The sequence below is a fragment of the Allobosea sp. GW822-FHT05A11 genome, from assembly GCF_058800455.1.
In genome coordinates, this window is record NZ_JBXAMI010000001.1 from 334,203 (window position 1) to 1,083,968 (window position 749,766).

The 749,766-nt window shown below is 66.7% G+C and carries 748 protein-coding genes, 5 tRNA genes, 3 other RNA genes, 2 pseudogenes and 1 riboswitch (1 of these 759 cut by a window edge); of the genes and pseudogenes, 405 read left to right on the forward strand and 353 right to left on the reverse strand.

All coding sequences use genetic code 11. The annotated features are described in order from the left end of the window. The 8 genes and pseudogenes from AC1RLU_RS01620 to denD (AC1RLU_RS01655) all read left to right on the forward strand — a co-directional run. A protein-coding gene (locus AC1RLU_RS01620) for an IlvD/Edd family dehydratase (protein ID WP_492793597.1) crosses the window boundary here: on the forward strand, positions 1–1,196 show its 3' portion. The gene continues 625 nt to the left of window position 1, outside the view; the window shows 1,196 of its 1,821 coding nt (coding positions 626–1,821); the start codon falls outside the window, past its left edge; it ends in the stop codon at positions 1,194–1,196. A 316-nt stretch (positions 1,197–1,512) separates the two neighbouring features. Beyond that, entirely contained in the window at positions 1,513–2,352 is an 840-nt protein-coding gene (locus AC1RLU_RS01625) for an isocitrate lyase/PEP mutase family protein (protein WP_492793598.1), read from the forward strand. Further along, a complete protein-coding gene (locus AC1RLU_RS01630) occupies positions 2,349–2,675 on the forward strand; it encodes an immunity protein CdiI family protein (RefSeq protein ID WP_492793599.1) in 327 nt (108 codons plus the stop codon). The genes AC1RLU_RS01625 and AC1RLU_RS01630 overlap by 4 nt, the downstream gene beginning before the upstream one ends. Beyond that, positions 2,672–3,334: pseudogene (locus AC1RLU_RS01635) on the forward strand (GNAT family N-acetyltransferase); the annotation flags it as partial. The gene AC1RLU_RS01630 and the pseudogene AC1RLU_RS01635, both read left to right, overlap by 4 nt. Before the next feature lie 105 nt (positions 3,335–3,439). Then, positions 3,440–3,805 carry a GNAT family N-acetyltransferase gene (locus AC1RLU_RS01640; protein WP_492794305.1) on the forward strand — a complete coding sequence of 122 codons (366 nt, stop codon included), beginning with the start codon at positions 3,440–3,442 and terminating at the stop codon, positions 3,803–3,805. Positions 3,806–3,819: 14 nt separating this feature from the next. Continuing rightward, positions 3,820–4,566 carry an SDR family oxidoreductase gene (locus tag AC1RLU_RS01645; RefSeq protein WP_061970123.1) on the forward strand — a complete coding sequence of 249 codons (747 nt, stop codon included), beginning with the start codon at positions 3,820–3,822 and terminating at the stop codon, positions 4,564–4,566. Between the two features lie 94 nt (positions 4,567–4,660). Continuing rightward, positions 4,661–5,647 carry a D-erythronate dehydrogenase gene (gene denD / locus AC1RLU_RS01650; RefSeq protein WP_492793600.1) on the forward strand — a complete coding sequence of 329 codons (987 nt, stop codon included), beginning with the start codon at positions 4,661–4,663 and terminating at the stop codon, positions 5,645–5,647. A gap of 34 nt (positions 5,648–5,681) precedes the next feature. Next, positions 5,682–6,662, forward strand: coding sequence for a D-erythronate dehydrogenase (gene denD / locus AC1RLU_RS01655; RefSeq protein WP_061970120.1), 981 nt, complete (start codon positions 5,682–5,684; stop codon positions 6,660–6,662). A gap of 120 nt (positions 6,663–6,782) precedes the next feature. Here the strand turns inward: denD (AC1RLU_RS01655) and AC1RLU_RS01660 are convergent, their stop codons facing one another. The 3 genes from AC1RLU_RS01660 to AC1RLU_RS01670 all read right to left on the reverse strand — a co-directional run bounded on the left by AC1RLU_RS01660 (position 6,783) and on the right by AC1RLU_RS01670 (position 8,688). Further along, positions 6,783–7,478 carry a GNAT family N-acetyltransferase gene (locus tag AC1RLU_RS01660; protein WP_142113313.1) on the reverse strand — a complete coding sequence of 232 codons (696 nt, stop codon included), beginning with the start codon at positions 7,476–7,478 and terminating at the stop codon, positions 6,783–6,785. A 154-nt stretch (positions 7,479–7,632) separates the two neighbouring features. Next, complete coding sequence (rpmA, locus tag AC1RLU_RS01665) at positions 7,633–7,899, reverse strand: 50S ribosomal protein L27 (protein ID WP_061970119.1); 267 nt, start codon at positions 7,897–7,899, stop codon at positions 7,633–7,635. A gap of 99 nt (positions 7,900–7,998) precedes the next feature. Then, positions 7,999–8,688, reverse strand: coding sequence for a 50S ribosomal protein L21 (locus AC1RLU_RS01670; RefSeq protein WP_113586677.1), 690 nt, complete (start codon positions 8,686–8,688; stop codon positions 7,999–8,001). A gap of 292 nt (positions 8,689–8,980) precedes the next feature. On the opposite strand from AC1RLU_RS01670, the gene AC1RLU_RS01675 reads away from it, so the two are divergent. From AC1RLU_RS01675 to AC1RLU_RS01685, 3 genes are all read left to right on the forward strand, one after another. Beyond that, positions 8,981–9,070: transfer RNA gene (locus AC1RLU_RS01675), tRNA-Ser, on the forward strand. 204 nt (positions 9,071–9,274) lie between these two features. After that, positions 9,275–9,484 (forward strand): hypothetical protein, encoded by a 210-nt coding sequence (locus tag AC1RLU_RS01680; RefSeq protein ID WP_061970118.1) that lies wholly within the window; start codon positions 9,275–9,277, stop codon positions 9,482–9,484. A gap of 182 nt (positions 9,485–9,666) precedes the next feature. After that, positions 9,667–9,948, forward strand: coding sequence for a hypothetical protein (locus tag AC1RLU_RS01685; RefSeq protein WP_061970117.1), 282 nt, complete (start codon positions 9,667–9,669; stop codon positions 9,946–9,948). A 78-nt stretch (positions 9,949–10,026) separates the two neighbouring features. Here AC1RLU_RS01685 and AC1RLU_RS01690 read toward each other — a convergent pair whose 3' ends face one another. Both AC1RLU_RS01690 and AC1RLU_RS01695 read right to left on the reverse strand, forming a co-directional pair. Beyond that, entirely contained in the window at positions 10,027–10,239 is a 213-nt protein-coding gene (locus tag AC1RLU_RS01690; protein WP_061970116.1) for a DUF2934 domain-containing protein, read from the reverse strand. 148 nt (positions 10,240–10,387) lie between these two features. Then, a complete protein-coding gene (locus AC1RLU_RS01695) occupies positions 10,388–11,410 on the reverse strand; it encodes a bile acid:sodium symporter family protein (RefSeq protein ID WP_492793601.1) in 1,023 nt (340 codons plus the stop codon). An 88-nt stretch (positions 11,411–11,498) separates the two neighbouring features. On the opposite strand from AC1RLU_RS01695, the gene AC1RLU_RS01700 reads away from it, so the two are divergent. Next, the gene (locus AC1RLU_RS01700; protein WP_492793602.1) at positions 11,499–12,404 is read left to right on the forward strand and encodes a LysR family transcriptional regulator; all 906 of its coding nucleotides are present in this window, start codon (positions 11,499–11,501) and stop codon (positions 12,402–12,404) included. A 120-nt stretch (positions 12,405–12,524) separates the two neighbouring features. Here the strand turns inward: AC1RLU_RS01700 and AC1RLU_RS01705 are convergent, their stop codons facing one another. Next, positions 12,525–13,343: an aspartate dehydrogenase gene (locus AC1RLU_RS01705; RefSeq protein WP_492793603.1), complete on the reverse strand. Its 819-nt coding sequence runs from the start codon at positions 13,341–13,343 to the stop codon at positions 12,525–12,527. 124 nt (positions 13,344–13,467) lie between these two features. Here AC1RLU_RS01705 and AC1RLU_RS01710 point away from each other — a divergent pair, with 124 nt between their 5' ends. The 7 genes from AC1RLU_RS01710 to mnhG all read left to right on the forward strand — a co-directional run bounded on the left by AC1RLU_RS01710 (position 13,468) and on the right by mnhG (position 19,886). After that, complete coding sequence (locus tag AC1RLU_RS01710; RefSeq protein WP_492793604.1) at positions 13,468–13,716, forward strand: LysR substrate-binding domain-containing protein; 249 nt, start codon at positions 13,468–13,470, stop codon at positions 13,714–13,716. Positions 13,717–13,849: 133 nt separating this feature from the next. Further along, positions 13,850–16,756: a monovalent cation/H+ antiporter subunit A gene (locus AC1RLU_RS01715; protein WP_492793605.1), complete on the forward strand. Its 2,907-nt coding sequence runs from the start codon at positions 13,850–13,852 to the stop codon at positions 16,754–16,756. Continuing rightward, complete coding sequence (locus AC1RLU_RS01720; protein WP_091856924.1) at positions 16,747–17,088, forward strand: Na+/H+ antiporter subunit C; 342 nt, start codon at positions 16,747–16,749, stop codon at positions 17,086–17,088. The genes AC1RLU_RS01715 and AC1RLU_RS01720 overlap by 10 nt, the downstream gene beginning before the upstream one ends. Beyond that, entirely contained in the window at positions 17,088–18,722 is a 1,635-nt protein-coding gene (locus AC1RLU_RS01725; protein ID WP_492793606.1) for a monovalent cation/H+ antiporter subunit D, read from the forward strand. The genes AC1RLU_RS01720 and AC1RLU_RS01725 overlap by 1 nt, the downstream gene beginning before the upstream one ends. Further along, positions 18,719–19,204 carry a Na+/H+ antiporter subunit E gene (locus AC1RLU_RS01730; protein ID WP_492793607.1) on the forward strand — a complete coding sequence of 162 codons (486 nt, stop codon included), beginning with the start codon at positions 18,719–18,721 and terminating at the stop codon, positions 19,202–19,204. Before AC1RLU_RS01725 ends, AC1RLU_RS01730 begins: the two co-directional genes overlap by 4 nt. Then, positions 19,201–19,482: a K+/H+ antiporter subunit F gene (locus AC1RLU_RS01735; RefSeq protein WP_492793608.1), complete on the forward strand. Its 282-nt coding sequence runs from the start codon at positions 19,201–19,203 to the stop codon at positions 19,480–19,482. The genes AC1RLU_RS01730 and AC1RLU_RS01735 overlap by 4 nt, the downstream gene beginning before the upstream one ends. After that, positions 19,479–19,886 (forward strand): monovalent cation/H(+) antiporter subunit G, encoded by a 408-nt coding sequence (gene mnhG, locus AC1RLU_RS01740; RefSeq protein ID WP_492793609.1) that lies wholly within the window; start codon positions 19,479–19,481, stop codon positions 19,884–19,886. The genes AC1RLU_RS01735 and mnhG overlap by 4 nt, the downstream gene beginning before the upstream one ends. A 162-nt stretch (positions 19,887–20,048) precedes the next feature. Here the strand turns inward: mnhG and AC1RLU_RS01745 are convergent. Together AC1RLU_RS01745 and cpdR are read right to left on the reverse strand one after the other, a co-directional pair. Further along, positions 20,049–20,123 (reverse strand) — tRNA-Val (locus AC1RLU_RS01745). 167 nt (positions 20,124–20,290) lie between these two features. Next, entirely contained in the window at positions 20,291–20,650 is a 360-nt protein-coding gene (gene cpdR / locus AC1RLU_RS01750; RefSeq protein ID WP_038363805.1) for a cell cycle two-component system response regulator CpdR, read from the reverse strand. Between the two features lie 221 nt (positions 20,651–20,871). Between cpdR and AC1RLU_RS01755 the strand changes: the two genes are divergently transcribed. After that, on the forward strand, positions 20,872–21,792 hold the full coding sequence (locus AC1RLU_RS01755; RefSeq protein WP_492793610.1) for an N-formylglutamate amidohydrolase: 921 nt from the start codon (positions 20,872–20,874) through the stop codon (positions 21,790–21,792). Positions 21,793–22,101: 309 nt separating this feature from the next. After that, positions 22,102–22,884 carry a histidinol-phosphatase gene (hisN, locus tag AC1RLU_RS01760; protein ID WP_492793611.1) on the forward strand — a complete coding sequence of 261 codons (783 nt, stop codon included), beginning with the start codon at positions 22,102–22,104 and terminating at the stop codon, positions 22,882–22,884. Here the strand turns inward: hisN and AC1RLU_RS01765 are convergent. Then, positions 22,789–23,844: an alpha/beta hydrolase gene (locus AC1RLU_RS01765; protein ID WP_492793612.1), complete on the reverse strand. Its 1,056-nt coding sequence runs from the start codon at positions 23,842–23,844 to the stop codon at positions 22,789–22,791. The genes hisN and AC1RLU_RS01765 overlap by 96 nt on opposite strands. Before the next feature lie 265 nt (positions 23,845–24,109). On the opposite strand from AC1RLU_RS01765, the gene AC1RLU_RS01770 reads away from it, so the two are divergent. Next, the gene (locus AC1RLU_RS01770; protein ID WP_061970098.1) at positions 24,110–24,580 is read left to right on the forward strand and encodes an Hsp20 family protein; all 471 of its coding nucleotides are present in this window, start codon (positions 24,110–24,112) and stop codon (positions 24,578–24,580) included. Between the two features lie 64 nt (positions 24,581–24,644). Here AC1RLU_RS01770 and AC1RLU_RS01775 read toward each other — a convergent pair whose 3' ends face one another. Further along, a complete protein-coding gene (locus AC1RLU_RS01775) occupies positions 24,645–25,604 on the reverse strand; it encodes a hypothetical protein (RefSeq protein ID WP_492793613.1) in 960 nt (319 codons plus the stop codon). Between the two features lie 93 nt (positions 25,605–25,697). Next, positions 25,698–26,753, reverse strand: coding sequence for a threonine aldolase family protein (locus tag AC1RLU_RS01780; protein WP_492793614.1), 1,056 nt, complete (start codon positions 26,751–26,753; stop codon positions 25,698–25,700). 615 nt (positions 26,754–27,368) lie between these two features. Here AC1RLU_RS01780 and gltB point away from each other — a divergent pair. The 3 genes from gltB to AC1RLU_RS01795 all read left to right on the forward strand — a co-directional run bounded on the left by gltB (position 27,369) and on the right by AC1RLU_RS01795 (position 35,647). After that, entirely contained in the window at positions 27,369–32,057 is a 4,689-nt protein-coding gene (gene gltB / locus AC1RLU_RS01785; RefSeq protein ID WP_492793615.1) for a glutamate synthase large subunit, read from the forward strand. A gap of 99 nt (positions 32,058–32,156) precedes the next feature. Further along, positions 32,157–33,581 (forward strand): glutamate synthase subunit beta, encoded by a 1,425-nt coding sequence (locus AC1RLU_RS01790; RefSeq protein WP_492793616.1) that lies wholly within the window; start codon positions 32,157–32,159, stop codon positions 33,579–33,581. Between the two features lie 551 nt (positions 33,582–34,132). Next, positions 34,133–35,647, forward strand: coding sequence for an ABC-F family ATP-binding cassette domain-containing protein (locus tag AC1RLU_RS01795; protein ID WP_492793617.1), 1,515 nt, complete (start codon positions 34,133–34,135; stop codon positions 35,645–35,647). A gap of 4 nt (positions 35,648–35,651) precedes the next feature. Here the strand turns inward: AC1RLU_RS01795 and AC1RLU_RS01800 are convergent, their stop codons facing one another. From AC1RLU_RS01800 to AC1RLU_RS01810, 3 genes are read right to left on the reverse strand one after another with little or no spacing between them, the layout of a single operon-like run. Continuing rightward, on the reverse strand, positions 35,652–36,185 hold the full coding sequence (locus tag AC1RLU_RS01800) for a DUF3859 domain-containing protein (protein ID WP_492793618.1): 534 nt from the start codon (positions 36,183–36,185) through the stop codon (positions 35,652–35,654). Between the two features lie 10 nt (positions 36,186–36,195). Beyond that, positions 36,196–37,398 (reverse strand): SGNH/GDSL hydrolase family protein, encoded by a 1,203-nt coding sequence (locus AC1RLU_RS01805; RefSeq protein ID WP_492793619.1) that lies wholly within the window; start codon positions 37,396–37,398, stop codon positions 36,196–36,198. Positions 37,399–37,451: 53 nt separating this feature from the next. Next, positions 37,452–38,684 (reverse strand): lytic murein transglycosylase, encoded by a 1,233-nt coding sequence (locus AC1RLU_RS01810; RefSeq protein ID WP_061970085.1) that lies wholly within the window; start codon positions 38,682–38,684, stop codon positions 37,452–37,454. 340 nt (positions 38,685–39,024) lie between these two features. Between AC1RLU_RS01810 and rnk the strand changes: the two genes are divergently transcribed. Next, complete coding sequence (gene rnk / locus AC1RLU_RS01815) at positions 39,025–39,435, forward strand: nucleoside diphosphate kinase regulator (RefSeq protein WP_061970083.1); 411 nt, start codon at positions 39,025–39,027, stop codon at positions 39,433–39,435. Between the two features lie 166 nt (positions 39,436–39,601). On the opposite strand, the gene galE is transcribed toward rnk, so the two are convergent. After that, on the reverse strand, positions 39,602–40,594 hold the full coding sequence (gene galE / locus AC1RLU_RS01820) for a UDP-glucose 4-epimerase GalE (RefSeq protein ID WP_061970081.1): 993 nt from the start codon (positions 40,592–40,594) through the stop codon (positions 39,602–39,604). Between the two features lie 169 nt (positions 40,595–40,763). Between galE and galU the strand changes: the two genes are divergently transcribed. The 6 genes from galU to grxD all read left to right on the forward strand — a co-directional run bounded on the left by galU (position 40,764) and on the right by grxD (position 46,004). After that, entirely contained in the window at positions 40,764–41,642 is an 879-nt protein-coding gene (gene galU / locus AC1RLU_RS01825) for a UTP--glucose-1-phosphate uridylyltransferase GalU (RefSeq protein WP_492793620.1), read from the forward strand. A gap of 101 nt (positions 41,643–41,743) precedes the next feature. Beyond that, positions 41,744–42,631 (forward strand): class I SAM-dependent methyltransferase, encoded by an 888-nt coding sequence (locus tag AC1RLU_RS01830; protein WP_492793621.1) that lies wholly within the window; start codon positions 41,744–41,746, stop codon positions 42,629–42,631. Continuing rightward, positions 42,628–43,065, forward strand: a complete 438-nt coding sequence (locus AC1RLU_RS01835; protein WP_492793622.1) for an acyl-CoA thioesterase — start codon at positions 42,628–42,630, stop codon at positions 43,063–43,065. Before AC1RLU_RS01830 ends, AC1RLU_RS01835 begins: the two co-directional genes overlap by 4 nt. Before the next feature lie 96 nt (positions 43,066–43,161). Beyond that, the gene (gene purL / locus AC1RLU_RS01840; protein ID WP_492793623.1) at positions 43,162–45,372 is read left to right on the forward strand and encodes a phosphoribosylformylglycinamidine synthase subunit PurL; all 2,211 of its coding nucleotides are present in this window, start codon (positions 43,162–43,164) and stop codon (positions 45,370–45,372) included. Between the two features lie 12 nt (positions 45,373–45,384). After that, positions 45,385–45,621: a BolA family protein gene (locus tag AC1RLU_RS01845; RefSeq protein ID WP_061970071.1), complete on the forward strand. Its 237-nt coding sequence runs from the start codon at positions 45,385–45,387 to the stop codon at positions 45,619–45,621. 47 nt (positions 45,622–45,668) lie between these two features. After that, the gene (gene grxD, locus AC1RLU_RS01850; protein WP_091856942.1) at positions 45,669–46,004 is read left to right on the forward strand and encodes a Grx4 family monothiol glutaredoxin; all 336 of its coding nucleotides are present in this window, start codon (positions 45,669–45,671) and stop codon (positions 46,002–46,004) included. A 78-nt stretch (positions 46,005–46,082) separates the two neighbouring features. Here grxD and AC1RLU_RS01855 read toward each other — a convergent pair whose 3' ends face one another. The 4 genes from AC1RLU_RS01855 to tlpA form a co-directional block, all read right to left on the reverse strand. Continuing rightward, positions 46,083–46,724 (reverse strand): glutathione S-transferase family protein, encoded by a 642-nt coding sequence (locus tag AC1RLU_RS01855; RefSeq protein WP_492793624.1) that lies wholly within the window; start codon positions 46,722–46,724, stop codon positions 46,083–46,085. Positions 46,725–46,775: 51 nt separating this feature from the next. After that, positions 46,776–47,024 (reverse strand): DUF1272 domain-containing protein, encoded by a 249-nt coding sequence (locus AC1RLU_RS01860; RefSeq protein ID WP_492793625.1) that lies wholly within the window; start codon positions 47,022–47,024, stop codon positions 46,776–46,778. Between the two features lie 105 nt (positions 47,025–47,129). Then, positions 47,130–48,860, reverse strand: a complete 1,731-nt coding sequence (locus tag AC1RLU_RS01865; protein ID WP_492793626.1) for a carbamoyltransferase family protein — start codon at positions 48,858–48,860, stop codon at positions 47,130–47,132. A 43-nt stretch (positions 48,861–48,903) separates the two neighbouring features. Beyond that, positions 48,904–49,533 carry a thiol:disulfide interchange protein TlpA gene (gene tlpA, locus AC1RLU_RS01870; RefSeq protein ID WP_492793627.1) on the reverse strand — a complete coding sequence of 210 codons (630 nt, stop codon included), beginning with the start codon at positions 49,531–49,533 and terminating at the stop codon, positions 48,904–48,906. Positions 49,534–49,563: 30 nt separating this feature from the next. On the opposite strand from tlpA, the gene argH (AC1RLU_RS01875) reads away from it, so the two are divergent. The 4 genes from argH (AC1RLU_RS01875) to AC1RLU_RS01890 all read left to right on the forward strand — a co-directional run bounded on the left by argH (AC1RLU_RS01875) (position 49,564) and on the right by AC1RLU_RS01890 (position 55,755). Next, the gene (gene argH / locus AC1RLU_RS01875) at positions 49,564–50,949 is read left to right on the forward strand and encodes an argininosuccinate lyase (protein WP_492793628.1); all 1,386 of its coding nucleotides are present in this window, start codon (positions 49,564–49,566) and stop codon (positions 50,947–50,949) included. A gap of 252 nt (positions 50,950–51,201) precedes the next feature. Continuing rightward, positions 51,202–51,465, forward strand: a complete 264-nt coding sequence (gene lptM / locus AC1RLU_RS01880) for an LPS translocon maturation chaperone LptM (RefSeq protein ID WP_492793629.1) — start codon at positions 51,202–51,204, stop codon at positions 51,463–51,465. A 147-nt stretch (positions 51,466–51,612) separates the two neighbouring features. Beyond that, positions 51,613–52,902: a diaminopimelate decarboxylase gene (gene lysA, locus AC1RLU_RS01885; RefSeq protein ID WP_492793630.1), complete on the forward strand. Its 1,290-nt coding sequence runs from the start codon at positions 51,613–51,615 to the stop codon at positions 52,900–52,902. A gap of 135 nt (positions 52,903–53,037) precedes the next feature. Beyond that, positions 53,038–55,755: a TIGR02302 family protein gene (locus AC1RLU_RS01890; protein ID WP_492793631.1), complete on the forward strand. Its 2,718-nt coding sequence runs from the start codon at positions 53,038–53,040 to the stop codon at positions 55,753–55,755. Between the two features lie 105 nt (positions 55,756–55,860). Here AC1RLU_RS01890 and yddG read toward each other — a convergent pair whose 3' ends face one another. Beyond that, the gene (yddG, locus tag AC1RLU_RS01895; protein ID WP_492793632.1) at positions 55,861–56,718 is read right to left on the reverse strand and encodes an aromatic amino acid exporter YddG; all 858 of its coding nucleotides are present in this window, start codon (positions 56,716–56,718) and stop codon (positions 55,861–55,863) included. Between the two features lie 264 nt (positions 56,719–56,982). Between yddG and AC1RLU_RS01900 the strand changes: the two genes are divergently transcribed. After that, positions 56,983–58,185 (forward strand): MFS transporter, encoded by a 1,203-nt coding sequence (locus tag AC1RLU_RS01900; protein ID WP_061970055.1) that lies wholly within the window; start codon positions 56,983–56,985, stop codon positions 58,183–58,185. Between the two features lie 134 nt (positions 58,186–58,319). Continuing rightward, positions 58,320–59,558: an MFS transporter gene (locus AC1RLU_RS01905; RefSeq protein ID WP_142113247.1), complete on the forward strand. Its 1,239-nt coding sequence runs from the start codon at positions 58,320–58,322 to the stop codon at positions 59,556–59,558. A 70-nt stretch (positions 59,559–59,628) separates the two neighbouring features. On the opposite strand, the gene phbB is transcribed toward AC1RLU_RS01905, so the two are convergent. The 3 genes from phbB to AC1RLU_RS01920 are packed head-to-tail and all read right to left on the reverse strand — an operon-like array spanning position 59,629 to position 61,810. Then, entirely contained in the window at positions 59,629–60,354 is a 726-nt protein-coding gene (gene phbB / locus AC1RLU_RS01910; protein WP_061970051.1) for an acetoacetyl-CoA reductase, read from the reverse strand. Between the two features lie 42 nt (positions 60,355–60,396). After that, the gene (locus AC1RLU_RS01915) at positions 60,397–60,612 is read right to left on the reverse strand and encodes a DUF1737 domain-containing protein (RefSeq protein WP_492793633.1); all 216 of its coding nucleotides are present in this window, start codon (positions 60,610–60,612) and stop codon (positions 60,397–60,399) included. Between the two features lie 19 nt (positions 60,613–60,631). Next, a complete protein-coding gene (locus AC1RLU_RS01920) occupies positions 60,632–61,810 on the reverse strand; it encodes an acetyl-CoA C-acetyltransferase (RefSeq protein WP_061970048.1) in 1,179 nt (392 codons plus the stop codon). Between the two features lie 307 nt (positions 61,811–62,117). Between AC1RLU_RS01920 and phaR the strand changes: the two genes are divergently transcribed. Together phaR and AC1RLU_RS01930 are read left to right on the forward strand one after the other, a co-directional pair. Further along, the gene (gene phaR, locus AC1RLU_RS01925; protein ID WP_061970046.1) at positions 62,118–62,720 is read left to right on the forward strand and encodes a polyhydroxyalkanoate synthesis repressor PhaR; all 603 of its coding nucleotides are present in this window, start codon (positions 62,118–62,120) and stop codon (positions 62,718–62,720) included. 130 nt (positions 62,721–62,850) lie between these two features. Continuing rightward, on the forward strand, positions 62,851–63,231 hold the full coding sequence (locus AC1RLU_RS01930) for a hypothetical protein (RefSeq protein WP_492793634.1): 381 nt from the start codon (positions 62,851–62,853) through the stop codon (positions 63,229–63,231). Between the two features lie 91 nt (positions 63,232–63,322). Here AC1RLU_RS01930 and AC1RLU_RS01935 read toward each other — a convergent pair whose 3' ends face one another. Continuing rightward, positions 63,323–65,014 (reverse strand): EAL domain-containing protein, encoded by a 1,692-nt coding sequence (locus AC1RLU_RS01935; protein WP_492793635.1) that lies wholly within the window; start codon positions 65,012–65,014, stop codon positions 63,323–63,325. 172 nt (positions 65,015–65,186) lie between these two features. Here AC1RLU_RS01935 and AC1RLU_RS01940 point away from each other — a divergent pair, with 172 nt between their 5' ends. Next, positions 65,187–65,399 carry a hypothetical protein gene (locus AC1RLU_RS01940; RefSeq protein WP_113585819.1) on the forward strand — a complete coding sequence of 71 codons (213 nt, stop codon included), beginning with the start codon at positions 65,187–65,189 and terminating at the stop codon, positions 65,397–65,399. 85 nt (positions 65,400–65,484) lie between these two features. Here the strand turns inward: AC1RLU_RS01940 and rpmF are convergent, their stop codons facing one another. Both rpmF and mtgA read right to left on the reverse strand, forming a co-directional pair. Continuing rightward, positions 65,485–65,670, reverse strand: a complete 186-nt coding sequence (gene rpmF, locus AC1RLU_RS01945) for a 50S ribosomal protein L32 (protein ID WP_047582212.1) — start codon at positions 65,668–65,670, stop codon at positions 65,485–65,487. 151 nt (positions 65,671–65,821) lie between these two features. Continuing rightward, complete coding sequence (gene mtgA, locus AC1RLU_RS01950) at positions 65,822–66,490, reverse strand: monofunctional biosynthetic peptidoglycan transglycosylase (protein ID WP_492793636.1); 669 nt, start codon at positions 66,488–66,490, stop codon at positions 65,822–65,824. Positions 66,491–66,617: 127 nt separating this feature from the next. Here mtgA and AC1RLU_RS01955 point away from each other — a divergent pair, with 127 nt between their 5' ends. After that, positions 66,618–67,565, forward strand: a complete 948-nt coding sequence (locus AC1RLU_RS01955) for a polyprenyl synthetase family protein (protein ID WP_492793637.1) — start codon at positions 66,618–66,620, stop codon at positions 67,563–67,565. Between the two features lie 137 nt (positions 67,566–67,702). Here the strand turns inward: AC1RLU_RS01955 and AC1RLU_RS01960 are convergent, their stop codons facing one another. Together AC1RLU_RS01960 and AC1RLU_RS01965 are read right to left on the reverse strand one after the other, a co-directional pair. Further along, on the reverse strand, positions 67,703–68,947 hold the full coding sequence (locus AC1RLU_RS01960) for a histidine kinase (RefSeq protein ID WP_492793638.1): 1,245 nt from the start codon (positions 68,945–68,947) through the stop codon (positions 67,703–67,705). A gap of 31 nt (positions 68,948–68,978) precedes the next feature. Then, positions 68,979–70,271: an adenylosuccinate synthase gene (locus AC1RLU_RS01965; RefSeq protein WP_492793639.1), complete on the reverse strand. Its 1,293-nt coding sequence runs from the start codon at positions 70,269–70,271 to the stop codon at positions 68,979–68,981. Positions 70,272–70,575: 304 nt separating this feature from the next. Here AC1RLU_RS01965 and AC1RLU_RS01970 point away from each other — a divergent pair, with 304 nt between their 5' ends. Then, entirely contained in the window at positions 70,576–71,772 is a 1,197-nt protein-coding gene (locus AC1RLU_RS01970; protein WP_492793640.1) for a M20 aminoacylase family protein, read from the forward strand. Between the two features lie 123 nt (positions 71,773–71,895). Next, the gene (locus tag AC1RLU_RS01975; protein ID WP_061970033.1) at positions 71,896–72,480 is read left to right on the forward strand and encodes a tyrosine phosphatase family protein; all 585 of its coding nucleotides are present in this window, start codon (positions 71,896–71,898) and stop codon (positions 72,478–72,480) included. A gap of 15 nt (positions 72,481–72,495) precedes the next feature. Here AC1RLU_RS01975 and AC1RLU_RS01980 read toward each other — a convergent pair whose 3' ends face one another. The 4 genes from AC1RLU_RS01980 to AC1RLU_RS01995 form a co-directional block, all read right to left on the reverse strand. Continuing rightward, positions 72,496–74,202, reverse strand: coding sequence for a mucoidy inhibitor MuiA family protein (locus AC1RLU_RS01980; protein ID WP_492793641.1), 1,707 nt, complete (start codon positions 74,200–74,202; stop codon positions 72,496–72,498). 144 nt (positions 74,203–74,346) lie between these two features. Beyond that, positions 74,347–75,093: a F0F1 ATP synthase subunit A gene (locus AC1RLU_RS01985; RefSeq protein ID WP_492793642.1), complete on the reverse strand. Its 747-nt coding sequence runs from the start codon at positions 75,091–75,093 to the stop codon at positions 74,347–74,349. A 146-nt stretch (positions 75,094–75,239) separates the two neighbouring features. Further along, positions 75,240–75,557, reverse strand: coding sequence for a DMT family transporter (locus AC1RLU_RS01990; protein ID WP_061970028.1), 318 nt, complete (start codon positions 75,555–75,557; stop codon positions 75,240–75,242). A gap of 114 nt (positions 75,558–75,671) precedes the next feature. Further along, positions 75,672–76,553 carry a type 1 glutamine amidotransferase gene (locus tag AC1RLU_RS01995; protein WP_492793643.1) on the reverse strand — a complete coding sequence of 294 codons (882 nt, stop codon included), beginning with the start codon at positions 76,551–76,553 and terminating at the stop codon, positions 75,672–75,674. 113 nt (positions 76,554–76,666) lie between these two features. On the opposite strand from AC1RLU_RS01995, the gene AC1RLU_RS02000 reads away from it, so the two are divergent. Then, positions 76,667–77,575, forward strand: a complete 909-nt coding sequence (locus tag AC1RLU_RS02000) for a DMT family transporter (protein WP_492793644.1) — start codon at positions 76,667–76,669, stop codon at positions 77,573–77,575. A 129-nt stretch (positions 77,576–77,704) separates the two neighbouring features. Here the strand turns inward: AC1RLU_RS02000 and bla are convergent, their stop codons facing one another. The 3 genes from bla to AC1RLU_RS02015 all read right to left on the reverse strand — a co-directional run bounded on the left by bla (position 77,705) and on the right by AC1RLU_RS02015 (position 81,762). Then, on the reverse strand, positions 77,705–78,706 hold the full coding sequence (gene bla / locus AC1RLU_RS02005) for a class A beta-lactamase (RefSeq protein WP_492793645.1): 1,002 nt from the start codon (positions 78,704–78,706) through the stop codon (positions 77,705–77,707). A 69-nt stretch (positions 78,707–78,775) separates the two neighbouring features. After that, positions 78,776–80,365: a phosphoglycerate dehydrogenase gene (gene serA, locus AC1RLU_RS02010; RefSeq protein WP_492793646.1), complete on the reverse strand. Its 1,590-nt coding sequence runs from the start codon at positions 80,363–80,365 to the stop codon at positions 78,776–78,778. Positions 80,366–80,583: 218 nt separating this feature from the next. After that, complete coding sequence (locus tag AC1RLU_RS02015; protein ID WP_492793647.1) at positions 80,584–81,762, reverse strand: phosphoserine transaminase; 1,179 nt, start codon at positions 81,760–81,762, stop codon at positions 80,584–80,586. A gap of 188 nt (positions 81,763–81,950) precedes the next feature. On the opposite strand from AC1RLU_RS02015, the gene AC1RLU_RS02020 reads away from it, so the two are divergent. Together AC1RLU_RS02020 and AC1RLU_RS02025 are read left to right on the forward strand one after the other, a co-directional pair. Further along, positions 81,951–82,988: a DUF262 domain-containing protein gene (locus AC1RLU_RS02020; protein WP_492793648.1), complete on the forward strand. Its 1,038-nt coding sequence runs from the start codon at positions 81,951–81,953 to the stop codon at positions 82,986–82,988. After that, positions 82,981–83,580 (forward strand): HEPN domain-containing protein, encoded by a 600-nt coding sequence (locus AC1RLU_RS02025; RefSeq protein ID WP_492793649.1) that lies wholly within the window; start codon positions 82,981–82,983, stop codon positions 83,578–83,580. Before AC1RLU_RS02020 ends, AC1RLU_RS02025 begins: the two co-directional genes overlap by 8 nt. Before the next feature lie 790 nt (positions 83,581–84,370). Here AC1RLU_RS02025 and AC1RLU_RS02030 read toward each other — a convergent pair. Beyond that, positions 84,371–84,622 carry a hypothetical protein gene (locus AC1RLU_RS02030; RefSeq protein ID WP_492793650.1) on the reverse strand — a complete coding sequence of 84 codons (252 nt, stop codon included), beginning with the start codon at positions 84,620–84,622 and terminating at the stop codon, positions 84,371–84,373. Positions 84,623–84,786: 164 nt separating this feature from the next. On the opposite strand from AC1RLU_RS02030, the gene AC1RLU_RS02035 reads away from it, so the two are divergent. Continuing rightward, positions 84,787–85,047 (forward strand): hypothetical protein, encoded by a 261-nt coding sequence (locus AC1RLU_RS02035; RefSeq protein ID WP_492793651.1) that lies wholly within the window; start codon positions 84,787–84,789, stop codon positions 85,045–85,047. A gap of 1 nt (position 85,048) precedes the next feature. Here the strand turns inward: AC1RLU_RS02035 and AC1RLU_RS02040 are convergent, their stop codons facing one another. Together AC1RLU_RS02040 and AC1RLU_RS02045 are read right to left on the reverse strand one after the other, a co-directional pair. After that, complete coding sequence (locus tag AC1RLU_RS02040) at positions 85,049–85,504, reverse strand: RbsD/FucU family protein (RefSeq protein WP_492793652.1); 456 nt, start codon at positions 85,502–85,504, stop codon at positions 85,049–85,051. Then, positions 85,498–86,358, reverse strand: coding sequence for an amidohydrolase family protein (locus AC1RLU_RS02045; protein WP_492793653.1), 861 nt, complete (start codon positions 86,356–86,358; stop codon positions 85,498–85,500). The genes AC1RLU_RS02040 and AC1RLU_RS02045 overlap by 7 nt, the downstream gene beginning before the upstream one ends. A gap of 201 nt (positions 86,359–86,559) precedes the next feature. Between AC1RLU_RS02045 and AC1RLU_RS02050 the strand changes: the two genes are divergently transcribed. The 9 genes from AC1RLU_RS02050 to AC1RLU_RS02090 all read left to right on the forward strand — a co-directional run bounded on the left by AC1RLU_RS02050 (position 86,560) and on the right by AC1RLU_RS02090 (position 95,871). Beyond that, positions 86,560–87,897, forward strand: a complete 1,338-nt coding sequence (locus AC1RLU_RS02050) for an ABC transporter substrate-binding protein (protein ID WP_091856971.1) — start codon at positions 86,560–86,562, stop codon at positions 87,895–87,897. 134 nt (positions 87,898–88,031) lie between these two features. Next, positions 88,032–88,961 carry a carbohydrate ABC transporter permease gene (locus AC1RLU_RS02055; RefSeq protein WP_061970010.1) on the forward strand — a complete coding sequence of 310 codons (930 nt, stop codon included), beginning with the start codon at positions 88,032–88,034 and terminating at the stop codon, positions 88,959–88,961. Then, positions 88,961–89,779: a carbohydrate ABC transporter permease gene (locus AC1RLU_RS02060; protein WP_082617579.1), complete on the forward strand. Its 819-nt coding sequence runs from the start codon at positions 88,961–88,963 to the stop codon at positions 89,777–89,779. Before AC1RLU_RS02055 ends, AC1RLU_RS02060 begins: the two co-directional genes overlap by 1 nt. An 84-nt stretch (positions 89,780–89,863) precedes the next feature. Further along, a complete protein-coding gene (locus AC1RLU_RS02065) occupies positions 89,864–90,760 on the forward strand; it encodes a dihydrodipicolinate synthase family protein (protein ID WP_492793654.1) in 897 nt (298 codons plus the stop codon). A gap of 5 nt (positions 90,761–90,765) precedes the next feature. Then, the gene (locus tag AC1RLU_RS02070; protein WP_492793655.1) at positions 90,766–91,461 is read left to right on the forward strand and encodes a GntR family transcriptional regulator; all 696 of its coding nucleotides are present in this window, start codon (positions 90,766–90,768) and stop codon (positions 91,459–91,461) included. A 72-nt stretch (positions 91,462–91,533) separates the two neighbouring features. Then, complete coding sequence (locus AC1RLU_RS02075) at positions 91,534–92,526, forward strand: sialic acid TRAP transporter substrate-binding protein SiaP (RefSeq protein ID WP_492793656.1); 993 nt, start codon at positions 91,534–91,536, stop codon at positions 92,524–92,526. A 180-nt stretch (positions 92,527–92,706) separates the two neighbouring features. Beyond that, positions 92,707–93,204, forward strand: coding sequence for a TRAP transporter small permease (locus AC1RLU_RS02080; RefSeq protein WP_492793657.1), 498 nt, complete (start codon positions 92,707–92,709; stop codon positions 93,202–93,204). Beyond that, positions 93,201–94,487, forward strand: a complete 1,287-nt coding sequence (locus AC1RLU_RS02085; RefSeq protein ID WP_061970000.1) for a TRAP transporter large permease — start codon at positions 93,201–93,203, stop codon at positions 94,485–94,487. Before AC1RLU_RS02080 ends, AC1RLU_RS02085 begins: the two co-directional genes overlap by 4 nt. 85 nt (positions 94,488–94,572) lie before the next feature. Then, positions 94,573–95,871, forward strand: a complete 1,299-nt coding sequence (locus tag AC1RLU_RS02090) for a hypothetical protein (protein ID WP_492793658.1) — start codon at positions 94,573–94,575, stop codon at positions 95,869–95,871. On the opposite strand, the gene AC1RLU_RS02095 is transcribed toward AC1RLU_RS02090, so the two are convergent. From AC1RLU_RS02095 to ppk2, 4 genes are all read right to left on the reverse strand, one after another. Beyond that, complete coding sequence (locus tag AC1RLU_RS02095) at positions 95,819–96,394, reverse strand: hypothetical protein (protein ID WP_492793659.1); 576 nt, start codon at positions 96,392–96,394, stop codon at positions 95,819–95,821. The two genes, AC1RLU_RS02090 and AC1RLU_RS02095, sit on opposite strands and share 53 nt — an antisense overlap. Beyond that, complete coding sequence (locus tag AC1RLU_RS02100) at positions 96,391–96,945, reverse strand: hypothetical protein (RefSeq protein ID WP_492793660.1); 555 nt, start codon at positions 96,943–96,945, stop codon at positions 96,391–96,393. Before AC1RLU_RS02100 ends, AC1RLU_RS02095 begins: the two co-directional genes overlap by 4 nt. Continuing rightward, positions 96,942–97,538 carry a hypothetical protein gene (locus AC1RLU_RS02105; protein ID WP_492793661.1) on the reverse strand — a complete coding sequence of 199 codons (597 nt, stop codon included), beginning with the start codon at positions 97,536–97,538 and terminating at the stop codon, positions 96,942–96,944. Before AC1RLU_RS02105 ends, AC1RLU_RS02100 begins: the two co-directional genes overlap by 4 nt. A gap of 91 nt (positions 97,539–97,629) precedes the next feature. Next, the gene (gene ppk2, locus AC1RLU_RS02110; protein WP_492793662.1) at positions 97,630–98,583 is read right to left on the reverse strand and encodes a polyphosphate kinase 2; all 954 of its coding nucleotides are present in this window, start codon (positions 98,581–98,583) and stop codon (positions 97,630–97,632) included. 121 nt (positions 98,584–98,704) lie between these two features. On the opposite strand from ppk2, the gene AC1RLU_RS02115 reads away from it, so the two are divergent. The 7 genes from AC1RLU_RS02115 (at position 98,705) to phoB (ending at position 105,239) form a co-directional block, all read left to right on the forward strand. Then, the gene (locus AC1RLU_RS02115) at positions 98,705–99,763 is read left to right on the forward strand and encodes an ATP-binding protein (protein ID WP_492793663.1); all 1,059 of its coding nucleotides are present in this window, start codon (positions 98,705–98,707) and stop codon (positions 99,761–99,763) included. 114 nt (positions 99,764–99,877) lie between these two features. After that, positions 99,878–100,903 (forward strand): phosphate ABC transporter substrate-binding protein PstS, encoded by a 1,026-nt coding sequence (pstS, locus tag AC1RLU_RS02120; RefSeq protein WP_061969988.1) that lies wholly within the window; start codon positions 99,878–99,880, stop codon positions 100,901–100,903. A gap of 156 nt (positions 100,904–101,059) precedes the next feature. Next, positions 101,060–102,034, forward strand: a complete 975-nt coding sequence (pstC, locus tag AC1RLU_RS02125; RefSeq protein ID WP_061969987.1) for a phosphate ABC transporter permease subunit PstC — start codon at positions 101,060–101,062, stop codon at positions 102,032–102,034. An 8-nt stretch (positions 102,035–102,042) separates the two neighbouring features. Continuing rightward, positions 102,043–102,927: a phosphate ABC transporter permease PstA gene (pstA, locus tag AC1RLU_RS02130; protein WP_492793664.1), complete on the forward strand. Its 885-nt coding sequence runs from the start codon at positions 102,043–102,045 to the stop codon at positions 102,925–102,927. Between the two features lie 41 nt (positions 102,928–102,968). Beyond that, positions 102,969–103,775: a phosphate ABC transporter ATP-binding protein PstB gene (gene pstB, locus AC1RLU_RS02135; protein WP_113584893.1), complete on the forward strand. Its 807-nt coding sequence runs from the start codon at positions 102,969–102,971 to the stop codon at positions 103,773–103,775. Between the two features lie 23 nt (positions 103,776–103,798). Further along, positions 103,799–104,518 (forward strand): phosphate signaling complex protein PhoU, encoded by a 720-nt coding sequence (phoU, locus tag AC1RLU_RS02140; protein WP_091856981.1) that lies wholly within the window; start codon positions 103,799–103,801, stop codon positions 104,516–104,518. 13 nt (positions 104,519–104,531) lie between these two features. After that, positions 104,532–105,239: a phosphate regulon transcriptional regulator PhoB gene (phoB, locus tag AC1RLU_RS02145; RefSeq protein WP_061969982.1), complete on the forward strand. Its 708-nt coding sequence runs from the start codon at positions 104,532–104,534 to the stop codon at positions 105,237–105,239. 3 nt (positions 105,240–105,242) lie between these two features. On the opposite strand, the gene AC1RLU_RS02150 is transcribed toward phoB, so the two are convergent. Together AC1RLU_RS02150 and AC1RLU_RS02155 are read right to left on the reverse strand one after the other, a co-directional pair. Further along, positions 105,243–105,629 (reverse strand): SpoIIAA family protein, encoded by a 387-nt coding sequence (locus AC1RLU_RS02150; RefSeq protein ID WP_061969980.1) that lies wholly within the window; start codon positions 105,627–105,629, stop codon positions 105,243–105,245. Between the two features lie 57 nt (positions 105,630–105,686). After that, positions 105,687–106,613: a LysR family transcriptional regulator gene (locus AC1RLU_RS02155; RefSeq protein ID WP_113584894.1), complete on the reverse strand. Its 927-nt coding sequence runs from the start codon at positions 106,611–106,613 to the stop codon at positions 105,687–105,689. Positions 106,614–106,708: 95 nt separating this feature from the next. On the opposite strand from AC1RLU_RS02155, the gene argH (AC1RLU_RS02160) reads away from it, so the two are divergent. The 13 genes from argH (AC1RLU_RS02160) (at position 106,709) to lpdA (ending at position 122,768) form a co-directional block, all read left to right on the forward strand. Continuing rightward, complete coding sequence (gene argH, locus AC1RLU_RS02160; RefSeq protein ID WP_492793665.1) at positions 106,709–108,124, forward strand: argininosuccinate lyase; 1,416 nt, start codon at positions 106,709–106,711, stop codon at positions 108,122–108,124. Beyond that, complete coding sequence (locus AC1RLU_RS02165; RefSeq protein ID WP_492793666.1) at positions 108,121–109,014, forward strand: amino acid ABC transporter permease; 894 nt, start codon at positions 108,121–108,123, stop codon at positions 109,012–109,014. The genes argH (AC1RLU_RS02160) and AC1RLU_RS02165 overlap by 4 nt, the downstream gene beginning before the upstream one ends. Then, on the forward strand, positions 109,011–109,805 hold the full coding sequence (locus AC1RLU_RS02170) for an amino acid ABC transporter ATP-binding protein (RefSeq protein WP_091856986.1): 795 nt from the start codon (positions 109,011–109,013) through the stop codon (positions 109,803–109,805). Before AC1RLU_RS02165 ends, AC1RLU_RS02170 begins: the two co-directional genes overlap by 4 nt. A 36-nt stretch (positions 109,806–109,841) precedes the next feature. Continuing rightward, positions 109,842–110,672 (forward strand): ABC transporter substrate-binding protein, encoded by an 831-nt coding sequence (locus AC1RLU_RS02175; protein ID WP_492793667.1) that lies wholly within the window; start codon positions 109,842–109,844, stop codon positions 110,670–110,672. 205 nt (positions 110,673–110,877) lie between these two features. Further along, positions 110,878–112,056, forward strand: a complete 1,179-nt coding sequence (zapE, locus tag AC1RLU_RS02180) for a cell division protein ZapE (protein ID WP_492793668.1) — start codon at positions 110,878–110,880, stop codon at positions 112,054–112,056. A 3-nt stretch (positions 112,057–112,059) separates the two neighbouring features. Next, a complete protein-coding gene (locus AC1RLU_RS02185) occupies positions 112,060–112,659 on the forward strand; it encodes a TetR/AcrR family transcriptional regulator (protein ID WP_061969969.1) in 600 nt (199 codons plus the stop codon). Positions 112,660–112,980: 321 nt separating this feature from the next. Next, positions 112,981–113,943, forward strand: a complete 963-nt coding sequence (mdh, locus tag AC1RLU_RS02190) for a malate dehydrogenase (protein WP_061969967.1) — start codon at positions 112,981–112,983, stop codon at positions 113,941–113,943. A 78-nt stretch (positions 113,944–114,021) separates the two neighbouring features. Continuing rightward, complete coding sequence (gene sucC / locus AC1RLU_RS02195) at positions 114,022–115,218, forward strand: ADP-forming succinate--CoA ligase subunit beta (RefSeq protein WP_091856989.1); 1,197 nt, start codon at positions 114,022–114,024, stop codon at positions 115,216–115,218. Positions 115,219–115,227: 9 nt separating this feature from the next. Further along, positions 115,228–116,112, forward strand: a complete 885-nt coding sequence (gene sucD / locus AC1RLU_RS02200) for a succinate--CoA ligase subunit alpha (RefSeq protein ID WP_091856990.1) — start codon at positions 115,228–115,230, stop codon at positions 116,110–116,112. A 157-nt stretch (positions 116,113–116,269) separates the two neighbouring features. Continuing rightward, positions 116,270–119,227: a 2-oxoglutarate dehydrogenase E1 component gene (locus AC1RLU_RS02205; RefSeq protein WP_113584899.1), complete on the forward strand. Its 2,958-nt coding sequence runs from the start codon at positions 116,270–116,272 to the stop codon at positions 119,225–119,227. Positions 119,228–119,334: 107 nt separating this feature from the next. Then, on the forward strand, positions 119,335–120,567 hold the full coding sequence (gene odhB, locus AC1RLU_RS02210) for a 2-oxoglutarate dehydrogenase complex dihydrolipoyllysine-residue succinyltransferase (protein WP_492793669.1): 1,233 nt from the start codon (positions 119,335–119,337) through the stop codon (positions 120,565–120,567). A gap of 16 nt (positions 120,568–120,583) precedes the next feature. Next, positions 120,584–121,327: an SDR family oxidoreductase gene (locus AC1RLU_RS02215; RefSeq protein ID WP_492793670.1), complete on the forward strand. Its 744-nt coding sequence runs from the start codon at positions 120,584–120,586 to the stop codon at positions 121,325–121,327. Positions 121,328–121,364: 37 nt separating this feature from the next. Next, positions 121,365–122,768 carry a dihydrolipoyl dehydrogenase gene (gene lpdA, locus AC1RLU_RS02220; protein ID WP_454034305.1) on the forward strand — a complete coding sequence of 468 codons (1,404 nt, stop codon included), beginning with the start codon at positions 121,365–121,367 and terminating at the stop codon, positions 122,766–122,768. 115 nt (positions 122,769–122,883) lie between these two features. Here the strand turns inward: lpdA and folD are convergent, their stop codons facing one another. Beyond that, positions 122,884–123,744, reverse strand: coding sequence for a bifunctional methylenetetrahydrofolate dehydrogenase/methenyltetrahydrofolate cyclohydrolase FolD (folD, locus tag AC1RLU_RS02225; protein ID WP_492793671.1), 861 nt, complete (start codon positions 123,742–123,744; stop codon positions 122,884–122,886). A 192-nt stretch (positions 123,745–123,936) separates the two neighbouring features. Between folD and AC1RLU_RS02230 the strand changes: the two genes are divergently transcribed. The 5 genes from AC1RLU_RS02230 (at position 123,937) to AC1RLU_RS02250 (ending at position 128,870) form a co-directional block, all read left to right on the forward strand. Further along, positions 123,937–125,259 carry a cytosine deaminase gene (locus tag AC1RLU_RS02230; protein ID WP_492793672.1) on the forward strand — a complete coding sequence of 441 codons (1,323 nt, stop codon included), beginning with the start codon at positions 123,937–123,939 and terminating at the stop codon, positions 125,257–125,259. Then, on the forward strand, positions 125,256–126,680 hold the full coding sequence (locus AC1RLU_RS02235) for an FAD-binding oxidoreductase (protein WP_492793673.1): 1,425 nt from the start codon (positions 125,256–125,258) through the stop codon (positions 126,678–126,680). Before AC1RLU_RS02230 ends, AC1RLU_RS02235 begins: the two co-directional genes overlap by 4 nt. A 5-nt stretch (positions 126,681–126,685) precedes the next feature. Further along, the gene (locus tag AC1RLU_RS02240) at positions 126,686–127,273 is read left to right on the forward strand and encodes an NAD(P)H-dependent oxidoreductase (RefSeq protein WP_492793674.1); all 588 of its coding nucleotides are present in this window, start codon (positions 126,686–126,688) and stop codon (positions 127,271–127,273) included. Positions 127,274–127,371: 98 nt separating this feature from the next. Beyond that, positions 127,372–127,854 carry a MarR family winged helix-turn-helix transcriptional regulator gene (locus AC1RLU_RS02245; RefSeq protein WP_061969949.1) on the forward strand — a complete coding sequence of 161 codons (483 nt, stop codon included), beginning with the start codon at positions 127,372–127,374 and terminating at the stop codon, positions 127,852–127,854. Positions 127,855–127,946: 92 nt separating this feature from the next. After that, a complete protein-coding gene (locus tag AC1RLU_RS02250; RefSeq protein ID WP_492793675.1) occupies positions 127,947–128,870 on the forward strand; it encodes a DMT family transporter in 924 nt (307 codons plus the stop codon). Between the two features lie 130 nt (positions 128,871–129,000). Here the strand turns inward: AC1RLU_RS02250 and AC1RLU_RS02255 are convergent, their stop codons facing one another. The 3 genes from AC1RLU_RS02255 to AC1RLU_RS02265 form a co-directional block, all read right to left on the reverse strand. Continuing rightward, positions 129,001–130,965, reverse strand: a complete 1,965-nt coding sequence (locus AC1RLU_RS02255; protein WP_082617576.1) for a potassium transporter Kup — start codon at positions 130,963–130,965, stop codon at positions 129,001–129,003. 78 nt (positions 130,966–131,043) lie between these two features. Beyond that, positions 131,044–132,318, reverse strand: a complete 1,275-nt coding sequence (ispG, locus tag AC1RLU_RS02260; RefSeq protein ID WP_061969945.1) for a flavodoxin-dependent (E)-4-hydroxy-3-methylbut-2-enyl-diphosphate synthase — start codon at positions 132,316–132,318, stop codon at positions 131,044–131,046. A 13-nt stretch (positions 132,319–132,331) separates the two neighbouring features. After that, complete coding sequence (locus AC1RLU_RS02265; protein ID WP_492793676.1) at positions 132,332–132,880, reverse strand: Fur family transcriptional regulator; 549 nt, start codon at positions 132,878–132,880, stop codon at positions 132,332–132,334. A 112-nt stretch (positions 132,881–132,992) separates the two neighbouring features. On the opposite strand from AC1RLU_RS02265, the gene AC1RLU_RS02270 reads away from it, so the two are divergent. The 3 genes from AC1RLU_RS02270 to AC1RLU_RS02280 all read left to right on the forward strand — a co-directional run bounded on the left by AC1RLU_RS02270 (position 132,993) and on the right by AC1RLU_RS02280 (position 135,388). Further along, on the forward strand, positions 132,993–133,778 hold the full coding sequence (locus tag AC1RLU_RS02270) for a 3-hydroxybutyrate dehydrogenase (RefSeq protein WP_492793677.1): 786 nt from the start codon (positions 132,993–132,995) through the stop codon (positions 133,776–133,778). After that, the gene (locus AC1RLU_RS02275) at positions 133,775–134,848 is read left to right on the forward strand and encodes a patatin-like phospholipase family protein (protein WP_492793678.1); all 1,074 of its coding nucleotides are present in this window, start codon (positions 133,775–133,777) and stop codon (positions 134,846–134,848) included. The genes AC1RLU_RS02270 and AC1RLU_RS02275 overlap by 4 nt, the downstream gene beginning before the upstream one ends. Positions 134,849–134,971: 123 nt before the next feature. After that, positions 134,972–135,388 (forward strand): DUF3830 family protein, encoded by a 417-nt coding sequence (locus tag AC1RLU_RS02280; protein ID WP_061969942.1) that lies wholly within the window; start codon positions 134,972–134,974, stop codon positions 135,386–135,388. A gap of 55 nt (positions 135,389–135,443) precedes the next feature. On the opposite strand, the gene ybaL is transcribed toward AC1RLU_RS02280, so the two are convergent. Both ybaL and AC1RLU_RS02290 read right to left on the reverse strand, forming a co-directional pair. Then, entirely contained in the window at positions 135,444–137,315 is a 1,872-nt protein-coding gene (ybaL, locus tag AC1RLU_RS02285; RefSeq protein ID WP_492793679.1) for a YbaL family putative K(+) efflux transporter, read from the reverse strand. Between the two features lie 173 nt (positions 137,316–137,488). Beyond that, the gene (locus tag AC1RLU_RS02290) at positions 137,489–137,809 is read right to left on the reverse strand and encodes a polyhydroxyalkanoic acid system family protein (protein WP_492793680.1); all 321 of its coding nucleotides are present in this window, start codon (positions 137,807–137,809) and stop codon (positions 137,489–137,491) included. A 134-nt stretch (positions 137,810–137,943) separates the two neighbouring features. Between AC1RLU_RS02290 and AC1RLU_RS02295 the strand changes: the two genes are divergently transcribed. Next, positions 137,944–138,321, forward strand: a complete 378-nt coding sequence (locus AC1RLU_RS02295; RefSeq protein ID WP_492793681.1) for a YkvA family protein — start codon at positions 137,944–137,946, stop codon at positions 138,319–138,321. A gap of 88 nt (positions 138,322–138,409) precedes the next feature. Here the strand turns inward: AC1RLU_RS02295 and AC1RLU_RS02300 are convergent, their stop codons facing one another. Beyond that, the gene (locus AC1RLU_RS02300) at positions 138,410–138,619 is read right to left on the reverse strand and encodes a hypothetical protein (RefSeq protein ID WP_061969936.1); all 210 of its coding nucleotides are present in this window, start codon (positions 138,617–138,619) and stop codon (positions 138,410–138,412) included. 175 nt (positions 138,620–138,794) lie between these two features. Between AC1RLU_RS02300 and AC1RLU_RS02305 the strand changes: the two genes are divergently transcribed. Then, positions 138,795–139,457, forward strand: a complete 663-nt coding sequence (locus AC1RLU_RS02305) for a hypothetical protein (RefSeq protein ID WP_113584913.1) — start codon at positions 138,795–138,797, stop codon at positions 139,455–139,457. 86 nt (positions 139,458–139,543) lie between these two features. Here AC1RLU_RS02305 and AC1RLU_RS02310 read toward each other — a convergent pair whose 3' ends face one another. Continuing rightward, on the reverse strand, positions 139,544–139,774 hold the full coding sequence (locus AC1RLU_RS02310) for a hypothetical protein (RefSeq protein WP_244492923.1): 231 nt from the start codon (positions 139,772–139,774) through the stop codon (positions 139,544–139,546). A gap of 326 nt (positions 139,775–140,100) precedes the next feature. Here AC1RLU_RS02310 and AC1RLU_RS02315 point away from each other — a divergent pair, with 326 nt between their 5' ends. Next, on the forward strand, positions 140,101–140,409 hold the full coding sequence (locus AC1RLU_RS02315; RefSeq protein ID WP_061969931.1) for a DUF4156 domain-containing protein: 309 nt from the start codon (positions 140,101–140,103) through the stop codon (positions 140,407–140,409). Positions 140,410–140,455: 46 nt separating this feature from the next. Here AC1RLU_RS02315 and iolB read toward each other — a convergent pair whose 3' ends face one another. The 8 genes from iolB to AC1RLU_RS02355 form a co-directional block, all read right to left on the reverse strand. Beyond that, positions 140,456–141,253, reverse strand: a complete 798-nt coding sequence (gene iolB / locus AC1RLU_RS02320; RefSeq protein WP_492793682.1) for a 5-deoxy-glucuronate isomerase — start codon at positions 141,251–141,253, stop codon at positions 140,456–140,458. Positions 141,254–141,361: 108 nt separating this feature from the next. After that, positions 141,362–142,246, reverse strand: coding sequence for a myo-inosose-2 dehydratase (gene iolE / locus AC1RLU_RS02325; protein ID WP_492793683.1), 885 nt, complete (start codon positions 142,244–142,246; stop codon positions 141,362–141,364). 31 nt (positions 142,247–142,277) lie between these two features. After that, complete coding sequence (gene iolD, locus AC1RLU_RS02330; RefSeq protein WP_492793684.1) at positions 142,278–144,128, reverse strand: 3D-(3,5/4)-trihydroxycyclohexane-1,2-dione acylhydrolase (decyclizing); 1,851 nt, start codon at positions 144,126–144,128, stop codon at positions 142,278–142,280. Between the two features lie 172 nt (positions 144,129–144,300). Further along, on the reverse strand, positions 144,301–146,235 hold the full coding sequence (locus tag AC1RLU_RS02335) for a bifunctional 5-dehydro-2-deoxygluconokinase/5-dehydro-2-deoxyphosphogluconate aldolase (RefSeq protein WP_492793685.1): 1,935 nt from the start codon (positions 146,233–146,235) through the stop codon (positions 144,301–144,303). Between the two features lie 106 nt (positions 146,236–146,341). Then, the gene (locus tag AC1RLU_RS02340) at positions 146,342–147,211 is read right to left on the reverse strand and encodes a MurR/RpiR family transcriptional regulator (protein WP_113584918.1); all 870 of its coding nucleotides are present in this window, start codon (positions 147,209–147,211) and stop codon (positions 146,342–146,344) included. Positions 147,212–147,308: 97 nt separating this feature from the next. Next, positions 147,309–148,112 (reverse strand): SDR family NAD(P)-dependent oxidoreductase, encoded by an 804-nt coding sequence (locus AC1RLU_RS02345; RefSeq protein ID WP_492793686.1) that lies wholly within the window; start codon positions 148,110–148,112, stop codon positions 147,309–147,311. 96 nt (positions 148,113–148,208) lie between these two features. Further along, positions 148,209–149,228, reverse strand: a complete 1,020-nt coding sequence (locus tag AC1RLU_RS02350; protein WP_061969920.1) for a TRAP transporter substrate-binding protein — start codon at positions 149,226–149,228, stop codon at positions 148,209–148,211. 53 nt (positions 149,229–149,281) lie between these two features. Continuing rightward, positions 149,282–151,150: a TRAP transporter large permease gene (locus AC1RLU_RS02355; RefSeq protein ID WP_113584920.1), complete on the reverse strand. Its 1,869-nt coding sequence runs from the start codon at positions 151,148–151,150 to the stop codon at positions 149,282–149,284. 234 nt (positions 151,151–151,384) lie between these two features. Here AC1RLU_RS02355 and AC1RLU_RS02360 point away from each other — a divergent pair, with 234 nt between their 5' ends. From AC1RLU_RS02360 to AC1RLU_RS02370, 3 genes are read left to right on the forward strand one after another with little or no spacing between them, the layout of a single operon-like run. Further along, positions 151,385–152,272 carry an IclR family transcriptional regulator gene (locus tag AC1RLU_RS02360; protein ID WP_492793687.1) on the forward strand — a complete coding sequence of 296 codons (888 nt, stop codon included), beginning with the start codon at positions 151,385–151,387 and terminating at the stop codon, positions 152,270–152,272. Next, positions 152,269–153,903: an acyl-CoA synthetase gene (locus AC1RLU_RS02365; protein ID WP_492793688.1), complete on the forward strand. Its 1,635-nt coding sequence runs from the start codon at positions 152,269–152,271 to the stop codon at positions 153,901–153,903. Before AC1RLU_RS02360 ends, AC1RLU_RS02365 begins: the two co-directional genes overlap by 4 nt. Continuing rightward, the gene (locus tag AC1RLU_RS02370; RefSeq protein WP_061969915.1) at positions 153,900–154,751 is read left to right on the forward strand and encodes a PCC domain-containing protein; all 852 of its coding nucleotides are present in this window, start codon (positions 153,900–153,902) and stop codon (positions 154,749–154,751) included. Before AC1RLU_RS02365 ends, AC1RLU_RS02370 begins: the two co-directional genes overlap by 4 nt. A 12-nt stretch (positions 154,752–154,763) precedes the next feature. On the opposite strand, the gene AC1RLU_RS02375 is transcribed toward AC1RLU_RS02370, so the two are convergent. Beyond that, the gene (locus AC1RLU_RS02375; protein WP_492793689.1) at positions 154,764–156,389 is read right to left on the reverse strand and encodes an acyl-CoA synthetase; all 1,626 of its coding nucleotides are present in this window, start codon (positions 156,387–156,389) and stop codon (positions 154,764–154,766) included. Between the two features lie 120 nt (positions 156,390–156,509). Here AC1RLU_RS02375 and AC1RLU_RS02380 point away from each other — a divergent pair, with 120 nt between their 5' ends. The 8 genes from AC1RLU_RS02380 (at position 156,510) to AC1RLU_RS02415 (ending at position 164,652) form a co-directional block, all read left to right on the forward strand. Continuing rightward, a complete protein-coding gene (locus AC1RLU_RS02380; RefSeq protein ID WP_492793690.1) occupies positions 156,510–157,406 on the forward strand; it encodes a beta-keto acid cleavage family enzyme in 897 nt (298 codons plus the stop codon). Continuing rightward, positions 157,403–158,632, forward strand: a complete 1,230-nt coding sequence (pepT, locus tag AC1RLU_RS02385) for a peptidase T (RefSeq protein WP_492793691.1) — start codon at positions 157,403–157,405, stop codon at positions 158,630–158,632. The genes AC1RLU_RS02380 and pepT overlap by 4 nt, the downstream gene beginning before the upstream one ends. 75 nt (positions 158,633–158,707) lie before the next feature. Further along, the gene (locus tag AC1RLU_RS02390; RefSeq protein ID WP_492793692.1) at positions 158,708–160,075 is read left to right on the forward strand and encodes an ABC1 kinase family protein; all 1,368 of its coding nucleotides are present in this window, start codon (positions 158,708–158,710) and stop codon (positions 160,073–160,075) included. A gap of 299 nt (positions 160,076–160,374) precedes the next feature. Beyond that, positions 160,375–160,659 carry an aa3-type cytochrome c oxidase subunit IV gene (locus AC1RLU_RS02395; RefSeq protein ID WP_061969907.1) on the forward strand — a complete coding sequence of 95 codons (285 nt, stop codon included), beginning with the start codon at positions 160,375–160,377 and terminating at the stop codon, positions 160,657–160,659. A gap of 37 nt (positions 160,660–160,696) precedes the next feature. Further along, positions 160,697–161,836, forward strand: coding sequence for a Re/Si-specific NAD(P)(+) transhydrogenase subunit alpha (locus tag AC1RLU_RS02400; protein ID WP_492793693.1), 1,140 nt, complete (start codon positions 160,697–160,699; stop codon positions 161,834–161,836). A gap of 17 nt (positions 161,837–161,853) precedes the next feature. Next, positions 161,854–162,288: an NAD(P) transhydrogenase subunit alpha part 2 gene (locus AC1RLU_RS02405; protein WP_061969903.1), complete on the forward strand. Its 435-nt coding sequence runs from the start codon at positions 161,854–161,856 to the stop codon at positions 162,286–162,288. Positions 162,289–162,293: 5 nt separating this feature from the next. Continuing rightward, complete coding sequence (locus AC1RLU_RS02410) at positions 162,294–163,700, forward strand: NAD(P)(+) transhydrogenase (Re/Si-specific) subunit beta (RefSeq protein ID WP_061969901.1); 1,407 nt, start codon at positions 162,294–162,296, stop codon at positions 163,698–163,700. Between the two features lie 79 nt (positions 163,701–163,779). After that, complete coding sequence (locus AC1RLU_RS02415; protein ID WP_492793694.1) at positions 163,780–164,652, forward strand: alpha/beta hydrolase; 873 nt, start codon at positions 163,780–163,782, stop codon at positions 164,650–164,652. Between the two features lie 20 nt (positions 164,653–164,672). Here AC1RLU_RS02415 and AC1RLU_RS02420 read toward each other — a convergent pair whose 3' ends face one another. The 5 genes from AC1RLU_RS02420 to AC1RLU_RS02440 form a co-directional block, all read right to left on the reverse strand. Beyond that, entirely contained in the window at positions 164,673–165,524 is an 852-nt protein-coding gene (locus AC1RLU_RS02420) for a tetratricopeptide repeat protein (protein WP_185745081.1), read from the reverse strand. A gap of 343 nt (positions 165,525–165,867) precedes the next feature. After that, positions 165,868–166,101: a 30S ribosomal protein S21 gene (gene rpsU / locus AC1RLU_RS02425; protein ID WP_061969899.1), complete on the reverse strand. Its 234-nt coding sequence runs from the start codon at positions 166,099–166,101 to the stop codon at positions 165,868–165,870. Positions 166,102–166,272: 171 nt separating this feature from the next. Then, entirely contained in the window at positions 166,273–167,379 is a 1,107-nt protein-coding gene (locus AC1RLU_RS02430) for a 5-(carboxyamino)imidazole ribonucleotide synthase (protein WP_492793695.1), read from the reverse strand. Next, complete coding sequence (gene purE / locus AC1RLU_RS02435) at positions 167,376–167,876, reverse strand: 5-(carboxyamino)imidazole ribonucleotide mutase (RefSeq protein WP_061969895.1); 501 nt, start codon at positions 167,874–167,876, stop codon at positions 167,376–167,378. Before purE ends, AC1RLU_RS02430 begins: the two co-directional genes overlap by 4 nt. A 99-nt stretch (positions 167,877–167,975) precedes the next feature. Continuing rightward, complete coding sequence (locus AC1RLU_RS02440) at positions 167,976–168,194, reverse strand: YdcH family protein (protein WP_047580734.1); 219 nt, start codon at positions 168,192–168,194, stop codon at positions 167,976–167,978. Positions 168,195–168,424: 230 nt separating this feature from the next. On the opposite strand from AC1RLU_RS02440, the gene AC1RLU_RS02445 reads away from it, so the two are divergent. The 3 genes from AC1RLU_RS02445 to AC1RLU_RS02455 all read left to right on the forward strand — a co-directional run bounded on the left by AC1RLU_RS02445 (position 168,425) and on the right by AC1RLU_RS02455 (position 169,694). Then, positions 168,425–168,613 (forward strand): YdcH family protein, encoded by a 189-nt coding sequence (locus tag AC1RLU_RS02445; protein WP_061970298.1) that lies wholly within the window; start codon positions 168,425–168,427, stop codon positions 168,611–168,613. 236 nt (positions 168,614–168,849) lie between these two features. Continuing rightward, complete coding sequence (locus AC1RLU_RS02450) at positions 168,850–169,110, forward strand: GlsB/YeaQ/YmgE family stress response membrane protein (RefSeq protein WP_061969893.1); 261 nt, start codon at positions 168,850–168,852, stop codon at positions 169,108–169,110. Positions 169,111–169,190: 80 nt separating this feature from the next. Beyond that, positions 169,191–169,694: a YidB family protein gene (locus AC1RLU_RS02455; protein WP_061970296.1), complete on the forward strand. Its 504-nt coding sequence runs from the start codon at positions 169,191–169,193 to the stop codon at positions 169,692–169,694. 151 nt (positions 169,695–169,845) lie between these two features. On the opposite strand, the gene AC1RLU_RS02460 is transcribed toward AC1RLU_RS02455, so the two are convergent. Together AC1RLU_RS02460 and AC1RLU_RS02465 are read right to left on the reverse strand one after the other, a co-directional pair. After that, on the reverse strand, positions 169,846–171,474 hold the full coding sequence (locus tag AC1RLU_RS02460) for an acyl-CoA synthetase (protein WP_492793696.1): 1,629 nt from the start codon (positions 171,472–171,474) through the stop codon (positions 169,846–169,848). 98 nt (positions 171,475–171,572) lie between these two features. Next, positions 171,573–172,337, reverse strand: a complete 765-nt coding sequence (locus AC1RLU_RS02465) for a sulfite exporter TauE/SafE family protein (RefSeq protein WP_091857023.1) — start codon at positions 172,335–172,337, stop codon at positions 171,573–171,575. 172 nt (positions 172,338–172,509) lie between these two features. On the opposite strand from AC1RLU_RS02465, the gene AC1RLU_RS02470 reads away from it, so the two are divergent. Further along, positions 172,510–174,444, forward strand: coding sequence for a propionyl-CoA synthetase (locus AC1RLU_RS02470; RefSeq protein WP_492793697.1), 1,935 nt, complete (start codon positions 172,510–172,512; stop codon positions 174,442–174,444). An 18-nt stretch (positions 174,445–174,462) separates the two neighbouring features. Here AC1RLU_RS02470 and AC1RLU_RS02475 read toward each other — a convergent pair whose 3' ends face one another. From AC1RLU_RS02475 to AC1RLU_RS02485, 3 genes are all read right to left on the reverse strand, one after another. Continuing rightward, a complete protein-coding gene (locus AC1RLU_RS02475; protein WP_492793698.1) occupies positions 174,463–175,353 on the reverse strand; it encodes an MBL fold metallo-hydrolase in 891 nt (296 codons plus the stop codon). Positions 175,354–175,378: 25 nt separating this feature from the next. Beyond that, complete coding sequence (locus AC1RLU_RS02480) at positions 175,379–176,107, reverse strand: DUF1013 domain-containing protein (RefSeq protein ID WP_091857026.1); 729 nt, start codon at positions 176,105–176,107, stop codon at positions 175,379–175,381. A gap of 178 nt (positions 176,108–176,285) precedes the next feature. Continuing rightward, positions 176,286–177,284 (reverse strand): NAD(P)H-quinone oxidoreductase, encoded by a 999-nt coding sequence (locus AC1RLU_RS02485; RefSeq protein ID WP_492793699.1) that lies wholly within the window; start codon positions 177,282–177,284, stop codon positions 176,286–176,288. A gap of 92 nt (positions 177,285–177,376) precedes the next feature. On the opposite strand from AC1RLU_RS02485, the gene AC1RLU_RS02490 reads away from it, so the two are divergent. Together AC1RLU_RS02490 and rcdA are read left to right on the forward strand one after the other, a co-directional pair. Further along, on the forward strand, positions 177,377–177,577 hold the full coding sequence (locus AC1RLU_RS02490) for a DUF1192 domain-containing protein (protein WP_061969879.1): 201 nt from the start codon (positions 177,377–177,379) through the stop codon (positions 177,575–177,577). A gap of 360 nt (positions 177,578–177,937) precedes the next feature. Further along, positions 177,938–178,468: a protease adaptor protein RcdA gene (gene rcdA / locus AC1RLU_RS02495; RefSeq protein ID WP_091857028.1), complete on the forward strand. Its 531-nt coding sequence runs from the start codon at positions 177,938–177,940 to the stop codon at positions 178,466–178,468. Between the two features lie 124 nt (positions 178,469–178,592). Here the strand turns inward: rcdA and rpmE are convergent, their stop codons facing one another. Further along, positions 178,593–178,829, reverse strand: coding sequence for a 50S ribosomal protein L31 (gene rpmE / locus AC1RLU_RS02500; RefSeq protein WP_061969875.1), 237 nt, complete (start codon positions 178,827–178,829; stop codon positions 178,593–178,595). Between the two features lie 253 nt (positions 178,830–179,082). Between rpmE and AC1RLU_RS02505 the strand changes: the two genes are divergently transcribed. Next, positions 179,083–180,879, forward strand: a complete 1,797-nt coding sequence (locus tag AC1RLU_RS02505) for an ABC transporter transmembrane domain-containing protein (RefSeq protein ID WP_492794307.1) — start codon at positions 179,083–179,085, stop codon at positions 180,877–180,879. Between the two features lie 12 nt (positions 180,880–180,891). Here AC1RLU_RS02505 and AC1RLU_RS02510 read toward each other — a convergent pair whose 3' ends face one another. The 7 genes from AC1RLU_RS02510 to AC1RLU_RS02540 form a co-directional block, all read right to left on the reverse strand. After that, a complete protein-coding gene (locus AC1RLU_RS02510; RefSeq protein WP_492793700.1) occupies positions 180,892–181,305 on the reverse strand; it encodes an Ivy family c-type lysozyme inhibitor in 414 nt (137 codons plus the stop codon). Positions 181,306–181,307: 2 nt separating this feature from the next. Beyond that, complete coding sequence (locus AC1RLU_RS02515) at positions 181,308–182,327, reverse strand: peptidoglycan -binding protein (RefSeq protein ID WP_492793701.1); 1,020 nt, start codon at positions 182,325–182,327, stop codon at positions 181,308–181,310. Positions 182,328–182,356: 29 nt separating this feature from the next. After that, entirely contained in the window at positions 182,357–183,367 is a 1,011-nt protein-coding gene (locus tag AC1RLU_RS02520) for a flagellar motor protein MotA (RefSeq protein ID WP_492793702.1), read from the reverse strand. 98 nt (positions 183,368–183,465) lie between these two features. Then, positions 183,466–184,257 (reverse strand): inositol monophosphatase family protein, encoded by a 792-nt coding sequence (locus AC1RLU_RS02525; RefSeq protein WP_061969866.1) that lies wholly within the window; start codon positions 184,255–184,257, stop codon positions 183,466–183,468. Between the two features lie 93 nt (positions 184,258–184,350). After that, positions 184,351–185,283 (reverse strand): tetratricopeptide repeat protein, encoded by a 933-nt coding sequence (locus AC1RLU_RS02530; protein WP_091857032.1) that lies wholly within the window; start codon positions 185,281–185,283, stop codon positions 184,351–184,353. After that, positions 185,280–185,933 carry a thiamine phosphate synthase gene (locus tag AC1RLU_RS02535; protein ID WP_082617572.1) on the reverse strand — a complete coding sequence of 218 codons (654 nt, stop codon included), beginning with the start codon at positions 185,931–185,933 and terminating at the stop codon, positions 185,280–185,282. Before AC1RLU_RS02535 ends, AC1RLU_RS02530 begins: the two co-directional genes overlap by 4 nt. Next, the gene (locus AC1RLU_RS02540; protein ID WP_492793703.1) at positions 185,930–187,084 is read right to left on the reverse strand and encodes a benzoate/H(+) symporter BenE family transporter; all 1,155 of its coding nucleotides are present in this window, start codon (positions 187,082–187,084) and stop codon (positions 185,930–185,932) included. The genes AC1RLU_RS02535 and AC1RLU_RS02540 overlap by 4 nt, the downstream gene beginning before the upstream one ends. Positions 187,085–187,290: 206 nt before the next feature. Here AC1RLU_RS02540 and AC1RLU_RS02545 point away from each other — a divergent pair, with 206 nt between their 5' ends. Next, complete coding sequence (locus AC1RLU_RS02545) at positions 187,291–189,291, forward strand: PhoX family protein (protein ID WP_492793704.1); 2,001 nt, start codon at positions 187,291–187,293, stop codon at positions 189,289–189,291. 112 nt (positions 189,292–189,403) lie between these two features. Here AC1RLU_RS02545 and fba read toward each other — a convergent pair whose 3' ends face one another. Further along, positions 189,404–190,486 (reverse strand): class II fructose-bisphosphate aldolase, encoded by a 1,083-nt coding sequence (gene fba / locus AC1RLU_RS02550; protein ID WP_492793705.1) that lies wholly within the window; start codon positions 190,484–190,486, stop codon positions 189,404–189,406. 101 nt (positions 190,487–190,587) lie between these two features. Between fba and AC1RLU_RS02555 the strand changes: the two genes are divergently transcribed. Continuing rightward, positions 190,588–190,974 (forward strand): hypothetical protein, encoded by a 387-nt coding sequence (locus tag AC1RLU_RS02555; protein WP_492793706.1) that lies wholly within the window; start codon positions 190,588–190,590, stop codon positions 190,972–190,974. A gap of 99 nt (positions 190,975–191,073) precedes the next feature. Here AC1RLU_RS02555 and AC1RLU_RS02560 read toward each other — a convergent pair whose 3' ends face one another. The 4 genes from AC1RLU_RS02560 to tkt all read right to left on the reverse strand — a co-directional run bounded on the left by AC1RLU_RS02560 (position 191,074) and on the right by tkt (position 195,966). Next, positions 191,074–192,267: a phosphoglycerate kinase gene (locus AC1RLU_RS02560; RefSeq protein ID WP_492793707.1), complete on the reverse strand. Its 1,194-nt coding sequence runs from the start codon at positions 192,265–192,267 to the stop codon at positions 191,074–191,076. Further along, complete coding sequence (locus AC1RLU_RS02565) at positions 192,264–192,761, reverse strand: hypothetical protein (RefSeq protein WP_142113118.1); 498 nt, start codon at positions 192,759–192,761, stop codon at positions 192,264–192,266. The genes AC1RLU_RS02560 and AC1RLU_RS02565 overlap by 4 nt, the downstream gene beginning before the upstream one ends. A gap of 74 nt (positions 192,762–192,835) precedes the next feature. Further along, complete coding sequence (gene gap / locus AC1RLU_RS02570; protein ID WP_061970293.1) at positions 192,836–193,846, reverse strand: type I glyceraldehyde-3-phosphate dehydrogenase; 1,011 nt, start codon at positions 193,844–193,846, stop codon at positions 192,836–192,838. Between the two features lie 122 nt (positions 193,847–193,968). Next, positions 193,969–195,966 (reverse strand): transketolase, encoded by a 1,998-nt coding sequence (gene tkt / locus AC1RLU_RS02575; protein WP_492793708.1) that lies wholly within the window; start codon positions 195,964–195,966, stop codon positions 193,969–193,971. Between the two features lie 321 nt (positions 195,967–196,287). Here tkt and AC1RLU_RS02580 point away from each other — a divergent pair, with 321 nt between their 5' ends. Continuing rightward, positions 196,288–196,593 carry a DUF4164 family protein gene (locus tag AC1RLU_RS02580; protein ID WP_320409881.1) on the forward strand — a complete coding sequence of 102 codons (306 nt, stop codon included), beginning with the start codon at positions 196,288–196,290 and terminating at the stop codon, positions 196,591–196,593. 285 nt (positions 196,594–196,878) lie between these two features. After that, complete coding sequence (locus AC1RLU_RS02585) at positions 196,879–197,247, forward strand: cell division protein ZapA (protein WP_061969853.1); 369 nt, start codon at positions 196,879–196,881, stop codon at positions 197,245–197,247. Positions 197,248–197,321: 74 nt separating this feature from the next. Here the strand turns inward: AC1RLU_RS02585 and pal are convergent, their stop codons facing one another. Continuing rightward, positions 197,322–197,837 carry a peptidoglycan-associated lipoprotein Pal gene (gene pal / locus AC1RLU_RS02590; protein WP_061969851.1) on the reverse strand — a complete coding sequence of 172 codons (516 nt, stop codon included), beginning with the start codon at positions 197,835–197,837 and terminating at the stop codon, positions 197,322–197,324. A 323-nt stretch (positions 197,838–198,160) separates the two neighbouring features. Between pal and AC1RLU_RS02595 the strand changes: the two genes are divergently transcribed. From AC1RLU_RS02595 to AC1RLU_RS02610, 4 genes are all read left to right on the forward strand, one after another. Beyond that, positions 198,161–198,484, forward strand: a complete 324-nt coding sequence (locus AC1RLU_RS02595; RefSeq protein WP_091857040.1) for an ArsR/SmtB family transcription factor — start codon at positions 198,161–198,163, stop codon at positions 198,482–198,484. Next, positions 198,481–198,900, forward strand: coding sequence for an SRPBCC family protein (locus AC1RLU_RS02600; protein ID WP_492793709.1), 420 nt, complete (start codon positions 198,481–198,483; stop codon positions 198,898–198,900). The genes AC1RLU_RS02595 and AC1RLU_RS02600 overlap by 4 nt, the downstream gene beginning before the upstream one ends. Before the next feature lie 42 nt (positions 198,901–198,942). After that, the gene (locus AC1RLU_RS02605) at positions 198,943–199,158 is read left to right on the forward strand and encodes a hypothetical protein (protein WP_492794332.1); all 216 of its coding nucleotides are present in this window, start codon (positions 198,943–198,945) and stop codon (positions 199,156–199,158) included. 149 nt (positions 199,159–199,307) lie between these two features. Beyond that, a complete protein-coding gene (locus tag AC1RLU_RS02610; RefSeq protein ID WP_492793710.1) occupies positions 199,308–200,108 on the forward strand; it encodes an aldolase in 801 nt (266 codons plus the stop codon). Between the two features lie 87 nt (positions 200,109–200,195). On the opposite strand, the gene tolB is transcribed toward AC1RLU_RS02610, so the two are convergent. The 9 genes from tolB to ybgC form a co-directional block, all read right to left on the reverse strand. Continuing rightward, positions 200,196–201,533 (reverse strand): Tol-Pal system beta propeller repeat protein TolB, encoded by a 1,338-nt coding sequence (gene tolB / locus AC1RLU_RS02615; protein ID WP_492793711.1) that lies wholly within the window; start codon positions 201,531–201,533, stop codon positions 200,196–200,198. Positions 201,534–201,538: 5 nt separating this feature from the next. Beyond that, on the reverse strand, positions 201,539–202,747 hold the full coding sequence (gene tolA / locus AC1RLU_RS02620; protein ID WP_492793712.1) for a cell envelope integrity protein TolA: 1,209 nt from the start codon (positions 202,745–202,747) through the stop codon (positions 201,539–201,541). A 28-nt stretch (positions 202,748–202,775) separates the two neighbouring features. Next, positions 202,776–203,225 (reverse strand): ExbD/TolR family protein, encoded by a 450-nt coding sequence (locus AC1RLU_RS02625; RefSeq protein ID WP_061969840.1) that lies wholly within the window; start codon positions 203,223–203,225, stop codon positions 202,776–202,778. 11 nt (positions 203,226–203,236) lie between these two features. After that, a complete protein-coding gene (tolQ, locus tag AC1RLU_RS02630) occupies positions 203,237–203,947 on the reverse strand; it encodes a protein TolQ (RefSeq protein ID WP_061969839.1) in 711 nt (236 codons plus the stop codon). Between the two features lie 303 nt (positions 203,948–204,250). Beyond that, positions 204,251–204,682 carry a fluoride efflux transporter CrcB gene (crcB, locus tag AC1RLU_RS02635; RefSeq protein WP_492793713.1) on the reverse strand — a complete coding sequence of 144 codons (432 nt, stop codon included), beginning with the start codon at positions 204,680–204,682 and terminating at the stop codon, positions 204,251–204,253. A gap of 54 nt (positions 204,683–204,736) precedes the next feature. Beyond that, positions 204,737–204,800: riboswitch (Fluoride riboswitch) on the reverse strand. A gap of 101 nt (positions 204,801–204,901) precedes the next feature. Further along, positions 204,902–205,765 carry a dienelactone hydrolase family protein gene (locus AC1RLU_RS02640; RefSeq protein ID WP_492793714.1) on the reverse strand — a complete coding sequence of 288 codons (864 nt, stop codon included), beginning with the start codon at positions 205,763–205,765 and terminating at the stop codon, positions 204,902–204,904. A 199-nt stretch (positions 205,766–205,964) separates the two neighbouring features. Further along, positions 205,965–206,426 carry a DUF2852 domain-containing protein gene (locus AC1RLU_RS02645; protein WP_061969832.1) on the reverse strand — a complete coding sequence of 154 codons (462 nt, stop codon included), beginning with the start codon at positions 206,424–206,426 and terminating at the stop codon, positions 205,965–205,967. Between the two features lie 95 nt (positions 206,427–206,521). Next, on the reverse strand, positions 206,522–207,178 hold the full coding sequence (locus tag AC1RLU_RS02650; protein WP_492793715.1) for a TetR/AcrR family transcriptional regulator: 657 nt from the start codon (positions 207,176–207,178) through the stop codon (positions 206,522–206,524). 188 nt (positions 207,179–207,366) lie between these two features. Further along, the gene (gene ybgC, locus AC1RLU_RS02655; protein WP_061969828.1) at positions 207,367–207,771 is read right to left on the reverse strand and encodes a tol-pal system-associated acyl-CoA thioesterase; all 405 of its coding nucleotides are present in this window, start codon (positions 207,769–207,771) and stop codon (positions 207,367–207,369) included. Between the two features lie 125 nt (positions 207,772–207,896). Here ybgC and AC1RLU_RS02660 point away from each other — a divergent pair, with 125 nt between their 5' ends. Beyond that, on the forward strand, positions 207,897–208,409 hold the full coding sequence (locus tag AC1RLU_RS02660; RefSeq protein WP_091857048.1) for a hypothetical protein: 513 nt from the start codon (positions 207,897–207,899) through the stop codon (positions 208,407–208,409). Positions 208,410–208,433: 24 nt separating this feature from the next. Here AC1RLU_RS02660 and AC1RLU_RS02665 read toward each other — a convergent pair whose 3' ends face one another. The 5 genes from AC1RLU_RS02665 to ruvC form a co-directional block, all read right to left on the reverse strand. After that, positions 208,434–208,964: a DUF3828 domain-containing protein gene (locus AC1RLU_RS02665; RefSeq protein WP_492793716.1), complete on the reverse strand. Its 531-nt coding sequence runs from the start codon at positions 208,962–208,964 to the stop codon at positions 208,434–208,436. A gap of 89 nt (positions 208,965–209,053) precedes the next feature. Further along, entirely contained in the window at positions 209,054–210,079 is a 1,026-nt protein-coding gene (ruvB, locus tag AC1RLU_RS02670; protein WP_113587912.1) for a Holliday junction branch migration DNA helicase RuvB, read from the reverse strand. 23 nt (positions 210,080–210,102) lie between these two features. Further along, complete coding sequence (locus AC1RLU_RS02675) at positions 210,103–210,594, reverse strand: N-acetyltransferase (protein ID WP_091857050.1); 492 nt, start codon at positions 210,592–210,594, stop codon at positions 210,103–210,105. Beyond that, complete coding sequence (gene ruvA / locus AC1RLU_RS02680) at positions 210,591–211,208, reverse strand: Holliday junction branch migration protein RuvA (RefSeq protein WP_091857051.1); 618 nt, start codon at positions 211,206–211,208, stop codon at positions 210,591–210,593. Before ruvA ends, AC1RLU_RS02675 begins: the two co-directional genes overlap by 4 nt. A gap of 169 nt (positions 211,209–211,377) precedes the next feature. After that, a complete protein-coding gene (ruvC, locus tag AC1RLU_RS02685; RefSeq protein WP_061969820.1) occupies positions 211,378–211,890 on the reverse strand; it encodes a crossover junction endodeoxyribonuclease RuvC in 513 nt (170 codons plus the stop codon). Between the two features lie 163 nt (positions 211,891–212,053). On the opposite strand from ruvC, the gene AC1RLU_RS02690 reads away from it, so the two are divergent. After that, positions 212,054–212,833: a sulfite exporter TauE/SafE family protein gene (locus AC1RLU_RS02690; protein ID WP_061969819.1), complete on the forward strand. Its 780-nt coding sequence runs from the start codon at positions 212,054–212,056 to the stop codon at positions 212,831–212,833. Between the two features lie 103 nt (positions 212,834–212,936). On the opposite strand, the gene AC1RLU_RS02695 is transcribed toward AC1RLU_RS02690, so the two are convergent. The 4 genes from AC1RLU_RS02695 to ssrS form a co-directional block, all read right to left on the reverse strand. Continuing rightward, positions 212,937–213,683, reverse strand: coding sequence for a YebC/PmpR family DNA-binding transcriptional regulator (locus AC1RLU_RS02695; RefSeq protein ID WP_061969818.1), 747 nt, complete (start codon positions 213,681–213,683; stop codon positions 212,937–212,939). 101 nt (positions 213,684–213,784) lie between these two features. After that, the gene (locus AC1RLU_RS02700) at positions 213,785–214,609 is read right to left on the reverse strand and encodes a TIGR00282 family metallophosphoesterase (protein ID WP_492793717.1); all 825 of its coding nucleotides are present in this window, start codon (positions 214,607–214,609) and stop codon (positions 213,785–213,787) included. A gap of 97 nt (positions 214,610–214,706) precedes the next feature. After that, entirely contained in the window at positions 214,707–215,294 is a 588-nt protein-coding gene (locus AC1RLU_RS02705; protein WP_492793718.1) for a 5-formyltetrahydrofolate cyclo-ligase, read from the reverse strand. Between the two features lie 6 nt (positions 215,295–215,300). Beyond that, positions 215,301–215,457, reverse strand: a non-coding RNA gene (ssrS, locus tag AC1RLU_RS02710) — 6S RNA. A 165-nt stretch (positions 215,458–215,622) separates the two neighbouring features. Here ssrS and ybgF point away from each other — a divergent pair. The 4 genes from ybgF to glmM all read left to right on the forward strand — a co-directional run bounded on the left by ybgF (position 215,623) and on the right by glmM (position 221,159). Then, complete coding sequence (gene ybgF / locus AC1RLU_RS02715; protein WP_492793719.1) at positions 215,623–216,567, forward strand: tol-pal system protein YbgF; 945 nt, start codon at positions 215,623–215,625, stop codon at positions 216,565–216,567. Beyond that, positions 216,564–217,619 carry a tRNA lysidine(34) synthetase TilS gene (gene tilS, locus AC1RLU_RS02720; protein WP_492793720.1) on the forward strand — a complete coding sequence of 352 codons (1,056 nt, stop codon included), beginning with the start codon at positions 216,564–216,566 and terminating at the stop codon, positions 217,617–217,619. Before ybgF ends, tilS begins: the two co-directional genes overlap by 4 nt. Before the next feature lie 111 nt (positions 217,620–217,730). After that, positions 217,731–219,656, forward strand: a complete 1,926-nt coding sequence (gene ftsH, locus AC1RLU_RS02725) for an ATP-dependent zinc metalloprotease FtsH (protein ID WP_142113102.1) — start codon at positions 217,731–217,733, stop codon at positions 219,654–219,656. A gap of 159 nt (positions 219,657–219,815) precedes the next feature. Beyond that, positions 219,816–221,159: a phosphoglucosamine mutase gene (glmM, locus tag AC1RLU_RS02730; protein ID WP_492793721.1), complete on the forward strand. Its 1,344-nt coding sequence runs from the start codon at positions 219,816–219,818 to the stop codon at positions 221,157–221,159. A 123-nt stretch (positions 221,160–221,282) separates the two neighbouring features. Here glmM and AC1RLU_RS02735 read toward each other — a convergent pair whose 3' ends face one another. Next, positions 221,283–222,050, reverse strand: a complete 768-nt coding sequence (locus AC1RLU_RS02735) for an SDR family oxidoreductase (RefSeq protein ID WP_142113099.1) — start codon at positions 222,048–222,050, stop codon at positions 221,283–221,285. A gap of 130 nt (positions 222,051–222,180) precedes the next feature. Here AC1RLU_RS02735 and AC1RLU_RS02740 point away from each other — a divergent pair, with 130 nt between their 5' ends. Then, positions 222,181–223,218: an L-idonate 5-dehydrogenase gene (locus AC1RLU_RS02740; protein ID WP_265055946.1), complete on the forward strand. Its 1,038-nt coding sequence runs from the start codon at positions 222,181–222,183 to the stop codon at positions 223,216–223,218. Between the two features lie 9 nt (positions 223,219–223,227). Here AC1RLU_RS02740 and AC1RLU_RS02745 read toward each other — a convergent pair whose 3' ends face one another. The 4 genes from AC1RLU_RS02745 to AC1RLU_RS02760 all read right to left on the reverse strand — a co-directional run bounded on the left by AC1RLU_RS02745 (position 223,228) and on the right by AC1RLU_RS02760 (position 228,324). Next, the gene (locus tag AC1RLU_RS02745; RefSeq protein WP_492793722.1) at positions 223,228–224,988 is read right to left on the reverse strand and encodes a sensor domain-containing diguanylate cyclase; all 1,761 of its coding nucleotides are present in this window, start codon (positions 224,986–224,988) and stop codon (positions 223,228–223,230) included. Positions 224,989–225,059: 71 nt separating this feature from the next. After that, a complete protein-coding gene (locus AC1RLU_RS02750; RefSeq protein WP_492793723.1) occupies positions 225,060–226,733 on the reverse strand; it encodes a formate--tetrahydrofolate ligase in 1,674 nt (557 codons plus the stop codon). Positions 226,734–226,865: 132 nt separating this feature from the next. Next, positions 226,866–227,552, reverse strand: a complete 687-nt coding sequence (locus tag AC1RLU_RS02755; RefSeq protein ID WP_492793724.1) for a glutathione S-transferase family protein — start codon at positions 227,550–227,552, stop codon at positions 226,866–226,868. Positions 227,553–227,574: 22 nt separating this feature from the next. Then, the gene (locus AC1RLU_RS02760; protein WP_492793725.1) at positions 227,575–228,324 is read right to left on the reverse strand and encodes a haloacid dehalogenase type II; all 750 of its coding nucleotides are present in this window, start codon (positions 228,322–228,324) and stop codon (positions 227,575–227,577) included. A gap of 114 nt (positions 228,325–228,438) precedes the next feature. Here AC1RLU_RS02760 and gpmI point away from each other — a divergent pair, with 114 nt between their 5' ends. Next, positions 228,439–229,953 carry a 2,3-bisphosphoglycerate-independent phosphoglycerate mutase gene (gene gpmI, locus AC1RLU_RS02765; RefSeq protein ID WP_492793726.1) on the forward strand — a complete coding sequence of 505 codons (1,515 nt, stop codon included), beginning with the start codon at positions 228,439–228,441 and terminating at the stop codon, positions 229,951–229,953. 59 nt (positions 229,954–230,012) lie between these two features. Here the strand turns inward: gpmI and AC1RLU_RS02770 are convergent, their stop codons facing one another. The 8 genes from AC1RLU_RS02770 to AC1RLU_RS02805 all read right to left on the reverse strand — a co-directional run bounded on the left by AC1RLU_RS02770 (position 230,013) and on the right by AC1RLU_RS02805 (position 236,871). Further along, positions 230,013–230,882 carry an outer membrane protein gene (locus tag AC1RLU_RS02770; RefSeq protein ID WP_061969797.1) on the reverse strand — a complete coding sequence of 290 codons (870 nt, stop codon included), beginning with the start codon at positions 230,880–230,882 and terminating at the stop codon, positions 230,013–230,015. Positions 230,883–231,050: 168 nt separating this feature from the next. Then, the gene (locus AC1RLU_RS02775; RefSeq protein ID WP_091857062.1) at positions 231,051–231,515 is read right to left on the reverse strand and encodes a low affinity iron permease family protein; all 465 of its coding nucleotides are present in this window, start codon (positions 231,513–231,515) and stop codon (positions 231,051–231,053) included. Positions 231,516–231,594: 79 nt separating this feature from the next. Continuing rightward, a complete protein-coding gene (gene fghA / locus AC1RLU_RS02780) occupies positions 231,595–232,431 on the reverse strand; it encodes an S-formylglutathione hydrolase (protein WP_061969795.1) in 837 nt (278 codons plus the stop codon). 211 nt (positions 232,432–232,642) lie between these two features. Continuing rightward, entirely contained in the window at positions 232,643–233,755 is a 1,113-nt protein-coding gene (locus AC1RLU_RS02785; protein WP_492793727.1) for an S-(hydroxymethyl)glutathione dehydrogenase/class III alcohol dehydrogenase, read from the reverse strand. Between the two features lie 25 nt (positions 233,756–233,780). Beyond that, positions 233,781–234,065, reverse strand: coding sequence for a metal-sensing transcriptional repressor (locus tag AC1RLU_RS02790; protein WP_091857064.1), 285 nt, complete (start codon positions 234,063–234,065; stop codon positions 233,781–233,783). Between the two features lie 132 nt (positions 234,066–234,197). Then, positions 234,198–235,109 carry a DUF6662 family protein gene (locus AC1RLU_RS02795; RefSeq protein ID WP_492793728.1) on the reverse strand — a complete coding sequence of 304 codons (912 nt, stop codon included), beginning with the start codon at positions 235,107–235,109 and terminating at the stop codon, positions 234,198–234,200. Between the two features lie 152 nt (positions 235,110–235,261). Continuing rightward, the gene (locus tag AC1RLU_RS02800; protein WP_492794309.1) at positions 235,262–235,822 is read right to left on the reverse strand and encodes an NUDIX hydrolase; all 561 of its coding nucleotides are present in this window, start codon (positions 235,820–235,822) and stop codon (positions 235,262–235,264) included. Positions 235,823–235,827: 5 nt separating this feature from the next. Further along, complete coding sequence (locus AC1RLU_RS02805) at positions 235,828–236,871, reverse strand: DUF3616 domain-containing protein (RefSeq protein ID WP_492793729.1); 1,044 nt, start codon at positions 236,869–236,871, stop codon at positions 235,828–235,830. Between the two features lie 178 nt (positions 236,872–237,049). Here AC1RLU_RS02805 and AC1RLU_RS02810 point away from each other — a divergent pair, with 178 nt between their 5' ends. The 3 genes from AC1RLU_RS02810 to AC1RLU_RS02820 are packed head-to-tail and all read left to right on the forward strand — an operon-like array spanning position 237,050 to position 238,422. Further along, positions 237,050–237,259 (forward strand): hypothetical protein, encoded by a 210-nt coding sequence (locus AC1RLU_RS02810; RefSeq protein ID WP_492793730.1) that lies wholly within the window; start codon positions 237,050–237,052, stop codon positions 237,257–237,259. Positions 237,260–237,267: 8 nt separating this feature from the next. Next, on the forward strand, positions 237,268–238,212 hold the full coding sequence (locus tag AC1RLU_RS02815) for a dihydrodipicolinate synthase family protein (protein ID WP_492793731.1): 945 nt from the start codon (positions 237,268–237,270) through the stop codon (positions 238,210–238,212). A 48-nt stretch (positions 238,213–238,260) separates the two neighbouring features. Beyond that, positions 238,261–238,422 (forward strand): hypothetical protein, encoded by a 162-nt coding sequence (locus AC1RLU_RS02820; protein ID WP_156407168.1) that lies wholly within the window; start codon positions 238,261–238,263, stop codon positions 238,420–238,422. Positions 238,423–238,488: 66 nt separating this feature from the next. On the opposite strand, the gene aceB is transcribed toward AC1RLU_RS02820, so the two are convergent. Beyond that, positions 238,489–240,096, reverse strand: coding sequence for a malate synthase A (gene aceB / locus AC1RLU_RS02825; protein ID WP_492793732.1), 1,608 nt, complete (start codon positions 240,094–240,096; stop codon positions 238,489–238,491). 302 nt (positions 240,097–240,398) lie between these two features. On the opposite strand from aceB, the gene AC1RLU_RS02830 reads away from it, so the two are divergent. Beyond that, entirely contained in the window at positions 240,399–241,754 is a 1,356-nt protein-coding gene (locus AC1RLU_RS02830) for a TadE/TadG family type IV pilus assembly protein (RefSeq protein ID WP_492793733.1), read from the forward strand. Here AC1RLU_RS02830 and AC1RLU_RS02835 read toward each other — a convergent pair. Genes AC1RLU_RS02835 through ygfZ form a run of 3 tightly spaced genes read right to left on the reverse strand, consistent with a single transcriptional unit; the run spans position 241,738 to position 243,889 of the window. After that, positions 241,738–242,388: a YfbR-like 5'-deoxynucleotidase gene (locus AC1RLU_RS02835; protein WP_492793734.1), complete on the reverse strand. Its 651-nt coding sequence runs from the start codon at positions 242,386–242,388 to the stop codon at positions 241,738–241,740. The two genes, AC1RLU_RS02830 and AC1RLU_RS02835, sit on opposite strands and share 17 nt — an antisense overlap. Next, the gene (locus AC1RLU_RS02840; protein WP_210184283.1) at positions 242,349–242,978 is read right to left on the reverse strand and encodes a DNA-3-methyladenine glycosylase I; all 630 of its coding nucleotides are present in this window, start codon (positions 242,976–242,978) and stop codon (positions 242,349–242,351) included. Before AC1RLU_RS02840 ends, AC1RLU_RS02835 begins: the two co-directional genes overlap by 40 nt. 11 nt (positions 242,979–242,989) lie before the next feature. Next, entirely contained in the window at positions 242,990–243,889 is a 900-nt protein-coding gene (ygfZ, locus tag AC1RLU_RS02845) for a CAF17-like 4Fe-4S cluster assembly/insertion protein YgfZ (protein ID WP_492793735.1), read from the reverse strand. 150 nt (positions 243,890–244,039) lie between these two features. Here ygfZ and AC1RLU_RS02850 point away from each other — a divergent pair, with 150 nt between their 5' ends. The 5 genes from AC1RLU_RS02850 to pgm all read left to right on the forward strand — a co-directional run bounded on the left by AC1RLU_RS02850 (position 244,040) and on the right by pgm (position 249,560). Beyond that, positions 244,040–245,380, forward strand: coding sequence for a dihydroorotase (locus AC1RLU_RS02850; protein WP_492793736.1), 1,341 nt, complete (start codon positions 244,040–244,042; stop codon positions 245,378–245,380). 134 nt (positions 245,381–245,514) lie between these two features. Next, positions 245,515–245,937: a YciI family protein gene (locus AC1RLU_RS02855; protein ID WP_061969770.1), complete on the forward strand. Its 423-nt coding sequence runs from the start codon at positions 245,515–245,517 to the stop codon at positions 245,935–245,937. 75 nt (positions 245,938–246,012) lie between these two features. Next, a complete protein-coding gene (locus tag AC1RLU_RS02860) occupies positions 246,013–246,438 on the forward strand; it encodes a YciI family protein (RefSeq protein WP_061969768.1) in 426 nt (141 codons plus the stop codon). A gap of 62 nt (positions 246,439–246,500) precedes the next feature. After that, positions 246,501–247,772 carry an RNA polymerase sigma factor gene (locus tag AC1RLU_RS02865; RefSeq protein ID WP_492793737.1) on the forward strand — a complete coding sequence of 424 codons (1,272 nt, stop codon included), beginning with the start codon at positions 246,501–246,503 and terminating at the stop codon, positions 247,770–247,772. A gap of 129 nt (positions 247,773–247,901) precedes the next feature. Continuing rightward, positions 247,902–249,560, forward strand: a complete 1,659-nt coding sequence (gene pgm, locus AC1RLU_RS02870; protein WP_492793738.1) for a phosphoglucomutase (alpha-D-glucose-1,6-bisphosphate-dependent) — start codon at positions 247,902–247,904, stop codon at positions 249,558–249,560. Positions 249,561–249,604: 44 nt separating this feature from the next. On the opposite strand, the gene AC1RLU_RS02875 is transcribed toward pgm, so the two are convergent. The 4 genes from AC1RLU_RS02875 to AC1RLU_RS02890 form a co-directional block, all read right to left on the reverse strand. Further along, entirely contained in the window at positions 249,605–250,993 is a 1,389-nt protein-coding gene (locus tag AC1RLU_RS02875) for an amidase (RefSeq protein ID WP_492793739.1), read from the reverse strand. A 56-nt stretch (positions 250,994–251,049) separates the two neighbouring features. Further along, positions 251,050–252,489, reverse strand: a complete 1,440-nt coding sequence (locus AC1RLU_RS02880) for an aldehyde dehydrogenase family protein (RefSeq protein WP_492793740.1) — start codon at positions 252,487–252,489, stop codon at positions 251,050–251,052. A 1-nt stretch (position 252,490) separates the two neighbouring features. Beyond that, on the reverse strand, positions 252,491–253,174 hold the full coding sequence (locus AC1RLU_RS02885; protein ID WP_061969759.1) for a GntR family transcriptional regulator: 684 nt from the start codon (positions 253,172–253,174) through the stop codon (positions 252,491–252,493). Positions 253,175–253,274: 100 nt separating this feature from the next. Then, a complete protein-coding gene (locus AC1RLU_RS02890; RefSeq protein ID WP_492793741.1) occupies positions 253,275–254,744 on the reverse strand; it encodes an aromatic amino acid lyase in 1,470 nt (489 codons plus the stop codon). Positions 254,745–254,912: 168 nt separating this feature from the next. Between AC1RLU_RS02890 and AC1RLU_RS02895 the strand changes: the two genes are divergently transcribed. Further along, a complete protein-coding gene (locus tag AC1RLU_RS02895; protein WP_082617565.1) occupies positions 254,913–255,662 on the forward strand; it encodes a GntR family transcriptional regulator in 750 nt (249 codons plus the stop codon). 3 nt (positions 255,663–255,665) lie between these two features. Here AC1RLU_RS02895 and AC1RLU_RS02900 read toward each other — a convergent pair whose 3' ends face one another. Genes AC1RLU_RS02900 through AC1RLU_RS02925 form a run of 6 tightly spaced genes read right to left on the reverse strand, consistent with a single transcriptional unit; the run spans position 255,666 to position 260,580 of the window. Further along, positions 255,666–256,445 (reverse strand): enoyl-CoA hydratase-related protein, encoded by a 780-nt coding sequence (locus AC1RLU_RS02900; RefSeq protein ID WP_492793743.1) that lies wholly within the window; start codon positions 256,443–256,445, stop codon positions 255,666–255,668. Next, positions 256,446–257,225, reverse strand: a complete 780-nt coding sequence (locus AC1RLU_RS02905; RefSeq protein WP_492793745.1) for an enoyl-CoA hydratase/isomerase family protein — start codon at positions 257,223–257,225, stop codon at positions 256,446–256,448. 36 nt (positions 257,226–257,261) lie between these two features. Continuing rightward, the gene (locus AC1RLU_RS02910) at positions 257,262–258,137 is read right to left on the reverse strand and encodes an amidohydrolase family protein (protein ID WP_492793746.1); all 876 of its coding nucleotides are present in this window, start codon (positions 258,135–258,137) and stop codon (positions 257,262–257,264) included. Then, entirely contained in the window at positions 258,130–258,744 is a 615-nt protein-coding gene (locus AC1RLU_RS02915) for a carboxymuconolactone decarboxylase family protein (protein ID WP_492793748.1), read from the reverse strand. The genes AC1RLU_RS02910 and AC1RLU_RS02915 overlap by 8 nt, the downstream gene beginning before the upstream one ends. A gap of 11 nt (positions 258,745–258,755) precedes the next feature. Beyond that, positions 258,756–259,961, reverse strand: coding sequence for a CaiB/BaiF CoA transferase family protein (locus AC1RLU_RS02920; RefSeq protein ID WP_492793749.1), 1,206 nt, complete (start codon positions 259,959–259,961; stop codon positions 258,756–258,758). Continuing rightward, positions 259,954–260,580, reverse strand: a complete 627-nt coding sequence (locus AC1RLU_RS02925) for a glutathione S-transferase family protein (RefSeq protein WP_492793751.1) — start codon at positions 260,578–260,580, stop codon at positions 259,954–259,956. The genes AC1RLU_RS02920 and AC1RLU_RS02925 overlap by 8 nt, the downstream gene beginning before the upstream one ends. Positions 260,581–260,850: 270 nt before the next feature. Here AC1RLU_RS02925 and AC1RLU_RS02930 point away from each other — a divergent pair, with 270 nt between their 5' ends. Next, the gene (locus tag AC1RLU_RS02930) at positions 260,851–261,864 is read left to right on the forward strand and encodes an amino acid ABC transporter substrate-binding protein (protein ID WP_492793753.1); all 1,014 of its coding nucleotides are present in this window, start codon (positions 260,851–260,853) and stop codon (positions 261,862–261,864) included. A gap of 259 nt (positions 261,865–262,123) precedes the next feature. Next, positions 262,124–264,472: a xanthine dehydrogenase family protein molybdopterin-binding subunit gene (locus AC1RLU_RS02935; RefSeq protein ID WP_492793754.1), complete on the forward strand. Its 2,349-nt coding sequence runs from the start codon at positions 262,124–262,126 to the stop codon at positions 264,470–264,472. Between the two features lie 24 nt (positions 264,473–264,496). Here AC1RLU_RS02935 and AC1RLU_RS02940 read toward each other — a convergent pair whose 3' ends face one another. The 4 genes from AC1RLU_RS02940 to AC1RLU_RS02955 are packed head-to-tail and all read right to left on the reverse strand — an operon-like array spanning position 264,497 to position 273,735. Beyond that, positions 264,497–267,643 (reverse strand): efflux RND transporter permease subunit, encoded by a 3,147-nt coding sequence (locus tag AC1RLU_RS02940; protein ID WP_492793756.1) that lies wholly within the window; start codon positions 267,641–267,643, stop codon positions 264,497–264,499. Further along, positions 267,640–270,804 carry an efflux RND transporter permease subunit gene (locus AC1RLU_RS02945; RefSeq protein ID WP_492793758.1) on the reverse strand — a complete coding sequence of 1,055 codons (3,165 nt, stop codon included), beginning with the start codon at positions 270,802–270,804 and terminating at the stop codon, positions 267,640–267,642. Before AC1RLU_RS02945 ends, AC1RLU_RS02940 begins: the two co-directional genes overlap by 4 nt. A 13-nt stretch (positions 270,805–270,817) precedes the next feature. Further along, on the reverse strand, positions 270,818–272,254 hold the full coding sequence (locus AC1RLU_RS02950; RefSeq protein ID WP_492793759.1) for an efflux RND transporter periplasmic adaptor subunit: 1,437 nt from the start codon (positions 272,252–272,254) through the stop codon (positions 270,818–270,820). Continuing rightward, positions 272,251–273,735: an efflux transporter outer membrane subunit gene (locus AC1RLU_RS02955; RefSeq protein WP_492793761.1), complete on the reverse strand. Its 1,485-nt coding sequence runs from the start codon at positions 273,733–273,735 to the stop codon at positions 272,251–272,253. Before AC1RLU_RS02955 ends, AC1RLU_RS02950 begins: the two co-directional genes overlap by 4 nt. Positions 273,736–273,952: 217 nt before the next feature. Between AC1RLU_RS02955 and AC1RLU_RS02960 the strand changes: the two genes are divergently transcribed. Beyond that, a complete protein-coding gene (locus AC1RLU_RS02960) occupies positions 273,953–274,549 on the forward strand; it encodes an IMPACT family protein (protein ID WP_492794311.1) in 597 nt (198 codons plus the stop codon). A gap of 21 nt (positions 274,550–274,570) precedes the next feature. Here the strand turns inward: AC1RLU_RS02960 and AC1RLU_RS02965 are convergent, their stop codons facing one another. Next, positions 274,571–275,233 carry a GNAT family N-acetyltransferase gene (locus tag AC1RLU_RS02965; protein WP_492793762.1) on the reverse strand — a complete coding sequence of 221 codons (663 nt, stop codon included), beginning with the start codon at positions 275,231–275,233 and terminating at the stop codon, positions 274,571–274,573. 130 nt (positions 275,234–275,363) lie between these two features. Between AC1RLU_RS02965 and pdxR (AC1RLU_RS02970) the strand changes: the two genes are divergently transcribed. From pdxR (AC1RLU_RS02970) to ku (AC1RLU_RS02980), 3 genes are all read left to right on the forward strand, one after another. Then, positions 275,364–276,794 (forward strand): MocR-like pyridoxine biosynthesis transcription factor PdxR, encoded by a 1,431-nt coding sequence (gene pdxR / locus AC1RLU_RS02970; protein WP_492793764.1) that lies wholly within the window; start codon positions 275,364–275,366, stop codon positions 276,792–276,794. 130 nt (positions 276,795–276,924) lie between these two features. Further along, positions 276,925–278,067, forward strand: a complete 1,143-nt coding sequence (locus AC1RLU_RS02975) for an MFS transporter (protein ID WP_492793766.1) — start codon at positions 276,925–276,927, stop codon at positions 278,065–278,067. Between the two features lie 49 nt (positions 278,068–278,116). Next, complete coding sequence (gene ku, locus AC1RLU_RS02980) at positions 278,117–278,953, forward strand: non-homologous end joining protein Ku (protein WP_492793768.1); 837 nt, start codon at positions 278,117–278,119, stop codon at positions 278,951–278,953. On the opposite strand, the gene ku (AC1RLU_RS02985) is transcribed toward ku (AC1RLU_RS02980), so the two are convergent. The 5 genes from ku (AC1RLU_RS02985) to AC1RLU_RS03005 all read right to left on the reverse strand — a co-directional run bounded on the left by ku (AC1RLU_RS02985) (position 278,954) and on the right by AC1RLU_RS03005 (position 284,075). Further along, a complete protein-coding gene (ku, locus tag AC1RLU_RS02985) occupies positions 278,954–279,739 on the reverse strand; it encodes a non-homologous end joining protein Ku (protein WP_492793770.1) in 786 nt (261 codons plus the stop codon). A 68-nt stretch (positions 279,740–279,807) separates the two neighbouring features. Beyond that, entirely contained in the window at positions 279,808–282,429 is a 2,622-nt protein-coding gene (gene ligD / locus AC1RLU_RS02990; RefSeq protein WP_492793772.1) for a DNA ligase D, read from the reverse strand. Between the two features lie 45 nt (positions 282,430–282,474). After that, positions 282,475–282,750 carry a hypothetical protein gene (locus AC1RLU_RS02995; RefSeq protein ID WP_061969722.1) on the reverse strand — a complete coding sequence of 92 codons (276 nt, stop codon included), beginning with the start codon at positions 282,748–282,750 and terminating at the stop codon, positions 282,475–282,477. Positions 282,751–282,863: 113 nt separating this feature from the next. After that, entirely contained in the window at positions 282,864–283,733 is an 870-nt protein-coding gene (locus AC1RLU_RS03000) for a hypothetical protein (RefSeq protein ID WP_492793774.1), read from the reverse strand. Between the two features lie 216 nt (positions 283,734–283,949). Next, positions 283,950–284,075 carry a hypothetical protein gene (locus AC1RLU_RS03005; RefSeq protein WP_274532885.1) on the reverse strand — a complete coding sequence of 42 codons (126 nt, stop codon included), beginning with the start codon at positions 284,073–284,075 and terminating at the stop codon, positions 283,950–283,952. On the opposite strand from AC1RLU_RS03005, the gene AC1RLU_RS03010 reads away from it, so the two are divergent. Together AC1RLU_RS03010 and AC1RLU_RS03015 are read left to right on the forward strand one after the other, a co-directional pair. Continuing rightward, complete coding sequence (locus AC1RLU_RS03010; protein ID WP_492793775.1) at positions 284,074–284,313, forward strand: hypothetical protein; 240 nt, start codon at positions 284,074–284,076, stop codon at positions 284,311–284,313. The two genes, AC1RLU_RS03005 and AC1RLU_RS03010, sit on opposite strands and share 2 nt — an antisense overlap. Positions 284,314–284,936: 623 nt before the next feature. Then, positions 284,937–285,659, forward strand: a complete 723-nt coding sequence (locus AC1RLU_RS03015; protein WP_492793776.1) for a site-specific integrase — start codon at positions 284,937–284,939, stop codon at positions 285,657–285,659. 430 nt (positions 285,660–286,089) lie between these two features. On the opposite strand, the gene AC1RLU_RS03020 is transcribed toward AC1RLU_RS03015, so the two are convergent. From AC1RLU_RS03020 to AC1RLU_RS03045, 6 genes are read right to left on the reverse strand one after another with little or no spacing between them, the layout of a single operon-like run. Further along, complete coding sequence (locus tag AC1RLU_RS03020) at positions 286,090–287,097, reverse strand: ABC transporter ATP-binding protein (RefSeq protein ID WP_492793778.1); 1,008 nt, start codon at positions 287,095–287,097, stop codon at positions 286,090–286,092. Beyond that, a complete protein-coding gene (locus AC1RLU_RS03025; protein ID WP_492793780.1) occupies positions 287,094–288,080 on the reverse strand; it encodes an ABC transporter ATP-binding protein in 987 nt (328 codons plus the stop codon). The genes AC1RLU_RS03020 and AC1RLU_RS03025 overlap by 4 nt, the downstream gene beginning before the upstream one ends. Beyond that, positions 288,077–288,913, reverse strand: a complete 837-nt coding sequence (locus tag AC1RLU_RS03030) for an ABC transporter permease (protein ID WP_492793781.1) — start codon at positions 288,911–288,913, stop codon at positions 288,077–288,079. The genes AC1RLU_RS03025 and AC1RLU_RS03030 overlap by 4 nt, the downstream gene beginning before the upstream one ends. Continuing rightward, a complete protein-coding gene (locus AC1RLU_RS03035; protein WP_492793782.1) occupies positions 288,910–289,881 on the reverse strand; it encodes an ABC transporter permease in 972 nt (323 codons plus the stop codon). The genes AC1RLU_RS03030 and AC1RLU_RS03035 overlap by 4 nt, the downstream gene beginning before the upstream one ends. Before the next feature lie 25 nt (positions 289,882–289,906). Then, positions 289,907–291,523, reverse strand: a complete 1,617-nt coding sequence (locus AC1RLU_RS03040; RefSeq protein WP_492793784.1) for an ABC transporter substrate-binding protein — start codon at positions 291,521–291,523, stop codon at positions 289,907–289,909. Positions 291,524–291,566: 43 nt separating this feature from the next. After that, a complete protein-coding gene (locus tag AC1RLU_RS03045; RefSeq protein WP_492793785.1) occupies positions 291,567–292,943 on the reverse strand; it encodes a M20/M25/M40 family metallo-hydrolase in 1,377 nt (458 codons plus the stop codon). A gap of 86 nt (positions 292,944–293,029) precedes the next feature. On the opposite strand from AC1RLU_RS03045, the gene AC1RLU_RS03050 reads away from it, so the two are divergent. Further along, complete coding sequence (locus AC1RLU_RS03050; protein ID WP_492793787.1) at positions 293,030–293,929, forward strand: LysR substrate-binding domain-containing protein; 900 nt, start codon at positions 293,030–293,032, stop codon at positions 293,927–293,929. A gap of 656 nt (positions 293,930–294,585) precedes the next feature. On the opposite strand, the gene AC1RLU_RS03055 is transcribed toward AC1RLU_RS03050, so the two are convergent. Then, the gene (locus AC1RLU_RS03055) at positions 294,586–295,926 is read right to left on the reverse strand and encodes an ATP-binding protein (protein ID WP_492793789.1); all 1,341 of its coding nucleotides are present in this window, start codon (positions 295,924–295,926) and stop codon (positions 294,586–294,588) included. After that, positions 295,923–296,585: a response regulator gene (locus tag AC1RLU_RS03060; protein ID WP_061969064.1), complete on the reverse strand. Its 663-nt coding sequence runs from the start codon at positions 296,583–296,585 to the stop codon at positions 295,923–295,925. Before AC1RLU_RS03060 ends, AC1RLU_RS03055 begins: the two co-directional genes overlap by 4 nt. A gap of 110 nt (positions 296,586–296,695) precedes the next feature. On the opposite strand from AC1RLU_RS03060, the gene dsbD reads away from it, so the two are divergent. From dsbD to AC1RLU_RS03085, 5 genes and pseudogenes are all read left to right on the forward strand, one after another. After that, entirely contained in the window at positions 296,696–298,486 is a 1,791-nt protein-coding gene (gene dsbD / locus AC1RLU_RS03065) for a protein-disulfide reductase DsbD (protein ID WP_492793790.1), read from the forward strand. 48 nt (positions 298,487–298,534) lie between these two features. Further along, positions 298,535–299,185 carry a DsbA family protein gene (locus AC1RLU_RS03070; protein WP_142111797.1) on the forward strand — a complete coding sequence of 217 codons (651 nt, stop codon included), beginning with the start codon at positions 298,535–298,537 and terminating at the stop codon, positions 299,183–299,185. Between the two features lie 49 nt (positions 299,186–299,234). Next, positions 299,235–299,894, forward strand: a pseudogene (locus AC1RLU_RS03075) (L,D-transpeptidase); the annotation flags it as partial. Between the two features lie 50 nt (positions 299,895–299,944). Next, the gene (blh, locus tag AC1RLU_RS03080) at positions 299,945–301,255 is read left to right on the forward strand and encodes a bifunctional sulfur transferase/dioxygenase Blh (protein WP_492793792.1); all 1,311 of its coding nucleotides are present in this window, start codon (positions 299,945–299,947) and stop codon (positions 301,253–301,255) included. Continuing rightward, complete coding sequence (locus AC1RLU_RS03085) at positions 301,252–301,446, forward strand: ArsR family transcriptional regulator (protein WP_413813542.1); 195 nt, start codon at positions 301,252–301,254, stop codon at positions 301,444–301,446. Before blh ends, AC1RLU_RS03085 begins: the two co-directional genes overlap by 4 nt. Before the next feature lie 226 nt (positions 301,447–301,672). Here AC1RLU_RS03085 and AC1RLU_RS03090 read toward each other — a convergent pair whose 3' ends face one another. The 7 genes from AC1RLU_RS03090 to mnmA form a co-directional block, all read right to left on the reverse strand. Next, complete coding sequence (locus AC1RLU_RS03090; protein WP_492794313.1) at positions 301,673–301,891, reverse strand: phosphatase PAP2 family protein; 219 nt, start codon at positions 301,889–301,891, stop codon at positions 301,673–301,675. 233 nt (positions 301,892–302,124) lie between these two features. Further along, on the reverse strand, positions 302,125–303,906 hold the full coding sequence (locus tag AC1RLU_RS03095; protein ID WP_492793794.1) for an ABC transporter ATP-binding protein/permease: 1,782 nt from the start codon (positions 303,904–303,906) through the stop codon (positions 302,125–302,127). Positions 303,907–303,940: 34 nt separating this feature from the next. Next, entirely contained in the window at positions 303,941–306,109 is a 2,169-nt protein-coding gene (locus AC1RLU_RS03100) for a glycoside hydrolase family 3 N-terminal domain-containing protein (protein ID WP_492793795.1), read from the reverse strand. A gap of 97 nt (positions 306,110–306,206) precedes the next feature. Then, positions 306,207–307,199, reverse strand: a complete 993-nt coding sequence (locus AC1RLU_RS03105; RefSeq protein ID WP_492793797.1) for a site-specific integrase — start codon at positions 307,197–307,199, stop codon at positions 306,207–306,209. Positions 307,200–308,057: 858 nt separating this feature from the next. Further along, positions 308,058–308,134: transfer RNA gene (locus tag AC1RLU_RS03110), tRNA-Met, on the reverse strand. A gap of 67 nt (positions 308,135–308,201) precedes the next feature. Continuing rightward, positions 308,202–308,858, reverse strand: a complete 657-nt coding sequence (locus AC1RLU_RS03115; RefSeq protein ID WP_113585729.1) for an SAM-dependent methyltransferase — start codon at positions 308,856–308,858, stop codon at positions 308,202–308,204. Positions 308,859–308,895: 37 nt separating this feature from the next. Then, positions 308,896–310,080 (reverse strand): tRNA 2-thiouridine(34) synthase MnmA, encoded by a 1,185-nt coding sequence (mnmA, locus tag AC1RLU_RS03120; RefSeq protein ID WP_492793799.1) that lies wholly within the window; start codon positions 310,078–310,080, stop codon positions 308,896–308,898. Positions 310,081–310,332: 252 nt separating this feature from the next. Between mnmA and fliK (AC1RLU_RS03125) the strand changes: the two genes are divergently transcribed. The 8 genes from fliK (AC1RLU_RS03125) to flbD all read left to right on the forward strand — a co-directional run bounded on the left by fliK (AC1RLU_RS03125) (position 310,333) and on the right by flbD (position 318,243). Further along, positions 310,333–311,826 (forward strand): flagellar hook-length control protein FliK, encoded by a 1,494-nt coding sequence (gene fliK / locus AC1RLU_RS03125; protein WP_492793800.1) that lies wholly within the window; start codon positions 310,333–310,335, stop codon positions 311,824–311,826. Positions 311,827–311,841: 15 nt separating this feature from the next. Continuing rightward, positions 311,842–312,504, forward strand: coding sequence for a flagellar hook assembly protein FlgD (locus tag AC1RLU_RS03130; RefSeq protein ID WP_091856198.1), 663 nt, complete (start codon positions 311,842–311,844; stop codon positions 312,502–312,504). A gap of 107 nt (positions 312,505–312,611) precedes the next feature. Next, a complete protein-coding gene (gene sciP / locus AC1RLU_RS03135; RefSeq protein WP_038359348.1) occupies positions 312,612–312,887 on the forward strand; it encodes a CtrA inhibitor SciP in 276 nt (91 codons plus the stop codon). A 201-nt stretch (positions 312,888–313,088) separates the two neighbouring features. Then, complete coding sequence (gene fliF, locus AC1RLU_RS03140) at positions 313,089–314,786, forward strand: flagellar basal-body MS-ring/collar protein FliF (RefSeq protein WP_492793803.1); 1,698 nt, start codon at positions 313,089–313,091, stop codon at positions 314,784–314,786. A 14-nt stretch (positions 314,787–314,800) separates the two neighbouring features. Then, positions 314,801–315,880, forward strand: coding sequence for a flagellar motor switch protein FliG (fliG, locus tag AC1RLU_RS03145; protein WP_061969603.1), 1,080 nt, complete (start codon positions 314,801–314,803; stop codon positions 315,878–315,880). 1 nt (position 315,881) lies between these two features. Next, on the forward strand, positions 315,882–316,472 hold the full coding sequence (locus tag AC1RLU_RS03150) for a FliH/SctL family protein (RefSeq protein ID WP_492793805.1): 591 nt from the start codon (positions 315,882–315,884) through the stop codon (positions 316,470–316,472). A gap of 11 nt (positions 316,473–316,483) precedes the next feature. Continuing rightward, positions 316,484–316,834 (forward strand): flagellar motor switch protein FliN, encoded by a 351-nt coding sequence (gene fliN / locus AC1RLU_RS03155; protein ID WP_061969600.1) that lies wholly within the window; start codon positions 316,484–316,486, stop codon positions 316,832–316,834. A gap of 44 nt (positions 316,835–316,878) precedes the next feature. Then, positions 316,879–318,243, forward strand: a complete 1,365-nt coding sequence (gene flbD, locus AC1RLU_RS03160) for a sigma-54-dependent transcriptional regulator FlbD (protein ID WP_091856201.1) — start codon at positions 316,879–316,881, stop codon at positions 318,241–318,243. 12 nt (positions 318,244–318,255) lie between these two features. Here the strand turns inward: flbD and AC1RLU_RS03165 are convergent, their stop codons facing one another. From AC1RLU_RS03165 to AC1RLU_RS03175, 3 genes are all read right to left on the reverse strand, one after another. Then, positions 318,256–318,579 (reverse strand): hypothetical protein, encoded by a 324-nt coding sequence (locus tag AC1RLU_RS03165; protein ID WP_492793807.1) that lies wholly within the window; start codon positions 318,577–318,579, stop codon positions 318,256–318,258. 137 nt (positions 318,580–318,716) lie between these two features. After that, on the reverse strand, positions 318,717–320,159 hold the full coding sequence (locus tag AC1RLU_RS03170; RefSeq protein WP_492793808.1) for an MFS transporter: 1,443 nt from the start codon (positions 320,157–320,159) through the stop codon (positions 318,717–318,719). Between the two features lie 71 nt (positions 320,160–320,230). After that, complete coding sequence (locus AC1RLU_RS03175) at positions 320,231–320,515, reverse strand: hypothetical protein (protein WP_492793809.1); 285 nt, start codon at positions 320,513–320,515, stop codon at positions 320,231–320,233. Positions 320,516–320,739: 224 nt separating this feature from the next. On the opposite strand from AC1RLU_RS03175, the gene flhA reads away from it, so the two are divergent. Then, a complete protein-coding gene (flhA, locus tag AC1RLU_RS03180; RefSeq protein ID WP_492793811.1) occupies positions 320,740–322,869 on the forward strand; it encodes a flagellar biosynthesis protein FlhA in 2,130 nt (709 codons plus the stop codon). A gap of 83 nt (positions 322,870–322,952) precedes the next feature. Then, positions 322,953–323,840: a DMT family transporter gene (locus tag AC1RLU_RS03185; RefSeq protein WP_492793812.1), complete on the forward strand. Its 888-nt coding sequence runs from the start codon at positions 322,953–322,955 to the stop codon at positions 323,838–323,840. 98 nt (positions 323,841–323,938) lie between these two features. On the opposite strand, the gene AC1RLU_RS03190 is transcribed toward AC1RLU_RS03185, so the two are convergent. Next, positions 323,939–324,976 carry a lysylphosphatidylglycerol synthase transmembrane domain-containing protein gene (locus tag AC1RLU_RS03190; RefSeq protein WP_061969590.1) on the reverse strand — a complete coding sequence of 346 codons (1,038 nt, stop codon included), beginning with the start codon at positions 324,974–324,976 and terminating at the stop codon, positions 323,939–323,941. A gap of 159 nt (positions 324,977–325,135) precedes the next feature. Next, the gene (copM, locus tag AC1RLU_RS03195) at positions 325,136–325,519 is read right to left on the reverse strand and encodes a CopM family metallochaperone (protein WP_113585721.1); all 384 of its coding nucleotides are present in this window, start codon (positions 325,517–325,519) and stop codon (positions 325,136–325,138) included. Between copM and AC1RLU_RS03200 the strand changes: the two genes are divergently transcribed. Further along, positions 325,503–326,327 (forward strand): GNAT family N-acetyltransferase, encoded by an 825-nt coding sequence (locus AC1RLU_RS03200; RefSeq protein WP_492793814.1) that lies wholly within the window; start codon positions 325,503–325,505, stop codon positions 326,325–326,327. The two genes, copM and AC1RLU_RS03200, sit on opposite strands and share 17 nt — an antisense overlap. A 55-nt stretch (positions 326,328–326,382) precedes the next feature. Here AC1RLU_RS03200 and fliJ read toward each other — a convergent pair whose 3' ends face one another. Next, on the reverse strand, positions 326,383–326,787 hold the full coding sequence (gene fliJ, locus AC1RLU_RS03205; RefSeq protein WP_492793815.1) for a flagellar export protein FliJ: 405 nt from the start codon (positions 326,785–326,787) through the stop codon (positions 326,383–326,385). A gap of 338 nt (positions 326,788–327,125) precedes the next feature. On the opposite strand from fliJ, the gene AC1RLU_RS03210 reads away from it, so the two are divergent. After that, positions 327,126–328,343 carry an MFS transporter gene (locus tag AC1RLU_RS03210; protein WP_492793817.1) on the forward strand — a complete coding sequence of 406 codons (1,218 nt, stop codon included), beginning with the start codon at positions 327,126–327,128 and terminating at the stop codon, positions 328,341–328,343. A 7-nt stretch (positions 328,344–328,350) separates the two neighbouring features. Here the strand turns inward: AC1RLU_RS03210 and AC1RLU_RS03215 are convergent, their stop codons facing one another. Both AC1RLU_RS03215 and fliI read right to left on the reverse strand, forming a co-directional pair. Next, on the reverse strand, positions 328,351–328,704 hold the full coding sequence (locus tag AC1RLU_RS03215) for a DUF1304 domain-containing protein (protein WP_492793819.1): 354 nt from the start codon (positions 328,702–328,704) through the stop codon (positions 328,351–328,353). Positions 328,705–328,741: 37 nt separating this feature from the next. Then, entirely contained in the window at positions 328,742–330,088 is a 1,347-nt protein-coding gene (fliI, locus tag AC1RLU_RS03220; RefSeq protein WP_492793821.1) for a flagellar protein export ATPase FliI, read from the reverse strand. Between the two features lie 436 nt (positions 330,089–330,524). Here fliI and ctrA point away from each other — a divergent pair, with 436 nt between their 5' ends. Beyond that, the gene (gene ctrA / locus AC1RLU_RS03225; protein ID WP_047580924.1) at positions 330,525–331,226 is read left to right on the forward strand and encodes a response regulator transcription factor CtrA; all 702 of its coding nucleotides are present in this window, start codon (positions 330,525–330,527) and stop codon (positions 331,224–331,226) included. A gap of 321 nt (positions 331,227–331,547) precedes the next feature. On the opposite strand, the gene AC1RLU_RS03230 is transcribed toward ctrA, so the two are convergent. The 6 genes from AC1RLU_RS03230 to chpT form a co-directional block, all read right to left on the reverse strand. Next, complete coding sequence (locus AC1RLU_RS03230) at positions 331,548–332,438, reverse strand: CheR family methyltransferase (RefSeq protein WP_492793823.1); 891 nt, start codon at positions 332,436–332,438, stop codon at positions 331,548–331,550. Further along, positions 332,435–333,550: a chemotaxis-specific protein-glutamate methyltransferase CheB gene (gene cheB, locus AC1RLU_RS03235; protein WP_492793824.1), complete on the reverse strand. Its 1,116-nt coding sequence runs from the start codon at positions 333,548–333,550 to the stop codon at positions 332,435–332,437. Before cheB (AC1RLU_RS03235) ends, AC1RLU_RS03230 begins: the two co-directional genes overlap by 4 nt. 88 nt (positions 333,551–333,638) lie before the next feature. Beyond that, complete coding sequence (locus AC1RLU_RS03240; RefSeq protein WP_038359309.1) at positions 333,639–334,004, reverse strand: response regulator; 366 nt, start codon at positions 334,002–334,004, stop codon at positions 333,639–333,641. Between the two features lie 30 nt (positions 334,005–334,034). Beyond that, positions 334,035–334,538 carry a chemotaxis protein CheW gene (locus AC1RLU_RS03245; RefSeq protein WP_061969575.1) on the reverse strand — a complete coding sequence of 168 codons (504 nt, stop codon included), beginning with the start codon at positions 334,536–334,538 and terminating at the stop codon, positions 334,035–334,037. Then, on the reverse strand, positions 334,535–337,165 hold the full coding sequence (locus AC1RLU_RS03250) for a hybrid sensor histidine kinase/response regulator (protein ID WP_492793825.1): 2,631 nt from the start codon (positions 337,163–337,165) through the stop codon (positions 334,535–334,537). Before AC1RLU_RS03250 ends, AC1RLU_RS03245 begins: the two co-directional genes overlap by 4 nt. A 109-nt stretch (positions 337,166–337,274) precedes the next feature. Next, positions 337,275–337,916 carry a histidine phosphotransferase ChpT gene (chpT, locus tag AC1RLU_RS03255; RefSeq protein WP_492793826.1) on the reverse strand — a complete coding sequence of 214 codons (642 nt, stop codon included), beginning with the start codon at positions 337,914–337,916 and terminating at the stop codon, positions 337,275–337,277. Between the two features lie 125 nt (positions 337,917–338,041). Here chpT and AC1RLU_RS03260 point away from each other — a divergent pair, with 125 nt between their 5' ends. Further along, positions 338,042–338,875, forward strand: coding sequence for a 3'(2'),5'-bisphosphate nucleotidase CysQ family protein (locus AC1RLU_RS03260; RefSeq protein WP_061969570.1), 834 nt, complete (start codon positions 338,042–338,044; stop codon positions 338,873–338,875). 5 nt (positions 338,876–338,880) lie between these two features. Here AC1RLU_RS03260 and AC1RLU_RS03265 read toward each other — a convergent pair whose 3' ends face one another. Then, positions 338,881–339,438, reverse strand: a complete 558-nt coding sequence (locus AC1RLU_RS03265) for a YHS domain-containing (seleno)protein (RefSeq protein ID WP_142112981.1) — start codon at positions 339,436–339,438, stop codon at positions 338,881–338,883. Positions 339,439–339,732: 294 nt separating this feature from the next. Between AC1RLU_RS03265 and AC1RLU_RS03270 the strand changes: the two genes are divergently transcribed. From AC1RLU_RS03270 to AC1RLU_RS03285, 4 genes are all read left to right on the forward strand, one after another. After that, on the forward strand, positions 339,733–340,320 hold the full coding sequence (locus tag AC1RLU_RS03270) for a DUF1134 domain-containing protein (protein ID WP_082617556.1): 588 nt from the start codon (positions 339,733–339,735) through the stop codon (positions 340,318–340,320). Positions 340,321–340,443: 123 nt separating this feature from the next. Beyond that, the gene (locus AC1RLU_RS03275; protein ID WP_492793828.1) at positions 340,444–341,688 is read left to right on the forward strand and encodes a hypothetical protein; all 1,245 of its coding nucleotides are present in this window, start codon (positions 340,444–340,446) and stop codon (positions 341,686–341,688) included. Positions 341,689–341,811: 123 nt separating this feature from the next. Beyond that, the gene (locus AC1RLU_RS03280; protein WP_142112977.1) at positions 341,812–342,750 is read left to right on the forward strand and encodes a sugar kinase; all 939 of its coding nucleotides are present in this window, start codon (positions 341,812–341,814) and stop codon (positions 342,748–342,750) included. Next, complete coding sequence (locus AC1RLU_RS03285; protein ID WP_492793830.1) at positions 342,750–343,610, forward strand: TIGR01459 family HAD-type hydrolase; 861 nt, start codon at positions 342,750–342,752, stop codon at positions 343,608–343,610. The genes AC1RLU_RS03280 and AC1RLU_RS03285 overlap by 1 nt, the downstream gene beginning before the upstream one ends. A gap of 9 nt (positions 343,611–343,619) precedes the next feature. Here AC1RLU_RS03285 and AC1RLU_RS03290 read toward each other — a convergent pair whose 3' ends face one another. The 3 genes from AC1RLU_RS03290 to ribA form a co-directional block, all read right to left on the reverse strand. Beyond that, complete coding sequence (locus AC1RLU_RS03290; RefSeq protein WP_492793832.1) at positions 343,620–345,152, reverse strand: MFS transporter; 1,533 nt, start codon at positions 345,150–345,152, stop codon at positions 343,620–343,622. A 100-nt stretch (positions 345,153–345,252) separates the two neighbouring features. Continuing rightward, positions 345,253–347,616: a glycosyltransferase family protein gene (locus AC1RLU_RS03295; protein WP_492793834.1), complete on the reverse strand. Its 2,364-nt coding sequence runs from the start codon at positions 347,614–347,616 to the stop codon at positions 345,253–345,255. Positions 347,617–347,647: 31 nt separating this feature from the next. Continuing rightward, positions 347,648–348,775, reverse strand: a complete 1,128-nt coding sequence (gene ribA / locus AC1RLU_RS03300) for a GTP cyclohydrolase II RibA (protein ID WP_492793836.1) — start codon at positions 348,773–348,775, stop codon at positions 347,648–347,650. Positions 348,776–349,028: 253 nt separating this feature from the next. On the opposite strand from ribA, the gene AC1RLU_RS03305 reads away from it, so the two are divergent. Then, the gene (locus AC1RLU_RS03305; protein ID WP_492793838.1) at positions 349,029–349,592 is read left to right on the forward strand and encodes a cytochrome b; all 564 of its coding nucleotides are present in this window, start codon (positions 349,029–349,031) and stop codon (positions 349,590–349,592) included. A gap of 7 nt (positions 349,593–349,599) precedes the next feature. Here the strand turns inward: AC1RLU_RS03305 and AC1RLU_RS03310 are convergent, their stop codons facing one another. From AC1RLU_RS03310 to AC1RLU_RS03325, 4 genes are read right to left on the reverse strand one after another with little or no spacing between them, the layout of a single operon-like run. Beyond that, positions 349,600–350,439 (reverse strand): class I SAM-dependent methyltransferase, encoded by an 840-nt coding sequence (locus AC1RLU_RS03310; protein WP_091856222.1) that lies wholly within the window; start codon positions 350,437–350,439, stop codon positions 349,600–349,602. Beyond that, on the reverse strand, positions 350,439–351,503 hold the full coding sequence (locus tag AC1RLU_RS03315; protein WP_492793840.1) for a glycosyltransferase family 4 protein: 1,065 nt from the start codon (positions 351,501–351,503) through the stop codon (positions 350,439–350,441). The genes AC1RLU_RS03310 and AC1RLU_RS03315 overlap by 1 nt, the downstream gene beginning before the upstream one ends. Continuing rightward, positions 351,500–351,901, reverse strand: a complete 402-nt coding sequence (locus AC1RLU_RS03320) for a 6-pyruvoyl trahydropterin synthase family protein (protein WP_492793842.1) — start codon at positions 351,899–351,901, stop codon at positions 351,500–351,502. The genes AC1RLU_RS03315 and AC1RLU_RS03320 overlap by 4 nt, the downstream gene beginning before the upstream one ends. Positions 351,902–351,936: 35 nt before the next feature. Further along, on the reverse strand, positions 351,937–352,956 hold the full coding sequence (locus tag AC1RLU_RS03325; RefSeq protein ID WP_492793844.1) for a zinc-dependent alcohol dehydrogenase: 1,020 nt from the start codon (positions 352,954–352,956) through the stop codon (positions 351,937–351,939). A gap of 54 nt (positions 352,957–353,010) precedes the next feature. On the opposite strand from AC1RLU_RS03325, the gene mdoH reads away from it, so the two are divergent. The 6 genes from mdoH to AC1RLU_RS03355 all read left to right on the forward strand — a co-directional run bounded on the left by mdoH (position 353,011) and on the right by AC1RLU_RS03355 (position 359,837). Then, complete coding sequence (gene mdoH, locus AC1RLU_RS03330; RefSeq protein ID WP_492793846.1) at positions 353,011–354,825, forward strand: glucans biosynthesis glucosyltransferase MdoH; 1,815 nt, start codon at positions 353,011–353,013, stop codon at positions 354,823–354,825. Beyond that, complete coding sequence (locus AC1RLU_RS03335; RefSeq protein WP_492793848.1) at positions 354,822–355,598, forward strand: FkbM family methyltransferase; 777 nt, start codon at positions 354,822–354,824, stop codon at positions 355,596–355,598. The genes mdoH and AC1RLU_RS03335 overlap by 4 nt, the downstream gene beginning before the upstream one ends. A gap of 207 nt (positions 355,599–355,805) precedes the next feature. After that, on the forward strand, positions 355,806–356,774 hold the full coding sequence (locus tag AC1RLU_RS03340; RefSeq protein WP_492793850.1) for a hypothetical protein: 969 nt from the start codon (positions 355,806–355,808) through the stop codon (positions 356,772–356,774). A gap of 201 nt (positions 356,775–356,975) precedes the next feature. Next, entirely contained in the window at positions 356,976–357,755 is a 780-nt protein-coding gene (gene otnI / locus AC1RLU_RS03345; protein ID WP_492793852.1) for a 2-oxo-tetronate isomerase, read from the forward strand. Then, positions 357,755–358,759, forward strand: a complete 1,005-nt coding sequence (locus tag AC1RLU_RS03350) for a glucokinase (protein ID WP_492793854.1) — start codon at positions 357,755–357,757, stop codon at positions 358,757–358,759. Before otnI ends, AC1RLU_RS03350 begins: the two co-directional genes overlap by 1 nt. 31 nt (positions 358,760–358,790) lie before the next feature. After that, complete coding sequence (locus AC1RLU_RS03355) at positions 358,791–359,837, forward strand: acyltransferase family protein (RefSeq protein ID WP_492793856.1); 1,047 nt, start codon at positions 358,791–358,793, stop codon at positions 359,835–359,837. Positions 359,838–359,849: 12 nt separating this feature from the next. Here the strand turns inward: AC1RLU_RS03355 and AC1RLU_RS03360 are convergent, their stop codons facing one another. Continuing rightward, a complete protein-coding gene (locus tag AC1RLU_RS03360) occupies positions 359,850–360,188 on the reverse strand; it encodes a hypothetical protein (RefSeq protein ID WP_492793858.1) in 339 nt (112 codons plus the stop codon). Positions 360,189–360,493: 305 nt separating this feature from the next. On the opposite strand from AC1RLU_RS03360, the gene AC1RLU_RS03365 reads away from it, so the two are divergent. Together AC1RLU_RS03365 and AC1RLU_RS03370 are read left to right on the forward strand one after the other, a co-directional pair. Then, entirely contained in the window at positions 360,494–362,305 is a 1,812-nt protein-coding gene (locus tag AC1RLU_RS03365; RefSeq protein WP_492794315.1) for an ABC-F family ATP-binding cassette domain-containing protein, read from the forward strand. Positions 362,306–362,408: 103 nt separating this feature from the next. Further along, positions 362,409–363,155, forward strand: a complete 747-nt coding sequence (locus AC1RLU_RS03370; RefSeq protein WP_061970261.1) for an SDR family oxidoreductase — start codon at positions 362,409–362,411, stop codon at positions 363,153–363,155. A gap of 172 nt (positions 363,156–363,327) precedes the next feature. Here AC1RLU_RS03370 and AC1RLU_RS03375 read toward each other — a convergent pair whose 3' ends face one another. Further along, complete coding sequence (locus tag AC1RLU_RS03375) at positions 363,328–364,218, reverse strand: metallophosphoesterase family protein (protein ID WP_492794317.1); 891 nt, start codon at positions 364,216–364,218, stop codon at positions 363,328–363,330. A gap of 332 nt (positions 364,219–364,550) precedes the next feature. Here AC1RLU_RS03375 and AC1RLU_RS03380 point away from each other — a divergent pair, with 332 nt between their 5' ends. Next, complete coding sequence (locus AC1RLU_RS03380; RefSeq protein ID WP_492793860.1) at positions 364,551–365,060, forward strand: NUDIX domain-containing protein; 510 nt, start codon at positions 364,551–364,553, stop codon at positions 365,058–365,060. 18 nt (positions 365,061–365,078) lie between these two features. Here the strand turns inward: AC1RLU_RS03380 and AC1RLU_RS03385 are convergent, their stop codons facing one another. Next, the gene (locus AC1RLU_RS03385; RefSeq protein WP_492793862.1) at positions 365,079–366,617 is read right to left on the reverse strand and encodes an argininosuccinate lyase; all 1,539 of its coding nucleotides are present in this window, start codon (positions 366,615–366,617) and stop codon (positions 365,079–365,081) included. Between the two features lie 328 nt (positions 366,618–366,945). Here AC1RLU_RS03385 and AC1RLU_RS03390 point away from each other — a divergent pair, with 328 nt between their 5' ends. After that, positions 366,946–367,461 (forward strand): GNAT family N-acetyltransferase, encoded by a 516-nt coding sequence (locus AC1RLU_RS03390; RefSeq protein WP_061969535.1) that lies wholly within the window; start codon positions 366,946–366,948, stop codon positions 367,459–367,461. Here the strand turns inward: AC1RLU_RS03390 and AC1RLU_RS03395 are convergent. From AC1RLU_RS03395 to AC1RLU_RS03410, 4 genes are read right to left on the reverse strand one after another with little or no spacing between them, the layout of a single operon-like run. Then, positions 367,445–369,535: a hypothetical protein gene (locus tag AC1RLU_RS03395; RefSeq protein ID WP_492793864.1), complete on the reverse strand. Its 2,091-nt coding sequence runs from the start codon at positions 369,533–369,535 to the stop codon at positions 367,445–367,447. The two genes, AC1RLU_RS03390 and AC1RLU_RS03395, sit on opposite strands and share 17 nt — an antisense overlap. A gap of 2 nt (positions 369,536–369,537) precedes the next feature. After that, the gene (locus tag AC1RLU_RS03400) at positions 369,538–372,363 is read right to left on the reverse strand and encodes a DUF4159 domain-containing protein (RefSeq protein WP_492793866.1); all 2,826 of its coding nucleotides are present in this window, start codon (positions 372,361–372,363) and stop codon (positions 369,538–369,540) included. An 11-nt stretch (positions 372,364–372,374) separates the two neighbouring features. Continuing rightward, positions 372,375–373,292, reverse strand: coding sequence for a DUF58 domain-containing protein (locus AC1RLU_RS03405; protein WP_492793868.1), 918 nt, complete (start codon positions 373,290–373,292; stop codon positions 372,375–372,377). A gap of 4 nt (positions 373,293–373,296) precedes the next feature. Continuing rightward, the gene (locus AC1RLU_RS03410; protein ID WP_244511926.1) at positions 373,297–374,319 is read right to left on the reverse strand and encodes an AAA family ATPase; all 1,023 of its coding nucleotides are present in this window, start codon (positions 374,317–374,319) and stop codon (positions 373,297–373,299) included. Positions 374,320–374,511: 192 nt separating this feature from the next. Between AC1RLU_RS03410 and AC1RLU_RS03415 the strand changes: the two genes are divergently transcribed. From AC1RLU_RS03415 to AC1RLU_RS03430, 4 genes are read left to right on the forward strand one after another with little or no spacing between them, the layout of a single operon-like run. Next, complete coding sequence (locus tag AC1RLU_RS03415; protein WP_492793870.1) at positions 374,512–375,099, forward strand: DUF1285 domain-containing protein; 588 nt, start codon at positions 374,512–374,514, stop codon at positions 375,097–375,099. Then, a complete protein-coding gene (locus AC1RLU_RS03420) occupies positions 375,093–375,752 on the forward strand; it encodes a CoA pyrophosphatase (RefSeq protein WP_492793872.1) in 660 nt (219 codons plus the stop codon). Before AC1RLU_RS03415 ends, AC1RLU_RS03420 begins: the two co-directional genes overlap by 7 nt. 43 nt (positions 375,753–375,795) lie before the next feature. Then, the gene (locus AC1RLU_RS03425) at positions 375,796–376,053 is read left to right on the forward strand and encodes a DUF6111 family protein (RefSeq protein WP_091856648.1); all 258 of its coding nucleotides are present in this window, start codon (positions 375,796–375,798) and stop codon (positions 376,051–376,053) included. Then, positions 376,050–377,285 carry a CCA tRNA nucleotidyltransferase gene (locus tag AC1RLU_RS03430; RefSeq protein ID WP_492793874.1) on the forward strand — a complete coding sequence of 412 codons (1,236 nt, stop codon included), beginning with the start codon at positions 376,050–376,052 and terminating at the stop codon, positions 377,283–377,285. Before AC1RLU_RS03425 ends, AC1RLU_RS03430 begins: the two co-directional genes overlap by 4 nt. Before the next feature lie 27 nt (positions 377,286–377,312). Here the strand turns inward: AC1RLU_RS03430 and hemF are convergent, their stop codons facing one another. Next, the gene (gene hemF / locus AC1RLU_RS03435) at positions 377,313–378,239 is read right to left on the reverse strand and encodes an oxygen-dependent coproporphyrinogen oxidase (protein ID WP_492793876.1); all 927 of its coding nucleotides are present in this window, start codon (positions 378,237–378,239) and stop codon (positions 377,313–377,315) included. After that, positions 378,217–378,714 carry a tRNA (cytidine(34)-2'-O)-methyltransferase gene (locus AC1RLU_RS03440; RefSeq protein WP_492793878.1) on the reverse strand — a complete coding sequence of 166 codons (498 nt, stop codon included), beginning with the start codon at positions 378,712–378,714 and terminating at the stop codon, positions 378,217–378,219. Before AC1RLU_RS03440 ends, hemF begins: the two co-directional genes overlap by 23 nt. A gap of 111 nt (positions 378,715–378,825) precedes the next feature. Between AC1RLU_RS03440 and AC1RLU_RS03445 the strand changes: the two genes are divergently transcribed. The 9 genes from AC1RLU_RS03445 to AC1RLU_RS03485 all read left to right on the forward strand — a co-directional run bounded on the left by AC1RLU_RS03445 (position 378,826) and on the right by AC1RLU_RS03485 (position 388,525). Then, complete coding sequence (locus AC1RLU_RS03445) at positions 378,826–380,691, forward strand: ABC transporter ATP-binding protein (RefSeq protein ID WP_061969519.1); 1,866 nt, start codon at positions 378,826–378,828, stop codon at positions 380,689–380,691. 192 nt (positions 380,692–380,883) lie between these two features. Continuing rightward, on the forward strand, positions 380,884–381,432 hold the full coding sequence (gene petA / locus AC1RLU_RS03450; protein ID WP_280140790.1) for a ubiquinol-cytochrome c reductase iron-sulfur subunit: 549 nt from the start codon (positions 380,884–380,886) through the stop codon (positions 381,430–381,432). 53 nt (positions 381,433–381,485) lie between these two features. Then, positions 381,486–382,766: a cytochrome b gene (locus tag AC1RLU_RS03455; protein ID WP_061969516.1), complete on the forward strand. Its 1,281-nt coding sequence runs from the start codon at positions 381,486–381,488 to the stop codon at positions 382,764–382,766. 7 nt (positions 382,767–382,773) lie between these two features. Continuing rightward, entirely contained in the window at positions 382,774–383,655 is an 882-nt protein-coding gene (locus AC1RLU_RS03460; RefSeq protein ID WP_492793879.1) for a cytochrome c1, read from the forward strand. 291 nt (positions 383,656–383,946) lie between these two features. Then, complete coding sequence (locus AC1RLU_RS03465) at positions 383,947–384,825, forward strand: S-methyl-5'-thioadenosine phosphorylase (protein WP_492793880.1); 879 nt, start codon at positions 383,947–383,949, stop codon at positions 384,823–384,825. A 71-nt stretch (positions 384,826–384,896) separates the two neighbouring features. Next, positions 384,897–385,424, forward strand: coding sequence for an adenine phosphoribosyltransferase (locus AC1RLU_RS03470; protein WP_061970256.1), 528 nt, complete (start codon positions 384,897–384,899; stop codon positions 385,422–385,424). A gap of 6 nt (positions 385,425–385,430) precedes the next feature. Next, entirely contained in the window at positions 385,431–386,540 is a 1,110-nt protein-coding gene (gene mtnA / locus AC1RLU_RS03475; protein WP_492793881.1) for an S-methyl-5-thioribose-1-phosphate isomerase, read from the forward strand. Then, positions 386,537–387,181, forward strand: coding sequence for a class II aldolase/adducin family protein (locus AC1RLU_RS03480; protein ID WP_492793883.1), 645 nt, complete (start codon positions 386,537–386,539; stop codon positions 387,179–387,181). The genes mtnA and AC1RLU_RS03480 overlap by 4 nt, the downstream gene beginning before the upstream one ends. 129 nt (positions 387,182–387,310) lie before the next feature. Beyond that, on the forward strand, positions 387,311–388,525 hold the full coding sequence (locus AC1RLU_RS03485; RefSeq protein WP_142112916.1) for a GGDEF domain-containing protein: 1,215 nt from the start codon (positions 387,311–387,313) through the stop codon (positions 388,523–388,525). A 15-nt stretch (positions 388,526–388,540) separates the two neighbouring features. On the opposite strand, the gene AC1RLU_RS03490 is transcribed toward AC1RLU_RS03485, so the two are convergent. Next, positions 388,541–389,554 (reverse strand): MaoC family dehydratase, encoded by a 1,014-nt coding sequence (locus AC1RLU_RS03490; protein ID WP_492793885.1) that lies wholly within the window; start codon positions 389,552–389,554, stop codon positions 388,541–388,543. Positions 389,555–389,568: 14 nt separating this feature from the next. Beyond that, complete coding sequence (ychF, locus tag AC1RLU_RS03495; RefSeq protein ID WP_091856275.1) at positions 389,569–390,666, reverse strand: redox-regulated ATPase YchF; 1,098 nt, start codon at positions 390,664–390,666, stop codon at positions 389,569–389,571. A gap of 206 nt (positions 390,667–390,872) precedes the next feature. Between ychF and AC1RLU_RS03500 the strand changes: the two genes are divergently transcribed. Further along, positions 390,873–391,478 (forward strand): hypothetical protein, encoded by a 606-nt coding sequence (locus AC1RLU_RS03500; RefSeq protein WP_492793887.1) that lies wholly within the window; start codon positions 390,873–390,875, stop codon positions 391,476–391,478. Positions 391,479–391,481: 3 nt separating this feature from the next. Here the strand turns inward: AC1RLU_RS03500 and pth are convergent, their stop codons facing one another. The 7 genes from pth to AC1RLU_RS03535 all read right to left on the reverse strand — a co-directional run bounded on the left by pth (position 391,482) and on the right by AC1RLU_RS03535 (position 397,959). Beyond that, positions 391,482–392,096, reverse strand: a complete 615-nt coding sequence (gene pth, locus AC1RLU_RS03505; RefSeq protein WP_061969501.1) for an aminoacyl-tRNA hydrolase — start codon at positions 392,094–392,096, stop codon at positions 391,482–391,484. 150 nt (positions 392,097–392,246) lie between these two features. Further along, positions 392,247–392,867, reverse strand: coding sequence for a 50S ribosomal protein L25/general stress protein Ctc (locus AC1RLU_RS03510; RefSeq protein ID WP_061969500.1), 621 nt, complete (start codon positions 392,865–392,867; stop codon positions 392,247–392,249). 135 nt (positions 392,868–393,002) lie between these two features. Further along, positions 393,003–394,856, reverse strand: a complete 1,854-nt coding sequence (locus AC1RLU_RS03515; protein WP_492793889.1) for a putative bifunctional diguanylate cyclase/phosphodiesterase — start codon at positions 394,854–394,856, stop codon at positions 393,003–393,005. Positions 394,857–394,964: 108 nt separating this feature from the next. Further along, positions 394,965–395,528, reverse strand: coding sequence for a VUT family protein (locus AC1RLU_RS03520; protein ID WP_061969498.1), 564 nt, complete (start codon positions 395,526–395,528; stop codon positions 394,965–394,967). Beyond that, complete coding sequence (gene queC / locus AC1RLU_RS03525; protein ID WP_492793890.1) at positions 395,525–396,247, reverse strand: 7-cyano-7-deazaguanine synthase QueC; 723 nt, start codon at positions 396,245–396,247, stop codon at positions 395,525–395,527. The genes AC1RLU_RS03520 and queC overlap by 4 nt, the downstream gene beginning before the upstream one ends. Before the next feature lie 10 nt (positions 396,248–396,257). After that, on the reverse strand, positions 396,258–397,202 hold the full coding sequence (locus AC1RLU_RS03530) for a ribose-phosphate pyrophosphokinase (protein ID WP_061969495.1): 945 nt from the start codon (positions 397,200–397,202) through the stop codon (positions 396,258–396,260). Between the two features lie 196 nt (positions 397,203–397,398). Then, positions 397,399–397,959: a hypothetical protein gene (locus tag AC1RLU_RS03535; RefSeq protein WP_091856280.1), complete on the reverse strand. Its 561-nt coding sequence runs from the start codon at positions 397,957–397,959 to the stop codon at positions 397,399–397,401. 242 nt (positions 397,960–398,201) lie between these two features. Here AC1RLU_RS03535 and AC1RLU_RS03540 point away from each other — a divergent pair, with 242 nt between their 5' ends. The 6 genes from AC1RLU_RS03540 to AC1RLU_RS03565 all read left to right on the forward strand — a co-directional run bounded on the left by AC1RLU_RS03540 (position 398,202) and on the right by AC1RLU_RS03565 (position 403,477). Beyond that, entirely contained in the window at positions 398,202–398,456 is a 255-nt protein-coding gene (locus AC1RLU_RS03540; protein WP_047577935.1) for an accessory factor UbiK family protein, read from the forward strand. A gap of 325 nt (positions 398,457–398,781) precedes the next feature. Next, entirely contained in the window at positions 398,782–399,288 is a 507-nt protein-coding gene (locus tag AC1RLU_RS03545) for a type III secretion system chaperone family protein (protein WP_061969490.1), read from the forward strand. 115 nt (positions 399,289–399,403) lie between these two features. Beyond that, positions 399,404–400,225: a pyrroline-5-carboxylate reductase gene (proC, locus tag AC1RLU_RS03550; RefSeq protein WP_091856281.1), complete on the forward strand. Its 822-nt coding sequence runs from the start codon at positions 399,404–399,406 to the stop codon at positions 400,223–400,225. Positions 400,226–400,291: 66 nt separating this feature from the next. After that, entirely contained in the window at positions 400,292–401,029 is a 738-nt protein-coding gene (locus AC1RLU_RS03555; RefSeq protein ID WP_492793892.1) for a TetR/AcrR family transcriptional regulator, read from the forward strand. Between the two features lie 121 nt (positions 401,030–401,150). Continuing rightward, a complete protein-coding gene (locus AC1RLU_RS03560) occupies positions 401,151–403,121 on the forward strand; it encodes a methyl-accepting chemotaxis protein (protein ID WP_492793893.1) in 1,971 nt (656 codons plus the stop codon). Next, complete coding sequence (locus AC1RLU_RS03565; protein ID WP_091856284.1) at positions 403,118–403,477, forward strand: tRNA-binding protein; 360 nt, start codon at positions 403,118–403,120, stop codon at positions 403,475–403,477. Before AC1RLU_RS03560 ends, AC1RLU_RS03565 begins: the two co-directional genes overlap by 4 nt. Position 403,478: 1 nt before the next feature. On the opposite strand, the gene AC1RLU_RS03570 is transcribed toward AC1RLU_RS03565, so the two are convergent. Then, entirely contained in the window at positions 403,479–404,405 is a 927-nt protein-coding gene (locus AC1RLU_RS03570; RefSeq protein ID WP_492793895.1) for a pyridoxamine 5'-phosphate oxidase family protein, read from the reverse strand. Continuing rightward, complete coding sequence (locus AC1RLU_RS03575; protein ID WP_492793896.1) at positions 404,395–405,033, reverse strand: glutathione S-transferase; 639 nt, start codon at positions 405,031–405,033, stop codon at positions 404,395–404,397. Before AC1RLU_RS03575 ends, AC1RLU_RS03570 begins: the two co-directional genes overlap by 11 nt. 99 nt (positions 405,034–405,132) lie before the next feature. Between AC1RLU_RS03575 and AC1RLU_RS03580 the strand changes: the two genes are divergently transcribed. Further along, positions 405,133–406,032, forward strand: a complete 900-nt coding sequence (locus AC1RLU_RS03580; protein ID WP_492793897.1) for a LysR family transcriptional regulator — start codon at positions 405,133–405,135, stop codon at positions 406,030–406,032. An 8-nt stretch (positions 406,033–406,040) separates the two neighbouring features. On the opposite strand, the gene AC1RLU_RS03585 is transcribed toward AC1RLU_RS03580, so the two are convergent. The 3 genes from AC1RLU_RS03585 to AC1RLU_RS03595 all read right to left on the reverse strand — a co-directional run bounded on the left by AC1RLU_RS03585 (position 406,041) and on the right by AC1RLU_RS03595 (position 408,836). Continuing rightward, on the reverse strand, positions 406,041–407,330 hold the full coding sequence (locus AC1RLU_RS03585) for an ATP-binding protein (RefSeq protein ID WP_082617599.1): 1,290 nt from the start codon (positions 407,328–407,330) through the stop codon (positions 406,041–406,043). A gap of 164 nt (positions 407,331–407,494) precedes the next feature. Next, the gene (locus AC1RLU_RS03590) at positions 407,495–408,238 is read right to left on the reverse strand and encodes a response regulator (protein ID WP_492793898.1); all 744 of its coding nucleotides are present in this window, start codon (positions 408,236–408,238) and stop codon (positions 407,495–407,497) included. A 94-nt stretch (positions 408,239–408,332) separates the two neighbouring features. Further along, a complete protein-coding gene (locus tag AC1RLU_RS03595) occupies positions 408,333–408,836 on the reverse strand; it encodes a MarR family winged helix-turn-helix transcriptional regulator (RefSeq protein ID WP_492793900.1) in 504 nt (167 codons plus the stop codon). Positions 408,837–409,019: 183 nt separating this feature from the next. Between AC1RLU_RS03595 and AC1RLU_RS03600 the strand changes: the two genes are divergently transcribed. Then, entirely contained in the window at positions 409,020–409,907 is an 888-nt protein-coding gene (locus AC1RLU_RS03600) for a branched-chain amino acid aminotransferase (protein ID WP_061969474.1), read from the forward strand. 109 nt (positions 409,908–410,016) lie between these two features. On the opposite strand, the gene AC1RLU_RS03605 is transcribed toward AC1RLU_RS03600, so the two are convergent. From AC1RLU_RS03605 to uvrC, 4 genes are all read right to left on the reverse strand, one after another. After that, positions 410,017–410,475 carry a molybdenum cofactor biosynthesis protein MoaE gene (locus AC1RLU_RS03605; RefSeq protein WP_492793901.1) on the reverse strand — a complete coding sequence of 153 codons (459 nt, stop codon included), beginning with the start codon at positions 410,473–410,475 and terminating at the stop codon, positions 410,017–410,019. Positions 410,476–410,478: 3 nt separating this feature from the next. Further along, positions 410,479–410,772, reverse strand: coding sequence for a molybdopterin converting factor subunit 1 (moaD, locus tag AC1RLU_RS03610; protein WP_492793903.1), 294 nt, complete (start codon positions 410,770–410,772; stop codon positions 410,479–410,481). After that, the gene (gene pgsA, locus AC1RLU_RS03615; RefSeq protein WP_061970249.1) at positions 410,769–411,380 is read right to left on the reverse strand and encodes a CDP-diacylglycerol--glycerol-3-phosphate 3-phosphatidyltransferase; all 612 of its coding nucleotides are present in this window, start codon (positions 411,378–411,380) and stop codon (positions 410,769–410,771) included. Before pgsA ends, moaD begins: the two co-directional genes overlap by 4 nt. A gap of 180 nt (positions 411,381–411,560) precedes the next feature. After that, positions 411,561–413,681, reverse strand: coding sequence for an excinuclease ABC subunit UvrC (gene uvrC, locus AC1RLU_RS03620; protein WP_492793905.1), 2,121 nt, complete (start codon positions 413,679–413,681; stop codon positions 411,561–411,563). A gap of 380 nt (positions 413,682–414,061) precedes the next feature. Between uvrC and AC1RLU_RS03625 the strand changes: the two genes are divergently transcribed. The 3 genes from AC1RLU_RS03625 to AC1RLU_RS03635 all read left to right on the forward strand — a co-directional run bounded on the left by AC1RLU_RS03625 (position 414,062) and on the right by AC1RLU_RS03635 (position 415,005). Beyond that, the gene (locus AC1RLU_RS03625; RefSeq protein WP_061969466.1) at positions 414,062–414,271 is read left to right on the forward strand and encodes a cold-shock protein; all 210 of its coding nucleotides are present in this window, start codon (positions 414,062–414,064) and stop codon (positions 414,269–414,271) included. Between the two features lie 140 nt (positions 414,272–414,411). After that, entirely contained in the window at positions 414,412–414,702 is a 291-nt protein-coding gene (gene rpsU, locus AC1RLU_RS03630) for a 30S ribosomal protein S21 (RefSeq protein ID WP_091856290.1), read from the forward strand. Between the two features lie 42 nt (positions 414,703–414,744). Continuing rightward, positions 414,745–415,005 carry a hypothetical protein gene (locus AC1RLU_RS03635; RefSeq protein WP_061969462.1) on the forward strand — a complete coding sequence of 87 codons (261 nt, stop codon included), beginning with the start codon at positions 414,745–414,747 and terminating at the stop codon, positions 415,003–415,005. 148 nt (positions 415,006–415,153) lie between these two features. Here AC1RLU_RS03635 and AC1RLU_RS03640 read toward each other — a convergent pair whose 3' ends face one another. Beyond that, positions 415,154–415,507, reverse strand: a complete 354-nt coding sequence (locus AC1RLU_RS03640) for a cupin domain-containing protein (protein ID WP_061969460.1) — start codon at positions 415,505–415,507, stop codon at positions 415,154–415,156. 119 nt (positions 415,508–415,626) lie between these two features. Between AC1RLU_RS03640 and AC1RLU_RS03645 the strand changes: the two genes are divergently transcribed. From AC1RLU_RS03645 to AC1RLU_RS03680, 8 genes are all read left to right on the forward strand, one after another. Further along, the gene (locus AC1RLU_RS03645; RefSeq protein ID WP_492793907.1) at positions 415,627–416,145 is read left to right on the forward strand and encodes a MarR family winged helix-turn-helix transcriptional regulator; all 519 of its coding nucleotides are present in this window, start codon (positions 415,627–415,629) and stop codon (positions 416,143–416,145) included. Beyond that, on the forward strand, positions 416,142–416,714 hold the full coding sequence (locus tag AC1RLU_RS03650; RefSeq protein WP_492793908.1) for a chloramphenicol phosphotransferase CPT family protein: 573 nt from the start codon (positions 416,142–416,144) through the stop codon (positions 416,712–416,714). The genes AC1RLU_RS03645 and AC1RLU_RS03650 overlap by 4 nt, the downstream gene beginning before the upstream one ends. A gap of 142 nt (positions 416,715–416,856) precedes the next feature. Beyond that, the gene (gene curA, locus AC1RLU_RS03655) at positions 416,857–417,876 is read left to right on the forward strand and encodes an NADPH-dependent curcumin/dihydrocurcumin reductase (RefSeq protein WP_492793910.1); all 1,020 of its coding nucleotides are present in this window, start codon (positions 416,857–416,859) and stop codon (positions 417,874–417,876) included. An 84-nt stretch (positions 417,877–417,960) separates the two neighbouring features. Next, positions 417,961–418,815 carry a prolipoprotein diacylglyceryl transferase gene (gene lgt / locus AC1RLU_RS03660; RefSeq protein ID WP_142112881.1) on the forward strand — a complete coding sequence of 285 codons (855 nt, stop codon included), beginning with the start codon at positions 417,961–417,963 and terminating at the stop codon, positions 418,813–418,815. Then, on the forward strand, positions 418,812–419,903 hold the full coding sequence (locus tag AC1RLU_RS03665) for a class I SAM-dependent methyltransferase (RefSeq protein ID WP_492793912.1): 1,092 nt from the start codon (positions 418,812–418,814) through the stop codon (positions 419,901–419,903). The genes lgt and AC1RLU_RS03665 overlap by 4 nt, the downstream gene beginning before the upstream one ends. A gap of 42 nt (positions 419,904–419,945) precedes the next feature. Next, positions 419,946–420,710, forward strand: a complete 765-nt coding sequence (gene pgeF, locus AC1RLU_RS03670) for a peptidoglycan editing factor PgeF (protein ID WP_492793913.1) — start codon at positions 419,946–419,948, stop codon at positions 420,708–420,710. Between the two features lie 155 nt (positions 420,711–420,865). Further along, on the forward strand, positions 420,866–421,135 hold the full coding sequence (locus AC1RLU_RS03675; protein WP_492793914.1) for a hypothetical protein: 270 nt from the start codon (positions 420,866–420,868) through the stop codon (positions 421,133–421,135). A 126-nt stretch (positions 421,136–421,261) separates the two neighbouring features. After that, positions 421,262–421,891 carry a 2-hydroxychromene-2-carboxylate isomerase gene (locus tag AC1RLU_RS03680; protein WP_492793915.1) on the forward strand — a complete coding sequence of 210 codons (630 nt, stop codon included), beginning with the start codon at positions 421,262–421,264 and terminating at the stop codon, positions 421,889–421,891. A gap of 3 nt (positions 421,892–421,894) precedes the next feature. Here AC1RLU_RS03680 and AC1RLU_RS03685 read toward each other — a convergent pair whose 3' ends face one another. Together AC1RLU_RS03685 and AC1RLU_RS03690 are read right to left on the reverse strand one after the other, a co-directional pair. Then, positions 421,895–422,641 carry an SDR family oxidoreductase gene (locus tag AC1RLU_RS03685; RefSeq protein ID WP_492793916.1) on the reverse strand — a complete coding sequence of 249 codons (747 nt, stop codon included), beginning with the start codon at positions 422,639–422,641 and terminating at the stop codon, positions 421,895–421,897. Then, entirely contained in the window at positions 422,634–423,449 is an 816-nt protein-coding gene (locus AC1RLU_RS03690) for a glycosyltransferase family 2 protein (protein WP_492793918.1), read from the reverse strand. Before AC1RLU_RS03690 ends, AC1RLU_RS03685 begins: the two co-directional genes overlap by 8 nt. A 373-nt stretch (positions 423,450–423,822) precedes the next feature. Here AC1RLU_RS03690 and AC1RLU_RS03695 point away from each other — a divergent pair, with 373 nt between their 5' ends. Next, positions 423,823–424,473 carry an outer membrane protein gene (locus AC1RLU_RS03695; RefSeq protein ID WP_061969443.1) on the forward strand — a complete coding sequence of 217 codons (651 nt, stop codon included), beginning with the start codon at positions 423,823–423,825 and terminating at the stop codon, positions 424,471–424,473. Between the two features lie 160 nt (positions 424,474–424,633). Here AC1RLU_RS03695 and AC1RLU_RS03700 read toward each other — a convergent pair whose 3' ends face one another. The 4 genes from AC1RLU_RS03700 to AC1RLU_RS03715 all read right to left on the reverse strand — a co-directional run bounded on the left by AC1RLU_RS03700 (position 424,634) and on the right by AC1RLU_RS03715 (position 427,323). After that, a complete protein-coding gene (locus AC1RLU_RS03700) occupies positions 424,634–425,236 on the reverse strand; it encodes a glutathione S-transferase (RefSeq protein WP_061969441.1) in 603 nt (200 codons plus the stop codon). Positions 425,237–425,270: 34 nt separating this feature from the next. Further along, entirely contained in the window at positions 425,271–426,122 is an 852-nt protein-coding gene (locus AC1RLU_RS03705; RefSeq protein ID WP_492793920.1) for a 23S rRNA (adenine(2030)-N(6))-methyltransferase RlmJ, read from the reverse strand. Between the two features lie 63 nt (positions 426,123–426,185). Beyond that, a complete protein-coding gene (locus AC1RLU_RS03710) occupies positions 426,186–426,848 on the reverse strand; it encodes a ribonuclease T2 family protein (RefSeq protein WP_492793921.1) in 663 nt (220 codons plus the stop codon). Between the two features lie 16 nt (positions 426,849–426,864). Further along, positions 426,865–427,323 (reverse strand): hypothetical protein, encoded by a 459-nt coding sequence (locus tag AC1RLU_RS03715; RefSeq protein WP_113584603.1) that lies wholly within the window; start codon positions 427,321–427,323, stop codon positions 426,865–426,867. 173 nt (positions 427,324–427,496) lie between these two features. Here AC1RLU_RS03715 and AC1RLU_RS03720 point away from each other — a divergent pair, with 173 nt between their 5' ends. Further along, positions 427,497–428,132: a pyridoxamine 5'-phosphate oxidase family protein gene (locus AC1RLU_RS03720; protein ID WP_061969434.1), complete on the forward strand. Its 636-nt coding sequence runs from the start codon at positions 427,497–427,499 to the stop codon at positions 428,130–428,132. A 10-nt stretch (positions 428,133–428,142) separates the two neighbouring features. Here AC1RLU_RS03720 and AC1RLU_RS03725 read toward each other — a convergent pair whose 3' ends face one another. Together AC1RLU_RS03725 and AC1RLU_RS03730 are read right to left on the reverse strand one after the other, a co-directional pair. Then, positions 428,143–428,556, reverse strand: a complete 414-nt coding sequence (locus AC1RLU_RS03725; protein WP_492793923.1) for a hypothetical protein — start codon at positions 428,554–428,556, stop codon at positions 428,143–428,145. Positions 428,557–428,689: 133 nt separating this feature from the next. Continuing rightward, positions 428,690–429,601 (reverse strand): DMT family transporter, encoded by a 912-nt coding sequence (locus AC1RLU_RS03730; protein ID WP_492793924.1) that lies wholly within the window; start codon positions 429,599–429,601, stop codon positions 428,690–428,692. A gap of 135 nt (positions 429,602–429,736) precedes the next feature. Between AC1RLU_RS03730 and AC1RLU_RS03735 the strand changes: the two genes are divergently transcribed. Further along, the gene (locus AC1RLU_RS03735; RefSeq protein ID WP_061969428.1) at positions 429,737–430,060 is read left to right on the forward strand and encodes an ArsR/SmtB family transcription factor; all 324 of its coding nucleotides are present in this window, start codon (positions 429,737–429,739) and stop codon (positions 430,058–430,060) included. After that, positions 430,057–430,611: an SRPBCC family protein gene (locus AC1RLU_RS03740; RefSeq protein ID WP_492793926.1), complete on the forward strand. Its 555-nt coding sequence runs from the start codon at positions 430,057–430,059 to the stop codon at positions 430,609–430,611. Before AC1RLU_RS03735 ends, AC1RLU_RS03740 begins: the two co-directional genes overlap by 4 nt. Here the strand turns inward: AC1RLU_RS03740 and AC1RLU_RS03745 are convergent, their stop codons facing one another. The 4 genes from AC1RLU_RS03745 to AC1RLU_RS03760 form a co-directional block, all read right to left on the reverse strand. Further along, positions 430,612–431,136, reverse strand: a complete 525-nt coding sequence (locus AC1RLU_RS03745) for a winged helix DNA-binding protein (RefSeq protein ID WP_061969424.1) — start codon at positions 431,134–431,136, stop codon at positions 430,612–430,614. A gap of 167 nt (positions 431,137–431,303) precedes the next feature. After that, the gene (locus tag AC1RLU_RS03750) at positions 431,304–432,299 is read right to left on the reverse strand and encodes a TRAP transporter substrate-binding protein (RefSeq protein WP_492793928.1); all 996 of its coding nucleotides are present in this window, start codon (positions 432,297–432,299) and stop codon (positions 431,304–431,306) included. A gap of 35 nt (positions 432,300–432,334) precedes the next feature. Beyond that, a complete protein-coding gene (locus tag AC1RLU_RS03755) occupies positions 432,335–433,645 on the reverse strand; it encodes a TRAP transporter large permease (RefSeq protein ID WP_091856303.1) in 1,311 nt (436 codons plus the stop codon). A gap of 4 nt (positions 433,646–433,649) precedes the next feature. Then, positions 433,650–434,198, reverse strand: coding sequence for a TRAP transporter small permease (locus tag AC1RLU_RS03760; protein WP_091856304.1), 549 nt, complete (start codon positions 434,196–434,198; stop codon positions 433,650–433,652). A gap of 223 nt (positions 434,199–434,421) precedes the next feature. On the opposite strand from AC1RLU_RS03760, the gene AC1RLU_RS03765 reads away from it, so the two are divergent. Next, entirely contained in the window at positions 434,422–438,021 is a 3,600-nt protein-coding gene (locus AC1RLU_RS03765; protein ID WP_492793930.1) for a hydantoinase B/oxoprolinase family protein, read from the forward strand. 24 nt (positions 438,022–438,045) lie between these two features. Here AC1RLU_RS03765 and AC1RLU_RS03770 read toward each other — a convergent pair whose 3' ends face one another. After that, on the reverse strand, positions 438,046–438,843 hold the full coding sequence (locus tag AC1RLU_RS03770; RefSeq protein ID WP_492793932.1) for a class I SAM-dependent methyltransferase: 798 nt from the start codon (positions 438,841–438,843) through the stop codon (positions 438,046–438,048). Positions 438,844–438,940: 97 nt separating this feature from the next. On the opposite strand from AC1RLU_RS03770, the gene AC1RLU_RS03775 reads away from it, so the two are divergent. Then, positions 438,941–439,636, forward strand: a complete 696-nt coding sequence (locus AC1RLU_RS03775) for an SDR family oxidoreductase (RefSeq protein ID WP_492793933.1) — start codon at positions 438,941–438,943, stop codon at positions 439,634–439,636. 12 nt (positions 439,637–439,648) lie between these two features. On the opposite strand, the gene AC1RLU_RS03780 is transcribed toward AC1RLU_RS03775, so the two are convergent. Next, entirely contained in the window at positions 439,649–440,266 is a 618-nt protein-coding gene (locus AC1RLU_RS03780) for a LysE family translocator (RefSeq protein WP_061969411.1), read from the reverse strand. 89 nt (positions 440,267–440,355) lie between these two features. Here AC1RLU_RS03780 and AC1RLU_RS03785 point away from each other — a divergent pair, with 89 nt between their 5' ends. After that, complete coding sequence (locus AC1RLU_RS03785; RefSeq protein WP_492793935.1) at positions 440,356–440,940, forward strand: GNAT family N-acetyltransferase; 585 nt, start codon at positions 440,356–440,358, stop codon at positions 440,938–440,940. Positions 440,941–440,956: 16 nt separating this feature from the next. On the opposite strand, the gene AC1RLU_RS03790 is transcribed toward AC1RLU_RS03785, so the two are convergent. Further along, complete coding sequence (locus AC1RLU_RS03790; RefSeq protein ID WP_492793937.1) at positions 440,957–441,949, reverse strand: alpha/beta hydrolase; 993 nt, start codon at positions 441,947–441,949, stop codon at positions 440,957–440,959. A gap of 213 nt (positions 441,950–442,162) precedes the next feature. Here AC1RLU_RS03790 and AC1RLU_RS03795 point away from each other — a divergent pair, with 213 nt between their 5' ends. The 5 genes from AC1RLU_RS03795 (at position 442,163) to AC1RLU_RS03815 (ending at position 448,267) form a co-directional block, all read left to right on the forward strand. After that, positions 442,163–443,809, forward strand: a complete 1,647-nt coding sequence (locus AC1RLU_RS03795) for a methyl-accepting chemotaxis protein (protein ID WP_492793939.1) — start codon at positions 442,163–442,165, stop codon at positions 443,807–443,809. Positions 443,810–443,890: 81 nt separating this feature from the next. Continuing rightward, on the forward strand, positions 443,891–444,982 hold the full coding sequence (locus tag AC1RLU_RS03800; RefSeq protein ID WP_091856309.1) for an ATP-dependent DNA helicase: 1,092 nt from the start codon (positions 443,891–443,893) through the stop codon (positions 444,980–444,982). Between the two features lie 23 nt (positions 444,983–445,005). Beyond that, the gene (locus tag AC1RLU_RS03805) at positions 445,006–445,404 is read left to right on the forward strand and encodes a DUF1801 domain-containing protein (RefSeq protein ID WP_492793940.1); all 399 of its coding nucleotides are present in this window, start codon (positions 445,006–445,008) and stop codon (positions 445,402–445,404) included. 143 nt (positions 445,405–445,547) lie between these two features. After that, a complete protein-coding gene (locus AC1RLU_RS03810; protein ID WP_492793942.1) occupies positions 445,548–447,011 on the forward strand; it encodes a DUF1800 domain-containing protein in 1,464 nt (487 codons plus the stop codon). Positions 447,012–447,016: 5 nt separating this feature from the next. Further along, positions 447,017–448,267, forward strand: coding sequence for a DUF1501 domain-containing protein (locus AC1RLU_RS03815; RefSeq protein WP_492793943.1), 1,251 nt, complete (start codon positions 447,017–447,019; stop codon positions 448,265–448,267). A 55-nt stretch (positions 448,268–448,322) separates the two neighbouring features. On the opposite strand, the gene leuD is transcribed toward AC1RLU_RS03815, so the two are convergent. From leuD to rplS, 10 genes are all read right to left on the reverse strand, one after another. Continuing rightward, positions 448,323–448,925 (reverse strand): 3-isopropylmalate dehydratase small subunit, encoded by a 603-nt coding sequence (gene leuD / locus AC1RLU_RS03820; protein ID WP_091856312.1) that lies wholly within the window; start codon positions 448,923–448,925, stop codon positions 448,323–448,325. Positions 448,926–448,975: 50 nt separating this feature from the next. Next, positions 448,976–449,608 carry a LysE family translocator gene (locus AC1RLU_RS03825; protein WP_492793945.1) on the reverse strand — a complete coding sequence of 211 codons (633 nt, stop codon included), beginning with the start codon at positions 449,606–449,608 and terminating at the stop codon, positions 448,976–448,978. 3 nt (positions 449,609–449,611) lie between these two features. Beyond that, positions 449,612–450,049: a metallopeptidase family protein gene (locus tag AC1RLU_RS03830; RefSeq protein ID WP_492793947.1), complete on the reverse strand. Its 438-nt coding sequence runs from the start codon at positions 450,047–450,049 to the stop codon at positions 449,612–449,614. A gap of 11 nt (positions 450,050–450,060) precedes the next feature. Next, positions 450,061–450,306 carry a hypothetical protein gene (locus tag AC1RLU_RS03835; protein ID WP_492793948.1) on the reverse strand — a complete coding sequence of 82 codons (246 nt, stop codon included), beginning with the start codon at positions 450,304–450,306 and terminating at the stop codon, positions 450,061–450,063. A gap of 23 nt (positions 450,307–450,329) precedes the next feature. Continuing rightward, positions 450,330–451,748, reverse strand: a complete 1,419-nt coding sequence (gene leuC / locus AC1RLU_RS03840; protein ID WP_492793950.1) for a 3-isopropylmalate dehydratase large subunit — start codon at positions 451,746–451,748, stop codon at positions 450,330–450,332. 111 nt (positions 451,749–451,859) lie between these two features. Then, positions 451,860–452,012 carry a hypothetical protein gene (locus AC1RLU_RS03845; RefSeq protein ID WP_156407152.1) on the reverse strand — a complete coding sequence of 51 codons (153 nt, stop codon included), beginning with the start codon at positions 452,010–452,012 and terminating at the stop codon, positions 451,860–451,862. A 79-nt stretch (positions 452,013–452,091) separates the two neighbouring features. Further along, positions 452,092–453,135, reverse strand: a complete 1,044-nt coding sequence (locus AC1RLU_RS03850; protein WP_091856315.1) for an HlyD family secretion protein — start codon at positions 453,133–453,135, stop codon at positions 452,092–452,094. A 14-nt stretch (positions 453,136–453,149) separates the two neighbouring features. Further along, complete coding sequence (locus AC1RLU_RS03855) at positions 453,150–454,781, reverse strand: efflux MFS transporter permease (RefSeq protein ID WP_492793952.1); 1,632 nt, start codon at positions 454,779–454,781, stop codon at positions 453,150–453,152. Then, positions 454,778–455,227: a MarR family winged helix-turn-helix transcriptional regulator gene (locus tag AC1RLU_RS03860; RefSeq protein WP_061969384.1), complete on the reverse strand. Its 450-nt coding sequence runs from the start codon at positions 455,225–455,227 to the stop codon at positions 454,778–454,780. Before AC1RLU_RS03860 ends, AC1RLU_RS03855 begins: the two co-directional genes overlap by 4 nt. A 177-nt stretch (positions 455,228–455,404) precedes the next feature. Then, complete coding sequence (rplS, locus tag AC1RLU_RS03865; RefSeq protein ID WP_091856317.1) at positions 455,405–455,800, reverse strand: 50S ribosomal protein L19; 396 nt, start codon at positions 455,798–455,800, stop codon at positions 455,405–455,407. 179 nt (positions 455,801–455,979) lie between these two features. On the opposite strand from rplS, the gene AC1RLU_RS03870 reads away from it, so the two are divergent. Next, entirely contained in the window at positions 455,980–456,768 is a 789-nt protein-coding gene (locus AC1RLU_RS03870) for an SDR family NAD(P)-dependent oxidoreductase (protein WP_492793953.1), read from the forward strand. Between the two features lie 20 nt (positions 456,769–456,788). On the opposite strand, the gene AC1RLU_RS03875 is transcribed toward AC1RLU_RS03870, so the two are convergent. Continuing rightward, a complete protein-coding gene (locus AC1RLU_RS03875; protein ID WP_061969378.1) occupies positions 456,789–456,977 on the reverse strand; it encodes a hypothetical protein in 189 nt (62 codons plus the stop codon). Between the two features lie 428 nt (positions 456,978–457,405). On the opposite strand from AC1RLU_RS03875, the gene AC1RLU_RS03880 reads away from it, so the two are divergent. The 3 genes from AC1RLU_RS03880 to AC1RLU_RS03890 all read left to right on the forward strand — a co-directional run bounded on the left by AC1RLU_RS03880 (position 457,406) and on the right by AC1RLU_RS03890 (position 462,622). Then, on the forward strand, positions 457,406–459,490 hold the full coding sequence (locus tag AC1RLU_RS03880) for an elongation factor G (RefSeq protein ID WP_492793955.1): 2,085 nt from the start codon (positions 457,406–457,408) through the stop codon (positions 459,488–459,490). Positions 459,491–459,700: 210 nt separating this feature from the next. After that, positions 459,701–461,416, forward strand: coding sequence for an AMP-binding protein (locus AC1RLU_RS03885; RefSeq protein WP_492793957.1), 1,716 nt, complete (start codon positions 459,701–459,703; stop codon positions 461,414–461,416). A 99-nt stretch (positions 461,417–461,515) separates the two neighbouring features. Next, on the forward strand, positions 461,516–462,622 hold the full coding sequence (locus tag AC1RLU_RS03890; protein ID WP_492793958.1) for a sulfite oxidase: 1,107 nt from the start codon (positions 461,516–461,518) through the stop codon (positions 462,620–462,622). 126 nt (positions 462,623–462,748) lie between these two features. Here AC1RLU_RS03890 and mtaB read toward each other — a convergent pair whose 3' ends face one another. Further along, positions 462,749–464,020: a tRNA (N(6)-L-threonylcarbamoyladenosine(37)-C(2))-methylthiotransferase MtaB gene (gene mtaB, locus AC1RLU_RS03895; RefSeq protein WP_492793960.1), complete on the reverse strand. Its 1,272-nt coding sequence runs from the start codon at positions 464,018–464,020 to the stop codon at positions 462,749–462,751. Positions 464,021–464,031: 11 nt separating this feature from the next. After that, complete coding sequence (dapF, locus tag AC1RLU_RS03900) at positions 464,032–464,916, reverse strand: diaminopimelate epimerase (protein WP_492793961.1); 885 nt, start codon at positions 464,914–464,916, stop codon at positions 464,032–464,034. Between the two features lie 138 nt (positions 464,917–465,054). Here dapF and AC1RLU_RS03905 point away from each other — a divergent pair, with 138 nt between their 5' ends. Continuing rightward, positions 465,055–465,942 (forward strand): GyrI-like domain-containing protein, encoded by an 888-nt coding sequence (locus tag AC1RLU_RS03905; RefSeq protein ID WP_492793963.1) that lies wholly within the window; start codon positions 465,055–465,057, stop codon positions 465,940–465,942. A gap of 113 nt (positions 465,943–466,055) precedes the next feature. On the opposite strand, the gene AC1RLU_RS03910 is transcribed toward AC1RLU_RS03905, so the two are convergent. The 4 genes from AC1RLU_RS03910 to AC1RLU_RS03925 all read right to left on the reverse strand — a co-directional run bounded on the left by AC1RLU_RS03910 (position 466,056) and on the right by AC1RLU_RS03925 (position 468,943). Further along, the gene (locus tag AC1RLU_RS03910) at positions 466,056–467,114 is read right to left on the reverse strand and encodes an MBL fold metallo-hydrolase (protein ID WP_492793965.1); all 1,059 of its coding nucleotides are present in this window, start codon (positions 467,112–467,114) and stop codon (positions 466,056–466,058) included. 59 nt (positions 467,115–467,173) lie between these two features. Further along, positions 467,174–467,800 carry a LysE family translocator gene (locus AC1RLU_RS03915; RefSeq protein WP_492793966.1) on the reverse strand — a complete coding sequence of 209 codons (627 nt, stop codon included), beginning with the start codon at positions 467,798–467,800 and terminating at the stop codon, positions 467,174–467,176. A gap of 81 nt (positions 467,801–467,881) precedes the next feature. After that, a complete protein-coding gene (locus AC1RLU_RS03920; protein WP_061969360.1) occupies positions 467,882–468,223 on the reverse strand; it encodes a hypothetical protein in 342 nt (113 codons plus the stop codon). A 162-nt stretch (positions 468,224–468,385) separates the two neighbouring features. Next, positions 468,386–468,943, reverse strand: coding sequence for a CAP domain-containing protein (locus tag AC1RLU_RS03925; RefSeq protein WP_492793968.1), 558 nt, complete (start codon positions 468,941–468,943; stop codon positions 468,386–468,388). Positions 468,944–469,345: 402 nt separating this feature from the next. Between AC1RLU_RS03925 and ffh the strand changes: the two genes are divergently transcribed. The 5 genes from ffh (at position 469,346) to trmD (ending at position 473,319) form a co-directional block, all read left to right on the forward strand. Next, positions 469,346–470,920: a signal recognition particle protein gene (gene ffh / locus AC1RLU_RS03930; protein ID WP_061969355.1), complete on the forward strand. Its 1,575-nt coding sequence runs from the start codon at positions 469,346–469,348 to the stop codon at positions 470,918–470,920. A 51-nt stretch (positions 470,921–470,971) separates the two neighbouring features. Continuing rightward, entirely contained in the window at positions 470,972–471,340 is a 369-nt protein-coding gene (gene rpsP / locus AC1RLU_RS03935; RefSeq protein ID WP_061969352.1) for a 30S ribosomal protein S16, read from the forward strand. A 99-nt stretch (positions 471,341–471,439) separates the two neighbouring features. Further along, positions 471,440–471,958, forward strand: a complete 519-nt coding sequence (rimM, locus tag AC1RLU_RS03940) for a ribosome maturation factor RimM (RefSeq protein WP_492793969.1) — start codon at positions 471,440–471,442, stop codon at positions 471,956–471,958. Beyond that, positions 471,948–472,619, forward strand: a complete 672-nt coding sequence (locus AC1RLU_RS03945) for an HAD family hydrolase (RefSeq protein WP_492793970.1) — start codon at positions 471,948–471,950, stop codon at positions 472,617–472,619. The genes rimM and AC1RLU_RS03945 overlap by 11 nt, the downstream gene beginning before the upstream one ends. Before the next feature lie 4 nt (positions 472,620–472,623). After that, complete coding sequence (trmD, locus tag AC1RLU_RS03950; protein ID WP_492793972.1) at positions 472,624–473,319, forward strand: tRNA (guanosine(37)-N1)-methyltransferase TrmD; 696 nt, start codon at positions 472,624–472,626, stop codon at positions 473,317–473,319. Here trmD and AC1RLU_RS03955 read toward each other — a convergent pair. Both AC1RLU_RS03955 and AC1RLU_RS03960 read right to left on the reverse strand, forming a co-directional pair. Beyond that, entirely contained in the window at positions 473,310–473,732 is a 423-nt protein-coding gene (locus tag AC1RLU_RS03955; RefSeq protein ID WP_492793973.1) for a rhodanese-like domain-containing protein, read from the reverse strand. The two genes, trmD and AC1RLU_RS03955, sit on opposite strands and share 10 nt — an antisense overlap. Positions 473,733–473,737: 5 nt before the next feature. Continuing rightward, positions 473,738–474,940 (reverse strand): pyridoxal phosphate-dependent aminotransferase, encoded by a 1,203-nt coding sequence (locus AC1RLU_RS03960; RefSeq protein WP_091856331.1) that lies wholly within the window; start codon positions 474,938–474,940, stop codon positions 473,738–473,740. 163 nt (positions 474,941–475,103) lie between these two features. Between AC1RLU_RS03960 and AC1RLU_RS03965 the strand changes: the two genes are divergently transcribed. Continuing rightward, positions 475,104–475,583 carry a YaiI/YqxD family protein gene (locus AC1RLU_RS03965; protein ID WP_492793975.1) on the forward strand — a complete coding sequence of 160 codons (480 nt, stop codon included), beginning with the start codon at positions 475,104–475,106 and terminating at the stop codon, positions 475,581–475,583. A gap of 3 nt (positions 475,584–475,586) precedes the next feature. Here AC1RLU_RS03965 and AC1RLU_RS03970 read toward each other — a convergent pair whose 3' ends face one another. Then, positions 475,587–476,399, reverse strand: a complete 813-nt coding sequence (locus AC1RLU_RS03970; protein WP_492793977.1) for a crotonase/enoyl-CoA hydratase family protein — start codon at positions 476,397–476,399, stop codon at positions 475,587–475,589. Positions 476,400–476,540: 141 nt separating this feature from the next. Here AC1RLU_RS03970 and AC1RLU_RS03975 point away from each other — a divergent pair, with 141 nt between their 5' ends. Beyond that, the gene (locus AC1RLU_RS03975) at positions 476,541–477,515 is read left to right on the forward strand and encodes a Bug family tripartite tricarboxylate transporter substrate binding protein (protein ID WP_185745070.1); all 975 of its coding nucleotides are present in this window, start codon (positions 476,541–476,543) and stop codon (positions 477,513–477,515) included. Positions 477,516–477,673: 158 nt separating this feature from the next. Continuing rightward, positions 477,674–478,807 (forward strand): PQQ-dependent sugar dehydrogenase, encoded by a 1,134-nt coding sequence (locus tag AC1RLU_RS03980; protein ID WP_492793978.1) that lies wholly within the window; start codon positions 477,674–477,676, stop codon positions 478,805–478,807. Between the two features lie 7 nt (positions 478,808–478,814). On the opposite strand, the gene AC1RLU_RS03985 is transcribed toward AC1RLU_RS03980, so the two are convergent. Genes AC1RLU_RS03985 through AC1RLU_RS03995 form a run of 3 tightly spaced genes read right to left on the reverse strand, consistent with a single transcriptional unit; the run spans position 478,815 to position 479,824 of the window. Further along, on the reverse strand, positions 478,815–479,117 hold the full coding sequence (locus tag AC1RLU_RS03985) for a hypothetical protein (RefSeq protein WP_091856336.1): 303 nt from the start codon (positions 479,115–479,117) through the stop codon (positions 478,815–478,817). 38 nt (positions 479,118–479,155) lie between these two features. Continuing rightward, on the reverse strand, positions 479,156–479,512 hold the full coding sequence (locus tag AC1RLU_RS03990; RefSeq protein WP_061969331.1) for a DMT family protein: 357 nt from the start codon (positions 479,510–479,512) through the stop codon (positions 479,156–479,158). A gap of 51 nt (positions 479,513–479,563) precedes the next feature. Then, entirely contained in the window at positions 479,564–479,824 is a 261-nt protein-coding gene (locus AC1RLU_RS03995) for a SemiSWEET family sugar transporter (protein WP_061969329.1), read from the reverse strand. A 135-nt stretch (positions 479,825–479,959) separates the two neighbouring features. Between AC1RLU_RS03995 and AC1RLU_RS04000 the strand changes: the two genes are divergently transcribed. The 6 genes from AC1RLU_RS04000 to AC1RLU_RS04025 all read left to right on the forward strand — a co-directional run bounded on the left by AC1RLU_RS04000 (position 479,960) and on the right by AC1RLU_RS04025 (position 485,235). After that, on the forward strand, positions 479,960–481,144 hold the full coding sequence (locus AC1RLU_RS04000; RefSeq protein ID WP_142112792.1) for a lytic murein transglycosylase: 1,185 nt from the start codon (positions 479,960–479,962) through the stop codon (positions 481,142–481,144). A 77-nt stretch (positions 481,145–481,221) separates the two neighbouring features. Next, positions 481,222–481,611: a RidA family protein gene (locus AC1RLU_RS04005; RefSeq protein WP_492793979.1), complete on the forward strand. Its 390-nt coding sequence runs from the start codon at positions 481,222–481,224 to the stop codon at positions 481,609–481,611. Between the two features lie 107 nt (positions 481,612–481,718). Beyond that, positions 481,719–482,828, forward strand: a complete 1,110-nt coding sequence (gene leuB / locus AC1RLU_RS04010) for a 3-isopropylmalate dehydrogenase (protein WP_492793980.1) — start codon at positions 481,719–481,721, stop codon at positions 482,826–482,828. A gap of 104 nt (positions 482,829–482,932) precedes the next feature. Further along, complete coding sequence (gene msrP, locus AC1RLU_RS04015) at positions 482,933–483,889, forward strand: protein-methionine-sulfoxide reductase catalytic subunit MsrP (RefSeq protein WP_492793982.1); 957 nt, start codon at positions 482,933–482,935, stop codon at positions 483,887–483,889. Positions 483,890–483,981: 92 nt separating this feature from the next. Then, positions 483,982–484,557 carry a methylated-DNA--[protein]-cysteine S-methyltransferase gene (locus tag AC1RLU_RS04020; RefSeq protein WP_061969321.1) on the forward strand — a complete coding sequence of 192 codons (576 nt, stop codon included), beginning with the start codon at positions 483,982–483,984 and terminating at the stop codon, positions 484,555–484,557. A gap of 126 nt (positions 484,558–484,683) precedes the next feature. Continuing rightward, positions 484,684–485,235, forward strand: coding sequence for an NADPH-dependent FMN reductase (locus AC1RLU_RS04025; protein WP_061969319.1), 552 nt, complete (start codon positions 484,684–484,686; stop codon positions 485,233–485,235). Between the two features lie 565 nt (positions 485,236–485,800). On the opposite strand, the gene AC1RLU_RS04030 is transcribed toward AC1RLU_RS04025, so the two are convergent. The 3 genes from AC1RLU_RS04030 to AC1RLU_RS04040 all read right to left on the reverse strand — a co-directional run bounded on the left by AC1RLU_RS04030 (position 485,801) and on the right by AC1RLU_RS04040 (position 488,898). Continuing rightward, positions 485,801–486,691, reverse strand: coding sequence for a LysR family transcriptional regulator (locus AC1RLU_RS04030; protein ID WP_061969317.1), 891 nt, complete (start codon positions 486,689–486,691; stop codon positions 485,801–485,803). 143 nt (positions 486,692–486,834) lie between these two features. Continuing rightward, positions 486,835–487,800, reverse strand: a complete 966-nt coding sequence (trxB, locus tag AC1RLU_RS04035) for a thioredoxin-disulfide reductase (protein ID WP_113584635.1) — start codon at positions 487,798–487,800, stop codon at positions 486,835–486,837. Positions 487,801–487,887: 87 nt separating this feature from the next. Beyond that, positions 487,888–488,898, reverse strand: coding sequence for a mitochondrial fission ELM1 family protein (locus AC1RLU_RS04040; protein ID WP_492793985.1), 1,011 nt, complete (start codon positions 488,896–488,898; stop codon positions 487,888–487,890). A gap of 61 nt (positions 488,899–488,959) precedes the next feature. Between AC1RLU_RS04040 and AC1RLU_RS04045 the strand changes: the two genes are divergently transcribed. Next, positions 488,960–489,424, forward strand: a complete 465-nt coding sequence (locus AC1RLU_RS04045; protein ID WP_492794319.1) for an Lrp/AsnC family transcriptional regulator — start codon at positions 488,960–488,962, stop codon at positions 489,422–489,424. Positions 489,425–489,435: 11 nt separating this feature from the next. Here the strand turns inward: AC1RLU_RS04045 and AC1RLU_RS04050 are convergent, their stop codons facing one another. Then, the gene (locus AC1RLU_RS04050; protein WP_113584637.1) at positions 489,436–489,927 is read right to left on the reverse strand and encodes a hypothetical protein; all 492 of its coding nucleotides are present in this window, start codon (positions 489,925–489,927) and stop codon (positions 489,436–489,438) included. A 178-nt stretch (positions 489,928–490,105) separates the two neighbouring features. Here AC1RLU_RS04050 and AC1RLU_RS04055 point away from each other — a divergent pair, with 178 nt between their 5' ends. Next, on the forward strand, positions 490,106–490,717 hold the full coding sequence (locus tag AC1RLU_RS04055; protein ID WP_492793987.1) for a MarC family protein: 612 nt from the start codon (positions 490,106–490,108) through the stop codon (positions 490,715–490,717). A gap of 117 nt (positions 490,718–490,834) precedes the next feature. Here the strand turns inward: AC1RLU_RS04055 and greA are convergent, their stop codons facing one another. Both greA and carB read right to left on the reverse strand, forming a co-directional pair. Further along, positions 490,835–491,308, reverse strand: a complete 474-nt coding sequence (gene greA, locus AC1RLU_RS04060; RefSeq protein WP_061969309.1) for a transcription elongation factor GreA — start codon at positions 491,306–491,308, stop codon at positions 490,835–490,837. A gap of 102 nt (positions 491,309–491,410) precedes the next feature. After that, positions 491,411–494,728, reverse strand: coding sequence for a carbamoyl-phosphate synthase large subunit (gene carB, locus AC1RLU_RS04065; protein ID WP_492793989.1), 3,318 nt, complete (start codon positions 494,726–494,728; stop codon positions 491,411–491,413). Positions 494,729–494,955: 227 nt separating this feature from the next. Here carB and zigA point away from each other — a divergent pair, with 227 nt between their 5' ends. Then, positions 494,956–496,167 carry a zinc metallochaperone GTPase ZigA gene (gene zigA / locus AC1RLU_RS04070; protein WP_492793991.1) on the forward strand — a complete coding sequence of 404 codons (1,212 nt, stop codon included), beginning with the start codon at positions 494,956–494,958 and terminating at the stop codon, positions 496,165–496,167. A 17-nt stretch (positions 496,168–496,184) separates the two neighbouring features. On the opposite strand, the gene AC1RLU_RS04075 is transcribed toward zigA, so the two are convergent. Continuing rightward, entirely contained in the window at positions 496,185–497,393 is a 1,209-nt protein-coding gene (locus AC1RLU_RS04075; RefSeq protein WP_492793992.1) for an MFS transporter, read from the reverse strand. 151 nt (positions 497,394–497,544) lie between these two features. Between AC1RLU_RS04075 and AC1RLU_RS04080 the strand changes: the two genes are divergently transcribed. From AC1RLU_RS04080 to AC1RLU_RS04095, 4 genes are all read left to right on the forward strand, one after another. Beyond that, positions 497,545–497,913 carry an ArsR/SmtB family transcription factor gene (locus AC1RLU_RS04080; RefSeq protein WP_082617545.1) on the forward strand — a complete coding sequence of 123 codons (369 nt, stop codon included), beginning with the start codon at positions 497,545–497,547 and terminating at the stop codon, positions 497,911–497,913. 118 nt (positions 497,914–498,031) lie between these two features. Further along, positions 498,032–499,093, forward strand: a complete 1,062-nt coding sequence (locus AC1RLU_RS04085; protein WP_492793995.1) for a class I SAM-dependent methyltransferase — start codon at positions 498,032–498,034, stop codon at positions 499,091–499,093. Positions 499,094–499,236: 143 nt separating this feature from the next. Then, positions 499,237–500,544, forward strand: a complete 1,308-nt coding sequence (locus AC1RLU_RS04090; RefSeq protein ID WP_492793996.1) for a hypothetical protein — start codon at positions 499,237–499,239, stop codon at positions 500,542–500,544. Between the two features lie 40 nt (positions 500,545–500,584). Next, on the forward strand, positions 500,585–500,989 hold the full coding sequence (locus tag AC1RLU_RS04095) for a GtrA family protein (RefSeq protein WP_142112771.1): 405 nt from the start codon (positions 500,585–500,587) through the stop codon (positions 500,987–500,989). A gap of 30 nt (positions 500,990–501,019) precedes the next feature. On the opposite strand, the gene AC1RLU_RS04100 is transcribed toward AC1RLU_RS04095, so the two are convergent. From AC1RLU_RS04100 to AC1RLU_RS04110, 3 genes are all read right to left on the reverse strand, one after another. After that, positions 501,020–501,490, reverse strand: coding sequence for a hypothetical protein (locus tag AC1RLU_RS04100; protein WP_091856346.1), 471 nt, complete (start codon positions 501,488–501,490; stop codon positions 501,020–501,022). Between the two features lie 4 nt (positions 501,491–501,494). Further along, positions 501,495–502,334, reverse strand: a complete 840-nt coding sequence (locus tag AC1RLU_RS04105) for a hypothetical protein (RefSeq protein ID WP_492793997.1) — start codon at positions 502,332–502,334, stop codon at positions 501,495–501,497. A 91-nt stretch (positions 502,335–502,425) separates the two neighbouring features. After that, on the reverse strand, positions 502,426–503,121 hold the full coding sequence (locus AC1RLU_RS04110) for a class I SAM-dependent methyltransferase (protein ID WP_492793998.1): 696 nt from the start codon (positions 503,119–503,121) through the stop codon (positions 502,426–502,428). Positions 503,122–503,268: 147 nt separating this feature from the next. On the opposite strand from AC1RLU_RS04110, the gene AC1RLU_RS04115 reads away from it, so the two are divergent. Further along, positions 503,269–504,522 (forward strand): class I SAM-dependent methyltransferase, encoded by a 1,254-nt coding sequence (locus tag AC1RLU_RS04115; protein WP_492793999.1) that lies wholly within the window; start codon positions 503,269–503,271, stop codon positions 504,520–504,522. On the opposite strand, the gene AC1RLU_RS04120 is transcribed toward AC1RLU_RS04115, so the two are convergent. After that, positions 504,523–505,431, reverse strand: coding sequence for a DMT family transporter (locus AC1RLU_RS04120; RefSeq protein ID WP_492794001.1), 909 nt, complete (start codon positions 505,429–505,431; stop codon positions 504,523–504,525). A gap of 91 nt (positions 505,432–505,522) precedes the next feature. Between AC1RLU_RS04120 and AC1RLU_RS04125 the strand changes: the two genes are divergently transcribed. Continuing rightward, entirely contained in the window at positions 505,523–506,455 is a 933-nt protein-coding gene (locus tag AC1RLU_RS04125; protein WP_492794002.1) for a LysR family transcriptional regulator, read from the forward strand. A gap of 3 nt (positions 506,456–506,458) precedes the next feature. Here AC1RLU_RS04125 and AC1RLU_RS04130 read toward each other — a convergent pair whose 3' ends face one another. The 4 genes from AC1RLU_RS04130 to carA all read right to left on the reverse strand — a co-directional run bounded on the left by AC1RLU_RS04130 (position 506,459) and on the right by carA (position 509,493). Further along, a complete protein-coding gene (locus AC1RLU_RS04130) occupies positions 506,459–506,890 on the reverse strand; it encodes a group III truncated hemoglobin (RefSeq protein ID WP_492794003.1) in 432 nt (143 codons plus the stop codon). 50 nt (positions 506,891–506,940) lie between these two features. Next, on the reverse strand, positions 506,941–507,756 hold the full coding sequence (locus AC1RLU_RS04135) for a prephenate dehydrogenase/arogenate dehydrogenase family protein (RefSeq protein ID WP_492794004.1): 816 nt from the start codon (positions 507,754–507,756) through the stop codon (positions 506,941–506,943). A 169-nt stretch (positions 507,757–507,925) separates the two neighbouring features. Continuing rightward, positions 507,926–508,255, reverse strand: a complete 330-nt coding sequence (locus AC1RLU_RS04140) for an NIPSNAP family protein (protein WP_091856660.1) — start codon at positions 508,253–508,255, stop codon at positions 507,926–507,928. 29 nt (positions 508,256–508,284) lie between these two features. Next, positions 508,285–509,493 carry a glutamine-hydrolyzing carbamoyl-phosphate synthase small subunit gene (gene carA, locus AC1RLU_RS04145; protein ID WP_492794006.1) on the reverse strand — a complete coding sequence of 403 codons (1,209 nt, stop codon included), beginning with the start codon at positions 509,491–509,493 and terminating at the stop codon, positions 508,285–508,287. A 155-nt stretch (positions 509,494–509,648) separates the two neighbouring features. Here carA and AC1RLU_RS04150 point away from each other — a divergent pair, with 155 nt between their 5' ends. The 3 genes from AC1RLU_RS04150 to rpoD all read left to right on the forward strand — a co-directional run bounded on the left by AC1RLU_RS04150 (position 509,649) and on the right by rpoD (position 514,333). Further along, entirely contained in the window at positions 509,649–510,110 is a 462-nt protein-coding gene (locus AC1RLU_RS04150; protein ID WP_492794007.1) for a GatB/YqeY domain-containing protein, read from the forward strand. A gap of 118 nt (positions 510,111–510,228) precedes the next feature. After that, positions 510,229–512,127 carry a DNA primase gene (gene dnaG, locus AC1RLU_RS04155; RefSeq protein WP_492794009.1) on the forward strand — a complete coding sequence of 633 codons (1,899 nt, stop codon included), beginning with the start codon at positions 510,229–510,231 and terminating at the stop codon, positions 512,125–512,127. A 196-nt stretch (positions 512,128–512,323) separates the two neighbouring features. Then, positions 512,324–514,333: an RNA polymerase sigma factor RpoD gene (gene rpoD, locus AC1RLU_RS04160; RefSeq protein ID WP_061969278.1), complete on the forward strand. Its 2,010-nt coding sequence runs from the start codon at positions 512,324–512,326 to the stop codon at positions 514,331–514,333. Between the two features lie 58 nt (positions 514,334–514,391). On the opposite strand, the gene AC1RLU_RS04165 is transcribed toward rpoD, so the two are convergent. Next, positions 514,392–514,874, reverse strand: a complete 483-nt coding sequence (locus tag AC1RLU_RS04165) for an SRPBCC family protein (RefSeq protein ID WP_061969276.1) — start codon at positions 514,872–514,874, stop codon at positions 514,392–514,394. Further along, the gene (locus AC1RLU_RS04170) at positions 514,871–515,215 is read right to left on the reverse strand and encodes an ArsR/SmtB family transcription factor (RefSeq protein ID WP_492794010.1); all 345 of its coding nucleotides are present in this window, start codon (positions 515,213–515,215) and stop codon (positions 514,871–514,873) included. The genes AC1RLU_RS04165 and AC1RLU_RS04170 overlap by 4 nt, the downstream gene beginning before the upstream one ends. Positions 515,216–515,334: 119 nt before the next feature. On the opposite strand from AC1RLU_RS04170, the gene AC1RLU_RS04175 reads away from it, so the two are divergent. Then, positions 515,335–515,946 (forward strand): LysE family translocator, encoded by a 612-nt coding sequence (locus AC1RLU_RS04175; protein WP_492794012.1) that lies wholly within the window; start codon positions 515,335–515,337, stop codon positions 515,944–515,946. After that, positions 515,946–516,371: a secondary thiamine-phosphate synthase enzyme YjbQ gene (locus tag AC1RLU_RS04180; RefSeq protein ID WP_492794013.1), complete on the forward strand. Its 426-nt coding sequence runs from the start codon at positions 515,946–515,948 to the stop codon at positions 516,369–516,371. Before AC1RLU_RS04175 ends, AC1RLU_RS04180 begins: the two co-directional genes overlap by 1 nt. 3 nt (positions 516,372–516,374) lie before the next feature. Here AC1RLU_RS04180 and AC1RLU_RS04185 read toward each other — a convergent pair whose 3' ends face one another. Both AC1RLU_RS04185 and AC1RLU_RS04190 read right to left on the reverse strand, forming a co-directional pair. After that, positions 516,375–516,626, reverse strand: coding sequence for a DUF2798 domain-containing protein (locus AC1RLU_RS04185; protein WP_492794014.1), 252 nt, complete (start codon positions 516,624–516,626; stop codon positions 516,375–516,377). A 155-nt stretch (positions 516,627–516,781) separates the two neighbouring features. Further along, a complete protein-coding gene (locus AC1RLU_RS04190) occupies positions 516,782–517,099 on the reverse strand; it encodes a hypothetical protein (protein ID WP_492794015.1) in 318 nt (105 codons plus the stop codon). A gap of 205 nt (positions 517,100–517,304) precedes the next feature. Here AC1RLU_RS04190 and AC1RLU_RS04195 point away from each other — a divergent pair, with 205 nt between their 5' ends. Further along, positions 517,305–517,592: an HlyU family transcriptional regulator gene (locus AC1RLU_RS04195; RefSeq protein ID WP_061969263.1), complete on the forward strand. Its 288-nt coding sequence runs from the start codon at positions 517,305–517,307 to the stop codon at positions 517,590–517,592. A gap of 128 nt (positions 517,593–517,720) precedes the next feature. Next, the gene (locus tag AC1RLU_RS04200; protein WP_492794017.1) at positions 517,721–518,956 is read left to right on the forward strand and encodes an MFS transporter; all 1,236 of its coding nucleotides are present in this window, start codon (positions 517,721–517,723) and stop codon (positions 518,954–518,956) included. Here AC1RLU_RS04200 and AC1RLU_RS04205 read toward each other — a convergent pair. Beyond that, entirely contained in the window at positions 518,941–519,378 is a 438-nt protein-coding gene (locus AC1RLU_RS04205) for a VOC family protein (protein WP_492794019.1), read from the reverse strand. The genes AC1RLU_RS04200 and AC1RLU_RS04205 overlap by 16 nt on opposite strands. Positions 519,379–519,513: 135 nt before the next feature. Between AC1RLU_RS04205 and AC1RLU_RS04210 the strand changes: the two genes are divergently transcribed. The 3 genes from AC1RLU_RS04210 to AC1RLU_RS04220 all read left to right on the forward strand — a co-directional run bounded on the left by AC1RLU_RS04210 (position 519,514) and on the right by AC1RLU_RS04220 (position 522,938). Further along, positions 519,514–519,921 (forward strand): acyl-CoA thioesterase, encoded by a 408-nt coding sequence (locus AC1RLU_RS04210; RefSeq protein WP_061969257.1) that lies wholly within the window; start codon positions 519,514–519,516, stop codon positions 519,919–519,921. Positions 519,922–520,331: 410 nt separating this feature from the next. Next, positions 520,332–522,737, forward strand: coding sequence for a methyl-accepting chemotaxis protein (locus tag AC1RLU_RS04215; protein WP_492794021.1), 2,406 nt, complete (start codon positions 520,332–520,334; stop codon positions 522,735–522,737). Positions 522,738–522,862: 125 nt separating this feature from the next. Continuing rightward, positions 522,863–522,938, forward strand: a tRNA-Ile gene (locus AC1RLU_RS04220). Between the two features lie 90 nt (positions 522,939–523,028). Here AC1RLU_RS04220 and nhaA read toward each other — a convergent pair. Beyond that, positions 523,029–524,867: a Na+/H+ antiporter NhaA gene (gene nhaA / locus AC1RLU_RS04225; RefSeq protein ID WP_492794022.1), complete on the reverse strand. Its 1,839-nt coding sequence runs from the start codon at positions 524,865–524,867 to the stop codon at positions 523,029–523,031. 160 nt (positions 524,868–525,027) lie between these two features. Between nhaA and AC1RLU_RS04230 the strand changes: the two genes are divergently transcribed. Then, a complete protein-coding gene (locus AC1RLU_RS04230) occupies positions 525,028–525,582 on the forward strand; it encodes an NADPH-dependent FMN reductase (protein ID WP_061970229.1) in 555 nt (184 codons plus the stop codon). Positions 525,583–525,773: 191 nt separating this feature from the next. Here the strand turns inward: AC1RLU_RS04230 and AC1RLU_RS04235 are convergent, their stop codons facing one another. After that, a complete protein-coding gene (locus AC1RLU_RS04235) occupies positions 525,774–526,727 on the reverse strand; it encodes a ring-cleaving dioxygenase (RefSeq protein WP_061969250.1) in 954 nt (317 codons plus the stop codon). 258 nt (positions 526,728–526,985) lie between these two features. Here AC1RLU_RS04235 and AC1RLU_RS04240 point away from each other — a divergent pair, with 258 nt between their 5' ends. After that, entirely contained in the window at positions 526,986–527,345 is a 360-nt protein-coding gene (locus tag AC1RLU_RS04240; protein ID WP_061969248.1) for a hypothetical protein, read from the forward strand. A gap of 10 nt (positions 527,346–527,355) precedes the next feature. On the opposite strand, the gene AC1RLU_RS04245 is transcribed toward AC1RLU_RS04240, so the two are convergent. Together AC1RLU_RS04245 and AC1RLU_RS04250 are read right to left on the reverse strand one after the other, a co-directional pair. Further along, positions 527,356–528,039 (reverse strand): metallophosphoesterase family protein, encoded by a 684-nt coding sequence (locus AC1RLU_RS04245; protein ID WP_492794024.1) that lies wholly within the window; start codon positions 528,037–528,039, stop codon positions 527,356–527,358. A 101-nt stretch (positions 528,040–528,140) separates the two neighbouring features. Beyond that, a complete protein-coding gene (locus AC1RLU_RS04250) occupies positions 528,141–528,764 on the reverse strand; it encodes an FMN-binding negative transcriptional regulator (RefSeq protein WP_492794026.1) in 624 nt (207 codons plus the stop codon). A gap of 75 nt (positions 528,765–528,839) precedes the next feature. Here AC1RLU_RS04250 and pdxR (AC1RLU_RS04255) point away from each other — a divergent pair, with 75 nt between their 5' ends. Next, positions 528,840–530,267, forward strand: coding sequence for a MocR-like pyridoxine biosynthesis transcription factor PdxR (pdxR, locus tag AC1RLU_RS04255; protein WP_492794028.1), 1,428 nt, complete (start codon positions 528,840–528,842; stop codon positions 530,265–530,267). A gap of 2 nt (positions 530,268–530,269) precedes the next feature. Here pdxR (AC1RLU_RS04255) and AC1RLU_RS04260 read toward each other — a convergent pair whose 3' ends face one another. After that, positions 530,270–530,896 carry a TetR/AcrR family transcriptional regulator gene (locus AC1RLU_RS04260; protein WP_492794029.1) on the reverse strand — a complete coding sequence of 209 codons (627 nt, stop codon included), beginning with the start codon at positions 530,894–530,896 and terminating at the stop codon, positions 530,270–530,272. A gap of 9 nt (positions 530,897–530,905) precedes the next feature. Next, on the reverse strand, positions 530,906–532,099 hold the full coding sequence (locus AC1RLU_RS04265; protein ID WP_492794030.1) for a CaiB/BaiF CoA transferase family protein: 1,194 nt from the start codon (positions 532,097–532,099) through the stop codon (positions 530,906–530,908). 111 nt (positions 532,100–532,210) lie between these two features. Here AC1RLU_RS04265 and AC1RLU_RS04270 point away from each other — a divergent pair, with 111 nt between their 5' ends. Next, positions 532,211–533,362 (forward strand): acyl-CoA dehydrogenase family protein, encoded by a 1,152-nt coding sequence (locus AC1RLU_RS04270; RefSeq protein ID WP_492794032.1) that lies wholly within the window; start codon positions 532,211–532,213, stop codon positions 533,360–533,362. Between the two features lie 6 nt (positions 533,363–533,368). On the opposite strand, the gene AC1RLU_RS04275 is transcribed toward AC1RLU_RS04270, so the two are convergent. The 4 genes from AC1RLU_RS04275 to AC1RLU_RS04290 all read right to left on the reverse strand — a co-directional run bounded on the left by AC1RLU_RS04275 (position 533,369) and on the right by AC1RLU_RS04290 (position 537,518). Further along, complete coding sequence (locus AC1RLU_RS04275; protein WP_492794033.1) at positions 533,369–534,241, reverse strand: ABC transporter permease; 873 nt, start codon at positions 534,239–534,241, stop codon at positions 533,369–533,371. Then, complete coding sequence (locus AC1RLU_RS04280) at positions 534,241–535,158, reverse strand: ABC transporter permease (RefSeq protein ID WP_091856375.1); 918 nt, start codon at positions 535,156–535,158, stop codon at positions 534,241–534,243. The genes AC1RLU_RS04275 and AC1RLU_RS04280 overlap by 1 nt, the downstream gene beginning before the upstream one ends. A gap of 94 nt (positions 535,159–535,252) precedes the next feature. Continuing rightward, complete coding sequence (locus tag AC1RLU_RS04285; RefSeq protein WP_492794035.1) at positions 535,253–536,776, reverse strand: ABC transporter substrate-binding protein; 1,524 nt, start codon at positions 536,774–536,776, stop codon at positions 535,253–535,255. 79 nt (positions 536,777–536,855) lie between these two features. Next, positions 536,856–537,518, reverse strand: coding sequence for an RraA family protein (locus AC1RLU_RS04290; protein WP_492794037.1), 663 nt, complete (start codon positions 537,516–537,518; stop codon positions 536,856–536,858). A gap of 153 nt (positions 537,519–537,671) precedes the next feature. Here AC1RLU_RS04290 and AC1RLU_RS04295 point away from each other — a divergent pair, with 153 nt between their 5' ends. Further along, positions 537,672–538,664, forward strand: a complete 993-nt coding sequence (locus tag AC1RLU_RS04295) for a LysR family transcriptional regulator (RefSeq protein WP_492794038.1) — start codon at positions 537,672–537,674, stop codon at positions 538,662–538,664. A gap of 128 nt (positions 538,665–538,792) precedes the next feature. Here AC1RLU_RS04295 and AC1RLU_RS04300 read toward each other — a convergent pair whose 3' ends face one another. The 3 genes from AC1RLU_RS04300 to AC1RLU_RS04310 form a co-directional block, all read right to left on the reverse strand. Then, positions 538,793–540,037, reverse strand: a complete 1,245-nt coding sequence (locus tag AC1RLU_RS04300; protein WP_492794039.1) for a Zn-dependent hydrolase — start codon at positions 540,035–540,037, stop codon at positions 538,793–538,795. A gap of 151 nt (positions 540,038–540,188) precedes the next feature. After that, a complete protein-coding gene (locus tag AC1RLU_RS04305; RefSeq protein WP_492794040.1) occupies positions 540,189–541,442 on the reverse strand; it encodes an MATE family efflux transporter in 1,254 nt (417 codons plus the stop codon). Further along, positions 541,439–542,578 (reverse strand): glycosyltransferase family 4 protein, encoded by a 1,140-nt coding sequence (locus AC1RLU_RS04310; protein WP_492794042.1) that lies wholly within the window; start codon positions 542,576–542,578, stop codon positions 541,439–541,441. The genes AC1RLU_RS04305 and AC1RLU_RS04310 overlap by 4 nt, the downstream gene beginning before the upstream one ends. Positions 542,579–542,751: 173 nt before the next feature. On the opposite strand from AC1RLU_RS04310, the gene AC1RLU_RS04315 reads away from it, so the two are divergent. Then, positions 542,752–543,921 carry a DUF1972 domain-containing protein gene (locus AC1RLU_RS04315; RefSeq protein WP_492794043.1) on the forward strand — a complete coding sequence of 390 codons (1,170 nt, stop codon included), beginning with the start codon at positions 542,752–542,754 and terminating at the stop codon, positions 543,919–543,921. Beyond that, positions 543,918–545,162 carry a glycoside hydrolase family 5 protein gene (locus tag AC1RLU_RS04320; protein ID WP_492794045.1) on the forward strand — a complete coding sequence of 415 codons (1,245 nt, stop codon included), beginning with the start codon at positions 543,918–543,920 and terminating at the stop codon, positions 545,160–545,162. Before AC1RLU_RS04315 ends, AC1RLU_RS04320 begins: the two co-directional genes overlap by 4 nt. Here the strand turns inward: AC1RLU_RS04320 and AC1RLU_RS04325 are convergent. Both AC1RLU_RS04325 and AC1RLU_RS04330 read right to left on the reverse strand, forming a co-directional pair. After that, the gene (locus AC1RLU_RS04325) at positions 545,104–546,456 is read right to left on the reverse strand and encodes a VpsF family polysaccharide biosynthesis protein (protein ID WP_492794046.1); all 1,353 of its coding nucleotides are present in this window, start codon (positions 546,454–546,456) and stop codon (positions 545,104–545,106) included. The genes AC1RLU_RS04320 and AC1RLU_RS04325 overlap by 59 nt on opposite strands. Beyond that, entirely contained in the window at positions 546,456–548,597 is a 2,142-nt protein-coding gene (locus AC1RLU_RS04330; RefSeq protein ID WP_492794047.1) for a GumC family protein, read from the reverse strand. Before AC1RLU_RS04330 ends, AC1RLU_RS04325 begins: the two co-directional genes overlap by 1 nt. Before the next feature lie 206 nt (positions 548,598–548,803). On the opposite strand from AC1RLU_RS04330, the gene AC1RLU_RS04335 reads away from it, so the two are divergent. After that, positions 548,804–550,324: a glucosamine inositolphosphorylceramide transferase family protein gene (locus AC1RLU_RS04335; RefSeq protein ID WP_492794048.1), complete on the forward strand. Its 1,521-nt coding sequence runs from the start codon at positions 548,804–548,806 to the stop codon at positions 550,322–550,324. On the opposite strand, the gene AC1RLU_RS04340 is transcribed toward AC1RLU_RS04335, so the two are convergent. From AC1RLU_RS04340 to AC1RLU_RS04385, 10 genes are all read right to left on the reverse strand, one after another. After that, positions 550,248–551,411, reverse strand: a complete 1,164-nt coding sequence (locus AC1RLU_RS04340; protein WP_492794049.1) for a GNAT family N-acetyltransferase — start codon at positions 551,409–551,411, stop codon at positions 550,248–550,250. The genes AC1RLU_RS04335 and AC1RLU_RS04340 overlap by 77 nt on opposite strands. Continuing rightward, on the reverse strand, positions 551,408–552,406 hold the full coding sequence (locus AC1RLU_RS04345) for a sterol desaturase family protein (protein ID WP_113584697.1): 999 nt from the start codon (positions 552,404–552,406) through the stop codon (positions 551,408–551,410). Before AC1RLU_RS04345 ends, AC1RLU_RS04340 begins: the two co-directional genes overlap by 4 nt. 161 nt (positions 552,407–552,567) lie before the next feature. Beyond that, the gene (locus tag AC1RLU_RS04350) at positions 552,568–553,590 is read right to left on the reverse strand and encodes a GGDEF domain-containing response regulator (RefSeq protein ID WP_492794050.1); all 1,023 of its coding nucleotides are present in this window, start codon (positions 553,588–553,590) and stop codon (positions 552,568–552,570) included. Between the two features lie 13 nt (positions 553,591–553,603). Further along, the gene (locus tag AC1RLU_RS04355; RefSeq protein ID WP_492794052.1) at positions 553,604–554,623 is read right to left on the reverse strand and encodes a chemotaxis response regulator protein-glutamate methylesterase; all 1,020 of its coding nucleotides are present in this window, start codon (positions 554,621–554,623) and stop codon (positions 553,604–553,606) included. A gap of 28 nt (positions 554,624–554,651) precedes the next feature. Further along, positions 554,652–556,916, reverse strand: coding sequence for a hybrid sensor histidine kinase/response regulator (locus AC1RLU_RS04360; RefSeq protein WP_492794054.1), 2,265 nt, complete (start codon positions 556,914–556,916; stop codon positions 554,652–554,654). Further along, on the reverse strand, positions 556,913–557,608 hold the full coding sequence (locus tag AC1RLU_RS04365; protein ID WP_492794055.1) for a chemotaxis protein CheW: 696 nt from the start codon (positions 557,606–557,608) through the stop codon (positions 556,913–556,915). The genes AC1RLU_RS04360 and AC1RLU_RS04365 overlap by 4 nt, the downstream gene beginning before the upstream one ends. Then, entirely contained in the window at positions 557,608–558,885 is a 1,278-nt protein-coding gene (locus tag AC1RLU_RS04370) for a CheR family methyltransferase (RefSeq protein WP_492794057.1), read from the reverse strand. The genes AC1RLU_RS04365 and AC1RLU_RS04370 overlap by 1 nt, the downstream gene beginning before the upstream one ends. Next, positions 558,885–559,349 carry a chemotaxis protein CheW gene (locus AC1RLU_RS04375; protein WP_091856389.1) on the reverse strand — a complete coding sequence of 155 codons (465 nt, stop codon included), beginning with the start codon at positions 559,347–559,349 and terminating at the stop codon, positions 558,885–558,887. Before AC1RLU_RS04375 ends, AC1RLU_RS04370 begins: the two co-directional genes overlap by 1 nt. A gap of 26 nt (positions 559,350–559,375) precedes the next feature. After that, positions 559,376–561,013: a methyl-accepting chemotaxis protein gene (locus tag AC1RLU_RS04380; RefSeq protein WP_492794059.1), complete on the reverse strand. Its 1,638-nt coding sequence runs from the start codon at positions 561,011–561,013 to the stop codon at positions 559,376–559,378. A gap of 146 nt (positions 561,014–561,159) precedes the next feature. Continuing rightward, entirely contained in the window at positions 561,160–562,437 is a 1,278-nt protein-coding gene (locus tag AC1RLU_RS04385) for an NAD(P)/FAD-dependent oxidoreductase (RefSeq protein WP_492794060.1), read from the reverse strand. A 140-nt stretch (positions 562,438–562,577) separates the two neighbouring features. Between AC1RLU_RS04385 and AC1RLU_RS04390 the strand changes: the two genes are divergently transcribed. The 12 genes from AC1RLU_RS04390 to AC1RLU_RS04445 all read left to right on the forward strand — a co-directional run bounded on the left by AC1RLU_RS04390 (position 562,578) and on the right by AC1RLU_RS04445 (position 576,395). Then, positions 562,578–563,456: a MurR/RpiR family transcriptional regulator gene (locus tag AC1RLU_RS04390; RefSeq protein ID WP_492794062.1), complete on the forward strand. Its 879-nt coding sequence runs from the start codon at positions 562,578–562,580 to the stop codon at positions 563,454–563,456. Positions 563,457–563,507: 51 nt separating this feature from the next. Then, complete coding sequence (locus tag AC1RLU_RS04395; protein ID WP_492794064.1) at positions 563,508–565,076, forward strand: ABC transporter substrate-binding protein; 1,569 nt, start codon at positions 563,508–563,510, stop codon at positions 565,074–565,076. Between the two features lie 33 nt (positions 565,077–565,109). Then, entirely contained in the window at positions 565,110–566,042 is a 933-nt protein-coding gene (locus AC1RLU_RS04400; protein ID WP_492794065.1) for an ABC transporter permease, read from the forward strand. Further along, complete coding sequence (locus AC1RLU_RS04405; RefSeq protein ID WP_492794066.1) at positions 566,039–566,884, forward strand: ABC transporter permease; 846 nt, start codon at positions 566,039–566,041, stop codon at positions 566,882–566,884. The genes AC1RLU_RS04400 and AC1RLU_RS04405 overlap by 4 nt, the downstream gene beginning before the upstream one ends. A gap of 39 nt (positions 566,885–566,923) precedes the next feature. Continuing rightward, on the forward strand, positions 566,924–568,411 hold the full coding sequence (locus AC1RLU_RS04410) for a M81 family metallopeptidase (protein WP_492794068.1): 1,488 nt from the start codon (positions 566,924–566,926) through the stop codon (positions 568,409–568,411). A gap of 122 nt (positions 568,412–568,533) precedes the next feature. Beyond that, a complete protein-coding gene (locus AC1RLU_RS04415; protein ID WP_061969187.1) occupies positions 568,534–569,430 on the forward strand; it encodes a helix-turn-helix domain-containing protein in 897 nt (298 codons plus the stop codon). A 533-nt stretch (positions 569,431–569,963) separates the two neighbouring features. Beyond that, the gene (locus AC1RLU_RS04420) at positions 569,964–571,211 is read left to right on the forward strand and encodes an MFS transporter (RefSeq protein WP_492794069.1); all 1,248 of its coding nucleotides are present in this window, start codon (positions 569,964–569,966) and stop codon (positions 571,209–571,211) included. Positions 571,212–571,218: 7 nt separating this feature from the next. Next, on the forward strand, positions 571,219–572,064 hold the full coding sequence (locus AC1RLU_RS04425; protein ID WP_492794070.1) for a dihydroorotate dehydrogenase electron transfer subunit: 846 nt from the start codon (positions 571,219–571,221) through the stop codon (positions 572,062–572,064). Next, positions 572,061–573,032: a dihydroorotate dehydrogenase gene (locus AC1RLU_RS04430; protein WP_492794072.1), complete on the forward strand. Its 972-nt coding sequence runs from the start codon at positions 572,061–572,063 to the stop codon at positions 573,030–573,032. The genes AC1RLU_RS04425 and AC1RLU_RS04430 overlap by 4 nt, the downstream gene beginning before the upstream one ends. After that, a complete protein-coding gene (locus AC1RLU_RS04435) occupies positions 573,029–574,324 on the forward strand; it encodes a Zn-dependent hydrolase (protein WP_492794074.1) in 1,296 nt (431 codons plus the stop codon). Before AC1RLU_RS04430 ends, AC1RLU_RS04435 begins: the two co-directional genes overlap by 4 nt. Beyond that, positions 574,321–575,022, forward strand: a complete 702-nt coding sequence (locus tag AC1RLU_RS04440) for an orotate phosphoribosyltransferase (protein WP_492794076.1) — start codon at positions 574,321–574,323, stop codon at positions 575,020–575,022. Before AC1RLU_RS04435 ends, AC1RLU_RS04440 begins: the two co-directional genes overlap by 4 nt. Positions 575,023–575,174: 152 nt before the next feature. Next, the gene (locus AC1RLU_RS04445) at positions 575,175–576,395 is read left to right on the forward strand and encodes an MFS transporter (protein ID WP_492794077.1); all 1,221 of its coding nucleotides are present in this window, start codon (positions 575,175–575,177) and stop codon (positions 576,393–576,395) included. Between the two features lie 58 nt (positions 576,396–576,453). Here the strand turns inward: AC1RLU_RS04445 and AC1RLU_RS04450 are convergent, their stop codons facing one another. Continuing rightward, positions 576,454–577,200, reverse strand: coding sequence for a superoxide dismutase (locus AC1RLU_RS04450; protein WP_492794079.1), 747 nt, complete (start codon positions 577,198–577,200; stop codon positions 576,454–576,456). A 248-nt stretch (positions 577,201–577,448) separates the two neighbouring features. On the opposite strand from AC1RLU_RS04450, the gene AC1RLU_RS04455 reads away from it, so the two are divergent. The 12 genes from AC1RLU_RS04455 to AC1RLU_RS04510 all read left to right on the forward strand — a co-directional run bounded on the left by AC1RLU_RS04455 (position 577,449) and on the right by AC1RLU_RS04510 (position 588,565). After that, on the forward strand, positions 577,449–578,921 hold the full coding sequence (locus AC1RLU_RS04455; protein WP_091856404.1) for a methyl-accepting chemotaxis protein: 1,473 nt from the start codon (positions 577,449–577,451) through the stop codon (positions 578,919–578,921). Positions 578,922–578,977: 56 nt separating this feature from the next. Continuing rightward, positions 578,978–579,445 carry a response regulator gene (locus AC1RLU_RS04460; protein WP_061966736.1) on the forward strand — a complete coding sequence of 156 codons (468 nt, stop codon included), beginning with the start codon at positions 578,978–578,980 and terminating at the stop codon, positions 579,443–579,445. A gap of 123 nt (positions 579,446–579,568) precedes the next feature. After that, positions 579,569–579,850 (forward strand): STAS domain-containing protein, encoded by a 282-nt coding sequence (locus AC1RLU_RS04465; protein ID WP_061966737.1) that lies wholly within the window; start codon positions 579,569–579,571, stop codon positions 579,848–579,850. Between the two features lie 5 nt (positions 579,851–579,855). Beyond that, positions 579,856–580,215 (forward strand): response regulator, encoded by a 360-nt coding sequence (locus AC1RLU_RS04470; protein WP_091856406.1) that lies wholly within the window; start codon positions 579,856–579,858, stop codon positions 580,213–580,215. Positions 580,216–580,225: 10 nt separating this feature from the next. Beyond that, complete coding sequence (locus AC1RLU_RS04475) at positions 580,226–582,529, forward strand: chemotaxis protein CheA (RefSeq protein ID WP_492794081.1); 2,304 nt, start codon at positions 580,226–580,228, stop codon at positions 582,527–582,529. Then, positions 582,526–583,038, forward strand: a complete 513-nt coding sequence (locus AC1RLU_RS04480; RefSeq protein ID WP_082617344.1) for a chemotaxis protein CheW — start codon at positions 582,526–582,528, stop codon at positions 583,036–583,038. The genes AC1RLU_RS04475 and AC1RLU_RS04480 overlap by 4 nt, the downstream gene beginning before the upstream one ends. Before the next feature lie 66 nt (positions 583,039–583,104). Next, positions 583,105–584,913, forward strand: a complete 1,809-nt coding sequence (locus tag AC1RLU_RS04485; RefSeq protein ID WP_492794083.1) for a methyl-accepting chemotaxis protein — start codon at positions 583,105–583,107, stop codon at positions 584,911–584,913. Positions 584,914–584,916: 3 nt separating this feature from the next. After that, positions 584,917–585,795 (forward strand): CheR family methyltransferase, encoded by an 879-nt coding sequence (locus tag AC1RLU_RS04490; protein ID WP_492794085.1) that lies wholly within the window; start codon positions 584,917–584,919, stop codon positions 585,793–585,795. Then, positions 585,792–586,385 carry a hypothetical protein gene (locus tag AC1RLU_RS04495; RefSeq protein ID WP_061966743.1) on the forward strand — a complete coding sequence of 198 codons (594 nt, stop codon included), beginning with the start codon at positions 585,792–585,794 and terminating at the stop codon, positions 586,383–586,385. Before AC1RLU_RS04490 ends, AC1RLU_RS04495 begins: the two co-directional genes overlap by 4 nt. Next, positions 586,385–587,488 (forward strand): chemotaxis-specific protein-glutamate methyltransferase CheB, encoded by a 1,104-nt coding sequence (gene cheB / locus AC1RLU_RS04500; RefSeq protein ID WP_142112663.1) that lies wholly within the window; start codon positions 586,385–586,387, stop codon positions 587,486–587,488. Before AC1RLU_RS04495 ends, cheB (AC1RLU_RS04500) begins: the two co-directional genes overlap by 1 nt. 10 nt (positions 587,489–587,498) lie before the next feature. Next, positions 587,499–587,885, forward strand: coding sequence for a response regulator (locus tag AC1RLU_RS04505; RefSeq protein ID WP_047578914.1), 387 nt, complete (start codon positions 587,499–587,501; stop codon positions 587,883–587,885). 110 nt (positions 587,886–587,995) lie between these two features. Further along, entirely contained in the window at positions 587,996–588,565 is a 570-nt protein-coding gene (locus AC1RLU_RS04510) for a glutathione peroxidase (protein WP_492794086.1), read from the forward strand. A 4-nt stretch (positions 588,566–588,569) separates the two neighbouring features. Here the strand turns inward: AC1RLU_RS04510 and mog are convergent, their stop codons facing one another. Next, complete coding sequence (mog, locus tag AC1RLU_RS04515; RefSeq protein WP_492794088.1) at positions 588,570–589,115, reverse strand: molybdopterin adenylyltransferase; 546 nt, start codon at positions 589,113–589,115, stop codon at positions 588,570–588,572. A 97-nt stretch (positions 589,116–589,212) separates the two neighbouring features. Here mog and AC1RLU_RS04520 point away from each other — a divergent pair, with 97 nt between their 5' ends. Beyond that, positions 589,213–590,208 carry a hypothetical protein gene (locus tag AC1RLU_RS04520; RefSeq protein WP_492794090.1) on the forward strand — a complete coding sequence of 332 codons (996 nt, stop codon included), beginning with the start codon at positions 589,213–589,215 and terminating at the stop codon, positions 590,206–590,208. Here the strand turns inward: AC1RLU_RS04520 and AC1RLU_RS04525 are convergent. Genes AC1RLU_RS04525 through AC1RLU_RS04540 form a run of 4 tightly spaced genes read right to left on the reverse strand, consistent with a single transcriptional unit; the run spans position 590,141 to position 593,411 of the window. Beyond that, positions 590,141–591,307 carry a GNAT family N-acetyltransferase gene (locus AC1RLU_RS04525; protein ID WP_492794092.1) on the reverse strand — a complete coding sequence of 389 codons (1,167 nt, stop codon included), beginning with the start codon at positions 591,305–591,307 and terminating at the stop codon, positions 590,141–590,143. The two genes, AC1RLU_RS04520 and AC1RLU_RS04525, sit on opposite strands and share 68 nt — an antisense overlap. Further along, positions 591,304–591,597 (reverse strand): EscU/YscU/HrcU family type III secretion system export apparatus switch protein, encoded by a 294-nt coding sequence (locus AC1RLU_RS04530; protein WP_113587609.1) that lies wholly within the window; start codon positions 591,595–591,597, stop codon positions 591,304–591,306. Before AC1RLU_RS04530 ends, AC1RLU_RS04525 begins: the two co-directional genes overlap by 4 nt. Then, positions 591,594–593,255, reverse strand: a complete 1,662-nt coding sequence (gene fliK / locus AC1RLU_RS04535) for a flagellar hook-length control protein FliK (RefSeq protein WP_492794094.1) — start codon at positions 593,253–593,255, stop codon at positions 591,594–591,596. The genes AC1RLU_RS04530 and fliK (AC1RLU_RS04535) overlap by 4 nt, the downstream gene beginning before the upstream one ends. A gap of 30 nt (positions 593,256–593,285) precedes the next feature. Further along, complete coding sequence (locus AC1RLU_RS04540) at positions 593,286–593,411, reverse strand: hypothetical protein (protein ID WP_280140793.1); 126 nt, start codon at positions 593,409–593,411, stop codon at positions 593,286–593,288. Between AC1RLU_RS04540 and AC1RLU_RS04545 the strand changes: the two genes are divergently transcribed. Beyond that, positions 593,410–594,417, forward strand: a complete 1,008-nt coding sequence (locus AC1RLU_RS04545; protein WP_142112653.1) for an aldo/keto reductase — start codon at positions 593,410–593,412, stop codon at positions 594,415–594,417. The genes AC1RLU_RS04540 and AC1RLU_RS04545 overlap by 2 nt on opposite strands. Positions 594,418–594,427: 10 nt before the next feature. Here AC1RLU_RS04545 and AC1RLU_RS04550 read toward each other — a convergent pair whose 3' ends face one another. Together AC1RLU_RS04550 and AC1RLU_RS04555 are read right to left on the reverse strand one after the other, a co-directional pair. Then, positions 594,428–594,751, reverse strand: coding sequence for a hypothetical protein (locus AC1RLU_RS04550; RefSeq protein WP_492794096.1), 324 nt, complete (start codon positions 594,749–594,751; stop codon positions 594,428–594,430). A gap of 95 nt (positions 594,752–594,846) precedes the next feature. Further along, complete coding sequence (locus tag AC1RLU_RS04555; protein ID WP_492794098.1) at positions 594,847–595,464, reverse strand: TetR/AcrR family transcriptional regulator; 618 nt, start codon at positions 595,462–595,464, stop codon at positions 594,847–594,849. 111 nt (positions 595,465–595,575) lie between these two features. Between AC1RLU_RS04555 and AC1RLU_RS04560 the strand changes: the two genes are divergently transcribed. Beyond that, positions 595,576–596,316: an SDR family NAD(P)-dependent oxidoreductase gene (locus AC1RLU_RS04560; RefSeq protein WP_492794099.1), complete on the forward strand. Its 741-nt coding sequence runs from the start codon at positions 595,576–595,578 to the stop codon at positions 596,314–596,316. A gap of 171 nt (positions 596,317–596,487) precedes the next feature. On the opposite strand, the gene AC1RLU_RS04565 is transcribed toward AC1RLU_RS04560, so the two are convergent. After that, complete coding sequence (locus tag AC1RLU_RS04565; protein ID WP_492794100.1) at positions 596,488–597,294, reverse strand: MBL fold metallo-hydrolase; 807 nt, start codon at positions 597,292–597,294, stop codon at positions 596,488–596,490. A gap of 205 nt (positions 597,295–597,499) precedes the next feature. Between AC1RLU_RS04565 and ettA the strand changes: the two genes are divergently transcribed. Together ettA and AC1RLU_RS04575 are read left to right on the forward strand one after the other, a co-directional pair. Next, a complete protein-coding gene (ettA, locus tag AC1RLU_RS04570) occupies positions 597,500–599,152 on the forward strand; it encodes an energy-dependent translational throttle protein EttA (RefSeq protein WP_091856419.1) in 1,653 nt (550 codons plus the stop codon). A gap of 136 nt (positions 599,153–599,288) precedes the next feature. After that, positions 599,289–599,927 carry a VOC family protein gene (locus AC1RLU_RS04575; RefSeq protein ID WP_492794102.1) on the forward strand — a complete coding sequence of 213 codons (639 nt, stop codon included), beginning with the start codon at positions 599,289–599,291 and terminating at the stop codon, positions 599,925–599,927. Between the two features lie 27 nt (positions 599,928–599,954). On the opposite strand, the gene AC1RLU_RS04580 is transcribed toward AC1RLU_RS04575, so the two are convergent. After that, positions 599,955–600,371 carry a DUF1801 domain-containing protein gene (locus AC1RLU_RS04580; RefSeq protein ID WP_492794103.1) on the reverse strand — a complete coding sequence of 139 codons (417 nt, stop codon included), beginning with the start codon at positions 600,369–600,371 and terminating at the stop codon, positions 599,955–599,957. Between the two features lie 364 nt (positions 600,372–600,735). Between AC1RLU_RS04580 and AC1RLU_RS04585 the strand changes: the two genes are divergently transcribed. Continuing rightward, positions 600,736–602,523, forward strand: a complete 1,788-nt coding sequence (locus AC1RLU_RS04585) for a peptide ABC transporter substrate-binding protein (RefSeq protein ID WP_492794104.1) — start codon at positions 600,736–600,738, stop codon at positions 602,521–602,523. A gap of 122 nt (positions 602,524–602,645) precedes the next feature. Here AC1RLU_RS04585 and AC1RLU_RS04590 read toward each other — a convergent pair whose 3' ends face one another. After that, positions 602,646–603,815, reverse strand: coding sequence for an alpha-hydroxy acid oxidase (locus AC1RLU_RS04590; protein WP_061966760.1), 1,170 nt, complete (start codon positions 603,813–603,815; stop codon positions 602,646–602,648). Positions 603,816–604,090: 275 nt separating this feature from the next. On the opposite strand from AC1RLU_RS04590, the gene AC1RLU_RS04595 reads away from it, so the two are divergent. The 5 genes from AC1RLU_RS04595 (at position 604,091) to AC1RLU_RS04615 (ending at position 610,893) form a co-directional block, all read left to right on the forward strand. Further along, entirely contained in the window at positions 604,091–604,294 is a 204-nt protein-coding gene (locus AC1RLU_RS04595) for a cold-shock protein (RefSeq protein WP_061966761.1), read from the forward strand. Positions 604,295–604,721: 427 nt separating this feature from the next. Continuing rightward, positions 604,722–605,735 carry an ArsR/SmtB family transcription factor gene (locus AC1RLU_RS04600; protein WP_492794107.1) on the forward strand — a complete coding sequence of 338 codons (1,014 nt, stop codon included), beginning with the start codon at positions 604,722–604,724 and terminating at the stop codon, positions 605,733–605,735. Beyond that, positions 605,735–606,646, forward strand: a complete 912-nt coding sequence (gene metF / locus AC1RLU_RS04605; protein WP_156407040.1) for a methylenetetrahydrofolate reductase [NAD(P)H] — start codon at positions 605,735–605,737, stop codon at positions 606,644–606,646. Before AC1RLU_RS04600 ends, metF begins: the two co-directional genes overlap by 1 nt. 4 nt (positions 606,647–606,650) lie before the next feature. Next, the gene (gene metH / locus AC1RLU_RS04610) at positions 606,651–610,403 is read left to right on the forward strand and encodes a methionine synthase (protein WP_492794109.1); all 3,753 of its coding nucleotides are present in this window, start codon (positions 606,651–606,653) and stop codon (positions 610,401–610,403) included. A 55-nt stretch (positions 610,404–610,458) separates the two neighbouring features. Next, the gene (locus AC1RLU_RS04615; RefSeq protein ID WP_492794110.1) at positions 610,459–610,893 is read left to right on the forward strand and encodes a GNAT family N-acetyltransferase; all 435 of its coding nucleotides are present in this window, start codon (positions 610,459–610,461) and stop codon (positions 610,891–610,893) included. A gap of 65 nt (positions 610,894–610,958) precedes the next feature. Here the strand turns inward: AC1RLU_RS04615 and AC1RLU_RS04620 are convergent, their stop codons facing one another. The 3 genes from AC1RLU_RS04620 to AC1RLU_RS04630 all read right to left on the reverse strand — a co-directional run bounded on the left by AC1RLU_RS04620 (position 610,959) and on the right by AC1RLU_RS04630 (position 613,579). Beyond that, positions 610,959–611,900 (reverse strand): diguanylate cyclase domain-containing protein, encoded by a 942-nt coding sequence (locus AC1RLU_RS04620; RefSeq protein WP_492794112.1) that lies wholly within the window; start codon positions 611,898–611,900, stop codon positions 610,959–610,961. 115 nt (positions 611,901–612,015) lie between these two features. Beyond that, positions 612,016–612,819: a peptidoglycan recognition protein family protein gene (locus AC1RLU_RS04625; RefSeq protein WP_492794114.1), complete on the reverse strand. Its 804-nt coding sequence runs from the start codon at positions 612,817–612,819 to the stop codon at positions 612,016–612,018. A gap of 10 nt (positions 612,820–612,829) precedes the next feature. After that, entirely contained in the window at positions 612,830–613,579 is a 750-nt protein-coding gene (locus AC1RLU_RS04630; protein ID WP_091856429.1) for a TerB family tellurite resistance protein, read from the reverse strand. Positions 613,580–613,933: 354 nt separating this feature from the next. On the opposite strand from AC1RLU_RS04630, the gene AC1RLU_RS04635 reads away from it, so the two are divergent. Next, the gene (locus tag AC1RLU_RS04635; RefSeq protein ID WP_492794115.1) at positions 613,934–614,572 is read left to right on the forward strand and encodes a lytic transglycosylase domain-containing protein; all 639 of its coding nucleotides are present in this window, start codon (positions 613,934–613,936) and stop codon (positions 614,570–614,572) included. 158 nt (positions 614,573–614,730) lie between these two features. Further along, positions 614,731–615,137, forward strand: an RNA gene (rnpB, locus tag AC1RLU_RS04640) — RNase P RNA component class A. Between the two features lie 173 nt (positions 615,138–615,310). On the opposite strand, the gene AC1RLU_RS04645 is transcribed toward rnpB, so the two are convergent. Further along, entirely contained in the window at positions 615,311–615,733 is a 423-nt protein-coding gene (locus AC1RLU_RS04645; RefSeq protein WP_113586727.1) for an organic hydroperoxide resistance protein, read from the reverse strand. A 149-nt stretch (positions 615,734–615,882) separates the two neighbouring features. On the opposite strand from AC1RLU_RS04645, the gene AC1RLU_RS04650 reads away from it, so the two are divergent. The 9 genes from AC1RLU_RS04650 to murD all read left to right on the forward strand — a co-directional run bounded on the left by AC1RLU_RS04650 (position 615,883) and on the right by murD (position 625,948). After that, complete coding sequence (locus AC1RLU_RS04650; RefSeq protein ID WP_492794117.1) at positions 615,883–616,347, forward strand: MarR family winged helix-turn-helix transcriptional regulator; 465 nt, start codon at positions 615,883–615,885, stop codon at positions 616,345–616,347. Positions 616,348–616,825: 478 nt separating this feature from the next. Next, a complete protein-coding gene (locus tag AC1RLU_RS04655; protein ID WP_091856431.1) occupies positions 616,826–617,302 on the forward strand; it encodes a division/cell wall cluster transcriptional repressor MraZ in 477 nt (158 codons plus the stop codon). Beyond that, on the forward strand, positions 617,299–618,339 hold the full coding sequence (gene rsmH, locus AC1RLU_RS04660) for a 16S rRNA (cytosine(1402)-N(4))-methyltransferase RsmH (RefSeq protein WP_492794119.1): 1,041 nt from the start codon (positions 617,299–617,301) through the stop codon (positions 618,337–618,339). The genes AC1RLU_RS04655 and rsmH overlap by 4 nt, the downstream gene beginning before the upstream one ends. A gap of 2 nt (positions 618,340–618,341) precedes the next feature. Beyond that, positions 618,342–618,728 (forward strand): cell division protein FtsL, encoded by a 387-nt coding sequence (gene ftsL / locus AC1RLU_RS04665; protein WP_061966771.1) that lies wholly within the window; start codon positions 618,342–618,344, stop codon positions 618,726–618,728. Beyond that, positions 618,725–620,500 (forward strand): peptidoglycan D,D-transpeptidase FtsI family protein, encoded by a 1,776-nt coding sequence (locus tag AC1RLU_RS04670; RefSeq protein ID WP_492794120.1) that lies wholly within the window; start codon positions 618,725–618,727, stop codon positions 620,498–620,500. The genes ftsL and AC1RLU_RS04670 overlap by 4 nt, the downstream gene beginning before the upstream one ends. A gap of 27 nt (positions 620,501–620,527) precedes the next feature. Continuing rightward, a complete protein-coding gene (locus AC1RLU_RS04675; RefSeq protein ID WP_492794321.1) occupies positions 620,528–621,982 on the forward strand; it encodes a UDP-N-acetylmuramoyl-L-alanyl-D-glutamate--2,6-diaminopimelate ligase in 1,455 nt (484 codons plus the stop codon). Further along, positions 621,979–623,403, forward strand: a complete 1,425-nt coding sequence (locus AC1RLU_RS04680; RefSeq protein WP_492794122.1) for a UDP-N-acetylmuramoylalanyl-D-glutamyl-2,6-diaminopimelate--D-alanyl-D-alanine ligase — start codon at positions 621,979–621,981, stop codon at positions 623,401–623,403. Before AC1RLU_RS04675 ends, AC1RLU_RS04680 begins: the two co-directional genes overlap by 4 nt. Before the next feature lie 21 nt (positions 623,404–623,424). Further along, complete coding sequence (gene mraY / locus AC1RLU_RS04685; RefSeq protein ID WP_113586731.1) at positions 623,425–624,507, forward strand: phospho-N-acetylmuramoyl-pentapeptide-transferase; 1,083 nt, start codon at positions 623,425–623,427, stop codon at positions 624,505–624,507. Between the two features lies 1 nt (position 624,508). Further along, a complete protein-coding gene (gene murD, locus AC1RLU_RS04690) occupies positions 624,509–625,948 on the forward strand; it encodes a UDP-N-acetylmuramoyl-L-alanine--D-glutamate ligase (protein WP_492794124.1) in 1,440 nt (479 codons plus the stop codon). Positions 625,949–625,963: 15 nt separating this feature from the next. Here murD and AC1RLU_RS04695 read toward each other — a convergent pair whose 3' ends face one another. Together AC1RLU_RS04695 and AC1RLU_RS04700 are read right to left on the reverse strand one after the other, a co-directional pair. Beyond that, the gene (locus AC1RLU_RS04695; protein ID WP_492794126.1) at positions 625,964–626,779 is read right to left on the reverse strand and encodes a methyltransferase domain-containing protein; all 816 of its coding nucleotides are present in this window, start codon (positions 626,777–626,779) and stop codon (positions 625,964–625,966) included. Between the two features lie 126 nt (positions 626,780–626,905). Then, on the reverse strand, positions 626,906–627,385 hold the full coding sequence (locus AC1RLU_RS04700; protein WP_492794128.1) for a VOC family protein: 480 nt from the start codon (positions 627,383–627,385) through the stop codon (positions 626,906–626,908). Between the two features lie 304 nt (positions 627,386–627,689). Between AC1RLU_RS04700 and AC1RLU_RS04705 the strand changes: the two genes are divergently transcribed. The 11 genes from AC1RLU_RS04705 (at position 627,690) to recN (ending at position 641,811) form a co-directional block, all read left to right on the forward strand. After that, on the forward strand, positions 627,690–628,814 hold the full coding sequence (locus tag AC1RLU_RS04705) for an FtsW/RodA/SpoVE family cell cycle protein (RefSeq protein WP_061966778.1): 1,125 nt from the start codon (positions 627,690–627,692) through the stop codon (positions 628,812–628,814). A gap of 4 nt (positions 628,815–628,818) precedes the next feature. Further along, positions 628,819–629,922, forward strand: coding sequence for an undecaprenyldiphospho-muramoylpentapeptide beta-N-acetylglucosaminyltransferase (gene murG / locus AC1RLU_RS04710; protein WP_492794130.1), 1,104 nt, complete (start codon positions 628,819–628,821; stop codon positions 629,920–629,922). 15 nt (positions 629,923–629,937) lie between these two features. Further along, positions 629,938–631,344, forward strand: a complete 1,407-nt coding sequence (gene murC, locus AC1RLU_RS04715; RefSeq protein WP_492794132.1) for a UDP-N-acetylmuramate--L-alanine ligase — start codon at positions 629,938–629,940, stop codon at positions 631,342–631,344. 165 nt (positions 631,345–631,509) lie between these two features. After that, positions 631,510–632,436, forward strand: a complete 927-nt coding sequence (murB, locus tag AC1RLU_RS04720; RefSeq protein WP_492794133.1) for a UDP-N-acetylmuramate dehydrogenase — start codon at positions 631,510–631,512, stop codon at positions 632,434–632,436. A 97-nt stretch (positions 632,437–632,533) separates the two neighbouring features. Then, a complete protein-coding gene (locus tag AC1RLU_RS04725) occupies positions 632,534–633,448 on the forward strand; it encodes a D-alanine--D-alanine ligase (protein ID WP_091856440.1) in 915 nt (304 codons plus the stop codon). 26 nt (positions 633,449–633,474) lie between these two features. Then, entirely contained in the window at positions 633,475–634,416 is a 942-nt protein-coding gene (locus AC1RLU_RS04730; protein ID WP_492794134.1) for a cell division protein FtsQ/DivIB, read from the forward strand. 32 nt (positions 634,417–634,448) lie between these two features. Beyond that, positions 634,449–635,744, forward strand: coding sequence for a cell division protein FtsA (gene ftsA / locus AC1RLU_RS04735; RefSeq protein ID WP_061966784.1), 1,296 nt, complete (start codon positions 634,449–634,451; stop codon positions 635,742–635,744). Positions 635,745–635,897: 153 nt separating this feature from the next. Next, positions 635,898–637,604: a cell division protein FtsZ gene (gene ftsZ, locus AC1RLU_RS04740; RefSeq protein ID WP_091856442.1), complete on the forward strand. Its 1,707-nt coding sequence runs from the start codon at positions 635,898–635,900 to the stop codon at positions 637,602–637,604. Between the two features lie 313 nt (positions 637,605–637,917). Beyond that, positions 637,918–638,865 carry a UDP-3-O-acyl-N-acetylglucosamine deacetylase gene (gene lpxC / locus AC1RLU_RS04745; RefSeq protein ID WP_061966786.1) on the forward strand — a complete coding sequence of 316 codons (948 nt, stop codon included), beginning with the start codon at positions 637,918–637,920 and terminating at the stop codon, positions 638,863–638,865. Between the two features lie 298 nt (positions 638,866–639,163). After that, complete coding sequence (locus AC1RLU_RS04750) at positions 639,164–640,057, forward strand: outer membrane protein assembly factor BamD (protein ID WP_425284565.1); 894 nt, start codon at positions 639,164–639,166, stop codon at positions 640,055–640,057. A 71-nt stretch (positions 640,058–640,128) separates the two neighbouring features. Further along, on the forward strand, positions 640,129–641,811 hold the full coding sequence (gene recN / locus AC1RLU_RS04755; RefSeq protein WP_492794136.1) for a DNA repair protein RecN: 1,683 nt from the start codon (positions 640,129–640,131) through the stop codon (positions 641,809–641,811). A 5-nt stretch (positions 641,812–641,816) separates the two neighbouring features. Here the strand turns inward: recN and aidB are convergent, their stop codons facing one another. Continuing rightward, a complete protein-coding gene (aidB, locus tag AC1RLU_RS04760; protein WP_492794138.1) occupies positions 641,817–642,638 on the reverse strand; it encodes an AidB family quorum-quenching N-acyl homoserine lactonase in 822 nt (273 codons plus the stop codon). Between the two features lie 362 nt (positions 642,639–643,000). On the opposite strand from aidB, the gene AC1RLU_RS04765 reads away from it, so the two are divergent. Beyond that, entirely contained in the window at positions 643,001–645,025 is a 2,025-nt protein-coding gene (locus tag AC1RLU_RS04765) for a DEAD/DEAH box helicase (protein WP_492794140.1), read from the forward strand. A 348-nt stretch (positions 645,026–645,373) separates the two neighbouring features. On the opposite strand, the gene AC1RLU_RS04770 is transcribed toward AC1RLU_RS04765, so the two are convergent. Then, positions 645,374–646,165: a DUF2189 domain-containing protein gene (locus AC1RLU_RS04770; protein ID WP_492794141.1), complete on the reverse strand. Its 792-nt coding sequence runs from the start codon at positions 646,163–646,165 to the stop codon at positions 645,374–645,376. Positions 646,166–646,380: 215 nt separating this feature from the next. Between AC1RLU_RS04770 and ligA the strand changes: the two genes are divergently transcribed. Beyond that, a complete protein-coding gene (gene ligA, locus AC1RLU_RS04775; RefSeq protein ID WP_492794143.1) occupies positions 646,381–648,549 on the forward strand; it encodes an NAD-dependent DNA ligase LigA in 2,169 nt (722 codons plus the stop codon). Positions 648,550–648,696: 147 nt separating this feature from the next. Here ligA and AC1RLU_RS04780 read toward each other — a convergent pair whose 3' ends face one another. Then, positions 648,697–649,671 carry an AraC family transcriptional regulator gene (locus AC1RLU_RS04780; protein WP_492794145.1) on the reverse strand — a complete coding sequence of 325 codons (975 nt, stop codon included), beginning with the start codon at positions 649,669–649,671 and terminating at the stop codon, positions 648,697–648,699. A gap of 95 nt (positions 649,672–649,766) precedes the next feature. Between AC1RLU_RS04780 and AC1RLU_RS04785 the strand changes: the two genes are divergently transcribed. The 4 genes from AC1RLU_RS04785 (at position 649,767) to AC1RLU_RS04800 (ending at position 653,006) form a co-directional block, all read left to right on the forward strand. Further along, positions 649,767–651,011 carry an MFS transporter gene (locus tag AC1RLU_RS04785; RefSeq protein ID WP_492794147.1) on the forward strand — a complete coding sequence of 415 codons (1,245 nt, stop codon included), beginning with the start codon at positions 649,767–649,769 and terminating at the stop codon, positions 651,009–651,011. 97 nt (positions 651,012–651,108) lie between these two features. Continuing rightward, complete coding sequence (locus AC1RLU_RS04790) at positions 651,109–651,972, forward strand: helix-turn-helix domain-containing protein (protein ID WP_492794148.1); 864 nt, start codon at positions 651,109–651,111, stop codon at positions 651,970–651,972. A gap of 24 nt (positions 651,973–651,996) precedes the next feature. After that, entirely contained in the window at positions 651,997–652,710 is a 714-nt protein-coding gene (locus tag AC1RLU_RS04795) for an AzlC family ABC transporter permease (protein ID WP_113586747.1), read from the forward strand. Beyond that, positions 652,707–653,006 carry an AzlD family protein gene (locus AC1RLU_RS04800; protein WP_454033854.1) on the forward strand — a complete coding sequence of 100 codons (300 nt, stop codon included), beginning with the start codon at positions 652,707–652,709 and terminating at the stop codon, positions 653,004–653,006. Before AC1RLU_RS04795 ends, AC1RLU_RS04800 begins: the two co-directional genes overlap by 4 nt. Before the next feature lie 106 nt (positions 653,007–653,112). Here the strand turns inward: AC1RLU_RS04800 and AC1RLU_RS04805 are convergent, their stop codons facing one another. Continuing rightward, positions 653,113–654,948, reverse strand: coding sequence for an aminopeptidase P family protein (locus AC1RLU_RS04805; protein WP_492794151.1), 1,836 nt, complete (start codon positions 654,946–654,948; stop codon positions 653,113–653,115). 298 nt (positions 654,949–655,246) lie between these two features. On the opposite strand from AC1RLU_RS04805, the gene AC1RLU_RS04810 reads away from it, so the two are divergent. Together AC1RLU_RS04810 and AC1RLU_RS04815 are read left to right on the forward strand one after the other, a co-directional pair. After that, a complete protein-coding gene (locus AC1RLU_RS04810) occupies positions 655,247–655,489 on the forward strand; it encodes a hypothetical protein (protein WP_492794153.1) in 243 nt (80 codons plus the stop codon). A 56-nt stretch (positions 655,490–655,545) separates the two neighbouring features. Further along, positions 655,546–655,674: a hypothetical protein gene (locus tag AC1RLU_RS04815; RefSeq protein WP_274532863.1), complete on the forward strand. Its 129-nt coding sequence runs from the start codon at positions 655,546–655,548 to the stop codon at positions 655,672–655,674. Positions 655,675–655,718: 44 nt separating this feature from the next. On the opposite strand, the gene AC1RLU_RS04820 is transcribed toward AC1RLU_RS04815, so the two are convergent. After that, positions 655,719–656,666 carry a 50S ribosomal protein L11 methyltransferase gene (locus AC1RLU_RS04820; protein ID WP_142112575.1) on the reverse strand — a complete coding sequence of 316 codons (948 nt, stop codon included), beginning with the start codon at positions 656,664–656,666 and terminating at the stop codon, positions 655,719–655,721. Positions 656,667–656,764: 98 nt separating this feature from the next. On the opposite strand from AC1RLU_RS04820, the gene AC1RLU_RS04825 reads away from it, so the two are divergent. Further along, positions 656,765–657,538: a GGDEF domain-containing protein gene (locus tag AC1RLU_RS04825; protein WP_492794155.1), complete on the forward strand. Its 774-nt coding sequence runs from the start codon at positions 656,765–656,767 to the stop codon at positions 657,536–657,538. 12 nt (positions 657,539–657,550) lie between these two features. Here the strand turns inward: AC1RLU_RS04825 and AC1RLU_RS04830 are convergent, their stop codons facing one another. Beyond that, positions 657,551–658,306 carry an SDR family oxidoreductase gene (locus AC1RLU_RS04830; RefSeq protein WP_492794156.1) on the reverse strand — a complete coding sequence of 252 codons (756 nt, stop codon included), beginning with the start codon at positions 658,304–658,306 and terminating at the stop codon, positions 657,551–657,553. A gap of 123 nt (positions 658,307–658,429) precedes the next feature. Here AC1RLU_RS04830 and AC1RLU_RS04835 point away from each other — a divergent pair, with 123 nt between their 5' ends. Further along, positions 658,430–658,825, forward strand: a complete 396-nt coding sequence (locus AC1RLU_RS04835) for a winged helix-turn-helix transcriptional regulator (protein WP_492794323.1) — start codon at positions 658,430–658,432, stop codon at positions 658,823–658,825. Positions 658,826–658,862: 37 nt separating this feature from the next. Here AC1RLU_RS04835 and AC1RLU_RS04840 read toward each other — a convergent pair whose 3' ends face one another. From AC1RLU_RS04840 to AC1RLU_RS04855, 4 genes are all read right to left on the reverse strand, one after another. Further along, positions 658,863–659,351, reverse strand: coding sequence for a hypothetical protein (locus AC1RLU_RS04840; protein ID WP_492794158.1), 489 nt, complete (start codon positions 659,349–659,351; stop codon positions 658,863–658,865). Between the two features lie 123 nt (positions 659,352–659,474). Further along, positions 659,475–660,053: a TetR/AcrR family transcriptional regulator gene (locus AC1RLU_RS04845; protein ID WP_492794159.1), complete on the reverse strand. Its 579-nt coding sequence runs from the start codon at positions 660,051–660,053 to the stop codon at positions 659,475–659,477. A gap of 62 nt (positions 660,054–660,115) precedes the next feature. Further along, the gene (locus tag AC1RLU_RS04850) at positions 660,116–662,494 is read right to left on the reverse strand and encodes an ATP-dependent helicase (protein ID WP_492794160.1); all 2,379 of its coding nucleotides are present in this window, start codon (positions 662,492–662,494) and stop codon (positions 660,116–660,118) included. Positions 662,495–662,625: 131 nt separating this feature from the next. Further along, the gene (locus tag AC1RLU_RS04855; RefSeq protein ID WP_492794162.1) at positions 662,626–663,552 is read right to left on the reverse strand and encodes an alpha/beta hydrolase; all 927 of its coding nucleotides are present in this window, start codon (positions 663,550–663,552) and stop codon (positions 662,626–662,628) included. 139 nt (positions 663,553–663,691) lie between these two features. Here AC1RLU_RS04855 and AC1RLU_RS04860 point away from each other — a divergent pair, with 139 nt between their 5' ends. Further along, the gene (locus AC1RLU_RS04860) at positions 663,692–665,332 is read left to right on the forward strand and encodes an acyl-CoA dehydrogenase family protein (RefSeq protein ID WP_492794164.1); all 1,641 of its coding nucleotides are present in this window, start codon (positions 663,692–663,694) and stop codon (positions 665,330–665,332) included. Between the two features lie 39 nt (positions 665,333–665,371). Here the strand turns inward: AC1RLU_RS04860 and msrB are convergent, their stop codons facing one another. Next, positions 665,372–665,803 (reverse strand): peptide-methionine (R)-S-oxide reductase MsrB, encoded by a 432-nt coding sequence (gene msrB / locus AC1RLU_RS04865; RefSeq protein WP_492794325.1) that lies wholly within the window; start codon positions 665,801–665,803, stop codon positions 665,372–665,374. 240 nt (positions 665,804–666,043) lie between these two features. Between msrB and AC1RLU_RS04870 the strand changes: the two genes are divergently transcribed. The 3 genes from AC1RLU_RS04870 to AC1RLU_RS04880 are packed head-to-tail and all read left to right on the forward strand — an operon-like array spanning position 666,044 to position 668,766. Continuing rightward, positions 666,044–667,267 carry a BtaA family protein gene (locus tag AC1RLU_RS04870; protein ID WP_492794165.1) on the forward strand — a complete coding sequence of 408 codons (1,224 nt, stop codon included), beginning with the start codon at positions 666,044–666,046 and terminating at the stop codon, positions 667,265–667,267. Beyond that, entirely contained in the window at positions 667,264–667,938 is a 675-nt protein-coding gene (locus AC1RLU_RS04875; protein WP_492794166.1) for a class I SAM-dependent methyltransferase, read from the forward strand. Before AC1RLU_RS04870 ends, AC1RLU_RS04875 begins: the two co-directional genes overlap by 4 nt. A 21-nt stretch (positions 667,939–667,959) precedes the next feature. Continuing rightward, a complete protein-coding gene (locus tag AC1RLU_RS04880; RefSeq protein ID WP_113586756.1) occupies positions 667,960–668,766 on the forward strand; it encodes a potassium channel family protein in 807 nt (268 codons plus the stop codon). Between the two features lie 12 nt (positions 668,767–668,778). Here AC1RLU_RS04880 and AC1RLU_RS04885 read toward each other — a convergent pair whose 3' ends face one another. Next, positions 668,779–669,345, reverse strand: coding sequence for a thioesterase family protein (locus AC1RLU_RS04885; protein WP_492794168.1), 567 nt, complete (start codon positions 669,343–669,345; stop codon positions 668,779–668,781). Positions 669,346–669,547: 202 nt separating this feature from the next. On the opposite strand from AC1RLU_RS04885, the gene AC1RLU_RS04890 reads away from it, so the two are divergent. Continuing rightward, positions 669,548–670,987, forward strand: a complete 1,440-nt coding sequence (locus AC1RLU_RS04890; RefSeq protein WP_492794169.1) for an FAD-binding oxidoreductase — start codon at positions 669,548–669,550, stop codon at positions 670,985–670,987. A 218-nt stretch (positions 670,988–671,205) separates the two neighbouring features. Continuing rightward, a complete protein-coding gene (locus tag AC1RLU_RS04895) occupies positions 671,206–674,814 on the forward strand; it encodes an AsmA family protein (protein WP_492794171.1) in 3,609 nt (1,202 codons plus the stop codon). Between the two features lie 118 nt (positions 674,815–674,932). On the opposite strand, the gene AC1RLU_RS04900 is transcribed toward AC1RLU_RS04895, so the two are convergent. The 6 genes from AC1RLU_RS04900 to AC1RLU_RS04925 all read right to left on the reverse strand — a co-directional run bounded on the left by AC1RLU_RS04900 (position 674,933) and on the right by AC1RLU_RS04925 (position 678,116). Beyond that, on the reverse strand, positions 674,933–675,157 hold the full coding sequence (locus AC1RLU_RS04900; RefSeq protein ID WP_492794172.1) for a ribbon-helix-helix domain-containing protein: 225 nt from the start codon (positions 675,155–675,157) through the stop codon (positions 674,933–674,935). Further along, positions 675,154–675,354: a DUF4169 family protein gene (locus tag AC1RLU_RS04905; protein WP_492794173.1), complete on the reverse strand. Its 201-nt coding sequence runs from the start codon at positions 675,352–675,354 to the stop codon at positions 675,154–675,156. Before AC1RLU_RS04905 ends, AC1RLU_RS04900 begins: the two co-directional genes overlap by 4 nt. Before the next feature lie 15 nt (positions 675,355–675,369). After that, positions 675,370–676,764, reverse strand: a complete 1,395-nt coding sequence (gene fumC / locus AC1RLU_RS04910) for a class II fumarate hydratase (protein WP_492794174.1) — start codon at positions 676,762–676,764, stop codon at positions 675,370–675,372. A gap of 26 nt (positions 676,765–676,790) precedes the next feature. After that, positions 676,791–677,366: an SspB family protein gene (locus AC1RLU_RS04915; protein WP_061966809.1), complete on the reverse strand. Its 576-nt coding sequence runs from the start codon at positions 677,364–677,366 to the stop codon at positions 676,791–676,793. A 62-nt stretch (positions 677,367–677,428) separates the two neighbouring features. Further along, positions 677,429–677,814, reverse strand: a transfer-messenger RNA (tmRNA) gene (ssrA, locus tag AC1RLU_RS04920). Between the two features lie 38 nt (positions 677,815–677,852). Next, a complete protein-coding gene (locus tag AC1RLU_RS04925; RefSeq protein ID WP_091856467.1) occupies positions 677,853–678,116 on the reverse strand; it encodes a PepSY domain-containing protein in 264 nt (87 codons plus the stop codon). A gap of 215 nt (positions 678,117–678,331) precedes the next feature. Between AC1RLU_RS04925 and AC1RLU_RS04930 the strand changes: the two genes are divergently transcribed. From AC1RLU_RS04930 to AC1RLU_RS04965, 8 genes are all read left to right on the forward strand, one after another. After that, complete coding sequence (locus AC1RLU_RS04930) at positions 678,332–679,126, forward strand: thymidylate synthase (protein WP_492794176.1); 795 nt, start codon at positions 678,332–678,334, stop codon at positions 679,124–679,126. Then, positions 679,123–679,605: a GNAT family N-acetyltransferase gene (locus tag AC1RLU_RS04935; RefSeq protein ID WP_061966812.1), complete on the forward strand. Its 483-nt coding sequence runs from the start codon at positions 679,123–679,125 to the stop codon at positions 679,603–679,605. The genes AC1RLU_RS04930 and AC1RLU_RS04935 overlap by 4 nt, the downstream gene beginning before the upstream one ends. A gap of 3 nt (positions 679,606–679,608) precedes the next feature. Further along, complete coding sequence (locus tag AC1RLU_RS04940) at positions 679,609–680,124, forward strand: dihydrofolate reductase (protein WP_492794178.1); 516 nt, start codon at positions 679,609–679,611, stop codon at positions 680,122–680,124. A 154-nt stretch (positions 680,125–680,278) separates the two neighbouring features. After that, positions 680,279–681,442: an FtsH protease activity modulator HflK gene (hflK, locus tag AC1RLU_RS04945; protein ID WP_061966814.1), complete on the forward strand. Its 1,164-nt coding sequence runs from the start codon at positions 680,279–680,281 to the stop codon at positions 681,440–681,442. Next, a complete protein-coding gene (gene hflC, locus AC1RLU_RS04950; RefSeq protein WP_091856472.1) occupies positions 681,439–682,374 on the forward strand; it encodes a protease modulator HflC in 936 nt (311 codons plus the stop codon). Before hflK ends, hflC begins: the two co-directional genes overlap by 4 nt. Positions 682,375–682,392: 18 nt before the next feature. Next, positions 682,393–682,584: a DUF2065 domain-containing protein gene (locus tag AC1RLU_RS04955; RefSeq protein WP_492794181.1), complete on the forward strand. Its 192-nt coding sequence runs from the start codon at positions 682,393–682,395 to the stop codon at positions 682,582–682,584. Between the two features lie 160 nt (positions 682,585–682,744). Next, positions 682,745–684,262: a DegQ family serine endoprotease gene (locus AC1RLU_RS04960; protein ID WP_492794183.1), complete on the forward strand. Its 1,518-nt coding sequence runs from the start codon at positions 682,745–682,747 to the stop codon at positions 684,260–684,262. 147 nt (positions 684,263–684,409) lie between these two features. Beyond that, positions 684,410–684,751: a DHCW motif cupin fold protein gene (locus AC1RLU_RS04965; RefSeq protein WP_492794185.1), complete on the forward strand. Its 342-nt coding sequence runs from the start codon at positions 684,410–684,412 to the stop codon at positions 684,749–684,751. Here the strand turns inward: AC1RLU_RS04965 and serB are convergent, their stop codons facing one another. Beyond that, positions 684,752–685,639, reverse strand: coding sequence for a phosphoserine phosphatase SerB (serB, locus tag AC1RLU_RS04970; protein WP_492794186.1), 888 nt, complete (start codon positions 685,637–685,639; stop codon positions 684,752–684,754). It abuts the gene before it with no gap. 12 nt (positions 685,640–685,651) lie between these two features. Between serB and miaA the strand changes: the two genes are divergently transcribed. Further along, positions 685,652–686,578, forward strand: coding sequence for a tRNA (adenosine(37)-N6)-dimethylallyltransferase MiaA (gene miaA, locus AC1RLU_RS04975; protein WP_492794188.1), 927 nt, complete (start codon positions 685,652–685,654; stop codon positions 686,576–686,578). Positions 686,579–686,581: 3 nt separating this feature from the next. On the opposite strand, the gene AC1RLU_RS04980 is transcribed toward miaA, so the two are convergent. Next, on the reverse strand, positions 686,582–688,045 hold the full coding sequence (locus AC1RLU_RS04980) for a GGDEF domain-containing protein (protein WP_492794190.1): 1,464 nt from the start codon (positions 688,043–688,045) through the stop codon (positions 686,582–686,584). A 327-nt stretch (positions 688,046–688,372) separates the two neighbouring features. Between AC1RLU_RS04980 and AC1RLU_RS04985 the strand changes: the two genes are divergently transcribed. From AC1RLU_RS04985 to AC1RLU_RS05010, 6 genes are all read left to right on the forward strand, one after another. After that, positions 688,373–690,136: an acetolactate synthase 3 large subunit gene (locus AC1RLU_RS04985; RefSeq protein WP_113586765.1), complete on the forward strand. Its 1,764-nt coding sequence runs from the start codon at positions 688,373–688,375 to the stop codon at positions 690,134–690,136. 124 nt (positions 690,137–690,260) lie between these two features. After that, a complete protein-coding gene (locus tag AC1RLU_RS04990) occupies positions 690,261–690,971 on the forward strand; it encodes an aspartate/glutamate racemase family protein (protein ID WP_492794191.1) in 711 nt (236 codons plus the stop codon). Next, positions 690,968–691,645 carry a glutathione S-transferase family protein gene (locus AC1RLU_RS04995; protein WP_492794192.1) on the forward strand — a complete coding sequence of 226 codons (678 nt, stop codon included), beginning with the start codon at positions 690,968–690,970 and terminating at the stop codon, positions 691,643–691,645. The genes AC1RLU_RS04990 and AC1RLU_RS04995 overlap by 4 nt, the downstream gene beginning before the upstream one ends. Positions 691,646–691,702: 57 nt before the next feature. After that, positions 691,703–692,245: an acetolactate synthase small subunit gene (gene ilvN, locus AC1RLU_RS05000; RefSeq protein WP_492794194.1), complete on the forward strand. Its 543-nt coding sequence runs from the start codon at positions 691,703–691,705 to the stop codon at positions 692,243–692,245. 16 nt (positions 692,246–692,261) lie between these two features. Next, positions 692,262–693,515, forward strand: coding sequence for an FAD-dependent oxidoreductase (locus AC1RLU_RS05005; protein ID WP_492794195.1), 1,254 nt, complete (start codon positions 692,262–692,264; stop codon positions 693,513–693,515). After that, positions 693,512–693,727 (forward strand): hypothetical protein, encoded by a 216-nt coding sequence (locus tag AC1RLU_RS05010; protein WP_061966825.1) that lies wholly within the window; start codon positions 693,512–693,514, stop codon positions 693,725–693,727. The genes AC1RLU_RS05005 and AC1RLU_RS05010 overlap by 4 nt, the downstream gene beginning before the upstream one ends. 3 nt (positions 693,728–693,730) lie before the next feature. On the opposite strand, the gene AC1RLU_RS05015 is transcribed toward AC1RLU_RS05010, so the two are convergent. Beyond that, positions 693,731–694,276, reverse strand: a complete 546-nt coding sequence (locus AC1RLU_RS05015) for a DUF924 family protein (protein ID WP_492794196.1) — start codon at positions 694,274–694,276, stop codon at positions 693,731–693,733. Positions 694,277–694,419: 143 nt separating this feature from the next. On the opposite strand from AC1RLU_RS05015, the gene AC1RLU_RS05020 reads away from it, so the two are divergent. The 3 genes from AC1RLU_RS05020 (at position 694,420) to AC1RLU_RS05030 (ending at position 696,592) form a co-directional block, all read left to right on the forward strand. After that, positions 694,420–695,085 (forward strand): TetR/AcrR family transcriptional regulator C-terminal domain-containing protein, encoded by a 666-nt coding sequence (locus tag AC1RLU_RS05020; RefSeq protein WP_492794197.1) that lies wholly within the window; start codon positions 694,420–694,422, stop codon positions 695,083–695,085. Between the two features lie 14 nt (positions 695,086–695,099). After that, positions 695,100–696,119 carry a ketol-acid reductoisomerase gene (gene ilvC / locus AC1RLU_RS05025; protein ID WP_061966828.1) on the forward strand — a complete coding sequence of 340 codons (1,020 nt, stop codon included), beginning with the start codon at positions 695,100–695,102 and terminating at the stop codon, positions 696,117–696,119. Between the two features lie 242 nt (positions 696,120–696,361). Beyond that, complete coding sequence (locus AC1RLU_RS05030) at positions 696,362–696,592, forward strand: hypothetical protein (RefSeq protein ID WP_061966829.1); 231 nt, start codon at positions 696,362–696,364, stop codon at positions 696,590–696,592. Between the two features lie 221 nt (positions 696,593–696,813). Here the strand turns inward: AC1RLU_RS05030 and AC1RLU_RS05035 are convergent, their stop codons facing one another. Together AC1RLU_RS05035 and AC1RLU_RS05040 are read right to left on the reverse strand one after the other, a co-directional pair. Continuing rightward, entirely contained in the window at positions 696,814–697,182 is a 369-nt protein-coding gene (locus AC1RLU_RS05035; protein ID WP_061966830.1) for a ComEA family DNA-binding protein, read from the reverse strand. A 209-nt stretch (positions 697,183–697,391) separates the two neighbouring features. Beyond that, on the reverse strand, positions 697,392–697,916 hold the full coding sequence (locus AC1RLU_RS05040) for a DedA family protein (protein WP_210244326.1): 525 nt from the start codon (positions 697,914–697,916) through the stop codon (positions 697,392–697,394). A 186-nt stretch (positions 697,917–698,102) separates the two neighbouring features. Here AC1RLU_RS05040 and AC1RLU_RS05045 point away from each other — a divergent pair, with 186 nt between their 5' ends. The 10 genes from AC1RLU_RS05045 to AC1RLU_RS05090 all read left to right on the forward strand — a co-directional run bounded on the left by AC1RLU_RS05045 (position 698,103) and on the right by AC1RLU_RS05090 (position 708,385). Beyond that, entirely contained in the window at positions 698,103–698,981 is an 879-nt protein-coding gene (locus AC1RLU_RS05045) for an ABC transporter ATP-binding protein (RefSeq protein ID WP_492794200.1), read from the forward strand. Continuing rightward, on the forward strand, positions 698,978–699,769 hold the full coding sequence (locus AC1RLU_RS05050) for an ABC transporter permease (protein ID WP_091856486.1): 792 nt from the start codon (positions 698,978–698,980) through the stop codon (positions 699,767–699,769). Before AC1RLU_RS05045 ends, AC1RLU_RS05050 begins: the two co-directional genes overlap by 4 nt. An 11-nt stretch (positions 699,770–699,780) precedes the next feature. Then, positions 699,781–700,272: a hypothetical protein gene (locus AC1RLU_RS05055; RefSeq protein ID WP_492794201.1), complete on the forward strand. Its 492-nt coding sequence runs from the start codon at positions 699,781–699,783 to the stop codon at positions 700,270–700,272. 95 nt (positions 700,273–700,367) lie between these two features. Beyond that, a complete protein-coding gene (locus AC1RLU_RS05060; RefSeq protein WP_492794203.1) occupies positions 700,368–701,399 on the forward strand; it encodes an ABC transporter substrate-binding protein in 1,032 nt (343 codons plus the stop codon). Between the two features lie 89 nt (positions 701,400–701,488). Next, complete coding sequence (locus AC1RLU_RS05065) at positions 701,489–702,568, forward strand: sensor histidine kinase (RefSeq protein ID WP_492794205.1); 1,080 nt, start codon at positions 701,489–701,491, stop codon at positions 702,566–702,568. 104 nt (positions 702,569–702,672) lie between these two features. Further along, the gene (gene pdxY / locus AC1RLU_RS05070) at positions 702,673–703,521 is read left to right on the forward strand and encodes a pyridoxal kinase PdxY (protein WP_492794207.1); all 849 of its coding nucleotides are present in this window, start codon (positions 702,673–702,675) and stop codon (positions 703,519–703,521) included. Between the two features lie 10 nt (positions 703,522–703,531). After that, complete coding sequence (locus tag AC1RLU_RS05075) at positions 703,532–704,647, forward strand: endonuclease/exonuclease/phosphatase family protein (protein ID WP_492794208.1); 1,116 nt, start codon at positions 703,532–703,534, stop codon at positions 704,645–704,647. Position 704,648: 1 nt separating this feature from the next. Continuing rightward, positions 704,649–705,551, forward strand: a complete 903-nt coding sequence (locus AC1RLU_RS05080; RefSeq protein WP_492794327.1) for a PhzF family phenazine biosynthesis protein — start codon at positions 704,649–704,651, stop codon at positions 705,549–705,551. Next, positions 705,548–706,270, forward strand: a complete 723-nt coding sequence (locus AC1RLU_RS05085) for an NUDIX hydrolase (protein WP_492794210.1) — start codon at positions 705,548–705,550, stop codon at positions 706,268–706,270. Before AC1RLU_RS05080 ends, AC1RLU_RS05085 begins: the two co-directional genes overlap by 4 nt. A 27-nt stretch (positions 706,271–706,297) precedes the next feature. After that, complete coding sequence (locus AC1RLU_RS05090) at positions 706,298–708,385, forward strand: M3 family metallopeptidase (protein ID WP_492794212.1); 2,088 nt, start codon at positions 706,298–706,300, stop codon at positions 708,383–708,385. A 117-nt stretch (positions 708,386–708,502) separates the two neighbouring features. On the opposite strand, the gene AC1RLU_RS05095 is transcribed toward AC1RLU_RS05090, so the two are convergent. Together AC1RLU_RS05095 and AC1RLU_RS05100 are read right to left on the reverse strand one after the other, a co-directional pair. Further along, positions 708,503–708,847 (reverse strand): hypothetical protein, encoded by a 345-nt coding sequence (locus AC1RLU_RS05095; protein ID WP_492794214.1) that lies wholly within the window; start codon positions 708,845–708,847, stop codon positions 708,503–708,505. A gap of 64 nt (positions 708,848–708,911) precedes the next feature. Next, complete coding sequence (locus tag AC1RLU_RS05100) at positions 708,912–709,553, reverse strand: YoaK family protein (RefSeq protein WP_061966840.1); 642 nt, start codon at positions 709,551–709,553, stop codon at positions 708,912–708,914. Between the two features lie 413 nt (positions 709,554–709,966). Between AC1RLU_RS05100 and AC1RLU_RS05105 the strand changes: the two genes are divergently transcribed. From AC1RLU_RS05105 to AC1RLU_RS05115, 3 genes are all read left to right on the forward strand, one after another. Next, a complete protein-coding gene (locus AC1RLU_RS05105; RefSeq protein ID WP_492794216.1) occupies positions 709,967–711,544 on the forward strand; it encodes a 2-isopropylmalate synthase in 1,578 nt (525 codons plus the stop codon). 311 nt (positions 711,545–711,855) lie between these two features. Next, positions 711,856–713,133 carry a solute carrier family 23 protein gene (locus AC1RLU_RS05110; RefSeq protein ID WP_210184254.1) on the forward strand — a complete coding sequence of 426 codons (1,278 nt, stop codon included), beginning with the start codon at positions 711,856–711,858 and terminating at the stop codon, positions 713,131–713,133. 139 nt (positions 713,134–713,272) lie between these two features. Next, positions 713,273–713,348, forward strand: a tRNA-Lys gene (locus tag AC1RLU_RS05115). Here the strand turns inward: AC1RLU_RS05115 and AC1RLU_RS05120 are convergent. Beyond that, positions 713,311–713,925: a tyrosine-type recombinase/integrase gene (locus AC1RLU_RS05120; RefSeq protein ID WP_492794329.1), complete on the reverse strand. Its 615-nt coding sequence runs from the start codon at positions 713,923–713,925 to the stop codon at positions 713,311–713,313. The two genes, AC1RLU_RS05115 and AC1RLU_RS05120, sit on opposite strands and share 38 nt — an antisense overlap. Before the next feature lie 12 nt (positions 713,926–713,937). On the opposite strand from AC1RLU_RS05120, the gene AC1RLU_RS05125 reads away from it, so the two are divergent. After that, positions 713,938–714,528 (forward strand): hypothetical protein, encoded by a 591-nt coding sequence (locus AC1RLU_RS05125; RefSeq protein ID WP_492794333.1) that lies wholly within the window; start codon positions 713,938–713,940, stop codon positions 714,526–714,528. Here the strand turns inward: AC1RLU_RS05125 and AC1RLU_RS05130 are convergent. The 15 genes from AC1RLU_RS05130 to AC1RLU_RS05200 all read right to left on the reverse strand — a co-directional run bounded on the left by AC1RLU_RS05130 (position 714,458) and on the right by AC1RLU_RS05200 (position 720,847). Next, positions 714,458–714,709: a helix-turn-helix transcriptional regulator gene (locus AC1RLU_RS05130; protein WP_492794218.1), complete on the reverse strand. Its 252-nt coding sequence runs from the start codon at positions 714,707–714,709 to the stop codon at positions 714,458–714,460. The two genes, AC1RLU_RS05125 and AC1RLU_RS05130, sit on opposite strands and share 71 nt — an antisense overlap. Further along, entirely contained in the window at positions 714,706–715,641 is a 936-nt protein-coding gene (locus tag AC1RLU_RS05135) for an HD domain-containing protein (RefSeq protein WP_492794220.1), read from the reverse strand. Before AC1RLU_RS05135 ends, AC1RLU_RS05130 begins: the two co-directional genes overlap by 4 nt. Continuing rightward, entirely contained in the window at positions 715,638–716,171 is a 534-nt protein-coding gene (locus AC1RLU_RS05140) for a 3'-5' exoribonuclease domain-containing protein (RefSeq protein ID WP_492794221.1), read from the reverse strand. Before AC1RLU_RS05140 ends, AC1RLU_RS05135 begins: the two co-directional genes overlap by 4 nt. Beyond that, on the reverse strand, positions 716,168–716,314 hold the full coding sequence (locus AC1RLU_RS05145) for a hypothetical protein (protein ID WP_492794223.1): 147 nt from the start codon (positions 716,312–716,314) through the stop codon (positions 716,168–716,170). The genes AC1RLU_RS05140 and AC1RLU_RS05145 overlap by 4 nt, the downstream gene beginning before the upstream one ends. Then, positions 716,311–716,598 (reverse strand): hypothetical protein, encoded by a 288-nt coding sequence (locus AC1RLU_RS05150; RefSeq protein WP_492794224.1) that lies wholly within the window; start codon positions 716,596–716,598, stop codon positions 716,311–716,313. The genes AC1RLU_RS05145 and AC1RLU_RS05150 overlap by 4 nt, the downstream gene beginning before the upstream one ends. A gap of 94 nt (positions 716,599–716,692) precedes the next feature. Further along, entirely contained in the window at positions 716,693–716,953 is a 261-nt protein-coding gene (locus tag AC1RLU_RS05155) for a hypothetical protein (protein WP_492794226.1), read from the reverse strand. Continuing rightward, complete coding sequence (locus tag AC1RLU_RS05160; RefSeq protein ID WP_492794228.1) at positions 716,950–717,336, reverse strand: HNH endonuclease; 387 nt, start codon at positions 717,334–717,336, stop codon at positions 716,950–716,952. Before AC1RLU_RS05160 ends, AC1RLU_RS05155 begins: the two co-directional genes overlap by 4 nt. Continuing rightward, complete coding sequence (locus AC1RLU_RS05165) at positions 717,333–717,530, reverse strand: hypothetical protein (protein WP_492794230.1); 198 nt, start codon at positions 717,528–717,530, stop codon at positions 717,333–717,335. Before AC1RLU_RS05165 ends, AC1RLU_RS05160 begins: the two co-directional genes overlap by 4 nt. Next, positions 717,527–718,015 carry a hypothetical protein gene (locus AC1RLU_RS05170; protein ID WP_492794231.1) on the reverse strand — a complete coding sequence of 163 codons (489 nt, stop codon included), beginning with the start codon at positions 718,013–718,015 and terminating at the stop codon, positions 717,527–717,529. The genes AC1RLU_RS05165 and AC1RLU_RS05170 overlap by 4 nt, the downstream gene beginning before the upstream one ends. A gap of 8 nt (positions 718,016–718,023) precedes the next feature. Beyond that, positions 718,024–718,659, reverse strand: a complete 636-nt coding sequence (locus tag AC1RLU_RS05175) for a phage replication initiation protein, NGO0469 family (protein ID WP_492794232.1) — start codon at positions 718,657–718,659, stop codon at positions 718,024–718,026. A 9-nt stretch (positions 718,660–718,668) separates the two neighbouring features. Then, positions 718,669–719,166, reverse strand: coding sequence for a siphovirus Gp157 family protein (locus AC1RLU_RS05180; RefSeq protein ID WP_492794234.1), 498 nt, complete (start codon positions 719,164–719,166; stop codon positions 718,669–718,671). Then, the gene (locus AC1RLU_RS05185) at positions 719,163–719,417 is read right to left on the reverse strand and encodes a hypothetical protein (RefSeq protein WP_492794236.1); all 255 of its coding nucleotides are present in this window, start codon (positions 719,415–719,417) and stop codon (positions 719,163–719,165) included. Before AC1RLU_RS05185 ends, AC1RLU_RS05180 begins: the two co-directional genes overlap by 4 nt. A 178-nt stretch (positions 719,418–719,595) precedes the next feature. Continuing rightward, positions 719,596–719,940, reverse strand: a complete 345-nt coding sequence (locus AC1RLU_RS05190; protein WP_492794237.1) for a hypothetical protein — start codon at positions 719,938–719,940, stop codon at positions 719,596–719,598. Between the two features lie 3 nt (positions 719,941–719,943). Further along, on the reverse strand, positions 719,944–720,159 hold the full coding sequence (locus tag AC1RLU_RS05195) for an RNA-binding protein (RefSeq protein WP_492794239.1): 216 nt from the start codon (positions 720,157–720,159) through the stop codon (positions 719,944–719,946). A 301-nt stretch (positions 720,160–720,460) separates the two neighbouring features. Beyond that, positions 720,461–720,847, reverse strand: coding sequence for a helix-turn-helix domain-containing protein (locus tag AC1RLU_RS05200; protein WP_492794241.1), 387 nt, complete (start codon positions 720,845–720,847; stop codon positions 720,461–720,463). Between the two features lie 93 nt (positions 720,848–720,940). On the opposite strand from AC1RLU_RS05200, the gene AC1RLU_RS05205 reads away from it, so the two are divergent. The 31 genes from AC1RLU_RS05205 to AC1RLU_RS05355 all read left to right on the forward strand — a co-directional run bounded on the left by AC1RLU_RS05205 (position 720,941) and on the right by AC1RLU_RS05355 (position 745,116). Then, the gene (locus tag AC1RLU_RS05205) at positions 720,941–721,144 is read left to right on the forward strand and encodes a helix-turn-helix domain-containing protein (protein ID WP_492794331.1); all 204 of its coding nucleotides are present in this window, start codon (positions 720,941–720,943) and stop codon (positions 721,142–721,144) included. Further along, the gene (locus AC1RLU_RS05210; protein ID WP_492794243.1) at positions 721,141–721,401 is read left to right on the forward strand and encodes a GapR family DNA-binding domain-containing protein; all 261 of its coding nucleotides are present in this window, start codon (positions 721,141–721,143) and stop codon (positions 721,399–721,401) included. Before AC1RLU_RS05205 ends, AC1RLU_RS05210 begins: the two co-directional genes overlap by 4 nt. Next, positions 721,402–721,677 carry a hypothetical protein gene (locus AC1RLU_RS05215; protein ID WP_492794245.1) on the forward strand — a complete coding sequence of 92 codons (276 nt, stop codon included), beginning with the start codon at positions 721,402–721,404 and terminating at the stop codon, positions 721,675–721,677. 182 nt (positions 721,678–721,859) lie between these two features. Next, positions 721,860–722,336 (forward strand): HNH endonuclease, encoded by a 477-nt coding sequence (locus tag AC1RLU_RS05220; protein WP_492794247.1) that lies wholly within the window; start codon positions 721,860–721,862, stop codon positions 722,334–722,336. A 150-nt stretch (positions 722,337–722,486) separates the two neighbouring features. Next, positions 722,487–722,900 (forward strand): hypothetical protein, encoded by a 414-nt coding sequence (locus AC1RLU_RS05225; protein WP_492794249.1) that lies wholly within the window; start codon positions 722,487–722,489, stop codon positions 722,898–722,900. Continuing rightward, the gene (locus tag AC1RLU_RS05230) at positions 722,897–723,391 is read left to right on the forward strand and encodes a helix-turn-helix domain-containing protein (protein ID WP_492794251.1); all 495 of its coding nucleotides are present in this window, start codon (positions 722,897–722,899) and stop codon (positions 723,389–723,391) included. Before AC1RLU_RS05225 ends, AC1RLU_RS05230 begins: the two co-directional genes overlap by 4 nt. Next, positions 723,388–723,546 (forward strand): hypothetical protein, encoded by a 159-nt coding sequence (locus AC1RLU_RS05235; RefSeq protein ID WP_492794253.1) that lies wholly within the window; start codon positions 723,388–723,390, stop codon positions 723,544–723,546. Before AC1RLU_RS05230 ends, AC1RLU_RS05235 begins: the two co-directional genes overlap by 4 nt. Continuing rightward, positions 723,543–723,917 carry a hypothetical protein gene (locus AC1RLU_RS05240; protein WP_492794254.1) on the forward strand — a complete coding sequence of 125 codons (375 nt, stop codon included), beginning with the start codon at positions 723,543–723,545 and terminating at the stop codon, positions 723,915–723,917. The genes AC1RLU_RS05235 and AC1RLU_RS05240 overlap by 4 nt, the downstream gene beginning before the upstream one ends. Continuing rightward, positions 723,914–724,699 carry a hypothetical protein gene (locus AC1RLU_RS05245; RefSeq protein ID WP_492794256.1) on the forward strand — a complete coding sequence of 262 codons (786 nt, stop codon included), beginning with the start codon at positions 723,914–723,916 and terminating at the stop codon, positions 724,697–724,699. The genes AC1RLU_RS05240 and AC1RLU_RS05245 overlap by 4 nt, the downstream gene beginning before the upstream one ends. Then, positions 724,668–725,258: a hypothetical protein gene (locus AC1RLU_RS05250; protein ID WP_492794257.1), complete on the forward strand. Its 591-nt coding sequence runs from the start codon at positions 724,668–724,670 to the stop codon at positions 725,256–725,258. The genes AC1RLU_RS05245 and AC1RLU_RS05250 overlap by 32 nt, the downstream gene beginning before the upstream one ends. Beyond that, positions 725,255–725,527 (forward strand): hypothetical protein, encoded by a 273-nt coding sequence (locus tag AC1RLU_RS05255; protein WP_492794258.1) that lies wholly within the window; start codon positions 725,255–725,257, stop codon positions 725,525–725,527. Before AC1RLU_RS05250 ends, AC1RLU_RS05255 begins: the two co-directional genes overlap by 4 nt. After that, positions 725,524–725,823: a hypothetical protein gene (locus tag AC1RLU_RS05260; RefSeq protein WP_492794259.1), complete on the forward strand. Its 300-nt coding sequence runs from the start codon at positions 725,524–725,526 to the stop codon at positions 725,821–725,823. The genes AC1RLU_RS05255 and AC1RLU_RS05260 overlap by 4 nt, the downstream gene beginning before the upstream one ends. Positions 725,824–726,021: 198 nt before the next feature. Further along, positions 726,022–726,354 (forward strand): hypothetical protein, encoded by a 333-nt coding sequence (locus tag AC1RLU_RS05265; RefSeq protein ID WP_492794260.1) that lies wholly within the window; start codon positions 726,022–726,024, stop codon positions 726,352–726,354. A gap of 26 nt (positions 726,355–726,380) precedes the next feature. Further along, the gene (gene nusG / locus AC1RLU_RS05270; protein ID WP_492794262.1) at positions 726,381–727,091 is read left to right on the forward strand and encodes a transcription termination/antitermination protein NusG; all 711 of its coding nucleotides are present in this window, start codon (positions 726,381–726,383) and stop codon (positions 727,089–727,091) included. Positions 727,092–727,196: 105 nt separating this feature from the next. Beyond that, the gene (locus AC1RLU_RS05275; protein ID WP_492794263.1) at positions 727,197–727,394 is read left to right on the forward strand and encodes a hypothetical protein; all 198 of its coding nucleotides are present in this window, start codon (positions 727,197–727,199) and stop codon (positions 727,392–727,394) included. Between the two features lie 3 nt (positions 727,395–727,397). Next, a complete protein-coding gene (locus AC1RLU_RS05280; protein ID WP_492794264.1) occupies positions 727,398–727,661 on the forward strand; it encodes a hypothetical protein in 264 nt (87 codons plus the stop codon). Beyond that, a complete protein-coding gene (gene terL / locus AC1RLU_RS05285) occupies positions 727,624–729,087 on the forward strand; it encodes a phage terminase large subunit (RefSeq protein WP_492794265.1) in 1,464 nt (487 codons plus the stop codon). Before AC1RLU_RS05280 ends, terL begins: the two co-directional genes overlap by 38 nt. Beyond that, positions 729,088–731,055 (forward strand): portal protein, encoded by a 1,968-nt coding sequence (locus AC1RLU_RS05290; protein WP_492794266.1) that lies wholly within the window; start codon positions 729,088–729,090, stop codon positions 731,053–731,055. A gap of 95 nt (positions 731,056–731,150) precedes the next feature. Beyond that, entirely contained in the window at positions 731,151–732,017 is an 867-nt protein-coding gene (locus tag AC1RLU_RS05295; RefSeq protein WP_492794267.1) for a hypothetical protein, read from the forward strand. 10 nt (positions 732,018–732,027) lie between these two features. Next, positions 732,028–732,522: a hypothetical protein gene (locus AC1RLU_RS05300; protein ID WP_492794269.1), complete on the forward strand. Its 495-nt coding sequence runs from the start codon at positions 732,028–732,030 to the stop codon at positions 732,520–732,522. 175 nt (positions 732,523–732,697) lie between these two features. Then, positions 732,698–733,843: a phage capsid family protein gene (locus tag AC1RLU_RS05305; protein ID WP_492794270.1), complete on the forward strand. Its 1,146-nt coding sequence runs from the start codon at positions 732,698–732,700 to the stop codon at positions 733,841–733,843. A 69-nt stretch (positions 733,844–733,912) separates the two neighbouring features. Beyond that, positions 733,913–734,251, forward strand: coding sequence for a hypothetical protein (locus AC1RLU_RS05310; RefSeq protein ID WP_492794272.1), 339 nt, complete (start codon positions 733,913–733,915; stop codon positions 734,249–734,251). Beyond that, positions 734,251–735,663 carry a packaged DNA stabilization protein gene (locus AC1RLU_RS05315; RefSeq protein ID WP_492794273.1) on the forward strand — a complete coding sequence of 471 codons (1,413 nt, stop codon included), beginning with the start codon at positions 734,251–734,253 and terminating at the stop codon, positions 735,661–735,663. Before AC1RLU_RS05310 ends, AC1RLU_RS05315 begins: the two co-directional genes overlap by 1 nt. Beyond that, complete coding sequence (locus AC1RLU_RS05320) at positions 735,660–735,920, forward strand: hypothetical protein (RefSeq protein WP_492794274.1); 261 nt, start codon at positions 735,660–735,662, stop codon at positions 735,918–735,920. Before AC1RLU_RS05315 ends, AC1RLU_RS05320 begins: the two co-directional genes overlap by 4 nt. An 11-nt stretch (positions 735,921–735,931) precedes the next feature. Beyond that, positions 735,932–736,456, forward strand: a complete 525-nt coding sequence (locus tag AC1RLU_RS05325; RefSeq protein WP_492794275.1) for an HNH endonuclease — start codon at positions 735,932–735,934, stop codon at positions 736,454–736,456. A 12-nt stretch (positions 736,457–736,468) separates the two neighbouring features. Then, the gene (locus tag AC1RLU_RS05330; protein WP_492794277.1) at positions 736,469–737,164 is read left to right on the forward strand and encodes a hypothetical protein; all 696 of its coding nucleotides are present in this window, start codon (positions 736,469–736,471) and stop codon (positions 737,162–737,164) included. Positions 737,165–737,170: 6 nt separating this feature from the next. After that, the gene (locus AC1RLU_RS05335; protein WP_492794278.1) at positions 737,171–739,168 is read left to right on the forward strand and encodes a hypothetical protein; all 1,998 of its coding nucleotides are present in this window, start codon (positions 737,171–737,173) and stop codon (positions 739,166–739,168) included. Between the two features lie 665 nt (positions 739,169–739,833). Next, positions 739,834–741,351, forward strand: a complete 1,518-nt coding sequence (locus AC1RLU_RS05340) for a hypothetical protein (RefSeq protein WP_492794279.1) — start codon at positions 739,834–739,836, stop codon at positions 741,349–741,351. Positions 741,352–741,623: 272 nt separating this feature from the next. Next, positions 741,624–742,586, forward strand: coding sequence for a hypothetical protein (locus AC1RLU_RS05345; RefSeq protein ID WP_492794281.1), 963 nt, complete (start codon positions 741,624–741,626; stop codon positions 742,584–742,586). Next, a complete protein-coding gene (locus tag AC1RLU_RS05350) occupies positions 742,583–742,927 on the forward strand; it encodes a hypothetical protein (protein WP_492794283.1) in 345 nt (114 codons plus the stop codon). The genes AC1RLU_RS05345 and AC1RLU_RS05350 overlap by 4 nt, the downstream gene beginning before the upstream one ends. Beyond that, positions 742,927–745,116, forward strand: coding sequence for a hypothetical protein (locus AC1RLU_RS05355; protein WP_492794285.1), 2,190 nt, complete (start codon positions 742,927–742,929; stop codon positions 745,114–745,116). Before AC1RLU_RS05350 ends, AC1RLU_RS05355 begins: the two co-directional genes overlap by 1 nt. Here AC1RLU_RS05355 and AC1RLU_RS05360 read toward each other — a convergent pair. From AC1RLU_RS05360 to AC1RLU_RS05370, 3 genes are all read right to left on the reverse strand, one after another. Continuing rightward, positions 745,042–745,455: a CatB-related O-acetyltransferase gene (locus AC1RLU_RS05360; RefSeq protein ID WP_492794287.1), complete on the reverse strand. Its 414-nt coding sequence runs from the start codon at positions 745,453–745,455 to the stop codon at positions 745,042–745,044. The two genes, AC1RLU_RS05355 and AC1RLU_RS05360, sit on opposite strands and share 75 nt — an antisense overlap. 341 nt (positions 745,456–745,796) lie before the next feature. Further along, complete coding sequence (locus AC1RLU_RS05365; RefSeq protein WP_492794288.1) at positions 745,797–746,021, reverse strand: hypothetical protein; 225 nt, start codon at positions 746,019–746,021, stop codon at positions 745,797–745,799. An 11-nt stretch (positions 746,022–746,032) separates the two neighbouring features. After that, positions 746,033–746,707, reverse strand: coding sequence for a GDSL-type esterase/lipase family protein (locus AC1RLU_RS05370; protein WP_492794289.1), 675 nt, complete (start codon positions 746,705–746,707; stop codon positions 746,033–746,035). Between the two features lie 98 nt (positions 746,708–746,805). On the opposite strand from AC1RLU_RS05370, the gene AC1RLU_RS05375 reads away from it, so the two are divergent. From AC1RLU_RS05375 to AC1RLU_RS05385, 3 genes are all read left to right on the forward strand, one after another. After that, positions 746,806–747,546: a glycoside hydrolase family 19 protein gene (locus tag AC1RLU_RS05375; protein ID WP_492794290.1), complete on the forward strand. Its 741-nt coding sequence runs from the start codon at positions 746,806–746,808 to the stop codon at positions 747,544–747,546. Continuing rightward, positions 747,543–747,761, forward strand: a complete 219-nt coding sequence (locus AC1RLU_RS05380) for a hypothetical protein (protein WP_492794291.1) — start codon at positions 747,543–747,545, stop codon at positions 747,759–747,761. The genes AC1RLU_RS05375 and AC1RLU_RS05380 overlap by 4 nt, the downstream gene beginning before the upstream one ends. A 108-nt stretch (positions 747,762–747,869) precedes the next feature. Beyond that, positions 747,870–748,199 (forward strand): hypothetical protein, encoded by a 330-nt coding sequence (locus AC1RLU_RS05385; protein WP_492794293.1) that lies wholly within the window; start codon positions 747,870–747,872, stop codon positions 748,197–748,199. 72 nt (positions 748,200–748,271) lie between these two features. Here the strand turns inward: AC1RLU_RS05385 and AC1RLU_RS05390 are convergent, their stop codons facing one another. The 4 genes from AC1RLU_RS05390 to AC1RLU_RS05405 form a co-directional block, all read right to left on the reverse strand. Continuing rightward, positions 748,272–748,505: a hypothetical protein gene (locus AC1RLU_RS05390; RefSeq protein WP_492794294.1), complete on the reverse strand. Its 234-nt coding sequence runs from the start codon at positions 748,503–748,505 to the stop codon at positions 748,272–748,274. A 171-nt stretch (positions 748,506–748,676) separates the two neighbouring features. Beyond that, positions 748,677–749,276, reverse strand: a complete 600-nt coding sequence (locus AC1RLU_RS05395) for a hypothetical protein (RefSeq protein ID WP_492794295.1) — start codon at positions 749,274–749,276, stop codon at positions 748,677–748,679. Beyond that, positions 749,273–749,524 (reverse strand): hypothetical protein, encoded by a 252-nt coding sequence (locus AC1RLU_RS05400; protein WP_492794296.1) that lies wholly within the window; start codon positions 749,522–749,524, stop codon positions 749,273–749,275. Before AC1RLU_RS05400 ends, AC1RLU_RS05395 begins: the two co-directional genes overlap by 4 nt. Further along, positions 749,517–749,766, reverse strand: a 250-nt coding sequence (locus tag AC1RLU_RS05405; protein WP_492794297.1) for a hypothetical protein, incomplete at its 5' end; no start/stop codon positions are given. The genes AC1RLU_RS05400 and AC1RLU_RS05405, both read right to left, overlap by 8 nt.

A 749,766-nucleotide genomic window follows, 5' to 3' on the forward strand; every position in this document is an offset into this window, starting at 1 on the left:
ACTGCAACACGATGGGTACGGCCTCGACGATGAACTCGCTGGCCGAGGCCATGGGCATGACGCTGCCCGGCGCCGCCGCGATCCCCGCGCCTTATCGCGACCGCTACGAGATGGCCTATCTCACCGGCAAGCGCATCGTCGAAATGGTCTGGGAGAACCTGATCCCCTCGAAGATCCTGACGCGCGAGGCGTTCGAGAACACCATCGTCATCAACTCGGCGATCGGCGGCTCGACCAATGCGCCCGTCCATGTCAACGCCATCGCCAAGCATATCGGCGTCAAGCTCGACAACGAGGACTGGACCAAGGTCGGCTACGACATCCCGCTGCTGGTGAACCTGCAGCCGGCCGGCGAGTATCTCGGCGAGGACTACTATCGCGCCGGCGGCCTGCCTGCCGTGATCGCGGAGCTGATCGAGAAGGGCAAGCTCAAGCCCGCCATCACCGCCAACGGGCGGACGCTCGAAGAGAACTGCAAGGGCGCCTTCTCGATCGCCCGCGAGGTGATCAAGAGCTACGACCAGCCGATGAAGGCCCAGTCGGGCTTCCTCAACCTCTCCGGCAACCTGTTCGATTCCGCGATCATGAAGACCAGCGTGATCACGCCGGAATTCCGCAAGCGCTATCTGGAGAACCCGAAGGACCCGATGGCCTTCGAGGGCCGCGCCATCGTCTTCGACGGGCCGGAGGACTATCACCACCGCATCGACGATCCGGCGCTCGCCATCGACGAGCACTGCATCCTGTTCATCCGCGGCGTCGGTCCGATCGGGTATCCCGGTGCAGCCGAGGTCGTGAACATGCGGCCGCCGGATTACCTGATCAAGAAGGGCATCACGGCGCTTGCCTGCGTCGGCGACGGCCGTCAGTCCGGAACTTCGGGTTCGCCCTCGATCCTCAACGCCTCGCCGGAAGCGGCGACCGGCGGCGGGCTCGCGCTGCTCAAGATGGGCGACAAGGTCCGTATCGACCTGAAGAAGCGCACCGCCAACATCCTGATCTCGGATGCGGAGCTGGCCGAGCGCAAGGCGGCGTTCAAGGCGTCGGGCGGCTACAAGTATCCGAAGAGCCAGACGCCCTGGCAGGAGATCCAGCGCAAGATCGTCGACGAGCTCTCCGAGGGCATGGTTCTCAAGCCGGCGGTCAAGTACCAGAAGATCCACAAGAAGTTCGGCATTCCGCGCGACAACCACTGAGCGGGTGCCGCGTTTGAAAGAGTGTCTTCCCGTGCGCGCTGCGGCATGTAATGCCGCGGCGCAGACACGGGACCGTCGCCCGATAAATGCGCCTTTGCTTCGGACGATCCCGCATCTGCGCAGCGGCACTTCGCGCCGCGGCGCGTGCGGGATGACACGCGGCACTGGCGCTTTCCCGTTGCCGTCGCCACCCACGCCATTCCGCCCGCGCATCGGCGTTCGCTGCGCGACGCGCAGCCTTCGGGGCTGACAAACGATACGACCCTCGACACTATGGCAGTCGTTCGTTCCGCTTCCATTTGAAACGATTTAAACCATGGCACAGAGCCCGCAGGTCGAAGCCTTCCGCAAGCTCCACGAGGCCGGCTGCTTCGTGATGCCCAATCCCTGGGATCTCGGCTCGGCCCGCTGGCTGCGCGGGCAGGGCTTCAAGGCGCTGGCGACGACGAGCGCCGGCTATGCCTTCACGCAGGGGCGAGCCGACCAGGACGTGCCGCGCGACATGATGCTGGCCCACATCGCCGAGATCGTGAAGGCGGTGCCCGACCTGCCGGTCAATGCCGATTTCGAGAACGGCTATGCCGATACGCCCGATGGCGTCGCCGCCAACGTCAAGCTCTGCGTCGCGACCGGCGTCGCGGGCTTGTCGATCGAGGATGCGACCGGGCGCCAGGACGAGCCGCTCTACCCGTTCGAACTCGCGGTCGAGCGGATCAAGGCGGCGCGCAAGGCGATCGACGAGACCGGCTCGGGGGTCGTTCTGACGGCGCGGGCCGAGTGCTTCCTGACCGGCCATGCCGAGCCGCTGAAGGAATCGGTGCGGCGGATCGAAGCCTATGCCGCGGCGGGTGCCGATGTGCTCTATGCGCCCGGCCCGAAGACCACGGCCGATATCGGAGCCATCGTCGCTGCGGCCGGCGGCAAGCCCGTGAACACGCTGATCTACGGCGATTTCGGGCTTTCCGTGTCTGAAATCGCGGCGACCGGTACGCGGCGCATCTCGATCGGCGGGGCGCTGGCGCGAGCGGCCTGGGCCGCCTTCATCGAGGCGACGCGGCTGATCGCGGAGGAGGGCAGCTTCAAGGGCTTCGCCGGCAACGGCGCCTCGGCGCCCCTGAATCCGTTCTTCACCAAAGACCTCGCGGAGCGCTCATGAGCGGCACGCTGCTGATCGCGCCGGAATGGCTCGGCCTCAGCGGCCTCTGGCAGATCGACGCCAAGGGCAAGCGTCGAGCGGTCGACGCCGAGGATGTCGGGCTCTCCGAGGCGGTTGCGGACCGGCTCGAAGCCTGGATGGATGCCTTCGACGCGATCTATGACGAGGATGAACCGGCGGCTTCCGATTTCAGCGACGCGGTCGAGCGGCTGGCCTGGGAAGCGGAAGGCGCAGCGCTCGTCCATGCCATTGCGGGAGAACTCGGAGCGGGCTGGGAGATCCGGCTCGACCTCGCCGGCTGGAAGGGGAAGGAAGCATCATGACGACGCTTCATTGGACGGCCCCCCCGTTCCCGCCGGCCAAGGTTCTGGAAGGCCAGTATTGCCGGCTCGAACCGCTCGATGTCGCCAAGCATATCGACGACATCTGGGCCGCCGATGTCGGGCGCGACAGCGTCTGGGACTGGCTCTCGGTCCCGCCGCCGAAGGATAAGGACGCCTACCGCGCGCTGCTCGACTCGATGGTGACGAAAGCCGGCATCGTGCCGCTCGCCGTGATCGACAAGGCCGACGGCAAGGCCAAGGGTCATCTCTGGATCATGGAGATCCGGCCCGAGCATGGCGTGTTCGAGGTCGGCTCGATCACCTATTCCCCGGCCTTGCAGCGGACGCGGGCGGCGACCGAGGCGATCTATCTCGTCGGCGATTACGGCTTCTCGCTCGGCTATCGCCGCTACGAGTGGAAGTGCAACAACCTGAACGAACCCTCCAAGCGAGCCGCCCTGCGCTTCGGCTTCCAGTATGAGGGGCTGTTCCGCCAGCATATGGTGGTGAAGGGCGCCAATCGCGACACCGCCTGGTTCTCGATCCTGGACGGCGAATGGCCGGTGCGCGCCCAGGCCTTTCGCCGCTGGCTGGCGCCGTCGAATTTCGATGCGCAGGGCCAGCAGAAGCTCTCGCTCGGTGCCTTCAACCAGATCGGAGGCCATGCGGGAACTGTCGCGCTGCGCCGGGCCGGGCTCGCGGATATCCCGGCGATCCTTGCGCTCAAGAACGCTGCCTATACGCCGAACGAGAGCATCATCGGCGTGCCCTCGCTGCCCCGCATCGCCGATTATGCGCAGGTCGTCGCCGAGCACGAGGTCTGGCTCGCGGAGGATGCCGGCAAGCTCGAAGCCGCGCTGGTGCTCGACATCGAGCCGGAGGATTTCACGATCTGGAGCGTGGCCGTCGCGCCGGAAGCGGCGGGCCGCAAGCTGGGCGCCGCGCTGATGAGCTTCGCCGACGAGCGGGCGCAGGCGCTCGGCTATGCTTCGGTCCATCTCTACACCCATGCCAAGCTGACCCAGCGCATCGGCTGGTACGAGCGGCTGGGCTTTTCCATCACGCATCATGAGGACATGGCCGACCGGCGGCTGACCCATATGCGCAAGACCTTTGCAAAAGCCGGTTGAAAGAGGACACGGGTATGGCAGGACGTTTGAAGGGCAAGGTCGCGGTCGTCACCGCCGCGGGGCAGGGGATTGGCCGGGCCATCGCCGAGGCTTTCGTCGCGGAAGGCGCCACCGTCTGGGCGACCGACAAGGACGTCGCCCTGCTGGAGGGCATTCCGAAGGCGAAGAAGCGCAAGCTCGACGTGCTTTCGTCCAAGGCGGTCAATGCCTTCGCCGAGAAGGTTGGCCCCGTCGACATCCTCGTCAACGCCGCCGGCTTCGTCCATCACGGCACGGTTCTCGACACCGACGACAAGGCCTGGGACTTCTCCTTCGACCTCAACGTCAAGTCGATGCACCGCACGATCCAGGCTTTCCTGCCGGGCATGCTGGCCAAGGGCTCCGGCTCCATCGTCAATATCGCGTCCGGCGCCGGCTCGGTGCGCGGCATCCCGAACCGCTATGCCTATGGCGCGACCAAGGCGGCGGTGATCGGCCTGACCAAGGCGGTCGCGGCCGACTACATCAAGAAGGGCGTGCGCGCGAACGCGATCTGCCCCGGCACGATCCAGTCGCCCTCGCTCGACCAGCGCATCAAGGATCTCGCCCAGGCGACGAAGACGACCGAGGCCGCCGCCCGGCAGGCCTTCATCGATCGCCAGCCGATGGGCCGGCTCGGCACGGCCGAGGAGATTGCTGCGCTCGCCGTCTACCTCGCGGCGGACGAGTCGAGCTACACCACCGGCCAGATCCATCTGGCGGATGGCGGCTTCGCCCTCTGAAGCGCTTTCGGACGGAGGGCGGCCGTCGCCCTCCGTTCCCCTGACGGGTTGCCGCTAAGAGCAGCCCGAGATGCGAACCGGATAGGGAGACGTCATGCATGTCCTGATCACGGGTGCGGCCGGCATGGTCGGCCGCAGGCTGGCGGAGCGTCTGGCGCGCGAGGGCCAGTGCGCCGGCCAGGCGATCGACAGGCTGACGCTGACCGATGTGGTGGCGCCCGCGCTGCCGGCCGAGCTTGCCGATCGCGCGACGATCCGCGTCGAGGATGCCGGCGATGCCGCTGTCGCCAGGGAATTGGCGGCGCTGCGGCCGGACCTGATCTTCCACCTGGCCGCGATCATCTCCGGCGAGGCCGAGCGCGATTTCGACAAGGGCTACCGCGTCAATCTCGACGGCATGCACAACCTGCTGGAGGCGATCCGGCATGAGGGCGGCGCTGCCTATGCGCCCAAGCTCGTCTTCACCAGCTCGAGCGGCATTTTCGGGGCGCCGTTCCCGGCGTCGATCTCCGACGAATTCCACGTCACGCCGCTGACCAGCTACGGCACGCAGAAGGCGATCGGCGAGTTGCTGCTGGCCGACTATTCCCGGCGCGGCTTCGTCGAGGGCGTCGGCATCCGCTTCCCCTCGATCGTGGTCAGGCCGGGCAAGCCCAATGCCTCGGCCGGCGGCTTCTTCTCCGGCATCATCCGCGAGCCGCTGCAGGGGCAGGAGGCGTTGCTGCCGGTCAGCGACGAGGTGCTGTTCACCCATGCGAGTCCGCGTTCCGCCGTCGGTTTCCTGATCCATGCCGCCGGCCTCTCGCGCAATGAGCTCGGCCCGCGGGTCAACCTGACCATGCCCGGCGTCTGTGTCACGGTCGGCGAGCAGATCGAGGCGCTCCGCCGCATTGCCGGCGACAAGGCGGTGAAGCTGATCAAGCGCGCGCCCGATCCGGCCTCGGCGGCGATTGTCGCGGGCTGGCCGACACGCTTCGACGCGAAGCGCGCGCTGGCTTTGGGCTTCACCGCCGAGCGCGATTTCGACGAGATCATCCGCGTCCATATCGCCGACGATCTCGGCGGCCATCTCCCGAACTGACGAAACCTCAGAGCAAACCTTCAGGACAGATCCGATGCATATTCTCGTTCTCGGCGGCGCCGGCATGGTCGGGCGCAAGTTCATCGAGCGGCTGGCGCGCGACGGCCAGCTCGGCGGCAAGCCGGTGACCCGCGTGACGGCGCAGGACGTCGTCGTCGCCTCGCCGCCGCCGGCCGCGCCCTTCGATTTCGAGGCGGTGGTCTCCGATCTCTCGATTCACGGCGAATCCGAGAAGCTGATCGCGACGCGGCCGGAGGTCATCATCCATCTCGCAGCAGTGGTCTCGGGCGAGGCGGAGGCCGATTTCGACAAGGGCTACCGGATCAATCTCGATGGCACGCGCTATCTCTTCGAGGCGATCCGCCATGCCGAGGGCTATACCCCGCGCCTGGTCTTCACCTCCTCGGTCGCCGTGTTCGGTGCCCCCTTCCACGACAAGATCGAGGACGAGTTCTTCACCACGCCATTGACCAGCTACGGCACGCAGAAGGCGATCGGCGAGCTCCTGCTCTGCGACTATTCGCGGCGCGGCTTCTTCGACGGCGTGGGCATCCGCCTGCCGACGATCTGCGTGCGGCCGGGCAAGCCGAACAAGGCGGCTTCGGGCTTCTTCTCCAACATCATCCGCGAGCCGCTGAACGGCGAGGAGGCGGTGCTGCCGGTCTCCGATCAGGTCCGCCATTGGCATGCCTCGCCGCGCTCGGCGGTCGGCTTCCTGATCCATGCGGCGACGATGGACACGGCCGCGATCGGCCCGCGCCGCGCCCTGACGATGCCGGGTTATTCCTGCACGGTCGCCGAGCAGATCGAGACGCTGCGCAAGGTCGCCGGCGAGAACGTGGTCAAGCGCATCAAGCGCGTGACGGACCCGGTGATCGACGGGATCGTCGCCGGCTGGCCGCGCAATTTCGATCCGCAGCGCGCTCTGGCGCTCGGCTTCAGGTCGGAGGCGAATTTCGAGGAGATCATCCGCGTGCATATCGACGACGAGCTGCACGGGACCTTCGTGAAGTAAGACGAAACTGCACTTCCGTCATGGTCGGGCTTGTCCCGACCATCCACGCCTTCTTTGGTCAAGGTCCGTGTTCAAGACGTGGATGCTCGCCACAAGGGCGAGCATGACGGTTGCAGGTCTTCAGGCCGGGCAGGGCTCGGCCTGTTCCTGCTGGCGCCGCGGCGGTATGCCGAGCGCGGGCGCACCGCGCGCCGGCTCCTGCTCCGGTTCCAGTTCAGGCGCATGAGCCCAGCCGCTGGCGCTCCAGCTCTTGAGCGCCGCCCAGGTCGAGCGGTCGAGCCGGAACTGCTCGCAGGGGAACAGCCCGCCGCGCGCCGGCAGCGACTTCAGGAACGAGCCCTCCGACCGGAAGCCGGACTTCTCCAGCACCCGCCGCGAGGCCGGGTTGATGACGCGGGTATCGGCCTCGATCGCGGGCAGGTCGATCAGCGAGAACAGGCTGTCGATCAGGCCCTGCACGGCCTCGGTCGCGCAGCCCTTGCCCCAGTGCGGGGTGCCGAGCCAGTAGCCGATGAAGGGCACGCCCGTCGCCTGCCTGTGCGCGCTAATCATGCCGATCAACTCGTTGGGCTTCGACCGCGGGGTGATGGCCAGCGCGAGATGCTCGCCCAGCGCGTTGCCCTTGCGCATCGCGAAGATGAAGGGCTCCACCGCCTGGGGCGGGTAGGGATGGGGGATCGATGCCGTCATCTCGGCCACCGCCTTTTCACCGGCAAGGCGCAGGATGGCATTGGCATCGGCCATGCGGGGCCAACGCAGCCAGAGACGCCGGGTCTCGAGCCGGAAGACATCGTCGCGGGTCAGTTCGGGGAACATATCGTCTCTCCGTCGGCGCAAACGAAAAAGGGAGCTGGGACTTTGGTCCCATCTCCCCTTCGCTGACCTTCGGGAGACCCGTATTGGGTCTTTTAACCCTTGATCCGTTCGGTTCGATGGAACCGGCGGATCGAGAGAATTCCCTATCCGCCTTTTACTCTGCGGCCTCTTGGGCCGGAACTACGTTCACGAAAGCTCGGCCGAGTTTCGTCGTGAATCGGACTCGGCCATTCGCCGTCGCAAAGAGGGTATGGTCTTTGCCCATGCCGACATTGGCGCCGGCATGCCACTTGGTGCCGCGCTGACGGATAATGATGTTGCCCGGAATCACGGCCTGGTCGCCGAACTTCTTGACGCCGAGGCGCCTGCCTTCGGAGTCGCGACCGTTGCGGGACGAACCGCCTGCCTTTTTATGAGCCATAACGCCCTACCTCAAAACTTGTGCTGTCTCTGTAACCCGAATCGGCGGCGAAAGCCAGCCGGTCCGGGTCCGACGATCAATCTGCGCTGACGGATGCCGTCAGTAGTCCTCGCCCGAAGCCAGTTCGGCCTGGTCGGCCTTGGCGCGCGGCGGCTTGCCGGCGAGCAGCTCCTTGGCCTGCTCGACCCACTCCTCGCGGGTGGCGCGGCCACGCAGCTTGAGCTCCTCGTCCCACTTGGCGATGTCGGCCTCGGTCCAGGCGGCGATGTCGTTCCAGGAGGTGATGCCGGCGGCGCGCAGCTTCTTCTCGATGGTCGGGCCGACGCCCGAGATCAGCGAGAGGTTCGAGGCGTCGAGGGCCTCAGTGGCCGCAGCAGCCTTGGCGGCCTTCGGAGCGGCCTTGCCCTTGGTCGCGGTCGAAGCGGCCTTCAGCGCCACAGCGGAGGCATCGCCCTTCTTCATCTCCGGCTTCTTGCCGCCGGTGAGGATGTCGGTGATGCGGATGACGGTCAGCTCGGCGCGGAAGCCGCGCTTGCGCTTCGAATTCTGGCGGCGGCGCTTCTTGAAGGCGATGACCTTCTCGCCACGAGCCTGCTCGACGATTTCACCGACGACGGTGATGTCGGAGAGGGCCTTGGCGTCGAGCGTGGTCTTCTCACCCTCGGTGAGCATCAGCACGGAGCCGAAAGCGACGGTGTCGCCCGGGTTGCCTTCGATCTTGGCGGCGGTGATCTTGTCGTTGGCGGCGACGCGGAACTGCTTCCCGCCGGTCTTGATGACTGCGAACATTTTGTCCTCCATGTTCGGCCCCGTCCTGTCGCGGCTTCCGGATGGAGGCCCGTGGGACGGCTTTTTGGCAGTCGATTGCGTGGTCTGGCTTGCTCTTGCGACATGCGACGCAGCGCACATGCCAAAAGAGATCGGGCGCGAGTTTCCCCGCGCCGGACGGTGCTCGATAGTCGCAAGGCCAGAGCAGGTCAAGCGAAAGCGGCGGGGAAGAGTGGATTTCTCCTGCGCAGGAGGCTTGCTCCCCGGACGCGGCTTGTGTAGTAACCGCCTCGCTTCGACCGAAGGCGACCGCGGACAGGTGGCAGAGTGGTTGAATGCACCGCACTCGAAATGCGGCATACCTGCAAGGGTATCGGGGGTTCAAATCCCTCCCTGTCCGCCATCCTCTCAATTCACTGCGCCGATCTGGAACGAGAAGCGCCACGCGGCGGCGTAAAGCTCCCGTTCTCCGTCCCTACGCGATCCGCAGTGTCGGTGTGCGAGGCGGGCTTGCGGCTCGCTGGAAACGGCTACCGGCAGGGAACGGGGTTGAACTGACCGGCCAGGTTGCGCCTTAATCGCGGCTCACACAGCAAGGAGGCCCCCGATGCGATTGGCGCTTGCCATTATCACCCTGGCTCTCACCGGCTGCAACAGCACGCCTCAATCCCAGCATCCGACGCGGGATTACACCGTGGGCACGGCGGAGTGCTCGAAATTCGGCTGGGGTACCGCCCAGATGGCGGAATGCCTCGATCGTACCGCCGAACGGCAGTCGGCAACGGTTTCGCAAGAGCGCACAGGCGAAGCCGGCTAGATCGACGGGCGGCCTTTCGGATGTGAAGTGTCGATCCGTTGCTGTAGCCGGCAACGAATCGGCAGACGTCTTCGGCCTCCCTTAGAACCGCTGCCGATCCCGCGTGCAGCCTGAACTGTTGGTTCGCCGCAAATTCGCAAGCAGGGTTGCACGCTGCCCTCAGGCGCGGCAAAGATGGACACATGATCAGGATCTCGATTGCCGCCAGCCTGGTTGCCGTTCTGGCCGCCGGTTGTGTCTCCTCTCGGCCCCAGCCTGTCCAGCAGACTGCGGCTCCTTCCGCCAAGCGCATCGTCCGCGACGGCGGGCAGCTGGTTCTGCCGGACGGCACACGCGTCTCGCCGGATCATACCGGCGGCTTCACTCTGCCGAACGGCGATTACGTGAAGCGCGAGCGAGGGGCGCTGGTGTTGCCGACGGGCGCACGCTGCCAGCCCGACGCAAGCGGGTATATCTGCCCCTGAGGCCGAGGCGCCGGATGACGGCGCCTGCCTCGCTGCTCATTCTCTTTTCAGCCCGTTCATGACGAGCGGGCCTGCTACTCAGGCTGCGTCGGATGTCTGCCGACGTTTCTTCGCCGTGCCCGCGCCGGAATCGTCGGTGTCGTCGAGAACGTGGTTATGGCTGCGGAAGGCCCAAATCTCCTTGGCGGCTTCCCAATGCTCGCGGTCGCGGCCCTCGGGCTGTCCGTCCTTAATCCAGAGCCCGTAGGCGATCTTCCGGATCTCGTGCTGGGTCTTGTCGTCCTGCTTCATGTCTCGCCTCCATGATCGTTCCCCGATGCGCATCGGGGAACTCTGGTTTCGGAGAGGATGACGGCCTTGCCGTGCAGGGGAACAACCGCGGATCGGCCGGGTTGTTCCCGCGCGCGATGAAAGATCCAGCCCGGCGCGGGCGGGATGTTCAGGTCTTTGCGGTCGCCAGATCCGCTTCGCCGGGCGTTTCGGTTTTTGCTTGAACGGGACGGCGGGCATAACGCTGGGCCAGGACCGCGCAGGCGAAGAGCTGTGCCTGGTGGAACAGCATCAGCGGCAGCACGATCAGGCCGAGCGCCTGGCCGGGGAACAGGATGTTCGCCATCGGGATGCCGCTCGCCATGCTCTTCTTCGAGCCGCAGAAGACAATGGCGATCTCGTCTTCCTTGGAGAAGCCGAGGCGGCGGCTGGCGAAGGTCGTGATCGCCAGCACTGCGGCGAGCAGGACGACGTCGATGACGATGACGAGTCCGAGATCGGCGAGCGTGACCTGCGACCAGATGCCGGCGACCATGCCCTCGCTGAAGGCGGCGTAGACGACGAGCAGGATCGAGCCGCGATCGACCAGCGAGATCGGCGCCTTGTGGCGCTGCAGGAAGGGGCCGATCCAGCGGCGTAGCAACTGCCCGATGAGGAAGGGCAGCAGCAATTGCAGGGCGATGCTCTCGACGGCACGCGTGCTGAAGCCGCCGCCTTTCGAATCGAGCAGCAGGACGACGAGCAGCGGCGTCAGCACCATCCCGAAGAGGTTGGAGACCGAGGCACTGCACAGCGCCGCCGCGACATTGCCGCGCGCGATCGAGGTGAAGGCGATCGAGGACTGCACGGTCGAGGGCAGGATGCAGACGAAGATCAGGCCGGCGATCAGTTCGGACGGCAGGAAGCCGCCGAAGATGCGCGTGAGCAGCAGGCCGAGCAGCGGGAAGAGCAGATAGGTGCTGGCGAAGACCAGCGATTGCAGGCGCCAGTGCAGCAGGCCTTCCCAGACCGCCAGCGGCGACAGCCTTGCGCCATAGAGGAAGAAGAGGAGGGCGACCGCAACGGACACGGCGTCATTGGCGATCTCGGCCCCAGTGCCATGGGCGGGGAACACGGCCGCGACCGCGACAGTGGCCATCAAGGCGATCAGATAAGGATCGATGCCGAAGCGGGCGAGGGTGCGGCGGAGCATCTGCGGTCCTTGTGATGAGATGGCGCCTTCTAAACTCTTTCACGTTCATTTTGATCTGGACTGGCGGCGATATCGGCTATCATGAATCATGATGAACATCAGTCCCGACCCGAAGCCGCTCGATCCCGTCCTGCTGCAGAGCTTCCTGAAGGTCTGCGAGACGTTGAGCTTCACCGAAGCGGCGCGCCAGCTCGGCCTGCGCCAGTCCTCCGTCAGCCAGCATGTCGCGCGGCTGGAAAAGCGGCTCGGGCGGCGCCTGCTCGCGCGCGACACCCACGAGGTGCGGCCGACGCCGGACGGGGATGCGATCCTGCCCTTCGCGCGGCAGGCGCTCGAGGCGGGACAGCGGATCGAGCGTCATCTCGCCGGCTCCACCCTGCGCGGGCGTCTCAGGCTCGGGGTCTCCGAGGATTTCGCCTATACGGCATTGCCGGAGATCCTCGCCGCCTTCGCCATGCAGCATCACGCGGTCGACCTGGAGCTGACGGTGGGCTTGAGCGGATTGCTCTACGAGCAATATGACGCGGGCGATCTCGACCTGATCTTCGCCAAGCGCCGCAAGGGCGACGCGCGCGGCGAAGTCGCCTGGCAGGAACGGCTGGTCTGGGCCGGCCGGCCGGGCACGGGATTGGCCGAGCAGCCGGTGGTGCCGCTCGTGCTCTATCCGCCGCCGAGCATCACGCGCGTTCATGCTATCGAGACGCTGGAACGAGCGGGCCGCGCCTGGCGCGTCGCCTGTACCAGCGGCAGCCTCGCGGGCCTGCGCGCGGCGACGGTGGCGGGGCTCGGCATCACCGCCCATTCGGCCCGCCTGATTCCGCAGGGGCTCGCCGAGGTCGAGCCGCGTGACGCGCTGCCGCCGCTGGGGACGATCGAATTCGTCGTGATCGGCGGGCAGTCGCATCAGGCGGCGGCGCGGGCGCTTGCCGACAGCATCCTGGCGAGCGCGGAGCGCCTCCTGCCGGAAGCGTCGCGGCGCGTCAGGCGCGGATAGGAGTCAGATGGCCATTTTGTGCGAGAGGGTCTTGGCGGTCATGTAGTGCGCCAGCCCTTCGGCGGCACCCTAGCGGCCATAGCCGTTGTCCTTGACGCCGCGCGGAATGACGGTGGAGGTTCAGCGCACCAAGGTGTGCATGCGGTTCTCGATCAGCCGGACCAGCCCCAGCGCCGTCATCTCCGAGGATTTCGGGTTCGTGGCGAGCGGGCGGTTCTCGATGGCGATGTCGAGCTTGCCGAAGGCGCCGCGCGCGCTGAGCTGGTGGCCGTTGCCGCCTGCTGCAGGGTCGGCGACAAGCTCGACGCGGGTGCGGTCGAGCCCGATGCCGGCGAGCGCCGAGATCACAGCGACATTGGCGTTCTGCGGAAAGCGCGAGGCGGCCTCGCGGGCGGTCCCGGAGAAGAAGGCGGTCGCCTCGGTGATCCCGTCGAGCCCGAGCAGGCTTTCGGCCGAGGTCCCGCGCCAGGCGGCCGGCGGCTTGACGATGCGGTGGATGACCTCGTCGAGCGGCAGCAGGGAGGCAGCGGCGATGCCGTCGATGCCGGCGAGGGCGCCCGGCGGGATCAGGAGCTGGCTGCCGCGGCTTTCGGCGGCGGCGATCAAGCGAGCGAGCAGGGCGTCGTCGCAGAAGGCGCTGGTCGAGGCGACGGCGAAAGCCGGAGCGTGCACGAGCGCCGCCTGGCCCCAGATGCCGACAGCCTCACGCCCGGCGGCTTCGACGACGAGATCGAGATCCAGGCCGGCGAGTTCATCCGGCTCCGTGATAAGCTTCGCTCCGGCCGGGATGTCGCCGGCTGCGGCGGGGTTGCGGACGGCGACAGCGGCGATGGTGATGTCGCCGCTGCTTCGCTCCGCCAGCAACTCCGCGACACGGCGGTTGATGGCGCCCCAGCCGATCAGGGCGAGACGGAGCGGTTTGCGAGGTTGCATCGTCATGAGCCTTCCGCCGTTTGCAAGGCGAGATCGAGCAGGGGGCCGCCGTTCAGGCCTTCCAGCATGCTGAAATGGCGGCCCGCACAGATCAAGGGCGCTGGCGTCTGCGGGCGCGGCGGAGCCGCCGGTGACAGTGACACTGACCCGCGACAGCGGCATCCGCCTTTTGACCGGGCTCGGCATCGCTGTGCTGCCGACCTATGCGCGGGCGGTGGCGCCGGCTTCGGTACTGGTGCGACCGCTGACGGAGCCGTCGATCTCACGGGACATCGTGATGATTCGGCTGGGCGGGCGAGCGGCTTCGCCGGCACTGTCGGCTTTCGAGAGGCTGCTGCGCCGCTTTGTACGCCAGCTTGCGCCGAGCGAGACCGGGTGAGGGGCGCATGCCGGCCTCGTCCGCCGTCGTCAGGGCGAGAGAAAGCGCGCGACGGTATGACCGGCCGCTCGCCGTTGGCGGATCACGATCGATGGCCTAAGAACGGACGACGCCTCGCAGCCAAAGGAGAACGATGCCTTCCCCGCTACTGCTGATCCTCGTTCTACCCTTCGTCGGCAGCCTGGCCGTGGTCGTATTCCCGGGCGTTTCCCGCGAGCCGGCGACCTGGATTACCGGGGTTACCATGCTGGCCTGCCTCGTCGTGACCGGGGCGCTTTATCCTGATGTCAGCGGCGGAGATGCCGTCCGGGCTCAGATCGACTGGATACCGTCCCTCGGGCTTGACTTCACCCTGAGGATGGACGGTTTCGCCTGGATTTTCGCGATGCTCGTCAGCGGCATCGGGCTTCTGGTCGTTATCTATGCCCGATATTACATGTCGGCCGAGGATCCGGTCCGTCGCTTCTATATGTTCTTCCTGGCCTTCACGGGATCGATGCTGGGGGTCATCCTCTCGGGAAACCTGATCCTTCTGGTCGTGTTCTGGGAACTGACCAGCATCTTCTCATTCCTGCTGATCGGCTACTGGCACCATACCCAGCCAGCGCGCGACGGCGCCCGCATGGCCATGACCATAACCGGCATGGGCGGCCTCGCTTTGCTGGGCGGCGTGCTGATCGTCGGCCATATCGTCGGCAGCTACGACCTCGACGACGTCCTGCGATCGGGCGACCTGATCCGTTCGCATCAGCTCTACGTCCCGGCGCTTGTGCTGATCCTCCTCGGCGCGCTCACGAAAAGCGCGCAGTTTCCCTTCCATTTCTGGCTACCCAACGCCATGGCGGCGCCGACGCCCGTCTCGGCGTTCCTGCATTCGGCCACCATGGTGAAGGCTGGCGTGTTCCTGATGGCGCGGCTGTGGCCGGTGCTCTCCGGCACGCCCGAATGGTTCATGATCCTGGGCATCGCTGGAATGGCGTCGTTCGTGCTCGGCGCCTACCTCGCCATGTTCCAGCATGACCTGAAGGGACTCCTGGCCTATTCGACGATCAGCCATCTGGGCCTGATCACGCTGCTGCTCAGCCTCGGGAGCCCGCTCGCGGCCGTGGCGGCGATTTTCCACATGCTCAACCATGCGACCTTCAAGGCATCGCTGTTCATGGCGGCCGGGATCATCGACCACGAGACGGGCACGCGCGACCTGCGGCGGCTCTCGGGCCTGTTCCGCTACATGCCGATCACGGGCACGCTCGCCATGGTGGCGAGTGCCGCGATGGCGGGCGTTCCGCTGCTGAACGGCTTCATCTCGAAGGAGATGTTCTTCGCGGAAGCCGTAGAGACCCACGCCGATTCCTGGCTGGACACCGCCGCTCCCTACGCGGCCGTGCTCGGCAGCGCGCTCGCCGTCGCCTATTCCCTGCGGCTGATCCATTCGATCTTCCTGGGAGCGCCCCCCGAAAGCTTTCCCCGCGAACCCCACGAGCCGCCGTTCTGGATGCGGTTCCCGGTGATGTTCCTGGTCATCGCCTGCCTCGTCGTCGGCATGATTCCGACCCTGACCATCGGCTCGTTCCTCCACGTCGCCGTTTCGTCCGTGCTGGGTGCCGCCACGCCGCAATACAGCCTGGCGGTCTGGCACGGCTTCAACCTTCCGATGGCGATGAGCGTGCTCGCGCTGGCGGCCGGCGCGCTTCTGTATCTCGGCGTCGGCAATTACCTCGAGCGTTCCGAGCGCCCGCCGCTTCTCGGCCGGATCCAGGGGCAACGCATCTTCGAGCGGGTGATGGTCGCGATTTCGTGGCGCGCAGCGCCGCTGGTCGAGGACATCTTCGGCACCAGGCGCCTTCAGCCGCAGATGCGCCTGCTGGTGGCGGCCGCAGTGGCCGCCGGCACCGTCCCGCTGCTCGCTTCGGGCCTCTCCTTCGGGTCCTTCGGCAACGGCACGACGGATCTCGCCTTCACGGGCCTTTGGTGCGTCGGCATGATCTGCGCCGTCGCCGCCGCCTATCAGGCCAAGTTCCACCGCCTCGCTGCACTCGCCCTGCTTGGCGGCACGGGGCTCGTGACCTGCGTGACCTTCGTCTGGCTCTCCGCGCCGGACCTTGCCGCGACCCAGCTCGTCGTCGAGATCGTGACGACCGTGCTCATCCTGCTCGGCCTGCGGTGGCTGCCCAAGCGGCTGCAGGACGTGCCGGAACCGAGCGGCTGGCTGCCGCGGCTGCGCCGCTTCCGGGACCTCACGATCGCCGTCGTTGCGGGCATGGGAATGACGGCGGTCTCCTATGCGGTGATGACGCGCATGCCGCCCGACACGATCTCGAAATTCTTCGTCGAGAAGGCCTATAGCGAAGGCGGCGGCCGCAACGTCGTCAACGTCATTCTCGTCGATTTCCGCGGTTTCGACACGCTGGGCGAGATCACGGTCCTCGGCATCGTCGCGCTGACCGTCTTCGCGCTGCTGCGGCGTTTCCGCCCCGCGCCGGACAATATCGAGCGGCCCGAACAGCAGCGCATCCAGTGGTCCTTTGACGAGGCCGAGCCGGAGGTGGAGGCCGGAGCGACCAAGGCAGAATACCTCTACCTGCCATCCGTGATCATGCAGTGGATGTTCCCGGTCGTCATCGTCCTGGCCGCCTATCTCTTCCTGCGGGGACATGACGCCCCGGGAGGGGGCTTCGTGGCCGGCGTCGCCATGGCGGCAGGCTTCATCCTGCAATACATGGCTGCGGGCACGGTCTGGGTCGAGGACAGGCTGCGCATCCTTCCGGTTGTCTGGATCGGCGGCGGCCTGCTTCTGGCCGCGTTCACCGGGGCGGCCTCGATGCTGCTGGGAGATGCCTTCCTCACCTCGTATTTCCGGTATGTCGAGCTGCCGCTCGTCGGGAAGGTTCCCATGGCGAGCGCGACCCTGTTCGATCTCGGCGTCTTCAGCCTCGTGGTCGGGGCTACGGTGCTGATGCTGATCGCCATCGCCCACCAATCCGTCCGCCGCCTGCGCGCGGCCGCCCGTCTCGAAGAGGAGCGCCGGCGATGGAACTGACGCTTGCAATCGCCATCGGCGTTCTCACCGGATCGGGTGTCTGGCTGGTCCTGCGTCCGCGCACCTATCAGCTCGTCATCGGCCTGTCGTTGCTCTCCTATGCGGTGAACCTCTTCATCTTCAGCATGGGCCGGCTGCGCGTCGGAGCCGCTCCCGTGCTGGAATCCGGCGGCGCGGGGAATCCGGCGGATTATGCCGACCCGATTCCGCAGGCACTCGTGCTCACGGCGATCGTGATCGGCTTCGCCACGACCGCTCTCCTTCTGGTCGTGCTGCTCGTCGCCCGCGGGCTGACGCGCAACGACCATGTCGACGGGAGGGAACCGAACTGATGGAGTGGACGAGGCACCTTCTCATCGTCCCGATCCTGCTTCCGCTGATCACGGGGGCCGCCCTGCTGTTGATCGACGAGCTGCGCCACACGCTGAAGGCGCTGCTCAGCCTGGCATCGACCTTGCTGCTCCTGGTGACGGCGATCGCTCTGATGCGCCTGGCAGACGGGGTTCCCGGCGGAAGCGCTGCCCTGTCCTCGTCCTATGCCGTCGCCAACTGGCCCGCGCCCTTCGCCATCGTGCTGGTGCTCGACCGGCTGTCGGCGCTGATGCTCACCCTCACGGCCGTGCTGGCGGTCGCCTCGCTCGTGTTCTCGACGGCGCGCTGGGATCGGGCAGGGCCGCATTTCCACACGCTCCTGCAGTTCCTGCTCATGGGGCTCGGCGGCGCGTTCCTGACCGGGGACCTTTTCAACCTCTTCGTCTTCTTCGAGGTCACGCTGGCAGCCTCCTACGGGCTGCTGCTGCATGGTTCCGGCGCCTTCCGGGTTCGCGCCGGGCTCCACTACATCGCGATCAACCTGGCCGCATCGCTGCTCTTCCTGATCGGCGTCAGCCTGATCTACGGGACCGCCGGAACGCTGAACATGGCCGATCTCGCCGTCCGCCTGCCGAACGTGCCGGCCGAGGACCAGGCGCTGCTGCGCGCCGGCGTCGCCATCCTCGGCACCGCCTTCCTGGTCAAGGCCGGGCTGTGGCCGCTCTGCTTCTGGCTTCCTTCCGCCTATATGGCGGCAGCGGCTCCCGTTGCCGCGATCTTCGTCGTGCTGACCAAGGTCGGCACCTATGTGCTGCTGCGCCTCACGCTCCTGCTCTTCGGCCCCGAGACCGGTGATATTGCGGGCTTCGGCGGCATGGTCCTGCTGTGGGGCGGCATGGGCACGATCGCCTTTGCGACATTCGGCCTGCTCGCGTCCCAGGCGATGGGCAGGCTCGCCGGCTACAGCGTGCTGATCTCCTCGGGGACCTTGCTCGCGGCCGTCGGCATCGGCGATGCCAGGGTCGTGTCCGGAGCGCTGTTCTACCTGGTCAGCTCGACCCTCAGCGTTGCCGCCCTCTTCATGCTGATCGAACTGGTGGAGCGGGCACGCGAGCCGGCGGCGGACCTGCTGGCCGTCACCATGGAGGCGTATGGCGACGAGACCGACAAGGGCGAGGAACATGAGGACGAGGAGGTCGGCGTGGCCATGCCGGGGGCGCTCGCCATCCTGGGCATCTCGTTCGGATGCGCCGCGCTCCTGCTCGCGGGCCTGCCGCCGCTGTCGGGGTTCATCGCCAAGTTCGCGATGCTGACGGGGATGCTGAACCCGGACGGGCTGGGAGCTCCGGCCGCGATTCCAGGGCGCATCTGGCTCTTGGTCGCGCTGGTCATCCTGTCCGGCCTGGCGGCGCTGGTTGCCATGATGCGCAGCGGCATCCGGATATTCTGGGCGCCGCTCGAGGTCATCATTCCGCGCGTGCTCGTGGTCGAGGTCGCGCCGATCGTCGCGCTGCTGGCGCTCTGCATGGTTCTTGCGGTCCAGGGCGGCGCGGTGCTCAGCTATACCGACGCCGCGGCGCAGGCGCTGCATGCCCCGTCGAGCTATATTCAGAGCGTATTGGGGGCGGGGCACCCGCCGGGCGTGTCCCGATGAGCCGCGCGCTGCCCTATCCGCTCCTGACCGTGGCGCTGCTGCTGATGTGGCTGCTGCTCACCTCCTTCTCGACCGGGCAGCTCCTCGTCGGTGTCGCGGTCGCGATCGGAGCCTCCCACGCGATGGCGGCGCTGCAGCCGTCCAAGCCCAGACTGAGGCGCTGGCAGCTTCTTCCCAAGCTTCTGGGCATCGTGGTGCTGGACATCCTCCAGTCGAACATCGACGTTGCCAGGATCATCATCGGTGGGGACCGTCGCGACCGGGTCGCAGGCTTTGTCGCCATACCGCTCGACCTGCGCGACAAGACCGGCCTGGCTCTGCTGTCATGCATCGTCACCAGCACGCCCGGGACGGCCTGGGTCGAGTACGCCCCGGATACCGGCGTGCTTCTGATCCATGTGCTCGATCTCGTCGAGGGGGCCGACTGGGTCTCCCTGATCAAGAATCGCTATGAGGCGCTGCTCATGGAGATATTCGAATGATCGCCGCAATTCTCCTGTGGTCGGTCATGGCCGCGCAGGCGATGCTCGTCGCTGCCATGGCGTGCTACGCCTACAGGGTCATCCGGGGGCCGCGCGCGCAGGACCGGGTGCTTTGCCTCGACGCCATGTATGTCTGCGCCATGCTGCTGATCCTGACGATCGGCATCCGCACCGGCAGCGCAATCTATTTCGAGGCGGCCCTGATCATCAGCGTGCTCGGCTTCGTCTCAAGCATCGCGCTTGCCAAGTTCCTGATGCGCGGCGAGGTGATCGAATGACCCCGGCCGAGAACTTGCCCGCCTGGGCGGCCCTGTCGACGGCCGTCCTGGTCCTCCTGGGCGCCGCACTGACCCTGGTCGGCGCGATCGGAACCTTGCGCTTCGGCAGCTTCTTCGAGCGGGTTCATGCGCCGACGCTCGGCACAAGCTGGGGGACCGGGGCGATCCTGCTTGCGTCGGTCGTCTGCTTCTCGGCACTGGGATCGCGGCCGATCGTGCACGAGATCATGATCGGCGTCTTTGTCACCATCACGACGCCGGTCACGCTCATGCTGCTCGCTCGCGCGGCGCTTTACCGGGATCGGGTCGAGGACGATGCAAATGTCCCCCCGCGAACCATGTTGCGTCGCCGCAGCGTGAACGCCGCTGCGCCGGAATCGGGAGACGATCCGCCGCGCGGATGAACGCGCTCTACGCGGGCAACAGGTGACAAACTCTCATATGACTTACCTGCCCGGGAGCCCGCGTGCCGGGCCTTGTGCGCTGTCATGGCCCCATTCGCGGCCCCAAACGAAAACGGCCTCCCGGGAGGGAGGCCGTAATCCCCAGCAGACACTGAGGGAAAATGGTGGGCGCGACAGGGATCGAACCTGTGACCCCTACGATGTCAACGTAGTGCTCTCCCGCTGAGCTACGCGCCCGTCGCCGCTGAAAGCAGCTTCCGGAAGCGTGTCCGGGCCGTGTTGGCCGCGATCACGCTGCGAGTGAGGGGGGCTATAGCGGCTCGCTTCGCGGGTGGCAAGGCGTTTGCCGCATAAATTCTACAGGGGCTGTCGGCATCCACATTCGTGCGATGCCGAACGGCCTTTCAGGCGGCCAGCAGCTTCTCGACCTCGTTGACGAGCTCGCGCAGGTGGAAGGGCTTGGAGAGCACCTTCGCATCCTTCGGCGTCTGCGAATCGGGGTTGAGCGCCACGGCGGCGAAGCCGGTGATGAACATCACCTTGATGTCGGGATCGAGCTCGGTGGCGCGGCGCGCCAGCTCGATTCCATCCATCTCCGGCATGACGATATCCGTCAGCAGGAGCTCGAACGGCTCCTCGCGCAGGCGGTTATAAGCCGACAGGCCGTTATCGAAGGAGGCGACGTCGTAGCCTGCGTTCTGCAGGGCCTTGACCAGGAAGCGACGCATATCGTTGTCGTCTTCCGCGAGCAGTATCTTCGTCATGGGCCTGATCTGTTCGTCCCTGAGGCCTGAGTTCGTCTAGCGTCTGGCGCCCGGCCGAGGCCGGGCCTGGAACGGTTGGGTAATCACCCGGCCGCACAGTTGGAACCATGTCCTTTCATAAGGCAACATCATGGTAAACAACGCGTGAATCCAGCACGGATTTTCCAGGGTTTCGCGACATCGCTTCAACCGTTCAGGTTTGTGTGCTTCAGTCATTTGCGATGAGCCTGTCCTCAGCCCCTTTTCCGCCCGCGCCGGACGATGTCGTCGCCGAGATCGAGCGGCCGTTCAGCCTGTACCAGCCGGCTCTCCAGGTTGTGCCGGTGGTGGTCGACGTGCCGCATGCCGGGCGCTGCTATCCCCGCCGCTTCGTCGAGGCGGCGCGCCTGCCCTTGCGCAGCCTGCGTCGCTCCGAGGACGCCTATGTCGACCGGCTGTTCGCGCAGAGCGTCTCGCTCGGCGCGCCGTTGCTGGTGGCCGAGTTCCCGCGCGCCTATCTCGACGTCAATCGCGAGCCCTACGAGCTCGATCCGCGCATGTTCGAGGGACGGGTGCCGCCCTTCGCCAATACGCGTTCGATGCGCGTGGCGGGAGGCCTTGGCACCGTCCCCCGCATCGTCGGCGACGGGCAGGAGATCTATTTCGGACGGATTCCGGTCCAGGAGGGGCTCGCCCGGATCGAAGAGCTCTACCGGCCCTATCATGCGGGCCTGCGCAGCCTCGTCCAGCGTACCCAAGGCGTGTTCGGCACCTGCATCCTGGTCGATGCGCATTCGATGCCCTCGGCCGGGCTCGACCGCGACGGGCTGGCGAAGTCGGACATCATCCTCGGCGACCGCTTCGGCACCAGCGCGGCCGGCTACATCATCGACATCGCCGAGCAGGCCTTCACGCGGCTGGGCTTCAGCGTCACCCGCAACCGGCCCTATGCCGGCGGCTTCATCACCGAGCATTACGGCGCGCCGGCCGCTGGGGTGCATGCCTTGCAGATCGAGGTGAACCGCGCGCTCTACATGAACGAGGCGACGCTGGAGCCGCATGACGGCTTCGGCGCGGTCGAGCAGGCGATGGCGGCGGTGATGGCCGATTGCTTCGCGCGCTGGAGCGGCTGGCTCGACGAATGGCGCGAAGCGGCCGAATAGCGGCAGCTGGTGAAGCGGGGGGGCTTTCCAAGAAAAAAGGGCCGCACACTTGCGTGGCGGCCCAAGTCTAGGGAGGAAACGCCCAAGGAGGGCAATGAAGGTTTGAGGTCATCTCCCCTTCGCAGTGCACAATATGAGCGTGCGCTGCAAAACACAAGCGAAATCAGCGGAATCACAGGCGTCATGCGATGGGCGCATGATGCCGAGACGAAAAGGCGGGGTTTTTCGGATATTTCCGCATCCGACCTCGCCTGAGATGGTCAATCTGCGGAGTCGATGCTGCAAAGCAGCAAACTGGAGTGCCTGTTCATGAGCGCAGTCGATTTCGGCGCTTTCGTCGCGGATCTGGCGACGCAGTCCGGCCGGGCGATCCTGCCCTTCTTCCGGGCGCTGCATGCGACGGAGGACAAGTCGCGGGGCGGGGTGTTCGATCCCGTGACCGAGGGAGACCGCGCCGGCGAATCGGTGATGCGCCACATGATCAAGCGGCAGTTCCCGGCCCATGGCGTGCTCGGCGAGGAATTCGGCAGCGAGAACACCGATGCCGAATATGTCTGGGTGCTCGATCCGATCGACGGCACGCGCGCCTTCATCTCCGGCATTCCGGTCTGGGGCACGCTGATCGGGCTGACGCGCAACGGCGTGCCGGTCTACGGCATGATGCACCAGCCCTTCTCGGGCGAGCGTTATTCCGGCGACGGGCGCGAGGCGCGCTATGAGGGGCCGGGCGGGCCGAAGAAGCTCAGGACCCGCCAGACCACCGATTTCGCCACGGCGACGCTGATGACGACCTCGCCCGCCCTGTTCAAGGGCGCGGAGGCGAAGGCCTTCACCCGCGTGGAGAAGGAGGTCAGGCTCTCGCGCTATGGCTGCGATTGCTACGCCTATTGCATGCTCGCTGCCGGCCATGTCGATCTCGTGATCGAGAGCGGCCTCAAGCCCTATGACATCGTGGCGCTGATCCCGATCATCGAGGGCGCTGGCGGCATCGTCACCTCATGGGACGGCGGCAGCGCTGCCGGGGGCGGGCGCATCCTCGCGGCCGGCAGCAAGGCGCTGCATGAGGCCGCCATGGCCCTGCTCGCCGGCTGAGCCCGGCAGGGCCTGGTCCTCGCCGGGGATGAAGGCGTCGAAGGCGGCCCAGAACTGGGCGCGGATCGCGTCGCTTTCCATCAGGATCTCGTGGCGCGCGATCGGCAGGACCAGCGCCGAGCCGGTCTTGAGCCGCGCCGCGAAGCGCTCGATCGCCGGCGTCGAGACGACCGGGTCGCGGCCGGCGGCGATGATCAGGGTCGGTATCTTTACCTCCAGCGCTGCAGAAGGCGCGGCGAGGCGAGCGATCAGGCGGAAGGCGGTCCTGATCCAGGCAATGGTTGGGTCGCCGATGCTGAGATCGCGCGCCGCGGCCGAGAGCGCGGCGTTGCGGGCATAGCGCACGGGATCGCTGGTCAGGCGGTTGCCCTCGAAGGGCTTGGTCGCGATCGCGGTGTCGCCGCCGCCCGGCACGAAAGCCCGGCCGAAGCCGAGCCAGTAAAGAAGGCTTGCCAGAATCTTCGCCCGGCCGGGATGCGCGATCATCGCGATGCCGAGCATCGGCGCGAGCGCGACCATGCGCGAAACCGGCAAGGCATTCGAGCGTGCGGCGTCGAGGCAGAGCGCAGCACCCATCGAATGGGAGAGGACGAAATAGGGCGGGGGCAGCTTCGCCTGCATCTCGGCCATCGCCAGCGCCAGATCGGCCTCGTAATGCCTGAGGCGCCCGACATGGCCCTTGCGCGTGCGGCGGACGAAGCGCTGCGAGCCGCCCTGGCCGCGCCAGTCGAAAGAGAGGACGTGGAAGCCGCGGCGACGCAGCTCCGCGACGGTCTCGCTGTAGCGCTCGATGAACTCGGCCCGGCCCTGCACGACGACGATGGTGCCGCGCACCGGCCTCACCGTCGGGCGCCAGCTGGCGAAACGCAAGGAGGCGCCGTCGCGCGTCGTGGCGAGCCAGGTCTTGCCATGCCCGGGAACGGGATAATCCGGATCGGCGAAAAAAGCGGCTTCGGCCATCAAGTGCTCCGCATCGCGGCTGCAGTGTCGAACGCGGCCGCCGCATGCTCGATATTCTGCGCCGGATATCCTGCGAAAACATGTCGGTGCGCTTAAAAAGAAATGCGAGGGCTGATTTCGCGGCCCGAAAGAACGGCTCTTGAAAAGCCCGGGCGCCTCCCCAGATCAGGTCTGCGCAGGCCGGAACCGGCTGCGCGAAAGCAACCTAGGTCCGCGCTCAGGCGAGGCGGACCGACCCCATTGTCGCTTCTTCGGAGGACATATCATGCGTCATTTCGACCTTTCCCCGCTCTATCGCTCGACCGTCGGCTTCGACCGTCTGTTCAATCTCCTCGACCAGGCGACGAGCAACGAAGCCGCCCCGAGCTACCCGCCCTACAATATCGAGCGGACCGCCGAGAACGCCTATCGCATCACCATCGCGGTCGCGGGTTTCGGCGAGGGTGACCTCTCCATCGAGTCCAAGGAAAACGCGCTGACCGTCAAGGGCGAGAAGCAGCTCGTCGAGGGCGCCGAGAAGCGCGAGGTCCTGCATCAGGGCATCGCCGCGCGCGCCTTCGAGCGTCGCTTCCAGCTTGCCGATTATGTGCAGGTGACCGGCGCCAGCCTGGAGAACGGCCTGCTGCATATCGACCTCGTGCGCGAGATCCCCGAGGCCAAGAAGCCGCGCCAGATCGCGATCGGCACCGGCGGTTCGGCCAAGGTCCTCGAGGCCAAGGTCGCCAAGGCTGCGTAACCAGCGTCCAGCTTTCGATGAAAGCGAAAGGCTCCCGGAAACGGGAGCCTTTTTTGTTGGCCGGTCAGTTCATCGGCGCGACGGGGGCGATCGGCGTCTCAGGCTTGGGCGTCGATGGCGTCGGGTCGTTCTGCTGCACCGGCGGGATAGCCGGAGCCTCGGGCGCGGGCGCAGCTGTCGAGAGCGGCGGCTTGCGGTCGGTGCCTTCGGTATTCCGCACATCGCTGGGATTGACGAGCTTCGGCTTGTCGGCGCCGGTCTCCGGATCGGTCGTGCCGGGGGATGGCTCCGCCGGCTTGGCGGGCTGCGGTGGCACGGCGGTTGCCGGAGCGCTGGCCTCGGCCGGTGCGGTTTCCGCAGGCTTCGCCGGTTCGGGTGCCGGCGGTGCGGCGGGGGAGGGCGGTGAGGTGGTCGCGGGCGCGCTCGCTTCTGCCGGCGGCGTTTCCGCTGGCTGGACAGGTTCGGGTGCTGGCGGCGCGGCCGGCGAGGGCATCACGGTTGTCGCCGGGGCGCTGGCTTCCGCCGGGCCCTTCAGTTCGGCCGGGCGTTCGGGCGGCTGGGGCACGAGGCGCTGGCGCGGCGGAGCGTGCTCCTCGCGCGGATCGGCGCGGGCGACGCTGGGAGCAGCCGGCTGCCCGCGCAGGGGAATGCGGCGGATCAAGTCGCCGGCATAGGCGTCGAGGATCAGGCGTTGGCGCTGGCCGCCGGCGGTGACGCCGTCGACGATATAAGTGTCGTTGCGCCGGATCGAACGCTCGATCCGGACGAGCCCGTAACGGCGGGCGGCGATGCCATTGACCGAATAGGCGGAGACGGCAGCCGGAGCACGCGGCACTGCAACCGGTGGGCGCGGGGCGTATCCGTAATCATAACGATAGCCGTAGCCATAGGCCGGGTAGGGATCGTACCCGTCGTCATAATAGTAGTACTGCGCGCTGGCGGCGCCCGCCATGCCGGCCATTGCGCCGGCCACGACCAGGCCCATCAGCGCGATGCGCCCCGGTGCGGTCGAACGATCTGCCATGCCAAATTCCCTTAACGAATGACTATTCGACACTTAGTCTTGTTAGGGATTGCGGCGGGCGTGGGGCTGGAAACGCGGCGCAAATGGGCCCGCTCAGCCGGCGATCGCGGCGATCAGGGCCTCGACATGCTCCGCTTCCGTCGCGAAGGACATGACGAAGCGGCCGACGACCTCGCCCTCCTTGAGCGGGGCTTCCGGCGGCAGCGAGCGCGCGGACCAGTCGTAATAGCCGATGCTGGCGGCCTTCAGGCGCTCCTGCACGGCGGGCGGCAGGACGAGGAAGACCTCGTTCGCCTGGCAGGGCCAGGCGAGGCGCGCCTCGCCCCCTTGCGCGACTGAATCCGCCAGGCGTTTGGCCCGGGCATTGGCGTGGCGGGCGAGGTCGAGCCAGTGATCGTCGGCGAGCAGGCCTTCGAACTGGGCGCCGAGCACGCGGCCCTTCGAGAGCGTCTGGCCGGCGCGCTTGCGTCGCCATTTCATCTCCTCGGCCTGCGCCGGGTCGAAGAAGATCACGGCTTCGGCCGCCAGCGCGCCGTTCTTGGTGCCGCCGAAGGAGAGCACGTCGACGCCGGCCTTCCAGGTGATCTCTGCCGGCGTGCAGCCGAGCGTGACCAGCGCATTGGCGAAGCGGGCGCCGTCCATGTGGAGCTTCAGGCCGCGCGGCGTCACGGCCTCCTTCAGGGCGCGCACCTCGGCCGGCGTGTAGATGGTGCCGCATTCGGTCGCCTGCGTGATCGTCAACGCCTGGGCCTGGACCTGGTGGAAATCGCCGGCGCGCAGATGCGAGAGCGCCTTCGTCACCGCTTCCGGCGTCAGCTTGGCGCCGGTGCCGGGCAGGTCGACCAGCTTGGCGCCGTTGGTGAAGAACTCCGGCGCGCCGCATTCGTCCTCGACGACATGCGCCTCCTCATGGGTGAGGACCGCGCCCCAGGGCTTGACGATGCTGGCGAGCGCGAGCGCATTCGCCGCCGTGCCGGTCAGGACGAGGAAGACCGCGACCTCGCGCTCGAAGATCGCGGCGAAGCGCTCCTCGACGCGCTGCGTCCAGTCATCCTTGCCATAGGGGGAGGCGGCGCCGGCATTGGCAGCGGCGAGAGCGGCCATGACGCGGGGGCTGGCGGCGGCGGTGTTGTCGCTGAAGAAATCCATGATTTGAGGGTTAGGCGGATGGCGCTTTCCTGCCAAGCGGCACCGGTGGAGAGGGGGCTTGCGCGCTGCGCCGGACGGATTCGCGCGAACGCTTCAAAAACAAGAACCGGGCTGCCTGAGTCAGGCTTTCGTTCCGGAAATGTCTGGTACGGATTCGATTTTGCAATAAAATTTCGCTGCAGCGCGAAATCGGCGCTTGTGCGTAGATTGGAATTCTGGCAAGTTCATCGCAATAGGACAGTGTTGCTGTCCCATTTTTCACCGCGCCGACCAAAAGCTGTTCTAGCTCAAGGTCGCGCCGTCGCAGCGGAGCGGAGCATGACGAAGGGCCGGGCTACCAACGCCAAAGCCAATCGCACGCGCGCCGTCCGTAAAACGACGGCCTGAAGACAGGCGCGAACGGGCGAGGCACGCCCGAGGCGCCTGCGGAGGACGCGGGCGCGGTGGAAACAAAGCGCAAGCAAAGCCTCCAACGAGACGACGGCCGGACCGCCTTGGCCCCATCCTTGCTGCCGACTTCAAGTCGGCACTGAGGGCCGCAGCGATCGGGATCATGGACTGACGGGTCTCCCTGCCGGCGCAAGCTCGCGGGGTTCTGGGAAGCGGGGTTTGACGATGAGCGTGACCAGCAAGTCGAGCGGCGCAGCGGCTTTCGAGCGATTTCCGGCTGTGCGCGATCCGGCGATGCCGGTGCGTCAGGGCCTGTACGATCCCAATAACGAGAAAGACTCCTGTGGCGTCGGCTTCATCGCCGACATGAAGAACCGCAAGAGCCACGCGATCGTGCAGCAGGGCCTGCAGATCCTGCACAATATCGACCATCGCGGCGCCGTCGGTGCCGATCCGAAGCTCGGCGACGGCTGCGGCATCCTCGTCCAGATCCCCGACCAGTTCTTCCGCGAGGAAACCGCGCGGCTCGGTATCGCCCTGCCGGAGCAAGGCTATTACGCGATCGGTCAGTTCTTCATGCCGCGCGATCCGACCGCTCGGGCGATGTGCGAGGATGTCATCTCGCAGACCGTGGCGGAGGAGGGACTCGTCTTCCTCGGCTGGCGCGACGTGCCGGTCGACAACGGCGATCTCGGCCAGGCCGTGCTCGCGACCGAGCCGGTGCATCGCCAGCTCTTCGTCGGCCGCCCCGACGACATCACCGACGAGGACGAGTTCGAGCGGCAGGTCTATGTCCTCCGCAAGTCGGTCTCGAACAAGGTCTACAAGCATCAGGAGCGCAAGACGGCGGAGTATTACCCCGTCTCGATGTCCTGCCGCACCATCGTCTACAAGGGCATGGTGCTGGTGAACCAGCTCGGCTCCTACTTCAAGGACCTGCAGGACGAGCGCTTCGTCAGCGCGCTGGCCCTCGTCCACCAGCGCTTCGCCACCAACACCTTCCCGTCCTGGCGCCTCGCCCATCCCTACCGGATGGTCGCCCATAACGGCGAGATCAACACGCTGCGCGGCAACGTCAACTGGATGGCGGCGCGGCAGGCGAGCGTCGATTCCGACCTGTTCGGCTCGGATATCTCCAAGCTCTGGCCGATCTCCTATGAGGGCCAGTCCGACACCGCCTGCTTCGACAACGCGCTCGAATTCCTGGTGCAGGGCGGCTATTCGCTGGCCCATGCCATGATGATGCTCGTGCCGGAGGCGTGGAACGGCAACCCGCTGATGAACGAGGAGCGGCGCGCCTTCTACGAGTACCATGCCGCGCTGATGGAGCCCTGGGACGGGCCGGCCGCGATCGCCTTCACCGACGGGCGTCAGATCGGCGCGACGCTGGACCGCAACGGCCTGCGCCCCGCGCGCTATCTCGTCACCGACGACGGCCTCGTCGTGCTCGCTTCGGAATTCGGCGTGCTGCCGATCCCGGAGGAGAAGATCGTCGAGAAGTGGCGCCTCCAGCCCGGCAAGATGCTGCTGATCGATCTCGAACAGGGCCGCATCATCGGCGACGACGAGATCAAGACCTCGCTCTGTCTCGCCAACCCCTACAAGGACTGGCTGAAGCGCACCCAGATCGTGCTGGAGGACCTGCCGCCGGTCGAGGCGCGGGCCTCGCGCACCGACGTCCCGCTGCTCGATCGCCAGCAGGCCTTCGGCTACACCACCGAGGACGTTCGCCTGCTGATGGCGCCGATGGCGGTGACCGGGCAGGAAGCCGTGGGCTCGATGGGCACGGACACGCCGATCTCGGCGCTCTCGCTCAAGTCGAAGCTGCTCTACACCTATTTCAAGCAGAACTTCGCGCAGGTGACGAACCCGCCGATCGATCCGATCCGCGAGGAGCTGGTGATGAGCCTGCTCTCCTTCATCGGCCCGCGTCCGAACATCCTCGATCTCGAAGGCACCTCGCGCCGCAAGCGCCTGGAGGTCCGCACCCCGATCCTGACCAATGACGATCTCGAGAAGATCCGCTGCATCGGCCATTACGAGGATCGCTTCGATACCAAGACGATCGACTTCACCTATCCGGCGCGCGAGGGCGCGAGCGGCATGGACGGCGCGGTGGCGCGGCTTTGCGAGCGCGCGGAAGCGGCGGTCCATGGCGGCTACAACATCATCATCCTGTCCGACCGGCAGGTGGGCTCCGACCGCATCCCGATCCCGGCGCTGCTCGCGACGGCGGCGGTGCATCACCACCTGATCCGCAAGGGCCTGCGCACCTCGGTCGGCCTCGTCGTCGAATCCGGCGAGCCGCGCGAGATCCATCATTTCTGCTGCCTCGCGGGCTACGGCGCCGAGGCGATCAACCCCTATCTCGCCTTCGACACCCTGCTCGACCAACATGAGCAGGGCGCCTTCCCCGAGGAGGTCGATGCCGACGAGGTGGTGAAGCGCTATATCAAGTCGGTCGGCAAGGGCGTGCTCAAGGTCATGTCCAAGATGGGCATCTCGACCTACCAGTCCTATTGCGGCGCGCAGATCTTCGATGCGGTCGGCCTGAAGAGCGCTTTCGTCGACAAGTTCTTCTTCGGGACGGGTACGGCGATCGAGGGCGTCGGCCTCGAAGAGATCGCCGAGGAGAGCCTGCGCCGTCACCGCGACGCCTTCGGCGACTCGCCGCTCTACCGCAACAGCCTCGATATCGGCGGCGAGTACATGTATCGCGTCCGCGGTGAGGACCATGTCTGGAAGCCGGATGTCGTCGCTTCGCTGCAGCACGCTGTGCGCCTCAACGCGCAGGATCGCTACGAGGAGTTCGCGCAGCAGGTCAACGATGACGCGCAGCGGCTCAGCACCATCCGCGGCCTGTTCAAGGTCAAGATGGCCACCGATAACGGCCGCGCGCCGGTGCCGCTGGAGAGCGTCGAGCCGGCGGCCGAGATCGTGAAGCGCTTCGCCACCGGCGCGATGTCCTTCGGCTCGATCTCGCGCGAGGCGCATGAGACGATCGCGCTCGCGATGAACCAGATCGGCGGCAAGTCGAATACTGGCGAGGGCGGCGAGGAGCCGATCCGTTTCCGGCCGATGCCGGATGGCCGCTCCAAGCGCTCGGCGATCAAGCAGATCGCGTCCGGCCGCTTCGGCGTGACCACCGAATATCTCGTCAATGCCGATGTGATGCAGATCAAGGTGGCGCAGGGCGCCAAGCCCGGCGAAGGCGGCCAGCTCCCCGGCCACAAGGTCGATGCCAAGATCGCCCGGACCCGGCATTCGACGCCGGGCGTCGGCCTGATCTCGCCGCCGCCGCATCACGACATCTATTCGATCGAGGATCTCGCCCAGCTGATCTTCGACTTGAAGAACGTCAACCCGTCGGCCGATGTCTCGGTGAAGCTGGTCTCGGAGATCGGCGTCGGCACGGTTGCGGCGGGTGTCGCCAAGTCGCGCGCCGACCACATCACCATCTCCGGCTTCGAGGGCGGCACGGGCGCGAGCCCGCTGACCTCGCTGAAGCATGCCGGCTCGCCCTGGGAGATCGGGCTTGCCGAGACGCAGCAGACGCTGGTGCTGAACCATCTGCGCGGCCGGGTCGCCCTGCAGGTCGACGGTGGCCTGCGGACCGGGCGCGACGTCGTCATCGGCGCGCTGCTCGGGGCCGACGAATTCGGCTTCTCGACCGCGCCGCTGATCGCGGCCGGCTGCATCATGATGCGCAAGTGCCATCTCAACACCTGCCCCGTCGGCGTCGCGACGCAGGACCCGGTGCTGCGCAAGCGCTTCAAGGGCCTGCCCGAGCATGTCGTGAACTACTTCTTCTTCGTGGCCGAGGATGTCCGCCGGATCATGGCGGAGATGGGCTTCACCAGGATCGAGGAGATCGTCGGCCGTTCGGATCTGCTCGACAAGCGCGACGCGATCGAACACTGGAAGGCGAACGGGCTCGACTTCACCAAGCTCTTCCACAAGGTCGATCTGCCGGGCGTGGCGATCCGCCATGTCGAGTTGCAGAAGCACCCGATCGACACCGTGCTCGACCGCCAGCTCCTGGCTGAGGCCGCGAACGCGATCGAGACCGGCACGCCGGTCGTGATCGAGAAGCCGGTCGGCAATGTCGATCGCAGCACGGGCGCGATGCTGTCCGGCGCCGTCGCCAAGAAATACGGCCATGCCGGCCTGCCGGAAGACACGATCACGGTCAAGCTCACCGGCACCTCCGGCCAGAGCTTCGCGGCCTTCCTGGCTGCGGGTGTCACCGTCGAGCTCACCGGCCAGGCCAACGACTATGTCGCCAAGGGCCTGTCCGGCGGCAAGGTGATCGTGAAGCCCGATCCGGCGACCAGGGCCGTGGCCGAGCGCTCGATCATCGTCGGCAACACGGTGCTCTACGGTGCGATCGCGGGCGAGGCCTATTTCAGGGGCGTCGCGGGCGAGCGTTTCGCGGTGCGCAATTCCGGCGCCATCGCGGTGGTGGAAGGCACGGGCGACCATGGCTGCGAGTACATGACCGGCGGCGTCGTCGCGGTGATCGGCCAGACCGGGCGCAATTTCGCGGCCGGCATGTCGGGCGGCATCGCATATGTCCTGGACGAGGACGGCACCTTCAAGTCGCGCTGCAACCTCTCGATGGTCGATCTCGAACCGGTCGAGGAGGAAGAGGACCTGATGGAGCGTCTGCACCATCACGGCGGCGATCTCGAACACAAGGGCCGGATCGACATGACCAACATGTCGGGCCACGATGAAGAGCGCCTGATGCAGATGCTGACGAACCATGTCGACTACACCGGCTCGGAGCGCGCCCGCACCATCCTCGACAACTGGGCGGATTACCGCACCAAATTCGTCAAGGTGATGCCGGTCGAGTACCGCCGCGCGCTGCGCGAGATGGAACAGGCCCGCACCTTGCAGGCTGCGGAATAAGCGAACGCCACCCCGCCGGGGCCGTCACGGTCCCGGCATCTCGATCAGGTTAAGGCACGCGCACGGGGACGTACCCGCGCACACGGCGAGAGAAACGGCATGGGCAAGGTCACGGGCTTTCTCGAATTCGACCGGCAGGAGCAGAAGTATCAGCTCGCCGGCGACCGCATCCGGCATTTCCGCGAGTTCACGCTCCCGCTGGAGGAGCGCGACGTCAAGAAGCAGGCGGCGCGCTGCATGGATTGCGGCATTCCGTTCTGCCACGGGCCGACCGGCTGCCCGGTCCATAACCAGATCCCGGACTGGAACGAGCTGGTCTATTCCGGCGGCTGGGAGGATGCGCTGCGCAACCTCCATTCCACCAACAACTTCCCGGAATTCACCGGCCGCATCTGCCCGGCGCCTTGCGAGGAAGCCTGCACGCTCAACCTCGAAAACATGCCGGTGACGATCAAGACGATCGAGCAGGCGATCGCCGACAAGGGCTGGGAAGAGGGCTGGATCGCGCCGGAAATTCCGGCCAAGCGCACCGGCAAGCGCATCGCCATCGTCGGCTCTGGCCCTGCCGGGATGGCCGCGGCGCAGCAGCTCGCCCGTGTCGGGCACGATGTCCATCTCTATGAGCGCGAGGCCAAGGCCGGCGGCCTGCTGCGCTACGGCATCCCCGACTTCAAGATGGAGAAGAAGCATATCGACCGCCGGGTGAAGCAGATGGAGGCGGAAGGCGTGACCTTCCACTACAACGCCAATATCGGCGTGACCCTGCCTTTCGCCACGCTGATGGCCGAGCATGACGCGGTGCTGATGACCGGCGGGGCGGAAGCGCCGCGCGATCCCGGCCTGCCCGACACCAATCTCGCCGGCGTCCATTACGCGATGCCGTACCTGACCCAGCAGAACAAGCGCGTCGGTGGCGAGGATGTCTCGAACGAGGCGCCGATCAGCGCGGCCGGCAAGCATGTCGTCGTGGTCGGCGGCGGCGATACGGCCTCGGACTGTGTCGGCACCGCCTTCCGCCAGGGCGCGCTTTCGGTGACGCAGCTCGACATCCGGCCAATGGCGCCCGAGATCGAGGACAAGCTCACGGTCTGGCCGTACTGGCCGACCAAGTTCCGCACCTCGTCCTCGCAGGCCGAGGGCGCCGAGCGCGAATTCCAGGCGGCGACGCTCGGGCTCGAAGGCCGCAACGGCCGGCTGACCGGCGTGAAATGCGCCCGGGTCGACGAGAAGCGCAAGCCCATCGCTGGCAGCGAATTCGTGCTCCAGGCCGATCTCTGCTTCCTTGCCATCGGCTTCGCCGGCTCGGTGATCGAGGGCATGATCGCGCAGTCGGGTGCCGCGGTGGACAAGCGCGCCAACGTCGTCGCCAATGACCGCGACTACAAGACCAGCGTCGGCAAGGTCTTCGTCGCCGGCGACATGCGGCGCGGCCAGTCGCTGGTGGTCTGGGCGATCCGCGAGGGCCGCCAGGCGGCCCATGCGATCGACAAGGAATTGATGGGCGCGACGATCCTGCCGGTTTGATAAAGTGGGCTTGTGATGAGCTCTTCTGCTGAACTGGGTGTCGCTGCCTTTGTGGCAGCAGTGTCGGTGTGGGGAATTTTTGTATCGTCGCGGATACTCTGGACGGCGCTGAAAACTGGCTTCATCGTTGGGCCAAAGGTAGTCTACTCCTTAGAGACGCAAGGAGGAATGTTCAAAGCTGCCTTTACCATGCATATCTGCTTGGTATTGCTATGGTTTCTATGTATCTATGCGTTTCTGACGCGGTTTCCTGGTTTTTGAGGGCTGCAGCCGTTGGGTTGTGTCCGTCAGAGATGCCGATGTCGATATCCGATTGACCGGCCCTGTGGCCGCGCATCCTTTTCATTGAGCGCCGCCGTCGCTATGATTCTCCCCATGGAATCGAACCTGGAGGGGAAGCAGGCGCCGCGCCGCCGCTTCCATTGCCGCACCCGCGGACCTGTCTGCGCCCCGCGCTTCACCTCGCGGGGCTGACCGGGAACGCATCGTCGTCTCATCGTCAGCCTTTCTCGGCGCGCTCCTGTGCGCATGCCTGACTTCATGAGATTCCGATGTCCCTGATCACCCTGAAAGACCTCTCGCTCGCTCGCAGCGCGCCGCTGTTCGCCGGCCTCGACCTCGCCATCGCCAAGGGCGACCGCCTCGGCCTCGTCGCCGCCAATGGGCGCGGCAAATCCTCGCTCCTGCGCATCCTGGCCGGCACGGAGGAAGCGAGCGGCGGGACGCTGACCCGCTCGCGCGGCCTCGTCACCGCCTTCGCGCCGCAGGACCCGCCCGAGCGCCTGCTGCCGATGAGCCTCTATGATGCGGTGCTGGATGCTCTCGATGCCGAAACGGCAGAGACCGAAAGCTGGCGCGTCGATGTGCTGCTCGACGATCTGATGGTCGAGGAGAGCCTGCGCGGCCGCGCTGTGGGCAGCCTCTCCGGCGGCTGGCAGCGCACGATGCTGCTGGCGCGGGCGGCGGTGATCGAGCCGGACCTGCTCTTGCTGGACGAACCGACGAACCATCTCGATCTCGAACGGATCGGCCTGCTGGAGCGCTTCCTCGCAGCTCTGCCGCGCGACTGCGCCGTGGTTGCGGCGAGCCATGACCGGGCCTTCCTCGACGATGTCAGCACGCGCACCCTGTTCCTGCGCCCGGCCGAGAGCGCCGATTTCACCTTGCCCTATTCGCGCGCCTTGCAGGCGCTGGAAGAGCGCGACGCGGCGCGCGGCCGGCAGTTCGAAAACGAAATGCGCAAGGTTCGGGCGCTCCGCCAGCAGGCGGCGAAGCTGAAGAATATCGGCATCAATTCCGGATCGGACCTGCTGGTGGTCAAGACCAAGCAATTGTCCGAGCGGGCCGACAAGCTGGAGGAGCAGGCCAAGCCCGGGCACAAGGAGCGCTCGGCCGGCGCGATCCGGCTCGCCAGCAGCGGCACCCATGCCAAGGCGCTGGTCTCGATCAAGGAAACCGCGATCGCCACACCGGACGGGCGCCTGCTGTTCCGCACCGGACCGCTCTGGATCGAGAAGGGCGACCGGATCGCGCTGCTCGGCGCCAATGGCAGCGGCAAGACCCGCTTCGTTGCGCGGCTGCAAGCGGCGCTCGACGGTTCCGACCCGGAGATCCGCGGTGCGGCGACCCTGAAGGCCGGCTATTCCGACCAGGGCCTGTCGCAGCTCGATGCCTGGCGCACGCCCTGGGATGCGGTGAAGCATTCCAGCGATCTCGGCGACCAGACGGCCCGCACGGTGCTCGCCGGAGCGGGCATTTCGAGCGAAGCGCAGACCGCGCCGACGGCCCGGTTGTCAGGCGGGCAGCGGGCACGGCTCGCGATGCTACTGCTCCGTCTGATCGAGCCGAATTTCTACCTGCTGGACGAGCCGACCAACCATCTCGATATCGAGGGGCAGGACATGCTGGAGAGCGAATTGATCAAGCAGGAAACGGCCTGCCTGCTGGTCAGCCATGACCGCGCCTTCGTGCGGGCCGTGGCGACGCGGATCTGGGTGATCACCGGGAGGAAGCTGGTCGAGGTCGATGATCCCGATCCGGTCTTCGACAGGCTGATGGCGGGGTGAGGCGCTACCCTACACCGCAATCGGAATTGGACGCGCCGGGGGGCGGCAGAGTGATCGCGAAAGCCTTCCGTGCGATCTCCCGGCCGCGGATCGAGACGATGATGGTCCAGGCGCCGGCCGCCATTTCCCATTCGTGCTCGAAGGTGAAGCCGACATGGCTCACGCCGTCGATCACGGCGCTGGGAAAACGGTCCTCGGTGCTGGTCTTGCCATCGGGCCGGGCGAGGGGCGGATGCTCGACCCTGACCGAGACCTGGCGCGGCAGGAGCCTGGGGATGTCGTCGCTCAGGCGCAGCGACAGCCCGAAATTGCGGCAGAGCCGTGCCTCGATCCGGTCCGTGCGATCGAGATAGCGGATGTTCTTCATCTCGCTGGCCGGTGCGAGCCCGGCCTCGCCCGGCCCCGGCGTGCCCGGGATGCGTCGCCCGGCCGTGATGCCATAATCGATGATCTCGCTGCGCGGTTCGGCTGCGGCATGGGTGGCGGCAAGTGCCAGGAGGATCGCGGCCGTCATGGCCATCGGGCGCCGGTTCGTCATCGGGTCGCTTTCAGCGCGGCCAGCGGTAGTCGTCGAGCCGACCCGGGAGCGGATCCGGCGCGATGCCCTGGCCGAAGGCGCGTTCGAGCTGCAGGGCGGCGTCGCCGCGCCCGCGTGCCTCGGTGATCGAAGCGAGCAGCGGCTGCTCAGTAATCGGGCCCTGCCCGGTGAGGGGCTGGATCGGCCCGGCGAGCGGTTTGGCCTGCAGTGCGGCGGGCAGGCCGATCATGGGCACGCCCGCGACCATCTGATCGATCAGGCGCTCGACGCCGCCGGGCTGGAGTTCCAGTGCCGTCGGTGCGCCGGTCTCGGGCGAGACGGGCAGGGCGATGACGCTGCCCTGCGGGGCCGCCTCGATCATGCGGCGGATGACGAGGTCGACGAAATGCGCGGCCTTGCGCGCGCCGGCAGCGGTGAAGTGGATGCCATCGCCGAGGCGCAGGCGCACCGGCTGGCCGGAGACGTCGGGGCCGGTTGCGGCATAGCGGTTCTCGGCATCGACGAAGCCGCCCCAGAGATCGACATATTGTCCGCCCGCCTTCTCGACGCGCTGGCGGTAGAGATCGTTGAGGGTGACGAGGTCGGCCGAGAGCCGCCCGTTCTGCATCGGCGGTGCGCCGACCCAGATCAGCGGCACGCGCTTGCCGGCGAAGGCGTTGGCGATGGCGTCGATCCGGTCGCGATAAAGTTCGAGCCAGCGCGGGCTCAGGGGCTCGTGGACGGTCTCGCCTTCGCGGATCGGCTGGCGGTCGTTGAGGCCGAGCAGGATGACGCCGATGCTGATCTTCTGTTCGCTGGCGAGGAGATCGGAGACGGCTTTCGGCCAGTCGTAGAAATCGCTGCGAACCAGCCCGGAATCGGGCTTGGCCTTGTGGATCACCTCGACATCCGGGCGGTTGTTGAGGGCGTCGTCCAGACCGTTCGCCAGGAGATTGGCGAGGGAATCGCCCATCACCACGATATGACTGCTGACATCGACCTTGGGGATGACCGGATCGTCGCGGACGATGACGGGGGCCTCGCGGCGGCGGACCACGGGCGCGACGCGCTGACGCGGCTGCGGCGCCACGGTCCGTGGCTGGGCGGGCAATTGCCAGAACATCTGGAACAGGCTGCGCTGTTGCGTCTGCTGCTGGGCGAGGGAGACCGGCCCGCCCGTCAGCAGGAGCAGGCAGGCGGCAGTCAGAACCATGGCGAACGAGCGCAGGCGCATAGGCCGATCCGGTGGTTCCCCCCGCGCGATTATAGGCCGGGAGCGGCCGAAAGTCAGCGCTTGCCGCGCAGCTTCGACAGCAGGGCTGGCGTCGGATAGCCGTCGGCGATCTCGCCGGCGCTGATCTGATAGCGCCTGACAGCCTCGCGTGTGCCGGTGCCGATGCGGCCGTCGGCGTCGTGGTTGTAGAGACCGAGCGCCTTCAGGCGGTGCTGGAGATCGCGGGTCGCGGCCATGTCTAGGCGCGGCGCCTTGGTCGGCCAGCTCGCCCGGATGGCGGAGCGCCCGGCGATCCGGTCGCCGAGATGGCCGACGGCCATCGCATAGGCGTCGGAGGAGTTGTATTTCTTGATGACGTCGAAATTGGCGGTGAGCAGCATCACCGGTCCGGTATGGCCGGCCGGGTAGAACAGGCGGCCTTCGCCGGAGGAGGGCAGGCGATTGCCATCGGCGCGACGCACGCCGGCGGAGGCGAAGGCGGAGAAGCTCGCCTTGTCCAGGCGGTGGTCGAAGCCATCAGGCAGTGTCACCTCCATGCCCCAGGGCAGGCCCGGCACCCAGCCATAGCCCTTGAGGTAGTTGGCTGTGGAGGCGATGGCGTCGCTCGACGAGGTCCAGATGTCGGCATGGCCGTCGCCGGTCCAGTCGACCGCGTATTTCATGTAGCTCGACGGCATGAACTGGGTGTGGCCCATGGCGCCGGCCCAGGAGCCCTTCAATTCGCTGCGCTCGACATGGCCCTTCTGGATCAGCTCCAGTGCGGTCAGCAATTCATCGCGGAAGAAGTCGCCGCGATAGCGGATCGAGGCGAGCGTCGCGAGCGAGCGGATGACGTCCTTGCCGCCCTTGAACGAGCCGTAATTGGTCTCCATGCCCCAGACGCCAAGGACGATTTCCTTGGGCACGCCATAGCGCGCCTCGACCTGGGAGAGGACGCTCGCGTTCTCGGCCGCGGCCTCGCGCCCGCGCCCGATGCGGGAGCCGCCGACGGCATTCTCCAGATAGCTCCAGATCGGGGCGCTGAATTCCGACTGCTTCCTGGTCAGCGCGACGATGGAAGCATCCGGCGTCACGCCGCGGAAGGCGAGGTCGAAGGTCGCACGCGAGATACCGCGCGCCTGAGCCTGCGGCCAGAGTCGCTGCACGAAGACGTCGAAGGGGGCGCTGGCCGGGGTCGCCTGCGCATTGCGGGCATGGGCGCCGGAGACGTTGATCGAGCCGGTGGTCTGGGCCAGCGCCGGTGCCAGGCTGATCAGGACTGAGGCTGCGATGACGGACAGGCGCATGGACACTCCCGGCGAATGCTGGATGGAAACATCTTCACAGCGCCCGAACAAGATTAACCAAGGGTTAATTCATGCGGCGATCGCTGCGGCATTCGTGATTTGACAAGCTCCGGCGATTGTCAGATTCTGCGGGGATGAATAGCGCGTCCCCCTTCCGCCGCGGTCTCCACCGCTCGGGCAACCTTATCGCGGGCTTCTAGCCCCGGGCCTGTCGCGCTTGGCGCCTCCGGTTCGGGGTGCGCCTGCTCTGCCGCTTTTTCCTGCGAGTTCGACCTTTTTGATGCCGCGCGGATTTCAACCGCCGGCGGGCGCTCGCCTTTTCGATGAAAGACCTGTCCTGATGTCTACCAAGCGTCCCGCCATCACCGTTACGACCGCGGACCATGCCATGCTGAGCCGCATCGCGGCCGGCGCGGCCAACACCATGCCCGATCTCGCCGCCGAGCTGACCCATGAGCTAGACCGCGCCCGAATCCTGCCGGAGGGGCGGGTCTCGCACGACCATGCCCGGATCGGCAGCCAGATCGTCTATCGCGACGAAACCACCAAGCGGGAAAGCACCATCACGCTGGTCTGGCCTGAGCATGCCGATATCGAGAAGAACCGCGTCTCGGTGATGACGCCGATCGGCGTCGCGCTGATCGGCATGGCGGCCGAGCGCTCGATCGACTGGACGACGCGCTCCGGTGACGTCAAGCGCCTGACCGTGCTCGAAGTGCGCGAGCCGGTGGAGGAAGAGGCTGCGTCCTGAGACGTAGCCGGGTGGGGATCGGTCCCCCGCAGCCCTCATCCTGAGGAGCCGCACAAGCGGCGTCTCGAAGGATGGTCCAGATGTCACCCGAGCCTTCTGAAGCATCCTTCGAGACGCCATTCCCAAGGGAATGGCTCCTCAGGAAGAGGGCTCGGGGATTAGTCGCTCACGCCGTGGCGTTCTTCGTCCTGAGCTTCTCCTCCCAAGCAAGCGCCTGGCCGACGATCTCCTCGAGGTCGTCATGCGCGGGCTGCCAGCCGAGCTCGGCGCGGATGCGGTCGGCGCGGGCGATCAGCGAAGCCGGATCGCCCGGCCGACGCTCCGCCAGCGTCACGGGAAAATCGACCCCGGAGACCTTCTTCACGACCTCAACGACCTCCTTCACCGAATAGCCGCGGCCATAGCCGCAGTTCAATGTCAGGCTCGCCCCGCCGCCGCGCAGATGGTCGAGCGCGGCGAGATGGGCGCGGGCAAGATCGGTGACGTGGATATAGTCGCGCACGCAGGTGCCGTCCGGCGTCGCGTAGTCGGTGCCGAAGACGGTCAGGCCGTCGCGCTGGCCGAGCGCCGCCTGGCTCGCGACCTTGATGAGATGGGTGGCGTTCGGCGAGGACTGGCCGGAGCGGCCCTTCGGGTCGGCGCCGGCGACATTGAAATAGCGCAGCGCGACATAGCTGAAACCATGTGCCTTGGCGGCGTCCTGCAGCATCCACTCGCTCATCAGCTTGGAGCGGCCATAGGGGTTGATCGGGTTGAGCGCGATCTCTTCCGGCACTGGCGAGACCGGCGGCTCGCCATAGACGGCGGCGGTGGAGGAGAAGATGACGTGTTTCACGCCCTTGCGCGCGGCGCTTTCGATCAGTCCGCGGGTCTTCACCGTATTGTTGAAATAATAGCCCAGTGGATCGGTGACGGATTCGGGGACGACGATCCTGGCGGCGAAATGCGCAATCTCCGTGATCTCATATTCGCCGATCAGGCCCTCGACCAGCTCCTGGTTGCCGATATCGCCCTGGACGAAGATCGCCTCGGGCGGCACCGCCCACCAGAAGCCGGTGGAGAGATTGTCGAGCACCACGACCTTCTCGCCGCGATCCAGCAATTCCAGGACCATATGGCTGCCGATGTAGCCGGCGCCGCCGGAAACCAATACCGCCATCGTGTTTCTCGCCTCATCTTCGTCAGGAACCGCCTTTATCGAAAAACCGTTGACGGCTTCTCAAGGCCTGTTGGCTAATACCGCCTGATGGCCCGCAACCATGACAGTTGTACGGCCGTTCCCATCATTGCCTGGCTTCGGCAAGGCTATCGCGCCCAATGGATTTTGCATGACGAAACGCATCCGCAAGGCCGTTCTTCCTGTCGCTGGTCTCGGCACCCGCTTCCTGCCCGCCACCAAGGCGATCCCGAAGGAGATGCTGACCATCGTCGACCGCCCGGTCGTGCAACATGTCGTGGACGAGGCGCGCGCCGCCGGCATCGAGCATTTCATCTTCGTCACCGGCCGCAACAAGGCAGTGATCGAGGATCATTTCGACCTGGCCTACGAGCTCGACGACACGCTGGCCAAGCGCAACAAGACGAAGGAGCTGGAGGCGCTGAAGCACGATCTGCCGGCCGCGGGCGCGACCAGCTTCACCCGCCAGCAGGCTCCGCTCGGCCTCGGCCACGCCGTCTGGTGCGCGCGCGAGATCGTCGGCGACGAGCCTTTCGCGCTGCTGCTGCCGGACATGCTGCATTACAGCCAGGGCAAGGGCTGCCTCGCCGAGATGATCGAGGCCTATGACCAGCATGGCGGCAACCACATCGCCGTCGCGCCCGTCCCGGACGACCAGACGCATCAATACGGCATCGTTGCCGTCCAGGACGCCAAGGCCAAGGTCTCGAAGATCACCGGCATGGTCGAGAAGCCGCCGAAGGGCACGGCGCCGTCCAACCTGCATGTCTCCGGGCGCTACATCCTGCAGCCGACGATCTTCAACCTGCTCGCCAATCAGGAGAAGGGCGCCGGCGGCGAGATCCAGCTGACCGATTCGATGGTCGCGCTGTCGCGCCAGGAGCCGTTCTACGCGGTGCGCTTCGACGGGGAGATCTACGATGCCGGCTCGAAGATCGGCTTCCTCGCGGCGAATGTCGCCTATGCGCTCGACCGCGGCGATCTTGGCCCGCAGCTGCGCGCCGAGATCGAGAAGCTGCTCGACCGCTGAGCGACAAGACTCGTTCAACTCAGCCCTCGTCCTGAGGCGTCAATCCGAATAGGAATGGCGTCTCCAAGGACGAGGGCTTGTGTCTTGCTGACGGTGCAAAGTTGAGTGACCAGAGTCTCGTCTTCGACCGGGCACTTGGCCGCAAGCGGCTGAGGCGCGCGCTTGCCGGCGACTATCCGGATTTCCTGCTGCAACGTGCGGCTGATGATCTGGGGGATCGGCTCGGCGCGGTGCTGCGCGAGTTCGCGGTCGCGGCCGATCTCGGTACGGCCCTGCCGGTGATTGCGCCGGTGCTTGCCGGCCGGGCCGGGCGGCTGCTGCGCATGGCGGAGGCGGAGGGCGCGCCGGCCGATCTCGTCGGCGATCTCGAACGCCTGCCCTTCGCCGCCGGCTCTCTCGACCTCGCCGTCTCGCTGCTCGCGCTGCACGGGGTCAACGACCTGCCGGGCGCGCTGATCCAGATCAAGCGGGCGCTCAGGCCCGATGGCTTGTTCATGGGCTGCCTGCTCGGCGGGCGGAGCTTGCAGGAACTCAGGCAGGCGCTGCTCGAAGCCGAGAGCGAGACGATGGGCGGGGTCAGCCCGCGCGTCGCCCCCTTCGCCGATCTGCGTGACCTCGGAAGCCTGTTGCAGCGGGCCGGTTTCGCGCTGCCCGTCGTCGACAGCGAGATCGTGACGGTGCGCTATCGCGACGCCTTCGGGCTGTTCCGCGATCTGCGCGCCATGGGCTGGGCGAACAGCCTCGTCGCCCGGCGCAAGACGCCGTTCAGGCGGGAAACTTTGCTGCGCGCGGCTGCGCTCTATGCCGAGCGCTTCGCCGATCCGGACGGGCGTTTGCCCGCGACCTTCGAATTCGTCTGGGTCTCCGGCTGGGCGCCGCATGAGAGCCAGCAGAAGCCATTGAAGCCCGGCTCGGCCAAGGCGCGGCTGGCCGATGCGCTCGGCGTGCCGGAGATCAAGGCGGGCGAGAAGCCGGGAGGCGAGGGATGAGCGAGCGCCAGCCCCGCCTGGCCCGCGCCGATTTTCGCGTCTTCCGCGCCATTCCGACGCGCTGGCACGACAATGACGCCTTCGGCCATGTCAACAACGTCGTCTATTACGGCTGGTTCGACACGGCGGTGAATGCCTGGCTGATCGAGAACGGCTTCCTCGACCTTGCTGGCAGCGAGGTCGTCGGGCTCGTGGTCGAGACCGGCTGCACCTATTTCGAGAGCGTCGCCTTCCCGGAGACCGTGGAGGCCGGGATCGCGGTCGAGCGCCTTGGCAACAGCTCTGTCACCTATCGGATCGGCATCTTCCGGCAAGGCGGCGAGCAAGCGGCGGCGCAGGGGCGCTTCACCCATGTCTATGTTGAGCGCGCGAGCCAGAAGCCCGTGCCGATCCCGACGCCGCTCAAGGCTGCCTTGGCGGTCATCCAGAGCTGAAAAGGGCCGGCTGCGCCGGGGAATGTTGTCTCGCGCGCTGAGGCAGGCTATGCCCCTGCCAACCCCTATCGCCGGACCGCCAGGAACCCTGAGCCCGTGATTCCGAACGACATCAAGATCACCCCGCAGCTCGTCGCCGAGCACGGCCTGAAGCCGGACGAGTATCAGCGCTTCCTGCATCTGATCGGCCGCGAGCCGACGATCACGGAGCTCGGCATCGTCTCGGCGATGTGGAACGAGCACTGCTCCTACAAATCTTCGAAAATCCATCTGAAGACGCTGCCGACCAAGGCGCCCTGGGTGATCCAGGGCCCGGGCGAGAATGCCGGCGTCATCGATATCGGCGAGGGCACCGCCATCGTCTTCAAGATGGAGAGCCACAACCACCCGTCCTTCATCGAGCCCTATCAGGGCGCGACGACCGGCGTCGGCGGCATCCTGCGCGACGTCTTCACGATGGGCGCGCGCCCGATCGCCGTGCTCGACGCTTTGCGCTTCGGCTCGCCGGATCATCCGAAGACCCGGCATCTCGTCTCCGGCGTCGTCGCCGGCATCGGCGGTTACGGCAATTCCTTCGGCGTGCCGAATGTCGGCGGCGCGACCGGCTTCCACTCGCGCTATGACGGCAACATCCTCGTCAACGCCATGGCGGTCGGCATCGCCCAGGCCGACGAGATCTTCTACGCCAAGGCCTCCGGCGTCGGGAAGGCGATCGTCTATCTCGGTTCGAAGACCGGCCGCGACGGCATCCACGGCGCGACCATGGCCTCGGCCGAATTCGACGACAAGTCGGAGGAGAAGCGCCCGACCGTGCAGGTCGGCGACCCCTTCGCCGAGAAGCTCCTGCTCGAAGCCTGCCTCGAGATCATGGCCGCCGGCCATGTCGACGCGATTCAGGACATGGGCGCCGCCGGCCTGACCTGCTCGGCCGTCGAGATGGGTGCCAAGGGCGATCTCGGCGTCGAGCTCGATCTCGACAAGGTGCCCTGCCGCGAGGAGGGCATGAGTGCCTATGAGATGATGCTGTCGGAGAGCCAGGAGCGCATGCTCATGGTGATCAAGCCCGGCCATGAGGACGCCGCCGAGGCGATCTTCAGGAAATGGGGCCTCGACTTCGCTGTCATCGGCCACACCACCGACACGCTCCGCTTCGTGGTGAAGCACCAGGGCGAGGTCATGGCCGACCTGCCGATCAAGGAGCTCGGCGACGAGGCTCCGGAATACGACCGGCCCTGGATCGAGACCGTGCCGCAGCAGCGCATCGCGGCTGAGAGCGTCGCCGCGCCTTGCGGCAATGCCGAGGCGTTGAAGACGCTGATCGGCTCGCCGGACCTCTCGTCCAAGCGCTGGATCTGGGAGCAGTACGACACGCTGATCCTCGGCAACTCGGCGGTGACGCCGGGCGGCGATGCCGGCGTGATCCGCATCGAGGACGGGCCGCGGGGCCTTGCCATGACCGCCGACGTCACCCCGCGCTATTGCGAGGCGGATCCGTTCGAGGGCGGCAAGCAGGCGGTGGCGGAAGCCTGGCGCAACCTGACCGCGACGGGTGCTACGCCGCTCGCCGTCACCGACAACCTGAACTTCGGCAACCCCGAGAAGCCGGAAGTCATGGGCCAGCTCGTCGGCTGCGTGCGTGGCATCGGCGAGGCCTGCAAGGCGCTCGATTTCCCGGTCGTCTCCGGCAACGTCTCGCTTTACAACGAGACCAACGGCGTCTCGATCCTGCCGACCCCGACCATTGGCGCCGTCGGCGTCATGGCCGATGTGACCAAGCATGCGACGGTCGCTTTCAAGGCCGCGGGCGAGGCGATCATCCTGATCGGCGAGACCGCCGGCTGGCTCGGCCAGAGCGCCTATTTGGCGACCGTCTGCGGCCGCGAGGAGGGCGCTCCGCCGCCGGTCGATCTCGCGATTGAGCGTCGTAACGGCGATTTCGTGCGCGGGCTGATCGCGTCGGGCAAGGTTTCGACCTGCCACGACCTGTCGGATGGCGGGCTTGCGGTTGCGCTCGCCGAGATGGCGATGGCCAAGGGCATCGGCGCGGTGATCGAGACGCTGCCGGCCGGCCCCGCCCATGCCGCGCTCTTCGGCGAGGATCAGGCGCGCTATGTCCTGGCCGTCCCGGCGGCCGAGGCCGATGCGGTGATCGCGGCGGCGAAGGCTGCCGGCGTGCCGGCGCTCGCCATCGGCAAGACGGGCGGCGCGGCGCTTGCCCTTCCGGGCGAGCCGGCCCTGGCGATCGCCGATCTCCGCAAGATCCATGAAGACTGGCTGCCGTCCTATATGGCCGGCAAGGCCGCCTGAGGAGTTCGACCCATGGCGATGGACGCGCACGAGATCGAGCGCATGATCAAGGCGGCGCTGCCGGATGCGGCGATCGAGATCAAGGACCTGGCGGGCGACGGCGACCATTATGCCGCGACCGTCGTCTCGGCCGCCTTCAAGGGCAAGACCCGGGTGCAGCAGCACCAGATGGTCTATGCCGCGCTCCAGGGGAATATGGGCGGCGTGCTGCACGCCCTTGCGCTGACGACCAGCGTTCCCCAAGATTAGAACAAGACCATCCGGCGGGCCTTGAACCCGCTTCAGGAGACGAGACGATGTCCGACGTCAATGCCCGCATCGAAGCGGAAGTTAAGAACAACGACGTGGTGCTCTTCATGAAGGGCACGCCGCAATTCCCGATGTGCGGCTTCTCCGGCCAGGTCGCGCAGATCCTCGGCTATATCGGCGTGCCCTATAAGGGCGTGAACGTGCTCGAGGACCAGGAAATCCGCGAGGGCATCAAGGCCTTCTCGAACTGGCCGACGATCCCGCAGCTCTACGTCAAGGGCGAGTTCGTCGGCGGCTGCGACATCACCCGCGAGATGTTCCAGGCCGGCGAATTGCAGGCGCTCTTCGAAGAGAAGGGCATCGCGGTGAAGCAGGCGAGCTGAAGGCTCGTCGCCACGACCCATCTGCCCGCGTCGCAAGCGGGCAACAGGTGGCTTTGGCGATCTCTGTGATGAAACCGCCTAGGCGGGAAAGGCGGTGGCCTGCATAGCGGGCCGCCGCACCATGCTCGCCCACCAGGCTTTGATGGCGGGCTGCTCGGCAAGCAGCGCCTCGGCCTCAGACGCCAGCGTGAAATAGGCGAAGATCGGCGCGGCATGAAGATCGGCCAGCGTCAGCGCCTCGCCGGCGAGATAAGGGCTGCCATCCATCAGGTCGCTGATCGCACGCAGACATAGCTGCGCCTTGGGCAGGGCGGCCTGAATTCGCGCCTCGTCCGGCGCGCGTCCCTGCTTGGGGGCGGAGACGCGCTCCACATAGATGTCCCAGACCAGCGTGCGATAGGCGTAAGAGTCGAGGATGCTCGTCAGCTGATTGACGCGGGCGCGCTCGCGCGGCGCGGAAGGCTGCAAGGCAGGCCCGGGGAACGCCTCATCGACATAGCGTTCGATGGCGCCGGCCTCGTAAAGCCGGAAACCATCGTGCTCGAAGGCGGGGATGCGGCCGAACGGCTGTCGCTCCAGCAGGGAAGCCGGCGGCCCGCTCTCGGCGAAGACGTCGACCGGATCGAGCCGGTAGGCTACGCCCTTTTCCTCCAGTGCCAGCCGGACCGCGCGGACATAGACGCTGTAGGGCGCACCATAGACGACAGGCATGAGCGTCATCGCGTGACCCTGGCTGCTCGATTGATCCCGCTGGATGCGTTCGGGGCAGATTCAAGCCGCCGCGCATTGCGGGTGCGGCTTGCGGACGCGTTCGGTCGAAGCGGGGTATTTGTCCAGCATCCGCTCCGGCCTGATCGGCCGGCGCACGAGGTCGCCGCCGCAATTCGGGCAGGTGCCCGCAAAGCGGGTCTCTACGCAATCGGCGCAGAAGGTGCATTCGAAGGTGCAGATCAGGGCGTCGCGCGATTGCGGCGGCAGGTCGCGGTCGCAGCATTCGCAGTTCGGGCGCAATTGCAGCATGGCGTCGTCTCCTTCCGATGGGCGGAAGAATGACTGCAAACCGGACTGAGGCCAGCGATTTCGCGTGATCCGACCGATCAACGGGGCGGATCGATCGGCCGCCCGTTACTTCACCAGCAGCCAGTCGTCGATCACCAGCGCGTCGAGCCCGCTCGTATAGAACATCAGGATCGCGTCCTCCGCCGTGTGCAGGATCGGCTTGCCCATGATGTTGAAGGAGGTGTTGAGGATGACCGGCACACCTGTCAGCTCATGGAAGGCCGAGATCAGCGCGTGATAGCGCGGGTTACGTTCCGCCGTGACGCTCTGGAGTCGGCCGGTCGCGTCCTCATGGACCACGGCCGGGACGCGGTCGCGCACCGCTTCCTTCCAGACCAGGGTGCGCTCCATATAGGGCGCGTCCTGATAGTTCTCGAACCAGTCGGCGGCGTGCTCGGCCAGGATCGAGGGCGCGAAGGGGCGGAAGGCCTCGCGATACTTCACCTTGGCGTTGAGGATGTCCTTGGCGTCGGCAGGGCGCGGATCGGCGATGATCGAGCGATTGCCGAGCGCGCGCGGCCCGAACTCGGCGCGGCCCTGCACCCAGCCGATCAGCTTGCCTTCGGTCAGGAGCTTGGCGGTGACCGGAGCGATCTCGTCGGGGCCAAGCTTGCGCAGGCGCTTCTCCCAGAGCTGCATGCGCTCGAAGGGCTCGGTCGAGACGGTCGAGCCGAGATAGGGCGTCAGCGGTCCCTTCGGCGCGCGCCAGTCCGGATTGGCCTCGGCGTGGGCAAGCCAGGCCGCGCCGATCGCGTTGCCGTCATCAGCAGGGGCCGAGGGCACGAAGACCGTCTTGAAGCCATGGCGGCCGGCGATCTTGCCGTTGAAGGAGGAATTCAGCGCGCAGCCGCCGGCCATGACGAGGTTTTCGCTCGGGACCAGCGCCGCGGCCTCAGCCAGCAGGGCCTCCATCATCTCGGCGAAGACGTCCTGCCCGCAGCGGGCGAGGTCGGCCCAGCCCTGGTCGAGCGCGTCCGCCGGACGCTTGGCCAGAATCTCGGCGGCGACAGCCTGCACCACGTCGGCCTTGGCGAAGGAGAGCTTATGGCCCTCGATGCTGTACAGCTTGCGCAATAGCGCCATCAGCTCCGGGTCGGTCTTGCCATAGGGGGCCAGTCCCATGATCTTCCATTCCTCGCCCTTGGCCTGGTCGAAGCCGGCGAGATCGGTGACGAGCCCGAAATAGAAGCCGATCGATTCCCGGCCACGATGGCGCTTCACTTCGCGGAGCCTGCCGTTCTCCAGCGCAAAGATGGCGGAGGCGCCGGTCTCGCCCATGCCGTCGACGACGAGGCAGGCGGCATTGTCGAAGGGCGAGGACCAGCAGGCATAGGCCGCGTGGCTGAGATGGTGGCCGTAGCGCGTGAGGCCGGTGACATTGGCCTTGCCATAGGCGCGGTCGAGCCCGAGCAGGACGCCCATGCCGGCGCGTTGCTGCGCCGCATGAAGCGAGGCGATCAGGGCACGCTCGGTGCGTTCCGGCACCAGAGAGCGGTTGAGTTCGGGCGAGAGCTTGAGCAGGGCGTCGAGCGTGAAGGAGCCGGCGCGGGCCATCTGGTCGAGGAAGCCGGTGAAATCCTCGCCCCAGCTCGTGGCGATGCGGACCTCGGCATCTTCAGGGATGTAGCGCTTCAGCAGGCCTTCCATGCGCGGCGCCGAATCGGGCTCGCAGTTCGGCGCGCGCTTGTATTGCAGGTAGCGCTCGGTCGCCTCGGCGAAGAGCACCTCGCCATCGGGGCCGATGATCGCGATGGCGGGATCGTGGAAGGTGGTGGCCAGGCCGATCGTATAGCTCATGGCCGAAAGCCAATAAACTCCCGGACCCGGGAAGCCAAATCGCTCAGGGCTTGCCGATGGCGGCTTTCATCAGCGCCTTCGAATCGGCGCTCGCCCAATCGGCCGGGCCCTGGATGATGCCGAGCTCGCAGCCCGCCTTGTCGACGATGATGCTGACAGGCATGCCCTCGACCTTGTGCGCGGCGCGCAGCGCCTGGAAGGTCGCGGCCTGCGGATCGCCGTAGAAGGGCAGGGCCGTGACCTTGTTGTCGGCGAGCCAGGCCTTCGGTTTGTCGAGATTGCGCGTGTCGATATTGATCGCGACCACCGCGAAATCCGGCCCGCCCATCTCCTTCTGGAGCGCGTCGAGCGCCGGCATTTCCTTGAGGCAGGGCGCGCACCAGGTTGCCCAGAGATTGACCAGCAGCGTCTTGCCTTTGAACGCGGCCAGCGTCATCGGCTGGCCGTCCGGGCCGGTGAAGGCGAGTGCAGGCGCCGGCTGCGGGCGCGCACGCAGCTCGACCGCCGCGACCTCGCCCTTGACCAGCGGCTTCATGCGCTCGGCCGCCGCGCTTGCGGCGCTGCATGATCCGTTGCCGGCATCGCCCCGGACGGAGTAGAAGGCGGCTACGCCAGCGAGGCCGAGCGCCGCGACGACCCCGAGGGCCAGTCCGATCTTTTTTCCAGACGTCATTATGCGTCCTCAAAAGCAGGAAAGACCGTCGTGAGCAATCGCATGTGGGGTGGGCGTTTCGCCACAGGTCCAGGCGTCATCATGGAGGAGATCAATGCCTCCATCGATTTCGACAAGAAACTCTGGCGCCAGGATATCCGCGGCTCGCTGGCGCATGCGGCAATGCTGGCCGAGACCGGCATCCTGACCAAGGAGGATGTCGCGACGATCACCGCCGGCCTGAAAAAGGTCGAGGGCGAGATCGAGAGCGGCGCCTTCACGTTCTCGCGGGCGCTCGAAGACGTCCACATGAACATCGAGTCGAACCTCAAGGACAAGATCGGCCTTGCCGCCGGCCGCCTGCACACGGCTCGCTCGCGCAACGACCAGGTCGCGACCGACATGCGGCTCTGGGTGCGCGACACGCTCGATGAGATCGATGGCCAGATGGCCGACCTCCAGCTTGCGCTGGCCGAGAAGGCCGACACCTATGCCGGCGCGGTGATGCCCGGCTTCACCCATCTGCAATCGGCGCAGCCGGTCACCTTCGGCCATCATCTGCTCGCCTATGTCGAGATGCTCGGCCGCGACCGCAGCCGCATCCGCGATGCCCGCGCCCGCCTCAACGAATGCCCGCTCGGTGCGGCCGCGCTCGCCGGCACCTCCTTCCCGATCGACCGTCACATGACGGCGAAGGCGCTCGGCTTCGACCGGCCGACGGCGAACTCGCTCGATTCGGTCTCGGATCGCGATTTCGTGCTGGAGACGCTCTCGGCGGCCTCGATCTGCGCGATGCATCTCTCGCGCTTCGCCGAGGAGATCGTGCTGTGGTCGACACCGCAATTCGGCTTCGTCCGGCTCTCCGACGCCTTCTCGACCGGCTCCTCGATCATGCCGCAGAAGCGCAATCCCGACGCGGCCGAGCTGGTGCGCGGCAAGGCGGGACGCGTCTTCGGCGCGCTTCAGGCGCTGCTGACCATGATGAAGGGCCTGCCGCTGACCTATTCGAAGGACATGCAGGAGGACAAGGAAGGCACGTTCGACGCGCTGCAGACGCTGTCGCTGTGCCTCGCCGCGACCGCCGGCATGGTCCGCGACATGCAGCCGGATCTCAAGGTGATGAAGAAGGCGGCCGGCCTCGGCTATGCGACGGCGACCGATCTTGCCGACTGGCTGGTGCGGGTTCTGAAGATGCCGTTCCGCGACGCGCATCACGTCACCGGCCGCCTCGTCGGTATCGCCTCGGAGAAGAAGGTCGGGCTGGAGAAGCTCTCGCTCGCCGAGATGCAAGGCGTGGAGCCTGCCATCACCGAGGCCGTCTTCGCCGTGCTCGGCGTCGACCAGTCGGTGAAGAGCCGCGTCAGCTACGGCGGCACGGCCCCGGCCAATGTCCGCAAGCAGGCCCGTCGGTGGCTGAAGCAGTTGGCGAAGGGCTAGGGCCGTCGACATTTGATCGCAGCGGCTTGGACCACCCCTTGTCATTCCGGGGCGCGCCGTAGGCGCGAACCCGGAACCCACGACTGGGTAGGACATCCAATGCCCTGTTGCAGGCGGCTCACCCGGTCGTGGATTCCGGGTTCTTCGCTCCGCGAAGCCCCGGAATGACAGATGGGGAGCCGTCACAAGCGCTCGCGCTCCGCCGCATCCTCCGCTAAGGTCCCGCCACGTTTTGCCCGAGGGTTCGTTTTCGTGCTTGATTCCCGCCTGAAACTCGGCCGCACCTTGCTGGTCGTCGGTCTCCTGGCCGTTGCTCTCGGCGCCTGCGGCCGCAGGGGGCCGCTGGAGGCGCCGCCCAATGCGACCGGCGCCATCGACCTGCCGGACGACCAGATCGGCGCGAAGGAGAACGATCCGTCCTCCCTGGGCTCGGCCTCGGTCCTGGCGAAACCGGCCAAGACCAACAAGGCGATCGTCATCCCGAACAAGCCTTTCGTTCTCGATCCGCTGATGTGACGGCCGGCCGACTGCCGGCCTGATACAAGGGCCGTCATGCTCGGGCTTGACCCGAGCATCTCCTGGACGAGATTCTCGGGTCTCCGCTTCGCTTCGCCCGAGAATGACGCCTGCGGACCCGCCTTTCCCTTACTGCGAGCTCATCCCATGCATCATTTCGCCTATTGCGACGGCTCGCTCCATGCCGAGGGGGTCGATCTCCAGCGGATCGCGACTGAGGTCGGCACGCCGGTCTATGTCTATTCGAGCGCGACGATCGAGCGGCATTACAAGCTGTTCGAGGCGGCGATGAAGACGACCGCGCCGGCCGGCAAGACCCATGTCTTCTACGCCATGAAGGCGAACGGCAATCTCGGCGTGCTGAAGACGCTGGGCGCGCTCGGCGCCGGCATCGACACCGTCTCGGAAGGCGAGGTGCGCAAGGCACTGGCCGCGGGCATCCCGCCCGAGAAAATCGTGTTCTCCGGCGTCGGCAAGAGCGAGCAGGAACTGCGCTTCGCGGTCGAGGCCGGGCTCTACCAGGTCAATATCGAGAGCGAGAGCGAGCTCGACCTGCTCTCCAAGGTCGCGGCGTCGCTCGGCAAGCGGCAGGAGGCGGTGTTCCGGGTCAATCCCGATATCGGCGCCGGCGGCCATGCCAAGATCACGACCGGCTCGTCCGAGAACAAGTTCGGCGTCTCCTTCGAGGAGGTCGGCCGGCTCTATGCGCGCGCGGCCAACATGGAAGGCGTCCGGATCATGGGCCTTGCCGTCCATATCGGCAGCCAGATCGGCGAGATCGACGCCTTCGAGGCGGCCTATTCCAAGATGGTTGCGCTGGTCGGCGACCTGAAGGGCGAGGGCCACCGGGTCGATCGGCTCGATCTCGGCGGCGGGCTCGGCATTCCCTACGACATCCCGAGGACGTTCGATTACGGACCGGGACTGATCGAGGCCTATGCCGCGATGGTCGCCAAGGTGACCAAGGGGCTCGATGTCGAGCTCGGCTTCGAGCCCGGCCGCCTGATCGTCGGCAATGCCGGCATCCTGCTGACGCGGGTGCTGCATCTCAATCCGCGCCCGACCAAGCAGTTCCTGGTCGTCGATGCGGCGATGAACGATCTCGTCCGGCCGGCGATGTACGAGGCCTATCACGAGATCTGGCCGGTGACGGAGCCGGCGATCGGCGGGCCGGAAGCGGCGTATGACGTGGTCGGGCCGATCTGCGAATCGGGCGACACCTTCACGACCGGGCGCAACCTGCCGCAACTCCGGCAGAACGACCTCATCGCCTTCATGACGGCCGGCGCTTACGGCGCTTCGATGTCCTCGACCTATAACCAGCGCCTGCTGGTCGCCGAGGTCATGGTCAAGGGCGACCAGTACGCCGTGACGCGGCCGCGCCAGAGCTATGAGGAGCTCATCGGCACGGACAAGCTGCCCGGCTGGTTTGCCTGATCGGTTCCGCTCCGTTCACGAAAGGCGGAGCGCTGTGCGTTGGCGGGTCTTCGCACTGGCAATGCCACATTCCCATGCTAGCCTGATTTGGTCAGGCGAGTTCAGACAGGAATGGGGGCTGCCCGGAGCGATGGCATGAGCGAGGCAGAGCGCCGCAAGGCGCCCGACACGATCGACGGCATCCGCCGGCGGCTCTCCCGTCTCGCGCTGGCCTCGCGCGTCTCGCTCGGCTGGGAGCGGCTATGGCCGCGACTTTGGCTGCCGCTCGGCGTCGTGCTCGCTTTCCTCGCGGCCTCCTGGTTCGGCCTGTGGACGCATCTGCCCTGGTATGGCCGGATCGTCGGCGTTCTCGCCTTCGCAGGGACTTTCGCCGCCAGCCTCTGGCATGTCGCCCGCCTTGTCCTGCCGACGCATCGCGATGCATTGACTCGGCTCGACCGTTCCTTCGTCGATGGCCACCGCCCGGCCTCGTCGCTGGAGGACAGTCTTGCGATCGGCTCGGCCGATCCGGTCTCGCAGGCGCTGTGGAAGCTGCATGTCGAGCGCCAGAGCCGGCAGGTCGCCGCTTTGCGCGTCCAGCCGCCGCAGCCGCGCATGGCCGGCCACGACAGGCGGGCGCTGCGCGCCGTGCCGCTGCTCGCCGCCATCACCGGCTTCTTCGTTGCCGGGCCCGAACTCACGCAGCGCCTTTCCGCCGCTTTCGACTGGAAGGGACCCTCCGCGATCGCCGCCTCGACCCGGATCGACGCCTGGATCGATCCGCCCGCCTATACGCGCCTGCCGCCGATCCTGATCGATTTCGCCAAGCTGGCGAGCCCGCATCTGAGCGCGCCCGAGAAATCGGTCATCGTCGTGCGCATCGCCGGCAAAACCAACATGGACGTCGCCACCACCGGCCGGCTCGACCTGATCAAGCCGGAGGCGAAGGACGGCGAGGCCAAGGATGGCCAAGCGAAGCCCGCTCAACCGGTTGGACCGCAGCAGGCGGTCCTGGAGAAGCGCTTCACGCTCGCCGGCAACGGCACGCTGAAGCTCACCGGCAGCGGCGCGCCCGGTACCACGCTCACCATTACCTCGGTTCCCGACCAGCCGCCGACCATTGCCTTCACCGACCCGCCGAAGCCCATCACTGGCGCGCAGTCAGGGGGATTGGGCATCACCTACAAGGCCAGGGACGATTACGGCATCGCCTCGATCGAGGTGAATGTCTCGCGTCCGGACGTGGCCAAGGGCGGGCGCTCGCTGGTCGAGCCGCCGAAGCAGAGCCTCGCCGTGCCGTCCTCCGCCTCGGGCGAGGAGGAGAACAAGAGCACGGTCGATTTCTCGGCCCATCCCTGGGCCGGCGCCAAGGTCAGGATGGTGCTGATCGCCAAGGATGAGGCCGGGCAGGAAGGCCGCAGCGAGCCGCTCGAGGTCGTGCTGCCGCAGCGCACCTTCACCAAGCCGCTCGCCAAGGCGCTGGTCGAGCAGCGCCGCAAGCTCGTCATGGATATCGAGGACCGCTCCAAGGTGCAGCTCGCCATGGATGCGCTGATGATCGAGCCCGGCCTCTTCATGAAGGAGCCCGGAATCTATCTGGGCATGCGGATGCTGACCGAGCGCCTGCGCCGGTCCGGCAGCGACGATGAATTGCGCGAGGTTTCCGAGCTGATGTGGGCGATGGCGCTTCAGCTCGAGGATGGCGACATGTCCGATGCCGAGCGCGCGCTCCGGCAGGCGCAGGAGAACCTGCAGCAGGCGCTGGAGCGCGGCGCCTCCGAGGAGGAGATCAAGAAGCTCACCGACGAGATGCGCCGGGCCATGGACAATTTCATGCGCCAGCTCGCCGAGCAGATGATGCGCCAGCAACAGCAGAACGGCGATCGCGACCAGGCGCGCCTGCCCGAGAATTTCCGCACGGTGACGCCGCGCGACCTGCAGAACATGCTCGACCGCATCGAGGAACTCTCGAAGCGCGGCGACATGGCCGAGGCGCAGCGCCTGATGGAAGAGCTCAATCGGATGCTCAACAATCTCCAGATGGCGCGCCCGGGCCAGCAGGACCCGCGCCAGCGCGAGATGAACCAGGCGCTCGGCGATCTCGACCGGATGACGCGCGACCAGCAGAACCTGCGCGACGAGACCTATCAGAACGAGCAGCGCCGCCAGCAGGGACAGGGCCAGACCCAGCGCGGCCAGCGCCCCGGCCAGCAGCAGGCGCGTCCGGGCCAGCGCCAGCAGGGCCAGCAGGGGCAGCGCGGTCAACAGGGCCAGCGCGGCCAGCAGCCGGGGCAGCAGCCCGGCGAGCAGGGTGAGGACGGCGAAGGCGGCGAGGGCATGCAGGGCCAGAACGGCCAGGGGCAGGGCCTGTCGCAGCGCCAGCAAGCCCTACGCGAGCGCCTGCAGGACCTCCAGCGCCGGATGCGCGGCATGGGCGCGCCGCAGAATGGCGAGCTCGACGAGGCCGAGGACGCGATGCGCGAGGCGGAAGGGCAGCTCGGCCAGGGCCAGGGCGAAGGTGCCCTCGATGCGCAGGGCCGTGCGCTCGAAGCCCTGCGCAAGGGTGGCCAGAATCTCGCCCAGCAGATGCAGGGCCAGCCCGGCGAGGGCGAAGGCGAGGGGCAGGCCTATGGCGAGCCGGACGGACGTCAGCAGGGTCGGCCTTCGGCGCAGCAGCGCGGCAGCGAGGACCCGCTCGGCCGGCCGCAGCGCCAGCGCGACTGGGCCGATGGCCGGGTCAAGGTGCCCGGCGCCGACGAGAGCGCGACCCAGCGGGCGCGGCGCATCCTGGAAGAGCTGCGCAAGCGGCTCGGTGATCCCTTGAGGCCGACGGAAGAGCTGGATTATCTGGAGCGGTTGCTCAGGCGGAACTGAGCGAGCGCAAGGCCGTCATGCTCGCCCTCGTGGCGAAGCATCTCGGAAACGCGAGCCTTCTCGTTGCGAGATTCTCGGGTCAGGCCCGAGAATGACGCTCTGGTCCTAGGTCTTCCGCCCACCGCCGCTCGCCACCAGTGCCCCCACGACGATCAGCGCGCAGGATGCCGCGAGCAGCCAGCTCGCCGGGGCATAGCCGAACAGCACGAGGATCAGCGTCGAGAGCACCGGCGCGGCATAGGAGGCGACGCCGAGCAGGGCGACGTCGCCCTGCTTCATGCCGATGTCCCAGACCACGAAGGCGAGCCCGATCGAGCCGAGGCCGAGACCGAGCACGCCGCCCCATTCCACCGCCGTCAGCGACCACAGCGTGGTCTCGAAGGCGAGATGGCAGGCGAATGCCGGCACGGCGCAGCCAAGCACGGTGATGCAGAGGCTCTCGGAGGGGACGGTGGCGAAGCGGCGCGAGGCGACCGAATAGCTCGCCCAGACGAAGGCGCCCAGCGCCGCCAGCACATGACCGAGTGCGAGTCCGCTGCCGCTTCCGAGGCCGCCCGAGACCAGCAGGCCGGTGGCGACCAGACCGATCAGCGCGCCGACAAGATGACGGGGCTTGAGGCCGCCGCCCGGCAGCAGCGCCGCGAAGAGGACGATCAGTAGCGGCCAGAGGTAGTGGATCAGGTTCGCCTCGGCCGGCGGGGCGGTTTTCACCGCGGCATAATAGAGCGCGGTGTCGCCGAACGGGCCGTAGAGCCCGAGCGCGAAGGAGGCTGGCGTTGGGCGGATGCGCGAGAGCTGCCCGCGCAAAGCCGTGATCGCGAGGATCAGCAGGCCGCCGATGATGAAAGTCATGGCGACGAGCTGGAACGGCGGGACGCGCCCCGACATCGCCGTGAACAGCGCCAGCGTCGACCAGAGCAGGATGGCGCAGAAGCCGATGAGGGTCGCGGTGCGGGCGGTCATGACGGGGCCGGATGTGAAGATCGCGCGGCGATAGCAGGTTTCACGGGGCTTGCCGATGGGGCCTTCGTTTCCGTTGGCGTCATTCTCGGGCTTGACCCGAGAACCTCCGGTTCATGAGGCGCCGCAGCCCCCTCCGGCATGAGATGCTCGGGTCAAGCCCGAGCATGACGGGTGCATGTTGCACCGCAACTCAGCCTCGCAGCCATGGGCGTCATGCTCCCGGCCCCGTTGACCGCAAGCAAAAGCAGGCTCATTGCCTGCTTTATGACCACGATCCCGCTGCAATCCGTCGCTCGCCGTCCGCTGATGCCGGTTCTGGCGGCGCTCAGCGTCGCGCATCTGCTGAACGATCTCGTCCAGTCGATGATCCCCGCGCTCTATCCGCTGTTCAAGGAGAACTATCAGCTCGATTTCGTGCAGATCGGCCTGATCACGCTCGCCTTCCAGGTCACGTCTTCGCTGCTGCAGCCGATCCTCGGCTTCGTTACCGACCGCAAGCCCTGGCCCTATGCGATGGTCGCCGGCATGTGCTCGACGCTGGCGGGCCTCCTGATGCTCTCCTTCGCCCATAGCTACGCCATGGTTCTGCTCGCGGCGGGCCTGATCGGCCTTGGCTCGGCCGTGTTCCATCCGGAGGCGACGCGGATGGCGCGCCATGCCGCGGCCGGCCGTCAGGGCCTGGCGCAGGGTGTGTTCCAAGTCGGCGGCCATATCGGCTATTCCGTCGGTCCGCTGCTGGCGGCGGCGGTGGTGATGCCGCGCGGGCAGGAGAGCCTGTCCTGGTTCTCCGGCGTGGTGCTGGTGGCGATGCTGGTGATGGGCTGGCTCGGCGCGCGCTATTCCGCGATGCGGCGCGAGCAGAAATCGTCCTCGGCCCATGTCGAGGAAAGCGCCAGCCACGGCCTGCCGCACGGGCGCGTGCTGCTGGCGATGGCGGTGCTGGTCATGCTGCTGATCTCGAAGAACGGCTACACGGCGGCCTTCACCTCCTATTACACCTTCTACCTGATCGAGCGCTTCGGCATCGAGATCCAGCTCTCGCAGATCATGCTGTTCCTCTATCTCGTCGTCGGCGCCATCGGCGTGATCGTCGGCGGCATGATCGGCGACCGGATCGGCCGCGACCGGGTGATCTGGCTGTCGATCCTGGGTTCGCTGCCGTTCGCGCTGATGCTGCCCCATGCCGACCTGTTCTGGACCGGCGTGCTCAGCATCGTCGTGTCCTTCATCATGTCGAGCGCCTTCTCCGCGATCCTGATCTACGCGATCGACCTCGTGCCGCACCGGGTCGGCCTCGTCGGCGGGCTGTTCTACGGCCTGTCCTTCGGGCTCGGTGGCGTCGCGGCGGCCGGCATCGGCCTGCTCGCCGACAAGATCGGCATCATCGAGGTGTTCAAGATCTGCGCCTGGCTGCCGGCCTTCGGCCTGCTGACCTTCCTGCTGCCGAAGGGCGGCCGGCAGAGCTGAACGGGGCGGTTTTTCGTCGCTTATATCAGGGCCGCCGACGACAGCCGGCGGCCCTGACGCATTGAACCCACATTCACGCGCTAGCGCTGGCCACCCCCGGCCGGGTGCTGACCGGCCGCTGCAGAGGTTGGCTGATGCTGGTTCAGATCGGAACGCTGATCGCCGCGACGAGTCTGGTGCAGCTCGCGAACGGCTTCTTCAATACGTTCCTGTCCTTGCGCCTGACGCTCGAGGATTTTGGCCCGGCTGCGACCGGCATCGTGCTCAGCGCCTATTTCGTTGGCTTCACCATCGGCGCGGTGTCGAGCGGCGGGGTGATCCAGCGCGTCGGCCATATTCGCGCCTATACGGCCTTCGCCGGGCTGGTCGTGGTCGCGACCGCGCTGATGCCGCTCTGGACCTCGGCGCTGGTCTGGGCCACCTGCCGGATGGTGATCGGCATCGGCTGCGTCGGGCTCTTCGTGACGACGGAGAGCTGGCTCAACGCCAAGGCGATGCCGGACCAACGCGGCCGCATCTTCTCGACCTATATGGTCGGGACCTTCGTGGCGCTGGCGATCGGCCAGCTTGCGGTGGCCGGGCTCACGATCCAGGCGGCGGGGGCGTTCCAGGTCGTCATCGCGCTCTTCGCGCTGGCTCTGGTCATGGTCAGCACGACGCGGGCGGAAGCGCCTGGCCTCAAGCCTGAGGCGAAGCTGCGCTACGGCGAGCTCTCCCGGCAGGCCCCGATCTCGGTTGTCGGCTGCGTGGTCAGCGGCATCGTGACCAGCGCCTTCTACGCGCTGGTGCCGGCCTGGATGCTCAGCAACGGCGCGCCGCAGCAGACGATTGCACTGTTCATGCTGGTCGCGGTGCTGGGCGGGCTCGCCTTCCAGGTGCCGGTCGGGCGCCTGTCTGATCGTAATGACCGCCGCCTCGTGCTGGCAGGGCTGGCGGTCGGCTATGCGGTGGCCGTGATCCTGCTGGTGGCGATGCCGCGCTCGCTCCTCGCGGTGCTGCCGGTGGCGGCGCTGCTCGGCGGCTTCATGTCGACGCTCTATCCGGTCTGCGTCGCCCATGCGCTCGACCGGATGCCGGCCGACCGGGTGGTTGCGGTCAGCGGACGATTGATCCTGGTCAGCGGCTTCGGCTCGGCGCTCGGGCCTCTGGTCGGTGCCGGCATCATGGCGCGCTTCGACATCGACGGGCTGCTCTATTTCATGGCGGCGATCGCGCTCGTGCTCGCGGGTTTCGCCGGTCTGCGGATGCGGATGCGCGAGGCTCCGGACAAGGTCGAGCGGCCCTTCGAGGTCATCGACCCGCTCAATCCGGGGATCACGCAGACGCCCGAGGCGACGGAGCTCGACGGCACACCCCGTCCCGCCATGGCCTGACCGAAAAGCAGGACCGCCGCCCGTTGCCGGGCGGCGGTCCCAAATGCTCGATAGGGTATGACTGGCGCGCTCAGGCCATGTACTGGCCGCCGTTGGCGGAGAGGGTCGAGCCGGTGATGAAGCCGGCATCGTCACCCGCCAGGAACACCACGGCCCGTGCGATCTCCTCGGGCTCGCCAAGGCGGCCGACCGGGATATGCGGCAGGATCGACTTCTCGATCACGGCCGGGTCGATCGCCTTGACCATCTCGGTCGCGATATAGCCGGGGCAGATCGCATTCACCGTGATGCCGGCCCGCGCGCCTTCCTGGGCCAGAGCCTTGACGAAGCCGATATCGCCGGCCTTGGCGGCGGAATAGTTGACCTGGCCCATCTGGCCCTTCTGGCCGTTGATCGAGGAGATGCAGATGACGCGGCCGAACTTGCGGGCGCGCATGCCTTCCCAGACCGGGCGGGTCATGTTGAACAGCGAGTTCAGGTTGGTGTTGATCACCGCGTCCCACTGCTCCTTGGTCATCTTGTGGAACATGCCGTCGCGGGTGATGCCGGCATTGTTGACCAGGATATCGACCGGCCCGAGATCGGCCTCGACCTTGGCGATGCCGGCGACGCAGGAATCATAGTCCGAGACGTCCCATTTATAGGTCTTGATACCGGTCTCGGCGGTGAATTTAGCCGCGGCCTCGTCATTGCCGGCATAGCTCGCCGCAACGCTGTAACCGGCCGCCTTCAGACCCTTCGAGATCGCCGCGCCGATGCCGCGCGAGCCACCCGTAACCAATGCCACCTTCGCCATAGGCCAGTCTCCCTTTCAGATGATCCCTGCGGCGTTTCGCCGTTATTGTTCAGATAGGCTCAGGGTGGGCGCGTAGGCCGCGTCCACGTCCTTGATGATGGCCTGGCCACAGACGACCCGGCCCTGGACCGTGTCGAAGGTCAGGGTGGGCTGGCCGTAGAGCGACCAGCCAAGGCTCAGCGCTTCGGAGACCCGATGACAGAAGGAGGCGTCATCGGGGCCGGTGAGATAGCGGTAGAGCGTCGTGCGCTTCGCCATGGGCTGTGAGGCGCTTGTCTCAGCGCTCCACGGCCATGGCGACGCCCATGCCGCCGCCGATGCAGAGCGTGGCGAGGCCCTTCTTGGCGTCGCGCTTGGCCATCTCGTGCAGCAGCGTCACCAGCACGCGGGCGCCCGACGCACCGATCGGATGGCCGATCGCGATCGCACCGCCATTGACGTTGACGATGTCCGGGTTCCAGCCGAGGTCCTTGTTGACCGCCAGCGCCTGCGCCGCAAAGGCCTCGTTGGCCTCGACGAGATCGAGATCACCGACCTTCCAGCCGGCCTTCTCGAGCGCCTTGCGGGTCGAGGGGATCGGGCCGGTGCCCATGATCTGCGGGTCGACGCCGGCGGTCGCCCAGGAGGCGATGCGGGCGAGCGGGGTCAGGCCGCGGCGGGCCGCTTCCTTGGCGGTCATGATCACGAGCGCGGCGGCGCCGTCATTGAGGCCGGACGCGTTGCCGGCGGTCACTGTGCCGTCCTTCGAGAAGGCGGGCCGGAGCTTGGCCATGGCCTCGACCGTGGCGCCGTGGCGCGGATACTCGTCGCTGTCGACGACGATGTCGCCCTTGCGGGTCGAGATGGTGACCGGCGCGATCTCGTCCTTGAACCGGCCGGCCTTCTGGGCGGCCTCGGCCTTGTTCTGCGAGGCTACGGCGAAGCGGTCCTGCTCCTCGCGGCTGATCTGGTACTTGGTCGCGACGTTCTCGGCCGTCGTGCCCATATGGTAGCCGTGGAAGGCGTCCCAGAGGCCGTCCTTGATCATCGTGTCGGTGAACTTGACGTCGCCCATCTTGGTGCCGGCGCGCATATAGGCGGCGTGCGGGGCGAGCGACATCGACTCCATGCCGCCGGCGACGATGATGTCGGCATCGCCATTGGCAATCTGCTGCAGGCCGATGGCGACGGTGCGCAGGCCCGAGCCGCAGAGCTGGTTGAGGCCCCAGGCGGTCTTCTCCTGCGGGATGCCCGCGGCCATCGCGGCCTGGCGAGCCGGGTTCTGGCCCTGGCCGGCGGCGAGCACCTGGCCGAGCACGACCTCGTCGACCTCGGCCGCTTCGACCTTGGCGCGGCGCAGGGCTTCCTTGATCGCGACGGCGCCGAGATCATGGGCGGGAGTGTTGGCAAAAGCGCCGCTGAAGGCGCCGACCGCAGTGCGGGCCGCACCGACGATCACGATATCCGAATCTGCCATGAGAGGTATCCTCGCTTTGTTGTTGCGGCTGCACCGCTCCCGCCGGCCCAACCGTTCCCCGCCACCTTCGAAGCCTGCCGCGACGCCGTCAAGACAGGCGAGAGGCTAAATCGACCGAGGCATCTTCACCGAGGTGACGCAAGGGAGGGGCTATCGCTGTGGTTGCAGGGCCTTCGGTGGTTTTTTGCAGCGCCCGCTCAAAGAGCTTGCGGTGCAGCACCGACAGGCTATCGTCGCGTCATGGGAGACCGTTTCGCCGAGCACGCCGGAACCACTGGCGGCCGCGGATCAACGTCAAGTAGGACCGATGGCCAGCGACAAAGAACCGACCGTCATCAAGAAATACGCCAACCGGCGTCTCTATCATACGGGCACCAGCTCCTATGTGACCCTGGAGGATCTCGCCGGGCTCGTGCGCTCGGGCGAGGATTTCGTCGTCTATGACGCCAAGTCAGGCGAGGACATCACCCGCTCGGTGCTGGCGCAGATCATCTTCGACGAGGAAGCCAAGGACGGGCAGAACCTGCTGCCGATCGCGTTCCTGCGTCAGCTCATCCGCCTGTACGGCGACAGTATGCAGGCGCTGGTGCCGCGCTACCTGGAATTCTCGATGGAGAACTTCACGCAGGAGCAGAGCAAGTTCCGCGAGCAGATGACCAAGGCCTTCGGCGGAACGGCCTTCAGCGGCAACGCGCTCGACGCCATCCAGGCGCAGACGCGGGCGAACATGCAGATCTTCCAGGAAGCCTTCCGGCTGTTCAACCCGTTCACCGCGGTGGCGCAGGCCAAGCAGGAAGCAGCCGCCGGCGCGAAGCCCGCGGCTGAAGCCGGCAGCGGCGATCTCGGCGATCTCAAGCGCGAGCTCAACGAGATGCGCGAGCGCCTGGACAAGCTGTCGCGCTCGCGCTGAGGCTGGCCCGACGATTTTGAGCCGCGCTCTCGGGAGACGAGGGCGCGGTTTTTTGTTGGGCTGAGAATCGTTACCGCGAGTGTCTTGATTGGTTCGCTAGTGGACATTCGGTTTAGCGCTAGGATGGGGCATGCGCTTCCCCTCAATGGCGATCGACGGCTGGCAACTACTTGATGGCAAAGAACACCATCGATGGGGCCCGGCAACCTTCTCAATCCCCACGCGGCTAGAGCGGGAAGGATTGCGGGCCGGCGATTTCGCAAAGCTGATGTTTGAAATCGCGGTTGGGGACCGCGTCGTTGTAGAGCGGATGTGGGTACTCGTAACCGCTCGAAATGAGAGCGGCTATGTCGGCATTCTCGACAATGACCCGACCGAGATCGCTGAAAATGATGAGCTTTGGTCGGGGACCGAACTTCCCTTTGGAGCGGCGAACGTCATCGCAGTCACGGAACGGAATGAGAACAGTTTAGCTATGGCGGAGCTGCCGCCTAGAAGGAGCTGGCTCTAACTGCATTCGCGCATCACTTGCTCAAGTCCGCTATGGGTCGGAAGCGGTCATCTAGCTCAGCGCCGGAATCGCGCTCAAAACGCCGCCTGCCTCAGCCGGCGGCGAGCCGGCGGGGCGCAGTCTGCGGCGGCTCAGCCACTTCGGCACGGCCGACGAGATGGCCCTGCAGATAGGTGACGCCCCAGTCGCGCAGCATGCTCGCCTGCATCTCGTCATCGACCCATTCGGCCACCGTCTCGACGCCGAGATGGCCGGCGAGCTCGACCAGCGTGCGGACGTAGAAGCGGTCGTCGGTCGAGCGGCGCAGGTTCTGGGTGAAGGCGCCGTCGATCTTGAGGATGTCGATCGGGAAGGCGCGCAGATGCCGCAGCGAGGTGTGGCCGGCGCCGAAATCGTCGATGGCGATGCGCGCGCCCTGCTCCTTGATCCGTCGCAGCAATTTGGAGATGCGGGCGGGATTGTCGATCGTCGAGGTTTCCGTGACCTCGACGATCAGGCGCGAAGCCTTGTCCCGGGCGGCGCCGGTGCAGGCGATGAAGGCGTCGAACCATTCGGGGTCGTTGAGGGAACGCGGCGAGACGTTCACCGACAGGGTGAGCTTCGGATCGGCGCCGAGCATCTCGATCGCGAGTTCCAGCACGCGCTGGTCGAACAGCCGCACGAGCCCGCGCCGCTCCAGCATCGGGATGAGCTCGGCCGAGGCGAAGTAGAGGCCGGTATCGCCCTGGCCGACGCGCAGCAGCGCTTCGTGGAAGGCGATTTCGCGCGAGGCCGTCCTGACGATCGGCTGCAGCGCCAGGCGCACGCGGCGTTCGTTCAGGGCGGCGATGGCCTGCACGTCGAAGCCGGTCTGCTCGGTGCCGGGGCTGCGCCGCTGCTGCGGCCTGGCCATCACGGCGGTGTCGACGGCCCCGGCGCGGGCGCTGGCCAGCGCCCCTTCCGCTGCGGCCAGCAGCGCGCCGCCATGGCTGCCGAGCTCGGGCGCGCTGGCGGCGCCGACGCGCAGCCGCACCAGGGCGATGCCGCGGCTCGTCTCGATTGCCGATTGCGCGACGACCTTGATGAAGCGGCGGGCGGCGGGCTCGACCTGCTCGGGCGGGCAGCCGACCAGCAGAATCGCGAAGCTGTTGCCGGCATAGCGGACGAGATGGTCGCGCCGGCGCGTCACCGAGCGCAGGCGCTCATGCACGGTGACGATGATCTCGTCGGTGGCCTCATGGCCGAAATCGTCGTTGAGGCGGGCGAGCTCGTCGATGGCGGCGACGAGGACGACGACCGGCCGCTCCGCCGGCAGATGCTCCTGCAGGGCCAGGCCGATGCGCTCGACCAGGGCGGGCCGGTCGCAGAGCTCGCTGCCGAACTGCTCGAGTTCGTCGGTCCGGGCAGCGCGCTCGAGTCGGAGCACGCCGCGCGCGCTCGCCGGATAGCCGTCGCTGCCGGCGAACCAGCGGCCGGTATCCTCGGCCCACATCTTGCGGCCGGCGAGATCGATCGCATAGCGGGTGCGATAGATGACGCCGTCGCCGCCGTCGTGCTCGCTGGAGCAGAAGATCGCGTCGTAGCGGCTGGGCCCGCTGCCGGGCTCGACGAGGCCGGCGAAGGCAAGGCCGCGCTGCATCGCCTGTTCGGGAAGCGCGCCGAGGACTTCGGCTGCATTCGGTCCCCAGCTCAGGGCGTCGCTCTGGATATCCCAGCCATAGACCACTTCGCCGATCGAGGAGAGGATGCTGCGGGGATCAACCGGGCCGCCGTTCTGGAAGCTGAAGATCGGCGGGGAGGGCATCGTTCGGCCTCGATCGGACGGCTGCGCGGCTCCGTTCCGGTGCTTCGGCGCGCTGTCCATGTGATGGGAAGTGCTTCGAAACGATGCGGTATTTTTGCTTAACGCAGCGTTAAGATTGGCCGCCCCCTTGCAACGAGGCTTCCGTCACAACTTGTCTGTGCCGGAGTGATACATGACTGAGGCCGGAAGCCGGACCGATCGGAATGCCACCGATGCCAACGCATCCGCGCTGGTGCTCCTGCAGGCGGCTGCGGCGCGGGCCGAGATCGGCCCCTTCGCCCGGCGCGGGCGGGCGAGCCCGCAATCGGCGGCGGTCTGCTACCGGGCGGCGGCGCGGCTTGTCGCGCCCATCGGAAGCGCCCGCCTGCAGGCTGCCCGAGGCTAAGGCAAAGAAAAACCGGCCTCGCGGCCGGTTCTGAAATTTTCAGCAGCAAGCCGGCATCGCTGTCGGTGCCGGAAAACCGGACGCCTCAGGCGTCGGTCTTGACCTTCAGCACCTGACGGCCGCGATACATGCCGCTCTTCAGGTCGACATGGTGCGGACGGCGCAGTTCACCCGAGTTCTTGTCCTCGATATAGGTGGGCTGCTTCAGGGCGTCGGCCGAGCGGCGCATGCCACGCTTCGACGGCGACGTCTTTCTCTTCGGAACGGCCATTGTACTTCTCCATCATGCCACCGCCCGGACGCTGGCCCAAGGCCACGCATCCGCCACAGCGACGGATCAATCTCGTGAGGCGTTGGCCTTACACCGTCGGGGCCATGATGGCTAGTGCCGAATCCGGATTTATTCGCCGGCCGAGCCTGGATCAACCGGGGAGGGCGCAATCGCCCAGCGATCCGAGCTGGCGGAGCTGGCGCAGGCTGCGGCCGGCGGCCGATTGCAGCGCCCGATTCGGCTTGGCGGGATTGCGCAGGAGCGGATTGGGCAGGGCGCCGGCGAGCCGGGCGGCTTCGGCCGGCGTCAGGCGCGCGGCGGATTTGCGGAAATAGCGCTGCGCCGCGGCCTCGGCCCCGAACAGGCCGTCGCCCCATTCGGCGATGTTGAGATAGACCTCGATGACACGCGGCTTCGACCAGGCGAGGTCGATGGCGATCGCGAGCGGGATCTCCATGCCCTTGCGGATATAGGAGCGGCCCGGCCAGAGGAAGACGTTCTTGGCGGTCTGCATGGTCAGGGTCGAGGCGCCGCGGCTCGGCCCGTCCTCGTTCTCCAGCACCTTGTTGAGCTCGACCCAGTCGACGCCGCCATGGCTGCAGAAGCGCTGGTCCTCCGAGGCGATGACGGCTTTGACGAGATGCGGCGAGATCTGGTCGAGCGGCACCCAGTCGCGCTCGACCGGCTTCAGCACCAACCAGCGGCCGAGCATCAGGGTCGAGGGCACCGGCACGAACCGGTAGAGCAGGATCAACGCCGCAAGGGCGAGGAGCAGCCAGAGGGCGAGCCGGAAGCACTGGCCGAGAATCCTACCCAGCACCTTGCTTCACCCTCCCACGCCACGCGATCGCCCCGGGCATGACGGCCCGAGCCGAGGCGGCGCAGCTTGACGATGTGGCGAACGTCCGGCAAGGCCCCCCTTCCGGCAGCGAACGCGAGATCCGCGCATGAGTTCCGTCCCCCCTTCGGTCCATCCCGGCGATCTCGATGCCCGGCTGGCGCAGAATGCAGCCGCCATCGAGGCGCTGCTGGAGGCGCTTCTGTCCGATGCTCCGGCTGTGGGCGAGATCGCGCGCCCGCCGCGCCTCCTCGCCGCGATGCGGCATGGCGTGCTTGGCGGCGGCAAGCGGCTGCGGCCTTTCCTGACAGCCGAGACGGCAAGGTTCCTGGGCGTTCCGGTGGAGCAGGCCCGGCGGTCGGGGGCCGCGGTCGAATTGCTGCATTGCTATTCGCTGGTCCATGACGACCTGCCGGCGATGGATGACGACGATCTCCGCCGCGGCCGGCCGACCGTGCACAAGGCCTTCGACGAGGCGACGGCGATCCTTGCCGGCGACGCGCTGCTGACGCTCGCCTTCGAGGTGCTGGCCGACGAGGCCACGCATGAATCCGGCGCGGTGCGGGCGGCGCTGGTGACAAGCCTCGCGCGGGCTTCCGGCTGCGGGGGCATGGTCGGTGGCCAGATGTTCGATCTGGCTGCCGAAGGACGCTTCGAGGCCGTGCGCGGCGCGCTTCCGGAGGCGGAGATTCGCCGGCTCCAGGCGATGAAGACCGGGGCGCTGCTGGCGGCGAGCGTCGAGATCGGCGCGCGGCTCGGCGGCGCGGACGCGGCGGCGCTGGCCGCGCTCGGCCGCTATGGCCGGGCGCTGGGCGCGACTTTCCAGATCGCCGACGACATCCTCGACGTCGAATCGGACGCCGCGCAGATGGGCAAGGCGACGGCCAAGGATGCGGACAAGGGCAAGGGGACGCTGGTCGGCGCGCTCGGCCTCACCGGGGCCAAGCGCGAGCGCGACCGGTTGAGCGCAGAGGCCGTGGAAGCGCTTGCCGGCTTCGGCCCGGATGCGGATGTGCTCCGGGCTGCGGCGCGGTTTGCGGCCGAGCGGAAGAGCTGAGCCTGAATCGGCAATTCTAAGGAAGCATGCCGTCATGCTCGCCCTTGTGGCGAGCATCCACGTCTTGAACACTGCATGGCATCGATGAAGACATGGATGGTCGGGACAAGCCCGACCATGAAGGCCGAGTGCTGCTTCTACCGCCAGCGGCCGAAGGCGTCGGCGAGCGTCTGACTGCCGGAGACGCCCTTCTCGAAGGTGATGATGCCGCGGCGGCCGGAGGCGAAGCGCACGGGCACGTCGATCCAGCTGCGGCTCAGGATCAGGTCGGTATTGCGCTCGACCTCGACCGGCACGTTCGACAGCGCCGCCACGAAGAGGTTGTCACCCAGCGCCGAGTTGATCGCCGAGAGCGGCGCGCCGCGCTCGCCTTCCTCGCTCTTGAACTGGGGAACGCCGACTTCCTTGACGGTCTGGGTCGCCGGGTCGCCGGTGCTGGTGAAGCGCAGGCCGATGATATGCGAGGCCGGGAAAGCCGAATCGGTGTTGCGGCGGATGGTGAAATCGAGGCTCAGGCCGACATCGGGAATTTCGACGGTCGCACGGACGATGGTCTCGATCGGCCGGCCCTGGCCGGCGCTCTCGCTGTCGAGGCGCCAGAACACGCGGCCGCTCGTGGTCTGCGGCTGCTGCGGGGTCTCGGGCACCTCGACGAAGAGGACGGCGCGCTGTGCGACCGCGACCTCGCCGCCGGGCTGCGGCACGGGGATGCCGGGCGCGTTGTTCGGCTGGCTGCCGGCCGGGCGGTTCTGCGGCGGGGCGCCGGGCTCGCCGACGCGCTCGGCGATCTTGCCGCCATTGTCGGACTGGGGGACTTGCGCCGGCTGCGATGCCGTTTCGCTGTTCGGGCGCGGCGTGTCCTGGGGCCGGAGCTTGTGGACATAGATGGCCGTGGCGGCGATGGCGGCGACCGCAACCGCCACGACGCCGCCGACGACGGCGGAGCGGATATGGCCGGGCTTCACCCGTCGTTCGCGCGGCGGCAGCACCCGCGGCCGGGCGGCCTGCGGCTCGGCCGGCTCGGGCAGGGGCTCGCCGTCGTCCTCACCCGCGGCGGCGGGGAGCGGCGCGAATTCCGGCGCCTTCTTCGGCGTCGGCGGGCGGATCGGCAGCGTTGGATTCTCGACGGTACGGATCACCGGGCCGCCCGCTGCCGGCGGCGGCGCGGGAGCCTCGTCGTAATCCGCCTCGATCCGGGCGACGGCCTCGTCGAGCGACAGGCGCTCGCGCATGATCTCGGCTTCGCTCAAGGGCGGGTCGAGGCCACGCAGCTGCGAGACCAGGGCGGCCCGCGCCCGGTCGTAGATGGCGCGCCGGGCCTCCGGGGAGGTTTCGGACAGCCCGGCAACCGCACGTGCCAGGATCGGATAGAAGTCGGCCATTGGCCTCACTTGTCGCTGTTGTTGCGCCGCGTCAACCCTCGAAGGGATTATGGACGAGGATCGTATCGTCGCGCTCGGGGCTGGTGGAGAGCACCGCGACGGTGGCACCGATCAGCTCCTCGATGCGGCGAACGTACTTGATCGCCTGTGCCGGCAGGTCGGCCCAGGAGCGGGCATTGGCGGTGGAGCCTTCCCAGCCCTCGATGGTCTCGTAGATCGGTTCGACGCGGGCCTGGTCGTTCTGGCCGGCGGGGAGGTGTTCGAGGATCTGGCCGTCGAGCTTGTAGCCGACGCAGACCTTGATCTCCTTGAAGCCGTCGAGGATGTCGAGCTTGGTCAGCGCGATGCCGTCGATGCCGGAGGTCTTGACCGTCTGGCGCACGAGGCAGGCGTCGAACCAGCCGCAGCGGCGCTTACGGCCGGTGACGACGCCGAATTCCTTGCCCTTGGTGCCGATCAATTCGCCGATCTCGTCGAAGAGCTCGGTCGGGAAGGGGCCTTCGCCGACGCGCGTGGTGTAGGCCTTGGCGATGCCCAGCACATAGCCGACCGCGGAGGGGCCCATGCCGGAGCCGGTCGCGGCCTGGCCGGCGACGATGTTCGAGGAGGTGACGAAGGGATAGGTGCCGTGGTCGACGTCGAGGAGAGCGCCCTGTGCACCCTCGAACAGGATGCGCTTGCCGGCGCGGCGCTCGGCATCGAGCAGCGCCCAGACCGAGGTCGCATAAGGCAGCACGTCCGGGGCGATCGCCTTGAGCTGGCCGAGCAGTTCCGTCGCATCGACCTCGCCGATGCCGAGACCCCGGCGCAGGGCGTTGTGATGGGCGAGCAGGCGTTCGATCTTGGCTTCGAGCAGCGCCTCGTCCTTGAGGTCGATGACGCGGATGGCGCGGCGGCCGACCTTGTCCTCATAGGCCGGGCCGATGCCGCGCTTGGTCGTGCCGATCTTCATGCCGGCATTCGAGGTCTCGCGGAAATGGTCGAGCTCGCGATGCAGCGGCAGGATCAGCGTCGCATTGTCGGCGATGCGCAGGTTGTCGGGGGTGATCGCGACGCCTTGCGCGCGCAGCTTGGCGATCTCCTCGACGAGATGCCAGGGATCGACGACGACGCCGTTGCCGATGACCGAGAGTTTGCCGGGGCGGACGATGCCGGAGGGCAGCAGCGAGAGCTTGTAGACGACACCGTCGATGACCAGCGTATGGCCGGCATTATGGCCGCCCTGGAACCTGACGACGACATCGGCCTGGCTGGAAAGCCAGTCGACGATCTTGCCCTTGCCCTCGTCGCCCCACTGGGCGCCGACCACCACAACATTCGCCATGAGCGAGGTGTCCCTGCTGTTACCGCGTTGCCTTCTGCAAGCGGCCCGCGCAAATGCAAAACCCCGGCGCAAGGCCGGGGTTTCGGGGCAGGTCCTTGCAAGCCCTCATGGGCCAACACGGTCCGCAGGTCAAGTTTTTCGGCGGGCCGGGCCGTGATCCGAGGGGATAAACTGCCTGAGCATGGCGGGTCTGCAGCATCTGCGCAGTGATGCTGCCACAATCGGGCGTAAGGGCTATGGGCCAGCGGGCGGCGATGGAGGGGCCATGCCGCCGCGGGCCACTGGAGAGGGGATTTCACCGACCATGACGAAGCTCGATGCCTGGCTCGGCCAGCACCATGCCGCCTTCACCGCGATCCGCCGCGACATCCATGCTCATCCCGAACTCGGCCTCGAAGAGGTCCGCACGGCCAAGCTCGTCGCCGACAAGCTGCGTGAATGGGGCGTCGAGGTCACCGAGAATGTCGGCAAGACCGGCGTCGTCGGCGTGATCCGCGGCAACAAGCCGGGCCGTGCGGTCGGCCTGCGCGCCGACATGGATTGCCTGGCGCTCGATGAGACGACGAACCTGCCCTATTCCTCGAAGAACCCGGGCCGGATGCATGCCTGCGGCCATGACGGGCACACCACGATGCTGCTCGCGGCCGGGCGCTACCTCGCCGAGAACCGGGATTTCGAGGGCACCGTCAACCTGATCTTCCAGCCGGCCGAGGAAGGCCGCGGCGGCGCCAATGCCATGCTCGCCGACAAGCTGTTCGAGCGCTTCCCCTGCGACGCGATCTACGGCCTGCACAACACGCCCGGCATGGCGCCCGGGACCTTCGGCACCACGGTCGGCCCGTTCCTCGCGGCGGCGGATAGCTGGAAGGTCACCTTCCACGGCGTCGGCGGCCATGGCGGCTCGCAGCCGCATCGCTCGACCGACATCACCTACGCCCAAGCGCATTTCGTGCTCGGCCTGCAGGGCATCATCGGCCGCAACGTCGCCCCGCTCGACACGGCGGTGATCAGCGTCGGCTATATCCATGGCGGCGACGTCAACGCCTCGAACGTCATCCCGTCCGAGCTCGTCATCGGCGGCACGGCGCGGACCTATTCCATGGAAGTACGCGATCTCGTCGAGCGTCGCATCGGCGAGCTTGCAGCGGCGACGGCGCAGGCCTGGGGTTGCAAGGCCGAAGCCTATTACCATCGCGGCACCAGCCCGCTGGTGAACGAGGCCGAGCAGGTCCGCGTCGGCGTTGCCGCGGCGTCGGCGGCTGTCGGTGCCGAGAAGGTCAACGGCGAGCTGCGGCCGGGCACGGGCGGCGAGGATTTCGCCGAGATGATGCTGGTTCGTCCGGGCGCGTTCATGCGCATCGGCAACGGCGTCAACCCGGACGGCTCCTTCGTCGGCCTGCATACGCCGCTCTACGACTTCAACGACGAGATCATCCCGGATGGCGTGCGCTACTGGGTCGGCGTCGTCGATCAGGAACTCGGGCAGGCCAAGGCCGCCTGATCACGATCATCGTGGCCGGCCCTCAGGGGCCGGCTGCAATCATGCAGGGCAGCCCGTCATCCCCGGTGGTTGTATAGCCGGCGCAAGAGCGCTACGCGGCGGGCTCCGCAGCAGAGGCGCGCCATGAAGACCCTGTCCATCTCGACCCTGACGATCTGCGGCATCGAGGAACTGCCCGGCAACAGCGCCCGCGAGGTGACGCATGTGCTCTCGGTGATCGATCCCGACCGGGCTGAGATCGATGCCTTCGGGACCTATGGCGAGCATCATCGCGTCACGCTGCGCTTCCACGACATCATCGATCCGCTCCCCGGCCAGATCATGCCGACGCCGGAGCATGTCGGCGAGATCCTGAATTTCGGCGAGGGCCTGCGCGGGACCGCGTCCGGCCGCGTCAAGGGCCATCTGCTGGTGCATTGCCATATGGGTATCTCGCGCTCGACCGCGGCGATGATGACGCTGATGGCCCAGGCCGATGCGGCCGAGGACGAGGATGCGTTGTTCGCGCGCCTGCGCGAGATCCGGCCGCAGGCCTGGCCGAACTCGGTGATGATCGGCTTCGCCGACGAGCAGCTCGGCCGCGGCGGCCGGCTGACGCAGGCGCTGCGGCGGCATTACGCCCACCAGCTCGAGATGCAGCCGAAATACCGGACCTGGATGAACGATCTCGGCCGCAAGCGCGAGATCGAGATGGGGCTCACGCTCTGAGCGAAGGCTGCCGGCTCACTTCCCCGGCAGCGGCTGCTCTTCGTAGGAGAGTTCGCGGTCGCCGGGCCATTTGATGCGGTAGGCGAGCTTGATCTCCTTCTCGGCGCCGGGGGCGAGATCGAAGGTCCAGGCGGCGACGCCGCGGCGGTCGCCGACCTGCTTCTCGGTCGGCGGGGTGGTCTGGGCGGCGATGGTCTCGACCGTGATCCCGCTGCTCTCCGAGAAGGGGATGCGCTCCAGCACGGTGACCTTGACCGGCTTCGCATGCAGGCTCTTCACCACCGTGCGGAACTCGCGCAGGTCGGTGCGGGTCTGGCCGAGCCAGCTCGGATCGTTCTCGCGGCGCTTCACCGGCGCGAACGAGACCTTGATGCGATCGTCGGCGCCGAAGCCGAGCTCGACCTTGTCGCCGGGCGCGACCAGATTGAACTGGCCCATGCCGACATAGGTGCCGTCGCGATGCAGCGCGACGCGGCCGGCGAGAAGCGGCGCCTCCTCGTCATGGACGAAGCCGGCTTCAAGATAGGCCTTCTGCTCAAGCTCGGGGACTGTGCGGGCGGCGAGCGTCGCCTCGGTCTTGCGCTGGGTCAGCGTCACCGTCTTGGAGCTGCCGTCCTGTGGGATCGAGGCGCGGCCGGGCACCTGGAAATTTGCCTGATAGGCGCCGGCCTCGATCGTGGCGACCTGGATTTCGGCAGGCTTGGCCGTGACGGCGCGCTGTGATTGCTTGGCCAACGCGTCCGCCATGGCCTCGGCTTCCGCCTTGGCACGGCCGGCCATCGGAGCAGGCGCGGCGCTGACGCGCGGGCGGCTTTCATAGACCACCGGCGGCTCGAAGAAGGCCACCTGCATCGGCGTCAGTTCCGGCGCGCGCGTGCCCCCAGCCGAGCGCGTCGTCGAGAGAGTCAGCGCGACATCGTCCCAGGCCTCGCCGCTGCGCTGGCGAATCTCGGCGCGGCGCGTCAGGGCGATTTCCGGCTTCTCGCCGGTCGTCGTCAGTCGCGCCTCGTAGGTCGGCGTCCAGTTCGCGCCGGTAACGCGATAAGTGACGGTGAACTCGGCCGCGACCGGCTGCGGCGCCTCGACGGCGATGGCGATGTCGCGCTTCGGCGCACCGGGGCGGCCGGCCTGCGGGCGGGCGCGCTCCAGTGCGGCGATCTCGGCCTCGACATCGGAGAGGCGGTTGCGGGCGCCGCGCAATTCGTCCTGGACCTTGACCAGTGCGGTGCCGATCGCCTCGAACACCGCCGGCCAGTCGCCGACGGGCAGGGCCTTGCCGTCGGGGCCGAGCTTGTCGGGGCCGACCTGCGCGAAGCGCTCGATCGTGGCGCGCTTCGCTTCGATCGCGCCGATCTGGCCGGAGAGCTTCTCCTTCTCGTCGCGCAGCGTCTTGAGCTTCTCTTGCATCACTGTGTCGAGCACGGGCTTGGCATCGCCCGGCGTAATGCGGACATCGACCGCGCCGACCGAGAAGGCCCCGTCACCCAGTCCTTGCGCCAAGCCCTTGCCCTCGACGCGAATGGAGGCGGGGTCGATCGTCGCCGGCAGGCCGCGCAGTACGATCTGCGAGACGCCCTGCAGCAGGTCGGCCTTGCCGAGCCGCGTCACCACCGCCCCGTCCGGAAAGACCGTGACGCGGTCGATCCGGCTCGACAATTCGGTCTCGGCTGCGACGGCGAGGCCGGGTGCGAGAAACAGGGCTGCGGCAATATGGCTTCGCATCGAGATCATCCCCTCCAGGTCGCAATCACGTCGCCGTGATTGGCGCTGCCGAATTCGGCGTGCCCAAGGCGGAATTGGGCCAGAATGCGGATAGGCGGGGGATGCGCCGGAAGCGTCCTGCATTTGCAGGAGCGATCCGGCAACTCAATGGCCCGGATGCAGCGCGTCGTTCAGATAGATGCAGGCGAGCACGGTGAAGACATAGGCCTGCAGCACCGCGACCATGAATTCGAACGCCGTGAGCGCGACCGTCATCAGCAGCGGCAGCGGCGCGAGCAACGAGGTGCTGACGCCAGCCGCGAGCAGCGCCGCGACGAAGCTGCCGAAGACCTTGAGTGCGATATGGCCGCCGAGCAGGTTGGCGAAGAGGCGCAGGCTCAGCGAGATCGGCCGCGACAGGAAGGAGACGATCTCGATCAGCGTGATGAAGGGCAGGAGCCATTTCGGCACGTCGGGCGGCACGAAGAGCCTGAGGAAGCCGAAGCCATGGCGCAGCACGCCGTAACCGACGACGGTCGCCATTACCAGCATGGCGAGCGCGAAGGTCACGGCGATATGGCTGGTGACGGTGAAGGCGCCTGGGATCATGCCGAACAGGTTGAGCACCAGCACGAACATGAAGAGCGAGAAGATCAGCGGCAGGAAGCGCATGCCCTCGCGCCCGGTCGCGTCGGTCAGGGTCTTCGCGACGAATTCGTAGAGCATCTCCGCCAGCGCCTGGGCGCGGCCGGGGACGATGGCGCGCGAGCGCGTCGCCAGAATCAGCCCGCCGGCGATCGCGGCGGTGGCGAGCGCCATCATCAGGGCCGCGTTGGTGAAGCCGAGATCGAGCCCGCCGACTCGCAACGGTACGAGGGTCTTGACGATGAACTGGTCACTGGGATTGGCCACGGCGAGGGGCCTCCGCTCACGGGGTTGCGCGACGCCGCGGAGCATTCCGCGTCGTGGGGCCGTCCCCTGTGAGTTCACGAAGGCCGCGGGTCGTCCCGAGGCGCGGCCTGCCTAGAAGGCGCCGGCCGCTTTGGCAAGAGCGGCTGTCAGCTCGCCGAGAGCTTCATCATGACGAGGCCCGAGACGATCAGCAGGGCGGCGGCGATGCGCATCGGCGTCAGCGCCTCGCCGAGCACGGTCACGCCGACGACGAAGGCACCGACCGCGCCGATGCCGGTCCAGATCGTATAGGCCGTCCCGAGCGGCAGCGAACGCATCGCCAGCGAGAGCAGGGCGAAGCTGCCGATCATCGTGACGATGGTGATCACGGTGGGCATCGGGCGCGTGAAGCCGTCCGACTGCTTCATGGTGAAAGCCCAGACGATCTCGAGTACGCCTGCAGAAAGAAGATAGAGCCACGCCATAGCGGGTCCCCCATGGTTTGCCGGGTCGTCCCGGCACATGTCCCAGGTTGGGGGAGGTCGTGGCCTCGCGGGTGCTGATCTAGCGATCGCCCAGCGTCATGGCAAGGTCACGGCTCAGGCGCGCCCGCGCGCGCTGGCGTGCGGCTTGACCCGATGCTCCATGAAGTTGCGGAGCTCGGTGACGCGGCGCCCGGCATCGAGCACCTCGCGGTCGAGGCCATGCGCCCAGGCGACATCCTGCCGGTCCGGATCGGCGTCGAGCGTGCGCAGATCGTCGAGCCAGGCCTTTGCCGAAGCTTCGTCCTTGCGGAAGCCTTCCTCGATCAGCAGCGGCACCATGCGGCCGAGGATCGCGGCCATCTGCTTGAGCGAGAATTCGGGATGGTACTGCACGCCCCAGAAGGTGCCGCCATTGTGCCGGATCTCGGCGGCCTGGACCTGGCTGTAGGCGTTGGAGGCGAGGATCGTCGTGCCATGCGCGGGCAGCGCGACGGTGTCGAGATGGATGGCCGGGGCATCGAAGGCGGCGGGGCGGCTGGCGAGCAGCCTGTGGCCGCGGCCTGCTTCGGTCGGCGTGATCCGGCGGGCGAAGCCGGTCTCCCGGCCCTTGGGATTGGCGGTGACGGTGCCACCGGCTGCGACGGAGCCGACCTGGACGCCCCAGCAGGAGCCGAAACAGGGTGTGCCGCTGGCATAGATCGCCCGCATCAGTTCGACCTGCCGGGTCACGGGCGGGGTGATGTCGTAGATGTGCAGGGCGGAACCGGTCAGGAAGATGCCGTCATAGGATTCGAGCCCGGCACTGTCCGGCAGGTTGGCCCCCTCGTCGGCCGGCAGGCAGATATCGGAGACGATGTCCGGCGCGATCGCCGCGATCTCGGCCGCATAGGCCTCGCCATAGGCCATGCCGTAAGCCTTGCGCAGCCCTTCGCGTGTCTCGTGCATGTTGCCGTCGACGAAGAGTAGGCGGAGCGGGCGGGCGCTGGTTTCGATCATCGGGATATTCCGCAGGGATGCGCAGGGCGACGGGCAGGTGTGCGCCCGATCTCATATGAGCGGGGTACACGCAAGGGTATTGCATGAGCCCTTTCTCGCAACAGGGTCGAAACGTGCACCCCACCCAGACCTGGCTGCAACGCGCCTGGGGCAATGCCTACCTGCTGATGGTGCTGACCACATTGATGTGGGCCGGCAATGCCGTGGCGAGCCGGCTCGCCGTCGGCAACATCTCGCCGATGATGTTGACCTCACTGCGCTGGGTGGCGGTCTGCGCGATCATGCCCTGGCTGCTGCGCGACCAGTTGCGGACGCATTGGCCGGTGCTGCGGGCGCATTGGCGGCTGATCGCCTTGCTCGGTGCGCTCGGTTTCACCACCTTCAACACGCTGATGTATCTCGCGGCCTATTCGACCAGCGCGATCAATATCGGCATCCTGCAAGGCTCGATCCCGGTCTTCGTGCTGATGGGCGCCTTCCTGGTGTTCCGCACGCGGATCACCCTGATGCAGGGGATCGGCGTCGCGGTCACGCTGCTCGGCGTCGTGGTCACCGCGAGCCGCGGCGACATCCATACCCTGACGGCCTTTCGCTTCGTGCCCGGCGACGTGCTGATGATCATCGCCTGCGTGCTCTATGCCGGCTTCACCGTCGGCGTCCGCAAGCGGCCGCCGGTGCCGGGCCTCGTCTTCTTCATAGCGATGGCGAGCTTCGCCTGCATCGCGTCGCTGCCGCTGCTCGCGACCGAGATCGCGCTGGGACGTTCCTATATCCCGACGACGCAGGGCTGGCTGATCCTCGCCTTCACGGTGATCTTCCCCTCGATGGTCTCGCAGCTTTCCTTCATGCGGGCGATCGAACTGATCGGGCCCGGCCGGGCCGGCGTCTTCGTCAATCTCGTGCCGGTCTTCGCGCCGATCCTGGCCGTGCTCATCATCGGCGAGCCCTTCGGGCTCTATCATGCGCTGGCGCTGGTGCTGGTGCTCGGCGGCATCTTCATCGCCGAGCGATTGGGGCGGTAGTAAAGTCTCGCCGTCATTCTCGGGCGAAGCGAAGCGCAGACTCGAGAATCTCTTGCAAGGAAGAGGAGCTTTCGTGCCCAGAGATGCTCGGGTCAGGCCCGAGCATGACGCCGGCTCAGGCGACCGCTCTCAGCGCAGCGCCGAAACCGCGAGCCGCGCGACATCCGCCAGAGCCGCCTCCCGCTCCTTGGCATCGGCGCGGGAACCCGCGAGATAGGTCACGATGACGAAGCGCCGGCCGTCCGGCAGCGTCGCGATGCCGATATCGTTGGTGGCGTGGTTGATTCCATCCGTCGTCAGCCCGGCGCCGGTGCGGTGGGCGAGCCGGGAGCCCGCTGGCAGTCCCGCCTTGATGCGATCGGCGCCGACCTTGGTCTCGGTGATGATCTGCGTCAGCAAGGCGGCATACGCGGGGTCGCGCAGCCAATTGCCCTTGGCGAAGGCCTCCAGGAACTGCGCGCTGGCCTCCGGCGTCGAGGCGTCGCGCTTGTCCTTGAGCGCGTTCGACAGGGCGGCGATGCGCAGGCGCGGCCGCATCGCCTTGAGCTCGGCGCGGAACGCCTTCTCGTCGACGACCTGATCCCAGCCGAAGCCCTTGAGCCCGTAGATCTCCGGCTGGAACTGGCGCTCGTAGCGATCGACCGACATGCCCTGGATGCCGCCGTCGCGCAGCATCTTCGTCACCACCTGCGGGCCGCCGATCTCGCGCATCAGCAAGTCGGCGGCGGTGTTGTCGCTCTCGCCGGCCGCGAGCCGGATCAGTTCGCGCAGCGGATAGTCGTTGCGCTCGCCCTTGAAGGCCTTGGCCAGCGGGCTGTGGAACAGCGAGAAATCCTTGCGGGTGACGGTGATCGGCTGGTCGAGCCTGAACTTCCCCGCCTCCACCTGCTGCAGCACCGCGACTGCCAGCGGCAGCTTGAACACGCTCTGCATCGGGAAGGTCTCGGAGCCGCGATGCGACCAGAGCTTGCGGTCGCGCAAGTCCATCAGCGTGACGCCGAGGCGGCCCTCGGCCTGCTGCTCGATGCCCTCGATCGCCTTGTCGAGCTTGTCGCGGTCCCAGTCGGCGAGGGCCGGGACGGCCGTCAGGCAGGCGAGGGCTGTGGCGGCGAGACGAAGGCGGGCAGACATGAAAATCCCCTGTGGCGCGCACCACAGGGGACGAGAATTGCGGCGGCGCTGGGGCGCCGGACCGGCGGATCAGAACTTGAGGCGCCGGGCGCGCTTGACCATCGGGATCGCGTGGATCTTGTCGAGCAACTCATCCGAGATCGGCTCGTCGACCGCGACATAGCAGATCGCGTCGCCGCCGGGCTTGTCGCGGCCGAGCGCGAAGGTCGCGACATTGACGCCGGCGCCGCCGAGCAGCGAGCCGAACTGGCCGATGAAGCCCGGCTTGTCGGCATTGCGGACATAGAGCATGTGCGGCGCGAACTCGGCATCGATGGCGATGTCGCGGACCTCGACGATGCGCGGCTTGCCGTCATGGAAGACCGTGCCGGAGGCATGGCGCGGCATGTCCTCGGCCTCGACGACAATGCGGATGACGCTTTCGAGATTGCCGGCGACCTCGCGGGTCAATTCCTCGACGACGATGCCCTTCTCCTTCGCCACCATGGCCGAGTTGACCATGTTGATCTCGGGCAGGAAGGGCCTGAGCACCCCGGTGATCGCGGCGGCTGAGATTGCCTTGAGGTTCAGGCTCGCGACCGCGCCCTCGTACTCGATGCGGATGCCCTTGACCGGCGCTTCCGTCAGCTGGCCGAGGAAGGAGCCGAGCTTTTCGGCGAGATCGACGAAAGGCTTCACGCGCGGCGCTTCTTCCGCCGTGATCGAGGGGAAGTTGACCGCGTTGGTGATCGCGCCCTTCAGCAGGTAGTCGCTCATCTGCTCGGCGACCTGCAGGGCGACATTCTCCTGCGCCTCGTTGGTGGAGGCGCCGAGATGCGGCGTGCAGACGACGTTCTCCAGGCCGAAGAGCGGGTTCGTCTCGGCCGGCTCCTGCGAGAACACGTCGAAGGCGGCGCCCGCGACATGGCCGGACTTGATCAGGTCGGCCAGCGCCTGCTCGTCAACGAGGCCGCCGCGGGCGCAGTTGATGATCCGCACGCCCTTCTTCGTCTTCGCCAGGTTCTCGGCCGAGAGGATGTTCTTGGTCTTCTCGGTCATCGGGACGTGCAGCGTGATGAAGTCGGCGCGCTTCAGCAACTCGTCCAGCTCGACCTTCTCGACGCCGAGCGCGACCGCGCGTTCGGCTGAGAGATAGGGGTCATAGGCGATGACGCGCATCTTCAGGCCGATGGCGCGCTCGGCGACGATCGAGCCGATATTGCCGGCGCCGATCAGGCCCAGCGTCTTGGCCGTGATCTCGACGCCCATGAAGCGGTTCTTCTCCCACTTCCCGGCCTGGGTCGAGGTATCGGCCGAGGGGATCTGGCGGGCGAGCGCGAACATCATGGCGATGGCGTGCTCGGCGGTGGTGATCGAGTTGCCGAACGGCGTGTTCATCACGATCACGCCGCGCGCGGTCGCGGCCGGGATCTCGACATTGTCGACGCCGATGCCGGCGCGGCCGATGACCTTGAGGTTCGTCGCCTGCTCCAGCAGCTTGGCGGTCGCCTTGGTAGCCGAGCGGATGGCGAGGCCGTCATAATCGCCGATGATCGCGGCGAGCTTGTCCTTGTCCTTGCCGAGGTTCGGATCGAAGGTCACGTCGATGCCACGGTCCTTGAAGATCTGGACGGCGGCGGGGGAGAGGGCGTCGGAAATCAGGACCTTTGGGGCGGGCATGGAAGGCTCCGGCTGGCGCCGCGCTGCACAAGGAGCGGTCTGGCGCTGAGAAGGGGGAGGGCGCCCCGCCTGTCATTCCGGGGCGGCGAAGCCGAACCCGGAACCCACGACGAGGTGCAACGCTATGGTTCTGGAAGAGGCGGTGGAAAGGGCTCGCCCGGTCGTGGGTTCCGGGTTCGCGGGCAAAGCCCGCGCCCCGGAATGACAGGGCGAAGCGCTTACGCCGCCTTCTTGCCGAGCCCGGCCTTGGCCTCGGCGAAGGCATAGGCGATCCAGGGCGTGAGCGCCTTGAGGTCGCGCGACTGGACGGTCGCGCCGCACCAGATGCGCAGGCCGGGAGGGGCGTCGCGGTAATGGCCGAGATCGTAGCCGGCGCCGGCCTTCTCGATGATCGAGACGACCTGCTTGGCGAAGGCCGCCTGCGCGTCCGCCGGCAGGGCCGTGACGGCCGGGTCGGTGAACTTCAGGCACACGCTGGTGTTCGAGCGCGTCTTCGGCTTCACGGCGAGGAAGTCGATCCAGTCGTTCTCCCGCACGAACTTGGCGATGACGCGGGCATTGCCGTCGGCGCGCTTCACCAGGCCGTCGAGGCCGCCGACCTTCTGGGCCCATTCCAGCGCGTCGATATAGTCCTCGACCGCGAGCATGGAGGGGGTGTTGATGGTCTCGCCGGTGAAGATGCCCTCGATCAGCTTGCCGCCCGAGGTCATGCGGAAGATCTTCGGCAGCGGCCAGGCCGGCTTGTAGCTTTCGAGCCGGGCGATGGCGCGGGGCGAGAGCACGATCATGCCATGAGCGGCCTCGCCCCCGAGCACCTTCTGCCAGGAGAAGGTGACGACATCGAGCTTCTGCCAATCGAGGCGCTGGGCGAAGGCGGCGGAGGTGGCGTCGCAGATGGTCAGCCCCTCGCGATCCTCAGCGATCCAGCTCGCGTCGACGACGCGCACGCCCGAGGTGGTGCCGTTCCAGGTGAAGACGACGTCGCGGTTCTTCGTGTCGACCTTCTTGAGGTTCGGCAATTCGCCATAGGGCGCGTCGAAGGTGCGGACATCGGCGAGCTTGAGCTGCTTGACGACATCGGTGACCCAGCCGGCGCCGAAGCTCTCCCAGCTGACCATGTCGACGCCGCGGGCGCCGAGCAGCGACCAGAGCGCCATCTCGACGGCGCCGGTATCGGAGGCCGGCACGATGCCGATGCGGTAATCGGCGGGAACGGCAAGCACCTCGCGCGTCAGGTCGATCGCAGCTTTCAGCTTGTCCTTGCCGATCTTGGCGCGGTGCGAGCGGCCGAGCGGGGCGTCGGAGAGGTTCTTGAGGGCCCAGCCGGGGCGCTTGGCGCAGGGGCCGGACGAGAAATTAGGCACGCGCGGACGCGTGCTAGGTGCGGTATTCGCCATCGATGTCTCCATCCTTACAGATGGGCGCGCCCCGTTGGGGGGGCGTGTCCCGTCGATGGGGGTAGGATGGGAGGGGGCGGGGAGTCAAGGTTGCTTTGAAGACCACGCGAAAAGACAGGCGACATGTTGCCGATGCCCCCATCTTCGTGGCACCGTTAGAATATTGCAGAATGCGGGAATCGATTTTGATGTCGGCCGAAACGACGCTCAGCTTGAATACGGTAGATTATCCGTTCGAGACATTGGTTCAACGCGCAAAATCTAACCCTCCAAAGCTCATACTCGATCCCGAGTTTCAAAGAAAATACAAATGGGATCGAGAGGGTTGGGCGCGGGCTTCGAAATTTATCGAGTCGTGCTTAATGAGAATTCCCTTGCCTTCGTGCTATTTCGCTGAAACGAAGGACGGAAATCATCTTGTAATTGACGGTGTTCAAAGAATAACGACAGTACTTAGATTTTTCAATGACGAGTTTCCTTTGGAGGATTTGACCTCATTTTCTAAATTGAATGGAAAAAAATTCTCTGAGATTGGTAAATATAAGTCTGAGTTGGAGACAACTACGATTAGGTGTATTATATTGCGTCGGGAGAATCCTGACGAGCTTATCACTGAAATCTTTGCAAGACTAAACAAGGGCGCTGTTTCACTGTCTGATCAAGAGATCAGGCATGCGCTCTACCCTGGCTCTTTTGATAAGTTGCTACAAGAGTTGTCAGGAAACGAGATAGTAAAGAATTTCGGCCTTGGGAAAGACGGCAGGTCGAAGCGAGATGCGCGTGAGTCGGAGGAGCTTGTGCTTCGATATTTTGCGTTCCGCGAGTCAGCGGATAGCTACGAGGGAAATTTAGCAAAATTCTTGGATAAATATATGAAGGCTGCTTCTCAGTACGACGATAAGAAGCTTAAGAATCTACGAGACGATTTTGATAAGAGCCTATCTTCTTGTCTTGTCGTTTTCGATGATGACGAGGTTTTTTCTGACATCGGAAAGGATCGACGGAGGCAGGGGGTTGTATACTATGATTTGCTAATGAACTCCCTAGGGAGTTTTACCAAAAAGACACTTAATGCAAAAAGAGAGGAAATCAGAGCGGCTTTCATAGACCTTTGCAACTCTCCTTCTTTCAGGAAATCAACCGCTGGAGGGCTTCAGAGGAAATCATCAATTAATAAAAGAAATTTGGAGTGGAATAAAAAGCTTCAGGAAGCTATCGGTGCTTGATAATAGCATTTTGCAGAGATTTCTGGAGCAGTTTGATAACTTGATTTCGATTGTTTCGGAATCAAACAATAGAATTATATCTGAGGCGCCTGATGAATTGTTTGTGAATTTTGCTAATGTTTTTACGAAATCGTATATTGTTAGCACTTGCTCGATATTAGAAGCTTTTATACAGGAGGTTTCATATTCTTATTTTAGAATAATAGATGATAGAATTAGTGCATCAAATATACCGAGAAACGTTCTGGTTTGGTCTCTTTATAGTGACGTTAAAAAGGATCATTTGCGCTTTGAGCGTTTTTCAACTGGCTTGGACCGTGGAAAATTTAATGAAATCATATCGGCAAATATAGATAAGACTATACGGGCGTTTAAGTATATAGGGATCGACATCGATTCTAATGATGAATTTAAAGCTCATAAGGATTTTATTTCTTCATTTGTTACTAAAAGAAATAACATAGTTCATCACAATGATGATGCCGTTGATGTTAGTTTTATAGACGTAATTGATTCTATTTCGAAAATAAAACAATATTGCAATTGTGTATTCTCTATTGTTAATGAAAGCCCGCATTTAATTCTAGAGTGAAAATTCATGAAAGACTTTCCGCAGTTCCGCAATATTGCTGAACGGCTCGCTGGTAAGATTTATGGCTGCAAGGCCAAAATACCACACTGAAGCCAGAGCGGACTGGTAGTGATTGCCGTTGAGAAAACTTATCCCCGCCCTCTCACCCCACCCCTATCCTCAGCCCACCTCGTCCCCGAGGGGCAGCCATCCGGAGGTATGCCGTTGGCGGGGCGGGGGCGGCGCCTGCGGGTGGGGTTACGACCCACTCCCGGGAGGCTTCGGGGCACCGCCCTGGGGGTACTACGGCCCCTGTGCGAGGAGCTCGCTGGAAGGCATGGCGGCACCGCCTCTGCGGGGCCAGGACGCGACAAGGCCGGCAGCGGACCGAAAACGGCTTGGCCCGTTTCGGGATCATCCGCTGCACGAGACAAAGGAGATCGCGCAAGCGTCTCTGCCGAACTGGCGTCGAGGTCCGCAGGTCAGCGAAACGCCATGCCGTATAAGCGCGGCCCGGAGACTTAAGAACGCCGGCAAGCGGAGCGCCACGGGGCGTGCGGATGGTGGCTCAATCCATCCGCGCCGCATCCTGGCTCAATGGAAGCGGCCCGATACCCCGCGCCTCGCGGCGCTCCGCTGCCCCTCATCGATCAACGAACGCGGCAACGCGGGCGGCGAAGATGCATGCACGGAAACCGGCCGTCATGCTCGGGCTTGTCCCGAGCATCCACGTCTTGAACACGACCTGCATCGGCGAAGACGTGGATGGTCGCCACAAGGGCGACCATGACGGGGAGCGTAACGTTTCCGCTCAATCCCCCGTCATCGTCATTTCGGCGTCGATCGCCTTCATCTTCGGATTGGCGGCGCAGAAGGCCCTGATCTTGTTCGCGACGGGGGCTGAGTATTCGCTCTTGCGGTGGGCGCCGGATTTCAGCCAGTCGGCGCAGCTCTGCTCCCGGTCGGTGATCCGGGCGGCGGCGGGCGCGGCGAGGAAAAGGCCGGCGAGAGCGGCGAGCAAGGCGAGGCGGGGCATGGTCTGGTCCTGAACGGGCGGCGGCATCACAGGCTTCGCCTCGGGCGCCGCTCCTGCCTTGCGTCGCGCCTGCTTGCAAATGCGATTGTCGCAGGCCCGATGCGCGGGCAGGGCAGTGCGGTCGAAGAGGGCAGGCAGGGCTGCGCATTTCGTGATAGGCAGCGGCTCGATCCGAAACAGGTGAAGAGACCATGGCCAAGAAGACCCCCGAACAGCTCGCCCAGGAATTCGAGGGCCGCAAGGCCAAGGGGCTGGCCAAGGGCGGGGCGGCGTACTGGCCCAACATCATCGCCAATGCCGTGCTGAAGCTGACCCAGCAGCGGGCCGAGATCACGCCGGAGACGCTGATCGAGATGATCGAGCGCGAGGCGCCGACGCTGGAGATCACGGTTCGGTCCGGTGCGGCGGAGGCCGTCGCGCGCCTGAAGCAGGCCGTCGCCAAGGGTTCGTGAGCTAGCCCGGCTCGCCGGCGATGACGCCCTTGCGCAGCAGGAAGCAGCCATAGGGACGGGGATCGCCGACCTGCACCACCGCGAAAGCCCGTCGCGCCTGATCGTAGAAGGCGAAACGCTCGATGCCGGCGAGCGGCGCGGGGCGGCCGAGCGCCTTGTCGATTTCGGACTGGACCGCGCGCTGGACATCGGGGATCGCGGTGGCATCGCCGACCACTTCCATGCGCCGGAGCGGTGCGGGCTCGAAATCGTCGATCGGCAGCACCGAGAGGATGGCGCGGGCGGCGCGCTGCATCGTCAGGCCGGGCAGGCGGATCAGGCGGCCGCTGGTGGTCGAACTGGCGATGGTCTCGGCCGGGTGGTTGGCATCGACCAGCGCGAGGTCGTCGCCATGGCCCATCGCGGCGAGCACCCAGAGCAGGTCGGCGGAGAGGACGGGGTCGAGATTTTTCAGCATGACGGGCGGCGGCCCCTCTTCGTCAGGTAGATGCGGGCGGCGTTGCCGCCAAAGATTGCGGCGCGCTCGGCTTGCGTGAGTGTCGCGGTGAGGCGCTCGGCGGCAGCGAGCCACTGGTCGTAGCTGGCGGCAAGTGTCGCGACCGGCCAGTCGCTGCCCCACAGCAGGCGCTCCGGCCCGAAACAGGCCAGCAGCTGCGCGACGGCCGGCGCCAGTGTCGCCTCGCGCCAGCCGGGCGCAGCCTCGGTGACGAGCCCGGAGAGTTTGCAGGTGGTGTTCGGCCTCGCCGCCAGCGCCGCGATGCCGCCGCGCCAGGCGGAGAGGTCGGCGCCGGTGAGGTCCGGCTTGGCGCCGTGGTCGATGACGACGGGCAGGTCCGTCTCGCGCTCCAGCAGCGTGAGAAGCGCGGGGATTTGCGGCGGCTTCACCAGCGCGTCGAAGACGAGGCCGTGCTCCTTCAGCGCCGCGAAGGCCGGCGCGAGGGCGGGCTTCGCGAGCCAGCCGGGATCAGGGATGTCCTGTACCATGGGGCGCAATCCCACGAGCAGCGGATCGGCGGCGAGGGCTGCGATGCGGGCGGGGGCGTCGGGTGCGTCGAAATCGGTCCAGCCGACGACGCCTGCGACGAAGGGCGCGGCGGCGGCGATGGCGAGCAGGTGATGCGTCTCGGCTTCGGTCGGCGCGGCCTGAACGAGGATGGTCGATGCGATGTCGTGCTGCGCCAGCAGCGGGGCGAGGTCGGCAGGTTCGAAATCGCGATGGATGGGGCCGAGCGCCGGCGTCAGCCAGCCATAGTCGCCGCGGGCGAGGCGCCAGAAATGCTGGTGGGAATCGATGCGGGGCGGGCTCGTCACGGGCGGCTCTCGCGGCGGTTCGGCGGCGGCAGGGGAGATGTGACACTACTATGTGCACGCCAACATGTTAGCTTGCAACCGGCCCGAAAGGAGATTAGCGTTCAGCCCGATCGCGGAAGCGGGAGGTGGCGTTCCGCCTCGTGATCCGCGCGCCATCAAAGGCCCGAAACGGGCCGTGTTCAAGTCCTGGGGAGGACGCCGATGACCGACCATCTTCTCAAGCCGACCCGCCGTGTCCTGCTGGCCGGCGGCGCCGCCGCGATCGCCTCGCCCTTCGTGCTGCGCAAGGCGCAGGCGCAAGGGGCGTTCGACTGGAAGAAGTTCTCCGGCCAGACGATCGACGTGCTGCTGGTCAAGAACCCGCGCTCCGACCTGATGCAGGCGGCGGAGAAGGAGTTCACCGAACTCACCGGCATCAAGGTCTCGGCCGAGCAGGTGCCGGAGCAGCAGCAGCGCCAGAAGGCGGTGATCGAGTTCGCCTCGGGCAAGCCGAGCTTCGACGTCAGCGGCATCTCGCTGCATGTGCAGAAGCGCATGGCGGCCAAGGGCAAGTGGTTCGAGAACCTCGATCCCTACATCAAGAACGCGTCGCTGACCGCGCCGGATTTCGATTTCGCCGATTTCGGTGCCGGCCCGGTCGCCTATGCGCGCCAGGCCGACGGGGCGCTCGATACGATTCCGTTCTTCGTCGACTACTGGATGATCTACTACAACAAGGAGCTCTTCGACGCGAAGAAGGTCGCCTATCCGAAGACGATGGACGAGATGTTCACCGCCGCGCAGAAGCTGCATGACCCCGCGAAGGGCGTCGCCGGCTTCGTCTCGCGCGGCCTCAAGAACGCCAACGTCCCCGTATGGACCTCGCTGATGCTCGGCCAGGGCATGGAGACGGTTTCGCCCGAGGGCAAGCTGCTCACCGATACGCCGGAAGCGATCTGGGCGGCGGAGCTCTATCGCAAGCTCAACAAGGAGACCGGCCCGGTCGGCCAGGTCGGCTTCAACTGGAACGAGTGCCAGACCAGCTTCATGCAGGGCCGCGCCGCGATGTGGCTCGACGGCATCGGCTTCGCCACACCGCTGGAGGACCCGTCCAAGTCACGCATCGTCGGCAAGGTCGGCTACGGCGTGACGCCGCCGGGGCCGAAGGCGCATCACGCCGGCATGTTCGCCGACGGCATGGGCATTTCGCGCGGCTCCTCGAAGAAGGAGGCGGCCTGGCTCTATCTCCAGTTCATGACCAACAAGAAGAACCAGATCGCCATGCTCAAGGCCGGCGCCGGCGCGCCTGGCCGTTCCTCGGCCTATCTGGACACCGAGACGATCGCGAGTTCCAAGTTCGGCAAGCAGTATTTCGAGTGCCTGCTGGCCTCGGCCAAGATCGCGCGGGCCGGCCTGCCGCAGATCGTGCCGGTGACCGAGTTCCGCGACGTGTTCGGCGTGGGGCTCACCAACATGATCGGCGGGGCGGATGTCGCGGCCGAGCTCAAGAAAGCGACAGAAACCTTCGCGCCGGTGCTCGCCAAGAGCGAGCAGGGCTGAGGGCGCGAAGCGGGAGCGTCATGGTCGGGCTTGTCCCGACCAGCCACGTCTTCCCGCATCGCAGGCTGTGTTCAAGACGTGGATGCTCGCCACAAGGGCGAGCATGACGATTGGTTTCCAGTGAAGCAGACCGCATGACCAGCACGTCCCTGCCAGCCAGCATGCCGAGTACGACACAAGCGAGCGTGGCCGCGGCCTCGGCGGATTTCACGCCGCGCTACTGGCTGTTCTCGCTGCCGGCGGTGCTGGTGATCGCGGCGGTGATCGTCTTCCCCTGGCTGTTCACGCTCTACATGTCCGGGCAGGACTGGAAGATCGGCGGCGGGGTGGAGTTCGTCGGCCTCGGCAACTTCGCCGAGCTGATGAAGGACCAGCGCTTCATCGAGTCGATGGGGCATACGCTCTACTTCACGGTGCTGGCGGTGGTCCTGCCGATCGTCTTCGGCACGGCGGCGGCGCTGGTCTTCCATCGCGAGTTTCCGATGCGGGGCGTGCTACGCACGATCTTCGTCATGCCGATGATGGCGACACCGGTCGCGGTCGCGCTGGTCTGGACGATGATGTTCCACCCGCAGCTCGGCGTGCTCAACTACCTGCTCTCGCTCGTCGGCATCGGGCCTTCCGGCTGGGTCTACGAGTCGTCGACGGTGATTCCGACGCTGGTCCTGGTCGAGGTCTGGCACTGGACGCCGCTGGTCATGCTGATCGTGCTCGGCGGATTGGCCGGGCTGCCGCGAGAACCTTACGAGTCCGCGCTGATCGACGGCGCCAATGACTGGCATATGTTCCGGCACATCACGCTGCCGCTGGTCTGGCCCTTCATCATGGTCGCGATCGTGATCCGCACCATCGATGCGCTGAAGGCCTTCGATACGATCTTCGTGATCACGCAGGGCGGGCCGGGCACGGCGTCGGAGACGCTGAACATCTTCCTCTATCTGCAGGCCTTCCAGTTCTACAAGATCGGCTACGCCTCGGCCGTCGTGGTGATCTTCTTCGTCATCATCATCATGCTCTCGCTACTGCTGCTCTATGCCCGGCAGAAGTCGAAGTGGAACGCGTGATGAACCGCGCGCTCAAGAAATTCGGCTTCTGGGCCTCGGTCTTCGTGCTGGTCTCGCCGGCGGTGCTGGTCTTCCTCTGGATGATCTCGCTGTCGCTGAAGAACGAGCTCGACAACACCGCCTTCCCGCCGGTCTTCATTCCCGATCCGCCGACGCTGAAGAACTATGTCGACGTCTTCGCGCAAAACAATTTCGGACTCTATCTCTGGAATTCGATCCTGGTCACCGGCGGGGCGGTGCTGCTCGGCTTGCTGGTCGGCGTGCCCGCCGGCTACGGCATCGCGCGCGGCAAGGCGCATAAATTCGCGGTGCTGATCCTGGTGGCGCGGATGACGCCGGCCCTGTCCTACCTGATCCCGCTCTTCCTGCTCTTCCAGATCACGGGATTGGTGGGCTCCATTACGGCGCTGGTCATCACCCATCTCGTCATCACCATCCCGATCATCGTCTGGATCATGATCGGGTATTTCGAGAACGTTCCCATGGAACTCGAAGACGCCTCGCGCATCGACGGCGCCACGACCTGGCAGGCCTTCCGCCATGTCGCTCTGCCGCTGGCGAAACCGGGCATCGTCGTCGGCGGCATCCTCGCCTTCATCTTCTCCTGGAACAACTTCATCTTCTCGGTGGTGCTCGGCGGCAAGGCGAGCCGGACGCTGCCCTCGGCCGTCTACAATTCCCTGACCTTCGAACAGATCTCCTGGGGGCCGCTTGCTGCCGCGGCGCTGCTGGTGACGCTGCCCGTGCTGCTCGTCACCGTCATCGCCCAGCGCCAGATCGTTGCCGGGCTCTCTGCCGGAGGCCTCAAGGACGGCTAGAGACAAGTCCGCCGGACCGCTTGCGGGCGGCTCTGTCTTCATTCTAACATGTCAGTCAACATTCAGCCCTGAAAGCCCTCTCAAATGGCCACCCAAAAGACCCGCTTCGGCCTCTCCTGTGCGATCACCACTCCGATGCGGGATGGCGGCAGCGTCGACCTCCCGCGTCTCGTCCATCACGCCCGCCATGTGCTGGCCGAGGGCTGCGATTCCGTCACGCTGTTCGGCACGACGGGCGAGGGCGCGGCGCTGGGCCTGCCGGCGCGCACCGCGATGATGGGCGCGCTGATCGGGGCGGGGATCGACCCGGCCAGGCAGATCTATGCGGGCATCGCGGCGGCCTCAATGAACGAGGCGGTGGAGCAGGCCCGCATCGCGCTCGATGCCGGGGCGAAGGGGTTGCTGGTCGCGCCGCCCTTCTACTTCAAGGGCGTCAGCGACGAGGGGCTCTATGTCTGGTTCTCGCAGTTCTTCGAGAAGCTCGGCGCCTCCGCCCGCAATGTCGTGGTCTATCACATCCCCTCGGTGACGGCGGTCGATATCAGCGTCGGGCTGGTGCAACGGCTCAAGACCGCGTTCCCTGGCCTCGTCGTCGGCGTCAAGGATTCCTCGGGCAGCTACGCCAATACCGAGGCGCTGCTGAAGGCGCATGGCGAACTCGCGATCCTCGTCGGCGACGAGCGCCAGCTCGCCAAGGCGGTGCGCAACGGGGCCGAGGGCACGATCTGCGGCCTCGCCAATCTGGTTCCCGGCCTGCTGCGCCCGATGGTCTATGAGGGCAAGGACAGCCCGGTGGTGAATGCGCTGGTCGACGAGATCTGCTCGCATCCGGTGCTGGCGGCGGTGAAGGCGCTGGTCGGCCATATCCATGGCGATGAGGGCTATGGCGCGATGCGCCCGCCGCTGGAAGCGCTGGACGCAGGCACCCGCAAGCGGCTCTTTGCCGCCTTCGATTCGATCAAGCAGGCCAAGGCCGCCTGACAGTAATGCCGGAAGGAGGGGTCGTGAGCGAGCCGGAGCAGGAACCGCGCGAGGGCGAGCCGCTGAAGCTGAGGGAGCGCGCCTATGCCTCCTTCACCGAGCGATTGCTGGCGCGCGAGATCAAGCCCGGCCAGTTCGTGACCCAGCGCGAGCTCGTGGCGATGACGGGGTTTCCGCTCGGCGCCATCCGCGAGCTGGTGCCGCGACTGGAGGCTGAGGGGCTGATCAAGACCGTGCCGCAGCGCGGCATGCAGGTCGCCCATGTCGATCTCAACCTGATCCGCAACGCCTTCCAGTTCCGGCTCTTCCTGGAAAGGGAGGCGACGGCGCTCTACACGCAGAACGCGACGGATGAGGAGATCGCCGAGCAGCGCGCCCGTCACGAGGCGATCATCGCGCGGGCGGAAGCCGGCGGCGACGAGCGGCTGATCGAGGATGCCGAGGATGTCGACCGGCTGATGCACGAGGCGATCATCGACCATCTCGACAACGACATCGTCAGCCAGGCCTTCCGCGTGACCTGGCTCAAGATCAGGCTGATCCGCCAATACGAGACGCGCATCCAGAACCACATCCTGGTGCCGGTGATGCAGGACCATCTCAAGATCATCGCCGCGATCGAGAGCCGCGACCCAGAACGGGCATCGGACGAAATGAGCATCCATATCGGCAACGCTCGCGCCAGGGCGATGCAGTACTGACGACTTAAGGACAACCACGCAGCACAGCATGACGACGAGCCGGAAAACCGGCCGCTCGGGAGGGAAGCGACGATGACCAGACTGACGAAACGCAGCTTGCTCCAGGGTTCCGCCGCTGTCGGCGCGACGGTGTTCATGCCGGCGGTCGCAAGGGCGCAGGCGACGGTGCTGCGCTGGGGCGAGATGCTGCCGGCGACGCATCCGCAGGTGCAGATGGTCGAGCGCATCGCCAAGCAGGTGAAGGAGAAGACCTCGGGCCGCGTCGATATCCAGTCCTTCCCGGCCGGCCAGCTCGGCTCCGGTAAGGACATGATGGAATCGGTTTCCTCGGGCGCGCTGACCATGACGACCGATGGCGCGGCGGCGCTGGGCTCCTTCCTGCCGCAGCTCTCGGTGGTGGAAGCGCCCTATCTCTGGCGCGACGCGGCTCATATGTCGAAGGTCGCCAAGGCGCCGGTGTTCACGCAGATGAATGCCGAGCTCGAGAAGAAGCGCGGCATGCGCATGATGGCGGTGACCTATTACGGCAAGCGCCACCTGACGACCGGATCGAAGGCGGTGAAGAGCGCGGCTGATGTCGCGGGACTGAAGCTGCGCGTGCCGCCGGTCGACACCTTCCGCGCCATGGTCGAAGCCTGGGGCGCCAAGGCGACGCCGGTCAATTTCAACGAGCTCTATCTCGCGCTCAGCCAGGGCGCCGTCGACGGGCAGGAGAACCCGCTGCCGACGATCCACAGTGCCAAGCTGCAGGAGGTTCAGAAGCACCTGATCCTGACCGGGCACATCATCACGCCACGGCTCGTCATCGTGAACAGCGATTTCTGGAAGGGGCTGAAGGACGCCGACCGGACCGTGGTGGAAGCCGCGATCGCCGATGGCGTCGCCTGGCAGGACGCGGAGCTGACCAGCCAGGAAAACAGCCTCGTCGCGACGCTGAAGGCGGGCGGCATGACCGTGACCGAGCCCGATCTGGAAAGCTTCTCCAAGCCTGTGCTGGCGAGCCTGCCCAAGCAGTTCGAGAGCAAATGGGGCAAGGGCACCTGGGACGCGCTGGCGGCGCTGTAAGGCACTGCCAGTGGCGGAACCGCTTCGTCATGGTCGGGCTCGTCCCGACCATCCACGTCTTCATCCCCGACGGGTTGCGCTCGAGACGTGGATGCTCGCCACAAGGGCGAGCATGACGGCGCGAGCCGCACATATGTGCCCTCCCGTTCATCCGAGCATCAGGACATGGCTGGTCATCCGATGAAATCCCTCGCCGCCCTGGCGGACCGGCTGGTCTACTGGTCCGCGGTCGTGCTCCTGCTGACGCTGCTCGCCGTCGTGGTGCTCGGCGTGTTCTTCCGCCAGATCAACCAGCCGCTGGCCTGGTCGGACGAGCTGGCGCAGTACCTGCTGGTCTGGACCGGCTTCGTCGGCTGGATCATCGCGGCGCGGCGGCGTTCGCATATCCGCATCATGGTCTTCGCCACGCGGTTGCCGCGCGCCGCACAGGCGGTGCTGGAGATCGCGACGCAAGCCTCGGTGATCGTCTTCGCGGCGGTGCTGCTGCGTTACTCCTGGGGCCTGATCGAGCGGACCTGGGACGTGGAATCGATCGCGCTGCCGGTCAGCTCGGCGGCGCTCTACATCGTCATGCCCTTCGCCGCGCTGGCGCTGATCCTGCAGGCGCTGGCCGAGATCGGCGACGTGCTGGCCGGGCGCAAGGTCGAGGTCGCGGAACCCGGAGTGCAGGCGCTATGACCACGCTGATGCTGCAGATCCTGCCGGTCTGGTTCCTGGCCTTGATGATCGGCGTGCCGCTCTTCGTCTCGATGGGGCTCGCGGCCGTCGCCTTCGTCTTCCTCGGCGGCTTCCCGCTCGGCATCGTGCCGCAGAAGATCGCGCAATCCGCCAATTCCTTCCCGCTGCTGGCGGCGCCGCTGTTCATCCTGATGGGCAACATCATGAACTCGGCGGGGATCACCGACCGGATCTTCGGCTTCGCCACCGCCTGCGTCGGCTTCATGCGCGGCGGGCTCTGCCATGCCAATATCCTCGCCAGCGTGATCTTCGCGGGCATGTCGGGCTCGGCCGTGGCGGATGCCGGCGGCGTCGGCACGCTCGAGATCAAGGCGATGCGAGACGAGGGCTACGATGCCGAGACGGCGGCCGCGATCACGGCGGCTTCCGCGACGATCGGGCCGATCATCCCGCCCTCGCTGCCGATGGTGATCTATGGCGTCACAGCCGATGTCTCGATCGGCGGGCTGTTCATCGCCGGCATCATTCCCGGCCTGCTGATGGCCGGCGCGCTGATGGCGATGGTCGTCTACATCGCCAGGAAGCGTGACCTGCCGCGCCATCCGTTCCCCGGGTTCCGCCAGCTCTGGGTCGCCTACAGGGAGGCGCACTGGGCGCTGATGACGCCGGTCATCCTGTTCGGCGGCATGATGGGCGGCATCTTCACGCCGACCGAGGCGGCAGCGGTGGCGACCGCCTATGCGCTGGTGCTCGGCCTCTTCGTCTATCGCAGCTTCTCGCTGAAGACCCTGCCGGAGCTCGTGGTCCAGACCGTCGAAACCACCGGTGTCGTGCTGGCGCTGGTGATGGCGGCGGCGGCGCTCGGCTGGTGCCTGTCGATCTCGCGGATTCCGCAGGTGGTCGGGCCGGCGCTGGTCGAGCTTGCCGGCAGCCCGATCGTCTACCTCTTGATCGTCAACCTGCTGCTGCTCTTCGTCGGCTGCTTCATGGAAGCGCTGGCGGCGATGCTGATCCTGATCCCGATCCTGACGCCGGCGGCGGCACAGTTCGGCATCGATCCGATCCAGTTCGGGCTGATCTTCGTGCTCAACCTGATGATCGGCACGATCACGCCGCCCGTAGGCGTGGTGCTGTTCGTGACCTCGAAGGTGGCGAACATCTCCTTCGAGGCGATGTCGCGGGCGATCGTGCCCTGGCTGGCGCCGCTGATCGCGGTCCTGATCGCGATTACGCTCTGGCCGCCGCTGACGACCTGGCTGCCGCAACTGATCATGGGGCGCTGACGGGGGGCTTGTTCCTGGCAGGGCGTGTCAGCAATGCGCCCGGGCCGGGTTCGCCATGCGGGAGCGATCGCCTAGACTGGCGCCGATGCGCGAGATCGGCGACCTCACTCGGCAATTCATCCATCTGTGGCGCTTCGGCTGGCCGATGCTCCTCTGCGTCGCTGCCGGCGGGGCGCTCGTCACGGACCTCCTGATGCCGCTGGCGGTGAAGGCGGGCTTTGCTAACGCGCTCGCCGGCTTCGTCGTGCTCTCGGCGATCGTGCTGGCGAGGCTCATCACGGTCGTCGCGATGTTCCTGTCGCTGCGCCCGGCGATGCCGGCGGTGGCCGCGCTGTTTCCGGTGAAGCCGCGCGCAGGAGCTGCCGACATCGCGGCGAAGGACCCGGACTGGCTCGGCGTGGTCGCGATCGCGATCATTCCCTTCTTTGCCTATTACGCGGCCTGGGGCTTTCTCGGCGACACCGTACGGGACTATTCACTGCTGGCGCTGGAGATGGCCGATCTCGGCCAGAAAGTGTCGCTGTTCGACGTCCCGGCGACGCTCTGGCTCGGCATCGCGGTCGCGCTCGCCTTCGGGATGCGCAGGCTGGCGAAATTGATGCAGACGCGCAGCTCGCGCCCGGCCTGGCAATTCGTCATCGTGCTTTGCGACGCCAACTGGATCTTCGTCGGTCTCTATGCGCTCGCGGGGTGGAAGAATGCGGCTTGGGCCTGGATCGGCACAGGTGGGCCGCTGCCCTATCTGATCCGGGCGCGCGACCTTCTTCTCGGGCTGATCGGCAAGGCGCAGGCGGCGACGCCCGTCGCGGTCGATCTCGCGCCGCCTTCCTTGCAGAGCAGCGCGCAGGGGCTTTTCCTCTATGCCCTGCTGCCGCTGGTCTGGCTCCTGATGGCGGCGGTGATCTACGGCTTCGACATGAAGGACGCGGCGGCCCTGAGTGGCCACCGGCGCACCGCGGCGGCCTTGTCGCGCTATGGGCGACTGCCGAAATTCCTGCGCGAGTTCCTCGACCATTTCGTCGCCGGCTACCGCTCCCGCTACCTGCCGATCGCCAACAGCGTGCGGCTCGCCTTCGGGGCCGGGCTCGCGGTGCTGATCGGCTTCGTCCTGCTCTACCGCCTTATCGGCTGGGCAGCGGCCTGGGGCTGGATCGGCCTCGCGCATCTGATCGGGCCGCAGGAGCTGCCGGCCTGGCAGGCGCTGGCCAGCATCATCGCCTTCTTCCTGGGCGGGCCCAGCGATATCCGCGGTGGCATCCTGGTCGAGGCGCTGCGCATCTGCCTCATCGCGGCCGTGGTGGAGCAGGCATCGGCAAAGCGGGTCGAGGCGCTCAGTTCGTCCGCGCAAAGCGAAGGTAGCGCGGCCGCGACGCCGGCAGGCTGATCGTGACATCGGCCGTCGCGAAGGCCGATGTCGGCAGGATGAAGCTCTCGGTGATCGCGGCGGTCGAGCCGGCAACCGGCTTGCCGAGGAAGGCGGGACCGCAGGTCTTGCCTTGGTCCTTGTCGCGGCTGAGAACGCGCCTCGCCTCGCTCGGCGCCAGGAAGGCGGGCTGCCAGCGCCGGCCGTCCGGGGCGAGCAAGGCGATGCGACAGGGCGGCTGCGCAACGCTCTCCGCATCCAGCACCTTCGCCTCGAGGCGCAGCAGCGCGACGGCAGAGCCATTCGGCCGTTCGGCGATGCGCTGGAGACTGACGATGCGCCATTCGGCGCCGGCGAGGGGAGCGGGCCGGTCGAACGGCGAGGTCTGCGCGACGAGATCGCTGGCTCCGGCCCAGGCCGAGACGGTCTTGCGCGCCTGCACGAACAAGGCCAGCGGCAGGACGATCGGCAGTGCCCAGAGACAGCGCCTGCGCCAGTTCGGCGGCGGCTTCGCCGCGGGTTCGGCTACGGTCGCGTCCGTCATGTCAGCGTTTCCAGGTCGAGGGTTTCGGCCTGCTCGATACGCTCGTCGGGGATCGTGATGCGCAATTGCGTGTCGAGGCGCGGCCAGCGCGACATCGAGACGAGCAGGGCGCCATTGCGCGCCGCGTCGCGGCCGATCTCGAAAATCAGCAGGCCCCGCTGTGGCAGGCCGGGTTCGAGGCGCCTGCCGCGCAGGAAGCCACGGACCGACTCGGCCCGCTCGCTTGCCTCGAAGCGCAGGCCGGACGCTGCCAGCCAGGTTGCGCCGCTGAGTGCCGTGGTGGCGGGGGTGCCCTCGACCTCCACGACGGCCACGGCCCAGAGCCCGCCGGTGTCACGGTCGTAGCTGCGGCCGAAGGCTTGCCAGCGCAGGCGCTCCGCCAGGACGACCTTTTCGACACGCAGGGTGAAGCCGCGGGCATTTGCGGTCGCGCCGGCGACGCCGTGCTGCGTGATCGGGCCGGTGATCTCGCTATAGCCCGGCGTGGTCTGCTGCAGGGCGAAGAGGAGCAGCGCCGCGACGGCGAGCGCGGTGACGCGGGCGAGGATCATGAGCCGCCGCCTTCCGTTCGCAGCGGCAAGGTGATCGCGGCGACGGGCTTCCGATTGAACCAGCCTGGCGCGGCGAGGAGATTGTCGCGCGGCTTGAAGGTCTCGCCGGTGACGACGACGCGGATGGCTTCAGGCGCCGGCGCAGCTTCCGGCAAGTCCCAGACCATGCGGATACGCTCCGGCAAGCCCGGTTGCAGGGCGCCGAGGATGGCGCCGTCGCGCAGCAGATAAGCGGTGGGCAAAGGCGAAAGGCCGGCGATTGGCGGATCGAAGCTCAGGATGCGGGCAATTGCGTTGCTGCTCTCCGAGCTCCGGTTCATCAGGTCGAGATCAACGCTGAGCGCCGTCGTGCCGGGCCGTCCGCGATAGCCGTCGGGGCGCGGGGCGCTGCTCAATCCGGCCTCGCGAATGACGAGTTGCCAGCGCCCGGCCTCGATGGGCTGCCCGGCCTGCGCAGCCGGAAGGTTGGCGGGTGGCATCGCCTCGCGCAGGGTCTGAGCGGTGGTCAGCCCAAGCGCCAGCAAGCCGCCGATGCCGATCGTCAGCTTCGACGCGAAGGATCGCCGCAGGCTTGCGAAAGCCGTGGTCGCCATGGGCCGGTTGCTCGTCTCCGCTCCGGTCGAAGCCGGAAGATCACCCGATTCTGTGACCGGAATCCGGCAGGAGCGATTTCACAGGCCGGGATCAATGGCTTTCGGGTTCGCCACCGTTGTCGAGATAGCGGCTCACGGGGATGACGATCTCCTCGTCGAGCGTGCCGATCGCGGCCTCGTCCTTGTCCTTGTAGGGGATTGCGCGCAGGACGTGCCGGATGGCGTTCAGTCGGGCGCGGAGCTTGTCGTTGCTGCGCACGACATGCCAGGGCGCGGCTTTGGTCGAGGTCCGGGAGAGCATCTCGTCGAAGGCGCGGGAATAGTCGTCGAAGCGCGGGACCGACTCGAAATCGATCGGCGAGAGCTTCCAGCGCTTGAGCGGATCATGCCAACGGGCGTGCAGGCGGGTCATCTGCATCTCGCGGCCGATGGTCAGGAACAGCTTGATCAGGCGGATGCCGTCGCGCGCCAGCATGCCCTCGAAGGCGGGGGCCTCATCGAGGAAATGCTCGGTCTCCTCCGGCTTGCAGAAACCCATGACGCGCTCGACGCCGGCGCGGTTGTACCAGGAGCGGTCGAAGAACACGATCTCGCCGGCTGTCGGCATCTGCGCGGCATAGCGCTGGAAATACCACTGGCCCTTCTCCGTATCGGAGGGCTTGGACAGGGCGACGATGCGGGCCTGGCGCGGATTGAGATGCTGGGTGAAGCGGGCGATGGTGCCGCCCTTGCCGGCGCCGTCGCGGCCCTCGAAGACGATGACGATGCGCTCGCCATGCTTGCTCGCCCAGCGCGTCAGCTTCTGCAATTCGATCTGCAGCGGCTCCATCTCGCGGTTGTAGCGCTTGCGCTTCATCCGCTTGCCATAGGGGTAATTGCCGCTGTGATAGGCCGCGTCGATGATGGCTTCCGGCAGGCTGTCGGCCTCGATGTCGAAGCCCTTCGGCTTTTTGGATCTGGTGCGGGTTTTGGCTGGCTTGCCGTGCTCCTCCGACGGAACGACGACAGATTCCTTCGCGCCCGGATCCGAGAATTTCTTGGCCATCGTCCTGTTCTCCGCTTTGGATCAGCCTAGCCGGCTAGCTCGCGGAAGGGAATTGACGCCTGCCGCTGTTCCGCTCAGGAAGAGGCCCCGTCGGCATCCGCCGTCTGTCTCCGGGCTTTGCATGGTCAACCTTTCCGCTTCCAATGCCGCGCTGGTGCGGGACGTGGTCGAGGCGCTCGGCGCGCCGGCCGTGCTGCTCGACGGGCAGGGTGTGGCGCAGGCGCTGAGCCCGGCCATGCAGGCGCTGATCCCGGGGCTGGCGGCCGGCAAGCTCCTGGCGCTGGTGCTGCGCGATCCCGACCTCAACGACGCGATCGAGCAGGTCGCGATCGAGGGGGGCGCCAAGACCATCGAGCTCATCGAGCGCGTGCCGGTGGAGCGGACCTTCCGCATCCATATCGCCGCGCTGCGCGACAGCGGCCTGCGCCATGCGACGCTGCTCACCTTCCAGGATTTGAGCGAGCAGCGCGTGATCGAGCGCATGCGCGTCGATTTCGTCGCCAATGCCAGCCATGAACTGCGCACGCCGCTGGCTTCGCTGCTCGGCTTCGTCGAGACCTTGCAAGGCCCGGCGCGCAACGACGAGCGGGCGCGCGAGCGCTTTCTCGGGATCATGCGCGAGCAGGGTCTGCGCATGGCCAGGCTGGTCGACGACCTGCTCTCGCTGTCGCGGATCGAGCAGCGCGCCCATGTCGCGCCGGATACCCCGGTCGATCTGGCGGGTATCGCCCGCGAGATCGTGGATTCGCTGACGCTGATGGCCCGCGAGCGACAGGTCGCCTTGGTGCTGAAGACGCCGCGCGAGGCGTTGCAGGTGCCGGGCGATCGCGACGAATTGCTGCGCCTGATGGAAAACCTCGTCGAGAACGCCATCAAATACGGCAAGCCGGGCGGGGAGGTCGCGGTCACCGTCGACGCCGGCGAGAACGAGGCGAGCTTCAGCGTGCGCGACGACGGGCCAGGTATCGCGCCGGAGCACCTGCCGCGCCTGACCGAGCGCTTCTATCGGGTCGACACCGCAGCCAGCCGCGAAGCGGGCGGCACCGGGCTGGGGCTTGCGATCGTCAAGCACATCGTGCTGCGCCATCGCGGCCGGCTGACGATCGAGAGCAAGTCGGGTGAGGGGGCGACCTTCCGGGCGATCCTGCCGCGCTTCGAGGCGGGGCGCGCCAACGGCTGATCCGTGCATGACAGCCATTCATGACAGCTTTCATGACGAACTGTCATTTGGCTGTCATACAGAGGGTGTTCTGACAGGGTCGCTGCAAACAGCGATCAGATGAGGACTTCTCACATGCGCAAGATTCTTGTTCTCGCGGCCGTTGCCGTCGGGATCGCCGGTTCCGCCCAGGCCGCCGACATCACCGGTGCCGGCGCGACCTTCCCCTTCCCGATCTATGCGAAGTGGGCCGAGGCCTACAAGAAGGAGACGGGCATCGGCCTGAACTACCAGTCGATCGGCTCGGGTGGCGGTATCCGCCAGATCAAGGCCAAGACCGTCGCCTTCGGTGCCACCGATGCCCCGCTCAAGGGCGCAGACCTGACCAAGGACGGCCTGATCCAGTTCCCGACCGTGATGGGCGGCGTCGTGCCGGCCGTGAACATCGCCGGCGTCGAGCCCGGCAAGCTCAAGCTCTCGGGCGAGATCATCGCCCAGATCTATCTGGGCGACATCAAGAAGTGGAACGACCCGAAGATCGTCGCGCTCAATGCCGGCGTCACCCTGCCGGACGCGAACATCAACCCGGTCTACCGCTCGGACGGCTCGGGCACGACCTTCGTGTTCACCGACTACCTCTCCAAGGCCTCGGCCGAGTGGAAGTCCAAGATCGGCGCCAACCAGTCGGTCCAGTGGCCGGTCGGCATCGGCGGCAAGGGCAACGAGGGCGTCTCGGCCTCGGTCAAGCAGGTCGCCAACTCGATCGGCTATGTCGAATATGCCTATGCCAAGCAGAACAAGCTCTCCCACGCCCTGGTGAAGAATGCCGACGGCAACTTCCCGGCGCCGGAAGAGAAGGCCTTCCAGGCCGCCGCCGCCAATGCCAACTGGAACGAGCAGCCGGGCTTCGGCATCTCGCTCAACAACCAGAAGGGCGCGGATGCCTGGCCGATCACCTCGGCGACCTTCATCCTGGTCTATGCCAAGCCGGAGAAGCCGGAAGAGACGCAGGCCGCTCTGAAATTCTTCGACTGGGTCTACAAGAACGGCGACAAGCTCGCGAGCGAGCTCGACTACGTCGCCCTGCCGACGAACGTGAAGGACCAGGTCCGCAACGCCTGGAAGGGCGTGACCGACACGGCCGGCAAGCCGATCTTCTGATCGCTGCGATCGACAAGGCGAGGCGGGGTTCGACCCGCCTTGCCGCACTCTTCGAGCCCTCATCCTGAGGAGCCCTGTTCGGGCGCTCCTCAGGATGAGGGCTGGGATCGGGCGGACCCTCCGACGATCCCGGCCATGCCACCGGAGCCTTCGCGGATGACCGCAGCAACCGACATGACGAGCATTCCCGGCGCGACGCCGATCGTGCGGAAGACGCCGAAGGCGACCTTCGATGCCATCTTCCGCAATGCCAGCTTCGGTGCGGCGCTGCTGGTGCTGGTGCTGCTCGCCGGCATCATGGTCTCGATGGTCATCGGCGGCTGGCCGGCCTTCCGCGAATTCGGTCTCGGTTTCATCACCTCCAGCGTCTGGGATACCCAGAACGAACAATACGGCGCCTGGCCGGCGATCGTCGGCACGCTCTCGACGGCGCTGATCGCGCTGGTGATCGGCGTGCCGCTCTCGCTGGGCATCGCGGTCTACCTGACCCAGCTCGCCCCGGCCTGGTTCAAGAAGCCGGTCGCGACCGCGATCGAGCTGCTCGCGGCCGTGCCCTCGATCATCTACGGCATGTGGGGCCTGTTCGTCTTCGTGCCGCTCTTCGCGGCTTATGTGCAGATCCCGCTCTCGAACATCGTCGAGGGCCTTCCGATCGTCGGCACCGTGCTCTACTCGCGCTCGCCTTCGGGATTGGGCATCTTCACGGCGGGTATCATCCTCGCCTTCATGATCATCCCCTTCATCGCCTCGATCACTCGCGACATGCTGGAGCAGATCCCCTCCGTGCTGCGCGAGAGCGCCTATGGCATCGGGGCGACGACCTGGGAGGTCGTGCGCCATGTGCTGGTGCCGCAGGCCGGCGTCTCGATCATCGGCGCGGTCATGCTGGGCCTCGGCCGCGCGCTCGGCGAGACCATGGCGGTGACCTTCGTCGTCGGTAACGCCAACCGGCTTTCGGCCTCGATGTTCGACCCGGGTTCCACCATCGCCTCGCGCATCGCCAACGAGTTCAACGAGGCGCTGGGGCTGCAGCTCAACGCGCTGATCGCGCTGGGCTGCATCCTGTTCTTCGTCACCTTCGTCGTCCTCGTCATCGCGCGGCTGCTGGTCGCCCGCGTCAAGCGCTACTGAGGCCCCCCATGACCATGACGACCACGCCTCGCGAACTGCCGCATCAGCCCTGGGGCCGCGTGCGCCAGTCCCGTCGCACCGCCGACCGGCTGATGAAGATCATCGCCACCGGCTTCACCTTCATCGCCATCTTCGTGCTGTTCTGGATCCTCGGCATGCTCGTGGTGAAGGGCATCGGCGGGCTTTCGCTCGCCACCTTCACCGCGGTCACGCCCGGCCCTGGCACGGAAGGCGGCGGCCTCGCCAATGCCATCGTCGGCTCCTTCGTGCTGACCTTCCTCGGCATCGCCATCGCCACGCCGATCGGCGTGCTCGCCGGAACCTGGCTCGCGGAATACGGCCGCGGCTCGCAGCTCGCCAACCTGATCCGCTTCATCAACGACATCCTGCTCTCGGCGCCGTCGATCCTGATCGGCCTGTTCGTCTACGTCATCCTGGTCGAGCCGTTCCGCGGCTATTCCGGCTGGGCCGGCGGTGTCGCGCTCGGCATCATCGCGATCCCGGTGATCGTGCGCACCACCGAGGACATGCTGAACCTCGTGCCCGGCCCCTTGCGCGAGGCTGGCGCCGCGCTCGGCGCGCCGCCTTCCGTCGTGATCACCTCGGTGACCTGGCGCGCGGCCAAGGCCGGCATGGTCACCGGCATCCTGCTGGCGCTCGCCCGCATCGCCGGCGAGACGGCGCCGCTGCTCTTCACCGCGCTCAACAACAATTTCTGGTTCTCGCCCTCGCTCGTGGGCGGCGTCTCCAACCTGCCTGTGACGATCTACCAGTTCGCCTCCGCCCCTTACGAGAACTGGCAGCAGCTCGCCTGGGCCGGTTCGCTCATCATCACCGTCTCGATCCTCGTGCTCTCGCTCGTTGCCCGGCGCATCGTCGCCGGCAGCAAGTAGAGCTTGAAACCAACCCGGTCGCGACCGACCTTGAGGACTTAATGTCGATGCTTTCGACCCTTGAACTCTCCCCCCAGTCGCTCGATGCCGAGGCGCCCGTCCGGATCGCGGTGAAGAACCTCGATTTCTACTACGGCGAGCACAAGGCGCTGAAGAACATCAATCTCGACTTCCGTGATCGTCACGTCACGGCGCTGATCGGCCCGTCCGGCTGCGGCAAGTCGACCCTGCTGCGCATCTTCAACCGCATCTACTCGCTCTATCCGGAGCAGCGCGCGGAAGGGCAGATCATGCTCGACGGCCGCAACATCATCTCGAACGACGTCGACGTGAACGAATTGCGTTCGCGGGTCGGCATGGTGTTCCAGAAGCCGACGCCGTTCCCGATGTCGATCTACGACAACGTCGCCTTCGGCATCCGCCTCTACGAGAAGCCGCCGAAATCCGAGCTCGACGACCGTGTCGAGGGCGCGCTGCGCCGCGCCGCGCTCTGGGACGAGGTCAAGGACAAGCTGAAGAGCTCCGGCATGGGCCTCTCCGGCGGCCAGCAGCAGCGCCTCTGCATCGCGCGCACCATCGCGCAGAAGCCGGAAGTGATCCTGTTCGACGAGCCGACCTCGGCGCTCGACCCGATCTCGACCGGCAAGATCGAGGACCTGCTGGAGCAGCTCAAGAGCGACTTCACCATCGCGATCGTGACGCACAACATGCAGCAGGCGGCGCGCATCTCGCAGTACACCGCGTTCATGTATCTCGGCGAGGTCATCGAGTTCGCGCCGACCAACACGATCTTCATGAACCCGGCCAAGAAGCAGACCCAGGACTACGTCACCGGCCGTTTCGGCTAAGCGGCGACGAGGAGGACACCCCTATGACCGACCACATCGTCCGCTCCTACGACACCGATCTCGAAGGCATCCGCCGCAGCCTCGCTGAAATGGGCGGCATGGCCGAGCGCATGCTGGGCGATTCCACGGTCGCGCTGGTTCGCCGCGACACCGCGCTCGCCCAGAAGATCATCTCGGCCGACCAGCGCCTCGACAACCTCCAGCGCGAGGTCGAGGAAAAGGCCGTGCTCACCATCGCCCGGCGCCAGCCGCTGGCGCAGGACCTGCGCGAGCTGATCTCGGCGATCCGCCTCGCTTCCGACATCGAGCGCGTTGGCGATCTCGCCAAGAACATCGCCAAGCGCGCCGTCGCCATCGCCGGGCAGTTCCAGCCGCCGCATCGTGCGGTCGTCGGTCTCGAGCATATCAGCCGCCTCGTGCAGGCCCAGCTCAAGGACGTGCTCGACGCCTATGCCGCGACCAACGAGCAGAAGGCGCTCGAGGTCTGGAAGCGCGACGACGAGATCGACGCGCTCTACACCTCGCTGTTCCGCGAACTCCTGACCTATATGATGGAGGACCCGCGCAACATCACCTTCTGCACGCATCTGCTGTTCTGCGCCAAGAATATCGAGCGCATCGGCGACCACACCACCAATATCGCCGAGACGATCCATTACCTCGTCACCGGCGATTCCCTCGACGTGAACCGGCCGAAGCTCGACACGACCAATATCGAGGTCGAAGCGGTGACGGGAAACTGAGGTCGAAGCCATCATGGCCGCACGTATCCTGATCGTCGAGGACGAGGAGCCGCTCACCCTGCTGCTGCGCTACAATCTCGAAGCTGAGGGCTTCGAGGTCGACAGCGTCGCGCGCGGGGATGACGCCGAGCTGCATCTGCGCGATTCCACGCCCGATCTGGTCCTGCTCGACTGGATGCTGCCGGGCCTCTCCGGCATCGAGCTCTGCCGCCGGCTGCGCTCGCGGCGCGATACCGAGCGCGTGCCGATCATCATGCTGACGGCGCGCGGCGAGGAGACCGAGCGCGTGCGTGGGCTTGCGACCGGCGCCGACGACTATGTCGTGAAGCCGTTCTCGCTGCCGGAGCTGATCGCCCGCATCCAGGCGCTTCTTCGCAGAGCGAAGCCTGGCCATGTCGCAGGGTTGCTCGCGGCCGGCGATCTCGAACTCGACCGCACGACGCGCCGCGTCCGGCGCGCCGGGAGCGAACTGCATCTCGGCCCGACCGAGTTCCGCCTGCTGGAATTCCTGATGCAGGCGCCGGGCCGGGTCTATTCGCGCGCCCAGCTCCTCGACGCCGTCTGGGGCCGCGACGTCTATATCGACGAGCGCACGGTCGACGTCCATGTCGGGCGGCTGCGCAAGGCGATCACGCCGGGCGACGCCAAGGACCCGCTGCGCACCGTGCGCGGCGCGGGTTACGCCTTCGACGAGACCTTCGCGCGCAGCGGCGCCGCGTAAGCCTCAGGCGTTCGGGCCGCCCTCGATATCGCCGGCCCAGGTCAGGGCCTTGTCATAGTCCTCGGGCTTGAAGGCGCGGACCTTGACGAAGGGGATCGCCGGGTCGAGCAGATCGACGAAGCCGGCGAGCCAGCCCTTGTCGGTGATCACGGCCTCCTTGGGGAAGCGCCTGAGCTCCCAGAGCTTGCCGAGACTGTAGCGCGCGTCCTTCCAGGCCGCGGCCAGCGTCATGTCGGTGAAATCGGTCATGTCGGCGAGGATGCCGAGCTTCTCGTGACGTTCGAGCCGGGCGTCGATATCGGCCATGATGGCGTCGAGATCCTCAGCCGTGAGCGTTTGCGACAGCCGATAGGCGGCGACATGGTCGGGGGCGGGCAGAATGGTGAGCATGGCTCCTCCTCCTCGGGTGACAACGCGCAGGCGAGGGGGAGGTTTCGCCGGGTCGGGTCAGACGTAAGGGGGCGGCGCGCGCGTCGCTGCGTCGAAGCTCTCGGCCTCGGCCCGCAGCCAGGCGATGAAGGCATCCAGCCCGGGCCGCGGCGGCTGGTCGAGCGGCCGCGTCAGCCAGCAGCCGATGGCGCTGGTGAAGCCGAGCCCCAGCGGATTGACGAGCGCGCCGGAGGCAAGCTCGTCGGCGACGTAGCAGCGTGGCGCCAGCGCGAGGCCGAGGCCGGCGACGGCGGCGCTGGTGATCACGGAATAATAGCCGTAGCGCACGGTATGCTCTGGCACTGCGCCGCGCAGATCATGCGCTTCGGTGAACTCGGCCCAGAAGGTCGGCATCTGATAGTGCTGCAGCAGGGTCATCTTCTGGATATCGGCAGCGCGGCGGAAACCGCCCATCCGCTCGATCAGGCTGGGCGCCGCGACGAGCGCGACATCGCGGCCGAAGAGGAAATGCGCCTCCTTTCCGGGCCAGGGCGGGACGCCATGGGCGATCTCGATATCCGGTTCCTCCGTCTCGCTCTCGCTGACGTAATTGGTGAACTGCACGTCGACGCCGGGATGGGCCTCGGCGAAGGCCGGAAAGCGCGCCATCAGCCAGCGCTCGCCGGCGATCGCGACCATGTGCAGGCGGATCGGCCGGGCGATGGCGTTGCGCTCGGCGAGACGCCGCGCGCCGCGTTCCATCTGCTCCAGCGCGGCTTCCGCATAGGGCAGGTAGATCGCGCCGGCTTCGGTGAGCTTGAGGCCGAGCGGGCTGCGGTCGAACAGCACCGTGCCGAGGTGATGCTCCAGCGAGAGGATCTGCTTGGACACCGCGCTCTGGGTCAGGTTGACCGCGAGGGCGGCGCGGGCCGTCGAGCCCAGCCTTGCGACGGTCGCGAACGCCCTCAGCGCCGCGGCTGACGGGGGTGGCCGGCTGGCCGCCATGGGGTATTCCTTTTTGGACTATCTCGGCGGAGATCGTTTCGTTTGCCGGCCTCTCGGTCAAGAGGCCATTCTTCCCTGACGGGAGGAACGAGATCATGAACCAGACGACCCGACTCTGGGGCGGCCGCTTCCGCAAGCCGCCGGACCCGCGGCTGATGAAGCTGTCGAGCGCCGCCGGCGAGCACGCAAGGCTGGTGCCGCAGGATGTCGCGGGCGGCAAGGCGCATGCGGCCGAACTCGGTCGCGCCGGCCTGCTGACGGCCGAGGAACTCCAGACCATCCTGACCGCGCTCGACGGGATCGCCCGCGATACGGTCGCGGGGCGGATCGCGCCCGGTCCCGATGACGAGGACGTCCATACCTTCATCGAACGTATCCTGACCGAGCGCGTCGGCTCGACCGGCGCCAAGCTCCGCGCCGGACGCTCGCGCAACGACCAGGCGGCGAACAATCTCAAGCTCTATCTGCGGAGCAAGTCGCGCTCGCTCGCCGGCATGCTGGCGGAGTTGCTGGCTGCGATCGCCGATCAGGCGGAGGAGCATGCGGCCTCGGTCTGCCCCGGCTTCACCCATCTCCAGAGCGCGCAGCCCGTCACCTTCGGCCATTGGCTGATGGCGCATGGCCAGGTGCTGATGCGCGATGCCTCGCGCCTGACCGACTGGGAGAAGCGCTCCGGCCAGTCCCCGCTCGGGGCGGCGGCGCTCGCCGGTTCGGCGATCACGCTGAACCCGGAACTCAGCGCCAAGGCACTCGATTATGACGGACCATTCGAGAATTCGGTCGATGCCGTCGGTGCACGCGACCATGTCGCGGAGTTCCTGTTCGTCGCGGCGATGCTGGCGACGAACCTGTCGCGTCTCGCCGAAGAGGTGACGCTGTGGACCTCCCGGCAATTCGCCTGGGTGACGCTGGACGATGCCTTCGCGACCGGCTCGTCGATCATGCCGCAGAAGAAGAACCCGGATATCGCCGAGATCTCGCGCGGTCGGGCGTCACGGCTGACCGGCGACCTCGTCACCATGCTCGGCGCGCTGAAGGGTTTGCCGCTGTCCTATAATCGCGACCTCGCGGAGGACAAGCGCACGGGCTTCGACGCCGTCGACGTGCTCGAAGACGTGCTGCCGGCCTTCGCCGGGCTGATCGCCAGCATGAGCGCCGATGTCGCGACGATGCGGGCCCAGGCCGGCTCCGGCTTCGCGCTGGCGACAGAGGTGGCCGATCATCTCGCCCGCAACGGCGTGCCCTTCGCCGAGGCGCATGAGATCACCGGCGCGCTGGTGCGCTATTGCGAGGAGATGGGCCGCGAGCTTGAATCGCTCGACGCCGTCGATCTTCGCGCCGTCGATCCGCGGCTCGATGCCGGCGTTCTCGACCATTTGACGCTCGATGCCGCGGTTGCGGCGCGCAGCGGCCATGGCGGCACGGCTCCCGAGCGGGTGCGCGAGCAGATCGCGCGCTTCCGTGGCAAGCTTGCCAGTCTTGAAGCCTGGAGCCGGGAGACGGGTCGATGAGCGACGCAACCTCGCCGATCAGCAGCCGCGACCTCGCTGCGATCGCCCGTCTCAGGATCGTGCCGCGGCGCTTCTACGGCCGCTGGGTCGCTTCCGCGCTGATCCTGGCTGTCCTCGCCTGGGTGGTGATGGCCTTCGTCGAGGGCGACATCGCCTGGCCTGTGGTGCGGCAGTTCTTCACCGCACCGGCGATCATCGCCGGTCTCGGCAACACGCTGATCATGACGGTCTGCGCGATGACGCTGGGCATCGTGCTCGGCGTGATCTTCGCGATCATGTACATGTCGCCGAACCCGGTGCTGCGCAGCGCGGCGCTGTTCTATATCTGGTTCTTCCGCGGCACGCCGCTGCTGCTGCAGCTCCTGATCTGGTTCAACCTGGCGCTGGTCTTCCCGACCATCGGCATCCCCGGCCTGTTCTCCTGGCGCACGATCGACATCATCGGGCCATTCATGGCGACGCTGCTCGGGCTCGGCATGAACCAGGGCGCCTATACCGCCGAAGTCGTGCGCGGCGGCATCCTCTCCGTCGATACCGGGCAGACCGAGGCCGCCAAGGCGATCGGCATGACCCGGCTGACGACCTTGCGCCGGATCGTGTTGCCGCAGGCGATGCGCGTCATCATCCCGCCGGTCGGCAACGAGGTGATCAGCATGGTCAAGCTGACCTCGGTCGCGAGCGTGATCCAGTATGCCGAGATCCTGCGCAACGCGCAGACGATCTACTACGCCAATGCGCGGGTCATCGAGTTGCTGATCGTTGCGGCCGGCTGGTACCTGCTCGTGGTGACGATCCTGCAGATCGGACAGTATTTCCTCGAACGCCACTTTTCGAAGGGGCGGGGAGGGCGGCGCACCAAGCGCGCCGCGGTGCAGGAGGAAACGGCATGAGCACGGCGGAGAACCCGGCGAAGGCTGATAGCGCGATCGTCACGATCGCCAATGTCAGCAAGATCTTCGGCGAGCTGAAGGCGCTGAACAACGTCTCGCTCTCGATCGAGCCCGGCACGGTGCAATGCATCATCGGGCCGTCCGGCTCGGGCAAGTCGACGCTGCTGCGCTGCATCAACCAGCTCGAGAAGATCGACAAGGGCGCCATCCGCGTCGATGGCGAGCTGATCGGCTATCGCCGCGTCGGTGACGAACTGCACGAGCTGACCGATGTCGAGATCGCGCGTCAGCGCCTCGTCACCGGCATGGTGTTCCAGCGCTTCAACCTGTTCAACCACATGACGGCGCTGCAGAACATCATCGAGGGGCCGCTCACCGTGCTGAAGCAGCCGCGCAAGCAGATCGTCGCCGAGGCGACGGCGCTGCTGGAGCGCGTCGGCCTCGCCGACAAGCGCGACGCCTATCCGAGCGAGCTCTCGGGCGGGCAGCAGCAGCGCGTCGCCATTGCTCGGGCGCTGGCGATGAAGCCGAAGCTGATGCTGTTCGACGAGCCGACCTCGGCGCTCGATCCCGAGCTCGTCGGCGAGGTGCTGAACGTGATGCGCGATCTCGCGGCGTCCGGCATGACCATGATCGTCGTCACGCATGAACTCGGCTTCGCCCGCGAAGTGGCTGGCGACGTCGTCTTCATGGACAAGGGCGAGATCGTCGAGCAGGGGCCACCGCAGACCGTGCTCGTCGCGCCGAGCCAGGCGCGCACGCGCGACTTCATCGCCGCCGTCCTGAAGTGACGGCGGCTGAACCAGTTCACTAGAGGGAGAGACCACATGTTTCGTTTGACCATCGCTGCCGCGCTGCTCGCCGGCACCGCGCTTGCCGCGCAGGCCCAGGCCCTGCCGGACCGCATCAAGACCGCCGGCAAAATCGTGATCGCGACCCAGCCGAACTATCCGCCGATCGCCTTCAAGGATGTCGCGACCAACCAGCTCTCGGGCTTCGACATCGAGCTGGGCGAAGCCATCGCCAAGGAACTCGGCGTCAAGGTCGAGTGGCAGGAAACCGCCTTCGCCCAGATGCTGCCTTCGCTGCAGACCGGCCGCGTCGACGCCGTGATGGCGGGGATGAGCGACCTGCCGGCGCGGCGCGAGACCGCCGATTTCATCGACTACATGGATTCCGGCGCGCAGTTCTACACGGTCACCGCCTTCAAGGACACGATCAAGACCCCCGAGGACCTGTGCGGCAAGAGCGTCGGCGCCAGCCGCGCGACCAACTGGCCGCGCCAGATCGGTGAGTGGAGCGAGGCGAACTGCGTTGCCAAGGGCAAGCCGGCGATCAATGTGGTCGGCACCGAAGGCTCGGTCGACGCCCGCACGCAGCTCAAGACGCAGCGCCTGCAGGGCGGCGTCCAGGGCAGCGAGACGATGAGCCATTTCCAGAAGCTGGAGCCGAACACCTATATCGCGCTCGGCAAGCCCTTCACCCATTCGCTGGCCGGCATCCCCTTCGCCAAGACGGCGGAAGGCACGCAGCTGCGCGATGCGGTCAAGGGTGCGCTCGACCGGCTGCAGGCGAACGGCACCTATGACAAGCTGATCGAGAAGTACGGCCTCGCCAACAATGCGGTGAAGCCGGTCTCGATCAACCAGGGCAAGTGAGCCCTGCGGGGGCGGTCTCGCGTCATGCTCGGGCTTGACCCGAGCATCTCCGAAACCAGCGCAGTCTGGTCATGAGCTTCTCGGGTCGGCGCGATGCGCCGCCCGAGAATGACGCTCTCTCCCGAAAGGGGCCATCGGGCTTGCGATGACGGCAGGGCTGCCGTAACCCGGTCTGGTCTTTTCCGGATCGCCAGCGCCCGCCGTCATGTCAGCCTCGATCACCGACCGTTATGCCGCCCTGGTCGAGGCGGGTGCCATCGAGCGCGATCCCGCGCAGGTCGCGGTGGTCAAGAAGCTCGAGACCTTGTCCGCGACGCTCGCCGCCCGCCGCCTCGCCCGCAAGGGCAGCGCGCTCGGCTGGCTCTTCGGCAAGAAGCCGGATACGGCGGCGGCGCCGAAGGGGCTCTATGTCTGGGGCTCGGTCGGCCGCGGCAAGACCATGCTGATGGACATGTTCTTCGAGGCCGCGCCGGTGAAGCGCAAGCGCCGCGTGCATTTCCACGAGTTCCTCGCCGACGTCCACGGCCGCATCAACGCCTATCGTCAGAAGATCAAGAGCGGCGAGGTCAAGGAAGGCGATCCGATCGCGCCGGTCGCGGCGGATCTCGCCGATGAGGCCTATCTGCTCTGCTTCGACGAGTTCACCGTCACCGACATCGCCGATGCGATGATCCTCGGGCGGCTGTTCACGGCGCTGTTCGCCGCCGGCGTCGTGGTGGTCGCGACCTCGAATGTCGAGCCGTCGCGGCTCTATGAGGGCGGGCTCAACCGGGCGCTGTTCCTGCCCTTCATCGAATTGCTGCAGACCAGGGTCGAGGTGCTCAAGCTCGATGCGCGCACCGATTTCCGGCTGGAGAAGCTCGGCGGGGCGCCGGTCTATCATGTGCCCGCCGACGGGAAGGCGAAGGCTGCGCTCGATGCTGCCTTCAAGGCCTTGTCCGGTACGGCGCAGGGGCAGCGCACTGTTTTGAACGTGCAGGGGCACGATCTCGTCCTGCCGCAGGCCGCCGCCAGCGTGGCGCGGGCGGGCTTCGCCGATCTCTGCGCCCAGGCCTACGGCGCCTCGGATTACATCGCCCTGGCGCAGCGCTTCCATACGCTGGTGCTCGACGACATCCCGATCCTTGATTTCGACCGGCGCAACGAGGCCAAGCGCTTCATCATCCTAATCGACACGCTCTACGAGCATCATGTGAAGCTCGTCGCTTCGGCGGCAGCCGAGCCGCATGAGCTTTATCGCGCAAGCAAGGGGCGCGAGGCCTTCGAGTTCGACCGCACCGTCTCCCGCCTGATCGAGATGCGCTCCGAGGAATATCTCGCGATGCCGCATGGCCGGCCGGATTCGGCCGCGAGCGGCGATACGACAGGGCTGGTGGAGACCTGAGCCATGCCGCAGCGCGAACCGAGCGAGACCCGCATCCTCACGGTCGCCGGCGAGCATCTGCGCAAGTTCGGGCTGAAGCGCTTCACGGTCGTTGCCGTGGCGGAAGAGGCCGGCATGACCCATGCCAATGTCTACCGCTACTTCCCCTCCAAGGGCGCGCTGATCGACGCCGTCGTCGATGTCTGGCTGAAGGCGACCGAGCGCCGGCTCGCGGATGTCGCCGATGGTCCCGACCCGGCCGACGACAAGCTCGAACGCCTGATCCTGGCGCTGGCCAAGGCCAACCGCGACCTCCTGACCGAGGAGCCGCATCTCTTCGCAGCCCTGTCGCTGGCGGTCGCCAAACGGCATGCGATCAGCCGGCGCAACCGCACCCGCGTGCGCGCCCTGTTCGAGCGCGTGGTCGACGAGGGGATGGCGACCGGCGTGTTCGAGCCGCGCGACCGCGACCGGGCGATCGCCTTCGTCATCGACGCTACCAACCGCTTCATCCATCCGGCCTCGCTGGCGCTGGAAGCGGACGTGCCGCAGGCTTCCGTCGATACCCGGCTCTCGACCCTGATCCGTGTGATCCTGCGGGTGCTCGGCAGCGGGATCGTGTGAATAATCCGGTTACCAATTACAATATATGTAAATTGTAATTATCGATTTTCGTTCCTGATGGAACCGAGTGAAGCGGAGAGCCGCCGCTAAGTCATTGAAAAATCGGGGCCGGCCTTGCGCGACGACGCGCGAGGCGTTTCGTGCCCGAGAAAAGCCGCTTTTGCGGCGAGGGTTGCGGCAAAAGCCCGGTTTGGGCCAAAGGAACGCACGGTTTGGCCGGCTCCCACCGGGAGCTGACCTGTCGCAGCGCCAAGGCATTTTGAATGTCGAAGCCGGTAGCAGCCGGATCGATGGTCGCGCCAGAAACAAAAGGACTAGGCAATGGCCCGTAAGAAGATCGCCCTCATCGGCTCCGGCCAGATCGGTGGCACGCTCGCTCACCTCGCCGGCCTCAAGGAGCTGGGCGACGTCGTCCTGTTCGACATCGCCGAGGGCATTCCGCAGGGCAAGGGCCTGGACATCGCCGAGTCCGCTCCGGTCGACGGCTTCGACGCCGGCTACAAGGGCACGAACTCCTACGAGGACATCAAGGGCGCCGACGTGATCATCGTCACCGCCGGTGTGCCGCGCAAGCCCGGCATGAGCCGCGACGACCTGATCGGCATCAACCTCAAGGTGATGAAGTCGGTCGGCGAGGGCATCAAGCAGTACGCTCCGAAGGCCTTCGTGATCTGCATCACCAACCCGCTCGACGCGATGGTCTGGGCGCTGCAGAAGTTCTCGGGCCTCAAGCCCAACATGATCTGCGGCATGGCCGGCGTGCTGGATAGCGCCCGCTTCCGCCACTTCCTCGCCGAGGAATTCCAGGTTTCGGTCAAGGACGTCTCGGCCTTCGTTCTCGGCGGCCATGGCGACGACATGGTGCCGCTGGTCCGCTACTCGGGCGTCGCCGGCATCCCGCTGCCGGACCTCGTCAAGATGAAGTGGACCACGCAGGAGAAGCTGGACGCCATCGTCGAGCGCACCCGCAAGGGCGGTGGCGAGATCGTCAACCTGCTCAAGACCGGCTCGGCCTTCTATGCGCCGGCTGCCTCGGCGATCGCGATGGCCGAGAGCTATCTCAAGGACCAGAAGCGCGTCCTGCCGGCGGCTGCTGCGCTGCGCGGCCAGTACGGCGTCAAGGACATGTTCGTCGGCGTTCCCGTCGTGATCGGCGCCAAGGGTGTCGAGCGCGTCGTCAAGATCCGCCTCAACGGCGCCGAGAAGGAGATGCTCGCGAAGTCGGTGGCTTCGGTCCAGAACCTGATCGACGCCTGCAAGACCGTCGATCCGTCACTCGCGTAAGTTAAGCGAGGGCGGCGGCGCGACAACGCGCGGCCGCCCTCTCGTCAATTTTCGGTCGCTGTCAGGGAAACCGAGCACATGAACATCCACGAATACCAGGGCAAAGCCATCCTCAAGGAATTCGGCGCGCCCGTTTCGGCCGGTTTCCCGGCTCTCACGGTGGCGGAGGCGGTCGAGGCCGCCAAGAAGCTGCCGGGGCCGCTTTACGTCGTGAAGTCGCAGATCCACGCCGGCGGGCGCGGCAAGGGCAAGTTCAAGGAACTCGGCCCCGACGCCAAGGGCGGCGTTCGCCTTGCCAAGTCGGTCGCGGAAGTCGAGGCCCACGCCAAGGAGATGCTCGGCAACACGCTGGTCACGATCCAGACCGGCGAGACCGGCAAGCAGGTCAACCGCCTCTATATCGAGGACGGCTCGGACATCGAGAAGGAGTTCTACCTCTCGGCGCTGGTCGACCGCGAGACCTCGCGCATCGCCTTCGTCATCTCGACCGAGGGCGGCATGGACATCGAGGCTGTCGCCCATGACACGCCCGAGAAGATCGAGACCTTCTCGGTCGACCCGGCGACCGGCATCATGCCGCATCACGGCCGCTCCATGGCGCGCATTCTCGGCTTGCAGGGCGACCTCGCCAAGCAGGCCGGCACCGTGCTCGGCCAGATCTACGCAGCGTTCGTGGCCAAGGACATGGACATGCTGGAGATCAACCCGCTGATCGTGACCACCCAGGGCCAGCTCAAGTGCCTGGACGCCAAGGTCTCGTTCGACTCGAACGCGCTCTACCGTCACCCCGAGGTCGTTGCGCTGCGCGACACCACGGAGGAGGACGCCAAGGAGATCGAGGCCTCCAAGTACGACCTCGCCTATATCGCGCTCGACGGCACGATCGGCTGCATGGTCAACGGCGCCGGCCTCGCCATGGCGACGCTCGACATCATCCAGCTCTACGGCGAAAGCCCGGCGAACTTCCTCGACGTCGGCGGCGGCGCTAGCGAAGAGAAGGTGACGGCGGCGTTCAAGATCATCACCGCCGACCCGAAGGTGAAGGGCATTCTCGTCAACATCTTCGGCGGCATCATGAAGTGCGACGTCATCGCCCGCGGCGTGATCGCGGCGGTGAAGGCCGTCGGCCTCAAGGTTCCGCTGGTCGTTCGCCTCGAAGGCACGAATGTCGAGGAAGGCAAGCAGATCATCCGCGATTCCGGCCTGAACGTCATTCCCGCCGATGACCTCGACGACGCCGCGCAGAAGATCGTCGCTGCGGTCAAGAAGGCCTGAGGAGCAGACATGTCCATCCTGATCGACAAGAACACCAAGGTCATCACCCAGGGCTTCACCGGCAAGAACGGGACCTTCCACTCCGAGCAGGCGATCGCCTATGGCACGCAGATGGTCGGCGGCACCTCGCCGGGTAAGGGCGGCTCGCTCCATCTCGGCCTGCCCGTCTTCGACAGCGTGCACGAGGCCAAGGCCAAGACCGGCGCCACCGCGTCCGTCGTCTACGTGCCGCCCCCGGGCGCCGCGGACGCGATCTGCGAGGCGATCGATGCCGAGATCCCGCTGGTGATCTGCATCACCGAGGGCATCCCGGTGCTCGACATGGTTCGCGTCAAGCGCTCGCTGGTCGGCTCCAAGACCCGCCTGATCGGCCCGAACTGCCCTGGCGTCGTCACGGCGGGTGAGTCGAAGATCGGCATCATGCCGGCCAACATCTTCAAGCCGGGCTCGGTCGGCATCGTCTCGCGCTCGGGCACGCTGACCTATGAGGCGGTGTTCCAGACCACCCGCGAGGGCCTCGGCCAGACCACGGCCGTCGGCATCGGCGGCGACCCGGTCAAGGGCACCGAGTTCATCGACATGCTCGAGATGTTCCTGGCCGACGACAAGACCACCTCGATCGTCATGATCGGCGAGATCGGCGGCTCGGCCGAAGAGGACGCGGCGCAGTTCATCAAGGACGAGGCCAAGCGCGGCCGCAAGAAGCCGATGGTCGGCTTCATCGCCGGCCGCACGGCTCCTCCCGGCCGTCGCATGGGCCATGCCGGCGCGATCATCTCGGGCGGCAAGGGCGGCGCCGAGGACAAGATCGCTGCCATGGAAGCGGCCGGCATCCGGGTCTCGCCCTCGCCGGCGCGCCTTGGAAAGACCTTGGTGGAAGTGTTGAAGGGCTGAGGCGTTTTAGCGCGTCATGGCCGGCCTTGAGCTGGCCATGACGCGCCGCCAAATCCCGAGGGGTTGCACGGGTCAGGCCCGGGCATGACGACAGATTGAATGATGTCCGGGCAAGGGTTCGGACATGACTTAAGCGGCGAAGGAAGGCAGGAGCATCATGGCTCGCCAGGACATCAACGAGGCTCTCGCGCAGACCGGCTTCCTCTATGGCGGCAACGCTGCCTATATCGAGGACCTCTATGCCCGCTATGAGGCCGACCCCAAGTCGGTCGACGAGCAGTGGCAGGGCTTCTTCGGCGCGCTGAAGGACGACAAGGAAGCCGTCCTGCAGAACGCCAAGGGCGCCTCCTGGAAGAAGCCGAACTGGCCGGTCGTCGCCTCTGGCGAGCTGGTCTCGGCGCTGGACGGCAACTGGGCCGTCGTCGAGAAGGTGATCTCCGACAAGCTCGGCGCCAAGGCGAAGGCCGCCGGCACCGTGCTCTCCGCCGCCGACGTGCAGCAGGCGACGCGCGACTCGGTGCGCGCGATCATGCTGATCCGCGCCTACCGGATGCGCGGCCATTTCCATGCCAAGCTCGATCCGCTGGGCATCGAGAGCCGCACCGACCATGAGGAATTGTCGCCGGCCGCCTTCGGCTTCGGCGAGGCCGATCTCGACCGCAAGGTCTTCATCGACAACGTGCTCGGCATGGAGTTCGCCACCGTCCGCGAGATGGTCGCGGTGCTGCAGCGGACCTATTGCGGCACGGTCGGCATCGAGTTCATGCATATCTCCGACCCCGAGCAGAAGGCTTGGCTGCAGGAGCGCATCGAGGGGCCGGACAAGGAGATCGCCTTCACCCGCGAGGGCAAGCGCGCGATCGTCAACAAGCTGGTCGAGGCCGAGGGCTTCGAGAAGTTCCTCGATCTCAAGTTCACCGGCACCAAGCGCTTCGGCCTGGATGGCGGCGAGGCGCTGGTTCCGGCGCTGGAGCAGATCATCAAGCGCGGCGGCGCGCTCGGCGTGCGCGACATCGTCTTCGGCATGGCCCATCGCGGCCGCCTCAACGTGCTCACCCAGGTGCTCGGCAAGCCGCATCGCGCGCTCTTCCACGAGTTCAAGGGCGGTTCCTTCGCGCCCGACGACGTCGAGGGCTCGGGCGACGTGAAGTACCATCTCGGTGCGTCCGCCGATCGCGAGTTCGACGGCAACAACGTCCACGTCTCGCTGACCGCCAACCCGTCGCATCTGGAGATCGTCGATCCCGTCGTGCTCGGGAAGGTGCGCGCCAAGCAGGACCAGTTCGGCGATATCGTCGAGCGCTCGAAGGTGCTGCCGCTGCTGATCCATGGCGATGCGGCCTTCGCCGGCCAGGGTGTCGTGGCGGAATGCCTCGGCCTCTCCGGGCTGAAGGGCCACCGCACCGGCGGCTCGCTGCATTTCATCATCAACAACCAGATCGGCTTCACCACCTATCCGCGCTATTCGCGCTCCTCGCCCTATCCGTCCGACGTGGCGAAGATGGTCGAGGCCCCGGTCTTCCATGTGAACGGCGACGATCCGGAGGCGGTGGTCTTCGCCGCCAAGGTCGCGATCGAGTTCCGGCAGAAGTTCCACAAGCCGGTCGTGATCGACATGTTCTGCTATCGCCGCTTCGGCCATAACGAAGGCGACGAGCCGGGCTTCACCCAGCCGCTGATGTACCGCAAGATCCGCGGCCACAAGTCGACGCTGGAGCTCTATGGCGAGAAGCTCGCGGCCGAGGGTGTGATCGAAGCCGGCGAGCTCGACGCGATGCGCGCCGCCTGGAAGGCGAAGCTGGAGGTCGAGTTCGACGCCGGCCAGGCCTTCAAGCCGAACAAGGCCGACTGGCTCGACGGCCGCTGGGCCGGCATGAAGGCGATCCGCGCCGACGAGGACGATCCGCGCCGCGGCGCCACCGGCGTGCCGGCGGCGGTACTGAAGGAGATCACCGAGAAGATCACGGCCGTCCCGGCCGGCTTCAACGTCCACAAGACGATCCAGCGCTTCCTCGACAACCGCAAGAAAGCGGTCGAGGCCGGCGAGGGCATCGACTGGGCGACGGCCGAATCGCTGGCCTTCGGCTCGCTGCTGCTCGACGGCAATCCGGTCCGCCTCTCCGGCCAGGATTGCGAGCGCGGCACCTTCTCGCAGCGCCATTCGGTGCTGATCGACCAGGAGACCGAGGCCCGCCACACCTCGCTGAACGACATCCGCGAGGGGCAGGCGCGCTACGAGGTCATCAACTCGATGCTCTCGGAAGAGGCCGTGCTCGGCTTCGAATACGGCTACACCCTGTCGGAGCCGAACGCCCTGACCTGCTGGGAAGCGCAGTTCGGCGATTTCGCCAACGGCGCGCAGGTCGTGTTCGACCAGTTCATCTCGTCGGGTGAGCGCAAGTGGCTGCGCATGTCGGGCCTCGTCTGCCTGCTGCCGCACGGCTATGAAGGCCAGGGGCCGGAGCACTCCTCCGCCCGCCTGGAGCGCTTCCTGCAGATGTGCGCGGAAGACAACATGCAGGTGGCGAATTGCTCGACCCCGGCGAGCTATTTCCACATCCTGCGCCGGCAGCTGAAGCGCGACTTCCGCAAGCCGCTGATCCTGATGACGCCGAAGTCGCTGCTGCGCCACAAGCGCTGCGTCTCCGACCTCAGCGAGCTGGCCGAGGGCTCGACCTTCCACCGCGTGCTGGCCGACGATGCCGAGCGCGGCAAGTCGACCACCAAGCTGGTGAAGGACTCGAAAATCCGCCGCGTCGTGCTCTGCTCGGGCAAGGTCTATTTCGACCTGCTGGAGGAGCGTGAGAAGCGCGGCGTCGACGATGTCTACCTGATGCGCGTCGAGCAGCTCTATCCGTTCCCGCTGAAGACGCTGGCGCAGGAGCTGGCGCGCTTCAAGGGCGCCGACGTGGTCTGGTGCCAGGAGGAGCCGAAGAACATGGGCTCCTGGACCTTCGTCGAGCCCTATCTCGAATGGGTGCTGGGCCATGCCGGCTCGAAGTCGAAGCGTCCGCGCTATGTCGGCCGCCCGGCCTCTGCCGCGACCGCGACCGGCCTGATGTCCAAGCATCTCGCCCAGCTCAACGCCTTCCTCGACGAGGCCTTCGCGGCCTGACATCCTTCCCGGCGGCGCCTTGAGCGCGCTGCCGGATTCCATTGCTGCATTGGCGCCCTAGCCGGTGCCGAACCTGCCGCCAGAGAACGAGACAACAGAGGCCTGACATGGCGACCGAAATCCGCGTACCCACCCTCGGCGAATCCGTTTCCGAGGCCACCATCGGCAAGTGGTTCAAGAAGCCGGGCGAGGCGGTGAAGGCCGACGAGCCCCTGGTCGAGCTCGAGACCGACAAGGTGACGCTGGAAGTCAACGCGCCGGCCGCCGGCGTGCTCGGCGAGATCGTCGCCAAGGAAGGCGATACGGTCGGTGTCAGCGCGCTGCTCGGCACGATCGCCGAAGGCGGTGCTGCTGCCGCTGCCCCTGCGCCGAAGGCTGAGGCCAAGCCCGCTGCTGCCGCTCCGGCTCCCGCTGCCGAGGCTCCGAAGGCTGCCGCGACCAAGGCCGCCGATTCCGGCCCGGCCGTGTCGCGCCTAGCCGCCGAGAGCGGCGTCGACCCGTCCAAGGTCGCTGCCTCGGGCAAGGACGGTCGCGTGACCAAGGGCGACATGCTCGCCGCGATCGCGACCGGTGGCGCTGCTGCCCCGGCCGCGGCGCCCGCGCCGGTTGCCGTCCGCGCCCCGTCGGCGCCGGATGACGGCGCCCGCGAAGAGCGCGTCAAGATGACCAAGCTGCGCCAGACCATCGCGCGCCGCCTCAAGGAAGCCCAGTCCAACGCGGCGATGCTCACGACCTTCAACGAGGTCGACATGTCGGGCGTGATGGCGCTGCGCAACCAGTACAAGGACGTGTTCGAGAAGAAGCACGGCGTGAAGCTCGGCTTCATGGGCTTCTTCGTGAAGGCCTGCGTCCAGGCGCTGAAGGAGATTCCGGCGGTCAATGCCGAGATCGACGGCACCGACATCATCTACAAGAACTACTACCATATCGGCGTCGCCGTCGGCACCGAGAAGGGCCTGGTGGTTCCGGTCGTGCGCGATGCCGACGAGCTTTCGATCGCCGGCGTCGAGAAGAAGATCGGCGAGTTCGGCAAGAAGGCCCGCGACGGCAAGCTCTCGATCGAGGAGATGCAGGGCGGCACCTTCACCATCTCGAACGGCGGCGTCTACGGCTCGCTGATGTCGACCCCGATCCTGAACGCGCCGCAATCGGCCATCCTGGGCATGCACAAGATCCAGGAGCGTCCGGTCGTCGTGAACGGCAAGATCGAGATCCGCCCGATGATGTATCTCGCGGTCAGCTACGACCACCGCATCATCGACGGCAAGGAAGCCGTGACCTTCCTCGTCCGCATCAAGGAAGGCCTGGAGGACCCGGCGCGCCTCGTCCTCGATCTCTGATCGCGCGGGACGGGATATGTCGGGCGTTGCGATCGTCACCGGCGGCAGCCGGGGAATCGGCCGGGCGACCGCGATCCTGCTCGCGGAGCGAGGCTACGATCTCGTCGTCAACTATCAGTCCAATGCTGAAGCCGCGGCCGAGACGGTCGCGGCCGTCAACGGCCAAGGTAGGCAAGCGGTCGCGGTCAAGGGCGATGTCGGCGACGAGGCCGATGTCGCTGCGATCTTCGCGGCGGCCGACCAGCTCGGGCGGTTGACCGCGCTGGTCAACAATGCCGGCGTCATCGATGCCCCGCAGCGCCTCGACGAAATGGACTTGAGCCGCCTGGACCGGATGTTCCGGATCAACCTGACGGGCAGCTTCCTCTGCGCCCGCGAGGCTGTGAAGCGAATGTCGACCCGCCATGGCGGGCAGGGCGGCGGCATCGTCAACCTGTCCTCCGCCGCGGCGGTGCTGGCTGGCGCCGGGCAATATCTCGACTATGCCGCCGCGAAGGCCGGCATCGACATCTTCACGCTCGGCCTCGCCCGCGAGGTCGCGGCCGAGGGCATCCGGGTCAATGCCGTCAGGCCCGGCATCATCGATACGGAGATCCATGCCAGCGGCGGCATGCCCGATCGCGTCGCGCTGCTGCGCGACCAGCTTCCGATGAAGCGCGAGGGCACGGCGCGCGAGGTGGCGCAGGCGATCGCCTGGCTGCTCTCCGACGAGGCCTCCTACACCAACGGAACCGTCTTGAACGTGACCGGCGGGCGCTGAAGCGCCGCCGCATTCGAACACAGGAAAGGAAGTCACCATGGCTGCGGCCTACGATCTCGTCGTCATCGGAACCGGCCCCGGCGGCTATGTCTGCGCCATCCGCGCCGCCCAGCTCGGCCTCAAGGTCGCGGTGGTCGAGAAGCGCAAGACCCATGGCGGCACCTGCCTCAATGTCGGCTGCATCCCCTCCAAGGCGCTGCTGCACGCCTCCGAGATGTTCGAGGAAGCCGGCCACACCTTCGAGAAGCTCGGCATCGTCGTCGGCAAGCCGAAGCTCGATCTCAAGGCGATGATGGCCCACAAGCAGGAGACGATCGACGCCAACGTCACCGGCGTCGGCTTCCTGCTGAAGAAAAACAAGATCGACGCCTTCCACGGCACGGCCTCGATCCCCGCCGCCGGCAAGGTCGTCGTGACCGCCGAGGATGGCAAGGCGCAGGAGATCGAGACCAAAAACATCGTCATCGCGACGGGTTCGGAATCGGCGCCGCTGCCGGGCGTGACCGTCGACGAGAAGACCGTCGTGACCTCGACGGGCGCGCTCGAGATCGGCGCTGTGCCGAAGGAGCTCGTCGTGGTCGGCGCCGGCGTGATCGGCCTCGAGATCGGTTCGGTCTGGGCGCGTCTCGGGGCGAAGGTCACCGTCGTCGAATATCTCGACCGCATCCTGCCGGGCATGGATGGCGAGGTCGCCAAGCAGTTCCAGCGCATCCTGCAGAAGCAGGGCTTCACCTTCCAGCTCGGTTCCAAGGTCACCAAGGTCGAGACGGGCAAGAAGGGCGCGACCGTCACTGTCGAGCCTGCGGCTGGCGGCACGGCGACCACGCTCAATGCCGATATCGTGCTGGTCGCGATCGGCCGCCGTCCGAACACGGATGGCCTCGGCCTCGACAAGGCCGGCGTCGCCACCGAGAAGGGCCGCGTCGTCATCGACGATCATTTCAAGACCAATGTCGCCGGCATCTACGCCATCGGCGACGTCGTGCGCGGGCCGATGCTGGCGCACAAGGCCGAGGATGAAGGCGTCGCGGTGGCCGAGATCATCGCCGGCAAGCACGGCCATGTGAACTACGACGCCATTCCCGGCATCGTCTATACCGCGCCGGAAGTCGCCGCGATCGGCAAGACCGAGGAAGAGCTGCAGGCGGCCGGTGTCGCCTACAAGGTCGGCAAGTTCCCGTTCACGGCCAATGGCCGCGCCCGCGCCATGCGCCACACCGACGGCTTCGTGAAGGTGCTGGCCGATGCGGCGACCGACCGCGTGCTCGGCTGCCACATCATTGGCCCGCATGCCGGCGACCTGATCGCGGAAGTGACCGTGCTGATGGAGTTCGGCGGCTCGTCGGAAGACCTCGCCCGCACCTGCCACGCTCATCCGACGCTGGCCGAGGCGGTGAAGGAAGCCGCGATGGCCGTGGAGAAGCGCCAGATCCATATGTGATCGGGCTGGCGGGCCGTGCCTCTGGTGCGGCCCTGCTGCAAGAATGAAAAAGGAGCTGCAGGACTGCAGCTCCTTTTTTGTTCGAGGACTACTGGGAAAAGTTTGGCCGCTGAGCTCAGCCGCGCCGCGCGTGAAACGCCGTCAGCGTGTTCTTGAGCAGGCAGGCGATGGTCATCGGGCCGACGCCGCCGGGCACCGGGGTGATCGCGCCCGCGACCTTCACGGCTTCCGCGAAATCGACGTCGCCGGTCAGCTTGCCGTCGGGCAGGCGGTTGATGCCGACATCGATCACGGTCGCGCCGGGCTTGATCCAGTCGCCCTTGACCATGCGCGGACGGCCGACCGCGGCGATGACGATATCGGCGCGCTTGACCACGGAGGCCAGGTCGCGGGTGCGCGAATGAGCGATGGTGACGGTGCAATCGGCCTGGAGCAGAAGCTGGGCGACCGGGCGACCGACCAGCTCGGAGCGGCCGATCACCACGGCGTCGAGCCCGGACAGCGAGGGCAGCGCCTGTTTCAGAAGGAGCATGGAGCCGAGCGGCGTGCAGGGCACGAGGCCGTTCTTGCCGCCGGCGAGCAGGCCGGCATTGATCGGATGCAGGCCGTCGACATCCTTGGCCGGGTCGATGGCGTCAATGATGCGGCCGGTGTCGATATGCTTCGGCAATGGGAGTTGGACGAGGATGCCGTCGACGCTGTCGTCCGCGTTGAGCTCGGCGAGCTTGGCGAGAAGCTGCGCTTCGGTCGTCTCGGCCGGCAATCGATGGGCAACCGAGTTCATGCCGATCTCGACCGCAAGCCTTTCCTTCGAGGCGACATAGACCTTGCTCGCCGGGTCCTCACCGACCAGGACAACATGCAGCCCTGGCGTCAGTCCACGCGTAGCCTTGATGGCCGCGACCTCGCGGCCGATCTCGGCCCTGAGCGCGGCCGCGGTGGCCTTGCCGTCGATAATGCGGGCTTCGCCGGTCATGGGTCCGACCTCGTGTTGGCTGATGACGCCGCCCTCATGCGCGATCCAGCCGGCCCGGACAAGCCCGAATGCGACGGCGGCATGGCTGTCGGCGCCATCGGCGGGGGAGGAGGGGCCGGCGCGGCTTGCGGGTGCTCCATCGGCCCGGTATCGACGAACCGGAGCTTGAGAGGCAGGAGAGGCGAGGACAACGTGACGACCGGTTTCGCCCGCCTGCCCGATGCCCCCGCCTTCCGGCTGACCGACCTGCGCGTGCCTGCCTGCCTGATCGAGGGCGCTGTTATCCCGGCTGACCGTAACGGGCTGGCGCGTGTCGATCTTGCCGTCGCGGATGGTCGCATCGCGGCGATCGAGTTAGCCGGAACGGCCGCAGCGGCTGGACCGGCTTTGAACCTCGACGGCGGCATCGCACTGCCGCGCCTCGTCGATGTGCATGTCCATCTCGACAAGGGGCATATCTGGCCGCGCAGCCCCAATCCGGACGGCACTTTTCCGGGCGCGCTGAACACTGTCGGGGCCGATCGCGAGGCCAACTGGTCGGCGCAGGACGTGCGGACGCGGATGGATTTCTCGCTGCGGACCGCCTTCGCGCACGGCACGGCGGCGATGCGGACGCATCTCGATTCGCTGGGCAAGCAGATCGGCATCTCCTGGCCGGTCCATGCGGAATTGCGGGCGGAGTGGGCCGGGCGCATCGCACTTCAGGCCTCGCCGCTCTTCGGCGCTGATGCGGCGCTCGATCCTGCGCATATGCAGGCGATCGTCGGCGCCGTGAGGGCGTATGGCGATCGCTTGCTCGGCTGCGTCACCTACATGATCCCGGAACTCGACCGGGCGCTCGACATCCTGTTCCGGGCGGCGATCGAGAACGGCTTCGATCTCGATTTCCATGTCGACGAGACCAACGACCCGGCGGCGCGCTCGCTGGAGCACATTGCGGATGCGGCTTTGCGTCATCGCTTCGCGGGCAAAATCCTGTGCGGGCATTGCTGCTCGCTCGCCCTTCAGGCACCGGAGGACGAGGCGCGCATCATCGCCAAGGTCCGCGAAGCGGGCATCGCCGTGGTCTCGCTGCCGCTGTGCAACATGTATCTGCAGGACCGCCAGCCCGGCCGCACGCCGCGCTGGCGTGGCGTCACGGCGCTGCATGAATTGAAGGCTGCCGGCGTGCCGGTGATGATCGCCTCCGACAACACCCGCGACCCGTTCTACGCCTATGGCGATCTCGATCTCGTCGAGGTGCTGCGCGAGGGCACGCGCATCCTTCAGCTCGATCATTCCGGGCCAGACTGGGCGAATGCGGTGGCACGCACACCGGCGCAGACGATGGGCATCGAAGGCGGCGTCATCGCCGTCGGTTCACCGGCCGATCTCATCCTGACGCGGGCGCGCGACTGGACCGAACTCTTCTCCCGGCCGCAGGCCGATCGCACCGTGCTGATTGCCAGCAGGGCGATCGACCGGACCTTGCCGGACTACCGCGAACTCGACCATCTGATGGGCAGAGCATCATGACCGCACGCTACGACATCGCCACGCTGAAGACGCGCCTTGGCGGCATCCGCACCGAGGAGAACCCGGCGCTGGTGAAGCAGAAGAGCCGCGACTTCTTCTGGTACTCGCCGATCCTGAAGCGCCAGCTCGACCATGTCGTGGCCGATATCGTGGTCTCGCCGACGAGCGAGGCCGAGGTCGTGCAGGTTCTCGCCGCCTGCCACGAACTCGGCATTCCCGTGACGCCGCGCGGCACCGGCACTGGCAATTACGGGCAGGCGATGCCCCTCTCGGGTGGCGTGCTGCTCGATCTCTCGGGCTTCAACAAGGTCAAGGAGATCGCGGCCGGCCGCTATGTCGCCGAGCCCGGCGCGATCATGGCGCGGATCGACGACGAGACGCGGGCACATTCGCGGCAGGAGCTGCGGCTGCATCCGTCGACCTACCAGACGGCTTCGATCGGCGGCTTCATCGCCGGGGGCTCGGGCGGCGTCGGCTCGATCAAATGGGGCGGCTTGCGCGACTGGGGCAACATCATCCGGCTTAAGGTCGCGACGATGGAGGCAAGCCCGCGCATCCTCGAATTTTCCGGCGAGGACCTGCACAAGGTCGCCCACGCCTATGGCACCAACGGCATCATCACCGAGGTCGAGATGCCGCTCGGGCCGGCCTATAGCTGGGTCGATGTCATCGTCGGCTTCGAGGACCTGCGGGCTGCGACCGAATTCGCCAATGCGGTCGGCGAGCAGGACGGGCTGGCGCTGAAGAACCTCTGCGTCGTCGCCGCGCCGGCGCCGCACGACTATTTCCTGCGCCATCGCAAGTTCCTGCCGCGCGACAGCCATCTCGTCATCGTCATGGCTGCCGATTTCGCGGTCGATGCGCTCTGCGCCTATGCGCGGCGCTTCAAGGGCGCGGAACTGCTGCTGCGCACCGACAAGCTCGCGCCTGAGGATGCCAAGGGCCTGCCGCCGGCCTATGAGCTGGGCTGGAACCACACGACACTCAGGGCGCTACGCGTCGATCCGGCGATCACCTATCTTCAGGTGCTTTATCCCTATCCCAACCAGGTCGATCTGGTGGACAAGATCCATGCCCGCTTCGGCGACGAGGTGACCTGCCATCTCGAATTCGTGCGCTTCGACGGCAAGATTACCTGCTTCGGCCTGCCGCTGGTGCGCTTCACCAGTGAGGAGCGGCTGGAGGAGATCATGGCTGTTCATGAGGAGATGGGCGCGCCGATCTTCAACCCGCATCGCTACACGCTGGAGGAGGGCGGCATGAAGCAGACAGACGAGACGCAGCTCGCCTTCAAGCGCGAGGCCGATCCGCAGGGCCTGCTTAATCCCGGCAAGATGATCGCCTGGGAGGACCCGGCCTACGATTATCGCTCGGGCAAGACTTTTCTGTTCCGCAGCCTGTCTGAGGCCGGAGTCGGCTAAGCACCATGCGCGTCCTCGTCCTCTACGCCCATCCCGTTCCGGAAAGCTTCGGCGCCGCCATCCACGAGACGGTGGTCGCCAGCCTGAAGGCGGCGGGGCACGAGGTCGATGATTGCGACCTCTATGCCGAGGGTTTCGACCCGGTGTTGAGCCGGGAGGAGCGGCGCGGCTATCACGACACCGCCAGCAACACGCTGCCGGTTGCTGCCTATGTCGAGCGGGTGAAGCGGGCCGAGGCGCTGGTGCTGTGCTTCCCGGTCTGGAATTTCGGCTATCCCGCGATCCTCAAGGGCTTCCTTGATCGCGTCTTCCTGCCCGGCGTCTCCTTTAAGATGGTCGACGGCAAGGCACAGCCGGCTCTGCACAATATTCGCCGGCTCGTCGCGGTCACCAGCTATGGCGGCTCGCGCTGGCGCGCCTTCCTGATGGGCGACCCGCCGCGCAAGGCGGTCTGTCGGGCCCTGCGGGCCGTCTGTCATCCGCTGGCGCGCACGACTTATCTCGCTCATTATGAGATGAACCTCTCGACATCGGCCAGCCGGGCGGCCTTCCTGAAAAAAGTCGCCGCGAAACTCGCGTCCTCTTCGCTCTGACATCCGGTTGTCATCCGTCTGTCATGTTCGCGCGCGAATACGCAGCCGGCGAAGCGTCTCGCTTATCCGTCCAAGGATCGGCCCGAAGGATCGACCCCATGACCAAGGCAATCGAGAAGAGCGTCGGCCGTGCCCTGCTCGTCACCGCGCGGCTGCATCGCTCGCGGATGGGCGAGAGGCTGAATGGCCTGGGGTTGTTCCCGGGGCAGGAGCAGGCGCTGAAGGCACTGCAGCCGGCCCCGATGACGATGGGCGAGCTTGCCGCATTGCTGCGCGTCAAGCCACCGACCGTGTCGAAGACGATCGGGCGGCTTTCGCTGCAAGGCCTGGTGACGCGCGAGGGCGGCAACCGCGATGGCCGCCTCGTGCAGGTCGCACTGACCGAGGCCGGCCAGAAGACTGCGGCCGAGCTCGACGCGGTCTGGAACGACGTCGAGGACGAGCTTCTCGACAAACTCGACGGCAGGGAGCGCAAGCAGCTGCGCAAGCTCCTACGCAAGGCGGCCAAGGGCCTCTCCAAGGCCGGCGCCGAGCAGGACGATGTCGAGGCTGATCTCGACGAAGCCGATAGCGACGCCTGATTTCTGCATGGAGTGCATGCTCCAGCGTACTGGCGACGCCGCCTAAATCGGTTCAATCTATTTCGTCATTCCTCCAGAGCATGGCGAGACCCGTGTCCCCTCCTTCAGCGGCGCCTTCCGAGACGGGTCGCGCGCGCATGGCCGCGATCGGCCTGATGTGCGCGGCTGTGCTGCTGTTCTCGCTGCTCGATACCAGCGCGAAATGGTTGGGCCAGTCGATGAACCCGCTGCAGGTGGTGTTCGCGCGCTATGCCGGCAGCATGATCCTGGTCCTGGCGATCATCAATCCATGGACGCGCCCCGGCGTGCTGCGGACCAGCCGCCCCTGGCTGCAATGGGGCCGCTCGCTGCTGCTGCTCGGCTCGACGGCGCTCAACTTCATCGCGCTGCGCTATCTCCAGCTCGCCGAGACGATCTCGATCATGTTCGCGACGCCGCTCCTGGTGGCGCTGGCGTCCGGGCCGCTGCTAGGGGAATGGCCGGGACCGCGCCGGCTTGCGGCGATCGGCGTCGGCTTCCTCGGCGTGCTGGTGGTGACGCGGCCGGGCGTCGGCGGCATGCATCCGGCGGCATTGCTGAGCGTGCTGGGCTGCCTGTGCTACGCCTTCTATTCGCTGGCGACGCGGGTGCTGTCCGGCCACGATTCATCGGAAACGACGATGATCTATTCGGGCGCGGCGGGGACGCTGGCGACTATTCCGCTCCTGCCCTGGATCTGGGAGACGCCGCAGACGCTGTTGCCCTGGCTGCTGATGTTCGCTGTCGGTGCGCTCGGCGGCTTCGGCCACTGGCTGCTGATCCTGGCGCATCGGCTGGCGCCGGCCACGGTGCTGGCGCCCTTCATCTACTCGCAGATCGTCTGGATGCTGCTGCTCGGCTGGCTGGTCTTCGACCAGTTGCCGGATCGCTGGACCTTTGTCGGCGCCGGCATCGTGATCTCGTCGGGGCTCTACCTGCTCTATCGCGAGCGGGTGCGGCATGTGCCGGAGGAAGCGGCTTCGGCCAGGCTGGATTAAGGCCGAAGAACGCGCGTCATGCTCGGGCTTGGCCCGAGCATCTCATGACACGGAGGCTCCTGGCCCCATCCTGGCAGCGATTCTCGGGTCTGCGCTTCGCTCCGCCCGAGAATGACGATGCGAGGCGTTCTTAGACCGTGACCTGCGTGCCGACCTCGACGACGCGGCCGGTCGGGATCTGGAAGAAGTCCGTGGCGTCGGTGGCGCTCTTGGTCAGGCCGATGAAGAGATTGTCCTGCCACATCGGCATGCCCGATTGCGGGGAAGCCTTGATCGAGCGGCGCGACAGGAAGAACGAGGTCGACATGATGTCGAACTTGAAGCCCTGCTTGCGCAGCATGGCCAGGCCCTTCGGCACGTTCGGGCTCTCCATGTAGCCGTAGACCATGTCGACGCGCCAGAAATCGTCGGTGATGCGGGCAAGGCGCACCCGCTCCTCCTCGACGACGCGAGGCGTATCGGCCGAGCGCACGGTCAGCACGACGTTGCGCTCGTGCAGCACCTTGTTGTGCTTGAGGTTGTGCAGCAGCGAGGCCGGCGCGGTCTCGGGGTCGCTGGTCAGGAAGACGGCCATGCCCTTGACGCGAGCGGGCGGGCTCTTCGAGAGCATGGTGACGAGCTCGAGCAGCGGCACGTCGGTCTTGCGGGTCTTGTCGAACAGGATCTTGGTGCCGCGCATCCAGGTCCACATCACCAGCGTCAGGCCCATGGCGAGCAGCACCGGCACATAGCCGCCGTGGAACAGCTTCAGCATATTGGCCGAGAAGAAGGAGACGTCGACCAGGAAGAAAGGCAGGATGAGGGCGGCGGTCGCCAGCGGGCTCCAGCCCCAGTGGCGGCGGATGACGATCGAGGCCAGCATCGACGAGACCACCATCGTCCCGAAGACCGAGATGCCATAGGCATGCGACAGGCTCGACGACGTCCGGAACGACCAGACCAGGATCAGCACCACGACCAGCAGCAGCAGGTTGACGCGGGGCACGTAGATCTGGCCCGAAGTCTGCTCGGAGGTGTGACGGATCTCCATGCGCGGCAGGAGGCCGAGCTGGATCGCCTGCCGGGTCAGGGAGAAGGCGCCAGTGATCACCGATTGGCTGGCGATGATGGTCGCGACCGTCGCCATGATCACGAAGGGCAGCAGCAGGCCCTGCGGCGCGAGCCGGTAGAACGGATTGTCGATGGCGCTGGGATCAGAGAGGATCAGCGCGCCCTGGCCGAGATAGTTGAGCCAGAGAGCCGGGAAGACGACATAGAGCCAGGCGCTCCGGATCGGGCCGCGGCCGAAATGGCCCATATCGGCATAGAGCGCCTCGGCACCCGTCACCGCCAGACAGACCGAGCCGAGCACGGCCAGCGCCACGCCGGCATGGTCGTGGAAGAACAGCAGCGCGTAATACGGATTGATCGAGCGGAAGACGCTGAGATCATCGGCAATGTGATAGATGCCGAGCCCGGCCAGCGTCAGGAACCAGACCAGCATGATCGGACCAAAAAAGGTCGCGACACGATGGGTCCCGTGGCTCTGCATGACGAACAGGCCGATCAGGATCGCCGATGCGATCCAGAGGATATAATCGTTCAGTGCGGGCGTGATCAGCTTGACGCCTTCGATCGCGGAGAGAACCGAGATCGCCGGAGTGATGACGGTATCGCCGTAGAACAGGCCGGCGCCGATCATGCCGAGCAGCAGCGCGACATGGCTGCGCGCCCGCCCGAGGCTGCGCTGGGCCAGCGCGACGAGGGTGAGGATGCCGCCTTCGCCGTTATTGTCGGCGCGCATCAACAGCACGACATATTTCAGCGTCACCACGATGACGAGCGACCAGAGAATCAGCGAGAGCACGCCGATGACGACGGTCGGAGGAATGACCGCGCCCTCTTCGCCGCCGGTCGCGGCCAGCAGCGTCTCGCGCAGCGCGTAGAGCGGGCTGGTGCCGATATCGCCGTAGACGACGCCGAGCGCGCCCAGAGCCAGCGCCCCGACGCCCATCTTGCCGTGACCGTGGCCGCCATTCTGGCCATGGGCGGCGTCGAGCCCGAAGCGTGAATCCTCCGGCCGAACGGTCGCAGGATTCGGGTTCTCATGCCCCATCAGGGATCTCCGCTCATGCTGCGGTGCAGCGAAAGGCCGGGGCCTCTAGCACGTTGCGGGCGGCGCGCAAAGGCGGGATCAGCCAGTGGCGCCGAGGCCGACGCCGAAGCGCCGCTCGATATAGCTGGCGACCATGGCCTTGAATTCGGCGGCGATGCCGGCGCCGCGGAGCGTTGCGACCTTTTTGCCATCGACGAAAACGGGCGCCGTCGGCGCCTCGCCGGTGCCGGGCAGCGAGATGCCGATATCGGCATGCTTGGATTCGCCGGGGCCGTTGACGATGCAGCCCATCACCGCGACGTTGAGGTTCTCGACGCCGGGATACTGCGTCTTCCATTCCGGCATGGAATTCGAAATCCAGCTCTGGATATCCTGCGCCAGCTCCTGGAACACGGTCGAGGTGGTGCGGCCGCAGCCAGGGCAGGCGGCAACCAGCGGCACGAAGGCGCGGAAGCCCATGGTCTGGAGCAATTCCTGCGCCGTCCTGACCTCGAGCGTGCGGTCGCCGCCAGGCTCCGGGGTCAGCGAATAGCGGATGGTGTCGCCGATGCCTTCCTGCAGCAGGATGCCGAGCGCGGCCGAGGAGGCGACGATGCCCTTCGAGCCCATGCCGGCCTCGGTCAGGCCGAGATGGATGGCGTAGTTCGCCCGGCTCGCCAGCATGCGGTAGACCGTGATCAGGTCCTGCACGCCGGAGACCTTGGCGGAGAGGATGATGTATTCGCGTGCGAGCCCGATCTCCTCGGCGCGCTCGGCCGAAAGCAGGGCCGATTGCACCATCGCCTCGCGCATGATGGCGCGGGCATCGAGCGGGCGCACGGCACGCGCGTTCTCGTCCATCAGCGCGGTCAGCAGTTCCTGATCGAGCGAGCCCCAGTTGGCGCCGATCCGCACCGGCTTGCGATGCTTGATCGCGAGCTCGATGATCTGGCTGAACTGCTTGTCCTTCTTGTCCTTGAAGCCGACATTGCCGGGGTTGATCCGGTATTTCGCCAGCGCCTCGGCGCAGGCTGGATGATCGGCGAGCAGCTTGTGGCCGATATAATGGAAGTCCCCGACGAGGGGCACATCGACGCCGATGCGGTCGAGCCGCTCGCGGATCTTCGGCACGGCAGCCGCCGCCTCGTCGCGATCGACGGTGATGCGGACGAGTTCCGAGCCCTGGCGGGCGAGTGCGGCGACCTGCGCGACCGTGCCGGCGATATCGGCGGTGTCGGTATTGGTCATCGACTGCACGACGATGGGTGCGCCGCCGCCGACCGTGACATGGCCGACCTTGACCGGGACGGTGAGCTGCCGGCCCAGCGGGCCTGCGCGTTCCGGCGTCAGATAGGAAAAGGCGCGCTCGTTCATGCGGGCTGCTCTATCACGATCCGGAATTGCGGCAATGCTCGCATCGCCCGACGATCTCGACCATCTGGTGCGAGGGTGAGAATTGCCGGTTTTCGGCGATCGCCGCCACCGCTTTCTTCATGGCGGGCGAGGAATCCTCGTCGACCCCGCCGCAGGATTCGCAGATCAGGAAGGCGACGACCTCGTTCGCGCCATGGCCGTGAAGGCAGGCGACATAGGCATTCTTCGAGGAGAGCCGGTGGACGAAGCCCTGCTCGACCAGAAAATCGAGCGCGCGGTAGATCGAGATCGGCGCGAGGCGGCGCCCGCCGGCCGGCGAGATGCGGTCGGCGAGATCATAGGCCCCGACCGGGCGGTGGTCGGCATGGAGCGCCTCCAGCGCCTGCCGCCGGATCGGAGTCAGGCGCAGGCCCCGCTCGCGGCAGATGCGTTCGGCCCGGGCGAGGGCCTCCGCGGCGTGGCGGCGATGGTCCTCGGCATGGCGGCAAGGCCCCTCGGCATGGGTATGCGATGCATGGTCATGATCGCCGTGATGATGCGCGTCAGGCTGCATTTTCGTCATGTTGCGTTGCGAAGACTCATCGGGCACCCTGCGACGATATCCTGTCGGCGCATCGTCCGTTCGACCCCGAACCTAAGCATTTTCTCCCCGATTGTCAGGAGCCTTGACGCTCATGTTCCTCAAAGACCGTACCGCCGCCATTACCGGCTCGACCTCCGGCATCGGGTTGGCCTATGCCCGCGCGCTCGCAGCCGAGGGTGCCAACCTCGTCATCAACGGCATCATGGCCCCGGCCGATGCCGAGAAGCTGCGCACCGATCTGGAACAGGAATTCGGCATCAAGGTGGTGTTTTCGGGCGCCGACATGACCAAGCCCGCCGAAATCGCCGGCTTCATCGCCGAGGGCGAGAAGGTCTTCGGCGCGATCGACATCCTGATCAACAATGCCGGCATCCAGTATGTCGCGCCGATCGACGAGTTCCCGATCGAGAAATGGGACCAGATCATCGCGATCAACCTGTCCTCGGCCTTCCACACGATCCGCGCCGCCCTGCCGAAGATGAAGGAGAAGGGCTGGGGCCGCATCATCAACACCGCCTCGGCGCATGCGCTGGTCGCCTCACCCTTCAAGTCGGCCTATGTCGCGGCCAAGCACGGCATTGCCGGCCTGACCAAGACGGTGGCGCTCGAAGTCGCGACCAAGGGCATCACCGTCAACGCTATCGCACCGGGCTATGTCTGGACGCCGCTGGTCGAGAAGCAGATCCCGGACACGATGAAGGTCCGCGGCCTCACCAAGGAACAGGTCATCAACGACGTGATGCTGTCCGGGCAGCCGACCAAGGAATTCGTTACGGTCGAGCAGGTCGCGGCGCTCGCCGTGTTCCTGTGCACGGATTCGGCCAAGTCGATCACCGGAACGACCCTGCCGATCGATGGCGGCTGGACTGCCGCGTGAGCGGGCGCCCCTCCCGCAAGGCCGAACCGGTCAAGGGGCTGGTCGGCCCCAAGGCCGAGAAGACGGTTTCGCTGGCGCTGCAGGGCGGAGGCGCGCATGGCGCCTTCACCTGGGGCGTGCTCGACGCCATCCTGGAGGACGGGCGCCTCGGCATCGAGGCGCTGACCGGCACCAGCGCGGGTGCGATGAACGCGGTCGTGCTGGCCGAGGGCTGGATCGATGGCGGGGCCGATGGCGCGCGCACCAAGCTCGAGGCCTTCTGGCGGGCGATCAGCGTCGACGGCAAATATGGCGGCTCGGAACGCTCGCTGCTCGACACGATGCTCGGCGCCTGGGGCAATAATAACGGCACGCCGCCGGGCATGCTGTTCTTCGAGATGTTCGCGAAGGTGGCGAGCCCCTATGATGTCAATCCGCTGAACATCAACCCGCTGCGCGGCGTCGTCGCCGACCTCATCGATTTCGACAAGGTCAGGGCCTGCGATGCGGTGAAGCTGTTCATCGCGGCGACCAATGTCCGCACCGGCAAGATCGCCGTGTTCGACGGCAAGGACCTGACCCCCGACCATGTGATGGCCTCGGCCTGCCTGCCGATGGTGTTCCAGGCGGTGGAGATCGACGGCGAGGCCTATTGGGACGGCGGCTATATGGGCAACCCCGCCCTGTTCCCGCTGTTCTACAAGGCGCATTGCGACGACATCCTGCTCGTGCAGATCAACCCGATCCAGCGGCGGGAATTGCCGACCAAGGCGCGCGAGATCCAGGACCGGCTGAACGAGATCACCTTCAACGCCTCGATGCTGCGCGAGCTCCGCGCGATCGACTTCGTCAACCGCCTGATCGACGACGGCAAGCTGCCGCGCGAGGAATACAAGCGCGTGCTGATGCATCGGATCGACGGCGGCCCGCCGCTGGCGGAATTGACCTCGTCCTCGCGGATGAACGCGGAATGGTCCTTCCTCCTCAAATTGCGCGACATGGGGCGCACCGCCGGCCGGCGCTGGCTGAAGCGCAATTACGAGGCGATCGGCAAGAGCGGGACGCTCGACCTCAGGGAAGCGATCGGCTGAGCAACGCGGCGTCGGCATCCTTCACGTTCCGGCGTCGCAGTTGTTCCGGCGGCGCTCTTGCGCCGGCCCTGGACGCGGTGTCATTCAGCGGGGCCGAAGCTTTTCCAGGAAGACGGGGATTTCATGAGCAAGCTGATCGTCACCGCCGGGCCGTTCAAGTTCGACGCCAGGTTCGAGCTGGAAGCCGCCCCCAAGACCTGCGCCGCCTTCAGGAAGCAGATGCCGTTCATCAGCAAGATGGTGCATGTGCGCTGGAGCGGCGAGGGCGTCTGGATGCCGCTCGGCGATCTCGATTTCGGCGTCGGCTACGAGAACAACACGGCCTATCCCGCGCCCGGCCACATCATCCTGTATCCGGGTGGCGTCAGCGAGACCGAGATCCTGCTCGCCTATGGCGGCGTGCAGTTCGCCAGCAAGGCCGGCGTGCTCTCCGGCAACCACTTCATCACCCTGACCTCGGGGCTGGAGAACCTCTACACGCTCGGCCGCAAGACGCTCTACGAAGGCGTGCAGGACGTGCGCTTCGATCTCGTCGACTGAGCACGATCGGCGACTGAATGCGAAAAGGGTGGGGCGCGGCGCGTCCCGCCCTTTTTCACGCCGCCGCCGGGGGATCGGCCGGCGGGTCTTCCGCCGACCCGGTGGCGGATGGTCTCGGAGTCGGCAACAAGGCGATCACCCCGGGCGTTGCTGCGTTGGGGGAAGCATCCGGCTCGGCCGGCGCGGGCTTGGCGCCGTCGGCAAGATTCTGGCAGAGCGAGAGCATGGCGCGGGCGATCTCGGCCTCGCCCATGATCGTCAGCGTCGCCCCGCATTTGGTGAGGTGCGCGACCTCGGCATCGGAATGGGCGCGGGCGACGATCGGCAAGGCCGGGTTCTCGGCACGGGCCTGCTCGCAGACCTGCCCGGCCTCGAAGCTGCCGGGGATGGCAACGAAGAGGCGCACGGCCCGGCCGACCGCGGCGGCGGCCAGCACCTCGGGGTCGGCGGCGTTGCCGACGAGAAGCTCCGCACCGTCGCGCTTGGCGGTCGCGACCGCATCGGGATTGTCCTCGATGACCAGGAGCTTCGCGCCTTGCGAGAGCAGGCCGGCGCCGAGCAGGCTGCCGACGCGGCCATAGCCGACGACGACAATGTGGCTGTCCAGGCTGGTCGGGGCGATGTCGCGCTCCGGCGGGGCCTCGACTTCAGACTCTGGCGCGGCGGCCTTCTCGGGCTCGCCCGCCTCGGCGGGAGCTGCCGGCTTCGGCTTCGCGGCGGGGGTCTCCGGCGCCAGGCGCTCCGCCAGGGCGAACATCACCGGGTTGAGCAGGATCGATAGGATCGCGCCGGCGAGGATCAGGTCGCGTCCCTGCGCCGGCAGGATGCCGAGCGCCGTGCCGAGGCCGGCGAGGATGAAGGAGAACTCGCCGATCTGGGCGAGCGAGGCCGAGATGGTCAGGGCGGAGGTCTGGGGGCGGCCGAAGGCGCGCATGATCATCCAGGCCGCGACGGACTTGCCGATCAGGATGATGGCGAGGGTGCCGATCAGGGGGCCTGGTGCGCGCAGGAGGATGCCGGGGTCGAAGAGCATGCCGACCGAGACGAAGAACAGCACCGCGAAGGCGTCGCGCAGCGGCAGCGTCTCCTCGGCCGCGCGCTGCGAGAGCGGCGATTCCGACAGGATCATGCCGGCGAAGAAGGCGCCGAGCGCGAAGGAGACCCCGAACAGGGTCGCAGCCGCATAGGCGACGCCGAGCGCGACAGCGAGAACCGCAAGCCGGAACAGCTCGCGCGAGCCGGTATGCGCGACCCAGTGCAGCACCCAGGGAATGACGCGCCGGCCGATGACGAGCATGAAGGCGAGGAAGCCGACCAGCTTGGCGAAGGTCAGGCCGAGCACGCCCCAGACGCCGAGATCGAAGCGGGTCGCGAGCGGGGCGCTGCCGCCGGACGACGAGCCGTTGATGATCTCCGCCACCACCGGCAGCAGCACCAGCGCCAGAACCATGGCGATGTCCTCGACGATCAGCCAGCCGACGGCGATGCGGCCACGCTCGGTCTGGACCAGTCGCCGCTCCTGCAACGAGCGCAGCAGGACGACCGTCGAGGCGGTGGACAGTGCGAGGCCGAAGACAATGCCCGAAAACCAGTTCCAGCCGAGCAGCGTGCCGAGCCCGAGTCCGAGCAGCGTCGCGATGCCGATCTGGACGACGGCGCCGGGCACGGCGATCGCCTTCACCGAGAGCAGGTCCTTCAGGGAGAAATGCAGGCCGACGCCGAACATCAGCAGGATGACGCCGATCTCGGCCAGCTCGTTGGCGAGGTTCTGATCACCGACGAAGCCCGGCGTGAACGGGCCGGCGGCGACACCGGCCAGGAGATAGCCGACGAGAGGGGAGATCCGCAGCCTCTGGGCGATTGATCCGAAGACGAAAGCAAGGCCGAGGCCCGCGACAACGATGGCGATCAGCGGGCCGTGATGCATGGCTCTCCCGAATCCGAAAGGTCAAGAAATCAAGATTGTTTGAACATTCGGAGCATGGGGTTTCGGGGCAGGGATTTCAACCGAAAGGCGTACGACTTTTCGGGCTTCGCTGCCGAAATTCCGGGCTGTTCGGATGGGGTGCGGCAGCGGGAGGGCTCGAAGGCGCAGATGCCTCAGGCCTTCGGCTTCTCCAGCAAGATCCGGCCTTGCTTCTCGACGCCGATCTTGAGCTTCTCGGCGAACATCGCGAGCATCCAGGGCAGGCTCACCTCGACGCGGATGAGGCGGTCCTCGACTTCGACGCGGCCATGGACGGTCTGGCCGAGCGCGCCGACACCGAAATGCAGGGCATCGCCCTCCCAGCGTTCCTCGACCAGCTGCATCCTGACCATGCCGAGCCGGTCGCGGATCTTGTCGACGCCGCCGCGCAGGCGCGCCAGCGCGGCGTCCCGGCCGAGATCATGCGAGATGGTGATGGAAACGGGTTTGCCCATGACTGCTCATCGGAAAGGAAGGAGGGCTCTACATGGCAATGATATGGGCGCATTTCCAGCGCAGCGAACAATGAGACCCGGCAGCGGACATCTGCTAACGGGACGGCGCGGAATCGAAACCGGTAAGGCCTGTCATGCTCGAACGAGCGAAGCAATGGGCGCGCCTGCTCAAGCGGGATGTGCTCGCCCTGTGGATCGCGGCCCGTGACAGCCGGACGCCGTGGTATGCGAAGCTCGTGGCGGGGGCAGTCGCCGCCTATGCCCTCAGCCCCATCGACCTCATCCCGGATTTCATCCCGATCCTGGGCTATCTCGACGACCTGATCATCGTGCCGCTCGGCATCCTGCTGGTCGTGAAGCTCATTCCCCCCGGTTTGATGGCCGAATACCGGGAGATGGCGGCCGGGCAGGCGGAGCAGGCGAGCTATGGCGGCATGGCCGCGATCCTGGCGATCTGGATTGGAGCCGGGGCTGCGCTGCTCTGGTGGCTCTGGCCGGCAGGATCATTCTGAGTATCGGCGGCCACGCATGGAAAAGCCCGCCGAAGGGGCGGGCCTGGTTGTCCATCGCTTGTGCCGGATCATCCGGCCGTCATCCGCCTCAATCGCGTTCGCTCAGGCGCTTCTGGCCGGTCTGAGTGACCCGCCAGATGGCTCCGTCGGCTTCGACGAGGCCACGATCCTGCAGGGAATGCAGCATCGTCTCGTCGAAGATGAAGTGGCGGGTCTCCTCCTCGATGCTCTCCAGTGCGATCCATTCGGGATCGGAGAGAACGAACGGGTGAGCGATCTGGAGGTGCTGAACATGCATGCGCGTCTCCTTCTCGTTGAATGCCCCTGTGCTCGGGTCAATCGCATTCAATCATGACGCGGTCGTGGCCGAAGCGGCGGCGAATCGTGGTTCGGTTGTTTTGTCGCGGTCTGGAACCCGGCCGCTCCCGCTTCGTTCTCTGGCCATGACCCCTTCCAAGAACGGAGAGACCGCCATGGCGATCAGCAACAGTTTCCCGCCCGATGTTCCGAAAGCCGTCGACGAGGCCGGCGAGGCCGTGGGAGCCAGCGTGAGCAGCCTGCGCGGCAAGGCGGCCGATCTCGCGGGCAAGGCCGGGGAGACCGTCAAGGATCATTACGAGCGAGCCAAGGATGCGTGGGACGAGGCCGAGCCGCTCGAGGCGGTCCGCGGCGGCGGGCAGGCCGTGGTGCAGAGCGTCGAGCGTCACCCGCTCGCGGCGCTTGGTCTGGGTGTGGCCGGCATCGGCCTCGTCGCCTGGGCGATGTTGCGCAGTCAGCCTTCCTCGGGTTGGGAGCGCTATCAGCCTGACTATGGGCGCTGGCGCGGCTGGCTCCAGGATTACGGCTCCGATGCGGCCGATGCCGGCAATAGGGCCTTGAAATCGGGCGGCAGCTGGCTGCGCTCGCATCGCGATGTCGCGGATGATTATGCCGGCCGCGCCGGCGACTATGCGGCGATGGCCCGCGACTATGCAGACAGGGGTGGGCGCATGCTGGCGAAGCGGGCCGAACGCGAGCCGATGGCGGTCGTCGTCGGGCTCGGGCTCGCGGCCTATGTGATCGGCTCGCTCCTGAGTTCGGGTTCGTCCAGCGAGCCGGCAGCCGCACCTGCCCGCAAGCGGGCCGCCCGGCGCTGACGGGCAATAAAAAAAGCCCTGCGGCGCGAAACGCCGCAGGGCTCGAAGAGCTGACGGGGTGCCTTCCGAAGAGGGCGCCCGCTATCTTACCACCAGTAGCCGCGGCGGCCGTAGTAGCCACGGCCGTAATAGGAGCGGTTGTCGGCGGCGATCAGCGCACCACCGACGACGCCGGCGGCGACGCCAGCCGCGACAGCCGAGCCGGCTTCGTTCGAGGCGCGGCGGTTCTCGACATAATTCGCCGAGCGGCACTTCTGGTAGGCGCGGGTGCCGGGGCGGAAGCCCTGGGCCTCACAGGTCACTTCGGCGTCGGCCATTGACTCCTGCGCGGTCTGACAACCAGCGAGAAGAGCGGCCATGGCGCCAACGATCAGAATGCTACGCATATTTTATCCCTTTTCAGCCTCCCATTGGCCTGAGGTGGACTTAAGAGCAGCTCGGTCTGCAGGTCAAGAATGACGCGGGCTTTGCGTTAAAGTTCGCGGCGTCAAATCGCGACAATTCCGCTGGAATTGCGACAGTTCGGCGGAGTCGCCGGCGATGCAGGGCGCGCCGGAGCGGTTTCACGCGGGCTCAGGCTTGCATTTGTGCCGAAGCGGGCGAACATGGGCGCAGACCCGATCAGCCCAGTCCGGACGTGACGATGCCCCGCTTTTTCATCCTTCTGCCGGCCCTGCTGCTTGGCGCCTGCGCCTATCACACCTCGCGCAGCAGCATCGTGGTCGTGACCGATGCGAAGAGTGTTGTGGAGAATTGCGCGAAGCTTGGTGAAGTCGACGGGCAGGACAGCTCCCAGGTCATCATGCCGCTCGACAAGACGCGCGATTCGGTGATCACGCGCTTGAAGATCGCCGCGGCGGAGCTGGGGGGGACGCATGTCCTCGCCAACGCTGCCGATATCAAATGGAAGGGCCCGGACACCAAGGGCGCCGTCTACAAGTGCAATCCCTGAGACGCGAGCGAACCGCGCCGCCGTCAGCTGATCCGGCCGGCATCGGTCAGCCCTTCAGCAGCCATTCGTGCTCGGCGGCGTTGTGGAATTTCCAGGTCCGCTGCGGGCCGGCCATGACGTTGAGATAATAGAGATCGTAGCCGTGGCAGGTGGCGCAGGGATGATAGCCCTTCGGCACCAGCACGACGTCGCCATCCTCGATCGCCATCGCCTCGTCCAGGCTGCGATCATCTGTATAGACGCGCTGGAAGCCGAAGCCCTGCGGCGGGTTGAGGCGATGGTAATAGGTCTCCTCCAGATGGGATTCGCGCGGCAGGTCGTCCCGGTCGTGCTTGTGCGGGGGATAGCTGGAGGTGTTGCCGGCCGGCGTGATGACCTCGACCACCAGCAGCGAATCCGCCGGCTCGTTCTCGGGCAGGATGTTGGTGACGTGGCGGGTGTTGGAGCCCTTGCCGCGGATCTCCTGTCCGAGATCGTCCGGCCCGATGACGCGGACGGGCAGGCCGCCCTTGAGGCCAGGCGCCGTGCAGACGGCGAGTTCGAGATCGGTCGTCGCGGTGACCGACCAGTCGGAGCCCTCAGGGAGATAGACCGACCAGGGCTTGCCCTCGAAGGGGCTCATCCGCTGGCCGAGTTCGCCGAGCGCGGCGCCGCCGGCCGCGACCTTGCCCTTGCCGGTGACGAAGACGAGGCAGGTCTCGCGATCGCCGGTCGCGGCCGAGACGGTCTCGCCCGGCTTCAGGCGATGCAGATCGAAGCCGACATAGGTCCAGCCGGCGCTTTCCGGCGTGACATGGGTAACGCGGCCGCTCTTGCCCTGCGGCTTGACCTTGAGATGGGACATCGGCTGTTTCCTATCTGTTACGCTCGTCATGCTCGGGCTCGACCCGAGCATCTCCTGCCAGAGATTCTTGGGTCTGCGCTACGCTACGCCCGAGAATGACGGCCTTATTCAAGCCAGCCCGGCTTCCCTGATGAAGCGGGTGAGATTGGCGTGGCCGAGCTTCGCATAGGTCGCGGGCTCCGCCTTCTTCGGATCCTGCTCGGCCTCGACCACGATCCAGCCGGAATAGCCCTGAAGCTCCCGGAGCACGCGGACATAGTCGATCAGGCCGTCGCCCGGTACGGTGTAGACGCCGGCGAGCACGGATTCGAGGAAGGACCAGTCCTCGCGATTGGAGCGCCACATCACAGCCTCGCGGATGTCCTTGCAGTGGACATGGTGGATGCGCGCCTTCCAGTGTCTGATGATGCGGGCAGGATCGCCGCCGCCCCAGGTGGCGTGGCCGGTGTCGAGCAGCAGGCCCACGGTCGGGCTGGTGACGCCCATGAACCGGTCGATCTCGGCCTCGGTCTGCACCACCGTGCCCATATGGTGGTGATAGACGAGCTGCAAACCGTATTCGGCCTTCAGGGCTTCAGCGAAATTAGTGTAGCGCGCGCCGAAATCGTCCCAGCGGTTCTTCGGCAGGACGGGCCGGGCCGAGAGCGGCTTGGTGATGTCCGAATGGATCGCGTTCGAGGTCTCTGCGGCGATCAGGACCGAGCAGCCCATGTCGCGCAGCAGCGTCGCATGAGCCTTCACCGCCACCATCTCGGCGGCGACGTCGCGGACGAGCAGCTCGGTCGAGTACCAGCCGGAAACCAGAGCGTGGCCATGGGCGTCGAGGATCGGCTTCAACTTCGCCGCCTCGCGCGGGAATTTGTTGCCGAGCTCCATGCCGGTGAAGCCGGCTTCTCGGGCTTCCGTCAGGCAGGTCTCAAGCGGGATGTCGCCGCCGATCTCCAGCATGTCGTCATTCGACCAGCCGATGGGGTTCGCGCCGATGCGGATCATGTGTCGGGTCTTTCTCGCCTATGGGAACGGCTTAGTTGCCGATGGTCTGACGCTTGCGTCGTTCGTCGTAATTCGCCCGTGCCGTGCGGACCTCGGCGCGCTCGCTGACCTCGGGCACCGCGACGTCCCACCAGGCGCCGCCGGAGCCGGTCGAGATCAGCGGGTCGGTGTCGATCACGACGACGGTCGTGCGGGTGTTGGTCTTGGCCTGCGCCAGCGCGGCTTCCAGCTCGGCGATCGAGGCGGCCTTCACCGCGATCGCGCCCATGCTGGTGGCGTGCTGGACGAAATCGATCTCCGGCAGCGTCTCGTGCCTGCTGTCCTTGAGCAGGTTGTTGAAGCTCTGGCCGCCGGTGGCCATCTGCAGGCGATTGATGCAGCCGAAGCCGCGATTGTCGAGCAGGACGATGGTGAGCTTGAGGCCCAGCATCACCGAGGTCGCGATCTCGGAATTGAGCATCAGGTAGGAGCCGTCGCCGACCATGACGACGACCTCCTTGTCGGGCCTCGCCATCTTGGCGCCGAGCCCACCGGCGATCTCGTAGCCCATGCAGGAGAAGCCGTATTCGGCATGGTAGGAGCCGGGCGTTCCCGCCTGCCAGAGCTTGTGCAATTCGCCCGGCAACCCGCCCGCGGCATGAAGCAGGATGACGTCCGAACCCAGCGTGCGCTGGACCGCGCCGATGACCTGGGCGTCCGAGGGCAGGGCGGCATTGCTGGCGGCGGTGGCCTTGCCGGCCTCCTTCTGCCAATCGGCTTTGCCGGCCTTGGCGTTGTTGGTCCAGCTCTCCGGCGCCTTCCAGCCACCGATGGCCTCCGCCAGCTCGGCGAGACCCTCGCGGGCGTCGGCGACGACGGGCAAGGCGCGATGCTTGCCGGCGTCGAAGGGTTGGACGTTAAGGCCGATGATCGTTTTCCCGGCAGCGCCAAACAGTGCCCAGGAGCCGGTGGTGAAGTCCTGCAGGCGGGTGCCCACCGCGAGCACGAGATCGGCCTCGGCGGCGAGCCGGTTTGCAGCGCCCGTTCCGGTGACGCCGACGGCGGCCATGTTGAGCGCGTCGTCGTCGGGCAGGGCGGATTTTCCGCCTTGCGTCTCACAGACGGGAATGCCGGTCGCGGCCGAGAAGCGGGCGAGCTCGTCGCTGGCGCCGGAATAGAGCACGCCGCCGCCGGAGACGATCAGCGGCTTCTGCGCTGCCTTCAGCGCCTCCGCTGCGGCTTTCAGTTCGACCCGGTCGGCGCGGGGGCGGCGCGGCGTCCAGAGGCGCTCGGTGAAGAAGCTCTCGGGATAGTCATAGGCCTCTGCCTGCACATCCTGGCAGAGCGCGAGCGTGACCGGGCCGCATTCGGCAGGGTCAGTCAGGACCTGCATGGCGCGGGCGAGCGCCGGGATGATCTGCTCGGGCCGGGTGATGCGGTCGAAATAGCGCGAGACCGGCCGGAAGCAGTCGTTCGCCGAGACGGTGCCGTCACTGAGCCCCTCGACCTGCTGAAGCACCGGATCGGGAATGCGGTTGGCGAAGACGTCGCCCGGCAGCAGCAGAACCGGCAGGCGGTTGACATGGGCGAGCGCGGCGGCGGTGACGAGATTGGTGGCGCCGGGGCCGATCGAGGTCGTTGCGGCCATGAAGCGGCGGCGCATGTTGGCCTTGGCATAGGCGATGGCGGCATGGGCCATGGCCTGCTCGTTATGGGCGCGGAAGGTCGGCAGGCGTTCGCGTTCGTGCCAGAGAGCCTCGCCGAGGCCCGCGACATTGCCATGGCCGAAGATCGCCCAGACGCCACCGAAGATCGGCAGGCGCTGCCCATCGATCTCGGTCATCTGGCGGCTAAGGAAGCGCGTCAGCGCCTGCGCCATGGTGAGGCGGACGGTGCGGGTCATGTCGGCTTCCGACTCTCTACAACAAGTAACGACGTCATCCCGGGCGAGCGAAGCGAGACCCGGGATCCATTCTGGAGCCTAGCCAATGAAGGCTCCGGAGTGGATCCCGGATCGGCGCCGCTGTCGCGGCTTGTCCGGGATGACCCGCGAGGATGAAAAGGCAGCTCCAAGCTTACGCCGCCTTCCGGCCGCGCGTGGCAAGCCAGAGGCCGGTCAGCGCCTCGAAGCGGCCAGCCATGTCGGCGATGGCTGCCTCGTCGTCGAGCTTGCCGGAAAGCCAGCCCTCGGCCGCGCTCATGAAGATGGTGCGGCCGACGGCAAAGCCCTTGACGATGGAGGCGGATGCGGTGGCCGCGAAGCCGGCTTCCAGCTCCTCGGCCGGCGCATCGAGCCCGAGCAGCAGGACGCCGCGGCACCAGGGATCATGCTTCGTGATCGTCTTCTCGATCGCGGCCCAGGCGGCAGGGGAGGATTGTGGCTCCAGCTTCCACCAGTCCGGCTTGATGCCGAGCGCATAGAGCTCGCCGAGCGCGCGGGCGATCGTGTCGGGGCCGAGCGGGCCGTTCTTGCTGGCAATGATCTCGATCAGCAATTCGCGGCCGACCTTGCGCGCCGCCTCGAACAGGCCGCGCAGCTTCTCCTGCTGCTCGCGCTTCAAATCTTCCGGGTCGTCAGGATGATAGAAGCAGAGCGCCTTGATGCAATGATCGACCGGCCATTCCGGCAGGAGCGAACCGATATCCTGGCTCGTCTCGAAGCGCAGCGGGCGCGAGCCTGGCAGTTCGACCGGGCGGCCGAGCCAGGCGAAGGGATGGCGGGCGAATTCGAACATCGCCTCGCGGCCATGCTTCTCATCGAGCAACATGCCGTAGCCGGGGCGGCCATCGGCGACGCGGGCGGCGGCCTTGACCGCGAGCACCTTGAAATCGCGGATGCGGGCGGGATCGGCACCGGCCTTTGCCGCGAGCTCTTCAAGCTGCGAGCGATGGTCGCAGGCGAGCGCCATCAGCGAGGGCACGTCGCGGCGGCGCGTCGTCGCCCAGTGGATGTGGTTGATGTCTTCGTCCTTGCGCAGCGCCCGGTGCGGGCTGCCCTCTTTGAGGAAATATTGCAGTTCCTCGAAGGTCGGGCTTTCCGGCGAGCAAAGCAGACGCGAGACGGCGAAAGCGCCGCAGGCATTGGCCCAGGTCGCGGCGGTCTGGAGACTCTCACCACCGAGCCAGCCGCGCAGGAAGCCGGACATGAAGGCGTCGCCGGCGCCTAAGACGTTGTAGACCTCGATCGGGAAGCCCTTGCCGACGATGCCCTCTTCGAGATCGTCGGGGATCGCACCCTCATAGACGATGCAGCCCATCGGGCCGCGCTTGAGCACGATGGTCGCAGGCGTCAGCGAGCGGATCGTCTTCAGCGCCGGCAGCAATTCGCTCTCGCCCGAGGCGATCAGCACCTCTTCCTCGGTGCCGATGATCAAGTCGCAGCCGGGCAGAACGGTCTTCATCCGCTCGGAGACGGCCTGCGAGGCGATGTAGCGGTTGTCGCCGGCATCATGGCCGGCGAGGCCCCAGAGGTTCGGGCGGTAGTCGATATCGAGCACGACCTTGCCGCCGTTTGCGCGCATCAGCTTCATTGCCTTGCGCTGGGCGGCCTCCGGGCCGGGCCGGGCGAAATGCGTGCCGGTGACGACGACGGCGCGGGCCCTGGCGATGAAGGCGGGATCGATATCGCCTTCCTCCAGCGCCATGTCGGCGCAGTTCTCGCGGTAGAACAGCAGCGGAAAGGCCTTGTCGCTTTCGACCGAGAGGATGGCGAGCGCGGTCAGGCGCTCGGGATCGGTCTTGAGGCCGTCGAGATTCACGCCCTCGCGCGCGAGCTGCTCGCGCAGGAAGCGGCCGAACTGCTCGTTCCCGACGCGGGTCAGCAGGGCCGAGCGCAGGCCGAGCCGGGCCGTGCCGATCGCGATATTGGCCGGGCAGCCGCCGACCGATTTGGCGAAGGAGGTGACATCCTCCAGCCGCGAGCCGATCTGCTGGCCGTAGAGATCGACCGAGGCGCGGCCGATGGTGATGACGTCGAGCGCCTGCGCCGATCCGCCGAGCGGTCCCGCCATGTCTTCCTCCCGGCAGCGATGATCATCGAAGCCGAGCGGCTCCGGTTGCGGGAATGAAATAATAATTCCATCAATTCGTCAATGCGGAATGTATGTTCCTAAAGCTTTAGGCGTGTCCGCCACGGCGGCCCCTGCCGCGTCCGGCCCGGCGCGCCTCGCCGACGCCGACGGCGAGCGCCATCGAGAGTGCCATGGTCGAGGCCAGCGTGCGAAACCCGCCGAAATCCGCCTCGGCGACCTCGAACCAGAGCTTGGCGATGCTGGCGAGCGGAGAAAAGGCGCTGTCGGTGATGGCGACGAGCGGCACGCCACGTTCCGCGAGGCCGCGTGCGTCCTCGATCGTCGCGGGCGCATAGGGCGAGAAGCTGATGACGAGGACGGCATCCTTCGGCGTCGCGAAGGCGATCATCTCGGGATCGAGGCCGGCGGCCGACTCGACGAGCTGGTTGCGGACCTGGAGCTTGCCGAGCGCATAGGCGAGATAGCTCGCCACCGGATAGGAGCGGCGCCGGGCGAGGATATAGATCGTCTCGGCGCGGGCGAGCACATCGATCGCGCGGTCGAGCGTGGCTTCGTCGATGGTGCGGCTCATCACGTCCAGCGACTTGCGCGAGGCGGTCAGGAAGCCGTCGAGGATGCGGTGGTTGCCGGCCGCGGTGCCATCGCCGACCCGCAGCGTGTTGAGGCGTTCCTCATAGCTGGAATTGCGCTCGCGCAGGCGGGCGCGGAAGACGCCCTGCAGGCTGGTGAAGCCGTCGAAGCCGAGATGCTGGGCGAAGCGGATCAGCGTGGAGGGCTGGACGCCGGCCGAGACCGCGATGCTGGCGGCGGTGCCGAAGGCGATCTCGTCGGGATTGTCGAGAGCATAGGCTGCGATCTGGGCGATGCGCTTGGGCAGGCTTTCGCGCTGACTGAGGATCGATGCGCGCAATTCGTCGAAGTCGCGCGGCAGCTCCGCAACGGCGGTTTCGCTCATCCTGGATTCCCGTTGCCGTCCCTGTTGTCGACAGTTCTGGCAGCGAAGCGGAAATGGAGCAAGCGTTCCAATGGAGGAATGAACGCTCGACTATAGGTTAGCTCAGCGGTGCGGTTGTGCAGCTCTGGCCGCCATCGACCGGCAGGCAGACGCCGGTGATGAATTTCGCCTCGTCGGAGGCGAGGAAGATTGCGGCGTTGGCGATGTCCCAGGCGGTGCCCATCTTGCCCATCGGCACCTGCGCGTCGCGGGCGGCGACCATCTCCTCGACCGAGGCGTATTGCGCGGAGATCTGCTTGTAGATCAGCGGCGTGTCGATCAGTCCGGGCATGATGCAGTTCGCGCGGATGCCCTGCCTGGCATATTGCATCGCGAGCGCGACCGTCGCCTGGTTCACCGCTGCCTTGGTGGCGTAGTAGGCGAAGTACGGGTAGCCGGTCCAGCGGATCGCTGCGAGCGAGGAAATGTTGACGATGGCGCCGCCACCGCCCTTCAGCATCTCCGGAATGACTGCCTTGGCGCAGCGATAGACCGAGCCGAGATTGAGCTGGAGCGAGGCGTTGAACTGCTCTTCCGAGAGCTCGACAGGGCCGCCCATATGGGTGACGCCGACATTGTTGTGGAGGATGTCGAGCTGGCCGAAATGCCGGGCTGTTTCAGCAACACAGGCCTCGACCGAGGCGAGATTCGTCACATCGGCTGCAAGCGCGAGAGCCTTTCCGCCCTCTCCGGCGATGATCGCGGCGGTCTCTTCGGCGGCCGCATGGTTCAGGTCGATGCAGGCGACACCGGCGCCTTCGCGGGCATAGGCGACTGCGGCGGCCTTGCCGTTGCCCCAGCCGGGTCCGGAGGAGCCGGCGCCGAAGACGATGGCGATCTTGCCCTTCAGCCGGTCGGCCATGGTGTTTGGTCTCTCGATATCAAAAACAAGTGCAGGTCATTTCGGGCGCCGCGATGCGCAGACCCGAAATGACCTGCATGAGGGTGCTAGCGTCGATCAGCTCAGCGAGCTGCCGACGGCCTTTTCCAGGATGCCCCAGGCTTCGTCGCCGTATTTCTTCTTCCACTCGGCGTAGAAGCCGGCCTTGCGCAGGGCCTCGCGGAAGGCATCGGCCTTGGTCTCGTTGGCGACCATGCCCTTTGCGACGAGCTCCCCCTGCACGTTGGCATTGAGCTTGGCGACGTCGTCACGCTCGAGCAGCGCGGCGGCGTTGATGTTCTTGGCGACGATGGCGCGCAGGTCCTCCGGCAGCTTCTCCCAGGCGCGGCGGTTGGCCAGGAACCAGAAGCCATCCCACATGTGGTTGGTCAGGGAGAGGTATTTCTGGACTTCGAAGAGCTTGGCGGTCGAGATGATCGCGAGCGGGTTCTCCTGGCCGTCGACGATCTTGGTCTGCAGCGCGGTGTAGACCTCGGCGAAGTTGATCGAGGCCGGGGCCGACTGGAAGGCGGTGAACATCGAGGTCCAGAGCGGCGAGACCGGCACGCGGATCTTGAAGCCCTTGAGGTCGTCGGGCGTGTTGATCGGGCCCTTGGACGAGGTGATCTGGCGGAAGCCGTTATCCCAGATCTTGTCCATGACGACGAGATTGGCCTTGTTGATCTGGCCGCGGACGTAAGCCCCGAGTTCGCCGTCCATCGCCTTCCAGACCGCATCGTAGTTCGGGAAGGCGAAGCCGATGCCGGAGAGCGAGGCGTTGGCGACCAGCGTCGAGAGGATCAGCGGCGAGAGCGTGAAGAACTCGACGCCTCCCGAGCGGACCTGGCTCAGCATGTCGGTGTCGGAGCCGAGCTGGTTGTTCGGGAAGATCTGGATGTCGACGCGGCCCTTGGTCTCTTCCTTGATCTTGGCCACGGCCTCGTTGGCGCGCGTGTTCATCGGGTGCGCGACGGGCAGGTTGTTGGCGTATTTATAGGTGAACTCGGCGGCCTGCGCGTTGGCGCGGCCTATATGGAACGTGCCGATGGCAGAGGCGGCGGCTGTCGCCTGAAGCAGGGTGCGGCGCGAGATGGTCATGGGCGTTTCTCCTTGAGAGTGTCTGGCTTCTTGCTGGTTTCTTGTTGTGAGCTTCACAGCACCCAGGTCGAGAGGCCGGGGACGAGGGCGATGACGACGAGGCCGATGATCAGGGCGAAGATATAGGGCCAGACCGCGCCCATCGCCTCGTCCGGCGAGACGTTGCCGATCTTGCAGGCGATGTAGAAGCCGATGCCGATCGGCGGTGCCATCAGGCCGATATTCATCGCGGTGACCACGACCATCGAATAATGCACGTCGTTGATGCCGAGATTCTTGGCGATCGGGAACATCAACGGCGCCATCAGCACGATCGCCGGCAGGCCCTCCAGCACGCAGCCCAGGATCATGAAGACGACGATGGTGACCGCCATGAAGGTGAGCCAGCCGCCGGGCAGGTTCGCCATGAAGACGGCGAGGTCGCGGGCGAAGCCGGTCTGGGTCAGCGCCCAGGCCATGGCGAGCGCCGTGCCAAGGATCACCAGGATCGCGCCGGAGAGCGCCGCCGTCTCGACCAGCATCTGGTAGAACTTGCGCAGGCTGATGCCGCCATAGAGCACGATGCCGATGACGAGCGCATAGAGCACCGCGATGGTCGAGACCTCGGTCGCGGTCGCGACGCCGCCGCCGACCGCGGCGCGGATGATGAAGGGCAGGACGAGGGCCGGCGCGGCGACGAGCGCGACCTTGCCGATCACTGCGAGGGGCGCGCGGCGTACGCCCTTCATGTCCTCCGCCGCCGCCTTCCAGCGGGCGAGACCGGCGAGCGCGACCAGCAGAACGCCGGCGATGACGAAGCCCGCGTTGAACAGCCCGGCAATCGAGACGCCGGCGACCGAGCCCAGCACGATCAGCACGATCGAGGGCGGCACGGTGTCGGCCATGGCGGCGCCGGTCGAAAGCAGCGCGATCAGGTCCTTGGGCTTGTAGCCGCGCCGCTTCATCTCCGGGAAGAGCGCGGGCGCGACCGTCGCCATGTCCGAGACCTTCGAGCCCGAAATACCCGAGACGAGATAGAGCGAGCCGAGCAGCACATAGGACATGCCGGCGCGGACATGGCCGAGCAGGGACGCGAGGAAATCGACGATCGCCTTGCCCATGCCGGTCGCGTCGAGGATGCAGCCAAGCAGCACGAAGATCGGCACGGAGAGCAGGATGAGGCTCGACATGCCCTCGTCCATGCGCCCGATCATGACGATGGTCGGGACGCTGGTCGAGAAGGCGAGGAAGGCGAGCGTGCCCAGCCCGAAGCAGAAGGCGATCGGGACGCCCGCAACGAGGCAGGCGGCGACGACGCCGAGCAGGAAGATCAGGATGTTGTAGTAGCCGAGCCCCTTCAGCGTCGGCCCGAGCAGCCAGAAGGCCAGGCCGAACCCGCCGACGACCAGCACGGCTGCGGCGATGTCGACGAGGCGCGCGGTCTTGAAGATATAGCGCAGGGTGAGCAGCAGCATCAGGACGATGCCGACGGCCAGCGCCGAGACACGCCAGCTGACGGGGATGTTGAGCGCGGCCGAGGTAACGTAGCTCTCTTCCACGGCGTATTCGATGGCCGGGTCGACCATCGCGGCCAGAAAGGCGGCAACCGCGACGAGCGCCAGCGTCTCGACGAATTCGCGCAGCCGCGGCGGCATCATGCCGACGAACAGCGACAGCCGCAGGTGCTCGTTGCGGTCGACGGCGATGGCGGCGCCGAGCATGGCGAGCCAGATGAAGGCGATCGAGGCGACCTCGTCGACCCAGACGAAGGGCAGCGAGAAGACATAGCGCGAGACGACGCCGAGCAGCAGCACTCCGATGATGAAGGCGACCAGCACGGCAGCGACGGCCTCGACCGGGCGCATGATGGCCGAGCCGGGACGTGCGTCCTCGTTCTCGCTGAGGTTCTCAGGGATTTTCAGGGTATCGATGACATCGACCATGCGGCGGCCTCAGGTGCCGGTCGCCGGACGCGAAGCGCCCGCTATGCAGGATGCCCTGGGGGCCATCGTTCCGTTCCTCCCTCCGCGCCGATCTTGTTGGGTCGTCGGCGTCGCTTGTGGTCCACACTGTGAATAGCCGGACAGCGGGACGGCAGGCAGATTACACAAGGGAAGCGGCATTGCAATCCGCAAAGCGCCCATCTACGGTTGGAGAACAAGAACAAGGTCCATATCATGGACTGTGTGGAGGAGCGCTTGCCGCCAAATTTCGCGCCCGAAGCCGGGCTGTCCGGCTCGCAGAGCGTCGACCGCGCGCTCGGGCTGCTCTCGCTGATCGGGCGGGAGCCGGCCGAGGGGCTGCCGCTTGGCGAGATCGTCTCCGGCAGCGGCCTCAACAAGCCGACGACGCGGCGCCTCCTGCTGGCGCTGATGCGGGCGGGATTGGTCGAGCAGGAGCCGCAGACGCGGCGTTATTGCCTGGGCGAGGAGGCCTTCGTGCTCGGCGTGCTGGCCGCGCGGCGCCATAGCCTGCTCGAGATCGCGATGGAGGGCCTGCGCCGGCTTTCGGCCGAGACGCAGGATACGAGCTTCCTCACCGTCCGGCGCGAGAACTACGCGATCTGCCTGCATCGGGAGGAGGGGACCTATCCGGTCCGCACGCACGCGCTGCAGGCCGGCGACCAGCATCCGCTCGGCGTCGGTGCGGGCTCGCTCGCCATGCTGGCCGCCCTGCCGGACGACGATGTGGACCGGGTCATCGCCGCCAACGATGCCGTCTTGCTGGCCCGCTATCCCGGCTTTGCGCCGGAGGCTTTGCGGGCCGATGTCGCCGGGACGCGCGCGCGCGGCTTCTCGCTCAATCCTGGCCGGCTCGTCGCCAGCTCATGGGGCATCGGCCGGGCCTTCCGCTACCCGGACGGGCGGGTCGCAGGGGCGCTGTCGATCGCCGCGATCGACAGCCGGATGGTGCCGGCCCGGCAGGCGGAGCTTTCGCTATTGCTGGCGCGCGAAGCCGAGCGGCTGGAAGCGCTGCTCAAGCAGATGTTCGTATCCAAGCGGGCTGCGCGGCCGATCGTGGCCGCCGCACCGCGTTCCATCGAGACAGGGAGAGCCGCAAGATGAGCTCTGCAAAAGCAGCCCCGACCGGGGGCGTCGTGCCGATGACGCGGCGCGTGATGAACCTCGCCCATATCGCGACGCAGAATGCCCGGCGCCTGCCCGCACACCCCGCCTTCATCTGGGGCGAGAAGACGCTCGACTGGGCCGAGATCGATGCGCAGGTCTCCGCGCTGGCGGCGGGCCTGCGGGCGCGGGGCATCGGCAAGGGCGACCGCCTGCTGGTCCATTCCAAGAACTGTGACGCGATGTTTATCTCGATGTTCGCGACCTTCCGGCTCGGTGCCGTCTGGGTGCCCACGAATTTCCGCCTGCTGCCGGACGAGGTCGCCTATCTCGCCACGGCTTCCGGCGCGAAGGGCTTCCTCTGCCATGGCGATTTCCCGGAGCATGCGGCGGCCGTCGCGGCTGCGAAGCCTGCGCCGGAGTTCACCTGGCGGATCGGCGAGGGCGCTTTCGGCGAGGACGAGGTCGGCGCCGTGACCGCGCGCCATCGCGGCGAGACGGTCGAGAACGCCGCGGTCGAGCACGACGATCCCTGCTGGTTCTTCTTCACCTCCGGCACGACCGGGCGCTCCAAGGCGGCGGTGCTGACCCATGGCCAGATGGGCTTCGTCATCACCAACCATCTCTGCGACCTCGTGCCCGGCTCGACCGAAAAGGACGCCTCTCTGGTGGTGGCGCCGCTTTCGCATGGCGCGGGCGTGCACCAATTGATGATCTCGGCGCGCGGCGCGACCTCGATCCTGCTGCCGACCGAGCGTTTCGACATCGACGAAGCCTATCGCCTGATCGCGAAGCATCGCATCAGCAACATCTTCACAGTGCCGACGATCCTGAAGATGCTGGTCGAGCATCCCGCCGCCGACCAGCACGATCATTCCAGCCTGCGCTACATCATCTATGCGGGCGCGCCGATGTATCGCGAGGACCAGAAGGCGGCGCTCAAGAAACTCGGCAAGGTGATCGTGCAGTATTTCGGGCTGGGCGAGGTCACCGGCAACATCACCGTGCTGCCGCCGGCCCTGCACGAGGCCGAGGACGGCCCGAACGCCCGCATCGGCACCTGCGGCTTCGAGCGCACGGGCATGCAGGTGCAGATCCAGGACGAGGACGGCAAGGAGGTCGAGGCGGGCGTCCAAGGCGAGATCTGCGTGATCGGGCCGGCCGTCTTCGCGGGCTATTACGACAACCCGGAAGCCAATGCGAAATCCTTCCGCAACGGCTGGTTCCGCACCGGCGATCTCGGCCATATGGACGAACAGGGCTTCGTCTACATCACCGGCCGCGCCTCGGACATGTACATCTCCGGCGGCTCGAACATCTATCCGCGTGAGATCGAGGAGAAGATCCTGACGCATCCTGCCATCGCGGAGGTCGCGGTGCTCGGCGTGCCCGATCCGGTCTGGGGTGAGATCGGCATCGCGGTCTGCGTCAACCGGCCGGGCCAGAACGCGACCGAAGGCGAGATCGCGGATTTCCTCGGGCCCAAGATCGCCCGCTACAAGATGCCGAAGCGCTTCCTGTTCTGGGAGGCCCTGCCGAAATCGGGCTATGGCAAGGTGCCGAAGCGCCTCGTCAAGGACGAGCTGGAGAGGCGCGGCGAGCTCGATTTCCTGAAGGGGAAGGCATCGTGAGGCGCATCCAGCAGCCCGGTACGGGAACGCCCGAGCGCATCCAGTGGGTGGAGTGCGGCGGGCGCTCCTTCTCGCTGACGCTGCCGGCCGGTGTGCCCCTGCTGGAGGCGGTGAGGAGCGGCTTCGCAGCCGAGGGGTTCGCCTCGGGCGTGGTGAAGCTCGACGGGCTGAAGCTCTCGCCCTTCGCCTATGTGATGCCGGCGCTGTCGAAGACGCCTGAGCATGCGGCTTTCTATAGCGACACCTTCCGGCCGGAAGGGGGAGCTGGTGTCGAAGTGGGCGCGATGACCTTCGGCCAGCGCGATGGCGCGCCGTTCTTCCATGCTCATGCGCTGTGGGTGGAGGGCGATGGCAAGCGCAGCGGCGGCCATATCCTGCCGGATGAGACGGTGGTTGCCGAGACGATCACCGTGGAGGCCGTCGGGCTCAATGGCGCGGTCTTTGCGGCCGAGCCGGATAGCGAGACGCATTTCAAGCTGTTCGGGCCGGTGGCGGCGGCATTGGGTGGCGCCGGGGCAGGGCGGTTCTTCGCGCTGCGGGTGAAGCCGAATGTCGATTTCTGCGGGGCATTGGAATCGTTTTGCGCAGAGCGCGGCATCCGCGAGGCTGTCATCCATGGCGGTGTCGGCTCGACCATCGGGGCGCGGTTTGTCGATGGTGGTGTGGTCGAGAATTTCGCGACGGAGGTTGCGATCACGGAGGGGCGGATCGCCCGCGGTGCCGGCGGCTTCGAATCGGCGATCGATGTCGCCTTGGTCGACTATAGCGGCGCTCTGGCGAGCGGCCGCCTGAAGCGTGGCGACAACCCGGTGCTGATGACGTTCGAGCTCGTGCTGGAGGCGCGTTGACGTTTCAGCCCGTCAACCGCCCTGCTGTTTCGCGATCTCCCGGTTGCGCAGATCCTTGCGCATGATCTTGCCGGTCGCAGTCAATGGCAGCTCCGTCACGAACTCGACCTCGCGCGGATACTGGTAGGCTGCCAGCCGGTCACGCACGAAGGCCTGGATTTCCTTCGCCAGCTCCGCCGTCGGCGTCACATCCGGCTTCGGCAGCACGAAGGCCTTGACGATCTCGGTGCGGACGGGATCGGGCACGCCGACGACCGCGACCATCAGCACGGCCGGATGGCGGATGATGCAATCCTCGATATCGCCGGGCCCGATGCGGTAGGAGCCCGAGGAGATGATGTCGTCGTCGCGGCCCTGGAACCAGAAATAGCCTTCCTCGTCGCGCGCGCCGCTATCGCCGGTGACGAGCCAGTCGCCGATGAACTTCGCCGCGGTGGCTTCGGGCTGGTTCCAGTATTCCAGCATCATCACCGGGTCGGGCCGTGCGACCGCGATCAGCCCCTGCTCGCCATCAGGCAGTTCGCGCCCCTCGGGCGAGATCACCGCGACGCGGTGGCCGGGCACGGCACGGCCCATCGAGCCGGGCTTCACCGGGTAGAGGCTCGCGCAGTTGGAAACGAGCAGGTTCGCCTCGGTCTGGCCGTAGAACTCGTTGACCGGAAAGCCGAAGGTCTCGCGGCTCCAGTCGAGCATGTCGGCGCCGAGCGTCTCGCCGCCGGTACCGATCGAGCGCATCGCATAGCCGAAGCGTTGGGGATTGTTGACTTGCCGCATCAGCTTGAGCGCGGTCGGCGGCAGGAAGGCATTGCGCACCTTGTGGCGCGCCATCAAAGCGAAGGCAGCTTCGGGATCGAATTTGCGGGCGCGGGAGGCCAGCACCGGCACGCCGCAATAAAGGCTGGGCAGCAGGACATCGAGCAGGCCGCCGATCCAGGCCCAGTCGGCCGGCGTCCAGAACAGGTCATGCGCCTGCGGGAAGAATTCCTGCGGCAATTGAACGCCGGGCAGATGGCCGAGCAGGACGCGATGGGCATGCAGCGCGCCCTTCGGCTTTCCGGTGGTGCCGGAGGTGTAGATGATCACGGCCGGGTCGTTGGCGCGGGTGTCTGCCGCAGTGAAGCGGTCGGAGGCCTTTGCCATCTCCGCCTCGAAATCGAGATGACCGGCGCCGCCGACGACGAAGATCTTGCGCAGGTTGGGCAAGGCGTCGCGGATCGCCTCGACCTTGCCGATATTCTCGGCGTCGGTGACGAGCACGCTGGCGCCGCTATGGCCGAGGCGATGCTCCAGAGCCTCGGGCCCGAACAGGATGAAGAGCGGCAGGGCGATGGCGCCGAGCTTATAGGCGCCGAGATGGGCGATCGCGGTCTGCGGCGATTGCGGCAGCAGGATGCCGACGCGCTCGCCCGGTCCGATGCCGTGAGCGCCGAGCAGATTGGCGAAGCGGTTCGAGGCGCGAGCCAGTTCATCGAAGGAGAGTGTCGCGAGTTTTCCGCCGTCTTCCTCGAAGATCAGCGCCGGCTTGCCTGTGCCGTCAGCATGGGCGTCCGAGCAGGCCGTGCCGATATTGAACCGCTCCGGGATGCGCCAGGCGAAGGCGTCCAGCGTGTCGCGATAGGTCGCGCGGCGTTCGAGCATGGTGGGCTCCGATCTTCGCATGCGTTTGCGCCGATCCTGCCCAGCCGGCCTATGGGCTGACAAGCCCGAGCGGCACAGCTTACGGTCTGCGCAAAATTGCGGAGAAGCGAGGACATGCCCGTGAGCAAGCCGATCTGGGTCGAGGCCGCGATCAACGGCCCCTGGGGCAAGGAGCGCCAGCCCGGCATTCCAATCAGCATCCCCGATATCGTCGCGGACGGCATCGCCGCCGTCGAGGCTGGCGCGGCGATCGTGCATCTGCATGTCTACGACATGGCGACCGGCCGGCAGCGCGACGACTGGCAGCTTTATGCGCAGGCGATCGAGGGTATCCGCGCCAGGGTCGACGCGATCGTCTACCCGACCATCCCGATCCTCGGCTCGGGCTATGCCGGCGACATGATCGGCTCCGGCCGCTACACCCATCTCGAGGAGCTGGCGAAGCGCGGGCTTGCCGAGTGGGGCGTGCTCGATCCCGGCTCCTGCAACTGGACGACCTTTGCCGGCATCCCGGAGGGCGAGGCCGGTTTCATCTACCAGAATCCCGGCGAGCATATCCGCGAGGGGATGGAGGTGGCTGAGCGCCACAAGGTCCATCCGAGCTATGCGATCTACGAGCCCGGCTTCACGCGGCTCGGCTCGGCGCTCGCCAAGGCCTATCCGGCCATGCCCATGCCGATCTACCGGTTGATGTTCTCGGATGCCTTCGCCTGGGGCTTTCCGCCGCGCGAATGGGCGTTGGAGGCGCATCTCAGGCTGCTCGCCGAGGATGCGCCGGAGGCGCCGGTGATGATCGCCGGGCTCGGCGTCGATCTCAGAGACCTCATCGGCCCGGCCGTGGCGCGGGGCGTCCATGTCCGTGGCGGACTGGAGGATGCGCCCTTCGGCTGCGAGAAGACGAATCGCGAATTGATCGCGGACACCGTCCGCCTGGTCGAGGCTGCCGGCGGGAAGCCGGCAAGCGCGGCCGAGGTGCGGGACTGGCTGTCGCGACAGGCCAAGGGAGAGGCGCGATGAGCTTGCGCGACAAACTGCTCGAACGGTTCCTGCGCTATGTCGCGATCGAGAGCCAGAGCGACATGAAGGCGACCAGCCTGCCGAGCACGCCCGGCCAGCAGGTGCTAGCGGAACTGCTGGCCGAGGAGCTGCGCGGGCTCGGGCTGGAGAATGTCGTCATCGACGACCACGCCACGGTGACGGCGCTGAAGCGCGGCACGAAGCCGGGCGCGCCGCGCATCGGCTTCATCGCGCATGTCGATACCGTCGATGTCGGCCTGTCGCCGGTGATCAAGGCGCAGGTGCTGCGCTTCGCGGGCGAGGACCTCTGCCTCAACGCGGAGAACGACATCTGGCTGCGCGTCGCAGAGCACCCTGAGATCAAACCCTATAAGGGCAGCGAAATCGTCTTCAGCGACGGCACCAGCGTGCTCGGCGCGGACAACAAGGCGGCGGTCGCGATCGTGATGACGCTGCTGGCGGAACTGCGCCCAGAGGATCAGCATGGCGATATCCTCGTCGCCTTCGTGCCGGACGAGGAGATCGGTCTGCGCGGCGCCAAGGCGCTCGATCTCGCCCGCTTCGACTGCGACTTCGCCTATACGATCGACAGTTGCGAGGTCGGCGAGGTCGTCTGGGAAAACTTCAACGCCGCCATGGCCGAGATCGTCTTCACCGGCGTCACCGCTCATCCGATGTCGGCGAAGGGCGTGCTGGTGAACCCGATCCTGATGGCGCAGGATTACATGGCCGCTTTCGACCGTGCGCAAACGCCGGAGAACACGGCCGGCCGCGAAGGCTATACCTGGTTCGTCGAACTCGTCGCCAATGCGGCCGAGGCTGTGCTTCGCGCCAATATCCGCGACTTCGACAAGGCGTCCTTCGAAGCTCGCAAGCGGCGGATCGGCGAGGTAGCGGCGGAGATTGCAAAGCGCTATCCGACCGGACGGGTCACCTCGGAGGTGAGCGATGTCTACGGCAATATCGCCGACAGCCTGGGCGAAGACCGGCGCTCGGTCGATCTCTTGATGGCGGCGCTGTCCGAATTGCAGATCGCGCCGAAGCGGATCCCGATGCGGGGCGGCACGGACGGGGCGGCGCTCTCGGCGCGCGGGCTGCCGACGCCGAATTTCTTCACCGGCGCGCATAATTTCCACTCGCGCTTCGAATTCCTGCCGCTGCCGGCTTTCGAGACCTCCTATGAGGTGGCGCGGCGCATCTGCCTGCTGGCGGGGCAGGGCGCCTAGCGCGGCTTGTCGCATTGGCGTGCGGCTCGCCGGTGCCTACATGAGGTGGGCAGGAACAGCGAAAGCACGATCCGCATGTCCGAACGCGACGCCGAAGCCAACCGATTCTCCGCTCGCGCGGCGCGCTATGCCCGCGTCGGCGCCAATGTCGGCGGGGTGGCCGCCCGGATGGCCGGCGCCCGGCTCTTCGGCGTCGAAGGGCGCGACGCCAGCAATGCCGAGGCGCTGGCCAAGGCGCTGGGCGGGCTGAAGGGGCCGATCATGAAGGTGGCGCAGCTCGTCGCCACCATTCCCGATGTCGTGCCGCCGGAATACGCCGCCGAATTGCAGAAGCTGCAATCGCAGGCGCCGCCGATGGGCGCGGCCTTCGTCAAGCGCCGGATGATGGCCGAGCTCGGTGCCAACTGGCGCGAGCGCTTCGGCGAATTCGACTTGAAGCCGGCGGCTGCCGCCTCGTTGGGGCAGGTGCATCGCGCGACGACGCTGGAGGGCGCGGCGCTCGCCTGCAAGCTGCAATATCCCGACATGGAATCGGCGGTGGAGGCCGATATCGCGCAACTCGAGGTGCTGTTCTCGCTGCACCGGCGCATGGGCGCGGTGATCGACACCACCGAGATCGCCAAGGAGATCGGCGCCCGCGTCCGCGAGGAACTCGACTACCGGCGCGAGGCCAAGCATGCCGCGCTCTATCAGGCGATCCTGTCGGATACGCCTGAAATTCGCGTGCCGGCTGTCGAGGCCGGGCTCTCGACCGGGCGGCTTCTCACCATGCACTGGCTAGAGGGCAGCCCGATTCTCTCGCACAAGCAAGACGGGCAGGCGGTGCGGGACCGGATCTCGACGGCGATGTTCAAGGCGTGGTGGCGCCCGTTCAGCCATCACGGCGTCATTCATGGCGATCCTCATCTGGGGAACTACACGGTGTTCTCGGAGAGCGGGGAGCCACAGGGCATCAACCTGCTCGACTATGGCTGCATCCGCATCTTCCCGCCGAGCTTCGTCGGCGGCGTCGTCGATCTCTACAAGGGCTTGCGCGACGGCGAGGAGGCCCGCGTCGTCCACGCCTATGAGACCTGGGGCTTCAAGGGACTGACGAAAGATCTCGTCGACACCCTGAACATCTGGGCGCGCTTCATCTATGGGCCGCTGCTGGAGGACCGGGTCAGGCGCATCGCCGAGGATGTCAGCCCGGCCGAATACGGGCGCAAGCAGGCTTTCCAGATGCATCAGGCCCTGAAGGCGCGCGGACCCGTGACGGTCCCGCGCGAGTTCGTGTTCATGGACCGCGCCGCGATCGGGCTCGGCGGCGTCTTCCTGCATCTCGACGCCGAGCTGAATTTCCACCGCTTGTTCGAAGCGGAGATCGAGGGATTTTCCGTCGAGCGCGTCGCGGCGCAGCAGGGTGCGGCGCTGACGGCTGCGGGGCTGAAGCCGGCGGCATAAGGCGCTCAGTCGCCCTCCGCCTCCGTGAAACAGGGCTGCCGATACCGTCGGTCCGACCCGACGGGCGGCGATGCCATGCTCCCGGCCGCTGCCGAGTGACTGAATCGTTCTCAAAATCGGCCGATAACGAGAATGATTCTCTATTTAAATCGATTGAATTGCTCCGCGCTGTTCGCTAGAGAATGGTTGCGCGAGGTTGCGACGGCATGCTCCACCGTTGCAGCAAGCTGCCGCGTTGCCCGTGCGTCGCGGGTGCGCTACAGGCTTAGAGAGACTGTGTCTTTTTCAGGATCGAGACCATGGCCGACCACGCCCATCACGCCGACGCCCCCGCGATGGACTATCCCGAGCATGAGCGGACTTATACCGGCTTCGTGCATTTCGCCGAGGTTGCGACCGTCGCCTCGCTCGCCATCGTCGCGGCGCTCGCCGTCGGCGGCACCAAGCACGCCTGGGGCACGGCGCTGATCGGCACGCTTCTTGCCGTCATCGGCACGGGCATCGGCATCGCCGCCCCGTCGATCTCCTGGCGCGCGCCTCTCGTCTCGCTGGTGCTGATGCTGCTCGCGCTGCTCCTGCTCTGACCGTCTCCCCATAACGCCGGAAAGGCCTTTTCCCGCCATGCGCATTGCTGTCCCAGCCGAAACGCAAGGGGCGGAAACCCGCGTCGCAGCGACGCCGGAGACCGTCCGCAAGTTCAAGGGCCTCGGTGCCGAGGTCGTGGTCGAGACCGGGGCGGGCAAAGCCTCCGGCATCCTCGATGCGGATTATGAGGCAGCAGGGGCGACGATCGCGAAAACGGCGGCGGAAGCGCTGGCCGGCGCGGCTATCGTGCTGAAGGTGCGGCGTCCGTCGGAGAGCGAGATCGCCGGCCTGCCGGCCGGTGCGCTCGTCGTCGCGACGATGGACCCCTATGGCAATGAAGCGCAGGTCGAGGCCCTGGCGAAGGCCAATGTCGCCGCCTTCGCCATGGAGTTCATGCCGCGCATCACCCGGGCCCAGGTGATGGACGTGCTGTCCTCGCAGGCCAATCTGGCCGGCTATCGCGCGGTGATCGACGGCGCGGCCGAATACGGCCGGGCGCTGCCGATGATGATGACGGCGGCGGGCACCGTACCGGCAGCGAAGATCTTCGTGATGGGCGTCGGCGTCGCCGGCCTGCAGGCGATCGCGACCGCGCGGCGCCTCGGCGCCATCGTCACCGCGACCGACGTGCGCCCCGCCACCAAGGAACAGGTCGAATCGCTCGGCGCCAAGTTCCTCGCCGTCGAGGACGAGGAATTCAAGCAGGCGCAGACCGCCGGCGGCTACGCCAAAGAGATGTCCAAGGAATACCAGGCGAAGCAGGCGGAGCTGACCGCGAGCCACATCGCCAAGCAGGACATCGTCATCACCACCGCGCTGATCCCGGGGCGGCCTGCGCCGAAGCTGATCTCGGCGGCGATGGTCGAGAGCATGAAGCCCGGCTCCGTGATCGTCGATCTCGCGGTCGAGCGCGGCGGCAATTGCGAGCTCGCCAAGGCGGGCGAAGTCGTGACCACCGATAACGGCGTCAAGATCGTGGGCCATCTCAACGTGCCCGGCCGCCTGCCCGCAACCTCCTCCTCGCTCTACGCCAAGAACCTCTTCGCCTTCGTCGAGACGCTGATCGACAAGGCCGAGAAGAAGCTCGCGGTGAACTGGGACGACGAGCTGGTCAAGGCGACCGCCCTGACGAAGGACGGTGCCGTCATCCACCCGAATTTCTCAGCCAAGGCCTGAGCGAAGGAATTCCGACCATGGCAACTCCCTCCACCGAACAGGCTCTCGAACAGGCCCGCAACGCGGCCGCTCTCGCCAAACAGGCGGCCGAGCTCGCCGAGCGCTACGCCGATCAGGCCGCGGCCGCGGCCAGCATCGCGACCGGCGGCGTCGACCCGACGGTCTACCGCCTCGCGATCTTCGTGCTCGCCGTCTTCGTCGGCTACTACGTCGTCTGGTCGGTGACGCCGGCGCTGCACACGCCGCTGATGTCGGTCACCAACGCGATCTCCTCCGTCATCGTCGTCGGCGCCTTGCTGGCGGTCGGCGTCGAGACCCTGCCGACGCTCGGTGACGGGCCGATCTGGGCCAAGGTCTTCGGCTTCCTCGCGCTGGTCCTCGCCTCGGTGAATATCTTCGGCGGCTTCCTCGTCACCGAGCGAATGCTCGCGATGTACAAGAAGAAGGGCTGATCGCCATGGCCGCGAACCTCTCAGCCCTGCTCTACGTCGTCTCCGGCGTCCTCTTCATCATGGCCCTGCGCGGCCTGTCGCATCCGACGACCTCGCGACAGGGCAACCGCTACGGCATGATCGGCATGGCGATCGCCATCGTCACGACCGTGGTGTTCTTCCCGCCGTCGGGCTTCTCGGGCTGGCTGCTCGTCATCATCGGCATCGCCATCGGCGGCGGTATCGGCGCGGTCATGGCCAAGCGCGTGCAGATGACGCAGATGCCGCAGCTCGTCGCCTTCTTCCACTCGCTGGTCGGCCTTGCCGCGGTGCTGGTGGCGGCGGCGGCGCTCTATGCCCCTGAAGCCTTCGGCATCGGCCATGCCGGCTCGATCAAGGGCGCGAGCCTGTTCGAGATGGCGCTCGGCGTCGCGATCGGCGCGGTCACCTTCACCGGCTCGATCATCGCCTTCCTCAAGCTCGACGGGCGGATGAGCGGCAAGCCGATCATGCTGCCGCAGCGCCATGGCATCAATATCGGGCTCGGCATCGCGCTCGTGGTGCTGCTGGCGATCTTCATCAAGAGCGAGAGCCACACCGTCTTCTGGCTGATCGTCGCGGTCTCGCTGGTGCTCGGCGTACTGCTGATCATTCCGATCGGCGGCGCCGACATGCCGGTCGTCGTCTCGATGCTGAACTCCTATTCCGGCTGGGCCGCGGCGGGCATCGGCTTCACGCTCGGCAACATGGCGCTGATCATCACCGGCGCGCTGGTCGGCTCGTCCGGTGCGATCCTGTCCTACATCATGTGCAAGGCGATGAACCGGAGCTTCATCTCGGTCATCCTCGGCGGCTTCGGCGGCGATGACGCCGCGGCCGGCGCGGGTGGCGCGGTCGAGGCACGGCCGGTCAAGCAGGGCTCGCCCGACGATGCCGCCTACATCATGAAGAATGCCGGCAAGGTCATCATCGTGCCCGGCTACGGCATGGCGGTGGCACAGGCGCAGCACACGCTGCGCGAGATGGCCGACCTGCTCAAGAAGGAGGGCGTCGAGGTCAAATACGCCATCCATCCGGTCGCAGGCCGCATGCCCGGCCATATGAACGTGCTGCTGGCCGAGGCCAACGTGCCCTATGACGAGGTCTTCGAGCTCGAGGACATCAACTCGGAATTCGGCCAGGCCGACGTCGCCTTCGTCATCGGCGCCAACGACGTCACCAACCCGGCCGCCAAGACCGACAAGTCCTCGCCGATCTACGGCATGCCGATCCTCGACGTCGAGAAGGCCAAGACCGTGCTCTTCATCAAGCGCGGCATGGCGGCGGGCTATGCCGGCGTCGAGAACGAGCTGTTCTTCCGACCCAACACCATGATGCTGTTCGGCGACGCCAAGAAGGTCACCGACGCGATCGTCAAGGCGATGGCGCACTGACGCGCCGAGCCGTCATCGGATTGCTGCAAAGGGCCGGCTTGATCGCCGGCCCTTTCGTTTCCGGAACCTGCATCGCGTGATGATCCGGCGTCTGCTGAAACTGCTGCTGTTGCTGGGGCTGGCGGGCTACTTCGCCGGGCTGGGCATGCTCTATCTGCGCCAGCGCGAGATGATGTATCCGCGCGATCCGGCGAGGGCGGACATCACTGCGGCCGGGCTCGACGCCGCCGAGGAGGTCAGCGTGGCCACGGCCGATGGCGAGCGGCTGGTCGCCTGGGTCGTGCCGCCGCGCGCGGGCAAGCCGGTCCTGCTCTATTTCCACGGCAATGCCGGCAATCTCGGCAGGCCCGGGCGCGTGGAGCGCTTCCGGGGACTCACGGAGGACGGCACGGGCCTGTTCGCCATCAGCTATCGCGGCTATGGCGGCTCATCCGGCACTCCGAGCGAAGAGGGGTTGCTGCAGGACGCGCGGGCGGCCTATGGCGCTGCCGCGGCGCGGTTCGGCGCCGGCAGGCTGGCCGGGTACGGCGAGTCGCTGGGCACCGGCGTGGTGTTGAAGCTCGCGGCAGAGGTGCCGCTCCAGGCAGTGGTGCTGGAGGCGCCCTATCGCTCGACCCTGGCTGTGGCGCAGGATCTCTATCCCTATCTGCCGCTCAGCCTGGTGATGAAGGACCAGTTCCGCTCCGATGAGATCATCGCCCGGGTCCGGGCGCCGCTGCTCGTGCTGCATGGCGAGCGCGATCAGGTGATTCCCTTCGCGCAGGGACAGCAGCTCTACGCGCTCGCGAACGCACCCAAGCGCTTCCTGGGCTTTACCACGGGGCGGCACGCGGATCTGCCGCGCTACGGATCGATCGGCGAGATCAGGCGTTTCCTGGCCGATGCCGTATCAGGCAGCATCGGCGGGGCGGAAAGCCGCATGATCGGGGAGGGAGCCGGCCCGCGCCCCTGATGCGCGCGCCCGATGCTCCGTCAGCTCCGGAAGAAACCGCCGCCGCCGCCGAGGCGCGAGGAGCCGGCGCGGGCCTGGGCATTGTTGCCGTCGATGGAAAGCGCGCGCTGATAGGCTTCGGAGGCTTCGGCCTTCTTGCCGAGCTTCTCGAAGGCGAAACCGCGGCCGGCCCAGGCATTGGCATTGCGGTTGTCGACGTTGAGGGCGGCCGTGAAGTCCTCCTGCGCGGAATCGTACTTGCCAAGCGCGTTCAGGCTCTCGCCGCGCGCGATATAGGGCGGGGCGGTGTAGGGATTGCGGTCGATCACCGAGTCGAAATCGGTGACGGCATTCTGATGCTGGCCTTCCTTCTGGTAGACGAGGCCGCGGGCATGGAAGGCTTCCGCCGATTCAGGATTGAGCCGGATCGCGGTGTTGAGATCGGCCAGCGCCTGCTGGCTGTTGCCCTGTGCGCGCAGTAGGTTGGCGCGGGCGATATAGGCCGGCGCATAATTCGCATTGGCGGTGGTGGCGCGGTTGAAATCGGCGAGTGCCGAATCGGCGCGGCCGCTCTGGCGCAGCGCGAGGCCGCGATTCGTATAGGCGGAAGCGAGGGTCGGATCGATCTGCACCGCCTTGGTGAAGTCCGAGATCGCATCCGAGAAGCGGCCGACGCGGGCATAGGCCGCGCCGCGCGTGTTATAGGCGCCGGGGTCGTTCGGATTGCGCGAGATGACCTCGCTCAGCGAGCCGATATTGACGCTGGCGTCGGCGGTGTCGCGGGTGTCGAGTTCGGCGACGGCGGGCTGTGAGCCGAGATTGGAGACGGTGTCGCAACCCGCCAGGGCCAGCGCCATGCCGGCTGCGGCCAACCAGTAATTGCCTCGGATCATGCTCTGCCTCATCGGTGTTCGTGCTTCGCTTGCCGCGATGCCCTCGTTCCGGAGGATGCCCGGCTTCCGGATCGCCATGCGTCCTGCTGGGCGCAAAGTGACGAACCGGCTTATTGTTCCAGCACCGGATTTCTTCGAAAAGCGGATTTCACTTTTCGGTCCGATGCAGGCCGTCGCGGCGTGGTCGCGCTCCCTGGCCGGCAGCGCTCTCTCGGAGAAGACGCCCGAAATCCGCCAAAACTTGGTTAACGTCGCTCAAATGACAACGCGCCCGGAGCGAGCTCCAGGCGCAAATCACTATCGGCCCTGTCATGGCAGCCCCAAACAGGGCAGCCAGAGGGTCTCAGGGGCGCTTGGGCTTCACCGGCGCAGGCAGGAGGCCTTCGCGCTGGAGCTTCTTGCGCTGGAGCTTGCGGGCGCGGCGCACGGCCTCGGCCTCTTCGCGAGCGCGCTTCTCGGAAGGCTTCTCGTAGTGGCCACGAAGCTTCATCTCACGGAAGATGCCCTCGCGCTGCATCTTCTTCTTGAGGGCGCGGAGCGCCTGATCGACATTGTTGTCGCGAACGAGAACCTGCACGTGAAACGTCCGTCCTTAACGGGTTGATCCAAGAATGGAGGCCGGCGATAAGCCAGAGCCCACCGCGCGAAGATGGGTGCCGATAGCAGAATTCATTTCGGCTGTCCACGCCGCAATCCCTTGAAAATGCGGGGTCGGATGCAGTTCGGGGATCAGCCTGGAACCGGGCGCTCAGGCGCGCTCGTCCGTGACCCGGGTGACATGGCCCATCTTGCGGCCCGGACGGGCGTCGCGCTTGCCGTAGAGATGCAGATGCGCGCCGGGTTCGGCCAGCAGTTCGCGCCAGCGCAGCGCGCTCGCACCGATCAGATTTTCCATCTCGACGCGGCCGCGCCGGGCGGTCGAGCCGAGCGGGAAACCGCAGACGGCGCGGACATGCTGGTGGAACTGCGAGGTCTCGGCGCCCTCGCTGGTCCAATGCCCGGAATTATGGACGCGCGGGGCGATCTCGTTGACGACGACGCGCTCGGCGAGGTCGCCCTCGGCCTCGAGTACGAACAGCTCGACGGCAAAGACGCCGACATAGCCGAGCGCCTCGCCGATGCGGCGGGCGGCGTCTATCGCCTGGAGCGATGCGCCTTCCGAGAGATTCGCGGGGATGCGGGTATAGGCAAGGATATGGTCGCGATGCTCGTTCTCGCAGACGTCGAAGGCGGCGAAGGAGCCGTCGAGCCCGCGTGCGGCGACGACCGAGACCTCGCGCACGAAGGAGACGAAGCCTTCGAGGATCGCGGGAAAGCGCCCGATCGCCTCATGAGCCTGGGCGAGGTCGCTGCCCGGCGCGATCTTGACCTGGCCCTTGCCGTCATAACCGAAGCGGCGGGTCTTCAGGACCGAGGGGCGGCCGAGCTCGGCGGCGGCCGTTTCGAGATCGGCGAGCGAATCGACGGCCCGGAACGGCGCGACGGAAAGGCCGAGTTCGGAGACGAAGCGCTTCTCGCTGAGCCGGTCCTGCGTCACCGCGAGCGCCCGCGCGCCGGGATGGAGCGGCACGCGCGCGGCGAGGAAGGCAGCGGTCGCGGCCGGGACGTTCTCGAACTCGTAGGTGACGACATCGACGGCGTCAGCGAAGCGGGCGAGCGCCTCCTGGTCTTCATAATCCGCGACGGTATGGCGCGCCGCCACGTCGAAGGCCGGGCTGTCGGCCTCGGGCGCGAAGACATGGCAGCGGATGCCGAGATCGGCGGCGGCGAGCGCCATCATCCGGGCGAGCTGGCCGCCGCCGAGGATGCCGAGCATGGCGCCGGGAGCGAGGCCGGTGGGAACGGGAGGATTCATGCGTCGTCCCGGTTGGGGCGCTCGGCGATGCCGGCGCTCTGGCGGGCGCGATAGGCGTCGAGGCGTTCGGCGAGCGCCTGATCGGACAGGGCGAGCACGGCTGCGGCAAGGAGAGCGGCGTTGACGGCGCCGGCTCGGCCGATGGCGAGCGTGCCGACCGGGATGCCGGCCGGCATCTGCACGATCGAGAGCAGGCTGTCCTGGCCCGAGAGGGCCTTGGATTCGACGGGCACGCCGAAAACCGGCAGCGGCGTCAGCGATGCCGTCATGCCCGGCAGATGCGCGGCGCCGCCGGCACCGGCGATGACCACCTTGAAGCCCTCGGCCTTCGCGCCCTTGGCGAAGTCGAAGAGCCGCTCCGGCGTGCGGTGAGCCGAGACGATGCGGGCGTCATAAGGGATGGCGAGCGTGTCGAGAGCCTCGGCTGCATGACGCATCGTCGCCCAGTCGGACTGGCTGCCCATGATGATGGCGACGGGTGGGCTGCTGGCTGCCATGGAATGCGCTCGGGCTCGGCTCCGGAAGCGCGCGATCTAGACCGGTCGATGCGGGGTAAGCAAGGGCGAATCGGCGTAAGGCAGCCGGAAAGGGTGGCTTCAGGCAATGATGTCGGGCGTCAGTGCGTCCTCGATCTGGGAAATGCGGTCCTTGAGGTAGAGCTTGCGCTTCTTCAGGCGCTGGACCTGGACCTGATTGATCGAGCCGACGCGCTCCAGCGCATCGATGGCGCTGTCGAGATCGCGGTGCTCCTCGCGCAGCCGCGCGAGTTCGGAGGTGAAGGTCTCGACCTCTTCCGGGCTGAGCTCGAATCCCATGGGCATCTCATCATCGCCTTGATCGGGGGCGACTATGCGCGTGCCGCCCGGAGTCCTGCAAGTGCGGGCAAGGCGGCTGAAGGCATAGGGAAGCCATCTATTCACGGCTTTCCGGAAACGGACCGGTCACGATCACAGAATCTCATGAATGCCGTGTGACGGCGCGGGGAAGACGTGAAGCCGGCTCTATGCCAGATTGGTTAAGTCAACCGCTCATCAGGAGGATCCAGATGTCGTTGCAGACCCGTCTTGCGGAACTCGAGCGCAAGCACCGTCAACTCGAGGACGCCATCTCCCAGGCTGTGGCGAGCCCGTCTTCGAGTGACCTCAGCCTCGCAGAGCTGAAGCGGAAGAAATTGCAACTGAAGGATGAGATCGAACGCGTACGGATGACCATGCCGGAGCGAACCTTGCACTGAGCCTGCGGGCCGCCAGGCCCTTTGAGTGCTACACAGATGCGGATGGACCGGCCCGAAAGGGCCGGTTTTTCGTAGGCGGCTGCAAGAGCCGTCAACGGAATGACACAATGGACTTCGAAGCTGCTTCGGCATGTTCCGAAAACCGCTTCGCCCGTTTCGGGGTGATGCAAGCTGGCGGGAACATCTTGCGCGATGGCCAGTTGAGGCCAGGCGCGCCTCGCGCGGGGGAGACTGTCATGGGCATCATCTGGACCATCATCATCGGTTTCATTGCCGGCGTCGTCGCCAAGTTCGTCATGCCGGGCTCGAACGAGCCTGCCGGCTTCATCCTGACGACGATCCTCGGCATCGTCGGGGCCTTCGTCGCGACCTGGCTCGGCCAGTCGCTCGGCTGGTACGCGCCGGGCGAGGGAGCCGGGCTGATCGGCGCCGTCGTCGGTGCCGTCATCGTCCTGGCCGTCTGGGGGATGATCAGCAGCCGCAATCGCGCTGTCTGAACCCGACCGTTCCCGCATCGGCTTCCCGCTGTCGCGATGCGACTTCAAGCCGATATTTTCTCCCACATGGAGTGATTGCCGTGAGTGACGACAACAGCAGCAGCGGATTTCCGTCCCTGACCGCCCTTCTGGGCCTCCTCGCCGTCGCCGGCTACCAGAACCGCGACAAGATCTCCGAATGGCTTGGCGGGCGCGGCCAGCCTGAACCGGGCGAGGCGCCGGTGCCGCAGCCGGGCCAGGCAGGGGCCGCGCCGCAAGGCGATGGCGGGCTTCTCGGTGGCCTCGGCGGATTGCTCGGGGCCGGCGGTGTCGGCGGCATGCTGAATGGCGGGCTCGGCGAGCTCGCCGACCGCTTCAAGCAGGCGGGACAGAGCGAGAAGGTCGATTCCTGGGTGCAGCACGGACCCAACCAGCAGGTCGCGCCCAATGATCTCGAACAGGCGCTCGGCCCGCAGGTGATCGACGCGATCGCGACCCGGACGGGCCTGTCGCGCGACGAATTGCTCGACCGGCTGTCGCAGGTCCTGCCGGAAGCCGTCGACCGCTTCACGCCGAATGGAAGGCTCGATCGCGCCGGGGCCTGAGAGCGCGGCTCGCTACGCTCCACGTCATGGTCGGGCTTGTCCCGACCATCCATGTCTTCGCTCGCCGACGGACGTGTTCAAGACGTGTAGGCTCGCCTCGCCACAAGGGCGAGCATGACGGCTGCCGGACGCCGTGGCCAGGCCGGCTGGCCTACAGCGCCCGCGCCATCTCGCGCAGGCGGAATTTCTGGATCTTGCCCGTCGAGGTCTTCGGCACTTCGGCGAAGACGATCGTGCGCGGGCACTTGAACGCCGCGAGATGCTCCCGGCACCAGGCGATGATCTCAGCCTCGGTCGCGCTCTTGCCCGGCTTCAGCTCGATGAAGGCGCAGGGGGTTTCGCCCCATTTCTCGTCGGGGCGTGCGACCACGGCGGCCGCCTGCACGGCTGGGTGCTTGTAGAGCGCGTCCTCGACCTCGATGGACGAGATGTTCTCGCCGCCGGAGATGATGATGTCCTTCGAGCGGTCCTTGAGCTGGATATAGCCGTCGGGATAACGCACGCCGAGATCGCCGGTATGGAACCAGCCCCCAGTGAAGGCGGCCTCGGTCGATTTCCGATTGCCGAGATAGCCCTTCATCACGACATTGCCGCGCATCATCACCTCGCCGAGCGTCTGGCCGTCGCGCGGGACGGGCTGCATCGTCTCGGGATCGAGCACGTCGAGCGCTTCGAGAGCCGGATAGCGCACGCCCTGGCGGGCCTTCCTGGCGGCCTGCTCGGCCGGAGAGAGCGCGTTCCAGTCGTCGTTCCAGTCGTTGACGACGGCAGGCCCGTAGCACTCGGTCAGCCCGTAGAGATGGGTCACCTCGAAGCCGGCCTGCTTCATGCCGGCGAGCACGGCCTCGGGCGGCGGGGCGGCGGCGGTGAAGAAGGAGACCGTCTGCGGGAAGTCGCGGCGCTCCTCGGGCGTGGCGTTGAGTAGCGCCGACATCACGATCGGCGCACCGCAGAGATGGGTCACGCCGTGGTCGGCCAGCGCATCGTACATCGCCCTGGCCCGGACCTGGCGCAGGCAGACATGGGTGCCGGCGACGATCGAGATCGTCCAGGGGAAGCACCAGCCGTTGCAGTGGAACATCGGCAGCGTCCAGAGATAGACCGGATGCCGGCCGAGATTGCCGGTGATGACGTTCGAGGTCGCCAGCAGGTTGGCGCCGCGATGGTGATAGACCACGCCCTTGGGGTCGCCGGTGGTGCCGGAGGTGTAGTTGAGCGCGATGGCGTCCCACTCGTCCGACGGCATCAGCCAGTCGAAATTGGGATCGCCGGAAGCGAGGAAATCCTCGTATTCGATCTCACCCAAGCGCTCGCCGGGGCCGTCATAAACCGGGTCGTCATAATCGATGACGAGGGGCTTCGTCTTGCAGAGGGCAAGCGCTTCCTTGATCGTCTTCGAGAATTCGCGATCGGTGATCAGCACCTTCGCGCCGCCATGGTCGAGCGAGAAGGCGATGATCGCCGCGTCGAGCCGGGTGTTCAGCGTGTTCAGGACGGCGCCGGCCATCGGCACCCCGTAATGGCATTCGAGCATGGCCGGGGTGTTCGGCAGCATCGCCGCGACGGTGTCGTTCTTGCCGACGCCGTACCTGGCCAGCGCCGAGACGAGGCGGCGCGAGCGGGCATAGAATTCGGCATAGGAACGGCGCAGCGGGCCGTGGATGATCGCGGTGCGCTCGGGGAAGACCGAGGCGGCGCGCTCGAGGAAGGCGAGCGGTGTCAGCGGCTGGTAGTTCGCCGGATTGCGGTCGAGATCGGTGTCATAGGCCGAACGGGTCATCGGGAGCCTTCCTTGCAAGCGCTGGCAGCCTTAGCGGCTGGCGCGCTCCCGGGTAATCCATCCCTTTTTCCGATGCGGCGCAATCGCGCGGAGGCCGATCAGCCGAGAAGATGCAGGTCGCGCAGGCCGTCGAAGATCAGCTTCCCGCCCACCAGCAGCAGAAGCCAGTAGACGATGCCGTAGAAGCGCTCCGCGGGCACGCGCCGGACCAGCCAGACCCCGGCGAAGGTCGCCGCGACGGCGAAGGGCAGCAGCGCGGCCGAGGCCATGAGGTTCTGGCTGTTGAGCTGGCCGAGCGCGAGATAGGGGATGAGCTTCACCAGGTTCATTGCGGCGAAGAACACAGCGCCGGTGCCGACGAAGACGGCCGGCTTCAGCTTCTGCGGCATGACATAGATCTGGAAGGGCGGGCCGCCGGCATGGGCAACCATGCTGGTGAAGCCGCAGAGGAAGCCCCAGAGGCTGCCGGCGCTCCAGTTCGCCTGCGTGGCGACAGCGGGCTTCCGGCCGTCGCTCAGCATGCGGCGCAGTGCGAAGCCGACCGAGATCAGCCCGACCGCGAGCACCACCGCCGCGTCCGAGACTTTCGCGGCCAGCAGATAGCCGACGAGGATGCCGAGCAGCGCACCGGGCGCCAGCGTCGCGAGGTTGCGGCGGTCGAAATCGCGCCGGTAGGACCAGACCGAGACGACATCCTGCGCGATCAGCAAGGGCAGCATGATCGCGGCGGCGGTCACCGGCGAGACCACCAGCGCCATCAAGGGCAGGGAGAGCAGGCCGATGCCCGAGAAGCCGCCCTTGGCCAGGCCGGTCAGGATGACGGCCGGCACCATGGCGGCGAAGAAGAGAAGATCGAAGGGCATGGAGGGCTGCGCCGCTGAGCCGGGACGTGCAGAATGGGATGGGCGAAAGTCTTAAAACAGCGAGCTTGCGTTGACCGGGGGCAGTGCGCAGGATTCCGCGCAAAATCAGCCCCGCCATCGCCGGCTTGCCACGGGGCTTTAGGATGAAACCCGGCGCAGAGGAACGCTTGCGATGAATGGCCCCCATGCGGCGCCCGCCCGCCCGGCGCAAGGCTATGCCGAAACCTATGCAAGCTGGCAGGCCGATCCGGATGGCTATTGGCTCGACATGGCCAACGCGATCGACTGGATCAAGCCGCCCGAGAAGGCTTTCGACGCCTCCGCCGGCATCTATGGCCGCTGGTTCCCGGATGCGACCTGCAACACCTGCTTCAACGCGCTGGACCGGCATGTGCGCGACGGGCGCGGCGATCAGGCCGCGCTGATCTATGACAGCCCGGTCACCGGTACGAAGGCGAGCTATACCTACGCTGAGATGCTGGACGAGGTCGCGACGCTCGGCGCCGTGCTCGAAGACCTCGGCGTCGGCAAGGGCGACCGCGTCATCATCTACATGCCGATGGTGCCGGAAGCCGCCTTCGCGATGCTGGCCTGCGCCCGGATCGGCGCGGTGCATTCGGTGGTGTTCGGCGGTTTCGCGGCGAAGGAGCTGGCGACGCGCATCGACGATGCCGAGCCCAAGGTGATCCTGACCGCGACCTGCGGCATCGAGCCGACGCGCGTCGTCGAATACAAGCCGCTGCTCGACGGCGCGATCGAGATGGCCAGGCACAAGCCGCAGGCCTGCGTCGTGCTGCAGCGACCCCAAGTCGATGCCTCGATGCATGCGACCCGCGACAAGAACTGGCGCACGCTGGTGGCTGCTGCGAAGGCGGCTGGGCGCAAGGCCGAGTGCGTCGAGGTCGCGGCGACCGACCCGCTCTACATCCTCTACACCTCCGGCACGACCGGCCGGCCCAAGGGCGTGGTGCGCGACAATGGCGGGCACATGGTTGTGCTCAAAGCGACGATGGACCAGCTCTTCGATGTCGGGCCGGGCGAGGTGATGTTCTGCGCGTCCGATGTCGGCTGGGTCGTCGGCCACGGCTATATCGTCTATGCGCCGCTGATCCAGGGCGCCACCAGCGTGCTCTATGAGGGCAAGCCGGTCGGCACGCCCGATCCCGGAGCCTTCTGGCGGGTCATCGCCGAGCATGGCGCCAAGGTGCTGTTCACGGCGCCGACCGCCTTCCGCGCCATCCGCAAGGAGGACCCGGAGGGCAAGCACCTCGCCGGCCACGACCTGTCGCGCTTCAAGGCGCTGTTCCTTGCCGGTGAGCGAGCCGATCCCGAGACGCTGAAATGGGCCGAGGCGATGCTCAACGTGCCAGTGATCGACCATTGGTGGCAGACCGAGAGCGGCTCGCCGATCGTCGGCGATCCGCTGGGCCTCGGCCTCCTGCCGGTGAAGCACGGCTCGTCGACCGTGCCGCTGCCCGGCTGGGACGTGCAATGCCTCGACGAGAGCGGGCGACAGGTTGAACCCGGCACGATGGGCGCGATCGTGCTGAAGCTGCCCTTGCCGCCCGGCGCGCTGACGACATTGTGGAACGACGATAAGCGCTTCAGGGAGGCCTATCTCACGACCTATCCGGGCTACTACAACACCTCGGATGCCGGCTTCATCGACGCGGACGGCTATGTCTTCATCATGGGCCGCACCGACGACATCATCAATGTCGCCGGTCACCGGCTTTCGACCGGCGGCATGGAGGAGGTGCTGGCGGCGCATCCGGCCGTGGCGGAATGCGCGGTCGTCGGCATTCGCGACGCGCTCAAGGGCGAGCAGCCCTGTGGCTTCGTCGTGCTGAAGGCGGGCGCGACCGTGACGCCCGAGCAGGTGGAGAAGGAACTCGTCGCGCTGGTGCGCGAGCGGATCGGGCCGGTGGCGGCGTTCAAGCTGGCGCTGACGGTCGCCCGGCTGCCGAAGACGCGTTCCGGCAAGATCCTTAGGGCGACGATGAAGAAGATCGCCGATGGCGAGGATTATGCGGTGCCGGCGACGATCGAGGACACCGCCGTGCTCGGCGAGATCGGCGTAGCCCTTAAGGGCAGGGGGATCGGGTAGCGGCCGGTCGTCTCGGAGCTAGTACGCGACCGTCGCGCCGTTCCAACTCAGCAGGCGCTCCGGCACGTCGAGACGCATGAGGTCTTCGCCGACCAGCAAGGCACCGCCATAGCCCGCGGCCCGGACTTCGCGGGCGAGCGCGGTGGTGTCCGCGTTCGGCGGGACCAGATGAGTCAGTGCCAATGCCTTGGCACCGGCACGCGTCGCGAGCCCCGCCACGATGGCGGGCGTCATGTGATAGCTCTCGACCGCGGCGACGGTTTCAGGCGACCGAACGCCCGCGACGATCGGCATCTGGCTGGCAATGAACACCTCGCAGACCAGGAGGTCGCAGCCGTTGGCTTGCATCTCCAGCGAGGGCGTGAGGCGGGTGTCTCCTGAGAAGACGATCCGCGTGCCGCCATGCGACAAGGTCAGGCCGAAAGCAGGCTCGACCGGCCGGTGATCGACCAGGAAAGCCTCGATGGAGAGCTCGCCCAGGCCAGAGACCGGACCTTCGCGCAATTCCTCGAAGATAACCTCAAGCCCCGTTGCGTCGGGGCGCTTTTCGAAGGCGATGCGCAGGGTGCGCTCGCGTTCGAAGGCGGCATATTGGGCGCGGAGATTGGCGAGCGCGGGCGCGGGAGCGAGCACGCGCCAGGGCCTGGCGCGGCCCTGATGCCAGGAGGAGACCACGAGCTGGTAGAAATCGACCAGGTGGTCGGAATGCTCGTGGGTGACGATCAGGGCGTCGATATCGGCGCCGCGCGTGCCGGCGGCGACCAGGCGCTGGCCGACGCCGGAGCCACAATCGATCAGCAGCTTGCGGCCAGCCGCCTCGACGAGATGCGAGGGGCCGGCGCGGCGCAGGCTGACGGGCGGTGCGCCGGTGCCGAGGAAGGTGAAGGCGAGACCGTCCATTCCCGACATGCGCAGCGTCCGTGGTTGAGAGCTCTTACTCGTCGTCTTCTTCGTCGGCCGGGCGCTTGAGCTGCTTCAGCTTGGCGAAGACGGAATCGACGTCGATCGCGGCTTCCTCCTCGCGCTTCGGCCGGCTCATGTCGGCGAAGGGCTGGCTCTCGCTGGGCTTCGGCTCCGGAGCAGTGGCCTCTTCCACGGTGAGCAGGGTCGAGCCGGCCTCGACCAGCGCGGCCGGACGGTCCTTGGCGGCGCGGCCGACTTCGAAATCGAGATCGATCTGCGAGCACAGGCCGAGGCTGACCGGGTCGATCGGGGTCAGCGTCTGGGCGTTCCAGTGGGTGCGGTCGCGGATCTGCGCGATGGTCGACTTGGTGGTGCCGATCAGGCGGATGACCTGCGCGTCCTTGAGCTCGGGATGGTTGCGCAGCAGCCAGAGGATGGCGTTCGGCCGGTCCTGGCGCTTGGAAACCGGGGTGTAGCGCGGGCCCTTGGTGCGCTTGATCTCCGGCACCTTCACCTTGCGCTCGGCGAGCTTGAGATGGTGGCTCGGGTTCTTGGCGGCGCGCTCCAGTTCCTCGCGGGTGAGCTGGCCGGAGGTGATCGGGTCGAGGCCCTTGATGCCGGCGGCAACTTCGCCGTCCGCGATGCCGCGCACCTCGAGCGGGTGCAGCTTGCAGAACTCGGCGATCTGCTCGAATGTCAGCGAGGTGTTCTCGACCAGCCAGACCGCGGTGGCCTTGGGCATCAGCGGGGTTTGTGACACGGTACGGTCTCCTCTTCGCCTTCGCGCCGCCGCTCGCAGGGGCTCTTAAGGCAGGGTCGCGGACAATAGCTCTCATGCGCCGACCGGCCTCCCCGGCCGGCCATCCAAATCATCGACGATGAGCAGGATGGCGCGCCTTATAGGCGAGGGCGGGGCAAGTGTCTATGAAAAGCGATGCTCACACCGTCAGCACGATCTTGCCGATATGGGTGCTGGATTCCATCAGGCGATGGGCCTCGGCTGCCTGCGCCAGCGGGAAGGTGGCGTGGATGAGCGGCTTGCAGCGCCCGGTCTCGAGCAGCGGCCAGACCTTGGCCTGCAATTCGGCGGCGATGGCGGCCTTCTCGACAACGGTGCGCGGCCGCAGCGTCGAGCCGGTATGGGTCAGGCGCTTCAGCATCAAGCGGCTGAAATTGACCGTGGCCTTCGGCCCGTTGAGGAAGGCGATCTGGACGATGCGGCCCTGATCGGCGGCCAGCTCGTAATTGCGGTCGATATAGTCGCCGCCGACCATGTCGAGGATCAGGTCGGTGCCGCGCCCGCCCGTCGCCGCCTTCGCCGCTGCGACGAAATCCTCCGTCCGGTAGTTGATGGCGTGGTGGGCACCGAGCTTCAGGCAGGCGGTGCATTTGTCGTCGGAGCCGGCCGTCGCGATGACGGTCGCACCGAAGGCCTTGGCGAGCTGGATCGCCGTGGTCCCGATGCCGGACGAGCCGCCATGGACGAGGAAGCTCTCGCCGGCCTGCAGGCGACCGCGCTGGAAGACATTGGTCCAGACCGTGAAGAAGGTCTCGGGGATCGCCCCGGCCTCGGTGAGCGTCAGGCCCTTGGGGGCGGGCAGGGCGTTGCTCTCGTCGACCACGGCATATTCGGCATAACCGCCGCCGGCGACGAGGGCGCAGACGGGTGCACCGACGGAAAAGCGATTGGCGCCTTCACCCTGCGCGACAACCCTGCCGGCGAATTCGAGGCCGGGGATGTCGGAGGCGCCGGGCGGGGGATTGTAGCCGCCCTGGCGCTGCAGGACGTCCGGCCGATTGACGCCGGCGGCAGCGATGGCGACGAGGATCTGGCCCGGACCGGGCTTCGGGACCGGACGCGTTTCCGGCCTGAGGACCTCGGGGCCGCCCGGAGCCGCCATGCCGATCGCCGTCATCGTTTCGGGAAGTGCCGTCATGGCGCAGTGTCCTCGTTTGGTGCGTCGCAGCGTGACTGCGTTGGAAACTTAGCTAGCGTGCCCCGCGCAGTTTGAGCAGATGCGAGGCCGCCATGTCGATATTCCCGGAGGATGACCGCCCCAAGCCGAAGAGCGTGCACGAGATCGGGCAGGATCTGTCGACGCTGTCGCTTGGCGAGATCGACGAGCGGGTCGCCGCGCTCAAGGCCGAGATCGAGCGCCTGATCGAGACCCGGTCCCGCAAGGACGCCTCTCGCTCTGCCGCGGATGCGTTCTTCCGCAAGCCCGCCTGAAAAAGCGTCAAAAAGAAACGCCCGTTAACAGGGCGTTAATGATTCCAAAGTATGAATCGCATCATCCAGTTTGTCTGGATGTCGAGTGGCTCCTGCCCACTCTGTTTGACGCCTCCCTGTTGACCTTCGAGCCGCCTTTGGCGGCTCTTTTTTTGTCTGCGCGTTCCCCGGACCCGGCGGATCTGGGATGCTCCTGTGGAGCCGCCCGCCTTGTTGTCGCCACAGGGGTTTAGCCTCGTTAAGGTTAACGACACCTTACCGGCGCCGGCGACCGTGATCGGCGCTATCCTTGCGACATCGGTGTCCTGATCCGTGACGCGTTCCAGAGGCGCACGGGCTTGTGCCGATGGGAGACACCGCATGAACGACGCCCAGTTGCTCGACCCGCAGACGGAAGAGGGCGCGATTTCCTTTGCTCGGGGCTTCGTGCGCTCCGACGCCTTCATGCTGCTGTTTCGCGAGGGAATGGGACTGGTCGAGCAGACGGCGGGCTATCTCGACGGAGACGGGCGCAAGGATGCCGCCGCCCTGCCGCGCGAGGCCTCGCTGACCTACGCCACCGAGAGCATGCGCCTGACCACGCGATTGATGCAGGTCGCCTCCTGGCTCCTGGTGCAGCGGGCAGTGGCGGAAGGCGAGCTCACCGCGGAGCAGGCCCGGACCGAGCACAACAAGGTCAAGATCGGCGACCCGATGGCGCCGCCGTCGGAGTCTATCGTGGCGCAATTGCCGGAGCGGCTGCGCGAGCTGATGGCGCATTCGTTCAGGCTGCAGGAGCGCATCCGCCATCTGGAGGGCCAGATGTCGGGCCAGGCGCCTGTGCGCGCGGCCGTCAACCCGGTCCTGGACCAGCTCGCCAGCCTGCAGGCCCGGCTCGGGCTCGCCCACTGATCATTCGGGAGCGCGGCGCCGTCGAGGCGCTGCGCTTCGGATCATGCCAAAACGGAAAAACCCGGCCGCGAGGCCGGGTTTTCTTGTTCGAGATCAAGGACGGCGGCGCCGCAGCGCCGCAGCATCACTTCTTGCCGATCGCGCCCAGGCCGGCGAAGCGCGTGTTGAAGCGCGAGACGCGGCCGCCGCGGTCCAGCATATGCTGGGTGCCGCCGGTCCAGGCCGGGTGGGTCGTGGGGTCGATGTCAAGGTTGAGGGTGTCCCCTTCCTTGCCGTAGGTCGAGCGGGTGGCATATTCGGTGCCATCGGTCATGACGACCTTGATGGCGTGATAGTCGGGATGGATGCCAGCCTTGGCCATGACGAAATCCTCAGAAAGCTTACAAAAACGGGCGCATCGACAAGCAGGCGAGCCTGCCCGGCCCGTCGAAAGAATTCGGATGAGCCTGTCGTGAATTTGGGTGCACATATCGCAGCCGGCGCTCCAGCGCAAGCGCGACGCACTCCCGGGGAGGGGCCCTGCGGCGTTGCGTCGTTTGCCAAGCCCGCCATGATCGGCTTCACGGAGGCGAGATTGAGATTGGTCGAAAGAGCGCGCGCGACGCGTGCGCGAGATGCAGGAGGCCCGGTGCGTGGCCGAAGCTGAGAAGAACGACAGGAAGGCCCGGCCGGATTTCCGTTCGCTGGCGACCTTCTGGCCCTATGCCCGGGCGCAGAAGCGCCGGATCCTGCTCGCGCTCGTCGCGCTGGTCGTCGCCTCGCTGGCGACGCTGGCGCTGCCGCTGGCGGTGCGCCGCGTCATCGATGTCGGCTTCACCGGGGGTGAGCAGCAGCTCGCCAACAGCTATTTCATCCTGCTGATCGGCGTGGTCGGCGTGCTGGCGCTGGCGAGCTCGGCACGCTTCTACCTGGTGATGACGGTGGGCGAGCGCATCGTCGCGTCGCTCCGCGCCGATGTCTTCCGCCATCTCACGCGGCTGGAACCGGCCTTCTTCGATTCGAGCCGGGCCGGCGACCTCGTCTCGCGGCTCACGGCCGACACCACGCAGATCAAGTCGACCTTCGCCTCGACAGCCTCGATCGCGCTGCGCAACGCCATCATGACGCTCGGCGCGCTGGCGATGATGGTGGCGACGAGCCCGCGGCTTTCCGCGATCGTCATCGGAGTCATTCCGCTGATCGTGATCCCGCTGGTCCTGTCCGGCCGCTCGGTGCGGCGCCGCTCGCGGGCGGCGCAGGACCGGCTCGCCGATGCCTCCGCCTTCGCGGCTGAAGCCGTCGGCGCCATCCGCACGATGCAGTCCTTCGGTGCCGCCGGGCAGAGTTCGGCGCGGTTCGAGGCGGCGTCGGACGGGGCCTATGCAGCCTCGCGGGAGGCGACGGCCTCGCGCGCGCTCCTCTCAGGCGTTGCGATCTTCCTGGTCAGCGCCAGCGTGGTCTGCGTGCTCTGGGTCGGGGCGACCGAGGTCTTCGACGGGCGGATGACCGGCGGGCGGCTTTCGCAGTTCATCCTCTATGCGGTTCTGGCCGCAAGCTCGCTCGGCCAGCTCTCCGAGGTCTATGGCGACATCAGCGCGGCGGCCGGCGCCTCCAGCCGGCTCGGCGAGATCCTGGCGCTGAAGCCGGCCATCGCCGCGCCGCCGCATCCCAAGCCGATGCCGGCGCCCTCGCTCGGCGAGTTCGCCTTCGAGAACGTCTCGTTCAGCTATCCCGGCCGTGTCGGGCCGGCGCTGTCGGACCTGACCTTCTCGGTTCGGCCGGGCGAGCGGATCGCGCTGGTCGGGCCGTCCGGTGCCGGCAAGAGCACGGTGCTGCAACTGGCGCTGCGCTTCTACGATCCGCAGGATGGGCGCGTCGTCGTCGACGGCGTGGCGGGCCCCGAGGCCGATCCCGAGGCCTGGCGCGAGCGCTTCGCGCTGGTGCCGCAGGAGTCGACGGTGTTCGGCGTCTCGGTGCGCGACAACATCGCCTATGGCCGGCCGGGAGCCTCGCAGGAGGAGGTCGAGGCTGCGGCGAAGCTCGCGGCGGCGGACGAGTTCATCCGCGCCCTGCCTGACGGCTACGAGACGGTCGTCGGCGAGCGCGGCGTCACGCTCTCGGGCGGGCAGCGGCAGCGCCTCGCCATCGCGCGGGCGATCCTGAAGGACGCGCCGATCCTGCTGCTCGACGAGGCGACCTCGGCGCTCGATTCCGAAAGCGAAAAGGCGGTGCAGGATGCGCTCGACCGCCTGATGCAGGGCCGCACCACGCTGGTGGTGGCGCATCGGCTGGCAACCATCCTCTCGGCCGACCGCATCCTCGTGATGGAGGACGGGCGCATCGTCGAGGAGGGCAGCCATGCCGAGCTCAAGGCGCGCGGCGGTCTCTATGCGCGGCTGGCGGCGCTGCAGTTCGGGTTGGAGGCGGCCTGAGCTGGTGGGCTGCTAGGGCCCCACCAATGCGCGCTGCTGCTCTTCGCTGGGTTGGCCGAAGAAGCGGATGTTGCCGGGCTGGACGAGGACGCCGAGCGCCTCCCTGCCGTCGGACGAGAACAGCGCATAGAACTGGTTGTTGCCGCAGTCGTGCCGCTTGCAGGTGTCGACGCGCTCGAAGGCCTGGCCACCGACGGTGACGATCGTGCTGGGGCCGCCGGGGCCGGTGAGCTTGCCAGCCTTGAGCCAGGATTCGCGCGGGCCGAGCTTGCCGAGCATGCGCGTCCAGGCGTCGCGATAGGTCGGCTGCTTCATCAGGTCGTGGAGATAGCGCCCTCCGTCCTTGGGCGTCTGGGCCGAAGCCGGAGCTGCCAGCAGCAGGGCGACAGCACTCGCGATTGCGAAAGGCAGGCGCCTGACGGACATGTTCAGCGCTCCGTGATCTTGAACTCGATGCGGCGGTTGCGGCGGTGGGCGTCGTCGGTATTGGCGACGTCGAGCGGCTGGTACTCGCCGAAGCCGGTCGCTGCGACGCGGTCGGTCGGCAGGCCGCGCGAGATCAGGTATTCGACGACGGCGATGGCGCGGGCCGAGGAGAGATACCAGTTCGAGGGGAACTGCGCCGATTTGATCGGCCGGTTGTCGGTATGGCCGTCGACGCGCAGGATCCAGGGCAGGTCCGGCGGCATCTCGTTGCCGAGATCGAGCAGGATGGTGGCGAGCTTGTCGAGCTCGACCTTGCCTTCGGGCTTCAGCACGGCCTGGCCGCCGTCGAAGAAGACCTCGGACTGGAAGACGAAACGGTCGCCGACGACACGGATATCGGGCCGTGTGCCGAGCACCTGCCGCAGCCGCCCGAAGAAGTCCGAGCGGTAGCGCGCCAGTTCCTGCACGCGCTGGGCCAGAGCGACGTTGAGGCGCGAGCCGAGCTCGGAGATGCGGGCCTGCGAATCCCTGTCCTTGGCCTCGGAGGCGGAGAGGGCTTCCTCCAGCGCTGCGAGCTGGCGGCGCATGGCCTGGATCTGCTGGTTGACGAGATCGACCGTCGCCTGGGCCCGGGCGGAGAGCTGCTTCTCCGCATCCAGCGCCTTCTGCGATTCGGCGAGCTGGGCGCCGGCATTGCTGCCGGCTTGCGTGTCGATCAGGCCTTGCAGCCGGCTGCGCTCACCTTGCGTCTGGGCCAGCGTCGACTGCATCAGCTGGAGGCTTTCCTGCGCCTGCCGGTTGGAGGAGCGCTCGAGGGCGAGCAGGTCCGTCAGTTCGGAAATCTGCCTGTTGAGCCGCTCCAGCGCGGTGTCCTTGCCGGTCAATTCCTGCGACAGGAAGAACTGGCCGAGCACGAAGACCGTCAGCAGGAAGACAATGCCGATCAGCATCGTCGAAAGCGCGTCGACGAAGCCGGGCCAGAAATTGACGTCCTCACGGCGATGGGCGCGGGAGAGGGCCATCCGTCAGATTCCTGCTTTGGCGAGCAGCATCATGGCTCGGTCACCTGGTCGGCGGTGAGGCGGTCGATCAGGCGCTTCAGGTCCTTCTCGCGGGCGGCCTGTGCTTCGACCCAGTCGCGGATCATCTGCTGCTCGGAGCGCATGTGCTGGACGAGGCCCTGGATGCCCTCGGCCAGATTGGAGAGCGCCTGCGTCGCGGCGCGGTTGTTGGAGGCGCCGTCGGCCATGGCGGCGCTGAGCTGCTCGAAACGGTCGGCGAGCGGATTGCCGGCCGCAAGCAAGGCGGCGGGCGCCTCGGGCGTGCCGGTGCGGCTGCCGAGCCAGCTCTCGACCTCGTTGCGGAAGCGGCGCTGCGCCTGCCCGACCTGAAGGTCGAGGAAGCCGAGGATCAGCGAGCCGGCGATGCCGAAGAGCGAGGAGGAGAAGGACAGGCCCATGCCGGCGAGCGGGGCGGAGAGGCCAGCCTTGAGCTCGTCGAAGAGCACACCGGCCTCGGCACCGGTGCGCAGCGACTTGATGACGGTGCCGACCGAGCCGACCGTGTCGAGCAGGCCCCAGAAGGTGCCGAGCAGGCCGAGGAAGACGAGCAGGCCGCTGAGATAGCGCAGCACCTCGCGCCCGTCGTCGAGCCTGACCGCGATCGATTCGAGCGCCGTGACGGCCTGGGCCGGGGCAAGGGTGCCATGCTCCAGCGCCGGCAGGACGGAGCCCAGCGGGGCGATGACCTGGCCGCGGCGGATATCGGCGGAAGCAGGCGCGACGGCGAGATTGGTCGCGGCGCGCGCCTCGCTGTGGATGCGCCAGAGTTCGCGCAGTGCGATCAGGCAGCCGACGAGCAGGGCCCCGAGGATGAGCCCGTTCAGACCGGGATTGGTCATGAAGGCCTGGACCAGCCCGGCCTGCAGGATGAAGCCGAGGAAGCCGATCAGGACGAGGAACAGGACCGCGCGGACGACGTAGCGGAGCGGCCTGGAGAAGCGGACCTGCGTCCGCACGGTTGCGGCCGTTGCCGGCTCGGCCGCGAAATCCTCAATCGCCATGCGTCGTCTTCCGTTCGCCTCGGAGTGCGGGGAGGACTGTCGCCTCCCACGCCGCCGGGATCAAGCACGAAAGAGCAACAGTTTCGGGGCTGTTGGCCTCAGGCCGCCGCGGTCTTGAGCGCCTGGCTGAGCGCGCGCTCGCCGGCCTCGTTGCCGCAGATGATGTCCTTGGCGCTCGTCACCGGCTTGCCGTCGAGCGTGCCGAAGGTGCCGCCGGCCTCGCGGATCAGCACGGCGCCGGCCGCGAAATCCCAGGTGTTGAGGCCGCGTTCCCAATAGGCGTCCATGCGGCCGGCGGCGACATAGGCGATGTCGAGCGCGGCCGAGCCCATGCGGCGGACATTGGCGAAGCGCGGCATCACGGCGGCGAGTTCGCGCAGGAACTGGCCGTGGCCGCCCTTGCCGATATGCGGGATGCCGGTGCCGATCAGCATGTCGGCCGGCTCGTTGCGGCCGGAAACGCGCAGGCGGCGGTTGTTGACATAGGCGCCCTTGCCCTTCTCGGCCATGAACATCTCGTCCTTGGCGGCGTCGTAGATCACGCCGGCGATGAACTGGTTGTCGCGCTCCAGCGCGACCGAGATGTTCCAGTGCGGGATGCCGCGCAGGAAGTTATGGGTGCCGTCGAGCGGGTCGATATGCCAGCGGTTGCTCTCGTCGGTGCCGTGGACGACGCCGCTCTCCTCCATGACGAAACCATAGCCGGGGCGGGCCTTCTCCAGCGCGGCGCGGAGGATTTCCTCGGCCTTGGTGTCGGCCTTGGAGACGAAGTCGCCCGGGCCCTTGGCCAGGACCTGCAGGTTCTCGACCTCGCCGAAATCGCGCTTGAGCGAGCGGGACGCCTTCATCACGGCGTCGGTCATCACGGTCATCAGGGGAGAGCGGATCATCGGAAACCTCTTGCGCGCCGCAACGACGCGATGAGCCAGCGGCGCAAGCCTTGCGCCCGGCAAGAATTTAGTGAGCCGTCACTTGCGCGGGTCTTACGGCGCCGTCAAGACGGCGGTGCTGATCCGGCCGGCGGCCATGCGGGCGGCGCGGGCCTGCTGCTCGGGCTTGAGGCGCTCGAACATGTCGTCGAGCGCGGGGTCCTTGAGGCCCTGCGAGCGGGCCGCGAGATGCCAGGCTGCCGCCTCGATCGTGTCCGGCGCGATGCCGAGACCGAACTGGTAGAGCTTGGCGAGGCGGTTCTGGGCGATGGGGTTGCCCTCCCAGGCGGCGCGCCGGAACAGGCTGGCGGCGGCGGCTTCATCCTTCTCGACGCCGGTGCCGTTGAACAGCATGATGGCGTATTCGACCTCGCCGGGGACGTTGCCGGCCGCTGCCGCCTGCTTCATCCAGCGGGCGGCGACCTCCTCGCTCTCCGGCATGCCACGTCCCTGCTTTGCCAGCACGCCGAGCGCATGCATGGCGTCGCCGATCTGGGATTTCGCTGCGATTTCAAGACAGGCGACGGCACGTTTGTCCTCAGCTTCGCGGTTCGCCGCGAGAAGGGCGAGCGCGAGATTGTAGTTGGCGGCGGGGTGGCCGGCGGCAGCCGCCTTCTCGAGCAGCTTGCCGGCGCGGGCGGGGTCGCGCTTGCCGCTCTTCTCGTCGAGAAGCTGCGTCGCCAGCGCGAAAGCCGCGTTGATGTCGCCGCGCGCCTCGGCGCGCTCATACCATTCCGTCGCGACCTTCTGGTCCGGCGCGACCCCGAGGCCCTGGCGATAGAGTTCGCCGACCAGGGTCATTGCGGCGGCATCGCTGCTATCGGCCTCGATGCGCTTGAGCGCTTCCGCCTGGGCGCGACGATAATGTCCGGCCTGATAGGCGCCATAGGCCAGATCCGGCGTGGACGCAGCCTCGGCCGGGCCGGCAAGCAGGGCGCCGGCGAGCAGGGCACCGGCCAGCAAGGCTTGCCCGGCCAGTCGCGTCATCGGGCCGTCTTCCGCGCGGCACAGGCACTGATCGCCTGGTTGGCCTGCTCGACCAGGGCGCGGATATCCTGCCCTTCGTCGAAGGCCCAGGCGCCGAGCGCGACGAATTCCGCGCCGGTCTCGATCAGCGCGGGGATGGAGTCGGCATCGGGCGCATAGGCGACGCAGGGCGTCTCGAAGATCTCGGCCCACCAGCCGGCGCGCTCGACCACGGCCGCGAGCGGCGGCAGCGAGCCGTCGGGACGGGGCTCGCCGAACATCACGTAATCGACGCCGGCCTCGCCGGCATCCATCGCGTCATGGCGCGCACGCAAGGCGCCGATGCCGATGATGCGCTCGCTCTTCAGGCTGGAGCGGGCCTCGGAGACTGCGGCAGGGCCGCCGGTGAGATGGACGCCGTCGGCGCCACCGCGCGCCGCGACGAGCGCATTGTCCTCGACAACGAGGGCGACATTATTGGCCTGGACCGGGCCGGCGAGGCGCTTGACGCGCTCGATCCGGCTGCGGTCGTCGCCGGCGCTGAGGCGCAGCAGCACGGCGGCGACATCGCCGCCGGCCATGGCCTGCATCAGGCGAAAGGCCATGGCCTCCGCGTCTGCGACGGGAGGGGTGACGAGCATCAGGCGAGTGGAGGATGATTGTGTGGTCATGATCGGCTGCGCAAACGGCCCGCAGCGAAGTCCAATGTCAAGACCGCAAGGCCGGCAACGAGGCTCCAGAAGGCCGATCCGATGCCGAAAAGCGAGAGGCTGGAGGCGGCGACGGCAAAGGTGACGACGGCGGCGAAGCGCTCCTTGTCGGAAGACATGGCCTGTCCGAGCGCCCCCGTCAGCGAGCCGACCAGTCCGAGGCCCGCCACGGCGACGATCAGCGCCTTGGGCAGCGCCAGCAGCAGGGCGATCAGCAAGCCGGTAGAGGCGGCGACGACGAAATAGAACAGGCCGTAGAGCACGCCGGCCTTCCAGCGCTGGGCAGGGTCGGGATGGGTGTCGCCGCCGGTGCAGATCGAGGCCGATATCGCGGCCATGTTGGTCATATGCGCGCCGAAGGGCGCGGTCAGGAGCGAAGTCAGGCCGGTGACGAACAGCGAGGGTGCGGTCGGCGGATTGTAGCCGGCGGCGCGCAGCACGGCGAAACCCGGCAGGTTCTGGGCGGCCATGGTGACGAGATAGAGCGGGACGCCGATTCCGAGCATGGCGGCAATATCGAAGCGCGGCGTGACGAATTCGAGGCCGCTCAGCGTCATTGCTCCGGCAGGCCAATGGGCGAGGCCGCCAACGAAGCTGATCGCGATGCCGGCGACGAGCGCAGCGATGACGCCGAGGAAGGGATTGAACAGGCGCGCCAACAGGAAGACGGCGAGCAGCGGCAGGACGAGCCCGGGCGAGAGCCGCATCTCGTCGAAGACCGCGATGACGAAGCGGAAGATGACACCGGCGAGCATCGCGGCTGCCACCGGCATCGGGATGCGCTCGATCAGCCTGCCGAGCGGACGGAAGGCGGCGGTCAGCATCATCAGCACGGCCGCGACCAGGAAGGCGCCAACGGCTGAGGCCATGTCGAATCCGGTCACGGCGGCGATGAGGGCGGCGCCCGGCGTCGACCAGGCGCAGATCATCGGCATGCGGTAGCGCCAGGACAGGAAGAGGCTGGAGGCGCCGGTCGCGAGACAGAGCGCCGCAATCCACGAGATGGTCTGGCCGGGCGTGGCGCCGAGCGCCTGCGCGGCCTGGAGGATGACGGCGACGGAGGCGGCGAAGCCGACGAAGACCGCGACCAGGGCAGAGAAGACGATCGACATGGTGCGGGAAGCCGGCTGGGACAGAAGCAAGCCAGCGTTGAACCAGAAATCGCCTGAGACGGAAAGGGCGGCGGGCGCAGGGCCGGGACCAGTCTGAGGGCGGGACTGGCTGGAAGATGGCCTGCCGGTAACGGGCGATGTCATTCGGCTGTCAATGGCCGGGCCTAGCTGCGCATTATTCCAATCCGAAGCGACCGAGGCCGATCATGCGCGACGACGAGTACGAATCCACCTTCGGCGCCAGCATGCTGGAGCATGAGGATGCCGAGCCGCGGAATCCGACCGACAATCCGACCATGGGTGAATTGATCTCGCAGCGTTTTTCGCGGCGTGGTTTGCTCAAGGGCGCGCTCGCCGTCTCGGCGATTTCGGCGACGGTCGGCACGCTGGCGCTGGAAACCGCTGCCGAGGCGCAGGCGCAGGGCGCCAAGTCGGCCTTCTCCTTCAAGGAGGTCGAGGTCGGCGTCGATGCCGATCACCACGTCGCCGAGGGCTACGAGGCGCAGGTGCTGCTGCGCTGGGGTGACCCGCTGACGGCTGATGCGCCAGCCTTCGACCCGGCAAAGCAGAGCGCGGAGGCCCAGAGCAAGCAGTTCGGCTACAATAACGATTTCGTCGGCTATGTGCCGATGACCGGTGCCGCCGATCCGTCCGCCCACGGGCTGCTCTTCGTCAATCACGAATATACCAACCCGCATCTGATGTTCCCGGGCGTCGTCGAGATGAAGGACGGCAAGGCGGTGATGAAGAACGCGACGCCGGAGCGCTTCGCGATCGAGGCGATGGCGCATGGCGCGACCGTCGCGGAAATCCGCAAGACCGGCAATCAATGGGCGCTGGTCAGGGATTCCAAGTACAACCGCCGCATCACCGCCGCCACCGAGATGCAGCTCTCGGGACCGGTCGCCGGCCATGAGCGCGTGCAGACCAAGGCCGATACCAGCGGCCGCAAGGTGCTGGGCACGCTCAACAACTGCTCGGGCGCGCTGACCCCTTGGGGCACCTTCGTCTCGGGCGAGGAGAACTTCCACGGCTATTTCTCCGGCAAGCTGGCGGAGGGCCATCGCGAGGAGGCGAACTACAAGCGCCTCGCCGTGCCGTCCTCGCCCTATGCCTGGGGCCGCTTCGAGGAGCGCTTCGACCTCGCCAGGGAGCCGAACGAGGCCAACCGCTTCGGCTGGGTGGTCGAGGTCGATCCGTTCGACCCGAACTCGGTGCCGAAGAAGCGCACCGCGCTCGGCCGCTTCAAGCATGAGGGCGCCGACATGATCGTCGCCAGGGACGGGCGCGTCGTCGCCTATCTCGGCGACGATGAGCGCTTTGATTATGTCTACAAGTTCGTCACGGCTGCCCGCTTCGACCCGAACAACCGGGCCAGCAATCTCGACCTGCTCGATGCCGGCACGCTCTATGTCGCCAAGTTCGCGGCGGAGGGCGCGCATGAATGGCTGCCGCTGGTCTTCGGGCAGGGCCCGCTCACGGCCGCGAACGGCTTCCAGAGCCAGGCCGACGTGCTGATCGAGGCGCGCCGTGCCGGCGACCTGCTCGGCGCGACCAAGATGGACCGGCCGGAAGACATCACGCCGAACCCGGTGACGGGGAAGGTCTATGTGATGCTGACCAACAATACGAGCCGTAAGGACGGTGAGATCGACGCTGCCAATCCGCGCGCCAAGAACGCCTTCGGCCATATCATCGAGATCGCCGAGGCCGATGGCGATCACACGGCGACCAGAGGGCGCTGGGAGATCCTGCTGAAATGCGGCGATCCATCCGTCGCGGCGGTCGGTGCGAGCTTCTCGACCGATACGACCAAGAACGGCTGGTTCGGCATGCCCGACAATGCCGTGGTCGATTCCGCCGGGCGGCTCTGGGTCGCGACGGATGGGAACGGCATCGACGTGACCGGGCGCACCGACGGGCTCTGGGCGGTCGATACCGAGGGTGGCGCGCGCCGGACCTCGAAGCTGTTCTACCGCGTGCCGCATGGCGCGGAGATGTGCGGCCCCTGCTTCACGCCGGACGACACCACAGCCTTCGTCGCCGTGCAGCATCCGGGTGACGATGGGCCGGACTGGCCCGAATTCGGCCGCCGCTCCTATTACGAGGACCTCTCGACCCGCTGGCCGGATTTCAAGCCGGATATGCCGGTGCGGCCGTCCGTGGTGGCGATCACCAGGAAGGGCGGCGGCAAGATCGGGGTGTGAGGCGGGCCGCCGTCAAGGCCGGGTTCGACCCGGGGCCACCTCCTGACAGCAAAACGCCCGGTCAATGCGACCGGGCGTTTCCGTTTCAAAGCCTGCTCAAATGCAGTGAAGCTCAGGCCGCCTTCTTGGCGCCGAAGGTCGGGTCGAGATCGCCCTTGGCGTAGCGTTTGGCCATGTCGGCCAGCGTGATGACGCGCTTGATCTTCGAGGCCTGGCCGGCGGTGTTGAACTCTTCCAGGCGCTGCTTGCAGAGCTTGGTCATCGCTTCCATGGCGGGCTTCAGATACTTGCGCGGATCGAACTCGCCGGGGTTCTCCGAGAGGATCTTGCGGATCTGGCCGGTCATCGCCATGCGGTTGTCGGTGTCGATGTTGATCTTGCGCACGCCGTGCTTGATGCCGCGCTGGATCTCCTCGACCGGCACGCCCCAGGTCTGGGGCATCTTGCCGCCATACTGGTTGATGACGTCCTGCAGGTCCTGCGGAACGCTGGACGAGCCGTGCATGACGAGATGCGTGTTCGGCAGCAGCTTGTGGATCTCCTCGATGACATGCATCGCCAGGATCGCGCCATCGGGCTTGCGGGTGAACTTGTAGGCGCCATGCGAGGTGCCCATGGCGATCGCGAGGGCATCGACCTTGGTCTCGGCGACGAACTTCACGGCTTCGTCGGGATTGGTCAGGAGCTGGTCGTGGCTGAGCTTGCCCTCGAAGCCGTGGCCGTCCTCCTTCTCGCCCTCGCCGGATTCCAGCGAGCCGAGCACGCCGAGCTCACCCTCGACCGAGATGCCGCCAAGATGGGACATATCGGTGACCGTCTTGGTCACGCCGACATTGTAGTCCCAGTCGCCCGGCGTCTTGCCGTCGGCCTTGAGCGAGCCGTCCATCATCACCGAGGTGAAGCCGGCCTGGATCGCGGTCATGCAGGTCGCCGGCTCGTTGCCGTGGTCGAGATGCACGCAGACCGGGATATGCGGGTAGATCTCGGTAACGGCGTCCATCATGTGCTTGAGCATGATGTCGTTGGCGTAGCTGCGGGCGCCGCGCGAGGCCTGGATGATGACGGGCGCGTCGGTCGCGTCGGCCGCCGCCATGATCGCCAGCGCCTGCTCCATGTTGTTGATGTTGAAGGCGGGCACGCCGTAGTCGTTCTCGGCGGCATGATCGAGCAACTGGCGAAGCGTGATACGGGCCATGTTCTTTTTTGTCTCCGATGGAAATCTGTCCTGCTTCATTACCGCACGTTCAGGACGCTCGCTAGCTGCGGCAGCGTGCGCAAAAAAGCCACAAGTCAAACTTGACCAAAAGTCATGTGACTGTTTCTGCCATTATCCTATTGCTTTCCCTGGAAATTATAGGCTGTTTGATCAAGCTGACCTTAAGGGGGGACATTATGACTAATTTTGTACAGAAATGTGCTGCGGGCGCTCTTTTTACCGTGTTGCTCCTGCCCGCTCCGGCGGTGATGGCTGCGCCAGTCGGGATGGGCCCAGGCTGTCAGGCTCTCTACGACAAATATTCCGCCGGAAACGGTCCCAGGGCTTTTGCCAGGGGTAAAACCAAGGGCTGTGGCTGGAAGGAGACGGGAGGCACTATCTCCCTTGCCGAAGCGAGCAAAAGAGCGGTTGCATTCTGTGTTGCGAACGGTGGCGATCGCTGTGCGGTCGTCGACACCGTCAAATAATCGCGCGCCCATATCATCGCGCGGCTCATCTATACGGGATGGCCGTTGCTCTTAGGACGACAAGAACAATGCCGCCGGCGACGCAACCGGCGGCATTGTTCACTGCTTCCGCAGCGCCTCGACGCCCGGCAGGGCCTTGCCTTCCATCCATTCGAGGAAGGCGCCACCCGCCGTCGAGACATAGGACAGGTCGTCGATGACGCCGGCATGGTTCATCGCCGCGACGGTGTCGCCGCCACCGGCGACCGCGACGAGATCGCCGGCCTTGACGTGCCTGGCTGCGGCCTTGGCGACGGCGACGGTCGCCGTGTCGAAGGGCGGCAGCTCGAAGGCGCCGAAGGGGCCGTTCCAGACCAGCGTCTTGACCTTCTCCAGCCGCAGCACGACTTCGGCGATCGAGAGCGGGCCGGCATCGAGAATCATCTCGTCGGCGCCGACTTCACCGACCGGCACGACGCGATGGCCGGGATGGGCCTTGAATTCGCGTGCCACCAGCGCGTCGACCGGCAGGAGGATCTCGCAGCCGGCAGCCTTGGCCTTCTCCTCGATCTCGCGGGCGGTGCCGACGAGGTCATGCTCGCAGAGCGATTTGCCGACGTTCACGCCGCGCGCGGCAAGGAAGGTGTTGGCCATGCCGCCACCGATGGCGAGCACGTCGACCTTCTTCACCAGATTGCCGAGCAGGTCGAGCTTGGTCGAGACCTTGGCGCCGCCGACGATCGCCATCACCGGGCGGGTGGGGTTGTCGAGGCCGGCGGAGAGGGCTTCGAGCTCGGCTTGCATGGTGCGCCCGGCATAGGCCGGCAGGACATGGGCGAGGCCTTCGGTCGAGGCGTGCGCCCGGTGCGCGGCCGAGAAGGCGTCGTTGACATAGAGGTCGCCATTGGCGGCGATCGCCCTGACGAAGTCGGGATCGTTCTTCTCGTCGCCGGCGTGGAAGCGGGTGTTCTCCAGCAGCAGGACGTCGCCGCTCCTGGCGGCGGCAAGCGCCTTTGCAACCGGTTCGCCGATGCAGTCGTCGACGAAGGTGACGGGGCGGCCGAGCGCCTGTGTCAGTGCCGGCACGACCTGCCGCAGGCTGTTCTTGTCGTCGCGGCCCTTCGGCCGGCCGAAATGCGCGAGCAGCACGACCTTGCCGCCCTTGTCGGCGATCTCGCGGATCGTCGGCAGGATGCGGTCGATGCGGGTGGTGTCGCTGACCTTGTCGCCGTCCATGGGAACGTTGAGGTCGACGCGGACAAGCACCCGCTTGCCCGCAAGATCGGCATCGTCGAGGGTGCGGAAGGCGCTCATCGCGGCAGCAGGCCGCCGAACAGGCCGGGCACGCCGAATTTCAGGACGAGGATGGTGAGCAGCACGGTGAGCACCGCGGTCACGGCGGCGGTGACGAAGAGCGTGCCGGCCCGCGGCGTCGCATCGACGCGCTGGCGCAGGGCGGCGATCTCGTTGCGGATGCCGCCGATGTCGAGCGTGCCCACCGCATTGTCGACCTTGCCGGCCGAGCGCTCCAGCGAGGCTTCCGCGCGGGTCAGAACGGCCTCGTAGCGGGCGAATTTCTCCTCGATGCGCGCTGCCTTCTCCTCGATGCGGGAGAGCTGGTCGAGCTTGCGCGGCTCGGTCGCGGCCGGCGCCGGCTCGGCGCGTATCGGAGCCGGGGCCGGAGCGGGAGCAGGGGCAGGGGTCGAAGCGGAGGGGAAGGCCGGGACCGGCGCCAGGTTGGCCGGTGCGGAGGCAGCCTCGGTCTGGGGGGCGGGCGGGGTCGCTACTGTCGGCTCGATCTTGGCCATGCTCGGTCCGTTTCTGCTGCTGTTCAGGGACAAGGCCACGCCCTGACGGAGGAACGTGGCCTTGGTAAGACGGTTCAGAGCAGGGCGCCCATGGCGACGGCGGTGTCGCTCATGCGGTTCGAGAAGCCCCATTCGTTATCGTACCAGGAGAGGACGCGGACGAACTTGTCGTCCATGACCTTGGTCTGGTCGAGGGCGAAGGTCGAGGACGCCGGATCGTGGTTGAAGTCGATCGAGACGTTCGGCTGGTCGGTGACGGCGAGGATGCCCTTAAGCGGGCCGCGCTTCGAGGCCTTGATGATGGCCTCGTTGACCTTCTCGACCGTGGTCTTGCGCTTCGAGATGAACTTGAAGTCGACGACCGAGACGTTCGGGGTGGGAACGCGGATCGAGGTGCCGTCGAGACGGCCTTTCAGATCGGGGATGACGAGGCCGATCGCCTTGGCGGCACCGGTCGAGGTCGGGATCATCGAGAGCGCGGCGGCGCGGCCGCGATAGAGATCCTTGTGCATCGTATCCAGCGTCGGCTGGTCGCCGGTATAGGCATGGATCGTGGTCATGAAGCCCTTGTCGATGCCCATGCTGTCATGCAGCACGCGCACGACCGGCGCGAGGCAGTTCGTGGTGCAGGAGGCGTTCGAGACGACGACGTGGTCCTTGGTCAGCTCGTGATGGTTGACGCCGAAGACGACAGTCAGGTCGGCGCCGTCGCAGGGGGCCGAGACCAGCACGCGCTTGGCGCCGGCCGCGAGATGCGCGGCGGCCTTGTCGCGGGTGGTGAAGATGCCGGTGCACTCGAAGGCGATGTCGACGCCGAGCGCCTTGTGCGGCAGGTCCTTGGGATCGCGGATCGCGGTGACCTTGATCGGGCCGCGGCCGACATCGATCGTGTCGCCGGAGACGGTCACGGTGCCGGGGAAGCGGCCATGGACGGAGTCGAAGCGGAAGAGATGGGCGTTGGTCTCGACCGGGCCGAGATCGTTGATCGCCACGACCTCGATATCCTTGCGCTTCGACTCGATGATCGCGCGCAGAACGTTGCGCCCGATGCGGCCGAAGCCGTTGATCGCTACCTTCACCGTCATATCTTCCTCTCCTTCGCCGAGCGAAACGGCGATGCCGTCGCTATCCACGCGGGCAATTCGGCCAAAGAATGGCCGAACGCAAGATGTCTTTCGGGAATATCAGCCCTGCCTGCGGCCGGCCCTCAGGCGTTGTGCTGCTTCATCGCGGCGTCGGCGATCGCCTCCGCCGTGATGCCGAAATGCTTGTAGACCTCCTTGTAGGGGCCGCTGGCGCCGAAGGAATGCATACCGATGAATGTACCGTCATGGCCGATCACGGCATCCCAGCCGAAGCGCACGCCGGCCTCGACGGCGATCTTGACCGGGGCGGAGCCGACGATCGCTGCCTGGGTGGCCTCGTCCTGCTCCAGGAAGAGCTCGAGCGAAGGCACGGACACGACGCGGGCGCGGACGCCCTTCTCGGCTAGCAGCTTGCGCGCGGCGACGGCGAGCTCGACCTCGGAGCCCGAGGCGAAGAGCGAGACCTGGGCCTTGCCGCCTTCGGCCGCCAGAAGCTCATAGGCGCCGGTGGCCGAGCGGTTCTTGGCCGAAGCGTCGGTGCGCAGCTGCGGCAGGTTCTGGCGCGAGAGCGCGAGCACCGTCGGGCCGTTGGTGCGCTCCAGCGCGGCCTGCCAAGCTTCCGCGGTCTCGATCGTGTCGGCCGGGCGGAAGACGCGCATGTTCGGCATGGCGCGCAAGCTGGCGATCTGCTCGACCGGCTGATGGGTCGGGCCGTCCTCGCCGAGGCCGATCGAGTCATGGGTCATGACGTAGACGACCGGGGCGCCCATCAGGGCGGCCAGCCGCATCGAGGGGCGGGCATAGTCGGCGAAGACCAGGAAGGTGCCGCCGGCGGTGCGGAAACCGCCATGCAGGGTGATGCCGTTCATCGCGGCGGCCATGCCGTGCTCGCGGATGCCGTAGCGGACATAGCGGCCCTTCGGGGTCTTCGGGGTGAAGTCCTCGGCGGCCTTGGTGCGGGTGTTGTTCGAGGGGGTCAGGTCGGCCGAGCCCATCACCAGCTCCGGCATGACCGGAATGATGGCTTCCAGCGCCAGCTCCGAGGCCTTGCGGGTGGCCACAGTCTGCGGCGCGGCGATCAGCGCCTTCTTGTGGGCGAGGATCGCCTTGTCGAGCTTGGCCGGGACACCGTGCACGAGGCGGCGGTCGAATTCGCCGCGCTTGCGCTCGGAGAGGGTGGCGAAACGCTCGCTCCAGTCCTTGTGGGCGGCGGCGCCGGCAGCTCCGAAGCCGCGCCAGGCCTTGAGCACGTCGGCCGCGACCTCGAAGGCGCCGCCGGTGATGCCGAGCGCCTTCTTGGCGGCGGCAAGCTCCTCGGCGCCGAGCGGCTCGCCATGGGCCTTGGAGGTGCCGGCCTTCTTCGGCGCGCCGAAGCCGATCACGGTCTTGCAGGCGATCATGGTCGGCTTGTTCGACTTCTGGGCGCGGCGGATGGCGGCCTCGATCGCCTCGGGATCATGGCCGTCGACGCGCTCGGAGCGCCAGCCGCAGGCCTTGAAGCGCGCGACCTGGTCGACATTGTCGGTGATCGTCAGCGGGCCGTCGATCGAGATGCCGTTATCGTCCCAGAGCACGATCAGTTTGCTGAGCTTCTGGTGGCCGGCGAGAGCGATCGCCTCCTGGCTGATGCCCTCCATCAGGTCGCCGTCGGAGGCCAGCACATAGGTGTGGTGGTCGACGACCTTCTTGCCGAATTCGGCGGCGAGCATGCGCTCGGCCATGGCCATGCCGACGGCGGTGGCGAGGCCCTGGCCGAGCGGGCCGGTGGTGGTCTCGACGCCGGCGGTCATGAAGTTCTCGGGGTGGCCGGGGGTCTTCGACTCGATCTGGCGGAAGGCCTTGAGGTCGTCGAGCGCCATGCCGGGCGCGCCGGTGAGATAGAGCAGGGCGTAGAGCAGCATCGAGCCGTGGCCGGCGGAGAGCACGAAGCGGTCGCGGTCCGGCCAGCGCGGATCGGCGGCGTCATATTTCATCACGCGGGTAAACAGCACGGCGGCAACGTCGGCAGCGCCCATCGGCAGGCCGGGATGGCCGGACTTGGCCTTCTCGACACCGTCCATCGCCAGGCCGCGGATGGCGTTGGCGAGCTTGTCGTGCTGGGCGCGGTCGATGGTGGTCATGATGATCTCACGGGCTTTAAGTCTGGCGGGCTTGAGGCCGATCCGAACCTGCGGGAAAGGCAGGAATGGGGCCGGCGGGCAGGCGATGTCGGCAGGCTTGGAAAAGGACCGGTGGATTAGGCCTTGCGCTCGCCACGAGTCAATTCACGCAAGCCGGGTTTCAGGGTCGCAGGAGCCGGTTGCCGCAGGTTTTTCGCATGGTTCCGTCCGAACCGGCGCGTTCACGCTCTCGGATGGGGCCGATTCCTGTTTTCCCGCGTTCTCATGTAAATTCGCTGGACGAATCGTGTGAGCCGGCTTCGATCTGAAAGGAGAACGACGGTGGCGAGCCTGATGCTGGACAATGCGCTGGCGCGCCTGGATACGGCGCTGGGGCAGCTGGAAGCGGCGGCGCGGCGGCGGGTCGAGGCTGAGCGTGGACATGGCAACCTCGAAACCGAACTCGCCCTGATGCAGGACGATCGCGCGCGCCTCGCAGCCGATCTCGACGGCGCCATGGCGCGGCTCGGGCAGGTCGAGACGGCCGCCGCCGATGTCGACCAGCGGCTGGAGCGGGCGATGAACGTCGTCGGCGCCGTGATCGCGCGGGTGGAGGCGCAGCAGCCGCCGGAGCCCGAGGCAAGCTAGGGTCTGTACTCGTTATGGACGATGTTTTGATCGGGCCAAAACGGCCAAGAGCAAGGAGGAGCCCGCCGCCCGATGCCCCAGGCATCGGGCAAGGGACCGACACAGCTATCGGCCGTTTTCGCCCGACCCCGCAGGGGCGCGGGCCTTTTGGGCGGCGGGTGCGTCGCGCGGCCTTGCAAACCGGGCGGTTTGCTGCGGCCACGCTCCTGCCCGCCGACCAAAATGCCTCGCGTCAAAACATCGTTCATAATGAGCACAGACCCTAAAGCGAGGACTGGAGAGGGAATGCCGCAAGTCAACGTCATGATCGCCGGGAAAGCCTACCGCATGGCCTGCGGGGAAGGCGAGGAGGGCCATCTCGAGGGGCTCGCCCGGTTCTTTGACGAGAAGATCGGCGAAATGCGCGAGGCCTTCGGCGAGATCGGCGACATGCGCCTGCACGTCATGGCCGCGCTGATGGTGGCCGACGAGGTCCATGAACTGAAGCGGCGACTGGCGAAGCTGGAAGCCGACCTCGCGGCGACGCAGGGCAATGCCGGCGCTGCCGACCAGCGGCTCGGCGAGGTCGAGGACCGGGCGGCGGAAGCGCTCGTCGCGGCAGCCGAGCGGATCGAAGGCGTGGCGCGCAGCCTGATCCCGACCGCGGTGGGGTGACGGCTTCCGCCCGGAAACAGAAAAGGCCCCGGACGATGTCGTCCGGGGCCTTTTCTTTTCTAACTGCGCAGCGATCAGACGCCAGGCGCGCCGCCGGCGCCGTCCAGCACCGTGACGGAGCGGCGGTTCTGCGACCAGCAGGAGATGTCGTTGCAGACCGCGACCGGGCGCTCCTTGCCGTAGGAAATGGTGCGCATGCGGTTGGCCGCGATGCCGCGCGAGGCGAGGTAGTCGCGCACGGTCTGGCCGCGGCGGGCGCCGAGCGAATAGTTGTACTCGCGGGTGCCGCGCTCGTCGGCATGGCCTTCGACGGTGAAGGTGTAGCGCGGATAGCGCTGGAGCCAGCCGGCCTGCTTGTCGAGGGTGGCGGTCGCGGTCGGGGTCAGGTCGGTGGAGTCGGTCTCGAAGAAGACGCGGTCGCCGACATTGACGACGAAGTCCTGCGCGCTGCCCGGGGTCGCGGCGCCGCCGGCGCCGAAGCCCGAGGCATCGGCATTCTGGTCCTTGGCGCAGGCGCCGAGCGCGAGCGTGGCGGCGATGGCGGCGGCGAAACGGACGGCACGGCCGCCGGGAAGGAGAGTGGTCAACATGGCTGAACTCCGGGGCAATCGAATTTTGTGGCGCGCACTTCGAGGAGGGCTTCGCGAAGCCTCATCAATGAAGCGTCAACCTAAACGAGACCTTGCCAAATCAGGGCGAAGTGGCGGCATTGCGGCTTATGGTTAACCAAATGTGGCGAAAGGCGTTTGCGAGCCGGGCTGTTGCGTCGGGAGCACAGGGAGGCTCCGCAGGGCGAATGGGTTGGGCCGTAGCGCGACACGGACACCCGGTAAAAAGATCGGAGCTTTCCGGTTGACGAATTCATAGCTGTGTGGTTATGGATAATTCATAGCCATATGGTTATGGAATTCCGATGCCCGGCACGCATGACCTTCTCTTCAGGACGCTTTCCGACCCGACGCGGCGGGGCATTTTCGAGTGCCTGTGCAGCCAGGGCGAACAGACGGTCGCGGCGCTGACCGCACAGGCCGGCGTGTCGCAGCCGGCTGTCTCGAAGCACTTGGCCATGCTGAAGCAGGCCGGGCTGGTGCGGGACCGCCATCAGGGCCGGCAGACGCATTACAGCGCGCAGCTCGCGGCGCTCGCGCCTCTCGCCGATTGGACGAACCGCATGGCCGGCTACTGGGAAAGCCGGTTCGACGATCTCGAAGACCTGCTCAAGAGGATGGACCAATGACCGAAACCCGCTCCGTCATCGTCGAGCGCGAGATGCCCCATCCACCGGAGAAGCTCTGGCGTGCGCTGACGCAGCCGCATCTGATCGCCGAATGGCTGATGAAGAACGACTTCGTGCCGACCGTCGGCCATCGCTTCAATCTGAGCGGCGACTGGGGCGGGGTGCTGGATTGCGAGGTGCTGACCGTGGAGCCCAACCGCTCGCTCTCCTATAGCTGGGACTTCGCGCATGATGACCCGGCCTATGCCCTCAAGAGCGTCGTGACCTTCACGCTGACGCCGTCGTCCAAGGGCACGCATCTGCGCATGGAACAGGTCGGCTTCGGGCCGGAGCAGAAGCAGGCCCTCGGCGGCGCCAAGGCCGGCTGGCAGCAGTTCTTCGCCAAGCTGGAAGAGGTCGTGGCGCGCGCCGGCTGAGGCGGCGCCACTCCTCCTATCCCCTCATAAAAGGAGCTTTCCTTGACCTGGAGCACTGCAATCCGGCAGGGCCATCGTTGGCTGTCGATGATTTTCACGGCCACCGTCCTCGCGAATTTCGCCGCGATGGCGCGCGGCGAGCCGCCGGCCTGGATCGTCTATTCGCCCCTGCTACCGCTCTTCCTGCTGCTGTTCAGCGGGCTCTATATGTTCATCCTGCCTTACGCCGCGAGATGGCGCGGCCGGCGTCAGGCCTGAAGGCAGGTCAAGTCTCCGGCTGATCGCGAAAAAATTGCGCAAACAGGGTGCAGAATTGCAGCGCATCTTTCGTCCGCTGCGTTCTATCGTAGGAGCATGCGGCCCGATGCCTGCTTCGGTTCGCCGTCCTGTTTCGACCGGAGATCGTGATGGCTCATTCCCTCAATTCCGCTGTTGCGAGCGCGGCGCCGATCCGCGGCCCGAGCCAGCCCGATCTCGACTCCGAGGTGGTGTGGGAGGCGCGCCGCGATCTCGCCGCGACGTTCCGGATGGCGGCGCGCTACGGCTTCGAGGAAGGCATCTGCAACCATTTCTCCGCGCTGGTGCCGGGCTATGACGACCTCTTCATCGTCAATCCCTATGGCTGGGCCTTCCGGGAGCTGACCGCCTCGAAGCTGCTGATCTGCGACTTCCACGGCCAAGTCGTCTCAGGCGAGGGGCAGCCGGAGGCGACCGCCTTCTACATCCACGCCCGGGTCCACAAGAACGTCCCGCGCGCCAAGGTCGCCTTCCACACGCATATGCCTTACGCGACGGCGCTTTCGATGACTGAGGGCGATCCGCTGATCTTCGCCGGCCAGACGGCTCTGAAGTTCTACGGCCGCACCGTTGTCGACCGCGACTATAACGGGCTGGCTTTGGACGAGCGCGAGGGCGACCGCATCGCGGCTGCGGTCGGCGATGCCGATATCGTCTTCATGAAGCATCACGGCGTCATGGTGCTCGGGCCGACCATCGCCGAGGCCTGGGACGATCTCTATTATCTGGAGCGGGCCTGCGAGGTGCAGGCGCTGGCGCTGGCGACGGGGCGCGAGGTCAAGCCGGTGAAGCCCGAGATCGCGGAGGCGGCCTATCGCCAGATGCGCGAGGGCGATCCGGAATCCGCGCGGCTCCATCTGGCCTCGATCCGCCGGCAGCTCGACACCGAGGAACCGGTCTATCGCGACTGAGCGGGCCGGTTGGGGCCCAAAAAGCAGAAGCCGCCCGAATTCGTCGGGCGGCTTCGCAGAATCCACAGGTGACGATCGCTTTTCGCCTCAGCGCCCGCCGCTGAGCAGCGGCGACCAGGTCGGGTCGGAGGCGAAGGCCGGGGTCGGCACGGGCACTTCGACGCGGCCGGTGATGTCGACCATATAGAGCTTGCCGCCGGACTGCCCGCCCGGATCGCGGAAGAACATCAGGTACTGGCCGTTCGGCGCCCAGTTCGGGGCCTCGTTGTGGAAGCCCTCGGTCAGGATGCGCTCGCCCGAGCCGTCCGGCCGCATCACGCCGATGGCGAAGCCGCCGCCGCCCTGGCGGGTGAAGGCAATGAGATCGCCGCGCGGCGACCAGGAGGGCTGCGAGTAGCGGCCCTGGCCAAAGGAGATGCGCTGGCCCTCGCCGCCGCCGGCCGGCATCACGTAAAGCTGCTGCTGGCCGCCGCGGTCGCTCTCGAAGACGATGCGCGAGCCGTCAGGCGCATAGGAGGGCGAGGTGTCGATCGCCGCCGTCGAGGTCAGGCGCTGCGTCGTGCGCGAGCCGATGTCGATGGCGTAGAGATTAGCGTTGCCGCCCTGCTGCAGCGAGAGCACGACGCGCTGGCCGTTCGGTGCGAAGCGCGGGCTCGAGCTCATATCGGGGAAGTTGCCGACGATCTGGCGCTGCCCGGTCTCGATGTTGAGGACCTGCACGCGCGGCTGCTCGCCCTGGCGCTGCGACATGAACGCGACGTCCTGCGAGACCGGCGAATAGCGCGGCGTCACCACCGAGACGTCGCCATTGGTCAGGTAGCGCACATTGGCGCCGTCCTGGTCCATGATGGCGAGGCGCTTGCGGCGGGTCTCCTTCGGCCCGGATTCGTCGACGAAGACGACGCGGGTATCGAAGAAGCCGCCGAGCCCGGTGATCTTCGAGAAGATCGCGTCCGAGATGATGTGACCGACGCGGCGGTTGTTGCTCGGGTCGGTGAAATATTGCTGGCCGTCGGTCTGGGTGCCGGTGGCGACGTCCCAGAGCCGGAACTCGGCGCGGATGCGGCCGGCCTCGCGGGAGACGCGGCCGGTGACGAGGGCCTGCACGCCGGCGGCCTGCCAGGCCTGGAACTGCGGCGCCGCGTCGAAGGGCGGGTTCTTCTCGGGATGGCGGCTCTTGTCGATGGGGGTGAAGTAGCCGCAGCGCTTCAGGTTGTTGGTGATCACGCCGGAGACGAGCACACTGCCTTCGCCGCCGAAATCGGCGATGGCGATCGGCATCGGCTGGAAGGCGCCGCCGGTCAGATTGATGATGAGCTCGGCCTTGGCCGCGGTGGGCAGCAGCAGCGCTGCGCCGGCGGTGGCAAGGAGACGGCGGCGGGTGGGCGCAGCCGCGAGACGGGGAAGGGGGGTGCGGTCGATCATCGGGGTCACATGACGTCCCTGGCGTCGAAATTGACGACGACATCACGCCAGTCGTCGTAATAGGAGGCGAATTGAGCCGGGATGCGCAACGGCGCGCAGCGGCGGGTGGCGGTCAGCGCCGAATCGGCGGCGACCCGGAAGAGCGGATCGGCGGAGGAATTGATCACGCCGGGCTGGCCGATGAGCGAGCCGTCGGTGTTGAGCTTCATCCGCACGGAAGGCACGACATTGCTGCCGCCACGGGCGTTGGCGAGCGCGATCGGCACGTTCCAGCATTTCAGGAGCTGATCCTGGATGATGCCGATGAGCTGGGCCCTGAGCGAGGGGCTGAGCTTCTGCGAAGATCCGCGCTCGGTGCCGAGCGAGGCTGTGCGGTTGATCTGCGGCGCCGAAGAGCCGGAGGATTGCGCCTTCTCCTTGGACTGGAGCAGCTTGGCGATGTCGCTGGCGTTGAAGTTCTTGGCGATCTCCGCCTCCTTCTTCGCCTTGGCCTCCGCCTCCTGTTTCGCCTTCGCCGCGGCGGCGATCTTCGCCTTCTGCTCGGCCTCCGCCTTTGCCTTGGCGGCCGCCTCCGCCTTTTCCTTCGCAGCCTTGTCGGCTTCCGCCTTGGCGAGCGCCTCGGCCTTGGCCTTGGCATCGGCGGCGCGCTTGGCAGCCTGGGCGTCGGCTTCCGCCTTGGCCTTGGCGGTGGCCTTCGCCTCCTCCTCGGCCTGTTTCGCCTTCGAGGCGAGTTCGGCCTCCTCGGCGAGCTTGGCCTGTTCCTCGCGCTTCTGCTCGGCCTCGCGGGCGGCAGCAGCCTCGCTCTTCTGCGGCGGCTGCTTGGCGGGTTCGGGCGGCTTGGTCTCGGACTTGGGCTGCTCGGCCGGGCGGGCCGGCGGCGGGGGCGTCGAGGCGTTGTTCTCGGCGGTCTTCAATTCGACCGGGCGCGAGGGCGGGGCAGGCGTATCGGTCTTGGCCTCGCCGGCTTCCTTGCGCTCGACCATCTCGGACTGACGCTCGGCGCGCGGGGTGGGCTGGGCCTGGACCTTCTCGGCGCTGCGCTCGCCACGCGTCACCTGGTTGAGGGCACTGGGATCGATGACCTCGACGGCGATCGCCTCCTCGTTCTCCGGTAGCGGCGTCGGCGACGAGAACGCCAGCAGCCCCGCGACGAGGAACGTCACGTGGCCGAGCGCCGACACCAGCATGCCAGGTTCGGAGGTCGAAAGCTTCACGCCCTGAACACCCTTACTCTCTCAACCTTCAGCGGCTCGCCGGCTCGGTGACGAGCGCGACCCGCTTGAAGCCGGCGGCGGTGATGGTCGACATCACCGAGGCGACGCGGCCGTAATCGACCAGCTTGTCGCCACGAACATAGACGCGCTCGTCGAAGCCCTGCTTGGCCAGGCCCTGGAGCTTGGCGACGAGATCAGGCTCGAGCGTCGGCTCGTCCTGCAGGAAGATCTGGCCCTTGCTGTCGATGGCGATGGTCAAGGGCTTCTGGTCGACATTGATCGGCTTGGCGCCGGTCTGCGGCAGGTCGAGCGGGACGCCGGTCGCGATCAGCGGGGCTGCGACCATGAAGATGATGAGCAACACCAACATGACGTCGATGAACGGCGTCATGTTGATCTCGGCGATGGCGCCGTGGCGGCGTCCGCGCCGGCCCCGGCGACCGGAGCCCTTTGCGCCTGAAGCGGCTGACATACCCATCGATCAGCCCCTCACGCGGCCATGCGTTCGTCGATCTGCCGCGACAGGATCGCGGAGAACTCGTCGGCGAAGGCTTCGAGACGGCCTTGCGCCTTGGCGACCTCGGCTTGGAGCTTGTTGTAGGCCATCAGCGCGGGAATGGCGGCGAAGAGGCCGATCGCGGTCGCGAAGAGCGCTTCGGCGATGCCGGGCGCGACGACGGCGAGCGAGGAATTCTTGGAGACCGCGATAGCGGTGAACGAGGTCATGATGCCCCAGACCGTACCGAACAGGCCGATGAAGGGCGCCGCCGAGGCGATGGTCGAGAGCACGAGCAGCTTGGATTCGAGCCGCTCGGTCTCGCGCTGGATGGTGACGTCGAGCACCTTGTCGATGCGCTGGGAGAGGCTGGCGACCGAGCGCCCGCCATTCTCGAAGGAGCGCTTCCATTCGCGCATCGCCGCGACGAAGACCGCGGCCATGTCGTTGACCGGCTTGCCGGCGAGGTCGCGATAGAGTTCCTCCAGCGAGCGGCCGGACCAGAACACCTCCTCGAAGGCGTCCATGTCCTTGCGCGTCCTGCGATAGAGCAGGGTCTTGTCGACGATGATCGACCAGCACCAGACCGAGGCGCCGATCAGGCCCATCATGACCAGCTTGACGACGATGTGGGCGTGCCAGAACAGCGTCCAGAACGACATGTCGATCTGCGGCGCGGCCTGCGCGACGTCGGCGGGGTTCATCCTGTCATCCTTCTCACCCAGGCGGTACGGCCGATGATGGGTGCCTTGCGGCTCCAACCCGGTCCAAGCCCCGCCGCTTGCGTCGCGGGAGCCCCACGCCGCCGCCCGATCCGCGATCCGGGGAAATGCCGTATCCCTCCAATCGCGCGTGAATCCGGCGAAAGATGGGCCGAAACAGGGTTTCCCACGGAACGCATGCTCCAGACCGAGTTAAGCATCCGGCAAGGTTAATGTCGGGTATACGCGGGAGATGAGGCGCAGGCGCGGCGGACGGGCGGGCGGGAAACCGGCCCGTTGCGGATGTCAGCCGTCTTCCTCGATCTGCGCCTGAGCGACGGCAGTTGCCCCGCCATTGAAATGCGCCGCGACGAGGTGACCCGCCGCGACCGCCGTGACACAGAGAGCGATCGACACGGCGATATTGATGGCGGCGCGATAGAATGCCCCGGCGCGCAGCAGGTCGAGCGTCTGAAGGCTGAACGACGAGAAGGTGGTGTAGCCCCCGCAAAACCCGACCATCACGAACAGGCGCCAGTTTTCCGAGACCGGAAACCGCCCCGAGGCCAGAGTCATCGTGCCGAAGAAGCCAATGACGAACGAGCCGGTGATGTTGATCAGGATCGTCCCCCACGGAAGATCACGGCTGATCGGGAGCGCGAGGATCGAAACGACGTAGCGCAGCAAGGTGCCGATCGCGCCCCCGACGACGACAACGAGACAACTGGTGAAAGACATGCGGCTCTCTATCAAATGGGCAAGAGTCTTCCGGACTCGGAAGCCTTTGCCGCTGCGTTGATAGGAGTCATCAGCCCACGGCGGGCGGTTTTGGGGGAACCCCATCCCCGTAGGGCGCATCCTAGCATGGGGCGGTGCATCTGATAACGGCTCCCGTCAGCTTCCGATCCGTTGCGGGCATCGCCTGCGAATACCCGGCGACGGGTTCGCAGCCGGAGGCTATCCAGCCAATTCCCGCTCGAGGAATTCGTGAAGTTCGGACGTCGCCCGTTTGCTCGCCGCCTCGTCAAATTTGCTCCAGTGCCCGTAGATTCGGCGCGGCTCCGCGAACCCGGGAAAATTGAACGAGTGGTATACTCCCGGGAATACGGTGAGGCTCAGCGGGGTTGGGCCGCCGACCTGGCGCCGGGCGGCGGTTTCGCAGCGAGAGGCGAGGGTCCAATCGTCCCTGTCGCCGATGAGAACGAGTGTCGGGATGACCAGACGCTCGGTCAGGATCTCGCAGGGGGGGTAGTATGTCGCGGCCGCCCTGAACCTGAGTTCGTCGGGCATTTCATAGAGTGTCTTGTGCGACTGCATCGCAATCCTGAGCGCTACCCCGCCTCCATGCGAATAGCCCAGGACGGCAATGCGCGCCGGATCGACGAAGGGGAGCTTCGACAGGTAGAGCAACGCCCCGAACGCGTCCTCGACCCGGGGCGCCATGTCACGTCGTTCCGGCACGCAGGCGTCTTTCATGCCTCGCGGGGCAAAGCTATCCGGCGCCAGCACCACGTAGCCCCAGTCGCGGATCGCTTCGGCCTCGCGTCGATGGAACATGCTCAACCCGCCGCAACCATGCAGCAGGACGATTGCCGGGTGCCTGCGTTCTTCGGCCGGCTTCGAGAGATATCCGGTGATCACAAGCCCCGGAGAAGCCTCGGCACGCTCTCCCCGCGCCGTGGCCCGCGCCTTCTGGAATTCGCTCAGGCGATAGGTGATCGAGGGGAACTGGACGATCTCCTCGGCATGCGGAGCGGTCGTAAGCCCGAGAAGCAGCGTCGTCAGGATGGCGAGCAGGGATCGCGCTGGAGACCAAAGCATATGCGAACCTCCCGGCGCTCAGCCTGTCACGTCGAACGAGATGCCACAATGGCGCTGGATGGCGCTCCGAGCGTCGGTACGCGGCTCCTGTCGGAGCTCTGGAGCGGGCGCCCGGACGTCATCACCCAACAAAAAGCCCGCCTCGAAGCGTCGAGGCGGGCCAGGCCGGTATACCCGGGCGGATCGGTTGCGGCAGATATCAGGCCGCGTCCGGCTGGGCCGGGGTATTGGCCGGCGGGTTGTTGCGGCGCTCGGTCATGAACTGATCGAACTCGGCCTTGTCGCGGGCCATGCGCAGGCGGCCCAGGAAGTCATGGAACTCGCGCTGCTCGTCCTCGAGCCGGCGGATCGTCTCGTCGCGATATTCGTCGAAGGCGCGGTTGCCGCTGGTGGGGCCGCCGCGGCCGCCCCAACCACCGAAGCCGCCGCCGAAACGACCCTCGCGGCCGGTCATGCGCTCGCGCAGGCGGTCCATCTTGCCCTGAAGGCGGCTCATCCGGTGCTCGTACCGGTCTCCGGCATATCCACAACCCATGCGTCCACTCCAGAAAAGAAAGGCCAGGGTCGCCAGACCCAGGGGCCAGAAGAGGATGAAGCCGAGAACCGCGAAGGCGATCCAGGCTCCCTTTCCATATTCGTCCAGTTTCTCGACGATCGGCATTGCTCCCTCACCATCCATGAGCGTGAATGTAAATCACATTTACATAGATGCGCCCGACCCTGCCGCTTGTCAAGAACGCGGCCCGCGAAAATCAATCAGTCCGGCTTCGGAGGGCTGTTGCGGCCGATGCCGAGGCCCTGGAGATAGATCAGCGTGCCGGCCTCCAGCAGGTCGGACGCCGACATCGGCAGGGGGCGGCGGCCGCCATCGGCGCGGCCGAACAGGGCGGCGATGCCATGCGACATCGCCCAGATATGCAGCGCCATCATCAGGGCGGGAGGGCGCTTGCCCTGCGGGAGCTGCGCGATCAGGGCCTCCGATGCCTGACGCAGACAGGCAAAGGCGCTGTCGGCGGCGGCCCGCAGCTCGGCACTGGCGTCCAGCGGCACGCCGGCCTCGAACATCGCGGAGTAATAGGCCGGTTCGTCATGGGCGAAGGCGAGATAGGCGCGGCCAAGCCGGTGGAAGGCGGTCTCCGGATCGGGCCGGCCCTGGTCCCAGGCGCGCGACAGGGCCGCCTCGAAGGCCTGGAAGCCGCGGGCCGCGACATCGGCCAGGAGTTCGTCGCGGTCGCGGAAATGGCGATAGGGGGCGGCGGGGCTGACGCCGGCCATGCGCGCGGCCTCGGCGAAGGTGAAGCCGTTCGGCCCCTTCTCCCGGATCAGCCCGAGCGCGGCCCGCACCAGCTCCTCCTTGAGGTTGCCATGGTGATAACCGCGGGGTGTCTCGGGGCGTTCGCGCTTCCAGCTCATGTAAGGAGCGCTAACATGCGGGTGGGGCTGCGTCGACTGTTAGGCGTAACAACACAAGCCCTCATCCTGAGGAGCCGCGTCAGCGGCGTCTCGAAGGATGTTCCAGATGGCTCGGGAGCCTCTTGAAGCATCCTTCGAGACGCGCCTTCGGCGCTCCTCAGGATGAGGGCTCCGGGTGGTTGGCCTTCTCAGTCGTCGAGCATCAACCGTTTGCGCAAACCATCCGGGATGCGCCGGGCCCGGCCGCCGCCGACGCAGGCAACCATGACCTGCGCGGAAATCAGCACCTCCTCGCCGCGCAGCACGCGCTGCTCGATGTCCATGGTGGCGCCGCGGGCCGCGATCGAGCGGGTCTCGACCGTCAGCAGGTCGTCCATGACCGCGGGCCGCAGGAAATCGATCGTCATCTTGCGGACCGCGAAGCCGAGCGCCGTCTCGCCGTCGAAGAGCTCGCGCTGCTCGACGCCGAGCGCGCGGATCAGTTCGGTGCGGCCGCGCTCCATGAAGCGCAGATAGGAGGCGTGATAGACGACGCCGGAAAAATCGGTGTCCTCATAATAAACGCGGATGTCGAGGCGGTGGACCCTGCTCATGCTGCTCCGGACGGATATTGCGCGATTGCTGCTGCCATAACCAACAGATGCGGCTTCGGAAAGGCTGGAACTGCTCCGCTGGAGAAGCGTTGCCCGTTGCGTGACCACAGCAAGGGAGACCTATCATGGCGCAATCCAGCAAGGCGACCGCGCGGCTGCTCGACAAGGCCGAACGCGATCTCGTCGCTCATAGCCAGCGCGGTGCGATCGGGGCTCTCCCGGACGATGAATTGCGCGATCTCGCCGCCAAGCTGCGCGAGCGGCGCGACAAGGCGCGCGACGGCGCCCGCCGCCAGAAGCGCGAGATGCGCGGCAAGGCCGAGCCGAAGGGCGCCAAGGCGGCCAGCGACAATACCGGAACCAAGGCCAAGGCCGACGCGCTGACGGCAGCGTTGAAGCGCGTCGGTGCCGAGCGCACACGCCGGGCGGAGAAGGCAAAGGTGCCGAGCCAGCGCAGCCTCGCGCGCAAGGCCCTCGCGCTCAAGCAACGCCAGCGGGTGGCTGAGCGGCCCGCCAACCGCACCGCCGGCAAGGGGATGCGGTCGGTCGAAAATCCGAAGGCGGCGAAATCCGGCGCGTTGAACGATGCAGGGGCTCGCCCGGCGATGATGCGCTCGAAGATCGCGCGTCAGCCATAGGCCGATACCCAGCCCTGCAGGCGTTCAGCGCTTGCAGGGCTTGTTCATGAAGGAGCCGCAGTCATAGGGCTTCGACAGCTCGTCGCGGACCGAATAGTCCTTGCCCTCGAAGCGGTTGACGATGTCGTCGATGCGCCAGCCGCCGCCTTCCTCGACCATGCGGAAGCGCACCGTGACCGGCTGCTTGAAGCTGCGGAAGGCGGCGCTGACCAGGGCCCGGCCGTTCGCGGGTTTCTCGGTGACCGTGACCTTGAGGTTCTTCACCTCGCCATCCTGGCCGTTGATGAAGGGATCGGCGCCGACATGGCCGATCTCGCCGGCCTCGTCCTGATAGAGATCGTCGCGGGCGAAGAGGGCAGCGAGGCCCTTGCTCATCAGCTTGTCGCGATGCGGCGGGCGCCAGGGCGGCTCGCCCGAGGCGGCCAACGTCTTCACGGTGGCGGCATAAGCGTCCTTCACCGGGCCATCAGGCGTGGTGTCGGCGGCGAATGCATTGCTGGTGGCCAGCAGGCCGAGAGCGAGTGCCGCCGACGAGGCGAAGCGAAGAGCGGGCATGCGCGAACTCCGAAAGCGACTGATCCGATGCGATCAAGCGCGAAGGACGCGATGCCCGCGTCCTTCATATGCGGGACGATGGCCCGGCCTTACTCACCGTCCTCATCGCTGCCGAACAGCCCGAACTGTGCCGTCTCGCGCGAGGGTTCCGGCATGCCGAGATGGCGGAAGGCGTGGGGCGTGAGCAGACGCCCGCGCGGCGTGCGCTGGATGAAGCCCTGCTGCAGCAGGAAGGGCTCGATGATCTCCTCGATGGCGTCGCGCGGCTCGGAAAGCGAGGCGGCGATGGTCTCGATTCCGACCGGGCCGCCGCCGAAATTGATCGCGACGGTGGTAAGATAGCGCCGGTCCATCTGGTCGAGGCCGATGGCGTCGACGTCGAGCAGCGAGAGCGCCTTGTCGGCGACCTTGCGGGTGACGATCGGGTCGCCGTCGACGATGGCGAAGTCGCGCACGCGGCGCAGCAGGCGCCCGGCGATGCGCGGCGTGCCGCGGGAGCGCTTGGCGATCTCGTTGGCGCCGTCGTCCGACATCGGCACGCCGAGCACACGGGCGCCGCGGGCGACGATGCCCTGCAACTCCTCGACCGTATAGAATTGCAGGCGGATCGGGATGCCGAAGCGGTCCCGCAAGGGCGTGGTCAAAAGGCCGGCGCGGGTGGTGGCGCCGACGAGGGTGAACTTGGGCAGGTCGATCTTGACCGAGCGCGCCGCCGGGCCTTCGCCGATGATCAGGTCGAGCTGGTAGTCCTCCATCGCCGGATAGAGGATTTCCTCCACCGCCGGGTTGAGGCGGTGGATCTCGTCGATGAAGAGCACGTCGCGCTCTTCGAGATTGGTGAGCTGGGCGGCGAGGTCGCCGGCCTTGGCGATCACGGGACCGGAGGTCGAGCGGAAATTGACGCCGAGCTCGCGCGCGACGATCTGCGCCAGCGTCGTCTTGCCGAGGCCGGGCGGGCCGACGAAGAGGACATGGTCGAGCGCGTCGCCACGGCTCTTGGCCGCGTTGATGAAGACCTGGAGATTGGCGCGCGCCGCTGCCTGGCCGGTGAAATCGGACAGCGACAGCGGCCGCAGCGAGGTCTCGCTGTCGTCGTCGCGGCGTTCGGCCGTCATCAGGCCGGAGCGCTTGGGGTCGCTCACAGCGCGATCTCCAGCTCGATGGCGTCGTGGATCGGAATGTCCTTGTACCCTGTCTTGATGATGCCAGGCACGACCGAGCGATAGGCGTCGATCGCTTCCAGATAAAGCCCCGAGAGGCGGAAGCCGCGGCGCTGGTAGAAGGTCATGCCGGGCATGTTGTCATTGGTGAGCATGGCTTTCAGTTTTCCGGCGCCGGCCTTGCGTGCCGCGAAGATCACGGCGTCCAGCATGCGGATGGCGACGCCTTCGCCCGGTTTCAGCGAATGGAGTGCGCAGAGATAGGCGCTGTCGCCCCGCACCGTCCAGCTCGCCAGCGCGGCGGTCTTGCCCGAGCTGTCGAACAGGCCGAGCGCATCGATCTCGGCGACGTCGTAGACATGCAGGCCGATCATCATGCTGTGCGAACCCCAGCTCGCCAGCATGATGCGGCAGAGCTCGGTCTTGTCGGTCACGACGCGCAATTGAAGCTCGTCGGGCGCTTCGCTCACTTCGCCAGTTCCTTCAGGCCCAGCTTGATCAGCTGCGCCGTGCCGGCCCCATCGCCGGCGGCCTTGGCGGCAGCCGCCACGGCAGCCACCGCCTGCGCCTGAGGATAGCCGAGATTGGCGAGCGCGGACACCGCGTCGGCGATGGGCTGCGGCAGCTTCCTGTCCTCCAGCGCGCCGGCGAGCTGCGCCACGCCCGGATCGATATGGCCGAAGGCCGGGGCCTTGTCCTTGAGCTCGGCGCAGAGGCGTTGCGCGAGCTTGGGGCCGACGCCGGGGGCGCGCGCGATCGCGGCCTTGTCGTTGGTGGCGATGGCGGTGGCCAGCCCGCCCGGATCGAGCGTCGAGAGGATCGCGAGCGCGACCTTGGCCCCGACGCCCTGCACGACCTGCATCAGGCGGAACCAGTCGCGCTCATTGTCGGACATGAAGCCGTAGAGGCGGATCGCATCCTCGCGGACATGGGTCTCGATCGAGAGCGCGGCGGCCTCGCCCGGCTGGGGCAGGCGCTGGAGCGTGCGCGCCGAGCATTGCACGACATAGCCGACGCCCTGTACGTCGATGATGACGTGGTCCTCGCCATAGGAATCGATCAGGCCCTTGAGCTTGCCGATCATCGATTTTCTCCACCGCCTGTCATCCCGGGCGACCGCAGGGAGACCCGGGATCCATTCCGGAACATGTCTCGGTGAGGTTCCGGAATGGATCCCGGATCTTCGCTGCGCTCCGTCCGGGATGACCCGCGCGAGGGAGTGTCGCGAAAAATGTCGATCGGCAGCATGGGGCTCATGATGCCTTCATCTGCGCGACCAGCGCCTTCATGCCGCGATGTTGGGCATGGCAGATCGCGACTGCGAGCGCGTCCGCCGCGTCGGCCGATGAGGTCTCGGCCTTCGGCAGGAGCACGCGAATCATCGCCTGGACCTGCTTCTTGTCGGCATGGCCGACGCCGACCACGGTCTTCTTGACGAGGTTGGCGGCGTATTCCGCGACATCGAGTCCGGCGAGCGCCGGCACGACCAGTGCGATGCCGCGGGCCTGGCCGAGCTTCAGCGCCGATTGCGGGTCGCGGTTGATGAAGGTCTCCTCGACAGCGGCTTCGTGCGGGCGATGCGCGGCGAGGACCTTGTTCAGGCCCTCGTGCAATTGCCGCAGGCGCTGGCCGAGCGGCAGCGCGCCGTCGCTCTCGACGCAGCCGCAGGCGACGAAGGAGAGCTTGCTGCCTTCAGAGACGACGATGCCCCAGCCGGTCTTCCGGAGGCCGGGGTCGATGCCGAGGATGCGAATCGGGGGTGCCATGTCTAGTTCAACCTAGCGGATGTTTCGGATTTGTCCCGCGCCGAGACAGGCCGCGCGATGGGGCTGGATGAATTCCCCTGATCGATGACATCAAAAAGGAAAGTTGTTCTTGCCGCCCGCCCGTGGGCATGGTTCGCCGCATCTTTCTTCCTCAGCCGGTGCCATGTCCTTCAACCTGTCTTCCTTCATGCCGGGCCTCACGGCCGATGGCATCGCCGTCCTGCTGGCTGCAACGCTGCTCGGCGGGCTGGTGCGTGGCTTCACCGGCTTCGGCTTCGCGATGGTGTTCATGCCGCTGGCTTCGATGATCCTCGGGCCGGTCGCGGCGCTCGGCCTGATCTGGTTCATCGATCTGCCCTTCGCGCTGCCGATCGCGGCGCGCAGCGCCAAGACGGCGGAATGGCGCGAAATCCTGCCGCTGCTGCTGACCGCGACGCTCGCCCTGCCGGCCGGAATCTGGCTGCTGATCTGGCTCGACCGCGAGACGATGCGCTGGGTGCTCGCTCTGCTCGTGCTCAGTGCGGTGGGCCTGATGGCCTCGGGCTGGCGCTATCACGGGCGGCCGACGATCCCGCTCTCGCTTGGGGTGGGCGCCCTGTCGGGGCTGTTCAACGGCATGGCCTCGATCGGCGGCATGCCGCTCGCGGTGTTCTGGCTAGGCGCGCAGCGCAACGACCGGCACAAGACGCGGGCCAACATGCAGGCCTTCTTCGGCGTCTCGACGCTGATCAGCGGCACGGTCCTGTGGTGGAAGGGCATCCTGACCGGTGGGGCCCTGATGATGGCGGTGCCGTTGTTCGCAATCTACGGCGTCGGGCTCTGGGCCGGCACGCATGGCTTCCGGCTGGCTTCGGAGCAAACGTTCCGGCGCGGCGCCTATCTGGTGATCTTCCTGAGCGCGCTGATCAGCCTGCCGCTCTGGGACGCGGTGATCGGGCGATAGGACGCGTCGCGGGTATCCGCGTCCTCACACCATATCAAGGCTTCAAAAACGCAAATGGCCGGGACGAGCCCGGCCATGATGCATGGAGGACGCTGGCTTCAGCTCAGGCGCTGAGCTTGGCCATGATGTCGTCGGCGATCTCGAAATTGGCGAAGACGTTCTGGACGTCGTCGTCGTTGTCGAGCGCTTCCATCAAACGCATCATCGAGGCGGCTTTTTCCTCGTCGAGCGGGGCGGTCGTGGTCGGGCGCCAAACCGGCTTGGCTGAGGCGGGGGCGCCGAGTGCTGCCTCAAGCGCCTTGGAGACTTCGTTCAGGGCGTCGAAGGCGCAGAGGATGGTGTGGCCGTTCTCGTCCGAGATCACGTCGTCGGCCCCGGCCTCGATCGCGGCTTCCATCACCGTATCGGCATCGCCGGCCTCCGGCGGATAGCTGATCTCGCCGACCCGGTTGAACATGAAGGAGACCGAGTTGCTCTCGCCCAGCGCGCCGCCCGACTTGGTGAAGTAGGAGCGTACGGCGGAAGCGGTGCGGTTGCGATTGTCGGTCAGGGCCTCGACGATGACGGCGGTGCCGCCGGGGCCGTAGCCCTCGTAACGGACCTCGTCATAATTGTCGCCCTCGCCGCCGGCGGCCTTGTTGATGGCGCGCTGGATATTGTCCTTCGGCATGTTCTCGGCGCGCGCGGCAAGCACCGCCATGCGCAGGCGCGGGTTCATGTTGATGTCGGGCATGCCCATCTTGGCGGCGACGGTGATTTCGCGGGCCAGTTTCGAGAACAGTTTTGAGCGCACGGCATCCTGCTTGCCCTTGCGATGCATGATGTTCTTGAACTGTGAATGGCCGGCCATGGGAGCTCGTTACCTTCAGAGGTTGCGGCGGAAAGCGCTGGAAGCCGGCCTTATAGGCGCCGGCTCCGCCCGCGTGCAAGCGCTGCGCGCGCCGGAAAGCGTCAGGAAATCCAGGCGTCGGGCACGGCCTGGCTGAGATGCGGACCGACGCGCACGGCCCAGACCGCTGTCGCCAGGCCGGTGGCATCATCGATATCGACTGCGACGCCCGAGAGCGTGCCTTCGCCCGTCGCCGGCTCCAGTCTTGCGCCCGGCACCTTCTGCAGGAAGCGGCGCACCGGCTCGTCTTTCTGCATGCCGAGCACGGAATCATAGTCGCCGCACATGCCGGCATCGGATTGATACGCCGTGCCGCCGGGCAGGATGCGGGTATCCGAGGTCGGCGCATGGGTATGGGTGCCGACGACGAGGCTGGCGCGGCCGTCGAGGAAATAGGCCATGGCCTGCTTCTCGCTGGTCGCTTCGGCATGGACGTCGACGATCACGGCATCGGCGATTTCGCCGAGCGGGCAGGCGGAGAGCTCACGCTCGATCGCGGCGAAGGGGTCGTCGAGCGGGTCCATGAACAGTCGGCCCATGACGTTGACGACCAGGACGCGGGCGCCATTGCGGGCCTCGATTACGGTGGCGCCGCGACCGGGCGTGCCGGGCGGATAATTCGCCGGGCGGATCAGCCGGTCCTGCCGGGTGATGAAGACGAGGGCCTCGCGCTGGTCCCAGGAATGATTGCCGAGCGTCACGACATCGGCGCCGGCGGCGAGGATCTCGTCGCAGATCGCCTCGGTGATGCCGAAGCCGCCCGCCGAGTTCTCGCCGTTGATGACGACGCAGTCGAGCTTCCAGACCTCACGCAGGGCCGGCAGCCGCTCCTGAACCGCAATCCGGCCGGGGCGGCCGACGATGTCACCGAGGAAGAGAAGACGCATGAAACCGACCTGAAAACTGCGAAGGCTTTCTCCCTCGCGCGAAGGCGCGAGGGAATCAACCGCAGCAGAAGAACTTCCGCGCGAAGGCGCGCGAGAATCAGCCGCAGCGAAGGGTTTCGCGCTCTGTCACGATCCAGTCGAGGCGCCGGTCATGCGGCTCGTCCGGCACCGCGTCGATCTCCTGCGCGCCATAGCCGATGCCGATGCTGACGGTTGGGCCGAGTTCGGAGAGCGCCCGATCGTAATAGCCCTTGCCGTAGCCGATGCGGTAGCCGCGCCGGTCGAAGGCGGCGAGGGGCACGAGCAGGATCGCGGGCCTCAGCTCCAGCTGGTCGGGGGCGGGGACAAGCGTGCCGAAGCCGCCGGGCACGATCGGCTCGTAGGGCGCCCAGCGCCGGAAGATCATGCGCCTGTCGACGATCGCGGGCAGGCAGAGCGGCAATCCGCGCTCATGCAGGGCTTCGAGGATCGGACGGGGATCGGCTTCCGAGCGCATCGGCCAATAGGCCGAAACCGGGCCGGTGCTTCCCGTCCAGACCGGAAGATTCAGCACCTGCGCGGCGATCTCGACGTCCCATTCGAGCCGATTGTCGAGGTCGAGCGCGTCGCGGCGGGCGAGCGCATCCGCGCGGAGGGTGGCCTTGCGCGGGGAGGGCGGAGCGTGCGTGCCAGGCGTCATCGTCATGAAGGTTGCGGAGCCACCTTGGCCGTGGAGTTTTGAATCCCGGGACACCTACAGAGTAGGTGGGCGCCGTGTGTCCGGTTCCAAGGGATCCGGACAGGGACAGCTCCCTAGGGAGTCGTATGGGCCCGGGGAATGCTGTCTCGCACGCACCAGGCAGCCCCGCTCCGCTTATTTAGGGAAGCCGCCGGCAAAGCGCCAGTGGTACTTTATGCGTTTGCGCATGGCGCGCCCTCCGGTTGGGCCGGCCGTGAAAAGCGTTCATATTTTGGCCGTGGTGAGCTGATGGTATAGAGACAGCGCGCGACATGTACGGAAACCGGTTTCAGCGATGCTTCGTTCTCTCCTAGCCCGCCATCTCTCCCGCCCGGGACTGGCCGCGTTGGCCCTTTCCGCCGCGCTCGCTGGCGGCGCCGTGCCGGCTTCGGCACAGGATGCCGCCGATCTGCTGGTCCGCACGACGCGCCTCGAGAACCAGTTGCGCCAGATGTCCGGCCAGATCGAGCAGCTCCAGTTCGAGAATCGGCGCTTGTCCGAGCAGCTCCGCAAATTCCAGGAAGACGTCGATTTCCGCCTGAACGAAAAGGGCGGCGGCGGCCGTCCGAATTCGGCTGCTCCCGGACCGACAGGGGCGCCTCCCGCAGGCGCCGCGCCGCAGCGGCATCGCCGCAGCGATGCCTTCGACCCGGCGACGCAGCAGGGCGCGGCCGGCGCGCCGCAGCAACTCGGCGGCGGCGGCGCGATCGCCGGCATCATCGAGGACGACTATGCCGGCGGCCCGGCGACCGGGCAGCCGCTCGATCTCCAGGGCGTCGGGCGCCCGGTGCCGCAAGGCGGGCTGCCGCAGGACCGGCCGCGCGGCGCGAGCGTCGCCGCCGCGAGCGGCCCGCAGAGCGCCAAGGAAGCCTATGACCTCGCCTTCGCCTCGCTCCAGCGCAAGGAATACGAGCAGGCCGAAATGGGTTTCCGCCAGTTCCTGCAGAGCTACCCGCGTGACCGGCAGGCGGTCGACGCGACCTATTGGCTGGGCGAGAGCTATCTGCAGCGCCAGCGCTATCGCGAGGCGGCCGAGCAGTTCCTGAAGATTTCCCGGGAATCGCCGAAGGCCGCCAAGGCGCCGGACAGCCTGCTCAAGCTCGGGATGTCGCTCAACGGGCTCGGCGCCAAGGAACAAGCCTGCGCCACCTATGCGAAGGTCGGTGTCGATTACCCCTCGGCCTCCAACGCCGTGCGCCAGGGCATCGCACGCGAGCGCCGCCGCTCCGGCTGCGCTTGAGCGCGGCTGCCGAGGAAAGCGCATTCGCGCCGGTCTCGCTCGCCGAGGCCGGCGCTGCTTTTGAAGGGCTGTCGTGTGAGACGGCCCTCCTCATCGCCGTCTCCGGCGGCCCTGATTCGATCGCGCTGCTGGCGCTTCTCGCCGCCTGGGTACAGCTCCGGGGCGGGCCGCCACTCCATGCCGCGACGGTCGATCACGGATTGCGCCCGGAATCGGCGGAAGAGGCGGCCGCTGTCGCGGCATTCTGCGCGACGCTCGGCATCGGCCATGCGACCCTGCGCTGGGAGGGGCTGAAGCCGACCAGCCGCCTGCAAGCAGAGGCGCGGCGCGCCCGCTATGCCCTGCTGGCAAACGAGGCGAGGCGGCTCGGCGACGCGACGCTGGTCACGGCCCATACGCTCGATGATCAGGCCGAGACGATGCTGATGCGCCTCGCCCATGGCTCCGGGCCTTCGGGGCTCGCCGGGATGCGGGGGCGCAGCGCGGTCAACGGCGTTCCCCTTGTCCGGCCGCTGCTCGGCATCCCGAAGGCACGGCTCGTCGCGACGGCCGATGCGCGGGGGCTGCCTTTCGTGCGCGATCCCAGCAATGCCGACCGACGCTTCGAGCGGGTTCGCTGGCGGGAGACGATGCCGGTTCTGGCGGAACAGGGGCTGACGGCGGAGCGCCTGGGGCGTCTGGCGGAACGGATGGCGCGGCTGGACGAAGCTGCCGCGCAGCGGGCTCGCGACGTGCTGGCAGAGGCGATGCTGCCGGACGAAGGCGCGGACAACGGGCTGCGCCTGCGCTTTTCCAGGCTGGCCGCCGAGCCGGAGGAAATCCTGCTGCGGGTCCTGGCGCTGGCGCTCGATGCGGTCGCGCCGGATGGCGACGGCCATGGCCGGCTGGAACGGCTGGAGGCCTGCGGGGCGGCCCTGGCGGATGCGGCGCGCGCCGGCCTCGCATTGCGGAGGACCTTGTCCGGCTGCGTTCTCTCGCTTGGTCGCGACGGCGTGCTGACGCTGCAACTGGAGCCGCCGCGGCGACGCGGCGTTCACCCTTCGGCGTCATAGTGCCGCCACGTCATTGCTTTCCCTTGGCAAGGGCGTGTGCGACACCTAAATTGGTAGTCGGGAAACTCTAGGCCTCATCCGGTTCTTCCGGGAGGCCCGATCGGACTGGGAATGAATCCGAATTTTCGTAATTTCGCCCTCTGGGTGGTGATCTTTCTGCTGGTCCTGGCGCTGGTCACCCTGTTCCAGAGTCCGAGCCAGCGCGCCAGCACCAATGAAATCCCTTACAGCCAGCTGATCAACGAGGCCGAGGCCGGACGCGTGTCGAACGTCGTCGTCGCCGGTCAGGAGATTTCCGGCGCCTTCTCGGATGGCCGCAGCTTCGTGAGCTACGCGCCTTATCACGACCCGAACCTCCTGAGGACCATGGCCCAGAAGGGCGTTCAGGTCTCGGCCAAGGCGCCGTCGGAAGGCACGCCGTGGTTCATGGCGCTGCTGGTCAACTCGCTGCCCTTCGTCATCTTCATCGGCCTGTGGATCTTCATGTCCCGCCAGATGCAGAACGGCGCCGGCCGGGCGATGGGCTTCGGCAAGTCCAAGGCCAAGCTCCTGACCGAGGCCCATGGCCGCGTCACCTTCGAGGATGTCGCGGGCATCGACGAGGCCAAGGAAGACTTGCAGGAGATCGTCGAGTTCCTGCGCGATCCGCAGAAGTTCCAGCGGCTGGGCGGGCGCATCCCGCGCGGCGTGCTGCTCGTCGGCCCTCCCGGTACGGGCAAGACCCTGACGGCGCGTGCCGTCGCGGGTGAAGCCAACGTGCCGTTCTTCACCATCTCGGGTTCCGACTTCGTCGAAATGTTCGTCGGCGTCGGCGCGAGCCGTGTCCGCGACATGTTCGAGCAGGCCAAGAAGAACTCGCCCTGCATCATCTTCATCGACGAGATCGACGCGGTCGGCCGCCATCGCGGCGCCGGCCTCGGCGGCGGCAACGACGAGCGCGAGCAGACGCTGAACCAGCTCCTCGTCGAGATGGACGGCTTCGAGCCGAATGAGGGCGTCATCATCATCGCCGCGACGAACCGTCCGGACGTGCTCGACCCCGCGCTGCTGCGGCCGGGCCGTTTCGACCGGCAGATCGTCGTGCCGAACCCGGACGTCGCCGGCCGCGAGAAGATCCTGCGCGTGCATGTGCGCAAGGTGCCGATGGCGCCGGATGTCGACCTCAAGATCCTGGCCCGCGGCACGCCCGGCTTCTCGGGCGCCGACCTGATGAACCTCGTCAACGAGGCCGCGCTGCTGGCGGCGCGGCGCGGCAAGCGCATGGTCACGCATGGCGAGTTCGAGGACGCCAAGGACAAGGTCATGATGGGCGCCGAGCGCAAATCCATGGCGATGTCCGAGGAAGAGAAGAAGCTGACCGCCTATCACGAGGCCGGCCACGCCATCGTCGGCCTCTATGTCCCGGCCGGCATCCCCGTCCACAAGGCGACGATCATCCCGCGCGGCCGTGCGCTCGGCATGGTCAAGTTCCTGCCGGAGGGCGACCGCTACTCGATGAAGTTCAAGGAGTTCACCTCGCAGCTCGCGGTCGCCATGGGCGGGCGCGTGGCGGAGGAAATGACCTTCGGGCGCGAGAACGTCACCTCGGGCGCCACCGGCGACATCCAGCAGGCGACCAAGATGGCCAAGGCCATGGTCACGCAGATGGGCTACTCGTCCGAGCTCGGCATGGTCGCCTATGGCGACAATCAGGAAGAGGTCTTCCTGGGCATGTCGATGGGGCGCAGCCAGTCGGTCTCCGAGTCGACGGCGCAGAAGATCGACGCCGAGGTCAAGCGCCTCGTCGACGAGGGCTATGCCGACGCCAAGACCATCCTCACCGATCATCACGAGGAGTTCGTCGCGGTGGCCGAGGCGCTTCTCGAATTCGAGACGCTGACCGGCGAGGAAATCCGCGACCTGATCGCCGGCAAGCGCCCCGTGCGCGATGCCGACGACACGCCGCATGCTCCGCGCGGCTCGGCCGTCCCAAGCGCGGGCAAGGGCCGCAAGCGCGGCGAACCGGATGCCGGCCTGGAACCGCAGCCGCAGGCCTGAGGCGCATCGAGTGGATTACGAAGGGCGGCCGAGAGGCCGCCCTTTTCGTTTGCCCGGGCGCGATGTCACGCTCCGTCATAATTTGTGAGAAGGCGGAAAGGTTTTTTGGCTATAGAACGCCGGAAACGGGCGCGATGCGCTCCATGGAACCGAATCACGATGACGCGCAAATATTTCGGAACGGACGGCATTCGCGGGCGGGCGAACGGCGTCATCACGCCGGACCTCGCTCTGAAGGTCGGCCAGGCGACGGGCCTCGCCTTCCGCCGCGGCGAACATCGCCACCGCGTCGTGATCGGCAAGGATACCCGCCTCTCCGGCTACATGATCGAATACGCCATGGTTGCAGGCTTCACCTCGGTCGGCATGGACGTGATGCTGCTCGGCCCGATACCGACGCCGGCGGTCGCCATGCTGGCACGCTCGATGCGCGCCGATCTCGGCGTGATGATCTCCGCCTCGCACAACGCCTATGAGGACAACGGCATCAAGCTGTTCGGCCCCGATGGCTACAAGCTCAACGACGAGGTCGAGCGCGAGATCGAGGCGCTGATCGATGGCGACCTGACGCCCCGCCTTTCCGCCTCGCCGAAGCTCGGCCGGGCCAAGCGCATCGACAGCGCCGATGCGCGCTATGTCGAGTTCGCCAAGCGCACCATGCCGCGCAACATGAGCCTGGAGGGGCTGCGCATCGTGCTCGATTGCGCCAATGGCGCCGGCTACAAGGTGGCGCCGGAAGCACTCTGGGAGCTGGGTGCCGAGGTCATCGTCATCGGCAACGAGCCTGATGGCTTCAACATCAACCACGATGTCGGCTCGACCCATCCCGCGACTCTGGTGGCGAAGGTCAGGGAATTGCGCGCCGATGTCGGCATCGCGCTCGACGGCGATGCCGACCGGGTGCTGGTGGTCGATGAGCAGGGACACATCGTCGACGGCGACCAATTGATGGCCGTGATCGCCCGCTCCTGGCTGGAGGACGGCCGGCTCTCGGCTCCGGGCATCGTCGCGACGATCATGTCCAATCTCGGACTGGAGCGGTATCTCGCGGGCCTGGGCCTGTCGCTGGCCCGGACCGCGGTCGGCGATCGCTATGTGCTGGAGCACATGCGCAACCACGGCTTCAATCTCGGCGGCGAGCAGTCGGGCCATATCATCCTCTCGGATTTCGGCACGACCGGCGACGGTCTCGTCGCGGCGCTGCAACTGCTCGCCGTGGTCAAGCGGATAGACAAGCCGGTCTCGGAAGTCTGCCACTGCTTCGAGCCGTTGCCGCAGATCCTCAAGAATGTCCGCTACAAGAAGGGCCGTCCGCTGGAGGAGAAGCAGGTGGTCAGCGCGATCGAGGCGGCGAAGCTGCTGCTCGGCGAGAGCGGCCGCCTGGTGATCCGCCCCTCCGGCACCGAGCCGGTGATCCGCGTCATGGCCGAGGGCGACGACCGCGACCTGGTCGAGCGTGCTGTCGACGATGTCGTCGAGGCGGTGACCAAGGCTGCGGCCTGATAAAGGGCACGTCATGCTCGGGCTTGAGCCCTGAGCATCTCCTGCCGGAGGAGGCTCCGGTGCTTTCTCGTCATGAGATTCTCGGGTCTGCGCTTCGCTTCGCCCGAGAATGACGGATAGGCCTCACACCACCGAGGTCAGCCCGCCATCGACCATCAGCAGGTGGCCGTTGACGTAGTCGCTCGCCGCCGAGGACAGGAAGATCGCGGCGCCGGCCAGCTCCTTCGTCTCCCCCCAACGCCCGGCCGGCGTGCGGCTGCAGACCCAGTTCGAGAAGGCCTCGTCGGCGATCAGCGCGGCGTTGATCTCGGTGGCGAAATAGCCGGGGCCGATGGCGTTGGCCTGGATATTGTGCTTGCCCAGCTCGGCGGCGAGGCCCCGCGTCATCATCTTCACCGCGCCCTTGGACGCCGTGTAGGGGATGATGGTGGCGCGGCCGAGCTCGCTCATCACCGAGCCGATGCTGATGATCTTGCCGCGCTTGCGCGGCACCATGCGCTTCGTCACCGCTTGGGTGACGTAGAACACCGAATGCAGGTTGGTGTTGATCACGTCGTGCCAGCCCTCGACCGGGAATTCGGTGATCGGCGCGCGCTTCTGCATGCCGGCATTGTTGATGAGGATATCGATCGGGCCGATCTCGGCCTCGATCATGGCGACGCCGGCCTCGACCGCCTTCTGGTCGGTGACGTCGAAGGGCGCGATCGAGGCCTTGCGGCCAGCGGCGATCAGCGCCTGCTGCGCCCGTTCGAGCTTCGCCTTGTCGCGCCCGTTCAGCACGACATGGGCGCCGGCATCCGAAAGCCCCTCGGCCAGTGCGAGGCCGATCCCCTGGCCCGAGCCGGTGACGAGCGCGATCTTGCCGGCGAGACTGAACAGCGACAGCGACATGGCGTATCCTCGCAAAATGCCGGATGCGGCGATTTCGGTTTGCGCCCGGGGCGCCGCTTTGGGTAAGCAGGTTTCAATCGATTAGACAATGGTGCCGCGCGTCGTCGCGCGGCGAATTCGGGAGCGTCCCATGCGTGCCGTCGTCATCCATGCCGAGAAGGATCTGCGGGTCGAGCCGACGACCGCTCCGGAGCTCGGGCCGCGCGACGTGCGCGTGCGGATCGAGGCTGGCGGCATCTGCGGCTCGGACCTGCATTACTATCTGCATGGAGGCTTCGGCACGATCCGCGTGCGCGAGCCGATGATCCTCGGCCATGAGATCGCCGGCCGGGTCGAGGCGATCGGCGGCGAGGTCTCGCGGGTGAAGCCGGGTGATCGCGTCGCGGTCAATCCGAGCCGCGCCTGCGGCCATTGCCGCTATTGCCAGATGGGTCTGCAGCAGCACTGCACGGACATGCTGTTCTACGGCTCGGCGATGCGCTTCCCGCATGTGCAGGGCGGCTTCCGCGATGTGCTTGTGGTCGAGGAGCGGCAGGCGGTGAAGGTGGCGCCGCGCGTCACCGCTGCGGAAGCGGCTTTCGCCGAGCCGCTCTCCGTCTGCCTCCATGCTGCCAAGCGGGCCGGGCCGCTGCTCGGCAAGCGCGTGCTGGTGACGGGTGCCGGGCCGATCGGTGCGCTGACCATCCTGGCCGCCAAGGCGGCCGGCGCCTCCGAGATCGTCGCGACCGACGTTGTCGACGGGCCGCTACCGGTCGCACGCAAGATGGGCGCCACCGCGACGGTCAATGTCGCGGCCGAGCCCGAGCGGCTCAAGGCCGAGTACGGCGCGGAGAAGGGTGCCTTCGACGTGATGTTCGAGGCCTCCGGCAACCAGCACGCGCTGACCGGTGCCTTCGACGTGGTCAGGCCGGGCGGCGTCATCGTCCAGATCGGCGTCGGCGGCCAGTTCACGCTGCCGATGAACGTCGTCGTCGCCAAGGAGTTCGACCTGCGCGGCTCGTTCCGTTTCCATGAAGAGTTCGACTGGGCGGTGGCGATGATCGGCTCGGGCTCGATCGACCTGTCGCCGCTGCTCACCGCGTCGATCCCGGTCGACCGGGCGGTCGAGGCTTTCGATCTCGCCGCCGACAAGTCGAAGGCGATCAAGGTCCAGCTCGACTTCGCCTGATGACCGGTTTCAACCGTTGCTGCGCCGGCGGAGCGAGACTTCTTCCGGCGGGCTGATGGCGAAGCCGTTGCGGCCGTTGCGCTTGGCGACATAGAGCGCTTCGTCGGCGTGGCGCGTGGCCTCGGTCAAGGTATCCTGCGGCTCCAGCAGGGTCGCGCCGATGCTGGTGCTGACCGTGACGGAGGCGCCGTTGCCGAGGGTGACGGGGCGCTCCGCGGCGGCCGTGACGATCGCCGCGGCGATGGCCGACAAGGCGTCGCGATCGACATTGTCCAAGAGCAGGATGAATTCGTCGCCGCCCCAGCGCGCGCAGATGTCGCGATCACGCAGCAACGCGGTCATCCGCCGGGCGAGCTCGGCGATCACCTCGTCGCCGCTCTGGTGGCCATGGCTGTCGTTGAGCGGCTTGAGATTGTCGAGATCGACCAGCAGCAGCCCCGCCTGATGCCCGGTCCGCCCGGCGCGGCTACGGCTCTTTTCGAAGGCCTGCTCGAAGCCACGCCGGTTGAGGGCGCCGGTCAGCGGATCGGCGTGGGCCAACCGTTCGAGCTGCTCGGTGCGCTCGCGCACGGCTTCCTCGAGCCGCGCGGTGTTCTCCTCGACGCTGCGGGCCATCGTGCCGAAGGCCTGCGACAGCCGGCCGATCTCGTCGCGACCGGCATCGATCGCGACGGCGCGGAACTCGCGGGCGCGGACATGACTGGCGGCATGCTCGACGCGCGCCAGCCGGTCGAGCACGGCGCGCTTGAACAGAAGGGTCATCAGGGCCGCCGCCGCCAGCAGGACCGCCCCGAACAGCAGGCCGAGCGGCAGGAACAGCCTGCGGTCGATGATGCGGTCGATATCCATCACCGTGACGTTGAACCAGCCGAGCCGGTCGAGATAGCCGACGCCGACCAGCACACGCTTGCCGCCGACATGCATGAAGCGCGACTGCACGAGATCGTCGCCGGCCCCGACGCGGGCGATCATCTCGCCGAGCAGGCTGCGATCGGGATCGTTGTCGACGAGCTGGTAGATCGTCTTCTTGGACGCGATGTCCTTGGTCAGGCTGTGGAAGTCGACGAGGTTCGCGTCGCGATGCGCCTGCACGGCGCCGCTGCGATCGACGAACATGCTCTGGACGCCGGTCTGCGGGATGTCGACGACCTCGCGGATGAACTGCGTCAGGTCGAGCCCGGTGCCGATGATGCCCAGCACACGGCTGTCCTTGCGGATGACGCAGTTGATCCAGACCTTGGTGACGCGGAGATTGTCGTCGTTGTCGACATTGAGGTGGCAGCCGGAGCCCAGCGCCGCGGTCTTGTAGTACCAGCCGTCGCGCGGATTGCCAGCCGAGAGCGTATAGCGCTTGCGATCGTGCTCGTAGCTGTTGTCCCTGTCGTTGAAGTAATAGTTGCCCGATCCGGCGATGACGGTGAAGTAGCTGCGGTCCCGGAAGGACTGGCGGTAATGCTCGAGTTCGGCCAGGCCGCGCTCGGCCTTCACCGGGTCTGCCTCGTTCTCGGCCCAGTCGACGATCGCGGGCGAGCGGGCGACGGTCTCGGCCAGCGAGACCTCGCGCATCAGCGCTTCCAGCCCGCGATAGCGATCGAACAGGATCTGCTTTTCGGCGACGAGCGTGCCGAGCTTCACCACAGTCGCGTCGACGAGCCACAGGAAGGCCGCGCCGGCGGGAAGCGCGATCGCGACCAGGATGGCGAGCGTCCAGCCCATGACCCGGGTCTTCAGGCTGTACGTGCGGGGCAGACCGGCCTCGGCCTGGCTCATCGGATCGACTTCCTCGCGGGATTGCGCAGGGTAGGGGCCGATCCGTTGCGTAAGCTTTAAGAAGACAGCCTTCAGAACAACCCTTCGATCCGCCCCTGCGTATCGATATGGATGCGCTCGGCCGCCGGCTCGCGCGGCAGGCCGGGCATGGTCATGATGTCCCCGCAGATCGCGACGACGAAGCCGGCGCCAGCCGAAAGCCGGAGCTCGCGCAGCGGAACGGTGTGACCGGAGGGCGCGCCGCGCAAAGTCGGATCGGCCGAGAAGGAATACTGGGTCTTGGCGACGCAGACCGGCAGGTCGCCGAAGCCGGCCTCCTCCAGCTCGGCGAAGCGGGCCTGGAGCTTGGCATCTATGGCGACGCCGCCGGCGCCATAGATCTCGCGCGCGATCGTCTCCAGCTTCTGCTGCAGCGGCATCGCATCGGGATAGAGCGGGGCGAAATCGGCCTCGCCCTCGTCGGCGAGCGCGGCGACCTTGCGGGCGAGCTCCTCCGTGCCGGCGCCGCCCTCGGCCCAGTGCCGGCAGATCACCGCCTCGACGCCGAGATGGTTGCGGCAATAGTTGCGGATCAATTCATGCTCGGCGGCGGTGTCGCTGGTGAAGTTGTTGATCGCCACGATCGGCGGCACACCGAATTTCCGGAGATTGTTGACATGGCGCGTGAGGTTGGAAAGCCCCGCTTCCAGCGCCTTCAGGTCTTCGCGGCCGAGCGCGTCCTTGGCGAGGCCACCATGCATCTTGAGGGCGCGGACCGTTGCGACGACGACGGCAGCGGCGGGCTTTAAGCCCGCCTTGCGGCACTTGATGTCGAAGAACTTCTCGGCGCCGAGATCGGCGCCGAAACCGGCCTCGGTGACGACGTAATCGGCGAGCTTCAGCGCGGCCTTCGTCGCGATCACCGAATTGCAGCCATGGGCGATATTGGCGAAGGGGCCGCCATGGACGAAGGCGGGCGTGCCTTCCAGCGTCTGCACGAGGTTCGGCATCAGCGCGTCCTTGAGCAGCACGCTCATCGCGCCGGTCGCCTTGATGTCGGCGGCGGTGACGAGGCGCTTGTCGCGCGTGCGGCCAATGACGATGCGGCCGAGGCGGGCTTCGAGGTCGACCGCGTCGCGGGCCAGACAGAAGATCGCCATGACCTCGGAGGCGACGGTGATGTCGAAGCCGTCCTCGCGCGGGAAGCCGTTGCTGGCGCCGCCGAGCGAGGAGACGATGGAGCGCAGCGCCCGGTCGTTCATGTCCATCACGCGCCGCCAGGCGATGTGGCGGGTGTCGAGGCCAAGCCCGTTGCCCCAGTAGACATGATTGTCGATCATCGCCGCCAGCAGGTTATGGGCGCTGGTGATCGCGTGGAAATCCCCGGTGAAATGCAGGTTGATCTGCTCCATCGGAACGACCTGGGCATAGCCGCCGCCGGCGGCGCCACCCTTCATGCCGAAGCTCGGGCCGAGCGAGGGCTCGCGCAGGGCGATCATCGCGCGCTTGCCGATACGGGAGAGCCCGTCGCCGAGGCCGACCGTGGTCGTGGTCTTGCCTTCGCCGGCGGGCGTCGGGCTGATCGCGGTGACGAGGATCAGCTTGCCGTCGGCTTGAGCCTGGAAGCCGGGGATCGCCTGCGTGTCGATCTTGGCGATGTACTTGCCGTAGGGATTCAGCGCCTCGGAGGGGATGCCCGCCTTTGCGGCGATCGTGGCGATGGGCTGCAGCGTGGCTACGCGCGCGATCTCGATATCGGTCGGCATTCGTCCTCTCGGAGGCTATTCCTGCCCGCGTCTCCCGAGCGCGGACCGCGCGGACACTGGCGCGAAAACCTCGCCGCCGCCAGCGCTATTGCCGGCGGGGCGGCCATGATGCACAGGCGGCGCGGGTCTGGCTTAGCCAGCCAGATGGGTGTTCTGCGGGAACAGGAATTTCCGAGCCTCGGCGTCGAACTCGGTCTTGAAGGCGAACTGGTCCTTCAGCGCGACGGCGCGCTGCGCCGCGGGCCGTGCCGAGATCTCGTCGAGATGGCGCTTCACATGCGGGAACAGCTCCGGCCAGGTCTCGCCGACGGCGAAGGAGAGCCGCGTCGCCCAGCCCCAGATCGACATGTCGACCAGCGTGTAGCGGTCGCCCAGCATGTAACGACGGCCAGCGAGCAGGTCGTTGACGATGCCCCAGTGCCGCTCGGCCTCGCGGGCGTAGCGGTTGATGGCATAGGGCAGCTTCTCCGGCGCGAAGCGGCTGAAATGCACCGCCTGGCCGCAATAGGGGCCGATGCCGGTCGCGACGAACATCAGCCAGGACAGCATCTCGCCGCGCGCCTTTGGCGTGTCCTCCGGCAGGAACTGCCCGGTCTTCTCGGCGAGATAGAGCAGGATCGCGTTGGAATCGAAGACAGTGACGTCGCCATCGGTCAGGGCCGGCGTCTTGGCATTGGGGTTGATCGCGAGGAAGTCCGGCTTGAACTGCTCGCCCTTGCGGGTGTCGACCGGCACCATCTCGTAGGGCAGGCCGGCCTCTTCCAGGAACAGCGCGATCTTCGCCGGGTTCGGCGAGGGGTGGTAGTAGAGCTTGATCATCGGGGTCTCCACGAGCGGCGCGTCAGGCCTGCCTCAGTCCGGCGACATAGGAGACGAGATCGGTCAGGGCGGCAATGGTCGCATCGGCCTGGAAGCCGAGCTGCTCCGGCTGCATCCGAAGCGCCTTGAACATCAACGCGGGATCGATCGTTGCAGCGGCAGCAAGCTCGCCGCGCAGCCGGCCAGCCGGCACGCGCTCGATACGAGCGACATGGAAGCCATGCGCCTTGGCGCCGGCGATGTCGAAGCCGTTGGAAGAAATGAACAGGATCTCGTTTCGAGAGAGGCCGAGCCGCTTCTCGACATGGGCATAGCCGCGCGGATCGGGCTTGTAGACGCCGATCTCGTCGACGCTGATCACGGTTTCCAGGAGGTCGGTGATGCCGGCATGGGCGACGAGCCGCTTGAGCATGTCCGGGCTGCCGTTCGAGTAGATGGCGAGGCGATAGGAGGCGAGGCCTTCGAGTGCAGTGCGGGCCTCGGGGTAGAGGGACAGCGCATCATAGGCTGCCGCGATCCTGGCCACGAGCTCGGGCGACGCGGCGAGGCCGAGCGTTCTCAGCGTGAAATCGAGCGAGTCGCGGGTGACGGTCCAGAAATCCTCGTAGCGGTCCATCAGGGCGCGCAGCCAGGTGTATTCGAGCTGCTTCAGCCGCCAGACTTGCGTGATTGTCGCGCCATGGCCGGGAAAGGCGGCGTCGGTGACGGCCGCGACCGACTGGACGTCGAAGAGCGTGCCATAGGCATCGAAAACCAGCGCCTTGATCGACATGCGTCTCCTCCGTTGCGGCTTCGTCGCGTTCCCAACCTTCATAACACTCGCATCGGCCGTGTGGCGCATGGTATCCGCACAAGCACCTTTCACCGTTCCAGACAGGTCAAGCCGATGCCGCCTCGCCCCGTGATGCTGATGATCCTCGATGGCTGGGGCTGGCGCGAGGAGAGCCAGAACAACGCCGTCAGGCTGGCGAACATGCCGAATTTCGACCGGCTCTGGGCGGCCGGACCGCATGCCTTCCTGCACACATCGGGGCTCGATGTCGGGCTGCCGCCCGGGCAGATGGGCAATTCCGAGGTCGGCCATCTCAATCTCGGCGCCGGCCGGGTGGTGATGCAGGACCTGCCGCGCATCAATCAGGCGATCGCCGATGGCTCGATCGCCGGGGCTCTCGAAGCGACCGGCCTCGTCGCCGGGTTGAAGGCGAGCGGCGGCGCCTGCCATCTCCTCGGCCTTGTCTCGCCGGGCGGTGTCCATGCCCACCAGGATCATGCGGTGGCGCTCGCCCGCATCCTGACCGCGCAGGGCGTCACGGTGCATGTCCATGTCTTCACCGACGGGCGCGATACCCCGCCGCAATCGGCCGCGGAGTACGTGAAAGCCTTCGCCGCCGCGCTACCGGCCGGCGCGAGCATCGCCAGCGTTTCCGGCCGCTATTACGCGATGGATCGCGACAACCGCTGGGAGCGGGTCGAGAAGGCTTGGCGCGCGATGGTGCTGGGCGAGGGCGAGCGCTTCGCCGATGCGCAGGCCGCGATCGCCTCGGCTTACGCGAAGGATGTCACCGACGAGTTCATCCTGCCGGCGGCGATCGGCGATTATGCCGGGATGAAGGACGGCGACGGGCTGCTCAGCTTCAATTTCCGCTCGGACCGCATCCGCGAGATCCTCGCGGCGGTGCTGGAGCCGGATTTCACTGGCTTCGTTCGTCCGCGCCGGCCGGTGCTGGTCAAGGCTGTCAGCATGACCTCCTACAGCGCCGAACTCGACAAGATCATGCCGATGCTGTTCGCAGCCCAGACGCTGGCCAACGGCCTTGGCGAGACCGTCGCCAAGGCCGGGCGCAAGCAGGTCCGCATGGCCGAGACCGAGAAATATCCGCACGTCACCTATTTCTTCAACGGTGGCGAGGAGACGCCCTATGCCGGCGAGGACCGGGTGATGGTGCCCTCGCCCAAGGTCGCGACCTATGACCTGCAGCCGGAGATGTCGGCGCCGGAGCTGACGCGCAAAGCAGTCGAGGCGATCGATTCAGGTCGTTACGATCTCGTCGTGCTCAACTTCGCCAATCCCGACATGGTCGGTCATACCGGCGTGCTCGCCGCGGCGATCAAGGCGGTCGAGACGGTCGATGCGGGGCTCGGCGCCATTGCCGAGGCGATCGGGCGGCAGGGTGGCGCGATGCTCGTCACGGCCGACCATGGCAATGCCGAGCTGATGGTCGATCCGGTGACGGGCAAGCCGCATACCGCCCATACCACCAACCCGGTACCATTGATGCTGGTCGGCGGGCAGGCCAAGGGGCTCGCCGACGGACGTCTCGCCGATATCTCGCCGACGCTGCTGGCGCTGATGGGGCTGGCGCAGCCGGCCGAGATGACCGGGCAATCGCTGCTGCGCTGACAAAAGCAAAACGGCGCGGGGATGACCCGCGCCGCTTCGTGTCTCGATAGGCTGGACGATCAGTACTTGCGCACGACCGGCGGCGGGGCGTAGGCGATCGGCTCGCGCTCGACCGGGCCGCAGCAGTTCGGGTCGCCGAAATTCCAGCGCATGCCGATGCGGAAATCGTGGCTCTCGATGTCCTTGGCCTTGAGCGGAGCCTGGACCTGCCCGGTGAAGGCGTTGATCAGGCGGCCCGACTGGGCATCGCCGAGGTTCAGGTAGCGATAGCCGACTTCCAGGGTCAGGTTCTTGTTCACTTCGTAACCGACGCCGGCCATCAGCGCCCAGGCGAGATCGGTCTTGCTGCCGCTATTGGCATAGCCCAGCGTGGAACCGTTGAAGTTGCCGGTCAGTGAGCCCTGATCGGTCAGCCCGCTGATGCGATTCTGCGAGAAGCCGATGCCGGCGCCGATATAGGGCGTCAGGCAGTTCCAGGTGCCGAGGTCGAAATAGCCGTTGAACAGCGTGACCAGCGAGGTCAGGTTGCCCTTGTAGGTGTTGGTCTGGTTGCCGTTGTTGAACGGGTTGAAGACGATGTCGTTCACGCCGATCTGGCCGGCGCCGCGATATTCGCCGGTGACGTCGAAGCGCAGCCAGTTGTTGAAGCGATAGCCGACGCCGAGCCCGCCGAAGAAGGCGGCATTGTCGCTCTTGCCGAAGAAGGCGCCGCCGAACTGGGCGACATCGTCCTGGTGATATTTGCCGACGCTCTGGATGCCGACGCCGATATCGCCGCGCAGATAGATGCCGCTCGAAATCGTGCCCTTCAGGCCGAGCGGCTCCGGCGGCGGGGGCGGCGGTGCGTAGGCGAGATCCGCGGCCTGTGCCGCGGCGGAGACGCCGAGGGCCAGGCTGCCCGCCAGCGCGAGAGTTTTCAGGCTGCCCATGGCAGTGTCCTTCGCGTTTGCGCGGCGCAAGAACGCAGCCCGCGCGTGTTACCAACGGGAAGGAACATGCCAGTGATTTCTTAAACGACACTTAACCTTAAGCGCTAACCTTACCGGCGGATGAAGAAAGCTCCGGAGCCCGGCTGGATGCCCGTATAGCGTGGGACTTCACGCCCGAGCGGAGGGAGAAGAGCCTGTCCGCGGTTCGTGCGAGGGCAGGGGCGTTGCCCCGGCGGAGGTGGCGAGCTTGCGGGCCTTGGCTGCCATCGCCTCGAATTCGTTCCGGATCGCTTCGAGCTTGTCCTCGTCGAGCTCCTCCAGATCGAGCAGCTCCTCACGGGCGCCCTCCAGCCGGCAGATCAATTCGTCGAGCTTGATCTGCATCGCCGCGGTGTCGCGGTTCTGGCTGTTCTGGATGATGAAGACCATTAGGAAGGTAACGATCGTCGTCGAGGTGTTGACGACGAGTTGCCAGGTATCGTTGTAGCCGAAGAACGGGCCGGAGAGCGCCCACACGACGATGAGCGCCGCAGCGCCCAGAAAAGTCTGCGGCCGGCCGGCCCAATGAGCGACGGCTTGCGATAGGCGCGTGAACAACGAGCGGTCGCTCTGCGGCATGCGGCGCTTGGCCATGAAACGATCCCCCTTGGGCCGGTTGAGGCTGTGATGCTCTCAACGCGGCCGGAGTGGCGACCGTTCCCGCTGCGGCGCCTTATGCGGTCAAGCGTTCCGCGTGCCAGGCGATGTGCTGGGCCATGAAGGTCGAGATGAAATTGTAGGAGTGGTCGTAGCCGTCGCGCATGGTCAGTTGGAGCGGGATGCCGGCGGCGGCGCAGGCGACATCCAGAAGCTGCGGGCGCAGGCCTTCCTCGAGGAAGCCGTCGGCGGTGCCCTGGTCGACCAAGAGGTCGCGGACACGATGGCCATCGGCGATCAGCAGGGTCGAGTCATAGGCGCGCCAGCGCGTCTCGTCCGGGCCCAGATATTTCTCGAAGGCCGGGCGCGACCAGCCGGCGGTCGAGGGCTGGGTGATCGGCGCGAAGGCGGAGACGGAACGGTAGCGCTCGGGATTCTTCAGGGCGAGGGTGATCGCGCCATGACCGCCCATGGAATGCCCGAAGATGCCTTGCCGGTTCATGTCGACCGGGAAATGCCTGCCGACCAGCTCCGGCAATTCGTCGCGGATATAGCTCTCCATGCGGTAGTTCTTCGCATAGGGGGCCTCGGTTGCGTCGAGATAGAAGCCGGCGCCGCAGCCGAACTGCCAGTTCTCCGGTTCGTCCGGCACGCCTTCGCCGCGCGGGCTCGTATCCGGGCAGATGATGGCGATGCCGTTGGCGGCCGCCGCGGCGCGGTATTCGCCTTTGTCCATGACGTTCTGGTGCGTGCAGGTCAGGCCCGAGAGATACCAGAGCAGCGGAACCGGCCCGTCCTCGATCTGATGCGGCAGGTAGATCGCGAAGTTCATCGGGCAGGCGCAAGCCGCGCTGTCATGCCGATAGACGCGCTGCGAGCCGCCGAAGGCCTTCGAGGACGAGAGGAGTTCCATTGGGCGGGTCCTTCAGAGGTTTGGCACGACGCCTGTCATTCCGGGGCGGCCGAAGGCCGAACCCGGAACCCACGACCGGGCAAGCCCTTGCCCGGTCGGTCTATTCAAGCTTCGTACCCGGTCGTGGGTTCCGGGTTCAGCGCTTCGCGCTGCCCCGGAATGACAAAGGTCGTGCCTCAGTGCCCGCCGAATGAGGCGGTGGAACGGCGCCTCAGTAGACCACCACGCTCCTGATCGACTTGCCCTCGTGCATCAGGTCGAAGCCGTGGTTGATCTCGTCGAGCGAGAGCTTGTGGGTGATCAGGTCGTCGATGTTGATCTTGCCCTCCATGTACCAGTCGACGATCTTCGGCACATCGGTGCGCCCGCGCGCGCCGCCGAAGGCCGTGCCTTTCCAGACGCGGCCGGTGACGAGCTGGAACGGACGGGTCGCGATCTCCTTGCCGGCCTCGGCCACGCCGATGACGATCGACTCGCCCCAGCCGCGATGGCAGCATTCCAGCGCCTGGCGCATCACATTGGTGTTGCCGGTGGCATCGAAGGAGAAATCGGCGCCGCCGCCGGTGAGGTCGACGATCGCCTGGACGACCTTGTCGTTGCCGATCTCGGCCGGGTTGATGAAGTCGGTCATGCCGAATTTGCGCGCCATCTCCTGCTTGGCCGGGTTGATGTCGACGCCGATGATCTTGTCGGCGCCGACCATGCGGGCGCCCTGGATGACATTGAGGCCGATGCCGCCGAGGCCGAAGACCACGACATTCGCACCCGGCCAGACTTTTGCCGTGTAGATGACAGCGCCGATGCCGGTGGTCACGCCGCAGCCGATATAGCAGATCTTGTCGAAGGGCGCGTCCTCGCGGACCTTGGCGAGCGCGATCTCGGGCAGCACCGTGAAGTTCGCGAAGGTAGAGCAGCCCATGTAGTGGAAGACCTCGCCGCCGTCGCAGGAGAAGCGGCTCGTGCCGTCCGGCATCACGCCCTGGCCCTGGGTCGCGCGGATCGAGGTGCAGAGATTGGTCCGGCGCGACAGGCAGGACTTACAGCTGCGGCATTCCGGCGTGTAGAGCGGGATGACATGGTCGCCGGGCTTCAGGCTGGTCACGCCGGCGCCGACCTCGCGCACGATGCCGGCGCCTTCATGGCCGAGGATCGCCGGGAACTTGCCCTCCGAATCCAGACCCGACAGCGTGTAGGCGTCGGTATGGCAGATTCCGGTCGCCATCACCTCGACCAGAACCTCGCCAGCCTTGGGGCCGCCGATCTCGATGGTCTCGATGGTGAGGGGCTTGCCGGCTTCCCAGGCGACGGCGGCGCGGGTCTTCATCGGGGGCTTCCTTCCTTGCGGATGTTCATTTCAGATAGGGGCGGATCACCCGCATGATCGCGGCGATCTCGTCATCGTTTCCGGCTTCCACCTGCGCTGCCTCGGCGGGGCGGGCCATGGTCTCGCGCAGATGGCTTTCGAGCACCTCGGCCATCAATCCGGTCGCGGCGCCGCGCAAGGCGGCGAGTTGCTGCAGCAGCGCGCCGCATTCCTCGCCGCGCTCGACGGCGGCGATCAGGGCGTCAGTCTGCCCCTTGATCCGGCGCAGCCGCGTGACGGCGCGCTTCTTCTCTTCGGGCGTGTGAGGCATGGGCACTGAGGCTCCGGTTGCCGCGACGCTATGGTACTGAGGGGGAGTATGTCAATGCGCAAGGCGAGCCTAAACGAAAAGAGCGGCAGCGTTGCCGCTGCCGCTCTTCCGTCGATGCGCTGTCGAGCAGATTCAGAAGCTGTAGCCGAGCTTTACCTTGACGAGATGCTGGCTGAAATTGGTGAGGTCGAGATTGCCGGGCTGGCCCTTGGCCTTCCCGGAGACCTGGATGTTGTAGGCGGCGGACAACGCGAGCTGCTTCGTCGCCTGCCAGAACACGCCGGGGCCGGCGAAGGTCGCGTAGCCCGCCTCCTTGCCGAAGCCGAGCTCGTTATGGGCACGCATATGGCGGACCTCGCCGCTGAGATAGAGCCCCTCCTGCACCTGCCAGGCGAGCGAGCCGGCGATGGTGAAGGTCGACGAGCGCTGATAGGGCGAGGGGCCGGTCCAGGTCAGGTCATGCGAGAGATTGAGCCCGGCGTAGAGCGTGTTCGGGATCAGCGTCTTGTCGGCGAAGAGGCGGATGCCGGTATTGTAGGTGGTGAAGCGGCCGGCGCCGTCCGGATCGGCGCGGTTGACGCTGGGATCGATGACGAGAGTCAGGCCGAGCCCGTGCATGCTCCGCCCGAGCAGCTTGTACTTCATCTCGACGCCGGCGCCGAAGGCGCGCTCGTCGGCGCTGATGCCGCCGATCGAGGCGTTGCTGAAGGAGCCCAGTACATAGGGGCCGACCTCGAAGCAGGGAAACAGACCGTAGGAGCCCTGCAAAGTCAGGCCATGGCCGTTGAAGCTCCCGCCGCGGGTGCCGAAGGCGCCGCCATAGGTCAAGCTCGGGCCAAAGGAGCCGGTATCGGCGACGTCGGAACCGGTGGTGAAGCCGAAGGCGTCGGTCGGGATGCCCTCGCTTTCCGTACAGGCGGAGAGCGTGGGCGGAGGCGCAGCCGGAGCGCCCTTGCGGGAGGGCAGGTCTGCGGCGAAGGCCGTCGTCGTGGCGATGGACATGAACAAGGAGGCGGCGAGGCGAAGAGGAGCGAGGTTCGTCATGGCGCGGTTCCAGTTGCGCGGCGGAAGCAAGCTTCGCCGCGACTCGGGCGGGGCTTCTCCCGTTGCAAGACATGCGCCGCTCCGAGGCCGCAGGCGATAAAAGAGCCATAGCCGTTTCAGCAATCCGGATTGCTGTTGTTGCGCTGCAACAGTCAGGGCGTGTGCAGGTGCGACAGACGCTCCAGGGCACGCGGCGCGATCCCCGCGAGCGTGCCGACCGGTTTCCAGGCAGCGGCGTGCACCTCCTCGACCTGCGCGACGAGTGGCAGGGCCGGATCGGCGAGAAAGAGATATTGCAGGTCGTGATGGATATGGGCCGGCTCGCCGCGGGATGGCTTGCCCGGCACATCATGGCTGTCGATGGTGAAGGGCAGGTCTGCGCCGCGATGCCAGGGATGCAGGGCGAGGCCCTGCACGCCGGTTTCCTCGATCGCCTCGCGTGCGGCCGAGAGATGGAAATGCTCGGCTTCCTCCCAATGCCCGCCGGGCTGGAGCCAGCGGCCGATCACGACATGGTCGATCAGCAGGACCTGGGCATGATCGGGCGAGAGCACGAAGGCGCTGGTGGTGAGATGGCCGGGAAAGGTGTCACGCCGGTCGAGCGCGTGGCCCTCAGTCATCTGCCAGCGCAGCAGCGCGAGATGCTCGCGTGGGCTCGCGATCTCGGCGCGGTAGCGCTCGACGGCGCGGGTGAGATCGTTGCGGAAATCCATCGGGTTCAACGAGGTTCGAGCGGCAGGCGGTAGGATTCGAAATGCCCGTTCTTCGGGCCGTCATAGCCGATCAGGACCGCGAGGCCCTTGCCGTCCTGCGTCAGCACGGTCAGGGATTCCGCCTTGCCGCCGCCGCGAGCCGGCAGATCGCCGAGCGGTGCTGCCGCATCGGGTCTGGCGGGGTCGATCAGCAGCAGTGAGTAGGGCAGGGCCTGTTCCTGCGCCGGCCCCAGCAGCGCGAGCAGGCGGCCATCGGGGAGGGGCGCGAGGTCGCGGATGCCACGATCGGGGCCGGCCGGCAGTTGGAAGACCCGCGGCGCCTCCGTTGCGGGCGCATGGCCCGGCGCGAACAGGGCGTTCAGCGAGGCGCCGACGAGGAAGCCGCGATTGCCGAGGGAGGGCGCGCGCAGACCGGCCCAGAGCGTGTCGCCGGTGACCGCGATGCCTTCGACATTCAGGCCGTTATCGTCCATCAGGCCGCGTCCGAAGAAGGCGCCGGCTGGACCGGCGGTGCGCAGCATGTCGCTCAGGCGATAGGTCAGTTCGACCTTGCCGGCGGCGGCGCCTTCGGCATCGACCTTGATCCGGGCAAGGTGGAAGGCCGAGAGGCGGAATTCGCCGCGCTTGCGCGAGCAGCCATGCGAGCCTGCGACATAGAAGGCGCCCTCGGCGTAGGCGACGGCCTCGCCGTCGAGTTCGGCGAAGCGGCCGGGCATCTTACAGAGGCCTTGCGGCGGCTGACCGAGCGTGTCGGGCGCGGCCTCGGCTCCGATGATGGACACGGTCGCGTCCGGCGTGATGCGGTTCTCGGCGATGCGGGCGAACTGGGCGAAGGAGCCCTCGTCATTGATCAGCAGGCAGCGCTGGGTGCCGTTGGCCGCCGGCATGCAGGCGAGGCCGCTGACATCGCGCGCCGGCTTGCCGGGCTTCTTGCCGGAGAAGTCACCGAGCGTCCTGAAGCGCTGTTCCGGCGCAAGCGTTGCGGCCCGGGCGAGGGGACCGGCGAGCATGGCGGCGGCGAGGAGCATGACGAAGAGGGGGTAGCGCATCGGGCGAATCCGAAAGGAGAGGCGCGGATTGAGCGCGAGCGGCAGGAGGATGTCAAAGCGCCGCGGCGCGATCCCTATGGGATCTTGATGATCCTGCCCTTTGCCTCGTCTCGAACGGCTATGGCGCCGTCCCTAGCTTGTCCGGGCGGTCCTGGAAGACCGCTCGGGAAACAGGATGATGTTCAGTATTCCTCGCAAAACCTTCGGCGGTCCGCTCCAGTTCCTCGTCGGGCGCGACGTGGAAGGTCATTGGCTGGCCGTCGAGACGCATGGCCGCGGCGGCGGCATCTTCTGCGATCGCAGTGCCGCGCTGCGCTATGCCGTTTTCGAGACCGGGCACCGGGCTCGCGCGGTCCGCATGACCGCGAAGACGCTCTCACTGCTCTGAGACGCGCCATGAACCACTGGCTTCACGGCATGTTCACCGCGCTGGTCACGCCTTTCGACGAGGACGCGATCGATTACGGCGCGCTGGAACGCCTCATTCTCTGGCAGATCGCGCAGGGCGCCGACGGCATCGTGGTCGGCACCGCCACAGGTGAGAGCCCGACGCTGAGCAGCGCGGAGCGGGAGGCGCTCTGCGCCGCCGCCCGCCGCATCGCCGGCCGGCACTACCCGGTGATCGCCGCTGTCGGCAGCTATTCGACTGCCGGGACCGTCGCCGAAATCGCCGCCGCCGAGAAGGCCGGCGCCTCGGCCCTGCTGTTGCGCATGCCCTATTACAACCGGCCGACGCAGGCGGGCCTGGCGGCCCATGCGCTGGCGGCGGCGCAGGCGACCGGCCTCGAAATCATCCTCGACAACGATCCGGATCGCTGCGGCGTCGAGATCGCGCCGGAGACGCTGGAGCAGCTGGAAGGGGCGGCGAACATCGTCGGCATCCTGGAGCGGCGGGGCGATCTCGTTCGCTGCGACCGGATTGCCCGCGTCCGCGACCGCCGTTTCATGCGCTTGACCGGCGCGGCGGACACCATCCCTGCCTATCTGCTCGCCGGCGGCTGCGGGGCGATCACCAGCGCCGGCAATCTCGCGCCGCATTGGCTGGCGCGGATGGACAGCGCGGCGCGCTCCGAATTCTACGGGCAGGCGCAGATCCTGCAGCGGCGGCTGGTCCCGTTGCTCGACCTGCTCGCGCGGGAGCCCGACCCGGTCCTGATCAAGCTCGCCTTGTCGATGCTGCATCTGGATGTCGGTGCCACCTGCCGCGCGCCGCTCGCGCCGCCGCGGCCGGACATCGTGCCCCTGCTTTGCGACGCCATCGAGGACCTGCCGCACCCGCTTGCCGGCATGGCGATGAAGGCAGCGCGCAACGGGCCGGCGGTCGCTGCCCGCCGCGCCTGAATCCGTAGCAGCGCGGCTGTGTCCACCGTGAACCGGATGGAGGTTTCAATGACCACGATCGGGACCTATCGCCGTCGCCGGGAGGCGATCTACCGGCATGTCCGCAGGCCATCGGCCGGTGGCTGGAAGGCTGACCTGCTGCACCTGTTCGGCTCGGTCGTCCTGCTCGCCATCCTGATCGGCGGACGGGTCTGGTGGCATCTGCATTGACTGCGCAAAAAGAAAAGGCGCCGCGATGGCGCGACGCCCTTACGATGTCATCGGTCCGAACCGAACTCAGGCGAGCTTGGCGTAGGCCGGCACGGTGAGGAAGTCCTCGAAGTTCGGCGCCAGCGACAGGGTCTCGAACAGCGCGATCGCCTCCGGGAAGCGACCCTTGGCATAGTTCTCCGCGCCGAGCTCGCCCTTCACGCGTTCCATCTCCTCGGGCAGGCAGCGCTTGAACAGCGCCGCATCGGCCGTGATGCCGCCTTCGAGCGCGACGCCGTACTGGACGAACTGCCAGATCTGGGCGCGGCTGATCTCGGCGGTCGCAGCATCCTCCATCATGTTGTAGATCGGCACCGCACCACGGCCACGCAGCCAGGCCTCGATATACTGGACGCCGACGCGGATGTTCTCGCGGAAGCCTTCCTCGGTGCGCGTGCCCTGATGGACCTCCAGCAGGTCCTTGGCGCCGATCGAGACGTCGTCGCGCTTCTTGTCGAGCTGGTTGGCCTGCGGCATCAGCCGGTCGAAGACCTCCATCGCGACCGGGACGAGATCCGGGTGAGCGACCCAGGTGCCGTCATGGCCGTCGCCGGCCTCGCGCTCCTTGTCGGCCTTGACCTTGGCGAAGGCGGCAGCGTTGGCCTCGGGGTTGTTCTTGACCGGGATCTGCGCCGCCATGCCGCCCATCGCGAAGGCGCCGCGCTTGTGGCAGGTCTTGATCAGCAGCAGCGAATAGGCGCGCAGGAAGGCCTTGGACATCACGACCTGCGAGCGATCCGGCAGGACATAGGCCTTGTTGCGGGCGAGCTTCTTGATGAAGGAGAAGATGTAGTCCCAGCGGCCGCAGTTCAGGCCGGCCATGTGCTCGCGCAATTCGTAGAGGATCTCGTCCATCTCGAAGGCGGCCGGCAGGGTCTCGATCAGGACGGTGGCCTTGATCGTGCCGTTCTTCAGGCCGAGCGCCGACTGGGCGGCGACGAAGACGTCGTTCCAGAGCCGGGCCTCGAGATGGCTCTCCAGCTTCGGCAGGTAGAAATACGGGCCGGAGCCGGCGGCCAGCGCCGCCTTGGCGTTATGGAAGACATAGAGGCCGAAATCGACCAGGGAGCCCGAGGCCTCCTCTCCGTCGATAAGGATGTGCCGCTCCGGCAGATGCCAGCCGCGCGGGCGGATGATTAGGACGGCGGGCTTGGCCTTGAGCTTGTAGTCCTTGCCGTTCGTGGGATCGGTGAAGTCGATCCTGTTCGCCCAGCGGTCGCGGAGATTGATCTGGCCTTCGATCATGTTGGCCCAGACCGGCGAGGACGCGTCCTCGAAATCGGCCATGAAGACCTTGGCGCCGGAGTTCAGCGCGTTGACGATCATCTTGCGATCGACCGGGCCGGTGATCTCGACGCGGCGGTCGAGGAGGTCGGCCGGGATCGGTGCGACGGTCCAGTCGCCTTCGCGGATATGCCGGGTCTCGGCGAGGAAATCGGGCGTCTCGCCGGCGTCGAAGCGCTTCTGACGCTCGGTGCGCAGGGCCAGCAGGCGCTTGCGCGTCTCGTTGAAGCGGCGATGCAGGTCGGCGACGAAGCCGAGCGCCTCGGTGCTGAGAATCTGCTCGAAGCCCGGCTGCAGGGCGCCCTTGACGACGACGCCGGCCGGCAGGGCGAGTGTGGGGGTGTCCGACATGAATGGTCCTCCGATCAGGTTGGGACCATCATTCCGCGAAAGCACACTTTGCAAAATCCGGAAAAAATGACGATCACTTGTTCAAATTTGGAATGAATTTCCGTTCGCGGGTAGGGGCCGTCAAAATGCTCGTGAAAGTTGTGTTGTGCGCGCGGTGAACGCATAATGACGTAACGGCAGCGCGTTTCGATTCAAAATGTGCAGATAGGCCCGACTTCCGCAAATCGGTTTCAGCAATTCGTAAGTTCCGGCCGCCAACGCTTCCGGGGTCGAATGCGGCAATCCGGCCCTGGATGAAACCAATGATGAAGATCGGCTCACTGCCTGAGATGTTCAGGCGCTTCCGCCGGGATCAACGTGGCAACGTGATGATGCTGTTCGGGCTGGTGCTCGTGCCGCTGATGGGCGTCGTCGGCGTGGCGATCGACTATTCCCGCGCCAGCAACACCCGGCAGGCGCTCAATGCGGCGATCGATTCCGCGGCGCTGATGGCAGCCCGCGATGCCCAGAAGCTGACGGACGGGGAGCTCAGGACGCGCATCGACGCCTGGATCCGCGACAACCTGCCTGCCGATGTGAAGAGCGAGTACACCGGCGCCACGGTGACGATCGACCGCACGGCGCGGACGATCCAGATCGAGGCTAATGCCGTTGTGCCGACGACCATTTCCAACGTGATCGGCGTGAGCCAGCTTCCGGTGGGGACGAACAGCCAGTCGACCTGGGGAACCAACAAGATCGAGCTTGCGCTCGTGCTCGACAATACGGGTTCGATGTCTGGGTCCAAGATGACGGCTTTGAAGACGGCCTCCAAGGATCTGGTCAGGATCATGAAGGACGCCGCGATCGATCCCGAGCAGATCAAGATCTCGATCGTACCGTTCAACACGCAGGTCCGGGTCGATCGCGGCTTCAAGGACGAGTCGTGGATCAAATACGGCAGGACCCGATCGGTGACGATGAGCTATGACAACAAGAGCAAAAGCTACAAGACGCCGACCGGTGTGGATGAGTCGGATTCCACGATTTCGGGTTGCAGCACCAGCAGCAAGGGCGTGAGGACCTGCAAGGAGGCGGTGAGCAAGTCAAAATGGGCGGCCACAGAGGGCTGCATCGCTGACCGCGACAAGAACTACGACGTCACCGACGGCGGCTCCTATGGGTCTAGTGCGCAGCAATACCCTGCGGCCTGGTGCAGCTATCCCACGCTCGCGGAGATCAAGCAGCTGACCAACGACTGGGACGCGCTGAACACCCATATCGACACGATGAGCGCGGTCGGCAACACCAACATCACGATCGGCGCCGCCTGGGGCTGGGCGACGCTGACGCAGGCAGCTCCGTTCACGACCGCGAAGCCGAAGACCGAGCCGCGCCTCAAGAAATACATGATCCTGCTGACCGACGGCGACAACACCGAGAACGGCGCCGGCGATTCCACCAGCACGATCGATGCGCGCACGAAGCTCGCCTGCACGAACGTCAAGGCGGACGGGGTCAGCCTCTATACGATCCGCGTCATCGACGGCAACGAGTCCCTGCTGAAGGGCTGCGCGTCGGCGCCGGAGATGTACTACAACGTCAAGAACGCCTCCGAACTCAGCCCGGTCTTCCAGGCGATCGCCAAAGAGATCAGCGCAGTCAGGCTGACGCAGTAAGGCCGAGCGCGGCGAAGCGCGCCAGGAAGCGCGCCTGCGCCGCCTCGGTGTCGAGCGGATCGAGCCAGGACAGAACTTCGGCCGGCAGCGCCTGCGGCCGGCCGAAGAATTTCAGGGCCTCCTCGCGGCCGAAGCCGGCCAGCCGCGTCGCCTCGAAGAAGGCGGCGATGGTGTCGGCCTCCTTGACCTTCCGCTTCAGGGCGGCCGGCGTCACCGCAGGCAGGCCGAAGCGCAGGTGGATCGCCGCGAGCAGGCGCAGTTCCACGCTCTTGTAGGCGTCGCCCATCACCACCTTGAACGGCGAGATCATGTCGCCGATGACGTATTCCGGTGCGTCGTGCAGCAGCGCCATCAAGCGCCAGCCACGCTCCCAGTCCGGATTGAGATGGGCTGCGATCGCTTCGACCAGCAGCGAATGCTGCGCGACGGAGAAGGAGTGGGCGCCGTGCGTCTGCCCATTCCAGCGGGCGACGCGGGCGAGACCATGGGCGATGTCCTCGATCTCGATGTCGAGCGGCGAGGGATCGAGCAGGTCGAGCCTGCGGCCCGAGAGCATGCGTTGCCAGGCGCGCGGCGGTTCGGGCTTGCGGGCCATCAGGCGGCGGGGCGCGAGTCGCGGGCGAGCGCGGCGCATTCGCTCCAGCGGAAGCAGCCGGTCAGATGGTCGTTGACCAGCCCGCAGGCCTCCATGAAGGCGTAGACGATGGTCGGGCCGCAGAAGGTGAAGCCGGCCTTCTTCAGCTCCTTCGAGACGGTCTCGGAGAGTTTCGTCTGGGTTGGGACCTCTCCCTGAGCGCGATAGCTGTTCTGCAGCACGCGGCCGTCGAGATGCTTCCAGAGGAAATCGGCGAAGGGCTCGCGCTCGCTCAGCCTGAGATAGGCCTGCGCGCTCTTGATCGTGCCCTCGATCTTGCCGCGGTGGCGGATGATGCCGGGATCGGCGAGCAGGCGCTGGACATCGGCCTCGGTGAAGCGGGCGACGGCCTCCGGTTCGAAACCCGCGAAGCCGGTGCGGAAGGCATCGCGCTTCCTGAGGATCGTGATCCAGGAGAGACCGGCCTGGAAGCCGTCGAGGATTAGCTTCTCCCAGAGCGCGCGGGAATCATATTCCGGCACGCCCCATTCGGTGTCGTGATAGGCGATGTAGAGCGGATCGGTGCCCGGCCAGCGGCAGCGGAACTTGCCGTCGGCACCCTGGATCGCGATGCGTTCTTCGCTGACGATGACGGTGTCGCTCACAGGGCGGCTCCTGCGACGGCACCGAAATCGGGCTCGCCGGGGAAGGGGAAGCGGATGAAGTCCGGCTTTTCCGCGAGATGGAAGGCGAGCCCGCCGCCGAGCGGCGTTTGTCCCGCGGCGAGCGCGTCGGCCAACCGGTCGAGCCGGAGCATGGCGAGGGCACGGCCATTGGCGCCCGAGCCGATATGGCCGAGTTGCTTGCTGCCGGCCGTGGCCTCGGCACCGGTCTCGGTCGCGATGCCCTCGTCGAAGACGACGGGTACGACGCGGGTGCGGGCGGTGCCGCGATGCTGCATGCGGGAGACGACCTCCTGCCCGATATAGCAGCCCTTCCTGAAGGAGACGCCGCCGAGCTGGTCGAGTAGCGCCTCATGCGGGAAGGTGTCGCCATAGGCGAAGTCGCGCCCGCCGGCGGGAATGCCGAGCGCGATGCGGCGGGCGTGATAGGCCTCCGGCTCGGCGGTGACCAGTGCCTCGATGCCCTCGACATCGGCAATGGCACGCTGGCCGAGCGCCGGCAGGCGCGGGTCGTCATAGACGAAGCCGGCATCCGCAGGCAGGGGAGCGCCATCAGCCGAGGCGATGACAGCGCTCTTCTCTGTGAGGTCGTCGAGCGTCACCTTGGCGCGCAGCTTGTAGAGCTTGAGGCGTTTCATCAGGTCGGCGGTCTGGAGCAGGGGGCAATCGATGAGGAAGCCGCCGCCATCCTCCGGCGCCAGCGCGAGGATGAAGAAATCGCAGATCATCTTGCCCTGTGGCGTCAGCAGCGCGCCGTAGCCAGCCTGCCCGGGCACGATCGGATCGAGATCGTTGGTCACGAGGTTCTGCAGGAAATCGCGCGCGTCGTCGCCGCTGACGCGAATGACGCCGCGATCGATCAATCGGGTTGCGGACATGGGCAGCCGTTCCAGTTCTGATGTCGGACGAGGCTCGTCGGCCGAATCGAGATGATGTCGCCACCCGAAAGCTGTTTGGGCTTCCGGGACGGCGCGTTGGCCGATAGGTAGGCTGCATCCCGTCTTTGCTCAACCTTTCGGAGACCTGTCATGCCCCAGACCTACGATGTCATCCTCAAGGGCGGCACGGTGGTGAACCAGGACGGTCGCGTGGCGCGCGATGTCGGCGTCACCGGCGGCAAGATCATGGCGCTGGGCGATCTCTCGCAGGCGTCGGCGGGCGAGGTGGTCGACTGCACGGGCCTGCACATCCTGCCCGGCGTGATCGACTCTCAGGTGCATTTCCGCGAGCCCGGGCTCGATCACAAGGAAGACCTGGAGAGCGGCTCGCGCTCGGCCGCGCTCGGCGGCGTGACCTGCGTCTTCGAGATGCCGAACACGATTCCGCAGACGACGACACCCGAGGCGCTGGCCGACAAGATCAGGCGCGGGCGCCATCGGATGCATTGCGATTTCGCCTTCTGGGTCGGCGGCACGCATGAGAACGCGCATGATGTCGCCGAGCTGGAGCGGCTTCCCGGCGCCGCCGGCATCAAGGTGTTCATGGGCTCTTCGACCGGCGACCTGCTGGTCGAGGACGACAAGGGCGTCGCCGAGATCCTGAAGCGGACGCGCCGGCGCGCCGCCTTCCATTCCGAAGACGAGGGGATGCTGCGCGAGCGCATGCCCCTGCGCGTCGAGGGCGATCCGTCGAGCCACCCGGTCTGGCGCTCGCCCGAGGTGGCGCTGACCTGCACCAAGCGGCTGGTGCGGATCGCGCGCGAGACTGGCGCGCGCGTCCATATCCTGCACATCTCCACGGCTGAGGAGATGGTCTTCCTGAAAGACCACAAGGACGTCGCGACCGTCGAGGTGCTGCCGAACCACCTGACGCTGGTCGCGCCGGATTGCTACGAGCGGCTCGGCACCTACGCCCAGATGAACCCACCGATCCGCGACGACAGCCATCGCCAGCGCATCTGGTGGGGCGTGGAGCAGGGCATCGTCGATGTGCTCGGCTCCGACCATGCGCCCCATACCCATGAGGAGAAGCACCATCCTTATCCGGCGAGCCATTCCGGCATGCCGGGCGTGCAGACGCTGGTGCCGATCATGCTCGACCATGTGAATGCCGGCAGGCTGACGCTGGAGCGCTTCGTCGATCTCAGCAGCGCCGGGCCGCAGCGCATCTTCGGGCTGGAAGGCAAGGGCCGGATCGCGGTGGGCTACGATGCCGATTTCACCATCGTCGACCTCAAGCGCCGCGAGACGATCACCAAAGAATGGAGCGCCTCGAAATGCGGCTGGACGCCCTATGACGGCGTCACCGTCACCGGCTGGCCGGTCGGCACCTTCGTGCGCGGGCTCAAGGTGATGTGGGAGGGCGAATTGACGAACCCCTCGCGGGGCGAACCGGCCCGCTTCCTGGAGGCGCTGCCGCGCGGCGCCTGAGGCCGCGCGAAAAATATTTGAAAAAGATTCGCGGCCCGTGTCGATTCGGGCCGTGCCCGTTCGACGTGCCAGCAGAGAACGGGTTCCGGCGGCGTGCCGGAACGCCCGGGTTCTCCCAACCAAGGAGACGATCGATGCGTGTGATGGTTCTGGTCAAGGCGGACAAGGACAGCGAAGCCGGCATCATGCCGAGCGGGGATATCCTCACCAAGATGGGGGCCTATAACGAGGAGCTGGTGAAGGCTGGCGTCATGCTGGCCGGCGATGGCCTGCATCCGAGTTCGAAGGGTATCCGCATGCGCTTCTCGGGCAGCGAGCGGGTGATCACGGACGGGCCCTTCGCCGAGGCCAAGGAGCTGCTCTGCGGCTTCTGGATCTGGCAGGTGAAGTCCTTCGACGAGGCGGTCGAGTGGCTCAAGCGCGCCCCCTTCGACGGCGGCACCGAGATCGAGCTGCGTCGCATCTTCGAGATGGAGGATTTCGGCGAGGCCTTGACGCCTGAATTGCGCGCTCAGGAAGAGCGCATCCAGGCCGGTGCGGCGAAGCTCGCCGGCTGAGCGATCAACTCTCGAAACCAATCCCCCGGAAGGCGCGCGGCCAGGCTCCGGCGCTTCCGCTCAAGGAGAAAACCGATGCGCTTCATGGTGATGGTCAAGGCAACCAAGGACAGCGAAGCCGGCGCGCCGCCGACCCGCGAACTGCTCGAGGCGATGATGGCCTATAACGAGGAGCTGGTGAAAGCCGGCATCATGAAGGGCGGCGACGGCCTGCAGCCCAGCTCGAAGGGCGTGCGCGTGCAGTTCGACGGCGCCAAGCGCTCCGTCGTCGACGGCCCCTTCGCCGAGACCAAGGAACTCGTCGCCGGCTACTGGCTCTGGGAATGCGCCTCGCTCGACGAGGCGATCGCCTGGGTCAAGCGCTGCCCCAATCCGATGCCCGGTCCGTCCGAGATCGAGATCCGGCCGTTCTTCGAGCTGGCCGATTTCGGCGAGATCGTCACGCCGGAGGCCGCGGCTGCCTGGGATCGGCTCAAGGCCGAGGCCGGCGGCCAGGGCTGAACCATCGGCGTCTCGCCCGAGCCGCTTGCCAGCCTGTATGCTGATGGTGTGTATCGCTTCCCATGTCGGGCAGCGATGCACACCGCACCATCGAGACGGTCTGGCGCATGGAGTCGCCCCGGCTGATCGCGGGGCTTGCGCGCCTGACGCGGGATGTCGGCCGGGCCGAGGAACTGGCGCAGGACGCGCTGGTCGCGGCACTGAAGCAGTGGCCCGAAGAGGGCGTGCCGCGCAATCCGGCCGCCTGGCTGATGCAGGTCGCCAAGCATCGCGCGCTCGACACCGCTCGCCACGAGATCATGGCCCGGCGCAAGCAGGACGAGATCGGCCGCGACATCGACAGCGAAGGGTCGGCCATGCCCGATCTCGACGAGGCGCTCGACGACGAGGTCGGCGACGACCTGCTCCGATTGATCTTCACGGCCTGCCATCCTGTCCTGCCCAAGGAGGCGCGGATCGCTCTGACCTTGCGCCTGCTCGGAGGCCTGACCACCGACGAGATCGCGCGCGCCTTCCTCGTGCCGGAGCCGACGATGGCGCAGCGCATCGTCAGGGCGAAGAAGACGCTGAGCGACGCGAGGGTGCCCTATGAGGTTCCGGCCGGTGCCGAGCTCGGCGAGCGTCTCGCCTCGGTGCTGGAGGTGGTCTATCTCATCTTCAACGAAGGCTATGCCGCGACCGCCGGTGAGGACTGGGTCAGGCCGGGATTGTGCGAGGAAGCGCTGCGGCTCGGGCGCATCCTGGCGGCGCGAGCGTCTGACGAGCCCGAGGTCCACGGCCTCGTCGCCTTGATGGAATTGCAGGCCTCGCGGTTCCGGGCCCGCGTCGGCCCCGATGGCGAGCCGATCCTGCTGCTCGACCAGAACCGCGCCCGCTGGGATCGCCTGCTGATCGGGCGCGGGCTTGCGGCGCTGGAACGGGCGCAGCAGCTCGCCGGCGCGGTGCCGGGGCCTTATCTGCTGCAGGCGGCGCTCGCGGCCTGCCATGCCCGCGCTCGAACGGCCGAGGAAACCGACTGGAAGCGGATCGTCGCGCTCTACACGGTTCTGGGGCAGGTGACGCCGTCGCCGATCGTGGAACTCAACCGTGCCGTGGCGGTCAGCATGGCGGACGGACCGGCGGCCGGGCTCGCGCTGGTCGAGGCGCTCGCCGGAGAGCCGGCGCTCAAGCGCTACCACCTGCTGCCGGGCGTGCGCGGCGATCTGCTCGCCAAGCTCGGCCGCCACCGGGAGGCGGCGGAAGCTTTCGAGCATGCGGTCGCGCTGACACAGAACGCCAGGGAGCGGGCGCTGATGGAGGAACGGGCTGCGAAGGAGCGAGCTGCCGATTCATGACGCCGGCCTTGCGGCCGGACTCGCCTCACGGTCCCGGTGCCGCGAACCTGTCGCATTCCGTTGCAACTCTGTTCATGCCGGCGTCTATAAGGGGTGTCGGATCCTGCCTTGCCTAGAACGAGAGCCTACATGAGCGATTCCGTGAGTCCCCTGGCCGGCAAGCGGCTCGAGCCCGGCCAACTCGTCGACGTGGCGGCCCTCACCAAAGCCTATTACGATGAGCCCGATCCCGCGCAGCGTTCGCAGCAGGTCGCCTTCGGCACATCCGGCCATCGCGGCTCGGCGCTGCTGCGCTCGTTCAACGAGGAGCATATCCTCGGGATCGCGCAGGCGATCTGCCTCTATCGCCGCGAGCAGGGGATCGACGGGCCGCTCTTCCTCGGCATCGACACGCATGCGCTCTCGCGCAATGCCTTCGAGACGGTGCTGGAGGTGTTCGCGGCCAATGGCGTCGCCACGATCATCGACGAGAAGCTCGGCTTCACGCCGACCCCCGTGATCTCGCATGCGATCATCGCGCATAACCGTGGCCGCTCGGCCGGGCTCGCCGACGGCGTCGTGATCTCGCCCTCGCATAATCCGCCGGCCGATGGCGGCCTGAAGTACAATCCCCCGCATGGCGGGCCGGCCGATACCGACGCGACCGGCTGGATCGAGAAGCGCGCCAACGCCTTCCTCGCCGACAAGCTCGCCGGCATCCTGCGGATGCCCTATGACAAGGCGCTGAAGAGCGAGCATGTCCACCGGCACGACTACATCACCGGCTATGTCGCCGACCTCGCCAGCGTCGTCGACATGGAGGCGATCCGCCAGGCCGGCGTCGTGATCGGCATCGATCCGCTCGGCGGGGCGGGGCTCGACTACTACCAGCCGATCATCGACCGCTACGGGTTGAACGCGACGATCGTCAGCAAGGAGGTCGATCCGGCCTTCGGCTTCATGACCGCCGACTGGGACGGCAAGATCCGGATGGACTGCTCATCGCCCTATGCGATGGCGAGCCTGATCGGCATGCGCGACCGCTTCGACGTCGCCTTCGCCAACGATACCGACGCCGACCGGCACGGCATCGTGACGCGCAGCAGCGGGCTGATGAACCCGAACCACTATCTCGCCGCGGCGAGCGCCTATCTCTTCGACAACCGGCCGGGCTGGCGCGCGGATGCCGCGATCGGCAAGACGGCGGTGTCGAGCGCGATCATCGATCGCGTCGCAGCCAAGCTCGGGCGGAAACTCGTCGAGGTTCCGGTCGGCTTCAAATGGTTCGTCGACGGGCTGATCTCGGGCAGCTTCGGCTTCGCCGGCGAGGAGAGCGCCGGTGCCTCCTTCCTGCGCATGGACGGCACGGCCTGGACCACCGACAAGGACGGCATCATCCTCGGCCTGCTCGCCGCCGAGATCACCGCGAAGACCGGCAATGACCCCGGCGTGCTCTATGGCAAGCTGACGGCGGAGCTCGGCGAACCGCGCTATGCGCGCGTCGATGCGCCGGCGAGCGCCAGCCAGAAGGCGGTTCTGAAGAACCTCTCGGCCGAGCAGATCGCCACGAAGGAGCTGGCAGGCCAGCCGATTACGGCGATCCTGAGCAACGCTCCGGGCAACGGCGCGCCGATCGGCGGCGTCAAGGTCACGGCGGCGGATGGCTGGTTCGCAGCGCGCCCGTCCGGCACCGAGGAGGTCTACAAGATCTATGCCGAGAGCTTCCGGGACGAGGCGCATCTCGCCGCGATCCAGGAGGATGCGCGGCGGATCGTCGGGCAGGCTTTCGCGGCGGCCGGGGCCGCCTGAGGCCGGCCGGCCAACCTGTCGCGGCTGCCGTCGCGGGCGATGCCTTACGGCAGGGTCGGCCAGGGTCTTGCCGGCGCGCGCATCTCCTCGAAGGCGCGCGCAAGACGCAGCACGCCGATATCGTCGAAGGACTGGCCGATGATCTGGAGGCCGATCGGCAGGCCGCCGCCGGAATAGCCGCAATTGATCGACAAGGCCGGCTGGCCGCCCATATTGGCTGAGACCGTGAAAGCGATGTGTTCGAAGGGCCGCTGCGGGTCGTTGAGCGGCGAAGCCCATTCGGCCGGGTAGGACGGCTCCGGGGCGGTCGGCGAGATGATGAAATCGACGTCCTTGAGCGCGCCGTGGAGCGCGTTGCGCATCGCGTCGATCTGGGCGAAGCCGGTATAGACATCGCCGCCCGAGAAGTCCTTGGCGGTCACGATCCAATTGAAGATGTAGGGCAGGATTCTGGCTTGCTGCTCGGGCGGGAGGCGCGAGACGTCCTCATAACCCCGCGCCCGCCAGAAGCGGTCGAGACCGTCGATCATGGCGCGCGTCAGGAAAGGCTCGATCGGCACGATGGTGGCGCCGGCATCGGCGAGCAGCGCGGCAGCACCTTGCACGGCTGCGAGCGTCTCGTCGCCGACGGCCTGGCCGAAGCCCGCCTCCAGCCACAGGCCGATCTTCAGGCCCTTCACCGAGCCAGCGAGGTTCAGCCAGTCGATCTCCTGGTAGGGCAGTGCCATCGTGTCGCGCCGGTCCGGCCTGGTCAGCACCGACATGTAGAGCGCGGTGTCCGCGACCGTGCGGGTCATCGGCCCGGCCGCGCGCCCGATGAAGGGCGGATCGATCGGCAGACGCCCGGCGGACGGCTTCAGGCCGACGAGGCCGCACCAGCCGGCCGGCAAACGGATCGAGCCGCCGATATCGGTGCCGATATGCAGCGGGCCGTAGCCGGCGGCGGCCGCAGCCCCGGCGCCGGCACTGGACCCGCCGGGATTTGTCGAGAGATCCCACGGATTGCGCGCCAGCTTGTGGAAGCTCGACAGGCCGGAGGAGAGCATGCCGTAATCGGGCATGGTGGTCTTGGCGAAGATGACGCCGCCCGCTTCCCGCGTGCGGGCTGCCGGGGGCGCATCGGCTGCCGCCGGCACGAGCGTCGTGGCCGCGGTGCCAAGCGGCACCGGCGTCCCCTTCGTCGCGATGTTCTCCTTGATCGTGACGGGCACGCCGTCGATCGCGCCGAGCGGTTCGCCTTTCATCCAGCGCGCCTCGGATTCGCGCGCGCTCGTGCGGGCCGCGTCGGGATCGTAGGCCCAGAGCGCGTTGAGGCGCGGCTCCCACGCATCGATGCGCGCGATGACGGCGTCGATCACCTCGACGGGCGAGAGCCTGCGAGCGCGATAGGCTTCGACGAGAGCGACGGCGGTCAGGTCGGCAAGTTCGGTCATGCAGTGGCTCTCGTCATATCCAGTCTTCCCGCGGGGCAGAGCCTCGCGGAAGCACCCTAGCCGTGAAAGATCGAGATCGTCTTCATGCTGGCGAAGCCATAAAGGGCCTCGAAACCCTTCTCGCGGCCATGGCCGGATTTCTTGACGCCGCCGAAGGGCAATTCGACGCCGCCGCCGGCACCGTAATTGTTGATGAAGACCTGCCCGGCCTGCGCCGCGCGCGCCATGCGCAATTGCCGGCTGCCATCGTTTGTCCAGATGCCGCAGACGAGCCCGTAGGGCGTGCCGTTGGCGAGCGCCAGCGCCTCCTCCTCGCTGTCGAAGGGCATGATCACCTGCACCGGGCCGAAGATCTCCTCCTGCGCCAGCCGGTGGTCGGGCGGGACGTCGCGCAGCAGGGTCGGCGCGACATAGGCGCCGTCCGCCGGCGCGTCCGGAACGATGGTCCCTTGTGCCGCGACCGTCAGGCCGTCCTTGCGGGCGACGCCGAGGAAGTCCTCGATGATCGCCTTCTGGCGCTGCGAGACGACCGGGCCGACGGAGAGATCGGACTCGGCCGGTCCGACCTTGAGAGCCCGGTACTTCTCGCTCATGCGGGCGATGACATCTTCGTAGATCGAGCGCTCGACGAGGATGCGCGACGAGGCCGAGCAGGTCTGGCCGGCATTCTGGATACCGGCATTGACGAGGAAGGGCACGGCGCGGTCGAGATCGGCATCCGCGAAGACCACCTGGGCCGATTTGCCGCCGAGTTCGAGTGTCACCGGCACGGCATTCTTCGCCGCGGCCGTCTGCACCATCTCGCCCGTGCGGGCCGAGCCGGTGAAGGAGATGTGGTTGATGTCCGTGTGCTCGGAAAGGGCTGCGCCGGCCTCGGCACCGAAGCCCGTGACGATGTTCAGCGCGCCGGCCGGCAGGCCTTCCTCCTGCGCGATCCGCGCGAATTCGAGAATGGTCAGGCAGGCTTCCTCGGCCGGCTTGACGACGGCGGCGTTGCCCATGGCCAGAGCGGCGCCGAGGCTGCGGCCGAGTATCTGCATGGGGTAGTTCCACGGGATGATATGCCCGGTGACGCCATGCGGTTCGTAGATCGTCAGGACGGTGAAGCCGTTCTGGTAGGGGATGGTGTCGCCATGCACCTTGTCGGCGGAGGCGCCGTAGAATTCGAGATAGCGCGCGAGTGCGACGACATCGGCCCGTGCCTGCGTCAATGGCTTGCCGACATCGCGCGCCTCGATCTCGGTCAGGAACTCGATATTCGCGAGCACGCCGGCCCCGATCCGGGAGAGGATACGCCCGCGTTCCGTGGCGGTGAGGCGGCCCCATTCGCCGGCCAGTGCCTGCCGTGCGGCGCGAACCGCGAGATCGACATCCTCGCGCCTGCCGCGCGCGAGCCTTGCCAGCTCCTCACCGGTCGACGGATTCCGAACGGCGATATGTTCGCCATCCACGGCATCGCGCCATTCGTTCGCGATGAAATTGCGGTAGGTCTTCACGTCAGGCCTCGATATGGGTTTGTGGTCCGGCAAGCTGCGCCTTGAGGCGGACAGCCGTTGCATGGATGTGAGCTCGCGCGACGCGCTCGGCTTCGTCGGGCTTGCGCTGCTGGATCGCGTCGAGAATTTCGCTGTGCTCGGCCACAGCGGCGCTCGCCCGCTCGCTCGACAGCGCGAAGGCCGGCGCGAACACCTGAGACGTCAGGTGCAGAAGCGGCACGAGGGTGGCCAGCGACGCGTTCCGGGCCGCGCCGATGATCGCCAGATGAAAATCGACATTCGACTGGGAATAGGCGCTCGGATTCCAGTCGGCGATCTGCTTCTTCTGCAGATCGACCAGCTTCGCCAGTTTCGCGATTTCGTCCGATGTCGCGCGTTCGGCCGCGTTGCGCGCCGCGACGCCGTCCATCGCCTCGCGCACGGCGTAGGCGTCCAGCAGCTTCGGCAGATCGGCCGTCGCGACCCTGACGCCGCTGCCCGGCTTGTTCACGACCAGCCCGTCGCGCTCCAGAACCCGAAACGCCTCGCGCAACGGCGTCCGGCTGATCCCGAATTCGGTGGCGATCCGCTCCTGCCGGAGCGTCGCGCCGGGCGCATAGACCCCGGCATAGATGCGCTCGCGCAGGGCCTGCGCCACCTCATCGAGAAGGCGCGACTGGCTGCGCCATTCGAGCACCTGGTCCATCGGTTTCTCCAAGATCGGGAGAATGGTATCCAGGATACAATGTCTGTCAACACGCTCCGGCGCGCTGCGGCCCGGTGGAGGCCCGAAAAGGGAGCAGGCTTTAGCGGGCCTTCGCCATGCCAGCTTCGATGAGGCGATCGATCTCGGCTTCGTTTGCGGCGAGGTGATCGAGGAAGGCCCCGGCATGGGGCACGCGCTGTCCCGCGCCGGCATAGGGGACGCCCTCGCGAACGAAGGTGAACAATCGGCCGGTGACAGTGCCGAGCGGACTGGCCTTCCGCATCTCGATAGCCTGCGCCGCCACCATCAATTCCATCCCGAAGATCGAGCGGCAGAGCGTCGCCATCTCCGCCGTCCGGCGCGCTGCGAGACCGGCCATGCTCGCCCGATCGAGATTACCGTTCGAATGGCTCGAGCTCGCGAGCTCGCTGACGACAGGGGCGCCGAGAAGCCGCGCCTCCGAGGTGATGGATTTGTGAAACTGCGCGAGGCCGTTGAAGCCCGGCAGGCCGACGCCGTCCTCCTCGATCAGGCCGACGCTCAGGCCCGACCAGAATGAATCGGCCTGCTTGGCCAGCCGCTCCGTCGAGCTGGTGACGACAGGCACCATGGCGAGCCGGGCGATATCGAGCGCCATCGCGAGCGCCACCATGTCGAAATTGGCGACCGAGACCAGTTGGCGCTGCTCGATGGCGACGATGGGGTTGTTCTGGCTGGCGCCGAGTTCGATCGCGAGCTGCCGGCCCGCAAAGGCGAGGCTGTCGGCGGCCGTTCCATGGATCAGCGGCAGCGAACGGAAGCTCAGCGGATCCTGGAGATGGCGCGGCCCGCCGGCTCGCATCAGATAGCTGCCATCGAGATATGCCCGGATCGCGCGGCCGTGGCGCAGCACGCCGTCGAAGGGACGCGAGTTCAGCGCGGCTTCCGAGACGATCGACGGATTGGCCGCAAAACCCTCCATGCTGAACGCACCGGCCAGCGTGGCGAGATCGAGCATGCGCTCGAGATCGTGGAAGGCGAGGGCCGCGGTGCCAATCGACAGCGCGCTGGAATTCAGCAGGGCGAGCGCCTCGCCGGCTGCGAATTCATGATCCTTGTAGAGTTCCAGCGCCAGGTCCGCGATCGGCGACATGTCGCTTTGGCCCATCGAACCCCAGAGGTGGACACCGACCCGACGATCCTCGTTCAGGGCCTCGACCAGCCTGTCGGCCATGACTGGCCTGACGCCGAGATAGCCGGTCGCCATGCTGTTGAGCAGCACGACCATCATGGCCCGCACGGTTTCGTGCGAAGCGAGGGGGCCGTGCCCCATATTATGGGTCAGGAGCAGGCGACGATTGAATTCGGGAATCTTGTCCGGAGCCAGCATCGTGCCGGTCTTGGCCCCGACGCTGCTGGTGACGCCGTAGATCTTCTCGCCCTTGCGGACGACCTCGTCGACGACCGCGCGCGCGCGGCCGATGCGGTCGACCGCATCCCGCGTGAGGGCCACACGCGCCCCGAACCGGGCGACCTGAACGACCTCTGCCGGAGTCAGGCCTTGGCCGGAGATGTCGACGACGTTCTGCATGATGATCCGTCCTGGCGGCAATCTGCGATCGGAGTGCGCAGGCGGCGCAGGCGCGATCGATGAAAAGGACAATAATCTAGTTCATCGGATTAATGATGCGCCTGCGGCTCGTCAACCGCCGGTTGTTGGGGTAGCCTGCCGATTGTCGCAAGCCTGATCGGGAGCCGCATGATCGTCCGCAGCGTTTCTTCGAAGCCGTTGGATTTCAAACGGTCCGGTATTTCCCGCTATCATCAGCTCGCCACGCTGTTCCGGCGCCGGATCGAGGCCGGGCAATGGCAGGTCGGCGCACAGATTCCGACCGTCGACGAGCTCGCCACCGAATGCGGTGTCGCGCGGGCGACGATCCGTCAGGCGCTGGACCTGCTCGAAGACGACCAGCTGATCGAACGCTACCGCGCGCGCGGCACATTCGTGCGCAAGCGTCCGGCGGAGAATTTGTGGTGCGCGGTCGGGACGGACTGGTCGGGCCTGCTGCGCCCGAGCTACGACGCGACGATCGAGATCCTCCATGACGAGCCCGACAGGGTCCTCCATGCCTTCGAAGAGCAGATCGGGACGCTTGCCCCGGCCTATCGCCATGTCCGGCGTCGTCACTGGCGGCATGGGCAGCCCTTTCTTCTGGCCGATCTCCATATCGACGAACGGCTTCGCGATCGCATCGCCCAGCGCGACCTCGAATCGAAGACGGCCCTGCGCCTGATCTCCGAAGTCGAAGGCGTCGAGATCATGGATGCGCGCCAGACGCTGACCATTGGCACGGCGGATATCGAGACCAGCGAGGCGCTCGGGATTTCCCTGGATTCCCCGGTCGCCTTCGTCCACCGGCAGGCCCTGGATCAGGATGGCGTGCTGGTGCTCGATGCGAAGGGCATCTACCGCGGGGATGTCGTCAAGTTCGACGTGAAGCTGCGGTAGGAATCACCGTCCTTTGAACTCGGGCGGGCGCTTTTCCAGAAAGGCACGCATTCCCTCTTTCTGGTCCTGCGTGTCGAAAAGCTGGACGAAGGCCTTGCGCTCCAGCGCGAGCGCCGTGTCCAGGGGTACATCCTGCCCGAGCTGCACGACCTCCTTGATCGCCTGGACGGAGAGCGGCGGCATTGCGGCTACGGTCCTGGCCAGCGCCAGGGCGCGGTCGAGGGCGTTGCCATCGGGTACGATCTCCGAGAGCAGGCCGGCCTGGAAGGCTTCGGCGGCGGTCAGCGGCTCTCCCGTCAGGACGAGCTTCATGGTGCGGTACTTGCCGATGGCCCGCAGCAGGCGCTGCGTACCGCCGGCGCCGGGCATGATGCCGACGCGGATTTCCGGCTGGCCGAAACGGGCGCCTTCGCCGGCGACGATCATGTCGCAGCAGAGTGCCGTCTCGCAGCCGCCGCCCAGCGCATAGCCCTCGACGGCGGCGATCAGGATCTTCGGGCAACGCCGGAGCACCGTGAACATCCGGTCGGTCGCGAGCACCTGATGCTGGGCCGGGCTCATCGGCTCCATCTCGGCGATATCCGTGCCGGCGATGAAATAGCCGCCGGCACCGGTCAGGACGATGACGCGTACGCTCGTGTCGGCCTCTAGCGTCAGGATGGCGTCGGCGATGCGCGCCTTGATGTCGAGATTGAGCGCGTTGCGGCGCTCCGGCCGGTTCAGCGTGATGACCGCGACGCCGTCGGATGCGTGGCGGACGGCGACGGCTTCAGTCGAGTCCATCTAGCCGCCTCCGAAGACCGGCTTGCGCTTTTCGGCGAAGGCGCGCTGCGCCTCCTTGGTATCCTCCGACGAGGCTAGAGCCACGGTCTGCGACTGCTCGAAGCGATAGCCGTCGCGCAGTTCGAGGCCTTCGGTGACATTGAAGGATCGCTTGGCGGCCTGGACCGCCGAAGGGCTTTTCGAGGCGATCTCGCGCGCGATCTCCTGGGCCAATCCGAGCAGGCGCTCGGCCGGGACGCAGTCCGAGGCGACGCCCATGCGGTAGAGTTCCGAACCGCGGACCCGTCGCGCGGTGTAGACCAGCATCCTGGCATCGGATTCCCGGAAGAACCGGCGGACATGGCTGACCCCGCCGGCCAGCCCGACATCGACCTCGGTCATCGCGAAGAAGGCTTCCTCCGCCACGAGGATGATGTCGCAGCACAGGGCCAGCACGCAGCCCGCGCCGATCGCTGCGCCATTGACCGCGGCGATGACGGGCTTGGAGCATTCCATCACCGTATCGAAGGACGCGCGCACGAGGCGATTATGGCGGGGATAGGCGCCCGGTTCCTCCGCCAGGCCGGGGCGTTCCTTCAGGTCGGCCCCTGCGGAGAAGGTCTTGCCGGCGCCGGTCAGCACGATCGCGCGCACGTCGGCGCGGTCGCTGAGGCTGTCGAAGACGGCGACGATCTCCTCCCGGAACTGGCGGTTCTGCGCGTTGACCGGCGGCCGGTCGATCGTCACTGTCGCGACGAAATCGCTGACGCTGACGGTCAGGGTTTCGGGGGTGTTGGTCATTTCAAACTCCGTAACGAACGCGGCTTCGGGCCAGCATCAGAACCCGTAGAGCTTGCGGGGATTGTCGACGAGGATCTGCTGGCGAAGCCCGGCATCCGGAACCCATTCGGCGAACAGGTCGAGCAGATGCCCGACATCGGGAGCCCGCTCGGCCAGGCGAAGATGCGGCCAGTCCGAGCCCCAGATCACCCGCGCGGAATTGGCCTCGATCAGCGCATCATGGAACGGCCGGGCATCGGCATAATCCGGGAACTCCTGGGAGACGCGGCACAGGACGAGCTTGATCCAAAGCCAGCCTTCGCGAAGCGCGTCGAGGATCATCCTGAACGACGGATCGCCCAGCCCGCGCGCGATCTGCAGGCCCGCCATATGGTCCAGCACGATCGGGAGGCCGCTGGCGCGGTAGAGCGGCAGGTTCTCGACATGCCGGTCGATCCCGGCCCAGATCTCGGCATGCCAGCCCCTCTCGCGCATGCCGGGAGCCAAGGCGGCGAGAGCCTCGGTACCGACCGATCCGGGGAAGGGGCCCGTTCCGCCGGGCACCGTCATGTCGTTGAAACGCAAGCCCCGGATGCCCGCCGCATGCCAGGCATCGAGATCGGCCTGCGGCACCCGCCCGCTCGCGGCGCCGATGCCGCGCAGGCGCCCGCCACCTTGCGAGAGGGCGTCGAGGATCGGCGAAGGGTCTTCGCCATAGGCGCCGGGCTGGACGAGCACGCCATGGGCGAGGCCGACGCGCTCCAGCATGTCGCGATGCGCCGCCGCTGGTGCCAAGGGCGCCGCGTAATGCATCCGGTGCGACACGGGAAAGCGCTCATAGGGGCCGAAGACATGCGCGTGGCAGTCGCAGGCTCCGGCCGGCAGCGTCCAGCCGGGAGGGCGGTGCGATCTCGGGAGGACGGTCTCAGTCACGGCTGATGTCCTCGGCCACCCGCAGGGAGGCGGGCAAGCGTGTCGGCCCCTCCTGCAGCTTGGGCAGGGGCGGAGCCGCTCCGTCCGGCAGCGGGATTCCATGCGCGTTCAGCGTCATCGACACCATCGTGTAGTAACCGATCACGCCGGTGAGCTCGACCGCGCCGCGCGCTCCCCACCGCGCGACGATCGCGGCATGCACGTCGTCGGGAACAGTGCCGGTCTGCACGAGCAGGCGGGCATATTCATAGACCTCCCGCTCCTCGTCCGCGACGAAGATCGGCGCCTGGCCCTGCCGGATGGCCTCGATGCGGGCGGGGGCGAGGCCAGCGACCTTCGCCGCCTCGGCGTGGATGTAGAATTCCAGCTGGCTGTTCCAGTGGCGGCCGGCGACGATGATGGCGAGCTCGTTGAGCTTCGGCGGCAGCAGCGTGGAATAGCGCAGGAACTCGCCGAGACGGGACCAGCGCGTGGCAAGTTCCGGACTGTGGATGACGGCGCGCAATGGCCCGACCAGCCGCCCGCGCGGCCCGGAGACGACCTCGTCATAGACCTTGCGCTGATCGGGCGTCAGCTCGTCGACGGCCGGGAGGTGGAGGCGACCCATTCTGTCTTCCATCAAGCTTGCTCGGCCAGGCCGATGTCACGGAGGATCTCGTCGGTATGCTCGCCGAGCAAGGGCGGGGGACGGTCGAAAGCGAGTGGCTCGTTCTCGAAGCTCAGCGGGCTGACGACCTGCGGAACCGTGCCGGCGAGCGGATGCGGCAGGTGGCGCAACATGCCGCGATGCCTGACCTGCGGATCGTCGAACACCTCAGGGACCGTGTTGATCGGCGCGCATGGAACGCCGGCGGCATCGAGCGCGGCGATGAGCGCGGCGCGATCGAAGCGGCCGAAAGCGGCGCGCAGCAACGGATCGAGCAGGCCGTGATTGGTCACGCGCGCCGGATTGGTGGCGAAGCGCGCATCCTGCGCCCATTGCGGCTCGCCCAGGACCTCGCAGAGCTTGGCGAATTGCCCGTCATTGCCGACGGCCAGGACGATGAATCCGTCGGCGCAGGGGAAGACGTCCTGGGGCTGGATGTTGGGGTGGCGGTTGCCGCCACGCACGGGGGCGCGTCCCGAGACCAGCCAGTTCATCGCCTGGTTGGCGAGGAAGCCGGTCTGAACATCCAGCATGGCGAGGTCGATATTGTCGCCCTTGCCGGTTTCGTTGCGCCTGACCAAGGCCGCGAGCACGCCGACCGCCGTATACATGCCGGTCATGATGTCGACGATGGGAACGCCGACCTTCTGCGGCCCGGCGCCCGGCATGCCCTCGCGCTCGCCGGTGACGCTCATCAGGCCGCCCATGGCCTGGATCGCGAAATCATAGGCCGCCGCCGACTTGCGAGGACCGCTTTGCCCGAAGCCGGTCACCGAGGCGAAGATCAGGCGCGGATTGATCGTCTTGAGTGCCTCGTAATCGAGACCATAGCGCTTGAGCGTCCCGACCTTGTAGTTCTCGACGACGATATCGCTCGTGGCGGCCAGCCGGCGGACGATGTCCTGCCCTTTCGCGCTGGTGATGTCGACGGTGATCGAGCGCTTGCCGCGATTGACCGAGAGGTAGTAGCCGGCCTCGCTGGTCGGGTTGCCGGCCGCGTCCTTGAGATAGGGTGGCCCCCAGGCCCGGGTGTCGTCGCCGGCGCCGGGGCGTTCGACCTTGATGACGTCGGCGCCGAGATCGGCGAGAATCTGGGTCGCCCAGGGACCGGCCATGATGCGGCTGAGATCGAGGACCCGGACATGGCTGAGGGGGCCCTGGCGCTGGATATCAGCCATCGTCCTTGACCTCGGTGGCGATCGCGGAGGGGCGCTGGCGGAATTCGCCATGCCATTGCGCGAGCCGGGGATGGCTCGCCCGCCAGTCGAGATCCTCGAAGCGGAAATCGAGATAGGAGAGGCAGCAGCCGAGCGCGATTCCCGAAAGCTGCAGTGGCCCCGGGGAGGTCAGGCCGGCTTCGCTCTCGAAGCGCGCGAGGGAGGCCGACGCCTTGGCGGCGAAACTCGACAGCCACTCCGCCGTCTGCCGTTCCGCCGGCTTATTGCGCTCGTTGCGCCAGAGGATCAGCAGGTCGAGAAACCCTGTCGCGAGTTCGTGCCGGCTGAGTTCTTTCCAGCGCTCCGGCCCCGCGGCGGGGATGATGATGCCGCCGCCGGCCAGCGAATCGAGATATTCGCAGATCAGGCCGGAATCGATCAGCACCGTGCCGTCGGCCAGGACCAGCGTCGGGATCTTGCTCAGCGGATTGTCGGGCAGCAGGTCCGGATTCGGCTTCGTCATCTGGACGACCGTGCGCCGCAGCGTCAAACGATCGACGAGGCCGAGCTCATGAGCGGCCACCATCACCTTCCGCACGAAAGGCGATCGCGGCGACCAGTGAAGTGTCATATCGCCCATTGCATGCTCCCCGCCTGGACAGGCGTCGCCTTGTTAAGTCAGCTTTATGACCCATAGCGATCAGATGCCTGCCTGTCGAGCGCGGGCATGGCGTGGACCTGTGCAGTTGCTTGTGGCGAGGGAAATCGGGCAAATATCGCCCTGTTTGGCAAATTACTCCGCGCGCTGGATGGGGCTTCGGCAAAAGCTGCTCCTGCGCCCCAGTTGACGGCAGCATTCTTCGCCAATAGGCTAGTCTTATGACCTTTAAGGGATAATCGGGAGGGGACGATGAAGGCATTGCAGGTGGTTTTCGGGGCAGCCGTGATTCTGGCATCGGCTGCGGCGGCACAGGCGGGCACGCTGGAGAAGGTCAAGGAGCGCGGTGAGCTGATCTGCGGAACGAGCCCGGGCGTTCCCGGCTTCTCGCTGCCGAATGCGCAGGGGCAGTGGGGCGGGCTCGATGTCGATCTGTGCCGCGCCGTCGCGGCGACGGTCCTGGGCGATGCCAAGAAGGTCAAATACATCTCGCTCAACCCGAAGGATCGCTTCGCGGTCGTGCAGTCGGGCGAGGTCGACGTGCTCTCGCGCCAGACCACCTGGTCTCTGTCGCGCGACACGACGCTCGGCCTGTCCTTCTCGGCGATCACCTATTTCGACGGGCAAGCGCTGATGGTCAAAAAGTCGATGGGGATCAAATCGGCGAAGGACCTCGGCGGCGCGACCGTCTGCGTCCAGGGCGGCACGACGACCGAACTGAACATCGCCGACTTCTTCCAGAAGAATGGCATGAAATACGAGCCGGTGAGCTTTGCTTCGGGCGACGAGGCCATCAAGGCGTTCGAGACCGGCCGCTGCGACGTCTTCACCACCGATGCGTCGGCGCTCTATGCCTATCGCCTGAAGGTCGCCAATGGTCAGGACTTCGTGATCCTGCCCGAGCTCATCTCGAAGGAGCCGCTCGGGCCGGCGGTTCGTCGCGGCGACGAAGCCTGGGCCAATATCGTCCGCTGGACCCACTACGCGATGGTCAATGCCGAGGAACTGGGCCTCACCTCGGCCAATGTCGACGAGCAATTGAAATCGGCCAATCCGGAGATCAAGCGCTTCCTCGGGGTCGACGGCAATCTCGGCGAGGGGCTCGGGCTGACCAAGGACTGGGCCTACCGGATCGTCAAGCAGGTCGGCAATTACGGCGAGAGCTATGAGAAATATCTCGGGCCGTCATCGCCGCTGGGCATTCCGCGGGGCGCCAACAATCTCTGGTCGAAAGGCGGTCTGCAATACGCTCCGCCTGTTCGCTGACGAAGATGATCCCCGGCGATTTCGAAATCGGTAAAGGAACAGCGTCCCGCGACGATGCCTCTCGGTCGCCGCCGGGCTACGCCAGGGTCAATGGCGCTATGCCGCGAACACAGGCGCCAATGCGCTTCAGGATGCCTATGATCACCACAGTTGGGTATCGCGGCTGAATAACGCGGCGGTGCCCGCACGAGGCCGAGGCGCTCCCTGCTGATCCGCTCAGGGCGCCGCTTCGGCTTTCATTCGACTGCGGTGCCTTGCGATGAACATGCATGTTTCTCAGGCCGATCGTCCGGCGGTCAATGCGGGGATCGGCCAGTCGCTGCCGCGTAAGGAGGATGCGACCCTCGTGCGCGGCGAAGGGCGCTATACCGACGATCTGTCGCTGGAGGGCCAGCTTTATGCGGCCTTCGTCCGCAGCCCCCATGCGCATGGCATCATTCGTGGCATCGACACGGCCGACGCGAAAGCCATGAAGGGGGTCGTCGCGATCTACACCGCTGCCGACCTCGACGGCCAGGGCTATGGCGCGCTGAAATGCCAGGTCGACCTGTCGAACCGCGACGGCACAGCCATGAGGAAGCCGGTCCGGCACGCGCTGACGGGAGACAAGGTTCGCTTCGTCGGCGACCCCGTCGCCATGGTCGTCGCCCGCACGGCACTGCAGGCCCGCGATGCGGCCGAGGCCGTGTCGCTCGATATCGACATCCTGCCCGCGGTGACCTCGGCCGAGGCTGCACTGGCCCCCGATGCGCCCCAGCTCTTCGACGACGTTCCCGGCAATCTCGTCATCGACTACCATTTCGGCGATGCCGGCAAGGTCGCGGCGGCCTTTGCGGAGGCTGCGCATGTCACCAGGGTGCGGATCGTCAACAACCGCATCGTCGTGAACCCGATCGAGCCGCGCGCGGCGATCGGAACCTATGACCGCAAGGCGAAGCGCTACACGCTCCATGCCCCGAGCCAGGGCGCCTTCGGCATGCGCAACAACCTCGCCGCGGCGATGGGCGTGCCGCAGGAGCGGATGCGCCTGGTGACCGGCCATGTCGGCGGTTCCTTCGGCATGAAGTCGGCGGTGTTCCCGGAATATGTTGTGTTGCTGCATGCGGCGCGGCTCCTGAAGAAGCCGGTGAAATGGGCCGACCAGCGCTCGGAGAGCTTCGTCTCCGACCATCACGGCCGCGACATGGCGTTCGAGGCGGAGCTCGCTCTCGATGCGCGCGGACGCTTCCTCGCCACGCGCTTCACCGGCTTCGGCAATATGGGCGGCTATCTCTCGCCGCCCGGCCCGATGATGGCGACGTCGAATGTCGGCAAGAACAGCGTCGGCATGTATCGCACGCCGCTGGTCGAGGTGCAGACGCGCTGCGCGCTCACCAATACCGCGCCGATCGGGGCCTATCGCGGGGCCGGGCGCCCCGAGGGCAATTACTTCATGGAGCGGCTGATCGATAGCGCCGCCCGCGAGATGGGGATCGACGCGGCCGTCCTCCGGCAGCGCAACCTGATCGCGCCCGCGCAACTGCCGTGGAAGACCCCGATCGGGACGGTCTATGACAGCGGCGACTTCCCGGCACTCTTCGCCCGGGCGCTGGAGGCGGCCGACTGGAAGGGCTACCGGGCGCGCGAGCGCGCCAGCCGCAAGGCCGGCAAGCTGCGCGGCCGCGGCATCGGCTGCTATCTCGAGGTCACCGCTCCGCCGAGCAACGAGATGGGCGGCATCCATTTCGAGCCGGACGGCACGGTCACCATCGTCACCGGGACGCTCGATTACGGGCAGGGCCACTGGACGCCCTTCGCCCAGGTCCTGACCAGCCAGCTCGGCGTGCCCTTCGACAGGATCAGGCTCGTGCAGGGCGACAGCGATCGCCTGATCGCGGGCGGTGGCACCGGCGGCTCGAAATCGATCATGGCGAGCGGCTCGGCGATCATCGAGGCGAGCGAGCGCGTCATCGAGAAGGGCAAGCTCCTGAGCGCGCATTTCCTTGAAGCGGCTGTCGCCGATATCGAATTCACCGAGGGCCGCTTCAGCATTGCCGGAACCGATCGCTCGATCGGCATCATGGAGCTGGTGCGGAAGCTTCAGGCGGGCGCGGCGCTACCGGATGATTTGCCCAAGACGCTCGATGTCGACCACGTCTTCAAGGCGGCGCCTTCGGCCTATCCCAACGGCTGCCATATCGCCGAGGTCGAGATCGACTCGGACACCGGCCATGTCGAGATCGCCAGCTATGTCATGGTCAATGATTTCGGGGTGCTGGTGAACCCGATGATCGTCGAGGGGCAGCTCCATGGCGGCGTCGTGCAGGGCATCGGCCAGGCGATCTGCGAGATGACCTCCTATGACGAGAACGGCCAGCTCCTGACCGGGTCCTACATGGATTACGCGATGCCGCGGGCCGCCGACGTGCCCTTCTTCTCCTTCATCAGCCAGGGCGTGCCGACGCGGACCAACCCGGTCGGCGCCAAGGGCTGCGGCGAGGCTGGTTGCGCCGGCTCGCTACCTTCGGTGATGAACGCGATCGTCGATGCGCTTTCGCCTCATGGCGTGCGCCATATCGACATGCCGGCGACGCCGCAGGCGATCTGGCGGGCCATCCACGCGCGATAGCGGTCACGGCAACCGCGCCCCGGCTCAAGCCGGGCCGGGATCCCCTTGAGCCGGGGAGGGGCCGGCGGCTTCCCGCGAGGCCCGGCGGCGGCCCAGCTTGCTCATCCAGAGATAGATGATCGGCGTGGTGTAGAGCGTCAGGATCTGGCTCAGGATCAGCCCGCCGACGATGGTGATGCCGAGCGGGCGGCGCAGTTCCGCACCGGGGCCGGTCGCGATCATCAGCGGGACCGCGCCGAGCATGGCCGAAAGGGTCGTCATCAGGATCGGCCGGAAGCGTTCGAGGCAGGCCTCGAAGATCGCCTCGCGCGAGGGCATCGCGCGCTGGCGCTCGGCGGCGATGGCGAAATCGACCATCATGATGCCGTTCTTCTTGACGATGCCGATCAGCAGGATGATGCCGATGAAGGCGATGATGGTGAGGTCGGTGCCGGATATCCGCAGGGCGATCAGCGCGCCCAGGCCCGCCGAGGGCAGGGTCGAGAGGATCGTCACCGGGTGGATCAGGCTCTCGTAGAGAACCCCCAGGATGATGTAGACGGCCAGGATCGCGACCAGGATCATCATGCCCTGGCTGCCGGCCCCTTGCGCGAACGCCTTGGCATCCCCCGCGAACTCGGCCCGTAGCGAGGCCGGCATGTGCAGGCCCTCGACGGCGGCGACGACGGCGTCGCTCGCCTCCTGGATGCCGACGCCGGGCGCGAGGTCATAGGTGATCGTCACCGCCGGGAACTGGCCCTGGTGGTTGATCACGAGCGGGGCGGTACCGCGCTCGACCTTGACCAGGCTGCGCAGCGGCACCTGCCTGCCGTTGCGGCCGGGCACGTAGAGATCGAGGATGTCCTCGGGGTCGCGGCTGCGCGAGGGCGCGACTTCGAGCACGACGCGGTACTGGTTGCGCGCGCCGTAGATCGTCGAGATCTGGCGCTGGCTGAAGGCATCGGCCAGCACGTTGTCGATGGCCTGGATCGCGACGCCGAGCTGCGAGGCCTTGTTGCGGTCGATCACGACCTGCGCCTCGAGCCCGCCCTGTTCGCGGTCGGTCGAGACATCGACGAGTTCTGGCAGGGTGCGCAGCTTCTCCAGCACCTTGGGTACCCATTCCTGCAATTCGGGCAGGTCGGGGTCCCAGAGCGTGAACTGGTATTGCGAGCGGCCCTGCCGCCCGCCGGCGCGCACATCCTGCACCGGGGTCAGGAAGATGCGCAGGCCCGGGATCGAGGAGAGGCGTCCGCGCAGCCGGTTGACCACCTGCGCCGAGCTGACGCCACGTTCCTCCAGCGGCTTGAGGCTGACGAAGAAGCGCCCGGTATTCACCGAGCCGCCGCCGCCGATGAAGGAGGCGACGCCGAAGACGGCGGGGTCGGCTGCGACGATGGCGGCGCCACGCTGCTGGAGCTGCATCATCGCCGGGAAGGAGATATCGGTCGAGGCCTGGGTGAAGCCGATGACGAGGCCGGTGTCGTCCTGCGGAAAATAGCCCTTCGGCGCGCTGCGGAACATCTGCACGGTCAGCACCACCGTGGCGATCATCACGACGAGCATGAGCCAGCTATGCCGCAGCACGACCGTGAGCGTGCGGCCATAGAAGCGCGTCATTCCCGACAGCACGCGCTCGACGATGCGATCGAAGCGGCTGGGGGCATGCGGCCCGGCTTTCAGGAAATGCGCGCAGACCATCGGCGTGACGCTGAGCGAGACCATCGTCGAGACGAGGATCGCGAAGGTCAGGGTCAGCGTGAACTCGCGGAAGAAGCGGCCCGCCACCCCGTCCATGAAGAAAAGCGGGATGAAGGCCGCGATCAGGGACAGGCTGATCGAGATCACGGTGAAGCCGATCTGGCCGGCGCCGAGCAGGGCGGCCCGCAGCGGCGACATGCCCTTCGCGACATTGCGCTCGATGTTCTCGATCATGACGATGGCATCGTCGACGACGAAGCCGACCGAGATGGTCACCGCCATCAGCGAGAGATTGTCGAGCGTGAAGCCGGCCACCCACATCGCCGCGAAAGTGCCGGCGATCGAGAGCGGCACGGTGACGCCCGCCGCGACCGTCAGGGTCGTGCGTCGCAGGAACAGGAAGACGACCAGCATCACCAGGGCAATCGAGATCAGCAGCGTATGCTGGATATCCGCGATCGAGGCGCGGATCGTGACGGTGCGGTCCGACATGATCGAGAACTGGATGCCGGCGGGCACCCATTTCTGGACCTCGGGCAGGAGCGCCTTCACCCGGTCGACCGTGTCGATGACGTTGGCGTCGGCCTGCTTGGTGATGGTGATGAGGATCGCCGGCTTGCCATTGTACCAGCCGGCGGCGCGGCTGTTGCGCACGCCGCGCTCGACGGTGGCGACATCGGCGAGCCGGACCACCGTGCCCTTGGCCGAGCGCACGACGATGTTGCCGTAATCCTCGGGCTGGCGGATCTGGTTGTTGGCGGAGAGCGTCTCGCTCAATCGCCCGCCGTCGAAGGAGCCGACCGCCGAGACGGTGTTGGCGTTGACGATGGCCGTCCGGATCGTATCGAGGCTCAGGCCCATGGCGGCGAGCTGGGCTGGGTCAACGCGCACGCGGATCGCCGGCTGCTCGGCGCCGTTGACCGTGACCTCGCCGACGCCCTCGACCTGCGCGATGCGTTGGGCGATGACGGTGTCGGCGGCGTCGTACATCGCGCTCGGCGTCATCGTGTCCGAGGTCAGGGCCAGGATCAGGATCGGCGCGGCGTTGGGATTGGCCTTGCGGAATTGCGGCAGGGTCGGCAGGTCGCCCGGCAGATCGGTCGCGGCCGCGTTGAGCGCCGCCTGGACGTCGCGGGCGGCGCTGTCGGTATTCCGCGTCAGGTCGAATTGGAGCACGATCGAGGTCGAGCCGAGCGAGCTCCGGGACGTAATCTCGGTCACGCCGGGGATCGAGCCGAGCCGGCGCTCCAGGGGCGCGGCGACACTGCCGGCCATCGTCGCCGGATCGGCGCCGGGCCGGCTGGCGAAGACGCGGATCGTCGGAAAGTCGACGCTCGGCAGGCTCGCCACCGGCAGGAACATGTAGGCGACCATGCCGACGAGGAAGAGGCCGACCGCCATCAGCGTGGTGCCGACGGGGCGCAGGATGAAGGCGTCGGAGAGGCCCCGCACCGACTTCCAGCCCTTGTCCTCGTCGGGGGCGTCGCTCATTCGGCCGCCTCCGGATCGGGATAGGGCACGACGCCGTCGGGGCCGCCGCCGAGGCGCCGGCGCAGCTTTTCGAGTGCCAGATAGATCACCGGGGTGGTGTAGAGCGTCAGCAACTGGCTGAGCAGCAGGCCGCCGACGATGGTGATGCCGAGCGGCTGGCGCAATTCGCTGCCCGTGCCGGTCGCCAATGCCAGCGGCAGGGCGCCGAGCAGGGCGGCCAGCGTCGTCATCATGATCGGCCGGAAACGCAGCAGGCAGGCCTTGACGATGGCTTCCTCCGGCGAGAGGCCCTCATGCCGCTCGGCCTCGAGCGCGAAGTCGATCATCATGATCGCGTTCTTCTTGACGATGCCCATCAGCAGGATGATGCCGATCAGCGCCACGATCGAGAGTTCGCGGCCGGTCAGGATCAAGGCGAGGAGGGCGCCGACGCCGGCGGAAGGAAGCGTCGTCAGGATCGTGAAGGGGTGGACATAGCTCTCGTAGAGAATGCCGAGCACGAGATAGATCGTCACGATTGCGGCGAGGATCAGCCAGGGCTGGTTGGCGAGCGAGCGGTTGAACTCCGCCGCATCGGCGCTGAAGGAGCCCGATATCGCGCTGGGCATGCCGATCTCGCGTTCGACGGCGGCGATCATCTTGACGGCATCGCCGAGCGCCTCGCCGGGCGCCAGATCGAAGGAGACGGTCGCGGCCGGGAACTGCTCCTGATGGGCGATGGAAAGCGGCGCGGTCTCGCGGATCAATCGGGTGAAGGAGGAGAGCGGCACCTGCACGCTGTTCTGCGTCACCGTCGAGCTGCCGGCGGAATTGGTCTGGCCCTGGGTATTGGTGTTGCCGGTGACGTAGAGCTTCGTGAGCGCAGAGGGGTCGCGCAGATATTGCGGCGCCGCCTCCAGGATCACACGATACTGGTTCGACTGCTCGTAGATCGTGGCGATCTGGCGCTGGCCGAAGGCGTCGTAGAGCGTGTCGTTGACGGCCTGGATCGAGATGCCGAGCCGCCCGGCCTTGGCCCGGTCGATCTCGACGCGGGCGCGAAGCCCGCCATCCTGCGCCTCGTTGGCGACGTTGCGCACGATCGCTTCCCGCCGCAGCGCCTCCGAGAGCTTGCGGGCCCATTCCATCACCTGCAACTGGTCGGCGCCGGTCAGGGTGTACTGGTATTGCGAGCGGCTGGCGCGGGTCGTGATCTGGATGTCCTGGACCGGCTGGACATAGGCCACGACGCCGGGGATCGCGGCGGCCAGCGCACGCAGCCGCTCGGCGATCACGACCGCGTCGTCATGCCGCTCGTCCTTGGGGCGCAGCGTCACCGTCATGCGGGCCGTGTTGAGCGTGGTGTTGGCCTGGCCGATGCCGAGAACCGCGACGACGCCGGTGACATCGCCGTCCTGCTCGAAGGCCCGCGACACCTGTTCCTGCAAACGCTTCATCTCGTTGAAGGAGACGTCCGGCGAGGATTCCATGACGACATTGAGCAGGCCGGTATCCTGGCTCGGCAGGAAGCCCTTGGGGATGACGACATACATCCACACTGTCAGCACCAGCGTCACCAGGGTCGCGAGCAGTACGAGCCCGCGCAGCTTCAGCGCCCAGCCGAGCGTCACCTCGTAGAGCCGCGCCATCGCCGAGACCGGCCATTCCGCCAGCCGCATCAGCGGGTTCTCGCGCTTGCCATCTTTATGGCGGAGCAGCCGCGCGCACATCATCGGCGTCAGCGTCAGCGAGACGATCGCCGAGACCACGACCGCGATGGTGAGCGTCAGGGCGAACTCGCGGAACATGCGGCCGACGAGCCCTGTCATGAACAGCAGCGGGATGAAGACCGCGACCAGCGAGACCGTCAGCGAGATCACGGTGAAGCCGATCTCGCGGGCGCCGTCATAGGCCGCCCGGAGCGGTTTCTTACCCTGCTCCATGTTGCGCACGATGTTTTCGATCATCACGATCGCATCGTCGACGACGAAGCCGGTGCCGATGGTCAGGGCCATCAGCGAGAGATTGTCGAGGCTGAAGCCGCAAAGCCACATCACCGCGAAGGTCGCGATCAGCGAGAGCGGCAGCGCCACGCCGGCGATGATCGTGGCTCGCACCGTGCGCAGGAAGAGCAGCACGACGAGCACGACGAGCGCGCAGGCCAGCACCAGCGTGAACTGCACGTCGGCGATCGAGGCGCGGATCGTCTCGGTGCGGTCGCTGACCACCTGCAGTTCGACGCCGGCCGGCATACCGCTCTTGAGGCGCGGAATCTCCTCCTTCACCCTGGCGACCGTGGTGACGATGTTGGCGCCCGGCTGGCGCATCACGTCGAGGACGACCGCCGTCTTGCCCTTGTACCAGGCGCCGACGCGGCTGTTCTCCAGGTCTTCCAGCACCACCGCGACGTCGCGCAGGAAGACCGGCGCGCCGCTGCGATAGGCGACGACGATGTCGCGATAGGCGCTCGCGCTGCCGATCTGGTCGTTGGCGCTGATCGTATAGGCTTGGTGATTGCCGTCGAGCGCGCCCTTGGCGCTGGAGACATTGGCGGCGACGGTTGCCGTGCGCAGGTCCTCCATGCCGAGCCCGTAGGCGGCGAGCCGCGCGAGATCGGCCTGGATGCGGATCGCCGGCCTGACGCCGCCTTCGAGCGAGACATGGCCGACGCCGGAGACCTCGGACAGGCGCGGCGAGAGCAGCGTGTCGGCGAGGTCGCTGAGCTCGCGCAGCGAGACCGTGTCCGAGGTCAGCGCCAACACCATGATCGGCGCATCGGCCGGGTTGATCTTCGCGTAGGTCGGCGGATAGGGCAGGGTGCGCGGCAGCGTCGAGCCCGCCGCATTGATCGCCGATTGCACGTCCTGCGCGGCCGCATCGATGTCGCGGTCGAGGTCGAATTGCAGGGTGACCTGGCTGAGCCCGAAGGAGCTCTGCGAATACATCGTCGAGAGCGCGGGGATCTGGCCGAACTGCCGCTCCAGCGGCGCCGTCACCAACGAGGCGATCGTCTCGGGGTTCGCGCCCGGCAATTGCGTGGTGATCTGGATGGTCGGGAAATCGACCTGTGGCAGCGCCGCGACCGGCAGGCGCAGATAGCCGAGGATGCCGCAGAGCAGCACCGCGATGCCGAGCAGCGAGGTTGCGATGGGCCGGCTGATGAAAGGCGCGGACACGCTCATCGCGGCTGCCCCGTCATGGCTGCGCTTGCGGTCTTTGTGCACCCGATCCGCCGGCAGGGGAACCCTGCCCGCCGGGCGGCGCGCCTTCCGAGGGGGCTGCACCGTTGCGCCGCTGCCGGTTCTGGCGTGTGCCGTCGGTTCCGGCGGGTGCTTCCGGCGCCGGGGCGGCCGAGCCGGCTCCGGAGGCATCGCCGCCGCCCTGCTGGTCGCGCCGCCGCCCCTGGCCCTGGCCGGGCTCGCGCGTGCCGCGGCGGCCGGGCGCGGTGGCCGGCGGCTGGGCTGCCTCCTCCGGCGTTGAGACGCGCACCTTCGCCTTGTCGGTCAGGCGGGCGAAGCCGGTGGTGACGAGCTTGACCGGCGGCTCGACGCCGGCGGCGATCACGGCGGTCGTCTCGGTCTGCTGGCCGACGGTGACCGCGACCTGCCGCACCGTCTCGTCCTCATCGACGGCGAAGACGTAGGCACCGTTCGGCCCGCGCTGGATCGCGGCGGTCGGGGCGACCACGACATTCTTCAGTACGTCGACGAAGACCCGGACATTGACGAACTGGCCCGGCCAGAGCTGGAGCCGCTCGTTCGGGAATCGCGCCTTGACCTTGATCGTGCCGGTGGTCTGGTCGACGACGTTGTCGATGACCTCGACGACGCCCTTGTCGATGATCGTCGTGCCGTCGGAATCGAGCGCATCGACCTCGACCGGTCCGCGCGCCACGGCTGCGCTCACCGCCCGCAATTGCTGCTGCGGCAGGTTGAAGATCATGGCGATCGGCCTGAGCTGGGTGATGACCACGAGGCCGTTCGTATCGGAGGCGCGCACGATATTGCCCTGGTCGACCTGCCGGATGCCGAGGCGCCCGTCGATCGGGGCGCGGACCGTGGTGTAGTCGAGGATGGCCTTGGCGTTGTCGATCGCGCCCTGGTCGGCGCGGACCTGCGCTTCGAGCTGTGCCACCGTGGCGCGCTGGGTGTCGGCCTGCTGGCGCGAGCCGTAATCGGTCTGGGCGAGCTTGGCATAGCGCTCGAGATCGGCGCGGGCATTGGCGAGCTGCGCCTCGTCCTGCGCCTTCTTGGCCATGGCCTGGTCGTATTGCGCCTGGTAGGTCGCCGGATCGACCTTGGCGAGGATATCGCCCTTCTTGACGTCCTGGCCGTCCTTGAAGGCGATTTCGAGCAGCCTTCCGTCGACCTGCGTGCGCACCGTCACGGTGTTCAGTGCCTGGATCGTGCCGACGGCATCGGCCGTGACAGGCACGTCGCCGCGGCGTGCCGCGGTCGCGATCACCGGGATCGGCCCCTCGCCGCCGCCGAAGCGGGCGCGCCGGCCGCCGCGCCCGGCGCCTTGCTGGCCGGTCGAGACGCCGTCTCCGCTCTGGGGCATCCAGCCGCCATTATAGCTATGCCAGCCCCAGGCGGCGGCGATCAGCACGAGAAGGACGAGAAGACGCTTCATTCCGCCGCCTCTGTCGCTGTGATGGCGGCGCGGCGATCAGCCTCGGACCAGCCGCCGCCCAGCGCCTTGAACAGGTCGACATACGCAGTGAGTTTGCGCAGCTTGATCTGCGAGAGCTGATCCTGCGCCTGGAACAGGGTCTGCTGGGTGTTCAGGAGCGTCACGATGTCGATAGTGCCCTCGCGGAGCCGCTGCTCGGTGATGGAATAGGCGCGCCGCGCGGAAGCGACGACTTCCGCCTGCAGGCGTTCATGGCGGGTGTTTTCCTGGATCGCGATCAGCGCATTCTCGACATCGGCAAAGGCGCTGACGATGGTCTTGCGATAGGTCGCGATCAATTCGTCGGCCGTACCGCGTTCGAGTTCGACCCTGGCGCGCAGGTTGCCGCCGTCGAGGATCGGCTGGACGAGGCCGGCCGCTGCCGAGGCGAAGGCGGCATCGGGCCGCAGCAGGTTCTTCAGCAAGGCGCTTTCGAGCCCGCCCTGGCCGGTCAGGCTGATGCTCGGATAGAGCGCCGCGCGGGCGGCATAGAGCGTCGCCTCCTGCGAGGTCAGCCTGGCTTCGGCCTCGGCGATGTCGGGCCGGCGCTGCAGCAATTGCGAGGGCAGGCCGGCGCGCACGCTCGGCACGGCGATCGCATTGAGGCTGCCGCCCTTGATCGTGATGGCGGCCGGCGTCTCGCCGACGAGGACGGCGAGCGTGACCTTGGCCTGGCGCTGCGCGAGTTCGAGGGCCGGCACGGAGGCCTTCTGCTGCGCCACGACGCTTTCCTGCTGCGCGATGTCGAGCTGGGTCGCGGTGCCCACCGAGAGCCTCGCCTGGATGACCTTGAGCGTCCGTTCGGCGACGGCGATATTCTCGCGGGCGATGCGCAGGCGGTCCTGCGCCTCCAGAACCTGGAAATAGGTCTTGGTCACGCTGGAGACGGCGGTCAGCGCCACCACATCACGGTCGAAGCGCGTCGCCTCGGCCGCGAAACGTCCGGCATCGGCGCTCGCGCGGTTCTTGCCCCAGAAGTCGAGCTCGTAGCTCGCCGAGAGGCCGAGACTGAACTGGTTGCCGACGCTATCGCTGAACGGTCCGCGCTTCGAGCCCAGCGTGCCGGGCCGCAGGCTGCGCGAAGCATCGCTCGAACCGCTCAGCGTCGGGTAGAGCGCTGCCGCCGAGACCCGCGACTGCGCGTCGGCCTGCCGGATCCGCGTCATGGCGATGGCGATGTCGAAATTGGCGCCGGCCGTCCGCTCGATCAGCCGGTCGAGTTCGCGCGAGCGGAACAGGCGCGGCCAGTCCGGCGAGATGGCAGGCGATGCGCGCCGCTCGCCGGCGGCATAGTTGCGCGTAACGGTGACGCCGAGATCGGGACGCTGGTCGGCCGGCAGGCAGGCACCGAGGCAAAGAGCGATGGCTGCCGCGGAAGAAAGACGGAAAAGCGAATGTCCGACCGCGTGTCCCGCAAGATCACGCCTATAGTCCGGCACCATTCCGCTCTTCTCCAGCCTCGATTCGAAAGAACGCGGAACACGGCGCGACAGAGCCGCTTCTAGAGCTAACGACGCGAGAGAGAAAGTGAATTTCTCTTCATGTTTGCCACCGGGGCGCCGTTGCCGGTTCGCCGGCATGGGGTCTACGCCGCACGGCGCTTGCAGCCATGACGGGCGGGTCGTGGTTCGCCCGGCCTGCACCGTGCTACACGGGCGCATGGTCGCGCGCTTCACCCTCGTCGAACTCAGCACTGCCCGGCAGGAGATCAAGAAGAGCCGCTTCATCGCGGTGGCCGGCCCGGTTGCGGACGAGGCGGCGGCCAGGGACTTCATCGCCGCACGATCGGACCCGGCGGCCAGTCACAATTGCTGGGCGTGGCGGTTCGGGCAGAGCTACCGGTTCAACGATGACGAAGAGCCGAGCGGCACCGCAGGCAAGCCGATCCTCGCCGCCATCGACGGACAAGGGCTCGACGGCGTCGCCGTAGTCGTCACCCGCTGGTTCGGCGGTGTCCTGCTGGGCAGCGGCGGGTTGATGCGCGCCTATGGCGGGACGGCTGCCCAATGCCTGCGCGAGGCGGCGAAGGTGGCGCTCATCGAGACCGTCCCGGCGACGATCGCATGCGGCTTCGGCGACCTGACCCTGGTCCAGGCGCGGCTCGGCGCCGTGCCGGGCGTGCAGCTGCGGGATCAGGCTTTCACGGATACCGGCGCGGTCCTGGCGGTATCGGCTCCAAAGGCCGAGATCGATGGCGTGACCCGGCTGGTGATGGATCTCACCAGCGGGCGCGCCGTGATCAGATGGGACGAATAGTGGGGTAGCCGCAACGCGGTCTCAACCGAAGGTGAGCCTGGCGCGCTGCTGACCGTCCGCGTCGAAGTTCTCGGGTGCGAGCCAGGCTTCGTAGCCCGCCCGGAGGCGCGGCCAGTCGGCGTCGACCATCGCGAACCACGCCGTGTCGCGATTTTGGCCCTTCTGCACCATATGCTGCCGGAAGACGCCCTCCGGCGTGAAGCCGAAGCGCTGCGCCGCGCGCTTCGAGGGCGCGTTGTGGTCGTTGCACTTCCATTCGAACCGGCGATAGCCCAGCGTATCGAAAGCGTAGCGCGCGAAGAGATAGAGCGCCTCCGTCGCGACGCGGCTGCGGGCGATCGCGGGGCCCCACAGGATATTGCCGATCTCGATGACGCCGTGCACGGCATCGATCCGCATCAATGCCTGCCGGCCCTCCGCCCGTCCGGAGTTCCTGTCGACGACCGCGAAGAAGAGCGGATCGGCCGAGGCCGAGGCCTTTTCGAGCCAGGCGCTGAGCGCCGTCATGTCGGCGGGCGCATCCTCGAACAGGTAACGGAAGCGATCATCCGCTCCGGGTTCGCGGGCTGAGGCGAGCAGGTCGTTCCCGTGTCTGGCGGGATCGAGCGGCTCGAGCCGGGCATAGCGCCCTTCCAGCACAATCCTCTCGGGGCGCGGGACGCCCTTCCAATCCGACAGATCCATGGCGATGCCCTGATTTCATGCGTGGTTGCCTCTGCCGCCGAAGCTGCAGCAGCGCATCACTGGCGGATTTTGTGGTGTGATGTATACTGCCACTTCTTTCAATCTGACCAAACCACTTTGCGATGTGACGATGCCGGCAAAGGCCTTCGCCTGGCGGCCGCTGGACAGGGCGGCCGGCGATCTCGAAGGGCAGCTCTATCGCGGGTTTCGGGATCGCATCCTCGACGGGACGCTGCCGGCCGGGGACCGTCTGCCGTCCTCGCGCGATCTGGCCGCGGCGCTCGGCGTCGCCCGCTCGACCGTGGTCCAGGCCTATGAGCGCCTGAAGGCCGATGGCTATCTCCTGGCGCAGGCAGGCTCGGCCACGCGCGTCGCCGCGATCGGGGCGGGGCCGCCCCCGCTCCTCCTCAAGCCGGCCGCAGGCCTTTCCGAGCCGGTTCGTCAGCCTGCGCCCTCCAGGCTTTTCGAACCCGGCGTGCCCGACCTCGCGGATTTCCCGCATGCAGGCTGGGCGCGCTATCTCGGTGCGCGCGCCCGTTCCCTGCGCATTCACGACCTCGGATATGGCGAGGCGGACGGCCTTCCGGAGCTGCGGGAGGCGATCCTCGAGCATGTCGCCAAGACGCGAGGTGTTCTTGCCCGGTCGGAGCAGGTCATGATCGTGCCCTCGACCCGGGCCGCCATCAACCTGCTGATCCGTGTGCTGATGCGGCCGGGCGATCCGACCGGCGGCGTGGCCTGGATGGAGGAGCCGGGTTATCCCACGGCACAGGCACTCCTGCGCGAGGCCGGGGCCAGGATCGTTCCCGTGCCTTGCGACGAGGCCGGGATCGACGTCGCAAAGGCTGCCGGGCCGCCGCCGCGCCTGATCTACGTGACGCCCTCGCATCAATACCCGACGGGTGTGACGATGAGCCTGCAACGGCGGCTCGCCTTGCTGGACGCCGCGCAGGCGCATGGTGCCGTCGTGATCGAGGATGATTACGACAGCGAGTTCCAGTACGGCTCGCGGCCGATCGCGGCGCTGCAAGGCATCGATCGCAACGGCCTCGTCGCCTATCTCGGCACCTTCTCCAAGATCTTCGCGCCGGGGGTACGCGTCGCCTATGCGATCGTCCCGGTGCGGTTGCTGGAGGCGTTCTCAGTCGCCCTGCAACTGCAAGGCGCCGTCGTGCCGATCCACATCCAGGCGGCCCTGGCCGATTTCATGCGGGACGGTCGCCTGCGCGGCTATATCCGCAAGATGAAAGCCCTCTACGCCGCACGCATGGCCGCGAGCGTCGCAGCGCTCGAGCAGCATTGCGGGAATGCCTTGCAGATCGGCGCCGGAGCCGGCGGGCTTCAATTGGCGACATGGTTCCGCGATCCGCATGTCGACGACCGGGCCGTTGCCGAAAGCTTGAAGGCGAATGGCTTTGCGATGCAGCCGATGGCGCGCTTCCATCTGGGGCGGGCGAGGCCGGGCCTGGTTTTCGGCATAGCGCGCGTCGCCCCGGCAACCGTGCAGACCCATGTCGCCGCGCTGGCCGGCATCCTGCGGCGATCCCGGCGCTCGGTGTGAGCGGCCGATTGACAGTGTTGCATGGATTGCTAATCAGGCTCCCGAGGTAACGTCCTCGATCCCGTGACGGGATTTGAATGTCCGGGAACGGCCCGGCCCTCTTCTCCGGGGCCGGCCCATGACGCATTCCATGACCAGAACATCGAGCGCCGCGCCGCTGGTTCGGTGGTTCATCTCCTCCGCGACGCTGACCGTTCCCCAGGCGGCCGGCCCTGTCGCCTTCGCGCTGGTCGCCCTTGCTCTCACGGGCGACACCAGCGGCGGGGCGGGGATGATCCTGGCAATGACGCTGGCCCAGGTCGCCGGCGCGATCCCGATCACCCGGGCGGGGCGGGGCCTGCCGCCGACGACCTTCCTGCGCCTGCTGGTGATCTTTCGCACGGTGGCCCTCGCTGCCGTCGCCCTGCTGGCGCATTACGCGGCGCCCTTCATCTGGCTGGTGGCGTTCTCGGCGCTCGCGGGGGCCGTGAACGGCGCCGCCTTCGGATATCTGCGGACGGTTCTCAACCAGCTCGCACCACCGGCGAAGCTGCCGAGAGCGCTCGGCATCGCGGCCACGCTCAACGAGGTGACGTTCGTCCTGGCTCCCGTCGCGGCGTCCGGGCTGGGCACCCTGTCGCCCGTGTTCGCCGTTCTGGTCATCGCCGCCCTCAGCGCGATTCCGGCCCTGCTCGTTCCGACCGTCGGGTCGATCGCGACGGAGGAGATGCATCAGGCCGATGCCTCGATCATCAGCCCGGCGATCCTGCTCTGGCTGATCTGCGCGGCGGCGGGCAGCTCGACCGTGGCGGCCCTGGAGATCGGCGCGGTCGCGCTGGCGCTGCATTTCGGCTACGCGCCCGCCCTGGCGATCCTTTTCACCGTGCCGCTCTGTATCGCCTCGGTGCTCGGCGGCGTCTGGGTCAGCGTCCGCAACCGCATGGGGAGCCGGCGCGCCGTCCTGATCCAGCTGATGATCATGACGGCCGGTGCCATCCTCGCCGCATTGCAGATATCGATGACGGTCACGGTCCTCGGCGCGGTGCTGATCGGCGGGGTCCTGGCCCCGCTCGGCACCTATTATTCGCTTGTCCTCGATTCCCTCGCGCCTCCCAGGAAGCGGCCCGAGGTCTTCGCTCTGCTGCGGACCGCGAATGCCATCGGGATCATCATCGCCAGCGCGGTCATGACGGCCGTCTCGCTGTCGACGGCCCTGATCGTGGTGAGCTGCCTGATGGTCACGGTCGTACTCGTCGTCGCCGCCTCCTCGCCACGGAACCGGGACGCGCGATAGCCGTTGATCTCGGACGTCCCGCATGCGCGCAATCCCCGGGGGAATATTCATGGCGCCGCGAGCAATCTGGAAGGGCATCCTCAAGGTCGCCGAAGTCACGTGCCCGGTGGCGCTCCACACCGCCGCGTCGACCAGCGAGCGCATCTCCTTCCACACGCTGAATCGCAAGACCGGCCATCGCGTCCATCGCCAGTTCATCGACGCTGTCACGGGCAAGCCGGTCGAGAAGGAAGACCAGGTCAAGGGATATGATCGCGGCGACGGCGACTACATCATGCTGGAGCCGGAGGAGATCGCCGAGGCTATTCCTGAAAGCGACAAGACACTCGACGTCGCGACCTTCCTGCCTTGCGACGAGATCGACGACCTGTTCTTCGACCGGCCTTATTACGTGACGCCGAGCACGCCCGTCGCGACCGAGGCCTTCGCTCTGATCCGCGAGGTCATGGCGAGCCGCGAGACTGCCGCCCTGGCGCGCACCGTGATCTTCCGGCGGATGCGCTCGATCCTGATCCGGCCGCACGATGCCGGGATGATCGCGACGACCCTCAATTTCGACTACGAGGTGCGTCCCGTGGAGAGCGCCTTCGACGACATCCCGAAGCTGAAGATCGAGGGCGAGATGCTGGAGCTCGCCGAGCACATCATTCGGACCAAGGCCGGCCGCTTCGACCCCAAGGCCTTCGAGGATCGCTACGAGACTGCACTGGCCGAACTGGTCAAGGCGAAGATCGAAGGCCGCAAGATCAAACCGGTGAAGCGGAGCGAGCCCGCCAAGGTCGTCAATCTGCTCGACGCTCTCAGGCAGAGCGCCAAGCCTGGCAAAAGCGGCAAATCGGCCGACAAGCCGGCGGCCAAGGCCGAGCCGCGGCGCAAGGCGGGCTGATCACTTCCGGGGTTCGAGGCTGCGCTTGAGCGCATCCATGATACTGATGACATTGCCTTCGCTGGCGGCCGGCGCGGCCTTTCGGGCCGGTTTGCGGCCCTTCTGCTTGGCCTTGATGATATCCAGCAATTCGTCCTGGACGGGGTCCTGTACGAGCTCCGGCGACCAGTCCTTCGTGCGCGAGACGATCAGCTTCTCCATGAGCGCGCGCATATCGGGCTCCGGCTTGGCTTTCCCTATGTCGGTGAAATAATCCGTCTCGTCACGGACCTCGTCGCCATAACGCAGCGTCCAAAGCACGATGCCCCTGTCGCGCGGCTCCAGCAGCACGGCACGTTCGCGCCGGTAAAGCACGACGCGGGATATGCCGACGGTCCTGGTCGCTTTCATCGCCTCGCGGATCACGGAAAAGGCTTCGTCGCCGATCTTGCCGTCCGGCACGAGGTAATGCGGCGTGTCGTACCAGATCCAGCCGACGGAGGAGCGCGGCGCGAAGAGTTCGATATCGATGGTCCGCGTGCTGTCCAGCGCCACGGCGTCGAGCTCGTCGTCATCCAGCATGACGTAGTCGTCGTCGCCCTTGGGATAGCCCTTGACCTCGTCGTCATCGCTGACCGGCTTGCCGGTGACCGCATCGACGAAGCGGCTCTGGATGCGATGTCCCGTCTTGCGGTTCAGCGTGTGAAAACGGACTTTCTCGCTCTCGGAGCGTGCCGGCATCATTGCCACCGGGCAGGTCACGAGCGAGAGCTTGAGATAGCCTTTCCAGAATGTCCGTTGCGCCATGGAAGCCTCTCCGATCGGATGCGAAACGCATCGGCTGCCTATCCGTTCCGATTGCTGCCGCGCGCAGGTCAGGAACGGCCGAGCTTCCTGATCGCCTCCGCGAGAGGCCGCTCGGCTTCGTCATAGTCCGCCCAGGCCTTGCTCGCGGCCAGCAGCTTCGGAACGGTGCGAATGGTGTAGCGAGCTGGGTCGAGCCCGACCTTCACCTGCGGCCAGGTCAACGGCATCGAGGTATGTGCTCCCGGTCTCGCGCGCGGCGATAATGGCGCCACCGCCGTCGCCATCCGGTCGTTGCGGAGATAGTCGAGGAAGATGCGCCCCTCGCGCAGGCGCTTGGCCATGTTGACGACATAGCGCTCCGGCTCGTCGGCTGCGATCTGCCCACAGACACGGCGGGCGAAATCCTTGGCTGCCGGCCAGTCCGGGGCGTTGCGGCCGGGCCTCGCCAGCGGCGTCACGACATGGAGACCTTTGCCGCCGGTGGTCTTGCAGAAGCTGACGAGGCCGAGCGCATCAAGCCGCTCCTTCATCGTTTTGGCGGCAGCGATCACCGCATCGAAGGAAACGCCCGGTCCCGGATCGAGATCGAAGACCAGCCGCCCGGGAACCTCGGGCTCGCCGGGCCGGCAGTTCCAGGGATGCAGTTCGATCCCGCCAATCTGGGCGGTGGCGATCAGGGCCTGGACCCGGTCGATCTGGAGATAGGGCTTCTTGTCGCCGGAAATCTTCACCAGCTCGAACAGGCTCGACGTTCCCAAACCGGCATGGCGCTGGAAGAAGATCTCGCCCTCGATCCCGTCGGGCGCCCTGAGCAGCGAACAGGGCCGGCCCTGGATATGCGGCAGCAGCCAGGCCCCGACGGTTTCGAAGTAGCGGGCGAGATCGAGCTTCGTGGCGGGCTCGCCGTCCTCGGCATCGGGCCAAAGCGGCTTGTCGGGCTTGGACAGCGGCACGCCGAGCACATCGACCCGGCCGCCGCGCGCTGCTGGGGCGGGCTTCGGCGGGGCCGTCCTTGCTGCTGGCGCCGGCAGCTCTGTCTCGACCTCCGCCGCCGGCTTGTCCTCGCGCAAGCCCTTGAAGGCGGCCTGGCGGACCATGCCGTCGCCGGTCCAGCCTGCGAACTCGATCTCGGCGACAAGGGCGGGCTCGACCCAATGGACGCCGGCCGCTCGACGCGGCGCGCCTTTGCCGGTGAAGGGCGAGGTCTCGGCCTCATGCTCCTTCAGGCGCGGCAGCAGCTTTTCGACCTTGGCCGCGCCATAGCCGGTACCGACCCGGCCGATATAGATGAAATGCGGACCGCGATGGACGCCGACGAGAAGCGAACGGAACTTGCCCGCCGTGGTCGCCCAGCCGCCGATGACGACCTCGTGGCCGGCGCGGCATTTCGCCTTCGTCCATGTATCGCTGCGGCCGGAGATGTAGGGTGCATCGCCTTGCTTTGAGACGATGCCCTCGAGCGACAGGCGGCAGGCGGATTTCAGCACCGCATCGCCGCCGGTCTCGAAATGTTCGGCATAACGGAGCGTGACGCCGTCGGCCGCGTCCCGCATCAGCGCAGCCAGTCTTTCCTTGCGGGCAAGGAGTGGCTGCTTGCGCCAATCCTCGCCTTCGAGAAAGAGCAGGTCGAAGGCGAAGAAGACGAGGTTCTCGGTCTTCTCCTCTGACAAGGCGGCCTGAAGCGCAGCGAAATCCGGCGCACCATGGTCGTCGAGCGCAACGACCTCGCCATCGATGATGCAGTCCGGCAGCTCCTTGAACGCCTTGGCGACGGCACCGAACCTCCTGGTCCAGTCGAGCCCCTTGCGCGTCTTCAGCGTGACTTTGCCTGCGGCGGCGCGCGCCTGGATGCGGTAGCCGTCGAACTTGATCTCGTGGACCCAGCCCCTGCCTGCCGGCGGCCGCTCCACGCTCCGGCAGAGCTGCGGTGGGACGAAGCTGGGCACATCGGCCGCCGCCGCCTTGCGCGCTTTCGGGCGGGCGGTCTCGGCCTTGTTGCGCACCGGCTTGCCTGCGCGCTCCTCGGCCGCCAAGCCCTGCTTGCTGTCCCAGACCGCATCTGCGTCGACCGCCTGCTCGGCCAGGAGGAAGGGCTTGGGCGAGCGCCCGCGTCCGGCCGCGATGGCCTTCATCGTCCGGCCCGAGGCCACCGAAGCGTCGGCCTTCAGGATCGCATCGCCCTCGGAATCGACAGCATGGTCGTCGCGGTGCTTGATCAGCAGCCAGTTGGTGCGCTTGCCGCCGTCACGGTCGTGCTTCATCCGCACCAGCACGAAACTGCCTTGCAGCCGCTTGCCTTCGAGCGTGAACTTGAGGTCCCCCTTCTCGAGCTGGCGCTGCGGGCTGAGCTTGCCTTCGGGCTCCCAATAGCCGCGATCCCAAAGCTGCACCGTGCCGCCGCCATACTGGCCTTTCGGGATCGTCCCCTCGAAATCGCCATAGGCGAGCGGGTGGTCCTCGACCTCGACCGCGAGGCGCTTGTCGGCGGGATCGAGCGAGGGGCCGCGCGTCACCGCCCAGGACTTGAACACGCCGTCGAGTTCCAGGCGCAGGTCGTAATGGAGCCGCGTCGCGTCGTGCTTCTGGATGACGAAGCGCAGGCGGTTTGAAGGAGCCACTGCGATCGAATCGCTCGGCTCCCTGGTCTTCTTGAAATCGCGCTTGGTGCGATAGATCTTCAGCTTTTCCACGAAACACCATCCGATGCGAACCCGCGGAGGGAAAGTGGATGAAGATCAGCCGGTGCCGGGCTCGATAAGACGAGCAGGCTTGGTCGACGGGAGAGCGCCGGAACCCGGCGTCGCCTCCTTGTTCGTCTGCGACTCCTTCGCATGGGGTCCGGCGGGAGGCGTGTGCCGGTCCTGCGCGCGCTGCTTCTGATTGCCCTCGGCAATGATCTTCGGACCCTTCATCGCATCGTCGGCAGCGTCTTCGCGCTTTTCGGGTGGCCGCTGGTTCGGCTCGGTCGGGCCGTTGGTGCTGCCATTTCGCTCGTGGTGACGGTCGATCATCGCATGCCCTTTCTGAAAGTGCTGCTGGAGCAACGCCCGCGCGCCCCGATCGTTTCGAAGAACAGCAAAAATGCCCGGCTCCGGGCGGAGCCGGGCTACGCAACCTCGACCGATCAGAGCGCCGGATCGCTCCGCAGGTTCTCGTCGCGATGCTCGCCGCCGAGCATGGCCGCCCAGGCAGCCGCCGCCGCACCGACCAGCAGCGCAGCCGCCGTCAGGAAGGCGGTCAGAACAGCAATCTTGCGCGCACGCTCCGCTGCCTGCTTGGCGGTTTCCTTGGCCTGCGAGATCCGGGCATAGGCATCGTCGATGCGCTTCTGGGCATCCTGCTCGCTGATGTCGGAACGCGCGGCGAGCCGCGAAGCAAGATAGTCCCGGTCACCTTGCTCGATCTTGCCGTTCTTTAGCGCATTGATGAAGATCCTGGAGGCTTCGTCGCGCTCCTCTGTGGTCGGCGGCTGCTGACCGTTGGCGCGCATGACATTGTCGAGCGCCATCGCGAGCGGGTCGATATTCTGCGAGACCAGTGATGCCGCGCCGGAGCTGGCGCTGGCGACGCCGCTGGCCGCCGTCTTCGCCGCACCGAACAGCGACGAGGTCGCGACGACGGTGATCAGCAGCGCGCCGGTCGCCCAGACGAGCAGGCCATGGGTGGCATCCCGCACCTTGCGCTCTTCGCCATTGGCATCGAAGCTCGGCTGGCGCATCCGTCCCGCGAGGTAGCCGCCGGCCATGGTCGCCGAAGCCATGACCCAGAGCGCCCACAGAGCGCCTGCAACCGCCAGCGCCGTGGCGCTGGAGCTCTTCTCGAAATCGGCGGAGACCATCGACAGGCCGATCGCCGAGCCGAAGACCGTCATGATGGTCGAGATGGCGGTCGCGATCACCGCGCCGCCGATGATCGGTCCCCACTGCACATAGGAGCGGCTCTCCTTGTTGACGGTCACGGGAGCGACGACGACGTCCGTTCCAGACATGGACATGGCGAATTCCTATCGAAGACCGAGGAATGACAGGATGGCCATGATGACCACCACGAGACCGACGAGGTAGATGATGCTGTCCATGAGCCTCTCCTGCTGATGAGCGAAAGTGAGGGCGAAACGGCTGGCGCTGCGGATAGGTTCCTGAAGCTCTCGCGTCAGGACGGATCAATTGGTGATGGAGCTTGCGCTTCCTCACCGCCGGGGCGCAGGCCGTCACATCCGCGATGACGAGAGCCGGATGTCGGCGGTGCTGTCGACGCCCGAATGAAGGGGCAGGGCAGGGAGCGTGACGACGTCGAGCCTGAGCTGGCTCGCCTCCCGGAAGACAGCAACCGTCATGCCCCCGGCCGTGGTGAAGCATTACCTGGCGGCGATCGAGACGCTCGCCGAAACAGTCCACGCCAACGCGGCATTCAGAGCGGAATTAAAAGCCGCCCTGCACGACCTGATCGCGACAGTGACGGTTCATCCGGCCGAGGCCGGAACAACTCCAGAGATTTCGATCGAAGGCCACCCTGACGAAGATGATCGGCGACGATCATTTCCCCACCCGCAAAGCTTGGGGGTGAAGTGGTAGCGGGAGGCCGTTGCAGCCGGTGCGGCCTACTGGCTATTCGAGGCCGTAGGACCTCGGAAGCCCCCTCAATCTAGGATGTTGCCATAAGCAGGGCAGGTCTTGCGCCGCATCGAATAGGTATTACTATCATGGTCGATTTCATCAAGAACATCAGCCTCGGAGTGGCGAAGGGCGTCGCGAATTCGGAGTAACCTCCGATCACGACCGCATTACAGATGCGCGATTTCTTCGTGCAGTTTCCTCAGACAGCAAAGCTGTTTGGGCTGACCCTCGAAAAAGGTCGGGCGTCAACTGCCGTGCTCTATGCGTCATCCGGTCATTGGGCCGCTTACACATATCCACAATGGTGCAGTTGGCTTCGGCATCAAATCGCCCAGCGCCCTTAAGGAGCATCTGAATCGCCTGGAAGCGGCCGGCCTCATCGATCGTCAGAGAAGCCACCACAATGGTCCCCGTGTCGTCAGCTTCATTCGACCAAGCGCCACGGGGGTGGCTCTCTCCAAGCCTCGGCCATCGGACTGGAAATATTTCGGTACGAAGCCGCCATCGCAGAAGACAGAGGACAGCCTGGAGACGGTCTTCGCGCAGCCTATCGCGCATTCAAGGGGACGCCGCTCGTAGTCTTGGCCAAGGCCGAGGCGAAGGCTCTGAAGGACATCGCCGCTCAATTGCCGGATCAGTCGAGCGCCATCATTGATCGCTGCGTCAGTGACTGGACGGCGTTCTGTGCCCATGTCGCCAAGGCCCGGCAGGAGGCTAAGCCACTCCTGAAGGATGACCTCTTCCTCGTGCTCGACGCCATCGGCTCGTCGACCAAGGGTGTGCGCGACTGCGCCCTGTTGCTGATCGGCTTCGCGGGAGGCTTCCGGCGTTCGGAACTGGTCGGGCTCGATGTCGCCGACATCGCTTCCGTTCGACAGGGCGTTGTCATCAGCCTACGCCGCAGCAAGACCGACCAACTCGGGATTGGACGGCAGATCGGCATTCCCTTCGGTCGCACCCGGCATTGTCCAGTCCGCGCACTGGAACAGTGGATTGCCCTGTCGAGGATCGACGCAGGGCCGATATTCCGGCCTGTTAGCCAGTCGGGCCAGGTGGCCGCCGAGCGGTTGTCGGGGGAGGCAGTGTCGCTTGTCCTTAAGGAACGCATTGCCGCTGTAGGCATCAATCCGGCCAGCTATTCTGGCCACAGCCTGCGCGCTGGCTTCGCGACCAGCGCTGTGATGGCCGGGGCATCGACGTGGAAAATCCATGCCCAGACAGGACACGCCAGCGACGCGATGTTGAGCCGCTATGTCCGTGAGGGCGAACTTTTCATCAGCAACGCATCCGGGATGTTGCTTTAGAAGCTCGGTTCAACTGGAAAAGCACTCACTCTCTTGGACTACCGTGCAGGCTTTTGGTGGTAGGCGGTGCCATCTTGCAGTGCTGGGTAGTTCCGCCCGAACGCGATAGGCATTCATCGCACCAGGCATGAATCTATTTGCAGTTAAATGCACAAGATCGCGCTGGTTTGTTCGCCACGGCGGCATGTCCAAACCGACAGCAATCGGGTTATGCACTTAATTGCACGAAGAGAGCAGGTCGCAGTTGGCTCTTTCGCGCCAGGAACCGACATTGGCGGTCAGGCCGAAAGCGGACACTCATATTGACAACTGCTATCCGAGATTAGTGGCGTATCATCAACCTGAGAGGCTGATGCCGAACACATTCGGATTGGGAGGAATTTTGCCCGCATCCGATCGCCAGCATCTATTGTGGCGCAGGCTTCGCTGGTCAGGCCGCGAATTGCATCCCGTCCATTTCCTCGGCGCGATGGCAGCGCACTTCTCGGCCGGCGATTTCGCGCAAGGCCGGCATCTCGCTGATGCAGCGCTCCTGCGCGAAGGGGCAACGGGTGTGAAAGCGGCATCCGGGCGGCGGATCGAGTGGGCTTGGCACGTCGCCTTCGAGTGGCTTCGCGCGTGCGGCATTGCGGTCGCGGCCGATTTCGGGAGAGGCACCGAAGAGGGCTTGGCTATAGGGATGGACAAGACCTTGCCCGAGAACGGCCGCGTCGCCGATCTCGACGATCTGGCCGAGATACATCACGGCGATCCGGTCGGAGATATGCCGCACGAGCGCGAGGTTGTGCGAGATGAAGACATAGGCGGCCCCGGATTGCTTCTGAAGGTCGTTCAGCAGGTTGATGATCTGGGCCTGGACCGAGACGTCCAGAGCGGAGACGGGCTCGTCGCAGACGATGAGCCGCGGCGATACGGCGAGCGCGCGGGCAATGGCGACGCGCTGGCGCTGGCCGCCTGACAATTCGTGCGGATAGCGGTCGAGATAGTCGTCCGACAGCCCGACGCGGCTCAACAGTTCGCCGACACGGGTACGGCGTTGGCTGCGCGCGCAAAGACGGTGCAGTCTCAGGCCGTCGCCGATCGACTGGCCGATCGTGCGGCGCGGGTTGAGGCTGGCATAGGGGTCCTGGAAGACGATCTGCACGGCGCGCCGGAACCGCCCCGCATCGCTGTTCAGCATTTTCCCGGCGTCTGCTCCGTCGAGCAGGACATGTCCGGAGGTCGGGTCGTGCAGGCCTGTCAGGCAGCGGGCGAGGGTCGACTTGCCGCAACCGGATTCGCCGACCACGGCCAGCGTCTCGCCCGGGTTGACTGCGAGGTCGACGCCGCTCAGCGCGTGGACCGTCCGTCCACCACCGAAGGCCGATCCGACCCGGTATTCCTTGACGAGATTGCGCGCTTCGAGGACGGCGCCGCTGCTGTTGCCCTGCTCGGTCATGCGGCCACGGGCTCCGGATGATGGCAGGCGACCTGGCGCGCGCCGCCGGTCAGGTCGGGAGGCGCCAGAGCGCAATCGGCCATGGCACGATGGCAGCGCGGGGCAAAGCTGCACCCTTTCGGCATCCGGAGAGGCGAGGGAACGGTGCCGCCGATCTCCGGCAGCCGCCCGGAAGCGTCGTCCTGCCAGCGGGCGGCCCTGAGGAGGCCTTGCGAATAGGGATGCGCCGGAGCCTGGAACAGCTCGGTCACGGGCGCCTCCTCGACCTTCCTGCCGGCATACATGACCGCGACACGATCAGCGACCTCCCAGACAACGCCGAGATCGTGGGTGATCAGCAGCACCGCCATGCCGAGCTCGGTCTTGAGCCGTTCGATCAGCTTCAGGACCTGCGCCTGGATCGTGACGTCGAGAGCCGTTGTCGGCTCGTCCGCGATCAGCACCTTCGGCTCGCAAGCCAGCGCGATGGCGATCATGACACGCTGCCGCATCCCGCCCGAGAGGTTATGCGGGTACTGGTCATAGCGCTCGGCAGGAGACGGTATCCCGACGAGATCCAGCAATTCGATCGCCCGCAGGCGCCCGGCGCCAGCGGAGAGGCCGCGATGCAGCCGCAGCGATTCGGCGATCTGCCAGCCGATCGTGAAGACCGGGTTGAGCGCCATCATCGGGTCCTGGAAGATCATGCCGATGCCGCCGCCGCGCACCCCCCGCATCGCCTGCGCCGACAGGGACATCAGGTCCTGCCCCTCGAGCAGGACGCGGCCGCTGACATGGCAGCGGCTGCGCATGGCGAGGAGGCCGAGGATCGACATTGCGGCCGTGCTCTTGCCGCAGCCCGATTCCCCGACGATCGCCAGGGTCTCGCCGGCCGACAGGGTGAAGGACAGGCCGGAGACGGCCTTCACCGCACCGTGGCTCGTCGGAAACGTCACGCTGAGGTCCTCGACGGCGAGGACGGGGCGGGCGGCGGGATGCGTCATCGTTGCCGGAGCCTCGGATTGAGGGCGTCGTTGAGGCCTTCCCCGACGAGGTTGATGCACAGCACGGTGATCAGGATTGCGAGGCCGGGAATCGCCGGCATCCACCAGGCCGTGCGCAGCACGGTACGGCCGACGCCGATCATGTAGCCCCAGGAGATCAGGTCGGGATCGGCAAGGCCGAGGAAGGAAAGGCCCGATTCCGTCAGGATCGCCGTTGCGACGAGGAGACTGGACACGACGATGACCGGGGGAAGCGCGTTCGGCATGATCTGGCGGGTTGCGATTTCAAGGCCCGACATTCCCAAGGCCCTGCAGGCCTGAACATATTCGCGGTCGCGTTGTGCCATGAATTCGGCGCGTGCGAGGCGGGCCACCGGCGGCCATGAGACGACGGCGATCGCGGCGGTGACGGTGACGATCGACGGGCCGAAGATGGCGATGATCACGACCGCGAGCACGAAGGAAGGAATGGTCAGGAAGAAATCGGTCAGCCGCATCAGCACCGCATCGGTCCAGCCGCCGCGATAGCCCGCGAGCGCTCCGACAGTGACGCCGAGCACCGTCGCCCCGAAGCTCGCGACAAGGCCGATCAGCAGCGAGACGCGGGCTCCTCCGATCAGCCCGGCCAGAATGTCCCGACCCGAGACGTCCGTGCCGAGAGGGAAGCGGGCCGAGGGAGGCTGCGAGGGCCGGCCGATCATGTCGTAGGGGTCGACAGGGTAGAGTACCGGGCCGAAGATCGCCGCCGCCACGATCAGCAGGAGGAAGACAAGGCCGACCACGGCGGCCGCATTGAGGCTGAAGCGCCGCCAGAACTCCGCGAGAGCGCTCATTTCGCCATCCTCGGGTCGAGCACGCCATAGAGAAGATCGACGACGAGGTTCGCGGCGACGACCAGGATCGACGAGATGAACAGGATGCCGAGCAGCAGGTTCAGGTCGCGCTGCTGGAGCGCATCGAAGAGGAGACGCCCAAGCCCCGGCCAGCCGAACACCGTCTCGACCAGGATCGAGCCGCCGAGCATATGCCCGATCTGCACGCCCGCCATGGTGACGACGGGCAGAAGCGCGTTGGCGGCGGCGTGGACGAAGCCGACCCGCGCTTCCGACACGCCCTTGGCGCGGGCGGTGGTGACGAAGTCGTAGGTGTAGACCTCCAGCATCGAGGCCCGCATCAGGCGGGTGTAGAGCGCGACGTAGAAGAGCCCGAGCGTCACCGCCGGCAGGACGAGGTGGCGGGCGATGTCGAGCACGCGCAGCGGCCAGGAGATATCCTGTCCGATCGTCATCATGCCGCCCGAGGGAAGGATGCCCAGCGTCACCGAGAAGAACACGATCAGCATGAGGCCGAGCCAGAATTGCGGCGTCGCATAGGCCAGGAGCGCCAGCACCGAAATGATGCTGTCCAGCCATTTCCGATGCCGCATCGCGGCGATGGTTCCAAAGAGCATACCGAGCAGCGTCGCGACGAGGATGGCCGACATCATCAGCAGTACGGTCGCCGGGGCGCGCTCTGCGATCAGCGAGAGGACCGGCCGCTGCTGCACATGCGACACGCCCAGGTCGAAGGTGAGGAGCTTGCCGAGATAGATGAAGAACTGCTGCCAGAGCGGACGGTCGAGTCCGAAGGAACGGCGCAGCTCCCCGACGAATTCCGTCGTCGCTCCGCCCGACTGTGCGGCGATGATGTCCGCCGCATCGCCGGGTGCCATGTGCAGCAGGGCGAAGTTGAGAACGGCGATGCCCAGCACGCTCGGAATAACGACGGCGGCGCGCTTGCCGATGAACAACAGGGATTTCATCGCGCTCTCCCGCCCCGCCCCACCGTCATTCTTTCCAGACGGCGTCCCAGGGCGAGTACATCGAAATGCCGTTGGTGATCAGGCCGTGGACCTTCTTGTTCCAGACATGGGTGTAGGCGGGTTCCATCAGGAAGATCACCGGCAGCTCGTCGTGCAGGATCTTCTGGAGCTCGTCGAACTGCTTGCGCCGAGCGGCCGGGTCGGTCTCATGCGCCGACTTCGCGAAAAGCTCGTCGACCTTCGGGTTGCTGTAACCCATCGAGTTGGTGAAGGTCGCGCCCTTCTTGATGAACCCCGATCCGAAGGTGCGCTCGACGCCGATCGAGGGGTCCGAATAGTTGTGCGAGAAGGTGCTGGTGAGGTTGAAGTTCCAGTCTGTGTAGATGGTCTTCAGCCAGCCGCCGAGATCGGCGCTCCGCGTCTCGACCTGGATGCCGATCTTGCCGAGTTCCTGGCGGATATATTCGGCGAGGCGGACATAGTTTTCGCCATAAGGCAGGAAATTCTGGCTCAGCTTGAAACGGACATTGCCGGCGCCCTTCGGATAGCCCGCCTCATCGAGCAGCTTGCCGGCCTTTGCCGGATTGTACTCGTATTGCGGCAGCGACTTGTTGAAGAAGGCGCCCGCGCTGACGATCGGGCCTCGGGCCGGCTTGCCCTGGCCGTACCAGATCACGTCGGCGATACGCTCGCGATCGAGCGCCATGCTGATCGCCTGGCGGACCTTGAGGTCCTGCAGCGGCTTCTCGCGCAGATTCAGTTCGAGCCACAGATTGGGGCCGAGCGCCTCGCTGCCTGCCTGCGAGGCTTCGAGCTTCGGAGAGGCCGCGAGGCGCTGTACCTCCGCCTCCGGCAGGCCGCTCATCGGCGCGAGATCGACCTCGCCGGTCTCGACGGCTATGGCGCGGGCGGCGCCGTCGGGGATCATGCGCACGATGATGCCGTCGAGGCAGGGAAAGCCGGAGCGCCAGTAGTCCTTGTTGCGTTCGAGCGCGATATGGCTGCCCTTCTGCCACTCCTTGAAGCGGAAGGGGCCCGTGCCGATCGGCTTTTGCATCACCTCCGCGCCGCGGACGGCCGCGGCCGTGCCCATATCGATGCCGGCGAAGGCATGGGCCGGAAGGATCGGCGTCTCACCGGCCTGGAACACGTTCATGAAGAAGGGGACAGGGCGCTTCAGCGTGAAGATGACGGTGAGCGGGTCCGGCGTGGCGACGCCCTCCAGATCGCCGAAATAGACATGGCCGCGCGAGTGATAGGGCTTGACGATCTTCTCGACCGAGAACTTCACGTCCTCGGCTGTGAAGGGCTTGCCGTCATGCCATTTCACGTTGGGGCGGAGTTTGAAGGTGTAGGTCTTCTTGTCCTCGGAGACCGTCCAGGACTCGGCGAGGCCGGGCTTCGGTTCGAGCGAGGGGCCCTCATAGTTGAGCAACCCCTCGAACATCTTCGTCGCCACCAGCGCAACGGGGACCGCCGAGGTCGCGGTCGTGGACAGCGCGCTCGGCTCCAGGCTGTAGGCGTAGGTCAGCGTGCCGCCGGTCTTGGGGCAAGTTTGCGCCTGGGCGGCGGTTGCGAACAGCGCCATGGCCGGAGCCGCCAGAAGCAGGGCCCTGAGGGTCTTGAGGGTCTTGGAGTTCATGCTCGGAGCCTCTCGTCTGGCGGTGCTGGCCGGCTGCAGGATCTCAGGCGATGCCACACCATTCTGCAATGAAAACAATGAGGTGCTCGATCGCGGCTTCGTAATCCGCGATCGGGATGTATTCGTCGGGCTTGTGCGCCTGGGCGATGCTGCCCGGGCCGAAGACGATGCTGGGGATGCCGCCCTGGTTCACCAGATGGCGCATGTCGCAGCAGAAATGCCCTTGGTAGGGACTGCCGTCGCCGCCGCGCCCGGCAAGCACGGCGCCCATCACCCGGGCGATCTCGATATCGCTGGCTTGAGCGGTGGCATCGTCATGATGCAGGAATTCGAGCCTGGCGGGATGGCGCAGGAGACGCGGATCGCTGCGATTGGCCTGCGCGATCGCTTCGCGGAACGCCGCCATCACCTCCGTCACGCTGCCGAGCGAGGGGGCGAAATAGGCGCCGCCCTTGAGCTGGGCTTCCGCGGCTGTCGCGGTCTCGTAATGACCGCCCGAAACGCGCCCGATCGTCAGGGCGAAGGGCGCCTTCTGGCCCTGGGGCGTGCCGGTATTGTAGCGCGCCTCCAGCGCAAGCAGCGCCTCGATGACGGGAGGGAGCGCATCGATGGCGCCGAGGCCTTCGAGCTCCGTGCCGTTCCAGCGCGCGCCCGGAGAGCGCGGTACGCCGGTCAGCGAGACCTGCCAGTAGAGGCCGCCCGGATGCGAGATCGCGATGGTGTTGCTGGTCGGCTCCAGGATCACGGCTGCATCGGCCCGGAAGCCGCGCCGGACAAGGTCGAGCGTGCCGTTGCCCGCATGCTCCTCGTTGACGACGCATTGCAGGCTGACATCGCCGCGCAGGCGGATACCGGCCTCGCGCAGATAGGTGATGGCCATCAGCGCCGCCATGACGCCGCCCTTCATGTCCGAGGCGCCGCGGCCATACATCAGGCCGTCCGCGATCTCGGCGCCGAACGGGTCGCGCGTCCAGCCGGCCCGCGGCTCGATCGTCACCGTGTCGACATGCCCGTTCAGGATCAACGAGCGGCCGCCGCCCTCACCACGCCAGGTGCCGACGAGATTGGGCCGTCCGTCGTAATTCAGGACCGTTTCGAGGCCACTCGCCTGGAGAGCCTCGAAGGTGGGCAGTTCGGCATAGGGTAGGATGAGGTCGTGCTGCCAATGGGTCGGATATTGCGCGACGTCCGGATGCGCGGCGAACATCGCCTTCACGTCGGGCTCCGCGTCGTGGATGTCTGCCCCCGCTTTCTGCAGCAATTCGCGCATGTAGTCCTGGCCCGGCCCCTCTTCCCCTGTCAACGACGGGGTCGAGACGAAATTCGCCAGGTGCCGGACGCTGCGGTCGCGTTGCGCCCGCGCTGCGGCAAGCGCTTTGTCGAGCTGGGAGTGAAGCTGGGCGAGGTCTGAAGCGAGCATGTCGAGATGATGTTGACATTGCTGCTATAAGCCAAATTAGAAATATTGAGAGCTGTTCAAGAAAATCTAATATCCGAGACAAGCACATGATCTACACGCAGATCCGGGCATTCGACGCGGTGGCGCGCGAGGGCAGCTTTTCGCGGGCCGCTGATGTCCTGAACCTGACGCAGCCCGCCCTGACGCTGCAGGTGAAGGCGCTCGAAGCGCGCCACGGCCTGAAGCTGCTGCATCGCGATGGGCGCGGTGTGAAGCTGACGGAGGCCGGCGAACGGCTGTTCACCCTGTCCCGGCAGCTCGCGAGCCTTGAAGAGATGATCGACGATACGCTGACAACGTCGAGCGAAGTCCAGCGGGGCGAGCTCCGACTGGCCGTCGATGGCCCCCATATCGTGATGGGCCTCTTTGCCCAGTTCCTGGCGCGGCACCCTCAGGTGCGGCTCTCCGTCTCGATGGGAAACACGCAGGTCGTGCGGCAGCGCCTGCTCGACCGACATGTCGATGTCGGCATCCTGCCGCTGATCGCCGACCATCCGCGCGTGCATGCGGTGCCGCTCTGGATCCATCGCGGCCTTCTAATCACGTCGCATGAGCACAGGCTGGCTGGCCGGAAGGTCGTTTCGCTGACGGAGCTGGAGGGCGAGGCGATGATCGGGCGCGAGGACGGCTCGACCACGCAGGCGCTCGTTGATGCCGCTCTTGCCCGGCACGGCGTCAAGGCCCGCAAGGTGCTGGAGCTGGGCAGCCGCGAAGCGCTCGTCGAAGCTGTGGCGGTGGGGCTCGGCTGCGGGATCGTCTGGGAGCTGGAAGCCCTGGCCTCCAGCCGCGTCCGCGCCATCCCGATCGAAAACGACGAACTCACGACAACCGACTATATCGCCTGCCTGAAGAGCGAGCGTGAGCGCGCCATCGTCAAAGCCATCTTTGCCGAGGCGGCGCGAATGCCGGGCGACAGGCACGACATCGCCGCCCTGGGACGAGGTTGACGTTGCGGTCGTGTCTCGCATTAAAATCGAGTTTGACGTAAAATTCGAAGCCTCCCCACGGCTGACGGTCGTCGCCGTGAGAATCCTCCCGGTTGCTCGGCGCCAGTTGCGGACATTGGGAGCTTACCCAGAAGCTGACGTTCGTGAGGGATAGGCGCCGAATCTGAGGACGACCGTCCTGCAAGGGGTATCCTCTGCCGTCGCCGAGTGGACGTTAGATTTCGGGAGCGGGCCGGTCGCCCGTGCGACGAGTAGGTCTTGAATGGCCAACCCGGAGCTATCGAACACGGTGATATCGGCATCAGCATCCTGCCCAACACCTCGCCGGTTAGATCCATCCGGATACGGGCGAGCGCCGCGACTTCGTAGCGGGCCTGGTGGCCAGTTCCAAAAATGGCAAGCATGGAGGCGTCGCGGCGCGCCAATAGATCGGTCGCGACCGCGTCAGCCTCCGCCTCAGCCGTGTGGTAGGCGTTGGGCGGAAGTCAGAAAGGCGTTCGATCGTTTAGCCGAGGCCGGCTGCGCGGAGTGTGTCACTACGTCTGCCTCAGGCAAAAACGGGATCATCTTGTTCGTCTTCTCTACTTTCTACGGCTGAACCGCTCGACAGGTCCAATGCGGCCGGATCAAGCAGCGAACATTGGCTACGCAGCAAGTCAACTGCGGGAATCGGGCGCCATCTGGAGCGTTGCTTCCAGGCCGCCATGGTCGCCGCGGTTGGCGAGACGGAGTTGTCCGCCCATGCGCCGCACGGCAGCATCGGCGATCGCCAACCCAAGTCCGGTTCCGATCGCGCTCTTGTTGCGGCCGCGGAAGAAGCGCTGCGTGACGAGGGGGATTTCATCCTCTGGAATGCCCATACCCTCGTCTTCGACCACGATCCCGTTCCCGGCCGCAGCCTTGCGCCAGGTCACCATGCCGCCTGAGGGCATGTGCCGCACAGCGTTGTCGTGGAGGTTGCGAAGGGCGAGCGTCAGCAGTTCGCGGCTGACGACCACGGTCAGCTCCCTGAGCGCGGGTTCGATCGTGACCGAAATGCCCGCTTCGGGAGCGGGGGCCGTGGCCGTGATCTCGTCGAAGACGTCACCGATGATGACGGGCTCGCGAGCCTGCGGCTCGGCATTCGCGTCGAGCTTCGCGAGAGCCAGCAGCTGGCGCACGAGGCGCGTGGTCCTGTCGACGGAGAGCACGATCTGCTGCAGCGCCCCCTGTCTGACCTCCGGGGCGGCGGCGCTCATCGCGATCTGGGCCTGCATCTTGAGCCCTGCAAGCGGCGTCCGCAGCTCATGCGCCGCGAAGGCCGTGACCTCCCGTTCGTGCCGCCGGGCCGCCTCGACCTTGGCGAACAGACCGTTCAGTGCCTGCGTCAGCGGCTTGACCTCCGCTGGTGCGCGAACGGGATCGATCGGGCTCATATCGTCGGCGTCACGCCCGCCGACGTCGCTGGCCATCGTCCGCAGCGGCCGCAGGCCTCGCCCTAGGCTGATCCAGATCAGCAGGGCGAGCAGCGGTGCGATCAAAAGGGCTGGCGCCAGCAGCCCTTTGATCAGATCGGAGACGAGGCGGTCGCGCAGGCCGAGCCGGTCTCCGACCATGACCCGCGCGCCCGTGGCGGAATTGGCGATGGTGTAGATGCGCCAGGTCTCGCCATCGACGACGCGGTCGGAAAAGCCCGCCGCCGCTTCCGTCAGGCGGCTATCGGGCGCACCGCTCGACCGAGCCATCAGGCGGCCGTCCAGCGACCAGATCTGGCACGAAAGCTGGCGCTCATAGCCCGCCCCTTCTGCGGGCAGGCTCGGAAGGACGGCAGCGGGGGATGTCATGTCGGCGCTGGCAACGAGCGAATTCACCATCCGCGCCGCCTCCTGCAGACGGGTATCGAGGACGTGCTCCAGCTCTCCGCGCGTCCCAGCGTAGATCCACAGGACGGCCGACAGCCAGATCACCCCGGTCGCGCTCAGCAGGATCGCGAAGAGGCGCCCGCGCAAGGAGGTCATGACGTCACCCTGATCCGGTAGCCGAGGCCGCGAACCGTCTCGATCACGTCACGGCCGATCTTGGCCCGCAGGTGGTGGATATGGACTTCGACCGCATTGCTCTCGATCTCCTCCTGCCAACCATAGAGCCGATCCTCGATCTCGGCCTTGGAGCGCACCGTGCCGGGCCGCTCCAGCAAGGCCGCCAGCACCGAAAACTCGCGCCGGGACAGTGAGAGAGGCACGCCGTGCAGGGCGACCGACAGATTCGACGGGTCCAGCATGATGCCTGCGGCGGCAAGGCAAGGCGACGCCCGCCCCGAGCCACGCCGGGCGATGGCTCGGACGCGGGCACCGAGCTCGTCGAGGTCGAATGGCTTGCCGAGATAATCGTCCGCCCCGGTGTCGAGGCCGCGGATGCGGTCGGATGTCTCGTCCATCGCCGTGAGCAGCAGAACGGGGGTCTGGTTGCCTGATCCGCGCATCTCGCGCAGCAGATCGAGGCCGGAGCCATCCGGCAGCATCAGGTCGAGCACGACCGTATCGAAGACAGAGGTGGACAATGCGGCGCGCGCATCGGCGCATGTCCCGACGCAGTCCACCGTCATGCCGGCGAGGCCGAGCCCCACCTTGAGCCCATCGGCCAGAACCGGATCGTCCTCGACCACGAGAATGCGCATGTGTCGGTATCCTCCCTCGCATCATCGACCCCGGCGATCAGGCAGCCCAGCCTTAAGGCTGGCTTAAGCTGCGATGTCGAGATGGCGGCCTCAACCGATCGAAGGTCGCCATGCACCGTCCGTTTCTCGCAGCGCTCGCCAGCCTCGCCCTCTGCCTCATGGCGATGGTGGGCGTCGCGTCCGCCGCCACGCCGCGCCCGGCTGACGAGGTCTTCCGCCTCGGCCTGGATCGCGCTGCCGACCGTAGCCTCATCCTCACCTGGACGGCCTTGCCGGGCCATTACCTCTATCGCGAAAGCCTGAAAGCGCAGCGGCAGGACGGCACGCCATTGACGCTTTCCACTGAGGCCGGCGAGCAGAAGGACGATCCCAATTTCGGACTGACCGAAATCTATCACGGCCAGACGCAGGCCCGCATCGCGGCCAGCGACGCGCCGGCAACAGGCACTCTTGTCGTGACCTATCAGGGCTGTGCCGAGCAGGGCGTCTGCTATCCGCCGATCGTCAAGGCTGTCGATCTAGCGACGGGTGCCCTGTCGAAGGCGCAGTCCACCTCCGTCCCGGACACGTCGCCGGCTGTCGCTTCCCCTCCCAGCAACGCAGCGACAGCCGTAGCACCGGCCGGCCTGTTCTCCGGCAGCTTGGCGTTGATGCTGGCAAGCTTTCTCGGCTTTGGCCTGCTCTTGTCGCTGACGCCGTGCATTTTTCCGATGATCCCGATCCTGTCGGGCCTGCTGGCTCAGACGGGCGCGCAACTGTCGGCCAGGCGTGGTTTCGTCTTGTCGGGGGCCTATGTGCTCGCCATGGCCTCGGCTTATGCCGCCCTGGGCGTCGCCGCGGCGATGTCAGGCCGCAACCTGCAGATCGCTTTGCAGACACCCTTGGCCCTCGGGCTGATGAGCCTCGTCTTCGTCACCCTAGCGTTGTCGATGTTCGGCCTTTTCGATCTGCAGCTTCCGCAGGGCTGGGGCACGCGGCTTGCGGGAACCGGCCGCGGTCGCAGCGGCTCGCCGGGCGGTGCGGCGATGCTCGGCTTCAGCTCGGCGCTGATCGTCGGTCCATGCGTAACGCCGCCGCTGGCGGCCGCGCTGCTCTATGTCGCGCAGACCGGAGACATGGTGCGCGGAGCGGCGGCGCTGTTTGCGCTCGGCCTCGGCATGGGCCTGCCGCTCGTGCTGTTCGGCACGTTCGGCGCTCGCATCCTGCCGCGGTCGGGCCCATGGCTCGTCAAGGCGAAGCAGGGTTTCGGCTTTGTTTTCATCGGCCTCGCCATCTGGATGCTCGCGCGTGTCCTGCCGGCCGGCATCACGCTCCTGCTGTGGGGCCTGCTGGCGATCGCGGCCGGCGCCTGGTTCGGTGGCTATTCGCTAATCCGCGACCATCTGCGCTTGCTGCCGCGGTTTGCCGGAGCAGCTCTTGCGTTATACGGCCTGGTATTGGTCGGGGCGGCTGCGACGGGGCGACCGGATCCGTTACGCCTCGCGGTCTTTCTCGACGGGGCCGGCGCGTCGGAGCCGGCTGCGGCAATGGCGTGGGCAACGGCGAGAGTCGTTTCCACGCCCGCCACCTTTGATGCCGCGCTCACTGAGGCTCGAGCGGCGAAGCGGCCGATCCTCGTCGATTTCACCGCCGACTGGTGCACAATCTGCAAGGAGCTCGACCGCAACGTGATGCGCGATCCCGCCATCAGCGCCCGCCTCGACAGGCTCACGATCATCCGCGCCGACCTGACCGTCTATGGCAGCGAGGGGCAGGCCCTGATGGACCGCTTCGGCGTCGTGGGCCCGCCGACCCTGCTCTTCATCGATGCCGGCAGCGGCCGTGAGGTCGATGGGGCCCGCACGACCGGCGCCACCACCGTCGACGCCTTCGCGGCGATGCTCACGAAAGCCGGCGCCTGACACCGCCTCTCCCCTCGCATGTCCATCTCGTCACCCCTGGAGCTTGCCATGAACCGCAGAACCTTCATCTCCCGCTTCGCTGGATTGAGCGCCTCGGGCGTTCTCGCCACGATCTGGCCCGCACTGCTGGGAATTCCCTCTGCCTTGGGCCAGGACGTCGACACCAACGCCATCCTCAACGACCCCGAGGCGCCCACCGCCGGCAATCCGAAGGGTGACGTCACCATCGTCGCTTTCCTCGATTACAACTGCCCATTCTGCAAGCAATCGGCGCCTGATCTCGTTCGCATCGTCAAGTCCGACGGCAGGATCCGGCTCGTCTACAAGGATTGGCCGATCCTGTCCGAGGCCTCGGTCTATGGCGCGCAGCTCGCGGTCGCAGCCCACTATCAGGGCAAGTACGACGCCGTGCACCATGCGCTGATGGGCATTCCCGGCAGGCGGATTTCCAAGGAGAGGATGTTGGAAGCCGTGAGGGCATCGGGCGTCGACATGGTCCGCCTCCAAGCCGATCTCGACGCCAAGGCGGACGCCATCACCGCCCTGCTGCGGCGCAACCTCGCCCAGGCCGACTCCATCGACCTCCAGGGGACGCCGGCCTATCTCGTCGGCCCGTTCCGGACCTCGACGCTGGATTATGCCGGCTTCAAGCAGGTCGTGGCCGATGCGCGCGCCAAGCAGGCGGCGAAACAGAATTGACCGCCGTCCTCGCATCGCCGGCCACCCTAGCCTCATCGGAAAGATCAGAATGATCCGCGTCCCACGAGCGGCGAAGCCGCTCGCCGTCATCGCCTTGCCGCTGCTGATCGCCGCCTGCACCACGGTCCAGCCGCAACCGCCTGCAACGGCCTCCTACAGCGCCATCCCGCCTCACGTCGCGCAGCGCTATGCCGCGATCGAGACCGAGAAGTTCAAGGTGCCGGCGGTCGATCTCGACGATCTCCAGCCCCGCAATATGCGTCAACTCGTCGACTACCCGACGAAACACCGGCCCGGGACGCTCGTCGTGGATCCACATCAGCGCTTCCTCTATCTGGTGCAGGAGCATGGCAAGGCGCTGCGCTACGGTGTCGGCGTCGGCAAGGCCGGCCTCGAATTCACCGGAACGGCGACGGTCCAACGCAAGGCGCAATGGCCGCGCTGGACACCGACGCCCGACATGATCCGGCGCGATCCGCGGCGCTACGCGAAATGGTCGGGCGGCATGGCCGGCGGCGAAAGCAACCCGCTGGGCGCGCGTGCGCTCTACCTGTTCAAGAACGGCAACGACACCCTCTACCGGATCCACGGGACCAACGAGCCTGAAACGATCGGCGAGGCCGTTTCCTCCGGATGCATCCGCATGATGAACCAGGACGTCATCGACCTCTACAACCGCATCCCGAGCGGCTCGAAGGTGGTCGTTCTCTGACGCTTGCAAGTTGCTAGTATATTCGCGGCGAGTCCTGGAGGCCGGCCATGCACCCCATCAAGATCACGGAAACACTGTCGATCGCCGGTCAACCGGCTCTAGCCGACTTCGTGCCTCTCGCTGCGCAGGGCTTCAAGGCCGTCGTCAACGTTCGGCCTGCCGGCGAGGAGGCGGGACAGCCGGGCTCAGCTGCCGAGAGGAAGGCGGCCGAGGAGGCCGGTATGGTCTACAGCTTCATTCCGGTGACCGGCCCGACCATCACCGAGGCTGACGTAACAGCCTTCCGCGCGGCGGTCGCGCGGGCGCCGGGGCCAGTCTTCGCCCATTGCAAAAGCGGCACCCGCGCGCTGACCCTTCATGTACTGGGCGAAGTCCTCGACGACCGTCTGTCGGCCGATGCGGTCGTTGGACTCGGCCAGACGTTCGGTTTCGACCTCGCCGGCGCCAAGGCCTGGCTCGACCGTCGTGCGGCCCGGGCGCCACAGGTCACCGGCTTCTACGAGCCGAGGAGCGGCAGCATCCAGTACGTCGTCTCCGACCCTGCGACGAAGGCCTGCGCCATCATCGATCCCGTGCTCGACTATGACGAGAAATCCTGCGCGACCGCCACGACCCAGGCCGACGCCATCCTCGCCTTCGTCCGTGAGAAGGGCCTGCGCGTGGATTGGATCCTCGACACCCACCCCCATGCCGATCACTTCTCCGCCGCGCAGTATCTCAAGGGCAAGACCGGCGCGCAGACCGCGATCGGCGCGCAGGTCGTCGCCGTGCAGAAGCTCTGGAAGGATCTCTACAACCTCCCGGATCTCGCCACTGACGGCTCGCAATGGGATCGGCTCTTTGCCCATGGTGAGCGGTTCAGGCTCGGCTCGCTGGAGGCCTCCGTACTGTTTTCGCCGGGACACACGCTGGCCTCGATCACCTATGTCATTGGCGACGCCGCCTTCGTCCACGATACGCTGTTCATGCCCGAATCCGGCACGGCGCGGGCCGATTTCCCCGGCGGCAGCGCCAGCGCGCTCTGGGCTTCGATCCAGACCATTCTCGCGCTGCCCGATGAGACAAGGCTGTTCACGGGGCATGACTACCAGCCCCACGGCCGCGCGCCGCGCTGGGAGAGCACGGTTGGCCAGCAGAAGCTGACGAACCCGCACATCGCCGGGCAGGACGAAGCCTCGTTCGTCGCCCTGCGTCAGGCGCGTGACAAAACGCTCCCCATGCCCAAGCTCATCCTGCATGCGCTGCAGGTGAACCTCCGCGGCGGTCGCTTGCCCGAGCCGGAAGCGAACGGCCGGCGTTATCTCAAGATCCCGCTCGATGCCTTCGCCGGAGCGGCCTGGGACGAGACGGCGCCATGACTCAGGTGCCGATGAACCTGGCGGAGCTGGCGAGCCGGGTGGCGGAGGTCGCCGGCCTGCTCAAGGCGCTCGCCCGTCCCAGCCGACTGATGCTCGTCTGCACGCTGGTGGAGGCGGAGTATGCCGTCGGCCAGCTCGAGAAGATGCTGGACGTTCACCAGCCGACGCTCTCGCAGCAGCTCCGATGTTGAGGGGAGCCGGCATCGTCGAGATACCACGCGAGGCCCGGCAGACCTTCTACCGGTTGACCTTGCGGAAGGTTGTAGGTCTTGTCTCGGCGCTCATACCATCTTCTGCGCGCCGAAGCCTGTCCTATGACCGCCCATTGGCCTTGCCTACCCGCCGTTCCTGATAGAGGGCGCTGCTCAAGTCAGAAGTCGGTCGGCATCGGCCTCTCCGAACTCGTCCGCAAGGGGCTCATGCCACAAGCGCGAGCGCACCCACAGTGAAGCCGACCAGTACCTCGGGAATGCTGTGCGCGCCCAGCTTGACGCGGCTGATCCCGATGACAACCAGGAGCAGTGCGACCGCAGCGCCTGCCACGAATTGGACGGTTCGGCCGCGGCCGGCCGAAAGGAGGATTGCCAGCCCGGCGCAAAAAACTGTGCTGAAACTGACATGCCCGCTTGGACTGATGACCCCGGCGTCTGCAAGGGAGGGGCCGCGAAGGCGATCTGATCATTCGCGCATCGATCGCGTGGCATGGCATCCGTCCTCCATGAGGCTCAGGAGGCCCAAAAATTGCACGACAACGGGACCGGTTTCCAGGGGCAGGACTATCCTGAGCACCGAATTTGACCGGTCTGTCGTCGGAGGAGGAGGCCGCCTTCGGAGGCCGCTTTGCCGATGGCTTCTTGGAGCGGCTCTTTTCAGGAGCGGCTAGCGGTTATCTTGGCTTTGCTCCGAGGGACATGCTGGAGGTGGATGCTGTGCTGGAAGAAATGATGGCCGATATCGCCGCCGGTGCTGACAATGGTACACTGGCTGAGCTTGGCCGCGAAGGCCGCCAGCAATGCGGCGCGGCTTTTTTCGCGAACGGCGCCCAGTGAATCATTGAGAAAGACCCATCGTGGCGTGTGCAGGAAAACGCGTGCGAAACCGAGTGTCTGCTGCTCTTCCAGCGACAGATGCCGGTCCCAGTCGGCGACGCGGTCGAGGTCTTCCACCAGACGGTCGAGGCCGACCGCGTGCAGCGCGCTGGCATAGTGCTCGTCCGTATGGTCTTGCGCGTCGGCGGGATAGGCCAGCGCGATCCTCAGCGTGGCGCGCGGAAAAAAGGGGCGCTCGGGCAGGAACAGCATGTCGGCTCGCGGCGGCAGGCCGATGCGGCCGTCGCCCCAGTGCCAGAGCCCGGCGAGGCTCATGAAGAGCGTTGTTTTCGCCGCCGCGCTGTCGCCCTCGATCAGGACATGCTCGCCGGCCTTCAGCTCGATCCTGCTTTCCTCGATCGCGGCGCATTCGACGAGCGAGCCGGGCAGATAGGCTTCCACCTGTTCGAGGACTAGGACGCCGGCCGGGGCTTCGTAGAAGGTGATCCGGTGCTGGTCGGCGTGCAGCTCCTCGATACGCTGGAGCCTGTCGCGCAGGGCCATGATCCGAAACAACGTTGCCCGCCAATCCGCGATCTTCGAGAAATTGTCGACGAACCAGCGCAGGGCGTACTGGACCTGGTTGAAGGCGCCGACCGCGACCATCAGGGTTCCGAGGGAGAGCCGGCCGCCGAAATAACCGGGCGACGCGATCACGAAGGGCGCGGCCATGGCGAGCCAGCCATGGCCCGACGTCACCCAGGTCAGCGAGACGATGCCGTTGGCGAGCTGGCGCGCCAGCGATTGGACTTTGTGAAAGGTCTGGTCGAGATGGGCGCGCTCGTCGCCTTCGCCCTGATAGAGCACGATGGCTTCCGACCGCTCGGCCACCTTGATCAGGGACGCCCTGAAATCGGCCTCGCGCGCATAGCGCTCGGCGTTCAGCGCGATCAACGGCCGGCCGACCCGCCATGCCAGCCACGAGCCGATGGAGGCATAGGCGATCGCGCACCAGACCATGTAGCCGGGAATGGTGAAGTCGCCATGGCCGAAATTGAACACGACCTGCGTCGAGAGGATCCAGAGCACGCCGATGAAGCTCACCAGCATCAGCGAGGCCTGCAGCAGGCCGTTGCCGAGATCGACGGAGAGCTCCGTCAGGTGGCGGGCATCCTCGTGGATGCGCTGATCGGGATTGACGCCGGCCTCACCGGCGAAGGCGAGCAGATAGGCGCGCTTGGGCTTCAGCCATTCGTCGAGCATGTCCCGCGTCAGCCAGCCCCGTAGCCTGACCTTGCCGACTTCGGTGAGCCAGGCCTGGGCGACGACGAGCAGGAGGAGCACCCCGATGAGCGACAGAAACACCAGGAGCTGATGACCGAAGGCTCCCAGGTCACGGTTCTGAAGGGCATCGTAGAGTGCGCCCTGCCAGTTGTTCAGCTGGATCTGGAATACGGCATTCGTCGCGATGACAACGATGCTGCCCATCGGCAGAAACAGCAGTGCCAGCCGGCGCGGCGAGGCGCGCATCGCCGTGATGAGGATCCAAAGCTGGTGCAGGACGCCGCTTGCCGAAACGTCCAGCGCGGAAGCGGCTGCGGGCGGTGTCGGGCTCCCGTCCATCTCGGCGCTCAAAGCTCGACCACCGGCCCGGGCATCAGGCGACGCTCGGGGGCGGGTTCACCCGCAATTCGAGCATCTGCAACTGCGCCGGGTCGGCGCTCGGCCCGACGAAGACGTCGAAGAGCCCGGGTTCGAGCAGCGGTTCGAGATCGGCCCCCAGGAAGCGAAGCTGGTCGGAGGAGAGCGTGAAGCGCACGGTGTTCATATCACCGGGGGCAAGCGCGACCTTCGTGAAGTCCTTCAATTCCAGCTGAGGCCGCGTGATCGAGGACACGACGTCGCGGATGAACAGGAACACGGTGTGCTCGCCGGCCATCGCCCCCGTATTCTTGACGTCGACCAGGATCTCGGTGGCTTCACCCGCGGTGATCGTCCATCTGGTCGCGCGCGGATTGGTCAGGAGGAACGTCGTGTAGGACAGGCCGTGGCCGAACGTGAAGCGGGGGTCGTTCGGAATATCGAGATACTTGCTGGAAAAGTGCTCGGTTTCCAGCCTTGGACGGCCTGTCGGACGCTCGGCGTAGAAGATCGGGATCTGCCCGACATCGGCGGGCCAAGACATCGAGAGCCGACCGCTCGGATTATGAGCACCGCTCAGCACATCGGCAATGGCGCCGGCGCCTTCCGAGCCCGGATGCCAGCACGCGAGGATCGCTTTGGCGCCTGCGGCGAGCCAATCCGGCAAGATCAGCGGCCGGCCCGAGAACAGCAGGACGATGACGGGCCGGCCCGTACCCAGCATCGCCCGCGCCAGCTCCTGCTGAGGCTGGGGCACGTCGGGATGGGCCCGGCTGCTGGCTTCGCCTGCCATGTCGACGCGTTCGCCGAGGCACAGGAGAATCGCGTCGCTCTGACCCGCTTCCCGACGCGCCGCTTCGAGACCGCCGTCCTTGGGCTGTTCGACGTGGCTGCCGGTGGCAACCGATATCGCGGCCTTGGGAAAGGCTGTTTTGAGTCGGTCGACCAACTCGGCGACGCGCTCGTCGGCAGCCGGCTCCGAGGAACCTCCCGCGATTTCGCCGAAGGGGCCGACGATCGCGATGGAGCTCAGGTCATTCTTGAGCGGCAGTGCGCCCCCGGAATGGGTCAGGAGCACGATCGACTTGCGCGCCGCCTCCCGCGCCAGGGCTTTCCGCGCCGGCTGGGCGCCGACGGCCGCCACGGCCTCGGGCGAACCGCAGCGGCGATAGGGATCGTCGAACAGGCCAAGTTTCAGCTTGAGCAGCAGGATGCGCCGCACCGCTTCGTCGATGCGCGCCATGGTGACGAGACCACGATCGAGCGCCTCGGGCAGCCCATCGACATAGGCGCCCTTGCCCATCATGTCGATGTCGACACCTGCATTCAACGCAAGCGCGGCGGCCTCGGGCTTGGCTGCGACGCCGTGCAGCAACAGCTCCGCGATGGAGCTCCAGTCGCTCACGATCACGCCCTCAAACCCCCAGCGCTCGCGCACCAGGCCTCGCAGGAGTGGTGCATGAATCGACATCGGCGTGCCATTGAGATCGACGAAGGCCGGCATGATGCAGGCGACGCCGGCTTCGACCGCCGCCTGGAACGGCGGCAGATAGACCTCGTGCAGCAGCCGCTCCGACATGTCGACCGATGCATATTCACGGCCGGCGAGGACGGCTCCGTAACCGGCGAAATGCTTCGCCGTCGCAGCGATCGCCAACGGACCGGCCAGATCGGCCGTCTGATAGCCACGCACCTTCGCCCGGGCGACCCGTTGGCCGACGAGAGGGTCCTCCCCCGGCCCTTCGAGCGTCCGTCCCCAGCGCGGATCCCGCGCTATGTCGATCATCGGAGCGAAGGTCAGGTCGATGCCCTCGACCGCGCATTCCTCGGCCGCCACGCGAGCCGTCGCTTCCCACAGCGTTGGATCGAAGGCCGACGATTCCCCAAGCGGGATTGGGAACATCGTTCTCAGCCCATAGAGAACATCCAGCGAGAAGAAGAGGGGAATCCCGAGGCGCGAGCCCTCGACGGCGTGCCGCTGCGCATCCCGGATGCGATCCGGCCCAACCAAGTTCAGGAGGCTGCCGACCTCACCGTTCTGGATGGCGGCGGAGGTGACGGGGGCCGAGGCCGGGCCCGTCTGTACCAGCTCGCCGCTCAGCATGGTGAGCTGTCCGACCTTCTCCTTCAGCGTCATTCTGTCGATGAGCTTTTCGATCCCCTGGCGATCCATCGGCGCTGTCATCGACCGTTCCTTCAGAGCGCAGGCATCTCAAAGTCATCCCTCATAAAACAAAATGGGTCAGGATGCCGTTTACCGCCATAGGCATTCGCGGGCATTTTTACTGCACCAGCCCCTCAACGACGACGGCAAGCAGGATGTCGTCGACGACCGGTTGAACTCGGCCATGCAGTTTTCCCTTTCCGGCAGCGATGGCCAACCGGGGGATGACGCCTTTGCTCTTCAGATATTGCCAGCTTTTGGTGCTGGCCTGGCTCCACCGCTCGCGCCCATCCTTCTCGGTGTAGCTCTCCACGTCGGGGAACAATCGCGGTTCGCCGATTTTCTGCATGTGATCACGGTGGTCAAGCAGGCCCAGATCGATCAGGAGAGGGTGCAGTGGGACGATCCTGGCCGAGTTGCTCGTTTTGAGTTGACGTGTCTCAGCCCGGCTCACACGCCCGCGACTGGCATCGAAGGGACGCAGATCGATATAGGCGTAATCGTCGGTCTGCTTGATGTCGGTGACCTTGAGGGGCGCGACTTCGCCTGGACGCATGCCCGTCAACAGCAGGATCAGGAAGTTCCAATAGTCGAAGCCCTGAACGAGCTGCTTACCCTCCGTCCATTTCCGCACGCGGCTGTGACAGCCCGTGAACAACGACATGCCGATGATTTTGAGGATCTCATCGTCGTTGAAGGCGTCGCGCGGCAGGCTGACCAGGTTCTCCGGGATACGCATGTCGAGAGGAGGAATCTGAGAAAGGTAATGCCGTTCGACGAGCCAGCCGAAGAACCGCTTCAGGCCGGAATGATAGTTGCCGGTAATGGTCGTCTCGGTCGCTGCAAAAACTGGCTTCTCTGGGTTGTTTTGCTTGTAGAGCAGACGCTTGTGCAGTGACACGGCATCGGCGCGCGGGATGCCCTTCCGACTCGGGATGTGCGGGATCGACGCGTTGAGGTATTCCCAATCGTCCATGGTGTAATGACGGGGCGGCTTGTCGTCGAGCCAGTCGAACACGAAACCCGCTATTGGACCGATTTCTGAGCGTGCCCGATCGTCACCCCGCTTCGCGAGCTGTTCGGCGAGGTATTTTTTGAAGAGGGCGCGCAATTTGATGTCGGTGCCGCGCTCGTGCGAACGAGAGACCGGCGGATTTGGGCTTTTCGAGGGGGTGGCACGCTCGCCGGCCAGATCGGCTTCGTGCCGGATAGAGCAGCTTCACGGGCATCCTGGACGTCGTTGACCGACGTTGCCGTGTCGCGTCCATTGCCTTGTCCCGTGAGCAGAATGCCCACCGGCGGCTGCGCTGGATTGTAGCTGTTCGCTACCGGTATGGTGGCGGGCTGCGGTATGACGCGCCCTGCCATGATTGCCCTGGTGGCATCCTCCCGGCCTTTCTCGTAGGCATCGGACTCCCTGGCGAGTGTGATCCGCTTCTCGGCAGCAAGGTTCTCGCGGCAGAAAACCATCCAGGCTTCGTTGAAGGGCCATCGTCTTTCAAGCTGCCCAGGTCGTCGATCAGGCCACGGACAACCTATTCGAAGGAGATGCGCGAGGAGAGCTTGTTCCGGTCCGATACCGGTCCTTGTGCGTTCAACTGGCGTCGAGCTGATCCCGGATGTGGCGGTGGCGCTGGAGTGAGCTTTGCGACGTCTGCAAGGGGAGAAGCCATGTCATCCGATCCGCCAGAAGGTGGCGGGCAAGCGCATAATCGCTGGTTCCCAATGAAAATCGGACTAAGCGACTGGGTAAGCGGGGACTGAACGTCCGCAGCCGCATTTGCAGATAATAGCGGCCGCCTTCACGGCGGGAGAGATGGGACGAGCGGGCCACGCGAAGCCTCGGAAACGAGAGGAATCGGTGTGAGACATCCCCGTGAGATATCTCACAATCCGCAGGCGCGGGACGCTTTCCAAAAATCGATTGATTTCAAAGTCTTGAACGCGATCGGAGGTTCAAGAAAAGAAGTGGTAGCGGGAGAGGGACTTGAACCCCCGACACGCGGATTATGATTCCGCTGCTCTAACCAGCTGAGCTACCCCGCCACAGGGTCGGAACCGGCAGAGCCGGCTCGTCGTCGAGGCGCGATATAGGCGTCGTGAGCGGGGTGCGTCAAGCCTTGGATTGCGCGTTATCGGCAGAAGCCAGCTTGCGCAGCCGGACGACCTTGAAATAGCCGCGCCCGACATGGGCCGTCTCGTAGCGGCCCGTCGCCTGCGCCCAGTCGGTCAGCCGGCTGACCTTGAAGTCGGAGCTCCAGCCGATCGCCTTCGACAAGGGCGCGACCGCGCTCCAGAACGGCGCGAGCAGGCCGCCGTCGTCGACGAGGCGGCTCGATATGACGATCTCGCCGCCGGGCTTGAGGACGCGATCCATCTCGGCCAGCGCCTGCTCCGGATCGGGGACGAGCGTGATCACGAATTGCGCGGTGACCGCATCGAAGCATTCCTTCCCGAAACCGAGCCGGCAGGCATCCATCACCATCAGTCCGTGGACATGGTCGAGCTTCTGGCTCTCGACCTTGCGGTGGGCGACCTTGAGCATGTCGAGCGACAGGTCGGCGCCGAAGACGCGCGAGTCCGGCGTGAAATAGGGCAGGGTGAGGCCGGTGCCGACGCCGATCTCGAGGATGTCCGGGCCGCAGGCACAGGCCGCTTCGACCGCCTCGCGCTGCGGGCGCGCCAGCATGCGCTGATAGATCCGGTCGTAGAACTTGGCCCAGGTCGCATAGACGCGCTTCTGGCCGTCGAGGTCGTAGGTCACCGGCATGGTCTGGAGTCCGAACGGAAGAGCGGGGCCTGAGCGATCAGGACAGGGCGAGCGCGGCCGGTGAGGGCGCGGCCGGCAGGGCGAGTGGGCGGCGCAGGATGGTGCCGCCGCCGAGGACGCGGGAGCCGGTGCCGGCATCGGCATAGATCACGCAGGCCTGGCCGGGCGAGACGCCCTCCTCGTCGCTGGCGAGTTCGATGCGCAGGCCGTCCTCGTCGCGGAAGAGGCGGGCTTCGCGCGGGGCGCGGGTCGAGCGGACGCGCACGGCGACGTCGAGCCCTTCCTGCGGCAGGGCGTCGAGCGGCATCTCGCCAAGCCAGTTGAGGTCGCGCAGGCGGATTTCGCCGACGCTCAGCGCCTCGCGCGGGCCGACGATGACACGGGCGTCGTCGGCGTCGAGGCGCAGGACATAGAGCGGCTCGCTCGCGCTGATGCCGAGCCCCTTGCGCTGGCCGACGGTGTAGTGGAGCACGCCGTCATGATGGCCGAGGACGCGGCCGTCGAGATGGACGATGTCGCCGGGGCGGGCGGCGCCGGGTTTCAATCGCTCGATGACGTCGGCATAGCGGCCGTTCGGCACGAAGCAGATATCCTGGCTGTCGGGCTTGTCGGCGATGGCGAGGCCGAGCTCGGCGGCGAGCGCACGGGTCTGCGCCTTGTCGATATGGCCGAGCGGGAAGCGCAGCAGGTCGAGCTGCTCCTGCGTCGTGGCGTAGAGGAAATAGCTCTGGTCGCGGCTCGCATCCGCCGCACGGAACAGGCCGCGATGGCCGTCGCCGAGGTCGCGGCTGAGCACATAATGGCCGGTCGCCAGCGCGTCTGCGCCGAGCTCCTTGGCGAGATCGAGCAGGTCGCGGAACTTCACGGTGCGGTTGCACTCGACGCAGGGGATCGGCGTCTCGCCGGCGAGGTAGCTTTCGGCGAAGCGCTCGATCACCGCATCGCGGAAGCGGCTTTCGTAATCGAGCACGTAATGCGGGATGCCGATGGTCTCGGCGACACGGCGGGCATCGTGGATGTCCTGGCCGGCGCAACAGGCGCCGGCGCGATGCACCGCGGCGCCGTGATCGTAAAGCTGGAGCGTGACGCCGACGACGTCATAGCCTTCGCGCTTGAGCAGGGCCGCGACCACTGAGGAATCGACGCCGCCGGACATCGCCGCGACGACGCGTGTCGCCGCGGGCGGCTTGGCGATGTCGAGGGAATTGCGGAAAGCGGTCATTCTCGGCTGGGTCGTCGCTGGCTCGGGGGCTGGCGCGGGCATTCGGCGCATCTGCGGGCTCTATACCGGCTTTGGCCGGGCGCCGCCAGCAGGATCGGCAAATCCTGCCGGCCTGGGCCGGGAAACCGGGCTCATCTTGCCCGCTTGCTGCGGGGCATCGGCGCTAAGGCCTTGATTCAGAAAGGGCCGTTTCTGGCTTGCAACTTGCTGGGCTGGGTCGGGCGCGTTGCTGCCCGCGTCACGGGACCGTTCATGCCGATCCAGTCTGTGTTCACTAATCAGGCCTCTGCCGAAGCGCCGGCTGCCCGTTCGCGCGCCGGTCAGGCGGAGCCGCAGGAGACTGGCGAGGTCTTCGTTCTGCCGGAGGCGGAGGCGACTGTCGCGGGGACGGTGAAGACCGGCGCGGCCGCGAAGGTCGCTGCCACGGCGGAACCGGCTGCGACCAACGAGATCAGCGGCGCCGACCAGATCGTCGACCCTGCAAAGGTGAGCGCGCGGCTGGATGGGCTCCAGCCGGCTGCCGTGCCGGCGGCGCCTGCTCCGGCCGGCAAGCCTGCGCCGCAAGCGGCGAAGGCCGATGCGAGCGGGATCGCGTTCCTGATCGCGATGGCGGCCGCCCAGGCGGGCGCCCGGACCGAAGCTGCCGGCGAGGAACCGGCGGCGGAGCCCGGGGAGGTTGCGGGCGAGGTCCGCGAGGGCGCGACCAAGAAAGACGGCAAGGCGGCCGTCGAGGACAAGGGCGAGATCGCGGCGGCGGCTGCCGCTCCGGTGGCCGAAAGTCCTGCCGCGGCGACTCCGGCGGTGGTCGTGATCGCACCTGCTCTGCTTCAGCAGGGGCCATCGATCGCCATCGATGCGGCTGCGGGCGATGCTGCGGAAGCGGTGTCGAACGAGGGCGCGACGAAGACGGGCGCAGCGAAGCCGGCGCTTGCCGCAGCAACTGCGGGACTGCCGCTGATTGCGGCCGCGGCGCCGGAACAGCCGCAGGCGGGGATCGCCGCGGTTGCCGAGGGCAAGGCTGCGGCAGGTGGCGTGCAGGCTGTCGGAACGGCCGGGCAAGGTGCGCAGGAATTTGCGGACGTCCTCGCCAAAGCCGACCAGCCGGCTGCCGCCAAGGGTGCGCAAGCTCCCGCCGAGGCCAAGGCGCTCGACGCTCTTCAGCAGCAGCCGACCGCCCCGTTCGATCTTTCGACCCTGCTGCAGCAGGCGCCCGGAAAATCCGGGCATGACCGGCTGCTTCAGCCCTTCGATCCGAGTGCTGCGCCGGGCGCGGCTCCCGGCGCTCCGGGGCAGAGCGCGGCGAACGGCCAGCCGACGCCGATCCATGTCGTGCCGATCGAGATCGGCCTGCGCGCGATGTCGGGCTCGCGGCAGTTCGATATCCGGCTCGATCCCGATGAGCTCGGCCGCGTCGACGTCAACCTGTCGATTTCCGACGCGGGCGAGGTCAGCGCCAGGCTGGTCGTCGACCGCGTCGAGACGCTTCACCTCCTGCAGCGCGATGCGCGCACGCTGGAACGCGCCTTCGAGCAGGCCGGGTTGAAACCGTCCGATGGCGGCGTCGATATCACCCTGCGTGACCCGTCCGACCAATCGGCCTTCCGCCAGAACCGCCAGCAGGACGAGGCGCCACAGCGCCCGCGCCAGCCGAATGGCAGCGAACGGGCCGAGGACGTCCCCCTTTCCATCGACCCCGCCCCGCAGCGCCGTCTCATCCGGCTCGGCGGCGTCGATCTCAGCATCTGAACGAGGACCAGCGCCATGGCGGTTTCCGGAACCAGCGGCACATCGGGCAGCAGCACCAGCGGCGTGACCGGCTCCACGAGCGGGATCGCCAACAATTTCGACCAGTTCCTGACGCTGCTGACGACGCAGCTCAAGAACCAGTCGCCGCTGGACCCGCTCGACACCAACCAGTTCACGGCCCAGCTCGTGCAATTCGCCGGCGTCGAGCAGCAGCTCCGGACCAACGAGACGCTCGGCTCCCTGCTCAGCCTCAGCGCCGCCGGGACGGCGACGAACGCGGTCGGCTTCATCGGGGCCACGGTCACCGCCGATGGCACGACGACCCGGCTGATCAACGGCAAGGCCGACTGGAAGGTGAACATGGCCTCGGCCGGCACCGCCACGATCACCATCAAGGATTCGAAGGGCAGCGTCGTCCAGACCCTGACCAAGACGCTGACCGCCGGCGACCAGACCTATAGCTGGGACGGCTCGACCTCGGTCGGAACCGCGGCGCCGGACGGCGAGTACAGCATTACGATCGATGCCAAGAACGTCGCCGGCGAGAGCGTCACGGCGAAGACGCAGATCAGCGGCGTGGTCGACGGCGTCGACTTCACCTCGTCGATCCCGATGCTCAAGATCGGCTCGATCAGCATCCCGATCGACAAGGTCAAGAGCGTGGTCCGCAGCGAGTGACCGGCTGCGAATCAGTCGTGGACATCCGGAGCGATCGTTTTAGCCAATTCTTAAAGCCGCCCGCCTATGATGCCCTCAGTAGCTCTGTTGAGTTGTGTGAGAGTACCATGACCGAGCCATTGCGACCGCGGGTGAAATACGTGATCGGACCGGACGGAAGTCCGCTGACGATCGCGGACTTGCCCCCGATGAATACCCGGCGCTGGGTCATCCGGCGAAAGGCAGAGGTGGTGGCAGCCGTGCGCGGCGGGCTGCTCAGCCTCGAAGAGGCGTGCCAGCGCTATACGCTGACCGTCGACGAGTTCCTGAGCTGGCAGATGTCAATCGACCAGCATGGCCTCGCCGGCCTGCGGACGACCCGGATTCAGCACTACCGCCAGTAAGAAACAGATATTCACGTTTCTTTTCAAAGGCGTCGGCCCGAACAGGGCCGGCGCCTTTGGCGTTTGCGCGAACCTCCGCCTGGAAAGTTTAACGACCCGCATCCAAAAATTAACCGGCCGCTAACCATGCACTGGGAAAAACTTGCCTAGTGGGTCGGAGCAGGTGCGCCGTCCCTGCGATTCTGTGGGACGGATGACGGCGTGAGCGGCCTGATCGAGCAGTTTGCCAAATTCGGCGCGGCGCGCCTGGCGGCCATGCTGGCCGTCACGCTGGTGCTCGTCTGCTTCTTCGGCTTCGTCATGCTCAAGATGTCCCAGCCGGCGATGAGCGTGCTGTTCGCGGACCTCGGGAGCCAGGACGTCAGCGCCATCCTCAAGGATCTCGACGCCCGCGGCATCAAGTACGAATTGCGCGGCGACGGCCAGACGGTGCTGGTGCCGAAGGCCGACGTGCCGCGCCTGCGCCTCGACCTCGCCAGCAAGGGCATCCCGGCCGGCGGCGGCGTCGGCTACGAGATCTTCGACAAGGGCGATGCCTTCTCCTCGACCAGCTTCGTCCAGAACATCAACCACCTGCGGGCGCTGGAAGGCGAATTGTCGCGCACGATCCGTTCGATCGGGCGGGTGCAGGCCGCGCGCGTCCATCTCGTCATTCCCGAGCGGCGGCTGTTCGAGCGCGATCGCGAGGCACCGCGCGCCTCGATCGCGCTCAAGCTTGCGGGCGATCTCGATGCAGCGCAGGTCCGGGCCGTGCGCCATCTCGTCGCCTCGGCCGTCGATGGGCTGAAGCCGGAGCGGGTGTCGATCGTCGATGAGCGCGGCAGGCTTCTGGCGGACGGCGCCCAGAGCGACCAGGGCCTGATCGGGCTCGGCATCGAGGAGCGGCAGACCGCGATCGAGAAGCGCCTCAAGGCGCAGGTCGAGGATATCGTCGCCAGCGTCGTCGGCTACGGCCGGGCGCGGGTGCAGGTCTCGGCCGCGCTCGACACCAACCGCGTCGAGAGCCGCTCCGAGAGCTTCGATCCGGAGAGCCGGGTCCTGCGTTCCAGCCAGAACCGAACCGAGGCCTCGACGACGAACGAGGGCGGCAACGGCACGGTGACCGTCGGCAACGAATTGCCGGGTGCGCAACAGGCGCAAGGTGCGCAGCAGAACCAGCGCGAGAATTCCTCCAAGAACGAGGAAGTCGCCAATTACGAGATCTCGCGCACGACCCGCACCGAGGTGCTGGAGGGCGGGCGGGTCAAGAAGCTCTCGGTCGCCGTCCTCGTCGACGGCAACTACAGCCGCAGCCCGGCCGGCGAATTGTCCTACCAGCCGCGCAACAACGAAGAGCTGGAGCGGATCGGCGAGCTGGTGCGCACCGCCGTCGGCTTCGACCAGGGGCGCGGCGACAAGGTCGAGGTCGTCAACCTGCGCTTCGCCGAGGCGCCGCCGCCGCCGGCCGAACTGGCCGAGCAGACGCTGATGCAGCAGCTCACCTCCTTCACCAGGGAGGATCTCGTCCGTTTCGCCGAGCTCGGCGTGATCTCGCTGCTGACCCTGATCGTGCTGATGACCGTGGTGCGCCCGCTGCTGAAGCAGGTGCTGGCCTCCGACAACGGCAATGTCCGCGCGATTCCCTCCTTCATGCGCAATGGCACGGTCCTCGCAGGCCCGCCCGGCGCGACGGGAGACCCGGCCGGCAGCGGGCGGGCGGTGGCCATGGCCGGTTCCGATGCCGAGGCGCTGGCCGTGGAAATGGACCCGGCCCCCTCCGAGCGGATGCTGGCGATCGCCCAGGTCAAGGGGCAGCTCAAGGCGCAGTCCGTGGAAAAGATCGGGGCTCTGGTCTCGCAGAATCCGTCCGATTCGGTGGCGGTGCTGCGGAGCTGGATCCACGAGAAGTCAGCAGCGTGACGGAGCGCTGAACCATGGCCGAGACCCGATCCATCGCAACGCGCAATACCGGTTTCCAGGACGCCATCGAGGGCGGCGGCTTCGGCGTGACCACCGTCGCCGAGATGAGCGGCCCGCAGCGCGCCGCCGTCATCCTGCTGGTGCTGGGCGAGGAGCACGGCCGCGCGATCTGGCAGGAGTTCGACGACGACGAGATCCGGATCATCACCCGCGCCATGGCCGAGCTCGGCACCGTCGATGCCGACGAGGTCGAACGGTTGATGCTCGACTTCGTCGGCAAGCTCTCCAGCGCCGGTGCCGTCACGGGCTCCTTCGACCGGACGATCTCGCTGCTCGAGAAAATCCTGCCGACCGATCAGGTGGCGCTGATCATGGAGGAAATCCGCGGGCCGGCCGGCCGCAACATGTGGCAGAAGCTCGGCAATATCGACGCGGTGGTGCTGGCGAACTTCCTCAAGAACGAATACCCGCAGACCATCGCGGTGATCCTCTCGAAGATCCGGCCCGAGCATGCCGCGAACGTGCTGCGCAACCTGCCGAACGATCTCTCGATCGAAGTCGTGGGGCGGATGCTGCGGCTGGAATCGATCCAGAAGGAAGCGCTCGACCATATCGAGAATACGCTGCGCACCGAATTCGTCTCGACGCTGACCCAGACGCGCCGTCGCGACCCGCACGAGATGATGGCGGAAATCTTCAACGGCTTCGACCGGCAGACCGAGATGCGCTTCCTCTCGGCGCTCGATGCCTCGAACCAGGAATCGGCCGAGCGCATCCGCGCCCTGATGTTCACCTTCGAGGATCTCGCCAAGCTCGACCCGGCCGGCCTGCAGACGCTGATGCGCCAGGTCGACAAGGACACGCTGGCACGCGCGCTCAAGGGCGCCAGCCAGTCGATGCGGGACTTCTTCTTCGGTGCGATGTCGCAACGCGCGTCGAAGAACATGCAGGACGACATGGAAGGCCTGGGTCCGCTGCGCCTCAAGGAGGTCGACGAGGCCCAGACCAAGCTCGTCCAGATGACCAAGGACCTGGCCGACAAGGGCGAGATCGTGCTGTCCAAGGGCAACGCCGACGACGAACTGGTTTATTGAGATGGCTGCTGCGACCAAGTTCATGTTCGGGACGGATTTCCGCGAAGGAGGCCGCAAGGCCGCCGGGGAGGCCGATCTCGCGGCCGCCCGCGCGGAAGGCTTCCATGCCGGGCAGGAACACGCGCATCGCGAGGCGCAGTCGCAGCTCACCGGCCTGACGGGGCAGCTCGCACGTTCGGCCGAACGGCTTTTCGCGCAGGAAGCGGCCCGTATGGCTGCCATCGAAGAACATGCGGCGCAGGTCGCGATCGTGACGGCGAAGGCGCTGGCCGGCGCCGCGCTTGCGGAAAAGCCGCTGGCGGCGCTGTCGGGGGCGATCCGGGAGTGCCTGAGCCATGCCCGCACTGCGCCTCATCTGGTCCTGCGCGTCCATGATAGCGTGGTCGAGGCTGCCGAGGAGCTGGTCCGCAAGCTCGCGATGGAACACGGCTTCTCCGGCAAGCTGATGGTGCTCGGGCAATCCGACATCGCGCCGGGCGACGGGCGCATCGAATGGGCGGAGGGCGGTTTCGTCCTCGACAGCCAGCAACTCACGGCTCTGGTCGAGCAGGCGGTCGCCCGCGTGTTCGGCCATGGTCACGCGGAACCATGAAGGTCTGAGCCATGAGCCAGCAGAACGATCTCAACCTGCCGCCGCTGAACCAGGCCGACCTGTCCTTCGACCAGGGCGACATGTCCGTCGCGCGCTCGGGTCCGGTACCGGTGAAGACGGCCGAGGACCTGGAGCAGGTCTTCGACGTGCCGGTCACGGTGTCCGCGGTGCTGGGTTCCTCGAAGGTCGCGGTCGGCGACCTCCTCCAGATCGTGCCCGGCGCGGTGCTGGAACTCGACCGGCGCGTCGGCGAAGCCATCGACATCTTCGTCAACGAGCGCCTGGTCGCACGCGGGGAGGTCGTCGTCGTCGAGGACCGCCTGGGCGTGACCATGACGGAAATCATCAAGGCGGACCGGTGAGAGCCGGTCCTGCCACAGTGACAAAGAACAGAAGGACCTGAGCCATGCGCCTCATCATCGCCGGCGGTCTCAAGGGACAGATCATCGCGGCCGCCAAGATCGCCATGTCGCATGGCGCGGCCGTGACCCATACCGAAAGCCTCGACCAGACGCTCGCCGTGCTGCGCGCCAAGGGCGCCGACCTGCTGATGATCGACGTCGTGCAGCCGATCGCGGCCTATGTCGCGGCGCTGGAGGCCGAGCGCATCCGCACGCCGATCGTCGCCTGCGGCACCTCGACCGATACGCGCGCCGCCGTCGCGGCGATCCAGGCCGGCGCCCGGGAATATGTGCCGCTGCCGCCCGATCCGGAGCTGATCGCGGCGGTGCTGGAGGCGGTCGCGGCCGACCAGTCCCGCCTGATCTGGCGCGATCCGGCGATGGAGCGGGTCGTGCAGCTCGCCTCGCAGATCGCCCGCTCGGAAGCGCCGGTGCTGGTCACCGGCGAGAGCGGCACCGGCAAGGAGGTGATCGCCCGCCACCTGCACCAGAAATCGGGGCGCAAGGACCGGCCCTTCGTGGCGGTGAACTGCGCGGCGATCCCTGACAACCTGCTCGAATCCGAATTGTTCGGCCATGAGAAGGGCGCCTTCACCGGCGCCATCGCGCGACGCATCGGCAAGTTCGAGGAGGCCAATGGCGGCACGCTGCTACTCGACGAAATCTCGGAGATGGATGTCCGCCTGCAGGCCAAGCTCCTGCGGGCGCTGCAGGAGCGCATGATCGACCGGGTCGGCGGCACGCAGCCGGTCAAGGTCGATATCCGGATCATCGCGACCTCGAACCGCAACCTCGCGGACGCGGTGCGCGACGGCGCTTTCCGCGAGGATCTGCTCTATCGGCTCAATGTCGTGCACCTGCGCCTGCCGGCGCTGCGCGAGCGGCCTGGCGATATCCTTGTCCTGGCGGAGCATTTCGCCAGGAAATACGCTGATCTGAACGGCCTGCCGCCCCGGCCGATCGCGGCCGATGCGCGTAAGCTCCTGCTGGCCGGCGCCTGGCGCGGCAATGTGCGCGAGCTGGAGAACACGATGCACCGGGCGGTGCTGCTGGCGAGCGGGCCGGAGATCGCAGCCGCCGCCGTGCTCAGTCCGGAAGGGGAGGCGTTGGCGCCGGCTCCGTCGCGTGATCCCGCGGCGCGCGCGGCCCAGACCGCCGAGGCGATGACGCGTTCGCTGGTCGGGCACACCGTCGCCGATGTCGAGCGCGAGTTGATCCTCGACACGCTCGACCACTGCCTGGGCAACCGGACGCATGCGGCCAAGATCCTGGGAATCTCGATCCGCACGCTGCGCAACAAGCTCAGCGAATATACCTCGGCCGGAATCACCGTCGCCGAGCCGGGTCAGACGCGCATCAGCGCGGCCTGACCCGGAAAAGGCTTACCAGTAGCGCCTGCGGTAATAGCGCGGGCGGGCGTAATAACGCGGACGGTAGTAGCGCGGGCGGTAGTAGCGCGGCCGCACGTAATAACGGGGGCGTGCGTAGTAGCGCGGCCGGCGATAGTAGTAGTACTGGCTGAACTCGGCGTCGGTCTTGTCGAGCGCCTCCTTCATCTCGGCGGTCACGGCCTCGTCGCCCTGCTTGGGCCCGGCATCCGGCAGCGGTGCCAGCTTGGGCTGGGCTGCTTCGGCGGCGGCGATGCCGCCCATGCCGGCAGCGGCAAAGCCACCGACCAGTGTCATCAGGAATGAGCGTCTGTCCACGACGGTCTCCAGTCTGTTGTCACCACATCTCCCACGGCATTCTTAGACAGGGAATGCCAGTGTGGGATAATGCATTTAAATGATGCTTTGTTCCATCGGGTCGGCTTTCGCGCGCTATGGTTACGGGCGGGCCATGGTCAATCGACCGCATTGAGCGGCCGCGCCACGCTTTCGAGCGGCTGGCGCTCGGCGCGGATCGCGAACCGTGCCGCGATAACCGCCGCAGCCAGCATCAGGAACGCTCCCAGCAGGTAGCCGCCGAAGACGCTGCCGCGCGAGCCGGTGTCGATCAGGATGCCGAAGAGCCAGGGGCCGGCTATGCCGCCCGCGCCGGTGCCGACCGCATAGAACATCGCGATGGCGAGCGCCCGCATCTCGACCGGGAAGGTTTCGGAGACCGTGAGATAGGCCGAGCTCGCCGCGGCCGAGGCGAAGAAGAAGACCACGCTCCAGCACAGGGTGAGCTGCGAGGCGGTGAGCCAGTCCTTCCAGAAGAGATAGCCCGTCCCGGTCAGCAGCAGGCCCGACAGCGCGTAGGTCGACGCGATCATCACGCGACGGCCGATGGTGTCGAAGAGCCGGCCGATCAGCAGTGGCCCGAGGAAGTTGCCGGCGGCGAAGGGCAGGATGAACCAGCCGATATTCTGCGACGGCACCGCGTAGAAATCGGTGAGGATCAGCGCGTAGGTGAAGAAGATCGCGTTGTAGAAGAACGCCTGTGACAGCATCAGCGTCAGCCCGACCAAAGCGCGCTCGCGATGCGCCACGAAAAGCACGTGGAAGACCTCGCCGAGCGGTGTCGCGGCGCGCGGGCGCAACCGGGTCAGGGGCAGGACCTCGCCGGCGGGCGGAACGAAGCCGGCGCGGCGCTCGATATCGGCGACGATCGCGGCAGCACGCTCGGGATGGCCGTGGCTTATCAGCCAGCGCGGGCTTTCCGGAATCCATTGCCTGAGGAACAGGATGACGAGGCCGAGTGCGGCGCCGATGAAGAAGGCCAGGCGCCAGCCGTATTCCGGGTTGATCCAGGCGGGGTCGAGCAGGATGATGGAGCCGAACGCGCCGAGCGCCGCGCCGATCCAGAACGAGCCGTTGATGACGAGATCGGTCCAGCCGCGCACGCGGGCCGGGACGAGCTCCTGGATGGTGGAGTTGATCGCGGTGTACTCGCCGCCAATGCCCATGCCGGTCAGGAGGCGGAAGAGGATGAAGCTCGTGACGTTCCAGGAGAAGGCGGTGGCGGCCGTCGCGGAGAGATAGACGAGCACGGTGATCGTGAAGAGCTTCTTGCGGCCGAGCCGGTCGGTGAGCCAGCCGAAGAAGACGGCGCCCAGCACCGCACCGGCGATATAGGCGGCACCGGCGAGGCCGATCTCGGTATTGGTGAATTTGAGGACCGGGCTTTCCTTGAGGGCGCCCGAGACCGAGCCGGCAAGCGTGACCTCGAGCCCGTCGAGAATCCAGGTGATGCCGAGCGCGGCGACGACAAGCGTATGGAAGCGCGACCAGGGCAGGCGGTCGAGCCGTGCGGGCACGTCGGTGGCGATCGTGCCTGTCTGAGCGTTGTCCGGCGCTGTCATGCCGGCTGTCCCCCCTGATGATCGATGGTTAAAGGAAAGGCCGGCACCCCATGGTGCCGGCCCTGAACCGGTCAGTAGACCCAGTAGACCCGGCCGTTGCGGACCACGCGCCGCCTGCGGCGACGGTGGACCGGCGGCGGGGGCGGGCGACGGGGATGGCGCGGCCGGCGATAGTACTGGGTGAACTCGGCATCGGTCTCGTCGAGGCCGGCCTTCAGGGCCGGGTCGATGTCTCCGGCCTTGGGTTCGACAGGCGCGGGAGCCGCTTCGACCAGGTTCTTGGCCATGGCGGTGCCGCCGATGCCGGCAACCGCGAGGCCGCCGACAAGGCTCGTCAGGAAGGAACGTCGATTCAAAGTGACCTCCAATATCGTCGGGAATGGGCGAAGTCCCGCCCTCCCTGTGCCGAGTGGGGCCGGCGAATGCGGCCACAACGCGGCGTTTTGACAACCAGCCGTTCATCGGATGGTTCCGACAGGGTATTAATCCGTTTCTTAACAATTCGTTCACCATGAACCCGGCAAGAATTGCCGAGCTGCGCCCTGCTTCGGGGCGCGTGAGGTGTGGGGCGGAGCGGTCGATGACCGATGTGACGGCAGGGCAGGGCAGAGGGTTCGCCATCCCCGATCGCGGGGCGCTCGCAAAGCTGTTCAACCGTCCCGACCTGTTCCTCGCCATCGGCGTGATGGGCATCCTGGTGGTGCTCGTCTTCCCGATGCCGGCGGTCCTGCTCGACCTGATGCTGGCGTTGTCGATCATCGTGTCGGTGCTGGTGCTGATGACCGCGCTCTTCATCGAGGAGCCGCTGGAGTTCTCGGCCTTCCCGACCGTGCTGCTGATCGTCACCATGTTCCGGCTGGCGCTGAACCTCGCCTCGACGCGCCTCATCCTCGCCCATGGCCATGAGGGCACGGCGGCGGCGGGGCATGTCATCGAGGCCTTCGCCGGCTTCGTGATGAGCGGCAATTTCGTGATCGGCGTGATCGTCTTCACGATCCTGATCATCGTGAACTTCGTCGTCATCACCAAAGGTTCGGGCCGCATCGCCGAGGTCGCGGCTCGCTTCACTCTCGATGCCATGCCGGGCAAGCAGATGGCGATCGACGCCGACCTCTCCGCCGGCCTGATCGACCAGGACACCGCCAAGACCCGCCGCAAGGCGCTAGAGGACGAATCCTCCTTCTTCGGCTCGATGGACGGCGCCTCGAAATTCGTCCGCGGCGATGCGATCGCGGCCCTGCTGATCACCTTCATCAACGTGCTCGGCGGCATCATCATCGGCGTCGCGCAGCAGGGGCTGAGCTTCGGCCAGGCGGCGCATAACTATACGCTGCTCACCGTCGGCGACGGTCTTGTCAGCCAGGTCCCGGCGCTGATCGTCTCGACCGCAGCCGGCCTGCTCGTCTCGAAGGCGGGCGTGCGCGGTGCCGCCGACAAGGCGCTCGGCAAGCAGCTTTCGGGCTATCCCAAGGCGCTCGGCATGTCGGCGGCGGTGATGCTGCTGATCGCGCTGCTGCCTGGCATTCCCATGATGCCCTTCCTGTTGCTGGCCGGCGGCGCGGGCTTCCTCGCCTACCGCTTCGGGCGGGCGGCGAAGGAGCGCGAGGCGCAAGCAGGCATGACCGATGCGGCGCAGGCCGGCGGCGCGGTCGCGGCGGACGGCACGCCGCGCGAGGAGACGCTGAACGACCTCCTCAAGATGGACGAGCTCAAGATCGAGATCGGCTACGGGCTCCTGCCGCTGGTCAATGCGCCGAGCGGCCAGGACCGGCTGACCGACCAGGTCCGGGCGCTGCGCCGTCAGCTCGCGGCCGAGCTCGGCTTCGTCATGCCGGCGGTGCGCATCGTCGACAATGTCCAGCTCGAGGCCAACCACTACTTCATCAAGATCAAGGAGATCGATGCCGGGCAGGGCATCGTCTATGCCGGCCAGTACATGGCGATGGACCCGATGGGCGGGGCGGTGAACCTGCCGGGCCACAACGTGCTGGAGCCGACCTTCGGCCTGCCGGCGACCTGGATCGACGCCGCTTTGCAGGACGAGGCACAGCTGCGCGGCTACACCGTGGTCGATGCCGCGACGGTGATCTCGACGCACCTGACCGAGGTGCTGAAATCGAACATGCCGGAGCTGCTCTCCCATTCCGAGGTGCAGAAGCTCCTGCGCGAACTGCCGAAGGACCATGCCGATCTCGTCAAGGAGATCGTGCCGAGCCAGATCTCGACCACCGGGATCCAGCGCGTCCTGCAGCTCCTGCTCTCCGAGCGCATCTCGATCCGCGACCTGCCGACGATCATCGAAGGTGTCGCCGAGGTCGCGGCCAGCGTGCGCAACCCGCGCGAGATCGCCGAGCATGTCCGCGCGCGGCTCGCCCGCCAGATCTGCGCCCAGTTCTCCAACATGCAGGGCGTGCTGCCGATCATCACGCTGTCGCCGGCCTGGGAGGGCGTCTTCGCCGAGTCGATCATCGGCCAGGGCGAGGACCGCCATCTCGCGATGCAGCCCTCCCGCCTGCAGGAGTTCGTGCATCACGTCCGCGACAAGTTCGAGGATGCGGCGCGCATCGGCGAGATGCCGGCGCTGGTCACCTCGGCGATGGCGCGGCCCTTCGCCCGCCAGATCATCGAGCGCTTCCGCCGGGAGACGCCGGTGCTGTCGCAGGCCGAGATCCACCCGCGCGTGCGGCTGAAGACGGTCGGCAGCGTCTGACGCCTTCCCGCCTCCGGTTTCCACGGGGGCGCGATGCCCGCGGCGCAATGGTCAGCGCCCTGAGCTGCGGCTAATCGGGCATCATGTCGCGCAACGCCGCCCTCTTCGCCGTCATGTGCCTCGTCTGGGGCCTGACCTGGCTACCGGTCAAGGTCGGCTCCATGCATGTCCCGCCGGTCTTCCTGGCCGCGGCGCGGTTCTCGATCGCCGGCCTGCTGATGCTGCTCTGGGCCGGTCGCGATGCTCCCAAGGTGCCTGTTGACGCCTGGCCTCGGCTGATCGGCACGGCACTGCTGCTCAACACCGCCAATTACACGCTGTTGTTCTGGGGCACGAAGCATGCCCCGACTGGGCTCGCGGCCATCGTCAATTTCGCGACCATCCCGATCTACACGCTGCTGGCGAGCCGGGCGATCGAGGGCGTGCGGATCGACGGGCGCAAGCTCGTGGCGATCGCGCTCGGAACCGTGGGCCTCGGCTTCCTCTTCGCGACGCGGGCGCTGGGAGGCCTTTCGGCCACGCAGGGCGATCCGATGGAGATGATCGGCCTCGCGGCGGTGGCGGCCGGTACGCTGTTCTACTGCGTCGGCGCGGTGCTCTCCCGACCGATCGCCGGGACGATGCCGACATTGACGCTTGCCGGCTGGCAGACGCTGATCGGCGGCATCGGCCTGACCGCGGTTACGCTTGCGCTGGAGCCGGTCGGCCTGGCCGATATCCGGGCGCTGGCGAGCTGGCCGGTGCTCCCGGCGATGCTGTTCCTGATCGTCGGCGGCTCGCTGATGGGCTTCACCATCTATATGCGGCTGCTGCGCGACTGGGGCGCCTTTCGCGCCGGGCTCTACGCCTTCGTCAGCCCCGCCATCGCGGTTGCGGTCGGTGTCGTTGCGCTGAGCGAGCCCTTCGGCTGGTCGGAAGCCGTCGGCGCGCTCCTCATGTTCGGCGCGGCGGCAATCGCGCTCAAGCGATAGCGCGCGTCATTCTCGGGCTTGACCCGAGAATCTCTTCCAGGAAGAGGCGCCTTCTGGTCCTGAGATGCTCGGGGCAAGCCCGAGCATGATGGCCTGTTCTACGGCGGCGGAGCAATGCGGGTGCTGCGCTTGAGTTGCGCCCGCTCGAAGGCGAGCACGATCGGCAGCGAGATCACCAGCGGCAGGATGAGATAGAACAGCCGCCAGATCAGCAGGGCGGCGAAGACGGCAGGCGCCGGCACGCCGGGCATCACCGCGAGGAAGACCGCCTCCATCACGCCGACGCCGCCCGGAACCTGGCTCAGGAGCCCGGCCGAGAACGAGAGCAGGAAGGCGCCGAGCACGATCAGGAAGCCCGGATTGCCCTGTTCCGGCAGCGCGAAATAGATGATGCCGGCAGCGCCCGCGAGCTCGATCGGGGCCGCGAGGTACTGCCTGGCGACGATCGGCAGGCGCGGATAGATGATCTCGAGCTTGCCGATCTTCAGCGGCTTGAACTGCAGCCAGGAGCCGATCGTGTAGAGCGCGGCGAAGGCGAGCATGCCGACGCCGATCCAGCGAGCGGTGCTGTCGGTGATCGCGAACCATTTCGACATCCGCTCGAGCGGATGCAGAATCTGCGGCTCGTAGAGCAGCACGAGACCCATCAGGAAGATCGTGCCGAAGGCGAAGGTGAAGGAGCAGAGCGCGACGAGGACCGCGACCTCGGCCGCCGTCAGGCCTTTCGCCGTGTAGGCCCGGTAGCGCACCATGCCGCCCGAGAAGACCGAGGCGCCGATATTATGCGAGAGCGCATAGGTCACGAAGGAGCAGAGCGAAATATAGGGCCAGGAGATGTTCTTCTCCTTGCCGAGATGGATCAGCGCGATGCGGTCGTACCAGGCGAGCGCAGCATAGGCGACGAGGGTCGCAAGCGCCGCGTGGAAGAAGGCGTCCGGCGGGATGACCGCGATCTTGTGGCCGATGCGGTGGGCGATGATCTTGACGCTCTGCCAGAGGCCGGCATTCTCCAGCAGCGCCTCGATCCTGGCGTCGGTTCCGGCCTCGAGCTTGAGCTTGCTCCAGAGCAATTCGACGGACCAGACGACCGCGACGAGCCCGATGATCGGCCAGAGATAGTCGAGATAACGCTTCATGGAGGCCGCGGGCTCAGGACAGGTTGGTGACGGGTAGCGGGTGGCCCACGTCGTCACCGCTGCGGCGCGAACCTTCCCCCTCTCTGCCAGCGGGGGAGGGCGAGGGCAAGCGCCCGAAGACGATCGCCCTCGCCCAAGGTCAAGCGAGCGGAGAGACGGCTACTTGCCGTTCTTCTTCAGCCAGTCCTTCATCATCGCGACTTCCTTCTCCTGGTCGCGGATGACGTTCTCGGCGAGCTTGCGGATCTCAGGGTCCTTGCCATGGGCGAGGACGACCTTGGCCATGTCGATGGCGCCCTCGTGATGCGGGATCATGCCGCGGACGAAATCGGCATCGGCATCGCCGGAATAGGGGATGTCCATGTCCTTGTGCATCTTCATATTGGCGTCCCGATAGGCCTTGGTCGAGGCGCTGTCGCCGGCCTTCGATGCGGCGGGCGCGCCGTGGCTGCCATGGCCGCCGTGAGGCTGCTGGGCCTGGGCCGTGCCGGCGAGCAGGCCGGCCGCCAGGAGAGCTGCCAGGGCAATGGCGGTGCGGTTCATCGGGTCTGCTCCTCAATTGGGCGTTGATGCGGAACGCACTGCAGTGGTGCTTCGATCCATCGTGATATCCGGCCGGAGAGGCGGGACGGGGCGCAATGCCGTGACGCCGGGCATGCATCGGCATGCGGTGATCTTTCGACCTCGATCATGTCATGATCGCGGCAGATTCCCCGACGAGCCGCTGAACCCCTTCATGTCCCAGAGCCTGACCATCACCCTGACCGGAACGACCGACCTGCCGCCCGGCAAGGTCGCGTCGATCGTGACCTCGCTGGAAATGTTCGCGCAGCCGCCGCAGCGCCCCGATCCGGCCGGCACCGAAGGCTTCTCGCTCGAGCCGATCGATCCGTCGGACACCGAGCGCTATCTCGCGGTTTACCGGCTGCTCGGCGAGCGCTGGATGTGGTTCAGCCGCCTGACCGCGCCGCGCGCCGAGGTCGGGGCTATTCTCGCCGACCCCGCCGTGGAGTTCCATGCTGTCTGCCATGAAGGATGCGATGTCGGCCTGCTCGAACTGGATTTTCGCGTGCCCGGCGAAGGCGAACTCGCCTTTTTCGGGCTCGATGAAGCCGTGGTGGGGAGGGGCGCCGGGCGCTGGCTGATGAACCGGGCGCTGGCGCTGGCCTGGGCCAGACCGATCTCGCGCTTCTGGGTGCATACCTGCACGCTCGACCACCCCGCCGCGCTCGCCTTCTATCAACGCTCGGGCTTCACGGTGTTCAAGCGCGGGGTCGAGGTCGACGACGATCCGCGCCTGACCGGGAAGCTGCGGCGCGACTCCGTCACGCACCATCCCGTCATCGCATGAAAAAGGGCGGCGTCCGGAGGACACCGCCCTTTTTTCTGAATTCTCCGAACCGGTCTCAGGCGCGCGTGCGCAACCCGATCGCGTCCATGGTGGCCTGGTCGCGGGCGGCTTCCGCCGCGCGCTCCGAGGCGCGCTCGCGGTCGTCGAGGATCTCGACCTTCTTCATGTCCTCGAAGGCCTCCTGCAATTCGGCCTTGGCCTCGTCGAGCTGGCCCTTCAGGTTGTCGGCCGACTGGCGCAGGTTGTCGCGGCGGCCGAGCGCGGCCTTGGCATAGGTCGGATAGGCGAAATGGGCGGGATCCGCGATGCCGGCGCGGGATTCCTCGGCCTGGATCTCGCGATCGAGATCTCCAGCCATCCGATGAAAATCGGCGATCATCATCTCGATCTGGCTTACCCGGCGACGCTTCTCGTCGACCTGGAAGCGCTTGAGGCGAAGAAGCGTCTCTCGCGACTTCATGTGGTTTTCAACTCCTGATTACGCCCTAGGCCCCCGCGCGCCCGTCAGGACACGGCAACGGCAGTCAATCCAGTTGTCATCACATCGGCTTTCGAAAGGTGGATTCCACTTTTCGGTCCGATGCTACGGGCGCCGCCGACCCCTCGACATGCGCCCGAACTCCATCCGCGAGACGAGAAGCAACATGGCGCAAGGAGGTTGACCTTTCCTTACCGAAACGGGCTGCCTTTTACGCATGATCCGGGCGCGTCGGGGCTGCTGCCACCGGTTGTCGGGATGGTCTAGTGAACGTGAGCTGCATTGGCCGTCCGGCCTCCTGCCCCCGCGGATATCCTGTCTTGGCTGCCTCTTCTCGTTTCGGCGGGCACGGTCCCCTGCTTCTCGGCCTCGCGCTGACCCGCATCATCGGCTGGGGCTCGACCTTCTATTCGCCCTCGGTGCTGGTCGGCGCACTCGATCGCGAGATCGGGCTCAACGCCGAGATCGTCTTCGGCGGCATCACCATCCTGCTCATCACCGGGGCGCTGGTCGCGCCGGCGATCGGACGCGTGCTCGACCGCGAAGGCACGCGCCGTTCGATGTGCATCGGCGCGGTGATCTGCGCGCTCGGGCTCGGCGTGCTGTCGCAGGCCCAGGGGCCGGTGAGCTATCTCGCGAGCTGGTTCGTGATCGGGCTCGGCCATGCGATGTCGCTGGCCAATACCGGCAACGTCACCATCGCCCAGCTCATGGGCGAGCGGACGCGGCGCGTGATCGGCCTGATGATGCTGGTCACCGGCCTTGCCTCCAGCGTGTTCTGGCCTTTGACCGCCGTGCTGACGAATGCCTTCGGCTGGCGGATGACGCTCATCGTCTTCGCCGCGATGCAGCTCGTCATCGTGCTGCCGATCTATGCCGTGATCCCGCGCTACCGGCATGGGCCGGCGCCCGCGGCTGCGCCGACGGCCGTTCCGGAAGCAGGCCTGGCAGGGGAGCACGGCAGCGTGGCAGCGCATTCGCGCCGGGCGGCGTTCTGGCTGGTGGCGCTCGCCTTCTCCGCGAGCGGGCTCGTCTCCTGGGGGCTGCCGCTGCACCTGATCACCCTGTTCCAGGAGGCGGGGCTGACGCAGGGCGAGGCCGTCTGGGTCGCGACGCTGAGCGGCCCTGCGACGCTGGCCGCGCGCGCCATCGACGCGACATTGGGCGAGCGGCTGCCGGCGGAGAAGGTCGCGCTGTTCGGCCTGCTGCTGGGGCCGGCGCTGTGCCTCCTGCTGCCCATCGTGCCGATGACGATCATGACTGCAGCGGCCTTCGTCGTGCTGTTCAGCGCGGCGCTCGGCGTGATCTCAGTTGCGCGTGCGACATTGCCGCTCGCCCTGTTCGGCCGCAACGGCTTCGCCGCGATGCTCGGCAAGCTCACCGTGCCGCAGAACATGGCGTTCTCAGCCGCGCCGCTGCTTTTCGCGGTGATGGTCGAACGGCTCGGCGCGAGCTCGACACTGATGATCTCCGCCGCGATCCAGGCGATCGGCTTCGTCGCTATGTTCGCGCTGGTGCGGATGGTGGCGCGCGGCTGAGACTTGCTCAGATCCCGGCCAGCAGCGCTGCGATGGCGAGCGCGGCGGGCAGGGCCTGGATATAGAGGATCTTGCGGCTGGCGGTCGCCGCCCCGAAGAGCCCGGCGACGAGGACGCAGGCCAGGAAGAACAGCTTGATCGCGAAGCCTTCCGCCCCGAGCCAGAGCCCCCAGGCCAGGCCGGCGACGAGGAAGCCGTTATAGAGTCCTTGATTGGCGGCCAGCACCTTCGAGCGCGCGGCGAAGTCGGCCGTGAGACCGAAAGCCTTGTGCCCGCGCGGCGTGTCCCACCAGACCATCTCCAGAATGACGATATAGACATGGATGAGGGCGACGAGGCCGGTCAGAAGCGCTGCGATCATCGGATCATCATCCTGCGGCGGTATGCTTCGGCGGTTATCAGACGCTGCCGCTCATGATGGCGGCGAGGCGGGTATAGCATTCGCCCAGCGGGGTGGCGTCGTCCTTGGCCTGCTTGAGGAAGGCTTCGAGCGCGGGATGCAGGCGGATCGCCTCGTCGACCTCGGCCGAGGCCCCCTGGCGATAGGCGCCGAGCCGGATCAGCTCTTCCATGTCGGCATAGGTCGCAAGCGTGGAGCGCGCCTTCTGCACGACGGGGTAATAGGCCGGGTCGCAGGAGCGCGGCATGGTCCGAGAGACCGATTTCAGGATGTTGACCGCCGGGTAGCGGCCGCGCTCGGCGATGGAACGCTCCATCACGATATGGCCGTCGAGGATGCCGCGCACCGCGTCGGCGACGGGCTCGTCATGGTCGCCGCCATCGACCAGCACGGTGAAGAGGCCGGTGATCGCGCCGTCGCCGACACCGGGGCCGGCGCGTTCGAGCAGGCGCGGCAGTTCGGCGAAGACGGTCGGCGTATAGCCCTTGGTCGTCGGCGGCTCGCCGGCCGCGAGGCCGATCTCGCGCATCGCCATGGCAAAGCGCGTCACCGAATCCATCAGGCACATCACCTGCAGGCCGCGGTCGCGGAAATATTCGGCCAGCGTGAGCGTGGTCAACGCCGCCTGCTTGCGCATCAGGGCCGGCTCGTCGGAGGTCGCGACGACGACGATCGAGCGGGCGAGACCCTGCGGGCCGAGGTCCTCCTGCAGGAACTCCTGCACCTCGCGGCCGCGTTCGCCGACGAGGCCGATGATATTGACATCGGCCTGCGCATAGCGGGCGAGCATCGAGAGCAGCACGGATTTGCCGACGCCGGAGCCGGCGAAGATGCCCATGCGCTGGCCGACGCAGCAGGTCAGGAAGGTGTTGAGGGCGCGTACGCCGAGATCGAGCGGATGGCCGACGCGGCGCCGCGCATGGGCGGGCGGGGGATCGTTGCGGAAGGCGAAGAGCGTGTCGCCCTGCGGCAGAGGCGGGCCGCCATCGACCGGGCGGCCGAGCGCATCGACGACACGGCCGAGCCAGGCGGGTGTCGGTTTCAGGCCGGGCTGGGCGCGGTCGACATGGACGGGGCAGCCGCGGCGGACGCCGTCGAGCCCGCCGAAGGGCATGACCAGGGCCTTGTCGCCGGAGAAGCCGATGACCTCGCAGGGAACGCGCGTGCCCGGTGCGATCTCGATGCCGACGCGCCCGCCCAGGCTCATCGCGCCAATCGGGCCGGCAACCTCGACGAGCAGGCCGCGCACGCCGATGACGCGGCCATAGACGGTCACGCCTTCGAGATGCTCGATGGCGGACGCCAGGGCGGAGAGGCGATCGTGGCCGTGAGACGGGGAATTCATCGGGATGATTCAACTTCGCCGGCGGCGTGAGGGCAACCGAATTCGCGGCCAGCCGGTCCTGTGGATGATTTGGTAAGGGTTCCTAACAAATTGCGCTCATTTACCAGCTGTTAAGCTCTGTGATTAACACTGTGGATCGAGGCTGCCACGTGTCGCAGAGCCATTATGGCGCTGTTTCCCGCGGCAACCCTCCGCGAAAGGCGCTTTCGCGGCCGAGAAGTTCAGCGATCCGTGTCAAATTCGACTCACCTCGACAAGGATCGTTCACTTTCTCCGAGGAAGCGCTTGCGCTCGGGAATCACGGTTTGTTAACCAGTTTCCTCGTAGCGTGTCGCGTGGCGTTTCATTGGGCAAGTGCGTCGTCGTCCAGGGCCGAACGGGTCCGGGCGGAAACAACGGTCAAACCTGCCCTGCGGGCGAAATTGGGGACGTGGACATGCGGGTTCTGCTGATCGAGGACGATAGCGCGACCGCTCAAAGCATCGAGCTCATGCTCAAATCGGAGAGCTTCAACGTCTATACGACGGATCTCGGTGAAGAGGGCGTCGATCTCGGCAAGCTCTACGATTACGACATCATCCTGCTCGACCTGAACCTCCCCGACATGTCGGGTTACGAGGTGCTGCGCTCGCTTCGCGTCGCCAAGGTCAAGACGCCGATCCTGATCCTCTCCGGCCTCGCCGGCATCGAGGACAAGGTGAAGGGCCTCGGCTTCGGCGCCGACGACTATCTCACCAAGCCGTTCCACAAGGACGAGCTCGTCGCCCGCATCCATGCGATCGTGCGTCGCTCGAAGGGCCACGCCCAGTCGGTCATCACCACCGGCGACCTGGTCGTCAATCTTGACACCAAGACGGTCGAGGTCGATGCCGCCCGCGTGCACCTGACCGGCAAGGAATACCAGATGCTGGAGCTGCTCTCGCTCCGCAAGGGCACGACGCTGACCAAGGAGATGTTCCTCAACCATCTCTATGGCGGCATGGACGAGCCCGAGCTCAAGATCATCGACGTCTTCATCTGCAAGCTCCGCAAGAAGCTCGCCAACGCGTCGGACGGCAAGAACTACATCGAGACCGTCTGGGGCCGCGGCTATGTGCTGCGCGAGCCGTCCGAGGCCGAGGAGCGCATCCCGGCCTGACGCATCCCGGTGGCCGGTCCGTCATCGGGCGGTCATGAAGCGACGTCATACCAGTTCTTGACCTGATCGTCGGATGTACACGACAGGTCGACGGGGACCCCGCCGAGAGGCGGGGTTTTTGTTTGTGGAGCAAGCGTAACGACGTGGCTCTCGATCGTTTCCTGCCGTTATGCTCGCCCTTATGGTGAGCATCCACGTCTTGAACACGGCCCTCAATCAGCGAAGACGTGGATGGTCGGGACATGCCTGACCATGACGGAGCGGCCCACATTCAAGAGCGTCTCGACAGGCGAAGTCTCTCTGGACGGCAGACGACTCAGCTCAGCCCCGTAGAGCGGTGGCGACGGCGGCAGGGCGCGGACGAAAGTCCGGCGCCGGGGAGACGGCGAGCGGAGGAGCCATCGCAGCGTGCCGGTAGAGGCCTCGGTGCTGCGGGTCGCAGACAAACTTCGTCGCCAACCCGAGCACGGTCTCGGCGGCGCCGAGCAGGAAGGCTCCGTCCGGCACCAGACGCGGGGCGAGCTGCTCCAGGACCTTCACCTTGGTGGGGACGTCGAAATAGATCAGGACGTTGCGGCAGAAGATCACGTCGAACCGGCCGAACGGGTCGTTGCGCTCCAGCAGGTTGTGCTGCCTGAACTCGACCATCGCGCGGATGCGCTGCGAGACCTGCCACTTGTCTCCGACCTGCTGGAAATGTTTCAGCAGCATCTGGATCGGCAGGCCTCGCTGGATCTCGAACTGGCTGTAGATGCCCGCCCGGGCCTTCTCCAGGATCTCTGCGGAGATGTCCGTTCCCAGAATCTCGATCTTCCAGCCGGCGAGCCGCTCACCGAGCTCGTCGATCAGCATGGCCAGGGAATAGGCTTCCTGGCCGCTGGAGACGGCCGCGCACCAGATCCGCAGCGAACGGCTGGCGGCGTTGGCGGCCAGCCGTTCGGGCAGGATGACGTCGCGGAACAGGTTGAACGGCGTCTGGTCGCGGAAGAACAAGGTCTCGTTGGTGGTCATGGCATCGACCACGGCGCTCTCCAGGCCCGGGTCGCGCGAGACCCTGAGCTGGCGCACGAGCGCCTCGATATCGGCGATGCCGCGCCGGCGGCAGAGGATGCCGAGGCGGCTTTCGGCGAGGTAGCGCTTGTCCGCGGTCAGCGACAGGCCGGAGCGCTGCTGGAGCAGCAGGCAGAGGAAGGAGAAATCGGCTTCGGTCATGCCGGCTGCACCCCGCGTACGAGGCAGCGGATCGAGGCACCGATCTCGTCGAGCGCGATGATGCTGCTGGCATGGCGGGCGCGCACGACCGAGCCCGGCATGCCCCAGATCGTGCTGCTCGGCTCGTTCTGGGCGATGACGGCGGCTCCCGCCTTGCGCAGCGCGCCGGCGCCGTCGGTGCCGTCGCTGCCCATGCCGGTGAGGACGAGGCCGAGCGCGGCGGGGCCGAGATGGCGGGCGGCGTCGCCGAACAGCACGTCGACGGCAGGCCGGCAGAAATTGACGGGGGGTTCGTCGCCGATGCGCGCGACGATATGGCCGAGCCGGCGGTCGATGCCGAGATGGCGGCCGCCGGGCGCGATATAGACGGTGCCGCGCATCAATCGCTCGCCGTCGAACGGCTCGCGGGCGGGGACGCCGATATGGCTGGCGACCTGCTCGGCGAAGGAAGCGGTGAAAAGCGGCGGCATGTGCTGGACGACGACCGTCGTCAGGTCGTTGAGGCCCTCGCCGATGTCGAACAGCACCTTGGCGACGGCGCGGGGGCCGCCGGTCGAGGCGCCGATCACGAGATAGCGCGGCATCACCGAGACGAGCGGGCGCAGATTAGCCGGCCCGGTATGCGGCAGGTCGGTGTCGATCTCCGGCGGCAGCGAGCCGGGTTTGACCGGCGTGTGGACGATATTGCCGAGCTTGAGCAGGAATTCGCTGCGGAAATCGAGCGACAGGGTCATGCCGCTGCGGCTGTCCGGCTTGGAGACCACGTCCATCGCGCCCCGGGTCATGCATTCCAGCGCGAGGCGGGTATTGCGCTCGTTCAGCGTCGCGGCGAGCAGGACGCCCGTATTCGGGCTTTCCTTGAGGATCTGCGGCAGGGCGGCCACTCCGTCCACGCCCGGCATGTCGAGGTCGAGCACCATGACGTCGGGCTTGAAGCGGGTGGCATGCGCGACCGCGGTCTCGCCGTCACCGGCGACAGCGACGACGTGGAAATTGCCGGCCTCGCCCAGCCAGCGCGCGAAGAGCCCGCGCACGACGACGGAATCGTCGGCGATCACCACGGTCTTGTGCCGCGATGCGGGGCTTGCAGGGATCGCGAGAGGAGACAACATCGGTATGTTTCTCACTGAGCCGGCTGCAGGGGCGAAGGCATTTCACACGAGGAAAGCCCGATGCGCAGCCGCACCGGCGCGCCTTCGCTCAGAGCAACCCGACCTGATGGAATTTCGAAGCCACGATCTCCTTGTCGAAGGGCTTCATGATGTATTCGTCGGCGCCGGCATGCATGGCGCGCGCGATATGGGCGATGTCGTTCTCGGTGGTGCAGAAGACCACTTTGGGTCGCTTTCCGCCCGGCATCTGGCGCAGCGTGCGCAGGAACTCGTAGCCGTCCATGATCGGCATGTTCCAGTCGAGCAGGACAGCATCCGGCATCTCGCCCTTGCAGGCGTCGATGGCGCGCGCGCCGTCCTCGGCTTCGGCGATGCGGAACTGCAGCCCTTCGAGGATGCGGCGAGCCACCTTGCGGATCACCGCTGAGTCGTCGACGACGAGGCAGTATTTCATGGCTGGGTCTCCAGAACTGTGGCGCCGCCGTCAGGCCGCGCTGCGAAGGTCGAGATCGAGGACGGCGTCGAGGTCGAGGACGACAAGAAGCTCGTCGGCCAGGCGATGGATGCCCGTCGCCAGCGCCGCCCAGACGCGATCGAGGTGAACCGGGAGCGGCTCGAACGTGGAACGGTCGAGCCGGATGACCTCGCCGACCGCGTCGACGATGAGCGCATAGGCCTCGCCGTCATGGTCGATGCCGATCGCCGTCAGCTCGGTGCGGCCTTGCCCGTCGAGCTTGAGGGTGACGGGCCGTCCGAGCCGCTTGCGCAGGCAGATCGCGGTGACGATCCGTCCGCGCAGGTTGAGCAGGCCGACGATCTCGTCAGGTGCGCGCGGGACGATCGTGATGCGGTTTGCGATGAAGACGTCCTGGACCCGGCCGATCGGCAGGCCGAGGAGCTGCTCGCCGACGCGGATCGTCACGTAGTCGAGCGAGTTGCCGAAGCCGGGCGCGGCAGGCACGGGAGGAGGGGATGCGCTCGAGCTCATGCCGCATGCCTCAGGTCGGTGCCGGCCGCATTGAGCTCGCTCAGCAGGGCCCGGCGGTCGAATTTCGCGAGGATGTCGTCGAAACCGGCCTGGGCCGCCCGCATGTGCAGGTCGGGCGTGGCGCAGGTGGTCAGGCCGAGGATGCGCAGGCGCTCGCCCTTGGCGCGTTCGCGCAGGGCTGTCGCAAAGGCAAAGGCGGCGTCGCTGTCGCGATCGAGATCGAGCAGCGCGGACATGATCGGCTCGCCGGCGGCGGCGAGGCTCGCCGCGCTGAAATCCGCCAGCGTGGCGATGATCCGGCCCGAGGCCTTCAGCACGGGGGTCAGCATGTCCCGCAGGAAGTCGGACGGCTCGACCAGCAGGATGCGGCCGGAAGGCTCTGCGCTCCGCCCGGCCGCGAACCAGCCGGGCTCGTTCAGCGGCAGGTAATGGGCGAGGTCGAGGATGTCGGTGGCGCGGCCGCGGATCATGGCCGAGCCGATGATGCCGCGCTCTCCCGCCGCCGCCATCTCGAGCTCGAAGATGTCCTCGACGATATCGACGATCGCCTCGACGGCGAGCGCGACGGTGAGGTCGCCATTCGAGACGATGACCAGCGGCTGGATGCCCTCGCTGCGCAATCGGGTGTCCGCGACAGGCGTCACCGGGACGAGGCGATCACGATAATGCAGCAGCGTCCGGCTGCCGCTGCGCTGGAATTCGCCAGCCTCGATCTCCTCAAGCCGCGTTACGAGCGACAAGGGCAGGGCCTGGAGGTTGCCGGCGCCGGCGCGGAAGACCAGCATCGTCGTGCGCTCGCCGCGATGCACCTCGGCTGCCGCCTCGCGCGGTTCGTTTTCCGTGTTCTCGGAGGCGGCCGCCCCGACCAGGCGCGCGACGCCGTTGGGATCGACGATGAGGACGACGGTGCCGTCGCCGAGGATGGTGTTGCCGGAAAACAGGTGGATGTGGCGCAGCTTGCTCGACATCGGCTTCACCACGATTTCCTCGGTGTGGAAGACGCTGTCGACGAGGATGCCGAATTGCCGTTCGCCGATCTGGGTGACGACGATGAAGCCTTCGCCATCGGCCCGCCCGGCCTGTTCCCCACCGGGGCAGGCCATCAGCCCCGGCAAGGAGACGATCGGGAGCAGGCGCCCGCGCAGCCGCAGCACCGGGGCTCCGTTGATCTCCTCGATGCGGTTCTCGTCGCCGGCCTTGGCCCGGACCAGCTCGCGCACCGCGATCTGGGGGATCGCATAGCGGTCCTCGCCGGCGACCACGATCAGCGCCGAGATGATCGCGAGCGTGAGCGGGATCTTGATGGTGATGGTGGTGCCGAGACCCGGGCGGCTGGCGACATCGACCGTGCCGCCGATCGAATCGACATTCGCCTTGACGACGTCCATGCCGACGCCGCGGCCCGAGACCGCGGTCACGTTATCGGCCGTGGAGAAGCCGGGATGGAAGATGAAGCGGCTGATCTGCGCGTCGCTGAGCTTTTCCAGCTCGGCCTCGGTCGCGAGACCTTTGGCGACGGCCTTGCGACGGATACGGTCGATATCGAGGCCGCGGCCGTCATCGGCGATCGAGATGGTGACCGAGCCGCCCTCGTGATAGGCGGCGAGCCGGATGGTGCCGTGATCGGGCTTGCCGGCCTCGCGCCGGTCTGCCGGCAGTTCGATCGCGTGGTCGGCGCAGTTGCGGACCATATGGATCAGCGGATCCTTGATCAGGTCGAGGATCTGGCGGTCGAGTTCGGTCTCGGCGCCGTCCGTCAGCAATTCGATGCGCTTGCCCAGTTCGGCGCTGAGGTCGCGCACGATGCGCGGCAGCTTCGACCAGGCATTGCCGATCGGCTGCATCCGCGTCTTCATCACGCCGTCCTGCAGTTCGGCGGTGATCAGCGACAGGCGCTGGAGCGGGGCCTTGAGCCCGGCATCCTCCTGCCGCCTTGCGACCTCGAGGAGCTGGTTGCGTGTCAGCACGAGCTCCGAGACCATCGTCATCAGGTGCTCGATCGTGTCGACATTGACGCGCAACGTGGCCGGGCCGCCGCTGCGGGACGGACTTTGGGCCTCCTCGGTGGCGGCGCCGGTCTCGCTGCCCTCGATCCGGCCATCGCGCCCGCGCTGCGGGCCGGGCGCACTGCGAAAGACGACGTCCTCGGCGCTCGCCGGGCTGGCGGCGACCTGGCCGTGACGGGCGAGATAGGCGGCGACCGGATCCAGCACGCCGTCAGGTGCCGGTGGCTGCTGCTTCAGCTCGCCCTTGGCGTATTCGGCGAGGGCGAACAATTCCCCGATCAGCGTCTCGTCGTTGCCCTCGGGCTCCTGCCCCTTCTCGGCGAGCTCGGCCAGGATGTCCTTGATCCGGTCGATGGTCTCCAGGATCGCCGTGACGGCGATGGAATTGACGGTGGCGCCGTCGCGGAACTGCCCGATCACCGACTCGGCGGCATGGGTCAGCGCTTCCAGCCGCGGCAGGCCGATGAAGCCGCAGGTGCCCTTGACCGTGTGGACCAGCCGGAAAATGTTCCGCAGGATATCGCGGTCGTTGGGGTCCTGCTCGAAGCGAACGAGTTCCCGATCGACCGTGTCGAGATTCTCGCCGGTCTCCGTCAGGAACTCTTGCAGCAACTCGTCCATGCAGGAACTTCACTCAACGCGGAACGCTGCAGGAACTAAAGCAGGAGAACGGTTTATGATCGGTTGAGATCGTGTCTCGACCGGTAACGACCGCTCAATCCGTCTTCTTTCAGTCTGCCTTGGCGGCCTTGATCGTCACCGTTTCGCCGTCGATGGCAAAGGTGATGCCCATCCCGGCCGCCCGGGCGACCATGCCGGCATAGAGCGGCTGGACGGCATGGGCGTCGATCGTGCCTGTTTCCGAACGCCCGGCCAGAAGCTCCTCGACATGGGCGGGAATCCGGGCATGCGAGCCGGTCGCGGTGATCTCGAACGCGCCCTGCTCGCCCTCGACGGTGGCGCGGGAGACGAGCTTGCCGCCGCGCGGCACGGCCTGCGTCGCGATAACCAGGAGGTTGAGCAGGAGCTTGACCTGGTTCTTCGGCAGCAATGCGCGCGGCGCGTCCCAGTCGAGCGAGAGCTTCTCGTCGTTGAGGAAGCCGTTGGCGACGTTGCCGGCGTCGCCGAGATCGATCATCGCGCCGGCGGAACCGGCCGCACCGAAGGCGAGGCGGGCGAATTGCAGGCGGGCCGAGGCGGCGCGCGCGCTCTTCTTGATCAGCTCCAGCGCGAAATCGCGCATCGACGGATCGTCTTCCTCCAGAACCTCGAGAGCGTTGACAATCGCACCGACCGGGCTGATCACGTCATGGCAGACGCGGCTGCAGAGAAGCGCGGCCAGATCGAGCGGCTCGAGCGAGATGGCGGTCATGGGGGCGAGGTCCTGGAAACGGGGTTGCGCCGGATTGAGGCGTCGTTGTCGTTCGATATGCTGCTATCTTGGTTTTCATGTGGTTAATCGCCATATCGGGACCGTTATGAGAAGGATGGGCCGCGATGATCGGCCGTGACGATCCCCGCCTGCGCGACCGCGACGGGCTGGGGCGCAAATTGGCGGAAGCCGCCGGGTTGAGCGCCGCCGTCCTGCTGGCGAAGCGGACGGCGCGCGACGTCACGCTCAAGAGCGACGGCTCGCCGGTCTGCTCCGCCGATCTTGCGGCCGACCATGCCGCCAAGGAGGCCTTGGCGCGCCTGTTGCCCGGCTTTCCGATCGTCAGCGAGGAGACGGCGCAGAACCCGGCGCCCGGCGACATCTTCATCCTGCTCGACCCGCTCGACGGCACGCGCGAGTTCCTCGCGGGCGGCGACAGCTATTGCGTTGCGATCGCGGTGGTCCGCGATGGCCGGCCGATCGCGGGTGCGATCGCGGCCCCGGCGACCGGGCGGCTCTGGTTCTCCGGCACATCTGCCTATGTCCAGGATTTCGGCCCCGACGGCGCCCTTCTGGGCGCGGCCCGGCCGACGAGCGTGCGCGCCGTCCCGGGCGAGGGGCCGGTCGCGCTGGTCAGCCGCTTCCATGGCGACGGCCGCAGCGACGGCATCGCGGCATCCATGTGCTGCAGCAAAGGCATCCCGGTTTCGTCGGCGGTGAAGTTCGGGATGATCGCCTCGGGCGAGGCGGACCTGCATGTCCGCTGCGGCCAGACGATGGAATGGGATATCGCTGCCGGGGACGCCATCCTGTCGGCAGCGGGTGGGATCGTGCTGACGCTGGACGGCGCCTTACCCGATTACGGCCGCAGCGAGCGGCAGTTCCGCAACCCGCCCTTCGTGGCGGCATCGAGCGAGGCCCTGGCGCGCCAGGCCATCGCCGGGGATTGCGGCGGCTAAGCCTTCTAGCGTGCGACGAAGCGCAGGACCGCGTTCCAGCGGCTCTCGGCCTGCGCCAGCAAGCCGGCATTCTGCAGGAAACGCTGGCGGTTGGCGGCGGAGCGGAACAGGAACAGGCGCGATCCGATGACCGCAAACTGGCTGGGGTCGCTGTCGACGGCGACGCCGTTGGCGACGCCGGTCGGGTCGAAGCCGCCGAAGGCAGGCATGTAGACCTCCGGTGCATCGCGGAAGGCTTCGAGATTGGCCTGCGAGGCGAAGCGCCAGACGAAGCGATCCTGGATGAGCTCGTATTCGGCGCGCCCCGCCGCGGGCTTGGCTCCAAGCCGATAGGAGACGGGATCGAAGCCGTTGATGGCGAGGCCGGTGCGCAGATCCCGCTGCATCACCTCGCCGAGCGAGGGCAGGTCGGGCAAGCCGGAGGGCAGGGCCGGGAAGGGGTTGGACGCTGTGGTTTCCGGCGCAACCGAGGGCGCGCTGGCAAGGGCCGTCTGTCCGATCAAAGCGAGCGAGACGGCAGCGGCGGCGAGCGAGATCCAGCGCTGCCTTGTTGCGGCCTTCATCGCATCAAATCCTCAGGTAAGTCCCATCCCGGGCCGATCGGCTCTCCGGAATCTTCACGCCTTGGATAGATTTGCGGCGTATCAAATCCGTTACCGAATTGATTCGCATTCGCCGGACGTCACGCTTCGACGCCCGGCCGGGCGGCGGACAGCCCAGGATCGGCCCGCCCCCCGGCCCGTATCGCATCCATTCCGAGCCGGCTGCCGCGCAGCCGCCGCCGGTGCCGAGCGGACGGACGATCGAACCGCCCCGGCGCTCTGCCTCGTCTGGCGCCCTGCCTGGAGATGTCGCTGATGACCCAGACCCGCCGTAACCTGATCAAGGCCGGTCTCGCCATGGCCGGCGCGAGCGTGAGCGGATTGCCGCTGGGCGCGCGCGCCCAGAACTACCAGAACCAGCAGTCGTTCAGCCAGAACGAGCTCGTCGGCTCCGGCCACAAGTTCTTCGGAAACGTCTCGCGCGGCCTCGCGCTGGCGATCGAGGAAGCGGTACGACGCTGGGGCGAGCCGAACGGCTATGTCCTCGGTCAGGAGGCCTCCGGCGCCTTCGTCGGTGGGCTGCGCTATGGCGAGGGCCAGCTCTATACGCGCAATGCCGGCGACCGCCGGGTGTTCTGGCAGGGTCCGTCGATCGGCTTCGATTTCGGCGGCGAGGGCGCGCGTACGATGATGCTGGTCTACAACCTGCCGGCGGTCGACGCGCTCTACCAGCGTTTCGCCGGGGTGGACGGGTCGGCCTATTTCATCGGCGGCTTCGGCTTCACCGCGTTGACGGCGGAGGGCATTACGGTCGTGCCGATCCGCACCGGCGTCGGCTGGCGGCTCGGCGTCAATCTCGGCTATCTCAAGTTCACGCCGCAGGCGACCTGGAACCCGTTCTAGCCGCGGGGCGCATGGTGCCGAAAGATGGTTGCCCTCACATTCGGGCGACTATCTCTGGCCATGACATGGCTGGCATGGCAGATTCGGCCTGAGCCCATGCTGCATCGCCGGGAGCCTTGAGACTTGATCGAAGCCGCCATGCTTTTCGCGCTCGGCTTCCTCTGCGCGGCTTTGCTGGCTCTCGCAGCCGTGCCGGCGCTGGCGCGGCGGGCCGACCGGCTGGCGCGCAAGCGAGCCGAAGCGGCGTTCCCGTTGTCGCTCGCCGAAATCGCCGCTGACCGAGACCATTTACGCGCCGAGCTTGCCCTGCGCATGCGCTCGGCCGAGCAGGATGCCGAACGCGGCTTTGCCGCCAAGGCCGGTGCGATGCAGGAGCTCGGCCGGCGCGACATGACGATCGGGCGGCTGGAACGCGAGCTCGGCGAGCGCGATACCCGGATCGGCGGGCTCGAAACGGATCTGGAGACGACACGCAACGCGCTCGCCGATACGCAAGGAGCGCTGGCGAGCGAGCGGAGCGGCCATGGCGAAACCGCAGCGACACTGGAGAAGCGGGTCGCCGATCTCGCCAGCCTCGAACGCAATCTGGAAGAGACGCGTGCGGCGCTCACCGGTACCGGCGCCGACCTGGTCGCGCGCAGCGGCGAACTGGAGCGGGAGCGCGAGACCCTCGGGCGGATCGAGACCCTGCTGGCGGAGCGCGAGCGGGAGCTGGCCGAGAGCCGCAGCCAAGCCGAGAAGCTGCGCGTCGCGCAGGTCGAGGACGGGACGCGGATCATGGTATTGCAAGGCAAGGGTGACGAGCTTGTCGACAAGCTCGCCCTGATCGAGGAGCGCCTCGCCGGCAGCGAGGCGGCTTTGCGCGCGATGACCGGCGAGCGCGATGGCGAGCGGGTGCGGGCCGACGCGTTCAGCGCGCGGGCCACGCAGGCCGAGGCCGGACTCGCCGCCGCCGATGCCCGTGCCAGCGCGGCAGAGGTGGCGGCGCAGCAGCTCGAAACGCAGCTCCGGCAGGAGCAGGCCGAGCATGCCGCGACAAAGGACATGCGCGGAGCGCTGGATCTGGCACTGGCCGCCGCCAGGAGCGACCATGAGGCGGCCAAGCGGCGGAATGGGGAGGAGATCGCGACCTTGCAGGACGCTCAGAACGAACGCGAGAGCCAGATCGAGATGCTGCGGGCCGAACTCCAGACGCTGCAGGGCGCTCTGACCCAGGCAAGAGCCGACCGGACCCAGCTCATGGATGACATCTCGGCCTTGCGCCGGGCCGGGGGTGCGGGAGCCAATGACGCGGCGCTTCGCCAGGAGATCGTCAAGCTGGCAGACCGGCTGATGAGCGCGGCGCCGAAGCGGGAAGCGGCCGAATAGGTGGCTGGCGCCGGGCACCTCCGGCGATCGAATTCTTCCCTCGCCCTGGATTTCACTTTGCCATTCGATGCTCTAGGAAGACCGTGTTCCCGGCGTTCCCGCGCCATCTGAATGGTTTGAAACGTGACCGACAGCCGCTTCGATCTCCTTTGCCTCGGCGAACCGCTCGGCGAGTTCAATGCGACCCGTGCCGAAAGCGGCGCCTTCCAGTTCGGCCATGGCGGCGATACCTCGAATTGCGCCGTCGCGGCGGCGCGGCAGGGCATGTCGGTCGGCTATCTCGGCGCGCTCGGCGACGATAGCGCCGGCCATTCGATCCGGGGCCTGTGGAAGCGCGAGGGCGTCGACGACACGCATGTCTCGACCCATCCGACTGCTCCGACAGGCCTGTATTTCGTCGATCACGGCCCGTCGGGCCATGTCTTCTCCTATCTGCGCGCCGGCTCGGCTGCGAGCCTCTACGGCCCGCGCGACCTGCCGCGCGACCTGATCCGCTCCGCCCGCATCATCCAGGCCTCCGGCATCAGCCAGGCGATCTCGGCCGACGCCTGCGATGCCGTGTTCGAGGCGTTCGAGACCGCGCGCAAGGCGGGCGTGCTGACCGCCTACGACACCAACCTGCGCCTGAAGCTCTGGCCGCTGACCCGCGCGAAGGCGATCATCCATGCCGCCTGCGCCATGGCCGACATCATCCTGCCCGGCCTCGACGACGCGACGCAGCTCACAGGGCTCAACAATCCCGATGCCATCGTCGATTTCTATCTCGGTCTCGGCGCGCGGGTCGTGGCGCTGACGCTTGGCCATGAGGGCTCGCTGGTGGCGACGCCGGTCCGGCGCGAACGCTTCCGGCCGATCAAGGTCGATGCGATCGACGCGACCGGCGCCGGCGATTGCTATGACGGCGCCTTCCTCGCCGAGTATCTGCGCACGGGCGATGCCTTCACTGCTGGCGCCTACGCCAATGTTGCGGCGGCCTTGTCGACGCAGGGTTATGGCGCGGTCGCGCCGTTGCCGCGCCGCGCCGATGTCGAGGCGCGTATCGCCGCGGAGGCGCGTTCCTGATGAGTGTTCCGGTTCTGAAGCGGGCGGGCGATCTCCTCGCCCGCTACGATGTGCTGATCAGCGATGTCTGGGGCGTCGTGCATGACGGGCTCTGGGCTCTGGAGCCTGCCTGCGATGCGCTGATGGCCTATCGCGAGCGCGGCGGCACGGTGGTGCTGCTCTCGAATGCGCCGGGGCCGTCGAAGCAGGTCGCCGGTTTGCTCGATGCCAAGCGCGTGCCGCGCGAGGCCTGGGACCGGCTCGTCACCTCCGGCGACGTCACGCGCGCCCTGATCGCGCAGAGCCATCACAGGCGCGCCTATCACATCGGCTGGCAGAGCGACCGGGCCGTGTTCGACGGGCTCGACGTCGCGCTTGTCGGTGAGGAGCCGGCGGACATCGTCGTCGCGACCGAGCTCAATGATTACCGCACCGAGACGCCGGAGCAATACCGGCCGCTGCTGGAGCGCTTCGCCCGGCGTGGCCTGCCCTTCATCTGCGGCAACCCGGATCTCGTCGTGCATGTCGGCGAGGACCTGCTGCCCTGCGCCGGTGCGCTCGCGACGATCTATGAGGAACTCGGTGGCTCTGTCGCCTGGGCCGGCAAGCCCCATCGCCCGGCCTATGACCTTGCGCTCGCGGCAGCGGCCGATGCGCGCGGTGGGCGGCCGGTCGAGCCCGGCAAGGTGCTGGTCATCGGGGATGCCGTCCGCACCGACCTGGCTGGCGCGCGCCTGATGGGCTTCGACAGCCTGTTCATCGCCGGCGGCATCCATCGCGACGAGACCATGCGCGGCGGGGAGGTCGATGCGGCCGGCCTCGCCAAGGTGCTGGACGGATTGCCCGTCCAGCCGATCGCAGCGATGGGCGCGCTGGCCTGAAGGTCGACGTCAGTGCGCGTCGCCGGCACGGGCGTCGCGCAAGGTCGTCAGGGTGACGGCGATGCAGAACAGCATGCCGATGATCGAGAGCACGGCGGCCGCCCGGAAGCCGACCATGAAGGCGTCGCTGGCGCGCGCCAGCATCGGCCCGGCCTGATCGGGCGAAAGCCCCGAAGCCAGCGCCAGCGCGCCGCCCAAAGTCGAGCGTGCGGGAGCGAGCGCTTCCGTGCTGACGCCGGATACCGCGACATCCGCCATGCGGCTGCGATAGAGCGCGGCGCCCAGGCTGCCGAGCACGGCGATGCCGAGCGCGCCGCCGAGTTCGGCCGAGGTTTCCGACATGGCGGAGGCCGCGCCGGTGCGCTCGGGCGGGGCCGAGCCGACGACGATGCCGGTCGTCAGCGTGATCACCGGCGTGAAGCCGATCGAGAACACCACCGAAGCCGCGACGATCTGGATCAGGCTCGGTGCGAAGACGAGCCAGACGAAGCCCAGTGCCGAGACCGCCATACCGCCGGCCATCAGCGCTGCCGGCTTGTAACGCCCGACAAGGGCGGGCGTCACGAAGGAGGCGAGCGTGAAGGCGACCGCCGAGGGCAGCGACCAGAGCCCGGCCTGCAGCGGCGTCAACCCGGCAACGAGCTGAAAATACTGCGCCAGGAAGATGAAGCTGCCGAACATGAAGAGGATGCTGGCGAGGTTGATCGTCAGCGCCGCGCGGAAGGCCGGGATGCGGAACATGGCGAGATCGACCATCGGGTCGGCAAGCCGCTTCTGCCGCCGGATGAAGATCAGCACGAAGGCGAAGCCGACGAGGATCGCCACGGCGGCCAGCCAATCGAAGCCATCGGCCGCCCAGTGCTTGATGCCGTAGACGAGCCCCAGCACGGCCGCGAGCGAGAGCAGCGCGCTCGGGATATCGAGGCGCCCTGCGCGTGGCGTGCGATATTCCGGCAGCAGGATGGGGCCGATCGCGAGCAGGAGCAGCATCGGCGGCACGGCGATCAGGAAGACCGAGCCCCACCAGAAATATTCGATCAGGAAGCCGCCCACGACGGGGCCGATGATGGCGCCGGCCGAGAAGCTGGCGATCCACATCGAGATCGCGAAGGTGCGCTCCTTCTCGTTCGTGAACATCACGGTGATCAGCGAGAGCGTCGAAGGGGCCAGTGTCGCGCCGGCGATGCCGAGCACGGCACGCATCGCGATCAGCATCTCCGCGCTGTTCGAGAAGGCGGCGACCGTCGAGGCCACGCCGAAGAAGGCAGCGCCGATCATCAGCAGCTTGCGACGGCCGATGCGGTCCCCCAGCGTGCCCATGGTCATCAGGAAGCCGGCGACCATGAAGCCGTAGATGTCGATGATCCAGAGCAGCTGGCTCGCGCTCGGCTTCAACTCGCGCGTCAGCGTCGGCACCGCGAGGTTCAGCACCGTCAGATCCATCGAATAGATCATGCAGGGCAGGGCGATCGCGATCAGGCCGAGCCATTCGCGCCGCGTCGCCTTCGTCTCGCCTTGGGTCGAAGCGGGCGCGGCCGTCATGGTTGTCTCGCAGGTTCGCTGTCAGGCCGGGCTCTCTGACACGACAGCGCGGCGGAAATTGGCAGGAGAGGCGATTTTGCCTGTCGGCCGCGGCCGGCCGTTATCCCGGCTGGTTTGCCGGGGGCTTGCGCAGATGCGCGACGATATCCTGCCAGAGGCCGTCCAGGGGGCGGAAGACGAAGCGCACCGTCGACTTGCCGGGCGGCACGACGACGGCCCGGAACAGCACATTGGCGCGGAGCAATTCGGCCGGCTTTCCGTCGATCTCGACCTGCCACCAATGGTGCCAGACATCGTTGAGCACGAGATAACCGCCGCGCGCCGTCTCGGCCGCCAGCGTCACGGTCGTGGTGCCGTAGTCACGGATCGCGACGCTGTCGGGACCGAGGGGGCCGGTCGGGAGCGGCGGCGGATCGCGGTCGAGGAGGACGGTGCGGCGCGGGTCGAAACCTTCAGGCCACGCGCCGGTCTTGAGGATCGCATCGAAATCCGCCTTCCGGGCATCGGTCACCAGCAGCACGCGCGGCAGGGCGCGCGGATTCTCGTAGACGAAGGCGTCCTTGGTGCGGGCAATCTGCCTGAGGTCGCCGGGTTTCAGGCGCTTGTCGATCTGCTCGACGGGGACGCCCGTCGCGATGAAGCGCAGGCCGAGCATGTCGGCGAGCAACGAGCGGTAGCCCGGCATCAGCGGGGAGAAGGTGCGCTGGTCGGGGAGGGCGACATGGTCGCCGGCGCCGGTCGCCTTGGTGTAGAGGCCGAGGCGCAGCGGGTTGTAGCCCAGTGTGTTGTCGAGGTCGTGGACGAGGCTGGCATTCGGCCAGTGGAAATCGATGCCCGCGAGCTCGATGCGGTCGCGCCGGTCGGGGGCGGCGGTGCGAGCGGTCTCGCGCTTCAGCAGGGCGATGGTGTCGTTGCTGCTGTCCTTGCGCAGCACGTCGTACATCTTTGCGGGGAGGGCGGTGGATTCGCTCGGTCCATTGTTGACTGCGAGGTCGATGGTCAGCGTCGCGGCCAGCACCAGGGTCGCCGCGAGTACGGAACCTCGTTTGGCAAATCCGCGCGCGGCAACGAGGCCGCCGAGCGAGAGCATCCCGCACAGCGCCGCGATGACGAGCGGCATGGCCGCGACCGGAATGCGCCCGACCGTCCAGGCGAGCCAGATGGCGAGAGCGAGCGCGCCGATGAAGATCAGGGCCTCGACGGCGACCTGCCAGGGCCGCGCCTTCGGGGCAGCGTCGGTCATGACGAGATGGGTCAGGTAGCCGCCGAGCAGGGCGAGCAAGGCACCGAGGATGAAGAGCGCGTCGGCCGGGCGGCGGTAGAAGCTGATGCCGGGCAGTTCGAACAGCAGGCGGAAGGCCGGCGTGTAGCGCCCGAGCGCGAAGAGCAGGACGATGAGCGTCGCGACGGTGAGCGGGGCGATCTCGCGCCGCCAGAGCGCGCCGCGGACGAGGCCCACCGTGAGGATCAGGCCCATCGGCAGCAGGCCGAGATAGAGCTGGCTCATGTTGCGGGCGAGGAAGAGGCTGAGCGCCCCGAAGCGCGCCTCCCAGGCCGGACTCGGCGCACCCCAGAAATCAGCGAGCGGCCCGGCCGCGCCATAGAGATTGGCAAAAAGTCCGGTCAGCAGGGCGGCCGGGTGCAGCGAGCCCTTGCCGGCCTCGACGAAATCGATGACGGGGCGGTTCGATTCCTGCGCGATGAAGGCGGTCAGCAGGATCGGGATCGTCGCGACCAGGGCGGCGCCGAGCGTGCCGGCGATGAGCGGCGGCAGGCTCGCACGGAAGGCGCGCCACGGGCTCTGCGCCATCAGGATCGCGGCAATGACGAGGCCGGCGAGCACATAGACGCCGAGTAAGGCGACCTGGTCGCGCCCCAGAACCATGAAGCCCGAGACGATGCCGGCAGCGAAGCCATAGCCGATCGAGCCACGCTCCAGCGCCCGCGAGAGCAGAAAGAGCGTGACCGCGAAATAGCCGAGGCTGAGCACCTGCCCGACATGCTGGATGCGCCAGGCTGCCGCCGCGCCGAAGGCGAAGGCAAGCGCCGCGACGACAGCGCCGGCCGGATGCCAGCCACGATCCCGGAAGATCACGACGATCGACAAGGCGCCGAGCAGCAGCGTGCCGAGGACGGCGCCGTCGCTCCAGCGGAAATCCGGAGCCGGGTTCAGCAAGGCTATCAATGCGAAGGATGGCGAGAAAATCAGGGATTGCGGATCGGCGACCTGCGGCGAGCCCGAAAAGACATAGGGCGTCCAGAACGGCGAGAGGCCCTTGTGCCAGGCATCGGCAAGAAACTGGAGCTGCGGGTGGAAATGCGCCTTGGCATCCCAGGGAATGGTGAGCGTGCCCGACAGCCAGGGCCAGGACAGGGCGAGCCAGGCGACGAACACGATCGCGCAGACGCTGGCGAGCGGCCAGCGCACGGGGCTCTCGGGCAAGGCGTGTTCGGGCTCGGGCATCAGCCAGGCCTGATCGCAAACGGGAGCGCGGTCAATCCGTCGGGGCGGCGCGCGCCATCAGCGCGTCCATGTCGATGAAATGGCCGGCACGGTCGCGCTTGGAGGCGAGGTAGCGGACGTTATGGGCATTCGGCCGCCCGAGCACGCGCTGGGTCGCGGCGACTTCAAGTCCTGCCGCCTCGATCGCGCCGATCTTCTGCGGGTTGTTGGTCAGCGCCACCACGCTGGAAACGCCGAGCTGCTTCAGCATCGTCGCGGCGAAATCGAAATGGCGCTGGTCGAGATCGAAGCCGAGGACTTCGTCGGCGTCGTAGGTGTCCCAGCCCTGGCTCTGCAGCTTGTAGGCGCGCATCTTGTTGGAGATGCCGTTGCCGCGGCCTTCCTGGTCGAGATAGAGCAGGATGCCGCCGCCGTTCTCGGCCATCCACTGCACGGTCTCGCGCAGCTGGTCGCCGCAATCGCATTTCAGCGAGCCGAACAGGTCCCCGGTCAGGCAGGCCGAGTGCAGACGGACCGGTACGGCGGCCGCAAGATCGGGCTTGCCGACGATGATCGCGACCTGGTCGCGCAGGCCCTCGCCGCCGCGGAAGACGACGAATTCGGTATCGGGAGCGCCTTCCAACGGCACCGGCGCGCGGCCGACGACCTTCAGCGTCGCCGCCTGCTCGGTGCGGTAGCCGTTCACGGCCGCGACCTCGACTTCGACGAGCGGTTCACCGGCGACCGCTTCGACGCTCACGGGTACGAGGATCACCGCCGGCAGCACCAGCGAAAGACGCGAAAGCTCGAGCGCGGCCTCGTCGAGGGTGGAGGCTGGCGCGACCGGGGCATCCATGCGGCCGTCGATCTTGAGCGCAAGCGTCTCGATGCGATCGGTGTCGATCGTCGGCAGCGCGAAAATGCCGGTCTCGAGCCGTCCTTTGGCACCGAGACGGCGCAGACGCGCGGCGCTCAGCACGAGATGGCCGCGACCCTGCGCCAGCGTGTCGAAGCTGCGGGCGAGGTCGGCGTCGGCGAGCTCGGCGGAAAGGGCCAGCGCGAGCCGCTCGCCATCGCGGAGCAGGACCGGCCGGCCAGCACGAAACTCGGCAATCGCCCGTTCGACCTTCACGAGATCCGTCTGGAGGGATGGGCCGAAGAGCGTACGCGACTCAGGCATCGAAAAGTCCGTCAGATTGGGCCGGCGACCGGCCGAGGGGCATCCAGGGCACCATCGGTATCGATATAGGGCTTCGCAGTGCACTCTGCCAGCAACGTGACCGGCACGGTGCGGGTTCCACGATCAAAACCACGTCAGGCCGCGTCCGTCGGCAAGCGAAAGTGGGAACCTCCGGAGCACATCGTCGTCCTATGGGCGCAACCGCTTGAATATGGGATGAATGCCGTTCCGGCAGCAGGTCAGGGGCTTTCCGATGCAAGACGAGATGCCGATAACCCGCACCTACAGTCCGATTGCCCGGACGCTGCACTGGATCACGGTGGCGGCCGTCTTCCTGATGATCCCGGTCGGCCTGACCATGACCTACCGCGGCAACGTGCTGAACATCTGGGACGGGCTGACGAACGGCCTCTACAGCGCGCATAAGCTCACCGGCTTCCTGCTGCTATGGCTGATGGCGGGACGGCTCGCCTACCGCCTGCTGCATGGCGCGCCGCCGGACGAGCCGACGCTGGCCTGGTGGCAGAAGGCAGTCTCGCATCTGGTGCATTGGCTGCTCTACGGCCTGCTGCTCGTCGTGCCGCTGCTCGGCTGGATCGGGGTTTCGCTGTTTCCGGCGCTGACGATCTTCGACCTGTTCGACCTGCCGGCGCTGGCGAGACCGAACGAGGATGCAGCCAAGCGCGTGCTCGACATTCATGGCAAGCTCGCGCTGGCGACCGGGGCGCTTGCTCTGATGCATATCGGCGCTGCGCTGCATCACCGCCTGATCCTCAAGGACGGCGTGATGCGGCGCATGCTGCCTTGGGTGAGGTAAGGCGGCTCTAGATCGGTCGGGCCCAGAAATCCTGATGGCCGATCATCGCCGACTGCGCCTCGCGGCGCGCCGCGAGCCAATCCGCTACCGTCTTCGGATCGAGGCGGCCGGTTTCGCCGGCCGCTGCGGCGATGCCTTCCGCCAGCGCCTCCCGCAACGGCCGATGTTTCGCATCGAGTTGCCAGTTGCTGTCGCCGCTCGAGATCGCGAAGCCCGATTTGCGGAAAGCTTCCGCCATGATCTCGCAGGCATCCGGGCCGGCCGCAGGGCCAAAGCCCTTATCGCCGTGCTGATGGTCGGTGAAAGCGGCATGGATGCCGGAATCAGCCGGATGCTCCGGCTGCCAGGTTTCGCGGCCGTCATGGGTGAGTACGGCGTAAAGCGGCAGGTGCTGGCTGGCCAGCGCAGCGACGAAGCGTTCGATCCAGCGCTTCGAGGCGAGGTCGAAGAGGGCGGCGGCGGTGACCAGATCGGGCTGCCAGCCCAGCACCCATTCGAGATCCTTGTTCAGGTCGACCTTGCGGGTGTCGACCGTGATCGCCTTGCCGTCCTTGGCGAGCACGAGTTCCTCACCCTGCTCGCGCGCCTCGTCGGCCCAGTCGGTGAGGCGCTCGCGGGCGAAGGCGAGAAGCGCGGGGTCGTGGTCGACGAGCGTCCAGTGCTGGCGATCGGGCAGGGCGGCATAGGTCGCGCGCAGGTTCGAGCCTGCGCCGCAGCCGAGATCGAGCACCGAGAGCGAGGCCTTCTCAGCGAAATAGCCACCGACCGCGGCGAGAACCTGCGGATTGCGCGCCGCATGATCGACAGGCTCGCGCAATGCGAGCCATTCCGGAGAGAAACCAGCCATTACCCCACCTTTCGGCCGCCCTCGCGCAGGCAGGCCTGCGCGACGATGCGCGCGGTCTCGCTCCAGCGCGGCAGATCGCCGGCTGCGGCCCACGCGGCATCGGCACGCTGCCGACGCTCTGCCGGCGCATCAATCAGCCTTGCGAGCGCCTTGGCAAGTGCCACAGCGTCACCGGGCGGCACCTTGAGGGCGGCGGCATCGGGCAGGGCTTCGGCGCCGGCCCCGCTCAGCGTGGTGATGATCGGCAGGCCGCGGGCGAGTGCCTCGGTCAGCACCATGCCGTAGCCTTCGTAGAGCGATGGCATCACGAAAAGATCGGTTTCGTCATAGAGTTGGGCGAGCCTTTCGGCTCCGACGCTACCGGTCAGCAGGATGCGTTCCGTCAATCCGGCGCGGGCGACATCGTCGCGCAGTGCCGCTGTGGTTGCGGGGGCATGATCGGGCGAGCCGGCGATGGTCAGGGTCCAGGGTCGATCCGCGATCGCTGCCAGCGCATCGACGAGGATGCCGTAGCCCTTTCGCGGAATGAGCGAGCCGACGGCGAGCATGTGGAGCGCTTCGCCGCGTTCGGAGCCCTTTGCTCGTGGTGCCGGATCGGCGCCGGGGATCGCGACCGCGATGGTATCGGCGGGGACGCCGAATTCCGCCGTCAGAGTAAGTTTCGTCGCTGGGCCGGTGACCACGACGGCGCGTGCATGGCGCAGGGCCAGCATTTCGCTTCGTCGCAGCCTCTCCGCCGTCTCCGGGCTGAGTCCGGCTTCCAGCGCCAGCGGGTGGTGCACCAGTGCGACAAGCCGATCCGCGAAGCGGGCCGCGAGCGCTTCGGGGAACGCACCGAAGGCGAGGCCGTCGATCAGCAAGGTGTCGTCGGGGGCGGCTGTGGCGAGGAGCTGTTCTGTCGCCGCAAGGTCTTCGGCCGTCGGGAAGGGAAAGGAACCGGGCAGGGCGAGATGGCGGGACTCGACGCCGGCTTCGCGCCATTCGCGCAGCAAGCGCCGATCATAGCCGTAACCGCCTGTCGGTGCATCGATATCGCCGGGGATGGCGAAGACGATGGCGCTCACGCGAGCGCGCCCTCGTAGCTGGCGCGGGCGAGATCTGTCTCGTGCAGGGTCACGCGAATCTTGCTCAGCCCTGCGCCATCCGGGCCGAGCGCGCCGGCCTTCGCCGCCGCGGCCATGGCGTCGAAGATGTGCTTGCAGAGGAATTCGGTGGTGGTCAGCACGCCCGCGAATTGCGGGAGCGTGTCGAGGTTCTGATACTTCAGTGGCTTCAGCGTCTCGGCGAGGGTGTCGAGCGCCGCGCCGATATCGACGACGACGTTCTGCCTGTTCAGAGATTCCCTGAAGAAGGCGACATCGACCACGAAGGTGGCGCCGTGCATGTTCTGCGCCGGACCGAAGAAGGGATCGGGCAGGGAATGGCCGATCATGATGCGGTCGCGGACTTCGACGGAAAACATGCGATCTCCCGGGGATTGCGTTTCAGGCGGCGCGGTCAGGCGCGCGTTTCATAGCAAATCGCGGCTGTCAGGCCAGCCGCGCCGGGCGCGAGCAGGCCGGGCAGGCGCTCGGCCAGGTCGCGGAAGGCGATCTCGTCGGTGATCAGCGCATCGAGCCGGTCGTCGGCGAGCAATGCCATCGCGGCCTGCGACCGGCGGGCATAATCCCAACGTGCGCGCCGCGAGGCCGAGACCAGGCCGACCTGCGAGGAGACGAGCTGGAGCCGGCGCGCATGGAAGGCTCCACCGAGCGCGGCGGGGACGGCGCCTTCGCCATACCAGCTCAGTTCGACGACCCGTGCCTCTGTGCCGGCGGACGCGATGGCGGTCGCGAGCCCTGCCGCCGTGGCGCTGGCATGGAAGACGATATCGGCATCGACAGGTGCTGCGTCCGGCAATGCGAAGTCGAAGCCGAGAGCGCCGGCGAGCGCGGCGCGGCGCGGCTCGACATCGACGAGCGTGACCTCGGCTCCCGGCAGCCGGGCGGCCAGCCAGGCGACGAGCAGGCCCAGCACGCCGCCACCGACGATCACGATCCTGTCAGCGGGACCGGAGGCGGCATCCCAATGGGCGTTCAGTGCCGTTTCCATGTTGGCGGCGAGGATGGCGCGCCGGGCCGGAACCGTGTCCGGCACCGGGACCAGGCTGCCGCGCGGGGCGACGAAGCGGTCCTGATGGGGATGAAGGCAGAAGACGATGCGGCCCAGCATGTCGGGCGGGCCGGCATCGACGCGGCCGACGGCGCAATAGCCGTATTTGACGGGAAACGGGAAGTCGCCCTGCTGGAACGGGGCCCGCATGCGTTCATGCTCGGAGCGGGGGACGCGGCCTTCGCAAACCAGCCGTTCGGTGCCGCGGCTGACGCCGCTCCACAGCGTCGTGACGAGGCAGTCCTCCGCCCCGGGGGCGGGCAAGGCGATCTCATTCAGGTTGCATTCACGGGGTGCCGTATACCAAAGCGCAAGAGCCTTTGCCCTTGCGTCAATCGAGGTTGCAGGCTTTAGCTCCCGCGCCATTCGCGTCCGATCCCGTCCGTCCGAGCCTGTCTGCCTACCATGACAGAGACCGCCATGAACCAGCGTCCCGCTCCGACCACGTTCCGGCGGGCGATGCAAGAGGCCGGGCCGAGCGGCCTGACCCCGGCCGGGCTGCAGGCGGAAACCGCGCTGCGCCGCCGGCGGTTCCTCGTCCTCGCCTTGAATCTCGTGACGCTCGCCCTGCTCGCCGCCGGGCTTGCGCGGGTGCTCGGGGCCGGAGGCTGGACCGCTGCGGACGTGGCGATCTTCGTCGCCTTCCTGTTCGGCGCGCCCTGGACCGTGCTCGGCTTCTGGAATGCCGCGATCGGGCTCTGGCTCCTGCACCGCAAGGCGGATGGGCTTGCCGACGCCGCGCCCTTTTTCGCAGCCGGAGAGCAGGCGATGCCGCTGACCTTGCGCACCGCCGTGCTGATGACGTTGCGCAATGAGGACCCGGCGCGCGCCTTCCGCCGGCTCAAGGCCGTCAAGGACAGCCTGGATGCGACGGGCGAGGGCGTCTGGTTCGACTATTTCGTGCTGTCGGATACCAACGACCCGGCTGTCGCCGCGGCCGAGGAAAGGCTGGCCGAAGCCTGGGCGCGCGAGATCGGCGAGCCGGCGCGCCTGACCTATCGCCGCCGCAGCGACAATGCCGGATTCAAGGCCGGCAACCTCCGCGATTTCTGCGAGCGCTGGGGCGAGCGCTACGAATTGATGCTGCCGCTCGACGCCGACAGCGTGATGGCGGGCGAGGCGATCCTGCGCATGGCCCGGATGATGCAAGCGCATCCGAAGCTCGGAATCCTGCAAAGCCTCGTGGTCGGCATGCCCAGTCGCTCCGCCTTCGCCCGCATCTTCCAATTCGGCATGCGTCACGGCATGCGGCCCTATACGATGGGCTCGGCCTGGTGGGCCGGCGATTGCGGGCCGTTCTGGGGGCACAACGCGCTGGTGCGGATCGCGCCGTTCCGCCACCACTGTCATCTCCCGGTGCTGCCGGGCGGGCCGCCGCTGGGCGGGGCGGTGATGAGCCATGACCAGGTCGAGGCGGTGCTGATGCGCCGGGCCGGTTACGAGGTGCGCGTGCTCCCGGTCGAAGGCGGAAGCTGGGAGGAGAACCCGCCGACCATGCTCGACTTCGCCAAGCGCGACCTGCGCTGGTGCCTCGGCAACCTGCAATATCTCAAGTTGCTCGACCTGACCGGCCTCAAGCCGATGAGCCGCTTCCAGCTGATCTGGGCGACCCTGATGTTCCTCGGCCTGCCGGCCTGGACATTGATGATCGCGCTCCTGCCGCTGAAGGTGTTCGAGGACCGGGCGATCGCCGATTATCCGGCCGTGCTTGCCGGCGGGCTCTATCTCCTGTTCCTGGCGATGTATCTCTCGCCGAAGCTGGCAGGCTTCGCCGACATCCTGCTCACGCCGGGCGGCGCTGCGCGTTACGGCGGCCGGGCGCGCTTCCTGGCCTCGGCTGCGATCGAGCTCGTCTTCGCCTTCCTGCAGGGCGCGGTGTCGAGCTTCCGGACGACGCTGTTCATGGCCGGGCTTGCCTTCGGGCGGGCGAGGATCGGCTGGAACGGGCAGGCCCGCGACGTCCATGCCCTGTCCTTCGCGACGGCCTTCGCCGGCCTGTGGCCGCACCTGCTGTTCGGGGCCTATCTGTTCGCCACGCTCGGCGTGATGGCGCCGGCGGTTCTGGTCTGGTCGCTGCCACTGACGGCTGGCTATGTGCTGGCGATTCCCTTCGCCATGCTGACCGCGTCGCCCGGCTGCGGCGCCTGGCTGGCGCGACGCGGGCTCTGCGGCATCCCGGAGGATTTCGACCTGCCGCCGGTTCTGGCCGCGATCCGCGACGGGGAGGCGGCATGAACGCCGTCACCTATCCGAAGGGGACGGTGAAGGCGCTCTCGCGCTCCTTGCGCATCTATCACGGCGATAAGCAACGCCACGCGGCGATGGACCGGCTCTACGGGGCATTCCTGGGGCCGGGCGATCTCGCCTTCGACGTCGGCGCTCATGTCGGCGACCGGGTCTCGTCCTTCCGCCGCCTGGGCGCGCGCGTCGTCGCACTCGAGCCGCAACCGGGCGCGGCCCGCGTCATCCGCCTGATCCATCGGCGCGATCCGCTGGTGACGCTGGTCGAGGCGGCCTGCGGCGACCATGAGGGCTCGATCGTGCTCCGGATCAACAGCCGGAACCCGGCTGTCTCGACGGCCTCGGCCGCCTTCATCGGCGCGCCTGCCAGCGTGCGCGGCCCGGAAGAGCAGGCGCCTTCGGAAGAGCAGGCCTGGGATCACGAGATCGCGGTGCCCTGCACCACGCTCGACCGATTGATCCTGCGCTACGGCCTGCCGAAGCTGCTCAAGATCGATGTCGAGGGCTTCGAGGCGCATGTGCTGGCGGGGCTGACCAAGGCTGTGCCGGTGATCTCCTTCGAATTCACGACGATGCGGCGCGAGGTTGCCGAGGCCTGCCTCGTCCTGCTGGAAACACTCGGCCCCTATCGCTTCAATGTCGCGATCGGCGAGAGCCAGGTGCTCGAACTCGGCGAGCCCGCGAGCGCCGAGGCGATGGGCGATTTCCTGCGCGGCCTGCCGGGCGCGACCAGTTCGGGCGATGTCTACGCCATCCTGACCGGCTGAAGGCGCTTCAAAGGGCATCCGGACGGGCGTTCGAGCCGTCATCGCTTGCTGTCGTCGAGCGGAACGATGCTGCTTCCCGGCCGTTGCCGGAGAACCCGAAGCCCGCCGGGTCGCAGCCAACCATGGCCCGGTTCCTGTCCAGCCCGGTCAGCCCAGGTTCATCCGGCCGCGATCAGGCTGTTTCGGAAACCGTCACCAGGGATCGCCATGACTCGTTTTCTTCGCCCGCTCGCCGTTTCGGTCGCTCTTCTCGCCTCGCTGACGGTTGCGCGGGCAGCGGGCGATATCGCCGTCGAGGTGAAGAACGAATCCGAGCCGGTGCTCTGCGCCGAGAAGGACAACGTCACGATCAAGGCGATCTCGCCCGAGGTCCGGCGCTTCCAGATCGTGGCGGCGCATCCGGCCTACGTCGCCGGGCTGGTGCGCGACAACTGGGATGCCGACTGGACGAATTGCGACATGAAGGGCGATCCGGCCTTCGCGTCGCCGACGCCGCCACGCCGCGTCACTTTCTGGGAATCAATCGATTACTGGCTGGTCGGCTACACCTTCCCGAGCTTCTGGCGCCCGGCGGAGACGACCTTCCGCGTCGGCGACCGCGTCGAGAAGGGCTTGCATCTCGTCCAGCTCTGGAAGCTCGGCAAGGACAAGTCCCACGAGGTGCTCGTCGTCTATCCGCAGGACGGCAACTGGCGGGCCAGGCCGCTGCCGCCGGAGCATCTCGGCTTCTCCTCCTACGGCTCCTCCTTCCTGTTCGGGCCGATCGAGCAGGACGGGCGCCCGGTGGTGAACATCAAGGAGATCGAATTCGACCCGAAGACGCTGACCTTCAAGCTGAATTTCAAGGACGGCTCGTCCGGTAGCCTCAAGCTCGACAGCGTCGACGAGAACCGGATGGTGCTCGATGCCGTGCTCGACCAGCCGGTGACCGGCGGCAAGGGCTTCGTCGCGCTGCGCTCGATGTATGTCACCGAGTTCAACAACGACGTCGCCCGCATCGCGTTGCGCGAGCCGGGCGCCAAGGGCTGGCGCGAGGAGGCACTGATGTCCTATCCCGGCGGCAAGGCGACCGATATCTGGATGGGGCGCACGACGCATTCGCGCCACAACACCTCTTCGCCCGACATGGTGTTCCGGCGTTTTTCCAGTGATCCGAACCCGCCGCCGAAGCCTTAAGCGCCGTCATTCTCGGGCTTGCCCCGAGAATCTCATGACCAGTGAGCACTGGTTTTCGAGATGCTCGGGTCAAGCCCGAGCATGACGCGGAATGCGGCCGCAGCGGAACGCATTCCCTCCCTGCCGCGTTTGGCCATGACGCGGCTGGCGCATCGGTCTAACCTGCGCCGACCGATCCGTGCCCAGCCTGCAGAGAGCCTCATGCCGCGTTTTGCCGCCAACCTGTCGATGATGTTCACCGAATGGGAGTTCCTCGATCGCTTCAAGGCGGCTGCCGAGGCAGGGTTCGAGGCGGTGGAATTCCTGTTCCCCTATGAGCATACGCCCGAGCAGGTCGGACTGGCATTGGCCGGCGGGGAGCTGACGCAGGCGCTCTACAACCTGCCGCCCGGTGACTTTGCCAAAGGCGAGCGTGGCATCGCGGCACTGGCCGGGCGCGAGGACGAGTTCCGGACTTCCGTCGATACGGCGCTGTCCTATGTCCACGAGACCGGGGTCAAGCGCCTGCACATGATGGCGGGGCTCGCCGATCCCAACGACACGACCGCGCAGAAGACCTATCGGGCCTCGCTCGCCTATGCCGCCGACAAGCTCGGCGAGCAGGGCATCGATCTCCTGCTGGAGCCGATCAACGGCAAGGACATGCCGGGCTATTTCCTCAACGATTTCGACCAGGCGGCGGCTTACGTCCGCGAATCCGGCCGGCCGAATGTCCGATTGCAATTCGACATGTATCATTGCGAACTGATCCACGGCGACGTCTCGGCCAAGCTCGGGGCGCTCTACCCGCTCGTCGGCCATGTCCAGATCGCCCGCGCCAATGGCCGCCACGAGCCAGATGCCTCGGGGCCGGATTACCCGACGCTCTTCAATGAACTCGACGGCCTCGGCTATGACGGCTTCGTCGGCTGCGAGTACCGGCCGGAGGCCGGCACGCTCGAAGGGCTCGGCTGGTTCGCGCCCTGGCGGAAGCCGCTCTGATGCGCCCGCCGTCGATCTCCTATCCGGTGCTGGTCGCCGATATCGGCGGCACGAATTGCCGGTTGTCGCTGGTGGCCGATGCGGACTGCGCGCATCGGTCCTTGGCCAGGATCGGTACGGGCAGCTATCCGACGGCAGAAGCCGCCTTCGCTGCCGTGCTCGCGGACGTGCCGGAGAAGCCGCGTTCCGCCGTATTGGCGGTGGCCGGCCCGCTCGATGGCCGGCAGGCGCAACTGACCAATGCCGTCTGGCATCTCGATGGGCCGCGGATCGCGGGCGCTCTTGGCCTGAGCCAGGGCCTGATGGTCAATGATTTCGAGGCGCTCTCGGCCTCGCTCGCGGTGCTGCGGCCCAGTGATCTCACCACACTGGTCGAGGGCGATCCCGAGCCGGAGGGCGTGAAACTGGTGCTGGGGCCGGGCACCGGTTTCGGCGCGGCGGCGCTCCTGATGCGGGGGGAGCGCGGCGTGCTGATCCCGACTGAATCCGGCCATATCGGCATCGGCCCGGAGGACCAGACCGAGCAGAAGATCTGGCCGGCGCTGAGCGAAGGCATCCCGCGCCTGACGGTCGAGCATCTCCTCAGCGGCGACGGGTTGGTACGCCTGCATAAGGCGGTGGCCCGGACCTCCGGCATGCTGGAGGCGGAGGTCAGTGCGGCGGATGTTTCCCGCCTCGCCCATGACGGCGATCCGGCGGCGCTGATGGCGGTGGTCTGCTTCTGGCGCTTGCTGGCGCGGGTCGCCGGCGATCTCGCTCTGGTCTTCAAGGCGACGGGCGGCGTCTACATCGCCGGGGGCATCGCACCGCATCTCTTGCCGCTCGCGGACAAGACGGCGATTCGCGCAGCCTTCGCCGGCAAGCCGCCGATGGAGGATCTGGCGGAACGTTTTGCCCTGCATGTCATCACCGCGACCGATGCGGCCGAGCAGGGACTGGCGGCGATCGCCGCCAATCTCCATCGCTTCGGGCTCGACGATCCCAAGCGGCTGTGGTTTGGCTGAGCGGCCTTTTCACCACGTCGCATAGGTCCGCGTGCAGCCCATCCATTCGATCCAGGTTCTGCGCGCGCTCGCGGCCTTCATGGTCGCGATCCACCATGTCCAGCCGGATGCCGCCGTGGTGGCCGCGCGCGCGGGCCTGAGCTTCACGCGCAGCGATCTCCTGCCCTGGATGTCGGGCGTCGACATCTTCTTCGTCGTCTCCGGCTTCATCATGGTCCATGCCTCGCAGGACCTGTTCGGTCGCGACGGCGCCTCGCGCCTGTTCCTGAAGCGCCGGCTGGCGCGGATCGTGCCGCTCTACTGGGCGGTGACGACGCTGTTCCTGCTGGTCGGGCTCGCGGTTCCCGCTGTGCTCAATTCCGGCGTGCCGAACCTCCAGCAGATCATCGGCTCCTACCTGTTCTGGCCGGTGGTCTCGACCCAAGGCTTCGTCCAGCCGGTCTATTCGCTGGGCTGGACGCTTAACTACGAGATGCTGTTCTACGCCCTGTTCGCCACCGGCCTGCTGCTGCCGCGGCGCTGGACCTTGCCGGCCATCACGCTCGCTCTGACGCTTTTGGTCGCAGCCGAGAGCCTGGGCGGGCCGCTGGCGCTGCCTCTCGGCTTCTGGGGGCAGCCGATCGTGCTCGAATTCGCGGCGGGGATGGGGATTGCAGTCCTCCGGCAAAAAGGCTTGCGATTGCACGGGGCGTTGCGCATCGCCGTTGCGATAGCCGGTGCCGCATTATTGGTCGCGGCTGCCCATATTCCCGGCGCGGACGGACCCTGGAGCAGCGTGTTGTGGCGCGGAGGGGCAGCTGTCCTGCTGATGCTCGCCGCCGGCTGCGGCCGCGAGGGGATCGTACCGCTGCGGCCGGTGAAGGCCTTGGCCGCGGTCGGGGACGCCTCCTATGCGCTCTATCTCGTCCACCCCTTCGTGATCCGGGGGATGCGCGAGGTTGTGCTGCGGCTCGGTTTGCATTCACCGACGCTCTATATCGCGCTGGCGCTCGCCGGCTCCGTGATCGCGGCGCTGCTGCTCTATCGCTTCTTCGAGAGGCCGGCGACGCGACTGGCCCGGCGCTGGCTTGGAAGTTGAGGCGACTGAGCCTCAGCTCAGCTTCATGCCCTTCAAGGACTGGCCGACCACACCGCCATCCTTGCGGCGCTGGGCTCGCTTCGACTTGATCGTCGCGACATGCTCGGGCTGCGGGAAATAGCCGCGCTCCATGACCTCCAGCGAATATTCCTCATAGGTGAGGCCGAGTGCCGAGGCCTTCTCCTCGCGCCTGAGCGCGATCTCGCGCGGCTTCTTCCAGGCCTTGCGATGGGCGAAGCGCCAGTCGAAATAGCGGCCGATAGTGCCGGAGCCGGTGGCAGCGCGGCGCTTGCGCTCCTTCAGCGGCGGGCCGCCATTATGGCCGATCCCGATCGGGCGTTCGCTGGGCATCGCTCTTGTGCTCATCAGGGCTCGATCCCGATCACGATAAGGGGCGGATCGGAGCTGGCAAGGGCTGTGCCATCGCACTCGACCGCATGGCTTTGAGCTACACGCTTGTCATTCCGGGGCACGCCACAGGCGTGAACCCGGAACCCACGACTGGGTGAAACATAATCCACCTCGTTGCCGCCGGCTCACGCGGTCGTGGGTTCCGGGTTCTTCGCTGCGCGAAGCCCCGGAATGACAAAGGTGGTTCCCTCCGGGCGTGACAGCGGAGCAGTGGCGGTCTATCCCGCAGGCCGAACACAGGACGGATCATGGCCCCCTTGCTGCATTTGCGCGACGTCGCGCTCACCTTCGGCGGACAGCCGCTGCTCGAAGCCGCTGAGATCGCGGTCTCGGCCGGCGAGCGCGTATGCCTGGTCGGCCGCAACGGCTCGGGCAAGTCGACGCTGCTGAAGATCGCTGCGGGGATCGTCGATCCGGACCATGCCGAGCGCTTCGTCCAGCCGGGCTCTACGATCCGCTATCTGCCGCAGGAGCCGGACTTCACCGGCTTCGACACGGCGCTCGCCTATGTCGAGGCGGGGCTCGGACCGGGCGACGACGCCTATCGTGCGCAATATCTGCTGACCGAACTCGGCCTGACCGGGCAGGAGAACCCGGCCTCGATGTCGGGCGGCGAGGGGCGTCGCGCGGCGCTGGCGCGGGTGCTGGCGCCGGAGCCGGACATCCTGCTGCTGGACGAGCCGACCAACCATCTCGACCTGCCCGTCATCGAATGGCTGGAGCAGGAGTTGAAATCACTGCGCTCGGCGATGGTGCTGATCAGCCACGACCGGCGCTTCCTGACCTCGCTGTCGCGGGCGACGATCTGGCTCGACCGCGGCGTGACCAAGCGCGCCGAGAGGGGGTTCGGCGAGTTCGAGGCCTGGCGCGACGAGGTTCTGGCGCAGGAGGAACTCGACCGCCACAAGCTCGACCGCAAGATCGCCCGCGAGGAGGACTGGCTGCGCTACGGCGTCAGTGCCCGGCGCACCCGCAACCAGCGCCGGCTCGGCGAGCTGCATGCGTTGCGCGACCAGCGCCGCACGGCCCGCGCCGCGCAGGGCAATGTCCGGCTGGAGGCGAGCGAGGCGCAGGCTTCCGGCAAGCTCGTCATCGAGGCGATCGACGTCAGCAAGGCCTATGGCGACAACGCCATCGTCAAAAGCCTGTCGCTCCGGGTGGCGCGCGGCGATCGGATCGGCATCGTCGGGCCGAACGGCGCCGGCAAGACCACGCTGATCAACCTGCTGACCGGTGCGCTCAAGCCCGATTCCGGCAAGGTGAAGCTCGGCACGGCGCTGGAGATGGTGACGCTCGACCAGCGGCGCGAAAGCCTCAACCCGGAAACGCCGCTCGGCGACGTATTGACCGGTGGCGGCTCGGATCAGGTCATGGTCGGCGGCCAGCCGCGCCATGTCATCTCCTATATGAAGGACTTCCTGTTCCAGCCGATCCAGCGCGGCACGCCGGTCGGCGCTCTCTCGGGCGGGGAGCGCGGGCGCTTGATGCTGGCGCGCGCGCTGGCCAAGCCCTCGAACCTGCTGGTGCTGGACGAGCCGACCAACGATCTCGATCTCGAGACGCTCGACCTGCTGCAGGAACTGCTCGCCGACTACCAGGGCACGGTGCTGCTGGTCAGCCACGATCGCGACTTCATCGACCGGGTCGTCTCGTCCGTGCTGATCTCGGATGGCGATGGCGTCTGGACCGAGTTCGCCGGCGGCTATTCCGACATGCTGGCGCAGCGTGGGCGCGGTGTCGGGGCCAGGGCAAGGCTGGTAGAGAAGGCGGCGCCCGCAGCTCCCAAGGCTGCTGCGTCATCGCCGGCTGCATCTGCCTCCAGGCGCAAGCTCTCCTTCAACGAGAAGCATGCGCTGGAGACGCTGCCGAAGAAGATCGAGGCGCTGCAGGCCGAAGCCGCGAAGCTCAATACGGCGGTGGCCGGCGATCTCTACGCGCGCGATCCGAAGCTCTTCACCAAAGCGACGGCGCGGCTCGAAGAGGTCGCGCGCGAGATCGGCGAGGCCGAGGAGCGCTGGCTGGAGCTGGAGATGCTGCGCGAGGAGATCGGGGCTTAAGGCCCCGCCATCCCATTTTCGCACCTGCCTGCGCGCGAAAGCGCATTTACCGCCGCGCTCAATCGTTTCAAACATCATGGCAACAAGACCGCAGGGAATGACCATGAGACTCAAGGGCAAGACGGCGCTGGTGACCGGCGCGGCGCAGGGGTTCGGCTTCGGCATTGCCGAGACCTTCGTGCGCGAGGGCGCGCGCGTCGCGGTGCTCGACATCAACGGCGACAAGGCCAAGGAGGCCGCCAGGGCGATCGGCCGCAAGGCTTTCGCCGTGACCTGCGATGTCGGCAAGGCCAAGAGCGTCGACAAGGCGGTCGAGAAGATCCTCGCCAAGGTCGGGCGGCTCGACATCGTCGTGAACAATGCCGGCACCACCCATCGCAACAAGCCGATGACCGAGGTGACCGAGGAGGAGTTCGACCGGATCTTCGCGGTGAACGTGAAGTCGATCTATCTGATGGCGCGTGCGACCGTGCCGCATTTCCGGCAGCATGGCGGTGGCGTGATCCTGAATATCGGCTCGACGGCCGGTGTCCGCCCACGCCCGGGCCTGACCTGGTACAATGGCTCGAAGGGCGCCGCGAACCTGATCTCGCAGTCGATGGCGGTCGAGCTGGCGCCGGACAAGATCCGCGTCAACGCCATCGCGCCCGTCGCCGGCGAGACGCCGCTTCTCGCCACCTTCATGGGCGAGGATACGCCGGAGCGACGTGCGCAGTTCACGGCCTCGATCCCGTGGGGCCGGTTCTCGACGCCGCAGGACATCGCCAACGCCGCGCTGTTCCTGTGCTCGGACGAGGCCGACATGGTGACGGGTTCGGTGCTGGCGGTCGACGGCGGCCGCTGCGTCTGAGAGCCCTGTCTTCCCGTGCGCGCTGCGGCGCGCCGTGCCGCTGCGCAGACACGGGACCGTTCTCAGAAATGGGCACCCTGTCGAGCGCGCGACGATGGGAGTTTTCATCGTCGCGCGGTCCCGTGTCTGCGCCGCAGCGTTGCACGCTGCAGCGCGCACGGGATGACGCCTGTCAGGCCGCCTTCGTCAGAGCGATTTCCTGGCGAAGGATGACGGTGCCGTCCGGTTCGAAGCCGCGCTGTTCCAGCGTGATCCGCGGCTCCCTGGCGTCGCCCTCGATGCGGAAGAGATGCCAGGTTCCGAGCTCGCCGTGGCCGCGCGGGCCGATCGAGGCCGAGGGCACGCCGATGATCGGCACGTCGCGATCGGCGCCCGGCCGCCAGGCCAGCGAGAAGCTGTGGTTATGGCCGTGCAGGACGAGATCGGCGCCCTTGCGCTTCAGCATCGCCTCGAAGGCGGCGGCATCGACCAGCTCGCGACCACGCTTGGCGCCGCCGACATAGGGCGGGTGATGGATCAGCACGACGCGGATGAGGTCTTCGTCGCGGGCGCGGTCCAGAAGCGCTGCGGTGCGGGCGATCTGCTCGCTGCCGACGCGGCCGGTCGCCATCAGCGGCAGGGTCGGAACGCCGCTGTTGACGCCGATCAGGGCGATCGGTCCGCGGCGGCGATACCAGGGATAGCCCGCCTTGCCCTCGTCATCGGCGATCCAGGGCGCGAGCAGGCCGGCCAAGGGCTTCAGCGATGAGCGGGCATAGGCATCGTGATTACCGGGCACGAAGCTGACGGTCTGGCGCGGGCCGAGCGTGTCGAGGAAGGCGATCGCGGTCTTGAACTCGTCGGGCAGGCCGATATGGGCCACGTCGCCGGTGCAGGCGATGTGATCGGGCGCCTGCGCGTGGATATCGGCGACGATCCGCGCCAGGATATCCATGTCATGGGCGTGCCGGCGCTTGCGACGCCAGTTGACGTAACCGGTCGCGCGCTTGCCGAAGAGCTGATGCAGCGAAAACCCGGCGAGCGGGCCGAGATGCGGGTCGGACAGATGCGCGAGCTTGAACACGCTCAAGCGCTTGCCCCCGCAGGAGGCCATCAGTCAAGCGCGCCGACGGCGCGCCTGGACTGCGGAAGGGCCCGAAAGCCTCAGTTGGCGGCGCCGGTCAGTTCCGACACGATGCGGGAATCGGTCAGCGTGATGGCGGGCTTCCAGACATAGGCCGGCTTGGCCTTGAGGCGGGCGATGATGAAAGAGAGAAGCATGATTTCGGTGTCCTGATGTTGCAGTGCGATATCTGCCTCATTTGGGGCGCGTTTGTGGCGGAACAACTGAGCTGGTTGACGGTCCGTCATGCAGTTTTTGCATAGACAATTAACTCAGCCTTGAGAATCGATCGGATGCAATCAGAGACGCCCGAGCTCACCGCCGATCCGGACAGGCCGCGAACACTCGCGCAGCACCTGCTGACCCGCCTGCTGCATGTCTATTTCCGCTTCGCGCGCGGCGTAACCTTCGGCGTGCGCGGCGTCGTGCTGAACGATCGTGGCGAGGTCTTCCTGATCCGCCACACCTATGTGCCCGGCTGGCATTTCCCGGGCGGCGGGGTCGAGGTCGGCGAGACGGCGGAATTGTCGCTGGAGCGCGAATTGTCGGAGGAGGCAGGCATCGCCTCGACCGAGCGGCCGGTCCTGCACGGGTTGTTCTTCAACCGCAGGATTTCGCGGCGCGACCATGTTGCCGTCTATGTGCTCCGCCGGTTCCGGGTCGAGCGCGTCAAGCAGCCTGATCGCGAGATCGCGGAAGCCGGCTTCTTCCCGCTGGACCGGCTGCCGAACGGTACGACGCCGGCAACGCGGCGGCGGCTGGCGGAGATCATCTCCGGGCAGCCGCCTGCGATCGAATGGTGAGCCTGGCTGCCCGACCGTTCAGTTCGCGCTTTTCGCCAGCGTGCCGAAATCGGCGTCGAGCTTGGCCAGGCCCGCTACGATCTTCGCGCGCCGATCCTTGATCCAGGCATCCTGCCTGTCGATGCGTTGCTTCGCCTCGGCGAGCATCCGGTCCATCTCGGCCGGCTGCGGGCCGCCCGATGTGGCGCGGTTCCTGATGATCGCGACGGGGTCGAGCGTCGCGCGGAACTCGGCCTCGCTCATCGGCAATTCGGCTGCGGCGAGCCCCATCTCGGTCGCCGCCTTGCGGTAGATCGCCTGCGCCTGGGCATAGGGAAACTCGGTCGGTTTGATGTTGTTGAGCTTGGCGTAGTCCACGACCTCCGATGCGAAATGATGTCCGGCGCGGAAGGGCAGCTTGTATTTCCGCATCAGCATATCGGCGAGTTCCTGGGAGGCGGTCCAGTCGCTGTTGAGCTCTTCGAGCGCGCGTTCCGGGTCGATGGCGAGCGCCTTCAGGATGCGGTCGAGCCCCTGCAGGGCCTTGGTCGCGCTGTCGGTCATGGCGCTGTTGACCTTGGCACCCTTTGCGTCAGGCATGCCGGGCGGGATGTTATGTGCCCTGAACACAGGTCCCATCGCCAGCGAGAGCGCGGTCGAAGCGTCCTCGCGGGTGCCGTTCAGCAGGCCCGGATTGCGCTTCTGCGGCATGGCGCTGGAGACATAGGTATTGCCGCCGCCCGTCGTGCCGCCGCCCTCGCGCAGCAGGATCCAGGGCCGTGCCTGGGCATATTGCGTCATCACGTCCTCGATGAAGCCGCCGACATGCAGCGCAATGCCGGTGACGATGCCGCCGACCTCCACGGGCAGGTCGGCAGCCGCGATCTGCGAGGCGTCATAGGCGTTCTCGACAAGGCCGGCGAAGCCGAGATAGTCAGCCATGCGCTGGCGATCGAGCGGCCAGCTCGTGCCGTTGAGCACGGTCGTACCCATCGGCGAAAGGTCGACGCGGGCATAGGTTTCGCGGATGCGCTGTGCGTCGCGGTCGAGGCCGGCGGCGAGGCCCAGAAGATAATGGCCATAGCTGTTGGGCTGGGCGGCGACGCCGTTGGTGTAGTTGGGCACGACGGTGTCGCGATGCGTCGCCGCGAGATCGACCATGGTCCGTGTCGCCCGGTTGAGCTGGTCGGCCAGCGTCAAGAGCCGGTCGCGCATGATCGCGGCGCGGTAGGTCGCATGCATGTCCTGACTGGAACGCCCGGCATGGATCAGCGTGACCTCGACCCCGGCTTCCTTGATCATCAAGGGCTCGAAGGTGATGACGGTCGAGGGGCGCTTGGCGCCGGGCTGGCCGCCGGCTTCGATCACTTTGGCGATGCCTTTCGCCAGCTTCGGCGCCAGCGACCGATCGAGCAGGCCCTGCTCCGAATTGATGACCGTGCTCGCCTTGTTGATCTCGCCGAGCCAGAAGAACTCGTCCCGGACGGGTTCTTTCGGTGGTGCCGCCTGCTGGGCGTGGGCGGGCAGGGAGATCGCCGTCAGAAGGAGGGCGGCGGCGAGCGGTTTCAATCCGGACATCGATTCCTCCGTTCCGAAAGGCGATAGCGCTCTCGGTGTCTGTGGTCCTGTTCCCCCACCTGAAACTGGAGTTGAGACCAAAGCGGCGGGGCCGGCAAGCCATCGCAGGACCGGCGCAAAGCGGGGGCTGTCTGGCCGCGCATCAGATTCTTCCGAAAAGTGGATTCCCCTTTTCGGCCCGATGCTGTAGAGGCGCTTTCATGATGATCCGGCTGAGCCTGCGAGACCTGCGACGACCGGCGCGCTGAATGCGCCCTCCCGGTCATGCGCCCGCACGCGCCTGCCCTTAGCTCAGCCGATCCGCCTCCCGCGCTACACGTCGATCATCATGACATCCCTGCCTCTGACCATCCGCCACGAACTCCCCGTGGACGCCGCCGCGATCGAGCGCCTGCATGAGCGCGCCTTCGGCCCCGGCCGCTTCGCCCGCACCGCCTTTCGCCTGCGCGAGGGCGTGCCGCCCGAGCCGGCCCTGTCCTTCGCCAGCCATGTCGGCACCTTCCTGGTCGGTTCGGTGAAGGTGACGGCGGTCCTCGCCGGCGGTCATAAGGCGCTGATGCTCGGGCCGCTGACCGTCGATCCGGCCTTCGAGGGTCGGGGGATCGGTGCAGCCTTGATGAACCGCTCGATCGAGGCCGCGCGCGAGGCCGGTCACGACCTGATCCTGCTGATCGGTGACGCGCCCTATTACGCGCGCTTCGGCTTCAAGGTCCTGCCGCCCGGCCAATTCGTACTGCCGGGGCCGGCCGATCCGGCGCGCTTCCTGGCTCTGGAGCTGGTCGAGGGTGTGCTGAAGCAGCGCAGCGGAGCGGTGACCTCGATCCGCTTCAGCCCTGACGCCTGAGGCGCCTGCCGCTCTCGCCAAGCCAGCCGGCGACGAGGGCGCCGAACAGCACGGCAAGGCCGAGCAGGCCGATGAAGAGCGGCGAGATGCGCACGCCGCGCACGATGCCGGAATCGCTGATCCTCAGGCCGATCCAGTCATTGCCGGCGAACTGGCTGCCGGAGCGCACCGGCACGATGCGCGGCAGGTTGACGGCCGCGCCGCTCTCGCGGCCGATGCGGCGCGAGGAGCCGCCGGTCGCCTGCGCCAATTGCTGGAGCGCGGTGGGGTCGCTGACCACTTCCATCAACTCGCGCGGGTTCTCCGGTCCGACGCTGGCGAAGGCGGTGAGGTTGTCTGCCGTCAATCTGTAGAGCCCGAGATCGCTGGTCGGGATGCGGGCGGTGAACAGGCCGGGGCGGCCGGGCTCCAGTGTCACCGTGCGCGACTGGCCGTCGGGGCCGGTGATGGTGACGGGCGAGGGGGTGTCGCGCAGCGTCTGGCGCTCGACCTCGACGGTGGCGCCGCGCACCGTGGCGCGCAAGGCCTCCTCCTCCAGCTCCGGCTCCTTCATCAGCCAGTGGCTGAGGCGGCGCAGCAGGTCGAGATAGGGACCGCCATCGCGGAAGCCCCGCGCCCAGAGCCAGGCATGGTCGGAGAGGAAGAGCGCGACGCGGCCCTTCTGCTCGCGTGCCAGCATCAGTAGCGGCCGCTCGCCCGGGCCGGTCATGACGGGGGCGGTGCCGGCCCGTGCCTGGGCGCCGACCATGCGCAGCCACTCGCCCCAGCGCGGCGGCGAGACCTCGGAACCCGGCAGGTCGCGGGTCACGGGGTGGCGCTTGCCGGGTTCGCTGACCTCTGCACGATAGGCCTCGTCGATGACGCTGCCATCGGGCAGAGCCGGCAGGATCTGGCCGAGCGGCGTGCGCGCCAGCGTCTGCGAGCCTGCATATTCAGGCCCGGCCGCGACGAGCAGCGCGCCGCCGTCGCGGACATAGCGGACGATGTTCTCGAAATAGAGCAGCGGCAGGATCGACTGGTTGGCGTAGCGGTCGAAGATGATCAGGTCGAATTCCTTGATCTTGACCTGGAACAGCTCGCGCGTCGGGAAGGCGATCAGCGAGAGCTCGTTGATCGGCGTGCCGTCCTGCTTCTCCGGCGGGCGCAGGATGGTGAAATGGACGAGGTCGACATTGGCGTCGGCCTTGAGGAGGTTGCGCCAGGTGCGCTCGCCCGGATGCGGCTCGCCCGAGACCAAGAGCACCCGCAGCTTGTCGCGCACGCCCTCGATGGTGATGACCGCGCGGTTGTTCGCCAGCGTCAGTTCGTTGTCGATCGCTTGCGCCTCGATCTCGACGACGTTCGGCCCGCCGCGATCGATGCGGACGGGGACCTGCACGGTCTGGCCGGTCGCGACCTCGCGGCGGGCGATGATCTCGCCGTCGCGGCGGATGGTGAGGCCGGCGCGGCCGGGGCCACCCTTGTCGACGACGCGCAGCCGGATGATCTGGTCCTTGCCGACAATGCCGAAGCGCGGCGAATCGACCAGCACGATGCGGCGGTCGATCTCGGCATTGCGGCCGGTGGTCAGGACATGCAGCGGCGCGCGCAGGCCGAGCACCTCGGCATTGGGCGGGGCATCGTGGGCGAGGCCGTCGGTGATCGCGATCGCGCCCGCGACGCGCTCCGAAGGCACATCGGCGAGGCTCGACGACAGCGCCTCGAACAGGCGGGTGCCGTCGTTCGTGCCTTGCGCGTCGCGCAGCTCGACGATCCGCGGCTCGACATTGGGAACGCCGCGCAACTGCCGCTCGATCTCGGCTACGGCGGCATCGGTCTGGGCCGCGCGGTCGGCAAGACGGTTGGAGGCGGAACGGTCGACCACGACGGCGACGACGTCCTTGACCGGCTCGCGATCCTCGAAGACCAGCGAGGGGTCGGCCAGTGCCGCCGTCAGCACGACAAGGGCGAGCGCGCGCAGGATGGCGCTGCGGCCGGCCAGCACGATGGCTGCGCCGGCAGCCAGAGCCGCAAGTACGGCGAGGCCGATCAAGAGCGGCAGGGGCACCATCGGGGCGAGGGAGACGCTCCACATGGCTATTGCCCCAGCCTTTCCAGCAGGGCCGGGACATGGACCTGATCGGCCTTGTAGTTGCCGGTGAGCGCGTACATGACGAGGTTGATGCCGCCGCGCAGTGCCATCTCGCGCTGGCGCGGATCACCGCCGGAGAGCGGCACCAGCCCTTCGCCGCGGCGGTCGATCGCCCAAGCGGCGGCGAGGTCGTTGGCGGTGATGACGATCGGCGAGACATTGTCGCCGGCCCGCGCCGGGCGGCGCCCGTCGCTATCGGCGGGCGGCAGGGTCTCGACCCAGGTCGTGCCGGTGTCGTAGCGGCCGACGAGCTCGTCGAGGATGTAGAAGGTCTTGGTCAGGACGTGGTCGCGCGGCAGCGGCTCCAGCTCGGGGATATCGAGCGTCTGCAGCATGCGCTTGAGCTGGTCGCCCTCGGGCGTGGTGCCGCCGCCGGGGCGGGCGCTCATGGCGTCGCGGGTGTCGAAGATCACGAGGCCGCCGCCCTTCATATAGGCTTCGAGCTTGCGCAAGGTCTCTGCCGTGGGGAGCGGGCGGCCTGCGACGATCGGCCAGTAGAGCACCGGGAAGAAGGCGAGTTCGTCGCGCTCGACGCTGACACCGACGGGATCGCCCGGCTCCAGCGCCGTACGGGCGCCGAGCACGGTGTTGAGACCGGTCAGGCCAGCCTTCGACATGTCGTCAACGGGTTTGTCGCCGGTGACGACATAGGCGAGCCGCGTCTGTGCGCCATTGGCAAGCAGGGCACGCGGGATCGGCGGGCGGGTATCGGCCTGCGCATTCGGTGCGGGTTGCTGGGCTCGTGCGGAATCGGGCGCAAGCGCGAAGGCGGCCGCGAGCGCGATGAGGATGGCGGCGGGCGCGGCGGCCCTGCGCAGGCGAGCGACGTTGAGACGGCCGCCGAGCCAGAGCGTCGCCAGCGTGTCGATGACGAGCAGCAGCAGCGCGAGAATCAGCATCGGCGGGCGGATGTCGCGCGCGACTGGCTCGTCGATCGGCAGCACGGCGACGCCGAGGCTGGCGAGGTCCAGCGCCGCGAGCGTGTCGGTCGGCGTCAGCGCATTGACTGCGAGCGAGCCGTCGGTCGGGCCGTAGAGGCCGGGCGGATGGGCGAGCGTGGCGCGGCCGGCATAGTTGCGCGCCACCGGCTGGGCGGTCGCCGGCGCCGCGCGGAACTGGCCGATGCCGTCGAGCACGCGGGTCGGGGACAGGGTCTCGACCTTGGTCTCGTCGCCTTGCGTTTCGACGGTGGGGCCGTTGCCGGCGAGGTTGACGATCTTGCGGAGCATGTCGACGAAGAGGCCTGAGAGCGGAAGGTTCGACCAGGTGGTGTCGGCGGTGACATGAACCATGGCGATGAGACCGTCGCCGCGCCGTTCGGCGGTGACGACCGGCGTGCCATCCTCCAGCGCGGCCCAGGTCTTGCGCGACAGGTTCGGTTCCGGCTCGGCCAGGATCTGGCGGCTGACGCGGATGTCGTCGCTGATCGTTAGACCGAAGAACGGGCTTTCGCGGGTGAAGGGTGCGAGCTTGCGCGGGCTTTCCCAGGACAGGCCGCCGCCGAGCGTGCGTCCGCCGCGGCGCAGCCGCACCGGCGTCAATTCGTCGGAAGCGGCGGCGAGGCGCGCGCCGGCGAAGCGCAGCAGCACGCCGCCGCGCTCGACGAAGCTCGTCACCTTCTCGGCGGTCTCGCGATCGAGCGCGCCGATATCGGCGAGGACCAGGACCGAGAGATTCTGCGCCAGCATTTCGCCGATCGGGTCGGTCGAGCCCTGCCGGGGTTCGCGGATCTCGGCGAAGGGCTGGAGCGCGCGGGAGAGATAATAGGTCGGAGACAGCAAGGGCTGCGCCGTGTCGGCGGTCGCACCGGAGACGAGGCCGATGCGGCGGCGCTTGGCGCGGTCGTCCAGCAGTGCAACCGCGCCGGCACTGCGCTCGCCGATGATCTCCAGTCGCGAAACGGCGTTGCGCACCTCGATCGGCAGGGTGAGCCGGGCGGTCGTCTCCAGATTGCTGCCTTCGAAGATGAAGGGCGCGTTGCCGAGCGGCAGGCCCTTGAGATCGAGCGCGCGGACCTGGCCCGTCGCCGGGGCGCTGGCGACGGGACGCAGCACCTTGACGGTCAGGGCACCGGCGAGGTTCTCGGGGGCGGCGAGGGCAAGCTGCGCGGGCGGAGCGGCGTGGATCGCGAGGCGGCGTGCTTCGGCATCCTGCTTCAGCCGGGCGAGGAAGCTGCCGTCGTCGGAGACGCCGAGCCCATCGGCGACCCAGACGATCTCGGCGGTGGGCGCGCTCTGCAGGAAGGCCTCGATGCGCGGGAGATATGCGGCGCGGTCCGGAGCGTGCGGCTGGAGCGGGAGGGCCCGCAAACGGTCGAGCGCGATGCGGGGCTCGGCCAGCGCGATGGCGGCGGGAGCTTCTGCGAGGCCGACCACGGCGACCGGGCGGCCTTCGCGGGTGGCGGCGGCGATGCGCGATTCGGCGACCGCGACGCGCTCCGGCCAATCGGTCGCGGCGCCGAAGCCGTTATCGATCAGGAGCAGGACCGGGCCGCGCGAGGGCGCCGCATCCCGCACCGGATTCCAGACCGGGCCGGCGACGGCGAGAATGGCGAGCGCGGCGACCGCCATGCGCAGCGCCAGCAGCCACCAGGGCGTATGGGCCGGCGTCTCACGCTTGGCGATCAGGTCCGCCATGATCTTCAGTGGCGGGAAATCGATGCGGCGCGGTCGCGGCGGCGTGACGCGCAGGATCAACCAGAGCGCCGGCAGTAACGCGAGCGCCGCGAGAGCGAGCGGGGCGGAGAAACTGAAGGGCAGGGCGCTGAGCATCGGCGATCCCCTCAGAAGCCCGAGGCGCTGCGCGAGGCGGCAATGAGGCTCGCGATGCGCAGCACCGCTTCGCTGGCCGGACGGTCGGTGCGATGCAGCGTCAGGGTCCAGCCGGCCCTGCGGCAGGCCTCGGCGATCGCCTCGCGATGGGCGGCGAGGCGCTGGCGGTATTCATCGCCCCAGGCGCCGGCATCGCCGACGCGCAGGGTCAGCCCGTCCTCAAGGTCGAAGAGTTCGGCCTGGCCGCTGAAGGGGAAGGTTTCCTCGATCGGATCGGCGATCAGCAGGACATGGCCGCGCGCGCCCGATGACGCGAGCGTGGCGATCCGCTGGGTCAGTGCCGAGGCGGGCGACAGCCCGTCGGTGATGATGATCGCGTCCGCCAGCCGGGGCAGGGGCGCTTCCGGCGGAATATCCGAGGGGGTGTTGCGCTCGTCCGCGATGACGGCCTGCGCCAGCAGCTCGACGATGCGACGGGAGGCCAGCGCCCGCGTCAATCCGATATGGCCGACGCGCTCGCCGCCCTCGACCATCGTTTCGGCCAGCGCGAAGCCTGCGACCAGCGCGCGGTCGAGCTTCGAGGCCATGGCGAGCGAGGAGGCGAAGCCCATCGAGGGGGAGCGGTCGATCCAGAGCCAGATCGAATGCGAGGCTTCCCATTCGCGCTCGCGGACGAAGAGATGGCCGTCACGGGCGGAGCGGCGCCAGTCGATGCGCGAGGCCGATTCGCCGGCGACCAGCGGGCGGTACTGCCAGAAGGTCTCGCCCGGACCGGCGCGGCGCCTTCCATGGATGCCATGGATGCTGGCCGAGACGCGGCGCGCCTCCAGGATCAGGCGCGGCAGGCGCGCGGCGAGGTCGAGCGCATCCGTGAGGACCGGCCGCGATGGCCGCCTTTCGCTCGGACCCAGGACGCGCGTGCGCAGCATCGGCTTATCCCAGCCGTTCCACGAGCTTGCCGATCAAGCCTTCGACGGTCTCGCCATCGGCGCGGGCGGCGAAGGTCAGCGCGACGCGGTGCTTCAGGACGGGGATGGCGAGCGCCGCGACATCGTCGACGGAGGGGGCGAGCCGGCCTTCGACGAGGGCACGGGCACGCACCGCCAATGTCAGCGACTGGCTGGCGCGGGGGCCCGGGCCCCAGGAGAGCTTGTCGGTGACCGAGGCCTCGCCCTCGCCGGGGCGGGCGGAGCGGACGAGGTCGAGGATCGCATCGACGATCGCCTCGCCGACCGGCAGGCGCCGGACGAGGCGCTGGATCGACATCAGCGTCTCCGCCGTCATCGCCGCGGCGGGCTTGTATTCGGCGGCGCCGGTGGTCTCCAGCAGGATGCGCCGCTCGGCCTCGCGGTCGGGATAGCCGACATCGATCTCAAGCAGGAAGCGGTCGAGCTGGGCCTCGGGCAGCGGATAGGTGCCTTCCTGCTCGATCGGGTTCTGTGTCGCCAGCACATGGAAGGGCGCCGGCAGGTCATAGCGCTCGCCGGCGACCGTGACATGGTGCTCCTGCATCGCCTGCAGCAGGGCGGACTGCGTGCGCGGCGAGGCGCGGTTGATCTCGTCCGCCATCAGGAGCTGGGCGAAGACCGGGCCCTTGATGAAGCGGAAATGGCGCTTGCCGTCGCTCGATTCGTCGAGCACCTCGGAGCCGAGGATGTCGGACGGCATCAGGTCCGGCGTGAACTGGACGCGCCGGGCTGCGAGGCCGAGCACGGTGCCCATCGCCTCGACGAGCTTGGTCTTGGCGAGGCCGGGCACGCCGACGAGCAGGCCGTGCCCGCCCGAAAGCAGCGTCACCAGCGAGAGATCGACGACCTTCTGCTGGCCGAAGATGACCTGGCCGATCTCCTTGCGCGCTGCGCCGATGGCGCCGAGTGCCGCTTCCGCCGCCTCGACGATGCCTGTGTCGAGGTCGATCGGCGAGGTGCTCTCGTTTGCCCGGGCTTGCGCCGCCATGTCGGTCTCCTTCACCTTCGTCGCGAGGGCGCAGGCGCCCGGCGTCATCATCCAGGGAGTGTGGACGGGCCATCCTGCCGGCTCAAGCGCCGAATGGAACGGTACACATCATCCGGCTTCACGATTATGTGGAGTTCAAGGCGGAAACGCGATGCAGCCACGATGCCGCAGCCGGGGAGCAGAGAGATCGAGATGACGGGACCGGGCCAGGCGATGGAGCGGTTGATGGCTTCGCTCGGCGGTGGCAAGGCGCGCGGCCTGCCGCCGGTGGAGCGCTGGGACCCGCCTTTCTGCGGCGATCTCGACATGCGCATCGCCGCGGACGGCACCTGGTTCTACATGGGCACGCCGATCGGCCGGCCGGCGCTGGTGAAGCTGTTCTCCTCGGTGTTGAAGCGCGAGGGCGACGATTACTTTCTCGTGACCCCGGTCGAGAAGGTCGGGATCACGGTCGATGACGCGCCGTTCCAGGCTGTCGAGATGCAGGTCGATGGCGAGGGCGATGGCCGGACGATCGCGTTCCGCACGCAGGTCGACGATCTCGTCGGGGTGGGGTCGGACCACGCCTTGCGTTTCGCGCGGGCTGCGCAGGACGGGTTGAAGCCCTATGTCCATGTCCGGCGGGGCCTCTGGGCCCGGCTGACGCGGGCGCTGACCTATGACCTGCTGGCGCTCGGCGAGATCAGGGAGGTCGGGGGCACGGCGATGTTCGGGATCGCCACCGCGGGTCAGTTTTATCCGGCACTGCCGGCGAGCGAGATCGAGGATATCGGGTGCTGAACACAATCGAGTCTGCCCTCAACCTCAGTGCCGAGGGCTTCGCGACCTTGGCGCGCGAGCGGCTGAGGGCCGAGCCGCCAGCGTTGGGGGATGTGATCAGCCGGCCGCGCGGCGACCATGAGAATCAACCCTCGCCGGTGCCGATCCCCGACGAGAAGCGGGCCGTGCCGGCTGCCGTGCTGATCGGCATCGTGCCGCGCCCCGAGGGGCCGACCGTGTTGCTGACGCAGCGTGCCGCGGCGCTCCGCAACCATTCGGCACAGGTCGCCTTTCCCGGCGGGCGCGTCGATGCCGTCGATGGCTCGCCGGTCGTCACGGCCCTGCGCGAGACCGAGGAGGAGATCGGCCTGTCGCGCTCGCATATCCGCACGCTCGGCTTCCTCGACGCCTATCTGACAGGCACCGGCTACCGGATCGTGCCGGTGGTCGCGCTGGTCGAGCCGCCCTTCTCGCTGACGATCAACCATAACGAGGTCGACGAGGCCTTCGAGACGCCACTCTCCTTCCTGCTCGACCCTGCAAACCACAAGCGCGAGGGCCGGGAATGGAAGGGGCATTTCCGCACCTACTATGCGATGCCGTTCCAGGATCGCTATATCTGGGGGGCGACCGCCGGCATGATCCGCAACCTCTACGAGCGGCTGGCCGGATAAGACTGTACTGCGCGGAGGACGCGCCGAGGAAACGACGAAGCCGATGCTGCGCGCGATCATCGAAGAGGTTCTGCTCTTCGTCCTGCCTTTCTGCATTTTCGCAGGCTATCTCGTCATCAACAGGCGCAATCCCTTCGATGTCGAGCACTGGAGCCCACATGTCTTTCGCCTGGCGGTCGTGGGCTTCGTGCTGGCGATCGCCGTGCTGATCTATGGTGGCTTCATCGCGCCGCGCAGCGAGGGCGCCTACGAGCCGCCGCATATGGAGAACGGGGTTCTGGTGCCCGGCCGCTTCAAATGAGCGGGGATCGCGCCGGCGAGATCGCGCGCTTCCTGATGCAGCCGGCGCTGGCGCGGTTGCTGCTGGCGCTCGATGGAGACGGCGAGGAGACGCGCGTCGTTGGCGGTGCGGTGCGCAACCTCCTCATCGGCGAACCGGCAAGCGATATCGATCTCGCGACGACCGCCTTGCCGGACGAGACGATACGGCGTGGACGAGCGGCAGGCTTCAAGGCGGTGCCGACCGGGATCGAGCACGGCACGGTGACGCTCGTCACCGAGGGCGCGAGCTTCGAGGTGACGACGCTCCGGCGCGATGTCGAGACGGATGGGCGCCGCGCCAAGGTCGTGTTCGGCCGCGATTTCGCAGCCGATGCGCTCAGGCGCGATTTCACCATCAATGCGCTCGGGCTTGGCCGGGACGGCCGGTTGCATGACTATTGCGGCGGGCTCGACGATCTCGCCGGGCGGCGCGTGCGCTTCATCGGAGAGGCGGATGCCCGCATCCGGGAGGATTACCTGCGCATCCTGCGCTTCTTCCGCTTCCATGCCCGCTATGGAGCGGGAGAGCCCGATGCGGAGGGACTGCGTGCCTGCATCGCCGGCCGCGAGGGGCTTGCGGGATTGTCGCGCGAGCGGGTTCGGGCTGAGCTGCTGAAGCTCCTCGTTGCGCCTGGCGTCGTCGCGACCATCCAGGCGATGGCCGGCGCCGGGCTGCTGATGCCGGTGATCGGTGGCGTGCCACATCTCTCGCGCTTCGCCGCAGTCGCGGAGGATGACGGCGCCGACGTCTATCCGGCGTTTCGGCTGGCGGCACTATCGGTTGCAGTGGGCGAGGATGCGTTGCGCCTGCGCGACCGGTTGCGGCTTTCGAACGAGGAGTTCGACCGGATCGAGCGCCTTGCGCGAGCGCTGGAAGGCCTGGGTGGACGGGCAAATCTTCCCAGCATTGCCAAGTTGCGCCACGTCGCGCATGGCGCGGGGGACGCCGCCGCGGCTGCCGCGCTCGTTCTGTTGAATGTTTCCGCGGGGAGCGAAGACCGGAACGGCGTGCAGTGCCTCATCGGCGAACTCGGCCGGACGCCGCGCTTCGAGCCGACGGGCAAGGATGTCATCGGGCTCGGCATCTCGCCCGGGCCGCGTGTCGGACAGGCGCTTGCGACGGCCCGGCAGAGCTGGATCGAGGCCGGCTGCCCGACCGGGGCGGACAAGCAGATGGAGTTCGTCAAGACGGCCCTGGCCGCTGCCCGCTAGCGCGGGCTGCACCAGGAAGCTCTGCCCTCAGGGCCAGCGCACCGTCGGCGGCATGGAGGACAGGATCGACGCGACGTTGCCGCCGGTCTTCAGCCCGAAGATCGTGCCGCGGTCATAGAGCAGGTTGAATTCGACATAGCGTCCGCGCCGCACCTGCTGCTCGTGCCGCTCGGCCTCACTCCAGGGCTTGCCGATATTGCGGCGCAGGATGTTCGGGTAGCTGTCGAGGAAAGCCTCGCCGACGGCCCTTGTGAAGGCGAAATCGGCTTCGACGTCGCCTGTCCAGATGTAGTCGTAGAAGATGCCGCCGATGCCGCGCGGCTCGTTGCGGTGCTTCAGGAAGAAATACTCGTCGCACCAGCTCTTGAAGCGCGGATAGTCCGCCACGGCCGGAAACTCCTCGCAGGGTGCACGCATCGCGGCGTGGAAAGCCTGCGTATCCGGATCGCTCTGGTTGCGCCGCGCCTCCAGCACCGGCGTCAGGTCGGCGCCGCCGCCGAACCAGGGCTTGGTGGTGACGACGAGCCGCGTGTTCATGTGCACGGTCGGCGCATGCGGGTTCCAGGGATGGGCGATCAGCGAAATCCCCGTGGCATGGAAGCGCGGGTCCTCCGAAGCGCCAGGAATCTGCGCTGCAAAATCGGGGTGGAAGCTGCCATGTACGGTCGAGACGTGGACGCCGACCTTCTCGAAGACGCGGCCCTTCATGATCGACATGACGCCGCCGCCACCGGGCGCGCCGTCATGGTTGGTGCGCTGCCACGGCGTGCGGACGAAGCGCCCGGGCGCATCCGCCTCGGGCGGGAAGGGGCCGGCGGCCTCGTCCTCGACCGCTTCGAAGGCGGCGCAGATGCGATCGCGCAGGGTCTCGAACCAGGCTGCGGCGCGCGGCTTGAGCGCTTCGACCACGGCGGGATCGACGGGGAGGGATTCAGCGGGCTTCGGGGTGGTCATCATCTGTTCCATCGCGGCCCGGGAAGCCGCCAGTCTGTCGCAAGGCCTCGCCCATTACCATTGCTGCTGCCAGTGCGACATTGAGCGAGCGCAATCCCGACCGCATCGGAATGTGCAGGCTGGCCTCGGCGGCGGCATGCACTTCGGCCGTCACGCCGGTCGATTCGCGCCCGACCAGGACGATGTCACCGAGGCGGAAGGCGAAGTCGGGCAGGGCGGTCTCGCCGTCGGTCTCAGCCAGGACGAGGCGATGGCCTTGCGCCCGGCGCCAGTTCTCGAAGGCAGAGAAGGAATCATGGCGCCGGACGGCGGCGCGCTCGAGATAATCCATGCCGGAGCGGCGGAAATGTCGATCCGAGATATCGAAGGCTGCGGGCTCGACGATGTCGACGGCGATGCCGAGGCAGGCGGCCATGCGGATCATCGTGCCGGCGTTCTGCGGGATGTCCGGCTGGAAAAGGGCGAGGCGAAGCATGGCCCTGTCATGCGGTGACGCCCGGATATGCGTCAAGCAGACTGGCTATCGGCGCCGGCGAGGGCCATATGCCTCGTTTCCGTCGTTATGCCGATTCAGAGGAAGGCAGACATGTTCGCTCCGCTCTTCCGCTGGCTCGAAAGCCGAATCGACGTCTTTGCCCGCTTCGACGAGCAGGAGACGCCGCCGCGCGGCGTCTGGCCCTTCATGTGGCACCACATCAAGGGCGTGAAGGGCTGGATGGCCCTGATCATGCTCACGGGCCTGGGCTTCAGCGGCATCGAGGCGGCGATGTATCTGATGGTCGGCTGGTTCGTCGACCTGCTCTCGACGCAATCGCCGGAGACGATCTTCCGCGACCATGGCTGGCTCCTGGCCGGCGCGGCCTTCCTGCTCGTCGTCGTCCGGCCGCTGATCTATTTCGCCAACCACGCCATCGTCGACCAGGTCGTGGTGCCGCAGATCACCAACCAGATCCGCTGGCGCAACCATGTCTACACGCTCGGCCACGCGCTGGGCTACTTCCAGAACGATTTCGCCGGGCGCCTCTCCGCGCGTGTCATCCAGGCCGGGCAGGCGATCCGGGGTGCGACGATCGAGGTCATCGACGACCTCTGGTACGCGCTGGTCTTCGCCACGGTCGCGATCGGCTTCTTCGGCAAGACCAGCCCGTGGCTGGCGCTGCCGGTGATCCTGTGGCTTGCGGCCTATGTCGTGCTGCTGATCTATTTCGTGCCGCGGGCCAAGCGGCGCTCGGAGGCGAACTCGCTGGGGCGCTCGACCACGACGGGGCGCATCGTCGATTCCTATACGAACATCCTGACGGTGAAGCTGTTCGCCCGGGCCGATGCCGAGCGCTCGGCGGTGCGCGACTCGTTGTCGCGCTGGAACGCTTCCTTCCTCAATCTGTCGCGCCTGATCACCGGCGTCAGCGTCATCCTGCAGACGATGAACAGCCTGCTCGTGGTGGCCACGGCCTGGCTTGCGCTGCTGCTCTGGAGCCAGGGCGAGATGACGCCGGGCGCGGTCGCGGCCGCCATCGGGCTCGTGCTCCGGCTGGTGCAGATGTCGGGCTGGCTGATCCATCTGGTGCGCGGCATCTTCGAGAATATCGGCTCGGTGCAGGAGAGCATGGAGACGATCGCCAAGCCGCACGACCTGCCGGATGCGCCGGGCGCGGTGCCGCTGGTCGTCGACAAGGGCGCGATCAGCTTCGAGAAGATCCGCTTCAACTACGGCCGGGGGCAGGGGCTGTTCGACGGGCTCGATCTCCAGATCAAGCCGGGCGAGCGGATCGGGCTGGTCGGCCCGTCGGGTGCCGGCAAGTCGACCTTGGTGAACCTGCTGCTCCGGCTCTACCCCCTCGAAGGCGGTCGCATCCTGATCGACGGGCAGGACATCGCCCATGTCACGCAGGATAGCCTGCGAGCCCAGATCGGCATGGTGACGCAGGATAATTCGCTGCTGCACCGCTCGATCGGCGACAATATCGCCTATGGCCGCATCGGCGCGAGCGAAGCCGAAATCGCGCTCGCGGCGCAGCAGGCGGAGGCGCATGGCTTCATCCTGGGCCTCGGCGACCAGGACGGGCGCCAGGGCTTCGATTCGCGCGTCGGCGAGCGCGGCGTGAAGCTTTCGGGCGGGCAGCGCCAGCGCATCGCGATCGCCCGCGTGCTGCTCAAAGATGCGCCGATCCTGATTCTCGACGAGGCGACCTCGGCGCTCGACTCCGAGGTCGAGGCGGCGATCCAGCAGCAGCTCGCTGCCCTGATGCAGGGCAAGACCGTGATCGCGATCGCGCATCGGCTGTCGACCATCGCTGCGCTCGACCGGCTGATCGTGCTCGATGGCGGGCGGATCGCCGATATCGGCAGCCATAACGAGTTGATCGCGCGCGGCGGCCTCTATGCCCGGCTCTGGGCACGCCAATCGGGTGGCTTCCTGGCTGCGGCCGATCCGGAAAAGCTCGCCGTCTGAACGCCTTCGCCGGCGGACTGTGCGCCATGCATGGCCGAGGCGTTCGCGACAGTAGACTTCGTCCAATCTGCATGTCAAAGAGCCGAAGGTGACGCACCGCCGCATTGCGGCGGCAGCGACGCGCCCCTATGAGGGCGAGAGGCGACAATTTCGAGCTGTTACAGCTCGCAAGACGTGTAAGAGGTTTGGATCGTGGCGCACGCGACCGATACATCGACCGGAACAACCCGCCGCGATTTCCTGATGCTTGCCACCGGCGCCGCCGGCGCGGTCGGCATCGGGGCGCTCGTCGTCCCCCTGGTCAGCCAGATGGCGCCCGATGCGCAGACCGTGGCCGCCGGCGCGCCGGTCGATGTCGACCTGGCCCCCATCGCCGAAGGCCAGGCGATCAAGCTGTTCTGGCGCGGCAAGCCGATCTTCGTGCGCCATCGCACCAAGAAGGAAATCGACGAGGCGCTGGCCGTCGACGTCGCGACCCTGCGCGATCCGCAGACCGACCAGCAGCGCACCAAGGCCGGCCACGAGCAGTATCTGGTCGTCTTCGGCAACTGCACCCATCTCGGCTGCATTCCGCTGGGCACCGCGCCCGGCGAATCGAAGGGCGATTTCGACGGCTGGTTCTGCCCCTGCCACGGTTCGCACTACGATTCCTCCGGCCGCATCCGCAAGGGGCCGGCGCCGCTCAACCTGCCGGTGCCGCCTTACGCTTTCACGGCGGACACCAAGATCAAGATCGGCTGAGCGATGCGCTCGACGCTTTCCTGCCAAGATGAGACAGCCTTGAGGCATTCTTCATGAGTGGTCACAGTTCCTACGTCCCGAAGACCGGCATCGAACGCTGGCTCGATGTGCGCCTGCCGATCATCCGGCTCGCCCATGATTCGGCGGTTTCCTATCCGGTGCCGCGCAACCTGAACTATCTGTGGACCTTCGGCGGCATCCTCGCTTTCATGCTGGTGGCGCAGATCGTCACAGGCATCGTCCTGGCGATGCACTACACGGCCAATTCGATGCTCGCCTTCAATTCGGTCGAGCACATCATGCGCGACGTGAATTACGGCTGGCTCCTGCGCTACCTGCACTCCAACGGCGCCTCGATGTTCTTCATCGCCGTCTATGTGCATATCTTCCGCGGGCTTTATTATGGCTCGTACAAGGCGCCGCGCGAGCTGCTCTGGATTCTCGGCGTGGTCATCTTCCTGCTGATGATGGCGACGGCGTTCATGGGCTACGTGCTGCCCTGGGGCCAGATGTCCTTCTGGGGCGCGACCGTCATCACCAACCTGTTCTCGGCCCTGCCGGTGGTCGGCGAGACGATCGTCACCTTCCTGTGGGGCGGTTACTCGGTCGACAACCCGACGCTGAACCGCTTCTTCTCGCTGCACTACCTACTGCCGTTCATGATCTTCGGTGTCGTCGGTCTGCATATCTGGGCGCTGCACGTCGTCGGCCAGAACAACCCGACCGGCGTCGAGGTGAAGAACGTCCAGAAGGATACCGTGCCGTTCACGCCCTACGCGACCGTCAAGGACATCTTCGGCATGGTCGTGTTCATGATCCTGTTCGCCTGGTTCGTGTTCTACCAGCCGAACTTCATGGGCCATGCCGACAACTACATCCCGGCGAACCCGGCCTCGACCCCGGCGCATATCGTCCCGGAATGGTACTTCCTGCCGTTCTACGCGATCCTGCGCGCCATTCCCGACAAGCTCGGCGGCGTCATGGCGATGGGCGGGGCGATCGTGGTGCTCGCCTTCCTGCCCTGGATCGACACCTCCAAGGTCAAGTCGATGAGCTATCGGCCGATCGGGCGCCAGCTGTTCTGGGCCTTCGTCGTGGTCTGCATCGGCCTCGGCTATCTCGGCGCGATGCCGGCTGAAGGCGGCTACGTCATCGCCTCGCAGATTTTCACCGTGCTGTATTTCGGCTTCTTCGTCGCGCTCTTCGTCGTCGGCCTGTTCGAGCGGCCGAAGGCGCTGCCGACCTCGATCGCCGACTCGGTGCTCGCTTCCAAGGGTGGATCGGCGGCGCGCGTCGCGACCGCCACCGCTGCCGAACCGAACGTCAAGGGCTGACGGAACCATGAGCAGAACATCGTTTCGTCTCGCCCTGACCGGGCTTACTGCTGCCCTCTCCCTGGCGCTGTTCCAGCCGGCAGCGCAGGCGGCCGAGGCCGGCCCGAAGCCGCCGGCGCTGACCTGGTCGTTCTCGGGACCGTTCGGCAAGTTCGATCGGGCCCAGCTGCAGCGCGGCTTCAAGGTCTTCAAGGAAGTCTGCGCGAGCTGCCATGGCGCCAGCCTCGTCGCCTTCCGCAACCTGTCGCAGCCCGGCGGCCCCGAATTCACGCCCGGCCAGGTCGCCGCGCTCGCCGCGACCTACCAGGTCAAGGACGGCCCGAACGACCAGGGCGAGATGTTCGATCGCCCCGGCCGTGCGGCCGACCGCTTCCCGTCGCCGTTCCCCAACGAGCAGGCGGCCCGCGCGGCCCAGGGCGGCGCCTATCCGCCGGACTTCTCGGTGCTCGCCAAGGCGCGCACCTATACCCGCGGCTTCCCGACCTTCATCTTCGATATGTTCACGCAGTATCAGGAGCAGGGGCCGGACTACATCCATGCCCTGATGGTGGGCTACAAGGAGCCGCCGGCCGGCTTCCCCGCGCTGCTGCCCGGGCAGAACTATAACGAGTACATGCCCGGCCATCTGATCGCGATGCCCAAGCCGCTGAGCGATGGGCAGGTCGAGTATCCGAAGGGCGCGGACGGCAAGTCGCCGGTGCCGGAGACGGTCGACCAGTATGCCCGCGACGTCGCCGCCTTCATGGTCTGGATGGCGGAGCCGCATCTGGAGGCGCGCAAGCGCCTGGGCATGCAGGTGATGGCGTTCCTGACCATTTTCGCCTTCCTGCTCTACTACACCAAGAAGAAGGTGTGGTCGCGCATGCCGGACGGCTCGCCGGCTCACTGAGGCAGCTGATATCGTTTCAGAAAAGGCCCCGGCGACGGGGCCTTTTTTGTTTTGCAGCCGTCATTCTCGGACGAAGCGAAGTGTAGATCCGGGAATCTCGGGCAGGGGAGGATTCCAGAGCCTTCTTCGGGGAGAGATGCTCGGGTCAGGCCCGAGCATGACGGCGTCCGGTCCGGCCGTATTGCGACCGTCATCGAAAGGTGGTCCTTTCCGCGCCCGTATTTGTTGTCGCATCGAATCCTTCCGAAAAGTGGCTTCCGCTTTTCGGGTCGATGCTCGAGGAAATCGACCATGAGCGAAGCCGTTCTCGGAATCATCGGCGGATCGGGCATCTACGATCTGCCGGGCCTGACCGACCTGCGCGAGGAGCGCATCGAAAGCCCGTGGGGCGAACCTTCGGATGTCTTGCGGACCGGCCGGATCGGCCAGACGAAGATCGTCTTCCTCCCTCGTCACGGGCGCGGCCACGCGATCCCGCCCTCCGAGATCAACTACCGGGCCAATATCGACGTGTTGAAGCGGGCGGGGGTGACCGATCTCGTCTCGCTCTCCGCCTGCGGCTCCTACAAGGCCGAGCTCTATCCCGGCCTGTTCGTGCTGGTCGACCAGTTCGTCGACAGGACGAGCCAGCGCGAGAACTCCTTCTTCGGCCGGGGCTGTGTCGCCCATGTCTCGGTCGCCCATCCGGTCGGGCCCGCCCTGCAGGCGCGGATCGCGGCGGCGGCGCAGGCCGAGGCGCTGCCCTTCGTCCGCGGCGGGACGCTGGTCACGATGGAAGGCCCGCAATTCTCGACCTATGCGGAATCGATGACCTATCGTGGGCTCGGCTATGACCTGATCGGCATGACGGCGATGCCCGAGGCCAAGCTCGCCCGCGAAGCCGAGATCACCTATGCCACGGTCGCGATGGTGACCGACTACGATTGCTGGCACGAGTTGCACGGCGCCGTCGATGTCGCCTCGGTCATCGCCGTGCTGCACGACAATGCCGACAAGGCGCGACGCCTCGTGGCGCGGCTCGCCGCCGATTTCCCGGCGCAGCGCGAGCCGTGCCCGGCCGGCTCCCATAACGCGCTCGACAACGCCATCGTGACGGCGCCGGCCTTCCGGGATCCGGCGCTGCTGGCGAAGCTCGACGCCGTCGCCGGGCGCGTGCTCGAGGCGGCGTGATGACGGCGCCCTTGACGAAGCCGGCCCGGCGTCGGACCAAGGCCTCCGTCAGTTCTTCCGAGACGGTGTCCATGAACCTTGCCGACAGCATCCGCGCGATCCCCGATTATCCTCGGCCCGGCATCGTCTTTCGCGATATCACCACGCTGCTCGGCGATGCGCGGGCCTTCCGCCGGGCGGTCGACGAACTGGTGCAACCCTTCGCGGGCCTGAAGATCGCCAAGATCGCCGGGATCGAGGCGCGCGGCTTCATCCTGGGCGGGGCCGTGGCGCATCAGCTCTCCGCCGGCTTCGTGCCCGTTCGCAAGAAGGGCAAGCTGCCGCTGGAGACGCTGCGCGCGACCTATGCGCTCGAATACGGCACGGACGAGATCGAGATCCATCGCGACGCGGTGCAGCCGGGCGAGCGCGTCCTGCTGGTCGACGACCTGATCGCCACGGGCGGCACGGCGGAGGCGGCGGTCAACCTGCTCGCGGGCTTAGGCGCGGAGGTCGTTGCGGCCTGCTTCATCGTCGACCTGCCGGAACTCGGCGGCGCCGACAAGATCCGGCGGCTCGGCGTGCCCGTGCGGACCCTGGTCTCGTTCGGCGGGCATTGAGCGGGGATGAAGATCAACGGCCAGCACTACCGGACGATCTGGCTCGCGCAGGATGGCTGGCGCGTCGTCGTGATCGACCAGACGCGCTTGCCGTTCCGCTTCGAGACGGTGGCACTGGGCTCCGCCGAGCAGGCGGCCGATGCGATCCGCAGCATGGTGGTGCGCGGGGCGCCGTTGATCGGTGCGACCGCGGCGTATGGCGTGGCCCTGGCGATGCGGGCGGACGCCTCGGATGCGGCTCTCGATGCGGCACTCGCCCTGCTTGGCGCGACGCGGCCGACCGCCGTCAATCTGCACTGGGCGCTGGCGCGGATGCGTGGTGCCCTCGCAAGCCTGCCCGCGACGGCGCGTGCCGAGGCGGCCTATGCGGAAGCCGCGGCGATCTGCGACGAGGATGTCGACTTGTGCCGGGCGATCGGCGAGCACGGCCTGCCATTGATCGCGGAGATCGCAGCGCGAAAGCCCGTCGGCGAGCCGGTCAACATCCTCACCCATTGCAATGCCGGCTGGCTTGCCACGGTGGACTGGGGCACGGCGCTGGCGCCGATCTATCTCGCCCATGATGCCGGCATTCCCATCCATGTCTGGGTCGACGAGACCCGGCCCCGCAACCAGGGCGCGGCGCTGACGGCCTACGAGCTCGGCTCCCATGGCGTGCCGCATACGGTGATCGTGGACAATGCCGGCGGCCACCTGATGCAGCACGGGCAGGTCGATCTGGTGATCGTCGGCACCGACCGCACCACGGCGGCGGGCGATGTCGCCAACAAGATCGGGACCTATCTCAAGGCACTCGCGGCGCATGACAACGGCGTGCCCTTCTATGTCGCGCTGCCTTCGCCGACGATCGACTGGAGCATCAGCGACGGCCTCGCCGATATCCCGATCGAGGAGCGCGCGGCCCGCGAGGTCACGCATCTCTCCGGGCTCGCCGATGACGGTGAGGTCAGGTCCGTGCGCATCGTCGCGCCGGGCAGTGGTGCGGCCAACCCGGCCTTCGACGTGACGCCGGCGCGGCTCGTCACCAGGCTCATCACCGAGCGCGGTGTCTGCGCGGCCAGCGTTGAGGGCCTCGCACAACTCTTTCCCGACCTGGCGAGCAGGGGCACGGCATGAGCGAAACGGAATTGCGGCAGGAGATCGTCTCGGTCGCGCAGGCGATCGACCGGGCCGGGTTCTGCCCGTCGAAATCGGGCAATGTCTCGGCTCGTTTTGGCGATGGCCTGCTGATCACGCCGTCGGGCCTGCCCTATGCCCGGACACGCCCTGAGGACCTGATCCATCTCAGCCTCGACGGCACCATCCTGAATGGCAGCCGCAAGCCGTCCTCCGAATGGCCTTTCCATGTCGCGATCTACCGGGCGCGATCTGATGCGCAGGCGATCGTGCACACCCATTCGCCGCGCGCCACGGCCTTGTCTTCAACGCGGCGCGGCATCCCGGCCTTCCACTACATGATCGCGCTTTGCGGCGGTGCCGATGTGCGTTGTGCCGAGTATGCGACCTTCGGCACGCCCGAGCTTGCCGAGAACGCGGTGAAGGCGCTGGAGGGCCGCAAGGCCGTGCTGCTCGCCAATCACGGCGTGATCGCGCTCGGCCAGACCCTGGCGGGCGCGCATACCATCGTCGCCGAAGTCGAGAACCTCGCCGGGCAGTATCTCGATATCCTCGCGGCGGGGATCGAGCCGGTCATCCTCGATGCCGCCGAAATGGAGCGCGTCGGCGCCAAATTCGCGGGCTACGGCAAGGTCGGCTGAGCCGCGTCAGAGCGCCCGATCGGGCAGGCAGGCCGCCGGCCGGGCAAATGCGGCCGACCGGTTTAAGTTTTCGGCAATGGCAACACCGGCATAACGGTTGCCGCCTTCCTCGCCTGGCAAGAGACATTCGTGTCGCTCGACTATCAGTCCCTCCTGACGGCTTTCACCCTTTCGGGATGCGGATTGGCCGCAGCCTTCCTCGTCAGCTGGCTCGTTTCCAGGAAGGAAGGCTTCCTGATGGCCTGGACGATCGGCGTCGCGCTGATGGCCGTCGGCGTGCTGATCTATGGCGGCTATGTCAGGACGATGTCGCCGATCGTGGGGGCAGCCGGCTACACGGTTCTGCTGACGGGCCTCGCCTTCGTCTTCGGTGCCGGCCGCGAATTTCGCACGCGGGTTCTGCCCTGGCGCAGCATGGCCATCATGGCAATCGCGTCGTCGGCAGCCATGGCTGTGCCCATGCTGGCCGGCTATAACGGCATTGCGATCATCGGGCTCAATGTCGCGGCCGCGGCCATTCTGTTCGCAACAGCCTGGGACTATTGGCTCGGCCGGGCAGAAGCCAGGCTGGCGATCATGCTGTTGACCGGCCTGTATGTCCTGACCGGGCTATCCTTCGTTCCTTGCGCCGTTCTGCTGCTGCTGGATGGCCGCTGGGCTCTGCCGGGCATCCCCTCGAACTGGGCGGAAGACCTCAATATCGTCGTCTGCCTGACCACGCTCGCCGGCATCGGCGCGCTGTCCCTGGCCCTGAACCAGGCGCGGCTGGCGCGCGGCCACAAGCGCGACGCGGAAACCGATCCGCTGACCGGCCTGCTCAACCGGCGCGCGCTGCTCGACCGCATCGCGACCGAGATCGAAGGGCCCGCCGCCCTGATCATCTTCGACATCGATCACTTCAAGCGGATCAACGACATCCACGGCCACCTGGCGGGAGACGAGGTGTTGCGGGCGTTCGGGGAGATCCTGCTGTCCTGTCGGTCGCAAGGACTGGCCGCACGGCTCGGCGGCGAGGAATTCGCACTGCTGCTGCCGGGCGATTCTCTTGTCGCGGCGGCCATCGCGGCCGAAAACGTGCGGGGGCGCCTCGTCAAACGTCGTTTCGCAGCGAGCGGTGCGGCGTTCGGGTGCACGCTCAGCGCAGGCGTCGCTCATGCGAAGGACAGCGTCATCGATTTCGATGCCTTGCTTCACGAGGCGGACAAGGGGCTCTACGCAGCCAAGCGGAGCGGGCGCGACCGGGTCGTGGTCGCATCGGACGATGAAGCGTTCCTCGCCCAGATGCGGTCTTCCTCCGAGGTGCCGCGCGGGCCCGTCGATCTCGTCAGGCTCAAGACCGGCTGAGGTCCGTCTTCGCGGTCAATCCGGCTTGCGCTCGACGAAAACGCAGCCGTCGAAGCTGAAGACCTCTTCGCCGTGCTGGTTGATGCCGGTGTTGCGGTGGAAGAACAGCCCCCATTGCGGGCGAGAGGTGCTCTCGCGCTTGTCGATCACCTGCGAATGGTAGGTGATCCGGTCCCCGGCAAAGACGGGTTTCGTCCAGCGCAGGTTCCTGAAGCCTGGAGAGGAGCCGAGGCGCGCGGGGCGATCCGACGCCACCGCCAGCTGGCGCTTGCGATGCAGGACCATGCAGGCCATCCAGACTGCGGCCGTGTGCCAGCCGGAAGCGGCGAGCCTGCCGAAGGAGCTCCGGCGCGCCGCCGCTTCGTCCATGTGGAAGGGCTGGGGATCGAAACTGCGGGCGAAGGCGACGATCTCCTCGGGCGTGAAGAGGAAGCTGCCGAGTTCGCTGCTCTCGCCGACCGAAAGCTCCTCGAAGAAGCGCGGCGGCTCGGGCGGCTCGGAGGAGGCTTCCAGCGGGCTCTCGATGGCGGGGCGCTCGTACACCGGCGCATGATCCAGCCAGGGACCGGCCGGATGCCGGCCGATGGCGGAGCCTTGGCGGCCGAACATGATCCAGTTGGTCTGCTCCAGCACCGGCTCGTCGCGCTGGTTCAGCAGTTCGAGCCGGAAGCGCACGAGGCCCATTTCGGGGCGCGAGCGCGAGGCCTTGCTTTCCAGCACGGTGCGCCGGGCGCTGACGCTGTCGCCGGGGAGGAGGGGACGCAGCCACTTCACCTCGTCGATGCCCGGCGCGCCCATGCTGGCGGAATCGAGCAGGAAATCCTCCGCCATGAGTCGCATCAGCAGCGCGCAGCTATGCCAGCCGGAGCCGATCAGGCGGCCGACGAAGCTCGCCCTGGCGGCCTCGGGATCGACATGGAAATCCTGCGCGTCATAGCGCGAGGCGAAGGCGACGATGTCGTCCTGCGAGACGTCGAGGCTGCGCGATCGGGCGCTCTCACCCGGGACGAAATCCTCGAAATACGACATGGCCGGCAGGGCCCTCAGTTCGCGAAGCGGAAATGCAGCACGTCGCCATCGGCGACGACGTACTCCTTGCCTTCGAGGCGGAACTTGCCGGCCTCGCGCGCACCGGATTCGCCCTTGTTGGCGATGTAGTCGTCGAAGGCGATGGTTTCGGCGCGGATATAGCCCTTCTCGAAATCGGTATGGATCACGCCTGCGGCCTGCGGCCCCTTGGTGCCCTTCTCGATCGTCCAGGCGCGCGCTTCCTTCGGGCCGACGGTGAAATAGGTGACGAGATGGAGCAGGCTGTAGCCGGCGCGGATCACGCGGTTCAGGCCGGGTTCGTCGAGGCCAACGGCCTCCAGGTAGTCCTTCTGGTCCGCGACCGGGAGCACGGCGATCTCGCTCTCGATCTTGGCGGAGACGACGACGGCGACTGCGTTCTCCTCGGCGGCGCGAGCCTTCACCTGTTCGGAGAAGGCGTTGCCCTTGTCGGCGCTGGCTTCCTCGACATTGCAGACATAGAGCACGGGCTTGGACGAGAGCAGGCCGAGCGTCTCGAAGGTGCGGCGCTCGTCGGCCGCGACCTGGACGAGGCGGGCCGGCTTGCCGTCGCGCAGCAGCACGAGGCAGCGATTCATCAAATCGGCCAGCTCCTTGGCTTCCTTGTCGCCGGTCTTGGCCTTCTTCTCCAGCGGCAGGACGCGCTTCTCGAGGCTTTCGAGATCGGCCAGCATCAATTCGGTCTCGATGATCTCGATGTCGTTGATCGGAGCGACCTTGCCCTCGACATGGGTGATGTCGCCGTCCTCGAAGCAGCGCACGACATGGGCGATGGCGTCGCATTCGCGGATATTGGCGAGGAACTGGTTGCCGAGGCCTTCGCCGCGCGAGGCGCCGCGCACCAGCCCGGCGATATCGACGAAGGTCAGCCGCGTCGGGATGATCTCCTTGGAGCCGGCGATGGCGGCGAGCTTCTCCAGCCGCTCGTCGGGCACGGCGACGTCACCGACATTCGGCTCGATCGTGCAGAACGGATAGTTCGCCGCCTGGGCCGCGGCCGTCTGCGTCAGCGCGTTGAAGAGGGTCGACTTGCCGACATTCGGCAGGCCGACGATGCCACATTTGAAACCCATGATCGCCTGTTCCGTTGCCCGTGGCGGATCGCCTGTGCCGGGCGTGAAGCTTTGAAAGTTGCGGTCTTATTGGGGGGCTTGCGCGATAAAGACAAGTGCCGCGCGCCTGATGGCCGCTGCGTTCCTCACGCGAACGTGCATGGCAGGCGAGCTGATGCGGGTGCTGGATCGGGCGGGCCGCCTGTCGCGGCGTTCGGAGCCTCGTCATGAAGCGTTTTCGTCTTGCGTTCGCCCTGTCGGTCTTCGCCCTTGCCGGCAGCGTAGCCATCGCCCAGGCGCCAGGAACGCGGTTGCGCGGCACGGTCGAGCGCGTGGAAGGAGCGACGCTGGAGCTCAAGGCCGCGGACGGGCGCGAGCTCAAGGTCGCGCTCGCGCCGGGCTACTCGATCGGCGGCATGGTGGCGGCGAAGGCAAGCGATATCGCCAAAGGCAGCTTCATTGGCGTCGGCGCCAAGCCGCAGGCCGACGGCACCTTGCTCGCGGTGCAGGTGGTAATCTTCCCGGAAGCGATGCGCGGCACGGGCGAGGGACATCGGCCCTGGGGCGTGCTGCCGGATGCGACCATGACCAATGCGACGGTGGCCGAGACGGTCTCGCGGGTCGACGGCGCCAATCTGGTGCTGAGCTATCCGGGTGGCGAGCAGAAGGTGGCGATCACGCCGGAGGCGACGATCCTGATGGCAGCGCCTGCCGAGGCGAGCGAGCTCAAGCCCGGCGCGCAGGTCGCGATGACGGCGAGCCGGCAGGCGGATGGCAGCTACAGCACGAGCCGGATCACCGTGGCGAAGGCGGGTGCCAAGCTCCCGCTCTGAGGATCAGCCGTCGCTCTTTTCACCGAGCCGCTTCACGGCGCCGTGGCCACGCGCATCCATGAAGAGATGGACCTTGTTCTGGAAGCCGGCGTCGTCATGGGCGGCGAGGAGGGCCGCATGGTCGGCACAGGCCGTGCAGAGATCCTCGACCCAGGGCTGCTCGGCCTTGCCGAAATCGTTCAGCACGTAGCTGTGCACCAGTTCCTTCAGGCCGGGATGGCCGATGCCCATGCGCACGCGGCGATAGTCGTTGCCGATCGCAGCCGTCGTCGAGCGCAGGCCGTTATGCCCGGCATTGCCGCCGCCGAGCTTGACGCGCAGCTTGGCGGGGGCGAGATCGAGCTCGTCATGGAAGACGACGACATCGGCCGGAGCGACCTTGAAGAAGCGCGCGGCCTCGCCGATCGCGCGGCCCGACTCGTTCATGTAGGTCTGCGGCTTGAGCAGGATGACCTTTTCGGTGCCGATCGTGGCCTCGCAGGCCTCCGCCTGGAAGCGGGCGCGCCAGGGTGAGGCGCGGTGCAGGCGCGCGATCTCGCCAAGGGCCATGAAGCCGATATTGTGGCGGTTGCGGGCATAGCGCGCGCCGGGATTGCCGAGGCCGGCGAAAATCAGCATGGCGGGGCTCCGCAGACTTGTTCGTTCAGCATCGGATCCGCCCGAAGGCCGGACACCGTTTTTCGGTTCGATGCCATAGCAAAACGGCCGGGAAACCCGGCCGTCTCGTGAGCGTTCGAGGTGAAAGCGGCGCCGGCTGGCGCCGTTTCATCAGGCCTTGGCTTCAGCCGCGGCTTCCTCAGTCTCGGCGGCCTCAGGCTCGGCCTCGACGGTCGGCGCGGAGATCGTGACGATCGTGGCGTCAGCGCCGACAGAGAGCTTGGCGCCGGCCGGGAGCTTGATCGCGTCGGCATGGACGGAGTCGCCGACATTCAGGCCGGCAACCGAAATGTCGATGGAATCCGGGATGCTGTCCGGCTCGACGGTGACTTCGAGGGCGTGCTCGATGATCTGGACCAGGCCGCCGCTCTTGACGCCGGGGCTGGCTTCCTGACCGGTGACGTGAACCGGAACCTGGACCGTGACGGTCTGGCCCTTGGCGACGCGCAGGAAGTCGACATGGATCGGGAAATCCTTGACCGGGTCGAGCTGGTAATCGCGCGGAATGACGCGCTGCTTCTTACCGGCGACGGCGATCTCGAAGATCGTGGTCAGGAAGTGGCCGCCGAAAATCAGCTGGCGGGTCTTGTTGGCGTCGAGCGCGATGGCTTCGGGAGCAGCCCCCCCACCATAGATCACGGCAGGCGTCTGGCCCTGGCGGCGAACAGCACGGGCGGCCCCCTTGCCGACCTGTGCGCGCGCCGAAGCCTCGATTTGCTTCACGGCGGTCATGTTGGATGTCCTTGACTTGTAAATGACAAGGCCGCCTCGTGGCGGCCATCGGATTTATGCGTTCAGAGCCTCCAAGGGTGTCAGCCGAACGCTGGGGTGCTCATAGGCGAAAACCGCCGCGATCTCAAGCCCGGCTCAGGCGGCGTTGGCGACGAGGCCGCGCGTGGGGGCGGGCGCCTGGGTCGGCTGGGCGAAGCGCTGCAGCCATTCGCGGATGATCGAGGCCGGAACCGGCGGCGAATAGAGGTAGCCCTGGCCGAGGCCGCAGCCCATTTCGCTGAGGCGCTCGGCCTGCGCCTGCTTCTCGATGCCCTCCGCGACGATCTTCATGCCGAGGCGGCGGGTCATCGTCAGCAGGGCCTCGATGATGATCTCGCTGCGGGCGCCGCTGTCGATCGAGCCGACGAAGGAACGGTCGATCTTGATGATGTCGATCGGGAAATCGAGCAGGTGGGTCAGGGAGGCGAAGCCGGTGCCGAAATCGTCGAGCGCGACCGGCGAGCCATTGGCGCGCAGCGCTTCCATGGTGCGCGCGACGCCATCCTTGCGCCCGCCCATGAAGACCTGCTCGGTGACCTCGATCACGAGCTGCTGCAGCGGTACGCCGGCCTTCTCCAGCGTGCGGGTGGCGCGCTGGACGAGGTCGCCCTTCTGGAAGTCGGCCGAGGTGACGTTGACCGCGACATGCTGGAAATTCAGGCCGCTCGCGCGCCACTCGGCCATGTCGGCGGCCACCGCCGTCAGCATCTGGGTCGTGGTGCGATGGGCGATCTTCGGATCGCGCAGGGCGTCCTGGAATTCGCCGGCCGCGATGATGCGGCCGTCGTCGAGGCGCATCCGGGCCAGGGCTTCGAGGCCGACGACCTCGTTGGTGTCGAGGCGGATGACCGGCTGGTAATAGGGGATGATCCGGTCGTCGCCGAGAGCGCCCGCGACATCCCGCCGGGTGCGGATGCGATGCATCATCGCGCTGCGCAATTGCCTGCGGAAGCGGACATAGCGGCCGCGCCGGGTTTCCTTGGCGTGGTAGAGCGCGAGGTCGGCGTTCTGCCGCAGCGTGACGGTGTCCTGGCCGTCCTCGCCGGCGATGACCCCGCCGATGGTAATGCCCGGCACGAGGCTGTGGCCGTCATGGTCGAACGGAACCGCGACCGCCGCCATCGCGGCCGAGGCGAAGGCACGCATACGCGCAGGTTCCCTGCAATCGGGGACGAGAACGGCGAACTCGTCGCCGCCGATCCGGCAGGTGAGGCAGCCGGCCAGCGCGACGTCGAGCCGCCGGCCGACCACGGCGATCAGCGCATCCCCGGCGGCGTGGCCGAGCGTGTCATTGACCGTCTTGAGATGATCGATGTCGATCAGCATCAACCCGTAGCGGCGGCCGGCCGCGCTCATCTCCGCGATGGCGCTGTTGAACTGGCTGCGGTTCGGCAGTCCGGTCAGCGTATCGAAATAGGCGAGGCGGTGATTGCGGGTGCGGACTTCGTCATGCTCGATGGCGATGGCGCAGAGATGGACGCAGGTCGCGACGATCCGGCGTTCGAGCGCTCCCGCACGGCGAGCCGTCCTGAAATAGAAGGCGAAGGCACCGACCACCCGCCCGTCGCGCGCCTTGATCGGCGTCGACCAGCAGGCGCGCAGGCCGAGCGGCAGGGCGAGATCGGTATAGGCCCGCCAGAGTGGATCGGTGGCGATGTCGGTGACTTCGACGGGCTCGCCGCGGAAGATCGCGGTTCCGCAGGAGCCGACCTCCGGGCCTGCCGGCACGCCCTTGATGGCGCCGACATAGTGCGGGGGCAGGCTGGGCGAGGCGAGAGGCTGGAGGCAGCACTGGTTGTCGATGGCGACGACCGAGCAGATGACGCCGGGCGAGATCGCCTCGGCACGATGACACAGGCGCTCCATGCATGCGATCAGAGGCTCGCCGCGCGCGATATCTTCAAGAATATCGTTCTGCAGAGCCTGCAGGCGGCCCGAAGGTCTGGTCACGGAGTTCCCGACAGAGTGCTCGTCGAAGAACCCCGATCCTGGCGCAAATGCCTTAAAGTCAGATTGAGGCGACGCCTCAAACTTTACGCGGCGGCGCGATGCCTGGAATCAGGCGGCGACCAGGCCCAGCCGCTCGTCGCGGCGGCGCAGGAGGTGCATCAACGGCAAGGCGAGCAGCACCATCCAGGCCTTGCCGATGATCTGGCCGGCGAGAAAGTCGAGGCTGCCGAAGGCGAGATGCAGGAAGACGAGGCTGTCGACGACGAGGCCGATCACGCTGGAGGCGAAGACGGCCGTGACGAAGCGCCGGCGCTGCAGGGGCGTGTAGACCGCGAAATCGGCGAGCTCCGAGAGCAGGAAGGCTGCGACCGAGGCCAGCACGATGGCAGGCGGCGCGAGCATCGCGGAGATCAGGGTGCCGACCGCGATGGCGCCGAGACCAGCGAGCGGGCCAAGGCGGCGCTGGACGATGTCGCGCAATACCAGGGCAAGGCCGACCATCAGGACACCGCTCGGCGCCATCACGCCCGGCCAGACCGGGACGAGGCAGGGACCGTTCGGCACGCAGACCGCGCCGGCATTGCCGATCATCCAGTTGGCGGCGGGAATGGTCAGGCCGAACAGGACGAGGGCGATAACGCCTTCCGTCAAGCGCTGGCGGTCACGGGTCATAGGTCAAGTCCGCTGTCGTCGGGGGCTGCGAGGTAAGCCGCGAAGCCTTTTGATCGCAAATCGCAGGCCGGGCAATGGCCGCAGCCATAACCCCAGCCATGCCGGGTCGTCCTGTCGCCGAGATAGCAGCTATGGCTGTCCTCGATCACGAGATCGAGCAGGGCCTGGCCGCCGATTTCGCGGGCGAGTGCGAAGGTCTGCGCCTTGTCGCGCCACATCAGCGGCGTGTGCAGCACGAGCCGGCGGTCGAGCCCGAGATTGAGCGCGACCTGCATCGCCTTGATCGTGTCGTCGCGGCAATCGGGATAGCCGGAATAGTCGGTCTCGCAGACACCGAGCACGATGTGCTTGAGGTCGCGGCGATAGGCGAGCGCCGCGGCGAAGGTCAGGAAGATCAGGTTGCGGCCGGGCACGAAGGTCGAGGGCAGGCCGGCATCCGTGAAAGCGATCTCGGTCTCGCGGGTCAGGGCCGTCTCGGAGATCGCGCCGAGCGCCTTGAGATCCACGACATGATCGGGGCCGAGCCGCTCGGCATAGCGGGCCGAGAGCGTGGGAAGCTTGGCGCGGATCGTCTCGCGGCATTCCATCTCGATGCGATGGCGCTGGCCATAGTCGAAGCCGATCGTCTCGACCGCGTCGAAGCGGTCGAGCGCCCAAGCCAGGGTCGTGGTGGAATCCTGGCCGCCGGAGAACAGGACGAGGGCGCGGGAGTTACCCAAGCCTAACCTCTCAGTCGAACAGGCTCGACACGCTGGTCTCGCTCGCGGTGCGCTCGATCGCCTCGCCCATCAGGCCGGCAATCGAGATGACGCGGATATTGCGCGCGACCTTCACGGCCTCGGTCGGCATGATCGAGTCGGTGATCACCAGCTCCTTGAGCTTGGACGAGGCGATGCGGGCGACCGCGCCGCCGGAGAGCACGCCGTGGGTGATATAGGCGAAGACCTCCTTGGCACCCTGCTCGAGCAGGGCGTCGGCCGCGTTCACCAGCGTGCCGCCGGAATCGACGATGTCGTCGATCAGGATGCAGGAGCGGCCCTCGACCGAGCCGATGATGTTCATGACCTCGGATTCGCCCGGCCGGTCACGACGCTTGTCGACAATGGCGAGCGGGGCGTCGATGCGCTTGGCGAGCGCGCGCGCCCGGACCACGCCGCCGACATCCGGCGAGACGACCATGGCGTTCTTCCATTCCAGCCGGTCCTTGATGTCGCGCGCCATCAGCGGGGCGCCGAACAGGTTGTCGGTCGGGATGTCGAAGAAGCCCTGGATCTGGCCGGCATGCAGATCGAGCGTCAGCACGCGGTCGACGCCGGCATGGGTGATCAGGTTGGAGACAAGCTTGGCCGAGATCGGCGTACGGCCGGAGGCGCGCCGGTCCTGGCGGGCATAGCCGAAATAGGGGATCACCGCCGTGATGCGGCGCGCCGAGGAGCGGCGCAGCGCATCCGTGATGATCAGCAATTCCATCAGGTGGTCGTTGGTCGGGAACGAGGTCGACTGGATGATGAAGACATCCTGTCCGCGCACGTTCTCCTGGATCTCGACGAAGACCTCCATATCGGCGAAGCGCCGGACGGAGGCCTTGGCGAGAGGGATGCTGAGGTGGTTGCAGATCGCCTCGGCCAGCGGACGATTGGAGTTGCCGGCGACGACTTTGAAGTGAGAGGCCATGCCGTAGCGCACCGTTGCATCAAGGCTGAGCAGGGAGGGCCGGCATTGCCGGCTCAATTCGAACGGCTCTTAACAGCGCGGTTGGATGGAGTCGACCGCTGCAGTGCAATATCGACGGCCAAAAAGCGCAGGGCGCTGCGCCGTGACCCGGAAACCACTGCCGCAGCGTCGCTGCACAGCGGATCCTGGCGTGGCCTCAGCTCTTCTTCGGGTCCGTCGCAGCGACGCGGGTGCCCGGCTTCGCGGGTTTGCCGGTCTTGGTCTCGGTCTTGAGCGTCTCGACGGCCGGCGTGGTCACGAGAAAGCCCGCGATCGCATCCATCGAGTCGGAGGCGGCCTTGGCGACGACCGTCTGATCGATGCCGGCCCAGGGATCGGAACCGCCACTGCGCTTGCCGATGCTCTCGCCCTGTACGCGCTGGGCGCGCTGCTTGGTCGAATCATAGACATCCCAGACGAAGGCGAGCGAGGTCTGGCCGTCCTCGGTCGGCTGTGCCGTGAGGTAGCCCTTGACGCGGAAGCGCGCCGGCTTGTTGCCGGGGACGATCTCCATCTTGCGCTCGGCGGCGGCTTCGCCGAGCAGGCCCGCGAAGCTGGTGGTGACGTTTTCGGGCGCTCCGGAGATGCTCTGGACCGAGACCGGAACGCCCGGCGCATCGACGCGCGGACGGGCCGCGGTCTGGGTGGTTTCCTGGCAGCCGGCGAGCGCCAGCGCAAAAACCGGCCCCAGAACGAGGCCGCTAAAACGGTTGATCATGACGCCTCCCGCCCTTTGGGCTGTGGACCGCTTCGAGATTCCCTGTGCCGCTGTTCTAGGCTCAACGGATGGCGAGGTCCAGATCGGGCAGGTCGAGCGCCTCGGCGGCGGCTCCGCCGGCGAGATGAAGTCCGGCCCATCGGGGCAGCGGGCATGCCCGGCCTCCGGTCGCAATTGCGGCTCCCGCCTGTGCTGCCTATAGGCTGTCGGCAGAGAGTTTCGCGCCTTTAAGGGAGAGAGCCATGGTGAACCCCGGCAACCGTATCCTCGACGATATCGCCCGTCTCGCCACCGATGCCGCCGGCGCGGCACAGGGCGTGCGGCGCGAGGTCGAGACGGTGGTGAAGACGCAGATCGAGCGCCTGCTGCGCGATCTCGACGTCGTCACCCGCGAGGAATTCGAGGCGGTGCGCGAGATGGCGCTGATCGCCCGCGAGGAGAACGACAAGCTCGCCGCGCGGCTGAAGGCGCTGGAGGAGAAGCTCGGCAAGGCCTGAGAACGGGCCGGGGTTGCTTCAAGAGCGGCCCCCGGTTGCCCTCAGGTTATGTCCACAGCCATGTGCTGTGGACAGCCCTTCGGGGGGATTGAGCCCGCCGGCCGAATCCGCGGAGCTTGGCGCCGTGTTGGGAGCGTCACAGCGCCTGCGCTATCGTCGGTGGAAAGAATTGATTCGTCGGGCGGATTCGTCCTGCCGCGCCGAATGGGAGCGCCTCTTTCAGAGGGGTTCCGGAGGTGTGTTGCGTTCCTTCGGCTTTCCAGTCGCCGTGTTCCTGTTCTCGAACGCGCCGGAGCCTTTCGCTCCGGAAGGTGGACCCTAGGGCATGATGGACCTCGATATGGATGCCGAGCTGGATCGGCCTTCCAACCCGCTTGACCTGTTTGAACGCCTCGCCGCCCTCAACGACTGGTCATTCGATCGCGACAGCGAGGATGAGCTCTCGGTCTCCGTGACCGGCGGCTGGTCGGAATACCATGTCGCGATCACTTGGCTCGCCGAGGTGGAAGCGCTGCATATCGCCTGCGCCTTCGACCTCAAGGTGCCGGAGCGGCGGCGTGGCGAGGTGCTGCAGCTCGTCAGCCTCGTCAACGAGCAGCTCTGGCTCGGCCATTTCGACCTCTGGAGCAGCGAAAGCGTGGTGATGTACCGCCACGCCCTGCTGCTTTCCGGCGGGGCCGAGCCGACCGAAGAGCAGGCGATCGCGCTGGTCAAGGCTGCGGTCGAGGCCTGCGAGCGCTACTATCAGGCCTTCCAGTTCGTCGTCTGGGCCGGCAAGACCGCGAAGGAAGGCATGGAGGGCGCGATCTTGGAGACGGTCGGCGAGGCCTGAGGTCGCGCCGACGTCATGGCCGGGCTTGACCGGGCCACCTCTTGCAGGCTCTGGTTCCGATATGCTCAGGCGCCAGCCCGGCATGACGCCCTGTTCCCAAGCGACGAGAACCGCCATGACCGCTTCCCTGCCGCAATCGCTCGTCCTCATCGGCGCCGGCAAGATGGGCGGCGCGATGCTGGAGGGCTGGCTGCGCATCGGCATCGATCCGAAGGGAATCAGCCTGATCGATCCCAAGCCGTCGGACGAAATGGTAGCGCTCGCCAACGACAAGGGCATGCGACTCAATCCGTCCGCCAAGGATATTCCCGCCGCCGATGTCGTCGTGCTGGCGACCAAGCCGCAGATGCTCGATACGGCCGCGCCTGCGGTGCAGGCCTTCATCCATCCGAGGACGCTGCTGATCTCGATCCTCGCCGGCAAGACGCTGGGCGATCTTTCGGCGCGCCTGCCCAATGCCGGCGCGATCATCCGTGCCATGCCGAACCTGCCGGCCGCGGTGCAGCGCGGCGCTACCGCTGCGGCTCCCGGCAAGGGCGTGAGCGCGGCGCAGCGCGCCACCGCCGACGCGCTGCTCGGCAGCATCGGCAAGGTCGAATGGCTCGACGACGAGGGGTTGATCGATGCGGTGACGGCGGTGTCGGGCTCAGGCCCGGCCTATGTCTTCCATCTCGTTGAGTGCCTCGCCGCTGCTGGCAAGGATGCCGGCCTGCCGGCCGATGTCGCGGAGCGTCTGGCTCGCGCGACTGTGGAGGGTGCCGGCGAGTTGCTGTTCCAGTCGCCGCTTCCGCCCGGCACGCTGCGCCAGAACGTGACCTCGCCCGGTGGCACGACGGCAGCGGCACTCGAGGTGCTGATGGCGGAAGACGGCATGAAGCCGCTGATGCGCAAGGCGGTGGCTGCTGCGAAACGTCGCGCTGGCGAGCTTTCCGGCTGAACCGCCTTCCACCTGCCACGATAGCGGCCTAACCTCTTCTCATTGCGAAGCGAGAGGAGCTGCCCCATGGCCCGCAAACCCGTTTCCACCCCGCCCCAGGCGGCGGCGCCTGCGGCCGATCCGCGCCGTCGCGCCGTCGATGCGCTGATGAAGCTCGCCGTCGAGCGACGCTGGGACGAGATCGAACTACCGGATATCGCGACCGAGGCCGGACTGACGCTGGCGCAACTGCGCGGGCTGTTCCCCTCCAAGCTCGCCATGCTGGGCGGCGTGACCCGCATCGTCGACGATGCCGTCCTGGCGGGCTCCTCGGACGATCTCGCCGGCGAGCCGGTCAAGGAGCGCTTGTTCGACCTCGTGATGCGCCGGCTCGATGCGATGGCGCCTTACAAGGCAGGTCTGCGCAAGATTGCGCCGGTCATCCGGCGCGATCCGCTGGCGCTGGCGGCGCTCAATCGCGGCGCCGTCAATTCCTGGCGCTACATGCTGGCCTCGGCCGGCATCCCGACCGAGGATGCATTGGGTCATCTGCGGGTGCAGGGCGCGGTTTTGCTGATGGCGCGCGTCTCGGAGGCCTGGCTCGACGATGACGAGCCGGAGCTGTCGAAGACGATGGCCCGGCTCGACCGCGAACTGAAGACGGCGGGGCGGATCATGGCGCGCGTCGAGGATGTCCATCGGCTGACGGCGCCGTTCCGCGGGTTGGCGCGGGCGATCTGCTCCGGGCGGCCGCTGAAGGCGCGCCGGCGCGAACGGGCCTCCGAGCGCGGCGAGGATAACGAGGACTACGCACCGGCGATCTGAGGGCCCAACGGGTTCCTCACGCTGCCTGCGACAAAATGTGGCGAAACTGCGCCAATGTTAAGCGTGCCTTAGCCAATCCTGCGCGAATGAGGGGAATTCCCCCATCGCGCAGGATACGCGAATGTCGTTCACCAGGAAGCTTGCGACCCTTTCGATCAGCCGTTCCTTCGGCCTGATCGCGGCCTTGGCCGTGCTGATCGCCGTCGGCGCCGTCGGCTATACGCTGAATGCCGCCCGCAACGAGATGATCACGCTCAAGCGGGCCGAGATGAAGAATGCGGTCGAAGCCGCCGCGACGACGGTCAAGGGCTACCTGGCGCGCGTCCAGGCCGGCGAGCTGAAGGACGAGGATGCCAAGAAGCTGGCGATGGATGCGCTCGGCAGCGCGCGCTTCGACAGCGGGAACTATTACTTCCTCATCGATTACGACGGCATCAGCGTCCTGCACGCCAACAAGAAGATCCAGTCGACGGACATGAAGCCGCTCAAGGACGCGGACGGCAAGTTCTTCGTCCAGGAGATGGTCGCGCTGGCGAAGGCGAAGACCGAAGGCTTCGTCGATTATGGCTGGCTCAAGGCCGGCGACAAGGATCCGTCGCTCAAGATTTCCTACATCATCGGCATCCCGCAATGGCAGTGGGTGGTCGGCTCCGGCCTGCATGTCCAGGATGTCGATGCGGCCTTCATGAGCATGGTCGGCGGCGTCGCCAAGGTGCTGGTGCCGCTCGGCCTCGTCATGCTTGGCCTCGTCATCATCCTCAGCCGCCGCGCCTCCGGCATGCTGCATTCGCTGCGCGGCTCGATGGAGGGTCTGGCCGCGGGCCAGCTCGACACCACGATCGCGCATCAGGAGCGGCCCGACGAGATCGGCGCCATGGCGCGCACGCTGGTCGTCTTCCGCGATGCGGCCCTCGCCAAGGAGGCGATGGAGACCGACAAGCTCAGGATGGAAGAGGAGGCTGCCGGCCATCGCAGCGCCGCCGATGGCGAGCGCCGGCGCAACGAGGCCGAGCGCGCCGAGCATGCCCGCGTGCAGGCCGACGTGGTGCTGGCTCTTGGCCAGGGGCTGGAGCATCTCTCGGATGGCGACCTGACCTACCGGATCGAGGCCGCCTTCTCGGCCGAATACGTCAAGCTCAAGGACGATTTCAACGGCGCCATCGCCAAGCTGCAGGATGCGATGCGCCAGATCGCGACCAATACCGACAGCATGAAGGCGGGCTCGACCGAGATCAGCCAGGCGGCGGACGACCTCGCCAGCCGGACCGAGCAACAGGCCTCCTCGGTCGAGGAGACCGCGACGGCACTCGACGAGCTCACCGCCACGGTCCGCCAGACGGCGGAAAGCGCGCGCCTTGCCAACCAGGCGACGGAGCAGGTCAAGACCGAAGCCGAGCAGTCGACCAGCATCGTCCGCGATGCGGTGACGGCGATGGGCGGCATCGAGAAATCGGCCCAGGAAATCTCGCAGATCGTCGGCGTGATCGACGAGATCGCCTTCCAGACCAATCTGCTCGCGCTCAATGCCTCGGTCGAGGCAGCCCGCGCCGGCGATGCCGGCAAGGGCTTCGCGGTCGTGGCCTCCGAGGTGCGGGCGCTGGCGCAGCGCTCGGCTTCCGCCGCCAAGGAGATCAAGACGCTGATCGACGCCTCGACCATCGAGGTCGAGAAGGGCGTCACGCTGGTCGGCCAGACTGGCGGCGCGCTCCAGCGCATGGCTTCTGAGATCACGCGCGTCACCTCGCTCGTCGCCGAGATCGCCGGTGCGGCGCAGGAGCAGGCCTCGGGCCTCCAGGAGGTCAATTCCGCCGTTGGCGAGATGGACCAGGCGACCCAGCAGAACGCCGCGATGGCCGAGCAGTCGACCGCCGCCGCGCATTCGCTCTCGCAGGAGGCCGACCGGCTCTCGTCGCTGGTCGCGCGCTTCCAGCTCGGCGGCGACGTCGCAAAGCTCAAGGCGATCTCCCAGACCATGCGGGCGGCCGTCGCTGCGGCGCCGCGCCCGGCGGCTCCGCGCGCCAAGGCCTCCAGCGGCAGTGCCGCTACGGCGCCCAAGACCGATGCGCGCGACGACGGGTGGGCGGAGTTTTGAGCGCGCCTTCCGAACCGGCCGCCCAGATCGGCTTCGACGATTTCCTGAAGGTCGACATCCGTGTCGGCACCATCGTCGAGGCCGAGCCCTATCCCGAGGCGCGCAAGCCCTCGATCAAGCTCGTCATCGATTTCGGCGGCACGATCGGCCGGAAGAAATCCTCGGCGCAGATCACGAAGCACTATCGGCCGGAAGATCTTCCCGGCCGGCAGGTCCTCGCGGTGGTGAATTTCCCGCCGCGCCAGATCGGCAGGTTCATGTCGGAAGTGCTGACGCTCGGCATTCCCGATGCCGAGGGCGAGGTCGTCCTGATCGGGCCGGGGCAGGCGGTGCCGGTCGGCGGAAGGCTCTTCTAGTCTAGGCGGCTGCCGCCCACAGGCCGGTCTGCAAGGTGGTCGGCGCGAATTCGGGTGCCGACCAGCGCAGCGGCAGCGCATGGACCCGGCGCCAGCCGCGCCGGACATGGAAGCGCCACAGGCGCTCGGCGCCATCGAGCCGCGCCAGTTCCGGTCCCTGCCAGAGGATCTCTGCCTCGCCCTGCAATTGCAGCAGCGTGCCCGTCTGGAAATCGACGAAGAGCAGCGCGGCACGCGGCTCCTGCAACAGGTTCCCGAAGGTGTTGAAGTAGTTGTTGCCGGCGAAATCCGGGATGGTGAGCGTGTCGCCATCGATCCGGACGAAGCCGGGGCGGCCGCCGCGATGCGAGATGTCGACGCCGCCGGGTTCGCTCTCAGGCGCAGCGACGCTGGCGATGAAGAGCGTATCGGCTGCGGCGATCAGTGAGCGCGCCTGCGCATCGAGGCTAGTCAGCTCCGATGCCGACGCGGCGAGCTCATTGCCATCCTGAACCCGGTTGCGGACCTGGATATACTTCGCGCAATTGCCGAAGCTCTGCGCCACCGCAACCGTGAAGCCATCCGTACCGACGGTCTCGATCTGGCCATTGGCGCGGTTGCGGCGGCGGGTTTCCAGTTCGAGCCCGAGCAGGCCGATGGGGCTGTCCGGCCGGAAGGATTCGAAGACCGGATCATCCCCAGAGGGCAGGGCTGCGATCGACAGCGTGGTTGGGGTTGGGCTTTCCACGAAGCCGGGCTTGGCGGCCAGCGCGGTCGCCAAGGGCCAACCGCCCGAGTCGGGCACGCCGGCGAAGAGCCAAGGCAACTGACCGAAGAAGATGCGGTGCTGATCCGGCATGAACTGGCGAATGCCGGCACCGCGAGAGGTGACGCCGGCCAGCGCCTGCGCCGCCAGCTCACCGGCATGGAAGGGGCCCTCAGGCAGCATCGTCGTCGAGCTCTGCGGGAAGGGGCGAAGGCGGGATCGGCTTGAAGAAGGGCAGGGCCTCGATGCGCGCGAGCCAGTTGCGCACGGCCGGATAAGGCCTCAGCGAGATGCCGCCTTCGGGCGCATGCGCGACATAGGAATAGCAGGCGAGATCGGCGATCGTCGGGTGAACGGTGGCGAGATAGTCGCGCGTCGCCAGATGCTCTTCCATGAAGGCGAGCAGCTTGGCCGCGATCCGCTGGGCGCGGGCCTTGTCGTCCTTCAGGCCGAACTGCGTGATCAGGCGCGCGATCGAGGGGCCGTGCATGACCTCGCCGGCGGCGATCGAGAGCCAGCGCTGGACATTGGCTGCGCCGATGGGATCAAGCGGCAGCCAGGCGCTGTCCGGGGCATAGCGGCGGACCAGATAGACCATGATCGCATTGCTGTCGGCGAAGGTGAGGTCGCCGTCTTGCAGCACGGGAATCTGGCCGAGCGGGTTGAGCTTGCGGAAGGCATCGCTCCGCCGGACATCGGCCGGGGCCTCCTCGTTGCGATAGGGCAGGCCAAGCGCGAGCAGCAGCAACTCGACGCGGTGGGCATGACCTGAAAGGGGCGTTCCGTGGAGGATGATCTCTGGCGACGGCATGGCGGTTCTCCTGCTTCTGCCGGGCATCATGATCGTTTCGCTCAACTGCTGTAATCTGCTATCGGTTGAACTCAGAATTTCGATTTTCGGAACGATGAGATGGACCGGATCGAGGAACTGGCGATCTTCGTCGCGATCGTCGATGCCGGCAGCCTTGCCGGTGCGGCGCGGCGCCTGCGCAAGTCTCGCCCGGCCGTAACGCGGGCGCTGGCCGGGCTGGAGGAGCGGGTCGGGACGCAACTGATCGCGCGGACGACACGGCGGCTGACCCCGAACGATGCCGGCCGGCAGCTTGCCGCGACGGCGCGGCGCCTGCTCGTCGATTACGAGGCGGCGCTCGGTGTCGCGGCGGCGGAGCCGGTCAGCGGCCTTCTGCGCATCACCGCGCCGCTTTCCTTCGGCCGGCGGCATGTCACGCCGCTGGTGAACGAGTTCCTCGACCGTTACCCGCAGGTGCAGGTCGAGCTCGTGCTGGCGGACCGGAATCTCGACCTGATCGAGGAGGATTTGCAGCTCGCGGTGCGGATCGGGCCCTTGCCGAATTCCGGCCTGCTGATGTGCAAGGTCGGCGAGGTCCGGCGCATCCTCGTCGCCGCGCCGTCCTATCTCGCCAGCTGCCCGCCCTTGCGGCGCCCGGTCGACATCGCGACGCATGAGACCATCGCGAGCGTCGCCGCCAACCAGACGCTGACCTGGCGCTTCGGCGGGCCGCGTTCGGGCAGCGCCGTGGTGCTGACACCGCGCCTGATCGTCAACGAGGTGGAATCGGTGCTGATCGCGGCGCGGGCCGGGCGGGGGCTGGCGCGGGTGCTGTCCTATCAGGCGGCGGAGGATCTCGCTTCAGGAGCGCTGGTCCGTCTGCTCGCGGAGTTCGAGCCGCCGCCGCTGCCCGTGCAGCTCGTGGTGCCGGGCGGACGGGCGCCGGCGCCGCGCGTGCGCGCCTTCATCGACCATGCGGTGGCGCGATTGCCCGCGCTTGCGCCGATCGGGGCCGGCTGAGGCCGATTCTAGACCGGCAGCCGGACGGTCGCCCGCAAACCGCCGAGCGGGGAGTCGCCGAGCATGATGTCGCCGCCATGGGCGCGGGCGATATCGCGCGCGATGGCAAGGCCGAGCCCCGTACCGCCGCCATCGACATTGCGGGCCTCGTCGAGGCGGAAGAAGGGGCGGAAGACCTCCTCGCGCTGGTCCGGCGGGATGCCGGGGCCGTCATCATCGACCATCACGATCAGGTAGCGCGCATCATGGGTCGCCCGGATCGCGATGCGGTCGCCGTAGCGCGCCGCGTTGGAGACGAGGTTGGTCAGCAGCCGGCGGAAGGCGTCCTGGCGGATCACGACGAGCGGATCGCCGACCACCGTCAGCTCGGTCTGGTGGCCCTGACGCTCGGCATCGGACTTCAATTCCTCTAGCAGGGAGCGGATATCGGCCTCGACCGCGGTCTCGCCGGCGTCGCCGCGGGCGAAGGCGAGATAGTCCTCGAGCATGCGGCTCATCTCGTCGACGTCCTTCTCCAGCGCCTCGATTTCCGAGGAGCGCTCCATCAGGGCGAGCGAGAGCTTGAAACGGGTGAGGATGGTGCGCAGGTCGTGGCTGACGCCGTTCAGCATCGTCGTACGCTCGCCGATCGAGCGCTCGACACGCCGCTTCATCTCGATGAAGGCATTGCCGGCGCGGCGGACCTCGCGGGCGCCCCGCGGCCGGAAATCGGCGTCGCGGCCCTTGCCGAAGGCTTCGGCCGCATCGGCGAGCTTCAGGATCGGGCGGATCTGGTTGCGCAGGAACAGCACCGCGATCGTCAAGAGGATCAGCGATGTCCCGATCATCCAGAGCAGGAAGATATGGCTGTTCGAGGCATAGGCCGAATTGCGCCTTGTCAGGATGCGCATCACGTCCTTGCCGAGCTTGACGCGGATCTCGATCAGGCTGGAGCGGCCGACCGTGTCGAGCCAGAACGGGCGGGCGACCTGCTGGCTGAGTTCCGTCGAGAGCGCGTTGTCGAGCAGCGAGAAGAAGGGGCGCGGGCCCGGTGCCGGCAGGTCGGAATCGGGGATGATGTCCAGGTCCATCCCGAGCCGCTCGGCCGCGATGCGCGACAGCGTCGTGGTATCGGCATCCTGCGGATAGCTCTCATAGACATCGATCAGCATGGCGATGTCGGCCGAGACGGCCGAGGAGAGGCGCTGCGTCACGGTCTGCCAGTGCCGCTCCATGAAGACATAGGCGATGACCGATTGCAGCAGCACGACCGGCGCGATGACGATGACCAGCGCGCGCGGATAGAGCCCCTTGGGCATGTAGCGCGCGATGATCTGCAAGGGCCGGCCGATGCGCTTGATCGTCGGTCGTACGGCCTTGCCGAGATTGTCCAGTGCCTTTTCCAGCCCGGCAAAGGCGCGCGCAAATCCACGCGCGACGGAGCGCAGCGCAGACGAGCCTTTCCTGCCGGGTTGCAGCGGCGTCACGAGCGATCCGTCACCAGCCTGTAGCCGACACCGCGCACGGTCTGGAGATAGAGCGGGTCGGTCTGGTCGCGCTCGATCTTGCGGCGCAGACGGTTCATCTGGACATCGACGGTGCGGTCATTGGCGGCCGAGCCCTGCGCCGCCAGCTCCTCGCGCGGCACGACCTCGCCGGCGCGTTCGGCCAGCGCCGTCAGAATCTCGCGCTCGCGCTCGGTAAGGCGGATGGTCTCCTCGCCCTTGCGCAATTCGCCGCGCGCCAGCCCATAGATGAAGGGGCCGAAGCGGACGAAATCCGGCCGCGTGCCGGATTGCGCGGCTTCGACGACGAGCGTGCGCTTCAGGATATTGCCGAGCCGCAGCAGCAATTCGCGCGGCTCGAACGGCTTGGAGAGATAATCGTCGACGCCGATCTCAAGGCCGTTGATGCGGTCCTTGCCGTCGGCGCGGGCGGTCAGCATCAGGATCGGCACGGCGGAGCCACCGCGGAAGCGGCGCGCGAAGTCGAAGCCGTTTTCGCCGGGCATCATCACGTCGAGCACGATCGCGTCGAAGACGAGATTGCCCAGCCGTGTATCGGCCTCGACCGCGTTGGCCGCCGTCGTCACCCGGTAGCCGTTATCGCCGAGGAAGCGGCCCAGCAATTCGCGCAGGCGCCGGTCGTCGTCGACAACGAGGATGTGGGGCGCCTCGTCGGGCAGGGGCTTGCGGGCCGGCTTCGCCAGGGTCTCGGTTGCGATCATCTCGCGCCTTTCTCCTGCGCCGGTGTCGGCCGGCGCGCTCGCGGTGCAGGGCTCCCATAGCATAACGCGCGGAGCCGGTCGCCGCTAAGTGAGCTTAGGGCTTGTCGAGAAGGCGCTCGACTTTCGGCCGCTCGCCGGGGTCGATCAAGGCGGCGAGATAGCGGGCGGCTATGGCTGCGGTCTCTGGCGCTGCGCCTTCAAGCGCGCGGTTGATGCGCTTCGCCTGGAGACGGACGAGGCGCAGCGCCAGATCCTGGCCCGAGGGCGTGGTGTGGAGATGGCGCTGGCGCTTGTCCTGCCGGCCGGTGCGCTGCTCGATATAGCCCTTCTCGACCAGCTCCTTGAGGACGCGGTTCAGGCTCTGCTTGGTGATCTGCAGGATGTCGAGCAGTTCGGCGATGGTCAGGCCCGGCCGGCGCTGGACGAAGTGCAGGACGCGATGATGGGCGCGGCCGAAACCGTAATCGGCGAGGATGCGGTCGGGGTCGCCGACGAAGTCGCGATAGGCGAAGAACAAGAGCTCGATCAGGTCATGCGGCACCGCCTCGGAGGAGGGCCTGAGCGGCAGGTCTTCTGCGTCGGACGAAGGTGAGGCCAAAACGCGCCTTCCAAAAATTTGGGTCAGCCTTATTGACATATCTCAGACGCAAGATTACCGGTCAAGGGCGCTGAGCGAACGATTATTTCAAAGCGTCTCGCTGCAACGCAGCTTTAGACCCGCGCTTGCGTTCCGAAAACGGCTGTGCCGGAGTTCCGGAAACGAGCACCCAGGAGAAGGTCCATGTCAGTCATTCCTTTCGACCAGCGCGATGGCGTCATCTGGTTCGACGGCAAGCTCGTGCCGTGGAAGGATGCCCGAATTCACGTACTGACCCATGGACTGCATTACGGCTCCTGCATCTTCGAGGGCGAGCGCTCCTATGACGGCGTGATCTACAAGTGCACCGAGCACTCGCAGCGCTTCCACAAGTCGGCCGAGATCATGGATTTCACGATCCCCTATTCGGTCGCCGAGCTCGACGCGGCCAAATATCTCTGCCTGAAGGAGAACGGCCTGAAGGACGCCTATATCCGCCCGGTCGCCTGGCGCGGTTCGGAAATGATGGCTGTGTCCGGCATGAACAATTCGATCCACACCGCGATCGCCGTGTGGGAATGGCCGAGCATGTTCGACATGGCGGCGAAGCTGAAGGGCATCCGCCTCGACGTCGCCGATTACCGCCGGCCGGACCCGGCCTGCGCGCCGGTTCATGCCAAGGCTGCGGGCCTCTACATGATCTGCTCGCTCTCCAAGCACAAGGCGGAGCGCGGCGGCTATGCCGATGCGATGATGCTCGACTGGGAAGGCAATGTCGCCGAATGCACCGGCGCCAACATCTTCTTCATCAAGGACGGCGTGATCCACACCCCGCTGGCCGACCGCTTCCTGAACGGCATCACCCGTCAGTCGGTGATCGACCTCTGCCGCCAGCGCGGCTTCGAGGTGGTCGAGCGCCGCATCCGGCCGGAGGAGCTGGAGAGCTTCAACGAGTGTTTCATCACCGGCTCGGCCGCCGAGGTGACGCTGGTCTCCGAGATCGGCCCGTACAACTTCATCACCGGCAACATGGGCAAGGTGATCATGGAAGATTATTCGGCTGCGGTGCGTCCGCAGACGAAGGCGGCGTGACGCCACTCCGTCATGCCCGGGCTTGACCCGGGCATCTTGGAAACCAGTGATCTTTCGTCATGAGATTCTCGGGTCGGAGCTTTGCTCCGCCCGAGAATGACGTTGTGGCTTATTCCCACCGCCGGGCGGCGTCGTCATCCTCGCCCTTGGCTTCGACCCAGCCGCCGAGCGTGCCGACGGCATGGTGTTCGCGCTTCCAGAACGGGGCGCGGGTCTTGAGGTAGTCCATCATGAAATCGGCGGCCTCGAAGGCGGCGCGGCGGTGGGCCGAAGCCGCCAGCACCAGCACGATCTGCTCGCCTGGCCGGACCAGCCCGTAACGATGGATCGCGACGAGGCCGAGCAGCGGCCAGCGGCTGGCAGCTTCGTTAGCGACACGGGTGATCTCGGCCTCGGCCATGCCCGGATAATGCTCAAGTTCGAGCGCGGCGAGCGTGCCGGCCTCGTCGCGGCAGAGCCCGGTGAAGGAGACGACGGCGCCGATATCGGCGCGACCGGCCGACAGCGCGTCGATCTCGTCCTGAAGCGAGAAGTCCTCGTGCTGGATGCGGACGAGGGGAGAGATCACGGCCTAGCCGCCCGTCATTGGCGGGAAGAACGCGATCTCGCGGGCAGCGCCGAGCCGAGCCTGCGGCTTGGCATGGACATGGTCGAGCGCGGCACGCACGATGGTTTCGTCGGCGAAGGCCGTCTCATAACCCTCGCCGCGCGCCTTCAGCCAACGCACGAGATCGGCGATGGTGGTGAGATCGGCGGGGATGTCGAGCGTCTCCTCGGGCAGGCCGACGCGCTCGCGCACCCAGGCGAAATAGACGATGCGGACGGGCCGTGTGCCCGCCGCTGCGGTGGCGGTCGTGGTGCTCATGGCGTGCGCTCGTCCTCTGCGACGAGATGGCGGATGCCGGCGTTGAAATAGTCCCAGCCGGTATAGATCGTCAGGCCGGCAGCGGCCCAGAGCAGGACGATGCCGATCGTGGTGTTGCCGGGCAGGACCTTGTCGCCGGCCGGGCCGACGACGAGGAAGCCGAGCGCGAAGAGCTGCGCCGTCGTCTTCCACTTGGCGACCTTGCTGACGGGAACGCTGACCTTGAGATCGGCCAGGAATTCGCGAAGCCCCGAGACCAGGATCTCGCGGCAGAGGATGACGATCGCGGCCCAGAGCGTCCAGCCCTCGATCTGGCCGGTATAGACCAGCATCAGCAGCAGGGCGGCGACGAGCAGCTTGTCGGCGATCGGGTCGAGCATGCGGCCGATCGCCGATTGCTGGCTCCAGGCCCGCGCGATGTAGCCGTCGAGATAGTCGGTGATGGCGGCGAGCGTGTAGATTCCCAGCGCGAGCCAGCGCATCCAGTCGTCGCGCGGCCAGAACAGGATCGCCACCAGGGCTGGGATCGCCAGGATCCGCCCGTAGGTGAGGAGGTTGGGCAGCGACCAGGGGCCGCGCCGCCTGATGGCGTCTGGAAGAATCGTCACGGGATGCACCAAAGCAAGGCGGCGGCAGCAGCGTCAACACGCAACAGCGTGAATGTGGCAGAACTTCGCGACCACGTCGCCTTCGGACGCAGGCGTCCGAAGGCGAAAAACGTGCTCGCTCTTGATATAATGGAGCATTGCTGCTGCGAAAAACCGGTTCCCACTTTTTCGCGCAATGCTCTACGCATCATGAAAGAAATCATGCACCGCCTTGGCCGTCGCGGCATTGACGCCGGGGGTTCGCATCAGGTCGTCGAGCTTGGCGCGCTGGATCGCCTTCACCGTGCCGAAATGCAGCAGCAGCGCCCGCTTGCGTGACGGGCCGATGCCGGGGATCTCGTCGAGCGGGTTCTTCATCGTCTCGCGCTTGCGCTTGGCGCGGTGCGTGCCGATGGCGAAGCGGTGGGCTTCGTCGCGCAGGCGCTGGATGAAATAGAGCGCAGGGTCGCGCGGCTGCAGCTTGAAGGGCTCACGGCCGGCCATGTGGAAGGTCTCGCGCATGGCGTTGCGGTCTTCCCCCTTGGCGATGGCGACGAGCGGGATGTCGGAGGCACCTAGCTCCTTCATGATCTTGAGCGCGGCGGTGAACTGGCCCTTGCCGCCGTCGACGATGACGAGATCGGGACGGGAGGGGAAACCGTCCTCGTCCTTGCGGGGTTTCGGCGCCTTGCGCGCCTTCTTTGGCGGGGTCTCACCCTGGGAAGCGTCGTCAGGTGTCTCCCCGAGGGCGATCGTCACGGCTTCGTCGCCCCCTGGAGCATCCTTCGAGGCGGCCGCGTTCGCGACCCCCTCAGGATGAGGGCTCAGGGCAATGCCTTCTTCCCTCGCCAGCTTCGCGAATCGGCGCGTCAGCACCTCGCGCATCATGCCGAAATCGTCGCCAGCGATGGTGTCGGTCGAGATGTTGAAGGTGCGGTATTGGTTCTTCACGAAGCCGTCCGGCCCGGCGACGATCATGCCGCCGACGGCGTTGGTGCCCATGATGTGCGAGTTGTCGTAGACCTCGACCCGGCGCGGCGGTGTCTCCATGCCGAAGGCGGCGCCGAGCGTGGCGAGCAGGGCGGTCTGGCCGGCATTGTCGGCGAGCTTGCGCGCGAGCGCCTCGCGGGCGTTCTTGACGGCATGGGCCATCAGGTCGGCGCGTTCGCCGCGCTTGGGATGTGCGACCTCGACCTTGCGGCCGGCGCGTGCCGTGAGCGCCTGGCCGATCAACTCGATTTCCTCGACCGGATGCGAGAGTAGCACGAGGCGCGGCGGCGGCTTGTCGTCGTAGAACTGGGCGACGACGGAGGCGAGCACCTCGGCCGGCGTCAAGGAGCGATCGGCACGTGGGAAGAGGGCGCGGTTGCCCCAGTTCTGGTGGTTGCGGAAGAAGAAGATCTCGACGCAGAACTGCCCGGCCTGCTCGTCGATGGCGAAGACGTCGGCCTCCTCGACCCCTTGCGTATTGATGTCCTGCCCGGCCTGCACCGCGGAGAGCGCGGCGAGGCGGTCGCGATAGCGCGCGGCCTTCTCGAATTCGAGCTCTTCCGCGGCGACCTGCATCCGGGCGGAGAGAAGCTGTTTCACCGCGGAGGAGCGGCCGGAGAGGAAGTCGCGGGCCTGGCCGGCGAGCGCCTGATAGTCAGGAATCGAGATCTCGCCGGTGCAGGGGCCGGCGCAGCGCTTGATCTGGAAGAGCAGGCAGGGGCGCGTGCGGTTCTCGTAGAAGGAATCCGAGCAGGTGCGGATCAGGAAGGCCTTCTGCAGCGCGTCGATGGTCCGCGTCACCGCCCAGACCGAGGCGAAGGGGCCGAAATAGTCGCCCTTGCGATGGCGCGAGCCGCGATGCTTCAGGATCGCGGGAGCGTCGTGCTCGCCGCCGGTCAGGAGGATATAGGGGAACGACTTGTCGTCGCGCAGCAGCACGTTGTAGCGTGGCCGGAGCTGCTTGATCAGGTTCGATTCGAGCAGCAGGGCCTCGGTCTCGGTGCCGGTGGTGACGAACTCCATATTCGCCGTCTCGGCGATCATCCGGGCGACGGCATTGGTATGCGCCATGCCGCGGGCATAGGAGGTCACGCGGTTCTTCAGGCTCTTGGCCTTGCCGACATAGAGCACCTCGCCGGCGCGATCGAACATCCGGTAGACGCCGGGCCTGTTCGGCAGGTGCTTCGCGAATTGCTGGATGACCTCGATGCCGGCCTTGAGCGCGCCGGGAGCGGCTTCCGCGAGGACGAGCGCGGCTTCGGGCGCGGGGAGGGTGTCCTCCTCGTCCTCGAACTCGTCCTGGGGCAGATCGTCCTGGCGTTCGCGACTCATGCGCTTCTGTACTCTTGATCTCTGTATTTTCGGCCTCCATGTAGGATGCCGCAGCGGCTTCGTCATGTCAGGAGAGCGGATGCGGCGGCGCCGCCGAGGCACATCCTCGATGAAACCGGCAGCGTTTCACGATCGGCGATGGTTTCTCATCGTTGTTCGCGGCTTTTCATGCTGCGCCTTTTTCGTTTCCCGGAGCAGCCATCCCGCCGCTGATTGACATCAGGGCGGCCATGGCCTAATTGTTAATTTCGATTTAGGCCCGATGACTTGGCCATTCGCTGCTTTCGAGCGCGACATGCTGATGATTTTCTTCCTTTTATCGAACTCACTGCCGCATGTTTTCCATGGGGCTTGGATAAACATGTTTGCGGGAGGCTCATATGGCTTCTGGTTCGGTTAAGTGGTTCAACGCCACCAAGGGTTTCGGTTTCATTCAGCCTGACGATGGCGGCCAGGATGTGTTCGTTCACATCAGCGCTGTCGAGCGTGCCGGCATGCGCGATCTGCGCGAAGGCCAGAAGATCTCGTACGAGATCGTCCAGGACAAGCGTTCGGGCAAGAGCTCGGCCGACAACCTGCGGGCCGAGTAACCGCCTGGGAGGCGGAACGACGACGCTTTGAGGCGACCACGGATGTACCGGCGCCGCGACACGAAGTTTCGCACCAGCGGTTAAGTCGAAGGGTCGGGACCAACAAGCCCGGCCCTTTTGTGTTTTTGGAAAGGACAACCATGCAAGTTCTCGTTCGGGACAATAATGTCGAGCAGGCGCTCCGCGTTCTGAAGAAGAAGCTGCAGCGCGAAGGCGTGTTTCGCGAGATGAAGCAGCGCCGCGCCTATGAGAAGCCGTCCGAACGACGCGTGCGTGAGCAGGGCGAGGCGGTTCGCCGCGCCAAGAAGGCTGCCCGCAAGCAGGCGCAGCGCGAAGGCCTGCTGCCGGCGCCGAAGCGCAAGCTTCCCCTCGGCAAGGGCCGTCCCGGAGCTGGCCCCGGAGCCGGAGCACCGCGTCCTCCCTCCATCTGATCGGCGGAGACCAATTGGGGCCTGTTGAGTAAGGAGTTTCGAATGTCGAGCCGCAACATGAAGCTGGACGAGATCAAGGCTCGGGCGCAGGCGGCTTTCGAGACCACCGAGCAGCGCAAGAAGGATGCCCTTGTTGCGTGGCAGGCGCTTGAGGATCAGGCCAGCCAGACCCGCCTGAAGACCGAAAAGTTGCGGGCCCTGCGCCTTGCCCGGGATGCCGAGGAGGCTGCGGCCAAGGCGGCTGCCTCACGCAGCGAGGCGGCGACAAAGCGGCCGCGCAAGGCCGCTGCGAAATCTCTCTGAAGCTTCGCTGATGATGACCAAGGGCAGGCGCCACGATGCGCCGCCCTTGCATTTCGTACGCCACCGCGATCGCGTATTGCGCCCTTAGGGCGGCGCGGCGTCGTCAGCCGGCGCAATTCGTTTCGCACAACGGCAGTTCTGTGCGCGCTCAGGCGGCAGCTCCTTCCCCGACCCAATCCTGAACGATAGCGTCGTTGGCGTGGATGCAGATGAGCTCCAGCCTTCCCGAGCCGATATTGACGAATTTGTGAGGGATTCCGGCCGGGCCGACCACGATTGCCCCCGCGCCGGCCCGCAGCTTTTCCCGGCCGACCGTGAATTCCGCCTCGCCGGACCGGATCACCCAGGTTTCCGAATACGGATGGACATGCAGGCCCGGCCCCTGGCCCGGCTCGTTGTCGACCAGGAAGAACGAGACCTGCGAGCCATAGCCGCCGCCCTCGAATTTCGCTGTCCGGCTCGTGCCGCTGCGCAGGATGTCGCTGTCGATCGCCGTCGTCATCACCATCTCCTCCAAATTATCTTTGTGCTAAGATAATTATCTGAAACTATCTTCATGTCAAGATATCTCTTGGCGCGAAGCCGGCTGTGAGGCAGAGGGGGGATGGGAAAGGGCAGGCGATGACGAAGATGGATCATGTCGAGCGGGTCAGGGCGCAATGGGCCCGCGAATTGCCGGACCTCGATACGACGCCCACCGCGATCCTGGGGCGGGCTTATCGGCTGTCCAATCTCGTGCGGCCGAGCATCGAGGAGACCTTCGCCGGGTTCGGCCTCGATCGTGGCGAATTCGACGTCATCAGCACCTTGCGCCGCAGCGGGCCGCCTTATCGACTGACGCCGACAGCGCTCTATCGCTTCCTGATGATCACCTCCGGCGGGCTGACGCACCGGCTGGGGCGGCTGGAGAAAGCCGGGCTGATCCGCCGCGAGAAATCGGCGGAGGACGGGCGCAGCCTCCTCGTCGTCCTGACCGAGCTGGGCTTCCGGCGGGCCGAGGAAGCGCTGCGCGCCGACATGGCGAGCGAGGCGCAGTTCCTCGCAAGTCTCGACCCGGCCAAGCGAGCGGCCTTGGCGGAACTTCTGAAGGAGCTTCTGGCGACGCTCGAAACCGAAGCACCGCCGGAGCGGGAAGAATGACCGCTGCCGGATCCGGCCAGATCATCCTGCTCAACGGCGCGTCGAGCAGCGGCAAGTCCTCGCTGGCGCGCGCCATACAGGCGCGGATCGACCAGCCGTTCTGGCATATCTCGATCGACCATCTCCGCGATTCCGGCGTGCTGCCGAGCGCCCGGATCAAGAGCGGGGAATTCGACTGGCGGACTATGCGAGAAGCCTTCTTCCACGGCTTCGAACGCTCGCTCGCCGCCTATGTCGCGGCTGGCAACGACCTCGTCGTCGAGCACATCATGGAAAGCGAGGCCTGGCTCCTGCGGCTCGTCGACACGCTCGCCGGGCATGACGTCTTCTTCGTCGGTGTGCATTGCCCGCTCGAAGAACTCGAACGGCGCGAGCGGGAACGGGGCGACAGGCCGCTCGGCGATGCCCGGCGCGACTTCCACCGCATCCATTCCTACTGCCTCTACGATGCCGAGGTGGATGCGATGCAGGACAAGGAGGCCAATGCCGACGCGGTCATCGCCGCATGGCAGGCGCGGATGCGGCCCTCTGCCTTCGACCGGTTGCGCGAGCGCCACAGCCGCGGCTGAGCGAAGCCCGGCTCACCGATTGCCATGTCATCGACGCGCCCGCGCCGGCTGCGAATGCAGGGCGAGGGGACTGCCCTCCGTCTCAGGCTGCGCCAATATGATTGAGACAGGCTCGCGCCGATATCACCGAGGATCGAAACCCATGTCCCAGTCCGACAGCGCTCGAATCGTTCTCGCCTCCCGTCCGGAAGGCCGCCCCGCCCCGCAGAACTTCCGGCTTGAGCACGTCGCCATCCCGGCGATGGGCGACGGGCAGGTGCTGCTCAAAATCCTCTATCTCTCGCTCGACCCCTATATGCGCGGACGGATGAGCGCGGCGAAATCCTATGCTGCCGCCACCGAGATCGGGCAGCCGATGGAGGGCGGGACCGTCGGCGAGGTGATCGAGAGCCGAGATTCCGCCTTCAAGCCCGGCGATATCGTTCTCTCCCATTCCGGCTGGCAGTCGCATGCGGTCGCGAACGCCGCGCAACTGCGCAAGCTCGACCCGAAAGCTGCGCCGCTGACGACGGCGCTCGGCGTGCTCGGCATGCCAGGCTTCACCGCCTATGCCGGCCTGCTCACCATCGGCCAGCCCAAGCCGGGCGAGACGGTCGTCGTCGCGGCGGCGAGCGGGCCGGTCGGCTCGGCGGTCGGGCAGATCGCGCGGATCAAGGGCGCGCGGGCGGTGGGCATTGCCGGCGGCCCCGAGAAATGCGCCTTCGTGCGCGATACCTTCGGTTTCGACGCCGTGATCGACCATCGCGATCCCGATATGGCGGCCAAGCTCGCGGCGGCCTGCCCCGATGGCATCGACGTCTATTTCGAGAATGTCGGCGGCCATGTCTGGGATGCGGTCTTCCCGCTGCTCAATACGTTCGCACGCATCCCGGTCTGCGGCCTCGTGGCGCAATACAATGCCAGCGGCGCGTTTCCCGGGCCGGACCGGCTGCCGGGGATGATGCGCGACGTCCTGTCGAAGAGCCTGACGATCCGCGGCTTCATCCAGCGCGAATTCGCCGCCGCGCAGGCGCCGACCTTCCGGGAGGAGATGGCGCGCTGGATCGCGGAGGGCGCGGTCAAGTACAAGGAAGACATCGTTGCGGGCCTGGAGAACGCGCCCGAGGCCTTCATCGGCCTGCTGGAGGGCCGGAATTTCGGCAAGCTGATCGTCAAGCTCTGAGCGAGGGCGCCACGCGCCAGCCTTTTTCCTTGACCATTGAGCGGGCGCGCGGCCATCTCGCCGCGCCCGCCGCCGGACCTCGCCATGCCCGTCTTTGCCATTCCCTTCCCGATGATCGACCCCGTCGCGGTGCAGCTCGGGCCGCTGGCGATCAAATGGTACGGGCTTGCCTATGTCGTCGGGCTGCTCGGCGGCTGGTGGTATGCGCGCAAGCTCGTGGCCTCGGACTGGCTCTGGGCCGGGCGGGCTCGGCCTCAAGCCGTCGAACTCGACGATATGCTGCTCTTCGTCGCCTTCGGCGTGGTGCTCGGCGGACGCACCGGATTCGTGCTGTTCTACGATCTGCCACGCTATCTCGAGCGGCCGCAGGACATCCTGGCGATCTGGCAGGGCGGCATGTCCTTTCATGGCGGCCTGATCGGCGCGACGCTGGGCCTGTGGCTCTTCGCCAGGCGGCGTGGCTATCCGGCCCTGTCGGTCTTTGACCTCGCTGCCGCGGTGGTGCCGATCGGGCTCCTGCTCGGGCGCATCGCCAATTTCATCAATGGCGAGCTCTGGGGCCGTCCGGCGCCCGATTTCCCTTATGCCATGGTCTTCCCGAATGGCGGGCCGCTGCCGCGCCATCCGAGCCAGCTCTACGAGGCCTTCGCCGAGGGGCTCCTGCTCTTCGTGCTGGTCAACCTGCTGGTCCGCTTCGGCGGCTTCAGGCGGCCGGGCCTGGTCGCCGGCGTCTTCGGCATGGGCTACGCGGTCGCCCGCATCGTCTGCGAGTTCTTCCGCGAGCCCGATCCGCAGCTCGGCTTCCTGTTCGGCACGTCGGTCGATGCGCTCTCGGGCGGCATCACCATGGGCATGCTGCTGTCGCTGCCGGTGTTCTTCGCCGGCCTGTGGCTGGTGCTGCGCAGCCGGCGCGAGACGCCCGGCGAGGCGCGGGCGTGACCACGCTCAAGGCCGAGATCATCGACCTGATCCGGCAGGAGGGGCCGATCGGCATCGGCCGCTACATGGCGCTGGCGCTCGGCCATCCCCGCCACGGCTACTACATGACGCGCGACCCTCTGGGGACTGAGGGCGATTTCACCACGGCGCCCGAGATCAGCCAGATGTTCGGCGAGCTGGTCGGGCTATGGGCTGCCCATGCCTGGCAGGCGATGGGCGCGCCGGCGCGGTTCCGGCTCGTCGAGCTCGGGCCGGGACGCGGCACGCTGATGGCCGACATGCTCCGGGCGACGCGGATCGTGTCGGGCTTCCATGCGGCGCTCTCGGTGCATCTCGTCGAGACCAGCCCGGTCCTGCGTGCCCGGCAGGCGGCGACGCTCAAGGATTTCGAGCCGGTCTGGCACGATGCGATTGCCGGCGCCCTCGAAGGCCCGGTGGCCGTGATCGCCAACGAGTTCCTCGACGCCTTGCCGCTCGACCAGTTCGTGATGACCCCGGAGGGGTGGCGCGAGCGGCTGGTCGGGCTTGGCGATGACGGAGAACTCACCTTCGGTCTGGCTGCTGTCGGCGAAGGCACCCTGAAGGTCGCTGCAGCTGCCGGCTCCGTATTCGAGCAGCCTGCCATCGCCCTCGACATCGTCACGCAGCTTGCCGGTCATCTGGCATCGCAAGGCGGGGTGGCTCTGTTCGTCGACTACGGTTCGGCGCGCTCGGGGTTCGGCGATACGCTGCAGGCCATGAAGCGGCATGAATTCGTCGATCCGCTCGCTGAGCCCGGCGAGGCGGACCTGACAGTCCATGTCGATTTCGAGCGCATAGGGCAGGCGGCGTTCAAGGCCGGTGCCGCCTTGCACGGGCCGGCGACGCAACGCGATTTCCTGCTGGCGCTGGGGCTGCCGCAGCGGGCGCAGGCGCTGTCGCTCAAGGCGGACGCCGAGCAGCGGGTGGCCATTTCCGCCGCCTTCGACCGCCTGATCGCTCCGGGCGAGACCGGCATGGGCGATTTGTTCAAGGTTCTCGCGCTATCGCAGCGGAACCTGCCGCCCCTGCCCGGATTTGACCTTCATCGGCTGCCAGATCAGGGCTGACCTCAGCGGAGCCTCGCGGCCTCGCACCAACCGGACGAGATCATGTTCATCACCGCCCGCGAACTCGCCGGAGAAGCCGGTATCCGACACGCCTTCTTCACCCGCGAAGGCGGCGCCTCGACCGGCATCTATGCCTCGCTCAATGGCGGGCTCGGTTCCGCCGACGACCCGGCGGCGATTGTCGAGAATCGGGCGCGGATTGCGCGCCATCTCGAAGTCGCGCCGGAGAACCTGATCAGCCTCTACCAGGTCCATTCCGCCGATGTGGAGGTGGTGACCGGTCCCTGGCCGGGCGAGCGCCCCAAGGCCGACGCGATGGTGACCACCGCCTCCCACGTCGCACTCGGCGTCTCCACCGCCGATTGCGGCCCGATTCTCTTCGCCGATGGCGAGGCGCGGGTGATCGGCGCGGCTCATTCCGGCTGGAAGGGCGCCTTCACGGGCATCGTCGGCGCGACCGTGACGGCGATGGAAAAGCTCGGCGCAAGGCGCGAGCGCATCACCGCCGTGCTCGGTCCGACGATCAGCGCCAAGGCTTATGAAGTCGGGCCGGAGTTCATCGAACGCTTCAAGGCCGAGAACCGGACCTATTCCCGCTTCTTCAGCCCGTCCGAGCGCGCTGCGCATGCGATGTTCGACCTGCCGGCCTTCATCGGGCTCAAGGCGCAGGAGGCGGGGATCGGCCGATTCGTCGATATGGGCCTGTGCACCTATGGCGACGAGCGTCGATTCTTCAGCTACCGGCGCACGACCCATCGCGGCGAGCCCGATTACGGGCGCCTGATCGCGGCCATCACCCTCGACTGAGCAGATTGCGGTTGATGGCGTGGCGCGACGGCTTGTCGCACCGCGCCGACCGGGGCATCGTTCCCTCGGGCCGTGGGGAACGCATCGCTTCCTCCTGCGTCATATGTCGTTCGGGCGGTGCATTGAGATGCGGGGCCGACATGGAACAAATCCTGATGAACCTGATCGCTGGTGCGATCGGCGGTAATGCGGCCGGCAAGGCCAGCCCGAGCTTCGATCTCGGGACGATCGGCAACACGATTTCGGGCATCGTCGGCGGCGGCGTGCTCGGACAACTGATCCCGATCGTGCTGCCGGCGATCAGCGCTGCGGCGCAAGGCGGCAATCTGAGCATCGGCGGCATCCTGACCAACCTGATCGCGGGCGGCGCCGGCGGGGCGGTCCTGACCGCGATCATCGGCGCGTTGAAGAACAAGGCCGCCTGACCAGCTTCTGCGTAAAGGCCCGACTCCTTGCGGAGCCGGGCTGCGCATGACGCGCGGCCGGGACCTTGCGCGATGGCTCGGATGGCGGCGATGCTTGCGCCTCCAGCAGCAGCCTGCGAGGCAGTCTTGTCCCGGTCCATCACCTATTACTTCTCGCTGCATTCGCCGTGGACCTATCTCGGCAACGCGACCTTTCATGAGATCGCCCGCCGGCATGGCTGCGCGATCGACTACCGCCCGATGCCGTTGCGCTCGGTGTTCGACGAGACGGGTGGGTTGCCCTTGCCGAAGCGGCACCCCGTGCGGCAGCGCTACCGGCTGCTCGATCTCCAGCGCTGGCGCGCGGCGCGGGGTTTGCCGCTCCTGCTGCAACCGAAGCATTTTCCCTTCGACCCGTCGCAGGCCGACCGGATGGCGATCGCGATCGTCGCGTCCGGTGGCGACCCGCTGGCCTTCATCGGCGACGTGATGGCTGGCCTTTGGGCGCGCGACGAGGATATGAGCCAGCCCGAGGCGCTGCTCGCCTGTGCGTCGCGCGCCGGTCTCGATGGGCTGGCGTTGCTCGCGGCTGCGGATTCTCCCGCGATCAGGCAACGCTATGAGGAGACGCTGGGCCAGGCTGTCGAAGCCGGCGTATTCGGCGCGCCGAGCTATGTGCTCGATGGCGAGGTGTTCTGGGGACAGGACCGGCTCGAGTTGCTCGATTCGGCGCTCGCGAGCGGCCGGACACCCTATCGCTCGGATGGCGCCGTCTGAGAATCAGCCGACGATGTCGGGCGTGCGCCAGCCGAGGTGCTGGCCGGCATCGACGGCGATCATCTGGCCGGTCACGGAATCGGCGCGGGCGAGGTAGAGCACGGCTTCGGCGATCTCGTCGGGCATGACGCGATGCCCGAGCAGGGTTCCTGCGGCTTCCTGATCGAGCAGGTCCGCACCGTCATAATGATTGGGGAAGGTCGGGCCGGGGCCGACGGCGTTGACGCGAATGCGCGGAGCCAGCGCCTGTGCCAGCGTCCGGGTCGCGGTGAGCAGGGCGGCCTTGGACAAGGTGTAGGAGTAATATTGCGGTGTCAGCTTCCAGACGCGCTGGTCGACGATATTGACGACCGCGCCGTTCAGATCGGCGGGCAGGCGCTCCGCCATGATGCCGACCAATTGAGAGGGCGCGCGCAGGTTGATGGAGAACTGACGGTTCCACGTCGCGATATCGAGCGAACGGACATCGTCGGCAACGAAGCTCGCGGCGTTGTTGACTAGGAGCGTGACCGGGCCGAGCGCCTTTTCCGCCGCGGGAATCAGGGTTGCGACGGCGGTGGGATCGACGAGATCGGCCGTCAGAAGGCAGGCCTTGGCGCCGCCGGCCTCGAGCTTTCCCAGCAAGGCTTCGGCGTCCTGCCGGCTGTCACCGTGATGGATCGCGACCGCATAGCCGGCTTCGGCCAGCTTCTCGACAATGGCGCGGCCGATTCGCCGGGCGCCGCCGGTGACCAGTGCGACCTCAACCATCGCGGCCGTCACGATTCGCGGGGGGCGGAGCCGCCTGGGCAGAGGCACGTCGTTGCAGGCGGCGTTCCCAATGCTTGGCGACGCGCAGATAGCGATAGAAGGCGTAGTTCATCGCCGTCATGAAACCGTAGATGCCGCGCAATGCATGACGGCGCCCAATATAGGCCTTGAGGAAATTGGCGGGGAATTCGGCGACCAGCCGGAAGACGGACAGGGTACCGCCGCGCGCGTCGAGATCGTCGGCCTGCGCATCGCTATAGGCATTGAGCTTGTCCATCTGCTCGCCCAGCGAGCGAACGGAGAAATGATGCACGGTTCCGCGCAGGCGCCCGACCTGCGCATCCGGCGCAAGATCGACCCGATCATGCACGGGCGAGGCCGAATAGCGGCCCTTGTTCTTGCGGTAGAGACGCACGGGCGCAAGCGCATAGGCGAATCGGTGCGGCGCGCCTTCTCCCGGAAAGATCTCGGCGATTCTCAGCTTGTAGGCGTCCTTCGGCGGCGATCCGTTCGCGAAGAGCGCGACGATCTCCGCTGCCAGATCGGGTGGCACGACCTCGTCGGCATCGAGGTTGAGCAGCCAGTCATGACGGCATTGCTCTTCGGCGAAACGCTTTTGTTGGCCGTAGCCCGGCCAGGCATTGAAGATGACGCGGGCTCCGCGCGCTTCAGCGAGCGCCTGCGTGCCGTCGGTCGAGCCGGAATCGACGACCACGATGTCGTCGCTCAACGTCTGCGCCGCTTCGATCGTCCGGCCGATCCGGTCCGCTTCGTTCTGGGCGATGATGAAAATCGAGAGAGGCGGCACGGTCTTCTTCGGTTCCTGTCGTCTCAAGGCTTAAGCATGCTCGGGCCTGAGCGGCAAGACAGGCTGAAAAATGCGCAATAGGCAGTGGAACCTTGGGAAAACCACCGCGTTTTTAGGCCGGGCCATGTGCCTGAGCCAGCGAGCGATCGGATTGTTATTAGTATTCGATTTACCATAATGGCTAGTCACTGGCTGGTTAACTCGGATTTACCTATTTGCGTTCAGTTATCGTATTCGTGCCGCATTTCTGCCGCGGTCTGCAAGGCAGATGTGCTTCCGATGCAACAGACAAAGCGCGCTCCCGGTCTTATAACGGGTTCATCGAAATCAACCGCCGGGTTTTCCGGCGTCAGCGACGACTAAGGAGTTTGTCATGAAGAAGTATCTGCTTGCGAGCGTTGCCGCGCTCGGCCTCGTCGCCGCTGGCGCCGCTTCGGCCGCCGACCTGCCGTCCCGCAAGGGCCCGATTGCCGCTCCGGTCTACATGCCGCCGGCTTTCACCTGGACCGGTTTCTACGTCGGTGCCAACGCCGGCTACGGCTGGGGTAACGTGAACGCTGGCGGCTTCGCCAACGTTGGCGATCTCGACGGCTTCGTCGGCGGTGGCCAGATCGGCTACAACTACCAGATGGGCCAGTTCGTCGTCGGTCTCGAAGCCGACCTGCAGGCTGCTGACCTCAGCAGCGGCAACAACCTCGGCCTCGTCGGCGTCAAGACCGATTACTTCGGCACCGTCCGTGCTCGCGTCGGCGTCGCCTTCGACCGGTTCATGCCCTACATCACCGGTGGTTGGGCCTACGGCAACGTGAAGACCTCGATCCCGGCGATCGGCTTCTCGACGGATCGCAGCCACACCGGCGGCTTCGCCGTCGGCGGCGGTCTCGAGTATGCCGTCACCAACAACATCATCGCCGGCGTCGAGTACCTCTACGTCGACCTGGGCGAGAAGAACCTCCTCGGTGGCGGCACCAAGGTCGGCACCGACTTCTCGGTCGTCCGCGCCCGCCTCAGCTACAAGTTCTGATCCTCTCCTTCCGGAGACAGAACGGACCCGGTGGCCTCGGCCACCGGGTTTTTTTGTTGCCTGGATGCCGGGGCCTCCAGGTGGCAGGACATAAAAAAGCCGGCGACCAGAGTCGCCGGCTTTACAGTTTAGGGGTTGACGCTGCGCGCCGCCGTTTCGATCAGCCCTTGAAGCGGGTCGTCTCGAAAGCGGGGACGCGGGCGGCGAAATCGTCGAGCCAGGCAACGAGCTTCGGATGATCGGCTCGCCATTTGCCCTCGAAGCGCAGGTCGAGATAGCCCAGCGCGCAGGCGAGGGCGATCTCGCCGATGCGGGGGCGATCGGCGAAGACGGGCGGCGCGGCTTCGAGCGCTTCCAGCCCGCGCGCGACCTTGCCGTCCTGATGCGCGACCCAGTTGGCGTTGCGGCCTTCCTCCGGCCGGAAGCGCCCTTCATAGACCTTGAGTAGCGCGGCGTCGCAGATGCCGTCGGCCAGAGCCTGCAGCCGCAACTGGGCGAAGCGCGCCTCGCCGCCCGGGATGAGCCTGCCGCCACTGAGATGGTCGAGATAATCGACGATGACGCGGGAATCGAACAGCGTCGTGCCATCCTCCAGCACCAGCGTCGGGATCTTGCCGAGAGGGTTCTGCCGGCGCAGCGCCTCGGCCGGGTCGGTGGTGTCGGCCGGGACGATCTCGATGCGGTCCATCAGCCCGAGTTCGAGAGCCGCCATCTTGACCTTGCGGCCGAACGGGGAGGCGGGGGAGGAGCGCAGGACGAGCATCGGCGAAATCCTTGATGCGGAGCGGGGAGAGCGATCAGCCGTCGGGGCGGATCGTCTCGCAGTGATAGCGCGGCCGCGCGCCCTGGGCGAGCCGTTCGGTCAGTGCCGGCAGCAGCGTTTCCGCCTCCTCGGCCAGCCGCCAGGGCGGGTTGACGACCAGCAGGCCGGTGGCACTGAGGCCGCCTGCCGCTTCCGGGCGGTCGACATCGATCTCCAGGCGCAGGAGCCGGCCGATGCCGGCATCATCGATGGCATCCATGAGGGATTCGACGCCGTTGCCGCCCTTGATCGGATACCAGAGCGCATAGATCCCGGTCGGCCATTTGCGGTGCGCCGCGATGAATTGTGCGGCGAGCGTGGCGAATTCGTCCTTCTCCTCGAAAGGCGGATCGATCAGGACGAGGCCGCGGCGTTCCTTCGGCGGAATATTGGCTCGCAGCGCCGTCCAGCCGTCGATGGCGAGCGGCCTGCAGCGCTGGTCGTACCCGATGGCTTCGGTCAGCTTGCGATAGGTCGAGGGATGAAGCTCGGCCGCGACCAGCCGGTCGTCCGGCCGCATCGCATGGCGGCAGAGCCAGGGCGAGCCGGGATAGGCGCCGGAGCCATAGAGGGCGCGGGCGCCTTCCAGCGCGGCGCGATAGGGCACGAGCAGGGCTTCGACCGCGGGAGACAGGGGCGAGCGATCGATCCGCGCGACGCCGTCCTTCCATTCATGCGTCCTGAGCGCCTCTTCCGAATCGAGATCGTAGCGGCCGCTCCCGGCATGGGTGTCGATGATGCGGTAGGGCGTCGGCTTGGCGTTGAGATGCAGCAGGATGCGGGTCAGCACGACATGCTTCAGCACATCGGCGAAGTTTCCAGCGTGGAAGCCATGGCGATAGTTCATGCCGCCGTTGGTAGAGGAAGCCGCGCTGGACCGAAAGCGGCAAAGTCTTGCCGTATCCCGCTTTCAGCGCGGGCCGACGACCGTGAATTCCCGGGCGCGGCAGCCGGAGCGGTCAACCTGCTGGCAGGTGCGGAAGTCGCGGAGATCCCGGGTGAAGCAGATCTTGACCTCCTGGAGAACGCCGCGCTTGCAGGCCACCGACATCATGTCCGGGCGGAGGCCCGGATTGGCGGCGGCGAAGGCGCGTTCGAGATCGATCGCGGTCCAGCTCTGGTCGCGGTCCGCCTTGGCCAGGGCCGGTGGGATCACGACCTTCTCGCGGGCGCGGCGGACATCGCGAAAATAGTCGTTCGGGCTCGAGCCCGTGCAGGTACCGTGCTTGCGCCACTGGTAGCGGGCGAGCCCCTCGGTCGGGAACAGGCCTTCCGCTTGTTCCATCGCGATCCGGGAAGGCGATCGTCCGGCCGGGCCGCAATCGCTAGGATAGCCGCGCTCGTTCTGTGGCCAGAGGCCGTGCACGACGAAGCGCAGGCCGGAGCCCTCGCCGCATTGCTCGCGATTGCGCGTGCGGTCGCCGTCGAGTTCGCAGAAGCCCGGCGACCAGGACAGCGCCAGGACGTAGAAATCGAAATCGCCGGGCGCAGCGCTGCGTTGGCCGAAGCCTTGCGCATGGCCCGCGGCGGTGAAGCCGAACACCGCCAGGCCCGCGACCAACAGCCGCTTCATCATCGGATCGCCTGGGTTACGGGCGCGCCATCTTGCAGTCGGGTGCATAGGAACGCTGCCGGTCGAGGCCGTTGACGCACCAGTTGACGTTCCAGGTCATGCCGAAGAGGCCGAGAGACTCGCGCACGGAATAATCGACGCGGCGGAACTTGCCGTCGTTCAACAGGACGCGGCCACTGCAGAAGCGCCGCGGGATGAAGTCGGCGCCCCAGCTGCGATAGCCGATCTGCGAAACGCGATCGTAGGACAGCGCCTGGAGCGGGCCCCAATAGGTGTCCTCGCGGGAATTGAAGCGGCTGGTGACTTCACCGAGCACGGCGGGGTCGTCACAGCCGGGGAGGTTGCCGTACATCGCGAAGGTGCGGTTCTCCGCGCGGTCCGCAGGATGGACGAAGCGGCCGTTCGCTGCGCTGGCCGCGAAGCCCGCGATGCAGGCGATGGAAACAAGGGCGGTTCGCAGCAGGGCGCGGCGCATCGAATCAGGCCTCGTATGGGAGGGCGAAGTTGGCATGCACGATGGCGGTGCACCGGGCGCCGGTCAAGGCGGCAGAGAGCGCCATGCGGAGAAGTCGGGCCGGTACGAATCCCCCGCGCTGGCGCGATCCGCGGCAATCGGACAGATTGATCGGATAAACACGGGGAAACGACATGACGGACTGCTTCGACGATCCGGCGGCGCGCATCGAGGACGCGGATGCCTTGCGCGGCCATATCGGCCCGGTTTCGCCGCTGGCGACCGGCAAGGTGCTGCGCCGGCTCGACCAGTTCTGCCGGGATTTCATCGCGCTCTCGCCCTTCCTGGTTCTTGCGAGCTGCGATGCCGAGGGCAATGCCGATGCAAGTCCGCGCGGCGACGGGCCGGGCTTCGTGCGCGTGCTCGACGACAATACCCTGCTGATCCCCGACCGGCGCGGCAACAACCGGGTCGATTCCTTCGGCAACATCCTCTCCGCCCCGGGTGTCGGGCTCGTCTTCATGGTGCCGGGGATTCCGGAGACCCTGCGCGTCAACGGCAAGGCGCATGCTACGCGCGATCCCGCTCTGCTGGCGCCTTCCGTCATGCAGGAACGCGTGCCGGTGACCGGGCTCGTCGTCACGGTCGAGGAAGCCTATTTCCATTGCGGCAAGGCGCTGATCCGCTCGAAGCTGTGGGACCCGGCCTCGCAGGTGCCGCGCAACTCCTTTCCGACGCTCGGCCGCATCATTGCCGACCAGACCAAGGCGGTCGATGGCGACGAGGCCGATCGCAATCTCGAGGAAGCCTACCGCCTGCGCCTGTATTGAGGGGGCCCGCTCAGCGCTCGGGCATGCCGCTGGCTGAGCGATCCTGCCGGCGGCGGTACAGGAACGTGCCGAGTTGCCAGGCGGCGAAAGCAAGGAAGCCAAGGCCGATCAGGCTGCGGTTGCGGGCCGATTCCGAGAGATTCGCAAAGCTCCTGTCGTAGGAGAGGAGGATTTTTCCTGCGCCCGTCGCCTCGTAGACGAGCCCGGCATCGGGATCGACGAGGAAGCGCAGCGGCTGGCCCCAGCGGATATCGTCGAGGCCGTCGACCCAGAGATTGCGCGGCGGCGCGTAGGTCCGGAGCATCCGGCCGGATGCGACGAGGGGAAGGAGCTGGGTGCGATAGCCGCCGCGATTGCGGCCGATCCCGCCGCTGACGATGGGCGTCTCGATCGAGATCGGGCCGACATGCTCGGCAACCGTCAATCTGCCTCGGGGCAGGGGCCAGGCAAGCCAGCCGGCCAGCGCCATGAAGAGGCCGAAGCCGGCCGCACCGAGGCCGACGGTGACGATCCAGGCGTCTGATGGCTTCCGATCCGTCGGCGTGCCCTTTCGCGTCTCAGCCTTGCTGGCGGATCGTAGCTGCTTTGACGACGGGTTTGTAGGGCGCAACGGTGGCGCGCCGCTCCAGGACGAGCAGGACGAGGCCGGCAGCCACGATCAGGGCCGCGCCGCAAAGCATGGCGGGCGTCGGCCAGTCGCCGAAGATGAACCAGCCGAAGACCAGCGCCCAGACGATCAGCGTGTACTGATAGGGCACGACGACCGAGGCCTCGGCCAGCTTGAGCGAGCGGGTGACGCAGATATGCGCGCCCATCGCGACGATGCCGAGCAAGGCGAGGAGGGCGGCGTCCTTCAGGGTGGGTGTCACCCAGCCGAAGGGCAGGAGCGCGAGCCCCATCAGGAGGGCTCCGAGCGTCTGCCAGGCGACCAGCGTGACATCCGGGGTGCCGCGCAATTGACGCCCGGCGATCATCATCGCGGCGAAGAAGAAGCTGCCGAGCACGGCGATCAGGGCTGGCATGGACAGGCTGGCGCCGCTCGGATTGAGCGAGACCGCGACGCCGGTAAAGCCGAGCGCGATAGCGAGCCACCGCCAGCCGTCGATGCGCTCGCCGAGCAGCAATGCCGCGAGGATCACTACCCAGACCGGCGCCGCGAGCCAGATCGTCATCGCGTCCGCGAGCGGCAGATAGCTCACGGCAAGATAGAACAGTGCAACCTCGCCCGAGCTGAACAGCACGCGCAGGGCCTGCAGGCCGGGACGCTCCGGCCGCAATGTCCGCTGCACGCCCTGCTTGAACACGAAGGGCAGGATGACGACGAGCGCCGCCAGGCTGCGCACCACCAGGAGCTGCCCGACCGTGTAGGTCGCGACCAGCCATTTGCCCATGACGTCGTTCAGCGAAAACAGCAGGATGCCGATGAGCATCATGGCGATGCCGGCGAGCGAGGCGTTGCGGGCGGTCATGTCAGGCGAGGGTTTCCAAGGGCGAGCCACCACTGGCCGAGTTGGGAGCGCGTGGCAATCCGCGTCGCCGCATGCCTGCATGAGTTCTTGATATTAAGTATTGACTTAATTAAGTGGATGTAAAATTATTAGGCCATGGATCGCTTTGCCGCCCTTGCCGACCCGACGCGCCGCAGCATCATCGAGATGCTGGGCGAGCGGGCGCTTTCGGCGGGAGAGATCGGCGCAGGCTTCAGCGCCAGCGCACCGGCGATCTCGCAGCATCTCAAGGTGCTGCGCGAGGCCGGGCTGGTGAGCGTCGAGGTCCGTGGACAGCAGCGGATCTACAGGCTCGACCCGGCGGGGCTCGCGGCGTTCGATGCCTGGCTCGGCAAGGTCCGGCGCTTCTGGGGGCGCCATCTCGATATCCTGGAACAGGAACTCGCAAAGCCCGAGCAGGGCGAGGGAGAAAACCCATGAACGAATACGGTGTTGTGCAGGAAAGCGGCGCGGTGCGGTTCGAGCGCCTGCTGCCGGGGCCGGTCGAACGGGTCTGGTCCTATCTCACCCAGTCGGAGAAACGCGGGCAATGGCTGGCCTCCGGCGCCTTCGACTTGCGGGTCGGCGGCCAGGCGGAGATGCTGTTCAAGCATTCTGAGATCACCGATGAGACGCCGCCGGACGCCTATCGCGAGGTGCATGAGAACGGCGTGCGCTCGACCGGGACGGTCACGCGCTGCGAGCCGCCGCGGGTCATCGCCTTCACCTGGGGTGGTGGCGGGGAGCCGGAATCCGAGGTCGAGTTCGAGCTCGTGCCGAAGGGCGAGAAGGTTCTGCTGGTGCTGACGCATCGCAAGCTTGCGAACAAGGCCGAGATGACCAGCGTCTCCGGCGGCTGGCACCTCCATCTGGGCTTGCTGGAGGACCTGCTCACCGGCAGTCCGCGGCGCGGGTTCTGGTCGCGCCTCAAGGTGCTCGATGCAGAATATGCTGCGCGCTATGCCGACCTGAGCGAACCCGGCAAGGACTGATCAGAGGCTCGCCGCGGCCCGTGCCGCCTGGTCGTACTGGCCGGAAAGCGAGCGCATCGCGGCGGCGATCTCGGACAGGCGGGCCGGGTCGGCACTGGTGGCGCGGATCGACTTGACCAGGAGCTGCTCGCGGATCTGGGCATAGCGCCGGCAGGCCTCCTCGCCGGCCGGCGTGACCTCGACGGTCTTCTCCTTGCCCTTGCGGCCGCCCTTCAGCAGCTTCAGGCGCTCGAGCTTCTTCAGCGAGTAGTTCACCAGATGCGTGTCCTCGATATTGAGGACGAGGCAGATATCGGCAAGCCGCTTGGCCTTGCCGCGGTGATTGACGTTGTGCAGCACGAGCACGTCGAGCGGCGAGAGATCGGCGATACCGGCTGCCGCCATGCAGCGGATCATCCAGCGCTGGAAGGCGTGCACGCTCATGCTCAGCGCGAATTCGAACTCCGACAGAGCCGGCAGCGCTCCCGAGGCGAGATGCCCGGAAGAGACGATCGGGCCGAGGTCGTCGGGGGCCGGGGAGGTCATCGCGCTCGATCATCCTGAAGAAAAGAGCTTCGTCATCCCGGACACGCCGCGCGAGCGGCGCCGATCCGGGATCCATGCCTGAACCGTTCCGGCATGGATCCCGGGTCTCCCTCCGGTCGCCCAGGATGACTGCTGTCGTGTTTCGATATGCGGCGAGGTTTCCCGCCTCACATCTTCTTGTAGGCGTCGACGATGGCCTGGCCCTCGGCGCCGGCCTTCTTCAGCCAGTCGGCGGTGAGCTGCTCACCGGCCTTCTTGAAGCCGGCGGCGAGCGCGGGCGAAGGCGCCTGCACCTTCATGCCCTTGGCCTTGAGCTGCTCGATGTACCAGCCGGCCTTGTCCTGCCACATCTTCCAGCCGCGCTCCTCGGCCGTTGCGGAGGCCTTGAGGATCGCGTCCTGCGTCGCCTTGTCGAGGGCGTTGAAGGCCGCCTTGTTGACGAAGGTGGCATCCTTCGGAATCCAGGCCTGCGTGTCGTAGAAATGGGTCAGCGATTCCCAGACCTTGGAATCGTAGCCGGTGCCGCCCGACGACATGAAGGAATTGACCACGCCGGTCGCCAGCGCCTGCGGCAGTTCAGCCGCCTGGATCGTGACCGCCTGCATGCCCAACAACTCGCCGAGGCGGGCGGTGCCGACGTTATAGGCGCGCCATTTCAGCCCCTTCATGTCCTCGATCGTGTTGATGTCCTTCTTGGCGTAGACGCCCTGCGGCGCCCAGGGGACCATGAAGAGGAGTTTGATGCCCTGCGCGTCGAGCTTCTTCTCGATCGCGGCCTTGGACGCCTTGTAGAGCTTCATCGAGTCCGCGAAGGAGGTCGCCAGAAAGGGCACGACGTCGATGCCGAAGATCGGGTCCTCGTTCTCGTGGTTCGAGATCAGGACCTCGCCCATCTGGGCCTGGCCGGTCTGGACCGCGCGCTTGATCTCGGGCGCCTTGAACAGCGAGGCGTTGCCGTGGATCGTGATCGAGAGCTTGCCGCCGGTGGCCGCCTCGACGTCCTTGGCGAAGAGGACGAGATTTTCCGTATGCGGATTGTCGTTGGGATAGGCGGCAGGCAGGTTCCACTTGGTCTGGGCCGAGGCCGATGCGGCGCCAAGCGTCAGGGCGGTGGCGGCGACGCCGGCGACGAGGAGGCCCTTGATGAAGTCCTTGCGATACATGGTGTTGGCTCCGTTCCCTTGGTTTTGATGCGTTATCATTGAGGCGGAAAGGCCATCTGAGGCAAGACCATCACGATCCACGGGAAGATCGTGATGATCGCGACAGCGGCGACCAGCAGGAAGAAGAACGGCAGCGCCGCCAGCGCGACCGTGTTCGAATCCTTGCCGGACATCGTCTGCAGCACGAAGAGGTTGAAGCCGACCGGCGGCGAGACCTCCGCCATCTCGACGATCAGCACGAGGAAGATGCCGAACCAGACGAGGTCGAACCCCGCCGTCTTGATCATCGGGATGACGATGGCGGTGGTCAGCACGATCATCGAGATGCCGTCGAGCGCGGTGCCGAGGATGATGTACATCACGGTGAGCGCGGCGATCAGCGCGTAGGGCGAGAGGTGCAGCGAGTCGACCCACTCGGCCAGCGCCGCCGGGATGCCGGTATAGGCCATCGAGGTCGACATGAAGGAGGCGCCGGCCAGGATCAGCATGATCATGCAGGTGATCCGGGTGGTACCCATCACGCTCTGCCAGAACGCTTCCTTCGTGAGGGAACCCGACCACCAGGCGATGCCGAAGGAGCCGAGCACGCCCCAGGCGGCGCATTCGGTCGCCGTCGCCCAGCCCAGCAGCAGCGACAGGAAGACCAGCGCGATCAACAGCATGCAGGGGATGAGCTGAGCCGATTCCCTGAGCTTTTCCCGCAGCGGCATCTTCGGCTCGCGCGGCGGCGACTGGTCGGGATGCAGCAGGTGCCAGACGGCGATGTAGCCGGAATAGAGCGCCATCACGAGCAGGCCGGGCAGGAAGCCCGCGAGGAAGATCTGGATGATCGAGACATTGGCCGCCACCGCATAGACCACCATGGTGATCGAGGGCGGGATCAGGATACCGAGCGTGCCGGCGCCGGCCAATGAGCCGAGCGCGAGCTTCTCGTTGTAGCCGCGCCTTTTGAGCTCGGGCAGGGCGATCTTGGCGACGGTGGCGCAGGTCGCGGCGGAGGAGCCGGAGACCGAGCCGAAGATGCCGCAGGCGAGCACGTTGACGTGCATCAATCGGCCGGGCAGCCAGTTGAGCCAGGGGGCGAGGCCACGGAACATCTCTTCGGAGAGCTTCGTTCGGTAGAGAATCTCGCCCATCCAGATGAAGAGCGGCAGCGCGGCCAGCGTCCAGGAGGCGCTGTTGCCCCAGATGGTGGTCGCCAGCACGGAGCCGGCGGGGATGCCGCCGCCGACGAATTGCATCGCCACCCAGCCGCAGGCCATCAGCGAGATGGCGATCCAGACGCCGCCGGCGAGGAAGATGGCCAGCAGCAGCAGGAGCAGCCCGGAGATTTCGATCATCGACATGGCGTCAGACTCCGCTCGCCATGGCGCGCTCGACGATCTCTTCGTCCGACTGCGCAGGGGGCTTCTCGTAACGCGGCTCGCGGCCGCGGATGACGACATGGACGAACTCGTCCAGCATCGCGATGAATAGGATGATCAGACCGCCGGAATAGCCGAGCTGCGGAATCCAGAGCGGCATCGGCACGACGCCGCCGGCGACGTCGTTGAAGGCATAGGACTGCCAGGTCATGATCGCGGCGTGCCAGGCGAAGAAGCCGGAGAAACCGAGGCCGAGGACCAGCGAGAACACCTCGAAGACCCAGCGCTTGCGGCCCTGGAAATGGTCGATCAGCAGGCCGACGCGGATCATGTCACCCGACTTGAAGGTGTGGGCGAGGCCGAGGAAGGCCATCGCCGCCATGCACCATGAGGCGAAATCATCGCCGGCCGGGATGTTGAGGCCGATCTCGCGGCCGATCGACATGCCCATCATCAGCAGGAAGATCAGGATCAGGAAGATGCCGGCCGCGTAGCCGGCCCAGAGATAAAGCGTATCGAGCGTGCGACGGATCATGGCGCGCGCCGCTCCCGCCGGACAGGAGCGCATCCGCGCCCGGTTGCCAGGGTTGCTCGCATCGTCGCATCCTCCGCTTTCGCGCCGGCCTGGCCCCTCAGCCATGTTCCAGCCACAATCGGGATCGTAGCCGGCAGAATCGCCTTGTCAATAACTCATCGACGATTTATCGATAAAACGTCAGTGTAAATCATGGCTGGATTGGCGGAGGGGAGAACGTCTTATGTCGGCGGCGCATTGGGACTTCTGGATCGATCGCGGCGGCACCTTCACCGACGTGATCGGACGCGATCCGGCTGGCAATCTCCATGCCAGGAAGCTGCTCTCCGAAAATCCCGGCGCCTATCGCGACGCCGCCGTGCAGGGCATCCGTGACCTTCTCGGCCTCAAGGCGGGCGAGCCGATCCCGGCCGGGGCCATCGGCGAGGTGCGCATGGGCACGACCGTCGCCACCAATGCGCTGCTGGAACGCAAGGGCGACCGGACGCTGCTCGTCACCACCAAGGGCTTCCGCGACGCGCTGCGCATCGGCTACCAGGCCCGGCCCGACATCTTCGCCAAGGAGATCGTCAAGCCTGAGCAGCTCTACGAGGATGTCGTCGAGGTCGAGGAGCGCGTGCTGGCCGACGGTACGGTCGAGCGCGCGCCCGACGAGGCAGTGATCCGCAGCGCCCTGCAGGCGCAGTACGACGCCGGTTTCCGCGCCGTCGCGATCGTCTTCATGCACGGCTATCGCTACACGGCGCATGAGCAGGTCGCGGCCCGGATCGCCCGTGCCATCGGCTTCCCGCAGGTCTCCGTCAGCCATGAAGTCTCGCCGCTGGTGAAGCTGGTCGGGCGCGGCGACACCGCCGTGGTCGATGCCTATCTGTCGCCCATCCTCGGCCGCTATGTGCAGCAGGTTTCCGAGGAGCTCGACGTCGCTCGCACCGGCGCGCGCCTGATGTTCATGATGTCCTCGGGCGGGCTCACCGCCGCCGAATTGTTCCAGGGCAAGGATGCGATCCTGTCCGGGCCGGCGGGCGGCGTGGTCGGCCTCGCCGAGACCGGTCGCTCGGCCGGGTTCGACAAGGTGATCGGCTTCGACATGGGCGGCACCTCGACCGACGTCGCGCATTTCGACGGCGAGTACGAGCGCGCTTTCGAGACCGAGGTCGCCGGGGTGCGTATGCGCGCGCCGATGATGCTGATCCATACCGTCGCTGCAGGTGGAGGGTCCATTCTGCATTATGACGGCGCGCGTTTTCGCGTCGGGCCGGATTCGGCCGGCGCCAATCCGGGACCGGCTGCCTATCGTCGCGGCGGGCCGCTCGCGGTGACCGACGCGAATGTCATGGTCGGCAAGCTGATCCCGTCCTATTTCCCGACGATCTTTGGGCCGAAGCAGGACGAGCCGCTCGATGTTGCGATCGTCCGCAACAAGTTCGCGGTGCTGGCCGCCGAGGTCGGCGACGGGCGCTCGCCGGAGGAGGTCGCCGACGGCTTCATCCAGATCGCCGTCGCCAACATGGCCGAGGCGATCAAGAAGATCTCGGTGCAGCGCGGCTATGACATCACCCGCTATGCGCTGAACTCCTTCGGTGGCGCCGGCGGGCAGCATGCCTGCCTCGTGGCCGATGCGCTCGGCATCAAGACGGTGCTGCTGCATCCGTTCTCCGGCCTGCTCTCGGCCTATGGCATGGGCCTTGCCGAAATCCGCTCGACGCGGACGGCGGCGCTGGACGTTGCGCTCGACGGCGAAGCCAAGGCCGCGATCGAGGCGGTGGCGACCAAGCTCGCTGCCGATGCCAAGGCGGAGGTTGCGGGCCAGGGCGTGACCGAGGGCGATATCGCGATCCATACCCGTGCCCATATCCGCTATTCCGGCACCGATACCGCGATCGCGGTTCCGGCCGGCACGCGCGCCGCGATGCAGGAAGCCTTCCAGACCGCGCACAAGGCGCGCTTCGGCTTCATGGACGAGACCAAGGCGCTGGTCGTCGAGGCGGTCGAGGTCGAGGCAGTCGGCGGCGGCGCGAAATTCGAGGAGGCTGCCGCTTCCGAGCAGACAGGCGAGCCGGTTGCCGCCGAGCGCACGCGCTTCTTCGCCAAGGGACAATGGCACGATGCGGCGATCGTCCGGCGCGAGGCGATGAAGCCCGGCCAGAGCGTCGCCGGCCCCGCCATCATCATCGAGCCGAACCAGACCGTCGTCGTCGAGGAGGGCTGGAGCGCCAGGCTCACCGCCCGCGACCATCTCGTCCTCGTCCGCGTCAAGGCATTGGTCCAGCAGGCGGCGATCGGCACCAAGGCCGATCCGGTGATGCTCGAGATCTTCAACAACCTGTTCATGTCGATCGCCGAGCAGATGGGCGTGACGCTGCAGAACACCGCCTATTCCGTGAACATCAAGGAGCGGCTCGACTTCTCCTGCGCGGTGTTCGACCAGACCGGCGCGCTCGTCGCCAACGCCCCGCATATGCCGGTGCATCTGGGCTCGATGGATCGCTCGGTCGAGACGGTGATCGCCAACAACCCGGTGATCAAGCCGGGCGACGTCTACTGCCTGAATGCGCCCTATAACGGCGGCACGCATCTGCCCGATATCACGGTCTGTACCCCGGTCTTCGATGCCGAGGAGAAGGAGATCCTGTTCTGGGCGGCGAGCCGCGGCCACCACGCGGATGTCGGCGGCACGGCGCCGGGCTCGATGTCGCCCTTGGCGACCAATATCGAGGAAGAGGGCGTCTATATCGACAATTTCAAGATCGTCGATCAGGGCCGCTTCTGCGAGGAGGAGCTGGTCAAGCTCCTGACCGGCGCGCGCTATCCCGTCCGCAACGTCGTGCAGAACGTCAACGACCTCAAGGCGCAAATCGCCGCCAACGAGAAGGGCGTGGCGGAGCTGCGCAAGATGATCGGCTCCTTCGGGCTCGACGTGGTGCAGGCCTATATGGGCCATGTCCAGGACAATGCGGCCGAGAGCGTGGCGCGGCTTCTGACCAAGCTGCACGATTCCGAATTCACCTATCCGATGGACCAGGGTTGCGCGATCAAGGTGAAGATCACCATCGACCGCGAGAAGCGCGAGGCGACCGTCGATTTCACCGGCACCTCGGAGCAGCGGCCGGACAATTTCAACGCGCCGGCACCGGTGACGCGGGCCGCCGTGCTCTATGTCTTCCGCGTCATGGTCGACGACGCGATCCCGATGAATGCCGGCTGCCTGCGCCCGATCCGGATCGTGGTGCCGGAGGGTTCGATGCTGGCGCCGCGCTATCCTGCGGCCGTGGTCGCGGGCAATGTCGAGGTCAGCCAAGCGGTGACGAACACGCTGTTCGGTGCACTCAAGGCGATGTCCTGCTCGCAGGGCACGATGAACAACCTGACCTTCGGCAACGATCAGTATCAGTATTACGAGACGATCTGCTCGGGCTCGCCGGCGGGGCCGGGCTTCAACGGTACCTCGGGCGTGCATGTCCACATGACCAATTCGCGCCTGACCGATCCGGAGATCCTGGAAACGCGCTTCCCGGTGGTGCTGGAGGATTTCCACATCCGCAAGGGCTCGGGCGGCAAGGGCGAGTGGACGGCCGGCGACGGCACCTCGCGCACCATCCGCTTCCTCAAGACGATGGATTGCGCGATCCTGGCGTCGCATCGCCGGGTGCGCCCCTTCGGCGTCGATGGCGGCGAGGCGGGCGAACTCGGTCGGACGCTGGTGCGGAGGCTCTCCGGTGCGGTCGAGGAATTGAAGCCCTCCGACCAGACGTTGCTTCAGGCTGGCGAGGCGGTGACGGTGATCACGCCGACGGCCGGCGGCTATGGCAAAGCGAAGGGCTGAAACCCAAGCGGGCCGATACCTCCGTCACCCTCGGCCCGCGGGCATCCGGCCTTTCACGGCGTTGGCACGCGCGACAGAGGACGCGGTGCCATCGTCCGCGATGCTGATGCGGGCGCGGACCTTGTCCTTGAGTTGGCCCAGCTTCTCCGGCGAGAGGGCCGCAATCGCCGGTGCCACGCTCGCGCCGAGCGTGCAAGCATGCCAGAAGGCGTCGAAATCGGCGAAACGGCGGCGCACGCTGATCTCGCGCGTCTCGATATCGCGCAGTCCAGCTCGCGTCCAAAGCGCGACCAGGCTTTCGAGCCGTGAGACATCCGCGCTCGGCGGACGCGGCGGCGTCATCCCGAGCGCCTTGAGCTCGGTCAGAACGGGGTCGAGCGGGAAACCGCCGCCCGGCATGTCCCAGGCATAGGCGGCAATGAGCCCGCCTGATCGTGTGATGCGCACCATCTCCGCCACGCCCTTGGCTGGATCAGGCACGAAGAAGATCACCAGAGCCATGATGGCCACGTCGAAGCTCCCGTCCGGGTAGGGCAGGTCCATCGCGTCGCCCAGCGTGAACTCCGCCAGGCCTGCGACAGGGCGTTTGCGGGCATAATCGAGCTGCCCCGGCGACGGATCGATGCCGCTCAGAGCGGCTGGTGCGCAGCGATCGAAGATCAATTGAGTCGAGGCGCCGTTGCCGCAGCCGATATCGGCCCAGCGCAGACCTTGGGGTGCAGCGAGCCAATCGAGGAAGACATCCCCGGCGAGCCGGCTCCACTTGCCCATCATCTCTTCATAGGCAGCGCCATCGTTGAAGCGGATCTGCTGCTCGGCCATGGACCGCCCTTCCGAACGATGTGAAAGCGGCGCGACTATCGATCTGGAAATGAGGAGCGGCAAGTCCTACCTCTGGCATCCGTCACGGAGAACGCTCATGCCCCAGACCTGGATGATCACCGGCGCCAATCGCGGCATCGGACTTGCCATCACTATCGAGTTGCTGCGCCGGGGCAACCGGGTGATCGCGGCGGCGCGCAATCCCTGGGGCGGGGCGCTCGCCGAGCTTGCGGCCGAGCATCCGGCGGCGCTGATCCCGGTGGAACTCGACGTGACCTCCGACGCCAGCATCGCCGCGGCGAAGGAGGCCCTGGCAGGGCAGGCGATCGACGTGCTCCTGAACAATGCCGGGCTTTATGGTCCGCGCGACCGGCAAAGCGGGCTCGACGTCGATTTCGACGCCTGGCGCGAGGTCTTCGAGGTCAATGTCTATGCGCCGATCCGGGTGGCGCAGGCCTTCCTGCCGAATGTCGAGGCGGGGCAGGGCCGCAAGATCGCGACGATCTCCAGCCGGATGGGCTCGCTCGCGGCCAATCCGGGCAATGCGCTGATCTATCGCTCGTCGAAATCGGCGGTGAACATGGCGATGGTCGTGTTCGGCAACAGCGTGCGGGCGCGCGATGTCAGCGTGATGCTGTTCCATCCCGGTTGGGTCCAGACCGACATGGGCGGCAGCGGTGCCGACATCACGCCGGCCGAAAGCGCGAGCGGCCTGATCCGCACCATCGATGCTTCCGGCATGGCTGAGACCAATAGCTTCCGCGACTATACCGGCGAGGCGATCGCCTGGTGAGGGCAGGCGGCCTCAGTTCGCCCGCGTCGAGGCGAGCCAGAGGCCGCCGCCGACCAGGAAGCCGCCGCTGAGCTTCGACAGCAGCCGCACGCGGCTGCGCGACAGCAGATGGCCCGCCTTGCCCGAGAGCAGGGCATAGGCACCATCGCTGAGAGCGGCGAAGGCCAGAGCCGTCGCGCCCATGATTGCGATCTGGGTGGCGTGGTCGCGCGCGGGATCGAGGAATTGCGGGAAGAAGGCGCCGAAGAACAGCAGCGTCTTCGGGTTGCTGAGGGCGACCAGCGCGCCCTGCAGGAAGAAGCCGCCGCGCGGCGGCTTCGCCGGCGCTGAGCCGTCGAGATCGGCGCCGGCCGAGCGGAACATCTTCCAGCCCAGCCAGATCAGATAGGCGGCGCCAGCCAGCCTTACCCATTCGAACCAGTGGCCGAGGGCAGCAATCACCGAGCTCAATCCGATGCCGGCGACGAGGACCATGATGCCCAGTCCGGCCTGGGTTCCTGCCACGTTGAGGAGGCCGGCGCGGGTACCGTGCTTCAGGCTGTTGGCGACGATCAGCGTGACCGTCGGGCCGGGAACGATGATGATGACGATGCAGGCGATGAGATAGGCGGCATAGACTTCAAGCGACATGGCGCTGGCCTCCGGCAATGCCGCACAGTGATCTGCCGAACTTGGCCGCCTGTCCAGATGCTTCGCCTTGCTGCAGATGGGAGGCCGCGATGGTGCTGACGGGTTTTGACGTGAAACCGCTGACGCCCGAACGCTGGAGCGATCTGGAGGATCTCTTCGGCCCGCAGGGGCCCTGCTATGGCTGCTGGTGCAACCATTTCCGCATGCCGCAGCGCTTGCGCAAACCCTTGCTCGGCGAGGGCGCGCGGCAATTGTTCGAGGATCGGGTCAAGACCGGGCCGCCGCCCGGCGTGCTGGCTTATGCCGAGGATAAGCCAGTCGGCTGGCTGCAGGTCGGGCCACGCGCCGACATCCCCGAATGGAACAATCCGCGCCGCGCCTCGACGCCGCTGCCAGATGCGCCGGCAGAGGACACCGGCAACTGGGCGGCTTCCTGCTTCTTCGTGCGCAGGGGCTTTCGCGGCAAGGGCGTCACCGGCGCGCTGCTCGATGGGGCCGTCGCCTTCGCGCGGGAGAGCGGGGCGCGATTGATCGAGGCAGCGGCCATGGACAATCGGGACAAGCGCAGCGCGGAGGGGCTCTATGTCGGGCCGGAAAGCGTGTTCCTGCGCGCCGGTTTCATCGAGGTTGCCCGGCAGAAGCCGGGGCGGCCGTTGCTTAGGCTGGTACTGTAGGCGCCGCGCGCTCCGGTCAGCGTGAAAGCTCGTTCAGGAAGGCCGTCAGCCGGTCGAGTGCCTGCTTCCCTTCCGGGCGGTCGAGATCGAACTGGTATTCATGCGGCAGCTTCGGCTCGGTTTCGGGCGGGAAGAACAGGGTGTCGACCCTGACGCCGCGGTCGCGCAGGGCCTGCGCCATCGCCGCCGATTGCGGCGCCAGCGGATCGCCGTTTCCAACCGAGATAAAGCTCGGCGGGAAGGCTTCCGTGATATAGCGCGGGACGGAGGCCTGGGTGAGGTGCTCGCTGTCCAGCGGGTTGGCCACGCCGAAATAGGCGGAGAGGACCGTGCGGACGAAGCTGCCGAACGGCCCGGTCAGGTCGATGGCGGTGAGGTCGAAGGCGCCGCAGAACAGCACCGTGCCCCGCAGGCTCGTGGGCGCGATGGCCGGCTTCAACCCGAGCAGTTCGCCATAGTCCTTGCCGGTCAGGCCGGCAGCGAGCTGGGAGGCGATATGAGCGCCGGTCGAATCGCCTGCGAGAACGATGCGCGTCGGGTCGAGGCCGAGGCGCTGCCCTTCGCGCTGCAGGAAGCCGAGCGCGGCGTTTGCCTGCAGGACCGGCGTGGGGTAGCGGCCGGTCGGCGCGCGGGTATAGCCGACGGCGACGACCGCGAAGCCGCGCCCGGCGAGGATATTGAGATAGGGCGCGACATCTCCGCGACCCCCCGCGACGAAGGCGCCGCCATGAATCCAGACGACGGTCGGGCGCCCCGGTTCGATCCGCCCGCCGGACGGGAGATAGACGTCCAGCCGTTCGTCTTCCGCGCTGCCATAGCGGATGTCGCGCTGCTCGCGGATGCCGAAGGGGACATGGCCAGCGAGCGCGGCCGTCGTCTTCGAGGCGCCATAGCCGAAGGCGAGGCGCGTCAGCAGCGTCGTGGGCCAGGGCGACAGAGCGAAAGCGGCATAGCCGATGAAGGCAAGGCCGAGGCAGAGCAGCAGAATCCGTTTGGCACGTCGTCTCATGGTGTGAAGCTAGGCCGGCCCGCGATCCCGGGCAATCGGGTCGAATTCCGATCGGCGGGGCAACGGGGAGGAATATTGTATAACCGGCTAAACTATTGATATTATTGCGTCATCACGCTTCGCGTTAACCTCGTGTTCGTTTGCCTCTGCCACATGGACGGCAGCTACGAGACTGAGGCGGCGATGCGGCGACTGGGACTGACGGCGAAGATCATGATTTTCTTCGCCCTGCTGGCTCTCGCCGGGGCGCTGGGCCTTGCCAGCGCCTTACGCGGTTTCGATGAGGCAAGGCGTATCGACGCCGCCGCCTTCTCGGATATCCGCCTCGCCGGCAGCGCCTCGCTTTTGTCCAGCCGGATCGCAGCCGCCGCGCTGCTCAGCCGGGTCGACACGGACAGCTCCCCGCAGGAGATCGAGGCGATGATCGGCAAGCTCGATGCCGCCATCGAGCTGGTCGACGCGGCACGCGCGCATCTGATCTCGGCCCTGCCGGCAAGCCTGCGCGAGGCCAATCCGACGCTCGATGCGCGGATCAAGACCTTCATCGCCTTCCAGCACGGCATCGTCGATATCGGCCAGCGGATCTCGGGCAAGGCCGCCTTGCTGGAGGCGGGTGCGGCCGAGGCCCGCATCAATGTCGACGAGATCGTCGCGACGACCGCTGCCTTGCGCGATGAGCTCGCTAAGCGGGCAGGCGAGACCTCCATCCGCGCCAGCGCGCGAGCAGAGGCCGTTCGTCTGCGGACTATCCTTTTGGCGGTCCTCCTGCCGCTGGGTGGCGGGCTTCTGGCCCTGCTGATGCTGCGCAGCCAGTTGACGCGGCCCCTGCGCAACCTGATGGAGGCGATCCGGCAGGCGGTGGCGTCCGATGGGGTCATCGACGTTCCGCATCGCGACCGGGCCGACGAGATCGGCCAGCTCGCCCGCGTCGTGCGCCAGCTCAGCGAGATCCGGGCGACCTTGGTGACCCGTGAAAGCGAGGCCGACGATGCGCGGCGCCTCGAACAGCTCCGCAATGCCGAGCTTGCGGGCATCGCCGACGAGTTCGAGGCACGGCTCGGCGTGCTCCTCGGCGAGATCGGCAGGGCGAGCGAGACGCTCCGCATGGCGCTTCAGGACGCCGCTGTCCGCGTCCACCAGATATCGCGGAGCACCGAGACGGCGGCCGCGTCCGTCGATGGCGCGGGGATCGATGCGCGACGCTCCAGCGAGGCGGCGCTGCGGCTGGATTTCGTCGTCGGCCAGATCAATCGCGAGGTGAGACGGGTTTCGGAAATGGCGACCGAGGCGACCCGCGAGGCGGCCGGGACCCATGCGCTGGTGACGCGCCTGAGCGAAAACGCCGCCCAGATCCGCGATGTCGTGAGCATCATCGACGCAGTGGCGCGCCAGACCAATCTGCTCGCCCTCAACGCGACGATCGAGGCTGCGCGTGCGGGCGCTCATGGCCGCGGCTTCGCAGTGGTCGCCGCCGAGGTGAAGACGCTCGCCAACCAGGCCTCGGACGCCGCCGGGCGGATCGTCAGCCGGATCGCGCAGGCCGACGAGGCTTTGTCCCATGCCGCCGAAGCGGTGTCCGCGATCGGCGCCAGCGTCGCAGCGGTCGAGCAGACCGGAACCGAGATCGCGACGATGGTCGGCTCGCATGTCGAATTGCTGGGCTCGCTCGGCGAGACCGTGGCGCGGATCTCGGACGTGACGGGCACGGCCGCCCTGGCGATGGGCGAGATCGCGGCCGCCAATCTCCAGACCGTCGGCCAGGCCGATACCGGTGCCGCGAGCGCGAGGGAACTCGACCGGCGGATCAACGCCCTGCAGGCGGAGGCCGCGGCTTTTGTCCAGCGTTTGCGCGCCGCCTGAGCGGTTTCAGGTGCGCCGGGCTTGCCTCCCAGCCCGACTCGGCCCCATCTGCGTCATGCCTTTTTCGACGATGATTCCGCGATGAGCTGGTCGCCCCAGCAGGATATGGCTTTGACCGCCGTGGCGCGCTGGCTGCAAACCGGCGAGCCGCAGCTCTTCCGCATGTTCGGCTATGCCGGAACCGGCAAGACCACGCTCGCGCGCCATATCGCCGAGGCGGTCGACGGCGACGTCGTCTTCGCCGCCTATACGGGCAAGGCCGCGCTCGTGCTGCGCAACAAGGGTTGCCATGGCGCGCAGACCATCCATTCGCTGATCTATCGCTCGCGCGGCGTCGACGAGGAGAGCCCGATCTTCGCACTCAACCGTGACAGCGCCGCGGCGAAGGCCAAGCTCATCATCATCGACGAATGCTCGATGGTCGACGAGGAGCTGGGGCGGGACCTGCTCTCCTTCGGTACGCCGGTTCTGGTGCTGGGCGACCCGGCGCAGCTGCCCCCGGTCAAGGGCGGCGGCTTCTTCACCGAGCAGGAACCCGACGTCATGCTGACCGAGGTCCACCGGCAGGCGGCGGACAATCCGATCGTGCGGATGTCGATGATCGTGCGCGAGGGTGGGCAGCTCGAGCTCGGGGATTACGGGCCGAGTCGGGTGATCCGGCGCGGCGAGATCAATCCCGAGATCGTCATGGGGGCCGATCAGGTGCTGGTCGGCATGAACAAGACGCGGCGCAACTACAATGCCCGTATCCGCCAGCTGATGGGCCGTACCGACAACAGCCCGGTTGCGGGCGAGAAGCTGGTCTGCCTGCGCAACGACAAGAGCAAGGGCCTGCTCAATGGCGGCTCCTGGATCGTGCAGGAGATCAAGACCTCGAAGAAGGGACTGGTCACCATGCGGGTGACGCCCGAGGACGATGCCGGCGCCAAGGCGGTCAAGGTCTCGGTGATGCCGAATTTCTTCGACGGCACCGAAGAGGAAATCCCGTGGGAGCTGCGCAAGCACACCGACGAGTTCACCTTCGGCTATGCGCTGACCGTGCATAAGTCGCAGGGCTCGCAATGGGATGATGTCGTGCTCTTCGACGAGAGCTTCGCCTTTCGCGAGCATCGGGCGCGCTGGCTCTATACCGGCCTGACGCGCGCGGCCGAGGCGATCACGGTCGTGGTCTAGGCTCTGGCGCGAAGGGAGCGGTCATGGCGAAGGACGAAATTCAGGATCCGGCCGCTTCCCGGCTGATCGACGAGAAGATCGGATCGCTCGTCGACTGGCGTGGCGCGACGCTGGCGCGGATGCGCGCACTGATCCGGGAGGCCGATCCCGAAATGGTCGAGGAGGTGAAGTGGCGCGGCGTGCCGGTCTGGTCGCATGGCGGGATCATCTGCACCGGCGAAACCTACAAGAGCGTGGTCAAGCTGACTTTCCTGAAGGGCGCCTCGCTGGCCGACCCCGCCGGCCTGTTCAATGCGAGCCTGGAGGGAAATACCCGCCGCGCCATCGATATCCGCGAGGGCGAAGTAGTAGATCGCGACGCCTTCAAGGCTCTGATCGGCGAGGCTGTCGCGCTCAACCTATCCGGCAAGAAAACGCGCTAAGCCAGAGTTCAGGCAAAATCCGCTCATTTGGCGAGGATTTCAGCGGTCTCCCCGACCAACATTGCCGAATTGTCATGGAAGTCGTCGGCTTTTCGCCATAGTCGACACCGATCCTCGCATCACGATCAGCGGAGGCTGTGCGGATGGCGGAGGCGGGCGGACTGAAGGCAGGGGCGATTGCACTGCAGCGGTTCGGCCTGGGTCCGAAGCCCGGGCAGGGCGAAGCCGCGCGGGCGCAGGTTCACGACAGGCTTCTGGCCGAGATCGCGGTCGGCAGAGTCGCGCAGCCCGAGGGCGTGACCTTTTCCGGCGCGGCCGAGATCGGCAAGGCACTCTATGATTTCGAGGATCAGGAGAAGCGGGAGCGCGAGGCGCGTCGCGTTGCTGTGGCTGCGCCGGCATCAGACACGCAAATGGCCAGCGCCGTGCCGCAGGGTCTGCCGGCCGGGTCACAGAACCAGATGGCCCTGCCGCCGAAGCCCGCGAACGAGCCGGCGCTGCCCTACCGGACCTATCGCGACGAGGTGAAGGCGCGGGTCGGTCTCGCGCTCGCGGCCGAGACGGGGTTCGGCGAGCGGCTGGTGATGTTCTGGTCGAACCATTTCTGCGTCGGTGCGACCAAGAGCAACATGTGCCGGATCATGGCCGGCGCCTATGAGCGCGAGGCGATCCGGCCGCATGTCTTCGGCCGCTTCGAGGACATGCTGATCGCGGCGGAAAGCCATCCGGCGATGCTGGATTTCCTTGACAACCACCAGTCGGTCGGCCCGAACTCGCCGGCTGGGCGCCGCCGCGGGCGCGGCCTCAACGAGAACCTCGCCCGCGAGATCATGGAGCTGCATACGCTCGGCGTATCCGGCGGCTATGCGCAGGCCGACGTGACCAATCTCGCCCGGATCATCACGGGCTGGACCGTGGTTGGGCGCGAGGGCGTGCTCGGCTTTCCCGGCTCCTTCGCCTTCAATGTCGGCTTGCACGAGCCGGGCGTGACGCCTTTGCTCGGGCGCCGCTACGACCAGCCGGGCAAGGCGCAAGGCATCGCCGCTTTGACCGATCTGGCGCATCACCCGGCGACGGCCAGGTTCATCGCGACGAAGCTTGCCCGCCATTTCGTCGCCGATACGCCGCCGCGCGCTCTGGTCGAGAAGTTGGCGCTGGCGTTCCGGCAGGGCGGCGGTGATCTGTCGAGCGTCTATCGCGCCCTGGTCGAGGATGACGCTGCCTGGCGGGCGCCGGCCAGCAAGATCAGGTCGCCGCAGGAATTTCTGGTGGCCTCCTATCGTGCGCTCAATCGCAAGCCGGATTTCGGCCAGATCATCGGGCCGGTCGGCGTCATGGGCCAGCCCTTCTGGCAACCGTCCGGCCCCAATGGCTACGCCGACGACAATGCGGCCTGGGCCTCGGCCGAGGGCCTGAAGACGCGCGTCGATGTCGCTGCGGGCTGGGGGCGGCAGGCCGCCGGCTCCGTCGCCGACCCGCGCGTGCTCACCGAGGACGTGCTGGGGCCGCTGCTCTCGCCCGAAACGAAGCAGGCGGTGGCGCGGGCCGAGAGCAAGCCGCAGGCGATTGCGCTCCTGCTGATGTCGCCCGAATTCCAGCGGAGGTGACGCCGATGGTCGATCACGACGACGATGATTGCGAACGGATGACACCATCGCGACGTGCCGTGCTAGGCGCGGCCGGCGCGCTCTTCGCCTGGTCCTTCGTGCCGAAATTCGCCTATGCGGCCGCAGGAGCTCGCGATCCGCGCTTCCTGTTGGTGATCCTGCGCGGTGCGCTCGACGGGCTCTCGGCCGTGCCGCCGATCGGAGATCCCGATTATGCCGGACTGCGGGAGGGCATTGCGCTCGCCAAGGACGGGTCGGAGGCGGCGCTGCCGCTCGACGGCTTCTTCTACCTGCATCCGGCGATGCCGAATCTGGCGCGGCTCTACAAGCAGGGCCAGGCGACGATCGTCCACGCGGCCGCCACAGGTTATCGCGAGCGCTCGCATTTCGACGGGCAGGACGTTCTGGAGAGCGGCCAGCCGGGGGCCGGGCACACCGATAGCGGCTGGCTCAACCGCCTGATCGCGAACCTGCCGGCCGGCGAGGGCATTTCGCGCAAGGGTGTGCTCGGCGTCGGCGTCGTGCCGCCGCTGGTGGTGCGTGGCGATGCGCCGGTGCTGGGCTGGGCGCCGCCACGGATGGCGCGCGCCGGCGGCGACCTGACGATGCGGCTCGCCGATCTCTACGGCCAGCGCGACCCAGGACTGGCGCGCGCGCTGGCGCAGGCGATCGAGACCGAAGGATTGGCGCAGCGGCGCGGCATGGCCGGCGAGCAGAAGGGCGGCGGCGGGCCGGACACGGCCGAGGGCATGCGGCGTATCGCGGAGGGCGCGGCCGCGCTGGTCGGCGCCGATGACGGGCCGCGCATTGCGGCGCTCGCTTTCGAGGGCTGGGACACCCATGCGAACGAGGGCGGAGCCAAGGGACGTCTCGCCAATCTGCTCGGCGGGCTCGACGGTGCCTTCGCCGCCTTCGAGCAGGGGCTCGGTCCGGTCTGGAAGGACACGGTGGTGATGGTCGCGACCGAGTTCGGGCGGACCGCGGCTGTCAACGGCACGACGGGCACCGACCATGGCACCGGCACCGTCGCCTTCCTCGTCGGAGGCGGGGTCAAGGGCGGCCAGATCGTCGCGGACTGGCCGGGCCTGAAGCCCGAGCAGCTCTACCAGAACCGCGATCTCAAGCCGACGACGGATATCCGCGCCGTGGCCAAGGGCGTGGTCTATGAGCTCTTCGGCGTGTCCGGCCCGGTGCTGGCCGAGACCGTGTTCCCGGAGACCGGCGATCTCAGGCCGGTGCAGGGGCTAGTGGTCTAAAGAGCGCTGTCATTCTCGGGCAACGTCAGGCGCGGCCCGAGAATGACGTTTGAGCTCAAGCCCAGGCGCGCTGCTTCAGCTTTTCCTCATAGGCGTCGATCTTCGTGCCCTTCTCCATGGTCAGGCCGATATCGTCGAGGCCGTTGAGCAGGCAGTGCTTGCGGAACGGGTCGATCTCGAACTTGATCTCGCCGCCGTCCGGGCCCTTGATCGTCTGGTTCGCCAGATCGATCGTCAGCGTCGCGTTGGAGCCACGCTCGGCATCGTCGAACAGCATGTCGAGCTGCTCGGGCGTGACCTTGATCGGCAGGATGCCGTTCTTGAAGCAGTTATTGTAGAAGATGTCGGCGAAGCTGGTGGAGATCACGCAGCGGATGCCGAAATCGAGCAGGGCCCAGGGGGCGTGCTCGCGCGACGAGCCGCAGCCGAAATTGTCGCCGGCGACGAGAATCTCCGCCTTGCGGTAGGCCGGCTGGTTCAGCACGAAATCGGGGTTCTCCGAGCCGTCCTCCTTGTAGCGCATCTCCGAGAACAAAGCGGTGCCGAGGCCCGTGCGCTTGATCGTCTTCAGGTACTGCTTGGGGATGATCATGTCGGTGTCGACATTGACCACCTTCATGGGCGCGGGGGTCGAGGTCAGGGTGGTGAAGGGCTGCATGGCGGAAACTCCGATGGGCCTTTTTGGCGATGTTCTTGCGGTGACGGAAATCAGAGCTGCGAGGTCAGCAGCTTGAAGCTGGCGAAGGTGAAGAAGGCGGCGAGGCAGGCTTCCGCCCGGCGGCGGATGCGGCGATAGCCCGCGATCATCGATGCCGTGGAGAACAGAACGGCATAGAATTGATTGATCGCGAGCGAGATCAGCATGCAGCCGCCGATGATGGCGTAGAGCACGACCGGCGGCGTATCGGGCCGCAGGGCGAGCGCGATGATCGCCGTCCAGCTCAGGATCGCCTTCGGGTTGGTGATGTGCATGAGATAGCCGCGCAGGAAGGTGCGGCGACCTGAAGCGGCAGCCTTCACCGAGGGCATCTCGGCGCGCATCGCCGAGCGGGCCGAGCGCCAGGCGAGGAAGAGCAGGTAGAGCCCGCCGACGATCTTGATGGCATAGAGCGCGCTGGGATGAGCCACGACGATGCCGGTAACGCCGACGGCGGCGAGGATGCCCCATGTCAGGGAGCCTGCGGTGACACCGAGCGCCAGGGTGGAGCCGGCGGCGCGGCCGCGCTCCATCGAGGTCGCCATGACCTGGAGATTGCTCGGGCCGGGGCTCGCGACCGCGAGGATGAAGGCCGAGTAGACCAGCATCAGGCCGGGCAGGTTGCGGATCAGTTCGTCGAGCATCGCCTAGCGCTCCGCCGCGGCTTCGATGGCTTCCATGTCCTCGTCGGAGAAGCCGAAATGGTGGCCGATCTCGTGGATCATGACATGGCTGACGATGGCCCCCAGGCTCTCGTCATGCTCGGCCCAGTAGTCGAGGATCGGCCGGCGATAGAGATGGATGGTGTTGGGCATCTGGCCGGTCTGGGGGGAATAGCCCTGCTGCGGCAGGCCGACGCCGCTGAACAGGCCGAGCAGGTCGAACGGGCTCTCCGCCTCCAGCTCCTTCAGCACGTCGTCCTCGGGGAACTCGGTGACGTTGAAGATCACGTCGGAGCAAAGCGCGCGGAATTCCTCCGGCAGGCGGTCGAAGGCGGCCTGGGCCAAAACCTCGAACGCCTCCTGCGACGGCGCCTTGGCCCCGTCCCAGTCGATCTCCGCTGTTTTCGTGACCCTGGCGTCCACGGCCTTAGCCCTTACCAGATCTTCAATTGGTAGCCGAGCCACCAGGCCAGCACGATGACGCCGACGAGCGAGAGGGCGCGGCCGATGCGCCGGCCCCAGAGCTCGACCTTGTCGCCCTCGGGCGCATCGGCGCCCGAGAAATGATCTGCCGCGCGGCCCATCGAGGAGCCGAGCAGGCTTTCGCTGTCGCGCTTGACCCGGTCCAGCGCCGCCTTGGATTCGGCGGCGCGGCCGGTTTCGCGGGGATCGTTCGACATGGTCAGCTCCCCGCCTGTCCGCCTCAGCCCAGCGTACGGACGTCGACGAAGCGGCCGGTGAGGGCCGCCGCCGCCGCCATCGCCGGCGAGACGAGATGCGTCCGGCCGCGATAGCCCTGACGGCCCTCGAAGTTGCGGTTCGAGGTCGAGGCGGCGCGCTGGCCGGGCTTGAGCTGGTCGGGGTTCATGCCGAGGCACATCGAGCAGCCGGGCTCGCGCCATTCGAAGCCGGCGGCGATGAAGATCTTGTCGAGACCCTCGGCCTCGGCCTGCTCCTTCACCAGGCCGGAGCCGGGAACGATCATGCCGTAGTCGAGGCTCTCATGGAGCTTCTTGCCCTCGACGATCTTCGCGACGGTGCGCAGGTCCTCGATGCGGCCATTGGTGCAGGAGCCGATCCAGATCACATCGAGCGGGATGTCGGTGATCTTGGTGCCGGCTGTCAGGCCCATATAGTCGAGCGCACGCTTCTTCGAGGCGCGCTTGACCTCATCAGTGATCAGCTCCGGGTCCGGAACCGCACCCAGCACCGAGATCACGTCCTCGGGGCTCGTGCCCCAGGAGACGATCGGCGGCAGGTTGGCGGCATCGAGGCGGACGACGCGGTCGAAATGCGCGCCCTCGTCGGTGCGCAGCGTCTCCCAATAGCGGACGGCTGCGTCCCAGGCGGCGCCCTGCGGCGCCTTGGGGCGGCCCTTCAGATAGGCGAAGGATTTCTCGTCCGGGGCGACCATGCCGGCGCGGGCACCGCCCTCGATCGACATGTTGCAGACCGTCATGCGGCCTTCCATGGTCAGGCCGCGAATGGCCTCGCCGGCATATTCGATCACCGAGCCGGTGCCGCCGGCGGTGCCTATCTCGCCGATGATGGCGAGCGTGATGTCCTTGGCGCCGACGCCGGGTGCAGGCGTGCCGTCCACCTGGACGAGCATGTTCATCGCCTTCTTCTGGATCAGCGTCTGGGTGGCGAGCACGTGCTCGACCTCCGAGGTGCCGATGCCGTGGGCGAGCGCGCCGAAGGCGCCATGCGTCGAGGTGTGGCTGTCGCCGCAGACGATCGTGGTGCCGGGCAGGGTGAAGCCCTGCTCGGGGCCGACGATGTGGACGATGCCCTGGCGCTTGTCGAGCTCGTTGAAATACTCCACGCCGAAATCCTTGGCGTTCTTGGCGAGCGCCTCGACCTGGATGCGGCTTTCCTCTTCCGCGATGCCCTTGGTGCGGTCGGTCGTCGGGATGTTGTGGTCGACGACGGCGAGCGTCTTCTCAGGGCTACGGACCTTGCGGCCGGTCATGCGCAGGCCCTCGAAGGCCTGCGGGCTCGTCACCTCATGGACGAGGTGGCGGTCGATATAGAGCAGGCAGGTGCCGTCATCCTGCCGGTCGACGACGTGGTCGTCGAAGATCTTGTCGTAGAGGGTGCGGGGTCCGGTGGTCGCAGTCATGGCTTGAGGCCTCGGTCTTCGGAAATCTGCGTGAAGATTGATGCGCCGGCTCGCTTTGGCCGGCACGCAAAAACGGTTCGCCTGTCGCCGGCCGCGCGGAAGCGGCCGGTCTCAGGCGCCGGTAAGGCCTGCGGCAATCGAGGCGGTAAAGCGGCCGAAAAAGCGCCATGGCAGCCGGGCATGGTCGTGCAGCGCGGCAAAATCCTGCGTCGTCGGCAGGGGCGGCAGATGGCCCTCTCCCTGCACGACGCTGAAGCGCTGCAAATGATGCTCACACGGCGACATGGCTACTGTTTAGCAGTTCCAATCAAGCCGGACAATCGGCGCCGTTGCAGCCGCGCCATCAGCGTGACGCAGAGGTGTCGACGCTGACCACCACGGACATGCCGGGCGCCAGCCGCTCCGCCAGAGGCTGGTCGGGGTCGACGGCGATGCGCACCGGCACGCGCTGCGCGATCTTGATGAAGTTGCCGGTGGCGTTGTCGGGGCGGATGACGCTGAACTCGGAGCCGGCGGCCGGCGAGAAGCGCTCGATCTTGCCGGTCAGGCGGGCGTGACGCAGCGCATCGACGGTGAAGCTCACCGGCTGGCCGGCGCGCATGCCGGCGAGCTGCGTCTCCTTGAAGTTGGCGACGACCCAGACCTGGTTCGGCACCAGCGCCATCAACTGCGTGCCGGCCGAGACATATTGCCCGAGCCGGGCCGAGACTTCGCCGAGCCGCCCGTCCTGCGGGGCGATGATGCGGGTATTGCCGAGGTCGATTTCGGCGAGATGGACGGCAGCCTCGGCGCCCTCGACCGCTGCGACCAGCGACTGGCGGTTGACGATTGCGGTCTGGATGTCCTGCCGGGCGACGTCGACGGCGGCATTGGTCGCGGTGATTGCGGCGCGGGCCTGGTCAAGCGCCTGCTGGCTCTGGTCGGTCGAGGTCTGGCTGACGACGCCGCGTTCGCGCAGCGGCTCGATGCGGCCCCAGTTCGCCTCCGCAGTGCGCAAGGCCGCCTCGGCGCTGGCGACATTGGCGACGGCGGCACGCAGGCGGGCTTCGGCGGCGGCGCGCGACTGGTCGGAATTGGCGAGCCCGGCGCGCTCGGCGGCGAGGCCGGCGCGGGCCTGCTCCAGCTTCTGGGCGTAGATGCGATCGTCGATGCGCAGCAGCAGGTCGCCCCGCTTCACCGCGGCGAAATCCTGCACGGGCACTTCGGCGACATAGCCGGCGAGCTGCGGCGCGATGACAGTGACCTGACCGCGGACATAGGCGTTCTCGGTGGTCTCTATCGCGCTGGAGAAGGGCGGCAGCCGCCAAGCGTAGAGGATCACGGCGAGGCCGGCGAGGCCGATGGCGAGCGCGATATAGGTCGAGACGGAGCGGAGGGTGCGGGGCATGACGGGCTGGACGGTCAGGAGACGGGTTGAGGAGCGGGCGCGGCGGCACGCTTGCGCAATTGCAGATAGGCGAGGTGAGAGAGGAGGCCGAGAAGGGCGAGGCTGGCAATGGCAGAGATCAGCATGAAGGCGTCGTTATAGGCGAGCACGATCGCCTCTTGCGTCGCCCGCTGGGCGAGCAGGGTCACGCCTTCCGCCCGCATCAGCGTCGCGTCGCTCAGGACATGGCTATAGGCGGCGCCGAGTTGATTGAGGCGTTGGGTCAGGAGCGGGTCGGACAGGACAAAATGCTCCGCCAGCATGTTGAAATGGAAACTGGTGCGCAGCGTGATGAAGGATCCGAAGAGGGCCGAGCCGAGAAGCCCGCCGATGCTCTGCGTGAACAGGAAGACGGTGATGAAGCTCAGGATGTAGATCGGGCCGCGCGCGATCGCGCCGCCCATGCCCTGCGCCATCGCCGCGGGCAGGAAGAGGCCGGAGCCATAAGCGACCAGCGCCTGGCTCAGCCGGATATCGTGCGGCCTCGTCTGGCTGGTGGCGCCGCTGTCGAGCCAGGCGCCGAGAGCGACGCAGGCAAGCGCGGTGGCGTAGAACCAGTTCTCGCGACCGGGCCTCAGCAGGAGCGCGCAGGTGACGCCGCCGGCCAGGATCGCACAGAGGATGATCGTGTAGAGCGGCATGGTCTGTTCGTTCTGGATGCCGAGCGCCTGAAAGAAATTCGAGGCGCCGACCGTCTGTTCGGCCAGCACGATGCGCATCAGGAGGATGGCGCCGGCGAAATGCAGGGTTGCCGGACTGGTCAGCCAGCGGATGTCGATGAGCGGGCTGTCGCGATGCAGCTCGACGATCACCGCCAGCGTCAGGCAGATCACGGCGCAGGCAAAGAGCCAGCCGAGCCAGGGGGCCTCGAACCACCAGTAGATCCGGCCGAGGCTCAGCGCGACCGCGATCGCGCCGAAGCCGATCGCGATCAGGAGATAGCTGACGATATCGAGCGGGCCGATCCATTTGACGCGCGGCGGCGTGGTCAGCGGCAACGCGTAGACGAAGCCGAAGGCGACCATGGCGAGGCCCATCTCGAAAAGCGTCAACCCGTGGAAGCCGCCGAGCTCCAGCAGCCAGGGCGAGATCAGGCGCGTCACCGGGATGCCGAGCGTGGTGTTGGTCAGCGCTAGCGACAGGCCGACGGTGAGCTTCTTCTGCGGCGGCAGCGGTTCAATCATGTAGAAGAAGGCGAGCGAGGACATCGGCGCCGCCGCCATGCCGCTCATGAAGCGCACGACCACGGCCGATGGCAGGTCATGGACGAAGACGAGGTTCAGGAAGGCGGCGAGGACGAAGCCGGCGAGGCTGATCTCGGCGAAATTGCGCAGGCCGTACTGCATCCGGATCTTGATCAGCGCGATCGAGAGCGAGACGTTCGGGGCCATATAGGCGGCGATCAGCCAGTTGGTCTCGGCGAGGGTGGCGCCGAGCTCGCCTTGGATCTGGTAGACATTGGTGTTGACCAGGTTCGCACCGATCTGCTGGGTCATGGCCAGCGTCACCGAAGCCAGCATATAGGCGAGCGCACGGGCCGGGGGCATGGTGAGCCCCGTCGGCGGAGGCGCGGCAGCAGGTGCAGCGGTGGTTTCGGGTGTGCTCATGGGGCGGCGCTCCGCCCGGCGGCGATGTTGCGCGAGGTGCGGCGCAGGACGTCGAGCGCGGCTTCCAGCTCTTCCGGCGCAATGCCCTGCAGGATGCCGGCGCGCAGTTCGGTGAGGAAATTCAGGATGTCCTGTGCCTGTGCCCGGGCGCTTTCGGTCAGGAAGACGCGGCGTGCACGCCTGTCGCCCTCGACGGCGCGGCGCTCGATCATGCCGTTGCGTTCCAGCCCGTCGAGGAGCCGGACCAGCGTCGGCTGCTCGATGTCGAGCAGGCCGGCGAGGTCGGACTGGATCGGGCCGTCTTCCCGCGCGAGCTCCATCAGCAGGCGCGCCCGCGACAGGGTCAGGCCCATGCCGCGGGCTCGCTCGTCGACAAGCGCTCTCAGCTTGCGGTTGACGGCGGCAAGCTCGCCGGTGAACGCGGCCTGAAGCTGGATGAGGTCCATAGGGGCAACATAAATAGCATGCTAATGATTGTCATACTTATATGCGCGCATAACGCATATCAAGTGACAATAAAGCCATTTGATATGCTCTTTAAGAATGACTGTTTCGATCCGCGGGCAATAAAAAACGCGGCCCCGAAGGACCGCGTTCCAATCTTTTTGCGCTGAGGCTTCGGCTTACTTGCCGGCGGCCTTCTGGCCCTTGGCGGGCTTGGCATCGACGCGCTCGGCGATGCGGGCCGACTTGCCGCGGCGATCGCGCAGGTAATACAGCTTGGCGCGGCGCACCTTGCCCTTGCGGATGACCTTGATCGAATCGAGGTTCGGCGAGAACAGCGGGAAGACGCGCTCGACGCCCTCGCCATAGGAAATCTTGCGAACGGTGAAGCTCTGGTTGAGGCCGCCACCGTTGCGGGCGATCACGACGCCTTCATAGGCCTGGACGCGGCTGCGCTCGCCTTCCTTGACCTTGACGTTGACCTGCACGGTGTCGCCGGGCTGGAAGGCGGGAATGGCCTTGCCTTCGCTCAGCTTGGCAATCTGCTCGGCATCGAGCTGTTCGATGATGTTCATGGGTCTCTCCATGGCCGTTGTCGCGTGTGTTCACGCGGGCGTTACGGCGCGCTGTTTTCAGTTGAGTGCGGGGCCTTACAGGAGCTGGTGGCGTTTGTCGAGCGGCAATGCCGGCTTGTTGGCGGCGCTGCCGGCGTGCATAGCCTTTGCGGACCCGACACGCCACCGGACGACACGCCATGACCGATGCCACCCCGAAGACCGCGCTCGTGACCGGCGCCGCGCGCGGCATCGGCCTTGCCGCCGCCAAGCGCTTCCTCTCCGAAGGCTGGCAGGTCGGCCTGCTCGACATCGATGGCGCCGGGCTTGAACGGGCTGCGGCCGAGATCGCCACGCCGGAGCGGACGCTGGTGCTGACCTGCGACGTGGCCATGCCCGCCCAGCTCGAATCGGCCTTCGCCGGCATGGCCAAGCGCTTCGGACGGCTCGATGCCCTCGTCAACAATGCCGGCACGGCGGTGTTCAAGCCGATGCTCGAAACCAGCCATGACGAATGGCAGCGGGTGCTGGCGGTCAATCTCACCGGGCCGTTCCTGGCGACGCAGCTCGCGGCGCGGGCGATGGCGGATAATGGCGGCGGCGCCGTCGTCAACATCACCTCGATCTCGGGCCTGCGCGCTTCGACCCTGCGCGTCGCCTATGGCACCTCGAAGGCCGCGCTGGCCCATCTCACCAAGCAGCAGGCGGTCGAGCTCGCGGGCCTGGGCATCCGCGTCAACGCAGTCGCGCCGGGGCCGGTCGAGACGGCGATGGCCAAGGCGGTGCACAGCCCCGAGATCCGGGCGGATTATCGCGATGCCGTCCCGCTCGGCCGTTACGGGCTGGAGGAGGAATTGGCCGAGGCGATCTTCTTCCTCTGCTCCGACAGGTCGACCTATATCACCGGGCAGGTCCTGGCCGTCGATGGCGGCTTCGACGCCGCCGGCATCGGCCTCGCGACGCTCCGCGGCGAGCGGCGCAATCTCTGACGGCGGGTGCCTCGACGCCTTTACCCCATCGCCTCACGCTTCTTCAGCAGCTCGTTGAGCATGTCCTGCTGCTCGCCGAGCCGGTTGGCGAGTGCCTCCTCCACGGCGGCGCCGGAGGCTCCCGTCGCTTGTTCCATCAGCTCGGAGATATTGCGCCGGAGGAGGGCGATGCGCTCGTCCAGGTCCATTTGCGAAGCATTCTCGGGCATCGGCTGTCTCCATGCATCCCTATGGCCGCTGCGGCGGTCCGCCCATAGAATGTCCGGCGATCCTTCAGGTTCCCCGCTTCGGAGACGCAGGGAGCGTGCAGGTGCCGGCTCGCTTCTCGTGCGTGCAACCCGGCGGATCTCCCGATGAAATCATGGGTCTCGGCGGAGCGATAGTCGTTCCGATATCGATGACGGTCCGGGCCTCGCCCGTTCGCCGCGACCACGCCGACAAAGCGCTTGCGTCCGCTCCCGATCGGCGCGAACCTCTCCTCAACTGCCTCTCCGACGGCCGCCCGACCCTGTCGGGCCCGAGCGACCGCCGCCCATCCGGCGTGAGCGCATTCGCGGTTCCCGCCGGCTTCCACCGCGCCGGAGCCGGGGCCGCTCGAACCTCTCCTCCATCGCGGCCAGCCCCGAAGGAGGAAGTCATGCCTGCATCGGCTCAGAATGGCGGTTCCGCAGACGGCACCCGACGCGCGGGGCCGCGATGCATCGCGATCGTCGGCCCCTTCCAGAGCGGCAAGACCACGCTGCTCGAAAGCATCCTGATGCGATGCGGCGCGCTGACCCGCACCGGCACGGTCAAGGGCGGCAACACGGTCGGCGATGCGGCGCCGGAAGCCCGCGCGCACCAGATGAGCACGGAGCCCACGGTCGCGGCCGTCGATTTCCTCGGCGATACCTTCCATTTCATCGACTGCCCGGGCTCGGTCGAATTCCTGCACGAGATGCGCCATGTGCTGCCGGCGGTGGATGCGGCCGTCGTCGTCTGCGAGGCGGATGACAGGAAGGCGCCGGCGCTCGAGCTCGTGCTGCGCGAGCTGGAGGAGGCCGACATCCCGCGCTTCCTGTTCCTGAACAAGATCGACACGGCTTCGCGCCGGGTGCGCGAGACGCTCGGCATCCTGCAACGGGCCTCGCGGACGCCGCTGCTGCTGCGCCAGATCCCGATCTGGCAGAAGGGCATCACGGTCGGCTTCATCGACCTCGCCCTGGAACGGGCCTTCATTTACCGCGAGCATGCGCCGAGCGAGATCGTGCCGCTGGCCGTCGACGAAGCCGGCCGCGAGAAGGAAGCGCGGTTCTCGATGCTGGAGCGGCTTGCCGATTACGACGACGACCTGATGGAGGAGCTGCTGGGCGACATGGAACCGCCGCGCGACCGCGTCTTCGACGATCTCGCCCGCGAATTGCAGCATCGCCATGTCGTGCCGGTGCTGATCGGCGCGGCCGAGCGCGGCAATGGCGTGACGCGCCTGCTCAAGGCGCTCAGGCACGAGGCGCCCGGTCTCGCCGAGACACGCGGGCGCGCCGGCATCCTCGCCGAGGGGCCGCCGCTCGCCCAGGTGATGAAGACCTGGCATTCAAGCCAGGGCGGCAAGGTCTCGCTGGCGCGGGTGATGCGCGGTCGGCTGGCGGAGGGCGATGTCGTGACCTCGTCCGGCGGGGCGGAAGCCCGCATCGCCGGAGTCCTCGCCCTGAAGGGAGCGGAGCAGAGCCGCAAGCCGGCGGCGATGGAGGGCGAGGTCGCCGGTTTCGCCAAGCTCGACGGCATCGCGACGGGCGAGGCCTTCATGCTCGGCAAGACGCGGGCGAGCGTGGTCAGCGCGGTCCCGCCGCCCGAGGCCGTCCACGCCTTCGCCATCGCCGTGAAGGACCGCAAGGACGATGTCAGGCTGGCGGCGGCGCTTCAGCGCCTGACCGAGGAGGACACGGCGCTTGCGGTGACGCAGGTGCCGGAACTCGGCGAAACCCGTTTGTCGGGCCAGGGCGAGATGCATCTGCGCGTGGCGCTCGAAAAGCTCGCCGGCCGCTATGGCGTGACGGTGACGAGCAAGACGCCGCAGGTCGGCTATCGCGAGACGATCCGCGGCCAGGCCGGGGCGCGGGGCCGGCATCGCAAGCAGAGCGGCGGCCATGGCCAGTATGGCGACGTGGTGATCGAGGTGGCGCCGCTGCCGCGCGGGGAGGGCATCCAGTTCGTCGACAAGATCACCGGCGGTGTCGTGCCGCGCCAGTATATCGGCTCGGTCGAGGCCGGCATGCGCGATTTCTGCGAGAAGGGGCCGCTGGGCTTCCCGATCGTCGATGTCGCGGTCGCCCTGACGGACGGCTCGTATCACACCGTCGATTCCTCGGACATGGCGTTCCGGCAGGCGGCGCGGCTGGCGATGAGCGAGGCGATGCCGCAAGCCAAGCCGGTGCTGCTCGAGCCGATCCTGTGGGTCGATGTGGTCATCCCTTCCGAGGCGATGTCGCGGGCTTCGGCCCTGATCTCGGGCCGACGCGGGCAGATCCTCGGCTACGACACGCGCGCCGGCTGGCGCGGCTGGGACCAGATCAAGGCGTTGGTGCCGGAAGCCGAAATGACCGGCCTGATCGTCGAGCTGCGCTCGGCCACCTCGGGCGTCGGCTCGTTCAGCGCGCGCTTCGATCACCTGGCGGAGCTCGCCGGCAAGCCGGCCGAGGCCGTGGTTTCCGCACAGGCGCTGACCCTCGCGCAAGCGCGCTGATCCTGCCTCAGGCCCATCCTGCCCTCCGGGAGCCGTCATTCGGCTCCCGGTTTGGGCTTGATTTCGTGCGGTGCGAACTGTTTAGATGTAAACATTCGACGGTCGATGACGGTCGGCGCTTGCGCTGCCGGCTGCTGTTCCGCACTGTACGATCATGAAAATGCACCGGAACCCGCCGTGAGGCGGTCAACCGGGCAACTGGAGGGAACGATGACTGCGACTGGCGCCACGCAGGCCAGGAATGCCTCGCGCCCGTGGCTTGCGCATTATCCGCCGGCCGTGCCGCCGGAGCTCGACGATGCCAGGATCGGGACGCTGGCTGATCTGATCGGCTCCGCTTGTTCGACCCATGCCGATCGGCCGGCTTTCGAGAGCTTCGGCAAGACGATCACCTTCGCCGAGACGCGTCGTGCCGCTGAGGCCTTCGCCGGCTGGCTGCAGGCGCAGGGCTTGAAGAAAGGCGATCGCGTCGCCCTGATGATGCCGAACATCCTGGCCTATCCGGCGGCGATCTTCGGCGTGCTGCTCGGCGGGTTTACCGTCGTCAACGTCAATCCGCTCTACACAGCGCGCGAACTGACGCACCAGATCAACGATGCCGGGGCGCGGGTGCTCGTGGTGATCGAGAACTTCGCCCATGTCGTCGAGGAGGCGAAGCCGAACCTGAAGCTCGACGCCATCGTCATCGCCACGGCCGGCGACCTGATGGGCTTCAAGGGCAAGATCGTCAATTTCGTCGCGCGCCGGGTCAAGAAGGTGGTGAAGCCTTACGGTCTTCCCGGCTCCATCGGTTTCCAGCAGATCCTGCACGGCGGTGCCCGGATGACGCCGGTGACAGTCGCGCCTGAGGATGTCGCCTTCCTGCAATATACCGGCGGCACGACCGGCGTCGCCAAGGGCGCGACGCTGACGCATCGCAACGTCGCCGCCAACGTCCAGCAGGCCGGCCTCTGGCTCGAATGGATGCTGGAGCCGCCGCTCGGCCGCAGCGACTACCAGCACGTCATGGTGACGGCGCTGCCGCTCTACCACATCTTCGCGCTGACCTGCTGCTGCATGTTCCTGCTGCGCATCGGCGCCAAGAGCCTGCTGATCGCCAATCCGCGCGACATACCCGGCTTCATCAAGACGCTGAAGGCGAGCCGCTTCACGCTCTTCTCGGGGGTCAACACGCTCTACAACGCGCTCGCCAACCATCCCGAGATCAAGGAAGTCGACTTCTCCGAGATGCGCTTCGCGGTCGCCGGCGGCATGGCGACGCAGGCCGCGGTCGCCAAGCAGTGGAAGGCGGTGACCGGGCGCCCGATCATCGAGGGCTACGGCCTGTCGGAGACCTCGCCGGTCGCCACCATCAACCGGCCGGATATCACCGAGTTCAGCGGTACGATCGGCTTTCCGATTCCCTCGACCGAGATCGCGATCCGCGACGCCGAGGGCAACGACATGCCGCTTGGCGAGGCCGGCGAGATCTGCATCCGCGGGCCGCAGGTGATGGCGGGCTACTGGAACCGCCCGGACGAGACCGCCAAGGCGATGACCGCCGACGGCTATTTCCGCAGCGGCGACGTCGGTATCATGCTGCCGGACGGACAGACCAGGGTGGTCGACCGGATGAAGGACATGGTCCTGGTCTCCGGCTTCAACGTCTATCCGAACGAAGTCGAGGACGTGCTGGCCTCGCATCCCGGCGTGCTGGAATCGGCTGTCATCGGCCTGCCCGACGAGCATTCGGGCGAGGCGGTGACCGCCTTCGTCGTACGCAAGGACCCGACCCTGACGACGGATGCGCTGCGGGCCTACTGCAAGGAGAACCTCACCGGCTACAAGGTGCCCAGGCAGATCTTCTTCCGCGAGAGCCTGCCCAAGACCAATGTCGGCAAGGTTCTGCGCCGGGCGCTGCGCGAGGAGGTCGTCGCCAGGCGCTGACGCTGGGCGACGGTCGACAGCCGGTCGGGCAACGTGCCATCTCTTGTCGGCTTTCGCCGGGACGGGTGACCGTCTCGCGCCCCCGGAGATCCTCGCCGCTTGCCCCACCGCCTTACCGAATTGCCGCTGCTGCGCCGTCTGAAGCCCGGCCTCCATGTCTATGAGGAAGAGGCGTTGAACGCCGAGCCGGCGCTCGCCCTGCTCGGCGAGCCGATCACGCCGGTCGATGCCTTCTTCATCCGCAACAACGGCCATCTGCCAGAGATCGACGAGAGCGGCTGGACGCTGACCATCGATGGCGAGGTCGAGCGCCCGGCCGTGTGGACCGTTGAAGGCCTGCGCCAGCGTTTCGAAACTGTGACGCTCACCGCTGTCCTAGAATGCGCCGGCAATGGTCGCTCTCGCTTTTCGCCGGCGACGGACGGGCTGCAATGGCGGCTCGGCGCCGTCGGCTGCGCGCGTTGGACCGGGGTCAGGCTGGCGGACGTTCTGGAACATGCCGGCCCCAAGCCGGGCGCGGTCTATACCGCCCATCACGCACCGGACCGCCAGATCGGCAAGCCGGAGAAGGCGGCTTTGTCGCGCGGCCTGCCGATGGCCAAGGCGGTGGCGCCGGAAACCCTGATCGCCTTCGCCATGAATGGCGAGCCCTTGCCGCGCCTGCATGGCGGGCCGTTGCGCATCGTCGCGCCGGGCTATCCCGGCTCGGCCTGGCAGAAATGGCTCGACCGGATCAGCCTTCGCGCCGTCGAGCATGACGGCGAGAAGATGCGCGGCACCGATTATCGTTTGCCGATCCGGCCGGTTCGCCCGGGCGAACCGCTCGATCCGGCGAATTTCGCTGTCATCACCGACATGCCGGTGAAATCGCTCATTACAGCACCGCTCGACGGTTTCGTTGTGAAGCGAGGCGAGCGATTGAAGGTCGTGGGCTTCGCCTGGAGCGGGGCTGTTCCGCTGGAATCAGTCGCAGTTTCGAGCGATGGCGGCGAGAGTTGGCGCGATGTCGAATTGCAGCCGGGGGAGGGACGCTTCGCCTGGCGGCGCTTCGAGGCGGAGATCGTGGTGGAACAGCCGGGTCCGTTCGTCGTCATGGCGCGGGCGCGCGATGCCGAGGGCGGCGTCCAGCCGTTGGAACCGGTCTGGAATCCGCGGGGATACTGCAACAATCAGGTCCAGCGGGTGCGTGGCTCCGTGGTCGCGTGAGGCTTTGAACCTTTTGGCGGGTTGCCGCGTCTAAGAAATGGGTCTGCCATTCCGGGCATGGCTCTGCCGCCTCGGTCACTCCTCCTCCCATCGGCGACCGAGGCGGCTATTCCCTCGCAAATGCGCTCAGGCCGCGAGAAGGGCCTTGTTGTCGGCGGCATGGCCGATCACCGGCACGATCTCGCCCGGCGCGACGTCACGGGCAAAGCGAACCAACGTGAAATCCTCGGCGCGGCCGGTATTGCCGCGTTCGGTGAGGACGCTGAGCGGACGGCCGATGCGCTCGGCGAGATGGCGCGCCTGCGCCGTGCCAGCCGCAGCACGCAGCCTTGCGGCGCGCTCTGAGACGATTTCTCCCGAAAGCTGCGGCATCCGGGCGGCCGGTGTGCCGGGGCGTGCCGAATAGGGGAAGACATGGACGAAGCTCAGGCCGCATTCCGCCACGAGGTCGAGTGAGCGGGTGAACATCGCTTCGTCCTCGGTCGGGAAGCCGGCGATGAGATCGGCGCCGAAGACGATGTCGGGACGTAAGCGCCGGATCTCGGCACAGAAGCGGATGGCGTCGTCGCGGCCGTGGCGGCGCTTCATCCGCTTCAGGATGAGGTCGTCGCCAGCCTGAAGCGAAAGATGCAGATGCGGCATCAGGCGCGTCTCGGTCGCGAGCAGGTCGCGCAGGGCATCGTCGACCTCGACAGCGTCGATCGAGGAGAGGCGCAGGCGCGGCAGTTCGGGCAGGGTGTGGAGGATCGCTCCCGCCAGCGCGCCGAGTGTCGGCTGGTCCGGCAGGTCGCGGCCGTAGCTGGTGAGGTCGACGCCGGTCAGCACGATCTCGCGGGCGCCGGCCTCCAGCAGGGTGCGGCATTGCGCGACGACATCGGTGATGGCGAGTGAGCGCGAATTGCCGCGGCCGAAGGGAATGACGCAGAAGGTGCAGCGATGGTCGCAGCCGTTCTGGACCTGGACGAAGCCGCGCGTATGGCTGGCGAAACGGCCGGTGACCGGAGCGCGCAAGGCCGTGCGGGTCATGATGTCGCCGACGTCGAGCTTGTCGGCGACAGTGGTGTCAGGATGTCCGAGGCTGTTGGAACGGGCGAGGGCAGACCAGGTCTCGGGTTGCAACTTCTCGTCGTTGCCGAGAACGCGATCGACCTCCGGCATATCCGCGAAGCGGGCCGGTTCGATCTGCGCGGCGCAGCCGGTGACGATGACAGGCCTGTCCGGCTGCTCGCGCTTGAGGCGGCGTACGGCCTGCCGCGCCTGCCGGGTCGCCTCGGCGGTGACGGCGCAGGAATTGACGATGGCGGCGTGTTTCAGCCCCGAGGCCTCGGCTTGAAGCCTCAGCGCCTCGCTCTCGACGATGTTGAGGCGGCAGCCGAAGGTGACGACTTCCAGCGTCATAAAGTCTGGCCTCAGGCCGCACTCGAAAACAACGCCGGGTCGAACGTGCCGTCCCATTCGAATTCGATCGGGCCGGTCATCAGGACATGGCCGTCGCGCTCGCGCCATTCGATGGCGAGATCGCCGCCGGGCAGGCTGACGGTGGCCTTGCGGGCGGTCAGCTCGCGGCGGACGCCCGCGACCAGTGCCGCACAGGCGCCCGAGCCGCAGGCTTGCGTGATGCCGGCGCCGCGCTCCCAGACGCGCAGCACGATATGGTCGGGCGCCTTGACCGCGGCGAGCTCGATATTGGCGCGATCGGGGAAGATCGGGTGGTTCTCGAGCAGCGGCCCGATCTGTTCGAGATTGTAGGCATAGGGATCCTCGACGAAGAAGACCGCGTGCGGATTGCCCATGTTGACGGCGCAGGGCGTGTGCAGGATCGGATCGTCGATCGGGCCGATCTGCAATTCGAAGCGCGCGGTATCCTCGAAAGGCTCGGCCAGCGGAATCTGCTCCCAGTCAAGGCGCGGCGCGCCCATGTCGACGGTGAAAAGAGCTTCGCCCTCGCGGATCGCCGGCAGCAGCCCGGCCTTGGTCTGGAGGGTGAGCCGGGCCTTCTCGGCATCGCCCATCTGCGGGTCGGCGATCATCGCCCAGGCAACGCAGCGCGTGCCGTTGCCGCAGGCTCCGGCCTCCGAGCCGTCGGTGTTATAGATGCGCACGAAAGCGTCGGTGCCGGGCGTCGCGGCATCGTGAAGGACCATGAGCTGGTCGAAGCGGGCGCGCGGCTCGGAGGCGATGGCGCGGGCTTCCGCTTCGCTGATGACATGCTTGGTGCCGCGCAGGTCCAGCACCGTGATCTGGTTGCCGAGCCCGTTCATCTTCAGGAACCGGCGATTGGCCAGAGCGTTCATTTGGTCACACGTCCCGTGAATAGTGGGTCTATGGCGGAGACGACGTGAAAAAGCCACCCTCGTCCCCGTTCCCTAGGAGAAGGTGGACATTCTATGTTGCGCCGCAAGGGCGCGAATCGCGTGAAACTCAGGGCCGTCATGATGCGGTATTCCCGGATTTGTGTTCTGACGCTTGCCGGCCTGGCGAGCCTGTCGAGCGGAATGGTCTTTGCCCAGGCACGCGTGGCGCCACCGACCGCCGTCGAAACCGCGCCTCTGGCACCACCGCCCGGCGCCAGCCCCGCCCAGATGCCGTCAGCTCCGGCGCAGACGCCGCCTTCTCCCGTGCCTGAGGCCCAGCCGGGGCCGCAGCCGGTCCAGCCGGCCCCGCCGCCGCCGAACCCGGTGACGCCGCAGCCGGTGCAGCCCGCGCCGACCCTGCCGGGACCGGCCGAGCCGCAGCCGGTACAGCCGCCGCCGACCCTGCCGCCTCCGGGCCAGGCGGCGCCGCCGCCCGTGCAGCAGCAGACCGGCGTGCCTGATCCCAACGCGACGCTTGCCGGCAAACGCGGCGATGCCAGCGATATCGACGAGATCACGCTCGCTGCGAAGCCCGTCCTGCTCCTTTCGGGTCAGGCAAGCTGGGACCAGGGATTCCAGAAACTGTCGGAGAGCTTCAACGCCTTGCGCGCCGAAGCGCAGAAGGCGGGCCTGCCCGTCGCGGGCCGTCCGCTGGCGCTGTTCGTCGAGACGACGGATGACGGCTTCCGCTTCGATGCGATGCTGCCGGTCGTGGCGCCCGCCGGAGGGCAGGCTCCCGCATTCGGCGGGGGCGTGAAATTGAGCGCCTCACCGATGGGCAAGGCCCTGCGCTTCCTCCATGTCGCGCCTTATGACGACATCGATTCCACCTACGAGACGATCACGGCCTATCTCGAAGCCAAGAGCATCACGGTGAAGGATGCTTTCCTCGAGGAATATGTCAGCGACCTCAAGGACCCCGGCGATCCGAACCTCGAGATCAACGTCTACGTCCAGCCCAAGTGATCAGCGTCATGCTCGGGCCTGACCCGGGCATCTCGGAAACCAGCGGCCTCCCGTCCTGAGATTCTCGGGTCGAAGCTGTGCTTCGCCCGAGAATGACGCGGAGGTCCAGCCGGTCACACGTTCCAGCTCAAACCCGGCCGCATCGGCCTGAAGCGCTCTTCCGGCAGGCCGGCCTCGGCGAGCGCGGCCTTCAGCGCCTCGGGCGGGCGCTCGACGCCCTCGTCGGTGAGCTGGAAGGTGCCCCAGTGATGGCCGATCGCCTGCTGCGCCTTCAGCGCCAGCATGACCTTCACCGCCTCGTCCGGGTTCATGTGGTTGTCCGACATGAACCAGCGCGGCTCGTAGGCGCCGATCGGCAGCACGGCGAGATCGAACGGCCCGTGCCTGCTGCCGAGTTCCTCGTAGAGCGAGCCGTCATGGTAGCCGGTATCGCCGATATGGAAGATCTTCGCGGCCGGCGTTTCGAGGATATAGGAGCACCACAGCGCCATGCGCCGATCGAAGGCGCCGCGCGCCGACCAGTGATAGCTCGGCACCAGCGTGACTGCGACGGTGTCCGAGAGGGTGAGGCGGTCGTTCCAGTCATGCGCCTCGGCGCGGGCATCCGGGATACGGGACCGGACGATCGAGTCATTGCCGAGCGGCATGATCATCCGCGGCCGGTCGCGGGCATGCAGCAGGGCCAGCGTCTCGATGTCGAGATGGTCGTAATGGTTATGCGTGATCAGCACGGCGTCGATCTTCGGCAGATCGGCGAAGGCGACGCCCGGTGCGTTCACGCGCCTGGGACCAATGAAGGAGAAGGGGCTCGCGCGCAGCGAATAGACCGGGTCGATCAGCAGGTTGAGGCCCGCCAACTGATAGAGGAAGGAGGCGTGGCCGAGATGGACGATCCGGACGCCATCGACGCTTGCCGGCGGCTTGTCCTGAGGCGGCGCCTGATAGGCGAGGGGGAAGGCCTCGCGCTCGCGCTTGCCGGTCTGCCAGCGCAGCACGTCGGCGAGGCCCTTGCTCACGGTGCGGCCGTCGCTGAAGACGAGCCCGTTGAAATGGTCGCTGACGGGGCCCTGGTAATAGGGATTGCGCGAGCGGGAGATCGCGGCCCAGGCAGCGCCGGTCGAAGCCAGCAATGCACCGAGGCCAACGAAGGAGAGAAGCTTGCGGCGGGTCATGGTGTAGAACAGGTAGGCGGCCGCGACGCAGCGTCAAGGCCGCCCTCCCGATTGGCCGGTCAGTTGCTGCCGGAGCGGATCGCGACCGTGGCGACGCCGGCGCCGATCAGGAGCGTGCCGCCGGCCTTGTTGAACAGCCCGATCGCGCGGGGATTGCCGATCACGGCCCGCGCCCGCGAGGCGATCAGCGCGTAGCCCATGGCGTTGGCGAAGGCGAGCGTGATGAAGGTCGCCTCGAAGATCAGCATCTGCGTCCAGAAATCGCCCTTGGTGTCGAGGAACTGGGGCAGGAAGGCGACGAAGAAGGTGATGCTCTTCGGGTTCAGCGCCGTCACCAGCCAGGCATGGCCGAGCATCTTCCAGCCGGAAGCGGCATCCTCGCGCGGCTTGGCGTCGAGCGTGCCGCCGGCGCGGAAGAGCTTGATGCCGAGCCAGACCAGATAGGCCGCGCCGATCCATTTCAGCGTGGTGAAGACCAGCGCGGAGGTGGCGAGCAGGGCGCCGACCCCGAGCATCGACAGCGTCATCGCGGTGAAATCGCCGAGCGCGACGCCGACCGCAATGGGAAACGCGGTGCGCCAGCCCTGGCCGAGCGCATAGGAGATGACGAGGAGGATCGTCGGTCCGGGGATGACGAGGAGAACGGCGGTGGCGGCGGTGAAGGCGATCCAGGCTTCGAATGTCATGGTGATGGCTCCGCTAAAGACCAGAGCCATCACCAGAAGCGGGTGTTTGTAAAGGGCGAAATCGAACCGCGTGAGGGCGGCTCAGAGCGCGCTGCGGAGGAAGTCGCAGAGGGCCGTGCGAACGGCCGCTTCGGGAGCCATCTGGCCGGGCTGCACGGTGAAGGCGATGTCGATGCGCGTGCCCGTGGGCTGCTTGCGGGTGGTCACCTTCAGGAGCTGCGGACGCCCCGAGCCGGTGACTTCCTGCACGGCGGAGATCGTGCCGCGCGCCTTGTCGGTTCGGATATCCATGAAGTCGCGGTCGGCCTGGATCGCCCGGGTGATGATAGGCAGCACGGCGGCTTGGGATTTCTTGGTCAGCTCCCAGGTCTTGTAGGTAATCTGCGAGACCATCGGCACGCCGGCGGAGCTGAAATTGGTCATGCAAGGTTGAGCCTGCCCCTGCGTCACGCCTGCGATCAGCAACGGAGCGGCGAGAGCGAATGCTATTCCTGGAAATTTGGTCATTGCAATGCGTATCCTCTATCAAAGAACGCAATTGCTAGCTGCAACGACCAGTTCCTGTCATCTCGGAATTTCCGTTCATCAACGCCTTTGGACGGGGGTGATCGGGCCGGCGTCGAGCGTCACGCGCGGCTCCGGGTCGGCTGCGACGACCAGCGCCCACCAGACGCGATAGCTGGTGCGGGGGTCCTTCGAAAGCGCGATGCCGTAGCGGGTCGCTTCCTTCATCCGCAGATTGGTGTCGTGGCCGGGCGACTTGCGCCAGCCGTCGAAGGCCTCCTCGACCGAGAAATAGCCGCCGCCAAGATTCTCCGCGGCGCGGGCGCTGTCGACGCCGGCTGCATGGATGCGGGCGGTGAAGTTGCCGCCGGCATCATGCGAGAGGGCGTTGGCCTTGACCATGGCATCGGCCTGGCGCTGCGCCATCGCCATCAGGCGCGGGTCCGGCCGGACGGGGCCGAGGCCGTTGCTCGCGCGATAGGCGTTGAGGATGCGTCCGGCCTGGGCCGGATCGAGCGAGACGGCGGCGACCTTCTCGACCATGCGCGGATCGAGCGGGCCTTCGCGACGCGGATCACCGGCGCAGGCGGCGAGCAGAAGAGCGAGAGCCAGCAAGGTCGAGGCAGGTTTCAGTTTCATGGGCCGGCTTGTTTTGCGAATCGGGCGCGCAGCGATGCTGTCAGATCAGGGCCATTCTGCGGCCAAGCCTCACAATTCCGTGTAGAGATCGAAACGAGCGGTTGGATGCTGGCTGGTTCGCAATCCCTGTTCCGAGCCGGGGAGGCGCTCCTGAGACGTCCCAAGGGTGCTGCGGGGAACGGAAACCATCGCCAAACTTGACTTTCGCCACAGTCTTCCGCTTTAAGACCGCATCCGTTTCGCCGACATCGCCGAAACCACATCCGCCGACCGGGCCGCGCAAGCCGCTTTCATGAGCCCGGAGGTCAACGCCCGACAGCGCGATTGCGCCCTCGGGCGCGAAACCGTTTGGCGATGAGGCTCTGGCGCTGAAGGCTTTCTGAGGCAAGCAGGCAGGTCCGCATGTTCGGCACGCTGAGCGACAGGCTCTCCGGCATCCTCTCGGGGCTGACCCGCAGGGGTTCGCTGACCGAGGAGGACGTCAACGCGGCTCTCCGCGAGGTTCGCCGCGCGCTGCTCGAGGCGGATGTCGCGCTCGAGGTCGTCCGCAGCTTTACCGACAAGGTCAGAGAGCGCGCCGTCGGCGCCGAGGTGCTGAAGTCGATCACGCCCGGCCAGCAGGTCATCAAGATCGTCAACGACGTCCTGATCGAGACGCTGGGCGGCGAGGGCGAGAGCATCAATTTCGATGCCGTGCCGCCGGTCCCGGTGCTGATGGTGGGTCTGCAGGGCTCCGGCAAGACGACGTCGACCGCGAAGATCGCCAAGCGCCTGACCGAGCGCCACAAGAAGAAGGTGCTGATGGCGTCGCTCGATACGCGACGCCCGGCCGCCATGGAACAGCTCGCCATTCTCGGCCAGCAGGTCGGCGTGCAGACGCTGCCGATCGTCGCCGGCCAGTCGGCGGTGCAGATCGCCAGGCGCGCGGTCGAGGCCGCTCGTCTCGGCGGCTACGACGTCGTGATGCTCGACACAGCCGGCCGCGTGACGCTCGACGACACGCTGATGGCCGAGGTCGCCGAGGTGAAGGCCGCGACCAACCCGCATGAGGTGCTGCTCGTCGCCGACGCGCTGACCGGCCAGGACGCGGTCAACACGGCCCGCGCCTTCGATGCCCGCGTCGGCCTGACCGGCATCGTGCTGACCCGTATGGACGGCGATTCGCGCGGTGGTGCGGCGCTCTCGATGCGCGCCGTCACCGGCAAGCCGATCAAGCTCGTCGGTATCGGCGAGAAGGTCGACGAGCTCGACGAATTCCATCCCTCGCGGGTCGCCAACCGCATCCTCGGCATGGGCGACATCGTCTCGCTCGTCGAGAAGGCGGCGCAGACCATCGATGCCACGCAGGCGCAGGCGACTGCGCAGCGCATGGCCAAGGGCCAGTTCGACCTCTCCGATATGCGCGCGCAGCTCCAGCAGATGGAGAAGATGGGCGGCATCGGCGGCGTGATGGGCATGCTGCCCGGCATGAAGCAGGCCCAGTCGCAGCTCGCCAATGCGGGCGTCGGCGACACGATGTTCAAGCGCATGATCGCCGCGATCGACTCGATGACGCCGGCCGAGCGCAAGAATCCCGACCTGCTCAAGAACAGCCGCAAGAAGCGCATCGCGGCCGGCTCCGGCACCTCTGCCGAGCAGATCAACAAGCTGCTCAAGATGCATCGCGGCATGGCGGACGCCATGAAGATGATGAGCAAGCAGAAGGGCGGCATGCTCGGCAAGCTCGGTTCGATGTTCGGGCTCGGCGGCGGCCTGCCGGCGGGCATGCCCGATCCCTCGAAGATGGATCCGGCGCAGCTTGCGGAACTGCAGAAGCAGCTCGGCGCGGGCGGCGGTCTGCCCTCGATGCCGCCGGGCGGCTTCCCCGGCCTGCCCAAGGGTGTCACCCCGCCGGCCGGGATGATGCCGAAGCTGCCGGGTCTCGGCGGCAATGGCCTGCCCGGCCTGGGCAGCAACCCGTTCGGCAAGAAGAAATAGCCTTCACCATTCAACCCGACTTCAGACGTCAAACCAAAAGGAAGAAGACCCATGTCCCTCAAGATCCGCCTGACCCGCGGCGGCGCCAAGAAGCGCCCCTACTACCGCATCGTCGTCGCTGACGCCCGCTCGCCGCGCGATGGCCGCTTCATCGAGAAGATCGGCTCCTATGATCCGATGAAGCCGAAGGATTCGGCCGAGCGCGTCGTGCTCGACACCGAGAAGGTCCAGGCCTGGCTCGCCAAGGGCGCCCAGCCGACCGACCGCGTGCTGCGCTTCCTCGATGCCGCCGGCCTCGCCAAGCGCCCGGCCCGCAACAACCCGAACAAGGCCGTTCCCGGCGAGAAGGCCAAGGAGCGCGCCGAGAAGAAGGCCGAGAAGGCCGCTGCTCCGGCTGCCGAAGAAGCCGCCGAGGCGTGAGCTTGACTGTCCGCACGTCTTTCTCGGGCGAAGCGCAGCTTCGACCCGGGAACCTTCTTTGGGAGATGCCCGGCTCAAGGCCGGGCATGGCGTGCTGACATGAGCGACCTCATCCTGCTCGGGATCGTCGGCGCGCCGCATGGCGTGCGCGGCGAGGTCAGGATCAAGACCTTTACCGGCGACCCGTTGGGTATCGCCGGTTACGGCCCGTTATCGGACGGCAAGGGCCGCAGCTTCGAGATCACCGATATCCGCCCTGCCAAGGAGGTCGTCGTCGCCCGGCTCAAGGGCGTGACCACGCGCGAGGGAGCCGAGGCGCTGAACGGGACCGAACTGTTCGTTGCCCGCGACAAGCTCTCGGCCGGCGAGGACGAGGACGAATTCCTGCATGCCGATCTGATCGGTTGCAGCGTGGTCGGGCCTGACGGCACTGTGCTCGGCAGCGTCACCGTGGTCGAGAACTACGGGGCAGGCGACCTGCTCGACATCGAGACGCCAGACGGACGCTCCGTCCTGATGCCCTTCACCAAGGCCTTTGCGCCGCGCATCGACATCGCCGCGCGCCGGATCGAGGCCGAGCCGCCGCTTGGACTGTTCGAGCCCGACGATGACAAGTGATAGGCCGGCCCGCGCCCTGATTTTCGACATGGACGGCACCATCGTCGACAATATGCGCTTCCATGACGATGCCTGGGAGAGCTGGCACGTCAGCAACAAGTTGCCTTTCGACCGCAAAACCTTCGCGGCGCGCACCGCCGGAATGGCCGGCAACGAGATCATCTCCTCCTATTTCCCGCAGGCGGTCGTGGCCGAGCTCGATGCGATGAGCGATGCCAAGGAGGCGCTCTATCGGGAGGCCTATCTGCCGCATGTGACGCCAACTGCCGGCTTCCTCGAACTGATCGCGCGGGCCGAGGCGGCAGGCGTGCCGATGGCCGTCGGGACAGCGGCACCGCCGGCCAATATCGAGGTCGTGCTGGATACGCTCGGCCTGCGCCACCGCTTTGCGACGATCGTCTCGCCGAGCCAGGGCTTCCGTGGCAAGCCGCATCCGGACATGTTCCTGGCCGCGGCGGAGCGGATGAAGGTCGACCCCGCCGACTGCATCGTCTTCGAGGATGCGCCACTCGGCGTCGAGGCGGCGCGCCGTGCCGGCATGCGGGCCGTGGCGCTGCTCACCATGCTCGGTCCCGAGGGTTTTGCGGGCTATGACAACCTGATCGCCTCGGCTCGCGATTTCACCGCGCTGGACGGGTTGCCGGCTCTGCGCTTTGCTTGAGGGCATGTCCTTCCACGCCTCGATCCTGACGCTCTATCCGGAGATGTTTCCCGGGCCGCTCGGCGTCTCGCTGGCGGGCGAGGGGCTACGCAAGGGATTGTGGTCGCTCGATACCCACCAGATCCGCGAGCACGGCATCGGCCGCCATCGCAATGTCGACGACAATCCGGCCGGCGGCGGCGCCGGCATGGTGCTGCGCTGCGACGTGCTGGCGGCGGCGATCGACGCGGCGGTGCCGGCGGATGATGCGCGGCCGCGTCTGCTGATGTCACCGCGCGGTCGTCCGCTTCAGCAACGGCAGGTCCGCGATTGGGCTGAAGGTCCTGGCCTCGTCATCGTCTGCGGACGTTTCGAGGGCGTCGACGAGCGCGTGATCGAGGGGCGCAATCTGATCGAGGTCTCGATCGGCGACTACATCCTCTCCGGCGGCGAGATGGCGGCGCTGACATTGCTCGACGCCTGCGTCCGGCTCATTCCCGGTGTGATGGGCAAGGTTGCGTCGGGTGAAGACGAGAGCTTCGAGAACGGTCTGCTGGAATACCCGCATTACACCCGCCCGCGCGAATGGGAGGGCCGGGGCCTGCCCGAGGCGCTGCTCTCCGGCGATCATGCCCGCATCGCGAAATGGCGGCGGGCGGAGGCGGAGCGGATCACGCAGGAGCGGCGGCCGGACCTGCTCGCCAAGCGGGATCAGGGATAAGCTGTCACCGGCAGTTTCTCGGCCAGCCAACCGCCCGGCCCGAGCATACCGCCCCGCACGCCTGCGAGATCGCGCCAGCCTCGTCCGGCGAGCTTCTGCGCCACGGCAACCGCCTGCGCACCCGTGCGGTCGATCAGGACGATGCGCTTGCCGGGATTGTCGAGGCGAAGCCCGGCGATCCTGACCTCGAAGGCCGGTGCGTCGATGTCGAGGGCGAGAGCACCCTGCGGCAGGCCGGTATCGGCCCATTCCTGCGCATTGCGGATATCGATCAGGAGGATGCGCTTCGCCTGCGCCGCCTCATAGGCTTCCCGGGGCGAAAGCGTCGTCGCCGATTGCCCGAAAACGAAAGAGGCCGGGAGCATGAAGCCCCCGGCCAGAACGATCCGGCGCGTCGCGGCGCCCTTGGTCATCGTGCTCAGCGCAGCTCGGCGCAGAAGCGCTGGATGCGGCGGCAGGCCTCTTCCAGCTTCTCGTCCGAGGTGGCGTAGGAGATGCGGAAGTTCGGGCCGAGACCGAAGGACGAGCCGTGGACGGCCGCGACCGCTTCCGTCTCGAGCAGGCCCATCACCAGATCCTCGTCCGTCTCGATCTTCTTGCCGTTCGGCAGGGTCTTGCCGATCAGGGCCGAGCAGTCGGGATAGACGTAGAAGGCGCCTTCCGGCACCGGGCATTTCAGGCCGCGGGTCTGGTTCAGCATGGAGACGACGAGGTCGCGGCGGCGCTCGAAGGCCTTCCTGAAGACCGGGATATGATCCTGCGTGCCGTCGAGCGCCTCGACCGCAGCCCATTGCGAGATCGCCGAGGTGCCGGAGGTCTGCTGACCCTGGACCAGGTCCATGGCGTTGATGAGCGTTTGAGGGCCGGCAGCGTAGCCGATGCGCCAGCCGGTCATGGCGTAGGACTTCGAGACGCCGTTCATGGTCAGCGTGCGCTCGTAGAGGGCGGGCTCGACCTGGGCCGGGGTGACGAAGGTGAAATCGCCATAGACGAGGTGCTCGTACATGTCGTCGGTGAGGATCCAGACATGGGGATGGCGCATCAGCACATCCGTGAGCTTCTTCATCTCGGCATGGCTGTAGGCCGCGCCCGACGGGTTCGAGGGCGAGTTCAGGATCACCCATTTGGTCTTCGGGGTGATGGCCTTCTCGAGATCTTCCGGCTGCAGCTTGAAGTCGTTCTTGAGATAGGTTTCGGCATAGGTCGCCGTTCCCCCGCAGAGCGCCACCATCTCGGGGTAGGAAACCCAGTAGGGCGAGACGCAGATGACCTCGTCGCCGGGGTTCAGCGTGGCCAGCAGCGCGTTGTAAATGACGTGCTTGCCGCCGGTCGAGACGATGGTCTGGCTCGCCTTGTAGTCGAGGCCGTTCTCGCGCTTGAACTTGCGGGCGACGGCCTCGCGCAGCTGCGGGATGCCGGAGACCGGGGTGTACTTGGTCTCGCCGCGCTTGATCGCGGAGATCGCGGCTTCCTTGATATTGTCGGGCGTGTCGAAATCGGGCTCGCCGACGGAGAGCGAGATCACGTCCTTGCCCTGGGCTTTCAGGTCGCGGGCCTTCTGCGTGATCGTGATGGTCGCGGACGGCTTCACGCGCTTCAGGGCATCGGCAAGAAAGGCCATGGGACTGATCTCCGGGGAGGCGGACGGGTGAGCGCGGAAAAGGCGCGCGCGTGGTTTATGACTCAGCGGAGATGATCGCAAGCGCAACTGCTTGATGTTTTGCAGAAGCGTCATGAATTTGGAACGGTTTGCTCTTGCGCCGCGAGCATGCGAAGGCCCGTCCATGACGAGCTCTGCCGGACCCATCGCTGTTTATGTCGATGCCGACGCCTGCCCGGTGAAGGACGAGGTCTATCGCGTCGCCGGCCGCCACGGCCTGCATGTCTTCGTCGTTGCCAACAGCTTCCTCAACGTGCCGCGCGAGCCCTGGATCGAGCGGGTGACGGTGCCCGGCAATTTCGATGCGGCCGACGACTGGATCGCGGAGCGGGTCGCGCGCGGTTCGATCGTGATCACCGCCGACATCCCGCTTGCCGATCGCTGCATCAAGGCCGGAGCCGACGTGATCGGGCCGACCGGCAAGCCTTTCAGCGAGGCCTCGATCGGCATGGCGCTGGCGACCCGCGACATGATGGAAGACCTGCGCGCGATGGGCGCGGCCAGCGGCGGGCCGAAGCCGTTCTCGGCGAAGGACCGCTCGGCCTTCCTGCAGGCGCTCGACCTCGCGATCCAGCGGCTGAAGCGGGCCGGCTTCAGCGCCTGACCCTCAGATCTCCGAGAAGTCGCCGCCGCGCCCCTTGCCGGCAGCGAAGCGGCCCGCGCCTGCGGCGCCTTCCGTCGCGATGGTGTGGACGCCCCGCTGCCACTCCCGCCGAAGTGCTTCCTGTACGTTCAGGCCATGGCCGGCTATGGCACTGGCACGGTCGGTACGGACCGCGCCCTGCGGGAAGCGCGCGATCTCCCGGGCCATCGCTTCGGCTGCCGCGCGGGCCCCACCCTTCGGCGAGACCGTCTCGCACAGGCCGATGCGGAGTGCTTCGTCCGCCGCGACCTTGCGGCCGGTCATGATGATTTCCAGCGCGCGGCCCTGGCCGACGAGGCGCGGCAGGCGCACCGTGCCGCCGTCGATCAGCGGGATGCCCCAGCGCCGGCAATAGACGCCGAAATAGGCATCCTCCGCCATCACGCGGATGTCGCACCAGAGCGCGAGTTCCATGCCGCCCGCGACGGCCGGGCCCTCGATTGCGGCGATCAACGGCTTGCTCATCTCCAGCCGCGAGGGGCCCATCGGCCCGCGGGGCGTCGTGCCGTCGGCGGCGGGAAAGGCAAGCCTCTCGACGATCTCGCTTTCGAAGCGCCCGGCATCGGTGAAGGCCTGGGCATATTTCAGGTCCCAGCCGGCGCAGAAGGCGCCACCTTCACCCCAGAAGACGATCGCCGCCGTGGCCTCGTCGCTGTCGAGTTCGAGGAAGGCGCGAGTCAGCGCATCGGCGCTGTCGGGGTCCATCGCATTGCGCGCTTCCGGCCTGCTGTGGACGACCGTCGCGACCTTGCCCTGCCTCTCGATTCGTACCGCCATTCTCCGTCCCTCTCCTTGTTTCCCATGCAGATTAAGCTGTGTTTTTGAACCCATATCTGGCGCTGGACGCATGGCGCCTTTGCCCGTAAATCTCGCCGGAAAGCAGGCCCGCCATCCAGGCGGGTATCGGGGAGGAAGCCCATGTCGTTGACCCGCCGTTCCACGCTCGGCCTGATGGCCGGCGCCGTATTCGCTCCGTCGATCGTCCGGGCCGAGAGCTTTCCCAGCAAGGTCATCACCCTGGTCGTGCCCTATCCGGCGGGTGGGCCGACCGATGCCATCGCACGCTTCGTGGCGCAGGATCTGACGATTGCCTTCGGGCACAACGTCGTGGTCGACAACCGCGCCGGCGCCTCGGGCGCCGTCGGCACGCGCGCCGTCGCCCATGGCCCGGCGGATGGCTACACCATCGTCTTCGGCAACAACCAGACGCATGGCAACAACATGTTCCTGCTGAAGGAGCCGGGCTACGACGCGGTGAAGGATTTCGCGCCGCTTGCCGGCGTCGGCGCCTTCGAGCATGCCTTCGTCGTGCGCAACGGCCTGCCGGCCAAGAACATCCAGGAGCTGATCGCGCTGGCCAAGGCCGATCCGGGCAAGCTCAACTATGGCTCGACCGGCGTCGGCTCCGGCTCGCATCTGGCGATGGAGCTGTTCATGCAGCGCACCGGCATCAAGATGACGCATGTGCCGTTCCGTGGCGCCGCGCCGCTGGTGCAGGAAATCATCGCCGACCGCATCGACGTCGCCAACTCCACCTTGCCGAGCGTGCTGGAGCAGATCAACGGCGGCGCGCTCAGGGCGCTGGCCCTGGCGAGCCCGGAGCGCAATCCGCGTGCCAAGGACATTCCCACGCTTCGCGAGCAGGGTGTGAGCAATGCCGATGCCGATTCCTGGGCGGCCTTCTTTGCCCCGGCGAAGACGCCGGACGCCGTGCTCGACACGCTCTCCAAGGCGGTGATCGCCTCGCTGAACAAGCCTCAGACGCGGGAGGCGATCCTGAAGCTCGGCTTCACGCTCAAAGTGCGCGATCCCGCGGCGTTCAAGCCCTACCACGTCCAGGAAATCGCGACCTGGAAGCAGATCATCGCGGATGCCGGCGTGAAGCCGGAGTAAGCGGGCACCGTCTCGAACATCCCGGCTGGCACATCGCTCCGGCCGGGATGGCCGCGCCGATCGTCTCACTTCGTCGTGAGTTGGCTGCAACGGCTTGGCGATCGGCAGCGTTCCCCTCTATCTCCGATCTGTCGATCGGATGAAGCGAGGAGCGGACCATGCGGCGGTTGCGACTGGTTGGGGTGCTCGGGACGGCCCTGTTGATCGCGGGCCTGACGCTGCCTGCGGCTGCCCAGAAGCGCTACCCCTCGAGCGCGGGCGAGCTTTCGGTCGAGACCGTCGCAAGCGGGCTCGAAAACCCCTGGGGCCTCGCCTTCCTGCCGGATGGACGCATGCTGGTCACCGAGCGGCCGGGCCGGTTGCGGCTCGTCGAGACCGATGGCAAGCTATCACGGCCGATCACCGGCCTGCCGAGCGTGATGGCGCGCGGGCAGGGCGGTCTGCTCGGCATCGCGCTCGATCCCGCCTTCGCCCAAAACCGCCTCGTCTATCTCTCCTTTTCCGAGCCGCGCTCGGGCGGCAACGGCACCAGCGTCGCGCGGGGCCGGCTGAACGAGCAGGGCACGGCGTTGACGGCGGTTGAAGTCATCTTCCGGCAGATGCCGACGATCAGCTCCAACATGCATTTCGGCTCGCGCCTCGTCTTCGACCGCACGGGCGCGCTCTTCGTCACGGTGGGCGATCGCTACAGCCAGCGCGACCAGGCACAGAACCCGGCCAATCATATCGGCAAGATCATCCGTATCCGGCCGGAGGGCGGGACGCCTGCCGACAACCCGAAGAAAGACGGCTGGGCGCCGGAGAACTGGTCGATCGGCCATCGCAATGTCCAGGGCGCGGCGCTGCATCCCGAGACCGGGCAGCTCTGGACAGCGGAGCACGCGGCGCGCGGCGGCGACGAGGTCAACACGCCCAAGGCCGGGCTGAACTATGGCTGGCCGGTCATCACCTATGGCGTCGACTATTCCGGCGCGAAGATCGGCGAGGGCACGGCGAAGCCCGGCATGGAGCAGCCGCTGTTCTACTGGGATCCGTCGATCGCGCCGTCCGGCGCCGCCTTCTATACCGGGCCGGTCTGGCCGGCCTGGAGGAACTCGCTCTTCGTCGGAGCACTCGCCGGGCAGATGCTGGTCAGGCTCTCCACCGAGGGCGAGAAGGTGACGGGCGAGGAGCGCCTGCTCACCGATATCGGCGCGCGCATCCGCGACGTCGTCCAGGGACCGGACGGCTTTATCTACCTGCTCAGCGACGATGCCGACGGAAAGGTGCTGCGGGTGCGGCCGGCTCGCTAGGCGCCGGTCACGGCCCGCAATCCCATTCGCGCTCGATGACGAAGACCTTGCGGGTCGCGAGGCTGCCGTTCGGATCGTAGAGATCGCCGACATAGTATTCGGTGCCGGCGGCGTCATGGGCGCTGCGCTCGACCTGGAGCGACCAGCCGTAGCCGACCTGCTTGCCGCCCTGCCAGTTGCGATGAACGGCGCTCGGCGAAGCCGCGGAGAGGATGCGCGCGTTCTCGTCGCTCGGGCTGCAGGTCGGGCCGGCGAGGGCTGTAGCGGGGGCGAGCACGAGGCCGCAGAAAATCAGTGCCGTCTTTTGCAAGGCAGTCGGTCCTGTCAAAGGGAGATGAGTAACGGCGCTCAGGCCTTGGCGTGGAAGATGAAGAAGGCACCGGCGGCGATCAGGGCAAAGCCGACCGCATGGCTCCAGGTCAGCGATTCCTTCAGCCAGAACACCGAGAAGCCGGCGAAGACGGTCAGCGTGATGACCTCCTGCATGGTCTTGAGCTCGGCCGCGGAGTAGACGGCGGAACCGATGCGGTTTGCCGGCACGGCCAGCATGTATTCCGGCAGGGCGATCATCCAGCTCGCGAGGATGGCGAGCCAGATCGCCGTGCTCTTGTAGCTGAGATGCCCGTACCAGGCGAAGGTCATGAAGATGTTGGAGCCGAACAGCATGGCGATCGGCAGGAGATGGGCCATTGAGAGCGAGGGCATGCCGGAGGCCTTCTGCGCGGCGGTGGGAACAGGTTGGATGCGTTCCGGCGTTCAGCCGAAGCGCAGCTTCATGGTGATGATGGCGAGAACAAGCAGCAGGGTCAGCGCATTGGCCGCGATGACCGGCCAGGACAGGATCTGGATGCCATAGCTCAGCCAAAGCGCGGTGCCGGTTGCGAAGAGCCCTTGCGTCCACAGCGAGATCGCGCGGGTGTCGCGGGTGCGGATGGTCCGCCAGGCCTGCGGCAGCCAGCACAGGCTGGTCAGCGTGGCGGCGGCGAAGCCGAGGAGTTCGACAGCGGCTGGCGACATGGCGGGCGAATCGCGGAAGGGATGCTGGCTCCCCCATAGCCGGATTCGCTTCTTCGTGCCGCCATTCTCGATGGTTAACCTCCCTTAACCACAGCGGCCTAGTTTCGCGTCTTTCAAGCGATTCGGTGGAGACCCATGCGCGCAATCACATTGGCCTTGCCCCTCATCCTCCTTGCCTCCGCCGCCTCGGCGCAGGGCGGCTTCCAGTCCTGCCTCAATGGCTTGCGGTCGGCTGCCGCCGCCAAGGGCGTCTCGGGCGCGACCTTCGACCGGGCCATGGCCGGCGTCGAGCCGGACATGAAGATCATCGAAGCCATGAACAACCAGCCGGAGTTCAAGACGCCGATCTGGGATTATCTCGGCACGCTGGTCGATGAGGAGAAGGTCGCGGAGGGCCGCTCGATGCTGCGCCAATACGCCTCCGTCTTTGCCGCCGCCGAGCGGCGCTTCGGCGTCGACCGCCACACCATCGCCGCCGTCTGGGGCGTCGAGAGCGATTTCGGCAAGGCGCGTGGCAAATGGCCGCTGGTGCAGTCGCTCGCGACGGGCGCCTGCCTGGCGCCGCGCCGCAATGCCTTCTTCAAGGGCGAGCTGATCGCGACGCTGCAGATCATCCAGCGTGGCGACGTCAGGCCCGAACGGCTGTTCGGCTCCTGGGCCGGCGCCTTCGGGCATACCCAGTTCATCCCCTCGACCTATCTCAGGCTCGGTGTCGACGGCGATGGCGACGGCCGGCGCGACCTTGTCGATTCGATCCCCGACGCGCTGCATTCGACCGCGAATTTCATGGACAAGGCCGGCTGGGTCACCGGTGCGGCCTGGGGCTACGAGGTGCGCGTGCCGGACGGCTATCGCGGCGCGGCCGGCCGCAATCCGAAGCGTCCGCTGTCGCATTGGGCGGCGCAGGGCATCGTGAAATACGACGGCTCGCGGCTCGACGGCCATGGCAATGCCGGGCTCCTGATGCCGGCGGGGCGCAACGGGCCGGCCTTCCTCGTCTTCAAGAACTATGACGCCGCCTACAGCTATAACGGCGCGGATTCCTACGCGCTCGCCATCTCGCTCCTGTCCGACCGCCTGCGCGGCCGGCCGGGCGTGCAGGGCAACTGGCCGACCGACGACCTGCCGCTGTCGCGCGAGCAGCGCCGCGAGCTCCAGCGCCTGCTGATCGCGCGCGGCTACAATGTCGGTGAGCCGGATGGCGCGGTCGGTTCGCTGACGCGCGCTGCGATCAAGGAGATCGAGGCGAAGATCGGCATGCCCCAGACCGGACGGCCGGGCGAGAAGGTGCTGCGCGCGCTCAAGGGCGGGCGGGTCTGACCTTGCAGAAAACGGGTGGCGCCGCGGGAGGGCTTGAGAAAAGCCTTCCCGCCGCATCTGAAGCCTCCGGAGACGCCATGACCCGCCGCCTGATTTCCACCGGCTCGCCCTTCGAGCGCAGTTTCGGCTATTCGCGTGCCGTGATCGACGGCGATCTCATCTTCGTCTCCGGCACGACCGGCTATGACTATGCCACGATGACCCTGCCGGAAGATGCGGCGGAGCAGGCGCGCAACATCTTCCGTACGATCGGAACCGTGCTGGAGGAGGCGGGTTCCTCGCTCGCCCATGCCGTCAGGGCGCAGTATTTCGTCACCGATCGCAGCTATTGCGAGCCGGTGCTCGCCGTCTGCGGCGAGTTCTTCCGCGAGATCAGGCCCGCTGCCGGCATCTACGTCGTGGCCGGGCTGCTCAAGCCGGAAATGAAAATCGAGATCGAGGTCACGGCGCGCTTGCCGAAGGCCTGAGGGCGCCACGCTCCGAACAGGGCAGGGCTGCATCGCGGCGCTTGCGCGCGCGCTGCAGCCCCCGTAATCACCCGCCAACGCAAACACGCGACGAGGCGAGGCGATCCATGGCGACCCACAAGCTCCTGCTGCTCCCCGGCGACGGCATCGGCCCCGAGGTGATGGGCCAGGTCGAGCAGATCGTCTCCTGGTTCGGGAAGCAGGGCCTCGGCTCCTTCGAAATCGAGAAGGGCCTTGTCGGCGGCGCGGCCTATGACGCGCACAAGCAGGCGATCTCCGAAGGCGACATGAAGCTCGCGCAGGACGCCGACGCCGTGCTGTTCGGCGCGGTCGGCGGACCGAAATGGGCCGACGTCCCCTATCAGCACCGTCCGGAAGCCGGCCTTTTGCGCCTGCGCAAGGATCTCGGCCTGTTCGCGAACCTCAGGCCCGCGATCTGCTATCCGGCGCTGGCCTCGGCCTCCTCGCTCAAGCCCGAGGTCGTCGAGGGCCTCGACATCCTGATCGTGCGCGAGCTCACCGGCGGCGTCTATTTCGGCGAGCCCAAGGAGATCGTCACGCTGGAGGACGGCTCGAAGCGCGGCATCGACACTCAGGTTTACACCACGCCCGAGATCGACCGGATCTGCCGCGTCGCCTTCGAGCTCGCCCGCACCCGCCGCAACAAGGTCTCCTCGGCCGAGAAGCATAACGTCATGAAGACCGGCGTGCTCTGGAAGCAGACGGTCACCGCGCTGCATGCGGCCGAATACAAGGATGTCGAGCTGGAGCATGTGCTCGCCGACAACTGCGCCATGCAGCTCGTGCGCTGGCCGAAGCAGTACGACGTCATCGTTTGCGACAACCTGTTCGGCGACATTCTGTCGGACGTGGCGGCGATGCTGACCGGCTCGCTCGGCATGCTGCCTTCCGCCTCGCTCGGCGCCGAGGACCCGGCTACGGGCAAGCGCAAGGCGCTCTACGAGCCCGTCCATGGCTCGGCGCCGGATATCGCCGGCAAGGGCCTCGCCAACCCGATCGCGATGATCGGCTCGTTTGCCATGGCGCTGCGCTACTCGTTCGGCGCGGGTGAGGCGGCCGACCGGCTCGAAGGCGCGATCGCCGACGTGCTGGGCTCCGGCACCCGCACCAAGGACATCGCGGCTGATGGCGCCAACGCCGTCTCGACCAGCGAGATGGGCCAGGCGATCATCAAGGCGCTGGAAGCGCGCGGCTGATCTACCGGACGTGACGAGGGAGAGAAATTCTCTCTCCCTCGTGAATTGCCGTTACCCCGCTTTCGTGGCCTAACAACCGCCAACGAAAACGGAGTATGTCCGTCATGCTGATCAAACGCCGTGCCGGCTGGGACATGCCGGAAAACCAGGCCACGCCCGAGAGCGTGTTCCTCAATCGCCGCCAGCTGATGGCCGCAGGCGCTGGATTGATCGCAGGAGCGGCATTGCCGGGTGCCGCCGCGGCGCAGTCAGCCGATCCGACTGTTGATCTCTACCCGGCCAAGCGCAACGCCGCCTATGTGCTCGGCGTGCCGCAGACGGCGGAAGAGGACGCGGCGAACTACAACAATTTCTACGAATTCGGCATGTCGAAGGACATCGTCGATGCTTCGAGGCGCCTCGCCACACGTCCCTGGAATATTCAGGTCGACGGCCTCGTCGAGAAGCCTTTCGAGATCGGTTTCGACGATCTCATCCGCAAGCTGCCGATCGAGGAGCGGCTCTATCGCTTCCGCTGCGTCGAGGCCTGGGCGATGGCAGTGCCGTGGACCGGTATCCCTCTCAAGTCCTTCGTCGCGCTGGCGAAGCCTCTCTCGGGCGCGAAATATATCCGCTTCGAGACCTTCATGAACCCGCGCGTCGCGCCGGGGCAGAACCAGCGCTGGTATCCCTGGCCTTATACGGAGGGGCTGACGATCGCGGAGGCGACGAACGAATTGCCGCTGCTGGTCACCGGCATCTACGGCAAGCCGCTGCCGACGCAGCACGGTGCGCCGATCCGCCTGATCACCCCGTGGAAATACGGCTTCAAATCGGTGAAATCGATCCGCAAGATCAGCTTCGTCGCGGAACGCCCGAAGACCTTCTGGGAGGGCTTGCAGGCCTCGGAATACGGCTTCTGGGCTAATGTGAACCCGGCCGTGCCGCATCCGCGCTGGAGCCAGGCGAGCGAGCAGATCCTGGGTTCGCGCGAGCGGCGCCCGACGCAAATCTATAACGGCTATGGCGAGCAGGTCGCCGGGCTCTACAAGGGGCTGGAGGGCGAGAAGCTCTTCATGTGACGGCAGGGCATTCGGCAGGTTTCGGGTGCCGTCTCCTGCCGCTGCCGTGCTAGACCTCATGCCATTCCAAGCCGGAACGACACGAGTCGAGCATGGCCAACCAGCATTTCCATCTGTTCGAGACCACGATCGGCCCCTGCGCCGTTGTCTGGGAGGGGGAGCGCTTCATCGGCGCGCAACTGCCCGAGCGCGACGAGGCGGCCGCCCGCAAGCGCCTGGAGCGGCGCTTCCCTGAGGCTGACGAGACGGAGGCTGAAGGCTTCGTCGCGGAAGCCGTGACCGGGATTCGCGCGCTGTTCGACGGCGAGAAGCGCGACCTCTCCCATCTGCCGGTGGCGCTGGAGAACGTCTCCGAGTTCAATCGCAAGGTCTACGAGGTCGCGCTCGCCATCCCGCATGGCGAGACGTTGACCTATGGCGAGGTGGCACAGCGTATCGGCGACCCCGGCGCGGCGCGGGCCGTCGGCGTCGCACTCGGCCAGAATCCCTGGCCGATCATCGTACCATGCCATCGCATTCTGGCGGCAGGTGGCAAGACCGGTGGCTTTTCGGCCGAGGGCGGCGTCGAGATCAAGCTCAGGATCCTGACGATCGAGAAGGCGCGCACCAGCGCCGAGCCCAGCCTGTTCGATGCCCTGCCGCTGGCGGCCCGGCCCGGGCGACACTGATGAGTGGGAGGCCCCCGGCCTCGCAGCTTGAAATCGCGCAATGTCCCCCTTGCGGCTCCGCTGCTTGCGTGGCCGTGGCTGCGGCCTCTACTGTTCCGGCCTTTCCACCCTCCACTGGGGACTATCATGGCCAAACTGAAGCTCGCCGTCATCGTGGGCAGCAACCGCCGCGAATCGATCAACCGCAAGCTGGCTGAGGCGCTGGTGAAGCTGAGCGCCGGCGCCTTCGACGCGACCATCATCCAAATCGACGACCTGCCGATGTTCAACCAGGACCTGGAGCCGAACCGGCCGGAATCGACCCTGCGCCTGAAGCGCGAGATCGAGGCCGCCGACGCGATCCTGATCGTCACGCCCGAGCATAACCGCTCGATTCCCGCGGTGCTCAAGAACGCCATCGACTGGGCCTCGCGCCCCTATGGCAAGAATTCCTGGGCGGGCAAGACCGTCGCGGTCACCGGCACCAGCGGGGGCGCCGTCGGCACGGCCGTCTCCCAGAACGAATTGCGGATGATCCTGACCAACCTCGCCGGAGTCGTCGTGGGTGGTCAGGTCTTCGTCACCTTCAAGGACGATCTGGTCGACGCCCAGCACAACGTCACCAACGAGGCCACGCGCGGCTTCCTGCAGGGCTTCATCGACAATTTCGCCCAGATCGCCGGCAAGCTCGCCGCCTGATCGACGCCAGCGTCGCGCTGCCGCCAAGGCGTCGCCCTTCTGGGCGGCGCCTTTCTCATTTCCGGGGATGTGGGGAGGCAGGCAGGCTGACGGAGATCCCAGCCTCCACGCAAAAAAAGAGCCGGCGTCCCCGAGGGGAGCCGGCTTTAAAAGTTTGAAACATCTGGCGAAACCGCCAAACATCTCAGAGGGGAACGGCTGAAACGAACTCAACGCCGGGAGGAGATTGCGGAGCCCGTTTCGAACAACCGTGAGTTCAATATCGGGCATGACCTGCCGTTTTGCAATGCAACATATCTTGGGTCCGCCATGCAGTGACTGCATGAACCAAGGGCAGATGGCGTGAATTTGAGCCTAAATGATTGAGAAATATGCGTTCATTGCAGGATGAGGCCTGCGCGGGAAAGTTGCAGGTCCCGCGAAAACCGGCATTTCGTCCGCTCCTGAACAGTTTTCAGGCGAACTGTCCGAATATGGCGCATGCGAAACGCGGGAATGGTCACAAAACCGCCAGAATCAAATCGGGCGCCTTGCGGCGCCCGATTCTTCGCGGAGACAGGAGAAATCAGTAGGTCCAGCGCTGGGCCTTCTGGATGAGGAAGTCGCGGAAGACCTGGACGCGGGCGACCGACTTCATCTCCTCGGGATAGACCAGATAGCTTTCGAGCTGCGGCATCTCGGTCTCGCGCATCAACTGCACGAGGGGCGAGCCGGTTTCGATCAGGTAATCCGGCAGCACGGCGATGCCGGCGCCCGAATCCACCGCGCGCTTCATCGCGGTGATATTGTTGACCGTCAGATGGATCGGCCGCGGATTGCGCTGGTCGCGCCCCATCGTGCCGAGCCAGTGCACCGCCGTCAGGTAGGACGGCGAGGTGCCGCCGAAGGAGAGGATGCGGTGGTTGTCGAGATCGTCGTAGCTCTTGGGCTCGCCGAAGCGCTTCACATAGGCCGGCGAGGCGTAGACGTGGAAGTGCACCGTGAAGAGCTTGCGCTGGATCAGGTCCGGCTGCTGCGGCTGGCGCAGGCGGATCGCGATATCGGCCTCGCGCATCGACAGGTCGAGTTCCTCGTCGGTGAGGATGAGCTCGACCCTGATGTCGGGATAGAGATCCAGGAACTCGGCGAGGCGAGGCGTCAGCCAATGGCCGCCAAGGCCGCGCGTCGCCGTGACCTTGAGCTCGCCCGAAGGATGCTCGCGCGTCTCGGAGAGCTGCGAGCGTGTCCGCTCCAGCCGCTGCGTCATCTCGCGCGCCGCTCGCCAGAGCAGCTCGCCCTGCTCGGTCAGGATCAGCCCGCGCGTATGCCGGTGGAACAAGGGCGCGCGCAGCTCTCGCTCGAGCGCCCCGATCTGCCGGCTGACGGCCGATTGACTCAAGCCGAGAACATCGCCAGCTTTTGTGAAGCTGCCTGACTCCGCGACCGTATAAAAGATTCTAATGCGGTCCCAATCCACCGCGCTTCCCCCGCTATGCGTTTTTTGCATGATGGGGGATAAAGGCGTGGTGCGTCAATGTCTGTGTGGCAGAAGTCTGCGTTATTCGCCGTGAATCTGGTGACGCAACCCATCAGAGTCAGTGATGGGTTGCGCCAAAGGCTTCATTCCGCTGCTTCGCGGCGATCCAGCGCGCTGGCGGCGAGCCAGCGTTCGGCATCGAGCGCGGCCATGCAGCCCAGGCCGGCTGCCGTCACCGCCTGGCGATAATGCTCGTCGGTGACGTCGCCGGCGGCGAAGACGCCCTCGACATTGGTCCGGGTCGTGCCGGCCTCGACGTCGAGATAGCCGGATTCGTTCATGGCGAGCTGGCCGACGAAGAGCTCCGTCGCCGGCTTGTGGCCGATGGCGATGAAGACGCCGTCGGTCTTAAGCTCGCTCTCGGTGCCGGTCTTGAGGTTCTTCAGGCGCAGATGCGTGACGTTGGGCGGGGTGGTGCCGCCGCAGATCTCGGCGATCTCGCTGTCCCAGACCACCTCGATCTTCGGGTGCTTGAACAGGCGCTCCTGCATCACGCGCTCGGCCCGGAGGCTGTCGCGGCGATGGATCAGCGTGACCTTGCTGGCGAGATTGGCGAGATAGAGCGCCTCTTCCACGGCGGTGTTGCCGCCGCCGACGACGGCGACCTCCTTGTTGCGGAAGAAGAAGCCGTCGCAGGTGGCGCAGGCCGAGACGCCGAAACCCTGGAAGGCCTGTTCGGAGGGCAGGCCCAGCCACTTGGCCTGGGCGCCGGTGGCGATGATCAGCGCATCGCAGGAATAGGTTTCGCCGCCGTCGCCCCAGAGCCGGAACGGGCGCTGCGAGAGGTCGACGCGGGCGATATGGTCGGAGACCATGCGGGTGCCCATGTGCTCGGCCTGGGCGCGCATCTGTTCCATCAGCCATGGGCCCTGGATGACGTCGGCGAAGCCCGGATAGTTCTCGACATCGGTGGTGATCATCAACTGGCCGCCAGCCTGCAGGCCGGAGATCAGCACCGGTTCCATCATGGCGCGGGCGGCGTAGATCGCGGCGGTGTAGCCGGCCGGGCCGGAGCCGACGATCATGACGCGGGCATGGGTGTGGGCCATCGTCTCAGTTCCTCTCCTGCGGGCTTGGAGCCGCAGTCTCGATCCGTCAGATACGCAGGCGTAGCACCGAAACAAGAGCGGCCCGGTTCAGGAGCCCGTGAACCCCAACGTCGCCCGGTGGCGCAGCCAGCCTTGCCGTATCGCATCGGCTATGATCGGCGTTGAGTCTATCGGTTCGTAAGCCTCGCCTTCAAGGCGTCCACAGAAGCGATGCACAACGCCCTCGCGTTCCAGCGCCGAGACCAGCGCCGCGATCTTGGGATGGCCGCCCGTGGGCTCGAAGACCAGGACGGGCTGGCCCGCCGCCGCCGCCTCGCCGATCATGTTGGTGGAGTCGGCCGTCACGACCACGGCATCGGCATTGGCGAGCAGGGCGAGATAGGGATTCTCGTCCGTACCGTCCCACCACCAGCCGCCATGCTTGGCGAAGACCGTGGCGACGGCAGCTGCCAGTGCGGGCGAGGTGCGTCGCGAGGGCGAGCCCATCAGGCTCGCGCCTGAGCTGGCGAGCGCGTCGAGCTGCCCTGCCAGGCGCTCGCTATCGGCCGGGGTGAAGCGGTGATGCCGGCTGTCGCCGCCGACGAGTACCGCGACACGCGGCTTGCGCAAGCTCGCGATGGCCGCAGGCGGCGCGACGCGGGCGGCGGCGAGCCTCCCGGGCGTCAGGCGATGCGGCGAGGTCGTGGTGGCCAGGACGTTGTCGCCGCGCAGCCGGTCATGGCCGGAGACCCAGATCAGATCGGCCGTGCCGGGGCCGGTGCGCGGATCCTTGAGGAAGACGGTGTAGGTCGCGCCGTTCGAGGCCTGCTTCAGGGCGCGCAGATAGGCGACGGCACGCCTGCCTGACGCGATGGCGATGTCGGGGAAGGGGGGCTTGAGCGGGCTTGCCGGGCGGTCCGGCGCCTCGCGCGGGTCGATCGGCCCGCGCGGCATCAGCCAGGCCCAGGGCCGGCGGGGTTTCACGCGGCGGATTTCGGGTACGACGCCCAATCGCTCGGCGACGCCCAGGCACTGGAGTTCGTCGCCGGCCTTGCCGTCGGTGAGGACCCAGACGGTCGGCTCCGGATTGTCGTGCATGGCGGTCTGGGCTCGTGGCATGCGCCTTGTATCGCTTGGCCGCGCCGTCTACACCAGCGCGACCTTCACGCGGGAATGTTCGTTGCGCCCCAAACTCGACGATATCGACCTGCGCATCCTGCGCGAACTCCAGGCCGATGGGCGCATGACCAATGTCGAGCTCGCCAGCCGCGTCGGCATCTCGCCGCCGCCCTGCCTGCGGCGCGTCCGCGCGCTGGAGGAGGCCGGGCTGATCCGCGGCTACCATGCCGATCTCGACGAGCGGAAACTCGGCTTCGAGGTGGTCTGCTTCGCATTCGTGCATCTGGCGAGCCAGGCCGAGGCGGATCTCATCGCCTTCCAGGAGCGGATTCGGAATTGGCCGACGGTGCGAGAGTGCTGGACGCTCTCGGGCGATATCGACTTCTCCCTGAAATGCGTCACGGCGGACCTGAAGGCCTTCCAGGATTTCGTCTCGGAGCTGACTGCGATGCCGAATGTCCGCAATGTCCGCACCGCGCTCGCCCTCGACCGGGTCAAGGACGAGCCGATCGTTCCCTTCGGCTGACAGCCGCGTCCTCAGCCCGCGAGATAGTGTCTGATCCACCAGGCATTGTTGCGGGCGAGCGCCCTGAGGCGAAGCGGGTCGACATCCGCCACTTGCGGATTGCCGGCGCCGCTCGACGATTCGGTGGAGCGGATCGGGTAGCTGGCGAGCGGCCGGCCGCTGCGGTCGTAGAGCGTGGCCGTGCTTTCGAGATAATCGTCGCTGGCGCCTGAGAAGCGACCGCCCCGGATATCGCTGGCGAGCCAGAGGCGGCCGATGGTGACGACGAGCCGGGTGCCGGCGCCGCGCTGCAGCGTCGGCCCCAGAATCTCGGTCAGGGTTTTCGCCAGTTCGGCCTTCACCATCGGCAGGTTCGGCCCCCACGCCTCGACGACCGAGGGCAGGGCCTCGACCCGGATGGTGCCGACCGCAGTCCCTTGAGCCGCAGCGGGTGAAATGGCCGGCGCCAGGGCCAGCGCGGTGGCGCCGAGCGCGGACGCCAGAACATGTCGACGCGTCATCATGGTCGGATCTCCGAAAAAGCCTGTCGCTTCAATGTAGGTGCGGAGCGGCGATAGTCCATGGCCGCGGCCTTCGCGTCGATCATGCCCGGGGGTGGTTGCCAAGTCGTGTCGAAATGCGGCCTATCGAGGCGGGGGAGACGCGCGGTCCGTCGCGCGCGGCAGACAAGAGGGCGCTATCGTGGATCGCTGGTTGACGGAGTTCGTGAAGCTCTGGGTCGTGATCGACCCGATCGGGACGTTGCCGGTTTTCCTGGCGGTCACAGCGGGCTTGAGCGCCTCTGCTGCGCGGCGCATCGCATTGCACGGCTCACTCGTCGCCTTCCTCGTGCTGCTGTTCTTCATCCTGCTCGGCCAGGTGCTGCTGTCGGCGATGGATATCGAATTGAGCTCCTTCCAGATCGCCGGGAACATCGTGCTGTTCCTGTTCGCGCTGACGATGATCTTCGGCGAATCGAAGCTGGAGGAGGACCAGAAGCTGCTGCGTTCCTCGGATCTCGAAAAGGCGGTCTACCCGCTGGCCATCCCCAGCATCGCCAGTCCGGGCGCGATGCTGACCGTCATGACCGTGACCGACAATTCGAGATTCAGCCTCGCCGAGCAGGCCGAGACCATCGGCCAGATCGCGATCATCTTCGCACTCATGCTCGTGCTGCTGTTTTGCGCCTCGCGGATCATCGCGGTGATCGGCAATGCCGGCGCCAGCGTCATCAGCCGCGTGATGGGGCTGATCCTGGCGAGCGTCGCCGTGGACGGCATCATCAAGGCGATGCGGGACGTGCTGGCGGGGTAGAAGCGCCGTCATGCTCGGGCGAAGACCCGAGCATCTCTGGCCGAAGAAGGCTCCTATGCCTCCCTTTCATGAGATTCTCGGGTCTGCGCTGCGCTTCGCCCGAGAATGACGTTCATTTCAGCGGAAGACGACGCTGACGACTTCGTAGGACTTGCCGCCGCCGGGCGTGTTGACCTGGACGGAATCGCCGACCTTCTTGCCGATCAGCGCGCGCGCGATCGGCGAGCCGATCGAGACCTTGCCGGACTTCACGTCCGATTCCGGTTCGCCGACGATCTGGTAGCTCTTCTCTTCCTCGGTATCGTCATCGATCAGCTTGACCGTGGCGCCGAACTTGATGGTCTCGCCGCCGAGCTTGGAGACGTCGATGATGTCGGCGCGACCGATCAGCGATTCGAGTTCCATGATCCGGCCCTCGTTGAGCGACTGGGCTTCCTTGGCCGCGTGATATTCCGCGTTCTCGGAGAGATCGCCCAGCGCGCGCGCTTCGGCGATCGCGGTGATGATGCGCTGGCGCTGGACCTGCTGACGGTCTTTCAGCTCGGCCTCCAGGGCAGCGAAGCCGCCCGCGGTCATCGGAACCTTTTCCATTCTTTCCGTCCCATAAGCTCCGAAAGCGCGGCCCGCCGGCGGCATATCGACCGCCGGTTCCCGCGCTTCCGCTCAGTATCCGAATTCGCGACGAACGGCCTGTCAGGCCGCGCGTTCGAAATACGACTGCAAGGATCGTACTTCGAGATCGCCGCTGCAATAGGCCTTGATGCCCTCCGCCGCCGCGATCGCGCCTGCCAAGGTGGTATAATAGGGCACCTTGTGCAAGAGGGCGGTGCGCCTCAGCGGACGGGAGTCCGCAAGAGCCTGTGGCCCCTCGGTGGTGTTGAAGACGAGCTGGATCTCGCCGTTCTTGAGCGCGTCGACGACGTGCGGGCGCCCCTCCAGGACCTTGTTGATCTTGGAGGCCGCGATGCCCTGCTCCTGCAGGTGGCGCAGCGTCCCGCCGGTGGCGAGGATGCGGAAGCCGAGATCGGCGAGGATGCGGACCGCCGGCAGGATGCGCGGCTTGTCTTCGTCGCGCACGGAGACGAAGACCGTGCCCTTGACCGGCACCTTCGAACCGGCGCCGAGCTGGCTCTTGGCGAAGGCCGTGTCGAAGGAGCGGTCGAGGCCGATGACCTCGCCCGTCGAGCGCATCTCCGGCCCCAGCAGGACGTCGACGCCGGGGAAGCGCGCGAAGGGGAAGACAGCCTCCTTTACGCCGACATGGGCGAGCTTTGGCGGTTTCAGGCTGAAGCTCGCGAGGCTTTCGCCGGCCATGACGCGCGCCGCGATCTTGGCCACGGGCACGCCGATCACCTTGGCGACGAAGGGCACCGTGCGTGAGGCGCGCGGGTTGACTTCGAGCACGTAGATATCGCCGTCCTTGATGGCGTACTGAACGTTCATCAGGCCGCCGACGTCGAGCGCGAGCGCCATCGCCTTGGTCTGGCGTTCCAGTTCGGCGATGGCCTCGGCCGAGAGCGAGCGCGGCGGCAGCGAGCAGGCCGAATCGCCGGAATGGATGCCGGCTTCCTCGATATGCTCCATGATGCCGGCGACGAAGACATCCTTGCCGTCGCAGAGGCAGTCGACATCGACCTCGATAGCGTCCGACAGGTAGCGGTCGAACAGCAGCGGGTTCTTGCCGAGCACCGTGTTGATCTGGCCGGTCTTGTCGTTCGGGTACTTGGCCTTGACCTCGGAGGGGATCAGCGAGGGCAGGGTGCCGAGCAGGTAGTCCTCGAACTGGACCTCGTCGCGGATGATCGCCATGGCGCGGCCGCCGAGCACATAGGAGGGCCGCACGACGAAAGGCAGGCCGAGCTCGGAGACGATGATGCGGGCCTGCTCCACCGAGTAGGCGATGCCGTTCTTCGGCTGCTTGAGGTGCAGCTTGTCGAGCAGGCGCTTGAAGCGGTCGCGGTCCTCGGCGAGGTCGATCATATCAGGCGAGGTGCCGAGGATCGGGATGCCGGCCTCTTCCAGAGCGTTGGCGAGCTTCAGCGGGGTCTGGCCGCCGAACTGGACGATGACGCCCATCAGCGTGCCGTTCTGCTTCTCGGTCTCGAGGATCTCGAGCACGTCTTCCGCCGTCAGCGGCTCGAAATAGAGCCGGTCGGAGGTGTCGTAGTCGGTCGAGACCGTCTCCGGATTGCAGTTGACCATGATGGTCTCGTAGCCGGCGTCGCGCAGCGCGTAGCAGGCGTGGCAGCAGCAATAATCGAACTCGATGCCCTGGCCGATGCGGTTCGGCCCGCCGCCGAGAATGACGATCTTCTTGCGGTCGGAGGGATTGGCCTCGTCGGCGGCCTTGCCGGCGAAGGGCATGGCGTAGCTCGAATACATATAGGCGGTCGGCGAGGCGAACTCGGCCGCGCAGGTGTCGATGCGCTTGTAGACCGGGCGGACCTCCAGCGCGCGGCGCAGCGTCCTGACCTCGGCCTCGGTCTTGCCGGAGACGGCGGCGAGGCGCTTGTCCGAGAAGCCCATCGCCTTGATCTGGCGGAAGGCGCCGGGTGTGGTCGGCAGGCCGATCCGGCGGATCTTCTCCTCGGTCTCGACCAGCTCGCGCATCTGGGCGAGGAACCACGGGTCGATCTTGCAGCTCTCGTGAATTTCCTCGTCGCTGAAGCCGGCGCGCATGGCCTGGGCGACCTGGAGGATGCGGTCCGGCGTCGGCGTCGAGATCGCCGCCTTGATGGCGTTGCGGTCGTCGCCCTTGCCGTAGCCCTCGATCTCGATCTCGTCGAGGCCGTCGAGCCCGGTCTCCAGCGAGCGCAGCGCCTTCTGCAGCGATTCCTGGAAGGTGCGGCCGATCGCCATGGCCTCGCCGACCGACTTCATCGCGGTGGTCAGCGTCGGCTCGGAGCCCGGGAACTTCTCGAAGGCGAAGCGTGGGATCTTGGTGACGACATAGTCGATCGTCGGCTCGAAGGAGGCCGGGGTCGCGCCGCCGGTGATGTCGTTCTCGATCTCGTCGAGCGTGTAGCCGACGGCAAGGCGCGCCGCGACCTTGGCGATCGGGAAGCCCGTCGCCTTCGAGGCGAGAGCGGAGGAGCGCGAAACGCGCGGGTTCATCTCGATGACGATCATGCGCCCCGTGGCGGGATCGATCGCGAACTGGACGTTCGAGCCGCCGGTCTCGACGCCGATCTCGCGCAGCACCGCCAGCGAGGCGTCGCGCATGATCTGGTATTCCTTGTCGGTCAGCGTCAGCGCCGGGGCGACGGTGATCGAATCGCCGGTATGGACGCCCATCGGATCGAAATTCTCGATCGAGCAGACGATGATGCAGTTGTCCTTCTTATCGCGGACGACCTCCATCTCGTATTCCTTCCAGCCGAGCACGCTCTCCTCGATGAGGACCTCGCTGGTGGGGGAGGCGTCGATGCCGCGCTCGACGATGTCGATGAACTCGCCCTTGTTGTAGGCGATGCCACCGCCGGTGCCGCCCATGGTGAAGGACGGGCGGATGATCGCCGGCAGGCCGATATCCTCAAGTGCGTCGAGCGCCTGGCCGAGCGTCTTGATGTGGTGCGAGCGCGGCGTGTCGAGGCCGATCTTGGTCATCGCCTCGCGGAAGAGCTCGCGGTCCTCGGCCTTGTCGATCGCCTCGGCGGTGGCGCCGATCATCTCGACGTTGAACTTCTCGAGCACGCCCATCTTCTTGAGCGAGAGCGCGCAGTTCAGAGCGGTCTGGCCGCCCATGGTCGGCAGCAGCGCGTCGGGGCGCTCCTTCTCGATGATCTTGGCGACGATCTCGGGTGTGATCGGCTCGACATAGGTCGCGTCGGCCAGGTCCGGATCGGTCATGATCGTCGCCGGGTTCGAGTTGACCAGGATGATCCGGTAGCCCTCGGCCTTCAGCGTCTTGCAGGCCTGGGTGCCGGAATAGTCGAACTCGCAGGCCTGTCCGATGATGATGGGGCCGGCGCCGATGATCAGGATGGACTTGATGTCTGTGCGCTTGGGCATGATCTCGACCGGTCTTGGACAGGCGCGCGCAAGGCTGCTCCGGTCGGGCGAGCGGAGCCGTGCGAGCGTCTGAATGAATGCTAGGCGCTCGCTATAGACGGCGAAGGCCGCGGGGGAAAGCTAAAAGGAGCGGCACGGCCAGATGTGCACGGCTTCGTCATGGCACTTGCCAGGCGCGGGTATCCTGTGAAAGTTATGTTATAACATTTCATATCAAGGTGTCTCCGATGCGTCATTTGCCCGTCACCGTCCTGTCCGGCTTCCTCGGCGCCGGCAAGACGACCCTTCTCAATCACATCCTGAACAATCGCGAGGGCCGCAAGGTCGCGGTCATCGTCAACGACATGAGCGAGGTGAATATCGATGCCGATCTGGTGCGGGAGGGCGGCGGCCAGCTCTCGCGCACGGACGAGAAGCTGGTCGAGATGAGCAATGGCTGCATCTGCTGCACGCTGCGTGACGATCTGCTTGCCGAGGTGCGCCGTCTCGCGGGGGAGGGGCGGTTCGACTATCTTCTGATCGAGGGAACGGGCATCGCCGAGCCGCTGCCGATCGCCGCGACCTTCGAATTCCGCGACGAGAAAGGGCTTTCGCTGTCGGATGTCGCCCGGCTCGACACGATGGTCACGGTGGTCGATGCCGCGAGCCTGCTGCGGGATTACGGTTCGCGCGATTTCCTGCGTGAGCGCGGTGAGACGGCAGGCGAGGGCGACGAGCGCACGCTGGTCGACCTCCTGGTGGAGCAGATCGAGTTCGCCGATGTGGTGGTGCTGAACAAGATCTCGGACGCCTCGCCCGAGCAGTGCGAGGCCGTCAGCAGGATCGTGCGCGCGCTCAACCCGGATGCGCGGCAGATCGAGGCGGATTTCGGCAAGGTGCCGCTCGATGCCGTGCTCGATACCGGGCTGTTCGACCATGAGAAGGCGCAGGAACATCCGCTCTGGCACAAGGAGCTCTACGGCTTCAAAGACCATGTGCCGGAGACGGAGGAGTACGGCATCGCCTCCTTCGTCTACCGGGCGCGACGCCCGTTCCATCCCGAGAAGTTCAATGCTTTCCTGGAGCGGACATGGCCGGGGCTGATCCGCGCCAAGGGGCATTTCTGGCTGGCAACGCGGCCGGACTGGGTCGGCGAGATGTCGCTCGCCGGCAGCATCTGCCGCACCGAGGCGATGGGCTTCTGGTGGGCGGCCGTGCCGCGCTCGCACTGGCCCGACCATCCCGAATGGAAGGCGATCCTGAACCGCAACTGGCATTCCGTCTGGGGCGATCGCCGGCAGGAGCTGGTCTTCATCGGCACTGAACTCGACGAGGCGGCGATTCGCGCCGCGCTCGATCTCTGCCTCGTGGGCGACGCCTTGCCGCTGCGCTTCAACCCGGAGCGCTATCGCGACCTGCCCGATCCGTTCCCGGCCTGGCGGCGGGCGGAGGCGGCCTGAACCCCTGCCGCACCGTCTCAGCTTCGGGCCGGCGCGGCTGCCTCCGAAAGGGGCGGCACGCGCTTGGCGGCGCGCTTGCGATAGAGGGTGAATGCGAGCACCGCGAGCGCTGCGACCTCGCAGGCGGCGCCGACGAAGCCGAGCGGCCAGGTGCCGACATGGCGCATGACCTGCTGGCCCAAAGCCGCGCCCGCCGCGATGCCGAAATAGAGCGCGGAGGCATTGAGCGAGAGCGCGACCACGGTGGCATCCGGCGCCATCGCGGCCAGCCGCGACATCTGCGAGGGGTGGCCGGCCCAGCCCGCCGCGCTCCAGACCAGCAGCACGAAGGGAATCGGCCAGATCGCCAGCGCCGGCGGCAGCCCGACCGCGATGATGGAGGCGGTGGCGAGCGCCGCGGCCAGAATCGTCAGCACGACGGTGAGCGTGCGCTCGGGGCCGAAGCGGTCGCTGGCGATGCCGCCGAGCTGGTTGCCGATGGCCGAGCCGATGCCGGAGACGACAAGCGTCGCGGCGAGCCAGGGGCCGGTGATGCCGGCATGGTTGGTCAGGAAGGGGGCGATATAGGTGTAGAGAACGAAGGCGCCGGTGGTCCACAGCATGGTCGTGGCGAGCGCCAGCAGCACGTCGCTGCGGCCCGCGACCTGGAGCCGCTCGCGCATCGTGTTCGTGCTATGCGGCAGGCCCCTGGGCAGCTTGACCAGAAGGCCCGCCAGCGAGAGCGCGCTCAAGCCCGCCACGATCAGGAAGGCGAGGTGCCAGCCGCCGAAGCCGACCACGGCCGTGCCGATGGGGATGCCGAGAATCAGCGATACCGTCATGCCGCCGGTGACGAGCGCGATGGCGCGTCCGCGCCGCTCGGGGGCGGAGACCGCGACGGCGACCGCATTGGCGGCGGGCATGAAGACGCCGGCGGCGAGCGCCATCACGATCCGGGCGGCCATCACCACCCAGAAGTCCCCGGCGAAGGCGGCGCCGAGATTGGCGAGGCCGAAGACGGTCATCGCGCCGACCAGCACCGTCTTGCGGTCGGTATCGCCGAGGATGGTGGAGAGGATCGGCGAGCCGATGGCGTAGGCGAGCGCGAAGATCGAGATGAGCAGGCCGGCTGTGTCGACGGAGACGGAGAGGCCGGAGGCGAGATGGGGCAGGATGCCGGTGACGATCAGGCTGCCCGTGCCGATGGCGAAGGCGCCGCCGGCGAGCGAGAGAAGGCGCGTATCCATGGGAATGATCCTTGCGGATGATCGCTGTTTCGAAAGCACGGTTCGAAATTCAAGGATCGTTGAAATAAACCTGCCTCGCAATTACCACAAGGGTAATTTCAATGAATGTTGAATATTGTCAGGAGCGGTCGCATCGCCTATCCCGGATGCCATGAAGCCGGTTTTCCACCCCGATATCGAGGATGTCGCGCCCGCCGACGTGTTCGCGGCGCTGGCCGACCCGATCCGGCTCGGCATCCTCGTCGCGCTGGCCGAGGTCAGCGAGGTCGACAAGGCGCGCTGCAGCCATTTCACTGCGCTCGCCTCGCCCTCGCTGCTCTCGTACCATTTCGCCAAGCTGCGCGAGGCTGGGATCACCCGCATGCGGGTGGAGGGGACCTCGCGCTATCTCAGCATCCGGCGCGACGAGTTGAACCAGCGCTTCCCGGGGCTCATCGCCAGCGTGATCGAGACCGCCCGGCGGGACCCGAATCTGCCGCGTCTCGGGCCGGAATGGCTTTCCGGCAGCGACGAGGCGTAGGGGCAGACGTCGCCTCGTTGACAGGCATCCGGACAGGTTTAACGTCATCGTTTCCGCGATGGCGTCGAGCCGGTTCGCGATACGGCACCGGCCACGCTCGAACCCGAGGAGGATGGCCATGCGTGCTGCCGACCCTCAGAAACTCGATACTTTGGTGGAGCGTCTCGTCGGTGATGTCGGAGCTTCCATCACCGGCGCTCTGATCGTGCTGGGCGACCAGCTCGGCCTCTACAAGGCCATGGGGGATGGCGAGCCCGTCACCTCCCAACAGCTGGCGCAGAAGACGGGCCTCAAGGAGCGCTATCTGCGCGAATGGCTCGCCGGTCAGGCCTCGGCCGGCTATGTCGATTATGACGAAGGCAGCGACAGCTTCAGTCTGTCGCCGGAGCAAGCCATGGCCTTCGCGGAGGAGGACAGCCCGGCCTTCTTCGCCGGGGCCTTCGAAATCATCCAGTCGATGTGGCTCGACGAGCCGAAGGTCGAGGAGGCCTTCCGCAACGGCTCGGGGCTTGGCTGGCACGAACACAGCAAGTGCCTGTTCCGCGGAACCGAGCGCTTCTTCCGTCCGGGCTACAATGCGCATCTGACGGCGGAGTGGATTCCGGCGCTCGATGGCGTCAAGGCCAAGCTCGAACGCGGGGCGACCGTCGCCGATGTCGGCTGTGGGCACGGCTCCTCCACCATCCTGATGGCACAGGCTTATCCGCAATCGCGCTTCTACGGCTTCGACTATCACGGGCCGTCGATCGAGCGGGCGCGCGAGGCGGCGGAGAAGGCCGGTGTTGTCGACCGCATCACTTTCGAGCGCGCCTCGGCCAAGGACTTTCCGGAGCGGAAATACGACCTCGTGACGATGTTCGACTGCCTGCACGACATGGGCGACCCGGTCGGGGCAGGAAAGCATGTGCGGGAGTCGCTGGCCAAGGACGGGAGCTGGATGATCGTCGAGCCCTTCGCGCATGATCATCTCAAGGACAACCTCAACCCGGTCGGGCGGATCTTCTACGGGGCATCGACGATGATCTGTACGCCGGCCTCGCTCTCGCAGGAGGTCGGGCTGGGGCTAGGCGCGCAAGCCGGCGAGATGCGGCTGCGCAAGGTCGCGATGGATGCGGGCTTCCAGCATTTCCGCCGCGCAACCGAGACGCCGTTCAACATGGTGTTCGAGGTCAGGGCCTGAGGCTGCCTGATTGACAGCGGGGCGCCGGCGCTGGAGCGCGCCGGCCATATCGGCATTGTCCACTGCGGGAGCGCGGCAGCGGGTTGAGTTCCCGAGGCAGTAATGCAATGTTATATCATTGCTTAATCGCCTTGGAGTTTCCCGTGCCTTCCTTCCGTTTCGCTGCCGCTGGCCTCGCCGGCTGCCTGCTCGCCTCGGCGGCTTTCGCCCATGACCATGCGCCGCTGCGCGGGCGGTTGATCTTCGCCGATCACGAAAAGCCAGTGGTTCGCATCCTCGATCTCGACAGCGGCGAGGTCACTGATAGCTTCGACGTGCCGAAGGCCAATCCCGGTTTCGCCGGCGTCTCCGGCGGGCGCTATGTCGTGGTGAAGACCGGGGACGAGGCCGGCACGCTTGGTATCCTCGATACCGGGCTGATCGCGGAATCGCATGGCGACCATGTCGATCTCGACAAGGCGCCGCCGAAGCTGCTCGATTTCGCCGTGAAGGGCGACCGGCCGGCGCATGTGCTCTCCGGCCATGGCCAGCTCGCGCTGTTCTTCGACGGGCTGCGGCCCTGGGAGGGCAAGAGCGAGCCGAAGGCGGTGCTGGTTGCGATCGACAGCCTCGCCAAGGGTAAACCCGGTGTCACGATCTGGCCGAGCCCGGCGCCGCAGCACGGCATCGCGGTGCCGCTCGGCAACCGGCAATGGCTGATGTCGATCCCCAACCCCGCCTATGCCAGGGGTGACGACCGCAGCGCCTCCTCGCGACCCAACGGCTTCGAGATTCTCGAGCAGGGCAAGGACTGGAAGCGGGTCGCGCTGTTCGACGATGCCGGAAAGCCCGATGCCTCCTGCAAGCTCTTCCACGGCTCGGCCGAAGCGCGGGGGCGCCATGTTTTCGGCTGCGCCGAGGGCGAGGGCGGTGGCCTGCTCGTGCTGGCAAAGGCCGGGCAGGGAACCGCCGCGGCATGGAGCGGGCGCAAGCTCGGCTATCCCGACGAGCGCCGTGTCAGCGCGCTGAAGTCGCGAGCCGGCGGGCGCTATCTTGTCGGCAATTACGGGCTGAAGGCGCCGTATGACGCGCTGCTGCGGATCGATCCGGATGCAAAGGCGCTCAAGGCGGACGATGTGCTGGCGGTGCCGGGCGGGCAGGCTGTCTGCCAGTTCGAACTGAGCGGTAATGGCAGCCGCCTCGCCAATCTGACGCCGGACGGCAAGCTCAGGATCTACGAGATCGCGCCGGCCTGGAAGGAGCTCGCGGCCTTCGATGCCGTTGCCGCCTTCGACTGCGCTTATGGAGCCAAGACCCCGACGCCGAACCTCGCCGTGATCGGCGGCAGCGTCTTCGTCAGCGATCCCGCCAATGGGCGCATCCGCGAATTCCATCTGGATACGTTGAAGCAGGGGCTCGACATGCCCGTCGGTGGCATGCCGGCCAATCTGGCTGGCAGCGACGCCGGCTGACGGGCTTCCGCGAACCCACGGCATCCTCTAGGAAGCGCGGATGCCGCTTCGCCAGTATCCGCGCCAGTTTCGCCAGCTCGCCGCCTATGTCCTGGCCGGCGGGCTGACCGCAGTCGCGCATTACGGCGTACTGATCGGACTGGTCGAGCTCGGCCGCATCGATCCCGTGCCGGCGACGCTCGCCGGCTTCATCGTCGGCGCGCTGGTGTCCTACGCGCTCAATCGCTGGATGACCTTCGATGCGACCCGCAGCCATGCCCAGGCCGGCTGGCGCTTCGCCCTGATCGCGGCCGGCGGCTTCGTGCTCACCGGCATCCTGATGCATCTGTTCGTAGCGCGGGCGGGGCTGCCCTATCTGCCGATGCAACTGGTCACCACGGGCGTGGTGATGGTGTTTTCCTTCCTCGGCCACAAGTTCTTCAGCTTCGCGGACAGGGCGGCGTGAGGCGACAGGCTCGCACCGCCCTGTCCGGCTTTACTGCGTCGGGGCGACGGTCAGGGTGAGCTGCCTGCGGCCCACGCGGCCTTCCTTGTCGGTGGCCTCGATCTCGATGACATGGCTGCCGCTCGGGACGACGACCGAAGGTGCGTCGATCCCGGCGGGCGTGATGAACGGCTTGATCCGCTGGGTGATGTCGATCGGCGGCTGGCGCCGGTAGAAGACGCGCACGGTCGCGGGGTCGATCGGAACGCCGTTGCTCGGCATGAAGCGCACGGCGAGGCGGAAGGGCTTGCCGTCGACGCCCTTGTCCGGGGTCGGCAGGGTGTCGATGCCGGGGCCGCGCGTCAGATTGCGCGTGCTGGCCGGTGTCTTGGCCGCGGCCGGCAGGCCGGCTTCCTCACGGGTGATGAGGTGGACCGGGTCGGCGGCTTGTACCGCCGTCAGCATGGCGGCGGTGGCGAGAACGGCAGGCAGCATGTGCCGAGCGAGCACAGACTTCATCATCGTCCTATTTCACTCCCAGGATTGCGGCAATGAGACCGGCGATTGCCGAAATGGCGGTGCCGGCCATCAGGATGGTGGTTTCGATCGTCTTCAGCGTTTCCATCGGCACCTTGCCGTGGACGGCCTGCAGCCCCTTTCGCAGTTCCGGCAGCGAAACGAGGCCACGCGCGGTCAGCGCAGCCTGCGTCACGCGCAGCAACATCCCCGAGAACATGGAAGCGCCGATGCTCAGCGCGTAGAACGAAGTCTCGCGCCAGGCTGCCGGCCCTTGCGGAAGGAGCGGTATGTTGTCGTGCCAACTCAGCAACGCGTTCATGGTCCCGACAGAAAAAATCGCGAAAGCGATGGCAACGCCGATATCGAAGGCGAGCAGGCGCGGACGGAGGCCGAAATAGATCAGGCCCGTCAGGAAGGGGATCGCGATCGAGGACAGGCGCAGGGTCCAGAGCGGCAGGTCGAGCCAGAGGATGACCGCGCAATAGGCGAGCAGCAGCAAGACCAGGCCGAAGGGCAGCACCCAGAAGCGCCGGCGCGCGACCGGCAGGACGCGTGGCTCGGCTTCCCGCCAAGGCCCGGCAGGCTCGACGGCGGCAGCTCTTTGAGGTTCGGCGACCCAAGTGCGGGCCATTGCAGCGCGATCGTCCTCGGCGCTTTTCTCGAAGGCGGCGAGGCGCTGTTCCAGCGCGTCGAGACGATGCAGCAGCGGCAGCACGGGGGTGAGGTCCCGGCCGCAGCAGCGGCACGACAGCACGCCCCGATTGAGCGCGGCATCGCAGTAAGGGCAGACGAACTGGTCCTGCACGGAAATCTCGCGCCTGAAGGGGCAAGCCGCGCTCAAAGCCATATCTGATCCGCCAGATCAAGGTGTTTGGCGAAATTCCGTAAGGTAATATCGATGCAGACCGCCGAATTTCCGGCTCGAATTCTACTTTCGTCTATATCTTGGCCTTGGTTGCCTTGAACGTCATCCGGTGCGGATTGTGCCCGAAGTTCTTCGGTTGCTGCACATCGGCGAAGCCCGCTTCACGGATCAGGGCCGTGATCGCGTCCGCGGTATAGGTCGAAAGGCCGTATTGCGCCCTGAGCTTGCGATAGTCCGAGAAGACGGTCCGGACGAGGCCGCCGAGGGCCGCCAGCAGGAAGCCGCCGCGCCAGGCGAAGGCGAGCAATTGCGAGGCGTCGGTCAGGGGGCTGACATCGGGCGGGATGATGTCGGCGACGACCAGTGCGCCACCCGGCTTCAGTCGGTCCCGCCAGATTTCGAGCAGCGCCTTCAATTCGTCGCGCGAGAGATACTGGAGCAAGGAGTTGGCGACCACGAGGTCGAGCGAGGCCGGGGGCAGGGCCTCGACCTCTTCCGGTGAGACCACGACGATATTTTCCTTGCGGCCGAACTGCGCGCGCAGCTTGTCGCGAACGGTCGGCGCCGCCTCGCAGAGATAGAGCCGCCCACAGGATGCGGCGACGCGGCCGGCATCCAGCGCCTCACCGCAGCCATGGTCGAGGACGACGGCGTCGCCGGCCGGGATATGGGCGATGAGATCGGTCGCGATGGCGCGGTAATGCAGGGTCTTGTGGCGTGGCGAGACGTAGATCGAATGCTCGCCATTCCAGAAATCGCGCCAGGACATGTGTTCGGTCGACCCTCGGGTTGCAGCGATGTTCGCGATGACTACGCATAAGCCGGGTGGCTCTGCAACAGCCGGGCTTTCGAGGCCGCGGCGTTTCGGCTTTAGTTGTCGCTTCGTCCGGATGTCGAATCGAGACGAGGAGCGCCCATGCTGCTGCTGCCGCGATTGCTCAAGCGGTTCGTCCGCCACGGTCGCCTGACGGTCATCACGCCCGACGGCAAGAAGCATGTCTTCGGCTCGGGGCCGGCGGAACTGCTCTTCGCGGGTGTCAAGAAGACCGCGCCTTCCGTGACCGTGCGTTTCCACGACAACCGCGTCGAGCGCGAGCTCTTCCTCAATCCCGAGCTCGCCCTGGCCGAAGGCTATATGGATGGGCGGATCGATTTCGAGGAAGGCACGATCCACGACCTGCTGACGCTGTTCTGGCTGCAGCGCCGCGAGATGCGCAAGGACCCGTTGCAGCAGGCGATCCGCAAGGTGCGCTTCAAGATCCGGCGCTGGCGGATGCATAACCCGCTCGGCGTCGCCGGCAAAAAGGTCAAGCATCACTACGACATCCCGACCGATTTCTATCGGCTCTGGCTCGACGAGACGATGACCTATTCCTGCGCCTATTGGCACAGCCCCGATGTTGGGCTGGAGAACGCGCAGAAGGCGAAGCTCCGCCATCTCGCCGCCAAGCTCAGGATCGAGCCCGGCATGAGCGTGCTTGATATCGGCTCGGGCTGGGGCGAGCTTGCGATCTACCTCGCCAAGGCCTGCGGCGCGAAGGTGACCGGGCTCAACGTCTCGCCCGAGCAGATGGCGGCGGCCCAGAAGCGGGCGGAAGCGGCCGGCGTCGGCGACGCCGTCACCTTCATCAACAAGGACTATCGCGAGCTGGGTGGTAAATTCGATCGTATCGTCTCAGTCGGCATGATGGAGCATGTCGGCGTCGCGCATTACGGCGAGTACTTCGGCGGGATTCGCGATCTGCTGACGCCGGACGGGATCGCGCTGGTCCACTGTATCGGCCGCGTCGGGCCGCCGGGCTTCACCGGCCCCTTCTTCGATAAATACATCTTCCCGGGCGGCTATGCGCCAGCGCTGTCCGAGGTCTTCGCGGCGCAGGAGCAGACGGGTTTGTGGGCGTCCGACTGCGAGTTCTGGCGCCGGCACTACCACTGGACGCTGGAAGCCTGGCGCGAGCGCTTCATGGCCAAGCGCGAGGAGGTCGTCGGCATGATGGGCGAGCGCTTCGCCCGGATGTGGGAATTCTACCTCTGCGCCTGCTCGATCTCCTTCGATATCGGCGGCGACATGGTGTTCCAGCTCCTGCTCGGTCAGCACAAGAGCGCCGTCCCGATCATCCGCGACTACATCGCGGATGACGAGAAGGCGCTGGAGGCGAGGGGGTTCTGATCAGCGCTTGAGGTTGACGACGACCACCCCGGCGAGGGCCATTGCGCCGCCGATCAGCCCGAAGACCGTGGGGATTTCCCCGAGCCAGAGGAAGCCGATCAGCATCGCCATCGGCGGCACGGCATACTGGAAGTTCGAGGCGCGGGCGGCCGGCAGGCGCGAGAGGGTGATCGCCCAGGTGCCGTAGGCGATCAGGCTCGGCACCACCGCGAGATAGACCACCGACCAGAACGAAATCGCGGGGGCGACCTGTGCCTGCTCGATCGCCGAGGGCAGGAAGGGCAGCAGCACGAAGCCGCCGATCGCCATGTTCCAGGCGGCGACATGGAGCGGCTTGTAGCGGGCGAAGAGCGGCTTCTGCACGACCGTGGTGATGGCGTTGCAGAAGGCGGCGCCGAGGATCAGCAGCACGCTGATGCCGATTTCGACGTCGAGCCCCTTGCCGAGCGCGATCACGCCGATGCCCGCGAAGGAGATGGCCGTGCCGAGCCAGGCGGTGAGGCTGAAACGCTCGCCGAGGATCATCATGGCGAGCACGGCCGTCATGATCGGGTTGGTGTTGATGATGAAGGCGGCGGGGCCCGCCGGCACGACGCGCTGGCCGAAATTCAAGAGAAGCGCATAGCCAGCGATGAAGATCACCCCGCCGACGAGGAAGCGCCAGATGTCGCCAAGCTCGGGCAGCTTCGCCCGCGTCGCGATGAGAAAGAGCGCGGCCGGACCACCGGCAAGCGCGAAGCGCAGCGCCGCCATCTCGGCCGGGCCGAAGCCGGCGAGCCCGGCGCGGATCGCCGGAAAGGAGGAGGCCCAGGCCATGACCGTGAAGGTCACGGTGAAGACCAGCGTCGGGTCGAGGCGCTGGGAGCCTGAGGCGGTCAGCGCGGGGGAGGCGCAACTTGAGGAGGACATGGCGTCGATCCATCGATGACGAGAAGTTGCCCCCGATAAGCGCCTCGGCGAGCTGATTGACAAACGAACAATTCGCGCATGAGCTGTGAGGATGGATCACAGCTCGAACCTTCCGCCACTCGATACCTTGCGCGCCTTCGAGGCGGCCGCGCGCACCGGCAGCTTCTCGGCTGCCGCCGAGGCGCTGAACCTCACCCATGGTGCTGTCAGCCGGCAGGTCGCCAAGCTCGAGCATTGGCTGGGCCTGCGCGTCTTCCTGCGGCAGGCGCGCGGCGTCTCGCTGACGCCGGAAGGGCAGCGCCTGCTCCAGCGCACACAGGAGGCTTTTGCGCTGATCGCCGATAATTCCGAGCGCTGGCGCGAGGCGCGGGGTGCCTCGGTCGTGCGGGTCAGCGCGCCGCCTTCGGTCTGCGCGCTCTGGCTGATGCCGCGTTTGGCCGTGCTGGAGGCGGGGACGCCCGCGCTGCGGATCGTGCTGCAGGTCGAGCATCGCAAGGTGGATTTCGAAGAGGAAGGTGTGGATCTCGGGATACGTTGCGGGCGCGGCGGTGCGCCGGACCGGCTCTCGCTCAAGCTGTTCGAGGAGTGGTGCTTCCCCATCGCCTCGCCGCAGCTTGCCGAAGTGATCGGGGAGGGCGCGCCGGAGCGCCTGCTGGCTCAGCCGTTGATCCACGACTCGGATGCCGCCGGCTGGAAAGCGTGGTTCGCGGCGCAGGGGCTGGACTATCGCCCGCGCCCGCAGGATCGGCGCTTCGAGGACTACAATCTCGTGCTGGATGCCGCCGCGCATGGGCTCGGCATTGCACTGGCGCGCCCGCCTCTGGCACGCGAGCAGCTGGCTGTGGGACGGATCGTCAGGGTCGATGAACGCGAGGCCCTGAACCCGGTTTCCTACTGGCTCGACCGGCCGCTGGGCGCGCTTCGGCCCTCGGGGGCGGCTTTGGCTGAGCGAATCGCGCTGGAAGCGGGCGCCGATCGGGGAGAGATCGCGACGTTTCTCAGCCGGGAAGCACGGGCGGCCTGACGTCTAGGTTCCGCGCAAGCTGTGCCGCGGCGCTGCAAACTCGCCGCGCTGGCTGGCGCGGGCCATCTCGAAACTGTCGGCGATGCGGCGCGCCCGGACGATGAAGGCCTGCGCGATATCGGGCGGGCAGACCTCATGCGCCGTGATCTCGAACAGGTCGAGCCAGCGGTCGAAATGCTTGCGTTCCAGCGGCAGGATCAGATGCGGGCGCATCGGGCGGCCATCGTAGCGGCCGGTGCGCAGCATCACGCCGCTCCAGAAATCGGTGATCTTGCCGATATGGTGGTCCCAGTCCTCGACCGCCGCCTCGAAGACCGGGCCGATCAGCTTGTCCTCCCGGGCTCGCGCATAGAAGGTGCGGACGAGCTCCGCGATCATCGGCTCGCGTAGGTCGGGGTGGGCGGCGCCCGGGTAGAGCAGGGGATTGTCGGTCATCGCAGGAGCATTCGTGTTTCCGGTATTCTCGTCGGTGAGGATCGCGAAGGCTAGACCTGCGCAACCTCTGCGACCTTGTGAGGCAGGGCGGCGGACTGTGCGGTTTCGGCATGGCCATGTTCGAGGAACAGGCGCATCTCCTCGGCCAGCGCGAAGAAGCGGTCGCGCACCGCCTTGGCATGCGGATTGGCGCGCTCGATCGCCATGAAAACGTTCGGTGCGTCGTAGCGCACCATCTCGGTCGCCTGCATCAGGAGGTCGAAGCTCGCCGTGGTCATCGTCCGGGGCAGGGGTTCCATCCGGACCAGGATCTTGGCGATGAGATGGGTTAGGCCCTGCACCATCGCAACCTCGCGGTCATGGGCGTCGGCTGTGGTGACGATAACCTTCAGCTTGAGGACATGACGCAGGAAGGCGGCGATGCGCGGTGTGCTGCCACCCCTGATTGGGCAAAGCGCGATCTTGAGGCCGGCGAGCCCGTTGCGGGCGCTCTGCGGGCCGAAAAGGGGATGCGTGCCGATGATCTCGACATCGTCTGGCAGCGCTGCCTGCATCGCGCGGGCCGGGCCGATCTTGACCGAGCCGACATCGAGCACGATGGCGCCGGCCTTGAGATGCGGACGCAAGGCCGCAATCGTCTCGGGGATGGCCGGGACGGGCACGGCGAGGATGACGAGATTGCAGGCGGCGACTTCAGCAGCGGTGGCAGGCTGCAAGCCTTTGCCGCTCGTATTGGCTGCGGGCGTGTTTACGGGATCACAGACGCGTAGCGCGAAATGCGGTTGGAGATGGCGGGCCATCAGGCGGCCGAAGGCGCCGAAGCCCATGATGCCGATGGTGGAGATGGTTCTGATCTTGGAGGACATCGTTTTCGCTCGGTGGTGAGCCGCGATGCCGGGTGATCTGCCTGAATTCAACCGCCAGCGCGGCGGTTGAACATGGGAATGCCACCGCCTCTATGAGGACGGGGCGTAATAGCTGTGCTGGGCCATCAGGCTGGTCATGGACCGCTTAAACCGCGCCCAACCCGCGCTGTCAATCGAGCGAGGGCGAATAGGCGGTCAGCGTCATCAGGCGATCCTCGATCGCGCCGACCATGTCGCCCTGCTCGATCTTGGTGACGCGCTTGATCTCGATCCATTCGGGATCGGCCATGAAGCTCGCCCAGGCCGCCGCCTTCGTCTCGGCATCGGGCCAGGCGAGGATATAGGCGAACTCGGTGCGGGCGGCGCTGGCCGTCTCCCACATCGCCATGATCCTGAAGCCGTGACGCGCCATGATGCGGGCGGCATGGTCGCGGAAACGGGCATGGAAAGCCGCCTTGTTGCGCTCGAAGATCTCGTAGATGCGCAACTGGTGGATCATGCCCGTCTCCTTCGGCATCAGGACGGCCCTCAGGCCGCCTTCTTCGCCTTCTCAGCCGCCATCAGCTCGGTGAAGCGGATGAAGAGGTAGTGGCTGTCCTGCGGGCCGGGCGAGGCTTCCGGATGGTGCTGGACGCTGAAGGCCGGGCGGTCGGTGAGCGCGATGCCGCTGTTCGAGCCGTCGAAGAGAGAGACATGGGTCTCGACCGCATGCGCGGGCAGGCTCGCCGGATCGACCGCGAAGCCGTGGTTCATCGAGACGATCTCGACCTTGCCGGTGGTCTTGTCCTGAACCGGGTGGTTGGCGCCGTGATGGCCCTGCTTCATCTTCATGGTCTGGCCGCCGATGGCGAGCGCCATCATCTGGTGACCCAGGCAGATGCCAAAGGTCGGGACCTTCCGGTCGAGCAACTGCTTGATCACCGGCACGGCATATTCGCCGGTCGCGGCCGGGTCGCCGGGGCCGTTGGAGAGGAAGATGCCGTCGGGATTGAGCGCGAGGATATCCTCGGCGGTCGCCGTCGAGGGCACCACGGTGACGTCGCAGCCGGCCTTGGCGAGCAGGCGCAGGATGTTGCGCTTCACGCCGTAGTCGATGGCGACGACCTTGAACTGGCTGCTGTCGCGCTTGCCGTAGCCGGCCGGCCAGATCCAAGGCGTCTCGTCCCAGTCATAGCGCTGCGCGGCGGTGACCAGCGGAACGAGGTCGAGGCCTGCCATCGAGGGCAGCGCGGCCGCCTGCTTCTTGAGGTGCTCGATGTCGAAGACGCCGTCCGGGCTATGGGCGAGGATGGCATTCGGCATGCCGTTGTCGCGGATCAGTGCGGTCAGCGCACGGGTGTCGACGCCGCAGATGCCGACGATGTTGCGCGCCTTGAGCCAGGCGTCGAAATGCCGGTTGGCGCGCCAGCTTGAGGGCTCTGTGATGGCGGCATGGAGCACGCAGCCGCGCACGCCGGAGGAGGCGGCGGCGTTCACCGTCTCGGTGTCCTCCTCGTTCACGCCGACATTGCCGACATGCGGGAAGGTGAAGGTGATGATCTGCCCGGCATAGGACGGGTCGGTCAGGATTTCCTGGTAGCCGGTCATCGCCGTGTTGAAGCAGACCTCGCCCGGCGCCTCACCGATGGCACCGAGGCCGAAGCCTTCCAGCACCGTGCCGTCGGCCAGCACGAGGAGTGCGGTCGCGTGCGGTTCTGTCCAGCCGCCTGCGGCGGGGTTTCCTTCGGTGGCGGTCATGTCTATGTCTCGATCCAGGCCGCGCCAGCGGCAAAATGCGGGGGCGGGGCTGCAGCAATCCACTCCGCCGGTCTGGAACGCGAGCCTTAAAGAGCCGGGCCCGGCCCGTCAATCAAAGCCGGCGCAGGCCGCACAAAAGAAAAAGGAACAACGAGATGACGAGCCTGCGCGAGCGCTTCACGGCCGACATGAAGGAAGCGATGAAGGCCGGCGAAAAAGCCAAGGTCGCGGCGATCCGCCTGATCAGCGCCGCGCTGAAGGAAAAGGATATCGAGGCGCGCGGCGCCGGCAAGGGCGAGGCGACCGCCGACGAGATCCTCGGCGTGCTCCAGAAGATGATCAAGCAGCGCCAGGAATCGATCGCGATCTACGACGCCAACAACCGCCCGGAGCTGGCCGAGGGCGAGCGCGTCGAGGTTGCGGTGATCTCGGCCTATCTGCCGAAGCAAATGTCCGACGACGAAGTGAAGGCCGCGATCGACAAGGCGGTGGCCGAGACCGGCGCGACCGCCGTCAAGGACATGGGCAAGGTCATCGGCGTTCTGCGCGCCGCCTATGCCGGCCAGATGGATTTCGGCAAGGTCAGCCCGATGGTGAAGGCCGCGCTCGGCGGCTGAGCGTCTCGCGGCGACCGCCTTTCGAGGTTGCCCGCCATCACTGTGAATCACGGTTGAAAGCCAGCCGCCGGCGCGATCGGCGGTTGGCTTTCGGCTTCTGCAGGTCCACATAAGGTCGATGAAATTCCCGCCCTCCGTCCTTGATGAGATCAAGGCGCGGCTGCCTGTCTCGGCGGTCGTGGGCAAGCGCGTGCGCCTGCAGAAGGCCGGTCGCGAATGGAAGGGGCTCTCGCCTTTCAACGCCGAGAAGACGGCCTCCTTCTTCGTCAACGACCAGAAAGCCTCGTTCTTCGATTTCTCATCCGGCAAGAACGGCGACATCTTCAAGTTCGTGATGGAGACCGAAGGGCTCTCCTTCCCGGAGGCCGTCGAGAAGCTCGCGGCCGAGGCCGGCGTCATCCTGCCGAAGATCACGGCGGAGGCGCAGGTCCAGGAGGAGAAACGCAAGGGGCTGCACGAGGTCGTGGAGCTCGCGGCGCAGTTCTTCGAGGCTGAACTGATGGGCGATCGCGGCGGCGGGGCCCGGCGCTATCTCGCGACCCGCGGGCTCGACGGCGAGGCGCGCACGCGCTTCCGCCTCGGCTACGGCCCGGTCGATCGCTTCGCGCTACGCGACCATCTGGCGGGGAAGGGCGTTCCGGCCGAATTGATGATGGAGGCGGGACTGCTCGTGCATGGTGAGGAGATCGCCGTGCCCTATGACCGTTTCCGCGACCGGGTGATGTTTCCGATCCATGATTCCCGCGGGCGGGTCATCGCCTTCGGCGGGCGGGCCATGAGCTCGGAGGTCGCGGCGAAATACCTGAACTCGCCGGAGACGCCGCTCTTCCACAAGGGCTCGCTGCTGTTCAACCACCACAATGCCCGCAAGGCGTCGCACGACACCGGGCAGGTCGTCGTGGTCGAGGGCTATGTCGACGTCATCGCGATGTCCCTGTCGGGCTTCCCGCAGACGGTGGCGCCGCTCGGCACGGCGCTCACTGAGGACCAGCTCGGCCTGCTCTGGCGCATGGCCGACGAACCGGTGATCTGCCTCGACGGCGACAAGGCCGGCCGCAAGGCCGCGAGTCGGGCGATCGACCTGGCCTTGCCGATGCTGGAGCCGGGCAAGTCGCTTTCCTTCGCCCTGCTGCCGGACGGGCAGGACCCGGACGACCTCGCTCGCTCGGGCGGGCGGCAGGCGATCGCGGAGGTGGTCGCGGCAGCGCGCCCGCTGGTCGACATGCTCTGGCAGCGCGAGGTCGAGGCCGGTCCGCTTGACACGCCGGAGCGCCGCGCCGCCTTCGAGCGGCGGCTGAAGGAACCGCTCGGGCAGATCCGCGACGAGACCACGCGCAAGCATTATCGTCGCGAGATGGACGAGCGGCTGGGGCAGCTCTTCGCCAGCACCGCGCCGGCGCGACAGGAGCGTAGCGGCGGAGGTGGAAATTTTCAGCGCAACCGGGGCGGATCGCCTCAGCGCGGCGGGTTCGGTCGGCAGGTGCCCCCCTGGCTTGCCGGCCCGCTGAAGGCTTCGAGCGCGGTGACACAGTCACGCATGCTGGCGAAGCTGCGCGGCGAGGACCAGCGCGAGGCCTTCATCCTGCTGGCGCTGGCGAGCCATCCCGATCTCATCCTGCGCTGCGCCGACGAGATCGCAGAGCTTTCGCTGGACGGGACCGCGGCCGAGCGTTTCCGGCAGGCGCTGCTCGATTCCGTCGAGGGCACGCTCGATCGCGAGGTGCTGGCGAATCGCTTGGCGCAGCCGCGGGTTCGGGAAGCGCAGGGCCATCTGATGGCGGTCACAGGGCCGGCCGAGCGATTAAAACTCGCGCAAGACGCTGATCCTGAATCGGTTTTCGACTCGATTCATCAGGCTCTCGTCTTGCATCATCGCGCGCGAACGCTAAATAGCGAGTTGAGAGCAGCCGAGCGCGCCTTGGCTGACGACGCGACCGAAGCCAATTTCGCCTGGATCAAGGACGTCAAGGCCCGCCTCGAGACGATCGAGGGTACCGAGGCCATGTCCGAGGATTGATCACCCAGCGATTGGTGGACGCGGGTCCATGCGCGCAAGCTGTCGGGTGGTTCACGATTCGTCAACGACGTCTGGTGCCATCTGCGAGCAATGATTTGGGTGGGTGAGCGCGCCGGACCTGCGGTCGCGCCGCCCTTTTATGCGTCGGTATATGGCTTTCTCGGTCATGGCCGGCGCGAGTGCGGAGCGCTGATTGATGGCGACTAAAGCGAGCGAACGGGAAAAGACCGATCAGGTCGTGCCGGATGCCCCCCCGACGACCGATGGCCCGTTGCTCGACCTGACTGATCAGGCCGTAAGGCGGATGATCAAGCTCGCCAAGAAGCGCGGCTATGTCACCTATGACGAACTGAACGAAGTGCTGCCTTCGGAGGAATTCTCCTCCGAGCAGATCGAGGACGTTCTCGGCCAGCTCAGCGAGCAGGGCATCAACGTCGTCGACAACGAGGACCCGGAAGCCGCCGGCGAGGAGCGCGCTGCCCGCAAGGATGGCGGCGCCGACGAGGAAGAGCCCGAGGGCGGCGACATGGTCGACGCCTCGCGCCAGACCTTGCCGGTCGAGACCAAGCGCAATCTCGAGCCGACCGAGCGCACCGACGATCCCGTCCGCATGTATCTGCGCGAGATGGGCTCGGTCGAATTGCTCTCGCGCGAGGGCGAGATCGCGATCGCCAAGCGCATCGAGGCCGGCCGCGAGGCGATGATCGCGGGCCTCTGCGAGAGCCCGCTGACGTTCCAGGCCATCATCATCTGGCGTGACGAGCTCGTCGACGGCAAGGTGCTGCTGCGCGACATCATCGATCTCGAGGCCACCTATGCCGGCCCCGACGGCAAGAACCCGGCTGTCGCCGGCGAGGAAGAGGCCGAGGAGAGCGAGCAGGCCGAGACTCCGGAGGGCGAGACCCCGCCGGACATGGACGACGACGACATGGAGAACAACGTGTCGCTCTCGGCCATGGAGGCCGAGCTCAAGCCGCGCGTGCTCGAAACCTTCAACGCCATCGCCGACGACTACAAGAAGCTGCGCCGCCTGCAGGACCAGGACATCGCGAACCGGCTGGAGAACACCAAGCTCTCGCCGTCGCAGGACCGCAAGTACAAGAAGCTCAAGGACGACATCATCACCGCGGTGAAGTCGCTCTCGCTCAACAACAACCGCATCGAGGCCCTGGTCGAGCAGCTCTACGACATCAACAAGCGCCTGATCGGCCATGAGACGCGCCTGCTGCGCCTCGCCGAGAGCTATGGCGTCGGCCGTGAGGACTTCCTCAAGCAGCATGTCGGCGGCGAGCTCGACCCGAAATGGGTCCTGCGCGTCTCCAAGCTCGGCTCGCGCGGCTGGAAGGAATTCGTTGCGGCGGAGCTGGAGCGCATCAAGCAGCTGCGCGAGGAGGTGCACACGCTCGCCTCCGAGACCGGCCTGGAGATCCAGGAATTCCGCAAGATCGTGCTGATGGTCCAGAAGGGCGAGCGCGAGGCCCGTCAGGCGAAGAAGGAGATGATCGAGGCGAACCTGCGTCTCGTGATCTCGATCGCCAAGAAGTATACGAACCGCGGCCTGCAGTTCCTCGACCTGATCCAGGAAGGCAATATCGGCCTGATGAAGGCGGTCGACAAGTTCGAGTACCGCCGCGGCTACAAGTTCTCGACCTACGCGACCTGGTGGATCCGGCAGGCGATCACCCGCTCGATCGCCGACCAGGCCCGCACGATCCGCATCCCCGTCCACATGATCGAGACGATCAACAAGATCGTGCGGACCTCGCGCCAGATGCTGCACGAGATCGGCCGCGAGCCGACCCCGGAGGAGCTAGCCGAGAAGCTGGCGATGCCGCTGGAGAAGGTGCGCAAGGTCCTGAAGATCGCCAAGGAGCCGATCTCGCTCGAGACGCCGATCGGCGACGAGGAGGATTCGCATCTTGGCGACTTCATCGAGGACAAGAATGCGATCCTGCCGATCGACGCCGCGATTCAGTCGAACCTGCGGGAGACGACGACCCGCGTGCTGGCCTCGCTCACGCCGCGCGAGGAGCGCGTGCTGCGCATGCGCTTCGGCATCGGCATGAACACCGACCATACGCTGGAGGAGGTCGGCCAGCAGTTCAGCGTCACCCGCGAGCGCATCCGCCAGATCGAGGCCAAGGCGCTGCGCAAGCTGAAGCATCCGAGCCGCTCCCGGAAGCTGCGAAGCTTCCTCGACAACTGAGATAAAAAGAAGGGCGCCATCGGCGCCCTTCTTCGTTTCCCGCTCGACTTTGGTCAGCTCAGAGCGTTCGCGCCAGCGTGACCAGTTGCTCCCAGGCCGCGCCCCAGCCGTCATGGAAGCCCATCTCCTCGTGCTGCTGCTTGCCGGCGGCATCCTTGTGGTAGGCGCGGGCGATGTAGAGCGTGCCGGTCGCCGTCGGCTCGATCGTCACCGAGGCGGTCATGAAGCCGCCCTCGATCGGGCGGAAGCCCGGGCCGAGCGCGTCGGTGAAGAGCAGGAAAGTTTCCGGCACAACCGCCAGAACGCAGCCGTTATTGTCGTGCTTCTCGCCGTTCGGCCCTTCCATCACCGTGTGGAACTTGCCGCCGGGACGCAGGTCGAGCTCGCAGGCGGTCGTCTTCCAGGGCGCCGGGGTGAACCACTGCATCAGCAGCTTCGGCTCGGTCCAGGCACGCCAGACCAGGCGGGGCGGCACATCGGTCTCGCGCCGCAATTCGAGGTCGAGCGCCGGGTCGAAGGCGGTCGCATGCGTATCGGTCATCCGTTGTCCTCCTGATTTTTCAGTTGCAGCACCAGCCGGTCGAGCTGGTCGAGACGCCTGGTCCAGAGCGTGCGTTGCGCCTCCAGCCAATGCTCGGCCGCGGCGAGCGGTTCCGCGCGCAGGGTGCAGGTGCGCACCCGGCCGGCCTTGCGCGTGGCGACGAGGCCGCAATCCTCAAGCACCTTGAGATGCTGAAGGAAGCTCGGCAGCGCCATCTCGAAGGGCTTCGCCAGTTCGCTGACGGAGGCCGGCCCACGGCCGAGCGCCTGGACGACCGCCCGGCGCGTCGGATCGGACAGCGCGCGGAAGGTGTCGTCGAGGGCGGGCTGGGTTGCGGCCATGCTCCTCGATAGCGCGTCGCTAATACTTAGGTCAACGCCTAAGTTTTGAGAGCCGCTGACACGGCCTTGATCTTCGCTGCGGGAGAGGGCTTCCTGCGCATCACGTTTTTGGAGGCACCATGTCCCCTGAATTCCTGCTGACCTCGCTCATCATCGTCGCTTCGCCGGGAACGGGCGCGATCTACACGATCGCCGCCGGGCTGACGCGCGGTTCGCGGGCGAGCGTGCTCGCCGCCTTTGCCTGCACGCTCGGGATCGTGCCGCATCTGATCGCGGCGATGATGGGGATCGCCGCACTGCTGCATGCCAGCGCGCTCGCCTTCGCCATCGTGAAATATGCCGGCGTTGCGTACCTGCTCTACATGGCCTGGCGGACGCTCCGGGAGCATGGCGCGCTCAAGGTCGAAACCACAGCCGATGCGCGCTCGGCCTGGCTGGTGCTGCGCGACGGGCTGGCGCTCAACCTGCTCAACCCCAAGCTCTCGATCTTCTTCGTTGCCTTCCTGCCGCAGTTCATCGCGGCGAACGAGGCAAGCCCGATGGCGCGCATGCTGGAGCTTTCCGGCGTGTTCATGACGATGACCTTCATCGTCTTCGCGCTCTATGGGCTCTTCGCCGCGGCGATGCGCGACAAGGTCATCGGCCGCCCGGCCGTGATGGCCTGGCTGCGGCGGAGCTTCGCAGCCGCCTTCGTTGCCCTCGGCGCCAAGCTCGCGCTCACCGAGCGCTGATGGCGCGGCAGACGATCCTGAGCGTCGAGACGCGCGGGCCGGGGCTCTATGAGTTTACCGACCGGGCGGTCGCCTTCGTGAAGGCGAGTGGCGAGGCGAGCGGATTGCTGACGCTGTTCGTGCGCCATACCTCATGCTCGCTGCTGATCCAGGAGAATGCCGATCCGGATGTACGCCGCGATCTCGACGCGTTCTTCCGCAGGCTGGTGCCACCGGCGGACGATCCGATGATGGCCTATCTCGTCCATCGCGACGAGGGGCCGGACGACATGCCGGCTCATATCAAAGCGGCGCTGACGCCGGTCTCGCTCTCGATTCCGGTGATGGGCGGGCGCCTCGCGCTTGGCACCTGGCAGGGCATCTATCTGTTCGAGCATCGCCAGCGGCCGCATCGGCGCGAGGTCGCCCTCCATCTCTCGGCGTGAAGATCAGGCCGGGGGCGCCACCACGAACGCGACGAGGCGCCGGACGATCGGCAGGACCAGGAGCAGCGTCGGGAAGGCGACGAGCCAGGACAGGGCCCAGGAGGCTGGCCAGGTCTGGAGGAACGCGGTGGTCGGGCCGAGCGCCTTCAGGGTCGAGATGCCGGAGACGACGAAGGTCATCAACACGGACAGGAAGAACGGCATCACCACGCCGGCGTAGCGGGCGGGGAGGCGAGGGTAGGCAGAGCTGGACATAGATAAATCAGGCTTTCGCAAGGGGCAGGCTGGTCGGACGCATCCGAGACGGCCTATGCCGAATGGATGCGTTGCCTGACGTGAGACGCTTACGAACGGGACCAGAGCCCGATGGGGGCTTCCATACCGAACGACCTCGCTGCTGCCAAGGGCTTCTATTGCGCCGCGAAGTGTTCTGGAGTCGGCAGGGGCTCCCAGGCCTCGCCGGAGCCGATCAGGCAACTCCTCCCGGTGGGGACGGTGGCGAGCAGGGTCCAACTGCCGTTGGCCCCGACATAGAGCTCAAAGAGGACGCCGCTCTCGGCCAACCCGCTGCCGATCATGCGCTCGCCGAAGGTGTCGCGCAGCTGGCCGACGACATGGTTGCGATCGGCGCAGGGAGGGCCGCGCGGCGAGGGGTTCTGGGCGAGTACGGACGTCGCCAGCGTCGCGCCGGCCACGCCCGCGATCATCAGGAATTTGCCGAGTGTCATGACCACCTCCCTGTCCGGAGGCAGCCGCTGGAGCGGCAGGATATCGGGAAGCCTTGCGGCTGCCCTGAACATTATCAATGTGGGAAGCGGCGAAACGTCGTTCAAGCGGCAGAGCCGACGATGGCGTTGACTCGATCAGGCGAAACAGCGCTCCCCTTGGCGCGGTTCCTGCCCTATACCGGGCCGCAAGCAATGCGGAGGCACCATGTCTTTCTTCAAGTCGCTGTTCGGGGGGCGCAAGCCGGCCGAGGACAAGCCTGCTGGCCCGGTCAAGACGATCGAGCACAATGGTTTCACGATCCATGCCACGCCCTACCAAGAGGCGGGCCAGTACCAGCTCTGCGGCGTCATCGAGAAGGTCGTCGACGGCGAGACGAAGAGCCATCGTTTCATCCGGGCCGACCGCTTTCCCGGACAGGCCGAGGCCGCCGACTTCACCCTGGTGAAGGGCCAGCAGATCGTCGACATGGAAGGCGACCGCATCTTCCGCTGAGCGGCTGATGCCGGGTGCCTGCCGCTGGCGCGCGGCAGGGCTGCCCCGCAGGCGCTTGCCCGGCGGATTCCAGTCGCTAAAGCTGCCCGGAGAAGAGCCATCTCCCAAGATATGGCCGCCGAGGAAGCATGTCCCAGGACGCCGACCGCTACCAACCCGATTCTTCCTATGCCTGGCTGCGGCTCGCCGTCGCGCTGGTGATCGGCACGATCGCCTGCGTCGGCTCCTGGTCGGTCGTCGTCGTGCTGCCGGCGATGCAGGGCGAGTTCGATACGCTGCGGGCCGGGGCCTCGCTGCCCTATACCTTCGCCATGCTCGGCTTCGGCGCCGGCAACATCATCATGGGCCGGGTCGCGGACCGCTACGGCATCATGGTGCCGATCGTGATGGGCGCCTTCCTGCTGGCCGCGGGCTATGCCGCAGCGGCGATGTCGCATTCGCTCTGGCAGTTCGCACTCGCGCATGGGCTCTTGATCGGCATGGGCAGTGCCGCCGGCTTCTCGCCGCTGATCTCGGACCTGTCGCACTGGTTCCGCAAGCATCGCGGCCTTGCCGTGGTCTGCGGTGCCTCTGGCAGCTATCTCGCCGGCGTGTTCTGGCCGCAGATCATCACCTGGGGTGTCGCCAACCATGGTTGGCGCGCGACCCATTTCGGCATCGCCGTCGTCACGCTGGTGGTGCTGCTGCCGCTCGCGCCGTTCTTCCGGCGCCAGCCGACCGCCGCGACCATGGCCGCGGCGGAGGCCAGCAGCGCCGGGGCGCGCGGCGATCTCGGCCTCAGCGCCGGCCAGCTCCAGCTCCTGCTCTGCGTCGCGGGCTTCGCCTGCTGCGTCGCCATGGCGATGCCGCAGGTCCATATCGTCGCCTATTGCGGCGATCTCGGTTACGGGGTGGCGCGCGGCGCCGAGATGCTCTCGCTAATGATGCTGCTCGGCATCGTCAGCCGCATCGGCTCGGGCTTCGTCGCGGACCGGATCGGCGGCGCGGCGACGCTGGCGCTGGGCTCGCTGATGCAGGGCGTGGCGCTGTTCCTCTATCTCTGGTTCGACGGCCTGCAGTCGCTCTATGTCGTCAGCGGCATCTTCGGTCTGTTCCAGGGCGGCATCGTGCCGATGTACGCCGTCGTCATCCGCGAATACCTCCCGGCCAAGCAGGCCGGCATCCGGATCGGGCTGGTGATGTCGGTGACCGTGCTCGGCATGGCCTTCGGCGGCTATCTCTCGGGCGTGATCTTCGACTATTTCAGCTCGTACCGGATGGCGTTCCTCAACGGGCTCGCCTGGAACCTCGTCAATCTCAGCATCGTCTGCTGGCTGATGCTGCGGGCGCGCCGATCGATGCCGCCACTTCAGGTCGCAGGCTGAGAGGGCCTATAGGTGCCGAAGCACCAGACATGCCCTTCCGGGTCCTTGCAGATGAAGTCGCGGCTACCATAGGGCTGATCGGTCGGCTCCATGCAGATCTCGGCGCCGGCCTTGCGGGCGCGCTCGCAGCGCGCGTCGATATCGTCGGTCGCGATATAGGGCGAGGCGGTGGTGCCGCCGAGCTCGGCCGGGCGCGAGACCAGCTTGCCGAATTCGTTGCCCTCGGACGAACCGAGCATGACGAAGCTCGCACCCATCCTGAGTTCGCCATGGAGGAGCGTCCTTCCGTCCTCGGAATAATAGGCAGCGTGCTTCTCGAAACCGAAGGCCTCGATCAGCCAGTCATACATCCGCGGTGCATCGGCATAGCGCAGCGAGATGATGACCATGGGCTCGGGTTTGGACGCATTGGCGCTGGGCATGGCATGAATCCCTGTTCGCGAGGCTTGCCGCGATTGTCGGCGAGATGGCCGGGCAGTGCAAAGCGCCCGCTTGCGTGTCCACCAAGGCGCCAGCATCATCGGCTGAGCGGATTCCCGCCTGCCTGAAGGACGCCCATGAGCCCTGCCACTGACGGACCCGAGGAAGCGCCGCGCGGGACGCTGACCGTGCGCACCATCGCCATGCCGGGCGATACCAACGCCAATGGCGACATCTTCGGCGGCTGGGTGATGTCGCGGATGGACCAGGCGGGCGGCATCGCAGGCGTCGACCAGGCGCAGGGGCGCGTCGTCACCATCGCGGTCGAGGCCATGACCTTCATCCGGCCGGTCAAGGTCGGCGACGTGCTGAGCGTCTATACCGAGATCGAATCCATCGGGCGGACCTCGATGAAGATCCATGTCGAGGCCTGGGCCAAGCGCTTCCGCACGACGCTGCACGAGAAGGTCACCGACGCCACCTTCACCTTCGTGGCGATCGACGAGGAAGGGCGGCCCCGGCCGGTGCCGAGAGGATCGGCCTGAATATTCGGCCCGATCCTCCCGGCTGTTTGATTGTGCATCGGCTTTTCCGAAAACCGCGCTCCACTTTTCGGGCCGATGCTCCTCCCGAAGGTTGACGGGATTTAACCTCCCCTAACGTCAGATGAATCCCGCGACTGTCGGAGTGATTCAAAAGAATCCACTTTTAAGCGTTCTTTAAGCGCAATTGGAGGATGCTGCGCTCCAGACCGGGGGTACGCCTCGGCCGGGGGACTTCCATGGCCTTTCGACGCTGCATGCGGACCCAACCGCCTGGCTCATATGCCGGGGGAGGGAGGGGATTCGCGCATCAGTCTGATGATCGAGGCCGGTTCAGGGTGAACCTGAGCGGGGAATTCGTCCCGTTTTCCGAGCTCCTCTCCAGCGTTGCGTGAATTCCGGAGTACGACTTCATGACGAAAGCCAAGCCCGCGCGTGAGGGCAAGCCGCTGCGGATCGGTATCGCGCCACGCATCTACGCCGCTCTCGGCGTGATGACGGCCCTGACCATCGTCTCATCCTCGGTTGCCTGGTTCTCCTATAACAGCGTCGACCAGACGGTCGACGACCTGGTCGGGCAGAAGATGCCCGTCGTGGAACTTGCGCTCGAGCTCTCGCAGGCGGCGACGCAATCGACTGCACTGGCGGCGCGCTTCAGCGAAGTATCGACCCTCCAGCAGCGCGCGGCCCTGACCGGCGAGCTCGACAGCGTCGAGGCGCGCCAGCTGGAGCTGCTGCGGCGCATTGCCGAGCAGGGCAAGGTCGACAAGTCCAAGCCGCAATCGGCGATCGACGACTTGGCGCGGCAGATCAACGACATCAACGACCTGACTGGAGAGCGGCTGCGCAACGCCGCCGACACCGCCACTGCGCTGGCCGCCCTGTCCAAGGCCCGCGAAGGTTTCAGCGCCATGGCCGATTTCGAGACGGCTGACGCCCAGTTCAACGTCAAGATGAACATCACTAGCGCGGCGCAGCTCAGCGGCGCCGAATTCGATGCCGCCCTGTCCAAGGTGTTGGACAAGGATCTGTCCTCGCTCCAGACCGCCCAGGCGCTTCAGCTCCAGATCAGCGAGACCGTCGGCCTGCTGCGCGAGATCTCCCAGGTCGACAGCACCGAGAAGCTCGAGTTCGCCAAGTCGCGCCTGAAGGCCCAGCTCGGCCAGGTTCGCGGCCTCCTGACGGCGGCGGACATGCTGCAGGCCAACCCGGCGCGCGGGCAGGCGGTCAGCGCCGTGACCGATCTCGGCGAGGGCGCCAGCGGCCTGGTTGCCATCCGCGAGCGCGATCTTGCGACGCAAGCCGCCATCGTCGCCGGGCTGAAGAATCTCGACCAGGCGGCGCAGAAGGTCCGCCGCGAAGTCGGCGAGCTGGTGACGGCTGCCCGTGGTGGCGCCATCGCCGGGCGCGACTCGACCAAGGCCCTGATCGAGCGGAGCGAGCTCACGCTCGCCGCCATCGGCATCGGCGCGCTGCTGATCGCGCTTGCGCTGTCCTTCTTCTTCGTCCGCCCGATGATCATCGGCCGCCTCAACCGGCTCTGGGCTGCGACTCGTGCGATCGCCGATGGCGCGCTGGAGACGGTGGTCGATACCAAGGGCAATGACGAGATCTCGGATATCTCGAAGAGCGTCCTGCTGTTCCGCGACAATGCGGTGGCGCTGCGCGCCGCCGAGCTCGCCAAGGTCGAGGACGAGGCGCGGGCGCAGGAGCAGCGCCGCGAGATGATGCGCGAGCTGGGCGAGGCCTTCGGCGTCGTCGTCGCGGCCGCAGCGGCCGGCGATTTCACTCAGCGCGTCTCGGCGCAGTTCGCCGATCCCGAGCTCAATGCGCTCGCCGGCTCGGTCAACACGCTGCTGGAGACGGTCCAGACCGGCCTGCTCGAGACCTGCGACGTGCTGGCAGAACTCTCGGCCGGCCATCTCTCGACCCGGATCGAGGGGATGTATCAGGGCGCCTTCGCCGAGCTCAAGGACGGCACCAATGCGCTGGCCGAAGAGTTCGAGAGCACGCTCGCCCGCCTGGCCGAGACGGTTACCGCCGTCCGCAGCGCGACCAGCGAGATCCTCGACGGCGTCACCGATCTCGCCGAACGCACCAGCGAGGAGAGCAATGCCGTCTCGATGGCGACCAACCAGCTCGGCGCCTTCGCCGGCACAGTGAAGAAGACCGCGAGCGAGGCGGCCCAGGCGACCGGCATGGCGCAGGGCGCGGAAGAGCGTGCGCAGCAGGGTGAGAAGGTCGTGGCCTCGGCGCTGGAAGCGATGCAGCGCATCCGCCAGTCCTCGAGCAAGATTTCCGAGGTCATCGCGATGATCGACGAGATCGCCTTCCAGACCAACCTGCTGGCGCTCAATGCAGCGGTCGAGGCGGCGCGTGCCGGCGATGCCGGCAAGGGCTTCGCGGTGGTCGCGACCGAGGTGCGCAGCCTCGCCAAGCGCTCGGCCGATGCCTCGAACGACGTCAAGAAGCTGGTCGAGGCGGCGCATGGCGACGTCAAGGTCGGCGTCGGCCTGGTCGAAGAGACCTCCGCGATGTTCGGCGCGATCGTCTCCTCGGTGAACGAGCTGACCGGGCTGATGAACGGCATCTCGCAGACCGCCCGCAACCAGGCGAGCGACGTCTCGGCGATCAACACCGAGATCGACGGCATTGGCACGATGGCGCACCAGAACGCCGCGCTGGTCGAGGAGACGAACGCTGCGCTCGCCCTGACGGACGAGCAGACGCGGGCGCTGACCGAGCATATCGGCCGCTTCACCTTCCGGCAGAGCCAAGCGGCCGAGCATGACGAGCGCGAGGTCCCCGCCGCGGCATGACGCGCGCGATTGGAGCGATCCCGTTCCCATGAACGCAACAGGGCCTCCCGGTCGACCGGGAGGCCCTTTCGATTCCGGCCGCATGTGCCTTGCTTGCCGGGCGGCGGCGGTGCTAGGCGAAGAGCGGGCCGGTAGCTCAATGGTTAGAGCTCGCTGCTCATAACAGCGCCGGTGCCGGTTCGAGTCCGGCCCGGCCCACCATCTTTTTCCCAACCATTTGATTTCGCTTCCTTGCCAGTCGGTGCGGGAACAAGCGTTAGGCTTTGGTGCGGGAAACGGCCATGACGGTGGTCAGCGATTGGCGTCGAGCCGCGGTGCCGCTCTCCAGAGCATGGCGGCTCCCAGCAAGGCGGCGCCGATCGAGGCGGCGAAGACCGCGATCTTGGCGGCGGCGAAATCGCCAGGATCGGCGAAGGCCTGGCCGGCGATGAACAGCGACATGGTGAAGCCGATGCCGGCAAGTGCGCTCGCGCCGGCAAGCTGCAGCCAGGAATACTCCGCCGGCTTCACCGCGACGCCGAGGCGGACGGCCAGTGCGGTGGCGCCGAGCATGCCGAGCGGCTTGCCGAGCACGAGCCCTGCCATGATCGCGAGCAGCAGCATCCCGCGGCCTTCGAGGACATCGGGCGCGATGACGACGCCGGCATTGGCGAGAGCGAAGAGCGGCAGCACCAGATAGCTCGAGCGGGCGCCGGCATGGCGGAGCAGGCGGTCGGCCGGCGATTCCAGGCGATCGTGGATCGCGTCGAGCGCGCGCAGGGCCGGGGTCGAGGGGCCGTGCCGCAGGACCTCGGCACCATGGGCCGCTTCCGCCAGCATGATCGAATTGGCCTGGGCGGTGAGCGCGGTGAGATCGGCTGGCGGGCGCGTCGGAATGAACAGCGCCAGCACGACGCCGGCCAGCGTCGCATGCAAGCCCCCGGCATAGACGCAGAGCCAGAGCGCGATGCCGATCAGCGCATAGGGCGCGACGCGATAGATATGCGAGCGGTTGAGCGCTGCAAGCCCGCCCGTCAGGATCAGCGCGGCCAGCAGGTAACCGAGCTGGAGCTTGCCCGAATAGAACAGCGCCACCACGATGATCGCGCCGATATCGTCGACGATGGCCGCGGCGGTGAGGAAGATGCGCAGCTCGATCGGCACCCGCGAGCCCATCATGACAATGATCGCGATCGCGAAGGCCGTGTCGGTCGCCATCGGCACGCCCCAGCCATGCGACCAGGGCCCGCCGGGCAGGACGAGCATGTAGAGCGCCGCCGGCACGACCATGCCGCCGACCGCGCCGGCGATCGGCAGTGCGGCGGAGCGCCGCCCGGCGAGATGCCCGACGGTGAACTCGCGCTTGATCTCCAGCCCGACGACAAGGAAGAAGATCGTCAGCAGGCCGTCATTGACCCAGTGCTGGAGCGACATCCCGAAGCGGGCATCGCCGAAGGACAGCGCCAGCTCGCGATGCCAGAACGCCTCGAAGCCCGGCCCCAGCGGCGAATTGGTCAGCGCGATTGCGAGGATCGTCGCGAGCAGGAGCAGGATGCCGGCCGAGGGCCCCCAGCTGGCGAAGTCGAGTGCTGCGGCCCGGAAGCGGTGGCCGAGCGTCCCCAGCATCGCATCGAGGAAGGAGCTTTCATCCCAGGGGCCATCATAACGCCGCTCGTTGATGAAGAAGCTCGGTGTGAAGCGCACGCCGCTGGCATGGGAGCTGGCGATGTCGGCTTCGACGCGTGCCGCGGCCCGTTGCGCGTCGGTGGCGTCGTGCTCGGGGTCGATATCCGCAAGCCCGAGATCGCGCGCGACCGCCTCGAGATCCTCTTCGGTCAGCACCTGGGAGCGGGTCATCAGCTTGACATGCGCGTCCCAGAACTGCTCAGCGGTCGCTGCGCGTTCGACGAGGGCGGCGGCGCGCAGCGCGATGTCGCTGCCGGTCAGGGGCCGATGGCGGAAGACGTAGCGCAGGCGCTCGCCGAGCTGGTCGCGGACCTCGGCAATGCGCTCATTGGCGGCGCGGCAATAGGGGCAGGCATAGCTGCCATATTCAACGAGCGTGATCTGGGCGAGGCCGGGGCCGAGGATGTGATCGATCCTATCATCGACCGAGCGGTCGAGGCGGTTGGCAATCGCGGCCTCGGACATCCCCGTGGTCCCCTTCCTTCGACGAAAGCCGCCCGCCGCCTGGGTGCGGCCTTCCGGGCAAACCGATCCTGCCCATGGTAGCCACAATCGGGAAGATGCGTCAGCATCGGGTTTGGCCGCGCCGGCCGTCGGTCGGGCCGTTGGGCGCGAGGGAGCAACGATGACACGCCTTCTGGGAATTTCCGGCAGCCTGAGACAGGCGTCTTTCAATACTGGCCTGCTGCGGGCCGCAACGGAGCTCACGCTCGACGGCGCGACCCTGCTGGCCGGCAGCATCGAGGGCATTCCGCTCTATAACGGCGACGACGAGCGGGAGCAGGGGATACCGCCCGCGGTGCAGGCGCTGAAGCAGCAACTGGCGGCGGCCGATGGCCTGCTGCTGTTCACGCCGGAATACAACAACTCATTGCCGGGCGTGTTCAAGAACGCGATCGACTGGCTGACGCGGCCGGCCTCCGATATCGGGCCGCTGTTCGGCGGCAAGCCGGTCGCCGTGCTCGGCGCCTCTCCGGGCGGCTTCGGGACGATCCTGGCACAGGATGCCTGGCTGCCGGTGCTGCGCACTCTCGGGACCCGGCCCTGGTTCGAGGGCCGGCTGATGGTGTCGCGGGCGCAGAGCGTCTTCGACGCCGAAGGCAACCTGACCGACGAGACCACGCGTCAGCGTCTCGCGCAGTTCATCGCGGGTTTCGCCGCCTTCGCCGCCGGGCGCTGAGCCCCTGTCAGGAAGCGCGGCGCGAAAGCCAGTCCGCGGCCAGGTCGATCGACGGCATCAGGGCCGGACGGCTGATCGAGGTGCTGCCGGATTGGGCACCGCGATGAATGATCGAGACCCAGGAGCGTGATAGCTTGGGGGCATACGCTCCTGGGCCGGGTGTGGCGCGCGTCCGCTCGGGACGCGCGGGATCAGGCGAGCGGCTTGAGGTTGGCCTCGATCCGCGCCCGCTGCGCCTCGAGGAAGGGCGGCAGCGCCAGTCGCTCGCCGAGCGTCTCCAGCGGCTCATCGACCGCGAAGCCGGGTCCATCGGTGGCGATCTCGAACAGATTGCCACCCGGCTCGCGGAAATAGAGCGACCGGAAATAGTAGCGCTCGACTTCGCCGCTGGAGGGAACCCGGTTTTCAGCCAGGCGACGGGACCACGCGTTCATGCCTTCGAGATCCGGAGTCCGGAAGGCGACGTGATGGACGCCACCCGCACCCTGCCGAGCGATGGGCAGGCCAGGCTGGACCGCAACGTGCAACTCCGCGGCCGGGCCGCCTTCGCCCATCGTGAAGACATGCACCTCGCCTGCGCCGTCGGGCGAGGCGTAGCTGCGTTCGCGGCGCATGTTCATGACCTGCGTCAGCACGGCTTCGGTCGGACCGAGGTCGGGCACGCTGATCGTGATCGGGCCGAGCCCCCGGATCTGGTGTTCTGCCGGGACGGGGCTGCCCGACCAGGCATGAGCCTCGCCGGCGCCACCGTCGTCGATGAAGCGCAGACGCTGCCCTTCCGGGTCTTCGGCGTCGAAGGACGCCCTGCCGTCCAGCAGCGCCACGTCGGTTTTGGCGTAGCCGCCGGCCGAAAGGCGCTCGTGCCAGAAATTCAGCGCGGTCTCGCCGGCGACGCGCAATCCTGTGCGCGAGATCGCATGCGTACCGCGCCGTTCGGGCGCTGCGGGCCAGTCGAAGAAGGTGATGTCGGTGCCCGGGCTCGCCTGCCCGTCGGCGTAGAACAGGTGATAGGCCGAGGTATCGTCCTGGTTCACCGTCTTCTTGACGAGGCGCAGGCCGAGCGTGTCGGTGTAGAAGCGCTTGTTGCCGGGTGCGTCGGCGGTGATCGCCGTCAGATGATGGATGCCGCTGAGTTGAAGAGCCATGATCGTCCCTTTCTGGTTTCTCCTGCCTGATATCGAGGCGCCGGCTTGGCTCGGTAGGGGATGATTCAAGAACGGGTTGTTCGAGAAACGCGAACAGCTGGTCCCCACGGCCTGGCCAGCTCTGATTGACGTGCAAATCCGACGCGGTCCGGGTCTTGGCCATAACATCGCCCAGAAATGACCAAACCGGCTTCAGTCTGTGAACGCATTTGCACGGCCTGATACGGCTTCCATCGGCAAAACACAGGAGGATACTCCATGCGAACCGCCATGATTGCCATCGGCACTGCTTTGATCGTCTCGGGCAGCGCGATGGCGCAAGCTCCGGCGTCGCCGACAGCACCGGCACAATCGGCTCCCTCCACTCAAAAGGAAACGACGATCAAGTCGATCAGCGTCGTCGACATGGACGCATTGCCGGCTGCCGCCCAGGAGCAGGTCAAGCAGCAATCGGCGGCGCAGCCGGCCGGGCAGCTTCAGCAGATCCAGGCCACGATCGAAAACGAGCCGAAACTGAAATCGGCCCTTGCCGTGAAGGGCTTCACGTCCCGGGATGTGGTGATGGCCGCGCTCGACAGCGAGGGTGAGCTGACCATCGTCGCGAAACGGGCGGCGTAAGCCGGATCGATCAGCCCTCCCGGAGGATGCGGACGAGTTCCGCCTCGACCTCCGGGGGATGGCCGAGGGCTTCGAGCTTCGCAACCGTGGCTTCGACGGGATAGTCGAAGCTGCGGAGCTCGAGGACGCCATCCTGCCAGACCGCATAGCTCGGCCGCGGCTTGGCGCCGCGCGGCTGGCCGATGCTGCCGGGATTGACGACCGTCCTATCGCCGATCCGGCGGATGAAGGGCGTATGCGTGTGCCCGACGAGGAGCACGTCGGCATCGACGCTTTCCAGTTCGGCTGCCCAGCCATCCGCATCCTCCAGCAGGTAGCCGTAATGCGGGTCCGACGGCGTGGCGTGGACGAGCTGGAACCGGGTTCCGTCGCGCACGGCCCGGACGGTCAGCGGCAGCTCGCGCAGATAAAGCTTCTGCTCCTCGTTCAGCTCTGCCGAGCTATGACGGCGCGTCGCCTCGGCGATGGCGCGGAATTTCGGCGTCCAGCGGCTGTCGTCGTCGAAGCCGACGGCGTGGTCGTGGTTGCCCTGGATCGCGATATCGGCCCGATCGCGGATGATCTCGACGACTTCGCGCGGCTGCGGACCGAAATTGACCTGATCGCCCAGCACCCAGAGCTCGTCATGGTTCTCGGAGAACGCCCGGAGCGCATCGAGATTGCCGTGGATGTCGGAGATGATCGCGATTTTCATGGGTCGGCTCGTCAGATTGTCGTGGATGGCTCATACGCGCATGAGCCATCCGTCAGTCCTGCTTAAGCCTGGCGCTTCGCGAAGGCGAGCCCGGCCTGGGCTCAGACCGGGATCAGCGTCGCGACATGCCGGTCGGTGGGGCGATCGCTTTCGGCAAGGCCTGCGGTCACGCCAGCGCGGTCGGCCGGGCTGCGGTTCTGGCTGAGCTTGCGCTTGCCTTCGAGCGTCACGATCGGCATGCGCATCCCGACGATGCCGCGCAACTGCGCCTGGACGAATTCCGGCGGTGCATCGGAGACCGCCCAAGGCGCGGCGCGCTCGCCCTCGTGCAGGCTGGTCAGGCGCGTGACGACGTCGAGCAGCCGGGTAGGGTCGTCGAAGAACTCGACCGGGCCGGAGGCGTGGACCGTCACGTAGTTCCAGGTCGGCACGACCTTGCCGGTCTCCTGCTTCACCGCATACCAGCTTGGCGTGACATAGGCGTCGGGGCCGGCGAAGATGGCGAGGCCGTTGCCGATGACGGGTGCGCGCCATTGCGGGTTCGCCCTGGCGAGATGGCCGTAGATCACGCCATGCTCGCCCTCGCTTGAGTCCATGAAGAGCGGCAGCGGGGTCGCCAACGGGCCGTCCACCGTTGCGGTGATGAAGGTGGCGAGGCGCGCGGCCCGGATCGTGGCCAGCAGGCTCGTCCTGTCCTCGTCGCGAAAGGCCGGTGGGGTGTACATGCGGGAACTCCTTGTGTCGGCGCTGTCATGCCTGCAATCTGGACCCATCGGAATATCCAGTTCTGAAGGTTTTCTGTGGTCCAGTTGGAAGAGCAGGGCGTCGCCCGCCGGATCATCGCCGCGATCAAGCAGCGCATCCATGACGGAGAATATCGCCCCGGCGATCGCCTGCCGTCGAGCCGGGCGCTCGCCATCGAATGGGGCGTGTCGCGGACCACGGTCACGGCCGCCTATGGGCAATTGATCGCAGAGGGCTATCTGCTCAATCGTCCCGGCGCGCGTGCCGTCGTGGCGCGCGGGCTTGCGGCAGCGCCGATGCCGAAAGCCGCGGCGCCCACCGGCACGCGCGCCTTGTCCGATTTCGCGCGGCGTCTGCTGGCCTTCCCCGCACCAGCCCGGTTCCAGACCTATCGCATCGCCGATCTCCGCTATGGCGACCTGAACGGGGCGGATTTTCCGATGCTGGCCTGGCGCCGCGCGCTCAACCGGGCAAGCCTGCGCCGCACCGAGCGTTTGCGTTACAGCGACCCGCAGGGCTCGGCTCCGCTCAGGGCCGCCCTGCAGAGCTATCTGTGGCGCGCCCGCGGGATCAGCTGCGCGCCGGAGCAGATCATCGTGGTCAACGGCTCGCAGCAGGGTCTCGATCTCTGCGCCCGGCTGCTGCTCAACCCTGGCGACCGCTTCGTCATGGAAGACCCCGGCTATGTTTTGGCCCGGCATGCTTTCGCGGCCTCCGGCGGGGTGATCGTGCCCGTTGCCGTCGATCGCGAGGGCATCCGGACGGAAGGCTTGCCGGCGGCGCGATTGGCCTATGTCACGCCGTCCCATCAGTATCCGCTGGGCAGCGTGCTTTCGGCGGCGAGGCGACGGGCCTTGCTGGATTGGGCTGCCGAGACCGGGGTCATGATCGTCGAAGACGATTACGATGGCGAATACCGGCACAATATCGCACCGATCCCGCCTCTCCAGGCATCCGCGCCTGATACGGTCATCTATCTCGGCACGGTCTCGAAGACGCTCTCGCCGACGCTGCGGCTCGGCTACCTCGTCGTGCCGCCCGATCTCTGCGGCGTCTTCGCGGAGGCCAAGCGCCTGACCGACCGGCACACACCGCTGCTGGAGCAGGAGGCGCTGGCGGAGTTTCTCGCCAGCGGTGGCTATGAGCGCCATATCCGCAGCATCCGCCGGCGCAATGCGGAGCGCCGGGCCGCGCTGTTGCAGGCTCTGGCGACGGAGTGTGGTTCGCGCCTGACGGTGACCGGTGCGGATACCGGCCTGCATGTCGTCGCCTGGTTGAACGGCGTCCCGGCGGAGCAGGAGGCGGCGATCGTCGATGCCGCACGCGCGGCCGGGATCGGCCTCTATCCGATCGGGCCGCTCTATGCCTCTGCCTCGGAGCGCCCGGCCGAGGCCGGCTTCGTCATCGGCTATGCGGCGCATGATGTCGAAGTGATCCGGCGCGGTGTCGCCGGGCTGGCCGAGGTGTTCGCGGCGGTCGGCTGAAATCAGTTCCGCAGGCCGCCGAGCATCAGGTCGCAGTAATCCTGCGCGAAGGCAGCGGCGCGGCGGCCCTTGCCCGGCTTGAACCAGCGCACCATCCAGTTGAGCATCGAGAGGATGGCACGGCTGGTGGTGTCGATATCGATCGCGCGGAAGGCGCCTTGGGCGACGCCGTCGGCGATGATCTGCCGCAGAGCCTGCTCGTGATCGTCGCGCAGCTTCTGCGCCTCCGCGATCATCACCACATTCTCCATGCCGCCATAGCCGACGAGCATGGTGAGGAAGCCGTCATAATGCTCCTCGAAGAAATCCGCATGGGCGGTCATGAAGCGCGCGAGCGCCTCTTCCGGGCCGGAGGCCTGCGCGACGACCTGTGAGACGTGACGGCGCAGCCCTTCCAGCGTGCGCACGATGATCGCCTCGTAGATCTCCTTCTTGTTCGGGAAATAGTGATAGATCGCGGCCTTGGTGACCCCGACGGAGGCGGCGAGTTCTCCCAGCGACGTCCCGTCATAGCCGTCCTGGGCGAAGAGCCGGGCGGCATCGTCGAGGATGCGGTTACGCGCATCTGGAATTGTCGGCGGGCGGCCCTGGCGCTTCGATTTGATTTCGCTGTTGCCGGGCGCCGACATGGCTTTAAGTCAGCCGATCGCGCCGGAGGAGCGCAGCCGTTCGATCTGCTCAGGTCCAAGGCCGAGATGCTCGGCCAGAACCGCGTCGGTATGCTGCCCGATCGCGGGCGGCGGCGTCGGCTCCCGGCCCGGGCTTGCGGACATGCGCAGCGGACTGCGGACCGAGCGGAAACTGCCGATGGTCGGAGCGGGTACGGAGACGACGCTCTGGCGCAGCGCCGCGATGTCGCTGGTCAGGGCCTGGCCGACGCTGCGGACTTCGCCGGCCGGCACGCTGGCGGCACGCAGGTCGGCGAGCAGCGCGGGCAGACTCAGGCTTGCGAAATGCTGTTCGAGCAAGGGGAGCAGCGTATCCCGATGCTCGGTGCGCTTGCGGTTGGTCGCGTAGCGCGGGTCGTCGGAAAGCTGGGCCAGGCCGATGACCCGGCAGAAGCGGCGGAACTGCTCTTCAGTCCCGACGGCGATGGCGATGCGCCCGTCGCTGCAGGCGAAGATCTGGTACGGCGCGATGCTGGGATGGGCATTGCCGTAGCGGCCATGCTCCTTGCCGGTGTTGAGGTAGCCCGAGGCGACATTCGCGAGGAGGAACAAGGCGCTGTCGTTGAGGCCGATATCGAGCCATTGCCCCTCGCCGGTGCGCTCGCGCATGTAGAGCGCCGCGAGCACCGCCTGGACGGCGTTCATGCCGGTGACGAGATCGATGAAGGCGACGCCGAGCCGCATCGGTTCGCCATCGCGCTCGCCGGTGATCGCCATGAAACCGGATTCGGCCTGGATTATGAAATCGTAGCCGGGGCGCTCTTCGAGTTCGTGCCCGCGCCCGTAACCGGAGATCGAGCAGACGATCAGGCGCGGATTGATCGCCTTGAGGTCCTCATAGGTCAGCTTGAACTTGCGCAAGGAGGCCGGCCGAAAATTCTCGACCAGAATGTCGGCCTGCTTGGCGAGCGCGACGATGATCTCACGGCCCTCGGCTGTGCCGATATCGATGGTCAGGCTCTTCTTGTTGCGGTTGGCGCCGAGATAATAGGTCGAGATGCCCTCGACCGAGGGCGGCATCCAGCCGCGCGTGTCGTCGCCTACGCCGGGCTGCTCGATCTTCCAGATCTCGGCGCCGAGATCGCCCAGCGTCATGGTCGCCCAGGGTCCCGCGAGGACGCGGGAGAGATCGAGGACCTTGATGCCGTCCAGTGCCGCGCCCATCGCCTGTCGCCTCGCGCTCTCGATATTTACTTACCGACTGGAAGGTATTTAGCTGTCCTGCCTTGTCAAGGAAGCCCGAGCGGCCGGGCAAGGGCAAGCGAGGAGACGGCGATGGCCTTGGACAGCGAGACGATGCAGGGGTTGCTGGAGAGCGTCGCGCGCTTCGTCCGCGAGCGGCTGCGGCCCCTGGAACATCAGGTCGCGCAGGAGGATCGCATTCCCGCGGAGATCCGCCGGGAGATCGCGGAAATGGGCCTGTTCGGCCTGTCGATCCCGGAAGAGTACGGCGGTCTCGGCCTGACGATGGAGGAGGAGGTCCGGGTCGCCTTCGAGCTCGGCAGGACCTCGCCGGCTTTCCGCTCGCTGATCGGGACCAATAACGGCATCGGCTCGCAAGGGCTGATCATGGATGGCACCGCGGAGCAGAAGCAGCGCTACCTGCCGCGGCTGGCCTCGGGCGAGCTGATCAGTTCCTTCGCGCTGACGGAGCCGGAGGCGGGTTCGGATGCGGCCTCGCTGAAGACCTCGGCGCGAAAGGTCGAGGGCGGCTATGTCCTCAACGGCACCAAACGCTTCATCACCAATGCCCCGCATGCCGGGCTGTTCACGGTGTTCGCGCGTACCGACCCGTCGCAGCCCGGTGCCAAGGGTGTCTCGGCCTTCCTCGTCGAGGCGGGTACTCCGGGGCTCTCGCTCGGGCCGATCGACAAGAAAATGGGCCAGAGCGGTTCGCATACCTCGGACGTGATCTTCGAAGATTGCCGCGTGCCGGCCGATGCTCTGCTGGGCGGGCGCGAAGGGCAGGGCTTCCGCACGGCGATGAAGGTGCTCGATCGCGGGCGCCTGCATATCTCCGCGGTCTGCGTCGCGATGGCCGAGCGCGTGATCGATGACAGCCTGCGCTATGCCGTCGAGCGCAAGCAGTTTAGCCAGCCGATCGCCGAGTTCCAGTTGGTCCAGGCCATGCTCGCCGACAGCCGGACCGAGGCCTATGCGGCGCGTTGCATGGTGCTGGAGACCGCGCGCGCCAAGGATCGTGGCGAAGACGTCGCGACGGACGCAGCCTGCTGCAAGCTCTTCGCCAGCGAGATGGTCGGCCGTGTGGTCGACCGCGCGGTGCAGATCCATGGCGGGGCCGGCTATATCGCCGACCACGGCATCGAGCGCTTTTACCGGGACGCGCGCCTGTTCCGGATCTACGAGGGCACCTCGCAGATCCAGCAGATCGTCATCGCCCGCAACATGGTGAAGGCGCTGGGCTGAAGTCCCTCAGCGCCGCTCGTCGAGAGCGTCGCGGACGCCGTCGCCGAGCAGGTTCACCGCCAGGATCAGCAGGCAGAGCCCGGCGCCCGGCAGGGCGATCAGCCAGGGGTCGAACAGGATGTGCTCGCGTCCTTCCGCGATCATCAGGCCCCAGGAGGGCGTCGGCGGTTGGGCGCCGAGGCCGAGGAAGGACAGCGCGGCTTCGAGCAGGATGACGTTGGCGATCTCCAGCGTCGCGACCACGATCAGCGTGTTGCGCAGGTTCGGCAGGATGCCGTGCAGCATGATGTAGAGATGCGAGGCGCCGAAGGATTGGGTTGCCTGCACGAACTCCCGGCTGCGCAGGCTCTGCGCCGCGGCGCGCACGACCACCGCAAAACGGTCCCAGAGCAGGAGGCTCAGCACGATCGCGAGCGTCTTCAGGGAGGCGCCACCCAGCGCCACCGCGGCGAGCGCGACCAGCACGATCGGCAGCGACAGACGGGTCGTCACGATGAAGCTGATCGCCATGTCGACACGGCCGCCGAAATAGCCGGCGGCAAGGCCGAGCATCGTGCCGATGAATCCGGCGCAGAGCGTTACACCAAGCCCGATCAAGAGCGAGACGCGCGCGCCATAGAGCAGGCGGGCAAGGTAGTCGCGGCCGAGATGGTCGGTGCCGAGGAGGTGTGCCGGGTCCGAGCCCGGATACCAGAAGGGCGGGATCATGCGCTTGCCGAGATCCTGCGCAATCGGATCATGGCTCGTCAGCCAGGGCGCGAAGATCGCGACGAAGACGATGACGGCGAGCAGGCCGCCGCCGATGCGGATGGCGCTGCTGGCGCTCAGGCCCTTGAAGAGCTTGCGCCGGCAGATGGCAGGGCTGTCGGCGATCGACATCAGGCGCTCCTCAGGCGGGGATCGAGCCAGGCATTGATCAGGTCGGCCACTGTCGTCAGCGTCACGTAGATCAGCGAGAGGATCAGGATGATCGCCTGCACGACGGGCAGGTCGCTGCGTAGCAGCGATTCCCAGGCGAGGCGGCCGAGGCCATTGATGGCGAAGACGCTCTCGATCACGATCGAGCCCGAGAGCATCAGGCCGAACTGGACGGCTGCGAGCGAGACCAGCGGCAGCACGGCGTTGCGCAGCGCATGGACCAGCAGCACGCGCGGCTGCGAGGCGCCCTTGGCGCGAGCGGTGCGGATATAGTCGGCGGTGAGCACGTCGATCATGCCGGCACGCGTCAGGCGCATCAAAGCGGGCATCGCGTAATAGCTGAGCACCACGACGGGCAGGATATAGCCCTGCCAGCTCTCGGTGCCGGAGATCGGCACGAGCCCGTACCAGACGCCGAAGACGACGATCAGGATCAGGCCGAGCCAGAAGCTCGGGATCGCCTGGCCGAGGACGGCGAGCATCAGCGCGATCCGGTCGATCGTGCCGCCCGGCTTGAGCGAGGCGAGGATACCGAGCGGGACCGCGACCACGAGCGCGAGCAGGAAGGCAAGAGAGCCGAGGACGAGCGTGACCGAGAGCCGCTCCGTGATGATCGGCGCGACCGGCAGGTTGAAATAGAGGCTGGTGCCAAAATTGCCGGTGAAGGCATTGCCGATCCAGCTCAGGAACTGGAGCGGGATCGGCCGGTCGAGGCCATAGGCCTGCCGGATCAGTTCGACATCCTGCGCCCGGCCGGCCTGGCCGGCCAGGACAACGGCGGGATCGCCGGAGACGAACATCAATCCGAAGGCGACGGCCGAGACGGCGAGCGCCACGAGGGCGGCGACGATCAGGCGGCGCGCGAGAAAGGGCAGCATGACGGCTCCGGGAATAGCGGGTCGGCCTGCCTGGCAGGGATGGCGCCGCTACCAGCCGGGGACTGGAAGCGGCGCGGCGATAGGAGCGAAGTTGTTACTTCCAGCTCGACAGCCACCAGCGGGCGAACTCGTCCGGATGGGGCTTGAAGGTGAGCTGCTGCGACAGGCCGTAATTGATGTTGAAGTCGTACATCGGCAGCCAATAGGCCTGATCGGCGATCTTCTTCAGCGCCTTGGCGTAGTTCGCCTCGCGTAGCGCGCGGTCCTGCGAGGTGTCGGCCGCGTTGACCAGCTCCATGACTTCCTTGTCCTGGACGAGGTCGTCGGCGCCGCCGCCGAAGAAGTTGGAGATGATGAAGGCGACGTCGCCGGTGCCGTAGCTGCCCCAGTTGGTGAAGAAGGCCGGCAGTTCGCCCGCACGCCACTTCTGCACGCCGGCGGCATATTGCTGCTCGTTGAGCGTGACGCGGATGCCGGCCTTGCCGAGATCGCTGGCGATCGCCTCGGCGACCGGGCGCGGCATGGCGGCGAAGACCATCTCGATATCGACCCCGTTGGCGAAGCCGGCTTCGCTCAGCAGCGCCTTGGCCTTGGCTGGGTCATAGGCGTATTTCGTCACGTCCTGCGCACAGCCGAACTGCTTGGGATTGCAGGCGGCATTCAAGACCTGCGAGGCGCCGCCGGCGAAGGCCTTGACGATGGCCTCGCGGTTGACGGCGTGGTTGATCGCCTGCCGGACCTTCAGGTTCTTGGTCGGGTAGTCCTTGCCCTTTCCGGTCACGGTCATGCCGACATAGGAGATGCGCATGATCGGGCCGTTGACGATCTGCACGCGGCTGGCGAGGCGCGCCGCCTGATCCGGCGGGATGCGCCAGGTCCAGTCGAGCTTGCCGGCCATCAGTTCGGCGAACTGGGTGTTGAGCTCGGGAATGGTGCGCACGACGATCTTGCCGATGGCGGGCTTGCCCTTGGGGCTGCCGGCATAATGGCCGTCGAAGCGCTCGAAGGCGTAGCGGATGCCGGGCGTCATCTCGACGAGCTTGTAGGGGCCGGTGCCGACGGGCTTGGCCGCCATGCCGGCCGAGCCGACCTCCTTGAAATAAGCGGCCGGATAGATCGGCAGCGCATCGGCCAGCATCTCGATAGCGCCGGCGAAGGGCTTGCCCATCTTGATGCGGACCTGGAAGTCCGAGACCTTCTCGACCTTGTCGATCCAGTCCACGGCGATGCGGAAGCGCGTGCCATAGGCGGGGTCGAGCACGGTGGTCAGGGTGTAGACCACGTCGTCGGCGGTGAACTTCGCGCCGTTATGGAAGGTCACGCCCTCGCGCAGGTCGAACTCCATCGTCGTCGGATCGACGAAGCGCCAGGCCTTGGCGAGCGCCGGCTTGATCTCGCCGGTGTCGAGATCCTTGTAGAGCAGGCCGTCATAGATGTGCCGGGCGAGGATCAGGCCCTCGCGGCCGGCGATCTTGTAGGTGTCGAGCGCTTCCGGCTCCAGCGCGAAGGCGGCGTTGAGCGTGTCGTCAGCCTTGCCGGCGAAGGCCGGTGCCGGTGCGAAGGCGAGCGAGGCGGCCAGCAGCGCGCCGGCCAGCGCGGTCGTTCCCAAAATCTTCATCGGTATGTTCCCCTGTGTTTACTGGATGATCCATCCGGCCGGAGCGCGCCTCTATGGGCGATTCTGCGGCCGGGGCCTATCAGGCTCGCGACTTTTCGAAGAGCTTCCGCGCGCCGTTGATCTCGTCGATGCGCTCGCCCTTGCGGACCCGCTCGATAACGCCGGGCTCGGCGGCCTGCATGGCGGCGCAGGTCCTGGCGAGGGTTTCGGCCTGCGTGGGATCGATGACGCAGACGCCGTTCTCGTCGGCGAGGACGAGGTCGCCGGGGCGCACCGTCGCGCCGCCGCAGTTCACGGTCTCGCCGACGGAGCCGCCCTTGCCGAGGAGCTTCGTCGTCAGGGGCGAGCGGCCGCGGCACCAGACCGCCAGGCCCGAGGCGCGGATCGCCGCGACATCAGTGACGAAGCCGTCGATGACCACGCCGACGATGCCGACGGCCTGGGCGGCGGCGGTCATCACCGCGCCCCAGCAGGCATGGCGATCGTCGCCCTGACGGTCGATGACGAGGATGTCGCCGGGCTTGGCCTGCGTCAGGGCGCAGGAGAGCACCGCGCCGTCATCCGGCGGAACGCTGACGGTGAGGGCCGGGCCGCAGACGCGCGGGCCCTCGATGACGCATTGGATCGCGGGGACCATGAAGCCCTCGGTCAGGATATGGCCGAGCGTCGCGGTCTCGATCTCGCGGAAGAGCGCGGCGCGCTGTGCGATCGAGGCTTCGGCCGATGATCCGGTCGCTGTCATGGTCGCCCTTGCGCTGGAGGATGTCGCGTTCTGCCGAACCTACGGAAGCACCGAAACCGGGTCCAATAGACAGTTCCTATGCTAAGCATAGGCTTGCCACGGCAGCGGGTTTGCATAAGGGGCAAGGACCGCGAACGGAAGAGAGATACGCGCTTGAGCGGAACGAAGCCGAAGCTGCACCATCTCAACTGGAACCTGCTGCACACCTTCCTCGTCATCGTCGAGGAGCGCAGCATCACGCGGGCGGCCGACCGTCTGCTCGTGCGCCAGCCCACGGTCAGCGCGGCGCTGCAAAGGCTCGAGGAGACGCTGGGCGGCCAGCTCATCCAGCGCGACAGCCGGCGCTTCGTCCTGACCAAGCGCGGCGAATTGCTCTACAAGGAATGCGTCGACATCTACCGCAGCGTGGCGCGGATCGGCGACCGGCTGTCGGAGGATCATGACGATCTGACCGGGCTCGTGCGGCTGCTCGTCGTGACCCATGTCGTGCTGCCGCCGCTCGACCGGACGCTGACGCTGCTCAACCGCAAGCATCCCGGCGTCAGCGTGCGCATCGACGTCGCCAACAGCCAGGACATCGTCCGCGCCATCTCGCAGAAGCTCAGCCCCTTCGGTTTTTGCCTGCTCGCCAAGCCTTTGGCCGGGCTCGATTGCCGACCACTGCTGCGCGAGGAATTCGGTATCCTGTGCGGGCGCGGGCATCCGCTCTTCGGGCTCTCGGACGTGCCGTTGGCCGAGTTGCGCGACGAGCCCTTCGTGGCGCTCGCCTGCGGGCAGGACGGGGCGCTGGAGCCAATGGTCTCGGTCAGGGAAGGGGCGGGGCTGGGCAGCCGGGTCGTCGGCTCCAGCCCGAATCTCGAAGAGGTCACCCGGATGATCGCCGCCGGGCTCGGCATCGGTATCCTGCCGCTGGCCTCGGTGGCGGAGGCGCTGGAAAGTCGTTCCCTGTGGAACCTCGCACGGCCCGAGGATCTGCTCGGCGCCGATCTCTATTTCGTCTCCAATCCGGCGATGCAGCTCAATGCCGCGGAAGAGGCCTTCCTGCGGCTGTTCGAGCAGCAGCGCGTCGCGACCGAGGAGGAGCTGGCGGCCGAGGCCGCCGAGGCGCTTCTCAGTGCCCGTTTGGACAATCAGCCCTCATCCTGAGGAGCCGCGTAGCGGCGTCTCGAAGGATGTTCCAGGAGGCTCCCGAGACATCTGGAACACCTTCGAGGCGCCATTCCTGACAGAATGGCTCCTCAGGATGAGGGCTCGGGAATTTCGGAGCGTCCTGCTCAGCGATCCGCCCGTGCCATGACGGTGTGAAGCAGGACGTTGAGGCCGGGCTCCAGATCTTCCCTCGTGCAGAGTTCGGCATTGTTATGGGTGATGCCGCCCTTGCAGGGCGCGAAGATCATCGTGGTCGGGGCATGGCGCGCGACGAAATAGGCGTCGTGGCCGGCCTGGCTGAGGATGTCCTGCGTGCGATAGCCCAGCGCCAGCGAGGTCTGGCGGACGCTGTCGATCAGCTCCTGAGCGAAGATCTTGCCGCCCCATTTCCAGATATCGAGGATCTCGGCGGTGCAGCCGGCGCGGGCGGCGGATTCGCCGACGGCGCGGCGGACGCGCTCGGCCATGACCTCGGAGGTTTCCGGATCGGGGTGGCGGACATCGCAGACGGCCTGCGCCCAGTCGGAGAGTATACCCGGCTTGTTCGGCCAGGCGGCCAGGCGTGCGGCCGTCGCCTTGCCGCCGCCGGCGGCATAGGCCCAGCCGATCTCGTCGGTCTCGACCAGCAGACGGGCGCCGGCCAGAAGGGCGTTGCGGCGGCGCTCCATCGGCCAGGGACCGGTATGGGCGGTCTCGCCCTTGAACTCGACGAGCATGCCGGTGCTCGGGAAGCCGCCGGTGACGACGCCGACCTGCATGCCGTCGCGGTCGAGGTAGTAGCCCTGCTCGATATGGAACTCGATGTAGGCGTCGAAGGCGTGCGGTGCCGCTTCCATCTCGCCGCGATAGCCGATCCGCTCCAGTTCCTGGCCGATCGTGCGGCCTTCCTCGTCGGTGCGCCCCTGCGCGAAGTCGAGTGTGTAGGCGCCGACGAAGCAGCCGGAGCCGACCATCGGCGGCGAGAAGCGTGCGCCTTCCTCGTTGGTCCAGTTGACGATCTCGATCGGCCGGCGCGTGCGATGGCCGAGCGCATCGAGCGTGCGGCAGACTTCGAGACCGCCGAGCACGCCGGCGATGCCGTCGAAGCGGCCGCCATTGATCTGGGTATCGAGATGGCTGCCCATCACCACAGGGGGCAGGCTGTCATCGGTACCGGCGCGGCGGGCGAAGATGTTGCCGATGCCGTCGACGCGGACCTCCAGCCCGGCCTCGCGGCACCAGCCGACGAAGGTATCGCGGATGTCCTTGTCGGCATCGGAGAGGGCGAGGCGCGAGAGACCGCCCGGCCGGCCCGGGCCGATTTCCGCCGAACGCTCGATCGTGGTCCAGAACCGCTCGATGTCGATACGGGCCGTGTCGAGGCTGGGCATGATCGTCTCCTCTCCGCCGGGGCGGGCGGGGGCTGCTGCGGGCGAACAGGTCCGCTCTGCCAGGGAGAGCGAACCATCCGCCGCAGGATTTCAGGCCGGGAGCGGCGCAGGCAAATAGATATTGCCTATGCTTGCCATCGGCGCGCCCGCGTCAGCGCAATTGGCCAGCCGCTTCGGCCGCTCGTTGCCGGGGCCGGACGATCGCCCAGGAGCCGACGAGCACGATGATCTCGGAGAGCGCGCCGCCGAGCAGCGCCCAGGACGGGGAGACCGTCAGCAGCAGGACGAAGACGAGCAGCAATCCGGCGGCGGCAGCGATCGCCGAGAGGATGGCGATGGAGCGATAGTCCTGCACGATCTCCAGCCAGATGCGCGGCATGACATAGAGCATCGGCAGGCTGCTCATCACCCAGGCCAGGACCGAGATCTTCAGGAAGCGCGTGCCTTCGAGGCTGTCGGGTTCGATGAAGGGCAGGGCGATCAAGACGACGATGCCGTAGAGGATGCCCAGGCAGGCGAGCGGCAGGGGCCAGCGCCGCAGCCTTTGCCCGACCTTGGCGAAGTCGCGATGCGCCATGAGCTTCGAGAGCTCGGGGTGCATCATGTTGGCGAAGGCTGTGGAGACGATGCGCAGCGGCACGAAATTGACCAATGCCGCCGCGATCGGGGCGTAAGCCGCCGGGCCGGCCATCGCCGCGACCATCAGTGCCATGCCCTGGCCCTGCAGGTTGGTGATCGTCACGCTCAGCACCGACCATTTCAGGTCGCGCCAGAGCCGACGATAGCGCCGCCAGACATGCCGGCCGAAGCTGAGCCGAAGCGTGCGCCGTCCCAGGACCAGCAGCACCGCGATGCCGAGTGCATTGGCCGCCGTCATCACCATGAAGGTATGCTGGAGGATATGGGTGTCGTCCCAGATCACCCAGGCCGTTCCCGCCGTCCCGCTCAGCGTGAAGGCGAGGTCGCTGGTGCTGACCAGCATCTGCCGGCCGCGGGCGAAGAAGACCATGCGGATATGCGCCCGCATCGCCCACAGGCCGACGAAGGCGCCGCCGAACAGGGCCCCCTCGTCGAGCCAGACGTTGAGCACGCCGGTGACGACGAGGCCGAGCAGCAGCGACAGCAGCATCGCGGCCGAACCGAAGCTGACCTCATAGGCGCCGGCCGCACCGGTGCGGCGGCTCTGGGCGATCGCGATGCTGGCGGGCAGGGCCGTGAGCGCGCGGATATAGGTCAGGCCGAGGCCGCCGACGACCATCACCAGCGCGAAGATGCCGTAATCGCGGGCGGATACCGTATGCAGCAGCGCGATGTTGAGGCCGAGATGGAAGGCGCTCTGCATCGCCTCGCCGCCGACCATGACGACGAGCCGCAGGACGATGCGGCGGATGGCCTGGAGATTCATCGCAGGCCGGCCGGGCTCTGGCGCAGCATGTCGTCGGCGACGGCGGCGATGGCTCGTGCCACCGCTTGCTCGCTGAACAGGGCGGTGAAGCGCTCGCGCCCGGCCAGGGCCATCGGCGCGAGGATGTCCGGCTTGTCGACGATCTCTGCAAGAGCCTGCGCGAGTGCGTCTGCGTCGCCCGGCGGCAGCAGGCGGCCGGTGATGCCGTCTTCCACCACCTCGCGCAGGCCGCCGATGGCGGAGGCGAGCGGCGGGCGAGCGAAGGCCATCGCCTCGATCGCGACGCGGCCAAGCGATTCGGGCCGGCGCGACGGCACGGCGACGACATCCGCCCAGCGATAGAGCGGCGTCGGATCGTCGAGGAAGGGCTCGACGCTGACATGGGAATCGAGGCCGGCGCTTGTCACGGATTCGCGCAGGGCGATTTCGAGGCCGGGATCCTCGAAGGCGCTGCCGACGATACGGGTCTCGATGCGCTCGCGGATTTCCGGGCGCAGGGCGGCGAGCGCCGCGAGCAGGATTTCCTGTCCCTTGATGCGATTGATCCGGCCGAGCATCAGCACGCGCAGACGGCGCTTGCCGTCATAGTCTGTCGGCGCCCAGTCGGCGGGGCCGGCGACGCCGTTATAGATCACATCCGAGGGAAGGCCGGGCGGGGGCTCGAAGGCCTCGCGCGTTGCCCGCGAATTGAAGATCAATCGGGCGCGACCCCAGAGGACGAGCCGGCGCAGCAGCGTGCGGGTCGCGCCTTCGGGAATCTCGTGGATGTGCTGGAGCGCCTTGCCCGGGAAGAACCGGGCGGCGAGGACGTGATCGACGATGACCGAGGTGTTGATGTAGACGAGATCGCAACGCCTGAAGCGTCGTGCTGCCCGGAGAATGGCGCGGGGGAGAACGACCGGCGCGGTTGCGATCAGCCGGGGCAGGTCCTTGCGCCTGAGCACCCAGAGCGGCTCGAGCACGATCCGGCTGGCGCTGCCTTCGAGCAGCCCCCGGATCGGCCCCTCGCGTGGCAGGACGACCTCGATCTCGGCGGAAGGATAGGCTTGGCGCAGGGCCGCGACGCTTTCGGCGAAGCTGCGATCCGAGCCATAGAGCTCGTAACCCTGGTGAATGCAGGCAATGCGGAGGGTCACGATCCATTTCCGTTCGAGGCCGCGGCGGCCCGTTCCGGGCACGTCCGGAATTCGGGAAAGCAGACCCTAACCATTCCAAATGAAAGGAGGATAAATCACAGTTCTTCAAGGCATAATGCGAGATGCGACGTTTTGCTCGCGATTCTTCGCGAGCCGGTTTGGACAGTTTTAAAATGGCTACCCCTCCCACCCTGCTGATCCTTGGAACACGCGGGATTCCGGCAGCGCATGGCGGTTTCGAGACCTTTGCGGAGAAACTGGCGCTCTTTCTCGTCGAGCGTGGCTGGCGCGTCGGCGTCTACTGCCAGGATGAGGTGACCACCGTCACGCAGCGCTTTCGCAGCGAGATGTGGCGGGGCATCGAGCTGATCCGCACGCAGGTTGCTTCGGAAGGGCCGCGTGCGACGCTCGAATTCGACTGGCACTGCGTACGCGATGCGGCGCGGCGCGAGGCGGTGAGCCTCGTGCTCGGCTATAACGGGGCCGTCTTCCTGCCCTGGCTGCGCCTGTCCAGCCGGAAGATCCTGACCAATATGGACGGCATCGAATGGCGCCGGCCGAAATGGCCCTTTCCGGTCCGTGCCTGGTTCTGGGTCAATGAATGGATCGCGGCCTGGACGTCGAACCGGCTCGTGGCCGACCACCCGATCATCGCCGATCATCTGGCGACCCGCCGACCGCGCACGGCGACGGCGATGATTCCCTATGGCGGCGTGCCGATCCTGTCGGCGCCGGTGGCGCCGCTTGCCAAGCTCGGCCTTGAAAGCGGCCGCTACCTCGTCTCGATCGCCCGGATCGAGCCGGACAATTCGATCCTCACGCTGGTCGAGGCGTTCTCACGCAAGCCGCGCGGCATGAAGCTCGTGGTCCTCGGGACGCTTTCCGACGAGATCGACTACCATCGCCGGATCATGGCCGCGGCCGGGCCGGAGGTGCTGACGCCGGGTGCGATCTACGATGCGAATATCGTGCAGGCCCTGCGCTTCCATGCCCGCGCCTATATGCACGGCCATACCGTCGGCGGCACCAATCCGTCGCTGGTCGAGGCGCTCTGGGCAGGCAATCCGGTCATCGCGCACGACAATCCCTATAACCGCTGGACGGCAGGCGATGCCGGCTTGTTCTTCTCCGACGAGGCAAGCTGCTCCGAGGCGATCGAGAGGCTGATCGCCGATGACGACCTCGCCGGGCGCCTGAAGGCGGCGGCGCTGGCGCGAGCGCGGGAGAGCTTCGAGTGGGATGCCGTGCTCGAACATTACGAGCGGGAGGCGCTGGCTCTGATGAACCGGGGCGCCGAGCCGGAACTGACCGCCGTCAAACTGGCGGACAAGGGCTGCGGATGAGCTTCAGCCGCCGGGCCGTTCTGGCGGGCGCTGCAGGAGCGGCCCTCCTCGGCCGGGATCGGGCGCGGGCGGCAGGGCCGATCGTCCTTCGGCGCGGGATCAACCTCTGGCCCTGGTTCTCGCTGACGCGGGAATTTCCGGCGCCGCGCACCGACTATGACTGGCCGCCTTTCCAGCTCGACCGACCGGTTCCGACCGCGCGCGATCTCGGGCAGTTGCGGCGGGCGGGCTTCGATTTCGTGCGCATCCCCGTCGACCCCGGCCCGATCGTCGCCGCGGCGCCGCGCGAGCGCGCGATTCTGCTGGATCAGGTCATGGCTGCGGTCGCGCTGGCGCTCGGCCAGGATTTCACGGTCGTGCTCAATCTCCACGCGAATGCCGCGACGCATCACTGGACGCCGGCCTATCTCTTCGGCAGCGAGACGGCTCAAGGCTTTCCCGCCTATCTCGCGCTGATCGCCGAACTGGCGCGGCGACTCGCCCGGCTGGGTCCGGACCGCGTCGCGCTCGAACCGGTCAACGAGCCGTTCCAGGCCTGCGGCGCGGCCGAATGGGAGCGGCTCCAGAAGCGAATGCTCGGCGCCGCCCGCAGCGCCGCGCCCGGCCTCACCCTGGTCGCGACCGGAGCCTGCGGCAGCATGATCGCCGGGCTGGAGCCGCTGAAGGCGAGGGCACTGGCGGCTTTCGAACCGCTGCTCTTCACCTTCCATTTCTACGAGCCCTATCTGTTCTCGCATCAGGGCGCGAAATGGATGAGCGAGCCGTTCTATCCCGCGCTCAACGCGGTGCCGTGGCCGGCCTCGCGCGGAACGCTGGAGGCGACGCTCGCTGCTGTCCGGGTTCGCATGGCGGAGCTCGGCCAGCCGGCAACGGGACGCGGCGCAGCCACCTACCGGGAGACCGAGCGGGTGCTGAAGGAGTATTTCGACGCCCGGCCGGACCGCCCCTTCATCGAGGGCTACCTGCGGAACGTTCGAGCCTGGTCGGAGCGCGAGGGCGTCGCGTCCGGCCGCATCCTGATGGGCGAATTCGGTGCCGTCCGCACAGCGGCCGGCATCGCCGCCTCCGCGCCCGCCGACCGGGCGCGCTATGTCCGGGATGTCAGGGTGAGCGCCGAGGCGCTCGGCTTTCCCTGGGCCTTCTGGAACCTGTTCGACAGCCTCGGCCTGCTGGTCGACGATGTCAGCCGGCGGCCCGACCCGGCCATGATCGAGGCGCTCGGGCTGACGATGCCGGGCTGAGTGCGTTTGTCCGGCCTTGACGTTCCGGCCGGTAGAGGCAGAGCACGACGATCGCGAACTTGGCAGGCAGCGTGGTCTTGGTCGCGATGCTCTCCGAACCGTTGAGGAGGATGATCCAGACGATCATCGGCAGCCAGACGCCGCCAGCCCGCCCCAGCCGCGCGAGCTCGTACATGAACAGGCCGAAGGCCACGGTGACCAGCGCGGTGACGATCGCGCCCTGGTAGAGGATCATGCGGATGAAGGGGTTCTCGATGCCCCATTCCAGGCCGTTGACGCGCCGGAGCGTGTCGACGAGCTCGTTGTCCGGGCCGAAGACGAGGTCGCCCAGCGAGAACATGCCGAGCAGGTCGAGCATTTCCTTGCGGGCATTGGCGCTGCCGCCGTCGGAAATGAAGCGCGCGGCCAGATCGTCGAAGAAGCCGAGGGCCGCCAGTCCGCCGATCGCGACTGGCAACAGCGCCGCCAGCAGGCAGCCGATCGCGGCGCCGACCAGCGAGACCCTGCCGCGGCGCAGCGAGGCGAACAGCACGACGATGCCGTAGCAGAGGCCCAGTGCCAGCGAGGCCAGAAGCGCGGTGCGCCCGCCGAAGACGACGAGGGCGGCGCTCTGCAAGGCGATCAGCGTGCCGCGCACGGGCGGCGACAGGGGGCGGGCACCGCTGATCAGCGCCATCAGGTAGCAGGCCGTGATCATCGCATTGGCGAGGGGATGGCCATGCAGCGCCGCCGATCGCGTATCGGTCTCGAAGGCGATGCCGTCGAAGCGATAGGGGAACAGCCTGATCTGGGTGACGAATTCGGCGAGCGCGAGCAGGGCGTTCAACGTCATCACGACATGTAGCAGCGTGGTCAGCGTCGCCATGGTCTCGTCATCGGCATCGGCAAGCAGGAAGACGAGGAGGCAGGCGGCGACATAGGTGTCGACCAGACCGCCGATGCCGGCGCCGCCGCGCAGGAGGGTCACCACGATGACGGCGATGGTGACGACCAGCATCAGCAACGTCGCCGGCCGGGCGCTGGCGAGATGGATGCCGCGGCTGACCGGGTCGCCGCTGGCGATCAGGCTCCAGCAGAAAACCAGCACGATCATGTAGGTCGAGGGGTGGATCTTGGTGGCGGCGGAGCCGGCGAGGCCGTCGTAATTATAGCCGACAAGCCAGAGCATGCCGCCGGAGACGCAGAACAGCACCAGCACCGCGGCGAGCGTGCCGATGCGGCTCAGGCCGCCGAGGCGCCCCCAGACCGGTGCTGCCCGAAGCCCTGCGGCTGCGCCGGGGGCGGCGGTGCGCATCAGCCGCTTCCGCCGTTGTCGACGAGGATCGTCGCCGTGATCGAGCGACCCATGATGCGCGCAGCCTCCATGGCCTGCACGATATCCTGCTGGCGCGTGGCATAGAGCCGGGCGACCAGCACGATCTCCTCGGCCATGCCGACGAGCGGGGCGATCCTGACATTGCGGCCGAGTGCGCCGCCATCCATCACGACGAGATCGAAATGGCGGCTCGCATCGGCCAGCATCCGCGTCGCGAAAGTGCGGCCGACGCCCTTCTGAGGCGGGGCCTTGCGGCGCCCGCCCGACATCATCGCGACATCCTTGCTGGCGCCGAAATGGATCGCCGCCTCCAGGCTGCTTTCGCCGCGGAGCAGGTCCATCAGGCCGGGGCCGGTTTCCTCCGGCGCCTTTTCGAGATCGGCATCGACCAGCAGCACGCGCTCGCCCTGTTGCACGGCTGCTTCCGCAAGGAGATCCGTCACGCGCTCGCGATCGGCTGCGTCGGCCTCGACCGAGGTCAGGAGGAGGCTGCGGGCCGCCGTCGCCCCCGTTTCCGGCGCGTTGAACAGGCGCAGCAGCGCGAGCCCGGCCTCGCCATCGGCTTCCGCTGGCGCGGGCGACGCCTTCCACAGGCGCCAGCGTCGTTTCGTGGCCGGCTTGCGCGGACGCATGATGGCGATGACCGGCGCGCCCACCAGCGCCTCCGTCTGGGAACGGGACATGAGATGAGGCGCGGCGTATTCCCCGATCAGCGCGAGGCCCGCGCCAAGGCCGAGGCCCAGCATTCCGGCAGCGGCGATGAGCGGCAGGGTTGGCGGCCAGCTCTTCTGTTGCGGCGGCTGCGCCCGGCTGATGATGCGGGCATTGGTGGTGTCGAGACTGGCCTGTTCGCGGGTTTCCTGGGCGCGCAGCAGGAAATTGGCATAGACGGTGCGGGCAGCCTCGAGATCGCGCTGGAGATCGCGCAGACGGACCGAGGCCTGGTCAGCTCCCTGCGTCTGCCGGGTCAGGGCTTCCAGCTTGCCGGACAAGAGCTTCTCGTTGCCGAGCGCGCGCTCGTAATCGGTGCGCACGGATTGCTCGACGCGGGCGATTTCGGTCGCGATCATCTGGCGGATATGGACGAGCTGGCTCTGGGCCGCGCCGATCGAGGGATGGCGCGGGCCGAGCTGGCTCTGCAGATCGGCCGCGCGCTGGACCAGCGTCGCCTCCTGCTCGCGCAGCTTGGCGACGACCGGTGACTGGATCGCCTCGGCCGAGCTGCCGGCGAGGCTGCCGCCGCTGCGGCGCTGCTGGGCGATCTGCTCGACCTGGGATTTGAGCGCGGCCGTCCGTGCCTGGGCCGCGGAGAGCTGGTTGCTGATCTCGCCGAGCTGCTGGTCGCTGATCAGCCGACCGGAGGAGGCGACGAGATTGTTCTCCTGGCGGTAGCGCTCGACGGCATTTTCGGCCTTCTCGACACGCTTGCGCTGTTCGTCGAGCCGGGCGGTCAGGGAATCGGCAGCTTCGATCGCTGCCTTGCTGCGGGCATCGGCCTGGTCGGCGAGATAGGCTTCGGCGATGGCGTTGGCGAGTTTCGCGGATTTCTCCGCATCCTTCGTCGTCACGACGACGTCGACGACGAAGACCTTGTCGGCGCGGCGCACAGAGAACAGGCGGCGCAGATTGGTCAGCGTGCGCGCTTCCGCCGGCGTCAGGCTGCCATCGGCATTCGGCGGATCGGCGGCGCCCAGGCCGAAAAGGCGCGAGAGCAGGCCTCGACCATTGAACTCGCTATCCTCCGCGAGATGCGTGGCGCGGATGGCGCGCATCAGCACGCTGGTGGACTGGATGACGCTGGTCTGGCTCTCGACCTGCGCCAGGCCGCCATCCGGAGAGACGGTGCTGGGGTTGACGTCGTTGCTGACGACGTTGCGATCGCGCGGGTCGATCAGGAGCTGGGCGGAGGCAGTATAGAGCGGCGAGCTCACGACGCCATAGGCCAGCGCCAGGCCCGCCAGCAGACCGGCGATGCCCAGGATCATGAAACGGCGATACCAGAGGATGCGCCAGAGCTCGGAAATCTCAACAGCGCCATCCGGCCGCCGGCGATAGCCTTCCCGAGGAGCCGGCTGCACCGCTTCCTCCTGCCGATGATCGCTCGCAGCCAGGCTGGCCATTCCTCTACTCTACTCAACGCAACAATGCCGGCACAGCGGCCTTTCCAGACCGCGGCACCTCCGGGACCATGCCATCGACTCCTTAACAAGCCCCGCTCGGCCGCGGCTCCGCTGCGACGTCAGGGCTAACGAAATCGAAATCCCGGCATGGCAGGCTGCCTGCTGCTGGCGAGCCGCTCGGCGTGCGCCGCCGCGTGGGATGGGGCATGCGACTGACGTTGACGATCGGTGCTTCGCCGTTGCGGCGATGGCATCTCCTGCTGATCGATCGCCTGAGCGGCATTCCGGGCCTCGATCTATCGATTTCGCTGCCGGAGGCCGATCCGGCCGACCGGAGCGGGCTCGGCCTTCTGTTTCGCGTCGAAGGCCTCCTCCACGGCCTGCGGCCCGATAGCCTGTTCGCCACGGCGCCCCGCAGCGCTGTGACGGTTCCGACCGGCCGGTCGGCGGGAGCTGCCGATCTGGTTCTGGATCTCGGCAACGGAGCGACAGTGGCATCGGGGCGTCGCTGGACCCTGCATGCCGACGGAGAGGCGGGAGAGGGCGCTCTCGTTGCTGCCTTGCTCGCTGGGCGGATGCCGCTAGTCGAACTGAAGGAAGGCGGCGAACTGATCGCCGCCGGCCGCCCGGGAACCGAATATGGCCGCGTCCTCCTGGCGACGCTGGACGACGTCCTCAGCCGGCTGGTGACGCTGATCGTTGCCGCCGTGTCCGGCGGGCGACTGCGTGTTCCGGCCCTGCCGGTGATGGAGGCCGAGCAGCCGGCGACGTCCGCGCCGCAAGCCGACATCGCGAAGACCATCGTCAAGGCGGGGGTCTCGAAAGCGCTCGCACTGGTCTACCGGACCTGTTTCCACGCGCCGCATTGGCGGGTCGGCTGGCGCAGGTTCGACGGCCCCGACCTGTTCGCGTTGAAACGGCATCCCGACAGCGGCTGGACCGATCTGCCGGATGACGGCACCCGCTTCTATGCCGATCCGTTTCCGATCCTGCACGAAGGCCGCCTCACGCTCTTCGTCGAGGATTTCGTCCATGCGACCGGCAAGGGCATCATCTCGGCGGTCGAGTTCGGATCGGACGGTCCGTTGGGCAGGCCCGAGCCCGTCTTCGAGCAGCCGGGGCACCTGTCCTATCCCTTCGTCTTCGCGCGGGACGGGGAGATCTGGATGATTCCGGAGAGCTGCAGCGCGGGGCGGGTCGACCTGTTCCGCGCCACCGCCTTCCCGGGCGGCTGGGTAAAGGAGGCGACCCTGATCGAGGGCGTCACCGCGAGCGACGCCACAATCATCGAGCGGGATGGGCTATGGTGGCTGTTCGCGACGGTGCGCGATGGCGGCGGGTCGTTCTCCGACGCGCTGCATCTGTGGTCGGCGCCGGATTTTCGGGGCCCCTGGACTCCGCATCCACGCAATCCCGTGCTGATCGACATCGCCTCGGCGCGCCCCGCCGGCCGCATGGTCCTGCGTGACGGCCAATTGCTGCGCCCGGTGCAGGATTGCCGCCAGGGCTACGGCAAGGCGCTCGGCATCGCCCGCGTCACCCAACTCGACGATGCCGGTTTCGCGCAGGACATCGAGACCATCCTGGAGGCCGGCCCGCTCTGGCCCGGCCGTCGCCTGCACAGCCTGAACAGCGCCGGCGGCTTCGAATTCATCGATGGCTCGGCGATGGTTCGGCGGAATCCGCTGGCTCGGCGGAAGCCGGCGGACGCGAGCGCCAGTTCCTGAGGGCATGGCCGGCGCCGTCGGCCATCATGGCGAGCCGTCCGACCAGCGTGCGCGCGCCGGTCACCGAATCCAGCGTCTCGGATTGCGTGGCGAAGCGCCGCTTGAAATCCTCGCCGCCGCACATGAAGTCGACCATCTCCAAACCCTGGTCGATCGACCACTGGATATAATCCATCATCAGGACCATGCCGGGCGAGGCGCGCTCGAATTCCGGGTCGTAGGTGGTGATGAAGGCCATCATCCGCCGGCGCTGAACGACGTTGATCGAGACCGCGACGACGGTGCCGGCCAGTTCCAGCACGAAGACATGCAGGATGCCGAGCCGGGCCATCACGCCGACCAGCGCGGCAAGCGCGGGCGCGCCCTCATCGAACAGGTCGGAAGCGCGGCCATGCCGCTCCAGCCATTTGCGCTTGAGCGCGGCGACGCGCGCGAGCACCGGCTCCAGCGGCTCGTCCGGCGCCATCAGGCGGAAGCGGAGCTCGCCGCCTTCCTCCATGAATTTCCGGCCGCGCCGGTAGTTCTGCCGCGTCTTCTTCGACTGCGCCTCGAACCAGTCCGTGCCGCGCTGCCAGGGGCCGGCGACGCGATAGCTGATCTCGCTGCGATGGTTCGGGCGCAAGGTGCCCGCCGTGATGTCCGAGGCGATGATGCTCCGCATTGCGGCATCCGGCAGCAGCCGGTTGAGATAGAGCATGTCGAAGCGGCCGGTCGCGGCGATCTCCCACCACAGCGCGGCGACGGCATCGCGATTACGGTCCGGCGCCAGGAGGGCATCGCCGTAGTCGCTGTGCTCCTTGGCCGCCCATTCCAATACGGTGACGCCCCGGCGCCGGATCGTGGCGAAGGGCAGCACGGCTTCGAGCTCGGCGCCGTTCCAAACCAAGCCGATCACGAGGTCGCGGTCGTCGCGACGTGTCGCGGTGCGCCACCAGGCATCGATCCAGGCATGGCTCTGGAAGACGAGGCCGTCGGCACGCCGCCACAGGGCGTTCCAGGCCGGCGCGAGCGCGGCGAACTCCTGATAGGAGGTGATCGTCTCGATGTGCCGGCCGCCTGCCGCAGCGAGCCGCTTCTGCCCGCTCACGACCGGGTTTCCTCGATATCCGGCGTGGCCTGCTGCTGGCTGGCGCGGGGGCGCAGGCGCAACCTGATCTGCCGCCACATCCGCTTCAGTGGCATCAGATAGAGACCGGAGAGGGACTGGTAGTCGCGGACATTGCGCTCCATCAGCCCGAACTTGAAGTCCTCGTCGGGCTTCGGCACGCAGAGCGTCCCGAAGAAGCGGTCCCAGAACGAGAAGAGCAGGCCGAAATTCTTGTCGTAATGGCGCGGGTCGACGCTGTGATGCAGCTGGTGCCAATGCGGGCACAGGACGACGTTGTTGAGCGATCCGAACGAGATCTTGAAATGGGTGTGCCTGACGAAGTCCATCATCAGGATGTTGCGCATCACATAGACATTGATGCCGAAGACGGTGAGTTCGACCAGATTGAGCGAGACCAGCGACCAGATGCCGAAGCAGATGCCGGGGATGACGCCGTCCCAGGCCCGGTTCATCAGTTCGTCGAGCGGGTGGACGCGATCCTTGGTGATGCCGACCATCACCTCAGCGGAGTGATGGACCTTGTGCAGCTCCCACAGGATCGGGAAGCGGTGCTGTGCGACATGGTAGAAATAATAGGAGATGTCGTAGGCCAGCAGCATCGTCACGGTGAAGATCACCGTGGTGACCGGTCCGGCCGGGCCGGGGATCAGCGGTGCGTCGATCTGGAAGAGCGCCGCCAGCAGCCGGTTGGTCGCATAGCCGACCGCGACGACGAAGGTGATGCCCGCCGGCAGCATCAGGAAGGGCATGAGCGCCTTGCGCGTGACCCAGAACAGCAGGTCGGCCTTCGCCGAGGGGTGGGTGATGATCTCGTGGGGAAACACGAAATCGAAGAACTCGCGGAAGCTGCGCTCCTTCGTCGTCCTGAGATAGGCGACGAGCGCGCTCACCAGTGCCGTCAGCAGGAGCATCCCGGTTGCCACCAGGCTCGTCGCCGAGATCTTGTCGAGGATCTTGCCGATAAAATCGGCCATTTGCGCAAACATCGGCATCTCAATCATCGATGCGGGGGCCACATCATTGGCACGCTGGTGATTAAGGCTTCGGCCGACGGGATGAAAGGCCGATGCCCGGGGTTAAGCCATTTCTGGTTAAGCCCGGGCGACCGCATTCGCAGAATCCGGGGCTGCGCCATTCAGCGATCGGGCGACAGCTCCGCATGGACCAGGCGGTTGCGGCCCTCGTTCTTGGCGCGGAAGAGAGCAAGGTCGGCGGCATTGACCAGCCGGGCAGGATCGCCCTCGGCATCCGGCCAGGCGGTCGCGACGCCGACGCTGATCGTCACCCGCTCAGTGCCATGGGCTATATTCAGGTCGCGCACGCCCTGCACCAGCCGTTCGGCGACATGGCTCGCGCCTTCCTGCGGCACGCCGGTCAGGATCACCACGAATTCCTCGCCGCCGAAGCGCGCGGCGAGGTCGGTCGAGCGGGTCGAGCCGTCCTGGATCACATGCGCGACCTGCTTCAGCACGTCGTCGCCGGCGAGATGTCCATAGGCGTCGTTGTAGCGCTTGAAATGGTCGACATCGATCATCAGCACCGAGAGCGGGCTTTCGGTGCGCTGGCAGCGCTTCCATTCGGCGGCGAGATATTCGTCGAAATAGCGGCGGTTGCCGAGACCGGTGAGCCCATCGATTCGGGTCAGGCGTTCCAGTTCGAGATTGGCGCGCATCAACTCGCGCTGGCTTTCGCGCAGCGCGCGATAGGCCTCGTCGCGCTGGAGATGATCGAGATAGGCGCGGGTGTGGTAGCGCACCCGGGCGATCAGTTCGAGCTTGTCGGGCAGCTTGACGAGATAATCGTTGGCGCCGGCCTGGAACGCCTCGCTCTTCGTCGACGGGTCCTCCTTGGTGGAGAGCACGATGACGGGCACGGCATGCAGGGCCGGATGCTTGCGATATTGCCGGACGAGGTCGAGCCCGTCGACGCCGGGCATGACGAGGTCCTGCAGGATGACCGTCGGCTTGACGCGCTGGGCGACCGCGATCGCCTCTAGCGGGTCGGTGCAATAGTGGAAGTCGAGATCACCATGATGGGCCAGCGCGCGACGGACGGCTTCGCAGACCATGACCTGGTCGTCGACCAGCAGGACCATGGACAGGTAGCTGTCGGCCGGAAGCGGGACGTCGGGCAGGGAGGATTTCGTTTCGCCTGTCATGGGAAAACCTTCATCAGGGCGACGGAGCGTACACCTCGGTCAGGCGAGGGGCGATCGCGCCCAGTGGTAGAATTTCGACGGCCGCGCCGATGGCGGCTGCAGCCTTGGGCATCCCGTAGACCGCGCTTGTGGCTTTGTCCTGCGCGATCGTCAAACACTGCCTGTCGCGCAACAGTTTCAGGCCACGGGCGCCGTCGCGGCCCATGCCTGTCAGCAGGACGCCGATCGGGTCTCCCTGCCAGCTTTCCGCGACGCTCTCGAAGAACACGTCGACCGACGGACGATAGGGATAGTCGCGCGGCTCGGCCCGATAGCCGAGCTCGCCGCCCGGCTTGAAAACAAGATGATCGGGGCTTGCCGCGATCAGCACGGTGCCGCGCTCCGGCCTGTCGCCTTCGCGGGCCGGCCGGACGGGCAGGCGGCAATGCTCGCCGAGCCAGCTTGCGAAGCCCGGCACGAACTGCTCGTCGAGGTGCTGGACCAGGATGATCGCAGCCGGGAATTCGGGCGCGAGCCCGCCGAGCAGGGTCGCCACGGCGGCCGGACCGCCGGCGGAGGCGCCGATGGCGACGAGACGCTGGGAGGGAGAGGCCGCTGCCGGCGGCCGGCGGGGGCGCGGGTTCACCGGCGGCAGGTTGCGCGACAGGCGACCGATCGTCGCGATACGCGTCAGCAGGGCGGCCGTCTGCGCCGAGGTATGGCCGCCGAGACCGACGCTGGGAATGTCGACCGCATCAAGCGCGCCATGGCCCATCGCGTCGTAGACGCCGGAGACATTGGCATCGACGCTGGCGGTGACCAGCAGGATCGGGCAGGGCGTCTCGGTCATGATCCGGCGCGTGGCTTCGATGCCGTCCATCTCCGGCATGTTCAAGTCCATGAGGATGAGCTCGGGCCGGTCGCGTCGGCAGGCCTCGACCGCTTCGCGGCCGTTCATGGCGATCCAGGCGACCTCGTGCTCTGCCGTGGAAGCGATGACGCGTCGCAACAGCTCGACCGCCATCGGCAGGTCGTTGACCAGACCGATTCTCATGAAACGCCCCCACAGCGGATGCCCGGATTCATGGCTCGCCGATCAGGTCGACGACCGCATGGATCAAAGTTTCGTCGTGGAAGCTCCCCTTGGTCAAATAGTAATCCGCGCCGGCATCGAGGCCGCGGCGGCGATCCTCCTCGCGGTCCTTGTAGGAGACGATCATCACCGGCAGGTTGCGCAGGTTGGGGTCGCGCTTGATCAGGGTGACGAGCTCGATGCCGTCCATGCGGGGCATGTCGACATCGGTCACGACGAGGTCGAACGGATCGGAGCGCACCGCGTTCCAGCCATCCATGCCGTCTACGGCGACCTCGACCTCGAAACCGTGATGGTCGAGCAGCTTGCGCTCCAGTTCGCGCACCGTCAGCGAATCGTCGACGACGAGGACGCGCTTGCGCCGCTTCTGGCCGGTGCGCGCCACACTACGCTCCAGCGTCCTGAGGCGCCCGCCCGAGACCAGCTTGTCCATCGAGCGGATCAGGTCCTCGACATCGAGGATCAGGACCGGCGAGCCGTCGTCCATCAAGGCGGCGGCGCTGACATCCTTGACCTTGGCGAGGCGCGGGTCGAGCGGCCGGACCACGAGCTCGCGCTCGCCGAGAAAGCGGTCGACCACCAGCGCATAGAGATTGTCGCCCTCGCCGACGACGACCGTCGGCAACTCCGCTTCGCCGATCGCGGCTTCGCCCCGGCCGAGGACCTCATGGGCAGTGACGAGCCCGACCTGCTGCTCGCCATGGCGGAAATGCGGACGGCCTTCGAGCAGCTCGATCTTGTCGCGCGGCAGCCGCAAGGCGCGGGCGATCGCGGCGAGCGGCAAGGCATAGGGCTCGCCGTCGATCTCGACGAGGAGGGCACGGATCACCGAGAGCGTCAGCGGAAGCTGAAGCTGGAAACGCGTTCCGATGCCGGGCTCGGAGGCGACGGTGACCTGGCCGCGGACCTGCCGGACCATCGCCTGCACGGCGTCGAGGCCGACACCGCGGCCGGAAATGTCGCTAACCGTCGCCTTCATCGAGAAGCCGGGCAGGAAGAGGAATTCGAGCAGCTCCTCCTCGCTGAGGTCCCAGACGGTTTCGGCCATGGTCAGACCGCGGGCGAGCGTCGCCTGGCGGAGCGCCTCGATATCGATGCCGCCGCCATCGTCCGAGACGATGATCTGGAGCAGGCCGGCATTATGCCGGGCTTCGAGCCGGACCAGGCCCTCCGCTGACTTGCCGGCGGTGCGGCGCTGCTCGGGCGCCTCGATGCCGTGATCGACCGCGTTACGAAGGAGATGGCCGAGGGGCGCGTCGAGCTGGTCGAGGATATCCCGGTCGATGCTGGTGGCGCCGCCGACGATGTCGAGGCGCACCGTCTTGCCCAGTGCGCGACCGATATCGCGGACATTGCGCTCGAAATGCCGGACTCCGTCCTCGAAGGGGCGCATCCGGCTCGCCAGCGTCTCGTCGTAGAGCCGGTTGGCGAGGTCGGTCGCGCGCCGGTCGACCGTGTCCATCTCGTCGAGACGCTGGGCGAGGAGCGCCTGGCCCTCGGCCAGCTTGAGCTGTGCGGTCGCCAGTGCCTGTGCCGCCCTGCCGGCGCCATCGGCGGGCATTGCGGCCTGCAGGTCCTCGAAGCTCTTGGCGAGCTCGGCCTGGACGCGCCGCAGCCGCAGCAAACCGTCATTGAACGGGCGCAGCCGGCGCGCCGACATCAGCGATTCACCGGCAAGGCCGAGCAGGCGGTTCAGGCTGTCGGCGGTGACCCTGACCATGCGCTCGCCGGTCGCGGAATCTCCGATAGGCGCAGGCGTTTCGGGGAGGGCAGCAGGCAGGGGAGGCGGCTCTGCGCCGGGTGCCATGCCGGCCGGGTTGGCGTCTGGACCGGATGCGCCCGGCGAGGGTGCGTCGCTCGTCTGGGAAGCGCCGCGCAAGGTCAGTGCGAAGGCCTCGATCCGTCCTCCGGTCTGGGTGTCCGGCTCCCCTGATCCGGAAGCGATTTCGCCGAGCAGGTCGATGCCGGCGAGCAGCGCGTCGATATGCCTGCGGTTCAGCCGGATCTTGCCGTGCTGGGCGGCGACGAGGCATTCCTCCATCTCGTGCGCGACCTGCACGGCCGGCGCGAGATCGATGATGCGGGCGGCGCCCTTCAGCGAATGGGCGGCGCGCATGCAGGCTTCGAGATGGACGGCGGCGGCCGGATCACGTTCCAAAGCGAGCAGGCCGGTCGTGAAGGCCTGCGACTGCGCCGCAAGCTCCGCCCGGAACAGTTCGAGCATCGAGAGGTCGCTGAGATCCTCGCCGCTCATGCGATGCTCCGGTCGATCAGGTCGAGCAGGCGCTTGGCATCGAGGCAGCCGACCGCGCGTCCGTTCCACGGGATCATCGTCTCGACGACGCTGGCCGCCGCGCGGCCGACCGTCGCCGGCACCGCGCCGCGCTCATGGGCGCGATAGCCGTGCAGGCCATGGACTTCGTCGACCTCGAAGGCGACGTGCCTGGTCTCCTCGCCGGTGACGACGAGGCGCGGGAAGATCGCGATCCGCTCGGCGCCGCGCGTTGCGGCCGCCGCTCCGATGCCGAGCAGAGCGGGCAACGAGACGCAGATGAGGAGTTCACCCCGGACATTGACGATGCCGCGGACAGCCTCGCTGCGGCGATGAGGCAAGGAATGGACCGGGCGCGGCTCCGCGATCTCGCGGCAGATCCCCGCCGGCAGGCCGAGCCATTCCTCGCCGATGCGGAAGATCAGAACGCTGTCGACCTCTTCGCCTTCGGGCGCCTTCTCGTCGGGCCTGGCGAAATGTCGTGTCCATTCGTCGCGATAGCCCGGCGGCAAGGGACGATCGAGCAGCTTGCGGGCGATCTGCGCATGGGTCGGGCAGTTACGACAATGGAGATGCTCGTCCAGCTCCGGGCAGGAGCGGTCGCCGCTGACGCCGATCTCGCGCCAGCATTCGGCGATGTCGTCGGTCGTCATCGGATCGGTATCGGCGGACATCAGGTGCCGCTCCGCTTCGTCAGCCGGTCGAGCCGGTCGGCCAGGGCCTTGGCGCCGCTATGATCGCCTCGTCGCTGCTGGAGCAGCCTGAGCTGGGCCAGAGCCCGCTGGTGGTCCGGGGCGAGATAGAGCGCCTTGCGGTAGTTCCGCATGGCGTCCTCCATCGCATCGGCCGCGTCATGGGCAAGCCCCAGCCAGTAGAACGCATCCGGCGAGGGGCCGAATTCGGCGATATGGCGCTCGGCGGCTGCGCTCACCTCGGCGAGGCGACCGGCATCGGCGGCGCGCTCGATCCCGGCCAGGCTGGCTGCTGCCCGATCCGGCGCGGGCGCGGACGGCGCGGCGGGGGGCGCCTTCTGGGTGAAGGGACGTGGCGTCGAGAGCGGTGCGGCCGGTTTGGCTTGGAGCGAGGGGGCAGCCTTCGCCGGAGTCGGCGGTGGCTTTCGCGCAGCCGGCGGCTCGGCGGGTTTCACGCGGGCGGCCTGTGCCTTCACGAACGCGAATGCCCGCGGAAAGCGTACCGATGCGAAGCCGAGCAGAGGCGGCAGGCCGGATTCGGCCGGGCCGACCAGCAGCAGGCCGTCATCGGCCAGCATCTGCCGGAGCCGGATCAGCGCCGCACCTTGTGTTTCGCGGTCGAAATAGATCAGCAGGTTTCGGCAGAAGGCGACGTCATAGGCCTCCTGGCCGGCATTCGTTGCCGTGGCCAGCATATTGCCGAGGCGGAAGCGGACGTGCCGGCGGACGATGTCATGTGGTCTGAAACCACCGTCACAGGCCTCGAAATAGCGATCGCGAAAGGCGATATCGGTGCCGCGGAAGGAATTCTTGCCGTAGATCGCGCGCTCGGCATGGACGAGGTTGCGGGTGCTGATGTCGATTGCATCGATCTGGAAGCTGCCATCCTGGAAGCCGGCATCGAGAAGGGCCATCGCGATGGAATAGGGCTCCTCGCCGGTCGAGCAGGGCAGGCTGAGCAGTCTCAGCGGGCGATTGCCGGTCCGGTGCTCGCGCAGATGCCGGACCATCGCACCGAAGGCCTCACGATCGCGAAAGAACCAAGTCTCGGGGACGATGACCGCGTCGACCAGCTCCTGCCGCTCGGCCGGGCTCTCGGTCACGAAGGCCCAATAGGCGTGAAGGTCGGGGATGGCGCAGGCGGTCATCCGCCGCTTGAGGGCATGGCGGATCACGGAGGCGCCGACCGTCTCCATGCTCAGGCCGATGGTTTCCCTGAGCAGCTTCTCGAAATCCCGGATCGGAGCGGTCTCGTCCATCACGGCTCTGCCGCTTGCTGACGGAACAGGATGTCGCGGATTTCGGGCGTGAGCAGGGCCTCGCCCCGGACCCATTGGATCAGGCCGCGCTCATCGCTGGCGACCGGGCCGAGATAGGGCGGCATGCCGGCCTCGACGCCGGAGGTGGTGAAATCCGCCGCATCGCGCGCGATGGTCTCGACCGCCTGCTCGACCAGCAAACCGAGAAGGTCGTCGCGGCCGGGGCCGGAGGGGTAGCGCAGCAGGATGATGCGGGTGCTCAGGCGCGGCTCGGCCGGGCGCCCGAGCGCCAGCACTGCGAGATCGATGACCGGCACCGGCCGGCCGCGATAGCTGATCGCGCCGGCCACGCCTGCGGGCGCGCCGGGCAATTGCTTGGTCGCGAGCAGCGGCAGCACGGCCTCGACCTGCCCGGTCTCGAGCACGTAGCGATCCCGCCCCAGCTGGAACATCAGAAACAGCATCGTGCGGTTCCGTTCCGCCCTTCCTGTCAGGCGCGCAGCTTGAAGCGCGAGATCGAGCTGCGCAGCCCGTTCGAGACCTGGTTGAGCTCGTCGATGGCGAGCGTCGACTGCTGCAGGGATTCGACCGTCTGCTGCGCGGCCTCGCTGAGCTGGGAGAGCGCCTCGCTGATCTGGCCGGCCCCGGTCGCCTGCGCCTGCATGCCTTCATTGGCACCCTCGAAGCGCGGCACAAGCCCCTGGACCTGCTCGATGATCTCCGAGAGCTGGCCGCCGACCTGCTGGACCTCCTGCATGCCGCGCCGCACTTCCTCGGAAAACTTGTCCATGCCCATCACACCGGCGGCGACGGCCGACTGGATGTCCTTGACCATCTGCTCGATGTCGTAGGTCGAGACGGCGGTCTGGTCGGCGAGGCGGCGGATCTCGGTCGCGACCACTGCGAAGCCGCGGCCATATTGCCCGGCCTTCTCGGCCTCGATCGCAGCATTGAGCGAGAGCAGGTTGGTCTGGTCGGCGACCTTGGTGATGGTGGTGACGACCTGGTTGATGTTGCCGGCCTTCTCGCTGAGGATCGCGAGCTTGGCGTTGATCGCGCCTGCGGCCTCCATCACCTGCCGCATCGTGCTTTCCATGCGCGCGAGCCCGGCCTGCCCGCCATTGGCGAGCGTCGCGGTCTGCTCGGCGACGGCCGAGACTTCGTCCATCGTGTGGGCGAGTTCGTTGGAGGTGGCGGAGATCTCCTTGGCAGTGGCGCCGATCTCGGTCGTGGTGGCGGCGATCTCGTTGGCGGTCGCCTGCTGTTCCTTCGAGGTCGCGGCAACCTCGGTGATCGAGGTGTTGACCTGGATGCTCGACTTCTGGATCTGGCCGATCAACCCGGCGAGATCGTCGGCCATGGCGTTGACGCCGTCGGCGACCGTGCTGAATTCGTCGCGCCGGGCGAGCGTCAGGCGCTCGCTGAAATCGCCGCGCCGCATCGTGTCGACGATGCCGAGCAGCTTGCCGAGCGGCACCGTGACGGCCCGGAACAGCAGATAGCCACAGAGAATCGCGAGGATGAATGCGATCACGAAACAGACGATCAATCCGAGCTCGGCCGCCTCGACGATGGCGACGATCTTGCGGGTCGAAGCATCGGCTTCGGCCTTGTTGAACGCGATCATGGCCTTGGCCACGGACTGAATCCGGGCTGCGATCGGTTCCAGGTCTCGCTTCGCTGTTGCACTCTGGTTGAGTGCCGGTTCATTGGCGCCTGAGAGCCTGCCCGCTGCGATGATCGGGTCCGCGGCTGCGGTGAACTGGTCGAAGAGGTCTTTGAAAAGCGTGTGATTCTTCCGGTCTTCAGCGGTGGTGACGGCTGCGTCGTAGCTTCTGAGAAGCCCGCGCATGACTTCGCGGTTGGCGGCGACGGCTTCCGCGACCTGCCGCTTCTCCTCCGGGGTGTCGGCCAGCACGAACTCGCGGATCAATCCGCGCGTTTCCGTCCAGCTCGCCAAGAGCTGCGCGCTGATATCGAGGCCGGGAATGGTCTTGGCCTCGACCTCGATGGCCTGCCGCTGGGCCTGGAGGAACCAGAGATAGCTGGCGCCGGCCATGGCGGTCATCACTGCGAGGATCGCGGCGAAGCTGATCAGGATGCGGCGGCGTATCGTCAGGCTCTTCATCGCTCAATCCATCGTTGCGGCGCGCTGGTCGCTTCGGGCTGCTGCATGAGCCAAATCGTTCGCAGATCATTGTTAGCGAGGAGTTATTGCGTCTCCGTTGCGGAAACGCTTCGCAATGATAGCTGTGCAGCGTCGCGGCCGTGCCGTCAGGCGCTGCGGGCCTGCGGCAGGAAACGTTCGGCCGCGAAGGGCGCAGGGTCACACAGGGTCGGCGCGCCGGTCATCATTTCCGCGAGCAGGCGGCCGGTCGCGGGTCCTAAAGTGAAGCCGTGATGGGCGTGGCCGAAGGCGAACCAGAGGCCGCGATGGCTTGGCGCGGCTCCGATGATCGGCAGCATGTCGGGCAGGCAGGGACGGGCGCCGCGCCAGGGCTCGGCATCGAGGCGGCGGCCCAGAGGCACGATCTGTCGTGCGATGCGCTCGGCCCGGTCGAGCTGCCAGGAATCCGAGGGCTCGTCGCGGCCGGCGAGCTCTATCCCGGTGGTCAGACGGATGCCACGCTGCATCGACGTCAGCACGAAGCCGGCCTGGGCATCGCAGAGCGGATGCCGCGGCGCGGCTCCGTGGGCGCTGTCGTAATGCATGTGGTAGCCGCGCTTGAAACCGATCGGGAAGCGATAGCCGAAGCGCTCGATGAGGTCGCTCGACCAGGGTCCCAGCGCGACGACGGTCTCCGGTGCGCGCCATTCCGCTCCGTCGACTGACAGGCGCCACTGCCCGTCCTCCTGATGCAGGCCGGTCGCGTCGGCCGGTTTCAACAGGCCGCCGCGCGCGACGAAGAGTGCTGCATAGGCGCGGGTCACCGCGCCGGGATCGCTGACCGTGACCGGGTCGCGCCAATGCACCGCGCCGGCAACGCTGCCGGCGAGCAGGCCGGGCTCCAGGCGGCGCAGCGCGGCGTCATCGAGCAGATCATAGCTGAGGCCGTAGGCAGCCAGTTCGGCCGCCCCACGGGTCGCCAGATCGAGGCCTTTCTGCGTGCGATAGAGCTCGATCCAGCCTTCGCCGCGCATCAGGGCCTCGGTGCCGGCCGCTTGCGTCCAGCGCCGGTGCTCATCGATGCAGCGCTCGATCAAGGGCAGGATGGCGCGGCCGAGCCTGTCGAGCCGGTCAGGGGCCGAGTTCCACCAGTAGCGCGCGAGCCAGGGCGCCATCCGCAGCAAGGCCGCCGGGCGGTAGCGCACGGCGATGGAGCGGTTCGAGGCGAGGCTCGCCAATGTCGCGAGATCGCGCGGGAAGGCATAGGGCACGACGGAGGAGCGCTCGATCAGCCCGGCATTGCCATGGCTGGTCTCGGCGCCCGGTTCGCCGCGATCGACGAGCAGCACGCGCCGGCCACGCTCCTGCAGATGCAACGCCACGCTGACGCCGACGATGCCAGCGCCGAGCACGATCACATCGGCCTGTCCTGTCGCGGTCGTCATCGTCGTCGGAATCCGTTCCATCTGCCCCAAGCCGGGCATAGCGGAAGCGAGCCTCACTTGAACAGGTTTTGCAAGAAAATAAAAACTGTTTGACAGCTTGAAAGAAAAATTTCTTGATCTTCCGGAACGCGGGAGTGCCGATGTCGCAGACGCTTCGCCAGAGATTGCAGGCTTGCCTCGCCAGCGGCTCGAAAGCCGACAAGGCGCTGGCGAGCTATATGCTGGCGCAGATGCCGAGCCTGCCCTTCGAGACGGCGGCGAGCCTGGCCGAGAAGGTCTCGCTGAGCGAGCCGACCGTCGGGCGCTTCTGCCGGACGCTCGGCTACAGGAGCCTGAAGGACCTCAAGGCCAGCCTCGCCGAGGAGATCGGCGACAGGCCCTGGCTGATCAGCGACCGCCTGCGCGATTTCCAGCAGCGCAGCCTTGCCGGCGACGATCAACTGGCGCGCAGCCTCCAGCTCGAGATCGCCGGTCTCGTGCGCATCTACGAGCTCGCCCAGAGCGAGGAGTGGAAGCGAGTGGCCCGCCGTCTGGCGACGGCGCCTTCCGTTCATGTCACGGGATTCCAGACCGAGCGGGGCCTCGCGCAATACCTTGCCAACCAGCTCCAGTATCTGCGCGACGGCGTGCATCTGGCCGATCTCGCGGCCGGCAATTTCTCGGAGCTGCTGCTGTCCGGGGAGGAGGGGCGCTGCCTCGTGATCTTCGAGGCGCGGCGCTATTCGCGCATGGCCAAGGTGCTGGCCGAGCAGGCCAAGGCAGCGGGCATCAGGACCACGCTGATCACCGATTCCTTCTGCGACTGGGGGCAGGGGCTCGTCGACGAGATGCTGGTTGTCTCGACAGAGTTCAACCTGTTCTGGGATTCGACCGCGCAGATGGCGAGCCTCAGCAACCTGCTGATCAACGCGGTCTTCGTCGAGCTCGGCCCGCAGGTCGAGGCGCGCCTGAACCGGATGGCCGCGCTCTACGGCCATTTCACCGGCCATGCGGGGGACAGTTCGGGACCACTCGGCTGACGGACGCAATCACAGCTCTTTGCAGCATCTCGAAACAAAAGGGGAAGCGGGATGAAGACGATGATCAAGGAGAGCCTGCTGGCGCTGGGCCTGTCGGCGCTCGCCGCCACGACGGCGCTGGCGCAGGAAGCCACGTTCGTGATGACCGCGCGCCTTGTCGGCGCGCCGACCTACAACCCGATCAAGGCGACGAAGCTCAACACGGCGACGACGCTGATCTTCGACAGGTTGGTGGTGCAGGATGCCGACCAGAGCTTCCACGGCCAGCTCGCGACCTCCTGGGAAACGAGCCCGGACGGCATGCTCTGGACCTTCAAGCTGAAGCCCGGCGTCAAGTTCCACAATGGCGAGCCGTTCAACGCCAAGACGATCGAATGGTGGGTGCCGCAGTTCAAGGGCACCGAGAATGCCTTCACCGTCGAGGCTGTCGACAAGGTCGAGGTGGTCGACGACCTGACCGTGCGCTTCCAGATGAAGCACCCCGACCCGAACCTGCTGTTCAACCTCGCCAGCTCCTTCATGTGCGTGCCGGAGCCGAAATCCTACGAGGCGCTGGGCGACAAGTTCGGTGTGACCGAGGCGATCGGCACCGGCCCCTACAAGATGCAGCAGTTTACCGTCGGCCAGCAGACCGTGCTCGTCCGCAATGACGACTACAAATGGGCCTCCGACCTCTCGAAGAACCAGGGGCCGGCCAAGTTCAAGAAGCTGACCTTCCGCGAGATCGGCGAGGAATCGACCGCCTATCTCGAACTGAAGACCGGCGGAGCGGATCTGCTCGTCAATGTCCCCACCGACTTCCTGCCGCGCATCCAGGCCGACAAGGCGGTGAAGCTCGTGACCATCCCCGGCAACGAGCTGGTCTACATGCCGATCAACACCAGCGTCGAGCCGTTCACCGACATCAAGGTGCGTGAGGCGACCGCCTTCGCCGTGAACCAGAAGGAAATCCTGACCAGCCTCTATGGCGGCAACGGCGCCGTCGCCGACACCTTCCTGATCTCCTCGCTGAAGGAGGCGCAGGTCGATCCGAAGTACAAGATCTCCTACGACCCGGAGCGCTCGAAGAAGGTGTTCGACGCGGCCGGCTGGAAGCCGGGCCCCGACGGCATCCGCGTCAAGGACGGCAAGCGCCTCGAGGTGAAGCTCTGGGCCCAGAACGGCACCGAGTTCAAGCGCCTCGCCGAGATCGTGCAGGCGCAGCTCAAGGCTGTCGGCATGCAGGCCGAGATCAGCATCATCGATGCCGGCTCGATCAATGCGCAGTACCGCAAGAAGACCGAGCACCAGCTCGCGGTGCGTGCCTATCAGTGGACCAATGCCGATATCGTCGACTGGTTCTTCGCCGCCAAGCGCGCGGGCTACCCCAATGTCTCGATGTTCAACGATCCCGAGGCGGAGAAGCTCAACGACATCGCCATGAACAAGTCCAAGACCTGGGACGAGCGCGTGGCGAACTTCACCAAGTACCACGAATACGTGCTGTCGCAGTATCCGTTCGCGCCGATCTACCAGCCGGTGCAGAGCGTGGCCTATGGCAAGCGCATTACCGTGCCCGAGACGATCCGCGGCACCGGCTTCTACGGGCCGACCATGCTCGACATCGCGCCGGCGAACTGAGCCGGGACGACGTATCACGCGGGAGATCGATCCTTGCTGCGCTTCGCGATCCGGCGCCTCGCCATGCTGGTGCCGGTCTTCCTCGCCGTCTCGCTGGTGATCTTCATGATCATCCATCTCGTGCCGGGCGACCCGCTGGAGCATCTGATCCAGGTCGGCTCGTCGCCCGAGCAGCGGGCGCAGATGATCGCGCGCTACGGGCTGGACCAGCCGCTGCTGGTCCAGTACGGGCGCTGGCTCGCCAAGGTCGTCACCGGCGATTTCGGCGACGCCATCGTGATGCGCCAGCCAGTTTCGCAGCTCATCGCCGAGAACATGCCCCATAGCCTCGCGCTCGGCGGCACGGCGCTGCTCTTCTCGACGGTGGTCGGGATCGTCACCGGCGTGCTCGCGGCTTCCTTCCGCGACAGCCTGTTCGACCGGGCGGTGATGGGGTTCATCCTGCTGGGGTCGACGCTGCCGAGCTTCTGGCTGGCGCTCCTGATGATCCTGATGTTCGCCGTGCAGTTCGAATGGTTCCCGGTCTCGGGCGCACGCACTTGGGACGCGCTGGTGCTGCCGGCGCTGACCATCGGCATCGGCGGCACCGCGCTGATCGCCCGCGTCACCCGCGCCGCGATGGTCGAGATCTCGCAGCGCGATTTCGTGCGCGTGCTGCAGGCCAAGGGCGTGCCGTTCTGGCGCATCCAGCTTCGGCATGCGCTGCAGCAGGCGATGCTGCCGGTGATGACCATTCTGGGCCTGCGCATCGGCTGGATTCTCGGTGGCGCAGTCACGGTCGAATATGTCTTCGCCCGGCCGGGGCTCGGGTCGCTGCTGATCACGGGCTTGGGCCAGCGCGACTATCCGCTGGTGCAGGGCTGCCTCTTGATGCTGGCGATCGCGGTGATGTTGGGCACGCTGATCGGCGACCTCGCCCAGGCGGCGCTCGATCCGCGTTTGCGCGAAGCGATGGGTGCACGATGAGCCGCAAATCCCTCGCCGCCCGCATCCTCCGGTCGCCGCGCGGCGCCATCTGCGCGCTGTTCCTGCTCGCGCTCGTGCTCTCCGCGATCTTCGCGCCCTGGATCGCGCCCTATGACTATGCCGCGCAGAAGCTCTCGATCGCCAATACGCCGCCGTCAGTCGCGCATTGGCTCGGCACCGACGAATTCGGGCGCGACCTGCTCTCGCGCATCATCCAGGGTGCGCGGACCTCGCTCAGCGTCAGCGTGCTCTCGATCGCCTTGTCGGTGCTGATGGGCGCGACGCTGGGCGCCGCCGCAGGCTATTTCGGCGGCATCTTCGACAAGATCGTCACGGTCATCGTCGACCTGACATGGTCTTTCCCGGAAATCCTGCTGGCGCTGATCCTGATCGCGATCCTCGGACCGGGACTGCACTCGACTGCGATCGCCATCGCGATTGCCTATCTCGCCCAGTTCACCCGCCTGACGCGGGCGCAGGTCATGGCGCTGAAAGGCGAGCTCTTCGTCGATGCGGCGGTGACGGCGGGCGCCAGGCCGGGGCGCGTGCTCTTCCTGCATCTCCTGCCCAATGCGATGACGCCGGTGATCGTCGCCGGCATGCTGGCGACGGGCGATGCGATCGTGCTCGAAGCGACGCTGGGCTTCTTTGGGCTCGGCGCCCAGCCGCCCGTACCGAGCTGGGGGGCGATGATGAGCTCCGGCACCGCGCAGATCTTCATCGCGCCCTGGATCATCATCTTCCCCGGCCTCGTCATCGCCACCACGGTCATCGCCATCAACCTGTTCGGCGATGCGCTGATCGAGGCGCTCGATATTCGCCGCCCGCTGCGGGACGGCTGAAATCTGCCCATCACTCGCGAAAGCAGCCAGAGGAACGCCATGAGCTTCACCGTCCTGACCGCCGAGTTCTCGCATGAGAGCAACACCTTCAGCCGCTGCCCGGCCGATTACGCCGCCTTCACCGATCGCGGCATCCAGCTCGGCGATGACGCCATCGCCGCGCGGGCCGAGGCCAACACGCCGATCGCCGGCTTTCTCGATATCGGCCGCCCGGCAGGGTGGAAGGTCATCCACGCGATCAGCGCCGCCGCCCAGCCTTCCGGGCCGGTGACGCGCGATGCCTTCGACCGCATCGCCGGCGTGATCGTCGAGACCGCGAAGGCGCATGCCGGCAAGATCGACGGCGTGCTGCTCGGCCTCCACGGCGCCATGGTGACGGAGTTCTGCGAGGACGGCGAGGGCGAGTTGCTGGAGCGGGTCCGCGCCGTGCTCGGGCCTGACGTGCCGATCGGCATCACGCTTGATCCCCATGCCAATGTCACCCGCAAGATGACCGAGCTCGCCAATATCGTCGTCTCCTACAAGACCTATCCGCATGTCGATGTGCGCGAGACCGGCAAGCTTGCGGCCGGAATCATGCAGCGGACCATGAAGGGCGAGATCAGGCCGGTGACGCTGCGGGCCGAGCGGCCGATGCTGGAGGAGGTCAATGGCGGGCGTACCGATATCGGCCCGATGGTCGAGCGCATCGCCAAGGCCAGGGCCTATGAGAAGGAGACGAACGTCTTCGCCGTCAGCGTCAATGGCGGCTTCGGCAATGCCGATATCCACGAGGTTGGCCCGACCGTGCTCGTCACCTGCGACGGCGAGCGCGAGAAACACCAGGCCTTCGCCGAGGCGATGGTCGAGGACATGTGGCAGCGCCGCTTCGAGAAGGTCACGGAATTCCTCTCGGTCGAGGACGCCGTGGCTGAAGCGAAGTCCTACGTCGCGGCCTCCGGCCCGCTGATCATCGCCGACTACGCCGACAATCCCGGCGGTGGCGGCTATGGCGATGCGACCGGCCTGCTCAAGGGCATGATCGCAGCCGATCTCAAGGATGCCTGTTTCGGCCCGATGGTCGATCCGGAGGTCGCCGCTGAACTGCGCAAGGGCAAGCCGGGCTCGACGGTCTCGGTCAAGCTCGGCGGCAAGGTCGATCCCGAGATCGGCGGCGGGCCGCTTGAGCTGACCGGCACGCTCGTCAGCGTCAGCGATGGCGATTGGGTCGGCGACGGCCCGATGATGGGCGGGTTGCAGGCGAGCTGGGGGCCCTGTGCCGTGCTGCGCGTCGGCGATGTCGAGATCCTCGTCACCACCATCCGCGCTCAGATGAACGACCTGCAGCAGTTCCGCGCCTTCGGCATCGACCCAGCCGCGAAGCGTGTTGTCGGGCTGAAGTCGATGCAGCATTTCCGCGCCGCCTTCGAGCCGATCGCTGGCAAGGTCATCGTCTGCGACAGCGGGGCGCTCTGCACCCCCGATCTCAGCAAGCTGCCCTATCGCCGGGTGCGCCGGCCGCTCTACCCGCTCGACAAGGTGGCGTGAGGCCGCGAGCAGTCTTGAAATCGACAGGGCCGGCGCGGCGACGCATCGGCCCTGTTCGCATTGGCGCGGGAGTGCGGTACCCTATCTAAATTTTGAGATTCGATTGCCCTTCGAGAGGCCCGATGTCCATCCGCTTCGATGAGATTGGCAAGCGCCTCAAGGCCTATCGGCTGGGGCGTGGGCTTCCGGCCGAGGATGTCGCGGAAAGCCTGGGAATTTCGCGGGCGGCCGTCTACCGGATCGAGAGCGGCGGCGTCGTCAAGATCGAGACGCTGGAGCGGCTGGCTGCCGTGCTGGAGACGACGGTCGCGTCGCTGCTCGGGGCCGGCGTCGAGTATTATTCGAGCCCGGTCAGCTATTTCGAGCGCATGCGGCAAATCGAGGAGCAGTCCGACCAGGTCGTCGCGCATTTCCCGCCGCTTTCCTACCTGCTGACCTCGGCGGCCTATTCGGACTTCCTCCGGGCGACCCTGATCGAGGCCCTGCCGGCCCATCTCGCCGACCGCGACGGGGCTGTGGCCGAGATCGACGCGATCATCGCAATCCTCGACGAGCGCAAGGCGACCCGAAAGCGCCGGCGGCTCAGCGTCGTCAACTTCGTCAATGTGCTGGAGATCGAGCGCTGGCTGAAGCTCGGTATCGTCGGCCGGTTCAGCCTGCCGCCGGAGGAGCAGGCGCGCCGGCGCCGTGCCGCCCGCCACGAGGTCGAGCACCTGATCGCGCTGATCGAGGCCGAGCCGATGGGTGTGCAGATCGGCCTGATCGAGGAAACGCTGCCCAATATCACCTTCCAGCTCTTCCGCAGCGAGGAACGGACGCTGCTCGGCCTGAGCCCGTATCGGCTGGGCGGGGAACTGCCGAATGTCCGCTCCGGCATCGCCATGCTGACCGCCGACGAGCAGCCGGTGCGCCTCTACGAGCAGTTGAGCGAGGACCTCTGGAGCCGCGCCCGCAAGGGCGGCGAGGCCGGCGCCGCGCTGCGGGCGGTGGTCGAGCGATCGGGCATCGCGCTGGGCTGATTTTCCGGTTTGCACCGAAACACGCGGTCATCGCGGGCGGCCGGCAGGGTTGAGCCCGCTCCTGAGCACCAGGCTTACGGCGTCATGGTCGGGCTTGTCCCGACCATCCACGTCTTCTACGCCGAGGTCGCGTTCAAGACGTGGATGCTCGCCACAAGGGCGAGCATGACGATGGCTGGAACAACGTCGTGTCCATGTGTTCCGGGCTCTTCGCTGAAGGGAAGCCCGGAACGATAGGAGCAAGTCGTTTTCGCGATTGTCGCAAAATTGAGATTTGTTCTTGTAATTGAGATTAAGCTGTGCGACGGATTCGCATGGCGCCGGGCGCGGCTAGGGTCCGGCGGCTTTCAGAATTCTCGTGGCGGGGCCGGAGCCCAGGACCACCAAGCGGCGCGCAAAGCGCCCCGAGAATGAGGGCCCGAGGCCCGAACTCATTGAGCATGATCTGCGCAGGGCGGACGCGCGCGCGTCCGCCGGCTCACTGTTTTCCGGTGCCCGGCGACGGTTCGAGACAACAAAAAGGGGACGTCATCATGAGCGATATCCAGGCATCGAGCGCGGGCTCGATCGAGGGCTCCGGCCCGACCGAGGTCGACGGCAAGGCGCGGAAGGCCTTGTGGGGCGCAGCGATCGGCTATGCGATGGACGGGTTCGACCTCCTGATCCTCGGCTTCATGCTGCGGGCGATCTCGGCCGACCTCCAGCTCAGCCAGGCCCAGGCGGCCTCACTGGTCACCGCAACGCTGGTCGGCGCCGTGCTCGGCGGCATCGGCTTCGGCATGCTGTCGGACCGTATCGGCCGCGTCCGCGTGCTGACCTGGACGATCGTCCTCTTCGCCGTCTTCACCGGCATGTGCGCCTTGGCGCAGGGCTACTGGGACCTGCTGATCTACCGCACCATTGCCGGCCTTGGGCTCGGTGGCGAGTTCGGCATCGGCATGGCGCTGGTCGCCGAGGCCTGGCCGGCCTCGAAGCGGGCGCGCGCCTCCTCCTATGTCGGGCTCGGCTGGCAGGTCGGCGTGCTCGCAGCCGCCATCGCCACCCCGATCCTGCTGCCGACGATCGGCTGGCGCGGCATGTTCGCGATCGGCATCCTGCCGGCGGTCGCGGCCTATTTCATCCGCCACTCCCTGCACGAGCCCGAGGTCTTCGTCGCCCGCTCCAAGGACCGGCCGAAGGAATCAGCCCTGCGCCTCCTGGTCAAGGACCGCGAGACCACCAAGCTCAGCCTCGGCATGGTCATCCTCTGCTCGGTCCAGAACTTCGGCTATTACGGCGTGATGATCTGGCTGCCGAACTATCTCGCCACCCGGTTCGGCTTCGCGCTGACCCAGTCGGCGGTGTGGACGGCGGTGACCATCGCCGGCATGGCGCTCGGCATCTTCGCCTTCGGTCATATCGCCGACCGGATCGGCCGGCGCCCCGCCTTCTTCGGCTACATGATCGGCGCCGCCGTCATGGTCGTGGTCTATTCGCGCCTGACCGACCCGATGCAATTGCTGGTCGCCGGCGCGGTGATGGGCTTCTTCGTCAACGGCATGCTCGGCGGCTATGGCGCGCTGATCAGCGAGCTCTTCCCGACGGCGGCCCGCGCCACCGCCCAGAACGTGCTGTTCAACATCGGCCGCGGCGTCGGCGGCTTCGGCCCGGTCGTGGTCGGCGCGATCGCGGCGGCTTACGGCTTCCAGACCGCCATCGCGCTGCTCGCCGCCCTCTACATCCTCGACCTCCTCGCCATGTGGCTCCTCATCCCCGAGAAGCGCGGCGCGGAATTGACGTGAGGCAGGCATGAGCCAGCAGCCCATCATCGCGGCCGGCGGGTGTTCCGCCGGCTGGAAGCCGAGCATCGTCGCCGAGCTGGCGCGGGTCGTGCGCCACGCGGCGGTCAATGCCGAATACCGCCATCTCGTGCTCGATTGCAGCGAGGAGGCAGCTGCAGCGCAGCCCGGCCAGTTCTTCCAGTTGCTCTGCCCGCATCCGGTTGGCGAGCAGCCCTTCCTGCGCCGGCCGATGAGCCTCTATGGCGCCGATCCGGAGAAGCGTCAGGTCGAGTTCCTCTACAAGGTCACCGGGGCGGGTACGCGCGGCCTCGATACGCTCGAGCCGGGTGACAGCCTCGACATCATGGGCCCGCTCGGCACCGGCTTCACGCTGGACGAGAGCATGAGCCATATTATCGCCGTCGGGCGCGGGGCGGGGCTTGCGACGCTCGCACCGCTCGCCGCTGCGGCGAAGGCGAAGGGGATCAAGGTCACCGCCATCCTCAGCGCAAGGCGGCCGGAATTGCTGGTCTCGGTCGATCTGTTCCGGAGCAAAGGCGCGGAGGTCATCGCGGTCACCGATTCCGAGCAGACGAGCGGCCCGGCGAATGTCGAGCGCATCCTGCGCCGCGAGATCGCCGAGGGGCGCTGCGATGCCTTCTTCACCTGCGGGTCGAGCCGCCTGATGCGCGTGCAGCAGCGCCTCGCCCGCGAATTCGGCCTGTCCGGACAGGTCGCGATGGAGCAGCAGATGGCCTGCGGTATCGGCCTTTGCTATTGCTGCGTGCGCGACTTCAATGTCGATGGCGAGATCGTCAACCGCCGCGTCTGCTGGGACGGGCCGGTCTTCGACCTGATGGAGGCGCTGCCATGAACGCCGCCGCCGTGAGGCCTGCGATCGATCTCTCGGTGAAGGTCGGCGGGCTTACCCTGCGCAACCCCGTCATGCCGGCCTCGGGCACCTTCGCCGAGGGGCTGGAGAAGGTGATGGACTTCAACCGGCTCGGCGCCTTCGTCACCAAGACGATCACCCGCGAACTGCGCGCCGGCAATCCGCTGCCGCGCGTGGTCGAGCGGCCCGGCAGCCTGATCAACGCGATCGGCATCCCCTCCAAGGGCGTGCCCTATTTCATCGAGAAGACGATGCCGCATTACGCGGCCTATGACACGCCGCTCGTCGTCTCGATCTCGGCGCCGACGGCGGAAGGTTTCGCCAGCCTCGCAGCCGAACTCTCAATCCCTGGCATCGCCGCGATCGAGGCCAATATCTCCTGTCCGAATATCGAGGAGGACGGCAAGGCCTTCGCCATGCGGGCCGAGTCGACCGAGAAGGTGACGCGCGAACTGCGCCGGGCGACCGATCTGCCGCTCTGGGTCAAGCTCACGCCCAATACCGGCGACGTGCCGGAGGTGGCGCGCGCGGCAGAGGCCGCAGGCGCCGACGCCGTCGTCGTCGCCAATACCATTCTGTCGATGGCGATCGACCTCAAGACCTTCAAACCCTGCCTCGGTAACATCATGGGCGGGTTGTCCGGTCCGGCGATCAAGCCGATCGTGCTGCGCCAGGTCTTCCAATGCGCCAAGGCGGTATCGATCCCGGTGATCGGCTGCGGTGGCATCTCCACCGCCGAGGACGCGATCGAATACATGCTCGCCGGCGCCACCGCCGTGCAGGTGGGCACTGCGACCTTCCTGCAGCCGGCGGCGATGACGACGATCATCGACGGGCTGGAGACATTCTGCCTGCATCGCGAAATCCCGCGCGCCGCCGACCTGATCCGCGGTGTCGTGATCGAGGAGGCGGACGAGCCCGAGCTCTCCTGGCTGGACCCGGTGTCATGAGCGTCGCCGCGATCGAACGCCCGAACGGCTTTGCGGGGAATGCCGAGGACCGGGCGCTGGCCGAGGCATTGTTCGATGCGCTGAAACAGGCGACCGGGGACGGAATCGGCATCACCCGCGAGGCCTATGGCCCCAAGGAGAGCGAGGCGCTCGACATCGTCGAGGCGCGGGCGCGCGAATTGGGCCTCGCGACGGAGCGCGATGCCGGGGCCAATCTCGTGATGACGCTGGAAGGCAGCGAGCCGGAATTGCCCTTCCTCGCCTGCGGCTCGCACCTGGATTCCGTGCCGCAGGGCGGGAATTTCGACGGCGCGGCCGGCGTCATCGCCGGGCTCGCCGTCATCGCGGGCTTCCGGGCCGAGGGTTTCGTGCCGCGTCGGACGATCAAGGTCTACGGCCTGCGCGGCGAGGAAAGTTCGCGCTTCGGCCGGGCCTATATGGGATCGAGCGCGCTGTTCGGGAAACTCTCCGCCGCCGATCTCGCGGTGAAGGATGCGAGGGCCGGGCGCACGCTGGCGCAATGCATGGCCGATGTCGGCGTCGATATGGGCCGCGTCAGCAAGGGCGAGTTGCTGCTCGATCCCACCGCGGTCTTCGCCTGGATCGAGCTGCATATCGAGCAGGGGCCGGTGCTGGTCGCGCGGGATTTGCCTGTCGGCATCGTCACCGGCATCAGGGGCAATATCAGGCATCGCACGGTGGAATGCGTCGGCGAAGCCGGCCATTCAGGCGCCGTGCCGCGCTGGCTCAGGCGCGATGCCGTCTTCGCCACGGCCGAGCTCATCACCCATCTCGACCGGCACTGGCGCACGCTGCTGGAGCGCGGCCGCGACGTCGTCGTGACCTCCGGCGTCTTCGGCACCGATCCGCAGGAGCATGCCATTGCGCGCATCCCCGGCCGGGTGAACTTCTCCTTCGAAGTACGCAGCCAGAGCCGCGAGACGCTGGAGGCCTTCTACGACCTCTTCCTCTCGGAATGCGGGATGATCGGCGAGGAGCGCGGCGTGGACTTCAAGCTCGACCGCCGGCTGGAGGCCGAGCCCGCCGTGATGGATGCGGGCTGGATCGCCAGGCTCAAGACCGCTGCGCGCGATCTCGGCCTGCCCGACGAGGAGATCCCGAGCGGGGCAGGGCATGACTCGGCGGTTTTCGCCAATGCCGGCATTCCCAGCGCCATGCTCTTCGTGCGAAACGAGCACGGCTCGCACAACCCGCACGAGGCGATGGAGATCGACGATCTCCTGGCCGGCATCGCGGTGATGCGGGCGGCGATCCGGGAGGCGGTGCGATGACGGTGACTCAGGCGATCCGCCCGGAGCGGGAGATCAGCCACGCGGTCGCGCGGCTGCTGCTGCGCGCCGGCGCCGTCCATGTCAGTCGGCAGCAACCCTTCGTGCTGGCGGCCGGCTGGGCGAGCCCGGTCTATGTCGATGTCCGCCTGCTGCTCGGCGAACCGGACCTGCGCCGCGCGGTCACCGAACTGGCGGTTAGGCATCTCCGCGCAGGCTTTCCGGATGGCGGCTTCGATGCGGTCGTCGGTGCGGAGACGGCCGGCATTCCCTTCGCCGCCTGGCTTGCCGATGCGCTGGACCTGAAGCTGCGCTATGTCCGCAAGCGCCCGCTCGGCGTCGGCCGCAATGCCCAGGTCGAGGGCGGGCCGGTCGATGGCTTGCGCGTCCTCCTGATGGACGATCTGACCACCGATGGCGCGAGCAAGCTCAATTTCGTGCGCGGCCTGCGCGCGGCGGGGGCCGATGTTGGCGACGTGCTGACGATCTTCTATCATGACGCCTTCCCCGGAGCCGGCGAGCGCCTGACCGAGGCGGGACTGAGCCTGCATGCGCTGGCGACCTGGGCCGATGTGCTCGCCGCCGACGACGAGAATCGGCTGGCGCGCGAGGATCGCGCCGAGATCGAGCGCTTCCTCGCCGATCCCGTTGCCTGGTCGATGCGCCATGGTGGCCGTGCCAGCCTGACGCCGCGCCTCTGAGAGGAGGGCGGCAGGCCGCCGGCCCATGCGGTGAGTGCAATGCCGTGACGCCGGCTTATGAAATTGTGCGCGGGCCGGCGATCATCTAGAGCCTTCAACCGCGTCACGAGGCAGGAATCGGCCTGCCGGAGACGCCGCGGGACTAAGCCCAGATGACCGTCAGCGCGCCGACCGCCTCCCTGCCGCAACGCGCCATGATGCCGGTGCTGATCGCGCTGAGCTTCACGCATCTGCTCAACGACATGATCCAGTCGCTGATCCCGGCGATCTATCCGATCATCAAGGAATCCTACCGGCTTGACTTCGGCCAGATCGGCCTGATCACGCTGACCTTCCAGGTCTCGGCCTCGCTGCTGCAGCCGGCGGTCGGGCTCTACACCGACAAGCACCCGATGCCCTATTCGATGGTGGTCGGCATGGGCTTCACGCTCGCCGGCCTGATCGGGCTCGCCTATGCCGGCAGCTATGGCTTCCTGCTGCTCTCTGCGGCCTGCGTCGGCATCGGCTCCTCGATCTTCCATCCCGAGGCGACGCGGATGGCGCGTAACGCTTCCGGCGGGCAGCACGGGCTGGCGCAGGGCATCTTCCAGGTCGGCGGACAGACCGGCGGGGCGCTCGGGCCGCTGCTGGCGGCCTTCGTCATCGTGCCGCGCGGGCAAGGCAGCCTCGCCTGGTTCTCGGTCGCGGCGCTCATCGCGATGATGCTGATGGTCTGGACCGCCGCGAGCTACGCGCGGCTCGACAAGGCGAGGCCCCCGAAGGCCGCAGCGGCTGCGGCGCCGGCCCGGCCGGGCAAGCGCTCCGTCGCCTTCGCGATCACCATCCTGATCATCCTGCTGTTCTCGAAGAACGCTTATTCGGCGAGCTTCACCTCGTTCTACACCTTCTACCTGATCGGCAAGTTCGGCATCTCCGTGCAGAATTCGCAGGTGATGCTGTTCCTGTTCCTCGGCTCCTCGGCGGCGGGCGCATTGGCCGGCGGCATGCTGGGCGACCGGATCGGCCGCAACAAGATCATCTGGTTCTCGATCCTGGGCGCACTGCCGTTCACGCTGATCCTGCCCTATGCCGACCTGTTCTGGACCGGCGTGCTGACGATCCTGATCAACCTGATCATGTCGAGCGCCTTCGCCGCGATCCTGATCTATGCGCTGGAACTGCTGCCCGGCCGCGTCGGACTGGTCGGCGGCTTCTTCTACGGGCTGTCCTTCGGGCTCGGCGGGCTAGCGGCGGCGCTACTCGGCGAGTTCGCCGACATTCTCGGCATCGAGATGGTCTACAAGATCTGCTCGTTCATTCCGCTGATGGGCCTGCTCGCCTGGTTCCTGCCGCGGCTGAGCGAGGGCACGCGGGGCGCCAGGGTCGGGCATTAGGCGGCTTGCGCCGTCATGCTCGGGTTCGACCCGAGCATGACTCTAAGGGCAATGCCCCTCAGAGCGCGAGCTTGCCAGCCTTGGCGGCGGCATAGCGCTCGTTGACCTTCTTCCAGTCGACCACGTTCCACCAGCCCTTGAGATAGTCGGCGCGGCGGTTCTGGTACTTCAGGTAATAGGCGTGCTCCCAGACGTCGTTGCCGAGCAGGACCATCTGCTTGTCCATGATCGGGCTGTCCTGGTTCGGCTTGCCGAGCAGGGCGAGCTTCCCGGCCTTGTCGACGGTGACGAAGACCCAGCCGGAGCCGAAGACGCGCAGGCCCGCCGCCTCAAAATCCGCCTTGAACTTGTCGAAACCGCCGAGGTCGCGTGTGATCGCCTCGGCGACGTCGCCGGTGGGAACGCCACCGGCACCCGGCCCCATCACCTCCCAGAACATGCTGTGATTGGCATGGCCGCCGCCATTGTTGCGGACGAGGGTGCGGATGCTCTCCGGCACCTGGTTGAGATCAGCGATCAGCTCTGCGACCGAAGCCTTGGCGAGGGCGCCATTGTCCTTGGCGGCGTTGTTCAGCGCGGCGACATAGGCGGCGTGGTGGCGGTTGTAGTGGATGTCCATGGTGGCTGCGTCGATATGCGGCTCCAGCGCATTGGCCTCATAGGCGCGCTTCGGCAGCGAGAACGGGCCGGTTGGGGCTGCCGGCGCTGCCGCCTGCGCCCAGACCCTCGGCGCGGCGACGACGGCGAATGCGGCGGCTCCGAGGCCGATGAGGCCACGGCGGGAGACGGCGGAAACTGCGGTCATGGGAATCCTCCGGAAAGCGTTTTGGCGTGTTGGCTTCCTGCTCAACGCGCGTTTCCCGTTGCGGGTCCGCCGTCGATCTCTGCAGCTATAGCATGGCCGTGCCCGGCAGTTGACCCAAGGGCAACATCACAATCCCGGCGCCTGTGTCGAAAGTGGTAAACCGTCCGATCGCGCTCTTAACCGGCGATTTACCGCGTTTCTCTACGGTTCTGGCAAGAAATCCTCCCGGGTTGAAGGGGCGCCCCGCCATGCATGCACTGGCTCGCAAGCTCGACCTGCCCGTTGACGAGGCAGGGCAGGACCTTGCCGGCGAGCCGACAGGGGTCGGTGCGGAGCGCGCGGTGCGCGAAATTGCCGCCCGTTTCGGCAAGCTCAGTGCCGAGATCACCGATATCGCCGGGCGCGTCGGCGACGTGACGCAACAGTTCGACCAGCAGACGGCGGGGCTGCGTCGGGTGGTCGGCGCGGTCGAGCAGGTGTCGCAGGCGAACAATGCGATCCGGCAGGCGGCCGAGGGTGCGCAGGCTGCCGCGTCCGGTGTCCGCAACGGCCTCGAGCGCGTGACCAAGTCGGTGCGGCTCGGTCTCAATGCAGCGCAGGCCGATATCGAGACTCTGTCGCAGGAAGCCCAGTCGATGTCGCAGGTGCTGGCGCAGGCCGTCGGCGACGCGCACAAGGCGCGGGCGTCGAGCGATGCGATCCAGTCGATCACCCGCGAGATCCAGCTCCTGTCGATCAATGCCGGCGTCGAGGCGGCGCGCAGCGGCGAGGCCGGCAAGGGCTTCGCTGTGATCGCTGCCGCCGTGAAGGCGCTTGCCGAGCAGACCCGCGCGGCGACAGCGGCGAGCGCAGCCCAGCTCGACCTGCTGGTGAAGGCGGTCGATGCCGTCGCCCGGCGCAGCCAGGAGAACGCGCAGACGGCACAGCGCGCGCAGGCGGGCAGCCAGACTATCTCGCTGCAGATCGGCGAGTTCGACAGCTTCGGCCGCTCCGTCGTCGAACTGATCGGCGAGATCGAGGCCGTATCACGCCCGACCCGGGAGAATGCCGAGGCCTGCGCCAAGGCAGGACAGGACCTCGCCGGCCTCGTGGCCGGGGTCGATGCGTCCACCGACAATCTCGAGCAGGCGGGGCAGCGCACCGAGGCGCTGGTCGCGATCAGCGAGGGCATCCTCGGCTCGATCGCGGCCTCGGGCGTGCGGACGGCGCAGTCGGAACTGATCGCGACCGTCATGGAGACGGCCAGCCGGATCAGCGGGTTGTTCGAGGGGGCGCTGGCGCGCGGAGAGATCGGGCTCGCCGAGCTGTTCGACGAGACCTACCGGCCAATTCCGGGCTCGGACCCGGTCCAGCACATGACCCGCTTCGTTGCCTTGACCGATCGGTTGCTGCCGCCGCTGCAGGAGGAGCTCCTGACATCGAACGGGCGGATCGTGTTCTGCGCGGCGGTTGACCGCAACGGCTTCCTGCCGACGCATAACCGCAAATATGCGCAGGCCCAGGGCTCCGATCCGGTCTGGAACAACGCCAATTGCCGCAACCGGCGGATCTTCGACGACCGGACCGGCCTCGCCGCCGCCCGCAACCGCAAGCCCTTCCTGCTGCAGAGCTACCGGCGCGACATGGGCGGCGGGCAGTTCCTGGTGATGGAGGATCTGTCGGCGCCGATCATGGTCAAGGGCCGGCACTGGGGTGCCTTCCGCTTCGGCCTCAAGGTTTAAAGCTTCGTCCGTGCCTGCCCTGTCGAGTTGAGTGAGCGAGTTCCCGAGTCAGCGCCATGCATATCGCGCCATCCTTCCCCAACCTGTCGGTGCTGCTCATCGATCCGAGCCCGCATTACCGCCGCATCGTGCGCACGATGTTGTATCAGGCGCAGCTCAACCGCATCTTCGAGGCGGCCGACCTCTCATCGGCGGCTTCGACCTTCATCCAGAAGCAGCCGAACATCGTCATCCTCGACTGGGACATGCCCGAGGGCAACAGCATCAAGTGCCTGGCGGCGATCCGCTCGTTCAAGACCTCGCCCTTCGCCAAGGCGCCGGTGCTGGTGATGATGGAGCGGCCGGACCGGCGCTCGGTCGTCCAGGCCGCAAAGCTCGGTGCGCATGAGATCATCACCAAGCCGATCTCGCCCAACAATCTCTGGCTTCACCTGTCGGGCGTCATCAACGTGCCGCGAAAATACCGGGAGGCGACGGGCAAGATCACGTTGGTGCCGCGCGCGATCAGCAACAACATGTTCTGACGCTCGTGGCTGCGCACCGCAATTGCCACGAAAGCGCCAAGAGTATTGATAGGCGCGTCCCTATTTAGCGAAGTTTTTACCAGTTTGCCGCGATGCTCCAGGCGCAATCCTGGGTCGCCCTCCATGCTCATCACCGTCTCGCTTCCCCCTTTCCTCGGCCGCTCCGAGGCTGCGACGTTCCGCAACCAGCTTCTGGTGGCGCTGGAACAGCGGGAAAGCATCGCCGTCGAATGCGCCGAGGCGGGCGCCCTGCCCAGTCTCTGGATCCAGCTTCTTCATTCCGCAGCCACCAGCGCCGCCGCGCGGGGGCTTTCGGTCACGCTCAAGGCGGCTTCCGAGGAATGCCGCGAATCCTTGCGGGCGATCGGCTTCGATGCCGCTCACAGCGCTCTCGTTCTGGAGTGACAGGCATGAAAATCCTGGCGATCGACGATACCAAGACTTTGCTCAGTCTGCTTAGCCTGACGCTGCGCAATGCCGGCCATGAGGTGGCCGAGGCCGAGAACGGCGAGGACGGCCTCAACAAGTTCGAGCAGTTCAAGCCCGATCTCGTGATCACTGACCTGAACATGCCGATCATGGACGGCATCGAGTTCACCCGTGCCTGCCGCTCGCGCCCGGCCGGGCAGAACACGCCGATCATCGTGCTGACCACGGAGAACGGCGCCGAGATCAAGGCGGAAGGCCGCCGCGCCGGCGCCAGCGCCTGGATGGTCAAGCCTTTCGAACCCAACACGCTGCTCGGCCTCGTCGCGCGCTACCAGAACTGAAGGTCGGCCGATGGATCCGTTGGCAGAACTCAAGCAGACCTTTTTCCAGGAATGCGAAGAACTCCTCGGCGCGCTGGAGCAGAAGCTCCAGGCCCTCGACGAGGGCTCCGTCGATCCCGAGGACGTCAATGCCGCCTTCCGCGCCATTCACTCGATCAAGGGTGGGGCCGGCGCCTTCGGCTGCACGGAGCTCGTCGGCTTCGCGCATGTCTTCGAGGCCTCGCTCGACCATCTGAGGTCCGGCCGCGTCGCCGTCGAGGATGCGCCGTTCACCCTGTTCCTGCGCTGCGCCGATGCCGTTGCCGATCTCGTCTCGGCCGCCCGCAACGACGAGCCCGCGACCGAGCGGCCGGATCTGCTGGCCGCGCTCGAGCAGGTCGGCAAGGAGCCGCAGGCGCCCATCGCCGCGCCGCCACCTCCCGCTTCTGATCCGGTAGCTCCTGCCGCCGACAACGACGCGCCCATCGGCATCGCCGCGCTCGGCAATCTGCTCGCCATGGTCGAGGCGAAGACGGCGGCGCCCGCCGCTGCCGCCGACGATGGCTGGGACGACGAGCCCGCTGCAGCGTCTGCCCCTGTCGCGGGCAAGCCAGGCCGCGACGTGCAGTTGCGCATCGCGCCGGAAACGGACCTGTTCCGCCGGGTGATCGAGCCGCGTGTCGTGCTCGGCTCGCTGCCGGCCGCCGACATCGTTTCGATCCGTTGCGACCTGAGCCAGGTGCCGCCGCTGGAAAGCCTCGATGTCAGCGATTGCTGGCTGCGCTTCGACGTAGCCTTGCGCACCGAGTTGTCGGTCGAGGACCTGCATGGCCGCTTCGACTTCAGCCTGGCGAACGAGGAATTCGAGATCACCTTCGCCGAGGAGGCCGTGACCGAGGCACTTCCGGCGAGCGAGCCGGAGGCCGCTGAGCCCGAAGTCTCCAGCGCGGTCGCTGCCGACCTCTCGGCGATCCTGGCCATGCTCGGCCCGGCACCGGAAGCGGCGAACGAGCCCGATATCAAGCCCGAGCCGGCCCCGGTTGCTGTCGCTGCTCCGGTCGTCGCCGCCGAGCCGGCGGTCGCCCGCGCCGCGCCGCGTGCTCCGGCTGCCCCCGATGCCTCCGCACGCCAGCGCCAGGCGGTCAGCGTGCGTGTCGATCTCGACCGCATCGACAAGCTCATGAACCTCGTCGGCGAGATCGTCATCACCCAGTCGATGCTGGTCGAATGCGTGCGCTCGCTGCCCTACGACGTCCACGCCAAGACCGCCGAGGGCATGCTGACCCTGTCGCGCCAGACACGGGAGCTGCAGGACCATGTCATGGCCGTGCGGGCGCAGCCGGTGAAGGCCGTGTTCCAGCGCATGCCACGGCTGGTGCGCGAGCTCGCCCAGACGCTGGGCAAGGAAGTGCGTCTCGTGCTCGAAGGCGAGAACACCGAGGTCGACAAGACGATCATCGAAGAGCTCGCCGATCCGCTGACCCATATGATTCGCAATTCGATGGATCACGGATTGGAGACGCCTGACGAGCGCATCGCGGCCGGCAAGCCGCGCGAGGGCACGATCAGGCTGATCGCCGAGCATCGCGCCGGCCGCATCGTCATCTCCGTCACCGATGACGGGCGCGGCATCGGCCGCGACCGGCTGCTCGCCAAGGCACGCTCGCGCGGCCTCGTCGGCGCCGACGAGCGGCTGCAGCCGGAGGAGATCGACCAGCTCATCTTCGCCGCCGGCCTGTCGACGGCCGAGGTCATCAGCGACGTGTCGGGCCGCGGCGTCGGCATGGACGTGGTGCGCCGCAATGTCGAATCGCTCGGCGGGCGCATCAGCGTCGATTCCGAGCCGGGCCGGGGCTGCAAGTTTACGCTCGCCCTGCCGCTGACGCTCGCCGTGCTCGAAGGCATGGTGATCCGCTGCGGCGACGATCGCTATGTCATCCCGATCGCCTCGGTAATCGAGACGCAGCATCTCGCCTCGACGCCGATCGAGCGTCTGCCCTTCGGCCAGGAGGTGCTGCGCTGGCGCGGCGAGGTCACGCCGCTCTACCGGCTCGGCGACGTGATGGGCTCGATGGGCACCACCAACGAGAACATCGTCATCATCGCCGAGACCGAGCGCGGCAACAATGTCGGCATCGCCGTCGACGAGATCGTCGGCCAGCAGCAGGTCGTCGTGAAGAGCCTCGAGGCCAATTACGGCGCGGTCAACGGTGCCTCGGCGGCGACGATCCTCGGCGACGGCCTCGTCGCCCTGATCCTGGATATCGACTCGATGCTGCGGCTGGCCGCTTCCGGCAGCCGCTCCCCCCAATCTGACCTCAAGATGGCTGGATGACCATGAGCCTCCAACTCGGCGAAAAGCACTTCTCGTCGGCGCAGCCGGAATCGGCGGCGCGCCGCATCGTGACCTTCAAGGTCGGCGACCGCACCTTCGGCATCGATGTCGGCATGGTTCGCGAGATCAAGGGCTGGCAGGCGACGACGCCGCTGCCGCATGCGGCCCCGCATGTGCGCGGCGTGCTCAACCTGCGCGGCGTCATCCTCGCGGTCTACGATCTGCGGACCGCGATCGGGCTCGGTGCCACCGACGCCACCGCGACCCATGTCATCGTGGTCGTCGATGTCGAGGACAAGACCGCGGGCCTGCTGGTCGACTCGGTCTCGGACATCGTCGATGTGCCGGTCAGTGCGGTGCGCCCGGCTCCGGAGCTGGAACGTGACGAGCACGGCCTGATCGAGGGCCTCGTCCTGCTCGACACCGACATCGTCGCACTGCTCGACCTTGCGGCGGTGATCCGCGACGGCGGCGCCGAGGCCCAGATCAAGACCAGCCGGGCCGCCTGACCTTTTCGAGACCAGCCCGAGCGTAGCGTTCAAGAAGCGGGCGAGAACAAGAAACGATCGACCCCTATGGGCAGCGCGCTCGGCCCCTTCTCACGTCTCTCGGTCAGCCAACCGCTGCTCGCCGCCGGTTCGGCGGCGCTCGCCGGCAGCGCGGCGTCCTATGCGGCATTGGCCGGCGCTCCCGCACTGGGTGTCGCCGCTGTTGCGGGCGTCGCATTGCTCGGCGGCTTTGCCGCCTGGGGCGCGGCCCGTCCGCTCGCGCGCAGCGCGGCGGCTGCGGCGCGCCTGGCCGAAGGCGGCGAGGTCGCGCTTCCCGACGCATCCGGGTCGGGTGAGGGCGCGGATTTGTCGCGCGCGCTCGCAGCCATTCGCGAGCAGGGCCAGGAAGCCGAAAGGCTGCGCGCAGCGCTCGATCAGGGTCGCGCCAGCGTCATGCTCTGCGATCCCGATGGCCGGGTCGTCTATGTCAGCAAGGCGCTGTTGCGTTTCTTCGGCGAGGCGCAGGAGGATTTTCGCGCCGCCTTTCCGGGTTGCTCGGCCAAGGACATGCTGGGCCGCGTCATGGAGCGCGTGCAGGGCGAGCACCAGCCGGTCGGCGGCCAGCCAGTGCGCCTGACGCTCGGCCGTCGCACGATCTGCCTGACCTTGACGGCCATGGTGCGCAGCGATGGCTGCAGCCTCGGCACCGCCGTGGAATGGCGCGAGGTGACCGGGGATCTCAAGCTCGCGGCCGAGATCGTGGAACTGGTCGAGGCGGCCGAGGCCGGCGACTTTTCCCGCCGCCTGTCATCGGAAGGGCAGCCGCTGCCGCTCGGCCATGCGGTCAAAGGCCTGAATCGGATCAACGCCGCGCTTGAAGGCACGCTCGACGAGATGGCCCATGCTGTCGCCGGGGTGGCTCAAGGCGATTTCAATCGGCACGTTCCGGTGACCAGCCAGGGCAGCCTCGGTTTCCTTCAGGACAGCCTCAACGACGCCTTCGGACATGTCGGCGCGACGCTTGCGACCATTCGCGACAGCGCGGGCCGGGTTTCGCATGTCGCAGCCGAGGTCGATGCCGCGACGACGGAGCTTGCAGCGGGAGCCGGGCGGGCGGCTGCAGAGCTCGGTGAAGCCTCTGCGGCAGCCGAACAGGTCGCGGCCTCCGTCGGGCGCAGCAGCATCCGCACCCGCGAGGCCGGCGAGCTCGCCGGCGAGACGATGAGCGTCGCGCAGCAGGGGCAGGGCGTCGTCACCCGCGCTGTCGCGGCGATCGAGCGGATCGAAAGCTCGTCACTGAAGATTTCCGAGATTGTCGGGGTGATCGACGAGATCGCCTTCCAGACCAATCTGCTGGCGTTGAACGCCGCCGTCGAGGCGGCGCGCGCCGGCGATGCCGGTAGGGGTTTCGCGGTGGTCGCCTCCGAGGTGCGGTCGCTGGCGCAGCGCTCGGCGGGGGCCGCCAAGGACATCAAGGGGCTGATCGCCTCGTCGAACGGGCAGGTCGCGGAGGGCGTCGGCTTCGTCCGCGAGACCGGCACGGCACTGGAACGCATCGTCACTGCCGCGGGCAAGGTCGCAACAACGGTTTCAGAGATTTCCACGGCTACGGCCGAACAGGCACAGGGCGCCGGCGAGATGGGCCGCAGTGTGGCGAAGATGGACAAGGGTGTGAGGCAGAATGCCGCCCTGGCCGAGCGCAGCGCCGCGGCGGCTGTCGATCTCGCCGACCGGGCAGCGGCGCTGCATGCCACGATCGAAGCATTCAGCGGCGGCCATGCCGCGGTCGGCGGCGCGCTGCCGCCGCGCCGCGCCCCGGCCGCTGCGCAGCCGCCGCGGACGATGCCGCAGCCACAGCATCGCCGCGTCGCCGCCGGCGGCCGCACGGGGATTTGAGAGATGACCAGACCTGCCTCGTCGAATCCCTTTGCCATGATCCAGCCCGGCATGGCCGACGTGACGCTGACGCGCGACGACATGAAGTTCATCGCGACGCTGGTCTATGAGCAGGCCGGCATCGTGATCCGCGAGCACAAGGAGGCAATGACGCGCGGGCGCCTGGCGCGGCGCGTCAAGGCGCTCGGCATGGGTTCGGTTGCCGAGTACTGCGCCTTCCTCAAGAGCCCGCAGGCGGCGGGCGAGCTGCCGGAGCTGATCAATGCGGTGACGACCAACCACACCGCCTTCTTCCGCGAGCGCCACCATTTCGACCATCTGCGCAAGGATGTGATGCCGCGCCTGCTGCAGGAGCGGGGTGGGCGGCGCGGCCGAATACGCATCTGGTCGGCGGCCTGCTCGTCCGGCGAGGAGCCCTATTCGATCGCCGCGTCCTGCCGCGACGTGATGGGTCCGCGCAGTGATGTCGATTTCAAGATCCTGGCGACCGATATCGATACCGATATCCTGGTGCGGGCCGAGGCCGGCCTCTATCCGGCGGAGCTGTTCGAGCGCCTGCCGGGCGATGTGAAGCCCTTGCTCAAGCTCGAAGGCGGGGCAGGGCGGGGCGAGGCTCGCATCGTCGAGGAGCTGCGCCGCATGATCGCCTTCAAGCGGCTGAACCTGATCGAGAAATGGCCGATGAGCGGCCCGTTCGACGTGATCTTCTGCCGCAACGTCTTCATCTATTTCGACACGCAGACCAAGGCCTCGATCCTCGACCGTTTCGTGGCGCTGCTGGCGCCCGGCGGCTTCCTCTATCTCGGGCATTCGGAATCGCTGCCGCAACCGCATCCGAAGCTGCGCCTGATCGGCCGTACCATCTACGAGAGGACCGCATGAGCGTTTCACGGTCCTCCCGCCGTTATTTCGATCCGCGTTTCCAGGCGACGATCATCACGGTCGCGCCGGGCGAGCACGAGATCACCTCCGCCAAGGACGAGATCGTGGCGACGGTGCTCGGCTCCTGCGTCTCGGTCTGCATGCGCGATCCGGTTGCCGGTGTCGGCGGCCTCAACCACTTCCTGCTGCCGAAGAACAATGGCAATGCCGACCCCAGCGCCGGCGAGCGCTATGGCGACACCGCCATGGAAGTGCTGATCAACGACCTGCTCAAGCGCGGCGCCAAGCGCAACAATTTCGAGGCGAAGGTGTTCGGCGGTGCGCGCGTGCTCTCGGGCGCGACGATGCTGGCGATCGGCGACGGCAACATCGCCTTCGTCAACGAGTTCCTGAAGGTCGAGGGCATCCCGGTGGTCTCGCGCGATGTCGGCGGTACGCGCTCGCGGCGCATCCATTACCAGCCCTCGACGGGCCGGGCCTGGGTGCAGCACGTCCAGCCCACGGCGCGCGACAGCGGCCACGAGCAGGAAATCGCCTATCTCAACCGGCTCAAGACGCAGCCGGTGGCCGGTGAAGTGGAGGTCTGGTGATGAACATGCCGCTATCCTCCGCCACTCCGGTCAAGGTTCTCGTCGTCGACGATTCCATTCTGATGCAGAAGCTGATGACGCAGATCATCGACTCCGCGCCGGGCTTCAAGGTGATCGGCGTCGCCGGCAGCGCCGAAGAGGGCTGGGACGCGATCCAGGAGCTGCGGCCCGACGTCGTGACGCTTGATCTCGAACTGCCGGGCCGGCACGGCCTCAAGCTCCTGGCGCGCGTCCTCAAGCAGGATCCGCTGCCGGTGCTGATCGTCTCGGCCTTCGGCGGGCCGGGCGCCGACAACACCATTCAGGCGCTGGAGCTCGGCGCTATCGACTTCATCGAGAAGCCAGATGGCACGACTCATACGCTCGACGGCTTCATGAAGCATCTCGTCGCAGCGCTGCAGCGCGCCGCGGCCAGCCGCAAGATGCTCGCCGCCGCACGGCAGGTGGCCCAGGCCGCCGTGCCCGCCCGCCCTGCCGCGCCCTCGCCGCGCGAGCCAGCCCGCGCCGGCAAGACCTCGCTGATCGCGATCGGCGCCTCGACCGGCGGCGTTCCGGCCGTGCAGACGGTGATGCGGGATCTCGCGCCGCTCAGGTTGCCGATCGTCGTGGTGCAGCACATGCCGCCGGGCTATACGGCGAAATTCGCGGCCCGGCTTGCGACCGCGACCGGTCTCGATGTCCATGAGGCCGTCGACGGCGACAGGCTGAAGCCAGGGATGGCGGTGGTGGCGCCCGGTGGTTCGCGCCATCTCGAGATCGAGGAGCGGCGCGGCGAATTCGTCTGCGCGCTACGCGAAGGGCCGCTGGTCAGCGGCCACTCGCCGTCGGTCGACGTGATGTTCCATTCGGTGGCGCGCAGCGCCGGCAGCCACGCGGTCGGGATCCTGCTCACCGGCATGGGGCGCGACGGTGCTGACGGTTTGTTAGCCATGCGCAAAGCCGGCGCCGAGACGTTAATCCAAAGCGGTGAGACCTGCGTGGTAAACGGGATGCCGAAAGCGGCCTATGAACTGGGAGCGACCGAGCGGGTCGTTCCGCTTACCCAGATTGGTACCGCGGTCAGCCAGTTGATCGGCGAGAGGCCGAACCTGCGCACCGCGTAAGGAGATTGTGATGTCAAAGGCCAGAAGCGAATACCGCATCCTGGTGGTCGACGACCAGAAGAGCATGCGCGGCCTGGCGACCTATTTCCTCAAGCAGATCGAGTTCCAGGACATCGACGAGGCGGAGAACGCCCGCGAAGCGCTGATGAAGATGCAGACCAAGCGCTACGACCTGCTGCTGCTCGACTGGAACATGGACGGCATGAGCGGCATCGACCTGTTGCGCGCGATCCGCTCGGTGCCGGAGCTGAACCAGATCAAGATCATCATGGCGACCTCGGAACGCTCGGTCGACAAGATGGACGAGGCGACCAGCAACGGAGCCGACCACTACGTCGTGAAGCCCTATGAATTGCGCGATCTCGAAGTGCGGGTGAAGAAGGTCCTCGCCTGCTGAGGCTTTCTCCGGTCTCGCCATCGTGAAGCGAAGCCCCGTAGCCGTTGGCTGCGGGGCTTTCTGCTTTCGGGCATGATGCGTCGGTTCGGTTGTCGGATCGGAGAGAAGCCATGCTGCCGTCACGCCGCCAGATCGTCGCCGGGATCGCCGGAGCGGCTTCTGCTGGCCTCATCTCTCGCGAGGCTGCGGCGCAGGCTCTCACCGGCGCCCATGCCTTCGGCTTCGACAAACCGGGGGGCGGGCGCCTGCCGCTGGCCGATTATCGCGGCCGGCCGATCCTCGTCGTTAACACGGCGACGCGCTGCGGCTATGCCGGGCAGATGGCGACGCTGGAGCAGCTCTGGCAGCGCTACCAGACGCGCGGTCTGATGCTCGTCGCGGTGCCTAGCAATGATTTCGGCGGGCAGGAACCGCTTGACGGCGCGGCCATCGCCGAGGCTGCAAAGCAGAGCCATGGCGCGACCTACACCTTCGTCGAGAAAAGCGTGGTGCGCGGGCCGGAGGCGCATCCGTTCTATCGCTGGGCCGCGTCGGAAAAGCCGGCCGACACGCCGCGCTGGAACTTCCACAAATACCTGGTCGGCCGTGACGGCGCGCTGCTCGGCGGTTTCCCGGCCGCGACCGATCCGCTCTCGCCGCAGCTCGTGCAGGCGATCGGGCGGGAACTGGCGGCGGGGTAGTCGTTCAGGCTTTTGGCTTTGCGCCCGGACGGAACGCCGCGATCAACGCCGGATCGGTCTCCAGCCACGGCCCCTCGATCAGGTCGATGCAATAGGGGATCGCCGGCATCACCGCGTCCAGGCATTCGGCGATGGCGCGGGGGCGGCCGGGCAGGTTGACGATCAGGGATTTGCCCCGGATGCCGGCCGTCTGGCGCGAGAGGATCGCGGTCGGGACCTTGGCGAGGCTGACTTGGCGCATCAGTTCGCCGAAGCCGGGCATCGGCTTCTCGACGACATCTTCCGTAGCCTCCGGTGTGACGTCGCGCGGTGCAGGGCCGGTGCCGCCGGTGGTGACGATCAGGCAGCAGCCTTCGCGGTCGGCGAGAACGCGCAGCGTTTCGGCGATCACGGCGCGGTCGTCGGGGATGACGCGCGCAACGGCTTCCCAGGGGGAGGTCAGGACCTTCCTGAAATAGGCCTCGATCGCCGGCCCGCCCTCATCGGCGTAGATGCCGGCCGAGGCGCGGTCGGAGACCGTGACGATTCCAATCCGGGCGGTCGCGGTCATCGGCTCTCTCCTGCGGGCGGGCCTGCTCTATCGGTGGCGTGGATGAATGGTCAAGCGGGCTCTCGCCAGCTCCGGAGCGATCTGGTAGCGCAGCGCCATGCGCTCTGCCGCCTCGGCCCCATCTCCCACCGGCAACGGCTTCGCCGCCAGCTTCGCGGCGACGGTGGCGCTTGTCGTTGGGCTTCTGGCCGTGCTGACCCTTTGGCGCGACCCCTATTGGGTGTTCCGCGACAGCCCGCCCTGGACCCGTGACGGCGCCGGTGCGAGCCGCCTGCTCGATGTCGAGATGCGCCTGATCAAGCCGCTCCAGATTGCGAGGCTGAAGCCGCAGACGCTGCTAATCGGCTCGTCGGTGGTCTATCGCAGCCTCGATCCGCGCGATGCCTCCGGCGTCGGGGGCCAAGTCTACAATGCCGGCGTCTCCGCCCTGATGGCGCGCGAATTGCCGACGCTCGCGGCTTTGGCCGTCGATGTCGGTAGTGTCAGGCAGGTCGTGATCGAGCTCGACTATTTCATGTTCACCGCCTGGCCGCCGCCACCGCCGATCGACCGGAAGCTCGCGACGGCATCGGGCCGCCGGGAGGCCCTCGTTTCGATCGTGCTGAATCCGAAGGCGATCGACAACCTGCGCGGGCGGCAGTCCCGAAGGACGGAGCCCGGCCTCTGGCATGGCGACGGCTACAAGGCGACGCCGGATTTCGATGCGGAGCTGGTGGGCAGGATCACCCGCGAACAGAACATCGCGGCGATGGTCTACCGGCCGGGCGATCTGGCCCATCTCGAACGCGCGCTCGATCTGCTTCGGACGCGGAAGGTCACGATCGTCCTGTCGCCGATGAGCGCGGCCCAGCGGCAGCTGGTCATGGATGGCGGGCGCGGCGCCGAACTGGCGGCCTGGCGGCGGGACGTCGCCGCGTTGGTGGCGGCGCGCGGCCTGCCGTTCCATGATCTTGTCTCAGGCCATCCGTTCGAGGATTTCGATCCCGCCAAGGCGTCGTCGCGCTACTGGCTCGACACCCTGCATTTCAAGCCGGTGGTCGGCCGCTGGCTGCTCGGGCGGATCGGGCTCGGACGGCTTCCCGCAGGCGCCTGAGCCACATCCGGCTGAGGGCCGCGGCCTGCGCTGCGCCGGGGCGGCCGGGGCCGACGCGGATGATGGCATTGGCCATCTCGCGGCGCTCGCCCCAGACATAGGTGCCGGCATCGACGCCTTCGCCGGCGCCGCTGTCGAAGAAGGCCGGCGGTGTCCCGTTGAAATCGGCCTGCAGCATGGCGATCGTCAGGGTCCGGCCGGGCGAATGGCGGCTTTGCGTCTCGTCATAGGCGATCTTGAGGAAATGCCGGCGGTTGCCGCTTTCGACCAGCAGGCCCATGGCGATGGCGCGGCCGTCATGCAGCAGGGTGTCGATCAGCAGCGTGTCGTCGTTGGCGCAAAGCTCGGCCAGGCGGCGGATATAGGCGGCGTCCGCCGGCAGGCAGGCGATGGCTGTGCCGGCTTCACCCTTCCAGCCGGAGGCTTCGAGCGTGAGGAAGGCGTCGAGCGCCTCCAGCGCGCCGCGGCCCCGGTTACGCCGGAAGGTGAGGGCGCCCTGCTTCGCCACGGCCCGGAACTGCTGCATCCGCTTCTTGTAGGCGGAGCCGAGCGCGCGGCGCAGATAGCTCTCGAAGCTGTCCTCCGGGCGCGGGATCATCACCGGCCGGACCCAGCGCTCATAGGTCGAGATCGCGCTGCCGGTCTGGCGGCAGGCTTCGGCGAGGGCGGCATGACAGGGGCCGTCGAGCGGCAGCAGCGGAAGCAGCAAACGGTGCGGCAGGTCGCGCGAGGCGCGCAGATAGCGCATCAGGGCGCGGGCCGCTTCCGCCGCGTGGTCGCGGTCGAGCACCGGCAGCGAAGACACTTCGTAGAGCGGCACGAGCGGCGCGGCGAGAGCCGGGGTGAAGCCGCTGCGCCAGCCCTTCACGCGCCGGAAGGCCCAGATTCCGACGAGCTGTTCGAAGTCGAGCGCTTCGCTGAGCCAGGCGCAGAGCACGACGATCTCGCCTTCCGGCACCAGCGTCGTCGCGGCCGAGACCGCAGCCGGTGCCATATGCGGATTGGGCTCGAGCGCGTGGCGGGCGAGTTCCGCGAAAACCGGCCCCAGCTCCGCGTAAGCGGCGGGGCCGAGGCGCCTGACGACGATTCCCGTGCTCAAGACCGATGGCCGTTCCGGTTCGGCAGGCGCCATTCGCCGCGTAGGGCGAGGACGAAGGCGATCACCTGCGCCGTGGCGCGGTAGAGTTCCTCGGGAATCTGGTCGTCGAGTTCGACCGCCGAGAGCGCCTGCGCAAGGATCGCGTTCTGCTCGACCTCGACATCGTGCTCCCTGGCTGTCTCGACGATGCGCTCGGCCAGTTCGCCACGGCCCTTGGCGGTGACGCGCGGCGCGCCATGTCCGTCATATTCCAGCGCGACGGCGATGCGGGGCGGTCGCGGCGTGCTCATGACAGGCGGTCCAGGAACTGGCCGGCGGTCGGCTGCACCACGCGGGGTTGGCCGGTGTGGATGTCGATGACACCGCTGGCGAAATCGGCATCGAGCAGCGCGCCTTCGAGGCCGGGCGCGGCGCCGCGCAGGAGCTGGCTGGTCTCCTCGCGCTCGGCCCAGATCGAGACGCCGACATCGCGGCCCTGCAAGGTGACGACGCCTTGCAGCGGCCCCATCGGCTCGACATCGAGCGCGAAGCGGATGCGCCAGAGCGGCGCGCTCACCCCTTGCACGTCGCGGCGCGGGGCGTCCCGCTCGACCTGGAGCGGCAGGATCGCGGTGCCCTGATGGAAGGAGATCGGGATCTCGGCGAGCCAGCGCTGCGCTGCTTGCGTGCCGTCCTGCCGGGTGGGCTCGAGCGGCAGCGAGGCGTATTGCGCAAGCTTGATCCGGTCGAGCGCGGCTTCGGTCTGGTCGAGCAGCGTCTCGGCGATGGCGAGCGGCTTCTCGGCCGGGTGGAGCGTCGGCTCGACGGCGGGTTGCAGCGCGAGCGGGCCGTCCCGGCGCGGCGGGGCGAGGCGGGCGGGCTGGTCGGTGGAAGCGAGCTCCGCCGGCCGATCCACCGCCTGGCCATTGTCGTGCTCATGTCGGCCCGCCTTCGGGTCCGGCGACAGGGCGTCGATGATCGGCAGCAAGGTCTCGCGCAGCGCCTGCAACCCGGCCTTGAGGTCGCCCTGCCGGGGCTGCGGCAGGCCCGCGGCCTGCCGCGTGTCGAGGAAGAGCCCGGAGGCCTGGAAGGCCTGCTTGAGCCTTGCCGCCGTCGGCGCCTGCCGCTCGGCCGGAACGGCCTGGGCGAGCACCTGCTGGATCGCGGGCGGCAGCGTTTTCGGCAGGGCCAGCGAAATCGTTCCCTGCGCCAGCGCACGCAGATTGGCGAAGAGCGGGGCGAGCCCAGCCTGCCGCTGCAGGACGGGGCCGAGCAGCGGTCCCGCGATCGCGCGGGCGATCACCGCTGTCGGGATGGCGGGGAAAGCGGCTGCGGTCGCTGTCGAGGTTGCCGGGGGCGTGCTGGCAGGAGCCTGACCGGCGAGCGCCGCAGGTGCGTGCGCCGCCGCGGCCGGTGCTGGTACGGGGACCTGGGCCGCAGGAGCGCCGAGCGTCTGCAGGGCCTGCTGCAGGAAGGCCTGCTGCATCGCCACCGGGGAAGGCGGGTGCGCGGCCTGTGCGGCAGCCGGCGCGGCCAGTGTGGCAGCCTGTGGAACAGGAGAAGGCACAGACGCCATCGGCGGGCGGACCGAAACCGGTGATGCCGGGGCTGCATCCGGCTGCGCAGGCGCGGGCGCTGGGGCTGGTTGCGCCTCGGCTTGCCCGGGCGCTGGCGCATTGGGCGGGCGCACTTCGACCAAGGTAGCGCGCAGATCGCCGCCTTGCTGTTCGGGCGGATCGAGGCGCAACAGCAGGGTGGCGCCGGGCTGCAGAGCCGCCTGCCTCGCCTGCGGACCGGCGAGGATGAGCGCGACCCTGGTTTCGCCGATCATGGCGGTCGCGGTGCCATCCGGCTCCAGCGAGGCGAGCCTGGCTTGCACCGTCCGGCCAGCCGTCAGCTCTCCGCCTGAGTCGAGCGCCTGCAGCAGAGTGGCGAGGGTCTGGCTCTTGACGAGCTGGGCGAGATTCATCGGGCGACCACGTGAGGACGCAGTACCCTGTCATGAAAGATTAAGCGTTTCCTTGCCGACCGGCCGCGTCATGCAGGGCGTGCCTGCGCGCCGGGCGCTGGCCTCGGGCGCGCCGCTGCGGCAGGGTTGGCCATCGCGTTCGAGGATTTCAGCCATGGATTACCGCCGTCTCGGCCGTTCCGGCCTCAAGGTTTCGCCGCTCTGCCTGGGCACCATGATGTTCGGCGGCCCGGCCGACGAGGCGACCTCGCGCCGGATCATCGACAGCGCGCACGAAGCCGGCATCAATTTCATCGATACGGCCGATGTCTATAACGAGGGCCAGTCCGAAGAGGTGACCGGCCGCGCCATCGCCAACCATCGTCATGACTGGGTGCTGGCGACGAAGGTCGCGAACCCCATGGGCAAGGGGCCGATGAATGGCGGGCTGTCGCGGCGCTGGATCATGCGCGCCTGCGAGGACAGCCTGCGCCGGCTCGGCACCGGGACCATCGATATCTACTACCTCCACAAGGAGGATCACACGACGCCGCTGGAGGAGACGGTGCATGCGATCGCCGATCTCGTGCGCCAGGGCAAGATCCGGCATTTCGGCGTCTCGAACTACCGCGCCTGGCGATTGGCCGAGATCTGCCGGCTCTGCGACGAGCTCGGCATCGACCGCCCTGTGGTGAGCCAGCCTTATTACAACGCGATGAACCGCATGCCGGAGGTCGAGCACCTGCCGGCCTGCGGCTATTTCGGGCTGGGTGTCGCCTCCTACTCGCCGCTGGCGCGCGGCGTTCTGACCGCGAAATACGCGCCGGGGCAGGCGCCGGCGGAGGGCACGCGCGCCGGGCGCGGCGACCGCCGGATGATGCAGGCGGAGTGGCGCGAGGAAAGCCTGATCATCGCCCAGACGATCAAGGACCATGCGGCAGGCAAGGGGCTGACGCCGATCCAGTTCGCGGTGCGCTGGGTGCTCAACAACGCCTTCGTCACGGCCGCGATCGCCGGCCCGCGCACTTTCGAGCAGTGGGAAGCCTATCTCGCGGCGCTCGATGCCGGCTTCGACGCGGAGGACGAGGCGCTGGTCGACCGGTTGGTGCCGGCTGGTCACCCCTCGACGCCGGGCTACAGCGACCCGGCCTATCCGCTGGAAGGGCGCGTCAGCCGCGCCTGAGATCGATCCCTCAGTTCATCATGCAGAAGCCGTTGACCACGACATCCGTCTGGCACCACGGCTTCTTGGCCTCGCTGTTCGCGGTGAGGCGCAGTGGCACGGGTTCCTCGCGCTGGGCGGTTGCCGGCGGGAAGGGGACGCGCTGGGGCTGGCCAGTCGCGGCCTGTGAGCGGCTCGCGCCGGCGGCGATGCCGGGCACGACGACGACGCTGCGACTGGTCTTGGCTGGCGCGGCCGAACTGCGCCCGCCGGCGCGGAACTTGGCGGCCTCGGCCTGAACGGGCAGCAAGGTGGCGGTCGCGAGCAGGCAGGCAAGGGCGGCGATGCGGCGCATGAGAACGGTCTCCCGGTTGCCGAGAGGATGCCGCGATCTGCCGCAACGGCAAGGAAAGCCTGAAATCAGCCTCAGCGAGGCGTTAACGCCGGCGCTCAGGCGGCTGCGCGTGGCCGTGTGAGGCTGTCCCAGGCCGCCATCGCGCCCTGGGCGATCGTCTCCAGCATTGTTCGCGATGCGCCGTCGCGCGCCTGGATCGACATGCCCTGCTGGACGGTGACGTAGTAGCTCGCGACCGGATGCGGATCGAACGCGGCGGGCAATTCGCCCTCGGCGCTCGCCCGCCGCAGCCGTTCCTCGATCATGCCGACGCTACCGGCGCGCATCTCGCGCAGGATGCGGCTGGTCTCGTCGCCGACGCCGATGGCGTTGACCGCCGAGAGAACGACCATGCAGCCCGGCGGCCGACCGGGCCGGGTGAAGGTCCGGGCGCTGGCCATCAGATAGCCTTCAAGTGCCGCGCGTGCCGTCGGTTCGTTCTGTAGCGGCGCGAGGATGTCGTCGCTCTCAGTCGCGGCGAAATGGTGGACGGCCTCACGGTAAAGTTCCTCCTTGCTGCCGAAGGCGGCGTAGAGGCTGGGCGAATTGATGCCCATTGCTTCGGTGAGGTCGCTCATCGAGGCGGCCTGGTAGCCGCGCTCCCAGAACACCTCCATGGCGCGCTCCAGCGCCGCCAGCCGGTCGAAACTGCGTGGACGGCCGCGTTCGGCCATGGCCCGCCTCTCTCAAAAATATTCTGTTACGATCATTATATATTTAACTTGACGCCCGCAGGCAAGCGCGCCAGTTATTATGTATCGATCATCACATAAATGGAGTTTGCCATGTCACGCCTTGCCGGAAAGCGCGCTCTCGTCACCGGCGGCAGCCGCGGAATCGGCGCCGCCATCGCCCGCAGGCTCGCTGCCGAGGGCGCCGATGTCGCGCTGACCTATGAACGCTCCGCTGACAAGGCAGCTGCGGTCGTGAAGGAGATCGAGGCGCTCGGTCGCAAGGGCTTCGCCATCGCTGCCGACAGCGCCGATCCTGCGGCGGTTACGAGCGCTGTCGATGCGGCAGCGAAGGCGCTCGGCGGTCTCGATATCCTCGTCAACAATGCCGGAATCTATCGCGGCGGCCCGGTCGCGGACTGGAGCCTTGCCGATATCGACGCGACGCTCGCCGTCAATGTTCGCGCGGTGGTGCTCGCCTCGCAGGCTGCGGCGGCGCATCTCGGTGAGGGCGGGCGGGTCATCTCGACCGGCTCCTGCCTCGCCGACCGGGTCGTCGAACCCGATGTCACGCTCTACGCGATGAGCAAGGCGGCGCTGATCGGCTTCACCAAGGGGCTGGCGCGCGATCTCGGCCCGCGCGGGATCACCGTCAACATTGTCCATCCCGGCTCGACCGATACCGACATGAATCCGGCCGGCGGCCCCGGTGCCGACGCCCAGCGGGCGCGCATGGCGATCCCGCGCTATGGCCAGCCGGAGGATATCGCCGGGCTGGTCGCTTATCTCGCGAGCGAGGAGGCGCGTTTCATCACTGGTGCCGGCTTCGCCATCGACGGTGGCGTGAACACCTGAAGAGCGTCGATCCGGGGGAAGCCCCCCAAGCACTCGTCATGGTCGGGCTTGTCCCGACCATCCACGTCTTCGCTGGTCGAAGGTCGCGTTCAAGACGTGGATGCTCGCCACAAGGGCGAGCATGACGTGAGAGCCCTCATCCCCACGATTTCTCCGTCGGCCTGCCCCGGATCAGTGCCCGGGCAGGACGATCATGGTGGGCCTGGCCGGCAGCGTCGCCTTGCTCAGCGTGATCGTCGCCTGGTCGCGGCGCTCGACCGGCCAGATATCCTGCGTGCGGGCGAGGAAGCGTGAGAGCGTGCCGCCACCGAAGAAATGCATGGGGATCATCACCCGCGCCTGGATCGATTTCAGGACATCCAGCATGCCGGACTGGTCGAGCGTATAGCTGCCGTCGACCGGGAAGAGCACGATGTCGACCCGGCCGAGCGCCCGCAGATGGCCGGGCTCCAGCGGATGATGCAGATGGCCGAGATGGGCGATGCAGAGCTCGCCGATCTCGAAGACGAAGATCGAGTTGCCGTCGTAATCGGTGCCGCCCTCATAGGTTCGGATATTGGTCGGCACGTTGCGGACCCGGACATCGCCGAGCGTGAGGTCGTGCCGCGCCGCGCCCTGGCCGGATAGGTCCCAGCCGGGCAGGACATGCTTGATCGCGGGATCGGGGCTGCGCGAGTTATGCGTCGAATGTGCCTTGTTCATCGTGGCGATGTCGGGCGTCACCGGCGGGCGGACATAGTCGTTGTAATCGGTTGCGATCTTCACGCCGCCCGGCGTCTCGATCAGGAAGGTGGCGTGGCCGACGAAGGTGAGCCTCGCCTCGTCCTTCGCCAGTTGCACCCGCTGGATCGGCAGGCGCAGGCTCGCCATTTCCGGCCGGCAGCCGGGTTCGTTCGACTGGGCGCGGGCGGGCAGCGTGGCCAGCAGCGCCAGGGTCAGACTCACTAGAACACGCAACAGGACGGCGGGCAGGCTCATCGGCGGGCTCCGGCATCACTCAGGCCATGGGAGCTTCCGGCAAAATCCGGGCCGGGGGAAGGGCGCCTGGATCGCTCTACCGGTTTTGTGAAAGGCACCTGCTCCACCGGCAGGCGGTTGCGGGCGGCGCGCCCGGTCGCTACATAGCGGCCAGATTTCCCGACATCCCGTGTCGCAGCCCCCGAAAGCGGAGCCCGCTCGCCCCATGTCCCGCCAGTTCATCTACCATATGCGCGGCCTGTCCAAGACCTATCCGGGCGGCAAGCAGGTGCTGAAGGACATCCACCTGTCCTTCTACCCGGATGCCAAGATCGGCGTGCTCGGCGTCAACGGCGCCGGCAAGTCGACCCTTCTCAAGATCATGGCGGGGTTCGACAAGGAGTGGACCGGCGAGGCCTGGGTCGCCGAAGGCGCGCGCGTCGGCTACCTGCCGCAGGAGCCGAAGCTCGACGAGACGCTGACCGTCCGCGAGAACGTGATGCTCGGCGTCGCTCCCCAAAAGGCGATCCTCGACCGCTACAACGAGCTCGCCATGAACTATTCGGACGAGACCGCCGACGAGATGACCAATCTCCAGGACGAGATCGAGGCCAAGGGGCTGTGGGATCTCGATTCCAAGGTCGACCAGGCGATGGACGCGCTGCGCTGCCCGCCGGATGACTGGCAGGTCGACAAGCTCTCGGGCGGTGAGCGCCGCCGCGTCGCGATGTGCAAGCTCCTGCTGGAGCAGCCTGAACTGCTGCTGCTCGACGAGCCGACCAACCATCTTGACGCCGAGACCACCGCCTGGCTCGAAGGCCATCTGCGGACCTATCCGGGCGCGATCCTGATCGTCACCCACGATCGCTATTTCCTCGACAACGTCACGAGCTGGATTCTCGAGCTCGATCGCGGCCAGGGCATCCCTTACGAGGGCAACTACTCGGCCTGGTCGGTGCAGAAGCAGAAGCGCCTCGCCCAGGAAGGCCGCGAGGACGTCTCGCGCCAGAAGACGCTGGAGCGCGAAGCCGAATGGATGGCCGCTTCGCCCAAGGCCCGCCAGGCCAAGAGCAAGGCCCGCATCCAGCGCTATGACGAGCTCGTCCAGAAGGCCAACAACAAGGGGCCGGACACCGCCCAGATCATCATCCCGATCGCCGAGCGGCTGGGCAACAACGTCGTCGATTTCGAGGACCTGTCGAAGGGCTTCCAGGACAAGCTGCTGATCGACGGCCTCTCGTTCAAGCTGCCGCCCGGCGGCATCGTCGGCGTGATCGGCCCCAACGGCGCCGGCAAGACCACGCTGTTCAAGATGATCACCGGGGTCGAGAAGCCTGATGCCGGCACGATCAAGGTCGGCGAGAGCGTCCAGCTCGGCTATGTCGACCAGAGCCGCGACTCGCTCGACGACAAGAAGAACGTCTGGGAGGAGATCTCGGGCGGCAACGACATCCTCTATCTCGGCAAGCGCGAGATCAATTCCCGCGCCTATTGCTCGGCGTTCAACTTCAAGGGCGGCGACCAGCAGAAGAAGGTCGGCTCGCTCTCCGGCGGTGAGCGCAACCGCGTCCACCTCGCCAAGATGCTGAAGTCCGGCGCCAACCTGCTGCTGCTCGACGAGCCGACCAACGACCTCGACGTCGACACGCTGCGCGCACTGGAAGAGGCGCTGGAGGACTATGCGGGCTGCGCCGTGATCATCAGCCACGATCGCTGGTTCCTCGACCGCATCGCGACCCATATCCTCGCCTTCGAGGGCGACAGCCATGTCGAATGGTTCGAAGGCAATTTCGCCGATTACGAGGAAGACAAGAAGCGCCGCCTCGGCATCGACTCGACCATTCCGAAGCGCATCCAGTACAAGAAGTTCTCGCGCTGAGTGATTGATATCTGACTCAAAAAGCCCCGCGGTGCCGCCAGGTCCGCGGGGCTTTTTCATGTCTTGCTTCAAGACGAGGCAAGGCACGGCGACGTCCGGGCTGGACTCCCGCCGCGCCCCGGCTTCAACTGACGGCATGCTGACCCTCGACCATCTCACCGTGATCGCGCCGACGCTGGCGGAGGGCGTCGCGCATGTTCGTGACTGCCTCGATCTCGACGTCCCCTTCGGCCAGCGGCACGGCTATATGGGGACCTACAATCATCTGCTTCAGCTCGGCGACATGACCTATCTGGAGATCGTCGCGCGCGATCCCGACGGTGCGTCTCCTGGGCGGGCCCGCTGGTTCGGGCTGGACGACGAGAAGCAGGTCGAGCGGGATTGGGATGCCGGCCGCCGTTTGCGCGGCTGGGTCGCGCGGACGAACCGGATCGACGCTGTCCTTGCGGGCCGGGAGGCGATCTTCGGGCGAAAGGTTGCGCTGCCGATGGACGCTCCGGCTTTCGATTTCGCCATTCCCGATGACGGCTCGTTGCCCTGGGGCGGGGCGGTGCCTTCGCTCATAGACCGGCGCGGCAAGGCACGTTCGATGGCGTCGATCGCCGATCTCGGCGCTCGCTTGCGCGGGTTCTCGCTGGAGCATCCGGAGGCCGAGGCAATCGCGGCGCTGTTGCTGGAGCTTGGGACGGAGCGGGGCTCCGTCGTCAGCCATGGGCCAGAGCTGCGCTATCGCGCACAGATCGACACGCCCGGCGGGGTGAAGGAATTGTCCTGACCGTCGCGTCCGGCCGACGATGGCGGGCTACATCCGTTCGCCGGGTATCCGGCTCGCCTGCCTGACCCAGTCCGAGAACTGCGCTTCGTCGAAGGCGTCGTTCTCGTGGATGTCGAGATAGCGCACCTCCTTCTGCTTGGACGGGTCGGGCGGGACCGGATCCAGTGAGGCGCCCTTGAAGAAAGACACCTTCACATAGCGCGTGAAGCAGTGGATGCCGAGAAACCATTCACTGTTGCCCATGCCGTAGAGCGGAGAGTTCCACTTCACCGCCTTCTGCACATCCGGCACAGCTTTCACGATCAGGTCGTCGATGCGCCGGCCGATCGCGCTCTTCCAGCCGGGCATGGCGGCGATATAGGCTTGAACCGGCGCATCGCCGGCGCCCTTCGGGATCTGCGGGTTGCCGCCCGATAGAAGGCGCGGCCTGTCGTCTTCGCTCATGCTGTCGCTCCTGCCGGGCGTGCCCCGGCGCGGCCATGGTAGGGAGGCGGGCAGGCGGTCTGCAACCGCCGCTTGCGGCGCTGGGGAACGCTCCGGCGTCGACTGCGACGCTGTGACATGGCTCCCGATTAGTCCGGCGGGCAGCGCTTTTCCCTTGGGAATCAGCGTATTTCGACCGGGGCTACGAGTGGCAAGCAGGCCCGGTATGCGGCTCTCTTCTGGCGACTTAAGTTATGATTAAGCCAGCGGCTCCTAGGAGCAGAGTCGCGCCCAAGGCTATTCTACGCCTTGGATCTGATAAATCCGATCTGGAACTGGTCAAGTTGTTGATCGTGTTCTTGCTGCCATGACGTGAAGGTTGATTATGACTAGCCAGTATATCCAGGGTATGGTGCAGGACGTGAAGAAGGGCGGCCTGTCGCGGCGCTCCTTCATCCAGAAAATGGCGGCGCTGGGCATCACCGCGCCGATCGCGAGCCAGATCCTCGCCTGGAACGATGTCGCGATGGCCAATGCCACGCTCGAATACAAGCCGACCAAGGCCGGCGGCGGTGGTCCGCTGAAGATGCTGCTGTGGCAGGCTCCGACCCTGCTCAACCCGCATTTCGCCTCGGGCACCAAGGACCAGATCGCGTCGCGCGTGTTCTACGAGCCGCTCGCTGGCTGGGACAAGGAAGGCAACCTGATCCCGCAGCTCGCGGCCGAAGTTCCCAGCAAGGCCAATGGCGGCCTGTCCGAGGATGGCACGACCGTCACCTGGAAGCTGAAGAAGGACGTGAAGTGGCATGACGGCAAGCCGTTCACGGCCGAGGACGTCGTCTTCACCTGGGAATACGCCGCCGACCCGGCGACCGCCGCCTACACCACCGGCGCCTACAAGGACATCAAGGTCGAGAAGGTCGACGATTTCACCGTCAAGGTGATCTTCGCCAAGCCGACGCCGTTCTGGGCCGATCCCTTCGTCGGCGTCGCTGGCATGATCATCCCGAAGCATCATTTCGGTGACTACAAGGGCGCCAAGTCCCGCGAGGCTCCGGCCAACCTGAAGCCCGTCGGCACCGGCCCCTACAAGTTCGCCGAGTTCAAGCCGGGCGACATCCTGTCGGGCACCCGCAACGAGAGCTATCACGTCGCCAATCGTCCGCATTTCGATACGTTCGAGATCAAGGGCGGTGGTGATGCGGTCTCGGCGGCCCGTGCCGTCCTCCAGACCGGCGAATACGACTACGCCTGGGATACGCTGGTCGAGGACGAAGTCCTCAAGCGCATGGAGATGGGCGGACGCGGCAAGATCAGTGCGGCCCCGGCCGGTGACATCGAGTTCGTCACGCTGAACACGACCGACCCGTGGACCGAGGTCGATGGCGAGCGCTCGAGCGCCAAGACCAAGCACCCGACCCTGTCGGACCCGGCCGTGCGCCAGGCGATCAACCTGCTGATCGATCGCGACTCGATCCAGAAGTTCATCTATGGCCGCGCCGGCGCTGCCACGGCGAGCTTCGTGAACGAGCCCAAGCAGTTCAAGTCGGAGAAGCTCAAGTACGAGTTCAGCATCGAGAAGGCCAACAAGATCCTCGACGAGGCCGGCTGGAAGAAGGGCTCGGACGGCATCCGCGAGAAGGATGGCAAGAAGCTCAAATACGTCTTCCAGACCTCGATCAACGCTCCGCGCCAGAAGGTGCAGGCCATCATCAAGCAGGCCTGCCAGCGCGCCGGCATCGATATCGAGCTGAAGTCGGTGACGGCCTCGGTGTTCTTCTCGTCGGATGTCGCCAACCCCGACACCTACACCAAGCTCTATACCGACATCGAGATGTACACGACCACGCAGCCGCAGCCCGATCCGGAGCGTTTCCTCAACCAGTTCACCTCCTGGGAAGTCGCCAGCAAGGAGAACAAGTGGCTGGGCCGCAACGTCTCGCGCTACACCGACCCGGCTGCGGACGAGGCCTACAAGGCCGCCCAGAAGGAGCTCGACCCGGCCAAGCGCGCAGCGCTGCTGATCAAGGTCAACGAGATCTTCTGCGAGGCCAACGTCATCCTGCCGATCCTGTCGCGCAAGAAGGTCGTCGCCGCGTCGAACACCCTCTCGCATGACCATTCGGGCTGGGACGTCGACACCTGGAACCTCTCGTCCTGGTATCGCGCCTAATCTGGAAATCGGTCCCTTGCGGAGAGCGATCTCTGCAAGGGTGATGCAATGAAGAAGGCCCGGCGGAGCTGCTCCGCCGGGCCTTCTCGATGGTTGTTGGCTGTTTGGCCGGAGGAGCTGTGTCAGCTCGCCAGCCGCTTGATCGCCCCGGCGCGACCGCCGACGAGGATGCGCTCGTCGACATCCTTGATATCGCGCAGGCCGCAGAGCGCCATGGTGGTGTCGAGCTCCTTGCGGATGATGTCGAGCGCGGCGGTGACGCCCTGCTCGCCCATGGCGCCGAGCCCATAGAGGAAGGCGCGGCCGATGAAGGTGCCGTGCGCGCCGAGCGCGATCGCCTTGAGCACGTCCTGGCCCGAGCGGATGCCGCCATCGAACAGGACCTCGACGCGGTTGCCGACCTGCTCGACGATGCCGGGCAGGGCCTCGATCGAGGAGAGCGCGCCGTCGAGCTGGCGGCCGCCATGGTTCGAGACGATCAGGGCGTCGGCGCCGCTCTTGGCCGCCATCTCGGCGTCTTCCGGATCGAGGATGCCCTTGAGGATCAGCTTGCCGCCCCATTGCTCCTTGATCCACTGGACGTCGTCCCAGTTCAGCTGCGGGTCGAACTGGCTGGCGGTCCAGGAGGAGAGCGAGGACATGTCGGCGACGCCGGTGACATGGCCGACGATGTTGCCGAACTGACGGCGCGGCGTGTCCAGCATCTTCAGGCACCAGCGTGGCTTGAAGGCGAGGTTGATCAGGTTGGCCAGCGTCGGCTTCGGCGGGGCTGAGAGGCCGTTGCGGATGTCCTTGTGGCGCTGGCCGAGGATCTGAAGGTCGAGCGTCAGCACCAGGGCCGAGCAGCCGGCCGCCTTGGCGCGCTGGATCAGGCGCGAGATGAAGTCGCGGTCCTTCATCACATAGAGTTGGAACCAGAACGGCGCGCTGGTGTGGTTCGCGACGTCCTCGATCGAGCAGATGCTCATGGTCGAGAGCGTGAAGGGCACGCCGGCCTTGGCGGCGGCCTTGGCCGCGAGGATCTCGCCATCGGCGTGCTGCATGCCGGTGAGGCCGGTGGGCGCGAGCGCGACCGGCATCGCGACCGGCTGGCCGATCATCTCGGACGCGAGCGAACGATTGGTCATGTCGACGGCGACGCGCTGGCGCAGCTTCACCTTGGCGAAATCGGTCTCGTTGGCGCGATAGGTGCCCTCGGTCCAGGCGCCGGAATCAGCGTAGTCGTAGAACATGCGCGGCACGCGGCGCTTGGCCAGAAGGCGCAGGTCTTCGATGGTCAGGGGCTGGGCCATGTCTCGTCTCGCCGTTGGCGTCCCGTCTTGTCCTTCCGGCTTGCTCGCATGCTGGCCGGCAGGGCGCAACCGTTCGCCGCGCAAACGGGCCTGCGTCAGGAGACCGCCCTGTGCCAAGACACGGAGCATGCTGACGAAACCTTGACGAAAGGCGGCAGGGCTTGCCTGAGCTTTCATCTCGACAAGGACCGGTTTTCGGTCAATCCTACCTTACCGGCATAGGGGCCATGCGTTCAGTGCCGGTGAGAGACGCTTTGGCTTCGAGGGATGTGGCGATGGCGACCGGAACCGTGAAATGGTTCAATACTGAGAAGGGGTTCGGCTTCATTCAACCGGCGGAAGGCGGCAAGGATGTGTTCGTTCACATCACGGCCGTGAAAGAGGCCGGCATGATGACGCTGACGGAAGGGCAGCAGGTTTCGTTCGAGTTGAAGACCGAGCGCGGCAAGACGGCCGCGGGCGATCTGAAAGTACTCTGAGACTGCTCTGTTGCCGTGAGGTTCGCCTGCCGCGCGCGGCGGGATGCTGGCGAGCGCGTGCCTGAAAGATAACGACCGGATCGGCGTTGTCGCCGTATGTCCGGCGCTGCTCCTTTGATCCGACATGATGCACCGAAAGCCCCGTCCAGGTCTGGCCTGCGGGGTTTTCTTGCTTGAGAATCCGTGGGATGCGCGGAGCCGGACGCACCAGGCGGCCCCTGGTTCTTTCGCTCACGCAGAAGCGCCGCGCGGCTGACGCGGGAAGATCGCGCCCCCGTCCGTCTTGGCTTCGCCGAGCCACCTTATCCCGGCGGGGAGAAGGAAGAACCCGTCCTATCTTCCGCACGACAATCCGCTTGCACGAACGGCGCGTTCGATATAAAGATATCTTTATATCTTTTTCCTTGTCGACAGAGGACGCCAGCGCGTGCGGCAGCCGACGACATTGTCATCCGATGTGCTGCTCGCGGGCCTCAGGGCCGCCGGCGAGGAGACGCGGCTGCGCATTCTCGCCCTGCTTTCCGAGGGCGAGCTTTCGGTGTCCGATCTCACCGACATCCTTGGCCAGTCGCAGCCGCGCATCTCACGCCATCTCAAGCTGCTCGCCGAGGCCGGGCTGGTCCGGCGTTCACGCGAGGGGGCCTGGGCCTTCTTCCGGCTCGACGAGACCGGGCCGGGCGGCGCCTTTGCCGCGTCGCTCGCCGCCTGGCTCGACCTGAGCGATCCGGTGCTTGCAGCCGATCGTGAGCGCCTCGCCGCCGTCCGGACAACGCGGGCCGAGGCCGCGCAAAACTACTTCGCCAGCGTCGCGCGCGACTGGGACCGGCTGCGCGGCCTGCATGTGCCCGACCATGCTGTCGAGGCGGCGGTCGAAGAGGCGGTCGGCGAAGGCTCGCCCGGCGCGATGCTCGATCTCGGAACTGGCACGGGGCGGATGCTGGAGCGGATCGCGCCGAAATTCGGCCGCGCCGTCGGCGTCGATGCCAACCATGCGATGCTGGCGGTAGCGCGCGCCAATCTGGAGCAGGCGGGGCTGTCGCGCGTCGAGCTCAGGCAGGGCGACATCTATGCATTGCCCTTCCCGCGCGGCTCCTTCGACCTCGTCGTGATCCATCAGGTGCTGCATTTCCTCGACGACCCCGGGCGGGCTGTGCGCGAGGCCGCCGCGATGCTGGCGCCCGGCGGGCGCCTGATCGTCGTCGATTTCGCCCCGCACGAGATGGAATTCCTGCGGACCGAGCATGCGCATCGCCGGCTCGGCTTCTCCCGCCAGCAGATCGCGGCCTGGTTCGCCGAGGCGGGCCTGTCCTGCGATCTTTCCCGCGAAGTCACCCTTGCCGATGGCGGCTCGGGCCAGCTCCCGGTCATGCTCTGGCGTGGCCGCGACCGGCGCGTCCAGGCCGATCCGCCGGCCCGCACGATCAATCTCGAGGTTGCGTGATGAATGCTTTCCGCCCCAGCCGCCACGGCTCGCGCCGTCCGCGCGTGTCCTTCGAGTTCTTTCCGCCCAAGACGGAGGAGATGGAGGTCGCGCTGTGGGACAGCGTGCGCCGGCTCGAGCCGCTTGGTCCGAGCTTCGTCTCGGTGACCTATGGCGCCGGCGGTTCCACCCGCGAGCGCACCCACGCCACCGTCAAGCGCATGGTCGACGAGACCGGGCTGAAGCCGGCCGCGCATCTCACCTGCGTCTCGGCCTCCAAGGCCGAGGTGGACGAGGTCATCCGCTCCTACTGGGATGCGGGCGTGCGCCATGTCGTGGCTTTGCGCGGCGACCCCGCAGGCGGGCTGGGCACTCCTTATGAGCCGCATGCGGACGGCTATCACCAGACCTCGGACCTCGTCGCAGGCCTGAAGCGCATCGGCGATTTCGAGGTGACGGTCTCGGCCTATCCGGAGAAGCACCCGGAGGCCGCCTCGCTCGATGCCGATATCGATGCGCTCCAGAAGAAGGTCGATGCCGGAGCGACGCGGGCGATCACCCAGTTCTTCTTCGATAACGACGTCTATTTCCGCTATCTCGACAAGGTCCGCGCGCGCGGCATCGAGATCCCGATCCTGCCCGGCATCGTGCCGGTCCAGAACTTCAAGCAGACGGCGAATTTCGCCCGCAAGACCGGCGCCAGCGTGCCGCAATGGCTGGCCGACCGCTTCGAAGGACTGGAGGACGACGTCGCGACGCGCCGCCTCGTCGCGGCTGCCGTCTGCGCCGAGCAGGTGCTGGACCTGATCGATCGCGGCGCCACCGACCTGCATTTCTACACGATGAACAAGGCCGACCTCGTCTATGCCATCTGCCATCTCGTGGGGTTGAAGCCCGAGAAGCCGGCGGCGCAGGCCGTGGCGGCGGAGTAAGCCTATGTCCGACTTCATTCCCGCTCCCGTCGACGGCGCCGAAATCGAGCGCTCGCTGCGCCAGGCCGCGCGCGAACGCATCCTCGTGCTCGACGGCGCGATGGGCACGCAGATCCAGAACCTGAAGCTCTCGGAAGCGGATTTCCGCGGCGAGCGCTTCAAGGGCTTCAACCACGACCTCAAGGGCAATAACGACATCATCGCCCTGACCCAGCCCGAGGCGCTGCGCGACATCCATCTCGCCTATTTCCGGGCGGGTGCGGATATCGTCGAGACCAATACCTTCTCGGGCACCTCGATCGCCCAGGCCGATTACGGCATGGAGGCCTATGTCTACGAATTGAACGTCGCCTGCTCGCGCCTCGCCCGCGAGGCGGCCATGATCGCCGAGAAGGAAGACGGGCGCCGCCGTTACGTGGCCGGCGCGATCGGCCCGACCAACCGCACGCTCTCGATCTCGCCCGACGTCAACAATCCCGGCTTCCGCGCCGTGACCTTCGACCAGGTCCGCGATTCCTATGCCGAGCAGGTGAGGGGCCTGATCGATGGCGGCTCGGAGCTGCTGCTGATCGAGACGATCTTCGACACGCTCAACGCCAAGGCCGCGATCGTCGCGATCGAGGAGGTGTTCCGCGCCAAGGGCATTCGCCTGCCGGTCATGATCTCCGGCACGATCACCGATCTTTCGGGCCGTACGCTGTCGGGCCAGACGGTCGAGGCCTTCTGGAACGCCGTGCGCCACGCCGCGCCGCTGACCATCGGCCTCAACTGCGCGCTCGGCGCGCGCGAGATGCGGGCGCATATCAAGGACATGTCGCGCATCGCCGGTACGCTGGTCTGCGCCTATCCGAATGCCGGCCTGCCCAACGAATTCGGCCTTTATGACGAACGGCCGGAAGCGACCGCGCAGATGCTGGCGGAGTTCACCGATTCCGGCTTCGTCAACATGGTCGGCGGCTGCTGCGGCACCACGCCGGACCATATCCGCGCCATCGCCCAGGCCGTCGCCGGCAAGGCGCCGCGCCAGATTCCCGAACCCAAGCCCTGGCTCCGTCTGGCGGGGCTGGAGCCGTTCACGCTCGACGAGACCATTCCCTTCGTGAACGTCGGCGAGCGCACCAACGTCACCGGCTCGGCCAAGTTCCGGAAGCTGATCACGGCCGGCGACTATGCCGCGGCGCTCGACGTGGCGCGCGACCAGGTCGCCAACGGCGCGCAGGTCATCGACATCAACATGGACGAGGGCCTGCTCGATTCCGAGAAGGCGATGACCGAGTTCTGCAACCTGATCGCCTCGGAGCCGGATATCAGCCGGGTGCCGATCATGGTCGACTCGTCGAAATTCCCGGTGATCGAGGCCGGTCTCAAGACGATCCAGGGCAAGCCGATCGTCAACTCGATCTCGATGAAGGAGGGCGAGGACGCCTTCCTCGAGCAGGCGCGCATCTGCCGGCAATACGGCGCGGCGGTGGTCGTGATGGCCTTCGACGAGGTCGGGCAGGCCGACACCTTCCAGCGCAAGATCGAGATCTGCACCCGGGCCTACAAGCTGCTGACCGAGACGATCGGCTTCCCGCCCGAGGACATCATCTTCGACCCGAACATCTTCGCGGTGGCGACGGGCATCGAAGAGCACGACAACTACGGCAACGACTTCATCAACGCGACGCGGGCCATCCGCGAGACCTTGCCGCATGCCCATATCTCGGGTGGCGTCTCGAACCTGTCCTTCTCGTTCCGCGGCAATGAGAAGGTGCGCGAGGCGATGCATTCGGTCTTCCTGTACCATTGCATCAAGGCCGGCATGGACATGGGCATCGTCAATGCCGGCCAGCTCGGCAGCTATGACGATCTCGACCCCGAACTGCGCGAGCTCTGCGAGGACGTCGTCCTCAACCGCCGCAAGGATTCGACCGAGCGCCTGCTGGAGGCTGCGCCGCGCTTCAAGGGCGATGGTTCGGTCGCGGCTTCAGGCAAGGACCTCGCCTGGCGCGAACTGCCAGTGGAGAAGCGGCTTGAGCATGCGCTGGTCGCCGGCATCACCGAGTTCATCGAGGCCGATACCGAGGAAGCGCGCCAGCGCGCCGAGAAGCCGCTGCATGTCATCGAGGGCCCGCTGATGGCCGGCATGAACGTGGTCGGCGACCTCTTCGGCGCGGGCAAGATGTTCCTGCCGCAGGTGGTGAAATCCGCCCGCGTGATGAAGCAGGCCGTCGCCTATCTCATGCCCTATATGGAGGAGGAGAAGCGCCTGAACGGCGGCTCCGAGCGCTCGGCCGCCGGCAAGGTGCTGATGGCGACGGTGAAGGGCGATGTCCACGACATCGGCAAGAATATCGTCGGCGTCGTGCTCCAGTGCAATAATTATGAGGTGATCGACCTCGGCGTGATGGTGCCGACCCAGAAGATCCTGGAGACCGCGCGTCGGGAGAATGTCGACATCATCGGCCTCTCCGGGCTGATCACGCCCTCGCTCGACGAGATGGTGACGGTCGCCTCCGAGATGGAGCGCGAGGGCTTCGACATCCCGCTCCTGATCGGCGGGGCGACGACCAGCCGCGTCCATACGGCGGTGAAGATCCACCCGGCCTATGAGAAGGGCCAGGCGGTGCATGTGAACGATGCCTCGCGCGCTGTGGGCGTGGTGTCGAGCCTGCTCTCGTCGGAGCAGAAGCCGGGTTATGTCGCAGGCGTGCAGGCGGAATATGCCAAGGTCGCCGAGGCGCATCGCCGCTCGGAAGCCGACAAGCAGCGCCTGCCGCTGGCCAAGGCGCGCGCCAATCCCTTCAAGACGGATTGGGCAGCCTACCAGCCGCCGAAGCCGAGCTTCCTCGGCACCCGTACCTTCCGGACCTACGACATCGCCGATCTCGTGCCGGTGCTCGACTGGACGCCGTTCTTCCAGACCTGGGAACTGAAGGGCCGCTTCCCGGCGATCCTGCAGGACGAGAAGCAGGGCGAGGCCGCGCGCGCGCTCTGGGACGATGCGCAGTCGATGCTGAAGCGCATCGTCGAGGAGCGCTGGTTCAATCCGAAGGCGGTGATCGGTTTCTGGCCGGCGAATGCGGTCGGCGACGACATCCGCCTCTATACCGGCGAGAGCCGGGCCGATGAGCTCGCGACCTTCCACGGCCTGCGCCAGCAGCTCCTGCGCCGCGACGGCAAGCCCAATCTCTGCCTCTCGGACTTCGTCGCGCCGGAGGGTGTTGCGCCCGACTATATCGGCGCCTTCGCCGTCACGGCCGGGGCGGAGGAGGAACGGATCTCCGAGAAATTCGCGCGCGACAACGACGACTATCGCTCGATCATGGTCAAGGCGCTGGCGGATCGCTTCGCCGAGGCTTTCGCCGAGCGCATGCACCAGCTCGTGCGCAAGGAGTTCTGGGGCTACGCACCGGACGAGGCCTTCTCGAACGAGGATCTGATCCGCGAGGAATATCGCGGCATCCGCCCGGCGCCGGGTTATCCGGCCCAGCCTGACCACACCGAGAAGGCGACCCTGTTCCGGCTGCTGGAGGCCGAGCGCCGCGTCGGCGTGAAGCTGACCGAGAGCTATGCGATGTGGCCGGGCTCCTCGGTCTCGGGGCTCTATTTCTCGCATCCGGAGGCCTATTATTTCGGCGTCGCCAAGGTCGAGCGCGATCAGGTCGAGGATTATGCCGCGCGCAAGGGCATGACGATCGAGGAGGTCGAGCGCTGGCTGGCGCCGATCCTCAACTACGACACCGCGGCCTATCGCCTGCAGGCGGCGGAGTAGTTGCCTTCCAGCACTGCTGTGGGCATCACGCCTGCGGCAGCGCTGGAGAGAATTCGTGACGACTGACGCGACAAGGCTGATCCGCAAGGTGGTGGCGGCGGATCAGCCGCGCATCCACGCCATCCGTATGGCCGTGCGCGAGAACATCCTGAGCGATCCCTCGAAGGTGACGGCCGAGGAGGTCGCCTGGTATCGCGATAATGCGATCTTCCTCGTTGCCGAAAGCGCGGGCGAGATCGCGGGCTTCGCTTGCGCCAACCACCAGACCGGATTGGTCTGGGCTTTGTTCGTCGATCCGGCGCAGGAGGGGCGCGGCCATGGCCGGGCGTTGCTCGATGCGGCGCTGGCTGGGTTGAAGGCTGCGGGCCATGCCCAGGCCTGGCTCGAAACCGGCGCCGGCACGCGGGCGGAGCGCTTCTATCGCCGCCATGGCTGGCACGACCGGGGACGCGGCCTCGACGGACAGATCGTCTTCACGCGGCAACTATGAGTTTTTGGGCCGTGATTCCGGACAATCCCGGAATGACGAGATGACCTCGCGGAAGAGGATCTCGCCTAACCCGCCAGCGCTGCCCGGCTGACGGCCGTGACCGGGCCGTCGAAGACGCGGATGCAATCTCCGCCGGCGAGGCCCGCGACATGGAGTGCCGCCTCGGCTTCCGCGAAGATCTCGTTCTGCTCGCAGTAGCCCTCGGTCTTCAGCAGGGCCGCGCCGATCGAGGCCGTGAAATCGATGACGAGGTAGCCGCGCGGGATCGGCCGGCACAGCAGCTTGCGCGTGCCGGCGAGCATTGAGGCCAGGTAACCCTTGTCGCCCGGCATTCGCAGCAAAAGGGCGAAAGCGCTCGGGCCCGTCTGGTCGATCGCCAGGGCATCGGGAAAGAGCCGGCGCAGGCGCTCGCCGAAGCAGCGGATGATGTCGTCGCCGGCGGCCCGGCCGTGATTTTCGACGATTGTCGGAAAGCGATCGATCTCGAAGATCGCAAGAGCGAGGCATTCGGATGCCCGGCCCCGGTCCTGCCGGACCTGCCTGAGGATGTCGGTGAAGCTGCGGCGTGCTGCGGGGCTCGTTGGGGGCTCCGCTCGCGTGAGGCTGGAGACGCTGTTCCACAAGCCCTTCTCGGCGGTGACATCCTGCTTCGAGCCGAAGATGCGGCTCGGCCGGCCATGCTGATAGCCGACGCCGACGATGAGGCGCATCCAGCGCTTGTCGCCATTCACCGCCCTGATCCGGCAATCGAGCGCGAAGCCCTGCCCGGTGCGGATGGCGTTGCTGCGATGCTGCTCCATCTCGCGCCGGGACCCCTCCTCGTAGAGGTCGAGGGTCGCCTTGCGGTAGATTTCGCTGCCGCGCTGCAGGCTGAACAGGTCGTAGACCCCGTCGGTCCAGCTCAGGGTCTCGTTGGCGAGGCTGCATTCCCAGGCGCCGAGCGCGGCGGGCGCGAGCGAGCGCTCGTAGAGCGGCCTGGTGGCTGCGATGAGCTGCTGGCTATCCACGGCGCCCTCCTGCCGGTCGACGATCGAGGGCAGCCTAGGCCGCGAGCGTTAAGCGACCCTTGCGCTTCGTGGCGCGTTTGGCCGTTTCATGCGCTGCGGCGTCACGGTCCCTGGTTCAGGCGCTGCGCCCGCCTTGCGCGGACGCGAGCAGGTCGCGCAGGGTGGTGATCGTCGAGGAATCGGCGATGCCGTCGACCTTTTCCGGGCGCCAATGGCGTTGGAAGGCGGCGACGATCGCTTCGAGCCTGTCGTCGAAGACGCCGTCGACCGTGACGCCGTAGCCGAGCATCGCGAACATCGCCTGAAGCGCCTCGACCGGCTGGCCGCTCTCGCCGCGGGCGAAGAAGCGCCCGCCGCGGATCGGGGCCGGCTCGCTCCACCGGCCGACGCCAGCTTCGGCGAAGCGGCGCCAGGGGAATTTCTCGCCGGGATCGATCTTGCGGCCGGGCGCGATGTCGGAATGGGCGAGCACGCGCTGGGGCGGGATCGACCAGCGCTCGCAGATGTCGCGGCAGAGGTTGAGCGTCGCGACGATCTGCTCTTCCGGGTAATCGGGCAGGCCGCCGGGATGGCCGGGATTGGCGATCTCGATGCCGATCGAGCAGGAGTTGATGTCGGTCTCGCCGGCCCAGTGCGAGGCGCCGGCATGCCAGGCGCGCCGACCCTCCGGCACAAGCTGGAGCGTGTGGCCGTTCTCGAACACGAAATAATGCGAGGAAACCTGCGCGACCGGGTTGCAGAGCCATTGCAGCGCTTCGCCGGCCACCGGCATGCCGGTGTAGTGCAGGATCAGCATGTCGGGCCGGCGGCCGGGCGTGCCATCCGGATTCCTGCGCTCGCCATGGTTGGGCGATGGGAAGATCTTTGCGGCAAAGCGGCTGTCGGGCCTGGCAACGTCCGGCGGGGCGATTTCGGTCATAGGAGGCGGCTCAGGCGGGTTGGGGCGCGAGGCTGCGGCTCATGCCGCGTTCTTTCTGGATCGCGTCCCAGGCAGCGTTGATCGCGGCGATGCGGCGCGTCGCGATGGCGATCGCCTCCTCGGGCAGGCCGCGGGCGATCTCGCGGTCGGGATGGGTTTCGGCGACGAGGTGGCGGTAATGGCGCTTCAGCTCGGCGTCGTCCATCTCGCGGCTGGCGCCGAGCACGAGATAGGGGTCGTCCGGGCGGCGGGCATGGCGGGCCTCGATCCGGGCGAAATCGGGCTCGGCGATGCCGAAGATGCCGGCGACCGACTGGAGATAGGCGTGCTCGGCCTCGTGGATCGCGCCATCGGCAGCGGCGATCAGGAAGAGGCCGTCGAGCACGTCCTCCAGCAGGGCAGGCTCATCCTTGAAGGCGCCTGCGATCTGCGAGGCATAGGCCTCGAAGCCGGCGCTGGTCTGCTTGGCGAGATCGAACAGGGCCTCGATGCGCTGCTGCTGGTCAGGCGGGACCTCGACGATGCGGCGGAAGGCGGTGATCTCGTCGCAGGTCACGACGCCGTCCGAGCGCGCCATCTTGGCAGCGAGCGCGACGAGGCCGGTGGTGAAGACGAGCTCGCGCGGTGCCGGGCCGAATGGCGCGCCTTCGCGATCGACCAGGACATGGCCGGCCAGCGCGCCGACGAGTGCGCCCAGCGGCCCGCCGATCACGAGGCCGAGCCCGCCGCCGCCCAGAGCGCCCCAGAAAGAGGAAGCCATCACATAATCGATCCCGGTGAATCCGAATGCGCCGATGATGGGAGAAGGGGGCTTGTTCGCGCAAGAGCGCCCGGTGCGACGGCCTGCCGCGCCAAAAATCCGGTTCCGGCCGGGAATACGGCCGGAATGCGGCGGCCGATTCGCCTGCTTGATTCGTTCCGGCGGGCGGGGAGCCGGCGAAGTTTTTCGAGTGACCGAATACATATGAATACTGAATAGTTAAATATAGAATACATTCCTGTTTACGTTGATAGTTGTGCGTTTTTCTATGGTATGCGCCAGATTATCGACACATTCGACCATCAGTTGAGCGGCCCCATCGGCCAGTCATGGCTCAATGGGGTTCAATTCGACATGCGATATATCTGTGGTGGTCTCGCGGCTGCGTGCCTGATTAGCCTCTCCGGGGTTGCCCTGGCCGAGGATTTCGTCAATGCGGAAACGGACCCCAGAGCTATCGTTCTTCGCGACGCCGAGATCGCCCGCGCCAAGGCCGCTGAAGCCGGCGGCGAGAAGGCTTCCGCCGAAGCGCCTGCGCCGAAGGCAGCCACCCGCGCTGCCAAGGCTGAAGGCGACAAGACCGAGACCCGCGCCAGCCGCGCGCTGGCGGCTCCGGCCGGAACCGAAGGCATCAAGGCGATCGTCGCGCGTCACGCGGCTGCCAATGGCGTGCCGTTCTCGCTGGCCGATGCCGTCGTGCGCGTCGAAAGCCGCTACAATCCCCGCGCCTCGCATGCCGGCAATTACGGCCTGATGCAGATCCGCCACCAGACGGCGCGCGGCCTGGGCTATTCCGGCAGCGCCAGCGGCCTGCTCGATGCCGAGACCAATGCGCGCTACGGCATGAAATATCTCGCCATGGCCTACAAGATGGCCGGCGGCGACACCTGCCGCACGGTGATGAAGTACCAGAGCGGCCACATGACGAACCGGATGAGCGGTGCCAACCGCGCCTATTGCGCCAAGGTGCGCACCATTACCGCTCGCAACTGACCCTGGACCGCCTCGCGTCCTATCGGATGCAAAGTGGCGATCTAGCTTTTTAATTTAGCATCGGATTTCTCCGAAAAGCGCATTCCACTTTTCGGTCCGATGCTCCAGCCGCGCGGTTGTGCTTGACGCGGGCCGCGCCAGCGCGCATCTCCCCCTCGCCAGTCGGCCGGACGGCCGCTCTCGCTCGCGGGGGAGGAAAGTCCGGGCTCCACGGAAACACGGTGCCGGATAACGTCCGGCGGGGGCGACCCCAGGGAAAGCGCCACAGAGATCGAACCGCCCTGCGCTGGAGAGTTTCGGCTTTTCCGGCAGGGTAAGGGTGAAAAGGTGCGGTAAGAGCGCACCGCGGACCCGGCAACGGGGACGGCATGGCAAGCCCCACCGGGAGCAAAACCGAATAGGGACGATGCTGCCTGCGCAAGCGGGCAGGGGCAGGTTTCTGTGCCTGGTCGTCCGGGTTGGTTGCTCGAGGCGCGCAGCAATGCGCGTCCCAGAGGAATGGCCGTCACGTCGGGGGAGCGATCCTCCGGCCATCCAAAACCCGGCTTACAGGCCGACTGGCACCTCGACCGTCGTGAATTCTACTCCGGCGGGCATCCGACGCGGCTTTCTGCCCTTCCGGTGCTCACGGACCGATGTCCGCTGCGCTCCGGTTCTCGAAAGCCACACCGGCCGCCTCACCGGACCGAATTCCCGATCGGTCTCGGGGAGCGGCTCATTGAGCCGGACCGTGCAGGCTCAGGCCACCGTCGTCTCGACCGGGATGTTGCCCTTCGTCGCGTGCGAATAGGGGCAAACCACATGGGCCTTCTTGACGAGGTCCTCGACGGCGGCCTTGTCGAGGCCGGGCACCGAGACGGTCAGCTTCGCAGTGATGCCGAAGCCCTGGCCGTCGTCGCGCGGGCCGATGCCGATATCGGCCGAGACCTTCGCATCATCCGGGATCTTCACCTTCTCCTTGCCGGCGACGAACTTGAGCGCGCCGAGGAAGCAGGCCGAATAGCCGATGGCGAAGAGCTGCTCGGGATTGGTGCCGTCGCCACCGCCGCCGCCGAGCTCCTTGGGTGTATTCAGCACGAGCTTGACGTTGCCGGTATCGGTCGCGGCCTGGCCTTCGCGGCCGCCGGTGGCGGAACCATGGGCGGTGTAGAGCGTCTTCATGATCGGTTTCCTTCCTCAAGTGAGCTGATGGTTGCTATTTAGATTGTGTACAATTAGATTGTCAACAATTAATTTGAGCGTGATAGAGGGCGGTTGATTATGGGGCCGCTTTCGGTTTTGCGTGAAGCAGGATGATCGGCGAGGGCGTGATGGCGAAGCGGGACAGGGCCGGGGACGGGATGCCGCGTCTGGAGCAGCAGCTCTGCTTCGCGATCTATCAGGCCGGCCACGCCTTCAACCGGGCCTATCGTCCGATCCTGGCCGCGCTCGGGCTGACCTATCCGCAATATCTGGTCATGCTGGTGCTCTGGGAGCAGGACGGGCTCACGGTGAAGGAGCTCGGCGAGCGATTGATGCTCGATTCCGGCACGCTGACGCCGCTGCTGAAGCGGTTGGAGGCGTCCGCCCTGATCCGGCGCGAGCGCGACGCCCGCGATGAGCGGCAGGTGCGCATCCACCTCGCCGAGAAGGGCGAGAGCCTGCGCGAGCAGGGGCGCTGCGTCCAGGAGGCTGTCGGCGAGGCGCTCGGCGGGACGGCGGGCGATGCGGGCCGCTTGCGCGACCAACTCGATCTCGTCCGCGATGCGCTGCTGGCGTCGTCACGCGACGGCTGACCGACGCCTTTTGCCGTAGCCGCCGCCACTGTCATTCCGGGTTCGCGCCTGAAGCGCGCGCCGGAATGACAACCGTGCGGTGTCCTTCGAGGCTTCCGGATCTGTCCCGCTTGTCGGCTCGCCAAAAATAACGGCGCGCTTTCGTAAAAATTTTTCGCAGCGCTGACGCGTCTTCCGCTGGCCCAGGAGGTCAGGCGGGTGCCGAATTGCGCGTGCTTACGGATACTTAACCTTAACAAGCTGTGATGCCGGAGAGTCCCGGCAGGTGCGTCGCTGCGCCTGCGATTCCATTGACGCCCATAAAGGCCCATGCTATCCCAAATCATCCCGTCGAAGCCGGCAGGCAATCCAAGGGTCAGGCTCCGTGTGCCGCGCGGAATTTGGCTTGCGGGCGTGCCTTGCCCGCTTCGACGGGGGGACTTTTCGCCGCTTGCCCATCTCAGCGGTGGCGCCTTGAAGAGCAGGCCGGGAGGCGGCGTTGACGGACCGCTTCGTCTCGAATTTCACGAACCGGCTCGACGCCAAGGGGCGCGTTTCCATTCCGTCGAGCTTCCGGTCGGTGCTGGCGAAGGACGGCTACGAGGGCCTCTATGTCCATCAGGGCCTCGACCTGCCGGCGCTGGATGCCGGCGGCAATGCGCTTCGGGCCACGATCGACGATATTCTCGCGCGCTTCTCGCCGTTCTCGGACGAGTGGGAGCTGCTCTCGACGGCGCTGAATGGCACCTCGGAGGTGCTGAAGGTCGATACGGAGGGGCGGATGGTGCTGAGCGAGGCGCTGAAGGCGCATGCCGGGATCGGCGACGCCGTGACCTTCGTCGGCCACGGCCACAAATTCCAGATCTGGGAGCCGGAGCGGTTCCGCGCGCATCTCGATGCGGCGCGGACCCGGTTGCGCGACGTGAAGCGCACGCTCGGCAGTTTGACCATTCCAACGGGAGGCTCGGGCACATGAGCGACCATGGCGACCGTTCCGGCGGAGCCATTGGCGGATCGGTTCGTCATGTGCCCGTATTGCTCGCCGAGGTGCTGGAGGCGCTCGCGCCGCAGGCCGGCGGGCGCTATCTCGACGGCACCTTCGGGGCAGGGGGCTATTCGCGCGCGATCCTCGAAGCCGCGCCCGAGGTTACCCTGCTCGGGCTCGACCGCGATCCCTCTGCGATCGCTGGCGGAGCCGATCTCGTGGCCGCCATGGCGGGACGATTGACCCTGTCCCAGGCCAATTTCGGCGAGCTGGCCGAGGAGGCCGAGCGCTTCAGGATGACGCCGCTCGACGGCGTCGTGCTCGATATCGGCGTCTCGTCGATGCAGATCGACCAGGCCGAGCGCGGCTTTTCGTTTCGCTTCGACGGGCCGTTGGACATGCGTATGAGCAGCTCCGGGCAGAGCGCCGCCGACCTCGTCAACGAGGCAGAGGAAGGGCTGCTCGCCAATATCTTCTATCATTATGGCGAGGAGCGCCGCTCGCGCGCCGTCGCCCGCGCCGTGGTCGAGGCCCGCCGCAAGGCGCCGATCACGACGACCAAGCAGCTTGCCGATCTCGTTGCCGGCATCGTGCGCGGCGAGCCTGGTGGCGCCCATCCGGCGACGCGGGTCTTCCAGGCGCTGCGCATCGCGGTCAATGACGAGCTCGGCGAGTTGGTCCGGGCGCTGCACGCGGCCGAAACAGTGCTGAAGCCCGGCGGGCGGCTCGTCGTGGTCACCTTCCATTCCCTCGAAGACCGCATCGTCAAGCAGTTCTTCGCCGAGCGCTCCGGCCGGGTATCAGCGGGCTCGCGCCATGCGCCGGCGGTGGCCGTTGCGCAGCCGACCTTCAGGTTGGTCGAGAAGGGTGCCGTCGCACCGTCCGAAGCCGAGATGCGCGCCAATCCGCGGGCGCGCTCGGCCAAGCTGCGCGCCGCCGAGCGCAACGATGCGCCGTCGCGCCGGGCCGATGCCGGGCTCGTCGCGCTCTCTACCGTTCCTGCCCCGCAGCCGCGCCGGAGGCCCTGAGCGTGATCAAGCTCCTGCACATCATCGCCATCGGCGCGCTGGTCTCCTCGGCGGTCTATGCCTATTCGATCAAATACGAGACGACGCTGGCGACCGAGCATCTCCAGAAGCTCAAGGGCAAGACCCAGCGCGAGCGCGACGCGATCCAGGTGCTCAAGGCCGAGTGGCAGTTCCTCAACCGGCCCGACCGCGTCCAGATGCTGGCGGAGCGCCATCTCGACCTCCAGCCCTTCGTGGTGACGCAGGTGGTCAAACCCTCGGACATCCCGAACCGCGGCCCCAAGGTCGATGCCATCGGCCGCAAGCTCGAGGATCTCGGCCTCGGCCTGCCGACCGAGACCCCCAGGGATCGCAAGGCGAGCGCGACGACGCCGGGAGCCATGCCATGAGCCAGTCGATGCATCACGAAGCGGCAGAGCAGCAGGCCGAGGCGACGGAAGCCGTCGTGAAGCGCGGGCGCCTGGCCTGGCTGCGCGACGTCTTCCGCATGAGCGGGGAGAAGAGCGAGCCGCGCGTCGGCCTCGTCATCCTCGGTTTCTCCGCCCTGTTCCTCGCGATCATCGGCCGGCTGGTCTATCTCGGCGTTGCTCCGAACGAGCAGGTCGGCCTGCGCCGCGCCACCTCCAATGCCATCTCCGCCGCCCGGCCCGACATCGTCGACCGCAATGGCGATGTCATGGCGACCGATATCCGCACGGTCTCGGTCTTCGCCGAGCCACGCCGCATCCTCGACAAGGACGAGGCGACCGAGCTGCTGACGGCCGTTCTGCCCGATCTCGACGCCAAGGATTTGCGCGACAAGCTCGGTACCAAGAAGGGCTTCGTCTGGGTCAAGCGCGAGATCACGCCGCGCCAGCAGGCCGAGGTGCACCGGCTCGGCATCCCCGGCGTCGGTTTCGTGCCCGAGAACAAGCGCGTCTATCCGAACGGCAACGCGGCGGCGCATGTGCTCGGCTTCGCCAATATCGACAATGTCGGCATCGCCGGCATCGAGAAATACATCGACTCGCAGGGACTGCAGGACCTGAACGGCGCGGGCCTCGCGACCGAAGCCTCCGACCTGAAGCCGGTCAAGCTGTCGATCGACCTGCGCGTCCAGCACCTGCTGCGCGACGAACTGTCCAAGGGGCTCGAGCGCTTCAAGGCGATCGCCGCGGCGGGCGCGATCATGGACGTGAACACCGGGGAGGTGATCGCGCTGGTCTCGCTGCCGGATTTCGACCCGGGCAACCCCGTCGATGCGCTGGAGAAGGACCGGATCAACCGGATGAATGTCGGCGTCTACGAGATGGGTTCGACCTTCAAGGCGCTGACCATCGCGATGGCGCTCGATTCCGGCAAGGTCAACATTAATTCGAGCTTCTCGACCGCCGGCGGCATGATGCGCTTCGGCCGCCAGGTCATCAAGGAATACCACGGCACGGGCCGCACGCTGACGGTGCCGGAGGTGTTCCTGCATTCGTCGAATATGGGCTCGATCAAGATGGCGCTGGCCGTCGGCGTCGAGGGCCACAAGGCCTTCCTCAAGAAGATGATGCAGCTCGACCGGATGACGACGGAGCTGCCGGAAAGCGCGGCGCCGATCGTCCCGCAGCGCTGGGGCGAGATCAACACCGCGACCATCGCCTTCGGCCACGGCCTCGCCGTCGCGCCGCTGCAGGCGCTGGCGGCGGTGGCGGCGCTGGTGAATGGCGGCTACCTGATGAAGCCGACCTTCCTGGTGCGGTCCGAGGAGGAGGCCCGCAAGGTCGCGACGCGCGTCATCAAGCCGGAGACCTCCGAGGCGATGCGCTTCATCATGCGGCTCAACGGCGAGAAGGGCTCGGCCCGGAAGGCGAATATCGAAGGCTATTTCGTCGGCGGCAAGACCGGCACGGCCGAGAAGGTCATCAACGGCCGCTACGCCAAGAACAAGAACTTCACGACCTTCACGGCGATCGCTCCCTCCGACAAGCCGAAATACCTGTTCCTGGCGATCTATGACGAGCCGAAGGGCTATGCCGAGAGCGGCGGTTATTCGACCGCGGCGTGGAATGCCGGCGTCACGACCGGCCGGGTGATCGAGCGCGCCGCGCCGATCCTGGGGCTGAACCCCCGCTTCGATCCGCCGCCGTCGCCGTTCCCGCTGATGGCGAGGCTCGGTGCCTGGGGTTCGCGCTGATCTCGACCTATAACGGTGGCCATGACAATGACCGGATACCGCCTCGGAGACCTCTTCCCCGAGATGTTCGAGACTGAGGCCGCCAGCCAGCAGGTGCATGGCGTTGCCTTCGACAGCCGCAAGGTGACGGGGGACGACGTTTTCGTCGCGCTCGCTGGCGCCAAGGCGGATGGCGCCCGCTTCATCATGGATGCTGTCGGGCACGGCGCCGTCGCGGTGGTCTCGGGTGGGCCGCGGCCGGCCGACCTGCCGGCCGGGGTCGCCTTCGCACAGGTCGAGGACCCGCGCCTTGCGCTGGCGCTCGCTGCGGCTAAGATCCACCCGCGCCAGCCCCGGACGATCGTCGCGGTGACCGGCACCAGCGGCAAATCCTCGGTGGCGGATTTCACCCGCCAGATCTTCCAGGCGCTCGGCCATGAGGCGGCGAGCGTCGGCACCATCGGAGTGGTCACGAGCAAGGGCGCCGATTACGGCTCGCTGACGACGCCGGACCCGCTCTCGCTGCACGCTTCATTCGACAGGCTCGCGGGCGAGGGCATCACGCATCTTGCCATGGAAGCGTCTTCGCATGGGCTCGACCAGCGCCGCCTCGACGGTGTGCGGCTGAACGCCGGCGCCTTCCTCAATCTTGGGCGCGACCATCTCGACTACCATCCGAGCGTCGAGGAGTACCTCGCCGCGAAGCTCCGGCTCTGGGAGCTGCTGCCGGACGGCGCGCCGGTGGTGATCAACCGCGACGAGCCTTATGCGGACGCGGCAGCCGAGGCTGCGGCCAAGGCCGGCCACCCGATCATCGGCATTGGCCGCAAGGGCGAGACGTTGACGCTGCTGCGCAACGAGCGCGACGGCTTCTCGCAGCGCCTGACGGTCGGCTTTGACGGGCAGGAGCTCTCCGTCGCCTTGCCGCTGGTCGGCGATTTCATGGCCGGCAATGCGCTGGTCGCCGCCGGGCTGGCCATCGCGACCGGTGAGGACAAGGCTGCGTCGTTGAAGGCTATATCCGGGCTCATCGGTGTTGCCGGGCGGCTTGAACGCATCGGTGAGGCCAATGGCGGGCTCGTTGTCGTCGATTACGCCCATAAGCCCGATGCGCTCGCCGCGGTGCTGACCACGCTCAGGCCCTATGCGACCGGCCGCCTGATCTGCGTCTTCGGCTGCGGTGGCGATCGCGACAAGGGCAAGCGCCCGCTGATGGGCGCGATCGCGGCCGAGAAGGCCGATATCGCCATCGTCACGGACGACAATCCGCGCAGCGAGGACCCGGCGACGATCCGGGCCGAGATCATGGCGGCATCGCCGAGGCTCCAGGAGATCGGCGACCGCGAGGAAGCCATCCATGCCGCGGTGAAGATGCTTAAAGCCGGGGATTTGCTGGTCGTGGCGGGAAAAGGCCATGAATCCGGCCAGATCATAGGCGACCGCACGCTGCCCTTCTCCGATCACGACGTGGTCCGGAAAGCGCTATCGGAGTTTCAAGGATGAGCGCCCCGCTCTGGACCGGAGACAAGCTGATCGCTGCGCTGCGCGCGCGGCCCGAGGGCGCCGTGCCGCCTGTCGTGACCGGTGCTTCGATCGATACCCGTACGCTGGAGCCCGGTGACGTTTTCTTCGCGATCACCGGCGAGGCCCGCGACGGGCATGATTTCGTCGGAGGTGCGCTCGACAAGGGCGCGGCGCTCGCCGTCGTCGACGAGGCGCATGCGGCCCAGTTCGAGGGCGCAGGCGCGCTCGCCGTCGTGCCGGACGTGCTGAAGGCGATGGAACATGCCGGCACTGCGAGGCGTGCCGAACTCAAGGCGGGAATCGTCGCGGTCACCGGCTCGGTCGGCAAGACCGGGACCAAGGAGGCGCTGCGCCTCGTGCTCTCGCGCCAGGGCAAGACCCATGCGCCCGTCGCGTCCTACAACAATCACTGGGGCGTGCCTCTGACGCTCTGCCGCACCCCCGCCGATGTCGCGTATGGCGTCTACGAGATCGGCATGAACAGCCCCGGCGAGATCGTGCCGCTGGCGCGGATGGTGCGCCCGCAGGTCGCCATCGTCACCACGATCCAGCCGGTGCATCTCGCCGCCTTCGCCTCGCTCGAAGGGATCGCCGAGGAGAAGGCCGGGGTCTACTGGGAACTTGAAGAAGGCGGCACGGCGATCGTCAATGCCGACATCCCGCAATCCGAGCTGCTGCGCGACATCGCCAGATCCGGTCCGGCCGGGCGGATCGTCACCTTCGGGGAAAGCCCGGATGCGGATGTAAAGCTCGTCTCCTGTGCGCTGAAGCCGGACATGTCGGTGGTCGAGGCCCGCGTCCTCGGCGAGCCCGTGACCTATCGGCTCGGCAGTCCGGGCAAGCATATCGTGCTGAATTCGCTCGCCGTGCTCGCGGCCGTCCATGCGCTCGGCGCCGATCTCGCGCTGGCCGCGCTGGCGCTCGGCGACCTCAAGCCGCCGGCCGGGCGCGGGGCGCGCCAGGTGCTGCAGGCGCCGGGCGGCAGGATCACGCTGCTCGACGAGAGCTATAACGGCAACCCCGCCTCGATGCGGGCAGCGATCGAGAATCTCGGCCGCCTGCCGGTCGAGGGGCGCGGCCGGCGCATCGCCGTGCTCGGCGACATGCTGGAGCTCGGGCCGACCGGCCCGGAGCTGCATCGGGGGCTCGCCGAACCGCTGGTCTCGAACGGGATCGACAAGGTCTTCACCTGCGGCCCGCTGATGAAAGGGCTCCACGAGAGCTTGCCTTCCGCCATGCGGGGGGCTTATGCCGCGACGGCGAGCGACCTGGAGCCGCTCGTGCTCGATGCGATCCGCGGCGGCGACACTGTCACGGTCAAGGGATCGCTGGGCACGCGCATGGGTCCGATCGTCAAGGCGATCCTCGCGCGCTTTCCTGCCGTGCCTGCCGAAGACTGACCTGCAAGAGAGCCCAGAAGCATGTTCGCCCTGCTCGCCGAACTGTCCGGCACCTTCCCGGTGCTGAACGTCTTCCGCTACATCACCTTCCGCGCAGGCGGGGCGACGGCGACGGCGCTGCTCTTCCTGTTCTTTTTCGGCCCCTCGGCCATATCCTGGCTCCGGATCAAGCAGGGCAAGGGCCAGCCGATCCGCACGGACGGCCCGGAATCGCATCTTGCCAAGCGCGGCACGCCGACCATGGGCGGTCTGATGATCCTGACGGGGGTGTTCGTCGCGGTGCTGCTCTGGGGCAACCTGCGCAACCCCTATGTCTGGATCGTGCTCGGCGTCACCGCAGCCTATGGCGCGATCGGCTTCTATGACGATTTCCTCAAGGTCACCAAGCAGTCGCACAAGGGCTTCTCGGGCAAGGCGCGCATCTCGATCGAGGTCGTGGTCGCGCTCGTCGCCTGCTACTTCATCATGCAGACGCAGCCACCGGCGATCGGCTCGGGCTTCGCGATGCCCTTCCTCAAGGAAGCGATCATCCCGCTCGGCATCCTGTTCCCGCTGGTCGCGTCCTTCGTCGTGGTCGGCGCCGGCAACTCGGTGAACCTGACCGACGGGCTCGACGGCCTCGCCATCGTGCCCGTGATGATCGCAGCCGGTACCTTCGGCTTCATTTCCTATCTCGTCGGCAACGCGATCTTCGCCAACTACCTGCAGATCCACCATATCCCCGGCGCGGGCGAACTCGCCGTGATCTGCGGCGCGGTGATCGGCGCCGGCCTCGGCTTCCTCTGGTTCAATGCGCCGCCGGCCCAGATCTTCATGGGCGATACCGGCTCGCTCGGTCTCGGCGGCCTGCTCGGCACCATCGCGGTCGCGACCAAGCACGAGATCGTGCTGGCGATCGTCGGCGGTCTCTTCGTCGTCGAGGCGCTCTCGGTGATCATCCAGGTCTTCGTGTTCAAGCGCACCGGCAAGCGCGTCTTCCTGATGGCGCCGATCCACCACCATTTCGAGAAGCTGGGCTGGACCGAACCGCAGGTGGTGATCCGTTTCTGGATCATCTCGGTCGTGCTGGCGCTGGTCGGCCTCGCCACGCTGAAGCTGCGCTGAGATGACTCCGGTTTCCGTCTTTTCGGGGCGCAAGGTCGCCCTGTTCGGGCTCGGCGGCTCCGGGCTCGCCACGGCACGCGCGCTCAAGGCGGGCGGTGCCGAGGTCGCGGCCTGGGACGACAACGAGAAGAGCCGGGAGAAGGCGGCTGCCGAGGGCATCGCCGTCGTCGATCTGGCGAATGCCGACTGGCAGGGCTTCGCGGCCTTTGTGCTCTCGCCCGGCGTGCCGCTGACCCATCCCGAGCCGCACTGGACCGTCGGCAAGGCCAAGGCTGCCGGCGTCGCGATCATCGGCGATGTCGAATTGTTCTTCCTGGAGCGGGCGAAAGTCGCGCCGGCCTCGCCGGTCGTCTGCATCACCGGCACCAACGGCAAGTCGACCACGACGGCGCTGATCGCGCATGTGCTCGGGGCGGCCGGCCGCGACGTGCAGATGGGCGGTAATATCGGCACCGCCGTGCTGGCGCTGGAGCCGCCGGCCGCGAACCGCATCCATGTCATCGAGTGCTCGAGCTACCAGATCGACCTCGCGCCCTCGCTCAAGCCCACTGTCGGCATCCAGATGAACCTGACGCCGGACCATCTCGACCGGCACGGCTCGCTGGAGAACTATGCAGGCATCAAGGAACGCCTCGTCGCCGCTGCCGATATCGCGGTCGTCGGCGTCGATGACGAGGCTTCCAAACAGATGGCGCGCCGTCGCGCTGCCGGCGGCCGCCCGCTGGTCAAGATCAGCGGCGAGCAGCCGCTGGACGAGGGCGTCTTCGCCGGGGTCACCGCCAATCAGGGGCGGCTGGACACGCGCATCGTCGAGGTGAAGGACGGCAAGCCGCGCGTCGTCGCCAATCTCGCGGGCATCGGTTCGTTGCGCGGTTCGCATAACGCGCAAAATGCGGCGGCCGCCTTCGCCGCCTGCTCGGCATTGGGCCTGAGCGCGGAAGAGATCGCCGAGGGCTTCAGGACCTATCCGGGGCTGGCGCATCGCATGGAGGAGCTCGGCCGGATCGGCCGTGTCGTCTTCATCAACGATTCCAAGGCGACAAATGCGGATTCGACCGAGAAGGCGCTGACCTCCTTCCACGGCATCTTCTGGATCCTCGGCGGCAAGGCCAAGGACGGCGGCATCGAGTCGCTCCGCCGTTATTTCCCGAACATCGCCAAAGCCTACCTGATCGGGGCGGCGAGCGAGCTCTTCGCCGCGACCTTCGACGATGACGGACGCGTCGGCTACGAGCGCAGCGTCACGCTCGACAGGGCCGTGGCCGATGCCGCGCGCGACGCGCTGGCAGCGACAGGCGAGGGCGAGATCGCGGTGCTGCTCTCGCCGGCCTGTGCCTCCTTCGACCAGTTCCCGAATTTCGAGGTCAGGGGCGATGCCTTCCGCGAGCTCGTCGCAGGCCTGCCGGGCTTCGAGCCGTTCGGCAAAACGAATCCGCGATAGATCGCGGCGCTGCCGTCATTCCGGCACGCGGCCCGTGAGCCGGAAGAACAGGTTCGACGTCACCTGCACCGCAGGATCGGACAGGTGGCTCTCCAGCGCCGCCATCTCCTTTTCGAGGTCGGCTCGCGCGATGAAGCCTCCATCGACGAGCTTGTCACGGATGTTGTCGATGAGGCCGCGCGGGAACCAGCGGCGTTCATGGCCGGCGGGAAAGACGTGGAGAATGGCGTCGACCTCGATATCGATCACGCCTGCCTCCCGGAACAGCCGATGGATCTTCCGGCCGACCGACAGATCGATCCCCTGTGCCTGCGCATAGGCGGCGTAAGCCTCGATGAGGCGGCTCCAGGCCGGCAGGGGCGGATCGAGGCAGTGCGGAAGATAATCGGCCTCGAAGCTCGCGACCCAGCCGCCGGGCCGCACGAGGGAGACCAATTCACGCACGATCCGCTCGGGCTCCGGCACATTGACCAGCAGCAGCCGCATATGGGCGCCGTCGAAGGACGCTCGCGGCAGGCCGGTCTCGTAGGCATCGCCCTCGCGCAGCTCGACCTGGGGCAATCCGCGATCGGCGATGAAATGGCGCGCCAACTCGATGAAATGGCTGCCGCGGTCGATGCCGAGGACCGAACCCGTCGGGCCGACATGCTCTGCCAGCAGATGCAGGACACCTCCGGGGCCGCAACCGAGATCGACGACGTGCTCCCCACGCTTTATGCTGATCCGATCGAGCTGTGCCCGGGAGTCGGGTGCGAGATTCAGGATCTGACGCTTGAGCCGATCGACTTCGGCCTCGGCCCGCCCAAGCAGATAGATGTCCGGTTTCGTCATCACGCCTCCATTCTGGTCCGCCGGGGGCCGTTTCCGACCCGGCTGACCGTTATGGTTTCATGACCTCGCTTCTCGCCGGGGCGAGGCCGCGTTCGTGGGCTCGAAAGCTGCTCCAGACGATCGGCCTCAGCCGCGCCGGGCGGCCTCGATCTTCGCGACGTCGATCTTCTGCATCGTCATCATCGCGGCGAAGGCGCGCTTGGCCTCCTCGCCACCGACTGCGAGCGCCTCGCTCAGGACGCGCGGGGTGATCTGCCAGGACAGGCCCCATTTGTCCTTGCACCAGCCGCATTCGCTCTCCTGCCCACCATTGCCGACGATGGCGTTCCAGTAGCGATCGGTCTCCGCCTGGTCTTCGGTGGCGATCTGGAAGGAGAAGGCCTCGCTGTGCTTGAACGTCGGCCCGCCATTGATGCCGAGGCAGGGAATGCCGAGGACCGTGAAGGTGACGGTCAGAGCGTCGCCGGCCTTGCCGGAGGGGAAGTCGGTGGGGGCGCGGAAGACTTCCTTCACGGCGCTGTCCGGGAAGGTCTCGGCATAAAAGCGGGCGGCGGCCTCGGCGTCCTTGTTGTACCACAGGCAGATCGTGTTCTTGGCGATGGCCATGATCAGTCCTTTCGCTGTCGAAACTGGTGCAGGGTGCAACTCCTCCCATGGGACGACAATGCGTGTCAGGAGCGGCCTTTGCATCTGACCGACCGCATGAGACCGATTTGAGGCGCACGGCTGATCGAAATGGGCGAGCCTGCGTCGAAGAGGCTGTAAAACGCGGCGCGCCGCTGTGGATCGTGATGCGCTGAGCTCGTCGATCCCGCGCATCGGAATCAATCGGTTAACCATTCATTGACAGAGTGATTCGTCACGCAAGCGCGGCCTCAGCCGCGCCGAATTTGTCGATGGGATGCCCGTCATGGTCTCGCGCGCGGAACCTTCTCTCAGCGGCCGCTGGTGGTGGTCGATCGACCGCCTCATCCTGACCGCGCTCGTCGCCCTGATGGTCTCGGGCGTCGTGCTGCTGATGGCAGGCGGGCCGCCGGTGGCCGAGCGGCTCGGGCTCTCGACCTTCCATTTCGTCAACCGGCAGGCAGCCTATCTCGTCGTCGCGATGGCCATCTTTCTCGGGGTTTCGCTGATGACGCCGCGCCAGGTGCGCCGCGCTGCGCTGCTGATCTATCTCGGCTCGCTCGTCATGGTGGTGGCGACGCTTTATTTCGGCGTCGAGGTGAAGGGCGCGAAACGCTGGCTGACGCTCGGGCCGCTGGGCTCCGTCCAGCCATCCGAGTTCCTCAAGCCCGCTTTCGTTGTGATGGCGGCCTGGGCCTTCGCCGAGGGCACGCGCCGGCCCGACCTGCCGGGCACCATCCTGGCGCTGCTCCTGCTGCCCTTCACCATCGTGCCGCTCGTCCTGCAGCCGGATTTCGGCCAGACCATGCTGGTCAGCCTGGTCTGGTGCGGGTTGTTCTTCGTCGCGGGCCTGCACTGGTTCTGGGTGATCGGCCTCGGCGGCGTCGGCGCCGCCGGCATCTTCGTCGCCTATGAGCTGGTGCCGCATGTCCGCGCCCGCATCGAGCGCTTCATGGACAAGGGCTCGGGCGACTCGTTCCAGGTCGACACGGCGCTGGAGAGCTTCGCGCAGGGCGGCTGGCTCGGGAAGGGACCGGGCGAGGGTACGGTGAAGCGCATCCTGCCCGACGCCCATACCGATTTCATCTTCGCGGTCACGGCCGAGGAATTCGGCATCGTCGTCTGCATGCTGCTGGTGGCGCTCTTCGCAGTGATCGTGATCCGCGCGCTGTTCGTGGCGCAGAAGGCGGAGGACCCATTCATCCGCCTCGCCGTCACCGGCCTTGCCCTGCTCTTCGGCATCCAGGCGGCGATCAACATGATGGTCAACCTGCACATGATGCCGGCTAAGGGCATGACGCTGCCCTTCATCTCCTATGGTGGCTCCTCGCTGCTCTCGCTCGCGGTCGGGACGGGCTTCCTGCTGGCATTGACCCGGCGGCGGCCGCGCTCGGTCGAATTCGGGCGCTGATCCGATGGCGACGGACAAGCTCGTCATGCTGGCGGCCGGGGGAACCGGCGGCCATCTCTTCCCGGCCGAGGCATTGAGCCACGCGTTGCATGCCAAGGGCATGCGCGTGGTGCTGATGACCGATACGCGCGCCGCCGAATACGCCGGGAACTTTCCGGCAGAGGCCGTGCATGCCGTGCCGGCGGCGACGCCGTCCGGCCGCTCGCCATTGCAGAAGGCGGCAGCTCTGTTCAACATCGCCAAGGGCACTTTCGCGGCGCGCGGGATCATCAAGCAAGTCAGGCCGGCCGTCGTCGTCGGCTTCGGCGGCTATCCGACGGTGCCGCCGGTGCTGGGCGCCTCGCTGGCCGGGGTGCGCACCCTGATCCACGAGCAGAACGCCGTGATCGGCCGGGCCAATCGCTTCCTCGCCGGCCGTGCCGACGTGATCGCGACCGGCTTCGCGGAGGTCGGCGGGCTCTCGGAGGCGCAGCAGGCCAAGTGCCGCCATGTCGGCAACCCCGTGCGCCCCGCGGTGATCGCGGCGGCCGGCCACGATTATGACCAGCCGGGCGAAGGCCGGATCAGGCTCCTGGTCTTCGGTGGCAGCCAGGGCGCGCGCATCATGGCCGATATCGTGCCGCCGGCGATCCAGCTCCTCACCGATGCCGAGCGGGCGCGCCTGACCATCGTCCAGCAGGCGAGGCCTGAGGACGACGAGCGCGTGCGCGGGATCTACGAGAAGCTCGGCGTCAAGGCGACGATCGCGCCCTTCTTCAAGGACCTGCCGGTGCAGATGGCGGCGTCGCAGCTCGTCATCGCCCGCTCCGGCGCCTCGACCGTGGCGGAACTCACCGTGATCGGCCGCCCGGCCCTGCTGGTGCCGCTGCCGGGCTCGCTCGATCAGGACCAGGCGGCCAACGCGGCCTTCCTCGAAGGCGTGGGCGGAGCTGTCCGCATCCTCCAGCCGGACTTCACGCCGCGCCATCTTGCCGCCGAATTGTCGAAGCTTATCGCGCAGCCCGCCCACTTGACGACGATGGCCGCAAACGCGAAGAGCGCCGGCATCCCCGATGCCGCCGACCGCCTGGCCGATCTCGTGATCGCCACGGCCAACCTCCCGCACTGACAGGATTCACGACCCATGAAGCTGCCGCCGAAGCTCGGCTCCATCCATTTCGTCGGCATCGGCGGCATCGGCATGTCCGGCATCGCCGAGGTCCTGCACAATCTCGGCTACAAGGTGCAGGGCTCGGACGCTTCCGACGGGGCCAACGTCAAGCGCCTCGCCGACAAGGGCATCACCACCTTCGTCGGACACAAGGCGGAGAACATCGGCGAGGCCGAGGTCGTCGTGGTCTCGACCGCGATCAGGCGTGACAATCCAGAGCTGCTCGCCGCCCGCGAACAGCGCCTGCCCGTGGTGCGCCGCGCCGAGATGCTGGCCGAGTTGATGCGCCTGAAGAGCTGCGTCGCCATCGCCGGTACCCATGGCAAGACGACCACGACCTCGCTCGTCGCGACGCTGCTGGAGAAGGGCGGGCTCGACCCGACCGTGATCAATGGCGGCATCATCAACGCCTATGGCACCAATGCCCGCATGGGCGAGAGCGACTGGATGGTGGTCGAGGCCGACGAATCCGACGGCACCTTCCTGAAGCTGCCGGCCGATGTCGCGATCGTCACCAATATCGATCCCGAGCATCTCGACCATTTCGGCACTTTCGACGCGATCAAGGCGGCCTTCCGCTCCTTCGTCGAGAACCTGCCGTTCTACGGCTTCGCGGTGATGTGCATCGACCACCCGACGGTGCAGGGGCTCGTCGGCCAGATCACTGACCGCCGCGTCGTCACCTATGGCGAGAACCCGCAGGCCGACTTCCGCCTGATCGACATCGATCTCTCGGGCGGGCAGGCCCAATTCACGCTGCTGATCCGTGACCGCAAGACCGGCCGTGATGAGGTGATCCGCGATCTCGTCATGCCGATGCCGGGCCATCACAACGCGCTGAACGCGACGGCCGCGATCGCGGTCGCCTATGATCTCGGCATTCCTGTGCCCCGCATCCGCGAGGCGCTCGCCGGCTTCGGCGGCGTCAAGCGCCGTTTCACCAAGACGGGCGAATGGAATGGCGCGCTGATCTTCGACGATTACGGCCACCATCCGGTCGAGATCGCCGCCGTGCTCAAGGCGGCGCGGGCCTCGACCAGGAGCAAGGTGATCGCGATCGTCCAGCCGCATCGCTACACCCGCCTGTCGAGCCTGTTCGACGATTTCGCCGCCTGCTTCAACGATGCCGACACAGTGATCGTCGCCGACACCTACGCGGCCGGCGAAGCGCCGATCGCGGGTGCCGACCGTGATTCGCTCGTCGCCGGGATCAAGGCGCGCGGCCATCGCCATGCGCTGCCGCTGGAAGCGTCCGACAAGCTCGCCGGCATGGTCGCGGAGCTGGCCGGGCCGGGCGACTATGTCGTCTGCTTGGGCGCCGGCAACATCACCCAATGGGCCTATGCGCTGCCGGGGGAACTGGCTGCGCTGAAGGGATAGGCGGCGCGCAGTCCACCCCGCCGTCATTCTCGGGCGAAGCGAAGCGCAGACCCGAGAATCTCGGCCAGGAGAGGCAAGGGAGCCTCCTTCGGCAAGAGATGCTCGGGTCAAGCCCGAGCACGACGAGCGTTTCCCTCCGCGATCATCATGTTCTAAAGCGACGCCATGCCCTTCGCAGACCTCTCTTCCGATATCCGCGCCTCGGCTCCCGATCTGCGGGGCCGGCTTCTCGCCAATCAGGAGCTTTCGGGCCTGACGTGGTTCCGCGTCGGCGGCCCGGCGCAGATCCTGTTCACGCCGGCCGATGACGACGACCTCGCCTATCTGCTCTCGAAGCTGCCGGAGGACGTTCCGGTCACGGTGATCGGGCTCGGCTCCAACCTGATCGTGCGCGATGGCGGCATTCCCGGCGTCGTGGTCAGGCTCGGCGGCAAGGCCTTCGGCGAGATCGCGCTGGAAAGCGGCGACCGTCTGCGCGCCGGCACGGCCGTGCCGGACGTCAAGGTCGCCCGCGCTGCGGGCGATGCCTCGCTCGACGGGCTTGCCTTCTATCGCGGCATTCCCGGCTCGATCGGCGGGGCGCTGCGGATGAATGCCGGTGCCCATGGCGGAGAGACCACTGACGTGCTGGTCTCCGCGCGCGGCGTCACCCGCAACGGCGAGATCGTGACGCTCTCCCATGCCGAGATGGGCTTCACCTATCGCAACAGCGCGGCCTCGACCCGCGACATCATCTTCACCTCCGCCCTGTTCCAGGGCCGGCCGGGCGACCGGGCTCTGATCCAGGCCGAGATGGACCGGGTGACGCAGGCGCGCGAGGCGGCCCAGCCGATCAAGGAGCGCACCGGTGGCTCGACCTTCAAGAACCCCGAGGGCGGCAAGGCCTGGCAGCTGATCGACGCCGCCGGATGCCGCGGCCTGCGCGTCGGCGGCGCGCAGGTCTCGGAGATGCACTGCAACTTCCTGATCAACACCGGCGGCGCCACAGCAGCCGATGTCGAAGGGCTCGGCGAGGAGGTTCGCCGCCGCGTCAAGGACAATTCGGGCTTCGAGCTCCAGTGGGAGATCAAGCGGCTCGGCGTTGCGGCGTAGCTGCCGGGCTTTGAAAAGGGCAGGGGCACTGCAAGTCGGTTAACTCCCCGTTAACCAAGTTTAACGAGGTTGGACGCATCGCAGGAGCGAAGCGTCGATGACCAAACATGTTGCAGTGCTGATGGGCGGTTGGTCCGTCGAGCGGGAGGTCAGCCTCAACAGCGGCGCGGCTTGCGCGCGGGCGCTGGAGAGCGTCGGCTACCGTGTCACTCGCGTCGACGTCCAGCGCGACATCGCCGAGGTGCTGGCGAAGCTCAAGCCCGACGTTGCCTTCAACGCCCTGCATGGCCGCTTCGGCGAGGACGGCACGATCCAGGGCGTGCTCGAAATCCTGCGCATTCCCTACAGCCATTCCGGCGTGCTGGCCTCGGCGCTGGCGATCCGCAAGGACCGGGCGAAGACGGTGGTGAAGGCGGCCGGCGTGCCGGTCGCCCATGGCGTCAACGTCTCGCGATTCGCGGCTGCCAGGACGCATGTGCTGCCGCCGCCCTACGTGCTCAAGCCGATCGACGAGGGCTCCTCCGTCGGCGTCGTGATCGTGAAGAAGGGCAGGGAGCACCCACCCCAGGAAATCGCCCGGCCGGACTGGCCTTGCGGCGAGATGCTGCTGGCCGAAACCTTCATCGCCGGGCGCGAACTGACCTGCGCCGTGATGGGCGACCGGAGCCTCGGTGTGACCGAAATACAAGCCGCAACCGGTGAGTTTTACGACTACGACGCGAAGTACGCGAAAGGCGGCTCGATCCACATCTGTCCGGCTCAAATTTTACCGAAAATTTACCAGCAGATCGAAGAGTGTGCGTTAACGGCGCATCAAGCAATCGGATGCCGGGGCGTCAGCCGATCTGACTTCCGCTACCACGACGAGAGCGACACGCTCGTCTGGCTGGAGGTCAATACGCAGCCCGGGATGACCGAGACCAGCCTGGTGCCCGAGTTGGCTGCCCATGCGGGCCTGGATTTCGGTGAGCTCGTCAAATGGATGGTGGAGGACGCCTCCCTCGATCGGTGAAAGCGATGTCGGCGAAGACCGTTGCCATGCCCCGATTCGCGCCTGCCCGGCCGCTCTCCCGGCTCCCGGTCGCGCACGCCGCCCCCCAGCTTCTGGTGGGTGAGCAGCGCCAGGGCCGCTGGATGCGCCGCTCGCGCCGCAGCGCCATCGCGGTGCCACTCGCCCAGCGCTTGCCGGCGAGCCTCGGCACCTGGCTGGCGCTCGGCTTCCTGACGCTCAGCCTCGGCACGGGCTTCGTGCTCGGCGGCCACTGGCAGACCATGCAGGACAATTACGGCGAGCCGCGCCACATGATCGCGCGGGCGCTCGGCTTCGGCATCGACCGCGTCACCATCTCCGGCCTCTCGGGACTGTCCGAGCAGGAGGTCCTGGTCGCGGCCGGCATCGATTCGAAGACCTCCCTGGTGTTCTTCGACGCCGACGAGGCCCGCAAGCAGCTGGAAGCCACGCCGCTGATTCGCGAGGCCGCCGTTCGCAAGCTTTATCCGGGCGAGGTCTCGATCCAGCTCACCGAGCGCGAGCCCTATGCGCTCTGGCAGGTGAAGGGCGAGCTCTTCGTGATCGCGGCCGACGGCACGGTGATCGACAAGATGGACGATGGCCGCTTCGCCTATCTGCCGCTGGTCGTCGGCAAGGACGCCAATAACCGCGCCGCCGAATATCTGGCGATCCGCAACCAGGCCGGCGCCTTCGCCCAGCATATCCGCGCCGCGACCCTGGTCTCCGGGCGTCGCTGGAATCTGAAACTCGACAACGGCATGGATGTGCGCTTGCCCGAGACCAAGCCGGAAGCCGCTGTGCAGCGCCTCGTCTCCCTGGAGAGCGATTATCGCATCCTCGAGAAGGACGTGCTCGCCATCGACCTGCGCCAGCCCGACCGGGTGACGATGCGGCTCTCGGAAGAGGCGGCCGCCGCCCGTGCCGACCAGCTCAAGAGCAAGTCCAGGAAGAAGAGAGGCGAGGCGTGAACCACGTCACCTCCCAGGGTCTGACCCCGCGCATGCGCCCGCTCTCGTCGCGCAAGAGCGCGACCTTGTCGATCCTCGATATCGGCACCAGCAAGGTCGTCTGCCTGATCGCCGAGCTCAGCCCGGCCGAGACCAACGAGCGGCTGCGCGGGCGCACCCATGTCGCCCGCATCATCGGCATCGGCCATCAGCGCTCGCTCGGCCTGAAGGGCGGCGCGATCGTCGATCTCGAAAGCGCCGAGCGCGCGATCCGCGCTGCCGTGGACGCAGCCGAGCGCATGGCCAAGGTCGAGGTCCAGTCGGTCATCGTCAACCTGACCGGCGGGCGCATCGGCTCGCAGCACTACGCCGCCAGCGTCGACCTGCGCTCCGGCTCCGTCGGCGACGCCGATGTGAAGCGCGTGCTGGCGACCGCCGCGACCCATGCGCTGCGTCCCGGCAAGGCGGTGCTCCATGCGCTGCCGACCGGCTACGCGCTGGACGGCGTGCCGGGCGTGCTCGATCCGCGCGGGCTGATCGGCGGCAAGCTCTCGGTCGACATGCATGTCGTCGCCAGCGAGGCGGCGGCGGCGCGCAACGTCATGCTCGCGGTCGAGCGCTGCCATCTCGAAGTCGAGGCGGTGGTCGCGACCCCCTATGCGTCCGGCCTCTCGGTCCTCGTCGACGACGAATCGGAGATGGGCGTCGTCCTCGTCGATCTCGGCGGCGGCTCGACCTCGCTCGGCGTGTTCTCGGGCGGGCATCTCGTCCACGCCGACGCGATCGCCGTCGGCGGCAACCACATCACCATGGACGTGGCGCGCGGCCTCTCGACCCGCGTCTCGGCGGCCGAGCGGCTAAAGACGCTGCACGGCTCCTGCATCGCCAGCGCTTCCGACGAGCGCGACATGATCTCGGTGCCGCAGGTCGACGACGACGAGCGCGACATGCCGAACCATCTCGCCAAGTCGCATCTGGTCCGGATCATCAAGCCGCGTGTCGAGGAGATCCTCGAACTGGTGCGCGACCGTCTGAACAATGCCGGCTTCTCGGCTCAGGCCGGGCGACGTGTCGTCCTCACCGGCGGCGCCTGCCAGCTGACCGGCCTGCCGGAAGTAGCGCGGCGCATCCTCGGCGGTCAGGTCCGTACCGGCCGTCCGCTCGGGATCAAGGGTTTGCCGGAAGCGGGCAAAGGCCCGGCCTTCGCGGCGGCGGTCGGCCTGCTGGTCTATCCGCAGGTCGCCCATGTCGAGCATTTCGAGCCGCGTGCCGCCGGTGCGCGTTACTTCGCAACCGGGACGGACGGCTACTTCTCGCGTGTCGGGCGGTGGCTGAAGGACAGTTTCTGATCATGGCGCGGAAAAGTGGGTACCGGTTTTCCGCACCAGCCATGATCGAGAATTGAGTGAGTACGGCTCGTCCAGAGGGCGGGCCGCGGCGTCAAACGTAGCAATCGGGACGGCTCCCGCCAGGCGCCGGACAAGGGATCAAAAGAGGCAACCATGGCGATGAATCTGCAAGCCCCGGACATCCGGGAACTGAAGCCCCGGATCACGGTGTTCGGCGTCGGCGGTGCCGGCGGCAATGCGGTCAACAACATGATCGAGGCCGGCCTCGACGGCGTCGACTTCGTCGTCGCCAACACCGATGCGCAGGCTCTCGCCCTGTCGCGCGCCTCCCGCATCGTCCAGATGGGCCTGCAGGTCACCGAAGGTCTCGGCGCCGGCTCGCAGCCGGAAGTCGGCCGTGCGGCGGCCGAAGAGGTCATCGACGAGATCCGTGACCATCTGGCGGGCGCCCATATGGTGTTCATCACCGCCGGCATGGGCGGCGGCACCGGCACCGGCGCGGCCCCCGCGATCGCCCGCGTCGCCCGCGACATGGGCATCCTGACCGTCGGCGTCGTCACCAAGCCGTTCCAGTTCGAAGGCCAGCGCCGCATGCGCATGGCGGAGGCCGGCATCGGCGAGCTGAACGAGGCGGTCGATACCCTGATCGTCATCCCGAACCAGAACCTGTTCCGCGTCGCCAACGAGACCACCGGCTTCGCCGACGCCTTCGGCATGGCCGACCAGGTGCTCTATTCGGGCGTCGCCTGCATCACCGACCTGATGGTCCGCCCGGGCCTGATCAATCTCGACTTCGCCGACGTGCGCGCCGTGATGCGCGGCATGGGCAAGGCGATGATGGGTACCGGCGAGGCGCAGGGCGAGAAGCGTGCACTGACCGCGGCCCAGGCCGCGATCAACAACCCGCTGCTCGACGATGTCTCGATGAAGGGTGCGCGCGGCCTGCTGATCTCGATCACCGGCGGGCGCGACATGAAGCTCTATGAGGTCGACGAGGCCGCCACCCGCATCCGCGAGGAGGTCGACTCCGAGGCCAACATCATCGTCGGCGCCACCTTCGACGAATCGCTCGAAGGCACCGTGCGCGTCTCCGTCGTCGCCACCGGCATCGACAAGCCGATCTCGTCCCAGGCCGAGAACGACGACACCGAGGCGCGCATCGCCCAGGTGGCGGAGCGCCTGAAGGCCGAAGCCCGCCTGCGCAGCAATGCCGCGGTCGCCGCTGCCCGCCCGGTCGCGCCCTCCGTGCCGGCGATCGAGACGGCCCGCGTCGCCCCGCTGCCGGAGCCTGCTCCGGTCGCCCATGTCGCGCAGGACATCCGCATCGAGCCGGTGCAGCCGCGTCCGGTGTTGGCGGCTCCGGCGCCGGAACCCGTCCAGCATGCCGAGCCGAGCCTGAATTTCGACGAGAGCTTCATTCCGCCGATGCCGGAGCGGGCCGTCGTCCGCCCGACCCGCATGCCCCGCGTCGAGGACCTGCCGGCCCCCGGCCAGGCCCAGCTCAACGCGCATCGCGGCGTCCAGCCCGCGCCGCAGCCGCCCAGCGCCGTCGAGCAGAAGCGGATGTCGCTGATGCAGCGCCTCGCCTCGGTCGGCTTCGGTGGCCGCAAGGACGATGAGATGACCGAGCCGCAGCAGGCGCCGGTGCGCCAGGCCCAGGCTCCGGTCGCCCCGCCGATGCCGCAGGCCCCGGCGCCGAGCGCTGCCCATGCCGAGTACATGCGCCGCCCGGTGCAGCAGCAGCCGGCCTCGCGCCCGGCGCAGGGTCAGCTCGACCCGCATGGCCGCGCTGCCCCGACTCGCTCCAGCGAGGAAGATCATCTCGAGATCCCGGCCTTCCTCCGCCGCCAGGCGAACTGAGTCGGAAGGCGCCCGCCAGCGCCCTCTCACGGCTTTGCAACACAACCCGCCGCGGTATTCCGCGGCGGGTTTTGGCGTGTTAAAAAATCGTTATCTTTCAGCTTGTTATAGTCCGTCCTCGATCGCTTCCCCGCTGTAACACAGCGAAAGAAAGCGTGATTTTGAGAGGCGGCCTCAAAAGCTTATGTTGCGGCCGCATCGGGACAACGGCCTCGTCGGGACCATTCCGGCCTGGCCTTGAAGACATCGCCGGCTGGACGATCCCTGCATCGGCAGGTGACCGCGGCCTTCGCGATCAGGATTGGATAACGGTATGACCTTCGATCGGCAGACGACCTTGCGGGCAGCCGTGACCCTGACCGGGATCGGCGTTCATTCCGGAGCCCCCGCCAGCATCTGCCTGAAGCCGTCCAGCGCCAATACCGGCGTCGTCTTCCTGCGGACGGGCATCGAGGGCATGCCGCCCCAGCTCATTCACGCCAAGCACACCAAGGTCAGCGCCACGGAGCTCTGCACCGTGATCGGCGACCGCGGCCCGGCCTCGGTCTCGACCATCGAGCACCTGATGTCGGCCTGCGCCGGCCTCGGCCTCGACAACGTGCTCGTCGAGATCGACGGGCCGGAAATGCCGATCATGGACGGCAGCGCCCGCGAATTCGTGGTTGCCATCGAGGCGACCGGCATGACGACGCTCACCGCGCCGCGCCGCTACCTCAAGGTCCTCCAGCCGGTCCGCATCGAGCAGGGCCGCGCTTTCGCCGAACTGGCCCCGGCCGAGCACGGCTTCCGCCTCGATGTCGAGATCGATTTCGACAGCGTCGTGATCGGCCGCCAGCGCAAGATCTTCGATCTCGATGCGCAGGCCTATGCCAGCGAGATTTCGAAGGCCCGTACCTTCGGTTTCATGCGTGATGTCGAGCAGCTCTGGAAGGCGGGCTTCGCCCAGGGCGCTTCGCTCGAGAACACCGTCGCGGTCGGCGACGACAAGGTCATCAACCCCGAGGGGCTGCGCTACGGCGACGAGTTCGTGCGCCACAAGGTGCTCGACGCGATCGGCGACCTCGCGCTGGCCGGCTATCCGATCATCGGCGAGTTCCGCTCCTATTGCGGTGGCCACCGGATGAATGTCCGTATCCTCGAGGCGCTTTTCGCCGATCGTGCGAATTTCGCGATCGTCGAATCCCAGCCGGTCTTCGCGACGCCGCGCGCCGTGCAGATGGCTGCGGCTGCTCCGGCCGCCTTCGCGCCGGATTTGCACTGAACCACGGCGAAACGCGGCTTCGCCTTCCATTCGCCTGTTTTCTGTCCCAGATGCCGCAGCGACGCGGAATCACGTCATAACCGGTTTTCGGCAGTGGCGCGGGGGAAGCGTCTGAGGTAAGGCATGCTTCCCGGAAGTTGGATCGCCACGCGTCCTACCAGACGCGATGCGGCGATCCGGTTCTTGGTTTCAGCATCGGATTGTCCCGAAAAGTGGTTTCCACTTTTCGGTCCGATGCTCGAGGGACGATCGAAAGAGGACGGACGACGTGAGCGTGACGCGGCAAAGCCTTCCGGCAATCCATCGCGGTCTTTCGCCACGCAGGGGCATCGCCCTTGCGCTGGGTGCCGCCATGCTGCTCGGCGGCTGCGATACCCTGTCCTCGCTCAATCCCTTCGACAAGCCCGAGGTCTACAAGCCGGACCTGACGCCGCCGACGCCGGCCGACAAGCTCTACAACGAAGGCCTGGCCCGCCTGCAGAACGGCGACAGCGAGGGCGCCTCGAAGAAGTTCGAGGACATCGATAAGACCGCGCCGTTCTCGCCCTATGCCCGCAAGGGCCTGCTGATGACGGCCTATACCAATTTCCAGGCCTCGAAGTGGGAGGAGGCGATCACCGCCTCGAAGCGCTTCATCGCCCAGAACCCGGCGAGCCCCGACGCCGCCTACGCGCAGTACATCCTGGCGATGTCCTATTACAACCAGATCCCGGACGCGACCCGCGATCAGGAGCGGACGGCCCAGGCGATCCAGGCGCTGGAGCAGCTCATCGCCAACTATCCGAAGTCGGAATACGTTCTCGACGCCAGGGAAAAGCTCCTGGTGGCGCGGGACCAGCTCGCCGGCAAGGAGATGAATGTCGGGCGCTACTACCTGGAGAAGCGCAACTATACCGGCGCGGTGAACCGTTTCCGCGAAGTCATCATCAAGTACCAGACCACGCGCCATGTCGAGGAGGCGCTGATGCGCCTGACCGAGGTCTATATGGCGATGGGCATCACCAACGAGGCGCAGACGGCGGCGGCCGTCCTCGGGCACAACTTCCCCGATAGCCAGTGGTACAAGGACTCCTACGCCCTGCTGCAGAGCGGCGGCCTGGAGCCGCGTGAGGATCGTGGTTCCTATATCAGCCGCGCCTTCCAGGGCTTCTCGCGCACGGTCGGCGGCCTGGTCGGACTGAACCGCCTCTGACGAGCGAGGGCGCCCCTTGCATGACGAGCCACGGGCGATCCTGCCGGCTCCGAAGGATGGGTTGAGCGTCGATGCTGGCGCAGCTCTCGATTCGCGACATCGTCCTGATCGACAGGCTCGACCTCGGCTTCCATGAGGGGCTGAGCGTCCTGACCGGCGAGACCGGCGCGGGCAAGTCGATCCTGCTCGACGGCTTCGCGCTGGCGCTCGGCGGGCGCGGCGACGGCTCGCTCGTGCGCCATGGCGAGGCCCAGGGGCAGGTCAGCGCCGTCTTCGACCTGCCGATGACGCATCCGGCCCGCAAGCTCGCCCAGGCGCAGGAGATCGACACCGACGGCGATCTCATCCTGCGCCGCGTGCAATATGCCGACGGGCGCACCCGCGCCTTCATCAACGACCAGCCGGTCTCGGTGCAGATCCTGCGGATGGTGGGCACCGCCATCGTCGAAATCCATGGCCAGCACGATGATCGTGCCCTGACCGACCCGGCGCAGCACCGCACGATTCTCGACGGTTTCGGCGCGCTGGAGGCGCAGGCCGAAGCGGTCGCCGGGGCGAGCGAGGCGCTGAAACGGGCGCGGCAGGCCCTGCAGTCGCAGCGCCTGCGCGTCGAGGCGGCACGCAAGGAAGCGGATTTCCTGCGCTATGCCGTCGAGGAACTCGGCAAGCTCGCACCGCAAGCGGGCGAGGAGGAGGCGCTCGCCGCCTCCCGTCAGGCGATGATGCAGGCGGAGAAGGTCGCGCGCGATCTCAACGAGGCCTACGAGGCGGTCGGCGGACAATCCTCCGCCGTGCCGACGCTCGCCGCCGTGCTGCGCCGGCTGGAGCGCCGTGCGAGCCAGGCACCGGAGCTGGTCGACCCTTCGATCGCAGCGCTCAACACCGCGATCGTTGCTTTGGAAGAGGCCGGCGAGGCGCTAGCCGCCGCGACGCGTGCGGCCGAATACGATCCGCGCGAGCAGGAACGCACCGAGGAGCGGTTGTTCGCGCTCAGGGCTGCGGGCCGCAAATACGACGTGCCGGTCGATGGCTTGTCCATCCTGGCGGCGACCATGGCGAGCGACCTTGCCGCGCTCGATGAAAGCGAGACCTCGCTCTCGCGGCTCGAAGCGGAGCTGACGGAGGCCGAAGCGGCCTTCGTCGGGCAGGCGCAGGCCCTGTCCGAGGCCCGCCAGGCGGCTGCGGCACGGCTGGATACGGCCGTGAAGGCCGAATTGCCGCCGCTCAAGCTGGAGCGGGCGCGTTTCATCACCCGGATCGAAAGCGACGCGAACGCGCGCGGGCCGGAGGGTTTCGACAAGGTCGAATTCTGGGTCGAGACCAATCCCGGCACGCGGCCGGGGCCAATGATGAAGGTTGCCTCCGGGGGCGAGCTCTCGCGCTTCATGCTGGCCCTCAAGGTGGTGCTGGCCGAGCGCGGCTCCGCCCCGACGCTCGTCTTCGACGAAATCGACACCGGTGTCGGCGGCGCGGTCGCCGATGCGATCGGCGAGCGGCTGGCGCGACTGGCGGGCCGGGTGCAGGTGATCTCGGTGACGCATGCGCCGCAGGTCGCGGCCAAGGCCGGGCAGCATTTCCTGATCGCCAAATCGGCGGAGGAGGGCGAGGCCTCACGCACGGTGACGCGGGTCACGGCGCTGGAAGACCAGGCGCGGCGCGAGGAGATCGCACGGATGCTGGCCGGCGCCTCGATCACCGAGGAAGCGCGCGCGGCGGCCGGGCGCCTGCTGCAGGCGGCTGGCCTGCGCGGCTGAAGCTGTCAGGCCGGCTGCAATTCGTAGCTTGCGCCCTTTTTCACGACGCGCCTGAAGCCATCGACATGGCCGCCCGAGACGAGCCAGTTCTCGTGCGCGGCGCGTTCCAGGATACCGCGGCGCGAAGCCACCGCGGTCGCGGCGTCGAAATCATAGACGAAGCCGATAGCCGGGTCCGAAGCCTGGAGGTCGGAGAGATGCAGCGCATCGCCCCAGAGCAGCAGGCTCTCGCCATCACCCTCGATCAGGTAGCCGCTATGGCCGAAGCTGTGGCCGGGCAGGGGGATCAACGTGATGCCGGCCTGCGCCTCGCCCGCCGGAACCGAACGGATGCGGCCGGCATAATGCTTCTTCAAAGTCGCGGCGATGGCGAAGGCGCCCTGTTTCTTCTCCGGGGTGCGTGCGCGATTGGCCTCGTCGCGATAGAAGCCGAAATCGGCCTCGGGCACGATGATCTCGGCATTCGGGAAGAAGGGCTTGTCGCCGTCGAACAGGCCGAGTGCGTGGTCGCCATGGAGATGCGTGATCAGAACACGGGCGACGTCTTCGGGCGCGATGCCTGCAGCCACCATCGCAGCCGGGGCATGGCCCATCGCTTTGCCCCAGGAGGGGCCGGTGCCGGCATCGACGAGGGTGATCCCGTCCGCTCCCTTCAGCGCGAAGCAGTTCACGATAATGCTGACCTTCGGTTTGCCCCAGCGCGCGACGGCCTCATTGCGGGTCACCTCCCCATCCGCATGGATCAGGACGTCGAGCGGCGCCTCGAAGACGCCGTCATGCAGGATCGAGACATCGAAGGCGCCGATGCGGCGGGACTGCTGGACCATGGCTGTTCTCCGCTTCGGCGTCGCACGGGGGGGCGGTGAGGTCTGGAAGCTAGTGGGCGGCTGACCTCGCCGGCAAGGCGCGTCCGGCCCGGCTCAGCCCTGCGCCGGGCGCGGGAATGCCGCATTTCCTTTTGTATCACTTTGCTTTATGAGCCGCTGTCATCCGATGGTGCAGCTGCCCGTTAGATCGCCATGAGTCCTTTCGGACGCTCTGGGGGGCGATTTAACTATTTGTTTTGGCATCGGATTTTCCGGAAAGTGAACCCCGCTTTTCGGTCCGATGCTCTAGTGCCGCCTGAACCCATCGCCCACGCTTCGCGCCGTTCCTTCATCTTACGCCGCAACCTTTAGGCCCATATCGCATGTCCTTTTCTCTCACGAGCCCGCCGCTCGCGCGCGCGCTCGCCGATCGCAATTACTCCGACCCGACGCCGGTGCAGAGCGCCGTCCTCGAAGACGCCGCCCGCGGGCGCGACCTGCTGGTCTCCTCGCAGACTGGTTCCGGCAAGACCATCGCCTACGGGCTCGCCATCGGCGAGACTCTGCTGGGCACGGCCGAGAAGCTCGGCCCCGCCGCCGAGCCGCTGGCTCTCATCATCGCACCGACGCGTGAGCTTGCCTTGCAGGTGCAGCGCGAACTTGCCTGGCTCTATGCCCAGACCGGCGCGCGGGTGATCTCCTGCGTCGGCGGCATGGATCCACGCCGCGAGGCGATGCTGCTCGACGAGGGCGCGCATATCGTCGTCGGCACGCCCGGCCGCCTGCGCGATCATATCGAGCGCCGTCGCCTCGACGTGTCCGCGCTGAAGGCGGTCGTGCTCGACGAGGCTGACGAGATGCTCGATCTCGGCTTCCGCGACGACCTCGAATACATCCTGAAGACCACCCCGGCGGAGCGGCGCAGCCTGCTGTTCTCGGCGACCTTCCCGAAGGCGATCGTCCAGCTCGCGCAGAGCTACCAGCGCGACGCGCTGCGCATCGAGGTGGAAGCGACGCGGCGCGGCCATGCCGACATCGCCTACAAGGCCGTGCGCGTCTTCCCGAAGGAAGCCGAGCTCGCAGTCGTCAACCTGCTGCGCTTCCACAATGCACCGGTGGCGCTGGTCTTCTGCAACACCCGCAATGCGGTACGCCATCTCGAGGCGATCCTGCTCGAGCGCGGCTTCACCTCCGTCGCGCTCTCGGGCGAACTCGGCCAGAACGAGCGCAACGCGGCGCTGCAGGCGCTGCGCGACGGTCGGGCGCGGGTCTGCGTCGCGACCGACGTCGCGGCGCGCGGCATCGACCTGCCCGGACTCGACCTCGTCATCCATGCCGAGCTGCCGAACGATTCCGAAGTGATGCAGCATCGCTCAGGCCGCACCGGCCGCGCCGGCAACAAGGGCACGAGCGTCCTGCTGGTGCCTCAGTCGCGCCGCCGCAAGGCCGAGCGCCTGCTGATGGAAGGCAAGGTCGAGGCCGAGTGGATCGGTCCTCCGACTGACGAGGAAATCCGCGTCCTCGATCAGGAGCGGCTGCTCTCCGATCCGCTGCTCAACGGCGATGGCTCCGAGGACGATGCCGGCATGATCGAAGCGCTGATGGCGGGCCGCGAGGCCCGCGATATCGCCGCCGCGCTGGTCCGACTCTATCGTGCCCGCCTGCCGGCGGCGGAAGAGGTTGGCGATCCTGGCTTCGGCCGCGACGAGCGCCGTCCGGTCCGCACCAACGAGGATTATGCTGCCAAGCGCCGCCCGTTCGGCGCGGGGCGCGAGGAGGGCGAGGATGGCGAGCGCCCGCGCAAGCCTGCCGGCCCACGCGGCGATACCGTCTGGTTCCGTCTCGATATCGGCCGCAAGCAGGGCGCCGATCCGCGCCAGCTCCTGCCGATGCTGTGCCGCCGCGGCCGGATCACCCGCGACGAGGTCGGTGCGATCCGCATCTTCGACCGCGAGACCAAGGTCGAGATCGATGCCGATGTGGCCGATCGCTTTTATGACTCGGTGCGCATCCCGGACCGCGACAAGATCGTGATCGAGCCGACGACCGAAGCCGAGCGTCGTCCGGCGAAGGCTTTCGGGGACAAGGCCGAGCGTCCGGCTGCGCCGCGGAAGAGCTGGGGAGATGAGCAGGCTGCCGGAGACAGGCCGCAGCGGCCGCGATTCGAGCCGAGGGACGCGAATCAACGCGCGCCGCGGAGCGATGAGCGCAAGCCGTATCGCGCCGACAGCAGGCCTCCGCGCGACGACGCGCGCCCGCCGCGCCGTGACGACGGCAAGCCGGGTGGCGGTTTCAAGAAGCCCTATGAGGGGAAGGGCAAGCCCTTCGCTGGCAAGCCTGCCGGCGGGCGCCCGGCCGGTGGCAAGCCCTTCGGCAAGGGCAAGCCGCGCGGCGACAATCGCGGCTGAGTTTCAGCCTCCGCAAAAAAACGCGCTGTCATTCCGGGTCAAGCCGGGAGTGACAGCGCGAATTCTTTGAAGGACAGCAGGCTTCGAGCGCTGCAGCGTGCGCTCCCGTTCGCCTTCCTCAGCGCAGGCCGAGGAAGGAGAGGATCGCGAGAACGACGACGATAAGACCGACGATATAAATGATGTTGTTCATGAAAAGCCCCCTGGCTGAATGGAGCCTTGCGGCTCGATCTGACAGGGGTTGAACCCGATCCGGGGTACAATGGTTCCCGCCGGAGCTTTCGAGAGCCTGCGGAGATGACGGAAACCGGCGCCTTCTCGTCCCGGGAATGACGAGGCTGGCCGCTCTCAGTCCACGAGCTTGCGGTAGAGATGCCAGGTGGCATGGCCGAGCACCGGCATGACCACGATCAGGCCGACCAGCATCGGCAGGCAGCCGAGCACGAGCAAGCCCGTCACCATCAGGCCCCAATACATCATCACGCGCGGATTGGCCTCGACGGCGGCGATCGAGGTGCGGATGGCTGTGGGGGCGTCGACATGCCGGTCGATGATCAGCGGGAAGGATACCACCGAGATGGAGAAGGCTAGGATGGCGAGCAGCAGGCCGATCGCATTGCCGATCACCATCATGATCCAGCCATCCGCGGTGGTGAACACGGCCCTCAGGAAATCGGCTGTCGAGACATCGGCCGGCAGGCCGAGGATGCCGCGATAGAGGAACCAGGCGCTGAAGAGCCAAGCGAGGAAAAGCCCGGTCAGCATGGCGCCGAGCAGGGCGATCTGCCCGATCGAACGCGAGCGCAGCACCGCGAAAGCATGGACCCACGACGTATCCATGCCTTTCTCGCGGCGGCGGCTGATCTCGTAGAGCCCGATCGCGGCGAAAGGGCCGAGCAATGCGAAGCCCGAGAGCAGCGGGAAGAGCAGGGGGAAGATGTTGTAGCTCACGGTGAGCTGCGCCAGCAGGATGCCGGCGACGGGATAGATCAGGGCGATGAAGACGAGGTGGCTCGGCTGCGCCTTGAAATCGTCCCAGCCGCGCAGCAGCGCTTCGTTCAGGTCCCGCGTGGTTATGGTCCTGACGTGCGGCTGCGAGAGCGCGGCAATGTCATGAACTGTGCCGTCGAGATTGGCCATGGCGTGTCTCCCGGTTCCGGCCCGGTTCGCCATATGGCTGTCGACATGAACCTTGGCGTCAACGGCCTGCGGCGTCGAGCTTCCAATTCCCAGCCCGCAAACTATACGCGCCAAAGCCCGGTTTGTCGCAAGCTTTCGGGGCGGCACAGCCTTGCACGGGCTGCAAAAAGGCTGCTGCCCTTCCTCGTCACGATCATCTCGCCTAATGCTGTGCCATGAGCGACGCCGACGATTCCGCCCCCTCCGAAACGCCGATCGCGGAGCTGACGCCGCGCAAGGCGAAGGCCGAACACAAGCTGCTGGCCGCCGCGGTGCAGGCAGCGAACGACGCCTATTTCCAGGACGACCAGCCGATCATGGACGACGCCGCCTATGACGCGAAGCGTCGCCGGCTCGTCGCGCTGGAAGAAGCCTTTCCGGCGCTGAAGCAGGAGAGCGACGTCAGCGCCAAGGTCGGCGCCAAGCCTTCCGGCAAGTTCGCCAAGATCCGGCATCGCGTACCGATGCTCTCGCTCGACAATGCTTTCTCGGACGAGGCCGTGGCCGAGTTCGCGGCCCGCGTCTATCGCTTCCTCGGCCGCAAGGAGGAGGATGGCATCGCCTTCACCGCCGAGCCCAAGATCGACGGGTTGTCGCTCTCGCTGCGCTACGAGAAGGGCGAGCTGGTCGCGGCCGCGACGCGCGGCGATGGCGAGGAGGGTGAGGATGTTACGCTCAATGCCCGCACCATCTCCGAAATTCCTGGGACGCTTGCAGGGCCGGACGTGCCTGAGATCGCCGAGGTGCGCGGCGAGGTCTATCTCGGCCATGCCGATTTCGCCGGGATCAACGAGCGCCAGCGCGAGAAGGGGCTGCCGGAATTCGCCAATCCGCGCAATGCGGCGGCGGGCTCGCTGCGTCAGCTCGATGTCAGAGTCACCGCCGCGCGGCCCTTGCGCTTCTTCGCCTATGCCTGGGGCGAGATGCCGGTGCTGCCGGCGCCGACGCAATCGGGCGTGGTCGAGGCCTTCAGGCGCTGGGGCTTCCGCACCAACCCGCTGATGAAGCGCTGCGAGAGCGTTGCCGAGCTGATCGCGCAATACCGCCTGATCGAGAGCCAGCGCGCCACGCTCGGCTATGATATCGACGGCGTCGTCTACAAGGTCGACGATCTCGCTCTGCAGGCACGGCTCGGCTTCGTCTCGCGAGCGCCGCGCTGGGCGATCGCGCATAAATTCCCCGCCGAGCTGGCGACGACCGTTCTGGAGGCCATCGACATCCAGGTTGGCCGCACCGGCGCGCTCTCGCCGGTCGCGCGTCTGAAGCCGGTGACGGTCGGCGGCGTCGTCGTCACCAATGCGACGCTGCATAACGAGGACTATATCCGGGGCTTCGATTCCAAGGGGCTGCCGATCCGCGACGGCACCGATATCCGTATCGGCGACACGGTGACGGTGAAGCGGGCGGGCGACGTGATCCCGCGCGTCGAGGCGGTCGATCTTTCGAAGCGCCCGGCGGATTCGAAGCCCTATGAGTTCCCGACGCTCTGCCCGGCCTGCGGCAGCCATGCGACGCGTGAACTCAATCCCCGCACCGGCAAGGAGGACGCCATCCGCCGCTGCACCGGCGGCCTGATCTGCCCGGCGCAGGCAGTCGAGCGCCTCAAGCATTTCGTCTCGCGCGACGCGATGGACATCGACGGGCTTGGCGACAAGCAGATCGAGTTCTTCCACGGCGATCCCGAGCTGCCCGTCAGGGAGCCGGCCGATATCTTCACGCTCGCGGCACGCGACGCCGCCAACCCGCTGAAGAAGCTCAAGGCCAAGGAGGGTTTTGGCGCCCAGAGCGTCGCCAAGCTGTTCGAGGCGATCGAGGACCGGCGCACGCCGCCGCTCAACCGCTTCATCTTCGGGCTCGGCATCCGCCATATCGGCGAAACGACGGCGCGTCTGCTGGCGCGGCATTACGGCTCGTTCGAGGCGCTGCGAGCGGCCGGCATCGCGGCAGCCGACGAGGCCTCGCCCGAGCGGCAGGAGCTCGACGCCATCGACGGCGTCGGCCCGACCGTGGTCGAGGCGCTGGTCGAGTTCTTCGGTGAGCCGCATAACGAGGAATTGCTCGACCGCCTGCTGGCGCAGGTCTCGCCGCAGCCGCTGGAGGCGGTGGCCTCCGCCAGCCCCGTCGCCGGCAAGATCGTGGTCTTCACCGGCGCGCTGGAGCGGATGACCCGCGACGAGGCCAAGGCGATGGCCGAGCGGCTCGGCGCCAAGGTGGCAGGCTCGGTCTCGTCGAAGACCGACCTGCTCGTCGCCGGGCCAGGAGCGGGCTCGAAGCTGAAGGATGCTGCCAAGCATGGCGTCGAGGTGATCGACGAGGCGGGGTGGTTTGAGCTGGTGGGCGGCTGAACCGCCTGCATCTCCTCAGAGGTCATCCCGGGCGTAGCGAAGCGAAGACCCGGGATCCATTCCGGAACCTTCATCGGTAGCGCTCCGGCATGGATCCCGGATCGGCGCCGCTACGCGGCTTGTCCGGGATGACAGCGTCGGAGGAGACTATTCCGCCGCCTCCGCCGCCGGTGTGAACATCGCGGCCGGCGGCGCTTCGCCCGCTGCCCGCACCTGGCTGGGGGCGAGCCCGGTGATGCGCTTGAAGGCGCGGCTGAACGAGGCTTCCGACTCGTAGCCGAGGCGCTGCGCCACCACCGCAATCCGCAATTTGTCGCGGGCCAGCCATTGCCGGGCCTGATGCATCCGGACCTGCGCGACATAGCGGGCCGGCGTCTCGCCGACGACCTCGGCGAAGCGCTCGGCGAAGCCGGAGCGCGAGGCGCCCATCAGCTCGGCGAGGCTCTCGACCGTCCAGTCGGTTTCGGGATGGGCGTGGATCGCCGCCAGCACCTTGCCGACCGTCGGGCAGCGCGCTGCGGCGACCCAGCCCTTGGCGGCGCCGCAGCCGCCCTCGACCCAGGCACGGATGATCGCGGCGGCCAGCACGTCGGCGAGGCGTGCCAGCATGCCGCCGGCGCCGACCCGGTCCATCGCGACTTCGCGGCCCATCGCGTCGAGCAGATGCGGGATGCTGGGCTCATACGCGATGAAATCGCTCATCCGCATCAGGTCCGGCATCAACCGCAGCAACGGGTGATCGAGATCGACATTGAAGGTCATGCGGCCGGTGAAGACGAGCATATGCTTGCCCGTGCCGCCGCCCTCGACATCGAAGATGTTGCCATAGGCTTCCAGAACCCGGCAGTCGCAGGGTGGGGAGGCGACGACATCCGGCGAGCTCGCCAGGACATGGCCACCGCCGCGCGGCAGCAGCACGGCGTCACCGTCGGCGAGCTCCAGCCATTCGCCGGCTGGTGTCTTCAGCCAGCAGTGGCCGCGCGAGATGAAATGGAAATAGGCCTGATGGGTCGGCGGGTAGACGACGCCCCAGGGCGCGGCCAACTGGCAGCGGCTGTAATCGACGCCGTCGAGCCGCAAGCCCCGGAGCATCTCGGTCAGGTGGTCGGCGGAAGCGGTCATCGCAATCCTGGACGAACGGTCATGAGATGCGGATGATATAGCATGGAAACTCCATGGGGCCACGCCCATCTTCCGGCGACCTCATGGAGAACCCCATGTCAGATTCCCTTTCTGCCACGACCCTTGAATTCGACGATACAGCCGAGGAGGCCCGCGACAAGCCGGCCTGGGCTGCCGTCATATCCCTGACCTTCGGTGTGTTCGGCCTCGTCACGGCCGAGTTCCTGCCGGCGAGCCTGCTCACCCCGATGGCGGCCGATGTCGGCGTCTCCGTCGGTGCCGCCGGGCAGGCGGTGACCGCGACCGCCGTGGTCGGTGCCATCGCCGGGCTTGCCGCGGCAATCGTGACGCGCGGCATCGACCGGCGTCTCGTGATCTGGTCGCTGACCGGCCTGCTGATCGTCTCCAGCGTCATCGCGGCAATCGCCACCAACCTGACGACGCTGCTCTTCGCCCGTGTCCTGCTCGGCATCGGGCTTGGCGCCTTCTGGTCGATGGTCGCGGCGACCGCGATGCGGCTCGTGCCGCCCAGCGCGCTCCCCAAGGCGATGTCGCTGATCTTCGCCGGCGTCTCCCTCGCCACCGTCAGCGCCGCGCCGATCGGGGCCTATCTTGGCAACGTGATGGGCTGGCGCTTCGTGTTCTGGCTCTCGGCGCTGGTCGGCGTCGCAACGCTCGTCATTCAGATCGCGGTGCTGCCGCGGCTGCCGGCGCGCGGCTCGCCCGATATCCGCACGCTGTTCCGCTTGCTCGGCCAGCCCAGCATCGCGCTCGTGCTCGGCGGTATCGTCGTGGTGATCTCCGGGCATTTCGCGGGCTTCACCTATGTCCGTCCGTTCCTGGAGCAGATTCCCAAGCTGTCGGTCGAGGCGATCTCGCTCGTCCTGCTCGCCTATGGCGTCGGCGGCTTCTTCGGCAATTTCGCGGGCGGGGCGATCACGGCACGCAGCGCCAAGGCCTCGGTGATCTTCGGCGCCTTCATGATAGCTGCGGTGGGCGTGAGCCTGCTCTTCCTTGGCGCGTCGCCGATCGCCTCGGCTGTCGCGGTCGGGCTCTGGGGCTTCGCCTTCGGTGCGCTGCCGGTCGGCTTCCAGACCTGGCTGGTGCGGGTTGCGCCTGAGGACGAGGCCGAATCGGCCGGCGGCCTGATCGTCGCGGCCTTCCAGATCGCGATCGCAAGCGGCGCCATCTTCGGCGGGCTCCTGGTCGATGGCTTCGGCACGCTCGGCGTCATCGCCTATGCGACCGTCGCGACGCTGGTCGGCGGAGCGGGCGTGCTGCTGCTGGGCTCCAGAAGTCCCGAACGCGTCGGTGCCAGCGCGGCCGCGCACGCGCTCTGAGGTTCTCTCCAGGAATGGCAAAACCGATCGGGCGCGTGATGCGCCCGATCACTTTTCTTCAAGACAGCAATGGGGCGAGAAGGTTTATGCTTGCACCATGGAAGCAGTCACCCAAGGTGAGACATTAGGCCTCGAACCGCTCGTCGCCGGCGAGCGGGCCAAGCTTTTTCCGGCCGAGCGCTTCGATGGGCTGGATTGCCTCGCCGCGACCTTCCGCCAGCACGCCTATGCGCCGCACCAGCACGACAGCTATGTGATGGGCGTCATCGAGGCCGGCTGCGAAACCTTCCGGGTTCGCGGCGTGCGCCACTATGCGCGGCCGGGTCAGATCACCTTCGTCAATCCGCTCGAGACGCATGATGGCGAGCCCTATGGCCCGGGCTACAGCTACCGAATGACCTATCCCGAAGTCGGGCTGATCCGCGAGGTCGCGGCTTCGCTCAGTGGCCGGGACGGGATCGGGACACCGTTCTTCCCACAGCCTCTGGTCGATGATGCCGAGGGGGCTGCGCTCTTCGCGGCGGCTCATCGCGCCATCGAGGATGGCGGGGACCTGCTGGCCAGCGAGGAAATGCTGCTGCGCTTCTATGCTCGCTGCCTGACGCATCATGCCGATCTCGCCGTGCGGCCGGTGGGCGTGGAGAGTGGGTCCGTCGCCCGAGCCCGCGAGGTCTTCGAGGCCCGCTATGAAGAGGACCTGTCGCTGGCCGATCTGGCGCGGCTCACCGGGCTGCCGCGCCACCACTTGATCCGGGCCTTCCGGCGCGAGACCGGTCTGACGCCGCATGCCTATCTGGTTGATGTTCGCGTACGGCGGGCGCGCGAGCGATTGCGGCGCGGCGAGATGCCCGGCGACGTCGCGGCGGCGACCGGCTTCTGCGACCAGCCGCATCTGACCCGCGCCTTCAAGGCCCGCTTTGGCGTCACGCCCGGTGCCTTCCGCGCGGCGCATGCCGCCTGAATCGGTTTTCGAGAGAACATTTCCATGTCGACGATGCGTGACGACATCAGGCGCGGCCTGAACGATATCTGGCCGGCCGCGGTCGCCGCAGCGCCGATCGGGCTGCTCTTCGGCGCGGTCGCGGCCAGCAAGGGGCTCTCGCCGCTCGAAGTCTTCCTGATGAGCATCATGGTCTTCGCCGGCGGGGCGCAGTTCGCCGCGATCGAGCTGTGGGCGAGCCCGGCGCCGGTCGCCGCGCTGGTGTTCTCGACACTGCTCATCAATGCGCGCCATGTGCTGATGGGCGCTTCGCTCGCACCCAAGCTCCAGGGCTTCAGCCGCTGGCAGAAATTCCTCGGCCTCTACTACATGGCCGACGAGAACTGGGCGCTGGCCGAGAAGCGCGCCCGCACCCACCGCCTGACGCCGGCCTATTGGTTCGCGATGGTGATCCCCTTCGTCGCCGGTTGGCTGATCAATTCGACGCTCGGCGCGATGATCGGCGCCGTGCTCGGCGATCCCAAGCGGCTCGGCGCGGATTTCGCCTTCACGGCGCTGTTCATCGCGCTCGTCGCCGCCTTCTGGAAGGGCCGGGTGACGTTCTGGACGGTGGCAGCGGCCGGCATTGCCTCCGCCGTGACCTATCGATTGGCCGGGCCGCCGTGGCATGTCGCGGCGGGCGCACTCTGCGGGTTGCTGGCGGCATGGCTTGCGGCCGGAAGTGAAGAACAGCCGGCGACCGAGGAGGCCAAGGCGTGAGCGTCGATCCGATCAACCTCCTCGCCTTCCTCGGCATGGCGATCGTGACCTATTTCACGCGCGTCGCCGGGCTGGCGCTGGCCGGGCGGCTCAGCCTCTCGCCACGCGCGCAGGCCGCCTTCGACGCGATCCCACCCGCCGTGCTGATCGCGGTGATCGCGCCGAGCGCGCTCGCGACCGGCTGGGCGGAAACGGCGGCGGCGGCGGTGACGGCGCTCGCCGCGACGCGGCTGCCATTGCTGGGTGTGGTGGCGGTCGGGGTTGTCGCGGTGGTCGGTTTCAGGATGGTGTTCTAGCACTGCCGTCATGCTCGCCCTTGTGGCGAGCATCCACGTCTTGAACACTGGGCTTGATGAAGGAAGACGTGGATGGTCGGGACAAGCCCGACCATGACGCGGAGCTTCACAACGGCCGGCAAGCCACCTCCAGCCACGCCTTCGCCTCGCCCTCGACCTGCGGCGAGAGCTTCTCCCAGACCTTGGCGTGGTAGGCGTCGATCCAGGCGATCTCGCCGGCATCGAGCATGTCTTTCTCGATCAGGGCGTGCTCATAGGGGCACCAGGTGATCGTCTCGAAGCCGTAGATCACGCGCTCGGCCCCCGGAATCTGGCGCTCCTCGACCACGATCAGGTTCTCGATGCGGATGCCGTATTCGCCCTGCTTGTAGTAGCCGGGCTCGTTGGAGAGGATCATGCCCGGCTCCAATGGCGTGGTGCCGAGCTTGGAGAGGCGCTGCGGCCCCTCATGCACCGAGAGGTAGCTGCCGACGCCGTGGCCGGTGCCGTGGTCGAAATCGAAGCCGCCCTGCCAGAGCGGCAGCCGGGCGAAGGCGTCGAGCTGCGCGCCTGAGGTTCCCTTGACGAAGACCAGCCGCGAGATCGCGAGATGGCCTTTGAGCACGCGGGTATAGCGGTCGCGCATCTCGGCCGTGGGCGTGCCGATCACCATGGTACGGGTGATGTCGGTGGTGCCGTCCTCATACTGGCCGCCTGAATCGACCAGGAAGATGCCGGGCTCCAGCTTGCGGTTGGTGGCCTCACTGACGCGGTAATGCGGCAGCGCCGCGTTGGGGCCGGCGCCGGCGATGGTGGTGAAGGACACGTCCTTGAGCAGGCCGGTCTTCAGTCGCTCGGCTTCGAGCGCGGCGACCGCATCGATCTCGGTCAGGCCGCCCTTCGGCGCTTCGCGCGCCAGCCAGGAGAGATAGCGGACCATGACGGCGCCATCGCGCAGATGGGCGTTGCGGGCGCCGTCGAGCTCGGCTGCGTTCTTGCGCGCCTTCATCAGGGCGATCGGGTCGGCGCCGGCATCGGGCGTGCCGCCCGCATCGCGGATCAGGGTTGCCAGCGCGGAAGCTGCGGTCGTGGCGTCCAACCGGACCTTGGCCTTGGCCGCGCCGAGCTTCGCGATCTGCCTGTCGAGCTCGGCCGGAGGGGCGATCTCGCCGACGGCGCCGATCGCATCGCCGGCCTCGTTGGTGATCTTCTCCGGTGCGAGGAAGACGGTCGGCCGGCCCTCGCGCGGGATGATGGAATAGCCGAGCGGCAGCGGCGTGTGCTCGACATCGCCACCGCGGATGTTGAAGACCCAGGCCAGCGCATGCGGATCGGAGACAACGAGCGCGTCGACCTTGGCCTCGGTCAGCGCCTTCTGGATGCGGGCGAGCTTGGAGACGCTGTCCTCGCCGGCGAAGGCGGCCGGATGGGCTTTGACCGGCGCCGTCGGCGGGGCGGGGCGGTCGCTCCAGAGTGCGTCGATCGGGTTGACCTTGACCGCGACGAGGCTGCCGCCGGCTGCTGCCGCTGCCTTTTCGAGGCGGGCGAGGCCGTCCACGGTATGCAGCCAGGGATCGTAGCCGAGCTTGCCGCCAGCCGGCAGGTTCTGCTCGACCCAGCGCTCCAGCGGCGTCTCCTCCATGCGAACCGGCGTGACGGTCTTGGTGTCGGTCTGTTCGGCCGACTGGATGGTGTAGCGGCCGTCGACGATCAGCGCGGCCTTGTCGGCCAGCACGACGGCATTGCCGGCCGAGCCGGTGAAGCCGGTCAGCCAGGCGAGCCGGGCCATATGGGCCGGGACATATTCGCCCTGGTGCTCGTCGGCGCGCGGGATGATGAAGCCGTCGAGCCCCTGCGCGGCCAGCGTCTTGCGCAGGGCGGCGACGCGGCCGGCAACCAGCTTCGGATCGCTCGGTTCGGAGAAGGACTGGAAGCGGCAGGTCGTCAGGGTCGAATCGGTCATGGCGAGGTCCGGCACAGAATTGCGCCATGGTCGCCTCGCACCAGCAAAAGCGCCAGCGCAAATCCGTCGGTTTGGAGATGCCTGTTTGGTAGGGCCGCGCTGCCTCCGCGTTCCGCATTGTGCCGATTGGTTATGCAATCGACGCAAACATTAATGGATATGGACGGATCGCATGCGTTTTCTGCATATCTTGCATATGCGAACACATCTTCTCGCAAGTGCGAAATAACCCCATCTTGATCGCATAAGAGAACGAGGAAGCGACCGGGACTGTCCTTCGTTTTTCGGAGATAGACCCATGACTTACGTGTTGAACAATGCCGACGTGCTGCCCGTACCGGTTCGGACCAGGGCCGAGACCCGCGCCAGCAAGCCGGGCGTGATGCAGCGCTTCTATGCCGCGCTCGTCGCGAGCCGCGAGCGTTCCGCAGACCGCCAGTTGCGCGCCCGCAACCTCCTCGTCAACGAGGCCGAGATCGTGCTGGGCGGCTTCCCGTCCGCGACGCTGTCGAGCGACGTCTCGCTGCCTTTCAACCGCTGAATTCGCGCCGCTGCGGCCTCGAGCCGCGTGGCTGAAAACGTCAAGGATTTTCCATCATGATCGCCATCATCAAGCATATCGTCGAACAGATCGCCGACGCCGCGAAGTTCACTGCCGCCGTCTGGCACGATGCCCGCAGCCTGCAGGCCGAGGCCGAGAAGAAGTACGGCTATATCGGCTTCTGAGCCGAGCGAGTAACGATCTCGCGCTTCCCCGGAAGCGCCGGAGGTCAGGCAAGGCGGCGCGGCCTCGGGGCTGCGCCGCCTTTTTTCATGACCAGCGTCGCCCAGCCTTCGCGCAGCGAATGGCTGGCGAGGTGGACGCCCTGGTGCCGGTAGGCCGAGACCACGCCAGCCACGTCCATCGCCAGCAGGCCGGACAGGATCAGCGTGCCGTTCGACGAGAGCACGCGCGCGATCGACGGGGCGAGGCGCTTCAGCGGGCCGGCCAGAATATTGGCGAAGACGAAGTCGAAATGGCCAGGGCGCCAGGCCTTGGCATGGCGCAGGCCCGGCGCAACATAGAGATCCAGCGCGTTCGGTGCATGGTTGAGCCGGGCGTTATGGGCGGAGACTTCGACCGCGACCGCATCGATATCGCCGGCGACGACCTTGCGCTTGATCTGCTTGGCGAGCGCCAGCCCGAGAATGCCGGTGCCGGTGCCGACATCGATGGCGTGGCGCGGGCGGCGCTTCTTCAGTTCGGCGTCGAGCGCGAGCAGGCAGCCGGCGGTGGTGCCGTGATGGCCGGTGCCGAAGGCCAGCGCGGCCTCGATCTCGATCGCGATATCGTTGGTCCGGACGACGTGCCGGTCATGCGCGCCATGGACGAGGACGCGGCCGGCGCGGACAGGCTTCAAGCCGTCGAGGCTGTTGGCGACCCAATCCTTGGTGTTCACCGTCGTGAAGGGTGTCGTATCGACGAGCTCGCCGACGATCGGGCGCAGCAGATCGCGTACCGCATCCTCATCGGGCGGGTTGGCGAAATAGATCTCCACCTTCCACGGGATGTTCATCGAGAGCGTGGTGATGCCGTCCTCGACCTCGAAGGCCGAGATCGCCGTCTCGGTGGGGTCGAAGATCTCGCCGAGCAATTCGGTGAGGGCCCGGGCCTGTTCGCCCGAGGTGGAGAGTTCGAGGACGGTCGCGACCGTCGCTGGCAGGAGGCCTTCGCGCATGGCGCGGGCTTAGCAGGCGCATCCGCCGCTGTCATCGGAAATGGCCGGGGGCGGCGTAGCTAAACCCGGCGTTCAGCATTCCCTGCTACCCGCAGGCCATGACGGCCTCGACGCGCGCGATCATCCTGAAGGCAAGCCTTGCGACAGCGCTGTCGATCGCGGCTTCGCTCGGCCTGGCGTTGACCGTCGTGCCGATGCTCGGCGGGGTCGTGGACGGCACCGCCTGGCTGATGTGTATCCTCTGTCCGCTATTGATCGCCTGGCCGGCCAGCGCCTGGCAATTCCGGCAGGCGCAGCGTCTGAAGGACGCCCATGGCGAGATCGCGCGGCTGCATGGGGAGTTGTCGGCGGCGCATGAGGCCTTGCTGGAAAGGGCGCGCCGCGATGGCCTGACCGGGCTCCTGAACCGCGAAAGTTTCCTGGTCGATCTGGGGCAGGCGATGACGGCGGATAGCAAGGGGACGCTGCTCTTCATCGACGCCGATCACTTCAAGCAGGTCAATGACCGCTTCGGCCATCCAGTCGGCGACGATGCCTTGCGAAGACTGGCGCAGGCGATTGCGGGCGCGGTCGGCGCGAGTGGCTTCTCAGGGCGGCTGGGCGGCGAGGAGTTCGCGGTCTATCTGCCGCAAACCGTCCTGACGGAGGCGGAGACCGTTGCGAAGCAGGTTCTCGATGCGGTTCGGCGCCTCCGGATCGAGGCACCGGGCGGCGAGCCGGTCAGCCTGACCGTGAGCATCGGTGCCGCCGGCTGGGCCGGCGGCACGACAATCGAGCACTTGATCGCCGAGGCCGATGCGCAGCTCTACCGCGCAAAGATGCAGGGCCGGAATCGAGCCGCCTGCGCGTTGAACATGGCTGCGGTGGCCTGAGGAGCGCCCGCCTCAGGCGTGCTGCGCGTTCAGCGCCGCGAAGACCTGGCTGAAGCTGCCGGTCGCCTCGGCGAAGCGCAGCGGCTTGCAGCGCTCGACGATGACCTCGCCGGCCTCCGGCTGCGTTTCGAGGATCGTCATCACCTCGCTGGTGAAATCGGCGAGCGGCATCGCGGCCGGATCGACCGCCTGATGCGGGCCGAGCAGTTCGGTCTGCACGTAAGGCGGGGCGATCTCGATGACCTCGACCGATGTGTCCTTGAGCTGCTCGCGCAGGCCGATCGACCAGGAATGGATAGCGGCCTTGGTCGCGCTGTAGGTCGGGGTCGCCGCCAGCGGCACGAAGGCGAGGCCCGACGAGACGGTCAGGACCGTGGCGCGCGGCTGCTTCAGGAAATGCGGCAGCAGTGCCGTCGTCAGGCGGATCGGCCCGAGCAGGTTGGTCACGATCGTCTCCTCGGCGATGGCGAGATTGTCGGCAGCCGGCACGTTTTCCGGCTTCATTATGCCGGCATTGTTGATGACGGCGTTCAGACTCGGGAAGCGCTCGACCGCCTGCCGGGCGAAGGCTGCGATATCGGCCTCGTCCTGGATGTCGAGCAGCATCGATTCCATGCCGGGATTGGCAGCGGTGACCGCATCGAGCACGGCTTCGCGGCGTCCGGCGATGACGACCTTGTTGCCCTTGGCGTGCAGCGCCTCGGCGAGCGCGCGGCCAATGCCCGAGCCGCCGCCGGTGATGAGGATGGTGTTTCCGGAAATCTTCATGGCAAAGCCTTCTCGTGGTTGCGTGAAACGAGATGGCGCCGATACTCTTCATTGGAAAGAAGGCGCTCGAAAGTGCCATACGCACCAAAAGGAGAGTGTCGGATGCAGGCGATCCGGACCGCGATGGCGGCGATGCATCAGCGCAGCGAGGCGATCCCTCCGGTCAGCCCGGCGGTGGAATCGCTGGTGCGGCAGGTCATCGCGCAGGTCGCCGACAAATGGACGATGCTGGTGCTGGAGGCGCTTGAAGAGCATGGCACGCTGCGCTTCACCGAGGTCGGCCGGATCGTCGGCGGCATTAGCCAGAAGATGCTGACCAAGACATTGCGCGAGATGGAGCGCGACGGGCTGGTCGTTCGCACCGTCCACCCGGTGATCCCGCCGCATGTCGATTACACGCTGACGGAACTCGGGCGCGAGCTCAGCGCTGCTTTTTGCGGGGTCTGGACCTGGGCTGAGACCTATTACGCGCAGGTTTCGGCAGCGCGAAAAGCCTTCCGCGAGCGGGAGGAGGCTTAAGCGCCGGCGTGGCCGGCGTCCTGCATGGTTTCGTAGGTCAGGCTGAGGCCGCCCCGCCTGTCCTGCGCAGGTAGACGATCTGGGCGCCGATCCCGATGACGAGTGCGGCCAGAATGCCCGCCTGCACCCCGAGCAGGAGCGGGGATTTCAGGTCGGTGACGAAGGGATGGCCATCCGGGACGCGGCGCAGGATCTCGGTGGCCGTCGGCAGCATGAGCAGGAAGGCCGTCACGCTCAGGACGATCGTCTCGACATAGGCGACGGCGCGCGCCGGGAGTGGGGTCCGGCCGATGGTGTAGCCGATGGCGAGCAGCAGGAGCGTCAGCGCGCCGATGACGTGACCGGCGGGCATATGCGTGACGAAGAAGACCGTAGCGGCGCCGATCAGCATCGAGATGAGGTAGACGATGCCCGCAGTCGAGCGCGGCACGATCCGGCCATGGACCGCGAACATATAGGCTGCTGCGGGGATGGCCGGCAGGCTGCCCAGCGTATGGACCCAGCCGAGCGGGGTGATGCCAAACATGAGAATGTCCTTTTGTCGAAGGTTGCGCCTGTCGCCGAGCGCGAGGGCGTCTGGGATGCAGGAATGTCTATCTACTAATAGGTAGGTTTTTGTGGCGCGTTTCATTCTTCGGGGCGGTGAGGTTCAGTGCTGTGCCATCAGACGCTCCAGCAGCGGGCGGGTGATGACACCGAAAATCGCCGGGTCGCCATAGGCGCGGGCTGAAAGCATCGCGCCGTGGACCCCTGCCATGAAAGCTTCCGCTTCGACCCTGGCCGTCCCGGTGAAACGCAGGTCGCCCTGTGCGGCGCCACGTTCGAGGACCGAGGCCAGCCAGGCGGAGAGGGCTCGGAAATGGGTGCGGACTTCCAGAGTGACGTCCTGCGGAAGGGCAGGGATCTGGCTGGCGAGAAGCGCGCAAAGGCAGAACGGAGCGCTCGAATCGGCGATGCAGGCCTCCCAGTAGCCGATATAGGCCTGCAGTTGCCGAGCCGGATCGGGAACCTGCTGCTCCAGAGCGGCGATGCCGGCCTCGGCCTCCTCCCGGTATCGGGCGACGAGCGTGCGGACGAGGTCGGACTTGCTGGGGAAATGGTGGTGGATGCTCGCATTGCGAATGCCGACCACCTTCGCGATGTCGGCATAGCTGAAGCCGTTATACCCACCCTGGATCAGGAGGGAGCGGGCGCAGCGCAGGATTTCGTCGGATGTCGAGCCGGTCATGATCCATATCTACCTACTAATAAGTAGGCAATCAAGCCGGGTCACGGCTTTGTGCAGATGGCTCAGCCCGCCTTCTGCACGAAGCTATCCAGCACCATCTTCCGCCCGGCCTTGTCGAAATCGACGGTCAGCTTGTTGCCGTCGACGCTGGCGACCGAGCCGGGGCCGAACTTGAGGTGGAAGACGCGGGCGCCGGTGCCGTAGGCGGATTCGCCGGATGATTTCGCCGTCAGCTCGCCCTCGATCATGAGCGGGCCGCGCTGGCGTGAACTGCCGAACCCGCCCTGGCCGAAGCCGCGGCCGCTTTCCGAGAAGCCGCTGCCGCCGCCGCTGTTCTTCGCCCGGTTCTCCTGCGCACGCTGCCAGCCCGGCGTGTTGTAGCTGGAGCCGAAGCTCTCCATCCGGTCGAAGCGCGAGGCGCCGTAGCCGCCCTGCGAATAGCTGCTCGCTGCCTGCTCGACCTCGACATGCTCCTCCGGCAGTTCGTCGATGAAGCGGGAGGGCAGGCTGGTCTGCCAGAGGCCGTGGATGCGCCGGTTCGAGGCGAAATAGAGCTTCAGCTTCTTGCGGGCGCGGGTGAGGCCGACATGGGCGAGGCGGCGCTCCTCCTCCAGACCGGCGCGACCGCTCTCGTCGAGCGCGCGCTGGTTCGGGAACAGGCCTTCCTCCCAGCCGGGCAGGAAGACCGTGTCGAATTCCAGCCCCTTGGCGGCGTGCAGTGTCATGATCGAGGCGCGGGCCTCGGCCTCGCCATCGGCGACATCCATCACCAGCGAGACGTGTTCGAGGAAGGACGGCAGGTCGGGAAACTCGTCGAGCGAGCGGACGAGTTCCTTGAGGTTTTCCAGGCGCCCGGCCGCATCGGCCGAGCGGTCCTTCTTCCACATCTCGGTATAGCCGCTCTCTTCCAGAACCAGCTCGGCGAGCTCGCCCTGCGGCATATGCTCGGCGCGGGTCGACCAGCGGCCGAAGGCATCGACCAGCTCGCGCAGCGCGGTACGGGCCTTGGGCTTCAACTCGTCGCTCTCGACCGCGGCGCGGGCCGACTGCATCAGCGAGAAGCCGGTGGCGCGGGCATGGTTGTGCAGGAGCTGGACCGTCGCGTCGCCGAGGCCGCGCTTGGGCACGTTGACGATGCGCTCGAAGGCGAGGTCGTCGGTAGCTGAGACGACGCAGCGCAAATAGGCGAGCGCATCGCGGATTTCGGCACGCTCGTAGAAGCGCGGGCCGCCGATGACGCGATAGGGCACGCCGGCCTGGACGAAGCGCTCCTCGATTTCGCGCATCTGCGCGGAGATGCGCACGAGCACCGCGACCTGGCCGAGATCCTGGCCCTTCGCCTGCATCGCCTCGATCTCGTCGGAGATCAGGCGGGCTTCCTCCTGGCTGTCCCAGGCGCCGGTGATGGTGACCTTCTCGCCGAGCGCGTCCTCGGTGCGCAGCGTCTTGCCGAGGCGGCCCTCGTTGCGGGCGATCAGCTTCGAGGCCGTGGCGAGGATATGGCCGGTCGAGCGGTAGTTGCGCTCCAGCCGGATCACGGTCGCGCCCGGAAAATCGTGTTCGAAGCGCAGGATGTTGTCGACCTCGGCGCCGCGCCAGCCATAGATCGACTGGTCGTCGTCGCCGACGCAGCAGATGTTGCGGCGGCCCTGGGCGAGAAGTCTCAGCCAGAGATACTGCGCCGTGTTGGTGTCCTGATACTCGTCGACGAGGATGTATCGGAAGCGGTCGTGATAGGTCTGGAGCACGTCCGGATAGGCGCGGAACAGCGTCAGGCAGTGCAGCAGGAGATCGCCGAAATCGACGGCGTTCAGCGCGATCAAGCGTTCCTGATAGGCGGCATAGAGCTTGCCGCCCTTGCCATGGGCAAAGACGGCGGCCTCGCCGGCGGGAACGTCCTTAGGCGTGAGGCCGCGGTTCTTCCAGCTATCGATGAAGCCCGCCAGCATGCGGCCGGGCCAGCGCTTCTCGTCGATGTTCTCGGCCTGGATCACCTGCTTCATCAGGCGGATCTGGTCGTCGGTGTCGAGGATGGTGAAGTCGCTGCGCAGGTCGAGCAGTTCGGCATGGCGGCGCAGCAGCTTGGCCGAGATCGAGTGGAAGGTGCCGAGCCATGGCATGCCCTCGGCGACCGGGCCGACGAGATGGGCGACACGCTCCTTCATCTCGCGCGCCGCCTTGTTGGTAAAGGTCACGGCGAGGATCTGAGAGGGATAGGCGCGGCTGGTCGAGATCAGGTGGCCGATGCGGGTGGTCAGCACGCGGGTCTTGCCGGTGCCGGCACCGGCGAGCACCAGTACAGGACCGTCCGTCGCCTCGACCGCCTGGCGCTGCTCCGGGTTCAATCCCGCCAGATAGCCGGCCGCGGGCTGCGCGGCAGCGCGCGCGGCAAGGCCGCCGGGGCGAGGCGGGGGAGCGGAAAAAGGATCGGTCTCGGACAAGGGTGCGCGGTGCTCGTGCGTGATTCGTTCTCCGGCGAATATAGGGCGTCGATGTCAGGATTGCGCCCTGCCGGAGCGATCATTTTATACTCCGCTCCACAGGGAGGTGGCAGCATCCCCCGCCTGTCGGCTCAGCGCGCCGGCAGCAGGTATTTCAGGCCCTGCGTGAAGCCGCGCGGCGCGACGCTGAGGTGATCCTCATCGTCGAGGACGACGGACTTCAGATTCAAGCTCGGATATTTCCGGCGGCGCAATGCGGCTTCGAGAGCCCGGTTGTCGGCGACCATATCGACCGTCTGGCTGTAGCGCCGGTCGCCTTTGCGTTGCGCCTCATAGGCGCCGACATAGAGATAGATCTTGGCCGGCAGGTCCTTGCTCCGGGCGGCGTAGCGCGCTTCCAGCTCCAAAGCGTGGCGCTTGTCGTACCAGAGCGAGGGGCTGCCGAGGATATAGCCGCTGAACAGGCCGGGCTCAGTGAAGAGGATCTGTGCGCCCAGCAGGGAGCCGTAGGAATGGCCGAGAAAGAGCGCCCTGGCGGGATCGGTTCGATAGCGGGCGGCGATGAACGGCTTCACCTGATCACGCAGATAGGTCTGGTAGGCTGGCCCCTGGCCGTGAACCGCGCCGGCCGGTGCCGTGCGCGGCCCGTTCGATGTCGGCGTATAGTCGCGCCGGCGGCTGACAGCGCCATCCTCGCCCTTGGCATAGGACAGCCCGACCAGGATGAATTCCTCCACCTTGGGTCCTTCGAGGTTCAGGCGGCGGCTGATCTGGCGGAGGATCGGGAAGGCATAGTCGGCGTCGGTGACGTAGAGCACCGGATAACGCCGCTGCGGCTCCTTCGCATAGGAGGGCGGCAAGGCGACGAAAACCTGATAGCCGCGGCGCGAGACCGGATCAGGCACGTCCCAGACCTCGCTGTCGGCAATTTCGTAGGGGCGGCCGTCACCTGCCTGAGCCTTCAGCGCCGGTTGGGCCTGGGCGTGCGCAGGAGCGACGGAGGCACTGAGGCCGGCGATGAGGGCAATCAGCAGGGTATTCGAAAGGCGTCGCTGCACGTGAGATCTCCGTCGTCACGCACCGGTCGCAGCGCGCGGGGCGAGGTGAGGGAGGAACTCGGGCAGCAATCGGGCGGATTCGCAATCGGCGGATGCCGGCATAGTCTGGTGGTTAACGACGCGGATCGGAGGGAAGGCCATGGCGCAGATGCCGCACGCCGATCAGGTGACCAACCAGGTGCCGGTGCTGGCGGATTACGACGCCTTCGCCGCCGATCCGGTGCTGCCGGGAATCGTCTCGACCTTCGGTGCCGATTGGGCGCGTGAGCGATTGCATGAGGCGGGGCGCACGGTCGGCTCGGCACGGGTGCAGGAACTGGCCTGGCTCGCCAATCGCTACACGCCTGAACTGAAAGCCTTCGACCGCTTCGGCAACCGCATCGACCAGATCGGCTTTCATCCGGCCTGGCACGAGTTGATGGGGCTCGCCATCGGGCATGAGACGCATGCGCTCGCCTGGAACCGGCCGGAGCCCGGCGCGCAGGTCGCCCGCGCCGCCTTGCAATATCTCTGGTACGGCGCCGAGAGCGGCATCTGCTGTCCGATCAGCATGACCTATGCCGCCGTGCCGGTGCTGAAGCAGGACCACCTGCTTTGGGAGCAGTGGGGTTCGCTCGTCACTTCAAATCGCTACGACTCGCGGCAGGGGCCGGCGCATTTCAAGACGGGCGCGACCATCGGTACGGCGATGACGGAGACGCAAGGCGGCTCGGATCTGCGCCAGACCCAGACCGTGGCCGAGGATAATCGCGACGGGACGTGGTCGCTGCATGGCCGGAAGTGGTTCTTCTCGGTGCCGCATTCCGACGTCTTCCTGACGCTGGCGCGGACGGGCGAGGGCATCTCCTGCTTCGTCGTGCCGGGCTGGCTGCCGGATGGGACGCGCAACGGCGTCGCGATCCAGCGACTCAAGGACAAGGTCGGCAACCGCTCGAATGCTTCTTCGGAGGTCGAGTTCAGGGGCGCGCTCGGTCATCTGATCGGCGAGCCGGGCCGGGGCATCCGCACCGGCCTGTCGATGAACCATAATTCGCGGCTGGATATCGCCGCTGCCTCCGCCGGGCTGATGCGGATGGCGGTGTCGCTGGCCGCGCATCATGCCCAGCATCGCCGCGCCTTCCAGAAGGCGCTGATCGACCAGCCGATCATGCAAAACGTGCTGGCCGATATCGCGATCGAGGCGGAAGCTGCAGCCTGGCTCGCCTTCCGATTGTTCGCGGCGCTCGATCAGCAGGAGGCGTCGTACAGCGAACGGCTGCTGGCGCGGGTCGGCGCGCCGATCGCGAAATACTGGATCACGAGGCGCGCGCCCGCCGTCGTCACCGAGGCGCTGGAATGCCATGGCGGCAACGGCTTCATCGAGGAAAACCCGATGGCGCGGCTCTATCGCGAGGCGCCGCTCAACGCGATCTGGGAAGGCTCGGGCAATGTCATCTGCCTCGACGTGCTGCGCTCGCTGGCGCGTGAGGAGGGGGCGGTCGATGTGCTGCGGGCGGAGATGATGGCGGCTGCCGGGGCGGACCGGCGCTATGACGTGGCGCTGAAGCGTTTGGAGAGCGAATTGCCGGAGATGATGCGCAACGAGGGGCAGGCAAGGCGATTGACGGAGCGGCTTGCGCTGCTGCTGCAGGGCTCGTTGCTGCTGCGCTTTGCGCCGGCCGCCGTGGCAGATGCGTTCATCGCGACGCGGCTGGGTGAGAGCTGGTCAGGGCAATTCGGCGATCTGCCGCCAGGTGTCGATGCGGCGGCGCTGACACGACGGGCCGTCCCCGCTGTCTGAAACGTCATGCCTGGGTCGAGCCCGGGCATGACGGTGTTGTCAGGCCGCTTCCGGTTCGAAATCCATCGCCACGCCGTTGATGCAGTAGCGTAGGCCGGTAGGCGGCGGGCCGTCGGGGAAGACGTGGCCGAGATGGCCGCCGCAATTGGCGCAATGCACCTCGACGCGGACCATGCCGAACTTGCGGTCCTCGCTGGTCTCGACGGAGCCTTCCAGCGGCTGGTCGAAGCTCGGCCAGCCGGTGCCGCTCTCGAATTTCTTACCCGATTTGAACAGCTTCTGGCCGCAGCCGGCGCAGGAGAAGGTGCCGGCGCGCTTCTCGTAATTGAGCGCGCAGGAGCCGGCCCGCTCCGTGCCATGGCCGCGCAGGACCTGATACTGCTCCGGCGTCAGCCGCGCGCGCCACTCGGCGTCCGTGAGCTGGAAGGGGAAACTCTCGTCCTGCTTCTTCGGCTCGCCGAACATGCTCATCAGACCCATTGCGATCTCCTTATCAGCGGGGCGGCGCCTCATCGGCTTTCGTGCCCCAATATGGCGCTTCGCATCCGAGATTTCAGCCCTGTCGAGTCCAGGCAGCCTCACGATGCCGTGGCAGCGGAGCGCAAGACGTCACCTGACCGTCACGCGACTCCTCTAGCAGCCCGGCCACCCGCAAAGGGAGGAAAACCGGTGACGCAACAGGCGACCCAAACGGCCCGCGCAGCCCGCCGCATGACCAGCTCCGGCCTGGGGCAGGCCGTCCGGCGCAGCAAGACGCTGTCCAAGGCCGGCCTACTGGAATGGCTGTTCGCCCGCGCCTTTTCCGGTCTTGTCTATCCGCAGATCTGGGAAGACCCCGTCGTCGACATGGCGGCACTCGGGCTCAAGGCCGACGACCATGTCGTGGCGATCGCGTCCGGCTCCTGCAACATCCTGTCTTACCTGACGGCGGCGCCGATCCGGGTCAGCGCTGTCGACCTCAACGCCACCCATATCGCGCTGGGCCGCCTCAAGCTCGCGGCGCTGGCGCGGATGGAGCGGCAGGAGGATTTCCTGCGCTTCTTCGGCCGGGCGAAGGATAGTGCCAATGTCGCGCTCTACGACCGCGAGATCGCTGATCATCTCGATGCCGTCTCGCGCGGCTATTGGGAGGGGCGGGGGCTGAACGGGCGGCGGCGGATCAACCTCTTCGCTCGGGGGTTCCACCGTTACGGCCTGCTCGGGCGCTTCATCGGCACCGGGCATGTGCTGGCGCGGCTGCTCGGTGGCAATCCCAGGGCGATGCTGGCGGCGCGCGACCGGGCCGAGCAGCGGGCGCTCTACGACAGGCATCTCGCGCCGGTCTTCGAGCGCAAGCTGATCCGCTGGCTGGTGCGCCAGCCGGCCTCGCTCTACGGGCTGGGCATCCCGCCGGCGCAGTACAAGGCGCTGTCCGCCGATGGCGAGGACGGCATTCTCGGTGCGCTGAAGCTCCGGCTGGAACGGCTGGCCTGTGATTTCGACCTCAAGGACAACTACTTCGCCCAGCAGGCCTTTGGCCGGCGCTATGGCGAGGGGCCGGATGCAGCCTTCCCGCCTTATCTCCAGCCGGAACATTTCGCGGCGGTGAAGGCGCGGGCCTCGAGCGTGTCCTATCGCCAGAGCGCGGTCACGGGCTTCCTGGAGGGCGAGCCGGCCGAGAGCTGCGACGCCTATGTGCTGCTCGATGCGCAGGACTGGATGAACGACGCCGATCTGACAGCGTTGTGGTCGCAGATCACGCGCACCGCCCGGCCGGGCGCGCGGGTGATCTTCCGCACGGCGGCCGACGAGAGATTGCTGCCCGGCCGCGTGCCCGCGGCGATCCTCGACCAGTGGCATTACGACGAGGAGACGAGCCGCGAGCTCTGCCGGCAGGATCGTTCGGCGATCTATGGCGGCTTCCACCTCTATGTCCTGAAGGGCCAGGGCCGGTGAGCGCGACGGAGACGCCGGCCGGCCCGGCCGCCGGGCTGATGGACCGGATCTACCGGCACCAGCGCCATATCTACGATGCCAGCCGGAAATTCTACCTGCTCGGCCGCGACCAGCTCATCGACGGGTTGCAGCCCCCGGCCGGCGCGACCGTGCTGGAAATTGGCTGCGGCACCGGACGCAACCTGATCCGGATCGCCCGGCGCTATCCGGATTGCGCCTGCTACGGGCTCGACGTTTCCAGCGCGATGCTGGCGACGGCGAAGATCTCGGTTGCGAAGGCGGGCCTCGATGACCGGATCAGGCTTGCCCAGGCCGATGCCACTGCTTTGGATCCTCAAGCGCTGTTCGGCCTTGCCGGCTTCGATCGGATCGTCATCTCCTATGCGCTGTCGATGATCCTGCCCTGGCAGGGCGTCGTCGCCGAGGCGGTGCGCCGGCTCGATGCCGGCGGCTCGCTTCATATCGTCGATTTCGGCGACCAGGCCGGATTGCCGGGGCCGTTCAAGGCCATGCTGCTGCGCTGGCTCGCGCTGTTCCATGTCACGCCGCGGGAGAACCTGCCGCAGGCCGTGCGGGCCATTGCCGAAGCGGCCGGGGCCGATTGCCGGCTTGACGCGCCCTATCGCGGTTATGCGGTGCATGCCGTCGTCACGCGCCGCCGGGCGGCGTAGCGGCACGCTGCGTGAATGCCTATGCTGCCGGCGATGGATTCAGCCGACCCCTCCGACGAAAGCCGCTTCGAGGTTCTCCGCGACCGGCTGCGCCAGCTCTATCACGGCCGCTCGCCCGCCGCGTTGCGCTTCCAGGCGGTGACGACGGTCGTCGATCTCCTGATCATCGCCTTCTTCATCCTGACGCCATTGCTCAGGGAGAACGCGGCCTTCCTCTGGATCGATTACTCGGTCGCGGTGATCATGATCGCCGAGATCGCGGCGCGATTGCTGGCCTCGACCAACATGCTCCGGCTGCTGCGCCAGCCGACGATGCTGCTCGACCTCTTCATCCTGCTGACGCTGCTCATGCCGCAATGGCTGGAGAATTTCGGCTTCCTGCGCATCCTCAGGCTGTGGTCGCTGTCGCATAAGGGCATCGTCTGGGCTCAGTTCCGCGAAACCCGCTTCCGGGAATGGGAGAATGTGGTCCGCGCGCTCGGCAATATCGCGACCTTCCTCTTCGTGGTGACCGGCTTCGTCTACACCTTCTTCTTCCGGCAGGAGGGCGGGCTGGAGAGCTACGTCCAGGCGCTCTACTTCACGGTCGCGACGGTGACCACGACAGGGTTCGGTGACGTGGTCCTGCCGGGCATCGCCGGCAAGCTGACCTCGATCCTGGTGATGATCGTCGGGATCACGCTGTTCGTGCGCCTGGCGCAGGCGCTGTTCCGCCCGAACAAGGTGCTGTTTCCCTGCCCGGAATGCGCGCTCCAGCGCCACGAGCCCGACGCGGTCTATTGCAAGGCCTGCGGGCACAAGCTCAAGATTCCCGACGACGACCCCTGACGCGGCGATCGTTCAATGCCGGGTTTCGGTCTCGGTCTCGCGCTCTTCGGCAGCTTCGTCGACCCGGATCGCCGATTTCCGGGGCATGCCGATGATGCGGCCGATCGTGACTGGCAGCGGCATCATGCTGTGCGCGGCCTTCATCAGGGCGATATTGGCAAGGATATCGGCCGGGAAGGGCGTGACCTTGCGACTGATCATGTCGACATGCAGCGACAGGTTCTCGCTGGTCGCCGCAAGCCAGCCCTCGTTGGCGTGCCGCATCTCGAGATAGTAATGCAGGCGCTTGTCGTCGAAGGCGATGAGCTGCGCAGTGATGCGGACGAGATCGCCCTCGGTCAGTTCGCGCTTGTAGAGGATGTGGCACTCCGCCGCGAAGGTGGAGGCGTGGCGCGTCTCGACATAGTCGCGGGTGAGGCCGACCAGCGAGAAGACCTCGTCGACCGCGCGGTCGAACAGCACATGGTAATAGGCCATGTTGAGATGGCCGTTATAGTCGATCCATTGCGGCTCGACCCGCATCGCCGAGGAGACGAAGGGTGCGAAGAACAGCGCCGGGGCGCGCGTATCGTGTTTCATGATCGCCTCCCTGACAGGCGCCTCGTTCAAGGGCCGGCGGCATTATTGCCGCTGCCTATTTCATCGTCGCATGATCTAGTATGCATCGCTCGCAAGCGGCGTCAGCATCTTGGACCGGCCAGTATGGCAGGACCATGTCGAAGCGTAACCAATTGCGAAACCGATCTGTTCCAAGTCTAAGCGCCCAACCTGGATGTTGACAATGAGCCTGCCCAGCGCCGCCCCTCATGCCAGCCCTGCCTCCGCCGCAGTGCTGCCGCCCTCGCCGGAGGCGATCGCAGCCGTGACGCAGGCGCTGGCCGCGAGCTTCGGCAACCGGCTGGTCACCAGCCTGGCGGTGCGCCAGCAGCACGGCCATACGTTGACCTGGATCCCGAACCAGCCGCCGGATGCGGTGGTGTTCCCGCAGAGCACGGACGAGGTCTCCGAGATCGTGAAGCTCTGTGCCGCCCATGGCGTGCCCGTCATCGCCTTCGGCACCGGCACTTCGCTGGAGGGCCATGTCAACGCCGTCTTCGGCGGCGTCTGCATCGACATGTCGCAGATGAAGCGGATCATCGCGGTTCATGCCGAGGATCTCGACGTCGTCGTCGAGGCCGGCGTCACCCGCAAGGAGCTCAACGAGCATCTGCGCGACCAGGGCCTGATGTTCCCGATCGATCCCGGCGCCGACGCTTCGATCGGCGGCATGGCGGCGACGCGTGCTTCCGGCACCAATGCGGTCCGCTATGGCACGATGAAAGACAATGTCCTGGCGCTGACCGCGGTGATGGCCGACGGCTCGGTCGTCAAGACCTCGACGCGGGCCCGCAAGACCTCGGCGGGCTACGATCTCACCCGCCTGCTGGTCGGCTCGGAGGGCACGCTCGGCATCATCACCGAGGTGACGCTGAAACTTCATGGCATCCCGGAGGCGGTCTCTGCCGGCGTCTGTCCGTTCCCTTCGGTGAAGGCGGCCTGCGACGCGACGATCCTGACGATCCAGACCGGCCTGCCGGTGGCGCGCATCGAATTGCTCGACGACGTGATGATCCGCGGCGTCAATCTGCACGCCAAGCTCGGCCTGGCCGAGACGACGATGCTGTTCGTCGAGTTCCACGGGACCGAAGCGGGCGTGAAGGAGCAGTCCGAGCGCTTCGGCGAGATCGCGGCCGAATTCGGCGGCGGTCCGTTCGAATGGGCGACCAAGGCGGAAGACCGCTCCAAGCTCTGGCAGGCGCGCCATGACGCCTATTGGGCGGCGAAGGCCCTGCGCCCCGGCTTCGATTCGGTCGCGACCGATGTCTGCGTGCCGATCTCCCGCCTGGCCGAATGCGTCGAGGAGACCAAGCGCGACATCGAAGCCACGGGCCTGATCGCGCCGATCGCCGGGCATGTCGGCGACGGCAATTTCCACACGCAGCCGCTGGTCGATCTCGCTGATGCCGCCGAGGTCGAGCGGGCGCAGGGTTTCATCGACCGGCTGGTGAAGCGGGCGCTCGCCATGGGCGGCACCTGCACCGGCGAGCACGGCGTCGGTCAGAAGAAGATGAAGTATCTCGAGCTGGAGCACGGGGCCGAGGCGCTCGCGGTGATGCGGGTGCTGAAACGGTCGCTCGACCCGCGCAATATCCTCAATCCCGGAAAAATCGTCGCCCTGTGATGTCGTTACGGCTTGCGCCCTTGGTTTCCTTCGCCGAAATGTCGTGATCTCGCCGCGACTTGCGGGCAGGATGGGATATTCCGGCGCAGACCGTCCTTGCGACGAAACGGACCCGTCATTCCGGGGCAACTGCGGAATGATGGCGTGGTTCGGTCGCAAGGTCGGGGCAGGCTGAAAAGCGGCGCCGCTCCACGAGCGACAGGGGTAGACAGCGGAATTTGCGTGAGAGTCTCACAGTTCTGGCCGGCCTGCTGGTGCTGGCGCTGCTGGCGGCCCTGATCGGCCCCGGTTTCGTCGACTGGCAGGCCTATCGGCCGCAGATCGAGGCGCGGCTGAGCGAGGCGCTCGGCGTCGAGACGCAGATCGGTGGCGGGATCGGCCTGCGGCTGCTGCCATCGCCACGCATTGCGCTCGAGGATGTGCGGATCGGGCCGGGCGACGGCTCGGCAAGTTCAGCGACGGCCGAACATGTGACCGTGGAATTGGCGCTGGCGGCGCTCGCCCGCGGCGATTTTCGTTTCTCCGAAGCGCGGCTCGACGGTGCGGCGGTTTCTCTCTTGCTGGACGAGGCGGGCTTCATTCGCCTGCCCAAGCGAAGCGGGAAGGGCATTCCGGCAGGGGCGAGCCTCGACCGCCTGACGATCAGCCGTTCGACCCTGATCTGGCGCGAGGCCAGGAAACCAGCCGTCACGCTCTCGCCGATCGCGGCCGAAATGTCGGCGGTGAGCCTTGCCGGCCCGTGGCGCTTCGAGGGCGAGGTCGCGGGGGCGTCGCTGCGTGTCACGACCGGAGAGATGGAGGCCGACGGGCGGCTGCGGACCAAGGCCTATCTCACCGGCGAGGACCTGCAGCTCGGCTTCGACGGCGCGCTGCTCTTCCCGAAAGGGGCGGAAGGCTTCGGGGCGGAACTGGACGGCGCCTTCAATCTCTCGCCGGGCGGGGCAGTCGCGCTGACCGGGCGCGTCAAGGGCGGCAGCAGGCAGCTCGATCTCGCCGGGCTCACGCTCGATGTCGCGGGCGGGGCGGCACGTCTGGAAGGCGAGGGGCAGTATCTGCCCGGAACGGGCAAGGGCTCGCTGGCCCTGCGCGCGCGGCGGCTTGATGCCGATGCGCTGATGACGGCGCTGGCCGAGCGGCAGGGCTTCGAACGCGCCTTGCAGGGCCTGCCCGGCGCTTTCGATGTCAGCCTCGATCTCGACCAGTTGATCTGGCGCGGCGAGGATTTCTCGACGCTTGCCCTGCGCGGGCGCCTGCATGACGGCGGCCTGGGCGATGCATCCGCTTCGGTGCGCGTGGCCGGCGCGTTGCTGGGCGCGAGCGGCAGCCTGAGTTCGGAAGGGGCCTCGGGCCGGTTCAACCTCAAGGCTGACGATGCGCGGCGCGTTGGACTGGTGCTGGCGCGGGCGGGTCTCGATCCGGCACTGGCCGATTTCATTGCGCGCCTCGGTCGGATCGATGCCGATGCCGTCGGCGCCTGGACGGGCCAGGGCGGCCGGTTCCAGCGCCTGCTGGTCGCGGGCTCGTCGGGTTTGCGGCTCGAGGCTTCCGGCGAGATCGCACCGAACCGGATCGCGGCGAAGGCCTCCGTGAATGGGCTTTCGCTCGATACCCTGCCGCCCGGCACGAGTCTCTCCGGCCTGTTGCGGCAGCGCGATGTGGCGCTGGAGCTCGCGCTCTCCAATCTGCGCTTCCGCAACGCGCCGCCGGGCTCGGCCAATCTCGACCTCCGTCGCGAGGGTGATATCTGGCGGCTGAGCCGGCTTTCGGTCGAAGGCTTCGGCGGTGTGGCGGTCACCGGTGCCGGCGCGCTGCTGGCGGAGGGCGGCGAGATTTCCGGTCGGGTACGGGCGCCGCGCTTCGAGACATTGACGGCGCTGGCCGGGCCGCTGCTGCCGGAAACCGCGGTGCAGGCGCTCCAGCGCGTCGGCGAGGGGTTGGCGCGGCTCGATACCGGTTTCCGCCTGACGCGCGCGGCTTCGGGCGAGACCAGCCTGTCCGCCGAAGGCACGGCCGCAGCCGGCAAGCTCAAGCTCGACGGACGGATCGACCGGGCCGGCAACTGGAGCCGGGCGGCTTTGGGCTTCGAGCTCAACGACCGGCGGCAGGCCTTTGCGGCTCTCGGCCTGCCGCTGCCGCAGCAGGGCGGCGCGGGGCAGTTCAACCTCGAACTGGACCGGGGCAAGGCAACCGGCTCGCTGGCGGGGCAGGGGCTGTCCGTTGTCGTCGAGGATAGCGGACAGGGGTCTCAACTGAGCATGCAGGCGGATGGGCCGGGACAGATCCTTGCCGAGGGGCCAGCGCGATTGCTGCCGGACGGTGTCATCGATGCGCATGCGCGGCTCACCATTGCCGAGGAGGCGATCCGGCTCGACGAGATCACCGCCCATCTCGGCGGGATGGCGGTAAGCGGCTCGCTGCTGCTGCCGCGTGAGGGGCGCTCGTCAGGTCGTATCGCGGTCCCGACCGTCGATCTGCGCCCGCTGATGAATGCGGCGCTCGGGCAAGTCGCCGCTGCTCCCGGTGCGATCTGGTCGACCGGGCGCTTCGGGCGCATTGCCGGGTTCCCCGATTTCGACATCGCAGTCGAGACCGGCGCGCTGCTCGCCTTCGAGGACGGCACCATCCGCAATGCCGCTTTCACCCTGCGGACGGACCAGGACGGCCTCAGGATCGACGATATACGAGGCAGCTATGGCGGCGGGCAGGTCGCCGGGCGACTCGGCCTGCGGCGCGATGGCGGGCTCGCCCAAATCAACGGCCGGCTCAGCGTGATGGCGATCGATCTCGGCGAACTGACCAGGGGCGCCGTCGGCGGCAAGACCTCGGGGCAGATCGAGTTCGGCGGTTCGGGGGAGACGCCGGCGCGGCTGGTCGCGGGCCTGAGCGGTGCCGGCAGCCTGGCGCTCAACGGCACGCGCCTCGCCCGCTTCGACCCCAACGCCTATGCGCGCATCATCGCAGGGACCGGCGAGGATGCGTCCGAGAGCGACGCGTCGCGCTTGCGGGACCGTCTCAGCGAGGCGCTCGACAAGGATGCCTGGGCGCTCGGCGATGTCACGCTGCCGTTCACATTGGCCGGCGGCTTGATCCGGCTCCAGCCCTTTACCTTCGAGCGCAGCGGGTTGCGTGCCGAGGCGAGCGGCGTTCTCGACCTGCGCGCGCTGACCGCCGATCTCAGGCTCGGCCTGAAGCCGCTGGGTGCCCTGCCCAAGGGCTGGCCGGGCGATGCGCCGCAGATCGGCATCGCCTGGCGAGGACCGCTGTCGAACCTCCGGCGCGAGAGCGATGTCAGCGCCTTGTCGAACACCGTTGCGGCGCGGGCGCTGGCGCGCGAGATCGAGCGGGTCGAGGCTTTCGAGGCCGATGCGCGCGAGCGTTCGCTGCATGCGCGCCGGCTCCGGGCCGAGCGCGAGATGCGTGAGAACGAGCGCAAGCTGGGCGAGTTCCTGAAAGCGCAGGAGGAGGCTCGCCTCGCCGAGGAGAAACGCCAGGAAGAGGCGCGGCGCATCGAGGAGGAACGGCGCCTGGCCGAAGAGAAGCGCGCCGAGGAGATCAGGCGCGCCGAGCAGGCCCGCGCCGAGCTGGAAGCGCGCCGACGGGCGGAAGCCGAAGAGCGCGCTCGGGCCGCAGCCGAGCGGGCGGCTGCGCAATCGGCGGCGCCACAAGCTCAGCCACAACCGCAGCCCGGCCCGCTCGTGCTGCCAGGGGCGCCGCGCAGCAGCTCGCCGGAAGGGGCGGTCCAGCCGCCGACCGGTGGCGTCACGCCATTGCCGCCGCCGATGCCGATCCAGCCTGTGCCGCAGCCGCGCAGCGCGCCGGCGCGTTGAGAGCTTGATTCAACGGCTTCGCGATTTGATTCCGGATCTTTCGATAAGCGCCTGACCAAGAACGATATTTTGATTGGCGATGCCGGTTTGTCGATGGCCGGCAATCGACCGCGCCGTCTCAGGCGCCACCAGCCATCTTCCGATAATGCGCCAATGCATGCAGCCGCAGGGCGGAGGAGAGGTTCAGCTCGCCTCGCCCGGAATCGACCTCGGCGACAAGCGCGGCAATCGGGCGATCTTCGCTCGCCGCGATCTCCTTCAGTGCCTCCCAGAAGGGGGCTTCCAGCGAGATGCTGGTGCGATGGCCGGCGATGCTGAGCGAGCGCTTGCGCTCCGGCTTCATGCCGGCTCCGGCTCGTCGTCGCAGCGGTCGAGCCTGTGCCCGTCGATATGGCGGGCGGCCTTGTCGCGTTCGGCCTCGGTCAGCTTGCGCTCGGCCTTGGTCCGGCCGAAGGAGATGCGGTTCTGCTCGGCCGTCTTCTCAGCTGTGGCGCGGGCCTTCTGCTTGCGCGCCTGACGGAGGTTGATGATCTCGGCCACCGGGCGAGCCTCGTGTCAGGCCGGGCCGAGCATCAGCTCGGGCTTGACCGTGCTGTCGAAGAGCTCGGCATCGACGCCGGCCTTCAGCGCTTCCTCGCGCAGCGTCGTGCCGTTGTGATGGGCGGCCTTGGCGATGCTGGCGGCCTTGTCGTAGCCGATCGCCGGCGCCAGGGCAGTCACCAGCATCAGTGAGCGCGAGAGCAGTTCCTTGAGCTGCGCCTCGTTGGCCTCGATGCCCTCGACGCAGTTGACGCGGAAGCTCTCGGCCGCGTCGGCGAGCAGCCGGACCGATTGCAGGAAGGCGGCTGCGATCACCGGCTTGAAGACGTTGAGCTCGAAATGGCCCTGCGAAGCCGCGAAGCCGATCGTCGCCTGGTTGCCGTGGACCTGGGTCGCGACCATGGTCAGCGCTTCGGCCTGGGTCGGATTGACCTTGCCCGGCATGATCGAGGAGCCGGGCTCGTTCTCCGGCAGGCTGATCTCGCCCAGGCCCGAGCGCGGGCCGGAGCCCATCAGGCGGATGTCGTTGGCGATCTTGAACAGGTCGGAAGCGAGCGCCGCCAGCGCACCATGGGCAGCGGCGAGCGCGCCATGGCTCGCCAGCGCCTCGAACTTGTTGTCGGCGCTGCGGAAGGGCAGGCCGGTCAGCGTCGCGGTTTCCTTGGCGAAGAAGGCGGCGAAGTCCGGATGGGTGTTGAGTCCGGTGCCGACGGCCGTGCCGCCCTGCGCCAGCGCGTAGAGCCCGCCGAGCGCCGCCTCGATCCGGCCGATGCCGAGATGAAGCTGCATCGCATAGCCGGAGAATTCCTGGCCGAGCGTGACCGGGGTCGCGTCCTGAAGATGGGTGCGGCCGATCTTGACGAGGTGCCTGAAGGCCTCGACCTTGGCGTTCAGTGCCTTCTCAAGGCTGCGCAAGGCGGGCAGCAGGCGGCGCGTGATCTCCAGCACCGCCGCGATATGCATCGCGGTCGGGAAGGAATCGTTCGAGGACTGGCCGCGATTGACATGGTCGTTGGGATGGACCGGGCTCTTGGCGCCGAGGCCCGCGCCGAGCAACTCGTTGGCGCGGTTCGCCAGGACCTCGTTGGCGTTCATGTTCGACTGGGTGCCCGATCCGGTCTGCCAGATCACCAGCGGGAAGTGCCCGTCGAATTGGCCGGCGAGCGCCTCGTCCGCCGCATGCGCGATCGCGCCGGCGACGCGCTGGTCGAGCAGGCCGAGCTTGGCGTTGACATGGGCGGCAGCCTTCTTGACCAGCACCAGCGCATGGACCAGCGGCAGCGGCATGCGCTCGCTCTCGCCGCCGATACGGAAATTCTCCAGGGAGCGCTGCGTCTGCGCACCCCAGTAGCGATCCGCGGGCACCGCGATCGGGCCGAAGGAATCGGTTTCGGTGCGCGTTTCGGTCATGGCGTCCGTCGTCGAGGTTTCTTGCGTCAGGGCTTCTTGCGGAAGGAATCGAGGCTGACCACTTCGGCGCCGCCGCGTTCATCGTCACCTTCCACGGCAGGCTCGGCCTTCGCCGGCGCTGCGGCTGCCTCAGCCGCGGGCGCCTTGCCCTTGGTGGCCGGAAGGGCGGCCGGCACGATCCGGGCCGGCGCGGGCGGCGCTTCGGCCGGCTCGGCTTCCTGCATGGCGGCGGCATCCTCGGGCTCGCCCTGGGCCTCGAACTTCAGGCCGAACTGGACCGAAGGGTCGAAGAAGGTCGAGATCGCGTCGAAGGGAACGAGCAGCCGCTCCGGCACGCCGGAGAAGGACAGGCCGACCTCGAAGGAATGGTCGCCAACGCTCAGATCCCAGAACTGATGCTGCAGGACGATCGTCATCTCGTCGGGATGCTTCTCGCGCAGGCGCTGCGACAGGCGCACGCCCGGCGCCTGTGTGCGGAACGTCACATAGAAATGGTGCTCTCCCGGCAGCCCGTCCCGCGCGGCCTCCGTCAGGATCTTGCGGACCACGCCCTTCAGCGCATCCTGCACCATGAGATCGTAACGAAGAACATCCTTGGACATCGAGGCGCGATTTCCGCTTGTTGCGTTCCGGCGGGAACAGCCGGCAGGCCGTCAGAAAAAGAAGTGGAGGCTTCTGTTGCCAGGCGCCTCCGAGCCCCGCCTTACGCGGCTAAACGCAAGGGCTTTGGTTTGGGAACCAGCACCGCTTACGCGGCGACGGCGACCCGAGCATTGTTGTCGTTGGCAACTATGCTTTGGCCCGATAACGGCGGAACCATGCCGAGCAAAAGGATAACCTTTACACCCTCGTCGATCCTGTTTCGCCCCCGCCGCAGCCCTGCAACCGCTCGGTTGCAAGTTCCTGCTGCTCGCGCCGCAGGGCTGGGGTGGAGGCGCCGGGTACTGCCCCCGGGTCCGAAAGGCTTATTTCGAGATCCGTTTATCGCCATAGCCGTTCTTGCGAGCGGCACCTGCGAATATAGGGAAGCCCGTGGCGTTGGGAAAGGGTTCTCATGCGTTTTCGACAAAGAGTGAGGCTTCACCGCCTCAATCGAGAATGCGACCATTTCTGATGTCGATGTCGAGGCTCATCTCGTCGTCCTCGGCGGTGCGGCCGGCAACCTCCCATCGATCACCGGAACGGACGATCTCCTCGACATGGACGAGCCCGGCGCTCCAGGCGATGTCGCGGGCCTGCCGCTCCGAGATTGTCGCGCCGGCATAGGTCTCCTCGGCATGGGCGGACAGCGCGATCAGGGCGTTGAGAGCGAGCGCCGCCAGCAGACGGCGCGGCGGGTTCAGGGTCGGCATGTCGACTATCCCTACGAATCAAGCGCGCGATGAGCGGCGCCGATTGGGGCGGGTTTGCGGACGGAGGAGCCTCACGGGCCGTCGCGTTTGCGTGAGGAGACAGGTTCCCGCCATACGCTGACAGGATGTGCGGCAAAGGCTGGGGATGCCTGCCTGCCGGACAGGGCCAAGCGATGCGTCAGCCGCTATAGTCGCGCGCCTTCCAGAGAGTCGCCATGCGCCAGTATCACGACCTGCTCCAACGCGTCCTGACCGAAGGCGTCCGCAAGGACGACCGCACCGGCACCGGCACGCTGGCCGTCTTCGGCCACCAGATGCGCTTCGACCTGTCGGAGGGGTTTCCGCTGGTCACGACCAAGAAGCTGCACCTGAAATCGATCATCCACGAGCTGATCTGGTTCCTGCGCGGCGATACCAATGTGCGCTACCTCCGGGAGAACGGCGTCACGATCTGGGACGAGTGGGCTGATGCGAACGGCGATCTCGGCCCGGTCTATGGCCGGCAGTGGCGGAGCTGGGCGGCGCCCGACGGGCAGGTGATCGACCAGATCGCCTGGCTGGTGAGCGAGATTCGCCGCAATCCCGATTCGCGCCGGCTGATCGTCTCGGCCTGGAACCCGGCCGATATCCCGAAGATGGCGCTGGCGCCCTGCCATTGCCTGTTCCAGTTCTTCGTCGCCAACGGCAAGCTCTCCTGCCAGCTCTACCAGCGCTCGGCCGACGTCTTCCTCGGGGTGCCCTTCAACATCGCGAGCTATGCGCTGCTGACCCATATGGTGGCGCAGGTGACGGGCCTGGGCGTCGGTGATTTCGTGCATTCCTTCGGCGACACCCATCTCTATGTGAACCATCTCGACCAGACCCGGTTGCAGCTTTCGCGCGAGCCCCGCGCGTTGCCGAAGCTCACGCTCAACCCGGCGGTGACGCGGCTGGAGGATTTCCAGTTCGCGGACGTCACGATCACCGATTACGACCCGCATCCCGGCATCAAGGCTCCGATCGCAGTATGACCCTCACCATCCGCTCCGCCCGTCCCGGCGAGGCCGGGCTCGTGCTCGGCTTCATCCGCGAGCTCGCCGAATACGAGAAGCTGCTGCACGAGGTCGTCGCGACCGAGGCCGAGATCGAGGCCGCGCTGTTCGGGCCGGACCCGAAGGCGTTTTGCGACATCGCCGAATGGGATGGCCAGGCGGTTGGCTTCGCCGTCTGGTTCTACACCTATTCGACCTTCAGCGGCCGGCACGGGATCTGGCTGGAAGACCTCTTCGTCCGGCCGGACCAGCGCGGGCGCGGCATCGGCAAGGCACTGATCGCCGGGCTTGCGCGGCGCTGTGTCGCGGAGAAACTGCCGCGGCTGGCCTGGTGGGTGCTGAACTGGAACGAACCCTCGCGCGTTTTCTATCGGGCGCTCGGCGCCACGGCGCAGGACGAGTGGACCGTGAAGCGGCTGGAGGGCGAGGCGCTCGCGCGATTGGGCGCGGAGGTTTGAACCATGGAGAAACGTCCGATCGTTCTGATCGCGGCCGTCGCCGACAACAATGTGATCGGTGACGACAACCGGCTGATCTGGCGGTTGAAGACCGACCTCAAGCACTTTCGCAGCCTGACGCTGGGGCGGCCGGCGCTGATGGGGCGCAAGACCTTCCTGTCGATCGGCAAGCCCTTGCCGGGGCGCGAAATCGTCGTGCTGAGCCGGGATGCCGGCTTTTCGGCGGAGGGGGTGAGGGTCGCGCGTTCGCTCGACGAAGGGCTGGAGATCGGGCAGCGGCTGGCTGCGGCCAGCGGCGCGGATTCCGTCGTGATCGCCGGTGGCGCCGAGGTCTATCGCCAGGCCCTGCCGCTGGCCGACCGGCTGGAGCTGACTCTCGTGCATGCGAAGCCATCAGGCGACGCACTCTTCCCCGACTGGGAGCACGACGCCTTCGAGGCCGGTGCCAACGACCACCACCCGGCCGACGCCGAGAACGAGCACCCCTATACCTTCGTCACCTGGCGCCGACGCGGCTGATCGCCGCTTTCCATTCACGATGAATGGCTTGCGCCGTTGACGAATCCATGGCCCATGACCAAGTCAGCCCAGCGCCTTCGGCCGAAGGCGCTGACAAGCGGCCGTCATTTGCTTATGGCTTGGCCTCGACAGAACGAAAGGGAACGGCTCGAGAATGCCTTGGAGCAATCAGAGCGGCGGTGGCAGCGGCGGGGGAGGTCCCTGGGGTCAGCGCGGAGGTAGTGGTGGCGGCGGTCCCTGGGGCGGCGGTTCAGGCGGCGGCGGGGGCAACGGCAACCCGCCCGATCTCGAGGAAATCCTGCGGCGGAGCCAGGACCGGCTGAAGAACCTGGTCCCCGGCGGCAATATCGGCGGGCGCGGCCTGCTTCTCGGCATCCTGGCGCTGATCCTGATCTGGCTCGGCTCCGGCATCTATTTCGTGCGGCCCAACGAGGTCGGCCTCAACGTCGTGTTCGGCCGCTTCGCCGGCAAGACCGGCGAAGGCCCGAACTGGAACTGGCCCTATCCGATCGGCAGCGTGATCAAGCCGCAGGTGACGAACGTCATCACCACCGAGGTCGGCTTCCGGACGGTCGAATCGATCCGGACCTCGCGCCAGACCGACGTCACCGAAGAAAGCCTGATGCTTACCGGCGACGAGAACATCGTCGACATCGATTTCATCGTGCAGTGGCAGATCGACCCGGCCGCGCCCGAGAACTACGTCTTCAACATCCAGGATCCGTCCGGCACGGTGAAGGCCGTGGCCGAGAGCGCGATGCGCGAGATCATCGGCCGGCGCAACATCCAGCCGGTGCTGACGACCGATCGCGGCGCGATCGAGACCGAGGTGCGCCAGCTGATGCAGGACACGCTCAACGGCTATAATGCCGGCGTGCGGATCAGCCTCGTCCAGCTCCAAAAGGTCGACCCGCCGCAGCAGGTCATCGACGCCTTCCGCGACGTCCAGGCGGCGCGTGCCGACCAGGAACGCCTGCGCAACGAGGCGCAGACCTATGCCAACCGCGTCGTGCCCGAGGCACGCGGCCGTGCCGCGCAGCTGACGCAGGCGGCTGAAGCCTTCAAGGAGCAGACCGTCGCCGAGGCACGCGGTCAGGCGAGCCGCTTCAACGCGGTCTACGAGCAATACAAGAACGCTCCGGCCGTGACGCGCGAGCGTCTCTTCCTGGAGACGATGGAACGCGTGATGGGCGGGACCGACAAGATCATCCTCGACTCGACGGGCAACGGGCAGGGCGTCGTGCCCTATCTGCCGCTCGACCAGCTCCAGCAACGGCGCCCGGCTCCGGGCCAGCAGCAGGGAGGGGCTCTGCGATGAACTCCCCCGTGTTGCGCGGCGTGCTCTTCTTCGCCGTCGTCGTCGTCGCCATCGTGCTCTACGCGTCGACCTTCGTGGTCTCGCAGACGCAGTCGGCCCTCGTCCTGCGCCTCGGCGCGATCCGCAGCGTCGTCACGGCGCCGGGGCTGTATTTCAAGCTGCCGGCTCCGTTCGAGCAGGTCACCCTGCTTGATAACCGCATCCTCGATCTCGACCTCCCGGCCCAGGAAATCATCGCCTCGGACCAGAAGCGTCTCGTCGTCGATGCCTTCACCCGCTACCGGATCTCCGATCCGCTGCGCTTCTACCAGGCGGTCAACAACATCCCGCGGGCGAACTCGCAGCTCGCCTCGATCGTGAACGGCAATGTCCGCTCGGTGCTGGCGGAGGCCACCTTCACGGCGATGGTCCGCACGGACCGGACGCGATTGATGAACCGCATCCGCGACGACGTGAACCGCGAGGCAGCGCGCTTCGGCATGACCGTGGTGGATGTCCGGCTGCGGCGCGTCGACCTGCCGGCGGCCAACTCGGCGGCGGTGTTCCAGCGCATGCAGACGGAGCGCCAGCGCGAGGCGGCGGAAGCACGCGCGCTTGGCGGCCAGCAGTCGCAGGAGATCAAGGCCCGGGCCGACAGGGACTCGACCGTGATCGTGGCGGAGGCGCAGCAGCACTCCGACGAAATCCGCGGCGCGGGCGAGGCGGAGCGCAACAAGGTCTTCGCCGAAGCCTTCGGCAAGGACCCTGAGTTCTTCGCCTTCTACCGCTCGATGCAGGCCTATGAAGCCAGCATCAAGCCGGGGGATACGCGGATGGTGCTGACGCCGGATTCGCCGTTCTTCCGTTTCTTCAACGGCCCGAACGCGCAGCGTCAGGACGGCCAGGCTACCGCTCCGGCGGCGCCTGCCCAGCCTGCGCCTGCCCGGCCCTGATCATGGCGAGCGACGCGGATGCTTGATTTCGTCGCGGCGCTCGGCCTGGTCTTCGCTATCGAGGGCATTCTCTTCGCCGCGATCCCGCATCTGGGGAAGGATGCCCTGCGCAGCGCGGCGGAAACCCCGCCGGACCGGATGCGGCTCATCGGCATCGGCTCGGCGGTGCTGGGCGTGATCCTGGTCTGGGTCGCGCGCGGCATCTGGTAGAAAGGGGGGCAGGCACAGGATCGTGTTCAATGACATGATCGTGCGTCGCCCTTCCGCCGCATTTCGGAGTTCAATCAACGGGCGCGCCCGTCTGCCTCGCATGGTCCGGGCGCGCCTGCCTGCATCGATCGGCCCGTATCTTTCCGACATGAGGACCCCTATGGCATCGAACACCCTTTCCGCAGCCCGGCCTGTCCGCATCGCTCTCGCTGCCGGCGTCGCCGGCCTCGCGCTGCTGGCCTCGCCGGTGCTGGCGCCGGGGCATGCGCAGGCCAACACGCCGCTCCTGCAGGGGCAGACCTCGCTTGCCGATCTCGTCGACAAGGTCATGCCGGCGGTGGTCAACATTGCCGCCGTCACCACCAACGACCAGAAGGGCCGCAACCTGCCGCAACTGCCGCAGCTCGGCCCCGATACGCCCTTCGGCGACCTGTTCGAGGAATTCTTCAACCGCCGCAACCAGCAGGGCGAGCGTCAAGCGCCGCAGCAGCGCCGTTCGCAATCGGCCGGCTCGGGCTTCGTCATCGATCCGTCGGGCATCGTGGTCACCAACAACCACGTCATCGGCGACGCCAACGAGATCACGGTGATCTTCAACGACGGCCTCAGGCTCAAGGCCGAGGTCATCGGCAAGGACACCAAGGTCGACCTCGCGGTGCTGCGCGTGAAGCACGACAAGCCACTGCCGGCGGTGAAGTTCGGCGATTCCGACAAGATGCGGATCGGCGATCCCGTGATGGCGATCGGCAATCCCTTCGGCCTCGGCGGCTCGGTCTCCTCCGGCATCGTCTCGGCCCGCAACCGCGACATCAGCCAGGGCCCGTACGACACCTATATCCAGACCGACGCGGCCATCAACAAGGGCAACTCGGGCGGCCCGCTGTTCAACATGGCCGGCGAGGTGATCGGCATCAACACGGCGATCCTGTCGCCGACGGGCGGCTCGGTCGGCATCGGCTTCGCCGTGCCTTCGACGCTGGCGACCAATGTCGTCGACCAGCTCAAGGAGTTCGGCGAGACCCGCCGCGGCTGGCTCGGCGTGCGTATCCAGACGGTCGACGACGCCACCGCCGAGGCGCTGGGCCTCGGCACGGCGCGGGGCGCGCTGGTCGCCGGCGTCGACGAGAAAGGCCCGGCCAAGCCGGCCGGCCTCGAGACCGGCGACGTGATCGTCAAGTTCGACGGCAAGGACGTGAAGGATTCGCGCGATCTGCCGCGTATCGTCGCGGCGACGCCGGTCGGCAAGGACGTGCCGATCGCGATCATCCGCAAGGGCAAGGAAGAGACCAAGACCGTCAAGCTCGGCCGTCTCGAGGATGGCGAGAAGGTCCAGTCGGCCTCGGCGAACAAGCCGGCGGCGGAGCCGGCCAAGCCATCCGTGACGACCGCACTCGGCCTCGAATTCTCGCCGCAGACCGACGAGCTCAGGAAGCGCTACACGATCAAGGACGGTCTCAAGGGCGTCGTCATCACCAAGGTCGACGCCAACTCGAATGCGGCCGACAAGCGCATCCTTGTCGGCGAATTGATCGTCGAGGTCGGCCAGGAACCGGTCAACGCGCCGCAGGACGTGACCAAGCGCCTCGACGCGCTGAAGAAGGAGGGCAAGAAATCCGCCCTCCTGCTGGTCTCGAACGGCCAGGGCGAAGTCCGCTTCGTCGCGGTGTCGATGAACTGAGACCGGTTGCGCCGGCAGATTGTGAGGGCGGTCCGTCAGGGCCGCCCTTTTTCATGCCCTGTCCGCAGACCAGCGGCGAGGCGCGTGCGCTGGCGCAGACCGGCCGAACGCGGGTAGAGCTTGGCGACGGCGCCTGGAGAGACCGAGATGAAGATCAGCGACATCCCCTTCGTCACCACCGACTGGTCGACGATTCCCATCGAACGCCATGCCGGCGACAGCGGCGAGGCGACCTGGCGCGTCCAGCATTTCGGCCCCGAGGACAATCGCATCCGGGTGCGGATGGTCGAGTATTCGCCGGGCTATGTCGCCGATCACTGGTGCTCGAAGGGGCACATCATCCTGTGCCTGGAAGGCGAGATGGAGACCACGCTCGCCGACGGGCGCGTGCTGCCGCTCAAGGCCGGGATGAGCTATCAGGTTGCGGACAATGCCGAGGCGCATCGCTCCGCGACCAAGACCGGCGCGAAGCTCTTCATCGTCGACTGATCAGCCTCGGACGATCTCGCTGCCCGTATAACCCTGGGCATAGAGCAGCGCGGTGAGATCGGCATGGTCGAGCCGGGCATCGGCTGCGGCGGCCACCGCCGGCTTGGCACGGAAGGCCGCACCCAGTCCCGCTTCGCCCAGCATGGCGAGGTCATTGGCGCCGTCGCCGACGGCCATTGTCTGCTCGGGTGCGAGTTTGAAGCGAGCGCGCAATTCGACGAGCGCATCGAGCTTGGCCTGCTTGCCGAGGATCGGGTCGGCGACCTCGCCGTTGAGGATGCCGTCATTGGCGAGCAGCGTGTTGGAGCGGTGCTCGTCGAAGCCGATGGTCTGGCCGATCGGCCCGGTGAACACGGTGAAGCCGCCCGAGACGAGGGCCGTGTAGCCGCCATTCGCCCGCATCGTCTGGACGAGAGCCCGCCCGCCCGGCGTCAACGTGATGCGCTCGCGGATGATCTCGTCGACGACGGAAAGCGGCACGCCCTTGAGCAGGGCGACGCGCTCGCGCAAAGCCGGCTCGAAATCGATCTCGCCGCGCATGGCGCGTTCGGTGATCGCTGAGACATGCTCCTTGAGGCCCACGAAAGCAGCGAGCTCGTCGATGCATTCCTGGCCGATCATGGTCGAATCCATGTCGGCGAGGAACAGTGCCTTGCGACGCGTCGCCGCCGGCTGGACGATGACGTCGATCGCGGCGCCCTCCAGCGCGTTACGGATATCGGCTTCGAGCTTGCGCGCGTCGGCGGCTTCCGCGAAGAGGTCGGCAGCGACCGCGCCGTCGAGCACAGCCGTGCGGTCGATGCCGGGCAGGGCGCGGGCGAGGCGGGCCAGCAGAGCGTCGTCGACGAGCGCCTGGCCGTGGGCGGATACGAGTGTGGCGACGAGCATGTGAGGAACCGGGTGACGGCGGCAGGGGAATTCGGCGCGGTGCTCATCGCAGGTCCGACCGCGAGCGGCAAGTCGGCGCTGGCGATCGAGATCGCGCGCCGCATCGGCGGCACCGTCGTCAACGCCGATTCCATGCAGGTCTATGCCGATCTGCGCGTTCTCTCGGCCCGGCCGAGCGCGGCGGAGGAGGCGATGGTGCCGCATCGCCTCTACGGCCATGTCGATGGCGCGGTGAACTATTCGGCGATGCGTTATGCCGCCGATGTCGCCACGCTGCTCGAAGAGCTGCGCGCGAATGGCTCGTTGCCGATTCTGGTCGGCGGTACCGGGCTCTACTTCAAGGCCGTGACAGAAGGCTTCTCGGCGATGCCGCCCGTGCCTGAGGATGTCCGGGCTGCCTTCCGTGCCGATGCCGAAGGGCGCGAGACGGCCGCGCTCCATGCTGAGCTTGCGGTCTGCGACTCCGCCATGGCGGAGCGGTTGCGCCCGAGCGACCGGATGCGGATCATGCGGGCGCTGGAGGTTTTTCGCGCTACGGGGCGTTCGCTGGCGAGCTTCCAGGGCGAGCGCGAACCGGGGCCGCTGGGCGGCGTGCCGACGCTCCGGCTCTTCGTGCATCCCGACCGCGAGGCAGTGAAGGAGCGGATCGACCGGCGCTTCGAGGCGATGATGGGCGAGGGTGCACTCGACGAGGTCGCGCGCTTGAAGCAGCGTGGGCTCGACCCGCTGCTGCCGATCATGCGTGCCCATGGCGTGCCCGGCCTGATCGCCCATCTTGACGGCGCGATCACCCTGGACGAGGCGATCCGGCGCGGCCAGGCCGATACGCGTGCCTATGCCAAAAGGCAGGTGACGTGGTTCCGCCACCAGATGGAAGGCTGGGAAGCGGTTGCGCCAGCGGCTGCGCTGGAGGCGGCCGTCCGGCGCCTCGGCTGCTGAAGGTCAGGCCGCTTCGGCGATAGGAAGCGGGTCGGCGAGGCCGAGGCGGTTACGGCCCTCGTTCTTGGCGCGATAGAGCGCCTGGTCGGCACGGGCCGTCAGCGATGCCAGCGCTTCGCCGGGATGGCGGGCCGCGATGCCAAGGCTCGCCGTCACCTTGAGCGCCAGGGTTTCGGAGACCGGCATCGCACGGCTGAGCAGGGCGTCCTGGATCTGACGGGCACTCGCCGCGGCGGAGGCCAGGTCGCAGTCCTGCAGGAGGATGCCGAACTCCTCGCCACCGAAACGGCCGACCAGATTGTGCTCGCTGCGGTACTGGCCGAGCAGGAGGTCGGCGCAGGCGCGGATCACCGCATCACCGGCCGGGTGGCCATAGGTATCGTTGACCTGCTTGAAATGGTCGAGATCGACGATGATCATCGCCAGAGCGGTGCCATCCGCCTCGCTCGCCGCGATGGCGGCATTCGCCTTGTCGGTGAAGGAGCGGCGGTTGAGCAGGGCGGTCAGCGGATCGGTCTCGGCGAGGCGGCGGAGCTCTTCCTCACGCTCCTCGCGCAGGCAGATCTCCTCGGAAAGGGCGCGGCGGGTGGCCCGTTCGCGCCCGATCTCGAGCGCCAGCGTGGCGGCGCGCATCTGCAAGGTCTGGTTGGCGACGGTGAGGTCGGTGATATCGGTCAGCGTCAGCAGCAACCCGTCGCCCAGGGGGGCGATCGCGACCCTGAGCCAGGTCGTAGTGCCGTCATGCGTGAAGGAGGTTTCCAGGGTGTCGGCGCGCTGCAGGTCGATGGCGCAGAGACAGCGGCGCCAGACCGAAAGGTCGGACAGGAAGGTCAGGCTCTCGCGGCCGTCGGTATCGAGCAGGTCGGTTTCGGGGCGTCCGCTCAATTCGGCGGCACGCCGGTTGGCCGTGACGACGACGGCTTGCTCGATCTGCCCGGCCGCGTCGCGGATGGCGCGCAGGGCGACGATGCCGCTGGGCGAGCTTTCAAGTACGGCATTGAGCAAATCTTCGCGAAACTGCAACGGCCGGCTGAAGGCGACGACGAAGCGGCGCCCGTCATGCGTGACTGTCGGCAGGACGAGGCGCTCCCACAGGGCGACGCGCACCGTCTCGGTCGAGCGATGCACGGTGTAGAGCGGCCGGTCCTCGGCCAGGGCCTGGTCGAAGCTATCGGCCGAGAAGCGGGCGACCTGCTCGCGCATCCCCGAGAGGCGCTGCCCGAGACGGGTGGCGCCGGAATAGCGGATGATTTCGCGCCCGAAATGCAGCCAGCGATAGTCGCTGTCGTCGGTCGGCTCGAGGATCATCAGGTCCTCACCGAAATCCGGGAGCAACGCGGGTGCGAGTTCTTCATAGACCACGGCCGAGCCGTCGCGGCGATGAAGCGCGAAGCGGCGCAGGATCTGCGCGATCTCCGGCGCGTGTCCGCGCGCCGCGATATTCTCGGTGTGGACTTCGTAATACATATCCGTCCCGGTTCGAGCGCGCAGACGCTAAGGGGGAACGCATTGAAAAATCGTTCTGCCACGGCAGCGGATTTTCCGGTGTGCCGCAGACCGGTCGGTAACCATGTTGTTGATGCTTGACCGGCCGCGCGTGCTCCGCTAGCGTTCGGCAACTTTCGTCAAGGATCACGAGCGCGATGCGCAAGCTTATTCTCGTAGAGGTGCGCTGGTAGGGGCCGGTTTTCGAACCGGGCGTCCCCAACGCCAGCGCACGCCCAGGCCCCTCCGAGGGCCTTTTTTATTGCCCGCATTCCAGACAGACCAGAAGACCAGCCGCAGGAGAGCGTAATGAGCGAGATGATGACCGGCGCCGAGATGGTCGTCCGCGCGCTTCAGGATCAAGGTGTCGAGCACCTGTTCGGTTATCCGGGCGGCGCCGTACTTCCGATCTACGACGCCATCTTCCAGCAGGACAAGGTCAAGCACGTGCTCGTCCGCCACGAGCAGGGTGCGGTTCACGCCGCCGAGGGCTATGCCCGCTCCGGCCCGGGCAAGGTCGGCTGCGTGCTCGTCACCTCCGGCCCCGGCGCGACCAACGCCGTCACCGGCCTGACCGACGCGCTGCTCGACTCGATCCCGCTCGTCGTCATCACCGGCCAGGTCCCGACGCATCTGATCGGCTCCGACGCCTTCCAGGAATGCGACACGGTCGGCATCACCCGCTCCTGCACCAAGCACAACTACCTGGTGAAGAGCATCCACGACCTGCCGCGCATCCTGCACGAGGCGTTCTACGTCGCCGCCAACGGCCGCCCGGGCCCGGTCGTGATCGACATCCCGAAGGACATCCAGTTCGCGTCCGGCACCTATAGCCGCCCGCGCGACAACCAGCACAAGACCTACCGCCCGGTGGTCAAGGGCGACCTGAACAAGATCAAGGCCGCGGTCGAGCTGATCGCCGGCGCCAAGCGGCCGGTCTTCTATACCGGTGGCGGCGTGATCAATGCCGGCCCCCACGCCTCGGCGCTGCTGCGGGAGCTGGCGCGACTGACCGGTTTCCCGGTCACCTCGACGCTGATGGGGCTGGGCGCCTTCCCGGCGGCCGATAAGCAGTGGCTCGGCATGCTCGGCATGCACGGCACCTACGAAGCGAACCTCGCGATGCATGACTGCGACGTCATGATCAATATCGGCGCGCGCTTCGACGACCGCATCACCGGGCGCATCGACGGCTTCTCGCCGCGCTCGAAGAAGATCCATATCGACATCGACCCGTCCTCGATCAACAAGACGGTCAAGGTCGATATCGGCATCGTCGGCGATTGCGCCCATGTGCTCGAGGATATGGTCCGGATCTGGCGCGAGACCGGCGCGCAGGCCGACAAGACCGCGCTCGCCGCTTGGTGGACGCAGATCGAGGGCTGGCGCGGCCGCAAGAGCCTCGCCTACAAGCGCTCGGACACGATCATCAAGCCGCAATATGCGCTGGAGCGCCTCTACGAGCTGACCAAGGATCGCGACACCTACATCACGACCGAGGTCGGCCAGCACCAGATGTGGGCGGCGCAGTACCTGCACTTCCAGGAGCCGAACCGCTGGATGACCTCGGGCGGCCTCGGCACGATGGGTTACGGCCTGCCGGCAGCCATCGGCGTGCAGATGAAGCACCCCAAGGCGCTGGTCATCGACGTCGCCGGCGAGGCCTCGATCCTGATGAACATGCAGGAGATGTCGACGGCGGTGCAGTACCGGCTGCCGGTGAAGATCTTCATCCTCAACAACGAGTACATGGGCATGGTGCGCCAGTGGCAGGAGCTGCTGCATGGCGGGCGCTATTCCGAGAGCTATTCGCAGTCCCTGCCGGACTTCGTGAAGCTGGCCGAGGCCTATGGCGGCCACGGCATCCGCTGCTCCGACCCGGCCAAGCTCGACGACGCGATCATGGAGATGATCGAGACGCCCGGCCCGGTGATCTTCGACTGCCTCGTCGCCAAGGAAGAGAACTGCTTCCCGATGATCCCGTCGGGCAAGGCCCATAACGAGATGATCCTGCCTGATTTCGAGGGTGATACCGGCGAGATCATCGACGCCAAGGGCAAGCAGCTCGTCTGATCGGGACCTTCCCGTCATTGCGAGCGTAGCGAAGCAATCCAGGGGCGGCAGCGCTCTAGGTCCCCCTGGATTGCTTCGTCGCTGACGCTCCTCGCAATGACGACAGAGCAAGGTGAGGAACACCATGGCTACCATCGGTCTGATCGGCGGGATGAGCTGGGAGTCGACCGCGGTCTATTACCGGCTCCTCAACGAGGGCGTGCGCGCCCGTTCGGGCGGGCTGCATTCGGCCGACGTGCTCATGCATTCGGTCGATTTCGCCCCCATCGCGGAGATGCAGGCGAAGGGCGACTGGGCGGCAGCTGGCGCGGCGCTGGCTGCGAGCGCGCGCCGCCTCGAACAGGGCGGGGCCTCCTGCCTCGTCCTCTGCACCAACACGATGCACAAGGTGGCTGACCAGATCATCGCCGCGACCAAGCTGCCTTTCCTGCACCTGGCCGATGTCACGGCGCGGGCGGTGCTGGCCTCGCCTTCGCGCCGGCCGCTCTTGCTGGCGACGCGCTTCACCATGGAGCAGGGCTTCTATCGCGACCGGCTGAAGGCCTTCGGCGTCGAGGCGCTGGTGCCGCAGCCCCAGGAGCGGGATGAGGTTCATCGGATCATCTATGAGGAGCTTTGCCGAGGGCGGATCGAGCCCGACTCGCGCGAGCGCTACCGCGCTATCGTCGCGCGCGCGGCCAGGGAGGACGGCGCCGACGGCGTCATCCTCGGCTGCACCGAGATCGGCCTCCTGCTCTCGCAGGGCGATGTTTCGGTGCCGGTGTTCGACACCACGGCTTTGCACGTTGCGGCGGCGCTGGATTTCGTCGACGAATGGGAGGTTGCCGCGGCATGAAGCTTCTGATCGGCAACAAGTGCTATTCGTCCTGGTCGCTCAGGGCCTGGCTTCTGATGCGTGCAAGCGGCATCGCCTTCACCGAGCAACTCGTGCTGCTCGACGAGCCCGGCTTCAAGGAGGCGATCTTCGCGGCCGCGCCTGGCAGCGGCGGCACCGTGCCGACTCTGATCGATGGCGAGATCGCTGTCTGGGAGACGTTGGCGATCTGCGAATATCTGCATGACACGCAGCCGCAGGCCGGCATCTGGCCGCGCGACAAGGCAGCCCGTGCCCATGCGCGCGCGATCTCCAGCGAGATGCATGCGGGCTTCACGGCTTTGCGCGGCGCCTGCCCGATGAATCTCGGCAAGCGCTTCGCCGCGCGCGATCGCGGCCCCGGCGTCGCCCGCGATGTCGAGCGCCTCACCGACCTGTGGCGGCAGGCGCGCGAGCGCTTCGGCGCCGGCGGGCCTTTCCTCTACGGCGCCTTCTCGGCAGCCGATGCGATGTTCGCACCGGTCGTCACGCGGCTCGATACCTATGGCATCGCCGTCGATACGGTCTCGCAGGAGTATATGCGGGCGATCCTCGCGCTGCCCGCCTATCGCGAATGGCTCGCCGCCGCGCTGGTAGAGCCCTGGGTCGTCGCGCAGGACGAGGTCGACGAACCCGCCCTCGTCAATCTCCGTTGAGCCCAGCTATCTGATCTCCTCGATTTCATCCGCTCCAACCCGCCTCACAGGTCCGCCATGTCGAAGCCCGCTACCCATTACCCGAATGCTCCCAAGGCCCAGCCGGTCGCGCGCCACACCCTGGCGGTGATCGTCGACAACGAACCGGGCGTTCTTGCCCGCATCGCCGGGCTGTTCTCGGGCCGTGGCTACAATATCGAAAGCCTCACCGTCTCCGAGACCGAGCATGAGAAGCATCTCTCGCGCATCACGGTGGTGACCTCGGGCACGGCCAATGTCATCGACCAGATCAAGGCGCATCTCGACCGGCTGGTGCCGGTGCATCGCGTCGTCGACCTGACCGAGCAGGGCGAAGCGATCGAGCGCGAACTGGCGCTGATCAAGGTCGTCGGCAAGGGCGATCACCGCGTCGAGGCGATGCGCCTCGCTTCGGCCTTCGGCGCGCGCGTGCTCGATGCCTCGCTGACCTCTTTCGTCTTCGAACTGACCGGCGCGACCGAGGAGATCGAACGCTTCATCAAGACGATGACCGCGGTGGGGTTGACCGAGGTCTCGCGCACCGGCATCGCCGCGATGAGCCGCGGCCCGGACTCGATGTGACCACCGGCTCTTGCCGGTGACGCGCTGCTACGAAATCGCAGTGGCCGGCTGCGGGCCGGCAGGGCTTGCGGCTGCGCTCCTGCTGGAGCGCGCCGGGCATCGCGTCACGCTGGTCGAGCGCTTCGCGACGCCGCAGCCGCTCGGCTCCGGCCTCATCCTCCAGCCGACAGGGCTCGCCGTCCTGCGCGAGCTCGGCCTTGCCGAGGCGCTGATCGCACGCGGCAGCAGGCTCGACCGGCTCTATGGATTGGGCGCGATTACAGGCTCTGTCGTGCTCGACGTGCGCTATGCGGCACTCGGAGCCGATGCTTTCGGCCTCGGCATCCATCGCGGTAGCCTGTTCGAGACCTTGTTCGATGCGGTGACGGCACGCGGCATCGCGGTCGAGACTGGCTGCGAAGTTACCGACATTGAGACTGGCAGCGGCGGGCAGGTTTCGCTTGTTCTGGATACTGGCGGAAGGCTCGGGCCGTTCGATCTCGCCATCGATGCGTTGGGTGCGCGGTCGCCGTTGCTCGGCCGGGCCTTGCGGCCGGTGCGGCAGCGTCCGCTGACCTATGGCGCGGTCTGGGCCAATGCGCCGCTGGCGGCGGGCTTCGATCCGCATGCACTGGAGCAGCGCTATCGCCGCGCCAGCGTGATGGTCGGCGTGCTGCCGATCGGCCGGCGGCCCGACGACAAGACGTTACTCGCCTCCTTCTTCTGGAGCCTGAAGCCTGCCGATCACGCGCAATGGCAGGCGCGCGGTCTCGATGCCTGGAAGGCCGATGTGCTCCGGTATTGGCCAGAGACGGCGCCGATGCTGGAGGCGATCACGTCTGCCGAGCAATTGCTGCTGGCGTCCTACCGGCATCATACCTTGCCGGTCCCAGCCGGGCATGGCCTCGCCTTCATCGGCGATTCCGCCCATTCGACCAGCCCGCAGCTTGGACAGGGCGCCAATATGGGTTTGCTCGATGCCTATGCGCTTGCGAACGCCGTGAACGAGGCTGCGGATATCGCTGGGGCGCTCGAGCGTTATGCGCGGCTGCGGCGTTTCCATGTCCGGCTCTACCAGGCTGCGAGCCGCCTGTTCACGCCGTTCTACCAGTCGGACAGCGTCCTGCTGCCGCTGCTCCGCGACCGGCTCGTGCCGCCGCTGGCGCGCCTGTCGGGCATCGACAGGCAACTGGCCCTGCTCGTCGCGGGGCTGTATGGCGATCCCCTGCGGGCCCTGAAGCTGGGGCCGGCCTTCCCGGCAAATCCCACTCTGGCGAGCGTAAGGGCATGACGACACCGAGCCTCGAACAGATCGCGCTTCTCCTCGGCATCGCCGGCTTCGGCTGCTTCGCCTGGCCGATCATGATGCGCCTCTCCGGCAAGGGGCAAGCCGAGCCGCTCGGCAGCGGCAAGAGCCTGCGCTCGCCGCTCTGGTGGACCGGTTTCCTGCTGACGATCGCGGCGATCTTCCTGCAGCGCATCGCCAGCCAGCAGGCCGGCTGAGCCTCAGCCGCTGAAACCGCCTTCGTCGAGGAACACGCGCTCCTGCGCCGTGGTCTCGCGGCCGAGCACGGGGTTGCGATGCGGGAAACGGCCGAAATCGCGGATGATGTCGCGGTGGATCTCGGCAAATTTCACGCCCTCGGCATCATCGGCGGCGGCGCAGAGTTCGATGCAGCGCTCCTGATCTTCCAGTCCTTCGGAATGCATGAAGGGCATGTAGAAGAAGCGCTTCTCCGGCGGCTGGTAGGCCTCGTCGAAGCCGCGGGCGATTGCGCGCTCAGCGACCTCGACCGCTTGCGCATCGGTGGCGAAGGCGCGCGGGCTGCCGCGGAACATGTTGCGCGGGAACTGGTCGAGCAGGATCAGGAGCGCATAAACGCCTTCGGCTGTTTCCTCCCAATCGGCGAGCTTGCCTGCGGCGGCGGCTTCATGAGCGGGCAGAAAGCGCCGGGTGATCTCGGCGTCGAAGGCCTCATCCTTGAGGAACCATTTTTCGGGGCCGGCCTCGCGCCAGAAGGCGACGATGTCATGGGCGCTGGGCAGGGTCATGGAGAGCTCCGTTCCTCGGGTAGGGTTTGCCGAGAGATAATTCTTCTTCGGCCATGCGCCAGTCGTGAATAACGCTTGCGGGCTGCCCGTCCCTGCGATAGATGCCTGAACCGTAACGTACGGTACTGGATCGTTCCCGCCCCATGACGCGAACTGCCGCAGAGACACAAGGCGAGGCGCTGACAGCGCGCCAGCAAGCCGTGCTCGATGCCGTGCTGAGCCTGATGGTCGAGAAGGGCAGCGGCCTCACCATGACGGCTGTGGCGCGCCGGGCGAGCTGCTCCAAGGAAACCCTCTACAAATGGTTCGGCGACCGCGACGGGCTCCTGACCGCCACCGTGCAATGGCAGGCCTCGAAGGTCCGGGCGGGCAATTACGAGCGCCAGTCGTTCGATGCCGGCGCGCTGCGCGAGAGCCTGAAGGGTTTCGCCGCGAACTGGCTGGAGGTCATCACCTCGCCGACCTCGATCGCGCTCAATCGCATCGGCATCAGCCAGGCGGCTTCGCGCGACGGCAATCTCGGCTCGATCGTGCTGGCCAATGGCCGCTTCGCTATCGGCGAGCGCCTGAAGCCGGTGCTCGATGCCGGCCGCGACGCGGGGCTGCTCGCCTTCGACGATACAGAGACGGCTTTCCGCACCTTCTTCGGCCTTGCCGGCCGCGACGTCCAGATCCGGCTCCTGCTCGGCGATACGCTGACGCTGAGCCGGGCCGAGATCGCCGCTGATGCCGAGCGGGCGACCGAGCAGTTTCTCACCCTCTACGGCGCGGGGCGACATGCCTCGGGCCGGGACAAGTCCAACGCGTGACAAAGGAGATACCCATGCGCGTTTATTACGATCGTGATGCCGACATCAACCTGATCAAGGGCAAGAAGGTCTGCATCGTGGGCTACGGCTCGCAGGGCCATGCGCACGCGCTCAACCTGCGCGATTCCGGCGTCAAGGAGATCATCATCGCGCTCAAGGCCGGCTCGGCCACGCGCAAGAAGGCCGAAGAGGCCGGCTTCAAGGTCATGACCCCGTCGGAGGCCGCCAAGGTCTCGGACATCATGATGATGCTGACCCCGGACGAGCTGCAGGGCGACATCTATCGCGACGAGCTGCATGCCAACATGAAGGAAGGCGCTGCCCTCCTGTTCGCGCATGGCCTCAACGTCCATTTCAACCTGATCGAGCCCCGCAAGGACCTCGACGTGCTGATGGTCGCCCCGAAGGGCCCCGGCCACACGGTGCGCTCCGAGTATCAGCGCGGCGGCGGCGTGCCGACCCTGATCGCGATCCATCAGGACGCGACCGGCAACGCCCATGATCTCGGCCTGTCCTACGCCTCGGCCAATGGCGGCGGTCGCGCCGGCATCATCGAGACCACCTTCAAGGAAGAGTGCGAGACCGACCTCTTCGGCGAGCAGGTCGTGCTCTGCGGCGGCTTGGTCGAGCTGATCAAGGCCGGCTACGAGACGCTGACCGAGGCCGGCTATGCCCCCGAGATGGCCTATTTCGAGTGCCTCCACGAGGTGAAGCTGATCGTGGACCTGATCTACGAAGGCGGCATCGCCAACATGAACTACTCGATCTCGAACACCGCCGAGTACGGCGAGTACGTCACCGGCCCGCGCATCATCACCGCCGAGACCAAGGCCGAGATGAAGCGCGTCCTCACCGACATCCAGTCGGGCAAGTTCACCCGCGACTGGATGCTCGAGAACAAGGTCAACCAGACCTCGTTCAAGGCGACCCGCGCTCGCTACGCCGCCCACCCGATCGAGGAAGTCGGCGCCAAGCTCCGCGACATGATGCCCTGGATCAAGGCCAAGGCCCTGGTCGACAAGACCAAGAACTGAGCTGGTGGCCGCCCGCGCCGGCGATCGTCGGTGCGGGCTTCCAAGATTGATTCAAGGGGCTCCGAATCTGATTCCGGACCGCCTTGCAGTCGACTGATATCAAACGGTTTTCTGTTTGCGGGCGGCGGCCGGGAGGCCGCCGCCCGCTTTCTTTGAAGCGCTGGCAGGAACCGTACCGGTGCTGGAGCGTTTTCCTTGCGGTGCATGGCCCATCGGGCCTGCGAGACCTCAAGGAGACGGTCATGACGGTCGATACCCGACCCAGAGTGCCGGTCGAGGATCTGGACAAGGCCCGCGGCGGCGATCCGATTCCGCCGATGCGCGCCGACGATCACAGCGATGCGGACCCGGCTGTGGAGACACCGATCGAGGCGCGGCAGGGCTTTCTCGGCCGCCCGGTCCTGATGGTGCTGGTTGGTGGGCTCGTGCTCGTGACGATCGCGTGGTTCGCCGTGGAGAAGCTGGTCTACTGAGTTTTGCGAAACCGTTCGTGTTTGCCCGATGCAGGGGAGGCAGTGATGGAACTCTTACGCATTCTTGAAACGCCCGTGGCGATCCGCGTTGTGATGGCGCTGTCGCTGGCGATGATGCTCGCGGTGATCCTCGGTCTCGCCTGACCCACCGCTTCGAGAGACCCGAAAGGAATGAAGCCTCCGGCGCCTGGCGCCGGAGGCTTTTTGCATCTGGGGGCCGATCAGAAGGTGATCTTGTCCTTGATCTCGGCCTCGACATTGGCGGGCAGAGTGCCGCGCTTCACCAGATCGGCGAAATCCTTGAACTTCGCCTTGCCGCGCTCCTCGATGATCTTCTTGGAACGGGCCTCGCCGATGCCCTTGAGCGTGTCGAGCTCGGCAGCGGTCGCAGTGTTGATGTTGATCTTCTTGGCCTGGGTCGCTGCGGGCTGGGCAGCAGCCGGGGCTGCGGGCTTCATCGCAGGCGCAGCCGGCGCGGTGACAGGCGCAGCGGGCTTGGCGGGGGTCGCTGGCGTCGCGGTCTGGGCGAAGGCCTGGCCGCCCATGGCGGCAAGCGCGACGAGGGGGATCAGGAAGCGGGACATCGTCATGACTGGGACCTCGCGGGTCGGCCCGGATCATCGCATCCGCCGGGGGCCGGGTCCCTCCGCCGGACGACGCTGGCGGCACGAGGCCGTTCAGCGTGTCGCGCCGGGCTCGCCACGGTGGCGTGCCGCGATGCGACGACGTGAAGAAGCGCCTTTCGGCTTGAACGGTCGCCGAATGGCGCGTTCACCGGGCAGTCAGGTTTCCGGCGGCCTCAGCGGGCCAGGAATTCGCTGAGGCGCCCGACGCCGTAGAGCAGGCCGAAACCCCAGGCGAAGGAGGCCAGCCAGTTGGCGAGCTGGAACTGCCAGGACGGCATCGCGACGATGCCGGCGACGATGGCGATCACGGCGCGCAACGGCCCGAAGAAATGGCCGATCAGGATGCTGGCGATGCCCCATTTCTCGAAGAAGGCATGGCCACGATCGAGCAGTTGCGGGTTCTTCCTGAACGGCCAGTAGTCATGGACGCGCGGTCCGAGCAGGAGCCCGGCCCAGTAGGACACCCAGAAACCGCTGCCCGCGCCGAGCGAGGCTGCCAGCGCCAACGGCACGAGATTGAGACCGGAGGCGCCTGCGACGGCACCGAAGGTGGTGAAGAACACCGTGGCCGGCACCAGCCAGGACAGAATCGCGACGCATTCGGCAAAGGCGACGGCGAAGACGATCGGGACGGCCCATTGCTGATGGGCCTGCATGAAGTCGACGAGCGCCTTCATGGCTTGCTCAAGTTCGGCCATGGCGTTCGGCTCGGCTCCTGCGGGGTCGGGTCGGTCACGCCATATGGCTGGGTCACTGGTACGATGCAAGCGACGGGCCGCCGCAGGGGCATCGTTGCCTTCCCCGGACGATCGCCTATTAATTCCGGCAACGCGGAAAAGCTGGCGGCCCGGCACAAGACGGCGCCTGACGGGGAAACGGATTTCATGGAGTTGCAGGATCGCCCGCACCAGGGTGCGGGAGCAGGGCCGGGTCCGTCGGGCGATCCGGCGGTCAAGCTCGGCGGCGTCGACATCACCTTCCATCTCGCCGATGGCGGTCGCTACCAAGCAGTGAAGGGCATCGATCTCAAGGTTCATCCCGGCGAGTTCGTCTCGATCGTCGGGCCGACCGGTTGCGGCAAGTCCACGCTGCTGAATGCGGCGGCGGGGCTGCTCTCGCCCTCGGCCGGCTCGGTCGGGATCTTCGGCAAGTCCTTGTCCGGCCTGAACCGGCGCGCCGGCTATCTCTTCCAGCAGGATGCGCTGATGCCGTGGAAGACGGCGCTGGACAACGTCAAGGTCGCGCTGGAGCCGATGGGCGTGTCGAATCAGGAGGCTGACCAGCGCGCCCGCGAATGGCTCGGCCGCGTGGGTTTGAGGACCTTCGTCGACCGCTATCCGCACATGCTCTCGGGCGGGCAGCGCAAGCGCGTCAGCCTCGCGCAGATGCTGATCCGCAATCCCGAGATCCTGCTGATGGACGAGCCCTTCGGGCCGCTCGACGCGCAGACCCGGCAGATCATGGGCAATCTCCTGCTCGACCTGTGGTCGCGCGACCGCAAGGCACTGATGTTCGTGACCCATGACCTCGAAGAGGCGATCGCGCTCTCCGACCGGGTCGTGGTGATGTCGGCGGGGCCTGCGGCGGGGATCGTCGCCGATTACAAGGTCGACCTGCCGCGCCCGCGCGACATTGCCGATATCCGGCTGGAGAAGGCCTTCCACGAGATCCATCGCGACATCTGGTCCTCGCTGCGCGTCGAGGTGCAGAAGGCCTATGCGATGGGCGAGGGCCGCGAACTCGTCGGAGGAGACGCATCATGAAGCGGGTGAAGCTCCTCTTCCTCCAGATTCTGGTGATGGTTGCCTTCCTGGCGATCTGGCATGTCGCGACGACGACGAGCCTGTTCGGCGACGTGAAGACGATCCAGTTCTTCTTCTCGACGCCGGTCGCGGTGCTGACGCGCACCTTCAAGCAGCTCACCAGCGCAGACATCTACTGGCATCTCGGCATCACGCTGACCGAGACGGTGCTGGCCTTCGTCATCGGCTCGCTCGCCGGCATCCTGTTCGGCTTCGCCTTCGCCCGGCGCGAGCTGCTCTCGGCGGTGTTCGACCCCTATATCAAGGCGGCGAACGCCCTGCCGCGCGTCGTGCTGGCGCCGATCTTTGCGCTCTGGTTCGGCCTGGGCATCTGGTCGAAGGTCGCGCTCGGCTTCACGCTCGTCTTCTTCATCGTGTTCTTCAACGTCTATCAGGGCGTGCGCGAGGTCTCGCCGACGATCCTGGCCAATGCCCGCATGCTCGGCATGAACGAGCGCCAGCTCTTCAAGCATGTCTACTGGCCGTCCGCGCTGACCTGGATGTTCTCGTCGCTGCACACCTCCGTCGGTTTCGCGCTGGTTGGTGCAGTGGTCGGCGAATATCTCGGTTCGTCGGCGGGGCTGGGCTACAAGATCCACGAGGCCGAGAGCGTGTTCGACGTCACCGGCGTCTTTTCGGGCATGCTGATCCTGACGATCTTCGTCATCGCGATCGATGCGCTGGTGACGCTGGTCGAGAAGCGATTGCTGGTCTGGCGACCCGGCCAGAGTGCGACCACGACGACATGAAGGAGGGGGCGATGCGGATTCCGGCGCTGCTCCTGTCCTCCGCGGTGGTGGCCGGCCTGTGCTGCGCGGCGCTTCCGGCGCAGGCGCGGACGGAGGCGATGCTCCAAGTCAATTCCGACGGGCGCGCCAACGCCAAGCGCAACCGCCTCGTGCTGACCAGCAAGGCGAGCGGCGGCCGCGACGTGATGGTTGTAATCTCCTGCCGCGTCGACGACATGTCGACTTATGGCGTCGCGCTCGATTTCGGAGTGGGCGCCGTCTGGGCGGTCGAGGGCGAGGACGTTACGATCTCGCGCGACGGGGCCGAGGACATCGTCCAGCACATGGACAGCCGCGACGACTACCTGACGCTGGGCGGGAGCAAGGCGATCGGGCTCTTCCGGCAGTTGCTCGCCGGCAAGTCGATGGCGTTCGCGGTCAAACGCAAGTTCACCGCCTCCTTCGACCTCGCGCAGGTTGAGCGCCATGTCTCGCGCTTCCGCCAATTGTGCAATCCCCGTTAGATTTCGCTCGCTTGCCGTGGACAAATGATCTCGCCTATCGTTACGGCGAGTGCGCCATCGAGAAGCGCCTTCTTCATTCGACCGGAGGTTTCGCCATGAAGTTTACCCGCCGCGGCGCATTGGCCGTGCTCGCTCTTTCCACCGCTCTCGGCGCTGCGCCGCATGCCGTGCTCGCCCAGAATGCCGAGAAGCCGAAGCTCACGCTCGGCGTCGGCGGCAAGCAGCTCCTCTACTATCTCCCGCTGACGGTCGCGGAGAGGAAGGGCTATTTCAAGGACCAGGGCCTCGATGTCGAGATCAACGATTTCGGCGGCGGTGCGAAATCGCTGCAGGCGCTGGTCGGCGGTTCGGTCGATGTCGTGACGGGTGCCTATGAGCACACCATCCGCATGCAGGCGAAGGGTCAGGACATCCGCGCCGTGATCGAGCTCGGGCGCTTCCCGGCGATCACCATCGCCGTGCGCAAGGACCTCGCCGACAAGGTGAAGTCGGCGGCCGACTTCAAGGGCCTCAAGATCGGCGTCACCGCGCCGGGCTCCTCGACGGCGCTGACGGCGCAATACGCCATGGTCAAGGCGGGCCTGAAGGCGACCGATGCCCCGATCATCGGCGTCGGCGCCGGTGCCAGCGCGGTCGCGGCGATCAAGCAGAAGCAGGTCGACGTGATCTCGCATCTCGATCCCGTCACCTCGAAGCTGGAGGCCGATGGCGATATCGTCTCGCTGATCGACACCCGTACCGAGGCCGGCACCAAGGCGCTGTTCGGCGGCTCGAACCCGGCGGCGGTGCTCTACCTCAAGAACGACTTCGCCGAGAAGAACCCGGTCACGACCCAGAAGCTGGTCAACGCCCTGATGAAGTCGCTGAAATGGCTGGAGACGGCGAAGCCCGAGGATGTCGCGGCGCTGGTGCCGGAGGAGTATCTGCTCGGCGACAAGGCGCTCTATATCCGCGCGGTCAAGAACTCGCAGGAAAGCTATTCGCGCACCGGCATCGCGACGCCTGACGCGATGAAGAGCATGTACGACTCGCTCAAGCTGCTCGACCCCGAACTGACCAACTCGAATGTCGACCTGACGAAGACCTTCATCGACAGCTTCGCCAAGAAGGCGGCCTCCGGCTCGTGATCGTGGATACGGGCGCGGCGCCTGTCTTTTGACGTCGCGCCCGCTCCGCGTTCCGTGCATGCTGCGCGGATTCGCGCTGGGGGAAACACGTGAACGGCGAAACGGGCTTCCTGGATGGCGGTGGCGCGATGGCTGCTGCCATTCGGGCGCATGACTGGAGTTCCACGCCGCTGGGGCCGATCGCCGGCTGGCCTGCCGCGCTGAAGATCGCCGTCGGCATGATGGTCAATTCGCGCTTTCCCAAATGCATCGTCTGGGGCGCGGAACTGATCACGATCCACAACGACGCCTTCCAGCCGATCCTGGGCGACAAGCCCTGCGCACTCGGTCGTTCGTTCCGCGACGTCTGGTCCGAGGTCTGGGACGATATCGGGCCGCTGATCGACAATGCGTTCGCGGGCGAGGCGATCTTCATCGAGGATTTCCCGCTGACCACCGATCGCTACGGCCATCTGGAGCAGGTCTGGTTCACCTTCTGCTACAGCCCGATCCGCGATGAGACGGGCCGCGTGCTCGGTGTGATCGACACGGTGATGGAGACGACGGGCAAGATGGAGGCCGAGCGCAACGGGCGCCTGCTCAATGCCGAACTCGCCCATCGCATGAAGAACACGCTGGCGATGATCGCTGCGATCGCCAGCCAGACATTCCGCTCGGCCGAGACGCTGGAAGAGGCGCAGTCGATCCTCAGCGACCGCATCGCGACCTTGGGCGAGGCGCACAGCATCCTGACCCGGTCGAGCTGGAGCAGCGCGCCGATCCGCGCCGTGATCGACGGGGCGCTGGCGCCACATCGCTCCGATATCGGCACGATCCGCGTCGAGGGGCCGCCGCTGCAATTGACGGCCGACCAGGCGATGACGCTCGCGCTTGCCGCCAACGAACTTGCGACCAATGCGGTCAAATACGGCGCGCTCTCGGTCGAGACCGGCGAGGTCTCGGTCCGCTGGAGCGTCGGGCGGCCGCAGACCGAGGATGCTTTCCGCTTCGAATGGATCGAGAGCGGCGGGCCTGTCGTAACCAAGCCGCGGCGCCAAGGCTTCGGCTCGCGACTGGTGGAGCGCGTCATGGCGCAGAAATTCCAGGGCGAGGTCGAGCTGGACTATAGGCCGGAAGGCCTGCGCTACGTCCTGACCACGACGATGGCCAATATCGCGCCGCGGGAGTAACCGCTCTGCGTGAGCGATGGAACGCTTCACCGCTTTCGATTTGCGCCTCGCGCCGGAGCCGTTAGGTTCGCGCTCCCACCGCGAACGGGGTATCGCTTCGGACCATGAATATTCTCTCGATCCAGTCCCATGTCGCCTATGGCCATGTGGGCAACGCCTCCGCAACCTTTCCGATGCAGCGGCTCGGCGTCGATGTCTGGCCGATCCATACGGTGCAGTTCTCGAACCATACCGGCTACGGCAACTGGAAGGGCCGCGTCTTCGACGGCGGCATGATCGACGAGGTGATGGAGGGTATCGCCGAGCGCGGCGTGCTCGCCAATTGCGACGGTGTGATCTCCGGCTATATGGGCTCGGCCGATATCGGCCATGCGATCCTCTCGGCGGTGGAGCGGGTGCGGGCGGCCAATCCCAAGGCGCTCTACTGCTGCGATCCGGTGATCGGCGATGTCGGCCGCGGCGTCTTCGTGCGGCCGGGCATTCCCGAGTTCATGCGCGAGCAGGCGGTGCCGGCCGCCGATATCGTGACGCCCAACCAGTTCGAGCTGGAATTGCTAACCGATGTCGAGATCAAGACGCTGGCCGATGCGCATCGCGCCGTGGAAGCGCTGCGCGATGCCGGCCCGAAGGTCGTCATGGTGACCTCGCTCGAGACCGAGGAAACGCCCGCCGACTCGATCGACCTGATGGCGGCCGATGCGAAGGGCAGCTGGCGGGTGCGCACGCCCAAGCTCGATGACAGCGTCAACGGCGCGGGCGATGCGATCGCGGCGCTGTTCTTCACGCATTACCTGCGCGAGGAATCGGCGGCCGCTGCGCTGTCGAAGGCGGCGTCCTCGATCTATGGGCTGCTGAGGCGCACCAAGGAGGCGGGCTCGCGCGAGATCCTGACGGTCGCGGCGCAGGACGAGTTCGTGACCCCCTCGCAGGTCTTCGCGCCGGAAGCGATCTGAGCGCATTGCGATGAAGCTGCGCGTCGGCACCTTCAATGTCGAGAACCTGCTGACGCGGCATCGCTTCGAGCCGGGCGGGCGCACCGAGACCGCCGCCGCGATGTCGCTGTTCCACTTCCCGCGGGCCGACGAGCGCGACGCGGTGGAGCGCTCGCTCGCGGTTGCGCTGGAGGACGACAAGCGCCAGATGACCGCGCTCGCCATTGCCGAGGCGCAGGCCGATCTCTGGATGCTGCAGGAGGTCGATTCACTGGCGAGCCTGCAGGCCTTCTTCGCCAACTATGTCCACCGCATCGCCGATCATCGCTACGGCCATTTCACGCTGATCGACGGCAATGACCGTCGCAGCATCGATATCGGCTTCGCGGCCCGGCGCGACCTGTTCGGCCAGGGGCAGGTCACGGTGCGCTCGCACAAGGACCTGACCTTTGCGCAGGCCGGCGTGCATGACCGCGAGCTCGCCCTGTTCGGCATCGGGCCGCAGGCCAAGTTGTTCGCGCGGGATTGCCTGGAGGTGGAGCTGACGGTCGCGGGACGGCGGCTCAGCCTGTTCGGCTGCCATCTCAAGTCGATGAACAATGGCCGCGAGGACGGACGGATCGCCACGCTGCCGGTGCGCCGCGCCGAGGCACGGGCCGTGCGCTGGCTCGTCCAGCAGCGCTTCGGCGGCGGCTGGCGCGAAGCCAACTGGATCGTGCTGGGCGATCTCAACGGTTATCGTCATGGCCTCGGCCCACGCGCCGAACTGGTCGATGAGGGCGATAGCGGCATCGAGCCTTTGCTCGACGATTTCGCCGTCGATCCGATGCAGACCCTGCCGCTGCATGAGCGCTGGACGCATTTCCGGCGTTACTGGTCGGAAAGCCAGGACAGGCTGGTCGACAGCCATATGCCGCTCGACCGCATCCTGCTCTCGCCTGTGCTGGCGGCGGCCAATCCCAAGCCGGCCATGCAGATGATCCGGCGCGGACTGCCTTACCGCGTGCCGCTCGATCCGCGCGAGCCGGACCGCTCGATGGCGAAGCTCGCGACCTGTGCGAACCGCTATCCACGCGTCGGCTGGGACCGGCCCAAGGCCTCCGACCATTGCCCGCTCACCATCGATCTCGACATCCCGGAAGGGTGACCTGATGAAACGCCGCTTCGTCACGCTCGACGTCTTCACCACGCGCCGCCATGCCGGCAATCCGCTCGCCGTGGTGCTCCAGTCCGAAGGGCTCGACACCGAGGCGATGCAGGCCATCGCCCGGGAGTTCAACCTGTCCGAGACGGTCTTCGTCGCGCCGCCGGAGAAGCCGGAGCATCGCGCCGCCGTCCGCATCTTCACGCCGGGAGGCGAACTGCCCTTCGCCGGCCATCCGACGGTCGGGACGGCGGTCTGGCTCGCGCTGACCGACGAGGCCGAGGGGAGGCCTGTCGACATGCTGGTGCTGGAAGAGAAGGTCGGGCCGGTCTCCTGCGCGGTCTCGATCAAGGGCAGTCATGCCGGCCATGCCACCTTTACCCTGCCGCGCCTGCCGGAGCTGCTCCCACAATCCGTCACGGAGGCACAACTGGCGGAGGCGCTCGGGCTCGATCCGGCCGATCTCGGCTTTGATGCGCATCGACCGAGCGTGTTCTCGGCTGGCGTCGCCTATGCGACCGTGCCCGTCGCCGGCCGCGAGGCGATCGCCAAGGCGAGGGTTTCCGGTGCGTTCGAGCGGGTGATGGCGGCGACGCCGAACGGCAACGTCTTCGTCTACAGCCGCGAGACTGCCGAGGTCGGGCATCACTACCATGCCCGCATGTTCTGGCCAGGCGCCGGGGTCGTCGAGGATCCGGCGACGGGCAGTGCGGCTGCAGCCTTTGCCGGCGCGATCATGGCCTATGACAAGCCCGAGGATGGCGACCATCGCCTCGTCATCGAGCAGGGCTACGAGATGGGCCGGCCGTCGCAGATGGCGCTGGAGCTGAGCGTGCGCGGCGGCATGCTCGCCTCCGCGCGGATCGGTGGCTCGGCAATCGTAGTGAGCGAGGGCGTGCTGCTGTGAGCGATGGTGTCGAGAACGGCACGATCGTCTCGCTGTCGCGGGTCGATGCGCTGGTCGAGCCCTATGACTGGGCCTTCGCGCGCGAGAATCCAGAGCTGATCGCGACACATTGGGCTGCGATCAGCGCCGGCAAGCCGGCGATGTTCAACGGCCGCATCATGCTCCAGCATCGCGCCGCGATCCGCGACGGCGTGTTCGAGGCCGGCTATTTCGAGACCGATTATGCGGCCTTCATGACGTGGCGCGACGCGGGCCATCCCGGCCCCGTCATCCGCAACGGCTTCGCCATGGCGGCGCTCCGGGCCAATGACGGCGCCTTTCTCTGCGGCAGGATGGGCGACCACACGGCCAATGCAGGCAAGGTCTATTTCGCCGCCGGCACGCCGGATCGCGAGGATGCCCGCCCGGACGGCACGCTCGACCTTGCCGGCAGCGTCACCCGCGAGCTCGGCGAGGAGACGGGCCTGCGCGTCGAGGAGCTGCAGGTCGGCGATGGCTGGATGGCGTTGATCGAGCAGGGCCGCATCGCCTTCATGCGCGAGGTCAAGATCGATCTGCCGGCGGACGAGGCACGGGCGCTGATGCTGGAGCGGATGAAGCACCTCGAGGAGGAGGAGCTGTCCGACATCGTCATCGTGCGCGATCTCACTGATACCGAAAACCACGACATGCCGCCCTTCATGCGCCGCTATCTCGCACATATGTTCGGTGGCGAGTGATCTTGCCTGCCTCCCGAGAGTGATCCCATGAATTCCGCCGCGACCGACTATCCTGAAGCCCTGCCTCTGCCGGCGGAGAATCCGTTCGCGACGCGCTGGGAGACGCCGTTCCGGCTGCCGCCCTTCGCCGCGATCAAGCCCGAGCATATCAGGCCGGCCTTCGATGCGGCGCTCGCCAAGCACAAGGATGAGATCGCGGCGATCGTGGCCGACAAGGCCGCGCCCGATTTCGCCAACACGATCGAGGCGCTGGAGCGGGCAGGGCGTGCGCTCAGCCGCGTCGGTGGTGTGTTCTACAACCTGACCGGCGCCGATACGAACGAGGCCTTGCAGGCGATCGAGCGCGAGATGTCGCCGATCACCTCGCGGCACTGGTCGGCGATCATGATGGACGAGGGGCTGTTCGCCCGCGTCGATGCGGTCAACGCCAAGCGCGATGCGCTCGGTCTGGCTCCGGAGCAGGCGCGCCTGCTGGAGCGGACTTACAAGGGTTTCATCCGCTCGGGCGCGAAGTTGAACGCCGAGGACAAGAAGCGCCTCGCCGCGATCAACGAGCGGCTGGCGGGGCTCGGGACGCAGTTCAGCCAGAACGTGCTGAAGGACGAATCCTCCTACGCGCTGTTCATCGAAGACGAAGCAGGGCTCGCCGGCCTGCCTGATTTCGTGAAGGCGGCGATGGCGCGCGCAGCGGCCGATCGCGGCAAGCCCGACCAGCATGCGGTGACGCTGTCGCGCTCGATCATCGAGCCTTTCCTGACCTTCTCGACCCGACGCGATCTGCGCGAGGAAGCCTTCATCGCCTGGAGCAAGCGCGGCGAGAATGGCGGGGAGAGCGACAATCGCGCGATCGTCGCCGAGATGGTAAGCTTGCGCGCCGAGAAGGCAAAGCTGCTGGGCTATCCGACCTTCGCGCATTTCAAGCTCGACGACGCCATGGCGAAGACGCCGGAGCATGTTCGCGGACTGCTGGAACTGGTCTGGAAGCCGGCCAAAGCGCGGGCGGCGCGCGAGGCCGCCGATCTTGCGACGCTGGCGCAAAGCGAGGGCGAGAACGGCCCGATCCGTCCTTGGGACTGGCGCCATTATGCCGAGAAGGTCCGGCAGAAGACCTATGCGCTCGATGAGGCCGTGCTGAAGCAATATCTCCAGCTCGACCGCATCCGGCAGGCGGCCTTCGACGTCGCCGGCAAGCTGTTCGGGCTCTCCTTCGCGGAGCGGCCGGAACTCAAGGGCTATCACCCGGACGTGCGCATCTTCGAGGTCAAGGAGCGCGCGAGCGGGCGCCATATCGGCCTGTTCGTCGGCGACTACTTCGCCCGCGCGTCGAAGCGCTCCGGCGCCTGGATGAGCGCCTTCCGGGGCCAGCGCAAGCTCGACGGCGAGACCCGGCCGATCATCGTCAATGTCTGCAATTTCGCCAAGCCCGCCGAGGGCAAGCCGGCGCTGCTCTCGCTCGACGATGCGCGCACGCTCTTCCACGAGTTCGGCCACGCGCTGCACGGGCTGCTCTCGGACGTGACCTATGGCTCGCTCGCGGGCACGTCGGTTGCGCGCGATTTCGTCGAACTGCCCTCGCAGCTCTACGAGCACTGGTTCATGACGCGCGAGGTGATGCGCGAATATTGCCACCATGCCAAGACGGGCGAGCCGATCCCGGAGGCGCTGATCGAGAAGATCGAAAAGGCGCAGACCTTCAACCAGGGCTTCGCCACGGTTGAGTACACGTCATCGGCGCTGGTCGATCTCGCCTTCCATTCGCTGGAGGCACCGGCCGAGGTCGACCCGCTCGCCTTCGAGGCGGCGGAGCTCGCTCGCATCGGCATGCCCGCCGAGATCACGATGCGCCACCGCACGCCGCATTTCACTCATGTCTTCTCGGGCGACGGCTATTCGGCAGGCTATTACAGCTATCTCTGGTCGGAGGTGATGGATGCCGACGCCTTCAACGCCTTCACCGAGACCGGCGACGTCTTCTCGCCCGCGGTTGCGGAGAAGCTGAAGCGCTACATCTACTCGGCTGGCGACACCCGCGATGCGGCCGAGGCCTATACGCTGTTCCGCGGGCGGCTGCCGACGCCGGATGCGCTCCTGGAGAAGCGGGGGCTGGCGGCTTGAGCCGCCGCATTCCGTCATGGTCGGGCTCGTCCCGACCCTCCACGTCTTCTCTCGAGCAATGTTCAAGACGTAGGTGCTCGCCCAGAAGGGCGAGCATGATGGTACTGGCTTTTTGGCTCAGCCGGGATAACCGAACTTCGCCTTGGTCGCCCTGATCTGGCCGATCGCGCCGGCATCGTTGCCGCCTGAGCAGGTCGTGCGGGCGCGTGCGATCTCGCTGCTGACCCGGTCATGCACGCCCTTGGTTGTGTGGCCGGTCGCGAAGTCGTTATCGATCACCGCCTGGAAGCGCTCGACCTCACCGGAGCAGCCGGTGCCCGAGGGCATGCGGAAGGTATTCGGCGTCACGCCGGGCGCGGCCTGCGACGGCGGCGGCGCCGGGGGCGGGCCGCCCGATGGCGTCTGGCAGGCGGAGAGCAGGAGCGCGGCGAAAGCCGGGATAAGGATGGTAGAGACGCGCATCGGGGAGGCTCCGGCTGATCAAGCTGGGAGCATGCCCGATTCCGCGGGGCCGGCAAAGCTGCTGTCAGTCGGGCTCGGGCATGAAGAGCGCCACGACCGTGAAGAGGGCGGCGGCGCCTGCGGCCAGCCAGACCGCATCGAGCCCGATGCGGCCATGCGCGACAGCGCCGGCGATGGCGCCGCTGAGCAGACCGAGCCAGAGCACGAAATGGCGTAGGAAGGCGAGCTTCGGCCCGCCCAGCAGGGCGCCGGCGATGCGTTGCCCCATCTTCACCAGCGTTCCTGTCATATAGGTCAGGCCGATCGTGACCTCGCCGTCGCGCTGGAAGACGCTGTTCTCTGCGCCCATTGCGATGGCGAGGACGCCGGCGCCGGCGATGCCCAGCCCGATCGAGTCGAGGCCGGCCGAGATCAGCAGGGCGAGCGTGACGAAGGCGAGAACTGCCGCCTTGCGCTGGCGCCCGGCGAAATGCCCCGCGAGCGAGCCGCCGACGACGCCGAGGACGAAAAGCCCTAGGATCGTCACGGCGAGCAGGATGCCGCCGGCGTGGCGCCCGGCGAGCTCGATGGCGAAGCGGGTGGTGTTGCCGCTCATGAAGGAGACGAAGAAGCCGCCGAGGCTGAGGAAGCCGAGCGCATCGACGAAGCCCGCCAGGCCGGACAGGCAGAAGGCAAGGCCGATGACAGGCCGGTCATAGCGCATCATGCGCGGCGCTCCGACATTCTGGCCAGCCCCCCAAATGTCGCGCGACCGCCGGCCGAATCGCGCTGCGCCATCCTAATTCACAGGAGCCGTCTGTTCTTAATTCAAAACGGCATGCGACATATGCTTGCGCTGGACCCCGTGCTTCGGTTACATCCTGTCCTGTCGATGTGAGGAACGCCCGTGGTTTCGACCGCCCGCCATGACCTGACGAAGGACTGCGCCGCTGCGCAGGTCGTCGGCATGCGCGCTCGCGCTCCGTTCTCGCTTCTTGGCCTTCTTCTCCTTAGCTGCCCCTGAGGGCCGGCCGGGCATGTTGCCTGGGCGCTCAGGGGAGTGACGAGAACCGCCGACAGAAAACCCAGCGCCCGCCTTTTCCAAAATTCCGCGGCGCGCCGACACCCGGAAGCAGAACCATGACCAACCCGACCCAGTCCGGCTCCGTCCAGAAGCCCTCGGACAAGGACCGCGTCCTGATCTTCGACACCACCTTGCGCGACGGCGAGCAGTGCCCCGGCGCCACCATGACCTTCGAGGAGAAGCTGGAGATCGCCGAGATGCTGGACGCCATGGGCGTCGACATCATCGAGGCCGGCTTCCCGATCGCGTCCGACGGCGATTTCGAGGCGGTGTCCGAGATCGCCCGCCGCCTGAAGCGCGCGACCGTCGCCGGTCTCGCCCGCGCCATCAGCGCCGATATCGCCCGGGCCGGCGAGGCGGTGCGCCATGCGGTGAAGCCGCGCATCCACACCTTCGTCTCGACCTCGCCGATCCATCTGGAACACCAGATGCGCAAGACGCAGGAGCAGGTGCTGGAGATCATCACCGCGACGGTGACCCAGGCGCGCAATCTGGTCGAGGATGTCGAATGGTCGGCGATGGATGCCACCCGCACGCCGATCGACTATCTCTGCCGCACGGTCGAGGCTGCGATCAGGGCGGGCGCGACGACGATCAACCTGCCCGACACGGTCGGCTATGCCACGCCGGACGAGTATCGCGCCATGTTCAAGGCCGTCCGCGAGCGCGTGCCGAACGCCGACAAGGCGATCTTCTCGGCGCACTGCCATAATGATCTGGGCCTGGCCGTCGCGAATTCGCTGGCGGGGATCGAGGGTGGTGTCCGGCAAGTCGAATGCACGGTCAACGGCATCGGCGAGCGCGCCGGCAATGCCGCGCTGGAAGAGATCGTGATGGCGCTGCGCGTGCGCGCCGACGTCTTGCCCTACGACACCGGCATCGATGCGACGCAGTTGATGCGCGTCTCCAAGGCCGTCTCGACCGCCTGCTCCTTCCCGGTGCAGTACAACAAGGCGATCGTCGGCCGGAACGCCTTCGCGCATGAGAGCGGCATCCACCAGGACGGCATGCTGAAGAACAACACCACCTACGAGATCATGACGCCGGAATCGGTCGGCGTGACCAAGACCTCGCTGGTGATGGGCAAGCATTCGGGCCGCGCCGCCTTCCGTTCGAAGCTGAAGGAGATGGGTTACGATCTCGGCGACAACCAGCTGGAAGACGCCTTCACCCGGTTCAAGGCGCTGGCTGACCGCAAGAAGCATGTCTACGACGAGGATATCGAGGCGCTGGTCGACGAGAACATCGCGACCGCGCATGACCGCATCAAGCTGGAATCGCTGACGGTGATCGCCGGTACGCGCGGCCCGCAGCGCGCCACCATGAAGCTCGACGTCGACGGGAAGCACGTCACCGAGGAGGTCGAGGGCAACGGGCCGATTGACGCGATCTTCAACGCGATCAAAACGATCGTGCCGCATGAGGTGACGCTGGAACTCTACGACGTCCATGCCGTGACCGAGGGCACCGATGCGCAGGCCGAGGTGACGGTCCGGCTCTCGCGTGATGGCTCGTCGGTCACCGGCCGCGGCGCCGATCCGGACACGCTGGTCGCCTCGACCAAGGCCTATCTCGCCGCGCTGAACAAGCTGATGGCGCGGGGCGGCCGCCTGCACGCGCAGGCTGCGGAGTAGTCGAGGGGCGCCTCCGGGAAAGGGTGTCATCCCGCGCGCGTTGCAGCGTGAAGCGCTGCTGCGCAGACACGGGACCGCGCGCCGCGTGGGGCTCCCTTTCTCAAACGCTCCGCCAGGACGCCTCTTCCTGAGAACGATCCCGTGCGCGCCGCGGCATTGCATGCCGCGGCGCGCACGGGATCACAGCGCTGCTGCAAGCTGATCCCCTGCAATTCCGGTGGATTGCGCCGCTGCGATCTGGCGCCGGCTCGCTTTTTGCTCTCATCTGCACGTCCGGTGCGGTCGCTCCCCCGGCGACCCTGGGGAGCGCGATGCCGATGGGCTATTTTCCGAACTGGACACTGAAAACCTCCGGCGCCGTGATGCCGGACGAGCGGCTGCCGACCGGCCAGACGGTAGTTGCCGGCCTGCAGCATGTCGTCGCCATGTTCGGCTCGACGGTGCTGGCGCCGGTGCTGATGGGCTTCGACCCGAATGTCGCGATCTTCTTCTCAGGGCTGGCGACGCTGCTCTTCTTCGTCATCACGCGCGGGCAGCTGCCGAGCTATCTCGGCTCCTCCTTCGCCTTCATCGGCGTCGTCATCGCCGCGACGGGCTATGCCGGCTCCGGCCCAAATCCGAATATCGGCGTCGCGCTCGGCGGCATCATCGCCTGCGGCGCGGTCTATGCCGTGATCGGCCTGATCGTGCAGGGAGTCGGCACCGCCTGGATCGAGAAGCTGCTGCCGCCGGTCGTGACCGGCGCTGTCGTCGCTGCGATCGGCCTCAACCTGACCTCGGTCGCGATCAGCATGATCTCGGCCAGCCCCTACACGAAATGGATCGCGCTGTTCACGGTCGTCGCGGTCGCATTGGTCGCGGTCTATGCGCGCGGGTTGCCGCAGCGCCTGCCGATCCTGATCGGTGGGCTTGCCGCCTACATCCTCTATGCGCTGACGGCATCGAGCTTCGGTGCGCCGACGATCGATTTCGGCAAGATCGGCGCTGCTGCCTGGTTCGGCCTGCCGCAATTCGTGGCGCCGGTCTTCGAGATGAAGGCGATCACGCTGATCGTGCCGGTAGCGATCATCCTGGTCGCGGAGAATCTCGGCCATATCAAGGGCATCTCGGTGATGACGGGGCGTAATTTCGATCGCCTGATCGGGCGCGGCTTCTTCGCCGACGGTCTCGGCACCATGATCGCCGGCTCGGGCGGCGGCACGGGCGTCACCACCTATGCCGAGAACATGGGCGTGATGGCGGTGACCCGGGTCTATTCGACGCTGGTCTTCGTCGCGGCCGGCATCATCGCGTTGCTGCTTGGCTTCTCGCCGAAGTTCGGCGCGGTGATCGGGACCATCCCGGTCGCGGTGCTCGGCGGCCTCGCCGTCGTGGTCTTCGGCCTGATCGCGGCGACCGCCGGCCGGATCTGGGTCGAGAACAAGGTCGACTTCTCCGAGCCGAAGAACCTGATCACGGTCGCGACCGCGCTGATCCTCGGCGCCGGCGACCTGAAGCTGCCGATCTTCGGCTATGAGCTCGGTGGAATCGGTACCGCGACCTTCGGCGCGATCGTGCTCTATCACCTGCTGAACCGCCGCACGGCCTGACAATCCACAGCGCGGCCGGGCTATTCCGGCCGCGTATGAAAAATCTGTCACGGATGGGTGGACAGGGGGCGGGGCCTTTGCTACACGCCCCCTGCCTGACGCGGCTAACGCCGCTGACCGGCGGCGCTTCGTGGCGTATGGGTGATTAGCTCAGTTGGTAGAGCAGCTGACTCTTAATCAGCGGGTCGTAGGTTCGAGCCCTACATCACCCACCACGGAACCTAAGTCGCTGGTTTCAGAACGCTTTTTCTTAGGCGTCTGCGTCTTCTGAGAATCGCATTTCTCGGCCTTAAACGCAACGGTTTGCAAGCCGGTTTGCAAAATTTTTCCGGCCTCCTGAGCCTCCAACCTGCGAATGCAGGTCGTCGCCAGCTCAAGCGAACGGTGGATATAGGTGGCGTCCAATGCCCCGCCGCCCGCGACCGCGTGACCCGTGACAGCCGCAATCTCGACGATGGTGCAGCCGGCCTGAGCAGCGCGACTAGCAAACGTTCCGCGCATGTCGTGGAACGTCAGGTCGTCGATCCCCGCCGAATCGCAGGCCTTGCCGAACGACGCCCTGAAGCCGTCTTCGGTCCACGGGTTGCCGAGCGTGTTCAGGAAAAGGGCGCTTCCCTTCTCGCTGCGCGCCAGCGCGGACGCCAGAGCGTCAGGGACGGGCAGGGCGACCTTCTTCCCGGTCTTGCCCTGCTTGAGCCTCAGAACGCCGTCCTTGACGTTCCCGCGTGTCAGACCAAGCAAATCGCCTTGACGCTGGCCAGTCCATAGAGCCGCGAAGCAGACAAGCGACACCTCGGCGGAGGCATGCGCCAGCAACCGCGCGATATGATCATCCGTCCAGACCTTGTCCTTGCGGTCGCTGTCCGACAGCCTGCCGCCGCGCGCGCATGGGTTGACGGCGATCTTGCCGCGATCGACGGCGAAATTCAGCAGCTTGACCAGAACCGACCACGCATAGTCAGCCTTGCGGGGCTTATCCTGCATGCCATCGCGCCATTCCTTGAAGTCGCCTCGGATCTCCGGGGCTTTCAGTGCTTCAATCGGGACATTCCCGAACTCGGCATCGATGAGCGTCAGGTAGCGCTTGTAATCGCGCCGCGTGGATTCGTTCTTGGGGTAGTCGGTCGATTTTTCGTAAAGCCTGATGAGTCCGGACAGGCTCTCGACAGAGCTTGGCAGCACGCGCTTGGCGACGGCAGCGTTGTACGAGGCGATGAAGTCAGGCGTCCCCGGCTTGCCATTAAGGCGAGGGCCGCCGCGCCATGCGTACCAATAGACGCGCTTCTCGCCATTCGCGAGCTTCTTGGTCGCCTTGGCGATGCCCTTAAGCCGCACGTGAACCATCCCGAGCCTGCTTCCACTTCTGGTAGGGTGAAAGCTCGGCATCTGATGTAAGGCCCGAGAGCTTGTCCAGCGCCCGGTCTATGGCTGCCTTGTCATACCGAGTCGTGCCGGGGATCGACCCTGGCAGCGTCCCAGCCTTGACCAGTTGGTAGAAGCGCGAAGGCGTGACCGCGCAATAGGCGGCGGCCTCAGCCTTCGTCATTAGCCTCGGTGCGATCTGAGCCCCCCTCATGGCGAGGCCTTTGGGGCGGGGGGAAGGGGCAATGGCCTCCAAGCTGTCGGCTGACTTTCAGGGCCTAGATCGCGCCCGATTGCCCAGCCGAACGTCATCCACCGCTTGCCAGTGCCCATGTCGACTAGCATCCCGGCGTAGACACCATTGTTCCCGTAGTAGTCGAGATCGGGGCAATGGATTTGGATGGCGGTGTTTGTCGGCGCCGTGCTGATGTCCTGCCACGCCTCTGCCTGATAAGCGGTGATGGCGGCGCGCATGGCCTCGTCTCGCTTGGCCGCTAGAGCCGGCGGGATGTTGTCGTAGGCAAGGCCGATCACCTTGCAGTAAGCGCGCGATGCCGCCTCGACGATCTTCTCATCATGAGTCATGGGCGGTCCTTTTTTGTGCGCATCCGCGAGACCTGCGGGGCTGTTCTCCAGAGCCGGCTCCAAGATGCGCCGGGCACGCTCGTAGCGACGGGCAATGCCGCGCTGTTCAGGCGGCAGCGCCGCAATGCGAACCGGGTCGCTGTTGTCCAGATTGTCGCTCAGCTTGATAGCGATTAGTTCGGCGTCGCCAGTGGCAGCGATGGACTTGATCCAGTCCATGTAAGTGATCTCTTTGGTCATTCGGCTGAGCATCAGGACCAGCCAGACGGCCCGGTCAGAAAAGCCTATCCTCCGCAGATCCCCGCCAGTGACGCCGCAATCCTCAACCACGTCATGGAGCAGGGCAGCACACCGCGCATCATCGCTCACCCACGCAGGCAGGGCTGCTTCTACGCGCTCGCAGTGCTCGGCATATGGCTTACCGCCTTTGTCGGTGATGCCGTCGAACAACTCACGCATCAACTTTCGGGCGGCTTCAATCTGAGGCGCGGGAGTCTCGCGGATGCCAACCCCAAACCCTTCCCCTTCCTCTACGCGCGAGATGAGTGAGGAGAGGGTCATGGGGACACCTCGTTATTTTTTGTGGCATCCGCGAGGAGGGCTTTGCAGTCCTCCAGAGCCTCCCGATCGCATCCCTCTAGCCCACGCAGAAAGCCCCATGCGTGCTTCGTCCAAAGCGCGTCGTCGAGCGCGTTATGTTCGCCGGTCGCCTGCTGCGGGAGCTGCGGATTCCCCATGACGTGGGCCATCTGCTTCAGGTCGAGACAGAACATCGGCCAGCCTTTCGGCAGGTCCATCATCGTGCCGTAAAGCTGGCAGAGCGCGACCCAGTCGTAATCGGCGTAGTAGGCCCAGAACTCCGGGTTCGGCCCGGCGAAATCTCGGACCAAATTCGCAATCTGCCAACGCGGCCAGACATACCCTGTGAGCTTGGGGAAGACGTTCTCTTTGACCCAGTCGGACGCCCGGCTACGGTCGCAATCCGCATTCTCAAGATACAGCGTCTCACCATCTTCGCGGACCATGCCGATGCTGATGAGATCGATCGTCTTGCCGTCTTCGATGAATTCCGTGTCGAACCAGATTTTCACGACCGCTTCTCCCAACCAGGCGGGATCATCTCGTGAGCGTCGTCAGAGACCTTACGAGGCCAGAAGATCCAGATGGCGAGCTGTACGAGATAGCCAGCAGCGATCAGGGCGATGAATCCGAGAACGGCGATTTCAGCGGTCATGCCGACACCTGCTCAGTCTTCGGCGTCAGCATGTCGGTGAAGATGCTGATGTCGGTCTTGCGCTCGACTACGGGGCGGAAGCGAGTTGCCCGAAATAGACCAGATGGCGTGATGCGAACCATGTCGCGTGGAAGCAGGCCAAACTCCCTCAGGACGAGGTGCGGGCCTTGCTCGGTCTCGCGAACATCTGCCACCTCATAGATATCCCCCATCTTGAGAGGCATCTCGACGCCTAAAATTGGCTTTGCGTCTATACATTCGACCTTCTGTCCGACGTAGAACATCACCGCACCATGATTTCGAGGAGTTGCACGGCGCCATAGACGCCAGACATGAAGAGGCAGAAGCCGGCCGTTCCGGCGATTTGCTTGACGATATTCATGGCTGAGCCTCGCGGGCCTTGAGCATGGCGTCGGCCATCTGGTAGGCTTCTGAGGCGACGTAATCGTAGGCTGGCGTAGCGCCCTTATCGCCCATGTGGCACAGCCACTGCTCGCGGTCGGATGCGATTGCCGCGAAGAACCGACCCGCGAACCAGTCGCGAAGGGACATGCCGGGTTCGGCTGGGTAAGCTCCTGGGCGGTCATCATTCGGGATCGGGAAAGCCGCCCCGCCGTCCTTGATCTTCTCCGCGCTCATTGAGCTGACTCCTGTTGGGTGCGGCGGGGAGGCATGGATTTGCTTTCCGAGAGAGGACGCGACGCGGTCCTCTGCGGAGCGTATTTCTTGAAGGGAGGCCCCTTCAGCCGGGACGGCGGGCGGATGGCGAGAGCAATGCTCTTCCGCTGCGCGTCGGCTTTCTGCATGCGCGGGTTGTCCTGCTCATGCGTCTTGATGCGGTGGCAGGTCAGGCAGAGGACGCGGCAGTTCTCCAGCGTCGGCTCACCGCCAAGCCCGTCAGGCGTGTCGTGGTCGTAGTGGAAGCCGCCTACAGGAAGCTTGAGCCCGCAGGCTTCGCAATGGCCTTTCGCGCGAGCGGCAGCTTGCTTGCGGACGGTGATGGAGAACTCGCGCCGGCTCATGCGCGCACCTTGTGGTTTTTCATGTCCCCGCAGGTTTTGCAGCGGAGGCAGTAGACCGTCGTGGTGGTGCGCTCAGTGCCGTCAGACGAGCGGTAGCCATACTCGCCTTGGGAATACGTCTCCCACTGGCATTCGCGCGAACAAGGCGGGATGACGGCGTTGCCGACGATGATTTTCCAGAGCCAGCGGATCATCGACGGCCCCTCTGCCAAGCGTAGTATTCGGCATCGAGAGCGCGCCAGAGAAAGCCGCTGTCCATTTTCCCGTTGCCGCCGGACTTGCCGATATGAGATCGGGACTCCACGCCACATAGGAAGCGGATGTGTGCAGCGCAGGCGTCTTCCGTGTCGCCCCGCAATTCCAGAAAGCCCCCCGGCCCCTGCCGCTCTTGCAGAAAGCGCCAGAACTCGGGCTCTCGGGATCGCAGGGCGGCCTGCTGCGCAAGGGGCAGTTCAGAGAACGGGCGCCGCTCTTTGACTTGCTCGGGTTTGACCCGAGCATCTTCGACAAGCCGCGCCAGAGCGACGGGGATTGCCTCGCCAGAGCCCGGCGTGCCGAGGGCAGCGAAGACAGCCGAGGCCATCTCCGCAGGAACCTCGATCACGAGCTGGAGCATCTTGCGGCCCTGGATATGCTTGTAGGTGGCAAAGTCGCCAGAGATTGCGGCGGGGGCGCTCATGTCAGCCTCTAGAACGGGATATCGTCATCGAGGCCGGGGCCGCTGCCGTAATCCTGCGGGTAATCATCCGCAGAGCCGGACGGCCGCTGGAGCGCCTGATACTCAGGGCTCGACTTGATGACGGCCTGCAAATTCTCGCTGAGCTTGCCGAACGTCTCCCGGTCGAAATCCTCCGGGTCGAGCGACAGATAGATCGACTCGTTGATCTGCTCGCCAGCCACCATACCCTTCGGCAACTTCATGATGCCGGAGAGGTTGGCGTAGACCTTGCCGGCTTTCTCCTGATGGATGACAGAGATGATGCAGCCGACGCCGATCAGGCGCTTGACGTTGAACCCGCCGGGGCCGAAATCCTTGTCCACGAATGGCAGCCCGCGCCAGTTCTCCAGCGTCTTGCGGAGCGTGGCCTTCTCGTGCATCGACCAAGTGTAGCGGCTGGAGATGGTGAAGGGCCGACCATCCTCCATCCGAACGTCGGGGTCCGTGATCTCCCAAGAGATCATGACCTTGCGAGCGGACTTGCGCTCCCCCTGGAACTCGGAAACCTGTGTCCCGAGATCAATGAGGCGGTAGCAGATTGCCGGGTGCGTGCCGGCGGGCGGGGGCGTGAAGTTCCCGCCTTCGGAAGGCATGGGGAGATGCATTGAACGCTCCTATTTCGTGCGAACGGTGAGGCGAGAGCCGCCATTGCTGACGACGACGCCGGGGATTTCCTCGCCAGCCTTCACGGCGGCGTTGATGGCGGTCTTGTCGATCTCGCGCTTGATGCGGATGAAGCGCTCGGGGATCGAAGCCTCGTCCTCGATGACGACTGACGGAGCCGCTTGGCTTACCGAGATGGTGGCGCTCGGCAGCGTGACCTTCGACAAGCCAGCCGCCGCCATGACGCGCTCGATCGCCTCGCCATAGCCATCGCCACGGCGCTCCAGACGAGCCTTGCGCTCCCTCAGGTCGTTGACGGGGGCCTTGACGCCTTCGGCCATGCCATAGGCTGCCTCGCGCTCCTGAACGAGCTTGGCGAGGACGTTGTTGATGTCCGTCTCGCCTTCCAGGGTATCGGCGCGAAGGTTCTCGTCTTCCTCAAGCTCGGGGTAGACGGCCAGAAGGTCGGTAATCTCGCGAACGACGCGATAGACGAGCTGGGGGTTCATCGGGCGCCCCGCAAAGCCGAGGTGATGAACTCGCCAGCCAGCGCGGCAGCCTTGGCCGGCGATGTGAGGCGGGCGTATTCCTCAAGAGCCTGACGAGCAGACCACTCGATGATCTCGGCAGACACGTCATGGCCCTGATCGTCGATCAGACCGGAGAGGACGGCGCGGACGCCGGCTTCATTGCCGCCGGGCGCGTCCCAGAAGCGCTCCATGGCGGCAGGCAACAGAGCTTCGATTTGCGAGGTGCTCATGACTGAACTCCCTTTCGCAGCCATTTGAGGATGCGCAGGCAGAGGCCCTTGCGGGCGCCGTCCTGCATGCGAGAAGCGACGCTGAGGGCTTTCCGAAGAAGAACCTGGGAGCCTTGAGCATCACCGGAGGCGAGAGCGCGCTTGGCTCCCGCAATGTGAAGGTTGAAGGCGGGGAGCATCACTCAGCCGCCCACATGCGACGATCTTCAGCGCGCATTTCAGCAGCCTGATCGGCGCGATATTCGTCCTCTTCGCCGGCTTCGCTCAGAAGGTCAGCATTGAGGTCGGGGTCGTTTTCGATGACGGAGGCCAGCCAGCCGGTGACGGCTTTGCGCTCGGTCAGCTTCTTGCCGAAGCGCCACGTCTCAATAAGGGCCTCGATGGACTGGATTTCGACAGACGGCCCGTAGGGCGGATCAACACGATCGCCGGCAAAGCCAGGCTCAACCGTGTACTGGATCTCGACGGGCATCTCTGTGCTGCCGACGTTGAGATAGATCGTGTGGCTGTAGGTGTAGGCCATGGCTCAGGCCTCCACCGAAGCCAGGGCGCGCTCAGCGTCAGCCCGCGTCTCGAACGGGCCGCACAGGCTGCCTTCGCCGCGTTCATCCCACGCCGGAAGAGCCCACGACGGTTCGTCGCGGTTCCAGTGCGCAAACTGCTCGATAATGAAGCCGGTATTCCCTTCGCCGTATTCGGCGTAGTCCGCGACCTGAAGGTCTCCGATCCGTGGGGTGGCCATTGCCGCCGTCTCCTCTGTTCGTGAGGAGAAGTTCGCATATCGCGAACCATGGCGCAACATTTATTTTCGCCATTTGCGAACTTTTGTTCGCGGCGGACGAACGCCACTGACGTACCCTGTCAGCAGGCGCGCGAAATCCCCGCAATTCAACGGGGTTGCTTAACCAAATATGGGAATAAAGTCTCCTGCTGACTCCCCCTGTCAGCGCACTGACATTACGGTCTTGCCTACGGTGAACAAACCGTAAACATTAAAACAAAGGGGAGGCAAATGGACGAGGACACCGAGCTAATCGAGGTTCTTACGGCTTGGGCTTCTCTGCCTGGTCGGCAGCGTCGGAAGGCGGTGGAGCATTTTCGCCTTCTGCTTCAAGAAAGCGAAGATAGGACTGAACCTGCCCCATCTTCCCACGGCTCCGAAGTTTGCGGATCAGATCCGCCGCTTGCGCAATCTCCTGGTCGTCGTCCGAAGACAGGGTGACGCCGATAATCTCCGATACCTGGGTGTCATAGAATTTCGCCACCCGCGCCAGCCAACGCGAGCTTAGCGGCCGCTTGTCTCGCTCCATCTCGGACAGGTAGCCCTTCGACGTTTCGATATCAGCCGCGAGCTGGTCAAGCGTCAGGCCCTTGGCCTTTCGCCACTTTTTTAGCTGCGCACCAAGAAAGAGCTTGTCGTCCGTATCCATGGCGCGAGCATAGTTCGCAGCTCGCGATTCTGCGTGACGCAGATTGCGAACTTTGGGGTTGCGGTTAAGTTCGCGATATGCGAACATGAGCCTATGTCACCTCTTCTCGCATACCGCGCTCTCAACGAGCTGACGCTTCAGGGGCTTGCCGCCAAGATCGGTACGAGCCCCGGATACCTTCATGATTTGGAGAAGGGACGCCGGAAGCCGTCGCCCCGCCTCGTGCTTGCTATCGAGAAGGCGACGGGCATCCCGCGCCACACGCTGCTCCCCGAAATCTTCGGGAGAGCGGCATGAGCGGCCAAGCCAAAGACCGCATGGAGCGCATTCTCCATCTCCTGACCGAGATCGATGAGATCAAGGAAGTCATCCGCGAGGTTTACGCAGAGGAGAAGGCTGACGGCGGTGACAAGACCGCCATGGGCGCGGCCATCGCCATCATCCGCAAGCGCGCCAAGCTCGGCGCCGATGTTGTCGAAGAGCGTGAAGGCCTCGTCGCCACGTATTTGGCGGCACACGACGCCTCGCACACGCATGCACGTGAGGCTGCGTAGATGGACCTGAAACGCACATTCGGCCTCACCAAGAGCGAAGCCGCAATCATCAGCGGGATGCTGGATGGAATGCCGGCCACTCGGGACGAAATGCTCGGCTCGTTGATCGCGCTCGATGGCCGTCTCTTCCGCGACCCCACCGTGGTCAAGGTGATGCTCTGCCACGCTCGCCGGAAGCTTGCCGCTGCGGGCGTCAATGTCCACCGAGGTAACCGCCATCGCGGGCCATGGATCGATGCGGACGGCATCCGCCGCATCCAAGAGATGGCTGCCTGACATGGCCATGTTCCTCGCCATCCTCATCAGTCTTTGGGTTGGAGCCATAGGCGGGTACTTCGCTCGTGATTTCGCCATCGCTTTCTCGATGGGGGACTGAGCATGACCGCTTACCGCCTCATGCTCGTCTTCACGGCGCTCCCTGTCTGCCGCTTCGCCATGCTCCTGCTGGAGCTTCGCGGATGAGCATCACCATCACAGGAGACCGCGCTGAATTGAAGCTCCCGAGCGGCGAAATTGCGATCCTTGATGCGTGCGATGTGCACCTTCTGGACGGCGCTTGCTGGTGGGCGGACCCGAGAAAGCGGACGACATACGTTCGAGGCCAAAAATCTGGCGTGAAACTGCGGCTGCACAGGCTGATTTGCGCGGCAGCTGAAGGGTTGGTTGTAGACCATGCCAACGGCAACGGGCTCGACAATCGGCGCTCCAATCTTCGCGTTTGTACTCCTGCTCAAAACAACGCGAACCGCGTTGGCGGAAAGCGCGAAACAGCAGGGGTTAGATTTGATCCTCGCCGTAGGAACTGGCGAGCAGAAATCTGCTCTGACGGGCAGCGTTTTTATCTTGGCACTTTCGGGTGCTGTGCCGACGCTGTCGCCGCAAGGGTCGAAGCGGAAGCGCGGCTCCATGGGGAATTTTCGTGGAGGATCCGGTGACCGGCTTTCTCCGCAAACTCCGGGGCGGCCTCAACAACCGCCCCGGCTTTTCTCTCGTCCATCGTCTCGCGAACCCCTGCAAGAACCCGCGCCACGATGTCTCCAAGCCGCTCCATGAACGCTCCTCCTGTCCCCAGACAGGAGCACGTCATGAAGAGCACCGTCCGCCGGGATTCCCGGCTTTTCACGCCTACGGAGTACAGCGACATGGGTAGCGTCGCATCCATAGCTGCGTTCTCACGCAGCCTGATCAAACGCGAGCAGATGCGGAGCGGCGGTGACGCCGAGGCTGCCATTCGACGGGTGGCCAATCGCATCAAGGTCGGCCCTGGCACCATCGCCAATCTCGTCCGCAACCGCGTCAAGACGATCTGTTTCGACATGGCTCGACGCATCGTCAACGCGGCCATCACCGACATCGAGAACGAAAAGAAGGCTCTCGAAAATGAGCATCAAGCCCTTGTGGCACTGGGCCATCACGCGGATCCGTCTGCTCTGGCTTCGGTGGAGCAGGGCCTTGCCATCGTCAGGGAAGGACTGGCGCGGATGAGGGGCGGACAATGACCCTCGCAGCAATCGAATACACAGCCGACAACGTCGACCAGATGCTGGCAGATTACGCAGCTCGGCGGCGCAGGCTCTATCAGCCCGCACCAAAGGCCCCACCGCCAGCGCCCAAGCTCGTTGTCGTGGCCCCTGAGCCGGAACCTGAGCCTGCGCCCGATCCGTTGGCGCAGTACCGTCTCGCCTACGACAACGCCATGGACCCCAAATGGGGCGTCCAGATTGCCAAGCGCATCCTCCGGGAGACGGCGGCAGAGTGCGGGTTCTCTGTCGCAGATATCCAGAGCGATATGCGTCGCGCTCCCTTAGCCCGCGCTCGCCAACTCACCATGTGGCGCATCGCCAAGATGACGCAGCTCTCCATGCCTCACATCGCGAGGATCATGGGGGATCGCGACCATACGACGGTTCTCCATGCGATCCGTCGCATCAACGGCATCCTTGGAGAGAACGTCCGCTCGGTCGGCAAATGGCAGGGGAGCAGACAATGAGCCGCGCTGCCGCCAAGACAGACTTTGAGCCTGCCATCCTCCGTCTCTGGAAAGAGGGCAAGGACACCAAGGCCATATCCGAGCGCCTGATGCTCCCTGAGAGCGAGGTGGCGAACAGCCTTGCCCGCGCTCGTGATCGGGAGCGCAGCCGATGAAGGTGCTCGTCCTCAACCTGCCTTTGCCGCCCAGCACGAACAAGCTCTACGCCAACGTTCCAGGCAAAGGGCGTGTGAGGACGCGCGAGTATCGCCGTTGGTCCTGTGCCGCTCTGAGCTATTCGTGGCTTAGCAAGCCGAAGGGTGGCTTTCCTCATTTCGAGGGCGCCTTCGATATTCAGATCACGCTCCCGCTTAAGATGCGGGGCGACATCACGAACAGGATCAAGGCCGTTGAGGACTGGCTGAAGAAGCCGGCCGGCATCGTCTCTGACGACAAGCACACCCACAGGGCAGTTGTCGCGCGCGGCTCTGACATCGAGCCCGGTTTCTGTCGCGTCCACGTCTACGAGACGAAGGAGGCCGCATGAGCGCTCCCTGGCTGAAATTCTACCCGTCAGACTGGCGCGCTGACCCAGCCTTGCGCATGTGCTCCTTGGCCGCGCGTGGGCTGTGGATGGAAATGTTGTGCCTCATGCACGAGGCGACCCCGCGCGGCTTCCTGCTCGTCAACGGAAAAGCTCTGACGGTTGGCCAGATGGCCACGCTCGCTGGGTGTGGCCCCGATGACGCGAAGGCCCTGCTGGCAGAGCTGACAGACGCCGGGGTTCTCAGCCGCGACGACAGCGGCCTGATCTTCAGCCGCCGCATGAAGGCGGACACCGAGAAAGAGGCCAAGGATAAGGCCAATGGCGGCAAGGGAGGTAATCCCTCTTTGAAGAAGGGGGTTAACCCCCCGGATAACCCTGAGGATAAAGCCCAGAAGCCAGAAGCCAGAGACCAGAAAGAACCACCAGCTGACGCTGGTGGCGACGCGCCGGCTGTCTCTCTCGTCGACCAGCTTTGGACCGATGGCATCCTGACGCTTGAGACGATGCACGTCGTTCCGCCCAAGGCCCGCAGCATGGTCGGCAAATGGCTGAAGGACACCGGCAGCGACGCCGGCCGCGTCCTGTGGGCGATCAACGAGGCCTCAATCCACGGCAGCGGCGATCCCATCCCCTACATCGCCCGCGTCTTGTCGGATCGCTCGACGGAGCAACGCGCTCCCCCTCGCCAAGCCAAACGAAACTCTCTCCTCGAAGGCCTGGAAGAAATCGAAAACCTGAGGTTCGGAAGCAATGTCCAGCCATTCGCCCGCATCGCAAACTGAGGCCACCAACGCCCTGAAGCCGCTGTTCGTCGCCTTCCCGGCGGAGCGCGGCAACGGCATGGGTGGTGCTGCCACCTACCTGATGGCTGTCGAAGGCTATTCGCTCCCGGCCATCCAGAAGGCAGTGACCCGGCTCATCCGAGGCGAGTTCGACTGGTTCGGCGCCCGGTTCCTGCCAACGACGGCCGAGCTGTCCCGCGCCTGCCGATACTGCGAAGACCTGATTGCACCGCCGAAGCGCATGGCCCTGCCGGCTCCCGGTGATGTCGAGCCGACCGAAGAGGAATGGTCCCGTCGCAAAGCCCAAGCCGACGCAGCCCGCGAGCGGTTCGGCATCAAGCCTTCGACCGGGGAGATAGTCGTCGATCGTGAAGCCATGCCTGAAGCCCTCAGGGCAGAGCGGGACAAGGAGGTGGCCAAGGCTGCCGCGAAGCTCAAGGGCGAGCGGTTCGAGCTCTCCGACGAGGCCATGGCGATCTTCCGCGAGGGTCTTTCTGATCGTGTCGTCCCCAGCCCTGACGAGCAGTTCGACCAGTGGAGCAGGGAGGCGGCGGAATGAGTGAGATACCCGAAGGTTGGATTCTTGTCCCAAAGGAACCGACGCCTGCGATGATCGACGCAGCTTGGCGAACAATTCAGACCGTTCCTGCGGACGCTCGGATGGCGGTTCTGCTCGCGAGCCCGCGTAGCGCTCATCAGGTCAAGATGCTGAACCGCTGGAGGGCCATGGTTGCTGCCGCTCCGAAGCCTCCGGAGACGCTCCCGGAACACGCGGATGCCAACTCAAATCCTTACGACACCCAGAACAAGGGAGAGCGCGCGGCATGAGTGGGATTATGGGTGGCATCCGCGCGCCTGACGGCAAGCGCCTCACGGTAGTTCAGATCGACGTGCTCGGTATCGCGGTAGACCGGGGCATGGTCGATTATTACCAAGCCGCTGAAGCTGGAGCGCAGGGCGCAACCCTGTCCAGTTTGGTCAAGAGGGGGCTTCTCGCGAAATACACGTTCGCGAACGGCAACCGCTGGCTGCCGACAGATGTAGCTCGCGCGACGCTGGAAGGCACTGGCCGGAACCTAGTGGATGCGCACTCAAAAAATCCTCTCATACCAGGAGGGCGGTAGGGTGAGTGAGCCCCGCGAAGAATTGAAGCGAGCCGGCCGCCTTGATGACGATGCAGCACGGCTTGAGCGGTGGGCGGATCGCGAACCGATCAAGTCATGCCGAGAGGCCTTGCGGGACCAGGCTATCGACCTCCGGGCTGAGGCCGCGGCCATTCGGATCTTCGCCATCTCCCCCCAACCCAAACAGGAGCGAGTAGCATGAGCCTATCACGTCGAGGAATCTTCGGACTGTTCGCAGCAGCCCCGGCTGCCATTGTGGCGGCCAAGGCGTCCGCTGCCCAACCCGCGCCTGTGCCGGAGCCCAAGTTCTTTAAGGGCGAAATCCGCGCCGCCATCTCTCATTTCGAGACCCGGCCGTTCGAGGGCTACACGTTCACCTCGTCCAACGGGGGCCATAGCCACACCTTAGCCACCCCTCAACTGCCCAGCCACAGGCATTCCCTCACGTATGCCGATTCCGTCGCGGTCATTGGCTACGAGCAGTGGAACGGAGAGCGCTGGGTTCCGATCAACCTCGGGGCGAAGGACTGAACCATGGCGAAGGCTGGAGACGCGCGATGAAAGGCAAGATGCACAAGCTCTGGGGCAAAGCCTCTCAGCAGACACACCGCGTTGCGTCCACCTATCGCACCGATCGCAAGGTCAAGGAGATGATCGGACCTCCGCGTCCGGCGGCTCTGGCACACAAGATTCCGGTCGTCCTGGAGAATGACAGGATCGTCCACCCGCGCGTCTGGACCATCATGCACACTGGGCCTCAACAGGAGATGGTTGCGGTCGCACAGCTCAAGCAATTCGGTTACGGAGCTTACTGCCCTGTCATCACCCGATGGGTTCGCGTCGGCAGCCTCAAGCGGATTAGGCATATCCCGCTCTTCCCCCGGTACATCTTCGTTTCCGTCACCGAGGACACGAAGCGCTCCTTGAATGCCTGCTCTTGGGGAAAGCCGATTGCCACCGGCAATCATGGCGATATGCCCTTGTTCGATGGCAGGGCGATCTACGCCATCAGCGACGCGCAGGCAGCCGGCGTCTACGACGAGGCCAGGGCAGAGGCAGAGCGCTTCGCGGAACTGGAGAGGCTGAAGAAGGCTCGTCTCCTGCTGAAGGAAGGCGACGATGTCCGCGTGGATTACGAGGCCTGGGAGGACATTGGCGCAACAGTCGTGTGCATGCCGGCCGCTGATCGCGTGATCCTGCTCATGAATCTGCTCGGGCGCGCAACAAAAGTGACCGTGCCGCTTGACCAAATCCGCCCGGCAGCGTAGATTTCATCATCGCGGTTCGGGCAGCATGATTTGCACCCGGACTGCTACGCATTTCCCGCCCGGAGCCCCAAAGGCTGCCGGGCTTTTTCATGGTAGACTGCTCTCATGGACAAGACAGCTATCGGAAATGAACTTCGCAAGGCCGGGGCCGAAACCGTTGGGTTCCAGGACAGCTTCGGCCATCTCATCGGCATAGGCGTGACCATCGGTGACAAGCGCCATGCAGTTGCGTGGGACGAGGGCTCAGACAAGAGCGCCGAAGCGGTCGCTGATCTCAAGCGGTGGCTCGCTGAAAATAGGTGAGTGATGGCCGCTCGTAAGCAGCTCTGGCACCCTGATGCGGTGCGCGAGAAAATCCAGGCAAGTCAGCTCATCAACCGTCTGACGAAGCACGCGCTTTCCGACAAGCCAATCATGGACGCATCGCAGGTCACCGCAGCCACGAAGCTGCTGGGCAAGGTATTGCCAGACTTGTCCGCGACGACGCTGTCAGGCGGCCTCGACGTGACCACGCAGACCAAGGAACAGCGTGATGCCGCAGTCGCAGCGGCTGCAAGAGCTGACCGCTGAGGATTACGCGTTCTCCCGGCTCATCTCGTATGCGGCCTACCAATGGCCGGGCTATCGAGACGCACCGCACCACAGGTTGATTGCGAGGCACCTAGAGCAGGTTGAACGGGGCGAGATCACCCGCCTCATGATCACGATGCCGCCGCGCCACGGCAAGAGCATGCTGGCCAGCGAGTTCTTCCCGGCTTGGTATCTCGGGCGCAACCCGGACCACTACGTCGTCACCGCGACTTATGCGCAGGAACTAGCCGACGACTTCGGCCGCAAGGTCAAGAACCAGATCGAGGATAGCGGGTTCAAGGCCATCTTCCCCGGCGTTGGCCTGGCTGACGACAGCAAGAGTGCCAAGCGGTTTCACATCGAGGGAGAGCTAGGCGGCATTGAGCACGCTACCAGTCAGCGCGGCGCCTTCTACGCGGTTGGCGTTGGCGGCCCACTGACAGGTCGCGGCGCGCATCTGCTGCTGATCGATGACCCGGTAAAGAACCGGGAGGACGCGGAATCAGAGCTGATCCGCAAGAAGACGAAGGACTGGTACACGTCGACTGCATATACCCGCCTCATGCCTGGCGGGCGCGTCGTGGTCATTCAGACCCGGTGGCATGAAGACGACCTGTCGGGATGGCTTCAGGCTGAGCACGATCACGAAGGATGGGTTGTCCTAGACCTGCCGGCCATCAGCGATGACGGCAAGGCTCTGTGGCCTGAGCAGTACGACATCGAAGCGCTGGAGCGTATCAAGCGAGCGCTTCCGCCGCGCGATTGGTCCGCGCTCTATCAGCAGCGGCCAACGCCAGACGAGGGTGATTATTTCAAGGCTGACTGGTTCAAGCCGGCCAAGACCCCGCCTGTCGACCATATGCGAATATATGGCGGTTCTGACTACGCGGTGACATCGAACGGCGGCGACTACACGGTCCATGCCGTTGTCGGCGTCGACCCAGACGGCCGCATGCATTTGCTGGACCTGTGGCGCAAACAATCGGCATCCGACGAATGGGTCGATGCATGGTGCGATCTGGTCAAGAAATGGAAGCCGCTCGGATGGGCGGAAGAGACAGGACAGATCAACGCGGGCGTTGGCCCCTGGCTTGAAAAGCGTGCTCGGGAAAAGGGCGCGTATGTCTTTCGGGAGCAATTCCCGACGCGCGGCGACAAGGCCGTCCGCGCTCAATCGATTAGAGGCCGCATGGCGATGGATGGGCTCTACATCAGCCCAGATGCGACGTGGCGTGCCGATCTCATTTCAGAATGCCTCCGCTTCCCGGCAGGCGTCCACGATGACCAAGTGGACGCGCTGGGCCTCGTAGGACAGCTCCTCGACAAGATGATGGATGGCAAGGCGCCGAAGGCTGGCAACGACAAGCCGCCGCCAGGCTTCTCCCGCATGTCCAGTCGGCCGAGCGCACCAACCATGGCGGTCTAGATGGCGCTACTCACCACCAAGGCTGTGAGGGACGACGAGGGCGATTTCGCCTCTCTCTCGACCCTGACGCGCCGCCATCAGGACTATTGGACCAACAAGGACCCGGAGCGGAAGGAAACTCGTATCGCCCGTCAATATTACGACGGCGAACAACTCAGCCATGACCAGCTTGAGGTCTTGAAGAAGGAAGGCCGCCCGGCTGTCGTCTATAACGAGATCCAGCCGAATATCGATGGCGTTGTCGGCACCGTCGAGCGGCTTCGTCAGGACCCGAAGGCATTCCCGCGCACGCCCAAGCATGAGCAGGGCGCGGAGGTCGCAACGTCGGTGCTCAACTACGCGCTAGACGCCTGCAACTGGAAGGCCATCACGCCGCGCGTCGCGAAGACCGGCGCGCTCGATGCGGTGGCCGGCGTTGAGATGGCCTTCACGGAAGGTGACGTTGGCGACCGCGAAATCACGCTGAAGCCGATCGATGCGGAGACGTTCTTCTACGACCCTCGCTCGGTTGAGAACGACTTCTCGGACGCCCTCTACATGGGCGTCTCGAAGTGGCTCGATGTCGATGTCGCGAAGGGCCTGTTCCCTGACAAGGCGAAGGACATCGAGGATATCTCGACACAGGGCGGATATCAGGAGGAATGGAACCTCAACGACCGTCAGAACCTTTGGGTTGTAACGAACGAGCGCAAAATCCGCATCGTCGAGCAGTGGTACAAGCGCAAGGGCAAATGGAAATACGCCTTCTACACGGGCGGCATGGTCCTGCGCGAAGGCGATAGCGAGTTCTTCGACGAGAAGGGGCGCACGACATCGCGCTATCTGGTGTTCAGCGCGAATGTGGATTGGGAGGGTGACCGCTACGGCTTCGTCCGCAACCTCAAGCCGATCCAGGATGAGATCAACAGCCGGCGCTCGCTGGGCCTCAAAGCACTCATGGCGACGCGCGTATACGTCACCGAGGGGACGGTTCCCGACGTTGAAGACCTGCGAGCGGAGATCAACCGTCTCGACGGCGTGGTGCAGACGCCTTCCGGCGCCAAATTCGACGAGCGCGACAACGCGGCGAAGGCTCAAGGCAACCTTGAGATGTTGCAGGAGTCGAAGCAGCAGATGGACCGGCGCGGCCTGAGCCCGCCAGTTTCGGCAGAGGCCGGCGCTCCGAAAGACCTGTCCGGTCGCGCCATCCAACTGCTCCAGCAAGCAGCGCTTGCCCGCATCGGCCCGTTCTTGCTGTCCTATCGGGATTGGAAGCTGCGTGTTTATCGCGCGATGTGGAACCAGATCCAGCGCAATTGGACCTCGGAGCGGTGGATTCGCGTCACCGACGATGACGGCTTGGCGCAGTTCATGCCGATCAACCAGGTGACGTTCAACGAGATGGGACAGCCCGTCATCCAGAACCCGATGGGCTCGCTGGATATCGATATCGTCATCGACGAAGGGCCGGACAGCGTCACGCTGATGCAAGACACCTTCGACACGCTGGTGCAGCTTTCGTCGAGCGGCCAGCCTGTCCCCCCCGACGCTATTATCGAGATGTCGAACCTGCCGGGTTCGATGAAGAAGAAGATCCTCGACAAGCTCCAGCAGGCTCAGCAGCAGCCTAATCCAGAGGCACAGGCGGCACAGGCCAAACTTCAGCTTGAGCAACAGAAGATGCAGATGGAAATGCAGGCGAAGCAGCAGGGCGCGCAGCTTCAGGTGCAGACCGCTGCGGCGCAACTCCAGATCGATCAGCAGAAGGCCGCGCAGGAAGCCGAAATCTCGCAATTCAGGGCATCCTACGAGGCGCAGATCGCCCGTGAGAAGGCCGGGCTCGAAATGGAATTGGAGCGCCAGCGCGCCGCCAACCAGATCGAGATCGAGCGCATCAAGGCCAACGCTTCCATTCAGGCCGGCGCGATGAAGGCAGAAGCGCAGACAGAGGCTGCACGCAACAGGCAGGCTGCCACGGCCGAGGCCTGACGAGTTCGCACGCGCCAGCGATACCGGCGCATCGAACGCTTGCCCAGCGATAGAGGGCGAAACCCACGCAACTCCGCGAAAGTGAGAACGAAACCATGTCGAATGGTGGCGAACAGGATGTCTTTGACGCTGCGCTGTCCGGTGGCGAAATCCCGGAAATCGAAACGACGGCAGCCCTCGAGCCGATTGCATCGGAGGCGACTGCGGAACCGGCCAAGGCTGAGCCGACCCCGGTAGCCGAGCCTGCGAAGCCGGAAAACGAGGCCTTCGTCCCGAGTTGGCGCCTTCGTGAGATCAACGAGGAGAAGCGCCAGCAGGCCCGCGAGCTGGAAGAGCTCCGCGAGTGGAAGGCCAAGATCGAAAAGGAAAGGCAGGAGGCCGAGAAAGCCGCCAACCCGCCTGACATGTGGGAGAAGCCCGACGAATATGTCGGCGTCCATGTCGAGAAGGCCCTGAGCCCCGTCCAGAAGGCGGTTCAGGAGGCCACGGCGCAGACACGCGCCGTCGTCGAGAACTTTTCGAAGAAGGATGCGATCCGCGAGCACGGCGCCGAGAAGGTCGATGCCGCTTGGAAGGCGCTCGACGCGGCTATCAACGCCGGCCAGATGAACAAGGACGCCGTCCTTGGCGAACTCAACAAGTCCATGGACCCGTTCGGGGACATCATGGCCTGGCACAAGCGCCACTCGTTCGAGCAAGAGGTTCAGGGCGACCCGCAGGGTTGGATGCAGCGCAAGCAGGAAGAGCTGCTGAAGGATCCTGAGTTCCTCGCCAAGGCGCTCGCCGCCGCGCGCGGTCAGGCGACCCCCGTCACCACCACCCAGACCGTCCGGCCCGGCAATGTGACGCCGCTGCCGTCTCTCAACGCAACCCCGCGAGCCGGTGATGAGGGCGATGAGCCCGAAGACCCGGCCGATGTCTTCAATTCCGCACTCAACGCAGGCCGCAGCCGGCGTGGCTAGGAGCTAGACCATGGCGATCCTGAATTACGCGCTGACCGATTTGGAGCGCGGCAACCGAGACGCCGTTTTTGTTCGCGTCAAGGCCGGCGCCGCTCTCGTCGCGGGACAGAAGCTCGCCATTACCAACGGTATCGCCACGTTCAGCGCCAGCGGGACGTATTTCGCTCAGCAGAGCGTGCGGGCGGGCGATGTCTTCTGGGCTCGCTATCCGCAGGGCTCCGTGCAGCCGACCCCACCGCCTTCGAATAGCGTCCTGCCCGCCATCACCGGCACGCCAACGGTTGGGCAGACCCTGACCGCCAGCAACGGTACATGGACGGGCTCTCCGACCTACACCCGTCAGTGGAAGCGCGACGGCGCCAATATCTCGGGCGCGACCGCGACGACTTATCTTCTGGTCGCTGGCGATGCTGACAAGACCATCACCGTGACGGTCACCGCCACCAACTCCTTCGGCGCAACCGCTGCCACCAGCGCAGGGGTTGGGCCTGTCGCTGCCGCCTAAGCGGCCCGACACCCGCCTACCGCCTACCTCGTCCGCGCCACGATAGAGCGCGCCCCGCACGTTCGACCACGAGACGGTCAATCCGAACCCGCTGCCCGGCTGAGGACCGGGCTGAATCTTCATCCGACAGGGGAGCCCTGCGCGGGCGCCTTGTCGTGTCTTCAGGACACTCGAAATGGCTGTCTCAACGGTTCAGACCAACAACCGCGGAATCATCTTCCGCAACAACATCATCCGCGAGTATGTGCGCGGAAACATGTTCTCGCCGTACATGGGCAATGACGGCACTGCCGTTATTCGCACCTTCCTGGAAACGGGCAAGTTCGGCGGCGATCAGATCAACGTCCCGCTCGTCAAGGCCCTGCGCAACACGGCCATCGCGACCGGCACGCTGACCGGCAACGAAGAGGCCATCGACAACTACGGTTGCCGGTTCTGGCTCGACTGGGCGCGCAACGCCGTCACCGCCACCAAGGCCGAAGTCAAGAAGGGCTCGTTTGACCTGTTCGCGCAGGCTCAGCCGCTCCTTTCCGACTGGGGCAAGTCGCTCCAGCGCGACGAGATGGTGCTGGCGATGGCTTCGATCCCGTCCGAGTCGGCCCCGGCCAACCTCGGTACGACCAACGGCCAGCGCGTCAACGGCCAGCTCTACACGGTGGCGAATGCCGCCGCGAAGAACGCCTTCAACGCCTCGAACAGCGACCGCCTGCTCTTCGGCAACGAGTTCGCGAACTACAATGCGACTCACGCCACGGCGCTCAGCAACATCACGGCTGCGGACGACAAGTTCTCGGCCAAGACCGTGCGCCTCGCCCGTGAGAAGGCCGAAGACGCCGACCCGAAGATCGAGCCGCTGTCCACGGACGACGGTTACGAGCGGTTCGTCATGTTCGTCGGGTCGCGTTCCTATCGTGACGCATGGGCCGATCCCGAGATCTATCAGGCCAACAAGGATGCCCGGCCGCGCGAAGGCTCGACCTGGCGCAATAACCCGATCTTCCGCGAGGGTGACTTGCTCTACGACAACGTCATCATCCGCAAGGTCCCCGAGATCGACAAACTCGCTCTCGTGGCCGGTGCGGGCGCGTCGAGCGTTGACGTGTCGATGTCCTTCCTCTGCGGCCGCTCGGCGCTGGGGTTGGTCTGGGGCCAGATGCCCGAGCCGACCAAGCTCGATGACACAGACTACCAGTTCAAGAAGGGCGTCGGCATCGACATGGCGTACGGCGTCGGCAAGGTGTTCTTCAAGAACACGGCCAACTCCAACCTTACGCAGTGGGGCATCGTGACGGTGTTCACTGCGGCGCCGGCCACCGCGTAACGGCACAGAACGACACAGAGAGGGGCGGTCCTGCGAGGCTGCCCCTTTTGTTTTGCTGAGGGCTCGTCAATGCCGAAAACGCGGAATGATCTTGTCAGGCGGGCATGGGCACTCCTGTTCAAACCGGCTGAAGGTGAAGAGCCCCCGGCTGGCGACCTGAACGTCATCAACGCGCTCGTTGGCCCCGTCATCGCTCAGCTCACGACATCCGGCACGATTCAGATCGGCAACCCAAACGAGATTGACGATCAGGTGTTTCTCCCGCTTTCGACCTATCTGGCCAACGAGAGTGCAGTTGAATTTGCTCAAGCGCGCAGCGTCGAAGTCGCGATGCAAGCCGAGGCAGATTTGATCCGGGCCGCGTCGCGGCGGGTCCTGCCGCAATATCGCAAGCAGGCATACTTCTAATGGTCGCTGTCCCGTTCCCGACCTCATCGGGCAAGGGCAAATACGCGGAGAGCGGCGGCCGGCTGATCAACGCCTATGCGGAAAAGCTGCCTGACGGGCGGATCAATCGCCGTCGCGCCCCAGGCATCAAGCAGATTGTCGAGCTGGGCGGATATGGCCGCTGCCGAGGCGCTATCGAGATCAACGGCGTTGCGCTCGCTGCCGTCACCGACCGTCTGCTGACGATCACGCGGTCAGGTTCGGTCTACACCTTGGCGGAGATCGGCAGCTTCCCCGGAACGTCGCGCGTCTATTTCGCCCGAAACAACAAGAGCCCGACGCCAGACGTTGCGGCGGTTGCCAATTCAAGCGCGTACACGATCGACCTTTCGGCGGGCGTGTCGGCCTATCCCGATTCCGATGTCGGTTCGCCCAACTCGGTTACATCGATCGATGGCTATTTCGTCTTCAGCCAGGGCAACGCCCGGATGCGGGCGACCGGCCTCAACACGACGGCCATCAACACGCTCGATACCGCCTTCGCGGAGAGCAAGCCGGACGGGCTCTACCGGGTCATCGCGCTTGGTCGGAACGTCTACGCCTTCGGGCCGTATTCCATCGAGATTTGGGTGAATGCCGGCAATGCGACCGGTTTCCCGTTCTCGCGCCTCGATGTCATCCCGCGCGGACTGGTGGGACCTGACGCGGTCGCTGGCCATGAGAACGGCTGGTCGAACACGCTGATCTTCGTCGGTGACGATGGCGTGGTCTACCAGATCGCGGGCGATGGCCTGAAGCCGATCTCGAATTCCTCGGTTGCCGGCGATATCGGCGCCTTGGAGGACAAGGCATCGCTTTCCGCCGTGGTCTACACCGATCGCGGGCATGCCATCTGGGCTCTGTCTTGCGCTGCATGGACGTGGTGCTTCGATCTGAGCACGGGAGAGTGGTTCGAGCGCGCGTCACATGGGCACGACCGCTGGCGCGCTGCCGCCACGGTGAAGTGCTTCGACCGCTGGCTTATTGGCGACGAATATACTGGGAAATTCGGCTTCATCGACACTGCCGAGCGGTTCGAGTTTGGCGAGCCACTGACGGCCTCTGTGGTTTCCGCGACGATGAGCGGTTTCCCCCGGCGCCCCATCGCGTCCCGTCTGATGCTGGACATCATGGCGGGGACCGGCGAGGCGACGGGAATTGATCCCATCGGCGTCAATCCGCAGTGCTCCATCTCGTTCAGCAAGGATGGCGGGGCAACCTTCGGCAGTCCGGTCCTGCGCGAGATGGGCAGGCAGGGCAAATATAAGCGCGTCGTCTCGGTAAACCGCATCGGTCTTGTCAGCACGAAGGGCTTTCAGGTCCGCGTTGACGTGTCCGACCCGGTGGATTTCTCGCTGTTCGGTGGTGACGTTCAAGTGGAGCCGGCAGCATGACGCCGCTTCCCCCGCGCCCCGGCGTTGAGTTCGTCATTACCGAACCAAGCGGCAAACCGAGCGGCATCTTCTCCCGCTTCATCTTGCAGCTTCTGGCGGCCCTGAACGATCGTTTCACGATCGCCACTTCCGACGTGGCGCCGACGATCAACGACATCCCAGACGGCCAATTCCGCATCTGGAAGAACACCACGGACTCGACTGTGAAGCTCTACGCCAACGATGGCGGCGCGCTCGTCGAGACGACCCTCACCTAGCAGGAAATCACATGCGACGTGCTGCAACCAAGGCTCTCCCGAGCCAGGGCTATCTTCGCTCGCGCCTCGACTACGACCCGGAAACGGGCGTGCTCACTTGGAAGGCGCGCGAGGGGAAGAAGTTCTGGAACGTTAAGTTCGCAGGAAAGCGCGCGGGCTCTCTTCCCTGCAATGCCGCTCATCGTTCCATCGATATTGAAGGCGCTACGTTGCTGGAGCACCGCGTCATCTGGAAGTGGATGACCGGAGAAGAGCCGCCCGTCCAGATCGACCATATAAACCTGAATTCGGCGGATAACCGTTGGTCGAACCTTCGCGAAGCGGACCCTTCGACCAACCAGATGAATGTTCGCGCTCGTGCGGCCAGCGGGCTCAAAGGCGCCCATTGGAACGGTACGCGGGGCCACTGGAAGTCGTCGATCAAGGTCAACGGCAAAAACATCAGCCTCGGACGGTTCGAAACCGCTCAGGAAGCTCATGAAGCCTATGTTCGCGCAGCCGCCAAGCACTTTGGCGCCTATGCGCGCGCTGCATAAGGACGCAACCTAATGGCGAGCGCAAAAGGTGCACGCACGGCTGCCGTGTGGGGGTCTGGTCTCCTCCAGGACAACCAGGGCAAGGTCCTTGGCGAGCTTGGACAGGGCTATGACGCCGCTCAGGGCTACCTGGGACAGGCAGGCAATCTCTATTCGGGGATGGCGGCTGCCGGTCAGCCCGGCCTCGACAAGTACGGCGCTCTCACCCTCGGATCTGGCGCTGACATCCAGAAGGCACTTGAGGGTAACGCTGGCTACCAGTTCAACCTCGATTCCGGCTTGCAGGCTCTACAGCGCTCGCGTGCGGCCGGCGGCATGCTGAACAGCGGCAACACCGACACCGACACGCTGGCCTTTGCGCAGGGCTTGGCAGGACAGCAGCTCGGAGCGGAGCGCGCGGCGCTGAACCCATACCTGAACATGTATCAGCAGGGCGTCGGCGGCCAAGCTGGCGTTCTGGGCACGCAGGCGGGCGCTGCGACGGATTACTACACCGGCCGTGCCAACGTCCTTGACGACACGACCAAGAGCATCGTCGGCCTCGGCTCACAGGCGCTGCTGGCGGGCGATCAGGCCAAGAGCCAGAACCAGGCGAACGCCATCAATATCGGGACGGGCCTGCTCAAGGGCGGTCTTAGCCTCGCGACGGGCGGTCTTGGTGGCGGCGCTGGCGGCCTCCTTGGCGGCTTCACGAAACTGTTCGGGTGATCGGCAATGGCTGTCTTCACGCCCCGCGCTCTCGCCATCCCCAACATGCGGACGGACTACAGCGCGGAGGGGAACGCTTTCTCCAGCCTTGGCCAGACGCTGGGCAACCTGCCGGGCGATATTCGGAAGCAGCAGCTTGAGCAGCAGAAGCAGCAGCTTCTCGGCAGCCTCGCGAGCGGGAAGGCGGATTACAACAAGGTCGGCCTCGGTCTCGTCGCGCTTGGCGATACGCAGGGCGGTGCTTCGTTGCTCTCGCTTGGCCAGAAGCAGCAGCAGCTCGACGCTCAGAAGGGGATTGCCGGCATTTTCTCAGGTGGCGGCTCAGCGAGCCCGGTGGCCGCCCCAGCATCTCTAGGCTCCCCCAATGAAGTGGAAAACCGCTTCGTCAGCACGATCCAGAAGGCCGGTCTGACGAACCCCGTTGGTCTTGGCGCAGTCGCGGCTTATGGCAAGTCGGAGAGCGGCTACAGCCCGGAAAACGTCAACAAGACATGGTCAGACCCCTCTGAAAGCGGCGCTGCTGGCACGTCCGGCGGCATCATGTCGTGGCGGGCTGAGAGACTTCAGGGCCTTCAGCGGTTCGCCGCAGAGCGCGGGGAACAGGGCAATGGCTCGCCTGAGACGCAGGCCGCCTTCCTTGCGAAGGAAGACCCGACGCTTATCCCTCGCCTGAACGCAGCGTCGACCCCGCAGGAGGCCAACAAGATCATGGCCGATGCTTGGCGCTTTGCCGGGTATAACCGCCCCGGTGAAGGCGAGTTCGCGCGCCGAGAAGGCTTGACCGCGCAGTATGCGCAGCGCTTCGGCGGCCAGCCTCCTGTGCCCGCTCAACAGCCTGTCCAAGTTGCTGAGACCGAGGCTGATGTTCAGCGCCTTGAGCAGCAGCAGGCGGCGCGTGCCGCTCAGCCGGCGCAGGTTGCTGGTGCAGCCGATCTCCCGCCTCAGGGCGCCAATGCCACTCCGACGCAGGCGCAGGGCTTTGCTGTTCCGGGCAACATGTTGCCCCCGAACGACCCGTTCCCGCGCGTCACCACGCAGCAGCTTTACGGCATCTGGAACAACCCCGGCGCATCTGACGGCCAGAAGGCGATGGCGAAATCCATCATTGACGCCCGCCAGAAATACACCGACGAGAACGCCCCCGATAAGCGGGAGATGACCCGGCTTCAGACGGAGAAGCTTCGCCGCGAGGTTGAGGGCGAAGGCGCGACCCCGTTGTCGGCCGAAGAGCGCGCCTCGTTTGGAATTCCGCAGGGCCAGGCCGCATACAAGACGCGTTCAGGCGAAATCAAGTTCGGGCCAGCCGGTACGAAGGTCGACATCAACCAGAAGGGTGAGAACAAGTTCGAAGAGGAGCTTGGCAAAGGGCAGGCCAAGCGCTTCAACGATTTGATCTCGGAAGGGGATGCAGCGCAGGGGCGCCTAGCTGATATCCAGACGTTGCGGGAGACATCGCGCCGCCTCGGCTCGCAGGGCTCTTCCGCCAATCTGAAGTCGACCATCGGCCCTTATGCGGAAAGCCTCGGGATCAAGGTCGACGGCCTTTCCGATATCCAGCTCTACGAATCGATCACGAACCGGCTCGCGCCAACCCTTCGCGCGCCCGGTTCGGGCTCTACCTCGGATATCGAGTTCAAGGGATTCATGCGGGCCATTGGGCCGCTCTCGAACACCCCGGCCGCTCGTGAAATGATCCTCGACACGTTCGAGGCGGCCAGTCGGAACGACGTTGCTCGTGCCGATATCGCCAGCCGCCTTGCACAGAAAGAGATCACGCGCGGCCAAGCTGAAAAGGAACTGCGCTCGCTGCCTAACCCGCTCGAAGCCTTTCGCGAGTTCAGGAAGCAGAACCCGGATCTAGTCGGGCAGGCCCTCAAGGAAAGCGCTCGGGTCGACCATCAGCAGCGCAATGCGCCGGCTATCTCATCCGCTGATGCCTATAACGCGCTCAAGCCGGGCGACCAATACACTGACCCCGATGGCAATATTCGGACCAAGCGCTGATGGCCAACCCGTGGGACAATGACCCGATCGTCACGGCGGCGCCGTCCAAGAAGAGCAGCATGCCTTGGGATAACGACCCCATTGTAAAGCCTGCAGAGGCGAAGACGGGCGTTGTCGAGGATGTGGCGAAGTCCGGGGCGTCGGGTTTGGCGCGCGGAGCATTGGGCCTAGTCGGTTTGCCCGGCTCAATTGATAGCATGGGGCGCGCTGCGGCCGATTTCGTAGCAGACCAGACGATTGGCCGCGCTGTGAACTACGCCAAGACCGGCTCTTGGGATGCCCCGGTTAACCCCCCGTCCGCAGATATCATCCGAGAGAGGACGGGTGTTCCTAGCCCCGGTCAGGTCATATCGGGTCAAGCTCTGACGGACGCGGCTGCGATGCTCGTCCCCGGCGTCAAATACAAACCCCAGACAGAAGTCGGGAAGGTCGCAGCGACAGTCGGCGAGTTTGCGCCCGGAATCCTATCGCCCGGCACGATGACCCAGCGAGTTGTCGGGGGCGTTCTCGCTCCGGCGCTCGCATCAGAGGGACTTGGTCGGGCAGCCGGTCACATTTCGCCGTCCTTGGAAGCGCCTGCCCGTCTCGTCGGGGCGCTTGCCGGTGGGATAGGCGGCGCGCTTGCCACGCGGCCTAGCACTGCCGAAGCCGCTGTTGCCGGAGGCATGCGCGGTGTCGACGACGCCACGATCACAGCGGCGGGGCAGCTTATGCAGGCAGCACAAGCTCGTGGGGTCGCGCTGACTTGGCCCGAAGCCATCGCGCAGGCGAGCGGCGGAGGCGGGCGTGGCCTGACCAACATGCAGCGCGTCGTAGAAGGCTCGCAGGGCGGCGGCGATGTCATGGGCGGCTTCATGGCTCAGCGGCCGGGTCAGATCGAAGCGGCTGCTCGCCGAGAGTTCGACACGATCTCACCGCCGCTACAGGCGCCTTCAACCATTGGCCCTGCGATTGGAGAGGCCGCTGAACGCACAGCGACCGACGCGCGCGCCATTCGCTCTGCGCAGACGCGCCCGTTCTATGAGCGCGCCGCTGCCGATGAGGTGGCGCCGGAGGCTATCAATGGTGTCATCGCTCAACTTGACGAGATCATTGCCAGAGCGGGCGCTCCTGAACTTGCCGCGCCAGCGCAGCAACTGCGGGACCGCCTGATTGCTCGTCAAGCGACCGCTGGTACGCCTGCTACGCGCACGGCAGTTACTGACCCGAATACCGGGCGCGTCATTCGCTATGAGACGACGCCGGCAACGGCGGGAGAAGCCGCTGCTCCTCACACGAACGTCGGGCGTCTCGATGAGGTATACGGCTCAGCTCGGGACCAATTCACCGGCCCTGCTCCGGTTGGCCAGACTGGTACGGAAGCCCGCGCCGCCCGCTACGCTGCCGAAGCCTTGGAACCACTCGATAACGCTTTGCAGGCAGCCAGCCCGGCGCTCGCACAGGGCAGGCAGGCGCACCAGGCTATCACGCGCCAGTTCATCGACCCTCTCATGCAGGGGCCTATCGGGAAGCTGGCTTCGCGCGATACGACCACAAGAGAAGCCATCAACGTTCTCTTCCCAGCTAACCCGCTTCCGGGGAGCGCACCTGAGATCGTCCGTACCGTTGGGGCTCTAGCGCAGCGGAACCCGATGGCAGCGAGGCAGATTGTCCGCGCTCACATCGAAAGCGTCTTCAATGAAGCGACGCAGGCCCTCCAGAGTGGTGCAAACCAGTTCGGGGGCGCCGGTTTTGCCGCCGTGCTTCGTGGCAATACGCAGCAGGCCGAAAACCTCGCAGCTGCAATCCAAGGCGTCGCCGGGCCGCAGGCGCTTCAGGGCTTTGATGAGTTTCTCAATGTGCTCAGCGCAACCGGGCAGCGCCAGCGCATCGGGTCTCAGACGGCTTTCAACCAAGAGGCGCAAGACATCCTTCGTCGGGGCGGCGCCGTTGGCGAGGCCGCAAACACCATCGCGACAGGTGGCATCAAGCTGCCGGGCCGCGTGAAAGAGGCTTACGAGCAGTGGCGCTTGGGTAGGAATACCGAGCAGATTGCGCAGTTATTCACGGACCCGAACGCCATCGACCTGTTTCGACGGCTTGGGCGCGCTGCTCCGGGGTCCAACCAAGCGCAAGCCATGGCCGCTCGTCTCGCTATTATGGCGACGCAAGCCTCTCAGGCGGCGAACCGACCAGTCCCATGATTGGGTGATGCAGGCCGTTAGGAAGGCGCAAAGGCAGATAGCGATCCCGATCAAAATCGCTATCTCGCCGGCTGTCGTATTGGGCCTTGTTGCCCATACGCCGTGGACCAACCACCCGATGAATAGCGACTGAGCGACGTACCACAACACTTTCATCCCCCGATTCTGACCGTTCGACCCTGACAAGTCGATAGCATTTCGCGTCCGAAATCTTGGCTTTCCTGCCCAAGGCCCGCCCTCACACGGCGGGCCTTTTCTATTGGAGCCCCCGCATGGCCTCAGCTTCGACCTGGCCGCTGTCTCGCCAGACCGCGCTAGACCTCAATGGCGACGTTGCGGTTGGCGCGCGGCTGCAATTCTTTGAGGCCGGCACGACCACGCCGCTCACGGTGTTTTCCGACCCGGCTCTGAGCGTGGCTCTCCCGGCTTTCCCTGACGCCATCGAGACGGACGCGAATGGCCGCTGGCCGCGCATTTACCTGCCTTACGAGGACTACCGCGAGCGCATCACCACGGCGGACGAAACGCTGTTGTCGGATGATGACGGCATTGCGAACCCGGCGCCACCGGTCATCGACACGACGGTCCCAATCTCGCAGCGCGTGCAGACTGGCACCGTCATCACGTCCCTTGGCCTTCTCGACGGCTATGTCCCGCTCAACGGCCAGAGCATCGGCAATGCAGTGTCGGGGGCGACCGCAAGGGCGAACGAAGACACCCTGTCGCTGTTCACCTACATCTACGACAACGTGGCGGATGCCGCTGCCCCGGTCTCAGGCGGGCGAGGCGCGAACGCCGCGACGGACTATGCCGCCGGCAAGACGCTGACACTCCCGAATTTCCAGGGTCGCGCGCTGACTGGCTTGATCGGCATGGGCGGGACGGCCTCGACGATCCTTGACGCCGTGACGTTCACGGTCGGGTCGAAGACAGCGGTTGGCAGCCAAGCCGGCGCCGCAACACACATCCTGACCACTGCGCAGATGCCGGCGCACAGCCATGCCGGCTCGACTGCCGATGTGAATGGCGCGCACACGCACACCTTCGACACCTACAATCAGGACGGCGCGACTGGCGCGGGCTCGTTCTCGCGCGGCACCGTGAATAGCGGCGCGGGCACGACGGGCGGCAGCGGCGCGCACGGCCACAACCTGACGATTGCTAGTAACGGCGGCGGTGGGGCGCATCCGAACATGCAGCCCACGGCCCTCGTCTACGTGCTGGTGAAGCTGTGAGGCCGCTCCTGTCCTTCGGCCCGACGCCGAACGCTGCGGACTGGTCGGAATACGTCGAAGTGCTCGACGATGAGACCGGAACCGCGTGGGACCTGACCGACACGCTCGTCGAGATGGAAGCCCGCGACCAGAACGGTTGCCGGCTGCTCTACGGGTCGACCTCTGACGGCGTTCTTGAACTGGCCGGCGATGGTTTCGAGTTCTCGTTCACCGCCGCGCAGATGAAGTGCCTCTGCCCCGGCTCCTACACCGTCAACATCCGCTTCACCGACAGCATCACCGGCACGATTGCCGAGCCGGTCATCGCCAATCTTCCGATCATTGAAGGAGGCTATCGCTGATGGCCACGCCTGCACTGCGCATTCGTATTGCGCCGAAATTCCCCACGAAGATCCAGGGGTCTGGGGGCATCTCCGTAACCCGTACGGGAGGCGTCGTGACCATCGGCGGCGCTGGCGTCCGCCCTGCCGCGACCGAACAGGAAGCAATCGAGGCGATCGACAACACCAAGACCATGACGCCGCTGCGGGTGAAAAACAGCATCCTCGCGAATGGCAAGGACGCGCTTCTGACCGGGATGCTGCCGTTTCCTGGCTATATCGCGCGTTCGGTCCTCGAAAAGCTCGGGGCATTGGTCGATCTTGAAGATTTCACCGTCGTCAGCCACACGAAGGATCAGATTCTAGCGCTGAATGGCGATGCTAGCCTCGACGCCATCGCTGACGCGAACGACGCCGGCATTCAGAATGCTCTCAACGCTGCCGCGCTAAAGGGCGGGGGGGCCGTCTACGGGCGCGGCCAAATCTATCTAAAAGGCGCAACTCCTATCCATATCCCGCAGGGAGTGAAGCTCTATTGCTCTGGGACGGATGAGTGGGAACCGGTCTACCCCGCCCGTCCGAAGGGCTGGAAGGGTACGAGCTTCCTCCTTTGGAAAGATGGGGCTCAGACCCTCACTTTCCCCGGAATTACGTCGATGGGTCCAGGCGGCGGGCATCGCGAAGACACGGACAACCCAGGCACCTATTACAAGATCTGGTCGGCTTATAACGCCGATGCGAGCGGGACCACGCCAGCTACGCTCAAGCAGCTTTCCGCCGCGTTCTACATGGATGAAGACAGCCAGTTCGGTGGCCTCTCAGGGTGTCGCATCGTTCCGGCTCTCGGCCAGGACGGCATCTCGGCGTACGACGATCCTGCGGAAACCGGTCTCGGGCGAAATTGGGACTTCGGTTATGTGGCACGCAATGCGGAATACGTGCGCGCTGAAGACGTCCAATGCGTGGGCTACTTCAGGGGTATCGGGTTCTCTGCCATTCTGACCGCAGTCTCTGCATCTCGCGGCGAGGGGAGCTATTTCGGTGACATTCGGGGTCAAGGTGTCTGCGGCTTCGCTATCCGGGCGCCTGACCGGTGGCGCGTAGTTGCCGCTGGCGCCGATTGGTTCGAAATCCTCTGGTCCAACGAGCATTATTTCGACCCGGCGGGCGGCACTTCGTTCCGCAACAGCAATAATGTCGCGACGACTTATACCAGCACGTCGATGAACGGCGCGAATCTCCGCTTTAACGGCGTTTCGCCTTCGCCGGCCGCAATCGCGCATATCAGGCACGCGAACTCCGGCTATGCTGGGACGGAGCTCGGGCCGATCATTGCAACCAGCATTTGGCACCACTCGGGGCTGTCGGCTGAAGAACTAGGTTTGCCGAAGCAGGCGGCCTATCAAATTTCAGGATATTCAATTCGGGGCCTCGTCGCGTCCGGCCCGCAGAAGGCGCAGGTCTCGGGACGGTCGTACGAAAGCGCGACTTTCCAGTTTCACGATCTGCTCGACTTCTATGCCCTGAGCCTTCAGCCGGAGGGCGGGAGGCACATGTATGCCTCGCCGTGGGCTAGCCCGTTCGAAAATACTTGGGCTGCCGCGCCGATGGGCGAAACGCGCAATATCCGAATTGATGGCGCGGCGGGGATGGACGACCTCCGGACACTCGGGACGCTTGACGTCGATTGGCAGCCTCGCACGTCGGACATTCCTGAGTTGGATGATTCGCCTCGGTCAGATTTGAGCGGGAACCGGCGCCTGCTTTCGCAGCGTCCCGGTAAGGAACTCATCCTTTGCGATAAGAGCCACGCAGATTTCCTGAACTGTCAGGAATATTCCGGCACGACAGTGGGCTTCAACTTCGTGACGGTCACGAGCCAGACCTGCTCTTGGCGCTGGCATCGCATCGGCAAACGAATTTCGTTCGTCATGAGCCTGACATGGTCGGGTCTCGACACGGCAGACACATCAGCCATTTCGATCCGTCTTCCGGTCGATGCCCCAGCCGGCACCCGTATCATGGGGACGATTGATCAAAAGCTGTCGACCGGCCTTAATCTTACGACGGCGGCAGGCTCGACGGTGTTCCTCGCGACGGACAATTATCTCGGCATCGTCAAGCCGGGCGGGACATCAGTGTTCTACAATGGAGGCCAGATCGCCGCCGCCGGCAACCTCTACATCGTTGGCGAGTATTGGTTGCCGTAGCCAATACTCGCCTGCTGTCTTGATGCATGTTTCGATGTCTGCAAAAGGCAATTTTGCGACTTCTTCTGGCGGCAGGTCCCACCACTTGGCAGTCAGAAGGCGATTTACGACTTCCGGCTCGAAACGATATCGAATGATCTTCGCGGGAACGCCGCCGACGATCGCATAGGGCGGAATGTCCTTGGTAACGACCGAGCCGGCCCCGACAACAGCGCCGTGGCCAATCTCGACACCCTGCAAAATAATGACTGACGCGCCGATCCAGACATCGTTGCCCAAGACAGTCGGGCCGGAGCGCTTCGAGTGCCAAGCTGGCATGTGCCGATCCAGGGCGGTCATCACCGGATCATCAGGGAACCAATTTGGAGAAAAGCCGACCAAACTGGTTGTCAAAGTGTCGACGCGGTGTTCCGCGCACCCGACTTGGCATCCCCGGCCGAAAGAACAATATCGGCCAATTTCCGCGCCGTAGATCACGGTGTCAGTGTTAATGAACGTGTACCGGCCAAGCGACCCCGAGTGAACCTCGCACCGGAAGCCAATGTGAACGGGGTCTTCAACGACAACCTTTTGGGAGACGGATGCGGATTTAGCTATGGTTGATGCCATGTTTTTGACCTTGAGGGCCTCCGCGTCGGCCCCCAGTGTACAACGGTTCGCCCGATTGGAGCCAGCCGGTTCTAAAGATCAGCCGTCGCTTCCGCGTCAGCCTTATAGCCGAGTTCTTCCGGCCAGAATTCTCCGTTTTCATCGGCCGTGAGGCTTACCGGAATGATGGCGCCGGGAAACTGCACCGGCCATCTGCCTTTATCATCCATAGCGCCCGCGATTGTCCCGCTCAGCGACCTCGGCACCAAGTTCATGCTGAGACGCCAAACGGTGACAGGCTTGCCAACCTCGAACATTCCGGCCTCGCTTATTTGTTCTCAATAGCGGTGACTTCTCGCCCTATGGCGGCATATGCCTGGGATGACAAGTGGGTTCTGTCGGGCTTGTAGTTCGCGCATTCCGTCTGCGTGCAGGGCAATTGCCCGGAGATCGTAACGACTTTGCCGCCGCCGTGATTGAGGGCGCTGTTGACCTCCTGTCGCACGTCCTCGAACCGGTCTCCTTCACGGAAGAGGGCTGGAACGTTCAACACCACAATCTTCGCCATGGGGGATCGCTTCTTTAGATCGGCCGTGATCGCATCGATCCCAGCAGTGATTGAGCAGGCAGGATATCGCGCCGTCAGATTATTCGTCCCGATGGCTAGTACGTAGGTTTCAACCTTGGAAAGGTCCGCCTTGATCTGAGCCAGGCGCCAAAGGACATGCTCCGTCCGGTCGCCACCTACGCCAAGGTTGAACGAGGGTTTTCCGCCTGCCAGTGCGGCGATCTGGTCCTGAGGCCATTGCTGAGCGATTGAATCGCCTATCACGACGAAGCGAGGGCTCGTCTTTTCGAGAGCAGCAACCAAGGCTGCATGCCGCTTCAGTGCTGCTTCCCGAGGCGGTGGGGCTGGTGTCGTTGACGCGATGGACATCAGGCACTCTGCCGACGTTGCCTGTGTGAAGGCGAACAAGCCCGCAAGCGCCAGTACCAGTTTCATCGGGTTCTCCAGTTTCCCTGAACCTACATCCAAAGCCGAACACTGCCACCCCAACCCGCCCTGACCGGCGGGTTTTTTGTTGCCTTGGAGCCATTCTCATGAACCGAACGACGTTCTTCGCCTATGCGCGCCGCGCGCCGTTCGGCGGCAAGCTCTCTCAGGCTCAGGTGGATGGCCTCAATCAGATACTCGACGAATGGGAGCGGCGCGAGCTGCGGGATGACCGCTGGCTGGCCTACATGCTCGCCACGACCTTCCACGAGACGGCCGCAACCATGCAGCCCGTGCGCGAGATGGGCGGCGAAGCCTACCTGCGTAAGAAGCCCTACTACCCGTGGGTTGGCGAAGGCCTCGTGCAGGTCACATGGGAGGCCAATCACCGCAAGTTCGGCGCCACGAAGCCGGGGCAGCTTCTGACTTGGCCGATTGCCCTGCGCGCGCTCTTCGACGGCATGACGAAGGGCATGTTCACCGGCAAGAAGCTGTCGGGGTACTTCAATGACACGACGGACGACGCAGTAGGGGCTCGCCGCATCGTCAACGGCACCGACAAGGCCAAGCTGATCGCCGGCTATCACAAGAACTTCCTCGACGCGATCAGAGCGGCGCACGAAGAGCAACCGGCCGATGTGAAGCCGGAAGCGGCCAAGCCGGACGATGTCCCCGCCACGAGCGGGAACCTCACCCTGACGGCCGGCGCAGGCCTTGGCGTCACGCTGCTCGGCGCGATCAGCAACCCCTATGCGCTTGGGGCCTTCGCCTTGCTGCTGCTGCTGATGGTTGGCGCGCTCATCGCCTGGAAGGCCGGCTTCATCACCGTGAACCGGAAGCCGGCATGACGCGGCTCACTCTCATAGGAATCGCCTGCGCCGCCGCTCTCGCTCTTCTCGGCAGCGTCTACGTCAAAGGCCGCATCGACGGCGAAAAGCTAGCTCTCGCCAAGGTGGCGCAGAAGAACACGGAGGCAGCCAATGCGGCTCGGGAAGTGGAACGTGATGGCGCTCTGTGCAGCAACGATCCTGCTTGCATCTTGCCAGACCCATGGCGGCGGTGACTGCCAGGTGTTCGGGCCGATCGTCGCCAACTCGCAGGACACTCGAGGCACGCTGAACCAGATCGCGGTCCACAATTCCAAAGGCATGAAAATCTGCGGGTGGCGCCCATGAGCATGAAGGTCAACGACGACGGTAAGTTCTTCGGTCGGGTCGTCGCTGCGTTCGCCGGGGCCGTGCCGGTGCTCGTGGTAGGTGCGGCCCTCTGGTGGCGAGACGCCAGTAATGCGGACACTCGGGCGGCGGAGGCCATCGGTCGCATCGAAAAGCGGCTGGACCGCGTCGAGAACGACGGGCAGGAGATGCGCCGCTCTGCTGCCGAGGACCGTCAGAAGACCGCAGAGCTTGCCGGCGATGTCCGCAACGTTCTGCGCTCGACGGCTCGCATTGAAGCGCTGCTTGATCGCTGGACGGCGGCGCCATCCCCATCGCGGCCCTGAGCCGTTGATCGTCTGGCCGGCGTTACCGGCTTCGAATGGCTCCTGAGCCTTTCGGTTCGCCTCCCTGTTGAACTAGCCGGCGGTCCCTTCATCGGGGCTGCCGGCGCCTTTTTGCGTTTCAGCATCTGTCAGCAGCCGGGCTATCTGCTTGGCGATGGGCTCGGCTTCTTCCTCCGACATGAGGTTTCGAATAGCGCGCTCACCGGGATTGCCCTTGTCGAAGTAGACGTAGCAGATCGTGATGTCGTTCGCGTCCGTGATGCCGAAGCTGTTCTTAAAGCGGTGGATGCGGAGCGGGAGCTTCATGGGTTCTGGCCGATCTCCGGGCGTCGCTTAAACCACTCATGGAAGGCAATCGCGCACTCAGGCGACCATTCGTCGCCTTCCATGTCGATGACTTTCCCGACCATCCATTCGATGAGCGCCTGACGGATGGCACGCCTTAGGCGATTGAAAGCTCGTCTAACCTCCTCCATCTCACTCCCCCTGCGCCCGTATGGCTGCTGCGATGGTCCACGGATCGACGTTCGGGCCGGTCGTCGGGGCTTTCCGATGCTCGTGCAAGGTGAACTCGACCTTGCCCTTGCCGTTGAGCCAGAAGGCCTCACTGGATTGGTCTGGCCGGACCATGTTGATGAACCAATGGCCCTTGTCCATGCGCTCGATGTGGCAGAGGACGCCGTTGCCGAAAATCTCGTCAATGCCGCCCTTGTCGTCCAGCCGAATGTCGATCGAGCCGTCAACTGCGTTGGCCCTCTCCGCAGCGAGCGCTGCTTCGGCGGCTAGGGCGCGGGCTTTGTACTCCTCGACCCACGCGTCGGCCTGCTTGCGCTGGAAGATCGTTGCCCGCCGCGCGCCTTCCCGCTCCTTCTCCGCCAGGATCGGGGCGAAGAGGTTGAGGATGCGCTGGGCTGCATGAGCGCTGACCTCCCAAGGCTCCGGAATCGCGCTGTTCAATGCGTCGTCAACGATACGCCGGATTTCCCGCTCCCCCGGCATCGCGGCAGGGGCTGATTGAACCTGTGCATTTTTTGCACAGGTTGGATTCTGCTCCTCCTCATCCAGCTTATCGCTCATCGCGGGGCTCCAAGGCGGCGCGCTTCCTCGAACTGGTCGGGGAACATCGCGAGCAGATATTCCGGGACCGGGTCTCCAGCCGTGTAGGCGATCAGAGCCTCGGCAAGCTCTTCTCCGAGAGAGGGCTCGCTGATCGGCCGCAGATGGGCGCGCTTGGCCTTCGGGTGCTTCGCCTTAATGTGGTTGAAGAGGCCGTTTTGATCGGCCAGCATCTTGCCGCAATGCTCGCATGTCAGCTTCTCAGCCATGGCCTTCGTTCTCCTTGGCGGGGCGCCACATGATCGGCGGATCGGAGGGCATCTCGTTTTCGTTCGATTGCCAGCAGGCGCCATCTGTCCAGCAATCGGGATGTTCCCCCTCGATTGAGGCGACCCAGGCGCCGACGCTCTTCCCGTCCTCGTCTTCGAAGCCTAGGCGCTCCCACCGTGCTTTCATCTCGAAGCCGTCGAATGTGCGGATTTCGATATCGCGCCCGTCCTTCGGCGCCGAC

Bases quoted from the DNA above. Each gene is read 5' to 3' on its own strand.
- AC1RLU_RS01625 (WP_492793598.1), top strand. From the start codon at position 1,513: ATGGCACAGAGCCCGCAGGTCGAAGCCTTCCGCAAGCTCCACGAGGCC.
- AC1RLU_RS01630 (WP_492793599.1), top strand. From the start codon at position 2,349: ATGAGCGGCACGCTGCTGATCGCGCCGGAATGGCTCGGCCTCAGCGGC.
- AC1RLU_RS01645 (WP_061970123.1), top strand. From the start codon at position 3,820: ATGGCAGGACGTTTGAAGGGCAAGGTCGCGGTCGTCACCGCCGCGGGG.
- denD (WP_492793600.1), top strand. From the start codon at position 4,661: ATGCATGTCCTGATCACGGGTGCGGCCGGCATGGTCGGCCGCAGGCTG.
- denD (WP_061970120.1), top strand. From the start codon at position 5,682: ATGCATATTCTCGTTCTCGGCGGCGCCGGCATGGTCGGGCGCAAGTTC.
- AC1RLU_RS01660 (WP_142113313.1), bottom strand. From the start codon at position 7,478: ATGTTCCCCGAACTGACCCGCGACGATGTCTTCCGGCTCGAGACCCGG.
- rpmA (WP_061970119.1), bottom strand. From the start codon at position 7,899: ATGGCTCATAAAAAGGCAGGCGGTTCGTCCCGCAACGGTCGCGACTCC.
- AC1RLU_RS01670 (WP_113586677.1), bottom strand. From the start codon at position 8,688: ATGTTCGCAGTCATCAAGACCGGCGGGAAGCAGTTCCGCGTCGCCGCC.
- AC1RLU_RS01680 (WP_061970118.1), top strand. From the start codon at position 9,275: ATGCGATTGGCGCTTGCCATTATCACCCTGGCTCTCACCGGCTGCAAC.
- AC1RLU_RS01685 (WP_061970117.1), top strand. From the start codon at position 9,667: ATGATCAGGATCTCGATTGCCGCCAGCCTGGTTGCCGTTCTGGCCGCC.
- AC1RLU_RS01690 (WP_061970116.1), bottom strand. From the start codon at position 10,239: ATGAAGCAGGACGACAAGACCCAGCACGAGATCCGGAAGATCGCCTAC.
- AC1RLU_RS01695 (WP_492793601.1), bottom strand. From the start codon at position 11,410: ATGCTCCGCCGCACCCTCGCCCGCTTCGGCATCGATCCTTATCTGATC.
- AC1RLU_RS01700 (WP_492793602.1), top strand. From the start codon at position 11,499: ATGATGAACATCAGTCCCGACCCGAAGCCGCTCGATCCCGTCCTGCTG.
- AC1RLU_RS01705 (WP_492793603.1), bottom strand. From the start codon at position 13,343: ATGACGATGCAACCTCGCAAACCGCTCCGTCTCGCCCTGATCGGCTGG.
- AC1RLU_RS01715 (WP_492793605.1), top strand. From the start codon at position 13,850: ATGCCTTCCCCGCTACTGCTGATCCTCGTTCTACCCTTCGTCGGCAGC.
- AC1RLU_RS01720 (WP_091856924.1), top strand. From the start codon at position 16,747: ATGGAACTGACGCTTGCAATCGCCATCGGCGTTCTCACCGGATCGGGT.
- AC1RLU_RS01725 (WP_492793606.1), top strand. From the start codon at position 17,088: ATGGAGTGGACGAGGCACCTTCTCATCGTCCCGATCCTGCTTCCGCTG.
- AC1RLU_RS01730 (WP_492793607.1), top strand. From the start codon at position 18,719: ATGAGCCGCGCGCTGCCCTATCCGCTCCTGACCGTGGCGCTGCTGCTG.
- AC1RLU_RS01735 (WP_492793608.1), top strand. From the start codon at position 19,201: ATGATCGCCGCAATTCTCCTGTGGTCGGTCATGGCCGCGCAGGCGATG.
- mnhG (WP_492793609.1), top strand. From the start codon at position 19,479: ATGACCCCGGCCGAGAACTTGCCCGCCTGGGCGGCCCTGTCGACGGCC.
- cpdR (WP_038363805.1), bottom strand. From the start codon at position 20,650: ATGACGAAGATACTGCTCGCGGAAGACGACAACGATATGCGTCGCTTC.
- AC1RLU_RS01755 (WP_492793610.1), top strand. From the start codon at position 20,872: ATGAGCCTGTCCTCAGCCCCTTTTCCGCCCGCGCCGGACGATGTCGTC.
- hisN (WP_492793611.1), top strand. From the start codon at position 22,102: ATGAGCGCAGTCGATTTCGGCGCTTTCGTCGCGGATCTGGCGACGCAG.
- AC1RLU_RS01765 (WP_492793612.1), bottom strand. From the start codon at position 23,844: ATGGCCGAAGCCGCTTTTTTCGCCGATCCGGATTATCCCGTTCCCGGG.
- AC1RLU_RS01770 (WP_061970098.1), top strand. From the start codon at position 24,110: ATGCGTCATTTCGACCTTTCCCCGCTCTATCGCTCGACCGTCGGCTTC.
- AC1RLU_RS01775 (WP_492793613.1), bottom strand. From the start codon at position 25,604: ATGGCAGATCGTTCGACCGCACCGGGGCGCATCGCGCTGATGGGCCTG.
- AC1RLU_RS01780 (WP_492793614.1), bottom strand. From the start codon at position 26,753: ATGGATTTCTTCAGCGACAACACCGCCGCCGCCAGCCCCCGCGTCATG.
- gltB (WP_492793615.1), top strand. From the start codon at position 27,369: ATGAGCGTGACCAGCAAGTCGAGCGGCGCAGCGGCTTTCGAGCGATTT.
- AC1RLU_RS01790 (WP_492793616.1), top strand. From the start codon at position 32,157: ATGGGCAAGGTCACGGGCTTTCTCGAATTCGACCGGCAGGAGCAGAAG.
- AC1RLU_RS01795 (WP_492793617.1), top strand. From the start codon at position 34,133: ATGTCCCTGATCACCCTGAAAGACCTCTCGCTCGCTCGCAGCGCGCCG.
- AC1RLU_RS01800 (WP_492793618.1), bottom strand. From the start codon at position 36,185: ATGACGAACCGGCGCCCGATGGCCATGACGGCCGCGATCCTCCTGGCA.
- AC1RLU_RS01805 (WP_492793619.1), bottom strand. From the start codon at position 37,398: ATGCGCCTGCGCTCGTTCGCCATGGTTCTGACTGCCGCCTGCCTGCTC.
- AC1RLU_RS01810 (WP_061970085.1), bottom strand. From the start codon at position 38,684: ATGCGCCTGTCCGTCATCGCAGCCTCAGTCCTGATCAGCCTGGCACCG.
- rnk (WP_061970083.1), top strand. From the start codon at position 39,025: ATGTCTACCAAGCGTCCCGCCATCACCGTTACGACCGCGGACCATGCC.
- galE (WP_061970081.1), bottom strand. From the start codon at position 40,594: ATGGCGGTATTGGTTTCCGGCGGCGCCGGCTACATCGGCAGCCATATG.
- galU (WP_492793620.1), top strand. From the start codon at position 40,764: ATGACGAAACGCATCCGCAAGGCCGTTCTTCCTGTCGCTGGTCTCGGC.
- AC1RLU_RS01835 (WP_492793622.1), top strand. From the start codon at position 42,628: ATGAGCGAGCGCCAGCCCCGCCTGGCCCGCGCCGATTTTCGCGTCTTC.
- AC1RLU_RS01845 (WP_061970071.1), top strand. From the start codon at position 45,385: ATGGCGATGGACGCGCACGAGATCGAGCGCATGATCAAGGCGGCGCTG.
- grxD (WP_091856942.1), top strand. From the start codon at position 45,669: ATGTCCGACGTCAATGCCCGCATCGAAGCGGAAGTTAAGAACAACGAC.
- AC1RLU_RS01855 (WP_492793624.1), bottom strand. From the start codon at position 46,724: ATGACGCTCATGCCTGTCGTCTATGGTGCGCCCTACAGCGTCTATGTC.
- AC1RLU_RS01860 (WP_492793625.1), bottom strand. From the start codon at position 47,024: ATGCTGCAATTGCGCCCGAACTGCGAATGCTGCGACCGCGACCTGCCG.
- AC1RLU_RS01865 (WP_492793626.1), bottom strand. From the start codon at position 48,860: ATGAGCTATACGATCGGCCTGGCCACCACCTTCCACGATCCCGCCATC.
- tlpA (WP_492793627.1), bottom strand. From the start codon at position 49,533: ATGACGTCTGGAAAAAAGATCGGACTGGCCCTCGGGGTCGTCGCGGCG.
- lysA (WP_492793630.1), top strand. From the start codon at position 51,613: ATGCATCATTTCGCCTATTGCGACGGCTCGCTCCATGCCGAGGGGGTC.
- AC1RLU_RS01890 (WP_492793631.1), top strand. From the start codon at position 53,038: ATGAGCGAGGCAGAGCGCCGCAAGGCGCCCGACACGATCGACGGCATC.
- yddG (WP_492793632.1), bottom strand. From the start codon at position 56,718: ATGACCGCCCGCACCGCGACCCTCATCGGCTTCTGCGCCATCCTGCTC.
- AC1RLU_RS01900 (WP_061970055.1), top strand. From the start codon at position 56,983: ATGACCACGATCCCGCTGCAATCCGTCGCTCGCCGTCCGCTGATGCCG.
- AC1RLU_RS01905 (WP_142113247.1), top strand. From the start codon at position 58,320: ATGCTGGTTCAGATCGGAACGCTGATCGCCGCGACGAGTCTGGTGCAG.
- phbB (WP_061970051.1), bottom strand. From the start codon at position 60,354: ATGGCGAAGGTGGCATTGGTTACGGGTGGCTCGCGCGGCATCGGCGCG.
- AC1RLU_RS01915 (WP_492793633.1), bottom strand. From the start codon at position 60,612: ATGGCGAAGCGCACGACGCTCTACCGCTATCTCACCGGCCCCGATGAC.
- AC1RLU_RS01920 (WP_061970048.1), bottom strand. From the start codon at position 61,810: ATGGCAGATTCGGATATCGTGATCGTCGGTGCGGCCCGCACTGCGGTC.
- phaR (WP_061970046.1), top strand. From the start codon at position 62,118: ATGGCCAGCGACAAAGAACCGACCGTCATCAAGAAATACGCCAACCGG.
- AC1RLU_RS01930 (WP_492793634.1), top strand. From the start codon at position 62,851: ATGCGCTTCCCCTCAATGGCGATCGACGGCTGGCAACTACTTGATGGC.
- AC1RLU_RS01935 (WP_492793635.1), bottom strand. From the start codon at position 65,014: ATGCCCTCCCCGCCGATCTTCAGCTTCCAGAACGGCGGCCCGGTTGAT.
- AC1RLU_RS01940 (WP_113585819.1), top strand. From the start codon at position 65,187: ATGACTGAGGCCGGAAGCCGGACCGATCGGAATGCCACCGATGCCAAC.
- rpmF (WP_047582212.1), bottom strand. From the start codon at position 65,670: ATGGCCGTTCCGAAGAGAAAGACGTCGCCGTCGAAGCGTGGCATGCGC.
- AC1RLU_RS01955 (WP_492793637.1), top strand. From the start codon at position 66,618: ATGAGTTCCGTCCCCCCTTCGGTCCATCCCGGCGATCTCGATGCCCGG.
- AC1RLU_RS01960 (WP_492793638.1), bottom strand. From the start codon at position 68,947: ATGGCCGACTTCTATCCGATCCTGGCACGTGCGGTTGCCGGGCTGTCC.
- AC1RLU_RS01965 (WP_492793639.1), bottom strand. From the start codon at position 70,271: ATGGCGAATGTTGTGGTGGTCGGCGCCCAGTGGGGCGACGAGGGCAAG.
- AC1RLU_RS01970 (WP_492793640.1), top strand. From the start codon at position 70,576: ATGACGAAGCTCGATGCCTGGCTCGGCCAGCACCATGCCGCCTTCACC.
- AC1RLU_RS01975 (WP_061970033.1), top strand. From the start codon at position 71,896: ATGAAGACCCTGTCCATCTCGACCCTGACGATCTGCGGCATCGAGGAA.
- AC1RLU_RS01980 (WP_492793641.1), bottom strand. From the start codon at position 74,202: ATGCGAAGCCATATTGCCGCAGCCCTGTTTCTCGCACCCGGCCTCGCC.
- AC1RLU_RS01990 (WP_061970028.1), bottom strand. From the start codon at position 75,557: ATGGCGTGGCTCTATCTTCTTTCTGCAGGCGTACTCGAGATCGTCTGG.
- AC1RLU_RS01995 (WP_492793643.1), bottom strand. From the start codon at position 76,553: ATGATCGAAACCAGCGCCCGCCCGCTCCGCCTACTCTTCGTCGACGGC.
- bla (WP_492793645.1), bottom strand. From the start codon at position 78,706: ATGTCTGCCCGCCTTCGTCTCGCCGCCACAGCCCTCGCCTGCCTGACG.
- serA (WP_492793646.1), bottom strand. From the start codon at position 80,365: ATGCCCGCCCCAAAGGTCCTGATTTCCGACGCCCTCTCCCCCGCCGCC.
- AC1RLU_RS02015 (WP_492793647.1), bottom strand. From the start codon at position 81,762: ATGGCGAATACCGCACCTAGCACGCGTCCGCGCGTGCCTAATTTCTCG.
- AC1RLU_RS02020 (WP_492793648.1), top strand. From the start codon at position 81,951: ATGTCGGCCGAAACGACGCTCAGCTTGAATACGGTAGATTATCCGTTC.
- AC1RLU_RS02030 (WP_492793650.1), bottom strand. From the start codon at position 84,622: ATGCCGCCGCCCGTTCAGGACCAGACCATGCCCCGCCTCGCCTTGCTC.
- AC1RLU_RS02035 (WP_492793651.1), top strand. From the start codon at position 84,787: ATGGCCAAGAAGACCCCCGAACAGCTCGCCCAGGAATTCGAGGGCCGC.
- AC1RLU_RS02040 (WP_492793652.1), bottom strand. From the start codon at position 85,504: ATGCTGAAAAATCTCGACCCCGTCCTCTCCGCCGACCTGCTCTGGGTG.
- AC1RLU_RS02050 (WP_091856971.1), top strand. From the start codon at position 86,560: ATGACCGACCATCTTCTCAAGCCGACCCGCCGTGTCCTGCTGGCCGGC.
- AC1RLU_RS02055 (WP_061970010.1), top strand. From the start codon at position 88,032: ATGACCAGCACGTCCCTGCCAGCCAGCATGCCGAGTACGACACAAGCG.
- AC1RLU_RS02060 (WP_082617579.1), top strand. From the start codon at position 88,961: ATGAACCGCGCGCTCAAGAAATTCGGCTTCTGGGCCTCGGTCTTCGTG.
- AC1RLU_RS02065 (WP_492793654.1), top strand. From the start codon at position 89,864: ATGGCCACCCAAAAGACCCGCTTCGGCCTCTCCTGTGCGATCACCACT.
- AC1RLU_RS02070 (WP_492793655.1), top strand. From the start codon at position 90,766: ATGCCGGAAGGAGGGGTCGTGAGCGAGCCGGAGCAGGAACCGCGCGAG.
- AC1RLU_RS02075 (WP_492793656.1), top strand. From the start codon at position 91,534: ATGACCAGACTGACGAAACGCAGCTTGCTCCAGGGTTCCGCCGCTGTC.
- AC1RLU_RS02080 (WP_492793657.1), top strand. From the start codon at position 92,707: ATGAAATCCCTCGCCGCCCTGGCGGACCGGCTGGTCTACTGGTCCGCG.
- AC1RLU_RS02085 (WP_061970000.1), top strand. From the start codon at position 93,201: ATGACCACGCTGATGCTGCAGATCCTGCCGGTCTGGTTCCTGGCCTTG.
- AC1RLU_RS02090 (WP_492793658.1), top strand. From the start codon at position 94,573: ATGCGCGAGATCGGCGACCTCACTCGGCAATTCATCCATCTGTGGCGC.
- AC1RLU_RS02095 (WP_492793659.1), bottom strand. From the start codon at position 96,394: ATGACGGACGCGACCGTAGCCGAACCCGCGGCGAAGCCGCCGCCGAAC.
- AC1RLU_RS02100 (WP_492793660.1), bottom strand. From the start codon at position 96,945: ATGATCCTCGCCCGCGTCACCGCGCTCGCCGTCGCGGCGCTGCTCCTC.
- AC1RLU_RS02105 (WP_492793661.1), bottom strand. From the start codon at position 97,538: ATGGCGACCACGGCTTTCGCAAGCCTGCGGCGATCCTTCGCGTCGAAG.
- ppk2 (WP_492793662.1), bottom strand. From the start codon at position 98,583: ATGGCCAAGAAATTCTCGGATCCGGGCGCGAAGGAATCTGTCGTCGTT.
- AC1RLU_RS02115 (WP_492793663.1), top strand. From the start codon at position 98,705: ATGGTCAACCTTTCCGCTTCCAATGCCGCGCTGGTGCGGGACGTGGTC.
- pstS (WP_061969988.1), top strand. From the start codon at position 99,878: ATGCGCAAGATTCTTGTTCTCGCGGCCGTTGCCGTCGGGATCGCCGGT.
- pstC (WP_061969987.1), top strand. From the start codon at position 101,060: ATGACCGCAGCAACCGACATGACGAGCATTCCCGGCGCGACGCCGATC.
- pstA (WP_492793664.1), top strand. From the start codon at position 102,043: ATGACCATGACGACCACGCCTCGCGAACTGCCGCATCAGCCCTGGGGC.
- pstB (WP_113584893.1), top strand. From the start codon at position 102,969: ATGTCGATGCTTTCGACCCTTGAACTCTCCCCCCAGTCGCTCGATGCC.
- phoU (WP_091856981.1), top strand. From the start codon at position 103,799: ATGACCGACCACATCGTCCGCTCCTACGACACCGATCTCGAAGGCATC.
- phoB (WP_061969982.1), top strand. From the start codon at position 104,532: ATGGCCGCACGTATCCTGATCGTCGAGGACGAGGAGCCGCTCACCCTG.
- AC1RLU_RS02150 (WP_061969980.1), bottom strand. From the start codon at position 105,629: ATGCTCACCATTCTGCCCGCCCCCGACCATGTCGCCGCCTATCGGCTG.
- AC1RLU_RS02155 (WP_113584894.1), bottom strand. From the start codon at position 106,613: ATGGCGGCCAGCCGGCCACCCCCGTCAGCCGCGGCGCTGAGGGCGTTC.
- argH (WP_492793665.1), top strand. From the start codon at position 106,709: ATGAACCAGACGACCCGACTCTGGGGCGGCCGCTTCCGCAAGCCGCCG.
- AC1RLU_RS02165 (WP_492793666.1), top strand. From the start codon at position 108,121: ATGAGCGACGCAACCTCGCCGATCAGCAGCCGCGACCTCGCTGCGATC.
- AC1RLU_RS02170 (WP_091856986.1), top strand. From the start codon at position 109,011: ATGAGCACGGCGGAGAACCCGGCGAAGGCTGATAGCGCGATCGTCACG.
- AC1RLU_RS02175 (WP_492793667.1), top strand. From the start codon at position 109,842: ATGTTTCGTTTGACCATCGCTGCCGCGCTGCTCGCCGGCACCGCGCTT.
- zapE (WP_492793668.1), top strand. From the start codon at position 110,878: ATGTCAGCCTCGATCACCGACCGTTATGCCGCCCTGGTCGAGGCGGGT.
- AC1RLU_RS02185 (WP_061969969.1), top strand. From the start codon at position 112,060: ATGCCGCAGCGCGAACCGAGCGAGACCCGCATCCTCACGGTCGCCGGC.
- mdh (WP_061969967.1), top strand. From the start codon at position 112,981: ATGGCCCGTAAGAAGATCGCCCTCATCGGCTCCGGCCAGATCGGTGGC.
- sucC (WP_091856989.1), top strand. From the start codon at position 114,022: ATGAACATCCACGAATACCAGGGCAAAGCCATCCTCAAGGAATTCGGC.
- sucD (WP_091856990.1), top strand. From the start codon at position 115,228: ATGTCCATCCTGATCGACAAGAACACCAAGGTCATCACCCAGGGCTTC.
- AC1RLU_RS02205 (WP_113584899.1), top strand. From the start codon at position 116,270: ATGGCTCGCCAGGACATCAACGAGGCTCTCGCGCAGACCGGCTTCCTC.
- odhB (WP_492793669.1), top strand. From the start codon at position 119,335: ATGGCGACCGAAATCCGCGTACCCACCCTCGGCGAATCCGTTTCCGAG.
- AC1RLU_RS02215 (WP_492793670.1), top strand. From the start codon at position 120,584: ATGTCGGGCGTTGCGATCGTCACCGGCGGCAGCCGGGGAATCGGCCGG.
- lpdA (WP_454034305.1), top strand. From the start codon at position 121,365: ATGGCTGCGGCCTACGATCTCGTCGTCATCGGAACCGGCCCCGGCGGC.
- folD (WP_492793671.1), bottom strand. From the start codon at position 123,744: ATGACCGGCGAAGCCCGCATTATCGACGGCAAGGCCACCGCGGCCGCG.
- AC1RLU_RS02235 (WP_492793673.1), top strand. From the start codon at position 125,256: ATGACCGCACGCTACGACATCGCCACGCTGAAGACGCGCCTTGGCGGC.
- AC1RLU_RS02240 (WP_492793674.1), top strand. From the start codon at position 126,686: ATGCGCGTCCTCGTCCTCTACGCCCATCCCGTTCCGGAAAGCTTCGGC.
- AC1RLU_RS02245 (WP_061969949.1), top strand. From the start codon at position 127,372: ATGACCAAGGCAATCGAGAAGAGCGTCGGCCGTGCCCTGCTCGTCACC.
- AC1RLU_RS02255 (WP_082617576.1), bottom strand. From the start codon at position 130,965: ATGGGGCATGAGAACCCGAATCCTGCGACCGTTCGGCCGGAGGATTCA.
- ispG (WP_061969945.1), bottom strand. From the start codon at position 132,318: ATGAACGAGCGCGCCTTTTCCTATCTGACGCCGGAACGCGCAGGCCCG.
- AC1RLU_RS02265 (WP_492793676.1), bottom strand. From the start codon at position 132,880: ATGACGAAAATGCAGCCTGACGCGCATCATCACGGCGATCATGACCAT.
- AC1RLU_RS02270 (WP_492793677.1), top strand. From the start codon at position 132,993: ATGTTCCTCAAAGACCGTACCGCCGCCATTACCGGCTCGACCTCCGGC.
- AC1RLU_RS02280 (WP_061969942.1), top strand. From the start codon at position 134,972: ATGAGCAAGCTGATCGTCACCGCCGGGCCGTTCAAGTTCGACGCCAGG.
- ybaL (WP_492793679.1), bottom strand. From the start codon at position 137,315: ATGCATCACGGCCCGCTGATCGCCATCGTTGTCGCGGGCCTCGGCCTT.
- AC1RLU_RS02290 (WP_492793680.1), bottom strand. From the start codon at position 137,809: ATGGGCAAACCCGTTTCCATCACCATCTCGCATGATCTCGGCCGGGAC.
- AC1RLU_RS02295 (WP_492793681.1), top strand. From the start codon at position 137,944: ATGCTCGAACGAGCGAAGCAATGGGCGCGCCTGCTCAAGCGGGATGTG.
- AC1RLU_RS02300 (WP_061969936.1), bottom strand. From the start codon at position 138,619: ATGCATGTTCAGCACCTCCAGATCGCTCACCCGTTCGTTCTCTCCGAT.
- AC1RLU_RS02305 (WP_113584913.1), top strand. From the start codon at position 138,795: ATGGCGATCAGCAACAGTTTCCCGCCCGATGTTCCGAAAGCCGTCGAC.
- AC1RLU_RS02310 (WP_244492923.1), bottom strand. From the start codon at position 139,774: ATGGCCGACGCCGAAGTGACCTGTGAGGCCCAGGGCTTCCGCCCCGGC.
- AC1RLU_RS02315 (WP_061969931.1), top strand. From the start codon at position 140,101: ATGCCCCGCTTTTTCATCCTTCTGCCGGCCCTGCTGCTTGGCGCCTGC.
- iolB (WP_492793682.1), bottom strand. From the start codon at position 141,253: ATGTCCCATCTCAAGGTCAAGCCGCAGGGCAAGAGCGGCCGCGTTACC.
- iolE (WP_492793683.1), bottom strand. From the start codon at position 142,246: ATGATCCGCATCGGCGCGAACCCCATCGGCTGGTCGAATGACGACATG.
- iolD (WP_492793684.1), bottom strand. From the start codon at position 144,128: ATGACCCGCACCGTCCGCCTCACCATGGCGCAGGCGCTGACGCGCTTC.
- AC1RLU_RS02335 (WP_492793685.1), bottom strand. From the start codon at position 146,235: ATGGCGGGACCGCTCGGCGGATCGGCGCAGGCGCTCGACGTCATCACC.
- AC1RLU_RS02340 (WP_113584918.1), bottom strand. From the start codon at position 147,211: ATGAGCGAAACCGCCGTTGCGGAGCTGCCGCGCGACTTCGACGAATTG.
- AC1RLU_RS02345 (WP_492793686.1), bottom strand. From the start codon at position 148,112: ATGGCCGACCGGCTGAAGGGCAAGATCGCCATCGTCTTCGGCGCCGGC.
- AC1RLU_RS02350 (WP_061969920.1), bottom strand. From the start codon at position 149,228: ATGACCATCTCGCGCCGCACCCTGCTTCAGGCGACAGCCGCCGCCTCT.
- AC1RLU_RS02355 (WP_113584920.1), bottom strand. From the start codon at position 151,150: ATGGTCGATGTCATCGATACCCTGAAAATCCCTGAGAACCTCAGCGAG.
- AC1RLU_RS02360 (WP_492793687.1), top strand. From the start codon at position 151,385: ATGGACTGTGTGGAGGAGCGCTTGCCGCCAAATTTCGCGCCCGAAGCC.
- AC1RLU_RS02365 (WP_492793688.1), top strand. From the start codon at position 152,269: ATGAGCTCTGCAAAAGCAGCCCCGACCGGGGGCGTCGTGCCGATGACG.
- AC1RLU_RS02375 (WP_492793689.1), bottom strand. From the start codon at position 156,389: ATGCTCGAACGCCGCGCGACCTATCGCGACACGCTGGACGCCTTCGCC.
- pepT (WP_492793691.1), top strand. From the start codon at position 157,403: ATGAGCTTGCGCGACAAACTGCTCGAACGGTTCCTGCGCTATGTCGCG.
- AC1RLU_RS02390 (WP_492793692.1), top strand. From the start codon at position 158,708: ATGTCCGAACGCGACGCCGAAGCCAACCGATTCTCCGCTCGCGCGGCG.
- AC1RLU_RS02395 (WP_061969907.1), top strand. From the start codon at position 160,375: ATGGCCGACCACGCCCATCACGCCGACGCCCCCGCGATGGACTATCCC.
- AC1RLU_RS02400 (WP_492793693.1), top strand. From the start codon at position 160,697: ATGCGCATTGCTGTCCCAGCCGAAACGCAAGGGGCGGAAACCCGCGTC.
- AC1RLU_RS02405 (WP_061969903.1), top strand. From the start codon at position 161,854: ATGGCAACTCCCTCCACCGAACAGGCTCTCGAACAGGCCCGCAACGCG.
- AC1RLU_RS02410 (WP_061969901.1), top strand. From the start codon at position 162,294: ATGGCCGCGAACCTCTCAGCCCTGCTCTACGTCGTCTCCGGCGTCCTC.
- AC1RLU_RS02415 (WP_492793694.1), top strand. From the start codon at position 163,780: ATGATCCGGCGTCTGCTGAAACTGCTGCTGTTGCTGGGGCTGGCGGGC.
- AC1RLU_RS02420 (WP_185745081.1), bottom strand. From the start codon at position 165,524: ATGATCCGAGGCAATTACTGGTTGGCCGCAGCCGGCATGGCGCTGGCC.
- AC1RLU_RS02430 (WP_492793695.1), bottom strand. From the start codon at position 167,379: ATGAATCCTCCCGTTCCCACCGGCCTCGCTCCCGGCGCCATGCTCGGC.
- purE (WP_061969895.1), bottom strand. From the start codon at position 167,876: ATGGCAGCCAGCAGCCCACCCGTCGCCATCATCATGGGCAGCCAGTCC.
- AC1RLU_RS02440 (WP_047580734.1), bottom strand. From the start codon at position 168,194: ATGGGATTCGAGCTCAGCCCGGAAGAGGTCGAGACCTTCACCTCCGAA.
- AC1RLU_RS02445 (WP_061970298.1), top strand. From the start codon at position 168,425: ATGTCGTTGCAGACCCGTCTTGCGGAACTCGAGCGCAAGCACCGTCAA.
- AC1RLU_RS02450 (WP_061969893.1), top strand. From the start codon at position 168,850: ATGGGCATCATCTGGACCATCATCATCGGTTTCATTGCCGGCGTCGTC.
- AC1RLU_RS02460 (WP_492793696.1), bottom strand. From the start codon at position 171,474: ATGACCCGTTCGGCCTATGACACCGATCTCGACCGCAATCCGGCGAAC.
- AC1RLU_RS02465 (WP_091857023.1), bottom strand. From the start codon at position 172,337: ATGCCCTTCGATCTTCTCTTCTTCGCCGCCATGGTGCCGGCCGTCATC.
- AC1RLU_RS02470 (WP_492793697.1), top strand. From the start codon at position 172,510: ATGAATGGCCCCCATGCGGCGCCCGCCCGCCCGGCGCAAGGCTATGCC.
- AC1RLU_RS02475 (WP_492793698.1), bottom strand. From the start codon at position 175,353: ATGTCGGGAATGGACGGTCTCGCCTTCACCTTCCTCGGCACCGGCGCA.
- AC1RLU_RS02485 (WP_492793699.1), bottom strand. From the start codon at position 177,284: ATGACGGCACTTCCCGAAACGATGACGGCGATCGGCATGGCGGCTCCG.
- AC1RLU_RS02490 (WP_061969879.1), top strand. From the start codon at position 177,377: ATGTCGATATTCCCGGAGGATGACCGCCCCAAGCCGAAGAGCGTGCAC.
- rcdA (WP_091857028.1), top strand. From the start codon at position 177,938: ATGAACGACGCCCAGTTGCTCGACCCGCAGACGGAAGAGGGCGCGATT.
- rpmE (WP_061969875.1), bottom strand. From the start codon at position 178,829: ATGGCCAAGGCTGGCATCCATCCCGACTATCACGCCATCAAGGTCGTC.
- AC1RLU_RS02505 (WP_492794307.1), top strand. From the start codon at position 179,083: ATGCAGGAGGCCCGGTGCGTGGCCGAAGCTGAGAAGAACGACAGGAAG.
- AC1RLU_RS02510 (WP_492793700.1), bottom strand. From the start codon at position 181,305: ATGTCCGTCAGGCGCCTGCCTTTCGCAATCGCGAGTGCTGTCGCCCTG.
- AC1RLU_RS02515 (WP_492793701.1), bottom strand. From the start codon at position 182,327: ATGGCCCTCTCCCGCGCCCATCGCCGTGAGGACGTCAATTTCTGGCCC.
- AC1RLU_RS02520 (WP_492793702.1), bottom strand. From the start codon at position 183,367: ATGGCGATTGAGGATTTCGCGGCCGAGCCGGCAACGGCCGCAACCGTG.
- AC1RLU_RS02525 (WP_061969866.1), bottom strand. From the start codon at position 184,257: ATGATCCGCTCTCCCCTGATGACCGTGATGACCGACGCCGTGATGAAG.
- AC1RLU_RS02530 (WP_091857032.1), bottom strand. From the start codon at position 185,283: ATGACGCGACTGGCCGGGCAAGCCTTGCTGGCCGGTGCCCTGCTCGCC.
- AC1RLU_RS02535 (WP_082617572.1), bottom strand. From the start codon at position 185,933: ATGACCACACAATCATCCTCCACTCGCCTGATGCTCGTCACCCCTCCC.
- AC1RLU_RS02540 (WP_492793703.1), bottom strand. From the start codon at position 187,084: ATGTCGATCGTCTTCTCTGCCCTGGTCGCGGTCTTCGTCGGCTTCGCC.
- AC1RLU_RS02545 (WP_492793704.1), top strand. From the start codon at position 187,291: ATGCGCGACGACGAGTACGAATCCACCTTCGGCGCCAGCATGCTGGAG.
- fba (WP_492793705.1), bottom strand. From the start codon at position 190,486: ATGGCCCGTATCACGCTTCGCCAGTTGCTCGATCATGCCGCCGAGAAC.
- AC1RLU_RS02560 (WP_492793707.1), bottom strand. From the start codon at position 192,267: ATGAGCGCCTTCCGCACCCTCGACGATGCCGATCTTGCGGGCAAGCGG.
- AC1RLU_RS02565 (WP_142113118.1), bottom strand. From the start codon at position 192,761: ATGGCCAAGATCGAGCCGACAGTAGCGACCCCGCCCGCCCCCCAGACC.
- gap (WP_061970293.1), bottom strand. From the start codon at position 193,846: ATGACGGTGAAGGTAGCGATCAACGGCTTCGGCCGCATCGGGCGCAAC.
- tkt (WP_492793708.1), bottom strand. From the start codon at position 195,966: ATGACCACCATCGACCGCGCCCAGCACGACAAGCTCGCCAACGCCATC.
- AC1RLU_RS02585 (WP_061969853.1), top strand. From the start codon at position 196,879: ATGCCGCAAGTCAACGTCATGATCGCCGGGAAAGCCTACCGCATGGCC.
- pal (WP_061969851.1), bottom strand. From the start codon at position 197,837: ATGTTGACCACTCTCCTTCCCGGCGGCCGTGCCGTCCGTTTCGCCGCC.
- AC1RLU_RS02595 (WP_091857040.1), top strand. From the start codon at position 198,161: ATGCCCGGCACGCATGACCTTCTCTTCAGGACGCTTTCCGACCCGACG.
- AC1RLU_RS02600 (WP_492793709.1), top strand. From the start codon at position 198,481: ATGACCGAAACCCGCTCCGTCATCGTCGAGCGCGAGATGCCCCATCCA.
- AC1RLU_RS02610 (WP_492793710.1), top strand. From the start codon at position 199,308: ATGGCTCATTCCCTCAATTCCGCTGTTGCGAGCGCGGCGCCGATCCGC.
- tolB (WP_492793711.1), bottom strand. From the start codon at position 201,533: ATGATCGACCGCACCCCCCTTCCCCGTCTCGCGGCTGCGCCCACCCGC.
- AC1RLU_RS02625 (WP_061969840.1), bottom strand. From the start codon at position 203,225: ATGGGTATGTCAGCCGCTTCAGGCGCAAAGGGCTCCGGTCGCCGGGGC.
- tolQ (WP_061969839.1), bottom strand. From the start codon at position 203,947: ATGAACCCCGCCGACGTCGCGCAGGCCGCGCCGCAGATCGACATGTCG.
- crcB (WP_492793713.1), bottom strand. From the start codon at position 204,682: ATGTCTTTCACCAGTTGTCTCGTTGTCGTCGTCGGGGGCGCGATCGGC.
- AC1RLU_RS02640 (WP_492793714.1), bottom strand. From the start codon at position 205,765: ATGCTTTGGTCTCCAGCGCGATCCCTGCTCGCCATCCTGACGACGCTG.
- AC1RLU_RS02645 (WP_061969832.1), bottom strand. From the start codon at position 206,426: ATGCCGATCGTCGAGAAACTGGACGAATATGGAAAGGGAGCCTGGATC.
- AC1RLU_RS02650 (WP_492793715.1), bottom strand. From the start codon at position 207,178: ATGAGCTGGAAGCGCGAACGCCCCGAGACACCCCGCGGTTATCACCAT.
- ybgC (WP_061969828.1), bottom strand. From the start codon at position 207,771: ATGAGCAGGGTCCACCGCCTCGACATCCGCGTTTATTATGAGGACACC.
- AC1RLU_RS02660 (WP_091857048.1), top strand. From the start codon at position 207,897: ATGGCGCAATCCAGCAAGGCGACCGCGCGGCTGCTCGACAAGGCCGAA.
- AC1RLU_RS02665 (WP_492793716.1), bottom strand. From the start codon at position 208,964: ATGCCCGCTCTTCGCTTCGCCTCGTCGGCGGCACTCGCTCTCGGCCTG.
- ruvB (WP_113587912.1), bottom strand. From the start codon at position 210,079: ATGACGGCCGAACGCCGCGACGACGACAGCGAGACCTCGCTGCGGCCG.
- ruvA (WP_091857051.1), bottom strand. From the start codon at position 211,208: ATGATCGGCAAGCTCAAGGGCCTGATCGATTCCTATGGCGAGGACCAC.
- ruvC (WP_061969820.1), bottom strand. From the start codon at position 211,890: ATGGCACCCCCGATTCGCATCCTCGGCATCGACCCCGGCCTCCGGAAG.
- AC1RLU_RS02690 (WP_061969819.1), top strand. From the start codon at position 212,054: ATGTCCTTCAACCTGTCTTCCTTCATGCCGGGCCTCACGGCCGATGGC.
- AC1RLU_RS02695 (WP_061969818.1), bottom strand. From the start codon at position 213,683: ATGGCCGGCCATTCACAGTTCAAGAACATCATGCATCGCAAGGGCAAG.
- AC1RLU_RS02700 (WP_492793717.1), bottom strand. From the start codon at position 214,609: ATGCGTCTTCTCTTCCTCGGTGACATCGTCGGCCGCCCCGGCCGGATT.
- AC1RLU_RS02705 (WP_492793718.1), bottom strand. From the start codon at position 215,294: ATGACGATGACGCCTGGCACGCACGCTCCGCCCTCCCCGCGCAAGGCC.
- ybgF (WP_492793719.1), top strand. From the start codon at position 215,623: ATGCTTCGTTCTCTCCTAGCCCGCCATCTCTCCCGCCCGGGACTGGCC.
- ftsH (WP_142113102.1), top strand. From the start codon at position 217,731: ATGAATCCGAATTTTCGTAATTTCGCCCTCTGGGTGGTGATCTTTCTG.
- glmM (WP_492793721.1), top strand. From the start codon at position 219,816: ATGACGCGCAAATATTTCGGAACGGACGGCATTCGCGGGCGGGCGAAC.
- AC1RLU_RS02735 (WP_142113099.1), bottom strand. From the start codon at position 222,050: ATGTCGCTGTCGCTGTTCAGTCTCGCCGGCAAGATCGCGCTCGTCACC.
- AC1RLU_RS02740 (WP_265055946.1), top strand. From the start codon at position 222,181: ATGCGTGCCGTCGTCATCCATGCCGAGAAGGATCTGCGGGTCGAGCCG.
- AC1RLU_RS02745 (WP_492793722.1), bottom strand. From the start codon at position 224,988: ATGAGCCAGGCCGAGGCCGGTCTGCCCCGCACGTACAGCCTGAAGACC.
- AC1RLU_RS02750 (WP_492793723.1), bottom strand. From the start codon at position 226,733: ATGCCGACCGATATCGAGATCGCGCGCGTAGCCACGCTGCAGCCCATC.
- AC1RLU_RS02755 (WP_492793724.1), bottom strand. From the start codon at position 227,552: ATGATCAAGCTCTACTACCACCCCTCGCCGAACCCGGCGAAGATCGCG.
- AC1RLU_RS02760 (WP_492793725.1), bottom strand. From the start codon at position 228,324: ATGTCGATCAAGGCGCTGGTTTTCGATGCCTATGGCACGCTCTTCGAC.
- gpmI (WP_492793726.1), top strand. From the start codon at position 228,439: ATGCCGCCTCGCCCCGTGATGCTGATGATCCTCGATGGCTGGGGCTGG.
- AC1RLU_RS02770 (WP_061969797.1), bottom strand. From the start codon at position 230,882: ATGGGCAGCCTGAAAACTCTCGCGCTGGCGGGCAGCCTGGCCCTCGGC.
- AC1RLU_RS02775 (WP_091857062.1), bottom strand. From the start codon at position 231,515: ATGGCCAAGCGCCGCATGCCGCAGAGCGACCGCTCGTTGTTCACGCGC.
- fghA (WP_061969795.1), bottom strand. From the start codon at position 232,431: ATGGAACTCCTCTCGTCCTCGAAGGCCTTCGGCGGCTCGCAGCGCGTC.
- AC1RLU_RS02785 (WP_492793727.1), bottom strand. From the start codon at position 233,755: ATGAAGACCCGCGCCGCCGTCGCCTGGGAAGCCGGCAAGCCCCTCACC.
- AC1RLU_RS02790 (WP_091857064.1), bottom strand. From the start codon at position 234,065: ATGCCTCACACGCCCGAAGAGAAGAAGCGCGCCGTCACGCGGCTGCGC.
- AC1RLU_RS02795 (WP_492793728.1), bottom strand. From the start codon at position 235,109: ATGACGAACCTCGCTCCTCTTCGCCTCGCCGCCTCCTTGTTCATGTCC.
- AC1RLU_RS02800 (WP_492794309.1), bottom strand. From the start codon at position 235,822: ATGGATTTCCGCAACGATCTCACCCGCGCCGTCGAGCGCTACCGCGCC.
- AC1RLU_RS02805 (WP_492793729.1), bottom strand. From the start codon at position 236,871: ATGCGCTACCCCCTCTTCGTCATGCTCCTCGCCGCCGCCATGCTCGCC.
- AC1RLU_RS02810 (WP_492793730.1), top strand. From the start codon at position 237,050: ATGTTCAGTATTCCTCGCAAAACCTTCGGCGGTCCGCTCCAGTTCCTC.
- AC1RLU_RS02815 (WP_492793731.1), top strand. From the start codon at position 237,268: ATGAACCACTGGCTTCACGGCATGTTCACCGCGCTGGTCACGCCTTTC.
- AC1RLU_RS02820 (WP_156407168.1), top strand. From the start codon at position 238,261: ATGACCACGATCGGGACCTATCGCCGTCGCCGGGAGGCGATCTACCGG.
- aceB (WP_492793732.1), bottom strand. From the start codon at position 240,096: ATGTCGGACACCCCCACACTCGCCCTGCCGGCCGGCGTCGTCGTCAAG.
- AC1RLU_RS02830 (WP_492793733.1), top strand. From the start codon at position 240,399: ATGATGAAGATCGGCTCACTGCCTGAGATGTTCAGGCGCTTCCGCCGG.
- AC1RLU_RS02835 (WP_492793734.1), bottom strand. From the start codon at position 242,388: ATGCGCCGCGCTCGCCCGCGACTCGCGCCCCGCCGCCTGATGGCCCGC.
- ygfZ (WP_492793735.1), bottom strand. From the start codon at position 243,889: ATGTCCGCAACCCGATTGATCGATCGCGGCGTCATTCGCGTCAGCGGC.
- AC1RLU_RS02850 (WP_492793736.1), top strand. From the start codon at position 244,040: ATGCCCCAGACCTACGATGTCATCCTCAAGGGCGGCACGGTGGTGAAC.
- AC1RLU_RS02855 (WP_061969770.1), top strand. From the start codon at position 245,515: ATGCGTGTGATGGTTCTGGTCAAGGCGGACAAGGACAGCGAAGCCGGC.
- AC1RLU_RS02860 (WP_061969768.1), top strand. From the start codon at position 246,013: ATGCGCTTCATGGTGATGGTCAAGGCAACCAAGGACAGCGAAGCCGGC.
- AC1RLU_RS02865 (WP_492793737.1), top strand. From the start codon at position 246,501: ATGTCGGGCAGCGATGCACACCGCACCATCGAGACGGTCTGGCGCATG.
- pgm (WP_492793738.1), top strand. From the start codon at position 247,902: ATGAGCGATTCCGTGAGTCCCCTGGCCGGCAAGCGGCTCGAGCCCGGC.
- AC1RLU_RS02875 (WP_492793739.1), bottom strand. From the start codon at position 250,993: ATGACCGAACTTGCCGACCTGACCGCCGTCGCTCTCGTCGAAGCCTAT.
- AC1RLU_RS02885 (WP_061969759.1), bottom strand. From the start codon at position 253,174: ATGGACCAGGTGCTCGAATGGCGCAGCCAGTCGCGCCTTCTCGATGAG.
- AC1RLU_RS02890 (WP_492793741.1), bottom strand. From the start codon at position 254,744: ATGCAGAACGTCGTCGACATCTCCGGCCAAGGCCTGACTCCGGCAGAG.
- AC1RLU_RS02895 (WP_082617565.1), top strand. From the start codon at position 254,913: ATGATCGTCCGCAGCGTTTCTTCGAAGCCGTTGGATTTCAAACGGTCC.
- AC1RLU_RS02900 (WP_492793743.1), bottom strand. From the start codon at position 256,445: ATGGACTCGACTGAAGCCGTCGCCGTCCGCCACGCATCCGACGGCGTC.
- AC1RLU_RS02905 (WP_492793745.1), bottom strand. From the start codon at position 257,225: ATGACCAACACCCCCGAAACCCTGACCGTCAGCGTCAGCGATTTCGTC.
- AC1RLU_RS02915 (WP_492793748.1), bottom strand. From the start codon at position 258,744: ATGGGTCGCCTCCACCTCCCGGCCGTCGACGAGCTGACGCCCGATCAG.
- AC1RLU_RS02920 (WP_492793749.1), bottom strand. From the start codon at position 259,961: ATGGCTGATATCCAGCGCCAGGGCCCCCTCAGCCATGTCCGGGTCCTC.
- AC1RLU_RS02925 (WP_492793751.1), bottom strand. From the start codon at position 260,580: ATGGGCGATATGACACTTCACTGGTCGCCGCGATCGCCTTTCGTGCGG.
- AC1RLU_RS02930 (WP_492793753.1), top strand. From the start codon at position 260,851: ATGAAGGCATTGCAGGTGGTTTTCGGGGCAGCCGTGATTCTGGCATCG.
- AC1RLU_RS02935 (WP_492793754.1), top strand. From the start codon at position 262,124: ATGAACATGCATGTTTCTCAGGCCGATCGTCCGGCGGTCAATGCGGGG.
- AC1RLU_RS02940 (WP_492793756.1), bottom strand. From the start codon at position 267,643: ATGAGCGACGCCCCCGACGAGGACAAGGGCTGGAAGTCGGTGCGGGGC.
- AC1RLU_RS02945 (WP_492793758.1), bottom strand. From the start codon at position 270,804: ATGAGCGTGTCCGCGCCTTTCATCAGCCGGCCCATCGCAACCTCGCTG.
- AC1RLU_RS02950 (WP_492793759.1), bottom strand. From the start codon at position 272,254: ATGAAGCGTCTTCTCGTCCTTCTCGTGCTGATCGCCGCCGCCTGGGGC.
- AC1RLU_RS02955 (WP_492793761.1), bottom strand. From the start codon at position 273,735: ATGGTGCCGGACTATAGGCGTGATCTTGCGGGACACGCGGTCGGACAT.
- AC1RLU_RS02960 (WP_492794311.1), top strand. From the start codon at position 273,953: ATGGTCGCGCGCTTCACCCTCGTCGAACTCAGCACTGCCCGGCAGGAG.
- AC1RLU_RS02965 (WP_492793762.1), bottom strand. From the start codon at position 275,233: ATGGATCTGTCGGATTGGAAGGGCGTCCCGCGCCCCGAGAGGATTGTG.
- pdxR (WP_492793764.1), top strand. From the start codon at position 275,364: ATGCCGGCAAAGGCCTTCGCCTGGCGGCCGCTGGACAGGGCGGCCGGC.
- AC1RLU_RS02975 (WP_492793766.1), top strand. From the start codon at position 276,925: ATGACCAGAACATCGAGCGCCGCGCCGCTGGTTCGGTGGTTCATCTCC.
- ku (WP_492793768.1), top strand. From the start codon at position 278,117: ATGGCGCCGCGAGCAATCTGGAAGGGCATCCTCAAGGTCGCCGAAGTC.
- ku (WP_492793770.1), bottom strand. From the start codon at position 279,739: ATGGCGCAACGGACATTCTGGAAAGGCTATCTCAAGCTCTCGCTCGTG.
- AC1RLU_RS02995 (WP_061969722.1), bottom strand. From the start codon at position 282,750: ATGATCGACCGTCACCACGAGCGAAATGGCAGCACCAACGGCCCGACC.
- AC1RLU_RS03000 (WP_492793774.1), bottom strand. From the start codon at position 283,733: ATGTCCATGTCTGGAACGGACGTCGTCGTCGCTCCCGTGACCGTCAAC.
- AC1RLU_RS03010 (WP_492793775.1), top strand. From the start codon at position 284,074: ATGCCCCCGGCCGTGGTGAAGCATTACCTGGCGGCGATCGAGACGCTC.
- AC1RLU_RS03005 (WP_274532885.1), bottom strand. From the start codon at position 284,075: ATGACGGTTGCTGTCTTCCGGGAGGCGAGCCAGCTCAGGCTCGACGTC.
- AC1RLU_RS03020 (WP_492793778.1), bottom strand. From the start codon at position 287,097: ATGACCGAGCAGGGCAACAGCAGCGGCGCCGTCCTCGAAGCGCGCAAT.
- AC1RLU_RS03025 (WP_492793780.1), bottom strand. From the start codon at position 288,080: ATGACGCATCCCGCCGCCCGCCCCGTCCTCGCCGTCGAGGACCTCAGC.
- AC1RLU_RS03030 (WP_492793781.1), bottom strand. From the start codon at position 288,913: ATGAGCGCTCTCGCGGAGTTCTGGCGGCGCTTCAGCCTCAATGCGGCC.
- AC1RLU_RS03035 (WP_492793782.1), bottom strand. From the start codon at position 289,881: ATGAAATCCCTGTTGTTCATCGGCAAGCGCGCCGCCGTCGTTATTCCG.
- AC1RLU_RS03040 (WP_492793784.1), bottom strand. From the start codon at position 291,523: ATGAACTCCAAGACCCTCAAGACCCTCAGGGCCCTGCTTCTGGCGGCT.
- AC1RLU_RS03045 (WP_492793785.1), bottom strand. From the start codon at position 292,943: ATGCTCGCTTCAGACCTCGCCCAGCTTCACTCCCAGCTCGACAAAGCG.
- AC1RLU_RS03050 (WP_492793787.1), top strand. From the start codon at position 293,030: ATGATCTACACGCAGATCCGGGCATTCGACGCGGTGGCGCGCGAGGGC.
- AC1RLU_RS03055 (WP_492793789.1), bottom strand. From the start codon at position 295,926: ATGACCTCCTTGCGCGGGCGCCTCTTCGCGATCCTGCTGAGCGCGACC.
- AC1RLU_RS03060 (WP_061969064.1), bottom strand. From the start codon at position 296,585: ATGCGCATTCTCGTGGTCGAGGACGATCCGGTTCTGGCCGATGGGCTC.
- dsbD (WP_492793790.1), top strand. From the start codon at position 296,696: ATGCACCGTCCGTTTCTCGCAGCGCTCGCCAGCCTCGCCCTCTGCCTC.
- AC1RLU_RS03070 (WP_142111797.1), top strand. From the start codon at position 298,535: ATGAACCGCAGAACCTTCATCTCCCGCTTCGCTGGATTGAGCGCCTCG.
- blh (WP_492793792.1), top strand. From the start codon at position 299,945: ATGCACCCCATCAAGATCACGGAAACACTGTCGATCGCCGGTCAACCG.
- AC1RLU_RS03085 (WP_413813542.1), top strand. From the start codon at position 301,252: ATGACTCAGGTGCCGATGAACCTGGCGGAGCTGGCGAGCCGGGTGGCG.
- AC1RLU_RS03095 (WP_492793794.1), bottom strand. From the start codon at position 303,906: ATGGACGGGAGCCCGACACCGCCCGCAGCCGCTTCCGCGCTGGACGTT.
- AC1RLU_RS03100 (WP_492793795.1), bottom strand. From the start codon at position 306,109: ATGACAGCGCCGATGGATCGCCAGGGGATCGAAAAGCTCATCGACAGA.
- AC1RLU_RS03115 (WP_113585729.1), bottom strand. From the start codon at position 308,858: ATGCCGGTGACCTACGACCTCGACGGCCAGAAGCGCGTCTATGCGACC.
- mnmA (WP_492793799.1), bottom strand. From the start codon at position 310,080: ATGACCGCTTTCCGCAATTCCCTCGACATCGCCAAGCCGCCCGCGGCG.
- fliK (WP_492793800.1), top strand. From the start codon at position 310,333: ATGCCGATCCAGTCTGTGTTCACTAATCAGGCCTCTGCCGAAGCGCCG.
- AC1RLU_RS03130 (WP_091856198.1), top strand. From the start codon at position 311,842: ATGGCGGTTTCCGGAACCAGCGGCACATCGGGCAGCAGCACCAGCGGC.
- sciP (WP_038359348.1), top strand. From the start codon at position 312,612: ATGACCGAGCCATTGCGACCGCGGGTGAAATACGTGATCGGACCGGAC.
- fliG (WP_061969603.1), top strand. From the start codon at position 314,801: ATGGCCGAGACCCGATCCATCGCAACGCGCAATACCGGTTTCCAGGAC.
- AC1RLU_RS03150 (WP_492793805.1), top strand. From the start codon at position 315,882: ATGGCTGCTGCGACCAAGTTCATGTTCGGGACGGATTTCCGCGAAGGA.
- fliN (WP_061969600.1), top strand. From the start codon at position 316,484: ATGAGCCAGCAGAACGATCTCAACCTGCCGCCGCTGAACCAGGCCGAC.
- flbD (WP_091856201.1), top strand. From the start codon at position 316,879: ATGCGCCTCATCATCGCCGGCGGTCTCAAGGGACAGATCATCGCGGCC.
- AC1RLU_RS03170 (WP_492793808.1), bottom strand. From the start codon at position 320,159: ATGACAGCGCCGGACAACGCTCAGACAGGCACGATCGCCACCGACGTG.
- flhA (WP_492793811.1), top strand. From the start codon at position 320,740: ATGACCGATGTGACGGCAGGGCAGGGCAGAGGGTTCGCCATCCCCGAT.
- AC1RLU_RS03185 (WP_492793812.1), top strand. From the start codon at position 322,953: ATGTCGCGCAACGCCGCCCTCTTCGCCGTCATGTGCCTCGTCTGGGGC.
- AC1RLU_RS03190 (WP_061969590.1), bottom strand. From the start codon at position 324,976: ATGAAGCGTTATCTCGACTATCTCTGGCCGATCATCGGGCTCGTCGCG.
- AC1RLU_RS03200 (WP_492793814.1), top strand. From the start codon at position 325,503: ATGGCGGTGCGGTTCATCGGGTCTGCTCCTCAATTGGGCGTTGATGCG.
- copM (WP_113585721.1), bottom strand. From the start codon at position 325,519: ATGAACCGCACCGCCATTGCCCTGGCAGCTCTCCTGGCGGCCGGCCTG.
- fliJ (WP_492793815.1), bottom strand. From the start codon at position 326,787: ATGAAGTCGCGAGAGACGCTTCTTCGCCTCAAGCGCTTCCAGGTCGAC.
- AC1RLU_RS03215 (WP_492793819.1), bottom strand. From the start codon at position 328,704: ATGATCGCAGCGCTTCTGACCGGCCTCGTCGCCCTCATCCATGTCTAT.
- fliI (WP_492793821.1), bottom strand. From the start codon at position 330,088: ATGAATTCCCCGTCTCACGGCCACGATCGCCTCTCCGCCCTGGCGTCC.
- ctrA (WP_047580924.1), top strand. From the start codon at position 330,525: ATGCGGGTTCTGCTGATCGAGGACGATAGCGCGACCGCTCAAAGCATC.
- AC1RLU_RS03230 (WP_492793823.1), bottom strand. From the start codon at position 332,438: ATGACCGAAGCCGATTTCTCCTTCCTCTGCCTGCTGCTCCAGCAGCGC.
- cheB (WP_492793824.1), bottom strand. From the start codon at position 333,550: ATGTTGTCTCCTCTCGCGATCCCTGCAAGCCCCGCATCGCGGCACAAG.
- AC1RLU_RS03240 (WP_038359309.1), bottom strand. From the start codon at position 334,004: ATGAAATACTGCCTCGTCGTCGACGACTCAGCGGTGATCCGCAAGGTG.
- AC1RLU_RS03245 (WP_061969575.1), bottom strand. From the start codon at position 334,538: ATGAGCTCGAGCGCATCCCCTCCTCCCGTGCCTGCCGCGCCCGGCTTC.
- AC1RLU_RS03250 (WP_492793825.1), bottom strand. From the start codon at position 337,165: ATGGACGAGTTGCTGCAAGAGTTCCTGACGGAGACCGGCGAGAATCTC.
- chpT (WP_492793826.1), bottom strand. From the start codon at position 337,916: ATGACCGCCATCTCGCTCGAGCCGCTCGATCTGGCCGCGCTTCTCTGC.
- AC1RLU_RS03260 (WP_061969570.1), top strand. From the start codon at position 338,042: ATGATCGGCCGTGACGATCCCCGCCTGCGCGACCGCGACGGGCTGGGG.
- AC1RLU_RS03265 (WP_142112981.1), bottom strand. From the start codon at position 339,438: ATGAAGGCCGCAACAAGGCAGCGCTGGATCTCGCTCGCCGCCGCTGCC.
- AC1RLU_RS03270 (WP_082617556.1), top strand. From the start codon at position 339,733: ATGACCCAGACCCGCCGTAACCTGATCAAGGCCGGTCTCGCCATGGCC.
- AC1RLU_RS03285 (WP_492793830.1), top strand. From the start codon at position 342,750: ATGAGTGTTCCGGTTCTGAAGCGGGCGGGCGATCTCCTCGCCCGCTAC.
- AC1RLU_RS03290 (WP_492793832.1), bottom strand. From the start codon at position 345,152: ATGACGGCCGCGCCCGCTTCGACCCAAGGCGAGACGAAGGCGACGCGG.
- AC1RLU_RS03295 (WP_492793834.1), bottom strand. From the start codon at position 347,616: ATGCCCGAGCCCGAACACGCCTTGCCCGAGAGCCCCGTGCGCTGGCCG.
- ribA (WP_492793836.1), bottom strand. From the start codon at position 348,775: ATGCCTGAGTCGCGTACGCTCTTCGGCCCATCCCTCCAGACGGATCTC.
- AC1RLU_RS03305 (WP_492793838.1), top strand. From the start codon at position 349,029: ATGCAAGACGAGATGCCGATAACCCGCACCTACAGTCCGATTGCCCGG.
- AC1RLU_RS03310 (WP_091856222.1), bottom strand. From the start codon at position 350,439: ATGGCTGGTTTCTCTCCGGAATGGCTCGCATTGCGCGAGCCTGTCGAT.
- AC1RLU_RS03320 (WP_492793842.1), bottom strand. From the start codon at position 351,901: ATGTTTTCCGTCGAAGTCCGCGACCGCATCATGATCGGCCATTCCCTG.
- AC1RLU_RS03325 (WP_492793844.1), bottom strand. From the start codon at position 352,956: ATGGCGCGGGAGCTAAAGCCTGCAACCTCGATTGACGCAAGGGCAAAG.
- mdoH (WP_492793846.1), top strand. From the start codon at position 353,011: ATGAACCAGCGTCCCGCTCCGACCACGTTCCGGCGGGCGATGCAAGAG.
- AC1RLU_RS03335 (WP_492793848.1), top strand. From the start codon at position 354,822: ATGAACGCCGTCACCTATCCGAAGGGGACGGTGAAGGCGCTCTCGCGC.
- AC1RLU_RS03340 (WP_492793850.1), top strand. From the start codon at position 355,806: ATGACTCGTTTTCTTCGCCCGCTCGCCGTTTCGGTCGCTCTTCTCGCC.
- otnI (WP_492793852.1), top strand. From the start codon at position 356,976: ATGCCGCGTTTTGCCGCCAACCTGTCGATGATGTTCACCGAATGGGAG.
- AC1RLU_RS03350 (WP_492793854.1), top strand. From the start codon at position 357,755: ATGCGCCCGCCGTCGATCTCCTATCCGGTGCTGGTCGCCGATATCGGC.
- AC1RLU_RS03360 (WP_492793858.1), bottom strand. From the start codon at position 360,188: ATGCCCAGCGAACGCCCGATCGGGATCGGCCATAATGGCGGCCCGCCG.
- AC1RLU_RS03370 (WP_061970261.1), top strand. From the start codon at position 362,409: ATGAGACTCAAGGGCAAGACGGCGCTGGTGACCGGCGCGGCGCAGGGG.
- AC1RLU_RS03380 (WP_492793860.1), top strand. From the start codon at position 364,551: ATGCAATCAGAGACGCCCGAGCTCACCGCCGATCCGGACAGGCCGCGA.
- AC1RLU_RS03385 (WP_492793862.1), bottom strand. From the start codon at position 366,617: ATGTCCGGATTGAAACCGCTCGCCGCCGCCCTCCTTCTGACGGCGATC.
- AC1RLU_RS03390 (WP_061969535.1), top strand. From the start codon at position 366,946: ATGACATCCCTGCCTCTGACCATCCGCCACGAACTCCCCGTGGACGCC.
- AC1RLU_RS03395 (WP_492793864.1), bottom strand. From the start codon at position 369,535: ATGTGGAGCGTCTCCCTCGCCCCGATGGTGCCCCTGCCGCTCTTGATC.
- AC1RLU_RS03400 (WP_492793866.1), bottom strand. From the start codon at position 372,363: ATGCTCAGCGCCCTGCCCTTCAGTTTCTCCGCCCCGCTCGCTCTCGCG.
- AC1RLU_RS03405 (WP_492793868.1), bottom strand. From the start codon at position 373,292: ATGCTGCGCACGCGCGTCCTGGGTCCGAGCGAAAGGCGGCCATCGCGG.
- AC1RLU_RS03410 (WP_244511926.1), bottom strand. From the start codon at position 374,319: ATGGCGGCGCAAGCCCGGGCAAACGAGAGCACCTCGCCGATCGACCTC.
- AC1RLU_RS03415 (WP_492793870.1), top strand. From the start codon at position 374,512: ATGACGGGACCGGGCCAGGCGATGGAGCGGTTGATGGCTTCGCTCGGC.
- AC1RLU_RS03425 (WP_091856648.1), top strand. From the start codon at position 375,796: ATGCTGCGCGCGATCATCGAAGAGGTTCTGCTCTTCGTCCTGCCTTTC.
- AC1RLU_RS03430 (WP_492793874.1), top strand. From the start codon at position 376,050: ATGAGCGGGGATCGCGCCGGCGAGATCGCGCGCTTCCTGATGCAGCCG.
- hemF (WP_492793876.1), bottom strand. From the start codon at position 378,239: ATGACCACCCCGAAGCCCGCTGAATCCCTCCCCGTCGATCCCGCCGTG.
- AC1RLU_RS03440 (WP_492793878.1), bottom strand. From the start codon at position 378,714: ATGCTTCGCCTCGCCCTTTTCCAGCCGGACATCCCGCAGAACGCCGGC.
- AC1RLU_RS03445 (WP_061969519.1), top strand. From the start codon at position 378,826: ATGTTCGCTCCGCTCTTCCGCTGGCTCGAAAGCCGAATCGACGTCTTT.
- AC1RLU_RS03455 (WP_061969516.1), top strand. From the start codon at position 381,486: ATGAGTGGTCACAGTTCCTACGTCCCGAAGACCGGCATCGAACGCTGG.
- AC1RLU_RS03460 (WP_492793879.1), top strand. From the start codon at position 382,774: ATGAGCAGAACATCGTTTCGTCTCGCCCTGACCGGGCTTACTGCTGCC.
- AC1RLU_RS03465 (WP_492793880.1), top strand. From the start codon at position 383,947: ATGAGCGAAGCCGTTCTCGGAATCATCGGCGGATCGGGCATCTACGAT.
- AC1RLU_RS03470 (WP_061970256.1), top strand. From the start codon at position 384,897: ATGAACCTTGCCGACAGCATCCGCGCGATCCCCGATTATCCTCGGCCC.
- mtnA (WP_492793881.1), top strand. From the start codon at position 385,431: ATGAAGATCAACGGCCAGCACTACCGGACGATCTGGCTCGCGCAGGAT.
- AC1RLU_RS03480 (WP_492793883.1), top strand. From the start codon at position 386,537: ATGAGCGAAACGGAATTGCGGCAGGAGATCGTCTCGGTCGCGCAGGCG.
- AC1RLU_RS03490 (WP_492793885.1), bottom strand. From the start codon at position 389,554: ATGTCGTATTTCGAGGATTTCGTCCCGGGTGAGAGCGCCCGATCGCGC.
- ychF (WP_091856275.1), bottom strand. From the start codon at position 390,666: ATGGGTTTCAAATGTGGCATCGTCGGCCTGCCGAATGTCGGCAAGTCG.
- AC1RLU_RS03500 (WP_492793887.1), top strand. From the start codon at position 390,873: ATGAAGCGTTTTCGTCTTGCGTTCGCCCTGTCGGTCTTCGCCCTTGCC.
- pth (WP_061969501.1), bottom strand. From the start codon at position 392,096: ATGCTGATTTTCGCCGGCCTCGGCAATCCCGGCGCGCGCTATGCCCGC.
- AC1RLU_RS03510 (WP_061969500.1), bottom strand. From the start codon at position 392,867: ATGACCGCCGTGAAGCAAATCGAGGCTTCGGCGCGCGCACAGGTCGGC.
- AC1RLU_RS03520 (WP_061969498.1), bottom strand. From the start codon at position 395,528: ATGACCCGTGACCGCCAGCGCTTGACGGAAGGCGTTATCGCCCTCGTC.
- AC1RLU_RS03530 (WP_061969495.1), bottom strand. From the start codon at position 397,202: ATGGCCTCTCACTTCAAAGTCGTCGCCGGCAACTCCAATCGTCCGCTG.
- AC1RLU_RS03535 (WP_091856280.1), bottom strand. From the start codon at position 397,959: ATGATCAACCGTTTTAGCGGCCTCGTTCTGGGGCCGGTTTTTGCGCTG.
- AC1RLU_RS03540 (WP_047577935.1), top strand. From the start codon at position 398,202: ATGGTGAACCCCGGCAACCGTATCCTCGACGATATCGCCCGTCTCGCC.
- AC1RLU_RS03545 (WP_061969490.1), top strand. From the start codon at position 398,782: ATGATGGACCTCGATATGGATGCCGAGCTGGATCGGCCTTCCAACCCG.
- proC (WP_091856281.1), top strand. From the start codon at position 399,404: ATGACCGCTTCCCTGCCGCAATCGCTCGTCCTCATCGGCGCCGGCAAG.
- AC1RLU_RS03555 (WP_492793892.1), top strand. From the start codon at position 400,292: ATGGCCCGCAAACCCGTTTCCACCCCGCCCCAGGCGGCGGCGCCTGCG.
- AC1RLU_RS03560 (WP_492793893.1), top strand. From the start codon at position 401,151: ATGTCGTTCACCAGGAAGCTTGCGACCCTTTCGATCAGCCGTTCCTTC.
- AC1RLU_RS03570 (WP_492793895.1), bottom strand. From the start codon at position 404,405: ATGCTGCCTGAGGGCCCCTTCCATGCCGGTGAGCTGGCGGCGCAGGCG.
- AC1RLU_RS03575 (WP_492793896.1), bottom strand. From the start codon at position 405,033: ATGCCGTCGCCAGAGATCATCCTCCACGGAACGCCCCTTTCAGGTCAT.
- AC1RLU_RS03580 (WP_492793897.1), top strand. From the start codon at position 405,133: ATGGACCGGATCGAGGAACTGGCGATCTTCGTCGCGATCGTCGATGCC.
- AC1RLU_RS03585 (WP_082617599.1), bottom strand. From the start codon at position 407,330: ATGCCCAAGGGGCTCTATCCGCGCGCGCTGGTCATCGTCATCGCGCCG.
- AC1RLU_RS03590 (WP_492793898.1), bottom strand. From the start codon at position 408,238: ATGATCGCAACCGAGACCCTGGCGAAGCCGGCCCGCAAGCCCCTGCCC.
- AC1RLU_RS03600 (WP_061969474.1), top strand. From the start codon at position 409,020: ATGTCAGTCATTCCTTTCGACCAGCGCGATGGCGTCATCTGGTTCGAC.
- moaD (WP_492793903.1), bottom strand. From the start codon at position 410,772: ATGAGCACCACGACCGCCACCGCAGCGGCGGGCACACGGCCCGTCCGC.
- uvrC (WP_492793905.1), bottom strand. From the start codon at position 413,681: ATGAGTCGCGAACGCCAGGACGATCTGCCCCAGGACGAGTTCGAGGAC.
- AC1RLU_RS03625 (WP_061969466.1), top strand. From the start codon at position 414,062: ATGGCTTCTGGTTCGGTTAAGTGGTTCAACGCCACCAAGGGTTTCGGT.
- rpsU (WP_091856290.1), top strand. From the start codon at position 414,412: ATGCAAGTTCTCGTTCGGGACAATAATGTCGAGCAGGCGCTCCGCGTT.
- AC1RLU_RS03635 (WP_061969462.1), top strand. From the start codon at position 414,745: ATGTCGAGCCGCAACATGAAGCTGGACGAGATCAAGGCTCGGGCGCAG.
- AC1RLU_RS03640 (WP_061969460.1), bottom strand. From the start codon at position 415,507: ATGACGACGGCGATCGACAGCGACATCCTGCGCAGCGGCACGAGCCGG.
- AC1RLU_RS03645 (WP_492793907.1), top strand. From the start codon at position 415,627: ATGACGAAGATGGATCATGTCGAGCGGGTCAGGGCGCAATGGGCCCGC.
- AC1RLU_RS03650 (WP_492793908.1), top strand. From the start codon at position 416,142: ATGACCGCTGCCGGATCCGGCCAGATCATCCTGCTCAACGGCGCGTCG.
- curA (WP_492793910.1), top strand. From the start codon at position 416,857: ATGTCCCAGTCCGACAGCGCTCGAATCGTTCTCGCCTCCCGTCCGGAA.
- lgt (WP_142112881.1), top strand. From the start codon at position 417,961: ATGCCCGTCTTTGCCATTCCCTTCCCGATGATCGACCCCGTCGCGGTG.
- pgeF (WP_492793913.1), top strand. From the start codon at position 419,946: ATGTTCATCACCGCCCGCGAACTCGCCGGAGAAGCCGGTATCCGACAC.
- AC1RLU_RS03675 (WP_492793914.1), top strand. From the start codon at position 420,866: ATGAACCTGATCGCTGGTGCGATCGGCGGTAATGCGGCCGGCAAGGCC.
- AC1RLU_RS03685 (WP_492793916.1), bottom strand. From the start codon at position 422,641: ATGGTTGAGGTCGCACTGGTCACCGGCGGCGCCCGGCGAATCGGCCGC.
- AC1RLU_RS03695 (WP_061969443.1), top strand. From the start codon at position 423,823: ATGAAGAAGTATCTGCTTGCGAGCGTTGCCGCGCTCGGCCTCGTCGCC.
- AC1RLU_RS03700 (WP_061969441.1), bottom strand. From the start codon at position 425,236: ATGCTCGTCCTGCGCTCCTCCCCCGCCTCCCCGTTCGGCCGCAAGGTC.
- AC1RLU_RS03705 (WP_492793920.1), bottom strand. From the start codon at position 426,122: ATGAACTATCGCCATGGCTTCCACGCTGGAAACTTCGCCGATGTGCTG.
- AC1RLU_RS03710 (WP_492793921.1), bottom strand. From the start codon at position 426,848: ATGAAGCGGCTGTTGGTCGCGGGCCTGGCGGTGTTCGGCTTCACCGCC.
- AC1RLU_RS03715 (WP_113584603.1), bottom strand. From the start codon at position 427,323: ATGCGCCGCGCCCTGCTGCGAACCGCCCTTGTTTCCATCGCCTGCATC.
- AC1RLU_RS03720 (WP_061969434.1), top strand. From the start codon at position 427,497: ATGACGGACTGCTTCGACGATCCGGCGGCGCGCATCGAGGACGCGGAT.
- AC1RLU_RS03730 (WP_492793924.1), bottom strand. From the start codon at position 429,601: ATGACCGCCCGCAACGCCTCGCTCGCCGGCATCGCCATGATGCTCATC.
- AC1RLU_RS03735 (WP_061969428.1), top strand. From the start codon at position 429,737: ATGGATCGCTTTGCCGCCCTTGCCGACCCGACGCGCCGCAGCATCATC.
- AC1RLU_RS03740 (WP_492793926.1), top strand. From the start codon at position 430,057: ATGAACGAATACGGTGTTGTGCAGGAAAGCGGCGCGGTGCGGTTCGAG.
- AC1RLU_RS03745 (WP_061969424.1), bottom strand. From the start codon at position 431,136: ATGACCTCCCCGGCCCCCGACGACCTCGGCCCGATCGTCTCTTCCGGG.
- AC1RLU_RS03750 (WP_492793928.1), bottom strand. From the start codon at position 432,299: ATGTATCGCAAGGACTTCATCAAGGGCCTCCTCGTCGCCGGCGTCGCC.
- AC1RLU_RS03755 (WP_091856303.1), bottom strand. From the start codon at position 433,645: ATGTCGATGATCGAAATCTCCGGGCTGCTCCTGCTGCTGCTGGCCATC.
- AC1RLU_RS03760 (WP_091856304.1), bottom strand. From the start codon at position 434,198: ATGATCCGTCGCACGCTCGATACGCTTTATCTCTGGGCCGGCTACGCG.
- AC1RLU_RS03765 (WP_492793930.1), top strand. From the start codon at position 434,422: ATGTCGGCGGCGCATTGGGACTTCTGGATCGATCGCGGCGGCACCTTC.
- AC1RLU_RS03770 (WP_492793932.1), bottom strand. From the start codon at position 438,843: ATGGCCGAGCAGCAGATCCGCTTCAACGATGGCGCTGCCTATGAAGAG.
- AC1RLU_RS03775 (WP_492793933.1), top strand. From the start codon at position 438,941: ATGCCCCAGACCTGGATGATCACCGGCGCCAATCGCGGCATCGGACTT.
- AC1RLU_RS03780 (WP_061969411.1), bottom strand. From the start codon at position 440,266: ATGTCGCTTGAAGTCTATGCCGCCTATCTCATCGCCTGCATCGTCATC.
- AC1RLU_RS03785 (WP_492793935.1), top strand. From the start codon at position 440,356: ATGGTGCTGACGGGTTTTGACGTGAAACCGCTGACGCCCGAACGCTGG.
- AC1RLU_RS03790 (WP_492793937.1), bottom strand. From the start codon at position 441,949: ATGAGACGACGTGCCAAACGGATTCTGCTGCTCTGCCTCGGCCTTGCC.
- AC1RLU_RS03795 (WP_492793939.1), top strand. From the start codon at position 442,163: ATGATTTTCTTCGCCCTGCTGGCTCTCGCCGGGGCGCTGGGCCTTGCC.
- AC1RLU_RS03800 (WP_091856309.1), top strand. From the start codon at position 443,891: ATGAGCTGGTCGCCCCAGCAGGATATGGCTTTGACCGCCGTGGCGCGC.
- AC1RLU_RS03805 (WP_492793940.1), top strand. From the start codon at position 445,006: ATGGCGAAGGACGAAATTCAGGATCCGGCCGCTTCCCGGCTGATCGAC.
- AC1RLU_RS03810 (WP_492793942.1), top strand. From the start codon at position 445,548: ATGGCGGAGGCGGGCGGACTGAAGGCAGGGGCGATTGCACTGCAGCGG.
- AC1RLU_RS03815 (WP_492793943.1), top strand. From the start codon at position 447,017: ATGGTCGATCACGACGACGATGATTGCGAACGGATGACACCATCGCGA.
- leuD (WP_091856312.1), bottom strand. From the start codon at position 448,925: ATGCAGCCCTTCACCACCCTGACCTCGACCCCCGCGCCCATGAAGGTG.
- AC1RLU_RS03825 (WP_492793945.1), bottom strand. From the start codon at position 449,608: ATGCTCGACGAACTGATCCGCAACCTGCCCGGCCTGATGCTGGTCTAC.
- AC1RLU_RS03835 (WP_492793948.1), bottom strand. From the start codon at position 450,306: ATGTCGAACGATCCCCGCGAAACCGGCCGCGCCGCCGAATCCAAGGCG.
- leuC (WP_492793950.1), bottom strand. From the start codon at position 451,748: ATGACTGCGACCACCGGACCCCGCACCCTCTACGACAAGATCTTCGAC.
- AC1RLU_RS03850 (WP_091856315.1), bottom strand. From the start codon at position 453,135: ATGCCCCGCACCCTCCGCTCCGTCTCGACCTATATCGCGCTCGCCATC.
- AC1RLU_RS03855 (WP_492793952.1), bottom strand. From the start codon at position 454,781: ATGAGCACACCCGAAACCACCGCTGCACCTGCTGCCGCGCCTCCGCCG.
- AC1RLU_RS03860 (WP_061969384.1), bottom strand. From the start codon at position 455,227: ATGGACCTCATCCAGCTTCAGGCCGCGTTCACCGGCGAGCTTGCCGCC.
- rplS (WP_091856317.1), bottom strand. From the start codon at position 455,800: ATGAACATCATCGAACAGCTCGATGCCGAGCAGATTGCCAAGCTGAGC.
- AC1RLU_RS03870 (WP_492793953.1), top strand. From the start codon at position 455,980: ATGACCGATGCCACCCCGAAGACCGCGCTCGTGACCGGCGCCGCGCGC.
- AC1RLU_RS03875 (WP_061969378.1), bottom strand. From the start codon at position 456,977: ATGCCCGAGAATGCTTCGCAAATGGACCTGGACGAGCGCATCGCCCTC.
- AC1RLU_RS03880 (WP_492793955.1), top strand. From the start codon at position 457,406: ATGCCTGCATCGGCTCAGAATGGCGGTTCCGCAGACGGCACCCGACGC.
- AC1RLU_RS03885 (WP_492793957.1), top strand. From the start codon at position 459,701: ATGACTGCGACTGGCGCCACGCAGGCCAGGAATGCCTCGCGCCCGTGG.
- mtaB (WP_492793960.1), bottom strand. From the start codon at position 464,020: ATGACGCTGGAAGTCGTCACCTTCGGCTGCCGCCTCAACATCGTCGAG.
- dapF (WP_492793961.1), bottom strand. From the start codon at position 464,916: ATGAACGCTCTGGCCAATCGCCGGTTCCTGAAGATGAACGGGCTCGGC.
- AC1RLU_RS03905 (WP_492793963.1), top strand. From the start codon at position 465,055: ATGATGCGGTATTCCCGGATTTGTGTTCTGACGCTTGCCGGCCTGGCG.
- AC1RLU_RS03910 (WP_492793965.1), bottom strand. From the start codon at position 467,114: ATGACCCGCCGCAAGCTTCTCTCCTTCGTTGGCCTCGGTGCATTGCTG.
- AC1RLU_RS03915 (WP_492793966.1), bottom strand. From the start codon at position 467,800: ATGACATTCGAAGCCTGGATCGCCTTCACCGCCGCCACCGCCGTTCTC.
- AC1RLU_RS03920 (WP_061969360.1), bottom strand. From the start codon at position 468,223: ATGACCAATTTCAGCTCCGCCGGCGTGCCGATGGTCTCGCAGATTACC.
- AC1RLU_RS03925 (WP_492793968.1), bottom strand. From the start codon at position 468,943: ATGAAACTGAAACCTGCCTCGACCTTGCTGGCTCTCGCTCTTCTGCTC.
- ffh (WP_061969355.1), top strand. From the start codon at position 469,346: ATGTTCGGCACGCTGAGCGACAGGCTCTCCGGCATCCTCTCGGGGCTG.
- rpsP (WP_061969352.1), top strand. From the start codon at position 470,972: ATGTCCCTCAAGATCCGCCTGACCCGCGGCGGCGCCAAGAAGCGCCCC.
- rimM (WP_492793969.1), top strand. From the start codon at position 471,440: ATGAGCGACCTCATCCTGCTCGGGATCGTCGGCGCGCCGCATGGCGTG.
- AC1RLU_RS03945 (WP_492793970.1), top strand. From the start codon at position 471,948: ATGACAAGTGATAGGCCGGCCCGCGCCCTGATTTTCGACATGGACGGC.
- trmD (WP_492793972.1), top strand. From the start codon at position 472,624: ATGTCCTTCCACGCCTCGATCCTGACGCTCTATCCGGAGATGTTTCCC.
- AC1RLU_RS03955 (WP_492793973.1), bottom strand. From the start codon at position 473,732: ATGACCAAGGGCGCCGCGACGCGCCGGATCGTTCTGGCCGGGGGCTTC.
- AC1RLU_RS03960 (WP_091856331.1), bottom strand. From the start codon at position 474,940: ATGGCCTTTCTTGCCGATGCCCTGAAGCGCGTGAAGCCGTCCGCGACC.
- AC1RLU_RS03965 (WP_492793975.1), top strand. From the start codon at position 475,104: ATGACGAGCTCTGCCGGACCCATCGCTGTTTATGTCGATGCCGACGCC.
- AC1RLU_RS03970 (WP_492793977.1), bottom strand. From the start codon at position 476,399: ATGGCGGTACGAATCGAGAGGCAGGGCAAGGTCGCGACGGTCGTCCAC.
- AC1RLU_RS03975 (WP_185745070.1), top strand. From the start codon at position 476,541: ATGTCGTTGACCCGCCGTTCCACGCTCGGCCTGATGGCCGGCGCCGTA.
- AC1RLU_RS03980 (WP_492793978.1), top strand. From the start codon at position 477,674: ATGCGGCGGTTGCGACTGGTTGGGGTGCTCGGGACGGCCCTGTTGATC.
- AC1RLU_RS03990 (WP_061969331.1), bottom strand. From the start codon at position 479,512: ATGCCCTCGCTCTCAATGGCCCATCTCCTGCCGATCGCCATGCTGTTC.
- AC1RLU_RS03995 (WP_061969329.1), bottom strand. From the start codon at position 479,824: ATGTCGCCAGCCGCTGTCGAACTCCTCGGCTTCGCCGCCGCCACGCTG.
- AC1RLU_RS04000 (WP_142112792.1), top strand. From the start codon at position 479,960: ATGCGCGCAATCACATTGGCCTTGCCCCTCATCCTCCTTGCCTCCGCC.
- AC1RLU_RS04005 (WP_492793979.1), top strand. From the start codon at position 481,222: ATGACCCGCCGCCTGATTTCCACCGGCTCGCCCTTCGAGCGCAGTTTC.
- leuB (WP_492793980.1), top strand. From the start codon at position 481,719: ATGGCGACCCACAAGCTCCTGCTGCTCCCCGGCGACGGCATCGGCCCC.
- msrP (WP_492793982.1), top strand. From the start codon at position 482,933: ATGCTGATCAAACGCCGTGCCGGCTGGGACATGCCGGAAAACCAGGCC.
- AC1RLU_RS04020 (WP_061969321.1), top strand. From the start codon at position 483,982: ATGGCCAACCAGCATTTCCATCTGTTCGAGACCACGATCGGCCCCTGC.
- AC1RLU_RS04025 (WP_061969319.1), top strand. From the start codon at position 484,684: ATGGCCAAACTGAAGCTCGCCGTCATCGTGGGCAGCAACCGCCGCGAA.
- trxB (WP_113584635.1), bottom strand. From the start codon at position 487,800: ATGGCCCACACCCATGCCCGCGTCATGATCGTCGGCTCCGGCCCGGCC.
- AC1RLU_RS04040 (WP_492793985.1), bottom strand. From the start codon at position 488,898: ATGCCACGAGCCCAGACCGCCATGCACGACAATCCGGAGCCGACCGTC.
- AC1RLU_RS04050 (WP_113584637.1), bottom strand. From the start codon at position 489,927: ATGATGACGCGTCGACATGTTCTGGCGTCCGCGCTCGGCGCCACCGCG.
- greA (WP_061969309.1), bottom strand. From the start codon at position 491,308: ATGGAAAAGGTTCCGATGACCGCGGGCGGCTTCGCTGCCCTGGAGGCC.
- carB (WP_492793989.1), bottom strand. From the start codon at position 494,728: ATGCCCAAGCGCACAGACATCAAGTCCATCCTGATCATCGGCGCCGGC.
- zigA (WP_492793991.1), top strand. From the start codon at position 494,956: ATGCGTCATTTGCCCGTCACCGTCCTGTCCGGCTTCCTCGGCGCCGGC.
- AC1RLU_RS04075 (WP_492793992.1), bottom strand. From the start codon at position 497,393: ATGGATACGCGCCTTCTCTCGCTCGCCGGCGGCGCCTTCGCCATCGGC.
- AC1RLU_RS04080 (WP_082617545.1), top strand. From the start codon at position 497,545: ATGAAGCCGGTTTTCCACCCCGATATCGAGGATGTCGCGCCCGCCGAC.
- AC1RLU_RS04085 (WP_492793995.1), top strand. From the start codon at position 498,032: ATGCGTGCTGCCGACCCTCAGAAACTCGATACTTTGGTGGAGCGTCTC.
- AC1RLU_RS04095 (WP_142112771.1), top strand. From the start codon at position 500,585: ATGCCGCTTCGCCAGTATCCGCGCCAGTTTCGCCAGCTCGCCGCCTAT.
- AC1RLU_RS04100 (WP_091856346.1), bottom strand. From the start codon at position 501,490: ATGATGAAGTCTGTGCTCGCTCGGCACATGCTGCCTGCCGTTCTCGCC.
- AC1RLU_RS04105 (WP_492793997.1), bottom strand. From the start codon at position 502,334: ATGGCTTTGAGCGCGGCTTGCCCCTTCAGGCGCGAGATTTCCGTGCAG.
- AC1RLU_RS04110 (WP_492793998.1), bottom strand. From the start codon at position 503,121: ATGTCCTGGCGCGATTTCTGGAATGGCGAGCATTCGATCTACGTCTCG.
- AC1RLU_RS04115 (WP_492793999.1), top strand. From the start codon at position 503,269: ATGCTGCTGCTGCCGCGATTGCTCAAGCGGTTCGTCCGCCACGGTCGC.
- AC1RLU_RS04120 (WP_492794001.1), bottom strand. From the start codon at position 505,431: ATGTCCTCCTCAAGTTGCGCCTCCCCCGCGCTGACCGCCTCAGGCTCC.
- AC1RLU_RS04125 (WP_492794002.1), top strand. From the start codon at position 505,523: ATGGATCACAGCTCGAACCTTCCGCCACTCGATACCTTGCGCGCCTTC.
- AC1RLU_RS04130 (WP_492794003.1), bottom strand. From the start codon at position 506,890: ATGACCGACAATCCCCTGCTCTACCCGGGCGCCGCCCACCCCGACCTA.
- AC1RLU_RS04135 (WP_492794004.1), bottom strand. From the start codon at position 507,756: ATGTCCTCCAAGATCAGAACCATCTCCACCATCGGCATCATGGGCTTC.
- AC1RLU_RS04140 (WP_091856660.1), bottom strand. From the start codon at position 508,255: ATGATCCACCAGTTGCGCATCTACGAGATCTTCGAGCGCAACAAGGCG.
- carA (WP_492794006.1), bottom strand. From the start codon at position 509,493: ATGACCGCCACCGAAGGAAACCCCGCCGCAGGCGGCTGGACAGAACCG.
- AC1RLU_RS04150 (WP_492794007.1), top strand. From the start codon at position 509,649: ATGACGAGCCTGCGCGAGCGCTTCACGGCCGACATGAAGGAAGCGATG.
- dnaG (WP_492794009.1), top strand. From the start codon at position 510,229: ATGAAATTCCCGCCCTCCGTCCTTGATGAGATCAAGGCGCGGCTGCCT.
- rpoD (WP_061969278.1), top strand. From the start codon at position 512,324: ATGGCGACTAAAGCGAGCGAACGGGAAAAGACCGATCAGGTCGTGCCG.
- AC1RLU_RS04165 (WP_061969276.1), bottom strand. From the start codon at position 514,874: ATGACCGATACGCATGCGACCGCCTTCGACCCGGCGCTCGACCTCGAA.
- AC1RLU_RS04170 (WP_492794010.1), bottom strand. From the start codon at position 515,215: ATGGCCGCAACCCAGCCCGCCCTCGACGACACCTTCCGCGCGCTGTCC.
- AC1RLU_RS04175 (WP_492794012.1), top strand. From the start codon at position 515,335: ATGTCCCCTGAATTCCTGCTGACCTCGCTCATCATCGTCGCTTCGCCG.
- AC1RLU_RS04180 (WP_492794013.1), top strand. From the start codon at position 515,946: ATGGCGCGGCAGACGATCCTGAGCGTCGAGACGCGCGGGCCGGGGCTC.
- AC1RLU_RS04185 (WP_492794014.1), bottom strand. From the start codon at position 516,626: ATGTCCAGCTCTGCCTACCCTCGCCTCCCCGCCCGCTACGCCGGCGTG.
- AC1RLU_RS04190 (WP_492794015.1), bottom strand. From the start codon at position 517,099: ATGACACTCGGCAAATTCCTGATGATCGCGGGCGTGGCCGGCGCGACG.
- AC1RLU_RS04195 (WP_061969263.1), top strand. From the start codon at position 517,305: ATGTCTTTCTTCAAGTCGCTGTTCGGGGGGCGCAAGCCGGCCGAGGAC.
- AC1RLU_RS04200 (WP_492794017.1), top strand. From the start codon at position 517,721: ATGTCCCAGGACGCCGACCGCTACCAACCCGATTCTTCCTATGCCTGG.
- AC1RLU_RS04205 (WP_492794019.1), bottom strand. From the start codon at position 519,378: ATGCCCAGCGCCAATGCGTCCAAACCCGAGCCCATGGTCATCATCTCG.
- AC1RLU_RS04210 (WP_061969257.1), top strand. From the start codon at position 519,514: ATGAGCCCTGCCACTGACGGACCCGAGGAAGCGCCGCGCGGGACGCTG.
- AC1RLU_RS04215 (WP_492794021.1), top strand. From the start codon at position 520,332: ATGACGAAAGCCAAGCCCGCGCGTGAGGGCAAGCCGCTGCGGATCGGT.
- nhaA (WP_492794022.1), bottom strand. From the start codon at position 524,867: ATGTCCGAGGCCGCGATTGCCAACCGCCTCGACCGCTCGGTCGATGAT.
- AC1RLU_RS04230 (WP_061970229.1), top strand. From the start codon at position 525,028: ATGACACGCCTTCTGGGAATTTCCGGCAGCCTGAGACAGGCGTCTTTC.
- AC1RLU_RS04235 (WP_061969250.1), bottom strand. From the start codon at position 526,727: ATGGCTCTTCAACTCAGCGGCATCCATCATCTGACGGCGATCACCGCC.
- AC1RLU_RS04240 (WP_061969248.1), top strand. From the start codon at position 526,986: ATGCGAACCGCCATGATTGCCATCGGCACTGCTTTGATCGTCTCGGGC.
- AC1RLU_RS04245 (WP_492794024.1), bottom strand. From the start codon at position 528,039: ATGAAAATCGCGATCATCTCCGACATCCACGGCAATCTCGATGCGCTC.
- AC1RLU_RS04250 (WP_492794026.1), bottom strand. From the start codon at position 528,764: ATGTACACCCCACCGGCCTTTCGCGACGAGGACAGGACGAGCCTGCTG.
- AC1RLU_RS04260 (WP_492794029.1), bottom strand. From the start codon at position 530,896: ATGTCGGCGCCCGGCAACAGCGAAATCAAATCGAAGCGCCAGGGCCGC.
- AC1RLU_RS04265 (WP_492794030.1), bottom strand. From the start codon at position 532,099: ATGGGCGCGGCACTGGACGGCATCAAGGTCCTCGATCTCTCCCGCGTC.
- AC1RLU_RS04270 (WP_492794032.1), top strand. From the start codon at position 532,211: ATGGCCTTGGACAGCGAGACGATGCAGGGGTTGCTGGAGAGCGTCGCG.
- AC1RLU_RS04275 (WP_492794033.1), bottom strand. From the start codon at position 534,241: ATGTCGATCGCCGACAGCCCTGCCATCTGCCGGCGCAAGCTCTTCAAG.
- AC1RLU_RS04280 (WP_091856375.1), bottom strand. From the start codon at position 535,158: ATGCTGCCCTTTCTCGCGCGCCGCCTGATCGTCGCCGCCCTCGTGGCG.
- AC1RLU_RS04285 (WP_492794035.1), bottom strand. From the start codon at position 536,776: ATGAAGATTTTGGGAACGACCGCGCTGGCCGGCGCGCTGCTGGCCGCC.
- AC1RLU_RS04290 (WP_492794037.1), bottom strand. From the start codon at position 537,518: ATGACAGCGACCGGATCATCGGCCGAAGCCTCGATCGCACAGCGCGCC.
- AC1RLU_RS04300 (WP_492794039.1), bottom strand. From the start codon at position 540,037: ATGCCCAGCCTCGACACGGCCCGTATCGACATCGAGCGGTTCTGGACC.
- AC1RLU_RS04305 (WP_492794040.1), bottom strand. From the start codon at position 541,442: ATGAATCTCCAGGCCATCCGCCGCATCGTCCTGCGGCTCGTCGTCATG.
- AC1RLU_RS04315 (WP_492794043.1), top strand. From the start codon at position 542,752: ATGGCTACCCCTCCCACCCTGCTGATCCTTGGAACACGCGGGATTCCG.
- AC1RLU_RS04320 (WP_492794045.1), top strand. From the start codon at position 543,918: ATGAGCTTCAGCCGCCGGGCCGTTCTGGCGGGCGCTGCAGGAGCGGCC.
- AC1RLU_RS04325 (WP_492794046.1), bottom strand. From the start codon at position 546,456: ATGCGCACCGCCGCCCCCGGCGCAGCCGCAGGGCTTCGGGCAGCACCG.
- AC1RLU_RS04330 (WP_492794047.1), bottom strand. From the start codon at position 548,597: ATGGCCAGCCTGGCTGCGAGCGATCATCGGCAGGAGGAAGCGGTGCAG.
- AC1RLU_RS04335 (WP_492794048.1), top strand. From the start codon at position 548,804: ATGCGACTGACGTTGACGATCGGTGCTTCGCCGTTGCGGCGATGGCAT.
- AC1RLU_RS04345 (WP_113584697.1), bottom strand. From the start codon at position 552,406: ATGGCCGATTTTATCGGCAAGATCCTCGACAAGATCTCGGCGACGAGC.
- AC1RLU_RS04350 (WP_492794050.1), bottom strand. From the start codon at position 553,590: ATGACAGGCGAAACGAAATCCTCCCTGCCCGACGTCCCGCTTCCGGCC.
- AC1RLU_RS04355 (WP_492794052.1), bottom strand. From the start codon at position 554,623: ATGAGAATCGGTCTGGTCAACGACCTGCCGATGGCGGTCGAGCTGTTG.
- AC1RLU_RS04360 (WP_492794054.1), bottom strand. From the start codon at position 556,916: ATGAGCGGCGAGGATCTCAGCGACCTCTCGATGCTCGAACTGTTCCGG.
- AC1RLU_RS04365 (WP_492794055.1), bottom strand. From the start codon at position 557,608: ATGTCCGCCGATACCGATCCGATGACGACCGACGACATCGCCGAATGC.
- AC1RLU_RS04370 (WP_492794057.1), bottom strand. From the start codon at position 558,885: ATGGACGAGACCGCTCCGATCCGGGATTTCGAGAAGCTGCTCAGGGAA.
- AC1RLU_RS04375 (WP_091856389.1), bottom strand. From the start codon at position 559,349: ATGCTGTTTCTGATGTTCCAGCTGGGGCGGGATCGCTACGTGCTCGAG.
- AC1RLU_RS04380 (WP_492794059.1), bottom strand. From the start codon at position 561,013: ATGAAGAGCCTGACGATACGCCGCCGCATCCTGATCAGCTTCGCCGCG.
- AC1RLU_RS04385 (WP_492794060.1), bottom strand. From the start codon at position 562,437: ATGACGACCGCGACAGGACAGGCCGATGTGATCGTGCTCGGCGCTGGC.
- AC1RLU_RS04390 (WP_492794062.1), top strand. From the start codon at position 562,578: ATGTCGCAGACGCTTCGCCAGAGATTGCAGGCTTGCCTCGCCAGCGGC.
- AC1RLU_RS04395 (WP_492794064.1), top strand. From the start codon at position 563,508: ATGAAGACGATGATCAAGGAGAGCCTGCTGGCGCTGGGCCTGTCGGCG.
- AC1RLU_RS04405 (WP_492794066.1), top strand. From the start codon at position 566,039: ATGAGCCGCAAATCCCTCGCCGCCCGCATCCTCCGGTCGCCGCGCGGC.
- AC1RLU_RS04410 (WP_492794068.1), top strand. From the start codon at position 566,924: ATGAGCTTCACCGTCCTGACCGCCGAGTTCTCGCATGAGAGCAACACC.
- AC1RLU_RS04415 (WP_061969187.1), top strand. From the start codon at position 568,534: ATGTCCATCCGCTTCGATGAGATTGGCAAGCGCCTCAAGGCCTATCGG.
- AC1RLU_RS04420 (WP_492794069.1), top strand. From the start codon at position 569,964: ATGAGCGATATCCAGGCATCGAGCGCGGGCTCGATCGAGGGCTCCGGC.
- AC1RLU_RS04425 (WP_492794070.1), top strand. From the start codon at position 571,219: ATGAGCCAGCAGCCCATCATCGCGGCCGGCGGGTGTTCCGCCGGCTGG.
- AC1RLU_RS04430 (WP_492794072.1), top strand. From the start codon at position 572,061: ATGAACGCCGCCGCCGTGAGGCCTGCGATCGATCTCTCGGTGAAGGTC.
- AC1RLU_RS04435 (WP_492794074.1), top strand. From the start codon at position 573,029: ATGAGCGTCGCCGCGATCGAACGCCCGAACGGCTTTGCGGGGAATGCC.
- AC1RLU_RS04440 (WP_492794076.1), top strand. From the start codon at position 574,321: ATGACGGTGACTCAGGCGATCCGCCCGGAGCGGGAGATCAGCCACGCG.
- AC1RLU_RS04445 (WP_492794077.1), top strand. From the start codon at position 575,175: ATGACCGTCAGCGCGCCGACCGCCTCCCTGCCGCAACGCGCCATGATG.
- AC1RLU_RS04450 (WP_492794079.1), bottom strand. From the start codon at position 577,200: ATGACCGCAGTTTCCGCCGTCTCCCGCCGTGGCCTCATCGGCCTCGGA.
- AC1RLU_RS04455 (WP_091856404.1), top strand. From the start codon at position 577,449: ATGCATGCACTGGCTCGCAAGCTCGACCTGCCCGTTGACGAGGCAGGG.
- AC1RLU_RS04460 (WP_061966736.1), top strand. From the start codon at position 578,978: ATGCATATCGCGCCATCCTTCCCCAACCTGTCGGTGCTGCTCATCGAT.
- AC1RLU_RS04465 (WP_061966737.1), top strand. From the start codon at position 579,569: ATGCTCATCACCGTCTCGCTTCCCCCTTTCCTCGGCCGCTCCGAGGCT.
- AC1RLU_RS04470 (WP_091856406.1), top strand. From the start codon at position 579,856: ATGAAAATCCTGGCGATCGACGATACCAAGACTTTGCTCAGTCTGCTT.
- AC1RLU_RS04475 (WP_492794081.1), top strand. From the start codon at position 580,226: ATGGATCCGTTGGCAGAACTCAAGCAGACCTTTTTCCAGGAATGCGAA.
- AC1RLU_RS04480 (WP_082617344.1), top strand. From the start codon at position 582,526: ATGACCATGAGCCTCCAACTCGGCGAAAAGCACTTCTCGTCGGCGCAG.
- AC1RLU_RS04485 (WP_492794083.1), top strand. From the start codon at position 583,105: ATGGGCAGCGCGCTCGGCCCCTTCTCACGTCTCTCGGTCAGCCAACCG.
- AC1RLU_RS04490 (WP_492794085.1), top strand. From the start codon at position 584,917: ATGACCAGACCTGCCTCGTCGAATCCCTTTGCCATGATCCAGCCCGGC.
- AC1RLU_RS04495 (WP_061966743.1), top strand. From the start codon at position 585,792: ATGAGCGTTTCACGGTCCTCCCGCCGTTATTTCGATCCGCGTTTCCAG.
- cheB (WP_142112663.1), top strand. From the start codon at position 586,385: ATGAACATGCCGCTATCCTCCGCCACTCCGGTCAAGGTTCTCGTCGTC.
- AC1RLU_RS04505 (WP_047578914.1), top strand. From the start codon at position 587,499: ATGTCAAAGGCCAGAAGCGAATACCGCATCCTGGTGGTCGACGACCAG.
- AC1RLU_RS04510 (WP_492794086.1), top strand. From the start codon at position 587,996: ATGCTGCCGTCACGCCGCCAGATCGTCGCCGGGATCGCCGGAGCGGCT.
- mog (WP_492794088.1), bottom strand. From the start codon at position 589,115: ATGACCGCGACCGCCCGGATTGGAATCGTCACGGTCTCCGACCGCGCC.
- AC1RLU_RS04520 (WP_492794090.1), top strand. From the start codon at position 589,213: ATGCGCTCTGCCGCCTCGGCCCCATCTCCCACCGGCAACGGCTTCGCC.
- AC1RLU_RS04530 (WP_113587609.1), bottom strand. From the start codon at position 591,597: ATGAGCACGCCGCGACCGCCCCGCATCGCCGTCGCGCTGGAATATGAC.
- fliK (WP_492794094.1), bottom strand. From the start codon at position 593,255: ATGAATCTCGCCCAGCTCGTCAAGAGCCAGACCCTCGCCACTCTGCTG.
- AC1RLU_RS04545 (WP_142112653.1), top strand. From the start codon at position 593,410: ATGGATTACCGCCGTCTCGGCCGTTCCGGCCTCAAGGTTTCGCCGCTC.
- AC1RLU_RS04540 (WP_280140793.1), bottom strand. From the start codon at position 593,411: ATGGCTGAAATCCTCGAACGCGATGGCCAACCCTGCCGCAGCGGCGCG.
- AC1RLU_RS04550 (WP_492794096.1), bottom strand. From the start codon at position 594,751: ATGCGCCGCATCGCCGCCCTTGCCTGCCTGCTCGCGACCGCCACCTTG.
- AC1RLU_RS04555 (WP_492794098.1), bottom strand. From the start codon at position 595,464: ATGGCCGAACGCGGCCGTCCACGCAGTTTCGACCGGCTGGCGGCGCTG.
- AC1RLU_RS04560 (WP_492794099.1), top strand. From the start codon at position 595,576: ATGTCACGCCTTGCCGGAAAGCGCGCTCTCGTCACCGGCGGCAGCCGC.
- AC1RLU_RS04565 (WP_492794100.1), bottom strand. From the start codon at position 597,294: ATGAGCCTGCCCGCCGTCCTGTTGCGTGTTCTAGTGAGTCTGACCCTG.
- ettA (WP_091856419.1), top strand. From the start codon at position 597,500: ATGTCCCGCCAGTTCATCTACCATATGCGCGGCCTGTCCAAGACCTAT.
- AC1RLU_RS04575 (WP_492794102.1), top strand. From the start codon at position 599,289: ATGCTGACCCTCGACCATCTCACCGTGATCGCGCCGACGCTGGCGGAG.
- AC1RLU_RS04580 (WP_492794103.1), bottom strand. From the start codon at position 600,371: ATGAGCGAAGACGACAGGCCGCGCCTTCTATCGGGCGGCAACCCGCAG.
- AC1RLU_RS04585 (WP_492794104.1), top strand. From the start codon at position 600,736: ATGACTAGCCAGTATATCCAGGGTATGGTGCAGGACGTGAAGAAGGGC.
- AC1RLU_RS04590 (WP_061966760.1), bottom strand. From the start codon at position 603,815: ATGGCCCAGCCCCTGACCATCGAAGACCTGCGCCTTCTGGCCAAGCGC.
- AC1RLU_RS04595 (WP_061966761.1), top strand. From the start codon at position 604,091: ATGGCGACCGGAACCGTGAAATGGTTCAATACTGAGAAGGGGTTCGGC.
- metF (WP_156407040.1), top strand. From the start codon at position 605,735: ATGAATGCTTTCCGCCCCAGCCGCCACGGCTCGCGCCGTCCGCGCGTG.
- metH (WP_492794109.1), top strand. From the start codon at position 606,651: ATGTCCGACTTCATTCCCGCTCCCGTCGACGGCGCCGAAATCGAGCGC.
- AC1RLU_RS04625 (WP_492794114.1), bottom strand. From the start codon at position 612,819: ATGACCGAAATCGCCCCGCCGGACGTTGCCAGGCCCGACAGCCGCTTT.
- AC1RLU_RS04630 (WP_091856429.1), bottom strand. From the start codon at position 613,579: ATGGCTTCCTCTTTCTGGGGCGCTCTGGGCGGCGGCGGGCTCGGCCTC.
- AC1RLU_RS04635 (WP_492794115.1), top strand. From the start codon at position 613,934: ATGCGATATATCTGTGGTGGTCTCGCGGCTGCGTGCCTGATTAGCCTC.
- AC1RLU_RS04645 (WP_113586727.1), bottom strand. From the start codon at position 615,733: ATGAAGACGCTCTACACCGCCCATGGTTCCGCCACCGGCGGCCGCGAA.
- AC1RLU_RS04650 (WP_492794117.1), top strand. From the start codon at position 615,883: ATGGCGAAGCGGGACAGGGCCGGGGACGGGATGCCGCGTCTGGAGCAG.
- rsmH (WP_492794119.1), top strand. From the start codon at position 617,299: ATGAGCGACCATGGCGACCGTTCCGGCGGAGCCATTGGCGGATCGGTT.
- AC1RLU_RS04670 (WP_492794120.1), top strand. From the start codon at position 618,725: ATGAGCCAGTCGATGCATCACGAAGCGGCAGAGCAGCAGGCCGAGGCG.
- AC1RLU_RS04675 (WP_492794321.1), top strand. From the start codon at position 620,528: ATGACCGGATACCGCCTCGGAGACCTCTTCCCCGAGATGTTCGAGACT.
- AC1RLU_RS04680 (WP_492794122.1), top strand. From the start codon at position 621,979: ATGAGCGCCCCGCTCTGGACCGGAGACAAGCTGATCGCTGCGCTGCGC.
- mraY (WP_113586731.1), top strand. From the start codon at position 623,425: ATGTTCGCCCTGCTCGCCGAACTGTCCGGCACCTTCCCGGTGCTGAAC.
- murD (WP_492794124.1), top strand. From the start codon at position 624,509: ATGACTCCGGTTTCCGTCTTTTCGGGGCGCAAGGTCGCCCTGTTCGGG.
- AC1RLU_RS04695 (WP_492794126.1), bottom strand. From the start codon at position 626,779: ATGACGAAACCGGACATCTATCTGCTTGGGCGGGCCGAGGCCGAAGTC.
- AC1RLU_RS04700 (WP_492794128.1), bottom strand. From the start codon at position 627,385: ATGGCCATCGCCAAGAACACGATCTGCCTGTGGTACAACAAGGACGCC.
- AC1RLU_RS04705 (WP_061966778.1), top strand. From the start codon at position 627,690: ATGGTCTCGCGCGCGGAACCTTCTCTCAGCGGCCGCTGGTGGTGGTCG.
- murG (WP_492794130.1), top strand. From the start codon at position 628,819: ATGGCGACGGACAAGCTCGTCATGCTGGCGGCCGGGGGAACCGGCGGC.
- murC (WP_492794132.1), top strand. From the start codon at position 629,938: ATGAAGCTGCCGCCGAAGCTCGGCTCCATCCATTTCGTCGGCATCGGC.
- murB (WP_492794133.1), top strand. From the start codon at position 631,510: ATGCCCTTCGCAGACCTCTCTTCCGATATCCGCGCCTCGGCTCCCGAT.
- AC1RLU_RS04725 (WP_091856440.1), top strand. From the start codon at position 632,534: ATGACCAAACATGTTGCAGTGCTGATGGGCGGTTGGTCCGTCGAGCGG.
- AC1RLU_RS04730 (WP_492794134.1), top strand. From the start codon at position 633,475: ATGCCCCGATTCGCGCCTGCCCGGCCGCTCTCCCGGCTCCCGGTCGCG.
- ftsA (WP_061966784.1), top strand. From the start codon at position 634,449: ATGCGCCCGCTCTCGTCGCGCAAGAGCGCGACCTTGTCGATCCTCGAT.
- ftsZ (WP_091856442.1), top strand. From the start codon at position 635,898: ATGGCGATGAATCTGCAAGCCCCGGACATCCGGGAACTGAAGCCCCGG.
- lpxC (WP_061966786.1), top strand. From the start codon at position 637,918: ATGACCTTCGATCGGCAGACGACCTTGCGGGCAGCCGTGACCCTGACC.
- recN (WP_492794136.1), top strand. From the start codon at position 640,129: ATGCTGGCGCAGCTCTCGATTCGCGACATCGTCCTGATCGACAGGCTC.
- aidB (WP_492794138.1), bottom strand. From the start codon at position 642,638: ATGGTCCAGCAGTCCCGCCGCATCGGCGCCTTCGATGTCTCGATCCTG.
- AC1RLU_RS04765 (WP_492794140.1), top strand. From the start codon at position 643,001: ATGTCCTTTTCTCTCACGAGCCCGCCGCTCGCGCGCGCGCTCGCCGAT.
- AC1RLU_RS04770 (WP_492794141.1), bottom strand. From the start codon at position 646,165: ATGGCCAATCTCGACGGCACAGTTCATGACATTGCCGCGCTCTCGCAG.
- ligA (WP_492794143.1), top strand. From the start codon at position 646,381: ATGAGCGACGCCGACGATTCCGCCCCCTCCGAAACGCCGATCGCGGAG.
- AC1RLU_RS04780 (WP_492794145.1), bottom strand. From the start codon at position 649,671: ATGACCGCTTCCGCCGACCACCTGACCGAGATGCTCCGGGGCTTGCGG.
- AC1RLU_RS04785 (WP_492794147.1), top strand. From the start codon at position 649,767: ATGTCAGATTCCCTTTCTGCCACGACCCTTGAATTCGACGATACAGCC.
- AC1RLU_RS04790 (WP_492794148.1), top strand. From the start codon at position 651,109: ATGGAAGCAGTCACCCAAGGTGAGACATTAGGCCTCGAACCGCTCGTC.
- AC1RLU_RS04795 (WP_113586747.1), top strand. From the start codon at position 651,997: ATGTCGACGATGCGTGACGACATCAGGCGCGGCCTGAACGATATCTGG.
- AC1RLU_RS04805 (WP_492794151.1), bottom strand. From the start codon at position 654,948: ATGACCGATTCGACCCTGACGACCTGCCGCTTCCAGTCCTTCTCCGAA.
- AC1RLU_RS04810 (WP_492794153.1), top strand. From the start codon at position 655,247: ATGACTTACGTGTTGAACAATGCCGACGTGCTGCCCGTACCGGTTCGG.
- AC1RLU_RS04815 (WP_274532863.1), top strand. From the start codon at position 655,546: ATGATCGCCATCATCAAGCATATCGTCGAACAGATCGCCGACGCCGCG.
- AC1RLU_RS04820 (WP_142112575.1), bottom strand. From the start codon at position 656,666: ATGCGCGAAGGCCTCCTGCCAGCGACGGTCGCGACCGTCCTCGAACTC.
- AC1RLU_RS04825 (WP_492794155.1), top strand. From the start codon at position 656,765: ATGACGGCCTCGACGCGCGCGATCATCCTGAAGGCAAGCCTTGCGACA.
- AC1RLU_RS04830 (WP_492794156.1), bottom strand. From the start codon at position 658,306: ATGAAGATTTCCGGAAACACCATCCTCATCACCGGCGGCGGCTCGGGC.
- AC1RLU_RS04835 (WP_492794323.1), top strand. From the start codon at position 658,430: ATGGCGGCGATGCATCAGCGCAGCGAGGCGATCCCTCCGGTCAGCCCG.
- AC1RLU_RS04840 (WP_492794158.1), bottom strand. From the start codon at position 659,351: ATGTTTGGCATCACCCCGCTCGGCTGGGTCCATACGCTGGGCAGCCTG.
- AC1RLU_RS04845 (WP_492794159.1), bottom strand. From the start codon at position 660,053: ATGACCGGCTCGACATCCGACGAAATCCTGCGCTGCGCCCGCTCCCTC.
- AC1RLU_RS04860 (WP_492794164.1), top strand. From the start codon at position 663,692: ATGGCGCAGATGCCGCACGCCGATCAGGTGACCAACCAGGTGCCGGTG.
- msrB (WP_492794325.1), bottom strand. From the start codon at position 665,803: ATGAGCATGTTCGGCGAGCCGAAGAAGCAGGACGAGAGTTTCCCCTTC.
- AC1RLU_RS04870 (WP_492794165.1), top strand. From the start codon at position 666,044: ATGACCAGCTCCGGCCTGGGGCAGGCCGTCCGGCGCAGCAAGACGCTG.
- AC1RLU_RS04880 (WP_113586756.1), top strand. From the start codon at position 667,960: ATGCTGCCGGCGATGGATTCAGCCGACCCCTCCGACGAAAGCCGCTTC.
- AC1RLU_RS04885 (WP_492794168.1), bottom strand. From the start codon at position 669,345: ATGAAACACGATACGCGCGCCCCGGCGCTGTTCTTCGCACCCTTCGTC.
- AC1RLU_RS04890 (WP_492794169.1), top strand. From the start codon at position 669,548: ATGAGCCTGCCCAGCGCCGCCCCTCATGCCAGCCCTGCCTCCGCCGCA.
- AC1RLU_RS04900 (WP_492794172.1), bottom strand. From the start codon at position 675,157: ATGAAGCCGGAGCGCAAGCGCTCGCTCAGCATCGCCGGCCATCGCACC.
- fumC (WP_492794174.1), bottom strand. From the start codon at position 676,764: ATGACCGAAACGCGCACCGAAACCGATTCCTTCGGCCCGATCGCGGTG.
- AC1RLU_RS04915 (WP_061966809.1), bottom strand. From the start codon at position 677,366: ATGTCCAAGGATGTTCTTCGTTACGATCTCATGGTGCAGGATGCGCTG.
- AC1RLU_RS04925 (WP_091856467.1), bottom strand. From the start codon at position 678,116: ATGCCGACCCTGAACCCGCCGCGCCGTCTGCTGGCGGCGCTCGCTCTC.
- AC1RLU_RS04930 (WP_492794176.1), top strand. From the start codon at position 678,332: ATGCGCCAGTATCACGACCTGCTCCAACGCGTCCTGACCGAAGGCGTC.
- AC1RLU_RS04935 (WP_061966812.1), top strand. From the start codon at position 679,123: ATGACCCTCACCATCCGCTCCGCCCGTCCCGGCGAGGCCGGGCTCGTG.
- AC1RLU_RS04940 (WP_492794178.1), top strand. From the start codon at position 679,609: ATGGAGAAACGTCCGATCGTTCTGATCGCGGCCGTCGCCGACAACAAT.
- hflK (WP_061966814.1), top strand. From the start codon at position 680,279: ATGCCTTGGAGCAATCAGAGCGGCGGTGGCAGCGGCGGGGGAGGTCCC.
- hflC (WP_091856472.1), top strand. From the start codon at position 681,439: ATGAACTCCCCCGTGTTGCGCGGCGTGCTCTTCTTCGCCGTCGTCGTC.
- AC1RLU_RS04955 (WP_492794181.1), top strand. From the start codon at position 682,393: ATGCTTGATTTCGTCGCGGCGCTCGGCCTGGTCTTCGCTATCGAGGGC.
- AC1RLU_RS04960 (WP_492794183.1), top strand. From the start codon at position 682,745: ATGGCATCGAACACCCTTTCCGCAGCCCGGCCTGTCCGCATCGCTCTC.
- AC1RLU_RS04965 (WP_492794185.1), top strand. From the start codon at position 684,410: ATGAAGATCAGCGACATCCCCTTCGTCACCACCGACTGGTCGACGATT.
- serB (WP_492794186.1), bottom strand. From the start codon at position 685,639: ATGCTCGTCGCCACACTCGTATCCGCCCACGGCCAGGCGCTCGTCGAC.
- AC1RLU_RS04980 (WP_492794190.1), bottom strand. From the start codon at position 688,045: ATGTATTACGAAGTCCACACCGAGAATATCGCGGCGCGCGGACACGCG.
- AC1RLU_RS04985 (WP_113586765.1), top strand. From the start codon at position 688,373: ATGAGCGAGATGATGACCGGCGCCGAGATGGTCGTCCGCGCGCTTCAG.
- AC1RLU_RS04990 (WP_492794191.1), top strand. From the start codon at position 690,261: ATGGCTACCATCGGTCTGATCGGCGGGATGAGCTGGGAGTCGACCGCG.
- AC1RLU_RS04995 (WP_492794192.1), top strand. From the start codon at position 690,968: ATGAAGCTTCTGATCGGCAACAAGTGCTATTCGTCCTGGTCGCTCAGG.
- ilvN (WP_492794194.1), top strand. From the start codon at position 691,703: ATGTCGAAGCCCGCTACCCATTACCCGAATGCTCCCAAGGCCCAGCCG.
- AC1RLU_RS05010 (WP_061966825.1), top strand. From the start codon at position 693,512: ATGACGACACCGAGCCTCGAACAGATCGCGCTTCTCCTCGGCATCGCC.
- AC1RLU_RS05015 (WP_492794196.1), bottom strand. From the start codon at position 694,276: ATGACCCTGCCCAGCGCCCATGACATCGTCGCCTTCTGGCGCGAGGCC.
- AC1RLU_RS05020 (WP_492794197.1), top strand. From the start codon at position 694,420: ATGACGCGAACTGCCGCAGAGACACAAGGCGAGGCGCTGACAGCGCGC.
- ilvC (WP_061966828.1), top strand. From the start codon at position 695,100: ATGCGCGTTTATTACGATCGTGATGCCGACATCAACCTGATCAAGGGC.
- AC1RLU_RS05030 (WP_061966829.1), top strand. From the start codon at position 696,362: ATGACGGTCGATACCCGACCCAGAGTGCCGGTCGAGGATCTGGACAAG.
- AC1RLU_RS05035 (WP_061966830.1), bottom strand. From the start codon at position 697,182: ATGACGATGTCCCGCTTCCTGATCCCCCTCGTCGCGCTTGCCGCCATG.
- AC1RLU_RS05040 (WP_210244326.1), bottom strand. From the start codon at position 697,916: ATGGCCGAACTTGAGCAAGCCATGAAGGCGCTCGTCGACTTCATGCAG.
- AC1RLU_RS05045 (WP_492794200.1), top strand. From the start codon at position 698,103: ATGGAGTTGCAGGATCGCCCGCACCAGGGTGCGGGAGCAGGGCCGGGT.
- AC1RLU_RS05050 (WP_091856486.1), top strand. From the start codon at position 698,978: ATGAAGCGGGTGAAGCTCCTCTTCCTCCAGATTCTGGTGATGGTTGCC.
- AC1RLU_RS05055 (WP_492794201.1), top strand. From the start codon at position 699,781: ATGCGGATTCCGGCGCTGCTCCTGTCCTCCGCGGTGGTGGCCGGCCTG.
- AC1RLU_RS05060 (WP_492794203.1), top strand. From the start codon at position 700,368: ATGAAGTTTACCCGCCGCGGCGCATTGGCCGTGCTCGCTCTTTCCACC.
- pdxY (WP_492794207.1), top strand. From the start codon at position 702,673: ATGAATATTCTCTCGATCCAGTCCCATGTCGCCTATGGCCATGTGGGC.
- AC1RLU_RS05075 (WP_492794208.1), top strand. From the start codon at position 703,532: ATGAAGCTGCGCGTCGGCACCTTCAATGTCGAGAACCTGCTGACGCGG.
- AC1RLU_RS05090 (WP_492794212.1), top strand. From the start codon at position 706,298: ATGAATTCCGCCGCGACCGACTATCCTGAAGCCCTGCCTCTGCCGGCG.
- AC1RLU_RS05095 (WP_492794214.1), bottom strand. From the start codon at position 708,847: ATGCGCGTCTCTACCATCCTTATCCCGGCTTTCGCCGCGCTCCTGCTC.
- AC1RLU_RS05100 (WP_061966840.1), bottom strand. From the start codon at position 709,553: ATGATGCGCTATGACCGGCCTGTCATCGGCCTTGCCTTCTGCCTGTCC.
- AC1RLU_RS05105 (WP_492794216.1), top strand. From the start codon at position 709,967: ATGACCAACCCGACCCAGTCCGGCTCCGTCCAGAAGCCCTCGGACAAG.
- AC1RLU_RS05110 (WP_210184254.1), top strand. From the start codon at position 711,856: ATGCCGATGGGCTATTTTCCGAACTGGACACTGAAAACCTCCGGCGCC.
- AC1RLU_RS05125 (WP_492794333.1), top strand. From the start codon at position 713,938: ATGCGCCAGCAACCGCGCGATATGATCATCCGTCCAGACCTTGTCCTT.
- AC1RLU_RS05130 (WP_492794218.1), bottom strand. From the start codon at position 714,709: ATGAGGGGGGCTCAGATCGCACCGAGGCTAATGACGAAGGCTGAGGCC.
- AC1RLU_RS05135 (WP_492794220.1), bottom strand. From the start codon at position 715,641: ATGACCCTCTCCTCACTCATCTCGCGCGTAGAGGAAGGGGAAGGGTTT.
- AC1RLU_RS05145 (WP_492794223.1), bottom strand. From the start codon at position 716,314: ATGACCGCTGAAATCGCCGTTCTCGGATTCATCGCCCTGATCGCTGCT.
- AC1RLU_RS05150 (WP_492794224.1), bottom strand. From the start codon at position 716,598: ATGTTCTACGTCGGACAGAAGGTCGAATGTATAGACGCAAAGCCAATT.
- AC1RLU_RS05155 (WP_492794226.1), bottom strand. From the start codon at position 716,953: ATGAGCGCGGAGAAGATCAAGGACGGCGGGGCGGCTTTCCCGATCCCG.
- AC1RLU_RS05160 (WP_492794228.1), bottom strand. From the start codon at position 717,336: ATGAGCCGGCGCGAGTTCTCCATCACCGTCCGCAAGCAAGCTGCCGCT.
- AC1RLU_RS05165 (WP_492794230.1), bottom strand. From the start codon at position 717,530: ATGATCCGCTGGCTCTGGAAAATCATCGTCGGCAACGCCGTCATCCCG.
- AC1RLU_RS05170 (WP_492794231.1), bottom strand. From the start codon at position 718,015: ATGAGCGCCCCCGCCGCAATCTCTGGCGACTTTGCCACCTACAAGCAT.
- AC1RLU_RS05175 (WP_492794232.1), bottom strand. From the start codon at position 718,659: ATGCATCTCCCCATGCCTTCCGAAGGCGGGAACTTCACGCCCCCGCCC.
- AC1RLU_RS05180 (WP_492794234.1), bottom strand. From the start codon at position 719,166: ATGAACCCCCAGCTCGTCTATCGCGTCGTTCGCGAGATTACCGACCTT.
- AC1RLU_RS05185 (WP_492794236.1), bottom strand. From the start codon at position 719,417: ATGAGCACCTCGCAAATCGAAGCTCTGTTGCCTGCCGCCATGGAGCGC.
- AC1RLU_RS05190 (WP_492794237.1), bottom strand. From the start codon at position 719,940: ATGGCCTACACCTACAGCCACACGATCTATCTCAACGTCGGCAGCACA.
- AC1RLU_RS05195 (WP_492794239.1), bottom strand. From the start codon at position 720,159: ATGGCCACCCCACGGATCGGAGACCTTCAGGTCGCGGACTACGCCGAA.
- AC1RLU_RS05200 (WP_492794241.1), bottom strand. From the start codon at position 720,847: ATGGATACGGACGACAAGCTCTTTCTTGGTGCGCAGCTAAAAAAGTGG.
- AC1RLU_RS05205 (WP_492794331.1), top strand. From the start codon at position 720,941: ATGTCACCTCTTCTCGCATACCGCGCTCTCAACGAGCTGACGCTTCAG.
- AC1RLU_RS05210 (WP_492794243.1), top strand. From the start codon at position 721,141: ATGAGCGGCCAAGCCAAAGACCGCATGGAGCGCATTCTCCATCTCCTG.
- AC1RLU_RS05215 (WP_492794245.1), top strand. From the start codon at position 721,402: ATGGACCTGAAACGCACATTCGGCCTCACCAAGAGCGAAGCCGCAATC.
- AC1RLU_RS05220 (WP_492794247.1), top strand. From the start codon at position 721,860: ATGAGCATCACCATCACAGGAGACCGCGCTGAATTGAAGCTCCCGAGC.
- AC1RLU_RS05225 (WP_492794249.1), top strand. From the start codon at position 722,487: ATGAAGAGCACCGTCCGCCGGGATTCCCGGCTTTTCACGCCTACGGAG.
- AC1RLU_RS05230 (WP_492794251.1), top strand. From the start codon at position 722,897: ATGACCCTCGCAGCAATCGAATACACAGCCGACAACGTCGACCAGATG.
- AC1RLU_RS05235 (WP_492794253.1), top strand. From the start codon at position 723,388: ATGAGCCGCGCTGCCGCCAAGACAGACTTTGAGCCTGCCATCCTCCGT.
- AC1RLU_RS05240 (WP_492794254.1), top strand. From the start codon at position 723,543: ATGAAGGTGCTCGTCCTCAACCTGCCTTTGCCGCCCAGCACGAACAAG.
- AC1RLU_RS05245 (WP_492794256.1), top strand. From the start codon at position 723,914: ATGAGCGCTCCCTGGCTGAAATTCTACCCGTCAGACTGGCGCGCTGAC.
- AC1RLU_RS05250 (WP_492794257.1), top strand. From the start codon at position 724,668: ATGTCCAGCCATTCGCCCGCATCGCAAACTGAGGCCACCAACGCCCTG.
- AC1RLU_RS05255 (WP_492794258.1), top strand. From the start codon at position 725,255: ATGAGTGAGATACCCGAAGGTTGGATTCTTGTCCCAAAGGAACCGACG.
- AC1RLU_RS05260 (WP_492794259.1), top strand. From the start codon at position 725,524: ATGAGTGGGATTATGGGTGGCATCCGCGCGCCTGACGGCAAGCGCCTC.
- AC1RLU_RS05265 (WP_492794260.1), top strand. From the start codon at position 726,022: ATGAGCCTATCACGTCGAGGAATCTTCGGACTGTTCGCAGCAGCCCCG.
- nusG (WP_492794262.1), top strand. From the start codon at position 726,381: ATGAAAGGCAAGATGCACAAGCTCTGGGGCAAAGCCTCTCAGCAGACA.
- AC1RLU_RS05275 (WP_492794263.1), top strand. From the start codon at position 727,197: ATGGACAAGACAGCTATCGGAAATGAACTTCGCAAGGCCGGGGCCGAA.
- AC1RLU_RS05280 (WP_492794264.1), top strand. From the start codon at position 727,398: ATGGCCGCTCGTAAGCAGCTCTGGCACCCTGATGCGGTGCGCGAGAAA.
- terL (WP_492794265.1), top strand. From the start codon at position 727,624: ATGCCGCAGTCGCAGCGGCTGCAAGAGCTGACCGCTGAGGATTACGCG.
- AC1RLU_RS05290 (WP_492794266.1), top strand. From the start codon at position 729,088: ATGGCGCTACTCACCACCAAGGCTGTGAGGGACGACGAGGGCGATTTC.
- AC1RLU_RS05295 (WP_492794267.1), top strand. From the start codon at position 731,151: ATGTCGAATGGTGGCGAACAGGATGTCTTTGACGCTGCGCTGTCCGGT.
- AC1RLU_RS05300 (WP_492794269.1), top strand. From the start codon at position 732,028: ATGGCGATCCTGAATTACGCGCTGACCGATTTGGAGCGCGGCAACCGA.
- AC1RLU_RS05305 (WP_492794270.1), top strand. From the start codon at position 732,698: ATGGCTGTCTCAACGGTTCAGACCAACAACCGCGGAATCATCTTCCGC.
- AC1RLU_RS05310 (WP_492794272.1), top strand. From the start codon at position 733,913: ATGCCGAAAACGCGGAATGATCTTGTCAGGCGGGCATGGGCACTCCTG.
- AC1RLU_RS05315 (WP_492794273.1), top strand. From the start codon at position 734,251: ATGGTCGCTGTCCCGTTCCCGACCTCATCGGGCAAGGGCAAATACGCG.
- AC1RLU_RS05320 (WP_492794274.1), top strand. From the start codon at position 735,660: ATGACGCCGCTTCCCCCGCGCCCCGGCGTTGAGTTCGTCATTACCGAA.
- AC1RLU_RS05325 (WP_492794275.1), top strand. From the start codon at position 735,932: ATGCGACGTGCTGCAACCAAGGCTCTCCCGAGCCAGGGCTATCTTCGC.
- AC1RLU_RS05330 (WP_492794277.1), top strand. From the start codon at position 736,469: ATGGCGAGCGCAAAAGGTGCACGCACGGCTGCCGTGTGGGGGTCTGGT.
- AC1RLU_RS05335 (WP_492794278.1), top strand. From the start codon at position 737,171: ATGGCTGTCTTCACGCCCCGCGCTCTCGCCATCCCCAACATGCGGACG.
- AC1RLU_RS05340 (WP_492794279.1), top strand. From the start codon at position 739,834: ATGCGCGGTGTCGACGACGCCACGATCACAGCGGCGGGGCAGCTTATG.
- AC1RLU_RS05345 (WP_492794281.1), top strand. From the start codon at position 741,624: ATGGCCTCAGCTTCGACCTGGCCGCTGTCTCGCCAGACCGCGCTAGAC.
- AC1RLU_RS05355 (WP_492794285.1), top strand. From the start codon at position 742,927: ATGGCCACGCCTGCACTGCGCATTCGTATTGCGCCGAAATTCCCCACG.
- AC1RLU_RS05360 (WP_492794287.1), bottom strand. From the start codon at position 745,455: ATGACCGCCCTGGATCGGCACATGCCAGCTTGGCACTCGAAGCGCTCC.
- AC1RLU_RS05365 (WP_492794288.1), bottom strand. From the start codon at position 746,021: ATGTTCGAGGTTGGCAAGCCTGTCACCGTTTGGCGTCTCAGCATGAAC.
- AC1RLU_RS05370 (WP_492794289.1), bottom strand. From the start codon at position 746,707: ATGAAACTGGTACTGGCGCTTGCGGGCTTGTTCGCCTTCACACAGGCA.
- AC1RLU_RS05375 (WP_492794290.1), top strand. From the start codon at position 746,806: ATGAACCGAACGACGTTCTTCGCCTATGCGCGCCGCGCGCCGTTCGGC.
- AC1RLU_RS05380 (WP_492794291.1), top strand. From the start codon at position 747,543: ATGACGCGGCTCACTCTCATAGGAATCGCCTGCGCCGCCGCTCTCGCT.
- AC1RLU_RS05385 (WP_492794293.1), top strand. From the start codon at position 747,870: ATGAGCATGAAGGTCAACGACGACGGTAAGTTCTTCGGTCGGGTCGTC.
- AC1RLU_RS05390 (WP_492794294.1), bottom strand. From the start codon at position 748,505: ATGAAGCTCCCGCTCCGCATCCACCGCTTTAAGAACAGCTTCGGCATC.
- AC1RLU_RS05395 (WP_492794295.1), bottom strand. From the start codon at position 749,276: ATGAGCGATAAGCTGGATGAGGAGGAGCAGAATCCAACCTGTGCAAAA.
- AC1RLU_RS05400 (WP_492794296.1), bottom strand. From the start codon at position 749,524: ATGGCTGAGAAGCTGACATGCGAGCATTGCGGCAAGATGCTGGCCGAT.